The sequence below is a fragment of the Pseudoalteromonas phenolica genome (assembly GCF_001444405.1).
GTDB classification, from domain to species: domain Bacteria; phylum Pseudomonadota; class Gammaproteobacteria; order Enterobacterales; family Alteromonadaceae; genus Pseudoalteromonas; species Pseudoalteromonas phenolica.
In genome coordinates this window covers 922743-1845488 of the sequence record NZ_CP013187.1, presented here as the reverse complement: position 1 = coordinate 1845488, position 922746 = coordinate 922743, and the positions used below count along the sequence as shown (strand labels likewise).

At 39.9% G+C, this 922746-nt stretch carries 789 protein-coding genes, 13 tRNA genes, 9 rRNA genes, 1 other RNA gene, 6 pseudogenes and 1 riboswitch (2 of these 819 running past the window's edge); of the genes and pseudogenes, 342 read left to right on the top strand and 476 right to left on the bottom strand.

Annotated elements, in window-relative coordinates; all coding sequences use genetic code 11:
• Nucleotides 1-916, top strand: the 3' portion of a protein-coding gene (locus tag PP2015_RS08145) for a GGDEF domain-containing protein (RefSeq protein WP_058029797.1). The gene continues 131 nt to the left of window position 1, outside the view; the window shows 916 of its 1047 coding nt (coding positions 132-1047); its start codon lies off the left edge, out of view; the stop codon is at nucleotides 914-916.
• Between the two features lie 492 nt (nucleotides 917-1408).
• Here PP2015_RS08145 and PP2015_RS08140 read toward each other — a convergent pair whose 3' ends face one another.
• From PP2015_RS08140 to ggt, 15 genes and pseudogenes are all read right to left on the bottom strand, one after another.
• On the bottom strand, nucleotides 1409-2731 hold the full coding sequence (locus PP2015_RS08140; protein WP_058029796.1) for a Na+/H+ antiporter family protein: 1323 nt from the start codon (nucleotides 2729-2731) through the stop codon (nucleotides 1409-1411).
• A 1-nt stretch (nucleotide 2732) separates the two neighbouring features.
• Entirely contained in the window at nucleotides 2733-4667 is a 1935-nt protein-coding gene (locus PP2015_RS08135) for a transglutaminase TgpA family protein (protein ID WP_058029795.1), read from the bottom strand.
• The gene (locus PP2015_RS08130) at nucleotides 4657-5595 is read right to left on the bottom strand and encodes a DUF58 domain-containing protein (protein ID WP_058029794.1); all 939 of its coding nucleotides are present in this window, start codon (nucleotides 5593-5595) and stop codon (nucleotides 4657-4659) included. Before PP2015_RS08130 ends, PP2015_RS08135 begins: the two co-directional genes overlap by 11 nt.
• A pseudogene (locus PP2015_RS08125) lies at nucleotides 5595-6498 on the bottom strand (AAA family ATPase). The gene PP2015_RS08130 and the pseudogene PP2015_RS08125 overlap by 1 nt, the downstream one beginning before the upstream one ends.
• Nucleotides 6495-6878 carry a response regulator gene (locus PP2015_RS08120; RefSeq protein ID WP_058029793.1) on the bottom strand — a complete coding sequence of 128 codons (384 nt, stop codon included), beginning with the start codon at nucleotides 6876-6878 and terminating at the stop codon, nucleotides 6495-6497. The pseudogene PP2015_RS08125 and the gene PP2015_RS08120 overlap by 4 nt, the downstream one beginning before the upstream one ends.
• 295 nt (nucleotides 6879-7173) lie before the next feature.
• A complete protein-coding gene (locus PP2015_RS08115) occupies nucleotides 7174-7899 on the bottom strand; it encodes a hypothetical protein (RefSeq protein WP_058029792.1) in 726 nt (241 codons plus the stop codon).
• A gap of 87 nt (nucleotides 7900-7986) precedes the next feature.
• On the bottom strand, nucleotides 7987-9243 hold the full coding sequence (locus PP2015_RS08110; protein ID WP_058029791.1) for a Y-family DNA polymerase: 1257 nt from the start codon (nucleotides 9241-9243) through the stop codon (nucleotides 7987-7989).
• A complete protein-coding gene (locus tag PP2015_RS08105; RefSeq protein WP_058029790.1) occupies nucleotides 9231-9644 on the bottom strand; it encodes a LexA family protein in 414 nt (137 codons plus the stop codon). Before PP2015_RS08105 ends, PP2015_RS08110 begins: the two co-directional genes overlap by 13 nt.
• A gap of 223 nt (nucleotides 9645-9867) precedes the next feature.
• Entirely contained in the window at nucleotides 9868-10368 is a 501-nt protein-coding gene (locus PP2015_RS08100; RefSeq protein WP_058029789.1) for a P-loop NTPase family protein, read from the bottom strand.
• Nucleotides 10369-10404: 36 nt separating this feature from the next.
• Nucleotides 10405-10977 (bottom strand): MiaE family protein, encoded by a 573-nt coding sequence (locus PP2015_RS08095; RefSeq protein WP_058029788.1) that lies wholly within the window; start codon nucleotides 10975-10977, stop codon nucleotides 10405-10407.
• Between the two features lie 54 nt (nucleotides 10978-11031).
• Complete coding sequence (locus PP2015_RS08090) at nucleotides 11032-11685, bottom strand: sulfotransferase family protein (RefSeq protein WP_058029787.1); 654 nt, start codon at nucleotides 11683-11685, stop codon at nucleotides 11032-11034.
• 240 nt (nucleotides 11686-11925) lie between these two features.
• Nucleotides 11926-12630 carry an SIMPL domain-containing protein gene (locus PP2015_RS08085; protein ID WP_058029786.1) on the bottom strand — a complete coding sequence of 235 codons (705 nt, stop codon included), beginning with the start codon at nucleotides 12628-12630 and terminating at the stop codon, nucleotides 11926-11928.
• A gap of 90 nt (nucleotides 12631-12720) precedes the next feature.
• Nucleotides 12721-13533, bottom strand: a complete 813-nt coding sequence (locus PP2015_RS08080) for a hypothetical protein (RefSeq protein WP_058029785.1) — start codon at nucleotides 13531-13533, stop codon at nucleotides 12721-12723.
• 105 nt (nucleotides 13534-13638) lie between these two features.
• A complete protein-coding gene (locus PP2015_RS08075; protein WP_058029784.1) occupies nucleotides 13639-15333 on the bottom strand; it encodes an NAD-dependent malic enzyme in 1695 nt (564 codons plus the stop codon).
• Nucleotides 15334-15499: 166 nt separating this feature from the next.
• Complete coding sequence (ggt, locus tag PP2015_RS08070) at nucleotides 15500-17257, bottom strand: gamma-glutamyltransferase (protein ID WP_058029783.1); 1758 nt, start codon at nucleotides 17255-17257, stop codon at nucleotides 15500-15502.
• A gap of 87 nt (nucleotides 17258-17344) precedes the next feature.
• Here ggt and rrtA point away from each other — a divergent pair, with 87 nt between their 5' ends.
• Entirely contained in the window at nucleotides 17345-17917 is a 573-nt protein-coding gene (gene rrtA / locus PP2015_RS08065) for a rhombosortase (protein WP_058029782.1), read from the top strand.
• 78 nt (nucleotides 17918-17995) lie between these two features.
• Here the strand turns inward: rrtA and PP2015_RS08060 are convergent, their stop codons facing one another.
• From PP2015_RS08060 to PP2015_RS08040, 5 genes are all read right to left on the bottom strand, one after another.
• Nucleotides 17996-18811 carry an alpha/beta hydrolase gene (locus PP2015_RS08060; protein ID WP_058029781.1) on the bottom strand — a complete coding sequence of 272 codons (816 nt, stop codon included), beginning with the start codon at nucleotides 18809-18811 and terminating at the stop codon, nucleotides 17996-17998.
• 241 nt (nucleotides 18812-19052) lie between these two features.
• Nucleotides 19053-19634: a hypothetical protein gene (locus tag PP2015_RS08055; RefSeq protein WP_058029780.1), complete on the bottom strand. Its 582-nt coding sequence runs from the start codon at nucleotides 19632-19634 to the stop codon at nucleotides 19053-19055.
• A 91-nt stretch (nucleotides 19635-19725) separates the two neighbouring features.
• A complete protein-coding gene (locus PP2015_RS08050; RefSeq protein ID WP_058029779.1) occupies nucleotides 19726-21627 on the bottom strand; it encodes a S9 family peptidase in 1902 nt (633 codons plus the stop codon).
• A 119-nt stretch (nucleotides 21628-21746) separates the two neighbouring features.
• Nucleotides 21747-22400: an outer membrane beta-barrel protein gene (locus tag PP2015_RS08045; RefSeq protein ID WP_058029778.1), complete on the bottom strand. Its 654-nt coding sequence runs from the start codon at nucleotides 22398-22400 to the stop codon at nucleotides 21747-21749.
• 104 nt (nucleotides 22401-22504) lie between these two features.
• Nucleotides 22505-23689, bottom strand: a complete 1185-nt coding sequence (locus PP2015_RS08040; RefSeq protein ID WP_058029777.1) for a serine hydrolase domain-containing protein — start codon at nucleotides 23687-23689, stop codon at nucleotides 22505-22507.
• Nucleotides 23690-23870: 181 nt separating this feature from the next.
• On the opposite strand from PP2015_RS08040, the gene PP2015_RS08035 reads away from it, so the two are divergent.
• Nucleotides 23871-26006: a winged helix-turn-helix domain-containing protein gene (locus PP2015_RS08035; RefSeq protein ID WP_058029776.1), complete on the top strand. Its 2136-nt coding sequence runs from the start codon at nucleotides 23871-23873 to the stop codon at nucleotides 26004-26006.
• Nucleotides 26007-26052: 46 nt separating this feature from the next.
• Here PP2015_RS08035 and PP2015_RS08030 read toward each other — a convergent pair whose 3' ends face one another.
• The 5 genes from PP2015_RS08030 to PP2015_RS08010 form a co-directional block, all read right to left on the bottom strand.
• Nucleotides 26053-26343, bottom strand: a complete 291-nt coding sequence (locus tag PP2015_RS08030; RefSeq protein ID WP_058029775.1) for a YciI family protein — start codon at nucleotides 26341-26343, stop codon at nucleotides 26053-26055.
• Between the two features lie 41 nt (nucleotides 26344-26384).
• Entirely contained in the window at nucleotides 26385-26567 is a 183-nt protein-coding gene (gene arfA, locus PP2015_RS08025; RefSeq protein ID WP_058029774.1) for a ribosome alternative rescue factor ArfA, read from the bottom strand.
• 83 nt (nucleotides 26568-26650) lie between these two features.
• Complete coding sequence (locus PP2015_RS08020) at nucleotides 26651-27016, bottom strand: DUF7674 family protein (protein WP_058029773.1); 366 nt, start codon at nucleotides 27014-27016, stop codon at nucleotides 26651-26653.
• Complete coding sequence (locus PP2015_RS08015) at nucleotides 27001-27696, bottom strand: hypothetical protein (protein WP_058029772.1); 696 nt, start codon at nucleotides 27694-27696, stop codon at nucleotides 27001-27003. Before PP2015_RS08015 ends, PP2015_RS08020 begins: the two co-directional genes overlap by 16 nt.
• 76 nt (nucleotides 27697-27772) lie before the next feature.
• Nucleotides 27773-28150 (bottom strand): hypothetical protein, encoded by a 378-nt coding sequence (locus PP2015_RS08010; RefSeq protein WP_058029771.1) that lies wholly within the window; start codon nucleotides 28148-28150, stop codon nucleotides 27773-27775.
• Between the two features lie 358 nt (nucleotides 28151-28508).
• Between PP2015_RS08010 and PP2015_RS08005 the strand changes: the two genes are divergently transcribed.
• Nucleotides 28509-29477 carry a dihydrodipicolinate synthase family protein gene (locus PP2015_RS08005; protein WP_058029770.1) on the top strand — a complete coding sequence of 323 codons (969 nt, stop codon included), beginning with the start codon at nucleotides 28509-28511 and terminating at the stop codon, nucleotides 29475-29477.
• 121 nt (nucleotides 29478-29598) lie between these two features.
• Here the strand turns inward: PP2015_RS08005 and PP2015_RS08000 are convergent, their stop codons facing one another.
• From PP2015_RS08000 to nosR, 12 genes are all read right to left on the bottom strand, one after another.
• Nucleotides 29599-29910, bottom strand: a complete 312-nt coding sequence (locus PP2015_RS08000; RefSeq protein ID WP_058029769.1) for a hypothetical protein — start codon at nucleotides 29908-29910, stop codon at nucleotides 29599-29601.
• Nucleotides 29911-30277: 367 nt separating this feature from the next.
• The gene (locus PP2015_RS07995; RefSeq protein WP_058029768.1) at nucleotides 30278-31195 is read right to left on the bottom strand and encodes an SUMF1/EgtB/PvdO family nonheme iron enzyme; all 918 of its coding nucleotides are present in this window, start codon (nucleotides 31193-31195) and stop codon (nucleotides 30278-30280) included.
• Between the two features lie 5 nt (nucleotides 31196-31200).
• Nucleotides 31201-33102, bottom strand: a complete 1902-nt coding sequence (locus tag PP2015_RS07990) for a sulfatase-like hydrolase/transferase (RefSeq protein ID WP_058029767.1) — start codon at nucleotides 33100-33102, stop codon at nucleotides 31201-31203.
• A 568-nt stretch (nucleotides 33103-33670) separates the two neighbouring features.
• Nucleotides 33671-34051 (bottom strand): RidA family protein, encoded by a 381-nt coding sequence (locus PP2015_RS07985; protein ID WP_058029766.1) that lies wholly within the window; start codon nucleotides 34049-34051, stop codon nucleotides 33671-33673.
• A 100-nt stretch (nucleotides 34052-34151) separates the two neighbouring features.
• Nucleotides 34152-34484, bottom strand: coding sequence for a hypothetical protein (locus PP2015_RS07980; protein ID WP_058029765.1), 333 nt, complete (start codon nucleotides 34482-34484; stop codon nucleotides 34152-34154).
• A 963-nt stretch (nucleotides 34485-35447) separates the two neighbouring features.
• Nucleotides 35448-35819, bottom strand: coding sequence for a cell envelope integrity TolA family protein (locus PP2015_RS07970; RefSeq protein WP_058029763.1), 372 nt, complete (start codon nucleotides 35817-35819; stop codon nucleotides 35448-35450).
• Nucleotides 35820-36094: 275 nt separating this feature from the next.
• Nucleotides 36095-38575, bottom strand: a complete 2481-nt coding sequence (locus tag PP2015_RS07965; RefSeq protein WP_058029762.1) for a S9 family peptidase — start codon at nucleotides 38573-38575, stop codon at nucleotides 36095-36097.
• A gap of 273 nt (nucleotides 38576-38848) precedes the next feature.
• Nucleotides 38849-39781, bottom strand: coding sequence for a YeiH family protein (locus tag PP2015_RS07960; protein ID WP_083496541.1), 933 nt, complete (start codon nucleotides 39779-39781; stop codon nucleotides 38849-38851).
• Between the two features lie 75 nt (nucleotides 39782-39856).
• Nucleotides 39857-40996 carry a 5-(carboxyamino)imidazole ribonucleotide synthase gene (locus tag PP2015_RS07955; protein WP_058029761.1) on the bottom strand — a complete coding sequence of 380 codons (1140 nt, stop codon included), beginning with the start codon at nucleotides 40994-40996 and terminating at the stop codon, nucleotides 39857-39859.
• Nucleotide 40997: 1 nt separating this feature from the next.
• Complete coding sequence (purE, locus tag PP2015_RS07950) at nucleotides 40998-41480, bottom strand: 5-(carboxyamino)imidazole ribonucleotide mutase (protein ID WP_058029760.1); 483 nt, start codon at nucleotides 41478-41480, stop codon at nucleotides 40998-41000.
• Nucleotides 41481-41616: 136 nt separating this feature from the next.
• The gene (locus PP2015_RS07945) at nucleotides 41617-43209 is read right to left on the bottom strand and encodes an ABC-F family ATPase (protein ID WP_058031582.1); all 1593 of its coding nucleotides are present in this window, start codon (nucleotides 43207-43209) and stop codon (nucleotides 41617-41619) included.
• A gap of 91 nt (nucleotides 43210-43300) precedes the next feature.
• Nucleotides 43301-44587: a response regulator c-di-GMP phosphodiesterase, NosR family gene (gene nosR / locus PP2015_RS07940; RefSeq protein ID WP_058029759.1), complete on the bottom strand. Its 1287-nt coding sequence runs from the start codon at nucleotides 44585-44587 to the stop codon at nucleotides 43301-43303.
• Nucleotides 44588-44695: 108 nt separating this feature from the next.
• Between nosR and PP2015_RS07935 the strand changes: the two genes are divergently transcribed.
• Both PP2015_RS07935 and PP2015_RS07930 read left to right on the top strand, forming a co-directional pair.
• Entirely contained in the window at nucleotides 44696-45238 is a 543-nt protein-coding gene (locus tag PP2015_RS07935; protein ID WP_058029758.1) for a heme NO-binding domain-containing protein, read from the top strand.
• Nucleotides 45235-46737: a sensor histidine kinase gene (locus tag PP2015_RS07930; RefSeq protein ID WP_058029757.1), complete on the top strand. Its 1503-nt coding sequence runs from the start codon at nucleotides 45235-45237 to the stop codon at nucleotides 46735-46737. Before PP2015_RS07935 ends, PP2015_RS07930 begins: the two co-directional genes overlap by 4 nt.
• Before the next feature lie 92 nt (nucleotides 46738-46829).
• On the opposite strand, the gene bioD is transcribed toward PP2015_RS07930, so the two are convergent.
• Genes bioD through bioB form a run of 4 tightly spaced genes read right to left on the bottom strand, consistent with a single transcriptional unit; the run spans nucleotide 46830 to nucleotide 50457 of the window.
• On the bottom strand, nucleotides 46830-47513 hold the full coding sequence (gene bioD, locus PP2015_RS07925) for a dethiobiotin synthase (RefSeq protein ID WP_058029756.1): 684 nt from the start codon (nucleotides 47511-47513) through the stop codon (nucleotides 46830-46832).
• Nucleotides 47513-48274, bottom strand: coding sequence for a methyltransferase domain-containing protein (locus tag PP2015_RS07920; protein WP_058029755.1), 762 nt, complete (start codon nucleotides 48272-48274; stop codon nucleotides 47513-47515). Before PP2015_RS07920 ends, bioD begins: the two co-directional genes overlap by 1 nt.
• Nucleotides 48271-49419, bottom strand: a complete 1149-nt coding sequence (locus tag PP2015_RS07915; RefSeq protein ID WP_058029754.1) for an aminotransferase class I/II-fold pyridoxal phosphate-dependent enzyme — start codon at nucleotides 49417-49419, stop codon at nucleotides 48271-48273. Before PP2015_RS07915 ends, PP2015_RS07920 begins: the two co-directional genes overlap by 4 nt.
• A 3-nt stretch (nucleotides 49420-49422) precedes the next feature.
• A complete protein-coding gene (gene bioB / locus PP2015_RS07910) occupies nucleotides 49423-50457 on the bottom strand; it encodes a biotin synthase BioB (RefSeq protein ID WP_058029753.1) in 1035 nt (344 codons plus the stop codon).
• 122 nt (nucleotides 50458-50579) lie between these two features.
• Here bioB and bioA point away from each other — a divergent pair, with 122 nt between their 5' ends.
• The 3 genes from bioA to PP2015_RS07895 all read left to right on the top strand — a co-directional run bounded on the left by bioA (nucleotide 50580) and on the right by PP2015_RS07895 (nucleotide 54298).
• A complete protein-coding gene (gene bioA, locus PP2015_RS07905; protein WP_058029752.1) occupies nucleotides 50580-51875 on the top strand; it encodes an adenosylmethionine--8-amino-7-oxononanoate transaminase in 1296 nt (431 codons plus the stop codon).
• A gap of 120 nt (nucleotides 51876-51995) precedes the next feature.
• On the top strand, nucleotides 51996-53333 hold the full coding sequence (locus tag PP2015_RS07900) for a KamA family radical SAM protein (RefSeq protein ID WP_058029751.1): 1338 nt from the start codon (nucleotides 51996-51998) through the stop codon (nucleotides 53331-53333).
• Nucleotides 53334-53458: 125 nt separating this feature from the next.
• Nucleotides 53459-54298 carry an HDOD domain-containing protein gene (locus tag PP2015_RS07895; protein WP_058029750.1) on the top strand — a complete coding sequence of 280 codons (840 nt, stop codon included), beginning with the start codon at nucleotides 53459-53461 and terminating at the stop codon, nucleotides 54296-54298.
• Nucleotides 54299-54326: 28 nt separating this feature from the next.
• Here PP2015_RS07895 and PP2015_RS07890 read toward each other — a convergent pair whose 3' ends face one another.
• Genes PP2015_RS07890 through PP2015_RS07880 form a run of 3 tightly spaced genes read right to left on the bottom strand, consistent with a single transcriptional unit; the run spans nucleotide 54327 to nucleotide 56435 of the window.
• On the bottom strand, nucleotides 54327-54758 hold the full coding sequence (locus PP2015_RS07890) for an acyl-CoA thioesterase (protein WP_058029749.1): 432 nt from the start codon (nucleotides 54756-54758) through the stop codon (nucleotides 54327-54329).
• An 8-nt stretch (nucleotides 54759-54766) separates the two neighbouring features.
• Nucleotides 54767-55585 (bottom strand): M23 family metallopeptidase, encoded by an 819-nt coding sequence (locus PP2015_RS07885; protein WP_058029748.1) that lies wholly within the window; start codon nucleotides 55583-55585, stop codon nucleotides 54767-54769.
• A complete protein-coding gene (locus PP2015_RS07880; RefSeq protein WP_058029747.1) occupies nucleotides 55578-56435 on the bottom strand; it encodes a 6-carboxytetrahydropterin synthase in 858 nt (285 codons plus the stop codon). Before PP2015_RS07880 ends, PP2015_RS07885 begins: the two co-directional genes overlap by 8 nt.
• Nucleotides 56436-56635: 200 nt before the next feature.
• Between PP2015_RS07880 and fabA the strand changes: the two genes are divergently transcribed.
• Nucleotides 56636-57151, top strand: coding sequence for a 3-hydroxyacyl-[acyl-carrier-protein] dehydratase FabA (fabA, locus tag PP2015_RS07875; RefSeq protein ID WP_058029746.1), 516 nt, complete (start codon nucleotides 56636-56638; stop codon nucleotides 57149-57151).
• A 74-nt stretch (nucleotides 57152-57225) separates the two neighbouring features.
• Here fabA and rmf read toward each other — a convergent pair whose 3' ends face one another.
• From rmf to lrp, 7 genes are all read right to left on the bottom strand, one after another.
• Nucleotides 57226-57396, bottom strand: coding sequence for a ribosome modulation factor (gene rmf / locus PP2015_RS07870; protein WP_058029745.1), 171 nt, complete (start codon nucleotides 57394-57396; stop codon nucleotides 57226-57228).
• A gap of 499 nt (nucleotides 57397-57895) precedes the next feature.
• Nucleotides 57896-59197, bottom strand: coding sequence for a serine--tRNA ligase (serS, locus tag PP2015_RS07865; protein WP_058029744.1), 1302 nt, complete (start codon nucleotides 59195-59197; stop codon nucleotides 57896-57898).
• Between the two features lie 7 nt (nucleotides 59198-59204).
• Complete coding sequence (gene crcB / locus PP2015_RS07860; protein WP_058029743.1) at nucleotides 59205-59585, bottom strand: fluoride efflux transporter CrcB; 381 nt, start codon at nucleotides 59583-59585, stop codon at nucleotides 59205-59207.
• Nucleotides 59578-60915 (bottom strand): replication-associated recombination protein A, encoded by a 1338-nt coding sequence (locus tag PP2015_RS07855; RefSeq protein ID WP_058029742.1) that lies wholly within the window; start codon nucleotides 60913-60915, stop codon nucleotides 59578-59580. Before PP2015_RS07855 ends, crcB begins: the two co-directional genes overlap by 8 nt.
• 5 nt (nucleotides 60916-60920) lie before the next feature.
• Complete coding sequence (lolA, locus tag PP2015_RS07850; protein ID WP_058029741.1) at nucleotides 60921-61553, bottom strand: outer membrane lipoprotein periplasmic chaperone LolA; 633 nt, start codon at nucleotides 61551-61553, stop codon at nucleotides 60921-60923.
• Nucleotides 61554-64157: a DNA translocase FtsK gene (locus PP2015_RS07845; protein WP_058029740.1), complete on the bottom strand. Its 2604-nt coding sequence runs from the start codon at nucleotides 64155-64157 to the stop codon at nucleotides 61554-61556.
• 158 nt (nucleotides 64158-64315) lie between these two features.
• On the bottom strand, nucleotides 64316-64795 hold the full coding sequence (lrp, locus tag PP2015_RS07840; protein WP_058029739.1) for a leucine-responsive transcriptional regulator Lrp: 480 nt from the start codon (nucleotides 64793-64795) through the stop codon (nucleotides 64316-64318).
• A 144-nt stretch (nucleotides 64796-64939) separates the two neighbouring features.
• Here lrp and ald point away from each other — a divergent pair, with 144 nt between their 5' ends.
• Nucleotides 64940-66061 (top strand): alanine dehydrogenase, encoded by a 1122-nt coding sequence (ald, locus tag PP2015_RS07835; RefSeq protein WP_058029738.1) that lies wholly within the window; start codon nucleotides 64940-64942, stop codon nucleotides 66059-66061.
• 90 nt (nucleotides 66062-66151) lie between these two features.
• On the opposite strand, the gene PP2015_RS07830 is transcribed toward ald, so the two are convergent.
• On the bottom strand, nucleotides 66152-66586 hold the full coding sequence (locus PP2015_RS07830; protein WP_058029737.1) for an ATP-binding protein: 435 nt from the start codon (nucleotides 66584-66586) through the stop codon (nucleotides 66152-66154).
• Between the two features lie 230 nt (nucleotides 66587-66816).
• Here PP2015_RS07830 and asnS point away from each other — a divergent pair, with 230 nt between their 5' ends.
• Complete coding sequence (gene asnS, locus PP2015_RS07825) at nucleotides 66817-68214, top strand: asparagine--tRNA ligase (RefSeq protein ID WP_058029736.1); 1398 nt, start codon at nucleotides 66817-66819, stop codon at nucleotides 68212-68214.
• Nucleotides 68215-68376: 162 nt separating this feature from the next.
• On the opposite strand, the gene PP2015_RS07820 is transcribed toward asnS, so the two are convergent.
• The 5 genes from PP2015_RS07820 to trhO all read right to left on the bottom strand — a co-directional run bounded on the left by PP2015_RS07820 (nucleotide 68377) and on the right by trhO (nucleotide 71132).
• On the bottom strand, nucleotides 68377-68994 hold the full coding sequence (locus PP2015_RS07820) for an FKBP-type peptidyl-prolyl cis-trans isomerase (protein ID WP_058029735.1): 618 nt from the start codon (nucleotides 68992-68994) through the stop codon (nucleotides 68377-68379).
• Between the two features lie 65 nt (nucleotides 68995-69059).
• Entirely contained in the window at nucleotides 69060-69431 is a 372-nt protein-coding gene (locus PP2015_RS07815; protein ID WP_058029734.1) for a hypothetical protein, read from the bottom strand.
• 49 nt (nucleotides 69432-69480) lie between these two features.
• Nucleotides 69481-69571: transfer RNA gene (locus PP2015_RS07810), tRNA-Ser, on the bottom strand.
• A gap of 85 nt (nucleotides 69572-69656) precedes the next feature.
• Nucleotides 69657-70028: a hypothetical protein gene (locus PP2015_RS07805; RefSeq protein ID WP_058029733.1), complete on the bottom strand. Its 372-nt coding sequence runs from the start codon at nucleotides 70026-70028 to the stop codon at nucleotides 69657-69659.
• Between the two features lie 114 nt (nucleotides 70029-70142).
• On the bottom strand, nucleotides 70143-71132 hold the full coding sequence (gene trhO, locus PP2015_RS07800; protein ID WP_058029732.1) for an oxygen-dependent tRNA uridine(34) hydroxylase TrhO: 990 nt from the start codon (nucleotides 71130-71132) through the stop codon (nucleotides 70143-70145).
• A 198-nt stretch (nucleotides 71133-71330) separates the two neighbouring features.
• Here trhO and PP2015_RS07795 point away from each other — a divergent pair, with 198 nt between their 5' ends.
• The gene (locus tag PP2015_RS07795; RefSeq protein ID WP_058029731.1) at nucleotides 71331-72656 is read left to right on the top strand and encodes a DEAD/DEAH box helicase; all 1326 of its coding nucleotides are present in this window, start codon (nucleotides 71331-71333) and stop codon (nucleotides 72654-72656) included.
• Nucleotides 72653-73483 carry a CvfB family protein gene (locus PP2015_RS07790; protein ID WP_169792732.1) on the top strand — a complete coding sequence of 277 codons (831 nt, stop codon included), beginning with the start codon at nucleotides 72653-72655 and terminating at the stop codon, nucleotides 73481-73483. Before PP2015_RS07795 ends, PP2015_RS07790 begins: the two co-directional genes overlap by 4 nt.
• A 61-nt stretch (nucleotides 73484-73544) precedes the next feature.
• Here the strand turns inward: PP2015_RS07790 and pyrF are convergent, their stop codons facing one another.
• The 9 genes from pyrF to gyrA all read right to left on the bottom strand — a co-directional run bounded on the left by pyrF (nucleotide 73545) and on the right by gyrA (nucleotide 83826).
• Entirely contained in the window at nucleotides 73545-74249 is a 705-nt protein-coding gene (pyrF, locus tag PP2015_RS07785; protein WP_058029729.1) for an orotidine-5'-phosphate decarboxylase, read from the bottom strand.
• Nucleotides 74250-74281: 32 nt separating this feature from the next.
• Nucleotides 74282-75418, bottom strand: a complete 1137-nt coding sequence (locus PP2015_RS07780; RefSeq protein ID WP_058029728.1) for a heat-shock protein — start codon at nucleotides 75416-75418, stop codon at nucleotides 74282-74284.
• The gene (locus PP2015_RS07775; RefSeq protein ID WP_058029727.1) at nucleotides 75418-75684 is read right to left on the bottom strand and encodes a lipopolysaccharide assembly protein LapA domain-containing protein; all 267 of its coding nucleotides are present in this window, start codon (nucleotides 75682-75684) and stop codon (nucleotides 75418-75420) included. Before PP2015_RS07775 ends, PP2015_RS07780 begins: the two co-directional genes overlap by 1 nt.
• Nucleotides 75685-75697: 13 nt before the next feature.
• Nucleotides 75698-75988, bottom strand: coding sequence for an integration host factor subunit beta (gene ihfB, locus PP2015_RS07770; protein ID WP_058029726.1), 291 nt, complete (start codon nucleotides 75986-75988; stop codon nucleotides 75698-75700).
• Nucleotides 75989-76046: 58 nt separating this feature from the next.
• A complete protein-coding gene (gene rpsA, locus PP2015_RS07765; protein WP_058029725.1) occupies nucleotides 76047-77714 on the bottom strand; it encodes a 30S ribosomal protein S1 in 1668 nt (555 codons plus the stop codon).
• A gap of 91 nt (nucleotides 77715-77805) precedes the next feature.
• Complete coding sequence (gene cmk / locus PP2015_RS07760; protein ID WP_058029724.1) at nucleotides 77806-78519, bottom strand: (d)CMP kinase; 714 nt, start codon at nucleotides 78517-78519, stop codon at nucleotides 77806-77808.
• Nucleotides 78520-78672: 153 nt separating this feature from the next.
• Complete coding sequence (gene aroA / locus PP2015_RS07755; protein WP_058029723.1) at nucleotides 78673-79953, bottom strand: 3-phosphoshikimate 1-carboxyvinyltransferase; 1281 nt, start codon at nucleotides 79951-79953, stop codon at nucleotides 78673-78675.
• Entirely contained in the window at nucleotides 79953-81032 is a 1080-nt protein-coding gene (serC, locus tag PP2015_RS07750; protein ID WP_058029722.1) for a 3-phosphoserine/phosphohydroxythreonine transaminase, read from the bottom strand. The genes aroA and serC overlap by 1 nt, the downstream gene beginning before the upstream one ends.
• Nucleotides 81033-81141: 109 nt before the next feature.
• The gene (gyrA, locus tag PP2015_RS07745; protein ID WP_058029721.1) at nucleotides 81142-83826 is read right to left on the bottom strand and encodes a DNA topoisomerase (ATP-hydrolyzing) subunit A; all 2685 of its coding nucleotides are present in this window, start codon (nucleotides 83824-83826) and stop codon (nucleotides 81142-81144) included.
• 178 nt (nucleotides 83827-84004) lie between these two features.
• On the opposite strand from gyrA, the gene ubiG reads away from it, so the two are divergent.
• From ubiG to yfaE, 5 genes are all read left to right on the top strand, one after another.
• Complete coding sequence (ubiG, locus tag PP2015_RS07740; RefSeq protein WP_058029720.1) at nucleotides 84005-84715, top strand: bifunctional 2-polyprenyl-6-hydroxyphenol methylase/3-demethylubiquinol 3-O-methyltransferase UbiG; 711 nt, start codon at nucleotides 84005-84007, stop codon at nucleotides 84713-84715.
• Nucleotides 84715-85359, top strand: a complete 645-nt coding sequence (locus PP2015_RS07735; RefSeq protein WP_058029719.1) for an HAD family hydrolase — start codon at nucleotides 84715-84717, stop codon at nucleotides 85357-85359. The genes ubiG and PP2015_RS07735 overlap by 1 nt, the downstream gene beginning before the upstream one ends.
• 357 nt (nucleotides 85360-85716) lie before the next feature.
• Nucleotides 85717-88002, top strand: coding sequence for a class 1a ribonucleoside-diphosphate reductase subunit alpha (gene nrdA, locus PP2015_RS07730; protein ID WP_058029718.1), 2286 nt, complete (start codon nucleotides 85717-85719; stop codon nucleotides 88000-88002).
• A gap of 60 nt (nucleotides 88003-88062) precedes the next feature.
• Entirely contained in the window at nucleotides 88063-89193 is a 1131-nt protein-coding gene (gene nrdB, locus PP2015_RS07725) for a class Ia ribonucleoside-diphosphate reductase subunit beta (protein WP_058031581.1), read from the top strand.
• Nucleotides 89193-89465 (top strand): class I ribonucleotide reductase maintenance protein YfaE, encoded by a 273-nt coding sequence (yfaE, locus tag PP2015_RS07720; RefSeq protein WP_058029717.1) that lies wholly within the window; start codon nucleotides 89193-89195, stop codon nucleotides 89463-89465. Before nrdB ends, yfaE begins: the two co-directional genes overlap by 1 nt.
• A gap of 2 nt (nucleotides 89466-89467) precedes the next feature.
• On the opposite strand, the gene PP2015_RS07715 is transcribed toward yfaE, so the two are convergent.
• Entirely contained in the window at nucleotides 89468-89992 is a 525-nt protein-coding gene (locus PP2015_RS07715; protein ID WP_058029716.1) for a YaeQ family protein, read from the bottom strand.
• Between the two features lie 139 nt (nucleotides 89993-90131).
• Between PP2015_RS07715 and PP2015_RS07710 the strand changes: the two genes are divergently transcribed.
• The gene (locus tag PP2015_RS07710) at nucleotides 90132-92609 is read left to right on the top strand and encodes a TonB-dependent receptor (RefSeq protein WP_058031580.1); all 2478 of its coding nucleotides are present in this window, start codon (nucleotides 90132-90134) and stop codon (nucleotides 92607-92609) included.
• A gap of 128 nt (nucleotides 92610-92737) precedes the next feature.
• Nucleotides 92738-95482, top strand: a complete 2745-nt coding sequence (locus PP2015_RS07705; RefSeq protein ID WP_058029715.1) for a methyl-accepting chemotaxis protein — start codon at nucleotides 92738-92740, stop codon at nucleotides 95480-95482.
• Nucleotides 95483-95541: 59 nt separating this feature from the next.
• On the opposite strand, the gene PP2015_RS07700 is transcribed toward PP2015_RS07705, so the two are convergent.
• Both PP2015_RS07700 and PP2015_RS07695 read right to left on the bottom strand, forming a co-directional pair.
• The gene (locus PP2015_RS07700) at nucleotides 95542-96468 is read right to left on the bottom strand and encodes an electron transfer flavoprotein subunit alpha/FixB family protein (protein ID WP_058029714.1); all 927 of its coding nucleotides are present in this window, start codon (nucleotides 96466-96468) and stop codon (nucleotides 95542-95544) included.
• Nucleotides 96465-97217 (bottom strand): electron transfer flavoprotein subunit beta/FixA family protein, encoded by a 753-nt coding sequence (locus tag PP2015_RS07695; protein ID WP_058029713.1) that lies wholly within the window; start codon nucleotides 97215-97217, stop codon nucleotides 96465-96467. The genes PP2015_RS07700 and PP2015_RS07695 overlap by 4 nt, the downstream gene beginning before the upstream one ends.
• Before the next feature lie 284 nt (nucleotides 97218-97501).
• Here PP2015_RS07695 and PP2015_RS07690 point away from each other — a divergent pair, with 284 nt between their 5' ends.
• Nucleotides 97502-99148, top strand: a complete 1647-nt coding sequence (locus tag PP2015_RS07690) for an electron transfer flavoprotein-ubiquinone oxidoreductase (protein WP_058029712.1) — start codon at nucleotides 97502-97504, stop codon at nucleotides 99146-99148.
• 104 nt (nucleotides 99149-99252) lie between these two features.
• Nucleotides 99253-99729: an acyl-CoA thioesterase gene (locus tag PP2015_RS07685; protein WP_058029711.1), complete on the top strand. Its 477-nt coding sequence runs from the start codon at nucleotides 99253-99255 to the stop codon at nucleotides 99727-99729.
• A gap of 6 nt (nucleotides 99730-99735) precedes the next feature.
• Here PP2015_RS07685 and PP2015_RS07680 read toward each other — a convergent pair whose 3' ends face one another.
• The gene (locus PP2015_RS07680) at nucleotides 99736-100035 is read right to left on the bottom strand and encodes a hypothetical protein (RefSeq protein WP_128724408.1); all 300 of its coding nucleotides are present in this window, start codon (nucleotides 100033-100035) and stop codon (nucleotides 99736-99738) included.
• Entirely contained in the window at nucleotides 100019-100207 is a 189-nt protein-coding gene (locus PP2015_RS07675; RefSeq protein WP_058029709.1) for a hypothetical protein, read from the bottom strand. The genes PP2015_RS07680 and PP2015_RS07675 overlap by 17 nt, the downstream gene beginning before the upstream one ends.
• A gap of 149 nt (nucleotides 100208-100356) precedes the next feature.
• On the opposite strand from PP2015_RS07675, the gene tsaA reads away from it, so the two are divergent.
• A complete protein-coding gene (gene tsaA / locus PP2015_RS07670) occupies nucleotides 100357-101061 on the top strand; it encodes a tRNA (N6-threonylcarbamoyladenosine(37)-N6)-methyltransferase TrmO (protein WP_058029708.1) in 705 nt (234 codons plus the stop codon).
• Nucleotides 101062-101144: 83 nt separating this feature from the next.
• Complete coding sequence (locus PP2015_RS07665) at nucleotides 101145-102869, top strand: proline--tRNA ligase (RefSeq protein ID WP_058029707.1); 1725 nt, start codon at nucleotides 101145-101147, stop codon at nucleotides 102867-102869.
• Nucleotides 102870-102926: 57 nt separating this feature from the next.
• Here the strand turns inward: PP2015_RS07665 and PP2015_RS07660 are convergent, their stop codons facing one another.
• On the bottom strand, nucleotides 102927-103727 hold the full coding sequence (locus PP2015_RS07660) for a DUF3025 domain-containing protein (RefSeq protein ID WP_058029706.1): 801 nt from the start codon (nucleotides 103725-103727) through the stop codon (nucleotides 102927-102929).
• 141 nt (nucleotides 103728-103868) lie between these two features.
• On the opposite strand from PP2015_RS07660, the gene PP2015_RS07655 reads away from it, so the two are divergent.
• Nucleotides 103869-105494 (top strand): M28 family metallopeptidase, encoded by a 1626-nt coding sequence (locus PP2015_RS07655; protein WP_058029705.1) that lies wholly within the window; start codon nucleotides 103869-103871, stop codon nucleotides 105492-105494.
• Nucleotides 105495-105565: 71 nt separating this feature from the next.
• The gene (locus PP2015_RS07650; protein ID WP_058029704.1) at nucleotides 105566-106726 is read left to right on the top strand and encodes a putative manganese transporter; all 1161 of its coding nucleotides are present in this window, start codon (nucleotides 105566-105568) and stop codon (nucleotides 106724-106726) included.
• A gap of 282 nt (nucleotides 106727-107008) precedes the next feature.
• On the opposite strand, the gene PP2015_RS07645 is transcribed toward PP2015_RS07650, so the two are convergent.
• From PP2015_RS07645 to PP2015_RS07630, 4 genes are all read right to left on the bottom strand, one after another.
• Complete coding sequence (locus PP2015_RS07645; RefSeq protein ID WP_083496637.1) at nucleotides 107009-108691, bottom strand: MFS transporter; 1683 nt, start codon at nucleotides 108689-108691, stop codon at nucleotides 107009-107011.
• A gap of 195 nt (nucleotides 108692-108886) precedes the next feature.
• On the bottom strand, nucleotides 108887-111553 hold the full coding sequence (locus PP2015_RS07640; RefSeq protein ID WP_058029702.1) for a 7TM diverse intracellular signaling domain-containing protein: 2667 nt from the start codon (nucleotides 111551-111553) through the stop codon (nucleotides 108887-108889).
• Nucleotides 111554-111592: 39 nt separating this feature from the next.
• On the bottom strand, nucleotides 111593-113842 hold the full coding sequence (locus tag PP2015_RS07635; protein ID WP_058029701.1) for a TonB-dependent receptor: 2250 nt from the start codon (nucleotides 113840-113842) through the stop codon (nucleotides 111593-111595).
• Between the two features lie 116 nt (nucleotides 113843-113958).
• Nucleotides 113959-114555, bottom strand: coding sequence for a hypothetical protein (locus PP2015_RS07630; RefSeq protein ID WP_058029700.1), 597 nt, complete (start codon nucleotides 114553-114555; stop codon nucleotides 113959-113961).
• 194 nt (nucleotides 114556-114749) lie between these two features.
• Here PP2015_RS07630 and PP2015_RS07625 point away from each other — a divergent pair, with 194 nt between their 5' ends.
• Nucleotides 114750-115586 carry a TIGR02285 family protein gene (locus tag PP2015_RS07625; RefSeq protein WP_058029699.1) on the top strand — a complete coding sequence of 279 codons (837 nt, stop codon included), beginning with the start codon at nucleotides 114750-114752 and terminating at the stop codon, nucleotides 115584-115586.
• 183 nt (nucleotides 115587-115769) lie between these two features.
• Here PP2015_RS07625 and ccoG read toward each other — a convergent pair whose 3' ends face one another.
• Together ccoG and PP2015_RS07615 are read right to left on the bottom strand one after the other, a co-directional pair.
• Nucleotides 115770-117152: a cytochrome c oxidase accessory protein CcoG gene (gene ccoG, locus PP2015_RS07620; protein WP_058029698.1), complete on the bottom strand. Its 1383-nt coding sequence runs from the start codon at nucleotides 117150-117152 to the stop codon at nucleotides 115770-115772.
• A gap of 134 nt (nucleotides 117153-117286) precedes the next feature.
• On the bottom strand, nucleotides 117287-118723 hold the full coding sequence (locus tag PP2015_RS07615; protein ID WP_058029697.1) for a sigma-54 interaction domain-containing protein: 1437 nt from the start codon (nucleotides 118721-118723) through the stop codon (nucleotides 117287-117289).
• A 111-nt stretch (nucleotides 118724-118834) separates the two neighbouring features.
• Between PP2015_RS07615 and soxR the strand changes: the two genes are divergently transcribed.
• Entirely contained in the window at nucleotides 118835-119308 is a 474-nt protein-coding gene (gene soxR, locus PP2015_RS07610) for a redox-sensitive transcriptional activator SoxR (protein ID WP_058031579.1), read from the top strand.
• Nucleotides 119309-119350: 42 nt separating this feature from the next.
• Nucleotides 119351-121123 (top strand): DUF885 domain-containing protein, encoded by a 1773-nt coding sequence (locus tag PP2015_RS07605; RefSeq protein WP_058029696.1) that lies wholly within the window; start codon nucleotides 119351-119353, stop codon nucleotides 121121-121123.
• Nucleotides 121124-121193: 70 nt separating this feature from the next.
• Here the strand turns inward: PP2015_RS07605 and PP2015_RS07600 are convergent, their stop codons facing one another.
• From PP2015_RS07600 to pssA, 6 genes are all read right to left on the bottom strand, one after another.
• Complete coding sequence (locus tag PP2015_RS07600; protein WP_058029695.1) at nucleotides 121194-122015, bottom strand: methyltransferase domain-containing protein; 822 nt, start codon at nucleotides 122013-122015, stop codon at nucleotides 121194-121196.
• 9 nt (nucleotides 122016-122024) lie between these two features.
• A complete protein-coding gene (locus PP2015_RS07595; RefSeq protein WP_058029694.1) occupies nucleotides 122025-122780 on the bottom strand; it encodes a Nif3-like dinuclear metal center hexameric protein in 756 nt (251 codons plus the stop codon).
• Between the two features lie 89 nt (nucleotides 122781-122869).
• On the bottom strand, nucleotides 122870-123232 hold the full coding sequence (locus tag PP2015_RS07590; RefSeq protein WP_058029693.1) for a DUF1294 domain-containing protein: 363 nt from the start codon (nucleotides 123230-123232) through the stop codon (nucleotides 122870-122872).
• 12 nt (nucleotides 123233-123244) lie between these two features.
• Nucleotides 123245-126550, bottom strand: a complete 3306-nt coding sequence (locus tag PP2015_RS07585; RefSeq protein WP_227009174.1) for a PAS domain-containing hybrid sensor histidine kinase/response regulator — start codon at nucleotides 126548-126550, stop codon at nucleotides 123245-123247.
• Between the two features lie 3 nt (nucleotides 126551-126553).
• Nucleotides 126554-127762 (bottom strand): ABC transporter substrate-binding protein, encoded by a 1209-nt coding sequence (locus PP2015_RS07580; protein WP_058029692.1) that lies wholly within the window; start codon nucleotides 127760-127762, stop codon nucleotides 126554-126556.
• A gap of 111 nt (nucleotides 127763-127873) precedes the next feature.
• The gene (gene pssA, locus PP2015_RS07575) at nucleotides 127874-129199 is read right to left on the bottom strand and encodes a CDP-diacylglycerol--serine O-phosphatidyltransferase (RefSeq protein WP_058029691.1); all 1326 of its coding nucleotides are present in this window, start codon (nucleotides 129197-129199) and stop codon (nucleotides 127874-127876) included.
• 252 nt (nucleotides 129200-129451) lie between these two features.
• Here pssA and trxB point away from each other — a divergent pair, with 252 nt between their 5' ends.
• From trxB to infA, 4 genes are all read left to right on the top strand, one after another.
• The gene (gene trxB, locus PP2015_RS07570; protein ID WP_058029690.1) at nucleotides 129452-130402 is read left to right on the top strand and encodes a thioredoxin-disulfide reductase; all 951 of its coding nucleotides are present in this window, start codon (nucleotides 129452-129454) and stop codon (nucleotides 130400-130402) included.
• A 79-nt stretch (nucleotides 130403-130481) separates the two neighbouring features.
• Nucleotides 130482-131201 (top strand): leucyl/phenylalanyl-tRNA--protein transferase, encoded by a 720-nt coding sequence (gene aat, locus PP2015_RS07565; RefSeq protein WP_058029689.1) that lies wholly within the window; start codon nucleotides 130482-130484, stop codon nucleotides 131199-131201.
• Nucleotides 131194-131901 (top strand): arginyltransferase, encoded by a 708-nt coding sequence (locus PP2015_RS07560; RefSeq protein ID WP_058029688.1) that lies wholly within the window; start codon nucleotides 131194-131196, stop codon nucleotides 131899-131901. Before aat ends, PP2015_RS07560 begins: the two co-directional genes overlap by 8 nt.
• Before the next feature lie 95 nt (nucleotides 131902-131996).
• Nucleotides 131997-132215: a translation initiation factor IF-1 gene (infA, locus tag PP2015_RS07555; protein ID WP_058029687.1), complete on the top strand. Its 219-nt coding sequence runs from the start codon at nucleotides 131997-131999 to the stop codon at nucleotides 132213-132215.
• Nucleotides 132216-132371: 156 nt separating this feature from the next.
• Here the strand turns inward: infA and clpA are convergent, their stop codons facing one another.
• Together clpA and clpS are read right to left on the bottom strand one after the other, a co-directional pair.
• Entirely contained in the window at nucleotides 132372-134639 is a 2268-nt protein-coding gene (clpA, locus tag PP2015_RS07550; protein ID WP_058029686.1) for an ATP-dependent Clp protease ATP-binding subunit ClpA, read from the bottom strand.
• 29 nt (nucleotides 134640-134668) lie between these two features.
• Nucleotides 134669-134986, bottom strand: a complete 318-nt coding sequence (clpS, locus tag PP2015_RS07545; RefSeq protein WP_058029685.1) for an ATP-dependent Clp protease adapter ClpS — start codon at nucleotides 134984-134986, stop codon at nucleotides 134669-134671.
• Nucleotides 134987-135186: 200 nt separating this feature from the next.
• Between clpS and cspD the strand changes: the two genes are divergently transcribed.
• From cspD to PP2015_RS07505, 8 genes are all read left to right on the top strand, one after another.
• Nucleotides 135187-135405, top strand: coding sequence for a cold shock domain-containing protein CspD (gene cspD, locus PP2015_RS07540; protein ID WP_058029684.1), 219 nt, complete (start codon nucleotides 135187-135189; stop codon nucleotides 135403-135405).
• Nucleotides 135406-135718: 313 nt separating this feature from the next.
• Complete coding sequence (locus tag PP2015_RS07535; RefSeq protein ID WP_058029683.1) at nucleotides 135719-137941, top strand: NADP-dependent isocitrate dehydrogenase; 2223 nt, start codon at nucleotides 135719-135721, stop codon at nucleotides 137939-137941.
• A gap of 117 nt (nucleotides 137942-138058) precedes the next feature.
• Nucleotides 138059-138700: a pseudouridine synthase gene (locus tag PP2015_RS07530; protein WP_058029682.1), complete on the top strand. Its 642-nt coding sequence runs from the start codon at nucleotides 138059-138061 to the stop codon at nucleotides 138698-138700.
• Nucleotides 138701-138787: 87 nt separating this feature from the next.
• Nucleotides 138788-139888 carry a tRNA 2-thiouridine(34) synthase MnmA gene (gene mnmA / locus PP2015_RS07525; protein ID WP_058029681.1) on the top strand — a complete coding sequence of 367 codons (1101 nt, stop codon included), beginning with the start codon at nucleotides 138788-138790 and terminating at the stop codon, nucleotides 139886-139888.
• Complete coding sequence (hflD, locus tag PP2015_RS07520) at nucleotides 139888-140490, top strand: high frequency lysogenization protein HflD (RefSeq protein WP_058029680.1); 603 nt, start codon at nucleotides 139888-139890, stop codon at nucleotides 140488-140490. Before mnmA ends, hflD begins: the two co-directional genes overlap by 1 nt.
• A 39-nt stretch (nucleotides 140491-140529) precedes the next feature.
• Nucleotides 140530-141900: an adenylosuccinate lyase gene (gene purB, locus PP2015_RS07515; protein ID WP_058029679.1), complete on the top strand. Its 1371-nt coding sequence runs from the start codon at nucleotides 140530-140532 to the stop codon at nucleotides 141898-141900.
• A gap of 62 nt (nucleotides 141901-141962) precedes the next feature.
• Nucleotides 141963-143114, top strand: coding sequence for a cupin domain-containing protein (locus PP2015_RS07510; RefSeq protein WP_058029678.1), 1152 nt, complete (start codon nucleotides 141963-141965; stop codon nucleotides 143112-143114).
• Nucleotides 143115-143200: 86 nt separating this feature from the next.
• Nucleotides 143201-143659, top strand: coding sequence for a GNAT family N-acetyltransferase (locus PP2015_RS07505; RefSeq protein ID WP_058029677.1), 459 nt, complete (start codon nucleotides 143201-143203; stop codon nucleotides 143657-143659).
• Here PP2015_RS07505 and PP2015_RS07500 read toward each other — a convergent pair.
• From PP2015_RS07500 to PP2015_RS07485, 4 genes are all read right to left on the bottom strand, one after another.
• Entirely contained in the window at nucleotides 143643-144074 is a 432-nt protein-coding gene (locus PP2015_RS07500; protein WP_058029676.1) for a DUF4826 family protein, read from the bottom strand. The genes PP2015_RS07505 and PP2015_RS07500 overlap by 17 nt on opposite strands.
• Before the next feature lie 78 nt (nucleotides 144075-144152).
• Entirely contained in the window at nucleotides 144153-145379 is a 1227-nt protein-coding gene (locus PP2015_RS07495; protein ID WP_058029675.1) for a lipoprotein-releasing ABC transporter permease subunit, read from the bottom strand.
• Complete coding sequence (gene lolD, locus PP2015_RS07490; protein WP_058029674.1) at nucleotides 145372-146061, bottom strand: lipoprotein-releasing ABC transporter ATP-binding protein LolD; 690 nt, start codon at nucleotides 146059-146061, stop codon at nucleotides 145372-145374. Before lolD ends, PP2015_RS07495 begins: the two co-directional genes overlap by 8 nt.
• A complete protein-coding gene (locus PP2015_RS07485; protein WP_058029673.1) occupies nucleotides 146054-147265 on the bottom strand; it encodes a lipoprotein-releasing ABC transporter permease subunit in 1212 nt (403 codons plus the stop codon). Before PP2015_RS07485 ends, lolD begins: the two co-directional genes overlap by 8 nt.
• A 156-nt stretch (nucleotides 147266-147421) precedes the next feature.
• Between PP2015_RS07485 and PP2015_RS07480 the strand changes: the two genes are divergently transcribed.
• Nucleotides 147422-149074, top strand: a complete 1653-nt coding sequence (locus PP2015_RS07480) for a SulP family inorganic anion transporter (protein WP_058029672.1) — start codon at nucleotides 147422-147424, stop codon at nucleotides 149072-149074.
• A 309-nt stretch (nucleotides 149075-149383) separates the two neighbouring features.
• Nucleotides 149384-150583, top strand: a complete 1200-nt coding sequence (locus PP2015_RS07475; protein WP_058029671.1) for a DUF642 domain-containing protein — start codon at nucleotides 149384-149386, stop codon at nucleotides 150581-150583.
• 632 nt (nucleotides 150584-151215) lie between these two features.
• Here PP2015_RS07475 and PP2015_RS07470 read toward each other — a convergent pair.
• The 3 genes from PP2015_RS07470 to nhaD (PP2015_RS07455) form a co-directional block, all read right to left on the bottom strand.
• Nucleotides 151216-152538 carry a sodium-dependent transporter gene (locus PP2015_RS07470; protein WP_058029670.1) on the bottom strand — a complete coding sequence of 441 codons (1323 nt, stop codon included), beginning with the start codon at nucleotides 152536-152538 and terminating at the stop codon, nucleotides 151216-151218.
• Nucleotides 152539-153076: 538 nt separating this feature from the next.
• Complete coding sequence (gene lysC / locus PP2015_RS07460) at nucleotides 153077-154423, bottom strand: lysine-sensitive aspartokinase 3 (protein ID WP_058029668.1); 1347 nt, start codon at nucleotides 154421-154423, stop codon at nucleotides 153077-153079.
• 81 nt (nucleotides 154424-154504) lie between these two features.
• Nucleotides 154505-154678, bottom strand: a riboswitch (Lysine riboswitch).
• A gap of 130 nt (nucleotides 154679-154808) precedes the next feature.
• Nucleotides 154809-156056, bottom strand: a complete 1248-nt coding sequence (gene nhaD, locus PP2015_RS07455) for a sodium:proton antiporter NhaD (RefSeq protein WP_058029667.1) — start codon at nucleotides 156054-156056, stop codon at nucleotides 154809-154811.
• A 148-nt stretch (nucleotides 156057-156204) separates the two neighbouring features.
• Here nhaD (PP2015_RS07455) and PP2015_RS07450 point away from each other — a divergent pair, with 148 nt between their 5' ends.
• Genes PP2015_RS07450 through PP2015_RS07435 form a run of 4 tightly spaced genes read left to right on the top strand, consistent with a single transcriptional unit; the run spans nucleotide 156205 to nucleotide 161399 of the window.
• Nucleotides 156205-157467: a hypothetical protein gene (locus tag PP2015_RS07450; protein ID WP_058029666.1), complete on the top strand. Its 1263-nt coding sequence runs from the start codon at nucleotides 156205-156207 to the stop codon at nucleotides 157465-157467.
• Complete coding sequence (locus PP2015_RS07445) at nucleotides 157454-158005, top strand: condensin complex protein MksE (protein ID WP_058029665.1); 552 nt, start codon at nucleotides 157454-157456, stop codon at nucleotides 158003-158005. The genes PP2015_RS07450 and PP2015_RS07445 overlap by 14 nt, the downstream gene beginning before the upstream one ends.
• The gene (locus PP2015_RS07440) at nucleotides 158002-160788 is read left to right on the top strand and encodes a coiled-coil domain-containing protein (protein WP_058029664.1); all 2787 of its coding nucleotides are present in this window, start codon (nucleotides 158002-158004) and stop codon (nucleotides 160786-160788) included. The genes PP2015_RS07445 and PP2015_RS07440 overlap by 4 nt, the downstream gene beginning before the upstream one ends.
• A gap of 59 nt (nucleotides 160789-160847) precedes the next feature.
• Nucleotides 160848-161399 carry a DUF4136 domain-containing protein gene (locus tag PP2015_RS07435; protein WP_058029663.1) on the top strand — a complete coding sequence of 184 codons (552 nt, stop codon included), beginning with the start codon at nucleotides 160848-160850 and terminating at the stop codon, nucleotides 161397-161399.
• A gap of 78 nt (nucleotides 161400-161477) precedes the next feature.
• Here the strand turns inward: PP2015_RS07435 and PP2015_RS07430 are convergent, their stop codons facing one another.
• The gene (locus tag PP2015_RS07430; RefSeq protein ID WP_058029662.1) at nucleotides 161478-163532 is read right to left on the bottom strand and encodes a S9 family peptidase; all 2055 of its coding nucleotides are present in this window, start codon (nucleotides 163530-163532) and stop codon (nucleotides 161478-161480) included.
• 250 nt (nucleotides 163533-163782) lie between these two features.
• Between PP2015_RS07430 and PP2015_RS07425 the strand changes: the two genes are divergently transcribed.
• Both PP2015_RS07425 and PP2015_RS07420 read left to right on the top strand, forming a co-directional pair.
• Complete coding sequence (locus tag PP2015_RS07425) at nucleotides 163783-165885, top strand: TonB-dependent receptor plug domain-containing protein (protein WP_058029661.1); 2103 nt, start codon at nucleotides 163783-163785, stop codon at nucleotides 165883-165885.
• Nucleotides 165875-166384, top strand: coding sequence for a peroxiredoxin family protein (locus tag PP2015_RS07420; protein WP_058029660.1), 510 nt, complete (start codon nucleotides 165875-165877; stop codon nucleotides 166382-166384). The genes PP2015_RS07425 and PP2015_RS07420 overlap by 11 nt, the downstream gene beginning before the upstream one ends.
• A gap of 243 nt (nucleotides 166385-166627) precedes the next feature.
• On the opposite strand, the gene PP2015_RS07415 is transcribed toward PP2015_RS07420, so the two are convergent.
• Together PP2015_RS07415 and PP2015_RS07410 are read right to left on the bottom strand one after the other, a co-directional pair.
• Nucleotides 166628-167173 carry a hypothetical protein gene (locus PP2015_RS07415; RefSeq protein WP_058029659.1) on the bottom strand — a complete coding sequence of 182 codons (546 nt, stop codon included), beginning with the start codon at nucleotides 167171-167173 and terminating at the stop codon, nucleotides 166628-166630.
• 73 nt (nucleotides 167174-167246) lie between these two features.
• Nucleotides 167247-169349, bottom strand: a complete 2103-nt coding sequence (locus PP2015_RS07410) for a winged helix-turn-helix domain-containing protein (RefSeq protein WP_058029658.1) — start codon at nucleotides 169347-169349, stop codon at nucleotides 167247-167249.
• A 153-nt stretch (nucleotides 169350-169502) separates the two neighbouring features.
• Here PP2015_RS07410 and PP2015_RS07405 point away from each other — a divergent pair, with 153 nt between their 5' ends.
• The gene (locus tag PP2015_RS07405) at nucleotides 169503-170942 is read left to right on the top strand and encodes a serine hydrolase domain-containing protein (RefSeq protein WP_058029657.1); all 1440 of its coding nucleotides are present in this window, start codon (nucleotides 169503-169505) and stop codon (nucleotides 170940-170942) included.
• Between the two features lie 224 nt (nucleotides 170943-171166).
• Nucleotides 171167-172033 carry a protease HtpX gene (htpX, locus tag PP2015_RS07400; protein WP_058029656.1) on the top strand — a complete coding sequence of 289 codons (867 nt, stop codon included), beginning with the start codon at nucleotides 171167-171169 and terminating at the stop codon, nucleotides 172031-172033.
• Between the two features lie 63 nt (nucleotides 172034-172096).
• On the opposite strand, the gene PP2015_RS07395 is transcribed toward htpX, so the two are convergent.
• Complete coding sequence (locus tag PP2015_RS07395; RefSeq protein WP_058029655.1) at nucleotides 172097-172936, bottom strand: delta-class carbonic anhydrase; 840 nt, start codon at nucleotides 172934-172936, stop codon at nucleotides 172097-172099.
• Between the two features lie 221 nt (nucleotides 172937-173157).
• Here PP2015_RS07395 and PP2015_RS07390 point away from each other — a divergent pair, with 221 nt between their 5' ends.
• Nucleotides 173158-173910 carry a substrate-binding periplasmic protein gene (locus PP2015_RS07390; RefSeq protein WP_058029654.1) on the top strand — a complete coding sequence of 251 codons (753 nt, stop codon included), beginning with the start codon at nucleotides 173158-173160 and terminating at the stop codon, nucleotides 173908-173910.
• On the opposite strand, the gene PP2015_RS07385 is transcribed toward PP2015_RS07390, so the two are convergent.
• Complete coding sequence (locus tag PP2015_RS07385; protein ID WP_138560578.1) at nucleotides 173907-174956, bottom strand: hypothetical protein; 1050 nt, start codon at nucleotides 174954-174956, stop codon at nucleotides 173907-173909. The two genes, PP2015_RS07390 and PP2015_RS07385, sit on opposite strands and share 4 nt — an antisense overlap.
• 63 nt (nucleotides 174957-175019) lie before the next feature.
• Nucleotides 175020-176081 carry a hypothetical protein gene (locus PP2015_RS07380; protein ID WP_058029652.1) on the bottom strand — a complete coding sequence of 354 codons (1062 nt, stop codon included), beginning with the start codon at nucleotides 176079-176081 and terminating at the stop codon, nucleotides 175020-175022.
• Between the two features lie 285 nt (nucleotides 176082-176366).
• Between PP2015_RS07380 and PP2015_RS07375 the strand changes: the two genes are divergently transcribed.
• Nucleotides 176367-176618: a TIGR03643 family protein gene (locus PP2015_RS07375; RefSeq protein ID WP_058029651.1), complete on the top strand. Its 252-nt coding sequence runs from the start codon at nucleotides 176367-176369 to the stop codon at nucleotides 176616-176618.
• A 31-nt stretch (nucleotides 176619-176649) separates the two neighbouring features.
• On the opposite strand, the gene PP2015_RS07370 is transcribed toward PP2015_RS07375, so the two are convergent.
• The 4 genes from PP2015_RS07370 to PP2015_RS07355 all read right to left on the bottom strand — a co-directional run bounded on the left by PP2015_RS07370 (nucleotide 176650) and on the right by PP2015_RS07355 (nucleotide 180297).
• Nucleotides 176650-176994 carry a 5-carboxymethyl-2-hydroxymuconate Delta-isomerase gene (locus PP2015_RS07370; RefSeq protein WP_058029650.1) on the bottom strand — a complete coding sequence of 115 codons (345 nt, stop codon included), beginning with the start codon at nucleotides 176992-176994 and terminating at the stop codon, nucleotides 176650-176652.
• A gap of 60 nt (nucleotides 176995-177054) precedes the next feature.
• A complete protein-coding gene (locus PP2015_RS07365; RefSeq protein WP_227009175.1) occupies nucleotides 177055-178404 on the bottom strand; it encodes a leucine-rich repeat-containing protein kinase family protein in 1350 nt (449 codons plus the stop codon).
• 143 nt (nucleotides 178405-178547) lie between these two features.
• Entirely contained in the window at nucleotides 178548-179084 is a 537-nt protein-coding gene (locus PP2015_RS07360) for a DUF924 family protein (protein WP_058029649.1), read from the bottom strand.
• Nucleotides 179085-179118: 34 nt separating this feature from the next.
• Complete coding sequence (locus PP2015_RS07355; RefSeq protein ID WP_058029648.1) at nucleotides 179119-180297, bottom strand: MerR family transcriptional regulator; 1179 nt, start codon at nucleotides 180295-180297, stop codon at nucleotides 179119-179121.
• 198 nt (nucleotides 180298-180495) lie between these two features.
• Between PP2015_RS07355 and PP2015_RS07350 the strand changes: the two genes are divergently transcribed.
• A complete protein-coding gene (locus PP2015_RS07350) occupies nucleotides 180496-181332 on the top strand; it encodes an acyl-CoA thioester hydrolase/BAAT C-terminal domain-containing protein (protein WP_058029647.1) in 837 nt (278 codons plus the stop codon).
• A 54-nt stretch (nucleotides 181333-181386) separates the two neighbouring features.
• On the opposite strand, the gene PP2015_RS07345 is transcribed toward PP2015_RS07350, so the two are convergent.
• The 3 genes from PP2015_RS07345 to PP2015_RS07335 form a co-directional block, all read right to left on the bottom strand.
• The gene (locus PP2015_RS07345; RefSeq protein ID WP_058029646.1) at nucleotides 181387-183354 is read right to left on the bottom strand and encodes a pre-peptidase C-terminal domain-containing protein; all 1968 of its coding nucleotides are present in this window, start codon (nucleotides 183352-183354) and stop codon (nucleotides 181387-181389) included.
• A 98-nt stretch (nucleotides 183355-183452) separates the two neighbouring features.
• A complete protein-coding gene (locus PP2015_RS07340; RefSeq protein ID WP_128724751.1) occupies nucleotides 183453-184103 on the bottom strand; it encodes an Lcl domain-containing protein in 651 nt (216 codons plus the stop codon).
• Complete coding sequence (locus PP2015_RS07335; RefSeq protein ID WP_227009176.1) at nucleotides 184100-185569, bottom strand: ethylbenzene dehydrogenase-related protein; 1470 nt, start codon at nucleotides 185567-185569, stop codon at nucleotides 184100-184102. The genes PP2015_RS07340 and PP2015_RS07335 overlap by 4 nt, the downstream gene beginning before the upstream one ends.
• A 337-nt stretch (nucleotides 185570-185906) precedes the next feature.
• On the opposite strand from PP2015_RS07335, the gene PP2015_RS07330 reads away from it, so the two are divergent.
• Nucleotides 185907-187859, top strand: a complete 1953-nt coding sequence (locus PP2015_RS07330; protein WP_058029645.1) for a methyl-accepting chemotaxis protein — start codon at nucleotides 185907-185909, stop codon at nucleotides 187857-187859.
• A 28-nt stretch (nucleotides 187860-187887) separates the two neighbouring features.
• On the opposite strand, the gene PP2015_RS07325 is transcribed toward PP2015_RS07330, so the two are convergent.
• The gene (locus tag PP2015_RS07325; protein WP_227009177.1) at nucleotides 187888-188280 is read right to left on the bottom strand and encodes a winged helix-turn-helix transcriptional regulator; all 393 of its coding nucleotides are present in this window, start codon (nucleotides 188278-188280) and stop codon (nucleotides 187888-187890) included.
• Nucleotides 188281-188384: 104 nt separating this feature from the next.
• Here PP2015_RS07325 and PP2015_RS07320 point away from each other — a divergent pair, with 104 nt between their 5' ends.
• From PP2015_RS07320 to PP2015_RS07290, 7 genes are all read left to right on the top strand, one after another.
• The gene (locus PP2015_RS07320) at nucleotides 188385-188864 is read left to right on the top strand and encodes a nuclear transport factor 2 family protein (protein WP_058029644.1); all 480 of its coding nucleotides are present in this window, start codon (nucleotides 188385-188387) and stop codon (nucleotides 188862-188864) included.
• Nucleotides 188865-189011: 147 nt separating this feature from the next.
• Nucleotides 189012-189329: a heavy metal-binding domain-containing protein gene (locus PP2015_RS07315; RefSeq protein WP_058029643.1), complete on the top strand. Its 318-nt coding sequence runs from the start codon at nucleotides 189012-189014 to the stop codon at nucleotides 189327-189329.
• On the top strand, nucleotides 189326-189838 hold the full coding sequence (locus PP2015_RS07310) for a GNAT family N-acetyltransferase (RefSeq protein WP_058029642.1): 513 nt from the start codon (nucleotides 189326-189328) through the stop codon (nucleotides 189836-189838). The genes PP2015_RS07315 and PP2015_RS07310 overlap by 4 nt, the downstream gene beginning before the upstream one ends.
• A gap of 126 nt (nucleotides 189839-189964) precedes the next feature.
• Nucleotides 189965-190393: a hypothetical protein gene (locus PP2015_RS07305; RefSeq protein WP_058029641.1), complete on the top strand. Its 429-nt coding sequence runs from the start codon at nucleotides 189965-189967 to the stop codon at nucleotides 190391-190393.
• Nucleotides 190394-190507: 114 nt separating this feature from the next.
• Nucleotides 190508-191347, top strand: a complete 840-nt coding sequence (locus tag PP2015_RS07300; RefSeq protein WP_193330479.1) for a DMT family transporter — start codon at nucleotides 190508-190510, stop codon at nucleotides 191345-191347.
• A 75-nt stretch (nucleotides 191348-191422) separates the two neighbouring features.
• Nucleotides 191423-191752 carry a DMT family transporter gene (locus tag PP2015_RS07295; protein ID WP_058029640.1) on the top strand — a complete coding sequence of 110 codons (330 nt, stop codon included), beginning with the start codon at nucleotides 191423-191425 and terminating at the stop codon, nucleotides 191750-191752.
• Nucleotides 191753-191867: 115 nt separating this feature from the next.
• Nucleotides 191868-192338, top strand: coding sequence for a hypothetical protein (locus PP2015_RS07290; RefSeq protein ID WP_058029639.1), 471 nt, complete (start codon nucleotides 191868-191870; stop codon nucleotides 192336-192338).
• A gap of 44 nt (nucleotides 192339-192382) precedes the next feature.
• On the opposite strand, the gene PP2015_RS07285 is transcribed toward PP2015_RS07290, so the two are convergent.
• Nucleotides 192383-192985, bottom strand: coding sequence for an FMN-dependent NADH-azoreductase (locus PP2015_RS07285; protein ID WP_058029638.1), 603 nt, complete (start codon nucleotides 192983-192985; stop codon nucleotides 192383-192385).
• 174 nt (nucleotides 192986-193159) lie between these two features.
• Between PP2015_RS07285 and PP2015_RS07280 the strand changes: the two genes are divergently transcribed.
• Nucleotides 193160-194011 carry a pirin family protein gene (locus PP2015_RS07280; protein ID WP_058029637.1) on the top strand — a complete coding sequence of 284 codons (852 nt, stop codon included), beginning with the start codon at nucleotides 193160-193162 and terminating at the stop codon, nucleotides 194009-194011.
• A 45-nt stretch (nucleotides 194012-194056) separates the two neighbouring features.
• Here the strand turns inward: PP2015_RS07280 and PP2015_RS07275 are convergent, their stop codons facing one another.
• A complete protein-coding gene (locus PP2015_RS07275; protein ID WP_058029636.1) occupies nucleotides 194057-195109 on the bottom strand; it encodes a fatty acid desaturase family protein in 1053 nt (350 codons plus the stop codon).
• A complete protein-coding gene (locus PP2015_RS07270; RefSeq protein WP_058029635.1) occupies nucleotides 195106-196149 on the bottom strand; it encodes a flavin reductase family protein in 1044 nt (347 codons plus the stop codon). The genes PP2015_RS07275 and PP2015_RS07270 overlap by 4 nt, the downstream gene beginning before the upstream one ends.
• A gap of 448 nt (nucleotides 196150-196597) precedes the next feature.
• Here PP2015_RS07270 and PP2015_RS07265 point away from each other — a divergent pair, with 448 nt between their 5' ends.
• Nucleotides 196598-197701 carry an EAL domain-containing protein gene (locus tag PP2015_RS07265; RefSeq protein WP_058029634.1) on the top strand — a complete coding sequence of 368 codons (1104 nt, stop codon included), beginning with the start codon at nucleotides 196598-196600 and terminating at the stop codon, nucleotides 197699-197701.
• A gap of 91 nt (nucleotides 197702-197792) precedes the next feature.
• Nucleotides 197793-198152 (top strand): hypothetical protein, encoded by a 360-nt coding sequence (locus PP2015_RS07260; protein ID WP_058029633.1) that lies wholly within the window; start codon nucleotides 197793-197795, stop codon nucleotides 198150-198152.
• Here PP2015_RS07260 and PP2015_RS07255 read toward each other — a convergent pair.
• Nucleotides 198149-198889 carry a type 2 periplasmic-binding domain-containing protein gene (locus PP2015_RS07255; protein WP_058029632.1) on the bottom strand — a complete coding sequence of 247 codons (741 nt, stop codon included), beginning with the start codon at nucleotides 198887-198889 and terminating at the stop codon, nucleotides 198149-198151. The two genes, PP2015_RS07260 and PP2015_RS07255, sit on opposite strands and share 4 nt — an antisense overlap.
• A 171-nt stretch (nucleotides 198890-199060) precedes the next feature.
• Between PP2015_RS07255 and phnW the strand changes: the two genes are divergently transcribed.
• A complete protein-coding gene (gene phnW / locus PP2015_RS07250; RefSeq protein ID WP_058029631.1) occupies nucleotides 199061-200155 on the top strand; it encodes a 2-aminoethylphosphonate--pyruvate transaminase in 1095 nt (364 codons plus the stop codon).
• Nucleotides 200156-200260: 105 nt separating this feature from the next.
• On the opposite strand, the gene PP2015_RS07245 is transcribed toward phnW, so the two are convergent.
• Nucleotides 200261-200953, bottom strand: coding sequence for a GntR family transcriptional regulator (locus tag PP2015_RS07245; RefSeq protein ID WP_058029630.1), 693 nt, complete (start codon nucleotides 200951-200953; stop codon nucleotides 200261-200263).
• 405 nt (nucleotides 200954-201358) lie between these two features.
• Here PP2015_RS07245 and PP2015_RS07240 point away from each other — a divergent pair.
• Nucleotides 201359-202222, top strand: a pseudogene (locus PP2015_RS07240) (substrate-binding domain-containing protein); the annotation flags it as partial.
• On the opposite strand, the gene PP2015_RS07235 reads toward PP2015_RS07240, so the two are convergent.
• From PP2015_RS07235 to PP2015_RS22015, 7 genes are all read right to left on the bottom strand, one after another.
• The gene (locus PP2015_RS07235; RefSeq protein WP_058029629.1) at nucleotides 202219-202617 is read right to left on the bottom strand and encodes a hypothetical protein; all 399 of its coding nucleotides are present in this window, start codon (nucleotides 202615-202617) and stop codon (nucleotides 202219-202221) included. The pseudogene PP2015_RS07240 and the gene PP2015_RS07235 overlap by 4 nt on opposite strands.
• A 119-nt stretch (nucleotides 202618-202736) precedes the next feature.
• Complete coding sequence (locus tag PP2015_RS07230) at nucleotides 202737-204137, bottom strand: FAD-dependent oxidoreductase (protein WP_058029628.1); 1401 nt, start codon at nucleotides 204135-204137, stop codon at nucleotides 202737-202739.
• Nucleotides 204137-204946 carry a phosphonoacetaldehyde hydrolase gene (gene phnX / locus PP2015_RS07225; protein ID WP_058029627.1) on the bottom strand — a complete coding sequence of 270 codons (810 nt, stop codon included), beginning with the start codon at nucleotides 204944-204946 and terminating at the stop codon, nucleotides 204137-204139. Before phnX ends, PP2015_RS07230 begins: the two co-directional genes overlap by 1 nt.
• A gap of 17 nt (nucleotides 204947-204963) precedes the next feature.
• The gene (locus PP2015_RS07220) at nucleotides 204964-206292 is read right to left on the bottom strand and encodes a DUF5690 family protein (protein ID WP_058029626.1); all 1329 of its coding nucleotides are present in this window, start codon (nucleotides 206290-206292) and stop codon (nucleotides 204964-204966) included.
• 90 nt (nucleotides 206293-206382) lie between these two features.
• On the bottom strand, nucleotides 206383-209184 hold the full coding sequence (locus PP2015_RS07215; protein ID WP_058029625.1) for a TonB-dependent receptor: 2802 nt from the start codon (nucleotides 209182-209184) through the stop codon (nucleotides 206383-206385).
• A 129-nt stretch (nucleotides 209185-209313) separates the two neighbouring features.
• Nucleotides 209314-210324 carry a tetratricopeptide repeat protein gene (locus tag PP2015_RS07210; RefSeq protein WP_058029624.1) on the bottom strand — a complete coding sequence of 337 codons (1011 nt, stop codon included), beginning with the start codon at nucleotides 210322-210324 and terminating at the stop codon, nucleotides 209314-209316.
• Nucleotides 210325-210430: 106 nt separating this feature from the next.
• Nucleotides 210431-210589, bottom strand: coding sequence for a hypothetical protein (locus PP2015_RS22015; RefSeq protein WP_169792721.1), 159 nt, complete (start codon nucleotides 210587-210589; stop codon nucleotides 210431-210433).
• A gap of 117 nt (nucleotides 210590-210706) precedes the next feature.
• Here PP2015_RS22015 and PP2015_RS07205 point away from each other — a divergent pair, with 117 nt between their 5' ends.
• Nucleotides 210707-211459 carry an SDR family oxidoreductase gene (locus tag PP2015_RS07205; RefSeq protein ID WP_058029623.1) on the top strand — a complete coding sequence of 251 codons (753 nt, stop codon included), beginning with the start codon at nucleotides 210707-210709 and terminating at the stop codon, nucleotides 211457-211459.
• Here PP2015_RS07205 and PP2015_RS07200 read toward each other — a convergent pair whose 3' ends face one another.
• Nucleotides 211460-211711, bottom strand: coding sequence for a hypothetical protein (locus PP2015_RS07200; RefSeq protein WP_058029622.1), 252 nt, complete (start codon nucleotides 211709-211711; stop codon nucleotides 211460-211462).
• A 267-nt stretch (nucleotides 211712-211978) separates the two neighbouring features.
• Here PP2015_RS07200 and PP2015_RS07195 point away from each other — a divergent pair, with 267 nt between their 5' ends.
• The 7 genes from PP2015_RS07195 to PP2015_RS07165 all read left to right on the top strand — a co-directional run bounded on the left by PP2015_RS07195 (nucleotide 211979) and on the right by PP2015_RS07165 (nucleotide 221027).
• Nucleotides 211979-213154 (top strand): efflux RND transporter periplasmic adaptor subunit, encoded by a 1176-nt coding sequence (locus PP2015_RS07195; RefSeq protein ID WP_058029621.1) that lies wholly within the window; start codon nucleotides 211979-211981, stop codon nucleotides 213152-213154.
• Nucleotides 213155-213156: 2 nt separating this feature from the next.
• A complete protein-coding gene (locus PP2015_RS07190) occupies nucleotides 213157-216315 on the top strand; it encodes an efflux RND transporter permease subunit (protein ID WP_058029620.1) in 3159 nt (1052 codons plus the stop codon).
• A gap of 131 nt (nucleotides 216316-216446) precedes the next feature.
• Entirely contained in the window at nucleotides 216447-216884 is a 438-nt protein-coding gene (locus tag PP2015_RS07185) for a hypothetical protein (protein ID WP_058029619.1), read from the top strand.
• A 126-nt stretch (nucleotides 216885-217010) separates the two neighbouring features.
• Nucleotides 217011-218825 (top strand): M2 family metallopeptidase, encoded by a 1815-nt coding sequence (locus tag PP2015_RS07180; RefSeq protein WP_058029618.1) that lies wholly within the window; start codon nucleotides 217011-217013, stop codon nucleotides 218823-218825.
• Nucleotides 218826-218941: 116 nt separating this feature from the next.
• On the top strand, nucleotides 218942-219751 hold the full coding sequence (locus PP2015_RS07175; protein ID WP_058029617.1) for an ABC transporter permease: 810 nt from the start codon (nucleotides 218942-218944) through the stop codon (nucleotides 219749-219751).
• On the top strand, nucleotides 219748-220650 hold the full coding sequence (locus tag PP2015_RS07170; RefSeq protein ID WP_058029616.1) for an ABC transporter ATP-binding protein: 903 nt from the start codon (nucleotides 219748-219750) through the stop codon (nucleotides 220648-220650). The genes PP2015_RS07175 and PP2015_RS07170 overlap by 4 nt, the downstream gene beginning before the upstream one ends.
• 2 nt (nucleotides 220651-220652) lie before the next feature.
• Nucleotides 220653-221027 (top strand): PH domain-containing protein, encoded by a 375-nt coding sequence (locus tag PP2015_RS07165; protein WP_058029615.1) that lies wholly within the window; start codon nucleotides 220653-220655, stop codon nucleotides 221025-221027.
• A gap of 25 nt (nucleotides 221028-221052) precedes the next feature.
• On the opposite strand, the gene PP2015_RS07160 is transcribed toward PP2015_RS07165, so the two are convergent.
• The 5 genes from PP2015_RS07160 to PP2015_RS07140 all read right to left on the bottom strand — a co-directional run bounded on the left by PP2015_RS07160 (nucleotide 221053) and on the right by PP2015_RS07140 (nucleotide 227979).
• A complete protein-coding gene (locus PP2015_RS07160; RefSeq protein WP_058029614.1) occupies nucleotides 221053-221715 on the bottom strand; it encodes a GntR family transcriptional regulator in 663 nt (220 codons plus the stop codon).
• Nucleotides 221716-221857: 142 nt separating this feature from the next.
• The gene (locus PP2015_RS07155; RefSeq protein ID WP_058029613.1) at nucleotides 221858-222259 is read right to left on the bottom strand and encodes a hypothetical protein; all 402 of its coding nucleotides are present in this window, start codon (nucleotides 222257-222259) and stop codon (nucleotides 221858-221860) included.
• 750 nt (nucleotides 222260-223009) lie between these two features.
• Nucleotides 223010-223123 (bottom strand): 5S ribosomal RNA (gene rrf / locus PP2015_RS07150).
• Nucleotides 223124-223307: 184 nt separating this feature from the next.
• Nucleotides 223308-226188 (bottom strand): 23S ribosomal RNA (locus PP2015_RS07145).
• Between the two features lie 258 nt (nucleotides 226189-226446).
• A 16S ribosomal RNA gene (locus tag PP2015_RS07140) occupies nucleotides 226447-227979 on the bottom strand.
• Together the 16S, 23S and 5S rRNA genes form the textbook arrangement of a ribosomal RNA operon.
• A 574-nt stretch (nucleotides 227980-228553) precedes the next feature.
• On the opposite strand from PP2015_RS07140, the gene PP2015_RS07135 reads away from it, so the two are divergent.
• Nucleotides 228554-229972, top strand: coding sequence for an alanine/glycine:cation symporter family protein (locus tag PP2015_RS07135; RefSeq protein WP_058029612.1), 1419 nt, complete (start codon nucleotides 228554-228556; stop codon nucleotides 229970-229972).
• Nucleotides 229973-230039: 67 nt separating this feature from the next.
• Here PP2015_RS07135 and PP2015_RS07130 read toward each other — a convergent pair whose 3' ends face one another.
• On the bottom strand, nucleotides 230040-230465 hold the full coding sequence (locus PP2015_RS07130; RefSeq protein WP_058029611.1) for a hypothetical protein: 426 nt from the start codon (nucleotides 230463-230465) through the stop codon (nucleotides 230040-230042).
• Nucleotides 230466-230734: 269 nt separating this feature from the next.
• On the opposite strand from PP2015_RS07130, the gene PP2015_RS07125 reads away from it, so the two are divergent.
• Together PP2015_RS07125 and PP2015_RS21865 are read left to right on the top strand one after the other, a co-directional pair.
• Nucleotides 230735-232909, top strand: a complete 2175-nt coding sequence (locus tag PP2015_RS07125) for a S9 family peptidase (protein ID WP_058029610.1) — start codon at nucleotides 230735-230737, stop codon at nucleotides 232907-232909.
• Nucleotides 232910-233049: 140 nt separating this feature from the next.
• The gene (locus PP2015_RS21865; protein WP_157599075.1) at nucleotides 233050-233220 is read left to right on the top strand and encodes a hypothetical protein; all 171 of its coding nucleotides are present in this window, start codon (nucleotides 233050-233052) and stop codon (nucleotides 233218-233220) included.
• Between the two features lie 53 nt (nucleotides 233221-233273).
• Here PP2015_RS21865 and PP2015_RS07120 read toward each other — a convergent pair whose 3' ends face one another.
• Nucleotides 233274-234461 carry an alkaline phosphatase family protein gene (locus tag PP2015_RS07120; protein ID WP_058029609.1) on the bottom strand — a complete coding sequence of 396 codons (1188 nt, stop codon included), beginning with the start codon at nucleotides 234459-234461 and terminating at the stop codon, nucleotides 233274-233276.
• 145 nt (nucleotides 234462-234606) lie between these two features.
• Between PP2015_RS07120 and PP2015_RS07115 the strand changes: the two genes are divergently transcribed.
• Nucleotides 234607-235434, top strand: a complete 828-nt coding sequence (locus PP2015_RS07115) for a DUF417 family protein (RefSeq protein WP_058029608.1) — start codon at nucleotides 234607-234609, stop codon at nucleotides 235432-235434.
• Nucleotides 235435-235474: 40 nt separating this feature from the next.
• On the opposite strand, the gene PP2015_RS07110 is transcribed toward PP2015_RS07115, so the two are convergent.
• On the bottom strand, nucleotides 235475-236140 hold the full coding sequence (locus PP2015_RS07110; protein WP_058029607.1) for a DUF1707 SHOCT-like domain-containing protein: 666 nt from the start codon (nucleotides 236138-236140) through the stop codon (nucleotides 235475-235477).
• A gap of 355 nt (nucleotides 236141-236495) precedes the next feature.
• On the opposite strand from PP2015_RS07110, the gene xthA reads away from it, so the two are divergent.
• Genes xthA through rlmA form a run of 3 tightly spaced genes read left to right on the top strand, consistent with a single transcriptional unit; the run spans nucleotide 236496 to nucleotide 238746 of the window.
• Complete coding sequence (xthA, locus tag PP2015_RS07105; RefSeq protein ID WP_058029606.1) at nucleotides 236496-237305, top strand: exodeoxyribonuclease III; 810 nt, start codon at nucleotides 236496-236498, stop codon at nucleotides 237303-237305.
• 14 nt (nucleotides 237306-237319) lie between these two features.
• Nucleotides 237320-237949, top strand: a complete 630-nt coding sequence (locus PP2015_RS07100) for an energy-coupling factor ABC transporter permease (RefSeq protein WP_128724844.1) — start codon at nucleotides 237320-237322, stop codon at nucleotides 237947-237949.
• The gene (gene rlmA / locus PP2015_RS07095) at nucleotides 237946-238746 is read left to right on the top strand and encodes a 23S rRNA (guanine(745)-N(1))-methyltransferase (protein WP_058029605.1); all 801 of its coding nucleotides are present in this window, start codon (nucleotides 237946-237948) and stop codon (nucleotides 238744-238746) included. The genes PP2015_RS07100 and rlmA overlap by 4 nt, the downstream gene beginning before the upstream one ends.
• A 74-nt stretch (nucleotides 238747-238820) precedes the next feature.
• On the opposite strand, the gene yfbV is transcribed toward rlmA, so the two are convergent.
• Entirely contained in the window at nucleotides 238821-239273 is a 453-nt protein-coding gene (yfbV, locus tag PP2015_RS07090; protein ID WP_058029604.1) for a terminus macrodomain insulation protein YfbV, read from the bottom strand.
• A gap of 154 nt (nucleotides 239274-239427) precedes the next feature.
• Here yfbV and PP2015_RS07085 point away from each other — a divergent pair, with 154 nt between their 5' ends.
• From PP2015_RS07085 to PP2015_RS07055, 7 genes are all read left to right on the top strand, one after another.
• On the top strand, nucleotides 239428-240627 hold the full coding sequence (locus PP2015_RS07085; protein ID WP_058029603.1) for an acetate kinase: 1200 nt from the start codon (nucleotides 239428-239430) through the stop codon (nucleotides 240625-240627).
• Nucleotides 240627-242783, top strand: a complete 2157-nt coding sequence (gene pta / locus PP2015_RS07080) for a phosphate acetyltransferase (RefSeq protein ID WP_058029602.1) — start codon at nucleotides 240627-240629, stop codon at nucleotides 242781-242783. Before PP2015_RS07085 ends, pta begins: the two co-directional genes overlap by 1 nt.
• 100 nt (nucleotides 242784-242883) lie before the next feature.
• Nucleotides 242884-243264, top strand: a complete 381-nt coding sequence (locus tag PP2015_RS07075; RefSeq protein ID WP_058029601.1) for an ACT domain-containing protein — start codon at nucleotides 242884-242886, stop codon at nucleotides 243262-243264.
• Nucleotides 243264-243773 (top strand): PTS glucose transporter subunit IIA, encoded by a 510-nt coding sequence (locus PP2015_RS07070; RefSeq protein WP_058029600.1) that lies wholly within the window; start codon nucleotides 243264-243266, stop codon nucleotides 243771-243773. The genes PP2015_RS07075 and PP2015_RS07070 overlap by 1 nt, the downstream gene beginning before the upstream one ends.
• Nucleotides 243774-243782: 9 nt before the next feature.
• On the top strand, nucleotides 243783-244127 hold the full coding sequence (locus tag PP2015_RS07065) for an ArsC family reductase (RefSeq protein WP_058029599.1): 345 nt from the start codon (nucleotides 243783-243785) through the stop codon (nucleotides 244125-244127).
• On the top strand, nucleotides 244127-245281 hold the full coding sequence (gene dapE, locus PP2015_RS07060) for a succinyl-diaminopimelate desuccinylase (protein ID WP_058029598.1): 1155 nt from the start codon (nucleotides 244127-244129) through the stop codon (nucleotides 245279-245281). The genes PP2015_RS07065 and dapE (PP2015_RS07060) overlap by 1 nt, the downstream gene beginning before the upstream one ends.
• Complete coding sequence (locus PP2015_RS07055; protein ID WP_058029597.1) at nucleotides 245281-245961, top strand: M15 family metallopeptidase; 681 nt, start codon at nucleotides 245281-245283, stop codon at nucleotides 245959-245961. Before dapE (PP2015_RS07060) ends, PP2015_RS07055 begins: the two co-directional genes overlap by 1 nt.
• A 2-nt stretch (nucleotides 245962-245963) precedes the next feature.
• On the opposite strand, the gene PP2015_RS07050 is transcribed toward PP2015_RS07055, so the two are convergent.
• The 3 genes from PP2015_RS07050 to PP2015_RS07040 all read right to left on the bottom strand — a co-directional run bounded on the left by PP2015_RS07050 (nucleotide 245964) and on the right by PP2015_RS07040 (nucleotide 247296).
• Entirely contained in the window at nucleotides 245964-246278 is a 315-nt protein-coding gene (locus tag PP2015_RS07050) for a hypothetical protein (RefSeq protein WP_058029596.1), read from the bottom strand.
• Nucleotides 246279-246346: 68 nt separating this feature from the next.
• Nucleotides 246347-246823: a GreA/GreB family elongation factor gene (locus PP2015_RS07045; RefSeq protein ID WP_058029595.1), complete on the bottom strand. Its 477-nt coding sequence runs from the start codon at nucleotides 246821-246823 to the stop codon at nucleotides 246347-246349.
• Between the two features lie 20 nt (nucleotides 246824-246843).
• Nucleotides 246844-247296 (bottom strand): hypothetical protein, encoded by a 453-nt coding sequence (locus PP2015_RS07040; RefSeq protein WP_157599074.1) that lies wholly within the window; start codon nucleotides 247294-247296, stop codon nucleotides 246844-246846.
• 306 nt (nucleotides 247297-247602) lie between these two features.
• Here PP2015_RS07040 and ccoN point away from each other — a divergent pair, with 306 nt between their 5' ends.
• The 11 genes from ccoN to ttcA all read left to right on the top strand — a co-directional run bounded on the left by ccoN (nucleotide 247603) and on the right by ttcA (nucleotide 257445).
• Entirely contained in the window at nucleotides 247603-249036 is a 1434-nt protein-coding gene (gene ccoN, locus PP2015_RS07035; protein WP_058029593.1) for a cytochrome-c oxidase, cbb3-type subunit I, read from the top strand.
• A 14-nt stretch (nucleotides 249037-249050) separates the two neighbouring features.
• Nucleotides 249051-249671: a cytochrome-c oxidase, cbb3-type subunit II gene (gene ccoO / locus PP2015_RS07030; RefSeq protein ID WP_058029592.1), complete on the top strand. Its 621-nt coding sequence runs from the start codon at nucleotides 249051-249053 to the stop codon at nucleotides 249669-249671.
• Between the two features lie 6 nt (nucleotides 249672-249677).
• On the top strand, nucleotides 249678-249863 hold the full coding sequence (locus PP2015_RS07025; protein ID WP_058029591.1) for a cbb3-type cytochrome oxidase subunit 3: 186 nt from the start codon (nucleotides 249678-249680) through the stop codon (nucleotides 249861-249863).
• The gene (ccoP, locus tag PP2015_RS07020) at nucleotides 249860-250825 is read left to right on the top strand and encodes a cytochrome-c oxidase, cbb3-type subunit III (RefSeq protein WP_058029590.1); all 966 of its coding nucleotides are present in this window, start codon (nucleotides 249860-249862) and stop codon (nucleotides 250823-250825) included. Before PP2015_RS07025 ends, ccoP begins: the two co-directional genes overlap by 4 nt.
• Before the next feature lie 115 nt (nucleotides 250826-250940).
• Nucleotides 250941-251444 (top strand): FixH family protein, encoded by a 504-nt coding sequence (locus tag PP2015_RS07015; protein ID WP_058029589.1) that lies wholly within the window; start codon nucleotides 250941-250943, stop codon nucleotides 251442-251444.
• A 6-nt stretch (nucleotides 251445-251450) separates the two neighbouring features.
• On the top strand, nucleotides 251451-253826 hold the full coding sequence (locus tag PP2015_RS07010; protein WP_058029588.1) for a heavy metal translocating P-type ATPase: 2376 nt from the start codon (nucleotides 251451-251453) through the stop codon (nucleotides 253824-253826).
• Nucleotides 253823-253999, top strand: a complete 177-nt coding sequence (gene ccoS / locus PP2015_RS07005; RefSeq protein ID WP_058029587.1) for a cbb3-type cytochrome oxidase assembly protein CcoS — start codon at nucleotides 253823-253825, stop codon at nucleotides 253997-253999. The genes PP2015_RS07010 and ccoS overlap by 4 nt, the downstream gene beginning before the upstream one ends.
• Nucleotides 253986-254657, top strand: a complete 672-nt coding sequence (locus PP2015_RS07000; RefSeq protein WP_058029586.1) for a sulfite exporter TauE/SafE family protein — start codon at nucleotides 253986-253988, stop codon at nucleotides 254655-254657. The genes ccoS and PP2015_RS07000 overlap by 14 nt, the downstream gene beginning before the upstream one ends.
• Nucleotides 254658-254691: 34 nt before the next feature.
• Entirely contained in the window at nucleotides 254692-255426 is a 735-nt protein-coding gene (locus PP2015_RS06995) for an FNR family transcription factor (protein ID WP_058029585.1), read from the top strand.
• Nucleotides 255427-255517: 91 nt separating this feature from the next.
• Nucleotides 255518-256441, top strand: coding sequence for a universal stress protein UspE (gene uspE / locus PP2015_RS06990; protein WP_058029584.1), 924 nt, complete (start codon nucleotides 255518-255520; stop codon nucleotides 256439-256441).
• A gap of 92 nt (nucleotides 256442-256533) precedes the next feature.
• The gene (gene ttcA / locus PP2015_RS06985; protein WP_058029583.1) at nucleotides 256534-257445 is read left to right on the top strand and encodes a tRNA 2-thiocytidine(32) synthetase TtcA; all 912 of its coding nucleotides are present in this window, start codon (nucleotides 256534-256536) and stop codon (nucleotides 257443-257445) included.
• A gap of 211 nt (nucleotides 257446-257656) precedes the next feature.
• On the opposite strand, the gene aspS is transcribed toward ttcA, so the two are convergent.
• Complete coding sequence (gene aspS / locus PP2015_RS06980; RefSeq protein WP_058029582.1) at nucleotides 257657-259438, bottom strand: aspartate--tRNA ligase; 1782 nt, start codon at nucleotides 259436-259438, stop codon at nucleotides 257657-257659.
• Between the two features lie 188 nt (nucleotides 259439-259626).
• On the opposite strand from aspS, the gene PP2015_RS06975 reads away from it, so the two are divergent.
• Both PP2015_RS06975 and PP2015_RS06970 read left to right on the top strand, forming a co-directional pair.
• Nucleotides 259627-260475 carry a DUF72 domain-containing protein gene (locus PP2015_RS06975; protein ID WP_058029581.1) on the top strand — a complete coding sequence of 283 codons (849 nt, stop codon included), beginning with the start codon at nucleotides 259627-259629 and terminating at the stop codon, nucleotides 260473-260475.
• Between the two features lie 31 nt (nucleotides 260476-260506).
• Nucleotides 260507-261016: a M48 metallopeptidase family protein gene (locus PP2015_RS06970; RefSeq protein WP_058029580.1), complete on the top strand. Its 510-nt coding sequence runs from the start codon at nucleotides 260507-260509 to the stop codon at nucleotides 261014-261016.
• Between the two features lie 51 nt (nucleotides 261017-261067).
• Here the strand turns inward: PP2015_RS06970 and PP2015_RS06965 are convergent, their stop codons facing one another.
• Entirely contained in the window at nucleotides 261068-261772 is a 705-nt protein-coding gene (locus tag PP2015_RS06965; RefSeq protein ID WP_058029579.1) for a DUF3334 family protein, read from the bottom strand.
• A gap of 633 nt (nucleotides 261773-262405) precedes the next feature.
• Here PP2015_RS06965 and cmoA point away from each other — a divergent pair.
• The 5 genes from cmoA (at nucleotide 262406) to PP2015_RS06940 (ending at nucleotide 266680) form a co-directional block, all read left to right on the top strand.
• On the top strand, nucleotides 262406-263131 hold the full coding sequence (cmoA, locus tag PP2015_RS06960) for a carboxy-S-adenosyl-L-methionine synthase CmoA (protein ID WP_058029578.1): 726 nt from the start codon (nucleotides 262406-262408) through the stop codon (nucleotides 263129-263131).
• Between the two features lie 10 nt (nucleotides 263132-263141).
• Nucleotides 263142-264110: a tRNA 5-methoxyuridine(34)/uridine 5-oxyacetic acid(34) synthase CmoB gene (gene cmoB / locus PP2015_RS06955; RefSeq protein WP_058029577.1), complete on the top strand. Its 969-nt coding sequence runs from the start codon at nucleotides 263142-263144 to the stop codon at nucleotides 264108-264110.
• Nucleotides 264111-264283: 173 nt separating this feature from the next.
• Complete coding sequence (gene purM / locus PP2015_RS06950) at nucleotides 264284-265336, top strand: phosphoribosylformylglycinamidine cyclo-ligase (protein ID WP_058029576.1); 1053 nt, start codon at nucleotides 264284-264286, stop codon at nucleotides 265334-265336.
• Nucleotides 265336-265983, top strand: a complete 648-nt coding sequence (gene purN, locus PP2015_RS06945; RefSeq protein ID WP_058029575.1) for a phosphoribosylglycinamide formyltransferase — start codon at nucleotides 265336-265338, stop codon at nucleotides 265981-265983. The genes purM and purN overlap by 1 nt, the downstream gene beginning before the upstream one ends.
• The gene (locus PP2015_RS06940; RefSeq protein WP_083496539.1) at nucleotides 265928-266680 is read left to right on the top strand and encodes a DUF3108 domain-containing protein; all 753 of its coding nucleotides are present in this window, start codon (nucleotides 265928-265930) and stop codon (nucleotides 266678-266680) included. Before purN ends, PP2015_RS06940 begins: the two co-directional genes overlap by 56 nt.
• Before the next feature lie 69 nt (nucleotides 266681-266749).
• Here the strand turns inward: PP2015_RS06940 and PP2015_RS06935 are convergent, their stop codons facing one another.
• The 5 genes from PP2015_RS06935 to PP2015_RS06915 form a co-directional block, all read right to left on the bottom strand.
• Nucleotides 266750-267514, bottom strand: a complete 765-nt coding sequence (locus PP2015_RS06935) for a class II glutamine amidotransferase (protein ID WP_058029574.1) — start codon at nucleotides 267512-267514, stop codon at nucleotides 266750-266752.
• 249 nt (nucleotides 267515-267763) lie between these two features.
• Entirely contained in the window at nucleotides 267764-268255 is a 492-nt protein-coding gene (locus PP2015_RS06930; protein WP_058029573.1) for a hypothetical protein, read from the bottom strand.
• A gap of 136 nt (nucleotides 268256-268391) precedes the next feature.
• Nucleotides 268392-269528: an ABC transporter permease gene (locus PP2015_RS06925; protein WP_083496538.1), complete on the bottom strand. Its 1137-nt coding sequence runs from the start codon at nucleotides 269526-269528 to the stop codon at nucleotides 268392-268394.
• Nucleotides 269525-270259, bottom strand: a complete 735-nt coding sequence (locus PP2015_RS06920) for an ABC transporter ATP-binding protein (RefSeq protein ID WP_058029572.1) — start codon at nucleotides 270257-270259, stop codon at nucleotides 269525-269527. The genes PP2015_RS06925 and PP2015_RS06920 overlap by 4 nt, the downstream gene beginning before the upstream one ends.
• A gap of 3 nt (nucleotides 270260-270262) precedes the next feature.
• On the bottom strand, nucleotides 270263-271783 hold the full coding sequence (locus tag PP2015_RS06915; RefSeq protein WP_058029571.1) for an alpha/beta fold hydrolase: 1521 nt from the start codon (nucleotides 271781-271783) through the stop codon (nucleotides 270263-270265).
• Between the two features lie 92 nt (nucleotides 271784-271875).
• Here PP2015_RS06915 and PP2015_RS06910 point away from each other — a divergent pair, with 92 nt between their 5' ends.
• The 3 genes from PP2015_RS06910 to PP2015_RS06900 are packed head-to-tail and all read left to right on the top strand — an operon-like array spanning nucleotide 271876 to nucleotide 274354.
• Complete coding sequence (locus tag PP2015_RS06910) at nucleotides 271876-272250, top strand: GntR family transcriptional regulator (RefSeq protein ID WP_058029570.1); 375 nt, start codon at nucleotides 271876-271878, stop codon at nucleotides 272248-272250.
• A gap of 2 nt (nucleotides 272251-272252) precedes the next feature.
• On the top strand, nucleotides 272253-273092 hold the full coding sequence (locus PP2015_RS06905; protein WP_058029569.1) for an ABC transporter ATP-binding protein: 840 nt from the start codon (nucleotides 272253-272255) through the stop codon (nucleotides 273090-273092).
• Nucleotides 273089-274354 (top strand): hypothetical protein, encoded by a 1266-nt coding sequence (locus tag PP2015_RS06900; RefSeq protein ID WP_058029568.1) that lies wholly within the window; start codon nucleotides 273089-273091, stop codon nucleotides 274352-274354. The genes PP2015_RS06905 and PP2015_RS06900 overlap by 4 nt, the downstream gene beginning before the upstream one ends.
• A 351-nt stretch (nucleotides 274355-274705) precedes the next feature.
• On the opposite strand, the gene topA is transcribed toward PP2015_RS06900, so the two are convergent.
• Both topA and PP2015_RS06890 read right to left on the bottom strand, forming a co-directional pair.
• Nucleotides 274706-277351, bottom strand: coding sequence for a type I DNA topoisomerase (gene topA / locus PP2015_RS06895; RefSeq protein WP_058029567.1), 2646 nt, complete (start codon nucleotides 277349-277351; stop codon nucleotides 274706-274708).
• A 237-nt stretch (nucleotides 277352-277588) separates the two neighbouring features.
• On the bottom strand, nucleotides 277589-282553 hold the full coding sequence (locus PP2015_RS06890; protein WP_058029566.1) for a hypothetical protein: 4965 nt from the start codon (nucleotides 282551-282553) through the stop codon (nucleotides 277589-277591).
• 160 nt (nucleotides 282554-282713) lie between these two features.
• On the opposite strand from PP2015_RS06890, the pseudogene PP2015_RS06885 reads away from it, so the two are divergent.
• The 3 genes and pseudogenes from PP2015_RS06885 (at nucleotide 282714) to sbcB (ending at nucleotide 286866) form a co-directional block, all read left to right on the top strand.
• Nucleotides 282714-284010, top strand: a pseudogene (locus PP2015_RS06885) (dicarboxylate/amino acid:cation symporter).
• Nucleotides 284011-284555: 545 nt separating this feature from the next.
• A complete protein-coding gene (locus tag PP2015_RS06880) occupies nucleotides 284556-285155 on the top strand; it encodes a CBS domain-containing protein (protein WP_058029565.1) in 600 nt (199 codons plus the stop codon).
• Between the two features lie 241 nt (nucleotides 285156-285396).
• A complete protein-coding gene (sbcB, locus tag PP2015_RS06875; protein WP_058029564.1) occupies nucleotides 285397-286866 on the top strand; it encodes an exodeoxyribonuclease I in 1470 nt (489 codons plus the stop codon).
• Nucleotides 286867-286982: 116 nt separating this feature from the next.
• On the opposite strand, the gene queE is transcribed toward sbcB, so the two are convergent.
• A complete protein-coding gene (queE, locus tag PP2015_RS06870; protein ID WP_058029563.1) occupies nucleotides 286983-287648 on the bottom strand; it encodes a 7-carboxy-7-deazaguanine synthase QueE in 666 nt (221 codons plus the stop codon).
• 122 nt (nucleotides 287649-287770) lie between these two features.
• Here queE and queC point away from each other — a divergent pair, with 122 nt between their 5' ends.
• Both queC and PP2015_RS06860 read left to right on the top strand, forming a co-directional pair.
• Nucleotides 287771-288430 (top strand): 7-cyano-7-deazaguanine synthase QueC, encoded by a 660-nt coding sequence (gene queC / locus PP2015_RS06865; protein WP_058029562.1) that lies wholly within the window; start codon nucleotides 287771-287773, stop codon nucleotides 288428-288430.
• 151 nt (nucleotides 288431-288581) lie between these two features.
• Nucleotides 288582-288812 carry a hypothetical protein gene (locus PP2015_RS06860; RefSeq protein ID WP_058029561.1) on the top strand — a complete coding sequence of 77 codons (231 nt, stop codon included), beginning with the start codon at nucleotides 288582-288584 and terminating at the stop codon, nucleotides 288810-288812.
• 171 nt (nucleotides 288813-288983) lie between these two features.
• On the opposite strand, the gene PP2015_RS06855 is transcribed toward PP2015_RS06860, so the two are convergent.
• From PP2015_RS06855 to rlmE, 8 genes are all read right to left on the bottom strand, one after another.
• Complete coding sequence (locus PP2015_RS06855; RefSeq protein ID WP_058029560.1) at nucleotides 288984-290954, bottom strand: UvrD-helicase domain-containing protein; 1971 nt, start codon at nucleotides 290952-290954, stop codon at nucleotides 288984-288986.
• A 133-nt stretch (nucleotides 290955-291087) separates the two neighbouring features.
• Nucleotides 291088-291172, bottom strand: a tRNA-Leu gene (locus tag PP2015_RS06850).
• Between the two features lie 7 nt (nucleotides 291173-291179).
• Entirely contained in the window at nucleotides 291180-291524 is a 345-nt protein-coding gene (gene secG / locus PP2015_RS06845; RefSeq protein ID WP_058029559.1) for a preprotein translocase subunit SecG, read from the bottom strand.
• A gap of 1 nt (nucleotide 291525) precedes the next feature.
• Entirely contained in the window at nucleotides 291526-292275 is a 750-nt protein-coding gene (gene tpiA, locus PP2015_RS06840; RefSeq protein WP_058029558.1) for a triose-phosphate isomerase, read from the bottom strand.
• Nucleotides 292276-292353: 78 nt separating this feature from the next.
• On the bottom strand, nucleotides 292354-293694 hold the full coding sequence (glmM, locus tag PP2015_RS06835) for a phosphoglucosamine mutase (protein ID WP_058029557.1): 1341 nt from the start codon (nucleotides 293692-293694) through the stop codon (nucleotides 292354-292356).
• Nucleotides 293691-294539: a dihydropteroate synthase gene (gene folP, locus PP2015_RS06830; RefSeq protein WP_058029556.1), complete on the bottom strand. Its 849-nt coding sequence runs from the start codon at nucleotides 294537-294539 to the stop codon at nucleotides 293691-293693. The genes glmM and folP overlap by 4 nt, the downstream gene beginning before the upstream one ends.
• Nucleotides 294540-294693: 154 nt before the next feature.
• Nucleotides 294694-296637, bottom strand: coding sequence for an ATP-dependent zinc metalloprotease FtsH (gene ftsH, locus PP2015_RS06825; RefSeq protein WP_058029555.1), 1944 nt, complete (start codon nucleotides 296635-296637; stop codon nucleotides 294694-294696).
• A 69-nt stretch (nucleotides 296638-296706) separates the two neighbouring features.
• Nucleotides 296707-297336: a 23S rRNA (uridine(2552)-2'-O)-methyltransferase RlmE gene (rlmE, locus tag PP2015_RS06820; protein ID WP_058029554.1), complete on the bottom strand. Its 630-nt coding sequence runs from the start codon at nucleotides 297334-297336 to the stop codon at nucleotides 296707-296709.
• An 84-nt stretch (nucleotides 297337-297420) separates the two neighbouring features.
• Between rlmE and yhbY the strand changes: the two genes are divergently transcribed.
• The gene (yhbY, locus tag PP2015_RS06815; RefSeq protein ID WP_058029553.1) at nucleotides 297421-297714 is read left to right on the top strand and encodes a ribosome assembly RNA-binding protein YhbY; all 294 of its coding nucleotides are present in this window, start codon (nucleotides 297421-297423) and stop codon (nucleotides 297712-297714) included.
• Between the two features lie 2 nt (nucleotides 297715-297716).
• Here the strand turns inward: yhbY and PP2015_RS06810 are convergent, their stop codons facing one another.
• Nucleotides 297717-298880: a serine hydrolase domain-containing protein gene (locus PP2015_RS06810; RefSeq protein ID WP_083496537.1), complete on the bottom strand. Its 1164-nt coding sequence runs from the start codon at nucleotides 298878-298880 to the stop codon at nucleotides 297717-297719.
• Between the two features lie 91 nt (nucleotides 298881-298971).
• On the opposite strand from PP2015_RS06810, the gene PP2015_RS06805 reads away from it, so the two are divergent.
• From PP2015_RS06805 to PP2015_RS06790, 4 genes are all read left to right on the top strand, one after another.
• Nucleotides 298972-299778, top strand: a complete 807-nt coding sequence (locus tag PP2015_RS06805) for a hypothetical protein (RefSeq protein WP_058029551.1) — start codon at nucleotides 298972-298974, stop codon at nucleotides 299776-299778.
• A gap of 130 nt (nucleotides 299779-299908) precedes the next feature.
• A complete protein-coding gene (locus PP2015_RS06800) occupies nucleotides 299909-300616 on the top strand; it encodes a response regulator (protein ID WP_058029550.1) in 708 nt (235 codons plus the stop codon).
• Between the two features lie 74 nt (nucleotides 300617-300690).
• Nucleotides 300691-301980 carry a HAMP domain-containing sensor histidine kinase gene (locus tag PP2015_RS06795; protein WP_058029549.1) on the top strand — a complete coding sequence of 430 codons (1290 nt, stop codon included), beginning with the start codon at nucleotides 300691-300693 and terminating at the stop codon, nucleotides 301978-301980.
• A 101-nt stretch (nucleotides 301981-302081) separates the two neighbouring features.
• Complete coding sequence (locus PP2015_RS06790) at nucleotides 302082-303428, top strand: sodium-dependent transporter (RefSeq protein ID WP_058029548.1); 1347 nt, start codon at nucleotides 302082-302084, stop codon at nucleotides 303426-303428.
• Between the two features lie 43 nt (nucleotides 303429-303471).
• On the opposite strand, the gene PP2015_RS06785 is transcribed toward PP2015_RS06790, so the two are convergent.
• Nucleotides 303472-303918, bottom strand: coding sequence for a GNAT family N-acetyltransferase (locus PP2015_RS06785; protein ID WP_058029547.1), 447 nt, complete (start codon nucleotides 303916-303918; stop codon nucleotides 303472-303474).
• A 70-nt stretch (nucleotides 303919-303988) separates the two neighbouring features.
• Nucleotides 303989-304732 (bottom strand): sporulation protein, encoded by a 744-nt coding sequence (locus PP2015_RS06780; protein ID WP_058029546.1) that lies wholly within the window; start codon nucleotides 304730-304732, stop codon nucleotides 303989-303991.
• A gap of 206 nt (nucleotides 304733-304938) precedes the next feature.
• Between PP2015_RS06780 and PP2015_RS06775 the strand changes: the two genes are divergently transcribed.
• Nucleotides 304939-306510 carry a cation:proton antiporter family protein gene (locus PP2015_RS06775; protein ID WP_058031569.1) on the top strand — a complete coding sequence of 524 codons (1572 nt, stop codon included), beginning with the start codon at nucleotides 304939-304941 and terminating at the stop codon, nucleotides 306508-306510.
• 271 nt (nucleotides 306511-306781) lie between these two features.
• Nucleotides 306782-307063: a hypothetical protein gene (locus tag PP2015_RS06770; RefSeq protein ID WP_058029545.1), complete on the top strand. Its 282-nt coding sequence runs from the start codon at nucleotides 306782-306784 to the stop codon at nucleotides 307061-307063.
• Between the two features lie 75 nt (nucleotides 307064-307138).
• Here the strand turns inward: PP2015_RS06770 and PP2015_RS06765 are convergent, their stop codons facing one another.
• From PP2015_RS06765 to ilvY, 5 genes are all read right to left on the bottom strand, one after another.
• Nucleotides 307139-308131 (bottom strand): sterol desaturase family protein, encoded by a 993-nt coding sequence (locus PP2015_RS06765; RefSeq protein WP_058029544.1) that lies wholly within the window; start codon nucleotides 308129-308131, stop codon nucleotides 307139-307141.
• A gap of 173 nt (nucleotides 308132-308304) precedes the next feature.
• Nucleotides 308305-310518: a TonB-dependent receptor family protein gene (locus PP2015_RS06760; RefSeq protein ID WP_058029543.1), complete on the bottom strand. Its 2214-nt coding sequence runs from the start codon at nucleotides 310516-310518 to the stop codon at nucleotides 308305-308307.
• A 12-nt stretch (nucleotides 310519-310530) separates the two neighbouring features.
• On the bottom strand, nucleotides 310531-311817 hold the full coding sequence (locus tag PP2015_RS06755; RefSeq protein ID WP_058029542.1) for an imelysin family protein: 1287 nt from the start codon (nucleotides 311815-311817) through the stop codon (nucleotides 310531-310533).
• A 90-nt stretch (nucleotides 311818-311907) separates the two neighbouring features.
• Complete coding sequence (locus PP2015_RS06750; protein ID WP_058029541.1) at nucleotides 311908-313695, bottom strand: DUF4856 domain-containing protein; 1788 nt, start codon at nucleotides 313693-313695, stop codon at nucleotides 311908-311910.
• A 262-nt stretch (nucleotides 313696-313957) separates the two neighbouring features.
• Nucleotides 313958-314872 carry an HTH-type transcriptional activator IlvY gene (gene ilvY, locus PP2015_RS06745; RefSeq protein WP_058029540.1) on the bottom strand — a complete coding sequence of 305 codons (915 nt, stop codon included), beginning with the start codon at nucleotides 314870-314872 and terminating at the stop codon, nucleotides 313958-313960.
• A 117-nt stretch (nucleotides 314873-314989) separates the two neighbouring features.
• Here ilvY and ilvC point away from each other — a divergent pair, with 117 nt between their 5' ends.
• The 4 genes from ilvC (at nucleotide 314990) to PP2015_RS06725 (ending at nucleotide 320705) form a co-directional block, all read left to right on the top strand.
• Nucleotides 314990-316459 (top strand): ketol-acid reductoisomerase, encoded by a 1470-nt coding sequence (gene ilvC, locus PP2015_RS06740; protein ID WP_058029539.1) that lies wholly within the window; start codon nucleotides 314990-314992, stop codon nucleotides 316457-316459.
• 147 nt (nucleotides 316460-316606) lie between these two features.
• A complete protein-coding gene (locus PP2015_RS06735; protein WP_058029538.1) occupies nucleotides 316607-318520 on the top strand; it encodes a methyl-accepting chemotaxis protein in 1914 nt (637 codons plus the stop codon).
• A 153-nt stretch (nucleotides 318521-318673) separates the two neighbouring features.
• Nucleotides 318674-319849 carry a tetratricopeptide repeat protein gene (locus PP2015_RS06730; RefSeq protein WP_058029537.1) on the top strand — a complete coding sequence of 392 codons (1176 nt, stop codon included), beginning with the start codon at nucleotides 318674-318676 and terminating at the stop codon, nucleotides 319847-319849.
• Nucleotides 319821-320705 (top strand): M28 family peptidase, encoded by an 885-nt coding sequence (locus PP2015_RS06725; RefSeq protein ID WP_227009178.1) that lies wholly within the window; start codon nucleotides 319821-319823, stop codon nucleotides 320703-320705. Before PP2015_RS06730 ends, PP2015_RS06725 begins: the two co-directional genes overlap by 29 nt.
• Here the strand turns inward: PP2015_RS06725 and PP2015_RS06720 are convergent.
• On the bottom strand, nucleotides 320633-320944 hold the full coding sequence (locus PP2015_RS06720) for a GIY-YIG nuclease family protein (RefSeq protein WP_058029536.1): 312 nt from the start codon (nucleotides 320942-320944) through the stop codon (nucleotides 320633-320635). The two genes, PP2015_RS06725 and PP2015_RS06720, sit on opposite strands and share 73 nt — an antisense overlap.
• A 119-nt stretch (nucleotides 320945-321063) precedes the next feature.
• Between PP2015_RS06720 and PP2015_RS06715 the strand changes: the two genes are divergently transcribed.
• Nucleotides 321064-321423 carry an outer membrane protein assembly factor BamE gene (locus PP2015_RS06715; RefSeq protein ID WP_058029535.1) on the top strand — a complete coding sequence of 120 codons (360 nt, stop codon included), beginning with the start codon at nucleotides 321064-321066 and terminating at the stop codon, nucleotides 321421-321423.
• Between the two features lie 245 nt (nucleotides 321424-321668).
• Here PP2015_RS06715 and PP2015_RS06710 read toward each other — a convergent pair whose 3' ends face one another.
• Nucleotides 321669-321983 carry an RnfH family protein gene (locus PP2015_RS06710; protein ID WP_058029534.1) on the bottom strand — a complete coding sequence of 105 codons (315 nt, stop codon included), beginning with the start codon at nucleotides 321981-321983 and terminating at the stop codon, nucleotides 321669-321671.
• The gene (locus PP2015_RS06705; protein WP_058029533.1) at nucleotides 321983-322417 is read right to left on the bottom strand and encodes a type II toxin-antitoxin system RatA family toxin; all 435 of its coding nucleotides are present in this window, start codon (nucleotides 322415-322417) and stop codon (nucleotides 321983-321985) included. The genes PP2015_RS06710 and PP2015_RS06705 overlap by 1 nt, the downstream gene beginning before the upstream one ends.
• A 140-nt stretch (nucleotides 322418-322557) precedes the next feature.
• Between PP2015_RS06705 and smpB the strand changes: the two genes are divergently transcribed.
• Together smpB and PP2015_RS06695 are read left to right on the top strand one after the other, a co-directional pair.
• Nucleotides 322558-323040 (top strand): SsrA-binding protein SmpB, encoded by a 483-nt coding sequence (gene smpB, locus PP2015_RS06700; protein ID WP_058029532.1) that lies wholly within the window; start codon nucleotides 322558-322560, stop codon nucleotides 323038-323040.
• A gap of 65 nt (nucleotides 323041-323105) precedes the next feature.
• Entirely contained in the window at nucleotides 323106-327293 is a 4188-nt protein-coding gene (locus PP2015_RS06695; protein WP_058029531.1) for a DEAD/DEAH box helicase, read from the top strand.
• A gap of 226 nt (nucleotides 327294-327519) precedes the next feature.
• Here the strand turns inward: PP2015_RS06695 and PP2015_RS06690 are convergent, their stop codons facing one another.
• The 8 genes from PP2015_RS06690 to PP2015_RS06655 all read right to left on the bottom strand — a co-directional run bounded on the left by PP2015_RS06690 (nucleotide 327520) and on the right by PP2015_RS06655 (nucleotide 337664).
• The gene (locus tag PP2015_RS06690; protein WP_058029530.1) at nucleotides 327520-327810 is read right to left on the bottom strand and encodes a PilZ domain-containing protein; all 291 of its coding nucleotides are present in this window, start codon (nucleotides 327808-327810) and stop codon (nucleotides 327520-327522) included.
• Nucleotides 327811-327819: 9 nt separating this feature from the next.
• Nucleotides 327820-328203 (bottom strand): response regulator, encoded by a 384-nt coding sequence (locus PP2015_RS06685; protein ID WP_058029529.1) that lies wholly within the window; start codon nucleotides 328201-328203, stop codon nucleotides 327820-327822.
• Between the two features lie 87 nt (nucleotides 328204-328290).
• Nucleotides 328291-332175, bottom strand: coding sequence for an ATP-dependent RNA helicase HrpA (hrpA, locus tag PP2015_RS06680; RefSeq protein ID WP_058031567.1), 3885 nt, complete (start codon nucleotides 332173-332175; stop codon nucleotides 328291-328293).
• A 120-nt stretch (nucleotides 332176-332295) separates the two neighbouring features.
• Complete coding sequence (locus PP2015_RS06675) at nucleotides 332296-332724, bottom strand: CBS domain-containing protein (protein ID WP_058029528.1); 429 nt, start codon at nucleotides 332722-332724, stop codon at nucleotides 332296-332298.
• A gap of 83 nt (nucleotides 332725-332807) precedes the next feature.
• Complete coding sequence (locus tag PP2015_RS06670) at nucleotides 332808-333836, bottom strand: isoaspartyl peptidase/L-asparaginase family protein (protein ID WP_058029527.1); 1029 nt, start codon at nucleotides 333834-333836, stop codon at nucleotides 332808-332810.
• Nucleotides 333837-334429: 593 nt separating this feature from the next.
• Nucleotides 334430-336172, bottom strand: coding sequence for a hypothetical protein (locus PP2015_RS06665; RefSeq protein ID WP_058029526.1), 1743 nt, complete (start codon nucleotides 336170-336172; stop codon nucleotides 334430-334432).
• 134 nt (nucleotides 336173-336306) lie between these two features.
• On the bottom strand, nucleotides 336307-336951 hold the full coding sequence (locus PP2015_RS06660) for a hypothetical protein (RefSeq protein ID WP_058029525.1): 645 nt from the start codon (nucleotides 336949-336951) through the stop codon (nucleotides 336307-336309).
• A 452-nt stretch (nucleotides 336952-337403) separates the two neighbouring features.
• The gene (locus tag PP2015_RS06655; RefSeq protein WP_169792720.1) at nucleotides 337404-337664 is read right to left on the bottom strand and encodes a transposase; all 261 of its coding nucleotides are present in this window, start codon (nucleotides 337662-337664) and stop codon (nucleotides 337404-337406) included.
• Between the two features lie 97 nt (nucleotides 337665-337761).
• On the opposite strand from PP2015_RS06655, the gene PP2015_RS06650 reads away from it, so the two are divergent.
• Complete coding sequence (locus tag PP2015_RS06650) at nucleotides 337762-338076, top strand: helix-turn-helix domain-containing protein (protein ID WP_058029523.1); 315 nt, start codon at nucleotides 337762-337764, stop codon at nucleotides 338074-338076.
• A gap of 262 nt (nucleotides 338077-338338) precedes the next feature.
• Here the strand turns inward: PP2015_RS06650 and PP2015_RS06645 are convergent, their stop codons facing one another.
• The 11 genes from PP2015_RS06645 to PP2015_RS06595 form a co-directional block, all read right to left on the bottom strand.
• Nucleotides 338339-338770 (bottom strand): DUF4231 domain-containing protein, encoded by a 432-nt coding sequence (locus PP2015_RS06645; RefSeq protein ID WP_058029522.1) that lies wholly within the window; start codon nucleotides 338768-338770, stop codon nucleotides 338339-338341.
• A 15-nt stretch (nucleotides 338771-338785) separates the two neighbouring features.
• Complete coding sequence (locus PP2015_RS06640) at nucleotides 338786-341215, bottom strand: GAP1-N1 domain-containing protein (protein ID WP_058029521.1); 2430 nt, start codon at nucleotides 341213-341215, stop codon at nucleotides 338786-338788.
• Nucleotides 341212-342060, bottom strand: coding sequence for a TRAFAC clade GTPase domain-containing protein (locus PP2015_RS06635; protein ID WP_058029520.1), 849 nt, complete (start codon nucleotides 342058-342060; stop codon nucleotides 341212-341214). The genes PP2015_RS06640 and PP2015_RS06635 overlap by 4 nt, the downstream gene beginning before the upstream one ends.
• Entirely contained in the window at nucleotides 342047-343006 is a 960-nt protein-coding gene (locus tag PP2015_RS06630) for a TRAFAC clade GTPase domain-containing protein (protein WP_211266325.1), read from the bottom strand. The genes PP2015_RS06635 and PP2015_RS06630 overlap by 14 nt, the downstream gene beginning before the upstream one ends.
• Nucleotides 343007-343008: 2 nt before the next feature.
• On the bottom strand, nucleotides 343009-344334 hold the full coding sequence (locus PP2015_RS06625; RefSeq protein ID WP_058029518.1) for a GTPase-associated system all-helical protein GASH: 1326 nt from the start codon (nucleotides 344332-344334) through the stop codon (nucleotides 343009-343011).
• A 9-nt stretch (nucleotides 344335-344343) separates the two neighbouring features.
• Nucleotides 344344-345642, bottom strand: coding sequence for a 5'-methylthioadenosine/S-adenosylhomocysteine nucleosidase family protein (locus tag PP2015_RS06620; protein WP_058029517.1), 1299 nt, complete (start codon nucleotides 345640-345642; stop codon nucleotides 344344-344346).
• Between the two features lie 134 nt (nucleotides 345643-345776).
• Nucleotides 345777-346172 (bottom strand): hypothetical protein, encoded by a 396-nt coding sequence (locus tag PP2015_RS06615; RefSeq protein ID WP_058029516.1) that lies wholly within the window; start codon nucleotides 346170-346172, stop codon nucleotides 345777-345779.
• Nucleotides 346172-348085 carry a site-specific integrase gene (locus PP2015_RS06610; protein ID WP_227009179.1) on the bottom strand — a complete coding sequence of 638 codons (1914 nt, stop codon included), beginning with the start codon at nucleotides 348083-348085 and terminating at the stop codon, nucleotides 346172-346174. Before PP2015_RS06610 ends, PP2015_RS06615 begins: the two co-directional genes overlap by 1 nt.
• Complete coding sequence (locus tag PP2015_RS06605) at nucleotides 348086-349822, bottom strand: hypothetical protein (protein WP_058029515.1); 1737 nt, start codon at nucleotides 349820-349822, stop codon at nucleotides 348086-348088. It lies immediately after the preceding gene.
• A complete protein-coding gene (locus PP2015_RS06600; protein WP_058029514.1) occupies nucleotides 349819-351030 on the bottom strand; it encodes a site-specific integrase in 1212 nt (403 codons plus the stop codon). The genes PP2015_RS06605 and PP2015_RS06600 overlap by 4 nt, the downstream gene beginning before the upstream one ends.
• Nucleotides 351031-351188: 158 nt before the next feature.
• The gene (locus PP2015_RS06595) at nucleotides 351189-351899 is read right to left on the bottom strand and encodes a SapC family protein (protein WP_058029513.1); all 711 of its coding nucleotides are present in this window, start codon (nucleotides 351897-351899) and stop codon (nucleotides 351189-351191) included.
• A gap of 228 nt (nucleotides 351900-352127) precedes the next feature.
• On the opposite strand from PP2015_RS06595, the gene PP2015_RS06590 reads away from it, so the two are divergent.
• Nucleotides 352128-352808, top strand: coding sequence for a DUF6445 family protein (locus PP2015_RS06590; RefSeq protein ID WP_058029512.1), 681 nt, complete (start codon nucleotides 352128-352130; stop codon nucleotides 352806-352808).
• Here PP2015_RS06590 and PP2015_RS06585 read toward each other — a convergent pair.
• The 5 genes from PP2015_RS06585 to pgi form a co-directional block, all read right to left on the bottom strand.
• Complete coding sequence (locus PP2015_RS06585) at nucleotides 352798-354348, bottom strand: tryptophan halogenase family protein (RefSeq protein ID WP_058029511.1); 1551 nt, start codon at nucleotides 354346-354348, stop codon at nucleotides 352798-352800. The genes PP2015_RS06590 and PP2015_RS06585 overlap by 11 nt on opposite strands.
• Before the next feature lie 80 nt (nucleotides 354349-354428).
• Entirely contained in the window at nucleotides 354429-357056 is a 2628-nt protein-coding gene (locus tag PP2015_RS06580) for a TonB-dependent receptor (protein ID WP_058029510.1), read from the bottom strand.
• A gap of 707 nt (nucleotides 357057-357763) precedes the next feature.
• Nucleotides 357764-358471, bottom strand: a complete 708-nt coding sequence (pgl, locus tag PP2015_RS06575) for a 6-phosphogluconolactonase (RefSeq protein WP_058029509.1) — start codon at nucleotides 358469-358471, stop codon at nucleotides 357764-357766.
• Nucleotides 358471-359943 carry a glucose-6-phosphate dehydrogenase gene (gene zwf / locus PP2015_RS06570; protein WP_058029508.1) on the bottom strand — a complete coding sequence of 491 codons (1473 nt, stop codon included), beginning with the start codon at nucleotides 359941-359943 and terminating at the stop codon, nucleotides 358471-358473. The genes pgl and zwf overlap by 1 nt, the downstream gene beginning before the upstream one ends.
• 272 nt (nucleotides 359944-360215) lie before the next feature.
• A complete protein-coding gene (gene pgi, locus PP2015_RS06565) occupies nucleotides 360216-361856 on the bottom strand; it encodes a glucose-6-phosphate isomerase (RefSeq protein WP_058029507.1) in 1641 nt (546 codons plus the stop codon).
• A 292-nt stretch (nucleotides 361857-362148) separates the two neighbouring features.
• Between pgi and PP2015_RS06560 the strand changes: the two genes are divergently transcribed.
• A complete protein-coding gene (locus tag PP2015_RS06560) occupies nucleotides 362149-363183 on the top strand; it encodes a LacI family DNA-binding transcriptional regulator (protein ID WP_058029506.1) in 1035 nt (344 codons plus the stop codon).
• A gap of 53 nt (nucleotides 363184-363236) precedes the next feature.
• Here PP2015_RS06560 and PP2015_RS06555 read toward each other — a convergent pair whose 3' ends face one another.
• Together PP2015_RS06555 and PP2015_RS06550 are read right to left on the bottom strand one after the other, a co-directional pair.
• The gene (locus PP2015_RS06555) at nucleotides 363237-364451 is read right to left on the bottom strand and encodes a pyridoxal phosphate-dependent aminotransferase (RefSeq protein WP_058029505.1); all 1215 of its coding nucleotides are present in this window, start codon (nucleotides 364449-364451) and stop codon (nucleotides 363237-363239) included.
• Nucleotides 364452-364533: 82 nt separating this feature from the next.
• On the bottom strand, nucleotides 364534-364881 hold the full coding sequence (locus PP2015_RS06550; RefSeq protein ID WP_058029504.1) for an Hpt domain-containing protein: 348 nt from the start codon (nucleotides 364879-364881) through the stop codon (nucleotides 364534-364536).
• A 106-nt stretch (nucleotides 364882-364987) separates the two neighbouring features.
• Between PP2015_RS06550 and PP2015_RS06545 the strand changes: the two genes are divergently transcribed.
• Nucleotides 364988-365593: a tRNA-uridine aminocarboxypropyltransferase gene (locus PP2015_RS06545; protein ID WP_227009180.1), complete on the top strand. Its 606-nt coding sequence runs from the start codon at nucleotides 364988-364990 to the stop codon at nucleotides 365591-365593.
• Nucleotides 365594-365595: 2 nt separating this feature from the next.
• The gene (locus PP2015_RS06540; RefSeq protein WP_058029503.1) at nucleotides 365596-366372 is read left to right on the top strand and encodes a CLCA_X family protein; all 777 of its coding nucleotides are present in this window, start codon (nucleotides 365596-365598) and stop codon (nucleotides 366370-366372) included.
• Here the strand turns inward: PP2015_RS06540 and PP2015_RS06535 are convergent.
• From PP2015_RS06535 to apbC, 3 genes are all read right to left on the bottom strand, one after another.
• On the bottom strand, nucleotides 366341-368809 hold the full coding sequence (locus PP2015_RS06535; RefSeq protein ID WP_058029502.1) for an EAL domain-containing protein: 2469 nt from the start codon (nucleotides 368807-368809) through the stop codon (nucleotides 366341-366343). The two genes, PP2015_RS06540 and PP2015_RS06535, sit on opposite strands and share 32 nt — an antisense overlap.
• A 103-nt stretch (nucleotides 368810-368912) precedes the next feature.
• Nucleotides 368913-369506 (bottom strand): dCTP deaminase, encoded by a 594-nt coding sequence (gene dcd, locus PP2015_RS06530; protein WP_058029501.1) that lies wholly within the window; start codon nucleotides 369504-369506, stop codon nucleotides 368913-368915.
• Nucleotides 369507-369509: 3 nt separating this feature from the next.
• Nucleotides 369510-370583 (bottom strand): iron-sulfur cluster carrier protein ApbC, encoded by a 1074-nt coding sequence (gene apbC / locus PP2015_RS06525; protein WP_058031564.1) that lies wholly within the window; start codon nucleotides 370581-370583, stop codon nucleotides 369510-369512.
• Between the two features lie 170 nt (nucleotides 370584-370753).
• Between apbC and metG the strand changes: the two genes are divergently transcribed.
• Nucleotides 370754-372781, top strand: coding sequence for a methionine--tRNA ligase (metG, locus tag PP2015_RS06520; protein ID WP_058029500.1), 2028 nt, complete (start codon nucleotides 370754-370756; stop codon nucleotides 372779-372781).
• A 129-nt stretch (nucleotides 372782-372910) separates the two neighbouring features.
• Here metG and fabB read toward each other — a convergent pair whose 3' ends face one another.
• Nucleotides 372911-374125, bottom strand: a complete 1215-nt coding sequence (fabB, locus tag PP2015_RS06515) for a beta-ketoacyl-ACP synthase I (RefSeq protein ID WP_058029499.1) — start codon at nucleotides 374123-374125, stop codon at nucleotides 372911-372913.
• A gap of 178 nt (nucleotides 374126-374303) precedes the next feature.
• On the opposite strand from fabB, the gene mnmC reads away from it, so the two are divergent.
• On the top strand, nucleotides 374304-376283 hold the full coding sequence (gene mnmC, locus PP2015_RS06510) for a bifunctional tRNA (5-methylaminomethyl-2-thiouridine)(34)-methyltransferase MnmC2/FAD-dependent 5-carboxymethylaminomethyl-2-thiouridine(34) oxidoreductase MnmC1 (protein ID WP_058029498.1): 1980 nt from the start codon (nucleotides 374304-374306) through the stop codon (nucleotides 376281-376283).
• 57 nt (nucleotides 376284-376340) lie between these two features.
• Here the strand turns inward: mnmC and PP2015_RS06505 are convergent, their stop codons facing one another.
• Nucleotides 376341-377183 carry a flagellar protein MotY gene (locus PP2015_RS06505; RefSeq protein WP_058031563.1) on the bottom strand — a complete coding sequence of 281 codons (843 nt, stop codon included), beginning with the start codon at nucleotides 377181-377183 and terminating at the stop codon, nucleotides 376341-376343.
• 209 nt (nucleotides 377184-377392) lie between these two features.
• Between PP2015_RS06505 and rnt the strand changes: the two genes are divergently transcribed.
• Nucleotides 377393-378055, top strand: coding sequence for a ribonuclease T (gene rnt / locus PP2015_RS06500; protein WP_058029497.1), 663 nt, complete (start codon nucleotides 377393-377395; stop codon nucleotides 378053-378055).
• Between the two features lie 107 nt (nucleotides 378056-378162).
• On the opposite strand, the gene gap is transcribed toward rnt, so the two are convergent.
• The 5 genes from gap to PP2015_RS06475 form a co-directional block, all read right to left on the bottom strand.
• Nucleotides 378163-379170 carry a type I glyceraldehyde-3-phosphate dehydrogenase gene (gene gap, locus PP2015_RS06495; RefSeq protein ID WP_058029496.1) on the bottom strand — a complete coding sequence of 336 codons (1008 nt, stop codon included), beginning with the start codon at nucleotides 379168-379170 and terminating at the stop codon, nucleotides 378163-378165.
• A 14-nt stretch (nucleotides 379171-379184) separates the two neighbouring features.
• Nucleotides 379185-379805: a bifunctional 4-hydroxy-2-oxoglutarate aldolase/2-dehydro-3-deoxy-phosphogluconate aldolase gene (locus PP2015_RS06490; RefSeq protein WP_058029495.1), complete on the bottom strand. Its 621-nt coding sequence runs from the start codon at nucleotides 379803-379805 to the stop codon at nucleotides 379185-379187.
• A gap of 23 nt (nucleotides 379806-379828) precedes the next feature.
• Nucleotides 379829-381682, bottom strand: a complete 1854-nt coding sequence (edd, locus tag PP2015_RS06485) for a phosphogluconate dehydratase (protein ID WP_058029494.1) — start codon at nucleotides 381680-381682, stop codon at nucleotides 379829-379831.
• A 394-nt stretch (nucleotides 381683-382076) separates the two neighbouring features.
• Complete coding sequence (locus PP2015_RS06480; RefSeq protein ID WP_058029493.1) at nucleotides 382077-383708, bottom strand: DUF342 domain-containing protein; 1632 nt, start codon at nucleotides 383706-383708, stop codon at nucleotides 382077-382079.
• A 403-nt stretch (nucleotides 383709-384111) separates the two neighbouring features.
• Complete coding sequence (locus PP2015_RS06475) at nucleotides 384112-385602, bottom strand: DUF3360 family protein (protein WP_058029492.1); 1491 nt, start codon at nucleotides 385600-385602, stop codon at nucleotides 384112-384114.
• A gap of 277 nt (nucleotides 385603-385879) precedes the next feature.
• Between PP2015_RS06475 and ssrA the strand changes: the two genes are divergently transcribed.
• Both ssrA and PP2015_RS06470 read left to right on the top strand, forming a co-directional pair.
• Nucleotides 385880-386236, top strand: a transfer-messenger RNA (tmRNA) gene (gene ssrA / locus PP2015_RS21600).
• A gap of 221 nt (nucleotides 386237-386457) precedes the next feature.
• The gene (locus PP2015_RS06470) at nucleotides 386458-386643 is read left to right on the top strand and encodes a hypothetical protein (RefSeq protein ID WP_058029491.1); all 186 of its coding nucleotides are present in this window, start codon (nucleotides 386458-386460) and stop codon (nucleotides 386641-386643) included.
• A 64-nt stretch (nucleotides 386644-386707) separates the two neighbouring features.
• Here the strand turns inward: PP2015_RS06470 and PP2015_RS22010 are convergent, their stop codons facing one another.
• Nucleotides 386708-386866 (bottom strand): hypothetical protein, encoded by a 159-nt coding sequence (locus PP2015_RS22010; RefSeq protein ID WP_169792719.1) that lies wholly within the window; start codon nucleotides 386864-386866, stop codon nucleotides 386708-386710.
• Between the two features lie 117 nt (nucleotides 386867-386983).
• Nucleotides 386984-387292, bottom strand: coding sequence for a major capsid protein P2 (locus PP2015_RS06465; protein ID WP_058029490.1), 309 nt, complete (start codon nucleotides 387290-387292; stop codon nucleotides 386984-386986).
• Nucleotides 387293-387953: 661 nt separating this feature from the next.
• On the opposite strand from PP2015_RS06465, the gene PP2015_RS06455 reads away from it, so the two are divergent.
• Complete coding sequence (locus PP2015_RS06455) at nucleotides 387954-389129, top strand: hypothetical protein (RefSeq protein WP_058029488.1); 1176 nt, start codon at nucleotides 387954-387956, stop codon at nucleotides 389127-389129.
• Between the two features lie 60 nt (nucleotides 389130-389189).
• On the opposite strand, the gene PP2015_RS06450 is transcribed toward PP2015_RS06455, so the two are convergent.
• Both PP2015_RS06450 and PP2015_RS06445 read right to left on the bottom strand, forming a co-directional pair.
• Entirely contained in the window at nucleotides 389190-389441 is a 252-nt protein-coding gene (locus PP2015_RS06450; RefSeq protein ID WP_193330480.1) for a hypothetical protein, read from the bottom strand.
• Nucleotides 389422-389634, bottom strand: a complete 213-nt coding sequence (locus PP2015_RS06445; RefSeq protein ID WP_058029487.1) for a hypothetical protein — start codon at nucleotides 389632-389634, stop codon at nucleotides 389422-389424. The genes PP2015_RS06450 and PP2015_RS06445 overlap by 20 nt, the downstream gene beginning before the upstream one ends.
• A gap of 316 nt (nucleotides 389635-389950) precedes the next feature.
• On the opposite strand from PP2015_RS06445, the gene PP2015_RS21860 reads away from it, so the two are divergent.
• On the top strand, nucleotides 389951-390088 hold the full coding sequence (locus PP2015_RS21860) for a hypothetical protein (protein WP_169792718.1): 138 nt from the start codon (nucleotides 389951-389953) through the stop codon (nucleotides 390086-390088).
• Between the two features lie 219 nt (nucleotides 390089-390307).
• On the opposite strand, the gene PP2015_RS06440 is transcribed toward PP2015_RS21860, so the two are convergent.
• Nucleotides 390308-390829: a hypothetical protein gene (locus PP2015_RS06440; RefSeq protein WP_058029486.1), complete on the bottom strand. Its 522-nt coding sequence runs from the start codon at nucleotides 390827-390829 to the stop codon at nucleotides 390308-390310.
• A 238-nt stretch (nucleotides 390830-391067) separates the two neighbouring features.
• Nucleotides 391068-391379 (bottom strand): hypothetical protein, encoded by a 312-nt coding sequence (locus tag PP2015_RS06435; protein ID WP_058029485.1) that lies wholly within the window; start codon nucleotides 391377-391379, stop codon nucleotides 391068-391070.
• Nucleotides 391380-392014: 635 nt separating this feature from the next.
• On the opposite strand from PP2015_RS06435, the gene PP2015_RS22005 reads away from it, so the two are divergent.
• Nucleotides 392015-392170, top strand: coding sequence for a hypothetical protein (locus tag PP2015_RS22005; RefSeq protein WP_169792717.1), 156 nt, complete (start codon nucleotides 392015-392017; stop codon nucleotides 392168-392170).
• A gap of 220 nt (nucleotides 392171-392390) precedes the next feature.
• On the top strand, nucleotides 392391-392915 hold the full coding sequence (ftnA, locus tag PP2015_RS06430; RefSeq protein WP_058029484.1) for a non-heme ferritin: 525 nt from the start codon (nucleotides 392391-392393) through the stop codon (nucleotides 392913-392915).
• Between the two features lie 142 nt (nucleotides 392916-393057).
• On the opposite strand, the gene PP2015_RS06425 is transcribed toward ftnA, so the two are convergent.
• The 3 genes from PP2015_RS06425 to PP2015_RS06415 form a co-directional block, all read right to left on the bottom strand.
• Nucleotides 393058-394434, bottom strand: coding sequence for a class II fumarate hydratase (locus PP2015_RS06425; protein WP_058029483.1), 1377 nt, complete (start codon nucleotides 394432-394434; stop codon nucleotides 393058-393060).
• Nucleotides 394435-394443: 9 nt separating this feature from the next.
• Nucleotides 394444-394836, bottom strand: coding sequence for a hypothetical protein (locus PP2015_RS06420; protein ID WP_227009181.1), 393 nt, complete (start codon nucleotides 394834-394836; stop codon nucleotides 394444-394446).
• A gap of 274 nt (nucleotides 394837-395110) precedes the next feature.
• On the bottom strand, nucleotides 395111-396637 hold the full coding sequence (locus PP2015_RS06415; RefSeq protein WP_058029482.1) for a fumarate hydratase: 1527 nt from the start codon (nucleotides 396635-396637) through the stop codon (nucleotides 395111-395113).
• A gap of 333 nt (nucleotides 396638-396970) precedes the next feature.
• Between PP2015_RS06415 and pabB the strand changes: the two genes are divergently transcribed.
• From pabB to PP2015_RS06400, 3 genes are all read left to right on the top strand, one after another.
• The gene (gene pabB / locus PP2015_RS06410; RefSeq protein ID WP_058029481.1) at nucleotides 396971-398323 is read left to right on the top strand and encodes an aminodeoxychorismate synthase component I; all 1353 of its coding nucleotides are present in this window, start codon (nucleotides 396971-396973) and stop codon (nucleotides 398321-398323) included.
• A 20-nt stretch (nucleotides 398324-398343) separates the two neighbouring features.
• On the top strand, nucleotides 398344-398904 hold the full coding sequence (locus PP2015_RS06405) for a CoA pyrophosphatase (RefSeq protein ID WP_083496534.1): 561 nt from the start codon (nucleotides 398344-398346) through the stop codon (nucleotides 398902-398904).
• Between the two features lie 89 nt (nucleotides 398905-398993).
• Nucleotides 398994-400370 (top strand): L-serine ammonia-lyase, encoded by a 1377-nt coding sequence (locus PP2015_RS06400; protein ID WP_058029480.1) that lies wholly within the window; start codon nucleotides 398994-398996, stop codon nucleotides 400368-400370.
• Nucleotides 400371-400475: 105 nt separating this feature from the next.
• Here PP2015_RS06400 and cysB read toward each other — a convergent pair whose 3' ends face one another.
• On the bottom strand, nucleotides 400476-401453 hold the full coding sequence (gene cysB / locus PP2015_RS06395) for an HTH-type transcriptional regulator CysB (protein WP_058029479.1): 978 nt from the start codon (nucleotides 401451-401453) through the stop codon (nucleotides 400476-400478).
• Nucleotides 401454-401727: 274 nt separating this feature from the next.
• Here cysB and PP2015_RS06390 point away from each other — a divergent pair, with 274 nt between their 5' ends.
• The gene (locus tag PP2015_RS06390; protein WP_058029478.1) at nucleotides 401728-402489 is read left to right on the top strand and encodes a hypothetical protein; all 762 of its coding nucleotides are present in this window, start codon (nucleotides 401728-401730) and stop codon (nucleotides 402487-402489) included.
• 30 nt (nucleotides 402490-402519) lie between these two features.
• On the opposite strand, the gene PP2015_RS06385 is transcribed toward PP2015_RS06390, so the two are convergent.
• Nucleotides 402520-403809: an NCS2 family permease gene (locus PP2015_RS06385; protein ID WP_058029477.1), complete on the bottom strand. Its 1290-nt coding sequence runs from the start codon at nucleotides 403807-403809 to the stop codon at nucleotides 402520-402522.
• Nucleotides 403810-404178: 369 nt separating this feature from the next.
• Here PP2015_RS06385 and PP2015_RS06380 point away from each other — a divergent pair, with 369 nt between their 5' ends.
• The 3 genes from PP2015_RS06380 (at nucleotide 404179) to PP2015_RS06370 (ending at nucleotide 405771) form a co-directional block, all read left to right on the top strand.
• A complete protein-coding gene (locus PP2015_RS06380) occupies nucleotides 404179-404628 on the top strand; it encodes a tetratricopeptide repeat protein (protein WP_058029476.1) in 450 nt (149 codons plus the stop codon).
• A 238-nt stretch (nucleotides 404629-404866) separates the two neighbouring features.
• The gene (locus PP2015_RS06375; protein WP_058029475.1) at nucleotides 404867-405298 is read left to right on the top strand and encodes a SulA-like leucine-rich domain-containing protein; all 432 of its coding nucleotides are present in this window, start codon (nucleotides 404867-404869) and stop codon (nucleotides 405296-405298) included.
• Between the two features lie 14 nt (nucleotides 405299-405312).
• Nucleotides 405313-405771: a YchJ family protein gene (locus tag PP2015_RS06370; RefSeq protein ID WP_058029474.1), complete on the top strand. Its 459-nt coding sequence runs from the start codon at nucleotides 405313-405315 to the stop codon at nucleotides 405769-405771.
• A 38-nt stretch (nucleotides 405772-405809) separates the two neighbouring features.
• Here the strand turns inward: PP2015_RS06370 and PP2015_RS06365 are convergent, their stop codons facing one another.
• Nucleotides 405810-406331 carry a VC2046/SO_2500 family protein gene (locus PP2015_RS06365; RefSeq protein ID WP_058029473.1) on the bottom strand — a complete coding sequence of 174 codons (522 nt, stop codon included), beginning with the start codon at nucleotides 406329-406331 and terminating at the stop codon, nucleotides 405810-405812.
• 112 nt (nucleotides 406332-406443) lie between these two features.
• Between PP2015_RS06365 and PP2015_RS06360 the strand changes: the two genes are divergently transcribed.
• From PP2015_RS06360 to PP2015_RS06350, 3 genes are all read left to right on the top strand, one after another.
• Nucleotides 406444-406528, top strand: a tRNA-Tyr gene (locus PP2015_RS06360).
• A gap of 19 nt (nucleotides 406529-406547) precedes the next feature.
• Nucleotides 406548-406632: transfer RNA gene (locus PP2015_RS06355), tRNA-Tyr, on the top strand.
• A gap of 27 nt (nucleotides 406633-406659) precedes the next feature.
• A tRNA-Tyr gene (locus tag PP2015_RS06350) sits at nucleotides 406660-406744 on the top strand.
• A 26-nt stretch (nucleotides 406745-406770) separates the two neighbouring features.
• On the opposite strand, the gene PP2015_RS06345 is transcribed toward PP2015_RS06350, so the two are convergent.
• Entirely contained in the window at nucleotides 406771-407442 is a 672-nt protein-coding gene (locus PP2015_RS06345) for a M48 family metallopeptidase (protein ID WP_058029472.1), read from the bottom strand.
• An 84-nt stretch (nucleotides 407443-407526) separates the two neighbouring features.
• Here PP2015_RS06345 and PP2015_RS06340 point away from each other — a divergent pair, with 84 nt between their 5' ends.
• Entirely contained in the window at nucleotides 407527-408507 is a 981-nt protein-coding gene (locus PP2015_RS06340; RefSeq protein ID WP_058029471.1) for an ion channel, read from the top strand.
• A gap of 24 nt (nucleotides 408508-408531) precedes the next feature.
• Here PP2015_RS06340 and hrpB read toward each other — a convergent pair whose 3' ends face one another.
• Genes hrpB through PP2015_RS06325 form a run of 3 tightly spaced genes read right to left on the bottom strand, consistent with a single transcriptional unit; the run spans nucleotide 408532 to nucleotide 413727 of the window.
• Entirely contained in the window at nucleotides 408532-410952 is a 2421-nt protein-coding gene (hrpB, locus tag PP2015_RS06335) for an ATP-dependent helicase HrpB (protein ID WP_058031560.1), read from the bottom strand.
• 28 nt (nucleotides 410953-410980) lie between these two features.
• Nucleotides 410981-412843 carry a GGDEF domain-containing protein gene (locus PP2015_RS06330; RefSeq protein WP_058029470.1) on the bottom strand — a complete coding sequence of 621 codons (1863 nt, stop codon included), beginning with the start codon at nucleotides 412841-412843 and terminating at the stop codon, nucleotides 410981-410983.
• Complete coding sequence (locus PP2015_RS06325) at nucleotides 412840-413727, bottom strand: type 2 periplasmic-binding domain-containing protein (protein ID WP_058029469.1); 888 nt, start codon at nucleotides 413725-413727, stop codon at nucleotides 412840-412842. The genes PP2015_RS06330 and PP2015_RS06325 overlap by 4 nt, the downstream gene beginning before the upstream one ends.
• A 303-nt stretch (nucleotides 413728-414030) precedes the next feature.
• Here PP2015_RS06325 and PP2015_RS06320 point away from each other — a divergent pair, with 303 nt between their 5' ends.
• Nucleotides 414031-414525: a MarR family winged helix-turn-helix transcriptional regulator gene (locus tag PP2015_RS06320; RefSeq protein WP_058029468.1), complete on the top strand. Its 495-nt coding sequence runs from the start codon at nucleotides 414031-414033 to the stop codon at nucleotides 414523-414525.
• Between the two features lie 29 nt (nucleotides 414526-414554).
• Here PP2015_RS06320 and ablB read toward each other — a convergent pair whose 3' ends face one another.
• Complete coding sequence (gene ablB / locus PP2015_RS06315; protein ID WP_058029467.1) at nucleotides 414555-415418, bottom strand: putative beta-lysine N-acetyltransferase; 864 nt, start codon at nucleotides 415416-415418, stop codon at nucleotides 414555-414557.
• Nucleotides 415419-415998: 580 nt separating this feature from the next.
• Between ablB and betI the strand changes: the two genes are divergently transcribed.
• The 5 genes from betI to PP2015_RS06290 all read left to right on the top strand — a co-directional run bounded on the left by betI (nucleotide 415999) and on the right by PP2015_RS06290 (nucleotide 421768).
• Nucleotides 415999-416589, top strand: coding sequence for a transcriptional regulator BetI (gene betI, locus PP2015_RS06310; RefSeq protein ID WP_058029466.1), 591 nt, complete (start codon nucleotides 415999-416001; stop codon nucleotides 416587-416589).
• A gap of 2 nt (nucleotides 416590-416591) precedes the next feature.
• Nucleotides 416592-418055, top strand: a complete 1464-nt coding sequence (gene betB / locus PP2015_RS06305) for a betaine-aldehyde dehydrogenase (RefSeq protein ID WP_058029465.1) — start codon at nucleotides 416592-416594, stop codon at nucleotides 418053-418055.
• A 9-nt stretch (nucleotides 418056-418064) separates the two neighbouring features.
• The gene (betA, locus tag PP2015_RS06300) at nucleotides 418065-419714 is read left to right on the top strand and encodes a choline dehydrogenase (RefSeq protein ID WP_058029464.1); all 1650 of its coding nucleotides are present in this window, start codon (nucleotides 418065-418067) and stop codon (nucleotides 419712-419714) included.
• A gap of 135 nt (nucleotides 419715-419849) precedes the next feature.
• A complete protein-coding gene (locus tag PP2015_RS06295; RefSeq protein WP_058029463.1) occupies nucleotides 419850-421067 on the top strand; it encodes a choline transporter in 1218 nt (405 codons plus the stop codon).
• A 2-nt stretch (nucleotides 421068-421069) separates the two neighbouring features.
• Nucleotides 421070-421768: a TorF family putative porin gene (locus tag PP2015_RS06290; RefSeq protein WP_058029462.1), complete on the top strand. Its 699-nt coding sequence runs from the start codon at nucleotides 421070-421072 to the stop codon at nucleotides 421766-421768.
• 62 nt (nucleotides 421769-421830) lie between these two features.
• Here the strand turns inward: PP2015_RS06290 and PP2015_RS06285 are convergent, their stop codons facing one another.
• From PP2015_RS06285 to PP2015_RS06265, 5 genes are all read right to left on the bottom strand, one after another.
• On the bottom strand, nucleotides 421831-422838 hold the full coding sequence (locus PP2015_RS06285) for a zinc-binding dehydrogenase (RefSeq protein WP_058029461.1): 1008 nt from the start codon (nucleotides 422836-422838) through the stop codon (nucleotides 421831-421833).
• A 13-nt stretch (nucleotides 422839-422851) separates the two neighbouring features.
• A complete protein-coding gene (locus PP2015_RS06280) occupies nucleotides 422852-424270 on the bottom strand; it encodes a TolC family protein (protein ID WP_058029460.1) in 1419 nt (472 codons plus the stop codon).
• Between the two features lies 1 nt (nucleotide 424271).
• On the bottom strand, nucleotides 424272-427400 hold the full coding sequence (locus PP2015_RS06275) for an efflux RND transporter permease subunit (protein ID WP_058029459.1): 3129 nt from the start codon (nucleotides 427398-427400) through the stop codon (nucleotides 424272-424274).
• 8 nt (nucleotides 427401-427408) lie between these two features.
• Nucleotides 427409-428584, bottom strand: coding sequence for an efflux RND transporter periplasmic adaptor subunit (locus PP2015_RS06270; protein WP_058029458.1), 1176 nt, complete (start codon nucleotides 428582-428584; stop codon nucleotides 427409-427411).
• Between the two features lie 138 nt (nucleotides 428585-428722).
• Nucleotides 428723-429295, bottom strand: coding sequence for a hypothetical protein (locus PP2015_RS06265; RefSeq protein ID WP_058029457.1), 573 nt, complete (start codon nucleotides 429293-429295; stop codon nucleotides 428723-428725).
• Nucleotides 429296-429604: 309 nt separating this feature from the next.
• Here PP2015_RS06265 and PP2015_RS06260 point away from each other — a divergent pair, with 309 nt between their 5' ends.
• Nucleotides 429605-429952 carry a metalloregulator ArsR/SmtB family transcription factor gene (locus tag PP2015_RS06260; RefSeq protein WP_058029456.1) on the top strand — a complete coding sequence of 116 codons (348 nt, stop codon included), beginning with the start codon at nucleotides 429605-429607 and terminating at the stop codon, nucleotides 429950-429952.
• Between the two features lie 18 nt (nucleotides 429953-429970).
• A complete protein-coding gene (locus tag PP2015_RS06255; protein ID WP_058029455.1) occupies nucleotides 429971-430465 on the top strand; it encodes a phosphatase domain-containing protein in 495 nt (164 codons plus the stop codon).
• On the opposite strand, the gene PP2015_RS06250 is transcribed toward PP2015_RS06255, so the two are convergent.
• Nucleotides 430462-431340 carry a LysR family transcriptional regulator gene (locus PP2015_RS06250; RefSeq protein ID WP_058029454.1) on the bottom strand — a complete coding sequence of 293 codons (879 nt, stop codon included), beginning with the start codon at nucleotides 431338-431340 and terminating at the stop codon, nucleotides 430462-430464. The genes PP2015_RS06255 and PP2015_RS06250 overlap by 4 nt on opposite strands.
• Before the next feature lie 108 nt (nucleotides 431341-431448).
• Here PP2015_RS06250 and PP2015_RS06245 point away from each other — a divergent pair, with 108 nt between their 5' ends.
• On the top strand, nucleotides 431449-431823 hold the full coding sequence (locus PP2015_RS06245; protein ID WP_058029453.1) for a YybH family protein: 375 nt from the start codon (nucleotides 431449-431451) through the stop codon (nucleotides 431821-431823).
• 82 nt (nucleotides 431824-431905) lie between these two features.
• Here PP2015_RS06245 and PP2015_RS06240 read toward each other — a convergent pair whose 3' ends face one another.
• Nucleotides 431906-434173, bottom strand: coding sequence for an exonuclease domain-containing protein (locus PP2015_RS06240; protein ID WP_058029452.1), 2268 nt, complete (start codon nucleotides 434171-434173; stop codon nucleotides 431906-431908).
• A 167-nt stretch (nucleotides 434174-434340) separates the two neighbouring features.
• Here PP2015_RS06240 and cspE point away from each other — a divergent pair, with 167 nt between their 5' ends.
• The gene (gene cspE, locus PP2015_RS06235; RefSeq protein ID WP_058029451.1) at nucleotides 434341-434547 is read left to right on the top strand and encodes a transcription antiterminator/RNA stability regulator CspE; all 207 of its coding nucleotides are present in this window, start codon (nucleotides 434341-434343) and stop codon (nucleotides 434545-434547) included.
• 418 nt (nucleotides 434548-434965) lie between these two features.
• Nucleotides 434966-435268, top strand: a complete 303-nt coding sequence (locus tag PP2015_RS06230) for a hypothetical protein (RefSeq protein WP_058029450.1) — start codon at nucleotides 434966-434968, stop codon at nucleotides 435266-435268.
• Between the two features lie 5 nt (nucleotides 435269-435273).
• On the opposite strand, the gene PP2015_RS06225 is transcribed toward PP2015_RS06230, so the two are convergent.
• A complete protein-coding gene (locus tag PP2015_RS06225; protein ID WP_058029449.1) occupies nucleotides 435274-435684 on the bottom strand; it encodes a hypothetical protein in 411 nt (136 codons plus the stop codon).
• A gap of 143 nt (nucleotides 435685-435827) precedes the next feature.
• On the opposite strand from PP2015_RS06225, the gene PP2015_RS06220 reads away from it, so the two are divergent.
• From PP2015_RS06220 to PP2015_RS06200, 5 genes are all read left to right on the top strand, one after another.
• A complete protein-coding gene (locus PP2015_RS06220) occupies nucleotides 435828-436835 on the top strand; it encodes a S41 family peptidase (RefSeq protein ID WP_058029448.1) in 1008 nt (335 codons plus the stop codon).
• Between the two features lie 56 nt (nucleotides 436836-436891).
• Nucleotides 436892-437725: a DUF6279 family lipoprotein gene (locus tag PP2015_RS06215; RefSeq protein ID WP_058029447.1), complete on the top strand. Its 834-nt coding sequence runs from the start codon at nucleotides 436892-436894 to the stop codon at nucleotides 437723-437725.
• Nucleotides 437726-437869: 144 nt separating this feature from the next.
• Nucleotides 437870-438253, top strand: a complete 384-nt coding sequence (locus PP2015_RS06210; protein ID WP_058029446.1) for a thioredoxin family protein — start codon at nucleotides 437870-437872, stop codon at nucleotides 438251-438253.
• 2 nt (nucleotides 438254-438255) lie between these two features.
• The gene (locus tag PP2015_RS06205; RefSeq protein ID WP_058029445.1) at nucleotides 438256-438966 is read left to right on the top strand and encodes a cytochrome c biogenesis CcdA family protein; all 711 of its coding nucleotides are present in this window, start codon (nucleotides 438256-438258) and stop codon (nucleotides 438964-438966) included.
• A gap of 237 nt (nucleotides 438967-439203) precedes the next feature.
• Nucleotides 439204-439635, top strand: a complete 432-nt coding sequence (locus PP2015_RS06200) for a YtoQ family protein (protein WP_058029444.1) — start codon at nucleotides 439204-439206, stop codon at nucleotides 439633-439635.
• Nucleotides 439636-439728: 93 nt separating this feature from the next.
• On the opposite strand, the gene PP2015_RS06195 is transcribed toward PP2015_RS06200, so the two are convergent.
• From PP2015_RS06195 to PP2015_RS06185, 3 genes are all read right to left on the bottom strand, one after another.
• Entirely contained in the window at nucleotides 439729-441084 is a 1356-nt protein-coding gene (locus tag PP2015_RS06195; protein WP_058029443.1) for a sensor histidine kinase, read from the bottom strand.
• A gap of 84 nt (nucleotides 441085-441168) precedes the next feature.
• Nucleotides 441169-443124: a HAMP domain-containing methyl-accepting chemotaxis protein gene (locus tag PP2015_RS06190; protein WP_058029442.1), complete on the bottom strand. Its 1956-nt coding sequence runs from the start codon at nucleotides 443122-443124 to the stop codon at nucleotides 441169-441171.
• A gap of 156 nt (nucleotides 443125-443280) precedes the next feature.
• On the bottom strand, nucleotides 443281-444225 hold the full coding sequence (locus tag PP2015_RS06185; RefSeq protein WP_058029441.1) for a sodium-dependent bicarbonate transport family permease: 945 nt from the start codon (nucleotides 444223-444225) through the stop codon (nucleotides 443281-443283).
• Between the two features lie 94 nt (nucleotides 444226-444319).
• Between PP2015_RS06185 and PP2015_RS06180 the strand changes: the two genes are divergently transcribed.
• From PP2015_RS06180 to PP2015_RS06170, 3 genes are all read left to right on the top strand, one after another.
• Nucleotides 444320-445282 carry a LysR family transcriptional regulator gene (locus PP2015_RS06180; protein ID WP_058029440.1) on the top strand — a complete coding sequence of 321 codons (963 nt, stop codon included), beginning with the start codon at nucleotides 444320-444322 and terminating at the stop codon, nucleotides 445280-445282.
• Between the two features lie 144 nt (nucleotides 445283-445426).
• A complete protein-coding gene (locus PP2015_RS06175) occupies nucleotides 445427-447706 on the top strand; it encodes an LruC domain-containing protein (protein WP_083496533.1) in 2280 nt (759 codons plus the stop codon).
• Complete coding sequence (locus PP2015_RS06170; protein ID WP_058029439.1) at nucleotides 447703-448227, top strand: hypothetical protein; 525 nt, start codon at nucleotides 447703-447705, stop codon at nucleotides 448225-448227. Before PP2015_RS06175 ends, PP2015_RS06170 begins: the two co-directional genes overlap by 4 nt.
• Before the next feature lie 52 nt (nucleotides 448228-448279).
• Here the strand turns inward: PP2015_RS06170 and PP2015_RS06165 are convergent, their stop codons facing one another.
• Nucleotides 448280-449062 carry a putative porin gene (locus tag PP2015_RS06165; protein ID WP_058029438.1) on the bottom strand — a complete coding sequence of 261 codons (783 nt, stop codon included), beginning with the start codon at nucleotides 449060-449062 and terminating at the stop codon, nucleotides 448280-448282.
• A 197-nt stretch (nucleotides 449063-449259) separates the two neighbouring features.
• Here PP2015_RS06165 and PP2015_RS06160 point away from each other — a divergent pair, with 197 nt between their 5' ends.
• The 6 genes from PP2015_RS06160 (at nucleotide 449260) to PP2015_RS06135 (ending at nucleotide 458343) form a co-directional block, all read left to right on the top strand.
• Nucleotides 449260-451038 (top strand): ABC transporter transmembrane domain-containing protein, encoded by a 1779-nt coding sequence (locus tag PP2015_RS06160; protein WP_058029437.1) that lies wholly within the window; start codon nucleotides 449260-449262, stop codon nucleotides 451036-451038.
• A 191-nt stretch (nucleotides 451039-451229) separates the two neighbouring features.
• Entirely contained in the window at nucleotides 451230-452069 is an 840-nt protein-coding gene (locus PP2015_RS06155; protein ID WP_058029436.1) for a pirin family protein, read from the top strand.
• Nucleotides 452070-452165: 96 nt separating this feature from the next.
• On the top strand, nucleotides 452166-454133 hold the full coding sequence (locus PP2015_RS06150; protein ID WP_058029435.1) for a methyl-accepting chemotaxis protein: 1968 nt from the start codon (nucleotides 452166-452168) through the stop codon (nucleotides 454131-454133).
• A gap of 101 nt (nucleotides 454134-454234) precedes the next feature.
• Nucleotides 454235-454891 carry an ABC transporter ATP-binding protein gene (locus tag PP2015_RS06145; protein ID WP_058029434.1) on the top strand — a complete coding sequence of 219 codons (657 nt, stop codon included), beginning with the start codon at nucleotides 454235-454237 and terminating at the stop codon, nucleotides 454889-454891.
• Nucleotides 454892-454894: 3 nt separating this feature from the next.
• The gene (locus tag PP2015_RS06140) at nucleotides 454895-457285 is read left to right on the top strand and encodes an FtsX-like permease family protein (RefSeq protein ID WP_058029433.1); all 2391 of its coding nucleotides are present in this window, start codon (nucleotides 454895-454897) and stop codon (nucleotides 457283-457285) included.
• 2 nt (nucleotides 457286-457287) lie between these two features.
• Nucleotides 457288-458343 (top strand): lipocalin-like domain-containing protein, encoded by a 1056-nt coding sequence (locus PP2015_RS06135; RefSeq protein ID WP_083496532.1) that lies wholly within the window; start codon nucleotides 457288-457290, stop codon nucleotides 458341-458343.
• A gap of 127 nt (nucleotides 458344-458470) precedes the next feature.
• Here the strand turns inward: PP2015_RS06135 and PP2015_RS06130 are convergent, their stop codons facing one another.
• The 9 genes from PP2015_RS06130 to PP2015_RS06090 all read right to left on the bottom strand — a co-directional run bounded on the left by PP2015_RS06130 (nucleotide 458471) and on the right by PP2015_RS06090 (nucleotide 469356).
• On the bottom strand, nucleotides 458471-458869 hold the full coding sequence (locus PP2015_RS06130) for a hypothetical protein (protein ID WP_058029431.1): 399 nt from the start codon (nucleotides 458867-458869) through the stop codon (nucleotides 458471-458473).
• 347 nt (nucleotides 458870-459216) lie between these two features.
• On the bottom strand, nucleotides 459217-461403 hold the full coding sequence (locus PP2015_RS06125; protein WP_058029430.1) for an OsmC domain/YcaO domain-containing protein: 2187 nt from the start codon (nucleotides 461401-461403) through the stop codon (nucleotides 459217-459219).
• A 123-nt stretch (nucleotides 461404-461526) separates the two neighbouring features.
• A complete protein-coding gene (locus PP2015_RS06120) occupies nucleotides 461527-462168 on the bottom strand; it encodes a dioxygenase family protein (RefSeq protein ID WP_058029429.1) in 642 nt (213 codons plus the stop codon).
• A gap of 384 nt (nucleotides 462169-462552) precedes the next feature.
• Nucleotides 462553-464349 (bottom strand): endonuclease, encoded by a 1797-nt coding sequence (locus PP2015_RS06115; RefSeq protein ID WP_058029428.1) that lies wholly within the window; start codon nucleotides 464347-464349, stop codon nucleotides 462553-462555.
• Between the two features lie 499 nt (nucleotides 464350-464848).
• A complete protein-coding gene (locus PP2015_RS06110; protein ID WP_058029427.1) occupies nucleotides 464849-465358 on the bottom strand; it encodes a GNAT family N-acetyltransferase in 510 nt (169 codons plus the stop codon).
• Nucleotides 465359-465444: 86 nt separating this feature from the next.
• The gene (locus PP2015_RS22030) at nucleotides 465445-467283 is read right to left on the bottom strand and encodes a S8 family peptidase (RefSeq protein ID WP_058029426.1); all 1839 of its coding nucleotides are present in this window, start codon (nucleotides 467281-467283) and stop codon (nucleotides 465445-465447) included.
• A gap of 625 nt (nucleotides 467284-467908) precedes the next feature.
• Nucleotides 467909-468370 carry a DUF2846 domain-containing protein gene (locus PP2015_RS06100; RefSeq protein ID WP_058029425.1) on the bottom strand — a complete coding sequence of 154 codons (462 nt, stop codon included), beginning with the start codon at nucleotides 468368-468370 and terminating at the stop codon, nucleotides 467909-467911.
• A gap of 269 nt (nucleotides 468371-468639) precedes the next feature.
• Nucleotides 468640-469038 (bottom strand): fosfomycin resistance glutathione transferase, encoded by a 399-nt coding sequence (gene fos / locus PP2015_RS06095; protein WP_058029424.1) that lies wholly within the window; start codon nucleotides 469036-469038, stop codon nucleotides 468640-468642.
• Between the two features lie 51 nt (nucleotides 469039-469089).
• A complete protein-coding gene (locus tag PP2015_RS06090) occupies nucleotides 469090-469356 on the bottom strand; it encodes a hypothetical protein (RefSeq protein WP_058029423.1) in 267 nt (88 codons plus the stop codon).
• Nucleotides 469357-469814: 458 nt separating this feature from the next.
• Between PP2015_RS06090 and PP2015_RS06085 the strand changes: the two genes are divergently transcribed.
• From PP2015_RS06085 to PP2015_RS06070, 4 genes are all read left to right on the top strand, one after another.
• Entirely contained in the window at nucleotides 469815-470261 is a 447-nt protein-coding gene (locus tag PP2015_RS06085; RefSeq protein ID WP_058029422.1) for a hypothetical protein, read from the top strand.
• Between the two features lie 72 nt (nucleotides 470262-470333).
• Nucleotides 470334-472220: a protein translocase subunit SecD gene (gene secD, locus PP2015_RS06080; protein ID WP_083496530.1), complete on the top strand. Its 1887-nt coding sequence runs from the start codon at nucleotides 470334-470336 to the stop codon at nucleotides 472218-472220.
• The gene (secF, locus tag PP2015_RS06075; RefSeq protein WP_058029421.1) at nucleotides 472213-473115 is read left to right on the top strand and encodes a protein translocase subunit SecF; all 903 of its coding nucleotides are present in this window, start codon (nucleotides 472213-472215) and stop codon (nucleotides 473113-473115) included. The genes secD and secF overlap by 8 nt, the downstream gene beginning before the upstream one ends.
• Nucleotides 473116-473334: 219 nt before the next feature.
• Nucleotides 473335-474861, top strand: a complete 1527-nt coding sequence (locus tag PP2015_RS06070) for an alkaline phosphatase D family protein (RefSeq protein WP_227009183.1) — start codon at nucleotides 473335-473337, stop codon at nucleotides 474859-474861.
• An 81-nt stretch (nucleotides 474862-474942) separates the two neighbouring features.
• Here PP2015_RS06070 and PP2015_RS06065 read toward each other — a convergent pair whose 3' ends face one another.
• From PP2015_RS06065 to PP2015_RS06045, 5 genes are all read right to left on the bottom strand, one after another.
• Nucleotides 474943-476196 carry an adenylate/guanylate cyclase domain-containing protein gene (locus PP2015_RS06065; protein ID WP_058029419.1) on the bottom strand — a complete coding sequence of 418 codons (1254 nt, stop codon included), beginning with the start codon at nucleotides 476194-476196 and terminating at the stop codon, nucleotides 474943-474945.
• A 155-nt stretch (nucleotides 476197-476351) separates the two neighbouring features.
• Nucleotides 476352-478013 (bottom strand): S8 family serine peptidase, encoded by a 1662-nt coding sequence (locus PP2015_RS06060; protein WP_058029418.1) that lies wholly within the window; start codon nucleotides 478011-478013, stop codon nucleotides 476352-476354.
• Nucleotides 478014-478410: 397 nt separating this feature from the next.
• The gene (locus tag PP2015_RS06055) at nucleotides 478411-478830 is read right to left on the bottom strand and encodes a hypothetical protein (RefSeq protein ID WP_058029417.1); all 420 of its coding nucleotides are present in this window, start codon (nucleotides 478828-478830) and stop codon (nucleotides 478411-478413) included.
• Between the two features lie 43 nt (nucleotides 478831-478873).
• The gene (locus PP2015_RS06050; RefSeq protein ID WP_058029416.1) at nucleotides 478874-479401 is read right to left on the bottom strand and encodes a GNAT family N-acetyltransferase; all 528 of its coding nucleotides are present in this window, start codon (nucleotides 479399-479401) and stop codon (nucleotides 478874-478876) included.
• Nucleotides 479402-479410: 9 nt separating this feature from the next.
• Nucleotides 479411-479854, bottom strand: coding sequence for a GNAT family N-acetyltransferase (locus PP2015_RS06045; protein ID WP_058029415.1), 444 nt, complete (start codon nucleotides 479852-479854; stop codon nucleotides 479411-479413).
• A gap of 328 nt (nucleotides 479855-480182) precedes the next feature.
• Here PP2015_RS06045 and PP2015_RS06040 point away from each other — a divergent pair, with 328 nt between their 5' ends.
• The 3 genes from PP2015_RS06040 to PP2015_RS06030 all read left to right on the top strand — a co-directional run bounded on the left by PP2015_RS06040 (nucleotide 480183) and on the right by PP2015_RS06030 (nucleotide 483628).
• The gene (locus PP2015_RS06040; RefSeq protein ID WP_058029414.1) at nucleotides 480183-481565 is read left to right on the top strand and encodes a M20/M25/M40 family metallo-hydrolase; all 1383 of its coding nucleotides are present in this window, start codon (nucleotides 480183-480185) and stop codon (nucleotides 481563-481565) included.
• Between the two features lie 242 nt (nucleotides 481566-481807).
• Entirely contained in the window at nucleotides 481808-482605 is a 798-nt protein-coding gene (locus tag PP2015_RS06035; protein ID WP_058029413.1) for a DUF6671 family protein, read from the top strand.
• 9 nt (nucleotides 482606-482614) lie between these two features.
• On the top strand, nucleotides 482615-483628 hold the full coding sequence (locus PP2015_RS06030) for an L-threonylcarbamoyladenylate synthase (RefSeq protein WP_058029412.1): 1014 nt from the start codon (nucleotides 482615-482617) through the stop codon (nucleotides 483626-483628).
• Nucleotides 483629-483693: 65 nt separating this feature from the next.
• Here the strand turns inward: PP2015_RS06030 and PP2015_RS06025 are convergent, their stop codons facing one another.
• Nucleotides 483694-484680, bottom strand: a complete 987-nt coding sequence (locus tag PP2015_RS06025) for a zinc-dependent alcohol dehydrogenase family protein (RefSeq protein ID WP_058029411.1) — start codon at nucleotides 484678-484680, stop codon at nucleotides 483694-483696.
• 126 nt (nucleotides 484681-484806) lie between these two features.
• Here PP2015_RS06025 and PP2015_RS06020 point away from each other — a divergent pair, with 126 nt between their 5' ends.
• From PP2015_RS06020 to PP2015_RS06000, 5 genes are all read left to right on the top strand, one after another.
• Nucleotides 484807-485703, top strand: coding sequence for a LysR family transcriptional regulator (locus PP2015_RS06020; protein ID WP_058029410.1), 897 nt, complete (start codon nucleotides 484807-484809; stop codon nucleotides 485701-485703).
• 91 nt (nucleotides 485704-485794) lie between these two features.
• Complete coding sequence (locus PP2015_RS06015; protein WP_058029409.1) at nucleotides 485795-488959, top strand: HD domain-containing phosphohydrolase; 3165 nt, start codon at nucleotides 485795-485797, stop codon at nucleotides 488957-488959.
• A 135-nt stretch (nucleotides 488960-489094) separates the two neighbouring features.
• Entirely contained in the window at nucleotides 489095-490075 is a 981-nt protein-coding gene (locus tag PP2015_RS06010; RefSeq protein ID WP_083496529.1) for an alpha/beta fold hydrolase, read from the top strand.
• A gap of 98 nt (nucleotides 490076-490173) precedes the next feature.
• Nucleotides 490174-490593, top strand: a complete 420-nt coding sequence (locus PP2015_RS06005; RefSeq protein ID WP_058029408.1) for a hypothetical protein — start codon at nucleotides 490174-490176, stop codon at nucleotides 490591-490593.
• The gene (locus PP2015_RS06000) at nucleotides 490590-490997 is read left to right on the top strand and encodes a DCC1-like thiol-disulfide oxidoreductase family protein (protein ID WP_058029407.1); all 408 of its coding nucleotides are present in this window, start codon (nucleotides 490590-490592) and stop codon (nucleotides 490995-490997) included. Before PP2015_RS06005 ends, PP2015_RS06000 begins: the two co-directional genes overlap by 4 nt.
• Here PP2015_RS06000 and PP2015_RS05995 read toward each other — a convergent pair whose 3' ends face one another.
• The 4 genes from PP2015_RS05995 to folE2 form a co-directional block, all read right to left on the bottom strand.
• Nucleotides 490998-491537, bottom strand: coding sequence for a hydrolase (locus PP2015_RS05995; RefSeq protein ID WP_058029406.1), 540 nt, complete (start codon nucleotides 491535-491537; stop codon nucleotides 490998-491000).
• Nucleotides 491538-491559: 22 nt separating this feature from the next.
• A complete protein-coding gene (locus tag PP2015_RS05990; protein ID WP_058029405.1) occupies nucleotides 491560-491868 on the bottom strand; it encodes a hypothetical protein in 309 nt (102 codons plus the stop codon).
• A 165-nt stretch (nucleotides 491869-492033) separates the two neighbouring features.
• On the bottom strand, nucleotides 492034-494193 hold the full coding sequence (locus tag PP2015_RS05985; protein ID WP_058029404.1) for a S46 family peptidase: 2160 nt from the start codon (nucleotides 494191-494193) through the stop codon (nucleotides 492034-492036).
• Between the two features lie 175 nt (nucleotides 494194-494368).
• A complete protein-coding gene (folE2, locus tag PP2015_RS05980) occupies nucleotides 494369-495259 on the bottom strand; it encodes a GTP cyclohydrolase FolE2 (RefSeq protein WP_193330481.1) in 891 nt (296 codons plus the stop codon).
• A 279-nt stretch (nucleotides 495260-495538) separates the two neighbouring features.
• Between folE2 and PP2015_RS05975 the strand changes: the two genes are divergently transcribed.
• From PP2015_RS05975 to PP2015_RS05965, 3 genes are all read left to right on the top strand, one after another.
• The gene (locus PP2015_RS05975; RefSeq protein ID WP_058029402.1) at nucleotides 495539-496465 is read left to right on the top strand and encodes an endonuclease/exonuclease/phosphatase family protein; all 927 of its coding nucleotides are present in this window, start codon (nucleotides 495539-495541) and stop codon (nucleotides 496463-496465) included.
• A gap of 36 nt (nucleotides 496466-496501) precedes the next feature.
• On the top strand, nucleotides 496502-498664 hold the full coding sequence (locus tag PP2015_RS05970; protein WP_058029401.1) for a M3 family metallopeptidase: 2163 nt from the start codon (nucleotides 496502-496504) through the stop codon (nucleotides 498662-498664).
• A gap of 184 nt (nucleotides 498665-498848) precedes the next feature.
• Nucleotides 498849-499757, top strand: a complete 909-nt coding sequence (locus PP2015_RS05965; protein WP_058029400.1) for a bile acid:sodium symporter family protein — start codon at nucleotides 498849-498851, stop codon at nucleotides 499755-499757.
• 22 nt (nucleotides 499758-499779) lie between these two features.
• On the opposite strand, the gene PP2015_RS05960 is transcribed toward PP2015_RS05965, so the two are convergent.
• Both PP2015_RS05960 and PP2015_RS05955 read right to left on the bottom strand, forming a co-directional pair.
• Nucleotides 499780-500448 (bottom strand): hypothetical protein, encoded by a 669-nt coding sequence (locus PP2015_RS05960; RefSeq protein ID WP_058029399.1) that lies wholly within the window; start codon nucleotides 500446-500448, stop codon nucleotides 499780-499782.
• Nucleotides 500449-500567: 119 nt separating this feature from the next.
• Complete coding sequence (locus tag PP2015_RS05955; RefSeq protein ID WP_058029398.1) at nucleotides 500568-501257, bottom strand: glutamine amidotransferase-related protein; 690 nt, start codon at nucleotides 501255-501257, stop codon at nucleotides 500568-500570.
• 179 nt (nucleotides 501258-501436) lie between these two features.
• Here PP2015_RS05955 and PP2015_RS05950 point away from each other — a divergent pair, with 179 nt between their 5' ends.
• Both PP2015_RS05950 and PP2015_RS05945 read left to right on the top strand, forming a co-directional pair.
• Complete coding sequence (locus PP2015_RS05950; RefSeq protein ID WP_058029397.1) at nucleotides 501437-502690, top strand: aromatic amino acid transport family protein; 1254 nt, start codon at nucleotides 501437-501439, stop codon at nucleotides 502688-502690.
• A gap of 159 nt (nucleotides 502691-502849) precedes the next feature.
• The gene (locus PP2015_RS05945) at nucleotides 502850-503068 is read left to right on the top strand and encodes a hypothetical protein (RefSeq protein ID WP_058029396.1); all 219 of its coding nucleotides are present in this window, start codon (nucleotides 502850-502852) and stop codon (nucleotides 503066-503068) included.
• A 39-nt stretch (nucleotides 503069-503107) separates the two neighbouring features.
• Here PP2015_RS05945 and PP2015_RS05940 read toward each other — a convergent pair whose 3' ends face one another.
• From PP2015_RS05940 to PP2015_RS05915, 6 genes are all read right to left on the bottom strand, one after another.
• Nucleotides 503108-503863: a peptidylprolyl isomerase gene (locus PP2015_RS05940; RefSeq protein ID WP_405127317.1), complete on the bottom strand. Its 756-nt coding sequence runs from the start codon at nucleotides 503861-503863 to the stop codon at nucleotides 503108-503110.
• A gap of 153 nt (nucleotides 503864-504016) precedes the next feature.
• Complete coding sequence (lspA, locus tag PP2015_RS05935) at nucleotides 504017-504529, bottom strand: signal peptidase II (RefSeq protein WP_058029395.1); 513 nt, start codon at nucleotides 504527-504529, stop codon at nucleotides 504017-504019.
• Nucleotides 504530-504596: 67 nt separating this feature from the next.
• The gene (locus PP2015_RS05930; RefSeq protein ID WP_128724831.1) at nucleotides 504597-505832 is read right to left on the bottom strand and encodes a sensor histidine kinase; all 1236 of its coding nucleotides are present in this window, start codon (nucleotides 505830-505832) and stop codon (nucleotides 504597-504599) included.
• Between the two features lie 49 nt (nucleotides 505833-505881).
• Complete coding sequence (locus PP2015_RS05925) at nucleotides 505882-506649, bottom strand: response regulator (protein ID WP_248843116.1); 768 nt, start codon at nucleotides 506647-506649, stop codon at nucleotides 505882-505884.
• Nucleotides 506615-506998 carry a hypothetical protein gene (locus tag PP2015_RS05920; RefSeq protein ID WP_058029393.1) on the bottom strand — a complete coding sequence of 128 codons (384 nt, stop codon included), beginning with the start codon at nucleotides 506996-506998 and terminating at the stop codon, nucleotides 506615-506617. Before PP2015_RS05920 ends, PP2015_RS05925 begins: the two co-directional genes overlap by 35 nt.
• Nucleotides 506999-507000: 2 nt before the next feature.
• Nucleotides 507001-509574 carry a reprolysin-like metallopeptidase gene (locus PP2015_RS05915; protein ID WP_169792716.1) on the bottom strand — a complete coding sequence of 858 codons (2574 nt, stop codon included), beginning with the start codon at nucleotides 509572-509574 and terminating at the stop codon, nucleotides 507001-507003.
• Nucleotides 509575-509985: 411 nt separating this feature from the next.
• Here PP2015_RS05915 and PP2015_RS05910 point away from each other — a divergent pair, with 411 nt between their 5' ends.
• From PP2015_RS05910 to PP2015_RS05865, 11 genes are all read left to right on the top strand, one after another.
• Nucleotides 509986-511464: a helix-turn-helix domain-containing protein gene (locus PP2015_RS05910; protein WP_058029391.1), complete on the top strand. Its 1479-nt coding sequence runs from the start codon at nucleotides 509986-509988 to the stop codon at nucleotides 511462-511464.
• A 99-nt stretch (nucleotides 511465-511563) separates the two neighbouring features.
• A complete protein-coding gene (locus PP2015_RS05905) occupies nucleotides 511564-511779 on the top strand; it encodes a RebB family R body protein (RefSeq protein WP_058029390.1) in 216 nt (71 codons plus the stop codon).
• A 54-nt stretch (nucleotides 511780-511833) separates the two neighbouring features.
• Entirely contained in the window at nucleotides 511834-512121 is a 288-nt protein-coding gene (locus tag PP2015_RS05900) for a RebB family R body protein (RefSeq protein ID WP_058029389.1), read from the top strand.
• A gap of 75 nt (nucleotides 512122-512196) precedes the next feature.
• Nucleotides 512197-512469: a RebB family R body protein gene (locus PP2015_RS05895; RefSeq protein WP_390446018.1), complete on the top strand. Its 273-nt coding sequence runs from the start codon at nucleotides 512197-512199 to the stop codon at nucleotides 512467-512469.
• A 92-nt stretch (nucleotides 512470-512561) separates the two neighbouring features.
• Nucleotides 512562-512837 (top strand): RebB family R body protein, encoded by a 276-nt coding sequence (locus tag PP2015_RS05890; RefSeq protein ID WP_058029387.1) that lies wholly within the window; start codon nucleotides 512562-512564, stop codon nucleotides 512835-512837.
• A 68-nt stretch (nucleotides 512838-512905) separates the two neighbouring features.
• On the top strand, nucleotides 512906-513199 hold the full coding sequence (locus PP2015_RS05885; RefSeq protein WP_058029386.1) for a hypothetical protein: 294 nt from the start codon (nucleotides 512906-512908) through the stop codon (nucleotides 513197-513199).
• A gap of 309 nt (nucleotides 513200-513508) precedes the next feature.
• Nucleotides 513509-513907 carry a RebB family R body protein gene (locus PP2015_RS21595; RefSeq protein WP_083496526.1) on the top strand — a complete coding sequence of 133 codons (399 nt, stop codon included), beginning with the start codon at nucleotides 513509-513511 and terminating at the stop codon, nucleotides 513905-513907.
• Nucleotides 513900-514172 carry a hypothetical protein gene (locus tag PP2015_RS05875; RefSeq protein ID WP_058029385.1) on the top strand — a complete coding sequence of 91 codons (273 nt, stop codon included), beginning with the start codon at nucleotides 513900-513902 and terminating at the stop codon, nucleotides 514170-514172. The genes PP2015_RS21595 and PP2015_RS05875 overlap by 8 nt, the downstream gene beginning before the upstream one ends.
• A 9-nt stretch (nucleotides 514173-514181) precedes the next feature.
• Complete coding sequence (locus tag PP2015_RS05870) at nucleotides 514182-514460, top strand: RebB family R body protein (protein WP_058029384.1); 279 nt, start codon at nucleotides 514182-514184, stop codon at nucleotides 514458-514460.
• 59 nt (nucleotides 514461-514519) lie between these two features.
• Nucleotides 514520-514696, top strand: a complete 177-nt coding sequence (locus tag PP2015_RS21590; protein WP_083496525.1) for a RebB family R body protein — start codon at nucleotides 514520-514522, stop codon at nucleotides 514694-514696.
• A gap of 12 nt (nucleotides 514697-514708) precedes the next feature.
• A complete protein-coding gene (locus PP2015_RS05865; RefSeq protein ID WP_058029383.1) occupies nucleotides 514709-514978 on the top strand; it encodes a hypothetical protein in 270 nt (89 codons plus the stop codon).
• 7 nt (nucleotides 514979-514985) lie between these two features.
• Here the strand turns inward: PP2015_RS05865 and PP2015_RS05860 are convergent, their stop codons facing one another.
• The 4 genes from PP2015_RS05860 to PP2015_RS05845 form a co-directional block, all read right to left on the bottom strand.
• Nucleotides 514986-515291, bottom strand: coding sequence for a DUF2834 domain-containing protein (locus PP2015_RS05860; protein WP_058029382.1), 306 nt, complete (start codon nucleotides 515289-515291; stop codon nucleotides 514986-514988).
• 138 nt (nucleotides 515292-515429) lie between these two features.
• Entirely contained in the window at nucleotides 515430-515636 is a 207-nt protein-coding gene (locus tag PP2015_RS05855) for a zinc ribbon domain-containing protein (protein WP_058029381.1), read from the bottom strand.
• Nucleotides 515637-515859: 223 nt separating this feature from the next.
• Nucleotides 515860-516225, bottom strand: a complete 366-nt coding sequence (locus tag PP2015_RS05850) for a cupin domain-containing protein (RefSeq protein ID WP_058029380.1) — start codon at nucleotides 516223-516225, stop codon at nucleotides 515860-515862.
• Between the two features lie 314 nt (nucleotides 516226-516539).
• Nucleotides 516540-517553, bottom strand: a complete 1014-nt coding sequence (locus PP2015_RS05845; protein WP_058029379.1) for an AraC family transcriptional regulator — start codon at nucleotides 517551-517553, stop codon at nucleotides 516540-516542.
• A gap of 57 nt (nucleotides 517554-517610) precedes the next feature.
• Here PP2015_RS05845 and PP2015_RS05840 point away from each other — a divergent pair, with 57 nt between their 5' ends.
• On the top strand, nucleotides 517611-518081 hold the full coding sequence (locus PP2015_RS05840) for an SRPBCC family protein (protein ID WP_227009184.1): 471 nt from the start codon (nucleotides 517611-517613) through the stop codon (nucleotides 518079-518081).
• Nucleotides 518068-518901 (top strand): annotated as a pseudogene (locus PP2015_RS05835) (sterol desaturase family protein). Before PP2015_RS05840 ends, PP2015_RS05835 begins: the two are co-directional and overlap by 14 nt.
• Nucleotides 518902-518905: 4 nt before the next feature.
• On the opposite strand, the gene PP2015_RS05830 reads toward PP2015_RS05835, so the two are convergent.
• The 11 genes from PP2015_RS05830 to PP2015_RS05780 all read right to left on the bottom strand — a co-directional run bounded on the left by PP2015_RS05830 (nucleotide 518906) and on the right by PP2015_RS05780 (nucleotide 529622).
• Nucleotides 518906-519490 carry a helix-turn-helix domain-containing protein gene (locus PP2015_RS05830; protein ID WP_058029378.1) on the bottom strand — a complete coding sequence of 195 codons (585 nt, stop codon included), beginning with the start codon at nucleotides 519488-519490 and terminating at the stop codon, nucleotides 518906-518908.
• Nucleotides 519491-519793: 303 nt separating this feature from the next.
• Nucleotides 519794-520267: a GNAT family N-acetyltransferase gene (locus tag PP2015_RS05825; protein ID WP_319593336.1), complete on the bottom strand. Its 474-nt coding sequence runs from the start codon at nucleotides 520265-520267 to the stop codon at nucleotides 519794-519796.
• Nucleotides 520268-520357: 90 nt separating this feature from the next.
• A complete protein-coding gene (locus tag PP2015_RS05820; RefSeq protein WP_058029377.1) occupies nucleotides 520358-520762 on the bottom strand; it encodes a hypothetical protein in 405 nt (134 codons plus the stop codon).
• An 11-nt stretch (nucleotides 520763-520773) separates the two neighbouring features.
• Complete coding sequence (locus tag PP2015_RS05815) at nucleotides 520774-521973, bottom strand: hypothetical protein (RefSeq protein ID WP_058029376.1); 1200 nt, start codon at nucleotides 521971-521973, stop codon at nucleotides 520774-520776.
• Between the two features lie 75 nt (nucleotides 521974-522048).
• Entirely contained in the window at nucleotides 522049-523152 is a 1104-nt protein-coding gene (locus PP2015_RS05810) for a hypothetical protein (RefSeq protein WP_058029375.1), read from the bottom strand.
• Between the two features lie 19 nt (nucleotides 523153-523171).
• Entirely contained in the window at nucleotides 523172-524368 is a 1197-nt protein-coding gene (locus tag PP2015_RS05805) for an ABC transporter substrate-binding protein (RefSeq protein ID WP_058029374.1), read from the bottom strand.
• Nucleotides 524350-526740 carry an MFS transporter gene (locus PP2015_RS05800; protein ID WP_058029373.1) on the bottom strand — a complete coding sequence of 797 codons (2391 nt, stop codon included), beginning with the start codon at nucleotides 526738-526740 and terminating at the stop codon, nucleotides 524350-524352. The genes PP2015_RS05805 and PP2015_RS05800 overlap by 19 nt, the downstream gene beginning before the upstream one ends.
• Nucleotides 526731-527855: a D-alanine--D-alanine ligase family protein gene (locus tag PP2015_RS05795; protein ID WP_058029372.1), complete on the bottom strand. Its 1125-nt coding sequence runs from the start codon at nucleotides 527853-527855 to the stop codon at nucleotides 526731-526733. The genes PP2015_RS05800 and PP2015_RS05795 overlap by 10 nt, the downstream gene beginning before the upstream one ends.
• A 12-nt stretch (nucleotides 527856-527867) precedes the next feature.
• Nucleotides 527868-528500 (bottom strand): DUF2490 domain-containing protein, encoded by a 633-nt coding sequence (locus tag PP2015_RS05790; protein WP_058029371.1) that lies wholly within the window; start codon nucleotides 528498-528500, stop codon nucleotides 527868-527870.
• A 175-nt stretch (nucleotides 528501-528675) separates the two neighbouring features.
• Nucleotides 528676-528912, bottom strand: a complete 237-nt coding sequence (locus tag PP2015_RS05785; protein ID WP_058029370.1) for a hypothetical protein — start codon at nucleotides 528910-528912, stop codon at nucleotides 528676-528678.
• An 8-nt stretch (nucleotides 528913-528920) separates the two neighbouring features.
• The gene (locus tag PP2015_RS05780; protein WP_058029369.1) at nucleotides 528921-529622 is read right to left on the bottom strand and encodes a DUF2589 domain-containing protein; all 702 of its coding nucleotides are present in this window, start codon (nucleotides 529620-529622) and stop codon (nucleotides 528921-528923) included.
• A 172-nt stretch (nucleotides 529623-529794) separates the two neighbouring features.
• On the opposite strand from PP2015_RS05780, the gene PP2015_RS05775 reads away from it, so the two are divergent.
• From PP2015_RS05775 to PP2015_RS05765, 3 genes are all read left to right on the top strand, one after another.
• On the top strand, nucleotides 529795-530355 hold the full coding sequence (locus PP2015_RS05775) for a DUF2589 domain-containing protein (protein WP_058029368.1): 561 nt from the start codon (nucleotides 529795-529797) through the stop codon (nucleotides 530353-530355).
• 5 nt (nucleotides 530356-530360) lie between these two features.
• Nucleotides 530361-530807 (top strand): DUF2589 domain-containing protein, encoded by a 447-nt coding sequence (locus PP2015_RS05770; protein WP_058029367.1) that lies wholly within the window; start codon nucleotides 530361-530363, stop codon nucleotides 530805-530807.
• Nucleotides 530808-530922: 115 nt separating this feature from the next.
• On the top strand, nucleotides 530923-531657 hold the full coding sequence (locus PP2015_RS05765) for a hypothetical protein (protein WP_138559765.1): 735 nt from the start codon (nucleotides 530923-530925) through the stop codon (nucleotides 531655-531657).
• 28 nt (nucleotides 531658-531685) lie between these two features.
• On the opposite strand, the gene PP2015_RS05760 is transcribed toward PP2015_RS05765, so the two are convergent.
• The 7 genes from PP2015_RS05760 to PP2015_RS05730 form a co-directional block, all read right to left on the bottom strand.
• Complete coding sequence (locus PP2015_RS05760; RefSeq protein ID WP_058029365.1) at nucleotides 531686-531958, bottom strand: hypothetical protein; 273 nt, start codon at nucleotides 531956-531958, stop codon at nucleotides 531686-531688.
• Between the two features lie 62 nt (nucleotides 531959-532020).
• A complete protein-coding gene (locus tag PP2015_RS05755) occupies nucleotides 532021-532530 on the bottom strand; it encodes a GNAT family N-acetyltransferase (RefSeq protein WP_058029364.1) in 510 nt (169 codons plus the stop codon).
• Between the two features lie 21 nt (nucleotides 532531-532551).
• Nucleotides 532552-533202, bottom strand: a complete 651-nt coding sequence (locus tag PP2015_RS05750) for an NAD-dependent epimerase/dehydratase family protein (RefSeq protein WP_058029363.1) — start codon at nucleotides 533200-533202, stop codon at nucleotides 532552-532554.
• A 132-nt stretch (nucleotides 533203-533334) separates the two neighbouring features.
• Nucleotides 533335-533565: a hypothetical protein gene (locus PP2015_RS05745; protein WP_058029362.1), complete on the bottom strand. Its 231-nt coding sequence runs from the start codon at nucleotides 533563-533565 to the stop codon at nucleotides 533335-533337.
• A 118-nt stretch (nucleotides 533566-533683) separates the two neighbouring features.
• Nucleotides 533684-534532, bottom strand: coding sequence for an acyl-CoA thioester hydrolase/BAAT C-terminal domain-containing protein (locus PP2015_RS05740; RefSeq protein ID WP_058029361.1), 849 nt, complete (start codon nucleotides 534530-534532; stop codon nucleotides 533684-533686).
• A gap of 33 nt (nucleotides 534533-534565) precedes the next feature.
• Nucleotides 534566-535285: a LytR/AlgR family response regulator transcription factor gene (locus tag PP2015_RS05735; protein ID WP_058029360.1), complete on the bottom strand. Its 720-nt coding sequence runs from the start codon at nucleotides 535283-535285 to the stop codon at nucleotides 534566-534568.
• Between the two features lie 2 nt (nucleotides 535286-535287).
• The gene (locus tag PP2015_RS05730; RefSeq protein WP_058029359.1) at nucleotides 535288-536358 is read right to left on the bottom strand and encodes a sensor histidine kinase; all 1071 of its coding nucleotides are present in this window, start codon (nucleotides 536356-536358) and stop codon (nucleotides 535288-535290) included.
• A gap of 236 nt (nucleotides 536359-536594) precedes the next feature.
• On the opposite strand from PP2015_RS05730, the gene PP2015_RS05725 reads away from it, so the two are divergent.
• The 3 genes and pseudogenes from PP2015_RS05725 (at nucleotide 536595) to PP2015_RS22125 (ending at nucleotide 538319) form a co-directional block, all read left to right on the top strand.
• Nucleotides 536595-537041: an ATP-dependent zinc protease family protein gene (locus PP2015_RS05725; protein ID WP_058029358.1), complete on the top strand. Its 447-nt coding sequence runs from the start codon at nucleotides 536595-536597 to the stop codon at nucleotides 537039-537041.
• Between the two features lie 66 nt (nucleotides 537042-537107).
• Nucleotides 537108-538031 (top strand): annotated as a pseudogene (gene rimK / locus PP2015_RS05720) (30S ribosomal protein S6--L-glutamate ligase); the annotation flags it as partial.
• A 9-nt stretch (nucleotides 538032-538040) separates the two neighbouring features.
• On the top strand, nucleotides 538041-538319 hold the full coding sequence (locus PP2015_RS22125) for a cation:proton antiporter regulatory subunit (protein ID WP_418054975.1): 279 nt from the start codon (nucleotides 538041-538043) through the stop codon (nucleotides 538317-538319).
• Between the two features lie 34 nt (nucleotides 538320-538353).
• Here PP2015_RS22125 and PP2015_RS05715 read toward each other — a convergent pair whose 3' ends face one another.
• From PP2015_RS05715 to PP2015_RS05700, 4 genes are all read right to left on the bottom strand, one after another.
• Nucleotides 538354-541137: a methyl-accepting chemotaxis protein gene (locus PP2015_RS05715; protein WP_083496523.1), complete on the bottom strand. Its 2784-nt coding sequence runs from the start codon at nucleotides 541135-541137 to the stop codon at nucleotides 538354-538356.
• Nucleotides 541138-541373: 236 nt separating this feature from the next.
• Complete coding sequence (locus PP2015_RS05710) at nucleotides 541374-542567, bottom strand: ABC transporter permease (protein ID WP_058029356.1); 1194 nt, start codon at nucleotides 542565-542567, stop codon at nucleotides 541374-541376.
• Nucleotides 542564-543502: an ABC transporter ATP-binding protein gene (locus PP2015_RS05705; RefSeq protein ID WP_058029355.1), complete on the bottom strand. Its 939-nt coding sequence runs from the start codon at nucleotides 543500-543502 to the stop codon at nucleotides 542564-542566. The genes PP2015_RS05710 and PP2015_RS05705 overlap by 4 nt, the downstream gene beginning before the upstream one ends.
• 156 nt (nucleotides 543503-543658) lie before the next feature.
• Nucleotides 543659-544834: an MFS transporter gene (locus PP2015_RS05700; protein WP_058029354.1), complete on the bottom strand. Its 1176-nt coding sequence runs from the start codon at nucleotides 544832-544834 to the stop codon at nucleotides 543659-543661.
• Nucleotides 544835-544911: 77 nt separating this feature from the next.
• On the opposite strand from PP2015_RS05700, the gene PP2015_RS05695 reads away from it, so the two are divergent.
• The 4 genes from PP2015_RS05695 (at nucleotide 544912) to PP2015_RS05680 (ending at nucleotide 550551) form a co-directional block, all read left to right on the top strand.
• Nucleotides 544912-545718: an AraC family transcriptional regulator gene (locus PP2015_RS05695; RefSeq protein ID WP_058029353.1), complete on the top strand. Its 807-nt coding sequence runs from the start codon at nucleotides 544912-544914 to the stop codon at nucleotides 545716-545718.
• 258 nt (nucleotides 545719-545976) lie between these two features.
• Nucleotides 545977-546486 (top strand): hypothetical protein, encoded by a 510-nt coding sequence (locus tag PP2015_RS05690; RefSeq protein WP_058029352.1) that lies wholly within the window; start codon nucleotides 545977-545979, stop codon nucleotides 546484-546486.
• Nucleotides 546487-546564: 78 nt separating this feature from the next.
• Nucleotides 546565-547332: a fimbrial biogenesis chaperone gene (locus PP2015_RS05685; protein WP_128724924.1), complete on the top strand. Its 768-nt coding sequence runs from the start codon at nucleotides 546565-546567 to the stop codon at nucleotides 547330-547332.
• Between the two features lie 9 nt (nucleotides 547333-547341).
• Nucleotides 547342-550551 (top strand): SPOR domain-containing protein, encoded by a 3210-nt coding sequence (locus PP2015_RS05680; protein ID WP_157599071.1) that lies wholly within the window; start codon nucleotides 547342-547344, stop codon nucleotides 550549-550551.
• On the opposite strand, the gene PP2015_RS05675 is transcribed toward PP2015_RS05680, so the two are convergent.
• The 4 genes from PP2015_RS05675 to PP2015_RS05660 form a co-directional block, all read right to left on the bottom strand.
• Nucleotides 550532-550861, bottom strand: coding sequence for a hypothetical protein (locus PP2015_RS05675; RefSeq protein WP_058029350.1), 330 nt, complete (start codon nucleotides 550859-550861; stop codon nucleotides 550532-550534). The two genes, PP2015_RS05680 and PP2015_RS05675, sit on opposite strands and share 20 nt — an antisense overlap.
• Before the next feature lie 164 nt (nucleotides 550862-551025).
• Nucleotides 551026-554094, bottom strand: a complete 3069-nt coding sequence (locus tag PP2015_RS05670; protein ID WP_058029349.1) for an efflux RND transporter permease subunit — start codon at nucleotides 554092-554094, stop codon at nucleotides 551026-551028.
• Nucleotides 554081-557341, bottom strand: coding sequence for an efflux RND transporter permease subunit (locus PP2015_RS05665; protein ID WP_058029348.1), 3261 nt, complete (start codon nucleotides 557339-557341; stop codon nucleotides 554081-554083). The genes PP2015_RS05670 and PP2015_RS05665 overlap by 14 nt, the downstream gene beginning before the upstream one ends.
• A 24-nt stretch (nucleotides 557342-557365) precedes the next feature.
• Nucleotides 557366-558496, bottom strand: coding sequence for an efflux RND transporter periplasmic adaptor subunit (locus tag PP2015_RS05660; protein WP_058029347.1), 1131 nt, complete (start codon nucleotides 558494-558496; stop codon nucleotides 557366-557368).
• Nucleotides 558497-558764: 268 nt separating this feature from the next.
• Between PP2015_RS05660 and gdhA the strand changes: the two genes are divergently transcribed.
• Nucleotides 558765-560108 carry an NADP-specific glutamate dehydrogenase gene (gene gdhA, locus PP2015_RS05655; protein WP_058029346.1) on the top strand — a complete coding sequence of 448 codons (1344 nt, stop codon included), beginning with the start codon at nucleotides 558765-558767 and terminating at the stop codon, nucleotides 560106-560108.
• 67 nt (nucleotides 560109-560175) lie between these two features.
• Here gdhA and PP2015_RS05650 read toward each other — a convergent pair whose 3' ends face one another.
• Both PP2015_RS05650 and PP2015_RS05645 read right to left on the bottom strand, forming a co-directional pair.
• Nucleotides 560176-562344, bottom strand: a complete 2169-nt coding sequence (locus tag PP2015_RS05650) for a M3 family metallopeptidase (protein ID WP_058029345.1) — start codon at nucleotides 562342-562344, stop codon at nucleotides 560176-560178.
• A 165-nt stretch (nucleotides 562345-562509) separates the two neighbouring features.
• Entirely contained in the window at nucleotides 562510-563667 is a 1158-nt protein-coding gene (locus tag PP2015_RS05645; protein ID WP_058029344.1) for an alpha/beta hydrolase-fold protein, read from the bottom strand.
• A gap of 136 nt (nucleotides 563668-563803) precedes the next feature.
• Between PP2015_RS05645 and PP2015_RS05640 the strand changes: the two genes are divergently transcribed.
• Nucleotides 563804-565864: a winged helix-turn-helix domain-containing protein gene (locus tag PP2015_RS05640; RefSeq protein WP_058029343.1), complete on the top strand. Its 2061-nt coding sequence runs from the start codon at nucleotides 563804-563806 to the stop codon at nucleotides 565862-565864.
• A 215-nt stretch (nucleotides 565865-566079) separates the two neighbouring features.
• Nucleotides 566080-567306: an isochorismate synthase gene (locus PP2015_RS05635; protein ID WP_058029342.1), complete on the top strand. Its 1227-nt coding sequence runs from the start codon at nucleotides 566080-566082 to the stop codon at nucleotides 567304-567306.
• A 102-nt stretch (nucleotides 567307-567408) separates the two neighbouring features.
• Here the strand turns inward: PP2015_RS05635 and PP2015_RS05630 are convergent, their stop codons facing one another.
• Genes PP2015_RS05630 through PP2015_RS05595 form a run of 8 tightly spaced genes read right to left on the bottom strand, consistent with a single transcriptional unit; the run spans nucleotide 567409 to nucleotide 579870 of the window.
• The gene (locus tag PP2015_RS05630) at nucleotides 567409-568593 is read right to left on the bottom strand and encodes an MFS transporter (protein WP_058029341.1); all 1185 of its coding nucleotides are present in this window, start codon (nucleotides 568591-568593) and stop codon (nucleotides 567409-567411) included.
• The gene (locus PP2015_RS05625) at nucleotides 568590-570122 is read right to left on the bottom strand and encodes an amidohydrolase family protein (RefSeq protein ID WP_058029340.1); all 1533 of its coding nucleotides are present in this window, start codon (nucleotides 570120-570122) and stop codon (nucleotides 568590-568592) included. The genes PP2015_RS05630 and PP2015_RS05625 overlap by 4 nt, the downstream gene beginning before the upstream one ends.
• A complete protein-coding gene (locus PP2015_RS05620; protein ID WP_058029339.1) occupies nucleotides 570122-571375 on the bottom strand; it encodes an aminotransferase class III-fold pyridoxal phosphate-dependent enzyme in 1254 nt (417 codons plus the stop codon). The genes PP2015_RS05625 and PP2015_RS05620 overlap by 1 nt, the downstream gene beginning before the upstream one ends.
• Before the next feature lie 13 nt (nucleotides 571376-571388).
• Nucleotides 571389-572162 (bottom strand): 2,3-dihydro-2,3-dihydroxybenzoate dehydrogenase, encoded by a 774-nt coding sequence (dhbA, locus tag PP2015_RS05615; RefSeq protein ID WP_058029338.1) that lies wholly within the window; start codon nucleotides 572160-572162, stop codon nucleotides 571389-571391.
• Entirely contained in the window at nucleotides 572163-572984 is an 822-nt protein-coding gene (locus PP2015_RS05610; protein ID WP_058029337.1) for a siderophore-interacting protein, read from the bottom strand.
• Nucleotides 572981-577306, bottom strand: a complete 4326-nt coding sequence (locus PP2015_RS05605; protein ID WP_058029336.1) for a non-ribosomal peptide synthetase — start codon at nucleotides 577304-577306, stop codon at nucleotides 572981-572983. The genes PP2015_RS05610 and PP2015_RS05605 overlap by 4 nt, the downstream gene beginning before the upstream one ends.
• Nucleotides 577303-578202 (bottom strand): isochorismatase, encoded by a 900-nt coding sequence (locus tag PP2015_RS05600; RefSeq protein ID WP_058029335.1) that lies wholly within the window; start codon nucleotides 578200-578202, stop codon nucleotides 577303-577305. Before PP2015_RS05600 ends, PP2015_RS05605 begins: the two co-directional genes overlap by 4 nt.
• Nucleotides 578203-578217: 15 nt before the next feature.
• Nucleotides 578218-579870, bottom strand: a complete 1653-nt coding sequence (locus tag PP2015_RS05595) for a (2,3-dihydroxybenzoyl)adenylate synthase (protein WP_058029334.1) — start codon at nucleotides 579868-579870, stop codon at nucleotides 578218-578220.
• A 311-nt stretch (nucleotides 579871-580181) separates the two neighbouring features.
• Between PP2015_RS05595 and PP2015_RS05590 the strand changes: the two genes are divergently transcribed.
• Both PP2015_RS05590 and PP2015_RS05585 read left to right on the top strand, forming a co-directional pair.
• Nucleotides 580182-580712: an RNA polymerase sigma factor gene (locus tag PP2015_RS05590; protein ID WP_058029333.1), complete on the top strand. Its 531-nt coding sequence runs from the start codon at nucleotides 580182-580184 to the stop codon at nucleotides 580710-580712.
• Between the two features lie 251 nt (nucleotides 580713-580963).
• Entirely contained in the window at nucleotides 580964-581893 is a 930-nt protein-coding gene (locus tag PP2015_RS05585; RefSeq protein ID WP_138559799.1) for a hypothetical protein, read from the top strand.
• A gap of 37 nt (nucleotides 581894-581930) precedes the next feature.
• On the opposite strand, the gene PP2015_RS05580 is transcribed toward PP2015_RS05585, so the two are convergent.
• The 3 genes from PP2015_RS05580 to PP2015_RS05570 form a co-directional block, all read right to left on the bottom strand.
• The gene (locus tag PP2015_RS05580; protein ID WP_058029331.1) at nucleotides 581931-583046 is read right to left on the bottom strand and encodes a serine hydrolase domain-containing protein; all 1116 of its coding nucleotides are present in this window, start codon (nucleotides 583044-583046) and stop codon (nucleotides 581931-581933) included.
• A 189-nt stretch (nucleotides 583047-583235) separates the two neighbouring features.
• Nucleotides 583236-584333: an aminotransferase class V-fold PLP-dependent enzyme gene (locus tag PP2015_RS05575; protein WP_058029330.1), complete on the bottom strand. Its 1098-nt coding sequence runs from the start codon at nucleotides 584331-584333 to the stop codon at nucleotides 583236-583238.
• 1 nt (nucleotide 584334) lies between these two features.
• Entirely contained in the window at nucleotides 584335-585507 is a 1173-nt protein-coding gene (locus PP2015_RS05570) for a PrnB family protein (protein WP_058029329.1), read from the bottom strand.
• Nucleotides 585508-585646: 139 nt separating this feature from the next.
• Between PP2015_RS05570 and PP2015_RS05565 the strand changes: the two genes are divergently transcribed.
• The gene (locus PP2015_RS05565) at nucleotides 585647-586114 is read left to right on the top strand and encodes an Lrp/AsnC family transcriptional regulator (protein WP_058029328.1); all 468 of its coding nucleotides are present in this window, start codon (nucleotides 585647-585649) and stop codon (nucleotides 586112-586114) included.
• Between the two features lie 22 nt (nucleotides 586115-586136).
• Here PP2015_RS05565 and PP2015_RS05560 read toward each other — a convergent pair whose 3' ends face one another.
• Nucleotides 586137-587285 carry a hypothetical protein gene (locus PP2015_RS05560; protein WP_058029327.1) on the bottom strand — a complete coding sequence of 383 codons (1149 nt, stop codon included), beginning with the start codon at nucleotides 587283-587285 and terminating at the stop codon, nucleotides 586137-586139.
• Between the two features lie 408 nt (nucleotides 587286-587693).
• On the opposite strand from PP2015_RS05560, the gene PP2015_RS05555 reads away from it, so the two are divergent.
• The 5 genes from PP2015_RS05555 to PP2015_RS05535 all read left to right on the top strand — a co-directional run bounded on the left by PP2015_RS05555 (nucleotide 587694) and on the right by PP2015_RS05535 (nucleotide 593042).
• Nucleotides 587694-588164, top strand: coding sequence for an RNA polymerase sigma factor (locus tag PP2015_RS05555; protein ID WP_058029326.1), 471 nt, complete (start codon nucleotides 587694-587696; stop codon nucleotides 588162-588164).
• A gap of 10 nt (nucleotides 588165-588174) precedes the next feature.
• Nucleotides 588175-589140: a FecR family protein gene (locus PP2015_RS05550; protein WP_058029325.1), complete on the top strand. Its 966-nt coding sequence runs from the start codon at nucleotides 588175-588177 to the stop codon at nucleotides 589138-589140.
• An 84-nt stretch (nucleotides 589141-589224) separates the two neighbouring features.
• Nucleotides 589225-591972 carry a TonB-dependent receptor gene (locus PP2015_RS05545; RefSeq protein ID WP_058029324.1) on the top strand — a complete coding sequence of 916 codons (2748 nt, stop codon included), beginning with the start codon at nucleotides 589225-589227 and terminating at the stop codon, nucleotides 591970-591972.
• A gap of 93 nt (nucleotides 591973-592065) precedes the next feature.
• Nucleotides 592066-592656 (top strand): biliverdin-producing heme oxygenase, encoded by a 591-nt coding sequence (locus tag PP2015_RS05540; protein WP_058029323.1) that lies wholly within the window; start codon nucleotides 592066-592068, stop codon nucleotides 592654-592656.
• The gene (locus PP2015_RS05535; RefSeq protein ID WP_058029322.1) at nucleotides 592653-593042 is read left to right on the top strand and encodes a YbaN family protein; all 390 of its coding nucleotides are present in this window, start codon (nucleotides 592653-592655) and stop codon (nucleotides 593040-593042) included. Before PP2015_RS05540 ends, PP2015_RS05535 begins: the two co-directional genes overlap by 4 nt.
• A 135-nt stretch (nucleotides 593043-593177) precedes the next feature.
• Here PP2015_RS05535 and PP2015_RS05530 read toward each other — a convergent pair whose 3' ends face one another.
• The 6 genes from PP2015_RS05530 to PP2015_RS05505 all read right to left on the bottom strand — a co-directional run bounded on the left by PP2015_RS05530 (nucleotide 593178) and on the right by PP2015_RS05505 (nucleotide 598234).
• The gene (locus PP2015_RS05530; protein WP_058029321.1) at nucleotides 593178-594386 is read right to left on the bottom strand and encodes a DUF6765 family protein; all 1209 of its coding nucleotides are present in this window, start codon (nucleotides 594384-594386) and stop codon (nucleotides 593178-593180) included.
• Between the two features lie 63 nt (nucleotides 594387-594449).
• Nucleotides 594450-595154: a PIN domain-containing protein gene (locus PP2015_RS05525; RefSeq protein WP_058029320.1), complete on the bottom strand. Its 705-nt coding sequence runs from the start codon at nucleotides 595152-595154 to the stop codon at nucleotides 594450-594452.
• A 94-nt stretch (nucleotides 595155-595248) separates the two neighbouring features.
• The gene (locus PP2015_RS05520; protein ID WP_058029319.1) at nucleotides 595249-596427 is read right to left on the bottom strand and encodes a hypothetical protein; all 1179 of its coding nucleotides are present in this window, start codon (nucleotides 596425-596427) and stop codon (nucleotides 595249-595251) included.
• Between the two features lie 54 nt (nucleotides 596428-596481).
• Nucleotides 596482-596784 (bottom strand): hypothetical protein, encoded by a 303-nt coding sequence (locus tag PP2015_RS05515; protein ID WP_058029318.1) that lies wholly within the window; start codon nucleotides 596782-596784, stop codon nucleotides 596482-596484.
• A 12-nt stretch (nucleotides 596785-596796) separates the two neighbouring features.
• Nucleotides 596797-597237 (bottom strand): hypothetical protein, encoded by a 441-nt coding sequence (locus PP2015_RS05510; RefSeq protein WP_058029317.1) that lies wholly within the window; start codon nucleotides 597235-597237, stop codon nucleotides 596797-596799.
• 1 nt (nucleotide 597238) lies between these two features.
• The gene (locus PP2015_RS05505) at nucleotides 597239-598234 is read right to left on the bottom strand and encodes a hypothetical protein (protein WP_058029316.1); all 996 of its coding nucleotides are present in this window, start codon (nucleotides 598232-598234) and stop codon (nucleotides 597239-597241) included.
• A 158-nt stretch (nucleotides 598235-598392) separates the two neighbouring features.
• On the opposite strand from PP2015_RS05505, the gene PP2015_RS05500 reads away from it, so the two are divergent.
• Nucleotides 598393-598608 (top strand): hypothetical protein, encoded by a 216-nt coding sequence (locus PP2015_RS05500; RefSeq protein ID WP_058029315.1) that lies wholly within the window; start codon nucleotides 598393-598395, stop codon nucleotides 598606-598608.
• Nucleotides 598609-598658: 50 nt separating this feature from the next.
• On the opposite strand, the gene PP2015_RS05495 is transcribed toward PP2015_RS05500, so the two are convergent.
• The 9 genes from PP2015_RS05495 to pyrC form a co-directional block, all read right to left on the bottom strand.
• Nucleotides 598659-599780, bottom strand: coding sequence for a hypothetical protein (locus PP2015_RS05495; RefSeq protein ID WP_058029314.1), 1122 nt, complete (start codon nucleotides 599778-599780; stop codon nucleotides 598659-598661).
• A gap of 13 nt (nucleotides 599781-599793) precedes the next feature.
• Entirely contained in the window at nucleotides 599794-600615 is an 822-nt protein-coding gene (locus PP2015_RS05490) for a lamin tail domain-containing protein (RefSeq protein ID WP_058029313.1), read from the bottom strand.
• The gene (locus PP2015_RS05485; RefSeq protein ID WP_058029312.1) at nucleotides 600612-601250 is read right to left on the bottom strand and encodes a glycoside hydrolase family 19 protein; all 639 of its coding nucleotides are present in this window, start codon (nucleotides 601248-601250) and stop codon (nucleotides 600612-600614) included. Before PP2015_RS05485 ends, PP2015_RS05490 begins: the two co-directional genes overlap by 4 nt.
• A gap of 752 nt (nucleotides 601251-602002) precedes the next feature.
• Nucleotides 602003-602116 (bottom strand): 5S ribosomal RNA (rrf, locus tag PP2015_RS05475).
• Between the two features lie 94 nt (nucleotides 602117-602210).
• Nucleotides 602211-605092 (bottom strand): 23S ribosomal RNA (locus tag PP2015_RS05470).
• Nucleotides 605093-605349: 257 nt separating this feature from the next.
• A 16S ribosomal RNA gene (locus PP2015_RS05465) occupies nucleotides 605350-606882 on the bottom strand.
• A gap of 515 nt (nucleotides 606883-607397) precedes the next feature.
• Entirely contained in the window at nucleotides 607398-609137 is a 1740-nt protein-coding gene (locus tag PP2015_RS05460) for a DNA repair helicase RadD (RefSeq protein WP_058029310.1), read from the bottom strand.
• Between the two features lie 61 nt (nucleotides 609138-609198).
• Nucleotides 609199-609504 (bottom strand): H-NS histone family protein, encoded by a 306-nt coding sequence (locus tag PP2015_RS05455; RefSeq protein ID WP_058029309.1) that lies wholly within the window; start codon nucleotides 609502-609504, stop codon nucleotides 609199-609201.
• Between the two features lie 196 nt (nucleotides 609505-609700).
• Nucleotides 609701-610741, bottom strand: coding sequence for a dihydroorotase (gene pyrC / locus PP2015_RS05450; RefSeq protein ID WP_058029308.1), 1041 nt, complete (start codon nucleotides 610739-610741; stop codon nucleotides 609701-609703).
• Between the two features lie 189 nt (nucleotides 610742-610930).
• Between pyrC and PP2015_RS05445 the strand changes: the two genes are divergently transcribed.
• The gene (locus tag PP2015_RS05445; RefSeq protein WP_058029307.1) at nucleotides 610931-613309 is read left to right on the top strand and encodes a bifunctional diguanylate cyclase/phosphodiesterase; all 2379 of its coding nucleotides are present in this window, start codon (nucleotides 610931-610933) and stop codon (nucleotides 613307-613309) included.
• A gap of 85 nt (nucleotides 613310-613394) precedes the next feature.
• Here PP2015_RS05445 and metE read toward each other — a convergent pair whose 3' ends face one another.
• Nucleotides 613395-615674 carry a 5-methyltetrahydropteroyltriglutamate--homocysteine S-methyltransferase gene (gene metE, locus PP2015_RS05440; protein WP_058029306.1) on the bottom strand — a complete coding sequence of 760 codons (2280 nt, stop codon included), beginning with the start codon at nucleotides 615672-615674 and terminating at the stop codon, nucleotides 613395-613397.
• 295 nt (nucleotides 615675-615969) lie between these two features.
• Here metE and PP2015_RS05435 point away from each other — a divergent pair, with 295 nt between their 5' ends.
• The 3 genes from PP2015_RS05435 (at nucleotide 615970) to PP2015_RS05425 (ending at nucleotide 618224) form a co-directional block, all read left to right on the top strand.
• On the top strand, nucleotides 615970-616857 hold the full coding sequence (locus PP2015_RS05435) for a LysR substrate-binding domain-containing protein (protein ID WP_058029305.1): 888 nt from the start codon (nucleotides 615970-615972) through the stop codon (nucleotides 616855-616857).
• 69 nt (nucleotides 616858-616926) lie between these two features.
• Nucleotides 616927-617691: a YdcF family protein gene (locus tag PP2015_RS05430; RefSeq protein ID WP_058029304.1), complete on the top strand. Its 765-nt coding sequence runs from the start codon at nucleotides 616927-616929 to the stop codon at nucleotides 617689-617691.
• Between the two features lie 170 nt (nucleotides 617692-617861).
• Entirely contained in the window at nucleotides 617862-618224 is a 363-nt protein-coding gene (locus PP2015_RS05425) for a hypothetical protein (RefSeq protein ID WP_058029303.1), read from the top strand.
• Nucleotides 618225-618348: 124 nt separating this feature from the next.
• Here PP2015_RS05425 and PP2015_RS05420 read toward each other — a convergent pair whose 3' ends face one another.
• On the bottom strand, nucleotides 618349-621522 hold the full coding sequence (locus PP2015_RS05420) for an amidohydrolase family protein (protein ID WP_058029302.1): 3174 nt from the start codon (nucleotides 621520-621522) through the stop codon (nucleotides 618349-618351).
• Between the two features lie 93 nt (nucleotides 621523-621615).
• Nucleotides 621616-622446 (bottom strand): M90 family metallopeptidase, encoded by an 831-nt coding sequence (locus PP2015_RS05415; protein ID WP_058029301.1) that lies wholly within the window; start codon nucleotides 622444-622446, stop codon nucleotides 621616-621618.
• Nucleotides 622447-622554: 108 nt separating this feature from the next.
• Here PP2015_RS05415 and PP2015_RS05410 point away from each other — a divergent pair, with 108 nt between their 5' ends.
• Nucleotides 622555-624888: a helicase-related protein gene (locus PP2015_RS05410; RefSeq protein WP_058029300.1), complete on the top strand. Its 2334-nt coding sequence runs from the start codon at nucleotides 622555-622557 to the stop codon at nucleotides 624886-624888.
• A gap of 51 nt (nucleotides 624889-624939) precedes the next feature.
• Here the strand turns inward: PP2015_RS05410 and PP2015_RS05405 are convergent, their stop codons facing one another.
• The 4 genes from PP2015_RS05405 to PP2015_RS05390 form a co-directional block, all read right to left on the bottom strand.
• Nucleotides 624940-627831, bottom strand: coding sequence for a TonB-dependent receptor domain-containing protein (locus PP2015_RS05405; protein WP_058029299.1), 2892 nt, complete (start codon nucleotides 627829-627831; stop codon nucleotides 624940-624942).
• A 368-nt stretch (nucleotides 627832-628199) separates the two neighbouring features.
• Nucleotides 628200-629066, bottom strand: a complete 867-nt coding sequence (locus PP2015_RS05400) for a class I SAM-dependent methyltransferase (protein ID WP_058029298.1) — start codon at nucleotides 629064-629066, stop codon at nucleotides 628200-628202.
• A gap of 62 nt (nucleotides 629067-629128) precedes the next feature.
• Entirely contained in the window at nucleotides 629129-631768 is a 2640-nt protein-coding gene (locus PP2015_RS05395) for a TonB-dependent receptor domain-containing protein (protein ID WP_058029297.1), read from the bottom strand.
• A gap of 311 nt (nucleotides 631769-632079) precedes the next feature.
• A complete protein-coding gene (locus tag PP2015_RS05390) occupies nucleotides 632080-634416 on the bottom strand; it encodes a DNA polymerase II (RefSeq protein ID WP_058029296.1) in 2337 nt (778 codons plus the stop codon).
• A gap of 67 nt (nucleotides 634417-634483) precedes the next feature.
• Here PP2015_RS05390 and dinG point away from each other — a divergent pair, with 67 nt between their 5' ends.
• From dinG to rsmS, 6 genes are read left to right on the top strand one after another with little or no spacing between them, the layout of a single operon-like run.
• A complete protein-coding gene (gene dinG, locus PP2015_RS05385) occupies nucleotides 634484-636556 on the top strand; it encodes an ATP-dependent DNA helicase DinG (protein ID WP_058029295.1) in 2073 nt (690 codons plus the stop codon).
• Nucleotides 636556-637335 carry a TSUP family transporter gene (locus tag PP2015_RS05380; protein ID WP_058029294.1) on the top strand — a complete coding sequence of 260 codons (780 nt, stop codon included), beginning with the start codon at nucleotides 636556-636558 and terminating at the stop codon, nucleotides 637333-637335. Before dinG ends, PP2015_RS05380 begins: the two co-directional genes overlap by 1 nt.
• On the top strand, nucleotides 637332-637931 hold the full coding sequence (locus tag PP2015_RS05375) for a primosomal replication protein (protein WP_058029293.1): 600 nt from the start codon (nucleotides 637332-637334) through the stop codon (nucleotides 637929-637931). The genes PP2015_RS05380 and PP2015_RS05375 overlap by 4 nt, the downstream gene beginning before the upstream one ends.
• The gene (locus tag PP2015_RS05370) at nucleotides 637931-638821 is read left to right on the top strand and encodes a histone deacetylase family protein (protein WP_058029292.1); all 891 of its coding nucleotides are present in this window, start codon (nucleotides 637931-637933) and stop codon (nucleotides 638819-638821) included. Before PP2015_RS05375 ends, PP2015_RS05370 begins: the two co-directional genes overlap by 1 nt.
• A gap of 43 nt (nucleotides 638822-638864) precedes the next feature.
• Nucleotides 638865-639140, top strand: coding sequence for a late competence development ComFB family protein (locus PP2015_RS05365; RefSeq protein WP_058029291.1), 276 nt, complete (start codon nucleotides 638865-638867; stop codon nucleotides 639138-639140).
• Between the two features lie 9 nt (nucleotides 639141-639149).
• Nucleotides 639150-639314, top strand: a complete 165-nt coding sequence (gene rsmS / locus PP2015_RS21585; protein WP_083496522.1) for a pleiotropic regulatory protein RsmS — start codon at nucleotides 639150-639152, stop codon at nucleotides 639312-639314.
• Between the two features lie 22 nt (nucleotides 639315-639336).
• Here rsmS and PP2015_RS05360 read toward each other — a convergent pair whose 3' ends face one another.
• On the bottom strand, nucleotides 639337-639801 hold the full coding sequence (locus tag PP2015_RS05360) for a hypothetical protein (protein ID WP_058029290.1): 465 nt from the start codon (nucleotides 639799-639801) through the stop codon (nucleotides 639337-639339).
• A gap of 271 nt (nucleotides 639802-640072) precedes the next feature.
• Between PP2015_RS05360 and PP2015_RS05355 the strand changes: the two genes are divergently transcribed.
• Both PP2015_RS05355 and PP2015_RS05350 read left to right on the top strand, forming a co-directional pair.
• Nucleotides 640073-643192 carry an efflux RND transporter permease subunit gene (locus PP2015_RS05355; protein WP_058031552.1) on the top strand — a complete coding sequence of 1040 codons (3120 nt, stop codon included), beginning with the start codon at nucleotides 640073-640075 and terminating at the stop codon, nucleotides 643190-643192.
• Nucleotides 643193-643204: 12 nt separating this feature from the next.
• Nucleotides 643205-644308, top strand: coding sequence for an efflux RND transporter periplasmic adaptor subunit (locus PP2015_RS05350; RefSeq protein WP_227009187.1), 1104 nt, complete (start codon nucleotides 643205-643207; stop codon nucleotides 644306-644308).
• Nucleotides 644309-644437: 129 nt separating this feature from the next.
• Here the strand turns inward: PP2015_RS05350 and PP2015_RS05345 are convergent, their stop codons facing one another.
• The 16 genes from PP2015_RS05345 to PP2015_RS05270 form a co-directional block, all read right to left on the bottom strand.
• Nucleotides 644438-644770, bottom strand: a complete 333-nt coding sequence (locus tag PP2015_RS05345; RefSeq protein WP_058029289.1) for a Na+/H+ antiporter subunit G — start codon at nucleotides 644768-644770, stop codon at nucleotides 644438-644440.
• Between the two features lie 7 nt (nucleotides 644771-644777).
• The gene (locus PP2015_RS05340; protein ID WP_058029288.1) at nucleotides 644778-645047 is read right to left on the bottom strand and encodes a K+/H+ antiporter subunit F; all 270 of its coding nucleotides are present in this window, start codon (nucleotides 645045-645047) and stop codon (nucleotides 644778-644780) included.
• Nucleotides 645041-645577: a Na+/H+ antiporter subunit E gene (locus PP2015_RS05335; RefSeq protein WP_058029287.1), complete on the bottom strand. Its 537-nt coding sequence runs from the start codon at nucleotides 645575-645577 to the stop codon at nucleotides 645041-645043. Before PP2015_RS05335 ends, PP2015_RS05340 begins: the two co-directional genes overlap by 7 nt.
• On the bottom strand, nucleotides 645577-647094 hold the full coding sequence (locus tag PP2015_RS05330; RefSeq protein ID WP_058029286.1) for a monovalent cation/H+ antiporter subunit D: 1518 nt from the start codon (nucleotides 647092-647094) through the stop codon (nucleotides 645577-645579). Before PP2015_RS05330 ends, PP2015_RS05335 begins: the two co-directional genes overlap by 1 nt.
• On the bottom strand, nucleotides 647091-647438 hold the full coding sequence (locus tag PP2015_RS05325; RefSeq protein WP_058029285.1) for a Na+/H+ antiporter subunit C: 348 nt from the start codon (nucleotides 647436-647438) through the stop codon (nucleotides 647091-647093). The genes PP2015_RS05330 and PP2015_RS05325 overlap by 4 nt, the downstream gene beginning before the upstream one ends.
• On the bottom strand, nucleotides 647438-650230 hold the full coding sequence (locus PP2015_RS05320) for a monovalent cation/H+ antiporter subunit A (RefSeq protein ID WP_058029284.1): 2793 nt from the start codon (nucleotides 650228-650230) through the stop codon (nucleotides 647438-647440). Before PP2015_RS05320 ends, PP2015_RS05325 begins: the two co-directional genes overlap by 1 nt.
• A 230-nt stretch (nucleotides 650231-650460) precedes the next feature.
• A complete protein-coding gene (locus PP2015_RS05315) occupies nucleotides 650461-651567 on the bottom strand; it encodes a hypothetical protein (RefSeq protein WP_157599070.1) in 1107 nt (368 codons plus the stop codon).
• Nucleotides 651568-651574: 7 nt separating this feature from the next.
• Nucleotides 651575-652456, bottom strand: a complete 882-nt coding sequence (gene nlpI, locus PP2015_RS05310; protein ID WP_058029282.1) for a lipoprotein NlpI — start codon at nucleotides 652454-652456, stop codon at nucleotides 651575-651577.
• Nucleotides 652457-652590: 134 nt separating this feature from the next.
• Nucleotides 652591-654717: a polyribonucleotide nucleotidyltransferase gene (gene pnp, locus PP2015_RS05305; RefSeq protein WP_058029281.1), complete on the bottom strand. Its 2127-nt coding sequence runs from the start codon at nucleotides 654715-654717 to the stop codon at nucleotides 652591-652593.
• A 223-nt stretch (nucleotides 654718-654940) separates the two neighbouring features.
• Entirely contained in the window at nucleotides 654941-655210 is a 270-nt protein-coding gene (gene rpsO / locus PP2015_RS05300) for a 30S ribosomal protein S15 (RefSeq protein ID WP_010385052.1), read from the bottom strand.
• A gap of 104 nt (nucleotides 655211-655314) precedes the next feature.
• Complete coding sequence (gene truB, locus PP2015_RS05295; protein ID WP_058029280.1) at nucleotides 655315-656253, bottom strand: tRNA pseudouridine(55) synthase TruB; 939 nt, start codon at nucleotides 656251-656253, stop codon at nucleotides 655315-655317.
• 5 nt (nucleotides 656254-656258) lie between these two features.
• Nucleotides 656259-656651 (bottom strand): 30S ribosome-binding factor RbfA, encoded by a 393-nt coding sequence (gene rbfA / locus PP2015_RS05290; protein ID WP_058029279.1) that lies wholly within the window; start codon nucleotides 656649-656651, stop codon nucleotides 656259-656261.
• A gap of 115 nt (nucleotides 656652-656766) precedes the next feature.
• A complete protein-coding gene (infB, locus tag PP2015_RS05285; RefSeq protein WP_058029278.1) occupies nucleotides 656767-659418 on the bottom strand; it encodes a translation initiation factor IF-2 in 2652 nt (883 codons plus the stop codon).
• A 27-nt stretch (nucleotides 659419-659445) separates the two neighbouring features.
• Nucleotides 659446-660948, bottom strand: a complete 1503-nt coding sequence (nusA, locus tag PP2015_RS05280) for a transcription termination factor NusA (protein ID WP_058029277.1) — start codon at nucleotides 660946-660948, stop codon at nucleotides 659446-659448.
• A gap of 38 nt (nucleotides 660949-660986) precedes the next feature.
• Nucleotides 660987-661442, bottom strand: coding sequence for a ribosome maturation factor RimP (rimP, locus tag PP2015_RS05275; RefSeq protein ID WP_058029276.1), 456 nt, complete (start codon nucleotides 661440-661442; stop codon nucleotides 660987-660989).
• Nucleotides 661443-661683: 241 nt separating this feature from the next.
• Nucleotides 661684-661760, bottom strand: a tRNA-Met gene (locus tag PP2015_RS05270).
• Nucleotides 661761-662012: 252 nt separating this feature from the next.
• Here PP2015_RS05270 and PP2015_RS05265 point away from each other — a divergent pair.
• The gene (locus PP2015_RS05265) at nucleotides 662013-662492 is read left to right on the top strand and encodes a hypothetical protein (RefSeq protein WP_058029275.1); all 480 of its coding nucleotides are present in this window, start codon (nucleotides 662013-662015) and stop codon (nucleotides 662490-662492) included.
• A gap of 31 nt (nucleotides 662493-662523) precedes the next feature.
• A complete protein-coding gene (locus PP2015_RS05260) occupies nucleotides 662524-663030 on the top strand; it encodes a hypothetical protein (protein ID WP_058029274.1) in 507 nt (168 codons plus the stop codon).
• A gap of 65 nt (nucleotides 663031-663095) precedes the next feature.
• On the opposite strand, the gene PP2015_RS05255 is transcribed toward PP2015_RS05260, so the two are convergent.
• The 3 genes from PP2015_RS05255 to dapE (PP2015_RS05245) all read right to left on the bottom strand — a co-directional run bounded on the left by PP2015_RS05255 (nucleotide 663096) and on the right by dapE (PP2015_RS05245) (nucleotide 665623).
• The gene (locus PP2015_RS05255; protein ID WP_058029273.1) at nucleotides 663096-663488 is read right to left on the bottom strand and encodes a DUF3019 domain-containing protein; all 393 of its coding nucleotides are present in this window, start codon (nucleotides 663486-663488) and stop codon (nucleotides 663096-663098) included.
• Nucleotides 663478-664296: a MipA/OmpV family protein gene (locus PP2015_RS05250; protein ID WP_058031550.1), complete on the bottom strand. Its 819-nt coding sequence runs from the start codon at nucleotides 664294-664296 to the stop codon at nucleotides 663478-663480. Before PP2015_RS05250 ends, PP2015_RS05255 begins: the two co-directional genes overlap by 11 nt.
• Before the next feature lie 160 nt (nucleotides 664297-664456).
• Nucleotides 664457-665623, bottom strand: coding sequence for a succinyl-diaminopimelate desuccinylase (dapE, locus tag PP2015_RS05245; protein ID WP_058031549.1), 1167 nt, complete (start codon nucleotides 665621-665623; stop codon nucleotides 664457-664459).
• A gap of 261 nt (nucleotides 665624-665884) precedes the next feature.
• On the opposite strand from dapE (PP2015_RS05245), the gene PP2015_RS05240 reads away from it, so the two are divergent.
• A complete protein-coding gene (locus tag PP2015_RS05240; RefSeq protein WP_058031548.1) occupies nucleotides 665885-666553 on the top strand; it encodes an OmpW/AlkL family protein in 669 nt (222 codons plus the stop codon).
• Between the two features lie 38 nt (nucleotides 666554-666591).
• On the opposite strand, the gene PP2015_RS05235 is transcribed toward PP2015_RS05240, so the two are convergent.
• Entirely contained in the window at nucleotides 666592-667131 is a 540-nt protein-coding gene (locus PP2015_RS05235) for a thioesterase family protein (RefSeq protein WP_058029272.1), read from the bottom strand.
• A 123-nt stretch (nucleotides 667132-667254) separates the two neighbouring features.
• Here PP2015_RS05235 and PP2015_RS05230 point away from each other — a divergent pair, with 123 nt between their 5' ends.
• Nucleotides 667255-667740, top strand: coding sequence for a hypothetical protein (locus tag PP2015_RS05230; protein WP_058029271.1), 486 nt, complete (start codon nucleotides 667255-667257; stop codon nucleotides 667738-667740).
• A gap of 185 nt (nucleotides 667741-667925) precedes the next feature.
• On the opposite strand, the gene tyrR is transcribed toward PP2015_RS05230, so the two are convergent.
• On the bottom strand, nucleotides 667926-669482 hold the full coding sequence (gene tyrR / locus PP2015_RS05225) for a transcriptional regulator TyrR (RefSeq protein ID WP_058029270.1): 1557 nt from the start codon (nucleotides 669480-669482) through the stop codon (nucleotides 667926-667928).
• A 222-nt stretch (nucleotides 669483-669704) separates the two neighbouring features.
• On the opposite strand from tyrR, the gene PP2015_RS05220 reads away from it, so the two are divergent.
• The 12 genes from PP2015_RS05220 (at nucleotide 669705) to PP2015_RS05165 (ending at nucleotide 694626) form a co-directional block, all read left to right on the top strand.
• A complete protein-coding gene (locus PP2015_RS05220) occupies nucleotides 669705-671939 on the top strand; it encodes a CapA family protein (RefSeq protein ID WP_083496521.1) in 2235 nt (744 codons plus the stop codon).
• 21 nt (nucleotides 671940-671960) lie between these two features.
• Complete coding sequence (locus tag PP2015_RS05215; RefSeq protein WP_058029269.1) at nucleotides 671961-673931, top strand: hypothetical protein; 1971 nt, start codon at nucleotides 671961-671963, stop codon at nucleotides 673929-673931.
• Nucleotides 673931-677041 carry a poly-gamma-glutamate biosynthesis protein PgsC/CapC gene (locus PP2015_RS05210; RefSeq protein WP_058029268.1) on the top strand — a complete coding sequence of 1037 codons (3111 nt, stop codon included), beginning with the start codon at nucleotides 673931-673933 and terminating at the stop codon, nucleotides 677039-677041. Before PP2015_RS05215 ends, PP2015_RS05210 begins: the two co-directional genes overlap by 1 nt.
• Entirely contained in the window at nucleotides 677028-679322 is a 2295-nt protein-coding gene (locus PP2015_RS05205) for an SGNH/GDSL hydrolase family protein (protein WP_058029267.1), read from the top strand. The genes PP2015_RS05210 and PP2015_RS05205 overlap by 14 nt, the downstream gene beginning before the upstream one ends.
• Entirely contained in the window at nucleotides 679309-680082 is a 774-nt protein-coding gene (locus tag PP2015_RS05200; protein WP_058029266.1) for a hypothetical protein, read from the top strand. Before PP2015_RS05205 ends, PP2015_RS05200 begins: the two co-directional genes overlap by 14 nt.
• Entirely contained in the window at nucleotides 680061-684314 is a 4254-nt protein-coding gene (locus tag PP2015_RS05195) for a hypothetical protein (RefSeq protein ID WP_058029265.1), read from the top strand. The genes PP2015_RS05200 and PP2015_RS05195 overlap by 22 nt, the downstream gene beginning before the upstream one ends.
• Nucleotides 684301-688386 carry a hypothetical protein gene (locus tag PP2015_RS05190; protein ID WP_058029264.1) on the top strand — a complete coding sequence of 1362 codons (4086 nt, stop codon included), beginning with the start codon at nucleotides 684301-684303 and terminating at the stop codon, nucleotides 688384-688386. The genes PP2015_RS05195 and PP2015_RS05190 overlap by 14 nt, the downstream gene beginning before the upstream one ends.
• A gap of 294 nt (nucleotides 688387-688680) precedes the next feature.
• The gene (locus PP2015_RS05185) at nucleotides 688681-690117 is read left to right on the top strand and encodes a peptide MFS transporter (protein ID WP_058029263.1); all 1437 of its coding nucleotides are present in this window, start codon (nucleotides 688681-688683) and stop codon (nucleotides 690115-690117) included.
• A gap of 429 nt (nucleotides 690118-690546) precedes the next feature.
• Nucleotides 690547-691593: a 4-hydroxyphenylpyruvate dioxygenase gene (gene hppD / locus PP2015_RS05180; RefSeq protein WP_058029262.1), complete on the top strand. Its 1047-nt coding sequence runs from the start codon at nucleotides 690547-690549 to the stop codon at nucleotides 691591-691593.
• A gap of 148 nt (nucleotides 691594-691741) precedes the next feature.
• Nucleotides 691742-693055 carry a fumarylacetoacetase gene (fahA, locus tag PP2015_RS05175; RefSeq protein ID WP_058029261.1) on the top strand — a complete coding sequence of 438 codons (1314 nt, stop codon included), beginning with the start codon at nucleotides 691742-691744 and terminating at the stop codon, nucleotides 693053-693055.
• Between the two features lie 133 nt (nucleotides 693056-693188).
• Nucleotides 693189-694250: a M23 family metallopeptidase gene (locus PP2015_RS05170; RefSeq protein WP_058029260.1), complete on the top strand. Its 1062-nt coding sequence runs from the start codon at nucleotides 693189-693191 to the stop codon at nucleotides 694248-694250.
• Nucleotides 694240-694626, top strand: a complete 387-nt coding sequence (locus PP2015_RS05165) for a bactofilin family protein (RefSeq protein WP_058029259.1) — start codon at nucleotides 694240-694242, stop codon at nucleotides 694624-694626. Before PP2015_RS05170 ends, PP2015_RS05165 begins: the two co-directional genes overlap by 11 nt.
• Here PP2015_RS05165 and PP2015_RS05160 read toward each other — a convergent pair.
• Complete coding sequence (locus PP2015_RS05160) at nucleotides 694613-695077, bottom strand: hotdog fold domain-containing protein (protein ID WP_058029258.1); 465 nt, start codon at nucleotides 695075-695077, stop codon at nucleotides 694613-694615. The genes PP2015_RS05165 and PP2015_RS05160 overlap by 14 nt on opposite strands.
• 188 nt (nucleotides 695078-695265) lie before the next feature.
• On the opposite strand from PP2015_RS05160, the gene PP2015_RS05155 reads away from it, so the two are divergent.
• The 3 genes from PP2015_RS05155 to PP2015_RS05145 all read left to right on the top strand — a co-directional run bounded on the left by PP2015_RS05155 (nucleotide 695266) and on the right by PP2015_RS05145 (nucleotide 697839).
• Nucleotides 695266-696459, top strand: coding sequence for a multidrug effflux MFS transporter (locus PP2015_RS05155; RefSeq protein WP_058029257.1), 1194 nt, complete (start codon nucleotides 695266-695268; stop codon nucleotides 696457-696459).
• 265 nt (nucleotides 696460-696724) lie between these two features.
• Nucleotides 696725-697354 (top strand): LysE family translocator, encoded by a 630-nt coding sequence (locus tag PP2015_RS05150; RefSeq protein WP_058029256.1) that lies wholly within the window; start codon nucleotides 696725-696727, stop codon nucleotides 697352-697354.
• Nucleotides 697355-697377: 23 nt separating this feature from the next.
• Complete coding sequence (locus tag PP2015_RS05145; RefSeq protein ID WP_058029255.1) at nucleotides 697378-697839, top strand: methylglyoxal synthase; 462 nt, start codon at nucleotides 697378-697380, stop codon at nucleotides 697837-697839.
• A gap of 24 nt (nucleotides 697840-697863) precedes the next feature.
• Here PP2015_RS05145 and yegD read toward each other — a convergent pair whose 3' ends face one another.
• The 6 genes from yegD to sixA form a co-directional block, all read right to left on the bottom strand.
• Nucleotides 697864-699225, bottom strand: a complete 1362-nt coding sequence (yegD, locus tag PP2015_RS05140; protein ID WP_058029254.1) for a molecular chaperone — start codon at nucleotides 699223-699225, stop codon at nucleotides 697864-697866.
• 54 nt (nucleotides 699226-699279) lie between these two features.
• Entirely contained in the window at nucleotides 699280-700110 is an 831-nt protein-coding gene (locus tag PP2015_RS05135) for a DNA ligase (protein ID WP_058029253.1), read from the bottom strand.
• An 85-nt stretch (nucleotides 700111-700195) separates the two neighbouring features.
• Nucleotides 700196-700864, bottom strand: a complete 669-nt coding sequence (locus PP2015_RS05130) for an HAD family hydrolase (RefSeq protein ID WP_058029252.1) — start codon at nucleotides 700862-700864, stop codon at nucleotides 700196-700198.
• A 30-nt stretch (nucleotides 700865-700894) separates the two neighbouring features.
• Nucleotides 700895-701194 carry a hypothetical protein gene (locus PP2015_RS05125; protein ID WP_058029251.1) on the bottom strand — a complete coding sequence of 100 codons (300 nt, stop codon included), beginning with the start codon at nucleotides 701192-701194 and terminating at the stop codon, nucleotides 700895-700897.
• Between the two features lie 389 nt (nucleotides 701195-701583).
• On the bottom strand, nucleotides 701584-703854 hold the full coding sequence (locus PP2015_RS05120) for a TonB-dependent receptor (RefSeq protein WP_058029250.1): 2271 nt from the start codon (nucleotides 703852-703854) through the stop codon (nucleotides 701584-701586).
• A gap of 380 nt (nucleotides 703855-704234) precedes the next feature.
• The gene (gene sixA, locus PP2015_RS05115; protein WP_058029249.1) at nucleotides 704235-704702 is read right to left on the bottom strand and encodes a phosphohistidine phosphatase SixA; all 468 of its coding nucleotides are present in this window, start codon (nucleotides 704700-704702) and stop codon (nucleotides 704235-704237) included.
• A 163-nt stretch (nucleotides 704703-704865) separates the two neighbouring features.
• Between sixA and PP2015_RS05110 the strand changes: the two genes are divergently transcribed.
• From PP2015_RS05110 to PP2015_RS05085, 4 genes are all read left to right on the top strand, one after another.
• Complete coding sequence (locus PP2015_RS05110) at nucleotides 704866-707538, top strand: insulinase family protein (RefSeq protein ID WP_058029248.1); 2673 nt, start codon at nucleotides 704866-704868, stop codon at nucleotides 707536-707538.
• A 205-nt stretch (nucleotides 707539-707743) separates the two neighbouring features.
• Complete coding sequence (locus tag PP2015_RS05105) at nucleotides 707744-709873, top strand: putative bifunctional diguanylate cyclase/phosphodiesterase (RefSeq protein ID WP_405127327.1); 2130 nt, start codon at nucleotides 707744-707746, stop codon at nucleotides 709871-709873.
• 620 nt (nucleotides 709874-710493) lie between these two features.
• Nucleotides 710494-710880 carry an MmcQ/YjbR family DNA-binding protein gene (locus PP2015_RS05090; protein WP_058029244.1) on the top strand — a complete coding sequence of 129 codons (387 nt, stop codon included), beginning with the start codon at nucleotides 710494-710496 and terminating at the stop codon, nucleotides 710878-710880.
• 85 nt (nucleotides 710881-710965) lie between these two features.
• Nucleotides 710966-711964 carry an ATP-dependent 6-phosphofructokinase gene (locus PP2015_RS05085; protein ID WP_058029243.1) on the top strand — a complete coding sequence of 333 codons (999 nt, stop codon included), beginning with the start codon at nucleotides 710966-710968 and terminating at the stop codon, nucleotides 711962-711964.
• Here the strand turns inward: PP2015_RS05085 and nhaD (PP2015_RS05080) are convergent.
• On the bottom strand, nucleotides 711956-713392 hold the full coding sequence (nhaD, locus tag PP2015_RS05080) for a sodium:proton antiporter NhaD (RefSeq protein WP_058029242.1): 1437 nt from the start codon (nucleotides 713390-713392) through the stop codon (nucleotides 711956-711958). The two genes, PP2015_RS05085 and nhaD (PP2015_RS05080), sit on opposite strands and share 9 nt — an antisense overlap.
• Nucleotides 713393-713489: 97 nt before the next feature.
• A complete protein-coding gene (locus PP2015_RS05075; RefSeq protein WP_058029241.1) occupies nucleotides 713490-714425 on the bottom strand; it encodes a polyprenyl-phosphate transporter in 936 nt (311 codons plus the stop codon).
• Between the two features lie 200 nt (nucleotides 714426-714625).
• Between PP2015_RS05075 and PP2015_RS05070 the strand changes: the two genes are divergently transcribed.
• The gene (locus PP2015_RS05070) at nucleotides 714626-715429 is read left to right on the top strand and encodes a DUF3530 family protein (RefSeq protein ID WP_169792715.1); all 804 of its coding nucleotides are present in this window, start codon (nucleotides 714626-714628) and stop codon (nucleotides 715427-715429) included.
• A gap of 3 nt (nucleotides 715430-715432) precedes the next feature.
• Here PP2015_RS05070 and djlA read toward each other — a convergent pair whose 3' ends face one another.
• From djlA to PP2015_RS05055, 3 genes are read right to left on the bottom strand one after another with little or no spacing between them, the layout of a single operon-like run.
• Nucleotides 715433-716287: a co-chaperone DjlA gene (gene djlA, locus PP2015_RS05065; protein ID WP_058029239.1), complete on the bottom strand. Its 855-nt coding sequence runs from the start codon at nucleotides 716285-716287 to the stop codon at nucleotides 715433-715435.
• Nucleotides 716277-716951, bottom strand: coding sequence for an N-acetylmuramate alpha-1-phosphate uridylyltransferase MurU (gene murU, locus PP2015_RS05060; RefSeq protein ID WP_058029238.1), 675 nt, complete (start codon nucleotides 716949-716951; stop codon nucleotides 716277-716279). The genes djlA and murU overlap by 11 nt, the downstream gene beginning before the upstream one ends.
• Nucleotides 716948-717958: an aminoglycoside phosphotransferase family protein gene (locus PP2015_RS05055; RefSeq protein ID WP_227009188.1), complete on the bottom strand. Its 1011-nt coding sequence runs from the start codon at nucleotides 717956-717958 to the stop codon at nucleotides 716948-716950. Before PP2015_RS05055 ends, murU begins: the two co-directional genes overlap by 4 nt.
• An 88-nt stretch (nucleotides 717959-718046) precedes the next feature.
• Here PP2015_RS05055 and lptD point away from each other — a divergent pair, with 88 nt between their 5' ends.
• The 8 genes from lptD (at nucleotide 718047) to PP2015_RS05015 (ending at nucleotide 728773) form a co-directional block, all read left to right on the top strand.
• Nucleotides 718047-720296: an LPS assembly protein LptD gene (gene lptD, locus PP2015_RS05050; protein ID WP_058029237.1), complete on the top strand. Its 2250-nt coding sequence runs from the start codon at nucleotides 718047-718049 to the stop codon at nucleotides 720294-720296.
• 17 nt (nucleotides 720297-720313) lie between these two features.
• Nucleotides 720314-721606, top strand: coding sequence for a peptidylprolyl isomerase SurA (surA, locus tag PP2015_RS05045; protein ID WP_058029236.1), 1293 nt, complete (start codon nucleotides 720314-720316; stop codon nucleotides 721604-721606).
• A 7-nt stretch (nucleotides 721607-721613) separates the two neighbouring features.
• On the top strand, nucleotides 721614-722603 hold the full coding sequence (gene pdxA / locus PP2015_RS05040; RefSeq protein ID WP_058029235.1) for a 4-hydroxythreonine-4-phosphate dehydrogenase PdxA: 990 nt from the start codon (nucleotides 721614-721616) through the stop codon (nucleotides 722601-722603).
• On the top strand, nucleotides 722603-723409 hold the full coding sequence (rsmA, locus tag PP2015_RS05035) for a 16S rRNA (adenine(1518)-N(6)/adenine(1519)-N(6))-dimethyltransferase RsmA (RefSeq protein ID WP_058029234.1): 807 nt from the start codon (nucleotides 722603-722605) through the stop codon (nucleotides 723407-723409). The genes pdxA and rsmA overlap by 1 nt, the downstream gene beginning before the upstream one ends.
• Complete coding sequence (apaG, locus tag PP2015_RS05030; RefSeq protein WP_058029233.1) at nucleotides 723393-723782, top strand: Co2+/Mg2+ efflux protein ApaG; 390 nt, start codon at nucleotides 723393-723395, stop codon at nucleotides 723780-723782. Before rsmA ends, apaG begins: the two co-directional genes overlap by 17 nt.
• Nucleotides 723783-723784: 2 nt before the next feature.
• The gene (locus PP2015_RS05025) at nucleotides 723785-724582 is read left to right on the top strand and encodes a symmetrical bis(5'-nucleosyl)-tetraphosphatase (RefSeq protein WP_058029232.1); all 798 of its coding nucleotides are present in this window, start codon (nucleotides 723785-723787) and stop codon (nucleotides 724580-724582) included.
• Between the two features lie 112 nt (nucleotides 724583-724694).
• Nucleotides 724695-726710, top strand: coding sequence for a HAMP domain-containing methyl-accepting chemotaxis protein (locus PP2015_RS05020; protein WP_058029231.1), 2016 nt, complete (start codon nucleotides 724695-724697; stop codon nucleotides 726708-726710).
• 425 nt (nucleotides 726711-727135) lie between these two features.
• The gene (locus PP2015_RS05015; protein ID WP_058031545.1) at nucleotides 727136-728773 is read left to right on the top strand and encodes a methyl-accepting chemotaxis protein; all 1638 of its coding nucleotides are present in this window, start codon (nucleotides 727136-727138) and stop codon (nucleotides 728771-728773) included.
• 80 nt (nucleotides 728774-728853) lie between these two features.
• Here the strand turns inward: PP2015_RS05015 and putP are convergent, their stop codons facing one another.
• Nucleotides 728854-730338, bottom strand: a complete 1485-nt coding sequence (putP, locus tag PP2015_RS05010; RefSeq protein WP_058029230.1) for a sodium/proline symporter PutP — start codon at nucleotides 730336-730338, stop codon at nucleotides 728854-728856.
• A 244-nt stretch (nucleotides 730339-730582) separates the two neighbouring features.
• On the opposite strand from putP, the gene PP2015_RS05005 reads away from it, so the two are divergent.
• Together PP2015_RS05005 and PP2015_RS05000 are read left to right on the top strand one after the other, a co-directional pair.
• Nucleotides 730583-731809 carry an EAL and HDOD domain-containing protein gene (locus PP2015_RS05005; RefSeq protein ID WP_058029229.1) on the top strand — a complete coding sequence of 409 codons (1227 nt, stop codon included), beginning with the start codon at nucleotides 730583-730585 and terminating at the stop codon, nucleotides 731807-731809.
• A 137-nt stretch (nucleotides 731810-731946) separates the two neighbouring features.
• Entirely contained in the window at nucleotides 731947-733965 is a 2019-nt protein-coding gene (locus PP2015_RS05000; protein ID WP_058029228.1) for a TonB-dependent copper receptor, read from the top strand.
• A 238-nt stretch (nucleotides 733966-734203) separates the two neighbouring features.
• Here PP2015_RS05000 and PP2015_RS04995 read toward each other — a convergent pair whose 3' ends face one another.
• The 10 genes from PP2015_RS04995 to ccmA are packed head-to-tail and all read right to left on the bottom strand — an operon-like array spanning nucleotide 734204 to nucleotide 741972.
• On the bottom strand, nucleotides 734204-734938 hold the full coding sequence (locus tag PP2015_RS04995; RefSeq protein ID WP_058029227.1) for an MlaA family lipoprotein: 735 nt from the start codon (nucleotides 734936-734938) through the stop codon (nucleotides 734204-734206).
• Nucleotides 734939-736213 carry a c-type cytochrome biogenesis protein CcmI gene (gene ccmI, locus PP2015_RS04990; RefSeq protein ID WP_058031544.1) on the bottom strand — a complete coding sequence of 425 codons (1275 nt, stop codon included), beginning with the start codon at nucleotides 736211-736213 and terminating at the stop codon, nucleotides 734939-734941. It lies immediately after the preceding gene.
• 5 nt (nucleotides 736214-736218) lie between these two features.
• A complete protein-coding gene (locus PP2015_RS04985; protein WP_058029226.1) occupies nucleotides 736219-736683 on the bottom strand; it encodes a cytochrome c-type biogenesis protein in 465 nt (154 codons plus the stop codon).
• Entirely contained in the window at nucleotides 736680-737252 is a 573-nt protein-coding gene (locus tag PP2015_RS04980; protein WP_058029225.1) for a redoxin family protein, read from the bottom strand. The genes PP2015_RS04985 and PP2015_RS04980 overlap by 4 nt, the downstream gene beginning before the upstream one ends.
• Entirely contained in the window at nucleotides 737249-739201 is a 1953-nt protein-coding gene (locus tag PP2015_RS04975) for a heme lyase CcmF/NrfE family subunit (RefSeq protein WP_058029224.1), read from the bottom strand. Before PP2015_RS04975 ends, PP2015_RS04980 begins: the two co-directional genes overlap by 4 nt.
• A 1-nt stretch (nucleotide 739202) precedes the next feature.
• The gene (ccmE, locus tag PP2015_RS04970) at nucleotides 739203-739682 is read right to left on the bottom strand and encodes a cytochrome c maturation protein CcmE (protein WP_058029223.1); all 480 of its coding nucleotides are present in this window, start codon (nucleotides 739680-739682) and stop codon (nucleotides 739203-739205) included.
• Nucleotides 739679-739882 carry a heme exporter protein CcmD gene (gene ccmD, locus PP2015_RS04965; protein ID WP_058029222.1) on the bottom strand — a complete coding sequence of 68 codons (204 nt, stop codon included), beginning with the start codon at nucleotides 739880-739882 and terminating at the stop codon, nucleotides 739679-739681. Before ccmD ends, ccmE begins: the two co-directional genes overlap by 4 nt.
• 2 nt (nucleotides 739883-739884) lie before the next feature.
• Nucleotides 739885-740622 carry a heme ABC transporter permease gene (locus PP2015_RS04960; RefSeq protein ID WP_058029221.1) on the bottom strand — a complete coding sequence of 246 codons (738 nt, stop codon included), beginning with the start codon at nucleotides 740620-740622 and terminating at the stop codon, nucleotides 739885-739887.
• A gap of 1 nt (nucleotide 740623) precedes the next feature.
• Nucleotides 740624-741310: a heme exporter protein CcmB gene (ccmB, locus tag PP2015_RS04955; protein ID WP_058029220.1), complete on the bottom strand. Its 687-nt coding sequence runs from the start codon at nucleotides 741308-741310 to the stop codon at nucleotides 740624-740626.
• Nucleotides 741310-741972, bottom strand: a complete 663-nt coding sequence (gene ccmA, locus PP2015_RS04950; protein WP_083496520.1) for a cytochrome c biogenesis heme-transporting ATPase CcmA — start codon at nucleotides 741970-741972, stop codon at nucleotides 741310-741312. Before ccmA ends, ccmB begins: the two co-directional genes overlap by 1 nt.
• Nucleotides 741973-742032: 60 nt before the next feature.
• On the opposite strand from ccmA, the gene fliK reads away from it, so the two are divergent.
• Nucleotides 742033-744687 (top strand): flagellar hook-length control protein FliK, encoded by a 2655-nt coding sequence (fliK, locus tag PP2015_RS04945; RefSeq protein WP_058029219.1) that lies wholly within the window; start codon nucleotides 742033-742035, stop codon nucleotides 744685-744687.
• A gap of 10 nt (nucleotides 744688-744697) precedes the next feature.
• Nucleotides 744698-744994, top strand: coding sequence for an EscU/YscU/HrcU family type III secretion system export apparatus switch protein (locus PP2015_RS04940; protein WP_058029218.1), 297 nt, complete (start codon nucleotides 744698-744700; stop codon nucleotides 744992-744994).
• Nucleotides 744995-745028: 34 nt separating this feature from the next.
• On the opposite strand, the gene PP2015_RS22065 is transcribed toward PP2015_RS04940, so the two are convergent.
• The 29 genes from PP2015_RS22065 to PP2015_RS04795 form a co-directional block, all read right to left on the bottom strand.
• Nucleotides 745029-745460 (bottom strand): DUF2802 domain-containing protein, encoded by a 432-nt coding sequence (locus tag PP2015_RS22065; RefSeq protein WP_058029217.1) that lies wholly within the window; start codon nucleotides 745458-745460, stop codon nucleotides 745029-745031.
• Nucleotides 745461-745958: a chemotaxis protein CheW gene (locus tag PP2015_RS04930; protein ID WP_058029216.1), complete on the bottom strand. Its 498-nt coding sequence runs from the start codon at nucleotides 745956-745958 to the stop codon at nucleotides 745461-745463. It lies immediately after the preceding gene.
• Between the two features lie 24 nt (nucleotides 745959-745982).
• Nucleotides 745983-746762, bottom strand: a complete 780-nt coding sequence (locus PP2015_RS04925; protein WP_058029215.1) for a chemotaxis protein CheW — start codon at nucleotides 746760-746762, stop codon at nucleotides 745983-745985.
• A 7-nt stretch (nucleotides 746763-746769) separates the two neighbouring features.
• Nucleotides 746770-747540, bottom strand: a complete 771-nt coding sequence (locus PP2015_RS04920; RefSeq protein ID WP_058029214.1) for a ParA family protein — start codon at nucleotides 747538-747540, stop codon at nucleotides 746770-746772.
• A gap of 34 nt (nucleotides 747541-747574) precedes the next feature.
• Nucleotides 747575-748747: a protein-glutamate methylesterase/protein-glutamine glutaminase gene (locus PP2015_RS04915; RefSeq protein ID WP_058029213.1), complete on the bottom strand. Its 1173-nt coding sequence runs from the start codon at nucleotides 748745-748747 to the stop codon at nucleotides 747575-747577.
• A 74-nt stretch (nucleotides 748748-748821) separates the two neighbouring features.
• The gene (locus tag PP2015_RS04910) at nucleotides 748822-751035 is read right to left on the bottom strand and encodes a chemotaxis protein CheA (RefSeq protein WP_058029212.1); all 2214 of its coding nucleotides are present in this window, start codon (nucleotides 751033-751035) and stop codon (nucleotides 748822-748824) included.
• A gap of 15 nt (nucleotides 751036-751050) precedes the next feature.
• A complete protein-coding gene (locus PP2015_RS04905) occupies nucleotides 751051-751824 on the bottom strand; it encodes a protein phosphatase CheZ (RefSeq protein ID WP_058029211.1) in 774 nt (257 codons plus the stop codon).
• Between the two features lie 21 nt (nucleotides 751825-751845).
• Entirely contained in the window at nucleotides 751846-752229 is a 384-nt protein-coding gene (cheY, locus tag PP2015_RS04900; RefSeq protein WP_010364893.1) for a chemotaxis response regulator CheY, read from the bottom strand.
• A 38-nt stretch (nucleotides 752230-752267) separates the two neighbouring features.
• Nucleotides 752268-752978 (bottom strand): RNA polymerase sigma factor FliA, encoded by a 711-nt coding sequence (locus tag PP2015_RS04895; RefSeq protein ID WP_058031542.1) that lies wholly within the window; start codon nucleotides 752976-752978, stop codon nucleotides 752268-752270.
• Between the two features lie 26 nt (nucleotides 752979-753004).
• On the bottom strand, nucleotides 753005-753865 hold the full coding sequence (locus PP2015_RS04890) for a MinD/ParA family ATP-binding protein (RefSeq protein ID WP_058029210.1): 861 nt from the start codon (nucleotides 753863-753865) through the stop codon (nucleotides 753005-753007).
• Nucleotides 753858-755327 carry a flagellar biosynthesis protein FlhF gene (gene flhF / locus PP2015_RS04885; protein WP_058029209.1) on the bottom strand — a complete coding sequence of 490 codons (1470 nt, stop codon included), beginning with the start codon at nucleotides 755325-755327 and terminating at the stop codon, nucleotides 753858-753860. The genes PP2015_RS04890 and flhF overlap by 8 nt, the downstream gene beginning before the upstream one ends.
• A gap of 22 nt (nucleotides 755328-755349) precedes the next feature.
• Entirely contained in the window at nucleotides 755350-757449 is a 2100-nt protein-coding gene (gene flhA, locus PP2015_RS04880; RefSeq protein ID WP_058029208.1) for a flagellar biosynthesis protein FlhA, read from the bottom strand.
• Between the two features lie 69 nt (nucleotides 757450-757518).
• On the bottom strand, nucleotides 757519-758649 hold the full coding sequence (flhB, locus tag PP2015_RS04875; protein ID WP_058029207.1) for a flagellar biosynthesis protein FlhB: 1131 nt from the start codon (nucleotides 758647-758649) through the stop codon (nucleotides 757519-757521).
• Between the two features lie 3 nt (nucleotides 758650-758652).
• Entirely contained in the window at nucleotides 758653-759432 is a 780-nt protein-coding gene (gene fliR, locus PP2015_RS04870) for a flagellar biosynthetic protein FliR (protein WP_058029206.1), read from the bottom strand.
• Nucleotide 759433: 1 nt separating this feature from the next.
• Nucleotides 759434-759703, bottom strand: a complete 270-nt coding sequence (gene fliQ / locus PP2015_RS04865; RefSeq protein WP_058029205.1) for a flagellar biosynthesis protein FliQ — start codon at nucleotides 759701-759703, stop codon at nucleotides 759434-759436.
• Nucleotide 759704: 1 nt separating this feature from the next.
• A complete protein-coding gene (gene fliP / locus PP2015_RS04860; protein ID WP_058029204.1) occupies nucleotides 759705-760445 on the bottom strand; it encodes a flagellar type III secretion system pore protein FliP in 741 nt (246 codons plus the stop codon).
• Nucleotides 760438-760836 carry a flagellar biosynthetic protein FliO gene (gene fliO / locus PP2015_RS04855; protein ID WP_128724099.1) on the bottom strand — a complete coding sequence of 133 codons (399 nt, stop codon included), beginning with the start codon at nucleotides 760834-760836 and terminating at the stop codon, nucleotides 760438-760440. The genes fliP and fliO overlap by 8 nt, the downstream gene beginning before the upstream one ends.
• Nucleotides 760833-761231 carry a flagellar motor switch protein FliN gene (gene fliN / locus PP2015_RS04850; RefSeq protein WP_058029203.1) on the bottom strand — a complete coding sequence of 133 codons (399 nt, stop codon included), beginning with the start codon at nucleotides 761229-761231 and terminating at the stop codon, nucleotides 760833-760835. The genes fliO and fliN overlap by 4 nt, the downstream gene beginning before the upstream one ends.
• 23 nt (nucleotides 761232-761254) lie before the next feature.
• Entirely contained in the window at nucleotides 761255-762349 is a 1095-nt protein-coding gene (gene fliM / locus PP2015_RS04845; protein WP_058029202.1) for a flagellar motor switch protein FliM, read from the bottom strand.
• A 10-nt stretch (nucleotides 762350-762359) separates the two neighbouring features.
• Nucleotides 762360-762884 (bottom strand): flagellar basal body-associated protein FliL, encoded by a 525-nt coding sequence (fliL, locus tag PP2015_RS04840; protein WP_058029201.1) that lies wholly within the window; start codon nucleotides 762882-762884, stop codon nucleotides 762360-762362.
• A gap of 46 nt (nucleotides 762885-762930) precedes the next feature.
• Nucleotides 762931-765312, bottom strand: a complete 2382-nt coding sequence (locus PP2015_RS04835; RefSeq protein WP_058029200.1) for a flagellar hook-length control protein FliK — start codon at nucleotides 765310-765312, stop codon at nucleotides 762931-762933.
• Nucleotides 765313-765398: 86 nt separating this feature from the next.
• Nucleotides 765399-765842, bottom strand: a complete 444-nt coding sequence (gene fliJ, locus PP2015_RS04830; protein WP_058029199.1) for a flagellar export protein FliJ — start codon at nucleotides 765840-765842, stop codon at nucleotides 765399-765401.
• Nucleotides 765842-767173, bottom strand: coding sequence for a flagellar protein export ATPase FliI (gene fliI, locus PP2015_RS04825; protein ID WP_058029198.1), 1332 nt, complete (start codon nucleotides 767171-767173; stop codon nucleotides 765842-765844). The genes fliJ and fliI overlap by 1 nt, the downstream gene beginning before the upstream one ends.
• A gap of 18 nt (nucleotides 767174-767191) precedes the next feature.
• Nucleotides 767192-768007: a flagellar assembly protein FliH gene (fliH, locus tag PP2015_RS04820; RefSeq protein WP_058029197.1), complete on the bottom strand. Its 816-nt coding sequence runs from the start codon at nucleotides 768005-768007 to the stop codon at nucleotides 767192-767194.
• Nucleotides 768008-768010: 3 nt separating this feature from the next.
• The gene (gene fliG, locus PP2015_RS04815; RefSeq protein WP_058029196.1) at nucleotides 768011-769054 is read right to left on the bottom strand and encodes a flagellar motor switch protein FliG; all 1044 of its coding nucleotides are present in this window, start codon (nucleotides 769052-769054) and stop codon (nucleotides 768011-768013) included.
• Nucleotides 769047-770753 carry a flagellar basal-body MS-ring/collar protein FliF gene (gene fliF / locus PP2015_RS04810; RefSeq protein ID WP_058029195.1) on the bottom strand — a complete coding sequence of 569 codons (1707 nt, stop codon included), beginning with the start codon at nucleotides 770751-770753 and terminating at the stop codon, nucleotides 769047-769049. The genes fliG and fliF overlap by 8 nt, the downstream gene beginning before the upstream one ends.
• 21 nt (nucleotides 770754-770774) lie before the next feature.
• On the bottom strand, nucleotides 770775-771113 hold the full coding sequence (gene fliE / locus PP2015_RS04805; RefSeq protein WP_058029194.1) for a flagellar hook-basal body complex protein FliE: 339 nt from the start codon (nucleotides 771111-771113) through the stop codon (nucleotides 770775-770777).
• Nucleotides 771114-771313: 200 nt separating this feature from the next.
• The gene (locus PP2015_RS04800; RefSeq protein WP_058029193.1) at nucleotides 771314-772723 is read right to left on the bottom strand and encodes a sigma-54-dependent transcriptional regulator; all 1410 of its coding nucleotides are present in this window, start codon (nucleotides 772721-772723) and stop codon (nucleotides 771314-771316) included.
• Nucleotides 772720-773856, bottom strand: coding sequence for a sensor histidine kinase (locus PP2015_RS04795; RefSeq protein WP_058029192.1), 1137 nt, complete (start codon nucleotides 773854-773856; stop codon nucleotides 772720-772722). The genes PP2015_RS04800 and PP2015_RS04795 overlap by 4 nt, the downstream gene beginning before the upstream one ends.
• Nucleotides 773857-774252: 396 nt before the next feature.
• On the opposite strand from PP2015_RS04795, the gene PP2015_RS04790 reads away from it, so the two are divergent.
• On the top strand, nucleotides 774253-774858 hold the full coding sequence (locus PP2015_RS04790) for a DNA-3-methyladenine glycosylase I (protein ID WP_058029191.1): 606 nt from the start codon (nucleotides 774253-774255) through the stop codon (nucleotides 774856-774858).
• Nucleotides 774859-774952: 94 nt separating this feature from the next.
• Here the strand turns inward: PP2015_RS04790 and PP2015_RS04785 are convergent, their stop codons facing one another.
• Nucleotides 774953-776395: a sigma-54 dependent transcriptional regulator gene (locus PP2015_RS04785; protein ID WP_058029190.1), complete on the bottom strand. Its 1443-nt coding sequence runs from the start codon at nucleotides 776393-776395 to the stop codon at nucleotides 774953-774955.
• 161 nt (nucleotides 776396-776556) lie between these two features.
• Complete coding sequence (locus PP2015_RS04780) at nucleotides 776557-777342, bottom strand: flagellin N-terminal helical domain-containing protein (protein WP_058029189.1); 786 nt, start codon at nucleotides 777340-777342, stop codon at nucleotides 776557-776559.
• A gap of 231 nt (nucleotides 777343-777573) precedes the next feature.
• Here PP2015_RS04780 and pseB point away from each other — a divergent pair, with 231 nt between their 5' ends.
• From pseB to PP2015_RS04700, 16 genes are read left to right on the top strand one after another with little or no spacing between them, the layout of a single operon-like run.
• Nucleotides 777574-778575, top strand: a complete 1002-nt coding sequence (gene pseB, locus PP2015_RS04775; RefSeq protein ID WP_058029188.1) for a UDP-N-acetylglucosamine 4,6-dehydratase (inverting) — start codon at nucleotides 777574-777576, stop codon at nucleotides 778573-778575.
• Nucleotides 778572-779741 carry a UDP-4-amino-4,6-dideoxy-N-acetyl-beta-L-altrosamine transaminase gene (gene pseC, locus PP2015_RS04770; protein WP_058029187.1) on the top strand — a complete coding sequence of 390 codons (1170 nt, stop codon included), beginning with the start codon at nucleotides 778572-778574 and terminating at the stop codon, nucleotides 779739-779741. The genes pseB and pseC overlap by 4 nt, the downstream gene beginning before the upstream one ends.
• 51 nt (nucleotides 779742-779792) lie before the next feature.
• Nucleotides 779793-780557 (top strand): cytidylyltransferase domain-containing protein, encoded by a 765-nt coding sequence (locus tag PP2015_RS04765; RefSeq protein ID WP_058029186.1) that lies wholly within the window; start codon nucleotides 779793-779795, stop codon nucleotides 780555-780557.
• Between the two features lie 18 nt (nucleotides 780558-780575).
• Entirely contained in the window at nucleotides 780576-782090 is a 1515-nt protein-coding gene (gene pseG, locus PP2015_RS04760) for a UDP-2,4-diacetamido-2,4,6-trideoxy-beta-L-altropyranose hydrolase (protein ID WP_058029185.1), read from the top strand.
• Nucleotides 782080-783150, top strand: a complete 1071-nt coding sequence (gene pseI, locus PP2015_RS04755) for a pseudaminic acid synthase (RefSeq protein ID WP_058029184.1) — start codon at nucleotides 782080-782082, stop codon at nucleotides 783148-783150. Before pseG ends, pseI begins: the two co-directional genes overlap by 11 nt.
• Nucleotide 783151: 1 nt before the next feature.
• On the top strand, nucleotides 783152-784453 hold the full coding sequence (locus tag PP2015_RS04750) for a DUF4910 domain-containing protein (RefSeq protein WP_058029183.1): 1302 nt from the start codon (nucleotides 783152-783154) through the stop codon (nucleotides 784451-784453).
• 20 nt (nucleotides 784454-784473) lie between these two features.
• Nucleotides 784474-785886, top strand: coding sequence for an AMP-binding protein (locus PP2015_RS04745; protein ID WP_058029182.1), 1413 nt, complete (start codon nucleotides 784474-784476; stop codon nucleotides 785884-785886).
• A complete protein-coding gene (locus tag PP2015_RS04740; RefSeq protein ID WP_058029181.1) occupies nucleotides 785871-786956 on the top strand; it encodes a LuxE/PaaK family acyltransferase in 1086 nt (361 codons plus the stop codon). Before PP2015_RS04745 ends, PP2015_RS04740 begins: the two co-directional genes overlap by 16 nt.
• Nucleotides 786937-788154 (top strand): acyl-CoA reductase, encoded by a 1218-nt coding sequence (locus tag PP2015_RS04735; RefSeq protein ID WP_058029180.1) that lies wholly within the window; start codon nucleotides 786937-786939, stop codon nucleotides 788152-788154. The genes PP2015_RS04740 and PP2015_RS04735 overlap by 20 nt, the downstream gene beginning before the upstream one ends.
• Before the next feature lie 23 nt (nucleotides 788155-788177).
• Nucleotides 788178-788651, top strand: a complete 474-nt coding sequence (gene fabZ, locus PP2015_RS04730) for a 3-hydroxyacyl-ACP dehydratase FabZ (RefSeq protein ID WP_058029179.1) — start codon at nucleotides 788178-788180, stop codon at nucleotides 788649-788651.
• A complete protein-coding gene (locus PP2015_RS04725; protein WP_058029178.1) occupies nucleotides 788648-790255 on the top strand; it encodes a GMC family oxidoreductase in 1608 nt (535 codons plus the stop codon). The genes fabZ and PP2015_RS04725 overlap by 4 nt, the downstream gene beginning before the upstream one ends.
• Nucleotides 790252-790671, top strand: coding sequence for a hypothetical protein (locus PP2015_RS04720; RefSeq protein WP_058029177.1), 420 nt, complete (start codon nucleotides 790252-790254; stop codon nucleotides 790669-790671). Before PP2015_RS04725 ends, PP2015_RS04720 begins: the two co-directional genes overlap by 4 nt.
• Entirely contained in the window at nucleotides 790668-791414 is a 747-nt protein-coding gene (locus tag PP2015_RS04715) for an SDR family NAD(P)-dependent oxidoreductase (RefSeq protein WP_058029176.1), read from the top strand. The genes PP2015_RS04720 and PP2015_RS04715 overlap by 4 nt, the downstream gene beginning before the upstream one ends.
• Nucleotides 791415-791424: 10 nt before the next feature.
• On the top strand, nucleotides 791425-792243 hold the full coding sequence (locus PP2015_RS04710; protein WP_058029175.1) for a transketolase: 819 nt from the start codon (nucleotides 791425-791427) through the stop codon (nucleotides 792241-792243).
• A gap of 9 nt (nucleotides 792244-792252) precedes the next feature.
• Nucleotides 792253-793224, top strand: a complete 972-nt coding sequence (locus PP2015_RS04705) for a transketolase family protein (RefSeq protein ID WP_058029174.1) — start codon at nucleotides 792253-792255, stop codon at nucleotides 793222-793224.
• A gap of 8 nt (nucleotides 793225-793232) precedes the next feature.
• Nucleotides 793233-794138, top strand: coding sequence for an AAC(3) family N-acetyltransferase (locus PP2015_RS04700; RefSeq protein WP_058029173.1), 906 nt, complete (start codon nucleotides 793233-793235; stop codon nucleotides 794136-794138).
• A gap of 53 nt (nucleotides 794139-794191) precedes the next feature.
• Here the strand turns inward: PP2015_RS04700 and PP2015_RS04695 are convergent, their stop codons facing one another.
• Nucleotides 794192-794650: a 3-hydroxyacyl-ACP dehydratase FabZ family protein gene (locus PP2015_RS04695; protein WP_058029172.1), complete on the bottom strand. Its 459-nt coding sequence runs from the start codon at nucleotides 794648-794650 to the stop codon at nucleotides 794192-794194.
• A complete protein-coding gene (locus PP2015_RS04690; RefSeq protein ID WP_058029171.1) occupies nucleotides 794643-795650 on the bottom strand; it encodes a YhdH/YhfP family quinone oxidoreductase in 1008 nt (335 codons plus the stop codon). The genes PP2015_RS04695 and PP2015_RS04690 overlap by 8 nt, the downstream gene beginning before the upstream one ends.
• 114 nt (nucleotides 795651-795764) lie before the next feature.
• On the opposite strand from PP2015_RS04690, the gene PP2015_RS04685 reads away from it, so the two are divergent.
• Complete coding sequence (locus PP2015_RS04685; protein WP_058029170.1) at nucleotides 795765-796007, top strand: acyl carrier protein; 243 nt, start codon at nucleotides 795765-795767, stop codon at nucleotides 796005-796007.
• 53 nt (nucleotides 796008-796060) lie between these two features.
• On the opposite strand, the gene PP2015_RS04680 is transcribed toward PP2015_RS04685, so the two are convergent.
• The 21 genes from PP2015_RS04680 to PP2015_RS04580 form a co-directional block, all read right to left on the bottom strand.
• Nucleotides 796061-798133, bottom strand: coding sequence for a motility associated factor glycosyltransferase family protein (locus PP2015_RS04680; protein ID WP_058029169.1), 2073 nt, complete (start codon nucleotides 798131-798133; stop codon nucleotides 796061-796063).
• 10 nt (nucleotides 798134-798143) lie between these two features.
• The gene (locus tag PP2015_RS04675) at nucleotides 798144-798440 is read right to left on the bottom strand and encodes a pentatricopeptide repeat-containing protein (RefSeq protein ID WP_058029168.1); all 297 of its coding nucleotides are present in this window, start codon (nucleotides 798438-798440) and stop codon (nucleotides 798144-798146) included.
• Nucleotides 798430-798858, bottom strand: coding sequence for a flagellar export chaperone FliS (fliS, locus tag PP2015_RS04670; protein WP_058029167.1), 429 nt, complete (start codon nucleotides 798856-798858; stop codon nucleotides 798430-798432). Before fliS ends, PP2015_RS04675 begins: the two co-directional genes overlap by 11 nt.
• Nucleotides 798859-798867: 9 nt before the next feature.
• Nucleotides 798868-800295, bottom strand: a complete 1428-nt coding sequence (gene fliD / locus PP2015_RS04665; protein ID WP_058029166.1) for a flagellar filament capping protein FliD — start codon at nucleotides 800293-800295, stop codon at nucleotides 798868-798870.
• Between the two features lie 19 nt (nucleotides 800296-800314).
• Entirely contained in the window at nucleotides 800315-800722 is a 408-nt protein-coding gene (locus tag PP2015_RS04660; protein ID WP_058029165.1) for a flagellar protein FlaG, read from the bottom strand.
• 76 nt (nucleotides 800723-800798) lie between these two features.
• A complete protein-coding gene (locus PP2015_RS04655; protein WP_058029164.1) occupies nucleotides 800799-801761 on the bottom strand; it encodes a flagellin N-terminal helical domain-containing protein in 963 nt (320 codons plus the stop codon).
• A gap of 146 nt (nucleotides 801762-801907) precedes the next feature.
• Nucleotides 801908-802882, bottom strand: a complete 975-nt coding sequence (locus PP2015_RS04650; protein WP_058029163.1) for a flagellin N-terminal helical domain-containing protein — start codon at nucleotides 802880-802882, stop codon at nucleotides 801908-801910.
• A 369-nt stretch (nucleotides 802883-803251) separates the two neighbouring features.
• On the bottom strand, nucleotides 803252-804214 hold the full coding sequence (locus PP2015_RS04645; RefSeq protein WP_058029162.1) for a flagellin N-terminal helical domain-containing protein: 963 nt from the start codon (nucleotides 804212-804214) through the stop codon (nucleotides 803252-803254).
• Between the two features lie 336 nt (nucleotides 804215-804550).
• Complete coding sequence (flgL, locus tag PP2015_RS04640) at nucleotides 804551-805783, bottom strand: flagellar hook-associated protein FlgL (protein WP_058029161.1); 1233 nt, start codon at nucleotides 805781-805783, stop codon at nucleotides 804551-804553.
• Between the two features lie 6 nt (nucleotides 805784-805789).
• On the bottom strand, nucleotides 805790-807796 hold the full coding sequence (gene flgK, locus PP2015_RS04635) for a flagellar hook-associated protein FlgK (protein ID WP_058029160.1): 2007 nt from the start codon (nucleotides 807794-807796) through the stop codon (nucleotides 805790-805792).
• A gap of 1 nt (nucleotide 807797) precedes the next feature.
• Nucleotides 807798-808778, bottom strand: a complete 981-nt coding sequence (flgJ, locus tag PP2015_RS04630) for a flagellar assembly peptidoglycan hydrolase FlgJ (RefSeq protein WP_058031540.1) — start codon at nucleotides 808776-808778, stop codon at nucleotides 807798-807800.
• A gap of 103 nt (nucleotides 808779-808881) precedes the next feature.
• Nucleotides 808882-809976: a flagellar basal body P-ring protein FlgI gene (locus PP2015_RS04625; protein ID WP_058029159.1), complete on the bottom strand. Its 1095-nt coding sequence runs from the start codon at nucleotides 809974-809976 to the stop codon at nucleotides 808882-808884.
• 9 nt (nucleotides 809977-809985) lie between these two features.
• The gene (gene flgH, locus PP2015_RS04620; RefSeq protein WP_058029158.1) at nucleotides 809986-810669 is read right to left on the bottom strand and encodes a flagellar basal body L-ring protein FlgH; all 684 of its coding nucleotides are present in this window, start codon (nucleotides 810667-810669) and stop codon (nucleotides 809986-809988) included.
• Between the two features lie 14 nt (nucleotides 810670-810683).
• Nucleotides 810684-811472, bottom strand: a complete 789-nt coding sequence (gene flgG, locus PP2015_RS04615; RefSeq protein ID WP_058029157.1) for a flagellar basal-body rod protein FlgG — start codon at nucleotides 811470-811472, stop codon at nucleotides 810684-810686.
• A 17-nt stretch (nucleotides 811473-811489) separates the two neighbouring features.
• A complete protein-coding gene (locus tag PP2015_RS04610; protein WP_058029156.1) occupies nucleotides 811490-812254 on the bottom strand; it encodes a flagellar basal body rod protein FlgF in 765 nt (254 codons plus the stop codon).
• Between the two features lie 122 nt (nucleotides 812255-812376).
• Nucleotides 812377-813720: a flagellar hook protein FlgE gene (gene flgE, locus PP2015_RS04605; protein ID WP_058029155.1), complete on the bottom strand. Its 1344-nt coding sequence runs from the start codon at nucleotides 813718-813720 to the stop codon at nucleotides 812377-812379.
• 42 nt (nucleotides 813721-813762) lie between these two features.
• The gene (locus PP2015_RS04600; RefSeq protein ID WP_058029154.1) at nucleotides 813763-814446 is read right to left on the bottom strand and encodes a flagellar hook assembly protein FlgD; all 684 of its coding nucleotides are present in this window, start codon (nucleotides 814444-814446) and stop codon (nucleotides 813763-813765) included.
• Nucleotides 814447-814460: 14 nt separating this feature from the next.
• Nucleotides 814461-814895 (bottom strand): flagellar basal body rod protein FlgC, encoded by a 435-nt coding sequence (gene flgC / locus PP2015_RS04595; RefSeq protein ID WP_058029153.1) that lies wholly within the window; start codon nucleotides 814893-814895, stop codon nucleotides 814461-814463.
• 2 nt (nucleotides 814896-814897) lie between these two features.
• Nucleotides 814898-815308: a flagellar basal body rod protein FlgB gene (flgB, locus tag PP2015_RS04590; protein WP_058029152.1), complete on the bottom strand. Its 411-nt coding sequence runs from the start codon at nucleotides 815306-815308 to the stop codon at nucleotides 814898-814900.
• A 166-nt stretch (nucleotides 815309-815474) separates the two neighbouring features.
• On the bottom strand, nucleotides 815475-816308 hold the full coding sequence (locus PP2015_RS04585) for a CheR family methyltransferase (RefSeq protein ID WP_058029151.1): 834 nt from the start codon (nucleotides 816306-816308) through the stop codon (nucleotides 815475-815477).
• A 17-nt stretch (nucleotides 816309-816325) separates the two neighbouring features.
• The gene (locus tag PP2015_RS04580; RefSeq protein WP_058029150.1) at nucleotides 816326-817258 is read right to left on the bottom strand and encodes a chemotaxis protein CheV; all 933 of its coding nucleotides are present in this window, start codon (nucleotides 817256-817258) and stop codon (nucleotides 816326-816328) included.
• Nucleotides 817259-817398: 140 nt separating this feature from the next.
• Between PP2015_RS04580 and flgA the strand changes: the two genes are divergently transcribed.
• The 3 genes from flgA to flgN all read left to right on the top strand — a co-directional run bounded on the left by flgA (nucleotide 817399) and on the right by flgN (nucleotide 818918).
• Nucleotides 817399-818106 (top strand): flagellar basal body P-ring formation chaperone FlgA, encoded by a 708-nt coding sequence (gene flgA / locus PP2015_RS04575; protein ID WP_058031539.1) that lies wholly within the window; start codon nucleotides 817399-817401, stop codon nucleotides 818104-818106.
• Between the two features lie 67 nt (nucleotides 818107-818173).
• Nucleotides 818174-818497, top strand: coding sequence for a flagellar biosynthesis anti-sigma factor FlgM (gene flgM / locus PP2015_RS04570; RefSeq protein ID WP_058029149.1), 324 nt, complete (start codon nucleotides 818174-818176; stop codon nucleotides 818495-818497).
• Nucleotides 818490-818918, top strand: a complete 429-nt coding sequence (flgN, locus tag PP2015_RS04565; protein ID WP_058029148.1) for a flagellar export chaperone FlgN — start codon at nucleotides 818490-818492, stop codon at nucleotides 818916-818918. Before flgM ends, flgN begins: the two co-directional genes overlap by 8 nt.
• Before the next feature lie 29 nt (nucleotides 818919-818947).
• On the opposite strand, the gene PP2015_RS04560 is transcribed toward flgN, so the two are convergent.
• A complete protein-coding gene (locus tag PP2015_RS04560) occupies nucleotides 818948-819415 on the bottom strand; it encodes an LPP20 family lipoprotein (RefSeq protein WP_058029147.1) in 468 nt (155 codons plus the stop codon).
• A gap of 112 nt (nucleotides 819416-819527) precedes the next feature.
• Between PP2015_RS04560 and PP2015_RS04555 the strand changes: the two genes are divergently transcribed.
• Complete coding sequence (locus PP2015_RS04555) at nucleotides 819528-820715, top strand: flagellar assembly protein T N-terminal domain-containing protein (protein WP_058029146.1); 1188 nt, start codon at nucleotides 819528-819530, stop codon at nucleotides 820713-820715.
• Between the two features lie 131 nt (nucleotides 820716-820846).
• Nucleotides 820847-821572 carry a glutathione peroxidase gene (locus tag PP2015_RS04550; RefSeq protein ID WP_058029145.1) on the top strand — a complete coding sequence of 242 codons (726 nt, stop codon included), beginning with the start codon at nucleotides 820847-820849 and terminating at the stop codon, nucleotides 821570-821572.
• Between the two features lie 90 nt (nucleotides 821573-821662).
• Here PP2015_RS04550 and PP2015_RS04545 read toward each other — a convergent pair.
• The 9 genes from PP2015_RS04545 to dnaQ form a co-directional block, all read right to left on the bottom strand.
• Nucleotides 821663-821739: transfer RNA gene (locus tag PP2015_RS04545), tRNA-Asp, on the bottom strand.
• 50 nt (nucleotides 821740-821789) lie between these two features.
• A tRNA-Asp gene (locus PP2015_RS04540) sits at nucleotides 821790-821866 on the bottom strand.
• A gap of 29 nt (nucleotides 821867-821895) precedes the next feature.
• Nucleotides 821896-821972, bottom strand: a tRNA-Asp gene (locus PP2015_RS04535).
• A 26-nt stretch (nucleotides 821973-821998) separates the two neighbouring features.
• A tRNA-Asp gene (locus PP2015_RS04530) sits at nucleotides 821999-822075 on the bottom strand.
• Nucleotides 822076-822099: 24 nt separating this feature from the next.
• Nucleotides 822100-822176 (bottom strand) — tRNA-Asp (locus PP2015_RS04525).
• A 38-nt stretch (nucleotides 822177-822214) separates the two neighbouring features.
• Nucleotides 822215-822291: transfer RNA gene (locus PP2015_RS04520), tRNA-Asp, on the bottom strand.
• Between the two features lie 27 nt (nucleotides 822292-822318).
• A tRNA-Asp gene (locus tag PP2015_RS04515) sits at nucleotides 822319-822395 on the bottom strand.
• 98 nt (nucleotides 822396-822493) lie between these two features.
• Nucleotides 822494-823858 (bottom strand): TIGR03503 family protein, encoded by a 1365-nt coding sequence (locus PP2015_RS04510; RefSeq protein WP_171041734.1) that lies wholly within the window; start codon nucleotides 823856-823858, stop codon nucleotides 822494-822496.
• A gap of 12 nt (nucleotides 823859-823870) precedes the next feature.
• Nucleotides 823871-824581: a DNA polymerase III subunit epsilon gene (gene dnaQ / locus PP2015_RS04505; RefSeq protein ID WP_058029143.1), complete on the bottom strand. Its 711-nt coding sequence runs from the start codon at nucleotides 824579-824581 to the stop codon at nucleotides 823871-823873.
• A 70-nt stretch (nucleotides 824582-824651) separates the two neighbouring features.
• Between dnaQ and rnhA the strand changes: the two genes are divergently transcribed.
• Nucleotides 824652-825119, top strand: a complete 468-nt coding sequence (rnhA, locus tag PP2015_RS04500) for a ribonuclease HI (protein WP_058029142.1) — start codon at nucleotides 824652-824654, stop codon at nucleotides 825117-825119.
• A 9-nt stretch (nucleotides 825120-825128) separates the two neighbouring features.
• On the opposite strand, the gene PP2015_RS04495 is transcribed toward rnhA, so the two are convergent.
• Nucleotides 825129-825881 (bottom strand): class I SAM-dependent methyltransferase, encoded by a 753-nt coding sequence (locus PP2015_RS04495; protein ID WP_058029141.1) that lies wholly within the window; start codon nucleotides 825879-825881, stop codon nucleotides 825129-825131.
• A gap of 51 nt (nucleotides 825882-825932) precedes the next feature.
• Between PP2015_RS04495 and gloB the strand changes: the two genes are divergently transcribed.
• A complete protein-coding gene (gloB, locus tag PP2015_RS04490; RefSeq protein ID WP_058029140.1) occupies nucleotides 825933-826694 on the top strand; it encodes a hydroxyacylglutathione hydrolase in 762 nt (253 codons plus the stop codon).
• A gap of 79 nt (nucleotides 826695-826773) precedes the next feature.
• Complete coding sequence (locus PP2015_RS04485) at nucleotides 826774-828357, top strand: lytic transglycosylase (protein WP_058029139.1); 1584 nt, start codon at nucleotides 826774-826776, stop codon at nucleotides 828355-828357.
• Between the two features lie 39 nt (nucleotides 828358-828396).
• Here PP2015_RS04485 and PP2015_RS04480 read toward each other — a convergent pair whose 3' ends face one another.
• Together PP2015_RS04480 and PP2015_RS04475 are read right to left on the bottom strand one after the other, a co-directional pair.
• Nucleotides 828397-829083 (bottom strand): response regulator, encoded by a 687-nt coding sequence (locus tag PP2015_RS04480; protein WP_058029138.1) that lies wholly within the window; start codon nucleotides 829081-829083, stop codon nucleotides 828397-828399.
• Nucleotides 829084-830532, bottom strand: coding sequence for an ATP-binding protein (locus PP2015_RS04475; protein ID WP_083496628.1), 1449 nt, complete (start codon nucleotides 830530-830532; stop codon nucleotides 829084-829086).
• Between the two features lie 140 nt (nucleotides 830533-830672).
• Between PP2015_RS04475 and PP2015_RS04470 the strand changes: the two genes are divergently transcribed.
• A complete protein-coding gene (locus PP2015_RS04470) occupies nucleotides 830673-831374 on the top strand; it encodes a hypothetical protein (protein WP_058029136.1) in 702 nt (233 codons plus the stop codon).
• Here PP2015_RS04470 and PP2015_RS04465 read toward each other — a convergent pair.
• Nucleotides 831371-832273 carry a DMT family transporter gene (locus tag PP2015_RS04465; RefSeq protein WP_058029135.1) on the bottom strand — a complete coding sequence of 301 codons (903 nt, stop codon included), beginning with the start codon at nucleotides 832271-832273 and terminating at the stop codon, nucleotides 831371-831373. The genes PP2015_RS04470 and PP2015_RS04465 overlap by 4 nt on opposite strands.
• 202 nt (nucleotides 832274-832475) lie before the next feature.
• Here PP2015_RS04465 and PP2015_RS04460 point away from each other — a divergent pair, with 202 nt between their 5' ends.
• Both PP2015_RS04460 and PP2015_RS04455 read left to right on the top strand, forming a co-directional pair.
• Nucleotides 832476-832844, top strand: coding sequence for a hypothetical protein (locus PP2015_RS04460; protein ID WP_058029134.1), 369 nt, complete (start codon nucleotides 832476-832478; stop codon nucleotides 832842-832844).
• 55 nt (nucleotides 832845-832899) lie between these two features.
• Nucleotides 832900-834507, top strand: coding sequence for a methyl-accepting chemotaxis protein (locus PP2015_RS04455; RefSeq protein WP_058029133.1), 1608 nt, complete (start codon nucleotides 832900-832902; stop codon nucleotides 834505-834507).
• A gap of 796 nt (nucleotides 834508-835303) precedes the next feature.
• Here PP2015_RS04455 and rrf (PP2015_RS04450) read toward each other — a convergent pair.
• From rrf (PP2015_RS04450) to rluD, 6 genes are all read right to left on the bottom strand, one after another.
• A 5S ribosomal RNA gene (rrf, locus tag PP2015_RS04450) occupies nucleotides 835304-835417 on the bottom strand.
• A 94-nt stretch (nucleotides 835418-835511) separates the two neighbouring features.
• A 23S ribosomal RNA gene (locus PP2015_RS04445) occupies nucleotides 835512-838392 on the bottom strand.
• 257 nt (nucleotides 838393-838649) lie between these two features.
• Nucleotides 838650-840182 (bottom strand): 16S ribosomal RNA (locus tag PP2015_RS04440).
• Nucleotides 840183-840816: 634 nt separating this feature from the next.
• Nucleotides 840817-843390, bottom strand: coding sequence for an ATP-dependent chaperone ClpB (gene clpB / locus PP2015_RS04435; protein WP_058029132.1), 2574 nt, complete (start codon nucleotides 843388-843390; stop codon nucleotides 840817-840819).
• 88 nt (nucleotides 843391-843478) lie between these two features.
• Entirely contained in the window at nucleotides 843479-844213 is a 735-nt protein-coding gene (gene pgeF, locus PP2015_RS04430) for a peptidoglycan editing factor PgeF (protein ID WP_058029131.1), read from the bottom strand.
• A 3-nt stretch (nucleotides 844214-844216) separates the two neighbouring features.
• Nucleotides 844217-845194: a 23S rRNA pseudouridine(1911/1915/1917) synthase RluD gene (gene rluD / locus PP2015_RS04425; RefSeq protein ID WP_058029130.1), complete on the bottom strand. Its 978-nt coding sequence runs from the start codon at nucleotides 845192-845194 to the stop codon at nucleotides 844217-844219.
• A 123-nt stretch (nucleotides 845195-845317) separates the two neighbouring features.
• On the opposite strand from rluD, the gene PP2015_RS04420 reads away from it, so the two are divergent.
• Nucleotides 845318-846091 carry an outer membrane protein assembly factor BamD gene (locus PP2015_RS04420; protein ID WP_058029129.1) on the top strand — a complete coding sequence of 258 codons (774 nt, stop codon included), beginning with the start codon at nucleotides 845318-845320 and terminating at the stop codon, nucleotides 846089-846091.
• 54 nt (nucleotides 846092-846145) lie between these two features.
• Here the strand turns inward: PP2015_RS04420 and glnB are convergent, their stop codons facing one another.
• The gene (glnB, locus tag PP2015_RS04415; protein ID WP_058029128.1) at nucleotides 846146-846484 is read right to left on the bottom strand and encodes a nitrogen regulatory protein P-II; all 339 of its coding nucleotides are present in this window, start codon (nucleotides 846482-846484) and stop codon (nucleotides 846146-846148) included.
• 141 nt (nucleotides 846485-846625) lie between these two features.
• On the opposite strand from glnB, the gene PP2015_RS04410 reads away from it, so the two are divergent.
• Together PP2015_RS04410 and PP2015_RS04405 are read left to right on the top strand one after the other, a co-directional pair.
• Nucleotides 846626-847162: a GspH/FimT family pseudopilin gene (locus tag PP2015_RS04410; protein ID WP_058029127.1), complete on the top strand. Its 537-nt coding sequence runs from the start codon at nucleotides 846626-846628 to the stop codon at nucleotides 847160-847162.
• 70 nt (nucleotides 847163-847232) lie between these two features.
• Nucleotides 847233-847772, top strand: a complete 540-nt coding sequence (locus PP2015_RS04405; protein WP_058029126.1) for a GspH/FimT family protein — start codon at nucleotides 847233-847235, stop codon at nucleotides 847770-847772.
• On the opposite strand, the gene PP2015_RS04400 is transcribed toward PP2015_RS04405, so the two are convergent.
• The 13 genes from PP2015_RS04400 to murJ form a co-directional block, all read right to left on the bottom strand.
• Nucleotides 847769-848188 carry a type IV pilin protein gene (locus tag PP2015_RS04400; RefSeq protein WP_405127319.1) on the bottom strand — a complete coding sequence of 140 codons (420 nt, stop codon included), beginning with the start codon at nucleotides 848186-848188 and terminating at the stop codon, nucleotides 847769-847771. The two genes, PP2015_RS04405 and PP2015_RS04400, sit on opposite strands and share 4 nt — an antisense overlap.
• Nucleotides 848175-851318 carry a pilus assembly protein gene (locus PP2015_RS04395; RefSeq protein WP_058029124.1) on the bottom strand — a complete coding sequence of 1048 codons (3144 nt, stop codon included), beginning with the start codon at nucleotides 851316-851318 and terminating at the stop codon, nucleotides 848175-848177. The genes PP2015_RS04400 and PP2015_RS04395 overlap by 14 nt, the downstream gene beginning before the upstream one ends.
• A 13-nt stretch (nucleotides 851319-851331) precedes the next feature.
• A complete protein-coding gene (locus tag PP2015_RS04390; RefSeq protein WP_227009190.1) occupies nucleotides 851332-851802 on the bottom strand; it encodes a pilus assembly protein PilX in 471 nt (156 codons plus the stop codon).
• Entirely contained in the window at nucleotides 851799-852788 is a 990-nt protein-coding gene (locus PP2015_RS04385) for a PilW family protein (RefSeq protein WP_058029122.1), read from the bottom strand. Before PP2015_RS04385 ends, PP2015_RS04390 begins: the two co-directional genes overlap by 4 nt.
• A 1-nt stretch (nucleotide 852789) precedes the next feature.
• Nucleotides 852790-853350: a type IV pilus modification protein PilV gene (gene pilV, locus PP2015_RS04380; RefSeq protein ID WP_058029121.1), complete on the bottom strand. Its 561-nt coding sequence runs from the start codon at nucleotides 853348-853350 to the stop codon at nucleotides 852790-852792.
• 99 nt (nucleotides 853351-853449) lie between these two features.
• On the bottom strand, nucleotides 853450-854115 hold the full coding sequence (locus PP2015_RS04375; protein WP_058029120.1) for a LytR/AlgR family response regulator transcription factor: 666 nt from the start codon (nucleotides 854113-854115) through the stop codon (nucleotides 853450-853452).
• Nucleotides 854112-855137 (bottom strand): sensor histidine kinase, encoded by a 1026-nt coding sequence (locus PP2015_RS04370; RefSeq protein ID WP_083496518.1) that lies wholly within the window; start codon nucleotides 855135-855137, stop codon nucleotides 854112-854114. Before PP2015_RS04370 ends, PP2015_RS04375 begins: the two co-directional genes overlap by 4 nt.
• A gap of 4 nt (nucleotides 855138-855141) precedes the next feature.
• Entirely contained in the window at nucleotides 855142-856071 is a 930-nt protein-coding gene (gene ispH / locus PP2015_RS04365; RefSeq protein ID WP_058029119.1) for a 4-hydroxy-3-methylbut-2-enyl diphosphate reductase, read from the bottom strand.
• Nucleotides 856071-856511 carry an FKBP-type peptidyl-prolyl cis-trans isomerase gene (gene fkpB / locus PP2015_RS04360; protein WP_058029118.1) on the bottom strand — a complete coding sequence of 147 codons (441 nt, stop codon included), beginning with the start codon at nucleotides 856509-856511 and terminating at the stop codon, nucleotides 856071-856073. Before fkpB ends, ispH begins: the two co-directional genes overlap by 1 nt.
• A complete protein-coding gene (gene lspA / locus PP2015_RS04355; RefSeq protein WP_058029117.1) occupies nucleotides 856508-857017 on the bottom strand; it encodes a signal peptidase II in 510 nt (169 codons plus the stop codon). The genes fkpB and lspA (PP2015_RS04355) overlap by 4 nt, the downstream gene beginning before the upstream one ends.
• A gap of 9 nt (nucleotides 857018-857026) precedes the next feature.
• Complete coding sequence (gene ileS / locus PP2015_RS04350) at nucleotides 857027-859852, bottom strand: isoleucine--tRNA ligase (RefSeq protein WP_058029116.1); 2826 nt, start codon at nucleotides 859850-859852, stop codon at nucleotides 857027-857029.
• A 21-nt stretch (nucleotides 859853-859873) separates the two neighbouring features.
• On the bottom strand, nucleotides 859874-860800 hold the full coding sequence (gene ribF / locus PP2015_RS04345; RefSeq protein WP_058029115.1) for a bifunctional riboflavin kinase/FAD synthetase: 927 nt from the start codon (nucleotides 860798-860800) through the stop codon (nucleotides 859874-859876).
• 118 nt (nucleotides 860801-860918) lie between these two features.
• Nucleotides 860919-862487, bottom strand: coding sequence for a murein biosynthesis integral membrane protein MurJ (gene murJ / locus PP2015_RS04340; protein ID WP_257720521.1), 1569 nt, complete (start codon nucleotides 862485-862487; stop codon nucleotides 860919-860921).
• A 354-nt stretch (nucleotides 862488-862841) separates the two neighbouring features.
• Here murJ and rpsT point away from each other — a divergent pair, with 354 nt between their 5' ends.
• Nucleotides 862842-863102 (top strand): 30S ribosomal protein S20, encoded by a 261-nt coding sequence (rpsT, locus tag PP2015_RS04335; protein WP_058029114.1) that lies wholly within the window; start codon nucleotides 862842-862844, stop codon nucleotides 863100-863102.
• 76 nt (nucleotides 863103-863178) lie between these two features.
• On the opposite strand, the gene PP2015_RS04330 is transcribed toward rpsT, so the two are convergent.
• Complete coding sequence (locus tag PP2015_RS04330; RefSeq protein ID WP_058029113.1) at nucleotides 863179-863562, bottom strand: response regulator; 384 nt, start codon at nucleotides 863560-863562, stop codon at nucleotides 863179-863181.
• A gap of 93 nt (nucleotides 863563-863655) precedes the next feature.
• Here PP2015_RS04330 and PP2015_RS04325 point away from each other — a divergent pair, with 93 nt between their 5' ends.
• From PP2015_RS04325 to smrA, 3 genes are all read left to right on the top strand, one after another.
• A complete protein-coding gene (locus PP2015_RS04325; RefSeq protein WP_058029112.1) occupies nucleotides 863656-864117 on the top strand; it encodes a hypothetical protein in 462 nt (153 codons plus the stop codon).
• Nucleotides 864118-864217: 100 nt separating this feature from the next.
• Nucleotides 864218-864466 carry a hypothetical protein gene (locus PP2015_RS04320; protein ID WP_058029111.1) on the top strand — a complete coding sequence of 83 codons (249 nt, stop codon included), beginning with the start codon at nucleotides 864218-864220 and terminating at the stop codon, nucleotides 864464-864466.
• 99 nt (nucleotides 864467-864565) lie between these two features.
• Nucleotides 864566-865147, top strand: coding sequence for a DNA endonuclease SmrA (smrA, locus tag PP2015_RS04315; protein ID WP_058029110.1), 582 nt, complete (start codon nucleotides 864566-864568; stop codon nucleotides 865145-865147).
• Here smrA and PP2015_RS21995 read toward each other — a convergent pair.
• Together PP2015_RS21995 and PP2015_RS04310 are read right to left on the bottom strand one after the other, a co-directional pair.
• Nucleotides 865137-865283 carry a hypothetical protein gene (locus PP2015_RS21995; protein WP_169792714.1) on the bottom strand — a complete coding sequence of 49 codons (147 nt, stop codon included), beginning with the start codon at nucleotides 865281-865283 and terminating at the stop codon, nucleotides 865137-865139. The two genes, smrA and PP2015_RS21995, sit on opposite strands and share 11 nt — an antisense overlap.
• A gap of 140 nt (nucleotides 865284-865423) precedes the next feature.
• A complete protein-coding gene (locus tag PP2015_RS04310) occupies nucleotides 865424-866344 on the bottom strand; it encodes a 2-hydroxyacid dehydrogenase (RefSeq protein WP_058029109.1) in 921 nt (306 codons plus the stop codon).
• 180 nt (nucleotides 866345-866524) lie between these two features.
• Between PP2015_RS04310 and olsF the strand changes: the two genes are divergently transcribed.
• The 5 genes from olsF to PP2015_RS04285 all read left to right on the top strand — a co-directional run bounded on the left by olsF (nucleotide 866525) and on the right by PP2015_RS04285 (nucleotide 873664).
• The gene (olsF, locus tag PP2015_RS04305; RefSeq protein ID WP_058029108.1) at nucleotides 866525-868234 is read left to right on the top strand and encodes a bifunctional ornithine lipid synthase OlsF; all 1710 of its coding nucleotides are present in this window, start codon (nucleotides 866525-866527) and stop codon (nucleotides 868232-868234) included.
• Between the two features lie 130 nt (nucleotides 868235-868364).
• Nucleotides 868365-868850, top strand: coding sequence for a TlpA family protein disulfide reductase (locus tag PP2015_RS04300; RefSeq protein WP_058029107.1), 486 nt, complete (start codon nucleotides 868365-868367; stop codon nucleotides 868848-868850).
• A gap of 143 nt (nucleotides 868851-868993) precedes the next feature.
• A complete protein-coding gene (locus PP2015_RS04295; protein WP_058029106.1) occupies nucleotides 868994-871084 on the top strand; it encodes a TonB-dependent receptor plug domain-containing protein in 2091 nt (696 codons plus the stop codon).
• A gap of 272 nt (nucleotides 871085-871356) precedes the next feature.
• Complete coding sequence (locus PP2015_RS04290; protein WP_058029105.1) at nucleotides 871357-871623, top strand: GrxA family glutaredoxin; 267 nt, start codon at nucleotides 871357-871359, stop codon at nucleotides 871621-871623.
• A 193-nt stretch (nucleotides 871624-871816) separates the two neighbouring features.
• Complete coding sequence (locus tag PP2015_RS04285) at nucleotides 871817-873664, top strand: DEAD/DEAH box helicase (RefSeq protein WP_058029104.1); 1848 nt, start codon at nucleotides 871817-871819, stop codon at nucleotides 873662-873664.
• A gap of 134 nt (nucleotides 873665-873798) precedes the next feature.
• On the opposite strand, the gene PP2015_RS04280 is transcribed toward PP2015_RS04285, so the two are convergent.
• The 4 genes from PP2015_RS04280 to PP2015_RS04265 all read right to left on the bottom strand — a co-directional run bounded on the left by PP2015_RS04280 (nucleotide 873799) and on the right by PP2015_RS04265 (nucleotide 878117).
• Nucleotides 873799-874830 carry an NAD(P)-binding domain-containing protein gene (locus PP2015_RS04280; protein ID WP_058029103.1) on the bottom strand — a complete coding sequence of 344 codons (1032 nt, stop codon included), beginning with the start codon at nucleotides 874828-874830 and terminating at the stop codon, nucleotides 873799-873801.
• A 72-nt stretch (nucleotides 874831-874902) separates the two neighbouring features.
• Nucleotides 874903-875763 carry a tetratricopeptide repeat protein gene (locus tag PP2015_RS04275; RefSeq protein WP_169792713.1) on the bottom strand — a complete coding sequence of 287 codons (861 nt, stop codon included), beginning with the start codon at nucleotides 875761-875763 and terminating at the stop codon, nucleotides 874903-874905.
• A gap of 420 nt (nucleotides 875764-876183) precedes the next feature.
• Nucleotides 876184-877431: a sensor histidine kinase gene (locus PP2015_RS04270; protein ID WP_058029101.1), complete on the bottom strand. Its 1248-nt coding sequence runs from the start codon at nucleotides 877429-877431 to the stop codon at nucleotides 876184-876186.
• Nucleotides 877431-878117: a response regulator transcription factor gene (locus PP2015_RS04265; RefSeq protein WP_058029100.1), complete on the bottom strand. Its 687-nt coding sequence runs from the start codon at nucleotides 878115-878117 to the stop codon at nucleotides 877431-877433. Before PP2015_RS04265 ends, PP2015_RS04270 begins: the two co-directional genes overlap by 1 nt.
• Before the next feature lie 146 nt (nucleotides 878118-878263).
• Between PP2015_RS04265 and PP2015_RS04260 the strand changes: the two genes are divergently transcribed.
• Together PP2015_RS04260 and PP2015_RS04255 are read left to right on the top strand one after the other, a co-directional pair.
• Nucleotides 878264-879337: a type 1 glutamine amidotransferase domain-containing protein gene (locus tag PP2015_RS04260; protein ID WP_058029099.1), complete on the top strand. Its 1074-nt coding sequence runs from the start codon at nucleotides 878264-878266 to the stop codon at nucleotides 879335-879337.
• A gap of 114 nt (nucleotides 879338-879451) precedes the next feature.
• Entirely contained in the window at nucleotides 879452-879808 is a 357-nt protein-coding gene (locus PP2015_RS04255) for a RidA family protein (protein WP_058029098.1), read from the top strand.
• A 254-nt stretch (nucleotides 879809-880062) separates the two neighbouring features.
• On the opposite strand, the gene PP2015_RS04250 is transcribed toward PP2015_RS04255, so the two are convergent.
• Nucleotides 880063-881454 carry an aminotransferase-like domain-containing protein gene (locus PP2015_RS04250; protein WP_058029097.1) on the bottom strand — a complete coding sequence of 464 codons (1392 nt, stop codon included), beginning with the start codon at nucleotides 881452-881454 and terminating at the stop codon, nucleotides 880063-880065.
• Nucleotides 881455-881553: 99 nt separating this feature from the next.
• Here PP2015_RS04250 and PP2015_RS04245 point away from each other — a divergent pair, with 99 nt between their 5' ends.
• Nucleotides 881554-882165 (top strand): LysE family translocator, encoded by a 612-nt coding sequence (locus PP2015_RS04245; RefSeq protein ID WP_058029096.1) that lies wholly within the window; start codon nucleotides 881554-881556, stop codon nucleotides 882163-882165.
• 6 nt (nucleotides 882166-882171) lie between these two features.
• Entirely contained in the window at nucleotides 882172-882600 is a 429-nt protein-coding gene (locus PP2015_RS04240; RefSeq protein WP_319593337.1) for a GNAT family N-acetyltransferase, read from the top strand.
• 89 nt (nucleotides 882601-882689) lie between these two features.
• Here the strand turns inward: PP2015_RS04240 and PP2015_RS04235 are convergent, their stop codons facing one another.
• The 3 genes from PP2015_RS04235 to PP2015_RS04225 form a co-directional block, all read right to left on the bottom strand.
• Nucleotides 882690-883844: a DUF418 domain-containing protein gene (locus PP2015_RS04235; protein WP_058029094.1), complete on the bottom strand. Its 1155-nt coding sequence runs from the start codon at nucleotides 883842-883844 to the stop codon at nucleotides 882690-882692.
• Nucleotides 883845-884005: 161 nt separating this feature from the next.
• Nucleotides 884006-887146 carry an efflux RND transporter permease subunit gene (locus PP2015_RS04230; protein WP_058029093.1) on the bottom strand — a complete coding sequence of 1047 codons (3141 nt, stop codon included), beginning with the start codon at nucleotides 887144-887146 and terminating at the stop codon, nucleotides 884006-884008.
• On the bottom strand, nucleotides 887143-888279 hold the full coding sequence (locus PP2015_RS04225) for an efflux RND transporter periplasmic adaptor subunit (RefSeq protein WP_058029092.1): 1137 nt from the start codon (nucleotides 888277-888279) through the stop codon (nucleotides 887143-887145). The genes PP2015_RS04230 and PP2015_RS04225 overlap by 4 nt, the downstream gene beginning before the upstream one ends.
• A 132-nt stretch (nucleotides 888280-888411) precedes the next feature.
• Between PP2015_RS04225 and PP2015_RS04220 the strand changes: the two genes are divergently transcribed.
• Together PP2015_RS04220 and PP2015_RS21580 are read left to right on the top strand one after the other, a co-directional pair.
• Complete coding sequence (locus PP2015_RS04220; protein ID WP_083496517.1) at nucleotides 888412-888642, top strand: MmcQ/YjbR family DNA-binding protein; 231 nt, start codon at nucleotides 888412-888414, stop codon at nucleotides 888640-888642.
• Between the two features lie 206 nt (nucleotides 888643-888848).
• Nucleotides 888849-889061: pseudogene (locus PP2015_RS21580) on the top strand (MmcQ/YjbR family DNA-binding protein); the annotation flags it as partial.
• Between the two features lie 65 nt (nucleotides 889062-889126).
• Here the strand turns inward: PP2015_RS21580 and PP2015_RS04215 are convergent.
• The gene (locus PP2015_RS04215; RefSeq protein ID WP_083496515.1) at nucleotides 889127-891052 is read right to left on the bottom strand and encodes an alpha/beta hydrolase family protein; all 1926 of its coding nucleotides are present in this window, start codon (nucleotides 891050-891052) and stop codon (nucleotides 889127-889129) included.
• Between the two features lie 142 nt (nucleotides 891053-891194).
• On the opposite strand from PP2015_RS04215, the gene PP2015_RS04210 reads away from it, so the two are divergent.
• On the top strand, nucleotides 891195-892664 hold the full coding sequence (locus PP2015_RS04210; protein ID WP_157599068.1) for a winged helix-turn-helix domain-containing protein: 1470 nt from the start codon (nucleotides 891195-891197) through the stop codon (nucleotides 892662-892664).
• Between the two features lie 95 nt (nucleotides 892665-892759).
• Nucleotides 892760-893881 (top strand): DUF4405 domain-containing protein, encoded by a 1122-nt coding sequence (locus PP2015_RS04205; protein WP_058029090.1) that lies wholly within the window; start codon nucleotides 892760-892762, stop codon nucleotides 893879-893881.
• Between the two features lie 63 nt (nucleotides 893882-893944).
• Here PP2015_RS04205 and PP2015_RS04200 read toward each other — a convergent pair whose 3' ends face one another.
• The 3 genes from PP2015_RS04200 to PP2015_RS04190 all read right to left on the bottom strand — a co-directional run bounded on the left by PP2015_RS04200 (nucleotide 893945) and on the right by PP2015_RS04190 (nucleotide 896042).
• Nucleotides 893945-894589 (bottom strand): hypothetical protein, encoded by a 645-nt coding sequence (locus PP2015_RS04200; protein ID WP_058029089.1) that lies wholly within the window; start codon nucleotides 894587-894589, stop codon nucleotides 893945-893947.
• A 4-nt stretch (nucleotides 894590-894593) separates the two neighbouring features.
• The gene (locus PP2015_RS04195; RefSeq protein WP_058029088.1) at nucleotides 894594-895082 is read right to left on the bottom strand and encodes an RNA polymerase sigma factor; all 489 of its coding nucleotides are present in this window, start codon (nucleotides 895080-895082) and stop codon (nucleotides 894594-894596) included.
• A gap of 351 nt (nucleotides 895083-895433) precedes the next feature.
• Nucleotides 895434-896042 carry a glutathione S-transferase family protein gene (locus PP2015_RS04190; RefSeq protein WP_058029087.1) on the bottom strand — a complete coding sequence of 203 codons (609 nt, stop codon included), beginning with the start codon at nucleotides 896040-896042 and terminating at the stop codon, nucleotides 895434-895436.
• A gap of 114 nt (nucleotides 896043-896156) precedes the next feature.
• Between PP2015_RS04190 and PP2015_RS04185 the strand changes: the two genes are divergently transcribed.
• From PP2015_RS04185 to PP2015_RS04170, 4 genes are all read left to right on the top strand, one after another.
• Nucleotides 896157-897038, top strand: a complete 882-nt coding sequence (locus PP2015_RS04185) for a LysR family transcriptional regulator (RefSeq protein WP_058029086.1) — start codon at nucleotides 896157-896159, stop codon at nucleotides 897036-897038.
• 68 nt (nucleotides 897039-897106) lie between these two features.
• Entirely contained in the window at nucleotides 897107-898117 is a 1011-nt protein-coding gene (locus PP2015_RS04180) for an ABC transporter substrate-binding protein (protein WP_157599067.1), read from the top strand.
• A complete protein-coding gene (locus PP2015_RS04175; RefSeq protein ID WP_058029084.1) occupies nucleotides 898114-900858 on the top strand; it encodes an ATP-binding protein in 2745 nt (914 codons plus the stop codon). Before PP2015_RS04180 ends, PP2015_RS04175 begins: the two co-directional genes overlap by 4 nt.
• A gap of 80 nt (nucleotides 900859-900938) precedes the next feature.
• Nucleotides 900939-901922: a hypothetical protein gene (locus PP2015_RS04170; RefSeq protein ID WP_058029083.1), complete on the top strand. Its 984-nt coding sequence runs from the start codon at nucleotides 900939-900941 to the stop codon at nucleotides 901920-901922.
• Between the two features lie 75 nt (nucleotides 901923-901997).
• On the opposite strand, the gene PP2015_RS04165 is transcribed toward PP2015_RS04170, so the two are convergent.
• Nucleotides 901998-903725, bottom strand: coding sequence for an amidohydrolase (locus PP2015_RS04165; RefSeq protein WP_058029082.1), 1728 nt, complete (start codon nucleotides 903723-903725; stop codon nucleotides 901998-902000).
• Between the two features lie 70 nt (nucleotides 903726-903795).
• Here PP2015_RS04165 and PP2015_RS04160 point away from each other — a divergent pair, with 70 nt between their 5' ends.
• From PP2015_RS04160 to PP2015_RS04140, 5 genes are all read left to right on the top strand, one after another.
• Complete coding sequence (locus PP2015_RS04160) at nucleotides 903796-904485, top strand: response regulator transcription factor (protein WP_058029081.1); 690 nt, start codon at nucleotides 903796-903798, stop codon at nucleotides 904483-904485.
• Nucleotides 904486-904500: 15 nt separating this feature from the next.
• Nucleotides 904501-905694 carry a histidine kinase gene (locus PP2015_RS04155; RefSeq protein ID WP_058029080.1) on the top strand — a complete coding sequence of 398 codons (1194 nt, stop codon included), beginning with the start codon at nucleotides 904501-904503 and terminating at the stop codon, nucleotides 905692-905694.
• A gap of 363 nt (nucleotides 905695-906057) precedes the next feature.
• Nucleotides 906058-906591 carry a GrpB family protein gene (locus PP2015_RS04150; RefSeq protein WP_058029079.1) on the top strand — a complete coding sequence of 178 codons (534 nt, stop codon included), beginning with the start codon at nucleotides 906058-906060 and terminating at the stop codon, nucleotides 906589-906591.
• Between the two features lie 78 nt (nucleotides 906592-906669).
• Nucleotides 906670-907686, top strand: a complete 1017-nt coding sequence (locus PP2015_RS04145; protein ID WP_058029078.1) for a hypothetical protein — start codon at nucleotides 906670-906672, stop codon at nucleotides 907684-907686.
• A gap of 129 nt (nucleotides 907687-907815) precedes the next feature.
• A complete protein-coding gene (locus tag PP2015_RS04140) occupies nucleotides 907816-908928 on the top strand; it encodes a serine hydrolase domain-containing protein (protein ID WP_058029077.1) in 1113 nt (370 codons plus the stop codon).
• 20 nt (nucleotides 908929-908948) lie between these two features.
• On the opposite strand, the gene PP2015_RS04135 is transcribed toward PP2015_RS04140, so the two are convergent.
• Nucleotides 908949-909449: a CIA30 family protein gene (locus PP2015_RS04135; RefSeq protein WP_128724682.1), complete on the bottom strand. Its 501-nt coding sequence runs from the start codon at nucleotides 909447-909449 to the stop codon at nucleotides 908949-908951.
• Between the two features lie 213 nt (nucleotides 909450-909662).
• On the opposite strand from PP2015_RS04135, the gene PP2015_RS04130 reads away from it, so the two are divergent.
• Nucleotides 909663-910748: an MBL fold metallo-hydrolase gene (locus PP2015_RS04130; protein ID WP_058029075.1), complete on the top strand. Its 1086-nt coding sequence runs from the start codon at nucleotides 909663-909665 to the stop codon at nucleotides 910746-910748.
• A 90-nt stretch (nucleotides 910749-910838) separates the two neighbouring features.
• Here PP2015_RS04130 and PP2015_RS04125 read toward each other — a convergent pair whose 3' ends face one another.
• The 5 genes from PP2015_RS04125 to PP2015_RS04105 form a co-directional block, all read right to left on the bottom strand.
• Nucleotides 910839-911531, bottom strand: coding sequence for a GGDEF domain-containing protein (locus tag PP2015_RS04125; protein ID WP_058029074.1), 693 nt, complete (start codon nucleotides 911529-911531; stop codon nucleotides 910839-910841).
• A gap of 266 nt (nucleotides 911532-911797) precedes the next feature.
• On the bottom strand, nucleotides 911798-913420 hold the full coding sequence (locus tag PP2015_RS04120) for an alkaline phosphatase (RefSeq protein ID WP_058029073.1): 1623 nt from the start codon (nucleotides 913418-913420) through the stop codon (nucleotides 911798-911800).
• Nucleotides 913421-913439: 19 nt separating this feature from the next.
• Complete coding sequence (locus PP2015_RS04115) at nucleotides 913440-914432, bottom strand: alkaline phosphatase D family protein (protein ID WP_227009206.1); 993 nt, start codon at nucleotides 914430-914432, stop codon at nucleotides 913440-913442.
• Nucleotides 914433-914491: 59 nt separating this feature from the next.
• Entirely contained in the window at nucleotides 914492-915613 is a 1122-nt protein-coding gene (locus PP2015_RS04110; RefSeq protein WP_058029071.1) for an alkaline phosphatase family protein, read from the bottom strand.
• 185 nt (nucleotides 915614-915798) lie between these two features.
• Nucleotides 915799-918153 carry a TonB-dependent receptor gene (locus PP2015_RS04105; protein WP_058029070.1) on the bottom strand — a complete coding sequence of 785 codons (2355 nt, stop codon included), beginning with the start codon at nucleotides 918151-918153 and terminating at the stop codon, nucleotides 915799-915801.
• Between the two features lie 207 nt (nucleotides 918154-918360).
• On the opposite strand from PP2015_RS04105, the gene PP2015_RS04100 reads away from it, so the two are divergent.
• Both PP2015_RS04100 and PP2015_RS04095 read left to right on the top strand, forming a co-directional pair.
• Entirely contained in the window at nucleotides 918361-919074 is a 714-nt protein-coding gene (locus tag PP2015_RS04100; RefSeq protein ID WP_058029069.1) for a UTRA domain-containing protein, read from the top strand.
• 141 nt (nucleotides 919075-919215) lie between these two features.
• Nucleotides 919216-920538: a DUF5690 family protein gene (locus tag PP2015_RS04095; protein WP_058029068.1), complete on the top strand. Its 1323-nt coding sequence runs from the start codon at nucleotides 919216-919218 to the stop codon at nucleotides 920536-920538.
• Nucleotides 920539-920548: 10 nt separating this feature from the next.
• Here PP2015_RS04095 and PP2015_RS04090 read toward each other — a convergent pair whose 3' ends face one another.
• Together PP2015_RS04090 and PP2015_RS04085 are read right to left on the bottom strand one after the other, a co-directional pair.
• Nucleotides 920549-922396 carry an Lnb N-terminal periplasmic domain-containing protein gene (locus PP2015_RS04090; protein WP_227009191.1) on the bottom strand — a complete coding sequence of 616 codons (1848 nt, stop codon included), beginning with the start codon at nucleotides 922394-922396 and terminating at the stop codon, nucleotides 920549-920551.
• Nucleotides 922397-922404: 8 nt separating this feature from the next.
• On the bottom strand, nucleotides 922405-922746 hold the 3' portion of the coding sequence (locus PP2015_RS04085) for a DUF3015 family protein (protein WP_058029066.1). Its footprint extends 120 nt past the window's final position; 342 of the gene's 462 nt are visible here — the last part of the coding sequence; its start codon lies beyond the right edge, outside the window; the stop codon is at nucleotides 922405-922407.

The following is a 922746-nucleotide window of genomic DNA, read 5'->3' as shown; positions in this document are numbered from 1 at the left end:
TGTAGATTTAAATACCGAGCTTGATAATATTTTAGCCGAGCACGGTACATGTTCGGCATCATCTGCTCGATATTTATTTGACAAATATCTATCTGATAAAGACTTAGAGTTATTTTATCAATTATCTGAGGATTTTCAGGGCACACTAGAGTCTGTTCAAGCTGATATTGATTCAACGCTTGCAAGTTCTCAAAGTTTTAATTCTGCTTTGCTATTATGCAAGTCTAATCTAAATTCGTTAGACAAAAATGATATATCTAGCTTTGATAATGTATTAAGTTATGTAGATAAATTAACTGAAGAATCAGTTCTAATGCAACAAACTGCTTCTTCATTTCAAAAGAAATTACAAGCTGCATACAGCGAGATCTCTGAATTAAAGCAAGCACTTGTAAGCTCACAAGAAGCAGCAATAACAGATCAGCTTACAGGTTTATTAAATCGAGGTAAGTTCGATCAGGATATTGCCTTACATATTAGCCAGTATATTAATACCAACGCTATATCTAAAACTCTTATCTTTGTAGATATTGATCACTTCAAACAATTTAATGATGATTTCGGTCATCAAAAAGGCGATGACGTTTTAAAAGTTGTTGCTAATAAGTTATCTAGACATTGCACGAACAAAGCCAGTGCGTACAGATACGGTGGTGAGGAGTTTTGCATCTTAGCTGACTTTAAAAGTGTAAGTGAGGCACTAAATTTCTGCCAAGCTATCAGAAAAGATATAGAAAAGTTATCGGTCAAAGGCAAGAAAACTGGAAAATCAATTCGCAATATCACAGCAAGCTTTGGCATTGCCTTTTATAAAGAAAAGCAAAACCTCGAAGATTTTATTTCATGTGCTGATAAAGCTTTATATCTTGCTAAAGCTCACGGAAGAAATAGAGTCGAAATTGCACCAGCTATTTAACTCTAAGAGCAGATAATTACGAATAAATACGACGTAATAATGTGGTTTTATTTTACTTAGAGGGGTATACAATGTCCTTGTTTTCACACTTATCCCTCATGTTTACCCATGATGTGTTTTAGGCCGTCCTACGCGGCCTTTTTTTATTCAAGTTAATATAGAAGTACTTCAATTCAACTGTCTCATAATGTAATTCGCTATTAGAAAATGGTTCTAAAATACTCACCACTCTAAAATAGAAAACCCCTTAACTAATCCGCTTAACCGAATAATCGATTTTTATGCAAAAATAACTGTTAGTTGTACCGCTCATTCGTCCTATTATCACTGGGGTACCTATATCCAAATAAGCAATGTATAGATATCATCTGGTTTAATCCCTACAAATGATTAAGAGTCATTGAGTAATGACATTAATCTTATTTTTTAATTTAGGCTCAAAAAAAAGCCGCAATAAAAGTAAATGCGGCTTTTTTGAATTTCAACAATTCTTTATAGCACCATAGCCGCAATCCAACCGAATACTAATAAAGGAATATTGAAATGGATGAATGTTGGGACTACAGAATCTTTAATATGATCATGTTGACCATCAGCATTGAGTCCTGATGTTGGGCCTAAAGTAGAATCAGAAGCAGGGGAGCCTGCATCTCCAAGTGCACCAGCTGTACCAACCAATGCAGCTGTTGCCATTGGAGAAAAACCAAGTGTTAAGCACAAAGGTACAAACAAAGTTGCAATTATTGGCACGGTAGAGAAAGAGCTGCCAATCCCCATTGTTATTAGTAAGCCAACGAGCAAAATCATTGCTGCTGCTAATGGTTTATTGCCTGCGACTATATCCGCCGTGGTGTTAACTAAACTCGCAACATCACCCGTTGCTTTCATCACTGACGCGAATCCTTGAGCTGAGATCATAATAAAGCCAATCATTGCCATCATGGCAACACCTTGACTAAATACATCGGAGCTTTGTTCCCATTTTACAATTCCGAATATGCTAAAAATCATCACGCCTACAAGGCCACCTAAGATCATTGAACCACTGACATTTTGCGCGAGTAATGAGCATACAACAGCTATGCTGCCAATAATCATAACCTTTTTTGGATTCTCGATTTCTATTTTAGTTGATGAGTTTTCTGTTTCTTTGTCTGAGTATTCCCTATTTTTTCTATAACTAAAAAACACCGCGATGATCAGGCCAACTAGCATTCCGATTGCGGGAATTATCATGGCTTCTGGTACTTCTGTATTCACAATCTCCAAGCCATTTTCAGCTAAGTTTTTATGTAAAATTGAATAAAGATAAATACCGCCAAAACCATAAGGGAGAACCATATAAGAAGTCGCAAGTCCAAACGTTAGAATACAAGCAATAGCACGTCTATCAAGCTGTAGCTTATTAAAGACCACCAATAAGGGTGGGATCAAAATAGGTATGAACGCGATATGTACTGGGACCAAATTTTGTGACGCAATCGCACATGCCAAAATGATGGTCATGATCAGCATACTCAACGTTTGCATATGTTTAGAGTGTGCTTTGTCTACTTTTGACAGCAATTTATCTGCAAGAATTAGCGTCAAGCCTGATTTTGATATCGCTACTGCAAATGCACCAAGCATGGCATAACTTAATGCTATTTCTGCGCCACCAGATAAACCACTGTTAAATGCTTGTAATGTATCGCCTAAACCTAGACCTGCAATTAAACCTGCAGAAAGTGCACTGATTGTCATTGCGACAATCACGTTCACTCTGGCCAAAGAAAGGCCCAACATGAGTAAAACCCCAATTAATACTGAATTCATACTAATCTCTTTTATTGTTTTTAAATCGTTTTGTTAATACTAAATAATGTTTTTTTAATTCTGCTAATTCACTTTTATTCCCGTATCGGACTTTTTCGAATTCATGTAAAAAACTATTCAGCTCAGTTTCTATTTTCGGATACTTGTCATGAATAGCCGAAATGATTTGTCCAGGCGTTTTAGTATTATCAAATTCACCAAAAGCACGAAGTTGTAGTTTTCGTAACAGTTTAACAGGCAAGGGGGTAGGTTGATTCGAATTACGTTGCAATACCCAATATACTAATGCGAATAACAGGCAAAGCCCTATAATTACGGCGATACCTGAAAGTATCTTAGCTCTTTCACCAAATATATTTTTAAGAAAACTACTTTGTTTTTGGTCATCAAAATTTAGAACCCATCGGGTCCATTGATAATCAAATGACTCTAGTTGCAAACGCAACCAGTTTACCAATGCGACATCAGATAACCCCATCAATGTCATGCCAATATTACTTTTTAATTCTTCCGACAGTTGGCTATGTTGTGATAAGGAGCCATTTAAACGCTCGGGTGATACCCAAGCTGTAGGATCTAATTCAAGCCAACCTTGATTAGGCACGTAGTATTCCAGCCAAGCGTGTGCATCATATTGATAAATACTATAGTAGTTGTTCTTGGCATTAAACTCACCGCCTAAGTAACCCGATACTAACCTAGCTGGGATACCCACACTGCGCATCATCATGGCTATCGTTGAGGCATAATGTCCGCAAAATCCTGCTTTGTTGTTAAATAAAAATTCATCAATTTTATTTTTTGACTGGCTGATTGGAGGATTCAGTGTGTAGGTGAAGCCTTGCTCCAAAATATAATTTCTTAATAAACCAATAAACTCTGCTGTATTATTACTTTTTTTATCAAACTTTTCAGCTAAGGCTTTTGCTTGAGGATTTAAACCACTAGGGAGTTGAATGTTTTGTTCGTATTGCCAACGGTTAATACTAGTGTCCTGAGTATCAACTACATCGAAAACATTGTATTCAAAGGCTGAACTGACAGGGCGTTTTCGATATGGAAGGCCGAATACATTTGTAGCGACTAAGTCTTGTTGCGTGGTCATTTTATCTAACGCGTATAACCACTTTAAGTGACTTGGCTCTGCAATAATGGTGTAGCTATATGTATTATCGTTTGCTTGATAATTAGCTGAAACACTTTGAAGCGATGACATATTCCAACGCGTACCATCAAACTCATCATGTACAAGTGCTCGCCAATAAAAGGGACCTTCTATATTTTGCTCTTTTGGAAAAATAGCCCTGAAGACTAACTCATTTGATTCTGACAATTTTGAAATTTCAAACGGATCAACGTTTTCTGACAAACCAGTTTTAGCAGAGTTAGGTCCTGGAAGTTGCCAAAATGCAGGCAGCTTTGGAATAAAAAGTACTAACAGTACGCTTATTGGAATGGTTAAAGCTAATTTACCGAATGCGTTTTTAGCAGCTTCTTTTGCTGAAAACTCATATTGATGGATCAGCATCAAAGCTAAATTTACTCCAATCAATATAAACACTAGCAGGGCTGAGAAGAAATTTTGTGAAAAAATAAATAAGCAGGGAATAGTAAAAAAATTAAGTACAAACACCTGCATGGTCTGTCTTTCACTTTGCGCTTGATAGATTTTGAGCAACGATGCAAGTAACATCATAGAAACAAAGAATGCGACTGAGTTTTTAATACCAACAAACCCCATCAACAGTGCAATACCCGCTAAAGCACTGCCATTGATGATACCGCCAGTTATGGTCTTCTTGTAAATTACTCTATTTAACTCGTAAGCTATAAATAAGCCCGTAATAAAAGACACGATAACGAAACCAAGATCACTTGCCATTATCCAAGCAAGTAATAAGTAAATGAGAGAACAAGCAATTTGATTAAGCTTCACTTAGCGCCTCCAAACATTGCTTTTTATGATTATTTCCTTGGCTTAAAGTAATGAGTCGGTTCGGTAATTTAAGGGCGTAACTTTGTTGTGCGATTTCTGCCTGTACGACTAAAAAACTCAGCTGTGACAGTTTATCTTCTTTAGTGCCTGATACTTTATCAAAATCAAAGCCATAACTGGCTGACTTATCCGGAGCTTGATAGTCTTTAACTAATAGCTCTTTATTTTTAGCAAAGTGTCGCCAAGATATTCTATGTATACTCATGCCTTCGCGATAACTTTTTAACTCATTAAAATCTTCAGCTAAAGCGTAATCGTCCAGTGCTTTTTCGCCTTTTTCGGAAAGAATGAAACTATCCTTTGGAAGCTCTGTTTCAATTTGTATAGGGTAGGCATAGACGTGTTTATCGCTTATCAAATAGCTCCAAATAGTGACTAGTCCAAACGGGTAGTGAGTGAGGATCTTAAAACGCCCAAGCGTATGCTTACCACGTTTAACTGGCAGAAACACTTCTAAAAACTCGTTACTTTTTATCCTTTTTAAAATACTTTTTTCTTTTGTTTCAATATGCTCTATCTGAATATCGTAACGTTGTTTTTGATTATCAATTTTAAAGGTCACCGATGGTCGCTTATCTGCAAAATCATCTTTGATCCCTGCGACTTCAATCAGCAAGCCATTGAAATTACTAAATGCATATATTAAGCACATGAGAAGCATTACAAACATTAAGTAAGACACAGCCAAGATCAAATTATTTTGATAATTGATGCCTAAAATAAAGTTTAAGACTGCGATCCCTAAGAAGCCCAGTCCTGACTTAGATGGTGAAACATAAATGGTGTCATGCTTGAGTTTTATACTGTCTCCTTGATGCTTTTTTAATAATAAAGCATCAAACCAAGCGGGTTGGGGCAGCTTAATCATTACATCTGAACCGGCACTTGTGCGTATATATCTTCGATGATTCTAAATTGTTCCGAGGCATCTAAGTTGAGCCTATGACCTGCAACTGCAGGGAAAACAGCTTGTACATCATCATGAGTTACATAGTCTCTACCGTGGATCATGGCCCATGCTTTACTGGCTGTCCCTAATGCAATACTTGCTCGTGGTGATAGGGGATCTTTGAATAATCCAGACTCTCGAGTGAAACTTACTAAATCTAGTATGTATTGAACAACTTGCTCTTTTATTTCCATCTCTTCAATGGCTAATTGCAATTCCGATAGGGTACCTAACTCCATCAATTGCGTGAGTGTTGTTTTTCTACCATGGTCTCCAAGTATAAGTTTTTTTTTCAGCGTCTTTAGACGGGTAACCTAAACTCACACGCATAAAAAAGCGGTCTAATTGAGATTCTGGCAGGGGGTGTGTGCCTGATTGATGAAGCGGGTTTTGTGTTGCAATAACAAAGAAAGGCTCAGGTAGTTGATGAGTCTGACCATCCATAGTTACTTGTCTTTCTTCCATGGCTTCAAGTAATGCACTTTGTGTTTTCGGGCTTGCTCGATTTATTTCATCAGCCAGCAAAACCTGTGTAAAAACAGGACCTTCATGAAATACAAAGCTTTGTTTATCGGTATTAAATATGGTTGAGCCTGTAATATCAGCAGGAAGCAAGTCACTGGTAAATTGAACCCTTTGATAAGTTAAACCTAACACCTCAGCTAGGCCATGAGACAATGTTGTTTTACCCATACCTGGTAAATCTTCAATCAATAGGTGACCCTTACAAAGTAAGCTACAAATTGCTAATTTAACTTGTGGTTGTTTGTCATAGATTACAGTTGAAAGTGACTCTAAGAGCGTATTTATATTTATGTTCATGTAATTAATTCTAATCTTTTTAATACAGTATCAACTTTCTTGGCATTAAATGGCTTTTCAATGAAGTCTTTAGCACCACATTCCCAAGTGTTTTGTACACATTCAAGACTATTATGGCCAGAACACATAATAACGTGCGATTTAGGATAGTGATCGTTCAAGTATTCTAAAATACCTGTGCCGTTTGTATTTGGGAGCTCAATATCGAGGAAAATTAAGTTTGGCGGATTTGTTTCAAGGAGATGTTTTGCTGACTCAAAGTCTTCAGAACCAGATACTTCTTCAAAACCGAGCTCTTCTAAGATATTGCCTAAATACTCACGGGCTTCAACAGAGTCGTCAATAATTAGGATAGGTTCCAGTGGTCTAACAAATTCCATATGTTTACTTCTTAAAAATTTTTTCTTCATACTAAGATAACAGGCAAGATTAAACAATACATTACACCGCTTTAAAATGTCCGATACCGTCTAGTATTGGACATAAAGTGTTGTTTATATAGCTTGTGAATAGTTTGATAGTAATCCAATTACACTCACACTTATCTCGCATAATTTACGTTATGTTAAATAGAATAAAATACTTAACTAAATACATCTTACCTTTGATTTATTTAAGCTTTTATTACCCTTATTCACGCTCATCATTAAAGGTTTAATTTTCTAAGCATTGTTTTTAGAAATCTAATTGTTCTATATGTCTGTTATTCTTAACCAGATCAGTAATTGATTGTGAGTTGTCTCTTATTTGCTTTGCGCTTTTAGAGAATTGAGCCTCTAAACATGGAGCTAAGCTTTTATGTTTTTTGTTTATATAGTGATGCCCTGTAACATCTTCTAATTTTTTACTCTTAAACAAAACCTGCTCTAAGCTTGATAAGCTTGCTGCTATTTCTAAATCGTTAGATAAAATCACGTCTAATTTATTGTGTTTGAATAATACATGTGGATCGCCATTGGTATTAACGCCATAGCACGACAAATATTCTTTTTTGCAGACTTGTTCATAGATTTTATAACTCATGTTATAACCAACCGGAATTCTTCCTTGTAATGCCATTTCACAATCTCTCGGGGTCTTACAATACAAATTGATAGATGCATAAATTAATGGCGTATTTATTTTTATTAGATCTTTATATCCATCTGCAACTGAACTGACCCTCAAAAATTCGGCATCTAATTTTCCTTTATTTGTTAATCTGAGTGATCTACTGGTTGGTAAGTTTTTCCAAATAACGGTTTTATCTAATTCGCCATAAGCTTGTGTGACAATTCCTTTAATATCTGCAATGTATTTGTTTTCTTTGACTGCAATACCTATCGACATTTCATTGCTTGCACTATTTGCTAAATTTGAATTTAGTAATATCGCCATTACAAGTATCAATTTGTTAAACATAATCCTTCACCACAAGCACTTTCGTTAGCTTTACTACTTTGAGTATAGATTGTTTTTCCAAGCCGATATTTTCATGTAATTCTTTATTTAGCATTTTATCAGTGGGATTTCTGGCCACCTCGTTGTATATCTTCTTGATAACCAATCTCTTTTCATTTGCCACTGATTGCTTTGTAACTCTGTGGCAATACGTAAGCTACTGCTGCCGTAGCGTTTATTGATTGTATCTAAGCACTGCATAAGCTCTGGCTTATCGTCAGAAACATTAAACATATCAATTTGTTGGTGCATATCGTCTTCGAGTTCAATGGCGCCAATACCCGCTTTGTAATATCGCACACCTGGTTGGAATAATTGGCTGAATACCAACTCGACTTGTTTGGCAAATACCGTACTGTCATTCGATGGCACAGCAAGTTTTTGAATAAATGACCTTTTATAGTAATTATCTTCATGTGGTGAGCTATGAGCAAAGATGATTAATCGCTTCGTTAAAGAGCCTTGTTTTCGTAGCTTCTTGGCCACTATTGAGCAATGCGTTACTAGTGACGCCTTGAGTGCGAATGGGCTTTCGACACGCTCACCAAAACTGCGGGTGCTGAATACTTCTTTTTTACGCTGTTTTACATCATCCCATGATAAACATGACACCCCGTTAAGCTCTGATATCGTTCGCTCCAACACAACACTAAATTGTTTTCGCATCATTTTAGGATTTTGCTTAGCCAAATCTAGCGCACTTTCGATACCGAATAACTTAAGTTGCTTGGTTAATCGTCGCCCTACGCCCCAAATGTCCGATACTGTCATATTGGCTAAAATTTGCTTTCGAGATTTTTCACTGTCAATAACTGCAACACCTGTTGCACCTACAAACTTCTTAGCCGCATGATTGGCAGCTTTCGCGAGTGTCGGTGTTGGTCCGAAGCCGACCCCCACTGGTAACTTGGTTTTGCGCCAAACCGTACGGCGAATTAAGTGACCGTATTCATACCAAGAGTTCACCACATCACTGTAGCCATCAAACTTTAAAAATGATTCATCAATAGAATACACATAATGTTGATCACTAAAACGGTTAATAACGGCCATCATCTTGTCACTTAAATCTGCATATAACTCATAATTTGAGGAGCGGATCACCACATTATGCCTATCTAAAATGTGTTTTAATTTGAAATAAGGCTCAAACTTTGGGACTCCAAGTTTTTTAACTTCAGGAGATGCCGCAACAATACAGCCATCATTATTAGACAGTACAACTACCGGCTTTTTGCGTATTGATAAGTCGAATACTCTTTCAGCTGAAGCATAAAATGAGGTGGCATCAATTAACGCATACATTGTTTTAACCTCATGTTTTGACGATGCATTCTTAGTGAACCAGTAACAATACCTTCGAGCTGAAAAACGTCACAATCACTGATAAAAACAGGTTTAAACAAAGGTGATGCAGACAGTAACTGTCGGTTATGGATATCGAGAATTTTACACACAAACTCGTTATTAAAATTAGCAACAATTACATCTTGGTGTTTAGGCTCGACAGCCCTATCTACAATTAATAAATCACCATCAAAAATGCCAACACCTTGCATCGAGTCACCAGATGCGAGGCCCAAAAAAGTTGCATTAGGGTCACCAACAATAAGCTGATCTAGCGATAATCCGAGCTCTTTATATTCGGCAGCTGGAGACTCAAAGCCGGAGATCCCCGCTGCCGCTTTAACAGGTATTACTTTCATACTGCACCAAAATACATATACTGTATATAAATACAGTATATGTATAATTTGTCATATCGGCAACCTTAGCTGTGCCAGCAAAAGAGCTAAAAAGTGAAGTTATAAAACCTTTTGAGCATAAAACAGATAAAAAAAAACGGCTTAGTTTTCACTAAGCCGTTGAATTATTTATAGTACACTCTAACTTAAGAAAGTTAATTTAGAGGTTGCTATCACTTTCAAATTAATTAAAGCTAAACGCCCTACTTTGCTGATTGCTTTCTAAACGCACTTTATTGCCAGTGAAAGTCTCGAATAATTTTGTATGAGCCACTTTTGAAAAGACATCGTCTCTGGTGTCATAGTCTTCAATCCAAGCCAATAACATGTCTAGATTTTCATCTTGTGCTGCTTTTGATGGGTATTTGTGCGGCTCCCAAGGGCGCGCTTTAGCATTGGCTTTACAGGTTTCAACATTTAAATCGATAAACACCAAATGCTGACATTGTTCTGTGATCGGTTTAATTAGATCACCATAGCAACCCTCAATCACCCAATCTGAATGAGACTGAATAAATTCGTTGATTTTATCGATTGAAGATTCAAGTGGTGCCCGAGTTGGTGGTGACGTAGGCAACCAAGCAAGTGTATCTAAATCTAAATGTGCGGCTGAATGTTTTTGTGCTAAACGCTTTGAAAGGGTTGACTTTCCTGAGCCTGAATTACCAAAAATAATCGTTTTCATTTGCTAGTCCTTATTTATTCAGCCGTAATGCAAGAGTTAATGAAGCGCCGCTGTAAATGGGATCTTTTTACAGATCTCAGCTTCAGCCTCAAGTATTTCAACTAGACGCGCATCGATAATCTCTTTATCGAAGTATTCGTAGCCCAATTCTACAAACAGATTTTTATGTTTTTCTTCTGATTTAGCAATGGCAACATAAAAATCTTTCTCTTTGCCTTCAGGTAAGGCTTCTGCAACTAAGGAAAAACGTTCGTGGCCTCGCGCTTCAATCACCGCAGCCACTAGTAGGCGGTCGATTAAGAATTCATCGGTGCCCTGTCTGAATAATGCGCGCATACCTTTAATATATGGGTCTTTTTGGTCATTACCTAGTGTAACGCCACGCTCTGTTAATAATTTCAACACTTGCTTAAAATGGATCATCTCTTCGATGGCTAAATCGGTCATCGCTTTCACAAGCTTAGTTCTGTCAGGGTAATGACCCAACATAGACATAGCCATGCCAGAGGCTTTTTTCTCTGCGGCAGCGTGATCTTGCAAAAAGGTATCAAAATCAGCGAGTACTTTTTCAGTCCAATTAAACGGGGTGTGGTACTTCAGTTCAAACATAAACATTCTTAATTAATATAAACTGCGGGTATTTTAGCGTAGGACATACATGAATTAAACCGATTGCATAAATGTGAGTAAATCGGCGTCTTTGTCTACTTTCCCCATCCGCGTAGAGCTAATTTTCAGTGGATGCTTTAAGTCATTCCAAGCAGTGACTTTGCCGTTCACGTTCAGCTTAGGCATATCTATAATTTCTGTAGTAGCAGCATCAACCCCTAAAAAGTCACACAGTTTTGCAAAACTATGGGGCTGGCTAACATTCAAAAATACATGCAGAGCTTGAGTATCTTCAAAAAACGCAATGGCTTTAGCTTTATGTGTTTCGTAACACGTAGTAAGAAAGTCGAAGTTATCAAGGTTGTCGTAATCTAACCCTGAAAAGGTGTTTAAAAAGCAACGCTTAATCGTGTCGTTAAAGCCACCTTTATCTGAAAACAGGTTGCCTGACATACGCCTTAATAATTTAGAAATAGACGGTAGCCACACTGCTAAGTCTCTTTCCAAATAAATGAATTTAGCATCAGGATATCTTTGATATAGCAGCGCATAATCATTAAATACAGGGGTATCGGCAATGACGTGTGCGTTACTAAATGACTCTATTGTATAAGCTGTATGTGCCGTCGTTAAACCAAGTTCAACACATGCGGCACATAAGCTTGTCGTGCCAGTTCTCGGTAACCCAATAATAAAGATTTTACTCATAATGCGCCCTACAATAGTAAGGGCGCATTATAACGAAAAATTTATACCAATCCTCTTAATTAAGCGATCTATTTTGAGTCGAGAAAAACTTGTCGATAGCACCGCTAACGCGTCCTGCTCTCGCTGAGGTACCTACATCCATGTAGGCAAGTCGAAATTTCTTATTTAGTTCTTCTAAATAAGAAATTTTCAACGACGCTAGCGTCAGTTTTAGTCCCTCAAAATGATTGAGGATTGGTATCACTGTTTAATTAAATAAGTGACGAAAACTTCTGAAGAAATAACAATATCAGAGACATTATACGCCTGCTTATGTGCTCGACCTGATTCAATCATTGATTGTCTTGCATACGGTGTTGGTATAGATGGCGCATCTGCAAAATTTACAGAATAAACTCGGTCTAATTTCGCATCGAATGCGCTGGCAAGCTCTCTTGCCTCAGACTTTGCATCTTTGATGGCCAATTTTTTAAGTTTATCTTGTACTTCATCAGCCTTTGAATAAGAGAACTGCGTATAGCCAATTTCATTGACTCCGGCTTCAACTAACTCTTGTAAAAATTGTGGATACTTATCGACGTCTGTCAGTTTTATCTCAACATTTCGTGTTACCCGAAAAGTAGTAAACTCCTGCTGCTGCGTGCCTCGGTTGTATTCATGTTGGCGATAGATATTAAGCTGCGATGCATCAATGTTATTTTTACTGACATTAAAGGTATTAGCGATTTTTATAACTCTCGCAATCACATTATCAACTTCTCCTTTTGCTTTATTGATGTTTTTATCTGAATGAGAAATAGCAACACTTAGAACAACTTGATCTGGCTGAACAAGCTGCTGAGCATACCCAGTTACGCTTAAGTGCGGACTTGTAGGCTCTGCATACGCGTAATTAAAACTTGAAGATAAAAGTAAAGAAGTAACGACTAATAGTTTTTTTAACATACCTGCTCCGTTTATAGGTATTAGGTCAATGTATAGGGCAATGCCTATGATATGACTTAAGATGCACTATTAAAGTAAAAACTCGATTAATTAAGGCTGAATAGAAAAGGCAATTTTTAAAGAATCACTAATAAAATCACGTTCATGAGGTGAAAATAAGTCTCTGTGTGCTTCAATTATCAAGTTTTGAACTTCAAATTCAGCCATTTTTTTATTAAATAAATTAATCGCCTGTTTTCCTTGCGGTGTTTTTGCACAAGCAATATAACCGAATACGCTTGGGGCTTGGTCTATTATTCGATGAAAACTTATTTTACTTTCACCAAGTACTTCTGCATATTCGTTAATAATAACAGACGTATATTCGATCATGCCGTCAAAGCGACCTTGCATAAGCATTTTCCGCAAGCGCTTAGCACTCTCTTCTCCCTCACTCACAACAAATAGGTTTGGGTGTGCCTTAATAAAATCATCAATATTCTTGCCATAACTACGACCTTTCGTGATGGCTATTTTAAAATCTGTTTCTAGTAAATCATTCAAAGCAACATCTGCTGAAAACCCTTTTTTATCTCTTAATACTAGTCTGTTAGCGGGAAATGCTGTGAGCGGTCTAGCAGAAAAATAAGCTAAAGTTTCGCGCTTGGAATTCTTAACTTTGTTATACAAGCAGGTATTTGGATACATACTCAGCGTTCGCCACTCGCGAATACGACTCGCAGGCATAAAGTCTATTTGTAATTGCGGGTATAATCTTTTTGAAATATCGATTAATAAACGCGTGACCATATCAGCACTACTGTCGGGGTTAGGTACATAGTCAGAAGCTATATTCACTTTTAATGGCGCGCCATACAACTCAACACTAAATAACCCAAACAGAAACACTAGAGCATACTTCATGAACTTGCCTCACCACATAGATAAGGTAAGTATAGAAGCTTGGTAAAATTAAACATAAAAAAAGCCAGCAAAGTTGCTGGCTCTTTTTACATTACAATTTAAGTATTAAATACTACAACGCTTGTAATTGCGGTATTCTGGATACCAGTAGTTTTTATCGATTGTTTTAAGAATGGCTTCGTCAGACATTTCTAACGCAACACCTTCTTCCATCGCTTTCTTAGCAACAGCGAAGGCAATCTTCTTACTTAACGGCTCTATCTCCACCAGCGCAGGTAGTAAGCTTCCTTTTCCTGTATTTGCTCTAGGTGAAGCTTCAGCAAGCATCTCGCTTGATACCATCAGCATGGCATCAGTAATTCGCTTAGCCTTAGCGGCAATAGCACCTAAACCAATACCAGGGAAAATATAACTATTGTTACATTGAGGAATAATGAACTTTTCGCCGTTATATTCAACTTCACCGAACGGACTACCAGTTGCAACAATCGCTTGACCATTTGTCCACTCAATGACATCTTTTGGATGTGCTTCAACTTGGCGAGATGGGTTGCTTAATGGAAAAATAATAGGCTGTTCACATCCGGCATGCATTGCTTTAACCACTTGCTCAGTGAACAGGCCTGGTTGACCAGAAACACCAATCAAAATGTCCGGCTTTGCACAGTGCATTACGTCTAGTAAAGATGCAAAGTCACCGCTATATTGCCAATCAGTTAATGCATTTTTTTGTTGAACTAGGGCAGCTTGGAAGTCACGTAGACCCTCCATACCCTCTGTAAGTAGGCCAAATCTATCAACCATATACACTTGGCTACGCGCTTGCTCGTCAGAAATACCTTCAGATACCATTTGACTGATGATCTGCTCAGCAATACCACAACCCGCAGATCCTGCGCCTACAAACACAACTTTTTGGTCACTCAGTTTGACGTCTTTAACACGACAAGCGGCAAGTAAAGAGCCAACAGTAACCGCCGCAGTACCTTGAATGTCATCATTAAAGCTACAAATCGTATCTTTATAACGCTTAAGTAAAGGCATCGCGTTTGGTTGTGCAAAATCTTCAAACTGTAGAAGTACGTTTGGCCAACGACGTTTAACGGCTTTGATGAATAAATCTAAGAACTCATCATATTGCTCTTGGTTAATACGTTTATGACGTGCACCCATATACATAGGATCAGCAAGTAACTTCTCGTTATTAGTACCCACATCAAGCATAACAGGTAGCGTGTAAGCTGGGCTAATACCACCACAAACGGTATATAGAGACAGCTTACCAATTGGAATACCCATACCACCGATACCTTGGTCACCTAAACCAAGAATACGTTCACCATCAGTAACAACGATAACCTTTACTTTGCCTTTTGTTGCATTGCGCAAAATATCATCGATGTTGTGACGCTCTTCATATGAAATAAATAGACCACGAGAGCTGCGGTAGATATCAGAAAACTTTTCACATGCATCACCAACCGTCGGCGTATAAATGATAGGCATCATTTCTTCTAAATGATCGCGAACCAAACGGTAATAAAGTGTTTCATTGTTATCTTGAATTGCACGAAGATAAATGTGCTTATTTAAATTATCTTTGAAAGAAGAGTATTGCTGGTAACAACGCTCGACTTGCTCTTCAATGGTTTCAAAACGCGGTGGTAATAAACCATTTAAATTAAAGTTCTCACGCTCTGATTGACTAAATGCACTACCTTTGTTTAATAAAGGCGTTTCTAACAGGTTAGGACCTGAGTATGGAATGTATAGATAATTTGGATCGGTTTGTTTAGTCATATTTACTTGTAATGATACGTCTGGCTGATTTTATTATTACTTAGCTGTGAATAGGCAAGAAAGCAAAAAATTGCTTATAAATAAAAAAGGCGCTTTAACACAACTAAATAATTAAAGAGCCTTGCAGTATATCTTAAAAATATCACTAAACCTATGGGTTTAGCCGTCATTCACCGAGCACAATGCCCTCTCGTCGAGGATCTGCGCCACCTACGAGCCGACCTCCGACCAGTTCGATACCATGTAAACCTGAATTCAAATCTCGAATAAAAACTTTATGACCTAAACTTTCAAAATAGGCTTTGTGCTTTTCAAGCTCAGTGCCTTTTTCTAAAGTCGTTACTTTGTTGCGGTTAGTTATCTTTGGAAGATTGATAGCGGACTGAATATCTAACTGCCAATCAAGGACACCAATGACCGTTTGCGCAACATAATTGATAATACGACTTCCCCCCGGAGAGCCAACAACTAAACGTAAACTGCCATCTTTGTTAAACACCATAACAGGCGACATAGAACTACGTGGACGTTTATTGGCTTCTACGCGATTCGCACGCAATTGACCACGCTTCTTCGGAGAAAGCGCAAAATCGGTTAACTGGTTATTTAACAAATAACCGTCAACCATTACTGTCGATCCGAAAGCCATTTCGATAGAACTGGTCATAGAGACCGCATTACCCGCTTGGTCAACAATTGAAACATGGGTAGTTGAAGGCAGTTCATAGCTGTTATCAGCGGCATAACTTAATGCGCCGTTTAGCGGTTTACCTACTGGAACTTTATGGTTATCTCTGTCTGAAATCAGCTTTGCCCGTTCAGTTAAGTATGCGTCATCTAGTAAGGCATCGGTTGGTACAGTGACAAAATCAGGATCAGCCACGTAATGATTTCTGTCTGCAAATGCCAAACGTGAAGCTTGGGTGAATAAGTGCAGCGCTTTGGGGTCATTAGGCTGATATTGGCTTAACTTTTTACCTTCGAGTAATTTCAAAATTTGAAGTACAGCAACACCACCACTACTCGGTGGTGCCATAGAGCACACTTTATAAGCATGATAAGACGTACAGATAGCGTCTCGATGTTTACTTTGGTAATTTTCTAGGTCTGATAAAGACAATAACCCAGGTGCAATTTTAGAGTTTTGCACGGCATCAACCATATTTTCTGCATGTTGGCCCGTGTAAAAAGCAGAAATACCATGCTCAGATATATTCTTGTATAACCTAGCCAATTTAGGGTTTTTACGAATACTGCCCACAGCTAAAGGTTGATCATCTGGGTAAAAGTACGCTTTTGCTTCAGGTAAACGGGTAAGACCAGGATTAAACTTTTTAGACAACAACATATTTAAACGTGGTGAAACCACAAACCCTTGCTCTGCTAATTCAATGGCTGGTTCAAATAACTCTGCCCAAGCCAATTTGCCATATTCTTTGTGTGCTTTATCAAAGGCGTGAAGAATACCGGGTACACCCACCGAGCGACCACCTACAACGGCCTTAATCCAAGGGGCTGCTTTGCCATTTTCGTCTAAGAATAAACCTGAGGTTGCTTTAGCTGGCGCTGTTTCTCGGCCATCTAACGTTGTTAGTGCATTTTCGCTTTTATCGAAGTGCAAAATAAAAGCACCGCCACCAATACCTGAAGATTGAGGTTCAACCAAGGTTAAAACCAACTGCGTGGCAATTGCCGCATCAATTGCACTTCCGCCTCTGTCGAGCATCAATTTACCCGCTTTAACAGCGTAAGGATTTGCAGCCGCAATCATATAGTTATCGGCGATTTGCTTTTGCTTTTTTGTAAAACCAGTGGCTGCTTCTGGCTCCCTTACTTCTTGTTTTGGTGAGATTTGGCTAGAACAGGCACTTAATAGAGCCAATGAACAAAGCGATAACGCAAAAGGCAGAGATTTGGATGTCATAGTTGTTGTCATTAATTTTCAAGTTCTGGTTTGCATGATAAGAGTAAACGGGCAGAATATGCAAAAAATAAAAAAGAATTTTGATTAATGATCCAATTGCCACTAGATAAAAAATACATTCTGCCTCCCATCCTGCTTTCATTATTAAGCTTTACCTTAATGGTCCTAAATACCAATGACTTACTAGAGTTTCATCGAGATAAAATCGCAGCAGGTGAAATCTGGCGGATCTTTACAGGCCAATTTGTCCACGCGAACCCAACACACTTACTGCTAAACATTGTAGGCATTGGCTTTATATGGCTGTTACATGCTGAACATAGAACACAAAGCCAATATTATATTCATAACGCTTTTTTAGCTTTATGGACAGGGTTGGGCATTTGGCTATTCGTACCTGATATAAAAGTTTACACAGGGCTAAGTGGCCTGTTACATGGTGTTATCGTTTGGGGCGCACTTAAAGACATTCAAGTTGGTATGCGTTCAGGCATTCTTTTGTTCATTGGTATTTGGGCAAAACTCGCTTGGGAACAATGGGCTGGGCCAAGCGCTGAAGTCGGCGCATTGATCCAATCACGTGTCGCCATTGAAGCACATTTAATTGGTGCTATTGGTGGGCTAATTATGGGATTAGGGCTAATTAGAAACAAATCATAAGACAAGTCAGAAAAGAAAGACTAAATAATTAAATATTAAAAAGGCCATAGCGTGATATGGCCTTTTTAATGAAACAACTCACTGACCGATAAGTAAGGCTCTCATTGCATCATCCATTGCATGCTCCACAACTGGGATATGATCAACATCATATTCCAGCTTGATAATTTCAAGGCCTTTGAATTCCTCATATTCAAGCATTGCTTGAAACCAATCTACATAGCGGCCATTACTAACACGACCTCTCGCAGCGATTAATATGGCCTTACTTTTTAAACGCTCATCAAGCACGCCTCTATCGGAGATCAATTGAGGCGTTATTTCTGTGTGCGCCCAAAAACTGCCATCAAAAGAAACATGCGCACTAAAAAAGGGATCTTGTGGGTCATCCATTAACATGGCTAAACCTGCAAATAACCCTGTATAAGAATGTCCAACTATGCTGCGTTTAGATTGATTTATTGGATAATTCGACTCTAATTTCGGCGCTAACTCATTAACAATGAAATTAAAGTAATCTTGCGCTAACGGCCATTGAGAGTAATCCTCACGGTGCTTGTAGCTAGCATCAACAAAATTTTCAATACCGATAATGATTGCCTCAAGCTCTAACCTATCTAAACTGTCAGCGACTCTTTTTAAGTGCCACTCAGCATCTAATACATAAATAACAGGATACTTTTTACCGATAATACGATTTTTAGGCAAATAAAGCTGAATTGGATAAGTAACACCTGTAAATGAAGAAGAAACAGGCTCAAGTATTGAACGCTCTCCAGCTTGAAAAGCCAGAAGTGTCTGAGCACTTGGTATTTCAGAATTCTTAGAACTACTTCCACACCCAATAAAGCTACTTATCAATATAACAAATAGAAAATACTTAAATTTAGACATCGGGTTCATCCTTAAATTCAATCTAAAGTTGTGTAGTAAGCTGAAGATGTATACACAGAGTAATATTAAATGACGGCTTGTACTATTAACAAACCGAAAAATATCAAGGTTCAAATAAAACTTAAGTGCTAATAACCTACTTTTAAGAACATATTTGGTATTGGAAGCTGCAAACATTAATTGTGCTTGGCTCTTTATTCAATGCTCTGCCAAGCACAAGTAAGAAAGATAGAATTATTGTTTAATCGCAATAATTTTCGATTACTTCATAATTGCTCATTTCAACTTTTTTGTATGTATTATTTTCTGTTTCAATAATCTCGAATAGCTTTACACCACACGTTTCTTTTCCATTAGGTAATTCGACATAATCGTATAAAGCTTCATAATTTCCGTTTTCTTGTGCTTCAAATGTAATCAACTTTCTGCACCAAGAGTATAAAGCTCCACCAGAATCGGCTTTGCCTGGAGAAAACCCTGAAATGCCAACGCCGTTAAATTGAAATGAGAATGGTTTTCCTGCTGGAATGTAAACTTCATTTTGATGAGAATCACCAAGCTCTTTATCATAAGCAGGCATATCTAAACGACTCAAGCTTCTAACAAGATTAGCTTTAACACCAAGTGTTGCAATATGGCTACCATGCTCAGTAACAGTCGAGATGCAACTGTTATTACTTGGTCTACCAACAAAATTATTATTACTCGGGACAGAAGCTAATCTTAATTTTGCACTAGGACCATCAACCATAGGCTGAAGATAAATATTTTGAGCGCACCCAGATAACATGATCACAGCCGCAGATAACAAAACCTTTTTCACAAGTTCTCCTTTGTATTTATATAAAAAAGCCAGAATACATAAATATCCTGGCTAGAAAATTCCTGTGAAAGGTACTATGAAGTTGTGTTTTTTACAACGTTTCTTCTAACCACTTAAAGAACTCACGCTGCCACACGATGCCGTTTTGCGGTGTCAGTACCCAATGGTTCTCTTCTGGGAATAGTAAGAAGCGACTCTTTAAGCCACGTAATTTAGCAGCTTGGAAAGCGGCGATACCTTGCTCAAGTGGTACACGGTAATCTTTTGCTCCGTGGATAACAAACATCGGCGCATCCCACTTATCAATGTGATTGATTGGGTTAAATTGACCATAGGATTTGTTTGTTGATGCGTTGTTTTCCCAATAAGCACCACCTAACTCATTATTAACGAAGAACAGTTCTTCAGTTGTACCGTACATGCTGCGTAAATCGAAAATACCACAATGAGCAATAAAGGTTTTGAATCGACCCTCATGGTTACCCGCTAAATAGAACGCTGAATAACCACCGTAGCTCGCGCCTACAGCACCAATTCGAGACTTATCAACGTATGACTCTTTCGCAACATCATCAATTGCAGCAAGGTAATCTTCCATTACCTGACCACCCCAATCGTTACTGATGTCTTTGTTCCATTGTTCGCCGTGACCAGGCATACCACGACGGTTAGGTGCAACAACGATATAGCCCTGAGAAGCCATTACTTGGAAGTTCCAACGGAAAGAATAAAACTGCGAAAGTGCAGATTGTGGACCACCTTGTAAATAAAGAAGTGTTGGATACTTTTTCTTCTTATCAAAGTTCGGCGGGTAAATCACCCAAGTCAGCATGTCTTGGCCATCTGTTGTTTTAACCATACGCTTTTCAACGTTTGGTAAATCAAGACCCGCATAGAAAGCGTCGTTCTCTTTGGTGAGAGCTGTTAGTTTTTTGCTGCGAAGGTCAAAACGATAAATCTCACGCGCCGCATTCATGCTATTACGTGTAACGACGAGTTTGTCTTTTAGCACAGCAACAATGCCATTTACGTCAAACTGGCCTTTAGTTAGCTGTTTAATTTTTGGTTTAGATTTACTTTTTGTATTCACTGCAACTTGGAAAAGTTGAACTGTGCCATCGATAGGTGCAATAAAGTAGATGCTTTTACCATCATGACTCCACTTAAAACTGTTTACTGTGCCATCCCAATGCTCAGTTAAGTTAAGCTCACGATTTTTAACTTTAACGACAATATCATTTTTGTCAGCTTCGTTACCTGCCTCATCCATTTGTAGCCAAGCTAATTGGCCTTTTGCAGAGAACGCAGGATACTTATCGTAACCTAAGTTACTTTCAGTGATATTGGTCGTCTTTTTACTTTTCAGGTTATAACGATAAATATCTGTATTTGTACTTTTTACATACTCAGTGCCTGTAAGCTTTTTACTTACATAGTAAATATTTTCACCTTTTGGGCCCCATGTATAGTCAGCGACACCGCCAAACGGCGATGTTGGGCTATCAAACGGCATGCCCTTCATGATGTCGACTTTTTCTTCTGTCTTGAGGTCTTGGTAGAAAACATGCTTATACTTACCGTCTTTCCAAGTATCCCAATGACGGTAATTTAAATCATCGAACACATAAGCATTAGCTTTGCCGAGCTCTTTATAGCGATCTGTTGCAAGCACATCTTCAAGCTGAACTTTTTTGTGGAAAAGTTTTTTTGTACCATCAGGTGACAGGCTTTTGTCGATCACAACACCTTGGTAACTTTCTAATAGCTGTGCATCGCCACCTTTCAAAGAAACCTGATAAACTTTGCTATCAAAACTATTGTTTTCAATGCTTGGTGTTGTAACTTTATAAATAACGTGGGTTTTGTCTTTATTAAGGCCTAAAGCGCTTACTCTTTTTAGTTCCCATAACTTTTCAGGTGTCATCACCTCATTGGCAAAAGCACCAACACTAAAAGCCAGTCCTAAGCTGACTGATACAATCGTTCGCATCATCGCGAATGTCCTCCAAAAATAAATCGATGTAAGAGTACATAATTAGAGGACGCGTGAATAGTAGATGAGATAATATAATGATTTATATTATTGAAGCATGTTTGTTTTAGAAGCTGAGTTTAAAAAGCCCAGCCTAACACTAAAGATAAGTCGTTTATTTTATGGGAATAACTGACATCAGCGGTATATACTCCCTGTTCGGTTTCTTTAATACTGAATTGAGAGTACTCAAAACCTATATAAATACTATCTGAAACTACATATTCAGAGCCCACTGAAAAATATACGTCTCTTCCACTGTGGTTTTGTTCTTGGATATCATTTATGACTAACATAGCTGGCGAATACTGTTTATAACGCCAATTCGCTACACCAACTCGCAAATTTACATTCAGTTTTGCATTAATATTTACATGACCCTTAATACCAAATTTAAGCGCGTTTGTTTCGATTGGTAAGCTAACAGGGATAGATTTGAATACGTTATCATTTATCAAACCTGAAGGAATTTTTAGTGTGTACGAGTGATCTGCCTCACCATAAGAATGTTTAGATAACTCAACCGAAAAATATTCCGAAATAGGTAGACCAAATCTAATACCATGAGAAGTTGAGTTATTACTAGAAGAGCGTTTGTCTCCTATATCAAAGTCTTGAGATGCGTGGAGCTTATTTGAAGAAGACCCGATTAAAAACTCAGTCGTAAAAGAAGGAGTAGAAGACGCGTATGAATTTGATGCTAAGAAAACGAGTCCAAAAAGATATTTGTTCATTACAGCCTAAAAAGATATAAATGGGCCGATAATGATAACACTTAGCATGCAAACAATTGAAAGGCTACATAAAAATATTTAACTTTATGTAGCCTTATTAAGATTTATAAGAATGCAGGTAAGACCGTTTTTAAGACAGCATCCAATATTTTATCTTCTCTGTCATGTCCCTTTATTACAACAACCAGATCAAGATCTTTGACTGAAATAACATATTGACCACCACCGCCCCAGGCAAAGTTAGCTTTAAACTGTTTATCATCGATGGAAATGTCAGCCTGGTAAATAAAGTAACCATATTTATAGTTGTCAGGTATCCAAGTATCAAGGGGATCTACAATGGCAGAGGTGGCTTTGTTTAAGTAGGCTTTAGAAACAAGTTGCTGACCTTCCCAATTACCATCATTAAGTAATAAACTTCCCCATTTTAGCATATCTCTTGATGTTAATTTAACACGCCAGCCGGCTTCAGGTACGCCACTCAATGAGTTTTTCCATTCAAACTGCTTAATGGTTAACCTTTCTAATAACTCTTTTTTAATAAATTGCTCTGCACCTTCAGGCAAGACGACATCGAGTACGTGCATCACTAGCATATCGTTGAAATTACCATAAGCGAATTTCTGAGAAGCATCTGTTATAGGTTTAGAGTGTTCTAAAAGAACTTGTATATACTTTTGTCCTTTTAATTTCTCCGGGAATTTTTCAAGTTTTTGAATTATGTCTTGATCAATCTTAAGCCCACCGCGCATAGTCAATGCCTTATGGAGCGTTATTTTTTCAACGCCTGACACAAACTTACTTTTATCAAGTGCTTCAAAAAAATTAATAATTGGCTTGTGTAGATCATCTAATGTTAAATGACCCTGTTCAATTGCTATACCAACAATAAGGCTGGTGAGTGTTTTCGTCGCTGATGCTTGTCCTGTAGGTAAATCAACTCTTGAGCGACGATAATAAGATTCATAAATCAATTTATTTTTATGACTTATTAACAAGCTATCATATAACCCATATTTTCCAGACTGAATCTCATTGGATAATTGAATGATTTCATGTTTGTTCTTAGTAACAAGCGATAAATCACCTACCTCTATACCATCTGATTTTTTTTCTGGTCTAGTACTAATATAAGCACCATCAAGATATGGTAAATCCCAAAATGACATGGTTTGCTCAGCTTTAGTTGCACGCGGTAATTTATCATTCAATTCACTTGAAACAGAATTTCCAGATAAAGTACTCAAAGACACAAATAGTGTAATGGATAATTTTGACTTAAGACTCATACAGCCCCCTTTAGTAAGTAACAAAAATTACCCTACTCACAACATAAAAAAACTCATGAACTAACGATGACTTTATACTGACGTTTGGCTGATAAATTTTAAAAGCTTATATTTCAGTTAGTTATAAAATTGCGTTTTAAAAGCGTCGAAGGTACTCTATTGATAAATAACTTAATTATAAATGGCATTTAAAGCAGGCATGGCTGAGCAATATAAAATTGGTGAATTCATTATTGACCTCTCACGTAATCAAATTACACAAGATAAAAAGCCACAAATCATCCCGCCAAAAGCCCTTGCCGTTCTCACCTACCTAGCGAAACACCAAGGTAAAGTAATTAGCCAACATGAGTTATTAGATAATGTATGGAAAGGCACCGTTGTTTCACCTAATACATTACAACGAAGCATTGCTCAACTTAGAAAAGCATTAGGTGATGATGGTAAAGAACAAACCTATATTAAAACCCATGCAAAACAGGGTTACAGCTTAGAGCAGAACGTACATTGGCTCACCAAAGATGAGCATGCAATACTCTTCCAAAAACAAGATCCTGAAGACGCACTTTTAGGTCACCTTAAAAAAGTTGATCACAGTGATGAATCTGAAGAAGGTATTAACAAGCCACTTTTAAAAAATACATACATATTGTCTGTATTTACATTATTGATCCTTATACTAATAAGTGGTTATTACTTCACAGCACAACCATCAAAACCTTTTTCCATAGGTCAGATCAGAGCCCTCACCGCAACAGACGGCAAAGAATTAGCCAGTATTTATTCGCCAGATGGTAAGTACATTATTTTTCATCGTTACTCAGAAGAACAATGTATCAATGATATTTGGGCAAAAAACCTAGAAACACAGCAAGAATACAAACTCAGCAAGAATATGGATATCTATGGACAGCAACGCTTCTCAAAAGACGGGAAGAAAATTATTGTTATCCGAACCATTGACTGTGGCGAGCCTATTACTCAGAAAAAATGCTATCAACTTATGAGTCTTGATTTCGAAAAAGCGTTAAACGCACCACAGGAAATGGATGTAATCCTAGAGTGCAAAAATTCCGAGATTAGACGACCCTACTGGATGAACAATGGCAATATTGCGCTTATGCAAAGACACGCTGAGCACTGGCAACTGATAAGTTTTGAAAGTAATAAAAATCAAAGTAAAGTGATCCATGATGGCTTTGTATATCACTACGACTACTCGCCAAACCTTGATTTACTGGCAGTAACGAGCATCAAAGAAGATAGCCAGTATTACATAGATATCATTCGATCTGACGGTGAACTGATTTCTAGCAACCCAATTTATCTACCTACTGAAATAAAGGGCCATCGTTTCATTCGACCAAACTTTTCGCCGATTAAAGAAACATTAATTTTTAGTACCGGAAAGCAACTTTTCACTTTGTCTTTTGAAGGACAGATTAATAATATCTCTATTCCAATAGATGAACCAATCACAAGCCCAATGTTTCACCCTAATGGTGATAGAGGACTAGTTATCAAGGGACAATATGATAGTGATATAGTTTCAGTCAGCCTAAATAATAATATGAAAGAAAGCATAATTGCGCGTTCAAATACCGCAGAAAATAGTGCAACTTTTCAACCAAATGGCACGTCAATAGCCTTTGAATCAGAACGCTCAGGTGATGAGCAAGTTTGGATAGTAAATAAAAGTAAGTTAACACAAATTAGCCAGTTTCCAACTGACAGCCATATATCAGGAATAAAATGGTCAGCGGATGGAAAAAACTTATTGGTTAGTGCGAATAGTGCATTGTTTCATTTCACGTTAGATAAACTGAAAACAAAACTTGAAACAAACTTACCGATCTTAGACTTACTTTATTGGGATAGCATAAACGAAAGTGCACTGGTGTTTGCTCAGTTTAATGGTGTAAAAAAACTTGCAGAAGTTAATCTAAGCACAGGACACGTACAAAAGCTGACTGATAAACGAGTAAACTGGGCAACAAAAACAGATACCGGTACGGTTATATTCACAGATCATATGGATCAGTTTTGGATTTCTAGCGCGATTGAGTATCAACCTAATCCCGCACTTAATATACAAGGCGGTGATAACAAACGCTTCTTCACCCGCGATAATAAGATTTACGGCATAAACAACCAAAATCAAGCTTGGCGATATGACATACAAACTAAAGATTTCGAGACTATTACGACACTTACAAAGAACACCGACAATATTACAGATATAAAGAACAACAAACTGTTAGTGACAAAAAGGCAAGTTGCCAACAAAGAAGTGGTAGAGCTACTACTAGTTAAATAAACACCAAAAAGACTAAAATGCTTTAGATACGCATTTAAAAATCGGATTAATCTTGGAGAAGGAACGCCAATGGCGGCGCAGCCATGGTTGGTAAAATTTCTGTAATTTCATAATGCGCAAGAGCTTCAATAAAAAATGGGTCTTGCGCAATTACCTCATCTAACTGCTTTCTATCGTTAATTGTAGAAATGATCACACCACCCGTTCTTGGCTCCTTGCGGCCTGACAAAATAAAGTTACCATTGCCATAATGCTTCTCTAGAAACGTTTTATGCTCTGGAATGTATTTATCAATGACGCTAAGCGGTGCACAGTAACTCAAAGACACAATAAACATAGAATATCCTTATCTATAGAACAAAAACCTTATCTTAAAGCTTAGGCTGCCTTAAGGTAAGGCTCTCGGCCTTTATGTTTATTGCTACGTTGATAACTGCCCTTACCTTTTTTAGGCTTTTCGACTTTACTCTTAAACAACACGCTTGTGACAAGCGCCTTAATCGCATTATCTTTTATCTCACCACGATGATGGTCGTGTTGATATTTTTTATTTTTACTCATCAATTCCTCTTTTAAAAATGAGTTAATCTCGACTCGGCTATCGTATATAAAAAACCTATAAACACAATCAATATTTAATCAATTTACAATTTTTTATTTGGTGCGAGACCATGAAAGTTTATGTATAGCTGCTGTAAATTTTTAGGGACCAATGACCAGCCCAAGTCTATACCTTGGGTCGTACAAGAGAAGAACAAATGTTCAACATAATAAACATCGATATACTCGGCTTCGATGCCGGATGCAGACTCAAACTTATCACTCATATAATTCAAATAAGCGATAGCTTTATCGATATCGCCTGAATTAAAGGCTTGGTTGGTCAACTCAGAAAAAGCTTCAAATCGAGAGGTATAAGCCCACTTTTCATGCTGCTCCATTAACGGAACAGCTTCAGGGAAGTGTTGAGTAATATCTTTTAAAAAACGACGAATTACGATTTTTGACATAAGGGTTTTGCGTCATTTAATCTGTTGAGACGAATTTCAATATGCGAAAGCATTCTTTCAATTGCGTCTTTGTTGTTGAGCAGTTCACCTGCTGTCGTATGGATCTTTTTTATTTCGCTAAGTTTAGGGTATTTTGATTTACCTTTAATCATGCTGAGTCGGATCGCTAATGAAAAATATGAGAGGTATAAATTAAACACTTCTAAATCATTCGCTTCAACTTCTTTAAATCCTAACTTCTTAGCTCTTTTAGCGTTAAAAAAATACGACGTTGCAATTATTGCTCTTTCAGGTTCAAGCTCGCCATCCTGAGTACGATTACATAACTCGTTTAAGCCATCTAGAATCCCTTTTAAAACTTTAAGTTGCGCTTTATGTCCATATTCATGTCGCTCTATATTGATTAAGTAGTCATAGATAGAGCCAACATGTAAATGCAATTCACGATTTGATTCTGTATAAATCAACAATGGTGAAAGGTAAGTAAACCGGCCTATACGACTGTACAAAGGTGTTAGCAGCATTGATTCGAGTACGGGTGACAAAAAAAACAGTACAGCACAATATAAAAATAGATATGGTCCTAAGGGAATAAATAAAAAAGGCAAAAGTGTAATAAAAAACACAAAAGAAAGTGCACAAGTTTGCACCCTGCTAAATGGCTGTAAAAATGCATTCATAATTATGATTCTATTTATTTTGAACTAAACAAACATTTAAAACTTTTAGATAGGTAATTAAAGTATGCTGCGAGTACTATATTACCCCCATAAAGCCTAAAACTCCGACGGATAACAAGAGTGACCACTGCAGTAACTTAATGAATGTACGAATCTTAAAAAAATACCACCCAACCAAAATAAACACGACAGAAAATAAGACGAAACTTGCAGAAAGTAAAATCACAAGATTCTGGAATTCAACAAAGTTAAACCAACCAATAAAACAGAATGCAGCAGCTGAAATAACAAGCATTACAGATACCATATGCCAGCAGCCTAACAAGGTTGCTTTTGGTATATCGGGTAAGTCAGATTTAAGAAAAGGTCTGACCGGATCAATCTGACCTGCAATTATATGAACCAATGCCGTTAAGAGCGCCAAAATACCGGCTGAAAAAATTAAAGTATTCATCTTTATTCCTTTAAGAATTAATTACAACTCGAGCTAAAGCCAAAATAAAAGTGGATTGTATGTGTCTAAATCTAATAGTTATATAGAATGCTATCTTTAATCAATGTACCTAATAGCGAACATTTAGAAAAGTTTTCTTTCCAAAATACATATAAACAAAAATCGCTAACTTTATGCTTTTACTTACATTCTTTTAAGTAAATTCAAAAGTTACACACACTCTGAATGTATTCTCTGTTCTAGAGAATGAAGTCAATAAAACTCATACTTTGCTGAATGCAATTTAGGTGCTACAATCGAATTGTATATTTTATACGATCTTATTTATGATATGTTTTTTATTCTTTAAGGTATTACGATGGAATCAAACAGTACAGATTGGCGTTATACGGTTATGCCAGCCGTTTTTACATGGCTAAAAGAGTCTGAGTCTGGCGCTTTAGAAATTGACTTAGCCGCAACACAAAAGTACGCGGCAGATATTTTAAGAGTTGAAGGTAAAGCAGGAACCAAAATGGGCGGCCTAGTCGGTTCTGGTACACTTGGCGAGAACAGCTATTTAACAAATGAACAACGCTTATCTTTACTTGCTTCTCTTTCAGAAGTAGCCAAAGAATTCAATGTACCTTTAATTAGTGGTGCTGCGGCAGAAACAAAAGAAGAATTAGCCGTAATCGTAAAAGAACTCGCAAAAGTTGGCGTTGACACTGTCATGGTCATGCCGCCAAAAACCGAAGTCACGCCATCAGATGATGAAATGTATGACTATTACGCGTTATCAGCGTCTGCAGCTAAAGAAGCTGGCGTTACGATCATGCCATATAATAATCCAGATGCTGCTGGCTACCACGCTCTATCAACTTCACTATTAATGAAACTTGCAGAATTGCCAGAAGTAACGGCGCTTAAAATCTCAACCACTGACGTATCAGTCATTGAAACATTAATGCTTGAAAACAAAGAATTAAAAGTATTAGCCGGTGTCGATACTGTTACTGTTCACGCTGGTCTGGCAGGTGCATGCGGTGGTATTACTGGTGTCGGTTGTATCTTCCCTAAAGCAAGCGTCACGATGCAGGAGTATGTAAATAATGGGCAATGGGCAGAAGCGAACAAAATTTCTCAAGCAATGAACTCTATCTCATACCTTGATGCGCAACCATTACTTCTAGAGTACTTAAAGTTTGCGTTTGGTGTTCACCATAATGATGCTGAAGGCGGTTTACGCACACTTGGAAAGAAACTGACTAGAGAACAAATTGAAGATGTTAGAGCAAGATACTTGCTGGCTAAAGAAAGACTTCAATTGCTTGGTTTAGCTGAGTAAACCTTATCGAAGTAAATCAATAGCTCCATTTACGGAGCTTTTGATTTACCAAAATGCTACGAAAAAAATAAGTAAAATGGAAATAACTACTCAAGGAGTTTTTAAGAATCCTCTCCAAATTTTAGCTTATATATTTAGCTATCAAACCAAAAACGCTCAACGACAATCCACTTAGAAATAAATAGTTCAACGTACTAGATTTAAATAATATAGGCGAAGTTGCTTGTGATAAGACAAATTTTAAAGGCAAAGAAAAAATCTTAGGGTTAAGCCCCAAGCAGAATATTGAAATTGCAGCGCCTATAAATATTGCAAAATCGCTTACTGAGCTATCACTTGCAATAAACCCTAAAAAACCAGAAATAAAGAAAATAAAACTGATACAACTACATAAAATTAAAACTAGCTTATCCTTAAATGGTAAGTTTCCCACTCTATTCTCCATAATAAAAAATTTAATAAGTTTGAATTTGGCTTACGCCAGATAAGTTTTGGTAAATTAGAAATTTATTTAATGAAATTTGTGACAATAATAATCATTAAAAGAGCTGTAGCAATGTAGAATTTTTCTTTATTTATATGCTCTTTTATCACGGAATTACAGGTAATTAAAAACTAGTCTTGGTCATTAGTCAAAAGCGACCAGTATCAAAACAACTTTGATTCTATATTCTCATTTCCTTAATTAATGATCGAACCGACTCTGACTCTCTAAATAACCTGGTGCTAGGAGCAGAACTAAAATTAGCGCTCAGCAAGAGCAAGCTTTGTATTTACACGTTCAGTTACTTGCTGTGTGATTAATCTTCTGAACCGATATCTCTAACTGTTCTAAATCCGACGTGGCTTGTACCTAAACCAATTTCTTGTGGTTGTCTTGCTGATGGTCGATATCTAGCACACGCATTTTTTGCACATAAATGCGAACCACCTTTAATTGTATAATGATTGCTGCCATCTTTGTTATATGGGTCCGCTGTCCATTCCCAAACATTGCCGATCATATCGTATAAACCGGCCGAACTTGCAGCAAAACTCATCACTGGAGCTGTGGCTAAATAACCATCCTCCAGCGTGTTATTATGAGGAAATATTCCATGCCAAATATTTGCTTTAGGCGTGTCATCATTGTTGACTGAATCTTGTTGATTAAATTTAGCTGCATACTCCCATTCTTTTTCACTTGGTAGACGTCTTCCAAGCCATTTTGCGTATGCTTGAGCGTCTTTTAACGCGATGTGAGTCACAGGGTGTTTAGATTGTTCAGGCACAGACGAAAAATCACCTCTTGGATTTTGCCAACTTGCTTGCTGATTAAACGTCCAATACCCACTTTCAAATGCTGTAGGAAACACATAAATAGCAGAGCCAGGTTGAAAAAATGAATCAGGTGCACTTGGATAATCACTTCGTGAGGGACCAGTTTCAGCTAATGTCTGATAACCCGTCTCTTTCACAAAATCGGCAAATTGTCCGATGGTGACCTCATGGCTGTCTATACAAAACCCCTCTACAAATACCTGTTGTTTAGGAAATTCTTCAGTATAGTGATCATCTGAACCTTGAGTAAAATACCCCGACGTTAAACAAACCTCAGAATAGGCATAAGGTTGGTCTACAGGAGGTTCACTGCAACCAACTAAACTAATTAAGGTAGAAATCAGTAACGTAATTAATTTTGAATTTAAAACCTGATTTTGAATTAATCTCTTTTCCATAGCCATTATTCTTTTGGTTGGCTTTTTAAGCTATTTAATATGTTTTCAAGCTCAGTTAAGATTGAACTTGAGTCACTACTTCCTAAAATCAAATCTGACGTTTCTGCAGGATCTAACTGTAAATCATAAAGTACTTTCGAACTATCTTGATTTTCTATTAGCTTATAACGGTCATTTCGAATGGTAAAAGCATCATCAGTTTGTGAAAAAATATGCGTTCTGCCTTCACCGCCTGATTGTTTTAGTAAATGCGTGAAAGATTCACTGTTATTTATAGAGACTACATTTTGCCCTGCAATATCTAAAATTGTACTGTAAAAATCAGTACCATTTATAAGCGCTGTCTCTCTTTGTGCTATGCGCTCAACCCCCTTACCCGCGACAATCATTGGTACTCTAATGCCACCTTCATTTATCGAGCCCTTAGCCCCATTCAAAAGTGCATTTCGGTCTCTTACTGAACCTGGCGTACCATTATCACCTATAAATAAAATAACTGTATTTTCTAATGTTTCAGTGTCTAAACTTGAAATCAAACGGCCAATTTCAGCATCTAGCGCTTCAATAGCAGCCAAATAATAATCTCTCGAATTTGCTTCGATATCCTCTTCGGTGCCAGACAATTTTCTATTGTGCAAATCACTAGGCGGTAAATGAAATGGAGTATGAGGCGCGTTATATGCCATCCATAAAAACCACGGGGTATTATCAGACAGACTATCTAACCAGTTAATTGCCCTATTTGTAAACTCGGTCGTGGTATAAGTGGCCATATCCATCATTTGCCCATTTTCAATCAAAGGCCAATCATAATAGTCTTGTACACCACCACTTCTCAGCCCCGCAAAATAATCAATACCTGATTGATTAGGGTCACTAAAAGCATCTCCTAAGTGCCATTTACCTATTAAAGCAGTTGCATACTCTTGAGTTTTATCATCACCTTTAAGTTGTTCATGTAGCGTTGTTTCGCTCAAATCTAATACGTCACCTGGTGAAAGTACTTGAGTTTGAATACCATATTTACCCGTTAATAAAGTTGCCCGAGTAGGTGAACACACAGGGTTTACCCATAAGTTTTCAAATACTAAACCTCTTTGTGCCAGTGCATTTAAATTAGGCGTATTTGGTAAATCAGAAGAAAGTGAATATTGTGCTGAAGCATCTTGCCCCATGTCATCAGCAATGAGCAGTAGAATGTTTACAGGTTGAGTTGCAACTGGAACTGTATCGCTTATTTTCAAATTGAAAGAAGTTGAGGTGCTTTCATTATGAATATCACTGGCAACAATAGTCACAACAACATTACCCTCCTCTGTTGGCGTCCCAGAGATGCTGTTATCTGTGACCTCTAACCCTATATCATTATTAGATAAGACTATCTCATATATAATTTCGTCTTCATCTGCATCAATAAAATGAGTATCATTTAATGGTAATTGCCACATAAATTGGCTACCAACAGTTAAAGATTGGTTTTCATAAGGCAGTACAAGCTCTGGCGGTGAGTTTACTGTAAGTGTAAATTCATAAGATATTGATAATTTACTGGGATCTGTCGCAGTTATAACGACTTTATATGTACCAGACTCTGAAGATTCTGCGTTGAGAACCCCATTAACTAACGTTAGCCAAGGTGCATTCGGTGTTACCACGATTTCATATGATAATTCATCACCATCAGAGTCAATAAATAAAGGAGAGCTGCCATCAATATTTAGATTGATAGTATTTGCTTTAAGCGTAAAAACATCACCAATTGGCGAATTTACAACTGGGGCTTGATTAGTATTCACTACATCGGAGGTATCTCCTGTATTATCACTACCGCCACCACAACCTAATAACGAAAAACTTAAAGCTATTATACTCAAAGCTTTATTTTTATTAAGCAGACCGTAAAGCATATCAATTCCAATTATTTCAATTTCTGATATAAAGATACTCAAAAAAATTAAAAACAACCATTGTTTGACAGGTAAAGTTATGTAAAGACTATGTAGTACGTCAAATGTAGTAAGAATTAAAGCGTTTTAATATTGTGGCTAATGCCAATAGTTATGGAGTCTTTGTTCAAACATATTTAAATCATAAAGAAGCGAAGCTCACCTCATAACCATGCTCGATATTATTTTATTATCAATATATTGACTCAGATAAAGAGCAAAAAAAGCAATATTTGCATAGCCCTTTTTCATAACGTAGAAATAAAATTTAAGCTTTTATCTAAAGGAGTCGTAGTCAGGAATAGAACCACTCTTTAATAAAGAAAACACTCACCTGCTTTGCTGTAAATGCTTTATAGCTGTTTTGAGTTCTTGCTTTTGCTAAATACTAATCAAGCCTTAGGATTAACCACACTCAGTGATTGCAACCAAACCAAACACATAAGTGCGGGTTAGTTTTTGATAAGAGATTAGACAAAAGCACGCTAATCTAATGTTTTGTGTCCATGCCATAATTGACTTGTTTTAACTACATTACTACACAGTCAATTTCTGTTTCAACCAACCATTGCTCATCAATGAAACGACTTACCTCAACAAAAGTACAGGCTGGCTTAATAGCTGAAAATAATTCACCATGAGCCTTTGCCGCTTCTTCCCATTTAGAAATATCAGTAAGCATTATTCGAGTTCTAATAACATCACTAATATTCCCACCAGCTTCTTCTATCGCACCAATTGATAACTCAAGGCAGTATTTCGTTTGACGGTAGACGTCGCCGATATAAACAGTTTCACCATTATTTATTGGAGCTGTTCCTGAAACAGATATTTGATTTCCTACGCGACATGCACGAGAAAAGCCTATAGGTACTTCAAGATGTGATCCAGAACTGACAGTTTTTCTCATAGGTCGACCTGTAGTGTTGTGTTACCCACTAAAAATAGTTGGCTAAAATTTGTGAGGCACGAACAAATCCAACTGTTATTTGTCCGAGTTGGCGACCTTGTTAATTGCCACTATCCGATGAATCGTCGTTACTGTAATCACTTAATTCACCAAATGCTGAAGAGTGATTAAACGTTCCTGAAGATATTAGACGAGGAGGTCTATTTTTTCTGTTTAAATATTCTGTTTTTCCATAATCTCTATATTGAGACAGAGTTCCATTAAAAATTTGTTTCGCCAAATCTAAATTTTTATCAGATATTTTTGCTCGGGACAAAGCGTACAATATTTCTTCATCCGAATACGACTCTTTATCACCATAAGTACTCAACCAAGGAGTTAGCTTATTCGCAATCCTCTTTAACTTCCAATTTCGTAAAGCTTTCAGAAGCATAACCTGCTCTCCCTTGGCTGAAGTTTTCGCGCATGTTACCGTGATAATTAACGCTTGCCGTAAACGGCTTTGTTCTACGCAATTACACTAATAAGTGATACCGTACTGGACCAGAAAATATAAAGTACCAAACAATACTAAATTGATAAATAAGGGAAAAGCAAACAGCTCAGTTTTTTGCTGAGTTGAAAATTTATTGGTGTTAATTTTAAGGGAAAGTATAAATATTAACGCATATAAAGTTATAGGCAGAATCAGTACTGAGATCCAGTACCCTAAGAATGAAGCTAAAATATCTGCTGTATATCCAAAATGCACGATCGTGAGTGAGAACGCTATGATAGTTAGCGAGATTTTATCCCCTATCGTAGATTTTGCACTCATACTTTCCTTTGCGTATAACGCCCGATTAACGGGTAAAAAATAGCAGGCTAAACTTAGCGACGAAGGAGCACAGCCTGCTGTTTTGCGTCCCTTTGTTGAGGCACTTATTATACTTACACGTTACTAGACTCGATCTTGTAATAACCACCTCCGCTATCAGAATATGACATACCACTATACTGATACAAGACAATAGAGATACAAATTAAGGTTGCTGCAATATTAGTTTTTTTAATTGAGTTGTAATAGTGAGTCTTAAAATTGGGTGATACTTTTAAGTATAGAAATATTGCCAAGAACAGCGGTACAGTAATTATTAAAATTAGCCCAACAACAAAAAAATGAGTCAAATAATCTTCATAGTAGTATGGGAAAAGTTTATCCCATACTAGTGAGAAAAAAGTGAAGTAAACCAGAATACATATGAATGTCGAAACAATTGATACTAGAACTTTTTTCATTCACCGAACTCTAGGTAAGTATAACGCCCTGTTAACAGGCAAAATAAAATTGGCTAAAATAAGCGACGAAGGAGCAAAAGCCAACTGTATTTTGTCCTTGTTTAACAGCTTGTTATATTTACAAACCCTCAAATGTTGGGGCAACTGTAAGCTTTACATGTTTAAATTTGTTAAATACGTCGGCAGGTAAAACTTTTAGCTCATTAAATGGAGAGGAGGCCGTAACTGCTTTAATAGCAGCAATATCCAATTCAGGAATACCTGATTCATTTGTTATGTTATATTCAATGACTTCAGCATTGTCATTTAGAAAAAACTCGATTTTAATTTCTTGCCCTTTGAACTTTCTATCAGCGGGAAAATTAGAGGACAATTTATTAGTCACAAGTTCAACGCAAGACTCCATATCAAAGCAACTATCAGGCTTCAAATTTGTCGCAGCGCAACCGACCAAGAAATTTAAAGCAGCTAACATTAAAATTTGACGCATAAGTTCCCTGTAAATATAACAGCTTATTCTCTCCCAAACTGCCTGTATAAATACCGACAAAACGGGCTATATTACGTGTCCCAATATTCACACAAGAAAAGTCTATTGTAAACATGAGTTTATAATATCCAATTTTTTTCACCTGTGAAAATTGGACAAAACGCTCTGTAATAATGTTATGAGACAAAATCAATGAACTGTATGAATAAACAGCCCTATTTTTAATTCTATAAAAAAAAGGGCCTATTAAGGCCCTTAACTATTCATTTTATGTTTTAAAGATGGTCTTTAAACAACTTATAAATACGACGGTACTCATCTAACCAACCCGTTGGCTGTCTAAATCCGTGTGGCTCAACTGGGTAAATCGCTGTTTCGAAGTTTTCTTTCTCAAGCTCGATAAAGCGTTGAACCAGTCGAACTACGTCTTGGAAGAAAACATTATCATCAACCATTGGTGCGTTGATAAGTAATGGCTTTTCTAAGCCTTCAGCAAAGTAGATTGGTGAACTACGACGATACGCAATCGGGTCAACATCTGGGTGGTTGAGAATGTTCGACGTGTATGGCGTATTGTAGTAGGCCCAATCAGATACAGGACGAAGTGCTGCGCCCGCTTGGAATAAATCTGGCTTTGTGAGTAGTGCCATAAATGTCATAAAACCACCGTAAGAACCACCATAGGTACCTACTGCGCCTGTATCAACATTTACATTTTCAGCCATCCATTTAACGCCGTCTTCTAAATCTTGAATTTCAGGTGTACCCATTTGGCGGTAAATAGCTGTACGCCAATCACGGCCGTAACCTTTAGACGCTCTGTAATCCATATCCATGACCACATAGCCTTCGCTTGCTAGTAGTGAATGGAACATAAACTCACGGAAGTAACCAGACCAACCCATGTGAGAGTTTTGTAAGTAACCCGCACCGTGATTGAAGATAACAGCTTTACGTGTTTTACCAGTCTCACCTTCTACGTAGTCAGCTGGGTAATACACTTTTGCATAGATTGGTTGTTCAGTATGACTCGAAGGTACAGCAACGATTTTTGGTGCGATTAATTTTTTATTTAAAAACTCGTCAGACACAGTATTCGTTAGACGCGTTACTTGTGCGTTTGGCTTAGCATCTGCAACATATAGTTCATTCGGCATCATGATTTTTGAGTGATTAAGCAATAGTTTTTGCTCATCTTGGCTCAATTCATAATCCGTCATACCATCTAAGTCAGTTAGCGCTACTTTTTCTGCTGTTTGCGTATTCACGCGATAAACTTCGTAAATACCTGGGTGCTTAACATTCGCTTTAAAGTAGATTTGCGAATCATCTTTGCTTAGCGTTAAGTGTGATACAACAAATTGACCTTTTGTAAGTTGCTTTGCTTTGCCATTTACAGGTTTAGTATAAATATGGCTATAACCTGTTTCTTCAGACAAGTAATACAATGTATCTGAATTGTTCATCCAGCCAAAGTCATTGTACGTGTAGTTCACCCATGCATCGTCATGTAAACGATGTTGTGATTTGAACTCTCTATTGTCAAAGTCAACGGTTGCTATCCAACGGTCTTTGTTATCCCATGCTTCAAGCATTACCGCAACTTGAGAGCCTGACGAGTTCCACTGTACCGCACTTTGATCCCAACCCCAGTCCATCATCAAGTTAATATGACGAGGCTCACGTTTTGATTCGTAAGTTCTGCCTTCGGCTTTTGCGTTCTCAGCTTTTTCAGCAGCTAAAACATCTTCATCAAAACCTGGTAGTGTTTCATAGCTTAAAGTTGTTTGTGCTTTAGATGCGATATCAATGAAAATCACATCTGAGCTAGATGGCTTCGAATCAGCTACGCGACGACGAGCAGGTACTGCTTCGATGTCACCGTTTTGTGACACATAGTTAGGCATAATGTCTGTATCAGCGCGCCATGGTGTGCTCTTTGTCACAACGGCGATAAGTTTATCGCCTTCTGGAGAAAGGCTTGCTTCTACAAGGCGGTTACCTTTACCTAGATAAAATTGATTAGATGCAATTGTGTCATTTTCAGCATTTAATTGCGCTTTGCGCTGTTCTTTATCTAGCGCGTTTTTATGCGTTAGCTTTACAAAATCAATCAGCTTGTGTTGCTCTTTGGCAATGTAAGTTGATGGCTCTTGCGTGCCTTTAGGTTTGTCAGCTAGATGTAATTTAACAAGCTCTTTAGTAAGACCTGAATTAATATCTACGCTAAAGAAGCTATTACCAGTGCGATAAGCTAATTCACCAGAATTTAAAAACTGTAAAGAGCGCGCTCTATCAGAGCTCTGTGTAAGCTGTTTGATTGCGCCCGTTTTTATGTTCTTAACAAACACATTGCCTTCAAACGTATAGGCTTGCACTGCACCGTCTTTTGAATAAACCGCGTTTTTAGCACCAACCGTATGAAGTTGGTTTAATACAACTTGCGTAGGCGCTTTACCAGTTGTAACAGCAAACGTATTGCGTAATTCATTACCCGCTTGCTTGCGGTTGAAAATCACAGTTTGGCTATCTGCAGCCCAAAATGCGCGCTCAGGTTGACGACCCAACCAATCAGGGTGTGCCATTGCTTGTTTTAATGTAATATTCTCACCGCCAAAATCTAAAGGCGTTGCAACAACAGGGGCGAAGTTTGAAGCAGGTTCAGCATTTTTAGCGTCAGTCGATGTGGTTGTTTGACAACCAGTTAAAAACAGGCTCGCTGCAACTGCAGCAGAAATTAGAGAGTGTTTGATCATAGTTATTCTTCAACTTGTTAGACTAGCTCAATTTAAGCAAATGCGACGCTAGAATACGAATTATTTTAGATAAAATGACAATAATTAAGGAAGTGCGTAACGCTTAGCGTAAGATCATTTGAATTATGAACATAAAAAAGGCCAGCATAGGATGCTGGCCAAATACTCTCTGCGCTCACATAGTCGTTGATGAACAACGATTATGAAATGAGGCCTATCCGCGCCTCATTACCTAAGACTAGTCCATTTTTGAAAAGTTCCAAGAAAATTGCATTAATTTATCACCCCATCAATGATAAGCAATAAGATAACTGAACTTACAATACCCCAAAGCAGAGTGGCCATCGCTAAAGGGCGCCATCCTGTTTGTTTTAACATAGTCAGAGATACACTTGATCCGACTAAAAATAAACAGGCATAAAGTACATGTTTTGCTCCCGCGTAGCCAAACTGCCAAAAAGTTGAATATTCAGGAAGGTACGTGTTAATAAGCGCGGCTAATAAAAAGCCGACGATGAAAAGTGGAATACTTGCTTTTTCTTCGCTTTTCCAAAATACGCCAGCCAATGCCGTATAAGGAATGATCCACATTGCGCGGGTAAGTTTGATTGTTGTTGCAATACCTACTGCGATTGGACCATATGTTGAGGCTGTTGCTACTACACTGCTTGTATCATGGATAGCAAGGGCTGCCCAAATTGCAAATTGTTCTTGGTTTAATTGAAAGTAATGCCCGATTGCAGGAAAAATCAATAAAGCTAAACCATTTAATAGAAATACGATGGCGAGTGACACCGCAATTTCATGCTGTTTTGCCTTGATCACTGGCGCCATTGCTGCAATTGCGCTACCACCACAGATGGCAGTACCAAAAGACAATAAAACACTGGTGTTTTTATTTACCTTAAAGAGCTGACCTAATATTTCACCAAGCCCTATTATCGCAGTTATGCTCACAATGGTAAGAACAAATGAACTTCGCCCTACTTCAAGTACATCATTAAAGTCGACATTAAATCCTAGCCCTATTACAGCTAATTTTAATAACCATTTGCTAGCTTGATTACTTAATGATAAATACGGGTTAGCAAAAATCAGTGTGAAAGCAAGACCAAGAAGAAGAGATAATGCGGGACCTATAAACCCTGTCAGACAAAGTACAAATAACCCAATAAACGAAAACTGTTTAATAGACTGACTAGTCACTTTGCTAACGCCTTATTTAGTTTTTGAAATTCCAATAAATTGAGTCAAAAAAGCCGAGTTAAACTCGGCTTTTTATTATAGTGCTTTTAACTGCTCAGCAGTTGCCTGAACACCAGGATAATCTTGCTCTGGCAGCACTTTTGCCAAGTCAGCCAGTTTATCACCAAGTTCAGATAAGCTATCAGCTGAAACGTTAATATGACCCATCTTACGGCCTGGTTTTGCAGATTTGCCATACCAGTGGCTGGTTGTGTCAGCAACAGCCAAAACTGCTTTTGGAATAGCAGCTTGCCCTAGTACGTTGATCATCGCAGTTGGGCGATTCAAAACCGTTGAACCTAGTGGTAGGCCTGTAACGGCACGCATATGGTTTTCGAATTGGCTGACATGACACCCCTGTTGAGTCCAATGACCTGAGTTATGTACACGTGGTGCAATTTCATTTACCAATAAAGTGCCATCGACATCGAAAAACTCAATGGCTAATACGCCGACATACTCTAGTGCATTGGCGATAGCGGTAAACGCAGACTCTGCTTGCGCTTGAATTGCATTTTTCTCTTTACCCGCGATTGAAAGCGTTAAAACCCCATTGGTATGTTGGTTTTCAGTCAGTGGGTAAATCGCTGTTTCACCATTTTTTGAACGAACACCTATGATGGAAACTTCGCGATCAAATGGGATCATTTTTTCTGCAATAATTTGATGAGATGCATCTTTCGCTAAAAACTCAGACATCTCTGCCCAAATTTGCTCAACATCATCCAGAGATTTTACACGCCACTGCCCTTTGCCGTCATAACCTGCTTGACAAGTTTTGATTACCAAAGGCATTGCCAATTCATCAATTGAATCTAGCAAGTGCTGTTTTTCAGTAATAATTTTATAAGGCGCGCATGCAACTTTTGCAGCATCTAGAAGCGCTTTTTCTTTCGCTCTATCACCGCCCGTTGCTATGGCTTCAGTACCAGGATAAAACTTACCACTTTCATCACATAACTTTAGAATATCTAAAGGAATATGCTCAAACTCAGCAGTAATAGCGTCTGCAGAATCAATGGCTTGTTGTAATGACTGATCAACTGTTAAAAACGTAACAGGATCGATGACTTTTTCAGAGCCAACATCGTAAGCTGTAACATGAATGTCTAAGTTCTTCGATGACAAGCTCATCATTCGCGCAAGTTGCCCTGCGCCAAGGACTAAAACGTTCATATTACTCAGCAGGATTTGGGTTAGCTAAAATTGTTTCTGTTTGTTCTTTACGGAAAGCTTCAACTTTTGCAAAGATTTCTGGTTGTTGACAACCTAAAATCTGAGCTGCAAGTAAGCCCGCGTTAGCCGCACCCGCATCACCAATTGCCAATGTCCCAACCGCTACGCCTTTTGGCATCTGGCAAATTGAAAGTAATGAGTCAACACCGTTTAGTGTTTTTGATTTAACTGGTACACCCAGAACTGGCAAACTTGTGAAAGCCGCAGCCATACCCGGAAGGTGTGCAGCGCCACCAGCACCTGCAATGATAATTTTGATACCACGATCAGCTGCGCTTGATGCGTAATCAGCTAGAAGTTGAGGTGTACGGTGAGCTGAAACTACTTTTGTTTCATATTCGATGCCAAACTTGTCCAGCATGTCTGCTGCATGTTGCATAGTAGGCCAGTCTGATTTTGAGCCCATGATAATGCCAACCGTCATAATAAATCCTCAGAAGTTTTGAACGATAGAAAAACAAACTGCAGGCTCTTATTGGGGGTAAGCCTGCAGTTTCTATGTGGGTATTATACCTATCTAGATAGGTAATACCATTGAAAAGTATCAATGTATAAAGCGGTTAGTTATCCGACTCTTGTTGTGCTAGGTACTCGTCATATGTGCCTTTAAAGTCGATAACTTTACCGTCTTTAATTTCCCAAATACGGGTTGCAAGCGATGATACAAACTGTCGGTCATGTGACACAAACAACAACGTACCTTCGTACTGCTCAAGGGCTAAGTTAAGCGCTTCGATTGATTCCATGTCCATGTGGTTTGTTGGTTCATCCATCAACAAAATATTATGCTTGTGCATCATTAATTTGCCGAACAACATACGACCTTGCTCACCACCAGACAGCACTTTTACAGACTTTTTAATGTCATTTTGTGAAAACAGCATTCGGCCTAAGAAACCACGAACCACTTGTTCGTCGTCACCTTCTTGCTGCCATTGCTCCATCCACTGAAATACAGTTTGGTCCTTTTCAAACTCATCCGCATGATCTTGTGCATAATAACCAATGTTCGAATTCTCGGACCATTTAAACTCACCTGTTTTAGGCGCTAAACGACCCGCTAAAGTGTGTAATAACGTTGATTTACCAACACCATTTTCACCAATGATAGCGATACGTTCACCTACTTCAACTAGGCCTTCTAAGCCTGAGAATAAAGTGCTGTCATAACCCTGTGACACATCGGTAATTTCAAGTGCATTTCTGAAAAGCTGTTTACTTTGTTCAAAACGAATGAAAGGCGATTGACGAGACGATGCTTTAACTTCGTCGAGTTGAATTTTATCAATCTGTTTTGCACGAGAAGTGGCTTGTTTTGCTTTTGACGCATTTGCAGAGAAGCGAGATACGAATTGTTGAAGTTCTGCAATTTGCGCTTTCTTCTTGGCATTCTCGTTTAATAGTTTTTCTCGCGCTTGAGTCGCTGCAAACATATACTCGTCATAGTTACCAGGATAGACACGTAATTCACCGTAGTCGATATCAGCCATATGCGTACAAACAGAGTTCAAGAAGTGACGGTCGTGCGAAATAATTAACATGGTACAATCACGCTGGTTAAGGACTTCTTCTAACCATTTTATTGTATAAATGTCCAAGTTGTTGGTTGGTTCGTCTAGTAGCATGATGTCAGGATCTGCAAATAACACCTGCGCAAGAAGTACACGAAGTTTGAAACCCGGTGCAACTTCTGACATTAAGCCATAGTGTTGCTCAGTACCAATACCAACGCCTAAAAGTAACTCACCTGCTTTTGCCTCTGCCGAGTAGCCATCCATTTCAGCAAATTGCGTCTCAAGATCGGCCACTTTCATACCATCTTCTTCACTCATTTCTGGTAAAGAATAGATACGATCACGCTCTGCTTTAATTTCCCAAAGCTCTTTGTGACCCATAATAACTGTATCAATAACAGTGTATTGCTCGTAAGCAAACTGATCCTGATTAAGTTTCGCTAAACGAATATTTGGAGCTACACTCACGTTACCCGCAGAAGGCTCAAGTTCAGAGCCTAAAATCTTCATGAATGTCGATTTACCACATCCATTGGCACCGATAAGGCCGTAGCGATTTCCATCACCAAATTTTACAGAAATGTTTTCAAAAAGTGGTTTTGCACCAAACTGCATGGTGACATTAGATACGTTTAAAATAACGAGCTCCAAATAGCATATAAAATAAAACTACTGGTATTTTAAACTAAAGGTTTTTTGAGAGCCACCAGAGAGTGGCTAAGAATAGAAACTAATGCACGAACACGTTAAAAATATAATTCCAATCTTTTTGATACTTTTGTAACTTTTCGATAATAGAAGGGGTAATTTCGGTTCCAGCAGTGAGAATGATTGCACCTTGTTTGTTTAGTAAATCTTGAGTCAAATGCATACCTGACTCTAAACAGCTTACACCAACACATACATCAATATCGTGATTTTCGAATACCTTACCACTGGTAAGAAGATCGAAATAAACTTCAAGGATGTGCGGATCATAAAATTCGGTTGCTAAAGTGCGCATGGTTTGCATTGCCTGATCTTGCTGCATTTTCTCTCCGGTTATACGACCAATTAATAGTTTATCGTAGTCGTTTACTATGGAAAGGATCCTGCTGATGGTGGGGATGTTGTCAGCAATTAAATGACCCGGTAGGCCTGTACCATTATAATGTTCGTACTGATGTAAGATGCCTTTAGCGATGATTTGCAAGTTAGGCAGCTTCTGAAGGATTTCAGCCCCTTTGATTGCATTTTGTTGCTTTGCAATAAGTTGATCTTTAGTAAGTTCATTTTCGGAACATTTCACTAATTCATCAGGTAATGAGACTTTACCGATTTCATGCATCAACCCAGATAAATATGCTTGAGTGACGAGTGGTTTTTCTAGTCCTAGATGCTTAGCAACGAGTCTACAGTGCGAAGCTACACGCTTTATGTGCCCATCATCACTTCCGGTAGTGTCTTCGATGATCAAATTTATCATCTCTATCACATCATGAAATAACCTGCGTTGCTTCTGATTAACATTTTTTAGTTTATCAGTCAGTTGCGACAATGAAGTCGTTCGTGCTTGAACCTTGCTTTCAAGTTCATCGTTATAGTTTTGAAGTTGTTTGTTTTTTTCTTCTAATTCGTTTTGCAAACGAATTACAGATTGTTTCAATTGGTACTGATCACAAGCCTGCATGACTATTTCTTTTAGGTCTTCATTACGCCATGGCTTGCTAACGTAGTTTGATATTTTACCTTCGTTAATTGCTAATGCGGTAGAGTCTATATCTGAATAGCCAGTAAGAAGAATTCGAGCAGTATTAGGATTAATTGTAAATGCGTGTGCAAGCAATTCTGCGCCAGTCATTAACGGCATCTTCATGTCTGAGATTATAACCGCAAACTCTTGTTCTTTTAGAATTTCAACAGCTTCTAATGGTTTATCACAAACAGTCACATCTAGCTCCTTTCTAAAAAGGCGCTTTAGAGCGTTGAGTACCTCTGTCTCATCATCCACTATCAAAATTGGCAATTTATCAGACATTAAAAAAACCTTATGTTCTTGCAAATGATTTTAAAACATTGCGTTAAGTAAAAAGTGACACTATTTTAAAAATATATCAACCTCATAACGCGAAATGCGGAGATTTAAATGAAAGGCAGTGTTTTCAACGCGCTACAAGAGTTTGTAGAAACCAATCATGGCTTAGAAGCATGGGACTCCATGTTAAACACACTCGACCTTCCCTCTCAAGGGATCTACACATCTTCAATTAAGTACGATGACAGCGAAATGTTCAGCATCGTGACTTACTACTGTGAAGCATTAAACGTACCAGCTTCGGATTTACTGCGAACATTTGGTGAATTTTTATTTGCCAAGCTTATGCCTATGGCACCCACTGAAGCAAAACAAGCACCATCACTTCATGCTTTTTTATATATGGTTGATAACTTGATCCATGTTGAAGTCAAAAAGCTCTATGCCGACTCAAACTTACCAGACTTTGATTACAAAGATCAGAATGACAAACATTTAACTATGATTTATCACTCTGAACGTAAACTGTGTCACCTATCTGAAGGTTTAATTCTAGGTGCAGCTAAACACTTTGGCGAAGAAGTTTCTATATCCCAATCACAATGTATGCATGAAGGTGATGAAGCTTGTCATATTGAAGTAAGGTTTCTATGAGTGAAGATGCACACAATAAAGTAGAAGTACTCGAGCGGGCATTAAAAAGAGAACGAGCGGCTAGAAAGCTCGCTGAAATGCAACTAGAAAACTATACTCGAGAGCTATTAGAACAAGAAGTTTTAAATGATGAAACGCGTATGGAAGTCGAGAACCAACAAACACAACTCTCTTTTTTAACCGGCCTTTTAGCCGAAACATGGAGTAAACCAACACTCAAAAAGATAGTTGAGAACTATCTTGAACGAACATGTGCTTTTTTGTCTAAACCAGACAACTTATTTATCGAACTAGATAGCCAATTTAATTTTGGTCAGTTTCAATATTATACTCAATCAAGTACAGAGACGGAGATTAATGAACATTTACAATTGTTAAAGTCTTTTTTGGCTCAACTAGATAGATCAAAGCTATTTGACTTGTTACTTCAAGAACAAGAAACACAATTAATTGATACCAATGAGATTAGTAACGAACCACAAAATTTTTATCAGTTTTGTGTCATGGTTCCTCTGTACACTCTTACACTTGAAGATAAAAAGACAGTCGGTGTAGCCGTCTTACTTTATGAAGATCAACAAGATATTAATATAACAAAGCTACAAACTCTTGAGTCATCTAGAAGTATGCTTTCTATTGCGATCGAAAGAAAAAGAGCTGAAGAAGAGCTGCAACAACAGCTTATAAACCTTGAAGAAACAAATAAAATCCTAGAACAGACACAATTACAGCTTGTTGGCCAAGAGAAACTGGCCTCGTTAGGATATTTGGCCGCAGGCGTAGCCCATGAAATCAATAACCCTGTGGGTTTTGTTTTAAGCAACCTAGATACTATGTCTGATTACATAAATGACATTAAATCTGCGGTACAACCACTTGCAGAAGCATCAAATGACGAATCATTAACTCAATTAAACAAAAACTATGAAGAATATGAGTTACCTTTTTTATTTGAAGACAGTGACGAAATATTGAAATCGTCCGTTGAAGGCCTTGAGAGAGTAAAAGCAATTGTCGCTGATCTAAGTACATTTTCACGTATGGATAACGACGAATTAGAACCGATTGATGTAACAAAAGTCATCAATAAGTCACTCAATATGGTAAGTAACGAATTTAAATATCAACACAAAATAGAAACTGATTTACTTGATACTGCAACCATTCTAGGTATAGAAAGTAAATTACAGCAAGTTTTTATTAACCTGTTTGTCAACGCAAAGCAAGCAATGGCAGAAGGTGGAACTTTGTTTATACGATGTTATAGAGAACGCACAAAAATAATGGTTCGCGTTAAAGACGAGGGTAAAGGCATACCTCAAGAAAACTTAAAGGAAATATTTACTCCCTTTTTTACAACTAAGGCACCAGGTGAAGGTACAGGCTTAGGTTTATCAATTTCTTACAGTATTTTACAGCAGCACAATGCGAAAGTTGAAGTGCTAAGCGAACCCAATAAAGGAACCGAATTTATAATTTCTTTCTTTGAGTTCTTTTGATCATAAAATTTGTCATCCAATAATAAGTGATACTCATTTAGGTATCACTTATATAAATTGAGTAGTTAAGAATATATTTAAAAATATTGCGCTTACAATTTAATTGTTAAAAGGTCTGTCAATGCCTTATAAATTTTCAATTTTGCTTTGCTTTTTGCAAAAGGCGCGACAGCCAGTAAAGGCGCATCAATTCGTTGTTTTAAGCTTTCTAAATTCGCCTCAAATTCGGACATGTTAGGATCAATCTCATTTGCGACCCACCCTACACACTTTACACCTTGGGTCTTCAGAGCTTGCATTGTTAGCAGTGTATGATTCAAACAGCCTAACTTCATACCGACGACCAAAATGACGGGAATTTCTCGGGCTTTTACCCAGTCTGATAAATACTCAGTATCATTAATTGGTAAAGACCAGCCACCGGCGCCTTCTACAAGAGTGAACTCTGCACCAACTGATAAAATCTCTTTATAATGATGGTTAAGTTCAATCTGACTTATTTCTTTGCCTGCTCTCTGTGCTGCAATATGGGGAGCGATAGGTGGCTCAAAACAAATGGGATTGATGATTTCATATTTAGCATGGACATTTGAAGATTCCATAATGTTCAAAGCATCTTCATTGACCAACTGGCCAAATGCCTCTTCTGCACCTGCAGCGATAGGTTTGAATCCAATTGCCGAACGTTTATGCTGAGTCAAAAACTTAAGTAATAAACAAGTAACATGGGTTTTACCGACTTCAGTATCGGTACCTGTAATAAAAAAAGAATTCATTATTTCGTTAACTCCAAAATACCGACTTGGTAGCTAATAATTGCTTTACCGTCTTGTAATGGAAAAGCGGACAATAGATTTTTATATGCTGTTTTTCCTAATAGCCCCCGCTCTTTTTGACACTCTGTTAGATGATTTGCGCCAATATTTTTCACCGACTTTAAGGCGTTTATTGGCTTATCATAATAATCTTGAAGACAGTGCTGATTAGAATAAACCACTTTGAACCCTTCGCTCTGAGCAATATTAATTAACTCGGTTAGGTTCAAAAAATCATTAATGTGTTGTTTATCATCGACTACTTTCCATGCCTGAGCTATTTCAGACAAAGAACCATCTAATACTGTCGATATTAAAACTTGAGAGCCTGGCTTACTCGCAGAATGAAGTGATTTAAATAAAGTTTTAGGGTCTGCACTCCACTGAATTGCAAAGTTTGAAAATATAGTATCAAGCACGTTGTCAGAAAAAGGCAGATTATCCATATCTGCACAAACACGACTCACGTTATTCTCCGGATGCGTTTCAGACAACATGCCTAAACTCAGATCCATCGCTACTAGACAATCACTGTGATGTTTTAGTTTATGCTGATGCAATAAAGGGCCTGCGCCAAGGTCAAGCATAACCTGACTGCGTTTATTTAATCTTGAGAATAACAATTCTGCAGCCAACTTTTGCACATACGCATGTTGCTTGTATTGCCCTGCAGCTTTTGAAAACTGCTTCGCCGTTGACAGTTTATCGGGTGTTGCAATCATGTAGACACCTTTAAGGCTGTTACTAGCTTTTCAATATCATCATGAGTATGTGCTGCGGTAATTGTGATCCTGAGTCTGGCCGTATTGTGCGGAACAGTAGGCGGGCGAATTGCTGTTAGCCAAATCCCCTGCTCTTTGAGCTTATCTTGCGCACTTAATGCATTTTCAGCGCTCCCTAACACAACCGGTTGTATAGCGGTCTCTGAAGGCATTACAGGAATATTTAGATCAGAACAAAGATGCTTAAATAAGGTAATATTGCTAAACAACTGCTTTCTCTGCTCACTCGCGTCAAGTACACGTAAAAACTGCTGCTCTGCAGCTTGCACCATGAGCGGTGACATAGACGTCGAATAAATATAATCACGATTAAACTGGAGTAAAAAGTCGATGACTGATTTACTTGCTAAAACAGCCGCGCCCTGACACGCCATTGCCTTACCAAATGTGACCACCAAAATTTCAGGCTTACAACCAAGACCAACACTTCCCAAGCCATTTTCGCCTAATATACCAAAGCTATGCGCATCATCTAACATGAGCCAACCATTATGTTGTTGCTTTAGTTCTTCAAGTTGCTGCAGTGGCGCACAGTCTCCATCCATTGAGAACACGCCTTCGCTAATAATTAACTTATTCGCAGCTTTACTTTTTTCTAAACGCTGTCGTAAATGCCCCATGTCATTATGGTTGAAACGGATATGCTTGGCATCAGATTGCAAAGCCCCATCTATTAAACTGGCATGGTTAAGTTTGTCTTGGAAAATGGCAGAATCTAACGCGGCTTTTGAGCCTGAACTTTGTGAAAAAAGTGACTTAATAACACTGCAGTTTGCACTAAAGCCTGTGCTAAATAGTAAAGCTGACTCGTAGCCAAAATGTTTACACAGTAAGGATTCAAAATCTTTATGGCACTGGTGATATCCTGTAACAAGTGCCGAAGAACGGCTGCCAGTCAGTGTACCTTGTAACTCTAAATTAGACCCTAAACCAAGATAATCATTACTGGCAAAGTTAAGATATTGCTTACCATTTTTGCTCGTTAAAAAGCGTGCGTCACTTGAATCGGCAATTACATTGCGAGCACGCAACAAAGACTCTACTCGTCTCTGTTGCAGCGCTTCTTGTATAAATTCAAAAGCCATTCACTATGCTTCGTAAAATAGCTCTGACGTTGCCTTATCAGCAATTTTTGAACTTAAAGACGCTTCGTACGCTTCATCAGAGTAGTCTTGACGTTTCTCTGGATTCATACCGAGCTTCTTAAGTAAGTTCATATCAGCATCGGCTTCTGGATTTTCCGTAGTAAGTAACTTGTCACCGTAGAAAATTGAGTTAGCGCCAGCGAAGAAACACATTGACTGCATTTGCTCATTCATTGCAGTTCGACCAGCTGACAGACGCACATAACTGTGCGGCATCATAATACGTGCAGTAGCAATAGTTCGAATAAATTCAAAATGGTCTAGATCTTCAACATCTTCAAGTGGTGTGCCTTTAACTTTTACAAGCATGTTAATCGGAACACTTTCAGGTTGTTTTGGTAAGTTTGCAAGTTGCATTAATAAACCATAACGGTCACCCGCTTGCTCACCCATACCAACAATACCACCTGAACATACTTTCATGCCCGCATCACGCACATTGTCTAATGTATCTAATCTGTCTTGATAAGTACGTGTTGTGATTATTTGCTGATAATATTCAGGCGAAGTATCAAGGTTATGATTATAGTAATCAAGACCTGCATCTCTAAGGGCGTGTGCTTTTTCATTATCAAGCATCCCCAGGGTCATACATGTCTCTAGCCCAAGCTCCTTTACTTCACGAACCATTTTAGAAATATAAGGCATATCTCTGTCTTTAGGGTCAGACCATGCAGCGCCCATACAGAAACGTGTTGCGCCTTTCGATCGGGCTAATCTCGCTTGCTCTACTACTTTTTCTACTTCCATTAGGCGTTCACGATCTAAGTCTGTTTTATAGTGCGCTGATTGTGGACAATATTTGCAGTCTTCAGGGCATGCACCCGTTTTAATTGAAAGTAATGTCGAGATTTGTACTTCGTTTGGGTTAAAGTTCTCACGGTGAATACTTGCCGCTTTAAATAGCAAGTCGTTAAACGGCATGTTAAATAGTGCTTTTACTTCTTCGTAAGTCCAATCGTGACGAACTGTAGCCATAATCTGATACTCTTTTTATTCTTAGCCTGTCTATAAATTAGGCGATTGATTTGACGGTGATTGGCTTAGTCTACTGAGTGGCGTAGTATTGTCAACGTCACAACAAAGCTAAAGGTTTACAAGTGAGCAAATTTAACCCTATAGATATCGAATTTGATAAGCAACACATTTGGCACCCCTATACATCTATAGGAGATCCGCTACAAGTATATGGTGTTACACATACAGATAAAAACAAACTTTACCTTGATGATGGCACTGAACTTATCGATGGTATGGCCTCTTGGTGGAGCGCCATTCATGGTTATAATCACCCCAAAATAGTCTCAGCAATACAAGAACAGGCTCAAACAATGTGCCATGTAATGTTCGGTGGTATAACACACGCTCCAGCTGTTGAGCTTTGTAAGAAGCTTGTTGAATTAAGCCCTGAGCCTTTACAAAAAGTGTTTTTAGCCGATAGCGGCTCTGTAAGCGTTGAAGTTGCAATAAAAATGGCACTGCAATACTGGCTAAGTAAAGGTGAAACGAATAAAACTAAACTCATGACCGCTAAAAAAGGCTACCACGGAGATACCTTTGCTGCGATGAGTGTCTGTGACCCAGTCAACTCAATGCACAGTATGTATCAGGGTTTCTTACCTGAACATATCTTTGTCGAAGCTCCAAAAGCTGGTTTCTACGATAACGAAAATGAAGCTGAACTAGCAGCGTTAGAACAGGCTTTTGAACAACATAGCAATGAAGTCGCCGCTTTTATCATAGAACCTATAGTACAAAACGCTGGTGGCATGAACTTTTATCATCCGTCTTATCTCAAAAAGCTCAGAACACTGTGTGATAAATATCATGTACTGCTCATTTTAGATGAAATTGCTACTGGCTTTGGCAGAACAGGTAAAATGTTTGCCTGTGAACACGCAAACATCAGCCCAGATATTATGTGTATTGGCAAAGCGTTAACTGGTGGGGCGATGACTTTATCTGCGACATTAGCAACTGAAGATGTTGCTGTTGGGATCAGTCAAGGTGAAGCTGGTGTTTTAATGCATGGGCCTACTTTTATGGGGAATCCTCTTGCCTGCTCTGCTGCCAATGCAAGCTTAGAACTGCTACAAGAAAACGATTGGCTATCTCAAATCAACCGTATCGAACAGACAATGAATACTCACCTATCTCAATGTTCAGAATTAGATGCGGTAGCAAATGTTAGAGTTTTAGGTGGTATTGGTGTTGTGCAAGTAAAACGAGCCGTTGATGTTGCTAAAATTCAAAAGTATTTTATTAGAGAACATAAGGTTTGGATCAGACCTTTCGGCAGGCTGATTTACATAATGCCACCTTATATCAGTACAAATGAAGACATAATGGCTCTATGCTCTGCAATTTATCAAGCTATCTCTACAGAAGAATATTAAAGTATATAATCAAATAAATTAGCGTTATTTGTTCGAGCTGATACAAATAACGCTGAAACATGGCTATTAATTTGTTAGACTACTGCGCTTTATCTAATTAGTAGTAGAGTAAACTAACATATGCAGCAAACCGTCCAATTGCAGCCAGCAGAAGCTTATGTACCACCTAAATTCAATGTTTATCAACATCGTCAGATAGATAAGATTGAACAGCTTCATCAACTTCCTGAGCATTTACGCTTTGAGATGCGCGTTGTCGCCAATGTTTTTCCTTTTCGAGTTAATAATTATGTCATCGAAGAGCTAATTGATTGGGATAAAGTACCAAATGATCCCGTATTCCAATTAACTTTCCCACAACGTGGCATGCTTGATGATGAGTCGTATGAGCAAATGGCAGCGTTATTAAAGCGCGAACATACTCCAGAAGAAGTTTTTGAATTAGCAACACAACTTCGTCAAAAATTGAACCCGCATCCTGCAGGGCAAATGGATAAAAATGTTCCAACCTTTGAAGGTGAGCAAGTTGAAGGTATCCAACACAAATATAAAGAAACAGTGCTGTTCTTCCCTGCTCAAGGTCAATATTGCCACTCTTACTGTACTTTCTGTTTCCGTTGGGCGCAATTCGTGGGCAAAGCAACGCGCTTTAACAATAACGATGAAGAATTGCTTCATAATTACCTTGCTGAACACAAAGAAGTCACAGATCTTTTAATGACTGGTGGCGATCCTATGGTAATGCGTACAGTTAAGTTACGTAAGTACCTAGAAGCACTAAAAGAACCACGTTTCGATCACATTAAGACCATTCGTATAGGTACTAAGTCTTTAACATTTTGGCCATTCCGTTATGTTACTGATCCTGATGCGCAAGACCTATTAGCGTTATTAAAAGAACTTGTAGATGCTGGCAAGCATGTTTCAATTATGGCGCACGTTAACCACAAACAAGAATTGCGTACAGATATTAGTCGAGAAGCAATCAAGCTTATTCGTAAAACTGGCGCGCAGATCCGTACACAGGCTCCATTATTGAATAACTTAAACGTTGATTCTGATATGTGGGCTGAGATGTGGAAAGAACAAACTCAAATGGGCATGATCCCTTACTATATGTTCATTGAGCGTGATACAGGTGCAAAACGCTACTTCGAATTACCACTTTACAAAACTTGGGAAATTTTCCGTGATGCTTACAAACAAGTTTCAGGTGTAAGTAGAACAGTACGAGGCCCTTCAATGAGTGCAGGTCCTGGTAAAGTTGAAGTATCGGGTGTGACTGAAATCGCCGGTGAAAAAGTATTTGTACTTCGCTTTATTCAAGCGCGTAACCCTGAGTGGGTTCAGCGCCCATTCTTTGCAAAATACGACGAAGAAGCAACTTGGCTTGATGGTCTAGTTCCTGCGTTCGGTGAAGAAAAGTTCTTCTGGCAAGAAGAATACGAAGCAATGTAAATAAGTTAAATATGAATTGCGTAGTTAACTGCGCAATTCATATTCCACTCCTCCCCGTCAATTCAATAACACTTTTCTAAACCATAAACTATGATTTAAATAGTTAATTAAATTGGAGTTATGGTATGCCAATATCATTAACCAATGAAGAAAAGGCCATTCTACGAAGCGTTTCAATTCCACCAAGGCCTGAAGCACTCATAAAGTTTTCTGAAGAAACGAAAAAGCCTGAGCCAAATATTTCTCGTGTATCTGAAATTCTACAAGATGATGTTGGGATCTGTGCTGCAATACTTCAAGTTGTTAATTCAAGTGCTTTTAGGCGTGCAAAAGAAATAGAGTCGATTGATCAAGCCATCATGATCTTAGGCTTAAAGCGGTTAATCCCCTTAGTTAAAGCCGTTGCAGTTAAAGCCGCCGTTGGCACAGATCAAACCATGGCTCAATTTTGGGATAAGCAAACTAACATAGCGCATATTGCAAGTATAGTTGCAATGAAACTCGACAAACCTGCACTGTCTAATCACGCTTATATGCTTGCGCTTTTTCACAGTGTAGGTGTGGCAATTCTGAATCAACATTTTGACGATTTTGTAGAAGTGATGTCTTATGCAGATGAAAACAATTGGGATGACGCAGCTAAATTGCAGTTTGATAAATACCAGACAAATCACGCGACCATAGGTGCCTTACTTGCGCAGCAATGGCGCTTACCAAAAGTCATGATTAACATTATTTACTACCAACATGACACTGATGGTTTATTCCAATCAGAAGAATTGGATAAAGTCGGTTTAGATTTACTGTGTATTCTAAAACTCTCAAGACACTGTGCTTTTTTAATAGACAAACCAAGCGAAGTAAATGGTGAATGGCAAAACATCATGGATGACGTGATAGATCATCTAGATATGGAAGAAGAACAGTTATTCAATATTATCGAAGAAATTACAGATGAGATATGAGGGCTACAAAGCCCTCATTGCATAAATGCTACTTAAAACCTTTAAGCATATTTTCACAAACAACAGGTGTTGGTCTGTGGTTATCATCAACAGCAACAAAGGTAAAACTACCTGAAATAGCTAAGTGTTTATCATCTTTGTGCATGCGTTCTAGGAAGATATTAACATCCACTTTTAAGCTCGTATTACCAACATGAGACACAGTTGCGACTAATTCAGCAAACGTCCCCGCTGGTATAGCTTCTTTGAAATCCACTCTGTCCGAAGAAATAGTAACCAAAGGCTTTCGGCAAAAACGTGTTGCTGCAATAAAAGCGACTTCATCCATCCAAGCCAGTGCATCACCACCAAATAAAGTATTATGGTGATTCGTGCGTCCAGGAAAAACAGTCTTAGTTACAGACGTAACAGACTCTTTAATACGTTGCTCAATCAAGGCTTGTTTTTCAATATCATTCATTTAAGTTACTACTTAGTATTTGCTAGTTTATCTGTCATTAATAAAGCGGGATCTAAACGTTCATTGAACCAATTGAAACGCCAGTCTAAATGAGGTCCAGTTACACGGCCTGTGGCACCAATATCAGCGAAATGATCACCGACTTTTACCTTATCGCCCACGTTTACGTGTATTTTATTAAGGTGGATATAGGTTGAAGTGATCCCATGACCATGGTCGATGATCACCGTTCCGCCACTATAATATAGTTCAGGATCTGCCATAACAACTTTACCCGCAAGTGGTGCCCAAACGGGCGTGCCCGTTTTATTGGCAATGTCTAAGCCAAAATGTGGATTTCTAGGTTTGCCATTAAAGAAGCGCTGACTGCCATACACACCCGAAATACGGCCTTTTGCAGGACGTAAAACGGTGTCTTTAAAATAAGTAAAATCAGATTCTCCTGCTCTTGCAGCTCGGACACGTTTTGCATCATCTTTAATACGAGCAAGCACTGAATCTGGTGGTGAGACGTATTTCTTTTCAACACCCGTGATGCGATCGATTTTATATTCACGTTTAGTGATCACAATGTCTTGGGTATGCTGCTTACCTGCTTGGTCAACCCAAGTTAGCGTGTGTTTTGTATCTGCATCTCGACCGAAGCCGAACACAAACTCTCCCTCTTTGGTTATTTTTAGTGCTTTGCCATTAAAATAAACCGAGTTAGGCTTGTCTAACTTACCAATGATCATACCGCCTTGCGTTAGACTGCCTTTAAGTTCCAGTGCCATTGCACTAACACTGGCAGTCAAACCAACTAAAGCGAACAATGCGGCTTTAAGCATATGCAATGGCTCCTTTGCCTACGCCCTCAAATGCTTTTACTTTTACGGCATTGTCAGGATGTGTTTTTTTAATTTCTGTTGCTAAGTAATCAGCAATACACTCTACTGTTGTATCACAAGGTAAAAGATCACAACGCGCTTTACTGATTGCTAATTCGAAATAGCCTTGCGTAGATGTGTATGAAAACGCGTAGTCAGAATCTAAAGCTTTAATATGTTTTAGCTCTGAGTTATTAATTAAGTCTTCTTCAGATCCAAGGTAAATATCTTCCCATTTACGTGACCATTCTTTTTGCAAACGAGGCATTACGATGTTGTCCAGACTAATACCAATCAACGAGCGGTGGCCGTGAACAATACGCTGGCAGTTACCATCATGCTTTTTCAAGCCATGGCTATAGTGGTAATAAAAACTAGACGTCTGCTCTGGGCGAAGTTCAATATCGATGTCTTTAACGTTTTCAGGCATCTTAGGCATGATTTGCTGCTTCAAGAACTCAATCACTGATTGTTCATTCACTGTTTCAGCGTCAATTAGGCAAACAGCTTGTTCGGGAGCATACATTGCAATGTGATGCTCCTCACCGAATTGTGCATCAATCTTCACTTGTTCGTTTTCAATACTACATGTGCCATTTAAACGCTTAGGTATTGCAAGCTTATGATCAATTGTGTCATCGATAATGCGTTTAATCTGTTTTTTTACCAATGCAAAATCTAAGACCATAGACTCATTGTTTAAGTCTCCATGAAGGGTCAAGTCAGCAATCCAACTTTCACCTACCGGCCCTCTTTTATTACAAAAGTAAGAAAAATCAATAACAGTTAAAGCGTCTACGAATAAAATCATGTCGATCCAAAATGAACTAAGTTAACAAGAATCATTATAAAGAAATGTATTCTAAAAATCGCCCAAGTTAATGCAAGTTGTCATATAAAAATGTTTAAATGTTCAAATTATTAACAATAATCAACTGTTCAGAGTTGTTTGGCGTACATCTGTAAGCTAAAGTAGCCTGAATTTTATTTTGAAGAAAAAGTATTATGACTATGGAACCAAAGAACAGCTACACAAAAGAAGAATTGATCCTATGTGGTCGTGGTGAGATGTTTGGTGAAGGCAACTGCCGTTTACCAAGTGACAACATGCTAATGATGGATCGCATCATTGAGATCAACGATAACGGTGGTGAATTTGGCAAAGGTCAAATTATTGCAGAATTAGACATTGACCCTAACCTTTGGTTCTTCGATTGTCACTTTAAAGGCGACCCTGTAATGCCAGGCTGTCTTGGTCTAGACGCAATGTGGCAAATCGTTGGCTTTTTCTTAGGTTGGTCTGGTGGCCCAGGTCTTGGTCGTGCATTAGGTGTGGGTGAAGTTAAATTCACAGGTCAAATCTTACCAACGGCTAAAAAAGTGACTTACCGCGTAGATATGAAGCGTGTAATTAAGCGTAAATTATTTATGGGTATGGCTGACGGTACAGTTGAAGTAGATGGTCGCGTTATCTACGAAGCAAAAGATCTTAAAGTAGGTCTTTTCCAAGATACAAGTGCTTTTTAATTAAAGTTATAAGTACTTTGCTCTAACAACAAAGCCCTCAATTGAGGGCTTTGTTGTATTAAATTCTCTATATATTAAGTTTTAAACATATTGCGGTCATCAATGGCTTCTCGCCATCCGCCTAACCATTCTGATCTAGATTCTAATTGTTGATATGGACAAAGTTCTTTTGAGCGTCCTGCTAAACCTGCTTTATATCCTTGGGAATGTGCTCTTTCTAATCGATCACGCTTTTGTCTCTTCATAGGTAAATCCTCACCTTTTGTTTATTAACACTGCAAAACATTGCAACATTTAATGAATAGTTAATAAAAACGTAAAATTCAAATGTTACTAGCCTTTACGCTCAAATTAAAATGATGCATGTTTTATAAAGTCTAATTTTGTAAATACGAGAACACGAAGACAGTTAAAGAAATGACTTTAACGCTTCATAAAAGCAGGATTGGCCAACCCTTGGAACCTAATAAAACATATTCTTCATATAGCTGCAATATAATTTACATAATTAAAATTAACCCAAGAAAAAAAAGAATAATTTAAATAAACAATGAATAATTTATGAAATTTAAATTTAATATATCGAAATATATGCATTGTGCATCTAAAATTAATTAAAATTCACATTGTCATTTCAGAGTCATTATTTGCTTAAATAAAGTGCCTATTTTTTAAGATCTTACAGGCACAAAAAAGGCCGCTATAAAGCGACCTTGATCGTATAAACAGTAATTGAAAGAAGTCTTAATTAATAACTTCTAAACCGCCCATGTATTGACGTAATACTTCTGGTACCACGATTGAACCATCTGCTTGTTGGTAGTTTTCTAAAATTGCTACTAAAGTACGACCAACAGCTAAACCAGAACCATTTAATGTATGAAGTAGTTCAGGCTTCTTCTCTCCTTGACGACGGAAACGTGCTTGCATACGTCGTGCTTGGAAATCCCACATATTTGAGCAAGATGAAATCTCACGGTACGTGTCTTGTGCAGGTAACCATACTTCTAGATCATATGTTTTTGTTGCACCAAAGCCCATATCACCAGTACATAACACGACTTTTCTGTACGGTAGCTCTAATGCTTGTAAAATATATTCAGCGTGGCCAGTAAGCTCTTCAAGCGCTGCCATTGAATCTTCTGGTTTTACAAGTTGAACAAGTTCTACTTTATCAAACTGATGTTGACGAATTAAACCACGTGTATCACGGCCGTAACTACCCGCTTCACTTCTGAAACAAGGCGTGTGCGCTGTCATTTTGATTGGTAGTTCTTTTTCATCAAAGATTTCATCACGTGCGCAGTTTGTAAGCGGTACTTCAGCCGTTGGAATTAAGCTGAAACCTTCTTGCTCTTCGCCATCGTCGTTGATTAAACCTTTAGTGTGGAATAAATCACCTGCGAACTTAGGTAACTGGCCTGTACCTAGTAAGCTGTCTTTGTTTACAAGGTAAGGCACGTACATTTCTGTGTAGCCATGCTTATCAGCGTGTGTATCAAGCATGAATTGAACTAGTGCACGGTGCATACGCGCAACACCACCACGCATTACAGTGAAGCGAGAACCAGTTAGTTTTACACCCGTTTCAAAGTCTAAACCTTTATCAAGCGCTTCGCCTAAATCTACGTGATCTTTAACTTCGAAATCGTATTGCTTAGGTTCACCCCATTTGATGATTTCAACATTTTCACTTTCATCACTGCCAGCAGGCACATCTTCTGCTGGTAAGTTAGGTAAAGTTAAAGCGATATTATTTAGCTTAGCCAAAATCTCATCTTGTTCGTTCTTAGCCGCTGTAAGTTGGTCGCCTAAGTTAGCAACAGCGTCTAGTAGAGGCTGAATATCTTCACCTTTTGCTTTTGCTTGACCAATTGCTTTGGAGCGGCTGTTTCTTTCGCTTTGTAATTCTTGTGTTTTTGTTTGAAGCGCTTTGCGTTGCTCTTCTAAAGCATTAATCGCGTCAACATCAAGCTCAAAGCCACGTTTAGCTAGTCGAGCTGCTGCTTCAGCAATATCCTGACGTAAATATTTTGAATCTAACATTTTGCTTTTAACCTTTTTGCATGACTAAGTTAAGACCTAACCAAGCCATAAAAATACATAACACCACATTTAAGGTGATATTGAGAATCATCTTCACAATTTGCCCTTGTTGAAGTAGCAACAAAGAGTCCATCGAGAATGTAGAGAAAGTTGTTAATGCACCTAAGAAACCAATCACAATAAGTGACTTATAAGGGCTTACCGCGAGTACTTGTTTTTCAAGTAAGCCAAATACAACTCCCAATAATAATGAACCGATTATATTAACGGTCAAAGTGCCAAATGGGAATCCCCTACCCAGCAGTTTGAGCATTGTATCACTAATAAAAAACCTTAAACACGCACCAAGTGCGCCACCAAGTGCGATTGAGAGGTACATTTTAATCATTTGAATATCTTTTGTTCATACTCATGTGATTTAATGACTTTAGATATTCAAGCTTATCTTTTATTTGCTTTTCTAAGCCACGTTCAGAGGGTACATAATATTGCCTGTCTTTGATTTCTTCAGGAAAGTAATTTTCACCTGCGGCAAATGCCCCTTCTTCATTATGGGCATAACGATATTCATCACCATAACCTAGCTCTTTCATGAGTTTCGTTGGTGCGTTACGTAAATGAAAAGGTACTTGATAATCTGGGTCGGTCGAAGCATCTTGCTTTGCTTGGTTAAACGCCATGTAAACAGCATTACTTTTTGCTGCACTTGCTAAATAGATAGTAGCCTGTGCAATGGCTCGCTCGCCTTCACTTGGCCCTACACGTTGGAAAATATCCCACGCATTTAATGCTACTTGCATTGCTCTTGGATCAGCATTCCCAATATCTTCGGTGGCGATGGCTAAAAGGCGTCTTGCAACATAGAGTGGGTCGCCACCACCGGCTAGAATTCTACAATACCAATAAAGCGCAGCATCGGGATCGCTCCCCCTAACTGATTTATGAAACGCTGAGATCAGGTCGTAGAATAAGTCTCCGCCTTTATCATATTTTGCAAAATGAGAAGGTAATAGCTGACTTAGTACATCAGATGTAATAACCACTTGGCCATGTTGATCAGATAGCTCAACAGCTTGCTCAAGTAAATTCAAGGCTTTTCTAGCATCACCACTACTTACCTGCGAGATTTGCATAAGTTGCGCATCAGACACCGTGATTTGAAGCTTTAAAAGTGTCTCATCTTTAGTAATAGCGCGTTTTAATACCTGAACAAGCTCTTCATCGGTTAAAGCCTTTAATGTATAAACACGTGCCCGCGATAAAATCGCGTTATTCAGAGCAAAACTTGGGTTTTCAGTGGTGGCACCAATGAAAATAAAAGTACCATCTTCAATGTGAGGTAAAAAAGCATCTTGCTGAGACTTATTAAATCTATGAACTTCGTCAACGAATAATAAAGTTCTTTGTCCCATACTGAGATTTTGTTTTGCTTCTAAAACCGCTTCGCGAATTTCTTTTACACCTGAAGTCACAGCAGATAAATGCTGAATGCGCGCATTTGCATGGTTAGCAATTATTTCAGCGATGGTGGTTTTGCCAACACCGGGCGGCCCCCAAACGATTAGGCTATGCGCTCTGCCAGACAGTATGGCTTTGTATAAGGGTTTATCAGCGGCTAATATGTGTGATTGGCCGATATAGTCTGCTAACTGTGTTGGCCGCATTCTAGCGGCCAACGGCTTTACATCATTGCCAAATTCAAATCCTAAATTACTCACAAAACCTATTCACTTTGTGTTTGGTCGTCAATAACAACATGTTCAGGAATGGTAAAATTAAACAGGTTACTGTCTAAAGAACCGTTCAATTTAATATCAGAAAATTTAAACTCAGTTAATTGACCTGATAAATCCACCACCAATATTTTTGAAAGTTGTTTATCAGTATTAAACTGTAATTCTAACGACTCTACTTGCGAGTCTGTTGTCGATTTAGGGATAATTTTGTAATTATCTTTAGTCTTAGAAACCTGATACTTTTCCCATTGTGTTTTTGCATTTGTAGTTAATAAAACAAAAGGCGTTGTTTCGATCAGATTAAGACTGGCCATAATGGTCACTTGCTCTGCAAATTCATCGTAATAATAAGCACGATGGCCATCAGAAACTAACATGGTTGAGTCAGGCTCTTGTTGTTGCCAATGAATTTTTAAAGGCTGTGCTAACGCTAAGTTACCCGAGCCAGTTTGTAATACTTCACCTTGCTCATCCGTTACTTTTTGAGTAAAACTTGCTTTAAACGTCGTCATTTCAGAGAGTTTAGCTTTAAGTTCAATTGCAGCATCTGCAAATACGGCTTGTGACAAAAACAGCGAAGACAAACCGATTAAACTTGAGAATAGTGTTTTTTTCATCATTTAATTTACTCCCCCTTTAGGGACTAATACTTCTCGAGCACCATTGTGCCCTGGTGAACTTACGACACCTGACGCTTCCATTTGTTCAACTAAACGAGCAGCTCGGTTATAACCGACACGAAGCTTACGTTGCACACTCGAAACAGACACCTTGCCAGATTCAATAACAAAGCTAACGGCTTCATCATAAAGTGGATCAGATTCGTCGTCGCCACCTTCAGGTGTTTCACCCGGTAATAAAATATCTTCAGTGGCATCACCACATAAGATTTCTTCAATGTAATTCGGCTTACCTCGTGCTTTCCAGTCATTCACAACAGCATGCACTTCGTGGTCATCAACAAAGGCGCCATGAACACGAACTGGTACACTGGTGCCCGGCGGTAAATACAGCATGTCACCCATGCCAAGTAAGTTTTCTGCACCTTGCTGATCTAAAATGGTACGAGAGTCGATTTTACTTGATACTTGGAAAGCCATGCGAGTTGGAATATTCGCTTTGATAAGACCTGTAATAACATCAACAGACGGTCTTTGTGTTGCAAGCACTAAGTGAATACCTGCAGCACGTGCTTTTTGTGCTATACGCGCAATCAACTCTTCAACTTTTTTACCCACAATCATCATCATGTCGGCAAACTCGTCAATGACAACGACGATACTTGGCAGTTTATCAAGCTCTTCAGGCTCATTTGCCATACCATCGGTATCTTTAAATAGAGGATCTAATATTGGTTGACCCGCTTCTTTGGCCGCAAGCACTTTTTGGTTGTAACCTTTTAAGTTACGGACACCAAGTGCTGACATGAGCTTGTAACGTCGTTCCATTTCGCCAACACACCAACGCAGTGCATTTGATGCTTCTTTCATGTCTGTGACAACCTCACATAGTAAGTGCGGAATACCTTCATAGACAGACAGTTCAAGCATTTTAGGGTCTATCATGATCATACGCACATCTTCTGGCGGCGACTTGTAAAGCAAGCTCAAAATCATGACATTTACGCCAACAGATTTACCTGAACCCGTTGTACCCGCAACTAATAAGTGCGGCATTTTGCCTAAATCTGCAACCACAGGTTGACCTGCGATGTCTTTACCTAAAACCATGGTCAATGGTGATGGATTTTGTTCAAATTTAGGCGCGTTAATCACCTCAGATAGGCGTACAATTTCTCTATGTTTATTTGGTAATTCAAGACCAACGTAGGTTTTACCTGGGATCACTTCTACAACACGAACACTGACAGCAGATAATGAACGCGCTAAATCTTTTGCTAGACCGGTGATTTTCGCAACTTTAATACCCGGTGCTAAATCGAGCTCAAATCGCGTGACAACGGGACCTGGGTACACCCCTACTACACTCGCTTGAATATTAAAATCCAGTAGCTTCACTTCTACAAGACGAGAAACGGCATCCAATTCTTCTTTTGATATAGGATTTTTCTGTTTATCAGGCCTATCTAATAAATCGAGTGAAGGAAGTGGATCTTTTGGTGGCTCAGCATTAAGTAACTCTTCAAACTTTTCTTTCGCTGTTGGCTCTGGCACAAAAACAGGTTTGTCTTGTTCAACTTTTGGTTTTAGTGGTCTTGCTGGAGACTGAACTCTCGTTTCTTGCGCTACTACAGGTGCATCGTCAAGCCCTTGTAAGGCGCTAGAGGCATCAAAGTCGTCATCGTCAATGGCTGAAAAGTTGATTTCTTGCTCTAGAATGTCATCTAATTCATCGAATACATCAACTCGAGTCTTATCCGGACTAAAACTCTCAATGCTAGGTTCACTTTTTATTGCTGTAGTTTGCGTGCCTTGATTTATTTCTGACTCAGTTTTCTTTGTAAATAGTCTGTCTTTTAATTTTGCAATTGGTTTTTGCTCTAGCGATTGTTGAGAATTAAGTTCAGTTTCAGCATGGATGACTTCGGTTTTATCTGACACATCTTCAAGAGTTGCCATTTCATCTGACTGAACTTCAGTTTCTTGTCTATCGACAGGCTGGACTTGCTTATTTGTTTGAAAGTCTTGGAACTTATTGAATAATAAACGACAAGCTTGAATGACCTTTTCACCGATATAGTCAACAAACTCAACCCACGAGACCCCAGTCATTAAGGTTAAACCAGCAAAAAAGAAGCATAGTAAAATAATTGAAGTGCCCGTAAATTTGAATGCAGGGATCATTGCATCACGAACAACATCACCAATAAAACCGCCTGATGATACATGAAAGATATCATCAAAATTTATACTACTTATGGCACTAGCTGAAGACACAAACAAAACTAACCCAATCAGCCTTAAAGCTAGAGTGACATAATCTAGATGGAAAAGCTTATGTGGTTTCTTGAATAGCAAATACCCAGCTAATTGAATGGCTGCAGGCACTAAAAACGCCATCCAACCAAAACTAACTAATAAAATATCCGCAACCCACGCTCCAGCAGTGCCTGTGATATTTTTAACTTCAAGATACTCACCTGTTTGAGACCATGCAGGATCTGATGGGTCAAAGCTTATCAAGGCACATAAAGTAAATAATGCCGTAAATGTGCTGACTATAAGGCCGGTTTCTAGTAGCCTTTGAATTCCATTGAGACGCATAAAGTGCGTTTACCCCTAGTTTGCCTTGGTTTAGATTTTTTATTGAGTGCTGTTGATGCTTTTTTGGTAAATCTAAACTTTTGGATATTAAAATCTTTTTTATCTGAATAAGCGCTTAAGCGCGCTTTTATAATTAGTGTAACAATACCAAGAAATAACTAAGCTTCACAGGGTTTTATTACTTCTCCGAGCTCACCTTTTACCTCTTCCATAACAACATAAGTTCGACTTTCACTTATATTTGGTAATTGCAGTAGTATATCACCCAAGACTCCACGATACTCTGACATATCTGTTACACGTGTTTTAAGTAAAAAATCAAAATTACCTGACACTAAGTGACATTCGATTATTTCATCATGTTGCCTGACGGCCTGGTTAAACTTATCAAAGACATCTGGGCTATTTTTATTTACTGTTACTTCTACATATACCAAAAGACCCTGTCCTAACTTAGTTGGATCAACCACCGCCTTATATCCCTTTATATAGCCTTCTCTTTCAAGCTTTTTTACACGCTCTAAACAAGGGGTTGCGCTAAGACCTATCCGCCTCGCTAATTCGACGTTTGAAAGTCTCCCATCTTTCTGAAGTTCTACTAAAATGTTTCTGTCTATTCGATCTAACTGTTGGTACATATGCTTTCCAGAGTTTTAATCTGCCATACAATTCTTTGCAGGATTTATATCTAAAAGATACACCAAAAAAGGTAGGACATACTAGCTAATGACCAATATAATAGTCGAAAATTTTATCCCGTTCTTATATATGAGGCGATTATTATGCTTATCGGTGTACCTAAAGAAATAAAAAACCATGAGTACCGTGTTGGTATGGTTCCAGCGAGTGTTCGTGAATTAATTAACCACGGCCACCAAGTTGTTGTTGAAACAAATGCTGGTATTGGCATTGGTTTTACTGACGAAGATTACATTGCAGTTGGTGCAGAAATCTTACCAACAGCTGCTGATGTTTTTGCAAAAGCTGACATGATTGTTAAAGTAAAAGAGCCTCAAGCTGTTGAGCGCGCTATGTTACGTGAAGGCCAAATCCTATTTACTTACCTTCACCTTGCACCAGATCTTCCACAAACTGAAGACCTTGTTAAGAGCAAGTCTATCTGTATCGCATACGAAACTGTAACTGATGCTCGTGGTGGTTTACCACTTCTTGCGCCTATGTCAGAAGTAGCTGGTCGTATGTCAATTCAAGCTGGCGCACAGGCACTTGAAAAATCAAATGCAGGGCGTGGTATGCTTCTAGGTGGTGTACCTGGTGTTGAGCCTGCTAAAGTAGTTGTTATCGGTGCTGGTATGGTTGGTAACAATGCAGCACAAATGGCTGTTGGCATGGGTGCTGATGTTGTTGTTCTTGACCGTAACGTTGATGTTTTACGTCGTGTTGACGCACAATTCGGTAATCGTGTTAAAGCAGTATACTCAACTGCTGACGCTTTAGAAAAGCACGTACTTGAAGCTGATCTTGTAATCGGTGGTGTTCTTATCCCAGGCGCTGCAGCACCAAAACTAGTGACTGCTGAACACATCAAGAACATGAAGCCTGGTTCTGCAATCGTTGACGTTGCAATCGACCAAGGCGGTTGTATTGAAACTTCTAAAGCAACTACACACGCTGAACCAACATACATCGTTGATGACGTTGTTCACTATTGTGTTGCTAACATGCCTGGTGCTGTTCCGCGTACTTCAACATTTGCACTTAACAATGCAACACTACCATACATCATCAAGCTTGCGAACAAAGGCTATAAAGCTGCACTTCTTGAAGACGATCACTTCATGAATGGCTTAAACGTGATCAACGGTCAAATTACATGTAAAGAAGTTGCTGAAGGCTTCAACATGGAATTTGTAGATGCACGTACAGCGCTAGAAAATGCTTAATCTATAAGCGAAATGAAAAAACCCGCTCTGAGCGGGTTTTTTTATATTTAATTTTATTTCAGGAGTTAAATCTAAATATTAAAACAAACATTACCACTCAAACATATAGGCCATTTTACTAATAGTTCTTAAAGCGACGTTATGTGTATTACGTTTAGCATATAAATGTTGTAACGATTTATCTTTGATCTCACCAACCACTACTTCTTTAACTTGATAACCTAACGCATGGGCTGCTTGTGCATACGCGACAAACTCCCATTTTTTAATGTTAGTGTTATCAACGATCACAAGTGGGATGCCCTCAGCAAGCGCATTGATATAACGAGCAAGGTTCAAATTATGAAATTCTGATAGCTTGAATTTATCGAAATGATACTCACCTTGTTCGTTATAAAAGTAGTCGTCCGTTGCACAAATCGCGTATTGTGTTTCGTCACCTGCGACGAGTTCGTCGACTAAGTTTTGTGCATAATGGCTTTTGCCTGAACCTGGGAGCCCTCTTAGAATAAAAACTTGCTTCATTGCCTCTCAACTAATTACTTATTTTTATCACTGAATATACTCCAATGATGCCATATTTATGCAAATTAGTCATGATACTTATATATAGAGTGTTATTTAGTGCAATTGACCTGAAAAGAGTTGTCATAAATGGTTTTTTTATTTGCTCATCACAGGTAAGATAATGCCCTCGTACCAAAGGGTACGACAGTTTAAATAATTATTAGAGTAACTAAATCATTGGAGTGAAGATGAGCCACATAGCGATAACGGAGCTACTTAAAGGCACCGTTGCGGTAGACAGCCAAGTAACAGTAAAAGGTTGGATCCGTACACGCCGCGATTCTAAAGCAGGTATTTCTTTCTTAGCCGTACACGACGGTTCTTGTTTTAACCCTATTCAAGCAGTTGTTCCGAATTCGCTCAATAATTATGATGAAGTTACCAATTTAACTGCTGGTTGTTCAGTTAGCGTAACGGGTAAACTGGTTGAGTCTCAGGGCCAAGGCCAAGCTTTCGAAATCCAAGCTGATACAGTTGAAGTTATCGGTTTAGTTGAAAACCCAGATACTTACCCTATGGCTGCAAAGCGCCATAGTATCGAATTCTTACGTGAACACGCGCACTTACGTCCACGTACAAACGTAATTGGTGCTGTTACACGTGTTCGCAACTGTTTATCACAAGCAATTCACCGTTTCTTCCACGAACGTGGTTACATGTGGATCAGTACACCAATCATCACAGCGAGTGACTGTGAAGGTGCGGGTGAAATGTTCCGTGTTTCAACGTTAGATATGCAGAACTTACCACTTACGGATAAGGGTGACATTGACTACGCTGAAGATTTCTTTGGTAAAGAAGCTTTCTTAACAGTATCAGGTCAGTTAAATGGTGAAACATACGCCAGTGCGATGTCGAAGATCTACACATTTGGTCCAACTTTCCGTGCTGAGAACTCAAATACGTCTCGTCACCTTGCTGAGTTCTGGATGGTAGAGCCTGAAGTTGCATTTGCTGATTTAGAAGACATCGCGAGCCTAGCTGAAGATATGCTTAAATATGTATTTAAAGCAGTACTTGATGAGCGTCGTGATGATATGGAATTTTTCGCACAACGTATCGAAAAAACAGCAATCTCTCGTTTAGAAGAGTTTGTTGAAAAAGATTTCGCACAAGTTGATTATACTGATGCAATTACAATCCTTGAAAACTGCGGTAAGAAATTTGAGTTCCCAGTTGAATGGGGAGTAGATTTACAATCTGAGCACGAACGTTATCTTGCTGAAGAGCACTTTAAAGCACCAGTAGTAATTAAAAACTACCCTCGTGACATTAAAGCATTCTACATGCGCCAGAATGAAGATGGCAAAACAGTAGCTGCTATGGACGTTGTTGCACCAGGTATCGGTGAGATCATCGGTGGTTCTCAACGTGAAGAACGTTTAGATGTACTAGATGCACGTTTAGAAGAAATGGGTCTACACAAAGAAGACTACAGCTGGTACCGCGATCTGCGTAAGTATGGCACAGTGCCTCACTCAGGCTTTGGTCTTGGTTTTGAGCGTTTAGTTGCTTATGTAACAGGCATGGGCAATGTACGTGACGTGATCGCCTTCCCTCGTACTAAAGGTAATGCAAACTATTAATCTGCATTAGTTTATAAAAAGCGCCAAATTGGCGCTTTTTTTGTGTGTTACGAAAAGATGAACCAAAATCTTGTGCAAAAAAAATCCCCGTACAAAACGGGGATTTTTTATAGCTGATTCAATTCACTGTTGTGACATTGAATTCGAGCAATAAATTCTTAATTAAAGAACTTCTAATAGCTCAACATCAAAGATTAGAGTTGAGAAAGGTGCGATTGATGCACCAGCACCACGCTCACCGTATGCTAGGTCATGTGGGATATATAGACGGAATTTAGCACCAGGCGCCATTAGTTGAAGTGCTTCAGTCCAACCTTTGATAACACCATTTACTGGGAATTCAGCAGGTTGACCACGTTCAACAGAACTGTCGAACACTGTACCGTTGATTAATGTACCGTGGTAATGAACACGTACAGTTGAATCTGCAGCTGGCTTGTCACCTTCGCCTGTTGCTAGTACTTCGTACTGTAGACCTGACTCAGTAACTGTTACTTCTGCACGCTTAGCGTTGTCTTCTAGGAAAGCCGTACCTTCAGCAGCTAAAACTTTAGCTTCTTCTTCGCGACGCTTTTGAATTTCTGCATTGATAGCTTCAAATGCAGCTTGAATTTCAGGGATTTCAACACGAAGTGCTTCACCAGCATACGCATCTTTCATACCTTCAAACACTGAGTGAAGGTTAAGACCGTCGAAAGGGTTAGCTTTAAGCTGCTCGCCCATTTGAAGACCGATACCGTAGCTTGCTTTTTCTGCACCTGTATTAAATAAATCAGACATGTAAATTTTCGCTTTTTTAATTTAAAGAATGTTGCAGTGTAACACACTGCAGATTGAGATAAAGGTTACTCTGCTTGCTGCTTATCCATTAATTTTTTGAGTTCTATCACAACAAATGTTGCAAACGGTAAGCTTAATACCAAGGCAAGTTTTAACTCTTTGCTGTAATCGATAAGTTGCTCAGTGAAAAAATACCCAAAGCCAATGATACCAAAAGCACCAACTATCATTGCGCAGAATATTGGCCATATTTTTTCGTACTTCACAATTAAATGACCAACTAATAGATTAAATAGAAATGTGTATAGAACGGTGTTAAGAAGATTTGGGTCTTGTTGTGCATCGATTGATAATTGCAATGCCATTTCCAAACCACTGACATAGAAAAAACTAAAAATGATCCAAAGTGAAAAACGCTTTACCAAATCAAGTTTCATACTTCCTCCAAACGAAAAAAACCGCCTAAAGGCGGTTTTGGGAATGAGGTGGCGGAGAGATAGGGATTTGAACCCTAGATACGCTATTAACGTATGCCGGTTTTCAAGACCGGTGCTTTCAACCACTCAGCCATCTCTCCGTTGTTGGCGCGAATAATAGAGAGTTTTATAATTCTTGTAAAGTACTATTTTTAAAAAAAGAACCAATATTAGATTGTTTGATTACTAATAATACTGTTTTGGTCGTTTTGCTATCAAAGCCCCCATTAAGCTAACTAAAGTAAGGCTTAAAAATACAAATCCTGTGTCTACAAAAAGCTTGGTCAATTCATCTAAAGCATAATTTTGTGTATATAAAAGCGGAGCAAATGAAATGCTTCCGACAAAAAGCAGTACTTTAAAAGCTCTGGAAAATTCATAGCGTTTACTATAGTTCATCCACCAAGTGAGTCCAAAAAGCAAAAATGAAGCAGGGATAAAAAGATAGTGAACTTGCTCAGTGACATAAGATGAATAGAAAGAAAGACTAGCTCCAATCAACGACCACAATAGCCAAGCCCACCAATTCTCTTTTTCTTTTAAAAATAGATTGCCCATAAAATGTCACATGATTTTATTATTATTAATATCTTTATAAGACTAACAAATATACTGGCTATAAAACAACCGTATTGGGCAACAAAAAAAGCGCTCAATCGAGCGCTTTTTTAATTATGATTTTAAAGCTTTTCGTTGCGCTTCTTTTTGCTGCTGTTTTGCTTGCTTACGCTGTAGTAAAGCTTCCTGAGCTTCATGCCCTATATGACCTTCGCCGCGCTCTTGCGCTAATTTCATTTGCTTTTGGCGCTCAGCGAAGCGTGCACGCTGCTCTTCAGTTACATTATCGATACAGTGGTGACAAGAAACCCCCTCTTCATATTCAGGCTTTTGTTTTTCTTCTTCAGTAATCGGCATCCGGCAAGCATGACACTGGTCGTATTGACCTTTTTGTAAGTCATGGTCAACGGCTACACGGTTATCGAATACAAAACACTCACCTTCCCATAAAGATTCATCTTTTGGTACTTCTTCAAGATACTTAAGAATACCGCCTTCTAAGTGGTAAACTTCATCAAAACCCTGCTCTTTCATATACGCAGTCGACTTTTCACAACGAATGCCGCCTGTACAGAACATGGCAACTTTCTTATTTTTAGTAGGGTCTAGATTTTTCTCTGCCCACTCAGGGAATTCACGGAAAGTCTTAGTGTTTGGGTCAATAGCATGTTTAAAGGTGCCAATTTCAATTTCGTAATCATTACGTGTATCAACAACCACAACATCTGGGTCTGAAATCAGTGCATTCCAATCTTTTGGCTTAACGTAAGAACCAACCACTTTTAACGGGTCGATACCTTCCACACCCATAGTCACGATTTCTTTTTTTAGTTTTACTTTTGTTCTATAGAACGGACACGTTTCGTCGTAAGACTCTTTAGAAACAATATTATCTAAACCTGGTTGCGCATCTAACCAAGCAAGTAATGTATCAATACCTTCACGTTTTGCAGCAACAGTACCGTTAATACCTTCAGCAGCAAGAAGCAAAGTACCACGTACTTCATTTGCTTCCATCACCTCTAAAAGAGGCTGACGAATTTCTTTGAAGTTTGGTAATGAAACGAATTTATAAAGTGCACATACAACATATTGAGCAGACATAATATTCCTAATTAGCTTTGAATAAGGCTATTAGTTCTTAAGCACGACTAATAGCTAACTACCGGATCGTAAATCCGGCGCCGGAGGCGGTATTGTACGGATTTAACAAAAAAATGCACTAATAAAGCTAAAATATCCCTGTGTTGCAGAACTCTGTTTGATATAATTGCTGCTTAAACTTTATTTGGAGTAGTAACTTTGCAATTTACCGAATTAGGTATTGATAGCCGCTTGGCTCAACAACTTTCGCACCAAGGGATAGTTTCACCTACTGAAATTCAGGCTCAGGCCGTTCCGACTGCAATCGCAGGTCACGATGTATTTGCACAATCTAAAACTGGCTCTGGTAAGACATTGGCTTTCTTACTGCCTGCAGTGCACAGAATAATGAAACAAAAAGCATTAAGTAAACGCGATCCAAGAGCGCTTATCATTGCACCTACACGTGAACTCGCGACACAAGTTTTTAATCAATGCCGACTGTTAATTGCAAGCACTAATATTTCTTTAGTGAAAATCCTTGGCGGTGAGAACTTTAACGACCAAGTTAAAGCACTTCGTAAGAATCCACACATTGTTGTAGCTACCCCTGGTCGCTTAGCTGATCATCTTTCTCAAAACACCGTGCAATTAAACGGTTTAGAACTGTTAATCTTTGATGAAGCCGATCGTATGTTAGATTTAGGTTTCGAAGAACAATTAAACTTAATCAACCAATCCGCTGACCATCGTCTAAGGCAGACATTGCTATTTTCTGCGACTTTAGATCATGCACAAGTTGAAGTCACTTCTCGTCAGTTATTAAAAACACCAAAGCGCATCATTTTGAGTGATGCTCAACAGAAGCACGACGACATTGAGCAAGCGCTATATTTTGCTGATCACCTTGATCACAAAGAAGCACTTCTCAAACATTTAGTTACTGATGACTCTGTTGGTCAATGCATCATTTTTACAGCAACAAGAAACGACACTCAGCGCATTAGTGAACTACTGAAAGAAATGGATATCTCTGCAGTAGGTCTTGCAGGTGATTTAACGCAAGCTAAACGCTTAGATATTATGGACTCTTTTAGTCGCGGTTTATTTAAAGTATTAGTGACCACAGACGTTGCTTCGCGCGGTCTTGACTTGTTAAGCGTCACGCATGTTATTAACTTCGATCTCCCTAAACAAGCCGAAGAGTATGTGCACCGAATTGGTCGGACTGGACGTGCCGGCTTTAAAGGTGTTGCGGTATCATTTGTCGGTCCAAAGGATTGGAAGAGTTACCTTGCCATTAAGTCATATTTACACGAAATCCCTGATTTTAAAGTCATTGAAGGGTTAGAGGGTAAATTTAAAGGCCTTAGGCCACCAAAACCGGCAAAAAAAGTTAACCCTAAATCAAAAGATACGGTTAAAAAGGTTAAGAAAAAACCATATAAAAAACCGATTAAGAAAAATAAAAAGCCTATCCCTGCGCCATTCGACGTGGATGGTGCAGCACCATTAAGACGTAAGCCAAAGCCAACTGAGGAATAATTATGTTAGGCACAAAACAACATTTACAAATCACTGAGCTTTGCGCTGAAGGGGCTTATTTAGACGGCGGTCAACTAGGCGAAGTTTTTCTAAAGAAATCTGAAGTACCAGAGTATTTAGAAGAAGGTGATAGCGTTCAGGTTTTCATATATCAAGATAATTTAGGTCACCCTACTGCTACGACTAAAGATGTAATTGCACAAGTAGGCGATTTCGCCTTATTACGTGTTAAAGAAATAAATAAGATTGGTGCTTTCTTAGATATTGGTATCGATAAAGATATTTTGTCTCCCTACAATGAACAAAAGCCAAAAATGCGTGAAGGCTATAGTTATCTTGTTAAATTATATTTAGATAATGCAAGTAAACGTATTTGCGCATCGAGTAACTTAAAGAAATTTTTAGACAAAGAAACACCGTCATATAAACCTAACGAAGAAGTCGATTTAATCGTCGCTTCTAAGACTGATATTGGCTTTAAAGTCATCATTAATAATAATCATACAGGTGTTGTGTTTTTTAATACCGTTTTCAAAAGACTGTTTATCGGTCAGAAATTGAAAGGTTTTATCAAACAAGTTCGTGAAGATGGTAAAATTGATGTTGTACTTGAAAAACAAGGTGTTCAGAAGTTTAAAGATCTAGGAGAACAAATTTTGTCTGAGCTTAAAAGCTCAGAAGGTTTTATTCCTCTTGGCGATAAATCTGACCCTGAAGAAATTAAAAAACGTTTTGGTTCAAGTAAAGCAAACTTTAAAAAAGCCATAGGTGGTTTGTTTAAACAAGGCTTAATTGATATCGAAGCCAAGTCAATTACATTGAAATAATTCATAATAAAATAAAGGCAGCTAACGCTGCCTTTATTTTATATAACGTTTAACGTTCAGATTAAGCATTAATTTCTAAATTAATGGCTTCTAACGCTTTTACAGGATCTTCGGCTTTAGTAATTGGTCGTCCAATTACTAAATAATCACTCCCCGCTTCAACCGCTTTCTTTGGTGTCATAATACGCTTTTGGTCTCCGACATCTGCGCCAACAGGACGAATACCTGGTGTTACTAATTTGAAATCAGCACCTAATTCAGTTTTTAAACTTTCAGCTTCTTGGGCTGAACAAACAACACCATCAAGGCCAGCTTCTTGAGCAAGTTTAGCAAGATATAGAACCTGCTCTTGTGGCGTTTTATCAACACCTAGACGCGATAGTTGTGCCTGATCCATGCTTGTTAGAACAGTTACCGCAATCAGTAATGGAGCATTTTCATATTTTGCTAAGGCTTCTTTTGCCTTTTGCATCATTTCTAGACCGCCACTAGCATGAACGTTAACCATCCACACACCTAGCTCAGCAGCTGCTGTTACAGCTTTAGCAACCGTGTTAGGAATATCATGAAATTTTAAATCTAGGAAAACATCAAAACCTAAGTCAACTAGTTGTTTAACAAATTGAGGACCAAAATAGGTGAACATCTCTTTACCGACTTTAAGGCGACACGTTTGAGGGGAAAGTTGCTTAACAAAGTCTAACGCTGCTTGTTCATTATCATAATCAAGTGCGATCAATACTTTTTTAGAATCGTGTTGAGACATAATAATCCTAATCGAATAAAGTTAAATAAGCCTTAAAAACCATCAACGCCTTTATTGGGTCGTATGGTCTCCCAATGCTTACAAGAGGGGCAAAGCCAATATAATTTATGGCTTGTAAAACCACAGTGTCGACACTGATACTCTGGTTTGGTATTGATGTACGACGTGACCAAATGGTCAATTTCATGTAATACATCTTGTAGTTTATGGTTTTTGCTACTCAGTAGTTTTAATAAATAACTAAAACCTCTAATTGATGGCTCACGTTTTAAACTATCAGTTAGAAATTCTATCGCTTCATTTGCTTTATTTAATTCCAATAAAGATTGGCAATGTTTTATTTTTATCAGCATACCGCCCTTAGGCAATAATTCACTGATCAGTTCATAAAACTGAGACTGTAAATTAAGTGCATTATAGCTATGCTCAAGTTGTTCCATATAAATTGGCGCTGTATCAGTAAAGCTACAAATGAGTTTTCGCCAATAATATATACTTTTTACATAATCTTCATTCTTATAAGCATCTAAACCAAGTTCATACATAGGGCGAATTGTTTTATGGTTTAGTGCAAACGTCTTTTCCATTAATTTAGGCGTTTGACTAGACAATGCGGTTTCACAATAAAAGTTAGCTATTGCTGCACAATGACTTCTTTTACTAAATAAGTCACTGTGAGCTTCAAACATATTCACGCCTTTTTGCCACTCACTCATTTGCGAGTATAAATTAATGATCGGCTCTAGCGCTTGCGTGTTATTTGACTTAACAAGGATGATTAAATGCTCTTCAGCACTGTCTAATAAGCCAGCCATAATGTAATCTTGCGCAAGCTCAAGCCTGCAATCAGACATGATGCGTTCATCTAAATTTGGCTGATTAAGAAGGAGTTCATGAATTTTGATTGCTCTATCTATTTCGCCTCGTTTGCGAAATAAACTGGCTAAAGTAAGGTAATGCTCGACAGAGTCGGCAGAGACTTCAAGAAGCTGTATAAGGTGCTCTAGACCCTGATCTTCTTCACGGTCAAGTAAGAATTTAAGCCCTTTGCTGTATTCGGATGTTATTTTTCTGCTGTATTCATGAGCTTGATTCTTAGCACTATTCTTACCCATTACATAACCGTAAGCAGCAGCAACAGGAAGAAGTAAAAACAGCAGCTCTATCATTATTGAGTATTTATCTGATCAGTAGTTACTTTATCTTTTTTATTTAAGCGGTAATTCTGCCATTTTAGTTTTGAAACGGAGGCAGTTCCGATTAAACAACCAATCAATAACCCAATAACAAAAGTGATTGCGAGAATAGTGGCAAGAGGTAAAGTGCTACTCGCTAATATATAGTTTACTTGTACTTCTGATGGGTTTTGCGAACCTATTACAAAAGCTAAAACTATTAGAACTAACAACAATCCTTTTTTGGCGATCTTTACCAACTGCTACCCACCCTTAACCTGCAATACTTTCATTTACTCTGTCTCTAAGCTCTTTACCAGGCTTAAAGTGTGGTACGTGTTTACCATCTAATTCTACTGTTTCACCAGTTTTTGGGTTACGACCTGTACGAGGGGCACGGTAATGTAGCGAAAAACTACCAAATCCACGAATCTCAATTCGTTCTGAATCTGCTAATGACCCTGCCATTTGTTCAAGAATCTCTTTAACGGCATTTTCAACGTCCTTAACTGGAATATGAATATGTTGTTCAGCTAACTGTTCTATCAATTCTGACTTTGTCATAATTTTTCCTCAAAATAAAAAGAAAGGGCAAAAGTGCCCTTTCTATCTGTACTCGAAATTAGTCTTTCTGAGCGTTTTTGAAAGCTGCAGCCATTGCATTTTCGAATGCAGGCTCTTCTTTCTTAAGCTTCTCAAGAACTTCTTTCTCTTCAGCTTCGAACATAGCTTTAACTGATAGGCTGATAGTACGGTTCTTACGATCAACACCTACGAATTTAGCTTCAATTTCGTCGCCTGCAGAAACAACAGTAGTTGCATCTTCAACACGCTCTTGAGCGATGTCAGCTACACGGATGTAACCTTCAACACCTTCGATAAGCTCAACAGTTGCACCTTTCGCGTCAACTTCAGTCACTTTACCTTTAACAATAGCACCTTTTTTGTTTGCGTCTAGGTAGTTATTGAAAGGATCTGCTTCAATTTGCTTAACGCCTAGTGAGATACGCTCACGCTCTGGGTCAACTTGAAGTACGATTGCAGTGATTTCGTCGCCTTTCTTGTACTCACGTACTGCTTCTTCACCTGGAGTATTCCAAGAGATGTCAGATAGGTGTACAAGACCGTCGATACCACCTTCAAGACCGATGAAGATACCGAAGTCAGTGATTGACTTAATCTTACCTGTAACTTGGTCGCCTTTGTTCTGTAGACGAGCAAATTCTTGCCATGGGTTAGCAATACACTGCTTAAGACCTAGAGAAATACGACGACGCTCTTCGTCGATTTCAAGAACCATAACTTCAACAGTGTCACCTAGTGAAACAACTTTTGAAGGGTGGATGTTTTTGTTAGTCCAATCCATTTCTGAAACGTGAACTAGACCTTCAACACCTTCTTCGATTTCAACGAAACAACCGTAGTCAGTTAGGTTAGTAACACGACCTGAAAGCTTAGCACCTTCAGGGTAACGACCAGCGATAGCTGCCCATGGATCTTCGCCAAGCTGCTTAAGACCTAGAGAAACACGCGTCTTCTCTTTGTCGAACTTAAGTACTTTAACTGCGATTTCGTCACCAACGTTAACGATTTCACTTGGGTGCTTAACGCGCTTCCAAGCCATGTCAGTGATGTGTAGAAGACCATCAACACCACCTAGGTCTACGAATGCACCGTAGTCAGTAAGGTTCTTAACGATACCTTTAACTTCTTGACCTTCAACAAGGTTAGCAAGTAGTTCATCACGCTCTTGTGAGTTTTCAGACTCGATAACTGCACGACGAGAAACAACAACGTTGTTACGCTTCTGGTCAAGCTTGATTACTTTGAACTCTAACTCTTTACCTTCAAGGTGAGTTGTGTCACGTACTGGACGAACATCAACAAGTGAACCAGGTAGGAATGCACGGATTGAATCAACTTCAACAGTGAAACCGCCTTTAACTTTACCATTGATGATACCAGTAACAGTCTCTTGCTCTTCACATGCTTTCTCAAGACGGATCCAAGCTTCGTGACGCTTAGCTTTCTCACGAGAAAGGATAGTTTCACCGAAACCATCTTCGATAGCATCAAGTGCTACGTCTACTTCATCACCAACAGCAACTTCTAGTTCACCAGCAGCATTTTTGAATTGCTCTGCAGGGATTGCACTTTCAGATTTTAGGCCAGCGTCAACAAGAACGATGTTGTTCTCGATTGAGATAACAGTACCTTTAACGATTGAACCTTGTTCTGCTTCAAAACCCTTTAGGCTTTCTTCAAATAACTGCGCAAAATTTTCTGACATTATACGTCTCTAAATATTTAATAATCCAATTGGCAACCATGCCGCATGGGGTAGTTTAACAAGTACCGACATCCTGTCAGTACATTAAAAATTAGGCTATGAGAGATTGTTTTAATTTGCCATCGATAACGGCTTGTTCAAGTATTTTCTGAACTTCATTAAACACTTCTTCAGCATTCAAAATCGTTGTGTCAATTACAATGGCATCATCGGCCGGGATAAGCGGCGCGACTTTACGATTCATATCTCTTTCATCTCTCGCTTGTATATCAGCAAGAAGACCACTTAGTGTAACATCTAACCCACGACCATTCAACTCATCAAAACGACGTTGAGCGCGCTCTTCTGCGCTTGCTGTTAGGTAAATTTTTACTTCTGCACTTGGGAAAACAACCGTCCCCATATCTCTACCATCTGCAATTAACCCAGCTTCAGTTCTGAACGCTCGCTGACGACGAAGGAGCGCTTCACGAACTCGCGGCAAGGCTGCAACCTTTGATGCAGCAGCGCCCACTTCTTCATTTCGAATCGTTAAACTAACGTCTTCGCCTTCTAAAATCACTTTACATGATTTAGTTTCATGGTCGATTGGAAATTGCACATCAAGATTAGCAGCAAGAGGCACCAATGCTTCTTCGTTGTCTAATTCTATGTGGTGATGAATTGCTGCGAGTGCAAGAACACGGTATATTGCCCCGCTATCTAACACTTCCCAATTCAATTTTTCAGCTAATAAACGACAAACGGTTCCTTTACCTGAACCACTTGGACCGTCAACGGTGATAACTGGCATTGCAGCCTGCATTTAAACCTCCTGAAATGCTCACCAAAAAATTCCGCGGCATTATACATCATGTTTTATGAATAGATCCTGTTTTAGCTGTAACTTTTTGTTAAATAATACGATTGAGGTACAGGGTTATAGAGTTATAACCCTGTTTATCAGGATCTTGGAGGATTACTTAGTACTTAAAGATTCTAAGACATCAAAGTAAGTTGGAAAGGTTTTCGCCGTACATTTAGGATCATTAATGATTACTTCTTGGCCGCCAACGGCAACCATTGAAAAACACATGGCAATCCTGTGGTCATCATAAGTATCAATATCAACTAAATTAAGCTTTTCAGGCGGGGATACTTCGATAAAGTCATTGCCTTCAATGACTTCAGCACCTAATTTCTTCAACTCAGTTGCCATCGCATGTAATCGATCTGTTTCTTTTACGCGCCAATTGTATATATCTCTAATTGCAGTTTTGCCTTTCGCAAAAAGAGCTACTGTCGCTAATGTCATAGCAGCATCAGGAATTGCATTGGCATTAATATCGACACCATTTAACTCGCCTTTACGTACAACAAGCTTTTCATCATACCAATCGATCTTCGCGCCAACTTGCTCCATGACTTTTGCAAAGCCAATATCACCCTGCACACTTGCCTTGCCGACGCCATTAATTTCTATTTCACCACCATTGATGGCTGCAGCAGCAATAAAGTAAGACGCAGATGAGGCATCCCCTTCTACCATGATACTCTTTGGTGACTGATATGATTGTCCTTTATTAACAACAAATCTCTGATAATTGTCGTTTTCTACATGCACACCAAATTTTGCCATCACACCAATTGTAATATCGATATAGGGTTTTGAAACTAGTTCACCTATGATCGAGATATTTAAATCACCATCTAATAAAGGTGCAGCCATTAAAATCGCAGTCAAAAATTGACTTGAAATACTGCCATCAATTTCTACATGTCCACCAGCTAACTTTTTACCAAGGATTTTTAATGGTGGATAATCTTTATTTTTAAGATAAGTAATATCTGCATCAATAGAGTCTAATGCATCAACTAAATGACCTATCGGACGCTCTTCCATTCTAGGCTCGCCAATAAGCTCATAATTGCCTTCAATAGCTGCTAAAACGGCTGTCAAAGGGCGATATGCAGTACCTGCATTACCTAAAAACAGCGGTTCATCCGGCGTTTTAAATTTGCCTGAAACGCCATGAACTGTTGCAATGGTCTTGTCTTCGTTAAGTTCGACTTTAACACCTAACTGACCAAGCGCTTTAAGCATGTGTCTGATGTCATCGCTATCTAACAAATTAGTGACTTGTGTCACACCATCAGCAAGCGCTGCAAGTAGCAAAATTCGGTTTGATAGGCTTTTAGAGCCAGGTAAGGTTACTGAACCACTAACCTTTTTAATTGGCTTTAAGGTAAGTTGTTCCATTAACTATTTTCCTTTGCAAATTTATCCATAAACGCAACTAGAGCTTCAATACCTTCTACTGGCATTGCGTTATAAATACTTGCACGCATACCGCCAACAAATCTATGGCCTTCAAGTGCAAGCAATCCTGCTGCTTCAGCTTCAGATAAAAACTTATCGTTTAAGGTGTCATCTTTCAGCCAAAATGGGACATTCATCAGTGAGCGACAGTGTTTAGCCACTTTATTTGAATAGAAGTCAGAGCTATCAATATAGTCATATAGAATCGCTGCTTTTTTCTTATTGTGCGCTTCCATTGCTTTAACACCACCGATCGACTCTAGGTATTGGAACACTTCATTTGCTAGATACCATGCAAAAGTAGGTGGTGTGTTATACATACTGCCCTGTTTTGCTTCAATCGCATAATCAAGTATAGCTGGACGTGGTAACCCTTCACGCTCTAACAGGGTTTTGCGCACAATAACAATACACAAACCTGAAGGGCCTATATTTTTCTGAGCACCAGCATAAATTAAATCAAAATCATCAACATTGATTTCTCGTGACAGGATCATTGAAGACATATCCGCCACAATAGGTGCATCATGTTTTGGCACATCGTATATCTCAATACCGTCGATTGTTTCGTTAGGACAAAAATGAATAAACGACGCTTTTTCAGGTAATTTCCACTGTTCAACTGGCTGAATATCAAATTGGCCATCTACATCAGTGCGAATATTAATGCCTTCTACTTGAGTAAACTTAGCACCTTCTTTAGTTGCACCACTTGACCAAATACCATTCTCAACATAAACACCTGGAGCATCATCTAAGTGAAGATTTAAAGGCACTGCAGCGAATTGGCCACGACCACCGCCATGCATAAATAAAACTTCAAACTCATCTGAAATATCCATCAAACGACGAAGGCTTGCTTCGCACTCTTTCACCATTTCTAGATAAGGCTGAGCTCTGTGGCTCACTTCCATGACAGATACACCTAGGTTCTGCCAATTTAAAAATTCTTGTTGTGCTTTTTTCATTACTTCTGGTGGCAGCATTGCCGGACCAGCACAAAAGTTATATACCGTCATTTCCTCATTCCTAAACTGTATATTTGTGGGCGCATTAAGCCATATCATTGTTAGAATAACTTCACGCAATTTAGAGTTAAAAAAAGCGGCCGAAGCCGCTTTTTAAGATTTATTCACTCGGAGTATCTTCACTACTCTCTTGTGTACCTTCTGGGTTATCTTGCACTACTGCTTCAGAACCGTCTTCAGGTAATTCATCAACTTCGATTTCCTCGATACGTTGTAAACCAACTACTTGTTCTTCGTCAATAGTTCTTATCAAAATAACACCTTGTGTGTTACGGCCGACAGTAGAAACTTCGTTAACACGGGTACGTACAAGCGTACCGCGGTTTGAGATAATCATGATTTCATTATTATCTTCAACTTGCACCGCACCGACTACGTTACCATTACGCTCAGATACCTTAATTGATACAACACCTTGTGTTGCACGGCTCTTCGCTGGGTAGTCTTCTAGTGGAGTACGTTTACCATAACCATTCTCAGTAACGGTCAAGATTGCACCGTCATTCTTAGGCACGATCAATGATACAACTTTAACACCCTCAGGCATCTTAATACCGCGAACACCGGTTGCTGTACGGCCCATAGGACGTAAGGCCAGCATTTCTTCGCCAGTCTCAGGATCGATCTTAACTTCACCGGTTTCTGAATCACGAAGCTTTTCGTTGAATCGTACTACTTTACCATGATCTGTGAATAGCATGATATCGTTGCTACCATCAGTGATGTCCGCACCGATCAGGTTATCACCTTCATTAAGGTTAATTGCAATAATTCCGCTTGCACGTTGACGGCTATAGGCTGTTAAAGGTGTCTTTTTAACAGTACCGTTTGCTGTTGCCATCAATACGTACTTGTCATCTTCATATTCACGAACCGGTAAAATGGTCGTGATACGTTCATCCGCTTCTAGCGGTAACAAGTTAACGATTGGTTTACCGCGTGCCTGACGTGATGCAAGTGGTAATTGGTACACTTTCAACCAGTACATTCTGCCTTCTGTTGAGAAACACAAAATGGTGTCGTGTGTATTTGCAACTAATAGGCGCTCGATGAAGTCTTCATCTTTCATCTTAGTTGCAGCTTTACCTTTACCACCACGACGCTGCGCTTCGTAATCAGATAGAGGCTGATATTTTACATAGCCTTCGTGAGAAAGTGTTACAACAACATCTTCTTCATTAATAAGGTCTTCAAGGCTAATATCGTGTGCTGCAGCACTGATCTCAGTACGACGTTCATCACCATATTGCTCTTTGATTTCGACTAATTCATCACGAATAACTTCCATTAATCTTTCTGGAGAAGAAAGGATATAAAGAAGTTCAGCAATTAGGTCTAATAGCTCTTGGTATTCGCCAAGGATCTTCTCGTGCTCAAGACCCGTTAGCTTGTGTAAGCGTAAATCAAGAATAGCTTGTGCTTGTTGCTCAGATAAATAGTATTGACCGTCACGGATTCCTAGCTCAGCAGCTAACCAATCAGGGCGTGCAACGTTGTCTTCACCTGCTTTTTCAAGCATGGCTTTAACAGTACCTAACTCCCACGGACGTGAAACAAGCGCTTGCTTCGCTTCTGATGGGGTTGGAGACTTACGAATTAACTCAATAATTGGGTCGATATTCGCAAGTGCAATTGCAAGACCTTCAAGCGTATGCGCTCGATCACGCGCTTTGCGTAAATCGAATACCGTACGACGAGTAACGACTTCACGACGGTGGATAATAAACGCATCAAGCATTTCTTTTAAATTGAAACACTTTGGTTGGTTATTATCTAGCGCAACCATATTCATACCGAATACAGTTTGCATTTGAGTTTGCGCGTAAAGGTTATTTAGTAGTACTTCACCCACTTCACCACGCTTAACTTCAATAACGATACGCATACCGTCTTTGTCAGATTCGTCACGAAGCGCACTAATGCCTTCGATTTTCTTATCTTTTACAAGCTCAGCGATTTTTTCGATTAAACGTGCTTTGTTAACTTGGTAAGGAATTTCATGAACGATGATAGTCTCACGACCAGTTTTTTCATCCACTTCAATTTCAGCACGCGCACGAATGTAAATCTTACCACGACCCGTTTTGTATGCTTGTTCGATGCCCTTCTTACCATTAATGATCGCGGCAGTTGGGAAATCTGGACCTGGGATATATTCGATTAACTCTTCAATCGTTAAATCAGGGTTTTGGATAAGCGCTAAACAGCCGTTGATCACCTCAGTTAAGTTATGAGGTGGAATATTTGTTGCCATACCTACAGCAATACCTGAAGAACCATTGACTAATAAGTTTGGCACTTTAGTTGGTAATACATCAGGGATTTGCTCTGTACCATCGTAGTTTGGTACATAATCAACGGTTTCTTTTTCAAGATCGGCAAGTAGTTCATGCGACATTTTCGCCATACGTACTTCGGTATAACGCATCGCAGCAGCTGAGTCACCATCAACAGAACCGAAGTTACCTTGACCGTCAACCAGCATATAACGTAGAGAGAAAGGCTGAGCCATACGAACAATCGTGTCGTACACAGCACTGTCACCATGCGGGTGGTATTTACCGATAACATCACCGACAACACGAGCCGACTTCTTATAAGGCTTATTCCAGTCGTTACGAAGTTCATTCATGGCAAATAATACACGACGGTGAACAGGCTTTAGACCATCACGTACGTCAGGTAATGCACGACCTACGATTACACTCATCGCATAATCTAGGTATGAATTTTTTAACTCGTCTTCGATATTGACCGGGAGGATTTCATTGGCGAGATCAGTCATTGATTGCACTTTCCTTCAGAGTCTATCTCTAATAGCACTATCAAGTGCCCTAGAGATTAAGTTATTATTAATATCAACGCCCATGCTAACACAGATTTATTATTATTACAGGCGCAAAATCCGTGTGATTTTGAAATAATCCAATTTAAATGCGCTCAGATTCACGAGGAAGTTTTTTATGACCGAGCATCAGAATGTAGATCCACAAGAAATTGCGAAATTTGAGAGCATCGCAGAAAGATGGTGGGATACAGAAGGAGAATTCAAACCCCTTCACGACATAAACCCATTACGTCTTGACTTTATTAACGACAAAGCAAAGGGCTTATTTGACAAGAAAGTTGTCGATATCGGTTGTGGCGGTGGAATATTAACTGAAAGCATGGCAAAGCTTGGGGCTAAGGCGACAGGTATCGATTTAGGTCAAGAGCCATTAAACGTTGCAAAGCTTCATGCTTTAGAAGTAGGTATCCACGTTGACTACATCAAAGTACCTGCAGAAGAGTTTGCAGCAAACAACAATGAACAATTTGATGTTGTAACCTGTTTGGAAATGCTTGAGCACGTCCCAGATCCAGAATCTATTATCCAAGCTGCTGCACAAATGGCAAAGCCTGGCGCAAGTGTGTTCTTTTCTACGCTAAACAAAACGATTAAAGCATATTTACTTGCTATCGTCGGTGCAGAAAAAGTTCTAAAAATGGTCCCCGAGGGCACACATGAGCACGATAAGTTTATTCGTCCTTCTACTTTAATAGGCTGGGCTGAAAAAGCAGGCCTTAAAGTTCGTGCAAGTGCGGGGATCAATTACAACCCAATCAATAAAACATTTACCTTAACTGATGACGTCAGTGTGAATTACTTACTACATTTCGAGAAACTTGATTAATGAAGGCTGTCATATTCGATTTAGATGGCACCCTACTCGACACCACAGACGATTTAGGGGCAGCTTTAAATTTTGTACTAGACAAAAATGGACTTGAGCCTGTTTCAAGAGAAGTGTATAGCCCAGCTATTTCTGATGGTGTAAAAGCGCTTTTAGAAGTTGGATTTGGTCCTAGACTTGCTGAATTTGATATTGCTCATTTAAGACAGGATGTACTTGATTATTACGAAGCTAATATTGCAGTGCATACAGGCTGCTTTGAAAGTGTGCCTGAACTTATAAGATCGCTTATTGCTCAAGGGATTAAAGTTGGAATAATGACTAATAAACCTACATTCCTTACTTTGCCACTTGTTAAACAAATTTCAGCACTTGAGGAAATTGATGTAATTGTTTGCGGCGACACATTAGATGAAGCGAAGCCTTCACCTAAACCATTATTATACGCAGCGGAACAATTAGATATTAAATCGTCCGAATGTCTTTATGTAGGTGATGCACAACGAGATATTCAAGCAGCAAATGCAGCAGGTATGACTTCTGCTTGCGCCTTATGGGGGTACATACCCAGTCTCGAAGCAGCGTACAGTTGGAAAGCAGATCTAAATTTAACTAACCCACTTTTAGTACTTGACCATATCTAGTGCTCACATTTAAGCCAAAACACTATATCTAGTGTTTTGGCTCTTTCATCACCACAAGTTGTTCATTAAGAAATCACTCTAAAAAATTTTTTATTTTCTTTAAAAATAGCATCATTTTTGTTGATTTCCTGCTGAGGTTACTTGCAACGAACCTCAAAAGGTTAATAGTTACTAACACTTTTTATTTATCCCAAACTTATCCACATTTGTGCATTTACCTTGCTATTGCAAATTCAATTGAACCCCACTATCTTGTGATCCCAATCAGAAGAACCACCATATATAGTGGTCAAAACCTGAGCTAATTTTCGCCATTTATTTTTATAATATTCAATCCGAAGGATTACAGGCACAGCTATGAACCAACAGTTATCTGTCAGTAAAAGAAACGGCCGCAAAGAGCCGCTCGATCTCGATAAAATTCACCGCGTCATTACATGGGCTGCTGAAGGCTTAGATAATGTTTCAGTTTCACAGGTTGAATTAAAGTCACATATTCAGTTTTACGACGGGATCCGTACTGAAGATATTCACGAAACAATCATCAAAGCTGCTGCAGATTTAATTGACAAAGACTCCCCTGATTACCAGTATCTAGCTGCTCGCTTAGCCATTTTTCATTTACGTAAAAAAGCGTATGGTCAATTTGAGCCTCCGCGTTTATTCGATCACATCACTCAATTAGTTGAGCAAAAACGTTACGATCAACATTTGCTTGTTGATTACACAGAGCAAGAAATCGACGAGTTAGATAACTATTTAGATCACAGCCGAGACATGAATTTCAGTTATGCTGCGGTTAAACAGTTAGAAGGCAAGTATTTGGTTCAGAACCGTGTAACTGGTGAAATATATGAAAGTGCTCAGTTCTTATATATTCTTGTAGCTGCGAGCTTATTCTCTGATTATCCTAAAGAAACACGTCTTGATTACATCAAGCGTTTCTATGATGCCGTTTCTTTATTCAAAATTTCATTACCTACACCTATTATGGCAGGTGTTCGTACACCAACTCGTCAATTCAGCTCTTGTGTATTAATCGAGACTGGAGATAGCTTAGATTCAATCAATGCGACTTCATCTGCAATCGTCAAATATGTTAGCCAACGTGCTGGTATTGGTATTAATGCCGGTCGAATTCGTGCGTTAGGTAGCCCAATTCGCAATGGTGAAGCTTACCACACAGGTTGTATACCATTTTATAAGCATTTCCAAACCGCTGTTAAAAGTTGTTCTCAAGGTGGTGTACGCGGTGGTGCTGCTACCTTATTCTACCCACTTTGGCATTTGGAAGTAGAAAACCTACTAGTACTTAAAAACAACCGTGGTGTTGAAGAAAACCGTGTACGTCATTTAGATTATGGTGTGCAATTCAACAAAACAATGTATGCCCGCCTAATCAAAGACGACTACATTACTTTGTTCAGCCCGTCTGATGTACCTGGCCTATACGATGCCTTTTTTGAAGATCAAGAAGAATTCGAACGCCTATACACTCAGTATGAGCAAGATGAGTCTATTCGTAAAAAGCGCATCAAAGCGATCGAGTTATTCTCTATGTTTGCGCAAGAGCGTGCAAGCACTGGACGAGTTTACCTGCAAAACGTTGATCACTGTAATACGCACAGCCCATTTGATTCAAAAGTTGCTCCTATCCGTCAATCTAACTTATGTCTTGAAATTGCGCTGCCAACTAAGCCTCTTTCACACATTAATGACCCTGAAGGTGAAATCGCGTTGTGTACGCTATCAGCGTTTAACCTTGGTGCAATCGAGTCTTTAGATGAACTTGAAGAATTGGCTGAGCTTGCTGTTCGTGCGCTTGATAATCTATTAGATTTCCAAGACTATCCGGTACCAGCAGCACACACTGCAACTATGGGTCGTCGTACGCTAGGTATTGGTGTAATTAACTATGCGTATTACCTTGCTAAAAATGGTGTTAAATACTCAGATGGCAGTGCGAATAACTTAACACACCGCACATTTGAAGCAATTCAATACTACTTGATGAAGGCATCAAACGAACTTGCTAAAGAACGCGGTGCATGTCCTAAGTTCAATGAGACAACCTATTCTCAAGGCATTATGCCAATTGACACGTACAAACGTGATTTAGATAAAATTTGTAATGAATCACTACACCTAGACTGGGATGCATTACGTGCAAGCATTCAAGAGCATGGAATGCGTAACTCTACGGTTTCTGCCTTAATGCCTTCAGAGACATCTTCACAAATCTCGAATGCAACCAATGGTATTGAGCCACCACGAGGCCACATCAGCGTTAAAGCAAGTAAAGATGGTATCTTGAAACAGGTTGTACCTGAGTACGAGAAGTTAAAAGATCAGTATGAGTTACTTTGGGATATCCCATCAAATGATGGTTATCTTGGATTAGTTGGTATCATGCAGAAGTTTATTGACCAGACTATTTCTGCAAATACAAATTATGATCCAAGCCGCTTTGATGGTGGTAAAGTACCAATGAAGTTACTTCTTAAAGACCTGCTTACTGCGTATAAGCTAGGCGTTAAAACACTTTATTATCACAACACCCGTGATGGTGCATCAGATTCACAGGATGAATTAAAACCAGAAGTTGAAGATGATGGCTGCGAAGGCGGCGCGTGTAAAATTTAATTAAGACGTGAGTAAGCATTGTGCTTGCTCACTTTTTTGCGTTATCGAGTATTAAAAACTATGTCTTATTCTACATTTAGCAGAAATCATAACGACCAGTTAAAAGAACCAATGTTTTTTGGTCAAACTGTCAACGTGTCACGTTATGACCAACAGAAATACCCAATTTTTGAAAAGTTAATTGAGAAGCAGCTTTCTTTTTTCTGGCGTCCTGAAGAAGTAGATGTTTCTAAAGACCGCCTGGATTTCCAAGCTTTACCTGAGCACGAAAAACACATTTTCTTAAGTAATTTAAAGTATCAAACGTTGCTTGATAGTGTGCAAGGTCGTTCTCCAAATGTTGCTTTGCTTCCGATAGTATCAATCCCAGAACTAGAAACTTGGATCGAAACGTGGGCATTCAGTGAAACAATTCATAGCCGCTCATATACGCATATTATACGTAACGTTACGCAATCGCCTGAGCTGATTTTTGACGATATCGTTAGCAACGATAAAATCAATGAGCGCGCTGATGCTGTTACAAAGTACTATGATGAGCTGATTGAGAAAGTTGCAGTTTATAATCTTTACGGTGAAGGCAAGCATGTGATCAACGGCGTAGAAGTTCGAATCAATCTATTTGAACTTAAAAAGCTGCTGTACCTTTGCATTATGTCAGTTAATATTTTAGAAGCGATCCGTTTCTATGTTAGCTTTGCATGCTCTTTTGCATTTGCCGAGCGTGAGCTAATGGAAGGTAATGCCAAGATTATCAAACTTATTGCACGTGACGAGGCCCTTCACCTTTCTGGCACTCAGCATATCCTGAATATTATGCAAGACGGTAAAGATGACCCTGAGATGTCTATTGTTGCCGCACAGTGTGAAGATGAAGCTATTCGAATGTTCGAAGAAGCTGCACAACAAGAAAAAGAGTGGGCTGAATACCTGTTCAAAGATGGTTCAATGATTGGACTAAACAAAGATATCCTTTGTCAGTATGTTGAATACATTACTAATACGCGAATGTCAGCGGTCGGTTTAAAGCCTATCTTTGAAACTAAGAGCAACCCTATCCCTTGGATTAATGCTTGGTTGGTATCTGATAATGTTCAAGTTGCTCCACAAGAAGCAGAGATAAGCTCTTATCTTGTTGGTCAAATCGACTCTGAAGTTGATGCGTCTGATTTTGGTGATTTCGATTTATAATGAACTCTAAACCCAGTTCAAAAATATCTATCGAAGAACATTCTGAGCCGCTTACATTTGCGGCTCAGTGCCCTTCTCTACTAGATGCACTCGAGAAAGCAAATATTGAAGTTACTTATCAGTGTAGAGAAGGATTTTGTGGTGCCTGCAGAGCAAAACTTAATTCTGGTGAAGTGATATATAATCAAGAGCCACTTGCTTTTGTCAGAGATGGTGAAGTGTTGTTATGTTGCTCTAAACCATTGACTGATATTTCGATAAAACTCATCTAAGCTTAGCAGAGTTGTTTAACATCAGTCTGATAGTAGCCGGCTTTATCCCCCACACTCAGTGAATTCTGCTCAATCAAAATATCCCAATGAAGACTGGTTGTTAAGTTACTCTTTAAATCTTCTATGAAGTTCGCTGTTATAGAATAAACGCTGATATTATGATGTTGAATCAGCTGAGAGGATATTCCCTTGAACCAAGATTCTCCATCAATAGTCAAAATCAGTAGTTTGTCGTAAAATTTACATAATCTATGAATTTCGCTAATGTCCAATTCTGAGACATATAACGCGATAATGATTTCTTGGTCATCGTTTTCACACCAAACATCTGGGTACTGCTTGTCTGATTTTTGGTTATGGAAAGTATTAGGATGATAAGACAGCGCACAAAAACCAAGTATCCTCAATAAAAAATGCTCTAAGCTTTCTCTCTTTGTGACAGCTGCTGTAAACACTTCTTCGTGGTTCGTATGATGAAAAAGATCTGCAACTTTTAACCTTGCTTTAAAAACAAATGGCTTGCTCATGAGATACTCCTATCCCTACTAAACAAACTTTAGGTCAAAAATACGATAATTCAACAAAGCTACAGTATAACATTCGTTGATTGTACTCATAGTGTTGTTATACCATAACCATAACTGAGACAATTAATGAAGTACTATGATGAAAAAACACTCTATTATTGCGACCGCAATACTTACTGCCCTATCGACGGGTAATGCTTATGCTGCGCAGATCACTGGTAAAGTGATTGATTCCAACAAACAACCAATTTCTGGTGCAAAGGTCCATTTACACGGTAAAAAGCAATCTGTCATTACAGATAGATTTGGTAAATTTAGCATTAATACTGACTCTGACAGTCAGCTACACATCACTAAAAACAACTTCATTGATCAACGTGTTGACATCAAGGCTGATCAAGGCAATGTGCTTGTTTCTCTGGAGCCTAGCTCAGTAGAAAGTATCGTTGTTTACGCGTCTGCTCTTCATAAGAACAATTTAGAGATGGCTTCACCAGTTTCGGTTTTATCTGGTGATGAACTAAAGAAACAAGCTAAGCCAACATTAGGCGAGACACTTAAAGGTCAACCAGGTATTAATGCAAGCTATTTCGGACCAGTCTCTTCTAGTCCTATTATTCGTGGCTTAGATGGTCCTAGAGTTAAGATCACGCAGAATGGTTTAGATAGCAGTGATGCGTCTAGAATTGGCCCAGATCACGCTACGACGAATGAAAGCTTGGCTGCAGAACAGATTGAAGTATTGCGTGGTCCTGCAACCTTACTTTATGGCTCTGGTGCAATTGGTGGTGTTGTAAACGTTGTAGATAACCGTATTCCAACGGATATTATTGACACTACAACAGGTGCTGTTGGGTATAGTTTTGATACTATCTCAAATACAAATACTTATGCAGCTTTACTCGAAACAGGAAAAGACGGATTTAATTTCCATTTTGACGGTGTCGTAAGGAACGGTAAAGATTATGATACCCCTGCTTATCCTTCTCAAGAAGAACATGGTGATCATGACGAACACGAAACCCACGAAGAGCACAGCGAACATGAAGATCATGAAGAGCACGAAGAAAATGAAACGCTTCTTACAACAGTACCTAATACATTTATCGATTCTCAACAAGTAAACTTCGGTACGAGCTATGTAACGGATCATTTAACTGTCGGTTTCTCGTTTGGCCGAATTGATACAGATTACGGAATTCCAGCTCATAACCACGCACATCATGATCACGACCATGACCACAGTCAACATGCTGATGATGAGCATGTAGATGATGACCATGAAAATGAAGAACATAGCGAAGAAAACGTTTTTGCCCGTGTAAAACAAGATCGCTGGCAAGCACTTTTCAATTACGCGCTTCACAATGATTACATTGAAAATATCAATGTGAAAGCTGGCTTCACTGATTACCAACACAGTGAGATTGAGGGTGGTACGGTAGGTACAACTTTTAAGAATAAAACATCTGAATTACGAACAAGTGTAGAACATAAGCTTGCTGGTTGGCATGGTATTATTGGATATCACTTCTCTGATAGCGATTATGAAGCACAAGGCGCTGAAGCATTCACTCCCGCTACAGAAACAATGAGTCATGCAATTTATGTTTTAGAAGAAAAACAGTTTGGTGACTTCACCCTTGAGGTTGGAGCTCGTGTTGAAGACTACCAACTTTCTAGTGTTATTACTGAAAGTTCTCACGAAGAGCATGACCATGATCATGACCATGATCATGACCATGACGAGCATGATGAAAATCGATTATTTGCTTATGAATTGAATCAAACAAACATGAGTTATTCAATTGGTGGTGTTTATAATTATACCAATGGTCAAAATATCGCAATTAACATTTCTCACTCAGAGCGCTCTCCATTAACTGCAGAATTACTATCTAACGGTACTCATATCGCAACAAGTACTTATGAGTTAGGTCTAAGTTATCATTTAGAAGATGGCGAAGCACATTTCGAACCGGAAGATATTCAACAAGAAGTTTCTACAAACTTTGACATCAGTTTTAGGAAATTTACTGGTGATTTTGGTTATACACTAAACTTCTTCTACAACGATGTAGAAAACTATTATTATCAAGAAAATACTGGCCTAATTTACTCTGCAGAACATGGTATTGAAGAAGCTGATCATGAGCATGAAGGCGCATTACCAGTTTATCAATTTAAGAGCCAGGATGCAGAGCTCTATGGTTTTGAGCTAGATACACACTACAAACTGAACGAAGAAAATACAGTAAAGCTTTTTGCTGATTCAATCACTGCAAAACTAAAAGACTCAAGCTATTTACCTCGTATTCCAAGTAATAAAATTGGTGTTAAGTACGAATACGCACTGGACAATTTAGTTGCAGATTTAACAGTGACGCGTTACGCGAGTCAAAACAACATTGCATCTTATGAGAGCAAAACTGCTGGTTATACTTTGGTTGACTTTAGTATGCAATATGATTTCGAACTTGCTGGTAATGATGTAATGGCTTATTTCAATATCGATAACTTAACCGATGAACTAGGCTTCGTTCATACTTCTGTAATTAAAGAGCAAGCACCTCTTCCTGGTAGAAACTTTAAAGTAGGTGTCAGAGCATTCTTCTAACTTTAAAGTAATTACCCTAAAAAAAGGCCAGTTTATTGGCCTTTTTTTATTTTATTCCTTACAAAACATTGAATTAATATTATATTTCACTAGTCTTCATATAATTGAAACAATTCAAGGACAGTAAGATGAAGACTGTAAGAGCAAAGTTATTAACAACTGTATTTAGTGGACTTGCTTTAGTACTAATGAGCGCAATGTTCGCAATTAACTCCGTTAAATATATAACTCAAGAATATGATGTACTTATTCAAGAAGAGTTAAGTGCCCAACTTAAAGTCAATCTCATCTTAAATACTTTCAAAACTCAGGTTCAAGAGTGGAAAAATATTCTTATTCGTGGTGAAAACCCTGAACAATTCGACAAATATTTCAAACAATTCGAAGAACAAGAAGCTTTTGTACAAAAATCAACCTCAGAGCTGATGTCTGGATCATATTTACCCAAGTCTATTCTGATGCAACTCAATAGCTTTAAAGGCGAGCACAAGAAACTTGGCGAGTTATATCGTATTGGCTTGTCTGAATTTAAGAATGCTAATTACAATACGCAAGACGGAGATAAAGCCGTAAAAGGTATAGATAGAGCAGCCGCAAAACATTTGAAAGAATTAAACCAATCTATAGATCAGTATGTTGAAAGCGCAGTGAGTAGGCTTCGCGCAGAAAAAGAAGTTGCGATTTTTGAAAGTACTGTAATCACCTTAACTGTTTCTTTTATTGTAATCGTGACCATGGCTTTATTAATTCAGCACTGGATAACACGCCCTATAAAATTAGCTTCACAAGTCGCAACTGAGATATCTAATGGAAATTTAGAGAACAGAATCAGTTCGACTAGTAAAGACGAAATTGGTGCTTTACTTACTTCTCTTGACAAGATGCAAACGAATATTCGTCAAGCTAACGAGCAATTAACCCAACAAATGCTTCAGCAAAAGTTACAAGCAGAAGAAAGTGGTCGTATTAAACAAGCATTGGACAATGCCTCTTCACCAGTATTACTTTACAAAGAAACCAATGAAATCATTTACGCAAATAATCAAACAAACGAACTGTTCAATCGCTATCAAAGTTTAATCAACAGCCCTCCAAAACTGACCGGGGCTAATATTATACAAATATTGTCGAGTGACTATGAAGAACACCTTAAGCAAGCGAAAACCAAACAAGTTCAATTCGAAATGAATATCGATCATGTTTACATGAATATTACAGCAAGCCCAGTATTAAATGATGAAAATAATGTAATCGGTGTGGTAGTTGAACTCATTGATCTAACAGAACAGAGAAATACTGAAAATAAAGTAGACGACATTATTAATTCAGCAGTATCAGGTCAGCTAGACGCTAGGTTAGACGTTCACAACTTAAACGGCTTCATGCTGACTCTGAGCAAAGGCATTAATCGGCTACTTGATGCTATTGTTTCGCCCGTTCAACAAACAGAAAAATATCTCACTGCCATTTCACGTGGTGAAATACCTGATAAAATTGAAGGTAACTACTCTGGTGACTTTTTAAAAATAAAGCAATCGTTGGAGCAAAGCTCAAAAGCAATTAACTTACTGATCTCTGATTCAAAATTCTTAGTTGATTCAGCCTTAGCTGGTCAATTATCACATCGTGCTGATTCTGACGCACATAATGGTGAATTTAAATCTATTATTACAGGCATCAATCAAACCCTTGATGCAATCATACAACCAGTACAACTTACCTCTCAATATTTAGACAGCATTGCCATTGGCCAAATACCTAGTGTAGATAAAACACAATTTAATGGGGATTTTGAGAAAATCTTGACCAGCTTTGAAACCAGTATACAAGCCATAAATCTGCTCTTAAATGATACGTCAATGTTAGCAAGTGCAGCAAACTCAGGTGAATTATCAAAGCGTGCTAATATCGAATTACATCAAGGAGCATATAAAGTTATCGTTTCATCAATCAACGATACATTAGATGCCATCTCAACCCCTCTACAGTCATGTATCGCTGTAATGAATGCATTGGAACACGGAGATTTGACTAAAAAAATTGAAGGAAACTACTCTGGCGACTTTGCGAATTTAAAAGATTCAGTCAATCAGAGTATTGAAAACTTAGCTTCAATGGTGACAGAAATAAATGACACAGCAAATACTGTTGCAAAAGCATCAGCTCAAATCAGCCAATCAACACAAGATTTAAACTCTTCTACAGAGTCTCAGGCAGCTTCCATCGAGGAAACAACTGTTTCTATGGGAGAAGTTACTGATAAGGTAACTAGTAATACTAAACACGCTCAAACAGCAAACGAGCATGCACAAAATGCGGATAAACAAGCCATTGAAGGCGGAACGTTAGTTAACAATACTGTTATTGCTATGAAAGCCATTAGCGATAGCTCAAATGAAATCTCTAATATAATAGAAGTCATTAACGGTATTGCATTTCAAACTAATCTACTTGCATTAAATGCTGCTGTAGAGGCCGCAAGAGCTGGAGAGAAAGGCAGAGGCTTTGCTGTGGTTGCAGCCGAAGTACGTCAATTAGCCCAGCGAAGCTCAGACGCTGCTAAAGAAATTTCAGGTTTACTTAAAGACAGTGCTGACAAGGTTGATAATGGATTAATGCTTGCAGAGCAATCTGGCAATACTCTACGAGATATTGTGAGTAGCATACAAACCCTGTCAAAACTTATGAATGATATTGCGCTATCAAGTAATGAGCAATCAAATGGCGTGTCGCAAATTAATATAGCAATAAAACAAATTGACCAAAGTGTCCAACAAAACAACTCGCTTGTTGAGCAAACCAGCCATGCAGGGGCGTCTTTAGATAAACAAGCCTCACACCTGAGAGCCTTAGTCAGTCAATTTACTGTGTAATAAAAAAGCCGCGACCATGGAATGGAGCGCGGCTTTACAACCAGAAACTATTGTTGTTTTTATAATGCGTTTTCTAGTTCAGGCAACACATCAAATAAGTCTGCTACTAAACCATAGTCAGCAACTTGGAAAATCGGTGCATCTGGGTCTTTGTTGATAGCAACAATGACCTTAGAGTCTTTCATACCCGCTAAATGCTGAATGGCACCACTGATGCCAACTGCAATATACAAGTCTGGAGCAACAATCTTACCTGTTTGACCTACCTGCATATCGTTTGGTACAAAGCCTGCGTCAACTGCAGCACGTGAAGCACCTATTGCAGCACCTAGTTTATCTGCTATACCATTTAGTAGCGCAAAGTTTTCGCCATTCTGCATGCCACGACCACCTGAAATCACGACAGGCGCAGCATTTAACTCTGGGCGTTCTGATTCAGTTTGTTCAACAGAAACAAATTCAGAAAGGGTATTATCAGCAGCACTTTCGACAGTTGAAATTGCAACTGCAGCTTGCTCACCTTGCGCATCAAATGCACTTGCACGCACTGTAATAATTTTTTTATCTTCTGAAGATTTAACTGTTGCGATTGCATTACCCGCATAAATTGGTCGCTTGAAAGTATCTGCATCAATAACATCAATGATTTCAGAAATCTGCGACTTATCAAGTAAAGCAGCTACACGAGGTAAAGTGTTTTTACCTGTGGTTGAAGCACTCGCAAGAATATGTGAATAATCAGCAGCAAGCTCCACAACTAAGTCCGCAGTACTTTCTGCTAGCTGATGTTCAAACACAGGCTTATCAGCAACAATTACTGCCGTAACACCTGCGATTTTAGAAGCAGATTCAGCGACAGTTGCGACTGAATGGCCTGCAACTAACACTGTGATATTGTCTGAAATCTTTGCAGCTGCATTGATAACTTTAGCTGTTTCAGGTTTAAGAGCGCCCTGCTCGTGCTCTGCAATTACTAATACACTCATGAGATCACCTTAGCTTCAGTTTTTAATTTATTTACAAGCTCTGCTACATCTTCAACAATGATACCTGCTTCACGTTTAGCCGGCTCTTCAACTTTTAAAAGCTCAGTACGAGGTGCTAAATCAACACCTAGGCTGTCAGCTGCAACCACGTCTAATGGCTTACGCTTTGCTTTCATTATATTTGGTAGAGAAGCATAACGGGGTTCATTTAATCGTAGGTCTGTTGTTACAACAGCTGGAAGTGATAGAGAGACAGTTTGTAAACCACCATCAACTTCACGAGTAACTAAAGCTTTACCACCTTCAACAACCACTTTTGAAGCAAATGTACCTTGGCTACGACCAGTTAGTGCCGCAAGCATTTGACCTGTTTGGTTATTGTCAGAATCAATCGACTGCTTGCCAAGAATAACTAGTTCAGGTTGCTCTTGCTCAACAAGCTTGCTTAGTAATTTAGCAACGTGAATTGATTCAAGCTTTGCATCTGTATCAATTTGAATTGCCTTGTCAGCACCTAGTGCTAGAGCTGTGCGAAGCTGCTCTTGACAAGCTTTATCACCAATAGACACGGCAATTACTTCTGTCGCAATCCCCGCTTCTTTTAATCGGATTGCTTCTTCTATCGCAATCTCACAGAAAGGGTTCATTGCCATTTTTACGTTTGTTAAATCAACATCACTGTTATCAGGCTTTACTCTTGCCTTGACGTTGTAGTCAATCACGCGTTTGATTGGCACAAGTACTTTCATAGTTACTCCATGATCTGGTTAATTCTTGAAGATGACGCTAACGTCAATACATTTATTTAATGCAATCAGCCTACTTCCTGTTGACGTAAACGTCAACCTAAAATAACCTTAGATTAACTTATAAAAAACTTAATATTTAAATAAACGTTTATTTGGCATTCCGTCAGCCATTTTAATGTGTTCAGAGTGATTTTATAGCGGTCCAGATCAAGATTGCGTCATATAGCTAGTTCACAATAAAACATTTAAACGTTTACGCTACCGTCAAGATAAGTGAGGATAATATGGTCGAACGCGAAACGATGGAGTTTGACGTTGTAATTGTTGGCGCAGGACCTGCAGGCCTTTCATGTGCAATTCGTCTGGCTCAACAAGCACAACAAAAAGAACAAGAATTAATGATCTGCGTTGTTGAGAAAGGCTCTGAAGTCGGTGCTCATATTTTATCTGGTGCTGTGTTTGAAACGAAAGCTCTGGATGAATTATTACCTGAATGGAAAACTTTAGGCGCACCTTTAAATACGCAAGTCACCGAAGACGAAATATATCTATTCAAAAATGAAGAAAACGCCACCAGCATTCCTCATTTTGCGATCCCAAAGACATTCAAGAATGATGGCAATTATATCGTGTCTATGGGTAATGTATGTCGCTGGCTTGCTGAGCAAGCTGAAAGCTTAGGTATTGAGGTATTCCCTGGTTTCAGTGCCCACTCTCTCATTATTGAAGACAATCAAGTTAAAGGCATTGTCACAGGCGATATGGGCCTAGACAGAGAAGGTCAGCCTAAAGATAGCTATATGCCAGGCATGGAACTTAGAGCAAAGTATACAGTATTTGCTGAAGGTTGCCGCGGCCATTTAGGTAAACAATTAATCAAAGAGTTTGAACTAGATAAAGACGCAACACCACAACATTATGGTTTAGGCTTTAAAGAAATATGGCAAATTGATCCAAGTAAGCACAAAGAAGGCACAGTTGTACACGGCACTGGTTGGCCACTAACAGGCGATACCACAGGTGGCTCATTTATGTACCATGCTGAGAATAATCAGGTCGTTGTGGGCCTTATCGTTGACTTGAATTACTCGAATCCACATTTGAGTCCATTTGATGAATTTCAACGAATGAAACACCATCCTGTATTTAAAGAAACACTGGAAGGTGGTGAGCGTATCGCTTATGGCGCAAGAGCTATTGCAAAAGGTGGTTTCCATTCACTGCCTAAAATGCATTTCCCCGGTGGCTTATTGATTGGCTGTGATGCGGGTACATTGAACTTTGCCAAAATCAAAGGTAATCACACCGCAATGAAATCAGGCATGTTAGCTGCTGATGCAATTATAGAGGCTCTAGCGCAAGAAAACCCGACTGATGATTTAAGTTCATTTGCCGAGTTATTCAAATCAAGCTGGTTATATGATGAGTTATATCAATCACGTAACTTCGGTCCTGTTATTCATAAGTTTGGTAGTATTTTAGGTGGCGCATATAACACCCTAGATCAAAACTTTTTTAATGGCTCTTTACCGTTTACGTTCAAAGATACAAGCTTGGACCACGCATGTATGAAGCCTGCAAGTGAATGTGACACAATTAGCTACCCTAAACCTGATGGTAAGCTCAGCTTTGATAAGTTATCTTCTGTATTTTTATCGAATACCAACCACGAAGAAGTGCAACCTTGCCATTTGCAGTTAAAAGATATAGCAATACCTATCAACGTTAATCTTGCAAAATTCGATGAGCCTGCTCAACGCTATTGTCCTGCAGGTGTTTACGAAATTGCTGAAAATGAGGGTGAGAAACAGTTTGTTATTAATGCCCAGAACTGTATCCATTGTAAGACTTGCGACATCAAAGATCCTAGTCAAAACATCACTTGGGTGACGCCTGAAGGAACCGGTGGTCCAAACTACCCAAATATGTAAACTTATAGAGTTACTCCTAAATTGCACAAGGGCCTAAAGGCCCTTTTTTCGTTTTACAGCCTCTTGACTATACTTATAATATTAATCGCAATAGGTTGAAACATATGAATCAGCAATCTGAACTTGTTTTTAGATTTTTGGCAGAACCCACAGACGTAAACTTTGGTGGTAAAGTGCATGGTGGCATTGTGATGAAATGGATAGATCAAGCCGGCTATGCGTGTGCAGCAGGTTGGAGTGGCAGCTATTGTGTCACAGTATCAGTCGCTGGCGTTAGATTTAAACGCCCTATACTAGTTGGTCAAGTTGTTGAAGTCACAGCGCAAATTGCACATACCGGAAAAACAAGCATGCAAATTTTCATTCGCGTAAAATGTGGCGACCCGCAAAACAATATTCTATCTGAAAGTAATCACTGCATTATTAGCTTTATTGCGATGGATAAAGCAGGCTACCCTGTACCAGTGCCTCAATTTAAAGCACAAACAAAAGAACAGAAAAAGTTAGAGCAATATGCAATCAAAATGAAAGAAATAGCGATTGAAACTGAATCCTTGCTTCATCGCACTGTTGAAGAATAAGTTGTTTTAATTTAAAGAGTGTTTAGCAAATTCATAAATGGCCATATTTGCAATGTCATTTATTTGTTGTTGGTTATGTGTGTTGGTTTTTAAATCATGAATTAATAATGACTTTTGCTCTTCTATTAATAGTTCAAAATTTCTCGGACTCACTAACCCTTCTTGGAGTAATGTACCTAATTCGTTTAACCTCATTTTTCTAGAAATAAGTGAGTCTCTAATAGAGCTGTGCAATTCTTCACAGCGATATTTTAAAGTCACCTTCCTGCAAACAACGTCAATATTGTGCTCAAACCTCCTGTTCACTTTCATCACTCCCATTCTCGTTATTACTCTCAACTTTAAGATTAAACGCCGTTCTTGATGCAAAATAGTCTTTTAGGGCTGACGCTCTAGCACTCATTAACAACTCTTGATCATGCATTAAAGATTGTGGGTAATCAGCAATAAAGCCTGGTTCGTTATTCTTATCCGTCATATGTTTGAAACTTCAAGTGGTAAAACATGAATAAGATTATGTTGTTTTACAAAATAATCCTATTACAACCCATTACACCTACTCAACATGGTTAATTCGACATATAAAAGTTACAATTGGGATATCTATTCTTTTATATTTAGTTGCTTGTGGAAAACTACCAAATTGAGCCTGTCGGTTTTATTCAATCACCTTATAAACAAAAATTTGCCATACCTAGACAGCCCCGTTTAGTGCCTGAGGCAAAAGCCAAACTTATCTTTAGTAAAGAATTTAGTCGCGAAGAGTTTGTTCGAGGTATCGAAGAGTTTACACACTTATGGTTGTTGTTTCGTTTTCACGAAACCGCTGACAAAGGCTATTCTGCACTTGTCCGTCCGCCGCGTTTAGGCGGCAATGAAAAAAAAGGCGTATTTGCAACCCGAGCCACTTTTAGACCTAATGGCATTGGCATGAGTGCAGTGAAATTAGAGGGGGTTGAATATAAAAACGGTCAACTCGCGCTACTTTTATCTGGGATAGATTTACTTGATGGCACGCCAATTATCGATATAAAGCCTTATTTACCTTATTCAGATGCCATGCCTGAAGCTTCTGCAGGTTTTGCTGATACCCGCCCAGAAACTTTAATGACTGTTGAGTTTTCAGAGCAAGCGGCTGAGTTTTTGGCAACGCAAGCAGATAAATCACTGCCAGAGTTTATTGCCAATGTACTTAAGCAAGACCCCCGCCCTGCTTACAAAAAACACAAAGCAGGCACACAGGCTTACGGAATGAACTTGTATCATTACAATATTCGTTGGCAAGTCGACGGTGAACACAATCTTGTCACAGAAATCAGTATTGAACGTTAATAAACACTTTGTATGGGTCGTTAGCACTGCTAAACTAACGGCCATTTTCTAGAAAAACAAAATACTATACGAACGGAACCACCATGCGTACCAGTCAATATATTCTTGCGACTCTAAAAGAGACGCCTTCTGATGCTGAAATTATCAGCCACCAACTTATGCTTCGTGCAGGCATGATCCGTAAACTTGCATCAGGTTTGTACACTTGGTTGCCATCAGGCTTGAAAGTTTTACGTAAAGTTGAACAAGTAGTTCGTGAAGAAATGAACAAAGCCGGTGCAATCGAATTACTTATGCCGGTTATTCAACCTGCTGATCTGTGGGAAGAGTCTGGCCGCTGGGAACAGTTTGGTCCTGAGCTATTGCGTATCAACGACAGACATAACCGTCCGTTCGCGCTTGGCCCTACACACGAGGAAGTGATCACAGATTTAGTAAGAAAAGAAATTAATAGCTACAAGCAGTTACCAATTAATTTCTACCAAATTCAAACTAAAGTACGCGACGAAGTTCGTCCTCGTTTTGGTGTAATGCGCGCACGTGAATTTACCATGAAAGATGCTTATTCTTTCCATATGACAGAAGAGTGTCTTGATAATACCTACCAACGAATGCACCAAGCGTACTGCAATATTTTTGAGCGTTTAGGTCTAGATTACCGTCCAGTAATTGCAGATACAGGCTCAATTGGTGGTAGTGTTTCTCATGAATTCCATGTGTTAGCAGAATCAGGTGAAGATGCAATTGCATTCAGTGATGCTAGTGATTACGCAGCAAATATTGAAAAAGCCGAGGCAGTTGCACCTAGCGAAGCACGCCCTGCTCCATCAAAAGAATTAAACTCTTTCGATACGCCTGAAGCAAAAACCATTGAAGAGCTAAAAGCAAAACATGGTGTTAAGCCACACCGTGGGGTTAAAACCCTTATTGTTTATGGTGCACCAGATGAAAATGAAGAACGTGGTTTAGTTGCACTTATCGTTCGTGGCGACCATGAATTAAATGAATTAAAAGCTGAAAAACTGGAGCTCGTAGACTCTCCACTAGAAATGGCAAAAGAAGAAGACATTGTCGCTGCCATTGGTGCTCGTCCTGGTTCATTAGGCCCTGTAGGCCTTGATATGCCAATCATTGTTGACCGCAGTGCTGCAGTGATGGCTGACTTTGTTGCTGGCGCAAACAAAGATGGTGTTCATTACAGTGGTATCAACTTCGACCGTGATGTAACAGAATACACAGTCGAAGATATTCGTAACGTGATTGAAGGCGACCCTAGCCCTTGTGGAAAAGGTACCCTACATATCAAACGTGGTATTGAAGTAGGCCATATTTTCCAACTTGGCAGTAAATATTCTGAAGCAATGAATGCTGGCGTGCTTGGCGAAAACGGTAAAAACCAAATCATGACAATGGGTTGTTATGGTATTGGTGTATCTCGTATCGTTGCAGCTGCGATTGAGCAAAACAATGATAAGTTTGGTATTAAGTGGCCAAAAACACTTGCGCCATTTGAACTTGCTATTGTGCCAATGAACATGCACAAGTCGCATCGTATTCCTGATATTGCAGAGCGTTTATACAGCGAATTCCAGGCTGCTGGTGTTGATGTGTTATTCGATGACCGTAAAGAGCGCCCTGGTGTGATGTTTAATGACATGGAACTGGTTGGTATTCCATACACACTTGTTATCGGTGAGCGTAACCTTGACGAAAATAAGGTTGAGCTTAAGAACCGTATTACAGGTGAAAAACTAATGCTTGATATTGATTCAGCAGTTGTTGAAATCACGAAAGCAATAAAAGCTTAATCTTACAGCATCAAAAAAGCGGCTATATAGCCGCTTTTTTATTGTCTTAACACCCTATTATTTTCGTTTTGGACGGAAATAATCGGTATTAGCATAGAAACTTGCCTCTTTGTTTTCTTCATACCATGAAGGTACACCTAATAATGGTAAGGGTGACATCTTTTTATTGTCTTCTAATAAACCATCTTTAATCATTTGATAAAGCTGTGCATCTAAATAGTGATATTGCTGTTCTAAGCTTAATTGATAAAAACTTTCTGCAGCTTTAATACAAACTAGCTTACCTGTAAGCCCAATAAATGGGTTGGTCATCATTTCGTAGTTAGCGTGGCCAAATGTAAAAGGTAAATAGTTTTTACTCCACTGTGCTCTTTGTTCCACAAAAGCTTCAGACCATTGATGTGATTTAAGCTGAGAAATTATTTCATCATTATTGACCACTAATATAACGCCACACTCGTCAAATAATGTGATTGCATTTCTTTTTTTGCTTCTTTGTTTAGTGCCGTGCGCTTCTATTTCTTCAATATGCAATTCATTCAGAAGTGCTTTGGTTTTTGGAAATAGACACCAAATGAAAGCGCCGAATAAGTCATGCCAGTTTTGCTCACGTGTTGGCACTTGCCCTGTTTCGAAGATAATTGCTTCGTAGTATCGTGTTTCATTTTCTAATTCAGAGTTAGGTGTAAAGCGAATATTTAACCCTTGTGGGTTCTTTAAGTCTTTTAACCCGTTTAACCAATCAAAACTTGGCCAGTCTGTATGTGAGTTGAGGTTAAACAATGTATTTAGATGCCCAAAAGCACCATTATTAAGACAAGATTGAGAAAATGTCTCTGAGGCAACAAATCTTTTCATAGGACTACAGACTTAAAAATTTTTGCGATTTTATCGTAAACTTGTCTTCACGCCAACTAAGGCAGTTAATCGCTTTAACTCGAACAAGCAGTCTAGAAATGTGTATACTTAAGCGATTTTAATTAAAAGAAAAAAGTGATTATGAAACTGAGAATAACACTTAGCGCAATTGCAACAGCAGTGCTTGCAGGTTGCGTATCAACAAGTAACACGTCTAACGATATTCAAGCCGCTTATAAAAGCATCAACGAAACACAACTTGCAGAGCACATTAAAACACTTGCTTCTGATGAATTTGAAGGCCGTGCCCCTTCTTCAAAAGGTGAAGAGCTTACTCTAGCCTACTTAACAAAACACTTTAAAGCACTAGGTTATGAACCTGGCAATGGGGATAGCTTCTTCCAAGAAGTACCGCTTGTTTCTATTGAAGCTGACTCTGACATGGAGTTAGTCATTGGTGGTAAAGCTTACCAATACAAGAAAGAAATGGTCATGGGCACAGGCCGCATTAGCGAGCTTGAGTCTATCAACAATTCTGAAATGGTGTTTGTTGGGTATGGTGTGAATGCCCCAGAATATGGTTGGAACGATTACGAAGGCCTAGATGTTAAAGGTAAAACGGTTGTAATGCTGGTTAATGACCCAGGCTTTGCGACTAAAGATCCGAGTATGTTCACCGGTGAAGCTATGACCTACTATGGCCGCTGGACATACAAATATGAAGAAGCGAGCCGTCAAGGTGCTGCGGGTGCGATTATCATTCATGAAACAGCACCAGCTTCTTACCCTTGGAGTGTTGTAGAAAACTCATGGAGTGGTGAGCAATTTGGCTTCCAAAAAGAAAATAAAAACATGGATCGTGTGGCCGTTGAAGGTTGGGTAACTGTCGATGTTGCTAAAGAGCTGTTCGAAAAAGCGGGTCTGAACTTTGAGGATGCTAAGAAAAAAGCGGCACAAGGTGCCTATCATGTTGACATGGGTGACTTAACCGCGTCGGTTACAGTAAAAAGCAAAATTAAGACATCAACGTCTTATAACTTTATTGCGACTTTACCTGGTAGCAAAAAACCAGAAGAGCACATTGTTTACTCTGCACACTGGGACCATTTGGGTATAGATAAAAACCGCAAAGGTGACCAAATCTATAACGGTGCGCATGATAACGCCACGGGTACTGGTGGTATGATTGAAGTAGCAGAAGCATTCGCTAAGCTGCCAACTCGTCCAGACCGTTCTATCACCTTCTTAGCAGTAACTGCGGAAGAGCAAGGCTTGCTTGGCTCAAAATTCTATGCAAATACGCCTGTTATTCCAGCAAAGCAGACTGTTGCTAATATCAACATGGATAGCTTAAACCTACTAGGTAAGGTGAAAGATATCAGCGTTGTGGGTATCGGTAAATCAAGTCTTGATGAAATGTTAGCTGATGCGGCAAAAGCTCAGGGGCGAGTAGTTTCTGGAGATCCACGCCCGGCATCAGGTGGTTATTACCGCTCAGATCACTTTGCATTCGCAAACATGGGCGTACCTGCAATGTACGCTGGTGGAGGTACAGAGGCACTAGACTCTGCAACAGCAAACTATCGTAAAAAAATGAGTTTGGTACTTCGAGGCTGTTATCACCAACCGTGTGATAGATACCGTGATGAATGGGATTTAAGCGGTGCAGTTCAAGATTTACAGCTGTTCTTCCAAGTCGGCTATGACGTTTCTCAACAAGCTGAATGGCCAACATGGAAAGCTGGAGCTGAATTTAAACGCAAATAAACCCAAATGAGATTGATTTTTATTTAAATTAACACTAAAGTGCAACTGATAATATTTATTGGTTGCACTTTATGATAACTCTCACAACGTTAAGGCACTCGCCTGTTCTCAATTCACTTGCATTAATGCTTGCCAATAAGCGACTTGTTTTACCTGCTTGTATCCTTCTATCTTTGCTCTATGAACCAATAAGAACCATAACAATTCCTACCCTTGCAGATGCATTTTTTCAGGTCACTGTTTTTGTCGCAGCAACATTATTTATTTATTACTATTTAGTTGACAGATTACCTCAACTTGAGCTTAGTTACTTAAAGGCAAAATCACCTACATTAGAAATTACCTTTGCAGCAATACTCGGAGCATTACCAGGGTGTGGTGGAGCTATTATTGTAGTTACTCAATTTACCAAAAAACAAGCCAGCTTTGCTTCAGTTGTTGCTGTTTTAACTGCTACGATGGGAGACGCTGCTTTTCTTCTTCTAGCCAAAGATCCTTTTGCAGCTTTGAGTGTAATTAGTATCGGCGTTGCTACAGGCATAATAAGTGGTTTAATTGTACATTTGTTCCATGCTGACTCATTTTGCCACCCTCAAAAAACCGCAAACTATACTCATGATTGTATGAAATCTAATAAGGCAATTCATGTTGGCGAAAAATTATGGAAATACTTCCTAGCACCTTGTTTAATTATTTCTTTACTCATTGCATTTAACGTAGATTTTGGTGAATTTGATAATGCAATTACTTATTTTGGTGCATTGTTCGCAGCCATCGCAGTAACCATTTGGGCATTTTCTTCAGAAGGAAAAACCTATAAACAGATTGCCGCAGAAGATGAAGAGGTATCGCCTCCGAGTAAGTTCTCTAGAATAATTCAAGACACTCATTTTGTAACAGCCTGGGTAATAGCAAGTTTTATGATTTATGAAATAGCTGTGGGTGTCTTTGGACTAGACCTTAGAACTTGGTTTACTGAGTATGCGATTTACGCCCCATTAATTGCTGTTGCAATCGGTTTATTACCAGGTTGTGGTCCTCAAATAGTCATCACCACATTGTATATACAAGGCATTATTCCTTTTAGTGCTTTAGTAGGTAATACCATATCAAATGACGGAGACGCACTTTTCCCTGCTTTAGCAATGGCACCTAAGGCAGCTTTAATTGCCACTCTATATTCGGCAATCCCTGCATTATTAGTGAGTTACCTTCTATTTTGGTATCTATAATGTAATTTCAACACTTGTATAGACAAGAAAAAAGCCTTTAGTGTTTACACTAAGGGCTATTATTGCCTTGGTTAACGCTTTCGACTTTAATCTATAATATCAACCAGCTTAACTAAGAGGTCTATTTTGAAACAACAGAACCTTGTTGGTATCACTGTTCTCGCGTCCTGCTATTGCTGAAGTACCTACATCCATGAAGGCAAGGTAAATTTTTCGTTATTTAGTTTCTCTAAGTAAGCAATTTTTAACGAAGCTATCATCAGGTTTAATCTCAAAAAATGATTAAGTGTTATCGCGGATTGCTACCACCTGCTCTGCGGCAATATTTTTTGAGTAAATATTGAAACACCACAGTGCAATAGACGTTACACCAGCAATAGCAACAAACAGTAACCACATTAGTTCTGGTTTATTCATACCTATTGCCAAATTCGCATAACTCCAGCCTGACAAAAAGCCTGCACACAAAAAGCCTAATGCCATAGAAACAAAGTAATATCCCATATACAAGGCTGCTTGTTCTTTTGGGGCTATGCTTGCAACATACTCTTGACTCTTGGGCGATGTCAGCATTTCTCCCAATGCGATTAATAAAATTACAATGGTTATCACCCAACCAACCATTTTGTTTTGAGCCCCGATTAAAAAAAGAAATGCTGAAGCAATTACAATCAACCCGGCAATTAAAACGTAGATAGATTTGAATCTTTGGCAAAGCAAGCTCACACAAATCTGAAGTATAACAATTGCGGCAAAGTCTAAGTTAATTAGATACTCAGGATTAACCTGTCGATATGCCAAGAGGTTAGCTGTATAGTTTTGTACTTGTGTACTATTTAGTTCGTCTGTGTTGTTTGCAATTAAACGTAACTCGGTTACCAAGTTCGCTAACTCGTTAGTTGGCACATTCACTTTTAAATGCACCCACTCCAGCCTCAAAGTTTCAAATTCAATAGCGTTGTTCAACTTTATATCATTAAACAAAGCCACTATAGCTGCAGAAATTTTTTCTTCATCTACAAAGGCAAAGAAATCGACAGCCCCCTGCCCGAATAATGATAAGAACTGAACTAAGTCTTTGGTATCAACAAAGTCCCGAATAAACAGAGGGACAGTGTAAAAAAGTTGGTTATAGACAGTCCAAAAACCCGTTAATATAGCAAGATAAATCGCGAATTTTGGATTGCTAACCTTTACTTTCTCTTGCCACCAGCTAGTTGCATTTTCTTTTGAAAAAAAGTTCCAAACTAGATTCAGTATGAGCCATAGTGCAATTGCCACAAACGCTTGCGGATAGGTTAACCACTCAACACCAGCACACATGAGTAATACAATGGAAACAAATAAGATTAAAGCTAAACGACCATTTCCTAATACACTTTGAGCCTCATTTATCGTTTCTTTCAAACTTTTACCTTTTATTTTCTGTAATGAAGGAGGATCTTTGTAGAAAAACAAAACAGGTACAAAGTTTAGCAATACCCAGGCAGCGGACATCATAAAAACAGCATCCCAGCTAATTGCTCGCATAGCCCCAGCCATTAAAGGCCCTAAAAAGCCGCCAATGTTTACCATGGTATAAAAAATACCAAACCCAAGACCTCTGTTACTGTCATTCGTGCTATGGGCGATAGTACCAACAACAACTGGCTTAAAACATGAAGCACCTAAAGCAACAAAACTGAGTACAATAAAAAATGGCCAGAATTCTTTAACTTGGCCTAGTAGAAAATAACTCGGCGCCATAATGGCAAAAGAGGTGATAAACATCTTTCTGTAACCAACCCGATCACCTAGAGCACCAGTTAAAACAGGTAACAAATACAAAAAGAAAGGAATGATCCCTTGAATTGCCCCTCTCTCAATATCAGAGAACCCCACACCACCTTGAGTTTTTGGTGTTGTCATGTATATAGATGACACTGCAAAAAAACCATACCATGCTAACCTCTCAAAGATTTCCATGAGATTGGCGACATAAAAACTTTTCCCAAATCCTGACGTGTTATTAGAATACACATTAGCTCCTTAACTATTTTTGCATACAATATACCACCAAGAGCTATAAAGATGTAAAGTCTTATTTTTTGTATGTGGCTTGAATACTAAGAAGGCAGTAACTCTTATGAGAAGTAAAAACCTGAATAACCCTGTTAGGATCTAGCTGAAAATAGTTTTAGAGGCATCTGTCATGGCGCTAATTAAAAGGTCTAGTAATACATCAACGCCCTCTATACTTCCACTTTTTAAAAGCTCATCAAGTTGTGTCGCATAATTATGAATTTCATGACACTCAAACATGCCCGCAGTTCCTTTAATTGCGTGAACATGTCTTTTCAACGCCACAAAATCACTGTTTTGATAACTAGAATGTAAGAGATGCTTTTGCTCATCCAATCCTTGAAGATAGTTATTTTGTAGTGCTTCAAATTCACCTATTGGAAGGTTTAATTCTTCTACCTCTAAATTGAGATAATGACTAATTTTCTTATGGAACTTTGTTCTGTCGATAGGTTTCGACAAATGGTCAGTAAAGCCCATTTTTAAATACCGCTCAACTTCATGGGTCATAGTATTTGCTGTTAATGCCAACACAGGAGAGCTCACTCCCGTTGCTTGAATAAACTTAAATGCCTCCTCACCATCCATTATTGGCATCTGAATATCGAGTAAAATTAAATCAAATTCATGGTCTAACACAGCTTGAACCGCTTCTTGTCCGTTTTCTGCTGCAATAACTTGAAGTCCCATTCCTTCAAGTATGATTGTAATTAGTTTTCTATTATCAGGATGGTCTTCTGCTAATAACACTTTTCCCTTTAGAGATTCAGAAGTATCAATAGAACTCAAATCTAGTTTCGATTGTGGTAACTCATCAAGGTTGCTTATCCATTGGCTATCCTTAGTAGTATATAAACCAAGTTCAAGAGTAAATGTCGTCCCAGAGCCAACATGACTTTCTACAGTAATATCTCCATCCAGTTTTTTTGCTAAATTCTTTGAGATATTTAAACCTAGTCCTGTGCCGCCATAACGGCGTGTTGTCGATGTATCAGCTTGATGAAAAGCAGTAAATAAAGAATTTATTTCATCTTTAGTCATGCCAATACCTGTATCTCTGACAGAGATCCTAAGTTTCTCTTCACAACATGACACATCAATACAAATCTTACCAACACTTGTAAATTTGAGTGCATTTGAAGTTAAATTCAACAAAATTTGTCTAAAACGCGTCGGATCAATAACAATTAAATTTGGTAATGGAAAGAGGTAATTCAATTCAAACTCTAACCCTTTATCTCTTATTTGTTTGCCTAAAAGAGATTCAATCTCCGCGATACATCGGAACATGTCTGCTTCAATTAATTCAACCTCCAACCTGTTAGCTTCAATCTTAGACATATCCAGTATGTCATTTATCAAGTTTTGTACATGCCTGGCATTTTGAAGAATGACATTAATAGCATGACCTTTTTCTGAGGGTTTAATATCACCAAGAAGCATTCCATCAGCATAACCAATTATAGAGGTCATAGGAGTGCGAATTTCATGACTCATATTTGCCAAAAAACGACTTTTAGCTTCACTCGCATCCCGTAACTCTGATGCTAGATCTTCGAGCTCTTGTGTTCTTTGTTGTACTTTTTGTTCAAGGTTTTTATTCAGCTCAATGTTTTCTAAATTTGTTAGCCTAAACTTATCAGCCACGGCAAATGCCAATAATAAGGCGTCCATCGCTGTGCCAATTAAACCAAGGAGATATAAGTTTAAACTAGACGGAGGCAACACACCGAGATTAGTGAGGTTGCCAATCATGTTGGGTATCGCCATAGCGATATAGGCCAGTACAAAATATCTTGCTGGTTTAAACCCTTCACTTATTCGAAGAAAACCAACATATAATCCAAGACAAAGTGCGCAGCCCGTTACAATTGTAGCCCAAAGAAACCCAAAACTCGGAAACAACATTGCCATTGGCACGCCACAAGCTGCGACCACGCCCAACACGAGAGAGCCACTCGTTATTCTGGGGTGCGTTTCTTTAAGTTTCAGTAAATTAATATAAAACAGGATGTTCGTTAACGGTGTTAATGCAAAACCCAGCCAATGCAAGTTTGGCGAATAATAACCAAATAATTGGTCTGAGATATGGAAGAAATGGCTCCATGCAAATACCCAGCAAACTGCAAAAAATGCGTAATACAAGTGTGTTTTATCTTTTGAGCCAAAATAGATAAGTAGGTTATATAACCCAAGTACTAAACCGACACCAAAACATAAAATCATAATGATGTTTTCAGATACAACGAGTTTTTCAAAATCCTTTTTAGGCTTAATCACAAATTTGATAGGCGTGTAAAAGAAATCACTTTCAAATGATGTTACTAAGAAATACTTTTCATTAGGTTTTAAATGAATTGTATTACCATAGTGAAAAGCGAATTCATTACTCACTTCCCCCCCGGTCAAAACCGTTTGTATTGTTCCATTTTCACTAAAAAGCTTGCTTTCTATTCTTGAAACAACTGTATTGTAAGGGTAAAGAACAAATTCTGTTTCATCTGTATGGTTTACAAGCTCTGTTACAAGCCAGTATTTGCCACCAAATAGTGCGCGTTTATCAAGTATTTCTAAGTTTTGCTGCCATTGGTTTACCGACTGGTAACTTTCAGGGAATGTCACGTTCTCTTTTGACTGTAAGAGTAAAGCTAAATCGTGCAGATTAGTCTCTTGCAAATTATGATGATAATGAAAAGTCTTTGCGTGTGACTTTGCACACACAAGACTCATTAAAATTAGCGTAAGAACAAGGATCAATTTACGCATTAAGTTGGCCAAAAAAGCTTATATTTATTCATCATTTAGTTAAAAGTTATAAGAAACCTCTAAACCTACACGCCTACCTTCGCCTTTAAAGTCTTCCAACATGCCTAAGAAACTAGATAAATCGAACTTTAAATGACTGTACTCTTTATCAAACAAATTTTTAACCCAAAATCTAACTTGGTAGTCTTCATAAGCGACTTGGCTATTTAAATACCACAAAGTGTAACTTGGTTGTTGAGCTAATATATTTTGGTTTTGATCAAAATAGTAATCTGATTGATAGTCAAAACCTAGCGTTGTTGATACGTCAATATTACTTTCAAAATTAGTGTTATATGTAATTGCCCCACTGATATTTACCTCAGAGGTAAATGGTAGGCGATTATCTGTTAATACGTTTCCAAGAGGATCAATGAATGATTCAAACTCTGCGTGGGGAATGTAACTAAGACCTAAGCTGGTATTTAACGTATCGGTCAATCGGTATTTAACATCAATATCCGTCCCATATATTTTTGAATTCCCAACATTTTCAAGTAATTGAATTGGTGGTGCTCCCTCAACAGCTGAAGGCTGGTTCATAAATACTTGTTGACCAGTGTAGTTATAATGATACAAAGCCCAATTTAATTTTAAGGTTTTATCGTCATTTATGAACTTTCCACCAATTTCATTAGAAACGATTTCCTCAGGCCCATAATCTGCAAGCATAGCTTGTTCTGGACTTGATAAATACCCCCCATTATAACCACCACTTTTATAACCATTACTCAAATTATAAAATATTGAATGGTTATTACTTAGAGAGTAAATTATCGCAAACTTTCCTGATACATCATCATCTTCAACCTTTCCAATCACATGGTAAAAAGGTAACAAAACCCCCTCTAACGAATTTGTGTCAACTACAACATTTATATTACTAAGTGAATCATATTCAAAGACTTCATCTGAGTAACGAAGACCTGTTGTGATAATCAAGTCATCTTTAATCTGCCAATCATACTGTCCAAAAATCGCAAAGGACTTATTAATCAGATCATTATCATAAAAGAAATTCGCAGAGTTAGCACCAAACTCTGTACCACGTAAATCTCTTAAAATGTCATTGTAATTGTTTTGATAAATTCTTTCGTGGAGTGAAAATAATCCTAAAGTCAGATGATCATCACCTAGCTCGTAGTTTAGTCTAATTTCGTTATTTAATACCTCAGATTTAACACCCAACTGTCCTTCACATAACCTTGCTGGAGAACCATCACAATTGAATGCATGCTGCCTATCTAAACGGTTAAAGCTGTTCAACCAAATAACAGATACTTCATCACGTATTTGCCAGTTTAACTCACTTGTCCAACCTTTATTTATTCCGTGATGTGGTGAATCATTGTTCACGCTTACAACCCAAAAATCATCAACACCATCATTGAAACCAAAGGCATCAACACACTTTCCTGCATTAATTTCAGGCACTGAACACATAATTCGATTAGTTGGGTCCGAATAAATACCTATATTTCCAACAGGTTGGGCAATACCATTCCAATGACTGTAGTTTAGCTTTAAATACCACTCTATCTTTTCCCATTGACCTAGATAACTTAAACGAAAGTCATTTTGCTCCATACCAGCTTCAGGCGAAGTCGGATAAATGTTATGGCTTGTATAATCATAGCGGTTATGATTAAACGACGCTCTTAGAGCTGAGGTATCATCTATCTGAAGATTATAAAAGCCGTTACTTTTATACAAAGCATCTGTTCCAGCTCCTATAGTCAATTGGCCATAGTCTCCGGCATCAGGACGTTTACTGCGAATGAGTATTGCCCCGCCAGTGCTGTTACGACCAAATAATGTTCCTTGCGGACCTTTTAACACCTCAACTTGCTCAATATCAAATAAGTTAAGCAGTTGATTGTTTGCAGAGCCAACAGATGCCCCGTCAGAATAGATTGCGATAGGTGACGTGTTTGCAGTGTTATAATCTATTAAGCCTACTCCTCTGATATTTATCGCGGGAGGTGTACCTTCAGCTGCATTTTGACTAATTTTCAATCCAGAAATCATTAAACCTAAGTCTGTAGTATCTTTGAGCCCCGTATTATTAATCTGCTCACCTTTAATTTGGTTTACTGTAATGCTTACTTTGTTTTCTAGTTGTTTTCTTTTTTGCGCGTAAACTTCGATCACCTCAATGCTATCGGTCGCATATGAATAAAAAGGTTGAATTAAAGAAACAGATATCAATGTTGATAAAACTTTTTTTGAGGATAAATTAGGCATTTCCATACTCTCAGTGCAGATTTAGGTGTGCAAAACGAAGTATAGTTTAAATGTCTTATGTGACCAAAGCAGATACTTAACTTTGTTTTTCAATAAGCTACTTGTAAATTAGAAAAAATAATCTACACCTGAGCTGAAAGTTGGTGGTTGTCTGTTATTTCTTGAAGATTTTGTTGTTCTTTTAAACATATCTGGGAGTAGTGCTGGTAAGCATCTCGGTTAAAGTTTTCTGACAATTCATTCATAAAGCCATGTTTATACCTAGACTTGATGACATGAAGGCAAGGAATTGTTTTCAACGCCACAATAACCGGCTTTATATCAAAATGTTGTTCAGCCTCCGGAAAATATATATCTACATGGCAATTTGGATTTAAACTTGTAAAGTGCCTGATTTGACCTGGGTAGAAGGCAATCATTTTTTGAACGCGCTTCAAAGGCGTCATGGCCAAAGCGCGCCAAGCCGCTGTTGCACCAGCACTAAAAGCAATTATATAGTCAGGGCTAAAATTTATAAGCGCTTCTTGTACTTTGTCTGCATATCCATCATGACCCAGCCGGTTTATAAATTTGTCATACATTAATTGCTCTTGGAGCTCATTTAGCGGTGTAGACACATCATAAGGAGAAATAATTTTTACTTCTCCAGAAAATTGGGCACAAAAGCTTTTTAACTGATTTGTAAAACCAAAGATGTCAGATACAATTAATGTTCGCATAAATACTGGTCCTTATTTTCAGACTCTTGTTTGTAATTTCCATATTCTACCACTTGATAACGATAAGCTGGCAATGAGATTTTATCTCCTAATCAATCTATCACTTGATAAATAATTGTAAAGAATTTGTTTGTTTAGAATCTTATATTTATCATTTGCTACACTTAACACCTGTGCAATAAAAATGTATCAAGATGATTAAGACTTTTATTATTATTTTTGCTTTTTTAACCTGTTTTCAATCATTAGCAAAAAACGTTACATTCTTGAAAGTGGATTTCGCACCCTATTATATTTTTGATGGAACGCATAAAGGGCAAGGCAGAGATGAAGAAGTCATCAATCTTTTGAAAAAAGCGATGCCAGAATACCAATTCAATTACATGCTAATTCCGTCAAGCCGTGCATTATTTGAATTGCAACATAGTTCACAAATCACATGTATGTTGTCCCTATACAAAACTGAACAGAGAAAAAAGCTATTCCATTTTTCTAAACAGTACTCAACGATTGGTTTAGCACCTACCATAGCGATGCACAAAGATGTAGCTAGTAAAGTAATGCCAGATCATATCACCGCGACCTCTTTAAAAGATCTAATATTTAAACACAACCTTATGTTGGGTAAGTCTACTGAACGTTCATATGGGCAAAATGTAGATGAAATAATACTCAAAATTCCTCAAGAAGATTTGATTATTCGGGCTGGTAAAGATTCATTACAAAGCCTGACCTATATGTTGCTCAAAAAAAGGGTAGATTTAATTATTGGATATCCGGGTGAGCACCTTTATTTGCAATCTCAATTAAATCGTGAAAATGAGTTTATTCAATTACATATATCTGAGGCGCCAAAAACAGTACTTGGTTTCGTTGGTTGTAACAAATCAGGTGAAAGCAAACGCTTTTTAAAACAGGTAGACAAGAGTTTAAATACCATAAAAGCATCTCAGGTGTATGCTTCTACGATGTTACGGTGGGTACCAAAAAGATTACAAGAGAGCTTAATTAACGAATTCAAAGAAAAGTGAACTTTCATTAAAACATTAAGTTTAATTATGAGATTGAACCTTTATCAAAGCTAGCGTAATTAACTTATCTCAGATATCTATCAGTCACAATTTTATGGTGCCAAGACAAGTTTGTTAAATTCGAAATAAGTATAATTTGGTAGCATTAAAAAAGGGGCTCGTTTCGGCCCCCATAATGGTTGGTTAGTTTTTATAAAAGTAACTTTCTTTCGTTATTTTTATATCTGCTCTTTGCTTAGACTCAATTGTAAAACTAATTGGTGTCGCTTTGAGCTTTAAGTCGTAGCCGTCTTTAATTACGGTAACGGGGATTTGCAACATTTCTCCACCTTCAATTTCAATCACAGCAGGTACATTGAGTTCAGCATTCTCTAAACCCTCTAGACTAACCGTGTAGCTCATGGTGGTTTGCGTTTTATTGATTACGCTTAATGTATAAGGGTTTTCAACTAACCCTTCATAGTTAACACGATATAACGCATTACGATCTCGGATAACCGATGCTTCAATTGGAGTACGATTAAAGGCCCACACCACCATAGTTAAAATAATCAACGCAGTAAGAGTTGCATATCCAAGTAACTTTAGCCTAAACGGGTTGGTTTTTTTGCCAGATGCTTCGTGTTCACTTTGATATTTAATTAACCCTTTGGCATAGCCAAATTTATCCATCGTGTCATCACAAGCGTCTATACACAAACCACAGTTTATACATTCATATTGCAGACCATTTCGAATATCAATACCTGCTGGGCAAACTTCTACACACAGGTTACAGTCAACGCAGTCACCAAGGCCGAGCTCTTTTGGATCTTGTTTACGTTTACGTTTACCTCGTGATTCGCCGCGTTTTGCATCGTAGGTTACTAATAGTGTGTCTTTATCAAACATCACAGATTGAAAACGTGAATATGGGCAAGCAACAGTACACATTTTTTCTCTTAAAAACCCAGCATTACCATAGGTACAAAATGCAAATAAGAATACCCAAAAACTCACTAGACCTGACCATTCTAAAGTGAACATGTCGATATATAATTTTTGTGCAGGAATAAAATACGCCATAAACGACGTAGCAGTGAAGAGAGAGATAGCTAACCAAGCACTGTGTTTTGCAGTTTTTAAGGCAACTTTCTTTGCCCCCCAAGGGCTTTTATCTAGCTTTATGCGTTTATTACGACTGCCTTCAATACGGTGCTCAACCCAAGTAAACATGAGCATCCAAATGGTTTGTGGGCACACATAACCACACCATACTCGGCCCAGCCAATTGGTCACAAAGAAAAGTGCAAACGCCCCTGCCATAAATACCCAAGCCAAAATCATAAAGTCTTGTGGTAAAAATGTGAGGCCGAAAATTCTAAAATGTTGACTGCCTACATCAAACAAAACTGCTTGCTGGCCGTTATATTGCAGCCAAGGGATGGCAATAAAGGTCAACATTAAAACCCAGCCAAGATTACGACGGATTTTTTGGAAAAAACCTTTTTGTTCGCGCACATAAATCGGGCCCTCAGATTTATGTGGCTTAATGATCATGTCTTCTTCTTTAATATCAAACTTCATATTACTTGCTCTACTAACATTGATTGATATCCATAGAGCAAGTTTCAGTCCAATCTGAAAGTTTTTAACTCTTTGTTTTTGTTAGACTTTAATTTAAATTAAAAATCAACAAACGCGATATAACGCGCATTTCGCTATATATCGCGAATTTTAGTTATTTTCAGTTTTTTCATTTTAGATCGTAATGTGCTTTCGGGAAGTCCTAATTTAATTGCTGCACCTTTAGGACCCGCAATGCGCCAATTAGTTAATTCAAGCACATGCTCAATATGAAGCCTCTCTGCCTCATCGAGCCTTAGACTTTGTCCTTCAAGCACTTGCTCATCAGTCATATTGAGTGGCTGAGTAATTGACACTAACCTCCCTTTAGACAAAATAGCTTCACGCTCTAAGATATTTTGTAACTCTCTGATGTTGCCGGGCCAATCATAGGCTTGAAGTTTGTCTATCGCTGCCTTTGTCAGCCCCATTAAGTGTTTACCAAGCCTTTTGTTCAGCTGATTGATGAGATTTGTACACAGTAATGGAATATCTTCTTTTCGCTCTTTAAGACTCGGTACTCTGATAGGAAAGACATTGAGTCTATAATAAAGATCCATTCTAAATTCACCTTTTCCAACCATTTGCCACAAGTCTTTATTGGTTGCTGCTATGATACGAATATCTACTTTTAGCGTTTTGCTGCCACCTACACGTTCAAACTCTTGCTCTTGCAGAACGCGCAAAAGTTTACTTTGTGCCTCAAGCGATAGCTCCGCAATTTCATCTAAGAATAAAGAGCCTGTATCTGCGAGTTCAAAGCGCCCTTTTCTTCTCTCATTTGCACCAGTAAACGCCCCTTTTTCATGACCAAATAGTTCTGACTCTAATAAACTAGGTGTAAACGCAGCACAATTTACTTTGACAAAAGGCTTTGTATTGCGGTCACTTAATCTATGAAGGTTTCTGGCTACAAGTTCTTTACCTGTGCCATTTTCGCCTAAAATCAACACTGTACTGCTGGTTTGTGCGACAAGGTTGATTTGCTCAAGCATGGTTTGAAATATATGACTTTGACCTACTAACCCTGACTCTTGCCAATCTGCATTCAACTCTTCCAACAAATAAGAGTTTTCTTCTTTTAATTGCTCAGTTAATGACTGAACTTGCTTTAATGCCGCTCTTAAAGCGCTTTCAGCTTCATGCTGCTTGGTCACATCGCGAAATATCGCGACCGCCCCGATTATTTGTCCGTCTTTAAAAACCGGTGTAGAGGTATATTCCACTGGGAAACTACTACCATCTTTTCTCCAGAATACTTCATCAGATATTTGCCTTACTTTGCCATCAAACATAGTGCAGTAGATGTTGCATTCATCTGCCGGATATGGCGACCCATCAGCATGGCTATGGTGATGGTATTGATGTATTTTTTTACCTATTAACTCTTCGGCTTTCCAACCTGTCATTCGTTCAGCTGCTGGGTTTATAAATACTGCATTACCAGATAGGTCGAAACCGTAAATACCTTCGCCAACAGAGTTCAGAAGTAGTTCAGGGTCATTTAACAGGCGTTTAAGTAAGTGAGACATAGCATTCCTCGTGAAATATCACGAAAACTGTAACATATTGACACGTTATACTATTAGCAAATTCTGACAAATATGATTAAAGTCGATAAAAGACGTTTTTTTGAGACTACAATGAATAAACCACTTCAAGACGCAACCTTGTCTGTCGGATATATTGCCAAGCGTGCTGGCGTAAAAGTATCGACTCTCCATTTCTATGAAACCAAAGGACTTATCAGAAGTTGGCGGAATCAAGGTAACCAGCGTCGTTACAAACCCGATGTGCTCAGACGAATTGCTGTAATAAAAGCGGCTCAACATATGGGCGTCACACTGCAGGACATAAAAGCCACTTTGGATGCTTTACCCGACAATAGAACTCCCAACAAAAAAGATTGGGCAAATTTATCTCAACGATGGCGTGCACAACTTACCAAGCAAATTGAGTATTTAGAGCAGATCAGAGACAAAGTCGATGGCTGTATTGGCTGCGGCTGTTTGTCTATGACCCAATGCCCTATGTATAACCCAGATGATATGTGTGGCAAATCGCAATCGGGCGCAGCTTTTTTGCCTTCTACCCCTGATTCACAGGCTAATCAGTAAAAAACTGATAAAATAGATGAGAATCACTAACAAGGAACCCCCATGAAAAAAACTGCACTCTCGCTCGCACTTGTCGCAGCGCTTGGACTGACTGCTTGTTCGCAAACAAGTCAACAACAAACTGAAAATAACAGCGTTCAAGTACAACAAAATTTCGCTAATTTCTCTGAACAGTTTATCCATGATTATTGGAAACAGTTCCCTGAACATTCTGCTTGGGCAGGCTATGGTAAATACGATGATATTATCAGTATTCCAGATCAAGCCTATCGTGACAGCACATTGGCTTTTGCAAATGCAAAATTAAACGAACTTGCAAAATTCGATTTAGACTCATTGCCGACAGCGCAAAAGACGGATTATTACCTAATAGAAAATGCTTTAAAACGCACCATTTGGCACTCAGAAACCTTCAAGAGTTGGCAATGGAACCCGTCTAACTACAATGTATCTGGTGGTTTTGCGACAATTCTAAATAGCCGCTTTAAAACCGATGACGAAAAGTTTGCGACCGTTTTAAAACGTCTTCAATACGTGCCTGCATATTACGATGCTGCAAAAGCAAACATTGATAACCCAACTTTAGAATATACTCAGCTTGCAATCGGCCAAAGTAAAGGTGCTTTCAGCGTGCTAAAAGATGAGTTATTAACTCAAGTTAAAGGTTCTAATTTATCTTCTAGTGATAAAGCACTGTTTGTTAAGCGTTTCAATGCTGCAAAAGACGCAATTAATGGTTACATCAACTTTTTAACTGAACTTGAAAAATCTCTAGTAGAAAATGGGAACGCACGTTCATTTAGAATTGGTGAAAAGCTCTATGAAGAGAAGTTCGCACTAGATATTCAATCAGGGTATAGCGCAAAAGAGATGTATCACAAAGCAGTTGCTGACAAAGATCGCGTGACCGCTGAGATGGTTAAGATCACAGATGAACTATGGCCTAAGTATTTCCCGAACGCTGAACGCCCATCTGAAGACAGAGATGCAGTAGCTAAACTCATCAAGCACCTATCGGTCAAGCATGTTGCTCGTGACGAATTCGTGCCTGAAATTAAGCGCCAAATTCCAGACTTAGAAGCATTCGTCAGAGAAAAAGATCTGATCACGCTAGACCCAGAAAAGCCATTGGTAGTTCGTGAAACTCCTGAGTATATGCGTGGTTTTGCTGGTGCATCTATTAGTGCACCTGGCCCATACGATAAAAAAGAAAACACGTATTACAATGTAACGCCATTAGATAACATGTCTGATGAGCAAGCTGAGTCATATTTAAGAGAATATAACCATTGGATTTTACAAATTTTAAATATTCACGAAGCAATTCCTGGTCACTATACGCAATTAGTTTACTCAAACGAGTCTCCTTCTTTAATTAAGAGCATTTTTGCAAATGGCGCGATGATAGAAGGTTGGGCTGTATATACAGAGCGTATGATGCTAGAAGAAGGCTATGGTGACTTTGAGCCAGAAATGTGGCTTATGTACTATAAGTGGAACCTTCGTGTTATCTGCAACACTATCTTAGATTATGCTATTCAAGTAAAAGGGATCAGCAAAGAAGAAGGCTTAGACCTATTAATGAACGGTGCATTCCAAGAAAAAGCAGAAGCAGAAGGCAAATGGCGTCGTGCGACATTAAGCCAAGTTCAGTTAACCAGCTACTACAGCGGTTACAGAGAGATTTATGATTTCAGAGAATCGTTAAAAGCCGCTCAAGGTGATGACTTTAACCTAAAAGCGTTCCATGAGCAGTTTTTAAGCTATGGCAGTACACCATTCAAATACGTCAAGGCGTTAATGACAGATAAATAACACCAAAAATGTATTGAAAAGCCCTTATTTAAGGGCTTTTTATTTAAGCTCTGGTTAATCTAATTTTTAATTATGAGCTTCTCGACTTAGCTTGCAGCAATAAATGCGTATAACGACCAAGTGATGCATAAGGCTCTTGTTGGTTATATTTGAGTTCTAATGCCAGTAAATCATCAAATTGCGCTTTCCCTTTTTCAAGCTCTCTTAAATAATCATGAAAACAACGAACACCCGTTTTACAAAGTCGCTTAAAGTTTTCTTGATTTAAAGCATCGTCTACAACTTCAGGTTTTACAGGGTGGTTTGGACTTAAACCAACTTTTTGTTTTACATGCAAACCTTGATTTACATAATCAAAATTACCATACACCATATTTGCAAATAAATGCGCGTCTTTATTGAAGTACATTAAAGACAAATAACCCGAATCGTTGACATGCTTTGACAAAATTGTAATCGCCTCAACTTGGTCAACTAACCATTCAAGTACAGCATGGCATAGTACAAAATCGAAAGTACCTAACTTTAAATCAGGCAACGCCTGTAATGGTGCGTGAATAAATTCAAATTGAGCATTTAAACCCGCTTGCTCTACATGCTCTCTTGCAAGTTGTAACATGTCTTCTGACATATCAACCAGCGTGATGTGATGCCCTAGCCTAGCTAAATAAATCGCTAACTGCCCTTGGCCACCGCCGATATCTATTATTCGTTTTGGTGCAGTCTCATTATCTAGCCAAGGAATATGCTGAGAAAAATCACGTTTTAAAACCGCTTCTCGTATTTTTCCTTTGGGTGTACCGTAAATATTCTTCTTAAATTTTTGCGAGATAGCATTAAAGCTTCTATCTCGCGATAATTTATCTTTGTAGCTTTTACCTTTTTTACTCATATTCAGCGGTTAAACCGGATTATTGATATCAATAAACTCAACATCTAAATCATACGTCTTCGCAAGGTATTCACCCAGTGCTTTAGCTCCATATCGCTCAGTAGCGTGATGGCCCGCCGCTATAAAATGTATACTTTGTTCATTTGAGCTATGGATTGTCTGCTCTGATGCTTCACCTGTTAAGTAAGCGTCAATGCCTTGGCTTGCTGCCATATCGATAAAACTTTGGCCTCCACCTGTACACCAAGCGATGGTTTTAATTAGATGATCGCCCGCTTCATTAATTAATGGTTTTCTATCAAGTTTTTCTTCTACCAATTTCGCAAATGCTTCTAAACTCATTGGTGTTTTAAGTTTTCCTTTCACAGCAACACAGTTTTTATTCCAAGGCTCTAAAGGTCTTTCGTAGGAAATATCCAGTAACTCAGCCAATTGCGCATTGTTGCCAAGTTCAGGGTGAACATCTAGAGGAAGGTGATATGCAATTAAATTGATGTTGTTTTCTAATAAAGCTTTAATTCGCCTTTGCTTCATGCCGGTAATAGTTTGGTCTTCACCTTTCCAAAAAAAGCCATGATGAACTAAAATCGTATCTGCACCTGCTTCTATCGCTGCATCGATCAGAGCCTGACTGGCAGTGACACCCGTCACAATTTTTTTTACTTCTTCAGCCCCTTCAACTTGTAAACCATTCGGGCAATAGTCACTAATAGAGAATGGTTTTAATAATTCGGTTAATTGATTAACTAATTTTGTTCTTTTCATTTGTTTTTTCGACACCTTAAAACTTTGGAGTATTTTAACAGCTTAGCAATTAGGATAAAGTGTAACTATATGCTTGTTTTTTTATATTTTTATAATGCTTCAATTGCAAAGTAGAGCAGTAGCAGCGTATTTTGCATGACAAAAGTGATACATATCTTACCGTTAAATTGCCACTTAATAGTTTTGTGACGAATGAGTGCTTGCATAAGTAGTGTGGTTAAATTGAATGACAACATCGCTAAAACACAAAGACTAAATTCACTAACTCTTTGCCCATCTAGTTTTGCTCGTTTTTTATCGAGAAAAAAGATGGCACAAAAAAACAAGTTTGATACCAGTAAATAAAGTGAACTGATCAATAAAATACTTTCATTAATGGCGACAATAATCGTAAATAAAAAGAGGGTCAAAACAAGAAGTGATTGATTTACACTTCGAAAAAATATATTCAAACTTTCACGTTCTCAAGATTCTATTTCTTTGTAAGGCAACCATTGTAACAAACGTTCAAACAAAACCTCTGGCTTTATTGGTTTTGAAATATAGTCATCCATACCGGCTTCTAAGCACTTATCTTTATCACCAACCATTGCATTCGCTGTCATCGCGATTATTGGAATATCTTTATATAATTCACCAGCCTTTCCGCTTCTTACCGCTTGCGAAGATTCATATCCGTCCATTTCAGGCATCTGACAATCCATCAAGATAACGGTATATTTTGTTTCTCTAGTCGTATTTAACAGATTCTGAATGACCTCTTCACCATTTGCTGCAATATCTACATGCGTCAGATTTATTTTAGCGAGCATACTTTGCGCTACAATTTGATTCACTCGATTATCTTCAGCCAACAAAATACGAATGCCTTCGCCCCATGCTACTTGATCTGGCTTTAACGCTGATTGTGCTTTCAAAGATTTTATATAGTGCGTTGTCACTAATGGCTTAGCGTCTTTAAGTGCTTCACCATCTTCTGCGACGATTGATAGTGCTGCAAATAAATCAAATGTGGTAGCAGGTTTCGGAAAATAGCCATCGAAGCCTAAATTAGCAAAAAACTTCGCATCGCCTTTGTGACACATTGAAGTCATCATAATTAATTTCATTGCTTTTAAGTGTTCGTTTGCTTTTAGATGCTCCCCTAACTTCGCCCCATCCATGCCTGGCATTTGCATATCTAAAAATGCAATATCAAAGCATTTTTTCCTTTTATCAAAATAAGCTTCACTGATTGTCAAAGCTTCAATGCCTGAACGCGCCTCAAAAACTGAGGCACCCCAATGCTCTAATTGTGCCTTTAATACTTCTCGATTAGTTTTATTATCATCAACAAGCAAAATATTTAATGCTTGCATATCGACATCTGGAATAACATGAAATGATGCATTACTCTTTCCAAGTAAGACAGAAAAACTAAAACAAGACCCTTTACCAGCTTGACTTATGACCGAGACCTCACCATTCATAAGCTGGCAAAGCTTTTTAACGATTGCAAGACCAAGCCCTGTTCCTCCGTATTTTCTCGTCGTTGAAGCATCAACTTGACTAAAAGATTGAAACAATTTAGCTTGCTGCTCGGGAGATATACCTATACCAGTATCTTTAATATTACAGTTTAGTCGCCAGTAATCAGAATCAAATTCAATTAAGGATGCTTCTATCAAAACTTCGCCATCAGAGGTAAATTTAATCGCATTACCCACTAAATTTGTTAAGATCTGCCTTAGCCTCCCAGGATCTCCAATGACCACTGCTTCATCTATTTTCGTGACATCTAAAATAAGCTCAATGCGCTTGTTATGAGCTTGAATAACTGCAGACTCAGCAAAATCACCTAGCAGCCCTCTCAAGTCAAACTCTAGATATTCAAGTTCAAGCTTACCTGCATCTACTTTTGAAAAATCAAGAATATCATTTATCAACGTTAATAAAGAATTAGCACTGCTCATGGCAACATTAATTCTGTGTTGTTGCTCAGCATTTAAGTCACTATTAAGAAGCAAGTTAAGCATACCAAGAACGCCATTCATGGGCGTACGAATTTCATGACTCATAGAAGCTAAAAATTCACTCTTCGCTATACTGGCCTGTTCAGCCAAAATTTTAGCTTCTTTTAATGCCTCCTCTGATGCAACTCTGTCTGTTATGTCTTGTTGAATACCCACATAAGCAGTTAATTCTCCTGCTTCATTATGTACTGGAAAAAGCTGTAAACTATTCCAAAAGGGCTGGCCATTTTTTTTGTAATTTAAAAGATCTACTTTTACAACATCATGATTTTTTAAAGCATCTCTGATTTTATTAACTGCGATCTCTGAAGTTTGTTCACCTTGTAAAAAACGACAATTTTGACCCAATATTTCTTCACCATATCCAGTTATCTTTGTGAAAGCTTGATTTATATAGACAATTGGAAATTCTGGATCTGTAATAGAGCTAATGGTAACACCTAAATTACTGGCATCGATTGAAAGAGCCAGTAAATCATTTTCTTCTTTAGCTTTTTTCAATGCTTGCTGTGCTTGGATCTGCTCTGTGACATCTGTCATTGAACCGGCCATTCTGATTGCCCTATTGTCTTTATCAAATAACGCATCCCCTTTCACCCTATAAACTCTAAACTCCCCCTTCTTTGTCATAAACCTATGCTGTACATCATAAATAGCTCTTTGTTGAAGATGTGCTTTTAAGCTACTTTTCACATACTCTTTATCATCGTTGTGAACCATCCTTTCAAGAACAGTATAGTCCTCAGGAAAGTCATCTTTTGGTTCATAACCAAGTAGCTCTCTAAACCTCTCAGAACAAAAAACTTTGCCTGTCTTAATATCCCAATCCCAAATACCATCCAAACTTCCATTAATAGCAAGGTTTAACCTTTCCTCGCTTAATTTAGTGGCCTGCTGAGATAATTCGAGTTTTCTGTAAGGGTTTAAAAGCAGTTTTTGACCAACTAGAAATAAAAATAGAGAGGACAAAAACAAGCTAACAAAAATTGCCGTAGCGATGCTAATAATCACTTGATTTACTTGTTTTTCTACCAGTGTAGAATCAACTAGGTAACTCAACTTTAAACCTGAGCTTTGAAGGTTTGATTCAAGTACTAAATCGTACTTGTTTAACGTACTTAGATTTGAGTAGCTTAACCATGGGCCAGAAAGCTTTACTCCGTGGGTATTTGATTCAAGAACTTCGGACAATAATACGTCAATGGGGGTTTGAAACTTTACAATTAAAGCCCCTTCAGTGAAACCGTTATAATTAATAGGTACTGCTAATTTGAAGTACGATTGTGCTTGGTTGTGATCTAATAAGACTGCGTGTGACAGTTCACCGTTCAGTAGGTCTTCTAGCCAATCACTTGGGGTTTCTAAAACTGCCTGTTCATCATTGTTTTTGTAAACATAATCACCAAGCACATTATATATCCAAAGCTTTTCTTTAATGCCTAAAATCTTAAACTCTGACAAATAGTCGTTGAGAGAAGCTTCAGATACGCCAGATCCCATAACACCATTTATAATAAACGGTTGGCTCGACAAATCTTTAAGTAATAGAATTCTTGTTTCTAAAAAGTTTTCTATGTATTTTGCACTTAATTTTGCCTCTGTTTCTGAAGCTTGTTGTTTATAACCATTTAAAACCGAAGATGCTTCTCTTCCAACTAGCATAACGCTAATCAACACTGATAAAAGAAGGCTCATTACCACAAAAACGATAAAAGCTTTATTTGCATCTAGCTGCATCTTCAAAAATTGTGACTTCACGCATTAGCCTTTATTTTTTATGATAGAAATAGAGCCATTAGCTTTGTATTCGGCCATACATAAATCTTCTAAGCCTAAGGCTTCATGGCCGTCTGCCCCTTCAGCAGAAAAAGGTCTTGTATAAACTTTTACTAAACCTTCAACTGGTAAGCTTAAATTTTCAAACGCTCTCCTTAAATTCTCTCTAGTTTTAATCGCGCTTTTGTTCGGTTTGATTTGAGATAATGCTTGAACAAATAACAAGCCTAGATCGTATCCATGCACAAATCCTGCTGGGGCTTGAAGACTTTCTATATCAAACTCCTCTTTAAAGAGCGCTTTAGCAGATTTTATAGCTTTTTTTACCGTCTCAGAATGGGGTAAGTCATCAAATGAGAAACAAGACTGAATAAAATTCAAATCAATGCCTTCAGATAAGTACTCCTTTGTGTTGTTAAAAAAGTTACCACCTGTAATTCCCCAATGACTTATAATTGGTTTCTGTAAAGACTTATCGATTTCAGCCATCGCTTGAACAAAATATTTACCTTCAATCGCATTGCCAACAAACACGATGCAATCTGCACCAGAATTTATAATTCCTCTCAATATCAACTTTGATTTTTTTAACCTTGTATTCCAATTGAACCAGGTAATTTCTGCTTTATTCTTACCTAATGCATCTTGCATTGTGCGTTCATTTGATTTGCCCCATGGGGTTTTTTCGAGTAATAAATGGGGTTGTTCACATGAGCGTGATTCTTTGGCAAACTGAATTATGCGATAACCCGCTTTTGTATCGTCAACAGACAAGCGAAAAACCCAATTTGTTCCATGCTCATATCGTGTAATGGGCCCGCCCGCAGCCCATGGAACAAGCAATAATATCTGCTCTTTATTTATAAACGTTCTATTTTTTATGTATGGAGGAGAATGAAGACCACCCAATATAAACAATGCGTTTGGGTCTTTTAAAAACTTTTTCATGTGCAATAAGCTTCGATTGCTATTGCCACGATGATCCATTTCTAAAAAGTTAAATTGAAAGTTTTCTAACCTTTTTTTTTCAGATTCTAATGCAGATAAAAACCCCATCTTAATGGCATTAGCAGATGCAAAATGATTTGAATAATCTGAATCATGATAAATATTAAATTGAAATGTTGATTGTGCCCAATTTGATGAACTGAATATAAGAAAGTACAAAAAAAAGCAAAATTGAATGGCTTTCATAATTTCATCTAGTTGATTTTGTTTATTTAACTCTAGTCCAAAAAATCAAATTTGTAGAAATAAATAAAATTACACTTAGATGAATATAAAAAAGGCCATGCTTGGCCTCTTCTAAATAAAACGCTTGATTATGAAATCTACTTTAACACGTTTAGCTTGTCCAAGTAGCTTTCTGACAGGCTGGGGATAATCTTGAATAGATTCTAAATCATCATGACTAGATAATAACCGGCAATGTTGAAGAATCTCTTGCTTCTCTTTCAACAACAAAGCATCAAGTTTATGCGATTTGTCTTCAATTAGAATGCCATTCTCAATATCTAATCCCCACGCCCTAGGGTTAAGATTATGACCACTCAGAAGATGCAGCTGTCCGTCTTTACTCACACCTTTCAAATGGAAGGAATTACTTTCGTGTTTCCACAGGTAGACCTTAAGCGAACCAGACTGAATAAATTTTCGATTAGACTTTAAAAATTTAAACAAAATTGTTTCGTAAAGGTATGGTAAAGCGCCAATCTTGCTAAAAGGCTGTTCTGGCGGAATATAAAAATCGTTTGCTGTTTTATCACCTACAACAATCGTTACCTGTTTACCTTGTTTTAGTAAACGTCGAAGTGAACGAAGCAATGGCGCTGGAAAATTAAAATAAGGTGTATAAAGCAACAATTCATTTTCTGTGGTATCGAACAGAGTTTTTATTAACCTATTCAACTTATTTGCACGTCTTCCAAATCCAAGAAAAGGTCTAACGTTTAACGATGTATCACTATTGGCTGACTCAATATTATAACGCCCTTTTCTCAACTCTTTCATCAGTTGGCGCTGAGCCACTTTTATTGAATTGTACTTAGGTATTGGCCTAATATCGATTCTCGGCACCGCGTCCGAAGAGAGTAAGAAGTCATTCGTAAAATTACAAAAAGAATCAGCTAAACCGGGTTGCTGCAAAATAAAGTAACGATCTAGACGATATTTATCGCCTACATTCATGTATACATTGTTTATACTTGCTCCACTATAAAGCAGAGCGTCGTCAATCACTATACCTTTTAAATGCAGAACACCGAAAAGCTCTTTGCCTTTTACTGGCACACCAAAAATTTTGACATTACTTTGGTGGTTGTCTAATTCATCACAATATAAAGCAGCATTACCTTCAGATTTAGCAGCCCCAATTAAACCTCGTTGTGCTCTATGAAAATCGACTAATACATTTACTTCTAATTCGGGATTACTCAGTGAGGCTTGATGGAGCGCAGCAAGCACCTCTCGACCAGCATCGTCGTCTTGTAAATATAATGCGGTTATATAAATGCGTGATTTAGCGTGCTGGATCAGGCTGATAAGCCTTTGATGATATTGCTTTGCACTACTAAGTATTTCAACGCCTTCACTTGCCAAATCAAAGCTTGGTATGTCCTGCCAAAATGCCATAACGACCTATAACTAAAGGTGACTCAATCCAGAGTCTTACACAAAATTATTTAAAACATATCAAAAAAAAATTATTTGGTCATGAAATTCTGATAAAACAGTGACTTTTGGATGGTTTTTTCAACAAGTACAGATTATTTGACACCTTTCAGTTTTATTTAATTTCAATATTGCCAATTTATTTTACTTCTGACTTGTTTTAAATAGAATCACCCTCACTTCAATAAAAAGATAACTGATTAGGAATACCTCATGAGTGATGTAAAACACTGTAAACTTTTAATTTTAGGCTCAGGCCCAGCTGGTTACACTGCTGCAGTTTATGCCGCGCGCGCGAATTTAAACCCTGTGCTAGTTACTGGTATGCAGCAAGGTGGTCAACTTACAACAACAACTGAAGTTGAAAACTGGCCTGGTGACGCACATGGTCTGACAGGTCCAGCACTTATGGATCGTATGAAAGAGCACGCAGAACGTTTTGAAACTGAAATTGTATTCGACCACATCAATAAGGTAGATGTAACTAAACGCCCGTTTACACTAACAGGCGATCAAGGCACATACACTTGTGATGCACTAATCATTGCAACTGGCGCTTCTGCTAAATATTTAGGTCTTGAGTCTGAAACAGCTTTCCAAGGTCGTGGTGTTTCTGCATGTGCTACATGTGACGGTTTCTTTTACCGCGGACAAAAAGTAGCTGTTGTTGGTGGTGGTAACACTGCGGTAGAAGAAGCATTATACCTTTCAAATATTGCTGATGAAGTACACGTTGTTCACCGTCGCGATTCATTCCGAAGTGAAAAAATCTTATCAGATCGCCTAATGGAAAAAGCGAAGAATGGCAATGTAAAGCTTCATTTTAATCGTACTTTAGACGAAGTAGTTGGCGATGAAATGGGTGTAACTGGTATCAAAATTAAAGATACTGACTCAGATAATGTTGAGCAGCTTGATTTAGCTGGTGTGTTCATTGCAATCGGTCATAAACCAAACACTGATATGTTTGAAGGCCAACTTGAAATGAAAGATGGCTATTTAGTTGTTCAGTCAGGTCTAAATGGTAATGCAACGCAAACTTCTGTTGAAGGTGTGTTTGCAGCTGGTGATGTATCTGACCACATTTACCGCCAAGCGATTACGTCTGCTGGTACTGGTTGTATGGCTGCACTAGATGCCGAACGTTTCCTAGACAATCAATAACTTTTAGTAATGGAGGGTTGTTTAACCCTCCGTTTTCACTTTAAGATATTTTTTATCATTAATGCGATAAATTTCTTAAATGACACCACGCTTATACCAGTTATCAACAGATACTATCGAGTTTCCCTCTCCAACTTTGGCATTAAATGAACCTGATGGCCTACTCGCTATCGGAGGTTGCCTTTCTCCAACGAGACTAAACCTTGCCTACAAATCCGGTATTTTCCCTTGGTTTAATGAAAAAGAGCCCATCATGTGGTGGTCCCCAAGCGAAAGAGGTGTAATTGATTTACAGGATTTTCATATTAGTCGCTCATTGAAAAAAGCAGCTAGAAAAGAAAAACCAATTGTAACTGTAAATAAAGACTTCGAAACAGTCATCAATGCATGCAGAATGCAAAGACTAGATGCTGAAGGTACTTGGATAAACAGTCAAATGCTAAGTGCTTACACTGTTTTACACAAATTAGGTTTTGCACATAGCTTAGAAGTATGGGATCAAAATAACACACTTATGGGTGGACTATATGGTGTTATGAACTCAGGCGTTTTCTGTGGCGAATCTATGTTTTTTAATCGTCCGAATGGTTCTAAATTGGCGATGTGGGCGTTAGTTAATTGGTTAAAAAAACACGATGCACATTTTGTTGATTGTCAGTTAGAAAATCCTTACTTAACTAGTTTAGGCGCAAAATTAATTTCAAGGTCTGAATTTTTAGCTAAACTTAGAATAGCCCAACGTTTTGAAATACCAATTTCGATGTGGAAACCACAGGTATTGGAAGACATATATGACTGAACATTTCCCTTCAAAGATTGGCCTAAGCCAACAATTTGACTGCAGTTATCTTCCTGACAGGCAAGAACAACTGCTCGTCATACTCGACAGTCAGTGCTACAACCCCGCACGTTTCCAAGATTTATTAGAACTAGGTTTCAGACGAAGTGGTGACCAAATATATCGTCCTCATTGTCCGAGTTGCAATGCGTGTGAATCTATGCGCCTTCCTGTTGAAGATTTTGTACTATCAAAATCGCAAAAACGTAAGCTTAAAACTGCAAAAGGCCAATTCCATATAAAGTTCAGTGAGACAGAACAACCTAATTATTATTCATTATATGAAAACTATATTAATCAAAAGCATCATGATGGCACCATGTTCCCACCAAACCGATTACAATACGAAAGCTTTTTGTTTTGTAATTGGTTGCCAGTAACATTCATCGAGCTATGGGATAAAGACGAGCTTATTGCCGTCGCTGTCACAGACACTATGCCAAATTCACTGTCTGCGATTTATACCTTTTATCACCCTGACTATGACAAGTTTAGCCTCGGAGTTGTGATGATATTACTTCAGATAGAATTCGCAAAAGATTCTGGTCTTGATTATGTTTACCTCGGATATCAAATTGACGAATGTAGAAAGATGTCCTACAAATCTCAATTTAAACCCGCAGAACGTTTTATATCGGATGTTTGGCAAGTCAAGCTATAATTAAATTAACTAATTTCCCCCCTTACCTTTACTTATTGTGTGGTTTTCGGCAAAATCTGCTGCGTTAATCTAATCAAAGAGGTGTTACGCTACACATGGCGAAAGAAGACGTAATTGAAATGCAAGGCACAGTCCTTGATACTTTACCAAACACAATGTTCCGCGTTGAACTTGAAAACGGCCACGTAGTGGTTGCTCATATTTCTGGTAAAATGCGCAAAAACTACATTCGTATTTTAACAGGCGATAAAGTAACTGTTGAAATGACGCCATACGATTTAACTAAAGGTCGTATCGTTTTCCGCGCGCGTTAATTACGCCGTGATTGTAAAGCGTACTGATTAAATTCAATCGTTTTACTTTTGACGCATCAGCAAAATTTTTGCTTGGTGTGCTAAATAAAAAAGCCTAGTAAACTAGGCTTTTTTAATGAGTGTAGAAAGGTGGTTCACACCTCACTCAAATTTGAACTATGCCTCTGCCATTTCAATGTCATATTGAAAATTAAGCTTATTACCCTTAAGACCAACTTTGACAGTTCCACCTTCTGATAATCTGCCGAATAAGATTTCATTTGCAAGCGGCTTCTTCAATTGCTCTTGAATAACACGGGACATTGGCCTTGCACCCATCGCTTTGTCATAACCTAAATCAGCTAACCACTCTCTGGCCGCTGAAGTAAGCTCAAGATTTACTGACTTACGATCTAGCTGAGCTTGGAGTTCAACCAAGAACTTATCAACAACTTGTAAGATAACTTCTTTATCTAAGTGGTTAAACCAAATGATATTATCTAAACGGTTTCTAAATTCAGGTGTAAACACTTTATTGATTTCGACCATTGCATCATGCGAATGATCTTGCTGTGCAAAACCAATTGACTGACGAATAGTTTCTTGTACACCCGCATTGGTCGTCATAACAAGCACAACGTTTCTGAAATCAGCTTTTCGGCCGTTGTTATCTGTTAAAGTACCATGATCCATAACTTGAAGTAGAATGTTGTAAATATCAGGGTGCGCTTTTTCTATCTCATCAAGCAGTACAACAGCATGTGGATGTTTAATAACAGAATCAGTAAGTAATCCACCCTGTTCATAGCCTACATACCCCGGAGGTGCACCTATAAGGCGACTAACAGCATGGCGTTCTGAATATTCTGACATATCAAAACGAATGAATTCTACACCCATACATTTTGCCAATTGCTTAGTTACTTCTGTTTTACCAACCCCTGTTGGCCCTGCAAATAAGAAGGATCCAATAGGTTTATCCTCATTAGAAAGACCCGATCGTGATAATCTAATTGCTGAAGATAACGCATCGATAGACTGATCTTGTCCAAACACCAACATCTTGAGATTTCTATCTAAATTTTTAAGTGTTTCTTTATCGCTAGAAGAGACACTCTGTTGTGGTATACGTGCTATTTTAGACACTATTTGTTCAATATCAGAAACATTGATTGTTTTCTTACGCTTAGATACTGGCAGAAGACGTTGATTCGCCCCTGCTTCATCTATTACGTCGATAGCTTTATCAGGTAAATGACGTTCATTAATGTATTTGGCACTTAATTCAGCTGCCGCACGAAGTGCTTTTTGGGTATAACGAATACCGTGGTGCTCTTCATAACGGTCTTTCAGACCAATCAAAATTTTAGTGGTGTCTTCAACACTTGGTTCCAAAACATCGATCTTTTGGAAACGACGTACAAGCGCTCTATCCTTTTCAAAGATATTTTTAAACTCATTATAAGTTGTTGAACCCATACACCTTAGCTGACCACTAGATAAAAGCGGTTTAATCAGGTTCGATGCATCCATCACACCACCTGAAGCAGCTCCAGCACCGATAATCGTATGGATTTCGTCGATGAATAGAATAGAATGCGGTTTTGCTTGTAACTCTTTTAACAACGCTTTAAATCGTTTTTCAAAGTCGCCACGGTATTTAGTACCCGCTAATAATGCGCCCATATCCAGTGAGTAAACTACAGCATCCGCTATCACATCTGGGACTTGTTCATTAACAATTCTATACGCTAAACCCTCTGCGATAGCTGTTTTACCTACACCCGCTTCACCGACGAGTAAAGGGTTATTCTTTTTGCGACGACATAAAACCTGTACTGTACGTTCTACCTCTTGATCACGGCCGACAAGTGGATCTAATTGGCCAGCCTGAGCCATCGCGTTCAAGTTGGTAGTAAAATTTTCAAGTTTTGTCTTTTCTTCACCTTGCATATCGTTCGATTCATCATTATTGATGTCTTCATGTTCATCTTCGTGGTGATCATCATCAGATTTAGCTACACCATGAGAAATGAAATTAACGATATCTAAACGACTAATGTCACTTTTCTTAAGGAGATATACTGCTTGGCTTTCTTGTTCAGAAAAAATTGCCACAAGCACATTAACACCTGTGACTTCTGTTCTGCCAGATGACTGAACATGAAAAACAGCTCTTTGTAAAACACGCTGAAAACCCAATGTAGGTTGAGTTTCTCTGTCATTTTCACTTTCAGGTAATAATGGTGTTGTTTCATCAATAAACTCTGACAATTCACGCTTAAGCGTTTCTGTATCAACACCGCAAGCGCCTAAAGCCTCACCTGCCGATGGGTTATCTATTAATGCAAGTAATAAATGCTCAACAGTCATAAACTCGTGACGACGTGTTCTCGCCTCACGAAACGCTGCATTTAAGGTAATTTCAAGATCTTTGTTTAGCATAAGCAACCCCCAAACGAGATTTATATCGGTTATTCCTGCTCACAACTACATAGCAGAGGATGTTCATGGTCGCGAGCGTAACGATTTACTTGTTCCGCTTTGGTATGAGCAATATCAGAAGGATATACGCCACATACCGCCTTTCCCTCGTGATGCACTCGCAGCATCACGTCAGTTGCTTTTTCGCTGTCCATATTAAAAAACGTCATTAATACTTCGATTACAAAGTCCATTGGAGTGTAATCGTCATTATTTAAAATGACTTTGTACTTACGAGGTGGGCTCAGCTTTTGCTTTTGCTTCTCTCGAACTGTATCAATTACACCAGAATCTTTAATACCACTCATAATAAAATATAGTCTTGTGTTGTTAACTCAAGCAAACTTGAATTGAAAAATAAATTTTTTGTTAAAAAATTGTCTAAAAGCCTTGACTGATTGCTCATTTAAACTACAGTCGTTAATAGATTGTCTAATCTATGGGCAGTCTAGCAAATTATAAAGTTTAGATTAACTAAATTAGTCAACTTATAGAAGGATGTGGAAGTATGGCTTGCGGAAAAGTCAAATGGTTCAATAACGCCAAAGGGTTTGGTTTCATCGTAGAAGACGGCAGTGAAGAAGATATCTTCGCCCATTACTCAACGATTGTGATGGATGGATACAAAACACTTAAAGCCGGTCAGGATGTAACCTTCGAATTGCAACAAGGCCCTAAAGGTCTACATGCAACAAACATCGCTCCTAGAGAGATTGAACTCGCTTGATGTTATTATCTTAATTAATAAAGCGGGTTTTTACTCGCTTCACCCCTCCTTTAATTAAAATTCTTTTTTAACTTTAAATTTTTAAAATAGCCCATATATAGATAGCTTGTTAAACTAGTGTTTTATTCAGGCTTGTTAGTTATGTCTATTTTTTGGTCGAGTTTAATTAACTTTTAATACTAATCACAGTACGTAGATATAGACTTTTAGAGTAGTTATAACTATCAAACTTGCTATATACAGTTGCCTTAGGCAACATAGCATTCCCATTGCGTTTTGATAGGCACGCTGTGCCCCTGATCTAGGAATGATAATGACATCTAAAATTATTTATACAAAAACCGACGAAGCACCGGCTTTAGCTACATACTCGCTGCTTCCAATCATTCAAGCTTACACTAATGCTGCAGGCGTTGAAGTTGAAACTCGTGATATTTCACTTGCAGGTCGTGTGATTGCAAACTTCCCTGAGTTTTTAACTGAAGAGCAGCGCATTGGCGATGCACTTGCAGAACTAGGCGAATTAGCAAAAACTCCAGAAGCCAATATCATCAAGCTTCCAAATATCTCTGCATCAGTACCTCAATTAAAAGCAACAATCAAAGAGCTTCAAGAAAAAGGTTACGCACTACCTAACTACCCTGAAGAACCAAAGTCAGATGAAGAAGCTGCTATTAAAGCAACTTATGACAAAATCAAAGGTTCTGCAGTAAACCCAGTTTTACGTGAAGGTAACTCTGACCGTCGTGCACCCGCTTCTGTAAAAGCATATGCGCGTAAAAACCCTCATTCTATGGGCGCATGGGCTGCAGACTCGCAATCATATGTTGCTAGCATGACTGATGGTGACTTCTTTGCTTCTGAGCAATCTACAACTGTAGAAAATGCAACTGACGTTCGCATTGAGCACGTTGCAGAAAATGGCGACGTTACTGTACTTAAAGCAAGCACGCCTCTTCTTGCTGGTGAAATTATTGATGCATCACGCATGCGCGCAGCTGACTTACAAGCTTTCCTTGAACAAGAAATCAACGCTGCTAAAGAGAAAGGCGTACTTTTCTCTCTACATATGAAAGCAACGATGATGAAAGTGTCTGATCCAATCATCTTTGGCCACGCTGTAAAAGTATTCTACAAAGATGTATTTGCTAAGCATGGCGAATTATTTGAAGAGTTAGGTGTTGATGTTAACAACGGTCTTGGTGACGTTTACGCTAAAATCGCGCAATTAGATGACGCAAAGCGTGCTGAAGTTGAAGCTGATATTCAAGCGGTATACGCTGAGCGCCCTAGCATTGCTATGGTTGATTCTGATCGTGGTATCACAAACCTACATGTACCAAGTGATGTGATCATCGATGCGTCTATGCCTGCTGCTATCCGTACAAGCGGTCAGATGTGGAATGCTGAAGGTAAACAACAAGACACTAGCTTTGTTATTCCAGACCGTTGTTACTCTGGTGTTTACCAAGCAACTATCGACTTCTGTAAGAAAAATGGCGCTTTCGACCCTCGTACTATGGGTACAATTCCTAACGTTGGTCTAATGGCTCAAAAAGCAGAAGAGTATGGTTCACATGATAAGACTTTTGAAGCGGCTTCTGCTGGTACTATCCGTGTTGTAGACACTGACGGCAATGTACTTCTTCAGCATGATGTTGCACAAGGTGATATCTGGCGTATGTGTCAGGTTAAAGATGCACCAATCAAAGATTGGGTAAAACTTGCTGTTAACCGTGCTCGCGCTACAAACACACCTGCTGTTTTCTGGTTGAATGAAGCGCGTGCGCACGATGCTCAGCTTATCAAAAAGGTAAATACATACCTTGCTGACCACGATACAGCTGGCCTTGAAATTCTTATCAAAGCACCAGTTGAAGCAACAGAATACTCTCTTGCTCGCATGAAAGACGGTCAAGATACGATTTCAGTAACTGGTAACGTTTTACGTGACTACTTAACTGACTTATTCCCTATTCTTGAACTGGGTACAAGTGCGAAAATGCTTTCTATCGTTCCGCTAATGAACGGTGGAGGTTTATTCGAAACAGGTGCTGGTGGTTCTGCACCTAAGCACGTTCAGCAGTTCGAAAAAGAAAACCACTTACGTTGGGACTCTTTAGGTGAATTCTTAGCACTTGCAGCATCACTAGAGCACTTAAGCCAAGTAAATGGCAATGCTAAAGCACAAGTTCTTGCTGATACACTAGACGCAGCGACTGGTAAATTCCTAGATGAAAACAAGTCACCGTCTCGTAAAGTAAACGAACTTGATAACCGTGGTAGCCACTTCTACCTATCTCTCTACTGGGCACAAGCACTTGCAGCGCAATCAGACGATGCTGAGCTACAAGCGTTATTCGCGCCAATAGCTGAAGAGTTAACGGCACAAGAGCAAACGATTGTTGAAGAGCTTAACGTTGCGCAAGGCGTAAGCAAAGATGTTGGCGGTTATTTCCAGCCAAATGATGAACTTGCTTTTGCAGCTATGCGTCCTAGTGAAACTTTCAATGCCGTGTTAGCTAAACTAGCTTAATTCTAATTTGAATGATTGAGGGCATCGTTTGATGCCCTTTTTTATAGGCATTTCACTTAGAGTCAAACATATAATTTGTTATTATGCACACATCAACGTTTTTACCTCATATGACCAATGCAAAATCGCGCTCCTAAAAGCAATAAAAGAACATTCCCCAAAAAGCCACAAAACAAAAAGCCATTTAATAAAAAACGCGTGGTCAAAGAAGCGCTCCCGGCAGATCAAGTTAAAATAGTCCTTTTTAACAAGCCCTTTGATGTGCTTTGCCAGTTCACAGATGATCAAAACCGTGCAACTTTGGCTGATTTCGTCAAAGAAAAAGGCGTATACGCTGCAGGTCGGTTAGACCGAGACAGTGAAGGATTATTACTCTTAACAAACTGCGGAAAATTACAACACACTTTAACGAATCCAAAAAAAGACACCGATAAAACCTATTGGGTGCAAGTTGAAGGTGTACCAAGTGATGAGTCAATTTATTCACTTAATAAAGGCGTTGAATTGAAAGATGGCATTACTAAGCCTGCAAAAGTCAGAATTATTCAAGAACCAAATGTTTGGCCACGAAATCCACCAATTCGCGAGCGTAAAAATATTCCGACTACTTGGCTCGAAATTACCATTTCTGAAGGAAAGAACCGCCAGGTTCGTAGAATGACAGCCCATATTGGACACCCTACACTTCGCTTAATCCGCTATAGAATCGGAAAATACACTCTTGATGGCATCAACAATGGCGAATATAAAGTGCTTTAGCGTTAAACACCAACTTGGGATTCAGCCTCTTAAAATATCGTGCTATACTCACGCCTTTCAAAATCATAGAGATTAACAGCAAAAAATATGAGCGATAATAGTCAGATTAAAGTCATCGTTGGTATGTCCGGCGGTGTAGATTCTTCAGTTTCAGCTTACTTATTAAAACAACAAGGCTATCAGGTAGAAGGCCTGTTCATGAAGAACTGGGAAGAAGATGACAATGACGAATATTGTGCTGCTGCTGAAGATCTTAAAGATGCACAAGCTGTCTGCGATAAGTTAGGTATTGAACTTCATACAGTCAACTTTGCAGCTGAGTACTGGGACAACGTATTTGAGTATTTCTTAGAGGAATACAAAGCGGGTCGCACGCCAAACCCAGACATCATGTGTAATAAAGAAATCAAATTTAAAGCTTTCTTAGAATTCGCTGCACAAGCACTCGGTGCAGATTACATTGCAACTGGTCACTATGTTCGTCGTGAAGAGCGCGATGGCAAGTTTGTAATGCAACGTGGTCTTGATGACAACAAAGATCAAAGCTACTTCCTTTATACACTTAGCCATGAGCATATTGCACAAACACTATTTCCTGTAGGCCAAGTTGAAAAGCCTGAAGTACGTCGTATTGCTGAAGAGCAAGGTTTAATTACACACGACAAAAAAGACAGTACTGGTATCTGCTTTATTGGTGAGCGCAAGTTCAAAGATTTCCTGCAAAAATTCTTACCTGCGCAACCAGGTAAAATTGAAGACACTGATGGCCATGAAGTGGGTGAGCATGAAGGTTTGATGTACCACACGCTTGGTCAAAGAAAAGGCTTATTAATTGGTGGCATGAAAGAAGGCAGCGGTGAGCCTTGGTATGTAGTTGATAAAGACGTAGAGCGTAACGTCTTAATTGTTGGTCAAGGCAAAAACCACCCTCGCCTATTTAGTAATGGCCTAAACGCAAATCAATTACACTGGGTTGATCGAGTTGGACCAAAAGGCACAACGCGTTGCACAGTAAAAACTCGTTACAGACAAACTGACATTCCATGTACTTTGTTGGTTGGTGAAGACGGGATGGCAAGAGTTTTATTTGATGAGCCTCAAAAAGCAGTAACCCCTGGTCAGTCAGCAGTATTTTATGCTGATGACGTCTGCTTAGGTGGTGGTATTATCGACTCGGTGATCAAATAATGTCGACAAGTTATGTTTTACCGCTGGCGGCTATGTGCCAGATCAGCAAACTTGTGCAAAAAACAGCAAAATACGGCCAATTTAATGAAGCTGAAGTCGGTACTTTTTTAAAAAGTATTGTTAACCTTAGCCCAGCTCAGCCAGAAGACGTGTATGACGACAAGTGGGTCATCAAAGACGGTTATAAAACGCTTATTCAACAGCTCTCTCCTGAGGGTGAAAAAGATGTTGAACTGGTTAAATATGTTGGCAGTTTGATGCAGTTAGAGCGCGCTCTTTCAGCAAACCCAAAAGCATTAGATGAGCTAGCAAACCGTTTAAAGCAAGTTGAAAGACAGCTATTACACTTTGATATTTGCGACAGCACCATAGTTGCTGCTTTTGCTGATATCTACAGCCAAGTACTTAGTCCCCTTGGACAAAAAATTCAAGTATTTGGTCAACCAGATTTATTAAAACAACCAAGTTACCAACATAAGATCCGAGCGCTTTTATTAGCAGGCATTCGTAGTGCCGTGCTTTGGCGCCAACTTGGTGGTAAGCGACGTCAATTTTTCTTTGGCAAAAAGAAAATTATCGAAATCGCGAAAAACAGTATTTAAAGAAATCGTTCAAACAAACCAATTAGTTTAGGAGAAATTATGGAGCTTTCAGCGTTAACCGCTATCTCTCCAGTGGATGGCCGCTATGGTAGTAAAACTACTGAATTGCGTGGCATTTTCAGTGAGTTCGGCCTTATCAAGTACCGCGTAACTGTTGAAGTACGTTGGTTACAAGCCCTAGCTAAAGCACAAGGTATTGATGAAGTACCAGCTTTCAGTGACGAAGCAAATGCGCTTTTAGACAGCATTGTTGACAACTTTAGCGAAGCAGATGCTGCGCGCGTTAAAGAAATCGAGCGCACAACGAACCATGACGTTAAAGCGGTTGAGTATCTTCTAAAAGAGAAAGTTGCAGATAATGCAGAATTAAATGCAATCAATGAATTCATTCACTTTGCATGTACATCTGAAGACATCAATAACCTATCACACGGTTTAATGTTAGCAGAAGCACGTGACAAAGTACTTTTACCATACTGTGATGAGCTACTTGCAGCAATCAAGGCAAAAGCAGTTGAGTACAAAAGTGTACCTATGATGACTCGTACACACGGTCAGCCAGCTTCTCCTTCAACAATGGGTAAAGAGTTTGCAAACGTGTATGTTCGTTTACAACGTCAACGTCAGCAAATCGCAAACGTAGAATTACTAGGTAAAATCAATGGTGCTGTAGGTAACTACAATGCGCACTTAAGCGCGTACCCTGATTACGACTGGCATGCACACGCAGAGCAATTCGTAACTAGCCTTGGCTTAACTTGGAATGCATTCACAACACAAATCGAACCACACGATTACATTGCTGAGCTATTCGATGCTATCGCGCGTTTCAACACGATTTTATTAGACTTCGACCGTGACGTTTGGGGCTACATTGCACTAAATCACTTCAAGCAAAAAACAGTTGCTGGTGAGATTGGTTCATCTACTATGCCACACAAAGTTAACCCTATCGACTTTGAAAACTCAGAAGGTAACTTAGGCCTAGCTAACGCAATTTTTGCACACCTAGCGCAAAAACTTCCAGTATCTCGTTGGCAGCGTGACCTAACAGACTCAACGGTTCTTCGTAACCTTGGTGTTGGTATGGGCTATACACTGATTGCTTACCAAGCAACATTAAAAGGTGTAAGCAAATTAGAAGTAAACGCAGAACGTCTTCTAGAAGAGCTAGATCAAAACTGGGAGCTGCTTGCGGAACCAATTCAAACAGTTATGCGCAAATACGGTATCGAAAAGCCTTACGAGAAACTTAAAGAGCTTACTCGTGGTAAGCGTGTTAACCAAGAAATCATGGCTGATTTCATTGATGGTTTAGAATTACCAGATACTGTAAAAGCTGAAATGAAGCTAATGACACCGGCTAACTACATCGGTCGTGCTGAAGCATTCATTGACGAATTAGTGTAATTAAACACAAATTTAGTTTATAAAGCGAAAGGGTTTCCTTTCGCTTTTTTTATGGAAAAAATATGTTTGATTTAAAAATTAACGCATTAACTCACGCCGAATTTCTAAAAGAATATTGGCAAAAAAAGCCGTTATTAATCAAGGGTGGTTTTGCTAACTTCGAAGATCCGATTGAGCCTGAAGAGTTAGCGGGTCTTGCCATGGAAGATGACATTGAGTCTCGTCTTATCACAAACCATGACGAGAAATGGGAATCTCACCATGGCCCTTTCGAAGACTTTTCACTATTAACAGAAACTAATAGCACCCTACTTGTTCAAGCAGTTGACCATTGGCACCCTATTGCTGCTGAATTGTTAGAGCCATTTCGATTCATTCCTAACTGGCGGATCGATGACTTGATGATCAGCTATTCAACGCCCGGCGGCGGTGTTGGACCTCATCTTGATCAGTATGATGTGTTCATTATTCAAGGAGAAGGTAAAAGACATTGGCGAGTAGGCATGCCTGACGCAAATCTAAAAGAATTTGCACAAAATAAAAGCCTACTTCAAGTTGAACAATTTAATGCAATCATTGATGAAGTCCTTGAACCCGGTGATATTCTTTATATTCCGCCTGGATGCCCCCATGAAGGTTATGCTGTAGAGAATGCATTAAACTACTCTGTAGGCTTTAGAGCACCAGACACTAAAGATTTCTTAAGTAATTTTGCTGACTATTTGATTGATAATGAACTCGGGAAAACACGCTATTCTGACAAAACACTTATACTCAGAGAATCATGTGGTGAGCTCAAGAATGACGAAGTTGAGAAGATCCAAACCCTTATGCTCGATGCAATTAAAGACAAAGAAGTTATTAAGCAATGGCTTGCTGTTTATTTAAGTCAACCTAAACATGATATGGACTTGTTGCCACTGGATGAGCCTATCACATCAAATGAGCTAATTAACTACGTATCATCACAAGTAATTAACAGAGCTGGTGGGGTTAGAACATTTTACCAATTATTAGACGACTCATTACTTATCAGTGTGAATAATGAAACTTTCTCATTACCTGTCAGCATGTTAGATGCAACAAAATTACTAACAGATTTCAGCTATTTTGAAGCTGACGAAATTATTCCTTCAGTATCATGTTTGGAGTTTGCTGAAATGTTAACTAAGCTTATAAATGAAGGTTATTACTTTATCCAACAAGAAGAATAAGGTCTTGTATGTGCAAGCAAGCCTAACAACAAATTTGACAGAGTGCTTAGGCTTGCACATTTGATTTAAATCTTACTGGAGGAAACATGGTTTACCATGTCACTAAAGTTAATTGGTTTGAGCAACAAACATTATTAACTGAGCTCAGAGAAAAAGTTTTCGTTTATGAACTTAACTTACCTAAGAAAGTCGAGTTTGATGCGCTAGATAAAAAATCTGAGCATGCAATCATCTATGACGACACTAACACCCCAATTGGTACTGGCAGGCTATGCCCCAACGGACTAATCAGTCGAGTCGCAATTATTAGCCAACACCGTAACAAAGAAGCTTTCTATGCAATTTTAAATTATTTGGTTGTTATCGCCAAAGATAAAGGCTTGAATAATATCTACATTAACTCTGTACTTGATGAAGTACCAGCTTTTGTGGAATATGGTTTTTCAAAGAAAGGTGGTGTTTTTATGGAAGCCGGTATTCCAAGGCAGCAATTGTGCTGCCCTGTTAACGACTTTAATGCTGAGCCATTTACGATGCTACATTAGCCCACAATTGCTCATTCTCAAACAACTCATAAATACCATGCGCTCTATTCACAAGTAAATTGGCAAAATCAACTTGCGTTTGGTCAACTGGCTTATTTGCCATGATGTTATCTGCTTTAAGTTGCCACTGAAATGAAAAATGACGTAACACGTCTCTTGCACTTTCGGCAGCTCCAACCTGCACAGCGTCAGTGGGTAAACGACCTGTAATAACCCAATAAGTATTAGCATCGTTGCCTTTTATCTTCCAAATTGCACATAAAGGTGGAAGAATTCGACATTCCTTTTCTAAAATACTCACTGGTATTACACCTTTATCCGCTAAGAATTTCTGAGCATTAGCTAAACATTCTCTTTGCCATTGATTAAGTTGTTCTTCGTTCATTGGTACTTTTTGATTATTATTTTCTGTCATTTTACTTCCTATCTTTTTGCTAACTGTACGACTTTAGTCATCCAAGTCAACAGTTCCGGTATAAAGAGATAAATTTATCTAACCGTTTCCTAATACCTTTGCAGGATCAGTTTTTGTTGCTTGCCAAGCTGGATAAATACTGGCTAGAAGCGCGAGTACTAAGGTTACACTTAAAGTTATTGCAATATCGGTCCAAATTAATTTAGAAGGTAAAAACTCAACAAAATAGACCCCAGAAAGTGGGTTTTTGTCACTATCGTCATAAAACCAGACGAAAATCTCTGGTAGATATAATGAGATAACTACACCAAACGCACTACCGACTAAAGAGCCAAGTAGTGCATTTACAACACCCTTAAAAGCAAAAGTAGAAAAAATTGTGCTGTCTTTTGCACCCATTGTTTTTAGTATGGCGATATCCGATTGTTTGTCTTTTACTTCCATAACCATCGAAGATACAATGTTGAAACTAGCTACAGCAATGATCAATACCACTACCAAGAACACGATAGTTCGAACCATTTGAATATCCTGATACAAACTACCTTGAGTTCTAAACCAACTGTTTACATACACCAAGTCTGGTAAACTTCTGCCAGCTGACATTGCAATATTATGCGCTTCAAATACGTCCGTCACTTTTACCCTTAAGCTCGTCACTTGATCAGACTCCAAGTCAAGTGCAGTTTGTATAGAGCGAAGGCTGATTAGCGCTAATGACTGATCAACCGGACCACCCATGTTTACAAGTCCAGCCAAAGTTACATTTATACGTTTTGGCGCTGACAGTACTGTTTTAGCGTTTTTGTTAGCTATTAATAAAGTGAATTTGTCGCCAATAGATAAATTTAGATGCTTAGCAATTTGAGCACCTAAGATCACTTCATTTTGACCTAAATCATTTAGATTTAGTTGTTTTATAAACTCACCAACACCAGAAACATTTTCGTGAGAAGCAGTATCAATGCCTTTAATTTGTGCTGCTTTCAATTTTCCTTTAAATTGCACCATTCCAGTTACATTAATTTCCGGCGCTGCTGACAACACTCCTTGCTGATTTTCTAAAATCTTGACCTTTGAGTGCCACTCACTTATTGGTTCATATGGTGCATCATAAGTAACATGAGAAACAACAGATAGAAGCCGCTTCTCAAGCTGCTCTTCGAAACCATTTATAACCGACAAAGCTACAATTAAAACACTAACTCCTAATAAAACCCCAATTGTAGAGGCTTTATTTAAAAGTGAAGCAAAACCTGCTTGTCGTGTTTGACTAAAACGCTTAGATAAAAACAAACTAAGCATGGCTAACCTCAGTTAAAACACCATCATCCAACTGCACACTTCGACCTAGTTTTTCTGCAAGCTCTAAATCATGTGTGACGATGACAAAACTGGTTTGTAATTGTTGATTAAGCTCATTCAATAAGTCATAAATTTTTATAGCATTCTGTTTATCCAGATTACCTGTTGGCTCATCAGCCAATACCAAAGCTGGTTTAGTCACGAGCGCTCGGGCGATAGCAACACGTTGGCGTTCGCCACCTGATAATTCAGATGGCTTATGTTCAGCCCTATGCCCCAAGCCAACCTTTTCTAACATACTCAGCGCTTCTGTATGCGCTAAACTTGCTTTTTCTCCCTTTATTAAAAGTGGCATTGATACATTTTCTAACGCGGTAAATTCCATCAATAAATGATGAAATTGGTATATAAACCCCATATTTGCGTTTCTAAATTCGGCTTGCTGATTTCTTGATAGCTTTGCAACATTAACATTTTTAATTTTGGCATGACCCGTTGTTGCTTGATCGAGCGTACCTAAAATATGAAGTAATGTGCTTTTTCCTGACCCTGAACTACCCACGATTGAAAGCATTTGTCCCTGCTCTAACTGCAAGTTAACGCCTTTTAAGACTTCGACTTTATTTTTTCCATCTTGGTAAACCTTACCCAAATTTTGACAATCAATTACTAAATTACTCATATCTTAAAACCTCAGCAGGCATTACTTTCGCAGCTTGTTTAGCTGGATAAAGGGTAGCGACAAAACTTAATAAAATACTCAACGCAGCCATGATTATCAGGCCTGTTAACTCGAACTTGACAGGTAAAGTTAATCCGCCAAGTAATGACACACCAATTAAAGACATTACTTCATTGATATAATTTGCAAGCAATAAACCTGCAAATAAACCTAAGAGAGTACCTATGACTCCATTGTAAAGACCTTGAATCATAAACACTTTAGATATCATCGCAGGCGTAAACCCTATTGTTTGTAAAATAGCTACTTCGCCCTGTTTCTCTTTCACCATCATGGAAAGACCTGAAATAATATTAAAAATTGCGACTAAAACAATTAGTCCTAGCAACAAAGACATCACTCTTTTTTCCATAGCAACTGCGGCGAAAAGCGCACCTTGCTGCACTTGCCAATCGATAGCTTTTAAATTTGTTGTTTGTAGCGATGCAAACTCTTTATAAAAGTCGTCAAGAGAAAATGCATCATGAAGGGAAACACTGATATCTAATTCAGCTTCTGATTTTTTTCTCATTAATTTAGCAAGACTCTGGCCATCTGAAAAAGCTAGCTGAGTATCAGCTTCACTTTTAGAGTTGTAAATAATTGCAACCGTAAATAGTCTTTGTGCAGGGAGTCTCCCCATCGGTGAATAACTTGTAACTTCAGGCATTATTACTCTGATCTGACTACCTACTTGAACTTTTAAGCTGTTTGCCAAATAACGGCTGATCGCTAATTGATATTTACCTGATTGAAACTGTTTAATACTTCCTGATTCTATATGAGCTTCTAAAAGTGACACGCCTCCCTTAAACACACCTTGCAGCCTAACTCCTAAAAGCTCTTCATTTGTTTGTAATATGACATCTGAAGTAAGGTAAGGTTGAATACGCTTGACAGAGCTTAGCTCTGCTAACTGTTTTTTTATTTGGCCTGGTACTTCCAGTTTTCTTTCTGGCTTAAGTTGCACATGAGGGATCATATCAAGCATGGCACTTTTTAATGTCTGTTCAAAGCCATTCATTACTGAACTTACTGTAATCAAAGACATAAGTCCTAAAGCGATACCTGCAATTGAAAAAAAAGAAATGAATGAAATAAACGCATTTCCTTTGCTCGATTTAGCATATCGAAGCCCAACAAAAAGGCTAACTGGTTGAAACATATATAATAAATTCAACTTTCATTTTTCACATGCCTGCATACTATCACAAACTAACCATACAAATAAAAATACTAACTTGTAAAAAAGTTTGTAAATCCGATAGTTAAAAAGAAAATTTGGTGTAAAATGCGTGAAATCTCGCGGTATGGAAGTTCTATGTTATCTCTATCTCGATATAAGCATATGAATTTAAAGGGTGATTTATTTGGTGGTGTTACTACAGCCATAATATCTCTCCCGCTTGCCCTCGCCTTTGGTGTTGCTTCAGGAGCCGGTGCTGAAGCAGGTATGTGGGGTGCAATATTAGTCGGTCTTTTCGCTGCCTTATTTGGTGGTTCCACTTCCTTGATTTCTGAGCCAACTGGTCCAATGACGGTTATTATGACCGCAGTTCTGACGACTATGATGGCAAAATATCCTGAATCTGGCCTTGCTATGGGCTTTACAGTCGTCATGATGGCTGGCGCATTTCAAATTCTACTAGGAACTTTGAAGCTGGGTAAATACGTTACATTGATGCCTTACTCTGTGATTTCAGGATTTATGTCTGGTATTGGTGTGATCCTTATTATTTTGCAGCTTGCTCCTTTATTAGGTCATCAAGCGCCTGCTGGCGGTGTTACTGGCACGCTAGGTAAACTTCCAGAACTACTCTGGAATTTAAAATTCTCAGAGCTGTTACTCGGTTCAGCTACTTTGGCAATTTTATTTTATTTTCCTAAAAAATATCGTCAATATGTCCCAGCTCAATTAGTTGCACTCGTAGTGGTCACTTTAGTCTCTATCATTATCTTTGATATAGAAAGCATCCGTAGAATTGGTGAAATACCAAGCGGTTTACCGTCTATTGTCATTCCTACTTTCACTGCTGATCAATTTCAATCAATGGTTATTGACGCGTTAGTGCTAGGAACACTTGGCTGTATTGATACCCTTTTAACCGCAGTAATTGGCGACAGCTTAACTCGCACAGAGCATGATTCTGACAAAGAACTTAGAGGTCAAGGTATCGCAAACATGATTTCTGGCTTATTTGGTGCTTTACCAGGAGCAGGTGCGACAATGGGCACAGTGGTTAATATTCAAGTTGGTGCTCGCTCGCCATTGGCTGGTATTTTCAGAGCACTTATTTTGATGGCAGTTGTATTCGTAGCAGGTAGTTTAACTGAACCAATACCTCTTGCTGTTCTAGCTGGCATTGCAGTGTATGTTGGTATCAATATCCTTGATTGGAGCTTTATTCAAAGAGCACACAAATTGAGTATATCTCAAATGGCAATTATGTATGGTGTAATGCTATTAACAGTGTTTGTTGATTTGATTGCTGCGGTTGGTTTAGGTGTTTTTATCTCAAACATAATGATCATAGAAAGACTCAGCCGTGTTCAATCTGAACAAGTAAAAGCTATCAGTGATTCTGATGATGATGTACCAATGACTAATACAGAACAAACTCTGTTTGAAAAAGCAAATGGTCAATTACTTTACTTTTATCTATCAGGTCCAATGATTTTCAGTGTATCCAAAGCCATTGCTCGCCAACATCGTGATATTAGTAAATATAAAGCCATGGTACTTGATTTAAGTGATGTACCAATGCTTGATGTCACAGTAAGCCTTGCTCTAGAAAATGCAATATCGGACGCAATTGATGCAAATTGCACAGTCTTTATTTATTCTCCGAATAAAGATACTTCAGATCAGTTGCATCGTTTTCAAATAAAAGAAAAACTTGGCGCAGAAGCATTTTGCGACTCAAGATCCGATGCACTAGAACGTGCTCTTGAAATTATTAAGACTGCGAAATAACATTCCTTTTGCAAGAAGCACATATCTATACCATTGATTTATATGTGCTTCTTTGTTTTCTCTTTCAAATTTAAACCCTATCTCTAACATCCGACTTCTTGATTAAAGATAATTGGCATTATTGCTGCAGTATCTAATTGTAGAAAGATTGAACAGTTTATATGCACAATCAGTTACTACTGCGTAAATTGAATTATTGACTTAGATGTTTATTTATTGTTGACGGCTCGCTTTAAAAGTACGACAATAGGACTACTTTTTGCTTTCAAAGGTTTGTTGTAAGCAGTTTTAAACTTGGAGAACAACTATATGAAGTTATCTTTATTAGCAATGTCCACGCTTTTTGCTTCGCAAATTGCAATGGCAGACAACTTAATCACAAACGGCTCTTTTGAAGAAGATGTCATAAATGCAAGATGGACATTGCTAGACGAAGTTACTGGTTGGCAGAGAGAAGGTGCCAGGTTTGAAATCCAAACATCAAGCCTACGCATTATTGATGCACAAGATGGTAATCAATATATTGAATTAGACACAAGATCAAACCACAGTGTTTTTCAAAATATTGCTACTGAAGCTGGTAAAACATATGAAGTGTCTTTCTACTACTCAGCACGTGTACATGGTAACACCGAAACGAATAAAGTAGACGTTAAATGGAACGGCGAAACCGTTTTAAATCTTAATGCAGCACAAAGGGGTTGGCAGTCATTCACTTTATCTCTTGAAGCTGTATCAGACACATCTGAGATTCGTTTCTCTGGTGCAGGTACAAGTGATAGCTACGGTGGCTTTATCGATAACGTTGTTGTTACTGAAAAGCAAGCATGTAACACTGGTATTTTTGGCATTAATAACTACGGCGACTCAGAGACTGGTTATGTTTATAAGTTTGATCTTGAGTCTAAAACTTACAGTGTAGTTGCTGGCGCTCAAAATACTGCTTCAAACATTGCTAGCCATAATGGCAAGCTTTACTTTATGGAACAATTAGATTCAGGTACTAAAGCTTCTAAACTTTGGTCACTCGATCTTGAAACAGGCGCTCAAGTTGCTGAAGCTGACGCGACATCTTGGCCTATTTATCGCTCTGCAGTGAGTGCTGATGGTCAAACGCTACGCGCAACAAGTAAAACATATATGTATGACTACGATCTTCAAACTGGCGAGAAAACAGTTTTAGGTAAGATGCGTTATTCAGGTGACACATTCTCTCATGGTGATGTGGCTTACTCGACTGATAACAATACACTTTATGTCCTTACAGGCAAGTCTCTTTACACTATTGATGACAGCACTATGGAGCTTACGCTAATCGGCAATCACGGTATTAACTGGGCATCTGGTTTAGCAATTTCTGATGACGGTACTTTATATGTTTCAGGAAGAGTTTCAGGTGAAAATGCTAAGATTTACAGCGTAAACCCTCAAACAGCGGTTGCGACATATGTAATGGACGCACCAGAACATATTAATGACTTAACTTTTGTAGATAACTACTGTAATTAAGCATTCGATATATAAATAGCCAGTTAATACTGGCTATTTTTTTGCGCCAAATCTGCCTTAAACCGACTTAGTTAAATATCACGCTTAATCTTACGTTATTGATAAACATACGTGCGCTCTTATAGTTCCTTTCAATACCCCACGTATCGTGCAGTAAAAGGTTACAGATTACGCAGCAAAGTTCTGATTATCCTCAAAGGTTGGTAAATTACAACTCGAAGGTTTAACTTCAGCTTTTACCAAGAAACCTTTACTTTTTTATCTGCTAACAGCAGTTTGAACTCATGAAAACATGGTTAATTACCTGCATATAACTAATTAAATGAACTTTAAACTACTGAGTTAATTACAATCTATAGCGTAAAACTATTATCTTTAAGAGAGCTAGTTGAGTTTACACATCTATTTTGTGTAATTACAAACCGCTTTAATTAAGAGAGCCTCTGTTAATAAATTTGTTACCCACTACTTAGGTTGTTAAGGATTGGTCTTTATATTCTTAATTGTTTTGTTTAATAAATTAATAGACATAAAAAAGCCCCAACAAATGTCAGGGCTGAATTATAAATTTGTTTATGTGTAAGTGTTTTCTAATAAATACTATCTTGCTTAGTTTTGCTTAATCTTATGCCCTATTTCAAAGCCACATTCACAAACACTGCTGTCATTAATACTGGGCATACGAAGCGAACATATTGCGCAAAGTAATAATGGAAACCGCTGCTTGCCTCTAATAGCTTATTGCCTCTTTGCCACATCCAACCAACTGTTATGAAGTAAAATAACCCCATTAAAGGTAATTGGTATTGCGTGAATAGGCTTATCACTAAACCGAACATCCACTCGAAGTTGAGAATAATTAAACTAGAAGCGAACAATATTACTAAAGTCACCCATAAAGTCGCACTGCCTCTCTTCATGCCATGATTTTCAACTAAAAACGATACTGGTATCTCTGTAGAAGATATCGTTGAAGTCAAAGACGCAATTGACATTAATACAAAGAAGGTTAAACCAACAAACAAACCTATTTGTCCCATATTGGCAAATAATTCAGGCAGCACAGCAAAGATTAAGCGCCCTTCTCCAATCAATTTACCTTCATGGAATACTTCTACACCACTTTGCTGCGCCACAAATATTGCAGGAATAATTAAAAGTCCTGCCAAAAAGGCAACGCCGGTATCGAGTAATGCAACACTCGCTGTCAGCTTAGGGAGATTTTCATTCGGTTTTAAATAAGAGCCGTAAATCATCATACAACCCACACCCAATGAAAGAGAGAAGAATGCTTGACCCATTGCCGCGATGACCAAATCTGGATCAGTTACCTTTGAAAAGTCAGGTACCAAATAAGCCTTAAATCCTTCAGAAGCACCTTCTAATGTTGCCATATACGCTATTAGCGCCACTAATAAGATCAGCAACAATGGCATTAAACGCCTCGACCAAGCCTCAATGCCTGATTTTACGCCTTGAAGGATGATACTCGCTGTAAGTAATAACATCATTGGCGTAAAGATGAAGTTGCGTAACGTCGAATCACCTTTCAGAAATGCTGCAATCTCGTCAAAGCCTAATAAAGTCATAATTGGCTCAAGAGAAAATGCCAACATCCAACCCGCAACGATTGAATAGAAGCTAAGCATTATAATGGCACCAAACAAACCAATATAACCGGCAGTTGCACCGACTTTTGGGCTTTGCTCTTGCCATGCTTGTTTTAGTGCCTTAACAGGATTCGACTGAGCTTGGTGCCCTAAGTACAACTCTGTATATAGTGCAGGTAAAGCTAGAAGAAAAATTACAATGAAGTACACTAATAAAAATGCACCGCCTCCATGGTTTGCAGCTTGTGTAGGAAAACCCCAAATATTACCAAGCCCAACAGCTGCACCAGCAGCTGCTAAAACAAAGCCTAATCGACTTTGAAAGCCATCACGCAATTGAGCCATTTATACATCTATATGTTTATTATTGTTAACTGACGATTATACGCAACTGAGTAGATTTTGCTAATAGACTGCGTTTAATTACCACACGCAATTTGTAATAAGACTTAATAAATTTGCATAGAAAAGAAAAACTTTTGTAATCTGGTTTTGGTCAGTGTCGTTCAAAAGGAGTTCACAATGTTAATGCCAAAATTGGGCTTTCACTCGCTTTACTTCCTATATTTCCCGCTTTTGTACCCTGGCGCAATGTCAGTAATCGGCTATTTCATTACTCTAGTTGGGCTAATTGTCTGTGTAAGATACAGCCAAAATGCGCCGAAGTGCTTTTTGTTAGCTAGCACACTATCTATAGTTAATATTTTAATAATCAACGATACGTTACGTCTCATTGAGAATGAATCATCAATTACTTTGTCTGAGCAATTTATAGCAATCTCGATAGTATTTGTAATACTTGGGTATGGCATATATAAACAAAAAATCGGTCAAACTAGAACAGGATGACCGATTAGAATACTTGAAAATTGTGAGCTGGTTATCAGCAAGCTTCTAAAAGCTGTGCATGAATGGATTGAACAACCTCGTCTGATTCACCTTGTTCAACTAAGAAACATAAATTGTGCTTGCTTGCGCCATGGCAAATTAAACGAATGTTAAAGTCTTTAAGCACGTTCATAAAATTCACTTCGTGTTGACGAAGCTGGATCTCAGAACCTATTAGGGCAACCAAAGTCAGATTTGTCTCTACAGTTACATGACAGAATTCACTCAATTCTTCTAAACACGCTTGATCAAGTTCAGGTCTAGATGAACTCAATGCATTATCAAGTGTGATAGCAACACTGATCTCAGAAGTAGTGACCAAATCCACCGAGATATTATATTTACTTAAAATGGTAAAAATGCGTGCTAAAAAGCCACTCGCCAACAACATTTCTGGGCTTTTAAGTGTTAACAGTATTTGGTTCTTACGTTGTGTTACAGCTCTGATCCCAGCTTTAGATTCGGTTTCTTTTTCAATCCAAGTGCCACCGGCTTGCGGTTCGCGGCTAGAGCCAACAAAGACCGCAATACCACTACGACTTGCAGGTAAAATAGTTGCAGGGTGTAACACCTTTGCGCCAAAAGTAGCCATCTCAGCCGCTTCATCAAAGCTTAATCGTGCAATCGGTGACGCTTTTTTACACAAACGAGGATCTGTGCTGAATATGCCTACAACATCTGTCCATATCTGTACACTTTGTGCACCTATCGCTTCAGCCAGTAATGCGGCGCTATAGTCTGACCCCCCTCTGCCTAATGTGGTTGTCTGGCCATACGTATCACTGCCTATAAAACCTTGCGTTACTAAAACCTTGTCAGCAAGCTGTGGCATTAAATGCTGCTCTGCTGCATTTGCAGTTGCATTCACATCAGGCGTTGCTTTACCAAACTGATTATCAGTTTTAAGTACTTGACGCACATCAAACCTATCAGCAGCAACGCCGAGGTTACGTAATACTTGAGTGAAAAGAAAAGAAGATAGTCGCTCACCGAAACTAAGCATTTCATCGCATTGCTGTGCACTTAACGCTGGTAGCTCAGCAAGTTGTTCAAACTCGCTAATTGTTTGAGAAAAGTCTGTTGCTAAGTCTGCATCTAGTGTCAGTTTTTCTAAAATGGCATCCTGGATATCAAGTACAGCTTTAACCAGTGATTTACGCTCTGCTAAATCAGCCTTTTGCTGAGTTAATGTCACTAAGTGATTAGTAACACCTGCACTGGCACTCACTACTACAATACGTACTTGATTATCATCATGAATAATTTGTGCACAGCGATGCATTGCTTCAAAATTAGCGACACTTGTACCACCAAACTTAGCAACTGTGAACTGGGAAGTCATTTTATCTCCTTTATGAACACTGTGTGTTCAACATCAATAAGGAGAACTCGGCAAGAATATACGGATAGAATTGATATGCTCATTGCCAGAAGCTCTCCACCATAAATCGGTGACAGTTCCGAGGATTCAGCCTCGTAAACCGAAAAATAACAGCGACGTACTGATATTCTTCTCGGCGAACACTTCCCTCACTGACTGTCATCGGTATTCGTCACCTCAAACCAGCTACCTAAGTTTCGCGCCTCTTCTGTTTATTTTGCGTAATCTAAGCTGAACTCAGGCAAAATAAAACCCGCGCAAACGCAAGTTTGTGCGGGTTTTTAAAAAGTAACTTTTAGACGTCTAGGTGTCAAGTACTGTTTTAACTAATTTGTACTTAAAGCTTCTAAATCATCATGCCTGCGTAATAAGCACCTACATAACCTACTGAATAAGCAATGAGTAGATAAAAGAACATACGTAAGTAGCTAACAAATGTCAGTGCTTTAACCTTGTTCATCGCGATTATACCCGCAGCAGAACCGATAATCAGCATAGAACCGCCGACACCCGTTGCATAGGTAAACATCAGCCACTGCTGTGTAGACATAGTGATATCGGCTTTTAAAAGCGCCGCAGTTAAAGGCACGTTATCAACCGCTGCAGACATAATACCAACAATGTAGTTTGCATATTCGGGTTTTAGATAGTCATACAACTGAGTAAATTTAACCAAGAAACCCACTTCTTTTAGTGCGCCTACTACAAGTAAGATACCAACGAAGAACAGCAGCGTGTCATATTCGATTTCACGAATATAGTCGATAATTTTACGGTTTACGTCTTTTTTGCGCATTAAGAACTGAGCAACTAAGAACATCAGTGACAAACCAAATAACATGGTTAATAAAGGTGGCACTTGATATTCAACACTCAAAAATAAAGTAGAAAAAACCGTTAATGCAAAAATACACGCTATTGTTACATCCGTTTTCTCAATACGACGTGTTTGTTCTTTTTCAAATACAATCGTTTCATTCATGCCAAATGACAGCAATGTAGCCAACACGATTACGCTCACAATTGCTGGCGCCACAAGCAATAATAAGTCTGGAATGGTTACTTTATCGGCAAGAAATATCATAAGTGTTGTCACATCGCCTGTGATCAATGATACTCCCCCTGAGTTGACACTAAATATGATTAAAGTTGCATATTTTATAAGCTTCTTAGGGTCTAATTTCAACGACATAACTACAGCCAATGAAATAAGCGTTGCTGTAATATTGTCTGAAATTGACGAAAATACAAAAGCGGCAATGCCCACCAGGAACATGAGTTTACGTTCGGTGATTTGTGATGGCATGACACGGTGCACGATGTTTTGTATAAAGCCTTTAGAGTTTAGGTAAGCGACGAAAGTCATGGTGGCCATTAAAAATAGCCACAAGGTTGCTATCTCTAATATGTTGTGGTTTAGCTCATGTTGTACATTTTCTGGGCTTTGACCATGTATCGGAGAGATAAAGGCGATAATCCAACATAAAGTACCAAAAAAAAGTGTAGTTTTGGCCTTGTTTACATGGATTATATCCTCTATAACGATGAGCACAAAAGCTATCGCTATCAGTGTTAGGATTATAGTAGTAACCATAATGCGTAAACAACCTGTGTTTAAATATTAACAAAATTGGTGGGTAACGTAAGTCGGCGCAGATTCTAGCATTATAGGTACATGTAAGCTATCAATATAAGTATAAAATACGGTCTTTTTTCACAAAAAAGACACAAAGTGGAAAAATATGATCCCAGCGAAGAAAGTTTTAAATACGCTCACTGAACACTGGTCTGTTATTGAGCTTTTGTTTAAACGTTTCAAAATGACTGACTTCAGCATTAAAGACGTTCAAAACATCATAAAAAACAAAAATCCTCATTGGAAAAGTGACAAAATATTCAAGGAAACTAATAAATTATTAAATCAGGAAATAATCATACCACTGGCTAAATCGTCACAATTAGAAATAAACAGAGCGATTGCAGAGTTCATCAGTTTTTTATTGCAAGAAGAAGATTTAGGACTCGCAGCTGAAATAACGGTTTTGGTTTCTGATCTGGAACGTCTCGGTAATCGTCTTGCACAATCAGGTGAAGACGCTGACTTTACTGAACTACGACGTTTTAGCCGTATCATGGACGAACGTGTGCGTAAAATCGTTAAGTTGTTTAATCACAATGAAAACGCCATCTTTAACATTGTAGAGCAAGCAAAATCTGATACCAGCCATGTTTCACTTCAAAAGCGTTATAAAGCCGTGATAGAAGCATTCGACGAATATATCGAGCCTATGCTGGAAATGGTCGATATTCGAGGTGATTTTCACCGCTGCTTTAGCCGCATAGAAATGCAAATTAGTGCTCAGATAGAACATATTGAACTCTTTGGCCGTGGCAGTATTGATAAGCGCATGCTCGAACAACTTCGTACTCGTATTCTTGATATGCACCTAATTGGTCGAGAAAGTCTGCGTAAGAGTGCTGATATGCTAATGCCACTACGAGAAGAACTGCGCCGTAACAATCTGATCACGCGACAAGCATCTAAAGTATTAGGTCTTATTCGTAAAAACGGCGTTGATCGTACATTAAGTGCCGTACAGCCTGAGTTTGTCTCTGATATTCAACGTTTTTCATTAGGCCAGCAACGCCACATGGTCGCTTATATGGCAAGCCTAGTAGAGTTTGAGCATGACGAATACGAACTCCCCGACCAAAACGACGTACCAGCTTATCAAAGCCCAAACATTCCAGATTACAATAATGTAAGAACAACTTTCGCAAAAACAGGCAAAAAACGAACGGCGATTTTAGGTTTCTTATCTGAACAGTATCCAGATCTCGAAGCTGATGAAATGCTTTTTTTATATCAAAAGTTAATCAACGATACAGATCTCGAATTACAACAAGACGAACAACGCACAAGCGTGTCTATTTCAGGACAGACATTCAAACTGTATCCTTTTAATGCCGCCAACAAGCAAGAACAAGAAAATGACAAACATTAATTTAACTGATTTATCAGAATTACAAGCCATCAATAAAAAATTGGTTAGCGGGTATCACATCAGTGAACAAGACACCACCTTATGGCAGCAACTAGACCAAAACATTGATGCTTACCAAGCCTTATTTACTGCGCTTGGTCACGACCTTATACATGATGCCAGGGGCTTTTATTATTTAGGTAGTGACGAGAGCACGCCAAACATGGGGAAGATTTCTCGTGCCATTGCATTAACTATTTATATTCTTATTGAGCATTATGCTAACCAAGGCAAAGATCCCCTTCGAGCTCTCTTTGATAGCACCGCTGACTTAGAGCTGATGCAAACACTGGTACAAATGAATAAACACCTGTTTGATCAACTCGAAATCTTTTCCGGGTCAGAGCTTCGTAAAGACGTGTATTTACGTATGGTACGTTTAGGTTTGGCTAAAGAAGTTGAACAAGGCTTTGTATTACTCGCGCCAATTTATAGATATATAGATGCATTGATGGAAGTAAATGACAACAACTTTGACGAACTCGAGGAAGAAGTATGAGTAAGTTATATGGATTAAGTAAGCTTGCACTGTTGAATACAGCAGGCTATGCAAAATGTGTGATCCCGCTAAATAAGAGTGCCTCTATTTGTGCGCCAAACAATACGGGTAAAAGCTCGGTGATTAATGCGCTGCAATTTCCGTTGATCAACGACCTGCGTTTAACTGAATGGGATGGTCACGATTTAGAAGAAACACGTAAATTCTACTTCTCAAGCGATCAAAGTTATATTTTACTTGAAGCCAATCTACCCCATGGTGATGTCGTCATCGGTGTTGCAGGTTTAGGCAAGATTGCAGGTTATGCCCACCAGTTTTTTTGCTACCCAGGAAAGCTTGATTTAAATGACTTCACGCAAGACAAAAGCATCATTAAATATACCAAGCTTTTTAATCACCTTGAGAGCAAAGGTAAAAAAGCGGTCGAGTTAAAAGCACAAGAGCTAAATGCCCTACTCATTGGTGGCGCAACGCAATTTGATGGTGATATTAATCTAAAAATGATCCCATTAAATAACGTACAAGATGCGTCTATTTACAAAGAGATTTTCAGACGAATTTTGAACTTGCATAAATTAGGCGCACAAGACGTAAAACGCTTTATGCTGCGTGTATTTGAACGCCACATGTCAAACTCAAAAGTCGACTTTTATGAAGTATGGCGTCGTGCTTTTGATAAAGTAAACCACTCTCGTCGCGAACTCGCAGCCCTTGAGTCGATGCAAGAGCCCATTGCTGCCCTTGAACAAATGCTTGATAGCGAGAGTGGCATAAAAGGTAAACTTGCCGCTTACGCACCTAAAATTGATATGGCACTGGTGGAATTTGCCGATTATCAAGAATCACAAATGAGTGAGCTTGAAGCTCAATTAGAAGATATAGAGCAAGAAAAACACGACTTTGAACAAAAGCAACAGCTTTATTTACAACAGTCTGGCGATATTGCCCGTCGACAAGCGCAAATTGAACAGTGGTTTATTGACTACTCGGCCCTAAAAACTGAGTTTGAATTAACCAATCACGCGACCTTAAAAACTAATCTGCAATTATTGAAAAAAGAATATGAGCAGTTGTCGTTTTCTATAAATAGCGCCCAAGGGCAAAGCTTGCATACCCTTGATTATCGTATTAACGAAAACAACAAACAGATCAAGAGCCTCAAGCTGCAACTTAAAAACCTTGAGTTCAATTTATTTACTCGTATGCGTGAAGATCTGTCTCTTAAAGAAGTCGAAGAAATTTCTCGTATCTTGAATCCAGATATTCTGAGCTTTGCGACGACTAGCCAAGGTGAAGTTGACATTCATGATGAAGACGCTTTCGGTGAGTTCTTAGCTAACTTATCAAACAGCGTAAAAGGTGGTGAATTAAAACTGCCTGGTGCAACCATTAAGCTGAAAAAGCTAAGCCCTGTGCAAATGCAAAGTGGCGAGAACAAAGCACAATTAAAAGCGCAGTTAGAATCATTACAGCAATCATTAGTCGAACTCAAACAACAACGTGAAGTTGCAGCAAACGTAGTTCAAAAGCAGCAAGAGCGTGATGCCTTATATGACGAGCTGATGGCATTAGAAGCAACGTTAAAACGCTTCGAGCAATACCAAACGATGCTGCAATCTGTTGAAGCGCAATCATTACTCAAAGACCAATTAGACGCTGAGCGCGAGCAAGTAGACAGCTATCTTCAAGATATTCAACGCAACGCCAGCTCAATCTCAGATAGACGTTCAATTATTTTATCGAAGCAAGACTTAATTAAACGTCAAGGGGACCGTTTAAAACAGGTTAAATCTGAGCGTATTGATCACACACTAGACATAGTGAGCGAGCAACAAACGCCTTACCCTGTTGAGATCAATCTCGATTTCGATAACTTGGCTGATGTGATCCACCAGTTCAATAAAGATTGCCATGAGCTGCGTAACCTTGCTGTAAACGTGCGTAATACCTATTTGCATATTTACAATGCTGGAATCACAAAGTTTGATAATGAATCTGATGAATTTACTAAGTATCAGAAACTTATCAGCGCATATCATAATATTGACAATGAACGTGACGCGGTTGAGAAACAAGCGCGTGTTGCCCTGACTGAAGTTGCTGCAACCATTAAAGGCCTTCGTGAAGATTTAGATCGTTTACGTCGTGAAATGAACAGCTTTAACAAAGGCATCAGTCAGCATAGGATCTCAAACTTACAAGCGTTTAAGATCAACGTGATCCCTCGTAAAATGCTAGTAGACTCTATCGATACGATTATCAGCACGTCTGACAGCTATGAAAAAGGTGACAATCTTGATTTATTGAGTGAATCACCAACTGATGAAAAGGCAGTAAATGCTGCAAAAGATCATTTAATCAAGCTTGCCAGTGAAAAAGCTGGTTTAACGCTTACCGATCTATTCGACATTCGTTTTGAAGTGATCAATCGCGCTGGTGAAACTGAACATTTCGATAAAATCGATTCTGCTGGTTCTAACGGAACACGTATTACAATCAAGCTGTTATGTGGTATGTTGTTCATTCGTTATCTATTATCAGATCAGGAACAGACTTTATATCGTATTCCTATCTATATAGATGAAGCGGCAGATATTGACCCGCAAAACCAAAAAGCCATTATAGAAACCGCATTGAGTTTCGGCTTTGTACCAATTTTTGCTTCGGTTAAACCGCAAATCAGTTGTGACTACTTAGTGCCAATCCGTAGTGTAAAAGATGGCAGTCAGAACTGGGTTGACGAAAAAGATTGGATTGAAGTGGAACATTCTGAGGCTAGTTAGGTCTCAGAAAGCGAATGACATTATCAACTGGGATGAAAGCCAGAAACTAGGAGAACGCTATGTTAAAGCATTTATTAATTGCAGTATTGCTCACGCTCGTTGCGGCTTGTGGTAGCACACCGGATTGGGATTATGATACCTCTGTTAAGTTTGCTAACTACAAAACATTTGCATGGTCAGAACATGCGGATATTAAAAATCACGGCAGTGACTATCAGATTAACGACTTAATGGAAAAGCGTATTCGTAAAGCCATTGTTGAAAATTTAGCTGCACAAGGCTTCAAGTTTGTTGAGGCGAAAAACGCGGATATATTAGTAAACTATCATGCATCTGTTGATCAAAAACTGGAATCAGACACAATGCAAACCACCTACTCTGCACGTTGGAATTACTGGGGTTGGGGTTATCAAACTCAAACTACAACGCGTGAATATGATGTAGGCACACTCGTAGTTGATATTGTAGACGCTAAATCAAATCAACTTATTTGGCGTGGTGCGAAAGAGGGTCGTTTACGTAAAAAACAAACACCAGAGCAACGCACTGAAGCGATAAATAAAACCATAGCTGAGATTTTAAAGAACTTTCCACCTAAAGCTCTGTATTAATAAGTACAACACAACCATTTTAATAAAAAAGCCAGCTATGCTGGCTTTTTTATTGTCCATATTAAAATAAACAGTCACTTACTCAACATCAGTTTTATACCTCTCAAACCACGCCAGAATATTCCCGACCTTTTGAATTAAGTTACTTGGTCTGGCAGCGATACCATGGGATGCTTTTGGTATTCTTACCATTGCTGAATCAACTCCTCGAAGCTGAAGCGCTTGATAATATTGCTCTGTTTCACTCATCGGTGTTCTATAATCTACTTCACCCGTCAACAACATGGTTGGCGTGTTCACATTCCCTACTAACGATAGAGGTGAATGTTTCCATAGATGGTCTGCCTGGTCCCAGGGCATACCTGGCATCCAATATTCTGCAAAGTAAGGGTATGCATCAGCTGTCAAAGCAAAACTCAACCAATTGATAACTGGCTTAGCAACAACCGCAGCTTTGAATCTGTCTGTGTTGCCTATCATCCATGCTGTTAAAACACCACCACCAGAACCACCCGTTACGAATAAGTTATTCTTATCAATAAACTCTTTTCGAACCATGCCGTCAACAACATCCATTAAGTCATTATGATCTTCAGATGGATATTTATGGTGAATTAAGTTTGCGAAGTCTTCACCATATGAAGTACTTCCTCTTGGATTTGACCACACAACCACATAGCCTTTTGCTGCCATTAATTGCACCTCTGTACTAAAGTTTGGACCGTATGCAGTGTGAGGACCACCATGGATCTCTAGAATTAATGGGTATTTTTTACTACTGTCAAAATAAGGCGGTAATGCATACCAAGCTTGTATTTCACGACCGTCAACAGACGATTTAACCGTTAAAGCTTTAATGTTGGCTGTTTTTTTGTGACCCAGTAAATCCTCGTTTAAATTCGTGAGTTTTGTAACTTTTCCACGTTTAGAAAGCAACGCAAGGTCTGCGGGTCTATTTGTATTAGCTTGTGTAAAAACAAGCTGATTATCATTAGTTATAGCGAACTCACCAGAAGTGTAAGGCCGCCCTAAAGATTGACCACCTAATTGTGCCAATTTAGTCTTTATTTTTCCTTTAATGGACACATAACCAATATATTTCTGACCATGGTCATCGTAACTAAAGTAGACTCCTTTGCCTTTACTATCCCACTTTGGAGAGTTAATTGGCCTATCTAAAGATTTTGTTAAATTTTTTTGCCTTGTACCATCTATATTCATGATGAATATATCGTAATTTTGACTCGACATTTTTTTATCATTAAAACCGAGAAAAGCAACGCGCTTGCCGTCAGGGCTTATTAAAGGACGTGCCTCCGGTCCTGGTTTAGATGTGATATTAACTGTCTCACCAGTGTCGATGTTGATTCGATAAATATCAGACTCTCTCGACCTAGATTGCCAATCTTCATGCCTATCAGCTGAGAAAAGGATATTTTTACTGTCAGGTGTCCAGCTTAACATGCCTCCGTGATTATATTGACCCTTTGATATTTGTCGTACTGTGCCACCTTCTGAAGGCACAACAAATATATGTCTATTACCCTTTGGTAATATGCCTACGCCATCGCCTCTATAGCGTTTCTGATCAATATAAGTTGCTGTACCAGCCCATTTTGCACCTTTTGGCTGCTTTGGCATCTCATTGAAAATACCTTTGGAGGGCATTTTTTTAAACATTGAAAAAGCAATCCACTGTCCATTTGGGGACCAGCTAATATTGCTAATACCACTTTGAACCTCTGAAACTCTAGCTATATCACCTGTGTCTAACCATTTCACATAGAGCTGGTTATCTCCTTCTGAGTTGCTGACATAAGCAACACGTTTACCATCAGGAGAAAATTCTAAAGATCTATATTGAGATTTACCTGATAAAAAAGGCCTATGAGACCCATCTTTTATATCGAGTGACCATAAGTTAGTTCTGATCCCATCGCTCATGATATCCATTGCACGGCGTTCATATATAATCAAACTGTTATCAGGGCTCGCTTTAGGTGACGCTGCATACTCAATATTAAATACGTCTTCATATTGCCACACTGACTTATCATCTGTTTTAGCTGACATTTCAATGCTAAATGTACTTGCTAAAAGAAGTGTCACTGGAAGTGTGATTCTTGACTGCATTTCAATTCCTTAAATTAACATCTCAAATAATTTGTCTTGCTTCATACGTATATCACAAAACGTAATCGCTAAATGAATATACTTCATTGCATTTTGCAATTAGAACGATAGACTCAACAAATACAATTGATAACTAATATCATTTGGAAAATTAGTTACATATTTTTACTTTTTATAGGTGAAAATAAAAATGTTACAATATAACATAATGAAAGTTTTTCAATCTAATCTTGTCAAGGATCCATAATTAATGGCATTACTATTTCCAACGCTAGCTGTTATAGCGTCTACAGCATCAGCACCAATTTCTGAACAACAAGAAGTAGAAACAATAGAAGTTAAAGGTGTAAGGTCTCGCCTGATAGAGTCTGGTGCTTTAAAAGATGATATTTCTAAAACTGAACTTTTATCAGAAGATTATATTAAAAATACACAATCATCGAGCTTGGCTGATGCGATTAAAAATGCCATTGGTATTCGTGTTTCAAATGAATGCGCTATGTGTGGTGCAAAACGTATCATGATTAATGGCCTCAAAGGTGAGCATACCAACGTACTTGTTGACGGCATACCTATGCACACTATGATCTCTGGATTTTATGGTATGGATTCAGTTGCGGCTGCGGGTATAGGTCGCATTGAAATCGCTCGAGGAGCAGGTGCTTCTCTTACTGCACCAGAGGCAATTGGTGGCACTGTAAATCTAGTAACCAGTGATCCGAGTGAAGAAAAGGTAGAACTAGACATTGCTGCAGGCAGTAATGGCTATCGACTCGTGTCTGGCATGGCAACGGGTATTAGTGAAGATGGTCGCACTAAAGCTATTTTGATTGGTCAATACGACAATAAAGATCAGTTCGATGGCGACAAAAATGGCGTTAGTGAAAACCCAGCCCTAACAAACCAATCTCTTACTTTGAGTTTGTCTCATGATATAGACTATTTAAATAATATCCGAATTCGTTTGAATCAGACTCAATCAGAAGTATTTGGTGGTCCAGTACTGGGAGATACAGCAACCAGCATTTCTGCAACTTTAGCGAGTGTCAACCTTGGTGAAGCTGACAGCCTATTTGAAGGCAATGATGTAAGGAACCGTTATGTTGGTAATGCATGGGAAACCGCTGAATGGGTAAAAACAGATCGTGAAGAAGCTAGTATTAGTTGGTTGCATGAGATTTCTTCTCGATTAAATGTGACTTCAAGTCTGGCCTATGTCGATCATACACAAGACTCATTTTATGAAAGCACTGATTATTATGCTGAAGATACTATGTTCTATACATCAGTTCGCTTTAATTATGACCTAAACGACAAGCATTTATTAACATTTGGTTTCGATCAGCGCAAAGAAGAAATGCGCTCTGCATCTGCTGCGCTTGAAGGGACTGAAAACTATGTCTCTGATAGTTTTGACTACGATACAACGGGTTTATACATTCAAGATACTTGGTTACCAAGCGATTATTTCGAAGCTTCAGCTGCAATCCGCCTTGATCAAATTAAGGCTGACTTTGTTGATGCTAGCAAACCAGGTGTTGAAATTGATAAAACCATCATTTCACCACGTGTAGATATGCGTTATTTCCATAACGAAACATTAACTTCACGATTATCATTTGGTCAAGGGTACCGTGCTCCCCTCTCATTCTTTGAAAGTGATCACGGAATTTTAGATTCTGGAAAAGGTTTCTTGGTTGAAGTGAATCAACCTGAGCGTTCAAAATCAGCGACTTATTCATTGAGCTACGAAGAAGAAACACTGACCGTTACTGCCTCTGCAGCACATACAAAAGTCGATCATCTAGCAACACTCTCCGAGAATGATGAAGGTACACCGCTTCTTACTCAGCTAACAGAAACAGCGGCTGTCACTGCAATAGATATCTCTGCTAATTATCAGGTAACCGACGACCTGACTATTTACGCAATTGCCGAGCAATATCACTATGACGATTCATTTAAAGCTTCATTCGGTATTGCACCCATAGAGAAAAGAGCGTCTATTAGTTCTGACCTACACTTTAAAAGTTGGGAGATTATCTCAAGTGCAACCTGGGTAGCGAGTAGAGACCTCACTGAGTACGGCTATGAGGGTTATAACGATACGCAAGCGCAGTTTGCAAAACCAACTACGGCTGAAAGTTACATCACAGTAGACATGAAAGTATCAAAAGCAATGTCTGAAACATTCACATTATATTTTGGTGCCAGTAATTTATTTGACTATAACCAAGCAGAAGATATGGGCAGCCCGCTTATGTTCGACGCCGAAGGCGGCTACGATGTTGTTTACATTCATGGCCCACTTCGCGGAAGAATGGCGTACGCTGGTTTAACCTATGAATTTTAAAACAGCCACTGTACTGTTTTTACTGTTTTTTGTTCATAAAGCTCATGCATTTGAGTTTTATGAACTGGCTATGCTGCGTCTGAATGACTCAGCATACGGTAAACAAGAAACATTATCTCAATTTAAAAACCGACCCATCATTGCTTCGTTCTTTATGCCAAACTGTAATTGGTGCGAGAAACAGCACAAGGCTTTAAAATTACTCAAGACTCAATGCCCCGAAGTCAGAAGTATAATGTTGGGGATCAATGGTAACAACAGAGATCTGAAGCGCGCTTTAAGAAAGAAAAGGAATCATTTTCCGGCGTTTGTTACTCACCCTGAAATAGTTAAGGCTCTAGGAGGTAAACCCCCTGTTCCAATGGCTTTAATTTTTAATAAATACGGAACGTTAACTTTTTATACCCAAGGCTACAACTCTGCAAGCACGCTTGAAAACCTAATAAAAGAAAACCATGTCTCATCGTGTAAAAATGAAAGTAGAACCAAATTACTTTGATTTTAATTTCATATTAATAAAAATTTAGATTCGTTTTATCTTCTTAAACAAGATTACTATGAGCTGACTTACACTACTGTCAATGCGAGTTAGGGTTGGGCATAAAAAAGGTTGTTTAAGTAAAAAACAAGGACAAAAGCAATACTCAGGTACTATAAACAAAACTATTGCTGAGATTTTGACAAATTTCCCCCCAAAACCTCAACATTGCTTTTAAAAAGTTAAAGATCCCTTTTTGCCTCTTTAATCGTCTTTTTGACAAGTACTCGGTCCAACTACGGATTTGGTGAACTGAAACTTATCTCCAATATTTTGGTATCTTAATTCTGCAATTTTTTTCGTATCTTCAAAATTATCTTCTACCTTGTAAGAAGAACCATGCGTTGAAAAAATGATGTAATTGTTTGCTGGTGAAATATCAAAGTACAGATCACCAATATAATTAATCATTCCCGCTTTAATCTCAAACTCACCAATACACTCCAAATCAGGTTTTACCAAAGCTGAGCCTTGCATATAGATTGCTTCATCAAATAGGTGGGTGCCAGCTGACATTGGAAATAAGAAGAAGTTCTCTTCTAACCTCATGACAAAACTATAATTATCAAGTATTTTGTTTTTATTCTTAGTCAAAAACTGGGCGGTGCTTGCATACCCGGTTTTCGTAATTCTTGCCAATACTAGTCCCTGCTCTGCATCTAAAGGCTTAGAAGGATCATATTTAACTGCAACACACCCTGATAGGAAGGTTAAGATCATTATTATTAATAAGTTATGTTTATACTTCATCACTTGTTTCTACAATCCAAACAAAAAAAGCATCATAATTAAATAAAATAGAACTTAAAAGTCACTATCTACCTTAAAACGTTTTTTTTAGTTCTAACCTCAGAATATCAGCTGAGTTTTTACTATCTTTTAGTAAAATAGTATTCCCTTTAATTTCAGAAATTTGATTACAAAATTCGGCACAGAAAATTTGTACGTCATTATCCAAGACCTCACCAGACTGATCAGGTTGTTGAAATCGATAGTATGCTAATTGAAAGCGCTGGCCTTGGCCCTTTAAATAATAAAATCCGTCTTTTTGAGGATAAAGTCGTTTAATAGTACCTTGATTGCTTAGTAGCGATGTATTATTGCCGTGATTAAATATCTCACCGCTCTCAAAACTAAGTAAGTTATCATTGTTGTCTAAGAAAACTTGTTTTTTTGCCAACTCGATATTTAAGCTTTGAGATACTTCAGTATTTAAATTAAATCTGTTGAGATTGTCAGTATGAGTTCCTTTATCAACAAATAATATTTCATCTGAATGTTGGTACCATGCTTTTGGCACACCTATTATTTTATCTAGCCACTGCAAAGAATGATGCTTTTCTTCAAGATGAATAATAAAAGGTTTATTGTTGATGCTACTTACAAGCCGTTTACCCTCTTTATCCCAAAACGCCTGTGTCAAAGCATATTCATTGTCTTCATTGTTGAATACTAGGCGCTCCTGGCCAGTGGAATTATGCTTTATAAATATTTGCGGCAAACCATTCTTAAGAGATACATAAGCTATTCTAGTTTCATCGGGAGACAAACTTGGGTTCATATCAACCGTATTCGAATCTACAACTTTTTTTGGCCCTGCCAAGGTATGAAGATCCGTTTTCAGAATGTCTTGATCTGATTTTGCTTCAATAAAATATAATTTGCTTTTAACGATTTGAGGGTAAACCAGGAAGTTATAGCTCTTATAGTCGAGTGTTGTTATGTCGCCAGACAAATTTAATTGTTTCAGCTGGCTTCCATTACTTAAAAGCAGAGCGTTTTCGTTCTCAAACCAAGATAAGAAGTGCCAGTTGTGATCAATCTCAGCTATGCTTGTTATGCGCCTAGAGTTAAGTTCTAAGCTTTTAAGTTCAGAAATGCCATGTTTATTAAATCCTAATATGGCAAGACGAGACTGTGTTGGAGAGAGGGAAATTTTGTAAGGCTTATAATCATCATTAGGACTCAGGATTGTCTCTGATAGTCCAGTATTTAAATTATGTTTATACAAACTCGCATTGCGGCTGTGCTCAGAGCTATTGTTATTCGCTAGATAATAAAGGTTCTGTTTATCATCAATGAAAAATACGCTATTCCAAGTGATGTCTTGCCGCTGAAATAGTATTTGCTCCGAAACTGGCTTTCGTTGTGCGTCCAGTAAAATACGATTAAAAGAGATGTTATTTTGTTCTTTTGAGGAATAGACAATACTATTTAAATGAACATCCCATGCAAGATATGTATAAGCTTTAGCATTTTGGCTTAAAGGCCACTCCTTTTGCGTTACAAGGTCTTTCAATAGTAGCCTGCGTTGACTAGGTCCGCGTTGACTAAGTCCACTCTGAATATAAGCCATATAGCGACCATCAGGGCTAACCTGCATATAACGCTCTTTATCATTGCTAGATGTGATCGGACTCAGGTTTAAAAGCTGAATTTTTGACTTTTGAGGTTTGAATAAAACCACACTAGAAACCGCGACAATACATAAGATTAAGCATATCAAAGCCAAGTTTGATGGTTTTATCTTGAGTAATGCAGACTTTTGAACTTCTAAGCTTGAGCCTTGTTGTTCTGTTTCTCCGTTCGCACTATCAATCAATTTAATCGAGGCTTCTAAACTATATCCTCTTTTGGGGTGGGTTTTAATTAGCGTTTTATCTTCATCGGATAATGCTTGTCTCAGTAAAGCTATATTTCTTCTAACTGAGTTAGGGCTGTAAATAGATCTGGGCCAAACTTTTTCAAATAAAACTTCGGCTCTATGAACCTGTTTAGGTGCACCACAGAGTACCCTTAGCAAATCCATTACTTTTGGCTCTATCACCTCTATTTTTGTATCTGTCGAAATCTGCCCAGTTCCAAAATCAACTCTAAATTCATTGATAGAAATTTTTTTTGGTAAATTTTTATATGATGAATCCAATCTTATCTCTTTGTAATTATTAGTTATATTTTCCTTAAGCCTTTCTTAATCTGTTCTTAACGACTTCCTCATCGCCTACTTACGAATATAAAAGTAAAACAGTCACTAAGGCCGACAGCCATATTAATCAATTAAATACAAAAGGAATACAACATGAAGCGAACTTTTATTGCTCTTTCTCTGTTAGCATTTGCTAGCAACGGCTCATTTGCAGCTGAAAATACCCTTAATCATAATAAATTAGCAGATACTTTTTTAACCGCTCTGAATTCTCAAAAACTGTCTAACATAGAAAACTTTGTTGTTTCTCAATTCTCAAAAGATGCGCTTTCACGGTGGGAGGGAACAGGTAAAGACAGGTATGTTGGCTATTCAATGAATAAAGCACTTTACCTTGGCAATTTAGAAGTCTTAGATTCTAAATTAGAAAAAACAGACAACGGCTTGCAGCATATTAGTACGGTTTATTCTAAAAACATTGATATGCAATATCGCATGGTGATCTATTTCAATAATGAGCAAAAGCATGCTATTACAGGTTGGTATATTGGGGAAAATCCAAAAGATACCTCTCATCTTTCTAAATTATCAGATGATAGATTTGTTGAAGAAGTTAAAAGCTACAGTACCAGACTGGCGAATAATGGCGCGTTCTCGGGTGCTATTTTACTCGCTAAAGGTGACAAAGTACTTTTTTCTGCTGCGCATGGTTTAGCTTCGAGACGTTACGATGTGCCAAATAATTTAAATACGAAATTTCAAATTGGCTCTATGAACAAGATGTTTACCAGTATTGCTATTTTGCAGCTAGTTCAACAAGGTAAAATGTCACTAGATGACCCAATGACAAAGTACATTGACTCTCGCCTCTTAGGTGAGGGAGATTTCTCGAAAATTAAAATTAAACATTTGCTGAGTCATACATCGGGGATCGGTAATGGAGAAGGATTTAATGCAATTCAAAATAAAGTCCGTTCATTAAAAGATATAATCCCCCTACTTCCTTCCATTGATACGACCTTTGAACCCGGTTCAAGATGGAGATATAGCAATAATGGCATGATGCTGCTTGGGAAAATCATCGAAAATGTGACCGGTGAAAGCTACTTCGACTACATTAATAAACACGTTTATGCCAAAGCAGATATGCGCAATAGTGGCAGTTTTGACTTAGACGTGCCCGTTAAGAATACGGCAAGAAACTATTGGTTTTCAGTAGAAACCGGCCAAATCACCGAGAATTTAATGTTTCAGTCTGTAAAAGGAGGCCCGGCTGGTGGAGGCTACTCTACAGTGTCAGATCTACATAAATTTGCGATTGCACTGCAAAATGGGAAATTAATAAGCAAATCTCTCGCTCAACAAGCACTAAGTGCAAAACCCGAGCTTAATGCTAATAACTGGGGATATGGCTTTTCAATAAGAGGCGACGAAGAAAATACCATTATTGGTCATAACGGCCAGCACCTTGGTATGACCGCTCGTTTAAATATGTATAAAGAAAAAGGCTATATCTTAGTTGTGTTGGGTAATTATGAGTCTTCAGCTTGGCCTGTTATCGCAAAAGTAAATCAACTTATGAAACGACTTTAACTATCCTAAACCTCACCATAAGCAGCTAGGATTTTATCCTGGCTGCTTCATAGCCGCACTATTTCAAACCCAAACCACAAGATTAACGTATTTAGGTATCAACAAACCCAAATTTTTGTTTGAAACTATTTAAACGAAACATTTCGCCCATATATTGATAAATATTGAACTTTAAAACAAATATTCGCACAAATTACTGATTGGCTTTATTTTCGAGGGGTCTTATGAAACGAGTCGTGTTGTTTTTAATTACAAACCTAGCGGTGATGATCGTGTTAGGTTTAGTCTTATCCATCTTGATGAGTGTCTTTGGTATTAGTAACCGAAGCCTTGGTGGTATTTTAATGATATCTACAGTTTTTGGCTTTGGTGGTGCATTCATTTCACTATTCATGTCGAAATGGATGGCCAAGAAGTCCACTGGCGCTTATGTCATTGAGCAACCAAGAAATGAAATTGAACATTGGTTAATGACAACGGTTGCGCGTCAAGCGGAGCAAGTAGGTATAAAAATGCCTGAAGTGGCAATTTACGACAGCCCAGAAATGAATGCGTTTGCAACTGGACCAAGTAAAAACAATAGCCTAGTTGCTGTAAGTACAGGGCTCATGCATAACATGACACGTGACGAAGCTGAAGCCGTTCTAGCACATGAAGTGTCTCACGTTGCTAATGGCGATATGGTTACCCTGACTTTGATACAAGGTGTTGTAAATACCTTTGTTATCTTCATCTCTAAAGTACTTGCAGGCATCGTTGATAACTTTTTAAACAGCGATGAAGAAGGTGAAAACAGTGGTGGAAGTTGGACTTATTTCATTTTTGATATGATTTTCCAAGTGATTTTCGGCATTTTAGCGTCGGTTGTAGTTGCCTACTTTAGCCGTAAACGTGAATTTGCTGCAGACAGTGGTGCTGCACAATTAGTTGGTGCGCATAAGATGCGAGCAGCACTTGAGCGCCTGCGTAACAACCATGAATCACAGCTTGAAGGTTCTATGATGGCATTTGGTATTGCATCAGGAAAAAGCATAGCTGATATGTTCGCGTCTCACCCACCACTTGAACAACGTATTAATGCATTAAAATAAGCATCAATTCATTAAAAAAGGAGTACAGCTAGTACTCCTTTTTCTATTATTTTTCATTCTACCTTATTCTATATCTGAAATAAGCGCAGGATTAACTACTAAGTTACGCACACCATGAGCGTGATCTTCATTGAATGCATTGTCTTTACACCACAGCCCGACTGATTCAATATTCACTTTAGCGACACGTGGGCGAACACTCCAGCTCACCTGTAAGGGTGAACCTTTTTCATTGTAACTAGGACCTGTCGTCGAGCCTGCATATTGAACTGGTGCACCAGTAAAATTTGGAATATTAAGTGCCTGATAATAACCATTTTGCTTACCAAACTGAGTTAAATCAGCAAAATCTAATGCATTTTTGTCACTTACAAGTACATACACTTGCGCTTCTACTCGTAATTGCGGGTTAGCAATTGAGTCGCTCAAACAAGCACCTAGTGTTGGGCCTGGTTTTACTTGTGCTGTTGTATGAACGTAGTGAAGTTCAATGGTGTCGCCCGGGAATAGACCACCCGTTTTAGAAGGACAAATTTGGCCTTTAACTGCTTTTAGCTCTTTCTTCGAAAGTTCACCGTTATAAACAAATCCAGTTTCAAAACCTTTACCGTTACCATTACCAGCATATTTAGTGAATTCGCCGCCTTTATGCTCAGCATTTTTATGGAAGTGGATGTTACACAAGTTCATTTCTTTATGAGAAGGCGCAGCATTAAAAGCAATGTTGTTTTCGCCTTCTAAAGTATCAATGTCACGCGGAGATTGGGGACCAAAACCTTTACCCTCTGTATTTTTAGCAAGATTCATTCGCTGCTCGGCAATCACTTTATCAGAAACATTTGCAATGGCACCAAAAGAAATTGAAGTAAGAACTCCCACAGCACAGAATGTATTAAATTTCATATTATCCTCAGTTATTAAAAGTCCAAATAATCGCAATAAAATTATTAGCAATAAAAATAAAGCCTTATATGTAATTATATCTAATTTAAATTGAGATTACCCTTTTCAGGGAATTGAATATTGAAATAAAAGTAAAGTTCAAGTTAAAAATGTTGTGAGATAAACTTCAGTTCGGTGGTATTTGCTCTATGCTTAAATAAAAGTTGATGATGGTGTTCTCAATGAGACGTTTTACGACTCTACTTTGCTTATTCTTCCTATTCTTTTCATGCTCTATACTTGCACAAAACTGTAAAAAAATTGGCGTTGTGTCTAGTTGGCCACCTCTGACCGTATTTGATTCTGAAGGCGCTGCTGGCCTTGATGTGGAAATTGTAAAATTAATTTTTGGTGAAGCTAATATGTGCTTCAAGTTTGTGAGATTACCTTCTAGTGCTAGAACATTTGAGGAAATGAGTAAGGGCGAGATAGATGTTTCAACAATGACAAGTTTTACACAATACAGATTAAAATATGGTACTTTCTCAAAAAGCTATCGTGATGAAAAAATGCGTCTTCTCTCGCTTAAAAAACCTACCACTCTACCCAGCTTAGAACAGCTTGTCAGTCAAGATAAAACAATTGGTCTAAGTATTGGGTCATACTATGGCGCAGAATTAAACCAATTGATGAATAAGCAAAAACATAAAGATCAGTTTGTTAGTTTAGCAAGCGCAAATAGTCGTATCGAAATGCTTATGAAAGAAAGAGTAGACTTTATCATCGACGACATTATCAGTGCACACTACTACAAGACATCTCTTGGATATTCAAATTTAAATGTTTGGCCATATGTTGTACATGACAACCCTGTTCATCTTTTGCTTAGCCACCAAGCCTTCGACGAAAGTGAAGTTACTAAAATAAACTCGGCAATTGAAACACTAAAAACTGATATTGATTCCATCGTGATGAATTACTTAACTAGCAACTAATTTGTTTTGGCCAAATTTTGCAAAAAGGACAAGCGCTTTTTCTCATTGTCGGATGGTACGTAAGCTGTTCTATTAAGTGAAGAAGTGTCTACATTCTCAAATGAGAGTGTATCAATTGCTGAGCTTCCGAAACGAGATGGCTCTGATGGGTGTGTTGAACGTTTTTCAATTGTAAATGTACTCAGCTCAAATGAATCAACATTAGGAACAATACTTTGATGTGCTTTTAAAATGATTTGCTTTTGCCCTGTTTCTAACCTTGCCTGCGAAACCAATGAAGCTATAGGCTGCTGGGCTGAAAATAAGTTAGCTCTTAATCTATAAAGGCCTGCTTTCTCTACTTTAACGCTTACTGGAAACGCTAGATCGCTACCATCTACATAAGGCTCTTTGACACCTGTCACTATGGCACTTTTTTGATTGTACTTAACTTGCGCCACTAAAGGGATATCATCACCATTTACATTAGCTAGCACTGTGATTTGTAAGTCTATTGGGTAATCACTGTCACCTTTTATTTCTGCTACGTACCCACCTTCTGAATACTGCATAGTTGAATTTGATATAGTCTTTCGCGTATCTGTATCTTGCACTTTTATTTTAGCAGCATAAATTTCAGCTCCAGACACTCTAACCTTAATAGGCTCTGGTGCAACAAAATGATATTTCTCAAGCGCCATGGATATTGTCACATTGCTATCTTGCGTGACCATAGTAATAGGCTCGAAATAATTTGGATTTAATAAACTAAAATCATTTAAAGATAACGGTTGAGAATAAGGTGGATAATTCAAACTTTGCTTGTATTTTATTGCAATAATTTTTGCCGAATCAACAACTGGTTGTTCAAAGCTTATTGGCGTGGGCTTCTCTGTTTTCTTTTCAAACTCTTGCGTGGACGAAACACTCTCATCTTGATTGGGAATATGCGCAGTTTTTAACTCAGTATTTTTTTCATTAACGTTGTTTTGTATTGAGCCAGAGAAGTACCAAATACTTATACATCCAAAAATTACTAGCCCAATAATAATTTTATTCTTCTTCATAGTATCAACCATATAAGGCCGTAAAAAATTTACGGCCTTAATAACATTACTTAATTTTAAATCTTAGAGTGTGTTGTATATTAACTTTGACATGCTTTGAGAATCAGACTGACTCACATATTTATAATGTGTTTTAAAAATCCAGAACCCATAATCTTTTTGGTAAGTGGAGAATGAAATTGTATCGCCATTATCCAGCCTTAAAGCGTCATTAGCCGCTGTCACTTTGCCTTTTTGCTTATTCAGAATGATTGATAAGTGATCATAGTTATCAGACATCAGCATTGGATAGTGATTTGGCATAAAGCTTTTCACTGCATCACCTTGAGATGAGATCTTCCCATCAAAAGCGATGCTAGAAGAACAGCTACCAAAGTCTCCCGATTTACTTGAGCCACAGCTTGAATGTGAAGCTACTACGCTATCATCTTTGCCTTTTAAAAATAGCTTGGTTGCACCTAGAAATAGATCACCCTCGCCCACAAATCTAAGTCTTGGTGCACGATCGCTCGGTAGTGCGGCCAATTGTCGCGCATTATTAACTTTAAGATCGTTCAAAACACCTAACTTATCGGTTAATGGTCCGCCCAACCAAGCTTGCAAAGCAGCTTCAATAAGTGGGTTCCAAGATGTCGCACCTTGAGTCACATTCACTGCTAAATCTGCCAATTCACTACCACCACCAGCACCTGCGATATCAAATGTCGCGATGATATTTAGCGGCTTGAGCCCTGCAGCATTCAACCAGTTTGCTTGATTATCAATAATATAGCGTGCCACTAAATCACCTGTTGAATGTGTAACAAATACACAGCCTTGGTCACATACACCACGCTCACTCATCGACTTTAATTTTGGCCACACATAATCTGTAGCGATTTTACCTTCTACACGCTCAAATGAAGGCCAATCTATTCTTTCGTCAGCCAAAGCGCCCCAGTAATCAGCCCAATAGCTTTCGCCATCGCTGCTAACTGTATTTGCCGAGCCGAACAACAGTTGTTGCGGTTGAAAACCGTGAATTAAAACAGTTTTATAACTAGTTGCACTTGCAACATTAGATAATGCTAAAGCCCATACTGCAAAAACTAAGCTTGTTATTTTCATTGTGTTCAGATTGCCCATTGCAACCTCCAAGTTTCTTGCAAAAATAACCTTATTTCGAGTACCCGAAATAAAGTTTCCCGTGCGGCATCTGGTATGACATCTGTCCAGATGCAATTAGAGTATTAGATCGAAATATAAACATTTGCAATATTTCATTTACATTTATTCACGTTTTATGTCTGAAATTTGAAAGCTTATTAAAAATACTTGGATGTAACTGTCTCTTTAAAAAAGAAAATTTATAAATCTAAAATTGAGAATTTTCCGTAAAAATAAGACTACTTTTACAGAGTTTAAAAATGTATGGATTTATTAGAGCATGAAGTGTCACGCATAATCGAAATGGCGTGGGAAGACAGAACACCATTTGAAGCAATTAATACCTTATATGGCTTAAATGAAACGCAAGTCGTTAATTTAATGCGTAAAGAAATGAAACCAAGCAGCTTCAAAATGTGGCGAAAACGCATGGCGGGGCGAGAAACTAAACATCTGAAATTGCGCAACCCTGAGATTTCACGCGGATATTGTAAAACGCAATACAAGCACCGCTAGAGTTTAAGCTATAAATATTGCTTGAGAAGTTTTATAACTTCTCAAGATTACAATAAGTTGCTTTTTCAAAGTCACTGACGTTCATCGCGATATTCTCAATATTTGGAAATAGTTCAGCAAGTTTAGAAACAATAATCTTAGAAAGCATGGCTTTTTGTTCGATAGACCTTCCCTGCATGATGTGTGCAAATACATGAATGAAGCCAGCACTTTTATTACCTACTAGGTATTTTTGATAAGGGTTAATCCTTACCTTGATTTCACTTTCAATAAATAGGCCTGAAGAGTTCGCGGCATGGTGAAGGCTTGCCATCAAATCTTCTTCTGTATAATTATCAAGGATTGAATCTGAACAATCTAATATAAAGTGAGGCATGAATAATCCTTATAATTTCATCTATGAATTCAGCAAGTGCTGTTGTATCAAAAAGCTTTTTTAGTTTTGAATCATCAATTTCTTAATATCAGTAAAACTTGGCCTATGTGATACATCATCATTCAAACACGAATTTCGAATATTTGAAACTTTTTCAAACAATGCCAAATCCGTGAGCTTTGACTTTTCTCTTGTTTCTATTACTTCACAATGAATCAATAAATCGTCTAGCAAATTACCAAACGCTCTAACTTCAATTCGTTCAAATTGCTGTTGCTGAACCTCAGAAAGGTTATGTAACTGCGTCGCAGCGCCAAAATCACCGAACATCACATGTCCCTGTTCATTAATCATTGTGTTATGTGCGTAAAAATCACCATGACTGACTTGCTGATTATGTAAGTGCGACAATACATCTGCTAACTGTTTAGCAATATTGCTGATTGTTTCAATAGAAAATTGCGAGCCTTCAACAAATGTGTCTCTTGTACAGGTTTCATAGTTTGGTGGCAGGCCAAGATTTTCATAGCCTTTTGGTATTAAATCCATAAGTAGGGCCAAGAAATCAGGTTCTGAAATATTCGCAAATGTATTGATTAGATTTTCATGCTGACCCGCTGTTAAACAAGCATTTAACTCATCTTCTGGGTAACCGTCACTGGTTTTTCCGCCTTTAAACACCTTAATGGCAATGTCAGTGTCAACATTAGTTAATTTGCCTTGATAAATTACACCCGATGCGCCCTGACCTATTTGCTCATTGAGTACAATATCTTGCTGCTCATACTGAGCAATACCTGAATGTGCTTTATGATCACCCACAAATGGGTTACCAGATAGTGCCAGCCAAGCCAATTTTGGCAGTTTAAATAAACCCGCAGGAACTGAAGCTAATTCATTTGCTGAAAGCCTAACTAACTCTAATTGCTTGCACTGTGTAAAACTTTCTGGAATTGCAGAAAGTTTATTCCCGGCTAATGCTAACTTCTTTAGCTGACTTAATTGACCAAAGCTGTGTGGTAATTGAGTTAGACAGTTATCGGTTAAAATTAACCAGCGCAAGTTTTTAGGTAATGCAGTCTCACTGATTGACTCGATTTGATTCGATTTAAAACCAACCATGTCTAAGTTAAGGCATTTTCCTAAGACGTCAGGGAAAACTTTAAACTGATTAAACGATAGAAATAATACTTTTAAGTTTTTGAGTTGAACAAAACTGTCTGGTAATTCTGATAGCAAATTATTTGAGAGGTCTAACACTTCGAGAGAGTCTGATAAAGAAAGGATTTCTTCAGGTAATTCAGATAAACCTTCGACTAATTGCAGCCTTTTATAACCTTGGTACTTCCCTGCTTTTAAATCATTTAGATTATGACATTGCTGCTCTGCTGCTGTTAGTCCTGAGATCACGCTTGTTCGCCTCCTAAAAGTAAAGGCGAGAGTTTAACTTATCTTTATGAATGATTCAGTAATGTCTAAGCATATTCTATTTTTTATATTCAAAGGAAACAAAGCGCGATTTACATGCGCTTTGTGAGTTAGTTTATAAAAGCCTAAAAGCTCGAGTCTGGCTCTTGCAAAAAAGCGATTTCTTCTTGGGTAGATTCTCTGCCTAAAATTGCATTACGATGTGGATAACGGCCAAATCTGTCTATGATCACTTTATGTTTAAGCTCGAACTCTAGGTTATTTTCATTGCCATGCGCTGTATAGAGCTTTACTGCTTCTTCATGAATGCGTCTAGACTCACTGTGCATGAATGGCAGATAAAAGAAGCTACGTTTCTCAACCTCAACTAATTTATCAAAACCATTATTAATGGCTTGCTGAGCAAGTGCCAAGGCGAGCGGATCTGCAGCAAAAGCTTTCGGCGTATCACGATGTATATTTCTGGAAAATTGATCGAGTACAATCACTTCTGCAAGACTCGATTCTGCATGTTCTCGCCACTCAAACAGCTCTCCAAGAACAGCTTGTTGATGTAATGTGCCAAACCGTCGAATAATCTCTTCATCAAACGCTAAATCTTTTTGCCACCACATCTTTGGTGAGATTTCATTAAACCAAAAATCGAGTACTTGTTGGTACATGACGAACATCCTAACTAACTATTTATGCTTAACTTTATAACGCATTTCTTCTAAGCACAAAGAAATGATAACCGAACTGCGAACCATCATGTGATTGATACATATCGAGCTCTGTTTGAATATCCTTGATTGCCTGTGACTCTGGCATACTGGCTTTCAGCGTATTCAGCCTTGCTTGCAAGGGCTGCCAATAGTTTTGCCAAGCTTTTGCACTAATTGTGAAGTCATCTAACACTTCAAAACCAAGTTTTTTAGCTTGTATCAAACGCGTATCAACGTTTGTCATTGCTGGATATTCAGTCGACCAAAATGATTGATACTTTTCATTTGGCTTCGAAGTTAACCAAACTAAATCACTGACAATAATCAAACCATCTACCTTGAGCACTGTTTGCCATTGCTTTAGGGCCTCTTCAAAACCCATAATATAGACACAGCTTTCTGCCAAAATTGCATCAAAACTATGTGCTTTAAATGGCAGTTCAGACATGCTCGCACACATGGGAGTAACCTGTTCAGCGTAACCCTTGCTTTCAATCAACTCTGCTAAATTTGTTACCGCAATGGGTTCGTTGTCGATGGCTGTGATCTGAGCGTTAGACTGTTCTGCCAATAAACAAGTCGATAAACCTTTACCACTACCTATTTCTAAAATGTTACTAGCCTTGCTCGGAATATGTGAAATCGCTTTGAGCGTATCGCTGTCGTCTCCGGGTCCCCAACGAGTCAAAGGTTCAAAAACGGTTAGGAAGTCTTGCATATATTGGTCGTGTGTGTTCATATCTTTTGATAACCACCTTATTCTTTGCGCTTCTTTTTCAGTAAAGCCCTGCTGTAATAACCATTCATAGTGCGCTTGTGGCGCAAGTTCATTTAATTGCGCATGAAAATCACGATTAGAACTTTCCCCCAATAAACCAGAAAGTAATTTTCTTGCTTTCTGTTTTTGCACTATTTCTTCATCTAACAAACGCAGCCTTTCACTTAAAATACCTTTATCTATTTTGCCATTCAGGCAGGTAATACATTCTTTAAGTGATAATCCACCAGCTTGTAACTGCATGACTAAAGTTAAACGCTGAGCATCCAATTCGGTATAAACCCGGTAACCATTGCCTAAGCGTTGACCTCTAATGACACCTAATTTCTCGTAGTACAACAACGTCGTTCTTGATAAACCTACTCGTTTTGCAAGCCCTGAGATTAAAAACATATAAGTCCATTCTGAGTGAATTAATTAAAGCATATTTAAGATTAGCTTGTTTTGATGATGAGAGCATAAAGTGTATAGCTGTAGACAGGTCAAAAGAAATCTTTACAAAGCTCTAAGAAAATTATAATTGGTTACATTTCAGCCTTTAACTTTCAGTTTTTTCTGAATAAACTAAATCAAACTTTAAAGGAAATAAAAATGTATAAGTCAATTCGGTTTTTACTCATTACAATCGCCCTTCTTGTGATACAAAATGCTCTTGCAGACGATGCCACCTATTCAATCGAAAAAGTCACTTATAAAAATCTAGTGGCTGAATTGTACCTACCTAAATCAACCAAAGCGGTGCCTGTAGTCATTGCTTTTGGCGGCTCTGAAGGCGGTATAGGCACTGGTAAAGCAAACGGAGAAATGATAGCACCACATGGTGTCGCAGTTTTAGCACTTGCTTATTTTGATGCGCCTGGGATCTCAAAAACACTAGACCAAATACCTTTGGAATATTTTTTAGATGCGATTGATTACGTCACAACCCATAAGAAGATTAATGCAAATAAAATAGGCGTTGTCGCAGGCTCGCGAGGAAGCGAAGCTGCATTTCTGATGGCAAGTTTAGATAAGCGAATTAAATCAGTGGTTGTTACTACTCCGAGTAAGGTCGCTTGGTACGGTATGACAAAAGCACGCTCAGCTTGGACTTACCAAAATAGAGATATTCCAGCACTGAGTCTTGGTTTAAGCAAAGAAGCAAAGCTAATTGACCGTTTTTCTGTTGCTTTAAACGATGAAAAAAAATCAAACGAGGCTCAATTTAACTTTGAGGAAATCAATGGTCCAATTTTACTTATCTCAGCTGAGCACGATCAAGTATGGCCCTCTTATAAAATGTCGAGTGACATAAAGGCATATCTAGAAAGTCTTAACTTTAAGCATACGGTGATCCATAACGCGTATAAGACAGGTCATGGTTTTAGCCAAGAAACGGCACCTGAAATTAAACTTTCAATAATTAATCATTTTATAAAAACGCTGTAACCAAAAAAAGAAAGCCAAGCACATGCTTGGCTTTCTTTTATTTATAATTAGAATTTATTCATAACTATAACTTAAAGTCACACCCGAATAGGCTTTATAGGCTTTTACGCCAAAGTGCCACTCGCCTGCTTTTGGGTTTGTGAGCGTGCATGTCTCACTGTTGCCATCTTTATAAGGGCGACATTCATAACTGGAACTATTGGGCGCAGAGCCACTTTTAACATATAAATCCGCATCGCCCGTGCCACCAGAAATAGTGACCGTCATTTTGCTTATACCACTGGGTAAAGTGGCGCTTCGATATTGCCATTTATCGGTACTCGCAGACAGGTTTGAAAAGGTATCAGACCCACCATTACCTCCGCCACCATTATTGCTATAGGTTGCTTTTAAACTGACAACGCTAAATGCGCTGAAGCCTTTAACGACCACATAGTATTTTCCCGTTTTAACAGCATCAATACTACAAGTTTCATTATTGCCATTTTTATACGGGCGACAGTCGTATGTACTCGACGTTGGTTTGCTGCTGTAACGCACATACATGTCGGCATCACCAGTGCCCCCAGACATTTCAACTAATAAAGCATTTTGACCAGCTGGCACATCAATATAAAAACCGAGTTCGTGCGATTTATTGCCGCTGATATTTGTTGCAGCAACACCATTTGTTAACTCCGTATCACCCACTGGTGGATCAATAACACCTGTATCAATTTTAGTTAATCCGTTAGTCGCTTTAACTAAGTTAAGTACATCACCTGCCCCTGAGGCATACCACCAATTAACATTATTAGGTAGCAAGGTTGGATTTGCATCTCGATCAGCTTTTGAAAGTGTGTTTGCAGTAGAGTTAAATTGTGCAGTTCTCACATCAAGCTTATCACTTGATACCGTCAGCACTTTGAATTGTTGAATACTGGCAAGATCAATCGTCCAAGATTTAGGATCGTTGGCACTACGGGCAGGCGCCCCCCAACTTCCTTCTCCGACAAACACAGTACCGCCACTGGTTGTACTCGTAAAATTGTTACCACTTGGTTTCAGTGCTTGTGTCACTTTGTTGATGTGCGTATCAGACTCAACCACCAAATTCATTTTATGGTTATAGAAATGATTTGCCCACCAAGTATGCAAAATGGTGTTGTCTGATTTACCTGAATAATGTGGGAACATTGGCTTATGGTATTGTGCTACGCGCCAACTTACTGAGCCACCAGAGCTTTGCAGATCTTGTTGCAACCAATTATTCATTACTGTTGCATAACTTGACCAGCCCGAATTTTTATATTGAGAATTTAACGTATATACACGTAATAGTGGCGAAACGTTAAATGCACCATAGGTGTCTTTCGCGTCACAGACATTATTGTTGTCGTAATCCACACCAAACACTTGGCATAGTGTTTTGTAGTTATCATCTTCATGATTACCATGTGTGGCAACAAACGGGTAGATCCGTTTGTAATTCAGCCCGTCGATGCTATCTGAAGAGAAAGTAAGTTGCCAATCATTGAGGTAACTGCTCATTTCAGAAGCGGTGTTAGCATTGGTATAGTCGCCGCCATGCATGATAAACAGTGGACGGATCTTAGCAACTAACTTATTGCCATTTTGTCGATTCGTCCATCCAGTACGTGTATCTCCACCAGCGATTGCGACAAAGGGAGAGTTGTCATTGGGGGCTGTTTTGAACCATAGACGTTGACCGCAGCCCGAATCATCACAGACGCGATAATACACGGGTTTATTCGCTGATAGCCCTGTAAGCTTTACAAATTTACTTTGTAAAGAACCATCAAAGGTATGGCTAGCTGTCACGTTCTTTCTTTGCCATAAAGACTCATCTGTCGACACACCATATTTGACATAATGATTTGTGCTTCCATCAGGTGTGAAGCCGATAGTCGCTTGACTTTGTGGGGCGTTATCCCAAATGAGACGATGATATTTACTACCTGCTTGCGCGTTAAACGCACTAAGCAAAGCAAATGATATAGCGACCTTGCTATAATTTTTCATAGTTGTTCCTTAGTATTGATATTGCTGTTAAAAATCGTCTTAGGCCAATCCTCTTAATTAAGTGGTCTATTTTAAGGGGTGGTATTAAAAAGACGGGTTTATTGTGCATTAGCCTCCTTAATCGAATTGGGTAATTCGGAAGTTACTAACATCACAAATGCAGCATTTCTGTAGGGAAGTGTATGAAAACGCCCTTGATAAAAATCGACTGCAATCGCTCCTTTATCTAGATGGCGATAATGCCCTTCTAAAGGTTGCTCTGCGTCTTGTGTCCAATAATCGCCTGCTTTTATATGACGAAAATAATCTGTAGAAAGCATTGCTTGCTGAGGTTTATCTTGAGTTTGTAAAATTGCTTCTACTTCTTGTTGTGTCGGTAAGCGCCAGCCTGTTACTTGGCAAAGTCCGTGTTGATTGGCTTGTCGGATCAAGTCTTGAGTATCACATCGTTCAGACTCAAAATAACAATCGCCGCTATTTTTTACGCCAATTTGGTCGTTGAACCACGAATAACTCCAGTAACCATCATGAATGGATTCATCGTCCCGCTTCACTTCCCATAACAGATTTTCTTTTTCATCAAAAACACAGGCCCAAGGCCCCTTCCATGCAGTTATCAACTGACCGTCATTACTGACTTTATAAAATCTATTATCAATGGGAATACTCTGCTCACTCTGAATTAACTGCCCAGCAGCTAAGCAAACCGTAAAAAAACCAATAGAAAGTAATAATCGTTTAAGCATCATAACTTTCCTTTTTGACTGAGCGCCGAGTAATCCAATTTCAATGGTCTTTGATGACGAGTGTGTGCGATTTGTGCATGGTCAAAAGCAGCAACCCACAAACATACGCCCTGCTCTAACGCCACGTCATATTCAGAACCTGTTTTGTTCCTTCTCGCGACTTCTAATGTCCAATATCCGTCTTGCCAATGACCTTTTGCTGTGACATCGCCTCGATCTCCTTCAAAACGATTCGAACGATAAAGTACTGAGCTTAATAAAGTGCCTTCAGGGTAGGTATCTAGTAATGGTTTATAAGGTGTACTTGAGAACCAAGGCAATACTGCTTGTTCAATATGTTGGTTATCAGCTTTATACATGTGTTGATATTCAGGTAATGGCAATCGCTTAGGAGTGATTTTGTCTTTGCCGTACCAAATCCAATTCATTACATACGCACCACTTTCTTTACCATCAGCAAAGTAGCCAGCTGTGTATCGTCTATCTCCGGATTTTGCTTTTCTTGGCTTCGCTATTACATTGTCATCCATCTGTACCATGTCATTAGTGCGTAGGGCTTTCCAATGCCAAAGATCACGCACTCTGCCATCGAGTGATCCATGGTAGCCTTTGCCGTGCCAATTAGCCGGTTTGCCTTTGATAGGTGACTTTCCTAAATGCGCTGTGCCATCGCCGCCATGGTCGCAACTCTGACTAAGCAGGACTGCAAATTTATCTTCGTAATAGCGAGTTTCATTGAATGAATGGAAGCCTTGCTGCTTAACTTGCCACTGTTGATTTAATTTAACCAATGGCAGGTGGGTTAGACTTTTAGTCTCATCTTGCCAACGAAATAAGAAGTAGCTCTCGACATCGTTGCTGGCAATCTTTATTTGAACGGGTGTATAACCGTTATTGAAGTTTGCCCCGCCATAGGTGTTAATTGTTTTCCATTTGATGTTTTGCCAAAAAGGCTCTGAATCTTGCCCATCGATTGCAATAAAGTCTGAATGTTCAAGTGGTAACACCTGAAAGCCTAGAGATTTATTCTGCTCAAAAATCAATACGCCTGTACCTGCAAGCAAGCCAAAAAAAATGAGATGCCATTTAAACCTCACTAACGTTTTTATTTGGAAGAGTTTACCTACTAATTTTTTGCCTAATGTTAAGAAGTAAACGTAACTATGCAATATCAAGAAGAGTATGATCGCTATAGCACTCAGGTAATGAACGGTTGAAAGCCATACATTGGCTAAGTCTAACCATCGGGTAAAGCCCGAGATTAAACAAACAAGAAGAACAACATAACCAAACCAGTTTACTGATCGGTGATACTTATTATTTGTTGCTTTATGCTCAAACGTTAATCGATAAAGAATAAAACAGGTACTCGCTAAAGCAAGTGTAACGCCAGAATAATAGTGAACTGTGTGCATTTTACCTTGCGGCAAAACAGGGGCTAGAAATGAAAAGTGATCATACTGTAACAAACTGACTCTCAGACCTGTTATCAAGGAGAGCGTTACAGAAATCATAACGATTAAATGCAGAATAATAAAAAGGTGTCGATTGGCTCTTTTCACTTGCAAACTGTTTATCCACTTGGCTGTATCAAAATTGGAGCCACACCCTAAATGAATTTATTTACAAAAAAATTACATTTCTCTTATATTTTTATGTGTAATAATTCAATCACACCTAAACAAAATGGAATAAGTGACAAAAAAATAGTTAAATAATCGTTAACTGTTGCCAAATACCCCTAATTCCCCATAGTATTCAAATAAATCATCTACAATAAAAATAATAACCCGGGAGGTGATATTTATGAGAATGCGCCAAAAGCTGATAGCCAGCTTTGTATTAACCGTGATTGTCCCTATCTTAGCAATTTCAATTGTGAGCATTTCACAAACCAAAACCGAATCTTTAGAGCGCTTCATCGACAGCTCTAACAGTGAAATACGACAGGTCGAAAATACGTTTAACCTATTTTTTGATCAAATGAAAAATAATGCACGATTTTTAGCGCAAAGCAGCACTGTCACTTCTGTCTCAAAAAACACATCAACCTATTTTGATGCTGAAAAAATGATGGATCCGCGTTCAGCGGGAAAAGAAGAAGCTGAAATTTTTGAATTGTTTGAATCGTTCGGTCAAACCCATGAGGAGCTTCTGTTCGTATACTTAGGCACTCAATACGGTGGTTTTATTCAATACCCTGCCGAACCCTTAGGAAATTATGACCCTCGTAAGCGCCCTTGGTACAAACAAGTTACGCAAAATCCAAGTGAAGTCATTGTTACTGAGCCATATCAAGGTGTAACAGGACAGGCTATGGTGAGTGTAGCAACAGCAATTAAAAAGTCAGGGCAAACGATAGGTGTACAGTCGTTAGATGTTACCTTATCAACACTCACAGATATTGTGAGCAATATTCGTTTAGGTGAAACAGGGTATCTAATGTTACTAGATGGTCAAGGCACAGTCCTAGCCGACCCAAAAAACCCTGATAACAACTTCAAATCAATTAACAAATTGAGCTCCCCCATTTTCAATGCAATTAAAACGAACAAAGACCAACCTTTGATTAATATCGAAGCAAGCAATAAAACCATGGTTGCTCAGTTGTATCATTCTGATGAATTAAATTGGACTTTTGTCGCCATCATTGATGAAGACGAAATTCTTTCTTCAGCTTACAACATGTCTTATAGCATCAGTGTCATTGCTGTAATCATGTTAATCGTCTTTGTCATTATTGCAGTGGTGTTAGCGAATAAAATTGTCTACCCAATCGAAATGGTATCTGAAGGCTTAAAAGAAATAGCACAAGGCGAAGGTAATTTATCAAAACGCCTTAAAGTCATAGGTAACGATGAAATCAGCGAACTTGCCTCATGGTTCAACCAATTCTTAAATTCAATTAATGAATTGGTTAAAGACATTCAAAACAACGCAGCTACGTTAAATGATGAAGCGCAAAGCTCAAAATCACGTATCAGTGAGATTCGACAACGCTGCCAAACGCAACTAGACCAAGCGCAACAAGCAACACATAATACTGAATCTGTAGAAAGCATGGCCATAACCATTAGCCAAAACTGCGGTGATGCTTTAAATGCGATCGAAACGACTGATTCTCATGCTCAAAACGGTAATGATTTGATTAAGCAAACGGTTTCACAAGTTGCACAGCTTCATGGTTCTTTGGGCGAATCAGCCGGTGCTATGAGTGAGCTCGAAAAGCAATCAAATAACATCACCAATATTCTAGAAGTAATCAGAAATATCGCGGAACAGACTAACTTATTAGCACTCAATGCCGCTATCGAAGCCGCCCGAGCAGGAGAGCAAGGTCGAGGCTTTGCGGTTGTTGCCGACGAAGTAAGAACACTGGCACAACGCTCTCATGATGCGACGCAAGATATTGAAAAAGTACTAACCGAATTAATTGATCAAACGCGAAGTGTTTCTCAACAAATGACGTCCAGTGTCGCTGACTCAGAGCAAGCCATTGAATGCTCGGAACAAGCACATCAAAGCTTTGATGAAATCGCTGAATCTGTGCGGTTAGTGCAAAATTTTATTGCGCAAATTGCTGAGCAAGCAAAGCAGCAAGGTGATACAGCAAGTGAGACTAAACATACCATTTCTGGTGTAAACGATTCAGCCCAGCATGTAGGCGATGCTGCCGATAACCTCTCTGCTGGTGCAACTCAGTTAGTAGAGCTTGCAAATAGCCTCAACAGGCTCGTTGGTCGCTTTGATATAAACTAACTTAAGTGAGTGAAGCTTAATTTTAGCTTCACTCAATTCTTATACTAAAATGTTTTATTACGCTTTCTCTGTCTTGTTTTAATTTTTTAACCAGACCTTCTGGAATTTCTGTGTCGGGAGCATATTTGGCACTCCATACAATCATATCTAATAGAATTGGCAACATATCAATGCCCTTTTCTGTCAGTTTATAAAGTTTTTTCCTTTTATCCTGTTCACTCGCTCGTTTTGAAATAAGCCCTTCTTGCTCTAGCTTTTCTAAACGCGTGGATAAGATATTGGTCGCCATTTTTTCATCAGAATTTTGTAAATCTGAATAAGTTTCTTTTCCAAAAAAGAGCATGTCTCTTAAGATCAATAAGCTCCACTTATCGCCTACCAAGTCTAGTACTTTCGAAATTGGACAGTCAGAACGTTTCATAAGTTTTTTCCTCATTTCTAAATTACATTGTAATTTAACTTGCACTTTGCAAGCAAATAAATTAACTTGCATTTTGAAAGTTAAATGCACACAGAGAAATTCATATGACATCGCCTAAAATTCAACTTAATGAATTAGTAAAACCACACTGGACTGAAGACGACAATCAAAAAGCATCGCTAGCTGTAAAGTTTGTTCAGCTTCTTATGAATGATCATAACTTTGATGAAGTCTTAGCTAATTATGGTAAGAATGGTTATAAGCAACATAATCAAACCATCGCTGATGGTATCGAAGGCGTTATTTCAGCAATCAGAACACTTACAAAAAATGCCCCAGAATTTAGTTACGATGTGAAAAACATTTTTGTAGACGGCAATTATGTAATCTTGCACTCTCATGTCACTTTAAAAGCGAAACATCGCAATAACCCGAAACAAGGATTCAATATCATTGATACATGGAAAATCGAAAATAACGATCTAGTTGAACACTGGGACGCAGTGCAAGGGATCAGTTTTTCAATGCGTTTATACACCCTACTGACCGGCGGAAAAATACTAAACAAAAATGGGATCTTCTAAACACAACTCTGATTTGACATATTTTGTACGATTGTTTTAATTAAAAAACTCTTTACTGATAGTCATTATGCTTGATAACTCGATTTACTTTTTTAGCAAAAAGTGTTCTTATTTTTAAGACAAATAAAATCTTAACTTTAGGTATTTATGCTTTTTTCGACCACAGAAACCATTCCAGGAAAAGAAATAGAAAGTATCGTTGGTGTCGTAACCGGCAACGTCGTTCAAGCAAAACACATTGGCCGTGACATCATGGCTGGCTTAAAAGGCATTGTCGGCGGAGAGATCCGAGGCTACACAGAAATGCTAAGTGAAGCTCGAGACATCGCAATCGAACGTTTAGTTCAAAGTGCGACAGACAAAGGCGCAGACGCCATCGTTGGTATAAGATTTACAACCAGCACTATTATGGATGGCTCTTCTGAAATTATGGTTTTTGGTACAGCAGTTAAACTTAAGCCATGATTAATCAGCAAGACATTACTTTAAGAGATTTTGTTATTTCTGACAAAACTCGATTGATAGAAGTATTAAATCACCCTGATGTAACTCGCTACTTATCTAGCAAAATACCTTTTCCTTACAAAGAAGTGGACGCCCTCTGGTGGATCAATGAGGGAAGTCGTCAGGGTTTTGTAAAAGCAATTTGCTATCAAGGTAAATTTGTTGGCTGTATTGGCGTTAACCCTGGTGAGTTTGAATACCAGCGCGCTGGCGAATTAGGTTATTGGTTAGATAATGCGTATTGGGGAAAAGGCATTATGTCTCACGCCATCGAATTAATAACCACAGAAGTTTTCAGAACAACGCCTATTGTCAGAATTTTTGCAGCAGTATTTGAACCAAATATGCCTTCAAAGAAAGTGTTGCTTAAATCCGGATTCCACCAAGAAGCAGTTTTGAAAAGTGCGATATTTAAAGATGGCACATTTTACGATAATCACTTATTCGTAAAGTTGAAAAACCGAGATTGATTTATTTAATTCAAGATTAAGTCAACGTGTATCACTGAAACTGACAGACAGTGTAAAAATTTTATCAAAATAAAATGATGCACTTGCAGGCACTTACAAATTCACAAACATTAAAAGGATAATAAGATGAAAATAGGTAAATATTCTTTGTTCTGGCTAGGGTCTATTGTCTGCTACCTTCTGCTCACAGCAGTCGGGTTAATCGAATTTGAGTTAGCCACTTTCGCAGTCATCTCAAATCTCACAATGCTTCCTTTTTTGTTCGATTCTAAAAATGGTATAACCGAATATCAAAAACAACAAATCGTGAAAGATCCAATTAATCACCTGACTTTTAACGACAACGTATTATATATTGGGTCTGACAGCGTACCTGTAGATCAGATCCGAAAGGTTGCGCTAGATACTTGTGGAAAAACCAGTTTTTTCTCATTGCCTTATAATCAAATAAAACCCGGTGTTGTGCCGGCATTTGAATTTCCACCTGAGCAGTTTGAAGATGTGAAATCTCACTTAAAGAATGGATTACCAGCAACGGTTACTTTTATTTCTTAATTAGCACCAAGTACAGCAGTATTCATAATTTTTCAAAGATTCACAAAACAACGAAATAAACTTGATACATTAACTGTCTTATTCTGCTCGGATATGAGAAGAAAGGCCTGAATATTGAAAACATGTGTTTTGACTATAATTGCGCTTATTGCATTCGCAGGAAACTCTATATTATGCAGAATTGCTTTAGGTGATGCGCAAATAGATGCCGCAGGATTTACCGTGGCCCGTCTAATTTCTGCCGCTATCTTCTTATATTTTTTAGTTTTCTTTTATAAGCGTACTGATGAATCATCTCTCAATTATGGCAGTTGGTGGTCATCAATTATGTTGTTTATCTATGCAATTTGTTTTTCTTTTGCCTATCTCACTTTAGATACTGGCACAGGTGCATTAATACTTTTTGGTTCAGTTCAACTGTGCATGTTAACTATGTCTAAGTTATCAGGAGAGCGCTTCTCATCGCTTGCATTGATAGGCTTGTTGACTGCACTTTTCGGGTTTATCTATCTGGTATTTCCAACGTTATCAACTCCCTCTCTGATTGGGTTTGTTCTTATGTCGTTATCTGGGGTCGCATGGGGGTTATATACACTTGCAGGCAAAGGAGCAAAGCAACCAAGCGCAGAGACTTCTATGAATTTCATCAGAACTCTGCCATTAGCACTTATCGTACTGCCATTCGTTGACTTCAGCAGTGTCACAACTAAAGGCCTAATCGTAGCAATGATATCTGGCATTGTCACATCAGGTATCGGTTACATAATTTGGTATAAGGCTTTGCCTTTGTTAACAGGCATACAAGCGGCTGTCTCTCAGCTACTAGTACCAGTAATCGCTGCTATTGGTGGTTTTTTGTTTTTATCGGAGCCTATATCAACACGCCTTATAATAGCTTCAATTCTTATTTTAGGGGGCGTTTTATTAGTCTCGCTTGAGAAATCCAAAGAATAAATCACCATATTGATTTTTCGTTATTAAAGCATGCGAATACATAGTAAAATTTCGATTTTTTAAACTGGACTTCATATGGCTTGGTTATATTTAAGTATTGCTATTATTTCAGAAGTTATCGGCACACTGGCTTTAAAAGTATCAGATGGTTTTAACAATCTTACTGCAAGCGCTATTTGTGTTATTGCCTATTGTGTTGCTTTTTATTGCCTGTCTTTAGTTGTAAAGGAAGTGCCTGTTGGCGTTGCATATGCAGTTTGGTCTGGAGCAGGCATTGTCCTTGTTACAGCTTTGGGAAGTCTCTTCTTTAAACAAATGCCTAATATTCCCACTTTATTAGGTATGGCATTGATCATTTTAGGTGTCATTATCATTAATATATTTTCTAAAAATATGACTCACTAAACAAAAGTTGGTTCATCACACAATTTAGTTTCTTAGTTATGTCTTTTTAGCGCAACCATAATCTCTTCACATTTTTCAGTTAGTTTATTGATAATCTTCGAATTAGGAAAATGTTATGTTATTTACTAAGCTACTCGCAAATAGACTGTTTTTGCTTTTTATCAGCCTTGTTGTTACTGGCATCATTGGGACGTTGATGGTCCATGAACTCGAACTCATGTTTTCCGAACTTAGCCATGAAACTTTGGCCCAGCTAAAAGAAGATGAAGAAGGTATCGCGATTTTACTAGTCGGATTCGGAGTACTTTTAGAAGGCAGACATATTTTACAAAACTGGATCGCAGGCCATGAAGTAGAAGCGACTGAAACGACTCATTTATGTGAATATTATGGGTTTATTTTACTGGCTCTAGGCCTTTTCATTGAAATATTTGACCAAATCACTAACTTAATTCATAGCCCACTGGTGGTTTTTTGGACTGAAGTATTAGTTAACTATCCTATTAATCTTTATGCGATGTTCTTGTTATTCAAAATCATTGTTGCTCTAGCAAATCCACGAGCTGATGCGAAACTTGCTCATTAATAAAATTCGATAGCTGCGAGTAAGATTCGTAGCTATCGTTTAGTTTAGCTCATGCTAGATAAGACAACTTCCATTTTCTCTTTTGCATTTGCAATGCTGAGTTCTTTACTAGGCATATTCAAACCCTCAGCATAAATGAACTCAACGTCTGAGATCCCTAAAAGCGCAAAAAACGATTTAACATGTGAAGTTTGTGAATCATTATCAGTCCCTGCATAAATTCCGCCACGTGCAGCTAACACTATCACTTTTTTATTTGCTAACAGGCCAACAGGACCCTGTTCTGTGTATTTAAACGTGACACCCGCTCTGGCGATTCTATCCATCCAAGCTTTAAACTGTGAAGGCACACCAAAGTTATACATAGGTAAGCCAATAACCAGTACATCGCTTTGTTGTAATTCTTTGATCAAATTATCTGATATATCAGCCAGTGATTTTTGTTCACCGTTTCTTTGCGCTTCAGGCGTCATCCAAGCAAGCATTTCTGTTTGCTTTAAGTGTTCCAACGGCTCTTTAACTAGGTCGCGATGTTTAACTGTTAACTCGAACTTTTTTGACAATCTGTCGACAAACTCATTGCTCAAAATATAAGAATTACCAGCGTCATGATTAATTGATGTGTTAATTAGTAGAACATTTTTCATCTGTATTCACCTTAAGTCATTTCAATTTAAGTCATTTCAATAACAACAGTCTAAGCTATGCGTAAACGTTAAACAGCTATGAATTTTGAACACTCTAATCAAAATTTTTGAATAGATTAAAAGTATATTTTGCACCTATGCTTTAAATAGTTAATCATCTGATTTGAGTTACTTATGGCATTAAAATTATTCGCAACAGAACATGATATTGGTGGCCTAAACGTAAAACGTTTACTTCCCCACATGAAAAAACGCATGGTTGGGCCATTTATATTTTTCGACCACATGGGTCCGACTACTTTTTCTCAAGGTGAAGGGATTGATGTCAAACCGCATCCACACATTGGTCTCTCTACCTTGACTTATTTAGTTGAAGGCAGAATTTTACATAGAGATTCATTGGGTAATAACTTAGAAATCGCGCCTGGAGATGTAAATTGGATGACAGCAGGCACAGGTATTACCCATTCTGAAAGAGAAAGCGTCGAAACAAGAGCAAGCAAACATGCAATCAACGGCTTACAATCTTGGATTGCCTTACCTGCACACCTTGAAGATATTGCACCTGCATTTACACATGTGAAGCGAGAAGCACTGCCACAAATAGTTAAAGATGGTGTTATGACCCGTCTCATAGCGGGTAATGCCTATGGTTTAAGCTCACCAATCAAAACCTATTCAGAAATGTTTTATCTTGATGTAATTGGTGCTGCAGGTAAAACAATTGAGGTACCTAACCCAGACTTTGAAACCGCATTCTATGTTTTATATGGTCAAGTCACTATCAACGGAGAGACTATCTCACCCTATGAGCTTGTATTATTAAATGATACAGAAACAACAATTGAGTTTTCCAAAAACAGCCGTGTTATTTTACTTGGTGGAGAAAAATGGCAGCATGTGCCTTATATTCATTGGAACTTTGTATCGTTTAGTAAAGAAAAAATAGAACAAGCAAAACAAAACTGGAAAGATGGTAAATTTCCAGAGATCCCATCTGATAAACTAGAGCGTGTGGAGTATTAAAGATAAATCTCCCTCAGCCAAATTTTAACTGAGGGAGTCGCTTTTCTAAGGAAATGAATATCGAATAATACGTTTTAAGACTGAGCCGTATTGGCGCCAAAATCCGCCCGTATTGTAGTGAATACCATGCTGCTGAAAGATTTGTTGCACTTTCGGGGCTATTTCTGGGTATCGCTTCGCCGGTAAGTCTGGAAACAAATGGTGTTCTATCTGAAAGCTTAAATGCCCTGTTAAAATGTGAAACCATTTGCGGCCTTTGAGGTTTGATGAGCCCAAAGCTTGACGGTAATACCACTGCCCTTTGCTTTCATTTTTACACTCTTCTTCGGTAAAAGTATGAACATGCTCCGTAAAATGCCCGCAAAAAATAATAGTTGAAGTCCATAAGTTTCTTAATAAGTTTGCGACTAAATTACCACAAAAAACCCATAGAAAGAGCGGCCCTGCTAGAATTGGGAAAATGACATAATCTTTAACCAATTGCTTAGCCCCTTTGCTAAAGAAGCGCTTTTTAAGTTCTGCGTGTGATACTTTATTATCTCGGTTGTCTTTCTTTTTACCAAAGAAAACCCGCTCAGCCGCCATCTCATGATAAGACACGCCCCACTGAAAAAGCACGCTCAATAAAACGTAAGTAATAAACTGCCAAAGGTTTTTTACACGCCACCTGAAGTCATTCGATAACCTCAAAAGGCCATAACCAAAATCTCTGTCTTTACCGATTATATTGGTATAAGTGTGATGTTCGTAGTTATGTACCCTGTTCCAACTACTGCCATCACAAGCAATATCCCATTCATAGGCGCGAGAATTAATGAACTTGTCATTCATCCAATCGTATTGACCATGCATCACGTTATGACCAATTTCCATGTTGTCTAAGATCTTGCCGATCGCAAGACTTAAGACCCCCACTACCCACAGTAACGGCTGCCAGAATCCTAACATCAATAAAATTCTGCCGCTCCACTCAAATACTCTCTGCCAGACAATGACTTTACGAATGTAATTAGCATCATCTTGTCCCACTCTCGCCTGTGTTAGTTGTTTTACTTCATCAAGTTGCAAAGCTAACTGTTCAAAATTTATTTGTTTCATAGTTCTAACTCCAAATCTGTCACGGCTTGAGTTACACACAATTGGATCAGCTCTTCGCTATTGTCTGACAAACTGCCATCACGTATATCTCGAACAATACCTTTCTTTTTTAGGCACTGACATTGATGACAAATACCCATTCCACAGCCATACATCACAGGTTTATTGTGCGATTGAAATTCACTTAATAATGAATCTTGATTACTGACTTCTAAGTCACCATGATTGAGTTTTACTGTGAATCTTGCAGCTTCATTTAAGGATTTAGTTGGCTTAATTGCTTGAAAGTGTTCAGCTCTGAAGGGTATGTGACGTGACTTACAGAATTCCTCAGCTTCAACATACATTTCTTCTGGCCCACAAACGAGGAGCTCATCGGTGTGTTCTATTGAAACAAACTTGGAAAATGAGCCGTGTTGACTACGATTAAGTAGTTCAAAACTAAAATTAGGAAGCCTGATCAAAAATTTCTCTAAAACATCCACCATTAAATGCGAGTTAGGCTTAGCGTAATACAGTAAATGAATGTGTTTCTGCGTGTTTTCCTGTAAGTCATCCAACATTGCTATGAATGGGGTAATGCCGGAGCCACCAGCTAAAAATGTCGTATGATTGCTTTGCTCATCAAATATGAATTCTCCCATCGGCTCGGAAATATTAACCCAGCTGTTCATAGCTAACTCACCAAGATACGGAGTGAAGTTACCCTTATCATGAGTGCGGATCACCAGATCAATCAAACCCGTTTCTTTTAATTTTTTCGCCCCAGACGCAATGGTGAATACTCGAGAAATCAGCCGACCTTGTTGCTCTATTGTCAAAGAAATGTGCTGGCCAGCTGTATGAATTGGCCATTTTTTCTCTGGTTTTAGGGTTATTTTAAGTGCATTTTCGCTAAGTACTCGAATACCTTTAACCTGTGAGCGAAAAAACCCGCTTCTCCAAGCAGGCTTAATAACTTGCATCACAGGTTCAAAATAACCAGCTAAGTCTTTGTGGTGAAATAAATTGTTTGAAATAAATTGTGAGATATTTTGCATGTCTAAACCATTTTAGCTTACACGTGTACGCCCATTGAGCGAACAAGTGTAAGCTCAAAAAAATTAAATGCAAATATTTTTGAATAAATAAACTGAGCTTTGATTAGGAAATTTACTAACGTATTGATATTAATATAATAAGTGCTATTTCAAATCTGCAGCCGGAGACTTTTAGCAATAACACTGCCCACGCGTCGTGCTATTGCCAAGGTACCTACATCCACGTAGGCAAAGCAAATTTACGCGTCAATAGCTGGCCTATTGCCTGTAAATTCAACACGTTAACCTTTAAAGTAGCCGCTGGCGATAAGCTTATTTTCAAGACCTCAGGTTAATTACTCTAAAATAATGAGTTTAGTTGAGTGATTTCGTTATCAAGTCTTTCATGTGGATCTAAACTCATTATCAGTCCGTAAGTTAAGTAAGTTTTTCTTAAAGGAGACATCTGATGTACTGTGCAGATTGCGAAAAGATAGAAAGTTATTTTTACAACGAAACGTGTTTTTGGATATTCTTTCCAACATTAGAAAGTGTAAACAAGGCAATAGTTTTTTGTGGACAAAATCATTATCAAGCAGTACAAAAAGACGACAAATGTCTCGCTATCATGATTAAACATGCGCAAATAAAACGCTTCCTGTTTGGTTTATATGGTGAATTTGAGCCCTCTGAATTGGCTTGTACAAAGATAACTACAACAGACGGTAGTGAGCTTTCGATAAGTGATATGGGGAAAATCGTCACGGCAGATGTTCTAATCAACCGTTTCAACAGTACATGGATATCAGAGTCCATTGACAAAGAAAATTATGAGACTCATTTTCAGCCAATTTTTAAACTAGAAGATAATAATATAAAACCATATGCGTTCGAGGGACTTTTTAGAATAAGAGATGAGTTCAATAACATTGTGCCACCAGCCCATGTTTTTAAGCTAGCAGAGAGCTCAAATCTGCTTTATTCAATTGATTTAATTGCCAGACGCTCTGCCGTCTCTCATTTCAGCAAAGCTAAATTAGATGGCAAGCTATTCATTAATTTTGACCCCTCAAGTGTATATGATCCCTCTTATTGTTTGAGAGCCACAGCTTCAGCAATTAATGCCTTGGGCATAAAACCCGAAGATGTTGTTTTTGAGATTACAGAAACACATAGTGTTCAGGACGAGTCTGTAATGCGTGGCATTTTAAACTTCTACAGAAATGCGGGGTTCGGTGTCGCACTAGATGATATAGGCTCAGGTTGGTCAGGGTTAAATATGTTGCATAAATATCGCCCTGATTATGTAAAGATTGATATGGATTTAGTACGAGATTTGGATACCGACCCTTATAAGCAAACCATAGTTAAACATTTAGTTCATATCGCTAAAGACAATAACATCAAAGTGATCGCTGAAGGTATTGAGACTCAAGGCGAATTTGAAATATTAAAATCATTTGGTACAGATTATTATCAAGGTTTTTTGTTACAAAAACCAACGCTCGCAGAACAAACTGTCAAGTCTGAAAGAGCCAAAGAAATTGACAACATTCTAAGAGGGATCAAATAACGAGACTCAGATTTGGATTGCTAAAAGTTTAAGATTTAGCAATCCAAATACTCACCTAAAACGTACAAATTCACTCTATTTGGAGCGATACATGTACTTAGAAAAAGAAACCTTAAACCTACCTATCCCACCAGAACATGCACTCGATGAGAGGCAAAAAGATCTTTTTCATAAAAACCCTAAAAAGTTTTTTGAAACCGTCGATTTTATTCATGCATCTATTAAATATATGGTCGATAATCATATAGAAAAAATCAACATCACTAATAAGCAAACTATATTTGTATATGATGATGGCGATCAAGAATTTTGGATTGAATGTAACAAAAATAGGAAAAATTTTAAGTTTCAGCTTATAGAGCCATCCCCCATTCTTCTTGAAGATGATGAGTACATTACCATATGCAAACTTGCTCATTTGGTAAGGCAAGATCAATTAAGATCATTCTAGTACTTATTGTAATATGCCTTATCATCAATTTGCTGTAGCTCATTCCATATTGATTCTGTCAAGTCAGGATAAAACGAATAAAACTGATGGCTGAATACCAGATAACCATATGTCTCTATTATTGGATGCTTGTTTTCAATAAACCCGCTTGGAAGCGTTTTATTATTGCAATCCCCCAAAGTAGTGCCTACTCGACCGCTGAATAATAGGTCATGAGCTTTCCTAACCGAGACTGTTTCGTATATCTGAAAGCCCTTCTTTTTCAAATCATCTACCAATGAGTAACCTCTAGGAATCGCAATCCCTTGTGGAAGATCCATTTTAAGGGTCTTTCCATCCCACTCTAATGGCAAATTCTTCTTATGAATGAAACAAGTCGCACTTGTTGATACAGATTTATTAGGGTCTAAATCTCCACTTTGATTTTTAGGGTATTTCGCGAAGCCTTCTCGACCAGTTGAATGACGAGCAATTAAAGCATCAACTTTGCCTAGTTTTAAGTCATTCAAGCAGCGTTTCCAGGGCTCACGGATAAACTCAACTTTAATATTTTCTACTTTGCGATCAAGTGCTTGAATAATTTCAATTGCTGCACCGGGTCTTTCTGAAGGCACTATAACGCCTTCGCCACGATAATGCGGCAAAAGCTCTTTGCTCTCATAGCAAAACTTGAGCGTAGTTGCTTGAGCGCTCGTGCAAGCAATTACACAGATTAAAAGCAAAAATCGTTGGAGCATATAATTTTTCAAACTTAATCAATTATTATAATTTTAGTCTTATATTTCATAATGAACAGTTATTTTTAACCCGATAAGTTCAGTTAGTCTATCGCAAACTGTCATAATTTCATCATCAAAATATCATAAAAAATGTGCTCTAATTACTGGTATAGACCAGATGGAGTTTTTATGAAAAATAACTATTTATTACTTACCCCAGGGCCCCTCAGTACATCCAAAACAGTAAAAGAAGCCATGTTACAAGATTGGTGTACTTGGGACGACGATTACAACCTAGAGGTTGTTGAAAAAATTAGAACTCAATTATGTTCTCTTGCAGGTAGCACTGAATTATTAACTGCCACTTTAATGCAAGGCAGTGGCACAGCGTCGGTTGAAGCGGCTCTAGGGACTTTTACCTCTAGAAAAGACACCTTACTTGTTATTAACAATGGTGCTTATGGTGCACGTATTAATCAAATCTCAGACTATCTCAACATCAATTTCATTAGTCTAGACTTTGCAGAGACCCACTATCCTGACATTGACCTAATTGAGCAAACGCTTCAAGAAAACCCACACATTAGCCATGTTGCTATGGTTCATTGCGAAACGACAACAGGCATGCTTAATCCATTGGAAGCAGTTGCCGAGCTTGTGACTCGCTACAACAAAACGTTTATTCTTGATGCAATGAGTAGTTTCGGTGGTATTCCCATTGATATGATAAAGCTAGGAGTTGATGTTTTAATTAGCTCTTCAAATAAGTGCATTCAGGGTGTCCCTGGCTTTGGTTTTGTGATCTGCAAAGACTCTTTGATTTCACAGTGTCAAGGTAATGCCCGTTCACTTTCTCTAGATCTGTATGAACAATGGCAGACTATGGAGCAAAACAGAGGTAAATGGCGTTTTACTTCACCTACACACGTAGTGAGAGCATTTTCTCAAGCACTGATTGAACTTGAAAGTGAAGGTGGTATTGCAGCAAGGTATAACCGCTATAAATCGAACCAATCGTTACTTGTCAATGGTATGAAAGAACTGGGCTTTGAGACACTTTTGCCCGCTCTTTTTCATTCACCAATAATTACCTCGTTTTATTCACCTAACGAACCTGAATATGACTTTAAACAATTTTATGAAAGGCTAAAGTCGCTTGGCTACGTTATCTATCCAGGAAAAGTTTCAGACGCTGATTGCTTTAGAATAGGCAACATTGGTGAAGTGTATCAAAAAGACATAGAAGGCTTACTTCAAGCCGTTTATGAAGCGAAATACTGGTAGTCTTTATTATCTTTAATTGAAAAATTTCCCGGAAAGTAAAGCAAAAGCATATTTATAAATAATCAATCGCTTTTGCTTTTTTCGTTATCCAAAATCTTCCAAGTTTTAACTTCCTTCCACCACCATTTCAATGCAATCATGTAACCAGAACTCTAAATTAAAGTCGACCAAGTTGTCTTCGTTGTCATAACGCGCTCTTTGCACTTTTAAGCAAGGCGTGCCGCTGTTCTTTTCCAGTATTTCAGCGGCATAATCGGGGAGCACAGTGACACTGATGTTGCACTGTTCATGAGAAACATCAACCTGATAGTGCTGTTTCATAACATCAGTGATTGATCCATTTAAAACTTGTTTTTCTAAATGATTAAAACGCGCTGCAAGACAGTGAATTTCTTCAACTAATACACCTCTTCCATCTAAATATCGAGCTCGGGTCAGTTTATAAATTGGCTTATCATCAAAGTGAAAAGATGCAATGCTGTGCTCATTAGAAGGGGTCATCAGTTCAATAACTTTGGTAGAGGGCACAAACCCTTGTGATTCAGATAACGCATTAAAATTCACTTTACGTGCAGGGTGCCACTTTAGTTTCTCTGGAGTAACAAACCACCCTTTACGTTTTTGGCTGTAAATTACCCCTTCCGATTCTAACCTAGCCAGCGCTTCTCTTACCGTGATCCTCGTAGAATTGAATTGCTCTTGTAAGCTGCGCTCTGAAGGAAGTTTAGAACCGGCATTTAACCGTCCCTCATTAACAAGATTTTGAATATGATTTCGGATGACTTGATACAACAACATAAGCAACTTATTTCAATAACAATTTATTTATCAGAACAGTTCTAGCTTACTTCAGTTTTATGACAAACAGAATCTAGAAATATTTTTAATAAAGCTAATTCTTTGTCTCATTACTTATGTTTAATCTGAGATATTAACGTTAAATAATTCAGAAACACTTGCTTACACAAATAAATATTTTCCGGTACAGTCGTTATGTGATTTTATTATGTATACTTATTTCAAAGTCGTCATTTTAACCTTATTGAAGTCTGATTAATGGAATTATCTTTTCGTCAATTTTTTTACTTATGTATCTGTGTTATGACTTTGCTTTGTTGTGCTTTGAACCAAACTTATGCAAACGAACAATTCACAATTGCAGTTATAGGTAAAACCAAAAATGATTAATTTTACGAACAATCTTTCAAAGGCTGCCTAAATTTTGCAAGCAAGGTTAATAACCTTAAATGTATTTACGATGGCGCTGATGATTACCAAGATGTAAGAACCCAATCTCTCGTTATCAATGAATTAGCAGATCAAAATGTGGACGCCTTTTTAGTCTCAACCACTGACTCTGAATACTTAGTTACTCATGCCCTCAAAAACCTAAAGAAGAAAAATATTCCAGTTCTCACATTCGACTCAGATTTATTGCCTAAACATCAGCAATACAGGCTTGCTTACATTGGTACGAATAATTTTGACTTTGGTATCGCTTTAGGAAAATTAGCAAAAAAATACAAAACAGCTGAAAAGCAAAGCATTTGTCTGCAGTCTGGGCATCAAACTACGCCAAATCTCAATGCCCGACTTGCAGGGGTGCGCCATGCATTATCAGGTCAAAGTAAAAAGCGTCTGTCTGGCAATAGCGGTTGGGAAGAGCATCCTCGCTGCCCGCTTTATACCATGGGGAAAAGACATGCTTCTTTGGAACAAGTTAAGCGTTTTTCTTCACTAAAGAATCCACCAATCTTCTTGGCTGTAGCTGGATTTGCTCAGTTTAATCCTGAGTACATAGAAACAATGAAAGCAGCAAAAAATAAAATTAGCGATGGCGGCTTTGTGATCATCTCTGCTGACACAGAGCAAATTCAACTTGATGCGCTTAAGCAGGGTCTATCAACTGTGAATTTAGGACAAAAGCCATTCGAGATGGGAAGGAAAAGCGCCGAGCTAATGTACAACTACCTAATGCAAGGCGTTAAACCTAAGCTGGATAAATATTACTTAGATTATCACCTTTGCGATCAATTTAACTTTGAAACCTGCACAATCAATTATTAATTTCTCGTGTAAACGGATAAGATCGGAAACTTGTTTTCGCCAAAATTCAAAGTAATAGACTGTGTCTCATTGCCATTGAATTGTTGTTTAAAGTTTACTGGAGAATACCTAGAGCCGTCTGCAAACAACGCCATGATGTGTTTTGCTTGTAATTCTCTGCGACCGCTCGACTGGTTGGTAATGGTTAAAATTCCCCATCGCTCACCATTGTCGTTGCTCATCAAAACAAAATGGTCGATGTTAAATTCACTCTCGTCTGGGTATATATTTGAGTCGTTTTCAAAAGCAAATTTAACTTGGCCGACATCGACTCTATCCAAAGACAAAACATCATTGTTTGCAGCTAAACTAAAGCTCGAAATAAGCAATAATATTAAAACAGCGTATTTATACATATCCTAATGCACCTCACATCAAATTGCCTTTATAACCACTGAAATATGAATCTCCTCTTAATTTACCTATCTAGGTTACAAATACAAGGCTATATGATTGTTACACTCGAAAATTGGGGCTATTTATTAACTGACGTATCAACTTTAGCGGCTGTTCCACTATATTTACTCAGATAAATATCCCAAAGTTTAGCTTGTTTTCCTAAGTCCTCAGCATATTCCTTTCGCCTAATAGCATTTCGCACCATGTATGCCCCTAAGGTTCTAATTGGCTCAACAGGAAATTGTGCAATTGGCTGATTAACTAAGCCACAATCTCGCCACTCATCTGCTTTGTTCAAAATTAAACTCGCCAAAATGTTACCGCCAAGGTAGCTCTGCACGACGCCATTTCCTGAGTATCCGCTGCCATAGTAAATGTTTTTCTGAGTCTTTAATTGACCAAAAAAAGGCAGCCCACTAACACTTCTATCAGACGGGCCTGTCCAACTTCTTTCGATTTCTAAACCGCTATGATTAAAAAAATATTGCCAGTAATGCTTCATCATTTCTAAATATCGACTTGGCTGATCAAACCTCTTTGACACATGATTTGCATAGCTAAAATAGTTGCCGCCTTTACCTAGCATTAGTCTGCCTGATGTCGTGGTTCGATAATAATTTACGAAAATTCGGCTATCTATAATTGGAGCGCCATGGTTCAGTCCCATAGCTTTAATGGTTTCTGGGTTGGCTTTGCTGATAACCATATCACTTGAAACTAACACCACAGAACGCGCAAATTGTGGATCAAGCTTAGGAAGCCAAGCATTCACAGCAAACACCATTTTATTAGCTTTGATCATGCCTCGGTCGGTTTTTATATTTAAAGTTTCATCCCCCTGATTATGAATATACTTTGTCCGTTCATATATTTTCACACCAAGTTGCTTGGCCACTCTAAATAAACCTCGGACTAATTTGGCAGGCTGAACACTGCCAGCATGAGGCGAAAAAATTGCAGATAAATTCGCTTTTGACCCCGTCATCACAAGCTTATCTTGTGTAACACTTTGCCATGCATTAAGTTGATGTGTAGCAAGTAAATCGAGCACAGGTTTAAAGGCATTTTTCTGTAAGGCGTTCGATGCCGTATAAAAGGTACCATCAACGCGACAATCACAGTCAATACCATACTTTTCAGTAAACGCTTTAATATCGTGCACCGCTTGTTCAGAGGCTTTGACCAATTTCATCGCCCGCTCTAAACCGACTTGCTTAATTAAACTGCCAAACTTTGTAGACCAAGTGAGCATAGCACCGCCATTTCTGCCTGAAGCACCTTGTCCGCACAACTCCTTTTCGATAATCACAACATCAAGTTCGGGTTTTGTTAGCTTCAGATTAATTGCTGTCCAAAGCCCTGTAAAACCACCACCAATAATACATACATCTGTGGTTATATCATGAGTCAAGTGTGAGGCAGATTTTTCATCTGCCTCCGTCACCGCCTCATCAAACCAAAAAGGCACATAGCGCATTAAGGTCTTTCTCCTCTTGCTATTCTGGCTTCTATCACATGTAAAATCGGCTCAATATCAGCAAGTGAATCAATAACATAATGGGCACCCGCCGAAGCCAATTGCGCATAAGCTTTGCGAGTAAGCGCCACTTGTGATGCTTCACTCTCATCTGCCCATTCCTGCTCGCTCAAGCCAATAGCATTACCTGTAATGGCTATGCCTACAGTCCACATCCCTGCATTTAACCCTTCACTAATACCATGTACAGAATCATCTACCTTTACGCAGGCACTTACTCGAGAAATACCCAGTTTTTGTACATTTTCTAATGCCATCCAAGGCCCTGGACGAGAGCCAGCTTCGCACTCATCACTTGCAACCACACAATCAGGTTTATAACCATATTCTGTCGCAGCAGGCACCAAAACATCCATCACAGGTTTTGGATACCCTGAGCAACTACCTATCTTGACGTTATCGGATTGCAATCGATGTATCACAGGTAGAACGCCTTCGATTGGTGCAGCACGGTCAGCTACTTTAGCCTGCTGTAAGGGCATAAATGTATTGTAAATTTGGTCAACATCTTCTTGATTAGGTAAACGACCGAATTGATTTTGCCAACGAACTTGGATCGAGCCTGTATTCAATAAAGCATGAATATGGTCCCATTTCCCCATTCCCATTGGGCCTCGAGCTTCTTCAAGACTAATCTCAAAATCAAACCCTTGCTTAAAAGCCTCAACAAAAATACTCGTGGGTGCGATTGAGCCATAATCCACAACGGTGCCCGCCCAATCTAAAATTAGCGCTTCAATATGTTTCATTTTGATGTTCCTGTTTGTTAGTTTTGATGTGCTGGTTGTAGAGAGTAACCAGGTCTAAAAGGTTTGAGTTTGAAACTGAAATACAACAAGGAGCTAACCACCAGCACACTGGCAATTGCCGCTACCCAGTAACAAGCCATAATGAAAAAGCTCAACCAGCTTAACTCTGGTGATCCAAACGTTTTGTAGAGTAAAATGCCAACTGAGCCGACATAACCTGCTGAGTCTGCGAGATAAAGCAAAAACCCAGCATTTGCGGTTGAGCCAACTGCTGAGATCATTCGGTCAAATAGAAAGCAATTATAGGGGATGTAACTAATATAAAGCCCTGCACCAAGTAACACCATCCACGCTTTAGCATCCAGCAGACTCTGCTCAAACGCCCATGTACTTGTTGCCAGTAAAGCCGTGCCCAACAAGATAAAACCATGATTTGCAAAAAATGCGATACGGTTATTTTTAATCAATACCAAAGCCGCTAACGCAATTAAGACAATTAAAGCGACTCGAACGCCTGCATAAGCAAAAATTGCAGGCTCTTGTCCATATCCAAGTGCATGCCAAATTTCTGAAGAAAAATTATCTCGAAAATCTCTAAACCCTGTGAAGAGTAAGAAACTTAGTACCAGTAAGGTGATCCCAACCCCGTATTCTTTAAAAAACGCCCACCTTTGCGCGCCGTTCATTGGGGCTCTTTTTTGTCTGGCTTGCTCATCTGATGTTGTAGGCGCGGGTAAACTGTTCAAACAAAACACAGAGATAACCAAAAGAGGTAAGAAAATGGCGCCAGTTACTGCTGGCATCCACATTTCTGATACCTGTATTTCAACCATAAGCCATTTACCCACAGTACGAACTAAGCCCGACGCAAGAATAAACGTTACACTTAACACTGCACCAAGTAACTCAGTGGTTTTACGCCCTTCTAGGTAGCTAAAAACCAGACCCCAGATCATGCCAAGCGATAAGCCATTAAAAAATAACCAAATCACATTGAGTGGTGAAGGTGAGATAGCAAATAAGATCAAGGCAAGTTCGGCACTCACTATCATCCATAGAATGGTTTTTGCTCGGTTTGCATGCTGCATCTCAGCAATGACTTTTACACCGATAAATTTAGCCACTAAGTAGCCAAATACTTGCGATAAAATCAAAGCTATTTTGAAACTGACGAGCCAGTGTTCTTGATCTAGCTCGGTATAACTATTAACCGAAAAGGGCTTTCGAAATGCATACATACAGAAATACGTCATAAACGCACTACAAGCAGCAAATGCAACAAAAGCGAGCCCTTGAGCTGGCCTTAACCATTTTGCCGGCACTTGCCAAAGCGATAAAGAGTTCATAAGTAAACCTTGAAAATTACGAGGCCAGTTTCTGACCTCGCAAAACAGCTTAAAAATATAAGAAACAAAAACTAGGCGTTGAAGTTACAGCTAAAACTGGTAGTTAAAGCCAATCATTGCGCGCATACCGTAGTACTCAACTTGCAAAGGTCGGCCTTTTTCGCCCATGTAATATTCAAGTGCTTCATTGATGAGATTATTCAGCTCTAGATAAACCAAAGCTTGTTCGTTGATTTGATAAGAAGTTGTAAAATCAACACTGGTATTTGCGCCATAATAACTGTCGCTTTGTGCTGATTTGCCATGCTCTTCGATATAAGCACCTTTATGATTCACAGCGATACGAGCTGCAAATTCAGTATCGTCATAGTAAAGAGTAAAGTTATACAATTCTTTTGCTTGTCTTGGGATAGCAACCTTGCCTGCCCGCTCTGGAATGGTCATTTCTGAATCCATAAATGTGGCATTGGTCATAACACCAAAATTTTCTAACTGTGGAGAAATAAATCCAAGATCACGGTTAAACGCAAACTCTATCCCTGCAAGCCAGGCACTGTCGCCATTTTCTGGGCGAACAATATTAACGCCATCACGGCCGTTGTAATTGCCAATCGAACGTTTTTCGAAAATTGGATCTTGAATGTCTTTATAAAACAAACCCGCAGACACAAGGCCTACTCTGTCAAAGTAGTGCTCTAACATTACATCTAGGTTGTTAGAATAAGTTGGTTCTAGCGCAGGGTTACCTGAATCAAGCTTGTTGTCTGCTTCTAGATAAGTTGCCCCCGGAGTCAATGAGCCAAAGTCTGGACGCGCAAAGCTTCTTGTTAATGCAACACGATAATTCGTCGATTCATCAGCACGATAGGTAAGGTGAAGAGCTGGCAGCACAGAAAGATAATCATTACTCTGCGTGGTTTCTACAGTTTGTTGTTGATCGGCTAAGTAGGTGTAGCCGGATACACTGGTCTCAGTTTGCGTCAGTCGTAGACCTGCGAGTATTTCTAACTGAGCGCTCATTTGATAGGTTGCCATACCGTAAAGTGAAATATGGGTTTCTTCTACATCAAAATTTCGACCGAGTGCGCCACCATTGCTGATGAGTGCTGATTCACCATCTACCAATCTGAATTTATCTCGATTTGTATTCCAAAATGCCATTGCATCTTCAGTTGTGGCCACTTGAGAAAACTGTGCCTGGTAATTGAAATTAGCTTCTGATAGGTAATCGCTTCGCCCCGGTTGATCAACAAGTGTAAAATCAGCAAGTGTTGGTGCTGTACCAAATTCATCACTATTCCACTCGTAGAATTCATCCGCAAAATCCGCATAACGTACTTTATCTCTGTACTTAGCCCCGAATTGATAGGTTAGGTCAGAATCTCTTTGCCATTCAAAATCAAGGTTAGCAACCAACCTATCTTTCTCTTTAACATACACTTTATATAACTCAACCCAAGATAAGCCAGCTTGAGTTGCATCCAGTGCGAAACCATTTGCAAAATGGTTACTGATCGCATTCCAAGGATCAGCTCCCCCATCCACTAGGTTGTACGCATAACTTTTTCCATTTTCCGCTTCTCGCAAACCAACATAACCGACGTTTTTCTGGTCAAAACGCATCACAAAATAGCTGTTATCTTGGCCATTCGGCTTATCACCATATTTGAACTCATTTTCATAGCTCGCTAACTGCCAGTTTACGGTTTTGTTAAAGCCGATGTTGTGGACACCCGCTAACTCTAAACCATTCATTTCAGTAATTAATTCATTGCGAATATGCTGTAGCTCAACTCTGTCTTTATCAAAACGAAGTCGATGTTTGTAATGCGTTTCATCATCAACCAAGGTGCCATATAATGCACTTGCACTGATACTGCCATTATCTAAATCGTACTCAATAGAACCATTTAAACCATATGTTTCGCGGGTTCCTGTGTAATCTCGTAGTTCTAGTCGATAAATACCGAAGTTTTCGCTTTCACCTCGGCGTCTTGGTTCGTAGTTATCGGTTGCCCAATCTCGCTTCCAAGCCGTGGCATTGACAATAAAACCGAGTTTGTCATCTAGTAAGCGGTCTCCGTAAACCACATTTGCAGAGTAATTTGTGCCCTCTGCTAGCTCGTTTTGACCTAATGCAAAACTTGTTTTAAACACAAAGTCATCTGCTGATTTTTTAGTTATGAAATTAACGCTACCACCGATTGCGTCGCCTTCCATATCTGGTGTGATCGCTTTAGATACTTCAACAAACTCAATTAACTCGCTCGGAAAAAAATCAAATGCCGTTGCCCTACTCGTTGTTTCTTCTTCTGCTGTTGGGAGTCGATTGCCGTTGATACTAGCTGAGCTCCATTGCGATGGTAGGCCACGAACAGCTACGAAACGTCCTTCGCCCTGATCGCGCTCAATTGACACACCGGGAATACGTTGCACCGCTTCTGCTGCATTTCTGTCGGGTAACTTTCCAATACCGTCAGCGGCTATAACACTGATAATATTCGAGGCATTTTTTTGATTGTTGGCCGCCGCCATTTCACCTCGAAATATTTGACCCACACTCACAACCTCTTCTATTTGCTGTTGCGAGTTTAAGATGATTGGGTCGAGTAAAGTAATTTCAGAGTCTCGTACTTTTACTTTTACTTCAACGCTGTCGTACCCCATGTAGCTCACTACAAGTGTATATTCGCCATTTTTCAAATTCGGCAGTTCAAATCGACCGCGGTAATCTGTGACCGCCGTTGCTTTTTGCCCTTTCACGGTGATCATTACACCTGACAAATGACTTTGCTGATCTATTACTGTACCAACAAGTTTGCCATTTGATGCAAAAGAGTGTGCGCTTTGAGCCAGCAATATTGCAGCTGCGACATAGGATAATTTTTTCATTGCGTTTATCTCTAATTTTGGGTTTAAATCTGGTCTAGTCCAGACTGATTTAGCATAGAGTAAACACGCTTTCTTACAAACTCGTGACGCTTTAGTTAAGGGTTTATTGAAGAAATATGTAGAGTAAAACTAATTCAAAACCCAATCACACTGCTTAACGGCCACAAACCATGGGCGATTGAATTCTTGATTAGCTTTATTTTCAGGGGCTTTAAGCGAGATGTTCATATCATCGGCAAGATATTTATAAATATGTATTTTGACTTTAATGTCTTCTAAATTAGCGTATGCATCTTTTAATTTTTGGATTATCTTGGAAGTAACTTTTCCTCCTTGTAGCTGCATATATCTTTGGTGGACCCAGTACAATAGTGATTGTTTTGATTGATTAGGGAAAGCTAATGTCAAAGTTGCCGTTGGTGAATACAAGCGCTGATAATCGAAAAGCTTGTCTTGTAGTAAGAATGAAAAAAGTAAATTAATGCTGGCTGTCACTACTCCTGAGCGCTTATCTATCAGTTGATAACCTTTTAATGCCTTTCGGTAATAAGCTTCTGCCTCTTTTAAATTACCCACATCAAATTCAATCATTCCGAGATTGTTATCTATCATTGCAATGATACTTTCTCGGTTTGTTTCTACCGCCAATGCCCGGGCTTTTTTATATAGTAACCTAGCGCTGTCATAATCGCTCTGTTGGCGTGAAACCAAAGCCAAACTATTCGTTAAAGTTAACCTTTGCTTTTCATTTTGCGCATATTTATACGCACACTCTAAACTTTTTTTCGCATCGTCTAAAAATTGTTTTTTTCTTAGATAGATTCCGCTACCACTCAGAAAAGAAGTTAAATGTGCTTTAAAGTAAGAATGATGTTTGTACTGAAATACCGTTTCTAAAGACTCACTGAGTTTATCTAATTGGTTTGTAGGTACAGCGGCTCTCATTCTGATCAAATGCCAGCGGATTAATTGTTCGTCAGAAAACCTTTCTTTATCATAGATACTATCAAGCAAAATTAATGATTGTGCAGGGTTAACAGTTAAATAGTCTTCAGCTTCTGTAATTTTATTTTCAACGATTGAATTTGCAAATGAAGGAACAGTCAAAAATAGAAAAATTAAATTTATAAAGGTTTTCATGGAAATCTTCAAATTCACAAACTCTGATTTAATCATAGTAAATTTGAGTGAATTTCTCAGTTAATTAAAGCCAAGAGTTAAAAGAGCCCGAAGGCTCAGCACTGCATTAACAAAAGCAAGAATTATGTCCATCTCTACTCATGTTATGACAAATTATACCCGTTGGTGGTTGACCACCAGCTACTTGAGGGGTTTGCTGCTTTTCTAAGTCGTTTACGTTACGATTTAATTGCTTTAGGTTTTTCTTTTTAAGGTTAAATTTCATAATCATATCCTGTTGATTGTTGTCATTGCTTTAAATAGCCATTTATTTATCACCTAAAAAACATCAATTTACAACAAACTATTAACTTAATTATTTTTTTACCGATAAGGAATACACATGACATCAAAGAAAATAGTTGTAATTACAGGGGCTAGCCGTGGGATTGGTGCAGCTACAGCGTTGTTATTCGCAAAAAATGATTATGCCGTTTGCGTTAATTACCTTAACAATGCAGATGCAGCTAACGAAGTTGTCGGCAAAATTAAGTCAATGGGTGGAACAGCCATTGCCGTACAAGCTGATGTTAATAAAGAAAGCGAAGTACAAAAACTATTTGAGGTTGTCACTGAACAACTGGGTGTAATCGACGTGCTTGTGAATAATGCGGGCATTTTAAAACCGCAAGCAAAACTCATTGAGTTAACTGAAGAGCGAGTAAAAGAGGTATTGACGAGTAATGTGATGAGTTATTTTCTTTGTTCTAAATTCGCCATTAGGCATATGTCGACAGAATTTGGTGGCACCGGCGGAAGTATTATTAATGTCTCTTCGGCAGCATCGAGAACAGGCTCACCAAACGAATATGTGGATTATGCTGCAAGCAAAGGCGCAATTGATACGCTCACTATCGGGCTTGCAAAAGAAGTTGCTGCAAATGGCATTCGCGTTAATTGTGTCAGGCCTGGGTTAATCTACACAGACATTCACGCAGACGGCGGAGAGCCAGACCGAGTTAATAGATTAAAAGCAAAATTACCTATGCAACGTGGTGGAAAACCAGAAGAAGTCGCTGAAGCCATATATTGGCTCGCTTCAGAAAAAGCATCATATGCGACAGGAAACTTCGTGGATTTAGCTGGCGGACTATGATCAACTTGTGGAGGTTTCAAGCTCGGTTAAAATCTTAATTGCTTCATTTTGATTTTGACCACATGCCCACTCCACAGCTTTGAAATCGTGACAAACAGCTGGACGTTCAGGCAGACCAAACAATTTACATAAATTATCGTCTGTTAAGTTATTACAACGTTCTCCTGCTTTTTTACCATTCGGATGATTCAGGAAACTTGTACTTATGCTCGGTGCTATACAACAAGCACCACAGTGTAAACGACATTCCATAATATCGCCCTCAAATAAAAAATGACGCAACATTGTAACACGCAAAACAAGCCAGATTAGTCTCAAATTAATTATTTCAAAATAATCAACTATATTTAATATCTAGGTTGTACCTGCAAATGTAAATAACTATGTCATGAATTCACGGATTGTTACATCTTAGTACAGCATATAAATACCTAGAAACATCTATTCGAGTATGCTCATTGTGTAGATTAATAAAATAGAATGCTGAAAAATCATTCTACCGTCGGAAGGACTATTATTGTGGCTAGTAAAAAACAAATCATCTTACCCTTAGCGGTTTTAGCTGGAGGAGTAGCTGTCTTCATCGGACTTTCATCCATGAAAGAGGCGCCAGAAAAAAAACCCGAGAAAGTCATTCACCCACTTGTAAAGGCTGCGCCTATTACAATTTCAGATATGAGATTAAACGTAGAGTCTTATGGTATTGTTAAGCCTAAATACACAACTGAGCTAGTGGCACAAGTCAGTGGTCAAATCATTGAACTGTCAGAGAAGTTTGTAAAAGGTGGCTTTGTTCAACAAGGTGAAGTGTTAGCCCGTATAGATCCAAACGATTATGAAGCAGCATTAATTGAGGCAGAAGCAAGCCTTGCACAAGCAAGCTCTGCACTTGAAATTGAGCAGGCTCAAGCGCATGTTGCCAAAAAAGAATGGCAGCGTATTAAAAATAATGCCAATGAAACTATTCCTTCCGAATTATATTTACGAAAACCTCAACTCGCTGAAAAGCTCGCACGTTTTAAGGCCGCGCAAGCAAGTGTAAAACGTGCTAAGCGAAACCTTGAACGCACATACATCAAAGCACCTTATGATTCAATTATCGATAGTCGTGTTGTCAGTTTAGGGAGTGTTGTAAACCCTGGTAGCAAATTTGGTATTTTAAACTCAACTTCAGTGGCTGAAATACGTCTTCCCGTCGCTGATCATGAATTACAATACCTACCTCAACAAGGTGTTAATGCAAATGTCGCTTTAACGGCACAAGTAGCCGGTAAAACTGTTACTTGGCAAGGTAAAGTGGTTCGTAGCGAAGGTGTTATTGATCAACGCAGCCGAATGACTTATTTAGTTGCACAAGTTCCGCAACCTTATTCTGATAGTTCAAAGCAACTTCGTTTTGGTGCGTACTTAAATGCTTCTATTGAAGGCGCTTTAGTTGAAAATGCCATTCAAGTACCGCAACACTTAATCAAAGACAATAAGGTTGCCGTTCTAAATGATGATTTAACATTGAGCTTTAAAGGCGTCAATATCATCCGTGAAACGAATGGCATGGCAATCATAGATCAAGGTCTGATGAATGGCGCTCAAATCATCACATCTGCACTAGAGTATCCGACAGAGGGTATGCAACTTCGTACTGATGACTCTCCTATTTCTTCTCCTGAAACGCAACTTGCACTTAAGGAGGAATAAGCATGAGTACATCAACTGAAAAAGGCTTAATTGCCTGGTTCGCACGCAACCCCGTTGCTGCAAACTTATTAATGATATTTATATTAGTAGGCGGGATATTAACGGCTTTTTCTATTCGCAAACAAATGTTTCCGCAATTTGAAAGCCCATGGTTAAGTATTCAAGCGGTTTATCCTGGTGCGGCGCCTCAAGAAGTTGAAGAAGGCATAACCATTAAAGTCGAAGAATCAATGGAAGGCCTTGAAGGGATCAAACGACTGATCACCTATTCTAACCGTGGATTTTCGCAAACTTGGATACAAGTTCAAGAAGGCTACAACCCACAGGAAGTACTTGATGAAGTAAAAATGCAGGTTGATTCGATTTCGAGTTTTCCAATAGGTATGGAACGCCCTATTGTTCGATACGACAAGTTTGAACAAGAAGTGATGTGGATGTCACTGAGTGGTAGCTTAAGCAATGCCGAATTAAAAGAGCTTGGGAATACCTTACATGACGAAATGTTAGCGCTTCCTGGTGTTAACCTGTTAAGTTTCTTCAGTGGTTTAAACTATGAAATTGGTATCGAGGTTAGCCCAGATAAGCTTCGCGAATATGGCTTAACTTTCCGTGATATATCTTCAGCAGTACGTGCCTTTTCAGCCAATATGTCAGCAGGTCAAATACGCTCTGATAATGGCTACATCTCAATGCGTGTTGAAAATCAAGCATATCGAGGTCATGAATTTGAAAACTTACCTTTAAAAACATTAGAAGATGGTGCGCAGATTTTCTTAAGAGATGTAGCAGTTGTTAAAGATGGTTTTGAAGAAGGCTTACAATTTTCGAAATACAATGGCAAAAACTCACTGACTTTTGAACTAAGAGCTTCAAAAGATCAAGATATCACCAAAGTTGCTGATACAGTTAAGAGATACCTAGCTGAACGCAATAAAACGTTACCAGCAGACGTTCAAATTGAACCTTTCATTGATTTAACTTACTACCTAGATGGTCGCTTAAATATGATGATCGAGAATATGATTTGGGGTGGTATTCTGGTTATGTTGATGCTTGCGCTGTTCTTGCGTGTACGCTTAGCATTTTGGGTAATGATGGGCTTGCCAGTTTCGTTCCTTGGCGCATTTTTATTTATGCCGATGGGCTTTTTAGATGTGACCATTAATCTGGCTTCATTATTCGCATTCATTCTAGTACTTGGTATTGTGGTTGACGATGCCATAGTGGTGGGGGAATCTGTTCACGCAGAAATAGAAAAGAAAGGCCATAGCCTTGATAATGTAGTACGTGGTGTAAAACGCGTTGCTATCCCTGCTACTTTTGGTGTTTTGACAACGGTTGCTGCGTTTTTACCACAAACATTAGCGACAGGGCCAGCCGCTGCATTTTCAAAGGCCATTGGTGGTGTCATTATTCTTTGCCTTATCTTCTCTCTAGTTGAGTCTAAACTAATTTTACCGGCTCACTTAGCCGCGATGAAAGATAAGCCGAGTAACCCTAAAAACCCGTTCCACCGTTTACGTGAAATTTTAGATGGGGGTCTTAAAAACTTTATCGAAAATCTATACCGCCCATTTATTGAACGCTGTATTCACTACCGTTACACCGTAATTGTTGGTTTCTTAACCGTACTTATAGTCGCTGCAGGCATGTTTGCCGGTGGATTAGTAAAGTTTGTCGCAAACCCTAAAATTCCACATGACTTCCCTCAAGTGAGAATTGAGATGAACCTTTCAAGCTCTGAGACAGCAACACTTGAAACTGCGCAAAAAGTTGAAGCACTTATTTTGGAAGTCGACAAACAGATCGAAGCTAAGTATGGCCAAAAAATGGTACGTGACCTGTCGGTAAGCCTACGTGGTAGAACCAACGCTCAGATCATGGCTATCTTAGTAGAGCCAGACCTCCGCCCTATCGACACATTTGCGTTAAGTGCAATGTGGCGTGAACAAATGCCCCCTTTACCCGGTGTAAAAACACTTAATATTGAAGACAGCATCATGAATGGTGGACGAGATGATGGCGACATCAGCTTCAGACTCGAAGGTAAGAATAAAGATGAATTAAAAGAAGTTGCTAATCAGCTTAAAGCTAAACTGAATTCTATGGCTGGCGTAGGTGACGTGAACGACTCAATGCAAAGTGCAACAGACGAAGTTCAGTTAGAATTAAAACCGCTTGCATACAGTATGGGTTTAACCTTATCCGATGTTGCTTCACAGGTTAACTTTAGTTACTACGGCTTAGAAGCACAGCGTATTCTTCGTGAAGGCGAAGAAATTAAAGTGATGATCCGATACCCTAAAGAATCACGCAACTCTATCAGTGATATACAAAATGTGCGTATCATCACTCCTGCTGGTGCTGAAGTGCCTCTAGTTGAAGTTGCTAAAATTAATCTAGTCGATGGTGTGAGTCGTATCCGTCGTGAAAATGCGAAACGTACTATTAATGTTTGGGCAGCAGTAGATACAAATCAAGCTGAGCCGTTCAAAATTGCTGAAGAGATCCGTGATGAATACTTGCCTTCTCTATTGAAAAACTACCCAGGAGTTCAAAGTAACGTCGCAGGCCGTATTCAAGAAGAAATGGACAGTGTTGCTGAGCAGATCCGAGATTTTGCATTATCAATGATGATCATCTTTGCCCTACTTGCTATTCCGCTTCGCTCATACTCACAACCTATATTAATCATGTCTGTGATCCCATTTGGTGTGGTTGGTGCCGTTTTTGGCCACGTGGTGATGGGCATGACAATGAGTAGTCTATCTTTCTTTGGAATAATCGCAGTTGCAGGTGTTGTTGTAAATGATTCACTTGTAATGGTTGATTTTGTGAATAAAGCCAGAGAAGAAGGTATTGCACTCAAACAAGCTGTTGTTGAGGCTGGTTGTAAAAGATTTAGAGCAATACTTCTTACCTCTTTAACCACATTTATTGGTCTGGTTCCAATTATCACAGAAACCAGTCTGCAGGCACAGATAGTGATCCCAATGGCTGTATCACTCGCATTTGGTGTTCTGTTTGCGACAGTTATCACCTTGATATTAATACCATGTCAGTATGTTGTGCTCGAAGATATCAAAGGTTTGTTTCGTAAAAAAAACAAACAAACGAATAACACAACTGACGTGAATTTAGAAAAATCACTCAATAACTAACCCTTCTAGCTGATAAAAAGCTCGGTATTCTAAATGCCGAGCTTTTTTATTTCTCAAAGTTTTCTCATTCACTTTACAAAATAAAATTAAGAAGACACACTAAGTAGAGTTGTTTATAGATATTCCAAGTTATGAAAAAGATCACTGCACTACTTCTTGTTGTTTTAATTACTCTTTTAGGATGTGATTCTGATGAATCTTCTAGAGGTGACAAGAGTAGCCCAGGCTATGCAGCCACTATGTATTTTGATGCAATTTATAATAAAAAAGATTTTGATGCAGCAATCAAAATTGCGACACCTCGAATGGGCAGAATTATGCGCTCTTATGGTACTGCGAAACAGTTTGCTAGAAATTTAATCAATTTACAGTATGACTCTGTAACAATTGAAGTCGACATGACAAACCAAAGCCTTCGAGAACAATATGGCGATGATGCCAAAGTTAACTTGGTATTCACTGGTATGCTAAGAGGTGAACAAGTTGATGACATGCGCAGTGTACAAATGGTGAGAAAAAAAGGTAAGTGGTACGTCGACAAGATTAACCCAGACCCATTTGCAAGATAAGTTTTCAACATAAGGCTGGTTATCCAGCCTTTTTTATTTTCAAATTCATCCACATTAACTTGCCGCATTGTCGCACCTCTGAAGCGCTGCTATTATTCGACACAATAATTACAACTGAGAAAAATAATGACAGCAAAATTTAAACTAAGTATTGGTGCGTTAATCGTATCAAGTACACTCGCACTTACAGCCTGTAATACCGTAAGCCAAAACAAAAAAGTCACTGAACAAGATGCCGAAACTTTTTTAGCAAGCTCCGCAGAAACGTTGGTAGACCTTAACGCTAGAGCATCTCGTGCGGCTTGGATTTATGCAAACTTTATTACAGAAGACACTGCGTCACTCTCTGCTGATGTTAATCGTGAATATACAGACGTTGTTGTACGTTTAGCTAATGAAGCAGCAAAATTTGATTCACTTTCTCTGAGCGAAGATAATCGCCGAAAAATGGACAAACTCAAATTAGCGCTTACTTTACCTGCTCCCCAAAATGCAGAAAAATCTAAAGAACTTGCAGGCATTCTAGCTGAATTAGACGGCATGTATGGTAAAGGCAAATACTGTAAAGGCAATGAGTGCATGAGCTTGGGTGATATGACATCCAAAATGGCCTCGTCTAGAGATTACGAAGAGTTACTAGATATCTGGCAAGGTTGGCGACAAGTTGCAAAGCCAATGCGCCCTCTTTATGAAAAGCAAGTTGTTTTAACAAACGAAGGCGCGAAAGAATTAGGCTATGCCGATACTGGGGCTATGTGGCGAAGTAAATATGATATGCCTGCTGATGACTTTGCAGATGAACTTGACAGAATTTGGGGTCAAGTAAAACCACTTTATGATTCATTACATTGTCACGTTCGCGCCAAGCTTGGTGAGAAGTATGGCGAAGATAAAGTACCACAGGACCAACCGATCCCAGCTCACTTACTAGGCAATATGTGGGCACAAACTTGGGGCAATATTTACGACGTTGTTGCACCTGAAAATGCAGATCCAGGCTATGATGTGACCCAACTGCTAGCGAAACATAACTATGATGAGCTAACTATGGTCAAAGGTGCTGAAAAGTTTTTCACTTCGATGGGATTTGCTCCACTGCCTGAAACATTTTATAGTCGCTCACTGTTCACCAAACCTCAGGATAGAGATGTACAATGCCATGCTTCTGCGTGGAATCTAGATTCAAAAGACGATTTGCGTATCAAGATGTGTATTCAGCGTACCGGCGAAGAATTTTCTGTAATTCACCACGAATTAGGGCATAACTTCTATCAACGCGCTTATAATACCCAACCTGTTTATTATCAAGAAAGTGCAAATGATGGTTTCCATGAAGCCATTGGCGATACAATTGCTCTATCTGTTACACCTGGTTACTTAAAAGAAATCGGTTTATTAGATGAAGTACCTGATGAATCAAAAGACATTGGTTTGTTAATGAAGATGGCGCTAGACAAAGTAGCGTTTATTCCTTTCGGCTTACTCGTGGATCAATGGCGTTGGAAAGTGTTCAATGGTGAAATTAGCCCGGCAGAATACAACCAAGCTTGGTGGGAGCTTCGTGAAAAATATCAAGGAATTCAAGCGCCAATAACAAGAACAGAGAACGATTTTGATCCAGGTGCAAAATATCATGTACCAGGTAATGTACCTTACACACGTTATTTCTTAGCACATATTTTACAATTTGAGTTCCATAAAGCGCTGTGTGAAATAGCCGGTAACAAAGGCTCGATTCATCGTTGCTCTGTTTATAACTCTAAAGAAGCTGGTGAACGTTTAAACACAATGCTTGAGATGGGCAGCAGTCGTCCATGGCAAGAAGCATTAGCTACGCTTACTGGCAAAGAACAAATGGATGCAACAGCCATTCTTGATTACTTCAAACCATTGCAAAAATATTTAGATGAACAAAACAAAGGCCGTCAATGCGGCTGGTAATGGCAAAGTTCATAATACATAGCTAACTATGTTACAACTGCCATACTCTGAAACAATTTAAGTCTTTAATTTATTTAGAGTAACAGCTAATGTTACCGTAAGTTAAAGGAGAAATTATGTCATTGTTTCGAGTATGGCAAATTACGCAATTTGAATTAACGCGTTTATTTGCTACTAAAAGAGGCTTATTGGCCCTCGCCGCATTCGCAATGGTTTGGTTTATGATTTTTAAATATCTCATTGCCGAAGCCGTACCTTTTTTAAGTGGCCCAATGTTTAAAGATATTGCTAGGCAGGTTGCTGGCGGAATTGGTTTTCAAGAGCTCATATCATGGCCAGAAGCTGAGTTCGCAATTTACTGGGTAATCTCTCTTTATTGCTTTCCACTGTTTTCATTATTTGTGAGCTCAGATCAAACCGTTGGAGACAGGCAGAGAGGTACTCTCCGGTTTTTATCTTTAAGAAGTACGAGAGACGAAATTCTCCTAGGTCGTTATCTAGGACAGCTATTAATCGTCGCAATTTTAATTGTTTCTACTGTCTTAGCAACATTACTGATTATGTCTTATAGAGACCCTGCTCTATTTTCAAATGGCTTATTACTCGGCTTAAAGCTCAGTATACAGTTAACTTTAATAAGCATGCCTTTTATTGCGCTGATGGCATTTCTTAACATAGTCACTAGTTCATCAAGATTAAGTATCGTAATGGCAATTTTGTTATTCACATTAGGCTCAGCTGTCATTGCCTATTTTGCGCATTATATTCCGTTTATTGATGTTTTGTTCTATGCATTTCCTGGCGAACAAATTGCAGATGTAGCGGGGCAAAAGAATACGTCTTTCATTGATTGGCTATTACCTGTTATACAAAGTGTGGGTTGGTTATTTATTTCTATTGTTGCTTTAAGGAAACGTGCATTATGAGTTCAGTAATAAAAGTAACAAATTTAAGTAAAAGCTTTGGATCAAAAGCCGCTTTAAAGAATGTGTCTTTTGAGATTGAACAAGGTAAAACAACGGCGCTTATAGGACCTAATGGTGCTGGTAAAACCACTCTCTTTAGTATTTTGTGCGGTTATCTAGAGCCAGACTCAGGACAAGTTGATATTTTGGGTCAGCAACTCGGAGAGCCGAAACTTTTCAGTAAACTTTCAGCCTTGCCGCAGGATGCTCAGTTAGATCCAAGGTTTTCACTAGAAAAACAACTTTGTTTTTATAGTAGGCTTCAAGGGTTATCAAAACCTGCCGCTATAAAAGAAACACACAGAGTACTTGAATTAGTCGGACTAAAAGATAACGTCAACTCAAGAGTTTCTGAGCTGTCTCACGGGATGAGAAAAAGAGTTTGTATTGCTCAGGCATTAATTGATAAACCAGAAATCATTCTTCTTGATGAAGCAACAGCAGGCTTAGACCCAGTAAATGCAAGAGAGATCAGAAATATAATTTCTGATTTAAGTGATCAGGCTACATTTATATTAAGTTCACACGATCTAAGTGAATTAGAAAGGCTTTGTTCACATATTTTGTATTTAGATCAAGGCGAGCTTTCTGAACACAAGACCCGTAACTATCAAGGTGAGCATAATTATTTAACATTGCAACTTATCAACGAACCTCATCAAGCGCTTGATTACTTAAAGCAATTGCAGGACGTCACACACGTTCAGCAGACTCAAAGCAAAGAGTTTGTCATTGAGTACAAAGCTGAAAATAAGCAATTTGATGTACATTTACTAAAATATTGTCATAAACTGAATTGGCAATACCGACAATTAATTAATGGTAACACGTTAGAAAACGAGTTATTTAATAAGGAGTAACAATGGGTTTATTAAGTGGATTGTTAGGAAATGCAAGTGAAGCTGATAGTGGTAAAACAGAAGAGTTACTTGCAGATAGCCTAATTGAAGGTGAAGTAATAGAGAAAGCTTATCAAGTGATTCGTGACATGTTTGTTTTCACTAATAGACGTTTAATATTAGTTGATAAACAAGGGGTAACAGGTTCTAAAATGGAAATATTAACTATCCCATACAACAAGATCACTAAATTTAGTAAAGAGTCTGCTGGTCATTTTGACATGGATGCCGAACTGAAACTATGGATTGGTTCTGAGACTGAACCACTTGTTAAAGAATTTAAAGCCGGAGACAATATCAACGAAGTGTACAGAATAATAAGTAAGTATACATTGTAAAAAAAGAGCGGCTTAGCCGCTCTTTCTACTCTTGTTCCATCTTAATAAGAAGTTCTTTAATGTCTTCTTTGGCGCTTAGAATATGTTTTTTCAAGAAAGTGCACGCGGCATCTATGTCTTTTTGCTTACATAAGTCTAACAATGTACGGTGCTCTTCAGGCGCCGTTGCAAAACCACCCGCCAGTAAAATATGCATACGAACATAACGTTCAGAGTTCTTACTATACATATCAACAAGTTCAGCAGTTTGCGGTCGTTCAGCTTTACAATATAGTTTTCCGTGAAACTCAGCATTCAACTTACCAGTAGCTAGTTGTGTGTCACCTCGTTCAACAGCTTCTTCCAAGTCATACAAAATGGCTTCTGCTTCTAATAAATCTCGAGGTGTAAGCTTCTGAATAGAGTGACTTAATAGCTCGGCTTCTAACAAAGCACGTAAATCAAATATTTCATCGATTTGATCTGCACTTAATTGTGTCGCTGTCGCACCTTTATGAGCCTCGAAATTAACAAGACCTTCAGCTTCTAATTGTAACAATGCCTCTCGAACAGGTATTCTGCTGACATTCAATTCTTCTGCTAAAGCAGCTTGCCTTAATGGATCACCAGCTTTGATTTCACCAGAAAGTATTTTCTCTCTGATTGCTTCTGCAACAAGTTGAGTTCTTGTCTTATGCTCTATGCTCATATCAACCCCTGAGCAGCATTTAGCATTCAATATACACGTAAATACTGCTTACAATATAACTTCTAAAAAGCGATAGTGTACTTTACTTAATTACAGAACATTTTCAATAACTTTCTAGTATTCAAAATAATAAAGACCTGAATCAAAGTTTACTAGGTACTCTCTTCCAGATTTCGCTTTCAACAAATTTGCCATTTTCATATAAGGTGTGATACCAAAGATCACCTTCAACCTTAAAAGTAAAGGCCATAGTTTTGCCAATGTAATCTTCTAAATTTCCATATTCTACTGTCTCAATGAAATAATTATCCTTAATGACGTAGGTACCACCTCCAGCATAAGCAAATTTATTAGAGTGAAGCGTAATATAGCTGAAGTGCGTATCAGAAACGATTCGAGTCGAAGTTACTGCCGGCGCTTCAGCTTTAACATTTCCATCAGGCGTAGCGTATTCACCACTGACGTACTTCCAAGTACCCTTCAATGGGTTCGCAAAAACGGATAATGAAACAGTTAAAATAAAGAGATATAAGATTGATTTCATTAGAGTTCCTTGTGATTGTTATTTAACCATTACAGCATATTAGCTACATAAAAGCTCATGAGATTGTTTCATAGTGCAAAGAGTTAACGACAATGAGCGAAGCGAATACGTTTGCTTTGCGCTATCGTGCAAAATTAGCGACAGCGAACGCAGTGAAATAGTGCAAAGTTAATGACAACGAGCAAGGCGAGCACATTTGCTTTGCGCAAGGTGAGATAAACTAGTTTAGCTGATGTTGAGGCCGTCAAGATTAAGCACGGTGAAGGCTACTCATTTCACCTTGCGCTAATTCGTCTTTTTATCACTGTGTACAATCTCATCACTGTGCAGGACGATTTAGCATCATAAACGCAAAAAAGCCCGACTCTTTCGAATCGGGCTTTCTTTAAATAGGTGCTTGGCAATGTTCTACTTTCACATGGACGAAATGAGACCGAAGCGTAGCTTCGCAGCTCATTGAGATGAGCGCATGGATGCGCGATGGGACCCAGCTTCAGGGATGAATAGGCAAACCAGCTTTCTCTAATGGAAACTAATTCAACAAGATAAAACTAACCTCTGTGAAGGCTACTCATTTCACCTTGCGCTTATGGTGCAAAATTAGCGACTGCGAACGCAGTGAGAGCGCTTCTTTTGCGCAAGGTGAATCAATCCATTTTAACAAGCGCTTAGACTCTTACATATCGATGCGAAAATTCTACACATAGCAAAAAACCCGCTGCATTTCTGCAACGGGTTTCTTTAATTAGGCCCTGGCGATGTTCTACTTTCACATGGGAAGCCCACACTATCATCGACGCTGTTTCGTTTCACTTCTGAGTTCGGCATGGGGTCAGGTGGTTCCAAAACGCTATAGTCACCAGGAAATACTTTACGTGCAAAGGGTTAATGACAAGTGCGTAGCACTCATTTCCTTTGCGCAAGGTGAACTGATTTCGCGATATCGCTTATCTAATCACTTTGCTTTAAATTCGGAAAAATCTGATAATTCTAAAACTTTCTACTCTAGTTCATATTAGCTTCTGAGCTAAAACCACTTTGGCGTTGTATGGTTAAGCCTCACGGGTAATTAGTACTGGTTAGCTTAATGTATCACTACACTTCCACACCCAGCCTATCAACGTTGTAGTCTCCAACGGCCCTTCAGTTAACTTAAAGTTAAAGTGAGAACTCATCTCGAGGCTCGCTTCCCGCTTAGATGCTTTCAGCGGTTATCGATTCCGAACGTAGCTACCGGGCAATGCAATTGGCATCACAACCCGAACACCAGCGGTTCGTCCACTCCGGTCCTCTCGTACTAGGAGCAGCCCCTCTCAATTCTCAAACGCCCACGGCAGATAGGGACCGAACTGTCTCACGACGTTCTAAACCCAGCTCGCGTACCACTTTAAATGGCGAACAGCCATACCCTTGGGACCGACTTCAGCCCCAGGATGTGATGAGCCGACATCGAGGTGCCAAACACCGCCGTCGATATGAACTCTTGGGCGGTATCAGCCTGTTATCCCCGGAGTACCTTTTATCCGTTGAGCGATGGCCCTTCCATTCAGAACCACCGGATCACTATGACCTACTTTCGTACCTGCTCGACGTGTCTGTCTCGCAGTTAAGCTGGCTTCTACCATTACACTAACCGTACGATGTCCGACCGTACTTAGCCAACCTTCGTGCTCCTCCGTTACTCTTTGGGAGGAGACCGCCCCAGTCAAACTACCCACCAGGCACTGTCCACAACCCCGATTAGGGGCCTATGTTAGAACATCAAACATACAAGGGTGGTATTTCAAGGATGGCTCCACAACATCTAGCGACGCTGCTTCAAAGCCTCCCACCTATCCTACACATGTAGGCTCAATGTTCAGTGCCAAGCTGTAGTAAAGGTTCACGGGGTCTTTCCGTCTAGCCGCGGGTACACAGCATCTTCACTGCGATTTCAATTTCACTGAGTCTCGGGTGGAGACAGCGTGGCCATGGTTACACCATTCGTGCAGGTCGGAACTTACCCGACAAGGAATTTCGCTACCTTAGGACCGTTATAGTTACGGCCGCCGTTTACCGGGGCTTCGATCAAGAGCTTCGCCTAAGCTAACCCCATCAATTAACCTTCCGGCACCGGGCAGGTGTCACACCGTATACGTCATCTTACGATTTTGCACAGTGCTGTGTTTTTAATAAACAGTCCCAGCCACCTGGTCACTGCGGCTCCCGTCCGCTTAGAGAGTAAATCTCATCACAGATAGGAGCGTACCTTCTCCCGAAGTTACGGTACAATTTTGCCTAGTTCCTTCACCCGAGTTCTCTCAAGCGCCTTAGTATTCTCTACCTGACCACCTGTGTCGGTTTGGGGTACGATTCGAAATAATCTGAAGCTTAGAGGCTTTTCCTGGAAGTAGGGCATCATCAACTTCACTACCGTGGTAGCTCGTCTCGACTCTCAGCCTTAGCGACCCGGATTTTCCTAAGTCACCAGCCTACAGCCTTTCACATGGACAACCAACGCCATGCTTGATTAGCCTGCTCCGTCCCCCCATCGCAATTATTCCAAGTACGGGAATATTAACCCGTTTCCCATCGACTACGCTCTTCAGCCTCGCCTTAGGGGTCGACTTACCCTACCCTGATTAACATGGGATAGGAACCCTTGGTCTTCCGGCGTGCGGGTTTTTCACCCGCATTATCGTTACTCATGTCAGCATTCGCACTTCTGATACGTCCACCCAACTTTACAATTGAGCTTCAGCCGCTTACAGAACGCTCCCCTACCCCGCATACAAAGTATGCAGCCGTAGCTTCGGTGGTATGTTTAGCCCCGTTACATCTTCCGCGCAGGCCGACTCGACTAGTGAGCTATTACGCTTTCTTTAAAGGATGGCTGCTTCTAAGCCAACCTCCTAGCTGTTTTAGCCTTCCCACATCGTTTCCCACTTAACATACACTTTGGGACCTTAGCTGACGGTCTGGGTTGTTTCCCTCTCCACGATGGACGTTAGCACCCACCGTGTGTCTCCCGGATATTACTTTACGGTATTCGGAGTTTGCAAAGGGTTGGTAAGTCGGGATGACCCCCTAGCCTTAACAGTGCTCTACCCCCGTAAGTATTCGTCCGAGGCTCTACCTAAATAGATTTCGGGGAGAACCAGCTATCTCCCGGTTTGATTAGCCTTTCACTCCAAGCCACAGGTCATCCCCTAACTTTTCAACGTTAGTGGGTTCGGTCCTCCAGTTGATGTTACTCAACCTTCAACCTGCCCATGGCTAGATCACCGGGTTTCGGGTCTATACCTTGCAACTCAACGCCCAGTTAAGACTCGCTTTCGCTACGGCTACCCTAAACGGTTAACCTCGCTACAAAATATAAGTCGCTGACCCATTATACAAAAGGTACGCAGTCACCCTCGAAGGGCTCCTACTGCTTGTACGTACACGGTTTCAGGTTCTATTTCACTCCCCTCACAGGGGTTCTTTTCGCCTTTCCCTCACGGTACTGGTTCACTATCGGTCAGTTGGGAGTATTTAGCCTTAGATGATGGTCCACCTATATTCAGTCAAAGTTTCACGTGCTCCGACCTACTCGATTTCACTTTAGATAAGTTTTTGTGTACGGGACTGTCACCCTGTATCGTCAAACTTTCCAGAATGTTCCACTAACTACACTAAAGCTTAAGGGCTAATCCGATTTCGCTCGCCGCTACTTTCGGAATCTCGGTTGATTTCTTTTCCTACGGGTACTTAGATGTTTCAGTTCTCCGCGTTCGCCTCGTTAACCTATGTATTCAGTTAACGATACCTGCAAGCAGGTGGGTTTCCCCATTCGGAAATCCTAGTCTCAAGCGCCTCTTACTGGCTTGACTAGGCTTATCGCAAGTTAGTACGTCCTTCATCGCCTCCAACTGCCAAGGCATCCACCGTGTACGCTTAGTCACTTAACCATACAACCCAAAATGGTTTGTATTGTCAAAGACAGTTTTAACTTCGCCAGAAGTTAATATTGAATACTAAAGTAGACGCTAATTAATCATTGAATGATTAATCGGCATTGTTTTACTTTTGAAAACTCTTTTTAGAATTTCTTCTAAAAGAATTAATTATCAGCTTTTCCAAATTTTTAAAGAGCAATATTAATTAGCAACTTGTGCTAACTAACAATCATCTGTGTGGACACTACGAACAAATCTGTTCTAAATCGTTAAGGAGGTGATCCAGCCCCAGGTTCCCCTAGGGCTACCTTGTTACGACTTCACCCCAGTCATGAATCACTCCGTGGTAAGCGCCCTCCCTAAGGTTAAGCTACCTACTTCTGGAGCAACCCACTCCCATGGTGTGACGGGCGGTGTGTACAAGGCCCGGGAACGTATTCACCGCGGCATTCTGATCCGCGATTACTAGCGATTCCGACTTCATGGAGTCGAGTTGCAGACTCCAATCCGGACTACGACGCACTTTAAGTGATTCGCTAACTCTCGCGAGCTTGCAGCACTCTGTATGCGCCATTGTAGCACGTGTGTAGCCCTACACGTAAGGGCCATGATGACTTGACGTCGTCCCCACCTTCCTCCGGTTTATCACCGGCAGTCTCCTTAGAGTTCCCGACCGAATCGCTGGCAACTAAGGATAGGGGTTGCGCTCGTTGCGGGACTTAACCCAACATCTCACAACACGAGCTGACGACAGCCATGCAGCACCTGTATCAGAGTTCCCGAAGGCACCAAACTATCTCTAGTAAGTTCTCTGTATGTCAAGTGTAGGTAAGGTTCTTCGCGTTGCATCGAATTAAACCACATGCTCCACCGCTTGTGCGGGCCCCCGTCAATTCATTTGAGTTTTAACCTTGCGGCCGTACTCCCCAGGCGGTCTACTTAATGCGTTAGCTTTGGAAAAGTTGTCCGAAGACCCCAGCTCCTAGTAGACATCGTTTACGGCGTGGACTACCGGGGTATCTAATCCCGTTTGCTCCCCACGCTTTCGTACATGAGCGTCAGTATTGACCCAGGTGGCTGCCTTCGCCATCGGTATTCCTTCAGATCTCTACGCATTTCACCGCTACACCTGAAATTCTACCACCCTCTATCATACTCTAGTTTGCCAGTTCGAAATGCAGTTCCCAGGTTGAGCCCGGGGCTTTCACATCTCGCTTAACAAACCGCCTGCGTACGCTTTACGCCCAGTAATTCCGATTAACGCTCGCACCCTCCGTATTACCGCGGCTGCTGGCACGGAGTTAGCCGGTGCTTCTTCTGTAAGTAACGTCACAGCTAGCAGGTATTAACTACTAACCTTTCCTCCTTACTGAAAGTGCTTTACAACCCTAAGGCCTTCTTCACACACGCGGCATGGCTGCATCAGGCTTGCGCCCATTGTGCAATATTCCCCACTGCTGCCTCCCGTAGGAGTCTGGACCGTGTCTCAGTTCCAGTGTGGCTGATCATCCTCTCAAACCAGCTAGGGATCGTCGCCTTGGTGAGCCATTACCTCACCAACTAGCTAATCCCACTTGGGCTAATCTAAGGGCGAGAGCCGAAGCCCCCTTTGGTCCGTAGACGTTATGCGGTATTAGCAGTCGTTTCCAACTGTTGTCCCCCACCCTAAGGCATATTCCCAAGCATTACTCACCCGTCCGCCGCTCGTCATCTTCTAGCAAGCTAGAAATGTTACCGCTCGACTTGCATGTGTTAGGCCTGCCGCCAGCGTTCAATCTGAGCCATGATCAAACTCTTCAATTAAAAGTTTTTTGAATCCGAAGATTCGTGCTCAATGAATTCTGTATAAATTGACTATATAGTCACTCATAAGAAATTGAGACTCTAAATTTTTTTGCTCCTGAATCAAGAGCTGTTAGAACTCAATCTGTACGAGTGCCCACACAGATGATTGCTTCATATTTTTAAAGAACGTTGTAACTCGATGAGTTACCGCAGACTCGCTGCGAAGTGGAGCGCCATAATAACGACTTCACTTTTTATGTCAACACTTAATTTTAATCTTTTTCTTAAGAGAAAGTTTCAAAGTTAAGTTTTATTTGACTCGACATCGTTTTGATTTGCTTTTCAGCGTTTCGCCCCGTGTCAGTGGGTGCGCATTATAGGGAGAAATTAAAAGTGCGCAACCCCTTTTTTAAAGAAAAATGCATTATTTTTTATATATTTATATATACACATTTATAAACCACTTAATTACAAGTTACCCACAAAATGCTGTGGATAAAATAGATTTTCGCCGCTGTCCTTTAGATTGCCCCCCTTATTTATGCTAGATTACGGCCCTCATTTATTCCTTCAATTTACTAGGCATTCAATTATGGCTGATATTTTAAACTTTATTAGTGGATTGCTATGGGGACATGTCCTTATATATCTATTAATAGCAGCAGGTTTATTTTTTACCTTCCGTTTGGGCTTCATTCAATTTAGACAATTTCCTTATATGGTTAAGGTTATGGCTAATAGTAGACAAGGTTCTGATTCGGGCATTTCTTCATTTCAGGCTTTTTGTACTTCATTAGCTGCACGTGTTGGAACAGGTAATATGGCTGGTGTTGCTGTTGCACTCTATTTAGGGGGGGCTGGAGCAATTTTTTGGATGTGGTTAATTGCACTTATAGGTATGGCAACCAGTTTCGCCGAAAGTGCGCTCGCACAGCTATATAAAACGAAAGATGAAGATGGAAACTTTCGAGGTGGTCCTGCTTATTATATGGAGTATGGTTTAGGTAAGCGTTGGATGGGTGTGCTTTTCTCTTTATGTCTTATATTAGCATTTGGACTTGTATTCAATGCAGTGCAAGCAAACTCTATTACAGCCGCATTTGAAGTTGCCTTTGATATTCCAAAACACATTATGGGTGTTTTACTCGTTATCGGCTCAGGTTTTATTATTTTCGGTGGCCTAAAAACCATATCCCGTTTTGCTGAATTAGTTGTTCCTTTTATGGCCTTAGCTTATTTAGCCGTTGCATTATATGTATGTGCTATTAATTTTGAGCTTTTGCCAGCGGTATTCAAGCAAATCATTTATAGTGCTTTTGGTATTGAACAAGCTGGAGCAGGAGCAATTGGTTATGCTGTTATGCAGGCAATGATCCAAGGTATTAAGCGTGGACTCTTTTCTAATGAAGCAGGTATGGGTAGTGCCGCTAATGCTGCTGCTACAGCAACACCCAATCCAAACCACCCTGCATCTCAAGGCTATGTTCAGATGCTTGGTGTGTTTGTTGATACTATTATTATATGTTCTGCAACTGCCGCACTTATTCTTTTATCAAATCAACTAGTCCCTGAGTCTGGTGTTACTGGTATTGCTTTGACACAAGCCGCTCTAGTACAGCATGTTGGCGATTGGGGTGCTATTTTCATTGCAATTGCCATTTTATTCTTTGCATTTACGTCTATCGTGGCTAATTACTCATATGCTGAAACTAATTTAATGTTCTTAGAACACAACCATAAACATGGCATGCTAATTTTTAGATTATGTGTACTTGGTATGGTGATGTTTGGTTCTGTCAGTGAACTGGGTTTAATTTGGACTATGGCTGATGTATCAATGGGCATGATGGCGATTGTGAACGTAGCAGCCCTATTCATGCTATCAGGTGCTGTCATCTGGCTTTATAAAGATTACATAAATCAGCTTAAACAAGGTAAAGTTCCTGTGTTTGACCCTAATAGTAATGAAAAAATTAAAGCTACATTACCTAAAGGTATATGGACTAAATAATTCATAAACAATAAAAAAGCCGTTGAATAATTCCAACGGCTTTTTTTAGATTTTTTCTAAAGCAATATTAGATCGCTGTTTTAGCAAACTCTTTTACAAATTCACGTACAGGTACATCATTACAACGTAAACTACGTGCTTTGTAACCGATTTCTTTAATCCCTTTTCTCGCTGCAGTCATACATAAAGACGTTTCTAAAGTTTGGTTTTTTGCAACTAATGTTACTTTCTTCTCTGAAGATGTATTCGCTTCACGCTCAGCGCGTTCTGCAACTTTACGAATATCTTCACCATTGCATAGTAAACTTGGTGAAAAACGAGACACGTTTAAGCCATGTTTACTCGCTTCTTTACGAGCTGCCGAAAAGCCTTCTGTTGATGCGATAACACATACTTTTGTTTCTGCAGAGTTATCAGCTGACACGAAAGCTGATGCTTGAGCATTCAAAGAAACAGTTAAACCAAAAGCCAAAAGTGAGATAGATTTAAGCATAATACACCTAATAAGAACGAGTTTGCGCGCATTATATAGCCAAGTTTTCTCTTGTAAATGTAATAAACCATTTATTTTGTACATTTAATAAACAATTTACATTTGGTTAAATCTCATATTCAAATCATTTAAAAATTTATCTAATTTGCACAATTTGTTTATAACTTAACAAATATCAGTTTCTGCTTTACATGTCTTTACAATCATGACTGGTGAGTCAATAGATTCTGAGTTAGCATCAAATGGAATAATTTATAACAAGGATAACTATGAAACGGTTTTTTCCTCATGCTTTAAGCATCATTTCACTCGCTGTTTTAGCTGGCTGTAATAACGACAATAATACGCAAAGTCAGCAATCTACTGTACAAGTGCAAGAACAAACAGTTACAGCTCCCATCGCCAAAAAAATACCACACGAAATGGAAATACACGGCCATAAACGTGTCGATAATTACTACTGGATGCGTGATGACGAGCGAAAAGATCCTGAAATCATTGCTCACTTAGAAGCCGAGAATGCGTACACTGCCGCGCAACTTAGTAACACCGAAAAACTTCAACAAACACTGTTTGAAGAACTTAAATCTCGGATCCAAAAAGACGATAATTCTGTACCGACAAAACGCGGGAATTATTTCTACTCATCAGAGATGCGTGGCGATAATGAATACCCAATCTTTGTACGCAGTTCTGATTTCAAAGGTACTGACAAACAAGTGCTGCTTGACGTTAACGAGCTTGCAAAAGGTCATGAATATTATAGTGCATCGGGCTTGTCTGCGAGTCCAAACGACCAGCTTCTAGCCTATGGTGAAGACACAGTCAGTCGCAGAATTTATACTATTCAGGTCAAAGACCTAAAAACAGGCAAGCTTTTAGACGATAAAATTGAAGGCGCGCAAGCGAGTGTTGTGTGGGCTAACGATAATGAACATTTCTACTATGTTAAAAAAGATCCGCAAACCCTTCTAGGTTATCAAGTATATCGTCATAAGCTTGGCACACCACAATCTTCTGACGAACTAATATATGAAGAAGCGGATAACACTTATTACACTTACATAGGTAAAACAAAAGACGGGTCAAATGTTGTCATTTATCATTCAAGTACCGAATCTTCTGGCATGTCTTTTATAGACGCAAATGATAGTAAAGCTAAGGCTGTTCGTTTTATTCCTAGAGAAAAAGGCCTTGAATACAGCGTATCAAAACATAAAGACACCTATTATATTTTAACCAACTTAAATGCGGTTAACTTCAAATTAATGCAAGTTAACGAAAAAGATTTAGGTGACAAATCTAAATGGCAAGAAGTCATTGCACATCGCCCTGAGGTAAAACTAGAAGGGGTTGAGCTTTTCGATAACCACCTTGTTTATCAAGAACGAGAAATGGGTCAGGTAAAAGTAATAGTTCGCTCACTAAAGAATGGCAGTGAAAAAGCGCTTAAGTTCAACGATGATGCATTTGCAGCATACCTTTATGGTAATAACGAGTTAGACAATGACTCAATTCGTATTTACTACACAAGCATGACAACACCAGGTACTCACTATGACTTTAATCTAGAGTCAGGTGAACCAAGTATTCTTAAGCAAAATAAAGTTCTGGGTGATTTCAAAGTTGAAAATTACGCTTCAGAACGTATTTTTGTTACAGCAAGAGACGGCGTTAAAGTGCCTGTTTCTCTTGTTTACCGCAAAGACAAATTTAAAAAAGATGGCACAAATCCATTATACCAATACGGTTATGGTTCTTACGGCGCAACAATGGATCCAAGCTTCTCAAGCAATCGACTTAGCTTATTAGACCGCGGTTTTGTTTTCGCAATTGCCCATATCCGTGGTTCACAAATGCTAGGCCGTCCATGGTATGAAGATGGTAAAAAGCTAACCAAGCAAAATACGTTTAATGATTTTGTTGATGTAACAAAACAACTTGTTGAGCAAGGTTATGCTAACAAAGATCAAGTCTACGCAGTAGGTGGCAGTGCTGGCGGTCTCTTAATGGGTGCGGTGATCAACCAAGCGCCTGACTTATATAAAGGCATTGCGGCACATGTTCCATTTGTCGACGTTGTTACAACTATGCTCGACGAAAGTATTCCACTTACAACTGGTGAATATGACGAATGGGGTAATCCAAATGACAAAGCTTATTACGATTACATGTTAAGTTACTCACCTTATGACCAGGTTAAAAAACAAGATTACCCGCATATTCTTGTTACGACTGGTCTGCACGATTCTCAAGTTCAGTACTTTGAGCCTGCAAAGTGGGTAGCAAAACTGCGCGACTATAAAACAAACGACAACAAGTTGTTGTTCAAAGTAGACATGGAAGCAGGACACGGTGGTGCATCAGGTCGCTTCAAGCGTTTACACGACACAGCGTTAGAGTATGCATTCTTCCTAGATTTAGCGGGAAAAAATAACTTATAAAATAGTTATTCAGTAAATGTAAGGCCGGATTTACTGGTCTTACATTCTCTTACAATTGGGCACACAAATACACACACCTTTTTTAAGATCATTGCTAAAATTAAAACATATCAAAGGCAGTCACAGCGTAGGGATTTGTTATGTTTGCATCAGCGTATAAGAAGATTTTTAGTTTGGTTTTATGTTTTGGCTCAACCTCAGCATTGGCAGAACCTGTTTCACATTTAAATAAATTAGATAAAAGCCATACGCATTCAGCAAGTCATAAACAAAGCAGTGATGATAAAAAGTTTCCAACCAAAAAAGAGTAACCTTATGGTTACTCTTTTTATTTAAAACTGACAGTTATCAAATTTTATTCATATCATTCGTTTAGTGCTTTAAGTAACGTTTCTCCGTCTGAATCTACATTTCGTATAAGCTCTAAGCCCAAAATTTTAGCTATTGTTGGATAAATTTCTAAATTACTCATTTCGGCGATCTCATAACCTTTTTTAAAAGCAGGTCCGGTTGCTACAAACATGGCAGCCATATCATCTGTATTTGCAAAGCCATGAGTACCTTTATAATCAAGTTCGCCATCAAAACTAAAAACACTCGGTGCTTTGGTTTCTAAGATAATATCTGGGATCCTTGGAGTGCCATGGTAATGACGTTGCTTTAAAGTTGTATCATCTAGCACTGAGTAACGATTATTTGCAATAAGACGGAGTTTTTGTTTTGCTCTATTAACGTCTTCAATTGATGAATCACCAGAATAAATAAGTACTCTTGGACCTGTATTCTTAACCGTCCAAGCTTTTGGAATATTCAGGCTGTTAATCGAGATTGTTTTGTCTTTTTTTAATGCAGACATACCATGATCTGCCACCAGCACTAAGTTCACATCATGAGAAAGCTTTTTTAAGCGCTCATCAAACTGCCCGATTAGCTTATCCATTTTTTGCACGGCATCATAGACTTCTTTGCTATCAGGTCCAAAGTCATGGCCCATACTATCGACTAATGAAAAATACCCTGCAACAAAACTTGGTCTTTGTTCTTTTGGTAACTTTAACCACTCAACCATTTGATCGATACGCGTTAGGTAATCACTATGTTTAGAGTAATGATAGTAATAGTCAGGGGTCATGCCATTAAAACGCGCATCAGATTCAGGCCAGAAATAGGCAGCTGATTTGAGCCCTTGCATTTTTGCCAGATTCCATAAAGGTATTCCATTGAGCCAAGTACTATCACCTTGCCCTTTACCCATCTTATAACAATCACCTCTTTGTTTATCACAGAACTTATTGTCGATAATACCGTGATTGACCGGTAGTAAGCCGGTAATTATGGATATATGATTTGGAAAGGTTTTACTTGGATATACAGGCCACATTTTAGTGGCTCGAACACCGCTATCAGCGATGCGTTTAATATTTTGAGCGTTATGTTTTTCAATATAATCCCACCGAAAACCATCAAGTGAGATAAGAATGACAGTTTGTTGCTTTGCGATACTGGGTATGGCTATAAGCAATAGGACACAATAAAAAAGTGTTTTGATCATTTAAAATTCCCGTGTTTAAGTGCGTTGTTATTTTGGTTGCTTAAAATGACAAAAGAAACAATATTCGATAAAAGATATTTATAAAATGAAAGAAATCTTCTTTATCTCGGTCTTATTGCGTATTCCCAATTAAAAAGGTTGTTAAATGAAAAAGTTGTATTGCAGTACCAAGGTGGCGCTTTTACTCGTTGGATTATCAAGTTTATTGATGAGCACGAGTATGTTACTGATGGGTAGTCATAGGCATATCGAAAAAACTGTCAATTTTTTTGGCTTAAACTCACTCCTAAGTTATGAACTTGCTAACATGTTGGCTGCTTTATGCTTTTCTTTACTTGCTTTATTTTCGATACTATCTATGTACTTTGAAAAAACTAAACCAGCCTTAGCATCCCTACTTATTGTTGTATCTTCTGTACCATTATTGAGCCTTTTTTCGACGGGTATGTGGATTGAAAGTATGGGCGGGTTTCCTGTAATCGGAGCAGGTCAAGGTGTAATCAAGTATTTTGCGCTTCTCTCAATTGGCATTTGTCTACTTAATCCAAAACTGTCTCAGCATGCAATGCAGTGGATAGCGATATTCCCAGTTTTGGTGGTACTCGTTTGGATCGGGGGTATGAAGTTTACCTTGATAGAAGCTCAAGGTATCGAAGACCTATTACAAACTTCACCATTTATGTCTTGGATGTATAGTGTTTGGGATTTACAAACTGCCTCGAATTTAATTGGTGTTTATGATTTGTTAGCTGTCGTACTTTTAATTGCAGCCATATATAACAAAAAAGTACTTTGGATTGGCGTATTAATGTCACTTGCAGTTTTTGTCATGACACAAACATTTTTAGCTACAACCCCAGGCGCAGTTACGACATCAACTATTTTATCTACTACTGGCCACTTTTTAATTAAAGATTTATGGTTTATTGCGAATTTGATTTTCTTTTTAAAGTTTACCGAACAAAAAGTATGATAAAAAAAGGGCACGTTTAGCGTGCCCTCTTATATCCTGATTATTTATATTTACCATAACTGCCATCATCAAATAATGACTTGAGTTCATTGGCAAAGCTCACAAACTTTTCTTTAATCGTGCGCTTAATTTCAACGTCAATTGAACCTAACCACAGTTTGCCTTTAATCTTTATAGTCGGTGCTTGTTTCGGCGCAATTGACGGCGCTTTATTTTCTACGTTACCAAGAATGCAAAAAGCCTCGCAGATCACATTTACACCTTCAGGGATTAAAATTTTCTCTGAACCCAGTATGCAATTTACATTTACTGTGACTTCTTGATGCTCAAATACAGCATCGGAAAAGTCTAAGGTTGTAGAACCCAACACATTCAATAAGTTAATTTCTTTTGGTACCGCCCATTTGCCTGTTCGAGTGCTGTTTCCTAAAACCGTTTTAATATCTAGCTTGTCACCTGCAGACTTTTGTCCGTAATTAATATTCAGGCTCGCATCTTTTTGCGCCGTATACTTCTCGTCAGCTTGCATAGTAAGATCTGCTGTTAGGGCGACGATTTCAGCGTGAACCTGTGTACTCATCGCTTTGTCTAAACGTCTTTCAAATGCCTCTGCGGAAATAACACCATGGCTATAGTTGTAAATTAGGTTGTCTATAACTTCTTCTCTAACTTGTTCAATAGGTCTATCTTCTAATACGACGCTCATGTTATTTCCCTACTATGTAATACCAATCTGCAGTAACACTTAATTAAGCTGTTTAGTATAGTGAGTGACTGATTCAACTTAATCATTCAATAAGTTGTACCATTAAAATTGCATTTCTTAAATTTAAAGCAACAACCGAACCAAAAATAAAGTCATTATAATTCAATGCACTAATTCAGCTGGCATTTCTAACCAAGTTACTTTCTCACCAAAATTTGAGTGTTTTGACTAATAAATAACATATCTCCCAAATTGAAAAAAGTGATAGATAATTTAAATTGCTATCTCGGGCTTTCGCAACTCCCTTTCAATGTTAAAATGGTACGTAAATTATATAGAACTATAAGCGCAAATTATGAAAGTAATCTCATTTAACATTAATGGCCTTCGTGCTCGTCTTCATCAATTGCAAGCATTAATCGACAAACATCAACCTGACGTAATTGGTTTACAGGAAATCAAAGTTCACGATGAAGCGTTTCCGGTTGAAGATGTAGAAGCTATGGGCTATCACGTTTATTTCCATGGTCAAAAGGCACATTATGGTGTCGCACTGATGTCAAAGAAACCTGCTAAATCAATCAAAAAAGGGTTTTCGACTGATACAGAAGAATCCCAAAAACGTATGATTTCAGGTGTATTCGAGAATGACAAAGGTGAAGATGTGATCATTCATAATGGATACTTCCCTCAAGGTGATAACATAAATCATGAAACCAAATTCCCATACAAGCGTCAGTTCTATAAAGACTTAATGACACACTTAAATGAAAATCACACGCCTGAAGAAAATGTCATTGTGATGGGTGATATCAATATCTCACCAATAGATTTAGATATCGGTATTGGTGAGCCAAATAAGAAGCGTTGGCTGAAAACGGGCAAATGTTCATTCCAGCCAGAAGAACGCGAGTGGCTTGCGACGTTAATGGATTGGGGATTTAAAGATACTTTCCGCGAATTAACACCAGAAAAGACAGAACGTTACTCGTGGTTCGATTATCGCTCAAAAGGTTTTGATGATAACCGAGGCCTTCGCATTGATGTAGTGTTAGCGACTGAATCATTGATGGCCAAATGTGTAGAAAGTGAAATCGATTACGAATTAAGAGGCATCGAAAAGCCTTCTGATCACGCGCCAATTTGGGCCGAGTTTAAATTTTAATTAGAACTCACTCTATGTTATTGACCCCGCTTATTACCTTAATCATATTCGCGTTTACTATCGATAAACGCGAATATTTAACGCTTTGGCATAGGCCTATCCGACAAACTGGTGTACTTGCTTGTTCAGTTGTACTGGCACTGCTTTGGCAAATTAAAGCGGGGATTTTGCCCTATCTAAATATTCATATATTGGGAATAACCGCAATTACTTTGGTGCTTGGCTGGCGGTTAGCAAGTTTAAGTGCTCTACTTACCAGTCTCTTATTGCTTGCTTTTGGCACCATTCAATCTTCCGAATTTGCCGACTTTTATCTTTTTACTGCGCTACTTCCCATATTGGTCAGTTACGGCCTATTTGTGCTGTGTTACAGCAAATTACCAAGACATTTTTTTGTATATATTTTTGTCTGTGCATTTTTATGCGCAGGCTGTATTGGCGCATTCAAAATATTGTCGTCAGGTGTATATTATTGGCTAATTGATACGTACACATTCCAACAGTTATTAGATAACTATTTATTTTATGCAACGTTAATTTGGTTTCCCGAAGCCATGTTAAATGGTATGGCAATCACTTTACTTATTACTTATAAACCCCACTGGGTTAAAACCTTTTATGATAAGGAATACTTAGATAAATGACGCTAATTTATCACTGTCCGCTTTGTCAGGCTCCGTTAAATAAAACAGGCAATAGCATGTCTTGCGAAAACAGACACCAATTTGATTTCGCCAAAGAAGGCTATGTCAACTTACTGCCTGTTCAGAATAAAAAATCAAAACAACCCGGTGATAATTTAGATATGGTTCAAGCGCGTCGTGCCTTTTTTGCAACTGACCATTATCACTTTTTGAGACAAGAGATTGCCAATCTAATTTCACTATCTTCTCCTCAAACATTGCTCGATTTAGGCTGTGGTGAAGGATTTTATACGCACTTATTTGCCAATGAACTGCCCGAATGTGATGTATATGGACTCGATATTTCAAAATCAGCCGTTAAATATGCGGCTAAGCGATATAAAGAGGCCAATTTTAGTGTTGCTTCTGCTAAACAAGCACCATTTGCAAATGAAAGTATGGACTGTGTTGTCACTGTGTTCGCCCCCGTTTTTGAACAAGAATTACAAAGGCTGGTGAAGAGCACAGGTAAAGTAATTTTAGTGAACCCGGGCCCTAAACATTTATTTGAGCTTAAGTCGTTAATTTACCCTGAAGTGAATTTACATGCACATCCAGATACCCCTGCTGGGTTTAAATTAGTTAAACACCATGAGCTTGAAAAACAAATAGAGATTAAAACAGAAATCATTGAGCATTTAATACAAATGACCCCATTTGCTTGGAAGTTTAAAGAGAGTCACTATGACGCTTTAAAGGAAAAGCAGAGCCATACAATCACCCTATCATTTTATTTAAGCGAATATGAGAAGGTTTAAATAAAACTATCTTGTACACCCCCCCCCTTTAATTAAATGATTACTTTGAGGATGGGTATAGCTGAAAAGAGCAGTTAAAACTGCTCTTTTGTAAATGCTTTATCCATTTTCTCAAACATGTCTTTTAACAGTTTTGCCAAAGTTCGATAAGTGGGTCTGCGCGACTGTAATTGCATGGGCGCATCATAACCATTGGCCACCATCTTATTAAACAATTCTTGATACCAAGTATTTAAAGATGGATTAAGCGGCGTATCAGCACGCTTCCCTAGCCAAAGTAAACCTTGAGCAGGCAAAGATATAAAAAAAAGTGCAATGGCTAAAGATTGAGGTACATACTGATTTCCCAACCAATTGGTTTGTAGTACTAACGTTATCACAGCAAGTAAAGGCATTACACTGATCGCAAGTTCAGTGGCTTTTATGACTCTAAATTCTGCAAACATAGGCGCAAGCTCTTTGCGCATAGGCCATTCTTTGGCGTACTGTCGTCCAAGTTGCATTTGAGAAATGAGACTTTTTTGCATTAGGACTCCTAGAAGCTAACTATTCGGTCAAAATTGGGGTAAAATAAACAGTTATCATTGTCTATTATACCTTTGTATTACTGCGTAGCTTAAACCGCGACTTCGCTTTAAGCTTAATACGCATTTACTGTTATTGTCAAAATTGGAAATGCATATGCCCTCATCTCATGTACTGGTTTTAAATTGCGGAAGCTCTAGTTTAAAGTTTGCCATCATCGACACTGTGTCAGGTGACGAGCTTCTTTCAGGTCTTGCTGAACGTTTAGGCGAGCTAGATCCGCAAATCAAGTACAAGTTTAATGGTGATAAGCAACTTATCGCGCTATCACCAAACGATGCTCATCAAACTGCAATTGCAAAGTTAGTTGAACTAGTAAAGCAATTACAATTAGATTCAAACCTCATTGCTGTTGGACACCGTGTTGTTCATGGTGGCGAGCACTTCACAAAATCTGCATTAATCACACCTGATGTGATAGAAGCAATCACAAAAACTTCTTCACTTGCGCCATTGCATAACCCAGCTAACTTGCTTGGTATCGAAGCGGCGCAATCTGCGTTTTCTCATTTACCGCAAATTGCTGTGTTTGATACCGCATTTCATCAAAGTATGTCGCCAGAAGCTTTCTTATATGCGCTGCCTTATACGCTTTACAAACAACATGGGATCAGACGCTATGGTTTCCATGGCACCAGTCATGCTTTTGTATCGGCAGAAGCAATCAAGATCTTAGACCTTAACGAAACAAACTCCAAGGTTATTAGTGCGCATTTAGGCAATGGTTGCTCTGTTACAGCTATTAAAAATGGTAAATCGGTAGATACCAGTATGGGTATGACACCACTTGAGGGATTAGTCATGGGTACGCGCAGTGGCGATATTGACCCTGGCATTTTCAACTACCTGACTGAACAACTGAATTACTCCGCAAAGCAAATAGATACGCTCTTGAACAAAGAAAGTGGCTTACTTGGCATTAGTGAACTTTCTAATGATTGTAGAACCATTGAAGAATCTGCGGCTGACGGGCATCAGCAAGCAGCACTTGCATTAGATATATTCTGCTATCGTTTAGCAAAACAAATTGCAGCGTTTGTAGTGCCATTAGGTGGGTTAGACGCACTGATTTTCACGGGTGGCATTGGTGAAAACTCAGATGTAATTCGCGCTAAAGTCGTTGCACATTTATCTTTCTTAGGTTTAGAAATCGACAATGATAAGAACCTTGCGGCACGCTTTGGTTCTGAAGGTGTGATCACAAAGCAAACAGCGCCATGTGCCATTGTGGTGCCTACCAATGAAGAATGGATGATTGCCAACGATGCAGCAAACATTGCACAGGAGCAAAAATAATGAGCCGTAGGATAATGTTAATCCCCATCTCTACTGGGGTTGGTTTAACATCTGTTTCTGTTGGTCTCGTACGTGCGCTTGAGCAAAAAGCAGTAAAAGTAAACTTTTTCAAACCCATTGCTCAACCTCGTAAAGACGATATAGGGCCTGAGAAATCGACGGTTATTGTGCAACAAGGTTCGACTATTCAGCCTCCAATGCCTTTTGAACTTAGTTATGCTGAACAAATGATTGGTGATGGTAAAGGCAATGATCTGCTAGAAGAAATCGTTGAGCGCTTCGAAAGTGCCATCTGTGATGATGAAGTTGCGATTATCGAAGGTATGGTGCCAACTCGCCTTCAGCCTTATGCTGGTCGTGTTAACCGTGAAATTGCACAAACACTTGGTGCAGACATCGTATTTGTATTAACACCAGGTAATGATACCAACGAACAATTAGAAGATAGATTAGAAATAGCATCTGGCAACTACGGCGGCATAGATCACAGTCGTGTACTGGGATGTATTTTTAACAAAGTAAATGCTCCGCTTGATGAAGAAGGACGCGCGCGTGCTGATTTAGTTGATCAGCATGAACCTGAAGAACTTGAAAATGAAATGAACCGTTTGGCGTCATTACCTATTTTCAGGAAACACCCGTTTATGTTACTTGGCGCAATTCCTTGGGACTTCGATCTAGTCGCGCCACGTGTAGCAGACTTAAGTGATTACCTAAAAGCCGAAGTGATCAATGCCGGTGACATGGCCCATAGACGATTACGCCGTGTCACCTTTTGTGCCCGAACGGTATCAAATATCTTGAATCACTTTACCCCGGGTGCGCTACTGGTTACACCGGGAGACCGCTCTGACGTGTTAGTGGCAGCGTGTTTGTCAGCTATGAATGGTACCAAGTTAGGTGCGATTTTATTGACGGGTGGTTTTAAACCTGAACCACGCATCATGACTTTATGTGAACAGGCAATGGAAACGGGTCTGCCAATTCTAGCCACTGAAGCTGATACTTGGCGTACATCTTTGTTACTTCACAACTTTAATATGGAAGTACCAAGTGATGACGAACAGCGTATTGAAAAAGTAAAAGAGCATAATGCTGCGAACATCGACTCAGATTGGTTAGATACTTTAGCCAAAGACGTTGCGAAAACACGCAAGCTTTCTCCTCCTGCATTTAGATTCTTGTTGACCGATTTAGCGCGTCAAGCAAAGAAAACCATTGTGCTTCCTGAGGGCAATGAACCTCGCACTATCAAAGCTGCTGCAATTTGTGGTGAACGTGGCATTGCCAAAACTGTACTATTGGGTGAAAGAGAAGAAATCGAACGTATTGCGCTTCAACAAGGTGTAGAGCTCAACGAAAACGTGATTATTAAAGATCCGAATGAGATCCAAGATAATTATGTTGCACCTATGGTTGAATTGCGTAAGAACAAGGGTCTTACCCCTGTGGTTGCTAAAGAGCAACTGCAAGACAACGTTGTTTTAGGCACTATGATGCTCGCTGAAGACGAAGTCGATGGCCTTGTATCTGGTGCGGTGAATACCACAGCGAATACTATTCGCCCTCCTCTTCAGCTCATTAAAACTGCGCCGGGTTCATCTTTAGTCAGTTCTGTGTTCTTTATGTTACTACCTGATCAAGTATTAGTTTATGGTGACTGCGCTATTAACCCAGACCCTACTGCTGATCAACTTGCCGATATCGCCATTCAGTCAGCTGACTCTGCTGCGGCATTTGGTATTGAGCCACGAGTGGCCATGATCAGCTATTCTACAGGTGAGTCTGGCCATGGTGCTGATGTAGATAAAGTGCGTGAAGCCACTAAAATTGCTCAGGAAAAACGTCCAGATCTTGAAATTGATGGCCCACTACAGTACGACGCAGCGATTATGGAAAACGTAGCTCGTAAAAAGGCTCCAAACAGTAAAGTTGCAGGTAAAGCAACGGTGTTTGTATTCCCAGACTTAAATACTGGTAATACGACTTATAAGGCAGTACAAAGAAGTGCTGAACTGGTAAGTATTGGTCCTATGCTTCAAGGTATGCGCAAACCTGTGAACGACTTAAGCCGTGGTGCACTGGTAGAAGACATCGTTTATACGATTGCGCTTACGGCTATTCAGTCTAAACAATTAGCAGATCAAACAAACTAACTCTGTTTGTACAATTGTAAAACTTAGCTAAGTGTTGAGGGTTTAACTTTTTAACACTTAGCTATACTATAGACATATAGCCCAATAAACATAAGCGACTATGTCAAAGCAAACATTACAATTGTTAAAACAGGACTTTTCAATACATAGCCTTGACGTTGACCAAACAATTCCTAACCAAGTGTTAGCGTGTGATATTTTCTTTATTTCTAAAACACTTGAAGAACTCTCTATTGTTTGCCCTTCAGATATTGAAGTTGATAGTTTTGCCACTGAAGCACATTGGCGAGCATTAGAAGTGATAGGTCCACTTGGTTTTTCTTTAACAGGGATCATGGCCAATATATCTGGTGTATTAGCAAATGCTAAAATCTCCATTTTTGCCATTTCCACTTATGACACTGACTATGTTTTAGTCAAAGAGCAACAAATTCAAGACGCAATTAATGCGCTGAAAAAAGACGGATACACGGTTCTTTAATGCAGTTTTCTCAATCAATTCCTTTTGCGCCTATCAATGAAATTGTTGACCCAGTTTTACATCTCGCCAGTCCGTTTAGCGGCAAAGTACAGTCTTTGAAACAGCACCCGCTTTCCCTATTTTCTTCTGGCATGATTGGAAGAGGCGTGACTGTAGAGTTGACCCAAGGAAAAGTTACCGCGCCATTTGACGGTAAAATTGAACAAGTTAAACGCCATGGCTATGAGATTATATTGGTTGCAAAAAATGGCTTGAAGTTACTTATTCATATTCAGCCACCTTCAGAACAAGCCAATACAAGTTTGCAAATAACCAGTGCCTTTGGCAAAAAAGAAGTCAAGCAAGGTGAATTACTTGCTTACTTCGAAACCACGCACCTAGAAAAACCACTCCTCGGCAGTTTACTTATTGTTAACGCAGATAAATTAGGTCCTTGCTTTTACCCGTTGAAGCAAGTGCGTGCTGGGCTAGACCCACTCATTACAATTACTCAAAACCAGAATATTTAAGAGGCTCTTATGATCACTATGTATGGCATTCCGAACTGTGACAGCATTAAAAAAGCAAAAAAATACCTTAGTGACAACAATATTGAATTTACTTTTCATGACTACCGCAAAGACGGCGTTTCAGAAGAGTTAGTGACTGAATTTTGTAAAAATTTAGGTTGGGAGCAAGTATTAAACAAACGCGGAACAACCTACCGTGCTTTATCAGATGATGAAAAGAGCAACCTATCTGAACCATCTGCCATTACTCATTTAGTTGCGGCTCCAGCGATGATCAAACGCCCTATTCTTAAGGTGAATGGTAAACTACACCTTGGTTTTAAAGCAGCCCAGTATGATGAGATTTTCGCTTGATGGGCAGTCAAAATAATACACCTCAACATTCTGAGGTTGTTTCACTAGCCCAAGCATTGATCCAAAAGAAATCAGTGACTCCTGAAGATGCTAACTGCCAAGCCTTAATGAACGAGCGTTTAGCTAAACTTGGTTTTAACATTGAAGAGCATTTTTTTGTCGATACATTAAATACTTGGGCAAGGAAAGGCACTGATAGCCCACATTTTTGCTTTGCAGGTCATACTGATGTTGTGCCTACAGGCGATGAGAATGAATGGCAACATCCTCCTTTTGACGGTGTCATTGAAAATGGCATATTACATGGCCGTGGTGCCGCTGACATGAAAGGGTCACTGGCGGCTATGGTGGTTGCAACTGAGCGGTTTGTAGAAAAGCACCCTGAGCATAAAGGCTCTATTTCGTTTCTAATTACATCGGATGAAGAAGGTCCATTCATTAATGGCACCACAAAGGTAGTCGATCTACTTGAAGCAAGAAATGAAAAAATCGACATGTGTTTGGTCGGTGAGCCTTCTTCTCGTGACCGACTGGGTGATGTAGTCAAAAATGGCCGTAGAGGTTCTTTAACAGGACATTTAACTGTAAAAGGCAAACAAGGCCACGTTGCATACCCCCACTTAGCGCATAACCCTATTCATGCGGTGTCTCCTGCTTTGGCAGAGCTGAGTCAAACTGAATGGGATAAGGGCAATGCATTTTTCCCGGCAACCAGCTTTCAAATATCAAACATTCAAGGCGGCACTGGCGCATCTAACGTCATCCCTGGTAGTGTGTATGTGCAGTTCAATTTTCGTTTTTCAACAGAATCAACGGTTGAACAGCTACAACAACGCACAATCGCAATCCTAGATAAGTTCAGCTTAGAATACGACTTAAACTGGATTGTAAATGGCCTACCATTTTTAACTGAGCCTGGTGAATTGCTTGATGTGACTTTGGCTGCCATCGAAGAAGTAACCGGTTTGCCGAGTACACCAGAAACAACTGGCGGCACATCCGATGGTCGTTTTATTGCGCAAACTGGCTGTAAAGTTATAGAGCTCGGGCCAATTAATGCGACCATACATCAGGTTGATGAACACGTTAGCTGTGATGATTTAGACAAACTGGCTTTAGTTTACGAGAAGATACTCGAGAAGTTACTTAGCTAATGACTTTATCTGATATGGCCGCTTGCGCTTGCGGCCTTTCTGAAGCGCATTTGACCGAATACAAAGGCAAACAACTTCATCAAGGTATTATCGATGATTTTCTAGATTTAGAATTAGCCGCAAAGAATGCTGGGTTCGATTTAGAAATTGCATCTGCTTATCGCAGCTTCGAACGTCAATCTCTTATCTGGAATAACAAGTTTTCAGGTAAACGCCCTATTTTAAATGCGAATAACGGACCTGTTGACATTGCCAACCTCTCAGAAATCGAGATTATACAAGCTATTATGCTTTACTCGGCGATGCCTGGAGCTAGCAGGCATCACTTTGGTACTGACCTAGATGTATTTGCTCCTAACCTATTAAAGCCCGGTCAAACATTACAGCTCGAACCATGGGAGTATCAATTTGACGGGCCTTTTTACACGCTTAATATCTGGCTAGACAAGAACCTTTCTAAGTTTGGTTTTTACCGACCTTATGAGGAATTCAAAGGCGGTGTCGCTAGTGAACCTTGGCATATAAGCCACATAGCATGCAGTCAAGATTTGTTTGAATATCAGAATATTGAGAATATTAATCAAGCGCTAAAAGCATCAAATGTATTTGGTCGCAATACACTTATTGAAAATATGCCTAGTCTATATGAGCGTTTCGTGAGTAATGTTTGCGAGTTATAAAACTAACTCGCATTTCCCTCAATTAATGCAAGTAAGTGCTTAAAAAACTCTTCTTTTCCAAAGATTTTAAATCCAGTTTCACTTAACACTAAACGCATCTGCACTCGACTCCTCGACTTCATATAGCTAAACCTAACTTCGTTTTGAGCATAAACTTGGCAGTGTATCTTAAGCGGGCTCTCTCCCATAACCTCTATGTGCGTATCTCGCTGTAAATCATTTAACTTAGAGCAAATTGGTACTAATCCATGAGAGTTTAGTAGTTCGCATAAAAAGTCTAATTGCTCGTTGGCTTTTGGGGTTATTTCCGATGACATAGTTAATAAGCTTAAGATTACATTGGTTAATATTAAACCACAGATTTAAATAGGTGTTTTGATATTAATTAAAGAATTTTTGTAATTTCGAATTCCTGTGTTGCTCCATGCATAGTCCATTCAAATTCATCATGCACTTTTTTATTCATGAGCACCTTACCAAGTGGCGATGCCGGTGTGATTGTCCAAACGACTGTATTTTTTATATCTAGTTTCAAACCGCCTTCTGTAGGGCCAATAAAATACCAAAAAATATCACCCTCTTCGTTCTCACAACTTACTAAACTACCAATGACAATCGATTCAGAAGGACACAACTCATAAATGCTATCAAAAGCTTTAATTGCTTTATGCGCATCGTCTACACGTTCGCTCTGGCCCTGAGCTAGATAAGCCGATTCAATACTTAAAGAATCATATTGTGTTTCGGCGGCACTTTGTTCGTGCGTCGCATCTTCTCTCGCAGAATTTGCTGCTTGTACTGCCTCTTGAAGTTTTGCTTCAAGTGCAAACTTTAAATATTCGATGAAATGCTGTTTGTTCATATTTTTTACTGCTTAAATGCTCAAATCATTGGTAATGTAAGGCTAACTTGCTTTATAACGTCATCAATTGAATAATCAATAACGACTTGCCAGACCATATCGTCGGTATCACATGCGCCAACAATCCCCTGAGTTATGTACGTATCGTTATTTATTTGAGAGAAGAATAATGGAATATAGCCCATATTCATTGACTTGCCGTCAATTTTGGCACTCCTGATCTCAAAGGACCTTCCTTGCTCTACTCGAAGACGAATTAAAAACTCAGATTCTGCTTTTAACCTCAAGTTATCATTGACCCAAAGTGTAACACCATCCGCTAAATGACAGGTTGAAACGTCAATGCAGTTTTGAGGAGGAAGATAACTTTCACTTTTTTCTGAACTTTCATGTATAATTGTATCTGAGTCTGAACAAGCAATTGCTAACAGGCTCAAAACCAATATAAAGAAGTGATTAAAAGTCTTTGTCATACTAGTTTTAGGTTGGATTTTAAAGGGCAAGTCTAAGCTTTTCTAAAATTGAACGCTACTAGAAGCCGTCATTATTTGCGATAACTGCAAAAAATTGATTGATGTCATGATTTCACTTCTTTTAGGTATCTTTTTTTTTGCAAAAAAATTACTATTACCATGCAAAAAAAAGGGTTTCTCGAGCTTGTTTTTTAAGCGTTTTTATCAAATTTCAAACGTTTTTATGACGAGTTTGTGAAATAAATAATAGGGCCTGCTTGCAGGTAATTCATTTCTAATCGCAACAATTGCAGCGGAATCCAGAAAATGAGCCAATCAGTAGCATCACAATCTGAGTACAACTACACGGTTGTACGCCAATTCGCTATCATGACAGTGATTTGGGGCATTGTTGGTATGGGTGTAGGTGTGCTTATTGCAGCACAGCTTGCTTGGCCAGCTTTGAACTTTGACACTCCATGGTTAACGTACTCTCGACTTCGTCCGTTACACACGAACGCTGTTATCTTCGCATTTGGTACTAGTGCGCTATTTGCAACATCTTACTATGTTGTTCAACGCACATGTCAAACGCGCCTTTTCTCTGACAAACTAGCCGCTTTCACCTTCTGGGGTTGGCAAGCTATCATCTTAGCTGCAGCTATCACTCTTCCTCTTGGTTATACAAGCGGTAAAGAATATGCTGAGCTTGAGTGGCCAATCGATATCGCTATCGCGGTAGTTTGGGTAAGCTATGCAGTCGTATTCTTCGGTACTCTTATCAAGCGTAAAGTATCACACATCTACGTAGCTAACTGGTTCTACGCTGGTTTCATCATTACTGTTGCTGTTCTTCACATCGTTAACAGCATGGCGGTTCCTGTATCTCTGGGTAAATCTTATTCAATTTACGCGGGTGCAGTAGACGCAATGGTTCAATGGTGGTACGGTCACAACGCAGTAGGTTTCCTACTTACAGCTGGTTTCTTAGGTATGATGTATTACTTCGTACCAAAACAAGCAGGTCGTCCTGTTTACTCTTACCGTTTATCAGTAGTTCACTTCTGGGCACTTGTTTCTCTTTATATCTGGGCTGGTCCTCACCACCTTCATTACACAGCATTACCTGACTGGACTCAGTCATTAGGTATGGTTATGTCTGTAATCTTATTCGTTCCATCTTGGGGTGGTATGATTAACGGTATCATGACGCTATCTGGCGCATGGCACAAACTACGTACTGATCCTGTTCTTCGTTTCTTAGTTGTTTCACTGTCTTTCTACGGTATGTCAACGTTCGAAGGCCCAATGATGGCTATCAAGTCTGTGAACGCATTATCACACTACACTGACTGGACAGTTGGTCACGTACACTCTGGTGCACTTGGTTGGGTTGCTATGATTTCTATCGGTGCAATTTATCACCTAATCCCTGCACTATTTGGTCACGGTAACATGTACAGCGTTAAGTTAGTTAACACGCATTTCTGGTTACACACTGTGGGTGTAGTTCTATACATCGTAGCTATGTGGATCTCAGGTGTAATGCAAGGTCTAATGTGGCGTGCAGTTAACTCTGACGGTACGTTAATGTATAGCTTCGTGCAATCTCTTGAAGCATCTAAGCCTTTCTACATCATGCGATTTATTGGTGGTGTATTCATCGTAGCGGGTATGTTAGTTATGGCATATAACGTTTACCGTACAGTTGCAGCGAAGAGCGGTTCTTTAACTGCCGACGCTAATACTCAAATGGCTTAAGTGGGGTGTAATGTATGAGCAATAATAACTCTACCAACAAACATGAGATTGTCGAAAAGAACGTTGGCCTTATGGCGATCCTAACTGTTTTCGCAATCAGCTTTGGTGCACTTGTAGAAATTACACCACTGATGTTCCAAGACGATACGACTAAACCTGTCGATGGCCTACGCCCTCTTACAGCTTTAGAAATGGAAGGTCGTGATATTTATGTGCGTGAAGGTTGTTACAACTGTCACTCACAAATGATCCGTCCTTTCCGTGACGAAGTTGAACGTTATGGTCACTACTCTGTAGCTGGTGAATCTGTTTGGGATCACCCGTTCCAGTGGGGTTCTAAGCGTACTGGTCCTGACCTAGCTCGCGTTGGTGAGCGTTACTCTGATGACTGGCATTATGCACACTTAATGGACCCGCGTTCAGTGGTTCCTGAGTCAAACATGCCAGCTTATCCTTGGTTAGATGAAAATGTACTAGATGGTAAAGACACAGCTAAGAAGCTTGAAGTATTCAAAGGGTTTGGCGTGCCATACACCGATGAAGACATTGCAGGCGCAGCAGAAGCAGTTAAAGGCAAGACAGAAATGCAAGCCCTTATTGCTTACTTGCAGCAACTTGGCACTCACTTGAAGTAATTTATTATGGATTACGGCACATACAGAGGCATTTTGACTCTGGTAATTTTGGTACTATTTGTTGTGATTGTTGTGTGGGCGTATAGCAAGCGTACAAAAAATCGTTTCGACGATGCTGCTAATGCCATCTTTGAAGATGAAAAGAAGCACAACAACACAATCTCTAATGAGGAAAAGGAGTCTGAAAAATGACTAGCTTTTGGAGTATTTGGGTCATCGTATTGACCGTAGCGTGTCTAGCTCTAATCTTCGGCTTACTTCTATGGAACCTGAAAAACTACACAGGTGTTAAAGAAGGTGAAAGCTGTGGCCACGAGTTTGACGGAATCGAAGAATTAAACAATCCACTGCCAAAGTGGTGGACTTACCTATTCTTCGCAACTTTTGTTTGGTCAGTTTACTACTTAGCTATGTATCCTGGTTTAGGTAACTTTCAAGGTTTCCTAAAATGGACAAGTTCTAACCAAGGCGTAACTTCAATGGAAGAGTCTAAAAAGGCGATTGAAGAAGCTAAAGCCAATGGTGAATGGGTTCAGTTAGACCAAGAGTATGTTGCAGCTGATGAGCGTTTTGGTCCTATTTTCCAAGCGTTTGCAAAGCAAGACATCGAAACACTTGCAACGAACGAAGAAGCACTTGAGATTGGTCAACGTTTATATGCGCAAAACTGTTCTCAGTGTCACGGCTCTGATGCACGTGGTGGTATGGGCTTCCCTAACCTAACTGACAACGATTGGCTATACGGTGGCAACCCTGATCAAATCAAAGCAACACTTCTTCACGGTCGTGTAGCTGCGATGCCAGGTTGGGAAAGTGCATTGGGTGAGCAAGGCATTAAAGAAATGACAGCTTACGTATTAAGCCTTTCAGGTCGTAAAGTGAATGCAAAAGACGCTCAAGCAGGTCAAGCTAAGTTTGCAATGTGTGCAGCATGTCACGGTATGGACGGTAAAGGTTCTGTTGCTAACAACAATCCTTTCGGTGCGCCTAACCTAACTGACAATATCTGGCTATATGGTGGTTCTCAACGTGCAGTTGAAGAAACATTAATCAATGGCCGTGCTGGTGTAATGCCGGCTTGGAAAGATATTCTTGGTGAAGACAAAGTTCACTTACTTACAGCATATGTATATAGCTTATCTCAGAATAAATAAGCGAATAGCGAAGATTATTTGAGATCAAAAAAGCCTCCATTTGGAGGCTTTTTTTTAGGTTTTTATAGGCAAATAAGATACTATATCAGCACTGTTTTTTAGCTATGAGCACACTATGAAACCTACCCCTTGGTATAAGCATTTTTGGCCTTGGTTTTTAATGTTCTTTCCTGTCGCAACCATTGTTGCATGTATTGGTCTAGTTGTATTTGCGGTTGGTAATGGCCCAGATATGGTGGTAGATGATTATTATAAAAAAGGTAAAGCAATTGACCTTGAATTAAGTAAATTCAACAAAGCAAAAGCCTTATATCTTCATGGTGATTTAAACGTCGAAAGTGATTTCGTCGAATTTAAATTTACCAAAGGTGATTTTAGTAAAGTTACTGCTCTCAAAGCATCTTTTTATCACCGCACAATTAAAAAACATGATTTTGAAGTTAACCTACTTGCCAATGCAAACGGTAGTTTCACTGCTATTCTTGAAGATATCCAATTAGGCGCTTACACCATATTTATTGAGCCTATGGACGGCAGTTGGAAAATGAAAGAAGACCTTTTAATCCCAACGACTGAAACACTTGAAGTATCACCTGAATACAATAAATCTCTGAAGTAAATCTTTATGTCTAATTCTTGTTTTCATTGCTTAGAGCCAATCCCTGCCGGTTTCGACGACCATATAGAGTTTGAGGGAAAAAATGAAGCAGTGTGTTGTATAGGCTGTAAAGCGGTCGCTGAAACCATCATTAGTCAAGGCATGACCGACTATTATAAGTTCAGAACTGATAGTGCAGGCAAGGTTGAAACCTTAGTGCCTGAACAGCTTAATTTTATAAAAAGTTATGATAATCAAGAAATTCAAGATGACTTTGTCACTCATCAAGGTGACTTATCTGAGGTGCTGTTAAGTGTTGAAGGGATCAGCTGTGCAGCGTGTGCATGGCTGATAGAAAAGCAACTCTTAGCGCTGCCAGGCGTTGCCCGTGTTGATGTAAATACATCGACTTATCGAGCAATGATTTTGTGGAATAAAGACAAAGTCTTGCTCAGTGAAATCATCAAAGCATTAATGGAAATTGGTTATAAAGCTTACCCTTTCCAAGCTGATGATGAAGCCGCGCAAAAACAAGCCACTGCAAAAGCTTACATCAGAAGGCTAGGTGTTGCTGGACTAATGACAATGCAAGTCATGATGTTCGCTTTTGCGATGTACTTTGGCATGTTTTCTGGCATGGAAGAAGACTTCGAACAATATTTCAGATGGATCAGCCTTGTTTTGGCTACGCCTGTGATCCTCTACTCAGCTCTCCCCTTCTTAACCAATGCAGTCAATGGCCTAAAAGCTAAACAGTTAAACATGGATCTACCTGTCTCGCTGGCTATATTTGGTGCTTATGGTGCCAGTTCATACGCGACTGTCATGGAAGTTGGTGAAGTTTATTTCGAATCTATTTGTATGTTTACCTTTTTGCTCTTGCTGGGCAAATATCTTGAGTTTAGGGCTCGACTTAAAGCATCCGAATTCACTGCAAACCTACAAAAACTTTTACCTTTAACAGCCAGAAAGCTATTAGACGATGGAACTGAAGATGTCATCGCTGCACGTAATCTAAAATTAAATGACAGAGTACTTATCAAAGCAGGTGAAACCATTGCAGCAGATGGTATTGTCATCGATGGCAGCAGTACGGTTGATGAGTCTATGATGACCGGTGAGCATCTGCCTGTAAAAAAACAACTAAATAGCCAAGTCTTCGCTGGTACTGTAAATCATGATGGTCTAATGACCATTGAAATCAACAAAATTGGTCAAAATACCCTCCTGAATCAAATCATTCGTTTGCAACATAATGCGTTAAGCAAAAGACCAAAACTGGTTGAGGTGACTGATAAAGTGGCGCAGTGGTTTGTCGCGTGCTTACTCGTATTTGCTTCAATGACCGCGATTGGCTGGTATCAGATTGATCCTGAACAAGCATTTTGGGTCACAATTGCTGTGCTTGTTGCTACCTGCCCGTGCGCGCTTAGTTTGGCTATTCCCACCGCGTTAACTTGTGCTGTGGCCACGTTAACCAAAAAAGGTATATTAATCAAAGAGGCACATGTACTAGAAACACTGACTAAATTAACTCGTGTCGCGTTTGATAAAACAGGCACACTTACGGAAGGTAAGTTTTCAATTGCAAAAACAGCGCTTTTTTCATCTGATTTCACAGAAGAAAAAGTACTCGCCCTAAGTGCAAGTTTAGAAAAATACTCTGAGCACCCTATTGCTGCTGCCTTTTTAGAACATGCTTCTGAGTATCACGAGCTTGAGGACGTGACTGTTCACCCTGGTATTGGGATCAGTGCCAAACTTGATACAAACGAGCTTTCACTTGGTAAAACTGGCTGGTTTGGAGTAAGAGACAGTCAAGCTCAGGCTACATTATTTATCAATCAAGAGCCGATTGCTGATTTTTATCTCACAGATAAAGTCAGAAGTAATGCATCAAGTGTTATTGAGCACCTAAAAGACTCTGGTTTAACTTGCCATATGTTAACAGGTGATAGTTCAAGTGCCGGTGAAACCTTATCAAAACAGCTCAAATTAGATAGTTTCCAATCAAACTGCTCACCAAAAGAAAAGCAAAAAGCCGTTGAGTCTTGGTCAAAAATCAACGAAGTAGTTGCCATGATCGGCGATGGTGTTAATGACAGCCCGGTGTTTAACAGTGCCCATCTCTCTGTGGCAATGGAAACAGGCGCGGATATTTCAAAAAATACCGCCGATGTCGTGCTGCTGAAGAGCGATTTAAATTCAATTAACACGTTGAGAGCAGTCGCAATTACCACTCGTCGTATAGTTAAGCAAAACTTAGCTATTTCACTATGCTATAACGGGTCTATTCTTCCACTTGCTGCATTTGGCTTAATTCCGCCTTGGATAGCCGTGATTGGTATGACAACAAGCTCGATTGTGGTCATTTGTAACTCTCTAAGGTTATTAAAACTATGAGTATCATTTATATATTAATCCCAATTGCGATTCTGTTTGTGATCATTGCAATTGGCATTTTCTTCTGGGCTGTAAGAAGTGAACAATTTTCAGATTTAAATAAGCAAGGTCACAGTATTTTATTCGAAGACGACAAAGACAAGCACTCTAAAAGCAGTAATGAACGAGATTAGTTTATTCAGTGCATTTATTATGGGCCTAGTTGGTAGCGGCCACTGCATTGTCATGTGTGGTGGTGTTGCTTCTAGTCTGCAGCTTGCAAGTAAAAACCTGTCAGCTATCAAAGTTAGTCTAGCATATAATTTTGGCCGTATTTCGAGTTACTGTATTGCCGGTATGCTGGTCGCGACCCTAGGTGCGAGTTTTGCCAAACAAAACACCCACTTTGCCCTAGGCGTTAAAATTTTTAGTGGGATATTTATGATCTTACTTGCGCTTTACGTAATGCGCCTAGCTAACACTCTCAAATTTGTCGAAAGCATGGGTAAAACCCTACTCTGGAAACACATCGTCAAATTCAATAAATTTTTCTTGCCCGTTGATAATTTAAAGAAAGCATTTGGTTATGGCATGTTATGGGGCTGGCTACCCTGTGGCTTGGTTTATTCAGCTTTGATTTGGACTTTACAAGCAAAGTCAGCATTACATGGCGCAAGCATTATGATGGCATTCGCCTTGGGTACTTTACCAGCTATGCTAACCATTGGGCAATCAGCCCAACATCTTAGCCGCTTTTTAAATCACAATCTGGTAAGATTAGCGCTAGGCAGTATTTTTGTATGGTATGGATTCTATCTACTAATCATTGCAACTGATAAATTAGTACATTAATCTATGTCATGCGTCTAATTTTAATGGATTTATTATGGATTTAAGCAATCAAAACCGTTCTAAAGGTAACTGTACTATCAGTTGTAATAACTGCAGTATCAGTCAGTTATGCTTACCATTCTCTCTGAATGGTAGTGAAATGGACAAACTAGATGAAATCATTGAGCGTAAAAAGCCGCTTCACAAAGGTGACTTCCTATTCGAATCGGGTAATGCGCTAAACTCTATCTTCGCTGTAAGATCTGGTTCGTTTAAATCCTACACACTTTCTGAGCAAGGTGATGAACAAATCACAGGATTCCATTTAGCAGGTGATCTAGTTGGATTCGACGCCATTAACAAGATGCAGCATCAAAGCTTTGCGCAAGCGCTTGAGACATCAATGGTCTGTGAAATACCATTTGATACGCTAGATGAGTTAGCTGGCAAATTACCCAAACTTCGTCAACAAATCATGCGTCTGATGAGCAATGAGATCAATTACGATCAAGAAATGCTATTACTGTTAAACAAAAAAACAGCTGAAGAGCGCTTGGCAACTTTCATTTATAATTTATCTAATCGTTTTGGCGAGCGTGGCTTTTCTCGAAAAGAATTTCGTTTCACCATGACACGCGGTGAAATTGGTAATTACTTAGGCCTAACGGTTGAAACCATCAGCCGCCTTTTAAGTCGTTTCCAAAAAGCTGAAATAATTAAAGTTGAAGGTAAATTTATTACCATTTTAGACATACCAGGTTTGGCTAAAACGGCTGCAATTAGTTGTTGATCTAGTACAACTTTTAAAGCCTTTATACTTTCACCTTTGGCTAGATGCGTTACACTAAAAGTGTACAATTTAGCCAAAAAAGGTGAACTCCATGGACCAAATTAAACACATATTAGCAGTTGTAGACCCGACCAAAGAACAACAACATAGTTTGCAACGCTCGGTCAGTTTAGCAAAAAAAACTGGCGCCAAGATCACCGCTTTCCTTTCTATTTACGACTTTTCCTATGAAATGACTACTATGCTCTCTAAAGAAGAGCGTGATGCTATGCGAGACGCTGTAATTAAAGACAGAGAAGCATGGCTAGATGAGTTAACAGCTTCCTTTGTTGATATAGAAATTAACAAAAAAGTAGTTTGGCATAACCGTCCATTTGAAGCCATCATCAAAAACGTGATTAACAGTGATTTCGACTTAGTTGTAAAAAGTACTCATCAGCATGATACGTTAAAATCTGTTATTTTTACGCCCACTGATTGGCACCTTATCCGTAAGTGCCCTGCACCTGTGCTGCTTGTTAAAGACCATGCTTGGCCAGAGCAAGGACATGTGCTTGCTGCCGTGAATGCAGCTTCTGATAATGAACAACATCAAGCACTTAACAATAGAATTATCACAGATGCTAAATTCATTTGCCAAATAGCAAACGCCAATCTCAGCATTGTGAACACGTACCCTGCTACGCCTGTAAATATTGCGATTGAAATACCAGAATTTAACCCTTCTCAATATAATGAAGCTGTTAAAAAACATCATGAAGATGAAACTTATGCTTTGGCTGAGAAGTTTTCTTTAGAACGCGGTCAATGTGTTATCAAGGAAGGTTTGCCGGAAGATGTAATTCCATATGTCGCAAAAGAGTTTAAGTCTGAATTAGTAGTAATTGGCACTGTTGGCAGAACTGGCCTAAGCGCAGCATTAGTCGGGAATACAGCAGAGCACGTTATCGATAGTTTAGATTGCGATGTTTTAGCACTCAAACCTGATGGATATAAAAGCCCATTAGAAGGTTAATTATACTGTGCCAAACCACCTTAGACGTGCAATTTAAGGTGGTTTGGGTATAATGCGCCCTTATTTTTTCCGTCATTTAAATAGGGGGCCGAGTGTCTCACTCAAAAGAAGCCAAAACCGCTTATAACCTGAATAAACTTCAAAAGCGTCTGCGTCGATTAGCTGGTCAAGCTATTGGTGATTTCAACATGATCGAAGAAGGTGATCGTGTCATGGTTTGCCTTTCTGGCGGTAAAGATAGCTACACCCTGTTAGATGTGCTTCAGCACCTTCAACGCGTTGCCCCTATTAAATTTGACGTGTTTGCAATCAACCTTGATCAAAAGCAGCCGGGCTTCCCAGAGCATATTTTGCCTGAATATTTAGATGGTCTAGGCATCGAATATAAAATCGTTGAAGAAGACACTTATAGCATTGTAAAAGATAAGATCCCTGAAGGTAAAACAACTTGCTCACTATGCTCACGTCTCCGCCGCGGCATTTTGTATCGCACAGCAAAAGAAATGGGCGCGACTAAAATCGCCCTCGGTCACCACCGCGATGACATGATTGAAACCATGTTTTTAAACATGTTCTACGGCGGTAAGTTAAAAGGCATGCCAGCTAAACTCATGAGTGACGACGGACAACATATGGTGATCCGCCCTCTAGCTTACTGTAAAGAAGCTGATATTGAACAGTACGCAACAGCACAAGCATTCCCAATAATTCCTTGTAACTTATGTGGCTCTCAAGAAAATCTTCAGCGCAAACACGTTAAAGCCATGTTACATGAGTGGAATAAATCAAACCCAGGTCGTATTGAAAGTATCTTCACTGCGATGCAAAACGTGGTACCTTCGCATTTAGCAGATGGTGAATTGTTTGATTTTAAAAACCTGCAAACAGGCGAAGTAATTGACGGCGGTGATATTGCCCTTGATAAACCTGAGTTTAAAGAACCTGTAATGGCTCAGGAAGAAGAGGATAACTCAGTAAAAATCCAACCTATCGAGTTGGTTTAAGCTTTTTAATACAGTCGCTAATTCAATTAGTGGCTGTATACGTCGTAAATCATAAATCACAGCTACAACTCTTCACGTAATTACTACTCATCTAAACTCATAACTTAAAGAATTTGTTAGACGAACTAGTCAAAATTAGTTTTAAACCTATTCAAAAATCTCAGGTACAAAAAAAGCGACCAATTGGCCGCTCTCTTGGTTAAAACAACGATTAAGCGTCGTTTTGTTCTTCTTGTGCCTTTTCAACTGAAATTGCAAGTTCAGTTAATGCATCTGGGTTTGCAACACTTGGTGCATTAGTCATTAAACAAGATGCCTGCGTTGTTTTTGGGAATGCAATCACATCACGAATGTTGTCTGTACCGCAAAGTAACATAACTAGACGGTCAAGACCGAATGCAAGACCAGCATGCGGTGGTGTACCGTACTTAAGTGCATCAAGTAAGAAACCAAACTTATCTTCTTGCTCTTGTTCTTCAATACCTAGAATGCGGAATGCAGCTTGTTGCATATCGTTATTGTGAATACGAACAGAACCACCACCTACTTCATAGCCATTCAGTACCATGTCGTATGCATCGCTAATAGCCGCAGCTGGGTTAGCTTCAAGTTCTGCTGCAGTAATGTCTTTTGGTGCAGTAAATGGGTGGTGTACAGCATGTAGGTTTCCTTCGTCGTCTTCTTCGAACATCGGGAAGTCTACAACCCATAATGGTGCCCATTTATTTAGATCTGTCAGTTCAAGGTCTAAACCCACTTTCAGACGTAACGCGCCCATCGCTTCATTTACAACATTACGCTTATCAGCACCAAACAGGATGATGTCGCCAGTTTGTGCATTTGTGCGCTCAAGCAGTGAATTAATCACTTCTTCATTTAAGAATTTAGCAATTGGAGATTGAACACCTTCAACGCCTGCATCGCGGTCATTGACTTTCATCCAAGCCAGACCTTTCGCACCGTAGATACCTACAAACTTTGTGTATTCATCAATTTGCTTGCGAGACAGTTTTGCACCGCCTGGTACAGTTAAAACTGCAACACGACCTTTTTCATCGTTTGCAGGGGCAGCTAATACTTTGAACTCTACATCTTTGACAATGTCAGCCACATCAACAAGCTCTAACGGGTTACGCAGGTCTGGCTTGTCTGAACCAAAACGACTCATCGCTTCGCTGTAAGGCATTGTAGGGAAAGTTCCTAAATCTACGTCTAGAAGCTCTTGCCACATTTCACGAATTAAACGTTCTGTAACTTCACGAACTTGAGCAGACGTCATAAATGACGTTTCTAAATCGATTTGTGTAAATTCAGGCTGACGATCAGCACGTAAATCTTCATCACGGAAACACTTAACGATTTGGTAGTAGCGGTCAAAACCAGACATCATCAGTAATTGTTTGAATAGCTGAGGAGACTGAGGTAACGCATAAAAGCTGCCTTTATGCACACGACTTGGTACTAAATAGTCACGCGCACCTTCTGGCGTTGCTTTAGTAAGCACTGGAGTTTCGATGTCTAAGAAGTCATTTGTGTCTAAGAAACGACGCACAAAGCTGCTTGCTTTAGCACGAAGCTTAATTCTGTCTGACATTTCAAGGCGACGAAGATCTAAATAGCGATACTTTAAACGACGCTCTTCAGAGTTTTGCTGGTTAAAGTCTAACGGTAATGGTTCAGAACGGTTAATTACCGTTAAACCTGTGCCTAAAATTTCAACTTCACCCGTTGCCATATCTTTGTTAATTTGGCTTTCAGGACGCGCACGTACAGTACCCGTTACTTTTACACAGAACTCTTGACGTAACGTATTCGCCACATCCATCAGACCTTCAACTTCAGGGTCAAATACCACCTGAACTAACCCTTCACGGTCACGTAAGTCGATGAAAATTAGACCACCTAAGTCACGACGTTTGTTGATCCAACCACATAGTTCTACTTCTTGACCAACATGGCTGCTGTTTAAATTTCCGCAGTATATAGAGCGCATAGCATTCCTGTTTGTTCAGCAAGCTTAGTGCTGAACTTCGTTTAATGAAAAAATTGCTCCAATTATATAAAAATCGCTGTTAATGTCATCCTTGAAGTGCCTAGCTTTCGCATTAGTTTGTAAATTTTCCAACTAATGCACCTATTTGCTACACTCTCGTGCTCAGATTAAGTCATTTATTCAAAAATATGCTTTATTTAGGTTGTCCACAATGGAGTAGCACTCACTGGAAAGGTCGTTTTTTTTCGTCTAACTGTGCGCCAAGCAATATGCTCTCAGAATATGGCCAAATTTTTAACACCGTTGAGGGTAACACCAGTTTTTATGCCGACCCCAAACCTGACACCATAAAAAAATGGTATCAGGCAGTGCCCGAGGATTTTAAATTTACCTTTAAGATACCGAGACGCTTTAGCCATGACATGGCGTTACAATATTGCCAAGATGACTTAAAAGTTTGGCTTGATTTGTTTAGCCCGCTTTTCCCAAAAATCGGGCAAGTAATGCTACAGCTTCCCAAGTCATGTTCACCCGAATATTTGCATCGCATTGAAAAATTCTGTGCTTTATTACCAGAGGAGCTGAATCTTGGCGTTGAAGTAAGGCATTTAGGCTTTTTTGATAAAGGCAACAATGAACGCAGTTATAACCAATTCTTAATGAAACATAATTACAACCGCATCATGATGGATACACGTCCTCTTTTTAGTGAAATACCAAACACAGAAGCCGTCATAGATGCTCAGGCTAAAAAACCTAAAGTACCACTACACGTAATTGCCACCAGCAATGCACCTATAATCAGATATGTCGGCACATCAAACCTTAAAGACAATAGAGCATTTTACAAACCTTGGTTAAATAAAATTCGTTTGTGGCTTGAAGAAGGCAAAACACCCTATGTGTTTTTCCATACTGCCGATAATTATGACGCACCACTACTAGCTAGGCAGTTTATTGCTGATTTAGGTCTCGATCATAATGTCAGTTTGCCATTTCCTGCTGAAAAAGAAGCAAAGCAAAACTCATTGTTTTAGAATTGGATCAAATTAGGAAAGAGAACTGCCAGTGCCCCACCCTTACACACACTACTTCAGCCATTACCCTGAAAATATTCAAGCGCAAGTTGATATGCTTATCAGTAACAATAAGCTACTGACGTTTTTCAAAAATAAATACCCAGTCGGCCATTCACTTAAAAACGATAAATTACTTTTTGAATTCACAAATGAGCTAAAGCAGAGGTATTTGAAGAACGCCCCTAAATTGCAGCAAGTACAATATAAAAAGCAGAAAGATTTAGTAAAAAATGCACTTGGCACACATACTTTTAAACGACAACAGCATGGTGGTAAATTAAAAGCCAAACATGAAATCGCCATTGCTGATCAACTTCGTTTAGCACCTCAGCCAATTTTAAAAGCGTTAGTTGTACATGAATTAGCACACTTCAAAGAAAAAGAACACAATAAAAGTTTTTATAACCTCTGTTGCCATATGGAACCTGAATACCACCAGCTTGAACTTGAGTTGAGGTTATTTTTAGTACTTCAGCAAGAGCAACTCAGTTTTTATTAAGCATAAAAAAAGCAGGCTTAACCTGCTTTTCTATTGAAACTTTTTTGTTTCTTATAAACCTAGCTCAGCTAAAAAATCATCATCAGCATCATCGCTTACATCATTGTTGGCAGCTGCTTTTGTTTTAGAGTTATCTTTTTTATCTTTATTTGCCTTGGCTTGACTTTCAATAATTGAGTCAGGGTCTACAGATTCAGCAATGTCAAAATCATGTAGCTTTATAAACTCAGTCTTATCCATCGCTAGTTCAAGATAGAAAATATTTTGATTTTGCGTCGTAAAAGTTACACGACGAGCTTGTGGTCGATCCATCGTAGTATCAACAGATATTTGTACCTGTTTGTTTATCGCCATCATCTTAGGCTGATTTTGTGTAATAGAAGTGTGTAATTGTTCGCGAACTTTACCGGTAAAATCACCGACCATTTGGTTCATTAACTCACCCAATACGTTTGATACGTCATCAGACAAGTGGCTTTGCGCTATTTCTTCTTCAGGCATTCCCATGTTGCGCATGTAATCCTGATAAATCTCCATTGCAGCTTGTTGCGTAAAGTTCATTACAACAAGGCCAGTAAACCCCCCATCAAACAATACAAAACAACCAATGTCTGGTCGCATGCATGTACGCGTGATTTTTTGTACCATTGCCGAATATGAAATTTGATTGCCACTAGCTGAGGACAAAACTTCGGTCACCGAGTGGCACAGGGTTGATAAAATATCTTCTGTGCTAATCACTTTGTTTCTCGCCATTTTTTTCTCTTTATTAATTAACCGAACTCGTGCATAAGATATGTGACAAGCAATCAACTTACAACAAATATGTAATATCAGTTACACATATTACGAATTTAGCTACTTTACTCACAAACCTATTATTACAAGTGCTTAGTAAACTTTAGAGGTAATCTTCAATTTCTACAAATATCAGTCACACATTATTTTTGCTAGGAATTTTCGTTTCAGAGTTGATTATTTATATCGGCTCTTATTCAATTGCGAAATCTTGGACAAAGGCCAAGTCATAATTAGGCAAATTATCATTACTCCGAGCGTCTCTGTTTGATCTTTTACTACTGCTAGATAGGTACAGGCGAAAATAGTGGAAATTACTAATAACCACAATGCAATATACAATGAACGAAATTTATGAAAAAAATCGCATAATTTAAGGAAAAACATATTCCAATCCTTTCGTTTGGCTGAACTTACAACTTTATAGTTCTTTTGTTTAACAGCATAATCCATGGTGATGTGTTTTAAAACAAAATATTAAGAATATATTTCATTTAAGTTTCAAAAACATACATTCTTCTTACAAATTATCCCTGATTAATTTATATAAAATGCTAAAATACTGCAATTATTTGTAATGAGAGACAAACCGTGACTGGCAAAGACAGTATTTACGCCAATCAAGTTGAGGTCAAAGACTTCTCCTTCGATGCAAATGTCGTCGAAGTATTCCCAGATATGATCCAGCGTTCAGTTCCTGGCTATGCAACTATTGTTAGCACTATGGGAAAATTAGCAGGTCAATACGCGCAGAGCAACTCGAACCTGTATGATCTAGGCTGTTCTCTTGGTGCTGTGACGTTGAGTATGCGACGCAATATCGAGAAAGAAAATTGTAAAATAGTCGCAATTGATAATTCAGCGCCTATGGTCGAACGCTGCAAACTTCACCTACAAGGCTTTAAATCAGATGTACCTGTAGAAGTAAACCTAGCAGACATTAATGATGTTAATCTTGAAAATGCCAGCGTAGTAGCAATGAACTTTACTTTACAGTTTATTCCACCAGAGCAACGCCATGCATTACTTGAAAAAATTTACAATAGTCTAAAACCTGGCGGTGTGCTCCTTCTTAGCGAAAAATTTCGAGGGGAAAATGAACTTGTTGATAATTTACTCATCGACTTACACCATGACTTTAAACGACATAATGGCTATTCAGAATTAGAAATAAGCCAAAAACGCACCGCAATTGAAAATGTGATGCGCACTGATTTACTGAGCACTCATCTTACGCGCTTATCTGAAATTGGCTTTGGCCAAACTCAGGTTTGGTATCAATGTTTCAACTTCTGCTCAATGATCGCGATTAAATAACGGAATTTAAATGAATACTTGGTTTACAGATTTTTACGCGGCCATTGCTAAAGGTCCGCTTAGTCACTGGTTAGATACGCTGCCTGCACAATTAACCCACTGGCAAAAAGAAGCTCAACATGGTGATTGGCCAAAATGGGAAAAGGTACTCAAGAACCTTCCTGAATCAAACACAAACCATATCAATACTTCAGATAAAGTAGAGTTTGGTTTAGAGACAGAGCTATCTGAAGGCCACACAAAACAACTTACGCACTTATTAAAGCGCATGATGCCATGGCGCAAGGGCCCTTTTCATATTCATGGTATTCACATTGATACTGAGTGGCGCAGCGATTGGAAATGGGATCGCTTAGTTGAGCATATCAGTCCACTTCACGGACGTACTGTTTTAGATATAGGTTGTGGTTCAGGTTATCATTTATGGCGTATGAAAGGTGCAGGAGCTGAATTTGTCGTTGGTATTGATCCGTCAGATCTGTTTTTATCGCAATTCCAAGCAATAAAACATTTCAATCAAGATGATAATGTTCACCTATTACCGTTAGGTGTTGAGCAACTACCAGAGCTAAAAGCCTTTGATACGGTTTTTTCAATGGGTGTTTTATACCACAGACGCTCTCCGATTGATTTTCTGGCACAGTTGAAAGCCCAATTACGCAAAGGCGGCGAGCTAGTATTAGAAACACTGGTAGTTGAAGGCGATGTACATACTGTATTAGTACCTACAGATCGCTATGCAAAAATGCGTAACGTCTGGTTTATTCCTAGTACAGCGGCATTAACTCTATGGCTTGAGCGTGTCGGTTTCAAGAATATTCGAGTTGTAAATGAAGATGTGACTTCATTAGATGAACAAAGACGCACAGAGTGGATGGAAACAGAATCTCTGGCTGATTTTCTTGATCCGAACGACCCAACTAAAACCATTGAAGGTTACCCTGCCCCACTTCGTGCGATAATCCTCGCCGAAGCTTAATACAGAATATTAAGCACATATTGTTTTAAAAATACGCAGCATAATTAGCTGCGTATTTTATTTGAGAAGGATATCTGTCCTTACCACTTAGATTCAACTAGCCCCACCTAAGCAATTGTTGTAAAATACGCGCGTTTCTAAGCAACCCCTATTAGCAAATTTGAGGAAAACCTGTGAGCGAGAATAAACAGTCTCTTAGCTACAAAGACGCTGGCGTTGATATTGATGCGGGTAACGCACTAGTTGAACGCATTAAAGGCGTAGTGAAAAAAACTCGTCGCCCAGAAGTAATGGGTGGCATCGGTGGTTTTGGTGCACTATGCGAACTTCCAACTGGTTACAAAGAGCCTGTATTAGTTGCTGGCACAGATGGTGTTGGTACAAAGCTTCGCCTTGCTATCGATCTTAAAAAGCACGACACAGTTGGTATCGATCTAGTTGCAATGTGTGTAAACGACCTTATCGTTCAAGGTGCTGAGCCGCTATTTTTCCTTGACTACTATGCGACAGGCAAACTAGACGTTGACGTTGCTGCTGACGTAGTAACAGGCATTGGTAAAGGCTGTGAGCTTTCTGGCTGTGCACTCATCGGTGGTGAAACTGCTGAAATGCCGGGTATGTACGAAGGCGATGACTATGACATGGCTGGCTTCTGTACTGGTGTTGTAGAGAAATCAAAAATCATTGACGGTACTAAAGTTGCTGCGGGTGATCAGCTAATCGCACTTGCTTCAAGCGGCCCTCATTCAAACGGTTACTCGCTTATTCGTAAAGTACTAGAAGTATCAGGCGCTGATACAAACTCTGAATTCGAAGGCAAAACATTAGGTGAACACCTAATGGAACCTACGCGTATCTACGTTAAGTCTATCCTAGAGCTACTGAAAGACGTAGATGTACATGCCCTTTCTCACATCACTGGTGGTGGTTTCTGGGAAAACATTCCGCGCGTATTACCTGAATCAGCAAAAGCAGTTGTTAAAGGTGATAGCTGGCAATGGCCTGCAGTGTTCAACTGGCTACAAGAAAACGGTAACATTGAAACACACGAAATGTACCGTACTTTCAACTGTGGTGTTGGTATGATCCTAGTTGTTCCTGCTGATAAACTTGAGCAGAGCCTTGAGATCTTAAAAGCACAAGGTGAAGACGCGTGGCACATCGGTGAAATTCAAACTGCAGCAGCCGGTGAAGAACAAGTAGAAATCATTGGTGGTGCTGAGTAATGTCAGCATCGCGTATTGTTGTTTTGATTTCAGGCAGCGGGTCAAACCTGCAAGCCATTATGGATGCTTGCCAAAGTAAGCAAATCGGTGGTGAAGTTGTGTCTGTTATCAGCAATAAGGCCGATGCTTACGGCCTAACACGCGCAGAGAACGCAGGCATTGAAACCTGTGTTCTTAGCCACAAAGATTTCTCATCACGCGAAGACTATGATGCACAACTTGCACAATTAATTGACTCTTTTGACCCAGATCTAGTTGTATTAGCCGGATTTATGCGTATTCTTACTCCTAGCTTAGTGCAAAAATTTAAAGGAAAAATGTTGAACATTCATCCTTCTTTGTTGCCTAAGTATCAAGGGCTGAATACCCACCAAAGAGCAATAGATGCAAAAGACGACGTGCATGGCGTAAGTGTCCACTTTGTAACAGAAGAATTAGACGGTGGACCTGTTGTTTTACAAGCTAAAGTGCCAATTTTAGCGGATGATACAGCAGATTCACTTGCCCAGCGGGTTCACGAACAAGAACATATAATCTATCCTTTGGCGGTCCAATGGTTCAGCGAACAGAGACTAACAATGGAGGCAGACTATGCCGTTTTTGACAATCAACCCCTTCCTCCGCAAGGCGCGCACTACCCAGAATAAATATATTAGCGCTTGGTTTATTACACTAAGCGCTATTTTCTCAACATCGGTTTTAGCCGACACGCTTACTCCCTACCGTGCAGAATATGAAGTTAGCCGTAAAGGTTCAGTTCAAGGCAGTGCACTTCGTGAATTAACAAAGAATACTGACAATACTTTTATACTCACTTATCAAAGCGATATTGAGTGGATGATTTTTTCTGATGAGAGAAATGAGCGCGCGAAGTTCAAAGTAAGCAATAATCAAGCTATCCCACTAGAATATTCAATGTCTCGAACAGGTACAGGACCAGACAAACAGTACAATCTTGTGTTCGATCAAAACAAAAAACAGATATTCTCAAGTAAAAAGAAAAATCCTTTAAAAGTCGATTGGAAAGCAGAGCAAAAAGATTTACTCACCTATCAGCTTCAACTCCGCCATGATTTAAAAGCAGGTAAAACAAAATTTAGCTATCCTATAATCGATAAAAACGGCAACCAACGTAACTATAATTTTGAAATCGATGGAAAAGAAACCATCACACTGCCAATTGGCAATGTTGAAACGATCAGAGTAAAACGTCTTTATGATAATAACAAAAGACAAGCAACTGCTTGGTTTGCACCGGAATACGATTATTTACTTGTGAAAATGTATAAAGGCAAAGAAGGAATTGAACAATTCCAAGTGAAGCTAAAACAGTATGACAAATAGAGTGACTTGCTACGAAAACAAAAAAGCCAAGCATTTGCTTGGCTTTTTTGTTTTTAACACTTCTAAATATTAAATCTTTTCGCCTAACTTAAATAACGCAAATTCGCCAGGCTCCATCTTTTGCCATTGTTCGTCATTAGTTAGTGGTCGAGTTGCAATCACAGTAACAACATCGTTCGGGGTTGTCTCTTGTTGAAAATCAACAACCATATCCGCATCAATTAATGTCGCTTTTCCAAAAGGGGCTCTGCGAGTTATCCAATGCAAATTATTGGTACAAAAAGCCAAAACAAACACCCCATCTGTGAGTAGCATGTTGAAGACGCCTTTCTGTCTTAATTCGTTAGCTAACTTTGCAGCATAACGAAACACAGAAGCCATATTAGAAGGTCGTTTTGGATACTTCTCGCGGATTTTGTCTAAGATCCAACAAAATGCCAGTTCACTGTCTGTATTGCCAACTGGCTTATAGAATTCTGGTTTTAAATCTTGGTAATTTGAAAGTTGACCATTGTGTGCATACGTAATTTCACGACCCCAAAGCTCTCGCGTGAACGGGTGTGTGTTTTCTAAACATGTACGACCTCGATTTCCTTGACGAATATGACTGATCACCGAGACACTTTTAATCGGGTAAGCTTTGACTAGTTTCGCTATTTCAGATGTGCAACTTGGCTCTGGATCTTTAAAAGTACGGCAGCCTTTACCCTCGTAAAATGTAATACCCCAACCATCTTTATGAGGACCGGTATTTCCACCGCGCTCTAAGAGGCCTGAAAAACTAAAACAAATGTCCGTAGGTACGTTAGCCGACATACCCAAAAGTTCACACATGTATATAAAACCCTTTTAAATCAATTTAAAGCGATAAAGAAAGCACTTGCTGGTCACACATTGATATTTAAGTGATGTGGGAGTTTCACTATTCTTTTCACTTTAACAAAATAGAACCAGACGTATTATGACAGCATTCGAAAAGGGTTAACAACAGGAAAGTAATGGTTTACGTAACCAATTCATCACTTATATAAAAAAGCGCTCAGTAGCAGTGATGGCTTAAATTAACAATAACTTTTAAATTCGTTAATTACTATAAAAAGAAAGATACCAACCGTTTGCTAGAGGTTCATCAAATCGAACTAGCCCTTTTTCAGGTAAGCGTTCAAGGGTGAACCCCTGTTCGCTGGGTGTATTAGGGTTTTCAACGTTATATTTATAATCATATGAAACACCAGAGCCTGCAAAACCGGCCACATATTGCTGTATACTTAGGGTGCAATTGACATTTTCACCTTTTTTAAAACCAATAGAAGTTACGCCTATTTTAGATAACCTTTCATCTAAATACTGAATCGTAGGTACATTTTCTCGTTTTGGTACACTCATGCTATAAACAAAACTGCCATCGAAGTATCTAAATGGCTGTGCCACTTTACCCATCTCGCAAACAAAGCTTTGAAGTTCTGAAAATGTGCGCTTATTTTGTTCAAAGTTCATTTTCATTTCTTGAAAGCTAGGTGGCTTTTCACACCCAATAGTTATAAAGCTCAGTAGTAAAATGAATAATCTTTTCATTAATCTTTAGTTCCTTCATGAAATGTAGCGTTATGATATTAATATCATAACTAAATACAACATTGCATTTACAGCTGTTCACATATAAAAAAGCCCCGTGAAGAACGGGGCTGGTTGGGAATATTTTATTTATTAATTATAAACCGAATACCACTTTTTCACTTTTCAGCATGCGGCTGCTTAGGTAGCTAAACACACCGAACAGTCCTAGTGTTACCAATGTTGATAAAGCCAGTTGTGCAACAGGAATGTCATTACCTTTGATAAATTCAATCATGGCGTATTGTTGTGCCGCGATTGGTAGCCACTGTACAACGTCTGTCGCGATATCATAAGTGGTTACCATGCTAAGGCCCATAGGTACAAATAAAACCATAGTTACGTAGGTTTGCGCTTCTTTGAACGACTTAGCCATGAAAGACACAAACACCTGTAAACTTGCCGACATCAATGCAATTGGTAAACCAATCACAAAACAGAACAACATAAACTCAATGCTTAAGTTAACACTAAAGCCAAGCTGTTCCCAAGGCACCATGCCATAAGCAAACTTTGAAACCACTAAGATAAGTGCAAGACCTAACATTGAGAATGTTGCTATTGCACCAGACTTCGCCAAGACGATTTGTAATGTGCTAATTGGGTGACTTAGTAATAATGCAATTGAATTGCGCTCACGCTCACCAGCACTGGTATCAATGGCTAGGTTCATCGCCGCATAAAACAGTGTCAGTACGATAGATAGCGTCGCAATACCTAAGAACATACCGCCTTTAGAGTCAGGCGTCGCTTGATCGTGTACTTGTACATCAACCGCTCTCATAAGCGTTGGATCAACACCTCTTGCCAATAAACGTAAACCCGCTACTTCAGAGTTATAGCGTGCGAGTGAACGTTCTAAACGAGAAATTGACTTACGAAGCTTGTCGTTAGACTTATCAGCTATCACAGTAACCGTTGCAGGGCGGCCTTCAGACATCTTTTCAGCAAAATCATCGCTAATCTCTAGTACGATATCTTTAACGTCTTCGCCTGTACCATGCACAATTTCTTTACTTTCAAGATATTGAACTAGATTAGGAGCTTGCTCTGCGTTTTTAATGGTAATTTTTAAATCTTCTGGTGACGCAAATTGCTTTAACATCACTGAAAATAGTAGACACATAATGATGGGTGTACCAATAGCATAGTACAAACCGGCCATTACTGAACGCTTGTCGCGGCTTGCATCCAATACTTCTTTTTTAAATAAAACTGACAGTAACTTCATCATGCTGCAATTCCTTCATCACTACCGATTAATTCAATAAACGCTTCTTCTAGGCTTTCTTTACCAGTTCGTTCGCATAATTCAGCTGGCGAGCCTTCTGCTACAACTTGCCCTTTCGCCATTACCACAACATGATCACACAGTGCGGCCACTTCTTGCATTACATGGCTTGAGAACAACACGCAGTGCCCTTGCTCTTTCAGCATCAACAGTAACTCGCGAAGAATACGAGTGCTCATTACATCTAGTCCCCGCGTTGGTTCATCTAGAATGATATTGGTTGGCTTATGCACGATTGCTTGTGCCAACGCCGTTTTCATGTGCTGGCCTTGAGAAAAGCCTTGGCAGCGTCTGTCGGCAATGTCATCCATTTTTAATTTACTCAGCACATCTTGGGTTGCAGCTTTCGCAGCATCGGTTTCCATGCCACTGAGCTCAGCATAAAATTGAATGTACTCGCGCGGCGTCAAACGCTCGTATAAACCACATGGATCTGGAAACAACCCCAATTTTTGTTTTGCAGCCATTGGCTCTTTTGCGACATCAATGCCATCAATCTCCGCATTGCCACTGTCAGCTTTTAATAAACCAAATACAGTACGTAAACAGGTGGTTTTACCTGCACCATTTGGTCCCAACAAACCTGTGATTTTGCCATTTTGTGCAGTAAAGCTCAGGTTATTCATGGCTTTTACTGAACCGATTTTCTTTTCTAAGTTATTTACAGAAATCATCTTTTACTCCTTTTCACTCGATTCAGAATCACTGTCTGCTTGCAATGCAACACCATTTAGGTTCATAAAAAACTGTTTGCGATTGTCTTTTTCTAAGCAGGTCGCATCTAATTCTTCAGTCCCATTCGAGTCAATAAATTTACCGACAATACTCGCAGCACAGGTTTGTGATACCACACCGTGTGTTGCGCTCTCAGCAACCAAGTGTTTTGCGTTACTCATTTCTACCATTGCCATTTCAGCCCAACTTGCAGGGGTAGCAGGATCTAAACCGCCTGATAATAAAAGCGTAGGAATATTTGTTTTAACTGGTTCGTAAAAAGACTTGTCTACAGGTTTGGCATCCCAAATAGGACAAGCAATATCAAAGCCTTCAATCATCATTCTTCCCATATATGCTTGGCCATGATCTGCACGAGAGGAGTCAGTTAAATTTGGCCAATCTTCAGAGCAGACGATTGCACTGTGCATGCCCATCGCCATACTATCCATCATATCTGTCGAAGACAGAAGACCGACAATCGGTGAATAATCACCATTCAAGGCTTCACTTATTGCTAAAGGTACTAATGCACGCGTGGTGTGACTGTATAAAGCCATACGGACAGTACTAAATACCTTCATTTTGGTCAGCACTAAGTTTATTTTCTTATGTGTTCTTGGATGACGAACAGTTGTTTCAATGGCTTGTTCATCTAATTGCTCAAGTAACTTGTAGAAGTTTGCTTTAAGATTTGGGTAATTTTTTGAGCAATTTGCATCAGCTTCACATCTATCAAGTAAAGCATTCATCGAATCATCAATCGCCTTACCTATCGCTGTTAGACTTTGCTGCATAGGCACAACACCATCTAGCGTAATGGTAAGCACTGAACTTGGGAATTGACGAGTATATTCTTGTGCTATGCGCGTACCATATGACACACCGTAGAGGTGAAGCCCTTTATAACCTAACGCTTCTTTAACTGCTTCAAAGTCTTTTGCCGCTGCTACAGTAGAATAATGTGTTAGGTCTGTATTAAGCTTTTCCTTACACTTTTCCGTATCTTCTTTAGCGAAGGCATCCATGTCTCCGGTTAAATCATTTAGCTCAAATTGCGAAATTAAATCTGCACCATCACATTGAAGCTTATTAGATTTGCCTGTACCACGCTGGTCAACAAGCAATATATCTCTTGATTCACGTGCATAGCGCAGGTTTCTATCAAAAATGACTGCTAACTCTGTCGCTGATTGTCCAGGCCCCCCCGCAAAACCAAGCACAGCTTCATCTGGTTTACTTGGTTTAATTGCAGGGATGATTGCAAAATGAATGTCTATTTCACCGTCCGCTGGATTATCTGAAACTGGCTGCTTAATGCTACCGCATAATAATCTGTCATCTAAACCCTTTGCATAACATGGTGTAAGTTCTGGTTTTACTTGGTTTTCTTGCTCTGCAATAGCTGAAGATGAAAGCCCCATCATTAACGGTAGAGCCGCTAACTTAAAAAGACCTATTTTTGTCATGTTACTTCTGCTCATCATTGAGTTCCTTGTTGCTTTTTACACACACTATGATACTTTTAACTTAGTGTATTGGTGTATTATTGTATTAATACAGTGAGTTCAGATTAATGCTAGAATTTATTAATGTCAACCCCAGTAGTGGCGATCCAATTTATAAACAATTACACGAGCAAATCGTTCGTTTAATTGTCGGTGGCCAAATACAAGCTGGAGAAGAGTTGCCATCCGTTAGAAAAATTGCAGAATATTTCACCGTGAACCCTATGACAGTGTCACGGGCTATTGGCATGCTTGTAGATCAAGGTTGGTTAGAAAGACGAAGAGGCCAGCCTACTCGGGTTGCAGAGCAGCAACCCCAATCATCGGAACAAGGTCAAACGCTTCTTTATGAAGGAGTAGATCAACTTATTCAGCAGGCTAAACAGCTTGGTGTAACCGTGAACGAACTAATTGAGATAATCTCACAAAGATGGGAGCAATAATAATGACAACCGCCCTTTTGGAATATAAAAACGTTCATAAGATATTTAATCAAAGCATGGTTTTAAAAAATATCAATTTAACCATTGAACCTGGTATGGTTGTGGGTTTACTTGGAAAAAATGGCGCGGGTAAAACAACGCTGTTGCGCAGTGCCCTTGGGCTTATTGAGGTAGATACGGGTGAAGTATTTACCCTCGGTGAAAACCCGACTCAATTAAATGCAGAATTAAAATCACAAGTTGGCTATGTGCCACAACAAGCTTTTGGATACGAAGGTTTTTCAATTAGAGAAGCGTTAGATTTACACTCAAGTTTTTATAGCGAGTGGGATAATACACTAGAGCTAGATTGGCTAAAACGTTTTGAATTAAATTCTGATGATATGGTTGAAAACCTATCTATCGGTCAAAGACAGGCGCTTGCTTTGATCATGGCTATGGCATATAGGCCTAAACTGCTTATTTTAGATGAACCTGTGGCCAGCTTAGATCCCATCGCCCGTCGAGAGTTTATGCTTGATCTTTTTGATCTATCGCTCGAATCAGGCTCTGGAGTTATCTTCTCAACACACATCACTTCAGATATTGAACGAGTCGCGACGCATGTTGCACTTGTAAAAGACGGTGAAATCAAACTCTTTAATGAATTAGATGAACTTAAGACCTCTGTTCGAAAAATCAGTTTCACAAACGAAACGTCGGTTAATTTAAGTGATTTTGACATTCTTAACAAACAGAATAACGCAGCAATCATCTCAGGTTACCAGGACCAAGATATTTCTGGTGTAAATCATGTGTCGACATTATCTCTTGAGCAGTTATTTGTGGAGTTACACTCATGAGTAATATGCTAAACCGTGCTTGGCATAAAGGGTTTTATGCCTATTGGTTCAAAGAGTGCGGCAGCTTAAACTACCTGCTACCCATGTTTATTTTTGTCATTATCAGTGTTTTTGTTATGGCAAAGGGAGTTAGCGAGGCCCTGCCATTTACAATCTGTTTTACCAGTATTTGTGCTTTTGCATCAGTCTCTTGGCAAAGCATTCGACTTCAAGCCACTGAGTGGCACAGCTTGGTACCTGGTTATACAAAACACATCGTAAAACAGGGTCACATTATCATTATTGTGCCACACGTTATTTTACTAGCAAGTGCCATAATTTTTAAACAATACGAAGTGCTTAAATTATTAAGTGTCTCAGTTTTGATAGGCACTTTGTTTTATTTAAAGTGCAGAGTTACCAGCAAAATGTTTAACTCGAGTGCCTACTTTTTCTTCGCCATCATAGGTTTTACTGTTGTTTTCAAAGAGGTACCTACTTGGCTGGCTGCTTTAGCTTTGTTCATGAACATCAATTTGGTGCTGTTTAGAAAACACTTTGGTACAGCGTTCAAATGGCAAGCTCAAGCGCTGGTTGATTATAAGCATGCACTTCAGTCTGGTTGGTCTCCTATCCCTAAAGGTTTTTTAAAAGGATATGGACAAGGGTTAAATAAATTGTTTTTTCCATTAAGCTATTTTATGGGCCGCTCGCTCATACAATACACTGTGCTCGTACTAGTAATATTTATGGCCTTACTTAGTTTAAATTACTTTTATGTTGCGGGCAGACCTAGCTTATTTATATTTTCAAACCTTGTTTGCATTCTTGCTTTTATGATTTTATGGACAAGAATACAGAGGCAGCAAGCATGGGGAACATTGATCACTTTACCAATTTATAGCAGTGTCAGTGAAGCGAAAACAGCCTATGCAAAAGCATGTGAAAAGTATGCGCTATGCATACTAGTTTGCTCTTTGTTACTGGCTGGAACCATAGAATTTCTCAGATTCGATGAGCCGAATTTCAGATTAACTGCTGCTTATGCATTGGTAAATACGGCAGGCGTACTCTTATGTTTTTCTGTGGGTAACTATTGTAAAAAGACTGCTTTTTTTAGTATTGCTCTGGTCTTCACATTGGGCTTTGTACTGGCCATTACCGGTATAGTTGTTGAAACAGAAGAAGTCTCAACAGGGAGTCTTGGTTTAGCTTGCTGCTATTTTATCATTGCCTGTTTTGCTAATCGTAATTCATCTAAACACTTATATACCAACCTTTAGCCAATATTTTTATCAATTTAAGCGGTCTATATGGCCGCTAACTTAACGATTCAGACAAAGATTCATATCTTCACAAACTTTTAACCCCCCCAAACGTCATCGAAATAATGTTGTTGAAAAGTGTACGCTCTTACGCGAATGTTCTACTCCAACACTACATATAAATTTTCTTACCTTTATGAAAGTAGTTGCCGCACAGATAGCTGGAGCAGTGAGCGGGGTTATCTGCATCTTTTCCTTGCCTCAAAATAGCTCTCAATTGATCAAACGGATTAGTATGAGATGACGTAACAACACATATAAAAAAACCCGAGCTGAGCTCGGGTTTTTACAATTAAAAGCTAAAGAGAATTATTTAGCAGCCTTTTTCTTTTTAGGCTTATCTTCTTCAACCCATTTACCGTTTTCATACGTTGCTTTCCAGCCTGTCGCTTTACCTTCGACTTCAGTCATTACATATTGAGTCTTGGTTTTACGAGAGTAACGAACAACAGCTAAATTGCCTTCTGAATCTTTTTCAGGCGCATCCGCAAGGTAATAGAACTTAGGTGAAATTCTATCTCTGAACTGTTTTAGCTCCGCGACTTTAGGCGCACGTGTCTCCCTAGATTTAGGGAATGTGTGTGCCGCTAAGAAGATACCCGAAGCACCATCACGTAATACAAAATACGCCTCTGACTTTTCACAAGGTAACTCAGGTAAATGCACTGGGTCTTCTTTCGGTGGCGCTGGCTCACCGCTTTTAAGAAGTTTACGCGTGTTTTTACAATCTTCGTTGGTACAACCGAAATACTTACCAAATCGACCAGATTTAAGCTGCATCTCTGAACCACACTTATCACAGTCAATTACTGGACCGTCATAGCCTTTGATCTTAAACGTGCCTTTTTCAACGATATAACCGCTACAACCTGGGTTATTACCGCAGACATGAAGCTTACGGGTCTCATCAATTAGGTATGAGTCCATCGCTGTTTCACAAATCGGACAACGTTTCATCTGCATGAGTGTTTCAGTTTCAACGTCTTCTACATCGGCCGCAACTGCTTCATCACCAGACACTAGGTTCATGGTTGTTGTACAACGCTCTTTCGGCGGCAAATTATAACCAGTACAGCCTAAGAAAACCCCTGTAGAAGCCGTACGTATACCCATCTTGCGATTACAAGTCGGACAATCAATATCAGTCTCAACCATGACGTTCTGACGCATACCGCCATTTTCTTCGTCACCACCAGCGACTTCTAACTGCTCTTTAAAATCAGCGTAGAATTTATCAAGTACTTGAGTCCAAATACGCTCGCCTTCAGCGATGTCATCTAAGCGACCTTCCATCTTCGCGGTGAAGTCGAAGTTCATGAGGTCGTTGAAGTTCTCTACCAATCGGTCAGTGACGATCTCACCCATTTTTTCAGCGAAGAAACGACGGTTTTCAACGCGTACATAACCACGGTCTTGAATGGTTGAAATAATTGCTGCGTATGTTGAAGGACGACCGATACCACGCTTTTCAAGCTCTTTTACTAAACTTGCTTCAGAATATCGTGCAGGTGGCTTAGTAAAGTGCTGCTTAGGGTCTAAAGCCACTAGGTCAACATTATCACCCACTACAACGGCTGGTAGTGATTGATCTTCTTCGTTTTTCTTACGAACTGAAGGCTGTACTTTAGTCCAACCATCAAAACGTAATACTCGACCACGGGCTTTTAGCGTGTAATCACCCGCACCAACCGTAATGGTTGTTAAGTCGTATTCTGCTGGTGTCATTTGACACGCAACGAATTGACGCCATATAAGCTCATAGAGCTTTTTAGCATCAGCATCAACACCTTCTACATGACCTGATAGTACATTTACATCTGATGGACGAATGGCTTCGTGCGCCTCTTGCGCATTACCTTTTGCACTGTATTTAATTGGATTTTCAGGCAAATACTTATTACCAAAGTTATCTGTAATGTAGTCACGACACATTGCAACCGCATCATTTGAAAGGTTGGTTGAGTCAGTACGCATATACGTAATGTAACCAGCTTCATAAAGACGCTGAGCCAACATCATGGTCTTCTTAACACCATAACCCAAGCGAGTGCTTGCAGCCTGCTGCATCGTCGATGTGATGAATGGGGCGCTTGGCTTACTCTTACTTGGCTTTTCTTCTACTTTAACAACGCTTAATGAAGAAGACTCAATAGTATTAACCGCTGCCATAGCTTGAGCTTCGTTCACAGGCTTAAACGCTTGGCCTTGGAACTTAGTGACCGCAAAGCGAACATCTTCAGCTTTGGTTTTTGTATCTGCGTGAATATCCCAATACTCTTCAGGAATAAACGCTTTGATTTCACGTTCACGTTCTACCAGAAGTCTTACTGCAACTGACTGCACACGGCCCGCAGATAAACCACGTGCGACTTTTTGCCATAATAAAGGGGAAACCATGAAACCAACGACACGGTCCAAGAAGCGGCGCGCCTGTTGCGCATAAACCATGTCTGTATTTAGTTGACCTGGCGCTTCGAATGCTTGTTGAATCGCATTTTTGGTGATTTCGTTGAAAACAACGCGCTTATACTTCTCTGGCTCACCACCGATGATTTCTTCAAGGTGCCAAGCGATTGCCTCCCCCTCTCTATCCAAATCGGTTGCGAGATAGATATGGTCGGCATTTTCAGCGAGTTTTTTAAGTTCTTGTACGACTTTTTCTTTGCCTGGAAGTACTTCGTAATGTGGCTCCCACCCTTTTTCAGGATCGATACCCATACGTGCGACTAAATTCGCGTAATCTTTGTTCTTCTTATATATGGCTTTTTCTTCCGGCGACATTTTTCTTACTTCTGCCGGAGACTTGGTCGCAACCCCTTTTGTTTTGCCTGCACCTGAGGTCGGAAGGTCGCGCACATGACCTACACTTGATTTAACAATGTAGTCTTTGCCTAAGTATTTATTAATTGTTTTCGCCTTTGCAGGTGACTCTACAATTACTAACGATTTGCCCATAGCTGCCTATTCTGACTCATCTTGGTGTATGCCCATCGGGCGTGAATATTTATAGGTATATCTACAAACACCTATTGTTACAAGCTTTTAATACAAAGTTTTAGCTGATTAATGATTAATTACACAGTTTTTGTTGCAATTTTAAGCAAAAATGTATCAAGCAATAAGTAAGCTGCGCAATATAATGGAAACAATACAAAAATGCCAACCGTTAGGTTGGCATTTTTTCAAGTGGGGTTATGGATTGGCGTCGAAAACGTCAATTTCTTTAGTGACAGTCTTGGTCTCACCATCAGGTTGAGTAAAAGTAAATTGAATTGTTAACAAGCCTGTTTCTTGACCATTAGATTCAAGCTCTCTAGAAAGTGCGGCTATGGCGTAATCTGATTCAACCCTACCTGTATTTGGAATAACAGAATTAAGATTCCTGACATCCAACTTGCCATTAGTACTCGTTACCTCAACTTCAGTACCTGAAGGCAGGGGGTTACCATTTCTATCAGAAAAATAAATGTAAACCACCAATGACTCAACACCCCTATCACCAAGCGTAACTTGCTTTATATCGCATAAGTCATCATGCCCTGTGATAGGCTCTAACTGTTGAATAATATCGAAAATTACATTGCCATCACTATCACGCTCTACATTTCCATCATCATCGAATGACGGTAAGGTGACATTGTCACAATTTGTATTAGTAGAAATAACGTCTACTCTGCCATCCAAGTTAGAGTCTGAGGTCAAATCCACACTCGATTTTTCTACAGCAAAACGTACAAATGGATCATCATCTGAAAGTACCAGCTCTAGATTACGCCTTACTTCGATCAGTCCTTTATTACATTTACCAGATGTTTGGGCAACCTGGCCACAAAGTAAGCCGTCATATATGCCGTTAGCTTCAGTGTATAACCCGTCGTTATCTGAATCTCGGAAAGTTTCAAATACACCACCATCTGATTGCTTCGGATTACAAGAATCAGTATTAGGATCTACATCATCTTCAGAGCTTTGAGAACAAAGGCTCGCACCATCATATTGGCCATTTCCATTTAGGTCGATAAATGCTTCGGGTCTATCAAAACTATAGTAGAATTCCCCCTCATCAAAGCGACCATTTCTTCGCTCTAATGTAACTTCTCCATCATTATTCACATCACTAGGCCTATCAATGAAGCTTTCTTGCCCTTTAGCAACAACTAAGAAATTAACTCGACCACCTTGAACTATATTGTTGATAATATTTCCATCATCATCAGTAACACTGCCGTCAGTAGTTGGGTAAGCACCAATACATGGCGCCGGCTCTCCGAAATAAGTATCACATACATCACCGATTTGGTTCCCCCAGGCGCTATCAGCGAAAGGAACATCGCCTTGCCTTCTCCACGTTAACGTACAAGTTGCATCTATGCTTGAACAATTATACAACGGAGTTAAATCTTCCCCATCTAAGGTTCCAACAACACCTGAGCTCGCAACAACTGTAGCCGTAACTCCGTCACCACTTAGATGATTAAACTGATCTCCGAAGAAGATATTAATGTCCACCGTAGCACCGATATAATCTAATGCATTTATATTTGTTGTAGCTAAGACCGCATCAAAGCTATCTTGATCTGTCACACCAGAACTTAAAAGAATTCTTGAAGACACGCCAGTAATTTGCTCAGAAATCGGCACAAGAACATAACCGCCGGTAGGGCAATCATCAGGACGCGGGTCAACGTTACAGCGATCAAACTCATCAGGCCAGCATGTTACCTGTTGATCCGTGTTCTCCACTTGCTCAATTAAGTTATCAGGAATATAACATGCTTGCACAACGAGCGGACCTGGCACTAGACCTGAAGTTACGGTTGTTTGCGCTTTACCATCATTGTCTGTACTGCTAGACGATTGTGTTAAGCCTGCAGCACCAATACTGTCAGTGAGCCTGAAGTCGATACGTTTTTGTTTAATCGGGTTTGTGTCTTCATCTAACAGCTGAAATTCAACCACTGACAGTGTTGGTGCTCCACCTTCACCAGGTGGTAAAGCAATAAACTGCTCAAAGTTTTCATTGGTGGTCAAGAACTTCAGAGCTTGCGCTGGCGACTCGCTGACTGTCAATTCGATAGAGTTTACAAAGTTATTCCCGCCCGCTTCAACTGTTGCAGTAATGGTATCAGTAATACTACAGCCATTTGCTCTATATGTTGCTGTTGCTTCTCCATTAGATGATTTAACTTGCGCATCTAGCTGTGCTTCTTCGTTAGCTGCACACACAGAAGAAAAGTTAACATCAGCTGGGGTTAGGTATAAATTGCCTTCTTCATCACGAAGCGTAGCTGTAATGACGGTACTACCACCGGCTTTAAGTTCGGTAACTCCCTCATCCAAACCGTTGTCGAGAGTAATTTCTAAATCGACCACACCAACTGAAAAGTTGCTGGTATTTGTCTCTCCATCATAAGTCGCAGACACAGTACCTGCACCACCACTATCTCCTGGCTGAAGTTTTAATAAGGCAACACCAAACTCATCAGTTAATGCTGTGCCACTACTAGGTAAAATCTGACCAATCGTTGTTGATACAGTTACAATTTCACGAGTCAAAGCAGTGCCACTTTGTTTAGATGAAAGCTTAACAAAGACTTCTGCTAACTCATTCGAACTAATACGGCTAGAATCGGAACAACCAGTACTACCGTCATCGGGGTTTAGCTCTACTGTTTCTCGATTTGCATCCCAGTCATCATTACACCCTGTAAGTATTCGGATATCAATTTCATAAGTGCTAGTTTCATCTCTTGGATTACCAGAAGAATGAAAAAATGCTTCTTCGGTAAAGCTAAGATTTTCAGTTTGCTGATAAGTTACTGTGAACTCGCCTAAACCTGCTTCAGTTGTTGGTATAAGCTCAAAATTCGCTTCACCATTTGAGTCAGTTGCAATTTTACCGTTACTAGGGCGAGTAGTTGCAATAGCATCACCTTGAACTAGTATTAGTGCATTGTTTATAGGTTGGTTGTTCTCCGTCAAAGTAACAGTTACAAAACCATTCGTTCTGGCTGAAACTGGGTTACCAGCCGTAATAGGTTGCCCGTTTTCGTCTAATACTTGCCCGACAGTTAATGTAATACCACCAGTGCCAGCACTGTTGAAATCAAGCGTTGCTTCTAAATCTCCATCTTCTTTTTCAAAAGTCACAGTTGCTCTGCCAGCACCTTCAAGGTCGTTATCAAGCAAACGAACTGTAGCGATACCTTGACTGTCAGTCAAAATTGAGCCTGATTTGTGATCCAGCGTTGCAAACTCATCAACCGCAAATCTAACTCGGCTATTTGCCACTGGTGAATTGTTGAAAAGAAGCTGAGCCTCTAAAATCAGCGGGTTAGTGCCTGATAACTGATTAGAAACATTCGAGTCACTTTCATTTTTTGCTACGAATACAAATTTGTAAGGGTCGATATCAAATTTCGGATTACCATCAGTATAATACGGTTCAACACCTACAACATCTGAATCATCATTGTGCGTATATGTAGCGGTTAATGCTTCTGCACCAGTTTGGGTATTCGCCTGTAAAACAAGTCGGGCCTGTCCATTTGCGTCGGTTACAACTCGACCATCACTAGGGACGGTAACCCCCTTTTGGCCGACATCAACGGTAATGAATTTGTTGGCGAGTGCTGTGTTACCTTCAGTTAGAGAGATAGTCACAAACGCATCTTTATTTTCACCAATTCTATTCGTATCTGTTATTGCATTCCCGGTTGAGTCAGTAATCGTAATATCAATCGCAATGCTATCTGTACTAAAGCCCATGGAAAAGTACGTATTTTGTACATTAATATTATCTGTAGAAGGTGATTGACTTGTACCTTTATAAGTTGCAGTAATAATCCCAAGCCCTTTTTCAGTATTCGGCTTGAGAATAAACATAGCTTCGCCATTGGTTTGTGTTAATCGGCTCGAGAAATCTAACGAAGCTTGAGTTCCTGCATCCACTTCTACAATAGCACCAGGCTTTTCAACCTGATCTTCAACTACTTTAACAGTTACAATCGCTGGTTTTGACACACTGAGTGGATTAGTTTCATTAATCTCATTCCCTTCACTGTCAAGCACTGACAAACTCATTTGAATGCCTCCATCACCTAACGAGGTGAAATTAAAGCTTTCAGTTACCTGTGTGCCAGATTGAGGAGTGAAAGTAACATTAACAATACCAGAGCCTTTAACCGTATTTGCTTTTAAAACTGTTGATGTTTTTCCGTCAGCATCTGTTAGCCCAGATGTTCTTTGCAACTCAGAAGTGTTATCACCCGAAAATTCTATTGTTTGGTTACTTAAAGCTTGGCCGTTTAATAAAAGCGTTGCTTCTAACGTGATAGGCGTTGCAACACTTAAATTAGAAAGAGATTCACCAGTAGCAGCGTTTGTACCACTTAAATTGATAGCATAAATTTCTTCACCAAAAAAAGGGTTACCTGACGTTGTAAAATTAGCCACTGATTGCGCTTCTTGGTAGGTTGCGATGACCTCACCGACTCCGACTTCTTTTGTTGCATGTATTGCCAAAACAGCAATACCCTGAGAGTTAGTTTCAACTTTAGCGTTACTATTTGTCGAGGCAAGTGAATCTAATTGGAAGTCTATCGTCTCGCCTACTCGAGGATTGCCGTCGAACAAAAGTGTGGTGCGCACTAAAGCGCTTTTCGATTGGCTTAGTGGATTTTCCGCGCTTATTGGATTTCCAGAGAGGTCAACAATATCTGTTGAAATCTGAAGCCCGCCATCCCCCATTCCTGAGTAATCAATGCTTTGTTCGAGTGTAACTTCAGACACAGATGCTGAAGCTGTAATTTCACCAGCACCTTCCTGATTTGTTGGAAGTAGCTTGACCGTTGCTTTACCTTCACTATTCGTCAATACAGAAGATGGACCATCAAAACGCGCATAATCGTCGGTTGAGAAATTTATACGGGTGTTGGCTACAGCCGAGCCGTCATTCTTTAGCGTTGCTTCGATTGTGAGGGGCGTATCTAGAGAAAGTTCAGTGGTTTGCTCTAAAATTGATAAAGTCAGTTGATAATCGTCTGAATTACCACCATCTCCAGTATTATTGTTTGTTTTATCTATTGTTCCACCGCCGCCACAAGCTGTGACTAATAAGGAAAACAACAAAATGCTAAACCAGCGCATCAAAGGCATGACCCCCTCTCCCTAGCTGAATTAAAATTATTATCTCCCCATGTTACCTTATAAAGTGATTAAAAATCACAACTTTTTCTTAACTATTTAACGTTTTTTTTTGGTCTCAGAGCACCATGCTGGTAGGCTATGATGAATTTGAAAAAATCTAACAATCAATATGACACAAAATAACAAGATGAGTTTAACCACTCGCATCATGCTGGGCATGGTCTCGGGTGTTTTTCTGGGCCTGCTTTTCCAATTTATTCTTGGCGATAAAGATGACGTTTTAATCCCTCTTGGGCTATTTGATCTGGCCGTTAAAGGCTTCTTTGTAGACGGCTTATTTCACATAGGCGGGCAAATTTTCATTGCCAGCTTAAAAATGCTGGTAGTGCCTTTAGTCTTCATTTCTTTGGTGTGTGGTACATGTAGGTCGTTTAGGTGGTAAATCAATCGCACTTTATTTAACTACTACAGCTGTAGCTATTACCGTAGCAATATCACTTGCATTATTAGTTAGCCCAGGAGTGGGTTATGACGTACCTACAGAAGCAGCTTTTGACGCTAAACAAGCACCAACGCTGACTCAAGTTATTATTAATATGTTCCCTACCAACCCTATCAATGCGATGGCAGAAGGGAACATGTTGCAAGTTATTGTATTTGCTCTTTTATTTGGTATTGCAATGGCACTAAGCGGTGAATCCGGTCAGCGTGTTGCCAAAGTGTTTGATGATTTAAACACGGTAGTGCTTAAACTTGTGACTATTTTAATGAACCTAGCGCCAATAGGTGTTTTCTGTTTAATGGCTAAGTTATTTACAACCATTGAAATGGCCTTAATCCTCGGTTTGGCAAAATACTTCTTTACTGTATTAGCTGCTTTATTTATTCATGCACTCATCAACTACTCTGCGCTTTTAAAAGTTCTAACGGGTTTAAGCCCTGTTAGATTCTTAACTAAAATGAAAGACGCATGTATGTTTGCGTTTAGCACATCAAGCTCAAGTGCGACTATGCCAGTTACGCTTGAAACAGCCACTAAAAAGCTAGGTGCACACAACTCAGTTGCGTCTTTCACCGTGCCACTTGGTGCGACTATTAACATGGATGGCACTGCCATCATGCAAGGTGTGGCGACGGTATTTATCGCTCAAGTTTTCGCTGTTGATTTAACTATCAGTGATTATCTTATGGTTATCCTTACCGCTACACTTGCTTCTGTTGGTACTGCTGGCGTGCCTGGTGTGGGTCTTATCATGCTTGCAATGGTATTAAACCAAGTAGGTCTTCCAGTTGAAGGAATTGCAATCATTATGGGTGTTGACCGACTGCTTGATATGACGCGAACAGCTGTAAATGTTACAGGTGACTGTATGGTGACTTGTGTTGTTGCTAAGTCTGAAAACGAATTCGATACACATGTTTTCAATGACCCAAACGCTGCTAAAAATCTAGAAAAGCTAGACTAAACACTATATTCAGTAAGAAGCCTCGATACACAGTTGTCGAGGCTTTTTATATCTTCCTCCTCCACCATTGCGCCATCCCCAATTCGTTCTCTAAGCTAGTGCTTAAATTTAAAAATTGAATTATATCAACATGTATAAAACGTAATTTATACGCTGTTACAAATTACCTATTGTAATTTGTTCGCACTGCCCATACATTGAAGTTATTGGTTAATTCGAGTGTGTTGTATGAACATAGTTAAGATTATTGCGCTACTTTGCGTTATCAGCTTAATAAATGTATCAACAGCTAAAGCTGTTCAGTACGACTCAATGCCGTCAGTAACTTCGATTTTTACCGACCTTGATAACTCGAACAGCACTGATCTTGACGACAGTATACTCAATGAACTTCTACCTTCTGATGCTACGGGTGAGGTTTGTGAGTTTACTTATTCTCTCTTTCCCTCGACGAAGTCAAATCACCACTTATCAATAAGAGCACCCCCTTATTTAAATTAATTCCGATTTTTTCGTGCTTATTAATTTATATACAGAGGTGACTTATGAACGCTTTTACGACTTTAAAAACTCAGCCTGCAGCCAACTTAACATTTGTAACTGAGCAATTACCTTCTCCTACTAACCAGCACTTACTTGATGCAAATGAACCTGCATTACAATTGATGCGCAACCTGGTACTTAATCCAATTCAACATATTGAGTTAGGCGCTGATATTGATGAAGCGAGCTTAATTTTAAATCGCACTCACCATAAAGTGAGCTTTGTGATTGATGCACATAACAATATTGTTGGGCTAATTTCAAAGGCAAGAATAGGTAGTCGATACATTTTATCAATTGCCGACAGACTCAATTGTAACCGTAAGGACTTAAACGTTGGCGATGTGATGATCCCAATTCAATCATTACAGCAAATTTCATTTCAACAAGTTGAGCAATCAAATGTTGGTCACATTGTCAAAACCGTAGAGCAAAGTGGTGCTGACTTCTTATTAGTTATAGACGACACAAACTCGTCGTTTGTTGGTTATTTTGATTTAATCGATTTAGCAAAAATTTGCGGTGCAAATATTAACACTGTAAAGCCTGCAAACAAGTTCAGTGACATAGTTGATACCCTACTCCATCACGCAGAGATTTAACCATTATCCCAAAGTAATGTACGTTAAAGTTCAAAGCGCCTGAGGGCGCTTTTTTTGATTTGTTAAGTGCTTTCTTTTCTTAAGTACACCTAAAAATACCCAGTTTGAAAATGAACGTTTCAGGCTAATACTTTGCTCAACCCTCTTCATATTAATTTTAAAAATCGAAGCCATTTATCATATGTGTTACTATGCTTGCGTTATGAACCTACATATAAGCACCGTAGATAGCTAAAGATTTATGCAAGAAAACAACCAATTACACACACAAGAAAACGTTGAAGATATCCCTACTATCTATTGGTATGACTTCGAGACTTGGGGGGCAAACCCACAAAAAGACCGCCCAAGTCAATTTGCAGGTATTCGCACCGATTACAATTTAAACATTATCGGTGAGCCTTTAATAGAATATTGCAAACCTGCCCCTGATTATTTACCTCATCCTGAAGCATGTTTGATCACTGGCATAACACCACAACATGCACTTAAACATGGTTTGGTTGAAGCTGAATTTATGGCAAAGATCCATGCTGAATTTAGCCGCCCTAACACCTGTGTGGCTGGTTACAACAGTATTCGCTTTGATGATGAAGTAACGCGTTATTCATTGTATAGAAACTTCTATGACCCTTACGAGCGAGAATGGCAAAACGGTAACAGCCGTTGGGATATTATTGATTTAGTGCGTGCTTGTTATGCATTGAGACCTGAAGGTATTGAGTGGCCATTAAAAGAAGATGGCTCACCAAGCTTTAAACTCGAAGAGCTAACCGTTGCCAATGGCATAGAGCACGCAGCAGCGCACGACGCGCTTAGCGATGTAACGGCAACGATTGCGCTGGCTAAGTTAATCAAAGAAAAGCAACCTAAACTGTTTAATTTCTTCTTTGGATTAAGAAATAAGAAGGCGCTAGCTGATCTCGTTGATGTGTATAACATGCAACCTCTGGTACATACCTCTTCGCGTATTCCTGCGACTCAAGGCTGTACAAGTTGGATTGCACCAATGAGCTTTCACCCAGTGAATAAAAATGCCGTGGTGTGTTTTAACTTAACTGAAAATCCTCAAGTGCTGCTTGACTTAAACGTTGAGCAATTACGTGAGCGCCTTTATACAAAGCATGCTGATTTAGGTGAGGATGAATTACCGGTTGGTCTTAAGTTGGTGCATTTAAATAAGTGTCCTATTTTGGCACCAGCTAAAACTCTGCTTCCTGAAAATGCAGCACGTTTAGGCATAGACAGAGAAAAGTGTCTTGAAAATTTAAAAGTGCTAAAAGCGCACCCTGAATTAAGAGACAAAGTGGCGGAAGTGTTTAACGATAAAGCGGACTTTAGCAGCACAACGAACCCTGATTACCAGCTTTATAATGGTTTTACGTCAAAAGCAGATAAAGCTAAGTTTGCGATGATCAGAGACGCGGCGCCTGAGTCTTTAGGCTCATTTGATTTAGAGTTTGATGACCCCAAATTTACCACTATGTTATTTAGGTACAGAGCTCGTAATTGGCCTCACACGCTCACGCCGCACGAATTAGATGTATGGCGTAAATATTGCCAAAACAAGTTGATGCATGGTGAAGATAACCCTTCTATCGGCGCTGAAGATTTTATGTTAACGCTAGAGAATTTATTGCATCAACATGATGGTAACGAAAAGAAAATGAGCATTTTAAAATCTTTGTATATGTATGCACAAAGCCTGTAAGTCTTGGTTCGACCTAAGCAGTTTTTCTAAGCACTTAAATTCTTTATTTTAAATATTTCACAAAAAAAGCCCGTTTCAAACGGGCTTTTTTTTTTGAGCACTAACCAAATGAATAATTAGTTTATGCCAATATATTTGTGCACTTGCACTGATAAACGCCAGTTTTTCTTTAAGCAAGTTTCGATAGCCAGTTTAGTTGCTTTGGCTTTTTGGCTAATTGGCTGTAAGTAAATAAGCTCTGGTCTCACACCTGTTTGCTCGAATAACGCTTCGAGTTCATCAACGTGCTTTTGCATCGCGATTGGGTGTTTGATTTCATTTGCTCTTTGCATGGCTGACGTCAGTACATCATAGCCGCCGCGCATGTTGATTTTTGGCGATACGGTTACCCAAGTTGACTCAGGTGCTAGAATTTCAAAGGTGCCACTGGTTTCAATTTGTGTGGTGTAACCTGCTACATGAAGTTGCTCGCAAAGAGGCACTAAATCGTACATACAGGGTTCACCACCAGTAATAACCACATGCTTTGCTAAATAACCACGCTCTTTGAACAAATTGATGATGTCGTCAATACTGGCATTTGCCCACTTTTCAGAATCTGCTTTCTTTTCGACTGTTTCGCCTAAAGTTACAAGATAGGTGCCGTTAGTTTCCCACGTTTGTTTGGTATCACACCAAGCACAACCCACTGGGCAGCCCTGCAAACGCAAAAATATCGACGGCACACCAGTAAAACTCGCTTCACCCTGGATGGTTTCAAAAATCTCATTAACTTTGTACAAAGCAGCTCCAATACAACATAGCAAACTCAAAAAATCGGCCGTGAAAATTGTTATTTTTTCAGCGGCCGTGTAGTATATCGCGCCCTGAAGCAAACCTCTATCAAATTCGAGGCAATAATCTTATGAGTGAAAAAGTCGTCGTAATCTATTCTGGTGGAATGGACTCTTACACAGTATTAAACAAAGCAATTAAGTCAGGCTTTGACGTGTATGCGTTATCGTTCAACTATGGCCAGCGCCATGTGAAAGAGTTAGAAGTCGCTGCGAATGTTTGTGCTGATTTAAACGTGCACCATAAGGTTGTTGATATTTCTGCTATCAATCAGCTTATTGGCGGCTCATCGCTGACCGATGACATTGAAGTACCTGAAGGCCATTACGAAGAAGAAAGCATGAAAAGTACGGTTGTGCCTAACCGTAATATGATCTTACTTTCTTTGGCGGTAGGCTATGCGGTATCGCTTAAAGCTAACAAGGTATTTTATGGCGCGCACTCAGGTGATCATGCCATCTATCCTGACTGTCGCCCGGAATTCGTTGAAAAGATGAGTGACGTATGTCGTATCGCTAACTACGAAGAAGTTGAAATTGTTTGTCCATATTTAAACAATTCAAAGATTGAAATTTTAACCGATGGTCTAAAAATGGGCTTAGATTATAGCAACACATGGACTTGCTATAACGGTCGTGAAAAAGCCTGTGGTAAATGTGGCGCATGCCAAGAGCGTTTAGAAGCATTTTCATTAAATAACGCTAGCGACCCTCTTCCTTACGAAGCTTAATTGTCAATTTTGTGCAATTGCAATCACCTACTGCAGTTGCACAATCCGTTAACCTCATTGAAGCTCTGTTCTTCCCTTCTCTGACTTTTGTCACTAACTTAACTCAATAGGACTGCTATTCTAAGATTAGAATTATTAGTAGGAGTCAGTTATGTCAGGAACAACTATGATCGTGATGATCGTTTTCATTTGTGTTGGATTAGGGATGGTTGGAGAGTGGGTAAAACGCTATCTCGCATTCAAAGAAAAAGCACTTAAGCACTCGGGTGACTCCGAACAAATGCGTAAAGAACTCGCAGCCCTTAAAAGCCGGGTTGAAACACTCGAAAAAATCGTCACGGATGAAGGCTATCAACTCGATAAGAAAATCAGTAATTTGTGATTTTGTAAGTGATGCCAATCTGCTTAACTAAGTTGTCTATTTTGAGGCAAGAAAAACTTGTCGATAGCGAGGCGAAACTTTGCTATTCAGTTGTTCTAAATAAGAAATTTTTTATTAAGCTAGCGTCAGGTTTAAACCCTCAAAATGATGAAGTGTTATTGCGGATTGGTGTTAGTAGTTTAACTCCATCACAAACTCACTCGGAGACTGCTCAGGAATGAGCAGCACCAACTGCTTTTTGGCACGTGTTAATGCGACATAGAACAGTCTTCTCTCTTCTGCATCTTTAAATCGCTCTACTTGAGGCAGTAAAGCCTCAACTAAAGGTGCTGATTTCACTCTTGAAGGCAATGACTTCTTGTCTAGTCCAATTAAAACCGCGTAATCGGCCTCTTTTCCTTTTGCAGCATGGAATGTCATCTGTGTTATAGAAAGTTGCTGATAGTGGCTCTCAATTGCTTGTAGAGTTGATTTATCTAGTAGCGCAGCATGACTTCTCGCTAAGATTAGTACACTGGCATTGGTCGGTGCTTGATTTGCAATGTACCCAAATGCTTCTGACACCCCTTGCATTGGATCAGTGTGAAAGACTTCTTTTACAGCAGGTAATGAGTTTGATGAGAAAGCTTGTATTGATTTGGTAATTTGTTGTGGGTTAGCACAAACAAACTCAGCAGATAAATCAAGTAAAGCCTGAGAATAACGAAATGTTTTATCGAGTTGGGTGGTCGTTGCATGTCCAAAGTGTTTTGCAAACTCTGTGGTATAACGAATATCGCCGCCATTAAATCGGTAGATTGATTGCCAATCATCACCCACTGCAAATAGTTGGCTACCTGATTTATTAGCCAATAAGTCTTTCACCAATTCAGCACGCATTGGTGAAATATCTTGAAACTCATCAACTAAAATAAACTTCCATTGCGGAGTATATTGACCACTTAGCGTATATTGTCTGGCACGAATGATCATGTCATCAAAATCGATGCTATTTTCATTTGATAAATAGAGATTATATTCAACTAGAAAATGTCTCAGTAGGGTTAAATCGTCTGAAAACCTTGTCTCTAGCTCAGAAATTTTGTCAATTGCATGTGCTTGTTTGTAGAGACTTATCAGCATGAAAATTGTTTGTACAAACTTGTTTTTCAATGGCGAGTTTAAAAATGTACTTAGCTCACCTTCAAATTTGTAGGCAAAGTTATTTCGCAAAAATGCAATTAACAGCTGCTTAAATGAATCGTCAGAGTATAGCGCTTGTAGAGTATCGATTATAAACGCCGTTTTAGCCTGAAGATTGGTAGATAATTCAGACACCTTAGGCACACTACCTTCTACATCGGCTATGATTTGCTTGCCCAAACTATGAAAAGTCATGACTTGATCTTTTTCTTCAAGCCTCGCTTGCAACTCTTCACTGGCATCACTGCCATAGGCTAATACTAATAGGTCTGCCGCTTTGGCTTGCTTTGTGTGAAGTAAGTATTTAAATTTCGCTGTAATGACACTGGTTTTTCCCGTACCAGCGCCTGCCAGCAATAATTGTCTGTCATCTTGAATAATGCAGGCACGCTGCTGTGCTTCAGTGAGCGGGTGTTGCTCAAGCCTATCAAAGAATGATTTATACTCTCGCATTTTGTAATTGATAAAGCTGTTTTTAAACTCTGCAATATCTGTTTCTGTCCAGCTAACTAATTCTTTTAAAGATGCCAGTGCTTTTTGTATATCGTCCGTTAATTGGCACTTTAGATCTCGAGCAAGCCAGTTTACAGCCAAGGCTTTAACTTTGTCTTTGATTGCCAACCATTTTCGGTGTGACAAAAATGACTGCTTTAACAGTGCTTCAATTTTAGAAATTGTATTAACTAAATCCGCTTTATTTGCATTACACCAATAGTTGTCTAGCTGGCCTTGGCAATCACTGTGCGCTGCAAAACGGTGCTTGTAAGAAGTATCATCAGCATTAAGTTGTATCTCAATCAAATGACTAAAAGGTGTTTTATGTAATTGAGGCGAACATTGTAACGCTTGCCATGAGTAAGCAAGCGTATCGTTGTGTAATTGTAAAATAAGTTGGCTTTCATTTAACTCAATTGCCTTGAGCTTATGTCTAAGTGATACAGCAGTATTTTGGAAGATCAAGATAACAGTTCAATGAGCAAAATGATGACTTATGTTAATCAAGGCTATTGAATAGTCAAAGTATTTTTATTGATTTCGTCATTAGTAAATTTCAGGCATAAAAAAACCAGCTTATAGCTGGTTTTTTTATAATTGGTGCGGATGGGGGGACTTGAACCCCCACGGCCGAAGCCACCACCCCCTCAAGATGGCGTGTCTACCAATTCCACCACATCCGCAAATTCTTTAGTTAGGAACGTCAGAGTTATTATTGTTCGAAACTGGTACGTCTGATTCAGTAGGTGCAGCTTCTGTTGCTACAGGTGCTGAAAGATTTTCCCACTCATCAGTCTTTTTAATTTGACCAGCTGTTAAGTTACCTAAAATGATGCTCAATACAAAGAAAACAGTCGCTAGGATTGTTGTTGTCTTCGTCATGAAGTTTCCTGCACCTGAAGAGCCGAAAACTGTCGCAGAAGCACCTGCACCGAATGAAGAGCCCATATCTGCGCCTTTACCTTGTTGGATTAAGATCATACCAACTAAAGCTAAAGAAATAATTAGGTAAACAACCAATAATATCTCGTACATTTTATACGTTCCCTAATGCACTTTTGTAAATACTTAAAAAAGCATCCGCCTTAAGACTTGCGCCACCAATTAGGCCACCATCTATATCCGGCTGTGCAAATAACAAATCACTGTTAGAATCATTAACGCTTCCACCGTATAGGATACGAAGCTCATTTGCGATATGACCATCATACTCGGCAATCATATCTCGAATAAATTTATGCACTGCTTGTGCTTGTTCAGGTGATGCTGTTTTACCAGTACCAATTGCCCAAACGGGCTCGTATGCTATCACAGAGTTTGACAGTGATGCTATACCTGAATGCTCAATTACAGCTTTAATTTGCTCAGCAACAACTTGTTCTGTTTCTCCAGATTCTCTTTGAGATTCTGTTTCACCTACACATAAAATCGGTGTTAAGGCATTTTCTTGTGCTTTGCTAAATTTTTTCGCTACAACTTCGTTTGACTCACCAAAAAGGCTACGTCTTTCTGAGTGACCTACAAGAGAAAACTCTGCACCAAGTTGCTTTGCTAGTTCTGCGCTAGTTTCGCCTGTAAATGCACCTGAGTTGTTTTCAGATACAGTTTGCGTGCCAGTTACAAAACCTTTTTCAATTGCCGAGCTTAAAAGCATTGCTGGAGGAAAAACAATAAGAGATGCTTTTTCTTCTATTTGGCTTAGTACCTTTGAAGAAATCTCTTCGACAAGCTCTACCGAACCATTCATTTTCCAATTACCAGCGACAATTGGCTTACGTTGCGACATACGATACTCCGCATCAAAAGCGGGTGAGATACTAACTCGCCTCACCCAAAGTTACAAGAAATAAAATTGAAATTTTGTTTAATTGCTCACAGTTTCAACAACTTCGGCAATTTTTTGAGCGAAGTCTAGCACTTGCTTCTCTTGCTCCGCTTCAACCATGACGCGTACAACAGGCTCTGTACCAGATTTACGAAGAAGGACTCGACCTTTACCAGCAAGCTCAGTTTCTACTTCTTTCACTGCGGCTTTTACTTCGTCGGCTTGTGTTGGATCAGTGCCAGCTTGATACTTTACATTGATCATTTTCATTGGATATTTTTGGAAGCCCGCACCTAAGTCTTTCAATGTCTTATTTTGAGAGACCATGGCCGTCAATACCTGCAAACTTGAGACAATACCGTCACCAGTTGAAATAAGGTCGAGATTCAGTACATGACCTGAACTTTCACCACCAATCTTCCAGCCTTTTTCTTTCAGAAGCTCTATAACGTAACGGTCACCAACTTTACTACGTGCAAAATCAATACCTTTGGCCTTCAGTGCGTTTTCAAGGCCCATGTTTGACATCACAGTACCAACAACACCACCGCCTAAATTATTCTCTTGGTGTGCCTGACACGCGATGATATACACGATGTCATCGCCATCGAATACACGACCATTGTGGTCAACCATCATTACACGGTCGCCATCACCATCGTATGCAATACCAACATCCGCTTTATGCTCTAACACTTTTTGCTTTAAACTATCAACATGCGTTGCACCGCATTCTAGATTGATGTTTATGCCATTAGGCTCACAGGCATGGCAAATAACTTCCGCGCCTAACTCACGCATTACATCAGGAGCAATGTGATAAGTTGCACCGTTTGCACAATCAAGAACGACCTTTAAGCCCTCTAAAGACAATTCATTCGGAAATAAGCCTTTACAAAATTCAATATAACGGCCATCTGCGTTGTCTAGGCGACGTGCTTTACCGAGTTTTTCAGAAGGCACACAAGTCATTTCTTCATCAAGCATAGCCTCGATTTCAAGCTCAACTTCATCTCCAAGCTTTAAACCTTTACCATTGAAGAACTTAATACCATTGTCATGGTATGGGTTGTGAGATGCACTGATCACAATACCTGCTTCAGCACGAAATGTTTGCGTTAAATACGCAACTGCTGGCGTTGGCATAGGGCCAAGTAAAACAACATCAATGCCCGCAGCAATTAATCCTGCTTCTAGTGATGTTTCAAGAAGATAACCTGAAATACGGGTATCTTTACCAATAATTACTTTTTTAGTACCAGATTTAGATAAAACTTTACCAGCTGCCCAGCCTAATTTTAGTGCGAACTCGGGCGTAATTGGAAATTCGCCGACTAGACCTCGAACACCATCAGTGCCGAAATACTTTCTTGTTGTCATAAGGGTGTTACTCCATTTCTTGCTGCTTGCCATACACCAATGACATCAGCCGTTTCTTTCACATCATGAACGCGGATAATATGTGCGCCTTTTTGAGCACATAACAATGCACCAGCTAAACTGGCCGCAACGCGTTCATGTGTTTCTCTATTCAAAAGTTGTCCAAACATAGATTTACGAGATAAGCCTGCCAATAGTGGCAAACCCAGTGTCGAAAATTCTTTGAATTTGTCTAAAATTTCAAAGTTATGATTCAGTGTTTTACCGAAACCAAAGCCAGGGTCAAGTATAATCCTGTTTTGATTAATGCCAGCTTTACTGCACGTTAAAACTCGCTCTTCAAAAAACTGGTTTATCTCTGAAATAAGGTTTTCATAGGTTGGGTTTGCTTGCATCGTGCGAGGTTGACCTTGCATATGCATTAAACAAACGGGTACATCGGAATGTTTTGCTGCAACTTCTAATGCGCCAGGCTCTTGAAGCGCTCTTACATCATTAATAATGTCTGCACCGGCTTCAATGGCCGCTTCCATGACAGCAGCTTTACTGGTATCAATTGAAATCACACAATCAGATGCTTCTCGTATACGCTTGATTACCGGTATAACACGTTGCAGCTCTTCTTGAAGTGCAACGTCAGGTGCACCTGGTCGGGTAGACTCACCACCAATATCCAGAATTTCTGCTCCTTCTTCAATTAAACGCATAGCTTGTTTAAACGCATCCTCAGCAGAATTGTAATTGCCACCATCTGAAAATGAATCAGGTGTAACATTAACAATACCCATGATAATCGGTTTAGTTAAATCAAGCGTTCTGTTTCTTGGAAGAGATAATTGGGTCATGTGATTTAGAAGCGTCCTTTAACGTATTTATTTAACCTAATTCTCAAAAGAAGTTTCGAAATAAAAGGTAAAAATTACTAAACGCAATTCTATATGCTAAGTGAAGAAATTAAAATAAAAAGCCCCGATAAATCGGGGCTCTTATTGAGATTAATTACTCTTTGCTATCATCAAGCTCATTTGTTGGTCTCGATGCTGGCTCAGATTCTGTTGATTCAGGTTCAGGCTTAGCTTCAGGCTTAGAATCAACTTTTGCTTTAGGCTCAGGTTTCTGATCGTGCGCATCACGAGGTGGACGCACCTCTTTGCGTTCCATAAGGTCGTCAATTTGACCTGCATCGATGGTTTCATACTTCATTAACGCATCTTTCATGCTGTGCAGGATATCCATATTGTCTTTTAGGATTTGTTCTGCACGATCGTAGTTACGAGTAACAAAGTCTTTGATTTCAGAGTCAATCAACTTAGCTGTTTCATCTGACATACCAGACATACGGTGAGAACCACCACCCATGTACATTTCGCCTTGCTCTTCTAGGTACATTTGAGGACCAAGTTTAGAACTTAAACCCCATTGAGTAACCATTTTCTTAGCGATGTCTGTTGCACGCTCGATATCATTACTTGCACCAGTGGTAACTTTGTCATCACCATAAATCAATGCTTCTGCAATTCGACCACCATATAGGCTTGAAAGCATAGATTCTAAATGTTCTTTAGAATGACTTACGCGATCTTGCTCAGGTAAGTACATTGTCACACCTAGTGCGCGACCACGAGGAATAATTGATACTTTGTAAACTGGATCATGTTCTGGTACCAGACGGCCCACAATGGCGTGACCAGCTTCGTGGTAAGCGGTCATTTCTTTCTCGTGCTCGCTCATCACCATAGATTTACGCTCAGCACCCATCATGATTTTATCTTTGGCTGCATCAAACTCAGCCATGCTCACTTTGCGCTTGTTGCCACGCGCAGCAAATAATGCAGCTTCATTTACAAGGTTTGCAAGGTCTGCACCTGAGAAACCAGGTGTACCACGTGCAATCACTGATGCTTGTACATTTTCATCTAGTGGTACTTTGCGCATATGAACATTAAGAATTTGCTCACGGCCTCTAATGTCTGGTAAACCAACCACAACTTGACGGTCAAAACGGCCAGGACGAAGTAGTGCAGGGTCAAGTACGTCTGGGCGGTTAGTAGCAGCAATCACGATAATGCCTTCATTACCCTCAAAACCGTCCATTTCTACAAGCATTTGGTTTAGTGTTTGTTCACGCTCATCGTGACCACCGCCCATGCCAGCACCACGCTTACGACCAACAGCATCGATTTCATCGATGAAGATGATACAAGGAGCTGCTTTCTTTGCTTGTTCGAACATATCACGAACACGTGATGCACCTACACCTACGAACATTTCTACAAAATCAGAACCTGAAATTGTAAAGAAAGGCACTTTAGCTTCACCAGCAACTGCTTTAGCAAGTAGTGTTTTACCTGTACCTGGAGGACCTACCATTAGTACGCCCTTAGGAATGCTACCACCTAATTTTTGGAATTTAGAAGGGTCACGTAAGAAGTCTACAAGTTCTGTAACATCTTCTTTTGCTTCGTCACAGCCAGCAACATCAGCAAATGTTGTCTTAACTTGATCTTCGCCCATTAAACGCGCTTTACTCTTACCAAATGACATAGCGCCTTTGCCGCCACCGCCTTGCATTTGACGCATGAAGAAAATCCATACACCAATAAGCAATAACATTGGGAACCATGAGATAAAGATGTTTGCTAGGAATGACTGCTCTTCAGGTGCAACGCCCTTGACGTTTACATCATTTTTAAGCAAATCGTTAATTAAATCCTCATCATACATAGGCATGATCGTCTGGAAGCGTTCACCGTTTCCTTTAACACCTGAGATAGTGCCTGTACTTCTGTCGATGTTTACATCACGTACTGCACCACTACGCACTTCTTTTACAAACTGCGTGTAACTCGTTTGACGATCAATTTGATCGTTTCCATTGAAGCTCTGGAACACTGTCATCAGCACAACTGCGATAACCAACCAGAGTATTAAGTTCTTTGCCATGTCGCTCAAGGAGTTAACCTCTTGTATCTAAAAATTATTTAAATTCAACTATAATGCACTTCAACTGTACTACAGTTTGTAACCTGTCGCCACTATATATACTTCTCTAGATCGTGGACGCGATGCTTTAGGTTTACGAATTTTGACCACTTTAAAACAATTACGTACTTCTTGTACAAATTGATCAAAACCTTCACCTTGGAAAACTTTTACTGCAAATGCGCCATTCGGTTTTAGCACCTGATGGCACATATCTAACGCTAGCTCAACTAAATACATACTACCAGCTTGGTCTGTACTCATGTTGCCACTCATATTCGGCGCCATATCTGAAAATACCACGTCAACATTTTTGCCATTAATACGACCTAATAATGCATCAAGTACCGATTCTTCTCTGAAGTCGCCTTGTAAAAAGTCTACGCCAGCCAATGAATCCATGGGTAAAATGTCACAAGCAATAACCTGCCCTTTATCACTCACTTCTTCAGCTAGATATTGCGACCAACTTCCTGGTGCTGCACCCAGATCCACTACAGTCATACCAGGTCTAAGAAGTTTATCTTTCTGTTGTATTTCTTCTAATTTGAAAATTGCACGTGAACGGAAACCTCGTTTTTGTGCTTCATGAACATAAGGATCATCAACATGTTCTTTTAACCAGCGTTTTGAGCTCGCTGAGTGCTTTTTATTTGCCATATTAACTGCAACTCATTAGTAATATTCTCTAGATGGCGGTAGAATAGCGATAATTCAAGCCTAAGATTAGTAAATATTACCAATATGACATTATCAAATAAACAGAAACAGTACCTAAAAGGTCTAGCTCACCCACTAAAACCAGTAGTTTTACTAGGTGCAAATGGGCTAACTGAAGGCGTAATGTTAGAAATTGATCATTCTTTAGACATTCACGAATTAATCAAAGTGAAGGTACCTACGAATGACAGAGAAACTAAGCAACTCATTTTTGACGCAATTGTAAGAGAAACAAAAGCGCATAAAGTACAAGTGATTGGTCACGTTATCGTGTTATATCGCCAAAGCGAAGATAAGAAAATTCAACTTCCTCGCTAAGCTTACTCGTCAACAGCATCTGCTGTTGACGTTTCCTTCCACTCAATCGCCTTTTTAATAAATTCAACTGTTAATTCGTTGATTAAGCCACTCTCAGCGTTAAGCAACATACTATAGCCTATGTTCATTGATGGAATGACCACAATATCTGTTCGATAACCCTGAACCCATCCACTATGATAAAACAATAATGTGCCTTCAAAGTCGTATATTCGCCAACCTAATCCATAGTGCGCTTCTTTAACATGCTTTCGCCAAATTCGTCTTTTAAGCTCTCTCTTTGTTTGCACATAAGGCCTTGATTGAACGGTCAATGCATCTAATGACAATACTTTCGGAAAGTGCCCTAATTGGGCTTTTAGCCAAAACACCATATCTGCAGCACTTGCATTCACACCAGCAGCAGGGAGCACTTTGTAATAATTGCTTTTTAATCTAGCTGTATGCCATCGCTTTCTACCCAGAACATGAGGTGCTGCGAAATTTTTGTCTTTAGTTAAGTTTTCTAACCCTACACCACCATCTCGCATTCCAAGAGGCGCAAATAAAAACTCTTCAACCCAGGTTTTGTAATCTAGGCCTGTTTTGGCTTTTATCACCCTATCAATCAAACTGAACATCACATTTTGATAGCCGTAACATATACTAGGTTTACAAATAGGCTGAATATCAAAAAGCTTATCTGTAATATCTATGTAACTCATTCTAGATTCAACCAAGTTATCATAAGCATTAGGCACGATACCGCTAGAATGGCTCAATAAATTGTAAACCTTAAGATTTTCAAATCTTGAATCGCGTGCTTGCGGCAAGTAATGACTGATTGCTCGGTCTAAATCAATTTTTCCTTCAGCTGCTAATTTAGCGGTTAATGAACCCGCGAATGTTTTTGATACTGATGCCAAGCGAAATCGCGTATGCGCATCAACTTTTCGACCTTGCTTGACTTTAGTGCGTCCAAAGCCCTTTTGAAAATAACTATCTTCTCCTTGAACGATACTTAATGCCGCACCTGGTATGGATTTTTCTTTTAGTTTTGTTTCGACTTGCTTAGAATAGCGATTTACAAATTGCTGCCACTGTTGTTGTTCAGTATTTTCGTTTTTATTTGATGCCAAACATTCAACGGTGAAGAGCCCCATAACTGCGTAAATCAGGGTCTTCATAAAAATTGCTCCTGTTTTCATAACGGCATTCTAACATTTTGTCGTTTGTTGTCTTGTGTTTGGGCATAAATTATTAATCTGAGGAAATTTAATGCGTAAGTTGTCGATACTTGGAATTGGTTTATTACTTAGTTCTGCATGTAGCTTTACCCCTCAGTTGGCGCCAGAACTCAAACTACCTAAAAAGCCTTTATTAAAAAAAGAAGTCGTTTTTTTGACTTATAAGACCAAAAAGAATCCGGTGAGAATAAAATCAGTGCAACTACCTGCTCACCCAATTTACAAAAATAACCGTGTCTGGGTTGACCCTAAGTCTCTTCAACTAACGGAATCACAATATCAAGTTGTAATCGACCAGCTTTCTGAATTAGGTTTAGTCATAGCCAATAATAACGACGCTGATTATATTCTTAACGTGCAGCAACTTTCAGTAGAAAGAACTAATGATATTGATTTGCAGCTGGAGTCGAACAAAAAGATAAAATCAAAAAGCGCTGATGTAATAAAAAATAATCAATCCAAACAATGTAGCAACTATGAAGTTAAAGTCAGCTTTCGCTTAAATCACAAAAAAAGCGCGGATGTTGTTTGGATTGCGCAGGCAAATATAAACAGCCAAACTTTTATAGATGAACCCGTTGTGTATAAGTTTACACAGCAGCAGGTGATTACAAATGAACAAGCCGTTGTAGATTTTATCAATTTACATAATACAGAAACCGCTCGTAAACAACGATTTGATCAAAAAGTCTCAATACCCAAGTACCAAGTCGTTTATCAAACTTCGCCTTTAACAAAAGTATCTGGTTTATGCAATAATCAGGAGGTTGCTGCTGTGACAAATAATATTGAAGCACATCTTATCGCTGAGCTAATGGCGAAGCTAAAAGTGCGTTAAACATTTTTTTACAGTATTCAAGCAGTTTTGTTGCTTATAATTCTTATAATAAATCAAAATAAAATTGCCTGAATACCTTCACTGTAAATGTATAGTGCATTTTTAAGTGATTGGTTTTAGTGAGGGAAACATGGAAAACTACGCCACTATTTTACTTGTTGAAGATGATGAGTCTTTGGCTCAATGGGTAGCCGAATACCTAGATAACCAAGGTTATACTACACATATATGTCACAGAGGCGACAAAGCTGTGGCCATGGTTAAAGATGTGTCTCCTGACATTGTGCTGCTTGATATTATGCTTCCAGGTCAAGATGGTATTAGTGTTTGTCGAGATCTGCGCCAGTTTTACAGTAAGCCGATCGTAATGATGACAGCCAAAGACGAGGAAATGGACGAAGTTATCGGCTTGGAGGTTGGAGCCAGTGATTATGTTATCAAACCTGTTAGACCTCGTGCGCTGCTTGCAAGGATCAAATCTCTACTCAGAGCTGCTGAACAATCATCTTCCACAGCAGAGGTCGATGATGACAACATTCAAGTCGGTGCATTACACATTGATACTTTAGCCAGAAAAGTAACCGTTGACGGGTCTGAAGTTGCGATTTCGAGTGCTGAATATTTATTACTGCACTTTTTAGCAAGTAATGCGGGTGAGGTAGTCTCTCGAGATGCGGTATTTAAAGCAACCAAAGGCCGAGAATACGATGGTTTAGACAGAAGCGTTGATGTCCTTATATCCGCACTTAGAAAGAAGTTTAATGATGACCCTCAGCATCCAGAAAAATTCAAGACAGTCTGGGGAAAAGGTTATTTAATGGTACCAACTGCTTGGTGATCTAACCTTTGAAATTGAGACCAACATTCTCAGGAATGTTGGTTTTGTCCTTCTTATAGTTTGGCGTTACCAATTTGAAAAAACTCTACCTTTATTTACTTACCAGTGCGCTTTTATCTATCGTCGTTTTAGGCTGGCTAATTGATACGTTTAATCAACAAGCCTTCTCTCCAGATGATAACTTTCATTGGCAAAGAAATATAACAGGTGGGTTCATCAAACAACTGGAAAGACAGCCGGCGAAGCAACGTGCTTCATTCGCCAACACAATCAGTCAAGAGTTTTCACTAAACGTAAGTTATAAAGATGGTCAAAGTCTTGCCCTTCCCTCTGAGCTAAAAAACGAAATGTTTACCCCTCAAGGTCTGCTTCTTGAAGACGAGATTGGCTTTTATCTACTTAAATCATCCGAAAATCTTATGCCAGATTATGTCGAGTTGCGTCTTTCAAAACCAGAACAAGAGCAAAACAGTGATGCGCTACTGACCTTGTTATTTTATTCTGGTGTATGTACTTTTATGTGGTTCATATTGTCACCGCTCGCTAAACGGCTGAACGTCTTAACAAGTAAAGCGAAACAGTTTGCTGCCGGTGATTTTTCTGCTCGTATTAACCCAAACCATTTTACTTACATTAAAGACGTTGAACTTACATTTAATGGCATGGCGAGCAAAATCGAAAAGCTGATGGCAGAAAACAAACTTATGGCTTCAAGTTTATCTCATGACATTCGAACGCCTGTTGCCTGTATGCGTTTCGCTTTGGATGCAGCCATAGATGAGCCTGACAATAAAAAGGTGAATGAAATTCTACTTAGAATGGAAAAAGACTTAGATCAAATGGAGGATATGCTGAAGTCTTATTTATCCTTTGCAACATTAGAGCAAAAGTCTCATTTATTAAATTTTGAAACAACACAAGCCTCTCATTACTTACATGATGTCAGCTTACAAATTCAGCCTAAACTTCAAAAAGCTGAACTGTCGTTACTGACAGAACTGAATACCAAATTCGAAATAACTGCAGACTTACATTGGCTAGCCCGTGCTATTACTAACTTACTCAGTAATGCTTGTGATTTTGCTACCAAGCATATACAAATTTCTAGTTACTATGACTCACAATATATTTACATAGAAATAGAAGACGATGGCCCGGGTATAGCGCCAGAGAACTGGCACAAAGTATTTAGTCCTTTCTTTCAAGAAGAAAATCACCGAAATCGTGCAGGAAAAAGCTATGGACTTGGACTTGCGATTGTCAATAAAGTGGTAGATTGGCATCATGGCAAAGTCTCTGTATCTCAGTCTGAAAGCTTAGGTGGCGCTAAATTTACGATACAACTACCAAAAAGACCGAACTGATCATCATTTATGATGTATTGATTTCAGACAAGGTCTTTTTATTTTTCATCATTTGCAGTAGATTGACAGCCATCCCTTAGAATATAAAAGAATAACAACATATGAGTAGTATTAGAGGCGAGTTCAGTTCTCGCTTTGGCTTTATTATGGCTGCCGCAGGATCGGCTGTTGGACTTGGTAACATTTGGGGCTTCCCAACTCAAACCGCCTCTAACGGTGGAGCTGCATTCGTCCTAGTTTATCTTATTTTAGCTTTTTGTTTAGCTTACCCGGCTTTAATGGCCGAATTAGTCATTGGTCGTCATGGCCAAGCGAACGCCGTGTCTTCTTTACAAAAATTAGCTAACTCACCATTACAGAAAAAATTTGCATTTACCGTTGGTTTTGGCGGTATTATTTGTGCAGGTTTGATCCTTAGTTTTTATGCTATTGTTGCCGGCTGGATGTTTAGCGCTACGGTTGAGCCAATTGCTGCAGTAACTGGCCTTGTAAGTACATCGACATGGCTTAACACTCAGTCACTTCCACGCGACCTTATATTTACTAGCTTATTCATTATCTTGACAATTGCCATCATTAGTAAAGGCGTTGAAAACGGCATTGAGAAGTGGTCAAAGCGCCTAATGCCAGCTCTGCTGAGTATTTTAGCACTGCTTATAATCTATGTAATGACTCAAGAAGGCGCAATGGAGGGCTTAAAGGCCTATTTAGTGCCAGATTTTAATTCTTTATTAGATCCGCAACTTTTGGTTAGCGCACTTGGTCAAGCGTTTTTCTCACTGTCTTTGGGTACAAGTGTGATGATTATTTATGGCTCTTACATAAGCAAAAAAGAAAACTTAGTTTCATTGGGTGCCTATGTCACGCTTATTGACGTACTGATTGCATTTGTAGCAGGTCTTTTAATTATTCCTGCTATGTATGTAGCACAAGCGCAAGGTGTGGCTATTTTCTCCGAATCTGGCGCACTGCTATCTGAAGACACTTTAGTGTTCCAAGTATTGCCTGCTCTTTTTACTAGCATGGGAGATATTGGCTATTTTGTTGGCTTTGCTTTCTTTGCTCTTATGAGTATTGCAGCTCTGACGTCGTCTATTTCAATGCTTGAAGCGCCCGTCTCTTATGCTGTTGAAAAATTTGCATTGGGCCGTGTTCAAGCTACATGGATAATCGGCGGGATCATTTCTCTTGTCAGTTTCACCATTATTTTTAACTTCTCAGCTTTATTCGGTTTTGTGATAAGCCTGACAACGCAATTCTCTCAACCGTTAATTGGCATGCTTTGTTGTATTTTTGTTGGTTGGATCTGGCATAGAAATAAACTACTCGCTGAGATTAAAAATGGTCATGCTGAAGCAGAAAGTACACTGTTTTGGAAAGTCTGGCCTTGGTACATCAAGTTTGTATGCCCATTAGCTATTGCAATGGTGTTTATACATTCGTTCTAATCAGAGCTAGAAATCTAAAAAAGCGAGTAATAAACTCGCTTTTTTATTGTGCTAATTCCATATCTGTATGTGGTATCCCGTCTTCAAGATAACTGTCAGAGATCGGTTTAAAGCCTAACCTTTGATAAAAAGGTGCAAGATGTGTCTGTGCACTCAGTTGTACTTTGCATTCAGGCCATAATTTAGCACATACATTCAATGACTCCTTCATCAATACTGATGCGAGACCTTTCCCTCTGTTTTGTTCAGTAATAATTACTCTACCAATCGCAGTAACCTTCGACGCTTTTAGATAGCAACGTGAATATGCGACGACCTCACCATCATTATCTAAACAGTAAATATGTTGCGTCTCTTCCAAAATATCAACGTCATCTAATTCAGGGTAAGCGCACGCTTGCTCAACAACAAAAATATCCACTCTAGCTTTAGCAAGCTTATAAAATGTCAGAGTATCTAACTCCGAAAATTTCTTTGTATACCAATTCATGTTTTTCACCGATAAAAAAACCTAGCTAAACCATGCTAGCTAGGCTTTTAATAAAATAATAGGTACGAATTTAGTTAAATAGTCTTTCTAACTGATCACATAATTGAGATACATTCACATGGTCATGCTCAATCGTTAGATCAACATACCCATCGCCTCTAAATGCACGATCAAGTTCTATTAATACGTGAGTTTTGTGTGCTTCAGGCACAAATGATAACTCAATCTCTTGAATACCAAATAAAGAACGGCTATTTGGCCTATATTCTAGCTCTTGATAGCAACCTGATGTTGATTGAAAGCTAGAGGCTCTCAGATACCCTTTTTCAACATCCGCTTTTACTAAGCTGAAACCGAGTTTGTCCATGGCCTGCATACAAGCTTTGACAGCTTCGTTCGGGTAAATATGCAAAGTGTCTTTGTCATTAGGATCAATGGCCAAATCAATATCCAGACCGGTTTCAACCCAAACAAACGAATGATTATAGCCAGCGTTTAGCTCAGTGATCGGAGTTTCTGAATGCAGCCTAGCTTCAAACGGGATTACTTTCTTTTCCCCAGGCGAAATTACAAATTGCTCTGAAATACGCCACTTATCTAAAACATGATTGGTAAAATATTCGCCATCATCTGACTCAACTTTGACTCGAGTCATCAGTGCTAATTCTAAGCCGGATACCTGTTGTTCAACATCTCCGCCTTCAACAATAATTTGTGCTTGAAACTTTTGACCTGGATATAAGTGCTCAGTTTCTAAAATAGTATCGACCTTCGCAGCCCCGATACCCACAGATGCAAGGATTTTTTTAAACATCGCCTCTCCTGTAGAGATTATTCCTTCTAACTGCATCTTAACCACATTTATTAAATCTTGTCAGCGAAAATTTTTGTTTTTAATGCAAATATCTATCACTGATAACAAGTTAGTCAGATTTTACGCAGTATTAGCCTAAAGTTTTGATTTATAAATCAGTCAGTTTTGCTAATATGACTAATCAATTTCGCTTAAATATATTGAATATGGAACTGTTGTTTTTTGCTGTCGCATTCGCTTGCGGATTTTCTATTTACCAACTCAAGTTACCACCATTAATTGGTTTTTTAATGGCTGGGTTTGTCTTGAACCTTATGGGTCATCAGACAACTGATTTACTCACACAGTTAGCTGATCTCGGTGTCACAATTCTTTTGTTTAGCATTGGCCTAAAACTAAAAGTTGGTAATTTAGTTAAGCCTCAGGTCTGGGGTCCAGCAACACTGCACATTGTTTTAAGCACTGCATTTTTTGCCAGCCTGTTATTGTTATTAGGTGCGGCTTCACTGCCCCTATTCAGCACTTTAGATACCTCAAGTGCTTTGCTTGTGGGTTTTGCATTTAGCTTCTCAAGTACCGTATTTGCGGTAAAGGTACTAGAAGAGCGCGGTGAAATGTCTGCCTTACATGGTAAAATAGCCATTGGCATCTTGGTTATGCAAGATATTTTCGCGGTTATCTTTTTGGCTGTCAGCACGGGGAAAATGCCAAATATCTGGGCGCTTGGACTTTTAGTCGCACTGCCTTTATTCAGACCCGTCATGTTCTGGGTGCTAAATCGCTCTAAACACGGTGAACTGTTACCTCTCTTCGGTTTTTTCTTCGCCTTGGTAATTGGCTACCATGCTTTCGAATTTGCAGGGTTAAAAGGCGATTTAGGTGCTCTTATCATAGGTATGATGTTTGCCCCACATAAAAAAGCCAGTGAGTTATCTAAATCATTACTCAATGTGAAAGACATTTTACTTGTCGGCTTTTTCTTAAATATTGGCCTAAACGCAAATATTACACCTAATGCACTGTTAGTTGCGGTTATGCTAATTTTAGTTTTACCAATTAAAGTAATTATGTATTACGTATTAACGAACCTATTTAAGCTAAGAGCACGCACCTCTTTGCTGAGTGCATTCACACTTTCAAATTATAGCGAGTTTGGTTTAATCGTTTGTGCCGTAGCAGCTTCTACAGGGTTAATAACTAGCGATTGGTTAGCTGTTGTAGCGATAGCAGTTTCTATTACCTTTGTCATTGCCTCTCCCCTTAATAAACGCGCAAATGAGTTATACGTGAAACTCGAGCCTTGGTTATTGAGATTTGAAAGCGACAAGCGATTAGAAGAAGAGCTACCGGTTAATTTAACCGACACTAAAATTGTAATCTTCGGTATGGGCAGAATTGGTACGGGTGCTTATGAAACCATAGAAGCGTCGCACCCTGGTAAGGTAGCTGGTATTGATATCAAACCGGAAGTCGTTGAAAAGCATGTGAAGCGCAACCGTCGTGTTTTACTCGCTGATGCGACAGATCCGGATTTCTGGCAGCGCATGAATCACTCTGACGTTGACATGGTTATGTTAGCCATGCCTAAACATATGCAAAACATTTTTGCTTTAGAACAATTGAGAGCATCGGGTTTCAGCGGTCGTGTAAGTGCAATTGCATACTATCCAGACCAACAGCGTGAGCTTGAAGAAATGGGGGTAGAATTTACCTATAACTTCTACTTAGAAGCTGGTAGTGGCTTCGCTGAACATGTTAGTCAAAAAATATTTAATTAATATGAATAATAGTTATCAGTATCGTACTGGGTACTGATAACTATTTCTATTTACCTCTCAACAACTTACATCTAGACGTCTAACTATACTAATTCTTTAAAATGCAAGCCGATTTACAAAGCTTTACAAGTGCCGTAGAAATCATGCTCAAAAAAAGAGTAAACTGGAACGGTCTTATGAGCTAAGTCTCTATTTTAAACACAATTTTTGTATAAATCAGACAGACATTAAGCTCTTATTTTTTGGAATTTTTGGCAAGCGAGAGGCATTGATGCGTAAAAGTAAGGCAGAATTAAATTTTTCGGCCGTGGTGGATGACGTTAAAGCAAGTCCTTTTATGGATCTGCAAAGCCGACTTGACGAGCTGCAGGACAACGGAATGACAGCGCTGACAATTCGCACTGTACTATTTAATAAAATGTTAGATATGCACAGTGTTCCTGCTGATCATTTTTTGAGAAAAGAATCAGCCCCATCTAGATTAGATGACCCGAAAATAATTGAAACACTTAATGACCTTGGCTTTTATAAACAAAGCAAAGTCGTTCATTAATTAATTGGGGAGCCTACTCTCCGACTTATAGGCTGGCAATGCCCGTCGCCAGCCTATCTTCTTTCCTACTGAGTATTACTTATTTGTTTCTTTCTCTTTTAAAACTTCTTTTTTAATAACTTTCTTAGGTATAAGAGTGAGAACAGCTAGCTTTATTGGTAACCAATAAATTGCATAAACAGAATCATGTTTAGCGTCATATTTACCAACGCCAATACTTACTTTGCCAGCCTCAGATGCTTTTATTAAAGTCCCACCTAGCTTGTCCCAAATAGCCAATGCTGAACCTAAGTTAGTATCAAAGTGCTTAGGATTATCGCTGTGATGAACCTGATGTTGAGCTGGGCTAATAAACCACCCTTCTAATTTGTCTCCCCAACTAAACCAAATGTGGGAGTGTCTTAAATTAGCACCAAAAATATTAAACAAGAATACAAAGGCATTTGCACCTAGAATGTCGAACATGCTCAACGAAGTGCCAAATAGATGAAAGCCCACACCAACAGCGATCCCCTGCGTTACAGCCATTCTACAAGCATATAAATAGCTCTCAACAGGATGGGTTCGATAAATAGTAAATGGTGTCAGCACCTTCGCTGAGTGGTGAACTTTATGGAACTCCCATAAAAATGGCACTTTATGAAGTAACAAATGCAATAAATATCGGGTGAAATCATCAAGCAAAAATAGTATGAGTGTAAAAAAAGCAATCACACTTGCTTCTGGCCACTGCAACATAAGCGGTTTACCGAGCACCCATTCTAGAAAATCTGTAACAGCTATCGCAACTGGTACCATTGTTAATACGAGCGGGGCAAACGTTGCAGCTTTAATTACTTTATTAGTTATTAACAGTGTGTAATCTAATTTCGCACTTTTACACAACCAAACATCTCTAGGAAATAAAAAACGCAAAAAACCTTTACCACTTTTCGACTTTTCAATTTGTGCATAAACAAAAAACGCCATAACAACCGCACTAAGTAAATACGGAATATATATGCGCTTGTTAGCGTCAATTAGATAGGAAGGCAATGCTGATAAGTCTTGCCAAATTTGCTCTAACACACATTCTCCCTTAACACTGAAATATAGAGATGTAATTTTGTTTTAATGGACACGATATATTATGACACATGAAAATTTATAAAAACTTATGTATTTATATCGTTCTGTATTACGCTAAAAAATTATACGAAAAAGGGCCACAAGTGGCCCTTATTAATACAAATAAAAATCTGTTAAAACTGATATTTATAACCGAATATAACTTGTCTTGGTTTGCCAGGACGTGCACCATAAGGTCGGCGACTCACTACTTTCTCTTCATCAAGTAAGTTATCAATCTTAAGATAGATACGTCCATACTTATCAAAATCGTAACCCGCAGATATATCAACCGTAATAGCACTATCAGTTTTCGCACCATTTAGACCATCAGCAATAATGTCGCCATTATCATCAACAAGGTCACCAGCTCTTTCTTGCATTGAAGAAACATTCTTAATGCTTAAATTGGTGTACCACTCGCTTGCCTCAAGACCAATATTAAATGCAAACTGATGCTCAGGAACATATGGAAGGCTGTCACCAGACGTCACTTTACCCCATTGATCAAAGTCTGATGTGAAATTTGTTTTAAACTCACCTTTAGTGTATGTATAAACAAAGCCATAAGGGATATCTATTTGTAGGTTCAGAGGATAGCGCTGAGAAAATTGTGTTTCTAGGCCGTATACATCAACTTCACCACCATTGAATTCTTGGTCTATTGCCTCATCGATACCACAATTTGAAAATCCACAACTTTCTTTTAAATTGCTGTAGTCATTGAAGAATGCAACAGCTTCGAATTGCGTTATTCCATCATTAAATCGACCACCAAACTCATAGTTAACACTCTTTTCAACTTCGATATCTGCAGCTTGTTTAGGACTACTTGGAACAAAGCCTTGGTGCACACCAAACAATAAACCAGAGTCATCATTTAATTGATAAAAACCACTCACGCCTGGTAACCAGATCGTAGTCTTTTTCTTTTGCCAATCGTCAGTATCTTTTTTATCTGTATAGTACATGTCCATGCTTTCGCCGCGTACACCTGCAGATACAGTTAAATGACCCAGCGTCACAGTATCTTCAATGTAAACTGAAAGCGCTTTCGTGTTTTCGATATTTGTCGTGGTGAATACAGCTTCTTCAGCTGTTTTTAGCGCAAAACCGTCTTCCATTTCATATGTTTCAGTAAAGTGCTTACGTTCTATTTCATCTTCATGTAAACGAACACCGAAAGCAAGCTTGTGCTCAACACCCTGAATTGAGAAGTCATAATTACCATCAACTTGAATACCCTGAGAGAAGTATTCGCGATCATTGGTACCCATTAGTAAATAATGCGTTGTGCTGCCTGATTCTACTGAGTTTTGTGTGCCAGAGATAACTGCGTATTCTCTTTCATATTTTTCAGGGTTAGCCAAAATAGCTGACAAACTAGCTTGCGAGCCTACTAACTTACTAAGCTTCAACCAAGCTCGTTCATAATCATGTCGATAAACACGGGTTGTCATTGATAAATTATCGTCTGACATATTGTGCGAAAACATGAACTGCTGGTGTTTAGTGTCCATTAATGCCGGCTGAGTCGCTGCATAACGTCTGTATGGGTTTTCAGCAAAATCTGCATCAGTTAGACCTAAATATGTTTCGTCTGACTTTTCATCAGCATATGACAGTTTAAGCCCAAACGTATGGTCTACCCCATCATTAGTCAATTGATAGTTAAATTTAGCTAAAAGGTCATTTTTATCGAAGCCTGTGTTACCACCACCATCTAATTCTTTAAAGCCATCAGCTTTTAGATTTACGCCTTCGACTAAAAAACCTACGTTATTAACAACTGAGCCAAAGTGCCCATGTACTTTTTGATACCCGTCAGTTCCTCTTGCTATATCGATACCACCTTCAGTGAACTCAGGTACTTGCCTAGTCACAAAGTTAAGCGCACCAGCCACGGTTTGAGGACCATGCTTTATGGCTGCTGGCCCTTTAAATACTTCAACCGCAGTCATACGCGTAGGTACTGGAAAATAGTACGCTGCTGACGCAGAATAAGGAGAAGGCCCAATCAATACACCATCTTCCATTATTGTTATCTTTTTGCTTCGCTCGGGTGTTACCCCTCTAAAGCCAATATTTGGACGCAGACCATAACCATCTTCTTCCCTAATATTTACGCCAGGTACTTTACTTAAAATACGGTGAATATCATCATACTCAAACTTCTCAAGCTCAACTTCTGTTAGCAAAGTCGTTGAACCCGCCTCTGTGCGAAGTTTATCTGTATGGCTTAGTATTGTAATGTGTTCAATATTATCACCGCTCGTTTCCTGTTTATTATCAGCAAACGCAGAGGTCGCAATACTTGCTACAGCTAATGCTAAAAGTGTTTTTTTCATAGAACTCGCTCTTTAATCGTTGTCGCCTGCTGAAGTTTTAGGTAGTTCAAGTGCTAACTTATTAATGAAGTCATGCTTGAATTGATCTGTTATATCCTTAACTTTAGCGTGAGTGTGCTCAACTTTTTCTTTTTCATTTACAAGTGCTTGCTGCAAGTTGCCGTCAATTGCATCAATTGCTGCATTTGAATCCTGAATCCCTTTCAACATGGCTTCTTTTATATCAGAACCACTTTCAAAATCTAAGAAATCATCAAAACCAGTTGTATTTTCTGCAGCTGTGCCATTGCCAGTAAATAACTTTTCAAATGCAGCTAGATTCGCTTTCATATTTGCTAAAGAGTTAGCAGCCACTGGCGATTCTACATCTTCTGCACACGCTTCTAGGCCGCAAGAGTTGCTGAAGTAGCCAAGAGGAAGCGCCAACTTTTGGTCTTTTAATTGTTTATCAGCATAAAACATTGCATTAGTAATTACATTTACCGCAGCATGCGCACTGTCAAAGCTGTTGCCTGGCTCACCCGCTTTTTTAAGTTCAAGGGCATAGCCAGTTTCACCCTGCCATTTTTCTAATAAAACTTTTGAGTTATCAACTAAATCATTTGCTACTTCGAGTGCAAACTCACAACGAGCAACACGACGTTCACCATCAGTTCGACTATTCCAATCAGCAAGCGCATCATTAGCAATTGAGCAGCTGTGATCCAATTCTGTGCTAAATAACAAGTGTTCTAAACTGACTAAACCTCGACGAGTTGCTGTTCGGTTTTTAATATCATACGGGCGGCTTTCATCTAAATTGATGACACCATCTTCGAAATATGCTGTGTCTTGGTCAACGCCACACGTACTCTTTGCAGGCCATGAATAAATTAAATTTCTTAGCTCACCTTCATTCGTCGCAAGCGGACCTACCTGCATCAGTTCTGCTTGTTGCCAGATTGCAGTTGTAATTCTCCAACTCGATTGAGCCACTGCAAGCGCATCTAACCTAGCTTGTTCCTCGCTTTCTCCTGCAGCAACCGATTTTTCAACATCGCAGTAAGCTGCTAATGTTGTACTATTTTTCTCTGCTTGTTCCTTAAATGAAACGAAAGTAGGTGTCATTACGTTATCAACTAAGTTAGCTAATAAGGCCGTTTCATCGAAGCTTGTTGTACTTCCACCGTTATCGACAACTGGTGTGCCACCATCAAAGTTTTCACCTTGACTGCTCGAAGTGCTCTCTGAGCATGCTGCCAGGCCAAGTATTAAAGAAGTAGCTAAAGCCAATGGCTTAAGTTTTGCGGATCTCAACATAAAATTAATCCTAAAATCTCGAATCATAGATACAGAAAAAGGTTAGTAACCTAAATCACTAACCTTTCAATATATTGTTAGCTAAAACTATTACCAGTTTTTAGCGTTTTCTTCTGCAAAGTCATATGCGTCAGCTAGAATGTCACGTGCTTGGCGTAATTTTTCTGCGTAGGCTTCAAACTCTTCAGTTGTACCCGTTACTAATGGCTTATCACCCATTAGTGTGTGAACTTCAACGAATTTAGCCTCACCAAAATCAGCTTTTTTCGGGTTTAAATCATCTTCAGCAAATGGAGAGAATGGGCTAAACTGGAAGTTTAACGCGAAACCTTTCATCTCACCCCAATGCTTCGCGTAAGTCGCAAACTCATCAGTAGTGTATTCACCATCTTTTAAGTTTTCGATATCGCTAATAGAGTCATTAATGTAATGAACCACTGTCGCTGCAATCGCTTTTTCCCAGCCAAGAGCTGCATCGAAAACATGCTTGTTAAACTGTGCTTTCAATTCATCAGAAAAATCAGCTACATCAGTGCCGAAGTTATCTGTGATGATTTTACGGCCCGCGATGAAGTTAACCATTGCTTCAGCAGTGAAATCTGTTGTTTCCTCAGCACCACGGTCACGTTTAGCAGCATTTGATGAGTTACCCCATACAAATTCAGACGCTAGGTCAATAACACCATCGCCGTCAATATCATTTTTACCTTGGAATTCATCACGACCGCCTTTTTTAGCAATTTCGTCATCTGAGTATTCTAGGTAGTTACGTGATGCGCCAAAGTAACCGAAACCTTCATCGTATTGGTGCTCAAGCTTCGTATATAGAACGCCTTCTTTTTGCGCTACTTTGTTGTCAGACTCAAGGCCTTCACCAAGGTAATCATCAGTACCTTGAGAGAACATTAAAGCACCAAGCGTGTGTTTTTGTACAAGTTGAACAAGGTCTAAGCCATCTGGTGTGATATATGCTTTGGTAATCGCTACACCATTAGCATCTTCTAAGCTATCACCACCATTTACTTTTTCAATTTGAGCAATGAATAAGTCAAAGTAGTGTTTAACTAAACCTTCTGGTGTCTTAGCTTGAGTACCGAACTCAGTTACACCTTTGAAGTTGCCTTCAACTTCCCATTCTTTATACATTTTCGAAGCATCAGCACCAGCGATTTTACCGCTAAGCTCTTTACCTGAACTTGAAATTGCAGCAAATGTTTTTTGCTCATAACCAGATAAATCATCACCTAAATGAGTGATTGGGTTCTCAGAAACAGAATCATAATCGCCCCAAAGAGCGTCAAGCTTTGCTCTTACATCTGCTGCTACAATGTTATTTGTTTCAATGTACTCAACAGTCATTAAACCCATGTAGTGTTTAATTTCGGCTGATAATGCATGACGTGCAGTCTGACCAGTGTAAGCAACTGATGAACCTGTTCCAAGTTTAGAAGCAAACTCATAAACATTTACACCATCTACTGCTTCAACGTCAGTAACTGATAGAGTTAGTTCTTTGTCAAAAGTTAAGCCACCAGCATCTTTTACTGTTACTGTTACTTTAACTTCAGTTTCTTGCTCAAAGTTGATAGCAATTGAGTCTTTTAGCTTTAAACTACCTTCAGTAATTTCGAAGCGGTCATCAGCAACTGTAAAAGTTGCGCCTTCTGCGTTGTCATCTGTTGCGCTTAGAGTGCCAACAACAACACCTAAAGTGTCTTCAGTAATTGCTGAAGCTGAAAGAGAAATATCAGTAGGTGCTTGGTTTGTTGGAGCTGGAGTTGGATCAGGTGTGTCATTACTGCTTGAACCACCACAAGCAGTTAAACCCAATGTTGCAGCTAGGATAGAAGTAGCTAACAGAGACTTACGAAGTGTCATTGCTTTTCCCTTAATATAATAAGAAATGTTTATATTTTTAATTGTTTAAAAGTATACATGTATCTAAATAACAATCAATATTATTTACACTGCCGTAAATAGTGATTTTGTCAAAAATAAAGCTCGAAATTAAATTAAAAAAACATACTTAAACACAATAAAGCCATTGAAAATCAATGAAATAAATTAAAAAAACCTCAATAAATATCAATAAATCTTTATGAGAATCAATATCAATTACTTTATATTTATTGTGACAACATCAATTATTCTCGATGCTTTTATTAAATATTTTTTGAGCTGTTTGCCAAATTGCCAAATTCACAGGGTCTTTTAGGCGAGATGATTTAGCTATTAGCCCAATCTCAATGCCTGTTTTGTCATTATCAATTGGTAATACTCTCACCTGCTGTTTAAAAGGGCTTTGAGATAGAACAACATCTGGCACTAAAGCTATGCCAAAACCCAGACTAACAAGAGCTACAATTGCCTCATGTCCTGAAACATGTGCATATACTCTGGGTTTGAACTTTTTGAGGGTACAAAACTCATCAAGCCTTTCCTTTAAGACTCCTTGCTCTGGCACTATATAAGCCAAATCAGACCACGATAATGTTTCCTTATTCATTTGATTAATTTGATCAGACAGGGGACATTCCATTATTGGAGCTACCATTTGTAACTTTGCTTCACCCAACTTTGTATAAGCAAGACCTGTTGGTAGCTCTTTTGGTTTAACCGCAACAGCTAAATCAACTTTCTCAGCTTGAACGTGCGAAATTGATAATGCCGGATCACCTGTGTTTAAGTTTAATTCTACATCTGGGTATTGCTTTCTAAAAGCCGCAAACAATTCATAAATGTAGCTGTAACTTGCTGTAACCGAACAATACAGATCTGCTTCACCGGATAAAACTTGTTGTTCGGTCTGGCATTGCCCCTTAAAAAGTCGCCATTGATTTAAGGTTGCATTGGCATAGGCAACAAAAGCCTTGCCTTGAGAAGTTAAAGACACACTTCGGTTATCTCTAATAAATAGAGGCACACCGACTTCTTCTTCTAATTGCTTTATTTGTCGGCTCAATGTTGGCGCACTGATGAAACATAGGTTACTTGCTCGGCCAAAATGTAATGTATCAGCCAGCGCTAAAAAATATTTTAGTTGTTTATGATTCATTTTATATTTCACATATTGAAATGTAATGATTCAAATATATCATTTTACGAAACCAATGCTACCCCCTATTCTCAATCATGTATCTAGAAAAACACCTATTTTTTAAAAGGCTCTAACATGGCGAATTATTTTAATACTCTTTCACTACGTGAACAGTTAGCACAACTTGCTCAATGCGAGTTTATGGATCCAAAAGAATTTGAGAACGGCGTAACAGCTTTAGAAGGTAAAAAGCTGGTTATCGTAGGTTGTGGTGCACAGGGTTTAAATCAGGGACTTAATTTACGAGATTCGGGCTTAGATGTAAGTTATGCCTTACGTGATTCTGCGATTGCTGAGAAACGCGCATCATTTATCAATGCTTCAGAAAATGGATTCACGGTTGGCACATATGAAGAGCTAATTCCTTCTGCTGACTTAGTGCTTAATCTTACTCCAGACAAACAACATACTAGTGTAGTTGAAGCAGTTATGCCGCTGATGAAAGAAGGTTCTACATTGGCATACTCTCATGGCTTCAACATTGTAGAAGAAGGCATGCAAGTACGTAAAGACATCACGGTTATCATGGTAGCACCTAAGTGCCCTGGTACTGAAGTTCGTGAAGAATATAAACGTGGATTTGGTGTACCAACTTTAATAGCCGTTCACCCTGAAAATGACCCAGAAGGTAAAGGTCTTGAACAAGCTAAAGCCTATGCTGCAGGAACCGGTGGTCACAGAGCTGGTGTACTAAAGTCTTCGTTTATCGCTGAAGTAAAATCAGATTTAATGGGTGAACAAACTATTCTTTGCGGTATGTTACAGACTGGTTCACTACTTTGCTTCGATAAAATGGTTGAAAAAGGTGTTGATGCCAAATATGCGTCAAAGTTAATCCAGTATGGCTGGGAAGTAATTACTGAAGCCCTTAAACACGGTGGCATTACCAACATGATGGATCGCTTAAGCAACCCTGCTAAAGTGAAAGCATTCGAGCTAAGTGAACAACTAAAGCAAATCATGCGTCCACTGTACAACAAACATATGGACGATATCATCAGCGGCGAATTCTCAAGCGGCATGATGGCCGATTGGGCAGAAGACGACGCCAAACTTCTTTCATGGCGCGCAGAAACCGCTGAAACTGCATTCGAAAAACAGGAAAATACGACTGAGGAAATTTCAGAGCAAGATTTCTTTGATAAAGGTATTTTAATGGTTGCTATGGTAAAAGCCGGTGTTGAACTTGCGTTTGAAACCATGACTGCCGCAGGCATCATTGAAGAGTCAGCATATTATGAGTCGCTTCACGAGACACCGTTAATTGCAAACACTATTGCACGTAAGAAACTATTCGAAATGAATCGAACTATTTCTGATACGGCAGAATATGGTTGTTATTTATATAACCATGCATGTTTACCATTACTGCAAGATTTTATGAAAGAGATTGAAACAGATGTCATTGGTGAAGGATTAAGTTCAGATAACTTCGTTGATAACCAAGCATTAATCTCGGTAAATAGCGCAATACGCAATCATCCAGTAGAAAAAGTAGGTGAAACTTTGCGTGGATACATGTCTGCAATGAAAAAAATCGTTTAGAAACGTTTCGCTTGTTAGAAACCAAGCCCAAAAACTGCAAAGTTTTGGGCTTTTTTACTATTTGTTTACAATTTTAAATAAACTTCAATAATAGATAAGATTTCCTATGCTAGAATATTTACTTAACTCGTTATCAACATAAGTATTATGAAAGCGAATAGTTTATCCATTACAGTAAAAATCTCTCTCCTCGGTAGCTTAATTGCAGTTATTGTTGCAACTCTTATCGGGGTAATTTCTACCTATCAGGCCAAAGGCATGGTCGAAAGACGCATGTTACATTCTGAATTACCTAGTAAAGTAGAAAACATTAGTAAATCTATAGAAAAACAAATTGTGCAAATGAAAGACGCTGCAGAGCTGCTTTCAAGTAACCAATTTATACTCGCCAACGCTAACAATCATCGACAAGATGACAAATTACTTGTTGCTGAATTAAATCGAATCGCAAAACAATTCGATTTAGCAACGGCATCATGGGCAAATCGTGAAACCGCAGAGTATTGGAATCAACACGGCTTTTTACGTGTTTTAAACCATCAAGAAGACGCTTGGTTTTATGCCTTCACTCAATCGGGTGAAGCCTACTCTATTAGTATATTTAGAGAAACGACTGGTGCTGTAAACATGTTTGTGAATCATCAGCAGTTGAATGGCGTTGGATTAGCCGGCCTTGCGAAAAGTGTCAATGATATGCAGAGCATGCTTAGTCAATTTACACTTGAGCAAACCGGGTTTGTTTTTGTCGTAGATAATACCGGTGCAATTAAGTTATTTCCGGATAGCCGTTCAACTCAAGCGCAATCCTTAAAAGACTTATACGGTAATACAAACTCCAGCGCGCTTTTACAAAAAAACACTTCAAACCTCATAAATGTTACTTTAAATAGTGAAGCTCAAGTGATTGCTAGTCAGCCAATCAAAGGGACTAACCTATATGTTGTTGCTCAAGTTCCTGAGCATGAGGTTTATACCGAAATACGCAGTCTTCAATGGCAAATCGTAGCATATGCCAGCATCATTGCCATTTTTGCTTGCTTAGTCAGTTTTTTCTTAGCTCGAACATTGGCTGCCCCACTCTCTAAAATTGCTCAACTTTTTGCTAATTTAGGCAGTGGTGATGCAAAACTAAATTATCGACTTCCTGAGTCTACTCAGCCTGAACTTCAAGAATTAAGTGGTGGTTTCAATCAGTTTATTGCCAAGATTGAGCAAGCCATTAAGCAAGTGGCAAATGAAAGCCACGAAATTCGTGCTACAAGTCTTCGCCTTACAGAACAAAGCAATCGAACTTGCCATGCCCTAAATGAGCAAAAATCTCAAACATTATCTGTCGCAGCTGCCATAAATGAAATGGGGGCAACAGTTCAAGAAATTGCTGGCAATGCAAATAATTCTGCGCAATTAACTGAGTCAAGTAAAAATACAGTTAAGCACAGTGAACAAGAAATTGCCCAGTCGCAAATCACCTTAGGGCAACTTGCCGATGACATTAATAGTATGGCTGAGCAAGTTACATCTCTTGTTGAGCGTACCCGCTCAATTGCAAGTATTGTCGAGGTGATTAGAGGTATCTCAGAGCAAACAAACCTACTGGCACTCAATGCCGCAATTGAATCTGCAAGAGCTGGTGAACATGGTCGTGGTTTTGCAGTCGTTGCTGATGAAGTTCGTGCTTTAGCGAGCCGAACTTCTCAATCAACAGATGAAATCCATAGTACGATTAATGACCTTACTTTTGCTGCGGAAAATATCGTATCACAGATCACACAATCAAGAAGCCAAGCTGAGCAAAGTGTGATGAGTATGCAAAACTCAGTTGATCTACTGAAAGATGTTAGCGAAACATCAAACCAAATCAATGATATGACTACTCTTATCGCTGCTGCTACTGAGGAGCAAAGTAATGTTGTTGCTGAAGTTGGACTAAACATTGAACAGATCAGCGCAGCCAGTGATAATGTTGTCGATGAAACACAAGCGATTTCGCAAGCAATTGAAGCCCTTGCCGAGTCAGCGAAAACACTCGATGGTTTAGTTGTGAGCTTCGATAGTAAATAAAAAATTATTTACTTTGATTTACTTAAAAGAGCAGCCTTATCGCTGCTTTTTTCTTAAGTACTATTTCGGAAAAATAATTTGTAACGAATAAAAATACAACACCCCTAATTCTTAATCTAAGATTAAAGAATGACTAGCTGTAAGGGGTTATGTATGAAAATCATTTCATCAACACTATTAGCATTGCTGCTATCACTCAACTTAGTAGGATGTCAGAGCACCCAATCTAACACGCCGAGTATTAATTACGCATTACTAAACACGCCTGAATTTGAGCAAAAAGAAATCGTTTCCCAAGACGAGGTCTTTGCTCTGAACGAAGACATTAAAACGCAACTTGATCAATATATAAAAGACAAAGCATCTCCAATACGTCAAGCAAAGCAACTGCTCAATTTTTTAATGGATAATGGAGATAGCACACTAGCCTATCAAAGCGGCGCTAATCTAGTTGCATCTGACGCTTTTTATAATCTCAATGCAAATTGTCTTTCTCTTTCAATCTTGGCGCATAGCCTCGCAGAACATCTCGGTCTTTCAACACAATTCCAACGCGTACATATTCCAGAGTACTGGGATCAAAGCCAAGGTTATAGCCTGCTAACTGGCCATGTTAATCTTGTTATTAAGCAATCCCACCAAAGAAATGAAGCAAACAAAATATTCCTCTTAGAACCAACTTCGATCACAGTAGATTTTGATCCCAATAGCAGAGAGCAAAAATTTAAAACGAGCAAAATCAGTAAAGATAGGATCACCGCTATGTTTTATAACAACCGCGGTGCAATGCATATGATCAGAGCTGAATATGACTTAGCTTATAGCTATTTTAAAGGTGCGATTGAACTCGACTCTGCTTATTCAGGTGCTTGGGGAAATCTAGGTATTTTATATCGTATTAATAATATGTATGACCTTGCAGAAAGAACTTACCAGCACGCTTTAGCGGTAGACCCAAATAACAACACAGCTTTGGGCAATACGGCTCTTTTATACCGTTTAACTAATCGAGATAAATTGGCTCAAGAAATAGAAACTAAATTGGAATACAAGCGAAAAAATAATCCTTTCTATTTAATAGTAAAAGGTAATGAAGCCATCGCTAAAAATGAGCTAAACAAAGCACTACACTTTTTTAATGAAGCGAGGAAACTTGATAATGATCTTCATGACAGCTATTTTGGCTTAGCTAAAGTCTATTACTACAAAGGAAATCTTGCTCGTGCAGAACGTTATCTCAAACTGGCGCTTAAAAATGCCGAGTTCACTCATGATAAACGACGTTATGAAGGTAAGTTGGTTGCTTTTAAGTATTTGGCTAGTCGCTAACGCCAATGCAGCCAGCGCATCGGCACGTTTATATGAGGATATGAGTATTTTAACAAGCCAAGAGCATCAAGGAAGAGAAGCTGGTAACCCAACTCCAAACCTAACAGCTCAATTTTTATATGAGCGTTTTCAGAATTTAGGTATTGAGGTTAATTATCAAAGCTTTGAATTTAAAATTGGTTTTTTTAGCAAAAAGCTAGGGCACAACGTCATCGCGACGTTACCCTGCACTGTCGACCAGTGTGGTAAAAAGCTCATCATCACAGCTCATTATGACCACCTTGGTGGGCAAGGGAATAGCTTTTATGCTGGCGCCAATGATAATGCAACAGGAACGGCTGCACTATTGGCGATAGCTGAAGCCTTAAAAGAGCAAACTCGGTTTGGTGACGTAATATTTTTAGCCACAGATGCGGAAGAAAAAGGACTCTATGGTGCTAAGCATTATGTGAGTAAGGCCGACACAAAAAGTTATGCCTTAAATATTAACTTAGACATGTTAGCCATCAATAACAAAAACACTTTATACGCCCTCCACGATAAAAGAGCAAAAAAGTTTATAAAGCAATTTAAACAACAAGATAAGTCATTCAAAGTATTTTCTACTTCGTCTCAGTTTAGATTGCACAAAAAGCTTAATGACAATCGTATCAACTGGCATAAAGCCAGTGATCATTACGCGTTTAGTTTAAAGAAAATACCGTATATCTACCTTGGTATGGGAATAGATGATAAACACCATACTAAAAAAGATACATTAGACAATATGAACTTTGAAAAGTATCAATCTGTGGTTGAATCTATCAGTGACTTTATCGTCTCATTAGCGCAAGTACCATTAGAATCAACGAATTGAATTTTTTGCGCTTTGTTTAGCTTTTTAAGGTGCCACTCTAACTTAGCAGCAGTACTTTTATCACCGACTGCTTTACTATAAACCAATTTAATGGGCGCTTTCCCTTTTAGGTTTTTTGCGCCTTTACCAGCATTATGTGCTTCAACTCGTGCTGTAACGTTGTTAGTGATCCCTGTATACCAGTGCCCTAACCTACTTTCGACGATGTAGACTGACCAAACCTTTATCTCTTGGGCCAAATTTTTTACCTATTAAGAAACTTTTTTAACTTCATACCGTCAAAGTGTATCAAGAAACTTTACCTTCTGTACGCAATCGGTATGATGCAAACAATAAAAGAATAAGGATCAAAAATTAAATGCTAGTAAAAAAATCCCTCACTGTTTGGCTAAGTGCAGTAGTTATGACTGTTATGTTGTCTGGCTGTTCAAGTTGGGTATATCGAATTAGTATTCCACAAGGCAACTTCTTAGAACAAAGTGACGTAGATAAGCTACGCGTTCAGATGACCCAAGAGCAGGTGCTTTATGTTTTGGGAAGTCCAGTTGCAAAAGATGCTTTTTCAGATGACAGCTGGCACTATAGCTACACACTAAATATTGGGCGTGATTCTGAGCATAGGAAATCTTTAGTCGTTTATTTCGAGAATGGCCTCCTTGCGCGAATTAGTGGTGATTTTGAAGAGCCAGAAGAGTTTAATATTCCACTAGAGCAATAATCGATTTTTAAAATTGATTTTATAAATGAAAAAAGGGCTTAAGCCCTTTTTTTGATACTTTAAGAATATTGAGGATAAGTATTAATACCAATCCTCTTAATTAAGTGATCTATTTTGAGGCAAGGAAAGCTTGTCGATAACGAGGCGAAAATTTTGCTATTTAGTTGTTCTAAATGAGAAATTTTTAACGTGGTTAGCGGCAGCTTTAATCCCTTAAAATGATTAAGTATTAGTGAGGATTGGTATTACGCTCTACCACCCGTTATTTTATTGGCACGACCTTCTTCTTTCGCTTTTTCGGCTCTTTGCCTCCTTGCCGCTTTAGGGTCGGCAATTAAAGGACGATAAATTTCAATTCTATCACCCTCTTTCACCACTTGATGATTTTTGACGGTTCGATTCCAAATACCGAGCGACAGGTTTGACAAGTCAATTGTAGGACACTTGTCAGCAATGCCTGATTGTAAAACCACTTGTTCAGCAGTTGATCCTTCAGCAACATCAACAGACAGTGAGGTTGCAGTATCTGGTAATGCAAAAACAACTTCAACCTTGATCATTATCTCACTCCATACACGGTTTTTGCGCGTTGCGTAAACGCAACAACCATGTTCTTGGCGACTTCGTTAAACACTTTGCCGAATGCCATTTCAATTAGTTTACTAGCAAACTCAAACTCTAGTTTTAAAGACACTTTACAAGCTTGATCATCAAGCGCTGTGAACTCCCAATAACCATTCAGTGACTTAAAAGGGCCATCGACCAGTTTCATCTCAACTTTGTTACCTGCTAAACGATTATTTGTCGTAAACCACTTTTTAAGACCCGCCTTAGATATTTCTAAACTGGCGGTCATAGAGGACTCATCTTCAGAAATAATTTTTGCGTTGGAACAATTTGGTAAAAATGCAGGGTACGCATTTACATCATTGACTAAGTCAAACATTTCTTGGCTGCTGTACATCACCAGCGCACTTTTTTCAATTTGCGGCATAGCTACTCCACTTGCTTTGACGCGATTTTAGCAAGCTTTTTAATAATTATCTTGTTTACAAAGCATGAGTGGGTAAAAATAAGTAACAAAGCTAAAAAAGCCCTGTTTAATCAGATCATTTGTAGGTAGACTACGCCATTATGGCAAAGAAAAAATCACCAAAAGCAAACAGCAATACCATCGCGCTAAACAAAAAGGCGCGACACGAGTATTTTTTACACGATAAGTTCGAAGCAGGTATTGAACTACAAGGCTGGGAAGTTAAAAGTATCCGAGCAGGTAAAGTAAATATCTCTGATACTTATATTCATCTTAAAGACGGCGAAGCATTTTTACTTGGTGCTCAGATCCAACCATTAAACAGTGCATCAACTCACGTTATTTGTGATCCAATGCGATATCGTAAACTGCTTCTCAAGAAGCGTGAACTAGATAGATTGATTGGTGCAACTGAGCGCGATGGCTTTTCACTTATTGCAACAGCAATGTATTGGAAAAAGTGCTGGGTTAAATTGGAGTTCCATTTAGCCAAAGGTAAGAAAATGCACGATAAACGCGCTGACATCAAAGACAAAGACTGGTCACGCGATAAAGAGCGCTTGATGAAGCATAAAGCCAGATAAACAATTTTAACTTTTCTAAACCCCAGCATGCTGGGGTTTATTATTTAAAACGACACCAAACCCACATGCTTATTTCAGAACATACCGCACAACAACAAAGCCTATTGTTTCAACTATACGAAACACTCAATATTGAACAACAAAAGCTTTTGCTGGTATTGGCCGTCGTTTATAAGCCTTTGAGTCGCGGACATATCAATCAACTTTGCAGAAAGTTAAGTAACCAAACTCAGATTGATTGGCCTGCTAACTTATTGCGATTGAGCAACCCTGATATTGAAGTGTTAGCGCAAAGCGGACTATTCAGCGCAAAAGACGATATTCATAAGGTCAATCCGCTTCTCGCAAATAAATTAACAGAACTCAGCATTAAGCAAGGGAGTTTTTTACCCATTCTAAAGCTCGCTGAAGACGTTGTGCCCGTTTTACAGCTATACGATTGGGAGAAAACTTTCCAAGATGAGCAAAGGCTAGCTCGCGACTATTTCTATCTCAAAGAATTTAAGAGCCTAGAAAAACATCTCCTCCTAGATAAAAACCCGCAAATCATTGACCACAAACGAAACCAAATTCTGCTTGAATGTTGCTTTATGCCTTTCAACGAATCGTCTTTTGCAGAACTTCCTGAAACCATTCAGTATCAAGCATTTGCGACTTGGTTAGAGTTAAGAAAGCAAAAAGGCGCATCGCTCAGCTACCCACTTAATTTACTAAAAAATGTGCTCCAACATTGTAAATTCTTGCCACTCAAATTGCTCTATAGCGAGCATTTAGTGCTCCAAGGTGAATTTGAACAAGCTGAAGCCTTATTAGAGGGCGAAGCAAAGTCGGTGTATCACAGACAACTACTTGCCACTATTGGTTTATTCAAAGGAAGTGTGAATGTATCAGTCGACGAATTCGAACAAGCCATCAAACTTAAAAATAAGCTCTACGGAAAAAAGTCAGACTACTTATTTGGTGTGTTTGGGTTGTTCCAAAAGTTTGCGCTGCTATTACAAGGTGCCGACGATCAGCCGTGTAAACTGACAAAACTCATCGAGTTGTGCAAACAGCAAAAACATAATAAGCACTCAGACTCATTCGACAAACTTATCGCTTCTATATTTGTTGAGTTGACTCAGGCTATTCAAAAGGCCGAACCAGCTTATTTACATGACCTAATAAACAACATTAAACACTCGGCGTTTTCAGAGAATATCGTGGCTTTGCTCACCCTATTTGCTCAGCACTGGACTGCTAAAACTACAAATTTAAATAAAGAACAAATCAATACGCTCGTGAGCAATTTTGAGCTAGGCGAGCTGACTCTATTTGCTAATCTTGCTCGTCAGTTACGCCATGAATCGACACCACTTTCAATTAACTTTACGCAAAGCGTTAAAGCCAAGCCAAGATGGGATAGAGCTTTATCGCAACTGAAAGCGCTTACTAATCTATCTCAACTCGATACTGCCCAATCAAATAACGGTGAGCGGTTAATTTGGGAATTACATTTTGCAGATGAACACTCCTATTTCACCGCACGAATACAAACTAGGTCGGCTCAGGGGTGGAGTAAAGGAAAACCAATTTCAGCCAAGCGACTAGTAGAATCATCAAGTTCATTAAATTGTTTAACTGTAAAAGACAAAACCATCATTCAAGCTATTGAAAAACTAGCTTTTGAAGATTACCGAGGGACAGACACTCAGTATCAGTTAACTGGCCTTAAAGCCCTCAGGGCACTCATAGGCGCACCGAACATCTATCTCAACGATGACTTTACGATGTCAATTAGTGTTTCTGAGCACTCCCCTGCTGTGCTCATCGATAAGCATCAACAAGAGATCCATGTTTCAATCAGTCATTTACCCAAATCATTAGAATGCGAAGCCCCAGTTTTCTCTTTTTATCAAATGCAGTCTGATGAATATGGCTTTAGCACCTTTGAAAGCGAGCATTTAAAAGTAGCTCGCATTATCCGCGAAGAAGGGCTTGTTCTGCCTATTTCAGCCGAAGAAGAGCTGTTGCAAAGTGTGCAAGCCATAGCGCCTTTGATTGATATTCAAAGTAGTTTAGACAATAAATCAGTAGCAGATAGCCAAACATCAACCACCAAACCAACCACTGCGAATAATAAACTTGTCATCAATATCCAACCCTATCAAGAGGGTTTAGTATTTACATGTATCGTGATGCCTTTAGGTGAAGAAGGCCCTGCTTTTAAACCGGCTATCGGCGCAAAGCATATCTCTGCATTAATAAAGCATGAGCGGCTAACCACATCTCGAGACTTAGCGTTTGAACAGGAGTTACTGGAGCGCTTAGACGTACTCTGCCCCGCCTTTCAGACGATGGCAGATAACCAGCTTAAAGTTTCAGAACCTCAAGATGCGTATGAAGTGTTATTAAAACTTGAAGACATCAGTAAACAAGAGCAGGCTTCCTTACCTTTATTACTACGATGGCCGAAAGGTAAAACCCTTTCTTTATCACCAGAGCTACAAACGCAGCATTTACAACTTGCAATGTATCGTCAAAATGAATGGTTTAATTTACAAGGTGAGCTTCAACTAGATGATGACAAAGTAATTGCCGTTAAGCATTTACTGCAATTAGCCGAACAAAGTAGTAGCCGCTTTATCAAGCTAGAGTCTGATCAAGTCTTGTGCTTATCAGAGCAATTAAAAGCCCGACTCGATACCATCAATATGGCTAGTGAGAACGGACAGTTTCATCCACTTGCAGGCAAAGTGATCAATGAAGCTATGTCTGGTATGCGCATGAAAACGTTGCATAGCTGGGAACAGCAAACCCAGCGTATGTTTGAAGCTGAAAAGTTGCAACCTAAGCTTTCACCTTATTTAAATGCTGATTTACGACACTATCAAATTGAGGGCTTTAAGTGGGCGATGAAGTTAGCCCATTGGGGTGCAGGCGCATGTTTGGCGGATGACATGGGCTTAGGTAAAACATTGCAAGCGCTAGCTGTGATCCAAGCTCGTGCATCTCAGGGGCCTACGCTGATCATTGCGCCCACTTCAGTCTGTTTTAACTGGCAACAAGAAGCAAAGAAATTTACACCCACTTTGAATGTTTTCAACTTTGCGGACAACCCCACGGCTGAATTTGTTGAAGCGCTCACTGGCAATGAATGTTTGATTATCAGTTATGCCATGTTACAACGCCATATTGATGTACTTAAACCCGTTACCTGGCAAACTGTTGTAGCTGATGAAGCACAAGCACTTAAAAACCCATTATCGCAAAGAGCACAAGCTGCTTGCGCTTTAAAAGCCGATTTTAGAATGATTACCACAGGTACGCCGCTTGAAAACAATTTAAGTGAACTGTGGAGCTTATTCAGATTTGTAAACCCCGGGTTATTAGGCAACTTAAAAACCTTTAACCGCCGTTTCGCTCAACCTATAGAGCAAAGTGACGAAGACCCAATAAAGGGCAAAAAAGCCGCCTTTGGTTTAAAAACCCTGCTTAAGCCTTTTATTCTTAGACGACTAAAATCTGAGGTGTTAACTGAGCTGCCAGCACGCACACATATAGATATTCATGTGCCACTCAATGAGCAAGAAAGACATTTATATGAAGCAATAAGAGTCAATGCCGTCGAGAAACTGGCAGCAATTCAAAAAGAGCAAAGTATCGCAACACAGCGCATGCAGATTTTTGCTGAACTAACAAAGCTAAGGCAGGCATGTAGTAACCCCTCTTTGGTATCACCAGATACCGACATAGAAAGTTCAAAGTTGAAACAACTGACTCTGTTGCTAGGTGAACTTAGAGAAAATAAACACAAAGCTCTGATATTCAGTCAATTCATTGGTAGCTTACAAGCGGTAAAAGCGCTATTAGAAGCACAGCAAATCCCTTTTCACTATATTGATGGTGCAACACCTTCAGAGCTACGCAAGCAAAGTGTTAATGCGTTCCAACGTGGTGAAGGTGAAATATTCTTAATAAGTTTGAAAGCCGGCGGCTCAGGGTTAAACCTCACCGCAGCTGATTATGTTATCCATCTTGATCCCTGGTGGAACCCCGCGGTTGAGGCTCAGGCTTCTGATCGCGCACACCGCATTGGACAGACAAAGCCTGTCACGGTTTATCGCTTAGTTGCAGAGCAAACTATTGAAGAGAAAATCCTCGCCCTGCATGAACATAAAAAAGAACTCGCGGATAAGTTACTTGATGAGGGGAATGCAATAGATGCACTAAGTGTGCAAGAATTACTCGGTTTGTTAAAAGAAACGTTTTAATACCAATCCTCTTTATTAACTAATCTATTTTGAGGAAAGGAAAACTCATCGATAGTAAGACGGAAATTTTGCTATTTAGTTATTCTCAAAAAGAGATTTCAACGACGTTAACGTCAGTTTTAGTCCCTAAAAGTGATTAAGTATTATTGAGGATTGGTATAAATAGGACTGGTGATTGAGTGCTTAATAGCAACTCTCAACCACCTGAATCAAATAAAGATTATTCTTAATTGAATTGAACGATTTCAACACCCAATACGTATTCGCCTTGTTCATCTTGTGTACAGCGTACGACTTTTGTGTGGGCGTTCAAAGGTGGAATACTGGCACTGCTTGAATTGATATGAATATCAAGTAATGTGTCGACTTCTAGTGGTTGTTCAATTGCAATGGAAAGACCTGTCGCACTCAAATCCAAGCACTTACCAACCAGAGTGAGTTGTTGTTCTAAAACTGAAATTTTTGCTTCAGCATTGACCATCATACGCATAAAGCGGCGTTTATCTTCGTGCAACATAGAGTACTCCTAAACCATTGATTTTAGTTTTTCTAATAATTGTTGCATTGAAAAAGGTTTCACGACGTACGCATCACACCCAGCTTCAAATCCAGCTTGTTGTTCTTGCTCAGACTCAAGGCCTGACAGCATGACTATTGGAATGTCTTTTGTTTCTGGCGTATTTTTCAACAACCGACAAGTATCATAACCATCAAGACCAGGCATACAAACATCTAGTAAAATAGCGTCAGGTGGATTCGCGATAGCCGATGACAAACATGACTTACCCGAGTCAGCATAACTGAGCTCAAAGTTACTCGATAGCGCTGAGGTGAGCATTTCAAAATTAAAATATTCATCATCAACAACCAGCACATGAGGTGCTGGTTTAGCTTTTGCTTGAGTTGTCATTGGCAATGCTACTTCCTTTTCAATACTCAATTTAGTTCCTCTTATTAAGGTAATTGGCTTAGCTCAAATTGCAAGGCAAATTCACAATTAATCGCACTCTTTAAGTGCATTAAGAACACGCTTAGCTGAAATTGCGTAAGGTGTTCCTAATGTTTGAGCAAACAAAGACACTCTTAGTTCCTGTTGCATCCAAAAAATATTTTCAAGTTCCTTTGGTACTGGTAATCCTTTTGGAATTTTAGCCAATTTTTTCTGGTATTCTTGAGCAACTTTATCTAACTCTAATGTACACAACCTGTCCCGATTAGGATCAACAGGTAGCTTTTCTAAACGACGTTCAATGGCTTTCATATAACGCAGTAAATCATTGAGTTTCTCAGCCCCGTGTTTGCTCACAAACCCTCTGAATATCAAAGACTCTAACTGTGACTTGATGTCACCATGAGCGGTGATCATGGTTAAGTCAACTTTGCCTTTCATACGCTTATTTATAGCATGCGCAACACTTAACACTTGTTCTACCTGAGTGGCAATTTCAACAACCGCGTCACCTAACTCACCACGAATAAATTCTTTAACCTGCTCAAACGCTTGCTCGTCTCGTATATCACCCTGTTTTTGTAACAAGGCATCTACACCAGAAGCAATACAGTCATCAATCAAATCTTGTATTTTACCAAATGGGTTAAAGTACAAGCCAAGCTTGGCCTTATTTGGTAAATGCTGCTGCAAGTATTTAATTGGTGACGGTACATTTAATAGCACCAACCTTCTTAACCCTTGCTGATGCGCTGCTTGTGCTTTTAATTCATTATCGAATAATTCAATCGCAGCACTAGACTTTTTGTCCACTAGTGCAGGGAATGCTTTGATTTCATAGTTACCCTGTTTCTTAGTGTACTCTTTTGGTAACTCGCCAAACTCCCATTGTGTAAGATCGCTTTGCTCAATGCCCTGCTCTGCCACTTTAGACAATGTACTTGTTACTTGACCTTGTAATTGTGCTTTTAATTTCAGCAAATCTTTGCCGTGAGCTAAGACCTTATTTTTCTCATCAACGACTTCAAATTGCATCACTAAATGCGTATCTAACATGCTGGTGTCCCATTGCTCTTCGGCAACACGGACTCCCGTCATTTTCAGTAGACGATTGCTAAGTGCATCAATTAAACGCCCTTGCATCGGCTCAACACTCGCTAAAACTGCATCTGCATAATTTGGTGCAGGAACAAAATTTCTTCTTAAGGTTTTCGGCAAGCTTTTAATGAGACCACATATGAGTTCGTGTCTCAGAGCTGGAATATGCCAGTCGAACCCTTCATCTTGAACTTGGTTAAGCAGTGCCAAAGGAATATTAACCGTAACACCGTCAACAGGTTGTCCCGGTTCAAAATGATAGCTCAAAGGTAGAATTAAATTACCTTGTTGCCACGTATCAGGATAATCAAACTCAGTGATCTGCTCCGCCCCATGCTGCATCAAATAGTCACGAGACATATGAAGGTAACGCTTATCTTTTTGCTTTTGCTTTTTCCACCAATGGTTAAACGCAGCCCGGTTATTCACATCTTGTGGAATTTTTTCATCGTAGAATTCAAACAAAGTAATTTCGTCTACTAAGATATCTCTACGACGGGCTTTTTTCTCAAGCGTGTGGATTTCATCAATTAAATCTTGGTTATATTTCAAGAAGCCTTCTTGTTGACCAAGTTGATCTGCAATCAGCGCTTCTTTAATGAATAACTCGCGACTGACCACCGGGTCAATTTGACTATATACAGTACGCTTCTTGGAGACGATAATCATGCCATATAGACTTTGCTGCTCGTAAGCAATCACACAACCTGGTTTTTTCTCCCAGTGAGGTTCACTGAAACTACGCTTCACTAAATGCTGTGCAATCAATGGCACCCAAGCCACATCAATTTTCGCGTTCATGCGGGCATATAGCTTGCTGGTTTCAACTAACTCTGCTGACATCAACCACTTTGGCGACTTTTTGAAAAGGCTAGAACCTGGGAAAATATGAAATTGGCTATTACGCGCCCCTTTATAGACCTGCTTTTCATCTTTAAAACCAATATGACTCAACATACCGCTGAGCAAGGCTTGATGAATATTATCTACTTCGGCTTGATTATCAGTAAGCTTCATACCCATTTCTTGGCAGACTGTGGTCAACTGATAAACAATATCTTGCCATTCACGAATACGCATATAGGCTAAGAACTCTTTCTGACAGAGCTTTCTAAATTGGCTACGGCTTAACTCTTCTTGTTGTTGTTCTAAGTAATACCATAAATTCAAGAATGCTAAGAAATCAGAATCAGGATGCGCAAAGCGCTCATGCTTTTCATCTGACGCGCCTTTTTTATCTTGCGGGCGCTCTCTTGGATCTTGAATGGATAAGGCAGCAACTATAACGATGACTTCACGCAATGCGCCCAGCTTTTCAGCAGACAACACCATTTTCGCCAAGCGAGGATCTATCGGTAAGCGACTTAAAGCACGACCAGATTGAGTAAGCTTGGTTTGCTGTCTTCTTTTAGAAGGATGAACCGCTTCGAGCTCTTCAAGTAGGGCAATACCGTCATTGATATTTCGGCTATCAGGTGCCTGTACAAACGGAAACTCACTGATATCGCCAAGCCCTAAGCCAAGCATTTGCAAGATAACCGATGCTAAGTTTGTACGAAGGATCTCAGGATCTGTAAACTCAGGGCGACCTAAAAAGTCTTCTTCTGAATACAGACGAATACAAATACCTGAAGCCACACGACCACAGCGACCTTTACGCTGGTTAGCACTGGCTTGAGAGATGGCCTCTATGGGTAAACGCTGCACTTTTGTTCGATAGCTGTAACGACTAATACGCGCAGTACCTGGATCAATCACATAACGAATACCGGGTACAGTCAGTGATGTTTCAGCTACGTTGGTAGATAAGACAATGCGTCGATGGCTGTGAGGGGCAAAAATACGATTTTGCTCCGCATTTGAGAGTCTGGCATATAACGGTAAGACTTCTACGCCCTTTAAATTTCGCTTACCTAGCGCATCAGCGGTATCTCTTATCTCTCTTTCACCATTCATGAAAATAAGAATGTCACCCGGACCTTCAGAACATAACTCATCAACCGCATCAAAAATACCTTGCAATTGGTCGTTTTCTGCTTCGCTTTCATTGCCTGCTAAATCAAGTGTGGGTCTATATCTGACTTCAACTGGGTAGGTTCTTCCTGATACTTCAATAATAGGCGCGTTATTGAAGTGCTTAGAGAAACGTTCAGGATCAATGGTTGCAGATGTGATGATGATTTTTAGATCAGGACGCTTAGGTAAAAGGTTTTTTAAATAACCTAAAATGAAATCAATGTTAAGGCTTCTTTCGTGGGCTTCATCGATAATAATCGTATCATACTGATTCAAAAAACGATCGTTTTGAATTTCCGCCAACAAAATACCATCGGTCATAAGTTTAACGTACGATTTGTCACCAACCTGATCGCTAAATCGAATTTTAAAACCAACCTCTTCACCTAAATCACAATTCAGTTCTTCGGCAATACGATTCGCTACGCTTCTTGCTGCTAATCGACGAGGCTGAGTATGACCAATATAGCCGTCAACACCACGACCTAACTCTAAACAAATTTTAGGTAATTGTGTGGTTTTACCCGAGCCAGTTTCACCGGCCACAATCACAACTTGATTTTCAGCGATGGCTTTTTTTATTTCGTCTTTTTTCTGGCTAACAGGAAGTTGCTCGGGATAATCTACTTTTGGTAGGTTTTCTAAGCGAGTAGCACGCAACGACTGACTGGCCTCAATATCTTTCTTAATTGAAGCAATAACTTTGGTTTGTTTATTCTCGTCATTTATTTTTTTAACACCATGCAGGCGTTTTTTAAAAATAAACTGATCTTTCTTAAGGCAAGTTTTTAGCTCAGTAAATAGCGGTCCTACACTCACTTCCACGACACTCTTTTAAAAATAAAACAGCGGCAAGTATATCAAAAACCGTTTACTGAGCCTATTACTGAAGTCGTTGTTCTATTGCATGATTATTTAATCTATCACTACAGGTGCTAATCACACATATCGATGACCGGATTCATAATTATCATGCAAATATTTATCAAGCGCTAACAGAACATGTGCCCGAGTAATTACCCCGACTAAAATGCCATCACTATCACAAACAGGATACAGTTTAGGGGTATTAACAGTCATTCTATCGGCCATTTGTACAATGCTGTCATCAGCCGAAACGCAAAACGGCTCAGCATTCATGACATCAGATACCACACTGTGCGACTCATTTTGATAGGTTGCTTCTAACATTTTTTTTAAGCAATCTTGCTCAGACAAAAACCCAATTACTTTCTTATTCTCATCAATAACTGGGCCACCCGACTGGCCACTTTGCAAGAGTTTTTCTACTGCAGCTTCTATGCGCATATCTTGAGAGAAGGTAACTGGACGATGATTTAGATAGTCTTTTACTTTGATTGAATGCATTATTTCGCTCCATTAAAAAAGCCAGCTAAGTTAAATATAGCTGGCTATCATGGAGTTGCCTGTATTTTCAGAAAATTAACCACTTAATCGTCTTTGAAAATACCAACCTGAGTTTCTTGTGACGAAGATTTACTGGCTCGATACATCCCTTTGGTATTAAACGGCATACTGATATTGCCTTTGGTATCAACAATGATCACACCGCCTGTACCGCCGATAGGCATGAGAACATCGTGTATTACTTCTTTACCCGCTTGTTCAATTGACTTACCTTGATACTCAACTCTTGCACATATATCACTGGCAACACTGTAACGAATGAAATACTCGCCATGACCAGTCGCCGAAACAGCACATGAACGGTTATCAGCAAATGTACCCGCGCCTATTACTGGTGAGTCACCCACTCGGCCAAAGCGCTTTGCAGTCATACCACCTGTCGATGTGCCAGCAGCCAAGTTGCCATTTTTATCTAAAGCAACGGCACCGACTGTGCCCATTTTATATTCGTTTGCCAGTGCTTGGTGCGCGGCCTGATAATCTTTGCTGGTTTTATTAGCCGCATCGAGTTTCTGTTTAGCTTTGATAAGGGCTTCATAACGGTGTTTAGTATCAAAGTAACTGTTGTCTACAAAATCGAAGTCTTGTTGTTTTGCAAACTGCTCGGCCCCTTTACCGCTCAACATGACATGTACTGAGTTTTCCATCACTGAACGGGCCAAATCTATTGGATTTTTAACCGTTTTTACACCCGCAACAGCCCCAGCTTGACGATTTCGGCCATCCATAATAGATGCATCTAATTCATGAGAACCATCATAAGTATAAACAGCACCTTTACCGGCATTAAAAAAAGGCGAATCTTCTAGGATATTGATAGCCGCTGTTACTGCATCTAGACTCTCACCGCCCGACTCAAGTACTTTATAACCGACTTCCACTGCTTCTTTTAATTTAGCTCTATAGGCTTTTTCTTGTTCAGGTGTAAAACGGCTCTTTTCAATTGTACCCGCACCACCATGAATGGCGATTGCAATAGGTTGCGTTTGTGCCATCGCACCAAAACTCGAAATAGCAATACCTATAGCCGCTAACAGGGTTTTCTTATTCATATTTTATCCTTGGATTTGTTTTATACAGTGCTCTTAATTAAGCGAACTATTTTGAGGCAAAGAAAACTTGTCGATAACAATGCGAAAATTTTGCTATTTAGTTGTACTAAATAAAAAGTTTTTAACGTCGTTAGCGTAAGTTTTAGCCCCTCAAAAAGATTGAGTATTAATGAGTACTGATATTGAACATATTGGAAAGTTTGTAACCAAATTGCAACAAAACGAGTCAAACTTAATTAACCAACAAATTGCGGGCACAAAAAAATACATATAACTAGAAATTAGATTAAAAAATTAGAAAAACCAGTAAAAACGTAGCTTACGAGGTAGTTTTCTAACTTTTATCTAATTTCTTCAATTTTTCACTAACTTTGACAGTACAACAAGAATGAGACAAGCGCTAAAAGTTAGATAAATCCTCACAAGTTTTATCTAACTTTTAGGCTAATAGCGTTAATTGTTGAAGCGTCTTTTGGGGGAATGCTTACGACCGTGTTGTGCCAGAAGCGGACTAAAACAGTGGGTTGTAATGCGGAGGGGGTCGAAACATAACCTACTGTTTTATATACGTTTAAATACCTTGCTATGTGTTACTATTTAAGTTCACTAATCATTTTCTTTACAGTCATATTTTCTAGTTTAGAGACTAACGGTGTAATATAGTCACGATTATTTCTCCAATGAAGATCATCATTGTAAATTAAACCTAAAAGATAACTCGTTTCAGGAATAGACACACCTTTTTCTTCACAAAACTCAAGTTTACTTCGAGTCTTGTGGGTATTCACAAATTCCTCTTTATCAATACTAAGTAAAGAATTATAAGCGAGCTCCTCAACTTTAATTCTAACAGCGAATAAGACTGCAATAGGATCATATCTATCTCCTCTCAGATACTTGTCTAGTTCAACCGCAACCTGAGCATGAAACGATAAAGACTTTCCCCATACCTTGGGCATATTCAAACGAACAAAGTCATTTTCTAGATCTTTATCATCTGGATGATAGTGAAAAAAATACTTACTTAAGTCACTCTCAATTTGTTGATCTTTTCTGTTTTTAACAATATCTAAGAATTTACTTGTTACCTTGTGCGGGCTTCTTGCTAGATAATGAATTTGCATTTTGTGTTTATTAAAACAGAAATGATTGAAATACTGAGGATCTAAATGTGTCAATAATATTGGAAATAAATTTCTTCCTTGAGATTTAAACTCTTCAATCAGCTTAGTTATATAATATTGAAATGAAACCAGATTAGCGTCATCTAAGTAATCAAATATCTCATCAACAATTAATATGCAATTCTGTTTTTTAAAGCTAGACTTCGCTTTTTGAATTTGAGATATGAATGAAATAATATCTCTTTGACCATTTGATATTGAATTTATCTTTGGAAATTCAATTACTAGCTTTTTCTTAGCACTACTTTTGGATTTTTTTACTTCTTTAGTTTTTAAGTTATGTCTCGTCGAATTAACAGAGCATAATAAACTATCGAAAAAAGATTTATCTCTACAGTAAATTTTATAAGTTAACGCTTTTTGAAAAGTTTGCCCTTGAATCAGTTTTGCCATTTGCAATGAATGTAAGTAGCAATCAACAATGCTATTACCTGTAAAATCTTTTATTAACAGGCATAATTCTTTTAATGGTTCGACTGAGTCCATAGAATTTAAAGTTGTTTGCTTGATTTTATCTTTTATTTCATCAGAGGAACCTGTTAATTTATTAATCTCATCAATTATTATTTGAACAGGGTTAATGTAATCTCTCTTTTTATCAAATTTTGAAAAATTTATTTTTTTACTCAGTAAGTATATAAATTCTTCGTTATTTACTAAAGTACTCCCTATATTTGACAAAATTTTTCCATTAGAACCAAACCAAGCTTTATTATCTTTTATGGAATAATCAAACATTACTTTTTCTGGAATTGTCGCAACAAGTTCGATTGTATCTACTGTAATGCTTGCTGTAGCTCTAGTGAATCCTCCCATTTTCATTTGTTTAGCTTTGGCAATAATTGGATTATTAATAACAAAGTAATCAAAATTGTCATTAATTGTATTCTGGGTCGTATTTGCGAGATATTTTACTTTGTTAAACTCAACTGTGAGCTCGGGCAATAAAGACAGATCTCCATTATGAAAATCATCATCTTTCAGTTCCAATTTGTTACTTTTTAATGACTTAAATGCACACGCAAGTGAACTTTTCCCATAGCCATTTGGTGCTACCAGTACACATGGCTTGTTAGGGAAAAAATTAAATGTAAAAGTACTATTTGATAACCCTTTAACGTTCTTAATCTCTAATGAATTAAACTTACTCATTTACTTCCTTATAGTGCACATTGAATTGATACGATTGACACATAACACCCTGTTAAGGGGCTGATAATGTTTGGCTAAAATGTGAAGCGAAGCGAAACCGAGCCAAACTTTAGCAGTCCCGCTTGAACAGCTTGTTAGCTGCCTTTAATTGGGTCAAAGCTTTCAAAATAACCCTGAATCTCATCTCTAATTTCGTGTGCTGCTTCTTCGTTTTGAGAAATACCGCATCCTTCTTGATATAACCTGTCATTTATTTTGTTATGAAACCAATGATGGTTAGTTTCAAGGGTATCCCAGTACTTTCCATTTTTGAGCCCATCTTTGTATGCATCAAGTTCTTGCATGTAAGCTGAGAACATTGTTTTGGTTCTTTTTTCCAGAAGGGATACAACTTTTTCTCGAATTTTTCTTGGAACAAATGGATCTGATTTAATCTCATTTAAAAAAACATCCAGCTCCTGAAATTTTGATGGCAACCTAACACCGGGAGGCATTTCTTTTTTAGTAATAATTTCGTGTTTATATGGGATTATTTTTTCATGTAGATCATGCAGCACTTCTTTAGCTTGGTCTTCTTTTGCCCAAAATTTATCAGATGTTCTATCGAACTCATCATAAACTTCTTTAGCTAATATACTAAGACGATCCATAACTTTCTTTTGGTACTCTGTATTTACAGAGTTTAGCAATCCATTTTTCGCTTTTATGTAAGTTAAAACAGCTATTACAGAACCTGTTATATAAAACATTACTTGAAATATCTTTACGACAATATCCACTAACCCTCCTAGGCAGCTAACGCCTCAGTTAAAAGGCAAAATTAAATTACACGATATAAAGCTTTTTTCCAATACTTTAGTTCAAGCTCGTCAAGATAGTGAATGAGTTGCGCGAACCGACCGAAATCATCACCATGAACTACTAATTGGCCGTGCGACTCTTGCAATGTGATCACAGCATCGCTAACATGAATTTTTATACGTTAACATTCTGTATCGATACCTTTGTTTGAATCTACTCTCAAATCGAATATCTTCTGAAGAAGGGTACTTTATAAGTGCATATTAAAAATATAATCTAAGCGTTTTTAGCCTTATTTACTGAGCCGAATACACACGCCAAATAAACGTAATAACTCATATTAAAACTTTCACCCTCCTTGAGTAATACGCTACTAAACTTGATTAATTAAAAACTATTTTAAATTCGATGCAGATTTCTAAATCTCACCCTAGTACAGTTGTTTAGCTAAGATTGATGCTGCTTTAATAAGGATATCTCGCTCTTCTGAGACTTTTTTTAGGCGCTGTTTTAAAGTTTCAACACTTACGCCATTCTCTGAGTTGCTATCTTGCTTTGAAGCGCTGATCCAAGTATATAGTGTGCTTTGTGCTATTCTCAAATCTTTAGCAACCTCAGTAACTCGCTCACCCTTAATAAGCACCCTCTCTGTAGCTAATAACTTAATTTCATTTGAGTAAGATTTACTCACTTTCATATTCCTCGATTAAAACTTAGGATCCCTAAGTATACATGATAGACTAAAACTTAGAGAATCTAAGTACCTCCTTTTTTATTATGATTTACTATTGGATTTTATTAACCCACTCCCCATTCGACTTAAAGAGGCAAGAACAAGAGCAAGCATTTCTCAAAAAGATTTGGGGGTTAGAATTGGTCTGGAGCCTAGCTCTGCGAGTGGCCGAATGAACCATTACGAAAAAGGCAGACATACACCTGATTTGCAAACATTAAAGCGAATAGCTGAAGAGTTAGGCGTCCCCCTAAACTACTTCTTTTGCGAAAGCGATCAAATGGCCAAGTTTGTTTTATTATTCGAACAACTATCTGAAGATGAAAAAGACGAGTTACTAACTGAGTTGAATCTCAAAAAAGGCCGATAAAGATAGTAAATTCAGCTGGCTTAATCTATCTTCATTTCATTAACTCCCAAAGTTTTTCTTTAAAATTGGGTTTAATAAAGACTGACAGTTTGGTTTGCTTAATTGCGAACAAATAGCCAACTTGTTTATACCATAATGTTATTTTCGTTTATTAAATCGATTACTTGTGTAAGTTCAAGTTTTCTCTAATAAAATTCATTTGACAATTATCGAACGCGTAATTACTAATAAAAGCGAATAATTAGGAGCCGATTGCCTAGATTCAATCTAATTTCAAGCTAGATGGATTAGGAACGTGCTTTGTCCATCGGCTGTTGGTTTCTAGCACTAAGTTGCTAACATTCAAAGCTAGTAACTCACTGGCTTTGCTTTCATCTAAGCCAGCGTACTCTACCACACTGAAATCAAAGTGGGTAATCTGTGCTTCAATTTGTCTCTGTGCATTCCGATAAATTGACCATAACTCTTGAGGCTTACGTAACTGTAACCATGCAGTACAAAATGCAGCGACAGCCGACAAGATAGATGGCAGCACTTTAGCATAAACAACACCCTCACCTAAACCAACCAGAAGAGGAGCAGATAAAGTACCAAGCATAATAATTCTAAAACACCAAAGTGACTCTTGCTTATTGTGATCTGCTTTCTTCTTAAAGTGTTCCACTTGTTCTGAACTGTATTCTCTAGCTGACATTTTTACACTACCTGATTAGTATCTATTTGAAACAAGATAATTGATCTCACGTAATTGATTATTATGAGGGTACTCTTCTATTAATACGTCTAGCAAATCTATCAAACCTCGGTTTAAAGCCCCTTTATCTGCCTCGCTTGCAGCATGAAACCATTTATCTGACTCTGTTCCAGAGCTTTTTAATCTACTTGGATTTCCGCCAGCCTTTCTCCAAATATAGTCAAGCCTATCATAAGCGAGATCGGCACAGACTTCCGAAAACTTCTTAATGATCTCATTTTGGTGAGGTTGTGTTGAAGTGCCGGTATAGAATGAAAACCAAAACTTATTACTGGAACTCAACAGCTCTGAACAAGCTTCTACTGTAGGCTTGAAGTAAGATGTGTCTGCCAACCAACCATAACTACTTTGGTACAAGCCATTGGCAACTCTATTCCAACGTTTTTCTAGTATTATATTTCCAAGCATGCGAGCATGAGAGTGAAAATTATACGAATGAGCTTTTTTAACCCAATTCAATACATCATCTTCCCGGTGAGAAATCGATTGTGATAAGTACGAGAGAATAAAAGCAGGTTCGATATGATTGCCAGTCATTTGGGCTTTAAGCTCATTGATAAGATAAGGTTCTGCGTCACTTAAGTGGTGTAACGCCTGAGGGGTAACCACAACTTTTTTAGTCATATCTTTTGCTAGAATATGACTTCTTGTATTGTCGAGCTGAGACCAAACCTTACCTCTATCTGGACTTGATAATAGATACTCCGAAATTTCCTTAGATATTCGCTCAAAAATTCTAGGTAAAATATTAGTTTTAAGGTTATCACAGAGCTTTGCTAGAAAAGTCTCTTTTTCTATATTTGGAGGATAAAAAGCCCCGCCTATGTCTAACTGTTTTTGCCACATTTGAAATGCATTCTCTTCTGCAACATCAATGTAATTGAGAAGAGTTGGCTCTTTTAGGGACCTTTCAGCTAATAAATCAATGAATGGAGCAAAAGCGCTATCCCTCAGCAGATTAATCGCATGCCTATGGGGCAAACGTTGAACTATAAATGGTACACCTTCAGTCCAATTGGGCATGGAATTACGTTGCTTTTTGTATACTAGTTCTTCATCATATAGGTTGAAAACAGCCCACGCATGTAGCTGTGCCCACCCCTGTGAAATAGAAAATTGCTCTAGCGCCATTAAGCTATCAGCGGTCATGTCACTCGTTATCGCACTTTCAAACAAAGATTGCTCAAGATCTTGGCGTACAGAAGATAACCGTGAGAAGGTTTTTTGAAAGTGGGGCATTGAAAGCCAGAACAATATATGTCCACTGGCTTCGGGTTTATTAACTAGTGTGCCGATCCCATTAACTACTGATTGTGACCACCACTGCATTGATTTATCCGGCAGCGCTCTTTCAAAGTACTTGTTAAGGTCTTCATGACTAAGGGTTGCCAAGTTGTGCTCTACCCAAGTTGAGAGTTCCACTTCCGGCATAGCTTCTTTAGGTACAGCGTCACTTGATAAGTTACACATAGTCAAAATATCAGAAGCGTCGCATTTACTCACCATTAGCATCTTAATCGAACTCAAAAGCTCGTTTTTTATTTCTTTAGCTTTATCTGGTGCAGGAGAGCAAGCGATTAAAGCTCTAAGCGCTACGATGGCATTAGTCAAAGTAGAATTTTCTCTAAACTGATCAATGTTGTCAGCTGCTCTTCCTAGCTTATTCAATACTTTCAAATCACCCGTTAACTCGCAACAGTTAAGCAGTAGCTGATGAAGCATGGAATCATTTTCGGCTCTACTAATCAGGTAGTTAGTTGCTCGAGCGGATTCAGTGGTTGTTGTACTATTAATTAAGGATACGTTAGGCAGATACCATTGATTCAAAACTGATGCGGGAACATAGTAAAATGTAGGCGACTTAGCACGTACTAATGATTGAGGCGGTGTGAATGCGCTTCTAACAGAAAATTCTTTTCGCGCTTCTCCCCACAATTTCCCCCATAGGTGAGCGATTAATAAGGGTAAGGTTTCGTCAGCTTCTATAGCCAGAATGTTATCACTACAAATCAATTCGTTTGCGACACTTTGCAAAAAACTTGAGTAAGGCGGCTTGCACTCTTCATGGTTAACTAGTTGATAAATATACTCTTCGAGACAGTGCACTTGAGGTATCTTATCTAGCTCCCAAAGTAAAACCGTACTTTTAACCATACCACTGCGCGGCGCATCTAAATCAGGCTCAATACTCCATAACGCCCACCTGTTACCAACAGGCCCACAGTTGATTGCTGGCCACCATTTTTCTTTAGGGGTAACGTATCCACCGGGTTTGTCAGTCAAGCCAAGTAATTCAGGAGGAAGGGGAGAATCTCCCTCCCAGAATAGCAAATCATGACTATTGTTCTTGCAACCATAAATAGCTTTTAGTGGTTTCGTCATCATATCTTATCTAATATCCAAGAGAGTGGAGCTGTTAAGTCAGAATCCTTGTTACTCTGCTCAGGAGCAATTACCCAGCCCTGATATTCTGGGCCCTTATCAATGAAGTCATCATCATTGCTATTAGGTTGAAGAGTCTTACCTAGGGAAGACACCCCCCATATAGATGTCATCTTTTCCGGCCAAGTTGCTTGGATAAACGAATAGAATAACGGTAATTTACTTTTCAAGGCTTCTGAAGGCACTTGCCCCTCTTCTAGTACTTCATCAAAACAAGATAATATGATGGCTAACGGAGGCTTATTTTCTTTAGAGCTTAGATTTAAGCCCGCCACATGACACAACATCTGAAGAAGTTCTATCCAATATGCGTTAGCATCCCAAATTTCAGGTCTTGTAGTTTCTCCTGGCGTGTTAGTTGGTATAGAAGTTAGCTTTGACAAAGCGTCAGGGTAAGTTTTCTCTCCACTAAGGCGAATAAATACTAACCACCCATTTGTACTTTGTAGCCTTCTACGCCAATCTGAAGAGATCTCTCGCTGCTTAAAAACCTGAGATAATTGCTCGCCACCGTAATCAGGCCAGTACAGATCAATTGTTATCTGATTGCTATCAATTAATGGGAACAGTATTTCGGAGTACTGTTCGGCGTGAGTGTGCTCAGCTGCATTGCCGTCTTCCAACTGGGTTAGTACATCTTCTAAAGCACTTAAATTAACTGACGTACCATCACCAGTTCTGATTTTTAACTTACCAGGTCGTCGTTTAAGTCGCCCAAAAAGCTGTCCTGCATAGTGTGTCTTACCACTATTAGGGCCACCTAGAAGCAATATTTCAGGACTTTGCATGATGCCCCCTAAAAGCAAGAAATGATGAGCTCCCCATAATGGGCTCCGTAATAGGTTCACAGAATTTAGGTGTCCAAGCCTCATTTAAGACTGATTCAAACACTCTCGCAAAAGATGCAGGGTCTTCCACTGTCACTTCAAACTCTTTGGCATGAGGAATATTGCGTTCTAAAGCACTTTGAATTGCTCTTTTTATTGCTTCTGTAGGTTGTTTGTCACTTTTTGCCCAAACAAGAACTGCAGGTCTAGAACCGATAGATTCACCCAAGCGTTCGATAATGGTCCGCAGCTCTCTCCTTGCTACACTGCGCTCTTCTCCAGCAAGCTTTTCACAATCAGCAAATATTAAGAAGGCATCGCTCTGCGAGGCTGTCCATTTTGCTCCTGCCGCATCTATTGCGTCGACATCAATAGCCCACCTTGTAAACCACTCACCTGGAGCATCTGTAAGAAATATGTTCTTTATTTTGTCGTTAACGTCTTGTAAAACGAAATGAAGAATACCTGGCGTTCGATCCACGCCACGTGGAGTATGTGGAGGAAACGATGGCATTTGCTTCTCATTGTTAATTCGAGCCCATGATGCTATTGACTCCCATGCGCCAAGAGTTTGAGAGCCACAAAACTCAAAATTGTTGTACTTTTCACCTGACAGTAATTGCAAATAATTCGCAGCTAGAAAAGTTGTTTTCCCTGTATTCTGGGCTCCAAGTAATCCAATAAAAATGGACGGACCTTGTTGATACAGACGCGATAAATCTGAACACCCTAGAGCTGAGGATGACCAAGGCACCCGAAAGGTAAAGTTGCTCTCTTTCTCTTCTGGGTCACTGTTGTTTGTTTTTTTATTGCGACTCCATGAAGGACAATCTTCATGATTGAGCTCCCCCATACAGCAAGTATCGCCTTCATCTACGAAGCAATTTGGATTTGAGCACCTACCCATTCCTATGCCCCCGTAACTAATCGGTATGCTTGTTCTTGCCTAAATATTGCTCTGGATAATTCAGGTAAACTACAACGCCACTCTTGAGGAATAAAAGATTCCTCAATCAAAGAAGCCAGATCGCAATTCTCATCGATTAAAGCTCGAACAACCAATCCACCGATATTTGAGTTTTTCTCATCGGCTCTAGAAGTAAGTGTTTCTAACCAACAAGAGTCGAACTGCGAGCGTTTGTTTCGAATTTCAGTCAAAACTTCATAAAAACTATAGTCTCGCTCATGACTGCATTCAGGTAATTTACCTACCGCCTCAGATAATGTGAATACTACACTAGCTGGTGACGGTAGTTGTATTTCTTCTAGCAAATCATACGGCATTAAAACTGCTGCCATTTCAGGAGTATAAGATCGATAACTCTCTTTTTGAGATGCTGAATAGAGAGCTTCAGCCCACCATAAAACATTTATTCTCGTCTGCTCCTGCTTTTGATAATTTAAAAATTCTTTTTGTTGCCTTTGGAGGGTTAACCTTTGCTCATTCAAGGCTTTTTCAACGGAGTTTTTCAATGAGCTAAGACTTTCCAATGAGTTTTTGCTGTTAACAACAAGTTGTTCTTCGATGTTGTTAATCTCACAAGTTAATATTTCAGACATTCTACTAGCAAAATCACGGACCCACGCTTGAGGGTTACTATGCGCCCAATATCTATTTGGGTTTTGAGTAGTAACATTTTGACCCCTTTCGTCGGTGTACTGTGGTCCCGCAGCCCCTGCAATAAGTTCAAAAAGGTCATTGTCGTCAGAGTCTTTATCAAAAATAGCCAGATCAGATGGCGCATCTAGCTTAATTGGCTTTTCTTTACGAAATGACAATTCAGGCCCACTAACGATTGCATTCTGCTCAGCAGTACGCCCTAATGATTGCAAAAAGGTTCGTAGTAGACTTTCTTCTTTTCCACATTTTAATAAAGGGAATGCATCACAAGCAGTGAGCCAAATTATTGCAGCATTGTTATTTTCTTCTGATACTAGAAAACACGCTTCGAGAATAATTGATCTATATAGATTAACTGGTTCATCAGTATATGCGGTTAAGAATGCTTTCCACTCATTCTGAAGAAGCTCTTTTGCTTTGTTTATAGGCAACTCATCTAGTGAAACATTAGGGTTTAAGCCACATAGAATTGCTGGAATAAGTTGTTCAGGCTCTTCACGATAATATTCAGCCAGCTTTTGAGCTGCTTGCTCGATTTTGGCATAGCGTTCGTCATTACCGTCGATGCTATCAATAAGTCCTAAACTTAAAAATGAATCTAAAATTGCATCCATACTAGCTCCTTAGCATAGTTTTTCATTGATGGAAAATCGAGTAAGAAAACTTTTAATTAAATCGCTTTCAGGATAGTCATTAGCAACTGTATTCAAGAGTTCCGTTGGTTTCACCGCTGCACCATTCACTGACTTTTGCCAAATGTTCAGCCACATATCTTTTGGCCTCGGATTTGTCGCAATATCACTGTTTCGCCCGCCAGCTCTCTTCCAAACAGCCCTCGCATCTGAAATATCTGGGTATTCTTCTGATAAAAAGTCAATTAGATCATCAGTTGAAACATGCATCTCCTCAACCATATGTTGGTGAGTAAACATATCTGCATTATCTCGAAGAAACCTCAACATGCACTGAGCGGATGCCTGAGAAGCAAAATGCCTGTATTGATCATCTTTAAATGTGTCACCAAAATCTGAAACTGCTTTTGCGACAATTACAGGAATTCGACTTATACTACCAACAGCACCTAGAGCACTCGCTTCCATATCAACACCAAGAACTTTTCGCATAGACTGAGAAAGTCTCGAAAACAAGTCTGAATCTTCAATAACAGCAGCCCCAGTTGCTATAGGAGCGACATGAATTCTGAATGGCTCAGGCTCAGGTAATCCTTTAGGGTGCCATAAATTCAACTCATTGGCTTTCTCGAGCCCACTGTCAGTTAAAGTAAGTTCCTTAGTCACTAATTTTTTATCTAATAATCGGGCTAACACAGGTTGCCAATCTGCGCACTTGGTATCAAACTCGTCATGTTCAAATGGTTTAATTTGATTTGCTAAGCACTGTATCACCCAATTCACTTGATTTTCGATTGGGTACGAAGGTCGAGATATCGGCCAAGCAGATAAATCTACAGAGAGGTTTTGCATTCTTTGAACAATTTCTGTGTCAGGTCGGTATTGAAGCATATCACCTTGAAAAACCTCAAGACCACCTTCTTTAATGAGCTTACCTGCATCGTAAGACCAAAGTCTTTCCGCAAAAATAACATCACCAAGAGACACTTTTCCTCTTCGACCTGCACATATACCTGTCATTGCAATGCATTTAAAGTCAGCTTCGGAAAGCATGCTATTAACTAGAGCACTCGCTTCTTCGCGTCCCATATATGAAGACCAAGTAACTCGGACAGATATTTCTACCTTGTCTCTACCCACAAAACGAGCATCAGCAGCTAACCTTCCATTTGCTAGTGTTTTATCTACCCAACCGGCGCTGCAAATACCTTCTTTGATTTGTAAAACTTGCTGAAATTCATCCTTTAATGCACATACAATAAGGACATCAATTTGTTCTTTTTCTGCCATGATTATCCGCTTCTAGGCTTAGTTGCTTGAGAATAGCTATGTTCAGAACATTATATGGCCACAAATGTATGATTTTCAATGTGTAGAATTCAGAAATACATTTCTATTCAATATATTAGCGATATTAAGATGAATTATTTGGTGAGTGGCATCACGTTAGACACTTTGGTAGCCGTTTTATGGCGATGCAACTCCCATGTCAATTGCGCAACCGATGTTGCCATAACTTTCATCTCACGCTTGAACTGGTCGTTTTCTTCCTTTAAACGTTTATTACGGTCTTTAAGATCTTCATGTTTTTTCTTGTCTACCTGTGTTTGACCTGTATCAGATTTAGCCTTCTTTTTTTGCTTAGGGTTTGGATGATATTGCTCTTTTTCAGTCAACACCATCTCACGAATTGCGCTATGGTTTTTCAGTGAACCATTTGCAACACCAGCTCTTTTCTCTACTGCAAACGGACTGATTTTTTTACCTTCTTTCTTTAGTACATCGAAGGCGTTAAGTAATTTGGTTTTAACGTCTGCCATTACAGAGCTCCTAAGTTAAACTGTTCAAATTCGATGTTGTGATCGCGCATGACTTTTTCTGCTGCTCGTATGTCAGATAATTCACGCGCTAGAGTGTTTTGGTTGTAAAACCCCAACTCTTTCATCTGCTGGATTTTATGACCGATGCGGTTATGTCTCTCCTGCCAGCGTAGGGCTTCATTTTGGTTGATATTGAGGTTTTCACAATCTAGCCCAACGCAGCTGGATGGCTCAAATAAGTGAGCCATCCTGCATTTAAAACCTGCAAAGCAGCGACCAAACCCAGTAGACTTATTTGCTCCTCTGGTCTCTTTGACAAGTCTTTCAAATTGCTCATCTGTCAACACCTTTGGATCTCCCTCAAAAGCCTTCATAAATCCACCCGATTGTTCTTCTGGATGGTCAAACATGTCTCGTAAATAGGCTTTGTGACTATCCATTTCAGCTTCTTCTATGGATTTTTTTACACTGGCAAGATTTTCTATCCCTAGCAGCGTCAATACCTCGGCATGACTGGCATAAATAGCAGTCATGGCTAAGCTAACGTGCTTGAACTGATGCTTCAATGCCGCAAGCGTGACCAGGCCATTTCCAACCACAAAATGGGCAAAAGTGCGTCTTAATGAATGCGTTGAAAAATGCCAATAATACGAACCATCTTCTCGTGTTTTAATCGGGTAGTAATTTGCCGACACTACAGGGTTAAGCAAACAGTACACCTCATCCATCTCATCGGGAACATAGGCAATACCAAGATGCTTTGAGTGATTATTAAAAAGATTAGCTAGATTGGTTGTATTTAGGACTACATCGGCTATCTGACTGGTAATATTATCACCGATGCCATTCTTACCATCAAACCTGAAGCATGGTGAGCAGTGAATATCACCTTTCACAGAGCGATACTCATCATTTAACACTGCTAAGATGGCAAGGGCTTTTTTACAGATTGGGGCGCACGCCCACACATCTTCTCTCGGCAATTTCTCTAACTTACTAGTCCATGAGCGCAGCGTACATAACATTACACCATCCAACTCAACCTCTTTGTATGAGGTTGAATCAATTTGTGTTAGCTCGCTGATGCGCATTCCAGTGAAGGCAGACAATGCCATGAAGCAAGCGCCTTCAATCGCCTTGAATTCAACAAGGGCTCGGCGTTCTGTTACACGATGTTTTTTTGCATAAGCCTTTACGTCATGAAGTGTGTTTATCTTGCTATAAGCCGTTTCCACTCCCTTTACCAAACGCACCATTAGTTGCTCATAAATCACTGGAATAACCGTTGGATAATGCCCCTTGCCTGAACTGGAATTCATCTTAGCTATTTGCTTGACGCTTTTTCCTTCAGGCAAGCCCAGTCTAAAATGCCGACTCTCTGGGAAGTGCTTATTGACTTGAGTAAGCACGGTGAGAGATTTCAATCTATGCTCTACTGTTTCTTGACTAAATTGTTTTTGCTCCTGAAGTATTTGAGTAAATACTAGCTCATTACCGAGTAAAGAAAACTCCCCCACCGATGTACCTTTAAATACTCTCAAAGCTTCATTTGCATGTCGTGCTAACAACCGACATTGCCTAAATTTTCGGAAGGTATTACCCTCCATATGAAGTAAATCGTCCTTAGCACCCCAAATCAAAAAATAGATGCGTTGCTTTAGCTCAATAAGCAGTTCAGACTGATGCTTTTCGAGAAAGAATTTTATCTGATATAATGATGCCCTCTCTCTTGTAAGGTTAAAAAACGCATTGTAGTCCCATACATCATCACCGAAATAGGAAACAGGACTGCCATCTTTATCGATACTCACCACCGTATTTTCATTCGGCATAACGAACTCGCTCGGTGTCCTTGGTGTTGGCAGTGCGTACTGTTCATATTTCTTGATATCAAGACTGACGTTATACATCATTTATCCTCTGAATATATCCATAATTGAGTTTTCATCCCATAACGGGTGACACTCACGCTCTAGCATGTTCATTGCCGCCTTTAAATGGGATTTTTTGAAGCGAGATTTGAGCGCATTCAATTCTGCTTTGATTTCACCAAAATTTGTAATGAAGTGCTCAACATTCTGATGCGCTAACATTCCTTCATTCAGTCGCTTTTCAAAGGACAACAATCGCCAAATGTCATGTGGGTCATCGGCCACCCCAAAGTTCGTACAGAAAAAACATTTCACCACAAAGCCGCAGCCTAAGTAACTTTTATCTTCGTCAGAGAGTACACCGCTTTTCTCCACGCTTTTTTGGAACTCTTTCTTCTGCGGAGTCTCTTCTCCCTTACAAAAACCACCGTTTAAATTCTTAAAAACACGTTGCGTAGAGTCACTTTCTTTTAGCGCTTTCCATTCATCTTGAGAAATGACTTTACCTGTCGCTAACTTAGCCTTAGCTACTGCTACAACCGTTCCGCCCGTTGAATTTTCACCGACATGATGCAAAGCCGTTAAACCAAGCGCCAGTTGACTTCTGGCTTCATCTTTTGAGACTTTGCCATACTTAGCTCTGTCATATGTGCCAGGTGCATTACGAGTATTTGTTGCAGCTTTATCTCGACCCAACTTCTGCTCCGCATACTGTTTTATGGAGGACTTCAGCAGGTTGCTGTTTAGGCGAAAATCAGGGGTTTCAAGCATTAGATCTTGGATGCGCTTGGAGTGTTTCGGCAAATAAACTTTAGCATAATTGAGCAGGTTGTCATTTGATGGCGCTTTGCCGTTTGTCTTTCTAAATAGGTAGTGCTTATCCAACCCCAGTGATAGAGAATGTGACTTTGATAGCTCAAGAAGCGATTCAAAAAAATCTTTACAGGATGCTCTTGGAGTAAATGAACGAAGTTCAACTTTGTACCTACGGGTCTTTAACCCTTCAATGCTGATGCGGCCTGCACCAGACTTTTTAAAATCCCACTCATCCTCCAAGAACATACTCATGGTTTCGGCTTTCCCTGTACCTAGATAATAAATGGACAAATACACCGCATTACAAACAAGTCTATCAAACGTAAACTTTCTTTGAGCTACACTTAGATACTCATCATGGTAACGCTTAAGTAAGGCTTTTCTGTCAACTAGCAGAGCAAAAGCAATTGTTCGTAGTTGCCTTGCTGTATAATTGTCGGAGTCTAATGCGGCAGAACTGGTATTAAGATTGCATGCTGCCTTCGGGATAACACCAAAACCAAACTTTTTGCAAATTGAGTTTAAGTTCGAGCCTAACCAACCAAGCGAGTTTGCGCTGATAGGCTTGCCGCTTAATCCAACTCCCGCGCTTGACATTGATAAGTAGATCGCGTGGATGTACTGAATGCAAGTCTCTGGTAAAAATTCAACTTTGGACTTACCATCTTGGGCATCAAACGCATGACGCAACACCTGACGGATAAGCCTAAATTGCTTCACCTTTGTAGACTCACGCCACCCTGACTGCTCAAATTTAGAAATCAGTAGACGAATATGTTTATCCGTGGCATACGTTTTAAGCCCTTTAAAATCAACAGTTGAGTCGGTTCCACTGCCGTTATTCCAAACATACTTCCACTTTGTAATATTAGCTAGGGTATTATCCGTTACCATTTCATTTGTGGGTATTGAGCGGTAAGTACGAGCGTTTTCCTTTCTGTCATTGTTAATAGCATCCGTCACGTTAATGTTTCATCCTCTAGCAAATTCATGGTGATTTCAGGCACTAGATTCTTCTCAGGATTCCCCTCGTAGTGTTTGAGGTACAACAATGTCGTATCTAAACCCTTATGCCCCATTTCGTTTTTGAGCATGGTTAACGCTTGCATCATCGTAATTCCGTCAATATTAGCCAACGACTCAAGTTTGTACGCCCCAAATGTGGCTCTACAGTCATGCTCTTTATGTTTGAAGTGTGGGTTGCTATTTTCTTGTATTGCCGTTCTCAATTTAGCCCACTGCGTATTGACACTTTGAGTTGTAAACATGTCACCATCTTTATTGATAAAAGCAGGCGCATCCTCGTCGCCTGTGTTCATAAAATACAACTGTTTTCTTTTCAAGTAACGAGGGCTTCGATGGTATTCATTTATTTTTTCCATCAACCATATTGGCATAGAGATTTGACGGTTAATGTCGTATTTAGTCTTACACCTATGATCAGGACCAATCCAAATTCCTGTCAGAGTTTTACCTTTAAACCCTTTTGGAATAGCAAAATGTTTTGGCGTAATATTGGTTAGTTCAATAGAACGAAGGCCAGAACAAAGGGCTACTGATATCATTAATCGAAACTCCAAAGACAAACCGTTACAGCGCCAGTTATCTCGAACATGTTCAAGGTCTAGGTCGTTTAGTGGCTGTAAATTGGTTTCTCTTGACTCACTACGAATAGAGCAATCAGTTATGATCTGACCATACTTCGTTGTACCAGTCACAGCGAAAGGCAAATCCGAAATGTAACCATGCCGATAACAGAATAGATAGAATCGCCTAGCCACCGATAACGCTGTTACAGCTACAGAACGTTTTATATTCCCTTTTTCTATCTCACTATCCAAAAAGGCTCGGTAAAGAAAGATTGGATAGCGCTGTAACTCTTCGTTTTGATCATTCCAAGATAGGTGGTTAGCTTGAAGAAATCGATAGTAGCGCAAAATGTGAAAGCATGTGGGCCTTATGTCTTTAATGCCTTCTACTACTCGACGATTCATTATATAGGCATTTGGCTCAAACACTGGCTTACCATCATTGGTAAACAGCATAAGTACACCTTTAAATGACATTGGCTTATTGATATGGAAAGAGATTGGAGCTTGCTGAGCATCAATAGAAACAGAACCTATATTGATAGTATCTTCTGTCTCAATGAGGTGATAGAAATGTTCCATAGTTGATTAACCTTACACAAATCTAACTTTGAATATAAGTGTTAATCTAACCTTGTCAAAAATAATTCAATTAAATGTTAATCTAATTATAACTATTGGTAATTTTAGTTGAATATAAAAAAAGCACCTTCAGGTGCTTTTTTTCAAACGCTTAATAATTAGCTAGCTTGAAGCTGTGCTTTTAAACGTGCTAAACGAGCTACTTGGTGAGTAGACGTTAAGAAAGAGAAGATAGGTGCTAGGTAGCCACGTTTACGTAGTTCTAGATAAGCTTCATCGCTTAATTCATTCAGCTTGCGCTCGTCAACAAGGTAGATACCGTTGATGTCTTTTTTCTCACCAGCGATTTCAACTGTTAAAGTTTGTTGAACTAAAAGCTCTTTCTCAGCTAGGTAAGCTGTGAACGCTTCTGTTACACGTGCAAACTCAACATAGTTCACTAGTGCTTCTTTACGACGCTCTAGATATTCTGTTTCTTTGCCATCAGCGAATAGCGCGTTACCTTCTTCTTCACCAACTAATGAGCTTGCTTCATCAATAACAATACCGAATTGTTCTTCTTCAGGGTGCTTCACAAGACCAAACGGGTAACGAGCTGCTGCTAAAGGTGCGAAACCTGCAGTCCACTTACCATCTTGTACAAATAAGTTTTCACCTGGCTCAAGACCAAACATGGCAACTGGTTGGAATTGACCATTCTCAGTGTTTTTAACAAACGCCATTGGGAACTCAGTGGCAACACGTGCAAACTCATGCGCTACTACTGGCATTAAGTGCTGTGATTTTAAAAATTCAACGTTGATGCCGTTTTTTACTTTAATGTTGGCATGCTTCTCGTTATGTAAAGGCTGCACTTGTTGCTCCGCCATAATACTACTCCATTTAAATATGTATTCTTAAAAAATTAGCCTTAGGCTAGCGGTTTTAGAACAAAAAAGAAAGCCTAAAAACGAAGTTCTGGCTAACAAAAAGGACACAAATTTACCTTTAATCATAAAAAATTTGTAAATGCAGTATATGACTGTATAAAAATCAATTAATAAGAGATAATCATGCCAGTATATTTTAATAAATATGTATCTTAAAAGGTCACTATTGTGAAACAAGATAAATGGGAAAAAACGGATAAATACACTTATTCTTTAATGAAAGTTGAAGAAAGTATAAAGTGGAAAGAATTAGCCTCTAATTATAAACCAGACTGGATAGTACCGAGTAATAGTTACCCAGGGCTTTGGGCTAAAGTTCCACAAATATATTTTGATTTTATCAACCAAATTCTTCCCAGCTTACTGTCTAATTTTAGTGCAGAATTAAAAAACGTAAAAAGAGTAGCCTGTAATTATGCGCTGGCAACAACATCACATCGAGAACTACATAATTACCAACAAATTCCCCATTTTGACAGCCCGTTAAACAATCAAATCGCTATCGTTCATTATTTGTGTTCTCAAGAGTTTGGTGGCACAGGATTTTACTACCATAACTCAAGTGAAATTGAAGTCGTTACCGCGAAAAATAGGCCTAGTTACGTCGATACACTCGCTAAAGAAATGACTCTTTTAAACAATAAGAATTCACAGTACATAGAGGATAATCACCCTCTTTTCACCAGAACACATTATGAACAAGCCCAATTTGGGAAATTAATATGTTACCCGGGTAACTTGCTTCATTCAGCATGTATTCCCTCTGTCGATTTAACTGCGTCAAAACTAACCGAGGGAAGACTTACTATTACTACTTTCATTGAACTCGATTTTGAGCTCAGACTTTAGTCAAGCCAAATTTATTAACTTGCTCTAAAAAGGCTCTGTGCCCGGTTAGATTTTGCTCGCAGAATCTAACTCCTTCCGAAATTGAATTCTTCAAATTTTGAATGTCTTGTTCTTTATTTTCAAACATATGGGCATAGTGTTCTAAGTTTGTTTTAAAATTCATGCCATAAAGTACATACAGAAAATTATCTAGACGAAAAGAGTCCACACTATATCTAAAATCAAATTGTGAAGGTAATTTGCGTTGCCACAGTGAAAGCTTTTCTTTTAAGGTAGGCGATAGACGGCTTTCATCTGTGTTTTCAATCCAGAACTGTGAGTCTGTGCGTTTTGACAAGCAATAATGAAGTTGAATAAAGTCACAGGTAGATTCCCACATTTGAGTGATATCACGATTGAAAAGTTCTGCCGTACAATTTAAAAGGGTTTTATCAGGTGGAATTAAATCTGCAAATATCCGAGCCGTCACATCAAACATTAGCAAACCTGTCGCCTCTAAGGGTTCGACAAATCCTTGAGATAGGCCCATAGCAACACAGTTATTAATCCATGGTTGCTTTTGATAGCCGACTTTCATATCAATTTTTCTAACATCTTTCTCTGTAACCTCTTGATTTAAATATTGAGATAAAACATTTAGCGCTTCATCAAGAGTTTCATGTTTATTAGAGAAGACATAACCCACACCACGTCTGGTTCTCAAGCCTATATCCCAGATCCAACCATTTTTTTGTGCTGTGGAAATGGTGAATGGAGGGATTTCTTGCTCTTCATCTTCATAAGGGACTTGTATTGCAAGTGCAGTATCAGCAAGAAGAATATCTCCTTTATTAATAAATTCTCCTTTCAAAGTTTCATTTATCAATAAACCTTTAAAGCCAGTACAATCAACAAAAAAATCACCATCTATGAAACCTGCTTCTTCTGTAGTAACGCCATTTATATAGCCATCATTGGTAGTAGACACATCAATTACTGTCGCTTTAATATTTTCGACACCTAACTTCTCTATAGCGTGTTTAGATAAGAGGTTAGTGAATTTTCCAGCATCTAAATGGTAGGCATAATTGAAAATGCCTGAATACTCTTTATCGACAAGTCTCTTAGGTGAAAGGTTCAAATTACAAGCATGGGATTGCACTGATACAAGATCGGCATAATGTAGTTTATTTAGCTCTTCATCTAAGAGCCAATTCGGCGTGATATCAAAAGGCTTTAGCTTTGGAAAATCGAACCCATGGTGATAATAATTTTTTTCTGTTGTACCTGGGGTGTACTCCCAATCAACAAATTTAATACTTTGCTTAAATGATACATCGCATTGTTTTATGAATTCAGATTCGCTGATCCCAAAATATTTCAAGGTATCTTTTATAACTGGAACAGTGCCTTCTCCTACACCTACCGTAGGAATATCAGGAGAGTCAATGAGGACAACTGAATACGATTTATTCAAGTGCGGCTTTAAACGCATTGCAATATGTGACGCAGCCAACCATCCCGCGGTACCTCCGCCGACAATAACAATTTTTTTAATCATAATTACCTCTATTGAGCAATAGCCAATTTTAAGATAAAAAAAAGCCCTGAATTAACAGGGCTTTATAATATCATAAATGATTAGAAGCGGTAATCGATACCTACAGAGTAACGAGTGTCACCTGAGTAAGACCATGCCGCATAACCATCACGTAGTGAAGGCTTTGTACCCGCAGGAGAAACTGCATCACCAAACTGAACACTGTCTTCACCTGTTAAGTTAGTGCCTGCGAAACGGATAGTTAGATTATCATTGATGTTATAACTTGCAGTTAAATCTAAAGTACCATAATCATCATGACGACGGTTGCCGTAGAAACCAGTTTCACGAATCATGTACTCTGAGCGCCAGTTATAAGCGAAACGAACACTTAGCTCATCTTGCTCGTAGTAAGCAACTGCGTTGATAGTTGTTTTAGAGCTATCAGAGAATACGCCAATTGCATCAGCGAAGTTTGACGCTTCTACTGAACCGTCAGCATATGTGAAGTTGAATAAAGTACCGAAACCATAACCTAGCTCATGCTGTGATTGGAATTCGAAGCCAAGGATATCACCACCAGTTCCGTCAACACGCGTATTAACCTGCCAGCTATCAACACCTGTTACAGGGTCAGTAATACCAACTGATTGATTTAGTAAAGTATCTGTCGTTGTGAAATTGCTTACGTCTTTGTAGAAAAGAGTTAACGCAATCATGCTAGCGTCACCGTAGTAATGCTCGATACCTAAATCAGATTGAGTTGCTTTGTACGGTTGTAGGTTAGGGTTACCTTTTGTTACTGATTCATTACCACGCTGTGTATCACCATAACCAGAAATCGCAGATGCTGCGAACATGTCGTCGTAGTTAGGGCGAGAGATTACTTGAGCAAGTGAGAAACGAGCAATTGTGTCTTCATTTACATCATATGCGAAGTTGAAGCTCGGTAAGAATTCAGAGTAATCACCTGTATCTTTAACAATGTTCGAGCTAAGGCCGTTGTTCTGAGCAATACCATTTGGATCTACAAACTCAGGATCTGGCATATAGTAGCTAGATGACGCATCAGTTGAGATGTAACGAACACCGAAGTTACCGCGATAGTTTTCACCTGAGTAGTTTGCCATTACATAAAGAGCTAGGTTTTCTTCGTCTACAGTTGAAAATCCTGCACGGTCTTCATACCAAGTACCAAACGTTGCTTCTGCATTTGCACGCATCGCATTAATGTCTGGAGTTGGAATACCGATGTCTTGTGTACCAGCTGCGTCTTTACCTGTCCAATATTGAGTCGCATCAATCTTATTGTGGTCACCATGTGTAGGACGGTAAGATTTCTTCTCAACAGTGTGATCTGTCCAACGAACACCAGTTTTAACACTAGTCACAAGATCGCCATCAAGATCGAAAGTAACGTCTAATTGAAAATAAGTTTCTTCGTCTTTGTTAGGAGCGATTTGAGATGCCCAGTTTTGAAGACCTATGCCAGCCCATTCTTTGTCGTACTCAGAGATGTTCCAGCCACCTTTTGGTAGATCAACATGCGAAGCTTTGCCTGAGTTATCAACTGTTAAACCAGTAACATCTGCTTTAGTACCAATCCAAGAAGCATGGTTAATAGTAAGGTCTGTACCACCTTCAGCTGAAGTATTACCTAGGCGAGCTTCAACTTTATAACCTTCACCTTCAAAGTTGTATGCTAAGTCAACAACTTCTGATTCCATAGACGCGAAACGAGCGAATGTCTGAAGGAATGTAGGATTAGCTGCCGAATCAGCTGTTTTATTTGTTCGAACTGTACAAACACCACTTGCTAAACGTTGCTCACAGTTATTCTCTGTGTCTACGAAAAGGAATAAGCTGTTGTTGTGGTTATCAGCTTTCAACTCCAGACCCATGTAATGGAATACTAACTCTGAAGAATCATCAATTGCATACTGAGCAGTGAAATCGATAGAAGTTCTCTCACGTGCTTGTTCAAAGTAGTTAACTGACTCAGCACCAGCCCACGCATAAGAAGCTTCGTTACCACGACGAACATACGTAGAATCTTCAAATGCTACAGCGGCTAAAACACCAAAATTTTCATCAGCATTTTTCCAGCTATATAAGCCTGATAATGACGGGTCTGTTTTATCTGATTCAGAAGAATACTCACCTTCTACAGAGAAGAAAGCTGTATTAGCATCTAGATCTAATGGCTTGCGAGTAATTACATTTACTGTACCACCTACACCACCTTCTACGATGTCAGCTTGAGAAGATTTGTATACTTCAATACCAGAAATCATTTGAGGTGGTAGTAAAGAATAATTGAAGCTACGATCTATTGCTTGTTGGTCATACCAACCTGTTGAAGCAACCGACTGACCGTTTAAAGTAGTAAGCGTTAGTTGGTTTGAAGCACCACGGATGGATACTTGCTGGCCCTGGCCAAACTGGCGGTTAACAGCAACACCTGGGATACGACCTAAAGCTTCACCTACATCGCTATCTGGAAACTTACCAATGTCTTCTGCAGAAACTGCGTCAACAACACTTGTTGCGAATCTTTTAGCATTGATTGACTCTTTTAATGAACGTCGAATACCACGTACTTCGATTACTTCAACGTCTTCTTGAACTTTCGTTCCTTCGTTTGCATAAGAAACGGTAGAAACACCAGCGGTAAGAATAATGCCGATATTTACAGCGATTAAGCTTTTCTTAAAATTATTAGCTAACACAGGATTCCCCTTGAATCATTTTGTTTATTTTTTATTCACTTCTGCCCAGTGAAGATGACAGCGTTGTCATCTAATAACAAACCATACACCGTAAATTACAATTTCGCTACATTTTTTTTGTCGCGCTACTCAAAAAATATTCAACAACAAAGATAACATATTGAAAATAAATTAAATTTACGTATCTAAAAGACAGTTTGTTACATAAAACAAGCAGAATATAACACAAAAAGTTCGCTTTTGGATATAAAAAGGGGAAAAGTCTGACCATCAAACTGAGCCACACTACGTCCTTGTGGATCTCAACTCTAGGGCTTCATAAAGAGTAAATAGCTTTGGCAGAAGCATTCAAGGGTGATAATAACTCTCAATGACAGCGCTGTCATTATACATATTTAATTACATTTATGTCTATCTCTATTTAGCAAAAAATCTAATTTAGACATGATGAGAGCTCGTTTAAGCTTCATTTCAGAAATTAAAATTATCAATGAAGACTATGCATAACAGTCGAAAATAAAAATATTGATTATTTTAAGACTAGGAGGTTACTGTTAATGTATTGCAATGACTCTACCTTAGTTAGTCAGGCATACAAAAAGTAATAAGTGTTTTAAATTAAATTCAAAGATATTTTAGAAAAGCCATTTAAAAACAAAAGCGCGCCATTCGGCGCGCTTAGGATACTACTAATGAAAACTGAAATGTTAAGGAGACCAAAACACTGTTAAATCAATGTCAGGATGATTCAAAACAGCTCTCAAAGGAATATCATACTCTGAGCCTTCCGTCTTAGCGTTTTCGTAGACTGCTTTTTTCGCTTCACCAGAAATAAGCAATACAACTTTGCGAGAATCTGCAATACCTTTGAGCGTTAAACTCATACGTTCAGTAATGCTACCTGTTACATCACTTTCAATTGCATTAATAGCACAAACTTTGCCTGTACTTTCTAGACCGATTTTTAACCCTTCTGCATGCGGAAATAAAGACGCTGTGTGGCCATCAGGTCCCATCCCTAAAATAGTCACGTCTGCCGTTTTTAGTTCAGCATAGGCTTTTTCACATTCAGCTTGACCTTCTATTGCTGAGGTTGCTGAATTTTTCATAGTGACAAAATTCGCATTGGCCGCATGATTTTGTAACAGAGTAGAATTGATAAAAGACTCATTAGACTTTTCATGGGTGACATCTACCCAACGTTCATCAACCATTGCAACAGACACTTTCTCCCAAGAGAATTCCAAGTTTGCTAGATACTTGTATGCTGGAGCAGGTGATGAACCACCTGAAACCATAAGTACTGCATTTCCATCTTGTTCAATACCAGATGATAACTGTTCTTTTAATAAAGCAGACAAGGCTTCAGTCATTTGTTCTTTTGAATCAAAAAAACGTTCCGTTAATTTAGCCATTATGCGCCCTCTCCTACATTAAACCATTTATGGTTACACTCTTCTAATAGTTCATCAGCCGCTTCTGGTCCCCATGAACCTGCACGATAAAGTGAAGGTGCTCCCTTTTCTTGCCAGCGAGCAATTATTGGGTCAATCCATTTCCATGCGCGTCGAACTTCCTGTCTGTGAATGAACAGTGACGGGTTATTTGCTGCTGCATCAAGCATCAAACGTTTATATGCATCTGAATGGAAGCCATTTTCATACTGGTCACTTAACTCAATATTTAGCGTAACAGGCTGAAGTTGCATTTCGTGCTTGTCGAGCTTTTTAGACATCAGTGTCAGTTGAATGCTTTCTTCTGGTTGCAGACGAATAACAAGACGGTTTGGCTGTACTGGGCCTACATTGTTGCCATATACATTGTGAGAAACTGGCTTATATTCAACCACAATTTCAGCACAACGTTGCTTCATACGTTTGCCCGTTCTTAGATAGAAAGGCACCCCTGACCAACGCCAGTTATCTATATGCGCACGAATAGCCACAAATGTTTCTGTAGTACTCGCGCCTTCTGCAAGCTCTTCAAGATAACCTGGGACAATTTTGCCACCCAACTCACCAGGAACATATTGGCCGCGTACCACGTTATTATCAACGTCTTCGCCAAGTAATGGACGAAGCGCTTCTAATACTTTTAATTTTTCTGTACGAATACTCTTTGCATTTAACTTATGAGGAGATTCCATCGCCACCAAGCAAAGTAGTTGTAACAGATGGTTCTGAACCATATCACGAAGCGCACCGGCTTTGTCATAAAACCCAGCACGAGATTCCAAACCAACGGTTTCAGAAATGCTGATCTGAATATTATCAATGGTTTTGGCATCCCATAGGTTTTCGAATAATGCATTCGAAAAGCGCAAGGCCATTAAATTTTGTACTGTTTCTTTGCCTAAGTAATGGTCAATACGGAATATCTGCTCTTCTTTGAAGAACTCAGCAATGCGCGCGTTAATTTCTTCTGCTGACTTACCGCAATAACCAATTGGCTTCTCTACTACTACACGTGATGTTTCAGTGATAAGACCTTTCGAAGATAAAATTTCACAACACTGGCCATATACAGCAGGCGGAAGAGATAGGTAGAAAACACGAGATTTGTCTTCAGCGTCTGAATTTAAAATTTTGTGTAACTCATTCCAGTTATCATCAGCCTCTGTCACGTTAATCACAACAGGGATCAGATAAGTTGAAAACGCTTGCCAATCTTTATCATTAAACTCGCCATCAGATAAAAATGACTTAAGTGCCTGATGCGCCGTTTCAATGTATTCTTGTTGTTGTTCTTGACCACGAACGGTTGGCAAAATACGAGAGCCTTCAGGTAAGTTGCCTTCTTGATAAGCTCTATACATCGCTGGCAATAATTTACGAAGTGCTAAATCACCACCACCGCCAAAAATTACAATATCAAAAGGGTTAAGCATAATTTACTCTCTACATGGTTAGGCGCGACGTTTGTCTCTGGCGCGCTACATACTTGCTTACTGGGTAGTTTACCAAGCAAGCTTGGTTTGCGGTATTGAATTCGTTTGCATTTCACGGGGGCTGGAACGATGAAAAAGATTAAAAATGAGTCTTAGGGGCTCTGTAATTCCTCTCACAAAAATACAGGCCCTAAGAACTCCAGCGCTACCCGTTCAAAGGTATTGTTTTCACTTTGCGTGAAACCGGTGTGCCTCGGATGAGGCGAAATCCCTTAACGATTTTGCTTATAGTAAGCAATTAATCCAGACGTTGAACTATCATGTTGGTGCTCAACGTTTTCTTGCGTTAATTCTGCTTCAATCGCTGATGCTAAACCTTTACCAAGTTCAACACCCCATTGGTCAAAAGAACAGATCTCTAAAATAATGCCTTGGCAGAATATTTTATGTTCGTATAAAGCGATTAATCGACCAACCGCTTTAGCATCAACCACATCTAATATCATAGACGTTGTCGGACGATTGCCCTGATGAATTTTGTGTGCAATTAATTGCTCAATTTCTGCTTCAGTTTTGCCTTTTGCAGTTAAATCTGCACGAACCTGATCTGCATCAACACCTGCCATCATGGCTTCAGTTTGTGCGAAGAAGTTAGATAATAAAATATCGTGATGCTGGCCAACATTATGCTGTGGCTTCAAAGAAGCGATAAAATCAGCAGGTACAATCGTATTGCCTTGATGTAAGTACTGATAAAATGCGTGCTGACCATTAATACCTGTCATACCCCATATTAGCGGGACGGTTGTATATGGCACTTGGCGACCATCAAATGATACATGCTTGCCATTACTTTCCATCTCACCCTGTTGCAGGTAAGCAGGAAGCATATGTAGTGCTTGATCATAAGGTAAAATTGCTTGCGCTGTATGGCCTAAAAAGCTGGTGTTCCAAACACTTAAAAGTGCCATGATCAACGGAATATTGTCTTCAAATTTAGCCGTTTTGAAGTGCTCGTCGATTTCAAAAGCGCCTTCCAACACAGCTTCAAACTGCTCATAACCTAGATAAAGTGCAATAGGTAGACCGATTGCGCTCCAAAGAGAGAAGCGACCACCAACCCAATCCCACATAGTAAATACATTTTCGTCTGCAATACCAAACGCACGTGTTTTCTCAAGGTTTGTACTTACAGCAACGAAGTGTTTTGCAATATCAGCTTCTGTTGCATCAGACTCTAAGAACCACGCAACTGATGATCGTGCATTGGTCATGGTTTCAGAAGTAGTAAACGTTTTTGAAGAAATCACAAATAACGTAGTCTCAGGATTTAATCCTGCTAGCGCCTGATGTAACTGAACACCATCAACATTTGAAACGTAATGTACATTTAATGTGTCATCTGCGTAAGCTTTTAATGCTTCAGTTGCCATTTGAGGGCCTAAATTAGAACCACCAACACCAATTGCAACCACATCTTTTACTGATTTGTCTGTAAATCCTAACCATTCGCCCGAACGCACTTTGTCAGTAAAAGATTTAATTTTTTCTAGTTCAGCGTTTACTAATGGCATGACATCTTCGCCATCTACTTCAACCACTGAGTTTGAACGATTTCTTAGTGCTGTATGCAATACTGCTCTATTTTCCGTGATGTTAATTTTATCACCAGAAAACATTTTTTCACGCCATGAAGCAATGTCACATTGCTCTGCAAGTTTAATAAGTTGCGCAAATGTTGATTCGTCAATTAACTGTTTAGAGTAATCAAAAAGCATTCCCGGGATCTGAGTAGAAAACTTGTCAAAACGTTTTTCATCATTTGAAAATAACGTTTTCAAATGCTTTTGCTTCAAATTTTCCGCTGATTTCTCAAGCATTTGCCAGCTACTTAGTTCACTTCGGCAGTTCATAACTCATTCCCCTAAACACGATTGTGCACATACTTATATATTGAAAAAGGCACTTATTTTACTCGACAGAGTTAACCATAAGTTAAAATGACAACGCTGTCAATTGGCTAATTTCCAATTTTAGAATGTGGATAATACCTGAATATTTTTAAAATGACACCGGTATCAGTCAAATTTTTATTTCCAGATAGGATGCTATTTATTTCCTTTCCTGGTTAAAATAGTTAATCATCATTACCATTTAATGAAATAAGAGCCCGTTTCGCTCTCTCACGCTGAAGAATAATAAATTATGAAAGTGACTATTAACGACGTTGCCAAACTAGCTGGCGTGTCTATGAAGACCGTATCTCGCGTTATCAACAAAGAACCTTCTGTGCGTAAAAAGACTTACGACCTCGTAATGGAAGCCGTAAAGGAATTGAATTACCAACCTAACATTGCGGCGAGAAATCTTGCGGGTACTTCATCTTTTGCAGTCGCTTTAGTTTATGACAATCCAAACGCCTATTATGTCATCGATATGCAAAACGGCGTGCTTTCTCGTTGTAGAGATGAAGGCTTTGAACTTGTTATTCATCCATGTAGTAGTACTGACGACCAAATGCAGGATGAGTTCAAAACTATGATTCAACGTTCTCGCCTTGCCGGGTTAGTGCTGACACCACCACTTTCAGAGCAACAAAATATCATAGATATGCTTGACGAAATGAATATGCCGTATGTTCGCTTACTATCAGGTCGAGAAGAGCAAAATGAAGGCAAAAATAACTGCATTTTAGTCAATGACTTTGCTGCTGCATATGAAATCACAGAACATCTCATTAAACATGGCCACAAAAATATTGCGTTTGTGTTAGGCGATAAAGAGCATAAATCAACAACTGAACGATTAGCGGGTTATCAGCAAGCATTATCTGATAACGATATTAGTTTTAATCAATCACTTATTTTTGAGGGACATTACTCTTTCGAGTCAGGTGTCAACGGTGCAAAACACCTTTTGGCTGATAACAACAAGCTCGGTGTGACCGCTATTTTAGGCGGTAACGATGAGGTTGCCGCGGGGGCATTATTTGCTGCTCGCTTGATGAACATTGAAATTCCGGCACAATTATCTATTTCTGGATTTGAAGATTCACCGTTTTCTCGCCAAACTTGGCCAAAACTAACCACTGCTCACCAGGCCAATAACGTGATTTCAGAACATGCTGCACGTTTACTGTTTAGTAAGGCTCGCAGCAGCCGTAAGCAAGAAAAAGACATCATTACAAACTTTACACCGTCTATTGTGGTACGGGAAAGTACAGGTCCTGCGCCTTTATAAAAGATATAAAAATAAAAAAGCGCCTGTTGGCGCTTTTTCCGTATATTGAATTTTTACTGCTTGTAACTTGCAAAGAAACGCTGCATTTTGTCCATCGCAGGTATCAATTCATCTTTATGAGGCAGGAAAACCAATCTGAAGTGATCTGGTTTGTACCAGTTAAAAGCTCGACCATGTACAAGCAGTATTTTCTCTTGCTTTAATAGGTCCAGCATCATTTTTTCATCGTTGGTGACGTTAAATTTCTCTACATCAATTTTCGCAAAAGCATACAACGCACCTTTTGGTTTCACGCAGCTGATGCCATCAATGGCATTCAAGCCTTCGTAGGCTATGTTTCTTTGCTCATATAAACGGCCACCGGGCTCGATTAAATTATCGATAGATTGCACACCACCAAGAGCTTGCTGTATTGCAAACTGTGCTGGTACGTTAGCGCACAAACGCATCGAAGCGAGGATATCTAATCCAGTAATAAGGTCACTCATCGCATCAATATTACCACTTAAGATCATCCATCCCATTCTTAAACCAGCAGCACGATATGTTTTCGCCAAGCCATTGAATGTAATCACAGGTAGGTCATCACACAGCGCAGCGATAGAGAAATGCTCTACCCCATCATAAAGGATCTTTTCATAGATCTCATCGCTCAAAATAAGCAGATTATGCTCACGCGCAACCTTTACCAACTCTTCTAATAATGCTTTATCATAAACCGCCCCTGTCGGGTTATTCGGGTTGATTAACACCAGTGCTTTAGTTTTATCAGTGATTTTAGCGCGAATATCAGCTATGTCTGGGAACCAATCTTGTTCTTCATCACACATATAATGCACAGGCTTACCACCCGATAACTTTACTGATGCTGTCCAAAGCGGGTAATCAGGAGCAGGAATAAGTACTTCATCTCCCGAGTTTAACAACGCTTGTGTGGTCATCTGAATAAGCTCGCTCACCCCATTACCAATGTATATATTATCAACACTAATATGTGGTAGCTGCTTTTGCTGATAATGCTGATAAACAGCTACACGAGCCGAGTATAACCCTTTAGAGTCACAGTAACCTTGAGCTGAGTACAAGTTGCGAATGATATCCCTGTGCATATCTTCTGGCATGTCAAAACCAAAAGCAGCAGGGTTACCTACATTTAATTTTAAAACCTTGAGACCATCATCTTCCATCTGTTTTGCTTGCTGCAAAACAGGACCGCGAATGTCATAACAAACGCCATGTAATTTATTGCTTTTAGTAATATTTGACATATTTCCCCCCAATAGAGCCAGCATAGCCTAAAGCACACGGCAAAAACCAGAGGGAAATAAGATAATTGAAATGAAATTTATTCTAGCTGCAATTTACTTCTAGCCATTGTAATAGTTGCGACTTCGAACCAGAGACTTGAGCTGACAGTCGAGCCATATTATCGTCCATATCATCAAGGTCATCTTGTATTAACCCTTGCTCAATCGCACGTGCTAAATTACTAAGGCTAGTTGCACCAAATTGAGCCGCATTTGACTTTAAACTATGAGCATGGCGAATGGCTTCTTGTTTATCATTGTTCAATGCCATTCTCAGTTCATTTTCGAGTCTCTCAAACTCACTACAGCAAAACACCACCGTATCAGCAAATTGCTCTCCTAGCAGAGCTTGCATCCCGGCCAGCGCATCTTCATTGATTGTTACATTCATAACTGCTCTCTTTCGTTATATCTTTCAATAATGTAGTAAAATACCTTCATGATGGCAAAAGATAATCACCAATATGATAAAATCAGCTTAGGTTACGAGCTTGAAAATGAAAATGAAACGAACAAACTGTACAAAATGTCATTATCCTGTAACAACGTGTGTCTGCGATTATGTCTCTGAGAAAGTAAAGAATCGCACCAAAATTATCATCCTGCAGCACCCTGACGAAGTAAACTTAGCTAAAAATACCGTTCGCCTATTACAGCTACAATTAAGCGACATACAAGTTGTTGTTGGTGAATCCGGAAGTGAGTTCGCATCAGTACTCATGGGCTTACCTAAAGAAAGCACTGCACTTTTATATCCTGGCGAAAGTAGTATCGATGCTCATGACTGCTCATTACTTTCACCTAAGCTCACTCACTTGGTAGTTATTGATGGTACTTGGAAAAAAACCAATAAAATTTTTGCTTTAACCCCTTACTTGCACACGTTACAGAAAATAAGTTTTTCTGCCATACCTGAGAACCAATATCGTATCCGTAAAGCCGAGCAAAGCTACAGTCTCTCGACCTTAGAAGCGGTTGGTCACTTTATTCATATTGTTGACGGTTGTGATAATCAACCTTTGCTGCATCTTCTTAATGGCATGATCGAACAACAAACCAAGTTTATGCCTGACCATGTTAAAGCAAGGTACTTTGAAGAATAACTATGGCAAGACTAACAAGTGATTTTTATAGACAAGGACCAGATTATAGATTTGGTGACCAAATTTTATTTGAAGATATTAAACGTACCTTTGGCTTTAAAACAATCACGGTCGGTGCTTGGGTAACCAAGGAAGAACGCTTCATCGCAGCTAACTTAATTTACGATAGTCTTGCTGATTTAACTCAAATACTGAACGTTCCTCCTGAAGTCATTGGCTTAAGAAAAACGCTAAGTTTAAGTTTTGGCTCAGGTGGACAAAAAGGCGTTCAAGCGCATTACGATAGCAATGGAAAAATTTTAGCGCTAGCCAAAAATGCAGGAACTGGCGCACTTGCACATGAATGGTGGCATGCATTTGATCATTATATCTGTAAATTTTTATATCCGAAAAGCCAGTATTTTGATTTTGCCTCTGCATCATGGCTCACTGAAAAGTCTTTTCATCCTCACCCACTAAATGAGGTACTCTCAAACTTTTATAAACACTGTTTTTTAGATGATAATGGACAGCAAGTGAGTCAATATTTTAAACAGTCAATCTCTCTCGATAAAACATATAATCAAAACTATTTTAGCCGCCCCCAAGAAATGACAGCGCGTGCATTCGAAGCATGTATAGGACATCATAATGAAATTAAAAATCATTATTTAGTGTCAGGCGTTAAAAAAAGTAATCTTGCTAAACAAGGCGGCTTTCCAAGCAAAGAACTCAGAGAAGTGTTAGAGCAATATATTTATCGCTATTTTAACGCACTAGGAACTGCTTTACATCGATAGCTTGATTAGCTTGAGTTAACCAATGCATGTAATCATCAAACCTAATAGGTTTTGAAATAAAATAACCTTGGCCAATATCACAGCCATAATTCATAAGTTTATTATAACTCGATAAACTTTCTACACCTTCTGCGACAACTATTGAGCCTAAACTCTTCGCCATATCACATGTGGTTTTACAGATGGTTTGGTTTTTACTAGATGTATCAATATCCATTACAAACTGCTTATCAACTTTAAGTTCGTCAAAACCAAGTTCACTTAAGTAAGCAAGAGAAGAATAGCCTGTTCCGTAGTCATCTATAGCAATTTTAACGCCTAAATGACGATAGTCTTCGATCGTGTCTTTTAGCTGCCCTTCACCAGCTATTGCTACTGATTCTGTTATTTCCAATATAATCTGCGATGGGTCTAATGCCAGTTCATTAAGTTGTGTGATCAACTGAACAATAAGCTCTTTTCGAGATAAGTCTTTACCTGAAATATTCAAAGATAACATATGATTGGGGTACACTTTTATTATTTCTTGTTGGTAATTCAACCCTTGCGTGATAACCCACTCAGTCAATGCGTTAATTTGTCCTGAAGCCTCAGCGATAGGTATAAATTCATCAGGCGTGATAAATCCTAAGTCAGGATGCTGCCATCGTAATAACCCCTCAGCCCCATAGACCTGCCCTGTACATAGAACAACTTGAGGCTGAAGAAAGAGTGACAATTCATTATTCTGAATAGCGTGTTGTAGCGCTGCCGAAAGCTTTAGTCTCCTTTCAGCCATTGCAGCAATACTCGGATCATAAATATGCCAATTCGCACCATATGATTGATTATCGGCCAAAGCTAACAAACTTCTTTGAATAAGTAGCTCTGAGTTAATCGCATGAGTCGGAAAATGTGCCACTCCGGCTTTGATCTGATCCGACAGTTGGAAGCCTTTATATTCAACGCCCTCTTCAAAAACACCAGCCAATAGGCAAACATATTGCTCAATTTGATTTAAAGATAAGTCTCCAACCAATACCAGAGCAAATGTATCATCAGATAACTTGTACAGCTCATGAGTTTGTTCATTAAAACCACTTTCAAGATACTGACTTAACTGACTTTTTAGTTTTTTAAAAAGTACTTTTAAGCGTTTATTTGCGTATTCAACTCCAAAACTTAACTTAACTTGATCTGACATCATTGGGCTGAAGGCCAAAATGGTATGATTTTTTTTAGAAACAACCAATGCTTCTAAGAAATGATGAAGAGCTTGGCGATTTGCAAGTCCTGTATCCTTATCATGAAGGCTGTAAAAGGCGAAAGAGTCCTGCTTTTTTTTATCAAGTAAGTAGATTGCCAAGCAAATCAGTATTACATGCGAAAATACCAGAATACGAACAGGCCACACCAATTCACTTTGCGCGATAAACCCTGAAACAAGTGTAATTCTTCCAACTTCTATGAGTAAAGCTGGTAGCCAAGCCAATAGCATTAACTTTATTAACGGCCTTTTATGTGCAATTGCATGGTAATAAGAAGACCCAATGCATAATAGTAAAATGATGAAGCTTACTACTTGAGCAGACACCGAAACAGAAGTTTGAAAAATTACGACAAAGCATGCGGCTGCCAAAAAAAATCGTGCCGTTGTTTGAACAACTCGGTAAACACTTTTATTACTATATTTAAGCGATAAAAATTTAGCATTAAACATAATACATGCCGCAGTGCTCAAAAATAGCCAGCCCGCTGATAATGAGGCAATATATTCCGCAACTAAATCTGGTAAGTAAAAATACACAACACCAGTTATCACACTGTACTGCAAAGCAATAAATGTAAAATAGCCACCTAAATAAGCTAAATATTTGTATTTACTCGTTAGAGCCATAACAAACATAAATAACCCAACAAAATACAGCAAGCTAAGTTCTGCCCCGTACCAAAATTGTCTAGACTGTTTTAAAGTGTCAAACTCTTCAGCCGTAGTTAGGTTTAAACTAATTTGCTGCGCAATCGGATTGCTTAACTCTATGTAAATAGTAGTATTTTTATTTTCAGAAGTTAATCGAATATGAGGGAAAATACGTTGCTCTGGCGAACTGTTATTCAGCCGAGAGTAAACTGATTTACTCACTAACTTTCCTGATTGTACCCAATAGAAAGTAATATGGCCTTGTGTCAGCCTATCCGTATGAAGAACCCAATGATACTTATCTACTTGCTCTGAGAAGTTAGGTGCAATTTTGAACCAATGTTTTTGTTGTGGTTTTATTTCAACATGTGTCTGTGCAAGTGTCTGAAATTTATCATCGTCTTGTAACACATCTAAAATCGTCAATTGAGAATCGGGAATGGTTTCTAAAAAGAAAATATCAAAAGCTGCTGACTTCACTTGGAAACAAGCAAAACTCAACAAAAATACTAAAACTCTTAAGATCCAAACCGACATACCCTCTCCTTGAATTCAAGCTTGTCGCTCAGAATTAAGTATGTCGATTTTCTACTGGATCGCCAGAATAAATGTGTAAATAAATTTAATCTCGTACGCTGAATTAATTATTACAATTATCGTCACTGATACGGCTAGCTACCGCACTATTCTGCCCCTTATATTTCGCATCTTTGCGGGCGTTATAAGGCTGCTCAGCTGGACTTGTCATGGTTTCGAAACTCAACGCACCAATTTTCATTTTTGGACGTAAAGCTAATGGTAACTTGCCCGAGTTGTAAAACTCTAAAACAATATTGCCAGACCAGCCTGGGTCAATTCGGTGCGCTGTAACATGCACCATCAAGCCCAAACGAGCTAGTGAAGAACGGCCATCTAACCAACCTACTAAATCCGCAGGTAAAGTCACTGATTCATATGTCATTGCCAGGGCCAGTTGACCGGGGTGTAAAAAGAACTGTTCATTTTCGCCCAGTTCAATTTCATCACTCATGATTGATTCCATAGCATCGTTTAGCTTGTCTTTAGGGCCACTTAGATCGATATATGGCGCACCATGATCTTGGAATACACGAAATTTATTACCTAAACGCAAGTCAAGGGTGATCCCTGAGATCATGTCATCACTTGGAGAAGGCTCGATAATAATTTTTTGATCTGCAATGGCTTGTTTAATATGGGTATCAGATAATCTCATTTCTTAGTCGTCCGTCATCACAATCTCAACTTGTGAGTCTGTGCTTGATTGGTAATGCAGCATGCTTGCGATCAGTTGACTGCATGCTGTGTAATTTTCTGTTGCCTTAATAGGCTGTTTTGCAATATTAAGACCTTGCTCAGAGTGCGTTCTTATCTCAATATCTAAAGGAATTTCGGCCAATAATGGTACGCCATGGCGGCTAGCCAAACGCTCCCCCCCTTGCTGACCAAATACGTGGTTTTTTCCACCACAATGGCCACAAATGTAGTGGCTCATATTTTCAATCAGACCCAGTATGGGCAAGTTTACTTGATTGAACATCGCGATGCCCTTTTGTGCATCGGCAAGGGCTAAGTCTTGTGGTGTAGTAATAATCACCGCACCACTGGCTGGCACTTTTTGCGTCATAGTGAGCTGAATATCGCCTGTGCCTGGCGGCATATCAACAAATAAATAATCCAGCTCGCCCCAATCTGTTTCATTCAGTAATTGGTTAAGTGCTTGAGAAGCCATAGGGCCTCGCCACACTGTGGCATCTTCTGCTGGTACTAGAAAACCAATAGACTGCATTTTTATGCCATCTTTAATGATGGGTTGCAGGGTTTTATTGTCTTTTGTCGTTGGCTTCTCGTCTTCTAGTCCAAACAAAGACGGAATAGAAGGACCATAAATATCAGCATCTAGAATACCGACTTTGGCACCTTGTTCTGCCATTGCATAAACTAGATTTACGGCAGAAGTCGACTTACCGACTCCGCCTTTACCCGATGCCACTAAGACAATGTGTTTTATTTGTTTGAATTTATTAGTTGAAGTTAATGCAATTTCAGCACTTAAACTAATTTTTGTCTGTGTTTTCTCGAGCAGTTCAGCTTCAATGTCTAATAACGCACTTTTTGCTGCAAAGGGTAAATTAAGGTGCACCTCAAAACCGTCATTCGTTTTATCTACTTTTTCTACCCAGTCATTGGCGATACCAAAAGGAAATACCGCACTTTTATACTGAGATAATGCGGTCAAAATCGCCGTTTTTTCGGGGTTAAGTTTGCCAAACAGTTTATTGAGTCCAAACATAAAAATAAAACGTGCTCGAATGATGAAAAAGACCTCGGAATTATGTAACATTCAACCCATTAACACCAGTCAATTCAGCTAAGCTAAGGCTTTAATGTTCCTTATTTTGGCTCAAATTAGTGGTTTGTTTAATAGTTAAGCAACATCACTTAAATTTCATGGAACCGTTTATGAGCAAGAGAAAAATTCTCATCACTAGTGCTTTACCTTATGCCAATGGTCCAACTCACCTTGGTCATATGCTTGAGTACATTCAAACTGATATTTGGTCACGTTTTCAAAAATTACGTGGTCATGAAACTTATTACGTCTGTGCTGATGACGCGCACGGCACGCCAATTATGCTCAATGCACAAAAGCAAGGCATTACACCTGAAGAAATGGTGAAAAATGTGAGTGTCGAGCGTCAACGTGACTTCGCAGACTTCAGCGTTGAGTTTGATAACTACCACAGCACACACAGTGAAGAGAACAAAGAACTAAGCGCATTGATCTACAATCGTTTGAACGATAAAGGTCATATTAAAAAGCGTACTATTTCTCAGCTATTTGACCCAGAGAAAGAAATTTTCTTACCTGACCGTTTTGTAACGGGTACTTGCCCGACATGTAATGCTGAAGATCAAAACGGTGACAGCTGTGATGCATGTGGTGCAACTTACAGCCCAACTGAGCTAAAAGATCCGCGTTCTGCAATGTCTGGTGCAATCCCAGTATTAAAAGATTCTGAGCACTACTTCTTTGACCTACCAGCCTTTGAAGACATGCTAAAAGAGTGGCTACACTCAGGTAGCCTACAAGCTGAAATGGCAAACAAACTAGAAGAGTGGTTTGCTGAAGGTCTACAGCAATGGGATATCAGCCGTGATGCCCCTTACTTTGGTTTTGAAATTCCAGGTGCACCAGGTAAATACTTCTACGTATGGCTAGATGCACCAATTGGTTATATGGCTAGCTTCAAAAACCTATGTGACAAATCAGGCTTAGATTTTGATGCATTCTGGGGCGAAGGTTCTGATGCAGAGCTTTATCACTTCATCGGTAAAGACATCATTTACTTCCACAGTCTATTCTGGCCTGCAATGCTAGATGGCTCGAATTTCCGCAAGCCAACTAATGTATTCGCACATGGCTTTGTAACCGTAAACGGTGCAAAAATGTCTAAATCTAAAGGCACCTTCATTAAGGCGCGTACTTATTTAGACCACTTAAACCCTGAATACTTGCGTTACTACTTCGCTGCTAAACTAAACAGTGGCATTACTGACTTAGATTTAAACTTAGAAGACTTTGCACAACGTGTGAACTCTGACTTGGTTGGTAAAGTTGTAAACATCGCGTCTCGTTGTGCGGGTTTCATCACTAAGAAGTTTGACGGCAAGTTAAGTGATGTGATCATGGAGCCTGAGCTATTAGCTGAGTTCCAAAATGCGTCAGACACCATTGCTGAGCATTATGAGAACCGTGAATATAGCCGAGCGATCCGTGAGATCATGACCCTTGCTGACAAAGCAAACCAGTTCATCGACGCACAAGCACCTTGGGTACTGATCAAGAACGAAGACACACAAGAACAAGCTCACCAAGTATGCTCTCTTGGTTTGAACTTATTCAAAGTGCTACTAACTTACTTGAAACCAGTACTTCCAGTGATGGCTGCTAACGTTGAGTCTTTCCTAAACACTGAATTGACTTGGGAAAGTGCACAAACGCCATTAGTTGGTCATGAGATCAGCAAATTCAAAGCACTAATGCAACGTGTTGAAATGGATAAAGTAAACAAAATGGTTGAAGAGTCAAAAGAAAGCTTAGAAGCGGCGAATAAACCAAAGATTGACCCTAATAGCCCGCTTGCGAAAGAGCCTATCGCAGATGAAATCGAGTTTAACGATTTCGCTAAAGTTGATTTACGTGTTGCGAAAATCGCTAAGGCTGAACATGTTGAAGGCGCAGAAAAGCTACTTAAGCTCACGTTAGATTTAGGCGGTGAGACGCGCCAAGTATTTGCTGGTATTAAATCGGCTTACGCACCTGAAGATATCGAGGGCAAGCTAACTGTTATGGTCGCAAACCTTAAGCCTCGTAAGATGCGTTTCGGTATGTCAGAAGGCATGGTACTGGCAGCGGGCCCGGGTGGTAAAGAAATTTACATTCTGAACCCAGATGAAGGTTCAGAGCCTGGCATGCGTGTCATGTAATTAACAATTACGCTTCATAAGCCCGTTACTATACGGGCTTTTTTGTGTCTAAAGCTTCCCAATCACGCATAAAAAAGCCCAGTCAATTGACTGGGCTGTATCCTTGGTAACACTTAAAACTGTTAAGTATTAGCCTTTATACTTTTGCATCACAAGTGTTGCGTTAGTACCGCCGAAGCCGAAGCTGTTCGACATAACCGTATTTAGCTCAACGTCACGACGCTCAGTTACGATGTCTAGACCTTGTGCTTGCTCGTCTAGCTCTTCAACGTTAATTGAAGGTGCTACGAAGTTATTTTCAAGCATAAGTAGTGAGAAGATAGCCTCGTGTACACCTGCAGCACCCAGTGCGTGACCTGTCATTGCTTTAGTTGCGCTGATAGCAGGAGACTTTTCGCCGAATAACTCTTGAATTGCGCCAAGCTCTTTCACGTCGCCTACCGGTGTAGATGTACCGTGTGTGTTTAGGTAATCGATGTCACCTTCAACGTCAGCCATTGCTTGCTTCATACAACGAACCGCACCTTCACCAGATGGTGCAACCATGTCGTAGCCATCAGAAGTTGCGCCGTAACCTACGATTTCAGCATAGATATGTGCGCCACGAGCAAGTGCGTGCTCTAGTTCTTCAACAACAACGATACCGCCACCACCAGAGATTACGAAACCGTCACGGTTTGCGTCGTACGTGCGAGAAGCTTTTTCAGGCGTTTCATTGTACTTTGTTGAAAGCGCACCCATCGCGTCGAATTCCATTGCCAGTGTCCAGTGAAGTTCTTCACCACCACCTGCAAAGATAACGTCTTGCTTACCAAGTTGAATTTGCTCTACCGCATTACCGATACAGTGCGCTGATGTTGCACATGCAGAGCTGATTGAATAGTTAACACCTTTAATTTTGAAAGGCGTTGCAAGACACGCTGACGCTGTTGATGCCATAGTACGAGGAACCATGTAAGGACCTACGCGCTTAACACCCTTTTCACGAAGAATATCAGCCGCCTCTACTTGGTATTTAGAAGAACCACCACCTGAACCAACGATTAAGCCAGTGCGCTCGTTAGACACCTGCTCTTCAGATAGACCTGAATCTTCAATCGCTTGTGCCATTGAGATATAAGAGAATGCAGCAGCATCACCCATAAAGCGGTGTGCTTTACGGTCTACGTGTGCCTTAACGTCGATGTCGATGTTACCTGAAACATTACTACGAAGATTGTAGTCAGCGAATTCTTGATTGAAAACGATGCCACTTTTACCAGCTTTTAAAGACTCTAATACTTCGTTCTTGTCGTTGCCGATGCTCGATACAATACCGATACCTGTAATAACGGCTCTTCTCATGGGTGATTCCCTTAATTTTATTTCTAAATTCTGTGTATTCTACTTTGAATTGTGACCACAAGTGGTCAGCTTTCCAGCTTACACTCGTACTCTGAATTGTTTTTTACTAAATTTCAACGGACGAAAACAATTAAAACACGTAGAATACTGCATTAATTCGATCCTAATTGCATTAATCATGATCAAAAACGCACAAATTCACTTTAATGAATCTGGCACTCCGGTTGCCGACGACTTCGATGATGTTTATTTTTCCAACGATGACGGTCTTGCCGAATCTCACTATGTTTTCTACGAAAATAACAACATTTCAACACGTTTAGCTTGTCATGACCAAAAACACTTTGTCATTGCAGAAACAGGTTTTGGTACTGGCCTTAATTTTTTAAATACTTGGCAACAATGGCGTCAAATAGAAGGTAACAAAGCAAAGTTACATTTTATTTCTTTTGAAAAGTTTCCAATAAAACAGTCGGAACTTGCAAAAGCTTTAGCAGCTTGGCCAAGCCTAGCATCACTATCAGAGCAGCTTTGTAAGCACTACCCGATCGCACTTGAGGGTTGCCACCGCATTGAGTTTGAAGATGGCCGTGTAGTCCTTGATTTATGGTTTGGTGATGTGCACGACACTTTACCTAAAATGAATTTCACCCAACTAGGTATTGTGGATGCTTGGTACCTAGATGGCTTTGCACCAAGCAAAAACCCAGATATGTGGACACAACCGCTGTTCAATGCCATGGCAAATTTAAGTCGAGACAATGCAACATTTGCGACATTTACTGCCGCAGGTTTTGTACGTCGTGGCTTACAAGAAGCAGGATTCGAATGTAAAAAAGTTAAAGGCTTTGGTCGCAAACGTGAGATGGTTGTTGGTCAGTTAAATACCGCTAACAGCACACGTAATACACCTGAGTTTTATAACTTAAACATAAGACCACTCAATAAAGTTGCCATCATTGGTGGGGGCATTGGCTCTAGCTGTTTACTATATCATTTAGCCAAGCGAGGCATTAACGCGACGTTATTCTGCCAAGATGATGCACTTGCCAAAGGCGCCTCTCATAATCGACAAGGCGCCGTGTACCCCAATCTACAATCTGAAAATAGCCCATCAAGTGAATTCTATGCTCACAGCTATTTATACGCATTGAGGTTATACAAAGCTATTGCTGAGCAAGGTTTTGAATATGATCATGATTGGTGCGGGGTTTTACTCCAAGCGGTGAATGACAGCAAAGCGCTACAGCACAAAAAGTTAGTAGAAAAAGCGGTATGGCCTGATGCACTGATTTATCCTGTAGATGCATCACAAGCCAGTGAACTGGCTGGTGCTGAACTGCCCTACTCTGGTTTGTTTTTTCCAGAAGCTGGTTGGGTAAACCCAGCACAGTTAACCCATGCTGTATTTGATGCTGCCAATGCATTGCAAGGCGTGCAAACACATTTCAATACTGACATTCAAACTTTAGAGCAAAGCGAAGATGGGTGGTATTTAGTTACTGAAGACAACCGAGTTGGTCCATTCTCTGATGTATTTGTTTGCGCCGGTGAGCACAGTGATAGGTTCGAGCAAACAAAAGATATCAGCTTACACGGTGTCAGAGGCCAAGTCTCACATATTAGATCAGGTGAAGCATCTGATAGATTAAAAACCGTACTGTGTCACAAAGGTTATTTTACGCCAAGTCATGATGGCCATCATTGTATGGGGGCCACCTTCGATAAACACACCAAAAGTCGTGAATTGAAAGACGAAGACAATGTCATCAACAAAGCACAGTTAATGAAGTTTTATGAACAGAATGACTTTGCGCAAAGCCTTGGCGAAATAACTTCTGCGAAAGCCGCGGTGAGATGCTGTTTCAATGACCACTTACCCATGCTCGGTCAAGTTCCAGAGAAATCAGATTTATGTCATGCCTATGCAAACTTAAGCAAAGGTAAGCAGTACGATTTCTCTGAAGAACAAGTACCTTACGCTGGGCTGCATATCGTTACAGGTTTTGGGGCAAGAGGCTTGTGCAGTGCGCCATTGGCAACCGAACACTTGATTGCCAAACTATGTAATGAACCAAGCCCTTATAGTTTAAGAGTCAATGAGGCCATTCACCCAAACCGCTTTATTGTCAGAGATCTTATTCGTAATAAGATTTAACCATTAAAATAGAAAAGGCGACCTGGGCCGCCTTTTCTATTTTTAAACCAATCAAAACTATGGTTTTGCTATCTGAATAACTACTCGACGGTTTTTACCACGACCGATGGCATTATCATTAGGTTGCACATGACGCTTCTCACCAAACCCTTCTGTTTGAATTTTATCGGCTGGCACACCCATACTCGCCATATAGTCTTTTATCGCTTTAGCACGTTTCTTCGAAAGCTCCATATTTATCCATCGACCACCATAGCTGTCGGTATAAGCCGATATAAAGATAGATTCAATATTGTCATCGTTTTTAAGATACTCACCTATCATCTCGAGGCGCTTGCGAGACGATTTGGTTAAATCGCTAGAGTTCTTTTTATAATTCATTACTGTAAAGGCAATGTCTTCGAAGCTGTATGGCAGCAAATTATCGCGGCATTGTAAAAACGCCCAATAAGCTTGTCTAAAGTTTACAGATGAGAGCGCGACAGAAATACGATCAGCACTATTTTGCCAGTCTTTATAATAGAAAGTTGGGTGAAAACCTTTTTCAAGCTCTGTGAGCATTTCCCAAGAAACATCATTATTTAGTTCGCCATCAAACTTTTTTAATAGCTGCATTTTGCTGATATCACGTACAGGTACCCCTGCACGCCATTGTGGCGGTACCGATTGTAAACCTGCAAAGTCATAGGTTTCTGGGCGAACAACCATATCGAGGTTAAAAGTCAGATCTTTATTTTTGCTGGCCACGACATTAAAAATGGCTTCGCCATAATATGGGATTTCATGATGCAAAGCACAAGAAAGGCGTTTGGTCTTATTTACATCCCAATTTGAACTGTCTGCATTGGCGCTATACTGACGCATAGCTGCATCTGCAAATCCAATGTCTGCGAATAACAGTCCTAAACCGAATAAATATGCTTTGTACTTCACAACGTTCTCCGTACTGACAAAATAATGCCGCTTTGATGATCTCAACAACTCAAAAGCAAGAAATATGCCGCCAGTCTTAACACTCAATAAGTCAAAATGAATGAGACATATTTCGGGTCGCAAAAATCTATCTAAACAGTATAATACGCCCCTTAAATTCATAACATAAGTGCATTATGGCAGATCAAGAGCAAACTTTATTTTCCCAACGCTTTCGTGGTTTCTTTCCTGTAGTTATCGACGTAGAAACAGCTGGCTTTAACAAAGACACAGATGCGCTATTAGAAATCGCTGCCACAACTTTAAAAATGGATGATGAAGGTGTTCTAAGTTTAGATCAAACTCTACACTTTCATGTTAAGCCTTTCGAAGGTGCAAACATCGAGCAAGCTGCCATTGAATTTAACGGCATTGATCCGTTTTCAGAATTACGTGGTGCTGAAGATGAAGCTGTTGTCATCAAAGAAATCTGTAAAATGGTGAGAAAAGCCCAAAAAGCTGCGGGTTGCTCTCGCTCAGTGGTTGTTGCACATAATGCCGCATTTGATCATGGTTTTTTAAATGCAGCGATAGAGCGTAATAAAATAAAGCGCACTCCTTTTCATCCGTTTGTTAGCTTTGATACAACCTCTTTGGCAGGTCTTGCACTAGGCCAGACTGTACTTGCTAAAGCATGCCGCACAGCCGGTATTGAATTTGACAATAGCCAAGCACACTCTGCCCTTTACGACACTGAACGTACAGCCGAATTATTTTGCTTTATCGTAAATAAATGGCAAGCATTAGGTGGTTGGCCGTTACCGGAAATAGAAGCAGAACAAGACGAAACAGAAGCATAGACTTTTACTAATAATATCTAAACTTCTTTCATTAGATAAACATATTTAACCAGACATAAAAAAACCGCTTATCGAAGCGGTTTTTTATTGCCAATTTTAACTTTAACTTATAGGTATTGGCCTAATGCTTTAACTTGGTCGATCATACGGTTAGAGAAACCCCATTCGTTGTCGTACCAAGCCATAACTTTAACAAGCTTACCATCAACTTTAGTTTGCGTTGAATCAAATACTGATGACGCTGGGTTGTGGTTGAAGTCAATTGAAACAAGCGGAAGTTCGTTGTACTCAAGTACTTCAGCCATCGCTCCTTCAGTTGCAGCCGCTTTAACCGCTGCGTTTACTTCTTCAGCAGTCGTTTCGCGAGAAGCAATGAAAGTTAAGTCAACTAAAGACACATTTACAGTTGGTACACGAACAGCCATGCCGTCTAACTTGCCTGCAAGCTCAGGTAATACTAGACCAACGGCTTTTGCAGCACCTGTTTTAGTTGGGATCATAGACTGAGTTGCACTACGCGCACGGTAAAGATCCGGGTGATAAACATCAGTAAGGACTTGGTCGTTTGTGTAAGCGTGAATGGTTGTCATGCTACCCTGTTCGATACCAATTGCATCATTCAGTGCTTTAGCAACTGGTGCAAGACAGTTGGTTGTACAAGATGCATTTGAAATGATGTTACTAGAAGCGTTGATCACTTCAGAGTTCACACCGTGAACAACCGTTGCATCAAGGTCAGTGCCAGGTGCTGAAACGATTACTTTTTTAGCGCCCGCTTCAATGTGCTTAGCCGCAGCATCACGTGACGTGAAAATACCTGTACATTCTAATACGATATCAACGTTAAGCGCTTTCCAAGGCAGGTTAGCAGGATCACGTTCTTGCGTAAGTGTGATTTCGTCATTACCAATCACTAACGTGTTTTCAGCTAGCACAACTTCTTGGTTGAAACGACCATGCACTGAATCAAACTGAGTTAAGTGCGCATTCACGTTAGCAGGTGCTAGGTCGTTGATAGCGACAATTTTAATTTGTTCGTTTTGACCAGACTCGTATAGCGCTCGTAAAACATTGCGACCGATACGGCCATAACCATTAATTGCGATATTAATCATTTTCAGTTCCTCGACTATTTTACTTCACTTGCTTGTTTCGCAAGCGCTTCGATCGCCTGCCAATCTTTGTTTGAGATAAGTTCTTTATCTAACATCCAAGTACCACCAACGCACACGACGTTATTTAAGGCTAGATACTTAGGCGCTGTTGCTAAGCTAATACCACCCGTTGGGCAGAATTTAACTTGTGGTAATGGGCCACCAATTGACTTAAGCATTGGCGCGCCACCCGCAGCTTCCGCTGGGAAGAATTTTAAAAACTTAAAACCATGTGATGCTAAATTCATCACTTCACTTGGTGTGGCTGCACCCGGTAAAAACGGAATGTCAGTTTCTTTAGCTAGCGCTAAAAGCTCATCATTTACACCAGGACTCACCATGAAGTCAGCACCGGCAGCAACTGATGCTTCGAATGTTGCTTTATCAATCACAGTACCTGTGCCGACGTAAGCTTCTGGTACTGCTTCTTTCATTAGCTTTACCGCTTCTGCCGCCACTGGTGTGCGGAGGGTAATTTCTAGTGCTTTTAGGCCACCGTTATATAACGCTTTTGCTAACGGTACAGCGTCTTCTAAGTTTTCAATCACCACCACTGGTACAACTGGTGCTGATGTTAAAATGTTTTCAATACTCATCTTATTCCTCATTCCCAATGCTATTATTCTTCTAGTCCAAACGCACTTGCGCCTAGGTCTGCACTGCTTACGATATTCCTAAACCCTGCGAATAACTCACGGCCTGTGCCATAAGTCGGTTCAGTATGACTTATCACATGCTCGCGTTTTGCTAACTCATCGTCCGATACATGAAGAATTAAATCGCCATTTGGTGCATCTAAAGTAATCAAATCACCGTCATGAATCTTAGCTATGATCCCGCCTTCAACTGCTTCTGGTGCTAAGTGGATTGCTGCTGGTACCTTACCTGACGCACCAGACATACGGCCGTCAGTTACAATCGCAACTTTGTAGCCTTGATCCTGAAGCGTTGCCATCACAGGCGTTAATTTATGAAGTTCTGGCATGCCCTTAGCTTTAGGACCTTGCTCTTTAATAACAGCAATAAAATCTGTGTTTAATTCGCCTGCAGCGAATGCATCTTGTAGTGCAGCTTGCGAACTAAATACTTTCGCAGGTGCTGATACAGTTTGGTGTTGCTCTTGAACAGCTGAAACCTTGATAACCGCTTTACCAATGTTGCCTGTTAGTAGCTGAAGGCCACCTTGCTTATTGAATGGATTGCTCACAGGGCGAAGTACTTCTTCGTCTAGTGAGTTTTCAGGACAAGGCACCCACTTCACTTTGCTAGGACCTGTGTTGCTAGACATGATTAAGTTGTCATCAACATCTAACACTGGCTCTTGGGTATAAGCATCAAGACCTTCACCAACAATAGTCTTCACATCATTGTGTAAGAAACCACCGTCACGCAGTTCACGCATTAAGAAGCCCATGCCACCCGCTGCTTGGAAGTGGTTAACATCCGCAGAACCATTTGGGTAAATACGTGTAAGTAGTGGTACAACTTCTGAAAGCTCTGCCATATCTTTCCAAGTAATTTGAACACCAGCCGCTTTCGCCATAGCAACTAAGTGAATTGCGTGGTTTGTTGAACCGCCTGTAGCTAGTAGGCCAACTAGACCATTGATCACTGTCTTTTCGCTCACTACTTCGCCGATTGGGTTTGCATCTTTGCTTTCGATAAGTTGCTTAAGCATCAACTCAACCGCACTGCCTGTAAGGCCATCACGTAATTCAGTGTAAGGGTTGATGAAAGAGCTACCAGGAAGATGAAGACCCATGATCTCCATTAGCATCTGGTTTGAGTTGGCAGTACCGTAGAAAGTACAAGTACCTGCGCTATGATATGACGCACTCTCTGCTTCAAGTAACTCTTCACGAGATACTAAACCTTGTGCGAACTTTTGACGAACACGGGCTTTTTCTTTATTTGGAATACCAGATTGCATCGGACCTGCTGGTAAGAAGAAAATAGGTAAATGACCGAATGAAAGCGAACCAATAAGTAGTCCCGGTACGATTTTGTCACACACACCTAAACAGAAAACACCATCAAATACATCGTGTGAAAGTGCAACGGCTGTAGACATCGCAATCACGTCACGTGAAAACAACGATAATTCCATACCATCACGGCCTTGAGTTACCCCGTCACACATTGCAGGTACGCCACCAGCTACTTGTGCGGTCGCGTCATATTTTTCTGCAATCTTTTTAATTAGCGGAGGAAAATCAAGGTAAGGCACATGCGCTGAAAGCATGTCATTGTATGAATTGATAATAGCTAGGTTTGGTTGCTCGTCAGCCTTAAGGCGATCTTTATCAGAGCTTGAACATGCAGCCATAACGTGAGCTAGGTTGCCACATCCTAAACCAGCGCGCACACGTGTTTGTTTTTTTGCTTCTTCGATGCGTGCTAAGTAGGCTTGGCGTGTTGCTTTGCTGCGTTCGATAACACGCTCTGTGACGGCTTGGATACGAGGATGTAACATAAAATTCTACTCTACTCAAAATTTAAGAGGATAAAAGGCTCAGTACAATTAAAGACTCCACTCTAAATGTACCGAGCATCTTTAGATTTACCCGTTCAAAGGTACGCTATCAGGTTGTCTCTCACCCCAACCTGACACCGGTGTCATATTATTGAGCCACAAAGCTGACACCGGTGTCAACTCTTAATCTTTAATTTAGTCAAAGATTCATAAATGAACAAATTTCAGTAGAGCGAAAAAAAGTCGCATATTTTTTGAAATAAAAAACCAAAAAGAAAATAAAACTTTGATTTATATAAGTTTTTAAATTTGAAATTATTTTAAGAAGCGAGAAATGTAAAGGCTCCGAAACACTGGAGCCTTTTAAAAAAGAAATGAAATTTAATTTAAAATTTTAAGACAAAAACTGTTGAGTAATTTTGCCTTCGTCCAATTTAACTAAATGCGGTGGATAAATCCGCGTAAATTGTTTTGAATCTCTTGCGATTGTCACCTCAATGCCTGGATGCATTAACTCATTGACTTTAACCCTGCTACTCATCAACAAGCGTCTAAGTTTTTGCTGAACTAACTTTAAATTACGCTGATTTCGCTGATAGTGTACATTCAACTGTTTTTCATTTGCTAAAAGCTTATTTATATAGGCCGCTCTTTGAGGCGTATCAGGCGCTTTTGAGGCTTTCATTTTGGCTCGTGTTAATGCAACAGCCTTATCTGCTAAGCGTTTTTCAAATAACTTGAACTCCGTTTGCTTCTCTTTTAACTCATGAAACGATTGCGCGATAGCAATATGCGTTTTAGTTCCTGAAGGTGCACCTAATTCTCCAGTCTCAATACGCAACGCATTTAAAACCTTGCCACCAATTAACTTTCCTCGTGGCGTATCGCCTTTTCCAACTCGGATGAGTCTTCTAGAAGATAAATTACAATGCAAAGCCTGCTTTTCGATTAATAAATCTTGCTCAGTCTCGATATGCACATATTGCGCATAACCTATTGAAATGCTTCTTTTTGCTTTAATAAAACAAGAAAAATCTAACTCTTCCGTTACTTTTCGACCAACCGCACCTTGTACGATGGTAATGGCATTCTCACTTTGTAAATCAGCTGATTCAACAAAACCCAGAACAGTTATATCTCCAGTTGCTTTTACTTTCATACCATCTTTGACATCACCACTTATAATAATCGAGCCATCAAACTCTATATGGCCCGTAGTAACATCAACGTCGTTGTAGCATAAAACATCATCGACCCGCATCCCTCTTGGCAAAGCCACAGGTACACCTTTAGCATCTGCAATTAACAGATTTGGGTCTTTATCTGAAATTTTGGTGCCTTCAAGCACCTCAATTGCAAAGTTTTTCCCAGGTTTAGCCTCTATCACATCACCAAAAACAGAGTAACCTTGTGAGCCTTCTGTTGCTGGAATTCTCTTCATTAGAGGGCTGCCCGGCTTAACCGTGATAATTGCGCCTAAATCGCGCATATCTACTTTGCCACCATCTTTCTCTTGCGGACTTAAAACTCTATCTTGAGCTGTCATGCATAAACGCACGAATCGTGCATCTGTGCCATCTTTTGCACGCTGACCATGCGCAACAATGGCACTGTATTGGGCGCCTGGGGGTTGTTCGAATTGTTGGCCTAAGCATTGTTCAAGTGCATCACGATTGACACCTTTCACAACGCCAGCTTTTTGAAGTGCCGCTTTCGCGTCATCTAGAGATATGATTTTACCACCGCAAGCGGTTGTCACTTGCGCGTTGGCCATCATGTTTGATTCGTCGACTTTGATCATGATTGATGCATCAATCGCTTTAGCAACAACCAAAGAATCTTTACCGTAGTCATCACCTGATGAAAACAGTTTGCCTATATTGGCATGTATAACTTCAAAATCAGCATAACTTGACTGTTCTATCAACTCTAAGAGTTGTGAAGCGCTAGCAGGGAACCCTGACTCGATAGGGTGTGACAATAAGTACACATATCCATCACCCTCATCAAAACGAAATAATGACATAAGTCTTTCCACACTACGGTTTATTATTATTGGCTAAAACACGACCAAACCATTTCACCACAACCTTTGAGTATTGTTAAGCTGATTCTACTTAATCAAGTTACAAAGCTTAAACAATTGTAAATGGCGATTTTTTGAACGTAATTAGCAGAAACATTCTAAGTAAACATTTCCTATTAGTTACATAAACTTATCGACCACTTGGACAAGCCCTTTAAATAAAAACATAAAATTAAGAATAAAGGGTTAATTTACATATGTAGCTAATTCAGAGACTGACAAATCACATTACAGACAAAATATCGTGTAGTAAATAAGAAAGAGATAAGCTAACAAAAGAGTATGATATTTAATACTGGGAAGGAGTAAAAAGGCAGAATTTTTTACACTCTGCCCATTTAGTTTATCTAAAACTTGGCATAATTGCTGGCAAGCCTGGTAACAAACCAACAAGCGCCATCACACCTGTTAAAACTACAAACATGATAAGTGGAATGATCCAGCGGTTCATTGAGCTAAGCTCTTTACTTCGCTCCTTACAACCAATTAAACCTAAGTTATCTAGTAACATAGTTAAAGACCAACCAAACGCTGGATTAACTAATGCCGATGAGAAAACAACAATGGCTGCTGACTGAGTTGTTTTACCTTCGCGTGTCATTTCCATACCCGCCTCAAGCAATGGAATAAACACACCGACAATCAATGCAACACACAATACGGGTTGCCAAATAGCTAAATCCATAGGGTAACCCCAGATACTAGCAATGACACAAAACAATGCCGTTAATATTGCTCCTGCGGGAATTGGACGTTTCGCAATAGCAGCTGGCACGATGTATGTGCCCCATGAAGAGGTAAAATTAGCACCACCTAAAATAGATCCGAAGGTCTGACGAATAGACGCACTCGTCATCGTATCGTCAATGTTCATTTGAACTTTTTCAGTACGTGCTGGGTAACTGATTTTTTGAAAAACTTGATGACCTAAAAAATCAGGTGACCACATGGCTACAGCTAGAATGGCAAAAGGCAGAACAACAATAAAGCTTTCAAGCGTAGGTAACCCTAGCATCCACCCCGTGTTTTCACCCCACCAATACATAGGGTTCATGTTTGGTAGGCCTGGCCCTGTTTTAAACTCAAACGGCGCACCAAGTGCAAAAGCAACACCACCGCCAAGTAAACAGCTTAATGGCACCGCCAGCCAACGCTTTTTAAAGTGCTCTAATAACGCATATAAAACGATGGTACTGAGAATAATAATAAAAGCGATATGAGACATATCAATACCTTCTGCCCATGCAAACAACTTCTTAACTTGCGAAGTTGTGCCAATAAAGCCAAGGTATAAAAGCAAACCACCACAGACTCCTCGACTGGTGAGCCCAGCTAAAACACTCCCACCTTTACTGACCGCCAGTAATAAACCAAATGCCCCTATGAGCAAACCAAACGCCATCGGGTGACCACCCGCCGCAACCACAATAGGAATAAGTGGAATTAATGGTCCATGGGTACCAGCTAAGTTTGCCGTTGGTAATAGAAAACCAGAAAACAGTAAAATAAATAGAGCAACGATTAACAATTCGTAGCGCACATTTTCAAGAATAAAGCCTTCGCCTAGCCCTAAAGGTGCGGCAAATGTTGCGGCAATTGCCCCCACCATCACAATTTTACCTATGGTCCCCGCCATGGCTGGAATAGTGTCTTCCAATTCAAATCGGTAATCTTTGAATGGCAGGTTTGGACGCCAACGTTTAGGCTGCATAATTTGCAATTCATGCTCTAAATATTCGTCGCGTGTTTTAAATTCAGAACTTGCACGGTGTAAATTTTGATAACTGTCTTGTTGGGCTGACTCGCCTCGGTTATCTAAATTCGATGTTGTCATCACATCTCCTACTTCGGATGTTGGTGTTATTTGATGCCACAAGCATAAAACAACCAAATTTGAAAAGAGCTTAGCAATAAGTCGAGTATTTCATCTTATAAATTAATAAGTTCGACTCTTCACTGCTACGAATAGCTCAACTAACACACAACCCGCACAAATATCAGCCAACTCATTAATTAATGATGACTTTTAAAGTGATTAATGATTGCGAAGCACATATATAGGCGTTAGAATGCAATCACTAAGTCACGTTGTGACTCTGAATACAAATTCAGGGGCTGATTAGGATTCGACAGGATTCATGAAGCCTGAGGTGCATGTCGAGGGGCGGTTGGCCTCGTAAAAAAGCCGCATTTAAAGTAATCGCAAACGACGATAACTACGCTCTAGCGGCATAATAGCCCGCTAGCACTCCTCCAAGAAATGCTTGTGGTTCTGGTTCTGGAGTGTCACCCTACACAAGATCGCTGCGGAAACCCTGGCCGGGGTTGAAGGGCTAAAACTAAGCGGCCTCGCCTTTATTTATCGTGTTCGTCCGAGACTTAAAGGTTAACCAATAGACGATACTAAACATGTAGGACCGAAGGTCGACGCTTTCTGGACGGGGGTTCAAATCCCCCCAGCTCCACCAAATAGCAATATCAAAACCCTATCAAAACACTGTTTTTGATAGGGTTTTTGTTTTTCTGGGATTTGAATAGTGTGTGAATGGGGACGTAAATGTGGCATGATTTGTCACGTTTTTGTCCCTTATTATATTTTTATTATTTCAAACCAAAATTTAAAACTTGACCATGAAATTGGGACGGGTTAATTTAATGTTTCTCTATTATGTACAAAAGGAAAAGAGAAATGAAAACTATAAAATTAAATAAGAAAAACTTAAAAAAATTATCTAACTCTCGTGAATTACCAGCAAATGCAACACCGCAAATTGGTGGTGGTGGATATACTACCAATTCGAATCATTGCGATCAGGGTGATCTACCGACTCATTTATCAAATTGCCACCCGCAAACTCATACAATTACTTGCTAATTGATGACATGGAAAGAGGCTACTAGAGCCTCTTTTTTACTACTACCAAAAGACCCCACATTAATTACTTATTCAACGCATCTTCTAATGCGCTGATCAATTCATCATCTAGTTTGTTGTTTGTCTTGCTGGCTAAGTGTTTAGCGGTGGCGAGACAAACGCGCTTGATGAATACTTCGGTTGCGAGTTTGGTTAATAGGTATTTACCCAGAGTGCTTAACATGGTTTTTGTTCTCCAGTTTGGTTACTCGTTCCTTAAGCTCTTTCATTCCTTGCTTAAGCCACCCTACATCCGTGCGAACAGCTGCGACTGTTGTCACCCCTACCTCAATTGCATTTGTTAAATACCTTCAGGAGTGTGGTATTCAAACTTTGATAACGGCAGAATAAAACGGCCTGTTTTGCGATAACGCTTATAGGCTTTATCAAGCACATAGAGCATTTTATTAGTCACTGAAACAACCGGCACACCACCAATGTCGATGGTGATTTTTTTAATTGTTTCGACGTTTACTAAATTGGTTTCAAGCTCGACCATGTGATAGGTCAAACCCGATTGCAATTTAATCGACCATTCTTCACCGAACCCCGTACCCGTTGGGCTAGGTAGCTGAATCAAAGACGGTCGAATTGAATTAATAAGACTCATGCCAGCTCCTTATCCGATTTCATCTTCAACTGCATCTACGTTATTAGATGCCCAAACAACTACTGCCGCGACAAATGTCGCGATACCCGCTGTGATTAAGTAAGTTTTGTTTTTAGCAGTCATTAATAAAGTTCCCTTTGGTATTTGCTAAATCGTCCTAGATTGCCCGCGATACTGACCGAACCGCGAGCGCGTTTGCGTTTATTTGTAAGCCTACGCTTGGCTTTTTTTTGCCTTTTGGTGTGTAACCGCTCTTTACGCTGCTGAACTAAATCAAAAGGCAAAGGGCTACGGTCAACAAAAAGCGCTTTAGGATTCCACTTCCCGAACATGCTTTGTTCCTTTAGCGATTTTTACAATGACAAAAGCAGTAATAGCGGAGCCTAAAGCTACAAGTGAGTAAATTTTCATAATGTGTATTTCAGTCTTTAGCTGACTCGTGTTGCTGCAAATGTGGGTTTTAAGGTAGAGAAAAAAAACGGTTTTGATCAACGTGGTTTGTGTAAAGGGAACCTAATAGGTTAAATTAATAAGAAAAAGGAATTATCACTTGAAACTCTTCCAAAAATTATTTGTTTCGTTCTACTTCTGGTTCATCAATCACAGATTAAAATTCAGAAATGATATTATTAAATTGATATCGAATAGGATATTTTTAATAGTGATAAAACAATTCCCGGAACTTCAATACGAAGAAGTCCAAAAAATCTCCTACAAACTATATTTAAGTGTTTTAGATGAAAATGAAACTATAGACTTAGAAGACGATTATTATGATTTAATTGAGCATGTAGAAAATGATACTGAGATACACAAACTCTTGATAACCTATGATTATTTTAGGTATTTCATTTTTAAAAAAGTTGATTGGATTTCTGCAAGTTTATCAGAATCTTACCTAAAAAAAGCTGTTGAGAGATCTTCAAGATATAGTGTGGACGCCAAATTTAGTGATCTTAATGAAGTTCAAAAACAAAAGAAGTCAATCATTAAGGAGCAAAGGGAAACACTAAAGCTAATTAATGGTCACTTTGATAATAAAGTGGAAATTAAAAAACAAAATATTTTGGGTGGCTTCCATTTATCTTTTGGTGAATTAGCTTCACTAATCACATTTCTATCCACATTGTTATTAGCTTGTGGATATTTCCATATAAGCTACTTATTAGCTCCATATTCTATAAACAGTGGTGATTTTTATAGTATTACAGATTATTTGGCCGTCTCATCTAACTTGTTAGATCCAATAGCTTTTTCTGTTTTTCTAACACTTTGCTTTTTATTGGGAGTAAAAACATCTTTTGATAGGCAAATACGCTCTGAAATATACTCATTTGAAGTTCAAAAATCGAATCAGCATATTTATTTATGTATTTTTATAAGTCTAACAATCACTTTTGGGTTTTGCGTAGCACCTGAACAGTTAGCGGAAAATTCTTATTTGGCAATCTCATTCAATATATTTTTCATCTTTTTGGCTAGCATAGAAAAATTTCCATTTAAATATCTGGAAAAACCATATTTAGTATTAGCAATGTACATATTCTTAGGAACGCTTGCCATATCTGTATTTGAACACTCAGCTAAACAAAAAGAGCTTTTATTAAATGATGACTTTGAAGGTATCTACTTAGCATATGTAAAAGGTGATAAAGAACAAATCGCCCAAAAAGTAGCTTTAATAAATAGCAAATTTCTTTTCATCAAAAAAGGAAATGAAATTGATATCATGCAACTTAGTGAAGTAAAAAGAATTGAAGTGATCAAACGCCATGAAGAAAGAGCGCTTGATCTGTATTTCCGATTCTTTGATTGGCTAAAGGCAAGTTTAAGTTAACTTCAACTTCCCAAACTCGACATTCCCAATACCTGGGGACTTATAAAAATACTCAAGCTTTTAAGTGCTTTGAGTTTTGCGCCCTGCTATTGCCGCCTTAAAGAATTTAGTAAACGATTTATAACGTCTGACAACACGGCCTTTAAACTTGCCTCTATAGTCTTCGTGTGGGTCCCAAAATAAAATTTGGTCTGTAGCTTTGGTTGTTGGCAACAACTTAGCAGCGGTTGTTTTACCGCTGCCAGTGCCGCCAACATACAAGCAGTGCAAAGCACTCAGCGCATTGTGTGAATTAATGGGCTGCATCAACATCGCTTGCCACCTCGTTTTGCTCTACTTGCTCCGTTTCTTTTTTGGCTTGCGCGTCACGCACTTTTAACTGCTTAATTTGTTTTACCGAACTAAACATAAACGAGCCTAGCCACATTGGACCCAATATCTCGTCTTTATAGTTACCCAATAAACCCGCTGCAGCTGGCGCATACTTTTGAATTAACGGTTTCATTCGGGCGGCGCCCATTTTATTAGATGTATCTTTGATAACAAAGTCGAGATGAACGCGTTTGAGGAAAACATGAAGACGTTGACCTGTTTCGTCCTAAAGAGATCAGTGCAATACTCAAGAGCGCCAAAAATGAGTTAGAACTCAATTTACTTACTTTGCTCTTTTATACAGGCATTCACCCATCGGAAGCCGCTGCATTGCAATGGGTAGAGGTTGATTTAATTAATGAAGAATTAAAAGTGTGTGCAGCTGTTATTTGGGATTCAAGCTCTCAAAAGGCAGTCACCAAAGGCACAAAACCTGTGCGGGTAATCGTGTGATTGAACTACAACTCGAAGCTATCGCAGCACTTGAAGCACAAAAAGAATTAACCGGTAGCAATGAGTTTGTTTTCATTGAACCAAAACAAAAGCGCCAGCTAACAGGTTCGGCGCAAATTCGAAAAAATATATAGCTGCCAGTATTAACCGCCAGCGGCGTGAGATACCGCCCCCCTTACCAAGCCCGCCACACATTCGCCACTATGCTAATCAGCCAAGGCAAGAACTTGTGGTGGATTGCCCGACAAATGGGGGATGACAGCCAAGAAATGCTATTTAGGTATTATGGGAATTACATAAAAGAACACGATCAAAAAAGCCACTAGTTAGCGGCTTTTTCATTCTTACTTAAGTTATTGCTCTTCAGACTTAATGTCATAGAGTAGCATCATTTTCTCAAGCTGAATGTTTCTTTCTATGAGCTTTTGATTTTTTTCTTCTAGGAGCTTATTTACTTCTTTAAGCAAATCAATCTGCATGTTATGGCCACTTTCATTGGTACTAGTTCTACCTTTGTAAAACTGCATAAAGCAATACACAGAACTAATGAATAAGGTTAAATATATGTAATATTTGATGAAGCTATGCTTTTCCTTATTTTCTTCATGTCTTTCATCATCTATAAACCTTTCATTCTTAACAGCCCCTGGGTCTCTAAGATTGCAATTTGATTGATCACTCTTAGAGCCAAAAGTTTCGCAATACACTTTCTTAGTCTCATATATTGCACTATCAACTTTAAGTTCTATTAGTTCTCTGTGAAGGGTTTCTTCTGATCCAGAATAATGAGTTATCATAACTAAAAATAAAGGTGCACACATCATAATCCAAAGCAGGAAAAAAAATTCTATGTAGGTATAAATTACTTTTTTCACTAAATTCCTTAATTAGTTTTTTATCATTTTTGATTTATTGAAAGGCTCATCTAACAAAACTCCCCATTAGTTCGGGTAATTCATTCAAGCCTCTTTCCAGTAGACTTCCCTTGTTAAGAAATCCCAGAATAATTAGAAATAAAATTACAACTGCTATGGATAAAACTGTAGATAATGGGAAGCGCTGTAATGCAATAGAAAAACATTTTAAGCCGAGTTTATTAAGCTCTTTAGTTTGTTACACTGTTGCTCTATCTATTGCTTTTTCTGAGCTTCTTTCAGCAAGCTTTTGAATTAATGGTTTTTCTATTAACTTAAACATTACACTAAAGAAATGCAAAGTAATCCTAAAAATTGCAAAAGGCATTTTAGTAAAAGAGAAAGCAGCAAACAAAGTTTGCTTTAATTTCCTTGGGTTTTCTCCACCTAAATAAGCATCAACTTCTTCTGCTAACCTAATCCTATTTCTAATAGAAAACCAAGTTACAAACAAAATGTAAAAACATACAAGCAACGTAAACATTGCTAAATCAAACATACTAATCGACATTCTCAATTTCCTTATCTATTTCTTTTAAATCTGCCCTTTGGGCTAAAGCATTCATCCTATCCTCATGTTCTTGTATGAACTTAAACCTTTTGAGCTTTCGCTCTTCCCTATTGCTTAAATACAAATAACCATACCTAAGTACAATTAAAGCCATAGCAATTATTGAAGATGAACCCCAACCCGCTGAAACAAATTCTTTCAGTGCAGCTAAATTTTTAACTATACAATCTTAATCCTTGACCGAGTAAAAAAACAAATTTCATTATATTTCAGTAGCTTGTAATCTACGAAAAAAGCATATATTTGTCACGTATAATGTCCCTACTAACAAGTGCCATGTTGATTTATAGCAATAACAGTAAGTTATGTAATTGTGTACGGCGGTTCAAATCCCCAGCTCCACCAAACGTATAAATCAAGACATCTCAGGATGTCTTTTTTTATGCCTTTTACTCAATAACACCATAATCGTTTATCGCCAGCCACTTACCTTATAACAAACTTAAAAGGTCTAAAATCTTATTCCCCATGCCCCCAATTTATCTGGCTTTTTACGTGTAATTCATGTAAAAAGCACGCCTACTAGCCATATGATAATAATGTGTATTTGTATTTAACCAATTTAGTAGGTATCGATGAGTAAGACTTTATGTGAGTGGAAGCGAAAAGATATTGAAAGCAAGTTATCTCAGCTTGCTGATATTGTGTCGCCTAGTCATTTTATTTGTAAAAAATGTGCGCGTTCTGCCAGTGATAAGAAATACCTTTGTAAAGGCACTAAACTGAAATAATCATTCGCATTCTTACTAACAATTTTACCTGTATAGTCATTCATCGCTGGTTTTTACGTGATGAGCTTTAATGAGAGTGATTGCGCTTTTTGCTTAGCTGGATTTTTGCGTTTTTTCTCACCTAAATTGTTATTTTTATTTGTTTTTCTTTATGATCTACTTGTATTCATAAGCGTATTAAAGAACAATGCGTGCATAAATTCTTAGAGGAGTAACCGCTATGTTAGCCCCAGCAATGGTTGAAAAATTAAACGAGCAAATTAATTTAGAATTCTATTCTTCAAACCTATACTTACAAATGAGTGCTTGGTGTGAAGACAAAGGCTTCGAAGGTGCTGCTGAGTTTTTAAGAAAGCATGCCGTTGAAGAAATGGAACACATGAACCGTTTATTCACTTATGTAAGTGAAACAGGTGCATTACCAATTTTAGGTGCTATTGAAGCGCCTCCTCATGAGTTTAATTCTCTGGGTGATGTTTTTAGAACGACCCTAGAACATGAGTGCACTATTACTAAAGCAATTAACGAGCTTACGCATGTTGCTTTCACAACGCATGATTACTCAACATTCAACTTCTTACAATGGTATGTTGCTGAACAACATGAGGAAGAAAAGCTGTTCAAGGGTATCCTAGATAAGCTAGAGCTAATCGGTGAAGACGGTAAAGCGCTATTCTGGATTGACAAAGATCTTGCTGAATTAGCAAAAACTGGTAGTACTTCTATTATGGAAGCTGGCGCTTAATCTAAGTGTCACTCACAAAAAAAGGTAGCTGTTTAGCTACCTTTTTTGTTTTAAGGTCAGTGCTTTGAGTTATCAATAAATGTATTTTCAATAATCGTTACATTCACTCAATTTGAATTAACTCTATTGATTTCTGACTTTTTTACAATCCACCCTTTGTAAGCTTTTCAGGATTTAACAGCTCTGTTAATTCATTAACAGACAAATCAGTGTGTTCGCTCGCCACATCAACAATCGGGCGCCCTTCTTTGTATGCTGTTTTCGCGATAAACGCGGCTTTTTCATAACCTATGATCGGGTTGAGAGCCGTCACTAGAATTGGATTTTTTGCCAGTGCTTTATTGACGTTTTCTTCGTTCACATTAAATGTTGCAATCGCTTTATCAGCAAGGAGTCGACTTACATTCGCCAAGATGTCGATACTTTCAATAATGTTATGCGCAATCACAGGCAACATAACATTGAGCTCAAAGTTACCCGATTGACCCGCTACCGAAATTGTCGTGTCGTTACCAATGACTTGTGCACTGACCATGGCTGCCGCTTCTGGGATCACTGGGTTTACTTTACCAGGCATAATTGAAGAGCCCGGTTGCAGTGCTTCAAGTTCAATCTCAGCAAGACCTGCCAGTGGGCCTGAGTTCATCCAACGTAAGTCATTGGCAATTTTCATATTTGCCACAGCCATTGCTTTTAATTGTCCTGAAAGGCCAACAATCGCGTCTTGTGAACCAATATGGTAGAAATGATTGCTACTTGGTTTAAAACGAATACCAATATTTGTACTTAAATATTGCGTGAACACCTTGGCAAATTGTGCATCGGCATTTACACCAGTGCCTACTGCTGTGCCACCTTGTGCAAGTTCGTAGACTCTTTCTACGCTACTTAATATACCTTGGTACGCGCAGTCAATCTGATGCTGCCAACCACCTAAAGTTTGCGCAAATGTTACAGGCATTGCATCCATTAAATGCGTACGACCTGTTTTAACTACATGACCGACTTGTTTAGATTTTTGCTCTATCACTTGTGATAAATGTTTTAGTGCAGGTAATAGCTCATAAACGACAGCAACTGCACTACTGACGTGAATAGCGGTTGGGATCACGTCATTTGAGCTTTGACCCATATTTACGTCGTCATTAGGGTGGATCTGAATACCGCTTTGCTGTGTTGCGAGCGTCGCGATGACTTCATTGGCATTCATATTCGAGCTTGTACCCGAGCCTGTTTGAAACACATCAACCGGGAATTGGTCTAAGTGCTCACCTTCAATAATACTTTGCGCTGCTTTGGCAATCGCCTGTGCTTTATCTTGTGAAAGATGCCCTAGCTCTGCATTTGCCTCGGCCGCCGCTTGTTTAATGTAAGCAAGTGCTCGAATAAACTCTTGCGGCATAGTTAACTTGCTAACTGTAAAGTTATTGACTGCACGCTGGGTTTGCGCTTTATAAAGTGCGCCTTCAGGCACATCTAATACACCCATGCTGTCTGATTCTTGGCGAAATGTAGTCATCTTTGACTCCTATAAAAATGGATTAAATTCACGACACAGCACTCTTGCTTCAAGCTCCAGCGCCAAATATTTTTGTTTATCGGCTTGCTGCTGTTTGTAGAATCGCTTCAAAGCGAGAAGAGGCTTATATAGCTGCTCAAAACATTGCTTTCTGATTGACTCATGTACGAGTGGATCAGCAATTTTATTGAGTAACTCATTGAATACTCTTTTTAAATACAGTTCTTGTAACAATGTGCAATGACTGCTGCCGTACCATTTTGCTAATGCCAAACTGCCCTCAATATATTGAGATACCAAAACAGGTGCTTCTAATTGAGGTCTTCGACAGTGGGTTTTTAAACAAGGTGTGTAACAAGCAATAGTTTCTTTCAGACACATATGAACCGATTTCAAAATCATAATTGATAATCATTATCATTACAGTTAATCAATTGGTTTTCAAGTTTGAATTTGAAGAATTTAAATTACTGTGAATAATCAGAAGAAAGTTCGGGCACTGGGGCAGGAACAAATATGAAGAAATTCAGTGATCACGCGGCGTAATTATTTGAATATAAACGCGATGTAAAATCGCTACTACCAAGCCAATTCTGTAGCACCGACTTTTTTGGCGTTTAAACACAAAAAAGGAGTGAAAAATCACTCCTTTTTTCATTTAAAACAAGCTAATTGCTTATTTTAACTTGCTGTCTAACTCTTCGATTTTCGCTTTCCAAATCGCAGGACCTGCAGTGTGCGCGTTGTTACCATCGCTGTCTACTGCAACTGTTACTGGCATATCTTCTACTTCAAACTCGTAGATTGCTTCCATACCTAAATCTTCGAACGCTACTACGCGCGCTTTCTTGATTGCTTTAGATACAAGATAAGCTGCACCACCTACTGCCATTAAGTAGATTGATTTGTTTTGCTTGATAGATTCAACTGTCGCTGGACCACGCTCAGCTTTACCAATCATGCCCACAATGCCTGTGTTTTCTAGCATTAGGTCGGTGAATTTATCCATACGCGTTGCTGTAGTTGGACCTGCAGGACCTACAGCTTCGTCGCCTACTGCATCAACAGGGCCAACGTAGTAGATAAACTTGTTCTCGAAATCTACACCTTCAGGTAAACCTTCACCTGACAAGATCATGTCTTGAAGACGCTTATGTGCTGCATCACGACCTGTTAAGATTTTACCTGAAAGAAGAACTGTTTCACCCATCTTCCAATCTAGTGTGTCTTCTTTTGTTAGTGTGTCTAAGTTTACGCGACGTGTGTCTTCACCCACTTCAAACGTCAGCTCTGGCCAATCTTCAACTTTAGGTGCTTTAAGATTTGCAGGGCCTGAACCGTCTAGCGTGAAGTGTACGTGACGTGTTGCTGCGCAGTTCGGGATCATTACAACTGGCTTAGATGCAGCATGTGTTGGTGCTGTTTTGATTTTAATATCAACAACCGTTGTTAAACCACCAAGGCCTTGTGCACCAATACCTAACTTGTTAGCACGTTCGAAGATGTCTAAACGTAGCTTTTCTTCAGCTGTTTCTGCTCCACGCTCGATTAGCTCGTGAATATCAACCGGATCCATCAGTGATTCTTTCGCTAGTACCGCTGCTTTTTCAGCTGTACCACCGATACCTATACCTAGCATGCCCGGAGGACACCAGCCTGCGCCCATAGTTGGTAGTGTTTTCTCAACCCAAGCAGCAACATCATCAGATGGGTTAAGCATAACCATTTTAGTTTTGTTTTCTGAGCCGCCGCCTTTCGCTGCGATCATCACTTCAACTTCAGCGCCTGGTACCATGTCAATGTGTACTACTGATGGCGTGTTATCTTTGGTGTTTTTACGTGCGCCAGCAGGATCTGCAACAATTGATGCACGAAGTGGGTTGTCAGGGCTGTTATAAGCGCGACGTGTACCTTCATCAACCATTTGCTGTACAGTTAAGTCTGTTTTATCCCACTTAACATCCATACCTACTTTAACGAAACACGTAACGATACCTGTGTCTTGACACAGTGGACGCTTGCCTTCAGCAGACATACGAGAGTTAATTAAGATCTGAGCAATCGCATCTTTAGCCGCTTTGCTTTCTTCTTTATGGTAAGCCTTTTCTAGCGCTTGAACGAAATCGAGTGGGTGGTAATAAGAGATATACTGCAATGCATCTTCAATGCTGTCGATGAAGTCTTGTTGACGGATCATACTCATGACGGTTCCTTAATAATCGTAAGTCAAATATAGCTTACGCCTTTAACATGTTGACGGTTTTAAGTGATTTTAACAATTGTATTAGAGTTTTGCTCAATTATAACGACAGATAACGTTTACCGAGAATCGGTTAACGGTAATGGTTCAATAACTAGGCGAAAATTAGTGTGCATAGAGGTTCTATACAAATAGTTTTCAACGACGTTAGTGAATCATTTAGCGCGTTAGAATGATCTAATTTTTAATTCAATTGGTATTGAGCATCACTATTGTAAAACTGGCAAATATGATACCCTCCTCGCCCGTTTCGGGCTAGTTTTCAGGTTCAAGTAAATGATAAATGAGCAAATCAATTGTAAAAAATTAGACATTAAGCTATCTACTGAGTTAGTTTTTGAGCAATTCGCCCATTTGCCTCACGCAGTTTTATTAGATTCAAGTAACGCGCAACACGAAAATAGCCGTTACGACATCATCAGTTTTGAGCCAAAGCACCTCGTCGAAGCGAAAAATAAGCACGTATTTTTGGACGGTAAACAACAAACGCAAAGTTGTTTCTCCATTATGCAATCACTGTTAAGTGATTTATCGAATACACTAACCGCTGAAAATTTACCTTTTACCGGTGGTTGGTTAGGTTACTTTGGTTATGACTTGGGTCGTTATATTGAACCCATGCCTGAGTTGGCAATCGAAGACATTAATATGCCTGATATGAGTGCAGGTCTATATTTAGATGCGCTGATTTTTGATAATCAGACATCTGAGTGGTTTTATGTTTCTCAGCCAAACTTCGATCGCCTTGACACGTATTTAGCGGCAATTAACAAACAAGCTGCAAAAGCAGTCCCTTTTAAGCTCACCTCTGAGTGGCAATCGAATCTTGATAAAAGCGCGTATGAAAAACAGTTTGATAAAATTCAAGCTTATTTAAAAAGTGGCGACTGTTATCAAATTAACTTAGCTCAGCGCTTCAGTGCAGAGTTTAATGGCGCCCCTTGGTCAGCCTACAAAACTCTTAGAGCACACAACAAAGCCCCATTTGCTGCTTTTATAAATCACCCACAAGGAGCAATTTTATCGGTGTCGCCTGAGCGTTTTATTCTGGTTGAAGATGGCAAAGTCGAAACTAAGCCAATCAAAGGCACACTGCCCAGATTAAAAGAAGCAACAGCCGATAAAGTGCAAGCTGAAATACTGAAGAATAGCCCTAAAGATCGCGCCGAAAATGTGATGATCGTAGACCTTCTCCGTAATGATTTAGGTAAAGTGGCCAAGCCGGGTACTGTGACTGTGCCTAAACTATTCGATATTGAAAGTTTCCCTGCTGTTCATCACTTAGTGAGTACCGTACAGAGTGAGTTAGCTGAAGGTAAAACCGCCATTGACCAATTAGAAGCTGCTTTCCCCGGTGGTTCAATCACTGGTGCGCCTAAGATTCGTGCGATGGAAATTATTGAAGAGCTCGAACCTCATCGTCGTAGCGTATATTGTGGCTCTATTGGTTATATCAGTGCGTGTGGCAAGATGGATACGTCAATCACCATTCGTACTTTGGTATGTAGTGACGATAAAATTCATTGCTGGGCTGGCGGTGGCATTGTTGCAGATTCGAAAGCAGCATTGGAATACCAAGAAACTTTAGACAAGGTAAACAAAATATTACCTATACTGAGTAATAGTTAAACAAAAATTGAGTGGAGCAAATGAAGTTATCTGACATTGTATGTAAATTTAATCTCAGTGCGCCTCTCATTGACTCTGCTCACTTTGAAAATACCAGAGCAAGTGCCGTACTATTGCCTCTGCTTGAGGTTGATAATAAAGCTGCTTTATTATTCTGCAAACGCGCTGCCTACTTAAAACATCACCCTAGCCAAATTTGCTTTCCAGGTGGTAAGTTTGAACAGTTTGACCCTTCATTGCAGGCCACAGCAATACGTGAAACCAATGAAGAGCTGGGTATTTGTCCTAGCCACATTAATTCTATCGGCCAATTACCTACCCATAACACATTAACAGGCTTTACCATTTCCCCTATTGTCGCAACACTTCAATCTCACGCTTCTTGGCACACTGACAGTGATGAGGTAGAACGAGTATTTACAATTTCACTCGAGCGTTTATTTGACGAAAAAAACTGGCGCTCAATCGAAGTACAATTAGGCGGAAAAGACCGAAAATTCGATATTTTTCCTACTGAGCATGGCTTACTATGGGGCGCGACGGCTAAATTAGTTAAAAATTTTGCTCAACTGGTCAACTAACCACCACTTAGCCAGCGCAAAATAGTTACATTGAAATACTTTAACGTTATGATGTGCGTCCGTTCAAAGGCAATGTTGAGTAGAAGTTTATGATTAGTGCATTTGATATGTTCAGTATCGGGATTGGCCCGTCGTCGTCACATACGGTCGGCCCAATGCGCGCTTCACGTCTTTATGTAAAAGATTTACAAGAAAAACAATTAATCGACAAGGTTACTTCTGTCAAAGTAGAGCTATATGGCTCACTTGGTCAAACTGGTGTTGGTCACGGCTCAGGTAAAGCGGTGATTTTAGGCTTAGCAGGTTACGACCCTGAAACCATCGATGCCGATGCAGTACCTGAAATTTTAGACACCATCGAAAACGAACAAGTTATCTACTTAGATAAAACCCATAAAGCGGCTTTTCCAAAGCAAGGCGCGATTGTTTTCCATCGTCGTAAAACCTTGCCTAAGCACTCAAACGCCATGGAAATTTTCGCATATGCTGGCGATGAGTTAATTCATAGCCAGGTTTATTACTCTATCGGCGGCGGTTTTATTGTGACCGAAGAAGCCTTCGATCAAGAAAAACAAGCTGCTCTCGATATTCGCGCAGAAAACCCAGCCCCTTACCCTTTCAATAATGCTCAAGAGTTATTGGATATGTGTAAAGAGACAGGCTTAAGTGTGTCATCTCTAATGATGGCTAACGAGAAAACACTTCGTGCAGAAAAAGATATTAAAGACGAACTCTTCAATATCTGGACCGTCATGAAAGCTTGTATTGAGCGTGGTATGCGTACTGAAGGTATTTTACCGGGCGGCTTAAAAGTAAGACGTCGTGCACCGAGCTTATATTTAAAACTAAACGTTGAAAATAACAACGACCCACTTCGTGCAATGGACTGGGTTGATTTATTCGCTCTAGCCGTAAACGAAGAAAACGCTGCGGGTGGCCGTGTAGTGACTGCACCTACAAATGGTGCGGCGGGGATCTTACCTGCGGTATTAATGTACTACCATACATTCATCAAAGAAGTAGATGCTGAAATTGCAACACGCTATTTATTAACTGCTGCAGCGATTGGTATTCTTTATAAAAAGAATGCGTCAATTTCAGGTGCAGAGGTTGGTTGTCAAGGTGAAGTCGGTGTTGCTTGCTCAATGGCTGCAGGTGCACTCACTGAAATCATGGGCGGCAATGTTGTACACGTTGAGAACGCGGCTGAAATCGGCATGGAGCATAACTTAGGTTTAACATGCGACCCTGTTGGTGGTTTAGTACAAGTTCCTTGTATTGAACGTAATGCTATGGGTGCAGTAAAAGCAATCAATGCATCACGTCTTGCTATGCGTGGTACGGGCGATCAAAAAGTATCGTTAGATAAAGTAATCAAAACCATGTTAGATACTGGTAACGATATGAAAACCAAATACAAAGAGACTGCACGTGGTGGTCTTGCGGTTAATATTATCGAATGTTAATCACTAATACCAATCCTCAAAATAGATCACTTAATTAAGAGGGTTGGTATAACAATAGTTAGACAAAAAAGGCTGCAATTGCAGCCTTTTTCATTGATAAGATAATTACTTCACTGGTAACTCAATGTCTTTGAACAGCTCGTCTACGTCATCTTGATTACGCAGCAAGCTCGCTTTTTCAACCAACTCTTTGGTTAAGTGTGGTGCGAAGCGTTCAATAAAGTCATACATATAACCGCGTAAGAAGCTGCCTTTTCTAAAGCCAATTTTAGTTGTGCTCGCCTCAAATAAATGACTTGCATCGATACAAACTAAATCGTCATCAGTTTGGGTATCAATAGCCATGGTTGCTAACACACCCACACCTAAACCTAAACGAACATAAGTTTTAATCACATCAGCATCTGTTGCAGTAAATACAATATGTGGCTCTAGACCATGGGCATTAAACGCTTTATCAAGCTCAGAACGACCAGTAAATCCAAAAACATAAGTGATCAATGGATATTTCGCGATATCTTGAACAGAAATATTTTTACCGAGTTTTGCAAGTGGGTGATCTTTTGTTACTACGATGCTTCTGTTCCAGTGGTAACAAGGCAACATGACTAAATCACTGTACAAATGCAGCGCTTCTGTTGCGATAGCAAAATCAGCGTCACCACGAGCAGCCGCGTCTGAAATTTGCTGTGGCGTGCCTTGATGCATATGGAGAGAAACTGCAGGATACTTCTGCATAAAGCCTTGGATCACCCCAGGTAACGCATAACGAGCTTGGGTGTGGGTTGTCGCAATATTCAACTTGCCTTGATCTGGTAAGGTGTGCTCATTCGCAACGGCTTTTATTCCCTCAACCTTAGAGAGTATTTCACGGGCAATATTGATAATTTCATTACCCGCTGGGGTAACGTGCGTGAGATGCTTACCGCTACGGCCAAAAATTTGTACACCAAGTTCATCTTCAAGCATTCTCACCTGTTTAGAAATACCAGGTTGAGATGTGTATAGACTTTCAGCTGTGGCCGACACGTTCAAGTTGTGATTGAGGACTTCTACAATATATTTTAGTTGTTGTAATTTCATAATATTTTTATTGTTTTAGTTTTTCTCGAGCAACGGCTTCGTTATTGAGCCATACAGCATTTTGCCCTAATTCTCTAAGGCTAGCATATTTGAAGACTTTCAGGTAGCAATTGCCTCATTTGTTTACGACTGACCATAATTTAAATCTTAAACTATAATAAAAAGCTATGAATTAAATGTATTTTTTATCAGAATATCGTGTTGCGCTATTCAGTAAACGATAATTTCATGTAAGATAAAAATGGTTTGAGAACTTTATGATTGAGAAGTCGCTATGCTTGTCCCAATAATTATTGTGCTAATCGTTGCTTTGATCATCATTGCCGTGTGGGTTAGTGCAGTTCAGCAACATAAAGAGAAGCAAGAAGCAGAAAGAAGAAAAGAACTTGCTAAACAGAAACGTATCATTGAAGAGTCTGAAGATGTGATCGTAAATAGCAGTAATATCCCAATGTCTGAATTTATGATCCAAGTCTTACAAAGGCGGGTTCATGATGCTTTAACGGTCATGGTTGAGCTTTCTCCTTCGTCAAGGGAACTAAAAAACCGACTACATGAATCAAAAGAGCGTATGAATTCGACGCCTGAAAATGCTAATAATTCAGACAATCTGAGCTTACCTGACAGTGACAAACAGCTCATAGCTTTAGTCCAAGGTATTAAAAAGCTAAGAAGCGTACTTCGTTCTGAGCATTCCAAAGGTAAAGTTGAAACGCAAAAGTTTGTTGCCGAAGACAGAAGACTTGAAAAGCTACAATTAAAAATTAATGTTGAAAGTCAGATTAAGCGCGGTATCGCTGCTAGAACAGCCAACATGGTCGGTTCAGCTCGACAATATTTCGAAAAAGCCTATGCCACAATATGCGCTGTAACCTATTCTGACGAATATGTAACAAATAAAAAGCAACTTTTAGAATCTTACTTAAACGAAATCAGTAGCGAACTAAAAGCGTCAAACGAATCTTCTGTAAAACAAAAGAAAGAACAAGAGCAAGACGATTTAGACGTACTATTTGCACCAAAGAAAAAGTGGTAACACTTTTCCTTTGGTCTAAGATTTTACCAGTTAGCTTAGCGCAAATTTGACCAAAAATAATGCAGTTAGTACCCACACACTGATTGTAATTTCATCTTTCTTTCCACATACAAACTTCACTGCTGTATAAGCAATAAAGCCTAAAGCAATACCATGAGCAATTGAGAAAGTTAGTGGAGTCATGAGTAACACAACACTCACAGGGATAGCGTCTGTCATGTCATCCCAATTCACCAGTTTTAAGTTTTGTAACATTAATACAGCTACATACAATATTGCCCCAGCAGTAGCATAAGCTGGGATCATTTGTGCCAAAGGCGCAAAGAAAGTCATTAGTAAGAAACATACGCCAACAACAACAGCGGTTAAACCCGTTCTTCCGCCCACCGACACACCTGATACCGATTCAATATAAGATGTCGTTGTTGAAGTTCCTAGCATAGAACCTGCGATTGTGGCCGTACTATCAGCTGAAAGCGCACGTCCCAAACGTGGCATTCTCCCCTGCTCATCTGCTAAGCCAGCTTTTTGCGTTACCGCTACCAAAGTGCCAGAAGTATCAAATAAATCTACAAATAAGAATGCAAATACAACACTCAGCATTGAAAGCTCTAGTGCACCAGCTATATCTAATTGCATAATTGTCGGCGCGATACTTGGCGGTGTGGACACAAGGCCTTGATACTCAATCAAGTCTAAAGACCATGCAGCTAGAGTCACGATGAAAATGCTGATCAGGACACCGCTTTTTACATCTCTAAACATCAATGCAGCAATGACAAAGAAACTTAATATTGCCAATAACGGACCTGCACTGGTGATATCACCTAGTTGCACAAGCGTGGCAGGGCTTGCGACAATTATTTCAGCATTTTTAAGTGCGATAAGCGCTAAAAATGCACCTATACCAGTAGCTATTGCTTGCTTTAAGACTAATGGGATCGCGTTTATAATCCACTCTCGCACTTTAAATAAGCTTAAAACTAAAAAGATACAACCCGATAAAAATACAGCCCCTAGTGCTGATTGCCAGCTATAACCCATGCCTAAAACCACACCATAGGTAAAGAAAGCATTTAGGCCCATGCCTGGAGCAAGTGCAAGAGGATAATTTGCCCAAAAACCCATAATGAAGCAACCAATTGCCGCCGCAATACACGTAGCAACAAATGCAGCACCAAAGTCCATACCTGTTTGCGCTAACATAGCTGGGTTTACAAAAACGATGTAAACCATAGTGAGAAATGTCGTGAGTCCAGCAATTAACTCCGTTTTCACACTAGAGCCTTGACGCCTGATAGAAAATAGCTTTTCGAGCATAGATGTTTCCATTGGTAAAAGTTAAAAGAAATTTATAATTCTTATAAAAGCGGCGCTATTTTAGCGGCTTATGGCAATGATTAAAAATGCAATTTAAGTTTATATGCGTGCTAATTTTCAAATTACTATGGGAGAGAAATGTGTCTTTTTAGCGTGTATAAACGTATGGCCTATACAAAAATGAAACACGTTTATTCTTTTTATAACTGTCAGAAACTTTTAATTAAAGAAAGCGTTAAAAAATAACTGCATAATGATGGTAAAAATATATAATTATGTGGCAAGAATTTCGCATAGCTAAATTTATGACCAACATAGTCGCAAAGTTTTGACTACAATAATATTAAGCATTTCAAAAATAGGTAGAGTATGGATAAATCGCCAGATAATAGCGCGGCGCATCACGACTTAGAGCAACAGCTATTTAATGTGCTTGAGTTCGTTACAACACCTCCTAATGGTGAACTACGCTATCCAAAAGAGCATGATTCTGTCACTGCTTTTAAAAAAGGGTTGTACTACCTACAAGAAAAATCGTATCCGTTGGCGACGAAGTGGCTGCGCATGGCTGCTATGTCTGGAGATAACAAAGCACAATTTTATTTAGGTTTGATGTTTATAAAGGGCCAAGGGGTGCCACAGAGCGTATTCCATGCCATGGCTTGGTTATCACTTGCTCAAAGCCAAGGTGTAGATGCGGCCAATGCAGTGATAGAACAAATTAAACCGCATTTAACGACGAAAAGAATCAAAGATGCACAGTGCTACGCTGCCACCTTGTATGAGCAAATTCATCAATTACAATTCCAGTCAAATTAAGTCTACTTTTCCATACAGTAGTTTTATACAGTATTCACTGTAAAAACTACTGTATATAAACACTGTATCTATACCACGTTTAAAAAATCAATATCGAAAAAACAATAAACCATTGTTTTTAAATGGTTTATATTTTGGCAAATATTAAAGTTGATTAAAAAGTAACATTTTTGCTTGCAATAAAACACTGTATAAACTACTGTATATAAATACTGTATAAACAACCAGTGAGATGATTATGTTACAGACAAACGCAGTTTTACCAAGCTCAATAAAAAAAGTAGATGCAGCAAAAGCCGTTAACTTTGTTGAAACTCCTGATGAAATTTGTGCCAGTCTTGAATTGCTTAAGATCATTCATCAATGTAATCACAAACAAGGTTGGACACTACTAATTGCACCTGACCATATCCCAAATAAAGATATGCTTGAGTCCAGCTCAATAGACTCAAGTAAATTGTTAGTGATCAGAAAAAAACACATCGTTGATTTAGAGTATGTTCTAAATTCAGCATTAAATAATGGCAACTTTGCAGCGGTTATTACATGGACTGGCATTACGAATTCAGAGCAGCTTTCGCAAATGCACTTAAGCCAAACAGATATCTCGCTATACTGTTTTACTGAAAACAGCAGCAAAGCGTGTACAATAGAGCGCATAGCAAGTTAATAAAAGATTTTCTTATGTGTTACTGTTCTAACACTCAACCTTATGAGTCATGCTGCAATGTATTTATTGCAAAGCAAAAGTTACCTGGCACAGCGGAGCAACTTATGCGCTCTCGTTACAGTGCTTATGCAACTAATAATGCACAGTATATACTTGAGACTTATGCCAAATCTGAGCAAAGCAATCACAGCCTTGAAGACATCGAAGCATTTGCTTCAATCGCTAACTTTATCAAGCTCGAGATCGTATCAACAAAAACTTCGCCTGAGTTTGATTATGTGGAGTTTAAAGCTCATTATTTAGCAGGCGGAAAACATTGCCAAATACATGAGGTTTCAAGATTCATTAAAGAAGAAGGGGCATGGCGTTACTTAGATGGCCAATTATATGACGTGCCTGAGTTAAAAGTGTCTAGAAATGATCCTTGCCCCTGTAATAGTGGCAAAAAGTTTAAAAAGTGTCACGCTAGCTGATTTAAACAGCACTTAAGTTCACTCACTATCATCTCGCATTAGGCGGACAACTGAACCGCCTGCTGCATTTCACCGCTGGCTAATTGATCATAAAAACCTGCTGCATCCATTTTAGGTTTATCTATCTCTAAAGCGCCAGCTCTTTGAGCGAAAATTTTAGCCTGCACAGTGGGCTCACAATTATCAATTACGGCCAACTCAATGTGCTTCTTATCATCTCTGATATGAAAAGGTTCTGGCGAAAGACAATTTCTTAGCCTTAATTCTGTAAGCCCCTGCTCATGAAGTAAACGGCTATTGTTTTCACCTATTGTCATATCATAAGAGTTGGGGGCCGTTTGTTGCTGGGGACCAATTTGAAGTTCTTTTTTTAACGCACTTTCGCTCTTATCTGGCTCAATTAATTCTGATTCAGGTAAATGAAATTCACTGAAGTCGAGTGCGTTTGGTGAGAGCATAGCCAAACAAAGCGCAAAGTCAGCACGACGATCTTGTGCCACGCTTTTTGCTAGCGTGTCACCAAGCTGATGCTCCTTGTTTAAAATGCGCTCTAATTGCATAGAGTTTCACCGATTATTTCAAAAGTTACATTTTTATCGGCATTTTTTAAATTTTCTTTAGTTGTTTTCTTTACTTAATAAAAAACTTTGTTATTATCAGCGCCGTTGTTTAGGAGGGGTTCCCGAGCGGCCAAAGGGATCAGACTGTAAATCTGACGGCTCTGCCTTCGCTGGTTCGAATCCAGCCCCCTCCACCATAACAACACTTTACAACTTGGAGGGGTTCCCGAGCGGCCAAAGGGATCAGACTGTAAATCTGACGGCTCTGCCTTCGCTGGTTCGAATCCAGCCCCCTCCACCAAGTTGTACAAAATTAGATATCCCCTGTGGAGGGGTTCCCGAGCGGCCAAAGGGATCAGACTGTAAATCTGACGGCTCTGCCTTCGCTGGTTCGAATCCAGCCCCCTCCACCATCTCCTTTTTGTTGAATCTTCTTAATTCATTCTATCATTAGTTTTTTACCATTCTTGTTAAACCATATTCTTGCTGACTTATAATCTTGGTAATGCTTTTCAACAAGTTCCCAAAATAATTTGTTATGTGCCAGTACATGGCAATGTGCTAGCTCATGAACAATGACATAATCAATCATATGCTTTGGTGCCCCTGCAAGAAGGCTATTAAAAGTAAGCGCTTGTTTACTGCTACAACTGCCCCAACGGCTTTTATACTCCCTGATTTTCACGGCTGAAATATGACAGTTCATTTGCTCAGACAATCGCTCTAGGCACAACTCTAAATAACTACAGAGCAAATCTGTCAGTATTTCAATTATCGCTCGCCTGAACTCATGCCTATCTTGGCGCAGCTCTTCAGGTAAATATACCAAATGGCTCTCATGATCTAGTACGGGTTTGATGATATCTGAAAATTCAATCTTATAAACTGAGCCAAAAACCAATAACGACCTTGTATGCAGCGGCTTTTGTATACTTGGAGCAAGCTCTAGCTTATTTCTTTGTGCATGCACCCAGTCTTTTTTGCTCTTTAGCCAATTTTCTAAAGCGACCTCACACACGTTATAGGGAGCTGTCACGACCACTTGATCTGGTGTGACTTTAATTGCAACCGTCTTTCTTCGTTTACTAAGCTTTAATTGATAATCAAACATTTTTAAGAATTTTTTTTACTTCACATTCAATACCATAAATTTACTGCTACCTTTAGTGTAATAAGACTATAAAGGGGTTAATTTATGAAAGATAAACCTACTTGCCAATATCAATCTCCCGATGGCCATCGTTGCCAAGAAATCGATATGGGTTCTGGTCTTTGCTTTTGGCATGACGCAAAGTTCGATAAAAGTGGGCTTGAATTATCGCAAAAACTAGAACGTTATGCCAAGCGTGGTGGTCTTCTGCAAGGTTTGGAGTTGAAAAGAGCGAATCTAGAGGGACTAAACCTTGTCAAACATAATGACCATACTGGTTACGACTTATCATATAGTAACTTTTATCGTGCGAATTTAAGAGGCGCGCACTTATTTAACAACAAAATTGAAAATGCATCTTTAATGAAAGCCGATCTGCATGATGCCAATTTGCATTGCTGTAAGCTTTCAAATTCCAACCTATTGGGCATAAAGCTAAACAATACTCGTATCGATAACATAGATTTAAGTGGTAAGTTACAGCAAGAGAATGAAGCAAGCTTAGCAGCCAAAGAGAAACGAACTGAAGATGCCGCTGACTTCTTCTTACAATCTGAAGAGACATACCGCACACTGAGAAAAGGCGCTGAGCAACAAGGTCTTTTTGAAATGGCAGGTAATTATACTTACAAAGAACTGCGTATGCGTCATTATCAATACCCAACTCATTCAAAAAAACGCTTTATGAGTGCGGCTGTTGACCTGCTCTGTGGTTATGGTGAAAAACCCGCAAATGTGATCCGTTTCAGCCTTTCAATGATTGTATTTTGCGCACTGATGTATTTCCTGTTTGGCATCAGTTATCAGAATGAAGTGCTTTCTATAAATTTTTCACAAAGCTTTTCTGACAATATAAGTGCACTGCTTAACAGTTTTTATTTTAGTGTAGTGACATTTACAACTCTGGGTTATGGCGACATAACCCCCATCGGATTTTCACGCTTTATTGCCACAGTTGAAGCATTTACAGGTAGTTTCTCATTGGCATTATTCGTAGTCGTCTTTGTAAAGAGAATGACGCGTTAGCATATCGGTAAGTATGAAAAGTCGCTACATGCGACTTTTGACTCTGTTTGTGGCAACACTATTTGCAGGGTCATCAGGCCAAAAATGTTTTGGATAGCGTCCTTTCATTTCTTTTTGCACTTCTTTGTAACTTGTTCCCCAAAAATTTGCTAAGTCTTGCGTAAGCTGTAAAGGACGTTGTGCTGGAGATAATAACTCCATTAACAAAGGAAGGCGCCCCTCGCATAATTTTGGGGTTTCAAGCATGCCAAACACCTCTTGCATTCGAACGCTCAGTTTTGCAGGCCCCTCTTCCTGATAAGTAAGTTTTATATTTGACCCTGAAGGCACTTGTATTTTGACTGGCAAGAGTTTCTCTAACGCTTGCTGTTGAGACCACTCTAGACAACTCATGAGTGCATCTTTGAGCGCGAGTTTAGTTAACGCGTCGTACTGTTTAACTTGCTCTAAATATGGATATAACCATGTTAAATCTGCGATTAACGCATGCTCCGATAAATCTCTGAATGTGTCAGGATAAAACTTGCAGGCGAGCTTAAGGCGCGTAAGTAACTGCTCACACTCGCCATATGATTTAAATAATGATAGACCTTGTTTAGCTATCAAACTTAACCAAGCTTGCGTTCTTGCTTGTGTGTCAATTTCGGCTCTGCTTGGCTTGCTAGAAAGGGTTATTTGACCAAGGCGTTCTCGGTCTTCATGAATAAACTTGAGTTGCTTTTCATCAAATTCGCAAACTGTTTGTTGGCTTATCAAGTACGGAAGATAAGCATTTAGCTCTTCAATATGTAAGGGAGTCGCACTAAACACTTGCATCCCCTTTTCCCCTCCCAGGGATACAATAGCTAAGTACTCAGCAACTGGCCACACTTGTTCATTAACTTTGACACCTGCACCGTTTGCCATTAAAAAGCCTTGCCCTCTACGTTTTGCGATACGATCGGGGTAAGCCAATGCAATAAGGAGTGGCACGGCGGATATAGGGAGCTCTGCAGGTTTTGCAATTTTAAGCCTTTTACACCAGTGCTGATAGGCTTGCTTGAAGCTTGATGTTGGCCTACTAAGCATTGCAGATAGTGCAATCACTACATCAGGGTTATGTTGTTTTCCCTCCTCCCATAGACTAACCAATGCACATGCCAAGGCAGTAATATCCGGGATATCAACTTCAAGTTGTTGGGCTTTTAATATCATATGGGCGTGTCTTGGTTCAGTACCAAAACTATGGATCTGAGCGCCTAATGGAGTTAATTTTCCGTTGGCATCCAAGACTTCTAACATCTGCAGTAATTGAGTCGCTTGCTCTTGTTGAGCTGGCGAAGGCTGATCAAGTAATGGCAGAGCTGACACTTCTGCTCCCCACACTTTGGCTTCGAGCATTAAGGCACTAATATCTGATGTTTTTATCTGGGGTAAATCGTGGGCTATGCGTCGGTCGAACTGCGTTTTTTCACCCAGTCTATAAACAACTCCCGGCTCAATACGCCCCGCACGCCCCGCCCTTTGCACCGCCGACGCTTTTGAGATTGACTGCGTTTGAAGCTCACTCACACCGGTGTTCAAGTTGTAGACCGCAGCGCGTTTTTTGCCACAGTCTATCACTACTCGAACACCTTCAATGGTCAAAGACGTTTCGGCCACATTGGTGGTCAAGACCACCTTTCTTTTTCCTTGAGGTGCTGGAGCAATTGCGGCTTGCTGTTGTTGTTTATTTTGTTCGCCAAATAAACTGACGACGTCAATATTGTCACCCAATTCACCTAAATTTTGCGCCACAAAATTGATCTCTTTTTGACCTGGAAGAAAAACCAAAATACTGCCAGATTGCTCCTCAATCGCTTTATGTATTACGCTTGGTATGGCTGCTAACCACTCTCGTTCGCTACGAAGTGGCACATACATTTCTTCAACAGGGTAGCTTCGGCCCTCTGAGCTAATTAGAGGACATTGTAAAAACTGCTGATAACGCTCGGAGTCTAAAGTCGCAGACATGACTAAAATTTTAAGGTCATCTCTCAATGCGCTTTGGCTTTCTAATGATAAAGCCAACGCGGTATCCGCTTGTAATGAGCGCTCATGAAACTCATCAAAGATAATTAAATCTATGCCATCTAATTCTGGATCTTGCTGGATTATCCGTGTCAAAACACCTTCAGTGACAATTTCTAAACGTGTTCGGGAGCTGACTTTCGCCTCTTGCTTTATTCTTAATCCGATTTGCTCGCCGACTTGTTCTCCTAATTGTTGAGCTAAGAAATTAGCAATATTGCGAGCAGCGAGTCGGCGAGGCTCAAGCATGACTATTTTTTTAAACTGCCCTGATAACATGAGTTGTAATGGCAACCAAGTTGATTTACCTGCACCTGGTGGCGCTTGTAGTAATACACTAGAATTAGAAGATAAAGATTCGGACAGTTGTGAATATACAGATTCAATCGGCAGCACAATTACGCTCATGATAAAACTTTTTTCGCTAGTTTATCACGGTACTAAGAATATCCTCACGGTTTGAGATCACTTTAAGTTTACCCTGCTCTATCAATTGCTTGGTACCATTAACAATTTCTTCGGCGCTGAGTGTATTTTCAATATTCGCTTCTGTAACCCCAACCCATGCATTCCTGCCACCGTTTTTAGACATATATAGACAAACATCTGCAAGCTCTATGGTTTGTTCCCAGTCAAGTAAAGCTACACTTCGGTGAAGAGGATATGATGTAAAGCCGAAAGAAGCTGTTATTGGAATATTTATGTCGTTATCTATAAATTCATAAGTCTCAATATTGACTCTGATCCGCTCTAGGATTTCTGCTGCTGAGTCACGTGAGATATTTGGCATTAATAATAAAAATTCTTCCCCACCCCAACGAATAATGACATCATTCTGCCTAATCGTTTGTTTCAATACCGTCACAAAAGATTTCAATACTGTATCACCTGCACTATGTCCATAAGTGTCATTGACCCGCTTGAAGAAATCTATATCAATCAAGCACATAATCGTTGACTCAGTCAAAATCTCAGTAGGTAAATATTCATCAATATGAGTGAACAAAAAGTGGCGATTATAGGCTCCGGTCAAGCTATCTGTGTAACTCAGTGCTTGAAGCTGTTTATTTCTAATTGCCAGCTCCTGTGTGCGCTGAGCAACTTGCTGCTCAAGCATTTTCAGCGTGCGTTTATTTTGCCAGCGCCAATACATAAAAAATAGCAATGTAAAAAGCAATACAACGATTAAAATTACACGCTGTTGAAGTAACGCCGTATTTTCTATTGCTTGCATTTGTTGCGTGATCTTTTGCTCTTTTAGAGCATTGTCTTTTTCAAGCAATGATAGTTGCTGCCTTTGCTGATCAAAATCAAATCTTGCTTCTAGTTGTAATAGCTTATTATTTCTCTTTTGAAGGTCTAAGGCTTTTTGCGTAAACGCATAGCGTTTTAAATATAAATGTGCCCATTGATAATCTTGGATTTGAGCGAAACTAGAAGCTAATGTATATTGCAGTTGAGCTTGCTCTTCTAAAAAGCGAGTATGAAACGTACTTTGAAGACCATCCTGAGCCATTAAAATAGCCTTAGCAAACATACCAGCCTGCAAATAAGCTTCGGCTTGTAAAACTTTGATCACCAATTGCGTGTGCTGAATCTGTGACCCTTGATTAACCTGATTAATTTGATTGAGTAACTCTTGCGCAATGCCAAATTTACCCAGTTTGAGCTTCACTTTTACCTTTTCAATAAGCAAGTCTATATAGACCTTCTTACTCATATTTTCTTTTTTTAATGCTTCATCAATAATATAAGATGCTTGCAGATAACTTTCTTGTGCAAAAAACAGTCTCGCTTTCCATAAGTATACTCTTGAAATAAGGTGGCTGTTTTTAGGTAATTGATTGATAAGAATATCAATACTTTGCATTTTTTCAGCGGCTTGCTTGTTACGTTCTAGTGACAGCTCTAATCGAATGATTGACAAGTAAACATTAATTAAAAAAGCTGGCTCAGCAAGCTCTATTGCAATATCTAACGCACCTTGTTTAAGTATTAAACTCTCTCTATAGTCTCCATAAAGGCGCTGTAATAGTGCAATTAGTAGCATAGCTTCTGCTTGCACTTTTTTGTTATCTAGTGCTTTAGCTTCTTGTTCTAATGCTTTTAAGTTGGGTAACAATTTAAGATCATAAGTCGAAAAGACTGCTTTTTTATATACCTCAAGCTTTGCTGGCAACTCTGCAAAACTTTTAGTTTGAACTTTCGCAGTAGGCGTTTTGCTGATCACTTCAAAGCAAGTAAAAATAACAAACAATGCAAAAAAACGAGTTGTTAACTTGATCATGGTTGTCCTGGTTTGAGCATTTGAATGTTAATAGTTTGCCAATCCTTGACCTTTTCATTGATAAAACCTGATTGCTTCAACGCTTTTTCAATTGTGCCATTGTTCCTTAGCATCTCGAGGCCTTTGTTGAGTGCTTCGAATACGGCACGACCTTCTGGGTGGCGCTTACTAACTACAAAATGCCTTGAATCAGGTAAGAAAACCTTTAAATCATTAACAGGCACATAAAGGCGGTTTTCAAAGTTTAGCTCCAAAGTAGAACTTACACTGAAATTGATTAACATAGCATCCACAACGCTGGTCTCAACCATTTCAAGCATGGTCTCCCAAGGCCCAATGAAACTCACAATGTTAAGGTCAGTATTATGAAGAGCTCGCCAATCTACTTTCCACCGAGGATTCGCAACGACGGTTAACTTTTCTAGCTGTGTTTTGGCTAAGTTATGTAGATGCACATTTCTTTTTGCAACGTATAAGCCAGCTTCGTACTCTCCAAACTTGACGATAGGCTCACTGACAAAAAGCGATCCTCTATAATTTAAAATATCTTCATGCCAAACAGAACGAGCAAGAATTAAACTATCACCTGCAATCAAGTCAGAATACTCTAAAATATTTATAGAAGGTTTAGGGTTAAAAATTACAGGTCTGTCTATGCCACCAAGCTTTAACGCTTGCTGCAGCAGAATCATCTCTATAATTTCTATATGAGACCCTTTCGTAGAAGCATGAAAATCTTTTATTTCATAGGGTGAGCGTCCATTCAAAAATCGATAATAGCGCTGTGTAAAATTCTCGCTATACATAATGTCAACAACAAGCGGACTTTGTGAGAAACACCAGTTCGGCAGTAAGAGAAAGAGAGAAATAACAACAAACCGCATAAACACCACACCACGACATAAATGCAAAACTATGCACTTTTTGTGGATATTATATGAGCGAGAGTTTTTATAGCAACAAATTTAATGCAAAAGGATTAATTAAACCCTAAGCTTGAGTACAAAAAATTTACAAAAAGAATAATTTAAGGCTCAAAAAAAATATTTTCTATAAACTTATTTTTACAACTTTAAAATGCTACCAGGGCACAATCTAAAACTAATCAAATAGAATCTTCATCAGTATTTCAATCCTTTTTAGATAGATGCTATTATCGGCGAAAATAGTCTTTCAGTGCTGTAATCATGGAAAAATACGAAGAGCTACTCGTCTCAATAAGAAAAGTCATCCGTGCGATTGATTTACATTCGAAGCAATTAAACAAATCATCGGGCTTAACTGGGCCTCAATTACTTATCATGCAAGAAATTGCGCGTGTTAAAGGTGTGACAGCAAGCCAAGTTGCGAAACAAATTAACCTCAGCGCTGCGACAGTAACAAATATATTAGATAGACTCGAAAACAGAGGCTTAATTCAACGAGTAAGAAGCTCAGAAGATAAACGTCGCGTTGGTTTATTTCTATCTGAAGACGGTAAAACAGCTCTGATTGATGCACCTCAACCTCTTCAAGAGCACTTTATTCAAAAGTTCTGTCAACTTGAAGAATGGGAGCAATCTCTCCTTCTCTCTTCAATGCAGCGCATAGCCTCTATGATGGATGCCTCTGAAATTGACGCAGCTCCGGTACTTGAGATAGACCCAATGCATTTGAGTAGTCAAAAACAAGAAGCTGAATAGTAACCAACGATTTAAAACTGGGTAAACTCTTAATCTGAGCCCAGTTTTAATTTAAGAAACCATAAGTTAAGAGACTGAAACTCATCCTCGATACGATTATTATTTGTTAGCCTACCGCCATACTCATACTGTTGTTGGGCAAAAATCTTGTTAACAGGTAACGACGTCGCTAAACATAATGTGTAGATGTAATCTATACTTTGCTGCTGCAAAAATTGCTTTACTTTGTTTAATAGTGCAGAAGCGATACCTTGATTTTGAAATTTCGTCATAACACCTAAATCATAGATACGCGCATTATTCGATTCGCTATCGAGCTCTACACGCAGACAGGCTACTATCACGCCCATGTAATCAGCACAATAATATTGTACCCCATCATTCATACTGTTTTTGATAAATTCTTCATTACTAACGGGGGAGGAATAATTAGTGTACACATGGCCATATAACTTACTCAAAGCACGAATATCTGTCAGGTTACAACTTCTAAACTGCACCGGTTCGTTAAATTTACCTGGGTGCCAAGGGGATGATGACAATGCTTTAGATACAATGTCATCATATTGAGATACTAATTCACTGTTTTCTCTTTCTTTATCGAGAAAATAAGAAATAAAGACCGCGTCTTCTGCACCAAAATAACCCGGCACTGTTGCCTCGATTTTATAGCCCTTTTTAAGAAATGATAAAAGTTGCGAATCTTTTATCTTTGCAATAATTTTGCCATACCCTTGCGAAAGCGCGACTTGGAGTAATGCATCATGAAACGTGTTAGGAGTTTTTATAGTTGCGTCAGTAACGTAAATCCGGCTATTTAGCTGACCATGGCGGATTTGATTAAATTCAACAGTCTCAACACAGTCGTAATAACTACTTGATACGGCTGTCATGCTCTCTCCATAAAAGTTAATGCTAGAAAACACTTACTAAATTCAAGCTATTCAAAAATTAATTTGATTTATAACTTTAACGCAAACACACCATTCCAATACCAACAAAAATTAAAGCTAACAATATCATAGTGTTGAATATGTAAAATAGGGTGTGGAAATACAAAGTGGCTTTCAAATACTTTGTAGTCGAAGCATATTATCAATTATTAGAACTCGAATCAAATTGCCATAAAAGAAACAAAATACATAAATTCACTCAATTTATAGTTAAATTCTGAGTATTCACTGCAAGACAACTTACCTTTTTAGCCAAAGTAACGGTATTCTTACCCTCTAAATACCACCATAAACCATATTTAAAGCCTTAAAACTCACAAAAAAAATAATTCCAACTATAAATTTAACTGCTCAAATCAAAATTATTCTCGCCATTAAAAATACAAATATATCAAGTTAAAACAACAACATAAAATTAGCCAACTCAAAAATCAAAACAATTCAAACCCTGTTCAGCTTGAAAAATTAATTAGAACTCTATAGGATTTATTTTAATTGAACGGTCAATTAATAAAAAGTTATGCCAAAAGTAGGAATGGAACCAATACGTCGTCAACAACTTATTGAAGCAACGTTAGAGTCGGTCGCAGAAGTGGGCTTACATGCCACGACCATAAACAGTATCAGTAAGAGAGCAGGCTTATCCTCAGGGATCATTAGCCATTACTTTGGGGGCAAACAAGGTCTCATCGAGGCCACTGTACGCTTTTTATTAAACAGTTTGAAAACCAGTTTAATCAGTAAAACTCAGCAACCTTGCTCTGCTGAAGAACGGTTAATGTTTATTGTTGAGGCTAACTTTTCAGTTATTCAACAACAAACCAGTAGTACCAAAACTTGGTTAAGTTTTTGGGCGCAATCAATGCATGATGAACAATTGCACCGATTACAAACCGTAAATGCAAAACGCTTATACAGTAACTTAGCATTTTCTTTCAAAACGTTAATGCCAGAAAACGATGCCAAACGTGCTGCTAAATTAGCGGCCGGTATGATCGATGGCTTATGGCTGAGGGCTGTTTTAAGTAAGGCCTCAGAGCAAGAATTTAAGCAAGCTGAGCAGCTTGCAAAACATTATGTGTCTTCCCTCATTTCATCTTGTGGAGCTTAAAAATGACCACACCTGTTTATCAAAATTTTATCCATGGCCAATTTGTGCCGAACCAGAGCAAAGAAACTTTTGCAGTGAAAAACCCTGCCACTGACGAAGTAATTTATCATGTCGAAGTTGCAGATGAGTCAATTCAAGAAAAAGCAATTGCCAGTGCACGCGAAGGTTTTGCAGCTTGGTCAGCAATGGCCCCAATCGAAAGAAGTAGGATTCTAAACAAAGCCGTTTACTTATTACGTGAGCGTAACGACGAGCTAGCAAAAATCGAAGTATTAGACACAGGTAAACCAATTCAAGAAGCAGATTGTGTCGACATTCAAACTGGCGCCGATGTAATTGAATATTTTGCAGGTCTTGCACCAACACAAGTCGGCACACAACAACCTGTTGGTAACGACTTTTTCTATACCCGCAAAGAACCTTTGGGTATTTGTGCAGGTATCGGTGCATGGAACTACCCGCTGCAAATTGCCTGTTGGAAATCTGGTCCCGCTCTTGCTGCCGGTAACACTTTAATCTTTAAGCCATCTGAAGAAACACCACTAGGTGCAATTAAACTGGCTGAAATCTTCATTGAAGCAGGCATGCCAGAAGGTGTATTCAACGTTGTGCAAGGTGCTGCTGAAGTCGGACAATGGCTGACAACACATCCTGAGATCGAGAAAGTATCGTTCACGGGCGAAGTTGGCACAGGTAAAAAAGTCATGCAAAGCGCCGCATCGAATTTAAAAGATGTGACCATGGAGCTTGGCGGCAAATCACCATTAATCGTATTTGATGACGCCGATATCACAGAAGCTGTAAGTGCGGCCATGTTAGGTAATTTTTATACTCAGGGTGAGATCTGTACTAACTGTACTCGTGTGTATGTTCACAAATCGGTTTATACGCAATTTATTAAAGAGCTTAAAGCGCGCACTGAAGCAAATATTATCGCAGGAGATCCCCTTGATCCTAATGTTAATCTGGGCGCGCTTATTTCTAAAAAGCACCAAGGTTTGGTACTGGATTACATCGAAAAAGGCAAAGCCGAGGGTGCCACTTTACTAACCGGTGGCCATGCTTTATCGCCTGAGTCTGCCCCTAATGGTTACTTCGTTGCACCGACTATTTTTACTGACTGTACTGACGACATGACCATTGTCAAAGAAGAGATCTTTGGTCCAGTTATGAGCGTGTTAGTTTTCGAGGATGAAGCTGATGTGATCACGCGCGCTAACAATACTGAACTAGGGTTAGGCGCCGGTGTATTTAGTCAAAATATTCAACGCGCGCACCGTGTTATCCACCAGCTTAAGGCCGGTATTTGTTGGATAAATAGCTATGGCAACTCCCCTGCCGAAATGCCAGTTGGCGGTTACAAACAATCAGGTATCGGTCGCGAGAATGGCATCGAAACTTTAAATAGCTACACACAAACCAAGTCTGTTTATGTGGGTATGAGTCAAATCGAAAGCCCATTTTAGGAGTCTATCATGCAGTACGATTACATCATCGTCGGTGCAGGCTCTGCGGGCTGCGTACTGGCAAACCGCCTTTCAGCTGATGCTAAAAATAAAGTGCTATTACTAGAAACCGGTGGCTCTGATAAAAGTATTTTTATCAAGATGCCTACGGCGCTGTCTATTCCAATGAATACTGACAAATATGCATGGCAATTTCATACTGAAGCTGAACCTTATTTAGACAACCGAAAAATGCACTGCCCACGTGGTAAAGTGCTTGGTGGGTCGTCCTCAATTAATGGCATGGTGTATGTAAGAGGTCACGCCAAAGATTTTGATGAATGGCAAGCGCACGGTGCACAAGGCTGGGATTACCAAGCCTGCTTGCCTTACTTCAAAAAAGCTGAGAGCTGGTATCAAGGTGAGGATACCTATCGTGGTGGTGCTGGTGAACTGGGCGTCAACAACGGTAATGAAATGAAAAACCCGCTTTATAGCGCCTTTATTGAGGCGGGCGCTCAAGCTGGGTACCCAGTCACAAATGACTATAACGGTGAGCAGCAAGAAGGCTTTGGCCCAATGCACATGACGGTAAAAGACGGTATGCGTAGCTCAACCTCTCGCGAGTATTTAGATCCAATTAAACATCGCAACAATTTAACTGTCGTCACAGGTGCCCTTGTCAGCAAAGTATGTTTGCTCGATAAAAAAGCCACAGGCGTTGAATATCGTGTTAATGACAAAGTATGCCAAGCTGATGCTAGTAAAGAAGTTATATTAAGCGCGGGCCCAATAGGTTCTCCTCATATTCTGCAATTATCTGGTATCGGTGATCGCGAAGTCTTAGAAAATGCGGGTATCGAAGTTAAGCATGAGTTGCCGGGAGTCGGTCAAAACTTACAAGATCACCTTGAGTTTTACTTTCAATACAAATGTAAAAAGCCGATTACTTTAAACGGTAAACTTGGCTTGATTTCAAAGGGCTTGATCGGCACTGAATGGGTGTTTAATAAGTCAGGTCTTGGCGTCACTAACCATTTTGAGTCTTGTGCTTTCATTCGCTCAAAAGCTGGTATTGAATGGCCTGATATTCAATATCACTTTTTGCCAGCGGCGATCCGTTACGATGGTCAGTCTGCATTTGATGGTCATGGTTTCCAAGTGCATGTTGGACATAACAAGCCTAAGAGTCGTGGTAGCGTGACCATTCAATCAAGTGACCCACTCGTGCCACCAAAAATTCAGTTTAATTACTTGCAACACCAAGAGGACATTGAGGGCTTTAGAGCCTGCGTTCGCCTCACGCGAGAGATCATCTCTCAACCTGCCTTTGATGAGTATCGCGATGGCGAAATTCAACCTGGTGAACATATTCAAACTGATGAACAGATTGACGAATTTGTTCGACAAGCCGTTGAGAGTGCCTACCACCCTTCATGTTCATGCAAGATGGGCGAAGATGAGATGGCCGTTGTGAACTCGCAAACCCAAGTTCACGGTATTCAAGGCCTGAGAGTGGTGGACTCTTCCATTTTTCCAACAATTCCGAATGGCAATTTGAATGCACCGACTGTCATGGTCGCTGAAAAAGCTGCAGATATGATTTTAGGTAACGCGCCATTGGCACCTATGAATGCCAAGGTGCATTTGCATGAAGATTGGCGAAACAAACAAAGATAAAGAATCACACAGGTGCACTTTATTGCTGCACCTTGTTCTCAATGTGAGCCGTTTAGGTTGAATGAGAGCAACGACATATAACAATCATAACGGGAGAAAATATGAGTTATTTCTACTTATTTTGGGAGGGTGACAATGACCTTATGGCTTAGTGCGGGCATTTTATTTACACTACTTTCAATTGCTTTCATTATTTACAAATGGGGCAACGTCGAAGTGGTCGGTGTGACACCGGTCAAAACCTTTACCTTTATTGCTATCTTGTTTACTTCAGGCCTAGATGTTGGCTTAGTGATGTTTCCTCTCACTGAGTTTGCAGGTTATGCAGACATAAACGCAAGCCCAGAATATGGCTTCACAAACCCACTTGCTATTGAGTTTGGTTTTTGGGGCTTTTTGATCTGGGGATTCTACTTCCTTACCTGCTTTTATTTCTGTGTAATTGAACCTAAAGTAAAGTTCTTCGAGCTCCCTCTTGTTAAACTACTTAATAATGTTGTGATCATTGGCACCTGTGCGTTTACAGCATACCTATTACTTTCAAACCTGCCTTGGTATTTGCCGAGCATGGGGGACGGTGAGTCAATCATTCCAACTTTCTACCTCATTGTATTTGCAGCCATCGCGTTTGCCGTGTATTCAAGCACTGATATTAAGTATGTGCGCTTTTTAAGTATCACTACCACTTGGGTATTCATTGGGTTAATTGCGTTAATGTGGGCCAATGCCTTCGTATTTGGTGACAGTGCGATTTCGGGTTACTTCAATAACTTTGCTTTGATCGGTGACTATTTTGCCAACATGCATCAGTTTGTATTGCCGATTAATGATTACCATGAGTTTTACTTATTCTGGTGGTTTGCTTGGAGCATTATGATCGGTCAATTTACTTCACGTTTCGTGGGTGGACTAAAGACCTATCAAGTACTCGCTGCGATGTTGATATTCCCTTCAATTCCAATTGCGGCTTGGTTTGCGGTGCTTTATCACTACCATGAAGCTGGCATCGCAACAGATGGCCTAGTGAATTTTGCCATGGTGTTCGTTGGCATTGTATTTGTGATCAACTCTCTCGATTCGCTTGTACGTTTATATACCGATAATTTAGGGATCACAGTTCAAAAACTTGGTAAAGCTAAATACATCGCGCTGAACATCGCCGCGCTATCTCTGCTAACCCTACTTTTCAAACTCAACTTTTTACAGATCCAATGGGTTGGCGCCATTGTGATCGGCATTTTCTTCGCCTGTTTTGGTTACATCTTGGTGCAAAAATACAAAGCCGTAGCCAATATTGAAGGTTCACCAAAAGAAAATGAAATCGACTATACAAAAATAGAAACAGTAAGCTAATTATGACAACAATGATCAAAACATCTCTTATTTCTCTCGCGCTATGCTCAAATTTGGCAATGGCAGATTGGAGTACAACTGTGACTGGCGCATCTGATTATACTTTCAATGGTGTTAGCCAAACCGATAACGGCCCTGCTATTCAAGCGAGCCTTGATAAAGCATTCGATAATGGCGTATATGCTGGCTCTTGGGCATCGAATGTCGATTTTGGTACCGACACTAATTTAGAGTGGGACTTCTATGTAGGCCGCTACGCTGAATTAAACAGCCAATGGAGCATTGATTATGGTATCGCTTATTACACGTATCATGGTGAAAGCGCTTCTAGCGACGGTAACTACCCTGAAGTATACGCCAAGTTCGGTTTTAACAATGAGCTAGGTAATACCGAGTTTAACTTCTGGTATAGCTGGGATTACTTCGGAACAGATGCAGGCCATACAATTGCGATGATAGCGCACACCATTGAGCTTGCGCCAAACCACAATTTAAGAGCCAGCTTTGATATCTCAAACTCATTAGATGGTGATAAATATAGTTGGCAAGCAACTGATAAGTCTTACCATCACTATCGTTTAGCGTATCAAACAAGCTACGAAGGTTTTAATATTGAAGTGGCTGCTGAAAATACTAACTTAGATTGGGATACAGCCGATGAACGCGTTGTACTCTCACTATCACGTACATTTTCACTGTAAATAATTAATAAAATCTTAATGAAGAAGGAAGTGACCTTCACTTCTTTCTTTTATTACTTTGGCTACTCTACCTTAACAACAGGTCGTTTGATACAGGTTTGACTTAAAAGGCATTTTAACGTGTCTTTAACTCTTTCAGCTTCAAACTCAATCAACTCTATTTCTGGTGCTTGTATGGCACCACGCTCAATGTCTTTTAAAAGTGTCTCGCCCATAAAACATAAATGCTGCTGCGCACATAAACTATTTGCCAGCCAAGCACCTGCAATCGACACCACGCCAATATTAGGCGCTTTTTCGAATAGTAACTCTTCGGGGATCGCAGAAAACCCATTTAGACAAGCTATACGCCCACAGAACCTTAGTTTTTGAATATCTTGAACGACGCTTTCTTTGCCAACTGTATTGATCACACAATCAAAGCCGTCAGGACCAATTTCATGTTTTATTTGTGCACAGATTGCATCGTCTTTTTTACTACAATCAAACACAAAGTCAGCACCCAGTTTTTTCAAACGTTTATGATGTGGCTTTTGAGCAAACGCAAATACTTGTGCTCCTTGTTTTTTTGCATACTGGATCGCAAAATGAGCCACTGCACCTTGTGCACTGTTGATTGCGAGTGTATCCCCTTCTTGCAGCTTAATTTTTTCAAGTGCAAGTAATGCCGCCATTCCCGAGTTTGGCAATGCTACAGCTAATTCGCTTTCGATTTGCTCTGGTAACTCAGAAACCGCATGATTTGGCATAACAGTAAATTGCTTTAGCATGCCTTGTTCTGCAAGGTTCGCATGAAATAAAACCCGTGCGCCTTTAGCCGGAAATACCCCTTTTGGTGCGTCAACAACCGTACCCACAGCATCTGAACCCAAAATATGCGGATATTGCCACTGGCTAAAGCCTTTTACAGCAAAGCTGGCATCTAAATGATTTATCGCGACATACTCTACTTTTATCAACAGTTCATTACCTCTAGGAATAGGCAAATCGTGCTGTGTCATTTTCAAGTCGAAGTCAGCCCCATGTTGGCGTAACTCCAATGCATTCATTTTGTTGCTATCCTGGTACATGAGGCCTCCTCTTTTAAAGGTTAGATACTAATTGTGATGACCAGCCACCGCTCAATTCGCTATACGCTGCAACAGAAGCACTTAACCAATGGTTGCGGCTCAACACTTGGCTGCGCTCAGCACTGAGTACATCTTGTCTTGCTGCAAGTAAATCAAGGTAGGCTAATTGCCCTTCTTGATACCCCGCCTCAGCTTGTTGATAGGCAGCACGCGCGGCTTTTACAGTTTGCGTAGAGAGTGCAAATTGCTGCTGAGCATGTTGCAACGCACGCAAAGACAGTTCGGTTTGCGACAATGCATCGGTCAAAGTTTGCTTATAACTGTGATAGCTTGCTTCTGACAATGCAGTTTGAGCGTCAAGTTGAGCTAATAACTGCGGGTAACTGAATAAAGACCAATTAATGCTTGGCGTAACTTGCCAATTCGATTGGGTATTATTGAAGTTCATACCCGGCATATTTAATACGCCAGCAAAGGCCGATAGGCTAATATCAGGATAAAGCGCACGCTCTGCACTTTGTGCCAAATAACCTTGTTGATGTACCTTGGCCATCGCTGAACGAATATCACCGCGCTGCATGAGTGCGTCATCTGCCGATTGCACATTCACTGTTAAATTAAGTGCATCGTAGTCTGTTTGACTCAACACAGTGAAACTAAGTTCATCGGCACGTTTATCGGTTAGTGCACTTAGAATTTGCTCAACTTGGGCAAGCTCAACACCAATTTGAGGTAATCGCTGCTTAAGCTCAAAGTACTGCACACGTGTTCTGTTTAACTCAAGCTCAGTCGCTATGCCCTCTTCAATACGCACTTGAATGATCTCCATCGAGTCTTCGAGTGCTTTTAATTGGTTAAGGGTTAATGCATGTTGCTGTTGTAAGTTCTGCCATTGTAAAAAGCTACGAACAGACGTGCTAACTAGCTCAGTCAGTAACTGCTGATATTGCGCTTGGCTATCAACTGCAACCGCTTCTGCCGCTGAAGTAAGTGCAGCAATGCGACCCGATAAGTCCAGTTGCCAATTCACGTTACCACCCGCGGTTGCTGAACTCACAACATCTGCATTTGGATTTGTGCTACTAGGCGTATTAGAGCGGTTACCAGATACCGCTAAGCCACCTTGCGGCAGGTTTGCGCGTTGCTGCACTGATAACCCAGCAAGGGCGGCGCGCAAACGCGCCGACGATGCTTTTAAGTTTTGGTTTTTGTCCAATACATCAACCACAAATTGGTCTAACTCAGCGATGTTCAGTTGCTGCCACCAATTTTGTTCGCTTTGTTTCGCCACTTCAGATAACAACACATGTGTGCTTAACGCATTGCTGAAAGATTGCGACGTTTGCTGTGCTTGGTCAATATTTGGGGCACTTGCACATCCTGCCAACACAGCCAGAGCAATGCCCGATAACGTCATTTTAAATACGCGCATTTTATTGCTCCTTAGCCGTTACTAGACGATAGAATACTGGCGTGAATAACAAGCCAAATACCGTTACACCAATCATGCCGAAGAATACAGCATTACCCATTGCTTGACGCATTTCAGCCCCTGCACCTGATGCCAGTACCAGAGGTACTACACCTGCCGTAAAGGCAATTGATGTCATCAGTATTGGACGAAGACGTAAACGACACGCTTCAATAATCGCCTCTAGATGCGTTGCACCTTGTAAATGCTTATCTCTGGCAAATTCGACCATTAAGATTGCATTCTTAGAAGCCAGCGCAACCAGTACAATCAAAGCAATTTGCGTAAAGATATTATTATCGCCACCGAGCATGTATACACCTGCTAGCGCTGAGAAAATCGTCATTGGTACAATTAAAATAATCGACAACGGTAAACGTAAGCTTTCATATTGCGCTGCCAATACCATGAAGACCAATACAACCACCAGTGGGAATACATACACCATAGTATTACCCGCTAAGATCTGTTGATACGTCACCTCAGTCCACTCATAGGTGATCCCTTCTGGCAGTGTTTTCGCCAGTACCGCTTCAATCGCTTGTTGCGCTTGATCTGAGCTATAACCCGGTGCAGGGCTGCCGTTCAATTCAGCGGTAACATAACCGTTATAGTGCATCACACGATCAGGACCTGTGGTTTCTTCTACAGTCACAACAGAACCTAGAGGAACCATGAGACCTGCAGCATTGCGCACTTTTAAGTTGTTGATCTGCTCTTTCTTCGACCTAAACTTCGCTTCAGCTTGCGCTTTTACTTGATAAGTACGGCCAAACATATTGAAATCATTCACGTATGCAGAACCCAAATAGACTTGCAGTGCGTTGAATACTTCGTCTAACGGAATGCCTTGAATTAGCGCTTGCTCACGGTCAATGTTAATGTCCATTTGCGGTACTTGAATTCTAAAGCTTGAATATAAGCCCATGAGTGCTGGATCTTTTTGTGCAGCGCCAATGGTTGCTTGCAGTGCAGCAAACAGCGCTTCAAACCCTTGGTTACTTCTGTCTTCAATTTGAAGCTTAAAGCCACCCGTTGTGCCTAAACCCAGAATTGGCGGTGGTGGGAATACAGCCACAAACGCTTCATCAATGGCAGCAAAACGTTGGTTTAATTGCATGGCAATGGCAAAGGCTGACAAGCTAGGGTCATTACGTTCGCTAAAATCATCCAGTGGCGTGAAGACAATGCCGCTATTGGTGCTGTTGGTGAAGCCATTTACCGATAAACCAGGGAAAGCAACCGTATGCGCAACGCCCGGTACTTCCAAGGCAATCTCTTGCATTTGCTTAATAACTTCTTCAGTTCTATCAAGACTTGCCGCATCAGGCAGTTGTGCCACTGCAACTAAATATTGCTTGTCTTGCTGAGGAATAAAGCCACCCGGTACAGAGTTAAATAAGCCAATTGTTGAGCCAACTAAAGCAAGATACACCACACCGACAACCACACTCATACGGATCAGCTTTTTCACAACTTTTTCGTAGCCTTGTGCGCCTTTATCGAATAAGCGGTTGAATGGTTTGAATAACCAAGTACCGAATAACGCGTTCAGCAGTTTTGTCAGCTTATCTTGTGGTGCATCATGTGGCTTTAATAAAATTGCCGACAATGCAGGTGATAACGTTAATGAGTTAAACGCTGAAATAAGTGTTGAAATAGTAATGGTTAATGCAAACTGCTTATAAAATTGTCCTGAAAGACCGGTAATAAACGCCGTAGGGATGAATACCGCACACAGTACAAACGCAATCGCGATAATTGGGCCTGTTACTTCACTCATCGCGATTTTTGTGGCCTCAAATGGGCTATGACCATCGGCAATATTACGCTCAACGTTTTCAACAACAACAATGGCATCATCCACAACAATACCGATTGCCAACACAAGACCAAACAGCGACAAGGTATTAATAGACACACCTAGTAATTGCATGATGGCAAAAGTACCAACCAATGAAACTGGCACAGCAATTAGAGGAATAATAGAGGCGCGCCAAGTTTGTAAGAACAACACTACGACCACAACAACCAATAGAATCGCTTCAGCCAGGGTTGCAATCACGGCATCGATTGAGCCGCGTACGAAAACTGTTGGGTCATAAGCAATTTCATACGTCATGCCTGCAGGAAAATCTTGCTGCAAACGCGCCATAGTTTCACGCACATCATCCGACAGCTGAATTGCGTTTGAGCCAGGGCGCTGAAATACCGGCATCGCGAGTGCTGGCTGGTTATCTAGCATAGCTCGCAATGCGTAGTTCTCTTGGCCCAGTTCAATTTTAGCGATGTCTTTAAGACGCGTAAGCTGACCGTTTTCACCCACTTTGATAATGACTTGCTCAAATTCTTCGATGCTTTCTAAACGCCCTTTAACGTTTAACAGAATTTGAAATTGGTTTTCTTCAGGCGAAGGTTGTGCACCTAAAGAACCCGCAGCCACTTGTTGGTTTTGCGTACGCAAAGCGCCCATTACATCTGTCGCTGTGAGGTTACGAGCCGCTAATGCATCTGGATTTAACCACACACGCATTGAATATTTTGAGCCACCAAATAGCTGTAAGTCACCCACACCCGGTAAACGCTTAAGCTCATCTTTGATATAAATATCAGCATAGTTGGCCATATAAGCGGTATCTTGAGCGCCATCAGGTGAAACCAAGTGCACCACCATCGCCAAGTTTGGTGACGACTTTTGTGCCGTCACACCTAAACGTTGCACTTCCTGTGGTAAACGCGGCAAAGCGTTATTTACACGGTTTTGAACCTGTACTTGCGCTTGGTCAAGATCAGTCCCCAGTGCAAATGTCACAGTTAACGTCAAACGGCCATCACTGGTAGCTTGAGAAGAGTGATAAAGCATATTCTCTAAGCCATTTAGCTCTTGCTCAAGGGGCGTTGCAACTGTTTGTGAGATAACTTTTGGGTTGGCACCCGGATACGTTGCGTTTACCACAACCGTAGGTGGTACCACTTCTGGATACTCACTTACTGGTAGCTGAAACAATGAAATTGCTCCAGTGATCACGAAGATCAGAGAGAGCATGGCCGCGAATATGGGCCTTGAGATAAAAAAGTGTGAAAAGTTCATAATACTCTCTACTTCGCTGCGCTAACTAATAAATCACTTGAGGTATTTGTAGACTTAAGAACAAACTGAGTATTCTCAAAATTAAATGCCACCTTATTCGGTGTAATTGGCATACCCGGACCAACGCGTGCAGGACCATTGACTGCAATGCGGTCGCCACGTACTAAACCACTTTTAATGGCACGATACGCCCCGTAGCGCTCACCAAGCTCAACCAAGCGATATTGCAAGGTGTTATTTTCATCGACGGTTAAAACAAAGCGGTTCTTGAGATCAGTACCAATTGCGCGCTCCGGTACAATTGCCAAAGTTTTTGGCGTTTGTGCAGCCATTGAAATACGTGCAAAGGCACCCGGCTTTAAGTTATGCGCTTGCGCGTCAAAAACTGCACGAACACGCAACGTACCAGTTGTTGGGTTGATTTCGTTATCAATAAAGTCGACTTTACCTGCAATTGGCTGTTGGCTATTGATACGTTGTAATTGCACCATCACGCCAGTATCTGCATTCATGCCAGCAAACTGCTTGCTCCAAGTGCGTTCGTCTACATCAAAATACGCATAAACTAAGTCATCAGAAACAATGGTTGTAAGGGCTGTATCGCCCGCACTCACATAGTTACCTTGCGTGACATCTGCACGAGAAATAACGCCGCTGATAGGCGCAGTTACTTGGCTAAACTCTAGGTCTAATTGCGCTTTTTCAAGCTGTGCAGCAATGGCATTTTTGTTTGCGATGGCACGACGCAAAGTCGCGTCGCGTTGATCTGCTTGCTCTGTCGACATGGCATTTTTAGCAACCAAACGTTGTGCGCGCTCCGCTTCGCCTTGCGCTTGGCTTAATGCTGCTTCTGCACTTACAAGTTGTGCTTTCAAGCTTTCAACCTGAGTTGAAAATGGACGAGGGTCAATACTAAAAAGTAATTGACCCTTTTCTACGCGCTCACCTTCTTTGAATGCCATGCTTTTAAGCTGACCAGAAACGCGTGGTTTAAGAACAACACGTTCAGGGGCTTCTAAGCGAGTCGTGAACGTATGCCAAGACTGAACTTCTTCTAATTGGACGTTAGCCACATCAATAGTTAATGGCGGCGGTTGTTGGCCTTGTTGTGCATTCGATTGACCACAGCCACTCAGCACTAAGGCTAAAGCAACTGCGCTAAGTGTATAGCTAAGTTTGTTCATGACATTCTCCGATAAAAGTGATTAATGTGATCGTACGGAGAATATCTGTGCAGAAAAATACGCAATTCTTAAAAACATTAGTGCCAATATGGCACCAATAAACTTATTCGCGTCTTAATAAGCCATGAGACACCTGCACTAATCGGATTTCATGACAAAGTTATGCTTTTTTGCTTGCTGGGAAATAAAATCAAAGACTGCGTCTTCATCTATCTCGAATTCGCGCGCTTCAAAAGAACATGAATGTTGACTGTTATCTGCTTCAAAGAAATAAGCCTGATGAGACTTATTCACTGAACAAATTACACTGCGAACATTTGACCAAATTAGAAAGTGCTCAGTTTCAGCAAGCGTTAGTCTTAGGCCTTGTTTATCAAGTCGTAAATAGTCGTCTTTATGTCGCTGATACTTACGCCTTTGCTGAAAATAAATAAAAGGTGTTGCAACCAAGATAAAAGGCGCAAAAAAAAGTTTAGCTTTGACTAATCCTTCCGTGAACAGTATCCATGTGCAATATGCCATGGAAATGAATATAGTAACGCTCCCTATCAGATTGTTATTTGGCCGCTTTGCTGTAAGAACCGTTTCTTCAGACCAAGTTTTAAGTCGTAACTCCAATGTTTTAACCCGCTCTGGGTACGCTTCTTTATCAATGCCTTCTAAGGCCTCAAGTAATTCCCTGTAAGTGTAATGCATATAGTCTGGTTCCATAGGTCGCCCTTAAAATTGGATTCAATATACAATAATTTAAATATCATTCATTTTCATCTACTTATTTATCAATTAAAAGCAATTGGAACTGTTCGCACTTGAGTTTTTGAGCTCATTTCATTCCATGCAGACATAAACTGACTGCATTTATCAGTAAAATCTTGCTGGAAAACACAATTGAATATATGATTTTTCATATATTCAATTTTCGCTCAAACAAGAGCGCACTTTGTTTTAGTAAGCTTTTTATACCAATCCTCTTAATTAAGCGAACGAGTTAAAGCTTGCTATCCAAGGCTTAGGAAAATTATGGAACCTGTACAATTTTATAAATGTCTTGCCGATGAAACTCGCTTGAAAAGCTTGCTTCTTATAGAGAAAGAGCAAGAGCTGTGTGTTTGTGAATTAATGGCAGCACTTGAAGAAAGCCAGCCCAAAATATCGCGTCACTTAGCTCAGCTCAGAAAATGCGGATTACTTACCGACAAGCGTCAGGGTCAATGGGTCTTTTACAGCATTAACAGCGAACTCCCAGAGTGGGCTAAAACTGTGTTGAGCAGCACCACGGAGAATAACCCTGAATTTTTAGCAAATGACTTGGCGCGCTTAAATGAAATGGGTGACAGACCAGCCCGTGTTTCTGCCTGTTGCCCATAACTCTAGATAGGAAAAATTATGTCTTTACATCCATTTGATAAATTAACCGTAAAAAACGACATTAGTTTTTTGTTCACGCCTTGCCCAGGAATCAAAGACGCGAATTTAGTCGACTCTGTAACGCAATTAAAAGCGGCTGGTGCCAGTGCCATTGTGACGCTGATGTCAGATGAAGAGCTTGAAGAGAATAATGCCTCTACGCTCGGTGAAGTCTGTGCTAACCAAGACATCACTTGGTTTCAATTACCTATTTCTGATGATAAAGGACCTGATGAACGATTTTTTGATGCTTGGCATAAGCAAAAATCAGCGCTGCTGACTTTACTGAATACATCGGCAACTGTCGCTGTACATTGTAAAGGCGGCTCTGGTCGCACAGGTTTAATGATAGCCATATTGCTCGTTGAGCTGGGCTACAGCAAAGCTGAAGCGAAAGAAAAAGTACAAGCAATGCGCCCTAAGGCGCTCAGTAAGCCTGATCAAGTATCATTCTTTGAGCTTTATCAAGCTTAATTGTTACTTTGAGCAACTAATTTTGTTAGTTGCTCTGTTATCGCTTCAGTACACACTCTGACATTCAATGGTTGATTTTTGCCATAAGGATGCATTGCGAAAACAGGGTTACTAGGCAGGATTAATTCAGAATTTACAGCCACCAGCTCATCGGCAAATTTAGACAAATAAAAATCAGGCACAACTCCAATGCCCGCACCCGCTTTAAGCAATGATATACATGAGTAAAACGAGTTCGTTATACATTGTGCCTCTGTAGAGAATTGCTGCACTTCTTTATTCTCTTTCACAAAGGTGTGCGAAACCTTTTTACCTTGCCACACATTGGCAATATAGGGTATCGAGCCTAATTGCTGACCAGCAAACTCTGGCATACCACAAAGTACATCTTTGAATGAGCCAATGCGCTTTTGCGTTAGACTGCTGTCAGAAGACCGGCCAACTCTAATTGCCAAGTCAATATCATGCTCCATAAAGTCTAACTGCTCATCGGCGTTTATCAATTCAGGTTTCAGGTCTGGGTAGCGCTTTATCAGCTCAGCAATCACTGGTGTCACTAAAGTTTCCATCAAAGCATTTGGCGCTGTGATCCTTACTCGCCCTTTAGGTTCATTTAGAAAAGTTTGAGCCTGTTCCCATGCATTACTGGCAATCAGATTGATTTCTTTGCATTGCAAATAAAACCGATTTCCCGCATCTGTGAGAGACAACTTTCGCGTTGTACGTTTTAACAAAATAACCCCAAGCGCATGCTCAAGGTCTTTTAAGTTTTGGCTGATCACTGACTTTGAGAGTGATAGTTGCTCTCCTGCTGCGGAGATAGATCCAGCTTCAACTATCGCGGCAAAAATCATCATTTGTTTTAAACGTTTCATTTTATTGTTCTGTATAGAAAAACAGTTTTTTCTATTATATCTGTTTTTAAAAACTTTTCAGTTCGTTAATCTAGCCTCACAAATATTGATGTAAAAGAGAGACTAGAAGTGACCGAGCAACAAGTACTAGAGGCATGCAAAGAAGGGATCGCAACATGGCAAAAAGCCTTCAACAACCAAGACGCTAAAGGCTGTGCTGAGCAATATAATGATAATGCTGTTATGCAAGCGCGACCATTTGGCACCTTTGAAGGCAGGCAAATGATAGAGTCATTCTGGCAAGGCATTATTGATCAAGGCTTCCGAGATGTTGAATATACTAATGTAGAGTGGCGCAAATTTGATGATACGAGCTTCATTTTGACTTCAAAATGGACCATGAATAAAGCATTTGGTGTTGTGCATCGTGAACTATGGCGTATTGAAGCAGATGGCAAAGCGCGTCTTATTGAAGATGAATTCGAAGTTCAGGGTGAACGTTAAGTCTAATAACATGCTCAGCTAGATGAGACTTGGCATCTAGCTGATACTTAAAATGCAAATGTACTCGATACATTAAAAGTCGCTAAGTTATACGAGATTTATTAATCTTAATGAACAACTCAGCGGTCGCCATCGCATCATTTAATGCGCGGTGATGCCCGACAAGGCTAATACCTAAATCTCTGCATATATTGCCCAAAGAATATGATTTATGCCCCGGAATAAACTTGCGGCCGAGTGACACGGTACATAACTTAGCCCGTTTATAATACATGCCACAGCGTGCAAACTCAGCGCGAATAAACCCCATATCAAAATTCACGTTATGAGCAACAAAAATACAGCCCTTTGTAAATGATGCTATATGTTCGGCAATATCAACAAACTCAGGCGCATCGCGAACCATTTGATTATCAATGCCTGTTAATTCGGTAATGTATTTTGGTATGTGTTTGTTCGGATTAACTAATGAACTCCAATGCTCAACAATCTCTTCACCAATGACTTTAACCATCGCCACTTCGGTAATTCGTTCATATTCTTTTTTACCCCCAGTGGTTTCTACGTCGATGATCACATAAGGCTGGGCGGGATCAATTTGCCATTCGATTTTTTTAATCGAGACATCAAAGCCTGCTTTTAATAACTGGTTCATGGTCACCAGTTGATTGCGTCTTAAACTGTCACCCGGTGCTTTTACTTCGACACAAAACAGGTCGGCGCCTTTAACACAAATAAGATCTGGATAGCCATCTTTTAGACCTTTGTAATTTTTTGCCATGGCTCGAAGGTGCGCACAAAGCGCATCAATGGACGCATACTTTACTAATAGTGAGAGCTCATCAAACAAGCTCTCGTACCAAGCAATAAAACCGTTGGGCTTGCCGTAATGGGCTGTGGTTTGTTTTAGCAACCAAGTGCATAAGTCTTGACTACTCGAAAAACTAGATAAACGTTTTTCAATATTTGCTTCAAATATGTCGTAAAAAATATTTTCTTTGATTGGTTTAGGTAATCGAGAAAATTCATTACCTAATCCACTGAGTTCGTGTTCATAAAGTTCGGGCCAAAATGTTAAACAAAATAGTGCACGCCAAATCGCATTCTCGCAATGAATCGCGGTGATCCCTTGGCGAGCATAGTTATCTATCAGCCCCTGCTCTGGCGAGCCAACAAATGCTTCATCTAATGGGATAGCCTCCCCTGCACTTCTGAGCATATTTGTTAAAATTGAAGTGCGCTCAGCACCAAACTTTCTTCTTGAGAAATCTTCGGCGAAGATTAATAAGCCTTCGTCTGCTGAGTGTTCAATAATATCGTCAAGTTTTTGCTTGCAAGCCTCTATATCCCCCTGAGCATATAAAGTTCTCACTAACTTTTCTTGTGCACTGACATGACCGCTAAGCGTCATTAATTGTGTAGCAAGCTGTGAATGCTCAGGCAGACAAAACACGGCGAGTTTATAAGTCAGTGTGTTGTATTTAGATTCGGCTTGGAAACCTGTTGGTTGGAGAAAATCAGAACTTGCAAGGGTGTGTGCCAATGTCAGTTTTTCATCATCACTCAATGTTTTTAAAGACTGTAGTAATTTAGAGAAATAAAAAGCGGTTTGTGCTTCTTCTTGCTCGTCAAAATGGGCGTTTATTTGTGTATTCGTTTTCTCATGAACATTTAAAACACCCAGATCGCGCATGGAAAACTGCGAAAGCGTGCCACCCAATTTGCCAAAATAAATGAACAAGCAGAGCTCAAAAATAGGCTTAAAATCAGAATACACATAACGATTAAACACCGAGCACTGCTGTACATGAATACTTTGTGCTTGCTGTAGAAGTGCCTCTACCCAAGCTTGCTTTTTGGCTGATTTAACCGGCGTGTTCTCTAGGTTTGAATTAATACATACTTGCTGAAGATCTTGTTTTTTCAGCTCCTTTATTAACTCATGAGGTGGTTTATGAGTTGCAAACTTAACTAGCTCAGCATCAAGTAGCTCATTGAGAGCCCGCTCAACATCTGTTATTTCGTCGTAGTTTAAGTGCTCTTTAAAAACAAACTCACTTTTTCTATTTACGATACGCAGTAACAAACACAGCGCCGACTCATTTAATACAGACAATTTTTCTAATTGCTGCCGTTGTTTATCAGTGAATAGATGCATACTTGTCGAGCGCAAGAAATTCATTAATTCATTGAAATGTGACAAGTAATACTTTTCAGGTAGGGCTTTCATAACAAACAACAACTGTATATCAATACAGTTATCATATTTCAGATACTCTGAGCTGTCCAGTTGCTGTCTAGTTACCATCCACTCAAGAAAAATTTTTAAGAAATAACTGGACTTACTCAATCATTGCCTATAAAGTGCGCATCAGCTAGAAAGAAAGTCTAAATTTAAAATCTACATTTCGTTGTACTACTCGTAATACTCGTCCTGAAGCTTTAAGTTCAAGTTTTATTTTCCAAGCAATACCGCCTTCGGGCACATTTTTACAATATATTTTTTAGGATATGATTATGTCTAAAGTAACTGGTACAGTTAAGTGGTTCAACGAATCTAAAGGTTTTGGTTTCATCGCTCAAGAGTCTGGCGCAGACGTATTTGCACACTTTAGTGCAATTTCTGGCGACGGTTTCAAAACTCTAGTTGAAGGCCAAAAAGTTGAGTTCACTGTAACTCAAGGTCAAAAAGGTCCTCAAGCTGAGAACATCGTAGTACTTTAATTTTTAATTAAAATACTCTGAAAAAAAGCAGACATAGTCTGCTTTTTTTGTGCCTAAAAATAGTCGTTCTCAATTCTCTATCAACTAGTAAACCAAAAATCATATCTTTCTGTGCATCACAGTATTTTCACCAAATGCAGAAACCTGCTTTCACTTTTTATACCAGTCCTCTTAATTAAGTGATCTATTTTGAAGCAATGAAAACTTGTCGATAGCGTCAGTTTTAGTCCCTCAAAATGATTAAGTATTATTGAGGATTGGTATTAAGTAATTCATATATTGAACTAGCTGCTCTATACCAATACGATTAATTCAATACTCTATCTCAATCGTTGGTATTATTGTCTCTGGTTTGTATTCAAACGATCAGCTAAGCTAATTACTAAATTTTTAAAATGATTTTCAGAAAAGGAATAAGATGACTGCTCCCCTTACAAGCCATGCAACTATTCAAATCGGTGCGATGCGTTCTGACGGGCAACTGTCTTTAAATGAGCAAGGTTTAAGCTTTAAACCTGCAAGCAAATCTTTATCTTTAGGGGTTTTAAAGATTGCTTTATCTGAAGTAAGTCAAGTAGAGCTGTGTTTAGCCAAAGGCGCGGGATTTATGCCGATTTCAGAGCAAGCGATGAGGGTCACTTTAAACACGGGTAAACAGTATGAATTTGTTTTGGCGGAACAAGAGAGTTGGGTAATTGCGATAAACAATCTGCTTAATTAATGCTTCTACCCACACTTCTGTAATAACTGCTGTGATAGCCAAGCTTGTGCTTTATCATGGGTATCGAAAAAAGCAATATTTTGCTCAAGTAAAGCTGGAGAGCGCTGTAATATGATGTGTTTCGTCATTCTGTCATTGACGATAAATGCTTTAGCAATAATCGGCTGAGTATTGAGCCAAACATTGTAGGTTTGCAAAGTGTCATATGCTTCAGGCGTACCTCCCTCGAGCTCTAAGTCATCAATTAACATAGCAAACGGCTCACCATTCAATATTTTAACGATGTTTCTTACCGATTCGGTATAATTAAAGCAACCTCTTTCGTTGAAGCTACCACAAAGCTTTGCACTGATTATATTATTTTCTAAAAGCGTTGTAGAAAAACGCCCATGTCCACGTTTAGAAGAAATTGCCATATTGCGAAAATAAAACCTTAAGAACTGGCGGCATTATAACCAATCTAGCCACGCGTTTGTTGAACTTTATCAACTTTTAAGCAAAAAAATGAACAAATAAGCTAGCTCAAAGTCTGAATACGAAATAGTAAAAAGGATTTAGAATGAAGAGCTTCTTAACAATAACGCTTTTGCTTATGAGTTTGTCGGCAAAAGCCAGCAATATCGATATAGACAGAGCCGCACTTATCGTTGAACTAAAAGAACGAATAGCAAAAAACTATGTTGATGTTAGTAAGGTAGTGTGTATCAACAACAGCTTATCCAAGCTTTCCCCTGAGGTGTATTCGCCTCTTTCAGACGAAAAATTTATTTCCCTAATAACAAAAACATTAGAGAAGCATGATGCGCATTTTTCTTTTCAAGAAAAGCCTGACCAAACGAGCAAACAACCTGCTAAAGAAAGCTGGTTTAGCCGCTTATCAAGGAGCAACTCTGGCTTTAACTCTGTTGAAAACTTAACAGGCGGTGTTGGCTATATTAATTTTTGGGGATTCGACTCCGTCAATGATAAATCACGAGAACGAGTCACTGCGGTTATGCAGCTGTTATCTGATAGCCAAGCCATCATCATAGATTTAAGAAATAATGGTGGAGGTAGCGCAGAAATGGTGCAGTTAATCAGTAGTTATTTTCTGGAAGGAAAAGTGCATTTAAATACCTTTTATTCACGACCCTCTGACTCAAAAGTTGAGTTTTGGACGTTTGATAAAGTGCCTACCATTTTTAAACAAGACGTTCCCGTTTATATTCTAACCAGTAAAAAGACATTTTCTGCCGCAGAAGAATTCGCTTACAACTTTAAACACTTAAAACGCGCAACCTTAATCGGAGAAAAAACCAAAGGCAGTGCAAACCCTTGGCAATGGTTCGAAGTAGGTGCATCTCATCGAGTAGCCGTTCCGACTTCAATGGCAATTAACCCTATCACACAAAAAAACTGGGAAGGTGTGGGCGTTCAACCTGATATAAACACAGTCGCAGACAACGCCTTAGATATTGCCTATAAAAAAGCATTGCTAGACATTAAATCTAGAACAAAAAATAGATTTTTAACTGATGAAATCAATATTGAGTTATCCAAGTTAGAAAAGAAGCAACGACAGCTTTAATTAATCTAAAACAGAATTAACACCGTAAAGTTACGTAAGCTCAGAAAGGAAAACTTATGAAAAAGCATTACTTACTCTTATTATTCATACTGTTAACAGGCTGCTCGACTAAGTTTGCTTATAAGAATGCGGACTGGTTAGCTTATTGGTATGTTGACGATTATGTGTCATTAAACGATGCCCAAGAAGACCTACTTGATGAGCACCTAAAAACTTGGCTTGATTGGCATAAAAGCAACGAATTGCCTGCTTATATCGCCCATTTAAAACAAATCAGAGAAGACATAGAACAAGGAAACATCACCCCAGCGCGTATTGCCTACCATAACGATAAAGCCGTTGCGCATTGGCATTCTGTACGTGCAGAGATTGTACCCGACCTAGTCGCTTTAGCGCCCAGCTTAACTGAAAAACAAGTAAATAATCTGTTCGAAGAACTGGCAGAGCAAGAAAAAGAAAAACAAGAGAAGCGTGCAAAACTCAGTGATGAAAAACGCCAAAAACGTTGGTTTACTCGCACGGAGAATTCACTAGAAAATTGGTTAGGCTATATCACTTCGTCACAGAATAAAATGGTCAAATCACTGTACCTTGCTCAATCGCCAACATCAGATCTTTGGTCAGATTATCGAGCAAGTTATCAAGCCTCTCTCAAAACAGTGTTATTAAATATTGTTTCTGAGAGTAAAGATAAAGACAAACTTAAATCGCTGTTACTAAACCCTGAATCATTTCGTAGCGACGAGCTAAACAAGTTAAACGAACAAAATCGTCAAAGTTACCATGATTTTTTATATGGTATTTATCTCAGTTTAACTGACAATCAAAAGCAGCATCTATTGTCTGAAATTGATGATTTAATTGAAGATATTTCTGAACTTTCACGATAGCTCCTTTGAATTTGAATAACACCAAATAGCAACTCAATTTTATAACCAAATCATAGATGAGAAATTTTTTTATATTTTTTTGAAATAAAAAATCACTTTCCTCTCTCTACTAGAGCAATCAATCAGTCTTTTAGAGAGAGTAAAATGAAGTACGTTATTACCAGCATCATAAGTTTATTCATGGCGTTTTCTGCCTCAGCATTTGAAAAACAACCTTTTAATGAAACATTATTTGCTGAACTACAGAATAAAGGGGCAGTCATTATGATTGATGTTTATGCCCCTTGGTGTCCGACTTGTAAGAAGCAGCAAAAACTTTTCCAACAGTACCATGAGCAAAATCCAGAAAAGAAGTTTCATGTTCTAGTAGTTGATTATGACAATGATAAGCAATGGGTTAAGAAATTTAGAGCACCTAGACAGTCAACATTATTGTTATACAAAGGTGACAAGCAATTTTGGTACTCTGTTGCCGAAACCCGTTTCAATGTTATTGAAGAAAAACTGAATAGCGCATTTAAGTTTTAATCATGGGTATTGAATTTGTCTCTTTGCCATTAGCATTAATGGCTGGTGTGCTAAGCATACTCTCACCATGCGTGTGGCCACTTGTGCCCATTGTGATGGCTTCGTCTTCAAATAACGGTAAGAAAGGGCAATTTGCTTTAGCTTTAGGATTAAGCGTTGCTTTTGCACTTGCTGGCGGTGTACTCACCTTTATTTTATTTAGTCTTGGACTGTCGCCAGAAGTCTTACGCTGGTTTGGTGCAGCTATGTTAGTGCTTATGGGGGTCAGTTTACTCATCCCAAAAGTAGCTAACTGGTTATCATTGGTGCTCACTAAGTTGACACCTGAGCAACAAACGCACCAAAGTGAACAAGATGGCGTTTTTAGTCAATTTATGATTGGTATGATGCTTGGTCTAGTATGGTTACCTTGCGTCGGTCCAACACTCGGAACCGCCATTGCTTTAGCATCACTTGGACAAGATATATTAATGGCAAGCTCTGTATTGTTCTTATTCGGTTTAGGTACGGCGAGCGCACTGATTATTACGAGTATTATATCTAGCAGTGTTTTACAAAAACTACGTCCAAATGTATTTAGTAACGTTGAAAAGCTTAAGAAACTTTTAGGTCTGCTATTACTCATTTTAGCACTCATGGTCATTACGGGTTTTGATAAAACCCTCGAAACCATCGCACTTAATCACCTTCCTTCATGGGTAACTGGTGTCTAAGCTAATCAAATATGTAAGAAAAGAGAGTGAATCTAGTTCACTCTCTTCACCCCCTCCAGAATAACCGCTAATTTTCATTATTTGTTTGTATATTGACTTGATAGAAAAAGGTAAGATAACTTACTTCAATGGTCTGTATTTACTGGTACATTTAAAACATAGCCTCAACACATATTCTCAAACAGTGGCATAGGGCAATGTATGATTTCATAGATAAAATAACCTTAAGGAGCAATTGTGAAAGTTTATTTATCGGGCGAAATTCACACTGATTGGCGTGAACAAATTATTGATGGCTGTAAAAACAAACAGCTACCCGTTACGTTTATTTCTGCAAATACTGATCATGAGAGTAGTGATGCAGCAGGTGATTGCCTCGGAGAGGAAGCAAATCCGTTCTGGCGAGATCATAAATCAGCCAAAGTAAACGCCATAAAAATTCAGAACGCGATTAAAAGCTGTGACCTTGCAATAATTCGTTTTGGAGATAAATACAGACAATGGAACGCCGCATTTGATGCTGGCTTTTGTGCTGCTTTGTCAAAGCCTTATATTACTCTGCATGATGAATCTTTAACTCACCCTCTTAAAGAGGTCGACGGTTCTGCACAAGCTTGGGCAACAACGACTGAACAGGTTATTCAATTGATTGAATATACGCTGACTTAAAGCCAAAACTAGAATTTAAAATTAACATACTGCGTGGTATGAGCCACGCTAGATACACTTATAAGTCCTACTAAAAGCCAAAAGTAAGCAACTTTAAGCTGTTTGTTCAATTTCCTGTTTCGCTGGAAGCAAAATCGTAAATACTGTTCCATGTTTATCAGACTCTACGCTTAATTTACCATTATGCTCTTGGCAGATGATGCGATAACAAATTGCTAAGCCAAGTCCTGTCCCTTCTCCTACAGGTTTAGTGGTATAAAAGGGCGTAAAAATATCTTTTAACTGTGACTTAGGAATACCGCATCCCGTATCACCAACTTTTATTTCTATGCAATCATCAATAAACTTGGAACTTATGAATATTTCTCCCCGCTCTGAAATGGCCTGCTTTGCATTCATTATTAAGTTCATAAACACTTGATTTAACTTTCCAATATTGACCGCTATACCTGGTAAAGGCTGTAGGTCCAAGCTAACTTCACAATCCGTTTTAAGCTCATTTCGTAAAATATTAAGTGTCGATTCAATACCTTGATTAATATCTGAGAGAATAAAAATATCAGAGTCTTCTCGTGAAAAACGTTTTAGATCTAGCATTATCTGTTTTGCTGATTTTAGGCCATTTAACGTTTCTTGCGTCAGTGAAGACAAATCATCTAACACATAGTTAAACTCTTCATCATCAAGCAAGGCTCGGCTCGAAACCGGTAAATCTGGATCTAATTTGACACGCCGAATTACTTGGGTGAGTTCAGGCAGAAAATCTTTTAAAACTGTGTTGAGGTTGCTAATTGAAAAACCTAGAGGAGTATTAATTTCATGGGCAATCCCTGCAGATAATACACCGACAGAGGCCATTTTTTCAGATTGTATCAATGCAGCTTGGTTTTTCGCTAATTCATTTAAGCTATGCTTCAACTCTTGGTTGCTTTTTTCTAAACGAACTTGCGTTTGTTTAAGCTTTAGTTGATATTGTGCTGATGCAATACGTGGGGATGCAATATTTGCAATCACTTGAAGTAAAGCTTGCTCAAATTCAGAGTAGTCGTTGGGCTTATTTGATTCAGAGTCAATAACAGCGATAGTTTCACCTTCATAGACTACAGGTACCGCCAACTCTGATAAACCATTATATTGGTCGTTAATATAACGAGCATCCTCTCGGGTGTCTGAGATAATTTCAGCCTCACCTGTTAAGGCTACGTTACCAACAATTCCCTCACCAACTGAAATTTCTATACGCTCGAAGATCTCTCGATCTTTGGGGTTTTTGATGCCAAATGCCGCCATTTGCACCAACTTATCACCATTACGTAAATAAATGACGCAATCATCAAACTCCATGATTTCGCCAACGCCTTGAGCAATAGACCAAAGTAAATCTTCTAACTCAGCTTGGTTCAACATGGCTAAAGCGAAGGCATTTATTTTATCGACCCCATACATCATAACAGCACCTCAAAGTATGCATTTATTAATAGCATAGCTGAGATACTGCGTTATGACTGGATAAAAAAGATTTAAACTCAGTTACTAACGAACTCTAAATTGTTTAACAATATTATCTAACTCACTCGCTAAGTGGGATAAATTATCTGCAATTTGAGAAGCTTGATCAGCACCTTCCATTGTATCGTGCGCTTTTTCATTCACACTTTGTACACTGTCACTGATCTGCTGACTCACTACATTTTGCTCTTCTGATGCGCTTGCTATTTGCACATTCATATCTTTAATTGTGCCAACAGAGTGTGAAATCGTTTCTAAAACTTGCTCTGTTTTTGCCGTTTTTTCAGCCGTTTGCTCTACCCCTTGCATATTTGCTCGCATAGAATCAACCGAACGTTTCGCTTCGTTTTGAAGTTTCGAAATCATTACTTGTATTTCTTCAGTGCTTTGCTGGGTACGACTTGCTAATGATCTTACTTCATCAGCAACAACAGCAAACCCTCTACCCTGCTCTCCTGCACGCGCAGCCTCAATCGCCGCGTTTAAAGCAAGCAAATTAGTTTGATCTGCTATTCCTCTAATAACATCAAGAATAGACCCAACTGATTCCGTTTCAGCCTCTAAATTTTCAATCGTTTGACTAACATTGAGCATAGTTTCCACTAGCTCTGCCATTGCTTGTTGCGTCGCTTGCACAACCGCTTTACCTGATACTGCATCATTATCGGCATTCAAAGCTGAATCTGCAGCCATTTGAGCACTTTGTGTAATTTCGTTCACTGTAGCTGCCATTTGATTCATTGCAGTGGCAGTTTGTGTTAATTGATCAGTCTGTTGCTCTGCACCTATTTTTGATTGTGTCGTTATCTGATTTAGCTCTTTTGAAGTATTTGTAACTTGTGTTGTTGATTGCATCACTTGCGCTATCATAGCGTTAAGCTTATCGACCATTTCACGCATAGCTAGATAAATGCCAGTTTCATTGCCAGTATTCTGAAAACGGTAAGTTAGGTCACCTTGAGAGACTGCTTGAACTATTTTTTCCATTTCAGCAGGTTCACCGCCGATCGGTTTGCGGATTAAATTAGAAATAAAATAGCTCAGAAATAGCCCAACAGCGATAACAATCAATGAGAATACAATGATCGTTACGATTGCAGATTCACTATCTGCCTGCAGCTGGGGACCAATTTCGTCCTGACGGTTTTTACTTGCGAGTTTAATTTTCTCGATCTTTTCGGCTATTTCAGGTCCGATTTTGTTTAGAGAATTATCAATAATATTATTGCGAGAAATAATGATGTCTTGGACTTTTTTAATACCTTCTACATACACTTTTGAACGGCGCTCAAAATCATTAAATGCTGCAATGTCACTGCTATTACTCAATATTGATTTTAGTTTCTCAGCATCTCTTGTGACTTCGTCAAATTCATCTAGAGAACGCTGATATTCTTCTACTGAATTGTTAATCAAAAACTTACTGACATATAAGCGCCCTAATAATAGTGCTTCTTGCAATTTAGAAGACTTATGCAATAAGTCAGTGTTTTTGATTGAAGCGCTTCTATCAATAATCTTAGTAATGCTTTTGCGCATTTCTGCGCCATTTGCGTCTAAATCATTACTCACGATTTGATCACGCTGTTCAAACAATTTAACCACATTTGCAAAAGCATCTTTATACTGTTCTGCCTTTGTCTGAATATCGTTGATTTCTCGTACTTTAGCAGGGTCTTTGAATTGTGACTTCCCTTGAATAATAAGCTCACTTAGTAAAGAAAATCGTTCATTAAATTCTTCAACGTTTTTCTTGCTACGGTCTTCTAAGTATTTCAAAGCATTCAATCTGACCATAAGTAAATTCGCCTGAATACGGCCTGATAAATTACTATCACGGGCATTCATTCTATATTCAACGAAATTAGTATGTCCTGAACTAAGTGCGAAATATGAAACAAGGCTTACTACACACAAGAGCGCAATCATTAAACCAAAAGATAAGTTCAATTGGGCGTTTAGTTTTAAACGTTGGAACATTTTGAGTGACCTTCATTAATTGCAACACCCTGTGCATATGAAATCCATTTGAATTATTTTTTATTCATTATAGAAGAATATATTAGTTTTTGCGGGATAATATTGATTACTATTAATATTTTTCAATAAAAAAGCTGGCAATGCCAGCTTTATAAATTATGCAAGATGCCATAAGGCTATCTGATGGTAAATGCCTATCCCAATCACAACATTTAATGGGAAGGTTAGACCGAGTGAACTGAGCATCGCCAAGCCAATATCAGCTTCTTTGATAGAAGCCTTTATTGCGGCAGGTGCAGCAATATAAGATGCGCTGGCCATAATGCTTGCAAGCACAACAATGGAGCCTAAAGTTAATCCTAGTGCGGCACCAACAAATACCCCTAAAGTACCTAAAATAAATGGTACTGTGAGAGCAAATATTGCTAATTTCCAGTATTTAAATGGCATAGGTCGAAGAGTTTGTGCTGCAGTAATACCCATTTCAAGTAAGAATAATGCCAAAACGACTTTAAAACTTGATGTCAATAACCCAGTTACTTGTGCACCTTGTTGCTCACCATACATTAACCCTATAAACACACCACCCACTAATAAAATCACACTTTTATTTGTTAGGGCTTCATGCCACAAAGCTTTCATCGAGACTTGTGAACTTGTATCTTGCGAAAGTCTTCTGAACAACAATAAACCAACAATAATTGCTGGCAATTCAAGTAATACTAAGTATAAAGTGACCTCAGCTCCAACTGCTAACTGATTTGTCTCAGCATAAGCCAATGCAACCGCAAAAGTACCAGCACTTACTGAACCATAATGAGCTGCAATACTTGCACTGTTAGCTATAGACAACCCTATTAGCTTTCTTAAAATTGGAAATAAGCTCAAAGGGATGAGCGCACCTAACGATATAACAACGAGCATTTGTGGAACTAATGACCAACTCACATTCCCATGCAGCGCTATGCCGCCTTTTAAACCTATAGTCAGCATAAGCAATAAGCTTAATGTGTCATAAGTAGCTTTTGGGATCGCAAGATCTGAACGCAACAAACCTGCCACAAGTCCCAAAATAAAGAACATAACAATGATATCTGGCATAAGCACTCCTAAAATTTAACGAGCGGCATTGTAAAAGACTATCAATATTGATAAAAATTAAACTTAAATAATACTCCTATAGATAAATATCAATATGATTGAACGTTATCTCACTTTCAGATTGTTGAGGGTCTATGTGACATTAGTACAAACAGGTTCTATTAGTGAAACAGCTAGGCAACTCCACCTCACTCAACCAACTGTTTCAATACAATTAAAGAAGCTGCAAGAAACAGTAGGACAAACACTTTACATCTTCAAACAACAAAAATTTGTATTAACAGAAGCTGGCAACGCACTGTATTTATCTTGCCAGCGTATTTTTGCCTGTTTAGATGAATTTAATGCGCAACTTACTGATATTAAGGCCGGGCATTCTGGCCACTTAAAAATTGCTATGGTTAACACAGCGCAATATATCTTACCTAGGCTGATTGGGCCATTTCAGGCACTCTATCCTGAAATAGAAATTACCCTTGAAATCGGTAACAGAGAACAAGTACTCCAACGTTTTGAGCGTGGCTTAGATGATCTATATGTATTCAGTCATCCCCCATCTCTTGAACATGCCATCGCAGAACCTTTTTTAGCAAACCCTCTTGTTTTAGTTGCTGACAAAAATCACGCTTTAAGCTCACGAAGTAATATCAAGGCAAGTGACTTAGTTGAACATCGCTTTTTAATGCGTGAACAAGGTTCTGCTACCAGAATGATGTTTGATAGTTTTTTGCAAAGTAAAAGTATTGCACCCGCTCACATGCAACAACTTTCGAGCAATGAGGCAATTAAGGTAGGGATCTCTTCAGGAATGGGAATTGGTATGCTTTCTCAGCATGTACTAGACCTTCAAAATTCGAACTTAAAGGTGTTATCTGTAGATGGCCTTCCTTTAGTTAATCACTGGTATTTTATTGCAAGGAATGACCGTTACATGCCAAAAACGGCACTCAAGTTTTTATCATATTGCCAAACATCTGTTACAGATATCCTAGGTAAACCTTGGCAAGGAGAACTTAAAGGAAAAATTGTAGACTTTTTTACATCTGAGTCACAGTAATCTCATTATATGTGATTTGCAAAATGCTACGCAAAACAGAAATGAACGTCATTCAAATTTCGTATTCTAAAGTAAAAACATACACTTAAATTTTGGACTTGATCATGCATCACTAGCGTAAACTCTAATACTCCGGGTGCCATTATGATTAAAAAATGCTTGATCTCCGCTGCGTTAGTCCCATTACTAGCTAACGCCGCCCCATTCGAAAACTGCCCTAGCCAAGCTTTCTTAATGCAAGATAGTAACGCCAAAATGTATGGTATCGATCTAGCTTCAGGAAGGACGAACTTAATTGCCGGTACTCTAAGATTGAACGGCGTCGAAGATAATGCCAGTGTTAATGCTGTAGGCTTTAACTTCAAAGATCAATACTTGTATGGCTTCAGAAAAGAGAGCAGACAAGTTGTCAGAATTGAACAAACAATTGACGGCGATTCAGTTCATTATGATTCAACTGAATTGAATGTTTCTGGTTTACCTGAAAACGTGCATTTTTTTGTAGGTGATGTAAAAGTATCGGGTGACACTCCCGCTGAAGGGGAGTTAGACACTCGTACATCTAGTTACTTCATCTACAACAGAGGTAAGGGCTTATTCGAAGTTCCGCTAACCGATGATTTAAACGCACCACTTGTTGCAATCAAACAACCAGGCAGCGAGAGTTGGTCAACCACTATTTATGATTTTGCATTTCACCCGATCACTAACAAGTTATATGCAATGGAGTCTGATGGTGATTTATTTGAAATTTCTCTCGAACCAAACAGCACTCCAGAGCTTGTTACACGTTTAGATATAGGTTCTGACTCTGGTGCATTTGGCGCTGCTTATTTTGGGGTGCAAGATGTTTATGATGAAGAAACAGGAGAAACCAAAGAGAGCATCATTTTCTACGTGAGTAACAATGCATCAGGAAATGTTTTCAAGGTTGACCTAACTAACGTACCTGACGATAAGTCCGGTTATAACCCGACCACTGAAATCTTCACACTAGGTCCAAAATCAGGACAAAATGATGGCGCACGTTGTGCCATAGCAAAAGTGGAAGTCACTGACGAATCAATGGATTTTGGCGATGCACCGCTCCCCTACCGCAGTGCACTTGATAACAATGGCGCACGGCATGTATTTGATCCGAACCAAGATAACGAAAACCTTATTTACTTAGGGAACTCTGTTGACGGTGAGAACATAAATACTAGTAGTGACATGACTATTGATTATTCAGACAGTTCTGATGACGGCATTATTTTAGCGACTGATTTCGCTGCTGGATTAACTGCACAAGTCATCGTGACCGCGTCACAAGCCAGTTCGCTTTATGCCTGGTTCGATTGGAATCAAGACGGTAATTTTTCTGAAGATGAAAAAGCCATCGATAAAATGAGTTTAAGCCAAGGCGCTAATAGCATCTTAATCGATGTGCCTGAGAGTGCTGCAAACGGCAATTCATGGGCACGCTTCAGAGTAACAGACGGACAGGAGGTTACTTTAACTGCCTACGGTGCTGTGCAAGGTGGAGAAGTAGAAGATTATGAGTTTGAAACATTTGGTTCTGAAAGTTACCCTGGCCAAAATGATTGGGTCACTTTGGCATATGAAGACCGCTGGCCCTACCTAGGTGATTCTGATTTTAATGATCTAGTATTGCATTATCGCACAACCAAATACTTTTCTTCTGAAGGGGTAACTAGTTACAGAATTGAAGGAGAAATTTTAGGTGTCGGCGCAAGTTTCCATAACGGGTTTGCAGTAAGGTTGTTCGAAAAAAACAATGATTCAGGGCTGACTCACATTATTAATGCCGATCAGGTAGATACCCAAAATGCAACTGTTTTGATTAATGGTAAAACGATCAATCAGGCGGTTATTGAGCCAAATCGCGAACAAGCTATCGCAGTTATTGCAAGCGATATTTGGGATCATGTAAATATTCAGAATGGTTGTCAGTACTTTAGAACCGAAGTGAATTGCGACGTTAATAAGAAAGTTACGTTCTCAGTCAACCTCCCTCTTGTTAATGCTATTTCGCCTGAGACAGCTCCCGGTAGCCTGCTTGACCCATTTATTTTTGCGAGTGAAGGTCATTATCATGGCGATGTGATTACGGATGGTAATTATAGAGGTTTGGAGATTCATTTGAAAAACCAATCTCCGACAGAAGCTTTTAATTTATCTCTATTAGATGCGGATGCCGATGATGCTAGCGCGCCATTAGAGTCACTTTACTTCCAAACTGAAAGTGGTATTCCTTTCGCATTAGCTATCGGTGCGCCATGGCGCCACCCCCATGAAAAAGTGGATATAAATCGCGCTTATAGCAACTTTGCAGACTTCGCGACAAGTAATGGTTCAACATCACCACGTTGGTATAACCAGGTTAATACTAATATGACTATTCAGGTAGGAGCAGGACAATGAACAATTATATACTTATGCTAATCATTATTGTTGGGTTGACTGCTTGTGGCGGTGGTGGGGAAAGTTCTTCACCAGTACCGGATACACCAAGTTCAGATTCAGGTAACTCAGGATCAGATGATGATTCAAATTCAGGAAATGATGACTCTAATTCCGATGATGATGACGCTTCAGATGATAGCGGCTCAGATACTATAATGTCTGATTTGGTTATTGATAAAAGTTTTGCTTTGAAAACTGATGTTAATTTACTTATTGACGCAAAAATCTCTGCGAGCAATGTCAGAGCATATTTAAATGTGTGTCAAGCAGTAGCAGAGACTGGTAAAGCAGACTACCAAAATTGTGTTTTGAGAAAGCCTTTAGTAAACGGAGAATTGTCACAACAAGTTGTCTTAAGTAGACAAGACATTGCATTGGTCGCTGAGATTTGGCTTTATGATACAAACCCTGAACCTCTCAGATTCCAGTGGCAGTTTGAAGAAGATTCCACACAACAAAAATTTGAAATTAGATATTAGTAATTTTTACAAGCCGTTTTGCATATGCAAAACGGCTTAGTTTTTGCTGAAATTAATACTGAGCGGTGAAAGAAAGCTGGTAAACTTCGCCAGCATCAAAATCGATTATGCTGCCGCCTAAATGAAACTTATCATTGAAGAAGTATTTCGCTTGAATACCTAAGTCTGAGTCGTATGAACCTAGACCAAATGATAAATTGCGATTCATGTAATAATTTACTACCGCAGAAGTGTAATCTTCATTAAAATAATAATCTTTTTCATGGTCTATATCTAAGCTAATAAACTGATCGCCAGAAAGCTTTTTAAAATAACGGCCAGAAAGTGTCCAAGTGTCGAAATCAGACTCAGTATCAAGGGTAACACCGACATAATCATGTTCATTAATTTGGTGGTTATACTCTGCTTTCAGCATAGTTTGATCGCTGCCATATTTACGATCTTGATATCGAATACTCAACTTTAATTTATCAGCAAATAAATAACCAAAACCAATTTCAGCATCATTGCGAATATGACTTATGTCTTCAGTACCACCAAATACAAACCATTCTTTAGTAGCAAACCATTCACCTGATACTGCAATATCTGTCACATTATCATAATTCAAGTAAGCCGCTTGAATGTTGGTATCGGTATTTAAATAACCAAAATCATCCCAAACACCTGAATGCTGTTGCGGCGCAAAAAAGTAATGGCTAGAGAGATAATATGCATTATCACCTTTTGGAAAATCAGCAATATTTACCTGATTGAATAATTGTTTAGACTCATCAGCTAAAGAAGAAAATGAAGAAATTGCTGCAATCACTGCAACAGTAAGAAGTTTTTTCATGGTATTCCTTTAATTTCCATTGAAAACATAATCAAATGAGGCGGCATTCTAATCGAAATTGCCTTAACCGCAAATGACTATTTGTTACAAAACATTCGATTATTTCCATTCATTTATCTTTATAGTTCAGCCAATTAAAGGCACACTTTGCATACTTCTAATTTATATTTAGTCAAACTAAAAACTTGGAGACACTGTTGAGCGCTAACAACATAAAACAACAATCCGCTTTTAAAAGCCTGTTGCCTATTTTTGGTTTTGTGAAGCCCTATAAACTGGTTGCGCTTTCAGCCTTACTAGTCCTGTTATTTACTTCTGGCTTAAACCTCTTATTAGGACAAGGCGTGAAATATGTCATCGATAATGGGTTTATTGCAGGCTCTGTAGAACAGCTCACCAATGCAGTCTTTGTCATGATTGCACTGATTGTTTTATTCGCAGGTGGTACATTTACTCGTTTTTATTTAATGAGCTGGATTGGTGAACGGGTTTGTAATGACATTCGAAAAGCCGTGTTTAATAAAATTATCCACCTACACCCGAGTTATTTTGAAGAAAACCGCAGCGGCGAGCTGATGTCACGCTTAACCACGGACACAACACTGTTACAGTCCATCGTTGGTTCATCATTTTCTATGGCGCTGCGCAGTGTTTTAATGATGATTGGCGGTTTAGTCATGTTATTCATTTTGAACTTTAAATTGACTTTATTGGTGATGCTCTGCGTGCCTTTGACTCTGCTCCCTCTTTTCTTTTTTGGTAAAAAAGTACGTAAGCTTTCTGAAAGCAGCCAGAGTGCCATTGCTGATATAAGCACCTATGCCGGTGAAATTATTCAAAACATCAAGGTGGTACAAAGTTATACCCATGAAACAAAAGAAAAAGCCGCATTTGGCGAAGAAGTAGAGAAAGCATTCACAGTAGCAAAGCACCGTATAACACAGCGTGCAATCTTAATTGCTGCTGTCATTGGTTTAACATTTAGCGCCATAACTGTGATGCTATGGGTCGGTGGTATGGATGTGATCGCTGGACGTATGTCTGGCGGTGAGCTTGCAGCCTTCGTTTTTTATGCAGTGATTGTTGCCTCGAGTGTTGCAACTGTTTCTGAAGTATATGGTGAGTTGCAACGTGCTGCGGGTGCTGCAACACGGTTGTTAGATTTATTGAATGTCAAAAGTGATATTACTAACAAAGAGAATGCCTCCTTGCTTACTTGGCATGAAGATGCCCATCTAAAATTTGACAATGTTACTTTTAATTACCCTTCAAGGCCTGAGGTCGCTGCGCTAAATTCTGTCAATTTAACAGTTGAAAAAGGAAAAGTCGTTGCCATTGTTGGGCCTTCAGGTGCTGGTAAAACGACCCTATTTGAGTTGCTGCAGCGTTTCTATGATCCGCAAATAGGCAATATCAGTATCGGCGAGCAATCAATTGACTCTCTGACTTTAGATTCTCTTAGACACACAATGGGCATGGTGCCGCAAAACCCCGTGCTATTTAGTTCCGATGTATGGCACAACATACGCTACGGCAACCCAAGTGCAACTGATGAACAAGTAATCGAAGCCGCAAAACGTGCCCATGCTCATGATTTTATTACAAGCTTACCTGAAGGCTATGGCAGCTTTTTAGGTGAGCAAGGCGTGAGATTATCAGGAGGTCAAAAACAGCGAATCGCAATTGCACGAGCTATTTTGAAAGACCCATCAATTTTATTGCTTGATGAAGCCACCAGCGCACTTGATGCAGAAAGTGAATTTCATGTTCAAGCTGCATTAAATGAGCTTATGCAAGATAGAACGACGTTGATCATTGCTCATCGTCTAGCAACCGTCATGCATGCCGATACCATAGTGGTGATGGATAAAGGGCAAATTGTTGCGCAAGGCAACCATCAAACACTACTCAAAGAATCAAAGCTATATCAAAGACTTTGTGAGTTACAATTTGAACATTCAGGTAAATTAGATTAGTCATTTACTATATTTTGATTTCACTAACAATATTGCTTATCTCCTAGCTTGATTACACCCTATCAAGCTAGGTAACCTACTCTGAAACAAACTATTCAAAATATTTGAACACACCCATCAATTTCATCCACTTATTTACCTCAATCAAACTTGCTAAATTTATCTCATCAAAACGTTAGAGATTAAACAGCATGAAAATTATTCGTACCAACAAAGCACATGCCACCCAAGATGGAGCTGGTGTCAACATTAGCCGTATTGCAGGTTTTGACGGCAGAAGCCTTGATCCATTTTTGATGATCGATGAACTAAAATCAGATAATAAAAGTGATTTTATGGCAGGCTTCCCCGCTCACCCTCACCGTGGAATTGAAACCTTTACTTATATTCGTAAAGGCGGCTTTGAGCACCAAGATCAAATGGGTAATAAAAAGGCCATACGTGCAGGTGACGTACAGTGGATGAGTACTGGTCGCGGTGTAATACACTCTGAAATGCCACTCGCTGATGCCGAACAAGGCATGCATGGATTTCAGATTTGGTTAAACATGCCAGCAAAAGACAAAATGCGTCCACCTCGCTATCAAGATACTACAGAGAAAAAAGTGCCCGTGTTACAAAATGACACTGGTATAGAGCTAAGAGCACTGGCTGGTACTTGGCAACTAGAGCAACAAAGCGCAACATCATCCATTAATGAGTTGGCAGGTAATGGCGCGATTGCCGATGTAATATTACCAACGAACACAGAAACAACTTTAGACATTTCGGCACACAGCAAAGCAATTGTTTATATTCATTCTGGCTCAATTGCTGACACTGAATACGTCGAAACCTATCAGTTTGAGGTTGACCCCAAAGCACCGCTGACTTTAAAAGCAGGTGAAAGGGGGTTAGGTGTTTTAGTGTTAGTGGGTGAACCCATTCGAGAGAAAATCGCCCACATGGGGCCTTTTGTAATGAACACCCAAGAGGAGCTACATCAAGCTGTTCGAGATTATCAAATGGGTCGCTTTGGCGATATTGTATAACTTTATAATTGTTCTTTATTAAACATCTGCTAATGGCCAGTTGAACTTTCTCTAAGCTCTACTAATATCAATTAGGAGCTATTTAAAGGGAAAATCATGCTGGCCAATCTTTCTTTCAAGCGTGCAATCAATACTATTTCAATTATCACTCTGGTTTTTCTTGCCTTCACTATTTCACTTTCGGTTAAGTATGACATCAATAAAATTAACCATGCAAAGCAGGACCAACAATTCGTTGAGTTTTCGAAAATAGCCGACAGTGTTGCACACAATTTTGCTGTTGAACGCGGACTTTCTGCAGGTTTTATTGGCAGTGGTGATGACTCTGTATGGCAAAAACTCTCTCAACAAAGAAAAAAAGCTGATTCTGCACTGAGTCAGCTCAAACAATTACAATTGCCAAACTCAATAGCTGCCCTCTCCCCTTTAAAACGTCGCATAGAAAAATTTAGTGGTGAATTAGAACAAATAAGAAGGCAAGTAAAAAATCGTAATGGTAAACAAGCTTTTGCATTTTATTCTGAATTGAATCAACTTGCTTTAGATTTAGTAAAATCTATCGTACTAGCCATTGAAGATAAAAATATAAGGTATCAACTTGTTGATGTTTATTACCTTTCTCATATGAAAGAACATTTAGGGCAAGTTCGAGGTAAAATGAATGGAGTGCTTTCCAGTAAATCATATAATGAAAATCAAAAACAAGACATTTTCATTTATCTTAGCGATATTAAGAGATTCAAACTACTTTTAGAAGATAACTCTCTTGAGCAAAGTTTTTTAGCACAATCTAAATTCACCTCAATAAATAACCAAATAAATCAGACTATTGAAACCGTTTTTAATACTGCTAGCTCCCCATTAGATTGGCCGAAACCGAGCAATTGGTTTGCAGCTACCACCGATTACATTAACCAAATAAAGCAACATGCCGACAACAACAGCAATCATATTCAGAACGAGGCAATTGATTTAGTTAATAACGCTATGAGCGCATTAATTATGAAATTGGTCGGTTTAGTGACTCTGTGTTTAGTAATCGTTTTGGCGAACTTAAGAGTGACAAGAGGCCTTACTCAAAAAATTGATAAGATTCAAGAAGCCCTAAATCAAACTATAAGTACGGGCAACCTAACACTGCGATTGAATGACAATGCAAATGACGAGTTAGGTTTTATCAGCCAACATATTGATAGATTACTCGAGTCTCAATCGAATTTAGTTGCGCAGCTTAAAAATGCCTTAATTAATACCAATGAAGGCATAAAGAAACTTGAATATATTAGTAAGCATGTTGGCCAACAAGTTGCTAAAAACGATGGGGCTTTGCAAACCATTGCTGCAGCAACTGAAGAACTTTATCAAACTTCTGTGAGTATTAAAGGTGATATGCAAGGCTCAATGGGACACACTCATCAACTAGATGACTTATCTCAAAACACGCAAAAGATTACCCAAGAATCCAATACATCTATCGACTCTTTATTACAGATGAACGAACAAGCGTACCAAGGTACTGAGAGCTTGCACCAAAAAAGCCAGTCAATTGTCACTATACTTGAAAGCATAAAAAGTATTGCCGAACAGACAAACCTTTTAGCTCTCAATGCCGCGATTGAAGCAGCAAGAGCTGGTGAGCAAGGCCGAGGGTTTGCAGTCGTCGCTGACGAAGTTAGACAGCTAGCAATACGCTCTCAAGATGCAACATCTGAAATCAGTGAAGTTTTAGAACTCGTCAAGGCTGATGCAGAATCTTTAAAAGAGATCATGGAAAACATTCACACCGCAAGTAGCAAAACAGCGGACAATAGCCAAGCTTCGTTACACGATATGACGAGTCTTTCTGAGAAAATTTCTGGCATCCAAAAAAGTTTAGAGTTTGTTTCAAACGCAGCAGAAGAACAATCAGAAGCTGCATCAGATATAACTAAAAATGTCTCACAAATCAGTGAAGAGTCATCAGGGATTACAACTGATATGACTGAGTTAGAAAAACAAATTCAGTACCTTATTAATCAGAATGCTAATTTTGAACACATGATCAAACGTTATATTGTCAATTAACCCAATGAGCGTTTAATCAAAATTTCATTTTCATGAATTCCTTTTGATTTTGCTGTGTTTTTTGTAGACTACAAAAAACCACTGAGTAACAAGGAATTACAGTGATAAGCGTAACAGATCTATGCTTTTCTCGCGCTGATGGCGACCAAGTACAAACTCTATTCGATGACTTTAGCTTTGAAGTCAGTACAAAAGAGCAAGTTGCATTACTGGGTGACAGTGGCTCAGGAAAAACCACCCTTTTACACCTACTCGCGGGGTTACTCACACCCGATGGTGGTCAAATCATTATTAATGGCGAGGTTATCTCTGCGTATAACGACAAACAACTTGCCCATTATCGTCGAAAAATAGGCCTCATATTCCAGCATTACCAATTGCTCGATTGTCTGACTGTTAAACAAAATATCTTATTTCAGCACCAGCTCAACTATCCTAATCAAACCGCTAAAGAATTTGATCTTTTAATTGAGCAACTTGGTTTAAATGGTAAATTGAATAAGTTGCCGCACCAATTGTCTGGGGGGGAACAACAACGCGTTGGAATAGTCCGAGCATTAATAAACCAGCCTAAGCTCATACTCGCTGATGAACCTACCGGCAACTTAGATCAAGCTCGCTCCCACCAAGTAGTTGAAATGCTCACAAGCTTATGTAAAGAAAGACAAATCAACTTAATTATGGTCACTCACTCGCAGCAACTGACGCAGTATTTTGATACGGTGAAAGTGCTCGCTAACGGGCAATTTAACGAGTAAACCATGGCCGAAATTAAACTGATATTGACGACGCACATAGCGTATTTTAGGCGTCACCCTTGGCTATTATTGCTTTTCATTGTGGGCTTAAGTTTAGGCAGTGCCCTACTCACTGCCATTGCCGGGCTTAATCAAGAAGCAGAAAACCGCCACAATACATCGTCAGCCCTCATAGACTCTGCGGTTAGTCACATCGTCAAACCACCCATTGGCCAAGACTATATTGATGGCAAGTTATGGCTGAAGTTACGCGAAAATGGTTTCACCAACGCACAACCTGTATTGCGGGGAAAGCTTACTCTTGATTCAGGTAAAACGCTTTACGTTCAAGGCATAAACAGTTTGCTCTGGATGACTCAGCCTATTCCCGCATTATCGACTCAAACTGGAGAGAACGAGAACACAGGCTTTGCATTTGACGCCATTATGATTGACCGTAAGCGGGCACAAAAATATCAATTCAACAAAGATGACAAGAAGCTTACGCTACAAAACAATCCGCATACGCCAAAATTTATGTTAGTTGATGACATAGGCGTTTGGTCGCTCACCGATATTGCTTATGCAGACATGTTACTCAGCGCACAAGGTAAACTCAGTTTTATCGAATTCACAGGTCTTACAAAAGAGCAGGCTTCGCAGGTTGAAGCCATTTTAGGTCATGAAGCCAGATTAATTGCCTCACAAGAGCAAGACTTTGATGCGCTTTCTGAAGCCTTCTTTTTTAACCTCACAGCACTGGCGCTACTAGGTTACATTGTCGCTGCGTTTTTAAGCTTCAATGCCATTAAGCTTTCTATTGCCGGGCGCAAAAAACTGCTCACTCAATTTAACCTGTTGGGGTGTTCAAAACAGGCCATCACGACAGCCATTGTCATAGAGTTTACCCTCATGAGCTTTATCACCGCGCTACTTGGCAGCTTAGCTGGGTTTTTAATTGCCAATGCTCTGGTACTCGATATAAACCGTACCTTAATGGGCTTATATCAGTTGGATAAAGCACTCACAATCGGCTGGCAGTGGCAAACTTTAGCACTGGGATTTATCGTCAACTTAGCGACATTGGCACTAATGGTTGTAACTCAAAAAAACACGCTGAAAAACCAAGGCAATATGCTTTTCGGTCTATCGCTACTTGGTATTCTTGCCGCACTGAGTTACTTGTATTTAAATGCCAGCACTGAATTTGAAGCACTGTTATTGTGTTTTTTCACCTTAGCTTTGTTTGTGCTGCTCACACCAACTTGCCTACAAGGTTTGCTGTGTTTCAAAAACCCATTTGAGCAACCTCTTTGGCAATGGTTGTATGCCGACAGTAAATCTCAATTAACTGAATTACGTATTGCCATTGTGGCTATCTTAGTTGCGCTTGGTAGCGCGATAGGTATGCAAATTATGGTAAAAAGTTTCAGTAATACATTAAATGCACACCTTGAAAAGCAACTCAGTGCCGACATGTATATTTATGTTGATAAATACCAACCAGAATTAAGAGCGAACCTAAGTAATGATGTTGATATTCAACGTGTTGGTATTTACATGGCATCTAACGGTTACATCGATACTATGCCAGCTAAACTTGCCAGCTTTGGTAATAGCGCTGAAGCTTTTTCACATATCAACTTAACTTCAGGCAAGTCTGTCAGTGCTGCACACTTTACTAATAATGGCTGCATAGCCAATGAACAAGCACTTATAAAACACGATATTAAACTTAACGATACTGTGACGTTCAAACAAAACCAGCACAGCTTCTTATGTCGTATTTCGGCGTTTGCTTATGATTATGGCAACACCGCATTAGGACTCATTACCCTTGAAGACAATATCAAGCAAAGCCCATTGCATTGGCAAGTGTATGGCCTATCTCTGACATTGAACGAACAAGTATCAACCTCTCAAATTACTGAAAAGCTGATTAATAGCTATGGGGTAGATAGCACCACCATTTCAGAGAATAAACGCTTTAAAGAAATCGCAAATAAACTATTTAACGACACCTTTAAAGTCACGAAAGTGCTCAATGGTTTTATTCTCGCCATCGCACTGATCAGTTTATGTATAAGCCTATTAAGCCTCAGTGCCCAGCACGCTAAACAACTGGCTGTGTTGAATAGCCTAGGAGTCGATCCGAGTCAGTTACATAAGCTAAAACTCATACAAACCATTATTTTAGTCGGATTTACATGCTTATTTGCCATTCCGCTAGGATTAGCTTTGGGTTTGGCATTGCTGAAATATGTCATGCCTATTGCCTTTGGTTGGACCATACATTTCTATCTAGATATACCAGCATTGATCAGCACCTGTTTATTCTTGCTTTTATCTGCTGTTGTATGCGCTTATCTCCCAGTGAAAAGACTCACTGCCAGCTTACATCGTAAGGAAGGTTAATTGTGAAATCTGCTTATGTCTTATTATTCACTCTATTGACACTGCTGGGGTGTGAAAGAGCACCACAGCCGCAAGAAAAACAGCTTTTACATACCATGCGCGGTAAACCTGTCGATGCCAAACGTGGTGTGAAGTTTCCAGAAGATCATGGTGCACATTTACCACAAGGCATTGAATGGTGGTACATCACAGCCACTTTGACTGCTGAGACAGGTGAAACTTTTGGTGCACAGTGGACGCTATTTAGAACCCAAGTACCGCTACCCTTTGAATCAACTTGGTGGGACGATCAGCTCTACTTCGCGCACTTTGCCCTGCAACATGAGCAAAAACATGTTGCCTTTGAGCGCTACGCTCGTGCAGGCCAAGCACAAATAACAGCACAGCCATTTGCTGCTTTTTTAGATGATTGGTCACTTAAAAGTACAGCGCACAGCTTTTTGCCCCTGCAAATGAAAGCCAAACAAGGCGACTTTGCCATTGATGTCTCGCTAGCTAATAGTCCACTTACGCTACATGGTGACAATGGCTACAGCCAAAAAACACAAAGCGGTCATGCCTCTTACTATTTTAGCTACCCATTTCTTGAAACTGCTGGAACCCTAACCTTTGCAGGTAAAGAGTATAAAGTCACAGGTAACGCGTGGTACGACCGAGAATGGTCAGCAAGCTTGATCGACAAAAATCAAATGGGTTGGGACTGGTTTAGCCTAGTAAGTGGCACTGATAAAAGTCAAAAAACAGGCCTGATGCTATTTTGCATTCGTGATTCACAGCAGAACTATGATTACTGCAGCGGCACACATATTGATGAAAAAGGCCAAACACAACAAATTCACAAACAGGATATTCAGCTAGAGAAGCTCGAACACATTAGTATTGATAACAAACGCTACCCGAACAAATGGCGTGTTACTTTGCCGAATATCGAGCCTATCTTGATTGAAACCCTCACTAAAGACTCAGTCAATAAGCTCTCAATACAATATTGGGAAGGCAGAGTTAAAGCCAGCGGCGGCTTTAAGGGTGTTGGATATGCAGAGTTATTTGGATACTAGTTATTAAAATATTAGTTTTTAATAGTGAGAGCAGTTAGTTAAACAGTTAATGATTAACCTTCATTACTCACCTGTTCCAATTTTACTGAGTGAAGACGTGGCTTTATGCCACGCTCAGGTTTGCATTTTACGCCCTAACAGCTTGAGCTTTAACTTCAGACTTATTTAATTTCAATAAGCACAAAGCAGTCATTGTGACACCGATAAGATTAATCACCACATAGCTGTCGGGTGTTAAGTTAAAATGCATACTAATCGCAAATGCGAATGAAGAACCAATTTTCATACCCCCCACACCAACTACGATACTTTGGCTCAGCCAAAATAAAGTCGTTATATATTTGCCAATTAAATATGCATTATGAAGCAATACACTAGCAATCAGGCCTGCAATACATAGAAGGCCAAAAAATAGCAAAAAAACTTCATTCGCAATGTAACTGTAGAAGTTAACACCGAGCCCTAGAATGGATGCAAAGAATGTTGTAAATGAGATGAAAGTAAGGAACTTATTTCTTTGTAACACTGATTGCTCTCTGTACCTAAAATATTCTCAGATGATAAATAATTTCGTTGGCAACAACAATAATCAAAAAATAAAAAAGCCCCAAAATGTGGGGCGAAAGTAGCTCAAGCTTGGATGGGAGATAAGCTTTAACCTTGTGAAAATAAGCAGTCAGGTAGCACTTCAAACGTTTGAATAACTAACCTGAATGAGTTCACAGTGTATTACTTTATTTGCACTAATTGATGTCAATTTTGCTTTTAAATGTAAGCGGTTATGTCTAGCGACATACTATAGAATAAATCGAATACAAAAAAGGCGCTTATATCAATAAGCGCCTTTCAATACTTATATTCTCGATGATAATTTTAGCTGTTTGCTAAACGCGCTCGTGCTGCATGTAGCTTTTTATAGCTTTCAATTAAGCGTAAATGCTTATCTAGACCTTCAAGGTTCATGCTGGTTTCAGTTAAACCATAGAAAGTCACATCGCCATTAATTGAGCCGACAACGGCATCCATCACTTCTTGACCGAACATACGTGTGAAGCTATGAATGTAATCTTCAATTTCAAGCTCTTCATCAAGAGCGACTTCTAAGGTTGCATCCATTGCTTGGTAGAATAAACCACGCTCAACAATGGTGTTGTCGTTGTATTGTAAGAAAGCTTCAACAAGTTCTTTAGTCGCTTCTAAATCACCTAACGCTAAATAAATTAATAGCTTAAGCTCAAGAATTGTCAGCTGACCCCACACTGTGTTTTCGTCAAACTCAATACCAATTAATGTGATGATGTCGATGTAGTTGTCTAGTTCAGACTCTTCTAAACGCTCAACTAAATCAGCCAATTCATCTTCACTCAAACGATGTAGATTTAAGATGTCTTCACGATATTGCAGGGCTTTATTGGTATTATCCCAAATTAAGTCTTCAACTGGGTATACTTCTGAGTAGTCTGGTACAAGAATACGACATGCGTTACCAATGTGTGTAAATTCAGCCACATAAGCTTCTTTACCCATCGACTCCAAAATACCAAATAACTTGTCTGACTCTTCTTCAGTTGTGCCTGAGAAGTCCCATTCAACAAACTCATAATCGTGCTTAGCACTGAAGAAACGCCAAGAAATTTTACCTGTTGAATCAATAAAGTGTTCAACAAAGTTCTCCGGCTCTTGCACTGCCATACTGTTAAATGTTGGCTTGGGTACGTCGTTTAAGCCTTCGAAGCTGCGACCTTGCAATAGCTCAGTTAAGCTTCGTTCAAGGGCCACTTCAAAGCTTGGGTGGGCACCGAATGACGCAAATACACCGCCCGTTTTCGGGTTCATCAACGTCACACACATCACAGGGAATTGACCGCCAAGAGATGCATCTTTTACTACAACCGGGAAGCCCTGCTCCTCTAGACCTTGAATACCTTCAACAATACCTGGGAACTTATCTAATACGGCTTGTGGTACATCTGGTAATACAATTTCTTGCTCGATGATCTGACGTTTAACCGCACGCTCAAAAATCTCAGATAAACACTGAACTTTCGCTTCTGCTAGGTTATTACCCGCACTCATACCATTACTTAAGAATAAGTTCTCGATTAAGTTGGTTGGGAAGTAAACCGTTTCTCCATCTGAGTGACGTGTATAAGGAATAGAACAAATACCACGTTCAACATTGCCTGAGTTAGTATCAATTAGATGTGAACCACATAACTCACCTTCAGGATCGTAAATTTCGCGCGTGTATTCGTCTAAAATTTCTGTCGGTAATTCATCTTCTTCATTTGGCTTAAACCACTTCTCATTTGGATAATGCACGAACTCAGCATTGGCGATTTCAGTACCAAAAAACTGGTCGTTATAGAAGAAGTTACAGCTTAAGCGCTCGATGAATTCGCCTAATGCCGAGCATAATGCGCTCTCCTTGGTTGCACCTTTACCATTGGTAAAGCACATTTCAGAAGCCGCATCACGGATATGTAATGACCAAACATTCGGTACGATATTGCGCCAAGAAGAAATTTCGATCTTCATGCCTAAGTCTTCCATTACCGATGTCATATTGGCAATGGTCTGCTCAAGCGGAAGGTCTTTACCTAAAATATATGTCTCTGTGCCGCCTTCTGGCGTTGTCATCAACATCGCTTGCGCGTCAGCGTCTAGGTTTTCAACGGTTTCAAGCTGGAAATCAGGCCCAGTTTGGATAACCTTTTTCACTGTACAGCGGTCAACCGCACGCAACATACCTTCACGATCTCTCTCAGAGATATGCTCAGGGATCTCTACCTGAATTTTAAAAATCTGGTTATAGCGATTTTCAGGATCAACAATGTTGTTTTGCGCGACGCGAATGCCATCGGTCGGAATATCACGGGCGTTACAGTACACCTTAATAAAGTAAGCTGCACACATTGCTGATGAAGCTAAGAAGTAATCGAATGGGCTTGGTGCTGAGCCATCACCTTTATAACGAATAGGTTGATCGGCAATAATTGAGAAATCATCGAATTTCGCTTCAATTCGAAGATTATCAAGAAAGTTAACTTTGATTTCCATAGAGCGGTTTCCACGGTCGCGCGCTTACTATGCTTTGTAAGCGCTTTTCTAAAAATACCGCTAATTATCCGCTTTTTCTGCTCAACTGTCTTGGGTTAATTATAAAAAAACGCCAACGGCAAACTAAAATGCCTTTTGCAGAAAAATATCGTAGCGATACTCGTTCGATTTGCTAGTTTTTTTAGCCGTCATCATTTTCTGCTCTTGCACAGATTTGCGCTTAAACAAGCCATCTTTGTCGTTTAAAGGCTGATCGGGAAAATATAGCTGTGTCAGTAAAGACTCATAACCGTACTTACTGATTTTTATGTGAATATGCGGTGTACGCTGCTGCGGTGAATTTAACGGATATGCACCCGGCATCACGGTTTTAAATTTAAAGCGCCCTTGTTTGCCACTTTGCAAAATCGCCCACCCTTGAAAATGCGGGTCAATTGGCGCTTCACTGTTATCGTGCGGGTGGTGATACTTACCATAACTATTAGCCTGCCATAGATCTATGGTGACATCTTCAATGGCATTACCATCTTGATCAAACACTTGCCCAAAAATATCTATAATGGTGCCTTTGGCACGCCCTACTTTACCTTCGATTTGGGTTAAATCAGCATCCTTGTCTTTTTGCGGCGTTATGGGGTAAAACGGCCCTTCGACTTCTCTAGGGGTTAACATGTTACCGCCTGCCTGTGCACCGAACGTTTGGCTTATAAGTAAACCGCCCATCGAGCCCAAGGCTGCACTTTTAATAAATTCTCTGCGCTTCATTGTATTCTCCTCACCTGCTTAACTTGGCTAATTGTCATTGCATGGTTTTCACTGTAAAGCGAAGAGATTTATTCGTCTTATTAATCTTCTATTATTTTTCTATTTAACCTGAGCTTTGGATAAGAGATTTACTAAAACATTGATATTTAAATTAAAAGTTTTTTTCAATTCTGCAGCCGGAAACTTTTAGCGATAACAAGGCGAATTTACGCGTCAATAGCTAGCCTATTGCAAGTAAATTCAACGCAGTTAGCGTTGAAAGTAGCCGCTGGAGATAGATTTATTATCCATAGATCAGGTTACCTTAACCTTTATTTAATTAAACTATGAAGTTGAAACAAAAAAGCCCGCTTAACAAAGCGGGCTTCTCGTCTTAAAAGATTTTTAGTTAATTTTAATCGACCAAGCGTTTAATGAGCCCACATCTTGGTTATAGTGATCTTGCACTCTTAACTGCCAAGTGCCTTTTAAACTAGCCGATAAATTCACCGTGTAAGATTCCACTACATTATCAGCACTGTCACTGCCGTTAAAGTTTTTAAGCTGATATTGAGCACCTGTTGGGGAGGTTAACACTAGACTAATATCACCACGGTATGTATGGCTAATATTAACGTTTACGGTTGCTGTGCCAGATGTCGTTGAGTTATCAACATCAAGCGTTGAGGTCATTGCACTGTTATCAGGAATAGCTGAAACACTATTCATTTCAAAGAATGTTTCTTCAACCACAGGTTCAGTAACCGGTGTACCGCCATTGAAACTTTGACCTGCATTCACTTGGTTGTACGTTGAAGCCGTTACTTGCCAAGTGAAGTCACTGTACTTTGAACCTGAGCCTGTAAGTTGTAAGGCATGGCCTACTGCAGTCGATGACGTTTCAGAGACAGGAATTGCTGTTGAAGATTGACCCTGCGCTGCACCATCAGTTGCAGTAAAGGTACCTTCATAACTTAAGAATTGAACTAACTTGCCAGTATTATCGACTAATGCGATACCGTCAGGACCACCATTTTGTAGACCACTCATGGCGAAAAATTTAGTACCAAAACCAGATTGCTGATCAGCTAAAGTGCCTGAAAGTGAGATAGTTTTGTATGCAGCACCGCCGTTGCCGTTATAAGCGACTAGCTGCCAACCACTTAGATCTACCCCTGCTGCCCCTGCGATTTCAACACCTTCGTTTACATCTGAGCCATTGTTATCATAGTGGAGTTCGTTTATCCAAGGTGTTGCGTCACTGCTACCTGTGTCACCGCCACCGGTATCACCACCGCCAGTTCCAGTGCCTGCACCTACTCCTGAACAATCACTTTCAAAGATACATGCTGCAAATTCAGGGTGATCGATAAATGGGTTACGGTTACCTTGATATTGGAAAATCACATCGTTGCGACGTCGTTCAAAATCATCAACTGGATCGTCTTTATGCCATTGAATAAGTACAGTTTTTAAGCCCATGTAAGCAACAGCTTCATTACCGCCGGTCTTAGAGGCTTCAATTTTGCTGCGATCATCGGTCAAAATAAGATCAGGCTCCACAAAACCATTGGCATTTGTACCACCTTCATAACGCACTGCTAAATACATTAATGCGCGAGCTACATCACCACGACGACCAGGCCAAGTTTGCCAAATACCGTCTAGCGGACCTGAGCCCATAGTTAGATTCACTTCAGATGATGATCCACCACGATTGTTATTCACATCTGTGGTTTTTGTTGAGCAAGACGCACTATTACATCTTGCATAAGGTTTGTTATTTCTGCTCGAATTGTAGCTACTATTTGAAATAAATAAGTGATGAAGGTCTGTATATGCCAAATTTTGACTGCCATCTTTTGGAAAACCATAAGACTTCGGCCAAGAGTGTTCGCGGTTATAGTTAGTATTACCACCACCCACTTTGGTATAAACTGCATTTTTATATACATCAACAACTTGAGAGTTATTATCAGGGTTTTCATCGGCTTTTTCTAGCACGTCCCAAGTGTCTGTACTCGATGATGTATAAGGAATTTTTGTGTGACCCTTAATAATTATATGCAAGCTTTGTTTCAGTGTTGTTGCATTTGAATTATCAATGTTTTGGTAATAGTTTTGTGGCGCAGCAGCCAAGGATACACCTGACAACGCGCTCATTAGCATTGCCATAGATGTTAATCTAAGTGAGATTTTCATAATTAACCGTGTGTTTTAATTAAGATTTATTTTTATATACACCTTCCTTTGCAAACCACTTCCAAAAGCTGACCCCATGCCAGCGCGCAGAAGTATACACTCTAAATTGTTACAAAAAGATAACAAAAGAATAAATTATCTAACGTGTCAACGCTGTCAAAATTTCAATAATAAAAATAATTCTTATGAAACAGACAGTTAATCATTTACATTTGTTTACTTAAAAAAAGATCATGTGCGGACTAAAGACATTGAGATTGTTAGATCTAGATGGTAAGAGCTTTCAGTTAATACAATTAAATTGGTTGGTTAATTTAAACTTCAGAAAATAAATCAAATCTATGGGTTTCGATTTCTCTATTTTTGAAGTGCTAAGTTACACCCAGCCTTATGAGCCAGATTAAATAGGCACAATTAGATACGTTCTTTTCGGTGCAATGATAAAGAAGTTGTAGGGGGAGGTAATGAGAAAGTGATTTGTTGGTAAAAACTAAGGTATTTAAGCCAACCTCACACTCGAGTAAACCCAATTCTGAATTTTTACGCCATGAAAATCGAACGTTAATTGTCCGATATTAGTTAGCCCTAGATGTTTATAAAAGTCATTAGCGTCATTTTCAACCCAGGTATAAAGCCAGAATTTAGGGCCTAACTCGTTTTGGCACCTTTGCAGTAGCGCCTTACCAATACCCAGCCCTTTAAATTGAGCATCAACATAAAGGCGATCAATCTCATAGCCAAACTCCGATTGACCTTGATAATGACTCTGTTTATTTGCAAGCAAATATCCTTGCAGAATACCTTCTTGCTCAGCGACTAAAATGGTTTTATCTAGGCTATTTATGTCTTGCAGAAATGATTCAGTATTAAAGTTATTAACAACAAAGTCTGCATACTCAGGTTTAACGCCTTCTTTCGCATAAGTCGCTAACCAGACTTTACTGCTCAAAACAGACAAACAAGGGACATCTTGTTCTCTGGCTTTTCTGATAATGGTTTCTGCTTTCATAATTTCTTTTTAAATTTATTTGGTCATAAAATAAAAAATGGCTTGTACAATGACAAGCCATTTTTATTTTCATATCAAACTATCAATTACAGTGCACAGTTGCCTGCAAGTTTCCACTGCTTATATTGACCTTCATTTTCTGATGGTTGGTCATTCTTAGTCCAATAATTAGCCTCGAAAATTTGACCGTTGAAAGTTACTTGATCGCCTTTCGTATAGGCTTGGTTTTCGTACCATACTTTTGGACACGTTGATTCTGGTACATCACAGCCATTTGCTGCAATAAAATCATATGCTGCTTTTGCATCTATTAAACCGTGACCGAATTCATGATCTTTACCTTCAGCACCAATATCCGTCGCAGTAAAGTTAAGAACATCGCGTATCTGAGAGCCAGTACAATTTGGGAAGTGACTCCATACCTTCGCTGCAACACCAGATACATGAGGCGTTGCCATTGATGTACCTGACTTATACTCAAAACCATACTTGTTATATTCAGTTAACATCAAACCACTGCTATTGATTAATTCACCAATAACGTTAGAAACCGTTAAGGTTGGGAAGTCTGTTGCATAGTCAATGTTATGAACATCTCTAGATACCCAATCTGGAATGCCTGCCGGAACATCAAAATAGGTTACTAGAACCTGGCCTTCATTTGCTTGACAAGCTGCTGTTGCAGCATCAAAACCCGCTTTGTCAGTAGCACTTAATGTACCGTCAAAGTACTCGCTTAAGAATGCATCAAATGGGATTTTATAGAAACAGCTTTCGCTTAATTGTGAGATGCGTGGGTAAGGTGTGTTACCAGAATCAATTTGCTTAAAACCAGAAGAGAAATAACCGCCAGTTTTCGCGTTCCAGATAAAGCGATTTACATTTACAGACTCGCTGTCAACAGTAGAAAGTACACGTGTACCCGGCGCTGTAATTTCAACTTGATCGTTAACTGCAGAGAAAGTTGAGATTTCAGTATTCTGATCAACTGACGCGACTGACATGACATTTTTGTATGACGCTGGGAATAGGTATGAATCATCACCGTCAGTCGCTGTTGAACCATGGTTACCTGCTGCTGCAACAATTAACACACCACGATTAGTTAAACGGTCAACGACATCACGCTCAGTATCTGACGAGCGAGAACCTCCTAGTGACATATTAATGATGTTCGCGCCTTGGTTCGCACACACTTCCATTGTTTCTAGAATATGTGAAGTTCTGAAACCTGAGTTTGCACCATGTGCTGTACGAGATAGCTTTTGTACATATGTGTCTACGGCACCATTAGAAACCACACCTACGACACCTTTACCATCACGGTTAGCAATGATAGTACCTGCTACGTGAGTACCGTGGTCAACGGCATCATTAAACCAAAAATCAGAGTAATCACTGTGGTTACCGCTTAAATTAGTTGCTGCAAACTCTTCGTGGTTGCCCTGAATGCCAGAATCGATAACGCACACTTTGATGCCATTATTCGCAGGATCAGCAACTAAATCAGACTTTGTCAATGTAATACCGTAAGGAGTCACTTCTCGTTGAGTTAGATTTTCGAACTCATTATTCGTGAAGTTAGCTACAGTGACATCGCTGTCAATTTGTTCCAACGCAAAATTACTTGGAGACTGAGGAAGGATTGCAAATCGTTCTACATCTAGTTCTACACGCACACCAGAAATCTGTTGAAGCGCACTCGCTTGCTCTTCTGTTAACGAAATTAAACCCACAGTGCCTTTATCAACTTGAGTGATGTTTTTGATGATTTGTTGTTCGTACTCAGCTGGAAGGCTAGATGCTTCATAAGTAATTAGATAATCAGCTTTTTTGTTATTTGAGTCTAGCGCTGTGTTCGCAACAGCCACGCTAGAACCTAAGATTGCAGCGCAAATTAAGCTTTTTTTAAATTTAGATTTCATCTTACTTTCTCTATTTTTATGAATTATTAAATTTGTCCCTTTTACAGTACAAAAATAACTTTAAGAAAATGTAAAATCAAATTTAAAATTATGATTATCTACAATATCAGGCAATAAGTAATAACGAAGAGAGATAAGCACTCTATAAGAAAATGACCGAAAATTCAGTGTTACAAGGGTCTGAGCAGGTGTTTTGCTAATGCGAGCCTTAACCCCTTTGACCTGTTAAGTTTATTCCGGTTGGTATGTCTGAATTTGCAAACCACTTTATCGTAAAGTGTCAAAAATAAACGGTTTAATTATGTTCAGATATTTACTGTAGATGGCTATTGTGCGCTAAGGAAAACCGCCTAAACTTAAAAAGCAGCTTTGTAACGTATTACCTGCCATGTCATAAACTGCTACTTTTTCGCTTCCTGCGGTTCAATTTACAAACTATATAAATTTACTCGACCAAATGCCACTGTGTTATAACTATAGGCTTCACTTGCCACTAAAAATTGAACTGTTAATTTATATCTATTACAAATATCTTTTCAATGTTGATGACTATTTCAATTAAAGTGCCTATGGAAAATATCTTTAACAAAGTAATCTGCTCAAAATAGCTTTCACTTCAAAAAGGCTAGTTTTGCTTTGTTTCTTGTAACTCTTTAAACGCAGTCTCTTTGTCTACATATCCAAACGAATAATTGCCAGATACTACCGGTGTAGAGCCAATAAACGCTGAACTACCTACAGCAGCAGTTAATCTTAAAAAGTAAACTTCACTCGCTTTGAGCTCTTCCTTTACAGTCATCTCTTTAGCCCGCCAATAGAATGGGTTACCTTTTTTAACTGTAATAGTGTTTAATCCCGGTTGTAGCTCTAAAACTTTATAACCCCCATTCTTTATATTGAAGCTATCAACACCATTGATTTGAATTGTTGGCGAAGCAGAACCATCCATCATTGCCCAAGGTCGATATAAATAAACTTTTGCTAATTTATTGGAAGGCAGTTCAACTTGTTCGAACTTTGGCCCTGTGGCATTACACCCAGTAATTGCAAGCAAAGTAAAAATCACTATGAATACGCGCATGATCATTTATTTTTAGACTCCATTAAATGCTAGGGTTATTGAGATAAAAATAGATAGAACTTTGCAATTTAAAGTTCTTATCAATAAAGTTTATATTTTTCAACTTATCGGTACTAATTAAAATACCTAAATCATAAATTGCGACAATTCCAAGTACAGGAGCATTATTAACATGACAACTCGAGATACTAAATTAGCTCTGTACTGAATTTATCAAACATCTGTGTTGGCCAATTCTATTTTAAAGAATCTTTTTCATACTTAATAGCTTTTTTCTAAAGCCAAATCAACTCTTTGTATGGCTTAGTTACTAAAGTTAATAACCTACTTTGAAGATCATCCACATGTATCTCTAGTTTATGACCGTCTGGGTCCAAAATATAAAGCGACAAGCCTTCACTTTTGTTGTTTTTCCACTGTGACACCCCCTTTGAAAGAACACGCGCTTTAAAATCCTCAAATTGATCAGGTGCAATATCAAAAGCAATATGGCTATAGTCATCTTTGCTACAGGGATCATCACATGACAAGCAAAACCATAGCTCACCAACAGATAAGTAAGCGCTATTGTCCCACTTTACATGTGCCGTGAACCCTAAAATATCTCGATAGAACAAAATAGAGCGCTCTAAATCTCTTACTGCGATGGTGATATGATTGATCCCCAAAAGCATGGTTTTCTCCAAAAAGAACTTAAACCAAATCGTGATTAACTGACTTGCTTATTAAAGCTCATTTGCAGTGCCTTTAGCTTTTTCGTTAATTTCCTTTAAAAGTTTTAATGACACATCTTTGATACACAAAAAAACCATAACAATAGCTGTCACGAGTGCAAGCAAGTTGTTGTTACCTAGAGTACCTAAACCAACTGAATCTTCCTCAGTAAGATAAAGAAACTCAATATGAGTCGAGAGCATTTGCATTACACACACGATAGCTAGTGTAGCGATAGCCCATTTCATCACTAATTTCGATAAAGTTTGATGAGACATAAATAAACTCCTTGTTTGAATGACATTGTTTTTAATTTTTGTACTTATTCAAAATTATGTAATTTCATTGAGCGGACATTTCTTTATTGAAATGAACAATATTTAGAAAGCTTAGAATGATCACACTGATAAATTATTAAGCAGCATGCCCGGCATAAAAAAGCAAGTTAAGGTAAAAGCAAAACGCCAATTATTGCAAACATGCCAAAGATAAGCTTCTTAAATAAGCTTAGGTTTAGCCAATGTTCCATAATTTTCTTTTTAAATTTGAGCTCTTAACACTCACTTATATCTTATAGATATCAATAATTTATAGATGTTTTTCGAAATGACGACATGGCGTTTCTCATACAGGTCCAACCAAATCTAATATAAATGACCAAATAAGCTATCTTCCCCTTGATAAAAATCATCCCGCCCTTATTATGCTTTCACACTTTTAATTTGAATATGTTGCTTTGATCCGAATTTTAAAAATTCTTGCTGTGCTGTTTTTATTGTTTGCTGATGCTCCGTCATCTGCAGAACAGGTTGCGCATGCGCAGAATAATGTTCAGAGCCAGACTAGTTATCAAAGTCCATTTGAGACTGCTGTAAGCAACGAGTTTTCATCGCAGCAGCAACCTCAAAACCATCATATTACTGCCGATGATTCTGGGTTATTTTCAATTATTGAACGCCCTTCTCAACAGCAGGCCATTCGTTTTTTACACCCAAAACAGCAAAGCGAATTTATTTTAGTTTTTGAGCTGGTGACAGATACGTTCATCAGCGAAAACCGTTTGCGCCCTGACAAGCTCGAACAACCTTGGTATCAATGCAATACGCGGCCAAACCACGGCTTTATTGATGCCTGTAAACCTGCCAATTTAGTTTATAAAGCAAGGCTAACCTACCACGCTTAATTTCACTTATCGCAAAAAAATCTTTTAATTTTTTCGGCAAAACTGTGTTTTGCTGCCCTAGATGAGTAAATTATGAAAAATCAATTAAACCCTAAGTCGAACAACCGTTTGACACCATGGGCGTTGCTATTAGTCATTGTATTTCTGGCAATTAGCGCGCTACCAAACCTTTATCCAAACAACACGGTATTAAAGATCAGCAATCATAACAATGCGTTATCGGCGACTCAAATTAGCCAATATCTTGAAGACGCGAAATTGCCCGTGCGTGAAGCGACTGTAAATCATCAAACCGGTGAAATTCGGGTGTTGCTTGAACATCCAAAAGCAAGTGTGAATGCGCAAGCCATATTACAAAAAAAGTTACAAACACAATTGCAAAACACAGCAAACATTAGCGTGCAAAGTGAAGCAACTACGCCCGCATGGCTGCAAAGTTTTAATTTATCGCCTTTAAAATTGGGCTTAGATTTAAACGGCGGCGTGCTATTTGTATTAAAAGTCGATACCGAAAAAGCCCTTGAAGAGCGTCTCGAAAAACTGCGTTTAGTCGCAAAAGATTATCGCATCGAACACAAATTGCGTGGCATCAAGATTGAAGCAGCCCGTGATAATAGCGTGGTCATAAAAGCTAACAGTAGCCAAGCAGATAAGCTTGCGACCTTAGCTAAGCTTTTAAAAACAGACTACCCAAGCCTTACGAGTATTGAAAAAAACACGGCAAGCCAAACCATTTGGCAACTTGGTTTTGACGAAGCCAGCCAAAAGCAGATAGCTGAACAAGCAATTGGCCAAGCCATTAGTACTTTGCGCTCGCGTATTGAGCAATTGGGGATCACAGAAGCTGTTACACAACGCCAAGGTAAGCAGCATATTCGAATTGAGTTACCTGGAGTACAAGATCCAGCTGCTGCAAAACGCTTAATTGGGGCTACTGCTGAGTTGTCTTTTCATGCGTTGCAAGACATGGGTGGTCACACTTACAAATATAAAGACGGTGGCACAACCAAATTGAACCCTTTGCCTATTTTTACTGGCTCAGAGATTGAATCGGCTCAGGCTGGACGCGATGAGTCAGGGCAACCGCTAGTACAACTTATGCTCTCCCCTTCTGGCGGCGACAAAATGAGTCGTTTCTCACGACAAAACATTGGTAGGCCAATGGCTACTCTCTATGGCGAATATCACCAAAATCAAAAAGGGGATGTGGTTAAACAACAAGAAGTGATTTCGGTCGCCACCATTCAACAAGCCCTTAACCGCCAATTTAGTATCACTAATTTAGGCACCATGCAGCGTGCACAAGAGCTGGCTATGGTATTACGTGCAGGGTCACTTCAGGCGCCGATCACCATTGTTGAGGAGCAAACGATTGGCCCAAGCCTAGGCGAGCAAAACATTGAAAATGGGTTTAATGCTCTCAAGCTAGGCTTAGCCGTCACCCTACTATTCATGTTGGCGTGCTACGGCCGACTCGGTGTAGTCGCCACCATTGCATTGTTGGTGAATCTGGTCTGTTTACTTGGATTAATGTCGTTATTACCGGGAGCAGTTTTAACTCTCCCCGGGATCGCGGGTTTAGTACTCACCATAGGTATGGCGGTCGATACCAATGTGATTATATTTGAGCGCATTCGTGATGAAATTAAACAAGGTGCAAGCACATTTGGCGCTTTAAAACGCGGCTATCAACATGCGATGTCGAGCATTATCGATGCGAACCTAACGACGATGATCACTGCGCTGGTTTTACTTGGTGTAGGTTATGGTCCAATCAAAGGCTTTGCTATTACGTTAGCCCTTGGGATCTTAACCAGTTTGTTCTCGGGCGTATTGGTGTCGTCTTACCTCTCGCCACTCTTTCTTAAACATGAGAGAAAAAAAGAACATCAAAAAGATAAAAACAAAGCCCAACTAAAACCTGCAACGACAAAAAAAGAAGGTGCACATCATGCATAATATTTGGCAATCTGCCCGCAAAATGGGCTTTATATTTAGCCTAATTGCTATTGTTGTTAGCCTTGGCGCTTTAGTCCTAAACCCCATTGTATTTGGTTTAGATTTTACGGGTGGTACCGTTTTAGACTTCACGTTAATATCGCTAACCAATATTAATGAGCTTCAATCAACTTTAAGTACCTTAACATCAGACGCATTTAGCTTATCGCAAAGCCAAGACGGCCATTGGCGTGTGTTGTTTTTACCCGACGTAGCTTCAGATACGATCGCCGCTTTTCAAACTGCAATTGAGACACAATTAAATGCCCATATCCTAGAAAGTAAGTTTTTAGGCGCTCAAGTCGGTGAAGAGCTCAAAACCAGTGGTGCACTGGCGGCTCTGTTTGCTGTGGTATCTGTATTGATTTATTTAATGGTGCGTTTTGAGTGGCGACTCGCAGTGGCTGCAACTGTCGCACTGTTCCACGATGTATTAATCACCATCGCTTTATTCACAGTGCTTGGTTTAACCTTCGATTTAACGGTATTAGCAGCACTTTTAGCGATTATCGGTTACTCGCTCAACGACAGCATTATCATTGGCGACCGTATTCGTGAACTCATTCGTGCCACACCTGAGCAACCCATTGGTCATTCAATTAATGAAGCCTTGCAAAGTACGTTACGCCGTACGCTTATTACCTCGTTTACCACACTCGCCACGGTTTTTGCGATTTGGTTGCTCGGAGGCGATGCCTTAAATGGTTTTGCCAGCGCCCTGTTAATTGGTTTAACTGCAGGTACCTTGTCATCAATTTTTATCAGCGCGACCTTGCCTGAATTTATGGGCTTAAGCTTTACAAACTATCAAAATCAAGACAGTGAAGAAGTGAAAAAGCTACTCGCTGAGCCTTAACTAACATTTAGAGCATTTAGCTCACTCATCAATTCTGAGTGAGCTTCTATTTATATTCATAGACTTAGAAATTACTCATTTCTGAAAAAGCAGATTTAAATTAACAATTTTGTAACCTTTAAGTGTTAAATCTAGCGCTCCCTTTTTTTAGAGTAATTACTTATGTCTATTTCACGTCGAAGTTTTTTGAAAGGATCAGCTCTACTGAGCGTGATGCCAATGAGTTTAACACTCTCGGGTTGTACGTTTAAAACCAACCCTTTCAGCCATGGCGTTGCCAGTGGTGATCCGCTCCATGATGCGGTGATCATTTGGACTCGAGTCACCATTCCTGAAGAAATCACGCAAGTTGTCGATATCAACAGCCTGGTATTGTCTGTTCGCTGGCAAATATCAACGTCTTCTTCATTCGCGACTATCGAAAGTGAAGGCAAGGTTGAAACCAGTATAGCTCGAGATTTTACCGTTAAAGTCGATGTCACAGGTTTAAATGCGGATAACATTTATCACTATCGCTTTATCATCGAAGAGCTCGATGAGCCTGTTGTTTCGCCAGTTGGTCGCACCAAGACTTTACCTCAATATGATGTATCTGAAGTGAAGCTGGCGATGACATCTTGTTCACACTTTAGCTATGGCTATTTTAACGTCTATGCTCGCATCGCAGAAATGGATGATCTTGATGCGGTTTTACATTTAGGCGACTATTTATATGAGTACGGAAACGAAGATGTTTATCGTAACCCATTATTATGGAAGAGGCTGGTAGAGCCAAAACATGAAATGGTGTCACTCAATGATTATCGTTTACGTCATGCGACGTATAAAACAGATGAAGATTTGCAAACCCTGCACCAAACCCACCCCATGATCTGTATTTGGGATGATCATGAGTTTACCAATGACACTTGGCGTGGCGGTGCGCAAAACCATAATGACAATGAAGGTGACTGGCAAACCCGAGCCAATGCAGCCATTCAAGCATATTATGAGTGGATGCCTATTCGAGAGCCTCAAAGTGGTAACCGTGAAAAAGCATATCGTAAATTCGAATTTGGTCAGTTGCTGCATTTAAATATGCTCGATACCCGTTATGTTGGTCGCGATGAGCAAGTCGATGTGAAAGACGATGCGCGCCTAGACCTAATGCGGACTCTGTTGGGCTTTGAACAAGAGCAATGGCTAGAAGACAACCTGCTCGATGCTAAAAATAATGGCGTGAAGTGGAATTTAATTGGCCAACAAGTGCAAATTATGCAAATTCAGATGTTTGGTAAACCCATTAACGCTGATGCATGGGATGGGTACCCTGCCGCTCGGGATAGACTGCTGAACTTTGTTGAACAAAGAGACATTAAAAATGTGGTGTTTTTAACAGGCGATGTGCACTCATCTTGGGCTGCCGATATTGCTAAAAACCCGTACGACTGGCGAGAGTATAATCGCTTTACCCATGATGGTGCACTTGCCGTTGAGATAGTCACACCTTCTGTCACTTCGCCATCAATTCCTGTACCGGGTTTACAGCAAATTGTGGGAGATGTTGGCAATATTCTAAAGCCTGAAAACCCACATATTCGTTATGTTGACCTTAAAAACCGAGGTTTTGTCACCCTTAATATCAAGCAAGACAAACTCACTTCTCAATGGCACCATGTGCCAATTGTTGGTTTTAAGAATAACCAGTCTTTTGTTGATAGAACCCTGTATGTTAATTCAGGCGAAGCCAAACTGCATAAATTGTAATCTGGCAATCAGCACGAGAATTTGAACATAAGGGGAGCTTAGCTCCCCTGAAAGTCATGTAGAAAAGTATCTAAACGATGTTCATTGAAAAGAATAGACATTGACTGTTTTGTCTCGACCTTTGAGTTTTACATCCGCAACCCAAGCTAAATCAGGCATGTCTGATTTTTCTGCGGCGTCTTCACTGACAAGTAATACTTGCCCAAGCTCTTTGGTCTTGCTCTCGATTCTCGCTGCAACATTAACTGTGTCGCCAATCACGGTGTAATCCATACAACTCAAACTCCCCACATTACCTGCAATGGCTTCACCACTGTGAATACCAATGCCAATTTCAAGCTGTGGCAAGCCCTGCTCGGAAAATTGATTATTTAACTCAATCAATTCTTTAAGCATACCCTTTGCAGCATTTATTGCACCTTGAGCGCTATTCATTCCCGCTTGTGGCGCACCAAACACGGCCATAATGGCGTCACCGATAAATTTATCTATCATGCCATCATGTTTAAAAATAGGATTGCTCATAGCTGAGAAATAGCGGTTTAGAATACGAGTAACCACCTCTGGTTCATTGCGCTCACACAAGGTGGTGAAATTGCGAATATCAGCCATCAAAATCGTTACTTCTCGGCGCTCACCACCAGGCTCTATGTCAACGGCACCGGTTTCTACCGCGCTAACCAGCTTTTCAGGTAGATAGCGTAATAAACGCTCTCGATGACGCAGGCGTGTATAAGTATTGGTAATGTAATGAGAAATTGACCAAGCGAGTAATCCCGAGAATAGCACGATGATCTGTTCGTGGATCTCTATGGTTCGATCAGTCTGGCTGTGTTCTAAGATAAGTGTTGTCGCAGCTAAACAACACAGCGTCGAAAAGTAAATAATCACGCGACCTTGCCTGAATGCACTCATGACATTAAATAGGATTAGCGCGCTGATCAGCATCAATTCAAATTGTGTTTGGTGCAGATCGCGTAAGAAATGCCCTATTTCTGCCAAATATTCCATTTCTAATGTGATCCCTAAAATAATCACATAATCGAATAAAATAGATACATACTTGAGCCAAGGCTTATAGCTGCCTGTGGTTGCCCAGTGCCTAACTAGCCAACACCAAGCTGCAGTTATAACCATCGACCCAAGATCGACACTGATTAAAATTAAATCCAGACCCTGACTCATCATGCCGACGAGTAGTTCTAGTAAAAACAGCGCCATCAAACCAAAAAAACGAATTTTGTTGATGTGGTTTTCCATTTCCATTTCGCGCTGCTGGTAGCAATCTGTTAGCAATGCATCAAAGCTGTCATCAATGTGTTTTAACCATTTCATAAGTTTAAGTGTTCTGCTTTTTTATTAAACATAGCTTGTCATAACAATGAGTACGAAAAATGAATGCAAAGATTAGTCACAAGTCGAGAAAAAAGGCAATTTAGTTTCCTAAATTGCCTTTAATAACAAAAGTATTGGGAATTTATTTAAAAACGTTACTTACAAGCGCCTTTGTTAGCCCATACATCCCAACGACCTGAGAATTGCTCCGGGTTTTGATCTATGTTCCACCACTTCGCTTCATACAAATTGCCATTCAATGAAACTCGATCTTTAGATAAGTAAACCTTACCTGCTGACCATGTTGGCGTACCATTACATCCACCCGTATTTCCATCAGTTACCTTGATGACTTCAGATTTACTAGCAACCTGACCAACCGTATCTCTTACAGTCAATTTAACAGTATACTCTCCAGCACTTGCATACGTGTGGCTTGGGTTTTTGCTTGAGCTAGTTGCCCCATCGCCAAATTCCCACGAGTAAGCAGCAATCCCCTTATCGTCATATGAGCTGTCAGTCAGTTGTATGGTTTTACCGTTTAGCGTTAGTTTGAAACTTGCAACAGGTTTAGCATCACCTGGGCCTTCACATGTACTTGAAGCTAAATAGTCGTATGCTGCTTTTGCTTGCACAATACCATGACCATAGGAAGTATCTCGCCCAGCGGCACCTTTATCTTTAGCTGTAGCATTTAGTGCATCACGAATTTGCTGGTTATTACACTCAGGGAAATGACTCCATACGAGTGCTGCAACACCCGATACATGTGGCGTTGCCATTGATGTGCCGCTGATGCTTTTATATGCATTATTATTCCACGTCGAGTTAACACTTACGCCTGGTGCGGCGATTTCAACTTGGCTGTTGTATTGTGAGAATGATGCTTTGTTTTCACGGCTATCAACCGCTGCTACTGAAACAACAGAGTCATATGATGCTGGATAGCTCATAGAACTATTGCCACCATTACCAGCTGCGGCAATATGCAGCATGCCTTGCGCATAGCTGTTTGCAAATGCTTGACGTTCTGCATTTGACTGGCCTGAACCACCTAAACTCATACTCGTGACATTCGCACCCGCTAGTTGACATTGCTCAATCGCTTTTACTAAGTCCGAACCATAAGCCCAACGGCCTGAATCGTTGAAAACTTTAACAATATGCAAACCAAGCTGACCCGACGGGTTCACACCCACCACGCCTTGACCATTACCACCAATCGCAGCAATCGTGCCCGCTACATGCGTACCGTGACCATTACCATCGTTGTACCAGTTACCTGTGTTGTTACTACCGTAGCCGTCATCACCAGTGATCCCTGTAGAAGGTAAATCAGGATGATTTAGCGTGTAACCTGTATCCATGATACACACCTTACGATTACCCGACATAGTATCTGCTAACTGGTTAGCTTGAACCATATTGATGCCATAAGGCGTGCTTTCAGCCATAAGATAACGCTTTGGATCTACTTCAATGGACAGCACATCAGAGCGTGCTGATAGCAAAGCTTTTTGCTCTGCGGTTAGCGACATCGACACAGCATTAATCGATGGTAAAACTTGTTCAGCTTGAGCCGATACCGTCAGTGCAACAGACTGGAGTCGATTCATTTGAAGCTGTTTGCTTTGTTGTGGGCTTAGTTCAAAAGGCTGCGCAATTGTGCCTTGTTCACTTTTAAGTGTAACGATGTAACGCTCAGCTTGATTTGTTTCGACACTGCTTTCATCTATCAGGGTCGATGCATGTACTGCTGGGACAAAAGCACCGCAAAAAATAAGTGCCTGTGTAGTTTTGTTCAACTTGGTTTTCATTTTGATTCCTTATCTTGTTTTTAGAGTGCAAATAATTAACAAACCATTTACAAGCAACAAGAAAAGAACAAATGTCCAGCGCTGTCAATTTGTTTTTATTATAGGTGCAAAAACTCTAAATACTTCATTTCCTACTGTAAAAGCTCCATTACACTGGGCTAAGAATGTACATACATCTAGACGTGTATTGTTTGAGCAAAGTTTGTACTAACTTAAATACAGCTGCACAGATTTTGTTACGAAATTGTTATAACTTAAAGTGATAAGGTATGATTTTATGGTTTTAATTGTTCTAAGAATATGTGCACTCAACAACTTAACTTATAACAAAAAGTCAGTGGTTAAGTGTCGTAATGAAGTAATTTATGGGCTTATAAACATATAAGCCCATTTGAAATTAAAGTGATTTTAACAAGCGATAGCCGTTGTCACTTAATTGAAAATGAACGCCATATACGTCACCACCACCGAACATCACTTTCTTCGACTCAATTTGAATGCCATTGTCTTTGAATAGTTTCTCTAAAGATTTAGCCCCATTTTGAAGCGCATTTTGATCTGTGCTGAAACTCGATTCAGACATAATAAATACGACTTTACCTGACTGACCTGCAGCGGCTCTTAATTTAATACCAGCTAACTCAATATCTTTTGTGGCACCGGTCATGCCTGAACAATCTGTATCTAACAGCATATCGCTACAACTTGCTGCGACACTATATGTACCCACCGTCTCACCGTTGAAATTGACAGATTCAGGCGTAGACATACAGCCAGAAAGTATAAGAGCAGCTGTTGCTATGGCTAGTTTTTTCATTGTTTACCTTTTCTATTTATCATTTAACCTGAGCTCAGGTTGTTTAACGCATGTATTCATATTGGTAGTCATCAATTGACTTACCTTTAATAACAACATTATTTTTAAGTATTGCTGCTTGAATGAAACCTGATTTTTCTAATAACTTTATCGAGCTCGTATTTTGAGTCGAGCAAATCGCTTTCAGCTTTTTTAAATTAAGCACATCAAAAGAGAACGCCTTTACCCGTTTAAGTGCTTCAAACGCATACCCCTTGCCTTGCTTGCAGGGATTTAATAAAAACCCGACTTCACCAATATGTTGCTTATGATCAAGTATTTTGACCGAAATATTTCCGACTTTTTCACCTGTATTAGTTTCGGTAATACCAAAACATAACCAATCATGACTGTTGCAATCCCACGGCTGAGAAAAAGCCTCAAAGCCAGCCTCGGCTTCTTCCAAAGTGCTAGGGTCATAACAATGTTCCATCACCTTTGGATCCATACATAACTCAATGAAAAGAGATTTATCGCTTTTATTTAAAGGGGCTAAGGTGAGCCTTTTGGTAACTAATATCGTTTTGTTCATTTATTTTTCTTATTTGATTGGTGCTTTAATCACAAAGCCCTTCTCGATACCGGCTTTGAAACCTACCGACTCATACACTCGGTGCGCGCCAGTGAGCTTCTCACCAGAAAGCAGCATGACTTTGTAGCAATTTAGCTCCCAAGCTTTTTGAATGCCAAACTCGAGTACTTGTTGACTTAATCCACGACGGCGAAATTTTTCTGCGGTGATCACATGTTCAATAATGGCAAAGGGTCGTCCACCATTCGCAATGCTTTTATTTAATCCTAATGCGCAAGTTGCGGCTAACTCCCCTTCGATTTCTGCCACCACAATATGTGTTTCTGGGCAGCGCATCATCTCAGCCCATACCAGCTCTGACAAATCATCTTTTAGCTCTGGATCGTTCGGGCGGAGTGCTCGGTATAAGTTAAGCACTTGTGGAAGATCTTCTGGGTTTGCTAGGCGGATCATAGGTTTACTCCTTTAAACTTCAACAAGCACCTATAATGAATACAAACTTACAATAAGTAAACTGGTGCATTGATCAAAAACGAGACGTCTAGTAGCAGTTAAACATAAAGATCACTAGGTAACTTTATGTTTAAAGCTGCACTAAGAATGCACAGCTGCTCCACCAAATGCCTGTGCCAAATGATTGATTATCTCATCTGGCTTAGTGATGATACTTTAATCTTCTAAAATCATTACAGGTAGTCACTTATTTTCTTCATCCCAAATACTTGTATTTATTTGTGGAACGTTCCAGAATAATTTTAATTTTTACAACAGGCTTATAAGAATGAAAAAGTTATTATTGGCAGCCTTGGTGTTAAGCGCCAACGTTTTTGCTGCCGACACCTTTGATGCACAAACAATTAAAGTCACCGAGCAATTAAAAGAAAAATCGCTTAATAGCGAATTGGCTTACGATATTGTGGCAAGACTGACTACTGAAGTTGGGCCACGTATGGCGGGCACGCCTAAAGATCTTGAAGCCGTAGACTGGGCGATGAAAGAGCTTCAGCGTTTAGGCTTCGACAAAGTTTGGAAAGAACCTGCAAAATTCCCCGCTTGGCTACGCTACTCTGAATCTGCAGAAATTATTTTGCCTTCAAAGCAGCCTATCCACATTACCGCGCTTGGCAACAGTGTCAGCACACCAAAAGATGGTACGCGTGCACCTATCGTTATCTTTGAAACGCTTGAAGAGCTAGAAGCTGCGCCAGAAAATGCCGCCAAAGGTAAGATTGTTTTTATCAATTACCGTATGGACCGCAGCCTAGACGGCAACAGTTACGGCCCTGCTGTACAAGCCCGTAACCGAGGTGCCGTTGTTGCCAGCCAAAAAGGCGCAGTGGCATTTATGATGCGCTCGGTCAGTACTGCAAAACACCGTTTTGCACATACAGGCGGTAACCATTACAAAGATGGTATTAAGGCCATTCCTGCAGTCGCACTGGCAAACCCAGATGCCGACCAAATTGAACGTTTATTGCAACTTGGTCACAAAGTTGAAGTTAACTTAAATGTACAAGCTGAATCAAAAGGCATGGGCACTTCTTACAATGTCATAGGTGAATTTACCGGCACAGAAAAGCCAAACGAATACGTGCTGTTAGGCGCGCATTTAGATTCATGGGATTTAGGCACAGGCGCACTTGATGATGGTGCGGGTGTGGCGATTATCACGGCCGCAGCAAAGCACATCAGCGAGCTAACAAAAACCAAGCGCAGTGTACGCGTGGTATTATTTGCCGCTGAAGAGCAAGGTCTTTGGGGTGCGAAAGCTTACGTGAAGAAGCACCAAGATGAACTAGGTAATATTGTTGCTGCAGCAGAGTCTGACTTTGGAGCCGACCTTATCTATGCGGTTGAATCTCGTGTTGCTTCAAACTCATTACCTACAGTACGTGCGATTGCTAAGCATTTAAAAGACTTAGGGGTTAAATACGATGCGCGTAATAACGCCTTCGGTGGCCCTGATCTAATTCCATTTAAAGACTCTAAAGTCGTGCCTATTTTCTCTCTACATCAAGATGGCACTGACTATTTTGACTACCACCATACTGCTGATGACACGTTAGATAAAATTGACCCAGTAAAGTTAAACCAGAACGTAGCGGTTTATGCTGTGTTTGCGTACCTTGCAGCGCAAAGTCAGACTAAAATGATAGGCAAGTAAGCTTACACTATTAAACTCATTTCAGGTTTACAAGGAGAAGCTCCTGCTTCTCCTTTTTAATCATCCATACCATTTTCAAATCGATTAACATCATGTCCGCCCACAAGGTGAAAATAGTGACAAATTTATACAACTCACCGTATAATAGCGCCCCTTTTTAAAGCCTGTTTTTATCAGAGCTTTGGGCTTTTGTTATTTTAATCTCGTTTCTGTAATTGAGTTGTTTGAAGGTCGTGTCATCAATGAATCAAGCTGTACTTATCACTAAACATGGTAAAGCCAAGTGCATCGCAAACGCACTCGCGCCGCTTGGCTTTGATGTGGTTGAAAGCAATGCGTTTGACACCGATAGCTTAGGCACATTCGCAGGCGACATAGAACGTACACTCAGCCCTAAAGAAGCTGCTTTGAAAAAGGCGAAAATGGCGTGTGAATTGCTCGGTGCAGAATTTGGCTTGGGCAGCGAAGGGAGTTTTGGCAATGGTCCTTACCCAGGCATAGTGAACTGGAACGACGAGATTTTATGTTTTTATGACCGTGCAACTGATCAAGCAATTTATGCGAGTGCTTCGGGGCCTTTTGCAATCTCGAGTATTCAAGTAAACAGTGAGACTTGCCGCGATACCTTGTTAAAAAAGCTCAATCACTTTCAAGGTCAGCGTTGGTTGCTGAAATTTGATGAGCAAATCTTAAAAGGGTTAAGCAGCGAAACGTTGATTGAAACTTTAGCTGACAAGCAATTAACCGAAGCGTTAATTGAGCCAGATTTACGCGCTATGCACTGCCCGCTTCGCCAAAAAATGATCAGTAAAGCTGCAGACGATTTAGCAAACAGGCTCCGTGCCATTTGCCCTAAATGCAATGCCAAAAATTTTGTTGTAAAAGAAGCCGTTGCAGGTTTGCCTTGTGAACAATGCGGCCTTGCAACACAACAAATAAAGCAGCATAAATATCACTGTGAATGCTGCGACCATACTGAATTAAAAAATACCGAACAAACCGCTGCCGATCCCTATTATTGTCAGCTCTGTAATCCTTAAGGTTTACCTATGAATGAATTTGAAACACTCGAGCTTCTCACCGGAGACGAAGGGATCGCCCAAGCCGTTAAGTTACTACAACAAGGTGAATGTGTGGCTCTGCCAACAGAAACCGTCTATGGCCTTGCTGCGGACGCAACGCAACCTGAAGCTGTGGCAAAAATTTTTGCAGCAAAAGGTCGCCCATCCAATCATCCGTTAATCGTGCATATTCCCGATGAAACCCATATTGCTCGATGGGCTGACTCGGAGCCTGCTGACCTACAAAAGCTTGCTGATGCATTTTGGCCGGGGCCATTGACGGTTATTTTAAACACCAAAGCTGGGCTGAATAACCCTGTAACCGGTGGTAAAGATACCATTGCACTTCGCGTGCCTTCTCACCCGCTGTTTTTAAAAGTGTTAATTGATTTAGACACAGGGTTAGCGGCACCGTCGGCAAATCGTTATAAACAATTAAGTCCAACCGTACCTGAACAAGTGGTTGAGCAATTAACAGGTCGTATTCCGGCAGTTCTAGAAGGTGGCGCGTGCGAGCATGGCCTAGAATCAACTATTTTAGATTTAACATCAGATGAACTAAGAGTATTACGCGCTGGCCCAATTTCAGCCGCTGAGATTGAACAATGCTTAGGTAAACCGGTCACCACGCCGATGGATCATAACGAAGCGGTGCCGGGCAACGTAAAAGCCCACTACCAGCCAAATGCACCCGTGACTTTAGTTAAAACCGATGAGCTTACTCAGGCCATTCAAAGTGAAAGCAACAAAAACATCGCGGTACTTGCCTACTCAGAGCTGGTTTTAGCTGAGCTGAATGCACTAGATTTACAGCCAAAACTCATCAAACAAATTGCTAGTGATGCTGCAGGTTACGGTAAAGGTCTTTACTACGACTTGTACTGCTTAGACAAACTGACACCGACTAAAATCTTTGTTGAAACACCACCTGTGAGCGACGACTGGCAGGCAGTTAACAACCGTCTCTCTCGCGCGGCTTCTTTTGAGTTTATTCCTGAATAACCAAGCACAAATGCAAAAAAGCCCAGTTTAGGTATCAACTGGGCTTTACTCACTTTTATATCTAATTAGACCGTTACGACAACTTTACCCATCGCCTTACCACTGCCAAGTCGAGCGTGAGCCTCACCGACTTGGTCTAAACTAAAGACTTGTTCATCAACAACCGGCTTTAACTTACCCTCATCCACAATTTTTGCCAGTGACGACAAAATTTCACCATGAACTGCACGCTTATGGTTATGTAACATGGGGATCAACATAAATACCACATGTAAGGAAAGCCCTTTAAAATGCGCTAAGCTTAGGTCGAGTTCAAGTAAAGAAACAGTCGTTATGACCTGACCATTCAAAGCCGCAGCTTCAAATGAGTTGAGCATGTTCGCACCACCGACTGAGTCATAAACAACATCAAAACCTTGCCCATCAGTATACTTAGCAACATAAGCTTCAACAGTGTCATGTCGGTAATTTATGCCCGTAGCGCCCAGAGACTCTATTAAAGATAACTGCGCATCACCACCTCCGGTAGAATACACTTCAGCGCCAAAATAGTTTGCAAGCTGCAGCGCAATATGTCCGACACCACCTGAGCCGCCATGCACTAAAACTTTCTGACCTTGTTTAACACCAGCTCTTGTAAGACCTTCAAACGCAGTGATCCCAACCAGTGGTAAAGCAGCTGCCTCTTTCATTGAAATGGATTTAGGTTTTAATGCGATCAAATTTGCATCTGCGAGCATATATTCAGCCAGTGCTCCCTGTAAGTCAGCCAAGCCACCAGCACAACCATACACTTCATCGCCTACTTTGAATTGAGTTACCCCCTCGCCAACTTCGGTAATTGTGCCAGCAAAGTCCATTCCCAATATAGCAGGAAGCGCTGGAGATAACGGCAGTGCATCCCCCATCTCTCGGATCATCATATCGACGGTATTCACGCTGGTTGCTGCGACCTTTAAAACAACATGACCAGGCTTTGCCTGAGGCGTTGAAACCTCTTTCAATTGAAAAACGTCTGTACCACCAAATTGCTCAATAACCATTGCTTGCATAATTTTTATCCTCCGTTGTGATGTAGCCAGTTTACTCACTAGACAAGGAATTGATAATAACGATATATTTGAAATCAGTTTCAATATTTTATTGATAATCGAACGCCAAACTTAGCAGGTAAAAATTTGAACATTGAGCATTTAAAGTTATTCATTCGCATTGCGGCCTGTCACAACATCAGTCTAGCAGGTAAAGAGTTGGGCTTATCTCCTGCCGTTGCCAGCAGCCATATCAATAAACTAGAAGAAAGCCTAGGTGTGCGTTTAATACATCGCACCACAAGAAAAGTATCATTAACTGAAGACGGCGTCGCATTTTTGCCTCATGCTCAGGAGGTATTAAGTAGTGTTGATGTCGCATTTGCTTCTGTTGGCTCTGGTAATATGTCCCCTTCAGGTAGACTGCGTATTACTGCACCCGCTTCTTTTGGACGAATGCACCTGATCCCTGCTCTGAATGGGTTTATGGCCCAATACCCTGACTTAAATTTAGATTTACGGTTAAGCGACAGCATTGTTGATATGGTCGAGGGTGGGTTTGATGTGGCTATACGCAATGCCGCTTTGAATGATTCAAGCCTGATCGCTCGTAAGATTGCACAAGACACTCGCCTTGTCTGCGCATCTCCGGACTATTTAAATAAACATGGTACCCCTAACCAACCTGGTGACTTACTTAATCATCAATGTATCGATCTCATGGGGCTAGATACTTGGACTTTTCAAACTAACGAAGGGCACCAATCAATTAAAATCAAACATTTCTTGCGTGCAGATAATGGCGAAGCAATTCGTGATGCGGCAATCAATGGATTAGGCCTGACTATTTGTTCACAGTGGTGCGCTTACAAGGCAATTCAAGCCAAACAGCTTGTCCCCGTACTCACCAACACGCCGCTTGTTAGCAATACCTCTATTTGGGCTGTTTACCCTAGCTCTAGATTACTCGCGCCCAAGGTACGTGTTTTCATAGATTATTTAAAAACTCATTTTGGAGAAACACCATACTGGGAATTAACTTAATGAAAATGTGAAGAACTTTCATTGGAAATATTGTGATTCCTTTTCTAAGCTAGGAACTAATTTAATATAATATGCATGCAAGGATGTGTTCATGCCTTCAGTACAAAAGTGGCGTTTTTCGATTCGATTTACGCTCTTTTCAATATTTGTCATTGCCACCACCTTAACCGCTGGCATTGCAATTTTTCTACAGTTTCATTTTTCTACTCAACAAGCAAAGCAAAGTGCCTTTGAACAATTTCAAATGTCATCTGAATATACCCGTGACTATTTGGCAGCAATTGATCATCAGGCGAGTGAGTTAACAGAATTACTTTCTACTAATAATAATTTGAATCAAGCTGTCGGGTTATCAGCCGACCAATTGAGAATATTTGCGAAAGCAATGGAAAAAAACCCGCTCTATTATTCTATTTTTATTGGCCAGCCATCGGGTCACTTTGGGCAACTCATTAATCTAAATTCGAAAGATATTAAAATTCAGTTAAACGCGTTAGCTTCAGATAGGTGGTTAAAAATTGATATTACTCCAAATTCGGATATACCGACTCGAACCGTCACTTTCTTAGATGAAAACCTAACTCCACGAATTAGCTACAGTGAGTCACATGAATTCGACCCCACTTCACGTCCTTGGTTTAAAGGTGCAAGTCATGAACAAGTTTATAAGTCAGCACCTTATCAATTTAAGTCTCTTGAAGCGCCTGGTTTAACATATTCGAAGAATATGCTGTCGTCTGAGGCTGTTTTAGGTGTTGATATTGCACTCTCAAGTCTATCTAAATATTTAAAAAAACATAGTCTCGCAATAGAAAGTGATTTATTCGTGTATCAGGCCACAGGTGAGGTGATTGCAACTAATAACCAACAAGGATCAGACCACACTGCCTTCGAATATATTAATTTTTCTCTTACCGAAAAAGAGAGAACTATCATTCACAATTCTCCTACTCTACAAATATCTAATTCGAAAGACTGGAGTCCAATCGACTTTGCCATTTCAGGTCAACCAAGGGGTTATTCTGTAGATAAATTGAACCTCATTGCTCAAATGACAGGCTTAGAATTAGAATTTGTAAATGGCTTTTCATGGCCTGAATTGGTTGGCAAATATAAAAATAATGAATTGGATGGACTACAGGCTGTTTACAACACGCAAGAAAATAAAGGCATGGGTATTCTATCAATTCCTTTTCTTGAATTACCGTACGCAACCGTCACACAGTCTGACACTCCTGCGATCAGTCACATTGACCAACTTAAAGGCAAAACATTAGCCATCGCTCAAGGTTGGTCTATTATTGCACCTTTAAAAAAACAATATCCCGAAATTAATTTAATCGAAGTCGACACTTTAAGAGATGTATTTATGGCTGTGAAGAATGGCCAAGCAGATGCAGGTATTGATAGTCACTTATCTTTGTTACAAACACAGTCTCAATTTTTTATTGAAGGAGTAAAAGTTAATAATGCTCTGTCTTTCGCCCCCTTTGACTTTCCATCATCGTTACATTTATTGATACAGCCTGAGCTGCAGAATCTGATACCCATCATCAATCGAGCCATCTCAAGTATTTCAGAATCTCAAGAAGCACAATTACAAAATAAATGGTTAAATAAGTCAGGCATTTTACATATGCAAGAAGAATCATTCACTGTGCCACATAAGATACTCTTAGAGGCTATAAATAATGATTCTCTACAAAACAAGTTGCTAACTGCTGAAATTAACGATGCTGAAGCCTACATTTATGTTAGCCCTGTTAAAGTGAATGATAGTCAAAAAACTTTTTTTGCAATTGTCACCTCTACAGAACAGCTCTTTGCTAAAAGTCTAACGGAAGTCAAAGTATCGATCTTTTTAACCGCTGCATGTTTAGTTTGCCTACTTCCTCTCTCTTATTTATTTTCAGCGCCCATTGTTCAACCCATCCAGAAATTAATGGCACAGAACAAAAAAATCAAACGTCGACAATATGATGACGTCACTATCGAACACAGTAATATTAAGGAGCTCGATCAATTGGGTGCTTCTTTAGCTGAAATGTCGGCCTCGATAAAACAACACGAAAAACAACAAGCAGCATTATTAGAGTCCTTTGTAGAGCTGATTGCACAAGCGATTGATGATAAATCTCCCTATACAGCAGGCCACTGTAAACGCGTGCCTGATATAGGCATTAGGTTAGCTGAAGCAGCATCTTCTGCAGATTATGGAGTATTTAGTGACTTCAATTTAAAAACGGCTGAGCAAAAACGTGAGTTTAAGATGGCTGCTTGGTTACACGATTGTGGCAAAATCACAACCCCTGAATATATCGTAGACAAAGCGACCAAGTTGGAAACTATTTACAATCGTATTCATGAAATACGAATGCGCTTTGAAGTTTTGTACAGAGATGCTGTGATTGAATTCAATCAAAACGTAAAACTACACCCCGAATCTGAAGCATTTTATAAAACCGAACTTGAACGTAAGCTCAAACAATTTCAAGATGATTTTGCATTCATTGCAAAATGTAATCAAGGTGGTGAATATCTCAGTGACGAAGCCATTATTCGATTGGAGAATCTATCTGTAATTACTTGGGAACGCCATTTTGATGATAAGCTTGGGTTATCACAAATGGAGCTTGAAGCAAAACATGGCCTAGAAACTCCCTTACCTTGTGTTGAAATGCTGCTCAGTGATAAAACAGAACATATTCAGCCCAGAACGCTTAAGCCTGAATACGCCGAAAAATATGGGATAAAAATGGACATTCCTGACCTGCTTACTAATAAAGGAGAGCTTTATAATCTAACCGTCTCCCGCGGCACACTTACTCAAGAAGATAGGTTTAGAATTAACGAGCACATGATAAGTACGATCAAAATGCTCGATAGTCTGCCATTTCCTGATGATTTAGCTAACGTTCCTCGCTGGGCATCAACCCACCACGAAACTTTAATAGGTACAGGCTATCCAAGGAAGTTGTTCAAAGACGACCTTTCTATTCCCGAGCGTATCCTAGTTGTAGCGGATATTTTCGAAGCGCTAACCGCTTCAGATAGGCCTTATAAAAAGGCCAAAACCTTATCTGAATCACTAAAAATTATGCAGTTTATGGTGAAAGACCAACACATAGACCCTGATGTTTTTGAATTATTTTTAACTTCGGGTGTGTATTTAGACTACGCAAAGCAACATTTAGCCCCCACACAAATTGATAACGTTGATATTGATAGCTTGATTGGGAAAGAAAAAGTAGCTTAATCTGGCCGAGTAATATTGTATGTTGGCACTTTAATGAAGTGCCAAAATATAATGACATTCTCAAATTTATTTCCACCCCTTTTCAAGCTTTAAATCGTTATACAAAAATAAAGATAATTTCTGGGAAGAATTTCCATGTCAAAATTTGTGCACCGAATAAAATCAAACAAGGTTCTTTTTACTTTTTTACTCATATTATGTATCTATATCTTGCTTCGCCTTGCTGCCTTTATTCAGCACCAAACCATTAAGCTGCCCGGCCAATATTTCTCTTATCAAAACAAACAAGTTCGGTATTTATGCAAAGGTAATGATGCGCCTTTTGTGTTCTTCGAAACTGGATTTGCAGCAGACTCAGAGCAAAGCTGGGACATTATCACCAAAGCCTTACCCAATGACTTTACTAGCTGTTATTACGACCGGCTTGGTCATGGTGGTAGTGATAATGTGCCTGTTACTTTTACTACAAATGAAAAGTCAGCACTGCAAACTGCACTGATAAAGCATATAGCTGGCAATGAACCTGTTGTTTTAGTCGCCCACTCTTATGGCGGCATTATTTCTAGAAGAACAGCAGCAAAAAATGAGATTAACTTGGCTGCACTTATCCTTTTAGACTCTGCCCATGAATATCAGCATGAAATTATGCGAGGAAAGTTCGACCCAATTCCCGATTCGGTTAAAAACTTACAGTATCTCAATGCTGCATTTGGATTATCTGATATAAAGAATATTTTCAAGCACTATGACTCACCGATGCAAAAACGACTTGACCAATATTATGGCAGCTTTAGGTATGCGCATGTGCTTTCAAGCTACCGACATGAAAAAGGCTTTTATACCCCTTTGGAAAAGTTCGACTATGACTTTGGCAATTTAAAAATGCTTGTAATAAGTCACGACAAGCAAGCTTATGCAAAAAACCCGCGATTTTTTAGCATGACTGAACAATGGCAAGACATGCAAAAAAGCATCGCTGCGCTTTCTAACAATTCTGAGCACATCATAGCAACAGGTGCGACTCATAATATTCCAGCAGATGCCCCCGACTTGGTCATCAAAAAGATTCGTGAAACTGTTGAGCTAGCAAAGAACCAAAGCATTAACAGCCTATGATGTTAGAAATGTTTGCTTACCAATCAGTTAATGTATTCAAAATAGTAACACGTTAAAGTAGCCATTCGAATTAAAGAAAATTTTTTAAAGGACACAGAGTGAATATTTTTCTCATCGTAGCTGGTTCTTTAAGTGCCCTAGCTGCACTTATGCATCTAGGTTGCATTTATTTTGGCGCGCCTTGGTATCGCTTTTTTGGTGCTGGGGAGCAAATGGCAAAACTTGCAGAGCAAGGCAGTAATAAACCCGCAGTCATCACCAGTGGAATTGTGTTTATGCTTCTTATTTGGTCTACCTATGCGTTTTCTGCTGCCGGGCTTATTACAAAATTACCGCTTATAAAAATCGCTTTAATCTTAATTACTTTAATTTATACCGCCCGAGGGGTCGCTGGTTTTTTCTTTATTAGTAACCCCATGGGTCGCTCGAGTGAGTTTTGGATTTGGAGTTCACTAATTTGTTTGTCGTTTGGTTTAGTGCATTTTATCGGCTTAAAGCAACAGTGGGCTAATTTATGAGTAAAGAAGAAATCTTACTGGTTTACGATAAAGACTGCCCTGCCTGTGACAACTACTGCCAGGTCGTTCGTATTCGAGAAAGTATTGGTGAGCTCAAAATTATCAATGCCAGAGAAAGTAGCGAAGTATTAGAAGAAATTACTCAACTTGGTCTAGACATTGATCAAGGTATGGTATTAAAGATGGGCGGCGTAATTTATTACGGTGCTGATGCCATTCACGCTCTCGCGCTAATCAGTTCACGCTCTGGCGTGTTTAATAAATTGAATTATTGGCTATTTAAATCTAAGCGCGTTTCAGCCGTTTTATATCCGGTGTTGCGTTTTTTCAGAAACCTACTTTTAAAAATGCTAGGTAAAACCAAAATCAATAACTTGAATAGCACGGGAAATGATCGGTTTTGATCATTTCACCAGCGGTAACACTCGTTTAAATACAGAGTCGTTAGCGTCTTTTATCAGCTCATATAAACACATTTCAAAACTTGTAAGTTGAATACCTGCTTGATTTAATTTAGTCAGAGCAAGCTGCTTGTTTTCACGTGTTCTAGAAGAAATACAATCTTGTACTAGCTCAACACCAAACTCTCTTTGTTTTAAGCTCATCGCCGTTTGATATACGCAAATATGGGCTTCGATACCACATACCAGCCAATTATCGACACTGGCAGCATCTATGGCTTGTAAAAAATCTTCACTGCCACAGCCATCAAATGTACTTTTTACTATGGCAGGAATATCATCCAAATGCGCTTGCAATTCAGGGACCGTAGGCCCAAGTTTCTCAGGGAGTTGTTCTAAGAATACAATAGGTAAATCAAGTATTTTTGCTGCTTGTACCAGCTTTAATGTTTGAGCAATCATCGCTTCACTTTCATGCACAAGTGTTGCTAACTTACCCTGAATATCTACAATCACTAGACCTGTGTTATATCTATTAAGCATTTAACGCTCCTTGCAATAAGCTTTAACAGCCGCCGTCAGCACCACCGCCACTACCACTATCGAAACTACTAGATGAGCTCGACGAATCATTTGAAAGGTTGTGAGTTGTGATACTTGCACCAGCTATGATTGTGGCGTTGGCATTATCAGTGCCCTTACCTACTTTTGTTGCTGTGCGGGTAGGTTCTTCAGTTTTTTTAAAAGTCACAATAAACAGTAATGTACTCAATGCCGCAGTAGCAATCGCATACTTCCAAGTGCCTGAAATAACACCTATAGCGATAGCCAGTACAAAACCTGCTAACGCTAAAACTCGCAGAAATAGTCGCATAATTAACTCCTTCAAAAACTTTGCGTTACTTATTAATCACTAGATTTATTTTTCCAAGTTGCGACACTTTTCGACTAATGTAAAGTTTTTGGGTCATTTTCATTGCGCAATAAAAAAGCGCTCACAAAATATGAGCGCTTTTCTGAATGAATTAAGAACTAACAGTTACTTAACAATCTTCATTTCTTTCAGTAGGTTTTGTGCATTATCTACTTTGTCCATTACCCACAGCATATAACGAGAATCTACGTGGATAGAGCGATTTAGGTTTGCATCATAATCCCAGTCACCGATGATACTTTCGTACACACCGTCGAATAACAAGCCAACTAGTTCAGCTTTACCGTTCAGTGTTGGTGAACCTGAGTTACCACCCGTTGTATCTACATTTGATAAGAAGTTAACAGGTACTGTGTTCATGCCACCAGTGTATGCACCGTAAAGTTTTTGCTTAATTAATTCATTTTGTTTCTCTGGCGAATTGAACGGCTCAACACCGGTGTTTTTAGCTAATAAGCCTTCAAGAGAAGTAAATGGTGTCGCCACTAGACCGTCTTGCGGTGAATAACCGCCAACAGTACCGTAAGTCACACGTAATGTGCTGTTTGCATCAGCATAAACTGGCTTACCTAATGACTTATTATACGCAATGATTGCTTCCATTAATGCTGGACGAGCCGCTTGTTGTTTACCCGCAAGCTCCTTGTCTTGATCTTCAATTTGCTTCATCACAGTAAAGATGGCTTTAGCATATTGAACGAATGGATCTGCACTTGCGTTAATTTGTGAGAACTCAAGATCTGCCATCCATAAACGGGCTTTTTCATCAGCCAGTTTAGAGTTTGCATACATGTCATCTAGCAATGCTTTTTGTTTCGCTTTATTGAAGCCATTAGTTAGATTGAATGCTTTATCAACTTCAACTAAACGCTCTGACTTTGGCAATGCAGCATAAAGCTCTAAGAAGTGAAGTAAGATGGCCTTATCTACCGTTTCATCATAACGGCGGCTCATACTCTTAAGGCGCGCTTGAATTCGTGGTAAGTCACGCTCTTGATAGCCGCGCTCACGCTCTGCATCTGGCTTTTGCTTTTCAACTGCTAAACGGTAAAGCATACGTGCCGTAGAAATCATTTGTGAACGGTGCACATAACCTAGCATACGATCACGTTGATTATGCGCTTGAGATTCAGCAACTAGTTTATTCAGATCAGTTAACACTGAACCATATTTTGATTTACGATCGCTATTCGCATTGATCCAAGCCGCTAAATCTTTCTCGAACTGTTGCTTACGCGTATACATTGAGCCTTTTTTGAAGCTCTCAATCATAGAACCATAGTTCTTGATGTAATTGTTGTAACCTGCAATGGTGCTCTCGTAAGCAATGCGCGCTTGAGACCCTTCAGGTGCATTTTCTTCAATTAGTTCAACATACTTAGAGTTGTGCTTTCGTGCTAACGGATAAGCTGTATTGAACACGTAATCAACTTCAGTCGCAATACGGTAACGGTTAGTACGGCCCGGGTAACCGGTTACCATTACAAAGTCACCTTCTTGTACGCCCTTGGCACTCACGCTTAAGAATGAGTCAGATGCAAATGGTACATTGTCTTTTGAATACTCAGCAGGTTTACCGTCTTTGCCTACGTATGCACGATAGAAAGCAAAGTCACCTGTGTGACGTGGCCACATCCAGTTATCGATATCGCCACCGTATTTACCAACCCCCATCGCAGGCGTGTAAGCTAAACGTACATCTTTGATTTCAAGAGATTTAATTAAGTAGTACTCAAGACCACCGTGGAAGGTATATACGTTACAACGGTAGCTACCGTCAGCTTCACACTCAGCTACGAGGGCTTTGCGGTTTTTATCAATTGCTTCATAGCGTGCTTTACCCGATAGACCATCTGTACCTTGGTTTACTTGTGCTGTTACATCCGTCACTTCTTCAGTTACATAAACGCGTGAGCCCGGTGCTGCTGGTAAATCTTCTGATGGTGTTTTCGCTAAGAAGCCATTTTCTAAAATATTGTTATCAGTTGTTGAGTTGTACTGAATTGAACCATAAGCACAATGGTGGTTTGTAACCACAAGGCCTTTTGGTGATACAAATGATGCTGTACACCCACCTAGGCTGATCACCGCATTCATTGGGAATTCTGTTAGTTTAGAGATCGATTTAACGTCAATTTCTAACCCTTTTTGTTTTAATACAGACTCTAATTCAGGTAATTGATGTGGTTGCCACATACCCTCGTCAGCAATCGCAAAGTTGCTTGCTGCAAGCACAATCGCGGCTGTTAATGCTTTAATACGCATGATTTCCCTCAATATTATAATTGCTGAACTTCTATTATTATTAGATTCAGCTGCTTGTTAGTGTTTTCACTTATCCCCAAAGGGAAAGAATTGGGTACTTTAATGTCCGCACCTAAAATAGCAATTGTTTGCGGTACGCTCTGGTTATTAAATTGTTTCAATTTATGAATAACAGCTAGAATTTACTGTCATGCACAACGGCATTATGCGCATGTAAACTCTCTTGATGTTCAATTTTAAACTGGTAATTTGTCACTGAACTCATTGACTCAAGTGTCGCTTTCAATCTTCTGGCTGCATCTTCGCAAAACATCAAATTCTCCGCATTAAGTGCGGCAAAAGCTTGTTCATCTTCTCGTTTAACAGCGGTCTGTACCGGTGTGCCAATGCTTTGCTCAAAAAGTGTCACCAAATCTGCAATATCAGGGAATACTGACTGCGCTAATGAAAGCTGAATGTAGGCATACGAACGTTGGCTATGCGGAGTTGCAATTGAGCCCTCTTTACTTTCAAGCCAAGCTTTTAATTGTGCCTTATCAATCTGAGTCTGCTGTGAGAACTTAGTTTCTACCGCATCACTTAATAGTTGCCTTGATAACGCGGCTGAACATGGGCAAGTACTGCTGTAAGGTATTGTCAAAGATACATTAATTTGAATTGATTGCTGACTTTGTACTGCCTCTATTTCAATTGGATAGGCATTATATCCGCTGTTACTGCTTAACAAAGCAGGCTTTAGAATCGGTAGTTCAAACTTTAGATTTAGCTTAGCTTGTTGGCTTAAGCCTTTTTGCGAACTCAGCATCGCATCCATCATAGCTGCGAGTGTTTGCTGACTGAATTCTTGCCCTGCAATATACTCATTCAGTAGTAAATATAAACGCGACATATGGATGCCTTTTGCGTCACTGTCTAAGCTCACAAACAAGTCTGCCTGCCCATTGACTGCAGTATAATTTTTATTAACTTCAATGAGTAAAGGCACAGATATCTGCTCCATACCTACCCACTTCAAATGTGTAGGAAACTCTTTATTCTGATTCGAAGTGATATCAGGTAACAGCATTATTTTTATCTCCGACGATTATTTTTGGTCCAACATTGCTATCCATACAGCGTGCTCTCAATACTTTGAGATAATTTCGAAGCTATTCAATTGAAAGTCAGTGCAATATCGGCAAATGTCTTTCCGAAGAAATTCCGGTTTAGCAAAGGGATATCCAGAACATGACGTTTTGGTCATACCACTTATCGTGCACCTCTGCCATTTAACGCAATAAAGATTGCATCAATTAATGTTACTTTATAACATATCACGATATTCAAGTTTTTCAGAAGCACGTTTATGAATAAATTTTTCAAGCTCTCACTTTTAACTTGTTGCGCCACTATCGCACTCAGCGCATGCAGTACGGTTACGAATCCAGAAGACTCACTGGTGGTTGCTACATGGAATATTGAGCATTTGGCTGAAGAATATGGACAAGGGTGTAAAGCGCGCAATAAAGCTGATTATGAAAAACTAAAAGAATATGCAAATAACCTAAAAGCAGACGTTGTAGCATTACAAGAAGTTGAATCAGCCAAAGCAGTTGCGCGTATTTTTCCTGAAGATGAGTGGCAAATAATCATCTCAGACCGCCCTGATTCTCAAACTTATACCTGTAGAGAAAGCAGCCTGACATCGACACAGCAAAAAGTAGCTTTTGCGGTAAGAAATTCAATAAAAATAGACAGTGTTGAACAACTAAAAGCCATTGCAGTACCACGACCAGGCTTAAGGCAGGGAATAAAGCTAACTGTTCAACATGCAGATGAAAAGCTCCACATCGTCAATCTTCACCTTAAAAGCGGTTGCTTTGTAGATGATTATCTAGACTCTGATAGAGAGTCTTGTTCTGTTCTTAGTCAACAAGTAAATGTTCTTGATGACTACTTAGAATCTCAGCCACTAAATCAAGAAAATTGGATTGTGTTAGGTGACTTCAATCATAGACTGGCGAACCCTAACAATCGCTTCAGAAAAGATCTATTTCACTCACCGGGTTTATTTGCTGACACCAGCTTACCTAACAAGCAATTACAAAACCTCACTGACGGCAAAACCGGTTGTCATCCGAAATACCCAGCGCCAATTGACCATATTTTTATCTCAAGTGCTTTAAGCACTCAATACAACAGTGAGTCTATAAAGTTTCATTATTTCGACAATATGAATATTGACGACATGTTAAGTGACCATTGTGCCTTAAGTGCACGCTTTTCCTTTTAACCATCTTAGTTTTAAACACATAAATAGAGAAAAACAATGAAAACACTGATCGCTACCGCTATTAGTTCAGCACTTTTATTAAGTGCTTGCTCTGAGCCAAGCAATACAACAACAAATAACACTGCGCAAAATGAGCAAGTTTCTGCTTCAATTGAAAGTACAAACCCACTTTTTGTGAAAAGCCCTTTGCAATTTCAAACACCACAATTTGATTTAATTAAAGATGAGCACTTTGTGCCTGCTTTCGAGCAAGGCATGAAAGAGCAACTTGCTGAGATTGATGCTATTGTGAATAACACTGAAGCACCTAGCTTTGAAAATACCATTGTTGCGATGGAAAAAAGCGGTGAGCTACTGACTCGAGCAAGTCGTATTTTCTTCAATTTAAACGGTACTGATTCAAACGACGCACGCCGTGCTATTCAAACAGAAATGGCACCAAAGTTTGCGGCACATGGCGACAATATCAACTTAAATAAAGCTCTTTTCGAACGTGTTGAAGCGGTTTATAACCAACGTGCTGCACTTAATCTAACCGCTGAAGAAAAGCGTCTAGTAGAAGTACTTTACAAAGGCTTTGTTCGTTCAGGTGCGAAACTAAACGAAGACCAAAAAGCGCGTATTCGTGAAATCAACAAAGCGCTTTCTACAATTGGTACTCAGTTCAGCCAAAACATTATGGCGCTGATTAAAAACAATGTCGTTATTGTTGAAGATAAAGCGCAACTAGCTGGTCTGTCTGATGCACAAATCGCTTCACTTGCAACTGCTGCGGCAGAAGCGGGCCATGAAGGCAAGTACCTTATCAAAATCACGAATACGACACGTCAACCAATTCTTGCCTCTTTAGAGAATCGTGACCTTCGTGAGAAAGTGTGGCGTGCATCTGCTGAGCGTGCTCTGACAGGTGAAAACAGCAACGCTGATATTGTGCCTACCATCACAAAATTACGTGCTGAGCGCGCTGCATTATTAGGCTATGACAGTTATGCGCACTTTGGCCTTGAATCACAAATGGCAAAAGAGCCACAAGCTGTGTTAGATATGCTTTCAAGCATGGTACCTGCGCTTCTTCAGAATGTAGATGCGGAAGCAGCTGCAATTCAGGCTAAAATTGATGCCTCTGGCGAAAACTTCAAACTAGCACCATGGGACTGGTTCTTCTACGCAGAGCAAGTACGTAAAGATAAGTACAACCTAGATGAAAATGCGGTTAAAGAGTATTTCGAATTTAATCGTGTACTTAAAGATGGTGTGTTCTTCACTATGAACCGTTTATATGGCATTACTTTTAAGCCGCGCCCAGACTTACCGGTTTATCATGAAGACGTAGAAGCTTATGAACTATTAGACGAAGACGGTTCTAGCCTAGCTATTTTCTACGCTGACTACTTTGCCCGTGAAGGTAAGCGTGGTGGAGCATGGAAAAGTGCCTTTGTTAAACAGTCTGGCCTAGACAATCAACGTCCTGTGATTGTGAATGTAATGAACATTCAAAAAGCCCCTGAAGGTGAGCCAACACTGATTAGCTACTCCGAAGCGACCACTATTTTCCATGAAATGGGCCACGGTGTTCATGGCATGTTGTCTCAAGTGAAATACCCTACTCTTTCAGGTACTTCTACATCTCGTGACTTTGTAGAGTTCCCTTCTACATTTGAAGAAGACTGGGCAATGTACCCTGAAGTTATTGCAAACTATGCAAAACACTACAAAACAGGTGAGCCAATTCCAAAAGATTTACTTAAAAAAGTGATCGAATCTCGTAGCTTCAACCAAGGCTTCGATACTTTTGAATATGTTGCAGCTGCACTCCTAGATATGGAATGGCACTCATTACCTGCTTCTGCACCGAAGCAAGACATAGTTAAGTTTGAGCAAGCTGCGCTTGAAAAACATAACGTAAACATTGATTACATCCCGCCTCGCTATAAATCAGCCTACTTTAATCACTCAATGGGTGGTTACGCAGCAGGTTACTATGCATACATGTGGAGTGAAATTTTAGCGGCAGATGCGTATGCGTATGTGCAAACACAAGGTGGTTTAAACCGTAAGATTGGCCAGAAGTATCGTGAGAACATTCTTGAAGTAGGTAACACACGTGATCTTATGGAATCTTATAAGGCTTTCCGTGGACAAGAGCCAACGACTGAAGCATTACTTAAGCGCCGTGGATTATCGGTAACAGTTAACTAATTCAACATCATAACCAATTAAAGCAACTAGGTATTGTGCTCAGGTCACTTTAAATCTAGTTGCTTTTTTTATTATTATTTTCTGTATATTCAAATACATTAAACACATTTGATGATGTGTGGTTTTGCTATATCAATCAACAATATTAATAGGTAGTATGAAATAAAAAACACATCCAACTACGATGAAACTATCACTTCAACTTTTTCCTCTTTGGGCTGTTATCAGCTCTGCTATTGCTTACTTAAACCCAAGTCTATTCACAGGTTTTAAATCCATTATTGTGCCGCTGTTAATGTTCATCATGCTTACGATGGGTTTAACGCTAAAACCAGCAGACTTTAAACGAGTCGTTGAAAATAAAAAAGCAATCGGGCTAGGGCTTGTTTTGCAATTTACGATTATGCCAGTCACCGCATTTTTGCTCAGCCAACTATTTGCATTGGACACTCATATGCTAATTGGTATGGTGCTTGTTGGTGCTGTTGCAGGTGGCACCGCAAGTAATGTGTTGTGTTATTTAGCAAAAGGTGATGTTGCTTTATCTGTCACCATGACAGCAGTCAGTACCTTAATTGGTGTTTTCATGACACCGCTATTAACGAACCTATTGATTGGTCAGAATGTTGATATTCCTGTGCTTTCGATGCTGAGTAGTTTAGCAAAAATTGTTTTATTGCCACTATTGGTAGGCGTTACACTGAATTACGTTTTTGCAACTGTAATAGAGAAAATACACAGCAAACTGCCAATAATTGCCATGCTGGCAATTATTTTTATCATCAGTATTATCGTCGCCTTAAACCAGCAAAAGCTGCAAAGCTTGAGCCTATTAATTGTGGCAGCTGTGGTTGTTCACAACCTTATCGGGCTAATGTTAGGTTATTGGGCACCAAAGAAATTAGGTTTTGATGAACAGATTTGCCGCACAGTGGCATTTGAGGTAGGTATGCAAAATTCTGGTTTAGCTGTAGCACTTGCGATTAAATTTTTTACACCTGCAGCAGCCATTGCAGGTACGCTGTTTTCAATTTGGCACAATATCAGTGGCTCTCTTCTAGCGGGGTACTGGCAAAAAAAGAGCGCTGATTAAGGCGCTCATTCAAGTTTATACATTACTTTTCTTGAAAATCTTCGGCTTCGTAATAAAGCGGTTTTAAAGTGCCGCAGTTCACAAATTTATAAGTAAGCTCACTTTCTTTAGGTACGCGCTTCGATGTTCTGAATTTTTGCAAGCAAGCTCCTGTCATATCAATATGAATCAAGTGACTAAAGCTAGGAGCTTTTTGGATTTTGTGAATATAAATGCGCTCATTTCCCTTAACATCCACGTAATCATAATCTTGCCACTGAGACGATTCTTGTAAGTCTTTAAACTCTCTGGCATAAATTTTATCGGTAAATTCTATAGTGCGGTTTGCATAAAACAAATTGCCGCCTCTATCGAAGTGGCCCATATAGATATCTGCTGTGACCGTTATCTCTTCACCACGCAGTAAGCGTTGAATATTAAATGCTTGTGGCTTAATCGTCACCAACTCTGCATCTTTGACCAAATTTAAGAAAGCAACATCAGGGTTTTTTATTTGATATACAATTTGAAGGTCATGAGGCGTGCGATATCCTGACATATTTACTGCATAGATATTGGAGCCTTTATTAACTAATGCCATAGGATGAATGCCATGATACATAGGATCAAGCGGTTCTGGCTCTGGTTTCTTTTCTTCAGCAAGTACCGAGCAAGTAAAAAGTAAGCCCAGTAACAAATAAATTAATCTCATATCACTTCTCTTTAACCTTATGATTAAAAAGCAGTATAGCAGTTAGAAATACAAAATATGATGACTGAATGATTTTATTTCGTTTGAACTCGGATTATTAAGCCCACTCCAATCAGTTTTCATTGCTCCAATGCACAAGCATTTAAAAATGCATTAATTATTGGGTGCTGCTGATTATGCAAGGCACTTCGTTCTGGCTGAAAAGCGGTACCTATAAAAAATGGATGAGACAACAATTCCAATGATTTTGGGTAGCCCTGATGGTCAACACTACTAAAAAGCAACTCACTCCCATTAAACAAATTTAAGTACTCTTGATTAATACCATAGCCACAATTAAATTCTTCAGCAATTTCACTTCGACCGTACAAACCTTGTATTTTGCTGCTTGTTTTTATAGTAATAACATGTTGCTCATGATTTAAACGGCACACCAATGCATTGATAAGAGGCATGGGTGTTTCTAAATCGACTTCACTGCTTCCTGCCTGTTCATACCCTAGCGCATTTCGCGCAAACTCCAGCGCGGCATGTTGGTAACCCGCACAAGTGCCTAAAAATGGTTTTTTATGCTCACGAGCAAAACGTATCACAGACAATACGTTTTCCATATTGTCATATGGGCTTTTCGGTACACACCAAATGCCGTCAAACTGAGATAAGCTTTTTAAGTCAACCTCTGATGAATGAATCCAGTAATACTCCACCTTCTGAGACGTATTTAATTTCAATGCCTTAGGAATAGCTTGATGGGCAAGCACTTGGGGGTCATAGTCTCCGACTAAAGCGATCTTTAATATTGATTGCATTGACTGTCCTTTACGCAATAACAAAACCATAATGTAATCAAGTTAGGAACAAACTGCAAATTCGTCAAACTCCCTTTACACCGTTCAGTGTCGATTAAGCCTTTATAAATGCATCTTAGCGCCAATTTCTATATCATGCGCGCGAAAAATAATTCTTATTAATTTTTAGGACAACAAGTATGAGTAACTCCCCAGAAGCCATGACGTTAGATATGTCTTCAGCCAGTAGGGGTGGCTGGACTCAGCACGATACGCAGTGGGTATTAAGCCTATTCGGTACAGCGGTCGGTGCGGGCATTTTATTTTTACCAATTAACATCGGTATTGGCGGCTTTTGGCCGCTACTAATAATGGCTTTACTAGCCTTCCCTATGACATTTTTAGCACACCGTGGTCTTGCCCGTTTTGTGCTCTCATCAAAGCAAGATAACGCAGATTTCACCGATGTGGTTGAAGAGCATTTTGGTGCTGGTGCGGGCCGTTTAATTTCACTTCTATATTTTTTCTCTATTTACCCTATTCTACTTATCTACGGTGTGGGTTTAACCAATACGGTAGATAGCTTTATGGTGAACCAGTTAGGCATGGAGTCTATCCCTCGTATTGCCCTATCTGGCGTACTGGTTGCGTTTATGGTGAGTTTAATGCTGGGCGGTGAAAAGCTTCTCATGCGCGCCTTCTCTGCTTTGGTTTATCCGTTAGTGGCGATTTTATTATTCTTATCACTTTACCTAATTCCTAACTGGCAAATGCCAGCTGTGTCAGCACCGGATATCGGTGAACTGAGCAATACATTATGGCTCTCAGTGCCTGTAATTGTATTCTCATTCAGCCATGCAGCTGCCATTTCTAGCTTTGCCAATGTGCAGCGTCGTCACTACAAATCAGAAGCGGTTGCTAAGAGTGAAAAGATCTTAAAATACACATCGTTAATGCTGATCTTATTTGTACTGCTTTTTGTGTTCTCTTGTATTTTCTCTTTAACACCAGAGCAAATGGCTCAGGCAAAAGAAGCAAATGTGTCTGTGCTGTCATTCTTAGCTAACGTGTATGATAATCCATATATTGCCCTACTTGGTCCTTTCGTAGCATTCGTTGCCATTACGTCTTCTTTCTTAGGTCACTTCTTAGGTGCACGTGAAAGCTTCAATGGTTTGGTGACTAAACAAACTAAACTTGGTAATGCAACTGCGGATAAAATTGGTGTTGCGGTGATGTTTATCACCATTTGGATCTGTGCAGTAATTAACCCAAGTATTCTGGGCATGATGGAAGCGATTTCTGGTCCAATCATTGCGATGATTTTATTCGTAATGCCAACCATCGCCATTTACAAAGTGCCAAGCCTCAATAAATACAAAGGCCGTTTGAGCACTTACTTTGTATTAGTGGTTGGCTTACTTGCAGTATCTGCATTGTTATTTAGCTGGTGATCAATGCTTAAGTAAACAATATATAAAAAAGCCCGAGTAACAATACTCGGGCTTTTTTATGAGCTTTACTCTTTGTTCCTATTTTGATAGCTTAATTTAATCAGCTCTAGGAGTGATATTGCTGATGTATAATAAACAAACAAAAAACAAGGAATCATTATGTTAAAAACAATAAAATCGTTAGCTATTTCTTCTGTTCTGATCTCAGCAGCTTATTTCTCTAGTGCAGCAATTGCGAAAGGGTTTCAAGAAGTTTCAGTTGCTTGTTTTCCTGTATCTAGTGGGTTCCCATGGATTGAAGAAGCAACAAATCAGAGTGACTTCAACTACCTAGTATCGAAATGCGAAGCGCAAGGTGGGCAAGTTACTATTTATTAATAATAACGACAAAGCAGGGTTTCCCCTGCTTTTACTAAATTATCTTCTTCGAATAAATAAGCCTGCCCCTAAAAGCATCAATAGGCTAAATAAGCTACCTGAACTGCTATCTGAATTGCTGTTACCATTACCCGAGTCAGGATTGGTTGGTTTAAGCAAAGTATTTTTCTTAGGTTCTAAGTTTTCTGCCGTATTTTCACTGTCATCAATAACAGTCACCGCATTGATTGTTATGAAATTACTCTCGTCTGGATTAACTTGAACGTCAGCACATTTTTCTTGCGAGTAATCAACCAAAGGAATCGAACCACAGCGCTCTAATTTGGCAATTTTATCAACGATATCCATGCCATCACCAATCACCTGACCAAATACGGTAAAGCCACCATTTTGCACGTCTAAATTAGCACTATTGTCTTTGAGATTAAAAAACCACTGGCTTGAGGCACTATTCGCATTACCTTCCATCTTAGCCATCGCAATGGTCCCGCGAACATTTGAATAAACAGGCTCATTATCTACATTACCAAATGACTCTACTTGGCTCAGTGGAATACTACCCTCATAAAAGAAGCCGCCACCTTGTAACACAAAATTTGGCTCTAAGCGGTGAAATATTACATCTTGATAACGGTCCGCGTTGACATACTTCATGAAGTTTTCAACCGTTTTAGGCGTGGTTTGATCAAACAGGTTAACTTGGAAACTACCTTGGGAAGTTTGAAACTCTACAATGGTTGCCATTGCAGAGCTGCTAGCAACCAATAATGCTGCTGAAAAAAGATGTTTAATCAATGTCTTTGCCTCAAATATAAAAACTTGGTGCTAAGACTACTGGTTAAAAGATAAAATGAAAAGAGAGTGCAAGCTTTGTGTAACAATTAATAACAATTACAAACACAAAGCTCTAATTCATTGAAAGTGGGCTGTAGTAAAAAGTTGATAAAACTAAGAGCTAGCAGCTTTTTTCGCAGCACGCTCTTCTTGCCAACCATAAAATAATAGCATTCCCGCACCGGCCAAAATAAACATATCGGCAATGTTAAAAACCCCTGTACGTACGCTACCGATGCCCACATTTAAGAAATCAATAACACCACCATCATTTAATACTCTATCTAGCCAATTACTAGTGCCACCAGATACAATCAGCGCCCATGCAACCGCCATCGGGTTTGTCAGTTTCTTATCTCTTAATACATAGACAATGATACCCAACAGGAAAGCCCCGACTATGCCGATAAACGCGACCTTTCTCATTGACTCAGGCATTGCACCGCCCAAACTCAAAAAAGCACCATGATTCTCAGCATAACCAATTCGAAACACATCATTAAAATAACTCGCCATTGGCCAAGGTTTTAAAGAATTTGCAGCCCAAATCTTAGAAAGCTGATCAAAAATCAAAGTGAGCAGTGTCACCACAATAAAAACTGTTTTAGGGGTGTTTTTTGTAAACATAAGTACGACCGAAATAAATATGTACCAAATTTTATTCCAAAGTATCTAAGTCTTAAATAAATGGCAATCATCTTGGGTTAAATGACAAAACCAAACAAAAACATGCACCACCTAAACCATGCTGCTTTTCAATAACCGTTAGTTCGCCGCCATGCAGATGCGCGATTGATCGCGCTATTGCTAACCCTAGACCGCATCCGCCTGAATCTCTTGACCTGCTTGGCTCAAGTCGTGTGAATGGTTCGAAAATTCTAGAAATTTTGCCTGGCGGTATCCCAATGCCGTCATCTTCGAACATGCAGTGAATTGAGTCGCTCTTTAAAATTAGACTGATCTCACACTTACTTTTGGCAAACCTGCCTGCATTTCGCAGTATATTAATGAATAATCGAGTTAATAAATGTGTATCAACCTCAGCCTCTATTTGACTGTCTTTTATTTCAAATTGAATACTTGGGTAAAAGGGTTCAACTTGCTTGATTGCCTGCTTGAGCAATTCAACAAGTGAACAGAACTCTATATTTAATACTGTTGTTCCGTCTTTTAAACGCGCATAAGAAAGAAGCTCCTTAACTAAGTCATCTAGGCCTTGCAGTGCTTTTTGCATAGATAACGTAAGATCCTGCCTATCTTGTTCTTCAGCATCCTCTAACATATCTAATGCAAACTGCATACGCGCCATGGGACTACGAAATTCGTGTGCAACACCATGTAGAAGATCTCTTTGTAAGTTTAATTGGGTTTGATTTTGAGCGCTAATATCAGATAAATAATGTTTTATATGGCTAATTTGATCATCAATTGAATTTGTGCCAGCACATGTTTTCTCATTAATATTTGCGATGTTTTTTACCAAGCGCCTTTGCTCAGCCCAGCAATATAATGTAAATGCTAACAATGCTCCCAGATTCAAAACGGTGGCGACAAGCCAAAGAAGCCAATCTGATAACCAGTTCATTAAACTGTCAAAATACACATTTTCAAGCACCATCAACTGTTGCTCGTCAAGCACATAAAACACGCTCGATGTTGATAAATCAATGAATTTCTGTTGCTTGTTCAAGCGTGCTCTAGAAAATAAATCTTGTTCATAAGCCGCGAGGTTTTCTGCTAGAACAATATAAGCATCAGCAGCATAACGCTCGCTTGCCTTTAGGGCTATACTCTCCCAATGCTTCGCTGAACTGTCATTTAGGGCTGATTCAAGATCATTGGCTACTTTATATAGGTGTGTTTCCCATTCATCGATGGCTTCTTCAACTAGAGCTGGTTGAGCATAGTGGTAGGTGACATGCGCTGCCACCAAATTACATAGAAGCAGAAATAGTGACCCAATGACAATTTTTTTGAGGTTAAGTTGCAAGTAAGTACCCTTTGTTTCTAACTGTCGTTAACAGTCTTGGCTGTTTAGGATCATCGCCTAACTTTTTTCTAAGGCGAGAGACTCTCAAGTCTATTGAGCGATCCAAGGGATCGTAATCAAGTTTAAAAATACGTTTATGCAATCTTTCTCTTGAGAAAATCTCACCAGGCGAACTTGCTAAAATCACCAGTAAATCGAATTCCGCACTCGATAAGTCAATATCTTGAGACAAATATTGAACACGCCGGTTAGGCAAATCTATCTGTAGGTCGCCTTTGCACGAAACAATTTTTGTTTGTTGCTGCTCTATGAGACTTGATTGCCTTCTCAATTGGGCGCGAATATGTGCCAGAAGCACTCTAGGCTTAATGGGTTTACATAAATAATCGTCTGCACCAACTTCTAAGCCTGTTACTTCGTCTATATCATCAATTAAAGCGGTGAGCATAATGATAGGGCCTGCAAAGTTTGGTCTAATGGCTTTACATATTGTAAGTCCATCTGTGCCAGGTAACATTAAGTCGAGAATGATTAAATCTGGCTTCGAAGTTTCAATATCATTGATTGCATTATTACCGTGATTAGTAACTCGGACTTCGTAACCATTTTGAGTTAAAAATTGGCTAACCAAGTCGGTTAGCTCAATATCATCATCAATTAATAAAATTGAATACACGTCTGTATGCCCTACTGTTGCACATCTTTCATCTAACATAAGTGTATCATTCAACTGCATGCTTTGAATCAGAAGCGACATTTAAACAGTGCTTTAACATCGCTTGGTTAAACGATTTTGCAAAAGCATATGCATCTCTGCGCTTTTGTTTTTCTTCTATGCTTTTAATGATGTCTGGGCTCTTGTCGACGTAACGCACTCCACACATTTTCTTTAATTTCGCAGTATCTTCTTGCTCTAAGCCTGGAAAAACTAAACGCCTACTTGCCAAGGCTAACAATCTATAGTCATTTTTTTCTACTGCTAATTCTATTTGCTTTGTCATTTCACGCTGACTAGTTTTATGAGCACTGGACTCCATAGGTTGTGCAGTATATGCACAACCTACTAAGAACCCAGCTAATAAAGCGATACTGGTGAGCTTTATCATTATTACTTCCTCACTCTTCTTAAGAATAATGCAGCAAGTCCTAGCAACGACCATAAACCGACCGATCCCGAACTACCGTCATCATTACTTGGCTCAGGTGTTGGCTGAGGCACTGGCGTCGGATCCTCTTTAACTGTAACTTCTACCTGTGCGGTGCTTGTACCACCATTGCCATCAGATACAGTGTAATTAAATGTTTCTTTCCCTGAAAAGCTGCTCGCTGCTGAGTAAACAAGCTTACCTTCTTTAATCTCAGCTGAACCTTGCCCTTGGTAATCAACACTTTCAACGACCAATGTATCTAAATCTTTATCTGAATCATTGCTAAGTACATCCAAGGTCACTTCACTGGCTTCAAAGTCCACTTCAAAAGTGTCATCTTGCGCAACAGGTGCATCATTAACCGCTGCAACCGTAATTGTTAGCTGAAATTCCTCACTGCTAAGCTCGCCTCTAGATGCGGTAACCGGCACTATAAGCGAGCCATTAAAATCAGCAGTGGGCGTGATGGTTAAGTTATCCAATGTATAATTTTCACCTGACTTTATGGTGAGCTTATCAACAGGCTTTGCTGTTGCATAAGTTAAATCAGAGGTCTTGATCGTGATACTACTATCTTCATTCACTGACAACGCGACTTGACCCGTAATTTGTGGGGCGATTTCTGTGATTGGGCCTTCTCCAATTTCAATTGCAAAATTACCAGAATTAATCGCAAAGAAGATATTATCGCTACACATCACTTTTATTCGGGCTTGAGTCGTTGTCATATTTTCGAGCTGAACATTGACTTGACCATTGTTCGCAACACCTTGCGCTAAGGTAGTTTTAAAGCTTTGTCCGGCATCATCTGAAAGTAAAATATCTACTTTTTCACAAGAGACCGGCGCGTTTTCAGTACCCGCAGTATGCCAAGTAACAACTTGTTCATTATCACGCCAATTACTTGATTGGTCAGGTAGCGTGACAGAAAAGCCTTGCTCAACTTCAACGACATTAACTTGCATGGTGTCATCAGCAACACCGCCTTGCCCATCGCGAACAACCAAACGAAAATCTAACGCACGCGTTGTGGTAGCAAACGCTTCACCGTAACTCAGCTCTCCCTTTAAAAGGTCGCTCATCTTAGGTACAACACGGGTTGGCTCTGAACTTGGATTAAACGTTCTAAACAAGGGTCGATTACCATCATCTACACTGTCTTGTTGTTTATCTGCGGATGCAGGCCCTAAGTTAAACTGTTGCCAGCTATAATTGAGTGTGTCGCCATCTGTATCTTGAGCTGAACCCACCAATCTAAACGCAGTTTTAGCTGGAATAGTATAGTTTTGACCTGCTTCAACAGTAGGTTTTGCATTCGTTCGTTGTTTATGAACACCACATGTATTTCCTGCACCTAAACGACTGAACTTATTCATTTGGTCTAGTGAATGGATGTGAAAATAAGGATCTGAGTTGGCCTGCAAGTCTTGCTCATCACAAATCCCCGTGTAGCCCATGATGGTAGAGCCGCTGCCTGGTTCATAAGCGCTGTTTTCTGCTCGATTACCATCACATGCTCCAGCTAAACCATTGAATGTATGATCTGCACCTAACTGGTGCCCTATTTCATGGGCAACATAATCAATGTGAAATGCGTCATTAGTTGGCGCTTCACTGCCAGTCACCCCCTCGGCTTTGTACTCAGTACATACCACTTCAAACCCAGCTAAACCGCCACCTCCAGTCCCCACTAAGTGACCAATGTCATAACTATCTTTTGAAATTAAGCCATTAATTTGCTCAGTGAGAATATCAATATCTTCATCAGTGTTTGCAAATGGGTCAGTCTCAGGGTCTAAAAAAATCAGCTTGTCATTATCACCCACTATCTCAAATTGCATGGCCAAATCTCGTTCATAAACATCATTTAAACGATTCACCATGGTAACTATAGCTGCCATCACTTTTTCTTTTGTGCCACCATGAAATTGGCTGTACTCCCCTGTAGTTGTAAATGCAATACGGTATGTAATATGCGTATTTGGTAACGTACTTTCTTCTGCCAGAGTTTGTTTTAATTGTGCTTGTTCACGTTTTAACGAATTGCTTTGTAGACGCTTAATCGGAGCACCTTGCTGAATTAGTTTAGATGTATGCAGTGCTTGAGCTTCGTAACTTCGATAAATATGCTCTGACTGTTCTGGATCTATGAATACTCTTGTTTGTCCTTGATTAAAAACACCAAAGAAACCTTTCGGGCCGATATCGAAACGACCCGTGTTTGCTGGGTTATCGGTTTGAAAACCAACAAAAGTTTTAATATCAGGAAACTTTTCCGCCAATGTATCTGACATGACTTTACTGGGCTTAATTTTAAATAGAACAAACTCACCACTTGGTAAAGGCAGTTTTAAGTCTATTTCATCATTTGCAGTTAATAACCTATTTTGTAATTGACTAATCTCAAGGTGATATTGTTGTGACTGTTGACTCTCTGAGCCTCTATTTTGTGTGGTCGGCTGCCATAATTCGCTCGCATGAGCGGGTAAGTACATAATTTGGCTTAATACTGCTGCTAACAAAGTTTTTTTCATTGTGTTGTCTTCCCATTGATGAGTAAAACCACTGTATCGATTTAAAACCACCATTTGGGTATCCATTTGTGATGTATTTGTATCAAGCTTGATACAAATACGAGTAATTGCAATTTTTGCATTTGGCTAGCTCCTTGCACTTTCGAGTCTGGCAAGCGCTTATCCATTTTTTTGGCACTAAAAGCCTAAACAATGTTAACAAGACGTTTTCTTAATTGGTGTAATAAATTGTAATCACTATTAGCTCGATTTCCCCGATTTAAGGCGCGTCTTTTCCAGTACTTTGCCAATTACACACTACTTTCACCACAGAAATGCTGATAAAGGATTTTATTTAACACTGACTTTAGTTGCTTTTTTTAGGATAAATAAAATAGAGGCGTGTGGTGGCTAACAAACCGGAGAAATAAGATGGAAATTCGCTCACAAGTGAAAAGGAGCCCTTTCGATACAGCACTTTTTTTTAAGCGCTCAATTGAACAGCTACTAGATAATAAATTTAATCATTTAACACGATGTGACTTCGTTGTGGAATATCACACCAGTCATGCAGTTTCGCATTTTTGGCCTAAATCGGCCCAATTTGAGAAACCCATCTCAAATATCCCGATTAATTATCAAAGAAAGCCACTCGGTACACTGCACCTGCTTGTTGAAGTAAGACAAGGCTCTGCCGAGGAGTTAGCATTCAAACAATTCGCCAGTCAACTCGGATTGATGTTTGCCAGGCTAAAAGTCGCTCAATTGAGTCATGAAAAATTTGGACAAAACTTTGCTCTGCAAGGTTATAGCGCTGAAATAAACAAACTAGAACGTCTCATAGAAAAATGTGCCAACACTTTATTCCCTCTCGTCTTGAATACCCCAATGGGGAGTGAAACATTGGCAACAGCCATTAGCATTCATATGCTAAGTGATAAAAGAACAGGTCCTTTTATTGAGCTAGATTGTACATCTATTGACACAAATAACTTTGAAAACAAACTAAAGCAGGCATTCGAACAGGCTCAAAATGGCTCATTATTAATAGCTAATGTCAGCCATTTACCAATGTCGCAGCAAACACAGCTCAATACCTTACTGACAAGCCAATATAGTCTAAGTCAAAATACTTCACAGCCAAGATTGCTTTCAAGTAGTGAACACAATTTGTACGCACGAGTAAATCAAGGATTATTCTCTCGTGGTTTATTCGAAAAACTCAGCTTTCTTGAGCTACCTATCCCAAGTATAAAAGACAGAAAAACTGATTTACCTCTGCTAATAAACATATTGTTTGAACGCCATAAAATAAACCATAAACAAAAACTTACGAAAGAGTGTTTTGATTTGCTCAGTCAGTATGATTGGCCTGGCAACATAATGCAGTTAGAGCAAACATTAGTGAAGTTAATTACACTTTCACATCAAGATGATATCTGCTCAGAAATACTTAAACAGACACTGCCTGAATTTAGTCAACAACTAGAAAATTGTGTTGAACAAACCGCTGGAGAACACCGGAAATCTATCGTTAAAATTTTGCTCAAAAAACAGGTTTCTGAGCAAAGATCTCTACACCCGAGTTTGCTTAAAGCATTAATTCATATGCAGAATAATTGGCATCAGGAGATCACATTAACAGGCCTTGCTAATCAAGCATTTGTCAGCCCATCTCACTTGTCTTACTTATTTAAAAACTCGTTGAATAAGAGCTTTAAGCAAATTTTAGCTGAGCTCAGAATAGAACATGCTAAAGCCATGATAGAGGAAAACCCAAACATTCGTATTACCGATTTATGTTTAGAAGTGGGCTTTGGTGACTTAAGTCATTTCGAAAAAATCTTTAGGCGCTTCACTGGTATGTCGCCTCGAGAATTTAAAAAACAGTACAAATCCTACCGTATTTAAACAACCCGACTTTCGCGGCAATTGTTAGCGCAATTGCCCGATTAACAAAACTCAGCACCCCCTAATATGAACCTATAGAAACAAGCACGGAACACTGTGATGGAAGACCTAAGCACACAAATACAAGACTTAGTTAACCAACAATCACCCCAAGTTTCTCGTGCCATGTTAGTTCAGGCAACGGCACAGGCACTGGGTAATGCTGCTCACAATGCAACATATTCTCAGCAACAACACAATGTGCTGATCAAAACAAATACCGCCATTGGAGCGAATTTAATTCTCTCTCTTGGTGCCAAGTATGCGAAAGCATAAAAGCTCAAGCCGCTAGGAATGAGCGAATTATTAACATGAAGAAGGAAACAAACTATGGCAGCAGCAGCTGGTGGTGCAGCAACACCACTTCAAGTAAATAGCCAGGTCACTGACTCAGTTACGCAAGTAAACACCAGTGTCGTTGGTGAAACACCTGCAATGGCAATGGGTAACGTGCATATGGCAACCAGTCAAGCATTAGGCACAGCAGCGCTAAATGCAACAACCGGTAACCAACAGGCTTCAATCACAATGCAGGCAGCGACAGTACAAGGTGTGAATTCACTGATGTCTATTGGTAGCTCAGTGATCGGCCGGGGTACCGCAGAGATTTTATCTTAATTGAGCGGTTTTGTTTGGCAAAATCTCTCATTTAACTTAACGACTTAACAGTCAAAATTAACCTAAAGAAAGGAAATTATCATGACAGCAACAGTTAATGGTGCAATCACTGATTCAGTAACTCAAGTAAACACAAAAGTTGTAGGTGAAACGCCAGCAATGGCGATGGGCAACCTATTAATGTCAACAAGCCAAGCATTAAGTAATGCTGCGCACAACGCCACATCAGCACAGCAACAAGCGCAAATTACAATGCAAGCTGCAACTGTGCAAGGTGTTAACTCACTAATGTCAATTGGTGGCTCTGTAGTAGGTCGAAGCGCTGAAGGCATCATCGAAAAAGGCTAATCGCGCTCAGCGCCATACAATTTGTATGGCGCTTTTTAATTCTTAATTTTATTTATTCTTAATAAGGACCGACTCGGTCACAGGAGAAAATCATGGCAGATGCACTAACAGTAAACCCGCAAGTTACTGATTCAGTTACACAAGTAAACACTAAAGTTGTAGGTGAAACACCAGCAATGGCAATGGGTAACCTACTCATGTCAACAAGCCAAGCATTAGGTAACGCTGCGCACAATGCAACTGCGGCACAACAACAAGCTGCAATCACAATGCAAGCTGCAACTGTGCAAGGTGTTAATTCATTGATGTCTATTGGTAGCTCAGTGATTGGCCGCAGTGCTGAAAGCATTATTGAGCCAGGCGCTTAATCGCTTTTTCTGATGCCTTCAGGCCCTTACTTGCCTTGCAACTAAGGGCTTTTTTGCAGGAGTAAAATATGAGTAATCTAAACCAAGCCCCTGAGGCAGGTGAGTCTGCAGTTAATAGCGCACAACAGTCAATCGCCCAATCTACCGCCTTGGCAATGGCAGATGCAACTGACAATTTACGTAACCTCAATACCTTAAGTACAACTGCAATTGGTGTCGCGTTATCACAATTTCTAGAAACGGGTGATAGCAAATATGTTGAAGCTATTTCAACGGCACAATCTATTGTCTCTCAAGGTGCTGAAAACTTCAGTGTGGTGGGCGAAAAAATTGCCACTGTGTTACACGAGACCGCCGAATAACCACTATGGGGATGAGTTTTATTGCCTTAATCATCCCCGTATTTTCAGTAAAAAGCCCCGATTTTGTTCAAGCGATAGGCGATAAGCTGTATTTAATTTCTAACTAATACCAATACGCTTAACTAAGTGGTCTATTTTGAGGCAAGAAAACCTTGTCGCTAGCTAGGCAAATATTTCGTTATTTAGTTGTTCTAAATGAGAAATCTTTAACGTAGCTATCATCAGGTTTAATCCCTCAAAATGATTAAGTGTTATTGCGGATTGGTATAATCTACGCAGTTTTTGCGTGCTTAAAGCAAGGACAAAGCAATGAGTGACGAACAAAATACCACAAACCAAGTACCTGAAGACAACCACCCATTTTCACAGCAGCCAACCAGTATGGTTGAAGCTACCCTCGCTGAGACATTGGGTTTGTCGATGCATAATGCGATCACCAACCAACAAAGTGCACAAATGACCACTTCGGCATCGATCACCAATGCCTGTGCTCGATTATTGCAAACACCGACTCATTTACCAGCGTCGACTCAACAAACTCATGCTGCGTCCCAAGTTCCTCCAGCTCCCTTACAGCTTGAGCAAGATTCAGATATTGAAGATGTAGAGCCTGAAGAGGAAGTAACGCCCCCGCCTCCACAGAAAAAGCGCTTCAACTTGTTTAACTTTTTAGGCAAAAAACCCAAAGAGTCAACTGACGATGAATAGTACCGAAACAATTCAAGCTCATTGTGCTGAGCAATTAGCACAAATTACTGCGCTCACAAAAAGCAAGCAGCAAGAGGTCAATGCGCTCCTGCAAGGCAATCAAAAAGTGTTAAACGAGCACCAACCTTTTGAAGAAGCGAGCAAAATTTCTAAACACGTTGACGCCATGCTGAATGACGTTGACAAAACACTCACTCAAGCCATGTCAGCACTCAGTGAACAACTTGGTGTGCCGACAACGCAAGCAGACAATCAAACGGAATAAGGACTCATTATGGCCGACAAACAACTCAATAAAGTCAATGAACAGATCACAGACTCTATTACTCAAGTAAATACCAAAGTACTAGCAGATACCCCTGCGATGGCAATGGGTAATTTCTACACAGCGTTGGGTTTATCACTATCAAACGCTGGGAATAATGCCACCAGCGCACAGCAGAATGCCAATATCATGGCGCAAGCTGCAACCGTGCAGGGTGTTAATGCGCTCGGTGCAATTGGCAGTGCGGTACTGGGCAGAACGACCGAAGAGTTAATTGAGAAAGGGTAACTCAATTTTATAGCATGTTTGGGGGCTAGATTAGCTCCCATTGTTATCTAGGAGTAAGTATGTCTGATAGCAACGAAAAAACCATTTCTGACATCATCACACAGCTGTCTGATTCAAGCCTCGCTGATACTGTGGGCTTAATGATGCAAAATGCCGTGACCATTCAGCAAAGTTCGCAAACTGTGAGTACGGCTTCTGTCAGTACTTCATGCGCCATGATCTTATCGCAAGGTTAATCTCGCACTATCATGTCGGATGTCAATGCACGCAAGAAAGCTGAACAAGCCGTAGCTCAGTCTACGGCTATTGCCGTGCAAGACGCCACCGATAATTTAAGAAACCTCAGCACCATTACCACTACAGCGATTGGTGTAGCGCTATCTCAGCTTTTGGCTACGGGCGACCCAAAGTATTCAAAGGTCATTGAAGAGGCGCAAAAAGTGCTCGAAAAAGGCACCGAGCAATTTGCCAACATAGGTAAAGAGTCGGCAAAAATCCTCGAACAATTTAAGCCTTAATCTGTACTTACCTATTCTTTTCTTTGAGATATAAATACAGTGGCAAGCCGCACGCTACACCGACAGTCAAGGTCGCGATTATCGCAAATGCAGCGCCTCTAACTTGATGCTTGTTGCTATCTGTTACGATGAAGCAAATAAGTGCCACTGCGGCTATCACCACATCTAACCAAGCTAACACGCTGATATTGTTTGCTGTGATTGCTTGCCAAAGTAATTGTAGATTTAAGCCATTATCAAATAACCAAGGTAATAAGGCACCATATGGGAGTACCGCGCCCAAAAAAGCGAGCAATAAATAAACTTTTGCCATATATTTAAAATTCCTTTTCAATCAATAACTTAATCATCCTGAATTTTGGTTAAAAGATTTACTAACGTATTGATATTGAACCGATAAATAATTATTCAAGTCTGCAGCTAGAGATAGATTTATTATCCAGAATTCAGGTTAATTAGTAAACAAATCAAACACATTCCCCAGTGTGCTTGTACTACTTTTATAAAACTCTGTATAAGTACAGTGCACACAGGTCACAGCTGTAAACTTACGATTTTGCATATCGAAAATTTTTGACCAGCCACTGCCCGTTGTTGCAATGGTATCTGTTTCATAATCTCGACAATCACATTTAGGACATTTCCAACCGTTTGACATAACCGCTCCTTTTTAAAATTACTTAACCTGAACTTTGGTTAAGAGATTTACTTACATATTGATATTAAAATAATTAGTGATTTTTCAAGTCTGCAGCCGGAGACTTTTAACGATAACAAGGCGAATTTGCGCGTCAATAGCTGGTCTATTGCAAGTAAATTCAACGCAGTTAACGTTGAAAGTAGCCGCTGGAGATAGATTTATTATCCAGAGCTCAGGTTACTTAAATATACACATCGTTTTTTGCAGTCAGTTCACCGCCAGCCTCACCGGTATTTACCACCCCTTTTGGCTCAACAATCATTACCTTACATTCTTGTTCTGCAAATGGCTTGTGTTCTTCGCCTTTTGAAACCACACACATTTCACCTGCCTTAAGGTGTATAACTCTGTCGCGAAACTCAATACCCATCTCGCCTTCGATGACAATAAAGACTTCATCTGTGTCTTTGTGATCGTGCCAGGTAAACTCGCCCTGAATTTTAACCAGTTTAAACTGATAATCGTTCATCTCTGCAATCACTCGAGGTGACCATTGCTCATTGAATTTAGCAAATTTGTCTGCAAAATTGATCTGATCTTGTTTCATCTCATACCAGTCCGTTTAACTAAGTAGTCTATTTTGAGGCAAGAAAACCTTGTTGGTAGCACCGCTCACGCGTCCTGCTATCGCTGAGGTACCTACATCCATGTAGGCAAGGCAAATATTTCGTTATTTGGTTGCTCTAAATGAGAAATCTTTAACGCAGCTATCATCAGGTTTAATCCCTCAAAATGATTAAGTGTTATTGAGGATTGGTATCAACCCCCTACTATTCTCAATTTCGTCTACTAAGCTAAAACATTTTTATTTAAGATCCAAAGGTTTAAACTGAATATCATCAACAAAATTGTAATGAATTATTAAGCATTTTTGTTTGTTAGTGATTTTTGATAAGCCAGTGGTGTTATGCCAAACCACTTTTTACATGCATGGGTGAATGAAGATTGCTCCATAAAGCCAAGTTCATAGGCGGTTTGAGCAATGGTATTGTGTTTAAGTAAGTTATCTATACGAGATTTACGTTCAGCCTCCAACATAGTCGAAAAACTCACTTGCTCCGCTTTCAACTTTCTTTGTAGTGTTCGCGTACTCATAAAGAGTGCTTCGGCTATACGTTTTTGATCACATCCCTGTAAACTGCTTGTAGCACTGAGTAATGTAGTGACTTGCTGTTTGATGTTACTGTTTCGAATAGTTTGAGAAAGCTCAGGTTGATAAAGCTTTTTTTGTGAGAGTTCAGTTTCAGAAAGTTTAACCAGAGCCAGAAAGATGGCTTTATTTTCAGATGTAAATGGAAGTGCCAACAGCGACCTATCAAAGCTTATGCGGTTTTCATTAGCATTTGTTATTATCTCGCACTTAAACCACGCTTTTAGCTGTACAATTTCTTGCGCTGACAGAGCAAAGCTGAATGACACTTGATGAGGGGAAAGCGTTTCACCGAGGATTTTTCTCACCGTCGCAACCCAAGCTGTGGTATTTCGAAGTACCATCTGTTTGCAGTCGGTGATGAGCGGTTGCCAATCTAAGTGCGCAAATGTGTCAGTCACATTTAGCTGAGTTTGGCCTATATCAGCCACCAGTGCATCAAATCGCCTGAGTACATCTATGGCCTGTGCGAGATTTTCACAGCTTTCGACCAAATAGCCCAGTACACCATAATCTCTTGCTTGAATGCACTTACCCAATTCAAACCCAAACAAGCTCAGCTCTGAGCTCTCTGCGCCATAATTAAGCAAATCAACATAGGTTTGCATGGCAACGCGCTCAGATGAGAATTGTGCGATATCACACTTTATCTCTGTTATAGCTATGCCCTGCTCATTCAAAAAAGCCAAAACACTGTGCAAATATGCACTTGAGACTGACGCCATAACAACCCTGTCGCAAAATAACAAAATCTTGTCGTATTAGCGCAAGAAGCTCGCTTTTTGTCAAATTATGCTGTTAAAAAAGCCAAACGTGACTCGATTATGTTAGTCGTTGAATACCAAAAACGGATTACTTGTAGCACAGATACGTTACTTAACACCTTGCTCGACCACAGCAATCTTGACCGTTTTTTTAATGCAAAATTCAAAGTACTCAAACCTGCCAACAAAGATGAAATAACAGGCGGAAAGGGGTGTATTCGGCAGGTATCAATATTGGGTGTATGTTTTGAAGAGCAGATCATCCAAGCTGACCAAACTGGAATTTGTTATCAAGTGCTCAATGATTTTCCAGTTCGCCAGCACCGTGGTGAAATTCACTTTCAAAAGACTGGCGAACACACTCAAATTTCGTATCGAATTCAATGTCAAAGTCCTTGGTATATTCCCAAATTTGTGCTCAAAGACATCCTTCAAAAAGACATACAACAATGTCTAAATAGACTTGGAGACATGTATGATCCCCGTTGAACTAATTTTACTTGGGTTAAGTCCTATTTTCTTATTATGTGTCGCGATTGAGTTCTATAAAGCAAGGCAGTATTACAGTATTAAAGACAGCTTAAACAATGCTGCGCTCGCGTTGTTACATTAAGGCAGTGATGCGATCGCGCTCATATTATTGATGCCTGTTTTTAATTGGTTACATCAATTTGCCTTGTTTGATATCCCCTTTTCAATTGGCAGTTTATTAGTCGGCTTTTTACTACAAGATTTTTTGTATTATTGGTTTCATCGTGCGTCTCATAATATCCACTGGTTCTGGCTTGCCCATGTGGTTCATCACAGTTCAAAACATATGAACTTCACAACCGCTTTTAGGCAGAGCCTTTTATATCCCCTAGTAGGCATGTGGCTATTTTGGTTGCCCATGATTTTATTGGGCTTTACGCCTACAATCGTGTTTGCCATTGTCGCCCTCAACCTTGCTTTCCAATTTTTTGTGCATACACAAACCATAGGCAACTTAGGGTGGCTCGAGAAGGTATTCAACACACCGACACACCATAGAATTCACCACGCCACTAATGCTCCTTATATTGATAAAAATTATGCAGGGGTATTAATCATATGGGACAAGTTATTCGGTACGTTTGTAGAAGAAGATAAAACCCTCACAATTCGCTATGGCATTGTTGGAGCAGAGCCCAAAGACACCCCTTGGAGTGCTAATTTTATGCAAGTCAAAATACTCTATAGGCAAGTGGCAATGGCCAAAGGGGTCATTACAAAATTCAAAGTGTTATTTGGATATCCTTCACATAACTATACAAATAAACATAAAATTTGAAATGTTATTTGCTTTTATTGAATTTTTTCAGTGACTTGAACAGTATACAGGCTCCGCCTAACCCCAATGCAAATAACTCCCACTTTGGCTTGCCAAGACCGAGTAAAAGATAAAATACACCAACCAGAAGTATGGTGGTCAAAGGTGCTCCAATGGAGGCTAATGCAAGTGCAAAAAATTGTTTGTGTTTAAAGGCTGAAATGACATTAGGAATCATGATTAAGATACCAAGACCTGCAAGAAAATAACTCATGAACCTCATATAAGTAGAGTAAGGATCATCAGGGAGCGGTAAAGGTTGAGTTGCAAGCGATAAAGTTAGTATGACTAACCCAATAAACAAGCCGTATTGCAGTTTTTGTTTACGCGACGTTTCAAGTTGATAAGTTTGTTGTAGCTCAGAGACGTCGACCTCAAAAGTTGCAGCTAAACTCATAGCCGTATTCAAAGACGCAGCGCCTTCGGATTCAACTCTTTGCACTGTCCGCACGCTTAAACCTGAAGCTAGAGCCAATTGCTCTTGTGGCCAACCTTTACTCATTCTTAACTGACGGACTTTTTCTTTAGAAATGTTCACTTGCTTATTCATTGTATTTTTTATACCAATCCGCTTAACTAAGTGGTCTATTTTGAGGCAAGAAAACCTTGTCGCTAGCTAGGCAAATATTTCGTTATTTAGTTGTGCTAAATGAGATATCTTTAACGCAGCTATCATCAGGTTTAATCCCTCAAAATGATTAAGTGTTATTACGGATTGGTATTAGACCTGTATTTAAACTTTTTCAGCAGATTACATAGTTTATATAAAAACTGTCACGACAGTTTCCCGCCAACTTCTTGCAAACATCGAAAGAAAAATACAACCATATGTTTTAATTACTTATTTTTTATTTCAGTCAGTTAATACTTTTTGCATCACAGCCACATCAACATCTCGGTAATTAACCTGTGTTTCAATTTCCCAGCCTAGTTTGGCATAAAGGCCACCGTTTAAAGACTCTGTTTGCAAATGTAGAAGGCTGATTTTGAGCTCAATGGCGTACTTTTCTGCATGCATAACCAATTGAGATGCAATGTGCTGCCCTCTGTAGTCAGGGTTAACATACACACCACCCAGCCAATATTCTTTGTCGGGGTAAATAGTCATTTCACGGTACTTAATTTGTACCGCGCCCACTAAGGTTTGGCCATCAACAGCCAAAATAATGAGTGGCACTTGGTCCGTGTTTAAATAATCTTGCAACTTGTCTTGAAACGATTCAACCGAGCCATCTTCAACATAGGTGCCCCATTCATCAAAATACCATTTTGCCAACAGGGGTATATGCTGAGGATGATAAGCTAAATAAGTAAATTCTATCGCCATGCTAATATCCTTATTAAACAAAGCCTTTAAGGCTCAATCACCTGAAATCAGGTTAAATAATTATTTATAATTGAAAACTACAATAACGCGTTAAAGCTGTTTATACCATTTACTATTGGCATATTTGAAGTGATTCAATAACTTACTGCGTATTCCCACTTCTTTTAAGCAAAAATACAAATGATCAACACAGTTATAATGCTCAATACTGTAATTTGGTGCATAGCGACTGGTGAGATACTGATAGAGCTCGTCAATTTTAGTTTCATTTTTTGATAGTAGCAGTGGCTGCTTATAGATAATTTTCCCTTTGCGTGGAATTGATTCTCGAATATAACCGTTAAAACCAAAGCCATGCGCTGCAGCGGTTTTATGGGTTAAGTCACTTACTACCAAACACGCATGTTTACGATACAGCGGGTGCTGCTCAGGCAGCCTGAGCAGATCGGTGGCATAGGAGTGGCGAATATAAGCGGTTATTAGAAACTGGCTCATTAAACACTGTCTTAAAATTGCAAAAACAACCGTAAGCCTGAGTGCCTTGCTTGCCCACTATCACTTTGCTCATCTGGCCACTGCCATTGATTAAACACGGATACAGAGGCCATGTCATGCAATGTATATTTGAGCCAGGCTTCTCCTTGATGTATTTCATTATCTTGCTGGGCTTGCTGTCTTTCAGTCGCAACACCTAAGCCAAACTGCCAGTTATTCTGCGTCCATGTTGAAGCCAGACTCAATGTTGAATGAGTCAGTGTTTGTTTAGATTCTGGAGAAGTAATATCTTTTTGTGCTTCAGCGTCACTTTGCTGTTGCTTGGTAAGGCCAGCTCTCACCAACAAAGCAAGCTCTCCCATGCTAAATGGTTGATGATATTGTAAGGCAGAGTACATACCCGTTGCCGCTTCGGCCTGATTTTTCCAAGCACCAAGGTGTACTTCTGAGTTGTTAACACGCCATTTCACTTCACTGGCGATAAATAGTTGGCTATTACCTTGTGTGAGTACATCAGCGTAATTACCTTGTTTATCCGCCAACCCTTCACTGCGACTCACTAATAAAGTGTATCCCACCTCATTCTCGCGGGCTTGTTTTAGGTAGCGTATGCCCAAGGTGTAATCTGGGGTGTAAATGCTGGTGTTATTCACCAAAGCTGGCAGTAAAAACTGGGTGTTTTCGTCATTCGCAATGCCATTGGTATCGACACCGCCTTCGATATCTAACAAACCAATGGTCAGTTCGGTGTCTGTATTGCTATTTGGTTGTTTAAATACGTCAGAATCTTGCCAATAAAAAGTAGAAACTTGTGCTCTGCCTGCTTCATTTGCATCCTGTGTGGTCAGCACGTCGGCACTACTTTCAAATAATGCGAACATTACTTGCCCTTGCTCATCGGGCGTTTGGCTGTATTCAATACCAAGCTGAATTAATTGTTGTGTGTTCAGTTGCACACCAAGGTCAATATTTGCCGAAAATAACGAGCTCGAAAGCCCTTGCTTAGTGTTTTGCTGTGTGGTCCAAAGCGTTGATGCATCGATCGTAAGCCCTTGCTTTTCAGCTTGCTCATGTGTTTGCGCATATACTTGGCCGTGAACGAGCAACAAGGCACCAGTGATAAACAGCTTAATAGGTTTAACCAGCTCACATGCTTGTACAATAATATGATGTATTATTTTAATTTTTAAGGAAAAAAAGGATTGCCTCATAGTGCGACTCTTCTGCTAAAAAATCACACTTTAAGCAAGATTAAAATCGATAAATTGGGGAAACCCTGTGACTAATCAGGCTTTTTTATCACCTAATCGATTCGCTATGTTATCCATCAGTGCAAACATAATTTCGACGTTATAACCCAGAACAAACGCGAACAACATAGGTGAATAACTGCCTTGTGGTACCCCTGTTCCATCCCCCATCAACATACTACTAGACACACCAGCAACGCCACCGAGCAAAATACGTAAGTTGTAATCTAAACAGAGTTTTTTGGAAAACGTACCGCGCTTGAAGTCAAGGTGCAGGTTTCTCAAAACTAAGGTTAATGCGCCTAATAGCCCATACAACAGGGGTAAAATATAATTCGCCAATAAGTTAACCACATATTCGGCCGAAAGCCGTGAGTCAAAGAATGCTTGGCGTGCTTGATGAAGTACAAAGGCTTTATCTAACTCCGAGATTTTATCTTTTAGCTTTGTGATTTGCTTAGCGCTATCTTTAGTTTGTCGCTGCTCTATCGTGAAGTCTAATTGCGCCGTTAACTTAGCTTTATTCTGATGGTAAGTGAATTTATCAAACTCAGAAATGGCAACTTCAGTGCTCAAACCCAGTTGCCAATATTTATTCCATCTGAGTAACAAAGTACGGTTAGCATCAAATTCCTGATCAAGCTCTTGCTCTTTACGCTTTATGGCTAGCCACTCTGAGCTTGCTTTGTGTGAGGGGTTTAAGCTAAGTACTTGTAATTTTTCTCGAAACTCATTACGCTCTGCGAATAACGCATGGGTTTTATGAATTACTCCAATACCTACCATATAATAAGTTTGTAAGCTCACTGTCAGTATAATGATGGCACAAACTAACAACCCGTAATACAAAGGAATACGGTGTACTTTTTTGAATTGCTTAGGAAAACGTGCCTGCCAAGAATGACTGGGATTACTGTCACGAATACTCACTACACTGGCTGGCGCAACCTGCTTAACTAGCTCATTAAAGTATTGCCAAAACGCCGCTTCCTCTTCTTCTGACAATGCTTTTTGTTCGTTAAACTCGGTTTTTATTCTAAGTACGTCTTTGAGTAACTTGCCGTCAAGCTGTAAACCTTGACGACAAATATAAGCCACCAGCAATTCAAGCTCTGCCATTGCTTCCTCGAGCTCTGTCATAACTGTTCGCCCTATTAATTTACAGCTGAGTTGAAGACATAATTAAGCCGCCAACTTTCATCGGCTCTCCTTGGCTATTGAAAATATGCAGGGCATCTTCTAAAAAGTTAATGGGTAGGCTGGTGATTTCATCAGGCTTTCGCATCAAATTTATTGCAATATCAGGTGCCTTTACTAAACCGACTGGTAACTCCCCCGGCTTGCCTTTGTGCATTAAAATACGTTTAGCATAGTTTGCCGCTAAACGGGCGTTACTTTCAAAACTGACACCAATAGCCATAAAGACACTTCGCTCACCGCCTTCAACATGACTCGGCGTGACACTCAGCACAGGTACGTTTTGCGCATAAGCGTTAATTAAATCGACATTCTCATAAAGCTCAGAGCTGCCTGTCACTAAAAAGGCTTTGGCTTGGTTTGATTTATCAAGTTCAACAAATTCTTGCATTTTGCGCTCAAGATTATGATTTGGGTCTTTTAAATCAACCCCAATTTCACTCACCTTTACTTTATATGCTTCTTGTAGGCTCAAAAACGGTCTTACCTGTGTCACCACAGAACTGGTGTTGTTGGTATCATAAATAATTGCCAAATCGGTTAGATCCGATAAGAACTTAGATTTGATATAGGCCAGTTGCGTATCTACATTAATGTTTAGCGATGTATAAGCAATATTTGTTTGGCTTTTCATCAGTAATGGATCGACATAGCCCATGGCAATTGGATCTTTACTACAGGCGCTGACAACTGGAATGGTGCCATGTTTGTAATTTCGACTTACAAAATCGGTTGCCTTCGAGCCCATTGAAAAAATGAGGTCGAATTGCTTTAACTGCGCCCATGTAATCATGGCTTCGGCTTCTATTTCATTGCCTTCATAATTAAATAAAGTGAAATTGGTTTTTATGCCTGAGTTTCTAAAATCACGGGCAATTTCTGCCGTAGAAATATCATAGGCGGTGGACCATTTGGGTGATAAAACCAAAATATTAAATTGTGGATCGGGATAGCGATTTAACTCCGCTTGCTCTTTCAATCGTCCCGTTTTCGCGCTTTTTACAAAGCGCTTTTTGCAGGTTAGGCCATTATGCTCTGGCGCAACTTTTTGATAAGCAATGAACATTCTATCGCAAAAACCCACTTCGAAAGCCTGAGCTTTGAACGCACATAAAAAAATTGTGAAAAACAGCGTCAATATTACTTGTCCTTTTGACATGTTAACCTCATAAAAATATAAAAAATAAATCCCAAAATGATGAAAATAAAACCCACTAAGGATAAGTTAGTGTTTACTTTACTATTACTATCTTGTATCAAAATCACCGCTGTCAGCATGGGGCCCAATACCGCCCCCATACGCTCTAAAAATCGATAATTAGCCGCGGTAATGTCACTACCGAATTGTTTAGCATAGTGGCTATTCAGCATCACCCCGACCAATGGGCTGCCCAGAGTCCCCTGAAAAAAGCCCACCATAAGTACCGCAATGACAATAACGCTCACCGACAGCAGCTCTTGATAGCTTTGCAATAACCCATAGTTACTTAGGGTATGCGCTATCCACTCAAAACTGGCTATGAGCATAATGCTTAACCCTGCGCCCAAAACACTCAAACTGATGGCTCCTAATTGGTTATTGGCTTTAGGTTTAGCAAAATGTGTCGCTATCAGGATCGCGAAGAAATACAAGGCGATGATTTGCCCCGCAATGTTAGGATCTGCAAACTGCTGGTTGATAAGTACAGGGATATAAATCAAGATCACCCCGGTATGTATGGCTTTGATTGGGATAGCGATAAGTAACAAGCATTGCTGTAATTGCCTGTCTTTAAACATCATCAACAAGTCTGTTAGTAACCCCTTACTTGCTGGTGGTTTAACATCATCGTCACCACTTGTATCGACTTCCTGCTCTATAGATTGATTCAAGCTATAAAGAAATGTCAGGCCACCAATGACAGCAGCACTCAAAAATACCCCTGAAAATCCTAAAATTGGCACCACGACCGCCCCTACTGACACCCCAGCAATGGCACCGATATAAAAACCAATTAATAATTGATTACTTGCTGAAAACTGAGGATGAGATTGTGCGATTCGTAAAAACTGACTTTGTACACAGATCACCAATAATCCCTGAGACATACCTGACAGCAACCTTACAATTGCAAGTAATTCAGCTTCAACAAAATAGGCAAGCACAAGTAACGACACACTATTCACCACTAAGGCCAAGCGCAGCATGGTTTGAACCCCAAAGCGTCTAACCCACACCGCTGCAGGCACCATGACACAAGCAAATCCTAAGAAGTACAAACTGAATATCAACTGTAATTCGCCGCTACCAAGCGCCAGTGTTTGCCTTAAGTAAGCAGGGAAAAAAGATAAAGTGATCGACTCAAGCAAGACACCCAAAACAAAAATTGCTCTGATTGCTCGATAGCTACTCGGTAAAGCAGACTTGCTCACTTTACTGCTTCGCTGACTGCTGACTACCGCTTCAACTAAAACATTCAAAATCAATAATAAAGCAGCTAACAAAATGAAAATATTGCGAACGGCCTTCCACAATTTTTGATAAATGTCGTTACTTAGCACCTCACTACACACTTGATAATCAGACAGTCCGATTTGTTGGCAGTTTGTTATTACCCCCTCTTTGTCATGTGATCCTGATACTTCACCCAACTTAGATACATTCAAACTGTGCAAAATACTGTTATTAACCCGGTAAGGTTCTAATAACTCATCTACACCTCGTACCTGATGGTCTAAATCAAACCCCATATCGGTCACTGTACTCAAGCGCTGTGACAATAAATCAAGCACTGCATCACTTTGACCTGTAATTTTAGTTTGATATAGAGAAAAAGAGGTCATCACCAATTGCACGGTAAGTAAGCTAAACACACAGTAAAACGCCCACTTCAAGGTGCTGGCCTTTGCTTGTTTTTGGAACAGCCCCGCCACAAAAAAAGTAAAAATGATAAAAACCCATGGTATTGAATCGATAATTTTGCCAAACGCTTGATGGATTTCTTGATTAAAAATGCCCGCAGTTAGGGCGATTGATAACTCGCCTACATCAGCGGTATTGGTTGCTAATGGCAGTTGCAAAACATATTGTTGTGAGGCTGCTTTAGGCAGCACCAACCCCAGAATATCAATGTCGATTTGCTCAACGAGTTGCCCTGGAGCCGCTGAGCAAGATAAAGGAGTTAGACCACTGTTTTGCGTGTCATCTTGCGCATAAATGGGTTTTATTTCAGCCCGTTCGACCCCTTGGGTTTGCAATGCAAAAGTATGTACTTGCGGTGTAAATCCTTTGTATTCTATTGGCATACCTAAACTAAGCGACTGATTGATTTGCTGACGTAAGATATGTGATTGATTACAAATGTTTTTAAGCACCAATTCTGGGGCAACCCGATATGCTTCACCCGCGGCAATGAACACTATCACAGCAACACACAATAATAAGGTGACTTGCAATTGCACAGTTTGCTTTAGCAAATACATTAGCCCAGTGCGGTTTACTGTTGCATGTTGCTCTTCGGGATTATGCATAACCACTGGCTTTACTGACATGGCGCACCTATTCGTGCTAACAGCGCATGATATTTAGGTGTTCGATGCAAAGATAAGTGGCTCAAACTGACTTGGACTAAATAGTCTAAAAACTGGGTATAAGAAACTTTGAGCTCTTGCAAACCCATTGCAACTAAACTGCCTGTACCATTGTGTACAGCCCCTAGGTCAGGTTTGGGGTTTGCTTCAAGAACGCATAACTGCCCTTGTTCATCCATTCTCAAATCGAGCCTAAACAAGCCATATAAATTCAACACTGAAAAGAGCTTTCTACAATAAGCTGTCACTGTCTCATTAAGATGCACTTGCTGTTCATCAGATAATATAATAATGGAATCAGTACCGATTGGTTTAATATCCATTGACGTAAATATGGAATTGCCAGGTCCTAAATTACGCTGATATATACCAAAACAGGTGGGCGAAGCCAGTTCACCCATGGTTGGGATCACTGAAGCACAATACTCGTCTCCTGGTAAAAACTGCTCAATTAAAACGGCACTTTGTGTGTGAGAAAACACCTGCTGACAAACCTCATTTAATTCGCTCAAAGAGCTCACTAAATACACATGGTTAGAAGCTCGCCCCGATACGGGTTTAACTATGAGTTTGGCATCGCCAAAGAAGTGAAGTTTGTTATGCCTGAGCACCAATTCTTCAGCTGTATTTAGCTTTTCAGGGTGCCAGAGCACATACTCTGCAGTAGGAATAGCAAGTTGCTGTAACAGCTTTTTAAATAAAAACTTATTATCCATAAGCGCTGCATTAAGCGGCGTATGCCCAACATAAGGGATCCCCAAACTTTCTAAAAGTGCAGCACCATGGCAACAGGGATCTGCGCCTTGCATCCCCCCCGTATTTAGCCAAGCAAAGTCGATTTTATTTTCAGCTAACTGCCTAGCTAAATGCTGATCATCTGCTAAACAAATAACATGATTAAATCCCGCTTGCTTTAGACCCACCTTGATATCATTCGCCACCTTTTGATAGCTTTTCCAGCTTCGCGTGTTGTAGCTTCGATAAATCACTGAACCTACTTGTGCAGGATCAGCAGAATAAATCACCGCAATACGTCCATTTAATTTCAGTGTATTCAGTGCCGTATTAACAGACATCACCTTCACTCCTTAAAACTGCCAAGCCAGACCTAATACATGACTGTATTCTCCGGTTTTACTTTTTCGTCTTAACAAGTAGCTGACTTGCGCCCCCATCAATGCATCTTTTAAAGTGAAAGCAAAAGGTACAAGGCGGTATTCAGTGAGCTGATAGTCTTCATCTAAAATCCACTCTTGGCGGATATGAAAGCGCTTAATATGAGCGAATGATGCATCTTTATCTGCGCTCACTCTAATACGATAACGACCATTGGTTTCGCTGTCCTTTTCGATATATTCAACACGATTACGCAAACCAAAGCGCCAGCCACTGGCTAATTTTCCTGATGCAAACGACGCTTCTAATTCTAAACGTTGTAACTGGTCATCACCTGAGGTGTTATACAAGCGAATGAACTTACCTGCTGTAGCGACTTTGACATGTTCGTTTAGCTTAAAACTCAACTTGGGGCCGGCAAATAGTCCGCTCAAGTCATCTACTCCATTTTTTGTTCTCAACTCGGTGTAAAATGAACTTGAAACCGACCCTTGCTTAAAAAGCGTCTTATTTGCCGACACCCATAATTGCTGATCTTCCGCATTTATCTTTGCTGTAAACAACCCACATGTCACAAATAACAACGACCATAAAACCTGTTTCATAAATATCCTCTTTAATCTCATTTATGTGTTTTGAAACAGCCTTAGTATGTTGTTTTAAATAAGTGTTTAATCGGTGAAATGATTTGTAAAATCAGGGGATTATATTTAATTTTGTGGTACTAATGGGACGCGAAGTAGAGTCGCTGCTACCGACATATACTCGGTAGCATAGGTATTAAGCCAAACTCGGTGTGTTGCCTGCATCTTGCAATGATGCAGTTACATGTTGATAGTTTTGATATGCTTTTAAACCACGTTCAAACACATTCGTGCTTTGCGGTTTTAAAGAAAGTTCACTCTTACAGCAGCTACATGTAAAAGATTTACCCTGCAGCAATAAATTAGGCTCAATCACAATAGGGCTTTTACGCCCTTCTGATTCACAATATGGACAATCGATTATTGTACTCATGCGCTATTTTAACCTCCTGTTCCATCGGCTTTAGTTCCGTCACCACTGATGATCACAGGTGAAATGTTGTCTGTATACGCTTTAATAATCACCCCCACACCTTCGGGTAAAGGCAACTGACCCGCATGTACTTTTACATCGTAGGTGGCTTTGTTGCTCTTATTATATTTTTCAGTCTCACTATTTTTACTTTCATTCGAGTATGACACTGAGCCAGAGACTTCTGTAGAGCCTAAGCCATAATTCAGCTTTTGAGTAAACGATGCCTCAGCACCGACCGACTGACTTTGCTCATTGCTTTTCTCATGAGAAAAGCTCGATTTAACTTCCATATTAAAATGAATATTTACGTCATCAACCGCAAGCGCATTTAAAGGAAGTAAGGTCAGTAATGGCAAATGAATTTCTGACTCAACAGATGATTGAGCCGTGGTTATTTCACCGTCTTTATTGCTGGTAGTGAGCACAGGGCGTTTTAATGTTAGCGCCACCATAATAGGCTCAAGCATTTCACCTTTAAACTCTGAATCTTTTGACTTGCTCTCAGTCTTATTGAAGCAGGTATCTAACATAAACTGTACTTGCGTCATCGCCATTTTATGGTTGGCTTGTGCAGCTGCCATTAATGGCCCGCCAATCAAGTCTTTCATTGGCAAGCCGCTGAATTGTTGCGCCATCGATAGCAGCGCAGGCCCTTGATTTACACTCATGGTATTTTCCTTTCGTTGTGTATGAGCATATAAGGTTAAAGACTTTTAAAATTGAACAATCGTGTAAAACAGGTTTCTACTCGGCGGATATTACGCCTTGAGATCCCTGTTCTGCCCGAGTATTGAGAAGATTAAATCGCTATTGTGTGAAAAATTTTAATTGGACCTGCATATGATCAACCTACAAGAATTCGTTCAAACGATACACACTGCCACAGCTGCAGCTGGCGAAGCATTAATACAAAAAAATCTCGGCCTTATTGATCAGTTTTTTGAGCCTGTTGAAGAGGAGCATGAACAATCAGCGTCAGGTAATGCCCGAAAAGCTGCGATTAATGCGCGCGCTGAAGTACAGCCTTCTAAAGAAGACACTCCAGTTCAAGTGATGAAACCTCGTATGGTCGCGGTGCAATATCCAAAAACCACCAAGGATGGCGCCAGTATTCAAACGGTCAATGTGCCTTTGATCACCCTAGTGCCCCTTTCTCAAGTTGAGCTCAAAGAGATGGAATTTGCCACTGAACTGGAACTCAGCGTAAACGGTGAAGACTTGCAAGTGTCCTTCCCAAAACGCACAGCCAAGAGTCAAGATTTAGCCGCTGAAGGAGCTAACTTAGGCAATGGCGGCAAGGCGAAACTAGAAGTAAAAATCGCCGCCATGGAAACCCCAGATGGCTTACGTTATTTGGTTGATGGATATGAACGTGCGTTACGTTCTCAGATCCCAGGATAATTGTTTTGGCCACTTCTCAAGATAGTTCAAGAGTAAAAATCAGTGATGCAGATCCTATTTTAAACCAGCTTATCGGTGCGCTCTATCAGGCACAACAAATGACTGAAGTAGACAAATACCATGCATTACTGAACCGCTTAAATATTAATTCAAAAGAGGAATTAGAGGCCAAAACTCTGCGCATAAGCATGCCAGTTTACAATGATGATAAAACACTCTCACATACCTTGATCGAGGCACCTTTGTTAAGCTTATTTCCGTTATCATTTTTGCAAATTGAACATATTCAACTCGACGTAGATCTGTATATTGAACATGCTAATGAAACCAAACCCAACCTCACTTTTAAATCCAAGTCCGGTTTGTTTTCAAAAAATCAATCTTGTCGGTTAAGTGTCAATTTAGATAGAGAAACCGGTCTTACTTCACATCTCTTGCTGGACAATCAGTAGACATTTTCTCATCAAGAGTAAGCGATATGGATCGCCATTCGTGCAGTGACTAACCCAAAGCAAAATGCTATTGTCAAAAACGGTAGGTTTATTTGTGATTCAAGGAATAAGTGATTTGAGCAGCTCTGATAATAACAAGGATAAATTTAAGCAACTCTCTGAAATGTACTTATTTGAAGAGATCTTTAAAATCATCCGTATTTCCACAGGGATAAGCGTAGCTTTCTGTTATCTGGTTTTACTACTCACCAGTATGGCCTACCTACATCTATTTTACAGTGAATTCGGGATCAGCATTGTTAAATATGTTTCCTTTGAAGATATGTTGGCTACACCCATCAAAAACCCAAACATCGTATTTACGTATATCGCGGTAATTTTGGTTTTAGTTATTGCTGACATAGGTAATCGTTTTAGAGCCAGAAAAAAACTGGAATATGCTGATGGTCAAATGCCAAAGCGAATGCGAGTTTTGAGTGCATTGCTTTGGGCACCAAACAACCCTAAAACGAACTTGCGATTTACTCTCGCTGCTGTGTCTATATGTGTTATTGCTTATATTTTTGCATTTGCAAAAGTTGAAGCAAATGATATCAAAGATGGTGAGTCTGAAAGAGTACTTATTGTTTTAAGTGATCAAGAAGCGCCAATTGAGACTTCTTTATTAGGCACCAGTGTGAATTATGTGTTCACCTATGATCACAAGTCAAAAGAAACCACTATTTTTTATGTTGAAGCAATAAAATCGATTAAAAGCTTCAAACACGTTTCTGAAGAAATAGATACCATTGAGGAACAAAAAGCAGCTCCCTCAAATAGTGAGCACAAAAGTGAAATAAAAGGAAAGTAGCTAACATTTAAGTGAACTAACTTTTAAACTACTCTTGCTTTTCAAGCTTAAGCGAAAAACTTATAAAAACCCCAGCAATAATGCCTATCAGCACACTTGAAAACATACCAAATTTCGATACAAGCGGATTTAAGGCAAATATGGAGAAAAAAATTAATGGAATAATACCTATTACTAGGAATTTCAAGTTAATGGCAACTTCTATTTTAGTTTGACAATAGGGGCAGGTTTTATATTTACCCCATTTATTCAAAGCCTTTGAGAAAAAGCCGATATTATTTTCACACACTGGGCATTTCATTGTTTGACTTCCCTAAAATTCCTTTTTTAAAACACATTGAATTAAATCACTTAAACACTATTTTATGAACCCTGATTGAGTACATATTCAAAAAAGTCGACGTTTTCATGCTCACCTTCTTGAGGTTTAAAGCCCAATTTCAACAGTAAGTTAGCAGAGGCATGGTTGCTTTTGTCTACCCCACCAACAAGGCTTTGCCACGACTCTATTTTCTCTGCGCGTTTTATAAAGGCGATTAATAACTCACTGGCAAAACCTTTACCCCAATATTCTTGTCCGAGTAAGTAACCTATGTGTTTCTCAGCCTTATCTGTATGACTAACAAATACAAAGCCTAAACACGCACCGCCTTTATCTTTAATTAAAAATAAGCGGCTCTCTGAGCGCATTTTACTTAACCAAGATTTAGCTTCTGAAGCATTGCTTACGCCATGAAAGTAAGGTGGCAGGCTTGCCACAACGGCCTCTGTCAAAATACATGGGATCGCAGCTATTAATGCGTCATCGACTAACGCTTTTTCAGAGCTCAATTCAATTAAATTGAGTCGTTGTGTTGATAAGTAAAGTAGCATTTTTCTCTTGGGTTATAAAGTTTATACTTCATCAGGAAAACAAGCATCTAGCGTAAATCGTTGTACGCCTGTTTTTAACTTCAAACTTTCTTGACACATTTTAGTTGCTACTTGCTCCCCGTAAATTGGCTTATAGCGTTTTAGTAAAGGTAAGCGGCATAGTAAAGGCAATATCCAACTGCCAAGCTTTTCTCCAAACCTAAACCCTTCTCGCTCTCCAAGTAAAAGTGATGGTTGAAAAATACAAATACGTTTAAATTTAAGTTGTGTGACTTTGTCTTCTAACTCCCCTTTCATTTGTAAGTATGCATTCTTGCTTTTGCCGTTTGCGTCACTTGAAGACACTAAAAAATACTCAGATACACCATTATCAGCAGCAAGTTCGGCAACCTTAAGTTGGTAGTCGACATCAACCACACGCTGAGCAGCAACAGAACCCGCTTGCTTTTTTGTGGTGCCTAAGCAAGAGAAGAGTAAATCACCTTTGAAATACCAACTAAAACTGTCTAGATGTGCAAAGTCGACAACTTGGTTACTGATTTTAGGGTTGTCGTAACATATTTTTCTGCGAGTAATAGTAATCACCTGTGCAATTCCTGCACACTCAGCAAGTTGCTTAATGAGACTTTTACCAATAAGACCTGTCGCACCTACTACAATGGCTGTTTTCATAGACGTAAAAATAAGTTGAGTTAGATGAACAATAATCAAAGCTGAGGGGCAAAGCAAGAAAGGACAAAGTCATCTATTAAAAAGGCCGATATGTAGCGGCCTTAGTCAAAAACTTTAAGTTTAAACGAGATACTAAATACGCGTATCTACGCACGCCTCTTGAGGCGAACTAAAACAATAACCTGGGCCTGTAGGGCAGCCAAAGAACGCATCAGTGTTTAACCAAGCACAATGATTCGTCGGTACACACACTGCTTTGTTATCAGTGAAAGCGCCACCCGCTACTTGTGGTGTGGCGTTCATAGCCAGTGACTTATCATTATTGAGTTGTTTTAGGTTTTTCTTATTCAGTATTAATTTCATTTTATTATCCTTATGAAAAGTTTCCCTGCCAATTGGCAGTGCCTATAAAATAAACTTGAATAAAGAAATTAACAATGCCTGGGCCTTGAAAAGCTCAATGCAATTTCATATCTGAGTTTTATAACTGACAGCTAGACACTAAATGCTGTTTTAAAAATACGCTTACCTGATTAAGGGTTTGTCTATCGAAGCCATAATGACTCCCTTCCAGTGCGATATGCTCGTAAGCGTATTCATACTCTTGTTCTTCTAGGTACTTCATCACTTCATTCGCCATATCGTAGGACGGCCATATTTCATCTTGCTTAGCTGACACGAGCAAAACTGGCCCTTTGTTTTTATCTATCGGTATTCTAGCCTGCTCAATTTCAAGCTCTGTTGCCTTAGCTAAGGCTTGCTCGAAAGCTGGCGTAAATTCGCCTGTCACATTCCCTTTTTGCATTTGCCAAGAAAGTAATGGCGCGTTGATATAGGCCAATGGCTGGTTTTTTAAAGTCCAACTAGATTTGTCTGTTACTGTTTTTACTGCATTCCAAGTAACATGGCTTGGCATAACAGCAACCACATGATTAATAGAATCAAAGTGACTACCTAGCAATAAAGCCAATTCTGCACCTTTAGAGAAACCGAAAACCGCGACGCAGTTGTTGTTGATTTTGTCGCTTTTAGCCAATAAAGAGATACGCTTTTCTATTTCTTCTAACGACAACTCAGCTGCACTACTGGGTGTATTGTCTGTACCAAAATAGCCAAGTGATGCCACTGACACGCCAGCTTCATTTAATCTGTCAAAAATTGGCTGCCAATGTGGGTTTGCGAGTGTATTACCTCCATCACTGCCTCCGAGCAAAATCACTAAAGGATGTTTTTTCCCATCGTCGATAAACTGAGTTTTCACATCTTGTGTGTTATGGTTTGAACAGGCCGAAAGCAGCCCTACCAAGAGACATGGCATTATTTTTTTCATGAGTTTTCCTATTGATTTAGATGGTTAGATTAGCTAGCGTATTAGCTTATCTTTTAGTAATCGCCCGCCATTTCGGCTGCTGATTACTTGCACTTCTGATTGATGAAACTTGATTATGTAACCACCTGTTACCCAGCGGTCCATTTGTTTGATTTCTTTGCTATTCACAATGCTGTTGCGGTGAACTCGCAAAAATTGAGACGGTAATAAAGTCATTAATTCATCAAGAGACTGATCAAGCGGATATGATGCTTCAGAGCCATATGCAATCGCTTGAGCATGTTCTAACTTGATTGCACAAATATCGGACACTTTCACTAAAGTCACTTTATCGCCTACTTTGCTAACAAGCGTAAACGCTTCAGGTTCTTGCAATTGTGCAGTTGGTTTATTGAGCCTGTCGTTGACTCGAGATAAAGCCAACGATAAACGCTCGTCGGTATAGGGCTTTAATAAATAATCGGCTGCACCGATTGTAAAAGCCTCCACTGCAAACTCACTATAAGCTGTGCTAAAAACACATTCACCGACAAATCCTCTGTTCTTTAGAGTCGTTACCAAACTCATGCCGCTAGCGTCAGGCAAATTAATATCGACAAAAAGTACATCCACTTTTGATAATTCATTTGATGCCAGACCTTCTTGTACAGAATGGCAAGTAAACAACAAAGTGTGAGTGCATACACGACTTAACTGAGCCTTGAGCTTTTCTAATGCTGGCAATTCGTCTTCAACAATAGCGATATTTAACATCCTCAGCTCCCAAGTTGTAATTTAAACTCAACATTTGCTCCCCCCTCTGGGGTATTGCTGAATTCCAGCCTTGCGCCTGCCTCTAACTCTAACCTAGCCTGAGTGATCTCCAGCCCAAAATGTGCTCCTTTATCTTGCTCAAGCTTTCTATGCTCTTTGCTAGTGTGTTTGTTATTGGCGTTTATTAAATAAGACTCATCAAAACCGACACCATTATCACGTACATTAAAAAGCATATGTTGGGCATCATGTCGTACTGTGATCCAAATATGTAATGGCGTTGACTTACCATGTTTTATGGCATTTTCTATTAGGGGTTGTAGCAACATGGCAGGCACAACTTTATCAAGCAGATCGTCGTCAATGTCGAAATTAATCCTAAGGTTATCTCCAAACCGGCTACGCTCGATATCACACCATTTATTTAAAATGACCAATTCGTCGCTCAACTTAACCCAAACTTCTTTAGGTGCTGATTTTTTGGGTTGATTTAACCCAGATTGCGACAATGAATAACGTAAAACGGCTGCTAAATCGTGTACTAAATCTTCACAGCGTGTTGGTTGAGTTCGTGCAAACGACGCTATGGTATTCAAGCTATTAAATAGAAAGTGAGGGTTTAATTGAGAATGCAGCAAGTTGATTTCAGCTTGCTTCCTTAATTGTTCCTCTAACTTAAGATGCTTTTGAGTCAAATAAAACTTAACAGCAACAAATATCATCGTGCTCCATGGCAAACTGATTAATAACGCTTGCAAAAAGCCGATGCCTTGCAGAGGTATAAATAACGCTCTAATTTCTCCCCAAAAGAATGCACCCAAACTGATGCTCAAAAAAAGCGAAATCCATTGCAATAACCAACGATTAATCTTGAATTTAATTACTAATAAATAGCTGATAATCATAGGTAACCAATACATAAACAACACTGCACTGACTGCTGATAGCAAAATATTGAACGACGGCAACATGCCTCGTTGAAGCCAATCAGTTATGCTGATCGTCAAACTAATAAGTGCAATAGCTGCTAGCGCCACAATTTGTTCATTGCGCTGTAACCTTATATTTTTCATAACTATTCTAAGTAAGTGATTGATTCGCAGTAATTGACGCTCATTGTACTTAATAGACAGTGACTTACAGCCATTATTTGTATCAATGGTCTATTTTTTGATCTCAATGGTAAATAACAAGACTTAAAGCAAAACTGTGCTGAGTAATTTTTAATCTAAACCTAGAAGTGCTATAACTGGTATGACCCAAAACTAAAAGCAAATTTGCTACAGCATTAATTTTAAAAGGGTGAAAAATGAAGGAATCGAGCGAAAAATTACTCGTTGGCGCGCTTGAATGTTGTGACTTGCCCGAGTTAGAGCTTTTCGATATTCAAATTAGAGTGGATACTGGCGCTGCCACCTCTTCTTTACACGTCGATAATATTGAGGAATTTGAAGAAGATGGCAAAGCCATGGTGCGTTTTGACATTCATCCTGATATTCATAATGTTGATCGAGTTGTTACTAAAACGTTGTCTTTGAAAGGTAGAAAAATCGTAAAAAGCTCAACTGCGAATACAGAACACCGTATTGTTATTAAAACTAAGCTCTCTCTTGGAGGTCGAACTTGGCCTATCAAACTAACATTGACCGACAGATCTACCATGCAAAATTTAATGTTACTGGGCCGCGAAGCCATGCAAAAACACATTTTGGTTGACCCTAGTCAGGAGTTTTTAGTGTCTGAAGACACCAAGTAACCTCATTCTGTAAATGCAGTTGTAAGTGTTGTAGGTATTTACTAAAACAGTTTTAGGAAGGATTTTATGAAATTAGCCATTTTATCATGCGGGCCAAACTCTTATAGTACCCAACGTCTTAAAGAAGCTGCCATGCAACGCGGTCATAACGTTAAGGTGCTCAATACTTTAAAGTTTGCCATTGATCTGCAGCAGGGTGAGCCAGCGCTTCATTTTAGACAAAAACTATTGAGCCAATACGATGCCGTTTTACCCCGCATTGGTGCGTCAATTACCTATTATGGCACTGCAGTTGTCCGTCAATTCCAAGAAATGGATGTATTTTGCGCCAACTCAGCACATGGCATCACCAACTCTCGTGATAAATTACGCAGCTTACAGTTGATGAGTCGTCACCACATAGGCATTCCTCGTACTGCTTTCGTTAGAGATAAAAAAGACGTTCTGCCAGCTATTGAACGTGTGGGTGGTGCACCTGTCATCATCAAACTCATTGAAGGTACACAAGGTATCGGCGTGTTATTAGCAGAGTCAGTAAATACCGCTGAATCGATCATTGAATTGTTGCAAAGCCAAAAGCAAAACGTCCTGATCCAAAAGTTTGTTGCTGAAAGTAAAGGTAAAGACATTCGTGCTATCGTCGTTGGTGATCGTGTAGTCGCGGCTATGCGTCGTGTTGCACAAGGGCAAGAATTTAGAAGTAACGTACACAGAGGCGGCATTGCCGAAGCAGTAGAACTCAGTGATGAATACAAAGAAACGGCCGTAAAAGCGGCTCAAATTATGGGCTTGCAAGTCGCAGGTGTCGACATGCTCGAAAGCAAAACTGGCCCGCAAGTCATGGAGGTTAACTCATCTCCTGGTCTCGAAGGTATTGAAAGCTGTACAGGACTCGATGTTGCTGGCGCCATTATTGAATATATCGCAGCACAAGTTGATTTTCCTGAGATTGATGTTCGTCAGCGCTTAACTGTAAGCAAAGGCTATGGTGTCGGTGAAATTTATATTCCTGATGGCTCCAACTTTGTTGGTAAAACCATCTTAGAAACTAATTTGCATGACAAAGACATTAACGTTTTAACCTTATACCGAGGTGCTAAAGTTATTCCTAACCCTCGTAAAGACCGTGTTTTAGAAGCTGATGACAAACTGCTTTGCTTTGGCCGAATGGATGCCATGCGCGAAATGATCCCTGCAAAAACAAGACGTCGCCGTCGACCAACGATAAGTGACCTACCCGAGAATTTACCTGATTCGTCAGACCACTCCGAGCCGTAACAGTAAAAAAGGGAAGTAAAACTTCCCTTTTTTACTATGCAGATAATACACTTGAAATGAGCGTGTTTGGTTTAAGTGCTTCCTGTTGTTCCGTAATTAACAATTGATTTTGCACAGTTTCAAAATTTGACACATGATCAAGTAAGTGGCTCGCCTGCTCACGCATCTCTTTACTTGCACTGGTCGATTGGGCAACCAAATGCATATTGTTTTGCGTTAGGTTATCAAGCTGTGCAACCGTTGCAGATACCGCTGAGATGGCTTCAGACTGTTCTTGACTGGCCTTCGTTATTTCACCAATCATTTTGTTAACATCACCGACAACAGAAATAAGATCTTTAAATTTCACACCTGACTCAGCAACTAAAGCACTGCCATTATGTACCGCTTCACTACTGTCTTTAATTAAGATTTTTATCTCTTTCGCCGCAGAAGCGCTGCGTTGAGCAAGGTTACGAACTTCGCTGGCTACCACAGCAAAGCCTCTGCCCGCTTCTCCAGCTCTTGCTGCTTCAACAGAAGCGTTGAGAGCCAATAAGTTTGTTTGGAAAGCGATTTCATCAATCACTCCAATAATGTCAGATATCCGTTTACTGCAGCTTTCAATGTCAGACATGGCGTTAACGGCAGTAGAAACAGTATCCCCACCCTCTTCAGCATTTTGCATTGCATCAGCAGCACGAAGCGAAACATCTGCTGCACTGCGAGCATTTTGCTGAACTGTGGTAGTAAGCTCTTCCATGGTAGACGCTGTTTCTTCTAAGCTTGCAGCCTGACTCTCTGTTCTACGACTTAACTCTTCATTGCCTGATGCGATATTTTGCGCGCCATTATTTACCATTTGCGACGCTTGAGTTATGTCTATCACCATTTTATTGAGGTTTTGCATTAGACCATTCATCGCATCTCTCAAGATATTAAACTCTGTTCCTAAGTCTTCATCAATGTTTTGCGCAAGTTTACCGTCAGCCAATGAAATGATTGCTTGTTTAATACTTCGTATGGCCAGCTTTCTTTCTGTGATGTCAGTCGCATATTTAACAACCTTGTATGGTCGCCCTTCACTGTCTAAGATTGGGTTGTATGAGGCTTGGATCCAAATTTCGCTGCCATCTTTCGCAAAACGTTTATATTCGCCACTGTCGTAGAGGCCTTGATTTAACTTTTGCCAAAACTGAGCATACTCGTCGCTTCTGGCATACTTAGGCTCTGCAAAGATACTGTGGTGCAGCCCTTGGATTTCATCTAAAGCATATCCCGTTGTTTTAAGAAAATTCTCATTTGCAGTAATGATGGTGCCATCAAGGTTAAACTCTATCACAGCTTGAGATTTGTCAATCGCTTGCAGTTGTCCGGAAAAATTTGCACTTTGCTGCTTTTGCTCTGTGATATCACTGGCAAACTTAACAACTTTTATTACTCTGCCACTGGCATCAAAAATAGGGTTGTAAGTCGCTTGGATCCAAATCTCTCGACCACCTTTTGCCAAACGCTTATATTCGCCAGAGTCAAATTCGCCATTGTTTAATTTTTGCCAAAACTGCTTATATTCAACACTGCTTGCATAATCAGGCTCAGCAAACATACTGTGATGTTGCCCCTTGATCTCTTCAAGCTGATACCCTGTCGTCGTTAAAAAATTATCATTAGCTGTAATGATGGTGCCATCCATATTAAATTCGATGACCGCTTGAGACTTACTGATCGCTTGTAATTGACCTTCATAGTTGGCACTTTGCAACTTTTGCTCAGTGATATCTGAGGCGTATTTAACGACTTTGAATGGCTTGCCATTTAAATCAAAAATCGGGTTATAAGAAGCCTGAATCCAAATTTCTCTGCCCCCTTTCGCCAGGCGCTTGTATTCACCAGAACTAAACTTGCCTGCATTCAATTGCGCCCAAAAAACGCGATAATCTTCACTTTGTGCATAATCTGGCTCAGCAAACATGCTGTGATGTTTGCCCTGAATTTCATTTAAATCATACCCCATCGCCGCAAGAAAATTTTCATTTGCCGTAATGATGGTGCCGTCCATGTTAAACTCTATAACAGCCTGAGATTTACTTATAGCATCTAGTTGACCTTGGTAGTCAGCGGCTTGCTGCTTACTTTCAGTAATGTCTGAAGCATATTTAACGACTTTATAAGGCTGATTGTTTTTATCAAAAATAGGATTGTAAGTAGCTTGTATCCAAACTTCTTTTCCGCCTTTTCCTAAACGTTTATATTCGCCGGAACTAAACTCTCCTCGGCTCAACGCAGCCCAAAAATCGGCATATTCTTCACTTTGCGCAAACGCTGGTTCTGCGAACATACTATGATGTTGGCCTACCACTTCATCTAAGCTATAACCCATAACATCGAGAAAATTTTCGTTCGCATAAAGAATATATCCCTGCAAATCAAATTCAATTACAGCCTGAGAACGCCCAATTGCTTCGAGCTGACCTTTTTGATCAACACTTTGCTGTTCGTAAGCATCTACATCAGTTAAAGATAGAATAATAGAATTTGTCTTACTATGACTCACACTTAACGAAAACCATTTCGCGTTATTGTTATTGCATTCCACCTGAACAAGCTTATTTTTACCTGCTTTCTGTAGCGCACTTAAATCAATATCAAAGAACGTCTTATAGTTTTGACTCTTTACATCAAGCAAGGCGTAACCCGTTTTTGATAAGAAGTACTCACTGGCATTTTCAATTATGCCTGAGCTGTTTACTTCAAGAAATGCATGTGTTTGAGAGAGGAGGTCAAGTTTAACTTGAAGCGCTTGAGAAATTTCGCGCTCTTTCCTTGAGTTAAAAAACATAAGTATTCGTTCTTTAGCTATTTATATTATTAAAAACAATAGTTGAATATTTTCTTCAAGCCAAGACTCTAACTGTTACTAAATGATTTTTTTCAGATAAATAAGTCTGTTTTAGTTCCTGAATTAGATAAAATCAATTGTTTTTGATGAAATACAATTTAAATTAATAAAAACCAGATAAAGAAACTCAAATTAAAAAGGCTGAATAAGTTCAGCCTTTTACTATAAAGTAATGATTAAGATTTCACAGCAATGGCCCATTTCATCATGGTTTTGAAATCTGGTTCTTTTCCATACATGGTCATCCCCATCTTAAACATGCGCGCCGCCATATTGCGAATAACAACACAGCCAAGTAATGAACTGATGAAGGCGATGGCTACTTGCCAAAATGCCACATCAATTAACGCCATTTTCATTGGCATAAATACAAATGCTGTTAATGGGAAATAACTTAACACAGTCACAGCCAAGCTACTTGGACTATCCATCATCATAAAGCCAGCCACAATCGGGATCAGGGGGATCATCATAAACGCTGACTTACCACTGTGGTTCGGGTCATCAATCGCAGCTGCAATAGCGGCGATAAATGCTGTACACATATAAATGCCCACGAGTACAAACACAATAAACCAAGGTAAAACAGTAAAGTCGAAAATACTGAAATCAAGCGCTCTACCTTTCAAAATGACCTGTACAAATGCAAAACCCAATAATGCAGTAATGGCGGTTGTCGTCATGGCTTTCACTGCATGTAACATCTGCCCGATGATTTTACCTTCAATCCACGTCTTCGCATCAATGCACGAGTAAAGTTGCTCAGTGACGCGCTGTTGCTTTTCGCCCGTAATTGCAACAAACACTTGACCGAAAGTCATAAACACACCAATGGCCATCAAAAATAGTAAACCATTAGCGGTAATTGAAGATTGTTGCATCGCATCTTTGACTGCTTCATCAAGGTAGTTTGTTTCAAACTGAAGTGGCTGTTCAAGTAAAGCCAATTGATTTGGGCCAAGGTTTAAAGAAGCGGCAGCATTTGAACGCGCATAGTCGTTTAACTGGACTTGCAAGTCATTTTGCCAAGACATTTTACCTTGAGAGTATAAAGTCACTTTTTGTGGTAGTGCCTGTGAAGCAAAGATCAACGCACCATCAATATTGCCCGCTTTGACTTCAGCAATAAGCGCATCGTTCGATTTTGACTCTGTTCTAAGCACAAAGTCATCGTCTAATTGAAGACCCTGTAATTCAATATTAGAAACGATTTGCTGCGGCTCAGGCTGATAAAGTACTTGGTTGTGCCATAAGTACATGCCTAGCGCCACCAGCAACATGATTGACTTGCCAATGAGCTCCTGCTTCCATTTAAAAAACTGCATGAACTCCCATTTAGCCACAGTCAGGGTTTGATTTAATCGACTCATGCGGCTTCTCCTTTTTGTACTGCTTGATCCGCTTCTATGGCGTGTAAGTAAAGCTGGTGTAAATCCATTCTTTGGCTATCGATAAACGCGATATCACCTAACTCAGGTAAATGCACTAATAATTGATTAAGTTGATCTGCGCGCTCGGCACGAATTGCCAAGGTCGTGTCATTCAGTTGCTCAACTTCAAATTGCGTCAGCTTATTGCTCGCTTCAATTCCATTCACTGCGTGGGTGAATGTCACCTTCAAAGCGCTCCCCACGCCAACTTGTGATTGAATGTCTGCCAATGTGCCATACAACACACTTTGTCCGTGATTCATCAGTAACATTCTGTCAGCCAGTTTTTCAACCATCGACATCTGGTGTGCGCTTAGAATAACCGTCATATTCTGCGCTTTTAATTCTTTTAAAAACGACACAACTTTTTCTTGGTTCACCGGATCGAGTCCTGAAAATGGCTCATCGAGTAATACCAATTGCGGTTTATGCAACACTGCACTGATTAACTGCACTTTTTGCTGGTTACCTTTAGACAGGCTTTTAAGTTGATCGTCTTTTCGCTCGAGTAAATCAAAACGTTCGAGCCAATAATCAATGCGCTCTTTGGCTGTTTTTTTATCTACACCACGTAGCGTTGCAAAATACATCAGATTCTGTGCTAAAGATTTTTCTAAATAGAGGCCACGATCTTCAGGCAAGTAGCCCAACTCTGAAGCAGGAATAGACGTGTATTGCTCACCATTGACTGTAATTGTGATTTGACCTTCGTCGGCCTGAGTAAAGCCTACAAGCATGCGCACAAGAGATGATTTACCAGCACCATTGGGGCCAAGCAGTGCAAATACTTCACCTTGCTGTACTTCAAAGCTGAGGCCTTTAACGGCGGTCACTTCTTTGTAATGCTTGCTGATGTTGTCCACTTTGATATGCATAACGTTCCCTATGAATAAACATTTGGCTTGATTATAACCACAGAGCCGCAATGATAGACAGACAGAAACGTTACAGATTATGAACAAATGTAAAATGATAAAGCCTTTAGCGTACGTTCATTATGACGTTTAAACGAGCGTACAAAGCTAAAAAGTTTAAGCTGTATGCTCAACTTGCGCTTGATGCCTTGCCAAATGGCCGCCGATAAACTGGCTCATAATTAAGGAGCACCCAGCCAACCCCGCACCAAAGAAAAAAACCAGTGAGCTATCGTATAACCACACAACCCCAAAGCTTGCTGGAATGATCACTGCGGCAATGTGATTTATGGTAAAACTCACACCGGCTGTAGCGGCAATGTCTTCAGGTCGGGCAATTTTTTGAAAATAGGTTTTAAGGGCAATGGCCATGGCAAAAAACAAATGGTCAATCACATACAGTACTGCGGCAAACTCCGCCGACTCCACCAGCGCATAACCGACAAATACCAACAATAAACCCGCGTATTCAATGGTTAATGCTTTTTGCTCACCAATTCGACCTATCATCTTACCAATTAGAGGCGCAGCGAAAATATTGATTACGTGGTTGAACATATACAGCATGGTTATTTGCGCCACATCGAAACCAAACTTTTCAACCATCAAGAAACCCGCGAAGACCATAAAGATCTGGCGTCGTGCGCCTGAGAAGAACAGCAAAATGTAATACAAGCTATATTCTTTTCTCACGATTAACTTTTTATGTTGCACATTTTTCTCAGGAAAATGCGGGAAAGCGCTCATCATAAATAATGTTAGTAACAAACCAATGCCACCAAAGAATAAATAAAGCCCTTGATAGGCAGTACTAAAGAAGGTCACGCCGAGCCAAATTAGAGCAAAGGTTGCCAATGAGGCCATGGATTTTATCGACATCAATTGACCCAATTTTTGCGGTGCTTCATCTTTGCTAAACCATTGTAAGCTCAAAGACTGGTTTAGGGTTTCGAAATAGTGAAAGCCAATCGACATTAATACCGTTGTGGCATATAGCCCATAAACACTCGGAAATACCCCAGTTAACGCAACACCAACCGACAATAAACACAAACTAATGAGTGCAAAAGTCTGCTCTTTTAATACCAATAAAATAAACACTGCAGTAAAAGCCAGCAAACCCGGTATTTCTCGAAGAGACTGTAACATCCCCATATTGGCACCATTAAATTGTGCCGCCTCTACTGCAAAATTATTTAATAAAGCATTCCAGGCTGAAAATGTGACCGCCATCACAATGGTTGCAATAGTTAAAAATCCAAACGGTGACTGCCACTGTTTATTCTGTTCCACTTTTCCCTCACATAAGCACTTTGATTAAAACGCAAGCACATTGTATGCTGTGCACAGCGTGACCAAAATACAAAGTTATGACAGATAATTTATCAAATCAGCCAAGTTCGAGCTGGGTGAGTGTTAAAACACGCTTTAACCTAAAAGCCCTTGGCAAGCCTATCTACCCAAGAGCCACTGAAATGCCGCCTTGGCAGCATGTGCAAACTCACTCACACACTTGGGGGCAACTCGCTTATACCAGTGATGGGGTGTTAGGTATTCATACACCAGAAGGTAAATTTGTCATCCCACCCGATCAAGCTCTATGGCTTCCACCTAACCTGCCCCACGAAACTTTTTGCCGCTATGGCGGACACTTTCGGAGTGTTTATATTGATGAAAAATATGTCAAAGTACTGGGTAATGAAGCCAAGTTGTTGCATGTGAATGAATTACTGAAAGCAATGATTTTAGAGGTATGTAACTGGCCACCCAACTACCAACCTGACGACAAAAAACTACGATTTACCCAAGTATTTATTGACCAACTTGAATGCGCTCAAACAAGCAGCTTTTTTATGCCGACCGCACAAGATGATCGCTTATTACCAATTATTTCTGAGCTTCATGCCAATCCTGGCTGCAACAAAACCCTTGAACAATGGGGTGAATTGGTTGGCGCTTCAACACGAACACTAAATAGGCTATTTCACAAAAGCTTTGCTATGAACTTTAGCCAATGGAAACAAAAGTTACGTGGTCTTCGTGCAGTAGAGATGATAGAAGCAGGCTACACACAACAAGCCATAGCTGAACAATTAGGGTTTGAATCTAGCTCAGCTTTCAATACAGCCTTTAAAAAGGTATTTAACTGCACACCTGGACAATATTTGAAGAAATAGAATGTTACATATTTATTACAACACACTCAAATAAACCATCAAAAATAACTAGTTTAAAATTCAAATTGCAATACTTTTGTTTTTATTTATACCCATTACGAGGAAAAATATTTATAAAAACACACAAATGTAAATAAAGTATTTTTGATATGTATCAAAGTATGTTTAAATCCAAACTAATGGATTATGGCGTTGTGTATTTTTATCTAGCCCTTAATACATGGAAGTTCAAAACTAATAACTAAGTGGTAAATAATAATGAACAAGAAACTTCTATTCTCAGCGGCGCTTTTAGCAGCAACTTCAAGCTCGATTTTTGCATCTAGCCAAACTTTTCAAGCATCTATCAACGGTTGGAGTGAGCCAACTTTTTCTGAAGCTAACGCACTTCATTTCGGTAAAGTACGTTTAGCAGCTGGTTCAACTTGTACTATGGATAACGCAGGTGCTGTAACTGGTGACTGTGATGCTTCTGATGCAAACATCCAACTAGGTGGTATTACGGTTTCAGGTCTAGCTCCAAGTTCGGCAATGAACATCACTGTATCAGGAAGCACAGGTTCAAACCTGACATTTGCTCCTGCAACTACGGCAACAGATGGTACATCTACCACTACAACGGCTGATGGTGTGGCTTCTGCATTCACGACTGATGCTTCAGCAACTGATATTACGATTAATGTGTATGGTCAAGTGACTGTTGATAATGCTTTAACAGCAGAGGGTAACTACACTGTAGATTACACTGTTGATGTGTCTTTCCAATAAGAATTATTCATAAAAAGCTTTTAAATAAAGTGTGGGCATTGCTCACACTTTTAATTTTTGTAGTAAGTTTATAGTGTTATGCGTCATTCTTTATTTTTCTTTTTTATCTTATTTACAGCGATATTTAGTTCATCTGCTTTTGCCAATCTTGCATTATCAGAATACCGTCTTTATTTCGATGGTCGCACCAAAAATAACTCTTTAATGATCAGGAATACCTCAGATAAGAATCTCGACTTTAGATTAGTGCTTGTACACAAAGACATGACTGAAGAAGGCAATCTCATCAATGTCTCAGAAGGTGATGTACAAGGCCGTTCTGCAAAATCTATGCTGCGTTATTCCCCTCGTAGGGGCACAATAAAACCAAAAGGCATGCAAGCCATCCGGATGACGGTACGTAAAAAAGCAGACCTAGTGCATGGCGAATACCGAGCCGTACTCAAGATAATTGCTTCAGAAGCCCAAGACCCGAATGAAACTGGTATCAATATAAAACCAAAAGTAGCCTACAGTATTCCTGTCATTGTTCGTCATGGTCACTTAGAAGTTGAGTCAGACATAGTTAATCCGCAATTTATCACTCAAAATGGCAAACCAACTATCATGTTTTGGCAGACTCTCAATGGCAACCGCTCATTATTTGGCGACTTCAAAATCCTCAATGAGAAGCAAGAAGTAGTTGGTGAAATCAGAAACTTAGGTGTATATACTCCTCTTACACGTCGAAAAGTCTTTATTCCTCTGACTGAAAAAGTTTCTGGCCCGTTGACCATTCAATACGATGAAAATATTCGTTATGGCGGTAAAGTTTCTCTTACTGAAACGCTAAATATTAATGAGTAACTTCTCAAAGTGAAACCTCGGTTTCGTCTACAGGCTGTACTTTACCTTTGTACATTACTTTTTACGTTTAATGTTAGTGCAGCCAATTACACTTTATATCATTGGCCAGTAGTGGATGATGACTTTGTTATTGTTAATGTAAAGCTAAATGGTCGTTCTGTTATTTCTGATTTAGAAGGTTATTACACCCAATCAGGGCGACTTCTTCTGCCCATTTCCCCACTCAATAATGCACTTGGTATCGACTTACAAGTAAAAAACAATCAAATCAATGGGGTTATCAAAAAGAGCGACTTAACTTTTACTATCGCTAAACTTGAAGATAAGGTGCATTCAGATGACATTCCTATCTGGACAGAGGATGACTTTGATCATTATATAGATCTTCAGGTCATTAATACTGTGCTGAACATAGATGCTGATTTTGACTACACCTTGATGCAGTTAAGTTTGACCACCAATCTACTTGAGTCAACTCAGAACAAAACATCAATATTACCCCTCATTCGCCGTCAATTTACTTCTCCGGAGTTTGACATAGAGGTAGCTGACCAATTTCAGAGAATCACTTATCCTGTCACTGATTATTCCCTTACTTCTAGTTATTTATCAAGGCTAGAAAAGAGCAAAAGTTTACTCACTCTAAATAGCTACTTCGATGCATTTGAGCACCAAGCTCAATTTCGATTTAACAAGAATGAAACCACCACTAATCAATTTATAAAGCTCGCCAAGTCATATGAGAACTCAGACCAAGAGGGGTTGCTAACTCAATTGCATTATGAGTTGGGTGATATTCAATCCCAACGTGATCCTCTTGTGATGAACTTTAGCCAAGGTCGCGGTGTTTACCTATCAAATATTAATCCGAATACCTCGCAAAGCTTTTCTACTATCACAATCGAAGAAGCCACTCTTCCAGGCTGGTTAGCAGAGCTCTATCGTAATGGGCAATTTGTTGCTGCTTCAGAATCAACCGACGAAAATATTGTTCGCTTTGAAGACGTAGAAACTTTTTATGGAAACAATGTATTTGAAATTCGGCTTTATGGCCCCCAAGGCGAACAACTTACTAAAACAAGAAAGATTTCAGTGGGCAATACTGCGCTTGCACCTGGCCAAATGAGCTATCAGGTTGAACTTTTGGATAGCACTCGTAACCTTCTTAATAGTCACTCAAACAGTGCGACCAGTTTTGGAAAATCAATTTCTGGAAACGTATCTTACGGTTTATCTGACACCCTAACATACGATGTTGGGTTTAATTATTTTCAAGGTGATGAAAACAATAGATACCTAAGTACAGGTTTACAGAGCAATTCTGAACTTGGCAGTTTTAAACTTGTTGGTGCAAAGCAGCTTGATCATGGCGCTGCATTTTTTGCAGGTTATCGAGGTGAAACGTCTCTTTTTTCTGAAGAAAGTACAAACATCAACTTCGAATATAGTCACCTTAATCAATTTAATAGTGCCGTATTTTTAAAACAAACCTCTGCCCTCAAGTCTCGTGCCTCACTAAGTTTAAATAGTAGATTCACTACTTTTGAAAACCTAAGTTGGACCTTAAGGTTTTTAAATGAAAAACGCGACCGAAAAGAAACCCGTCAGTTTACTCAGTTTGGTTTAAATGCAAGTTATTTAGGAGGAAATTGGTCAAGCCGCTTTCAGTACGACAATCTTCAAAATGAGTTAATTAATCAAAGTTATTGGTCTATGGATCTTGGTAAATGGCATTGGACCAACTCAGTTGACTGGAAGCCATTTGAAGACAAAGAGTTACTTAATTATCGAAGTAGTCTCAGGTGGCCGCAGAGCAGCAATATGTTTAATCAAACACAATTAAGCTATAATCCTCGCTCCGCAGCAAAATTAGTGCTTGGCCATCAATATACCTATCGTAATGATATGTTTAACTTTAGCTTTACTGGGCAATATGATAGTGAAGATGAATGGCTTATATCCTTGGGGATAAGCGGGACAATAAGTTTCGACAAATTCAATAACGATATCAATTTTTTACCCCCTAGATCTTTGAGTTCAGGACAACTGGCAGTTGAAACTTTTATTGATAAGAACAAGAATGGAATTTTTGATACTCAGGATCAAGCCATAGCTGGTGCAAGTTTCACTGGTAATTATTTATGGAAAGATCATCAAACAAACTCTAATGGCCAAGTATTACTCCCTAGTAGTACTGGCGGGCAAATTTTGAGTTTAGATTTGATGAGTCTGTCTAATCCATACTACCAGCCAGCAAATAATCGCATCAAAACATCCTCTCATAGAGGCGGTGTAACCAATATCAAAATCCCCGTTAATATTGTCAATGAAGTTGAAGGCACAATTTATTATACAGCGAACAACAAAACTAAGCCTGCTTCAGGCGTGTCTGTGCTATTACTTGATGGTGAAGGTAATATTCAATACGAAACCATCAGTGAATATGATGGGTACTATTTTTTTCCTAAAGTGAAAGCTGGCGAATACAGTATTAAACTAGAGCAAAACCAGTTTGCTGTAGATAACTTAATCACAAAAAACCTCCCAGAGAAGATAGTCGCGCCAGAGTATGGAGATACTATTATTTTGAGAGACATCGTACTTCAAGATAAAACGCAATTGCTTGCACAGCCAACTGACATATCTGAAGCGCAATATTTTGTACAACTAGGTGTATTTAAGAAAAGGTTATCAGCAAATATCGTTGCGCACAGTATTCAAGCGCTTGACTTTCCGCTACAGCTATATCAAAACCTAAATCATGAAAATTATTACCTAGTTGCGGGTCCGTACAAAACTAAACAAGAGGCGCAATCCGTCATTAATCAGGCTTACTCTCAACCAGTTTTATTTGGTAGTTTTATGATCGATGCCAGAAAATATGATTCTATCAATTGGCATCGGATCGATAGTAATTTTGAATTACCCATCAAAGCTCAAGCTATCACTAGACAAAAAACAGCCCATTACTATTGCCAATACGCACTTTATGCAAAGCGTTCTTCCGTGAATGTGCCACTCGTTGAATCAAATAAAAATATCTTTCTATCTGAAATAAGCAAACAAGGAAAAAGCTACACGGTTGTATTATCTGGGCCATTTGAATCTATTGGTGAGGCAGAATGTGACACAAAAATAAGTTCTGCACTAAATGAAAAAAGCGTCCCCATAATTAAACACTATAAAGAGCTTAATAAGATTACGGATTTATTTGATTAAAACGCACAGGGTGAGCAGTTTTATTGGGGTTCGACATTTTAAGACACTCGACCTCACAACGACTTGCAAATGACTCTAACTGCCAACCACTTCGTTCTTTTTTCAAGAAGCAAGCCGAGTTGAAGTTATCATATTTTATAGTGTTAACTACTTTGCAACTTGCAAACTCTCCTAATTGTTGAATTTCACTCTGCGCTTTGGGCTGCCAACCTATAATGCTTGCTTTAAAATTGGCCGAAGCCCCCTCGGCAGATTGAAATGACAAGGTAATGATCATAAAAAATAACAATGAGATAAACAGTACACGCATAGTTTTATGCCCTTATTTAAGGTAAGAAACATCTTAGGTTTAGACATACTGTATATACTTAGTTTAGAAGGAATATTGAGATTGAACAAAGAGGATGTATTTTACTCTTTGTTTAATCAAAGACAAAAAAGCGCGAACTAGTCGCGCTTTTTGAATATGGAGATTTAATTGAGTTTAGTTAACTTGTGATTCGCATAAGCTCGAGCTTCGGCAAGTCTATTGCTGCTTCCCTGACCTAAGCGATAAAGCATGTAATAACAATATGGTACAAAAGCTAAACTGGTTAAGGTTGAGAAGATCAAGCCACCAATAATCGCAATTGCCATGGGTTTATAATCTAATACACCCGAATCTGCAGAGCTGCTATCGAGCAATACTGGCAACATACCGATCACCGTCGTTGCCACTGTCATTAAAATAGGTCGTAAACGGGTTGAACAAGCATCAACAATCGCTTGTTGTAAGTGCTCTGCTGAACCCTTAAAGCGATTGATTTGGTCAATCAATACAATGCCGTTGTTTACCACAATACCCATAAGTACCAGCATGCCTAACATGCCTGTTTCACCTAAGCCCATGCCAAGTAGTGCAAAGGTCCAGTAAACACCAACAAAGCCAAGTCCTATCGAACTTAGAATTGCAATTGGCAATAGCAATGACTCAAACAACGCTGCCATGATCATAAAGATCAAGAAAAGCGCAATCATCATATTAAAGACCATGTCTTTCATTGACTCATCCTGCTCAGCAAACTTTGGACCTAAGCCCCAAGAATAGCCTCGAGGCAATGTAATCGCATTCATCATTTCATTGAGCGACTCCGCAGCCTCTTTATGACTCACATCTTGAAGATTCATTTCGATTGAAAGTTGAGTTTGGCGATCTCTGCGTGAAATTGTGCGCGGTGCTGGGCGTGTTTCTATTTCTACCAGTTGTTGCAAGGTTAAAATAGCGCCGTTTGATTCCATGACTGGTAGGCTTCTAAGTTCCTCCATTGGAATAGCGCCTTGCTCATAGTAGCCAGCAATGATCTCCACTTCACCCTTGTCGAGGGTTCTCAACGTTTTCAAATTGAGACCACGCATGGCATTACCAATTTTAGTGGCTATTTCTTGTGTCGAAACACCCAACTGCATAGCACGTTGTCTGTCTACCACCAATTGCATTTCATAGACATCGCCCTCAGCACTATTTTTTGCATCGGTAAAATTTGGATGGGCTTCAATAACAGGTATTAACTGCTCAGCCAATTCATTTAATTTTGCTGTCGAACGACCGAACAGATAAACACTCACCGCCGTTCGAGAACCTGCTTCACGCTGAAGTGATGCTTTCGCATAAGCTGATTCAGGAAAGTTGTCACGAATATCTTTTTTAATATCCTCAATGGGTCTTGGCAAATCTTCAACAAAGCGAATACTTGACCATGCACCTCGTTGATAGACCCCTGAATAGAGCTTATGGATCCCAAGTGATTGCTTGTTATCGAGTAAATAAGCCTCTATTTCTTGTAAAAACGCGAGCTTTTTATCAAGCTCAGGTTCACCTTTGAACTCATAGTAGATTTGTAATCGCTTTTGAGATTCAGCATCACTAGAACTCTTATCAACAATGCCTTTTGCCATCATGACACTGGTAAACATGATCAAGAAAAAAGCCCCTACTCGCTTAGGATGGCTAAGGCCCCAATTTAATGCTTTACGGTATTTTTGTTGTGCCTTATCAGACCCTGATTCGTTTGCAACGGCATTGTCGGGTAAAACACGATACATACACAATGGGATCAGAGTTTTCGCAACCAATAAAGATACCAATAATGGTACACAAATAGACACTGCTACTTGCTGTAACATCACAGTTAAAAAGTTACTTTCACCCATAAGTAGAGGTAAAAAGATAACCACAGTTGTGAGTGTTGCGCTCAAAATAGCAGTGCTGACTTTATCAACACCTTCTATGACTGCAGCTTTACCCGAGTCGCCTTGTGCTCGTTGTTGTAAGATACTTTCACAGACCACCACCGAATTATCGATAAGTAAACCTATTGCGATGATCAAACCTATCAGTGTCAGCATATTTAAGCTGAATCCCATGAAATAGATTATCGCCAGTGAAATACTTAATGAGACAGGCACAGCAAGTACTACAACGCCGGTGAGTTTGAGGTTACGTAAGAAAAACCATAGTACAAAGAATGATAATACCGCCCCGATTGCGCCAGCCTTTAACAATGAAGAAATTGATACTTCAACACTGTTACCATCATCTCTGTCATATTGAATATCAATATGTTGCAGTTGTGGCTTTTGCATCACTTCATCAAGGGTTTCGCGAATGCGCTTTGCCACATCGACAACATTTGAATCTGATTCTCTGAAAATATCTAAGCCGACAGCTGGTTGACCGTCTACACGACGCTGCCATTGACGTTCACTCAAAGCATAGTGCACGTTGGCAATGTCAGAGAGTTTCACTCGCTCATTGATGCGTTGCGCACGAATATCTTCGATATCACGATATTGGCCCTGCGGTGTCACCGCATAGCGGTAATCATCAGTATGAACTTCACCCACAGATTTTAAGAAGTTAGCCTCTTGAAGTACTCGCGTCACTTGCTGAATGTCCACGCGATGCATGGCGAGTTTGTCCGGATCAAGTTGGATCCAAATCCTTGGCTGACGTAAATAAAGCTCTACGCGTCCTACGCCTTGAATTCGCTCCAATGGCATTTTCAGGTTGTTTTCTAAAAACTCATAGTCACGATTTAAAGATTTTTCACTCAGTAATGTTAACTCAACAACCGGCATATCTTGAGTTGAAAATTTCATTACGTCTACGCGTTGTAAATCTTCAGGTAAAAGGTGTCGAACCAGATCGACCTTCTCACGTGCTTCTAAAATCGCCACATTTAAGTCAGTCGAAAACTTCATCTGTAGAGTTAGTGACGTCCACCCTGAAGAAGTGCGTGAAGTGACTGAGTTCACCCCACCCATGGTTGCCAAAGCTTCTTCAAGCGGTTTTGTTATAAGACGCTCAATCTCTTCTGGCGTCGAACCTGGGTATGATGCTCTCACAAACACGGCAGGCGCATTAACCGCAGGCCAGCTATCGAGTGGGATAAGCTTACTACTCATAAGCCCAGCCACGATCATTGATAGCATCAACATAAAGCAGGTCACTGGCCGTTTTAGAGCCAGTGCAGTCAGGTTTTTGATTGATTTAGCCTGCTTCATAGTCCGCCTTACCTAAGTTCTCATTTACCTGCACTCGGTCACGGTTAAACACACTATATAAAACAGGAATAACAATCAGGGTTAAGAAAGTTGCAATTAAGAGACCGCTCATTACCGTAATCGCCAATGGCGCACGTAATTCAGCGCCCTCTCCTGTAGCCATTGCCATAGGCAATAAACCCAAAATTGTGGTCATTGTCGTCATGATGATTGGACGTAAACGTGAGTTGGCCGCTTCTAAAATAGCATCCAACATCGCACAACCTTGCGCGCGTAACTGATTAATACGATCAATTAATACAATGGCGTTGTTTACTACAATACCGCTTAGCATGATCAAGCCAATAAAGGTGATCACACTTAAGCTGGTACCAGTGATAAATAAACCAAAGATTGACCCAAGTACCGCCAGTGGCACACTGAATAAAATGATGAACGGATTTAACAATGACTCAAACTGTGAAGCCATCACCAAGTAAACCAAGAATACCGCCAGCAATAGCGCCATAATTAATGACGAATAAGCTTCTTCCATTTGCTGGTTTTGGCCAATGACTTGGCTATAAACACGATCAGGTAATCCTAAAGATGCCACTTCACTGCGAACAACCTGCGCCGCTGTTGCTAAATCACCTTCTTTTACAGAGGCAGTAATGATGGCAACTCGCGCCTGATCTAAACGGTTAATTTCGTTCGGCCCGATAGACTCAGTGACTTTTGCGACCGCTGACAACGGCACACTTTGGCCATTCTCACCGTGAATGATTAAGTCGCGGATCGCCGCCACTGAGTTACGCGAATCACGATCGACCTGAACTAAAATATCAACTTGGCGATCATCTAGGTTATATTTGCTAGCGACATTACCGCCTATTTTGGTTGCTAAAATATCGGTGATGCCCGCAGCGGTTAAACCTAGGCTACTTAAACGTTGATGATCAAACTCAATTTTCAGCTCAGGCTGCCCTGCTCTGAGCGATGTTGTGACATCGGCAAAACGGTTTTGCTGCTGTAGTTGCGATACCAATCTATCGGCGTAAAGTTTTAACTCATCGAGCTGATAACCACTCATGACCACAACTAATGGACGCTCTTGTTCAAACATACGACTTTGCGTGAACTCCGCGTTGACTTGAGCCATACCTGACAGTTGCGCACGTAATGCGTCTTGAACTGCACTTAGTTGTGCTGGTGTTTCAGTTTTAACAACCAGTTGTCCCCAGTGAGAGCCACCACGTGTCGCACTGCTCATCATCAGACTACCTGTGCCCGACATGCTATAAGTGTGCACCACACCTGGCATATCAACGACTGAGCGAGCCAGCAAATTAAGTTGTTGGTCAGTTTGTTCAATCGGCGTACCTTGACGCAGTGTAACTTCTAGAGTTAATTCTGTTTGTGCCACTTCAGGCATCAGTTCCATGCCCAATTTTGGCAATAAACTTGCAACACCCACAGCAAAAATTAAAGAAATTGAAATGACCAATGCGCGCTGTTTCATCGCGCCTTTAAGAAGCTTGTCATACCCTTTGGCAAAAATTTTATAGACACCATTGAATGCAACATAAGCCGGATAAGTAATTTTGCTGGTACACCAGCCTATGATTTTCGACAGCATCATAATGATGCGTAATATCCAACGCCCGATAAAACACGGGATCACAACAGCCACAAACTTGAACGGCAGTAATAACAGGCTAAGCCATTTCTTTGCGCCTGTTTTCACTGGCTTTTCAGATTCAATGTTTTCAAGGTTTGCATCACTCGAGGCAATTGAAAACTGACGTGACGCCAACATAGGAATAAAGCTCAGCGCCACGATTAATGAGGCAAGGAGAGCAAAGGTGACCGTTAGTGCTTGGTCGCTAAAAATCTCACCAGCAAAACCTGTGACAAATGCCAAAGGTGCAAATACTGCCAATGTTGTCAGTGTTGACGCCGTTACTGCACCCGATACTTCATTGGTGCCTTCAATTGCGGCTTGCTCAACATCTTGACCCTGTTCTTTTTTACGATAGATATTTTCAAGCACTACAATCGCGTTATCAACCAATAAGCCAACCGCCAGTGCAATACCGCCTAAAGACATGATATTTAGGCTGATGTTATTGGCAAACATCAAGTTAAAGGTTGCAATGATGGAGGTTGGAATAGCCAAAGCAATGATGATTGTTGGTTTAAACTTACCTAAGAAAAGATACAAAACCACTATCGCAAGTAGACCACCGATGATGGCAGTTTGCTTCACTTCATCAATGGCTTTCTCAATAAACTCAGCCTGATTTGAGAGAATTTTCAGCTCAGCATTTTCTGGTAATTCATCCTGTAGTTGTTTGATTTTAGCCTGTACACGTTTGGCCACAGCCACTGTATTGGCATCGCCCTCTTTATACAAAGCCATTTCGATTGCTTCGTTTCCATTAACACGAGTAATATCTTGGCGCTCTTTTACACCATCAACCACAGTGGCAATGTCACGTAGGTAAACCGTTTGTCCGGCATCTTGTTTAATAATGACATCGCCAATTTCTTCGATATAAGTAAATTGGTTTAGGGTACGAACTAAAAACTCTTGCTGACCATCATAAACTCGACCTGCCGACACATTGATGTTTTCGTTTTTAATTCGGTTAGTGATCATTTCAGCGGTCACATCACGAAGATTGGCTTGTTGTTGGTCAATAAGCACTTGTACTTCTTGCTCTAAACCACCACTGAGTTGAACTGCTGCAACCCCATCAATAGGTTCAAGGGCGCGTTTTAGCTCTTCTTCTGCATAGGTACGCAGTGATCTTAGTTGTGTGTAAGATTGCGCATCACCTGAGATGCTTAGTCTTAAAATTGGGTCTAAAGACGGGTTAAACCTTAAAATGACGGGTTTTCTCAGTTCAACAGGTAGCATTACCATATCGAGTTTTTCGCGAAGTTCCATAATGGCCAGATCCATATCTGTGCCCCATTGGAACTCAATGACTAAATCTGATTGTCCCGGTTTAGAAATAGAATGCAGTTTGCGAATGCCTTTAACGACACCCACCGCCTCTTCAATTGGTTTTGAAATCAGTTGTTCAATTTCAGCGGGGGCCGCACCGGGGTTTTCTGTTCTTACAGTCAAAGTTGGGTAACTTAAATCGGGTAATAACGACACCACAAGGCGTGAAAAACCCACCATACCGAACAACATTACCGCCAAAACCAACATGGTTATGGTTACTGGGCGCTTTACCGCAAGCCTAGCAATATTCATACTCTGTCCTTACTTCTGGCGCGATTAAAGCTGTTGAGATTTGTCTTCAGTATTAGTCACGATGGCACTTTGGTCGTGGTTTAACACTTTCAATAAAGCATCGTCTTTAAGACCATGTTGACCTACAGTGATAACGCCCTCTTCACTCGAAATAGGTGTGATGACTTCTACCCAGCCGTCTTGGGTGTAACCCGTTTCCACTTCAAGTTTTTTAGCTCTGTCATTCTGTGCTACGAACAGGGTTGCTTTACCATCTTTTTTGATTATTGCGTTTTCAGGTACCAAAGTAACGCCTTGCTTGCTATCAAGCAGTAAAGCAACTCGGGCAAACATCCCCGGCTTTAAAGTATTCTCTTGATTATCAATCGTCAGCGTCACCTTAAAGGTGCCTAACTTGCTGTCTACTAAAGGCGCAATACGCAAAACAGTTGCTTCTAGCTGTAGGTTTGGCTCTGCAGGAAAATGAAGTTTTGCAACTTGACCAAGCTTTACTTTACTAAGCTCCGACTCAGGCAAGTAAACTACACCGATGAGTGAATCTAATGACACAACATGGAACATTTCATTGCCTGAATTACTTAACATATTGTGGGCTTTGACTGAACGCTTAGCGATAACACCGTCAATCGGCGAAACAACTTTACTGTCGCGAAGTTTAATTCTGGCAACTTCAAGTTGGTTTTCTGTGGTTTGTACTCTAAAACGCAGTTTATCTAAGTCTTTTTCAGAAATGAGTTGTTTGCCGTCAACTGGCTGACTACGACGATATTCTGACTTTGCTGATTCGTAATCAATCTTGGCGCGTTCAAAATCTAGTTCATAATTGCGTGGGTCAATTTGTGCAAGTAAGTCCCCGGCACTCACACGCTGACCTTCTTGCGCATGCACAGATTCAAGCATGCCCGTTACCTTGTTAACCACTTTGCTTTCTTGCTCTGCTTCTAAAATAGCAGTAGTTTGATAGAACTTAGCAACATCACCAACTTTTGAAAAGGTCACTTCAACAGGAATTGCAAACTCTTCTTTTTCTTGTTTTTTCGCAGTTTGCTCTGTTTTGCTATCTGCTTTTTCTGTGCTTTCTTCACCCGAGCAGGCCACTAAGCCTAATACTGATAATGCCAAAAGTGATTTTTGAAATGAATTTAGCAACGACATATTCCCTTCTTATTTTACTAGCCATATGTTATTTGCTCACATCATAAGCGAAAAGGTAAATAAAAAATAATCCTGCCTTTGTTAATTTGTAAGCGTTTGTAAATTGGAAACAATTAGTAACATCTGATCTAAATAAACAGAAAACCCATATGAACTAAACAGTTGGAAATTAAACAAAATAAATCACAATTTCTATGAATTAGACTAGGCTCAACATAGCGAAATAGCCTATTTATTAGAACAACGCACAAACCTAACAGGTGAACATATGTACGATGATTTAACCCTAGAACACTTTATGGATGGACTCATTAAAAGGAACCCGCATGAACCTGAGTTTCACCAAGCTGTAAAAGAAGTTGCAGAGTCAGTTATTCCTTTCATAAATCAAAATAAGCAGTACCAACAAGCGCATATTTTAGAAAGAATGACAGAGCCTGATAAAGTCGTGTCTTTTCGTGTCACTTGGGAGGATGACGAGGGCAATATTCGCATCAATCGCGGGTATAGAGTGCAATTTAATAATGCCATCGGGCCATACAAAGGCGGATTAAGGTTTGACCCTTCTGTTAGTTTAAGTGTGTTGAAATTTCTGGGTTTCGAACAAACCTTTAAAAACAGCTTAACGACCTTACCGATAGGCGCAGGTAAAGGCGGCGCTGATTTTAACCCTAAAGGTAAATCTGACAGAGAAATCATGCGCTTCTGCCAATCATTTATGACCCAGCTTTATCAACATATTGGCCCTAATATGGACGTTCCAGCTGGAGATATAGGCGTTGGGTCTAAAGAAATTAGCTATTTATTTGGTCAGTACAAGCGCATCACCCATAGAGTCGAAAGTGTACTCACAGGTAAAGCCATTGAGTATGGTGGCAGCCTCATTCGTACAGAGGCAACTGGGTACGGTAACGCGTATTTTATGCAAGCTATGCTCGCTCACCACCAACACGACATAAAAAGCAAGACTTGCTTAGTATCAGGCTCAGGTAATGTTGCGCTTCATTGTGCAGAGAAGCTAATACATCTTGATGCCAAAGTGCTCACGCTTTCTGATTCAAGCGGCACATTATTTATTCCAGATGGTCTAACGCAAGAACAGCTTGAAAAAATTAAAGACATTAAGATTCAGCAACGCAAGCGACTCGATGTATTGACCCATGAGTTTGATTGCGAATTTTTCGAAAATAAAAAGCCATGGCATATTAAAGCAGAACTTGCCTTTCCTTGTGCTACTCAGAACGAGTTAACAGAGGAAGACGCAAAACAATTGGCTGATAACGCATGTATTGCCGTTTCTGAAGGCGCCAACATGCCTTGTACGCCAGAAGCCGTCAAAGTGTTTCATGATAATAAAATTCTGTACGCACCAGGCAAAGCTGCGAACGCAGGTGGTGTGGCTGTATCAGCTTTAGAAATGTCGCAAAACAGCATTCGTATGTCTTGGTCGCATGAGGAGCTTGAGGAGAAACTGCACAATATCATGAAGCAAATACATGATAAATGCGTGCAACATGGTGAAAATGAAGATCACGTTGATTATGTCAAAGGTGCAAATATCGCGGGCTTTATTAAAGTGGCTGATGCCATGCTGGCTTATGGTGTGGTCTAGTTTTAACACGAAAAAGCCCAGCAATCGCTGGGCTTGATGTCTTTTATTTAAAGCTAACAGCTAAAAATTACTCAGATACTGGGAAGCCTCGGTCACGCATTAACGCGCCTACTTCGGCATCACGACCACGGAACTTGTTATAAGCTTCAGCTGGATCCATTGCATTACGTACTGAGAATAGGTATTTAACTAAGCGGTCACCTAAATCTTTGTCGTAGAAACCACCTGGCGCATTAGCAAATGCTTCAGCTGCATCTGAGGTTAATACTTCAGCCCATAGGTAGCCATAATAACCTGCTGAATAGCCTTCACCAGAGAAGATGTGACCAAAATGCGTTGTACGGTGACGCATTACAATTTCAGATGGCATACCTAATTTCGCAAGCTCAGTTTTTTCAAACTCAACCGGATCGCCAATTAGTTCAGGATCAGTCATATGGAATTTCATATCCATGATCGCAGAGGCTAAGTACTCAGTTGTTGAGAAGCCTTGGTTAAACGTCGAAGACTTTTGGATCTTCTCGATTAACTCTTTTGGCATTGGCTTGCCAGTTTTGTAATGAACAAGGTACTTATTGATCACTTCGTCAGTTGATAACCAACGTTCTAATAACTGAGATTGGAACTCCGTGTAATCACGCACACCGCCGTTCGAGCTTGGGTATTTCACATTTGAAGAAAGCGCGTGTAACGCATGACCAAATTCATGGAAATACGTATTCGCATCATCCCAAGAAACCAATGTTGCTTCACCGTTTGGCGCTTTAACAAAGTTTGAGTTATTGGTGCTCAATACGTTTGTCTTCCCTTGGAATGTCGTGTGTGAACGGAACGATGTTGCCCATGCACCAGAGCGCTTACCTTTACGAGCAAACGGGTCAAGGTAGAATAAACCAACGTGCTCGCCATTCGACTTGCGTTTCACTTCCCATACTTTCACGTCTTCATGGAAGACCGGTACTGAGCCCTCTGGTACTGGTGTAAATGTGAAATCAAATAACTCACCCGCCACATAGAACATGGCTTCAGTTAGCTTGTCTGCTTGAAGGTATTCTTTCACTTCATTTGAGTCTAAGTCGTATTTCGCTTTACGCACTTTCTCTGCGTAGAAACGGTAATCCCAAGGCGCGATAGTGATATTCGCACCTTCTTTATCTGCTACCGCTTGCATGTCTGCCACTTCTTCTTTTACGCGTGCAATCGCAGCAGGCCATACTTTATTCATCAGTTCGATGGCATTTTCAGGCGCTTTTGCCATACGGTCTTCTAAACGCCATTGTGCATAGTTTTCGTAGCCTAGTAGCTGAATGCGTTCATGGCGTAGCTTTAAGATTTGGCTGATCACGTCACGGTTATTGTTTTCGCCCGCATTATTCCCACGGTTATAATAGTTATTCCAAACCTGCTCACGTAGTTCACGTTCTTCAGAATACTTTAAGAATGGGTCCATTGATGAACGCGTATTCGTTACGGCATATTTGCCTTCTTGACCACGCGCTTTTGCTGCTGCCGCTGCTGCAGAGATGTATGACTTAGGTAAGCCAGCTAGCTGATCTTTTGTAAGATAAACGACATAGTTTTCTTCATCAGCCAAAACGTTGTTACCAAACTTAGAGTGTAAGCCTGATAGCTCTAAGTTAATTTCAGCATAACGCTTTGCTTTGTCACCCGAAAGTGTTGCACCGTTACGTGCAAAACCGTTGTAACGCATCCAAGTAATACGCTGCTCTTCAGCCGTCAAGTTTTTAAACTCATCGCTATTATAAACCGCTTGAATACGTTCAAATAAGGCTTTGTTTTGCGTGATTTTAGAGCTCATCGCAGAAAACTTAGGCACTAGTTTACCTTGTAACTCACGAAATGCAGGGCTTGAGTTATTGTTTGCCCAAATGCCATAGTATGGGAATAAACGGTCCAGTGCTTCACCTGACGCTTCAAGTGCCACTATGGTGTTTTGAAAAGTTGGTTTCTCAGGGTTATTTGCAATCGCATCAATTTCTGCAAGGTTTTCAGCAATTGCAATATCCAATGCTGGCTCTAAATCCGCAATCGTGACTTTGTCGAACTGTGGTACGCCGTCATACGGCCCTGCGTACTTTTGCAATAAAATATTGTCGTACTGTTTTTCAACTTTTTGTACTACGGGTTCAACTTGTTGTGATGTGCTTTGCGTACTGCTACATGCACTCAGTGCAACAACAACCGCTGCACTTAATAGAGAGATTTTTAGTTTCATTTTAGATGTTCTCAGTTTGTTAACCCGTCTATGTTACGAGGCAAACCAATCAGTGCAATAATAAATGCGATGAGAATAGTATCTAAATGTAAATATGCTGCATAATTTGACCTACAGCATATTTATCATATTTGCAGTCAGTATGTGACTAATTGCCTTACCCAGCTATAATTTTGCTCTGATTTTGGCCTGTAAGTCTTGGTTTCTTCGCTGCTGCCTAGAATTAGGCTTTGCATTTTCAATTGCCTGCAAAATGCTGCGGTTTGCCTCAACCGGCTTATCTTGGGCGAGATACAATTGAGCCAATTCATAAAATGGTGCTGAACGGTTGGGGTAATAACCTTGCCATTTTTTTATCAGATAATGCGCTTCTGCATAGTGCTGCTCCCTGATCAAATAAGCAGTTAACCCCCATAACTCGTTAAACTCAGGACGAATAGAGTAGCCTAATCTTTTAGATAAACGCGCATAATGCGCATCAAATCTTTCAGGCGCTCCCACCATAGTATTGCTAGACAGCCACCAACCTCGAAATGTATACCTAAGCGCATGGTATAACCCAAGGTGTGCAATCGTCATATGATCTTCACCTGAAATAAATCGAGCATTTATATCAATAGAGCTAGGAGCTTTTGTTTTCAATAATGCTAAGAATTTTTCAAAAGCAGCATACTGTTTTACAAACGGGGTTTCTTTTTCACTGTAGACCACAAGTATTCTATTATTTGCCATCCCTTCTAGGCTCTGCTCAATCTCATCTAAAAGCTTGCCATCAGCCCAAGCTAAGGTTGGTGACAATGCAAAGTACGCATCAAATTTCTCGGGGTGGCGTGCAAAAGTAAACATAGTAAACAACCCACCGAGAGAGTGGCCACTCAATATCTCAAAAGGTGCAGTTCGATAGGTTTGATTTATCAGGGGCTTCACTTCAGTCTCGATAAAAGCCAACAGCTTTTCAGCACCTTCTGTTTTACTAAATACAGTGCCATCTTGATGATACGGGCTTAGCTCATTGTGACGGTCAAAGGTCTGAATACCCACAACAATCAACTCTGATATTCCACCAGCTAGGTAATGGATCATAGGTGCAGCATGGGGCATCTGCATATTTGCGTCAGTTAAGTAAATAACAGGATAGATTTTGTCTTTATCTTGCTGATAGTTAGCGGGCAAAGAAACCAGAATTTCTCGTTTCACGCCATAGACTTTTGACTTTATTTTAGTAATGCTTGGTGATGGTGAAGCTTGAATATTTTGTGTAATAAATAAAAACACAATTACCAAGAGGGTTTTTAACATTTGCCACTTTTTTACGCTTAGCATGGCGACTCCTTATCATTAATTTGAATTGGCTAATGTAATGATTAAGAAATTGAAGAACATGTTAATTAAACTATGTTTCTCTTAAGAATCGCTTAGGTTTTTTCTATTATTATTTTTCAATAACTTAAAAGCATAAATGGACGCATTTTATTTAAACCAAATCTTCATCGACCCAAGCAGAAATCAAATTTTTCATGGCGATGAATGTCTATTAATAGAGCCCAAAGCCATGACTTTGCTATGTGTTTTTGCTCAGCAGCCCAATAAAGTGCTAAGCCAAGAAGTACTATTTGAAGCCGTTTGGCAAAATCGTATTTTTTCACCTAGCTCATTACAGCGTTTAATTACCCTACTTCGTAAAGCATTAAAAGATGACTCCAAAGCAGCTGAATTTATTCATACCCATGCTAAACGTGGCTATAGCTTAGAAGTTCAGCCCGCATTTGTTCAGCACCTTAAGTCAGATAAAGCAAACAAACTAAAAAAGCAGACTGAAAATACGGCCTTAAAAGCGCCCTTCTATGTTCTACCAAAACCCCTTTGGATAATTGCGCTCAGCCTATTACTTATCGCCAGTTTTAGTGTTTTCTTTCTCTCTAATACCAATTCAAATGTTCGTAAGCTCAATAAGCCTGTTGCTGTAACACATACTTCCTATAATGAATCTATGCCAACACTTTCATTAAATGCGCAACAACTCTTGTTCTTACGTGAAACAGAGTCACGTTATGAGTTAGTTTTAAAGGCGCCAGAAAAAGAGGGTGAGTATTTGCTTACAACACAAAATGAGGCATTTCTCTTTGCTTGGTTAAATAACAGCACGGTAGCGTTAACTAAGAATGAGCCTAGCTCGGGCAATCATCATTTAAAGTTACTGACTTTAGCTGACAATCAAGTTATGTCTGAGCGTATCATTAAGGTCCCCTCTCATATTACTAGTTTCCGCACGCTACAAACAGGCACGGAAAATAGCTTATATATGCTCGCAACTGACACACAGCTGGCGAATCCAAGAAGTGTATTGATCGTATTTGAAGAGAAAACAACACAATTTAAGATTTTATCAGTGCTTCCTGAAGACACTTATGTGCAAGACTTTGCATTTGCAAACAATGCGCTCTATTTCACAGCGACTAAAAGTCATAGCATACAGCAGCTTATTAAATATGATTTAGAGACAGCAAACCTCAAAATCATCAAAAGCGATTTAGCATCGATTTATCATGTTGCTTGGGATAATCATCGTAACCAGCTGATATTGTCAGATACGTTAAAGGCGGGTGTACATTCAATAAGTGCTCATTTGCTAAATAAAACCAACCCACATAGCGAAATAAAACTTGATCCTTTTGATTTCGGAAGCTCATCTCCACTTTCTCAAATTCAAGTTACTGAAAACAGTATATTTGGTACTACTTTCCAACAAGACATAGATATATCATCGAATAATGCAACTCTCACTCACGTGAATAGTAAATACGAAGACTACCAAGCAAGTGTTTCTCTCTCAGGTGAACACCTTGCATTTGTTTCACATAAACACGGTCGGCCAATGCTTTTTGTTAAAAGCAATGAAGGAATTTCGACTATTTTTGACAACCCACACCAACATGACTTCATTTCTAGAGCTATTTGGTCTAGTCAAGATAATGAGTTTGCCTTTGCTGTTGGTGGGCTAGTGTATTTATATGATTTAGCTCTTAAAAAGCTTACACGTATAGAGTCTGATGAACATATTATTCGGATTGATTATTGGCAAACTAACCCAAACCAGTTGATTGCCACAACAAAACAGCTTAACACTGCCGCCATTATTAAATTAGAGACGAAAAAGGTTTGGCCTTTTACCCTGCAAGGCACTGTGCTCTATAAAGATGAAGACCAGCAAATAATTTGGCAAAACGATACGATTGAAAATTTGGCAAAACTTAAAACATGGCAACCTGAACAAGGAGAGATAGTGCATGCATTTTCAGTTAAAGGTCTAATATTAGCTCATGTTCGAAATGCGAATGAAAGCAACTTGTTTATTCTAAAAACCAATTTAGAAGTTCAAGAGTCAACTGTACTTCCGACAAATGTACAGTTTATCTCGAGTGCTTTTTTTGAACCAACCAAGGATAATCTTGTTTACTTTTACTCTCATTGGCGAAACCAAGATGCTGATATAGTCAAAAGTGATAATTACCAAAACTAAAACAATCACACTTTTTCCAATATTATCAGTCCAAGCTCTTTTGTTTCACTGTTGCACCTTTCATTCAACCACAGCCTTGCATTACTAAAAATTCTTGAGTGCTTATCTTGATTCTTACATTCCCCCTATTTTTCATAGCTTCGTAATATTACTAAATATTTGGCTCTCAATTTCGTCAACAAAGTACGTTAAATACTCGCTAAAAAGGACTCGTAATGTTGACCGAACAAACATCTGTGAATCAAATTGATGCATTTATAGAATCATTTGACCCTTCACAAAATGCATTATTCGCAGCAGGTGAAAACTGCTTTGTAACACGAAAAACTTTATTGAGATTAAAGACAGATATAAGTAATCATCGAGAATTAGTCGAAAATATAACAAGCGCAATCAATGACACTGATCAGCAAGATGCTGTCGCTTTTGGTGTATTGCCATTTTGCAAATCTCAACAAGCTCAGTTTATAGTTACAGATCAGATAAATAAGTATGATAAAGCAACTTTCACACATCGTTTAAAGTTAAGAAGTCAATTAACTAAAAACAAACAAGCGAACCTCAACAAAGTATCTCATCGACAAGATCAGGCGCATTATGAAAGTGCAATTCTCAAAGCCAAACGCTATTTCTCAGAAAGAAAATTAGACAAAATAGTACTAGCCAAACAAACAGACTTGTTTTTTGATCAAGACATAAATCAAACTCATGTAATAGCAAACCTATTATCTCAAAGCAGCAGTGGTTTTCATTTTTCTTTTCCCACTGAGCAAGGGAAAACATTAGTCGGTGTTAGCCCTGAGCTGCTTCTGAAAAAACAAGATCACTCAATAATAAGTAATCCCTTAGCTGGGTCAACAAAACGTGTTGAAGATCTTGAGATTGAATATAAACGCAAACAAGCATTGTTGGCCTCACAGAAGGACCGTTATGAGCATGCTGTGGTTTTAGATGAAATGTCTCAAGTATTAAACCCTTGGTGCCAGCAACTGACTATACCAAGTACACCTTCACTATTAAGTACCGCAACAATGTGGCATTTATCAACTATTATTGAAGGCCAACTTATTAATCCGAATACACATATTCTGTCACTTGCTAATCAGTTACATCCTACCCCCGCACTTTGCGGCAAACCTACTCCATCTGCTTACCCTCTAATTAAAGAGTTAGAAGGCGAAGATAGAGACTATTTTTCAGGGATCATTGGTTGGTGTGATAGACATGGCAATGGAGAATGGGTTGTCGTAATACGTTGTGGTGAATTGGATACAAATCACGCAAGACTATTTGCAGGTGCAGGCATTGTTGCAGCTTCAGATCCTACAGCTGAATGGCTTGAAACAGAGGCAAAAATGTCAACAATGCTGAATGCGCTTGAAGCCGCAGAGCGCTATCGCGAACTCACTGAGACAAACGCTTTAGAATTAGAAATTGCCTAAGTCCTAAATAAAAAAATGCCCAATCAAATTGGGCATTTCTATCAACTTTCCTAACAATATCAACCAGTACTCTGAACACTTAGTTATTCAAAACTTGAATGTTTAATTATCAACCAAACGTGAAGGTAATGACTTTGTAAATTTGAAGTTTGCAATAATGGCTAAGCATATTACCAACGCGATAAGGGCTGCTAAAACAAGACAAAAAACTTCAAAGCCAAGTGCTAAAATTGCAGGCTCAAATACTAAAGGACTGATAAATTGCCCTGAAAAGTAACAGGTCGTCATAATGCCCATGGCTTTACCACGCATCATAGGAGGCACAAATTCGAACAACCACACAACCAAATTCGGTCTGACTAATCCAAGCCCAACGCCAATCACCAAACCCGAAACTGTTATGTTAGTCAACCCATTAACAAAGCTAAGTAAAGTGAATCCAAGAGCAACAATAATCCAACCAAACACATGAGTTTGTTTAGTACTAAGTAGACTTCTAACTTTCCCATAACTTACTGAAACACATGCCATAGCGAGCAAGAAAGCTGCAATGACTAGCCCTATTGTACTTGCTGAATGACCAAGTTCCGTTAAGTAAAATGGCAAGTGTAATGTCAGTCCATAAAGCACGATTATTTCTACTAACGCCAAAGTACAGCAGAGTATAAAGGTTTTATTCATCCAGCCTTGAGCGCCACTTGCAGTTTCACCCCGGTACTGTTTAACTTCTGGTGCTTTAACCCATAATAAAACACCAGGTAAGACCAACAAGGAGAGTGAATAGATGGCAAATACCCATGACCAATGCTGCTCAGCTAGAAAACCAGCCACAGAAAGAAATAGTACGCCACCAAAACCGCCAAAGGCAGCTTGAAGACCCATATAATTAGAAAATCGAGGACCTTCAAAGTATCTACCTGCGAGAGTGGTACCAGAGACCATAATTAACGCTACGGCCACCCCCATCAAAGCTCTACTAAATAAAATAAGCCAAATAGAGTATTGCCATATATAGCCTAATACTCCGCTAACTAAAAAAAGCGCTAAGCCATTAACCAGTAGTTTTTGACTATTAAATTTATCGACTAAAGCGCCGACTAATGGTGCACACACAGCAATAATTAATCCCGGTAGCGCAAGCGTCATTTGCGCCCAAAATGCAGCATTATCTATGTGTGAAAAAGTCGCTGTCATTGCTGGTAATGCGGGTGCTAAGGTTGCACTTGCAAGCACTGTCATAGTGCTTGCAAGTAACAAAAAACAAGTCGTTAATCTTGAATGACTCATCCAGGTCCCCCTATGCGTTTACGGGCACTTGCAACAGCTTTTTGATAATCTTGATATAGCTCATCTTCATTAAAGCGAGTACTTCGACCATCTTTAACAACAAAATCACCAGCAACCATAACTGAGTCTACATCTTTACTCGACCCCGTTACGATAAACGTTCTAAGTGGATGTCCGGATAACTTATAACGGTAATCATCATTATTGATCAGTACAAAGTCGGCTTGTTTACCAACTTCGATAGAACCGATTTTATCCTCCCACCCCAGAGCTTTAGAACCAAACAAGGTTGCAGTTTTTAGTGCTAATGTTGGCGGGCAAGCTGTATTACAGTTTTGTGCTTCATTGTGGCCTAGATGAGCACCTCTCATTGCTTCGCACATACCACCTATAAAGGAAATGTCTCCATCTGTACTGCTTGAGACCCAAACCCCCTCTTTTAAGAATCTGCCGATTTGTCCGGTCTCACTGACTGTCGACTCTCCAAGCATCCCATAATGGGCCGGTGAGTGACAGATATTAACGCCAGTTTCGATAAGCCTTTGGTATTCGCTTTCACTGGCATATGCTGTATGAACTGCGAGCAGTTTATCTGTCAGTAATCCCATAGCATCAAAACGAGCAATAGGTGAAAGGCCGAATACTCGTTCAACCTCTCGTCGTTCATTCTTTAGAGGCGCTAAGTGCGTTGCATAAGGTACTTTGTATTGTTGAGTGATACTCGCTAAAGCTTCCAGTTGCTTATCAGAACTACCAAAAGCGCCCATAACAGAAGGCATCGCACCAATTAAACCTGAACTATGGTTATCCCAGGTTTCGATAAGTGAAAGCCAATCCTCAGTTTGCAATTGAGTGTCTGCAATAATCGTTGGCGAAGCTTTATCAGCTTCTAACATCACATCAGAACCCCAACGACTTACTCGCAATCGCATTCCCAAATCAATGGCTGCTAATGCCATTGAGTCAGCTTTATTAGCTGAGCCTAGGTCTCCCAAAGCAGTAGTCCCAGATCGAAGCTGAGTCCACATACTCCATCTTGCAATTGCTAGTCCTTCATCAAGCGTTAACTTATCGCCTACTGTTGAGATAAAACCAAACATCGAGCCTAATGCTGCAATATTGCCGCCATTCGAATAAGCGGTAGGCTCTAAGTTACAGTCATCAGGCGATTCAAAGTTTGGCGCAACAAAACTTTCATGCCAATGGGGATTAACTAACCCCGGTAACATCAACTTACCACCGCCATCTACTTTCTTATCAAAATCTGTCGGTTGTTCTCCTTGTTTTCCTAAAGCAACTATCTGCTTGCCATGAATTAAAACCCAACCGTCTGAGATCACTGTATTGTTTAAGTCTGCTGTATAAATAAAAACATTATCAATTAGCGTCTTCAGATTTTCGTCATGCGGTTTCTTACATACCGCTTTTAGACTATTGAGTTCGCTCACTTGATTACTGCCAAAAGGCTGCTCACTCATAGCTTTGGCAAGCGCAGCAAAACGCTGCGTCGATAAACATGAACATGCCATTACGTATTTTCCTTAATATCAAATACGCCTTCTGACTGCATTTCTATTAGCGATGCTTTCACTGCAGTAATCGTGTCATTAATCTGCTCCATTGTATGTGCACCAGAAATGAAGTTGACCTCTCTGCGCATTAAAATGCCACGCTTTGCCATTTGTGCTAAAAATGGGATTGCAAATTTTACGTGCTCTTCTGGGTTCTTAGCGAATAAAAACATAGGGATAGCGTCATAGCCTACAACACGAAGTGGGGTTCCCAATTGCTCAGAGATCTGATTAACTTCCGATTTTAAAATACTGCCTAATTTAGCAATATATGAAGTGAAGTCTGTACGTTTATATTCTTTTATAACGGCATCACACACTTCTAGTGACAGCATTTCACCGCCAAAAGTGGTCGACACTTGAAGTTCATTAATACGTGACATTAATTTAGAGCAACCAGCTACAGCTGATAGTGGCATACCAGCAGCAATCCCTTTAGATAAAGTGACTAAATCAGCATTCACCCCGAAATATTCTTGAGCCCCTCCAGGTGCAAGTCTAAACCCAGTTACAACTTCATCAAAAACTAGCACAACCCCATGTTCAGAACAGGTCTCTCTGAGCTCTTGCAAAAAGGCTTTTTCTAGAACCCGATTGTAAGGCACTGATAATAAAACGACTGCTAGCTGGTCTTTTCTGTTTGCAATTTTTTCAATTATTTTAGGCTCATCTGCAGGAGTGAAAAGCGGCATTCTATGCGTAAGTGATGCAATGGCAGAAGGTACCCCAGGAGTATCAAACATGTATTGGTCATGCCAACCGTTATAACCCACTGTCATTATTTCATCTCGACCTGTAACGTGACGAGCCAATCTAACAGCTGCTGAGTTTGCGTCTGCACCCGTTTTGAAGAAACGAACCATCTCAGCCCCTGGGATCACGTCAACTAAAGTTTGGGCTGTTTTTACTTCGACAGGCGTGGGGAGTGAATGAATTAATCCATTGCTTAAATTGTCTAAAATAGCCTTTGTAACAACAGGGTGGTTGTGACCTAAAGTATTTGCAGCAAGACCACAAATGAAGTCAATATATTGATTGCCATCTACATCTGTCACTACTGCTCCTTCACCCCCAGCTAAATAAACAGGAAAAGCTCCAGGTGAAAACTGCTCTGGCTTTTTCATCATAGACTGGGTAAAACCGGCAATAACTTGCTCGCCCTGCGATTGCAATTTTTGTGATTGGGTAAAAGAAAGTGGCTGATTATTCATAGTATCCTCGAAATTAATGTCCCAGCGTTGCACCACCATCTACCAATAAATTGGACATGGTAATGTGCTTAGCTTGATCACTGAGTAAAAATAAAATGGTATTGGCAATATCAATAGGTGTCGCAATGCGACCAAGAGGTATGCCTAGTTTGAATTGTTCTAGATCGCCTGCGATGGTTTTCGCAGCGCCGTTTTTATCGCGCCAGAGTTGTTGTTGCATCTGGGTGTCTGTCGACCCAGGGGCGACTAAATTGCAACGAACATTATATGGCGCAAGCTCTAATGCTAGATTTTTAATTAATGCAGTTAATGCGGCCTTTGAAGCACAATAGCTTCCCATGTTTATCCTCGGCGTTTGTGCCGCATTGCTGCCAACAGCAACAATTGAACCTCGGCGGCACTGTTGCATTCTTTTTGCAACTGCTTGGCACAGATAAAATGGTCCATGGCAATTCACAGCAAACGTGTTCTGCCATTCAGTATTGCCCTGCTCTAAGATTGAGCCCATATGCAAAATACCAGCGACACTGGCTAAATACTCAATATGGCCCAGTTTATCCTCAACCACCCCAACTACATCGTTTACATTTTCTTGACTAGACACGTCTAAATGTATTTGAAATAGATTGGCAGTTTGCTCAACAAGCTCGGACGAGCTAAAAGCAATATCTGCAGCAACAACAATCGCTTCACGAGCAACCAGTAGTTCAACCACAGCCTTTCCTATTCCTTGATGTGCGCCTGTGACTAAAACTACTTTTCCGTAAAACTCATTAGGTGAAGGCATTTAGTAAACCTCATCCATAATAACGTGACGCTGTTCATGATAAGTCTCCTCATCTTGCCCACGTCGCCAATAAGGAATGGCATAGAGTTGTTTTTTGCTCAGCCCAAAATCCTGAATCAACTGCTTTCTACAGGCAAGCACAGCACTGTTTTCACCAGCAATAAAAGCACTCATCGATGTTGCATTATTTGGGATCGCTGTATTCGCTATTGCTTTTGCCAGCTGAGTAGAATCGCCTTTCTTGCGCTCAAACCAGTGAATTTCAACCCCACTCGGGGCTGAGATAAAATGCTTATCTTCTAAACTGTCTAACTCTATAAATACTTTCGCAGTAACATGAGACTCGAATCCTTCAACTAAAGCACTTATCGCGGGAACTGCGGTCAAATCACCAGCTAAGATGTGCCAATCAGCTTTTGCAAGAAGGGGATCAGGACCACCTGGACCTGCAACACCAATCTCTGAACCAACTTTGGCATTAACAGCCCAACCCGATGCTGGGCTACTCTCTCCATGTACTACAAAGTCAATATCCAATTCATTACTGTGAGAACGGTACGCTCTTACCGTATATGCACGTGTGATCGGTTTATTGTCAGGCCATTTGATTTTGCCCGTTTTGTCTCGCACTGGTAGCTCTAAAGTGCCGCTTTCACGATTAGCAAAAAAGAGCTTAATATGTGCCCCATGATAGCCATCAGGAAAACCCAATAACTCCTCACCAGAGACAGTTATACGTAAAAGGTTTTGTGTAATATAGCGTTTTGCCACGCAATAAACGCGTCGAGGGCCACTTGGTTTAATAGGCTGTCGCTGAGTCATGACAATTCCTTTTCAAGTTTTAGAAATGCAATTAATTTTTTTATATTTTGGAAAGCAACTAAGTGAGACGTCACATTGATTAATCCGCTGTCAAACGCATAATCAAGATAAATGGCTAAATCACTTTTAGTGAGAGACTCTAACCGAGTCTCGCTCGAACGACTTGCCGATTTAAAGTTCTGATTAAATGCTTCAAGCTTCATTGGTTCATGAGACTTTTGGCTTTGAGCTCTGAAAAAACTCGCTATGGCTAAATCATCTTCATCGCTCGATTGCTCAATGGTTTTTAACCAATCATCCAGAGGGACAAGTTCGAATGCAAAACCATATTCCTGTAACCACGAATATAATTGTGATAGAGAGACCAAAGTATCAGGGGTGACATTGAACACGCTATTTTGCGTACCATGTAGTGTTTGATCTGCCACAAATTTGGCGACCTTATCAACCGGGGTCCAGGGTTCAAAAACTGCTAGTTGGGGCAATTTAAGATGTTTCAAACCAGTCCTAAGAATGCGCCATACCAAATCGTTTTGGTTAATATAGCCAGTTCGTAGCGACCCTGTCACACGTGCCAATCTATATATTTTTGAAGTAATACCTTGTTGAATTGCCGTCTCAACCATCGCTTCAGACAACCACTTTGATTGTTGATAACCGTCATTTAACCCTGAATGTCGCGCAACAAACTCTTCAGCAAGGGGCGCACCATCAGTCGGTGCTACCGCAATAGTTGATACCTGATTAAAAGAAGCTGAAAATTTCTTTGCAAACATCAATAGCTGCGATGTCGTCGTTACATTGGCTGTTTTTAAACTTTTGTAATCTCGCAGAACAGACGTGTGTGCGGCGTTATGTAACACTTGAGTTACTTGATGACCAAGTAAATTGTAAGCTTGCTCATCAAGGCCTAAAAGTGGTTTAGCGATATCGGTAAGTAGAAACTCTACCCTAGAAAAGTCAATCGAGCCTATTTTCTGTGCCTGGAATGCACTTTGGAGCCTAGCTTTTGCGTGCGTAATATCGTTTGCTCTCACAGCACATACTATTTTCAAACCAGGTTGAAGTAATAAGCTCTTTAATATTTGCGCACCAACAAAGCCTGTAGCTCCCGTTAATAAAACCGTATTAACAGATCGTGAACTCATCTTAATAGGCGTAACTGATTGCAGCGCTTCTTTGAACTCTAATAAGTCTTTGTCTAGTTGAACAGCGACACTATTTGAGCCCTGCTGTTGATCTTCAGTATTACCCTCTAATGCGAAACTCAACTCTTTTAAAGTTGGGTGTGCAAATAAGAAAGCAACACTAACCTGCTTATTAAATAGCTGGCTCAGCCGAGCTGCAACTTGAATACATTGGAGTGATTGCCCCCCAATATTAAAAAAGTTGTCCTCAGCATTTTGTACTTCAATGCCTAAAACTTCTTGCCAAACTGCTGCAATGCTTTGTTCTAATTCAGTAAGAGAGCCATTAAGTATTTCGTAACTTTGGAAACCTTCGAGTTGTTTACGGTCGACTTTATTTGCAGGTGTTTTAGGCAATGATGAATGATTATGATACTGCCCTGGGAGCATTGCACTTGGTAGAGATAAAGCCAACGCCTCACGTAAAGTAGCTAAATTCCATTCGTATTCACTTACAATATGAGCGCAAAGCCCTTTTGGCTTTCCAGTGAGGTCCTTAATAATGGTCACTGCAGCTTCTTGGATCCCTTTCAAGCCAAGCAACACAGCTTCTATCTCTCCTATTTCTATTCGATAACCACTAATTTTTAATTGAGAGTCAGCTCTACCAATATATTCTAATTGCCCGTCAGGTAACATTCGAACAACATCACCTGTGCGATATGCATCGATATATTGTTGCTTTATTGGATGCCAAAATTTTACAAATGCCGCTTCGTTTTGTTTTTCTAAGCCCAAATATCCACTGGCTAAGCCTGCGCCTGATAACCAAAGCTCGCCTCGCTCTCCAAATTTTGCCAGTTGTCTCGGTTCCCTGACCACTAATGTCTCACGACCCGGTAAAGGATACCCAATAAGGCTGGTATTTGTATTGGTACTTAAATCGGTGAAAGTAGCAACTACAGTGGCCTCTGTTGGACCATACGTATTTAGCAATCTAATTGAGTTAGAAAATAGCTGGCACCAAGACTCAACACGTTGTCTGTTAACTGCTTCGCCACCAATGATGATGGTATGTACTGAAGCTGGCATGGTCGTTTTAGTCTCACAAACAAAGTGACAAAGCTCATGCCAATAAGCAGTAGGTAAGTCCAAGACTGTTATTTGCAACCTTTCGACTTCACTAATGAAACACTCGAATGAATTCAGCATTTCATCATTTCGCAATATTAATGTCGCACCCAAAGTTTGAGTAACAAAGACTTCTTCGATACAAGTATCAAAATGAAATGGTGCAAACTGCAATACGCGATCATCCTGACTAATGCCATAAGCAGTTTTAGCACCATTTACAAAACCTGAGAGTGCTCCTTGGCTTATTTGTACACCTTTTGGCTTACCCGTAGATCCTGATGTATAAATCAAATATGCCTGTTTAGAATCTGCCAGTTTAGTTGGCAAGTGTATGTCACCTTCTCTTACTTCAATTAAAGCTGAATCAACACTTAGTTTTGTTATATTTAATTCATCAAAAATCGTCAAATGTGCACTTGAAGCATCAACCAAAACCAATTCTGGAGAGGCGTCTTCAATAATCATTCGGTTTCGACTTAAAGGTGCATCAATATCGATAAAGACAAAGCGACATTCAGCTAATAGGACTGCCCACATTGCAATTATGGTATTCTGACTACGGGGTAAGGCCAACAAAATACAACTATCGGAGCGCGTCGTTATCTGAACTAATTTACTTGCCAGATGCGAAACTTTTTCAACGAGTTGTTCGTAACTTAAACTTTCCCCTTCTATACTCTGCAATGCAATTTTTGAAGGTGAAGCTTTCGCTTTTGCAAATAAGCTTTCTAAAACATTGCTCTCATCTGGCGCTTTTTGAGCCGAACATAAAGCAAAATCTGATCTCGTTACTCTTAAAGGCTGTGATAGTTGCGATGTAAAGTCATCTAAAAGTGTTATGAATGCTTTTTGCAACCCAATCAAATCTTCACAGCTATAACCGCTCTGATTTGCTTCTATTTCAAAACGGACACTACCATTACTCTGCATAATAAAAATGAAAGCAATATCTTCAACCGGCCCAGCAGATAATGGATGATTAACAACTCGACTCCCTTCACACGTTGCATTACGCTCAAAAGGTAAAATGTTAACAACAGGACCAAAAAGACGTTTAGGGATAAGACCCTCATTGCTTTTAGCTCTTAGATTTTCATATCTAAAGCGAAAATGTCGCCTTGCCTTTTGGAGCCTTTTACTTACTTGGACGAGTAACTCAGCAAAATCAACACACTCACTAAACAACACCTTAATTGGTACTATATTCATGTGCATACAAGGTGTATTGGCAGCTTTAGAAGCAATGCGATTGGCAACAGGCATACCAATGATGGTTTTTTCGACGCCTGTTTGTTGATAAGTTAGGTAACTAACAGCTGTAAAAAGTAGTTCTGACCAATTACTGTTTTTTTCTTTTGCGAGCGTGTCTAAGCTCGTCAGTTGCGACTTATCTATAAATGCAGTTACTTTTAGCTTTTCCGCATTACCGTTAAGCGGTTGTTGCGTCAAAGTGACTGCATTGCCAAAAAAGCTGAGTTCTTCAATCCAGTAATTCTCATCCTTTTGGTAAGCATTGCTATTTTTATATTTTATGTCTTCATCTATTAAAGCCTCATATTGCGCTATGTCAGAGACAACCTCATTCCCTTCATAAGCATTTAACACACGATTAGTTATTAATGAAAAACTAAACCCATCCAGCGCGATATGATGCGCTCCCAAAGCCCACAAAAACTTATTACTATTAATACGGATCAAGATGTGACGGTACAAATCTCCCTTACTTAAATCATAAGGCTGCATTTGCCACTGAGCTAAAAATTGCTCTGCAGCAATCATTGGCTCACTTTGGTTTGATAGGTCTAGGTAATCTCCATGTTTAGCCGTTCGTTCAACCGCATTCAACATGCTTTGAACTGGTAAACCTTGGTTTTGCTCGAAGCTAACGTTTAACGATGATGTTTCTTGTAAAACTCTAGCAGCTGCCAGCAGAAATAATTCAGCGTTCACAGCTGTATTTAATTCAATATACTCGGCGGTATTGTACCGAACACTACCAGCGTGTTTAGCTTGGCCAAGCCAAATACCTAATTGCGCTGCAGTTAAAGACTTTTTTATCATGCAATCACAGCCTCTAACTGAGATCTAGTTTGCATGATTTCATGCCAATCGCGAATTGAAGCACCTTCAGAGAGCTGCTCTAAAGTTATATTGATACCTTGAGCGCGCCATTTCTCTAATAAAGTCATTACTCTTATAGAGTCTAAACCTAGGTATAATAAATTTTCTTCAGGATCGACCTCATCTACCTCTATATTTAAAATCTCTGCAACCGCACACTGTAGAGATGGTATTGATACTAAGCCTCTTTTATTGTTTCGATTTTCATGATCAACGCTTAAGCTTGCTTTTAAGTCTTCTAAAAGTGCAACTTGACCGCACCGTGAAGAAATATACCCTATAGCCTGTAGGTGTTCTTCGAGGCTAAAGTCAGCGATTGCATCTGCAACCACAAATGCTTTTATGTCATACATGAAAGCATCTAATGCGGTCGATAAAATTCCGATATGTGCGTAAATCCCACAAATCAACAGCTGATCTCTTCCTTGTGCTTTCATGTCATCCAGCAAACTGCTTCTTTTGAACGCACTATAACGCCACTTGGTATACACCTTGTCACCATCTTTTGGCGCAATCGTTGAAAGAATACTGGTGTCTCGATTTGTTAACCCACTGCCCCAAAAGTCAGTAAGCAATGCTCTGTCCTCAGGCTTTTGATCAGCAGGTTGAGCTGTATAAATAACCGGAATGTTAGCTGCACGAGCAGCCGATATCAGTGCATCTATATGCTTAACTAGTTTCTTTACGAGTTCACCTTCAACATCGTAAAAATTAACAAAGTAAGACTGCATATCATGAACTAATAGGACAGCCTTATCAGGATCAACTTGCCAATTTGTCTTATTTTCTGAGCAGCATTGAGGTAACGCATATGATTGAATGCGAGGGATCGCCATAATTTCTATTCCTTATTAAACGCTTTTAATTGGAGCAAGTAGGTTTTTGATATGTTCGCGAAGTGCACGTTTGTCGACTTTACCAACCTTTGTTTTCGGTAAAGCGCTAATAAATTCAAATCGATCAGGGTACTTATAGTCAGCTAAGCCTTTGCTTCGAATAAAGCGATTCAAAGCAACTTTGGTTAATGCATCTCTATCATTTTCACGTTTAACAACAAATGCGCATACTCTCTCACCTAGAAGGTGATCAGGCATTGCGACTACAGCACAGTCGTGCACATCAGGGTGAGCGAGTAATTGATTTTCAACTTCCTCAGCGGCGATTTTTTCACCACCTTTATTTATTTGGTCTTTATCACGACCTTCTACAATGATGTTCCCACAATGACTCAACTTGACGAGATCACCACTGCAATAAAAACCATCTTCCGTAAAGGCTGTTAAATTGTGCAACTTTGCATTTAGATACCCTTTGAAAGTATATGGTCCTTTTGTCGTTAACAAACCAACCTCATTTTGGGAAACAGTCTGATTATTTTCATCTACAATTTTGATAACGTCAGCTTCACTCATAGGCCTGCCCTGAGTGTTATGTCTTACCCAGTCATTGTCATTTAATCTCGTATAATTAACCAAGCCTTCAGCCATACCAAAAACTTGCTGAAGTATTACCTTGAACTCATTTTCTAACTTGATTGCCAATGTAGCACTCAATTTTGCGCCCCCAACTTGAATGACTTTAAGTGAACTAAGGTCATGATGACTTCTCTCATGAGAGTCCAACCAAAGTGCTACAGCTGGCGGAACCAGTGAAGTCCAGTTAACTTGGTGAGCTGAGATCAAAGGGAAGCAACTACTTGGAGAAGGGTTTGATGCACAAATTAAAGTGCCGCCAGCATAAAATACACCCAACGCCCCAGGTGAACTTAATGGAAAATTGTGCGCTGCAGGAAGCGCACACAAGTATCGTGTATTTTCATTCCATTGACATATTTCAACACTCTGCCTGACGCTATAGAAGTAATCATTATGCGTTCTGGGGATTAACTTGGGAGTGCCGGTGCTACCACCGGACAATTGGAAAAAAGCAACATTTTCAGCATTGTGCTTACGAAATGGAACAGATTCAAAATCATCAAAGCTTGCAGATGCATATAACTTTTTACTGATATTGGGCGCCCAATCAGTATTTCCTCTCAGTAAAACATGGCTAAGGTTTGATGAATCACTTTGCAACTTTTTAAAAAAAGAATCATTTTGAAATAATGAATGTGTTGCATCAGCAATGACTAGAGAAGGATTAAGCGCACCAACGTAGTGAGTAAGCTCTAATTCATTATGATTCATAAGCGCATTAACAGATAAAATTGCTAATTTTTGCAATGCGAAAAATACAACATAAAATTCGTAACAATTAGGTAATTGGACAATTGCAGTATCGCCTGCTTTGAGCCCTTGCTTAGCTAAATATCCAGCTAATCGGGTTGATTCTTTATCTAAACAGCCATATGTCTTTTCGATTCCATTGTCTATAACAGCTATTTTCGCTGGCGAATTTTGAACTTGACGCTCTAATATCTGGCATAACTCCTCATCAATCCAATAGCCACGACTACGGTAAAGCTTAGCTTCTTCATCAGACCATTTGATACAACTGTTTAACATGACAACCCTTTAAAAAATAAATTTCAAAATTAATTTCTAATAAAGCCTTGAATAAACAAAACCAAAAAACAACTTAAAAATCAACTTGTTACAAAATTAAAACTACGTTATATTTTTTTATAACAATCTAAAGACGAATCATTTCGCAATAAATTTAGAAGTTTTTTAAAGTTTTTATGGAGGCCTAAATTAAGAGTTAGAAGTTACACAACCGCAACAACTTATGAATTTTTTCATTGACACAAGGAAATGATGAGAATTAGGATCTAAACGATAATAATTTACATTAGCGGTTTATTTAAGGAAATAGAATGACTGTTACTCGAACTACAGATTTGCAAAAAGCAGATCAACATTGGTCAAAAATAATTGAAATACAAAGAAGGAAATTAATCACTTATCTAACTTCAATATTGAACTGTCAGCACCTAGCTGAAGATGCTCTTCAAGAAACATTTATTAGGCTTTCTCACACGTGTGAATCTGTTGACTCTGTATCCAATCATTCCGCATATTGCTATCAAACAGCCAAAAATATTGCGATTGATATGTTGAGGAAAAAAAATAAAGAGAATTGGATAAGTATTGAAAATACTGAGTACCTTCAATTTATTGATGAGCATGAAAATCTTGAAGAAAACTATATTAAACAGAAGCTTAACAAACGTATGGTACAAGCCGTTAACCGACTATCTAATCGGCATCAACATATATTAAGCTTATATAAAAGAGGCGGATATAAGCAAAACGAAATTGCTAAAATATGTGCTATTTCGCCAACGTTAGTCAATTTCACACTTCAAGAAGTGGTAACTACTTGCAAAAGGGCTGTCACACATTAGGCTGTCCACTATAGTTCACATACTAAGTCATTGCGTTCATTTTTTGCCTTTAAAATAAGCATCCAGTTTTATATTTAAGCACTGGGTGCTCCAAAAAATACTAAGTTTAATTATCAGCTTTTTACAATTATCTTATTCCTAATAAAACACACAACGTTTACAATAAATAATAAATTATCATTAGTAGATTCAATACAATGAGCTTATATCCTTTGATGGTACTGTTTAGCACCATAATCTCACCAGAGGTGTTGATAAACTTTGCCGAGCTTGAAAAGAATGCTCCCAAGCAAGCGCTGACCGAATATCAAAGGCGCAAAGACAAATACCAGAATACCTTTAATGAAGACGCACTCCAGTTTCATCGTATCGCCATTAAAGCTGCTATAAATTTGTACGACTGGCAAAGCTTTACAGACATCATAACTACTTTAAAAAAGAAGCAGTTTAAAGATGTAACAAACCTAAAAGCCATGCATATTATTAATGATATTGGTGTAGCGTATAGACAAAATAATCAGCATCAAGATGCAATACAGCACTTCACATGCGCCTTAACTCAGACCACAAATATAAATTATGCTGCAGCAATAAAGGCTAATATTGCAACAGCTTACCGAGTTCAAGGGCAACCTTCTATCGGATTTCGATTACTGGATTCAATAGAGTTCAATGTTTTAGATGCCAATATAAGCACTGGTATTCATATTGTACGTGGTAACATTGCCCTGCACATTGAACAAACAGATAAAGCCCTTAGCTATTTTTTGGAGGCCTATAAGTTATTTAAAATACAAAATAAACACAGGGACTCGGTTCGACTTACATTCTCTATATTGACTACCGCACTCATCAAAAAAGACCTTGCTCTATATAAAAAATATCGAGTGAATATAGAAAATAAAATTCTCGAATATGCAATTAACAATCATGACTATTTGCTTTTTTTAGATGAAGTTGAGCATGCGATAGCCGTCGAAAATATATCAAGTTTAAAAACACACCACATATCAGAGCTGGTTAAGCTTTTAATGAATCATGACGATGCAAGTGAAAACGTCAGGCTACTACTTGAATCTCTGAACCTAAAATCTCTTGTACCGCCAGATCAAAAAAGACTCCCAAAAGAGCCTTTACTTGAGCCTAATTTAGCATCACCTTGGTGCGAAGGAATGAAATAATAAGAAGAAGAGGCAACATTGCTTGCCTCTTTAAAAGTTACAGAACTAACTTCCGTAACCCCTTGACAACTTTTGCAATATCAATAGACGTATCATTACAAAACACAATTGAAGCATATTTTTTCTCTGGAATACGCTCATAGTTTGTGATTGTACCTAACCAACCACCACTATGATGAACAATTGTAAAACCACCCTTTTCACCAATAAATTGTCCGTTTGCGTATTTTTGACTTTCCATGGTGATTTCAGCATTATTTGGACGCATAAACTGCAAAAGAAGCTCTTTCGGCTTCTTGCCTAATGTAGGGTTATAGAAATAAGCGTCCCATTTGGCCATATCTTCTATATTAGTGTGTAAGCCGCCATCACCAACCCAAAATAAGTTAGTCATGCTGGTAACATATTTTCCATCTTCATTTTTACTGTAACCACTTGCACGATTTTTAACTATCTCTGTAGGCTTATCGCTAAAAAAAGTATTACTCATGCCCAAAGGTTTAAAAATTCGCCTTTCACTATACTCTCTTAAGCTCTCACCTGAAACGCGCTCTACCAGCATCGACAATACAAAGTAAGCATAATTACTATAGCTAAATTCTTGATTAGGCTTGTTTCTAAGTGGCATGGTTTTTACGTAATCGTAAAATTCCTGAATGGTCAAATAGTCTTCATTTCCTAAACGAAACTCACCGCCCATAGTGGATTTAAGTTTAAGTGCGTCTTTGTCTAGTTCAGCATCGACAAAATCATAATCTCCCATCCCCGAAAAATGACCCAACATGGCATTGATAGTGACTGGTACTTTATAATCTCTCAGCTCTGGCAAGTATTTTCTGATATCAGCGTTTAAGTCGATTTTTCCTTCATCAGCCAATAACAACACTGCCATCCCTGTAAACTGTTTTGATACAGAAGCGATACGATGTACATGTGAACCATCTAATGGCACATTTAATTCCATATTCGCCAAGCCGTAACCCGCTTTATGGATCAGCTTACCGTCTTTAATTACACCCACACTACAACCCGGGTTGGTTGATTTAATATTTGCAAACACATTATCTATTTGCGTTTTGGTGGGCACATTCGCATGTGCAATCGAGCTGACTAGTAGTCCAGATATAGCCAGAGTAAGAAGCTTAATTCGCATAACTATCCTTGAAATATCATAAATTTAAATTAACTCACTGTACCGCTTATTAATAATTTTGAGCAATACTAAGTTTGTAACAAAGCATTGGGGTTGATAGCAGGCGTAATTATTCTTTTTTATTTCCACAAAAAAATGGCTCAACCAGTTTCCACTCGTTGAGCCACAAAACATCGTATTAAAAACCACTCACTTTAGCGCTGTTACCAGCTTTAAAATATCGCTTTCGTCATTATAAATATGCGGTGAAACACGTATCCCATGCGCTCTAGTATCGAGGCTGATCCCCGCTTGAGTACATTCAGCCATTGCAGCTTCTATACCCATTGTCGGATTTATAATCACTGTGCCACTTCGACGATTCCTATCGTGCGGGGAAACCACTTGTTCGCCCAAATGTTGAATAAGTAAATCTATTAAATTTTGGTTATGCCCTCTTAACTTGTCGCCAAGTTGGGCAAAATAATCAATACTGTGCGAAGCAAAAGCGTAAGGCGCAACACTCGGCGTACCGCCCCAGAACTTTAAGGCGCTGTCGTGGTAAGCAAAATGGTGAATATCGAACTCAAACGGGTTTTCATGAGAAAACCAGCCTACGTCTTTTGGCGCTAATCGCTTAATATGCCTCTGATTAAGCCATAAATAGGCGGCCCCTGGGCCCCCACATAGCCACTTTACACTTGAGCCAATCATGAAATCGGCATCAAGCTTATTTAAATCTAAAGGTATAACCCCTGCTGATTGCGCAACATCTATAATACTTAGGGTTTGATTGGCTTTGGCAAACTTTACAATGTCATTGACAGGCGCGAGCTGCCCCGTATTTGAGTAGGCTTGGCTAACAAAAACTAAATCAACATCGGCAGTTAAATGTTGCTGCCAAACGTCAATTTGTGTGATGTTTTCGTGTTCAGGAATATAGCGAATTGTCACCCCGGCTGGCAGTGCTTTTTGCATCGCAAACCCCATACTTGGGAAGTCTTGTGCGCTCATTAGCACGACACTATTTTCGTTTAGCTCAGGCAAAGCCATTATGAGTTTTGTAAGTCCACTCGATAAATTAACTTGCGGGCAAAACTGCATAAATGATGAGTTAAACAGTCGGCCCAACACCTGTTGAAACTCTGTAATAATTGCCAGCCAAGCTTGCCAAGGCTCTTTGCCCGAATCTTGCCATGGTGATAAATAGCTTTGTTTAAAGTGGTTTTCGGCACTTTTTAGTGGTCTACCAACCGAGTGATTCAATAAGTAGGTGTCACTCGGTAATACAAAATCTTGCTTCATCAGGTTATCTACTTAAAGTGGTTTTGAGTTTTTGAATATCGTGGTAACGAGTAAAAATATCATCTCGCTGATTAGCGGCTCGGCGATCACGAAGTTTTTCGAGTGAACCAAGTAACACTGACAGTGGCGGGCCGCTGGCAGTCACTTTATCTAGGTGCTGCTCTGCCATAGAATTTGAAGGCTGGGCAATATACTTTTCAACTAACTGGTTATGATGTTGGGTAGCGCCTTTTCCATGTAACTCGCACACTTCTAAAAATAACGTCACATTCTCTTGATACCAAGAAGCGCTATGTTGGCTTTCAAGGTTTAAAAATGAGTCCATCAAACTCGTTCGACGCATGCAATCGCGTAAAATTTGCTGATCTTCTGGCATCATATACAAGAATTTATCCACCAGCATTTGTGAGTAACTGGGCTCATTGGCAACACATAACCCGAGCAGCATATCGATCACATTAATGCCAGCAAAATCACCAGCATTAGCACCACGATAAACCTGAGAGCCAACACGGTGCGGTTTGTAATAAGGCCTTACACAGTAAAAAAATCGGTCTGTGTCGAGCTTATCAAACAACTCTTGGTTAGAGTCAATCACATCTTGCAGTGCATATTTAGCAACTTTTAATAAATCGCCCGTGATTGGGTGCGATACGCCCAGCGGTAAGATTTTTAACAAGGCATCAGCTGCGCGTTTATAGGCCAAAATGCCTTTAGTGTTGTAATCAACAAAGATTTTTTCGTCTGCGAGATCGGTAAAGCGTTTATACACGCCATTGACCGCGGTGTTATGTGTCGTCAAATGCGCGGTCGCAAAACGAGGGGTCACGCCTATCGACGCACCAATATGCATGGCCAATGTAGAAGCTTCAACTAGGGGGGAAGTACGCTCTCGACTCGGCTCTGTGATTTCATGTCGTCTGCAAGCAGCCATATATAGGCCAACATTGCCGAGCAAATCAAAGGCGTTGTCAAACCCTTCATCGGTATTGCCTTCAACAACTAAAGTTTTGATCAACTCTGTGCCTTCTGCCTGCAATTGTTGCTTTAATACTTCACCGACATCTTCAACATTCGCTTTGTCTTCTTGCTGCCAATATAAGGTTTCGAGCTGTGAGTTTATCTCGCAGAATGAACTGCGGATCCAAGCATCAAATTCTCGTGTACACGCTGTCATAATTTTTTATTCTTATTGGTATTGATAAATTAATAGTAGCAGTAGGCTGTGATAAAAATTCACCAATAAACTTGATCATTCCGCCCTCAATGAGTGATATTTAACAAAATAATAATAAAAACAAGTGAAATTCACTAATATGCGTGTTGATAGTAAAGATTTAGCCATTTTAAACCTATTACAATATCGTGGCCGAATGACAACCACAGAAGTGGCGCAACAGGTTAACTTATCCGATACCCCTTGCCTAAGAAGGATAAAAAAGCTTGAACAAGAAGGTATTATTAAAGGCTATCAGGCCATTCTAGACCGAGAAAAACTTAACCTATCGATTTTGGTGTATGCCCTAGTCAGGCTAAATGCCAATTCAGATAAGCTAGCCGATGAGTTTGAAAACGAAGTAGAAGCCCTTGAGCAAGTGATGGAGTGCTCGGTGATCACTGGTAGTAATGACTATTTACTGAAGATAGTCGCCAAAGATTTAAGCCACTACGAAAGCTTTGTGAAGAAGTCTTTGGGGCAAATCAGTAGTATCGCAGCAATTGAATCCACCGTGGTGTTAAAACAGACTTTCTCGCGCAATCAGTTGCCTTTGAAAACACCGTAAAAGCTTGGTCTTAGTTAATAAGTTACTGCACTTGCTTTGAAGCAACTTCTTTTAGTTTATCTAAAATGACTTTTTGGTTTCGATTATCAACAAAGGCAATTTGATTTGAGCTGAATACATTTTGCTGAGTGTCCATCGCATACATTTGCACGCGCCCTGTGCTGCCCCAAAATGTGTTGATCAATGCCTGATCTTCACTCGGAAAAGAAGAAAGCTCTAAAGAACGGTAACTCAACATATTGGTAGAAGATGGTAGTAACTCAGATTGATCTGAATAGCGTTGCTGCTCGAGGCGAATATCAACATAGTTGTTATCACTAATTTGCACTCGCATCAGTGCTAAAGGCCGCAGCGATGTGCTTGCTCTACCCGAGTTCGACACCACTGCGTCCACAGTAAAAAACGTATTTTGCTCAAACTGCTGATTTTTTAGTTTTTGCAATTGTGTTTCGATATTGCGAATATCATCTCTTAAACGCTCATGGCGATTATTCGACTCGCTGATCACATCGGTTATATCTTCTTTTACATCGTTAAGCAGAAATGCCAATGCCGCCAGATTGAGTGCGGGCTCTGCTTGGGCATTAAATTCCATTTGCGAATAATCTCTTGTAATGGCTAACACTTGATTTTCAAAGTATTGCGCTTCGGCGTCATCAATGTGATTACTCAAATCCCAGCTTTTTAACTCGCTGACACGAAACTCATCCAACGGGTACTGTTGATTGGCAGGATCTAAATAAGCGTCTATTCGCTCTATGCTTTGTAGTAATTTCGTTTTTGTGATTGAGATATTTTTAAGGTCTTGTTTTGCTTTATCGTAGGCAGTAAATAGAATGTCGAGAGAGAACTCAGGAAAATCTATTTTATCGCCCCTCTGCCCCAAGTAATTAAATTCATACAACAAATTTTCAGGAATATAAGGTTCGAGCATTTGCAATTCATCGGTATCAAGAGCGACCTTAAAGCGGTCCGATTCAACTCGACTAATTGCAGTGATCTCAATAGCCACATCTGAGGTTTCTACAAAGTAAATTTGCCACACGGGTACTGCAGCCGCAGACAAAATACCAAGCCCACCTAGTACAATGCCCTTTAAATGACTTTTAGCTTTGTCTAAAAACCCTGTTTTTAGGGGCTGCTCAGTTTCACTGTTCTCTTTGTCGACCATGATTTAAGTACCTTTTAAAAACACAAACAAGGTTGAAAAAAGACCGCTCAAGAGAGCGGCCAAACCTGCGTTTTGGGAAGTGCCAACAAAGGCCGCATCCTTGCGCGGAACGAATTCTGCTCATGCTGAATCTCGCTACTCCTTTAACTGGTTGGAATTTAATAATACGTATTAACTTTTCAATTAAATCGGTGAAATACACTACTTTTAGAAGTTTTATTACGAAGGTTATGACTGTATTTTTTAGAGCTATGAGTCTAATTATTTTTATTAAAACACCTACATTTACTTAAAAATGAAATCACGTTCACAAAAATGGTACTTTACTCTCAAATAACAATAGTACCCATTCTCATTTATATCATCACCTGATAGTATGCGCGGCTTTTAAAATCAAACTGGTGAATTTTGGAACGTTATTACTCTGAAGTGTTAAGCTATATCGCTCGCTCAGTTGGATGCAAAGACAAAGCTCAAAATATTGTTCAAGAAGCTTATACACGACTTTTGAGCTACAAACGCAACAACCCAAAGCAAAATAAAACCCAAGAACGCGCACTTTTTTTCAAAGCTGCAAAGAATATTGTTATCGATCAATATCGAAAAAATCAGCATATTGCAGAACCTGATGAGACAGAGATTATTGCTCCGAGCTTTTACGAACCAGAAGCCAAATTAGCGAGTCAACAGCAACTCGTCCTTCTTAATCGGTGTATAGAATCTTTACCAACAAAGACAAAACAGGCCTTTGTGCTCTATAAATTCAAAAACCAAAGTCAATCTCAAATTGCCGAGCAAATGGGGGTTTCAGTGAGCATGGTTGAAAAACACCTTGCCACTGCAATGCTGGCTTGTCGACAAGCATTAAAAAAACAATAAGAGAACCAAAATGGACCGACATAATTTAAGCATTCAACAGCAAGTGGACCGTTGGTTAGAACTTGAAAGGCAAGGGCTAAACCAACAACAAGCTCTCGCCCTACAACATTGGTTAGATGCTGACAGTAAACATTTTCTCGCCTATCAAGAAAGCAAACAAATTGAGCTATTATTGAGACAATTTTCTGAGCAAGACGTTCAAAGTTTTGAGCAAAGTATTACCACTTCGCACCAATCAACACAGAGTGTTTACCAAAATACTTGGGCAATCGCAGCATGCTTTGCACTTCTCAGTATTTGCTTGTTTAGTTATTTAAACTGGCCGACTCCTTTAAACCCTGCTGCTTTTCAAGCAAGTTATCAAACTAAACGCGGTGAAATCACGGATTTCAAATTACCAGACCAGAGTACGCTCACACTCGATGCAAAAGCCTCTATTTCTGTTGATTTCGATGACGAGCAAAGAGTAAATAAACTCCTCAAAGGCCGCGTTGTGTTCGATGTAGCAAGCGATAGAGCTCGTCCTTTCGTAATAGAAACAGGCAACAGCACAATTACCGTATTAGGCACGCGCTTTTCGGTAGATAGAAAATCTAATAGCACTCGGGTAATGGTTGATCATGGAAGAGTAAGCGTGCAAAACAAACATAAGCGTATTGAATTAAACAAAGGGGACGTAGCTACAATTAATGCTTCTGGTATTGAAGTAAGCAAATTTGACCCCGAACTCAATCTCGTCGATGCGTTTAAACTAGGTCGCTTAATGTTTGATAACACCCCCCTTATTGAGGCGCTCGAAACCTTTAACAGACATCATGATTTTAGCTATACCTTAGCAACCAAACATCACGACGATTTAGTTATTTCTGGTACTTTTTCGGCCTCAGAGCTAGAAAACTTCATCAATTTGTTACCTCACGTCTTACCTATTGAAATAAAAAATATTAATAATCATATAATTATAAGCAAACGGTAATTAGTTTAAAAAACTTAAATTTTTATTGAGGAGTTCTCATTCTCATTCGTTTTCATAATAGGTAATTTATTTGGACGTATAAAAATGAGAACTCGCGCAGTATTTAACACACAACTCACTCCCCTCGCATTTGCGCTCGGACTAGGCCTTAGTTTACCCTCAGCAGCACAAGATCAAATTTCAGTTTATGAGTTTAATCTATCAACACAGCCTTTGAGCCATACCCTCACTCAAGTTGCTAAAACAGCAAGTATGAATTTGATCGCAGATGCAAACCTGTTAAATGGCCTACAAGCCCCTGCGCTTCAGGGTGAGATTAGTCTAGATCAAGCATTAGAGCTAACCTTAAAAAACAGCAATTTAACCGCGCGTATTATCGACAACAACATCATCATTAAAGCCACTGTTCGTGCACACTCTTCATCAAAAACCAGAGCAAGACACTCAAGTTTTATACCTGATGGCTCTAATAAAGTACAAGATGACATCGAAGTGATTGAAGTCAAAGGTGATAAATTAAATATGCACCGAGAGCAAATCGCTCGTACTAAAGGTTTATCAAACTCAGATATCTTCTCTAGCTTTTCAGGCATTGAAGCTAACAACTTACGCAACGAAGCAGGCGCCCTTGATATAGGTATTCGCGGTGTACAAGGTGAGGGTCGCGTGCCAATCTTTATCGATGGTAGCTTACAATCAACACATACCAACCGAGGATATATGGGCACTTCTGACAGGACCTATATAGACTCAAACCTTATAAGCAAAGTAAATATCGAAAAAGGTGCATCAGCAAAAGCATCACCATTTAGTTCTGGTGCAATTGGCGGCATGGTGAGTATTCGCACGCTAGATACTAAAGATATTCTCAAAAGCGATGAAAAGCTTGGCGCGTTAGTCAAAATAAGCACCCATAACAACAACAAAATGCCAAATGTTCCTGAAGGGTTTGGCATACAAAATTATTATGAAGTCAGCAATCATAATGACACACTCGATTTTAATGGTGGAAGCTTCACGATTGCGACAGCTTATGAAAAAAATAACCTTAAAGCTGTTTTAGCTTACAGTAAGAAAGAAGTGGGCAATTATTTTGCTGGTAAGAATGGCTTCGAAGACTTTGTTGAAGTTCATCATCGCTCAATGTTGGTGCCACCAAAAGATGCAAATGGAAACCCGCTTGACGTACCACTTTCAGAATATGTGATAGAAGAAGGTGTTATTTTAAGGCCACCTCCGGTAAATAAAAATGGTGAGGTAGTCAATACAAGCTTCGAAAGTGACTCTTACCTAGCCAAGCTAACTTATGAGTTTACTGATGAACAGTCACTTGAGGTTAATACGCGATTTCACAAACAAAAAGCCGGCGAAATGCTTGCTTCATATTGGTACAAACAGCGCGCTGGCGATACCAAGTATTGGAAAGAAACAAATGAAAATGGTGAAGAGGAATGGTTATCTGAAGATATTCCTGACGGGGTAGAAACAATGCCTCAGTGGGAACCAGGATCCGCTCATGTAAATAGCACCAGTGCATTGTATCGTTTTGTGCCAAGCGATAACCCATCTATCGACCTGAGTGTAAATCTATGGCACACAAGTGCGAGACTTCATCAATATAACTCTTTAGGCAGCAATCTTGGTCAAAATGCGGGACAATATTTTCATCGTGTAAGAAATAAACGACATGGCGTTAGTGCATTAAACTCCACTTCACTCGCTGTGGAAAGTACGCCTATCACATTAACTTATGGTTTATCTTGGCAATCAGAGACGCTTTCTCCGCATAAGGATTGGAAGGACAATTTTAAACAAGATTGGCATTCTGATGACTTTAACCTCAAGCCGACTTCACGTCATGGTGAACAAACGAAACGGGCTATATTTGCTAATGCTCAGCTAGATCTTTCTCCGGTTGAGTTGGCTTTTAACATCAATCACCATGACTCTGTGAATAGAGATTATCTGGTTGATAATACACTTAAATTTGATGGTAAAACCGATCTCACTATTCAGGCTAAATATCACCTGCTGGATAACACTGCGATCAAAGCCAAATATAGTAAAGCGTATAGAATGCCAAACTTGTATGAAACTACGGTATCAGGGGAGGTATTCTCTTACTCTAATGAGTATCCAATCACTCCTGAAAAAACAAACTCTTATGATGTCGGTTTTGAGAGCAAATTCACAAATTTAATCACTAATGGCGATAAGTTGATTTTATCGGGCGAATACTTTTATACCAATATAGAGAATATGTTAGCGACAGGCTTCTTACCAAAAGCTGATAAACCAGCTTGGGATCTGAAGCTGACTTTCATTAACTATGATAAGTTCGAGCTGCCAGGCACTGAGTTTGGAATTCATTACCAAAGCGACGTATTTTATAGCAAACTTTCGTATACAAAATATTCAAGCGTTACAATGTGCTCAGAGTTAATGGCACAAGCTGCAGAAGTTGATACCTGCAATAGTACTGGCTTTGCAGGCAGTCTCACGCCACTACGTGTGCCACCAAAGAAAAGTTATATCGCCATTTTTGGCACTAAACTCTTTAACGATGCTATCGACACTGGGTTCACCTATAAAAAGCACTCTGAAAAACACCATCCAGGTGGCTTTTTATCAGGCACAGGCGTTACCGCACTAGAGTATATTCCAGCAGGTTACCAGCTAGACTTTTATTTGGATTACACCTTTAGTGACGACATCACAGGCAATATCGCCATCACTAATTTAACTGATCAATACAAGGTCTCGACTGGCTCTATCGTTGCAATGCCTGAGCCGGGGCAAACCATTTCAATTGGCTTAGAGTTCAAACTTTAAGCTTCATAAATTTCGATAAGACCATTATTAAAATCATAAACCCGCACTGAGTGATAGATCTCACTCAGTGCAATCTTTTTCTTTGGAGCATTCATGACGACCGTCGCCCCTGCACTTTCTCGTGCGCAAAATTTAAAACTCGCTACTGCTGATGTTCATGACAATGTCGATAAAACTATCATGGCACAAGACCCATTTGCTAATACACAAAATTACCTCGACTTCTTACGCTTGCAATTTTACTTCTTGCGAGATGTCAGCGCTCTTTATGAACACTCGGAATTACTCGCGCTTATTCCTGATTTGACTTCGCGCCGTCGCCTAAGCCTACTTGAGCAAGACTTTGCAGATCTATCAACTCACTTGCCAGCCGCTTATTTACCGCCTTTCGTCACCATTAATACCAATGTCGCCACAGCATTAGGCTGGTTATATGTAGTTGAAGGCTCGAAAGTAGGAGCAGCCATGCTGGGTAAACAAGTCCAAGCAAAATTAAACTTTAATGCTGAACATGGTGCTCGCTATTTAACAGGCCCAGGAGCAGGTCGTGGGAGTGCATGGCGGGAATTAGTTCAACTCATTGACTCTGTTGAGTTTAATGAGCAGCAGGAACAAGCACTTATTGAAGGTGCTCGACAAGCGTTCACGCGTTTCCAAGCATTTCAGGCTCACGTGTACCGATGAAATTAAAAGCCGCCTTAGTCAATTATAAAAAAATAGCCCTACTGCTATGTGGGTATTTATTTGTCGCCCTTGGTGTGATTGGTATTGCCCTGCCCGTTATGCCAACCACTGTGTTTTTTATTTTGGCTTTGGCGTGCTTTTCTAAAGCGTCTCCCAAACTTGCCAATTGGTTACTCTGCCATCCGCGTTTTGGCAGTAGTCTAAGACAGTGGCAAACGCACAAGATTATTCCACTGAAAGCGAAAATTTTTGCCTCTACAAGTATCGCTATTAGTTATGCCATTTTGATTTTGCTTTCACCAGCGGCATGGCTTGCATGTGTCGCTGGCAGCTTAAAAATAGCCGTTGTGTCGTACATATTCTCACGACCTTCAAAGCAAATTTAAGCACTTTCTAAAGCCCAGTAAAGCTTCGCTTTTTTGGGCTTTATAACAACATATCAACCATCAGTTTAAAGCTAGGTACAAACATATAAAGTGTTAAAAACAATAACCAGAGCAAGATCAATAATTCAAACAACTTCATTTCTCTCTCCATAACGTTAAGTTGCCTAAAGACTGTTGTGTGTTAAAGGCGTTTAATCCTTTACTGGCAAGTTGTCTTGCTAACCAATCACAATGATAGTGCGCTGCCATATTTAATTGGTAGAACTGACTTTGCTTGAAGCCATTGAGGTCTCGAATAACAAACTCTTTGTCACCGCCCGCTAAACTCTGTGCTTGGCCTAATAAATATTCGGGTCTTAAAGCTAAACCATAAAGCAGTAGCCAAGACGACTCATCAAAATTTGCGCTTAGCTGCTGAAACGAGCAAGCTTCAGTGATAAGCGTTAACCAAACAGGTTCGCTATTCTGTTTTCGATTTAACTCCTCTAACCTTTGCTCCAAATTCTTAAAAAACTGACAGCTTCCTGGTTGTGAGCTAAATACCCCCCAAGGCGCTGTTTGTGGCATAGGCCGGTTTTGTTTAAAACTATAAATAGCCAACCAGGTACTTAGCCAAGCATGCAAGAGTGACTGGGTTGAATGAGGAGCAGACCAACTTTGTTGTAATACGAACAAACGGCAACCAAGCAATGCCAGAGGCGCGGAGCGCACCAGGTCGTGATAACGTTGTTTATAAATCACATCATTAATGGCTTTATGAATGAATTTACTGTTCTCAAGTGGCTTCAATAACGACAGAGTATCGTCAGGTTCCGAAATCGCTTCTGAGTCAAATATCTTGCTCTGCGCTTGAAGCTCATATTGCGTTTTTAACCTTTGAGTTTTCTGCGTGGCTCTATGGGCCAAACGCTGCTTAAAGTGATGCTTTAAATCTCCTCCCCCTTGCCAATCTACGTCGGTCAACGGGTTATAAAAGCACTGTGTTTGAGCAAATTGTGTATTGTGTTGAGCTATATTATTCACCGAAGTACTTGCGCTCACTTTACACAAGGTGACTTTACTCGATGTAGAGCTCGCGCTTTTTGACGAAGCTTCCATCCCCGGAAATACCTCGAAAGCCAAAGCACAGTTATTCGGCCCATAACGCAGTTCTGACTGACCTTTACGGGTCACAATTGGCTTAAAACTATAGCCATTAAACTGCCAAGATTCAGTCTGCTTACAGTGAGCAAACTGCTGGCTCGTCCCGTAACAGTAATAGGCTAACTCTTTAGCATCATTTAAAGGCATCCCCGCCATGATCCCAGCTACAAGCGTTGCGTAATAATGAAATTGCTGATCCATAGAAATCCTTTTAGGCCGCCTTTACTCATCAGTTACTTTAAGTGCCGGCAGCGCTAGCCGTTATTAACCGTTATACCCAATCGCAACGGTATCTGGGTTGCTACTGCGTAGTGATTCTACAAATCTATTAAGCACTTGATCTGCCGTGTCTTTATCTATTGGAGATTCATTGATATAAGGGTCTAGATCGCTACGAATATGACCACCAGTTAAATCATCTTTTTGACGTTGTACCACGATGGCGTTTATCGCTTGGCAGAACGCAAATGGATCTGTTTTACAATAAATACGATGCTGCTGTGCCACCTTGCTACCTTGCTGATAACGAGGTGCACAATACGACACCATATATGGTTGTACTGTGGGATCATTGCCAACTATGTCAGCACATGAGAACAACACAAAGTCTGTCGACTTAAACTCGTCCATGACTTGGTTACACATAGGTAAGTCGCCTTCGACGCCTAAGTTGTAATCACAGAAGAAGACATCAATCCCCTTCACTAGGTGAGACAGCATGGTATTGAACGCACTTTGCACATTGTCTGGAATTTGGTCATCTTCAGGTAGCAAACCGAATTCTTTTGATTCTACGGTTATGGCACTGCGCCAATGTGCCAATAGCTCAGGAGTATCACGTCCATCTCTATCTTTGTAAGCGACCTTATAGCCATTATCAAACAGCTCTTCGACTTCAGGTTGGTCGGTTAAAAATGCGAACTTGCGGCCATCTGCTGCAACGCAAGAGCAAAAAACTAGTTTAGTCATTCAGAAAACTCCATGATTTATATGTCATTTGTGTCTGAATGAGTTTAAAAATATTCTGATTATGTCACTTGGGTTAAAAGCCTAATTAGTCAGGCTAAATAACTCTTTTAACGAGAGGTTGACGGAGCCATGTTTGCCAGCGCTGTTGATGCGCAGCTAAGCATTCATTTAAATATTCAAAAGACAGGGTGCAAGGGACATAGAATAAGTGGTTAGGAGCCGAGTCCTTCAATTCATCAAGATTACCTGCTTGAGTGAAAGCACTCAACGGCTTAAATAGCGATTTGCTTTTTCCCTTATACATGAATTGTACAAAGGCATAGTCTTCACCTTTAGCTTGTACGGCTAATGCCAGCAAAGTATTTAAACTAATTTGCTCTTTTGCTGACTTGAATATTAATCGCGCTATCATCTGTTCAATAGACCATGCGTGCACCTCACTGAATACATTTTGTTGATAAGCATGTAGCAAATGAGCAAAAGTCAGTGATTGAATATTGCTGGTTTGTTTTAATAAAGGTAACACCACATTGAGGTCTGCCTTAATGAAAGTGTTAAGTACCTCCTTCGGACTGCTTAACCAAAAAGCGAGCTCTCCCAGGCTTACCTTCAATTTTTTTGCAATAAGCGGAGCGGTGATATTTACTTGCTCTATTGAATCTTCACTATGCGCGGTATTAAGTTCGTGTTTTAACTCTTTGCTCAGTTTGTTGCCTGATTGCCCACCAAAGCGTGCTTGCTTAATATCTTTGTGTGGCATTCCAAACTCAGATTTATAAGTGTGTTTTTCCAGCTGGCTTTGCTCGTTTAACTCTACCCTCTCTGGTTCAGGTCTATCTAGTTGTTTGTCGGACTGAGCATTTTGAGATTCACCGGTAAGCGAACGTGTTCCGTCGTTATCACTGTTACTAACAGAACTCATGGCCTCCGAGGGTAAACTGCACAACATAGTGGGTATTTGTGCAACATAGAATGCATAGGGGTTTGCAGCGCTATCAAAATGTGCCAACGGTGCGTCTGTTTCAACTGGTTGCTCTGCATCGCTATTCTCTTTTTGCTTTTCTAGCAACAAACCATCTTGTGGCTCTTTAGTTAAAGTACCCTCAACATGTGCCTTCTCGGCTTCTAATGTATCGTTTTTTTTGAGGCTAGAAGATTGGCAGTTATCAGTTGCTGAACGCTGAGTTATTCTTACTACTCTGATTGGAGCAAACTTGAATGGTCGAATGATCCTGACCCTAGTCGCTTGCTGGCGCTTTTTTTTATCTGTCATCTGAACTCCTCACCGTCGAAGTGCATAACACTTCGATGGATATAACATCATAACTTAACGAGCTAGTGCAGAAGTTAAACATGACATGGCGGCGTTAATGGCTTTTTGGACTGTCGCTTTTGCTATAATTTCTAAAGTGATAAGTTCAACCTCCAAAATCGCTTTTTCTCGTTCTAGCTCAGCTGTGAACTCATCTTCATTTATCTCGCCATTTAATTTAGCCTGCGCTAAAGCTTCAATCGATGCTTTCTGCGCATTCAACGCTTTTTGCAAAGGCCCAGACATTTGTTGTGCTTCGTCACCGACGACATTCAAGGCGGTGTCTAACATCTGTTTGTATAAATCATTTATGTTCATAAGGTTGTCCTTTTATTGCTGTTTTGCTTGTTCGCCACGGATCATGGCGAGGAAAAGTCGTTGATACTGCTGTTTACGCGTTTTGATCAAAAAATCTGAGATACTGTTTGTTTGCTGGTGCTGCTTTTTATCTTGTAGCCAAAGGTTTTGGATTATCTCCACCTGCTTGGTTGTTAACTCATTTAATTCTCTGACTTTTTGACGCATAAGCAGGGCTGATAACTCAACTTCAATATTGAGATAAGTGCTCTGACTAAAGTGAAAGGTACGCTTCTCTTTTGGCAGCTCACTCAGCTGTACGTAAAATCTATCGACTTTTTTAGCGACATCCATAATCTGTTGCTCAGTTTGCATATCAAAACTAGATACCATTTGCAGTGCACAGCCTGACGTCAAGCTGAGAATCAACAAGCTACCAATTACTACCAGCAGTTTTAACCAAGACTTAACCATATTACTTCTCCTCATTGCGGATTATCTTTGCTAAATACTGACTGAGTAACTGCTGGAAATCAGTGCTCGACATAGAAGGTGAGCTCGCAACTTGTTGCTGAATTGCCATTAGTTCTAGTGAAAGATGCGCCTCATATTCAAGCTGTTCAGACTTAAATTGATTCAATAAGCTCTGTTTGACGGTTTCTAGATCTTCTGGTTGTTGCGGTGAGATAAACGATTGTGCGGTATCAACAATTCTATCTAAAATGGTATAAACCAAGTTAGCCGAAAAGCCGCCCACCAAAGCCATGGTAATTTTCAAAGCAGCATGACTCATTCCACCGCCCATACCTGTGCTTTGCTCTGCGGTTTTGGCTACAGCATCTAAATTAATAGGAATAAGCTGAGTCAGAATAATGCCCGAGATTAAGCCAACCACGAATCGAACCCAATAAGAGCTCTCGTATTTCGCATCAAAACATCCAGCAGTCACATAACTATTTGCTTTAAATAGGGCCGAGAACGAGGCACCAATAGCCGCAGAGGCAAGCAATATTGCTTGCACATACAAAAGGCGAGCCCCTTCCATATCAAACATGCTGGCAACCATATTGTCGTTGTTAATATATGATGACAGGCTCAAGCTGATTAGTGTAACCAAAGAGATGATTGCCACTAACATCATTTTACGTATAAGTGGTACTCTGCCTAAGAACAAAAACCATGTCTGTTTTTCTTGTTCTTGGGCCATCATTAAAATTGTCTCTGGCATTGCTGGCGCGACAAGTTCAGCTAACTGATTATGTGCTTTTGTTAAACTGGCAATGTCAGTTTGAGTTTGCTCCTGTTGGAGTTGCTCTACCAGCTTACTTGGTACAGCTAACCCCTTTTGCAAGGCAAAATGTGCCATAGCTTGGCCTTGTTTGAGCAGCTTTTCATGAAGATTTGTACTCTTGTTTACCAAGGCATCTGGCCGTTCAAAGACCTCAACCTCAACACTTTTGTCATGTTCCATGATGTTCCTTACTTATTTTAATACTCAGATTTAGATCTCAAATTTAAAGTAACCTTGAACAGAAAACTCGGTGGCATTAACGCAAATAGAATCGTTCTATTGCCTGTGTTTTAAATATGTATTTCAGACATGCTGGAGGGGCTAATAAGGAGGTAAAGGTGAGCCAAAAAGCATTAATAAGTGCGATTATCAGCACACTAAAAGTCTATAAGCCCAAAAAGATTAAACCTAAGTTCAAAGCAAAACACTTGAGCCAAAAACAAAAAGTGCAAGCTTGTTTAAAAGGATCATTAGTTGGACTTGTTACGCTAGGAAAACTTAAACAAGAGCAAGATAAATTAAACCAGCAACTTGCCGCTTTCTTCGACAAGTAGCTAGCTTAAATAACAAGATTTGGATAATTGCAATTCATCCAAATCTTATCTTACTTAGATTGTGGAGTTATTTGATTTGGTTCGAGTTGTTTACGAATATTAGCTATCGCTTTGTCCATCATCGCAAACAATATCTCAACGTGATAGCCCATCAAAAAAGCTAAAGCCATAGGCGATAACGAAGCACCTAAACCAGCATCTTCAGGTTTCAAAAACCACCCTACAATCATGCCTGCCAATGAACCAAGAGGTAACCTTAAGCGATAACGTATTTCATCATCATAAGTGAATGTCAGTGATTTGATCTCACGAAGAAGATCTCTGAGCACAAAGATAAATGCGCCGAGTAAGCCATATAGCAACGGCAGAATATAACTTTGCAACACATTTAAAATAGAGTCTGAAAATAAGTCATGTTCAAAGAAGGTTAGCTGAGACAAGTAATGAGCTTGCTCTAGCTGAAGCTGCTGTTGTTTTATCTTCAGTTCAGGGTCGTTCAAGCTCAATTGCTCTGCCCTGAGTTGAAAAGATAACTGATTGTAATCAGGTAAATCTGGGTTAAAACTTAGCCCTAGCATCCAAATGCGATTCCAAGACTTCAATAAACTATAGTTCGCATCAAACTGCTGCTCAAGGGTCTCTAGCGACTGATTAAGTTGTGTGTATTCATTTGAAAGGCTGTTTGCAGGCAGTGTTTCTAACTTAAGTGTCAGTTGCGCTTTTTCAGTAAAGGCATGCTTTAAATTGCTATTTAGGTTTGCTCCAAATAAGTAGTAAACCTGAATAATCAACAAAGAAACCAGCGCCAATAAGGCATAACGACGATACCAAGCAACTGCACTTTCTGCTTTTGTAGGTGCTCTTTTTTCAGCTCTCTCATTTGGAATAACTGATTGAATACTTTCAACTGTGACTGGGTGAACAGCTTTTGATAATGCATCATAGTTCAAAAGAAATACGGTTTCGTCTTCAACCTGCCAAGTGCCATTCTGGACCTTAAACTTAGCTTCAACAACATTTTTAGCAATACGCTCATCTAGCTCAATGGCGCCCTCTCGAGACATATAATTGAGTAACTGCAATGCATCGTCGACTAGGGTGACAATATCTTGGCTGGGTTTATTCACTATTTGCTCTGGTTTTTTCTTTCGCATTAATAAATTAAGGGGCATTTAGCCCCTCCCTCTATGCATACGCATATTCTGATACCAACATTTTTTGGTAGTCGAATAGCTTGCCAACATCACCGTTATTATTCCAAATTGCTCTGTTGCTATTAAACGAGTAGCCGCCTGTCGACTCATCAATGTGATTGGTATATACCCTTAGCTCTGAGTGAGGCATAAGCTTGCTCCCCACAGGGAATTGAAATCTCTGTCCTCCATTAGAAGTAATTTCCCAAAGGCTCAGATCAATAATATGATTGCCTAAATTGCCGATCTCTATATATTCATCGGATTCTTTTTTAGGGTCATTACCGTCAAAAAAGATATGTGTGATCCCAACATCATGATGTGTATCTCGTCCATACGCATAACAACTCACCAGGTTACTTTGATTATCATAAAGAGAAACCGTATCCCCTTTATTATTTAGAATGGGTCGGCGACTATCAAAGCTATAGGCATTTTCATGATTTGTATAGACACGGATAACATCTTGTGGAAATAGCAAAGTGTGCTTGTTGAAATCATAATCTTGACCTTCAGAGCCCGCATTCAATCGCCAGCCAGATAAATCAATAATAGAAGGCCCAAAGTTACCTATTTCAATGTACTCATCCTCGAAAGAAGCAAAACCGGCATTTACTGCACTAATCTGTACTTGGACTGAACTAAAGAGCGCAAAATTAGTATTCCACCAAGTAGAAAATGGATCGGGCTCTTTTTTCACAGTATCTAATTGAGTAGTGAGTAATTCACTTAACTGCTGCCAAGTGCGAAGTTTGTCTTTACTGAATACAAGAGATTGTGCTTTTTCCAAGTCATCTAGAGTGAAGTAACTCATACATCCGCTCCTTGAATTTCAAGGTACTGCTTAGCCCTATTAAGAAACTTGGCTCGCTCTTCAAGGCCATGGTAACCGCCATTAATGCGCTTAGTAATCGACTTTAGATCGTCTTGATCAGCATATTGATTCAGGTGACGGCTATGCCAGAAATAGCAAGCAGTCATCACCGCCGCATTTGGATCGTTTGCGAGACCATCTGGTTGTTCTACAAGTGGTAAACCTATAGCATTACCACAAGTACGATAATTCTCTTTGCCTGTTAACTGTATTAAGCCTCGCCCTCGATATTTCCAGCCATCACCAGAGCCTATGTCACCGTTACCCATGCGATTGGCATACACAACATTGGCAATTTTCTCTGGGTTTCGCGCATATTGTTCTGCAATATCATCGGTTTGAAAGTATTTACCGAACACCAATCGTAATGCTCTGGCGCTATAGTTTAGGTTTTCAACCTTATATTTAAACTGGCCACTTTCATGAGCAATTTGCGCAATGAAATGTGCAACACGTAACGGGGTATTAATATCAAAAGTAGCTAACCTAGTCTGGATAGCTGGTAAGTAGTGTTGAATGTCGCTGTCTTTAGCCTGAGGCATAATATGACGCAGCATGTCGAAGTCTATATTCATCACAGTTTCCTTGTTTTAATGGATGTTATTACTATGCCTGAGCTATAAATTCGAACTCAGTGAAAACAAGGATAGAATCGGGTTAATAGTGCAAAAGGCTAGCGACAGTGAAGCAGTGCAAAGTTAATGACATCGAGCAAGGCGAGTACATTTGCTTTGCGCAAGAAAGGTGTAAAAGGCTAGCAACAGTGAACGAAGTGAACCCGCTCTTTTTACGCAAGGTGAAGCAAGCCAGTTTAGCTGTAGCTGAGGGTGTATGTTTCAGAGTGATAAGAGAGGCTACTGTGAAGGCTGCTCTTTTCACCTTGCGCTAATTTGTCTTTTTATCACCGAGTATTGCCTCATCACCGTGCAGGACGATTTAGCACCCTAAACGCAAAAAACCCGCTGCATTTCTGCAACGGGTTTCTTTAATTGCCCGGGGCAACCTTTGCTGGCGATGTTCTACTTTCACATGGACGAAATGAGACCGAAGCGTAGCTTCGCAGCTCATTGAGATGAGCGCATGGATGTGCGATGGGACCCAGCTTCAGGGATGAATAGGCAAACGAGGTTTATCTACATCAACAAGATAAGACTAACCTCTGTGAAGGCTACTCATTTCACCTTGCGCTTATGGTGCAAAATTAGCGACTGCGAACGCAGTGAGAGCGCTTCTTTTGAGCAAGGTGCAGTTAGCTATTTTAGCAATTGCAGAGGGACTTAAAGCAAAAAAGCCCGACTCTTTCGAATCGGGCTTTCTTTAAATAGGTGCTTGGCAATGTTCTACTTTCACATGGGAGACCCACACTATCATCGACGCTGTTTCGTTTCACTTCTGAGTTCGGCATGGAATCAGGTGGTTCCAAAACGCTATGGTCACCAAGCAAATTTGGTTAAAATCTGGAAAAAATCTGATAATTCTAAAACTTTCTACTTTAGTTCATATTAGCTTCTGAGCTAAAACCACTTTGGCGTTGTATGGTTAAGCCTCACGGGTAATTAGTACTGGTTAGCTTAATGTATCACTACACTTCCACACCCAGCCTATCAACGTTGTAGTCTCCAACGGCCCTTCAGTTAACTTAAAGTTAAAGTGAGAACTCATCTCGAGGCTCGCTTCCCGCTTAGATGCTTTCAGCGGTTATCGATTCCGAACGTAGCTACCGGGCAATGCAATTGGCATCACAACCCGAACACCAGCGGTTCGTCCACTCCGGTCCTCTCGTACTAGGAGCAGCCCCTCTCAATTCTCAAACGCCCACGGCAGATAGGGACCGAACTGTCTCACGACGTTCTAAACCCAGCTCGCGTACCACTTTAAATGGCGAACAGCCATACCCTTGGGACCGACTTCAGCCCCAGGATGTGATGAGCCGACATCGAGGTGCCAAACACCGCCGTCGATATGAACTCTTGGGCGGTATCAGCCTGTTATCCCCGGAGTACCTTTTATCCGTTGAGCGATGGCCCTTCCATTCAGAACCACCGGATCACTATGACCTACTTTCGTACCTGCTCGACGTGTCTGTCTCGCAGTTAAGCTGGCTTCTACCATTACACTAACCGTACGATGTCCGACCGTACTTAGCCAACCTTCGTGCTCCTCCGTTACTCTTTGGGAGGAGACCGCCCCAGTCAAACTACCCACCAGGCACTGTCCACAACCCCGATTAGGGGCCTATGTTAGAACATCAAACATACAAGGGTGGTATTTCAAGGATGGCTCCACAACATCTAGCGACGCTGCTTCAAAGCCTCCCACCTATCCTACACATGTAGGCTCAATGTTCAGTGCCAAGCTGTAGTAAAGGTTCACGGGGTCTTTCCGTCTAGCCGCGGGTACACAGCATCTTCACTGCGATTTCAATTTCACTGAGTCTCGGGTGGAGACAGCGTGGCCATGGTTACACCATTCGTGCAGGTCGGAACTTACCCGACAAGGAATTTCGCTACCTTAGGACCGTTATAGTTACGGCCGCCGTTTACCGGGGCTTCGATCAAGAGCTTCGCCTAAGCTAACCCCATCAATTAACCTTCCGGCACCGGGCAGGTGTCACACCGTATACGTCATCTTACGATTTTGCACAGTGCTGTGTTTTTAATAAACAGTCCCAGCCACCTGGTCACTGCGGCTCCCGTCCGCTTAAAGAGTAAATCTCATCACAGATAGGAGCGTACCTTCTCCCGAAGTTACGGTACAATTTTGCCTAGTTCCTTCACCCGAGTTCTCTCAAGCGCCTTAGTATTCTCTACCTGACCACCTGTGTCGGTTTGGGGTACGATTCGAAATAATCTGAAGCTTAGAGGCTTTTCCTGGAAGTAGGGCATCATCAACTTCACTACCGTGGTAGCTCGTCTCGACTCTCAGCCTTAGCGACCCGGATTTTCCTAAGTCACCAGCCTACAGCCTTTCACATGGACAACCATCGCCATGCTTGATTAGCCTGCTCCGTCCCCCCATCGCAATTATTCCAAGTACGGGAATATTAACCCGTTTCCCATCGACTACGCTCTTCAGCCTCGCCTTAGGGGTCGACTTACCCTACCCTGATTAACATGGGATAGGAACCCTTGGTCTTCCGGCGTGCGGGTTTTTCACCCGCATTATCGTTACTCATGTCAGCATTCGCACTTCTGATACGTCCACCCAACTTTACAATTGAGCTTCAGCCGCTTACAGAACGCTCCCCTACCCCGCATACTAATGTATGCAGCCGTAGCTTCGGTGGTATGTTTAGCCCCGTTACATCTTCCGCGCAGGCCGACTCGACTAGTGAGCTATTACGCTTTCTTTAAAGGATGGCTGCTTCTAAGCCAACCTCCTAGCTGTTTTAGCCTTCCCACATCGTTTCCCACTTAACATACACTTTGGGACCTTAGCTGACGGTCTGGGTTGTTTCCCTCTCCACGATGGACGTTAGCACCCACCGTGTGTCTCCCGGATAGTACTTTACGGTATTCGGAGTTTGCAAAGGGTTGGTAAGTCGGGATGACCCCCTAGCCTTAACAGTGCTCTACCCCCGTAAGTATTCGTCCGAGGCTCTACCTAAATAGATTTCGGGGAGAACCAGCTATCTCCCGGTTTGATTAGCCTTTCACTCCAAGCCACAGGTCATCCCCTAACTTTTCAACGTTAGTGGGTTCGGTCCTCCAGTTGATGTTACTCAACCTTCAACCTGCCCATGGCTAGATCACCGGGTTTCGGGTCTATACCTTGCAACTCAACGCCCAGTTAAGACTCGCTTTCGCTACGGCTACCCTAAACGGTTAACCTCGCTACAAAATATAAGTCGCTGACCCATTATACAAAAGGTACGCAGTCACCCTCGAGGGGCTCCTACTGCTTGTACGTACACGGTTTCAGGTTCTATTTCACTCCCCTCACAGGGGTTCTTTTCGCCTTTCCCTCACGGTACTGGTTCACTATCGGTCAGTTGGGAGTATTTAGCCTTAGATGATGGTCCACCTATATTCAGTCAAAGTTTCACGTGCTCCGACCTACTCGATTTCACTTTAGATAAGTTTTTGTGTACGGGACTGTCACCCTGTATCGTCAAACTTTCCAGAATGTTCCACTAACTACACTAAAGCTTAAGGGCTAGTCCGATTTCGCTCGCCGCTACTTTCGGAATCTCGGTTGATTTCTTTTCCTACGGGTACTTAGATGTTTCAGTTCTCCGCGTTCGCCTCGTTAACCTATGTATTCAGTTAACGATACCTGCAAGCAGGTGGGTTTCCCCATTCGGAAATCCTAGTCTCAAGCGCCTCTTACTGGCTTGACTAGGCTTATCGCAAGTTAGTACGTCCTTCATCGCCTCCAACTGCCAAGGCATCCACCGTGTACGCTTAGTCACTTAACCATACAACCCAAAATGGTTTGTATCGTCAAAGACAGTTTTAACTTCGCCAGAAGTTAATATTGAATACTAAAGTAGACGCTAATAAACAAATGAATGTTTATCGGCATTGTTTTACTTTTGAAAACTCTTTTTAGAATTTCTTCTAAAAGAATTAATTATCAGCTTTTCCAAATTTTTAAAGAGCAATATTAATTAGCAACTTGTGCTAACTAACAATCATCTGTGTGGACACTACGAACAAATCTGTTCTAAATCGTTAAGGAGGTGATCCAGCCCCAGGTTCCCCTAGGGCTACCTTGTTACGACTTCACCCCAGTCATGAATCACTCCGTGGTAAGCGCCCTCCCTAAGGTTAAGCTACCTACTTCTGGAGCAACCCACTCCCATGGTGTGACGGGCGGTGTGTACAAGGCCCGGGAACGTATTCACCGCGGCATTCTGATCCGCGATTACTAGCGATTCCGACTTCATGGAGTCGAGTTGCAGACTCCAATCCGGACTACGACGCACTTTAAGTGATTCGCTAACTCTCGCGAGCTTGCAGCACTCTGTATGCGCCATTGTAGCACGTGTGTAGCCCTACACGTAAGGGCCATGATGACTTGACGTCGTCCCCACCTTCCTCCGGTTTATCACCGGCAGTCTCCTTAGAGTTCCCGACCGAATCGCTGGCAACTAAGGATAGGGGTTGCGCTCGTTGCGGGACTTAACCCAACATCTCACAACACGAGCTGACGACAGCCATGCAGCACCTGTATCAGAGTTCCCGAAGGCACCAAACTATCTCTAGTAAGTTCTCTGTATGTCAAGTGTAGGTAAGGTTCTTCGCGTTGCATCGAATTAAACCACATGCTCCACCGCTTGTGCGGGCCCCCGTCAATTCATTTGAGTTTTAACCTTGCGGCCGTACTCCCCAGGCGGTCTACTTAATGCGTTAGCTTTGGAAAAGTTGTCCGAAGACCCCAGCTCCTAGTAGACATCGTTTACGGCGTGGACTACCGGGGTATCTAATCCCGTTTGCTCCCCACGCTTTCGTACATGAGCGTCAGTATTGACCCAGGTGGCTGCCTTCGCCATCGGTATTCCTTCAGATCTCTACGCATTTCACCGCTACACCTGAAATTCTACCACCCTCTATCATACTCTAGTTTGCCAGTTCGAAATGCAGTTCCCAGGTTGAGCCCGGGGCTTTCACATCTCGCTTAACAAACCGCCTGCGTACGCTTTACGCCCAGTAATTCCGATTAACGCTCGCACCCTCCGTATTACCGCGGCTGCTGGCACGGAGTTAGCCGGTGCTTCTTCTGTAAGTAACGTCACAGCTAGCAGGTATTAACTACTAACCTTTCCTCCTTACTGAAAGTGCTTTACAACCCTAAGGCCTTCTTCACACACGCGGCATGGCTGCATCAGGCTTGCGCCCATTGTGCAATATTCCCCACTGCTGCCTCCCGTAGGAGTCTGGACCGTGTCTCAGTTCCAGTGTGGCTGATCATCCTCTCAAACCAGCTAGGGATCGTCGCCTTGGTGAGCCATTACCTCACCAACTAGCTAATCCCACTTGGGCTAATCTAAGGGCGAGAGCCGAAGCCCCCTTTGGTCCGTAGACGTTATGCGGTATTAGCAGTCGTTTCCAACTGTTGTCCCCCACCCTAAGGCATATTCCCAAGCATTACTCACCCGTCCGCCGCTCGTCATCTTCTAGCAAGCTAGAAATGTTACCGCTCGACTTGCATGTGTTAGGCCTGCCGCCAGCGTTCAATCTGAGCCATGATCAAACTCTTCAATTAAAAGTTTTTTGAATCCTAAGATTCGTGCTCAATGAATTCTGTATAAATTGACTATATAGTCACTCATAAGAAATTGAGACTCTAAATTTTTTTGCTCCTGAATCAAGAGCTGTTAGAACTCAATCTGTACGAGTGCCCACACAGATGATTGCTTCATATTTTTAAAGAACATTCCGGTTACCGGAGTGTAACTCTATGAGTTACCGCAGACTCGCTGCGAAGTGGAGCGCCATAATAACGACTTCACTTTTTATGTCAACACTTAATTTTAATCTTTTTCTTAAGAGAAAGTTTCAAAGTTAAGTTTAATTTGACTCGACATCGTTTTGATTTGCTTTTCAGCGTCTCGCCCCGTGTCAGTGGGTGCGCATTATAGGGAGAATTTAAAAGCGCGCAACCCCTTTTTTAAAGAAAAATGCAAAAAACCGATCAACTGAGTAAACTTTAAACGAAACGTGTATTCTTGTATGTTTTCAGACTATAAAACATACAAATATGGCGTTCTACTTGAGAGTTTATGACTTATCCGCAACTCTATAGCTGCCTTCATAATCAAATAGCTTCTCTTTAACTTGCCAACCGTACTTCTTATGTTGGTTTGCAATCACAAAGTCAGGCGCTTTTAATTGGTAAGCATATTGTTGAACTGTAGACGCTTGCTTAAAGTTAATTGGAGAAGAGACACCTGATACACGTTTTGCGTATTGCTTATTAAAAACGTACACACTTTTACTATTATTAAAATCGTACACCTCACTACAAGATGCGCCGTCTTCATCAAAGTAAGTTACTTTTATCTTTTCATCGGCCAAAGTTGTAATAGACAAACCACTACAACGCAAAACCATGGCGTTTTTGAGATTCAGAGCCGCTCTCAATTTATCGTCGGGATCTGCCATAATAGAATGACATTGATGACATTGTCTCGCTGCTATGTCATTTTCAGCCCCACATTCATCGCATTCTTTAAATTTAAAGCGGTAGTCACATTGTTGCTCTTCTTCGCCATTATCTAGTAACCCCTGACAACGGCGGCCAAAATGTTCTATGACTTTGCCTTGCTCATCTGTTTTGCCCCAGAATATATTGGCAAAGCCACAACCAGGACAAAGCACTTGGACAGGTTCATTATCTGAACTCGGTTTTTTAGCCCCCACTTCAGGTTGGAACAAATCAAACTGATTACCTGCAAAGTCCATAACGAGACACTCTTTTTTGTCATCTGCAAGCCGTAAACCTCGTCCAACTATTTGTTGATACAAACTGACAGATTCGGTTGGTCTTAAGATAGCAATAAAGTCAACATGAGGGGCATCGAAACCAGTCGTAAGAACGGATACATTTATAAGGTACTTTATTTGTTTGTTTTTGAAGTTCTTAATAATGGCATCACGCTCAGCCTGATGAGTATCACCTATCACTAGTGCGGTTTCATTTTGCGGTAAGTACGAAAAAATTTCTTTAGCATGCATCACCGTGGCAGCGAAGATCATTACACCTTTTCTTGAAGTGCTTTGCTCTATCACATGGTCGATGATACTTTTTGTCGCTCGCGTTTGGCTATCTAACAAACTATTCATTTCTGTTTCAGAAAACCTGCCAAAGTTATCTGTTGTAAGACTCGTGAAATCATAATGTTTTATCGCCGGATCAACTTGTTTAGGCGGCGTAAGGTATTTATTGCTTATCATATATCTTAAAGGCAGCTCGAAAATACACTTCTTAAATGGGGAGTCACTGTTCCCTCTAGCAAAGCCATGATAATGATGTTGATAGATCCAACCCATACCTAAACGATATGGTGTCGCGGTTAAACCTAGCACCTTTAAACTCGCGTTATGTTCTTTCAAAGCTGAAATGACTTTGCCGTACTGACTTTTATCATCCCCATTTACGCGATGGCATTCATCAATGATGACTAAGGAGTATTCTTCATTTAACTGATCGATATTTCTGGAAAGCGATTGAACACTGGCAAAGGTGACTTGGTGAATAAGTGACTTTTGTTTTAAACCTGCAGAGAAAATACTCGCTTTTAGCCCAAAGCTTTTATATTTTTCACTGTTTTGCTCTACCAACTCTTTTACATGAGCTAAAACAAGAATTTTTTTTCGGGCAAGTCTAGCCAACTCTGCAATCACTAGGCTTTTGCCTGCACCTGTTGGTAAAACGATTACTGCTGGGTCGTTAGTTTTCTTAAAATGAGAAATGGTATTTTGAACAGCTTCTTGCTGATAAGGTCTGAGCGTGTAAATAACTAACCTCTAAAACAAATGAGCAGGCTAATAAAGCTGCTCATTGAACGATAGTTAGAGATTATACTGCGTATTTTTCTAGATCAACATCAATAAAAGCTTTTGGACGCTTACCTCGACCGCTCCACTCTACGACTTCACCATCTTTCTCAATACGATATTTGATAGCTACTTTACTACGTTTGTCTAACGGCGCGCTTTCAAGCAAATCCTCAACTGTTAGTCCCTTGTCTTTAATCAAAGCTAATACTTCTGCTCTTGCAGCTTCCTGTGCTTTTTGTGAGGCAATTGCTTCGTTTATTAATCCAAGTGCTTTTTCTAGTTCACTGACACTGGCTGTTTTAATAAATGATTTAATTTCTTTCATTGCCACTTCTCGGTTATTAATATCTGAATTTATTGTCTAGTGTGAATTTTAAAATATTTTCACTTCAATATTAATAGTATAAATATATTAAATTCTTGCAAATATTATATTTGTTACGAAATATTATTACCAAAAAAAAACGCGCTTAATGCGCGTTTAAAAATAACAAAAAGTTGCTAATTTATATTCGATCTAATTAAACCACTTTCCAATCGATCTCAGCACCCGCTTTTATCGGTACTACATCGGCATCGCCTAATGGGTAACTGTCAGGCACTTGCCAAGGCGATTTCTCCAGCGTAATCGTATCACTATTTCTTGGAAGCCCGTAAAAGTCTGGACCAAAATGGCTCGCAAACCCCTCTAGCTTATCTAATGCACCAACTTCTTCAAATGCTTCTGCATACAATTCAATTGCAGCATGAGCTGTATAAGCACCAGCACAACCACATGCAGCTTCTTTTTTATCTTTTGCATGTGGCGCAGAATCTGTACCTAAGAAAAACTTAGGGTTACCACTAGTTGCAGCCTTGATTAACGCTTGCTGATGTGTATTTCTTTTGAGGATCGGCAAGCAGTAATAGTGAGGACGAATGCCACCAGCTAGCATATGGTTACGGTTATATAACAAATGATGAGCAGTAATTGTAGCTGCCACATTATCAGATGCAGCCTCAACAAACTCTACCGCATCTTTTGTTGTGATATGCTCTAAAACGACTTTTAAACTAGGGAAAGCATCTACAACTTTAGATAGTTTTGTTTCTAAAAACACTCTTTCTCTGTCAAAAATATCTATCGAAGAATCAGTTACTTCGCCGTGTACTAATAAAAGCATACCAACTTCTTGCATAGCTTCTAACGCAGGAAATACATTTTCTATGTCAGTTACACCTGAATCTGAATTGGTCGTTGCGCCCGCAGGATAGAGCTTTGCTGCGAAAATTTTACCTGTTGCTTTTGCTTTTCTGATCTCCTCAGGCGTCGTTTTATCTGTAAGATATAAAACCATGAGAGGCTCAAAATTGCCCTGCGGCTCCGCTGCCATGATGCGATCTCGATAAGACAATGCAGTATCTGTACAAGTTGCAGGTGGTACAAGGTTTGGCATGATAATGGCGCGACCCATATAACGGCTCACATCACGAACTGTGTCTTTTAACTGCACGCCATCACGTAAATGAATGTGCCAATCATCAGGTCGTGTAATTGTTAAAGTAGTTGCTTTACTTGTCATTGCTTTTTTCCGTTCCTCAGTTTGCTCGATCATAGGCATTTAGTGTTATCTAGTAAAGTTTTTAGGACAAAATACTCCCGATTTATGTACACCCATTTACAATCAATTTCGTTAATAACCCTATTTTATTATGTAGTTTTAGTGACAAGTAGGTTAACGTATAGCTATGGATCAAAATGAATATTGTGCATGCTTTCGAATAACAACAAATTAGAATCAAAAACCGAACAGCTCAGTATTATAAATCAGTTTTCATCTTCGCTTTTGCAAATTACGCAATTGGATGAATTATTTGATTATGTAACTTCTCAAGTTGTAAGCCGCTTAGGATTTGTAGATTGCGTTATCTATTTAGCCGATAAACGCTCTGAATTCTTAGAAGAGGTCGCATCTATGGGAGTCGCACATCAAAGTATTGATTACCAAGTTGCACAAACTCATATCCCAATTGGACAAGGCATTACGGGCCATGTTGCTCGTACCCAAGCTCCTTTTGTCTCTGGTGATGTACGCAAAGAATCTATGTATATTGCTGACTCTCGCCCAGCCCTTTCTGAAATTTGCGTGCCTTTAGTTTATGAAAATACGTTACTCGGAGTAATTGACTGCGAACACCCTGAGCTAAACTATTTTACTGATGCTCATTTGCAAATACTCTCTACGGTTGCTCATTTATTAAGTGCTAAAATATATCAGGTACGTACACTTGATAATTTAACGACTACAGTAGATCAGTTAAATCAAGCACAGCAACTTGAGCAATGCTTATTAAAAATTGCAAACATCGCATATAAATCAGCTGACCTTAATGCATTTTATGATGACTTGTATCAGATCATAAATACTCAGTTACCCGCAGAGAACTTTTTCGTTGCACTTTATAATCGAAAATCTGACGTTTTAGAGATTAAATATCTTATTGAAAGCGAGTTAAAGTGTTTAGCAACGCCAAAGATTTCAAAAGACCAGTTAAAAGATTCAGCGTCATATTATTTACTTAAAAGTAATAAACCACTGCTGTGCGATCAAACACAGTTTAAAAAGCATATTGAAGATGGGCATTTTAAAATGCTTGGCCGCTCACCGCTTTCTTGGTTAGGCGTGCCTTTTACTGTAAACGAACAGTATCAAGGCGTCATTGTGCTCCAAAGCTATCAGAAGCACAAAAGCTTTGAAGAACATGATTTAGAAATTTTAACTTATATAAGCCGCCAAGTTAGTATGGCAATTGATCGTCAAATCTCTCGCCAAGCGCTTGAGCACAGAGCTCTTCATGATGAGCTAACGGGCTTAGCAAATCGGTATTTACTATTTGAGCGCGTAAAACATGCTATTTTGGCTTTAGGACGCGCCAAACAAAAAAATTTGCATTGCTTACTGTATTTGGATCTAGACAGATTTAAAAGCATCAATGACTCACTTGGTCACGATGTAGGTGACCACTTCCTTATTGCGATTGTTGAGACTGTAAAAAGTTGTATTCGTAAAACCGATACCTTTGCGCGACTGGGCGGTGATGAGTTTGCAATTTTTATGGAGAATGTTCAGGATAAAGAGCAAGTAGAACTCGCGCTTGAGCGTATTACTAATGCGATAGTCAAACCTTTACACATTGATGGTCATGTGTTGCAAGCGTCCAGTAGTATCGGTGTTGCATTTACAGAAAGTGCCAATGATAATGCGATTTCGTTACTTCAACAGGCTGATGCAGCCATGTATGAAGCTAAATCTCGGGGTCGAGGCCAAGTGTGTTACTTCAATAATGCCATGCGCCGCAAGCTAAAGCGCCAAGCTGATATTGAAAACGATTTGCAGCATGGTATTAAAAATGATGAGTTTGAACTTTACTTCCAACCAATTTTCTCATTACAAGACCCCCACATTGTCAGCTTTGAAGCGCTTGTAAGATGGCACCACCCAAAAACTGGCTTTGTTCCGCCTAATGATTTTATTCCTATTGCTGAACAAACGGGACAGATCATTGACTTAGACCTGCACTTATTAGAGCTTGCTGGTGCACAGCTACAAAAATGGCGTCGCGCGGGTATGCCGACAATTAGAGTAACTGTGAATGTCTCGTCTCGTCACTTTGCCAGTCTTGAATTTGTAGATTTTATGAAAGAGATCTACACCAAGTACCAGTTGCCCAATGGGACATTATGTTTAGAAATAACTGAGTCAGGCTTAATTGAAAACCTTAGTCTTGCAACCCGAATTATTGAGGGATTAGAGCCACTCGGTGTAAAACTTTATTTAGATGACTTTGGCACCGGCTACTCTGCTCTTGGTTATCTTCATCAGTTACCTATTCATGTACTGAAAATTGACAAGAGCTTTGTGGATCAATTAACTCAAAAAGAAAACCCATTGGTAGATGCTATTTTATCTCTCGCTCACTCTTTAAAGTTAACTGTGGTTGCTGAAGGTATTGAGAACCCAAAACAATGGGCACTGCTAAAGCGTAAAGGCTGCCAATTTGGTCAGGGCTATATTGTGTCTAAGCCATTACCTGCCGATAAAGCAATGGAACTTCTACTCAAACATACAGAGATGGTACTACCCATTTAAGAGTAATAGACCTGATAATCTTATAAAACAAAGCCTGCGTTATGCACGCTTTGTTTTATCTTCTAGTAAAATCTTTGAATAAGAGCTAGTTAGCTCCCAACTCCTCTCGAAGCTCTTTAGTGGCTTTCACCATATTTTCAAGCGCAGCTCTGGTTTCTTCCCATCCACGAGTTTTTAGACCGCAATCAGGGTTTACCCATAAACGCTCAACAGGGATCTTCTTCGCAGCTTTATGGATCAATGATTTGACCCACACTATATCTGGCACATTCGGACTATGTATATCATACACGCCGGGACCAATTTCGTTTGGATAGGCAAAATCTTCAAAAGCATTAAGTAGTTCCATATTCGAGCGAGATGTTTCTATGGTGATCACATCAGCATCCATATCGGCGATTGCACCAATAATGTCGTTGAACTTCGCATAACACATGTGCGTATGAATTTGTGTTTCATCTTTAACTCCCGACGCCGACACCCTAAATGCATAAGCCGCCCAATCAAGGTAACTTTGCCATTCACTTGCCTTTAATGGCATGCCTTCTCGAAATGCAGGTTCATCAATTTGTATGATATCAATCCCCGCGTTTTGTAAATCAACGACTTCATCTCGAAGCGCAAGTGCGATTTGGTTTGCAATACTTGGTTTGTCGAGGTCATCTCGAGTAAATGACCAAAATAAAATGGTGACTGGGCCTGTCAACATACCTTTCATTTTTTTTGCGGTTTGCGCTTGAGCGTATTGCGTCCAGCTAACAGTCATTGGCTCTTCTCGAGATACATCCCCCCAGATAATGGGCGGTTTAACACAACGCGAACCATAGCTTTGCACCCAACCAAATTGCGTAAATGCAAACCCTTCGAGCTGTTCACCAAAATACTCGACCATATCATTACGTTCAGCCTCACCATGCACTAGTACATCAATATCAAGCGCTTCTTGCTCTTCAACCGCATAACGGATCTCCGCTTGCATTTGATTTTCGTATTCTGCGGCTGAAATAATACCCGCTTTAAACTCTTTTCGTGCTTGGCGAATGGCTTGCGTCTGTGGAAAAGAGCCTATGGTTGTAGTTGGTAATAAAGGTAGTCCTAATGAGGCCTGTTGTTTTTTAACTCGTTCTGAAAATGCACTTTGCCGTTTTCCGTGATTGGCATTAAGCGATGCCACTTTTTCTTGAACCATAATGTTATTTACACGCTTAGAGCTTGCTCTGGCTTTTACTGGCTCCGAATATAAGTCTAAAGTTGTCAGCTCTTCATTCTCAATGGCTAATTTAAGTAACTTAAGTTCTTGCAATTTTTGCTTTGCAAAAGCCAACCAATCGCGAATTTCAGCATCAAGCTTGTCTTCTTGCTCTAAGTCGACCGGGGTGTGAAGTAATGAACATGACGGTGCTAGCCATAAATTATCACCACGACTTTGTGCTATCGGCTCGATTTGATTATAAATAGAAGACAAATCAGCTCGCCAAATATTACGACCATTAATAAGCCCTAGAGATAACACCTGCTCATCATTTAAAAGCTGATTTAACTTTGCAAGATCTTGCTCACCTGCAACACAATCAAAATGCACACCTGCGACAGGATAGTGCTGAATATCTTCATAGTAATCTTTTACCGAATCAAAATAACTGGCGAGTAAAATCTTTACCCCTTGTTCGTTAAGTGCTGCTAAGGAAGTATTTAATGCACTGCGATACTCTTCAGGCAGCTCTAGTGCGAGAACAGGCTCATCAACTTGTACCCATTCTACGCCAAGCTCAGCCAGCTTTTTTAACACTTGCTGATAAACCGGTAATAACTTATCTAGAAGAGATAGCTTATTAAACGACTCATCTGCACACTTGGCTAAATGCAAATAAGTAATAGGCCCTACCAAAACAGGTTTGACTTTATAACCCAGACTGTGTGCTTCACCGACTTCTTCAAACAGTGCCTGCCAGCTTAGTCCAAAGCTTTGATCTTTAGAAAGCTCGGGTACTATATAGTGGTAATTAGTATTAAACCACTTTGTCATTTCACTCGCTGCACAGGCGCAACCACTTGGCGATTTTCCTCGACTTACTCTGAATAATGTATCTAGGTCAACACTGCCATCAGTATTTACATGGCGCTTTGGTATAGCACCTAATAATAAACTGGTATTAAGTATATGGTCATACCATGCAAAGTCACCGACAGGCAGTAATTCAATTCCAGCGTTCGCCTGTATTGCCCAATTCTCAACTCTGATTGCTTTACCTTTTTCAAGTAATTCATCTTGGTTAATTTCACCTCGCCAATAGGATTCAACTGCAAACTTAAGTTCACGTTTCTTTCCTATCCGAGGAAAACCGAGATTATGAATATACGCCATGTTCTATCCTTAAATTTTTTTGGGTGTTTAGATGGCTAAAATCATTAACATGAGATAGGATGAAGACAACTGACAGTTTTTCAGTTTTAACTTGAACAAAATTAATCAAATAAAATTGTAAAAAATATGATCAAAACATGACAACGCTGTCAAAAATAGTGTTATAGTGATTTTGCTAATTAAAAATAGATTTATGCTGTTTTTATAAACTAGCAAACATGGAAATTGAAGTTAGGCAGTTCAGGAATAGGTGAACTCTGAATTTTGCTCACTCTAAGAATGAGATTTATTGAAGATGATAGATATTAAACATTTAAAAACCATTTCAACGCTTAAAGAAACCGGCTCCCTTGTAAATACAGCCCGTGAACTGTTTTTAACTCAATCAGCTTTATCTCATCAAATTAAAGACTTAGAGAACAAATTAGACTGTCAGCTGTTCGAAAGAAAAACACAACCTGTGCGTTTTACACCACAAGGTATGCTACTACTAGAATTGGCCAATGAAGTGTTACCAAGAGTAGAAGCAACCAAGTGTCGATTAAAAGAAAGCCTCAATCAGCCAATTTCTCAACTGCGCTTAAGTGTTGAATGTCACGCATGTTTCCATTGGCTACTGCCGACAATCAAAGAATTTAACAATTTCTGGCCTGACATCCATGTAGATTATGAGCGCGGGTTTAGCTACGACGCCATTCCTGAGCTTCTTAACGATGACTTAGATTTAGTATTAACTTCTGACATTCGAGAAGCAGACAAGCTTGAATACGCGCACCTTTTTGATTTTAAGTTGAAACTGATTGTATCACCCGATCATGAACTGGCTAAAAAAGCCTACGTCACGGCGCTAGACTTAAAAGACGAAACCATTATTTCGTACCCTATTCCAAAAGAGCGCCAAGATATTTTTAAGCATTTTATTCAAAATGCACGCTTTGACGGTACATTAAAAACGGTGGATCAAGGATTACTTATTTTCCAGTTAGTCAGTGCTGGTATGGGTGTTGCCGCTCTTCCTGATTGGTTAGTAACACCTTATGAAAGCCAAGGGTTAATTAAGTCTATTCCGCTGGGCGCACTGGGTTTAAATCGTCCGATGTATTTAGCAATGAAGAAAAATATGAAAGACAACCCTGTCTATCGTCACTTCTTAAATACGTGTAAGCAAAGTAACGGACGATAACCACAGAAATCATCTGGTTGTCTTACTGATTCTATTTTAAACTAGCCCAAATTCTATTTGGGCTTTTTTATGTTTGAAATCAAAAAGATCATCGGCGGCCTCTTAATGCCCTTGCCTCTCACCTTAATTATTTTGTCACTGTGTTTATTATTTATCGCAAAGCAAAATAAAAAGTCATACTTAATTGCTTGGCTTTGTGTTTTTGCCACTTGGTTTATAAGCACACCTTACGGCGCAAATCTGTTGATTGAACCTGTTGAAAAGACACAAGCGCCTTTTGATATTAAAAAACACAAAAAGCTCGACTATATTGTTGTACTTGGCTGTGATGTCTATGCCAACAGCCGTCTGCCAGCAAATGGCCAACTTGGTGGCTGCGCGTTATCACGTTTAGTTGAAGGGCTTCGTCTGGCAAATGCATACCCACAAGCCAAACTGATTGTCTCAGGGTATGGCTTTGGTAAAACCACAGGCGCTGATTTAATGGCAGAGACTGCTAAAAGTTTAGGTATTGCGAAACACCGTATTTCGACTAATCCAACAGCCAAAGACACCGCCGATGAAGCAAAACTACTTGCACCAAAATTAGTCGATAGAAAAGTTGCACTGGTCACATCAACAAGTCACATGGCCAGGGCCAGTGACTTATTTTATGTGCAAGGGGTTGATGTGATCAAAGCACCGGTGCAATTTTATACTTATAAAAATACACCTACACATAAGCTTTTTATTCCAGATTCGGGAGTATTAAGAGCGGTTACGAGCCACTGGCATGAAGTCATAGGTAAAGCGTGGATAGCGTTAAGGCGATTCATTAACCCTGAAGCTTTATGAATCAGTGCTTAAAAATACGTTAAAATGCTTACTTTTACAGCGTTTTATCGCAATTTAGATGGCTAAAAGTAGAGAAATGGCGCAAAAAATTGAAAATTAGCCCAATTTTCGGTATAAATGCGCCTTTAAATTAAACCCGCGTATCCGCGTATTAACGACTAGGATCTACGATGAGTAAACTTGATAAAACTGAAGTATTAAGCGCTTTTGAAGCTGCATATGAAGCTGCCCATGGTAAAAAGCCAGAGATCACAACTAAACCTGGCTGGTACAGCATTGACGGTGGCAAAAACATGCGTCTTGCAGATGTAGCAGCACTAACAGAAGAGCTTACTTCTGGTTCTGCGGCTCCTAGCCAAGAAGCGGCTCCTGCTAAAAAAGAAGCAAAAAAACCAGCAGCGCCTGCGAAAACTAAAAAAGCAGCATTTACTGTTGTTAAAGCTAACGAAGAAGGCTACACACCAGAAGAATTCTGGATCATCCGTCTTGCTGAAAAAGAGCATGACTGTCGCCTTCCACGTGGTGTGGTTTAATCCCCACTCACAGTTAGACATAAAAAAACCGCGTTTACCGCGGTTTTTTTATGTCTGGATTTTAATATTGTCAGATTAAAATCCAGCAGGAGTGAGACCTAAACCTCACTCACCAGTCAAAAAATTACTCTTCGAAGAATAACTTCTCGCGCTTTTTAGCACCGACTTCTTGCATTGTAGACGCATCAAATAAACGACCATTGATCATAGTATGACTGATCTTGTCCGTATCTCTGATGTTATCTAGTGGGTTTTTATCTAGCACGATTAAGTCAGCTAATTTACCCGCCTCAATTGAACCAATATGTTCATCAAGACCGATATGCTTAGCCGGATCAATCGTAGCTGCACGCAATGCCTCATGCGGTGTCATGCCACCTTGTGCAAACATCCAGATTTCCCAGTGTGCCGCTAGGCCTTCACGCTGACCGTGTGCACCTAGATTCACTAACGCACCTAAGTCTTGTAATTCAGCAGACACACGTGCGTTGTTGAAGTGATTATAGTGGTGATCTGGTGACTTAATACGACGCATTGAACGTGGTAGTAATTGGTTCTTAGGCACAAACTTACTTAATCTTGGGTGTGCCCACACATCGGTTTTATCGTACCAATAGTTTTCACCCCAAATACCGCCATAAGCCACACCTAGCGTTGGTGTATAACCTACATCAGTCTGCGACCATAACTGCTTAATATCGTCATAGATATGCGAGACAGGTAACGAGTGCTCAATACCAGTATGACCATCAACAACCATAGTGAGGTTGTGTTGTAACAATGACCCCCCTTCAGGCACAACCATCATGCCTAACTGACGACCAGCTTCAACCACTTGCTGACGCTGCTCACGACGCGGTTGGTTATAAGACTTCACACTAAAGGCACCCACTTTTTGTAAACGCTCTAAATGGAACTTGGCATCGTCTAATGAATCGACATGTGATGTATAACCCGGCATATTCGCACCGTACAAAATTGTGCCGGTTGAGAAAATACGTGGTCCAACAATTTTACCTGCTTTTTGCATTTCGCTGGCTGCAAAGATCTCTGTGGTATCGTTAGATGGATCGTGAATGGTTGTTACACCTAAAGATAAGCCCGCAAAGTTCTTCCAGTTTTGCTCTGGAATGATCTCGTTACTGCCTTGCGCACCGTGCGCGTGTACATCCACTAGCCCAGGTAAAATAGTCTTGCCTGTTACATCAATCACTTTCGCGCCTTTTGGAATGCGCACATCAGCTTGTGGACCCACGGCTTTGATGTGCTTGCCATCTGTCAGCACCACACCATTTTCGATAACTTGCTCGCCTTTCATGGTAACAATCGTTGCGCCAGTTAACGCTATCATGCCTTTTGGCTCGGCCATTTTCTGCTTGAAACCAATGTTTGTGCCACTGGCCACTTTAAAGTCAGCATCTTCTGCTTTATTAATATCAAACATGCCTGCAAGTGACGCGTGATAAAGTTCAGGTCCTAGACTCCAATATAGTTTATCGCCTTTAGCGCTCCATGAAATGCCCTCACCCGCTCTGACAGATAACTGCTCAACAGGGAATTGTTTATCGCTTGGAGAGATATTAATGGTTTTACCACTCTCGACAAATGGCGTGACAAATACTTTAAAGCGTTCAGCAAATGCGAGATATTTACCATCCGGAGATACACGGTACTCTGTCGCATGTTTTGATTCGTATAAAACCTGTGTTTTCTTCGTCTCTAGGTTGACTGCACGAAATTGCGGTTTAGGCCACCCCGCCATTACAAAAATACGGTCGTTTCTGTCAGCAAACTGAGGTTGGAACCCAGACTCTGTGATGAGTTCTGATTCACCACCTTTACTTGAAACTGTGTAAATACCCGACTTTAACGACCACTCTGGGGTTAAAATCGAGCTGCCTGAAGTTTTACGGTATACCACAGTGTCGCCATCAGGACTAAATGTCGGCTCAACATATTTGCCTGGCTGTTTAGTAACAGCTTTACCACGACCTGAGCGCGCAGATACAACACGTACCGAACCCTGCTCTTTGTCATCCCAAGTGACATAAACAATCTTTTTGCCATCACGAGAGAATTGTGGGAAGAATTCAAAATGATCTTTTTGTTTAGTCAAGCGCTTAATTTTGCCCGACTCTAGATCTCTTTTATAAATGTGACCCATGGCTTCAAAAATAGCCGTTTCACCGTCAGGAGAGACTTGTACGTTACGAAGCATTTTCACATCGAATTCAGGCTCATCGATGTCCTGTGCAAAACGTAATGCTTTTTGCAGCTTTTTGGTGGTTTCTACTTTAAAGGCAATTTCTTCAACTGACTTGTTTTTCACTGCCAGTTTATGAATTTTACCACCCGCCCAGAATACCAAATGCTTTTGATCAGGCGTCCAAGCAATGGTTGGGTACACACCGTGAATGGCCCAAGTTTCTTGCATATCACGCTCAAGTTCACCATAAAGCTTGGTATGCTCACCTGACTCTAAGTCATATAAATAGAGGCTTGATTGAAAATCGTCACGTTTAATATATGCCAGTGTTTTACCATCTGGTGACGGGGTTGGACGAATGGCACCGCCCATGCCCGATAAGATCACCTCGATCTCACCTGTTTCTCTGTCTAAACGCTTAATTTTATAAATGCCTGCCACTGAATCTTTTGAATAGTGAAAAGTCTTACCCGGCGTGGCATCTTGTGAGAAATAGACATAACGACCATCTGGCGAGAACGCAGGCTCACCTAAATCTTTTTGCTCATTTGGGCGCTTAGTGAGTTGAACACCATTACCACCGCTTTTGTGGTACATCCAAACTTCACCCGCACCTAAAGAGCGAGTACCCGTAAAGTGCTTACGCGCCACAATAAAGTTACCATCTGGACTCCATGAAGGACTGTTCAATAGGCGGAAGGTTTCTTTTGTGACGGCGGTTTGCTCTGACCCATCGGTTTTCATTACCCAAATATTGTCACCACCGCCTTGGTCTGAAGTAAAAGCAATATACTGACCATCAGGGCTAAAACGTGGTTGCATTTGCCAACCAATGTCTGAAGTTAACTGTGTGGCTTTACCGCCTTTCATCGGCATAGTATAAATGTCACCAAGTAAATCAAATACGATGGTTTTACCGTCAGGGCTGACGTCGACATTCATCCAAGTACCTTGCTCTACCGATACTTTCGCATCAAAGAACTCACCTTGCGGCGCATCTACTTGCCATTTTTCTGATTTTTCTGCGGCCTGTGCACTGCCGAGTGCCAATGACACAGAAAGTGCGAGCGCACTATAAAACTGTTTTTTCATCTTGTTGTCTCTCAGTTATCATCACTAATGATTACAACTGATTGCAACAAAATTTCGAATGAGATACCAGAAAAAAGCCACCAGTTGCAGATTTTATCGACGGTACCAGTTACGGGGATCAAACTGGTAATAATCCGTCAGTAACGTGAATAACTCCGGGTCGTATTGCTTCAGCTCAAACGGTTTTTCTATGAATGTCTCGGTCAGCACTGCAAAAAATTCCGCCTCATTGGTTGCCCCATAACTATGCATAACATGATGCATGCCGTAAGCCACATGACTTTTAAGGTTTGAATAGGCACGGGTAAACACTTTACCCCATTGTTGATACATGGCCTGCGAGTGCAACTGAGGTGTGCCATTGGTTTGCCCAGTTTGTTGATCGAGCTGATGGGCAAATTCGTGAAACACCAGATTATGGCCATCTTCAGGTAATCTATGCCCTTCTATCACGTTATCCCAACTTAAAACCAAAGTCCCGCCGGGCCAAGATTCCCCTTGTCTAACTGAGGTATGGTAATTAACTAACCCCGCCGCATCGCGACTTTGCTGTGGCGCATAGTAGCTACTGGGATATAACAGCACTTCTTTCACATTTGGATATAAGGGCCACAGGCTGTTCAGTACCAATAAACAAGCATCGGCAGCAATCAGTAAGGCCATAGCACGATTCACTTTTAAACCATCACGACCTAATACGCGCTTTTCACCTAAAAACCAAACAATGTGATTTTCGAGCTTTTCACGGTCATTGTCAGTCATATTACGATAGATAGGCATATATTTAAGTAAGATCAGCTTATCTTGCTCTGACAGGTTTTGATCAGCATATTTATGCTGCCAATATTGCCTCATCACATCGTGCCATCGCCAATAAGTCACAACAAAAACCACAAGTGCCAACATTAAGAAAATATTTATCATGTGAATTCTCTTTACTCTATTAATGACTTAGTTGGTACGAGTTGCAGCGATTTCAATATAGCTTTGATAAAATCCGGAAACTTAAAAATTATAAGATAGAACGCTGCCATGACTTTACCTATTGCCCAGATAGAAGCTGATTTTCACGCTCATATTGATTCTTCTCCGCTTGTGATCAGCGCAAGCACTGGTTCAGGCAAATCAACTTGTTTACCTGTTTGGGCAAAAAAAATTGGCCGAGTGTTGGTAGTACAACCAAGACGTATTGCCTGTACGTCACTTGCGGAATATTTAGCTGAGCAAAGCCAGCAACCGCTCGGAAAAGAGATTGGCTACGCCATTCGTTTTGAAAGCCACTTCGATGAAAACACCCAAGTGGTATTTGCCACACCAGGTGTCGCACTGCGGTGGTTTTTTGAGTCTAAATTAAAAGAGTTTGATGTGGTCATGCTGGATGAATTTCACGAGCGTCGCTGGGACATGGATTTGCTGCTTGCTCTTCTTAAAAGTCACCAAGCCCATAAACTCATCGTCACCTCCGCCACACTAAATACACAGCCTTTATGTGATTATTTACACGCAACGCACCTACATAGCGAAGGCAAAATGTTCCCCGTCGAAGAGACTTTTATTGCCGATGATATGAGGGTGATGCCAAACAAACATGACTTAGCCCCCAGGGTATACCAAGCTTGCACTCAAGCATTGAATGAAACCCAAGGCGATATTTTGGTGTTTTTACCGGGCAAAGGCGAAATTCAAAGTGCCGCAAGTGCACTTAAGGAGTTAGATGCCATTGTCATTGTCATTGGTTTGTATAGTGGTTGTCATAAATCTCAGCAAGATTTAGCGCTTAAACAACAATCAAAACAACGTATTATCTTAGCAACCAATGTTGCTGAAACCTCACTGACCATTCCCAATATTACCTGTGTGATTGATTCAGGTCTTGAGCGTCGTACCCATCTTCGCGGCGGTAAAACGGTACTAGCACTAGAAGCCATAGCTGCAGACTCTGCAAAACAACGACTTGGCCGCGCAGGTAGAACACAAGCAGGCCGCTGTATTCGCTTATACGGCCAGTATGCGCCATTGATAAAAACCACACCGCCAGAAATTCACAGGGAAGCCTTGTCTGAACTTGTATTAGCGAGCGCCTGTGCAGGGTTCAATATACATGAGTTACAATTTTTAGAGGCATTGCCAAGTAGCTCGTTAAATACCGCCATTACACAATTACAAAAAGTCGCCGCCCTTGATAATGATTTGAACGCCACTGAGCATGGCAAAGTGTTATATCCGCTGCCTATTGATGCTGAGTACGCATTCTTAATAACACAGATGCCAAGCGGAGCGCTTAAACAAGCCATGATCGATGCCATCGCCGTTTTAAGTGTGCCAGCGCGAGTTTATCAACTGCCAAATAATTCAGAGCAACTCGAAGAATTAAACAAGGTACTACCCAATCAGTGCGATCTAGAGCTGGCTATTAATTTACTTAGAGGTAAAGCCCCTCATGTAAATGTCGAACAACACGCGTTTGAAGAGGCCAAGCAATTTAGCAAACAACTACGAGAGGCCTTTTCATTACCAGAGCTGAGTAAAGCCGCGAATTTTGATAGAAATTTACTCTTACAACATATTGCTCAAGCCCGACCTGATTTACTTTACATAAAAAGAAATAATCGACGCGGTGCATTTGGTAATGGCCACAGCGAAGTGATCCCTGCCAAAGAATCTCGCATTAATGACAAGGCGCAAGCAATGATAGTGTTAGACACCTATGCCATGGCCGGTAAAGGCACAAAACAAGCCATGACGTTGGCAACCTGCGCCGCCCCAATACCACTTAGCCTTATTAGTGAATTTGCGCAATGCGAAACCACACTCAACAAAGCTGAGATCATAGACGATGACATCATGGTGAATATCAGCCATGTTTTTGCCGGAGTAGAACTTTCGTCAAAACTTGAGCCTGTCACCTCAGACACCCTCATTCCCGCCTGTGTCGAGCTCATACTCAATAATCAATTAATGCCGGGCGTAGCCGAGAAAGTGACGGGGTCGATTGATTATCATACCCTTTATAACTTAGCTGAAAATATTACTGAGACACTACCAACAGCTGAGCAATACTTGCTAGAAACTTTGACCAATTTAGGTATTCGTGAACAAGATGATTTAGCCTTAATCGAACCCGAAGACTTGTTTTATCAAGGCGTGGAGTCTTGGTTAATTGAGCCATTTAAAGAAAAATACCCGCTTAAAATCGATTTACCTGAGTTAAAGCTATCGGTTGAGTATTTCTTCAATGCGAAGCGTTTAACCCTACATCATGAAAGCGGCGCGCGTAAAGATGCACCTAAAAGATGGGAATTACCAGCTTGGCTGGGATTTAAAATTAAATATAAAAAGGCGAGTAAAGTGGTTGATGTAAAATAAAAAAACCCTCGAAAATATCGAGGGTTTTTAATTTTATCAGACTAACTTAAATTAGAACTTAAAGTTAACGCCTGCAGTGAATGTACGACCGTACAAATCATAGTAACCATCATCTGAATCATATACACCTGGTACACGTGGTGGTGTTACGTCAAATAGGTTATTGATACCAGCTCTCACTGTTAATTGCTCAGAAATATTATAACGAGCATTTAAATCAAACTCAGTATGAGAGCGGATATTATTGTAGTTGTTGTTTTCAATTGTCCAAGCACGGTCACGTACAGTTGAGTGACGGTACTTAGTGAATAAACCAACATATAAGTCGTCAAGTGTATAACCGATGTTTAGAGTCGCTTTCCAACGAGGGTAACGCTCTTCACCCACTGTAGGGTTAAACGTGTATTGATCATCGTTTACATCATCAATACGCTCATTCTCAGTCAGATAGTTTGCGATAGCGCGGAACTTGAACTCACCGAAAGACGTATCAAGCTTGTAGTTAGCTTCAATGTCAACACCCTTCATCTCGATGTATGCAAGGTTAGCTGAAGCAGCTTTAACTTCGATGATGTCTAAGTTTGCACGACGGTCAAATAACTGACAATACTCGTTTGTTGCAAAGTTAGAAGAGCGGTAACAGTTGTTAACGACTGTTTGAGGGCCAACAAAAGTTAGTGCATCTTCAATCTTATAATTCCAGTAATCAACAATTAGGCCAAGATTATCAGTCGGAGTATATATAATACCGAATAATGTATCTTCTGAAGTCTCTTCCTGTAGGTTAGGGTTACCGCCGTTTACACTTTGTGGTGTAACTTCACGCCATGCCTGACTTGGTCTCCACTCATCTGCAACTGGAATACCATCTGCCGCACAGTTAGCGCGAATTGCTGCTTTAAATTGATCTTCCTCAGCTTCAATTTCAACAGCATCACATGGGTCGTTGTAAGATGAGAATGACTGCGTACCTGTGTTGTATAAATCGTCTAGCTCAGGTGCGCGAACTGATTTCGAACGTGTAGCTCGAACACGGATATCGTCAATTGGCTGCCATGCAAAACCAACCTTGTATGCACTGTTACGACCAACTGTAGAATAATCCATCGCACGGTATGCAATATCTAGTGTCAGTTCTTCAGCTAAGAAAGTATCAGCTAGTAGTGGGATAGATACTTCTAAACCAAGCTCAGTTACGTCAAACTCACCATCCCACGCACGAACAAAGTTGTTGAAAAGTAAGTTGTTTTGCATTGCTGCACCCGGTGTTCTTTCACCACGCTCTTCACGGTATTCACCGCTTAATGCAAACGAAATGGCACCTGCCGGTAGTTCGAAAACAGCACCTGACAAAGTAGCGCCTAGCACTTTCTGGCTCTTAACACTATGCTGTGTACCATCAGTATTCACATAGTTCAATGCTTCTTCTGACGGTGCATTTTCACCAAATAAATTCAATGGTGCACAACCTGCAATAGCACCAACAACTTCTCCAGCATCATTTCTGTCAGCACAAACAATAGAGCCGTCAAGAAGTGTTGCATCAAGCGCGTTATCTAAGTGTGCTTCTAAAAGCTCACCGCCCCAATGTGCGTCTTCTGTATTTCTACCGTAGTTGTAATAAACTTCGTAGTCATACTCATCCATGATAACACCTTTCACAGATAGAGTACCGCTGAAGTATGCTTGATCATTGTAGAACTGACGCTTACCGCCACCTACACCTAGCTTAGTAATCCAAGTAACGTCATCAGGGTTTGCACCTTGTTCATTAAAGAAATCTCTCGCTTCTTGACCCCAGAAAGGGTTATCTACACGAATAGGTTTTGCAAGGAATACTGGGCTTGAATCAGATACAGATGACGTTTTACCATAAGCCATTTCAAAGCTAACACTATGATCATCATTAATATCTTTGTTAATTGCTGTAAACGTATTTAAACGCTCAAGCGGCACTGCGATATATGAGTGGTCTAAGAATTTATAACCGTCAGCTTCTTCACCATAATAACGGTTTTGTGCATTTGGAGCTGGACGAGGACCAATACCTGTATTCGCAGGGTTTAACTCACCATTAGGACCAAACGTATAGCTTTGACCACCAAGAGTTACCATACCCTTACGGTCGTAAGCGCCTAATACTTGTGGTAAACCTTGAAATTTTTGAGGTGCTAAAACAAACTGCGGAATACCATCTTCTTCACCTGTATTCTCAGGGTTACGCATAGTAACAATCGTGTCACGGATGAAGTCTCTGTCACGACCATCTAGTTGGCCAATCTTTGAATATGTTGCATTGAAAATGAAGCTATTATCTTCATTTTCACTACCAAATGTTAGTGAGAATACGTCTTCTTCACCTTTGTCTTGTTGCGGTCTTGAAGTTAGAGCGTCAATGCTGAAACCATCATAAGAATCTTCTAGGATGATGTTAACAACACCAGCCATTGCATCTGAGCCGTATACAGCTGAAGCACCACCATGAGTAATTTCTACACGCTTGATTACCGCAGTTGGGATCATGTTAAGGTCAACCGCTGAATTTGTAACACTTGACGATACAAAACGTTTGCCATTTACTAGTACTAGAGTACGACCTGTACCTAAACTGCGAAGGTTAGTAGTACGAATACCAGCACCGAAAATACCTTGGCTAGTTGTTAAAGAAGTACCGATATCAGCAGAAGGTGTTGAATCTAAAAGATCACCAACGTTTGTAATACCCGCATCACTTAGGTCTGCACCTGAGAAAACTGTCACTGGAGTTGGCGCTACTTCAGAATAACGCTTGATACGAGAACCAGTGACCTGGATGCGCTCTACTTTTTCTTCTTTTGCTTCTGTTTCTTCTGCAGCAAAAGTATTTGCTGAAAAAGCAGCTGTAGAAGCTGCACCAAAAGCGATCGCTAAGCGAACTGCTTTTGAAACTTTATTGTTTAACATTTATTTCTCCCTGATCTCACTTCGTAAGACTTTGTTTTTTTTAATGTTTTTATTGAGTTATTGCAAATATAAAAAATGTACCTAATGCAATACTCCGGCAACATACTAATAGCAGGGACAACAAAAGGTCAACCAATTGGAGATAAAAATTTACACTTTCTTCAACAATAGTGTTTACACACAACCTAAGTTAACGAAAAATAAATACTTGATGGATATAGAGAAAAGTGAGCTAGTAGCAAAAGATAAAAAGAGTCAAATTTTGCGCTGTAAAAAAGTACAGCATTTAAATAGTAAGCATCTCCACTCCAGGAGTTGCTAGTTACTTTATTGATATGTAGTAAATAAGAGCAATTATTAAGTTCATACTACTTTTCTGCAGATATAACGACAGCGATTAAATTATTAGATTCGTCTCTAATCTCTTTAAACGCAATCTCAGAGAAAAGTTGAGTAATTCTAATTTTTTGCAACAGTTTTTCGGTATTTTCTGCAGCCTTTTTAAGTTCATTAAGTCTTAACAATAATAACTCAAGTTCTGATTCGAACAGTTTATATGCCTCATCGAAATCAATATTTTTATTTTTAATTATAAAGCGATAAAACGCCGGAAAATTTGTTGCTTCAAGACTGACTTTTTCTAATGACTGAAATGAAGATATAAATTTCTCAATTTTTTCTATATACAAGCTAGTAGGCTCATTATTCATTAATACATTAACCAAACCTTTTAAATCAGCCAGCACATGTTCTTTTACTGCATAACCTGCTTCAAGTATCTGCCTATTAGGCTTAACTATGATAGAACTTTTGTGATGACAAACTAGGTGCAACTTACCCTCAGGTTTTAATATTCTATGAGTTTCACTTAAACTCAAATCAACATCTGAATACTCAAGGGCAAACTGAGATATAACAGCATCGAACTCTTCATTTTTAAATGGCATTTTTTCAGCTGAAACATGAGAAATAAAATGTCCATTTATTTGTTTTGTTACTTCATTATTTATTTTTGCTAGATCTATTCCCACACATTCATGTTCGGAGACAGCTTGTATTAACTCGATTACAGCACCATTGCCGGTGCCAACGTCAAGTACTTTAGAATGCTTATCTAAAGTTCTTGAAAAACCTTGCCATAGGAATTTAATTTCACCTTGATAATTCATTTTAAAAGCTTCGCCAAATGAAGTTATATAACCTTGACTCCAGTATTCTGACCAGTGATTTTTCATTTACTTTTCCTCCTCAAAAAAAAAGGCTGAATTAAATTCAGCCTTTTTCTATTCAATTACAATTAGAAGCTAATTGAATATGTTAAGCGATAATCACGACCAAAGTTGTTATATAGGTCTTGGTTATCCCACGTACCATTTGAAGATAAAACAGGATCTTCATCTGTTAAGTTATTAACTGTAAAAGTAATAGAACCCATTTCACCAGCAAAATATGTATAAGTTAGGTTATGGATTAACCAGCTATCTAACTTGCCCGAAGTGACATATGGTGCATTTGCAATATTGTTACCGTCAGCATCTTTAGGTGCTACTTCTGTTTCTGTCGTGCTTGCTGTATAAGTCGCGTTCCAAGCAAGAGAGTGATCTTCATAAGACCATGCAATTGTAGCTACTGACTTGAAGTCTGGTTGGCCTGACCAACCCGCACTGTCTTGTACAAAACCGCCTACTTCACTCTCATATGAAAGAACAAAACTATTTACATTATTGAAACGGAAATCACCGAATTCTGTATCAATATTAGCATTGATAGTGAAGTCAATACCTTCAATTTCAAAACCTGTACCATTGAAGTAAGAAGTACCAGCTTCAATTAGAGTACCTGAAGCAGCACGCTTAAGGTAGAAAGTTTCATTTGATGTATCAGTATCAGGAGACACAGCTGTAATTAAGCCCGCAGCTTCATCGGATAATAATGATTGTAGCGACTTAGACTGGATTACATTGTCGATTGATAGCTGGAAGTAATCGACTTTGAAGCTAAGGTTATCGTTAACATCCCATGCCACACCTAAGTTAGTGTAATCTGAAGTTTCAGCATCTAACTCAGAGTTTTGCGTGTAGTAAGTATCATACTGTCTAGAAGTTGTTGCGCCATTATTGTAATCAATCGCTGATTCTGCTGAGAAAGTACGTGCAGCATTTAATAGATCAAGGCCTGGAGCACGGAAAGACTCTGAGTAAGAACCGCGAACAACTACGCTATCAGTAACTTGCCAGCGAGCAGAAACTGCAGGAGCTACGTTGTCACCGAAATCTGAGTAATCATCGTAGCGAGCTTTAAGGTTTACTTCTACAGTATCAGAAATAGGAAGTACTGATTCAAAGAAGAATGCAGTTACATCACGTTCACCCATCGAAGAGTTACCAGCAGAACCACCAATACGACCTGCTTCAGACTGACCATCATAAATATCTGCGTAAGTTTGCTCGAAATATTCCATACCAAAATAGTGCGCTACTGTACCACCTGGTAATTCAAACATGTCGAAGCCGATACCTGCAAAGTATTGGTCAAATGTAGAAGAAGATTCTTGAAGAGTAGTTGCTTTCATATTAGCAATACCTTCTTCAGAACCTAAGTCGATATCGTTTTGCTGGTTATATGCTAAACCAGAATATGATAGGTAATATTGACCCACAGACTTGTTGTCTGCCTTATTACGGTGGTAATAAACTTCCCAAGTAGCATTGTTCCAATCAAGGTCACCACGAAGGCCAGTAGTAAGGTCGATGTTATAGTCATCTACGTTACCATCACGAGTACCAATACCAACCCATCTGAAGTAACCTGTTGTCTCTTCACCGAATGGATTATGTGGATTATCAGCAGCCATATTTCTCCACGGAGCCGCAGGAGGCGCATAACGACCAAATGAAGAGTTTTGAACAAACATTGCTTGACCGAACCACTGAGTGCTATCAGTCAGTTCATAGTTCGAACTAACATAAATAGTATTTCTATCAATTGAAGCTGTGTTGTATGAAACATTCGCGTAAGCATACATACAGTAATCAGAACCAGGAGCCCAATCTTCGTTTGCGTCAACGCGGCGGAAAGTATCTTCACCGTACTCTGCGATTAACTGATCACAAAGAGGAGATGCTTTAGCGATAGAAAAATCTGGAGCAGCAACTGTTGCACCATAAATTGACCAGCCAACTGTATCAGGTGTATAAGCTTCGATATCGCCATCACCATCTAAATCGCCGATTTTAGCTTTCGTGTACTCACGAGCGCCATCACTGATGCCTTCACGCTTTTGAAAATCAAAACCGAATGTAATATTACCTTTGTCGTTAGAAACACCGCCAACGATTGAAAATTCAGATGAAGTTGTGCCTTCGTCTTGATCACGCTTACCAACACCAGCGTTGATGTTTAGGCCTTCAAAATTATCTTTAAGGATTACGTTAACAACACCAGCCATAGCATCAGAACCGTAGATTGAAGAAGCACCTTCAGTCATGATGTCAATACGTTCAACTGCTGCCATCGGAATAGCATTTAGGTTTGCAGAAGCACCACCTAATGTTGGTGAGCCTGGAAAACGACGACCATTAAGAAGAACTAATGTACGACGAGAGCCCGCACCGCGAAGGTTGATAGTTGCTTGAGACTGAGCCGAGCTACCAGAACGTTCCGAGAAAGAACCAAAAGAGTTCAATGAACTTGAACGTAATGCATCAGCAACGGTGAAATCACCTTCCATTTTAATATCTGCAGCTGTGATAGATACAACTGGTGAAGCACCTTCAAGATCCGTACGCTTGATACGAGAACCAGTAACTTCAATACGTTCAACTTTTTCTGCACCATCTTCGTCTGCAGCAAAAGTATTTGCTGAGAATGCAGCTGTAGACGCTGCACCAAAAGCGATCGCTAAGCGAACAGCTTTTGAAACTTTATTATTTAACATTTTATCTCCCTGGGGCCACTTGTTAGAAGCTTTTATAGTTTTTGAGGGTTATCCCTCTTATAGGTAATTGCAACATATGCAACAAACAAGTTGCATACTAAACAACAGACATTATCCGTGTCAAATAAAAATATGACCAAATTGCAACATTAAATACACATAAAACCCTTTATATTTGGCGCCAGGACGATTAAAAACCAGTTAGTTGCAAAAAAAGAAACAAGGAAAAATTAACATGTTGTATTAATATTAATAATAGGTACATTTGATTCACATCAAAAATGCAACAATTAGAAATGTTGAATATTTAGTTAATTATCAAAAAGGTTTTGTTGTTTGTTCGTAATTGTTGATTCATTAATATTGACGTGAAACATTTTTAAGATGGGCATAATCTGCTTTTGAATGTAGTGTTCGTAATCAACTTGCTTAATATCTTGTTCGTCACGCACAGCGACAGGCCCTGATTTAGAAATATAATAATTTATGATCGTGCCTTTAGATAAAGTGAAGTCTGCAGAGTTTGGAAGGTTTCTCGCAGCTCTCGCATGAGGCGGGATATTCTTAACATACTGTTCAAGTGGCTTACCTAAACGCTTTTTATAAATGAGTAGGTGATCATTTTCGCCACTGAGGATCTTGGTAATATATTTTTGGGCGACTGATTCAAGAGCTCCTTCTGAGAATAAAGTTTCTACTAATTCTTTTTGGAATAATTTGGCTATGTCAGTCCAATCACTTCTGACTGTTTCCATACCTTTAAATACCAGTTCAGAGTGACCATTCTTTTCCACTCTTCCCACATAACGTTTTTTTGAACCGGTTTCTTGCCCACGGATGGTCGGCATAAAAAATGGGCTATAATGTGTTTCAAATTCAATTTCTAAATGACTTTGAATACTATAGCGTTTTTCACACTCTATAGACCAAGTGTGGTTTATTTTTCTTTGTATCGCTTTGCCTATTTCGTGGCTTTGTTCAGGCGTTATTTCCTCAGGTAAAGACACAAAAGTTGAATCTGTATCACCGTAGATAACTTCATATCCCCAACTTTCAAGCCATTTACGCGTTGTTTGCATAATTTGATGACCACGCAAGGTAATAGAACTTGATAACCTTGGATCATAAAAACGACAGCCTTTTGAGCCTAAAACCCCATACAAACTATTCATTATAATTTTGATAGCCTGCGATAACATGGCATCGCCCTGCTCTTTGGCGTTTTGCCTTTTCTCTGCCAATTGCTCGACCAATTTAGGCAAATGGTGTGTAGTTTTAGAAAAATATCCGCCGTTGAAGCCCTCTAAAGCATTATCTTGGCTCTCTAAACCTTTAATAAGCCCTAACGGATCTATAAAGAAAGTACGAATGATGGATGGATACAAGCTTTTAAAATCAAGCACCAGCACATTTTTATAAAGGCCAGGTTTGGACTCCATGACATAGCCGCCAGGGCTTTCAAATGACAGCCCATGCTCAGCCAAATTTGGCGCGATATAGCCACTTCGATGTAATAAAGGTAAGTATAAATTAATAAAAGCAGCCACTGAGCCACCCATTTTTTCAAGCTCTAAACCTGTCATTTGGGTTCGCACAATGGCAAATTCTAGCAAGTTTAGTTTCTCGAAAATCGATAAGACAAGCATGCAATCTTGCAGGTTGTAGGCTGCTAAAGCGGGTTTATCTTCATTAAACTGTCTGATGATCTCAGACAAGCGGTTATCCTGTTGGATAAGTTTTTGTTCACCTAAAATTTCACTCGCTACATTAGCAAGGCTAAAACTCGGGAAGTGATACGTGGCATTTTTCATGGTATCGATACCATCAATAACCACTCGGCCTGAAATCAAAACTCGAACATAGTTACCTTTATAAATATCTATCGCGGCATTATCACGGCCTAAACAAAGGTCGATACCCAGCGCTTCTGCTCGCTCTGCTAAAACCACAAAATCAAACTCAATCACATTCCAGCCAACAATCACATCAGGATCTATGGCTTTCACTTGTTGCATTAAAACTTGTAGCAGTTCAATTTCGTCTTCTACCCAAATAATACTCTGCTCTGTTTGCTGAGGCGCTCCAATCATGATGACACCTTTATAGTGCTCGCTGACAAGACCGACTGAAAAAAGCACCCCTTGCCCATCACACTCAATATCAAGTGACAACATAGAAAGGTTTGGCTTGTAGTTTGGGTTTTCTTTCAGCTTTGCATCCGTGATCTCGATATAACCACTACGTTGCTTCACTTTTCCATTTACCCAAACACCGCCTTTTATGAATCGCTCCATTAAATAACGGTCGCAATGACGAATATCATCCTCATACAAACGCATATGCTTAGAAAAGCGTTGCTTGACTTGAAATAGATGCTGATTGGAAGAAAAATAACAGGCTGCAACGGGCTCACCGTCGAAGTGCTTTAGTGAAAGTAGTTTTATGTCACATTGCAGCCCATGTTCATTGATTAAGCTTTTAGCTTGCGCTAAATCTGACTGGCGAATGAAAAAAACAGATTGCTGATCGGGTATAATTACCTTGGCTGGACCTTGTGGTGTCATAAGCCAATAACAAAGACACAACTTCCCCTGCTGATTAAATTGCTGGCGTGATAGTATAAAGCCTTCGTATACAGCTTGTGCCAAGATAAAACCCCATCTAAAATATCAAACACTGTAATTATATACATACCGTACTTTTTAGGCGACCTTCATGCTTTCAGATGCATTAAAAAAAACAATTCGAACAACACACACCAGCATTGCTGAAAGCTTAGACGGTTATAGACCCAGAAAAAGCCAAAACTATCTAGTCGCAGAAATCGCTAAAGTATTAGCTGGCGAATACCATAGATCACAAAAAATCTGTGTAATAGAAGCCGGAACTGGTACAGGTAAGTCTCTCGCCTACTGTTTAGGTGCCCTGCCCTTAGCATTGGCAAAAAAGAAGAAACTCGTCATTTCTACTGCAACTGTTGCCTTACAAGAGCAACTCATTGAAAAAGAATTACCTTTTTTTAAAGAGCACTCAGGACTCGATTTTAAGTTTGATTTGGTCAAAGGCAGGCATAGATATATCTGTGTGCACAAATTAAATTCAGCATTAGACGAAGACATGATGCAAATGTCACTCGTGCCTACATTAAGTTCGCCGCTATCTGAACAAGAGAAAAACTGCTTAGTTGCTCTACAAAATGCCTATCAAAATAAGCAATGGCAAGGTGATAGAGACAGTTGGGCCGACACCATTCCTGATCGAGTATGGAACTTAATTGCCTGCGATAAACATGCATGTCAAAGACAGATGAAGTCTCATCATCTATGTCCTTTCCATTTAGCACGACAAAAAATGGCGCAAATGGATGTACTTGTTATTAACCATGCTCTGTTACTTGCTGACTTAGAGCTCGGTGGAGGCAAAATCTTACCTGAGCCCGATGAGACTTTTTATGTCATTGATGAAGCGCATCATTTACCTCATATCACTCGAGACTTTTCATCTGCAGCGGCAACCATTAAAGGCACATTAGATTGGATTGAAAAACTTTTAAAATTCAGCCAGAAGATGGCCAACGCCATTGTGTCGCAAAAAGCCATTGGTCAAAATTTTAAACTCAATGACGCCGCGAATGATGCGGCTAAAGATTTAAGGTCGGTCAGAGACTTACTAGACCAAGCTGATTTTAATTATAACGACGATGACACTTATCGATTCGAACACGGTATTGTGCCTGAGCAACTCACTCTCAAGGCCAAAGACATCAGCGATGCAACACTCGATGCGCTAAGAGCACTCAATAAAATGCATGATGCACTTACCTTAGATGTCAGTGATGGTGACGTGACTGCATTCTTAGCCGATCCACTTTTAGCCGAGAGTGGTCAGTACATCAACCGTCTGGAGCAATTACAAAAACTGTGGTTCAGCTACGCCAGTAAAGGCGACAGTATTCCGCATGCTCGATGGATTAAGCGACTTGAATATAAAAATCATCACGACCATTTACTTTGCGACTGCCCTATTGAGGTGGGTTACTACTTAAAAGACAAGTTATGGCGAGAATGTGCAGGCGCCGTATTATGCTCAGCCACGCTCAGTGCACTCGGTACATTTGACCATTTCGCAAAAGAAAGTGGGTTAAAAGGTGAAGAAGGCGTGCAATATATTAAAGCTAATTCACCATTTGATTATCCAAAGCAAGCGACGCTACATATACCTACCACAGATAAAGAGCCTACTGATAAAGCCTTCAGTGACTTCTTAGCTGATGCTTTGCCTAAGTATTTAGACAGAACTAAGGGGAATTTAGTGTTATTTGCCTCCTATTGGCAGATGGAGCACGTTGCGAAAAAAATGCGATTGAAAAACTGGCAAATTCTTGTTCAAGGTGAGTTCTCTCGTGACGCCCTGCTTAAAAAGCACAAATCTCGTATTGATTCTGGCCATGGCAGTATTTTATTTGGTACGCAGAGCTTGTCTGAAGGACTTGATTTACCCGGTGCCTATTTAGAGAATTTAGTTATCACAAAGATCCCTTTTGCAGTACCTACCTCCCCAATAGAAGAGGCGCAAGCTGAGTTTGTTACAAGTAAAGGCGGTAATCCATTTTTATCAATCACTGTACCCGATGCTGCAAAGAAATTAGTACAAAGCTGTGGTAGACTGCTTAGAAAAGAAACCGATCAGGGAAAAATCACGCTCCTTGATAGGCGTTTGGTCAGTAAACGGTATGGTAAAGCCATGCTAGATACCCTCCCGCCATTTAAAAGACAAATAGATTATTAATGTTTGAATTTGCGCTCGACCCCATGACGTGGGGCTTATTGTGTTTGGTTGCTCTTATAGCAGGCTTTATTGATGCGGTGGCTGGCGGTGGTGGCATGTTAACAGTGCCTGCTCTTCTAACTGCGGGCTTACCTCCGCACATGACGTTAGGAACTAACAAGCTTGCTGCAAGCTTTGGCTCAATCACGGCTAGTGTTACTTATTATAAAAAAAACTTATTCAACCCCAAGTTTTGGGCAGGTTCTATTGTCGCCACCGCAATAGGTGCACTACTCGGTACCCTATTGGTTGATCATCTTAGTATTGAATTTTTAAACAAATTACTACCCGTAATCATCATTGCTGTGGCCTGTTACAGCTTATTTGGTAAATTTAGTACTGAAACCAGTCATCATTTACCGACCAAAACATTGCAACTAAAAATAAAACAGTGGTTACAAGGGTTAAGTTTAGGCTTTTTTGATGGTTTAGCAGGTCCAGGTACGGGCACTTTTTGGACAGCATCAAATAGCCTACTTTATAAGATGAGTTTATTGTTGAATTGCGGACTCGCGCGTTCGATGAACTTTGTATCGAACTTTATTTCGCTGATCACCTTTGTTGCATTAGGTCATGTTAACTTTTTACTTGGCATTACCATGGGGCTATTTTTAATGGTAGGCGCGTGGATAGGTGCGCACTCAGCAATTAAGTTCGGTAATAAGCTGATAAAACCCCTGTTTAATAGTGTCGTTATCGTACTTGCCGGTAAACTTATTTATGAGGCTTATTTTATATGAGTCAAGCCATTGTCAAATTACAGCAGCAAATTGAGCAACTTGCTCAGCATGCTCACCAGTTTGATAAAGCGAAGTGGTTTGATAAAAACCGCTACATTCAAGCACAGCCAAGTTTATTTGCACACAGCGTGTTTGCAACAAAAAGCTTAAAATTGTGCGACTATGTAGACGAAATCAAAGAAGCATTTGCAAGGTTGCCGAGCCCGGAAAAACGTCATGCCTATGCGTTTGCCCTCGAAAAATTAAGCACTCAAATAGAAGCGGTTATAAAGGTATTAAAATCGACACCGGTTTGGGCCAAAGAGAATACGTTTGCTAAACCCAAAAAAACCAAAGTGTATCGCCAAGCGGTTAAAAAAATCATGCAGAGCTCCCATGAGCTATATCAAGAGCTTTCTCAAAACCATGAATTTGAGCGCCGTTTACAAGAAATGATTGATTTACGTAAGCAACAGCTCTCGTCGGCAAGTACCTCTGAAGCGAGTAAAATTAATCAAGAGATCTTGGCGCTACATGCACGGCTCGGACGTTGTAGGAAAGCCATCACTGCCACTGAAGATAAGATTCAACAAGTCGAAAAACAACAAAACCGCTAATGATTTTCTATCACCCCATATACAGTGCCCTACAACTGCCTGAGAGGCACCGCTTTCCCATAAAGAAATACCAAAAGCTTAACAATACAATCCATACTATGGGTTTTTCCGACCGAGTATTTGAACCAAAGCCTGCTAATTTAGCGCAGATCAAGCTTTGCCATGATGCTAATTATGTCGATGCATTTGTGAATGGCTTTTTACCAGAGAGAGCCATCAAAAAAATGGGCTTTCCATGGTCGACCACATTAGTTGAAAGAACCTTACTTTCTGTTGGTGCGAGTATCGAGGCGGCTGAATACGCAATAGAGCATGGACTCGGCTTAAACCTTGGTGGAGGCTACCACCATGCACAATTCGACCATGGTGCTGGGTTTTGTATTTTTAACGATCATGCCATAACCGCAAAACATTTGGTACAGCAGGGTCATGTTGAACGTGTAGTGATCCTAGATTGCGATGTGCACCAAGGAGATGGCACTGCTGATATTTTGCATGACAACGACAACATCATTACTTGCTCTTTGCACTGTGTTCAGAATTTCCCTCGAGCAAAAGCGCGCTCAGATCTTGATTTCGAAATCGAAAAAGGCTGTACCGATACACATTATTTGCAAACGCTCCAGCAAGCTTTAGATTTAATTGGGCGCCTCTATCGACCTGATATCATTATCTATAACGCCGGTGCTGATATTTACCATAAAGATGAACTTGGTTTACTTGATATCAGTCTAGTTGGCGTATTAGAGCGCGATAGAACAGTGATTTCATTTTGTAAAAACAACAATATTCCTTTATCGATTGGTCTTGGCGGCGGCTATCAACGTAATGAAGCGCAACTGATAGAAGTACATAAACAACTTTTATACGCTGTGTTCGAAAACTATTGATTTTTGGTATAAACTCAAAAAATAAAAACATTAGGAAGATGACATGAAACTACATGATGATGTGCATAATTATTATGAAAAAGTCATGCTAGACCGCATCGTTGAGCGCAATTTGCAAGACAAATACGATGATGATGTTATGGCTGATTTTTGCTGTACGGTACTCAATCAATTGCCTGCAAGATATATTCGCTACGATGTAGACATGGCTTTTTACTTACCACAACACGAGCGTATCCAAATGGAGAAAAGAGTTGATATTGCAATTGACGTTGCGATGACTCAAGTGGCAAAGAGAGGTTCAACGGTCAGTGAGTAACTTTTAGAAATGAGCAATAGTTTAGAAAATGCACCGACTCATGTAAAATTGGCAGTCGACTTAATCATGCTTCTTGAACAACATAAACTGCCCGCCGAGGAAGTACTTGCTGCTCTTGAAATTGTAAAAACGGACTTTCAAAATAAATTAAATGATGAAGCTAGTCCAAACTAGCTTCATGTCACTTTGCAACCTGTTAGGCTGTTTTTAAAGTTTCTGAGTTGAAATCTAATAACCCAAGTTTATATTGCGCATAAAACTGACTGTCAGATTCAGATTGCTTTGGGCAGATAAAATACCCAACGTCATCTCTAAAAGGCCTAGCATGGTGGTGTTTACCATCTTCCCAATATAACACCGCATGTTTTACCAAGTCGCCCATATAGGAGTGATCCCACTCATAATGACAAAAGCCATGGTGCAATGATAAATATGGGTCATACTTGTCCAGTAAATTAATATTAAGTAAACCGTTTTTGTAGGCTGCAAAGACTTTCGCATCGTATTCTGCCGTCTTTTCGTCAACAAAATAGGCAATGTCTCTGCGAGGAGGTAATGCTTGTGGCAAGCCAAATTTTTCGCTGACAGCTGAACATTCAACCACAATCCAAGACACAAAATGAGCACCTATTTGGTGGTCCCATTTCAATGCGACAAACATAATCATTCCTTATAAAAATTTTGCCGTGATTGTATTTCTATCACGATAATTTAAAAGCCCGAAATGCCGAATGCTTGTTTCAAATCAAAAAAATTCTGAACAAAATTACATGAATAAACTTTTTCAAAACGTTACAAGATATTACTAAACCTTCGTTTTAACTGACTTCTAGGAAGGTTCAACGAAATCTCGCTTTTTTATCTTTGCTAAATTATCCACATCTGCGCCACAATGTTAAAGCTGACTACTTTTGGTGCTTTTGGACATGACCATGAACTTAACCCGCTCCTCATTAAAGAATCCTGCTGCGGTTCTTGTCATTCTTACTTTAATTATTTTATTTGGCATCATCAGCATTTTTAAATTACCGATTCAGCTCACTCCTGAAATTGAGCAACCTCAGATCACTATATTTTCTGGTTGGCGCCAAGCAGCCCCAGAAGAAATCGAATCTATGATCATCGAACCATTAGAAAATGCCGTGAAGCATACGCCGGGCGCTCTGGAGGTAAATACCAATATCAACCAAGGTGGCGGCGCTATAAATCTAACATTTGCAGTTGGTGCTGATATGCAACAAGCCATGCTTGATGTACTGACTAGCTTAAACCAAGCCCCTCCTCTTCCTTTAGATGCCATGGACCCCGTGGTTACTGCTGGGGGTAATGGTGGTCCCGGATCAGGTGGCCCAACAGCAGCAAGTCTATTAGTTGTGCCTATAAGTTTTGACTCAGACCAACTTGATATGGCGAAATATCAAAAGCAAATTGAAGACATTATTGAGCCGAGACTTGCACGTATCTCTGGTATCTCTCGTGTCAATATGAACAGTGAGCGCCCACGAGAACTACGCGTTACTTTTGACCCACAAAAAGCAGCGGCATTTGGCATTAGCCTTGCTCAAATTCGCCGAACTTTATCGACTGCCAATGATAGTTCTGGTGGCCTTGCCGATGTCGGACGTCGGCAATACACAGTGCGATTTACTGGTAAATACAATGTAGACAACTTAGCTGAACTGCGCGTGGGCTATGTAGGCGAACGACCCATTTATCTCGGCGATATCGCAAGTGTCGAAGACACAGTCACTGATCGCCGTTCTATGACATTGAGAAACGGAAAACCGGCTTATTATATTACTATTTCAAGAGCAAACGACGCCAATACCGTTGCGGTATTAGATGAAATAAACGTTGCCATAAAAGAATTAAATGCAGGCGCTTTAAAAGAAGTTGGTCTTGCCATTGAGCTAAGTTTCGATTCATCGGTACATATCAGAAATGCATTACAACTGGTAAAAGGTAATTTGGGACTAGGGGTATTACTGGCGTGCGGAATACTTTGGCTGTTTTTTAGAGGTCTAAAACCCACATTGATCATAGCAGCAACCATCCCTGTGTCACTGATGGTTGCATTCTTAGCACTCAATCTGTTCGAGCGTAGTTTGAATGTTGTGTCACTAGCAGGTCTAGCATTTGCCGTTGGCTTAGTGCTAGATGCCGCAATTATCGTGCAAGAAAACATAGCTCGATTAACCGCCTCAGGCATGGTTGCGAACAAAGCAACTTTAAAAGGCGCGACGCAAGTTGGGGGGGCTTTGTTTGCCTCTACTGCAACCAGTGTCGCTATATTCCTACCCATTATGTTTATGGAGGGTATTGAGGGTCAATTATTTTCAGATCTCGCATTAACTTTATCGATTGCTGTTATCTCTTCGCTTATCTGTGCTATGACGCTTATTCCTGTGGCAAATAAGATTTGGCCTGAAACAAAAAGTAAACCTGATCCATATCAGGCCTATTGGCATAAGGTCACACATTGTGTGGTTAAGTTAACCAATAGCAGAGTTAAACAACTCAGTTGGATAGTCTCTTTATTAGGTGGCTCTGTATTTATTACCTATGCTTTATTACCGCAAACAGACTTTATGCCTCGTGCTCCTACTGACGGTTTCTTTTATACCTTGCTGACACCTCCAGGTGGAAATATCCAATTTATGGAAGCCGAAATTGCTTCTCGAGTTAAAAAGCGTGTGATGCCATATTATGAAGGCGAAAAGTCGCCGAAAATAAAAGACTTTAACTTCTATGTCTTCGGCTCAAATGCCGGTGGGTTTATTTATTCTGACGATCCGACTCGGGTAGAGGAGCTAATGAAAGTCGCACGTGAAGAGATATTCCATGATTTGCCCGATACTCGAGTCTTTTTAAACCGCGGCTCGATGATCCGAGTCAACAATGGTGGAGATGGGCGTGCAATAAATATTGATTTATCAGGTCCAAATATTGATGATTTAATCGCGGGTGCAAGAGTTGCCTTGCAAGCAACACGAGAAGCTATGCCTGAGGCTTCTGCTCAGCCAATGCCGCGTTTAGATATGGCCGAACCAGAGTTAAGACTTCACCCTGATGACAGGCGGATCACTCAAGCTGGTTTAACACGCAGTGACGTTGCACAAGCTGTGCAAGCGTTCACAGGGGGATTATTTATTAATGAGTACTTCGATGGTAACGAACGTATGAACGTCATCTTGCGTGCAAAACCCTGGCAGTCCCCAGAAGAGCTTAAAGAGATACCTATCATTACACCTCTGGCTGGCACACAAACACTCGGTGAACTTGCCCGTGTTGAACGAACCGTAGGACCGACACAATTAAGACGTGTAAATGGCAAGCGCACAGTCACCGTCATGGTTACCCCACCGCCCCAGATGAGTTTACAGGAGGCACAAGCACGCTTGAATGCACAAGTGCTACCAAAAGTACAAGCTGCGGTTTCTGCTTCAACGAGTGTGATCTTGGCTGGTAATGCGCAAAAGATGAATTCAGCCATTCAAGAAATGACCTTCAATTTTGCCTTAGCCTTATTCATCTTGTTTCTATTGATGACTGCACTGTTTAAATCAGCAAAAGATAGCTTTCTGGTTCTTTTGATCATGCCTTTGGCATTAGCAGGTGGGGTTATTGCTCTGTATGTACTGAACCTATTTACTTTTCAATCACTCGACCTCTTAACCATGATAGGTTTCATCATTCTGCTTGGATTAGTTGTCAATAATGCCATTTTATTGGTTGACCAAACTCGTAGCTCTGAACGAGACGGTATGCAAAGAGAAGATGCGGTAAAACAAGCCGTATTATTACGTGCTCGCCCAGTTTACTTAAGTACGCTAACCAGCTTATTCGGAATGTTGCCACTGATGCTAGTACCAGGTGTGGGTTCAGAGATATACCGCGGATTAGCAACCGTAATTGTTGGCGGCATGGCTATCAGTGCTATTTTTACACTGGTATTAATGCCTAGTTTATTACTGTTGGGCAAAGCAAAATATAAAACGCCTAAATCAATAAACAAAGAAAAGCCGCAACTCAATTTAGTTGCGAATCAATAAAGGAAACCGCTGATGACTTTTAATCCCTCTAAGATTCGCACGAGCATGCTTTCAAGTAGTGTTGCCCTAGGGATAGTATCTTGTGTCGGCTTATTTTCTGCACCGAGCTTTGCGATTTCGCCCGTTGCAGTTGAAACCATAAAGCAGGAAAAACTTCACAGTAATTTGTCGGTACACGGCACTCTTTATGGAAAACAAGATGTCACATTAACGTCTGGTGTAGCTGGTCGCCTAACCTTTGTAGCTACCCCAGGAAAGTTGGTCAGCAAAAATGATGTGCTCGCCAAGATTGACTTGTTACCGCTACAACTCGCTAAGGCTAAACAAGAAGTCATGTTAGAAAGAGCCAAAATTAATCTTAACTTTCAAAAGCAGGAACTTGCTCGCTTAAAACGATTAGCGAAAAGTAACAGCGCCGCAGCGACACAAGTCGACCAAGCACAAAATCAACATGACCTAACCCTCACTGATATTAAGTTGGCTGAGATTGAACTGAAAGTCATTGAAGATCAATTAAACCGGGCTGTACTAAAAGCGCCATTTAGTGGTGTGGTAAGTGAAAGGTATGAGCGTACAGGTAGCGAAATAAATCGTGCTCAGCCGCTTGTCAGTTTAATTGACATAAACAACCTTGAAGTGCGTTTGTATGTACCTGTTAAATATTTAAAATACTTAAGTTTAGGCAATGAATTACAATTAAGCGCTGGTCAACTAGATGACCCACAACAGGCACTTGCAACTGTAACCGCTGTGATCCCAGCAACTGATCCAAGAGCGCAATCCTTTGAAGTTCGTGCAGACCTTTTAGCAAATCACGTAGAAAGTTGGGCTTCCGGGCAATTAGTCGATGTCGTGGTACCTTTAAGCTCAAATACTGAGGAACTAATCGTTAATAGAGACGCTCTAATACTTAGGCAACAAGGTGTGCATATCGTGAAAATTAAAGAGGATAATACCGCAGAGCATGTAGCTGTCATTGTTGGTAAAGGCCAAGGCGATCAAGTTGCAATTAAAGCAAAAGACAAAGACGCCTTAAAAGTAGGTGACAGAATTGCGATAAGGGGTGCTGAAACCCTTGCCCAAGGTCAAGAAGTAGAAATCCAACCTGCATTATAGAAACGTTTACTAGCCCAATGAGCAAGCCGCTATGTTTTTTCTTAGCGCGCTTGTCTCATTTTTTAAACTTTATCCAACTGAAAGAGCCATTTAAAATGACTCGTTCAAAAGGTTAGACAGTCAGATAAATCAAACATCGTCCTCAATGTTATCTTTACCTTTAGTGCGCTCGATACTATCAAGCTTGTGGTGGATTGCCGACTTAATGAGCATATAACCACTAATAGGTGCAGTTAATAGTAAGAAAATCGAAATCAAGATCTCTTTAACGCTGATCCCCGCTTCAGATTGACTAAAAAACACCATTGCCGCAGTTAGCAAACAAGCCATACCCAGTGTTGTTGCTTTTGTCGGACCATGTAGACGCATGAAGAAGTCTGGCATTTTCACCAGGCCAATTGACCCCACCAATACGAATGAGCCGCCAATCAAAAGTAATATAGAAATAATCCACTCAGCCATCGTTCACCTACTCTATTATATCGCCACGTAGTAAATACTTACATACAGCAACAGTACTTACAAAACCTAACATTGCAATTAACAGCGCAGCTTCAAAGTAAAGCTCAGTGCCCATGCTAAGACCATATAAAATAATCAGAGCAATACTATTAATGTACATGGTATCTAAAGCCAGAATTCTATCTGGCACTGACGGGCCCTTAACTAATCGCCACAGATTCAATAGTAACGAAACGCCAATCATCGCAAATACAATCAGGATAACTGTCTCTAACATTCAAAGATCTCCTTTAAAGGTGCTTCGTAACGTTGTTTTATGGTGTTAATCAACTCTTGCTCATCTTTTAGGTTAAGCACATGAATGAGTAAATAACGCTGTTCAGGCTCTTCACCTTCTTGTAATGACTCTTTCCAGGGATATACCTCAGCACTAACAGTGCCTGGAGTCAGTGATACAGTGCTAGCTAAAATCGTAATTGGCATTGCCTGTTCGAGATCTAGAGGCACTTTAACAAAGCCCGGATTGAGCTTTTTAGTCGGTCCTAATATCAAAAGCGCAACTTGAATATTTGCGGTAATGATATCGTACAACACTAGCAATAGATGTTTTATTGCCAGCCCGGGATGTAAGATCAGCGGCTGTTTAGTTCTAAACGGGTTAGTAGCCAATGGGATTACAACCGCTAAAATCGCACCTAAGATAAGGTGGCCTGGCGAAACACTATTATTGAGTAATAACCAAACACTAAACAGCAGTAAACTTCTAAAAGGCGTAGGTAACCACTTAAACTTTGCTTCTGTGCGCATTATTTCGCCTCCCCTAGTACAACAGAGATATTCGCTGAGAAGTCATGCAATTGTTTTGCTGCTTCAATAGCATACTCTGACATATTGCCAGCAAAAATAACCATCAGTGGAGAACCTAGTAAGACAATTAATAACGCAGACACTTGATATTTGTGTGCCTTAACAGGTTCAGCATTGTCTTGCCCTTTATTTTGGTGATGCCAAAAAACAGTGCTACCGGCTTTTGATATACCAACTAATAAAGCCAGACTCGCCAGCAAATAGAGTGTCCAGAAAATGCCACCATATTCGCTCTCAAACGTCGCCTTCAGTAACCAAACTTTACCAATAAAGCCTGAAAGTGGCGGCATGCCAATTACGGTGATTGCAGCGATAGCAAATGCACCGCCGAGCAAAATAGGCTGGGTAACAGGTCGACCAATAGTAATACGATCAGCGACTTTACCTCGTTGAATCCCTATCATATCGGCAAGTAAAAATAATGCAGCGGTAACAAGTGTAGAATGAACTAAATAGAAAATAGCAGCAGCACTGGCCTCTTCTGTTTGCACAGCAACAAGCGCAACCAGCGTACCCACAGATACTATCACTAAGTTAGCCACAAGCTTGCGCATGTCTTTACTCGCCAGAACACCAATCGCGCCCATTACAATAGTTGCCAAGGCTAACCACCAAAGCCAACTTTGGGCCATATGGCTTAACTCACCGGCTTCATCACCAAAAATCAGCGTGTAAACTCGCATCATCGAGTAAACACCCACCTTAGTCATGATTGCAAACAGCGCAGCAACGACCGGCATAGCCGTCGCATATGTGTTAGGCAACCATAAATGAAGCGGTAAAAGCGCGCCTTTTAGTGCAAATACAACAAGTAGTAACAAGCCACCAATTTTTGCAAGGTAAACATCATCACCCTGTAAGTCTGTGATCTTGTTAGCCATATCAGCCATGTTTAATGTGCCAAGTACGCCATATAAAATGCCTAGCGCAATTAAGAAAATGGCAGAGCCCACCAAGTTCATTATCACGTATTGTAACGCTGCTCGAGTATTATGCTTATCGCCGCCATGCATTAACAATGAATAAGAGGCAATCAGTAACACTTCAAAGAAAACAAAAAGGTTAAACGCATCGCCCGTTAAGAATGCGCCATTTACACCCAACACTAAGAAATGCAATAAAGGATGATAAAAACTGCCCTTCTCGTCATCGCCTGCACACGCATACAATGCACAAGTCAATCCAAGCAAAGAAGTAAGAGAAACCAGTAAAGTCGAAAGCGGATCAGCAAACAACACAATGCCGAATGGTGCCTGCCAATCACCTATCGCATAGGTTGTGCTACCCATTTCTTTTACTTGTAACAACAGTAGCACCGATGCTAGCAAGGTAATGAAACTGAGCGCCACTGAAGAAAAGCGACGTATCTGCTTATTCTTACCACAAGGTGGCATTAATAAAATAACCCCTGCCAACATAGGAAGTAATACAGGCAGAGAAGTTAAATGTTGGATCATGCTTTGCCCTTGTTATTATTAGTCGGAACTTGACCATTTACATGGTCATTGCCTAAATCTGCACGCCCGCGGATTGCCAAGATCACCACAAACGCGGTCATCGCGAAGCCAATTACAATCGCAGTTAACACTAAAGCTTGTGGTAAAGGATCTGCGTAATCTGAGCTATATCCAAGTACAGCGGCTTTATTTAACGTTAAACGTCCCGATGCGAATAAAAATAAATTCACTGCGTAAGACAACATAGTTAGGCCTAATACCACAGGAAAGGTTCTTGAGCGCAAAATCAAAAACACGCCACACGCGACTAAAAGGCCGACGCAAGATGCATATAATATTTCCATTAAATGTTTACCTCTTCTTTCGGCGCATTGGCAGTTAATTTACCCAGACTTGCTAGAATCATCAGAGTTGCACCAACAACTGTGATATATACCCCTAAATCGAATATGAGGGCACTGGCAAGCTCAATCTGACCAATTACAGGTAAGTCAAAGTAATCAAACCATGTTTTCAAGAACGGACGACCAAACAACCAACTACCTACACCTGTTGCTAGGGCAATTGCGATACCTGATGCAATGATTTTACGATAGTTAATCGTTAAACGCTCTGCTATCCAGTTCGAACCATGCGCGATGTACTGCAGAATAAAGGCAATCGCAGTAATAAGGCCTGCGATGAAACCACCACCAGGTAAGTTATGACCGCGAAGGAAAATATAGAAAGACACTAACAACGCCAGAGGTAATAAACTCTGCGAGATACTTGCAAGCAATAACGGATAGCGCTCTTTCGCCCAAGGACGCCCTTCACTATCAGAGCCCGGCATAAACAGAGGTAAATTTACCAATAGCTTGTAGATACCCAAAGCAGCAATACCGAGTACACAAATCTCGCCGAGCGTATCAAAACCACGGAAATCAACCAATATTACGTTAACCACGTTAGTACCACCACCGCCTGTTTTAGCATTCGCTAAGAAGAAATCAGAAATACTGGTCAGTGGGCGAGTAATTAACGCATAGCAAATACTACCAACGACGATACCAATTGTAGAGGCAATGCCTAAATCACGTAAAACACGCACCGAACTTGAAGCTTTAGGAGACTTTTGCGGCAAGAAAAATAGCGCCAACATAAGTAATATAATTGTCACAACTTCTACGGTTAGTTGGGTTAATGCTAAATCAGGGGCTGAGAAGCGTGTAAATGCAATAGATACCATTAAGCCTACAACTGATAGCATAAGTAGAGAGATCATGCGTTGGCGATGCCAGATCACTGTCGCGATTGCAGCTATCATTAACAAACCTGCGCCAATACCATTGTGAACATCTACTGGTGTCAGAGGGTTGTCACCCGCCAATTGCGCCATCTCGAATAACGGCCAACCTGATGCCAGTAAAACAATCACAAACATTAGCATTAAATAACGTTGCAAAGAGCCATTTTCGACGGCGGCAATTTTGTTTTGGCTCCATTTCACTAGCTTAGACACAGAGCCATCGAACATCTTTTTACCCGTCATCGGAGGCAGTGATGCTTGGAATTGGAATAAATACTTGCGCTGAGTATAAATTAAAATACCACCGGCAACGGCCAACGCACTCATAAGCAATGGTAAGTTAAAACCGTGCCAAAGAGAGATTTTGTATTCAGGCACTTGGCCTGCAAGTACCGCATCAGCAGCCGTATAAATGATGTCATGAACAACAAAGTTCGGAAACATCCCCACAATTAAACATAGGGCTACAAGTATCTCAATTGGAATACGCATATATCTTGGCGCTTCATGTGGCTCTTTTGGCAAATCAACTGGGTCGCCGTTAAAGAATACATCATGAATAAATCGAGCTGAATAAGCCACAGAGAAGGCTGCAGCGATAGTTGCAAGCACAGGGACTAACCAAGACATCGAACCTAATAGTTGTTGATGCAGGGTTTCTGCAAAGAACATTTCTTTTGATAGAAAGCCATTAAGTAGCGGCACACCCGCCATGGAAGCTGCGGCAACCATAGCGAGTGTTGCGGTATATGGCATAAATCGCCACATACCATTGAGTTTACGCATATCACGAGTACCCGATTCATGATCAATAATACCGGCAGCCATAAATAATGATGCTTTAAAAGTCGCATGGTTAATGATGTGGAAAATTGCCGCGACAGTTGCAAGCTCAGTATCCAAACCAAACAATAAGGTAATCAAACCTAAGTGGCTGATTGTAGAGTAAGCTAGCAGCCCTTTTAGGTCATGCTTAAACAGCGCAACATAAGCTGCAAATAATAAAGTCGCTAAACCAGTAAGACCCACTAAAATAAACCATAACTCTGTGCCCGCCAGCGCTGGATAAAAACGAGCCAGTAAGAAGATACCCGCTTTCACCATAGTCGCACTATGTAAGTAAGCACTTACAGGTGTTGGTGCTGCCATCGCATGTGGCAACCAGAAGTGGAATGGGAATTGTGCAGATTTTGTAAATGCACCTAATAATACTAGTACCAGCGTCAGTTCATATAAATCATGGGCTTGAATTAGCTCACGGCTAGCTAGAATAACGTCTATATCATAACTACCAACAATATGACCCAACATTAACAAACCGGCAAGTAAGGCTAAACCACCGCCGCCAGTGATCGTGAGTGCCATACGCGCACCTTTGCGTGCTTCTGACTTATCCCACCAATAGCTAATCAATAAGAATGAGCTAATACTTGTAAGCTCCCAGAATAGCCATAGTTGAAGCACGTTATTCGCCGTTACAATACCTAACATCGCGGTCATAAACAGCATCAGGTAAGCGAATAATTTCGGCATAGAATCTTTTTCACTCAGGTAATAACGGGCATAGAAGATGACCAACATGCCGATACCTAAAATCATAAAAATAAATAACAGTGAGAGCCCGTCAAGTCGGAATGATAACTCAAGGCCAAGTGCAGGCACCCAATTGATGCTTTCGCGTAGTACTTCACCCGCAAAAACATCCGCAGCAGAGTTAATGACCAGTATTAAGGCAATAGCAGGCATCACGAGTGTTAACGCGGTCGTTTGATTACGCGTTAACTTGCCTGTTAAAGATGAAATAATACTGCCAAAGAAGGATAGCAAAGGTATCCAAAGCAAAGTCATATAATTAACCTTTTTTATTGTGCTGTCACAGAGATAAACAGTGCAACTAAACACTGATAGTCACGGATAGTTATGCATCTAATTGTGCATTTTCTCCATGCAAAACTGTTACAATTTATACTTTATTAGTGTTTGAGTTGTCTATAGTTTTAGGTTCTAGCTGGTTAAATACTAGACGAAATTAACAAACAATTCAGATTAAATTATAAAAATGGATATAAGCAGGCAGCTTAATTAATAATAGTTTGTACATTGTTGGCCAGCTTTTGCTGCTCAATCAACCAATCTTGTTGTACTTTTTTTTGCCAAAGTTGTCTATATTGTTCCGAAAGTGGCAATTCTTGAAATTGCATCTTGCTCCATTTTGTAGCTGGCTTAAAAGCGTCAAAAGTACCATTTTGACAGGTCTCTGATTTTACCCAGCCCTGAGGTGCATTTTCAGGTAAACCGACAAATAAATTAGGCGCTTTTATTCCTTCAGAATTACATAACCAACGTGCTTTTTGACCATAAATCGCATACTCATCTTCAAAACCACTAAAATGCATTAATTCGTGAACCAGAACATCATAATCACTTGTCATAGTGAGTGTCATCTGAGCACCTCTTACATTCGCCAGTCCATTTGTTGTCATGACAATTATGAAGTCAGACTCAGGTAAATCTCGCATCATGTTACAAGTTGCAAACCCTTTAAAACCCTCTTCACACTTAAGTGCATTGCCAACATAATAAACTTTGCTCAAACAAAAGCTATTTTGGCCAGGCTCTGGCTTTAGCAAATATTTGTCTCGAAGAGCATTTAAATGTTGATATGCAGAAAAGCGATCGGCTAATAACAATACATTATTTTTACACTCAGTATTAAAAGTAACTTGTTGGGGTAATAATGCGATAGATAACTCGCCCAATTGCACCTCATTCAATTTATCAGGCAAAACCCCCAACTTTAGGCCTAGAACTGTCTCTAACCGCTCAGTTGCTTTGAGGTGCTTTGACAACGTCGTTAATTCTTCCCAGCGCTGCTTTAAAACGAGTAAATCAACCAATTCATTGAATCTTGTTTCGGAAATGTTGGCTGGCAAAGCCTGCCAGAGAAATCTAGCCTTATGAAACTCGTCCTCTCTAGCTAGGTGGAATAACCAAGCTAAATTCACTTCAGGATCATCTAAGAACCGAAGTTTTTCTAAAGTACTGGTGGGTAAGTAGAATGGGTTTATATCGACGAAATAATATGCTTGAGGAAAGCGTTCTAGAAAAGTCGCTTGAGAAAACTCATTCGAAAGCCTTGGGTGATCAACACTGCTGCTAATCACCACAAGAAAGAGACAAAACAAAAAATACTTAGCCCGCTTTAACACCGGCAAAAAGCTCAAGCTCTAATCGTGAATATTTATGCTCGACAAATTCAAATACATTTGTAGCCAGCGCAAGTTTAAAGAAGTCTACCGCGACAGCCTCTTTGCCTCTTGCCTGATATAGCTTTGCTAAATAAAAATATGCTTCACAGAGTCGCTCTGCATATTGCTGCTGCCCTGCTACGCCCTCTGTGATCTGGGCTAAAAACTGAGTTTCGGTAAGCTGACCTAAGTAAAGCTGTACAAGTTGAGTAGACCACTCATCAGGGTTAAGTGCTTGGCTATTGGCTTTCAGTTGCTCATAAGCGGCATTGGCATCTACTTTTGCTTGCGCTAAATATACCCACATAACACGATAAGCATCAGCTGGAGAGCGTGCTAAAAATGCCTCTAAATCTTGGCTGGAAAGCTCTGGCCTACCACCATAATAAAGCGCTATACCACGATTAAGATAAGCATATTGATGGTCTTCATCTAGTTCTAAAACTGCATCAAACATTTCGTATGCCTTACCGAAATCTTGTGCAAGTGTATGGTGGATGCCTAAAAAATTATACACAGAAGCTAGATCAGGCTTTAGCTGCACAGAACGATTAAAGTCAATACGCGCTAAGGTTGATAAACCAACGCTGTCATAGAGTCGGCCTCTTCTCAGAAACAGCTCTGCTTTTTGGTCATTATTAATTTCAGGAGAGAGCAACAGCTCCGAATAACGAGCAATTTCAATTTCATTTCTATAATTTGGCGCTAATGGAACACCTAAAGGCACATTAGCCACCGACTTAGCCGTTTGTTTCTCTGAGGTTGTTTGACAACCCGCCAAGGTCATCGCAACCACTGATGCGAGTAGAAATGATTTAAACTTCATTGGCTTCCTTTGTGTGATATCAGCAAACTTGAATCGTCTTTATATGCTGACACTCGTAATAGCGATAAGTGCCATTAAAACATAAAAAAAGGGGCCTAACAGCCCCTTTTCATTGTTACATGAGAGAAAACAGATTATTCAGCTGGCTTTTCTTGCTCAGCGTCTGCTTTTTTCTCTACCGCTTCTTTGATGCTCAGACGAACACGACCCTGACGGTCAACTTCAAGTACTTTAACTTTAACTTCTTGACCTACAGTTAGGTGATCAGACACGTTATTTACACGCTCTTCACTGATCTGAGAGATGTGTACTAGACCATCTTTACCAGGTAGTACGTTTACGAATGCACCAAAGTCAACGATACGTACAACTTTACCAGTGTAAAGCGTGCCAACTTCAAGCTCAGCCGTTAACGCTTCTACACGTGCAATTGCGTCTTTCGCACTTTGACCATCTGTTGCAGCAATCTTAACTGTACCGTCATCTTCGATTTCGATCGTTGTGCCAGTTTCTTCAGTAAGTTGACGAATTGTTGCACCACCTTTACCGATAACGTCTGCAATCTTTTTCGGTGGAATATTCATTGTGTAGATACGCGGTGCAAATTCAGACAATTCTTCTGAAGGTGCAGCAATTGCTTGGTCCATCACACTCAGGATGTGTAAACGTGCCGCTTTTGCTTGCTTAAGTGCGATCTGCATGATTTCTTTTGTGATACCTTCAATCTTGATATCCATTTGAAGTGCAGTAACACCCGCGTTAGTACCAGCTACTTTAAAGTCCATGTCACCTAAGTGATCTTCATCACCTAAGATGTCAGAAAGAACAACAAAGTCGTCACCTTCTTTAACTAGACCCATTGCGATACCCGCAACAGATGCTTTAACTGGTACACCCGCGTTCATAAGCGCAAGTGACGTACCACATACAGAAGCCATTGAAGATGAACCGTTTGATTCAGTGATTTCTGATACGACACGAATTGAGTATGGGAATTCTTCAAGAGTAGGAAGAACCGCTGCAACACCACGCTTAGCTAGGTTACCGTGACCAATTTCACGACGCTTTGGTGAACCTACAAAACCAGTTTCACCTACACAGAATGGAGGGAAGTTGTAGTGCAACATGAAGTGGTGCTTTTGAGTACCTGTTAGGTCGTCAATTAGCTGTGAATCACGCTCAGTACCTAAAGTTGCAGTAACTAACGCCTGAGTTTCACCACGTGTGAAGATAGCAGAACCGTGTGTACGAGGAAGTACACCTGTCATTACGTCTAGTGCACGAACCATATCCGGTTCACGACCATCGATACGCTTTTCACCTGCGATGATACGACCACGTACTGTTTTCTTCTCTAAAGAACCAAACAGCTTACCAACTTCTTGCTCATCCAAAGACTCATCTTCAGCAAGCTCAGCAGTTAGTTTTTCAATTACTTCTGCTTTTGCAGCAGAAATCGCTTCTTTACGAGCTACTTTATCAGTGATCAGGTAAGCAGCGCCCACTTTCTCTTCTGCGATTGCAGCGATTTTATCAGCCAGAGTTACGTTTTTCTCTGGCGCTGTCCAATCCCAAGCTGGTTTACCCGCTTCTGCTTTGAATTCTTCAACAGCTTTGATGATAGCTTGTGCTTGTTCATGACCATAAACAACCGCACCTAGCATCTCTTCTTCAGTTAGAACTTCAGCTTCTGACTCAACCATTAATACTGCGTTTTCAGTACCAGCAACAACTAGATCTAGCTTGCTTGACTCAAGCTCAGTCAGTGTTGGGTTAAGTACGTATTGACCGTCAGTGAAACCTACACGAACTGCACCTAGTGGACCGTTGAATGGGATACCAGAAATAGCAAGTGCTGCTGATGTACCAATCATCGCAACCATATCAGGCTGAATGTCAGGGTTTACAGAAACAACTGTTGCAATAACTTGTACTTCGTTTACGAAACCGTCTGGAAAAAGTGGACGAATTGGGCGGTCAATTAGACGAGCGATCAATGTTTCACCGTCGTTTGGACGACCTTCACGCTTTAAGAAACCACCAGGGATACGACCAGCAGCGTACATACGCTCTTGGTAGTTTACTGTTAGAGGGAAGAAGTCTTGCCCTGGTGCCGCATCACGCTTACCAACAACCGTTACTAAAACTGAAGTGTCGCCAATGCTAGCTAGAACTGCACCGTCAGCTTGTCGTGCAATTGCACCTGTTTCTAGGGTCACTGTATGTTGACCTAGTTGAAATTCTTTAATAATTGCTTGCACAATATTTTCCTTATTTAAAACAAAATAAAACGCCAACAATCACCAATTACAGTCTTAAACAGACTCAATAAGTCTGCTTAAGTACTACAATTGGCTAACGCGTCGGCGTTCACTCGGCAAAATTGCCAAGTGCGAGTAAGTATACTTGTAGAATACCCACAAAAAAAGGGGCGATTAGGCCCCTTTTTTATCATTGGCTAAAAAGCCAACATAAACAAAAAGATTAGCGACGTAGGCCAAGCTCTTTGATTAGTGCAGAATAACGCTCAACACTCTTACCTTTTAGGTAGTCTAGAAGGTTACGACGTTGGCTAACTTTACGTAGAAGACCACGACGTGAGTGGAAATCATGCTTGTGGTTAGCGAAGTGACCTTGTAGCTTGTTGATGTCAGCAGTTAGAAGTGCAACTTGTACTTCTGGTGAACCAGTGTCGCCTTCTGCACGTGCGAATTTTGCTACGATTTCTGCTTTTTCTTGGTTGCTTAGTGACATAATAACTCCAAAATAAATTTAAATTGTGCTTTAGCCGATCACTAATTCAGCCAAAGCGGGAAGCGGCGCGTAGTTTATCAACATTCGCACCTAAACTCTAGTATTTAATCTTGCTGGCTTGAAAGTGCGCGTTTTGCTTTTAGTAAGCCTTGATCATTACGTTCACCCACACCGGCAAATTGCCCATTGGCAACGACTTTAATCGGGCCATCTGGCAACTCACCACAACTTACTGTTTGACCGTGGCCAAATGCAATGCCTTGCGTTTCATCAATTTCAACACTAGGTAAATCAACGAGTGCGGTATCCATGGGTAACAGCAATTCGTCTAGATACGTACTTGCAGGTAACTCTTCTGCTTTCGCCTGATTTAGTTTTTCTTCAAGTTGCTCTAGTGTCAGCATTTTATCGCTTGGATAATGCCCCACTTTTGAACGATGAAGCATAATCACATGTGCGCCACAACCAAGCTTTTCACCTAGGTCGTCCACAATCGTGCGAATATAAGTGCCTTTAGACACGTGCGCTGTCATTTGAATTTCTTCATTTTCAGCATCATATTCGTCTAGTGTTAAACTGAACACATTAATCTTGCGACATTTACGTGGCACTTCGATACCTTGTCTTGCATAAAAATACAGGGGCTTGCCTTCATATTTCAACGCAGAGTACATCGAAGGGTACTGATCTGATTCACCTAAAAAGCTAGCTACTTGCTCTTCAAGCATTTCTTGCGTTACTGCAACTGGACGGGTTTCAACTACTTCACCGTCAGAGTCTGAGGTAGTGGTACGTTCGCCTAATTTTGCTCTTACGACATAGGTTTTATCAGTATCAAGTAAAAACTGGCTGAACTTAGTCGCTTCACCAAAACAAATTGGTAGCATGCCTGTCGCAAGAGGGTCTAGCGCCCCTGTGTGACCTGCTTTTTGCGCGTAATAAATACCTTTAGCACGCTGTAATGCTTTATTTGAAGAAATGCCTTCTGGCTTGTGAAGAAGTAAAATGCCATCAACCGGGCGACCTTTAGACCGTCTCGCCATTATGATTACTCTTCGCTTTCTTCCTCTGGGCCGCGCTTCGCATTGTCTTCACGGATCACAGAGTCAACTAAGTTAGAAATACGCATACCTTCAAGCAGTGATGTATCAACCACAAATCTCAGCTCAGGCATTATACGAGCGCGAATACGTTTGCCTAAAATAGAACGAATATAACCCGTTGCATCATTCAGTATTTGTACGCTTTGCTTGGTTTTGTCTTCATCACTGGTATTTAACACAGTCACGAAGATTTTCGCGTATGAAAGGTCTCTTGAAACTTCAACGGCAGAAACCGTCACAAAACCTAAACGCGGATCTTTAATTTCTCTTTGTAAGATCACAGCGATTTCTTTTTGAATTTGCTGTGCAACTCTGTCAGTACGAGAAAATTCTCTCATTATCACCTACTTGTAATTTAAACCATTGATTTTAGTAATAGTTTTATTCATATATCTAATAGACGAATGGGGGCATATAAATGCCCCCATTTTTGTAAATCAGTATAGCAGTTGATTATAGGCTACGCTGGATCTCTACAACTTCAAATACTTCGATTTGGTCGCCTACGCGTACATCGTTGTAATTCTTAACACCGATACCACATTCCATACCGTTACGAACTTCATTTACGTCATCTTTGAAGCGACGTAGTGATTCAAGCTCACCTTCGTAAATAACAACGTTATCACGAAGTACACGGATTGGATTGTTACGTTTAACAACACCTTCAGTAACCATACAACCAGCAATTGCGCCAATTTTAGGTGACTTAAACACATCACGAACTTCAGCAAGACCAATGATTTCTTGCTTGAATTCTGGTGCAAGCATACCAGACATTGCCTGTTTAACTTCGTCGATTAAGTGGTAGATTACACTGTAATAACGTAAGTCTAGGCTTTCAGCTTCAATCACTTTACGAGCAGAAGCATCAGCACGTACGTTGAAGCCTACAACAATCGCGTTAGATGCTGCAGCAAGTGTTGCATCAGTTTCAGTGATACCACCAACACCAGTACCAACAATCTTCACTTTAACTTCATCTGTTGATAGCTTAACTAGTGCATCTGAAATCGCTTCAACTGAACCTTGAACGTCCGCTTTAAGTACCACATTAACTTCAGACACATCGCCTTCAGTCATGTTAGAGAACATATTCTCAAGCTTCGCTTTTTGCTGACGAGCAAGTTTAACATCACGGAACTTACCTTGACGATAAAGTGCTACTTCACGGGCTTTACGCTCATCTTTAACAACTGTCGCTTCATCACCTGCAGCTGGCACACCAGAAAGACCTAGAATCTCTACTGGAATTGAAGGGCCAGCTTGCTTGATGTCTTTACCATCTTCGTCTTTCATTGCACGAACACGGCCGTACTCAAGACCACAAAGTACAATATCACCTTGCTTAAGCGTACCTGACTGAACTAGAACAGAAGCAACAGGACCACGGCCTTTATCTAGACGAGATTCAATGACAACACCTGACGCCATACCGTCATGAACTGCTGTAAGTTCAAGAATTTCAGCCTGCATTAGAACTGCTTCAAGTAGCTCATCAACACCTTGACCTGTCTTCGCTGAGATGTGAACAAACTGTACGTCACCGCCCCAATCTTCAGGAATTACATCATGCTGAGAAAGTTCATTCTTAACGCGATCTGGATCAGCTGTTTCTTTATCGATTTTGTTTACGGCAACAATAAGTGGTACTTCAGCCGCTTTCGCGTGCTGTACCGCTTCAATTGTTTGAGGCATTACACCATCATCTGCAGCAACAACTAGGATAACAATATCAGTTGCTTTCGCACCACGAGCACGCATTGAAGTAAACGCTGCGTGACCCGGAGTATCTAGGAAAGTAACCATGCCGTTTTCAGTTTCAACGTGGTAAGCACCGATATGCTGAGTAATACCACCCGCTTCGCCTGATACAACGTTCTTAGAACGAATGTAATCAAGTGTTGACGTTTTACCGTGGTCAACGTGACCCATAACCGTTACAACTGGAGCACGAGATTTCAGCTCAGCTGAACCTTCACAACGGTCATTTAGTACTTTTTCTTCTAGCTCGTTCTCTTTAACAAGAACAACCTGGTGACCCATTTCTTCAGCAACAACTTGTGCAGTTTCTTGGTCAAGTACTTGGTTAATAGTAACCATTTCACCCATCTTCATCATGGTTTTAACGACTTCAACGCCCTTAACCGCCATGCGAGATGCAAGCTCAGCAACTGTAATTGTTTCGCTGATACGAACTTCTTGTTTTACGTCTGCAACTGGCTTTTGGAAACCGTGTTGTAAAGATGTTGGTGCTTTCAGCTTGCCTTTACGGCCTCTCGCTGGTGCTTCAGCTTTAGCTGGACCTTTTTTCTTCTTCTTACGACGTGCACTCTTTTCTTCACGCGCATCTGACTCATCTTCGGCTTCACGAGCATACGTTGATGTAGTCATATGGTGATCTGCTGTTTCTTCGCGCTTCTTGCGCTCTTCTTCTTCCTTCTTCCAGCGTGCTTCGTTTTCTTCAGCTAGACGACGCGCTTCTTCAGCTTGACGTTTTGCTTCTTCTTCAGCCTTTTTCAATGCTGCTTCTTCTGCTTCTTTCTGCAATCTCTCAGCCTCTAGACGATCTTTCTCTTGCTGTTCTGTATCCACTTGCTTGCTCTGCTGTTCTTTGGCTTTACGTTCGGCATCAGCTTTACGCTTAGCTTCTTCTTTCGCTTTGCGATCAGCTTCCTCTTTTGCTTTACGCTCTGCTTCTTCTCTCGCCTTTTGTTCAGCTTCTTGCTGAGCTTTAAGTTCAGCTTCTTTACGAGCAGCTTCCTCTTGCGCTAAACGCTCTTGCTCTTTTTGCTGTTCAACGGCGCTCTTTTTGACATAAGTACGCTTTTTGCGAACTTCAACTTGTACCGATTTCTCTTTACCTGTTGAACCTTTAACGCTTAAGGTACTTTTACTTTTACGCTGTAATGTCATACGCTCTGGGCCTTCAGCACCTTTACCACCGTGCTGTTTGCTCAAATGATCAAGTAATTGTGCTTTTTCAGCTTCAGTGACCATATCACCACTGTTTTTGCTGATCCCAGCATCACTTAATTGCTGTAACAGTTTATCAACAGATGTATCAATTGTTTCGGCCAGTTTTTCAATACTTACTTCTGCCATAGTGTGTGTTACCTCCGTTAATAAATTTTATGCGTCTTCACCAAACCAACAGATATTACGTGCAGCCATGATTAGCTCACCCGCTTGCTCTTCTGAAAGTTCTGTAATCTCTACTAATTCGTCAATACCTTGCTCTGCTAAATCTTCAAGTGTTACAACACCTTTGCTTGCCATTACAAACGCAAGGTGACGTTCTAACCCTTCTAGAGCAAGTAAGTCTTCTGCAGGCTCAGCACCTTCAAGACTTTCTTCAGTCTTCAGAGCACTTGTCGTTAGTGCATCTTTCGCACGATTTCGAAGCTCTTCAACTGTATCTTCATCAAGGCCATCGATTTCTAAAAACTCAGCTGCAGGCACGTAAGCTACTTCTTCAAGTGAAGAGAAGCCTTCGTTGATCAGTAAAGTCGCAAAATCATCATCGATGTCTAAGTTTTCTGTGAATAAGTTAATCAGTTTGTCAGATTCAGCAGCGTTTTTCGCTTCCATATCTTCAACTGTCATCACGTTTAGTTCCCAGCCAGTTAATTGACTCGCTAAACGGATATTCTGACCATTACGGCCAATTGCTTGCGCAAGGTTGTCAGCTTCAACAGCAATGTCCATTGAGCGTGAATCTTCATCCATCACAATTGAGGCAACTTCTGCTGGAGCCATAGCGTTAATAACAAACTGTGCTGGGTTGTCATCGTAAAGTACGATATCAACACGTTCACCACCTAGTTCAGTTGATACAGCTTGTACACGTGCACCACGCATACCAACACATGCACCTACAGGGTCAATACGCTTGTCATTTGACTTAACCGCGATTTTAGCACGTGAGCCAGGATCTCGCGCAGCACCACGTAGCTCGATCATTTCTTCGCCAATCTCTGGCACTTCAATGCGGAATAATTCCATCAGCATCTCAGGCTTAGAACGTGTTACGAATAACTGAGCGCCACGAGCTTCTGGTTTTACTTCGTATAATAGGCCACGAACACGGTCACCTGGTCGGAAGCTTTCACGCGGTAACATATCTTCTCTGTAAATAACCGCTTCAGCATTGTTACCTAAGTCAATGACAATTGCATCGCGCGTTGCTTTCTTTACCACGCCGGTTACTAGCTCACCTTGCTGGTCTTTATAAGCTTCAACTACCAGTGCACGCTCAGCTTCACGTACTTTTTGTACGATTACTTGCTTGGCCATTTGTGTAGTAATACGGTCAAATTTAATTGACTCAATTTGCTCTTCAACAAAATCACCTAGCTCAATGCTGTCATCATCATAACGTGCAGCTTCTAACGTGATTTCTGAAAATGGGTTTTCTAATGACCCATCTTCTTGCGGGTTTACAACCATCCAGCGACGGAAAGTGTCGTATTCACCGGTTTTACGGTCGATTGATACACGAACGTCAATTTCACCGTCGTGTTTTTTCTTTGTAGCAGTCGCTAATGCAAACTCTAACGCTTCAAAGATTTTTTCTCTAGGAACCGCTTTTTCATTTGAAACAGCTTCTGCTACTAAAAGTATTTCTTTTGCCATAATAATGCCTCGCTTGCCCTTGTCCTACGCTTTAATTATTAAAATTTTGCGATGATGTTGGCACGTTCAATATTGCTAAGCATGATCATATGATCCTGCCCGTCGATTTGGAGTGTGATCATGTCACCAGTAACAGCAACTAAATCACCTTTGAAATTTCGTCTTCCGTCTTGCGGAAGTTTGGTACGAACTCTTAATTCTTCGCCTTGTGCTTGCTCATAGTGAGCAGGCTTAAAAAGAGGTCTATCAACTCCTGGTGAAGACACTTCAAGGTCGTACTCATTTGTAATTGGATCTTCAACATCTAAAATCGCGCTAACTTGGCGACTCACGTCTGCACAGTTATCTACTGTGATACCATTTTCATGCTCTATGTAAACACGAAGAGTCGAGTGTCGACCGGCTTGCACAAACTCTAGACCCAATAATTCGAATCCCAATGCTTCAACAGCAGGTTCTAGCATAGCTGTCAATTCTAGCTCGATTTTTGACACAAATATCCTCCATACAAACAAAAAAAGGGCAAAATGCCCAGAGTAATCATGTACCTTTAGCAAGCTTTAGATACAACAACGCCCCGAACCAAGCGGGGCGTCACACTAAATACAAAACTGTGCGGCCTAGGGCCTAGCTTGGTCACGTAAGCGCTAGTTATGAACGCTATAAACGCAAAACGCGCATTACAATGAATGCGCGCTACCAGAGTAAGAAAACATGAAATGTGTTTTCTAAAATTGGTTGCGGGAGCCGGATTTGAACCGACGACCTTCGGGTTATGAGCCCGACGAGCTACCAGGCTGCTCCATCCCGCGCCAACGTGCAGCACTACTACTGCAAAAACAGGCTGTATTATAGGGAGTGTTCCATAAATAAGCAACCATAAAGGAGATAAATACTGTTGTATTTATTCAAATCAAGCGGAAAAGCTGAAACGACTAAATTTTTAGCTCAAAAATCTTAAAAGCCCTCTATACTTTTTATGTGCTTTGTTGAGCCAACATCTTCAAGTTTGATGATGTTTAGATTAATGCAAATGGACGTGCCTATTTTTTGAGGCACTCACTATGAGTTTATCCCCTTATCAGTTTCAACTGTTGACCACCTCTAGTAAAGACGTATGTGATAATTTTGAGCACTTTTTTACTTACTTTAATTTACTTATAAAAAAGAAATTGCCCACTTTTATTCCTTTATCTGGTGTTTTTGACCATAAAAAAAATATTTGTGCACTTGCAGCGCATTTAACTTCACAACAAAGTGTTTGGCTTTTCATCGACAAGCATCGAGAGTATTTAAGTCGGCTTTTTCAAGATAAACACCAAGTTAATATTTTCAGTGATGTTTTTCTAATGGCGCTAAGTGCCACTTTAAAATCAAAGCTGACTCTTGCAGTGAGAAAAGCATGGCAGACTATATTATTTGTCTTCACGAATATGGTTCAAACTCAAATTCATGGATATAGCAATGTAGTATCCATGCAACACTACCGCACCAAACGCAATATGTTAACGCAATTGGATGGTAAATTACGTTCAGATCCGTAAACTGTAAGAAATTCGCTTATTAGGAACACACATGAAAAAAGCTCTATTTTTTGCAAGTATTTTAACGGTTTCATTGACTGGTTGTGATGTTTTCGAAAGTTCGAAAGCTCAGATTGAACAGCAATACTTATCTGAGAATCAAGAATTAAAGGCTGCGATCGAAGCCATTCGCGAGCAAGGTCTTCAAGCTGTTGCTGCATCTGCAGAAAAGGGTAGTGTTGCGGCCTGTGTCGCAAGTAACTTAGATGCAGATCCTATGGGAGCTTTAGTAGAAGTTGAAGGGGCCTTACAAGATAGTGCAGATTTAGCAGGGTTAGTAGAGACAATTAACAACCTTACCGAACAAGAGCTAAGCTTAGAAACAATCGGGCAGTTACTTCAACATGGTGCTGAAACAGTAGATTACTTAAAGACCTTACTCGGTGAATACGAATTATCAGAATTACAAACTCAGCTGACACGCTTGCTTGAACAGGGCCAGAATAAAACTCAGGATGTTGGTCAGCATTTACGAGAACTAATTGAACAGTGCCAATAAAACTTAACCAAACCTTTATAAGTTTTTGTTCTCGTAAGAAGTAATCAAGGGAGATACCTTCTCCCTTAAAATATTCTCCAGCGCCGTTTTTTCGACTTAATTTTATGCACCCAATTTACTTCAATTGTAGTCACCGCCAAGGTGTCTCTTTTCTGTTTGGAGATTAACTCATAGCTAATGCTTTCAGTAGAGCCAAAGTTCAATGTATACATGAAGGACTTGGTATTTGCCCAGCATTGTAGAATTTTCTTCGTACCACTTTCTCTTAAGCAGTAGTCTCCAATATCAGGGGCTGTTACTGCAAATTTTACATCGGTATAACAGGTTCGTCCTTCATTTAGCGCCACGCATTTACTTGGCATGACATTTAAGATCTCAGTTGGTCCTTCATCTTTTGTTTGTGCGTAACTAGCTGAAGCTACCAGCAACGAACAAAGTGAGATCATTTTAAAATACATATTTCACTCCCGCAAAAATGACACGGGCATGTCGAGAGTGAACAATTGGACTTTCAACAATATGTGATGAGTATACAAAGCCAGATGCACCTGCACTGAATACCCAGTTCTCTGCAATAGGGTAGTCCGCTTGTAACTGTAAATAAAGTGAGGAAGTGTTACTTACTACATATTCTGGTCGAAAGGCTGTTGCCTCATCAGCATCAATACCATAATAGTAATCTATGAAAGCCGATGAATAATAATTTGCACCAACATTTAACCAAACATCCCAGTTCCGAAGTTCAAAATTTCGTGTTGTATCTAAATGAAATAACCAGCCATCACTTTCCCCGAAAACATCAAATACAAGTTCGGCTACCGTTTGAAATTCACCATGATTAAAATAATATGCAAACCCAAGAGACAGATCGTGCTCTCTTTCTTTGATCCCAGCTAGCTCAGGAACTTTGTCTTTATTCTCGTAATAGCCATTTTCGTTAAATGACTGCTGATAACTGCCAAGAATAGCATCTATGCCCCAACCGTCCTCGATTACTAATTGGTAGCCTAAATCTGAACCACCGTAGAAATCGCCGGAGTGTGTATTCAAATAAAAGTTTTTATACTCAATTTTTGCATCAATCAATAAACCGGGTGTACTGAAATGAGATTTGGCACCCACTAGTTGGGTCATGGTTGAATCAACCCAAAACGTACCTAGACTGAATTGCCAAAGCAATTCGTCCTTCTCAAGATGTTCATCAGCATGACTCAGAGTTGAAAAGAAGCAAAAACAACATAGCAACAGTATCGTTATTTTTTTCATTGTTTTTGTTAAAGCTGTAATTATTGTCATTCTTCCTTGCATGATAACGTAAGCTTAAGGTATCCAACAATATGAAAATGATATAGTTATCATATTACCCATTTTGCTAAATATTGAACAGCACGCAGCTCAAAAGAGTTGTAAACAAATGCAACACGCCCTAACAACTAAAATAATGCTTCAAAATGGTGTGATAAATCTGACGAGCTTGAAGTAAGTCAGTTATTGCTACTCGCTCGTTTGTTTGATGGATCGTAGCGTTAGCAACCCCACATTCTATGACTTGAGTATGATTATTTGAAAAAAATCGACCATCCGAAGTGCCTCCGGCAGTGGTCAGTTTAGGATATTGACCGCAGGTTTCATAAATCGCACGTTCAACTAAAGCCAAGAAACAATTTTTTTGCCTATGCCCTGTATAGTATGGCTCACAAGGTCTTTCCCAGTCACACGTTATGTAAGCTTGTTGCTCTGTTAAAGTCTGCTCAACAAGCATCATTATGGCCTTGCTGTCATAATTGTGGCTATAACGAATATTGAAGGTAATTTCACAGTTATCTGGAATAATGTTGTCGACACTATTATTTATCTTTATACCAGTAACTTGTAGTCCAGTTTTAGAGCCACACTCATCCTTGCTCCAAACTATGTTTGTTAGACTGTTAATTATTTCTCCACTAATGTGTGCAGCATTGATACTGCTATCAGGATAAGCAACATGTCCAGCCTTACCTTTTATATTTATCCGTCCAGACAATGCGCCTCTGCGACCATTTTTAATAGTATCTCCAGCTATATCATCTGCTGTAGGTTCTCCAACAAGACAAGCATCAAGAACTATATTATTTTTTGCTAAATAGGCAGCAATTTCTTTGCTACCATACTCAGCTTCACCTTCTTCGTCAGAAGTAATAAGCCAGTATAAACTGCCTAATTCAGGGGTTGCTTGATTAAGCAACTTTTTAGTTGCTGATAGCATAGCTGCGATACCACCTTTCATGTCTGCAACTCCCCTACCATAGATATAACCATCGAGTATCTCGCCCGAAAACGGACAAACACTCCAACCTTTGGAGCAAGCTGGCACAACATCTACATGACCAATAAAGCCCAAATTTGGCCCAGAACCAAAATGTCTTGAGGCTATTAAATTCTTAACCCCATTTGTTTCGAAACAATCTATGTTGAAGTCAAGCTCTTTAAGATGTTTAGATAGCCAAGCTAAGGTACCAGCATCTTCTGGCGTGATCGATTTAGCGCTTACCAAAGTTTTTACAAAATCTATGACATCAAGCTCTTTTTTATTCTCAATTGCCGCATTAATCATAATGTTCACGTTTAAATAAAAAACTAAACAGTATTTAATCGCTGCTGTATTGCATTTGTGTGTCATTTTACTTGCAATTAAAAGTCGCTATCGTTTTCTAATTGGAATTTTAATACCTAAAAATTAATCTAAATCAAAGTTTCAAAAATTTCTGAAATAACCTGAAATAAAAATTGATCTAGAACAGTTTTCATTTTTTGGACTCACCTATAGTTGCTTCAAGAAAAATGACATACCTTGCAAAGGCATCAGGAGATGAAAATGAAAAAACTTGGCGCAGCTCTACTTACTACTCTTTTAGTAGCCGCTCCTTTAGCACAAGCTAAATTAAGCGTTAATGTTGGTCTTATTAATGTTAACCCTAGCGACACAGCCTCAGCACTAGATCAAGATAAAGGTGCTGGCTTAGTGGCAGACTCAAACACGCAACTAGGTATTACATTTGATTATCAATACACAGATAACATCGTATTTGAATTAATTGCAGCAACACCATTTTCTCATGATGTCTCTGGTTCAGGAAACCTGACTGGTGTAGGTGCTATCGGTGGTGTTCATCTAGCAAGCGTGAAACATTTGCCACCAACGTTTGTAGCGCAGTATCACTTCCTTGAACCAAACGCAAAATTTCGTCCATTTATTGGTGCAGGTCTAAACTACACTGTTTTCTTTGACGAAGAAGCAAGCTCTACGCTAAAAACAGTTTTAGGCACTGACGACGTAAAAGTTGAACTCGACAGCTCTTTTGGTGTAGCACTTCAAGCAGGCTTTAACTACAGTATTAATGAAAAATGGGCTTTACATGGCATGGTGTCAAAAATGGACATCAACACAGATGCGTCAGTTTATGCAAACGGCGCAAAAGTTCTAACATCTGATGTAGAACTTGACCCTGTTGTTGCTATGCTTGGTGTTAAATACAAGTTCTAAGAAAAAATACAGTTACTTTCTCGATCCCGGAGGCCACATTAGTGGCCTTTTTTATTGCTATTTTTCTTCGCCTCTAACATTGCTTTCCAGTGCTCAATTTCTTCAGATAAAACTGGTGTGGGACCAGAATAATTGGCCGCCATCAGCATATCTTCAACACTCACTATCCCTTTTTTACTTTTGAACACCCCTCTCACATAAGCAATAGCGTGCAGACCTCTCGCAGTTGTAAATTTTTGCTCAATATAAAAGTACTTTTGATCCCAACCAACTAACTGAGTGCTTACCTTAAATGACTCAAGCGGTTTAATATCTCGAATATAAGTAATCGCAGTAGCATTGACAATTGGGAACCAACGACGCTTCATCACAACATTGAATAAGCCAATTTCTTCTGTCATCCAAGTTCGCGCCAAGTCCATAAATGCAAGGTACCTCGAATTGGTCAAATGCATATTAATGTCACAGTCACTTGGCATAACTTTGAAGTCTATGTCACTAACATCCAGTAAGCCTTTGTATTGCTTATTTCTTTTAATTTTTAGTAATAACAGCAGAAGCCTAAAGTAAAGGTTCATTTATGGTCCAACCAGTAAGTAAAAAATAAAGTTTAACATATGCTTAGTCACTAACAATAAATAGTTGATAAGCATCGTACCCTCCACTAGGCTTAAAACTAAATACTTTAATAAGAGCAAACTATGAAGTTATATTCTATTCTGATTGCAAGCTTACTTTTCTCTTCAAGTGCTTTTGCAGATTTTAATTTAGTAGGTGAAGGTAAAATCACTTATCCTACGGGAATAGACAAACCATTTACTTTTGGTTTTGCATGGGATGAACAAAATAAAAAATTCAAGATTGGCAATAAATCCTACAATATGTCCAGTTTACCTGAGTCGTATTCAATCGCACTTACATTGAGTAAAGACGATGAAAAAGTATGGGTTCAAGAATTTAATGCCGGATTTATTGATAGCTTTGAATGGCAATTAGGCGAGCAAACTATCACTTTGAAGAAAAAGAAATTTAAGGTGCCAGTTAAAGGTGATTATGTATTATCTTTAAACAAAACTGATTACTTTCTTGTTAAAAACAACGTCAGTATCCAGATTAAGTTTAAAGAAGACGGTATAGACAACATAAAAATTGATGGTGTAACAAAAGATATGGGAGCAAAAAAATAGCTCCACCACTTGATTTACTTGAGCTAAAAAAACAAACCAGCTTCTAACATAATTTGTTCAAGCCATCGGTTGAAGTATTTACTACTAACTACAACCGCTGGCTGATTACTAAAAGCCCCATACAAGACTGTTAGCAAACTCATCGATTAAGATATTATCTTACCTCTTAATTAGAGGTTAGTGATTTATACCTTTACCGTTTTTCTATTAATACCATACTCTCTTAGCTTATTAGCCACCGCGGTATGACTCAAACCTAGTCGCTTTGCTAATTGTCTAGAGCTTGGATATGCCGGATAGAGCTTTCTCAGAAGCGTCGCTTCAAATCGTTTCACCGCATGCTCTAAAGTGCCTTCAAAATCAGACTCTAAATAACCTAATTCGTGTGTGAAAGTAGGTAGCTGCATATGCTCTACACGAAGTTCTTTATCATCAAGCAAAGATACAGCTCGATATACTGCATTCTCAAGTTGCCTTACATTACCAGGCCAAGGATATTGTTCTAAAAACACTAAACAATCAGACGCCAACGTTGGTGCTGGTTGGCCATTTTGCTGTGCATATTTTTGAATAAAGTGCTCTGTGAGTGGGCCTATATCGGCTTTTCTATCTCTGAGTGGCGCAATATCCAAAGTTAAAACATTGATTCGATAGTACAGATCTTCTCTAAATGTACCCTCTTGAACCATCGCTGGTAAATCTTTCTGAGTTGCTGCAATGATCCGCACATTTACTTTAACTTCGTTTTCATCACCCACTTTTCTGAATGTGCCATCTTGCAAGAAACGCAGAAGCTTTGTTTGCAGCTGCGTCGACATTTCGCCAACTTCATCTAAGAATACAGTCCCGCCATCAGCTTGTTCCAATACTCCCCGCTTTGGCGCTGCGTTTTCTTCAAAACCAGCATAACCAAATAATTCTGATTCGGCGACATCATCTGGTAAGGATGCGCAAGACAATGCAATAAATGGTTTGATTGAGCGATTTGACGCGTAGTGGCATGCTCGAGCCAGTAACTCTTTGCCCGTGCCCGTTTCACCAGTAATAAGAATTGGAGCGTCTAGTTGAGACATCTTGCGGGCTTCACGCACGACACGACGCATAGCAGTGCTATTACTATGTATAGTCGCAAAGCTTTCTTGCCCATAGCGTCTAAATGCACTCACTTGCTGACCTAAACGGCTTTGCGACTTTATGTTGATGACCGCACCGGCAAGAATGTCACCATCTGGTTTTTGTGGAACAGTAATCGGTAAAATATCCGCAATGAAATCTTCCCCACCGACTTCAACGCGTGTAGTTTGACCTAATACCTCCTTGCCTTCTAACCAGCGTGTAAAGTTAAATCCTTTTAGAAGGTTATTAATATTCTCACCCAAAACATCATCTAGGCTCAAACTGAGGTCTTTACAAGCTGCGTCATTGCAATGACGCACCCACCCCTTTGCATCAATAGATATTACGCCATCTGGAAGTGCACTAAGCAAAGTATTCAGTTCATTATGCTCACGCTCAGACGGTAAAAAGGCAGTTGTTCGTACATCTTCTACACCATCAATCAAACGGATTTCAGGCATTATCTTCTGAAACTGTTCAAACTCAATAGGCGGGAAGCTGACATACATTTTGCAATTAACAGAATCAACCTCAATACCTTTAAGGTCAACCTGATAATTTACTAATATGTTTAAAACTTCTTGTGCTATTCCTATCCGATCAGCACACAGGATTTCAAGACGCATTCGTTCCTCAAACAGGGCTATACATTACTCGGCGAAATGATACTCTAAGAATAGTCATCAGACTAGAAAAATGTAAACATTATTGGACGTTTTACTATACTTATTCTTTGTAGAAGATATTTTGTTGAATTATTTAGTACACATATTAGATACAAAATTAACAATTGCACAGAGCTAAACAAATATTTTATAATACTATCGACTGATATATGTGAGTTTTAGATGCCATTACCTAGCTGCCCAAAAAAAATTGTAAACCGTTTTATTATATTCTTACTCCCCATATTTATATCAGCTTGTTCTGTTGAAGACCCTTATGAAACAGGCCCTTCAGAACAACAACAAGAAGAAACAAATGAACGTGATAATGTTGTTGAGACCATTGTTCCTTTCTCTCTTCAAATCAAAAATACAGCTGGAGCGCCAGTTGCCAATCTGGATGTCAAAATCGCTGGCAATATTCATCAAACGAATTCTCAAGGCACCATACAGTTAAACACCTTAACTTTGGGTAATTATCCAGTGGAGATAACGCACCCCAGTTACCACCTTTTTTTCACAACCGTTAATGTATCTGACAAACACAATAGTGAAGTCATTGTACTTTCAACTAAAACAGAAGAAGAAATTAGCCTAGTCTTTGCTGGCGATACCATGTTTGGTCGTCGATTTATGGACCCAAACATCACTACAATGAATAACTCTGTACCCGACTTACCGGACGCAATTATAAACAAATCAAATGCGGCGACTGCTTCCATTGAAATTACAGAGTATGTAAAGCCACTTTTTTTGAATCTTGATTTTGCCTCAGTTAACTTAGAATCACCGGTGCTAAACCAGCCTGTGAGTGTTCACCCTACGAAGGAATTTTCATTTTTCTCTCTTCCTGAAACCCTTGAAGGGTTAAAATCAATTGGTATAGATTACGTCGCCTTAGGTAATAATCATGTTTACGATTATCAACTTGATGGGTTAAATGATTCTTTAAAGTTTGTATCTGAAGCAGGGCTTCTACATAGCGGTGCAGGGTTGACAAAAGCAGCAGCTTACGCGCCTGTATTTCAAAATGTTAAAGGCACAACCCTCGGACTGGTGTCTGCAACTTCAATTCGAGGCGGCGATCATGCCGTGACATATGTAGCTGACGATGAAAAAGGTGGAGCTGCGGATTTATCTGATTCAGCAGGACTGGCCGAAGCAATACAGATGAGCACTGAAAACAGTGATTTCACAGTCGTTCAATTGCATGGTGGTGATGAGTATTCTTATGCGCAAACGGACTATATCGAAAATCGCTACAATCTTATTTCTAGATTCGATAATAAGCCTGATTTAATGGTTACCCACCATCCTCACGTTGCGCAAGGTTTTGCTGTTTACGATGAGATACCCACATTATTAGGACTTGGTAATTTTGTTTTTGATCAAAATAGATTAGAAACTGTGCTAGGCCTTGCTGTAGAAGTCAGAGTTAACAAAAACGCCGTGCCAAAAGTCAGCTCTGCAAGAGCTTACCCTATCTATATCGAAGAATATAAGCCCCGTTTAATTTCTGGAGACTTGAGTAATTATTTAATTAAACGAGTAGCAGAGTTTTCTAACAACGTAACAGTGATACCTAAACAAGGTTATGCCGAAGTATTATTCAACCAGCAAGTATCTGCATCACAGTTAAAACAAGAGGTGATTGAGCTCGATGCTGGTGAGCACATCATAGACTTACGAATGTTAGCACCGAGTGACAGCTTTTTAAGTCAGATTAGTACGACTGAAGAGGTGACCGAAATAACTTTAGGCAGGGATTTGCTTGTCTTTGGTGATTTTGAAGACTGGGATAACGATGATACCCAATTTGAAGTGAATCATTGGGATCATTCAGATGAAGACACAACTCCCTGTATTACGGGGGCATATCATGGCAATCAAGGCCTATGTTTAAGCCGAGATCAATATGATAACTTTGCATTGCGTGTGCCTTTCAAACAAACAGTACGAGCGTTCCCGCTGACGCCAGCCGATGATGTTAGTCAAGTTTTTCATAAGCATACACTTTATGGTTACGCTAAAGGCATGAATGCTGGTAAATTCGACCTTGATTTGAGTATTTTAACTTCAGAAGATTCGCTTGTTTTCTCTGAGCAAACTTTCCCTGTATTAGAAGGTGGGGAGTTTGATTGGCAACCGTTTAATATTGACTTTGAACTCCCAGACGACACAAATGTACTAGGCCCTGAAAATTTACCTCCTCGAGGAATGCGTTTTGCATTTATTCACTCTCCACCAAAAAATGGAAATGCTGAGCTACAATTAGATGATATTGCTCTGATTTCTTGGCAAAATTCAGTTAAACTTACAAATCGAATGTGGCAGACAAATCAATTACATGGAAAAACGTTTTTAAGAGTATCTACCGACAAGGCTGTTCGATTAACTTTAACCTTCAGTCAATTCTAATTGACGTTTTAGGAACGCTTAGTGTCGATAAAACAACAACTTTTCTTTGTTAAAAGGCATAAAACATTTTGGCTAATCATTACTTTGATTGCCTTTGTATTATTAGCTGAGTTGTCAGGCGCACTTCAGCGCCTTAATGCTCCTGTTTATAATTATTTCAGTCAACTACAATCTGAAAAGCACAGTGATGTTGTAGTAATAGAAGCCGACGCGTTGGTGTTTGAACACGACCAGTTGGTATATTCATTATTAGAGCATAACCCGAAAGCAATCATTGTTGTCTCCGATTCAAAACTAACGCATATTGAAGATGAAAGAGTCTTTTATCCCAGACCAGAGAATAATTTGTGCCTTAGCGAACTAAAAGCATGGCTTGGGTACACTATTCAGATTAACCATCAAAAAAATGCTAACTGTGACAGCCTTTGGTCTTTAATTTTCCCAGAAAATAACTTAGCTCATTCTCCATTGCTAAGTTTTGCTTTAGATATACATGCACTGCCTAAGTTTAATAGTAAGCGAGTACAGAGTAATGACCTACTAGCAGGGCAAGTAACTGACAAATTAATTCTTATCTCACAAACGAATCAGAGCTTTGGTTTACCAATTCGCGCTCCTAAATTAGTAAATGAAGTTAACTCAATTTATATTCATGCTTATGTTGCGCATAACCTCATTGAAAAGACATTAATATCACCAGTCAGTGACAATCTTTCACTCATCATACAACTAACAAGTGTCATACTTTTGCTGGTGTTATACCAAAAAGTGTCTTTTAATTTAGGTATTATTGTTGCCTCTCTTCTTTCACTGACTTGGCTAGTACTGTGCTTTTTTGTCATGACCGGCATGAACATATTTCTGCCTGCAGCTGAGGGCGTCATACTTAATTTTATCACTCTATTTTGGGTTTTCTTATCTGCAAAATGGGTAGAAGAAGATGACTTAAAGAGGCTGATAAATAATATTCGCCAAAAAATGTCTGGTCGCTATTTACCTAAATCTTTCACAGATCAAAGCACGCCGTGGGACTCTATTATTCAATTAATAAATCAGCAATTGGCACTGGATAAAAGTATTTTACTTGCTCGCTTAGAAGGTGATCACCGTTTATATGAGATAAGGGCCATCAATTGTCACCTATCCGATATTCATGAAATGCGAAGAGACTATGAGCGTGCCCCTTACTCTGATGCAATCAAAGCTTTCGGTACCGTAAAGATTACAAGGCCCTTTTTTAAAGCCCTTGAGGAAAAGGAAGCTCAATATATAGTGCCACTTATGTATGCTGGTGATATAAGAGGGTTTTGGGCAATGACTATCACCCCTGACGAGCGCTTTAACGAAGCGGCATTTATCAAAAATGTAAATAGATTCGCTAACCAAGTGGGCGAACTATTGTTTCACTATCGCGTTTTTGAAACCCAAGGCAAAGCCGAGAGTAACGCTATCACACGTTTGCTTACGCTTAATTTGGCCAAACCATTAAGCCAACAAATTAAACATTCAATTAATGAAATGGAACAAAAGCTGACAACCTTAGAGCATGTTTTTAATCAGATCCGCTCAGCTTCTGTATTGTTTAACTTATTCGGTCAAGTAGTACAAACCAATCATGCCCTTGAGCAACTTGCCAAACAACATCACCTACCAATATTTGAGATGACAGCGCTCGATCTCCTTTGCAAGGTCAGTGATTTAGATCATGAAAATGCAAAAGGAAAACTGCGTTATTTAACTCTGCATAAAGGCGAAATCTATTTACCAGTTCAATTAGCCGAACAACAGTTTGTTTTGAACGTACGTACGATTGAATCTTCAGAAGAAAAAAGCAGTGCGGGTGAACCATTTGAAGTGGGCGGTATTTTGTTTGAGTTCATCAATTTATCTGAGCTTATGAGCCAAATACATCAAGATGACGATAAAACTGGCTTATTGTCTGACAACAATACAGAAAAGCATAATAATGCTGAGTCTGAGGCATCTAATTAATGGATTGGGTACTTAGCATATTTCCAACAGGAAGTGGTTTAGGCCAGTCGGTTATTACAACTGTATGGGTCGGTATTGCCGTCGTATGCTTCTTAAATTTACGCTTTGGCTTTCCTTTAACCGGATTAGTCGTTCCAGGATATCTTGTCCCACTGCTCATTGTAAGCCCAACTTCTGCAGCCGTTATCATTATAGAGGCTTTTGTCGTTTACTTTGTAATGCGACTTAGTGCCAAGACCGTAATGGAACGCTTCGGTTATGCCGAAATGTTCGGTCGAGATAGATTTTTTGCCATCATCTTAATCAGTATCCTTGTTCGTGTTGTTATGGATACTCTTTTTTGGCCAAGTATCGCCAATATTCTTGGCAGTTGGGACATCACATTTGATTACTCAACGCAACTATACAGCTTAGGGCTAGTCATCATTGCTCTAACTGCAAACGTAATGTGGAATGGCGGCTTTCGATATGGCGTTAAAGTCACACTTATCCAGCTCATATTTACATATATATTAGTGCGTTACGCATTAATGCCATTGACTAATTTCAGTATTGCCAACCTCGCAATTATGTATGAAGACGTGGCAGCCTCTATTATTGCCGCGCCCAAAGCTTATATCATTCTGGTCATCACAGCTTTTATCGCTTCTCGTGCCAATTTGAAATATGGTTGGGAGTTTAATGGTATTATGCTACCTGCATTATTAGCTTTGCAGCTTATGCAACCAAGTAAACTGTTAACTTCGTTCGTTGAAACAGCTGTTATTTTGATAATAGGTACTTTGCTGCTGCAATATACTCGCCTTAAAAATGCAAACTTTGAAGGCGCACGTTTACTGCTATTCTTCTTCAATATTGGCTTTGCCTATAAGCTGGCACTTAACTACTTTATTGTAAATTATTATCCTGCGTTAAAAGTGACAGATACATTTGCTTTCGGCTATATGTTATCAACCTTATTAGCTCTAAAAATCTATCAAAAAAATGCTTTGGGACTGATCATAAGGGCAACCTTTCAAACCTCAGTGGTAGGTGGCTTCATCGCTATTTTCATTGGCTTTATTATCATGTTTGTGCCCTCATTATTTGTGAGTAACCAAATAAAATCCTTACAAGGCTACACTGAAATTCAGGACCTAAGCCAACAATTGAGTGAGTATAAAAGCTATCTATATACCGACCAAAAAAATAAAGTTGAGATAAGCCAATACCAAGAGACTCAGAACTTGCAAACATTCCGAGCGGCTATCAGCATTTTAAATCGTGATAAGCAAAATTTAGACAATATAAATAAAGCCACAGAGCTGCTTCAGAAATTAGACTTTTCATTGCGTCTAGATGGTGAATATATTTATATTCAAGACGCAAGAAAATACGCGATTCGAGGTTTATTTGTCTTATCTAAACAAACGAACGGTGGTTTATTGTTAACTGTTCCCCACCCTTCAACCGAACGAGTGGCTACAGACTCTTCAGCACTTCTAATGACACTTTTAAAAGCTGACGCACTAGTACTTGGAACTCAGGCAACCCCGGCTTTTAGTGCCGATAATACAAGCCAACAAAGCAATTACTATTGGGCCTTTATTAATGCGCTAGAAAGCCAAGATATCGTCCAACTTCGTTCAGTAAATTCGCGTACCACTGCGCTACTTGAAACAGGCCCATTTGGCTCAGTTGGACAATTTTGGATTTTCAACCGTATCCCTGAGACTGTGAATCAATCAATGCTCACCGATTTATTAGGCTTTACTCAAAGCAATTTTGGGTTGCTGAATAAGCAGAGCCTCCCTAATCCAAACTTTACAGGGCGGCTAATAGAAGCTTATATCGATACATCAGCGTATACCTCTTTGTTATCAAAAGTAGCCTTGAGCGAGCAGCTTTATCAATCTACCGTCGAGCAAATTGAGACGAGTTTAGAGCAAGAAATAACCGCTTTCATCCCAAAAATTACAGCCAAAGGCAGTCAGCTATTTCAGAGCTTAACTGATAATGAGGCTGCACTTTGGGAGTATGAGATTTTACGACCCCTTTATAACTTGTCGGATCAACTGGCAGGGCAAGAAATCACCACGGATGTACTAAACCAATTTAATAAAATTAATAACATTGCCCGCATGGTCGGGTATCAATTGAGTTTACTCAATACGCCAAATGGCCGTTATATTAAGGTTTCACCACTAGATGACTTACAGTACTATCAGCTTGGACAAGGTCTTTATTTCATTCATTTAGATCCTACAAATCCACTAAATATCCAAGTGCCGCGACCATTGTATGAAAGTAATACCATACAATTTGCCAGTCAGCTGTATCAAAAAACTAATGCAAAGATGCTGCTGATAGCAGGGGCACACCCATTTGCCAGTGAAGAAGCAAATGTCATGGCCGCAGCGAATGTAAAGACTTTATTCAATATCGTGCATCAAAGTGCATTGCGCCATTACCAGCAATCAGGAATGTTAAATCTACAGGTTCGAAGCCATAGTGCACCATCACATATTCGCCCAAGTGCGTTGGCATTTCAGTACACAGAGCCTCACCCTAGCCATAAATATAGCCTTGATAAAGTGAGAGTGTCACTTAAAGAATTAGGTGTTGAACACCAAATCGTTCTGGGTCAGGCTGCAACTAGAGGCCTTGAGCTAGGCACTTCTCCACAGACAGGTTATCAAATCTTTTCGCCGGTAAGTGAGCTCGCTACACTTTGGCTTGCCTCCGATTTTAAGCAACACTTCTCTATTTCAAACGAAGCACTCCTGCAAAGACTATTGGCAGTATCGCAGCAGCCTAAATTAAAACAAACCAATATTTTGGCGCTTTCACCTGGTGACTGGCAGCCTTTAGAGGCTGCTCAATTGAGGGCATTTAACGATATAACTGAGCATTATGCGACTTCTCAGCACCTGCCTTTTATAAGGTCATTGTGTGATCAGCAACCTAAATGTTCGTTACAGGCTACACAACTGTCGACACAAAATGAGCTAGCATTGCTGATTAAACAAAATGATAAAATTGCACTTATTTACTTACCTAAACGAAATAAGGTCGTTGATTTAGATAAGTTTACCCAAACAATGGTGGGAGGGCTTAATGTATTTAATTAAGTACCTACTGACCCAACTGTTCAGACTAAGTCTAATTTTGCTAATCATTTGGTTAGCTATAAGAAGTTACATTTGGGTCACGTCTGCCGAGCCGGTTGCGCTGCGCTCAGAAGATGAAACACGTTCAAGTGTGCACTGGTTGCAACAAGATAAAGCGTTAACTTTTAACTTTTCGGCCGACAGAACTTATTCAATACGTGTACTATCGAACGCCATTTTTTCTGAGCAACAGCAGTTCGAAGAGCCTGTACACTATGCTATTGAATACACCTTACTTGACGGTAAATCTAATCCACTTAGTACGCATGTATATCATCATGCTTCAAAACTGGCTTTGGATAATGAACAAAAGCAAGTAAAGCAGATTATTGAAAATCGAGATACCCTGGCTGTATCGTCTGGACAGTCTTTCTTCATCAGCAATGAACAATTGACCAATGCGTCCGCCATTTCTTTGCGCCTTATACCTGAAAATGAGCAACTAAGAGGCGTTGTTATTCGATTACATGCTAAAACACCTGTGAGCTTAAATGACATCAACAGAGCTTGGCTAAGACAATCTACGGATTGGCGTGAACGTATGACTAATTACCATACCATAGGAAACAACGCCTTATCGAGCCAAGAAATATTAAATGCCGTTACGTTCGAATGGCAAAAGCTAGCGCCACAGGGAATACCTGGTATCGACTTTACTGGTGATACGCTATATGAAACTCTGCCCTATTATGTATTAAGTTATGATTTTAGTGCGGAGCAATTAAACCTTGATAGTTTCTATACAGATGAACAATTAAGTGCATCATTTAGGAACTATTTGACTCAGGACTTATACGTATTCAAAGAGCAAAGCAATACAACTCTCTTCGCCACTTGGTACGACATAAAACAACTCAAGGCACCTATTCAACTAAATTTGATCGCGACAGAATTAGCTAACACTTTTACTATACCGAATGTTGAACCCGGTCTTATTGTGGTGCAATCTTCTGCCCCAATGCTAACAAGATGGTTTGCTGAAGATGATGCTCAATTCAGCGCTTTGCATAGCTATTTTTATAATATAAACGAACAAAATAGTGCTGAGTATCACGTTGCTAAAGGAAGTGACATCAATTTTGAATTCAGAGGTGAAAAAGGCACGCCAGTAGAAATCACGCTCTATAATGATGACGAGGAAATCGAAAAGTATCGTGTATTTTTACAAGGAATTAAAAGCGATTTTGATCGCATCATAGATGAAACAACCATACGTCAGAGCGTATTTGAATCTGAACAGTTCTTTACGCGTTTACCTCGCAATGTTAATCGAATAAAAATTGCCTCACGCCAAATTGTACTTGCGAAACTGCAAGCCAGACAGTCATCTTTCCACTATCAAAGCGAAATATGCGAACAAATCTGTAAACCAGAGCTGAGTGACTTTATTGCAATAGGCGCTTGGTTCTCTCAAAAAGCACAGAATGATTATACTTTTACCGAACAGAAGCTAATCACCAATGTACGTTTATTTGAGACACCACCGGAGTTGCCAAGTAATGAAGAAATGTCGACTACTTATATCAGTCGAGATTTAACACTTAGCCTGCCTTTATCTAATACGTTTTTAGTGAATAGCCCAGATAAATATTTTAAAAAGTTGTTCCCAGAGACGGCACCAACTGAACATCAATTTAGCGAAGCAAAATCTTTCCAACACCTGATCCAAGCTAAAAACAACAATCACCTTAGAGATAAACGCGTGATTGAGCTAAGTAAAACACGCCCATTTTATAAAGAACGTTCTTTGGAAAACTTAACTGAGTCGCAGCTGCTCTCATTAAGTGCAAGAAAACAAACGTTATTTGTTAATGAAGGCCCTGATCGTCCTTGGCAAAAACAGCGAGGCTACTTGCTTAAAGCCGGCAAACCATTAACTTTGAATTATGAAAATAAACCTGAATCAATCGTAATCAAGGTATTTAAAACCAAGCACTTTAATGACTACGTAGTGTTAAACACGCGTATTAATGGCAAATTAAATGATAGGTTAAGCCCAGAATACACAATAGAAAATAAACGTTTTGCGCTAATGCCAGCAAATATGACTGACGTCTTTGCACTTCACCCTGCTATCGAAGAAGTGAAAGCTTATAATAGTGTTACATTAACAATAAATAATGATCTCAAAGCGCTTCAAAGTATAACAGTAACCGCTGAGCAAGATATTTGGATCAGCGTGCTTGATGAATTAACACAAGCACCTACTGAGGCACAATGGAGGCAATATGAAAGCAATTAAACTCGTTTTTGCTATGCTGTTGAGCTGCAGTTTTACTTTTGCTTGTGCAAAACCAGTGTCAGAACTTGAAAAACTGACTAAAGATCTATCTGTTTGGTTTCAATCCGCCGATAAATCGAATTTAAGTTATTGGCAATATACACTCAAAGAAAATCTGCATTATTTACAAGCAGCTTCAAATGTCTTTGGGGGGGGTGATCTAGTTTATCGCTATAATGCCAAAGCATGTGTGATTTCAATTCCGCACCGATTTTTTGATACCCATACTTATAAGATTGGTCAACAAGTGTTTAACTCACACTGTCAACTCATGCTGAGTAATACACATCACCGACATAGCGATAGCTTAGACAAACAATCGATGGATTACTCAAAGCGCCGTGATACTTTACATAATAGTGCGATTTTAGCTTTTCAAGCTCTTCATAAAGACGCGAAAATCATTCAACTTCATGGCTTTAATCAAAGTAAACGAAGAAGTGATGAAGGAAAACAAGCTGACTTTATTATCAGCCAAGGTAAAAAAGGAAATGTCATTAAGCAGCAGTTAACTCTATGCTTAAGTAAAATATCAAGAAATAGTTATTTTTACCCTGAGCTAATTCGCGAGCTTGGAGGTACCAAAAACATACTACACACACTTGAGATAAAGCCGTTTTCATTTATTCATATAGAAATAAGTAAACCGATGCGAGAACGCTTAATAAAAGAACAACATACAATGAGTCAATTTTCTGAATGTATAAACCAAGTTATCTAATTTTAATCAGTATTCTATTTACTTGTCAGTTATTTGCAGCGCCTGCTCCGCTGCAAACTGCACCTGCCTGGGTAAATTCTGATTTATCACTTGGTCAGGCTAAAAGCCTTATCAGTATTAATAAAGGCCAGTCTAAAATTGCTTATGTACCAGCTTCAAGTTGGTTAGACATGCCCGATGATATATTCAGTAAAACCACTATTTGGGTTGGTCAGACTCAAAACGCAATGCGAAAACTTCATCCAAATGAACTAATTTGCAAACAATACCGCTGCCAACTGGCTGCTTCTCAGTTCAATCAAATCTTAAAGTTTGAAAATCATAATGAAGATTGGATAGATTTAGATATCAAACTAGGCCATTTCCACTTTCACCGTGACCCATTTCGTCGCGCATTAAAACTGCCTCTAAAAGCGACAAAGCTAAGCCTTGCACAAGAACACGAGTTCTATTACTCATTAGAACAACAACAAGGCATAAGTTTATATTTTGCAGAAGCAAAGAAGCTTAAACTTTCAGTAAGAAAATGGATGTCTAACCTTAAGCAAGATAACCAAGTACTGATTGAAGTAAATGGCCAACCTGTTAGCTTAATTAACGTATCAAATACCCATGCACCTGAATATCAGCAGCACAAGGTAAGTACTGTAAATACAGACTATTTCGCAGTGCCTAAAGGGAGCTATTTGAAAATCACCCCACTTGGTCAAGCACTAATAAAGCTAGAACAAATGCACCGCGGCATTTATGACCTTGATGCACTAGACAAACAGCCTGAAGCGTTGCTTAACCCCTACTGGACAGCAAATTTAGACGAAGCCTTCACAAAAATTTACTCTCAGCAAGACTTATCTTTGATAAGTCATTTTTCAAGTGCAGAGGCTTCATTACTTGAACAACGTCGTTACCAAGATCTTGTGAGTACCGTTTCTACCCGAAGAAGTGCACAAGTCAGCAATCGTGGTTTACCCATTAACAGTGAAATGACTAAACAAAAGGCGTTGTCGGGAGTACGTGCAGCAGGTGGGCAACTATATACAGTATCACAGCAAAAAGTATTAACCAGCCACCAGCTTAAAGACACGCTGAGTTTTGATGTGAGTCAATTCCAAAGGATCCGAAACGCATTATTCCTTTACATTCAAGCCGAACACAAAGGTCATTTAGTCGCAGAATTTGACAATCAAAGGCATATTATTCAATTTTCTCCGAATCAAGAGTTCAGTCGAATTGTATTGCCTGTGAGCTTGCAAGCACATACTTTGAAACTATTTAGTGCTGATGAAGAGCCAATTAACATTGCTGTTGAAGTCGATGACTTATTAACTTTACCGAACAACCCTCTACTGTATTTAATGCAAGGAACATTAAATACTAAAAGCCAAACGCTATCAGGGCTTCTCAACCAGCAAAATACACTATTAGAACAAGCTTATATCAATAGTTTGCCGCTTCCTCTCGGTATCACAAATAAAAGAGGGCAACAAAATGAGCATCAATTAATCTCAAAAGCAATGAATTTGGCATTGTCTGAGCCAAGTAAAGCGCTGCCTTTACTAAAAGACTTAGTTAACAGCGATGTCGCTAGTATTGCACTTGATGCATGGCGAATGCGTATTGATCTATTAACTCAGTTAGATAGAGCTTCTACAGCCAATGCCTATTTAGAAAGTCTGTTGCAATCGCAACAACCATTACTGAGTGATTATGCTGCCCAGACTTTATTTGAGCGATATTTGCAAGCAAGACAAGTTTATAAACTTCAGGGTTTATGTGCTTATAAATATGCTGTGTTAGCGCAATGTGAGCGCTTAACAAGCCAATTATTGATTTCACAACAAAAAAACCTACAAGCAATGTGGTCACAACATGATAACCATAATCATTCTGAGGCAGCGAAACAAAGTTGGATACAAAATCGCATCGAAAAACTAGTTACTCTAGATGATCCGTTCACAACGTCATTCGATATCAAACATTATGGCGTCGTTAGCTTACAAGGTGACACAACTGATTACAGTGCTTATGTATTGTCTGATACTTTGCCACTCCAACTTTATGCAGAACAAGATTTAACATTGCAGTTAAGAGTGAGAACACCTTACATACATGATGGAACACAGCAACAACATTGGTTACATATAGATACTAAATCAACGCAATCAATTATCCCTGTCTATGCCGATGTTGCGTCTACTACTCAAGTACAGGAAAATGAGTCTAAGCTTTCAGTAGCTAGCGAAGCCGTAATTAACCTAAAAAAGGGTGAGCACCTTACACTCAGTAGTAAGCAATTACAGTATATTAGCCTGCGGGTGTTACCAGAAAATCTTGCTTACACTGAGTATCTTAATTCTGACGCAGTTTTATTTTCTTTGGATCAAACATTTGTAGACTTGATCCACAAGCCAAATATAGATATCAAAACTTTGCTTACAAATGCATTATATCGGTTGAGCAATGGTACATTGAGCAACTACGAATTTAATCTATTGTTCGCTAAGTTAGAAAATACCAAATTATCTGTACGTTTAAGTTCGCTAAAGAATCGCATTGAGCATTACGGAACATGGCAACCTATTGAACAGTACCTCAATTATTCTGGTACTCAACTTGTTGATATGAATGTCATAACACGTCGCAGCTTTGCCGAACAGATAAGCCGACATACTAGCCAAAAGAATCACTTAGAGGGTCTATTAATTCGCCCTAACCATACTCTGACTTTAGATTTGGCAGAGCTGTCAGGCAGTAAAGTAAAACTCATTTTTGATTTTGCTGCCGCTGAATTAATGAAAACTAATTATGCAAATATAATTGTAACCACAAGCGAAGGTAGTGTGTTGTGGACTGTAGAAAATGCTCATAATAGTGAAATGGCATTAACAGACACAGAGCTTGAAAGTGGTCATATCTCACTCCGCTGGATAAACCCGTTTGTTTCTCAGCTTGTCAGCGTCAAAATTCAAACGTACCAACAAGGTCGTTGGCAAGATGCTAATATTGATACCCGTCAGTTATTTTATTTTGCTGAGGCCAAAAAACAGATCAGTGCAAAATTAAACTCTGATAACTTAATAAAAATTGAACGATTGACAGGTCAAGTTAGGGAAGAAGATATTGGCTTTTACCCAGCTGGAAAGATCAATGTACAAGCTCAGAAGGCTCAACTAGCAAGAGTCTTTAAATGGCAGCTTGACCCAAATAAAGCTAAAACAAGCTTTGCTCCTACTATCGAGTCTTTGGTTGTTGAAAAGCCATCTTACTTCTCCATCCCATCGAAAAAACCGTTTTATGAAGAAGTTTTATCGACCGATGAAAACCTCACTCACATAGAAGGTCTAATTAGATATAATCGAGCCGGGATTTTTGAGAGTGAGCAAAGTCAATCTGCCCGTCACTTCACCGATTTTGGTTTAAGACTCAGAAATAAAGATGAGCAACATTGGTACTTGCTCGAATCATTATTCACTCTCGATAATCAAAACTACGAGACCTTCTCTATCAATGCACAACACAACTGGCTTGCAGAAGACAGTCATTGGTTTAGTGAAGCAAGAATTAATAATCGCTGGCAAAATGATACGCAAATTAGTGAAAGTCACTTGAGTTCAAACATCAGCTTTAAAATAGGTGAAATTTGGCGTGACGATAATATTCACCGCCATCAATGGTGGTGGCAACCTTTTTACTATTACACCAGCATCACTGCCGATGAGTATATTGACGATAGAAAAATGAGCCCATCAATGTTCAGCTTTTATCGAGAAGATCATATGCATGGTTGGCGTGCAGCTTATCAATATCGCTACCAACCTTGGGTAGACAACCAAATATCAGCCGGTTTCTCCACAACCTCAAATGAAGATTGGACGTCTTTTGACAATTTAGGGTTTAATATTGAGCTGCAACAATTCTATCAAGGACATATTTTCAGCTTCGCAGCTGCATCACAGTATAAATTTGCTGATCAACATAGACCCAACAATACATGGCAATATTTAACCCAAGCAAGTTGGCAAACCCTGTTTGATTTTTCACAAAACACTGCCGGTTGGATTAAGCTGAGTTGGACACAAGATTGGTTTAGAAAAGACCACTCCCTGCGTCTAGAGATCAGTCTAGGTAACCTACAAAACACGGGATTTGGGCCCTTTGCTCATGATGAAATTCTATTTGAATCACTCCAATTGACGCATTTTTTAGAACAAGATATTTATGACCAACAATGAATTAAAACAGCACCTTGAGTTGATACTATTCGCCAATATCGAAGAGTTTTGGCTCAAGCTCTACCGTCACAAATATCAAAACCTCATCAATGAGCTTTTGCAATGGCCACTTATCCGAAACATTCCCGAAAATGAATCTGTTCAAGCATGGCTTCAATTGCAGTCTATTGCATTTTTAAGGCACAAAATTGAACAGCTTAATTCACAAACGCAAAAATTAGATGCGTCTTATCAGTTATTTGTTCAGCGCTTAGCCAAAGCTGATATCCGCGCTGAAAAAGAGCTGCACATTTTGAGCTATGCACGAGAACTTGGCGCATCTGAAAACCAATTGAAAGAAGATAAACAAGCTTTATCACGCTGGTTTGATGATGGTGCAGTTATCGACCGTTATCAAAGACAAGTTGCCGATACAGAACAAACCCTAAAATTTCTAATAAGCAAGCTTGGAGCATTAACCACAGCACACTTACGCGCCAACGAAACTGAGATATTAGATAACTGGAAAAAACTCGATTTAGAGCCTTTTTTCATGCAAATGCTAAAAAACAATCACAGCGTGCATATTAAACACAGTCTTATTCGTGCTTTAGTTAATCAGGTTGCGGTAATTCATCAGTGCCATGCAGATCCTAAGTTAAACGAAGAGCTGGCGGCTGAATTAATTGAATTACTAGAAGAGCCGAGTACACCCTACCAAGCTGTGATAGATATCTTAGAAATTTTATATGTCCAGCGACCTACTTTTATCAGAGCACATATTTGGGCACTAATACAAGAGACTGTTATAGACTTCCCTGACAAGCCGAAAAACAATGACAGCCTATTCGTACTTGTCGCATTACCTCGAATTATTGCTAAACAATCTCAGCTTACCAGTAAAGAGGTTGACCTTCTCAACAGTCTCAGTGAACATCCATACCCTCGTGTTAGACAGGCTTTAATTGAGCAATTAAATACGATTGAATTTGGTCAGGCAAAAGCGCTGATCACCAAACGTCTAGACGAAGAAACAAATGGCGCTGTGCTGTTTACTTTAGTAAAACAATTTACGCAGCAGCGATATGCAGAATTTGACTTTATCTTTCAGCTTTGGCAACAAGTATTACAAAAGCCACTGCCATTTGAAGTAAAACGGCTCAATATCGAAAACAGCGCCCGTGTGATGCTCAACTTACAACTTCAGACGGATCAACCTGAACTGATTTTTCAAAAGTTTATTTCAGCACTGAACCTAGCGCTCGAGAATGAGTCCCATATTGCTTTAAAAAGACATATCACAAGAGCTAGAGAGCAATTAGTAAGCTTTAGTCAGCAAACTCTCCTCGCCAATATCGATGAACAACTTTCTGACAAACAAAAAATCTCTCTCTCTACTGGGGTTGACCAACATACGCTTGGCAGAGTACTGAGCTTTAAAGCCCAACATGCAGAAGCTTTCAGTGGACGAGTGGTTAAAAATAACTGGCATATTATCACTGGCTATAAACGGGGTAGACGTTTTTGGCGAATGTGGCATGAGTTTTTTAACCCTAGTACAGATAAACGTCAGAGCTTTAACCATACTCGCACTAAAAAGCCATCAGCCGAATTGCATGTTGCCAGCTGTAGTGTCGCAGAGATTAGCGAAACCAATGTACCTGGTGAAGCTCTCTTTAACTTGAGTGAGCATACAGCAAGGCCGCATTTACCCTTATTAGATTATTTACTGTCTGTGCTCAGCCATGATAAAACCACAGAACCTGCCTTTAGTTACACTCCAGACGGTATACTAGAAATACACCGTCCTACGACACTCATTAAGCGCATCAAAGCATATTGGCATATATCAATTCATTTTGAGCAACTTGATAGCTTAAGAAAAGGCAGTGAGTTAGAGCAAAAGAAATTCATTTCAACATTAAGAGAACTTGGTTTTGAAATGCAATTTAAAGCCTACGGCGATGTGCTTGGGTCTTCATTCCCTGTAGAGCAAAGTATTGCAAAGCTATTTAGTAAGAGCGCATTTACACCTATTTTGCTTAATATCTGGTTTAGCTTTAAAGAATATATTTACTCCATTTATCAAAATTCAATCTCTCAACTGATCTTTTTTGTTACAGGCTTTATGGCATATTTTTGGGGCCGACATATCCATGTTAGCAAAAAGATAAAGCGTAACCGCAAAGCCATCCCAGTGAGTATCGGGGGTTGGGGAACACGAGGTAAGTCAGGAACTGAACGTTTAAAGTCTGCTTTGTTTAGCAGTTTAGACTTGAGAGTAATTGCCAAAACCACAGGTTGTGAGGCGATGATGATTTACGGAAAGAGTACTGGCGAACAATATGAAGTGCCACTATTTAGACCTTTTGATAAAGCCAGTATTTGGGAACAAAGCGATGTACTCGATTTTGCAAGAAAAACCAAAGCCGATGTTTTTCTATGGGAATGTATGGGCTTAACCCCGAGATACGTAAGAATTTTACGCCGCTGGATGCAGGATAATTTTGCCACCATCACCAATGCTTATCCAGACCATGAAGACATTCTCGGCCCTACCGGTATTGATGTCGCCAAAGAAATGTCCGCGTTTATTGGTAGTAACACACAAGTCTTTACAGCTGAACAATCTATGATGCCTATTTTAAGCGATGCGGCTGATGAAAAAAATACCACATTAATTCAAACTCATTGGGGAGATGGATATCAAATAACCTCTGATATCAGGGCATTATATCCTTACGAAGAACATCCAGATAACATTGCACTGGTATGCAAAATGGCACAATACATAGGTATAGAAAAAGACTATGTTTATAAAGAAACCTCTGAGCGCATTGTGCCGGATATTGGTGTATTACAGCACTTTAACTCAGCTCCTTTAGGGGCTATTTCTCAGTCATTTGTGAATAGCATGTCAGCCAATGAAAGGCTTGCGACTATTGAAAATTGGAAACGTTTGGAACTATTCGATTTAAACGAGCAACCAAATATTCAAACCATTGCTTTAATCAACAACCGAAATGACCGAATTGCCCGCTCAAAAGTATTCGCACAGATAATAGCCGAAGATTTATGCTTTGATTATTTAGTTGTGATTGGGACCAACGTGGATGGTTTTAATTCATATCTACTTAACGCCATTGATGAACGCGTAAATACCTTATTAAAAAATAATGATACCGAAGACTTAAAAGCATTTCTTAATCAGTTAAATGTTTTGTACAGCCCACAGTTGTGGTTAGAGAAAATTAATCACACACTAGAAGTACCAATTCAAACTTCTGATATCACCTCAGTTGAAACTTTAACAGCAGTACTAAATACAAGACTGATGAATGATGCTGATCATATGCAGAAAATTATTACTCGTTATGAAAACTGGCAAATGGCGAATTCACTGTTAGAAATTGATGATTTGGCAAGTAATTCTGAGCTTCTAAAAGAGACCTTGCACAGTATAGTCTCTAGTAAAATTGTGTTGATAGAGAACGCTTATGTGAAGCCTGACCAACTTACAAGTTACATCGCAGATCTGGCAATGAAAAATCAACATCAACTTATAGTTGGAATGCAAAATATCAAAGGTGCTGGACTTAACTATGTTTATATGTGGCAACAATGGCAAAAAATTTATCAAATTTGTGAGACGCTAAAATCCCCTATTACTAAGCAATCCGAATTTAGGAAACAGCTCTTGACGCTTGCTCAACAACCTAAGTTTAGTGCGATTGAAGTAGATTACTTAAAGCAGGCAATGGAAATTATTACTCACTCTGAACATGCACAAAATGAGTTTAGCCAAGCTGAAATTAAATATATTCAAGAAAAAATCGCCGCAGCTAAGACTGATAGTAGCCAAGATGATGAGCAGTTACCAAAAAGTAAATTTAGAGGTTTCTTTAATCAGGTGATAGAGTCGTTTTTAGATGCTGGCGCTGCTGTTAAACGGAAAAAAACCGCGCAACAAGTTTATCAAGACATTGCTGATCAACGTATCACTATAGAAAAAGCTATCTCGGTATTAGCAACTCTAAATAGAAGCCAAAAGCCGGGCTGGTTAACTTCAAAAAGTGAGCAACAAGATTTGTAATCTTCTCAAACCTTTATTAACAGGTTTTACCTTATACATTACTCGGTTTGTCTTGTCAGACTTCCCCTAACGCTTGACGCTGGGTATACTGCACCGCTTCAGTGCATAATTACGCAAAAAAAATGCGAATGTACCTGTTTCAAAGTTTTATCAATTTCATTAAAGCAATGAACGCAACAAAGCTACATCGCTTTAATGAAATTGTTATTAGACGTTTGGCCAAACGTCACTCAAGCACTCAGTGCATAATTATAATTAGGCCACACAACACATTTTGATAATTTAGGAAGAAATATGAGCACATTACCTAAAGCAGGTGAGTTTTTAGGGCACCCTAAAGGTCTATTCCTGCTGTTCGGCACAGAAATGTGGGAACGATTTGGTTATTATGGCATGCGTGCCATCTTAGTTTTATATCTTGTTGCAATGGCACAAGATGGTGGCTTCGGCTGGAGCAACGCTGATGCATTAAGCCTTTACGGTACATTTACGATGGCGGTTTACTTAACACCTCTATTTGGTGGTTGGTTAGCCGATAACGTATTAGGCCAGCGCAAAGCCATCATTATTGGTGGTATTTTAATGGCTGCTGGCCACTTTACTATGGGTATTCCGCATGCCATGGTAAGTGGTATCGAAGAAAGTGTTTTCTATGTAGGCTTAACATTACTTTGTATTGGTAACGGTTTATTTAAGCCAAATATCTCTACTATGGTTGGTGACTTGTACCAAGAAGGCGATAAACGTCGTGACAGTGCATTCACTATTTTCTACATGGGTATTAACTTAGGTGGTGCTTTAGGTCCACTTATCGCAGGTTACGTTGCAGCAGTAATTAACTGGCAGGCTGGCTTTATCGCGGCAGGTATTGGTATGGTTATCTCTGTTGTGATGCAGATGATCTTAAGTAAAAAGTATTTAGGCGACATCGGCGTAGTACCTTCAGCAAAACTGTCTCAGCAGCAGTCTGAATCAGGTCAAAAAGAGCCTCTAACTAAAGTTGAAAAAGACCGTATCAAGGTAATTTTCACAATGAGTGTTTTCAGCATCATTTTCTGGATGGGCTTCGAGCAAGCTGGCGGTCTAATGAATATTTTCGCCAACGATTACACTGATCGTATGTTGATGGGCTTTGAAATCCCAGCTTCTTGGTTCCAATCTCTTAACTCTATCTTCATTATTATTTTCGCGCCGATTGTAGCTATGATCTGGCTTAAGCTTGATAACAAAGAGCCAAACTCGCCAGTTAAGTTTGCCATTGGTTTAGTTTTCTTAGCACTTGGCTTCTTCACTATGATGCTTGCCCTTGCGACTGAAGGTGGTAATGGCCAGGACGCACTACAAATCAGCATGATTTGGTTAGTGCTTTTCTACTTGTTCCACACACTAGGCGAACTATGCTTGTCACCAATCGGTCTTTCTATGGTAAGTAAGCTTGCACCACTTCGCCTTGCTTCACTGCTTATGGGTATCTGGTTCTTATGTACAGCTGTTGCAAACAAGATTGCTGCATTCGTAGGTGCATTCATAGGTGAAGGTGAAGCGGCGATGGAAAATGCCATGGGCATCTTTATCGGTCTAGGCGCAACAGGTTTAATCTCTGCAGCATTAATGTATTTCCTAAGTGACCGTTTAGTTGACTGGATGCATGGTGCAGAAGGCAACCACGAGCCACATACTCAAGAGCATTATTTAAGCGAAGAACTAGAAGTGTCAGGTTCTAAGCAATAATCTCTTTGCAACAAAAAAAGGCCGCTTATGCGGCTTTTTTTATACCCTTCAACAAACTGTATTAATTTGTTTACAGGCAATACTTTTTAAAGTCAATTCAGATGGATCTTTCAAACAAATAACCCTGCTCTCTCTTAAAAAGCAAACTTAAAAATAAACCATAATTATCATAAGCTTAACTACCTTTAATTACAAAAAACTATAACACCTAATCATTGTTAAATTTTGCTCTAGACCACTTTCAAGTATTACAGCGTCTATAAAGTCAAAATGCAGCAAAGTCGTTATTAATGTGTGTTTTTAAATTTACAAATGCCGCCCTGACAATATCACTGCCCTATCTTCCCCTCTCACGATTTTTGATTAATTATTCGTTCCAACAACAAATCTAACAAGCAACCCAATTGTGCTTAATTGCGGAGTATGACAATGAGTGATGTAAAAAACCCACTAGGTTTGGTTGGTATCGAATTTACTGAATACGCAACCCCAGATGCAGATTACATGGACAAAATCTTTGCTGATTTTGGTTTCTCTAAACTTAAGAAGTTTAAAGGTAAAGATATCGTTCATTACAACCAGAACGAAATCCACTTCTTACTAAACAACGAGCGTGGCGGTTTCTCTGCTGAGTTCGCGAAATCTCATGGTCCTGCAATTTGTTCTATGGGCTGGCGTGTAGAAGACGCTCAAAAAGCATTTGATATTGCTGTAGAGCGTGGTGCAAAACCTGCGACAGATTCAGCAAAAAAAGACCTACCGTACCCAGCAATTTACGGTATTGGCGACAGCTTAATTTACTTCATCGACGTATTTGGTGACAAAGGTTCGATCTTTGAAAATGACTTTGAAGACCTAGCTGAGCAAAACATTGTTGAAGATAAAGGTTTCATCCGTATCGACCACCTAACAAACAATGTTTACAAAGGTACGATGGAAACTTGGGCTAACTTCTATAAAGGCGTATTCGGCTTTGAAGAAGTACGTTACTTCGACATCAAAGGTCAAAAGACGGCACTACTTTCTTACGCGCTTAAGTCGCCTTGCGGTACTTTCTCTATTCCAATCAACGAAGGTAAAGATGACAACAACAACCAGATCGACGAGTACTTAGACGAGTACAACGGTCCTGGTGTACAGCATCTTGCGTTCTTAACAAATGACCTTGTTGGTTCACTAGATAAGCTAGACAAAACGAACATCGCAACGCTAGATATCGTTGACCACTACTACGACACTATCTTTGACCGTGTTCCTTGGGTTAAGGAAGACAAAGAAAAAATCAAAGAGCACCAAATCTTAGTAGATAGCCAAAGCGAAGACTGTTACTTACTTCAGATCTTCACTAAGAATCTATTCGGTCCTATCTTCATTGAGATGATCCAACGTGTTGATGACGGTGGTTTCGGTGAAGGTAACTTCCAAGCGCTATTCGAATCAATCGAGCGTGACCAAGAGCGTCGTGGTGTTATCTAATTTTAGATAACCTGAATAAATTAAAAGCAGCTTACGTTATAAACGTAGCTGCTTTTGTAGTTTTTAAAGCTAAGTCGTTTTTCAAGCTTGATTTACTTTATTGAATCTCCATATTTAGACTTAGCCAATTAATGCAAAAGGAAAGACCATGTCTTTTATTAATGAAACGCACGATATTAATTTAAAAAGCTGGGTAAGCAGCGCAAACGTTGCGGGTAATGACTTCCCAATCCAAAACCTACCATTCGCTTCTTTTCGTCGTAAAGGCGTATCTGAAGAGTTTCGCGGTGGTGTTGCGATCGGCGACCAAGTTTTAGATTTAGCGGTAGTTGCGGCTGCAGGTATTTTCTCTGGCGAAGCACAAGAAGCGGTTGAAGCGGCTAACGCACCTGCGCTTAACGAGTTTATGGGCATGGGCAAAGCCCATTGGTCAGCACTTCGTTTAGCATTGTCTAAAGCATTACGTGAAGGCTCTGAGCACCAAGGTGCACTTGAGTCTGCTTTAGTTGCACAAAACGACGTTGAATACGCACTACCATGTCATATTGGTGACTACACAGATTTCTACACGTCAATCTATCACGCAACTGCAGTAGGTAGCTTATTCCGCCCTGATAACCCGCTTCTACCTAACTACAAATGGGTACCAATTGGTTATCATGGTCGTGCATCTTCAATTGATGTATCTGGCCAGAGCTTCCCTCGTCCTAAAGGTCAAACAAAAGCACCTGACGCAGACGTACCATCATTTGGTCCTGCAAAGCGTATGGACTACGAATTAGAGCTAGGTATTTACTTAGGTAAAGGTAATGAGCTTGGTGATGCGATTAGCATTGAAGATGCTGAAGACCACGTATTCGGTTTCTGTCTATTTAATGACTGGTCTGCTCGTGATTTACAAGCATGGGAATACCAACCGCTTGGTCCATTCCTAGCAAAGAACTTTGCATCAACAGTTTCACCTTGGATTGTTACGACTGAAGCGCTAGCACCTTACCGTACACAATGGCACCGTGACGAAAACGATCCTCAGCCACTCGAGTATCTTGAGTCTTCTCACAACCGTGAAGCAGGTGCTTTCGACATTCAAATGGATGTATTACTAGAGTCTGAAAAGATGCGTGCTGATGGTGCAGCGCCAAGCAAACTATCTGAGTCAAGCTTCAAACACAGCTACTGGACAGTGGCACAAATGGTTACGCATCATACTGTAAACGGTTGTAACTTTATTCCTGGCGACATGTTAGGTTCAGGTACACAGTCAGGTCCAGAGCACGAAGAAGCAGGCTCGATGCTTGAATTATCTCGTGGCGGTAAAGAAACCATCACACTGAACAACGGTGAAGAACGTAAGTTCTTAGAAGATGGTGACAAAGTTATCATGCGCGGTTGGTGTGAAGCAGACGGCTTTAACCGCATTGGTTTTGGTTCAGTTGAAGGCACGGTTTTACCTGCAAAATAAACTGAAAAAACTAAATAAAAAACACTATTCAAATCAAGGGCGTGCATAGAACACGCCTTTTTTTGTGTTTTTAAGCTGGATTTTTGCATAAATATTGTTAAGGTAAGACGTTGTTAATAGTTTATTAAGAAATATGTTGAGCAAGATCAGTCACCTAGCTAAAAGCGCTTTCAAACCAAAGCAATTACTACTTCGTCAGAATGGCGATGTCAGTATGCTAACTCTGCCAAGCAGTCTTCAAGTCAGCCTGTTGTGCGCTGCTATTGGTGCGGTTTGCTGGATCAGCGTCAGCTCTCATGGATATTTACAACAGCAAGATCAAATTCAAACGTTAGAAAAGCAACATTTAACGGCTGAATCAAACTGGCAGCTAGAAAAGCAACAATTAAAACAAAAATTAGCTGAGCAAACAAAAACACTTCAAGACCTTTCTAAACAACAGAACTTATTAGAGGGCTTAGTCGAGGCTTTACCTGAAAGCGTCACTTCCCCTGCTTCTACAGAAAAGCAAGTCACTCAAGATGACAAGTTTGAGGAAAAATCACAAGACTTAGCCCACAAACAAGCCTCATTACTTAATCACATCGAGAAAAGTATCACCGCAAGATCGAGTGAGCTACACACTCATTTAGATGAAATAGGTTTAGACAAACAAACATCCCCCTCACCGATTGCGCAAGGTGGCCCTTACCACCAGCTAGACACACAGCATATCTCTACTGATTACTTGCATGTCATAGATAAGCTCGTAGAGCTCAATGAGCTTGAGCAAATGATCACTTTGCTGCCTGATAGTATGCCAGTAAAAAAAGATAAGTTTTACGTATCAAGTCAATTTGGTTATCGCAAAGATCCCATCACAGGCCGAAGAGCCATGCATAAAGGCGTTGATCTGGCAGGTTGGCATAAAACTGATATCCATGCCCCTGCGGCTGGCACGGTGACAAAAGCTGGTAAAAATGGCGGCTATGGTAAGTTTGTTGAAATTGAACATGCTAATGGGCTAGTTACGCGTTTTGGTCACCTTCATACCATTAAAGTTAAGAAAGGCCAAAAAGTCGAAAAGTCTGATGTGATCGCCTTGATGGGAAGTACTGGCAGAAGTACCAGCACTCATTTACACTATGAAGTATTACAAAATGGTAAGCATATCAATCCGATAAAACTGGCTAAGGTACTTTCTCGTGTTCAATAAATTTAAAAATAACAACAGCGCAGGTTTACCCGCATTAATATCGCCGAATACCCATGTGACTGGGCAAATTGACTGTGAAGGTGAATTACAAGTAGATGGTAAAGTAACAGGTGACTTACAAGTAACTACTCTGATCGTTGGGCAACATGGTGAAGTCCATGGCAATATTGTCGCTGATACTGTACAAATTAAAGGCACAATCAATGGCAATATCAACGCACAATCAGTTCACCTAGAAGTCTCCGCAAAGGTTCACGGCGATGTTGCACATGATACCCTGATTATCGATGCTGGGGCGCATTTAGAAGGCAAGCTGACTCATAAGCAAGCTCCTGACAATATTACCCCCATTAAAGAGCAGGCTAGCGCTCAGTAATATACATAGTGATGTCAGCATGAAAGACTTTGGTTTTATGCTGATCAAACACCTCTACTGGCACAATCAAGTCCTCTTTGTCTTGCCATACTCTTGGCAAATCAATTCTAGCCTCAGCGGTTAAGACTCCATCGGCTTTCTTTAAATATTGGACCGTCATGCCCTTCGGGATCCAACGATGTGTTTTAACTGGCACAGTTGCATCTGTCATTACACCCGCCACTAACTCGGCAAGATTACACTGTGCAATAGCATGAATAGTACCAATATGATTTTGAATCGAGCGTCGTTTCTTTATAACAGCAACACATTTACCCGCTTCTAAATGCGTAATTGTAGGTTTTATAGAGCCAAAGTAAGGGGCTTTAATACATACAGCTTTGCTAAATAACCAATTACCGAATGGTAACCAACGAACACTTTTGTAAATACCCATTAATGATGCGGCCATGCTTTGCTCCAATTGTTATTCTTTTATGATGATAAAACATAACTCATCAGACCAGTTTTCAGCAAGTGTAAATTGAATATAACCTCAAATAAAAACAATAAATGAAAATATATTATCGTTTCTCGGTATTAAGTCCTGTCGTTTTTATTTAAGAGCGTTACAATACGCGCCCTTAATAAGGAGTGCGCATGTCTGACCCCCAAATTAACTCAAAACTCAGCGTTTTTATTCTCATTTTACTCGTTATTTTCTGTCCGCTTGGTATTGATTTATACCTACCTGCATTTCCTGCCATGCAGTCTGGCTTAGCAGTAAGCAATGTACACATTCAGCAAACCGTTGGCATTTATATGTTAACTGTAGGCTTAGGGCAGCTAATTGCAGGTCCACTTGCTGACAAATATGGCAGAAGACCCATTGCATTAACCGGTATCTCTTTATTTGCGCTCGGTGGTCTGCTTGCAGCAAACACCAATGATTGGCATTTAGTTATGGCAGCTCGTGCATTGCAGGGGTTTGGCGCATGTGCGACTTTTGTTACCGCTTTTGCCATTGTCAGAGATCAGTTCGGCCACAAAGGCAGTGGTAAAATGATCACTTACCTCAATGGTATCGTGTGCTTTATACCTGCATTGGCACCAATCTTCGGTGCTTGGTTAACCATACAATTTGGCTGGCAAAGTAACTTTATCTTTTTAGTCATCTTCGCAGTACTTGGCTTTATTTTATTATTTTTGCTTTGCCCTGAAACGCGCCCAAAAGATACCATTTATTCTGGCCATATATTGGATTTCAGACGATTCAAACCCATGTTTGCAAGCAGTGAGTTTATGTTTAACGCCTCTATCACCATGGTTGCCATGTCTGCTATGTTGGTATTTGTCACTACAGCACCTGAATGGGTGATGACTCAGCTGGGTAAAGATATCTCGGAGTTTACGATTTGGTTTACTGTGAATGCCATAATCAGCATTGCAGCCAGCTTTATCGCCCCGAAATACATTCAAAGTGCACCTAAGCAGAGCCTAATTTTTGGCTTAGCGCTACTAACATTGGGTGGTCTACTCATGATAGCGCTTGGTACTGTTGCTGAGCCTGCTGCATTCATGCTACCTATGTACATCGCCTCAATCGGATTTGCATTTACATTAGGCTCTGCAGCTGGAAAAGCACTTAGTGGCTTTGCACAACAGGCAGGTACTGCGTCTGCACTTATCGGTGTGATGCAAATGTCTGGTGCTGCTGTGCTTGCAGTATTAACACAGCAGTTTGGTTTCAGTGCACCTGTTCAAGTTGGTCTTCATTTAATTACTTGCCTAGTTTATATCGGTCTTTTGTGGTCTTCAAAGACCCATATTTATTATTCTACCGATAAAGGTTAAGTTGATTGTGATTTCAATCTTAAAAATGTCATATCTTTAAGGGATACTTAAAATATTACAGAATATAGCGCTTGCTATAGTGATAAATTCATTGGCTTCACTAGGCAGAACAAGGTAGTACTTCAGCCTGTTCAAGCACTCAGACTGTAGTATTCTAACCAACCATTTTAAGCGGGCTTCATGCCCGCTTTTGTTTACCTCTGTATATTTTATTCAAACCCACTTATACTCTGCCCCATTCAATAACAACAAGAATACAAGTGCGATGCTCAATCCTGAATCCGTCATTTCTTTTTTAATTGCCAGTGCGGTTATTGCCGTGGCTCCCGGCCCTTCAAATGCATTCTTAATGGCACAAACATTTACTCACGGTCGTAAAGCAGGTATGCAAAGTGCGTTAGGTTTTGCAGCAGGTGGGGTTATTCATACTATTTTTGCTGTAATAGGACTGTCAGCCATTTTAAAAGCCTCTGAAACGGCCTATGCGACGGTACAATATTTAGGTGCAGCCTACTTATGTTATTTGGGCTTTGTGACCATTAAAGATACGTTTAAAAAGCAAATTGACTCTGAAGATAAACCCCATGTAAGCACTAAAAAACAAGGCAATGTATTTGTTCAAGCCATGATGACAGAAGTACTCAATCCAAAAGTGGCATTGTTCTTTATTGCTTTTATTCCGCAGTTTGTCGACCCTGCACTCTCTTCAACCACTTTGCAACTGGCAATGTTTGGTTTGCTTTACCCTATTTTGGCTTTCCCAATAGATTGTGCCTACATTTACAGCGGTGACAAAATTGCAGGCTACTTTAGGCAGCACCCAAGCGCGCCAATCTGGATAGACCGTTTTTCGGGCTTTATTTTTATCGCCTTAGCGATTAACTTGTTACTCTAACTAATAAAAAAAGAGACATGAGTATGGAAACCAAAGTTGAGAAAATTCCAGCAAATAAGCACATAGCGCTGGTTGCCCATGATGGGAAAAAAGATGCCCTAAAAGCCTGGTGCTTAGCCCATAAAAATACTCTTGAGCGTCATACACTTTCTGCTACAGGCACAACGGGTAATGTCATTGAGCAGGCTACAGGTCTTAATGTCAATAAACTACTTAGCGGCCCCATGGGTGGCGACCAACAGCTTGGGGCGAAAATTGCCGAGCATCAAATCCATATGCTGGTATTTTTCTGGGATCCCCTTGCTTCACAGCCTCACGACCCAGATGTTAAAGCACTCCTACGTTTGGCTGCTGTGTGGAATATTCCTGTGGCGTGTAATGAAGCAACCGCCGATATGCTGCTGCATTCATCTTTGATGAGTACTGAATTTAGCCGCGCTTTACCTGATTACGACAAATACTTGGCAACACGGCTTAATACCTAGTTATCTTTAAAAAGTTAAAAACGTTTATCTAAACAGCTTTTCTGCCCATTTAGTTAAACCGGCGGTAACACTACCAAAGTTATCGCCGCTTAACATCTCAATATCACCCAGTCGTTGTTTTAGCGCCGCCTTTAATAAGGGTGATTGCGCACTGCCGCCCGTTAAATAAATCACATCAGGTTGTGTTCCGGCATCTTGAATGGCTTGTTCAGCCAAGATGCAGATCTGCTCTAAACTATTTTCAAGAGCTTCAGCAAGCTTTACATCAGTGATTAGCTTAGCTAAGTCTTTACCAATAAAGCTCATATCACAGTGACTCTGCGGATCAGCACTTAACGCAATTTTCATTAATTCAGCTTGTCTAACTAAACGGTGAGATAGCTTGTTTTCTTGTACTTTAATCAAACGCTGTAATCGCTCTGGCTGCTCTATCTCGCGAAGCATCGCGGTTAAGTCGCGATGGTTTTTATCTGAGTAGAAGTCGCTTTGCATTTGCAGGTCATTGATTTTACATGCTTGCCAAAACAACTGGTTAGGCATAGGAAGGCCTGACTTAAACTTATCGTCACGCCCTAGAAAGTCTGTTAGTTCATGAAACGCTAATGCTATGTCTAAATCGTTACCACCAATACGTTTACCTGTATGCGATAAAAAGTCAGAATTGCGACAAGCATTGTCTCTAAAGCTTGGTCCCATTTGTACAAATGAGCAATCAGAAGTACCGCCGCCGATGTCGACCACCAGCACTTTTTTGTCAGTCGTTAAGTCAGATTCAAAATCAACGCCCGCAGCCAAAGGCTCAAATAAGAATTCCACTTCCTTAAAGCCTGCGCGTTTTGCCGCTGTGGTTAAGATACTAACCGCCTGTTGATTACTTTCTTCACCGCCAATGGCCTGAAAATTTACCGGGCGACCAATGACAGTATGTGTCAGTTCATATCCCAGCTGTTGTTCTGCACGCTGTTTAATTTGCATGATCATGGTGCTGGCAATGTCTTCAAAAAAAGCGATTTGTTGTGGCTTTAAGCCCACAGCCCCAAAAAATGATTTTGGCGATTTAACAAAGTAGCCATCTTCTGGAAAGTCGATATATTCTTCAATGGCAGCCTGACCAATAGAAATACCCGTATCAGAAGACTCCAAGTCTAGGTCACGTTTAATAGCCGGTACAGCATTTAAAAGGTGCGCCCTAGATTGTCTAAAACCCTCAATATCGCTCTGCTTTAAATGATGTGCGACATAATCTGAGATCAATGCGTTATGCTGTGCATATAAGGTCGAAGGTAAATAATGTTTGTTGTTTTCTAATTTAACGAGCGTCACCTGAGAGTCACGCATCACCCCCATCGCACAATTTGAACTACCGTAATCAAATCCAACTATCATCTTTAGCCTCCGACACAAAAAAGGTCGCGAAGAGTACCACAGATAAAACTGAGTTTAAAATATTTCTCTCACCCTTAAAAACCGAGCAAAACGTGGCTTGTTATATTTTGTTTTATCTTGATAACGATAAGTGATCACAGTGCCTATTTTGGGCGGTTTAGCTCTGAGTGCATCAGTGAGCCCCGAGCCAATTTTAAACTCAATGCCATCGTCTAAATTGCGCACGAGCAATGCACCTGTTTTGCCTTGGTATTTGCCCTTTCCTCCACTATACCCAATTACAACCGCTTCAGCGTCTGAGTAGGGTTTATATTTTAATAGTTGTGGTGAACGGCCTACTAAATGTGTAGCCGTGGCTAAATGTAACATTACACCCTCCCCACCTCTTGCTACTACTTCATCAAAGTAATCATCTAATTGATCTCTACTGGCAAAGCTTTGCTGCTTAACAGCTTGAATATGAGGCTGCTTGAGTATAGTGACCAATTGCAGATACTTTTTATATCGCTCAGCAAAACTGCCAGACGCTTTTGGCATATCAAAGATCATATATTTCACTTTACGCCAGTCCTCATCATTGCCGTTCAGCTGTCTGGCAAGACCACTGACAAACTCAAACTGCCCATAATCAACCCAAAGCTCTCCATCTAAATAGGTGTTTGGTAATTCCTCTGTGAACCAAGCTGGTGCATAAATTAGGTTACCGCGTCGTGTTTTAAGTTGCGTGCCATCCCAAATAGCCCGCACCCCATCATATTTTTCACTCACTAAATAATGTTCGACTTGGTGGCTATCGTTGAATACAGAAGCTAATTGCGCGGGTGAGGTATTTGCCCAAGAGGGTGAGTTTAGTAATAAACAAGCTAAAAAATAGAAATAATACATACGCATGGCTCCTTATGCGCTGAAGTAAGATTAATGATGAGTTTAGACTTCCTAGTTGCCCTCATTATCTGAAGTATTGTGACCCTTATATCGTCTCAATATAGGTATTTTTTTGAATATACTCCCAAGCTTCACTAATGTCATTGGCAATAAAACTAGCCTTGCTGTGATCTTGAGATTTAGAGTATTCATGAGGGATAACAATTGTCTGAACGCCCGCTGCTGTTGCACTTTGCAGTCCCGTAGTACTGTCTTCTAGGGCAAATGCTTCCTGGGGCTTTATAGACAAGCGTTCAAGTGCCTTTAAATAAGGCTCAGGATCGGGTTTTGGGTTGATTACATCGTCTTTGCATATCGTCGCACTGAACAAATCTAGCAATTCGTAGTGCGCTAATACAGGAATAGCTTCGTTGCGTGTGCTGCCAGTTACTAACACCAAGGTAAACTGCTGTTTAGCTGCATTGAGGAAGGCTTTCACGCCTACTAATAACCTTGGTTTTACCTGCTCAGACGTTAAAACAAACTGCTGATTTTTTTGCTCACATAACCACTGAGCTGAGACATCTAAATTATGCCGTGCCTTTATTACTGCTGCGGCTTGTAAGGTAGGGACACCCGCAAACTCTAAACAAAAAGCTTGCTCTGTGTAATGAATGTCAAAAGGAGATAAAACATGTTGCCAGCTGTCATAATGAACGACCTCAGAGTCAACCAAGGTACCGTCAAAATCTATCAGTAATGCTCGCTTTTCCATGTTTCTCTCCTTGAATTGATTGCTTTTAGCTTATTGCTTTAAACTCTCAGGTACTTCTGCTGTGGCTTCTTCACCTGACTCAACCTCTACAAGCGTATAGCCTCGAGGTTGGCGTACTACTTTTAAGATTGGCTTTTCAAACGCAGACTTTAAACGATCTGTATCAGCTTGAAGCTCTTCAACTGTGCGGCCAAAAGGTGCAGCACCTGTTTCAGACCAATTTGTTACTTTACCATTTAAGTTATATTCAACTTCGTGAATTTGATAAAGCGCCGCTTCATCTTTAGTTGCTTCACAAAAAATAACACGGTAATTCCAAAATCCAGACATAATTTTTCTCTTACTTTCAATTTAGGGCAACTTTACCAGCTCATTTTATTAATACCAATCCTCAATGTGACTTATTTGAGGGTAATACCAATCCGCAATAACACTTAATCACTTTGAGGGATTAAACCTGATGATAGCTGCGTTAAAGATTTCTCATTTAGAACAACTAAATAACGAAATATTTGCCTTGCCTACATGGATGTAGGTACCTCAGCGATAGCAGGACGCGTGAGCGGTGCTACCAACAAGGTTTTCTTGCTTCAAAATAGACCACTTAGTTAAGCGGGTTGGAATAATTGGCATAAGACTAAATACTATGTTTTCGAAATATAAAAAAACCCGCGAAAATGCGGGTTTTTACTAAAACAAATTTCTATTTCGAAATAAGATTAGAAGAAGCGTACTTTAAATTCAGCACCAATGTAACGCTCTTCATTTAACATACCTGTGTTGTTATTGAAGTCTACGCCACCAATAACCACTTGTTCGTCAAATAAGTTACGTACAAATACAGACGCTTCATATTCGTTGTCGCCAGCTAGCCATTGGTAACCTGCACGTACACCTGCTTCAAATAACGCTTCACCTTTGAACTCAACCGCTTCATATAAGAAGAAGTCAATTTCGCTACGGTAAGATACATCTGAGTAGACGAAGAAATCACCGCCCTCAAGTTCTTTGGTATAACGAAGTGTCGCATTCGCAATCCACTCTGGCGCGTGTGGTAAGCTGTTACCATCTAAAACCGCTAAACCGTTCTCTACTTTGTTTGTTACCGTACACTGAGCACACACTTGAACAGCTAGGTCTTTATCGCTCAGCTCAGTTTTGTTGTAGCTCAGGTTAAATGTTGCGTTTAACTCGTCAGTTAAAACCCACTCTGAGTCAAGCTCGATACCGTAACCAGTTGTCTTATCGGCATTGATTAAGCGGTTAAAGTTAGCGCCGCCACCTACAGCTGTTAACTGTTGGTCATTCATCTGATAATAGAAAACTGTCGCATTCACACGACCTTGGCCGTCTAATACGTCAGACTTGATACCTGCTTCAATTGAGTTAGTCGTTTCAGACTTAGCAACCGTTACTTCATCACCGAATAAGATACGACCCTGAACACTCGGTGCACGGAAACCATTAGCAATACGTGCGAATAGGTTAATATCGTCAGTGTACTTATACGTTGCACTTAAGTCCCAAGATACATGACTGTCATCTGGGTTTGCAGAACCTTCTAGGAAATCTGCAGCGCCTACTGGTGATTTAGTACGTTTTGCATAGAACTCTTTTTCATCGTTAGAGTAACGAATACCAGCGGTTACTTTTAAGTCATCAGATACTGTGTAATCAAATGAACCAAATAGTGCCCAAGCCGAAGTACTTTGGTCTTGTACTGCATAGCCATTTTGCAAACCATAGTTATTTGCATTGGCGTCCCAAGAAAGCGTATCGAAGCTAAAACTCTCGATCACTAAATCTTCTTCATATAAGAACACACCAACTTGGTAATTCATATCACCAGAGAAGTTGCTTGATAAACGAAGCTCTTGTGTATATTGGTCATGCTCAGGGATCGCATCAGCAGTCTCAGAAGGGAAAGGAATAACACCTGGACCTTGGAAACCGATGAACGCAGCACCATAACCACCATCGACGTCTGCACGAGAATAGATTTCAGCACTTTCCCAACCAGTGATCGACGTTACTGTATGCTCTTTTAAATCCCACTCAAGTTTAAGACTTAAGCCTTGTGTATCTACCTGTTGAGTAGAGCGTGAAGCGGCATCATGGTAAACAACATCATTATCATATTTAGGGTTGATGTTATTTGAACCTTTCTCGATTAGATTTGCACGGAAAGCGATTGGACGGCCGTCTAGGTCACGTTTGTGATAGTTTAAAAGACCAGTGAAGTCATCACCTTCATATAAGAACTGCACACGCATCGCTTTTTCATTGTAGCCACCTAGAGAATCTTCTTTTTCAAATCCTGGTGCTTTAACGTCAATGTAGTCTGGACGATCTTGAACAAGTAAAGATACACGTGTAGATAAACGATCAGTAAGACCAGTACCTACAGCACCTTCAAAATCGATAGAACCCTTACTACCGTATGACACTGCGCTGTAAGCATCAAACTCTTGACTAGGCTTGACTGAATCAAACTTTACAAGGCCTGCTGGTGTGTTACGACCAAACAATGTGCCCTGTGGGCCTCTCAGTACTTCAATGCGCTCGATATCAAATACAGGGAAACCTTTAAGAATAGGGTTTTCTTGAACAATCTCGTCCACAACTAGAGACACAGGCTGTGACGCGTTCAAGTCAAAATCGGTATTACCCAAGCCACGAACATAAAAGCGTGGAAAAGTACGGCCGAATGAAGATTCAACAGATAAACTTGGGATTTTTGCGTTCATGAAGCGAATATCCATACCCGCTGAGCTATATGCATCTAATCCATCGCCTTGTAGGGCCGACACAGACACAGGTACTTCTTGCGCATTTTCAACACGTTTACGTGCTGTTACTTGAATCACCTCAAGTTTATTGCTTTTAGCCTCTTGCTCTTCAGCATGCGACGTGAACGAAGTACTTGCTACAGTAGAGAACAACGCAGCATTCACTAAAACTGCTAACGTAGATCTTTTGATTGCTTTCATGTTTGGGGTAAACCTTTTATAAGCACTCTATTGTTCAACGGTAAAATATGGGCGCCGTATCACATTGGCGTGATTAGTTCAATTTTTCGCCTATACTCTGGGTATAATGCGGACCTTAGAAACGAGAGTGCAAAACGAATTCTAAGGCTGAATCTAACGGGCATAATTATAACAGCAAATTTCAATTTTGCTTCAAATAACCCCTAAAAAGCCAAAAATAATAAATTTTATCTACAAGATTACCGATTTTAACAACTTTTATTTTCGCAAACAAAACAGCAAGCAAGGACATTTGTCCTGTACCCAAGCATAAAGCAGTTGGTTTTTATGTTTTTCTAAAAGCAGATGAGAGTGACTGGTTCGAGTGAAAAAGAAACAACTCAGAGGGAAGGTGAAACTATTTTTAAAAAACTCGCTCTTCTCGTTTTTTCATCATATTGGATTACAGCAACCCCTGCTGTAGTAAAGATAGGCATATCTCCTGGACTCAATTGATCAACCAAATAACTAACAATAGGCATATGTGCAACCAGCAGCCAAGTATCGAGTTCTGGGTTTAAACTCATTAACGTTTCAAGGTAGTCAATCGCGAATCGGGCATCACCACTTGGTACTATGTCTTTACATACTTCGAAATAACTTACTTCATTATGCTTAATAACTTGTGCAGCTGTCTGTTGCGCCCTATCAAAGGGGCTAACAAGTAGCGCATCAGGTTGATAATGCGCTTTTATCCATAGTGCCATTTCACTCGCCTGACTTACTCCACGTGGGGTCAATGCTCTTGACGCATCATCAGCTTGCATCGGTTCAGCTTCACCATGGCGCATAATTAAGATTGTTTTCATAAAACCTCAAACACTTAGAGTAATAAATTTCTGTAAAGCGGTAGCAACTTAACCACTTTGTTCGCTATATTAAAACAAAACACATGACAACCCAAAGAACCTTAGCAGCGGTAAGTTAGTTCAAATTGGCCTCATTTCATACTTTTATATCGGCGGCAGACTCTTGAAAATTAGCAACAATGATAAACGCAGCTATCAAACTCTTACACTCGACAATGGTCTCAAAGTACTACTAATACAAGATCATCTCTCAAACAAATCTGCAGCCTCACTTACCATTAATGCTGGACACTTCGACGATCCTGAAGAGCGACAGGGAATGGCGCACTTTATCGAACACATGCTATTCCTTGGAACAAAAGCGTACCCTGACCCTGGTCACTTTTCACAATTCATCAACCAAGCAGGTGGTCACTGTAATGCATGGACTGGCACTGAACACAGTAGTTATTATTTTGACTGCGATCATCAACAGTTTAACTCAGCTTTAGACATCTTTAGTCAATTTTTTATTGCCCCTCTTTTCGATAAAGAGCAGGCAACGAGTGAGCGTAACGCAATAGATGCCGAATATAAAATGAAGACCAAAGATGATGGTCGACGAATATACCAAGTGCATAAAGAAACTGTAAACCCTGCACATCCGTTTGCAAAATTTGCTGTGGGTAATCATCAAACTTTAGATGATAGGGACACTTGTATCTCAGATGAATTGTGTGAATTTTTCAAAACGCATTACCTTGCTCAATGGATGACATTGGTAATTGCAGGACCTCAATCACTCGCTGAGTTAACTGAATTTGCACAACAATATTTCACTCGTATTCCTTTCAGTAAGGCGCCAAAACTCCCTATACACGTACCACTTTATCGTGCGCAAGATATGGGCAAACTCATTCATATTACCCCTAAAAAGCAAATGCAAAAGTTAATTGTCAGCTTTGCTATGCCAAATATTCATAAGTTGTACAAATCGAAGAGTTTAAGTTTTTTGGCACATCTGATTGGCTTTGAAGGAGAGGGATCACTTTATTCAATATTAAAAGCACAAGGTTGGATAAATGCACTGTCTGCAGGAGGCGGTGTAAATGGCAGTAATTATAAAGACTTCAATGTTAGCTTTGCTCTAACGGAGCAAGGTATCGAATTTTACGAAGACATTATAGAAATGTTATTCGAATACATCACATTAATTGAGCATAGTTTCGAGAAATTACCTGCACTTTACGCCGACAAGCAGGCTTTATTAGAAATCGCTTTTGACAACCAAGAACCCAGTAAGTTGGTCGAATGGGTCAATGCGTTAAGCGTTAACATGCATCACTTCGACGAATCAGATTACTTAGCCGGTGACTATGTGATGACTGGATTCGAGCCCCAGTTACACAAAAAATTATGTCGGTATTTATCTGCGAAAAACATGCGTGTTGTGCTCATTCATCAAGGCGTTACGACAAATAAAAAAGCGCAATGGTACAACACCGCCTACTTAGTAGAAGATTTACCTGTACATTGGCTAGATATGCTGGACAAAATTAAGCAACCTCTGCCTGAGATGACACTACCTGATGTAAATCCTTACTTAAAAGCTAAACAAGTTTTGCATGAAAGTGCTGCGTCATTTTCGAAACCAAAAAAGCTAGAATTTAAGGATGGATTAAACTTTTGGTTCAAGCAAGATACTGAATTCAAAGTTACAAAAGGCCATCTTTATATAGAAATAGACTCAAAAGTCGCAGTAAGTAGTGTTAAAAATATGGCGCTTACTCGGTTGATGGCTGACCTATTAATGGATAGCCTCGCAGAGCCTTTCTACTCTGCCGAACTTGCTGGTCTAAATTACCACATCACTTCACATCAAGGTGGCTTGACCCTTAACACTGCTGGTTTGTCAGCAAATCAGCCAGAGTTTGCAATAGAACTACTGAACTTCATTTTAACAAAAGATATCAGCCCTATACGGTTTGCTGAATATAGAAAGCAGCTATCAAGACATTGGCTACAACATAATCACAATAAACCTGTTTCTGCCTTATTTAGTGTATTGGGTGCGCACCTTATGCCTTGGAACCCTGCACCAGAGGACTTAGCGCAAAGCCTTAAAACTGTGACGTTTAATGAGTTTAATGAATTTAGGCTCGCTTTTTTTAATGCCGTACATATTAAAGCCTTTATGTACGGAAATTGGCGCGAAATCGACGCTGAAGATATGCTAAAAAATATTAAGCACACTTTTAAAGACAGTGAGATTTTAGAAGATTTAAAACGACCGCTAATAAAACTAAAACAGCCTTTTCATTATGCTGTTCATAAAGAACAATCTGAACATGGGTTGTTATATTATATTCAAGCAAAATCAGCTCAAGTAAAAGAGAAAGTACAATTGATGCTACTTAATCAACTTGTTCAGCACCTTTACTTCGATGAATTAAGAACAAAACAACAATTAGGTTATTTAGTTGGTGCAGGTTACGCCCCATTTAACACTCGAGCAGGCCTTGCATTCTATGTTCAATCTCCTAACAACTCGAGTCAGCTATTGCAGCAAAGGCACGACGAGTTTGTCGCAATGTTCGTTAATCACTTGTCTGAACTTAGCTTAGAGGCATTTTCGGAAGCTAAGCAAGCTTTAGAATTACAAATCGCTGAAAACGACAAAAACCTACGACTTAGAGCGCAACGTCTTTGGGTTGCTATAACCAATGAAGACCACGGTTTTTCAATGCAAACTAGGTTGCTTGATGCTTTGAGAACATTGACAAAAGATGTTTTTATAGAAAATGCTATCTCTCTGATAAACAATAAAGACTCTCATGCAACGTTAACTTTCAATTGATAAGGTAGTGTTATCTACTTTACTCTCAGTTCAGCATAGATTAGATTAGTGTTGTACTGAGAATTAAATATCTATGATTAAAAATATAACAACAATGGTGTTCATAGTGATATTAAGCTCATTTTTCAGCATACCTTTGTTTGCATTAGAGTTTAATCAGCAGAGTCTAGGCATTAGTGTCTATTGGTTAATTCCTGCTGGCTTGATGACATTACTTATCACCTACTTGCTTTTTATAAACCACAGGCTAAAGCGTTCACAGCAAGAATTAGCCATGTCTGAACTTCGTTTGAAAAGAACAGTTGAAGGCAGTGGAGATACGCTTTGGGATTGGGATATAGGCTCAGGTGAAATTGTTCGTATCAATGATAAATATATGGTTTGCCAAGACCAACCTGAAAAAAATGCCTTATTTTTGCCGAACGCTCACCGCATACACCCACAAGATTTGCCATTAGTAGATAAGTTATTAAAACAGCATTTTGCAGAGCAAACGGCTTTTTTCGAGGCCAGTTATCGGCTAAAAGACACCCTAAACCAATATCACTGGGTGCTCGACCGAGGTAAAATTATAGAGAAAGACGCTAATTTAAACCCAGTTAGGATGACAGGAACAGTAAGAGATATCAGTCATTTAAAAAGTACTGAGGAGCGTCTCAACTTATTTGCTAAATGTGTAGAGTCATTAACTGATGCAGTAGCTATTTATGATAAAAACTATCAATTGGTTGATGTTAATCCTAGTTATTTAAAACTATTTGGTGGCTTAAGAACACATTATTTAGGTAAACAATTTAACCTGCCTGGTTATGACGAGAAATATATAAGTGAAATCAAAGCTAACCTGAAAGAATCTGAACACTGGCAAGAAGAGTTAAAGCTCAGAAACTTCAAAAACATCTTACTTCCAATTGAAGTTAGCATAGATGAAATAAAGAATAGCCATGGTCAAATTACAAACTATGTCGTGCTTTTCTCAGATTTAACTGAACGCAAAAAAGCAGAGTCGCAACTCCATAACCTCTCGAATCGAGACAGGACGACAGGCTTACCGAACAGGAATTTGTTTTTTACCAACTTAAAAAAATTAGCTCAGCAAGATGTTCACCACGCACTTTTAGTATTTGATTTAGATAACTTTAAAAAAATTAATGACTCTTTAGGCCACCAACTTGGTGATAGCTTACTTGCAAAGCTAGCAATGCGCTTAAACAAACTCGCTCGTCAGCAAGACACTTTTTATCGTTTAGGTGGTGATGAGTTTGCGTTGGTAATGACTGGCACAAACGACATACACACGATCACAAAAACTGCAAAACAATTCTTAGCAGCCATTGCAACACCATTCAAAATGGCAAATCATGAGTTAGTAATCACTTCCTCTGTTGGTATTGTACTTTTCCCAGAAGATGGTTCTACACCTGAAATATTACTCAAAAATGCAGATACAGCCATGTATCATGCAAAACAAAAAGGCAATCACTACTTATTCTTTAATGATTCAATGAATGAGCAAGCGGTAAAGCGTTTACAAATCGAAAACTTAATGAGGTTTGGTCTAAAAGAAGATCATTTTGTTGTCTATTATCAACCTAAAATGGATATCAAATCCGGTCTACTGGTAGGTATGGAAGCACTCGTTAGATTTATTACCCCAAAGAAAGGGATTATCAGCCCAGGAGTGTTTATTCCAATCGCTGAAGAAACAGGGCAAATCATTGATATAGGCGAAGTCGTGCTAGATAAAGCTTGTAAAGACGTTAAACGTTGGATAGATCAAGACTTATTTGATGGACGCGTCGCAGTCAATTTATCTGCAAAGCAATTCAGTTTACCTGATCTCACAACTAGGATTGATATCATCTTGCAGAAAAACCATCTGCCATCATATTTTCTAGAGCTTGAGATAACAGAAGGAACTGTAATGGATGACCCCCAAGAAGCCATTAACGTTATGCGTTCGCTCAGTGCAAGAGGTATACACTTGGCGATTGATGACTTTGGTACGGGTTATTCCTCACTCGCGTACCTAAAGCAATTTCCCCTAAATACATTGAAAGTAGACAAGGCATTTGTCGACGACATGCACAATGAACGCGGTCGTAATATGGTAGACTCCATTGTAACAATTGCTCAAAACCTAGAACTGCACGTCGTTGCGGAAGGTGTTGAAAAAGCAGATCAATTAGCCATTTTAGAAGAGTTAAATTGCCAAACAGTGCAAGGCTACTACTACTCAAAGCCCCTTTCAGCAGAAGAATTCACTGAGTTTTTGAAACAGCAAAAATCAGTAAAAAACAAACAGACAACACCAAATTTAAAAGTGGTTAGCTAACCCTAAAAGGCTGGAACTTCCCCATCTGCATCTTTTTTAAAATAGCCATCCTGTAATGCATTTTTAAAAAAAGCCAACAAATTGGTCCCACAGCAAAGCTAAAAGCAACCCATCGCTTCGTTGGCATCCCCAGACGAATCGTTTCACAATAAATTGCCATTGTACTTAATAACAAACTAAACAATACCAACATACGAAGCCCCAAAAACGGTGAATTATACAGCAACCAGATTGAAATAAGCACAAAAGATCGTTTTATTGTTGCAAAATATTGCATTATTTAATTTAATACCAAGCCATAATTTCACTAGCAAAATGGTTATTTTATTCATTTTTTCATAACTAACTGATTTATAGTTAGGTAAGTGAAATTTTAACTGGTCGTCATGGCGATGTTTAGCACAGTAACTATACTCAAATATAACTGAGTATGATGTTGAAGCGTTTTTTGAGAGATATTCATCGCAATCGAGTAATTTAATCTGTATATCAATTAAGTTACACAAAATAAACTCAGTAAACTGACTAAAATGTCTTTCCTAAGATTACTGTCTTTACGAATTAAGTGCTAAACTCAAACCATGTGGTTTTAATTAATAGTTACTTCAAGGATAAGAGCTATGAATAAACAAAGCGTACATGATTATTTGCAAAGTAAACCAGGCACGTTTCTAACGCAGCCGTTTTCGCAGGATAGCGATGTTTACAAAGTGCAACATAAAATGTTTGCCACCCTTTACGAAGGTAAAGAAGGTCAACTAGACGAAAACAATGAGCCTGTTTTTTGGTTAAATGTGAAATGTGATCCTGATGAAGCATTAATACTTAGAGATAAGTACGAATCAATTCTGCCGGGTTATCACATGAACAAGCGCCTGTGGAACACGATTGTCCTTGATGGCACGGTACCTGAAGACGAAATCAAAAAGTTTATCGATGACTCTTATCAGATAGTTGTTGATAACCTACCTACAGCTCAGAAAGAAGCGCTAGCTAATCTTTCATAACCTGAGTATACGTGTAATGGCCTCCCTCGTTATCTGACGAGGGCCATTCCACCCCTCCTCCTTGCTTCGGTTGAAGACTACCAATATGAAAAAAATCGCTTTACTCACCAGTGGTGGTGATGCACCAGGAATGAATGCCGCTATTCGCGCTATTGTACTTAGCTGTGAATACAACAATTTATCTTGCTTGGGGTTTTATCATGGTTACAACGGCCTCATCGAAGATGACTTTATACCTTTGTCTAGTCAGTTAGTTAATGCAGAAATAAAGAATGGGGGTACCTTATTAAAAAGTGCTCGATGCCCCGCAATGATGACTGAAACAGGGGTAAAACAAGCATGTAACACCTTATTAAAAAACGATATTGATTGTTTGATTGTGATCGGGGGAGATGGCTCATTCCATGGCTTATTAGCAATTAAAGCACACTGGCAAGGCCAAGTTATCGGCTTACCCGGCACCATTGATAATGATCTTTATGGTTGTGATAAAACTATCGGTTTTGCAACCGCAGTAAATACTGCAACTCAAGCCATAGACAAAATTAGGGATACCGCAAACGCATTCGACCGAGCTTTCATTGTTGAAGTAATGGGTAGACACAGCGGCCATATTGCCTTTCAAGTCGGTTTATCTTGCGGTGCTGAGAGTATTTTCTCATTCGAAAATTACAACAATGAAAATCATAGAGAAATACTTAAAGATCTAATCGCAAAAATACAGACTCAACAACTTAACCGCAAAGCAAGTTATTTAGTTGTGCTTGCAGAAAACTTATGGCCTGGTGGTGCCAGTGCCCTCCAAGAGCAATTAAAGGCTCAAGGCGACATTGAAAGTGCGATTTGCATTTTGGGACATACGCAAAGAAGGGGCGCTCCAGTCCCTGAAGATAGAGTGCTCGCCACTCAACTTGGCTTAAAAGCTGTTGATAGCGCTCTCAGCGGTGATGACAATATCATGCTTGGTCTAAGCGCAAACCAACTAGCCAAAACAGACCTAAATGAAGCGGTTTCTAAAAACAAACCTGTGGACGATGAATTTATCACCGCCCACAAAGGTCCTCTTACACACTATTTAAAATAGTTCTGCGTTCAACCACAAATGTAAAGCAATACTCGCTGCGTAGCCCAGTGCAATGACAGGAGTCCACTTTAAATGGCCAAAGAAGGTATAGTAACCACGTGCTTGGCCCATCAATGCAACTCCAGCCGCAGAACCAATAGATAACAAGCTTCCGCCGACACCTGCAGTTAGAGTAATGAGTAACCATTGACCATGTGACATTTCTGGCTGCATAGTCAATACCGCGAACATAACCGGAATATTATCAATTACAGCAGAGATAACCCCAAGAAATACATTCGCTGTCGTGGTCGACCACCCACCGTAAAGCACTTCCGACATTAAGCTCAAATAACCCAAAAACCCTAATCCTCCAACACACATCACTATGCCATAGAAGAACAACAAGGTATCCCACTCTGCACGCGAAACTTTACTAAACACATCAAAAGGCACAACACTGCCAAGTCTAGCCAAACGTTCTTTATCCCCTTGCTGCTCAGCTAAGGCTTTCTTTCTAGCTAAAGAGCCGGGTAAAGTCACTCTCAAGAAATAACCAAAAAACTGTAAATAACCTAGCCCCATCATCATGCCTAGGACTGGAGGGAGATGTAAGAAGCTATGGCAAGCGACTGCCGTCGCTACAGTAAACAAGAAGAGTGAGAGAATGCGTAAAGCTCCTCGCTTTAATTCAACTTCTTCATATGCAGCTGTAGGTTGCTTATTTTCAACATAAAAACTCATAATTGCTGCTGGCACTAAGAAATTAGCTAAAGAAGGAATAAACAGGACTAAAAACTCACCAAAAGTCACCATGCCAGCCTGCCAAACCATCAAGGTGGTGATATCACCAAATGGACTAAATGCGCCACCTGCATTTGCTGCAATCACGATATTGATACAACTTAAATTGATAAAAGGCTTGTCACCTTCAGCAACTTTCATCACTACTGCACACATTAATAAAGCGGTGGTTAGGTTATCCGCGATAGGCGATATAAAGAATGACAAGAAGCCTGTGATCCAGAATAAGTTTTTGTAGTTAAAACCTTTCCGGATCATCCACGCCCTTAATGCATCAAAAACGCGACGTTCTTCAAGCGCATTAATATAAGTCATTGCCACCAGCAAGAATAGCATCAGCTCGGCAAATTCGAGTAAGTTATGTCTAAATGCCTCTTCGGTAACATGCGGTATATTTTCACTCACATAAAAACTTCCGATGAGTATCCAAATCAGACCAGCACCAACCAGCACAGGTTTAGACTTTCTTAAATGCAACTTTTCTTCGAGCATTACTAAGGTATATGCCAGAATAAAAATAGCAATTGCAGCAAAGCCGACAACTGAGTTTGTTAAATCTAGGTGAGCACCAGCTGCCCACACTGAGGGAGTAAAACTAGCTAGGAAAGCTAATAGAAATAGAGGTGTATAGCGCCGAAAAGACATGTTATTTGCCTACTATGATAGTCAAAAGAGAGTATTTAAGTAGGCAATAAAATAGCACAATGGCCGTGATTACCAATTGTACAGAAGTCTATATTTACTATTTTTCCGCGGTTAGTTTTTCAATTGCTAAAATTAATACCAACCCAGCAATAGCAAGAGCAATACAAAACAATGTCATTGGGTCTTGCCCATTTAGTGTCGCAAATTCTGCAGGCGAAATATTTTGCTGCATAAGCGGTTTTTCAATCCCCTTTGAATTAGTGTAAGTCGTCAGTACTTGCTTCCATGGCCAAAGTAGATTCAAGGAGCCAACTAAAAAGCCTGCCAATAATGCAAAAGTTAACTGCTCAAAGCGATTCAATAACCAAGCCAGAAAACGCGAAAAGACCATCAGACCAACAACACAGCCCATCAAGAATAACGCAATTAACGTAAATTGTTTTTCTGTCACTGCTGTCAGAACATGGCCGTACATTCCCAGTAGCAGTAAAATAAAGCTACCTGAGATCCCAGGTAAAATCATGGCGCATATAGCTATTGAGCCTGCAACAAAATAAAACCACCAGCTGGGATTAGCTTCTGCTGGAGTCATCGAAGTAATTGTGTAGGCGATTAAAGCCCCTAAAATACAGCAAGCAACGGTCTTTAAATTCCATGCTCTAACCTGTTTGGCTACATAGATAAAAGAGGCAATGATTAAGCCAAAGAAAAATGCCCAGACAAGCAATTTATGATGCTCTAATAAATAAGTAATTAGCTTCGCTAAAGAAGCTGCACTTGTTAATAGTCCAGCAAAGAGCGTAACCAAAAAGGTCCCGTCTATATAACGCCATGTAGCTTTAACCCCTTCTTTCTTTAGAAGTAAAAGTGCATCTAAATTAACACTTTTAATGGCGTTCAATAATCTTGTATATATACCGGTAATGAACGCAATTGTCCCACCAGATACGCCCGGGACGACATCAGCAGCGCCCATGCCAGCTCCTTTCAAAAATAAAAATAAAAAGTCACGCTTACTTTGCAACTGCGACATAGTGCCCTTTTCTCCTAATTTAAACAGCGGATAATATTATCCTAAATTGGTTTGGACCAGAACCATTCTAAACTGTTCAAAGCAAATTAATAATGTGTCTAAAGTTACATCCACTTTGTCCGATAATTTAATTATCCAAACAGATTAAATTCGCTATGCCCTATTTTATCGTACTTATAACATTGTTATTTATTGCACCTATGCCTAAAGCTGAATCGAGTGAGCATATAATGCCAACATCGCCACAAGTATGGCTTAAGCAAGATTTAAATAACTATTTAGATGCTACTAACATGATTAATATTACGGTCAATGAGCAGCCACTCGAGGTGCTGTTCAAAACCTATATGAACGCATCTAAACGTGGCATAGCTATTATTTTGCCTGATATTGGACATCCATTACTCTCTTCAAATGGCAGTCAATTTTTACAAACCGCTCTTTCTGATGATGGTTATGACACATATGTTTTACCCTCACCCGATATTTTATTTGAATCCTTAGAATTACCTGATTTTGCCCAAGAGCAGCAACCCAGTTCCTTTGCCAAAGCTGTTTTTTTTCAGTCCGAAAGCATGCTCAATGAATATAAAAATGAGCTGGCAGCACGTTTTCAAGCTCTGACGCAACAATTGAGTAAAATGCCGGATGAACATATTGTTGTCATTGCGCTCGGCACTAGCGCAGGTATATTTGCTGAACTCATATCAGAACAACCTCAACTGCCAGTGGATGCTTTAGTTACCATTAGCGCACACCTTCCGCATCCCAAGCGCAATAAAGATTTAGCTGCAACCTTGTCGCTGATCAGCCCTCCGCTTCTTGATATCTATTATAGCTATGACGGACCTGCAATCACGCAGAGCGTTTCAAATAGAAAACGTTGGGCACAAAGAAATAGTAAATATGATTACAGACAAAGGGAGTTATTTGGACTAAGCCACGAACTAAGGCAACATCAAAGACTGAGAAAGGTAGTAAATGGGTTTCTCAGTCACTTATGAATATTACTTAGCTTTAAGAAACTCGTAAGCTGATTGAATATCTTGGCTTTTCTGTTTTGCAACTTCCATCATGTGAGGTGGTAAACCTTGTGAAACCAGTTTATCAGGGTGATGTTGTGACATGAGTTTTCGATAAGCGCGTTTAATGTCTTTTTCATTGGCGCTTTTCGATAAACCTAACACGGCCAAAGCATTATCTCGGTTTAAAGAAGGCGGTTCAGCTCTATGTCTATAATTTGATTGCTGTTCTGAATGATAACTTGACTGTTGACCCTGCTGCTGACTTCGTTGTTTCCTAAACTGAAATTCAGCCTGATATCGATTCAATAGAAACTGAAAATGTCGGCTTGATAAACCAAGCAACTTGCTTACTTGTTGCAAAAGTTGCTTTTCTTGTTCCGCCAAATATCCATCCGAAAATGCCATTTGAATTTGAATTTCTAAGAACAACTGAAGTAAATCATAGCGGCGTCCGAAGACTTCTTTCACATCCCGAATTGATTCTTTTAATGAAAACTCGCCCGACTTGCCTGATCGAAATGCATTCTGAGCTTCTTTTCTTTCTTCACCATGCAAGCCCATATCGTCCATAAAGGCTGTGGCTGCTCTAATATGGATTTCGCTTACTCGTCCATTAGATTTTGCTATATGTCCCATCACAGCAAAACAACTCGAAAAAAACAATGCCTGCCTTTGGTCCAATTCACCTTTATCAAAAAAGCCCTGAAAACCACCTGCTTTATCAAAATCTTGCTTTAAACTTTTGTCAAATAAGTGACCAAGCCAGAAGCCAAGTGCGGCGCCAAGCCAGCGGCCAAACATAAAACCAAAGCATGTACCAAGTAGCTTACCCCACATATGCCATTCCTACTTGCTCATTGATTTGCTTTAATCTTTCAGGGGTCCCTATGTCTGACCATAAGTTTAAATATAACTCTCTTGATACCCGGCACTCTTCGATACCTTGCCTTAGCAAAGGGCCCAAAGCTAAAAACTGGTTGTCATAGGCATCAAAAAATGACTTTTGGTATAAGCCTATACCTGAAAAGGTGAATTTTTGCATTTGATTGGCTAACCCCAGCGTGAAATCACCGTCTGGATGATGTGGAGGGTTCTCGACTAAAACGATATGGGCTTCTCCCTCATCTAACACCAACTGTGTTAGAGCATGGACATTATAATCTGTAAAAATATCACCATTGATAACAATAAATTTATCAGTTTCTTTGCACAAAAGAGGCAGCGCATTAATAATGCCGCCAGCGGTTTCTAAGCCGCCTTCAGGCTCAAAGCTATATTCAATCGAAACGCCTAAGTGAGCGCCATCACCAAAATACTGCGCTATTTTATCTCCTTGCCAAGCAAGGTTAATGACAATGTCAGTGATCCCTGCATCTTTCAAACGCTCAATATGATATTCAATTAAAGGTTTGTTATTAACTTTTAGCATAGGCTTAGGCAATTCTGCGGTCAAAGGCATCATACGCTTGCCTCTACCTGCAGCAAGGATCATTGCTTTCATAGTTGCGGCTCTAATTTAAGCTTTATTAGTGGGATTATCTCATTGTCGAGCCAAGTTGCAAGCCATTGAAATTGCTCATACTGAGTACAAACATCATATACATAACTTAAAGTAGGTAAGATATTTTGCAGATAACCCTTTTTGTTATCTCTTAAAAACAAGCGGCAAAATATTCCCGAAGCCTTGAGGTGTCGTTGTAAACCGGTGAGATGAAAATAATAGCAGTACTTCTCAAAAGACATGCTCTCCATCATTTCCTGCTTGCTCATAAGTTCATAATTGTATTTTAATAACTGTTCGAACTCATCTTTCGGTAGGGTAAAATAGCAATCCTTGAGCAAAGATACAGCATCATAGCTGATAGGACCTTGAACTGCATCTTGGAAATCTATTAACGCCCATCCACTCGATGTTTTCATAATATTTCTGGAATGGAAGTCTCGATGCATTGTCACTTGAGGTTGTTCTAGCATGATATCCACCAAAACTGTTTCCAACTCATGCCAAAATCGTGAATACTCCCTAGATAACTCTATTCCTAGCCACCTTTCAAGTAGCCATTCTTTGAAAATGGTAATTTCTAAACGAATAAACTCTTTATCATATGGCTTCATCCACTGACTCGGCGCAATGGATGCAATCTGAGGTAACAAATCCAATACAGTTTTGTACTCCGATATTCTACTATCCAAGCTCAAACGATCAGCCAAGTGCTCAGCGCCTAGATCGCTCAACAAAATAAAGCCTAGCTCTAAATTTTTTGCGATCACTTGCGGTACAACCAACCCAGCCTCAGCGAAATCTTGTTGCAACCCCACAAACGGTCGATTATCAATTAGCTCAACTGGAGAATCCATTAAGATCAAGTTTTTAGAGTCTGTTATCACACGATAATACTGCCTGAAACTCGCATCAGAGGTTATCGCTTGATAGGAAAAGGGTTGCTCTTCTAAGCATTTTGCTAGAAAAGCATCTAATTGTGTTTTTCTGTTGTCGCTCTTTATCACAATTTTACATTCTTAATTACTGAATTTAACTCTGTTTTACTTTATTATGTGCTGTCCTTGAGGTAACAACTGGCAAACAGGTTAATTAATGAACAAAATTTGGCTAACCGCGGCACTATTTCCTATCTGTCCTGCAGTGTTTGCAGCAACAGAGATTGAAAAGCCTTTGCTTTGCCAAAGTAATAATATGCCTAAGCAGTGGCAACCTCTCACAGGCTTACCAAAAAATGCAATCGATATTCGTGCTGATCAAGTAAAAATAAATAATACAACGAGTGCGCAATTTGCTGGTAATGTTGTAATAAACACAGAGCAAATGCAACTCTCTGCAAGTTCAGCACTCTTTAACAAACAAAGCTTACAGCTTAATGCCGAAGGGCCATTAGTTTATCAAGATCCCTACACGCTTGTTCAAAGTAACGGACTATTTGCTGACTTAAATAATTATCACATAGACCTCATGGGTGCAGATTATCAGCTTACCCAACAGCTAGGTCATGGTGGAGCCGCCCAATTATCTGCTCGTGAAAATAGCATTGACCTTCTGAATGCAAGCTTTACCACTTGTCCATCTGATAAACCATTTTGGTCGATTGAAGCGAGCACAATAAGTTTGTCTAAAACCGAAGGTTGGGGAGAAACTTACAACGCTGTTTTAAGAATTTTAGATACTCCTGTTATTTATATTCCTTATTTCACTTTCCCAATTGACGACAGGCGTAAAACAGGTCTTCTTGCACCCACTATATCAAGCTCAGAACGCTATGGGCTAGAGCTAGCGACTCCTTTTTATTGGAATATCGCACCAAACTATGACGCGACTATTACGCCTAGATACATGTCTAAAAAAGGCATTCAGCTTAATACAGAGTTTAGATATTTAACGCCTCGTCATTCTGGCTTATTTGCGATCGAATTCTTAGAGAAAGATGATTCTGAACCAGAATTAGAAGAACGTTATTTATTGTTCTGGCAACAAAATAGTTACTTCAATGAAAAATGGCGTGCAAGTGTTGATATCACTAATGTCAGTGATGATAACTATTTAACTGATTTAAACTCCGAATATGGTAATGCGACAGATACCCAACTATACCGAACAGGAACATTAGACTACCTTGGTGATGTTTGGTCTGCACAAATTAAAGTACAAAACTTTGAAGTACTTGGTGATCACCAAGAGTCGTATGCTGCCCTGCCTCAAATAACTTGGCAAACCACTGATTCAATATCATGGCAAGGGATTGACTGGTCATTACATGGCGAATTTAGTCATTTTAAAAACGATGAATTAGTCATCACAGATGCTTCAAGACTTCATATTGAGCCAAAGGCCAGTTTCGCCATTAATGACACAGCTTGGTCATTTTTGTCAGAAGCAAGTATCTTGCATACATACTATCAACAAAAAGGTGATTTCAACGAGGCTCAGTATAAAAAGAGAGTAAGCCGAACCTTACCTAAGCTGAGAATACACGCTCAAATGAATCTTGAGCGTCAAACAAAATTTGTTGTTAATGATGGGGTTCAAACACTAGAACCACAACTGCAATACTTGTATGTGCCTAAGAAAGACCAAGACAATATCGGTCTTTATGATACGACCAAAATGCAGGATGACTTTGCTGGTCTATTCAGAGAACAGCGCTTTTCTGGCGTCGACCGCATCGCTCAAGCTAATCAGTTTACTGTAGGCGCAACCACCCGTATTTTTGATAATAAGAACCAAGAGCGCTTTAATTTAAGTATCGGTCAAATCATTTATTTAGATAATAATGTCAAGCCAACTCGTCAGAACCCTTTGAATAAAACAAACTATAATGCCTTGTTTGCTGCGGAAAGCATGATACATTGGCATCGTAGATGGTACTTATCTGCGGGCATTCAATACGATGCTGACACTAAACAGTTAATTCAATCTCACGCAACAATTGACTATAAAGGTGATAAAAATCAGCTAGTGCAATTGAACCATCGGTATGCAAACGATGTCTCAGGTTATGAAATTGATCAAATTGGCTTTTTTACCAGTGTACCTATCAACCAACAATGGCAATTGATTGCAAGCTATCACAGAGATTTAGTGTCAAAAAGAAGCACTGAGTTTTTTGCAGGTTTGCAATATGAAAGCTGCTGTTGGGCTGTTCAGCTCACTGGAAACAGACAAATCCAAACCGATTTAAATAAAACAATTAACCAAGATGAGGCTCTCTTTGATACCAGCATTCGTCTTAACTTTGTACTCAAAGGGTTGGGTGGTAAATCAAACAATGATGTAAGTCAATTATTGCAACAGGGTATTTTTGGCTACCGTCGACCTTATTTTTTGAATAACTAGTAAAACAATAGAGCATTATGAATTTAAAAACGTTGTTAATCGCCGCCCTGATGGGATTAGGCTTCAGTCAAGCTGCTTTAGCTGAACGGGTGCAATTAGATAAAGTAGTCGCTACCGTGAATGATGGTGTCGTTCTGCAAAGCGAAGTTAATAAAGTTATCTCTCGAGTAAAACAACAAGCAAAAGAGCAAAATACTCAATTACCTTCTGATAGTACACTGCGTATACAAGCGATCGATAGACTAGTAGATCAATCTCTTCTATTACAGTTAGCTGAAAGAATGGGATTAGAAATTTCAGATGCTCAACTTGACCAAACACTAGCAAATATTGCTTCTGAGCAAGGGGCAACAATCGCTGACTTGAGAAAGTCTATTGAAGCGACCGGTGAAAGTTTTAAGGCTTACCGTGAAGAAATTAGGCAAGAAATTACTATAAGCCAAGTTCGACGTGCAAATGTTGACCGTCGTATTTACATTAACCCGCAAGAAATTTCAAATTTACAAACCATCCTAGAGCAACAAACTGGTCAATCAGAAGAGTACGATATTGGCCATATTTTAGTAAAAGTACCTAGCAAAGCATCACCAGAAGAATTAGATGATGCCAGAAACCGTGCAAACAAAGTTATTGAGTTTTTGAATGATGGAAAAGATTTCAAACGCATCGCAATTGCTTCTTCTAGCGGTGCTAAAGCACTTGATGGTGGTCAGTTAGGATGGATGGGAATCAATGAAATGCCATCTTTATTTGCTGAAGCCGTTAAAGGTAAAAAGAAAGATGACATTATCGGACCACTCCGCTCAGGTGCAGGCTTCCATATTTTAAAAGTTCAAGACATTCGAGGCAGACAGGTTGTTGAAACAACAGAAGTTCGCTCTCGACATATTTTGATCAAACCTTCTATTATTTTAAGTGAAGAAAAAGCACGCTCTATGCTTGCTGGTTTCGTTAAAGACCTACGTGCTGGTGATGCAGAGTTTGCAGACTTAGCAAAGGAGTATTCAGAAGATCCTGGTTCTGCATTGAAAGGAGGTGAGTACGATTGGACAGATCCAACGACTTACGTACCTGCATTTAGAGATACGCTACTTTCGCTTGATAAAAATGAAATCAGTGAACCATTTAGATCAACATTTGGTTGGCATATTGTACAACTACTTGATAAGCGAGTGGCTGATAAAACTGACCTTGCAAAGAAAAATAGAGCTCATGGCATCCTTTATAATCGAAAGTTTAAAGAAGAAAGCTTACGTTGGATGAGTGAAATGAGAGAACAAGCAAACATTGATGTTTTTCCTACAGAATAGGTAATATATGACCATTCGTATCGCTATTACACCTGGTGAACCCGCAGGCATTGGACCTGACTTAGTTATTAAGCTTGCGCAGAAATCTTGGCCTGTTCAACTCGTTGCTGTCGTAGATAAAACTATCTTGGAAAAGCGAGCGAAAGAGCTAGGTGAAACAATCAACCTAATCCCTTTTGATGAAAAAGAGGACGCGATTGTTGCCCCTGCAGGTAGTTTGTTTTATCTGCAAATTGAAAAAGGGGAAGAAGTCACGCCTGGAAAGTTAAATGAAGCGAATGGTCAATACGTATTAGAAACACTCAGAGTCGCATCACAAAAGAACATGGACGGCACATTTGCTGCAGTTGTTACAGGTCCTGTTCATAAAGGTATAATCAATCAAGCTGGCATATCTTTCAGTGGCCACACTGAATTTTTTGCTCAGCAGTCAAATACCCAAGATGTTGTTATGATGCTCGCCACAGAAGGATTACGTGTTGCGCTTGTGACAACTCATATTCCACTGGCATATGTCTCTAGAGCAATCACACACGATCGCCTTACGAAAGTCATAAATATTCTTAACCATGACTTACAGACTAAGTTCGGTATTGCTCAACCAAAAATCTTAGTCTGTGGCCTCAATCCGCATGCCGGTGAAGGTGGTCATTTAGGCAGAGAAGAAATTGAAACAATTGAACCAGCCCTCGATGCACTGAATAATCAGGGCATGTCTCTCATTGGCCCCCTACCGGCCGATACACTGTTTCAATCTAAATACCTTGATAATGCTGATGCAGTGCTCGCAATGTATCACGATCAAGGTTTGCCTGTGCTAAAATACAAAGGCTTTGGTAACTCAGTGAATATTACACTAGGTTTACCTTTCGTTAGAACATCCGTAGATCATGGCACAGCTCTAGATTTAGCCGCCACAGGGCAAATTGAAGTAGGTAGCTTTGATTTAGCGATCCGCGAAGCTATAAAGCTCGCCTCAAAAAAAGCAATGAATTAATGACAGATAAAGTACATTTAGGTCACAGAGCGCGTAAACGCTTTGGACAAAACTTTTTACACGATGAAATGATCATCGATAAAATCGTCACCGCGATTGATCCGAAGCCTGCTGATAATCTAGTTGAGATTGGTCCAGGCTTGGGTGCTATTACAGAACCCGTAACTGATTTAAGTGGTCAATTAACCGTCGTTGAACTCGATAAAGACTTAGCAGAAAGGTTAACGCAACACCCATTCCTAGGACCTAAGCTAACCGTTCACCAAGGTGATGCAATGAAGTTCGACTTCGCAAGTCTAATTCGCGAAGATGAAAAGCTTAAGGTGTTCGGTAACTTACCCTACAATGTCTCAACACCATTGCTATTCCATTTATTTGAGTTTGTTGACAACATTGAACACATGCACTTTATGCTACAAAAAGAAGTAGTTAAACGCATGGTAGCAGGTCCGGGTTCAAAAGCTTTCGGGCGCTTAAGTGTCATGACTCAGTATTACTGTCATGCAATGCCTGTGATTGATGTGCCGCCAGAATGTTTTAAGCCAGCTCCTAAAGTCGACTCGGCAGTAGTAAGATTAATCCCTAAGAAAGCTGAGCAACGTACAGCAAAAAGCACAAAGCTTTTAAACACGGTTTGCCTGGAAGCGTTTAATCAACGCAGAAAAACGCTGCGCAATAGCTTATCAAACTTATTAACCGCTGATGAACTAACATCTCTTGGCATTGACCCATCATTACGTGCAGAAAGTTTATCTTTAGCTCAATTTATTGATATCGCAAATTGGATTTATGACAACAAGCAGTAACTTAGGATCGCCTATAAAGGTATCTGTAGAAACCATGTACGTTGAGCACCAATCTCAACCGGAAAAAGATAAGTATGTTTTCGCTTACACTATTACTATAAAAAATCATAGTTTATGTAATGCAAAACTAGAAAGTCGCTACTGGCTCATTACTGACGCAAATGGCAAAGAAACAGAAGTTGAAGGTGAAGGTGTCGTTGGTGAACGCCCGACAATCGCCCCAGGTGAAACATATTCTTACACCAGCGGTGCAGTTTTAGATACACCGGTTGGTACCATGCAGGGTCACTATGTTATGAGAAATGAGTTTGGTACTGAGTTCCAAGCTCCGATCGATGTATTTAGATTAGCACGTCCGAATATTCTCCATTAATTATGGCCAATTACGCAGTCGGTGATCTACAAGGGTGTTTTACACCCTTCATTAAGTTGCTCTCTGAAGTGGGGTTCAACCCAAGTAGAGATCATCTTTACCTTGTGGGCGATCTTATAGCCCGAGGTCCCGACTCACTTTCGTGTCTAGACTTTGTATATCAAAATCAAGATGCGCTGACCGTTACTCTTGGTAATCATGACCTTCACTTTATTGCTTGTTACCTAATTGGCAAACAACCCAACCCGAAAGATAAGCTAGCTTCCGTATTCTCCAGTAAATTATGCGAACACTATGTTTCTTTTTTAAGAACGCAACCACTCGCTGTCTACCTTGAACACCAATCTACATTTATTTCTCACGCGGGTATTCACCCTTATTGGAGTATTGAACAAGCACTGAATTATGCCCAAACAGCAACGCATAATTACCAGAGTCACGAAGCAAATCTTTTTTTTGAAAATATGTATGGCAGCAAAGATCCCGCTTACTCCCCAAATAAAGATTTTTTAACAAACTTCAAAATCATTGTTAATGTTTTAACAAGAATGCGTTTCTTAGAGCAGTCAGGTAACTTGAATTTTTTTGAAAAAGGCAAGCCTAGAGAAAGTGCTTTAAAACCTTGGTTCACCCATAGCCGCTTCAAAAATGATAAAAACCGTTATGTATTTGGACATTGGGCAGCCCTTGAGGGGGTGACTAATATTGAAAATATAATTGCATTAGACACAGGTTGTGTCTGGGGTGGGAACATGACATTACTTAACCTAGACACTGGTGAACAATATTTAAGCAAATAACTTGTTTATCCTCCCTTTTTACTGAATTATTTTGCTACATCTGCTATAAAATACTTAACTTATCTGTTACCAGACCGATATATTACTGTCTTAAGCAACTTACGGAATCGATATGAATTTCACTGTTAGTCAACGTATTTGGGGTGGGTTTATCTTCATCACCTTGTTACTCCTTATGATTGGGGGTAATTCTCTCCTGAGAATTGCAAATATTGACAGCTCATCTCAACAAGTGAATAACCTGTCTCTGCCAGCATTAACCAATAGCTCTGAGCTACAAGTAGAGTTCACACAGATGAGTAAGCTAGCTCAAAGTAGTTTTTTCGCTACGCAAACTTCTGAGCTCCAACAATTAAAGACTCAATTCAAAAAACGACAAGAGAACTTTAAAAGTGCTTACAGTAAATTAGAACTAGTTGTACAAACTAACCCTGATTTGTCTCAGCGCGCAAATAAAGTAGGTGATACATTTAATAAGTTTCTTCCTACAGTTAATCTACTTCTAGACGACAAAGCAACCACACTACAAATCAAAAAAGATTTAGTAACACAACTTGAAGAAATAGAATTAGCAGCTGAAGATGCTACCACGAGCGTACTTGATATCCTCGATATTAGTGAGCTAAAAGCGAGCAGTCAAAGAGCTTATCAAGCTGCTTCAAGTCTTGAAAATCATTTCTCAAACCTTGTAACTAGCAGTAACGATCTAATCGATGCTGATAATACAAATACTGTTGATATCATCGCCAACGAGCAAGACTTCGCAATAAAAGAAATTGCACGAAATATCGAATTAATTAGAGGCCCAGTAAATTCACTTGAGCCTTCTTATTTAGAAGATTTAGAAGGCTATTACAGCGACCTAAAACAACAGATCAATGGTCAAAGTGGCTTAGCAAGTAACAAACGTGCTTTATTACAAACAGAGCTTAAAACTCGCCAAGCAGTAAATGATTCAGAGCTTGCGACAGAAGCAGCACTTAAGCAATTATCTGAGCTTGTAGCTCTTGCGAATGAAGTAGCGTTAGAGCTTCAAACTGGTGTACAAGATGATGTAAGCGCGGCCAACTTATGGACTTGGGTTGGTATGCTTGCTGCAACACTGATTGCCGTGGCTGTTGCTTATGTAACTGTCCAATTAATTACGAAACCACTTGCTGAAGTAAATAAAATTTTAACCATTGTTGCGAGCGGCGATATGACTCAACGCTTGGATGACAGTGCGCAAGATGAGTTTGGTGAGCTTTCTAGAAGTTGTAATACACTTATCGCAAGTTTAAGAGAACTCATTACAGGTATCGTATCTCGCTCAACACAGCTTGCAGCGGCGTCAGAACAAACATCAATGATTACCACCGAGTCGAGCCAAGCTATCAAGAGCCAGCAGGCTCAAGTTGAGCAAGCAGCTACTGCAACTACTGAAATGAGTAGCACTTCTCACGGTGTTAGTAATAGTGCACATCAAGCGCTACTTGAAATTAAGAATGCTGATAAAGAAGCTGAGCGTGTTAAAGGTATTTCACATGAGAATAAACATACCATTGAACAACTTGCTTCAGAAGTTGACGAAGCTTCTCGTGTTATCAACAAACTTCACCAAGACAGTGCCTCTATTGGTGGAATATTAGATGTTATTCGAGGGATTGCTGAACAAACTAACCTGCTTGCCTTGAACGCAGCTATTGAAGCAGCTCGTGCGGGTGAACAAGGTCGTGGCTTCGCTGTTGTAGCAGATGAAGTAAGATCTTTAGCAAGTAAAACACAAGAGTCAACTCAAGAAATACAATCAATGATTGAATCTCTTCAAGCTGGAGCTGAAGAGGCTGTAAATGCAATGTCTAAGGGCAAACAACAAGCGGTTTCTTGTGTAGAACAAAGTGATTTAGCTAACGAAGCCTTGAACAGCATTACCCAAGCTGTTTCTCAAGCACATGATGTAAGTGAAGAGATTTCAAATGCAGCTAACGAACAACAACAGGTTGCACAAGAGATCAGTGAGCGACTTGAGTCTATAGTGGCAATTGCTGAGCAAACTGCTGAAGGTGCAAATCAAACTTCAATATCAAGTTCAGAAGTCGCTAAACTCGCAGAAGAGCTGAGACAATCTGTAGAACAATTTAGAGTTTAGAAACTATACTTTTTCAAAAGCCCTCTTTAAAGAGGGCTTTTTTATTGCGCTTTCTTTTATAACCCCTCTCGATTTACGAGCTATTTTGAGGCTAGGAAATCTTGCTATTTAGCTCTTTTCAATAAGAAGTTTTAAACAAAGTTAAGGGCAATGTTAATCCCTCAAAATAAATTATTCCCATTGAGAATTGATATTAAAAGTCACCTACAACTTTAGGCTTAAGACCAATCGCTTATTGCCTTGATCTAGAATAAATAAACACTATAAACCTATGTTTTAAATATATTTGATTACTCTAATTATGACAAAATCAAATCTCTAAACTAAGCTAATTTTAATATTATTGAAGATTAGCCAGCATGCTTCTTCGCGCAAAAGCTATTTGCGATATTAAGATAAGCTTAAAGATAAAAGGTGGTGAATGTATGCAGTTTTTAAGAAACTTCTCAATATTTCAACGACTGCTGATGATACTTGGTGTGGTTGCAATTGGCTTAGTCTTGCTAAGCCTAACGAGCTTACCACAGCAATTTTCTAGTTTAGAACAGCAACAATATGAGAAAACTAAAAACCTTGTTGAAAATACCTTTGGCGTCATCGAACATTTTTATGGCTTACAGCAAGCAGGCGAAATGACACAAGATCAAGCTCAACAAGCCGCTCTTGATACCATCTCTAAACTCAGATATGACTCTGACAATTACTATTGGATCAATGACTATAACCCAAATATGGTTATGCACCCGATGAAACCTCAATTAGTCGGTAAATCACTTTCAGCGAGTAAAGACCCAGACGGGACATATCTATTTATGGAAATGGTCAAAATTGTTCGCCAGCAGGGTGAAGGGTTTGTTCCTTATAAATGGCCTAAGCCCGGCTTTGATGACCCTGTCGATAAGATCTCTTATGTTAAAGGGTTTGGTCCTTGGGAGTGGATCTTAGGCTCAGGTGTCTATTTAGATTCAATTGAAGAAGACTTTGCCGAACTTCGAAACCTGATGATTATCGATGTAGTTGTTCTACTCATCATTTTAGCTGCACTTATTTCTCTAATCAGTAACAGTATTCTTACTCCTGTAAATTTAGCCACCGAAATGATGAAAAATATTTCTCATGGCGAAGGTGACCTCACCCAAAGGTTAGATGAATCAGGCAAAGACGAGATATCACAGTTAGCGAACTACTTTAATGCCTATACAGAAAAAATGCGTCACTCTATTGAGAACGTCTCTCACAGCGCAACTGAAGTAGAGCGGCTTTCTAATTCAGTCGATGACACTGGCAAAGTGAATTTAAACCACATTGAACACCAAAATGATAATAGCCGACAAGTTGCGACAGCAGTTGAGCAAATGAGTATGCAGATAAGGGAAGTAAGCGAAAATGCAGAAGCCGCAGAGCATGCTGCTAATGACGCGCTTAAGAACAGTAACAATGGTAAACAAGTCGTCGCGAAAACTATCAGTGCGATAGAAACCTTATCTAGTAACATCCAAGAAGTCAGTGAAGTGACCACCGTGCTTGCTGAAGAAAGTAATAACATAGGCTCTGTACTAGATGTGATTAGAGGAATATCAGAACAAACCAATTTACTGGCCTTAAATGCAGCGATAGAGGCCGCAAGAGCGGGTGAGCAAGGTCGAGGATTTGCCGTGGTAGCAGATGAAGTTAGAACCCTTGCAAGCCGCACAGGGCAAAGTACCGATGAAATTCAAACCATGATAGAGAAATTGCAAAAAGGTGCTCAGGAAGCGGTGAGTGCTGTTCAGGCAAGTCAGCAAATTTCTGAAAACACAGTAAAGCAAGTTGCTGAAGCCGACGAAGTGTTAAATGAAATAGAGCGACTAATCATGTCTATTACAGATATGAATAGCCATATAGCTCGCGCAACGGAAGAGCAAAGCACGGCTGCGCAAGAGGTGAATATTCGTATAACTGATTTATCAGCGGCAACTGACCATTCTCTAGAAACAACGCATGCACTGACAGAAGCCAGTCTAAGTTTAAAACAAGCTAGTCACCAGCTATCTGAAATTGTTAAGGGATTTAAAATACATTAACTCAGTTTTTTGATAGCGAGCGTTATCTGTACACAAATTAAGAAAGGGAGCTATCGCTCCCTTTATTTCGCCTAGCTTATTTAAGCATTTAACTCTTGTTCATACTCAGCAAATTTATCGCTGATTTGCGCAGATGGTTCGTCAGTGATTAAACTCACTACCACAATGGCTATTGAAGAAAGAACAAAGCCAGGTACGATTTCATAAATTAAGCTACTTAAAGACTGGCCATTAATTTGGATCGGCGCATAAATCCAAATAAGAACGGTCCCTGCTCCGACTAACATACCTGCTAATGCACCAGCAAAGTTCATACGTTTCCACAGTAAGCTAAATAATACTAGCGGACCAAATGCTGCACCGAACCCTGCCCACGCATTACTTACCAAGTCTAAAATAGAGCTGTCACGGTCATACGCCAAATAGATAGCACACAATGCAACCAGCGCCACACTCACACGACCTACTAATACAAGTTCTTTGTCTGTCGCATCACGACGGATAAAGATTTTGTAGAAATCTTCTGTTAAAGAACTTGAACTTACCAATAACTGAGAAGAAATTGTGCTCATAATGGCCGCTAGAATAGCTGCCAGTAAGAAACCCGCAATCAGTGGGTGGAATAATAACTGTGACAAAATTAAAAATATTGTTTCAGGGTCGTCAACTACAAGGTTTTTCTCATGGGCATATGCGGCACCAAAAAGGCCTGTAAAGACTGCACCCAAGGCTGCAATTATCATCCAGCTCATACCGATACGACGTGCTACCGGCATGTCTTTTACGCTTCTGACTGACATAAAACGTACTATGATATGTGGCTGACCAAAATAACCTAGACCCCAAGACATGGCTGAGATAATACCGATTGCTCCCCCAGCGCCAATCCAAGTCATCATCTGCGGATTCAATTCATTAAGCGTGACAGAAAGTGGGTTATCTAGTAAAGAGAAAGTGACTAGAGGAACCAAAATTAACGCCACGAACATAATACACCCTTGTACAAAGTCTGTGAGGCTTACAGCTAAAAAACCACCAAACAAGGTATACAACACAACGACACCAGTCGTTATATATAAACCAGATTCATAGCTCATGCCGAAGGAGCTCTCGAATAGCTTACCACCCGCAACAACACCAGAAGATGTATACAAGGTGAAAAATACGATAATAACTAAAGCCGATACTATTCTTAGCGCATTACCTCTATCTTCAAAGCGATTTGCGAAGTAATCGGGAATGGTGATGGCATCATTTGCCACTTCCGTATAGACACGCAACCTCGGCGCCACCAGTAAATAGTTCAACCAAGCACCTATGATTAAGCCTGTTGCAATCCAAGTACTGCTGAAACCTGTTACAAACATTGCACCCGGTAAGCCCATCAAAATCCAACCACTCATGTCTGAAGCACCGGCAGAGAGTGCCGCAACACTTGGAGGTAGACTTCGCCCACCCAACATATAGCCTGAAACATCACTGGTTGACTTACGGTAAGCGTACAAGCCAATGCCCAACATTACGATAAAATACAAAACTAAAGATACTAAAGTACCTGTTTCCAAAACTTACCTCCATTTACTCATTAAGAGAATCTCGGTTGGTGAATAAATATTAATCTTATTATTAAGATGACTATAACATGTATGAAAAGTTAACCCCAGCCAAGTGCGGTTAACGCTATTCACTCAAGGGAAACTAAGAACAAAGGATTAACAAAGCTTACTTAAGTGTAAATTAGTTAATGATTTAATACGCATTATATTTTATATTTAATAATGTAAAGATAAGTAACAGGATCAGTAGTACATGTATTTTTATGCAGCCCGACAGCCTATTTTTGATAAAGACAAACAGCTTATGGGTTATGAGCTGCTATTTCGAGATGGCGTAGACAATGTTTTTCCGGACATTGATGGAGATGAAGCTACTTCAAAGCTCATTGAAGGGAGTCAGTTTAATTTTGGCTTGGAAGATTTAACAGATAATAAGCCTGCATATATTAATTTTACTTTGGATACCATTCTCAAAGGCTATCCGAGTATGCTACCAAGCAATCAAGTCGTTATTGAAATCCTCGAAACCGTTCAGCCAGGGAAACGCTTACTTGCTGCTGTTCAGGAATTAAAAAGCAAAGGCTATACCCTAGCCCTTGATGACTACAAACACCAAAAAGTATGGCGTCATTTTTACCCTTACATAGATCAAATCAAAGTCGATCTGCTGATAACTTCAGATGAAGAGATTAGTGAGCTTATTGACGCTACCAAAGAATATAATAATATTAAGCTCGTTGCAGAAAAGGTTGAAACCAATGCGCAATTTGAAAAAGCTGTGGCACTTGGCTTTAGTTACTTTCAAGGTTACTTCTTTGCAAAACCGGAAATGGTGAAAAGCAAATCATTGCCCCCTTCTGAAATGGCACTTGCAGAACTGCTCTATGAAACCTCAGTGGTTGATGTCGATATAAAAAAAATTACTTCTGTATTTGAAAGAGACGTCAACTTATCTTACAAACTTCTTCGCTATTCAAACTCTGCCGCTTTTAAACGCCGTGCCGAAATAAGCACAATCAAGCAAGCAGTGGTTGTGCTTGGCAACCAAGAGCTAAAAAAGTTTTTATCGCTCTTGTTCGCTGCACAAGTTTCATCAGAGAAACCTATAGAACTCATAAAACTGTCTCTCACTCGAGCACGTTTTTGTGAACTACTCGCTCAAAGACACAAGGGGATCCAAGACACCGGTATGGCTTTTTTGGTCGGTATGATGTCACTGATGGATGCGATTTTAGATGAGAGTATGGAAGGCGTTATGAAGAAACTACCTCTGAGTAATCTGATTAAAGAAGCCTTAGTACATAAACAAGGTATATTGGCACAATACCTAGGTCTAATAAAAGCCTATGAACAAGCTGATTGGGTTTTGACAGGTGAATATTGTGAACGTATTAAGTTTGATAATGACGCACTTCCTGAGATATACAATCAAGCACTTGCATGGGGTAATGAGCAGCTTCAAATCATGGAATGTGTTTAACCCCAACTTTATTTGATGTAAATCAATAATAAAGATGTCGTACCTAAAAACCCAGTTGGGTGCGACAATCTGTCACATCCCTACTCTTTTAAAAATCTATAAACTGCCCACAACTCTTTCAATTGCTGGGCTTTTAAATGAAAAAATCAATTCTGAGTGGACTTATTTGTACCTTATTAAGTGGTTATGCTGTGGCAGATGACATAGAAAAAATCGTTGTCATTGCTCCAATGCAAACACCACTCAATATAAAAACCGATCCTAAATTGCCAAGACAACCCTTGCCTGCTCAAGATGCGTCAGATTTACTTTCAAGTATCAGTGGGTTTTCATTAATCAAAAAAGGGGCTGCAAGCTCAGATCCGGTCTTTAGAGGTCAAGCAGGCTCGCGCTTGAATATTCTAACCGATGGCAACCTCACCTTGGGTGGATGTGGTAATCGTATGGACCCGCCAACTGCTTATATCACACCACAAACTTATGACACTCTCACCGTGATAAAAGGTCCACAAACAGTATTGTATGGACCAGGTAACAGCGCTGCGACCGTATTATTTGAGCGTGATAGTTATAGAATGGATAAAGCTGGCTTAGAGGGTTTTAGCAACATAGTACTTGCCAATGCAGGACGTCGAGGTATTAATTCTCAGCTAAAGTTTGGAGATCAAGACTACTTTGCCAATATATCAGCCAGCTATAACAAAGCAGACAATTATAAGGATGGCAATGGTACGCACGTGCATTCAGCGTACGAGAAGTGGAATACCGATTTAGAGTTCGCTTACACACCAAGTGACGATAAAATTATTAGCCTTTCTCTTGGCCGTAGTGATGGCGAAGTTGCTTATGCAGATAGAGCAATGGACGGAAGTTTATTTGACAGAACTCATAGTGCAATTAAATTCGATTGGTTACTTGAAGGCACAGTCATTAAACGCATTGAAGGGCAAGTTTTTTACAACTATGTCGATCATATTATGGACAATTTCTCATTACGTGATTTCGTTGCAACACCAATGAACAAAACGCCTAGAGCGATGAATCCTGACAGAACAACTTACGGCGGTAAGTTTTTAGCACATGGTGAGTACAATAAAACGAGCAAGTTTAGCATTGGCGTTGATCATCAGAGCAATGAGCATACAAATCGTATGTCTATGAATATCAATATGATGCCAATTAACAATCAAACGCGAACTACTGACGGGCGTTTTGAACAGCTTGGCGTATTTGCAGAATACGAATTTAGTCTAGAGGAAAACAAACAATGGGTATCGGGCTTGCGCATAGACAGGTGGCAAGCAACAGATGAGCGTAAAATGGTCGGCTCAATGATGATGATGTCTGCTAACCCGACTGCTTTACAGACCCGAAAGTCATCTTTATATAGCGGCTTCACGAGATTTCAAGCACAAACCGAAAATACCAGTTACTTTGCAGGCTTCGGTTATGTAGAACGATTTCCTGATTACTGGGAATTATTAGGTGCGGGTCGAAGCAGCGAAAAGACAACAAGTGCTTTTAACACAAAGCATGAAGCCACAAGTCAATTCGATTTAGGCTTAGTCCACCAAACTGATAACTGGCAAAGCTCAGCTTCTGTTTTTTACAATCAAACCGATGATTTTATTCTCATCGACAATACATTTGAGAAAATGAGCAAATCGGCAAAAGTAACGCGTAACGTTGATACTGAGAGCTTTGGTTTTGAGTTAGATAGCAAATACTCACTGACGAAGTCATTATCAACCGGTGCAAGTATCAGTTGGGTAAGGGCTACAAATCTAACTGATCATAGACCATTAGCACAACAGCCTGCTTTACAGGCTCGCTTTACCCTTGATTACGCACTAAAAGATTGGCAGCTTGGCATGCTTTGGCGTGTTGTACAAAAGCAACATCGTGTCGCCATCGGTCAAGGTAATATTGCAGGTCAAGACGTCTCAGAGTCCGCCGGTTACGGTGTGCTGTCAGTGAATGCTAACTACAGCCAAAGTCAAAATATAGACTGGAGTTTTGGGATAGATAATTTACTCGACAAAGCCTACAGCGAGCACTTAAGTCGAGCAGGTGCGGCTGTCAATGGCTACGAGCAAACTAGCCGAGTGAACGAAGCTGGCCTAACTGCTTGGCTTAACCTCAACTGGCGCTTTTAATACCAATCCTCAATAATACTCAATCATTTTGAGGAATTAAAATTGATGCTAACTGCGTTGAAAATTTATTATTTAGAACAACTAAATGGCAAAATTTTTGCCTTGCTAACAATAGTTTTCTTTGCCTCAAAAAAATAAATCGCTTAATTAAGAGGTTTGGTATTACTCTTTAAATTAGGTTTAGATAAAGAAAAAGCCAAGTCATTGACTTGGCTTTCTATTAAGTATATTACCGCGCTTAAAGGTTCTCTAAGAAGTCTTCATCAAAATCTTCAACTTCTTCTTCTTTGATTGGTGGGTTACCATCATGCAGCTCGTAAAGTTGACGCTGGAAGTAGATATCTTTCATGAATACATATGGGTCAAGTGACTCACGAAGTAATTTTTCTTGTGATAGTAAGCTCGCTCTAAGATCTATCGATCTTACTGCATAAACTAATAAACTTTGCGGTGTAGATAAAGCCAGCTCTGGCAACACAAAGTTATCAACCACATCACCTGTGATGTTTCTAGCGGTAGACGGTCCATAGCCTGGCAACATCAAATATGCGCCATCACCAACGCCCCATACACCTAAGGTCTGACCAAAGTCTTCATCTTTATGCTTTAAACCTAATGAGGTTGCAACATCAAAGAGACCAAAAATACCGACCGTTGAATTCACCAAAAATCGCGCGGTATTGATGCCCGTATCTTTTGGTTTTCCTTGCAATAACGCGTTAACCGCATCAGTGGGAGCTGCAATATTGGTAGTAAACGCATAGACACTTTTTCTAACCGGATCATTCGTTACGGCTAGATACCCTTCAGCTACAGGCTTCAAAATATATGCATCAAGTACATCCATATTGAAGTCATAGACAGTTCTGTTGATACTTTGAAGCGGATCTCGCTCATCAACTTTTTCTGGGGCAACCGTTGCACACCCAGATAAAATAAGTGCAGCAAACGCAGATAATATAGGTTTTAACATTTAGCTTCCTGTGCTGGTTATTACACGACTGATCTCAATACGCACGATTGACGGCGCATTATCTAGGGCTATCACGTCTGATTGACCTTCTAAGTCGCCCGCCTGCACCGTTACAGCTTCATCACTTGAAACTCGGGCAGTGATCTCAACTTTTTCAAAATTAGAAAGCTTCAGATCAGGCATCATAGCCATGCTGTCATCAAGTGTAACAGTAATCGGAAATTGAAATTGTTTTAATTTGTTCACAGCCAATGGCATTGGTGGGCCATTATGGGCTTTAGCAAAAATAAACAGCGTCGCATTGTCTGGTAACTGACTTGAGATAGAGTCATTTAACGACACAGATACCGTCAACGACGCGCCCGCAGGGGCTTGATTTTCTTCATGTGCGTGAGCATCAGGATTAATTTTATGTTCAATATCATGAATACGCTCTGAGATCATGGCATAGCGAGGGTCATCTTGTGTCATAGAAGATTGCAGTACTTCAAATGCCGCTTTAGCTTCTTCCCAGTCTTGACGCTCATATGCAATTAATGCCAATAGCGAAATCGCATCCATATTACTTGGATCAGACTGTAAAACTTTAGATAGCATTCTCGCTGCGCGATTCATGCTTGGCTCTGTACCTTCAATTAATAACACCTGACTGAAGTTTACCAATACATTGTTATTATCAGGCTGGATAACCAGTGCTTTCTCAAAAGCTTGCTTGGCCATATCATTATCACCTAGTGACATAGCAACACGGCCTAACAGCATCCAAGCAACGGCATCATCGCCACTTTCTGCCAGCTTTGTGCGCAGACCTAAAGCAAATGCTTGAAGTTCATTTTGAGACAGTGGTTCGCCTTGCTGTAAAACCGCACGCTCACCAAATTCTGGCAACCTATCTATGGCAGTGTACCAGTCTTCTATTTGCTTTTGACTGCCTGTAAAGCCATAAAATACGGCACTCACTGCGACTAAAAAAGCCAAACCGGTTAGCGCGAATATGCGGTTGTTGCCTCGAGCATTAAGTTGCTTCTCAGGTGATAGCTCATTAAGCAGACGGCGCTTTAACTCAACAATTGATTCGTTGTACGCAGTTTGTTCAATTTTTTTATCCGCAAACTCTTGCTCTAAATCATCTAGGCGCTGTTGATAAATGGCAATACGCTCTGCATTGGCATCAGAATCAACCGCGATGACCTTTTCACGTCGTAAAAATGGCACCACAACAAATAAGGCAGCAAGAATAGATAATAGAGCAAACATGCCCCACATTTGCATCATTGCGCTCATGAATTATGCTCCTGACGTTGATACTGCTTGATCAGTTGCGCGAGTTTTTCTTCGTCTTGCGCATTCCACTTTTGTTTCTTTGACGCCTTCTTTTGTCTAAAGACAATAAAGCCAAAACCAATGATCACAATTAATACCGGTAAAACCCAAAGTACAATGGTCGCTGGTGTAACCGGCGGCTGGTAGTGAACAAAATATCCATAGCGATCGATCATGTAATCAATGACTTCTTGCTTTGATTTTCCTTCGTTAACTAACACAAGTACCTTGTCACGTAAGTCTTTTGCAACAATGGCATCTGAATCAGCGATATTCTGGTTTTGACATTTTGGACAACGAAGCTCTTGCGTCAACGCTTTAAAGGTTGCTGCACGCTCAGCATTCGCAAACTCATATTCATCTTGGGCACTATAAGCTGAAAAGCTTAAAATGCTCAGAAATAACAAAGTTAAAATTCTCATTCTGATAACTCCTGCATAACAGGTGCAAACTTAGCACGCCAAACTCGAGGGTTTATATCACCTGTGTGGTGCAATAAAATCGTACCATTGGCATCAACAAGGAAAGTTTCAGGTGCACCTGAGACGCCTAAATCAAGTGCCAGTGTGCGGTCTAAGTCTAAAATATTGAATTGATATGGGTTGCCAGCTCTATCAAGCATATTCTGCACTTCATTGCGCAGTGCATTGATATCAAACTCGTCGCCAAAATCAGGGTCATAAGCTTGCTCATAATACAAACCAATAATGCGCACCCCGCGCTCTCTTAACTCAGTAAGATAGCCTAATTCAGCGATACAGGTCGGGCACCAAGTGCCCCAGACATTCAGTAAATATACGTCACCTTTTAGGTCTGTATCACGCCACTGTTTTGATCCATCCATTAAATCAGGTAAAACAAAGCTTGGCATCGTTTGACCTATACGGCCAGTTTGTAACTCTCTTGGGTTACCAAACAGGCCTTGGTATAAGAAAACGCACAAGAAGATAAAGATTAAAAAAGGAATAAATCCTAATAGCTTTTTATTCATGCTACAGCTCCTTTTACTTTTCTTCTACGGTAACGCTTATCTGCTACAACCATAAAGCCGGCAAGTGAAATTAAAATACCACCTAACCACATCCAGCGAACGTAAGGTTTGTGATAAATACGTAATGACCACGCACCTTCACTTAGTTGCTCACCAAGCGCCAAATATAAATCTCTAAAGAAACCATCATCAATCGCGGCTTCTGTCATAAATTGCATGCCGATATCATATAGACGTTTTTCAGCATATAACTCAACGATGAATTTATCGTCTTTCAACACTGTTACCACACCCGCATGACCACTGTAATTAGGACCACGGATTTCCTTTACACCATCGAATCGATAGCTGTATTCGTTTAGCTGTGCCACGTCACCTGGTTTCATACTGACTGATCGTTCGACTGAATACGCTGATGTGAGTGTCACACTGGCTATCACAAATGCAATGCCAATATGGCCAAGCACCATTGCCCAATAACTTAAACCTAAGCGTTTTAAACCATGAGCGAAACTGTCTTGTGCCGACGCCTTTTCAAAGACATCTAGCAATGTACCTAGCGTGATCCAAACTGCAAGCGCCGTTGCGATAAACGTCATTGGCGCAACATATTCGTAGTTAGGTAATAACCACAATGCCGTCAGCGCCAGAGCTAAGACCAACATACCTCCCCATTTTTTCACCATAGGAGGTAATTGGTTTTGCTTCCAACGCATCATAGGTGCAATACCTAGTAATAAAGCGAAAGGCACAACCAAAATAGAGAACATTTGATTAAAGAACGGCACACCAATTGAAATGGTGCCCAGGCCTAACTCTTTATGGATCATAGGCAACAAGGTACCCAATAATACGATAAGGGTTGCAACCACTAAAAAGATATTATTTGCCCAAAGAGTCACTTCTCGAGAAGCAAACCTATAGCGTCCCTCACTGTAAACTTCTGAAACGCGCATTGCGTATAACGCTAAGCTTCCGCCAACCACAACACCTAAGAAGGACAGGATATATAGTCCTCGGTCTGGATCAGTCGCGAAGGCATGCACTGAGACAATGATCCCTGAACGAACGATAAAGGTACCCAGCAAACATAAACTAAACGCAGTAATCGCAAGTAATACCGTCCAAGATTTAAACACGCCGCGTTTCTCAGTCACTGCTAAAGAGTGAAGCAACGCAGTGGCAACTAACCATGGCATCAGTGAAGCATTTTCAACTGGATCCCAGAACCACCATCCGCCCCAGCCAAGCTCAGCATATGCCCACCAACTGCCGATTGTGATACCTAATGTTAAGAAACCCCAAGCAACCATCGTCCATGGGCGAGACCATTTAGCCCAAGTATTATCAAGCTTACCAGTTAGTAATGCAGCTATAGCAAACGCAAATGATACAGATAGGCCCACATAGCCCATATAAAGCAATGGCGGATGAATGATCATACCCGGGTCTTGAAGAAGCGGGTTTAAATCACGCCCTTCTACTGGGTAATAAGGCAGTAATCGCTCAAATGGGCTCGACATCCATAAGGTATAAAGCATAAAGCCAACACCTAAGAAACCCAGCACGCCAAGTACGCGAGCACGTAAAACCCAAGGTAAAGAGTTAGACATAAGCGCAACTAATGCAGTCCAAGACGACTGCATTACTAGCCAGAGTAAAATCGCACCTTCATGGCCACCCCAAGTCGACGTAACCTTGTAATACCAAGGTAAAGTTGTGCTCGAATGATGTGCCACATACGCGACGGTAAAATCATCCGTCAGCGTAACATAAATTAAAATTGCAAAAGAAAATAGGACAAAAAGACACTGGCCAACAGCCAAAGAAGGCGCAGCTCGCATTAACCTAAGATTACCGGTGTAAGCGCCCCATAACGGAAAAATACATAGCAACAGGCTCAAACCCATTGCCAGTACAAGCGAGAAATAACCAATTTCTGGGATCATACTAATTCTCGTTATTTAAATTATATTTTGGTTTTTCGTGTTTAATACCTTTAACGGCTTCTGCAATTTCAGCAGGCATATATTCTTCATCATGCTTGGCTAAAACTTCAAAGGCTTCAATCACATCAGGCTCAATTAAAGTACCTTGTGCGACAATACCCTGACCTTCACGAAACAGATCTGGCAAAATACCATGATAGCGAATAGTTACCATCGGACCGGTATCAATAAGCTTAAACTCAACATCTAAAGAGGTTTCATCACGCTTTACTGAACCAGGTACGACCATGCCACCAATTCGTAACTTTTGGCCCACGAATGGCATTTCATAGTTTTCACCCTTGCCATTTATGAGCTCTGACGGGGTATAGAACAAATTAATGTTTTCTTGTAATGCGTATAAAGTTAAGCCAATCGCTGAGCCAAGACCAAAGATAATGCCTAGCACAGCAAACATGCGCTTTTTACGTCTAGGGTTCATGCTTGCGCCTCCTCTTTTGCTTTCTTAATACGCTCTTCACGCAGCATTTGCGCTTTTACTTCTTTTTTTAGTTTCTTACCATCGTTAAGAGAACTAATTAGAATGCCAGCCAAAATAGCAGCACAAGAGCCATATGAAAGCCACACAAAGAAGCCGTAGCCACCCATAGCTATAAAGTCACTAAAAGATTCAAACTGCATTGTTAACCTCGACTTACTAAACTGCGTACCCAAGGACGGTGCTTTTCACGCTGAAGAATTTCATTCTTTAAACGAATTAGTGAAATCACACCCACAAAACCAGCAAAGCCTGCGATGTTGATAAATAATGGCCACAACATGCTAGGGTCAATCGCCGACGTATCAAACTTAGTGATGGTTGCACCTTGATGTAACGTGTTCCACCACTCAACTGAGAAATGAATAATGGGTAGATTGATCACACCTACGATCGCTAAGATACACGCCGCTTTGCCCGCCGCCTTTTTATCTTCAAACGCATGATAGAGCGATAAAACCCCTAGATATAAGAATAAAAGAATGAGTTCTGAGGTTAAGCGTGCATCCCACACCCACCATGCTCCCCACATAGGCTTACCCCATGCAGCACCGGTGATAAGAGCAATTGCAGTCATTGCAGCCCCTACAGGCGCAATCGCAATTACAGCCAACTCAGCATTTCTCAACTGCCAGACGAGCGCCACAATTGCGGCAATCGCCATTGAAGAATACGCGCCCATAGACAAAATGGCTGAAGGCACATGAATAAAGATGATCCTGTAGCTGTCTTTTTGTTGGTAATCCGCTGGCGCAAACGCTAAGCCCCAGACCCAACCAACAACTAAACAGACAACGGTAATTACGGCAAAATACGGCAGTAAGGTGTTACACAACTGGTATGCACGATCTGCTTTAGCGTAGGGATGTAACCATTTCCACATGTTAACTTACACTCACTCTTAATGCTGACGATATGGCTAAAGGTGCGGCAATGCAGGCAACTGCTAACATCGCACCCAAGATTGCAAGCTGCCCGCCATATGCCAGCGACATTCTGCTGGTATCAATGGCCGAGGTTGCAAAAATTAGGACAGGAATATAAAGAGGTAAAACAAGTAAACTCATTAGAATACCTCCTTTTTGTAAGCCCACAGTTAAACCAGCGCCAATGGCACCGATAAAGCTCAACAATGGGGTTCCGATTAATAAAGTTAAAATGGTTGCACCAAGCGCCTGAGACTCAAGGTTCATCAAAAGTGCAAACATGGGTGCCATCAAAACCATAGGCAACCCGGTGATGGTCCAATGCGCAAACACTTTCGCTAACACACACAAAGACAATGGATAGGGTGAGGCAATCATTTGCTCTAATGAACCATCGTGATAATCATCTCTGAATAACTTATCAAGGCCTAGCATGGTAGACAGTAGCGCTGCGACCCAAATAATACCTGGCGCCATGCGAGCCAATAATCCAGGCTCAGGACCAATTGCTAGAGGAAACAACGTAATGACAATGAGGAAAAACAATAAAGGGTTTACTATTTCAGCACGTTGTCTAAATGCTAAAGTGACATCTTTGCTGTATACAGCTTTAAAAAGCTGCCAATAAGAATGATTTACTTGCATTAGTGTCGATACTCCAGCACTAAAGTTTGTAATTGTTCAAAATGCTGAGTGAGATCTTGGTGCGTTGTTAATAAGATTGAACCGCCTTGCTCGAGATGCTCATTAAAGCGGCATTGCAACATGGCAACGCCTTTTTTATCTAGGGCAGTAAAAGGCTCATCTAAAATCCACAGCTTAGAACTGTTAAGCCATAGTCTAACCAATGCAACTCGGCGTTGCTGACCTGCTGACAATGTTCTAACCGGCACATCTTCTAGGCCCACTAAGCCTAACTTGCCTAATAAGTCATACACCTGACTTTCATCGTTATAACCGTGAACACGCAACCAATGACAGACATTTTCAAATGCGGTAAGTTGGGTGTTTACACCCGTTTTATGCCCAATGAATAGTAACTCAGCAGCAAATTCATCGTAATAATCATTAATTGAACGCTGCTCGAACAGCACCTCACCCTCTTCTGGTTGAGCAAAGCCTGACAAAATCCTCAATAAAGAGGTTTTTCCCGCACCATTTGGGCCTTCAATTTGCATAATCTTGCCAGATCCGAGTGTAAAGCTAAGCGCTTCAAATAAACAGCGTTCTTGCTTGACGCAAGTGACAGATTTAACCTCTAGCAAATTAGTATTCTCGGTGCGTAAAATTGGGCGATAGTCTACCATAATGGTATGGTAATACGAACAGAGCTTTGCGACCGATTACTGAAAATTTGATTTAAAATAATGAATGAATTGCCAATTATAAACCTGAACTCGGTCTCATCTGAGTCTATCTCAACTTTAAGCGAAGCAAATAGACGTGCTTTGCATAACTCGATTGAGCAATCGTTCTTAGCCAAGAACATTTCGATAAAATCTGATTCAATCAGTATGGACATCGAAATAAATGGACGCTGGCAAACTGTTCGCCTTGCAATAGAGCCTCAAAGTCAAAAACTCGAATTACCAGAAGCAATCGTCAAGCTCGATGAAACGGGATTGAAGTTAACATTACAAACCCCAAAACAAGGTGTACATATCAAGGCTACTGACCAATTGCTCTCTTTGTTGAATTTTTTAAAAGGAGATTCAATTGGCCCAAATATCACGACACACGCTGAAATAAAAACCACACCAGCTAGTCTTCAACTTCCTAAGCTTGACGTAAACCTAGCAATCAATCCAAGTCTTGCAAAAATACTCGACGCAGAGCCTAAATTAATTGCAAAATTAAACGCCAATACTGCACAGATATTACTCACAATCAGTGACCGCTTTGGAGAGCAACTGCTCAAACAACCAATCGCCAAAAATAAAATTACACAGAGCCTAACAAATAGCTTCCCTTCTATGGTGCTTAATTTTTCTGAGAAGGCGCCAAAAATTCAACACCCAATCACCAAAGCCGCTTTATCACTCAGAAATATTGAACTGCTTTCAGAAAATACCCAAAACAAAAGCTGGCGGGCTGCAACACCTACTCCCACTATGCATGGCCTTGAAATTAGCGAAAAGCAGAAACAATATGCTATTCAATTAAAACATTCAGCTAAGTCAATGCTTACACAGGCTACAAACTTGGTAAGACCCACAAACGAGGCGCCTCTCAAATCAGGGTTAAATTATGACAAGCCTTTGCTGAATGTTTCATTTAAAGACGTAAAGCAAGCTGTGCGAACTGCATTACAAAATATTATTGCAGCGCCTTTTATGTTGATTGGTAATAAAAACAATAAAAACCCAGTTTCTTCAAACGTGGATACCGCGGCTATTGCGAGTAGAATACTAAATTTAAACAAAACATCAGGTTCTCAAGCACTCATTTACCCAGAGGCCAAAAACTTAAAATCAGAACCTATTGTGCAGCTATTTTCTCAGATCAGACAAACAATAGCGTTTACACCTCAATTTACGGTAACGACACCGCTAAAAGTGCCTAAGCATCTTTTAGCAACCGCACTATTTTCTCAAGAAAATTTGAAAGCAACGCCTAACTTACCACCAAATTCGAACGTAAGCTTCACAAATAAACTTTCTTCTGATGCACAATCTTCAATAAAGCAAGGGACATCATTACTACAACCAAGAACCGAACATGTTAAGACAGGCATAGGCCACAGCGATGCTCAAATGGCTACGCAAGAAAAGATTACTCCTAAGGAAGCAATTCAAAAAACACTAACGCCCCCCTTTACAGGAGATAACAAGGCCAACCAAAGTGAGCAATCACAAACATCAAAAACTAATATCAAAGAAGCAAAAGCTCGCTCTATCAGTTCTCCTATTCAGCAAAATGTATTCTCTGAACTACATAAGACAGTAAAAGAGCAAGTTGATGTTAGCAATAATGCAGCGCACCAAAACTTCAGTCGCCTATCTGAAAAAGTGAATGACACAAACCAAGCTAAACTACCTACCCAACATGTATTATCTATAATAAAAAGTCATTATTCGCCTTCTGGAAGCCTAGAGAAGCTACTGATTAAGCCATTTATATCTGAGCAACCAATAAATAAAGATGAAAAGTTGGAGCCAAAAGTGAGCTCTGAGCAGATTAATAAACTCTCTCACTTTAAAGATGAAAAGTCACCTGACCTAACACGCTTGGTACATCAGGCTTTTTCGAGAATGATAGATGAAAAGCAGCACTCTTCAGCGCAAATTGCGAATGAGCTTAACTTACCAAACCCGCTTGTAGGGGCTACGGCTCAAACGATAATAAATACTAACCTTCAAAGCAGTAGTTTACTCAATAACGTTGAAAAATTACTGCTCACATTTTTATCTGCATCAAAAGTAATACAAAGCGAAAGTAATGATAGTTCTACACAAGCAAAATTCGATGCTTTATTGAAAACCCTACAACCCAATTTTAAAGCACAGAATATCACCCAACTTCAGCAGCAAATACCCAATTTGAACTCACCTTTAATGAATGAGCTCGTGCAACTAAATAATAATTTACAACAAAATATGGTTCAGTCGGCAAACCTCAACCAGAATCAAAACCAAGATAGTGACACCCAGTTGCTGGTAAGCTTATTTTTACCTACTAAGCTCCCTGACAACTGCAAACAGACACATTTGCAAATAGGCAATTATAAAAAGCCTGCAAAAGCTAACATGCCAGAAAAGACGGTTTGGTATATCCGATTAAACTTTGACTATTCGTCACTAGGAAAGCTCTCCGTGCAAGCTGAACTCATGGATAAATCACTGGAGTGTCAAGTAACAGGAAATTCCGCTCAGGTTTGTGCGCTTGCACAGCCGCATATTGATACTTTGAGAAGAAAATTAAGTGCGCATGGTCTTCAAGTTGGTGATATCGAGCTAACTGAAGACAGTGAAAAAGCTGACTTGTTTTTTACTCAGCATGCAATCGTGAATGTACAGGTTTAGGAATAAAAATATGGAACAGAAATCAGCGATAGGTTTACTTTATGAAGCGGGCAAATCACCTGAGGTTGTCTGTAAAGGGTTTGGTGAGTTAGCTGAAGAGATCATTACTTTAGCAAAAGAAAAGGGCATTATGATCCACGAAGATGCAGAGCTTGCTTCCACGTTAAATCAACTTGATTTACACCAAGAAATTCCAAAAGAACTCTATTATGTCATCGCCGAATTAATTGCTTTTTCCTATGTTTTAAGAGGAAAGTTTCCACCTGGCTGGGAAGGTTTTAATAAGAAGTTGAATATAAAGGCTTGAAAAAAGCGCCGAGGAAATTACTCAGCGCTTATATTTAAGATTGCTTCTGGTGCAATGAAAGAAGTAACTCTGCTTCTGCTCGAGGTATTTCACACTCTCGCATTATCTCTTCGAGATCGGCACCTAATTCAATCATTTTAACTGCTCGAGAATAAATTTTTGCGTCTGGATCATCATACTTTTGCGCAGCTTGCTGCTGAGCTAAATCTTTAGCAAAATTTTCGCAAGCCAATAAACGCTTGCCTATGCTCATTAAACCTGACCTCAACTCCGCAATTTCGCTACGTAGTATCTCAGTCTGAGCATTCGATTCTTCGAGCTGCTGTTTTAAAAACTTTTGATTTTTATGATTCTGTTCTAACTTTTTTTGCAAACCAAAAATAAACCCCAGACATATTAAAAAGAGGATGCCTGAGGTAATAGTGACTACAATAAAAGCAAGATTTTCTTGAACGACAGCTAGCACTTATATGTGACTCAATTCATCCCACTCATCATCGCTGAGTAACTTATTCAAATCAACAAGAATAAGTAGCTCACCCTCTCTATTCGACACGCCTTGGATGAACTTAGCACTTTCTTCAGTACCAATGTTTGGTGCACTGTCGATTTCTGAGCTGCGTAAGTAAACAACTTCAGCAACACTATCGACAAGAATACCAATGACCTGCTTTTCAGCTTCTATGATCACGATCCTTGAGTTGTCAGTTACCTCTGAGCTCATCAGACCAAAACGTGCACGAGTATCGATAACCGTTACTACGTTACCACGCAAATTAATAATACCAAGAACATAGCTTGGCGCACCTGGCACTGGGGCTATTTCTGTATAACGCAGCACTTCCTGCACTTGCATTACATTAATACCATACGTTTCGTCTTCTAACTTATAAGTTACCCATTGAAGAACTTCATCATTACTGTCGGCATTATTGTCTGCAGAAAGTAGTCTATCTTGGCTCATGGTTATACTCCATAAAGTTCTGAGTTACTGCTCTTGGCTATCTAAGCCTTGCTCTAGTAAGCGGTTTAAATTCTCTACATCTATCAAAGCACACATTTTTTCTTTAATGACGCCAGCAAGCCAAGGTCGCTTGCCTCCATTTACACGCCACTTAATGTCTTCTGGCTTTAATGTGATGTTATTAATTAAATTTTCAGCCAACAGCCCCCAAGGGCTATCTCCGAGTGTAATTAAATACTGGTAATCCAGTTTCTCTTCAAGCTCTGGGGTATACTTCTCAGGCATAACCCATCTGGCAGTATCAACAACGTTGAGCTTTTCTTCTCGATTAAGCATGACACCTTTAAACCACTTAGGCTTTCCGAAAAGCTGTGTTACCTCACCTAATTGGTGAATACCACCTAAAGACTTCAAAGGCACTGCCAAAGTCAGCCCTGCAACTTCAAAAAATAAAGCTTGAAACTCACTTTCACCATACTCTTCTTGAACGCTTGTTAAACTTGGCTCAACAATAGCTTCTTCTTTGATAATAGTATTATTTTTTGTTAACTCAAGATCTTTCGACTCAACCTCTGGGATTTCGACGACCTCAGGGCTTTCTACTACCGGCGCAGATTGAGTCTCAATGATATCTGGTACAACTTTTTCGACTGGTTGATTTAACTCTGTCTCAGTAATCTCAGGTACACGCTCGAGTAATTTTGCCACAGGGGCAAGCGCAGTCTCTTGAGGCTCATCTTCTTGCAATAATGCGCCTAGATACTGTTTCATTACCTTCTCATTAGCAAACAAGTGTTTACTCATATAGCCTCTAACTACCCTTCATTAAATACTCTAGTAATGCCTTATAAGCAAACACACCCCTAGATTTAGGACAATACTCTATGGGTGCTTGCTGCGCTAAACTGGCATCTCTAAACTTAGTATCCACCGGTATTACACCTGGCCATACAAAACCTTCATAATTAGCAAGCAATGTCTTATATGCTTCTAGTGAAGCTTTTGTCCGTTTATCATACATGGTTGGCACTATGGTGTAATTATATTGTTTTGCTTGAGAGCTTTGCATTAATTCCATAGTACGCATCATACGATCTAAGCCTTTAAGCGCTAGAAACTCTGTTTGCACAGGGATCAGTACACGTTCGCTGGCAGCTAATGCATTTACCATTAACACCCCTAAAACAGGCGGGCAATCAAGAATGGCATAATCATAGTGTTCGTTTATTTTCGCCAGTGTTTTTTTCAGAATTAAACCCATGCCATTTCGATTACCCATACTCCTGTCTAAGGTAGCAATCGCCATAGTTGCAGGCAAAATATCAAGGTTCTCAATGGTTGAAGGACACAAAGCTTGGAGAATCTCCTCGCTTTCCATCGCAGTTCCTCGAGCAAAAATATCATACACACTGACTTCTAACTCTTCAGAGTCAATGCCAAAATAATAAGTCAAAGAAGCGTGAGGGTCTGTATCTATAAGCAAAACACGTTTTCCTTGCTTAGCAAGGATCCCACCAAGGCTAACAGTAGTCGTTGTTTTACCAACACCACCTTTTTGATTTGCTACAGTCCAGATTTTCACGAAACAATTACTTCCTAGTGCTTTAAGAAATAGATTAACAACCTATTTCTTTATTGATTCTTGTGGCAACGTCATGTAAAGCCAAACTCTCAGAGGATAAGCCTGCATTTGCAACAGCTTGAGGCATACCATAAACAACACAAGTTTGCTCATCTTGCGCCCAAATCGTCGCGCCAGACTGTTTTAATAAACGAGCACCATCTCTACCATCGGCTCCCATGCCTGTTAAAACTATCGCAAGCACATCTGACTGATAAGCCTTTGCCGCACTAGCGAACGTAACATCAACGCAAGGTTTGTACGTTACCCGTGGGCTGTCATCTTCAAAGACTCTTAGAGTTTTCATTGCACCTTTAGACTCAACCAGCATTTGCTTTCCACCCGGCGCCAAATATGCAACACCCGGTTGTAATTTATCACCATGCTCTGCTTCTTTGACTTTAATCTTACACAAGCTATTCAACCTAGTTGCAAAAGCAGGTGTAAAAGCGGCAGGCATATGCTGTATTAACAAAATCGGATGTGGAAAATTTGCAGGTAATTGAGTAAGAATTGTTTGCAGTGCAACTGGCCCACCCGTTGAAGTACCTATTGCAACAAGCTTATATTGTTTACCTGAAGCTTTGAACTGCTTACTTGGCGTTGATGCACTCGAAACCTGCTGTGTAGAAGTTCTTTGAAAGCTTCTATCTGGTTGGGCAACACTCGATGTTCGTGTCGACGTCGAAGGTCTTGGTGAAATAGAAGCTTGAGGTGTTGGCGCCTTTGTAACCGATGGCCTTGAATAACTGCTCACAGAACGCGGCAACCTTCTGCGTCCAATTTCTTTTACTTTGTTTTGTAACGATTTAATCGCTTCTTCACTATTTCGAGCTATATCCTCGAACTTTTTTGGTAAAAAGTCTAACGCACCAGCATCAAGCGCATCTAAAGTAGCACCTGCACCTTCACGAGTAAGTGAGGAAAACATCAAAATTGGGGTAGGGTTAGCCTGCATGATTTTCTTTACGGCACTAATACCGTCTAAGATAGGCATTTCTACGTCCATAGTAATAACATCTGGACGAAGTGAAGCCGCCTTTTCAACAGCTTCTTGTCCATTAACAGCAAAGTCAATTACCTTGATATCACTATCTTGCTCTAAAATTTCGCTGACTCGACGCCTAAAAAAGCTTGAATCGTCTACAACTAAAACTTTTACTGCCATTGGCATACTCTATGAATTCTTAAGAACGAAAAGTGGTGCGTATGCACCACTTAAATCTTTTTTGCTAATGAAGGTTACTTACCTGCATAGTGTTTTAGCATATTTGGCACATCCAAGATTAATGCTATCCCACCGTCAGAAGTAATTGTTGCTCCAGCCATACCTGGTGTACCTTGTAATAAGGCATCGAGCGGCTTTATCACCACTTCTTCTTGACCAATAAGGGAGTCAACAACAAATCCAACCTGCTGTGTACCTATTTGAACAATTACAACATGTCCTTCAGCTTTCTTCGTTGATCTATCTGCGCCTTTTACAAGCCAGTGTTCTAAATAGAATAAAGGAATTGCTTTTTCACGAACAATAATCGTTAGCTGTCCATCTACAACATTGGTTTTTGTTAAGTCTAAATGGAATATTTCACTAACGCCTGCAAGCGGCAAAGCAAAGGTTTGCTCACCTACTACAACCATTAATGTTGGTAAAATTGCCAGTGTCAGAGGCACTTTTATCTCAAGGATAGTGCCTACACCTAGTTCTGATTGGATATTGACAGAACCGTTAAGTTGAGTGATTTTCGTTTTAACAACGTCCATCCCAACACCACGACCAGAAATATCTGAAATCTCTTCCTTGGTCGAAAATCCAGGTGCAAAAATGAGGTTATAAGCTTCTGTGTCAGATAAACGACTTGCCTGGTCTGAATCAATAACACCTTTATTAATGGCTATTTTTTTCAGTTTTTCAGCATCCATACCTGCACCATCATCTTTGATGGTCAACAGAATATGATCACCCTCTTGAGATGCCGAGAGCGTCACTGTGCCTGTACGAGGTTTACCTGATGCCTCACGAACATCAGGCATTTCAATACCATGATCTACAGAGTTCCGTACTAAGTGAACAAGTGGGTCGGCAAGTGCTTCAACTAAATTTTTATCTAAATCTGTCTCTTCACCTTCGAGGATAAGATTAATGTCTTTCTTCAAGCTTCTCGCTAAGTCACGAACAACACGAGGGAACCTACCAAATACTTTCTTGATCGGTTGCATTCGAGTTTTCATTACTGCACCTTGCAAATCGGCAGTAACCACATCAAGGTTAGAAATCGCTTTACCCATAGCTTCACTGCTAGAGTTGTTAGCTAAACTTACAAGGCGATTTCTTACCAATACTAATTCACCAACCATATTCATTATTTGGTCTAGACGCTTAGTATCAACACGAACGGTTGTTTCAGCTTGAGGTGCAGGCGGCTTTTTAGCCGATGCCTGTGCAGTTTGTGCTTTCGCCGCAGGTGCAGGTGTTGGAGCAGATTTAGCTGGCTGAGGCGCAGGTTTTGGCTTAGCTACAGGTTTCGCAGTAACAGGCTCTGGTTTCTTTGGTTGTGGGCTTGGAGCTGCTTTTGGGGGTTCTGCGGGTTCTAACGACTTTGGAGCCCCCCCCTTACCATGAAGTTCATCTAATAGCGCTTCGAACTCTTCATCATTGATTTCGTCATCGCTTGATGCTGAGGAAGGTTGTGAAGGAGCAGCAGCCTGAGTCGTTTCGGCTTTTGCCTGAGAAGGCGTATCAATAGCGCCGAAACTGCCCACACCATGGAGTTCATCTAATAAACTGTCAAACTCATCATCGGTTATGTCTCCATCTTCAATACTAGATGGCGATGAAGAAGGTTGTTCAATCGCAGGACCTTTACCTGCACCATGCAGCTCGTCGAGCAAACTTTCAAATTCGTCTTCTGTTATTTCATCAATACTTTCTGAAGTAGTTTCACCAGCTACATCATCGGTATCAATATCAAAAAGAATATCATCAGCAGATAAATCCGCTTGTGGTGCTTCTTCTACAGCGGCCTCTGGTTCAGCATTTGAAATTGAAATCTGTTCATCCTCAGATTCTGGCTTGCTTAGTTGGTGCAACGTTTCGAGTAGTGCCGGATCTGCAGGGTCTGGTTGCTCACGGTTTTGAATATGAGCGAACATTTCGTTTATGGTATCGAGTGATTGAAGAATGACATCCATCAACTCTGGAGAAACAGAACGCTGGCCTTGCCTTAAAACATCGAAGACGTTTTCAGCACCATGACAAGCATCAACAAGCTCGGTCATGCTTAAAAAGCCTGCTCCACCTTTTACCGTGTGGAAACCTCTAAAAATAGCATTCAGTAATTCTTTATCTTCAGGGTTATTTTCTAGCTCAACAAGCTGCTCAGATAACAGCTCTAATATTTCACCAGCTTCAACAAGAAAGTCTTGTAGTATATCTTCATCGACTTCAAAGCTCATGTATACACTCTCCTATTAGAAGCCTAAGCTCGACAGTAAATCGTCGACCTCATCTTGATTAGATACGACATCTTCTCTAGATTCTGCATTCATAATCGGGCCTTCTGGTCCCGAAATATCAGCAGGATCCATTTCAGCAATCTGAACCTCTTCAATATTTTCTTTTAGTTTTGCTTGGGGTTCTTCTGCCGTGCCAAATACTGTTAATAAATGAATTAAACTATCTTCAACTTCTCTGACTAATTCTATTACACGCCGAATTACCTGACCGGTTAAATCTTGATAGTCTTGGGCCATCAAAACATTTGTCATATGACCTTGAAGTTCGTCAGTTGTAGACTGAGAACCTTGCATGAACTTATCTAAGTCATGACAAAGAGACTTAAATTCACCAAGTTGAATGTCTCGTCTCATCAGGCGATCCCAAATTGGTTTTATATCAGATAAATCGTCTGCAAGCTGTTGCGCGAGTGGTAAGCTTGCTTCAACTGCGTCCATCGTCTTATTGGCAGCATTTTCTGTCATTTCCATGACATAATTTAAACGTTCTTTAGCATCAGGTAAGGCTTCTGTCGTCAAATCAGCAATACGTGTATCAAGCTCAAAATTTTTCAGAGACTCGTGTAACTGACGAGTCAACTTACCCACTTCAGCAAAAAGTTCAGATTGCTCCTTACTCGCAGCTTCCATGATCAATTCATCTGCTTTATCTTGCTCGCCTTGTTCAAGATAAGCCACTAATTGCTTAGCTTGTTCAAGTGTTATTTGAGGCACAGAAGGTGCTGACATCCGCCTCTCCTTCTTAATTATTTAGCCTAAACGTTCAAACACTTTTTCTAGTTTTGTTTTCAGTGTTCCGGCAGTGAATGGCTTAACGATATAACCATTAACACCTGCTTGCGCAGCAGCAACAATTTGTTCTTTTTTCGCTTCTGCTGTCACCATAAGTACTGGTATATGTTTAAGGCTGTCATCTGCACGAATAGCTCGAAGAAGATCTATACCCTGCATGCCTGGCATGTTCCAGTCTGTGACTACGAAATCAAATTCTTGATTCTGAAGCATAGGCAAAGCTGTGCTACCATCATCTGCTTCTTGTACGTTTGTAAAACCTAAGTCTCTCAGTAGGTTTTTGATTATTCTTCTCATCGTAGAAAAATCATCAACCACAAGAATTTTCATGTTTTTATCCAAAACATCCTCCAGTGAGGTTTGAACCTATTATTATTACTCTAATTGACCCAGTCATTGATTTTAGCCCTAAGCCTAATCATTGCCTGCCCATGTATTTGGCTTACTCGTGATTCACTCACATCGAGTATTTGCCCTATTTCTTTTAAATTCATTTCGTCGTTATAGTAAAGAGATAAGACAAGCGCATCTCTTTCCGGTAACGATTGGATCGCTGTTACCAACGATTCATTAAAACGCTCATTTTTAACGTTATTGAACGGTTTGTCTAGCGCTAAATCATTGTTAACTGGAGTGATTACGTCTTCATCGACACCTAAATCTTCAATACCAATGATTTTACTCGCGTTAACGTCATGTAGAATATGATGGTACTCATCTAGAGTAATATCAAGTTTTTCAGCGATTTCAGTGTCTTTAGGCTCTCGACCTAGCTCACTCTCAAGGTTAGAGATCGCCTCAGATACCATGCGACTATTTTTATGAACACTTCTTGGTGCCCAATCGCCACGGCGAATTTCATCTAACATAGCGCCTCGAATTCGAATCCCAGCAAAGGTTTCAAAACTGGCGCCCTTACTCGCATCAAAGTTTTTTGAGGCTTCGATCAAACCAATCATGCCTGATTGAACGAGATCATCTAACTGAATATTTGCAGGCAAGCGCGCCAATAAATGACACGCCACTTTTTTGACGAGACCGGTATGACGCTCTATCACTCTGTTAAGATTGTCTGTAGTTTGATAGCCCATCGCTTTACCCATCGATGACGACATAATTACCCGTTGACTAGCTGTTCAATAAAAAACTCTAAATGGCCAGAAGGTTGATGTGGTATTGGCCATTTAACTGCTTTACCCGCCAACCCTCTAAATGCAACAGCCGCTGGTGAGTTTGGAAATAACTCAACAATGGTCTTTTGACGGCGCGAAGATTTACGCATATTTTCATCAAACGGAATGGTTGCCACTAATTCTAGTGCAACATCTAAGAATCTGTCGGTAACTTTTGATAGTTTAGCAAAAAGCTCTTGCCCTTCACGTAAGCTTCTAACCATGTTTGCGACAATTTTAAAACGATAAACACCATGTTCACGGCTGAGAACTTTAATTAATGCATAGGCATCAGTAATTGATGTTGGTTCATCACACACCACAACCATGACATCTTGCGCAGCTCGTGAAAAACTGAGAACCATATCTGAAATACCTGCAGCGGTATCGACAATTAAAATGTCAAACTCAGTATTTAATTCGCTAAATGCACGAATAAGTCCGGCATGTTCGGCTGGTGTCAACTCTACCATATTTTGAGAGCCCGACGTTGCGGGGACAATTTTAATGCCAGCAGGCCCTTCGACTAAAATTTCGTCTAACTCACACTCACCAGATAGTACGTGAGATAGGTTTTTTTCTACTCTTAAACCAAGCATCACGTCACAATTTGCCAAACCTAAGTCGGCATCTAAAACGAGTACTCTATTTCCTTGCTGACCAAGTGCAATAGCCGTATTCAACGAGACATTGGTTTTACCAACGCCCCCTTTTCCACCCGTTACTGCAATTACTTTTACGCCATGGTTGCCATTTTGATTCATTCTACGCAGGCCACTTGCTTGATCTAATACTGTGTTAATCATACATTCCTACTGTCTGAGACGCTACAGGTACACGTCGCGAATGTTGTGCTTTTATTCTCTTTAAATACAATTGCTCAGCCTTTTTGACCATTTTATGAGCATTTGCTACACGAATGTCTTCTGGCACTCGTTGACCGTTAGTAAGATACCCTATTGGCAAACGATTTTGAATCGCAATACTAATAATCTCGCCTAAACTTAGACATTCATCAAGTTTTGTAAAAATACAACCACTTAAATTCACTTTTTGGAAATGTCTTACCGCTTCTTGAAGTACATGCATCTGTGATGTTGCACTTAAAACCAAATAGCTACGAATGTCGACTCTAGCACTTCTCATTAATGTATTAAGTTGCTCTGTCAAACGAATGTCTCTTTGACTCATGCCCGCCGTATCTATTAATACTAGACGCTTATTGCGTAAATGATATAAAACTTCCGCTAATTCATTGGCATCTTTTACTTGTTTTACCGGACAACCAATAATTCGGCCATAAGTCGCAAGCTGTTCGTAAGCACCAATTCTATATGTGTCTGTTGTGATCAATGCAACTTTATCAGCACCATACTTTTGCGCGCCTAGTGCAGCAAGTTTTGCGACTGTGGTTGTCTTACCTACACCTGTTGGGCCAACTAATGCATATACACCACCTTGGCGAAGTATATCATTGTTTGTTGTATGCATCTGATTAGCTACCATTTCCAGCAGCGAATTCCATGCTTCTTTCCTTGATACATCGTCAGGAATAAAGCAAGCCATTTGCTCGGCAACCTCCTTATCTACTCCCATACCTTGCAAGCGGTCAACTAAACACGCTCTCGTTGGGTCTCTTCTTTCCATTTCTTGCTTCATCAAGCCTGAAACTTGATGTTCAAGTAGCTGGCGGATGGCATTCATCTCTTCTCTCATTGTTGCCATTTCATCTACTTGCTTAGGCGCAGGCTCAAAGTCATCAGAAAACCCTGTATCTAGGTCATCATCGAAACTCCAAGACTGAGACTGTTGTTGATTTTTTACTTTTGGCTCTGCTCTGAAGCTTTGAGGTGAGGTTGGACGCTCAAAACGCTCTTCAGGAGTTTGGCGAGGTTTAAAAACTTCATCTGTATTAATTCCTGACTGGGAAAACATAGACGCAAGCTCTGGTGAGCGAGGTTTTGGTGCTTGTCTGTCTAACAGTGCTTGTAGACTATCTGCAACTTGGGCTTGAGGCTCTGGTTTGGCACGTTGTGGTTCTGGACGAATAAAGCGAGTTTGCGCAGGCTGAGACTGAGCGGGAATAGTATTTACTTGTGACTGTTCAGCAGGTTTTTCTGGCGCTCTCTCGTTATCCACGGCTGCAACAATTTCTACACCGTCTGCCAATTTCTTGTTTGACATAATAACAGCATCGACACCAAGCTCTTCTTTAACTTCTTTTAATGCTGTACGCATATCTTTGGCGAAAAAACGTTTAATCTTCATGTCACAACCCCTTTATTCCTATTTATTGTCCAACTGAGCTCACAATTTTGATTTGTCTTTCATCTGGTACTTCTTGATATGACATCACTCGAAGACCTGGGATCGTATGTTTGACAAACCTTGAAAGCACACTTCTTAACATACCTGAGGTTAGAAGGATGGATGGGTCGCCTAGCATTTCTTGCGTTTGGTGCGCTTCTCTTAATGATGCTTGAAGTCGCTCCGCAAGGCCTGGCTCAATTCCAGCCCCTTCATCACCCGCGTTCTGAAGTGACTGATGCAACATCTGTTCCAACTCAGGTGCCAATGTTATGACAGGGATTTCATCAGCACCGCCAACGGCGTCTTGAACGATTAATCTACGCAGTGAAATTCGCACTGCAGAGGTTAATACATCAGGGTCTTGACTGCGCGGACCGTATTCAACAAGAGTTTGAACAATCGAACGCATATCACGAATAGCAACCCCTTCATTCAATAGATTTTGAAGTACTTTAACCACTGTTGTAAGAGGTAAAATATCAGGCACTAAACCTTCCACTAGTCGAGGGTGGGATTTAGCAAGCATGTCTAATAGATTCTGAACTTCTTCATGTCCTAGTAGTAATGACGCATTATTTGTTAGCAATTGGCTAATATGAGTTGCGACAACAGTCGCTGCATCTACTACTGTATAGCCTAATGAATGCGCTTCATCTTTTTGCTCAGGCTTAATCCAAACTGCCTCTAAGCCAAAGGCTGGATCCGTAGTTGCTACGCCATTGATTGGGCCAAATACTTGCCCTGGGTTTATAGCTAATTCATCACCATGCTTTAATTCACCATTGCCTGAACCTACCCCCATCAAGGTGATACGATATTCATTTGGATCTAATTCAAGATTATCACGGATGTGAACAGGCGGAACCAAGAAGCCAAGTTCTTGTGAAAGCTTCTTACGAACACCTTTAATGCGGCTTAACAGCTCACCACCTTGCGCCTGATCTACAAGTGGAATTAAACGGTAACCGACTTCTAGGCCTATAACATCGACTGGTTGAACATCATCCCAACCAAGTTCTTTTTGATCTTGTTGTTTAGCTGCAACATCTCCGCCTTTAGCTTCCTGTTGCGCTTGCTCTTCATCAGCTTTCGCTTTTTGCTGTTGAGTGTAATAAGCCAAATAACCAAGGAGCGCACCTAAGCTTAAAAATGCAATATGTGGCATACCCGGCACCAAACCCATCGTGATTAAGATACCAGCAGCAATATAGAGAGACTTCTCATTACCCAATTGAGTTTTAAACTGCTCGCCCATGTTATGAGATTCGTTTTGGCGAGTAACTACGATTGCTGTGCCAATTGAAAGTAACAAAGAAGGGAGCTGTGCAACTAGACCATCTCCAATGGTAAGTAGAGTGTATACTTCCATCGCTCTTGAAAACGATAGGTCGTGTTGGATCATACCAACAAATAAACCACCAATGATATTGATTGCTAAGATTACAATACCTGCTATGGCATCGCCTTTCACGAACTTACTGGCACCATCCATTGAACCATAAAAATCTGCTTCACGTGTTACTTCGTCGCGGCGCTTACGCGCTTCATCCGCACTAATAAAGCCTGCATTTAAATCAGCATCAATTGCCATCTGCTTACCTGGCATTGCATCTAGTGTGAAACGCGCAGATACTTCAGAAATACGCCCAGCACCCTTGGTAATAACCACAAAGTTGATAATAATGAGGATTAAGAAGACAACAAGGCCAACAGCATAATTGCCTCCAATAACCACTGAACCAAACGCTTCAATTACCTTACCCGCAGCATCTCCACCATTATGACCTTCAAGTAACACAACACGAGTACTAGCAACATTTAAGGCTAATCGCATGATAGTTGCAATAAGCAGAACCGCTGGGAACATGCCAAATTCCAATGGTTTCATGGTGTAAACGGTAACGAGTAATACCACCAGTGCCAAAGCAATATTGAAAGAGAATAAGATATCTAAAAGAAATGGAGGTAAAGGCAAAATTACCATGCCCAAAGCCGCAAGCACTAAAAGTGGCGTTCCGACCCCTTTTGCATAGTCTTTTTTATTTTCATTAAAACCTTGTAAAACTGCTTTAAAATCCATAACTTAACAACTACAAAATATTGACACTGGTCTAATAAAGCAATTAGTGAGCCAATAAAGTTATCGTGTTTAATGTTTTACATCGTCAGGGATAGGTAAATTATTACTGAGCTTAGTTGGTCTTCTACCACGACCTTTCTGAAACCGTTTTAGCTGAAATACATACGCTAAGACTTGGGCCACGGCAGTAAAAAGCTGATCAGGGATTTGGTCGCCAACTTCTGTCGTATGATAAAGTGAACGCGTTAAGATCGGAGACTCAACGATAGGAACCTCATTACCTTTTGCTATTTTTCGGATTTGCATTGCTAATTCATCAACACCTTTAGCAAGCACAATCGGCGCTCCCGCTTTTTCAGTATCGTATTTAAGTGCAACTGAATAGTGCGTCGGGTTTGTAACAACCACATCAGCATCAGGCACATCTTGCATCATGCGCCTTTGGGACATTTCTCGCTGCGTTCGACGAATTCGTGCTTTTATCTGTGGATCACCCTCAGAATTTTTGTACTCATCCTTCACTTCTTGTAGAGTCATTTTCAATTGTTTATGGTGATTATAACTTTGGTAAGGCGCATCTATGGCTGAGATGATTATCATTGTGCAACTAAGCGCCAGAAACATCCAAGCCAGAATTTCTAGGGCATGAATGATTGAACTTGGGATCTGTTCAATACTCAAATGCAGAATTTCATAAAAAAACATCTGTATTAATAAAATTGCAAAGCCAGCAACCAATACAAATTTAAGAATAGCTTTCACTAACTCTATAGCAGCTTGCGGTCCCAGCATACGCTTAATCCCCTTCATTGGAGACATTTTACTTGCTTTGGGTGCAGCGGCTTGCCAACTGAAATTAAAACCTCCCAACAAGGTATTTCCAACAATACCTGCGATTGTGATGATAAACACAAACATAGCCATCGGAAAAAATATTTCAGAAAACATTTCCCCCCATACAGAAAACATTTTCGTAGTGTCGTAAGTTTCATTTCGATTCAAAGTTAATCCACGACCCATAATATTATACAGGCCTTTCGCGATTGCAGGCCCATACATCAATAAAGCAATCGCTGAGAAGATCAGCACGAAAGTAGTGCCAAGATCCTTTGAACGCGCAACTTGTCCTTTCTTGCGAGACTCATTTATTTTCTTATCGGTGGGTTCTTCGGTCCTCTCTTGACCAGAATCTTCTGCCATAACTTACACCGAGCATCCAATTAAATCACAAAGTAGTTCTGTCATTTTAAGCCACTGAAATTCATATTGCACAATGAAGTTCCCCAGCGTCGCCCATATAATCATTAAACCTGCAACGAGTGTAAATGCAAAACCAACCGCGAAAATATTCATCTGAGGTGAAGCCCTGGTAATAATACCAAATGAAAGATTAATCACTAACATCGCGGTTAAGGGAGCAAGAGAAAGCGCCAAAGCTGTTGCAAACATCCACCCTCCCCAATTCACGATTTGCCAATAATTATCAATCGACCAAGTAAACTGACCGATAGGAATACTTTCAAAGCTATATAACACCATTTGAATCATCATCAAATGGCCATTAAAAACAAAAAAGAGCAGTGTTGAAAGGATCAAGTAAAACTGACCGACTGCTGGTACACTCAAGCCATTCGCAGGGTCAACAACTGACGCAAAACCCAAGCCGGTTTGCATTGCTAGTATTTGACCTGCAATGATAAATGTATTTAATAGCAGCATTGACGCAAAGCCAATGGCAAAACCTATAATCATCTCTTCTATGACTACCAGTACCATGGCAAAAGAAAATAAGTCAGTAAATTGAGATTTTGGCAGCATAGGCATCGCTGCAAAGGTGATCACAACGCACAATGCTAACTTTATGCGAGTCGGTACACTTTTCGCCCCCAGACCGGCCATAATCATCATCATGCTTGTGACTCTCACTAAAGGAAGGATAAAGTCACTGAGCCACTGTAAAATTACAGCAAAAGTAAATTCCATTTTAACCTGCGATTTCAGGTATTTGCATTATCAGCCCTTGAAAATAGTCCATTAAAACCTGAGTCATCCAATGACCGCCAACAATCAATGCAATTATTGTGATAATCAAACGAGGTAAAAAGCTTAGTGTCTGTTCGTTAATAGAGGTTGCCGCTTGAAACACAGCAACAACTAAGCCCACCATTAAACCGGGAAGTACAATAGCAGCAACGAGTTTGATAACAACAAATAGCGCGTCACTTAATATGTCGACAAAAACTTCTGGTTCCATATTAGACTCCTAGGCCAAAACTTCGAGCAAGCGTCCCCATAACTAACCCCCAACCATCAACAAGAACAAACAGCATGATCTTGAATGGCAACGCAACAATCATGGGCGATAGCATCATCATACCCATGGCCATCAAAACACTGGCAACAACGAGGTCAACAATCAAAAATGGAATGAAAAACATGAAACCAATTATAAATGCGGTTTGTAATTCACTGGTGACAAATGCTGGAATAATAACAACAAATGGCGTGTCTTCAGGGCTATCTAACTTGTCATAACCTGCAATCTTCGCAAAGGTTTCAAGATCTTTTATTCTGGTCTGCGATAGCATAAATGCTTTTATGGGCTCTTTTGCTTGTTCAAGAGCTTGAATCGAAGTCAGCTCTTCATTCAAATATGGTTGCACCGCTCTATCATTAATTTGAGAAAAAATAGGTGCCATGATGAAGAAGGTCAAAAATAACGACATGCCGAGTAAAATTTGGTTCGAAGGAGACTGTTGCAAACCGATCGCTTGTCTTAATATGGCTAAAACAACAATAATACGCGTAAATGAAGTCATCATAATGACAGCAGCAGGTATAAAACTTAAAGCTGTCATTAAAGCCAAAACTTGAAGCGTTACGGAATACTCTTGAGAACCATCAGGATTAGTCGTAACACTTAGCGCTTCAATGCCTTCTGCGCCAGCAAAAGGCGCTAGTAACAAAAGTAATATACCTACACTAAACTTAATCATCTGTTTTATTCTTCTTATTGGCCGGCATCATAAATCGGCTTAACTCTTTAGCAAATGCGGGGGTATTTTGGTCACTCAAGCGGGTTTCAAGCTGGTACAAGTAATTAATGTTTTGAGAAGTGACACCCAGGAGGTGATGCTTGCCATCCAACTCAATTACCATTAATCGCTCTCGATTACCCAAAGGAAAACTTCTTACGACTTTAAAATCTGGACTATTACCAAGGCTTGGGTTTAGCCGCTTTAGAAGAACTGCCATACCTACAATTAAGCCTAACACCAGAAAGAGTGATAGGCTCATCGACACTAAATCACTACTTAGACCAATGTTACTGGACCCAGCAAACGCTGGGGCGGACACTCCGGCAACCCCAAGTATGCTCTTTTTCATCGTAATTTCTTAATGCGTTCAACTTGGCTGATTACATCAGTTAAACGAATACCAAACTTATCATTCACAACAACTACTTCACCATGAGCGATAAGCGTGCCATTTACCAGTACATCTAGAGGTTCACCAGCAACTCTGTCGAGCTCTACCACTGAGCCCTGGTTAAGCTGAAGCAAATTTCGAATATTAATTTTAGAACGACCCACCTCCATAGAAATGGTGACCGGGATATCTAAAATAGTATCAAGTTTACGCTTTTCTTCTGCAGATAAATTTTGAGATGAATCTTGTAGTTCGTCTAGTTCAGCGACTTCAACATCTCCACCGTCATCAGACCCTTCTGCTTCGGCTAACGCTGCAGCCCATTCATCCATAGTATCTTGATCATCGCTCATAACTTAAAACCTAATAGTTAACTTTACCAATCTAAATCCACACCTTCAGATAGGTGTAAATCTTCCTCTAACTCTGCCAACTCTGCATCAGAGTCGAGCTTCTTGCCACCTTTGGTGAAAACATGCAGCTCAGATTTAACAGACTCAGGGCGTTTAATTTTCTCACTAATTTGCAGTGCAACATTATCTCTTGAGCGACCCATTTTCGCTCTAAATGTTGGTAAATCTTCTACAAACACCGTTATATGCTCAGGCATTTCAACTGGAATTACATCTCCAGCTTTGAGACCCATAACTTGCTCTAACGATAAATCTATTTCTAATAACTGCGTAGATATCTCGACTTCGACATCCATAATTTCGTCACGAAGCGCTTTACTCCATCGTAAATCCGTGTCTTCAGTATCAGATTGAACACCAGCATCTAACAGCTCTCGAATTGGCTCTAACATTGAATATGGTAGTGAAATATGGAAGTCACCACCGCCGCCATCTAACTCAATATGGAATGAACTAATAACCACAACTTCTGTAGGACTTACTATGTTAGCCATCGCAGGGTTTACTTCTGAGTCTAGGTACTCAAAAGACACATCCATTACCGGCGCCCATGCTTCTTTATAATCTTCAAAAATGATTTTAAGCAGCATTTGTACGATACGACGTTCAGTTGGGGTGAATTCTCGGCCTTCAATTTTTGCATGGTAACGACCATCACCACCAAAGAAGTTATCTACGAGTATAAAAACTAAACGTGCTTCCATGGTGATGAGCCCTGTCCCTTTTAACGGGCGGAACCTCACCATATTCAAACTTGTTGGCACAAATAAAGTGTGGATATATTCACCGAACTTCAGCATTTGCACGCCATTTATTGATACTTCAGCGGTACGACGCATCATATTAAATAGACTGATCCGCATATGTCTTGCAAATCGTTCATTAACGATTTCAAGAGTAGGCATACGGCCACGTACAATACGATCTTGAGAAGAAAAATCATACTGCAACGCGCCCGCAGAGGACTCGGAGCCCTCTTCAGCTATATCGTCTTCTTCGACCTCATCAACACCATGTAAGAGCGCATCAATTTCGTCTTGGGATAATAAATCGCTCACTTAGCCCTCGCTACTGCATAACAAAGCCGGTGAATAACACACGCTCAATGACTTTACTGCCTTCAACAGCTTCCATTGCGGCTTGAACTTTATCTAGCGCGGTTAAACGAATTGTTTCTTTTCCTGCAGACGTGCTTAGTTCATCTGCTGTCGTGGTTGAAAGCACGCCTAGTAGTGTGCTTTCTATAAGAGGGATGTGCTTCTTTGCAACTTCTTCATTTACGTCACCACGAACAAGTAACTGAACTTTAATTTGTACAATTCGGTCTCGACTTGCACCAGGCACATTGAACACGAAAGGTCTTGGCATAGCGACATATAAGGCGCTACCAATTTCTGCACCTGAAGACTCAGAAACCGATTCTGTGGCAACGGTTTCTTCTGCTAATGTTTCCGCTTGCTCTTCGTCACCTGAAAGAAACAAAAAAGCCCCAACTGCACCCGCAATTAATACAACGGCCGCAGCAATAATTATGATGAGTTTTTTCTTACCGCCGCCCGACTCTTCAATTTCTAAATCAGTTTCTTCTGCCATGCCTAGCCTTCAATTCTTATTTTATCTTAATCAATATTAGCAGCTGTTAAGCGTAGTAATCTATGCCAGATTCACTGCTTGTTGAATTTGTTCTGGTTTGTTCGCTATTTTGCGCTTGTGGCTCCTGATTGGCAAGCTTTGAATGACCAAGTTCTTGAGCTTCATCAGTACCTTGCTCAGATCTTGAACCAGAGTCTTGTTGAATATTACTTTCGCCCAATTGGATCCCTTGTTCTGCGAGCATCTCTTTTAGTTTAGGCATAGATTGCTCTAATGCCTCTTTTGCTTGCTGATTTTGTACCACAAAGTTCACCTGTGCTTGTTCTGCTTCGCTACGTATACGAATTTGCATACTTCCTAACTCAGGCGGATCTAAACGAACTTCAGCTTCTTTATTATTAATAGTTAGCATCGCATTTACTTTGTCATGCAATGCTTTTACAGCATCATTTTTCTGCAAATTAAAGGCTTGAGTAAGGTTAGAATCTAAATTAGCTTTTTGAGCTACGGGTGAGTTTTGCTGAGTCTGAGCTGTGTGCAAGGCACTATCAAATTGCTGCATAGATTGAGAAATATCTAGATCGTGCGTTGATTGAACATTCACTGACTGTGGCTGTTGTATTATAGACTTAAAAATATTCTCTGTTTGAGAGCTCATCTCAGCTTTTCGAACTGACTTATCAAACTGCCCATGGTTAGCCTGTATTACTTCAGAAGCGTCAACCGTGGAAACTTGTTCATGTTTAGATTGCTCAATTGATGTTTGAGCTGCCTCAGATAAGCTCTGCGAAGTGACTTTTGTGCTGTTATAATTTACAGAGTCTACTGTGGGTTTTGTCTGATTTGCAGTATTAGTAAGTGCGTTATTAGATTTTAACTCAGGCTTTTGGTTGTCTTGAGTTTTTAACTCCTGATTCGACTTAAATATTGTCAACGCCTCCTCTGCACGCTTTAACTGCACATCATCTAACTTGCCACTATCAATAGCTTGTTGCAGTGATTGTTGGAGTACTCGCTTTTCTTCATTTGATAGCGACTTAATTTGCTGCTCTAAACCACCTTGGATTGAGCCCGATTTATCTGTCAAATTAGCCATTTTATCATGAGTCATTGTAGTACTTTTTTGAGGCTCAGATGTCTTATCCAAATGGGTCGCTATCTTGGCTTCATTAGAAATAGTTACATTGTCATCTTTTGATTCTTTTAAAAGTTGTTTTGGCTGCGAAGAAGACGCATTTAGCCCTGTATCAAGGTCGGCTGAAGTTTGCTTTACATTACGCTCGGTAGGCTTATGAGTAACACTAGAGTCAACCTTTTCACTATTAGGCACAAGCGCAGACTTTTTATCTGATACCGTCATCGCGTCTTGCACCAGTGCATTGTTTAATTGATTATCACCTTTATTTTTTTGAGCTTTCATAGGTTCCGATAGTCCCTCAACAGATTTACCTGATAAGGTGTTAGTTTTAACCAGCTCAAGTTCATTAGATTCAGACTGTTTTGCCTCTTTACGAGAAGACTGACTTTCTTGGGGTAAATTACTGGCTATAACTGCTTTAGAACTCGTCCCATCTTTCTCTTTAGCTTCATTATTCGCTACACTAACGACTGCTTTTTGTTCGTTCAACATTGAGACTAAATCGGACTTAGAGGATGTTGCTTTCATCGTCTCACCTTCTCCATGACCTAGTCCTGGTGGCGAAATTTTATCAATCTTTTTTTCTAACTCAGTTGGTACCTTTTCTTTACTGCCGTCAAATTGAGAGAATACATCTTTTAAAGCCTTAGGTACTGGCGCTAAATGTTGCTTTACATCTGTTGTTTGAGAATTAGAAGCCTGTATCTGAGCAAGTAATTTATCGGAAGTTGAAGGCTCAGCTTGTGGATTTGAATAGGCAGAAGTTTGCGTTGAGAAAGTTGTATTTTGCTGTACATTTTGTCGCGGCTCATTGATGTTTTTAACTTCGTTTTCATCGGAAACTTTCTCGGGGGCATTTTGACTCTGCGAATTGTCAGATACACCAACACTCCGATGCAAATATGTATTTACATCATTGTTAGCTTCCTTTGTTGTACTTAACTGGTTAAGGTCTTGATTGCCTTGAGCAGAATTCGTACTAGAGTTAGATTGTTCAAGATGATTGTTCAACGACGGCTTTGGTTCTGACCCTTGAGTGTCAACCGCATCAACTTCATCTCCCTTATTGGTTTTGTCACCTTGAGGACTTTCTTGCTTTGGCGATGAGAATGACTTTTTATCTTCGCTATGTATTTGTTGTTCTATATCACTATTTCTAGCAGATGTTTTTTCTGCACGCTCTAATTCAGAATAAAAAGCACTTTTATCAGCTTGTTCTTTTTCGCTGGCAAATCTTGCTTTTTCAGCTTGGCTCAATTTTAGATCCACTTCTAAATTTAAATTAAGCATATCTACACCTTTTTAGAGCGGCAACACTAAGCCGCATTAGTATTAATTTCTATAATCTATATAAATAAAGCAATATTTAAGCCAAACTAGCTTGCAATACGTCTCATGAATATATTTGTAGCAAACTCATCTAGCACTTTTTGTTCTGCTTTATTTTCTTTTACTTGCTTTTCAATTGCTTTCTTTTCAATCAACTTAGCAATGGCCTTAGTTTTAGCTTGCTGCGCTAACCACAGCTTTCGCCGCTGCTCTTCAACTTGCTTCGCAGTTCTTACTGTCGTCGCTTGCTGATTTATCGCCTCTTCAATTTTATTAATGAAAGAATTGTATTGTTTGATACTTTCACAGCTCATACCTTGTTTGGCTCTGTTATGAAGTTGTTGGCTATACTCCAATCGAAAGTCGTTTAGGCCCTGAAGTTTTTGTTGGTTACTGACAAAGTTTTGCTGCGCTTGCACATAATTAATGCGCAAGTTCTCTTCTTTATCGGTCTCAAGTTTAAGTAATAAGTCTAATTTATTTTTCGCCATCAGCCTTGTCCTAATAACTGCGCAAGGCCTTGTAAGCACTCGTCATAGCGCAATACATCTTTCATACCTTGCTGCAAAAAGCCATTCACTTGCGGCATCATTTGTATAGCTTGATCTAACATAGGGTCACTTCCCTGTTGATAGGCGCCTAGTGTGATCATGTCTTTATTTTGCTGATACATCGAGTAAACCTGTTTGAGTACTCGTGCTTGCTGCATATGTGGCTCAGAAACCACTTGTGGCATAACACGACTAATGGACTTTTCAATGTCTATCGCTGGGTAATGGCCGCTATCAGCCAGCTCACGAGATAAAACAATGTGACCGTCTAGGATTGCACGTGCGGAATCAGCAATAGGATCTTGCATATCATCACCTTCACTTAAAACAGTGAAGAATGCCGTGATAGAGCCTTGCCCTTCACCTCCATTACCTGCCCGCTCCACCAGCGCAGGGAGTTTTGCAAATACTGAAGGCGGGTAGCCTTTAGTAGCTGGCGGCTCACCAACTGCCAGTGCTATTTCACGCTGTGCCATAGCATAACGCGTCACTGAATCTAACAGTAATAAGACATTTAACCCTTGATCTCGAAAATACTCTGCAATAGTCACTGCACTCTCGCAGCCTTTTAAACGCATTAAAGGGGATGCATCCGCAGGAGCTGCAACCACAACCGAGCGACGTCTACCTTCAGGACCTAAGATTTCATCAATAAACTCTTTTACTTCGCGGCCACGCTCACCAACAAGACCAACGACAATGACATCCGCCTCACTACCACGAGTCATCATGCCAAGTAAAACTGATTTACCCACACCACTACCGGCAAATAGTCCCATACGCTGACCCTGCCCAACGGTAATTATTGAGTTAATTGCGCGCACACCCACATCCATAGGTTGGCTGATTGGGCGTCTTGCCAGAGGGTTTATTGGGTCTTGAGCAAATTTGAGGTAGTGCTCTGCCTCAATGGCACCTAATCCATCTAATGGTCTACCAAGGCCATCAACAACTCGCCCTAGTAAGCACATACCAACTGGTAAGCCAGTTTCATTTAATTGGGGGATCACTCGGGCACCTGGTAATACGCCAGAAATGTGATCGTTTGGCATGAGATAAAGTGTATCGCCGTTGAAGCCAATCACTTCGGCATCGACAAAGCCGCGAATGGTTTCGATTTTACATTGACTGCCAACAGGAGCACTCAAACCTCGCGCTTCGAGGGTTAACCCCACAACGCGAGTCAAGCTGCCGGCGACGGGCGTAGCAAATGGCTTAATGTGTTTTTGATAGCGTGTTAGACGCTCGGCTAAAGGACTCTCGACACTCATGCATGATAATTACTGGTATTAGATACCACTATCATGCAAGAACTTCTCCATAATTTCATTTATACGAGTTTTAAGTGTCATATCTATTGAAGATTGGGCTGTTTTTACTTCACAACCTCCTCTTTCTAGCGTTGGCTCAGCTACTAATTGCCAGTGTTGTTGTTGCAGATGCTCAGCTCCATACGCTTCTTCTACTAAGCTCAAATCTTCAGGGTTTAAATGTATTTTTACTGCCTGCTCACCCATAGGTAGAGCATCTATAGATTTCTTAAGTGCCACTAAGATAAGTTCTGGATTAGTTTGTAATTCTTTAAACACAACTTGCTCCGCCAATAATTTGGCAAGGTGAACAAGTTGCTTCTCTACTGATTCATCTACTTTATTTAGAGGCGCTGCCATACCTTCTATTAACTGACTTAAATATTGCAGCTTTTCTTCAATCAGAGGTTTAACATCGTTTAAGCCTTGCTCTTTGCCTATCTCGATGCCTTCTTTATAACCGGCTTCTTTTCCCTCAGTAACCCCTTTATCGAATCCTTCTATATAACCTTGTTCGTGACCTTGTTTAATGCCCTCTTCATAAGCATCTTGGCGGATTTGCTCGAGCTCTTCGAGAGTAAGTGTTGGAAACTCCTCAGGCTCTTGAGTTTCAGGTTCACCTTCATGAGCATGTTGCTTTTGATAAACTTGCTCTAGTGGTTGGCCAAACGCTGTTGAGCGCCCAGAAAATTTAGTTGGATCTTCACTAACATCTGGGATTGGCCAGCTTTTTAACAATTCATCAATGGCTTCGCCTTCAACTGGCCTGCCTTTATAAAACTTTTTATCACTCATTGATTACAAGAACTCTTCACCGCCGCCGCCACCCAACATAATTTCACCTGAATCAGCTAGACGACGAGCTGTAGACAAGATCTCTTTCTGCGCAGCTTCTACTTCACTAATACGCACTGGTGGCATTGCTTCAAGGTCATCAGCCATCATCTCTGCAGCACGTTTAGACATATTCGCTAAGATCTTATCTTTCAGAGCATCGTCAGTACCTTTAATTGCTTTCATCAATACATCTTGTTGTACTTCACGAAGAATTGCTTGAATGCCGCGATCTTCGACATCCATCAGGTTCTCAAATACAAACATCAGATCTTGAATTTGTTGTGACATCTCTTCATCGTGCTCACGGATTGAATCCATTAACTGACCTTCAACATTGGTGTCTAGGTAGTTCATAATATCTGCTGCTGCTTTTAAGCCGCCCATTTTCGCAGCCTGCGCACCGGCTTGACCTGCGAACTGTTTCTCCATTATCTCATTTAGCTCTTGTAGTGCTGCTGGCTGAACTTCTTCTAAGTTCGCAATACGCATAGTCAAATCTAGGCGGACTTTTTCAGGGAATTGCGACAAAATTTCGGCGGACTGTTCTGGCTCTAAATAACTTAATACGATGGTTTGGATCTGCGGGTGCTCGTTACGAATAATATTGGCAACTTGCTTTGAGTCCATCCATTTCAATGAATCTAGACCTTTCGCTCCAGAACCCATGACAATTTGGTCAATTAGGCTTGCCGCTTTATCTTCACCAAGTGCGGCCGTAAGTGCTTTTTTAATAAAGTCTTCAGATTGGAAACCTATTGTACTGAAGCTTTGGATCTGCTCAATAAAGAGGTTATGAACCGCACTGATCTTAGCTTGTGAAAGGTCGTCTAAGGCTGCCATAGCCATACCCACCTTCTGCACTTGCTTTGGCTCAAGATGCTTTAAAATTTGTGCAGCATCTTCTTCTGTTAAGCTCAGTAATAAGATGGCGGCTTTATCAACCCCATCAAGCTTCTCAACATCAAAAGCTGCTGGGAGCTGTTTTTGTTCTTCTTCGTTACTCATCTTCCGTTAACCACGCTTTCACAACTTGTGATGATAATTCTGGTTCATTGGCTACAAGCGCTCTTACTGCTTTCAGTAAGTCTTCGTCGCCGTGTAAGTCTGGTAATTGTAAAGTACCATCTGATGAGAAGCCAACTGCTGATGAATCAAACTCATTATTCAGCATATCTAACGTGCTATCACCTAAGTCTACGCCGGTTGTTAACGCATCTTCATCAAAGTCTTCTAGTGTGTCATCTGGGTCAATCAGGCGTTTCAGCATCGGACGAACAACTGCCAGAATAAGCACGATAATAACCAATGCACCAAGCGCAAGACGGATTGTTTTCATAAACCAATCTTGTTCCCACAGTGGCAGATCTGCTTGTTCAATAATATCTTCACGAACAAATGGAACGGTTACAACTTCTAATGCATCGCCACGTTGCATATCAAAACCCACACCACCTTGAAGTAGACGACGAATATTCATTAATTCTTCTTGGCTTCGAGGTGCCATCGTCATATTACCTTCTGCATCAGGTTTTGGTAGATAATCCACTGCCACAGACACACTGATGCGACGAATAACCCCTGTTTGCTGACGTTTGTGGCTAATAGTTGTATCTAATTCATAGTTACGGGTGGCTTCTTTTTGTGAGCGAGTAGGTGAGGAACCTTGAGCATTACTGCCATTGGCGATTTCAGGTATGTTTGAGTTAACCGGAGGCTGGTTTGTAAGTGCACCAGGAATACCAGCTGTAATACCACCAATATTGCTTTCTTCGAACGTGGTTTCACTGCGTACAGCAGGCAGATCAGGATTATAACGCTTTTGCGTCTCTTCAACTGCACTGAAATCCATGGTTAGATCTACTTGAGCGGTGTATTTACCTAAACCCACAACAGGAATAAGAATACTATCAATCTTTTCTAAATATTCTTGTTCGCGCTTACGCTCAATCTCATATTCTTTTCGAGAGCGTGCTGCTAAAGAATCTTGTGAACCTGAGTTTAATAAACGTCCATTTTGGTCTGTTACAGTTACTCGCGCAGGCTCTAAACCTTGAACTGCCGAAGCAACGATATCTACAATCGAATCAACTTCTTCACCGCCAAGCGTTCTACCACGCTTTAAAGTGATAACCACGGTAGCAGAAGGCTTCTTTTCGCGACGCGCAAATACATTTTCTTTAGGTATAGCTAACAGTACTTTGGCACGGTTAATATCTTGCAGTTCTTCAATGGTACGAGCTAGTTGTTGCTCTCGGCTATGCTTAAGGCGCTCTCGCTCTAGGCGTTGGCTCACACCAAAGCCCATGTCTTGCATCAGAATATCTGTGCCAGAGCTTGGAGCTTGCGTGAAACCATCACGGGCCATTTGTAGTTTTATGGTTTGGTAATCGGTTTCGGCAACCATGATGGTGTTGCCTTCGAGCTCATAATCAATTTTTTGAGCATCTAGAAAGTCTAGAGTCTGGACTAACTCTTCGGTTGGGTACTGGCCCAGTGGACGCATATCAGGTTGGCGCGCCCAAATGATGATCGCGATTGCAATGGCCAAACAAATAGCTAAAGCAATAATAATAGTCACCTGGCGAAGCATATCAACGCCACTTAATGCGCTTAAATATCCCGACTTTTGCTCTTGCTGCTCTTCAGAGCCAGCGCCAGCAGTGCCATCGGTTAAGGTCAGATCGGTTGATTGATTCGTTGCCACGGTGCTACTCCACTACCCAGATTAAACTGGCATATTCATGATTTCTTTATAAGATTCTACAAGTTTATTTCTAACTTGTACCGTTGCTTCGAAAGCCACTGATGATTTTTGTGATGCTATCATGACTTCGGCAAGTGAAACACTTCTATCACCCATCTCTAGCGCCGTTACTTTTGATTTAGCATCTTTTTGTAAACCATTTACCGTATTGATTGCGTCTGACAGCAAATCGCCAAATTGCGCAGAAGAAGTCGCCGCGGTTTTTTGCACTGCAACTTCATTGGTTTTAATGGTATTTCTCGTTGCCTCTACTGCAAGAGACTGCATTTCTTGATAAAGAGAGTTTGGTTGGATTTTCATAACACCCACTCCAATAAAAACATATAACTTGTATAAGCACAAAACATGCCAAAAATTAAATCTTTATTTTCAGTGTGTTAAGGTGTTTTTATGTGAGTCGACTTTTTGACAACAATACCAATGCTTTTAATTGAGCGATCTATTTTGAGGATTGATATAATAAAGAGGCCAAGGTTTTGGCCTCTTATAGAATAGAGAAGTTATGCTGGTAAAAGGATCCCCATATCGCGCATTTTAGCGAGTTTATAACGTAAAGTTCTTGGACTCATACCCAGTACCTCAGCAACGTCTTTACGCTTACCATTGCACTTATGTAGCGTATCTAAAATAATTTGATGCTCTTTATCTTGTAAAGTCGCTTTATAATTTGCAGCATCATAACTTTCTATGTCACTGATTACAGGCTCAACCTGTCGCGCCTGTTGTTCCACATTTATCTGTGGTGACACTTCCGTATTCGTTGTTCTTGTAATTACTAAACTTGGTTGATAGTTTTCGATAAAAATATCTTCACCATGTACAGTATCGCCTTGCTGCAAAATCAAAGCACGTTGAACAACATTATCAAGCTCTCTGACATTACCAGGCCAAGAATGTGATAATAACTTTTGCTTTGCACTATCACTTAATTGCACTGCTGGCTTACCTGCTTTGCTGGTATGTCTTGCTAACAAGTGCTCAGCTAACACTACGATATCACCTGGGCGCTCATTCAGTGGCAGCCACATCAGAGGAAAAACATTCAAGCGGTAATATAAATCTTCTCTGAACTTACCTTCAGCCACCGCTTCTTTAAGTTCACGGTTACTGGTCGCCAAAACTCTGACGTCTAAGTCGATGGTTTTTCTGCCACCAAGTCGCTCAACTTCTCGCTCTTGCAACACGCGAAGTAGCTTTGCTTGTAAACCTAAATCCATTTCGGTGATTTCATCCAATAAAATGGTGCCTTTTTGTGCTTGTTCGAATTTACCCGGACATGCTTGAATAGCTCCTGTGAACGCACCTTTTTCATACCCAAACAAAGTAGCTTCGAGCATATTTTCAGGAATAGCCGCACAATTGATGGCTACAAAGGCTTCATCTTTGCGTTCTGATTTATCGTGAATGAATCGAGCCAATACTTCTTTACCCGAACCACTTGGCCCTAGCACCATAACGCTAGCATCAGATTTCGCCACTTTATTAGCAAGTTCAAGTAATTGAAGACTTTGTGGATCAGCAACCACCGGGCCCTCTGTTTCTTTTTCTTTTGCTGGCATGTAACGGCTAACCATATTTAGCAGCACTTCAGGCGCAAACGGTTTTGCCATATAGTCAATGGCACCTAAACGCATCGCCTCAACCGCATCATCAATGGTTGCGTAAGCCGTCATCATCAGTACAGGCAAGTCAGGATAATTGAGCTTTATGGTTTTGAGTAAATCTAAACCACTCATTGTGCCCATTTGCACATCACTCACCACAATCGAGAAGGTTTGTTTTTTCAAAAGCATGACCGCTTCTTCGGCAGAACTCGCCTCAACCGTATCAAAACCTGAAAGTTGAAGTGTATCTATTAACGCTTCTCTTAACCCTGCATCATCTTCAACGACTAAAATTGAATGACTCATACAACCTCCAATTGCTCTGTACTGAATGAAATCGGCAGTAATAAACTAAAACACGCACCGCCTTGCTCATTATTGGTTACTTCTACTTTACCTTTGTGTGAGTTAGCTACTGAGCTAACAACCGCTAAACCTAGGCCCGTGCCTTGGCTTTTTGTAGTAAAGAAAGGTTCAAATATTTTTTCTGACAGCGCTAAATCGACGCCGGGACCATTGTCAGACACTGAAATTCTCACTCTGTCTGACTCTTCATCACGCGCTGCACTTAATGTGATGTGGGCATTTTTGCCAATCACTTGAATACTGTTGTGAATTAAGTTTTGGATGGCACTGGCGAGCGCTGTTTTATTACCTAAAATCTCAATGTCTGGTTCTGGTAAATTTACTTCAAGCTCACTGCTATTCATCGCCACCATGGCATCTGCACCCGCTTTCACTTCACTAAGCAGTTGCTGCATAGACACTTTTTCGATCACTTGCTGCTCACCGCTTTTTGCAAACAACAACATATCGTTTACTTGCGATTCGAGATCTTTCAATCTAGACATCAGCTTTTCATGAAAACGTGAACGAGATGCTTCAGGCACTTTATTACTACCTAAATTGGCGGCATATAGCATAGCTGCCGAAAGTGGCGTTCTTACTTGGTGGGCAAGCGATGCAACCATTTTACCTAGAGAGCTTAAACGCTGCATATGTGCCATACGTTTCTGTAAACGACGGGTTTCTGTTAGGTCGGTCATTAAAATTAATTGACCCGGCTCTGGTGCAAGTGCAGTAATATCAAGCTTGATCAAACGACCGTCTCGCAATGACACTTCGTGTCCATCGTCTTGTTGAGGGCTAAAAGAGCGCTGAATGATATTAAACCATTTTTCACCTTCTAGCGGCTCGCCCAACATATCAATGGCAATTTGATTTGCTTTTGCAATCATACCTTGACCATCGAGTACCACAACGCCGGCAGGCATAGTATCAACTAGGTGACTTAACCAACTTGCTTGTTGACGTAAGTCGCTTAATTCCCCCACATAAGCCTCCTGCAGTAAACATGGGTTAAACTCCAAATCAGGTTGACGACTTAGAGGCGTTACTGGAGATAAATGTGATGCCTGGGCTAATTGTGCTAGTGCCATAACGTTAATCTCAAAACTTTAAACTAACCGAATAAAGCAGATTGCGTGCCAAAAACTAAAAGTTCAATATTTTCAATAGCTAAGATAAATTTTAAACTCAATTTATATAGTGTTACATTTTTGACACTGTTTTTTTATACAGCCTTATATATACTCTTTTTATACTTATACCAATCCTCTTAATTAAGTGATCTATTTTGAGGTAAGTAAAATTTGTCGATAGCACCGCTCACGCGTCCTGCTATCGCTGAGGTACCTACTTCCATGTAGGCAAGGTGAAATTTTGCTATTTAGTTGTTTTAAATAAGAAATTTTTAACAAAGCTAGCATCAGTTTTAGTCCCTCAGAATAATTAAGTATTATTGAGGATTGGTTTCAACCAACAGAGATAAAAAAATGTGCACACGCTGCCTTTGGCTAGACGAAACTAAACCAGATTACGTTGCTTATCACGATGAAGAATGGGGCATCCCTGTATTTGACGATCAAAAGCTTTTCGAGTTTATCACCCTTGAATCAGCGCAAGCAGGGCTGAGTTGGTACACTATTTTAAAAAAGCGCGATGGCTACAGAGCTGCTTTCAAAAATTTCGAAGTCAATAAAGTTGCAGCTATGACAGATGAAGATATAGAAAGTTTAATGGCTGATCCAAGCATTGTTCGCAATAAATTAAAAATTGCCGCGACTATCAACAATGCCAAGGCATTTATAAAGATACAGCAAGAGTTTGGTAGCTTCGCGAAATACCAATGGCAGTTTGTTAACAATAAGCCGATCGTGAATCAAATACATAGCAGAAACGATTACCCTGCCACCAGCGAGATCAGTGAAAAGTTTGCCAAAGATTTAAAGAAACGCGGGTTTAAATTTTTAGGCCCAACCACGGTATACGCGCATATGCAGGCATGTGGCATGGTCAACGACCACGATAACGCCTGTTTTCGAAAGCAAGAAGTCATTGATTCATACTGCGATAAAGACTTTGCAAAAGAACTTATGTAAAAGATAGAAGATTTAAGAAAATAAGAAAGCGCGTATTAAACGCGCTTTTTACTATAGTTCACTGGCTAAGTTGCCAATCTCAATTATTAGTTGGTCAATCTTTATTTAAATTGTACTTTTTCATTTTCTCTACGAGTGTGGTACGACGCACTCCTAAAATCTCAGCTGCACGGGCCACCACATAATCATTTCGCTCTAATGCTTGCGTAATTAAACTTACTTCAAGCTCAGCCAAGTATTCTTTTAACTCAATACCTTCATCTGGCAACAGACCAAACTGATTTGCAGAGTCATTAAACCCTGAGTCAAATTCAATCGACTCTTCATCATAGTCGCTAAAGCCACTACTAAATAGCTCGTTAAATGCATCTTTTTCAAGTAACTCTTCAGGATACTCAGGTTCAAATGCTTCAACTTCTATATGTCTATATTTAGTCGGTAAATCAGTGACGTCGACCACCTTTTCAGGGAACATGATCACCATACGCTCAACAAGGTTAGCCAGCTCTCGAATGTTACCAGGCCAAGGGTGAGCCTTTAAGCTCTCAATTGCACGCTCTGTAAACTTAGCTGTGCTTCCGCTTTGTTCGTGCACGCGACGCATAAGCTCGTTTAACAGCAGTGGAATATCATCTGCTCGCTCATGTAAAGAAGGATTTTCGATTGGGAAAACATTTAACCGGTAAAATAAGTCTTCACGAAACTTACCGTCTTCTATCATGGTTTCTAAATTTCTGTGAGTGGCAGCAATGATTCGAACATCGGCCTGAATTGCTTTTGTGCCACCCACTCGCTCATAACTGCGCTCTTGTAATACCCTCAGCAATTTAACTTGCATCTGTAGCGGCATGTCACCTATTTCATCTAAAAATAAGGTACCACCTTGAGCGAGTTCAAAGCGGCCTTTTCGTGCAGAAATCGCCCCAGTAAATGCACCTTTCTCATGACCAAATAATTCGCTCTCTAATAAGTCACCTGGAATAGCGCCACAGTTAACTGGCACAAATGGCCCAGAGTTTCTTTTGGATAACAGATGAACATTGCGTGCAACGACTTCTTTACCTGTCCCTGATTCACCTAAAATCAATACGTTGGCATCAGTTTTAGCCACTTGTGAAATTAAAAAACGAACCTGCTTAACCGCTTCAGTTTCACCAACTAGTCCATCGAAACTCTTGCCTGCTGTGGCATCGGCTTTGTTAGGTAGCATTCGAAGATATTGCTGAGCATCATGCAGTAATTGCATGGTCACATCATGAATAAATGGCTCTGAAATTAAGCCAATAACATTTGCGAGATCTAAAAGTGGTTTGAGTGTTTCTCCTATCAATAGGAAAGGAGTCGCAGGAGAAGCTTTAATAACTTGTTCGTGATCAAGCTCTGCAAGGGCACCGAGGACGACTATGGCATCTTTGGTCTTAGACATTTCTTTCTGAAATTCACTTTCAGAAACCATTTGCGCAGGTTGCCCTACAAAGTTGAGAGCAGCTGATAAACCATTCGCGCGATTATTATTGTTATCTAAGATTAAAACCATTTAAGGAGTCCAATGCTTCTATCAATGTGACTTAATAAAAGATTGTAAGGGAGTATGTCAGGGATGCAATACCTAAGTGGCAAGTTTTTGACTCAATCGCCAAAAAAATGCCACTGATTATGAGGTATATCAATACTTTTGTATTGATATACCTCAAAGGGTTATAGAAGACCTAAAACTGAAGAGGCAGACTGATTAGCCTGACCGCGCAATGCAATCGACGCTTGAGACAAAATATCATTGGCAATTTGCTGCGAAGCAGCCTGTGCATAATCCGTGTCTTGGATACGGCTTTGGCTTTCAGCTATATTTGATTGCTGTGTACCTAGGTTACGAATTGTACTGCTTAAGGTATTCTCAAACGCGCCAAATTCAGCTCGCTGACTATTAAGACTTTCTGATACATCGTCAGCAGCTGTAATAGCTGCTTGTGCACCCGCTTGAGTAGAGATATCAACACTCAGAATTGCATTAGCAAAACTACCATCTGAAGCATTAAAACTTTGCGTTGTATTAGCGTCTGGGCCTACTTGAAAACTCGTGTCTTCACCATTAAAGATGGCTTTACCACCAAACGTTGTATTTTCGAAAGTTTCTGTTATTTGAGTCTGCAGTTGACTCACTTCATCTTGGAGCGCTTGTCTATCTGAACCAGTGAGTACACCACTACCCGCCTGAATAGATAATTCTCTAATACGCGAGACAGCATCCCCGACACCCGACAATGCAGAATCAGCTGTCTGAGAAAGAGAAATGCCATCGTAAGCATTTCTTATAGACTGGTTATACCCTTCCTGCTGTGAGGTAAGCCGATTAATAATTTGCAGTGCAGCGGCATCATCTGCAGCTGAATTGACTTTTTTGCCTGTTGCCAACTGCTGATTTAGCTTGTTGGCAGTTTGCTCCGTTTTATTGAAAAAACCAGCACTCGGTGAATTAATTTGCATAACTCCTCCCCATCTTAGGTGCTATTGCTTATACAAATACTACGCCGAAGCGCTCAAAAAGTCACCTGACCATACAAAATAAGTCACTTGCTTTGGCACAAATACTGCAATTTTGCGAAAGGTGATATAAAGTATTGAGTAATAGCTTTTTTTAGGCGTATTTTTGCAATTCATACCTCATACCTTATTCTATGAGTGTAAAGAAAAGATTGCACCTTTTGGTGGATAACTATGTTCGATAACAAAACCATTTTAATAACCGGCGGAACAGGGTCATTTGGTAAAAAGTATGTGAAAACATTACTTGAGCGCTATAACCCTAAGAAAATTATTATTTTTTCAAGGGATGAATTAAAGCAATTTGAAATGCAGCAAGACTATAATGGTGACTGCATGCGTTATTTTATTGGTGACGTTAGAGATAAAGACCGACTCAAAAGAGCAATGAGAGGCGTAGACTTTGTTATCCACGCGGCTGCGCTGAAGCAAGTACCTGCTGCAGAATATAATCCAATGGAGTGCATCAAAACTAACATAAATGGTGCAGAAAATGTTATTGAGGCTGCACTCGATAACAACGTTGAAAAAGTCATCGCTCTGTCTACAGATAAGGCTGCAAATCCAATTAACTTATATGGCGCTACAAAACTTGCTTCAGATAAGTTATTTGTTGCAGCCAATAACATTGCTGGCGGCCATAAAACAACCTTTTCTGTTGTTCGATATGGTAACGTCGTGTGCTCTCGAGGTTCTGTTGTCCCTGTTTTTCAAAAGTTCATTGATGAGGGAAAAGATCATATCCCTATTACTCATGAAGAGATGACTCGCTTTTGGATTAGCCTTCAACAAGGGGTCGACTTTGTTCTCAAAAACTTTGAGCGTATGCTCGGTGGAGAAATATTTGTACCAAAAATCCCATCTATCAGAATTACCGATTTAGCCACTGCAATGGCACCTAATTTACCGCAAAAAATAATCGGCATTCGCCCTGGTGAAAAATTGCATGAAGTCATGTGCCCATCGGATCTTAGTTTTGATACCTTTGAATTTGACGACCACTTTGTCATTGCACCAGGAATAAAATTCAGTAGCCGAACAAATGCCTTCGATACAAATGCTCTAGATGAAAAAGGAACAAAAGTTGCTCCTGGCTATGAATATAACTCTTTAGACAACCCTGAGTATTTAACACTTGAAGAAATAAAAGAGTTTAATAGTAAGGCGATTCAATGATCCCCTATGGCAAACAACATATAGATCAAGATGATATTAACGCTGTAGTTGAAGTACTAAATTCAGATTACTTAACACAAGGCCCTAGGGTGCCGCAGTTTGAAGGAAAAGTAGCTGAATATTGTAACGCCAAGTATGCTGTAGCAGTAAATAGTGCTACTTCGGCTTTACATATAGCCTGTTTAGCTCTCGGAGTAGGTGAAGGTGATATTGTTTGGACTTCGCCCAATTCATTTGTTGCTTCATCAAACTGCGCGCTTTATTGTGGTGCTCAAGTTGATTTCGTCGATATTAATCCAAGAAATGGAAATTTATGCACTTCGGCTTTAGAACAAAAACTAAAGACAGCTAATATTAATAATTGTCTACCTAAAGTTATTATTCCTGTTCACTTTTCAGGCCAGCCCTGCGATATGGAAGCCATCTCAAAACTCGCAAATAAATACGATATTAAAATTATTGAAGATGCTTCTCATGCTATTGGCGCTGAATATCAGAATAATAAGGTAGGCAGTTGCCAATACTCTGATATTTGTATTTTTAGTTTTCATCCAGTCAAGATAATTACTTCTGCGGAAGGGGGCATAGCTTTAACTAATAACAATGCCCTTGCTAATGTAATGAAAAAACTTAGAAGTCATGGCGTCACCAGTGATGTTAAAGAGTTCACTGAATCGAGTCATGGACCTTGGTATTATCAACAGCAAATGCTCGGTTTTAATTACAGAATGAGTGATTTACATGCCGCCATCGGGATCACTCAACTCAGCAAACTTGATGATTTTGTCCTGAAGCGAAATCTTCAAGCTAAGAAATATATAGATAAGCTGATAGATCTACCCGTTACCCCTTTAGAAGTATCTGATGCCGTTTTATCTTCCTATCACTTGTTTATTATTCTTATAGATAAATCTTGTTGCGTGCCCAAGAAGCATATTGTAGAGCTATTGCGTAAAGAAGGTATTTTTGCGCATGTACACTATATACCTATTTATAAACAGCCTTTTTATAAAAAATTAGGGTTTTCTGAAACGTATTGCGATTATGCTGAACAGTATTATGAACAAGCTATCACGCTGCCGCTTTACCCCCAGATGACCGAAGAACAACAAAATAAAGTTATTGGCTCATTAAAGAAAGTGCTTAATACAACCGATAGTATTTAAAGAACTTATTAAAAGCTTTGTAAAAGCCGCAGTTTTAAGGCACTTAATACAATGACAATAAATGCATTTGTCCAAGCAAGAATGAACTCCAGAAGATTACCTGGTAAGGTTTTAAAACCTATTTTAAGTCGACCTATGTTGAGCTTATTACTAGAAAGGCTTCGTAAATGTCAGCACATTGATAATATAGTCATTCTCACAAGCGAGGAGGAATCTGACGATGAAATAGCAGATTTCTGCCGCACCGAAAATGTTGCACTATTTCGTGGAAGTTTAAATAATGTACTGAATAGATTTACTTCTGCCCTTGAAAAACATCCATGTAAACATGTTGTGCGTATCACTGCAGACTGCCCATTAATCGATCACCGAATAATTGATCAGGTTATTCAACTTCACTTGAATGATAAGAATGATTATACGAATAATTGTGACACCCCTTCTTTCCCTCATGGTTTAGATACTGAAATAATTAAAGCTGATGTCTTACAATCAATTGAGTTACAACAACTTAAGCCTTCTGATAAAGAGCATGTAACTTTGTTCGTAAGAACCCACAATGAACAGTTCAAGCTCGGCTTACTCAAAAATGAGATTGACTACTCAGCATATAGACTCACCGTTGATGAACAAGAAGATTTAAGTGTCGTCACCGCCGTATTTGAAGCTCTTTATAACAAGGATGCTGACTTTGATTACCTTCAAGCAATTGAGTTTCTAGATGCAAACCCGAAGCTCAAACTTTTAAATGCTAAGTATGAAAGAAATGAAGGCCTCAAGTACTCGCTCGAGCTAGAACAAAGCGTTAGTACTTAACTCAAAGTTCATGATGAAATGAAGATTTTATTTAGATTAGATGCCAATAAACAAATCGGTGCTGGACACTTTGAAAGGTGTTTTGCTATTGCCAAAGGCATGCAAGCAACTCATAAAACAAGTAACTTGTCTATCGTATTTGCGTGTTCTTTACTTCCAAAAAAGTATAAAGATAGGTTACAAGACTCGGGAATTAAATACATCCCTCTACCTGTTTTACAAACTCAATCTGAAGACGCAATATACTTAAAAAACCAGCTTGAGGCTAAAGTTGATTTATTATGTGTAGACCATTATTCACTTGCCGATGAGTGGGAGTCAAGCATTCGAGAGAAATGTAAAAAGTTGCTTGTAATTGATGACTTAGCAAACAGAAAGCATGGCGACATAGACTTCTTATTAGATCAGACTTTTAATCGCACCGAAGCCGCTTACTATGATTTCGTATCCCAAAAAACAACTTTTTTACTTGGTTCACCCTATGCCCTTTTGCGGCAAGAATTTTACACGATACGAAATTCAAAACGACCTTCAAAGCGTTCTATAGCCCCCCCCCGCAAGATAGTGCTCGCGTTAGGTGCAATGAACCACGCTGGCAGCACAAATATACTTGTAGAATTTTTAGCCACACTGAGAAAGTCTTATAATTTATCTTTTTCAGTCACAATATTATTAAGCTCTCAAGCTAATGAGCTATCCAGCTTAAAAGAGAGCATAAAAAAGCTGCCTTACATAACTTTAAAAGAAGATTGTACGAATGTTGGAGTTGTATACTCCGAGGCAGACCTTGCAATTGGTGCCTGCGGCACATCAAGTTGGGAAAGGTGCGCGCTAGGGTTACCCTCTTTGACAGTGACTTTAGCAGATAACCAAAATGAAATTGCTCGCCAACTCGATGAGTATGGTGCTCACTTATATCTTGGTCACATTAAGGACATGACTTTTTCGGCTTTTGAAAATGCGTTTATGATGCTTTCGCAAACCCCCTCTCTGCTAGAAGAAATGTCAAAAAAAGCCTTGCAAATATGCGATGGTAAGGGCGTCGCTAATCTAATTAGAAAAGTTGGGGTTGCAAACATATTTTTAAAAAAAGCAACAACTCAGGATATTAAAACTGTCTTTAAATGGCAATCAAACCCCGTCATTAGGCAGTTTTCAAGAAACCCGAACCCTATCTCGTGGTCAGAACATCAAAAATGGATGAAAGCAGCTCTTAAATCAAATACAAGGCACATATATATTATCCGCAGTAAAACACATTTAGACGATCTTTCTGTCGGTATGCTAAGGCTTGATGAGCATCTAGATGGGTATGAGATTTCAATTTTAGTCGATGAGAAATTCCAGAATCAAAACATTGCACTGAACGCAATAAAATCAATTCCGGAACAATTTTTGCTTAAAAAAATTTACGCGACAGTATCAACTGCAAATAAAGCCTCACAAAACCTCTTTACCAAGGCTGGATTTAAAAAAGTTGAAGCTGATTTATTCGTATTGAAGAACAAAGAAGAGCTTATTAATGAAGAATGAAGTGATTATTGATAATAAAATTATTAGTGACTCAAGTGAGCCCTATATCATTGCTGAAGTTTCAGCTAATCATAACGGTTCTCTAAAAACTGCTCTTGATACTATACTTGCTGCCAAACAAGCAGGTGCAAGTGCCGTCAAAATCCAGTCATATACACCTGACACAATGACTATTGATTGTGACAAAAACGATTTTTTAATTGAAGGCGGTTTATGGGATGGCGAAAATTTATATGGATTATACGAAAAGGCACATACTCCTTTTAGTTGGCATAAAGCACTTTTTAATTATGCTAAAGAAATAGGGATTACCTTATTTAGTACCCCGTTTGATAATACTGCTGTAGATTTACTTGAATCTCTAGATTGCCCTGCATACAAAATCGCTTCATTCGAGATAACTGATATTCCTCTCATTGAGCGAATTGCCCAAACCGGTAAACCAATAATTATTTCGACGGGTTTAGCAACTTTAGATGAAGTAAAAGAAGCAGTAGAAACAATCAAAAAGCAAAATAATAATAAGATAATAGTACTTCATTGCATAAGCGCTTACCCCACCCCTATCGAAAAAATGAATTTAAAGTCTATTCTAACTTTACAAAATCATTTCAATCTCTTGACTGGATTATCTGATCATTCAATCGGCACAGCCGCTGCTAATACGAGTGTGGCACTAGGAGCAAGGGTTATTGAAAAGCACTTTATTTTAGATCGCAATCAAGGTGGGCCTGATAGCTCTTTTTCAATTGAACCCAGTGAGTTAAATGAGTTAATTAACACCTGTAATCAAACCTGGGCATCACTAGGCTCTGGTGATATCACGACCACAAATGAAGAGTCACCTAATAAAAAGTTCAGACGCTCTATTTACGCAGTAAGAGATATTGCACAAGGACAAGTAATTACTGAGGAAGACGTAAAAATCATTCGTCCTGGGTTTGGACTTGCGCCAAAACATATTAAAAATGTAGTTGGTAGCACAGCTTGTCAAGCAATTGAACGTGGCACAGCGCTCTCGTTTAGTTTAATAGATGCAACCGACAAAAAAGGGAATTAAAATGAATCTAGACGCTACAGGTCAACTAATGTATAGACGGGCTGAAGAGCTATTTCCTATAAATCGGAGCTTATCTGGCCCAGGTGTAAGACAAACATTATCGTATTTAAAAGATATTATCCCCGAACTAAATATTGGCAGTATTGCATCTGGCACGCAAGCATTTGACTGGACAGTTCCAAAAGAGTGGTTTATCGAAGACGCCTACATTATTACACCTAGCGGCGAAAAAATATGCCACTTCGAAGAGTGTAATTTGCACTTAATGGGGTATTCAACCCCCCAAGAAAAGACGCTGTCACTGGATGCACTTCAAGAGCATTTATTTAGTATCCCCTCAATGCCTGACGCAATACCTTATGTCACTTCTTATTATAAAGACAATTGGGGGTTTTGCTTGGCTCATAATCAAAGAACTAAGTTACGAGAAGGTGATTACAAGGTCGTCATCAAGTCTAAGTTGTTTGATGGGGAGTTAAATTATGGCGAAATTGTTTTTCCAGGTAAGAGCTCAAAAGAAGTTTTATTGTCAACTTACATATGCCACCCATCTATGGCAAACAACGAACTATCAGGCCCTGTTGTAACTATTGCATTAGCCGAAGCAATAAAAAAAATGAAAGAAAGAGAATACACTTATCGAATTCTTTTCTTACCTGAGACAATTGGCTCTATAGCCTATATATCAAAGCATCTTGAGCATCTAAAACAAAATTTAAATGCTGGGTTTATTGTCACCTGTGTTGGTGATGAGCGTGATTACTCGTACCTAAACTCCAGGCAAGAGAATAGCCTTGCAGATAAAGTTGCTATACATACTTTAAAACACCATACAGAGAAGTATACCCATTATAGCTTCTTAGAAAGAGGCAGTGATGAAAGGCAGTTTTGCTCACCAGGTGTGGACCTTCCTGTATGCTCTATTATGAGATCAAAATATGGTACATTCCCAGAGTATCATACATCTTTGGACAACTTATCTCTCATCTCTCCAAATGGCTTGGCTGGCTCTTATCGTGCATTATTATCTGCAATTGAAATTCTCGAATATAACTGGGTGTATAAAGTCACTACACAGTGTGAACCACAGCTTGGTAAAAGAGGCCTATACCCAAACACAAGTGATATGCAGCAAGACTATTCACAAGTAAGAAAAATGACTAATTTACTTGCTTATGCGGATGGAACAAGAGATCTAATTGATTTGGCAGATAAGATAAATGAAAGTGCGCTAGACCTTATCCCTATTATTAATAAGCTGTTACAAGCGAAGCTTATCGAAAAAGTTAACAAGGTAGTTTAATACGTTGCTAGGTGATTAGTATGAAACATTCTCTCGACTTTATAAATTTAAATCGCCCAAATGCTACCGCTATCATCTCACAAGACGGTCAGCATATAACGTATCAGCAGCTTGCTCATGACACTGTAGAGGCTAGCAGACTGTTAGAGCCTAACAATACTATTTTCATCATAGCTAAAAATGACTATCCAGCTGTCACTTTTTACTTGGCTGGCATGGAGTTTAATACGGTTCCGTTATTACTTAGTAATAGATTACAGGCTGAACAGTTACAGTCTTTAATTATGCAATATCAGCCCAACTTTATTTTGGTCGACAAAAAAAGAGTGAACGAGTTCACCGGGTTTAATATTGTTCACGAAAGAAAGCAGTATTGCTTGCTCAAAAAAAATGCTGCAACTAAACCAAAGCTCCACCCAAAACTCGCATTTTTAGCCACGACTTCTGGCTCTACTGGTTCACCTAAGCTGGTCAGGTTCAGTAAGCAAAACTTAATTTCAAATGCTAGGTCAATTATTGAATATTTAGCTATATCAGAGAAAGAGAGAGCCATCGCTCATCTTCCAATCAGTTACTCATACGGTCTATCTATTTTAAATAGCCATCTTATAGCCGGAGCATCTATTTATTTGACCAACGAAACAATTATGGACAAGTCTTTTTGGGAGAGCATGGCAGAGCATGATATTACAAGTTTTTCAGGTGTGCCCTTTCATTATGAGTCATTACTTAGAATGAGATTAAGTACAATGAATTTGCCCAAGCTGAAAACAATGACCCAAGCGGGAGGTAAGCTTAATGAGCGTTTCTTGCAAAAAATGTCTCAACTTTGTGAGCAAATGAATGTTCAATTTTGGGTGATGTATGGACAAACTGAGGCCTCTCCACGAATTGCCTATTTACCAAGTAATAAATTAAAAGAAAACCCAGATAGTATCGGTGTAGCCATCCCACATGGAAAACTGTGGGTAAAAGATAGAGAAGGTAGAGATATAACTTCCTCCGGTAAAATCGGCGAATTGGTATATGAAGGCGATAATGTTTGTTTAGGGTATGCTAAGTCTTTAACTGATTTAAATAACGGTGACGAAAACAAGGGTCTGTTGGAAACCGGAGATCTCGCATTGTGCCACTCAGGATTGTTTTTCCTAAAGGGGCGCATTAAGCGTTTTATCAAAGTTTTCGGTAATCGGATATCGCTAACCCATGTTGAAACTATCCTGTATGAACTGGGTTACGATGCCATTGCATATGGCAGCGATGATAAGCTAAACATTGCTATTGTAGGTAATTTAGATATTGATCTTTCAAAGCTAAAATTTAATTTATCTGAATTATTAGCAATTAACTTTACGGCTATAAATATCAAAACTATATCCCGCATTCCCAGACTAGAAAGTGGTAAGGTCGACTATCAATGCTTAATGAAATAAAACAACTGGATTTAACCGATTGGCCAGCATATAGTTGGGAAAAAGAACAAAAGCAAGCAACTTTATTATCGAAAGTACTAGAGCTAGATGCGCACCACTCGGATAACTGTCCCGCTTTTTCCAAGCTAAAAAGTTTCATGCCTGAACTAGATGTTGTTCCGCACCCCTACAGTCAGCTTTTTCCTTTACCTGTTAGACTGTTTAAATCGCAAGCCCTCAAGAGTGTACCTGATGATTCTGTTATCAAAACCATGATGTCATCAGGCACCAGCGGGCAATCAGTTTCGAAAATATACCTAGATAAAGAAACATCAATATATCAGGTGAAAGTTCTTTCTAAGCTTGTTAGAAATTTCATTGGAAATAAGCGACTACCATTACTTGTGATTGATTGTCCGTCTACAGTAAAAAATCGTACTCAGTTCTCTGCCCGAACGGCAGGAATACTTGGCTTTTCTATGTATGGTCGAGATATTACTTATGCATTAAATGACGATATGAGTCTGAACTTAAATGCCATCAATGAGTTTATTGAAACATACCGAGGGCAGGAAAAATTCATCTTTGGATTTACCTATATTATTTGGCTGCATTTAGTTGAAGCGTTAGAGCAAACAAAACAGACTATCGACTTAACGGATAGTACGCTAATTCATGGGGGGGGATGGAAAAAAATAGAGTCTCGTCAAATTTCCAAAACTAACTTTAAGTCACGTCTTAAAAACGTATCCAAAATTCCAAGAATTCACAACTATTACGGTATGATAGAACAAACAGGTTCTATCTTTATGGAGTGCGAGCAAGGCCACTTTCACTGCTCTTCATGGTCTGAAGTGATAATGAGAGACTTTAAAACCTTGCAGCCTCTTAAAAATAATAAAGTTGGACTTATTCAATTAATTTCAGCACTCCCGCATAGCTATCCCGGACACAGTATTTTAAGTGAGGACATCGGTATAAAACTAGGTGAAGACGATTGTCCATGTGGAAGAAAAGGAACATATTTTGATGTCTTAGGCAGAGTGAAACAAGCAGAAGTAAGAGGGTGTAGTGATACATATTCCAAATAGTATTCAAACTCAATGTGAACTGGTACTCGGAGATTGGACTAGCTTTCATTGCAGACCAGAAACAGTATGGCACGAGCGTACGATAGATTTTTTAACCTCACTCTCAACCGAAATAAGGCGACACCCTGAGGCCAAATCTTCTCCAGATTTAATGGCTTTAGCATTTTGGCTCAGAAAATCTCACCTATTATCTATGCGAAGGGAATGCCATACCGCTGAACTAAGTATGGGTCTAGGTCTCACTTTTCATATCTGCCCTTCAAATGTGCCTATTAATTTTGCTTACTCATTAGCTTTTGCTTTGCTAGCTGGCAATAGCTGCGTACTTAGGCTCTCTTCCAAGTCAAATCGCGCTACCGAAATAGTTTTGCAGACTTTGACTGATCTAATAAACAAGCCCGAGAACTTTTCTATAGCAAAACGAATTCTACTTTTAAGTTATCAATATAATGACGATATTTCTGCATTTTGGTTTAGTAAAGCCGCGGGAAAAGTGATTTGGGGTGGAGACAGCACCATAAATAAAATGAGGCAATTTCCTACTCCGCCGCGTTCAAGAGAGGTTGCTTTTGCGGACAGGTATTCTTTTTGCGTCATAAATGCAGAATATGTTTTGTCAATTGATAACAATCAATTGCAAAGTGAATGTCAAAATATATTTAATGATATTTATCAACTCGATCAAGCTGGCTGCTCTTCACCACAACTATGTATCTGGGTGGGTTCTAATAACTCAATTTTACAAGCAAAAGGAAAAATTTGGCAAAATGTTTCTATCATAGCTGCCAAAAAGAGAACTGATGTAAACGACATTCAAGTTTTAAATAAATTTGTTAATACATGCGATGCCATTATTGATCATGATCAGGTTACTAAGGTCGATATAATCTCACCTCAATTAACTTTAATTACCGTAGATAAATTGAATATAGCGCAACATCAATTCCGAGGTACAAGTGGACAAATATATGAAGCATCCATACAGTCACTCGATGAGTTGGTGCCTTTAATAAATGAAAAAGTGCAAACCCTAAGTTACCTAGGTATAGATAAATATGCACTTCAAGAGTTGATCATCAATAATAATTTAACCGGTATCGATCGAATAGTGCCTACAGGCAAAGCCCTCAATATGCATAATTTATGGGATGGATACGATATAATAGCCGGCCTTTCTCGCACTATCACAATAGAATAGAAACTATAGGACCATAAAGTAAAATGGAAAAATTCAGTTTAAATTGTGTTGAATTACAAGAGTATCAACCAAACAGATACCCATTTTTGATGATTGACCATGTCGATGAAGTCGTTCCTGGTAAATTCGCCAAAGGTTACAAAAATTTAACTATGAATGAATGGTATTTCCCTGTTCACTTTCCTGATGGACCAAATATGCCTGGAGCACTTCAACTTGAAGCTCTAGCACAAATGTTAACTGTCGCCATCACAACGTTACCTGGCTTAAAAGGTAAAGTAACTCATGCGCTTCAACATACAGTAAAGTATAAAAGAGAAGTGAAACCTGGTGAAAAATTTGAAATTGAAACTGAAGTCTTATCTTGGAAAAGAGGTATTTGTAAAGGCCGAGGTATCGCAAAAGTGAATGGTGAAATTGCTTGTGAAGCAGATATGATGATTACTATTCCTGAAATACTCGAACAATATCTACCAAAAAAGAAAAGTGAGCTATGATCTCTAAAGTAGATATTGTTATTGTAGGCTCTGGAGCCAGTGGTGCTGCAGCGGCTTGGCGCCTAAGTAAAAATAAAAATTTGTCTATCGTTTGTTTAGAGCAAGGAAGTGAATTCAACGCGGCTCACTTCCCAACAACCAAGACTGATTGGGAAATACATAAAAAGAAATCAGCTAGTTTCGACCCTAATATTCGAAACAATAAAGCAGATTATCCAATCGATAATGATAACTCAGCAATTTCACTTGCTAACTTTAATGGTTTTGGTGGTAGTACCATTTTATATTCAGGGCACTTTCCTCGTTTCCACCCTTCTGATTTTGCAACTTATAGCCTTGATAAAGTCGGTGAAGACTGGCCATTTGATTACGAAGATCTCATTCCTTATTTTAATCAAAATGAAAAGATGATGGGGATATCTGGTCTTGTGGGTGATACTGCTTACCCTGATTATGAGCAACTTCTTCCGCCTGTTCCAATGGGAAAAGGCGCTGAAAAATTGGCACAAGCATTTAACCGCCTAGGCTGGCATTGGTGGCCCTCTTACAGCGCCATAAATACCAAAAACCATCAAAATCGAGCTCCGTGTATAAACCTAGGCCCATGCAATACTGGATGTAGTCAAGGCGCCAAAGGCAGTGTTGACGTCACATACTGGCCACAAGCTAAATTGCAGGGTGTAAAAGTGCTTACTGAATGTCGAGTTTTTGATATTCCACTAGACGAAAATGGTAAAGCTCGAGGTGTCAAATATTACGATAACCAAGGCACTGAACTGTTTTTGGAAGCATCATTGGTGATACTTGCTTGCAGTGGTGTTGGTACTCCAAGATTACTGCTCAATAGTAAATCAAAGCGCTTTCCAAATGGCTTATTAAATAACTTCGACTTAGTAGGTCGCAATTTAATGTTACATCCACTAGCTTATGTTGAGGGCGTATTTTCTGAACCGCTAAATACCAGCATTGGGCCTCAAGGCTGCAGCATTTATTCACATCAATTTTATGAAACTCAAGAAAACAGAAACTTTAAGAGAGGTTATACACTTCATATATTAAGAGGTTCATCTCCTGTTGATAGCGCCTACAGCGGTTTCTTAACTAGAAGAGTTCCACTTGGGAAAATGCACCATCAGGAATTTGCTAAATATTTCAATAGAAATATGGGAATTGCCATCATTTCTGAAGACTTACCCGTGCCTGAAAATAGAATTGAGCTAGACTTTGAAAATTCCGACAGTTTTGGCATTCCTGGTATAAAGGTTCATTACACATTACAAGAAAATACTAAAAAAATGCTTGAGCATGGCATAGAACAAGCTAAGACTGTATTTTCTGAAGCTGGGGCAAAAGTCTCAGCAGCACATTACCCTGTTAAACACGCTGGCTGGCACTTAATGGGAACAACAAAAATGGGAACCGACAGAACAAACTCTGTCGTAAACCAGCATGGTCAAGCTCACGAAGTCGAAAACCTTTTTATTGTTGATAGTAGTGTTTTTATTACCTCTGGAGCAGTAAACCCTGTAGCAACAGCGCAAGCATTAACCTTAAAGTTTTGTGATTACATAAGTAATAATATCGAAAGGTGGGTATCAAATTGAGTTTAATACAATTTTTAGATGTGATTTTACCCGCTGATAATGATTTAAGCATGCCTTCTGCTAATGAAATCCATCTTGATAAATATTTAAATCAATTTTTAAATGAAGAACAGGTTAACGGTTTTTTTGAACTATTAAATAACGTTGCTGCCAGAAAGTTTTCACTTAAATTAGCACAATTAGACGATAAGTCGCTATTAACATGTGTAGAACGAGCAAAGCGTGAAAACCTTCAACTCGTTAACCACTTTATCCATCAGTGTTTAACGGCATATTATACTCACCCTTACGTTCTTAAAAACATATCGGCAGGTGCTGTTCCTCCATTCCCCGAAGGTAATAATCTAGAAAATGATGATTGGCTGTTATTAGAAGATGTCTATGAGCGCGGGCCAATCTATAGGAAATTAAAATGATCCCTTACATTAAAGGTCAACTTACTCAAGGTAAAACTGCTGTAGTTACTGGTGCAAACAGAGGGATAGGTAAAGCTATAACCGAAACTCTTCTTGCTCATGGTTGTAAAGTTATTGCTGCTGTAAGAGACACTCATTCAGCTAAATTATTATTTGACTATAACCCTCAATTACATTTTGTCGAATTAGACCTAAGCCAAAGTGACAAAGTCAAATCTGCTGTGAAAGAAGTAAGAGCTATCTCTAAATCAGTTGATATATTAATTAACTGCGCAGGTATAGCATCAGGCTCTTTATTCCAATTAACTTCAATAGAAGATATGAAACAACTGTTTGAAGTGAATTTGTTTAACCAACTTTTGCTATCTCAACAAATATCGAGGCTAATGCATAGGCAAAAAAGCGGTTGTATTATAAATATATTGTCTAGCGCAACGCATCAAATAGATAAAGGCACTCTAGCGTATGGCTGTACTAAATCAGCATTTGAAAGAGCATCTCTTAGCATGGCGTTAGAGCTTGCTGATATCGGTATAAGAGTCAATGCTATTGCACCTGGAGTTACTTTAACAGATATGGCAGATGAAATGGATCAACAAGCTAAAACAGACCTAGTTTCTAGAAGTTTGCTAAAAAAAGCAGCCTCAGCACAAGATATCGCTAATACAGCCCTTTTCTTATGCAGCGATCTTTCTTCACACATCACAGGACAAGTAATTAATGTCGATGGTGGACTAATTTAAGAGGAACCTAATGAGTTATCCCGAATTGAATAAATTTGCTTACAACATGAGGCAAAATATATTAGAGGTGAGCTATCACAGCGGTACATCAACACACCTTGGTGGTGCATTGTCAATGACGGATGTAATGGCGGTGCTGTATGGGAAAGTATTGAATTACGATCCTAAAAACCCTCGGTGGGTAGATAGAGATAGATTTATATTAAGTAAAGGCCATGGCGTCCTTGGTTTTTACCCTGCTTTGTTAGAGGCAGGTATCATCTCAAGAGAAGTTTTTGAAACTTTTCAACAAAATGGCAGCGACTTAATTGCACACCCAGTAATGAATCTTGATTTAGGTATTGAGTCTTCAAATGGTAGTCTCGGCCATGGTATTTCAATGGCTGTCGGTATTGCATTCGCTGCTAAAAAACAAAAAAAACACTTTCAGACATTCACCCTAGTAGGTGATGGAGAAACCAATGAAGGTTCTGTTTGGGAAGCTGCCATGCTTGCATCGCACTTGAAACTAAATAACCTAACAGCCATTGTTGATTACAATAAACAACAAAATGATGGCTACGGTAAAGATGTACTGCATATTGATAATATGGCCGAACGATTTAAGGCTTTTGGATGGCATGCGATTGAGGTTGACGGGCATGATATCACAGAATTAGTTGCTGCATTTGAAATAGCGCCAATCGATAAGCCAAAAGCAATTATTGCACATACAATTAAAGGTAAAGGCGTACCTTTCATGGAAGGGGATAACGCTTGGCACCATAACCGTTTAACTAAAAGTAACTATGAAACCGCTATCTCGTCATTGCAAGAGTCAGTTGAATAAGGACTTAAAATGGAAATAACTTCAAAAACTGCCCGTCAGTGGGCAAGACTCGGTCCACGCGGCGTATATGGACAAGCAATTCTGGCAATCGCACCAGAACATGATGATCTGATGGTCATGTCGGCCGATTTGGCAAGCTCATCTGGCCTGGAACGTTTTCGAACAGCACATCCAGAAAAGTTTATAAATGCAGGTATTGCTGAACAAAATATGGTTGGGGTTGCTGCGGGTTTAGCAAAAGAAGGGTTTAACGTCTTCGCATCTTCATTTTCTCCATTTATTGCCATGAGAGCCAGTGAGCAAATTCGCATGAACTTAGGTTATATGGAATTAAATGTAAAAGCCGTCGCTATTGGTAGCGGAATTGGAATGGGATTCCTTGGTAACTCTCATTTTGGTATTGAAGACGTTGCTGTTATGCGTTCCATTCCAAATATAACCGTTGTATCACCTGCAGATTGTGCGGAAGTAGTTAAACTAGTTAAAGCTGCTGCAAATTATAAAGGGCCAATGTATATACGCCTTACTGGTTCTGCTAATTGTCCGATTGTATACAGTGATGATTATGAGTTTGAAATTGGTAAATCAATTACTCTTAATGAAGGGAAAGATGTTACGCTAATTGCCAATGGCTCTATGGTTTATCAATCGATTAAAGCAGCAGAGTTATTATCTGAACAAGGCATATCTGCAAGTGTGATCAATATGCATACTATTAAACCTTTGGATACAGAAAAGCTTCAGTACCTAGTTGAACAGGGGCAGCCTATTGTAACTATTGAAGAGCACTCTAAAATTGGAGGCTTAGGCAGTGCAGTCTCGGAGTTCTTATCGCCATTAGGCTCTGGGGTTAAGCACCTTACTATTGCTCTACCTGATGCATTTATTAAAACCGGAGCGTATGACTATATGCTAAAAGATCAAGGCTTAGATGCGGAATCGATTTCACAAAAAATAAAAAGCTTCCTATTTCAAAGGTAGAGTTTGTTATGCAATTTCAACATAACCATGAGCTTGTAAAGAACTCACTAGATCAAATCATAACAACGCTTCAAGCCTCATTTATCGAGTCATCAAGCTCAGTTTATTGGCTTTCTGTTGATTTTCGGATGTTAATCGCCAGCACAGGCGTAAAGCATACTGAAGCACAAAAAGCTGCTAAGTACCTTATAGACTCACTAGTAAACAAATTGCATGCTAATGAAACCTTATTAGTATCAAGCTTTTATTTTTCATTCCCGCAGACTGGTAAATTTTCACCAAGCTCAAGTGAGGTGCAAACCGGTGTATTTGGTGGCCTTTTACTTGAGCATTTCCATAAACATCGGATCAAACAGCCCTTTTACTCCTTTTTAGTATTCGGAAAAGCCGAACCTGAATTAACTAATAAATATATTTCGCGTAGTACTGGTCCTAACTCTATTTTCGAGTGGGTGGTAAAAAGTAAAACCGAGTTAATTTGTGTGGGGCATCACTATGTAAAATCATTAACGAGTGTCCACCATGCTGAGCACTGTGCAAATGTTCAATACCGTTATGAGAAAACATTTAAAGGCACTCTTGATTTAAAGGGTACGACTCCCAAAGATATTGAAGCGCATTTTTATGTTCGAGATTTAGAAAAATGCGATTTTTCTTCTTTGACGATTCAAGGAGATCGGGCTTTTAGAGAGAGAGGACTATTAAGAACCCATTTGGTTTCAACTCTAAGGCGCCCACTCTTAATTCATTGTATAAACCACTACCCTATTCATTTACTCATGTTTGAAGACCTAAAACTAGGTGGCAGCTGCTATGTTGATTACTTTGGGCCAACTAAAAAGCTGCATCAAGTTATTACTGGCAAAACAGCTGATGAACTGTACCAAAAAGAGTTAAAAGAAAAATCAAATTAGATATAAATCAAAGCACTGCTGAAAATTTAAATTGTAGTGCTTCTTAATTGAAACTAAGTGAGTTTTGGTGTTGCCATTAAATGTGGTGAGACATAAGTAAACTCTCCAGAGCAAATTAATTCCCCTTCACGGAACCCCTTTACTTCACCTTTACATATCCCTCTTCTCATTGAGATTATTCTTGCTTCATATTTTATTTCAGTAGAGCTTTTGACGGTTATTGTCGATAACAACTTAACCTTAATTTCATTTACTAATGCGCGATTTTCACCATGAGGAAATGAGTCATATATAAGCAGGACTAAGGTTTGCAGCATGCCTTCTATCTGCATTGTGCCAGGCATCACTCCAGATTTAGGTAAATGGCATTGAAAAAACCAATCTTGCGCATCTAGGTGCTTTACTCCAATTGCACTTTGACCTGCTTCAATGAGCTCATAAGCGTCAATCATTAAGAACGGATCTTGGATATCCAAAAGCTCGGATAAATCTGCTTTATTTTTTTTATTCATAATAATTCCCTTCCATATTAACTACGACTCTGCCAAAGATCTGATGTGATTCATACGCTCTGATCGCTTCACAAACGTCTTTAAATTGTACCAGCCGATACACAGTGCTTAACTCATCGCAATTCCATTCAGAAGCTAGTTTATGCAGAAAATCCGATTTCTTTTCTGTAGAGGAACCTTCTGCATTAATACCTTTCAGGGTAATACCTCTGAGAATAAAAGGTAAAACCGTACTAGAGAAATGAGTTCCAGCTGCTAATCCAGTTGCTATGACAAGTCCTTCTTCTTTAACTTGTTTTAACAGAGCAGAAAGTACTTCTCCACCAGCGACATCGACAATAGCATCCCATTTTTGAGGAAGTAAGTTATGACTCCCCTTCCCTAATAAAGAATTCGTTTTAATAACATCTTTTATACCAAAGCTTTTTACAAAAGCTTCTCCTTGTTCTCTTGAAACACTCGCTGTTACTTTGAAACCCAGTTTGTTAAGTAAAATTGCACTGATACTTCCAACACCTCCACTCGCACCTGTAACAAGTACAGAGCCTCCAGGAGGGGTGTGCTTTATAATTTCTTCTACAGCTAAAGTTGATGTGTAACCTGCTGTACCAAATACCATTACTTGCATGAGGCTTATTTGATCAGGCACCTTTACTAGCCATTGCTCTGGCACAGTAATATATTCGGCCAGTCCACCTGAATGATTCATTCCCATTGGCGTACAGAATACCGCAACTTTATCACCGGCCTTAAACTTACTGGAATTTGACCGCTCTACAACCCCACCGGCATCTAAGCCAGGCGTATGCGGAAATCTTCGCGTTACTGCAGGGTTCCCCTGACATGATAAAATGTCTTTATAATTTAAGGATGAATAATGTACACGAACTAATACTTCAGACTCAGAAAGCTCTCTATTTGGCAACTCTGATAAGTGATACGAAAACACCCTCGGCGTACTTTTTTCTATAACAAGAGCTTTGTAGTGATATGGCTTCATAAAGTATATAAATAAAAGTCAAAACTCGTCATATTCTTTTATAGATACTATTGATAGTCAACGAATATTCTTTCACAATGTTATAAACTGCTCGTCTTTAAATAGGAACAATAAATGAGTAACTTAGAAAAATATAACGAAGCTTTTATTACTGCATTTGAGATAACTCAAGAGCAACTCAAAGACGAGTTCAGCTACCAAGACATACCAGCTTGGGACTCTGTTGGCCACATGGGGCTGATAGCTGAACTAGAGGATGCATTCGACATAATGCTAGAAATGGAAGATATCATTGAATTTAGCTCTTACGGCGAAGGCAAAAACATTCTGGCAAAATACTCTGTTGAAATTTCCTAAGAATTAAACGCTAAATAATGAGCAGAAGCCCAGCTAGGCAACTGCTCTTAAGCTTAGACAAATTTCCAATCGCAATTACTATCATAGTTTTTCTTGAAATCTGCAATTATTTCTTTCAAGTAGCTGTTCCACAAAGATATAAGCTGATTAGTTAACTCTAAACTTTTTGAAGAGTCTTGATAATAATACAAGCTAGTTATAAGTGGGCAATGATAGTACAAAAGCGAACCTTTAAAAATAAAATAAAAGTGACTGAATCTAGTTTTCTTTAATGAATAAACATATCTAGCTTGCCTATTCAATAAATCTAAGCATTCTTCTCTGGTGCTAAAAGGCTCTTCTGAAATAGAAAGAATATGCTCAGAGATAACGTCAAATCTTGGCATATCTAGCACAACTTGTCCCTTATCATCAGGGATTTCATCTGAGAAACACTGCTTTACTCTATTAATTACTTTTTCTTTATTTAAAGGTGTTTGACTAATTAATACTTTATCTTCTTCTAAAGGGTAAAAACCCTTTAGCTCAGCACCTTCTCCCACATTATAAAAGTTAACTTCCGGTGAGACACGAGCTAAAGACTCTAATTGATACTTTGAAACAAGGTAAAGATCATTTGAATTCAATTCTCCACCTAGGTTTCCTTTAACTCGATGTCTGTAACCTTCAATCAGTTTATACTTCCCAGATTCATAGATACTGTGTTTAGAGTGATGTTCTCCACTATCAGGCACCCCATTATCTACCCCAAACAAATAAACTTCATCGAAGCCCAAAGATGCAGCGAAAGAAGCAGCTGTATTAGCGACAAGAGGGTTAGAAAACGGGATTATATTTTGAAACTGCATTCCATAAAACAATCTCGAGAGAACATAGTAATCTGTACCAGCTTCATTTCCTTTTAATGCCAAGCCTGACCAACCATACAAAGAAGTTGTTTCTGGATACAGCACATTAGTGGTCAACAAATTGATCTCATTTAAAATATTTTTATCCGTTGTATCTAATAAAATATCATAGTTTCTTCTAGGTCTTTCAATTTGAACATGAAAGTCAGGTTTAATTCCAACCTTTAGAAGTGAATTTAACGCTGTACCAGCGGCAATAATTATTCCCTTGTCTTGATTGCTTTTCAAAAATTCAATACTGGCATCTAGAGAAGGTCCGTTACCTACTACAAACGCAGGGCAACTGTCTGTCTTTTCTACAAAAGCCTCAGCTCCGGTCCAAAAGTTAGATTTTTTGGAAATGTGTGACAAGGTATGGCCTAAGCTAACCACCGCATCATCATAAAAGCCAAAACCGTTTAATAATCTAAAATAGTTTTTGAAAAAGTCGTCAATTGTTTTATTAATATTAATGTCTGGGTAGTGTTGGTAACAGAAAGTTTTGGCAATAGAGTAAGCACCGATATCTTCAATGGTCTTGTTAAGATCGTCAAAAAACTCACTATAAGTAGTTCCCAAATAAAGGAATAAACACCCATTAGATTCATCTACTTTCGCTATTATTTTGTCCCACTCAATACAAAATAAGCTCGCAAAAAACAGCTCGAAATTAGGCTCTACAATAAAAGAATAGTTAAACGTTACTTCATCAAATAATTTTTCTAAATGATATCCGAGGCCAATTCCAAAAATCATTGACGCAGGGAAAGTATTCGGAAGAAAGTTGAGCTCAAAAGAGCCCTCTGAATCAGACTCTCTTGTATCACTGATCTTTTTATTTAGCAGCGACATGTACCTTGAGTGAATGCGTTCATCACCCTCATCGGGCGTAAACAACTGCCCGTATTTGACCGTGCAAAATGTAGGAGAACTATAGTTCTTTTCAACTTGTTCGTGTGACTGCTTTCTCGGATGGTCACTATATAAAGCTACTCCAGTGCTTTTTTCAATAATGTTCGCGTCACCATCTTCACAAACATGTAAAGCTAAACTATCAGTTTTAAAGTTTTTTATAGCTTCAGCAATATCAGGGTAATATTTTTCGAAAGACTGTAAGTTTTTCTCAAACCTAATATTTGCATCTTGTGCAAATAGATTTTCTAATTCTTTAAGTTTAACTGTCTCTGACAGCTTTTTGTCTAAACTGTCTAATTGCTCTTTGAATAAGCCATCAGCCATGAGCTACTTCCTAAATATCGTTATATGCTTTTAGCTTTTTCTTGCTGCTTATGTACTCACGAAGCTTATTACCAACATCCTTTTTTAGGGTATGTAATTTCTGCAATGTGAGCGTAAACTGATTATAAACGTCGAATAACGCTAGCCTGAGTTCCTCATCAACACCTGGATCAACTGAGTTGGCTATTTTTTTGATATCAGAGTCTATTTTCAAAAAAAGCTCTGTGGCCTCTTCTAATTCACCTTTATTACATAAGCTGTCAAGAAGAGTTAAATCGTGAGTTATCTTAGCTAGATTATCCTGCATTGACACTATCATGGTTTTGACTCAGAGTTTCTTGGCGAACACTTACAGGAATAGCATCCCAAGCTGACTTAATCTCTTTTAAAAGATTCATAACTTCACTTACAATCTCTGGGTCATTTTTTAGGTTTGCATCTAACAATCGATCAATCATGTATGAGTATAGAGCATAAAGATTCTCTGTTACTTCTCCACCAACCTCAAAGTCTAAACACCCTCTTAAAGCTTCAAGGATTGCAGACGATTTAGAAAGATGCTCAGATTTTGCTTCAAAGTGTTTTTTTTCAATTGCAACTTTCGCAAAAACCATTTTATCAATAGCGCCAGCCATCAACATCTGGATAATTTCATATCTATCAGCACCTGCAACTCTAGTTTTCAGTGCTTCTTTTTGATAATTTTTAACTTTTGCATTGTACATAATTCAACCTTACGAACTAGCTTTAGTGAAACCAGGTAAATTAGATAACTGAGCCCCCAGATATGACTGAGTTTGTTGCATTTGAGCAATCAGTACGTCCAAACCAGAGTATTGTTTTCTTAATCGTTCTTCCAAAGAAGCCATTCTATACTCATGATTTATCACATCGTCTTCAAGGTCATCAAGCTGACCATTTAAGCTGGTTTCACGCTGTTTAATAATGCCACTCGAGTCAATGTAATTTCCTAAAAGGCTTTCGAGTTGCTTTGCGACACCATTATCACCAGCAAAGGCTGTGCCAATATCATCAAAATTTTCATCCATTGCATCATTAATGCTTCGTACTAATGACGATTTTTCTAAGTAACCCTCTTTATCAACACCTAATCCGATGTCAAAAATCGATTCAAATGGCCCTGCATCTGTTAACTGGGTAGATAAAGTTGATATTAATTGATCACTTAATGTTCTCATTGAAGAGTCGCCGTTAAGCGGTTTACCGATTCTAGTTTGGAAACCTATATTTCCGACTAAGTTATTATAGTTCGCGATAAGCTCGTCAACTAATGCAGTGACAGACTCTCGGTCATACTCTACGTTAAGCTCGGCCGTATCATACCCATCAGTATCATTACCACTACTCAATGCAAGAGCTTTAATTGTCATATCTTGCACGGCATCTTTGAAAGTATTGGTGTCATTAGTTACCTGTAAACCATCAACAGTAATAATTGCATCTTGAGCAACATCTTCTGCTGCTATTGTCATGCCGCCACTTGTATTAGTATCTGCATCATAAGTCTCTATCGCATCGAGCTCGGCTGTATCACTGGTAATCACTAAGTCATTACCGCTACCCGTAACGTTAGATGTAAGCACCAATTTTGAGCCAACACTTGAATCACCTGTGTTAACAATATTAGCTGTAACACCGAAATTAGAATCAGAAGCATTAATTGCATCACGCAATTCTGATAATGTCATTCCAGCTGTCACAGTAAGATCAAACGAATTATCCGTGCCAGCAGAGAAAGAGAGAGTACCGCCTGAAGCACTTACAACTGCATCCGCATCAGCAAAAGCGCCGTCAGCAGTCACCGCTCTGCTACCCTGCGCCAATTGTTTGACCGCAATATCAAAAGAGCCAGTTGAAATATCTGAAGTTGGAGTCACACTGATGATGTCACCACCATCGGGCTGAGTTATATTCGCGATTCTTTTGCCGAAACTCTCTGGATCCGCAAGTTTCTCTACAGTGTCTTCTAGTTTAGAGATAGCTGATTTAATTTCACCGATTGCTGATAACTCAACTTGTAGAGCCTCTTCTTTAGCTACGAAAGATTGCATCTTTGGTGTGTTCTCTGCTGCGACTGAAGCACTGATAATGCTTTCAAGATCAAGGCCTGAACCTACACCTGCTGACGTTATTAATGGCATATACTACCTCCAACTATTTTTATGCTGTTTTATTAAACAACACACCTGTACTAGATACTTTTTCGGCAAACTCGTCTAAAGCTTTAGCCATTTCACGAAACTCCTCAGATGGAATTTCTCGAATCACTTCATCATTGCTTTTATCAATGACTTTGATTATGGGATTACTATCCGTTTCATTGAATTCAAAGCTTACCCCAGTTGACGAAACGGGAATAAAGTCATTTATTTTCTTTAAGTTTTCTTTTACTTCCTGAATAAACTCAAAGTTACTCTTTTCATTTCCATTATTTAATGAAAGCTTAGAATTTGATTTATCTATTTCCTGACTACTAGTACCAAGTTTTTCAGACTCAGGAAGATTACTTTTTACTCTAGCGACTTCTGCTTCGAGATTTTGTGAGGGAGAAATTTGAATATCGTTCATACATCACCTCAATTTAGTATTCAAAGTATACGCCAAGCTCGGAAAAAATCACAAGCTTGGCGATTTTATCCAACTTTTAACCAAGTAGAGACAAAGCTACTTGAGGACGTTGGTTTGCCTGACTTAAGATCGAGCTACTCGCTTGCTGAAGAATCTGCATTTTAGTCAAGTTAGCTGTTTCCTGAGCAAAATCTGTATCTCTAATTCGAGATTGAGCTGCTGAAAGGTTTTCTGCAACATTTGACTGATTACGTATTGTTGATTGGAAACGGTTTTGTACCGCACCCAATTCAGCACGCTTTTTATCAACAACTGCAATCAAACTATCCATACCTGCCATTACTGCTTGAGCATTTGCCTGTGAAGATACTGAAATACCTGTTGCAGTAAACACACCCGCAAAGTTAGAGCTGTCCGCACTTTCACCTACAGTATCACTAATCGAGCCTACTGTTGCACTTAACTGCTCACCTGTTACACCACTGGCAACGCCTGCAATACCAGATAGTGTAAATCCACCATTTGCAGAAATTGTATTGGCTGTACCACCTACATTCTGTAGACTAAATGCAATTGTTTGGTCAGCATCTGCGCCGACTTGGAAATTAGCATTATAAGATCCATCAAGTAAGTTTTGACCACCAAATGTAGTATCTTCAGCGACTCGATTTACTTCTTCTGAAAGCGAGCGAATCTCTTCTTGCAGCGCTAGTCTATCTTCATCAGTGTTTGAACCATTTGATGCTTGCTGAGCCAGTGTTCTGATACGTTGAAACATTTGTGTTGTTTCATCAAGCGCACCTTCAGCTGTTTGGGCTAGTGAAATACCGTCATTTGCATTTCGAATACCTTGATTAAGACCGTTTATCTGACCAGTTAATCGATTCGATATCTGCATGCCTGCTGCATCATCTTTCGCACTATTAATGCGTACACCAGATGATAAGCGTTTGAACGAAGTATCCAGCGAGTTTGCTGAATTACTTAATTGTCTTTGTGCGTTCAAAGAACTCACATTTGTGTTTACATATAAAGCCATAATAGCCTCCGCTTCATTAACGAACAGGTAAACAGCGGGATACCCCTACCCTGCTGAAAACCTAGTTAGAGTCCTAGATTGATAGTTCTCTAAGTCTCTTATCGTCTACTTAAGCGAAAGCTTTAGCTAAATTTGTAATTTTTTTATTAACCTTGTAATAAACTTAATGCAGCCTGCGGTCTTTGATTGGCTTGACCCAAGATTGTTTGGCTAGCTTGTTGTAATATTTGATTTTTTGTCAGCTTTGCTGTCTCCAAGGCAAAATCAGCATCTTTAATTCGCGATTTTGCAGCTGATAAATTTTCTGCAATGTTAGCTTGATTTCGAATGGTAGATTGGAAACGGTTCTGAACTGCACCCAGTTCTGCTCGTTTTTTATCAACAACAGCAATTAAAGAGTCCATACCAGCCATAACCGCTTGAGCATTTGCCTGTGAAGAAACCGAAATTCCTGAGGCAGTAAAAACGCCAGCAAAGTCGGTATTATCAGCAGAAGCACCAACTGTATCGCTGATTGAACCAACAGTATCACTTAATTGATTTCCTGATACAGCACTTGCAACACTGGCAACCCCTGACATCGTAAAACCGCCACTAGCTGTAAGTGAGTTGTTGCCATTCGTACTCACACCAACGGTTTGCATACTAAATCCGATTGTCTGAACAGCATCAGCACCGACCTGGAAATTAGCAGCATAACTTCCATCTAATAGGTTCTGTCCACCAAAAGTAGTATCTGTCGCAACACGATTTACTTCTGCCGATAGTTGACGAATCTCTTCTTGAATAGCCAATCTATCCTCGTCAGTGTTTGAGCCGTTTGCAGCTTGCTGAGACAAAGTTCGAATACGCTGAAACATAGAGGTAATTTCGTCCATTGCCCCTTCGGCTGTTTGAGCTAACGAAATGCCATCATTTGCATTTCGGTTACCTTGATTAAGACCCAGTATTTGCGACTGAAGACGGTCTGTGATTTGCAGACCTGCTGCATCATCCGCAGCACTATTGATACGCATACCTGAAGAAAGGCGCTTGAACGAAGTGTCTAGCTCAACACCTGATTTTTGCAACTGACGCTGAGCGTTTATTGAACTTACATTGGTATTTACAAATAAAGCCATAGCTAATTCTCTCTCTTAACCTATCAAAACCACTTGATTCTGATGTTGTCTTAGATACAAACTGGCAGCTTTTTTCGTTAGTAACGAAGGGGCAAAAAACTGCCTTTTTTGTCCTGATTAATTGTTCTAACAAGACTGTTGCAAAAGGCAGGCCAAAATTAATGCCAAAAAAAGGAGGGCTTAAATAAAGCCCTCCTCATCAGTTTGAGAGAGTTGTCAATTTATTAGCTAAAACCTGGCATAGTATATGCTAATAATTTTAGTGTTCATTGAACTATGAACATATTGGATTTAAGCTCCTCCGCTTTGTTATCCAATTAGGTGTCTAGGCTAATACCCCATCAGGTCTAGACACCCTTTCCTTTACTACTACCCTAGAAGACTTAATGCAGCCTGTGGACGCTGGTTAGCCTGACTAAGAATTGTTTGCGAAGCCTGTTGTAAAATCTGCATTTTAGTTAGATTCGCAGTTTCTTGAGCAAAGTCAGTATCTTTTATACGAGACTTCGCAGCCGATAGGTTTTCAGCAACATTCGATTGGTTACGAATCGTTGATTGGAAACGGTTTTGTACAGCACCTAATTCAGCACGCTTTTTATCAACAACAGCAATTAAGTTATCCATACCAGCCATTACCGCTTGAGCGTTTGCCTGTGAAGATACTGAAATACCTGTTGCAGTAAACACACCAGCAAAGTCTGCATTGTCAGCTGATGCACCTACAGTGTCACTAATACTTCCTACTGTTGCACTTAATTGCTCACCTGTTACACCACTTGCGATACCTGCGATACCTGAAAGTGTGAAACCACCGTTAGCTGATAAAGAATTAGCTGTGCCACCAACATTTTGCATGCTGAAACCAATTGTTTGGTCAGCGTCAGCACCTACTTGGAAGTTGGCTGAATAAGAACCATCAAGTAAATTTTGACCACCAAATGTAGTGTCAGCTGCTACTCGGTTAACTTCTGAAGATAATGAACGAATTTCTTCTTGAATAGCCAAGCGGTCTTCATCAGTATTTGAACCATTTGCTGCTTGTTGTGATAATGTACGAATACGCTGGAACATTGATGTTACTTCATCCATCGCACCTTCAGCTGTTTGCGCTAATGAAATACCATCATTCGCATTTCGGTTACCTTGATTTAAACCGTTAATTTGTGAAGTTAAACGGTCAGAGATTTGTAGACCAGCAGCATCATCAGCTGCGCTGTTAATTCTGAAACCTGATGATAGACGCTTGAATGAAACATCTAGCGAGTTACCAGAGTTATTTAATTGTCTTTGTGCGTTCAATGAACTTACGTTAGTATTTACATAAAGTGCCATGATAATTCTCCCGATGTAAACTTGTTGTTTACTCTCAAACTATTAACTTTAAGCCTTCGGTTTAAATTGTACTCTCCGGCTTGGTTACTTAAGTTATCGGGCGGCAAAAAAATTCCTTTAGTATTTTTTTTTAAAAAATATTTAACCCTATGTTTTTAATAAGATTTAAATTAAATTAGATACATATTTATACTATGGCTACATAAAGTTATTTTTGTAGTCGATATTACATTTTCTTGTTTTTAATCAAACTCAAACTGTTCTATTTTGCTTTTTTGAAAGCCTAAACGAAAAAAGGCTGCCAAATAAATGGCAGCCTTTTTCTTATGATAGTCATTAACGAATATAATCTAGCAACGATAAATTAGATAATCGGCCGAAAGTTGCTTGGGACGCCTGTAAAGCTGTCTCATGTTTTGTTAACTCGGTGATGGCCTCTGCCATGTCCAACTCAATTAGCTCTGCTTTTGCTAACTTATTGTTTGTATCTAGATCATTATTTGCTTCTGTTATCCTAGTTGCAGTATTTAACCTACCTCCTAGACCAGACTGTGTTTGAGAGACAAGATTTTTTGCACTTTCGATACCTTGCATAGAATCCGCCAGTACTTGCCTGTAATCCTTATCACTTATCGATTCATTTTCTAAAGCGGAAACTAAATCATCAATTGTATTCAACACATTATCTTTTTTGGGCTCTTCTAAATCAAAGTCTATCTGCCCACTCCCCCCAGAGAATTCAAACTCAATTCCTTTAATCAAAACTGGCATAGTGTCATAACTACCAGTCTCCAAAACTGTCGCCCCTTGTTGTAATTGGTATGTATTAGGTGTGCCTGTCGTCAATGTGAGGCTAAATGTATTACTGCCAGCTGGCGCTGTTGGATCTGCATTAAAATTGTCTTTATGAAATTCATCAAAAGTACCTTGCTCAGTTACATATAAACTGGCACTGGTGACACCACCCGAGACAACTCCTGTATTTGATACAACATTTAATCTTTGCTCTACACTTTCAAAGACATCAAAGCCATTATCACTCGATTTGATCTCGACGCCCTCAGCCACTTTTATTTTATGCTGCCCTTGGTCACCATTGTATGCATAACGACCATTAGCACTATCATAAGAGAAAGTTTTTGTATTATCCTGATATCCAGAAAAAATATAGCGACCGTCTTCACTCTTGGCATTCATTAAATCAAGCACTGCGGTTTTTATTGCACTTAATTCTTCAGAGAGTGCCGCTCTATCTGGTTTGGTTAATGCACCATTACCCGCTTGAACAGTCAGCACATGCGCACGTGTTAAGGAGTCCTTAATGTTCTCTAAGACCCCTTCTTGGGTATCTAGCCGACTTTTTAACATCGTCAAATTTTTGGTGTACTGCTCATTAGTCTGAATTTTGTCGCCATATAGTAACGCACGCGCCATAGCAGAGGGGTCATCTGAAGCACTTAACACGCGCTTTTGAGTCGTCACTTGCTCTTGAGCTTTGTTAACCTCTTGCTGATTGTTCAATATAGAACTGAGGTTATTTTTAAAAATCATATTATGAGATAAACGCATAATTTATTACCTCGTTGCACTTAATAAAGTATCGAACACAGTTCGAGCTGTTGTGATTATTTGCGCTGATGCAGAATAAGCTTGTTGAAAACGTAATAAATTTGCAGCTTCTTCATCTAAATTAACGCCCGACATTGACTCAAACCAAGCTTCTGATTGTTCAGCAAGTGCCTCAAAAGCGGCGCCATTGGTTTTCGCTTGGTTTGCAATTACACCGATTTCTGTCACTAGCCCAGCGTATGCTTCATTAAAAGTTTTTAAGTTATCTGCGGTTGCTGTCGTTACTACATTCTGTCGAACGAGCTCTTCGGATGGAAGCATTGATAACTCAAGCCCATTTCGGTTATCGTCAAAGCCGCCTGTATTGAATTCAATGGTAAAAACATCACCAGTTGCCGCTGTACCATCGATGTTAAAATCAAAACCATAACTGTCATAAGGCGCGCCAGCTTGCGCTAAAATATTCTCAGCAGGCGGTGTAATCGTAAATGTAGTTGTACCGTTGCCATCTTGAATTTGGTATTCATTGGCATTACCTGTTTTGGTCAAAGTGATATCACCTTGAGTCAAACTTGGAGGCGAAGCTGTAAAGTTACTGCCAGTGCCTGTGTTAGTTACTGAACCGACTGAGATTGTGGCATTGCTAGTGTTATTTGCTTCAGTTGTTGTTCTTATAGGTGAAGCCAATGCCAAACTTTCAGGCCTTTCTGTAGCAAGTTCCATTGTTGAAGCTGCGCTCGAGTTCAATTTAATTAAGAAGCTATCTCCTGTATTTGCGGTACCAGACACATCCATTTCTAAACCAAAAGACTCGCCACTTGTGATAGTGCTTGAATCAATAACCCCAGCTGTTACATTAGCAGTTGATGGCGTACCTATCACATTACCTTTGCTGTCTACAGCAGCAATTTCGACCGTTGTTGCGCTCGTAAAAGTTACTCTAAAATCAGTTGCTGGGATTTCAGAACCTTTCCCAGCTTCAACTGTCGCATTAACTGAAGCAGTACCCGTGTTATCGGCATAGGCATAGCCGCCTACAGTAGGAATCGAAAAAATGTCACCGCCAATATTACCGTCTAAGTCCATACCCTTTTTGTTTTGTTCATTAAAGGCATCAGCTAATGCTAAGCCTATTTGGCCTAGTTGATTCTGGGCTGGATGTAATATTTCATCTCTAAAGGCCAGAAGGCCACCCATTTTTCCTCGAAGCGAACTAATATTCACATCTAACTCAATGGCCTTACCGTCTGGAGAGTCTAGCTTTAATTCTTTGATATTTGGATCTGGATCGCCATCCATGTCGAAGGTATTAAATGTGCCATTTTCCATCACCAGTGATTGACCAGACCCCAGGAAAACTAACTTTTCACCGTTTGGCCCGTCTAAGGTTTCAATATCCACCAGCTCAGCTAAATCTTTAATTGCTTCATCACGCTCATTAACCACTGAATTTCCACTAGTAATTCCTGATTGCAGCTCAACTGCGACGACTTTGTCATTTAAATCACTGATCTTTTGGATAAGGTTATTGGCTTCATCCGCCATAATACTCAGCTGTTCATTCACAATGTTATTCTGATCAAAAACAATCCCCGAAAGACGGTCCATCTGATCAACTAAGTTTTGAGCATCAGTTAAAAACAGTGAACGTGTCACCGTTGAGGAAGGCAAATTCATTGCTTCTTGCAGGTTATTAAATAATGAGTTAATGCTGTTATTTAAACTATTTGACTCTTCCCCAAACAAGGTATCTACGCGAGAAGACTCTGTTACAAATTGTTCGTAATAGGTTTTATTAGAAATATCACGATTCAATTGCTTTTGAGCAAATTCATTAATTAAACGAACAGTTTCGCCACGGCCAACTTGATTACCCACCATAGTGCTATGTTCGGTTCTTTCACGAATATAGCCCTTAGTATTTAAGTTAGAGATGTTCTTACTGGTCGTTTGAAGTAATTCAGAGTTCGCTCTGATCCCCGCACTACCAATATTCATTAAATTGAAAGACATCTTAGTTAACTCCTTGACGTACTAGCGACGTTAACATTTGTTTAAATTCTCCTCGCTGTAAGACATTTTTTATTTTTTCTGCGTAATTCGGATCTGTGGCATAGCCAGCTTGCTGTAGTTCATCTAAGTACTTTTCAGGCTTATCAGCATTATTCAATGCTTGGCTATAACGCGGATTGCTTTGAAGAAAATTCACATAATCATTAATACTGTCTTTTATTGATTCATAAGCTCTGAAGCTGGCTTGTTTTTGTACAGGCAAGCCTTTCTCAAACTCTAATGTCATTTTTTTGGCATGCTCTCCCTGCCAAGATCTATCCGCTTTGATATTAAATAAGTTAAGGCTGCTACTGCCATCTTGCTTAGCAATAACATGCTTACCCCAGCCTGTTTCGAGCGCTGCTTGCGCAATCATTACCGCTGGGTTCAAACCAATTTTCTGTGCTGCTGTTTTAGCGTGTTCCCACATCTCACTGATAAATGACTCCGGAGAATCAAAGCGAGGTTGTTCATCGGCTTTTACTGCTTTAGCAACCTCCGGCGCTATTTCAGGCTGACGACGAATAAATTCAGGAAGTTGCTCAGGTGTGGGTTTTTGCATAGGTAACTGTGCATCATTACGAAGAACGGATGACGGCTTATAACCTTCAACATTAGGTGAAAGCTGTTTAACAATGAGATCGGCTAATCCAAGACTACCTTTTTTTGATAACTCTAAAGAAAGCTGTTGATCATGCATCTCCTGAAAGAACTTCACACCACTTGAATTAAATGGGCTGTTTTTATCTTCCATTGCTTCATTGGCTTTACGCATACTTTTCATCAGCATTTGCGTAAAAATAGATTCAAACTGCTCAGCTGCTTTTTTTAGTGCTTCATTCGATGCTTGTTGATCGCCACCGCTTTTCAACGCATCTTGTCTAAGTGCATTTAGATCACCTAAATCAAAGAAGTTTTGTTTTTCTAACGGATTGGTATTCATACTCATCAATTACACTAAATTAGTCATACACTAACAAAGCAATAATCGAGCCAAAAAAAAGCCTCGCAATTGCGAGGCTAAGTATCTGATTATAAATAAAACACTAAATGACGACTAATTGACCATTAATAGCACCGGCTTCTTTCAGTGCTTCTAGGATCGCCATTAAATCCCCTGGCGCAGCACCTACTTCATTAATCGCTCTGACCAAATCATCAAGGCTTACACCTGGATTAAAAACAAATGCTCTTGAGTCATCTTGATTAACATCGACGATACTTTGGCGGGTTACAACCGTTTCGCCATTTGCTAAAGGTTGTGGCTGAGATACCATTTGATCTTCAGAAATCGTCACTGTTAAGCCACCATGGGTAATGGCAGCTGGTTGTAATTTAACATTTTTACCAATCACAATCGTGCCTGTACGTGAATTGACGATAATCTTGGCTGAAGTATCTGCCGGTTTGAACTCTAAATTCTCAAGTGTCGATAAATAAGCAACGCGCTGTGAAGGGTCACGAGGCGCAATTACACGAACAGACGCAGCATCCATTGGCTTTGCACTATTAGGTCCGACCAAGTCATTAATGGTGTCAGCCAAACGTTTTGCTGTTGTAAAGTCAGGACGATTAAGGTTAAAAGTAATAAAGTCACCCTGTGTAAAAGGGCTTGCAACCGCTCGCTCAACTGTCGCCCCATTTGGAACTCGGCCAACAGTAGGTGTATTGATAACAACTCTACTTCCGTCTAGCCCTTCAGCGCCTAGACCACCCACAATTAAACTACCTTGTGCAATGGCATACACATTACCGTCGACCCCTTTAAGGAAAGTTTGCAGTAAGGTGCCCCCTCTCAGGCTGCCTGCGCTGCCTATTGACGACACTGTAATGTCAATATTCTGGCCTGGCTTCACAAATGGTGGTAACTCAGCATGCACGGCCACTGCCGCCACATTTTTAATTTTTGGCTTCAAGCTGTCAGGCAAAGTGATACCGAAGCCACTTAACATGGCTTTAAAGCTTTGCTCTGTGAAGCGAGATTGCTCACCTGTACCTGGTAAACCAACTACTAAACCATAGCCCACCAATTGGTTAGAGCGAACACCTTCAACCATGCTGACATCTTTAATTCGCTCAGCTTGCGCTGCTTGGCTTATTACTAATAGTAAAGCCACTGTCATTACTTTAAACATTTTCATCATGGTTCCTTAAAATGGCATCAAGGTACTTAAGAAAAACTTAGCTAACCAACCCGCACTTTGTGCTTCTTGACCATCACCTTTACCTGAGTATTGAATTCGCGCATTGGCAATACGATTCGACTCAACCGTATTATCTGATTTAACATCCGCAGCACGAATAATCCCCTCTATTCGCATAAACTCTTCACCCGTGTTTAAAGTTAGCCACTTTTCACCACGTACGACTAAGTTACCATTCGGTAGCACTCGCATTACATTCACCGAGATATTACCAAATAAACTATTCGATTGGTTTGCTTGGCTGTCGCCTGAGAAAGAGTTACTGGAGTTCATGCCAAACTGGAGGCTTTGACTGCCAATATTTACGTTTGCTCCACCAAGTCCTACTACTGGATCTAATGATGCTGCAGTTGATTTTCCTGTTGTTGTATTAGCGGCTTTTGTTGCAGACGTTGTCTCTCTAAGTACGACTGTCAAAATATCGCCAACACGTAATGCCTTTTTATCACCATATAAATCATTTGATAAATTTGGGTTAAAAAGAGAACCTGTTGCTACAATTTGCTCAGCTTGTTGCTCTGGATAAATAGGCGCATAGTAAGGATCGTCTTTCACGACATTTTTGTTTTGTGTAGACACACACCCAGTTAAAAATAACGAGCCTAAAATGATTAAACCTACAATACGCATAGTAGCCTCCAGAGTTATAATTGTTGGTTAATGTAGCTCAGCATCTCGTCTACTTTTGAGATAACCTTTGAGTTCATTTCATAAACACGTTGAGTTTCAATAAGGTTCACCAACTCTTCGGTTACATTAACGTTTGATGTTTCGAGCGCACCTTGCACAATAGAACCTAATCCATCAACACTCGGGTTACCCTGAACAGGCGCACCACTTACTGCTGTCTCTGTGTACAGGTTTTGCCCGATTGGTTCTAAACCTGACGGATTAATAAAGTCACTAATCACTAACTGACCAATAACGACATTTTCTGCTTGACCTGCAATGGTTACTGACACTTCACCATCTTGCGAAATACTGATAGATTTCGCATCATCTGGTACATTCATTTCTGGTTGTACAGGAAAACCGGCGCCTGAAGTAACAATTCGGCCATTTTCATCTGTAGTAAATTGACCATTACGGGAGTAAGCAACAGTGCCATCTGGCATTTGAATTTCGAAGAAGCCAGGACCTTGAATCATCCAATCCAGTGAATTTTCGGTGCTTTGCATATTACCTTGAGAAAAGTTCTTTTGGTTAGCAACTACTTTTGCACCTGCACCTAACATCAAGCCTGACGGCAGTTCAGTATCTTGTGAAGAACGGCCACCCGGCTGATTGATATTTTGATAAAGCAGATCTTCAAAAATCGCGCGGCTCTTTTTGTAACCAACGGTACTGGCGTTGGCGAGGTTATTCGAGATAACCGAAATATCAGTTTGCTGGGCATCTAGGCCTGTTTTACTGATCCATAATGCTGGGTTCATAACTTATACCTCACTCATCATACTATACGAAGAAGAGTGACATGCTTTTCATCCATCTCTTCTGCTTTTTTCATTAACTTCATTTGCATTTCAAATTGACGTTGATGGTTAATCATGTCTGTCATTTCATGCACAGGGTTGACATTAGACATCTCCAACATGCCACTCATTACTCGAGCTGTAGGGGATATATCGCAGAAACCACAAAAGCCATCTTCTAATGCCTCTTCTTTAGGACGAAATAAGCCATCATTGCCTTTTTGCAGTTTACTATTGTCAGCCTCGATAATTTTAAGCCTATCAACCACTTCTAAAAAATTCGCTGGTGCGCCCTGAGGACGGACTTGGATAGAACCGTCGTCACTGAACACAACCTTATCAACCGGTACAGGTAAAATTATTGGACCACCTTCGCCAATTACTTGACGGCCATGGCTTGTTACTAATGACCCATCCGTTTTGATATTTAAGGTACCAACTTTGGTGTACGCTTCTTCACCAGAAGCATCTAGCACACTGATCCAAGACTTCTGGTCTACCGCTATGTCTAGGTCTCTGCCTGTTTCAACAACAGCCCCCATAGTCATATTGGTGCCTGGGCGCTCTTGCATTGCAAACACTCGTGTTGGTAAACCTTCCCCAAACGCTTGCATTGAACGTGCTTGAGCAAAGTCAGCTTTAAAGCCTGTGGTATTGGCATTGGCTAGGTTATTCGCTTTTAATGCCACACCGCGCAAACTTTGTTTGGCGCCCGACATTGCGATATACAGCATTTTATCCATTACATTGGCCTAAAAATTAATCTTAAACCTAATAAAGCAATAAAAGTGCCAACCTAATTTTGACATTTAAAAAAGAAAAGAAAGGCCGCTGTTGCGGCCTTGATGAAAGAGGGGTTAAGTGATTATCGGATCTGTAGAATGTTCTGTTGTAGTGTCGAGTTAACTTCTAAGGCACGAGAGTTAGCCTGGAAGTTACGTTGAGCACTAATCAAATCTACTAACTCATTTGTAAGGTTAACGTTTGATTGCTCTAAAGCGGATGAGTTAATTGTACCTAATGTACCTGAGCCTGGTTCACCTGCGATTGGTTCACCAGAGGTTAAACTCTTCTTCCAAGCTGTACCACCAACCTGAGACAAACCTTGTGAGTTTGAGAAACGAACCATGGCAACTTGACCAAGGAAAGAGGTATCACCATTTGAATATGATGCAACCACTTTACCATCTGTACCAATATCAATACCTGCTAATCGACCTACTGTTGCACCATCTTGCTCTAACGCTTTAACTTCAAATCGGCTTGCATACTGTGTCGGTAACTTATTTGCGGTGTTACCCTCATCACTCCAGTTCACTGTAATATCATTTGGGAACTGGGCACCATTTGTTAGTCGAAGTGACAGACCTGTGGATCCACTCGATGCAATATTAATATCAGGGAATGTTGTCTCTGGGGCTGTTACATCTGGTAAACCTGCCGCTGTAAATTGCAGTGTGTCGATTGGTGTATGTGCACCTGTAGATGTTTCACCACCATTGATATCAATGGGGATTTCATCCATTGTTGCATACACTTGCCAAGAGTTATTTGCAACAGCAGGGTCTTGTTTTACAAAGAAGAACTGTACAACATGTGGCTCACCTAACGAATCATAAATGGTCGTTGATGTTGATGAGTTATAACTTGTGCTGTCACCTGGATCAAACGTTGTAGTTGATGGTGCGCTTGCTCTCGAGTCTAAGTTCATTGAACTATAAATGTTTGACGTGTGACGAGGCGAACCAGATGCGTCAGGAATTTGAATTGGAGAAGCAGTACTCAGGCTCAGTGATGTTGTATTACCTGTGCCTGGGTCAACGGGAAAGCCTTGTAGGTAATTACCTGCGGCATCTGTTACGAAGTTATCTTTATTAAGCTTAAACGCACCTGCACGCGTATAGGTATAGTCTTGCGAAGCAATGTCTTCACTCATCGCAAAATAACCTTCACCCGTGATTGCTAAATCTAAAGAATTTTGCGTAAATTTAAGCGAGCCTTGGTGGAACTGCTGAGCAACCATGGTCGTTTGAGCACCGTCGCCATTTTTAGTTTTACCAGAGCTAAATACAGACGATGCATATACATCTGCAAATTCTGCACGAGACTCTTTGAAACCCGTCGTGTTAACGTTAGCAATGTTATTTGCTGTGACATCTAAGTCTTTTTGTGCCGCAGCCAATCCTGTTAATGCAATATTGAAACTCATGTTTTCACCTCTTTCACTTAAATTTACTTAAGTACTTAAAATCTATGCTATTTCAGCGACGTCTGACAATTTCACTGCGCCAGCACTTGTGTTTACTATGATGCCATTCGCACCATTTACGTTAACACTGTCAATATTTTTAAATGTCGCCATAGGTAGGCTTGTATATTCGCCATTCAAGCTACCTTCGGCTTTTATTTCGTAATTTCCTGCAGGCATGGTTTCACCATCACCGTTTTTACCATCCCACTCGAACCGGATGGCTCCAGCGGCTTGTGCACCCATGTCTATTTGTCGAACAAGCTGTCCCGAATCGTCATAAATACTGACTGTTAACTTTTCTACGGGACTTTGCGCAATAATCGAGCCTTTCGCTAATTGGTCATCACCAAAGTCTATTGAATCAGACTCTAAAAGGGCTTTTTTGCCGACTAAAGTAGACGCTTGTAATGCAGAATTCGAGGTCATGGACGCTGACAACATGTCAAATTTTTCGTTCAAGCCTGAGATACCCTCAGCCATCGTAAAATTCGTCATCTGCGAAATCATTTGGTCATTATCAGCAGGTTTACTCGGGTCTTGATAAGACAATTGCTGAGTAAGTAACGAAAAGAAATCCTCTTGCGTCAATGCGTCGTTTTTCTTATCGCTCTGCGTTGTTTTATTTTGCTCAGACCAACGTAACGAATCCATATATGAAGATGCGGCATTAATATCGTTACTCATCGGCTATACTCCCACTAGCGCTGACCAAGTAATAAAGTTTTGCTGAGCATTTGCTTGGCTGCATCAGCTACTTGGACATTGGTTTGGTACGAACGTGAAGCAGAGATCATGTTTGCCATTTCTTCTACTACATTCACATTTGGTTTATAGATGTACCCGTCTTTGTCAGCACTAGGGTGATTTGGGTTGTACTCAACCTGTAATGGCTTATCACTCTCTACTATGCCTAACACTTTTACTCCTACCGATGCATTAAGCTGACTAGGATCATGTGCTTCAGACGCTTTAGTCAGTTCCGCTGCAAATACAGGATGTCGCGCTCGATAAACTTTATCTTGGCTAGAACTGATACTGTTGGCGTTTGAAATATTACTCGCAGTGGTATTCAGTCGAATATTCTGAGCACTCATGCCCGAGCCTGCTATATCAAATACATTATATAAGCTCATGATTATGCTCCTTGACTACCAAGGGCTTTTTTTAGCCCTTTAAACTTGCCAGTTAAAAATTGCAAACTTGCCTGATACTCTAATGCGTTTTGTACATACAAGTTTCGTTCCACCTGTATATCTACGGAGTTACCATCACCTGTATCTGCTTGATTTGGATTGCGAAATAACTCAACACTGTTATTAAGCTGACTACCACCATGTAGGTGCTTGCTATCCGTTCTTTGCATCATATTGCCACGTTGCTGAGAAGATTTTGCCGCTTTAAATGCCTGTGCAAAGTCGATATCTTTCGCTTTGTAACCTGGTGTGTCTGCGTTAGCTATATTGCTTGCTAACATCTCTGCACGTTGTGAACGTATCAACATAGTATGTTGATGAACGCCAAGTGCTTTATCAAAACTAATTGCCATGACACGACTCCAAAAATTTGACTCTACAAAGACAAAGCAATAAGTAGGCCAAAATAAAGTCTTTAAATTTCAAAGGCTTGTTTTAGTTAAAGCGAAGAAAATGGTTTTTTTAGGACTTAAAAGAAGAAGTGAAAAAGCGGCAAATAGGTTTGCCGCTTAAAAAATATTACGTTTTTTTGCGGTATATAATGCCGGGGTTACATCGGATCATTTCGAACTCATCACTAAGACCCGCCATGGATTCAGACGCCCCTAAGAATAGATACCCTCTTGGGTTTAGCGCTTGCGCAAACTGCGAGATTATCTTTGCTTTCACCTCTGGAGAAAAGTAAATTAATACATTACGACAAAAAATAACGTCAAATTTACCCATAAGCGAATAGGAATCTAGTAAGTTAAGGTGTCTAAAGTTAACCATTCTTTTAATTGGGTCAACGACCCTAGCCATACCGTTGCCACTGTCTTGAAAAAACTTCTGACGACGCTCAACAGATAAACCCCTTGCTAAAGCCAAAGAGTCATACTCAGCGTTTTTACACATATCAAGCATCGTATTTGATATGTCTGTGCCAACAATTTGCACCCCCATCTTCATTGCACCAGGGTTTTGAGATTGGTACTCAGAAGTCGCCATTGCAATAGAGTATGGCTCTTGCCCTGAAGAGCTTGCCGCTGACCAAATTTTCAGCCCTCTTCGGGTATCTTTCAATTCAGGGTATATTTTACTTTTCAACAACTCAAATGGATATGTATCTCTAAACCAGAGAGTTTCATTTGTTGTCATTGCATCAACAACAGCTGCTCTAAGTTGTCGTTCATGAGGACTCAAAGTCTTAGCAACAAGTGCAGATAAAGAATCAACTCCAAACCGAGCCATCAACGGAGCTAAACGGCTTTTAACCAAGTAAAGCTTATTGTCTCCTAGAACAATACCGCACTGCTGCTCTAAGAAAGTTCTAAACTGGTCATATTCGCCTTGTTGAAGGTTTTTATTTTCCAAGATACTACCGCCGTTATCTAATCACAATGAACCCATTTTTTAACCGCTGTTGCTAATTCATCAGGGTTAAACTTTGCAATAAAATCATCAGCGCCTACTTTCTCAATCATGGCCTGATTAAATACACCACTTAGAGAAGTGTGCAAAATTACATGTAAAGGAGCTAATTTAGGATCTGCCTTAATTTCAGCAGTTAATGTATAGCCATCCATTTCAGGCATTTCTACATCTGAAATAAGCAAACCAACACGCTCTGTGATGTCATTTTGACAATCTACTTCAGCAATTTCTTTTAGCCTAATCAAGGCTTCTTTACCATTTTTGGCAAGCTCAGTTTGCACGCCCAGAGGCTCTAATGCTCGTTTAACTTGATTTCGAGCAACTGCGGAGTCATCGGCAATAAATACTATTCGCTCACCGAGATCTTTTTGCATTTCACCATCAGACACGATGTCTTCGCTTACTTCTGTATTCACAGGACAAATCTCGTTTAAAATCTTTTCAACGTCTAAAATTTCAACAAGTTCGTTTTCTATTTCTGTAACCGCTGTTAAGTAAGAGTATCTACCCGCACCATCTGGTGGCGGCATGATTTTCTCCCAGTTCATGTTAACGATTCTTTCAACTGCACCTACTAAAAAGCCCTGAACAGAACGGTTGTATTCAGCAATGATAATAAAACAGTCTTTAATATTCTCGATAGGTGGACCACCCACAGCCAAAGACATGTCGATAACTGAAATAGTTTGACCACGAATGTGAGCAACACCACGAATGTAAGAGTTAGACTTCGGCATACTAGTGAGCGGTGGGCATTGAAGTACTTCTCTAACTTTAAATACATTGATGCCAAATCTTTGACGACCTCTCAGTCGAAAAAGTAGCAACTCTAGGCGGTTTTGCCCAACCAACTGAGTTCGTTGGTTTACAGAGTCTAAAACACCTGCCATTTCAATCTCCTACATATCGGTCATCTTGGTAATATCATACGCTTTTCAAAATACTAATCAAAGAAGCACCTTGAAGGAATATGGTATTTCACGCAAAATCTTTATACCTTGTTTCTCCAGATAAGCATAGTCGAAACATCATGAGTTTGTTAAAAAAAACCAAATCATATGAGATTTTTTGTGCAATGGCTTGTTTTATAGCCAGCCATATGAGTCAAGCACAAGTATATACAAATACCAATCTTGAAGCTGGAGCTGAAGAATTTATTACCCTGCAGGTTGAACTCAACCCCGATATAAAAACAACGATCAAAGCATTACCACTAGATGCTAGGTTATCAGAAAGAATTTGCGAAAAACCTTTATCATATTCTACAAATGCGACTGCGCCGTTTAACCGACAAGTAACAGTTCAAGTAAAATGTGAGGACCTATCTGGCTGGACTCAATTTGTTCATGTGAGAATTGAAGAGCTTCACCCAGTGATCGTGACAACCCAATTAATAAATAAAGGAGAATTATTAACCAAAGATTCAATCAGCATTGAATACAAGCCAAAGCATTTTGTAAGGGCCAGTAATTTAAATACAGAGCAGTTGCTAATTGGCAGTAGAAGTAAAAGAGTATTAAGAGTCGGCACAGCTATTGGACTTCACCATATTTGTATGGTTTGCAAGGGCGACAATGTCACCATCTACGCTAAAACGCGCACTTTAACGATAAAAACCACAGGTATTGCACTACAAGATGGAAACATAGGTGAGCAAATAAGGGTTAAAAATCAGAAGTCTGGAAAAACTATCTCAGCCAGAGTAAAAGATGTAGAATCTGTTGAGGTTAATATTTAATTTTTTTGCTAAAGTTATAAGCTAGAAGGCCGATAGAAAGGCATGATTAATTTTAGGGTCAATTATCATGGTTAATAATGTAAAAGGGCAATCTCAGCCCAACAGTTCGCTTAATAATATTAAGCAACAAAAAGCCGAATTACAAAAAGCGGATGCTAATCAAGCTCAGATTTCAGCTAAAGCCCCTCAAAAGGCAGCTACTGACTCTGTCAGCTTAACACCACAAGCACAGCAACTTAAAAGTTTGCAAGAAAAAGCACAACAGCAGCCTGCTTTTGACAGTAAAAAGGTTGAAGAGCTTAAAAAAGCAATCAGCGAAGGCAAATACCAAGTAGATGCTGAAAAGTTAGCTAAGAACATTGCCGCATTCGAGTTTGATGTATATGGATGATCAGATAAACCTTTGTCATCATAAATTAGAAAACCAAATTCAGCATCTAAACACTTTGACCCAGATTTTAGATGCTGAGTTAGAATGTCTTGCCAGTAAAAGAGGCGATGGCTTAAAAGACATAGCTCGAGAAAAGCTGACTTTACTCAACACAATTCAAAAACTCGATAAAGAAATTTCAGGTTTTAGCAAAGAGATTTTTAAAACTGAGCAAATCGAGCCTTTAACCAGCACCATTAATGCCTTACTTTTGAAGTGTCAGAAGCAAAATGACGTGAATGCACAAGCTGCACATCAAGCTCAACTTGCAGTGCGAGAATTGAAAGACATAATCATAGGAGCTCCTACATCTATCACTTACGGTCAAGATGGTGGTGTTGTAAGCGCAAACTCTGAATTAGTTAAAAACCTTAAAGCCTAGCCCCTATAAACTCACTCATTTGAGATTTATTAGTAGTATATTACGCGCTTAACTTTCCTAGGCTTTATTGCGCTGATATAAAGTTCATGCACTTTTTTCATGTCTAATTCTAATTCTGTCGCGTAAGTATCACCAACGGCGTAAGTTTTTACGATTTTAGCGCCTTTTATTAACCCACCTACTTGACTCGACAATCCGTCTGATTGCGCAATTGCCCCTTTAACTGTCATCGTTGAAGTGAGCTTTTGTCCATGCACTTGCTCTGCAAGCTCTCTATAAGCCTCAAGTTTAGATACTTTAATTGCCATCAGCATCTTTTGCGAATCAGTTTCTCCAGGCTGACTACTCAAAGGTGCGTACCCTACTGCACGTAAGACTGGATAATAATCGGGCTCCTCATAAGCATACTCAATATGTTTATCGAACACTGAACTACAACCAGAAAGTAACACTGAACATGCCACCAATGATGAATAAAAAACGTTTTTCGTTTTCATAATAAACGCACCTATCTAAAACCTAATTTCAAGATGCATTTTTTACGCCAACAAAGCTGGTACACCTATTGCTATTTAAAATTATTGAGCAAATTACCTTGAGATCTTGAAGATGAAACATTTTCTGATAATTGCATTGATCATTTTCAGCATGCAATCCAAAGCAGAATGGTTTGAAGTAGTCGGTTATGGTGGCATTGTAGATGGTGACACTACTTCTGCAAGACAAATGGCTGTTAAAGATGCCATCACACAGGCTTTAATATTCTCTGGCGCAACGGTATCTAGTGTACAAACCGTTGCCGACGGCGTACTCGAGCAAGATGAGCTGAAAATTAAAACTCATGGCCAGATACAGCATGTGAACTTAATCAATGAGCAACAGCAAGGGGAACAATATTCAGTTACCCTGCATCTGGACATTATTCCTCAGCAATCACAATGCGTTGAGTCAAAGTTTAATAAACAAATAACCATCACCCAAAGTCAGTTAACACATCCAGAGCAAGCCCGACTAGGTCAAATTTTTGACATGCCAGAAGCCAGCTCACAACGCTTATTCAATACATTAAATGAACGTAATACGGGTGTTAAGATGATCCCGTACATTGACCGCAAATTAGATGTTAGGGCTTTTTTTGCTCAACAATTCGACTACAACTCACATTTAATAGATACACTAAGTCGAAATAGTAACAGCCAATATGTTTTACTAAGTCAAATCACTGATATTTCTCAAGGAAGAAAAATGAACAATGATTATGCATTTTGGGAAAGAGAAGCCTATATGCGTAACTTTAAAATTGACTTTGCGCTATTTGACTCACAGACAAACGATCAAGTCTGGTCGCAGCATTATAGTGCCGAGGGTATTTGGCCACATAAAAAAACTAAGATTGTGAATGTAAATAGTGAAGAGTTTTGGCGAACCGATTATGGTCAAAAAATTCAAACTATCTTCAATAAGGTTAGCCAAGATTTAGACTCTGCCGTAAGCTGTCTCACAACTAGCGGAAAAATATTAATGATAGACTCAGATAGAGTAGTAATTAATTTAGGAAAGAGTCATGGCCTTGAATCAGGACAACTCCTCTCTATACTTCATAGAAGTAACTTGACTGCAGCTAACGGTATGCAATTCGCACATCATATCCAAACCATTGAGCAGGTTGTGGTAGAGCAAGTGAATGCTCAGAGCGCTATTGCAAGAAACATAAGCGCTAGGCCTTTAAGCAATATACAGCTTAATGATGTTATTAAAGTGGTTGTAAAAGAGCCAGAGTTATTTACTTTAGAGTAGCTGCATAAACTCGTAAATCAGACTACAAAATAAGGGCAATCTAGTTTTTAGATTGCCCTTATTTGTTTTAATTACTTTAATCTAAATAGACTTTATAGATAATAAACACATTCAACTATGAGGAAAACAATATGCTAGAAAATCGTGAAGGACAGACTATACCCTCAGTTTCATTTCCTGTAAGAGTTGGTAATGAGTGGCAGACTGTCACTACAGAACAACTTTTCAAAGGTAAAACTGTCGTTGTATTTTCTTTGCCTGGTGCATTTACCCCAACCTGTTCATCGACACACTTACCGCGTTACAACGAGCTTGCAGGCGCATTCAAAGCAAATGGAGTGGATGACATTATTTGTTTATCTGTGAACGATACATTTGTCATGAACGCATGGGCACAAGATCAAGAAGCGGATAATATTACTCTACTCCCAGATGGCAACGGAGAGTTTACTGCGGGTATGAGTATGCTTGTCGATAAAGCTGATTTAGGCTTTGGTAAACGCAGTTGGCGTTACTCAATGCTAGTGAAGGACGGCATCATAGATAAAATGTTTATCGAGCCTGATGTACCTGGCGACCCCTTCGAAGTGTCTGATGCTGATACAATGCTTGATTACATTAATCCCGAATGTCAGAAGCCTCAGCCAGTTAGCCTATTTACCAAACCGGGGTGTAGTTATTGTGAGAAAGCTAAAGCACATCTTGTGAGCAAAGGCATACAGTTTGAAGAAATTGTTCTAGGCCGCGATGCTAGCTTAACGAGCTTAAAAGCGATTTCAGGCAAAGAAACTGTGCCACAAGCATTTATAGCAGGAAAGTATATTGGTGACTCAGAAGCCATTCTGTCGCACTTCTGATTTATAAGTATATCTAAGATAACAAGGAAGTTATTTTACTGGAAAAATGCTTAAAAACGTTTGGTAATAAGATACATTCTGAGAAGTGGATGGCGGAGTGGACGGGACTCGAACCCGCGACCCCCGGCGTGACAGGCCGGTATTCTAACCAACTGAACTACCACTCCGCAGTGGTGGGTATTTATAGAGCCTGTTCTGATTGACTCTTGATATCTAATGGCGGAGTGGACGGGACTCGAACCCGCGACCCCCGGCGTGACAGGCCGGTATTCTAACCAACTGAACTACCACTCCGCAGAGATATCTTTTTGTATTATTTGCATTGGCGGAGTGGACGGGACTCGAACCCGCGACCCCCGGCGTGACAGGCCGGTATTCTAACCAACTGAACTACCACTCCACGAGCAAATATTTTGATTAAAACGTTGGCGGAGTGGACGGGACTCGAACCCGCGACCCCCGGCGTGACAGGCCGGTATTCTAACCAACTGAACTACCACTCCACTGAGCTTTAATCTTTTCCTAATTGGCGGAGTGGACGGGACTCGAACCCGCGACCCCCGGCGTGACAGGCCGGTATTCTAACCAACTGAACTACCACTCCACACTTAGGAAAGGGCGCCTAAAGGCATTTTGTAAGATTGGCGGAGTGGACGGGACTCGAACCCGCGACCCCCGGCGTGACAGGCCGGTATTCTAACCAACTGAACTACCACTCCAGCGCGACTTACAAATTTTAGAATAATTGGCGGAGTGGACGGGACTCGAACCCGCGACCCCCGGCGTGACAGGCCGGTATTCTAACCAACTGAACTACCACTCCGCTTTATTCTTGTTGTCAGGTTGCTCCCTGACAGCGGCGTGAATAATACGAATCGACCTGTTTAGAGTCAACTGTTTTTTTTAAAAAAACTGTCTTTTTTAGTCTCCATCCATAGAAAGGTTCAAAATATCACCTGATTTGTTATTTTTTGAACCATTCGTTTCATTTGAGATCACTTCACTACCTTCAGCTTCTTGTGAAGATTGCTTTTTCTTAAATGAAGGTAGTTTAATTTTTAGCTTAATTGGCTTCTTCTGTACAAAGATTCGGATCACTAACCAACCGATTAACATGATAAAAATATTACCCAATACGATAATACTAACTAGCGTACCGGTACTTAATGTTGGTTCAGGCTCCGGTGGCGGTAATTTAGCGAGTAAAGGGTTAATTTTTGGTGCTTGTAACTCGGGCACCTTTTCTATGGGTCTTTCAATCTCAAAATTATACATGGGCAATTTAGCCATAAACTCTCGCCCATTGATATTTTCGCCAAAAACAGAAAACTCAATTTGATAACGGCCCCAGTCGTAATTGCTAATTTCTAATTTGCGGTAAAGACGCGCTTCAGGGTTAATCGTAAAAAGTTGTTCTTCACCGTTAGGATAAAAGATTTTCCCCTGAAAAATAACCGTTTCAGGCTTAATGATTGACTGGTCCAATTGAACGGTTAATTCATGACTTAAATCTGCACTATTTGCTAAGGTTAAATCAAAATCGAATGGAGGCTCAGCAATAACAATAGGTGCTTGTGCGACTCGGCGTTTAAGGATGGGTGTTTCAATATAAAACTCAGGTTGCCATTCGCCTGCTGGAAAAGTCAGCTTAAACTCCCCTGTAAAAATACCGTCCATCGGTCTTTCATCAAATTCTCGGCCATCATCTTTAAACTCAGTCACGCTTTGTGTGCCGGCCCCAAAATTATCATATTGGTCATTATTGGTGCTAACAAACTCGACGATTAGACTCACCACATCGCGAAAATATCCAACATCTATTGGCTTACCATCGTTGGTCACTTGGCCTGTAACCTTGAGAGTCTCTCCTCTAAACATCAGTTGAGGTAGAGGCTCCACCTCAAGTTCAATATCACCTAACACCATAATTCGGCTATCTGATTGAACTCTGCCAATCACTTGCCAAGGACCTGGTGTTGGATTTTCTATGGTAATAAGGTCATAGCTTGCTTCATCATACCACTCTAGCATTTCATCTTTCATAGCATGATGAGCGTAGTATTTACTACCATCAGGCTTAACTAAAATAACCGCTGGTGAACCAGGTTTGCGAAAGAAAAGCAGTGTAATTTTTTCTACTTTATGATCAATACGGAAGCGGTTATCTAACAACGGAACTTCATTTACTTTGCGATTATTTTTCAACAACGTTATAGATGGGGTTGTTGTGAGTGCAATACATTCATTAATAAAAAATAAGAACAGCACTAACAATAATCGCTTCATATAAATTTTACCTTAATTTTGTTGCCAAAGAGTCTCGCCATTTTTGTCGACGACTTTTAACCTTTCTTCATGCGCTATTACTTCATCGGCAGAAGCTTTAACAACTTTAAGTGCTGGACGGTTATCAGCTAAACGACGAATACTTGTATTATCCGTTTGCGATGTGCTCTCGGTATTATTCGCCAAGTTCATTTTTACTTGGCCACCCGTCATCGCTAAATAAACATCAGCTAAAATCTCAGAATCCAGTAATGCGCCGTGTAGAGTACGTTTTGAATTGTCGATGTCATAACGTCGGCATAAAGCATCTAGATTATTCTTCTGACCTGGGTGCAGATTTCTCGCCATAACAAGCGTATCAAGCACTTCGCAATAGTCATGAGTGTTAGGATAACCTTGCTGTAACAGCGCAAATTCATTGTCCATAAAACCAACATCGAACGGCGCATTATGAATAATGAGCTCAGCCCCTTTAATATACTCAAAGAACTCTTTTGCTATTTGATGATAAAGCGGTTTATCTTTTAAGAATTCATTAGTAATACCATGGACATCGATTGCCTCATCTTCAATATCACGCTGAGGATTGATATAAACATGAAAGTTATTTCCTGTTAAACGGCGATTAATGAGTTCAACACACCCAATTTCAATGATCCTATGACCCGCTTTCGGATCGATACCTGTTGTTTCAGTATCTAGGACTATTTGTCTCTTTAACATATCGTCTGCCTGTTAACTTTGCTATTGTTAGCAACTAATCACTTTATTCTACATAAAAACAGGCTAATTCGTGCAAAAAAGCGTAGAGATTTATACCGATGGTTCATGTTTAGGTAATCCTGGACCAGGTGGGTATGGCATTTATCTTCATTATCAAGGCCATGAAAAAACGCTTTCTCAGGGCTATAAACTCACTACCAATAATAGAATGGAGATGCTCGCTGCCATTGTTGCACTCGAAACCCTAAAACGCCCTTGCTCAGTTGTGCTACATACCGACAGTCAATATGTTAAACAAGGCATTGAATCTTGGGTTGCTGGTTGGAAAAAACGTAACTGGCTTACTTCCGCAAAGAAGCCTGTTAAAAACGTTGATTTATGGAAACGACTCGATGATGCCTGTCAAAGGCATGACATAGAGTGGCGTTGGGTAAAAGGTCACAGTGGCAACAAATATAACGAAATCGTTGATGATTTGGCTAGAGAAGCGGCTGGTAGTTCAAAACTGCTTGAGGATGAAGGATATCAAGCAGCTTAAGTTGTGCTTTTAATTCGACTTGTCACGAGTTTGTCTCAGCCCTGCATTTTTAACTGCTGGGGCCCATTTGGGCCTTGCATGCCACTTAGGTTTAATTGGTGTTAAAGGCGCGACCCGCTTTCGCGCCACCAGCATATAACAGCTGCCCATCGGCTTTAAATAATGACGACAAAATCGCCGCCAAGGTGCAAAACGTGATAATCGACTGCCTCGTGCCAACGAAGCATAGACAAAACGCTCATCACTGAGTATTTCGAACCCCAATAAATCTAACCAATCTTTTACCCGAGCTGGAGTAAAAAAGCGCCCTGACCACGGCAGTTTTTGAGAACTAAACGGCAATAAATTCGCCAATCCGCATAAGCTGAATGGATTAAACCCTGAAATAACCAAATAGCCACCAGGGATTAAAGTACGATGTGCTTCTCGCAGAATATGATGTGGATCACTTTCATATTCTAAACTATGGGCCAGCACACAAACATCAACACTGTGCTCCGAAAAAGGGAGTTCATCTATTTCTGCAACCACACTGGTTTTCTTACATTGATGAGGAGATACATTCACTTGATGAGGGATCACACATTTTGATGTATCAAGTTGGCCACTTAATGAACCTAGTTTAAGTAAGTGATATCCAAACATCCTCGGTAACCAAGCTTTCATTCTTCGCTCTAAGCCGACTTTTATATAATCGCCATGTGGAAAGTCAGACCAAGTTAATGGTTTTGGTCCAGACCGAAAACTTAATGCTGGTTTCATTATCGATGCTCGTTATACTAAACCCATCTACACTTTATAGAGCAAATACTTATGGTGCAAGTTGATCCAATTAAAGCTTTTTCTGATAACTACATATGGGCGTTAAAAAAAGAAAATAAAGTCTGGGTTGTTGACCCTGGGCAAGCAGAACCTGTATTTGACTATTTAAAACAAACTGACACAACACTAGCAGGCATTTTGATAACTCATCACCACTGGGATCATACAAACGGTGTTGTGGCTTTACTTCAGGCATTCGATAACATCCCAGTTTATGGCCCTGAGAACTCCCCTTTTGAAGGTATCTCACATAAATTAAATGACAACGATGAAATAACCGTTGCCGATACAAAGTTTAAAATCATCTCAACGCCAGGGCACACCTTGGATCACATTTGCTATATGAATGATACCTTTTGCTTTACCGGTGATACCTTGTTTAGTGCTGGCTGTGGCAGATTATTTGAAGGCGATGCTGAAATGATGTGGCATTCTTTAGAAAAGTTTGCTGAATATAGCGATGACACACTTATCTACTGCACCCATGAATACACGCAAGCCAACCTTAAATTTGCTTTAGCTGTTGAACCAAACAATACAGACTTATTGACATATGTCGGAAAAGTACAAAAGCTTCGAGATGATAATCAGCCTAGTTTACCGACTCATTTTGGTCTAGAACGGGCTATTAACCCCTTTCTTAGAGCTTCTGAAGAAAATAGTCTTATACATGTACCTAAGAATTTAATTCAAGATGTAAGTGAAAACTGGCAAAAATTTGCAGCTTTGAGGGCTTGGAAAGATGAATTTTAACCAAGTTACCATGTGATTACTTTTAATAACGCAAGAGAATCTGTAGAATCGAGCGGTTTTTGCTCGAATATGAATCACTATGAAAAAGTCTGCAAGTTTAGTTCTAACGCTTTCGTTGTTAACGGGTTGTCAAACCCTAACTAACACACAAAAAGATCAATCTGAGATCATCAATACAGCTGCTAATGAGAACCTGGCAAGTCCTTTAGATATTAGCGAAGCACTTGCTAATTCAATCTCAGAGCCAGTAGAAGCAGACGAACCAGTTCCTGTATTCGATGATGTTTGGGAACGTATTCGTTACCAACTCTCAATTCCTGTGCCTCAAAACCGCCCTGTTGTGGCTGAGAGGAACTATTATCAACGCCATCAGAAATATTTAGACCGCATATCAAAGCGTGCAGAGCCGTATTTATACTTTATTGTTGAAGAAGTAGAAAAACGCCAAATCCCGATCGAGATAGCTTTACTTCCCATCGTTGAGAGTGCGTTCGACCCATTCGGTTACTCGCATAGAAGTGCGTCAGGTATCTGGCAGTTTATGCCCCAAACTGGAGAGCGTTTTAATTTACATCAGAATTGGTGGTATGACGGTCGCCGAGACATAGTACAGTCAACGCGTGCAGCTTTAGACTATTTGAGTTACCTGCATAAAACCTTAGAGGGTGATTGGCTGAACGCCATTGCAGCATACAACTCAGGTGAAGGGCGCGTCTTAAAAGCCATCAGAAAGAATCGTAAAAAGCATTTACCAACTGACTTTTGGTCGCTTGACTTGCCAAGAGAAACGACGGCTTACGTACCTAAGTTATTGGCGTTATCAGATTTGTTAAAACGACAAGAAGAGTTCAATGTCACTTGGAAACCAATCATTAATGCGCAAGTCGTCGAAATTGTCGATGTTGGTTCACAAATTGATTTAGCCCTAGCTGCTGACATGGCTAATTTGAGCCTAACTGAATTATACCGTTTAAACCCAGGGTTTAACCGCTGGGCAACCGCACCTGACGGTCCACATCAACTACTGCTACCCAGCGATAAAGCGGATGCATTTAAAGACAAATTGGCACAAACACCAGTAAAAGACAGGTTGCGCTGGCAGTATTACACTGTAAAACGCGGTGACACATTATCTGTCATTGCTAAAAAGTTTTCGACGAGCAGCAAAACTATCCAATCTCTAAATAAACTTGATACACACATTATCCGTGTTAATCAAAAGCTTCTAGTGCCCCTAAGTGAAGGAAAAATCAATAGTGAGCACTTACCTAAATCAGTTAGGGTCGCTGCGAATAAGTCTACGCGAGCTAAAAAAACACATACGGTAAAATCCGGTGATACACTGTGGGATATCAGCCGAGAATATGATGTAACAGTGAAGCAACTTGCTAGCTGGAATAAACTAAAGACTAACAGCGTATTAAAGCTTGGCCAGAAGCTTACGGTTTATCAAACAAAAGCAGAGAGCAAACCTATCGGGTTAGTGTCTACCACCCGAACCATCACTTACAAGGTTAGGCGTGGTGATTCTTTAGCCCGTATCGCTTCAAAATTTAACTTAACGGTAAAAGAAATTGTCGAGTGGAATAACTTATCGGGACAAAAATATCTTCAGCCTGGACAAAAGTTAAAGCTAAAAGTCGATGTAAAACGCACATCTTAAAAAGATGCACTAAAAAGAAAAGCACCCAAGGGTGCTTTTTTAGATAGGCTCGAATTTATAACCGGCACCATAAATCGAGTGAATAAAATTTGCTTCTGGAGCAATACTTTGCAGCTTTTTCCGTAATTTTTTTATATGACTATCAACTGTCCTATCGCTCACAATTCGATCGTCTGAATAAATATGATCCATCAGTTTATCACGGCTAAAAATTCGCCCTGGGTGAACATACATGGCTTTAAGCAACAGAAACTCAACGTGTGTGAGTGAAATACTTTCATTATTGAACTTAGCCATAAATGTTTGCTCATCAACTTCTAAGCCGTGCAAAGCTTCTTGGCTTTGCTCTGCGATATAGTTTACTCGACGCATTATCGCTTTTACTCTAGCCACAACTTCTCTAGGGCTATATGGCTTACAGACATAATCATCCGCACCAACTTCTAGACCTATTAGCCTATCAATTTCTTCAACCTTAGCAGTAGTCATAATAATGGGAACTTGGCTTTGAGCCCTGATCTGCTTACATAAGGTAATACCATCAACATTAGGCAGCATAATATCTAACAACACCATGCTTGGCTTATATTTCTCGAATGCAGTCATTACGTCTGCACCGTCCATGACAACATGAGATTCAAAACCTGAAGCTGATAAATATTTTGCTAAAATAGTGGCAAGTTTTTCTTCATCTTCAACAATAAGAACAGTCTCAACATCCACCATTTAGTTTTCCTTATATTTAAATTCTATGGTCAATTTTAGTCCACCTAACTCACTTTGTTCTGCACACACTTCTCCATTATGCGCCATAATAATATTTTGACAAATAGCCAATCCAAGCCCTGAACCACCGGTTTTACGGTTTCGAGCAGAATCTGTTCTGTATAGCCTATCAAAAAGATGAGCGATCTGATCAGCTTCAACACCTGGGCTGCTGTCTTGCCATACAAGTTGAACCCCATGTTTTAGTCTATTGACTTTTATTTCTAACTTCCCTTTATCATCTAAAGACGCATCGGTATAGCGCAACGTGTTTTGCAGTAAGTTATCAAAAAGTTGCCCCATACGATGTGCATCACAGAATAAAAAGCATTTAGGACTGAAATCAAACTGTAAATCAAAGTGACTAAGTTCATTTTTTCTCTTCTCAAGACTACGCTCAATAAGCTCAGGTAACAGCATTTTTGACTTTTCATAAGACAATGAGCCTCTATCTGACATTGAGAGCTGATGGAGATCGTTGACTAATTTAGTCAGCCTTAGTATTTCTTCATGTAATGAATCAAGCTGCGTGCCATCAGCTTCGATCACACCATCTATCATGCCTTCTATTTCAGCTTTAATGACCGCAATAGGAGTTCTTAATTCGTGAGAAATATCAGCAATCCAACGCTGTCGAGCAGTTAAATTTTCAGCCAATGTTTTAGCAAGTAAATTCATATCACTTTCAAGCTGACCTAATTCATCCCTTCGAATAACTTGTTTTGATATGGAGTAATCTCCACTGGTGAGGTTTTTTGTTCTTTTTCTTAATGCGAGGATCGGCCTAACTAAATATTTACTGAAAGGAATCGACAGTAAAAAAGTTATCACAAAAGCAATAATGGCAATAACAACAAAGTGTTGACGCTGCTGCTTAGCAAATAGTGTTTCAAATCTTCCTGTTACCATTGAGCCGTTTTCAACACCTATGTAACCTAACTTTTCTCCCTCTATTTCTGGCCAATATACAGGCACCCAAAGCGCATCCTTAACCATAGAAGGCCTGCCAACTAGCAATGTACCATCTACTGCTTTAAAAAATAATTTATCTGAGGGTCCCCTACCACGACGTTCACCTCGAGCAGGTGGACGTTTATCTTTGCTAGGTTTTGGGCGTTTTTTTGTTAAGTTTTCATTGGCAACACTTACTTGATGGTAAGTGCGCATTAAGTTTTTCCAATGCTCTGAGCGCCTATCTAACCAATCAACATTCTGTTGTTTTTCCATTGTTTCGTGGAATTCAGCAATTACCGGCTTTAGGCGCACTTTAGTTGCACTTTGAACATAGTCAGAAAAGCTCTTATCAAATGCTACCTGATTAGCCACAAAAATAGCCAACACCAATGTCGAATTAGCTAACAGCAACATAATTAATATTTTTATGCGAATAGGTAATCTAAGCGTCTTCATTTTAACTTCAAAAAATTGACTCAAGATCATGTTCTGCCATGAATGTGTAAAGAATGTGAAAGAAACAGGCGCAGTTTGTTCTTTTCCTAAGCCCCGAATTTGCTACTATAAAACTAAATTAAAAAAAGATCCCGAGTACAGTGCAAAACCAAACGCTTCAAAGATTCATTTCTTACATAAAAACTCAGCAAGTAGATAAATTACCTGAGTTTTATACTCAACTTAGCGACTCTGATTGCGTGCTTGTATTAAAGTTTTGCTTTGAACAAGCTATCCAGAATCAAGAAGTCTACATATTCTTTCAGGATCTTTGTAAGCAATTAATCACAGAAAAAAAAGCGCTTCCTGAAGGGCTGATCACTGGTATTAATACACTAGAACGGCTGGCTTTCTTTTCGAGCGCGCTCACTGAAATTGAGGGCTATAAGCAAGCCAACAGGCAAGGTAATACGCTTGTTCACGCTCTTTGTACTAATTCTCAGCAAACAGAATGGCCGTTTAACTTTTTAAGATCGCTTATGCTTTTTGAAAGAAATGAATCACTTGCTCACGCGCTTGGGCATAAAAATCATCAACGCATGCGCCCTATTGATTGCTACCTAGCATTTAACCACAACTTAGCCAAATTGCCAGACCATGAACTTTCAGCCCTTTTAGCACTTATAGAAATACAGTCAAAAACGTCTGAGCAAAGCGAACCTGGCCTATTGCATGCGATATGTCAGTTTTTAGTTAAGGAGAAAATAAATAAGCAGCTAGACAGTACGCATCCACGTATATTACTTATCGCTAGCTGCTTTCAGGCACGTGTTGAGACCGTATGTACACTTTTGAAGATTTAGGCCTTTCTAGCCGCTTCTAGCTTATTTCGTTTGATGTACTTATCACCAAACTGGTAAAGAAATAAACTAAACAAAATCATAGTGCCACCTATTAAAAGAGAAGATGTTAAAACTTCATCATTCAATAACGCGCCCAGGCTTACTGCAAAAACAGGTGTGATCAAAGTAGTCAATGCAACTGTGCTCGCTGGTAATTTTTGCAGGACATGAAAATAGGCTAGGAACCCTAACAAAGAGCCAAAAAGAGCTAAATAACCCGTTGCTAAAATTGACTTAAACTGCCATTGCTCATGATTGACCTCACCGCCTGCTGCTAACCAAATTAATGCAAATATAGGCGTCACAAATGCCAATGCCCCTAGCGTTGTTGCCATTGGGTGGATAGTAATTGGAACTGTTTTGATCATTACGCCACTCAAACTAAAACTTGTCACAGCCATAAGTACATAGATAATCCCTTCAACAGGCACATCCAATTGCTGTATTTGAGTTTTACACACTAAAAATAAACCGAGTATTGAGAACAATAAAGCTATTATTTTAACTGGAGTAAAAGCATGTTCAGATAATATTTTTTGCGCAAACAAACCTGAGATGATCGGTGCTAAACCAAAGACGAGAGAAATCACACCTGAAGGTACTGACTGAGCTGCTAGATAGCTTAAAAGCATACCGATAACAATGCCAGCAGCAGAGTAAAAATACAGTAGGCAAGCTTTCTTTGACCATGGCACATGTATTTTTAGTGTAAATACTGTTATGACAGCCAGTACTAAAGCTATCAACATACGTAGAAAAACACTTAATGTCGGTGGCATCGTCTCAGCGCTCCAGACAATACCGAGCGGTGTCGTTGACCAAACTAAGATCACAAATAGATACGACCCTTGCACGGGCATAACTTTATCCTTGGGAATAAACATTTGAAGAGCACGAGATTATACTGACTAAAGAGCGTAAATGTTATCGTTACATTGGTCTTATCAAGTATATTTATGTAACGATACATTAATGAAAATAATAACTGCCTTAATCAGCACATAGATCTGATAGTCATACCTATTTCTTGTCATATCATTAGGTCTTCAATAAGAGGAAATCATGAGAATTATCATTTATATCGTTACAGCTGCTCTTATTAAGCTATCAATTCTTGGTTTGGGTATGCTGTCAATAGTAACAGCCTTTTCTAGCTTGTTTCTTTTAAAAGTTATGCAAAAAAAACTTTCAGAACGGTTGATAAATAGGTTTAGAAAAAAGTTTAAAATAGCGCTTTGGGGGCACATCAGCATTTACGGTGCTCTTATCGGAAAATTGACATTTATTGATGGCATCAGTGATATTCCAGCTTTTCTAGCCAGTCACCTTGTGGTCCATCATATGGCTAGCGGCTTAATTGCTGCGACTTTATTGATTATGAGTCTCAGAACTTACAACCAGCTTAAAATAAGCAACTTGAATACGAATTAGACAAAATAAAGAATGTCACTCACACTTTCATAACCCAAGTCTAATGGTGAGTGCTATGAATATAAAAAGTAAGGTTGCGGTTCCTATAATTATAGGTATTTCTTTAATCTTAGCAGCAAGCACATTTAGCATTTTAAAGCTCGAGTTTTTAATTTGGGACTACCAATCTTTAGTCAACAAAGATCAACAACGCATTATTTTAATTACAAATGCAGAATCTTCATTTAAAAGCCAAGTCCAAGCATGGAAAAACCTGCTACTCAGAAACGACGAAAAGTATTGGCAAGAGTTCCTCTCTTTACATAAGGAAGTCCAAGAAGATCTTAAGCAATTACAAATTTTCGAAGAAGGAGAATGGACTACTCAGTTCATTAACCAGCACCTCTCTATGTTAGAGGCATATGAGAAAGCACAAAGAAATTTTGTATTAAATCTGAACTATAAACAAAGTGATGCAATGGTCAGAGGAATCGATAGAGATTTCGCACAAGGACTTATTGATAAAAGAGGCGCTGTAACTAAACATTTCATAGAGATTCAAAACAACATTGAACAACAGCAATCTATAGTTATGACTGTCTACCCTATTGTATCTTTCTTGATAGCAATAGTTGCCATAGCCGGTATATTAGTCTTTATACATAAAAAAATTATCCTACCATTACGAGACTTAATAGATAAAACCGTTGAAATTTCCAATGGAAAATATGACTTACATATAGACTACCCATTTAATGATGAAGTGGGACAACTCAGTAAAGCCATTACAGAAATAAAGAATCATATTGTTGAAGCTGTCTCGAATATCTCTGTTGTTAAGGGAGAAGTTGAAGATGCATTTGAAGCTATAGGTCATGTAAGCAACGAGATAAGCCGAGGTTCAGAAGAGCAAGTTGCATGCTCTCAAACGATGGAAAGTACCATTAATGGATTATCTGAAATCGCATCAAGACTACAAAGCCTAACTCAGCAAGCTTTACAATCAACGACCCTAGTCACTCAAAAAGCGAGTAACTGTGGAGACACGATGGAGTTATCAGCCAGTAGCATGCAGGAGCTTGTAAAGGAGGTAGAAAATACATCGGCCGTAATAGAATCTCTAGAGTCGAAAGCAGCGAGTGTAAGCAGTGTACTAGATATGATAGGTTCTATTGCTGAGCAAACTAACCTACTGGCACTTAACGCTGCAATTGAAGCAGCAAGAGCAGGCGAAGCAGGTCGTGGATTTGCAGTGGTAGCTGATGAAGTTCGAAGTCTTGCATCTAAAACGCAGCAATCAACTATGAGTATCACTTCGGTTATTGATGAACTTCAAACTGTTTCAAAACAAGCTGTAGCAGCAATGCAACATGAAATAAAGATAACCGCAGATAACGCAGAAAAAAATCAAGATGCACAAGTTGCGCTGAAAGAAATCCTCCAAGAAATGGAACAAATGAAAAGCCTCAACCAACAGGTTACGGACTCCGCAAGTGAGCAAACACAAATATCAGAAACTCTTCATGAAACATTAATTCAACTCCAAGTTATCTCTGAAAATTATAAAAAGCTAGCTCAAAGTGACAACGTATCCCGTACTGTAGCAAATGCAAACCGAGACTTAACTAAAATGGTTGAAGATTTAAGAGGCAACTTATCTCATCAAGAAGCAGAGCTATTCTGAGGTTATGGACAAATTAGCAACAGAAAACTCAGTGAATACGGTTTAGAGCGCTAAGTTAATGGCAGCGAGCAAGCTTTGCGTTTAGGGCTAAACGAGTACATTTACTTTGCGCAAGGTGAATATCGTGCGAAAGGTTAATGACACAGCGTGAAGCACTGACATTCTTTTCGCGCAAGGGTGACGAATCACAGAGACGAAGTTTCGCAGCATGAGGAAGTGAGTGCATGAATGCGCGATGGGACCCAGCTTCAGGGATGAATGTAGTGCAAAGTGTTAACGACAATGAACGAAGCGAATACGCTTGCTTTGCGCAAGAAAGGTGTAAAAGGCCAGCGACAGTGAACGAAGTGAACCCGCTCTTTTTACGCAAGGTGAAATGAGCTTGTTTAGCTGGAGTTGAGGGTGTACTCACTAACGTAGAGACTCAAAGTGAAGAGAGTAGCTACTCTGAAGACGCTCACTTCACCTTGCGCTAATTCGTCTTTTTATCACAGTGCATCATCTCATCACCGTGCAGGACGATTTAGCACGATAAACGCAAAAAACCCGCTGCATTGCTGCAACGGGTTTATTTAATTGCCTGGGGCAACCTTTGCTGGCGATGTTCTACTTTCACATGAGAAGCCAAGCTGGCCGCACCCACACTATCATCGACGCTATCGTGCAAAATTAGCGACAGTGAACGCAGTGAGTACGCTTCTTTTGCGCAAGGTGAAATAAGCCATTTTAACCGTTGCAGAGGGGCTTAAACGCAAAAAAGCCCGACTCTTTCGAATCGGGCTTTCTCTAAATAGGTGCTTGGCAATGTTCTACTTTCACATGGGAGACCCACACTATCATCGACGCTGTTTCGTTTCACTTCTGAGTTCGGCATGGAGTCAGGTGGTTCCAAAACGCTATGGTCACCAAGCAAATTTGGTTAAAATCTGGAAAAAATCTGATAATTCTAAAACTATCTACTTTAGTTCATATTAGCTTCTGAGCTAAAACCACTTTGGCGTTGTATGGTTAAGCCTCACGGGTAATTAGTACTGGTTAGCTTAATGTATCACTACACTTCCACACCCAGCCTATCAACGTTGTAGTCTTCAACGGCCCTTCAGTTAACTTAAAGTTAAAGTGAGAACTCATCTCGAGGCTCGCTTCCCGCTTAGATGCTTTCAGCGGTTATCGATTCCGAACGTAGCTACCGGGCAATGCAATTGGCATCACAACCCGAACACCAGCGGTTCGTCCACTCCGGTCCTCTCGTACTAGGAGCAGCCCCTCTCAATTCTCAAACGCCCACGGCAGATAGGGACCGAACTGTCTCACGACGTTCTAAACCCAGCTCGCGTACCACTTTAAATGGCGAACAGCCATACCCTTGGGACCGACTTCAGCCCCAGGATGTGATGAGCCGACATCGAGGTGCCAAACACCGCCGTCGATATGAACTCTTGGGCGGTATCAGCCTGTTATCCCCGGAGTACCTTTTATCCGTTGAGCGATGGCCCTTCCATTCAGAACCACCGGATCACTATGACCTACTTTCGTACCTGCTCGACGTGTCTGTCTCGCAGTTAAGCTGGCTTCTACCATTACACTAACCGTACGATGTCCGACCGTACTTAGCCAACCTTCGTGCTCCTCCGTTACTCTTTGGGAGGAGACCGCCCCAGTCAAACTACCCACCAGGCACTGTCCACAACCCCGATTAGGGGCCTATGTTAGAACATCAAACATACAAGGGTGGTATTTCAAGGATGGCTCCACAACATCTAGCGACGCTGCTTCAAAGCCTCCCACCTATCCTACACATGTAGGCTCAATGTTCAGTGCCAAGCTGTAGTAAAGGTTCACGGGGTCTTTCCGTCTAGCCGCGGGTACACAGCATCTTCACTGCGATTTCAATTTCACTGAGTCTCGGGTGGAGACAGCGTGGCCATGGTTACACCATTCGTGCAGGTCGGAACTTACCCGACAAGGAATTTCGCTACCTTAGGACCGTTATAGTTACGGCCGCCGTTTACCGGGGCTTCGATCAAGAGCTTCGCCTAAGCTAACCCCATCAATTAACCTTCCGGCACCGGGCAGGTGTCACACCGTATACGTCATCTTACGATTTTGCACAGTGCTGTGTTTTTAATAAACAGTCCCAGCCACCTGGTCACTGCGGCTCCCGTCCGCTTAGAGAGCAAGTCTCATCACAGATAGGAGCGTACCTTCTCCCGAAGTTACGGTACAATTTTGCCTAGTTCCTTCACCCGAGTTCTCTCAAGCGCCTTAGTATTCTCTACCTGACCACCTGTGTCGGTTTGGGGTACGATTCGAAATAATCTGAAGCTTAGAGGCTTTTCCTGGAAGTAGGGCATCATCAACTTCACTACCGTGGTAGCTCGTCTCGACTCTCAGCCTTAGCGACCCGGATTTTCCTAAGTCACCAGCCTACAGCCTTTCACATGGACAACCATCGCCATGCTTGATTAGCCTGCTCCGTCCCCCCATCGCAATTATTCCAAGTACGGGAATATTAACCCGTTTCCCATCGACTACGCTCTTCAGCCTCGCCTTAGGGGTCGACTTACCCTACCCTGATTAACATGGGATAGGAACCCTTGGTCTTCCGGCGTGCGGGTTTTTCACCCGCATTATCGTTACTCATGTCAGCATTCGCACTTCTGATACGTCCACCCAACTTTACAATTGAGCTTCAGCCGCTTACAGAACGCTCCCCTACCCCGCATACAAAGTATGCAGCCGTAGCTTCGGTGGTATGTTTAGCCCCGTTACATCTTCCGCGCAGGCCGACTCGACTAGTGAGCTATTACGCTTTCTTTAAAGGATGGCTGCTTCTAAGCCAACCTCCTAGCTGTTTTAGCCTTCCCACATCGTTTCCCACTTAACATACACTTTGGGACCTTAGCTGACGGTCTGGGTTGTTTCCCTCTCCACGATGGACGTTAGCACCCACCGTGTGTCTCCCGGATAGTACTTTACGGTATTCGGAGTTTGCAAAGGGTTGGTAAGTCGGGATGACCCCCTAGCCTTAACAGTGCTCTACCCCCGTAAGTATTCGTCCGAGGCTCTACCTAAATAGATTTCGGGGAGAACCAGCTATCTCCCGGTTTGATTAGCCTTTCACTCCAAGCCACAGGTCATCCCCTAACTTTTCAACGTTAGTGGGTTCGGTCCTCCAGTTGATGTTACTCAACCTTCAACCTGCCCATGGCTAGATCACCGGGTTTCGGGTCTATACCTTGCAACTCAACGCCCAGTTAAGACTCGCTTTCGCTACGGCTACCCTAAACGGTTAACCTCGCTACAAAATATAAGTCGCTGACCCATTATACAAAAGGTACGCAGTCACCCTCGAAGGGCTCCTACTGCTTGTACGTACACGGTTTCAGGTTCTATTTCACTCCCCTCACAGGGGTTCTTTTCGCCTTTCCCTCACGGTACTGGTTCACTATCGGTCAGTTGGGAGTATTTAGCCTTAGATGATGGTCCACCTATATTCAGTCAAAGTTTCACGTGCTCCGACCTACTCGATTTCACTTTAGATAAGTTTTTGTGTACGGGACTGTCACCCTGTATCGTCAAACTTTCCAGAATGTTCCACTAACTACACTAAAGCTTAAGGGCTAGTCCGATTTCGCTCGCCGCTACTTTCGGAATCTCGGTTGATTTCTTTTCCTACGGGTACTTAGATGTTTCAGTTCTCCGCGTTCGCCTCGTTAACCTATGTATTCAGTTAACGATACCTGCAAGCAGGTGGGTTTCCCCATTCGGAAATCCTAGTCTCAAGCGCCTCTTACTGGCTTGACTAGGCTTATCGCAAGTTAGTACGTCCTTCATCGCCTCCAACTGCCAAGGCATCCACCGTGTACGCTTAGTCACTTAACCATACAACCCAAAATGGTTTGTATCGTCAAAGACAGTTTTAACTTCGCCAGAAGTTAATATTGAATACTAAAGTAGACGCTAATAAACAAATGAATGTTTATCGGCATTGTTTTACTTTTGAAAACTCTTTTTAGAATTTCTTCTAAAAGAATTAATTATCAGCTTTTCCAAATTTTTAAAGAGCAATATTAATTAGCAGCTTGTGCTAACTAACAATCATCTGTGTGGACACTACGAACAAATCTGTTCTAAATCGTTAAGGAGGTGATCCAGCCCCAGGTTCCCCTAGGGCTACCTTGTTACGACTTCACCCCAGTCATGAATCACTCCGTGGTAAGCGCCCTCCCTAAGGTTAAGCTACCTACTTCTGGAGCAACCCACTCCCATGGTGTGACGGGCGGTGTGTACAAGGCCCGGGAACGTATTCACCGCGGCATTCTGATCCGCGATTACTAGCGATTCCGACTTCATGGAGTCGAGTTGCAGACTCCAATCCGGACTACGACGCACTTTAAGTGATTCGCTAACTCTCGCGAGCTTGCAGCACTCTGTATGCGCCATTGTAGCACGTGTGTAGCCCTACACGTAAGGGCCATGATGACTTGACGTCGTCCCCACCTTCCTCCGGTTTATCACCGGCAGTCTCCTTAGAGTTCCCGACCGAATCGCTGGCAACTAAGGATAGGGGTTGCGCTCGTTGCGGGACTTAACCCAACATCTCACAACACGAGCTGACGACAGCCATGCAGCACCTGTATCAGAGTTCCCGAAGGCACCAAACTATCTCTAGTAAGTTCTCTGTATGTCAAGTGTAGGTAAGGTTCTTCGCGTTGCATCGAATTAAACCACATGCTCCACCGCTTGTGCGGGCCCCCGTCAATTCATTTGAGTTTTAACCTTGCGGCCGTACTCCCCAGGCGGTCTACTTAATGCGTTAGCTTTGGAAAAGTTGTCCGAAGACCCCAGCTCCTAGTAGACATCGTTTACGGCGTGGACTACCGGGGTATCTAATCCCGTTTGCTCCCCACGCTTTCGTACATGAGCGTCAGTATTGACCCAGGTGGCTGCCTTCGCCATCGGTATTCCTTCAGATCTCTACGCATTTCACCGCTACACCTGAAATTCTACCACCCTCTATCATACTCTAGTTTGCCAGTTCGAAATGCAGTTCCCAGGTTGAGCCCGGGGCTTTCACATCTCGCTTAACAAACCGCCTGCGTACGCTTTACGCCCAGTAATTCCGATTAACGCTCGCACCCTCCGTATTACCGCGGCTGCTGGCACGGAGTTAGCCGGTGCTTCTTCTGTAAGTAACGTCACAGCTAGCAGGTATTAACTACTAACCTTTCCTCCTTACTGAAAGTGCTTTACAACCCTAAGGCCTTCTTCACACACGCGGCATGGCTGCATCAGGCTTGCGCCCATTGTGCAATATTCCCCACTGCTGCCTCCCGTAGGAGTCTGGACCGTGTCTCAGTTCCAGTGTGGCTGATCATCCTCTCAAACCAGCTAGGGATCGTCGCCTTGGTGAGCCATTACCTCACCAACTAGCTAATCCCACTTGGGCTAATCTAAGGGCGAGAGCCGAAGCCCCCTTTGGTCCGTAGACGTTATGCGGTATTAGCAGTCGTTTCCAACTGTTGTCCCCCACCCTAAGGCATATTCCCAAGCATTACTCACCCGTCCGCCGCTCGTCATCTTCTAGCAAGCTAGAAATGTTACCGCTCGACTTGCATGTGTTAGGCCTGCCGCCAGCGTTCAATCTGAGCCATGATCAAACTCTTCAATTAAAAGTTTTTTGAATCCGAAGATTCGTGCTCAATGAATTCTGTATAAATTGACTATATAGTCACTCATAAGAAATTGAGACTCTAAATTTTTTTGCTCCTGAATCAAGAGCTGTTAGAACTCAATCTGTACGAGTGCCCACACAGATGATTGCTTCATATTTTTAAAGAACAGTGTAACTCGATAAGTTACCGCAGCCTTGCTGCGAAGTGGAGCGCCATAATAACGACTTCACTTTTTATGTCAACACTTAATTTTAATCTTTTTCATAAGAGAAAGTATTTAAGATTAAGTTTTATTTGACTCGACATCGTTTTGATTTGCTTTTCAGCGTCTCGCCCCGTGTCAGTGGGTGCGCATTATAGGGAGAATTTAAAAGCGCGCAACCCCTTTTTTAAAGAAAAATGAAAAAAACTGACTATTCGCGTATATTTTAAACGAAACGCCTGTTTTAAGATGTTTTCTGTACAAAAAGAAATCAAAAAGAAGTAAAACTACAATATTTAAGTCATATAAACACCCCCTAATCATTCAGGGGAATTTAAGTATTGTATAGAAGAGAGATATTGCAAGGAATAAAAGAAAGAAAATTTTGGGCACTTACCTATCACGGAGTGCCCAATGATTTGTCTATTATCACTTATTGAAAGAAATCATGTCATTAACAACTGTCACTTTAATTTTATCCCCCGGAACAAACTCTCCAGCCAATAGCTTTTGTGCTAATGGGTTCTCGACGTATTGTTGAATTGCGCGCTTAAGTGGTCTTGCACCAAACACTGGGTCAAAACCATGCGCGGCAATCTTATCTAACGCTTCTGGTAATAATTCAAACTGATAACCTTTCTCAAATAGTCTAGCCGTCAATTTATCTAACTGTATATTCGCGATCTCTTTTATATGTTTATCTATTAAAGGATGGAATACGACTGTTTCGTCGATTCGATTTATAAACTCAGGTCTAAACTGTGTAGCAAGGACTCCCATCACTTTTTCTTTTAACGATGCGTAATCATTTTGACCAGCTTGCTCTTGGATAATGTCAGACCCTAAGTTTGACGTCATAATAATTACCGTATTTTTAAAATCAACGGTTCTACCTTGACCATCAGTTAAGCGGCCATCATCTAAAACCTGAAGCAATATATTAAACACATCTGGATGCGCCTTTTCTACTTCATCTAACAACACAACAGAATAAGGGCGGCGTCGAACTGCTTCTGTTAAGTAGCCACCTTCTTCATAACCAACATATCCTGGAGGCGCACCAACAAGCCTTGCAACTGAATGCTTTTCCATAAACTCCGACATATCAATTCGAACCATGGCTTCTTCAGTATCAAACATGAAATTAGCAAGTGCTTTTGTTAGTTCAGTCTTACCTACACCAGTCGGGCCTAAGAATAAGAATGAACCAATCGGACGATTTGGATCTGCAAGACCAGCTCTTGAACGACGGATGGCATTTGATACAGCATTTACTGCCTCATCCTGTCCTATTACTTTATTATGTAGTTCATCTTCCATCTGAAGGAGCTTTTCGCGTTCGCCTTGAAGCATCTTAGCTACTGGAATGCCTGTCCAACGAGATAAGATTTCTGCAATTTCATCTTCACCGACTTGATTCTTCAACAAACTCATCTCTTGCATTTCAGCTTGAGACGCAAGATCGAGCTTTCTTTCCAGTTCAGGAATTCGGCCATACTGAAGCTCTGACATTCTTTGTAAGTCACTTGCTCGACGCGCCACTTCCAGATCTAATCGAGCTTGCTCTAACTCGCCTTTTATTACTTGCGTGCCCTGCAACGATGCCTTTTCGGCATTCCACACTTCATCGAGTTCTTTGTATTCACTTTCCAATTCTGAGATTAAAGTTTGCATTTCAGTGCGACGCTTTTGACTTGCTTCGTCTTTTTCCTTCGCCAGTGCATTGTCTTCTAATTTTAGTTGAATGATCTTGCGCTCTAACCTATCTAGTTGCTCTGGTTTAGAATCTATTTGTAAACGAATTGAGCTACCAGCTTCATCTATCAGATCAATGGCCTTATCAGGAAGTTGTCTATCAGAAATGTAACGATGAGAAAGATTCGCAGCTGCGACAATAGCTGGATCAGTAATATCAACAGAGTGGTGCAACTCGTATCGCTCTTTTAAGCCACGTAAGATTGCAATTGTGTCTGAAACACTTGGTTCGCTTACAAACACTTTTTGAAAACGCCTTTCTAATGCTGCATCTTTTTCTATATATTGACGATATTCATCTAGCGTAGTGGCTCCCACACAATGTAATTCACCACGAGCAAGTGCAGGCTTAAGCATATTCCCTGCATCCATAGCGCCATCAGTTTTACCTGCGCCTACCATAGTATGTATCTCATCAATGAATAAAATCACTTGCCCTTCTTCTTTGGCTAGCTCATTTAGCACCGATTTGAGGCGTTCTTCAAATTCACCTCGGTATTTCGCCCCTGCTACAAGTGCGCCTAAATCTAAAGACAATACTCTTTTATTTTTAAGGCCCTCTGGCACTTCACCATTAATGATACGCTGTGCTAAACCTTCAACAATTGCTGTTTTACCTACCCCTGGTTCACCAATGAGCACAGGGTTATTTTTTGTGCGTCTTTGAAGTACTTGTATTGTGCGTCTAATTTCTTCATCACGACCAATTACAGGATCTAGCTTGCCTTGTTCCGCACGTTCAGTGAGATCAATAGTAAATTTTTCGAGTGATTGGCGCGTGTCCTCAGCATTGGGGTTATCGACTTTCTGACCACCTCGGATTGCTTTTATGGCTTGCTCTACTTTTTTCTGAGTTAATTGTAACTCTCTTAAAATTTGGCCAAGCTCGCCTTTGTCTTCACATGCTGCAAAAACAAACAGCTCACTAGAAATATATTCATCTTTGCGTTTTTGAGCATACTTGTCACACAAATTGATAAGAGAAATAAGTTCATTGTGAAGCTGAACGTCTCCACCGATACCTGAAACCTTAAAGATTTTATCAATTGATTTAGTCAGTTTATTATTAAGTTCGTCTGCACTGATCCCTGCTTGGGCTAATAATGCTCTAACGCTTGAACCATTTTGCTGCAATAAAGCATACATTAAATGAACAGGCATGATAAATTGATGGTCTCGGCCTAAAGCCAGAGACTGCGCATCAGAAAGCGCGGCTTGGAATTTACTTGTAAATCTATCTAAACGCATGATGCATAACTCTTTCTAAAAATAACTTAGTTACTTTATGGGTATAAGTTGAGCATTGTTCAAGGTAGGAAAGTAATTTTAGATATATTTATTTACGCCAGATCAAAGTAGCTAAACGCCCTGTCTGTGTATCTCTTCGATAAGAAAAGTACTTTTCAGGTAATGAATAAGTACACTCATAATCACTGTATATTTGTGTAATTCCAAGATGGGATAATTGGCGCCTCGCAATTGAAAAAATATTGGCAAGATACTTTTCATTTTCTTGTGCAATGAAATCACTTTTATGTGATGAATCAACAGCAGTAAAAGCGTTCACCACCTCTTTGCCTACTTCAAATGCATTGGGCCCGATTGCAGGCCCGAACCAAGCCATAATTTTGCTATTAGGACTAGAAAATTTATCAACCGTCTTGGAAATTATATTGCAGGCCAATGGACGCCAACCACCATGTATCGCGGCCACTTCAGTTCCATCCTGGCTTGCTAACAATATGGGTAAGCAATCTGCTGTCATTATAGCTAGAGGTTGATTTCTTAACCGAGTATAAAGTGCATCTGCTTTAGGTCTTTGCTGCAAAGAAGTCTGAGTAACTCTAGTATGAACCTCAATAACATCATTGCTATGAATTTGATCAAGCCAAAAAGCGGGGGATGGTAGAAAATTACTTAAAACTTGATGATTGACCAGTACATCTTGCGGATCATCTTCAACATGAAATCCAAGGTTCAAACTCGCGTAAGAGCGATTAGAATAACCGCCTAAACGCGTAGTTTGAATACCGCCAACAACTTGATGAAGAGGCCAATCAATTAGCTGCATTGTTTAGTAAACTAAATCTGGGTTTGCTTTAGTATCTTCACGTAATGCTTGAGTTAAGATTTGCATATCCTCAGGAATTGGCGCTTCCCAAGTCATTTGTTCACCTGTAATTGGGTGAGCCAAACTTAACTTTACAGCATGAAGAGCCTGACGTTTAAAGTCGCGCAACTGGGAAAATAACTCAGGTGTCGCATTACGAGGCGGACGAGGGCGACCACCATATAATTGGTCACCTACAAGTGGATGCGTTAAATAAGCCATGTGCACACGAATTTGGTGAGTACGCCCTGTTTCTAGTCTTAAACGTAAGCGAGTGTGTGCTCTGAATTTTTCTGCAACGCGGTAATGTGTTACCGCAGGTTTACCCATTTCATGGATAGCCATATGCGTGCGTTTTGTTGCATGACGACCAATTGGCTTTTCAACCATGCCACCTGCTGTCATTGTACCATTACAAATCGCTTCATATTCACGGGTAAAGTTATCGCGTTTTTGTAGGGCTTTAACAAGATGAGTTTGTGCTTGGATAGTTTTTGCAACAACCATTAAACCTGTCGTGTCTTTGTCTAGACGATGTACAATACCCGCTCGTGGCACATTAATAATATCAGGATGGTGATGAAGTAAAGCATTTAATACTGTGCCATCTGGATTACCTGCACCAGGGTGAACAACTAACCCCATAGGCTTATTGATTACAAGAATGTCTTCGTCTTCATAAACAATATTTAGCTCGATGTCTTGTGCTTCATATTCACGTGGAGCCTCAATTTGAGTTTCTATTGAGATTTGCTCACCACCTAATAGCTTTTCTCTTGGTGTCGATAATACCTCGCCATTAACGGTGACCTTTTCGTCTAATATCCAAGTTTTTATTCTTGAACGTGAAAAATCAGGGAACATTTGTGCCAAAATTTGGTCTAGACGTTTACCGCCTAATTCAGTTGGCACTTCGGCTTGTAGAGAAATTTGCTCAGACATCTGTTAGTTTACCTAAATTACCAGTGCAAGCTTAGCTAGACTGGGTTAGAATCGCATAAATGCATAGTTTACTCGGTTTTGGCATCTTGGCCTAGCCGAAGACACCAAAGGTAGTAAAATAAAATGATAACTAAATTAGGGAAACGCGCCTTTGCCATCCTAGTCAGCACTTCTTTTCTAGGACTTGCGGCATGTTCTTCTGCACCAGAGCAAGAAGACATCGAACGTGTGCCAAACAAATCGGCTCAAGCACTATATGAAGATGCAAAGTCAACGTTAGATTCCGGTCTATATGCTCGCTCTATAGAGTTATTGAGCGCATTAAATTCTCGTTATCCATTTGGCCCTCATGCACAACAAGTACAAATGGACCTCGTTTTTGCTTTTTACAAAACAGGCAACACAGATCAAGCGCTTGCGACAATCGACCGCTTTATACGTTTAAACCCTAATCATAAAAACCTTGATTACATGTACTTTATGCGTGGTTTAGTTAATATTCAGGCTGATAAAAATGCCTTTCAAGAATACTTTGGTATAGATAGAGCTGACCGAGATGCAAGTCGCACCCGTGTTGCCTTCCAAGATCTTTCAACCTTAGTAGATAGCTATCCTGAAAGCCCATATGTACCTGAAGCAAAAAAGCGCTTAGTTTGGTTATTGAATAAAATGGCACGTTACGAAATTAAAGTGGCAGAATATTATTTTGAGCGTGAAGCCTTTTTAGCCGCAGCTAACCGTGGTAAGTATGTTGTGGAACATTTTTCACAAAGCAGCTATTTAATCACAGCGCTTGAAATAATGGAGAAAAGCTATGCGAAGCTTGGACTTGATGAGTTAAGCAAGCATGCACAGCAGACTCGTTTATTAAACGAGCAACAGCGACAAATGAATTAATTTTATTAAAAACAAAAACGGCGCTCTGTGAGCGCCGTTTTTGTTTCATATTAATTAAATGGCTTCTTCGTCTTCTTCACCAGTTCGGATACGCACAACACGTTCAACTTCAGTCACGAAGATTTTACCGTCACCTATTTTACCTGTCTGAGCTGTTTTAAGAATAACTTCGATCGCTCTATCAACATCTTCGTCAGTTAAAACAATATCTAGTTTCACTTTAGGCAAAAAATCGACCATATATTCCGCACCACGGTATAGCTCTGTATGGCCTTTTTGACGACCAAAGCCTTTCACTTCACAGACTGTCATACCTGTAATGCCTATTTCAGACAAAGCTTCACGAACATCATCGAGTTTAAAAGGTTTAATTATTGCTTCTATTTTTTTCATGGTGTTTTATTTCCTTAGCGAGTGAGTCGATTTTAGACAATCACACAATTCATAGCAAACAAACTCGTTGCAAACTCATAAGAAAAAGCTTCATAATGCAATATGCTACAATTAAATAATTGCTTTATTCAAGGCGTTAATATGAAACAACGTGGCTTCACATTATTAGAACTGCTCATCACCATTGCTATTTTGGCAATCTTAGCAACCCTGTCTTTTTCAGGTAATACAGACCTGAATGAGAAGACTCGGGCTGAATCTTTTATGCTTGAGTTAAAAAGGCACATCACATTTGCTAGAGCAAAAGCGACGACGAGTGATGAAATCGTAATTTTATGCCCTGTAGATGCCACTAAGTTAGCAGCAAATGAAAATCTTAGTTGTATTAATAACTGGAAAACTAATCAGATAATTTCTTTTATTGATAAAAACAATAACGGTACTTATGAAGTAGAGGACGATGACTTGCTGCGTGTAATGAATGAGCTCTTCTCAAGTGACAACTTAAAAGCACCAGATAGACGCTTAAGGTTCGACAGTAGTGGTCGAGTTGTGAACACTAACGTAGGCCAATTTATATATTGTCCTCTAAATCAAACTAAACATGCTAAAGCACTCACACTTACTTTAGGAGGAACTGCGCTTTATAATGGTGATAGCAGTACTGGTTGTTCATAAAACTGAATTGACACACTAGTACTTTATTCTATATTTAGTATCACAATTTAATCTTATTAAGGTTGCAAGGATGGCAGCTAGAAATTCAACTTATTTTAACCGTGGCTTAACTTTAATTGAGTTACTAATCACACTTTCTTTAATCGTTATTCTTTCACTCTTAGCTGTTCCTTCTTTTAACAGTATGCTGCACAAAAATAGACCTGAAGTTGCCCTAAAACAAATAAAGCGCCAGATAGTTCTTTCGCGAAGTTATGCTATAACCCATGACAAATACATTAGTCTTTGTGGATTAGTTCAAAGAAAATGCCATAAGGATCTTTGGGGAGAGTCATTAACCAGCTTTATAGATACCAACAAAAACCATGTGCTTGATGCTGATGAAAAAATACTTCATGTTATTGAGCGAATTAATATACAAGACGAACTGTCTTACCCTAGACATGCTATTACATTCAAACCCGATGGCAGTTTAAAGGGATTAGCTAACGGTACATTTGTATATTGCGCATTTGATATGAAGGGTAAGCCAACTGGTCTTGAAATGAGTATTAGCAATGCAGGTCGAGCGAGAATGAGAGATACGCAACAATGCAAGGAGCGTATTTAACGCTCCCAACAATCATCTGCACTGCTAGTACCAGTTGAACCTTTAACACCGATATCAGTGATAGTTAACGTTGTACATGCTGTATCTCCTGCGACTGCACCTGCAGCAGCTGTCGCAGTTATCGTGAACGAAGTGCCAGTGTTTGGCACATTAACAGAAATCGTGAAATAACCGTTTTCACTTGTCACGGGTACATTTAAAAGCGTTAAGTCTTCAGTGTAAGTTCTATTATCAGCGTAATACTGCTCTTGTTTATTCGCTGCATCTAATAACAATACCATGGCATCTGAACGCGCGGCGCGTATTACATATTCAGTATATTGTGGGTATGCAACAGACGCTAAGATACCTGCAATTGCGACCACAATAAGCATTTCAAGCAGAGTGAATCCATATACCAATTTACTTTTCATCATGTTCTTCTCGTTTATATATATACATTTGTCGCGTAGTCATCCCCACCGAATCTTCTGGGGGACAGTCAATTTTACCTTTTTCATCCAATGTTGGAATTGGGCCGCGTATTGCGATAGGTTTAAAACCCTTACCTGGCTCACTTTTACCTGGCCCCTCACAAGTATTCGAACCTGTCGTAACATTTTTTAACTCTGTTATAATTTTGCCTTCGCTTCTGCCTGAATCATTGCTATCAGGATATATGATAGTTGGAGTATCAGGTAAATCTCTAGCAGTGTCATACCTCGACCTTTCAAATACTCTTGAGCCATAATGCATATGTAAAGCATACAGTGAGCCACTCCCTCCACTCAAGGAGCATTGATTAGCACTACTTAAGCTTGCTGGCATAAAAGAAGTAAAATAAGCAACACCGCCTATAACAGTTGCTTTTGCCAAAGACTTCTCACCTGAACGCAATTTATATTTCCAGCCTTTTTCTTTAGCAAGATTGGCTTCTACTTCATAAAACTCATCTTTTGAAGTGACGTTAGAAAAAGGATCATATTCAACATCTAGTAAATCCGACATTACTATTGTCTTAGGCACATTCTTGGAAAAAGATTGAGTGACTGTATTTTCATCTCTAAGCATAAAAAGATAATCATCAACTTGCGTACTTAAAGGAGAGGTTCTATCTCCACTACCTATCAGTATCGCTTCGTAAGGCGTATCTTTTCGGGTTATTGTTTTGTTCGTATTACCTGAAGACTGATTAATTGTGACTTTACTAAAATAAGTTCTCGCAACTAATGGTTGATAAAAGAATCGTCTATCTTGATTTGATTTACTGCTTCCCAAGCTTGCAAATTTAAAGTGCGTCCAAGGTGCGTCAGCATCATTGGGTAAATCTCGAGGCATATCAATTCTCCAGATATCACCAGCAGTGTCAGCAGCATAAATGCGATCTGTGAATCCATCATAGTCAGAATCCATGATAGCTAAATCGGCAGCAATGCTATGAGAGCCTGAGAATTTGTTACTCTTATTTCTACTAGTAAGGGACCACACCAATTTACCAGTTTCGGCATCAACAATGAAAATACCTCGACCTTGATTATCGTCAGTTCGTGCTACATTATCTTTATTAGTATCATAACCCGCACCAAAGATAAGCACAGGTTTATCCTTTTGCATTCTGATATGAGTAACTAGAGGTTTAGACCAAGTTTGCCCTAACTCTTCAAAGCCCGTTCTTGAAGGGGATATTGGGCCTCCCCACATTAATTTGGGCGTATCAGGGTTTGTAATGTCTATGCCATAGTATTCATCACCACCTCGACGAAGCCCTGCAAAAAGCCAAACTTTGTCATTTCCATTCACAACCCCGTCACGATTTAGATCTTTGAAAAACACATTTAAAGGCCCGTCAACACCGTACACCTTTGTATCTTGTTGCTTCTCCATCTGTGGTTTATGAATATCAAGCAGACTACCTGGGTAAAATGCCCAACTTTCTTCAACCGTTTTATCATTATCTCTAAATGCGTGTAATACCCCGGCATTAGTTCCAATGAAAACACGGACGTCATCATTACCATAATCCATGGTCACAGGTTTAGAGTGAAGTGGGTCTCCAAAGATATCAGCCCTTCTCGTAGAGCTTGAGTTCTCTCCAAGTACATCTTCACCGGCAGCCCACTTCATTAATTTTTTTGTCTCACTTGCATTGTTAGTGCCGAACCTGCCCGCTAATTGTTCTTCATTTAATCGTTGGCTGATCTTATCGTAGTTAAATTCTATTAATGTGCCTAACCCAAAGTCAGAATATAGCTTGCGCGTAATTTGTTTAGATAGCTGATAATTAACTCCACCTTCTTGAATATTATTTCCATCTTTAGACCCCGGTGCAGACCAAAAAGTTGTCGCGTCTTTTCCTATCACTCCACCTTCTTCATCCATTGCCAACTTACCAGACATATCTTTGATACCATCTGACCCAAGCTTGAGCTTTTTAAGGTTACCTTTCCAACGCGCATGAGTTTTAGGCAGAAACATTGTGTAGTAAAGAGAGTCTCTATGCGTTGTTCTATCTGCGCTATTAGTAGATACAGCTGGTGAAGCAAAGCTATCATTGATTTCTCGGATAGTGGAAATGGTCTCATTCAAGCTCTTAACTAAATCGTCTGCACCATCTGCATGTACATATTTCCCGCCTCCATGTGTCGCTGTATTTTGTAATAACTTTTTACCATTATTTGACATCCCTTGCCCAAAACCGATGGTAAAAACTCTCGCAAAATCTTTCTTAGTTGAAGTACCAGGATATAAATCCACCGCTGTTTCGTCCGTGCCTCTCATCAGCCTCGCCAATGACCCCATATAACTGCCATTTTCAAGGCTAGGACTAGAACCAAAAACACGTTTATATTCACTTATAATTTGTGAGTTTCTATTACTGTCTCCTGTTGGGTCACCATCAGTCATGAGAATCATATTTATTGAGTTATCACAGCGAAGAGGTTCACCACTGATAGGCTTAAAAGGCGAAATATATTTACCTGATGATTCAATGCTAGAATCTCTGTCACGTCTACCAGCAGCTTGATCTGGCGCTCTACCCGTCAAATATAAATACGCTTCCCATAATGTCTCTGTTATTGGGGTAGCACCTGAACTATATAAATTATTGATCTTAGACACGACAGTGTCTCTTTCCATTCCAAGACCAGCTAGAACATAACCACCATTACTACTATAGAATCGCATCAGGCCAAAATCGAAATCACTGTTATCTTCAACCAATTTTTTCATTGCAGCTTTAGCAACCCTCATTCGGCTATCTTTACACTGTGTTTTATAGTAAGAATGCCCAGAGCGTTTGTAACACTTCTTAGATGTTTTGGTTGTATCAAAACAATCTACCCATTGATATTTTGTTCCTCCCCACCAACTCTTTTGTTTCTCATGACATTGCATTCCATCTTCTGAATCCCAAGACATACTGCCCGAGGTATCGAATAAAACTACAACTCTTGATTTTTCAGTTTTTGCAACATCATGGTTAACATAAATTTCAATGTCTTCTGCTAATACTGAAACAGAAAAAATTAATAAGAGTAGAAAAATTATATTTTGGCTTTTAAACATTTTATTACTCCTATTATTGATCTGTATTCTTTATTTCTTCTTGGCCGATACCGACGACTATTGTAATCGTGTGCTTATTTTTTGAGCCATACGTTATGGTTGACTCCATCTGCGTCAGATTGCATGTTTGCCCATCGGTAAAGGCAAATTGCCTCGGACAATTTAAATCTTCTTCGCCATTATTAAGACTGACAAGCTTACTGGTTATATTTGATGGCGTTACATTAGAAATAGCCATATCTTCACCATCGTCTTGCATCTGCTGTCGTCTCATTGTGAATTTGTTATATGACGTTCCACCTTGGGCTTTTATAATTTTCTGAATTTCACCTATCAAGATTGTTTCAGCTTCAGCCCTTTCTTGTGCTGCATTCGTGATTTTCAAATCTATGGTACTGCTACTCATTAAACTGACCGCAACAGCTGTTACCGCTACAATCATTATCATTGCAGTGATAAGGATAACTCCACGTTGCTTATTCATATATTCCATCCGGTAGACCCAACATTATTAAGTCGAATTGTGGTAGAGAAAACTGTTCGTCTATAATTATCAGTGAACGTATGAACTCGTTTATCGGTATCTAAACCCAGCGTATATGTTTGGTTTTTCAGCTCTAAATCCGAATCAAAATCAAGCGTTCTAACAAGTATGAAGACTTGAATTGTTAAAATTCCGTTTGTATTCTCCCAGTGCGCGGCTGTCATATCTGATCCGCTGACATAAGTATCGACTCGATTATCAGCGTCACTATCGATACCATAAACTAAACGCATATCCTCAATGCCTTCCATGATAGGTTCAGTAACTAACCCTCCGTTCACTGTTAAGCGCTTTCGCATTAAAACTGGAACTAAAACATTTCGATTATTAATTTGTAAGTTTTGCTCATTGATATAGTAGACATGATGACTGTAAGGCCAAAGAGTCGCATTTACTGTTGGTAAAGGATTTTGCGCATTTGAACCCGTAACAAATTCGGCTCTCTCTTGCTCAGAGATAAAGTAATAACGATTTTGATTAGTTACCGTTTCAGGCGTCATTTGACGACCTTCAAGAAATTTGACCTGTATAATATCTGTATTCTCTTTAGAATCAGAAACACACCCTAGCATTGTCTGACCATCAGAAATCGCAGAGTATACTGGCCTGAAGTTTGTTGGATCTGTATTTGGAAAGCTGCCGTTATTCAACCCCCCTGCACAATCAGGATTAGGGTTACCTAAGCTTGTTAAATTTGTCGCCGAAAAGCCAGCTTCATAAAATGTGCCCCAGAAGCCCACTTGTTCAATATCTCTTCTAAGTATTGATAAGGTAAGACGTCCAGTTTCTTGCAATTCACCAATCGCCATTGTATCTCTTGTGGTTGCTTTCATGCTGATGTAAGTGGCAATTACACCGCCCAAAATTAACACACCAATAAACATAGAAACCAGAAACTCTAAAATAGTAAAACCTTTTTGCTTCATTTTACCCTCTGATCAATAAATAACTTTCTAACATGACCAAACGACGCCTATCATTTTCATCGCCACATTGAATATTTGCAACGGCATCCGAAGCTTTTAAATCTTGCCTTCCTCGCCATGACACAATTACTCTTACATCAAATTCAATGTTATCAGCGTCATTACTAGCTGGAGTAATGTTTATACAAACCGTAGCTTCATCTAAAGAGCCCGTATTTTCTCTTGCTCTTATGGCTGCTTTCCAGTTTTCGATATCTGTTAATGCTATATTCTGTGCAGTGCATGTATCGGTATAACACGTATTTATAGACTTAAGATCAGTCGTACTACTAAACGTTTGGCTATACAAGTTCACGATATTTGTCGTGTCATTAGATCTTATGCGTTGCATAATGTCCTCACCCAGAGAAATTGCTGCTGCACGTTGCATAGAGTCAAAGCTGGCCTTTTTAGCTTGCGCCTGTAACGCTACAGCCCCCAATAACCCAAAGCTCAACACCATAAATGCGATTAGTACTTCAAGAAGTGTGAACCCTGATTGTGTTCGATTGATAGATGGCATACACAGTCAAATACGGTTTATGATTTATGCATTATTTAAGAGTGGGATACTAGAAGCAATTCTTAAGTAGATAAACGGTTTTTATTTCTGACAAGCGGTCTATAAATGATTTTTTATTGATGAGTAAGCACGGCGGCTTACCGCTAATTTTTCAGGATAATTAGCTAAACTGACAAGTATGCCTGAGTGCGTATGTTCGAGTTGAACTATAGATTTTGCTTTTACTAACGTGTTTCGATGAATTTGTACAAAATGGTCAGGGTAAAGGTTGAGCAACTTTTTAAGGCTTAAATCAATTGTTGCCTCTCCCCCCTGAAAATAAATTTGCGTAAGCTTATCTTCCGCTTTCGCCACTATAACTTCATCGACATCAACCCAGCGTATTTGAGCTCCTACTTGATATTGAATACGAGGTTTGAACAACCGTTCTAAAAGTGAAAATAAATCTGATTGGCTCACAGGCTTCACCAAAAAACCAGCAGCAAACACATTGAAAGCTTCTAGGGCAAATTCACTATGGGCAGTAATAAAGATAATTTTTAAATCACGATATTTTTGATTAAGCATCTCAGCTGTTTTAATACCATCAAGTCCAGGCATGTTGATATCAAGAAATAACAATTGTACTGGGTTTTCTATAATAGCCGACTCAACATCATCACCAGAGCTTACTTCCGCAACACACTCATAATGTGGCCAAGCCTTTAGCAAACGCATGATCCTTGCCCTTGCTAAAGGCTCATCGTCAGCAATGATGTATTTCATGCTTTGACTCCAAAAGGAATGCATAACTCAGAAACAAACTGATCTTGTTGAATCGAAGTGCGTAAACTCGCACTTTTTCCAAAATGAAGCTCAACCCGGGCTTTAATATTCGACAAAGCGATCCCTTGCCCTGAATGACTGCTGCGATTAAAATTATTGGTTGGATTAGTAATCTTAATAACAATTTGCTCATCAGTATCAAAAATAGATACTTCAATTTGGCTTTTATTACCACTCGGCTCAATACCGTAATTTACTGCATTTTCGAGCAAAGGCTGAATCGATAAAACAGGCACCTGACTTGCCAAGTTGCAAGAATCAATATGCCATACAACTTCGAACTTATCACCAAAGCGCCATGCTTCTATCGCCAAATATTGCTTTGATAAGTTTATTTCATCTACTAAGGTAGTTAACTGTTGAGTACGCATTGCAGCTTGAGATAACCGCGCTAAGTTTAACGTGGCTTGCTCCGCGGCTTGAGGGTCCACATGAGTTAATTCAGCAATAGTATTAAGACTATTATTTAAAAAATGCGGCCTTATACGAGCATATAATGCGTCAAGCTCTACTTTTGAAAGTGCTTTAATCGTCTCTACTCGTTCAGCATAAATACTCATCAAATAAATGAAGAACAGCTGCATACCTAACCCTAATAGGCAATGCTGCCCAGCAATAGTCCAATCAATTTGATCCGAAATATAATATTGAGAAGCTAAACTTAGAATTAACGTGTTTGCTTGAAAGATCGCTATAATTGTAAGAATTTCTAGGTTCGAATTGAGTTTCTCTAGCTGTGACTTTAAACCATAAACAGCAGCCAAACTTATCGTACTAACTAGATGAATGAATAAACTAATTAAGCCTAAACGCTCCCACGCTGATCCAATGCTCATAGGCGCAAAAGCTAACAAGGTTGCAAGTAATTGTGCGGTAACAAGCATGGCAAGCACACCACGCTCAGTAACCATAATTGGCAGCAATGCAGAAGTTAAATCGGGCGATTTAAACCTTGCTGCCATAGAATTATCTCAACTCGGCAGGCACCGCAAACACAATGCTTTCTTCAATACCTGGGTTTTCAACCACAGTTTTACCACCAAGCTCTTTTAAGCGTGTGATAACCTGCTGAACCAGTACCTCCGGCGCAGATGCACCCGCAGTAACTCCAACTGACTTGATGTCTTTAAACCAGTTAGCATCAACACAACTTGCATCATCAATTAAATAGGCTGTAGTGCCCATTTTCTCGGCGAGCTCACGTAAGCGATTCGAGTTTGAGCTGTTTTTAGCTCCCACTACCAATAGCACATCAGCTTTGTCAGCAAGGTCACGGACAGCATCTTGGCGGTTTTGTGTTGCATAACAAATATCGTCTTTACGTGGACCGTCTATCTCAGGAAATTTAGCACGCAATGCATCAATCACATCTGCAGTGTCGTCAACTGATAAAGTCGTTTGGCTACAGTAAAATAAATTGCTTGGATCTTTCACTTCTAATGCAGCAACATCCTCAGGCGTTTCTACTAAATAGATACCCCCTTCAGGGTTGTCATATTGACCCATAGTGCCTTCAACTTCAGGATGGCCTTGGTGACCAATCAAAACACATTCAGTGCCACGACGACTTGCGCGTGTTACTTCCATATGTACTTTAGTAACCAAAGGACAGGTAGCATCGAATACTTTTAATTCACGACGCTTCGCTTCAGCTCTTACAGCTTGAGACACACCGTGCGCACTAAAAATAACAATGCTGTCATCAGGCACTTGGTGTAGCTCTTCAACAAAAACAGCACCGCGATCTTTTAAGCCATTAACCACATACTTGTTATGCACAACTTCATGGCGCACATAAATAGGCGGATTAAAAATATCCAGTGCACGCTCAACGATTGAAATAGCGCGATCAACACCCGCACAAAATCCTCGAGGGTTTGCTAACAAAATTTCCATTAGCCATTTACCTCTAAGATATCAACTTCAAAAGTCACTTTTTGACCAGCTAAAGGATGGTTGAAATCGATTGTTACAGAGTCACCAGCTACTTCACGCACAAGGCCTGGAAGCTCAGTACCATCAGGCTGAGTGAAAGCAATAATACTGCCCACCTCAGCTGGCGCATCAGGGCCAAATTTACTGCGTTCAACATAATAAATGTTGTCTGGGTTTGGCTGACCAAATGCATCTTCAGGCTCTAAATCAAAAGATTTGCTCTCACCTGCTTTTAAGCCTAAAAGGCATTTTTCAAAGTTCTCTGTCAGGCTACCGTCACCCATGAATAACTTTGCAGGTTTGTTATGTACTTTTGTTGAATCAGCTGCCGATCCGTCTTCTAGCTTGATCGAAAAATGAAAAAGAACTTCTGATTTTTCGCCAATGACGTGTTCGCTCATGCTTTTTTCTCCTGAGAACCATCTGCACCTTCACCTGTGAAGGCATCAAAAAGAAGTAGACCCGCACCACATACAATCGCGATATCAGCGATGTTAAATGCTGGGTAGTGCCAATCTTGATAATAAAAATGTAGAAAATCTACAACATAACCATGCACTAAACGGTCAACGAGGTTACCAATTGCACCACCAATGACCATAGAGTATGCACCACATAATACCCAACTCTTTGCTGGTAGCTTTTTCAACCAGTACGTCAGTAATAAACTGATCACCACCGCAATACTGCTGAAGAACCAGCGTTGCCAACCGCCGGCATCGCTTAGAAAACTAAATGCAGCACCATAATTGTGCATGTAAGTGAAGTTAAAAATTGGCAAAATCTCTATCGATTCATAGAGTTTCATATTTGCCACAACTACAGCTTTGGTTATGTAGTCTACTGCAAAAAGCAGTAGACTCAGTACTAACCAAATTAAACCCGATTTTTGTTTAACTTCGGTCACTCGTTGCTCCTACGCAAACTGGCGCTGTTCGCCATCACCGTCAACGTTGCTCACACAACGACCACAGATCTCTTCATGGCCTTCATGTGTACCAACATCTTCACAATAATGCCAACAGCGGTCACATTTCTTCGCATCCGTTGAAACGACTTTAATGAATAAGCCATCAATGTCTGAAGACTCTGCACCTTCAGGTTTACCATTTACTACTTCAACATTCGCTTTTGACGTCAACAGTACGAAGCGTAGCTCGTCACCGATCTTATTCAGTGTCTCGGCTAAGTCGCCACCAGTGTAAAGTGTTACCTCAGCTTGTAGCGTTGCGCCAATAACTTCGTCTTTACGCGCAGCTTCTAATACTTTGTTAACTGCATCACGTACTTCAAGCACTTGCTGCCAGTATGTATTGTCAAGCTGGCCTTCAGTCACATTCGCTAAACCGTCGTACCACACATCAGTAAATACAAAGTCACCGCGCTCACCTGGTAATACATCCCAGATTTCTTGTGCTGTGAAGCTCATGATTGGCGCCATCCAACGCGTCATTGCTTCTGCAATGTGGTAAAGCGCAGATTGACAAGAGCGACGTGCATGACTGTCAGCCTTAGCTGTGTATTGACGGTCTTTAATTACGTCTAGGTAGAATGAACCTAGCTCACCGGTACAGAAGTTCATTAGCTTTTGCGTTACAACAAGCATTTGGTAGTTGTCGTAAGCATTGATGATTTCTTTTTGTAACTCAGCGGCACGTGCAACGATCCAGCGGTCTAGTTCAACCATATCTTCAACAGCAACAAGATCAGTTGCAGGGTTGAAACCACTTAAGTTTGCAAGTAGGTAACGACTGGTATTACGAATACGGCGGTAACGATCAGCTGAACGCTTAAAGATTTCATCCGATACTGTCATTTCCGCCGTGTAATCTGTTGATGCAACCCATAGACGTAAAATGTCAGCACCTAGCTTGTTCATCACGTTTTGCGGAGAAATCACGTTACCTAAAGACTTTGACATCTTGCGGCCGTTTTCATCTACAGTGAAACCATGAGTTAGTACTTGCTTGTAAGGAGCATGGCCGTTAATCGCAACCGAAGTCATCATAGAAGACATAAACCAACCACGGTGTTGGTCAGAACCTTCTAGGTATAAATCTGCAGGACCGGTTAACTCTTCACGCGCATCAACTACACAAGCGTGTGTTACACCCGAATCGAACCATACGTCTAGTGTATCTTGTACTTTTACATACTGCTCGGCATCAGCACCAATTAAATCAGCTGCATCTAAGTCATACCAAGCTTGAATGCCTTTTTCTTCAACTAGCTTTGCCACGTCTTCGATTAGGCTCTCAGTATTTGGGTGTAATGCACCTGTGTCTTTATCTACAAATAAAGAAATTGGCACACCCCATGTACGCTGACGAGAAATACACCAGTCTGGGCGACCTTCTACCATGTTTGCAATACGGCTCTCGCCCCACTCAGGTAACCACTGCGTTTTTTCGATTTCACTTAGTGAATCTTTACGTAGGTCTGCTTGATCCATGCTCACAAACCACTGAGGCGTCGCACGGAAGATAATTGGTGTTTTATGACGCCAGCAATGTGGATAGCTGTGCTGAAGCGCATGGTGATGCATTAACGCACCTTTTTCAGTGAGCACTTCAATCACGCTCGCATTGGCTTTAAATACGTGTTGACCTGCAAATAATTCAGTATCAGGCAGATAAACACCGTTTGCGCCAACTGGGTTTGCGACTTCTAGGCCATATGCTTGACCAGCCACGAAGTCTTCTTGACCGTGGCCAGGTGCGGTGTGAACAATACCCGTACCAGAGTCAGTCGTTACGTGCTCACCTAAAATGACTGGCACATCAAAGTCATAGAATGGGTGCGCAACACGTAAATTATCTAACGCTACACCTTTTGCATAACCTAATACATGGAAATGATTAAAACCGAAACGGTCCATACAATCTTTGACAAGCTCTGAGCCAAGGATTAGGCGCTGTACTTTACCTTCATCTTCAACTTGAACTAGGGCATATTCTAGGTTTTCGTGAACAGCAACCGCACGGTTAGCAGGCAGTGTCCAAGGCGTTGTAGTCCAGATAACTGTACCGACTGTGCCATTACCTTCGTGACCTTCTGCTAAGCCAAATGCTGCAACAACGGCTTGTTGATCAACAAAATCAAAACGTACATCAATCGCCGGTGATTGCTTATCTTGGTATTCAACTTCCGCTTCAGCCAGTGCCGAACCACAGTCTGTACACCAATGAACAGGCTTAGCACCTTTATGTAAGTGACCGTTTTTAATGATACGACCTAAAACGCGAATTGCGTTTGCTTCAAAGTCGAAGTTCATTGTTAGGTAAGGCTTGTCCCAGTCACCAAATACACCTAAGCGTTTGAAGTCAGCTTTTTGACCTTCTACTTGCTTTTTAGCATATGCACGACATTTCTCTCTGAACTCTGCTGCAGATACTTTATGACCAGGTTTACCTACTTTTTTCTCTACTTGTAGCTCGATAGGTAGACCGTGACAGTCCCAACCCGGTACATAAGGCGCATCAAAATCAGAAAGCGTTTTAGACTTAATAATAATGTCTTTTAAAATCTTATTAACTGAGTGACCTAAGTGAATATCGCCATTTGCGTATGGAGGACCATCATGCAAAATAAATGGCTTCTTACCTTTTTTCGCGTTACGAATTTGGCCGTAAAGGTCAGCTTCGTACCAAGCTTTCAGCATTTTTGGTTCGCGTTGCGCAAGATTACCGCGCATTGGAAACTCAGTTTCCGGTAGGTTCAAAGTATGTTTGTAGTCGCTCATTTATCCTAGTTTCCGTATCGGCTACTTAATAGTAAAACATTGTTGTGCGTCAGCCACATCACTTGCTATTTGCTCAGTCAACTGGGCCAATGTCTCGAATTTTTTTTCATCTCGGAGCTTTTTAACCAGCTCCACTTTTAGAAAACGTCCGTAAACATTTTCATCAAAATCAAATATATGCACTTCTAATAGTGCTTTCGTGCCATTTAACGTTGGCTTTGTGCCAATGTTTGCCACCCCATTCAATACGCGGTTGTCTAAATAGACTTTAACAGCAAACACCCCTTGTACAGGGATCACTTGGCGTTTTAGTGCAATATTTGCAGTTCTAAAACCCAGCTCTCGGCCTTTTTTCCAGCCATGGATCACACGACCTGAAATCGCATAAGTATGACCCAGCATTTGGTGCGCAGAATCTAAATCACCTTGCGCAAGTGCCGCTCTTATTAAAGTACTACTTACACGGCAATCATCACGGCGTAAGCTGGCTGTACTTTTGACATGCATATTTAATTCAGCGCCAATTGCGCTCAACATATCAAAATCGCCTTGACGGTTTTTGCCAAACTTAAAGTCATCACCCACTGTGAGTGCTTTCACGCCAAGTTTTTTGATTAACACGCTTCGAACAAACTGTTCGGCATCCATTGCAGCAAACTCTTTATCAAACTTAACGCAAATCACTCTATCGATGCCGAGTTTATCTAGTAGAGCAAGTTTATCTCTTAGTCGTGTTAAGCGTGCCGGCGCTTTGTCTTTGGCAAAAAACTCTTGCGGTTGCGGCTCAAACAACATCACAGTACTGGGTAATCCATACTGTTCAGCATCTTGTATTAAGCCTTTTAAAACAGCAACATGACCTAGGTGCACCCCATCAAAATTACCTATCGTCAGCACACAGCCAGCGTGTTCTGCTCTAATATTATGGATGCCTCTAATTAATTGCATGAAATAAAAGCCTTCACCACCAATTTATTCAAAGTGCCAGATTATACCCAAGTTGCTTGAAAATGCGAATAATCAGATAGCCTTAACCTAAGGCTCATTCTATGCTTTAGGTTGAGCATTAAGCCGAGGCTTCTTTTATGGTCTTTAATCGCACCCCAAACGCAAAAAGGGCACCGAAGTAACTTACCATAGCGACTGCCAGTAAAGCGCAAAGTAACGTGATTTGCTCAATCAAGCTCCAGCTTTGCCATGTGTATTGCTGGGCAATAAAATAAACCAGTACCGCCATCAGTATAGCGCTCATAATACATTTCAATGCAAACCATAGGCTAAAAGAAGAGAACTGATATACACCTTGCTGGTTTAGCTTTCTATAAAGTAAAAACGCATTACAACTTGCTGATAAAGAAGTTGCTAAAGCTAACCCCAAATAGCCAATGAATGGGGCGAGCATGATATTAAATACCATGTTCAAAACAAGCGTAATAATACCTATCTTGACCGGCGTTTTAGTATCTTGGCGAGCATAAAACCCTGGCGCTAACACCTTAATTAACATAAAACTGACTAAACCAACCGAGTAGGCCGCAACGCCCATACTAACAGCCTTGACGTGATCGACTTCCCCCTCAGAGAAAGCACCATGGTCAAATAACACAGAGATAATAAGTGGGCTAATTACCATCAACCCTGCCATAGCAGGGAAGCCTAAAAATAGAACAAAACGTACACCCCAATCTAAAGTACTCTGAAAATCTTCAGACTTTTCAGTGGCATGTAGTTTAGATAATGCGGGTAAAATAACTGTCGCAATACCAATACCAAACAAACCTAATGGGAATTCAATTAGTCTGTCTGAATAATAAAGCCAAGCAATGGAGCCTGTTACTAACAATGAAGCAATGATGGTATCTAGCAATAAGTTAATTTGAGAAATCGAAACACCAAACATCGCGGGTAACATTAACTTACGTACTTTCGTCACTTCAGGTGAACGCCAAGCAAACACAGGCTTATTCACCATACCAATACGCAAAAGAAAAGGAATTTGAAATAACAGCTGTGCTACGCCACCAACAAATACTCCAATAGCTAGAGCATAAGCACTCACATCAAAGACATCATGTAATAAAATCGCACAGCAAATAATAGAGATATTTAATAAAACGGGGGTAAAAGCCGCTGCGGCAAAGCGGTTATACACATTTAAAACAGCACCGCTCAGTGCAACCAAACTTACAAAGAACAAATATGGAAAGGTAAATTTTAATAATCCACTCGCTAATTCAAACTTTTCAGCATTTTCGCCTCCTTGCCACCAGTCAATAAACCAGCCTGTACCAAATAACGCCGCAATGACGGGTGAGCCAATTACACCGAGAATGGTCACTATCAGTAAAATGGTTCCTAAAGTGCCCGCGGCTTGAGCAACAAACAATTTTACTTTATCGTCACCATGCTTTTCTTTTATCTCAGATAGTACAGGCACAAATGCTTGAGCAAATGCGCCTTCTGCAAATAATCGTCTTAAAAAGTTTGGGATGCGGTTCGCAAATAAAAACACATCAGCAGCAAGTCCAGCACCAAGTAAATTTGCAACAACAGCATCCCTTACTAGTCCCATCACGCGTGAAATCATCGTCATGGCACTAACAATCATGCCTGATTTAAATAACCCTTTTGCCACAAATTTACTCCCAAAAACATATAACTGACAGATTATGCCACAGACTTATGCCCCCATTGAACGTCAACATGTGACTATTTATAAATATCTTTCGTTTAATACTAGGTGTCGAGTTATAGATTTGATACAATCGCTCGCAACAATCACAAAGCTATAAGGTGTTATGGTTTTGTTGATTCTGTGCCTGTTGCAACTAGCGCTATGCAACTTAAAACCATGGTTTTAGTACATTCAGGCCAATATGACCCAAATGGAAAAGGCTGGGTGGTCATTTTTTATTGACTTTTGAGAATAAAACAGGCATATTCCTCGGCCTTTAAATTAAGCTTATTTTAAGATTGTTAGGAGCAAACCTTGGCTAACATCAAGTCTGCAAAAAAACGCGCTATTACTAGCGAAAAGCGTCGTAAGCACAACGCAAGCCGTCGTTCTATGATGCGTACTCTATTCAAGAAAACTGTAGCTGCTATTGAAGCTGGCGACAAAGAGGCTGCAACTGTAGCTTTCGCTGCTGTAACTCCAGTTTTAGACCGTTACGCAACTAAAGGTCTTATCCACAAAAACAAAGCTGCTCGTCATAAGAGCCGTTTAGCTGCTAAAATCAAAGCACTATAATTTGTTTTTGAATGAAAAAACCGACTTTTAAGTCGGTTTTTTTTTGCCTTAAAGAAAGGAAATAAGAAGCTTTATATTAATAAAGCTCCAATTCAGGATAAAACTTCTTCAGCATCGCTGCGATCTTCTTCGGCGAAAACGGTTTAACCACAAACCCTTTTGCCCCTCTTTCAATCGCATCTTTAACATTATCAACTGTTGAATGGGCAGATACCATTACAACATTAATATTTTCGTTAATTTTATTAATCTCCGCGATCAGCTCTTTACCGTCACCGTCAGGTAATTCGATGTCTAAAAACACAATATCAAAATGTTGCTCTTCGCATGCGGTAATGCATTGTGTCGCAGTAGAGGCTTCTCTCACATGGTCTATGCCCAGGTGCATCAATGTTTGATGTAAGAAACTGCGAACTGTGCCCACGTCATCCACTATAAGTATTGAGATCTGTTGATCCATAATCATCCTTTCCATATGCTGCCGAATAAATTTAGGCTATGATTAAATCATAGAATCATTATAGAGACATGCAAATAAAAGGCTACAAAACGAATGTCTAATCAATCAAAAAAACAATCTTTATTAGGGCAAGTTAATCCACAGCAAAAAAAGCGACAAAGTAGTCAAAAGAAAAAACGTATCTCTCCACAACAACAAAGAGCCGCAATGGCACAAGCACAATTAGCCCAACCCCAACTCAATACCCCCCCAAAACAAAAAGGCATCAAACGCTGGATAACTTTTGGCATTATTGCATTATTAATTATTGTTTTTCCTAAACCACAATTGATTACTTATGAAAAACTTGGAGTGGTTGCTACTAGTGTCTATTGGTCAGCCCTGCCAGGTCTTGACCCTGTCATATTTGATTCATCATTGCATCCAAGACCTGCGCTAGATAAAAACACACTCTATTTGTGTATAAATAAGCACGACCCTGATACTTGCCAAAAGTATCAAATCATCAAAAAAGAAGGTTTCTTTAGCGCTTTAAAGGTGCTCATTTCGAATTAGAATAACTAATCTGAAAACTATAAAAATACTCGTTTGAAGCGTGGTCAAACTAACACCATAATGGCGCTCCTTTAACCAACCACAGGAACCCAAACAGACCATGCCAAACGAGCTCGACTTGTTGTTAAATATTGTGCTTCTACTTTTAGGTGCTGGAGCCTTTTTTATCAATCACTTAACTACTTTACGCGTTGCCGCATTGGCCGCATGTAGCTTGTTATTTTTATCGTTTAGTTTTGATCTGATGAGTACCAGTGTGGTGTCTAATTTAAGTCTGATAATGATTAATACATTTTATCTATTCAAAGTGTACACTTTCGGACAACTTAAATTGAGTCATACCGACTAACATATTATTAACCTAGCCTTTTAATTCTCTTTGTAGCCAATTCCTTTAGGCTAGGCTAGAATCATCGCCATATCTTCAATGCTAAAGCTGAGGTGACGTATGGCGATGACAGATGAAGAATTGTTTATGGCTTCAATGGGTGATGTCACCCCGCTAGCCAAAGACAATCAAATAGAGCTACAAAAGAAAAAGAACTCTCCTACTCTTAGCCAACTTGAGAAGCGTAAAGCCGCAGAGCAAGAGTTAGAGTTTGATGCAAATTATCTTTCCACCGAATACGTAGATTTACTTGATCCGCATGATTTGCTGAGCTTTAAGAAAAGTGGCGTACAACATGGTGTGTTTAAAAATCTGCGCTTAGGCAAATATCAAATCGATGCCACATTAGACTTACATGGCAAAACTTTTCGAGAAGCCAGAAAAACGCTCTTTGATTTTATTACCGATTGTCAGCAAAGAAGTATTCGTGTCTTGCTGATAAGACATGGCATTGGTTTAAACAGCAAACCGCACCCAGCCATTTTAAAAAGCTATACTAATAAGTGGTTACAAGAAATGCCTATCGTCTTAGCATTTCACAGTGCGTTAAAATGTCACGGTGGTTCTGGCTCCACCTATGTACTATTAACTAAAAGTGATGAGAAAAAGTTAGAGAACAGAGAGCAACACGCTAAGCGTTGACCTCCTCATGAGCGACACAGTTACCATACTCCGGCAGCTCTGTCGCTTTAGCTTGAGTAAACCATGCCGAAATTGCCAAAAGAATGACTGAGATAAAAACGAAAGAAAATTTTACTCCACCTTGGCTGTCACGCATTGTATTACCCTGTTTATTATTATTTTTTTATCTAAACTACTGAAAGTATAAAAATCACACAAGGTGTTTTTTTATACAGTAAGTGAAAGGCATGAGAGAATAAATCTGCTCTATACTTTCCAATACTTATTTCCTACCTTTTAATACCCTTTTTGTTTGCACACCAAATTACTTAATTGTGTGTTTGCCTGTTGTGCTTTGACATTATCTGCAATTTGTTCACAAACCGTTTTGAGCTGAGTTAAAGCCGCACAATGTGGTGTAATGGTTATTTTGGGATGAGACCAAAATGCATGCGATTTAGGTAAGGGCTCTTCGGTAAATACATCTAATACTGCAGCTGCAATTTCGTCTTGTTCAAGGGCTGTTAGTAAATCAGATTCATTTAAATGCTTACCTCTAGCAACATTAATTAGCAGGCTATTATTTGGTAACAGCTTAAACAAATCTAAATTCAAAATTTCTTCTGTCTGTGCAGTTAAAGGTAATAAACACACCAATACATCAAGCTCTTTAAGAAAATCAGATAGCTGAGCGTCACCATGGAAATGACAAATGTGCTCTATTTGCTTTTCAGAACGAGACCATCCGCTGACCCTAAAGTTATTATTAGTCAGCTTGTTCGCAACACTTAGTCCTAACTCTCCCATACCTAAAATGCCCACATGCTGAGTAGAATGCGCTCGCTTTGGCTTCCATTGCCCTTGCTGCTGTTTTATTAGGTACTCTTTAATACGGAGCTTGTGCGCCAAAGTATGGGCTAAGACATATTCAGCCATATCTTCTGCCAATTGTGTATCTACAATACGAGTGACTTGAACATGTTCCGGAATAAGATTTAAGTCAATCGCATCAACCCCCGCACCATAGCTCTGCACCACTTTTAAATTTGGTAACTGGTCCCAAAGCGATTCTGGCGCTTTCCAAGCCAATACAAATTCGATTTCTGCTAAGTTTTCGCAGTGCGGCCACTCATATATTTTAACATTGGGTAACTGTGCGCTGAGTTCAGCAAGGAGTTTGTCGTTATTACGACCTGTGACACAGACTAAAACTGACATTTGGTATTCCTAATAAAGCAATTTGTTGGTCATCATATTGGCCTAACAATTAAGACTCAAGTAAGGGATTTATTAGAAACATAAAACAATGTCGGTTGTCATAAAAGCACCGTAAATTTGCAACAGCCTTGTCACACATTGTTTTTAACCTACAAAAAACACTTAGAGTTGAGATTTACTATGATCAGTGTCGATAAGGTTATCGAAGCAAATTTACCCCAGCTAGAAAAGTCCCCAAAAGTAAAAGGATTAGTAAAAAAAGGCTTAGGTTATTTACTTCATGAGCAAGAATTTGTGGCGTTTGCAGATACCTACCCGCACTTGCAAGGATTAGAGTTTGTCGAGCAAGTACTAGACGAACTTGAATTTGATGCCCGTTATACCACCAAGCAACTTGAGCATATACCGAGCGAAGGCTCTGTTGTGATAGTCGCAAATCACCCTATCGGTTCTTTAGATGCGCTCGCTCTAGTTAAACTTATCAGCAAGGTACGAGGCGATTTAAAAGTAGTTGCAAATCGGATGCTGATGTCGCTAACCCCCATGCACTCTTTATTACTCCCAGTTGATAATTTATCTGGCACAAGTCGTAAACAAGAACTCAGCAACATCCATAAACACCTCAAACAAGGTGGCGCTTTATTGATCTTTCCTGCTGGCGAAGTCTCTCGATTAAGCCCCACAGGCGTCAAAGATTGTAAGTGGAATAGTGGCTTTTTAAGAATGGCTAAACGAGCTAACTGCCCTATTTTGCCAATTCATATCAAAGCCAAAAATAGCCCTTTATTTTATGGTACTTCCATGATCTACAAGCCTCTAGCCAGCCTGCTATTGGTTAAAGAAATGTTTAAACAGCGCCAAAAATTTTTAGAGTTCGAAATCGGTGCATGCATACCGCCTGAGTCTTACCTGCACAATAATGTCAAAGATAAAGAGATGGTCGCTCTTATACGCAAACAGCTTTATCGTATTGGTTCTAAAAAATCACTGCCACTCACCACACAAACACCAGTTGCGCCTCCAGAGTGTAAAAAAGCCTTAAAGAGCGCCCTAGAGGCCTGTGAGCGTATTGGCGAAACGCAAGATGGTATGCAAATTTATCTTTATCATTACACGGGTAGCTCAGTCATTTTTAGAGAGTTAGGTAGATTACGTGAGCATGCATTTAGAGCTGTTGGTGAAGGGACTGGCAAACGTAGAGACATAGATAAATATGACATGCATTACACCCATCTTATTTTATGGGATCCTAATCAGCTCGAGTTAGTTGGCGCGTATCGTCTTGCCAGTGCTAAAAAAGTACTCGATCAGCAAGGTCGCGAGGGCTTGTACACAGATACCTTAGTAGATTACAGCGATAAAATGCAGCCATACTTTGAGCACGGATTGGAGCTTGGCCGCAGCTTTGTGCAACCTAAATACTGGGGGCGAAAAAGCTTAGATTACCTTTGGTATGGCATAGGTGCATTTGTAAAACGTTACCCTGAACACCGTTATTTATTTGGTGCGGTGAGCCTATCGAATGCCTTGCCTGAAGAAGCCAAAGCCATGCTGGTATATCACTATCAGCACTATTTTGGCCATTTACCCGAACATGCTATTGCTAAACACAAATATCGTTTAGACAGCGTTCAACAAGAGAATTATAAGAAGCTATTTTTAGGTAATAATATCAAAGCAGATTTTAGCGAGCTTAAGCATATTCTTGCCAATATGGACGCTCAAGTGCCTACGTTATTTAAACAATATACAGAATTGTGCGAAGACGGCGGCGTGAACTTCCTGTGTTTTAGCGTCGACCCCGACTTTAGTAATTGTATTGATGGGCTCGTGTTGGTTGATTTAGAGAAAATAAAACCTCAAAAGGCCAAACGTTATTTAGGTGAGTAGCATTCTGTAAAATGAAATATGCGGGATTTTAGCCATTGAAACAGATAGAAACATGTTTTCAGTTTCTATCTGTAATTTTCGGTGTTAACGTCGGGTCTATTAAGTTAGTAAGGACCAATATATTTCTCTAATGATAAAAAAAGTACTTCAATTAGCCGTTTTTGCCATAATATTTATTGCCGTCACTGCATACCAAGAGCTAGGTATGTTAGCTGATAATGGTGAGCAACTCGCACCATACTTCTCATTACCCACACTCGAAAATGAGCAAAAACAGATCAGTTTAAGTGAACTCGCTGGTCAGCAAACTGTGGTTTACTTCTTTGCACCTTGGTGCAGCATTTGTAAGTTCAGCATGCCAAACTTAGATAAGCTTCATGAACAACAAAAACTCAATGCCGTTGCCATTGCACTAGATTATGACTCAAAAGAAGCAGTTGAAGCCTTCACACAAGATTTAGACCTCAGCATGCCAGTGCTGATGGGTAATCACCAAATTGCGGCCAACTTTAAGGTGAAAGCCTATCCGACTTACTATGTGATTGATGAGAATCTAAAAATAACTGAACGTTCAGTTGGGTATTCGACAGAGCTTGGCTTAAGAGCGCGTTTGTAAATATATTTTTTAAGAGAATGCTTTTGTAAGAAAGTGTAGACGCACTTCTACACTTTCTTACCTAAACCCGCAACACACTTACAACTTATCTCCTTAAACTAGTCGCCAACATATACAAACTCAGCTTGCAACAAGGACTCCAAATGAACAAGCTCGGCGCATTTTCAACTACCCTATTTAAGTTTTCACCGCTATTTTTAGCCATTTCACTGTCAGCTCATGCTGATGAGCAAAAGTCACAGAACAAAGAAATGGAGCACATTGAAGTACTGTATAAACGCAGCAGTATCACCAGTGAAATAACCGAAGACACTGAAAAGTTGATTGAAATGCCCGGTGCCCTTGGCGATCCGTTAAGAGCCGTTTATGCACTCCCAGGCGTTGTCGCGGCAGGCGGTTCAATGAGCGAGCCCGCAGTTAGGGGCTCATCGCCCAGTGATAATATCTTCGAAGTAGACTTTATGCCTGCAGGCTATATCTTCCATGACTTTGGTAGTTCTATTTTTAATCGTCATATTATTCAGGATTTCCAGCTTTACTCAGCCGGTTATGGCGCAGGTTACAGCAACGCCACTGGCGCAGTGTTTGACGTAACATTACGCAACCCTAAATATCAGCCGATTACCACTACCCTAGATTTTTCGATGTTTAATGCCGGTGTATTTGTTGAAGGTCAAGCCACAGAGAATACCGCATTTTATTTTTCAGCTCGAAAAAGTACTCTGCCGCTATTTTTCTCAGAAGGAGAAGAACTTGAAGATGATGACGGCGAATTAACGGGGGTAACAATCAATGATGCGCCCGATGACCATGATTATCAAGGTAAATGGCTCTGGGATATCAATGCCAATAATACCCTAACTTTTAATTTCACTGGTGCAGAAGACTCAGCCGCAGCAGGCTTTAATGAACGTGCTGAACTTGCACAAAAGACACCTGAATTTCAGGGCGATGCACGATTTATCCGTGAGTTCACCAGCCAAAATATCTTATGGGATCACTACAATAAAAACTATCACTTCAGAATTGGATTAGGGGTTTTAGATCATTCTGGTCGACTTGAATATGGCAAACGTGCAACTTTAACGAATGGCTACTTTGAAGAAGAATCAGAAAAACAAACCACCTTAAAAGCGCAGTTGAATTACCGTTTAAATAACCAACACAGACTCGTGACCGATGTTGGCTTTTACGACAACGAAACTACATATAAATATGACTCCTTCCAATACCTATGTACTGAGCTTGACCCTGATTGCGACCTGAAAAAAGGGGAACGTATTTCAGGTAAACAGACTGCTGGTGCTGATAGTGGTTTTGTGGGTGTCACCCATGTTTGGCAAATCAACGACAAGCTACAAACAGAAACTGGCGTGCAATTTCAGCATAACAAGCTCACCGATGAAAACTTTGTACAGCCGCGCCTTGCTTTAAACTATTACTTATCTGATTCAAGTACCGTCACAGCCAAGTTTGGGCAATATAATCGTCAGCAAGACATTGACTATATTTTGCCTGAAGTCGGTAACCCGAATTTGAAATCACAATCAGCAAATCACACGACACTAGGTTTCGCACAAGAACTTGAAAATGAGTGGTCTTGGTCTGTTGAAGCTTATTACAAAACCATGGACGATTTACCACTTGCCATTGCGGATAACGCGCCTGATGCGCAAAACCTATATGCCAATGATGTTGAAGGCCGAGCCTATGGTATTGACTTTCTGATCAATAAAAACAAAACCGATAACTGGTATGGCTGGCTGGCATTTAGTTATGCGAAAAGTGAGCGTACGGATTTAAGAAATAATGTCACGCGTGATTACTATGCTGATACCCCTTTTGTATTCAATGCAGTGTTTAACTACGAAATTAATGAACTTTGGCAAGGCGGCTTTAATTTTACGGCACGCAGTGGGCAAGCTTATACACCGATTGTTGGCGTGAGAGAAAACCCTGACTTCGATAATCGCTTTTTACCTGTTTATGGCGAACCATTCTCAGAGCGTCACGATCTGTACCACAGACTCGACATACGTTTTGAACGTAAAACACGCGTGTTTGGCCTAGACGGTAAGCTTATTCTGGAACTGATGAACGCATACGGCCAAGACAATGTGAGTAGCATTGATCTAGATTACAAAAAAGTGAAGTCAGTAAATGACTTATATATTGAAGAAGAAACCGATGACTTTGAAATGCGCCCATCTATTGGGTTTAGCGTGACTTTCTAATATCGCTTTTAAATTAGTTTTCGACCCCCCAAGGGCTTGCCATTTCTCGGTAAGCCCTATCTGAGAACATTTTCAAACCTATAGCTTGTGCTACCTCATTCAGAGCCTGTTTAAAAAGCCACTGTGTATAGAACATAACACTTACTATAAGCTCTTTGTTTAGACATCATCACTTTTATTGATGGATTTGATTCAATTAATCAACTTTTACTTCTTATAAATTCCTCTAAACTTAGTTGCAGTTAAACAAAATCATCAACGAGGAATTCAATATGTTTACAGTTATTTTTGGTCGTGAAGGATGCCCTTTCTGTGTTCGTGCAAAAGAACTTGCTGAACGTTTAAAAACAGAGCGTGACGATTTTAACTATCGCTACGTAGACATCATCAAAGAAGGTGTAAGTAAAGCAGATTTAGAAAAGTCAGCAGGCAAACCTTGCCCTACTGTGCCACAAATTTTCTTAGATCAAACGCATATTGGTGGGTTTACCGATTTTGAAGCCTATGCAAAAGAAAACTTAGGTTTGTATAGTAATTAACCAATACGTATTTACAGGAAAGTAAAAAGCCCTAAACACCTTGAATTTGTTACTTTGCTGTAAATTTGCACAAAACACACTGATTAAATTTCGTACAACATCAGTCACATATAAATTAGTTCTAATTTATACAAGCAATTGCTGGGCTTTTCCTATACAATGCGCGCCTCTTTAAATTCGTTGAGGCGCATTAATGTCAGAACCAGTCACGTTTGAATCTTTAGATCTTTCACCTGCAATTTTAAAAGCAGTCGAAGAGCAAGGATATAAGACACCATCTGAGATCCAAGCTCAATGTATACCGTTATTGCTAGAAAGAAAGGACGTACTGGGACTAGCGCAGACGGGTACAGGTAAAACAGCAGCATTTGCATTACCATTATTAAACAATATTGACCCGGCTACGAAGCAGCCACAAATTTTGGTGTTAACACCAACACGCGAACTTGCTATTCAGGTAGCAGAAGCATTTGAACAATATGCTAAATACACTAAAGGCGTTGAAGTACTAGCGCTTTACGGTGGTCAAAGCTACGGCATTCAGCTAAGTGCTTTACGCCGCGGTGCACAAATTATTGTTGCGACACCGGGTCGTCTTATCGACCACATCAACCGTAAAACGATTGATTTATCGCAGCTTAATGCACTAGTTCTAGATGAAGCTGACGAAATGCTTCGTATGGGCTTCATTGAAGATGTTGAAAACATCATGGAAAAAACGCCTGAAGACAAGCAAACTTGTTTGTTCTCAGCAACTATGCCTAAGCAAATTCAGTCTATTTGTACTAAGTACTTAGACAACGCTGAGCAAGTTCGAATCGCAGCACGTAACTCAACTGTATCAACAGTTGAACAAGTATTCTGGCGCTCTACTGTTCATAAGAACAAAGCAATCGTTCGCTTCCTAGAAGCTGAAGATTACGATGGCGCAATCGTATTCGTACGTACTCGTAATGATACAGTTCAACTTGCAGAACTACTTGAGCGTGAAGGTTTCTCTGCTGCACCATTAAATGGTGACATGAACCAACAGGCACGTGAACGTACTGTTGACCGTTTAAAAAGCGGCTTAGTAGACATCGTAATCGCAACTGATGTTGCAGCTCGTGGTCTTGACGTTGAGCGTTTAAGCTTAGTTATTAACTACGATATCCCGCAAGACAGCGAAGCATACGTTCACCGTATTGGTCGTACTGGTCGTGCTGGTCGTACTGGTAAAGCAATCCTATTCGTGAAAGGCAATGAGCGTTACTTACTACGTAACATCATGCGTCACACTAAGTCTGAGATTGCAGAAGTTGAATTACCAGATGCGAAAACAGTTGAGCAAAAACGTATCGCAGCATTACAAGCTAAGCTTACTAATGCACTAGAGCACAAAGACATTACTTTCTTTAATGAAGTTGCTGTAGATCTTGCTCAAAAGCTTGAACTAAGCCCTGAAGACTTAGCGGGTGCGTTACTAGCGCTTGCACAAGAATCTTCACCGTTAAAAGTTGAAGAAATTAAGCGTGAACGTCGTGAACGTGATGATCGCCGTGGCCGTGATGGTCAGCGTAATGAACGTGGTGGTGAGCGTCGTGGTCGTGAGCGCGGTGACCGTGGCAATCGCAACAGCAGCCAAACACCTATGGATACATACCGTATCGATGTTGGTCGTGATCACGGTGTACAAGTTAAGAACATCGTTGGTGCAATTGCGAATGAAGCTGATATCTCAAGCAAGTTCATCGGTGATATTCGTTTATTCAACGAACACAGTACCGTTCAGCTTCCGAAAGATATGCCAGCTGACGTATTAGGTCATTTCAAGAACGTATTTATCTGTAAGCGTCCTATGAACATGACTAAGAGCACACATCCAGCTGATCAAGCAGGTGGTGGTCAAGAGCGCGGCTTCCGTGGTGAGCGTAACGATCGTGGTAACCGTGGTGAAGGTAAGCGTAGCTTCCGTGATAACCGTGGTGGCGACCGTAAGCCTCGTCGTGACGGCGAGCGTGGAGAACGCAAAGAGCGTCGCCCAGTAAGCTTCACTGCTTAATAGCACAGATATAAAAAAACCCGCACATGTTGCGGGTTTTTTATTTCTTAAACCAACGCTCATAAATAAACTTTTTATTTTGAGGCAAGGAAAACTTGAAGATAACTAGGCGAGAAAGAGAAAGCTAAATCGCTTTAGGATCGATTTAGTTTTTCTAATACATTTTCAACTTCAAACTCAGCACCACAGATCAAACCACTGGCGCGATTATGTTGCCAAGGCCGCCCTATTTGAAAAATTCCCATCATTTCAGCTGCGCTTATATCAAACTCATTATTGTCTTTATATAACTGAGGAATATCAATAAAGCGAAAGCCATCTTTATAGCCAATCGCGCTAATCAAAATGTCTGGCGCAAGCTTTTCTCCATTATCAAAAGTAATACACTCATCACCAACTGAAACGACTCTAGATTTTAAATCAACTCCCAAAGCTAGAAGTACTTTGTTATTAATATCCGTATCTGGGAAAGGGTCTCTACTTTTTAAAAACTGAGCAATTTTGAAGCTCTTAGGAAGCCTTAAAAGACCAAACCATTTCAGCAATGAAAATGTTTTAATTCCCAGAATATGCTCAGGAAATAGATTTCGCTCTTTACCTTGTGCCAAATAAATCTTATTTTTATCGTTGAGCTTTTTGGCAATTTGCCGACCTGAAGCACCATCCCCAACTACTAGGATTTGCTTATTTTTGAAGTCCATTTTCTGTAATTGTTCTAAATCTAGCTGCAGAAACTGAGTATCTCTATTAGAAAGTTTCACGGGCGTATTAAAGGCTCCTGTGGCAAGTACAATTTGCTTCGCTTTAATCACCCCATGCTCGGTAAAAACAGAAAACTCATTTATTCCATCATGAGTTACCCTTAATACATGACAGTTTGTTTTAATTGCCAGCTGATGATGCAAGGCAAACTCAGATAAATAATCAGCAAACTCGTCTTTAGTTAAATAATCTCCTTGAGAATGAGGGATATAAAAACCAGGGAGCCGATTTAACTTATTAGGGGTAAATAGGGTTAAGCCCTGATAACGTTTCCTCCACTGGTCGCCAACATGCTTGTGTTTATCAAGGATCAAATAATCAATGTTTAAGAATTTTAAACGACTTCCAAGCACTAAGCCCATATGGCCTGCACCGATAATTAACACATTCGTTTGTAAGTTCATAACCGCTCCTAACCTGTATGGTTTTATGGTAAGCGGTTTATGAAGTTAAGACTTGAATAAACTGGCTGCTGTTTAATTAAGCTGTAAAGAGTTAGCCTTTGAAGGTTTTGACTTTGAGGTTGTAAGGTTATCGAGCCTTTTATAAGTTTCGTGATAGCCATGAGAAAGATCACTCAAGTTGATTCTTGACATAAGTTGTCTCAATTTATCTAACTCATTTAACTTTTCGTACACTTCTGCTGTGCGAATAAGTATTACCGCCAACAATCGCGGATTATTCTGTTTTAATAAAAGCTCTTCAGTATGTCTAAAATGCTCAAGTGCTTGTTTATGCTTCTCCATTAATTGGTAAGTTCTAGCTAAGTTGGAATAAGCAATCACTTTTTTAGCATCATGCTCAGTGTCTTTAATCCAATGAAGTGCTTGTTTGTAGAACCTAGCCGCTCGCTCGTAATTTTTCCAAGTAAAAAAGATGTGACCTTTGTTTGTGTGTAATTCAAGGTGAAATACAGGATCACCACGTTTGCCAAACTTGTTTTCTGCCAACAACAATAATTGATATGCTTTTTGTCTATCACCAAACACATATTCCATATTTGCTATTTCTACCATACGCATCGGATCTTCAAATATGTGGTAGATTTTTTCTAATTTAGAAATAGCCAATTGAGCATAATATTTTGCTTGCTCTTTCTTTCCAAAATAAGCCAATGTTTTTGAATAGTAATAACTTAACTGAAGTTCAAATACATCAGGTGCCTCTTCAATTTCCAGAAGCGGAGTAATTATTTTTTCTAATTTTTTGAACTCACGTTTGTCGTAATAATAGTCAAGCTTATAAGAAACAAGCTTAAACCAAGTATTTGAATAAAGAGGAACAGATTCCGTTTGCTTTTTTAATAAAGCCAAACAAGCAAGCTCTTCATTTTCCAAACAATAAGTTTCATGGTCACTGAAATGCTCTGACGCATATGCAGAAATTGAAGAAAATAAGAGGAAAAACAGTAGTAAAAAAATCATACAATGAGCAAAACAGCCAGCAAACAGAGATAGTCTAGACTATGCAAACTACAAAACTGATAAGAAAAAACTATTAAATATTTGATTCATTTACACGCCATTACAAAACCTCAATCCAAAAGAACTAAGCAACAAAAAAAATACCATTCTTTACAACTACCAAACATTGCTAGCTGATATTTTTGCTCTTGCCGATATGATAAAAGAGGCCGGTACACTGAACCATACTGGAAGCTTAGCTTTCAAATCTATATGGTTATCATAAAGCAGGTGTATATTGGCAAACTTCGTCTAAATTCATTACAAAGAGCCATTTGTGTCGAAGCCTATTAATTATTGAACCGCAACTTTTAAAACCACACAACTTCCCTCTGCGGAAGACTCAACGGTCAAATTCAATCCGTTTACGCCACATAAGCGCTCTACCAAAGACAGGCCTATGCCAAACCCACTGCTATTTTTAGCTTTTACACCTTGTTGTTTAGCGTGTTGAAAATCAAAGCCACAGCCACTGTCTTTGATTTCAAACACACCGTTTCGGGCGTGAATATTTATCCCGCCTTGCTCTGTATAGCGCACCGCATTTTGCACCAAATTTTCGATGATAATCTGCAAGCTTTGTGAGTCTGCATTTAATGTTGAACCCGGCTCTACCTCACATTCAATTTCGAGTTGCTTTGCACTGATTTGCTCAGCGTAATTTAAAATGCTTTGCTCAATGAGCGGCTCAACAAATACTGGCTGTTTAGCGAGTTGTGTTTCGCCCCGTGCAACAAGTAATAAACTCTCTACCGTCTTTTGCATATTCTCAGCAGCATGGTGAATACGCATAAATACGGCCTGCTGTTGGGTTGTTAGTTGCTTGTCAGCCTTTAAAAGCTCGCATGCACCTAAAATACTGGTGATCGGGGTTCTTAGCTCATGACTGGCATCACGAGTAAACTGTAGCTCTCGCTCGACAAACTCAGACACCTCATTGAGGGCCTTTTCTAAACTATTAGCAAAAGCCCCGAGTTCGTTATTTGCAAATGGTGCTGCAAAGCCTTTCGGAAGGTGCTCGGGGTCGCATGAGTTGAGCAATTCACTAAGCTCGGTAAGTGGTTTTAAAGCCCGCCTAGAGAAGAAATATGCCAATAATGCACTGAACAGCAACATAATTGCCGCCATGACGCCTAACACAATAAGTGCAGGCTGAGTAAAGCCCCTCACAACCAATAACTTACTCACTTCTGACACCAACAGCGCATCATCAAACTTTAATCGTTCAATATGGTAGTGCAGACCATTATCGCCAAAGATCTCTTTCTCTTTTGGATATTGCTCAAGAGAGCGTTGGATCTTTTCGGGCAATGCTTCTTGATGCTTATAAACCCTAAAATAGCTTTTGCTGGGTGAACTGTACTGCCCTGTTGCCTCGTGGCTTTGCTCTAGACGCTGTCGCTCATCCATAACTTCACGGTGAATAAATACATCTTCTACCGTGAACATAAAAATAAAGCTCATACCAACAAACAGGCCTGAATTGATCAGGGTAAATAGCCCAAAATAGGCAACAAAGCGGCTTTTTATGGTGCGAAACATTAACTTTCTACCTTAAAAGCAAAGCCAACACCGTGTAAAGTCGCCAACATATCATAAGTAAACGGCTTATCGAGTTGCTTACGAATTTGATAAATATGCGAGCGAAGCGCGTCTGACTCAGGGGGCTCAGCCCCCCATACCTTTGTCATCAGGTCGCTGCGACTTAAAGGTTTAGGGTGAGACTCCGCAATGGCCAGCAAGATTTGATAATGTAAATTCGATAAGGGGATGACACTCTGCGCACGTTTAACGGTTTGAGTCTGTCGGTTTATTTTCAGTTCGCCAATTTCGAGTACATGATCTGTCGCTACCCGATGTCGTATTGATAACGCTTCAATGCGCACCAATAGCTCTGCCAGTGCGAATGGTTTTGTCAGATAATCGTCAGCTCCTTGCTTAAAGCCAATGAGCTTATCATCTAGTGTGTCCCGTGCTGTCAACATAATAATAGGAATATGACGAGTACTTTGTGTCCTTAACTGCAGGCAAATCTGTAAGCCGTCGAGACCGGGTAACATGACATCTAATACGATGACATCAAAATAACTATTCAGCGCAAGCTCAAGCCCTTGCGTGCCACTATAAGCAAAATCCACTTCATGACCTTGTGCCTCCAAGTAATCCCCTATATTGGCAGCAATATCTGTTTCATCCTCGACCACTAAAATTGATAATGCAGATGTCATACCCAATCCATTCTTATTCTTTTCAACCTAATGCGATACCTCGAGTATGCCATGTCACACCGTGAAGGTAATGTGAAAATCACTTTCACATCGTTTTCACACCTTAGCCAATAAGCTCATTGCATCTCATTAAAGGAGCAATTGATATGGTTAAGAAAATACTTGTAAGTTTATTGACTGTGGTTTTAGTTCTTGTAGCAGCCGGATACTGGGCATACAGCCTAATAGACAGAGACGCTTTTAAGCATGATTTCAAAAATACTCAGAGAGCAGACCTGCCTTACATTACAGAGAATGTGCCTGAGCACAGAGGCAAAATATTAGCGGTGGTTACCAGCCACAGTGAACTAGGAAATACTGGCAAAAAGGTAGGCTATGAATTGACTGAGTTGTCACGAGCATATTATGTGTTTGAAGCTAATGGCTTTAGTGTCGATATCGCCAGCCCGCAGGGAGGAAAGCCACCGCAAGTGCTGGATGGCGACGATATGAATCAATACGACTATGCGTTTTTAAACGATGCAGCGGCAAGTAAAAAGCTTGAGCACACCTTTAAACTCAGTGAAGTAAACCCCGATGATTATCAAGCAGTGTATTTTGTTGGCGGTAAGGGCACCATGTTCGATTTTATTGGTAACCCAGATATCACTCGTCTTGTTGAGCATTTTTACAATAATAACAAAGCCGTTGCCGCAGTTTGCCATGGACCTGCAGCCCTAATAGGCGCGAAGAATACTCAAGGCGATTATATTGTTGCCAATAAAGCCATCACTGCCTTTACCAATGATGAAGAATTACTGCTTATTCCAAATGCCCCAGAAGTCTTTGGCCAATTGCTACAAGATACACTAACCGAGCAAGGCGCAAAATTCAGCGAAGGCGCTATGTACCTTGACAATGTTGAAGTCGATGGCAACTTAATTACAGGACAAAACCCTTGGTCTGTTTGGACTATGGCAGAAGCTACGATTAAGCAATTAGGCTACAAACCAAAAGCACGTGAGATCACACCTGAAGAACACGCCGTCACCATAATGAATACTTATCATCAACAAGGCGCTGAGCAAGCCCTTGTCGTTGCAAGGTCTTTACTAGAAAACCAACAACCATACATGCGTAACCTAGTGTTTATCCATTCACTGATGGCATTTATGCAGTTTGATGTGATTGAAGGAGTAAGCCTATTAGTCTTCGTGCAGCAGTTGAAAAACTTGACTTAAACTTTAGTTAACATGAACTCAGATTAACTAAAGTTTTTTGGCCGTATAGACTGCTTTTTACTGCAATAGTTTGTACACTTGCAGCATCAAAATAATCGATAAAAGAGAATTGTCATGACAATTGAGCGCAAACACACAAAACAACGTATGAGCCGTATTGTGGTTCACAACAATACAGTTTATCTATGCGGCCAAGTGTGTGCTGATGCCACACAAGGTATTAAAGAGCAAACGCAAACCATGCTAGACAAGGTCGATGCCCTACTTCTAGAAGCAGGCTCTGATCGCGAACATATGTTAAGTGCTACAGTGTACATCAAAGACATGCAATATTTCGCTGAAATGAATGAAGTATGGGATGCATGGGTACCTGAAGGCCACGCTCCTGCTCGTGCATGTGTTGAAGCTGCGATGGCGCGCCCTGAGTTACTTGTTGAAGTATCTGTGGTTGCTGCGGTTAAAAACGCTTAATCTAGCAATCATCCAAACGAGCAAAACACACAGTTTTTGCTCATTTAATTTAACCTGAGCTTTGGTTAAGAGATTTACTAAAGTATTGATATTGAAATGATAAGTACTTTTTCAAGTCTGCAGCCGGAGACTTTTAGCGATAACAAGGCGAATTTACGCATCAATAGCTGGCCTATTGTAAGTAAATTCAACGCTGTGAGCGCTGAAAGTAGCCGCTGGAGATAGATTTATTATCCAAAGCTCAGGTAATTCACTTAAATCACAATATTTGATGGGCGCTTCAGTTGTTCGAAAACGTTATCAACCCGTTTTACACCCAAATCAAATTCAGCACGACTACTTGGCCCACCGAGGGTAAAACGTAAACCATTTAAAGTATTATCTGATGGCTGTTTAGGGTTTTCAAACACATCTAATGTACGAACTTCGACTTTGTTGGCTTTTAATTGCCCCGCCAAAACGTGCATATTCAATTCACTTGCCAATGGAATAAATACATTGAGCCCAGCAAATACCGCCGTCATATGATGCTTCTCGAAAACCGCTTTGAGCGTAGTGATACGATAGCGAATTTCTTCGGCCAGTTTATCTTGGTTATAAGCAAACTCTTTGCTTTTTAGAGATCGCATCAAAAGCTCGAAGTTCATCATAGACACCGCCCAGCACTGGCTGTGAATTTGTTTTAATAAGGTTTGCTGCCAAAGCACTGGTGCCAGCACATAGCCGGCTCGCAAGCCGCCTGCAAAATACTTAGAAAAACTCGCAATATAAAACACTCTATCAGGTGCTTGCTGCCAAAGTGGTAAACGCCAATTACCTGGCAAGCAGTAATTCACATCATCTTCTAAAATAAAAAAGTTGTAGCGGCGACTCAGTGCTAGCAGTTGCTGTAACTTCTCATCGCTATAGCGCACATTGGTGGGGTTTTGGCAATTTGGGGTAATGTAAATGGCTTTGACCGAATGAGTTTTACACGCCTGCTCGAGTGTTTCTAAATCTAAGCCGTCCTCTTTTACAGCAATACCCAAGGTATTTAAATTAAGTGCGTCACAGGCGTGATAAAAACCGGGATAACAAAGGCTTTCATGCACCACAAAATCATTGGGCTGACACACAGACGCTAAACTTGCGTAGATACCCTGCTGCGCACCTTGGCAAAAAATCACCTCATGTTGCTGACACTCAAGGCCTTTTTGCTGCAACCAACTTTTAAAAAAGCGCTGATGATGTGGCAAGCCGTTAAGCTTGTAAGTCATTAACTGCTCTAACTCTACTGGCTCATTGGCCAAAGATTGCATGGCTTTAGCCAACACTTGCTGCTGCCCCATCATGGGTTGCATGCTCGAAGCAAAATCTGTTTCAGAGGCAAACTCACTGACCTGCTCTTTGACCGCAACAAAAGTGCCCGCGCCAAGACGAGCAGTCACCACCGCTCTTTGCTCTAACAAAGCATAGGCTCGTGTCACCGTACCATGGGTGATCGACAAAAAATCAGCGAGCTGTCGTTGTGGCGGTAACTTCTCACCAAAGACCAGTGCTTCTTCAGCGATCGCCTCCTCTATTAACTGTGCCAAAGCGCGGTACTTAGGGTGAGCTTGTGAAAGTGTATTAAACCTATTTAGATCTGGCTGCCAAATTGTATTCATAACAATAAAATCATTGCCGCTTTTTAACCATTATGACAATTAATAAGGTAAGTACAAAATAATTAATTGTATCAATACAATTTTAAGGAGTGTTTTACTATGAGTACCGAGTTGCTTACTTTAATACCTGCCCTTATTTTATTTTGTTTCGCCGCTGCTTTTACACCGGGGCCTAACAACATTCTACTGACTTATTCTGGCGCTAACTTTGGTGTTAAGCGCTCACTTAATCATGTCATTGGTATTCGCGTCGGCATGACCGCAATCCATATCATTATGCTGTTTGGTTTAGGAAGTTTGTTCTTAGCTCTACCTGTACTTCATGCCACTTTGCAAGTAGTGGCATCGCTGTATATCGTTTATCTTGCAATAAAAATTGCTCGCACCAGCACGCTTAAAAAACAAGATTCGCTGCTTGTCGAGCCGATGAGTATTAAACAAGCGGCACTGTTTCAAATCGTTAATCCTAAATCACTGACCATGATCATCTCAGTATGTAGTGCACTGACCTTACCCGGCGACTTGTATTGGCATTCTGCCATTATGGGCTTAATCATTTTTAATATTGTCGGGATCTGCTGCGCGTTATTTTGGGTAACAACAGGTAAGTACATCAGCAAGTACTTGCAATCACCTCAGAGTCTAAAACGATTTAATCTGATCATGGCCATTTTATTACTTGGCTGTTTACCCCTAATCTTTATTGCATAGGAGACGATGATGCAATTAGTTCACCAATTGACCCCATTACAATTTAAAGATGTATTTAGTTTTTTGTCAGAGCGTAGCTATTGGAGTAAAGGCATAGACGAGATACGGCTAAGAAAAGCGCTCGATCATTCTATGTGTTTTGCGCTAGTTGATGGCAAGCAATTACTGGCTTTTTGTCGCGTAGTCACTGATCAGGCCACTTTTGCCAACTTGTTGGATGTGTTTGTACTTGAGCCTTATCGCGGTCAAGGATTAGGTAAGAAGCTGATCGATGCAGTAATGACTCACCCTGAGCTGCAAGGGTTAAGACGTTTTACTTTAGCCACTAAAGACGCCCATAGTCTGTATCAGCAATTTGGGTTTAATGGATTAGCCAACCCAGAAATTGCCATGGAGAAGTATGTAACAGATATTTATTGCAACCCTCTTAATTGAGAGATCTATTTTGAAGGTTGGTATTAACCAAAGCTTAAATGAAACAAAATAATGGGCTAGCCTTTGCCAAGCCAGCCCAGTTAATGTAATTAACTTTCTGCTGGCTGCAACTTAGCTTGCTTCTTTGCAAAGCTTGCCAAGTAAGCTTTTCGCCACAAGGCTTCAAGCGGACCTTGTTTGAATTGACTAAGATACCAATTGGCAAAAACAAGCTGGAAAAGGATCATCCCTACAGCCATTGCCAAGTAATCAATCATCGACGCAGTTAAGTGAACCTCAGGGAAAACCCAACGAAGTAGAACCGCTAAAACAACCGATTGCATAATATAAAGCGTGAATGCCATGCGTCCCGGTGCTTTGAAGATTTCTATCCAACGGTGGTTGTTTTTAAGTAAATAGATCACACCATGAATATATAGAATTGACATAAAAATAGCTGAGATGCTCGCCAGCAAAGAGCTTATTTCATTACCTACACTAAAGAAGCTCAAACGCATAAAAATATCTAAACCGGTTAAAGCTGCTGCAGCCAATGCAAAGGTTTTAAATTGGCTTGTAGTTAAACCTCGCTTGAAAAAGCCGATGCGATAGAAGTAAACGCCCAAAAGCATTAAACCAGCGACTTGCCAAAATACCCACAATGGAGAGCTTATCACTAAAAATGCTGCAAATATGGCCTGTATTGTTACTTGATAACCATAATTACCCATCCAGTTGTTATACTCCTCCAAGAACGCGTCAGAACCACGTACCACCTCAGGCTCTAAACCTGCGGCAAGAGCAGCTAGTACACTAAATAGTGCGCTTATAACTGTACCAATAATCAGCCATTTTTTGGCTTTTACAAACAGCTCTCGGGTAGGTAACGTGAGCTTTTTAATGATTACCAATGCACATACTGCATACAGAAATAAAATATCACCACCAAAAATAAATACACCGTGAATGATACCGAAAATCATCAACCAATTAAGTCGAGATTTTAGGAAGTCTTGATAATTAAACCCTTTCTTTTCGCAGCTTTTCATTTGAATGGCTAAACCAGCACCAAATAAAATACAGAACAGCGTTCTAAAGCGCCCATCCGCAAAAATAGCATTGAAGGTGTCGACCCAAATATCGCTTTGAGGAGTGATGTCAAAAGGCACATAGCCCATACTCATAATGCCATGAAAGTAAATATTCATAAGCAAGATGCCTAAAATGGCCATGCCCCGTAAAACATCAATAGATTGAATTCGCATGTTTTCCCTTACAAATTAGATATACCTATTACCATCATATCGCCTAGCTCCTAAAATGGCACAGCTAAGTTGTAAAGATTTGTCAAAGATATAGAAACAAAAAACGCCCGTATTTCAGCAACACGGACGTTTTCTAACTTTTCTATAAATGCCTTTTAACTTTATTTTGTGTCTTCACTCTTATCATCAAGAATGGCCACTAAAAATGCCGGTAAAAAGCTAATGCTGAGTAAGGTCGACACCAAAATACCGCTTAATACTATGATACCCACACCGCGATATAACTCTGTACCTTCACCGGGGATCAACACCAGTGGCGCTAAGCCAAAGATAGTGGTCGCCGTAGACATTAAGATGGGCTTAATGCGCTTTTCGACAGCTTTTCTTACTGCTTCAACCACAGGTAAGCCATTATCAAGAATAAAGCGACGCGTTTGGTCGACAATTAAAATCGGGTTGTTCACCACGGTTCCCAACAAGATCAAGAAGCCTAACATGGTGATCATATCAAACGGTTGATGAAAGGTTTGCATACCTAAACTCGCAAGCCCTGAGTTTAAGCCATTCACCATAACAAGACCCAGTAAACCACCCGCCATGCCAAGCGGCACAGTCGCTAAAATAAATAACGGATAACGCCAATGGGTGAAAATAGCCACCAAGAGTAAATAGCTCAGCACCAATGCGATCATAAAGTTACCCGATAACGATGCCTTAGTTGCTTCGAGTTGGTCGGCTGCTCCACTAATACTCACTTTAATGCCTTGAGCAATTTTGCCCTGCTGCCAAAGTGTTGGCAGTAGCTCAGTACGCACCTTCTCTTCTGCTACTTCTAATGCCACATCTCTAGGCGGAATAATGTAAACCGTCACTGTTCGGTTACCGTCAACACGCCTTACTGAGTTGCTGTTTTTGCTTTCAACCAAGTCAGCCAGAGCATTCAAGGGTAAGACTTCATCTTGTGGCGTCACAATGGGCATACTCTCAAGCTGCTCTAGGGTTTGTTTAGCACCTGCGCCACTGAATAAGAAAATATCCACCTTGTCATCATTTAAAATAAACTCATCAACAAACGCCCCATCACTCATTGCCGCGACAGCATAGCCGAAATCTCGGCTACTGATCCCAAGCTCTGCCAAACGATGCCAACGAGGCTGTATCTCTATCAAAGGTTGATCAAGGGTTAACGAGCCTGGGTTAGAATTAATTTGTGGATTATCAAACACTTGATTTGCTTGGTCGTATACGGCTTCTGCGGCACGATACAAGTCTTCAATGTCATTACCTGCAATGTCTACAGCGACTGCACGTGTGCCACCATCATTACTAGAGATAATAGAACCACGCGCTGAGAATGCACGCATGCCTTCATAACTTCTAAACTTAGTGGTGATGGCATCCATCATCTCATTGATATGGGCAGGATCGACTGGCGCACTTAAAAACCAAATGCGACCAATTGATACCGACATCGAATAATAGTCAAGTGGTGGCATATCTGTCTCACCGTTGGCAAAAGCAGCACCATCCGCTTTTACGTAATCAGCAAAATAGGTTCTTAGCTCACTGCCAATGCGTTCCATTTCAGATAAATTGTAATTAGGTGGGGCAATCATCATAGAGAAGGCTTTTGGCTCTTCCCCTTCTGGTAGGTACTCGGCTGCTGGCATAAGAGTATAAGCAGCACCTAAAATCAACACAACAAATGACACTGAGGCAATACGCGCTCGTAGTTTTGATTGAGTAAAGAATCTCGCGCATTTCAGCCAAACTTGACCATAAGCCTTGCTTTGCTTGGTATTTTCATTGGCGACTTCGTGCTTATCAAGACGCGCTAAGGCGACAGGGACCACAAAAATGGCCACCAACATGGAAGCGATAATTGCACCGCAAATCGCAATCGCAATGTCTGAATACAGCTGCCCAGCTTCTTGTTGCACAAACAAGATAGGTGCAAATACCAGTACGGTTGTCGCAGTAGAAGCCAGTACAGCAGGCCAAACTTCTTTTACACCACTAATGGCGGCTTGGCGCTTTCCTTTACCTTGTTTTTTGGCTTGAAATATCGATTCAAGCACCACGATGGTGTTATCGACCGTCATGCCGATCGCAAAGGCCACCCCCGCTAAAGAGATCACATTGATGGTGCGGCCAAAACTCATTAAAGCTAAAAACGCAGCAATGGTACAAATTGGAATGCCCAACACACCTATCAGAGTAGCGCGTCCAGAGCGCAAGAAGAAGTACATCACCAAAGTTGCGAGCAAGCCACCGAGGATCAGGTTAAACCACACATTTTCGAGAGAACTTCGTACGTATTTCACGTCATCACTCATGAGCGTCAGGCTTAAACCGTTTTGTTTAAGCAGTTGCTGATTTAATTCTTCAACGATTGGTAACATGTCGTCTTTAATCGACAACACATTTGAGCCACTTTCTCGACGAACCGACAGACTCAGTGTACGTTCACCCACATTGTAAGATAGACTACGTGTTTCAAAGTGATCAAGGGTGACAGTTGCCACATCTTTAAGGTAAATATTGGCATTGTTCTCACTGCGAATAATCAAGTTTTCAAGCTCTGTGAGTTGCTCAAAGCGCCCAACTACGCGCAATAAATATCGGCTCGTACCACTTTCAATATCACCTGCTGAGGCATCTCGATTACGATTACGAATGGCGTTTCTAAGTTCACTTAAACTGATACCTCGTTGAGCAAGTTGCTCGGCATCAATCTTTATCTGAATTTGTCTTTGCGCACCACCGCCTACTCTCACTTCAGATACACCTGACACGCTTTCCATACGCGGTCGAATAAAGTCTTCAGCAAAGTCTCTTAATAAATCAACATCCAGATTGAGTGGGTTACCAGGCAGAGGTTTAAGCACGAAATACATAAACGCATTGCCCGAGAAAGAGCTCGAAAATAACCTTGGTTGGTCAACGTTCTCGGGGTAACTGGGCACCTGACTTAAAGCATTGTTTACCCGAATAAGCGCATCATTGGCATCAACCCCAAACGGAAATTCCAATTCAATTTCAGCACTGCCCATTCGCGCATAAGACACCATACGTTTTAAATTTGGTAAGCTTCTTAAATAACGCTCTTGTTCAATTAAGATTTCTTTTTCAACGTCTTGAGGGGTTGCGCCCGCCCAACCCGTTTGAACAGTGATGGTACGCACTTCTAAATCAGGGATCATCTGCACGGGAATATTTAACGCGCCAACCAGCCCGAGAATACAACTGATTAATACAACTACGGTGACAAGCACACCGCGTTTGACTGCACCTTCAATCATAAGGCGTTACCTGCAACGCTTTTCACTGACACTTTTGCACCACTTTGCAATAACTCAACACCAGCTTTGATGTATTGCTGCGAGGCTGATGCCCCTTTTACTGCCACTCGTTCAGCTTGCTGCTGTGTCACTTCAACAAATACGCGATCAGCAGTATTGTTATTGATTGCAAAAATACTATAACCACCATCAGGGTGACGCTTTAACGCTGATTTAGGTAACCATACCTGCGCATTTTCTGCGACTGGTAATTGAATGGTCACTTGTGCCGAGCTGCCCATCACAAAACCGCTGTTTTCAGGCACTGTCACAAATACCTTGAAAGTACGACTAGCCTTGTTTACTGAGGCAATAACACGCTCAACTTGGCTATTTATCACTGCGTTTTTATTATGCTGATTGTGGATATTTGCTTGGATTGTGTTTGCTTGGATTGTGTTTGCTTGCGATAACTGAGAAAAATATTGCTGAGGTGCTGCAAGCTCTATACGTAATTTATCATTTGAAATAAGGCTAAATACTTTGTCTTGCGTGCCAATCCATTCACCCATATCCACCATACGATCTGTCACCACACCCGCAAATGGCGCTTTAATATGATGACGACTTAAAAGCTCTTGTTGTAGTGCGAGCTTAGCCTTAGCATTTTTTAGTTCGGCATCCGCTTTACTAATATTAGCTTGTCGCTCAGCCAATAAAGTTTGTGCAACAAGCTGGCGCTTTGATAGTGCTTTTAACTCTTGATGTAAGCGCTGTGCTTCTTGTAATGCCACCTGAGCAATATTGAGCTCTGCACTGGCTTGCTCAAATTGCAGCTGCGCTAAGGTGTCATCTAATGAGAGTAACAACTCACCTTGCTTAACCTCATCACCCGCTTCAACAAAAATGTTAGCCACAATACCTGATTGTTGACTCGCTAGTTGCGCATTATGAAATGCACTGACCGACCCAGTTAATGTTAAACCAGCATCAACTGCTCTTTCCGGATAAACCACATCTACTTCAATAGACTCAGCTTTTGCCGAATCACTATAAAAACCGACTACCGCTATGGTTACAAACCAAAGCACCGACAACTGCACAAAACGCATAGCAAACCTCAAATGATAATTATTAGCAGTAATGTAATTCATTCTTATCCAATACTCAGCAATTTTGCGATAAGATCCTATTTATTATCTATTAACCTACAACCAGTTATGTCAAATTAATGTCTAAACGAACTGAGTTTTGATTTAATACTATTAAAGGGTTAACACTAGACGATGGATCACCTGCAAGCACATGAATATTTAATCTCCAAGCCCGAAACGACCGTTAACCAACCTTTTGGTGAGGGAGTCGATGTTTATAAAGTAAAAGGAAAAATGTTCGCGACTTTGGCGCTGGGAAAAATGGGCAAAGGCACCGAAACAAACCCACATTGGTGGATGAATTTAGGGCGTGTTGACCTTTGCTGTGTGTTTTTGCAGCTGCGAGTTGGGTATTTAGGCTAGGCAGAGGCTGCGTGGCATAGTTATTCTATGTAAGTCAGCCGATAACGCCGAATAAATGTTCAACTCGCGCTGCTCGTAGAGTTCAACCAAAGGCTTCCACTACTTTGTCATTCGCCACTCACATAACCCATTATGCTACGTAGCTCATTTCGCGTATTGAAAGCCTTTGATTTGAACAAAATTCATACCTCAAAGGTAAACACGCCCTTAACTGCGACCCCGATGAAGCTCATATATTAAGGGACATTTTCGATGCTGTGATCCCCGGTTATCATATGAATAAACGACTTTGGAATACCATCATACTCGATGGCTCTATTCCAAAAGGTGAAATAGATCGCATGATAGATAACTCGTTTATGTTAGTGGTCGATAAAATGCCAAAGAAAGCACAAACGTCAATTTTACTAAAGCTTTAAAAAAAATAATAAAAAACCAGTATTACACCCAAAGCAATACTGGTTTTTCTTCAGAATATTTAGGGTTACATTAGGTGTTTATTAAAGAAAGCTAACATTTCTTGTAAAGTTTTTACTCGGTATGGTTGGTGCACTAAGTAGTGACTTCCATCTTCAAGCTCAATATATTTAACATCTTTATTTGCATCTTCAAGTTCTTCTGCCATTTCACGACTGTGTCTCACAGAAACCACACTGTCCTCTGAACCATGAATCAATAAAACGGGTTTAGTAAATTTTTCAGCAAAATTAATTGGAGAAACCTGCTCTAACTGATCTCTGTCAGTGCCTATCTGCTTACGAACGATGTCTTTATTCGTGAAGTTCCTTGCTTGATAATAGATAAAATTTAAATCTGCGACCCCTGCAAAACTTGCTGCACACTGAAAGGTATCAGGGTGTTTTACCAAAGCCATTAATGATGCATAACCGCCATAACTACCACCAGCAATACACATTTTATCTTTCTTTGTATAGCCTTGCGCTACTAACCAGTTTGCAGCATCTTGCAGGTCATCTTGCATTGCTTCACCCCAACCACCGATTGCAGCACTTTCAAAGCTAAAACCATAACCCGATGATCCTCTAAAGTTTGGCTGAAAAACTAAGTAACCATGGTGTGAGAAAAATTCTGACCAATAATCAAAGCCCGCATAGTCTCTAGCCATTGGCCCCCCATGAGGCAATATAATGGCAGGGTAAGCTTTGCCTTTCTGATAATCTGCAGGAAAAGTTAAATAGCCTTCAATGTTTGTTTTATCACGTGCGATATATTCAACATTATTCTTACCATTATAAAGTTCTCCTTCGATTAAAGGGTACTTTGAAATGATATATTCTAGTGAGCTTGTATTTCGGTCACCTAATAAATACGCACCTGGGTGATCACTTGAAGTGGTGTAGAGAATATAAACTTGCCCAGTCACATCTGTATCTATTATCACATTTGTTGAGTCTGGAATGACTTTATTGATAGAACGCTGAAGCTTATCAAGGTCTTCGTCCCAGTATTTAATTAAATCATCAAAACCTGAGTGCGAAAAACCGACTATTTCATTTGTTACTTCTGAATATACCAATGAGCCATCAACGTCATAATTTTCGTCATGATAAACCAGTTCACGTGTTTGCTTTGGATCTGTCACATCCATTTTAAATAACGCATCTTTATCGTTATAAATGGCTTTGAAATATAAGATATTTGGGTTTTTATCAAATCCTAACAAAGTAACTTTATCGGCAGAGAATACTTCATATTCAAATAGTTTATTCCACTTATTAGTATTTAAATCTTTCAAACTATAGGTAACAAGCGTATCGTCAATTTGGCGCATAATACGCACTTTACCTTGTCTATCAGCAATCCAAGCGTCAATGTGCTTTTTTGGTCTTTCAAGACGCTTACGTTTTCCAGTAAGTACGTTTAACTTATACACGCTTGGCTTATTTGGCGTGTCTAAATCAATAGATAATAAAACATGCTCCGGATCGTTAGGTAGCATACTGATGACATTATCTTGAAACTGCGAGTTATGCGACCTGCGTCCTATGCGAATAACATTTTTTGTCTCATCATCAGTTCTTAAGTCAAACTTTAGTAATCTCGATACTTTGTATCGTACTCCTCTTTCGGACGCCGTAGAGGAAACTCCCATCAATAACACATCATTATTGAGCCAATCGAACCAATTCAAAGTAACTGACAGGTTGTCAGTTTTCGTAATAAAGCGCTTTTTGCCCGTTGTTAAGTCAAAGACCACTAAAAATAAAGTGCCTTTGCCATTTTGTACAAAAGCTACTTTATTTCCATTTGGCGATAAGTTCATCTGAGAAGCATTTGCTAAACTGGCATGTGCTTCTATTGGTAATGTACTTTTAAGTGAGGTTTGCGCGGAGGCTGAAGCCCCAAAAAGCGTTATTATAAAGGTGAGAAATAAAGCATGCTTAAGCATAATCATCCCTAATCATTGTTGTCATTAATTTAATTAAGCGGAAAATATTAACTCAGAGTTGTACCCACCTCAATGGGATACTTGATTAACTTGATGGTTCTTTTACTGTATCTTTGCTAAAAACGTCTAACTGGACAATACATTGCAGTATCAAACTTTAGATTATTATATTAATCCTCACGCTTTAACGCTGCGTAGTATAGGCGGCGATATGATTGCTATTCGTCCGAAAACTTGCCAATTATTGTTATTGCTTCTAGAAAATGCTGGAAAACCTGTTAGTAAACAAAACATTCTTGAGACGGTATGGGCTGACTCTGTTGTCGCCGAGCAAGTTGTTTTTCAATCTATCAATGAACTAAGACAGATATTTACCAACAAAGAAGTTATTAAAACCATACCTAAGCAAGGATATATGTGGTTACCTGATGTCTCTACGATTTCAACCTCTGAACCAAAACATAAAACCAACCGACACACTATTACAGTGATTATTTGCAGCTTAGTAATCGCTTTTGTCTCTGTCCTGTATTACTTTTACTTAAAACATAATGAGCAGCCTAAACAAAATACAGTGGCTGGCTCTGTTGTCATTTTGCCAACGCAAAATCAAATTGAAGGGAACGACCATAGCTGGGTTCGCTTAGGCTTAATGGACCAAGTCATACAGCGCTTACCCAATAATCAAGCGCATGGTGTATTACAGACAGATTATGTGCTGGAAGTGCTAGAGCGAGCAGGCGCGCCCTTGAGCCATGTTAAGCCTGAGCATATTAGGCAAATATTTATTGTCTCGGGCGCCGAGCTGATAGTCTCTTCAAAACTGTCAGGCTCTCCGCATGACTACCAACTGAGTTATATCCTGCACTATAAAAATACTCAACAAAAAGGTGTGTTGTTCGGTCGTGACATTCAAGCAGTGATCGATGAATTTAGCGATAAAGTGGCAAAACAATTAGGCGAAGAAAGCGCTCTACAAGCCAACAACTATCATGCCGACTTTAATCATGAAATGTTAGGGGTGGCCATTGACCTGAAGCTTGAAGACAACCATCTAGCTGCAAAACCTTTGCTTGAGAGTATCATTGCGCATGATCCTGAAAATCTGACTGCGCAACGCCTATTAATCAACACACTTTTTGAGTTAAAAGATTACCCTACAGTAAAAAAACACCTAATGTTGGCTATTCCACTCGCTCAAAAGCTCAATGACAAAAATGAGTTAAGCCGCTTGCATTATCTCAATGCCATTCACGCCATTATTGAGGGAGATGACGAGCTAGCTAAACCAAGAGTTGAGCAAGCTTTAAAAGTAGCCAGAAGCAATAATGATTGGCTATTTATGGCCTACTCGAAGGATCTGTTGGCGCGTATTGCACAGCATCAAGGTCAATACGCATTAGCTAAAACGTATTACCTTGAAGCAAAAAAACATCATCAAGTTTTACGTTGTCCTGTTGGTGAAAGCAGCGTTTGGGCCAGCCTTGCTTTACTTGCCAAGAAACAAAACAAGCTCGATGAATTCAACGCTGCATTAAGTAAAGCCAAGCAGATAGCTAAAAGTCGAGCGCTGACAAATCAACTCAAATACTTAAACACTCTAAATTATTAATAATAAAATCAATAACCTTAGATAATTTTAGAAAGCTTTAGTGGCTTTTATTGCCACCCTTAAGCGATAAGGGGGGGAATTCAAAAGGAGTCACTATGTCATTTTTTAATGCCCGAGTATTTATCGGCACCCTATTGTTTTTAGCCTTCATTGTTATGTTGGTTACCTCTGTACTGTTATACAGTCAGCAACATGATGCTGTCATTGCGCTTATTCATACTTTAATCGGCGCGGCAATGATTTTAGTCGTCGTATGGCACTTATTTAAAAATTCAAAACCCCTCTTTGCTTATTTAAATCCGCTAAATAAACATATGGGCAAAGTCAGCTTAGCTATGCCGCTAGCTGTTATATTAATTGGTTACCTATTAGCGTCACCATTTTTCGCTCTGCCACCTGCAATGCAAGTTTACACTTGGGGGCAAACCCTAAAAGCCGCAGATAAAGCCGACCAAGATAAAGAGCTAAAATATGTCGAGCGTATAATTACCCCAGCAGAAGCCAGCGGACAAACGATTACCTTAGAGTTGAAAAAAGGGCCTTACTTTATGTGGCCACAATATGCATTTTGGTTAGAAACCCTAGACGGTGAATTTGTTCAGCCGCTCTATGTCACAGAGAAAATCGCCACCAATAATTTCACCAATAAAGTTTCTAAAATAGACCCTGAACAAGTATTCAATGAGCACTTACTGATCGGCGAAAATGCAATTGGTAGAGAGGCATTAACCGGTGGTGAAGACGCAAAATCAAAAGATACCCGCATGCGCCCAGAATCGCTGCCTGTGTTTTTACATCAACTTGGTGTGCAAGCCAGTAATGGCTTCTACCTACCAACCGATAATAAACTGGTTGTCGACGGCTTTAGTGGTGCAACCATGACAGATAATTTCATTTACTCAATTCAGCTGCCGACTTCACTGACTGGTCAATACCGTATTCGTTTTGAGATAAACCATTCATTCGATTACAACACGTACTACAGTAGTGACCGATTCCCTGACGACCCCGTGTATTCTGGAGACGGTTTTACTGCGCAGCCATCACTAATTTATCAAGCCATTGTCGATTTTGACCATCCAAGTAAACTACAGCAAATGCAGCTTATCGGTCACGGTCACCATTCAGGTAAAGATGGCGATGTACGAACTGATCTCAGTAACTTCACCACCGCATTAGAGTTAGTTGACAGGATCTTAGTCTCTCATTCCCTATAACTGAAAAACGCAGCCAACTGGCTGCGCTATCCGTTTTTAATATTTAAGGTGCCGAGCACATTACTACTGTGCTTTTAAAGCACGCATATCTGTAATTAATTCTTCCAGCTTTTTAAACTGTCTACCGTAAATGATATCTAAATCTAAACGATACAAAGCTTCTGAATATCGCACGACCAACAAAAACAGCACTGTGATAACCGCCCACACATAACCTGGAATCTCTAACAATACATACTCTGTCGGATAATGCTTCAAAAGCAAAGCCATCACTTTACCACCTGCATTACTCGCTAGCCCTTGTGTTACCATACCGATATAGAACAGCGGATAAAAAAATCGATAGTACTTCGAATATGTATCCATTGAGTTTTTAAGCCAAGTATCAAAGCTCTCTAAATACTCTAAACTGCTCTGCCCTTTCGATAAGTTATGCGATTTAGTGAGCTCTTTTCTCGCTATCAGCACAAGCGGTGCTAGCAATACACAGATATACAAGCCTAACCAAGGTGCTCCGATTAAACTCATCACCACCAGCATGACTAAAGCACCAATCACAATGGCTTTAATATTAACTGCAAACATATTTTGCAGTTTATCTACGATATTTTGCGACTTCCTATTATATAAGTCGTTCACTTTTGGTGCTGATAGCTCACCCTCACTCACAAAACCTTGTTTCCACATTGCTTCAATAGACTTACTCATGTGTTCACTCCTGCGCTTGTATAAACTTGTTTAATCTTTCTTTAATACGCGTAATGCGTACGCCAATACTGTTTGTGTTAGCACCAATAATTTCGCCAATTTCAGCGTAAGATTTCTCTTCTAAATAAAGCAGGATCACTGCTCTATCTATCTCTGACAAATGCTTAATGGCGTTATAAAGCAGGTTAAGTTCATCAGAGCCAAATGCCTTGGCGTCGTCATGTACTTCATCAGGTAAAGCATCAGACACAAACTGCTGCTCGCCTTTTTTACGCTGTTTTAAATGGGTCAAACAAACATTTAAAGCCACCTTATAAATCCATGTTGACCATTTAGACTCAGCATTAAAATTGTCTCTACTTCGCCAAATTTGCAGGCACACCTCTTGGTAGTAATCTTCAAAATCTTCTTGGCTATGGGTGTATGCCCGACAAATTTTGATGATGATCCCCGCAAAAGGCAGTATTGATTGCTGATAAAAATCGCTTCCCATTCACCTCGTTCCATTTTGTATTTTTCTAGCTAACCTGAGCTTTGGTTAAGAGATTTACTAGATAACTAGAGTACTTATATTAAGTTTTCTAAGTCTACAGCTGGAAACTTTCAGGGATAAAAAGCGAATTTACGCGTCAATAGCTAGACTATTGCAAGTAAATTCAACGTAGTTAGCGTTGAAAGTAGCCGCTGGAGATAGATTTATTATCCAGAGCTCAGGTTAGTTAGTAGATAGCAGGTGGTATTTATTACAGCTTGTAGGAAATTTTTTTCGAAGGAAAGATTTTGTCGCACTAATAAGTCGCCAAGCCACTAAATCTGATAAATGGCTTGGCTATATATAACAAAACTAGAGTGATAATAATGTCGGTGAATTGGTCTGCGCTTGCTTTAAGCGCTGTTTGTATTCTTTTAATTCAGAAAAACGCTCAGCTAAATCGAAGCTCAACATTCTATCCCACCCTAATATCACCGCGAGGTAATAATCAGCCAGTGTTGGTAAGTTGCCCGCTAAAAATGGCTGTTGCTGAAGCTGCTGCTCAATCAATCCGAATAATTTAACTAATTCCTCTTCGGCATTGGCTTTTACCACTTCATGTTCATTGGCAATACGTTCTGGCTGAAACACACGTGAGAAATGCCCATGTACCGTTGATGCCACAAAATTTAACCACTTAAGTGCGTCAGCGCCCTCTATGGTTGCTAAGCCTGGCATCAAATTAGCCTCAGGGTGCTTTTGCGATAAATGGATTAAGATCGCTTCACCTTGGGTTAAAATATGCGCATTGGTTTTTAACACTGGTACTTTACCAAGTGGGTTAATTGCTAAAAAGTGTTCACTAAATTGTTCATTCTGAAACAGGTCGATAATTTCAACATTATGCTCCACACCAATAATCTCTAAAGTAATTAATACGGCTGTAGAGCACGTAATTGGGCAATGATAAAGGGTATACATAATTCATCCTTTTAATAAGTCGTTTAGCTTTAGGTTAATTTAGGATTAATTTACGACTTTTCTTGAGGAAAAAAATTACTACTTCTTGCATATCTTTTGTGCAAAAATGCACAGATGAACTTAGATGACGATTATCAATATATTCTTGCACTGGCTACTCACGGCAGTTTGTCAGCCGCGGCTAAGCAGCTCAATGTGACACACACAACGGTTGCCAGGCGAATTCATGCATTCGAAGCCCGCTTCAATGTTACTCTGTTTGAACGTGTCCCTAAAGGCTACCAGTTAACTCAGATTGGTCGCTCTGTTTTACCTGATATTGAGCGGTTAAAAAGTTTACAAGGCCACATTGAACGACAACTTGAAGGTCAAGACAAAAGCTTAAAAGGTGAGGTCAACATCGCCTTAACTCCAGAGTTGGCACATGACTACGTTATCCCACTACTCGATGAGTTTTATCAGTGCTTTCCGCATATTCAACTCAATTTGATAATGGGCACCAGTCAAAAAGATCTCAATGCCAGAGAAGCCGATATCGCACTGAGGTTTACTCCTGAGCCGACTCAGCCCGATTTGATTGGCAAAAAGCTGTTTGCATCGAATTGGGGCGTCTATGCCAGTGACAGCTACATTAAAAAGCCAAAACAAATCGATAACCTATTACTATGGCAGTTGGAGTTTCATAAAGATTGGTATCAAGGTCACTTTAACAAAACCCAAATCATCGCTCGATTTGATAATTTAGCCGCTTTAATTAGCGCAACAGATCAAGGTCTAGGTATTGCCAAATTACCCTGTGGTTTAGCCGACCAAGCGAAGTATGAAAACCTAAGAAGGCTCGATTTGACCACTTCTCCCTCTAACTGGAGTTTATGGTTGTTATATCATTTTGATTTAAAAGAAACGGCAAAAATCATGGCTGTGAAATCGTTTTTAATTGAACACTTCTCTAAGTTCGAAAGCAGGTTTTTAGGAGAAACAAGTCGTTACCTTTGAGATCACTATCGGATAAGTTTTTTAATATTATTTAAAAGTAAAAAACTTAGCCTTGCCAGAGCCAGAAATTGGTCAATACTTATCAATACAAATATGCTTTTCGATTTAAAGTTATGTGGCAACTTTCCAAAAAGATAATGCTCTTCATTTTTATTTTATTTTTAGTTTCTTGTAAAAATGACCCGCCACACACTTTACGAATTGCAATTAACCCATGGCCAGGTTATGAAGTACTTCACTTAGCGAAAGAAAAAGGCTTTTTTAAACAAGCAGGACTTAATGTTGAGCTTATTAGAGTTGCCTCTTTAGCCGATACACAAAGGGTTTATTTAAATAATAAAGTCGATGGGCTCACTAGCACTCTAATAGAAGCCATACAGATTCAATCTTTCGCTGTGAGACCTCTCACTATTGCCTTAATAACAGACTACTCATTGGGTGGAGACGCAATTATTGCTCATAAATCAATTGCGAATATGGCCGCCTTGAAAGGTAAAACAGTGGGTACAGAAGTCTCCTCACTAGGTATATATGTACTACAAAGAGGTCTGCAAAAACATAAACTTAGTTTAAATGATGTCACAATTAAAAATGTTGAACAGATGTCTGGTATCAAAGAAATGAATAAAGGCGAGATTTCTGCCTATGTTACTTACCCCCCTATTTCTACGGAGTTATTAAAAAACCCTAACTACCATGTTATTTTTGATAGCGGCCAAATCCCTAAGGAGGTGGTTGATATTGTCAGCATCTCACAAAGCTATCTAAAAAAGCACCCTGAAACTTTAGAAAAACTATGGCAAGTTTGGCAGTTATCTTATGAGTTTATTCAGACACATCCAGATGAGGCTATGACTAAAATGGCCAAACTAGAAGGCTTGGACATTGATGAATTTGCTAAAGCTTTTAGCGGCCTAGAAATGCAAACAGGTGATGCGCAATCTGAATTAATAAACCACCAATTTCTTAAAAATGTTACCAAGCAAGTATGTGAGACTTTATGGAGCATCAAATCTATAGATGAACCCTGTGGTTTTGTTTCTAGTATGTTTTTCAACCAGCTAAAACAAAATAAATGATTAAGAGCTCACTTTATCTTAAATCGACCATCCCGTTACTTTTACTTGGTATCAGCTCTTTTTTGCTTTTCACTCGCTTTATTGCCGACGAATACCGATTACAGCATGAGCGCTTCATAGACTCTTTAGTAGATAACGTTATCACCAGTGTGAGTATTTCTGCTGAAGTAGATGCCTCCAGAGAAAACTTACAACGTGTACTTGCAGCATTATCGAGTAACAGCGCCATTCAAGAAATTATGATTATTGCTCCTGAATCGCTTGATATCGTGGCATCAAAGAGGTTGTTTATCCAAAAAAGTAGCTTACTTAACCCTGGAATAATAGGAAAAGAAAAACTAGAAGAGTTAATACACTTCAAATCTCAACTTAGTGATAAAGTCAAAGTGATTTACCACCATCATGAGAATTGGTATGCGTTGTCTTGGTTATATCTTGTTGATCCTGAAATAAGGAGATTACGTGCCTACTATTTCTGGATACACATAGACTCAACACAACACCAAGAGAAGCTAAATCAGCGATTAGAGAGCTTTACCTTCAATTTCTTGATCATTATTTCGATTATGGTTGGTTTATCATTTTGGCTGCTTCACTATTTTGTCACTAGCCCACTCACTAAAATAGGTGTAACCATCAGACAAGGGTTACCGATCCCTAAAGATATCATCAAGCAGCAAGGAGGCGATGTTATTGCCAAAGTTGCAGGGTCCTATAACAAGGCCATAAAACAAGCGCAAGAAAGGGCTGAGCAGCTAGAGAAAACTCGACATTATATTGATGGCATAACTCAACATGTTCCTGTGCTTCTCACATATGTCGATATCGAGGAAAAATACCGTTTTGCAAACCAGCTTTATTGCCAATTGTTTAAACTAAATGAGCAAGAGATCGTTGGAAAGACGGTGAAGTCAATTTTACCTGTTGATATTTATGACAGAATTCAAGATCACCTTTTTAATGCTTTGAAAGGCAATGAAACCGCGTTTGAGATTGATGTCACAATAGATGGGGTTCAAAAGTATCTCATAACGACCTATACGCCCGACTTTACTCATGATGGCCATGTTGAAGGTGTATTCGCTTGTATTGAAGATGTTACAGAGCTCAAAAACTCCGAGCAACAACTGGCTACATATGCCTCTGAAATGGAGTTCAATAATTGGGCACTAGAAGAAGCGAAAGAGCAAGCTGAAAACGCGTCAAAAGCAAAGGCGGATTTCCTAGCTACAATGAGTCATGAAATAAGAACGCCCATGAATGGCGTGCTTGGCATGTTAGACTCGCTAAAAGACACACCTCTGAACCAAGAACAAACAGAACAAATTGATATTGCAAGCCGCAGTGCGCTTTCTTTAATGCGCATTATCAACGATATACTCGACTTTTCGAAAATAGAATCAGGCAAACTCGAAATTGATATCAATGAGTTTGATATCGTTAAATTAATCAAAGAAACAGCCACTTCATTTGCCAAGCAAGCACATGATAAAAATATCGCGCTCATACTCGATATTGATGAAATTACTCTGCCTATCATTGCCTCAGACTCAGTTAGAATTAAACAAATATTGACCAATTTGATCGGTAATGCGATTAAGTTTACTGAGTCAGGAGAGGTAATCATCAGAGCGCATTATGTTTATGCTCAAGAGCATCAAACACCTCAAATCAAATTCCAAATATCTGATACAGGCATTGGCATTTCACAGGATAAATGCAATTTAATTTTCGAACACTTTTCACAAGCTGATACCTCAACGACACGTCAATTTGGTGGTACAGGGTTAGGCCTGAGTATCGTCAATAAACTCTGTGAACTATTAGGAGGGGAAATTGTCGTTAAAAGTAAACTAGGGTTGGGCAGTACTTTTATCGTGACTTTGCCTCTATCAAGCAAAAGTATTGAAAATCAGCAAGTTCAGCACTCTATAATTCATGACTTCACGGCCAAACATTTCCACTTCGTAGAGCATAATTCTAGTTTTTTACAGGCATGCGAGCACACCTTAAGTAAGTTTGATATTGCGGTGCATAAACACAAGCATATTCACATGCTCGAATTAGAAATTGCGAAACTAAATGGTGAACAATTGTCATCACATTTTTATGTACTTAGTTGGTCTTTAGAAAATAGCCATGACATCGATAGATTTGTGTCATTACACTTGACCAATACTGTGACCTTATTGCCTTTTAATACATCTATTAGTTCTCACTTTAAGCAAGCTGATTTTAAACAAGTTAAATACTGTAAAAAGCCCTGCACTTTACTCGATATCGTTCATGTATTGAAACAAGGCTCAGATAATCATATTAATGATCTCCCTATCGTTCAGCCTAAAGATTACACCCGACTTTTCAAGCATATCTTAATCGTTGAAGATATGCCGATTAACCAAATTGTTGCCACGCAAATGCTGAATGGGTCAGTTGAACACCTCGATTTTGCGAATAATGGTCTCGAAGCCCTCACAAAACTTAAAGAGCATAAAGACAACTATTATGAATTAATCTTGATGGACTGCTTAATGCCCGTCATGGATGGCTACGAAGCAACCAGAAGAATTAGAAAACGTGAAGCTGGTGAAAATAATCAATATATTCCAATTATCGCTATGACAGCGAACGCGATGAATGGTGACAAAGAAAAATGCCTTGATGCAGGTATGGATGAATATATTAGTAAACCTCTGATAAAAGAAGACCTCATCGCATTATTAGAACGTTTTTCGTTATAAAACTTAATTGAGTTGGGCCAAATAAGACGATAAGATTAATTCCTATATTAGGTTCAAGCTAAACCTATAAGGAACTTTCGTTGAATAGAACTCTAGTAAGTCGATTACCTCTGTTATTTTTAATCTGTCTTGTTGCGACTTACTTCTGGTTTTATAGTTCGTCATCGATTCTCAATGAATATGGTAGCTACAAGCCTGAATGGCCGTTACTCATTGATACATTCATTACTCTTCCATTGATTTGCTATGTTTTCTTAACAGATAAAAAACAAGCAACAATTAAAGCAATAGCCTATTGCGCATTACTCATTCTCTTTGGTGCCTACTTCATACCTGCTCAGCAAAAGTTTATTTGGCACTCTTTAGAGCAAGCGCGTTATCTAGTAATGGCGTCAGTACTCTTTATCGAACTTGTGGTGGTTGCATCTGTGATAGCAGCTATTAAAGCGGATTTAAATACTTGCACCGATCCCGATGAAAGCCTAATTGCTCCTTTAAAACGCTGGTTAAAGTCCGGCCCAGTATTTAATTTAATGCAATTTGATATGCGAATGTGGGTGTTTTGCTTATTCGCTAATAAAATAAAGAGTGAGAACTATATTGGCGAACAACACTTTTGGTATGCCAAGAAAGATGACGCAAAAGGCAATGCACTGGGGTTTATCTTTTTGATGGCGTTTGAGATCCCGATTGCACACCTGGTTCTGCATTTTGCTTGGTCACCCTTAGCTGCCAATGTTATCTCGTTATTATCAATTTTTGGATTGGTACTGTTTATTGGTGAGTATCGTGCTATGTCACGCCGTCCAATTTCACTAACTCAAACTCACTTAATCGTTAGATACGGTATCTATAATCCGCTTTATATCCCGCTGGATAATATTGAAACCATATCGCCGCATAATGAGTTTGTGCCAAGAAGCAATGAAGTTAATAGGTATAATTTCTCAGGCGTGCCGAATATCGAGATTAAACTAATCAACCAAATTGATAAAAAATCTAAGATTTACCTTGGTGTAGACGATCCGTCTTCACTTATTAATGCGCTCAATAACAAGATATAAAGCATCGACTACCTGAGCGGCTGCATAACTGCTGCGGCTTAGGTAGTTTTGCAATTAAAAACCTTGAGCTTTGTGTTAACGCTGATAAACAATCTCACCATCAAGCAAGGTCATGACCACCTGAGTTTGCTTGATTTGTGCTGCTGTCATATCAAATAAGTTACCATCAAGTACAATTAAGTCTGCCAATTTGCCGTTCTCAATAGATCCAACTAACTGCTCTTGACGCATAGCATAAGCACTATTAATGGTATAGGAAGCAATTGCTTGCTCTAAAGTAATATTCTGTGGTGCCCGAGATATTGCATTGCCAATTCCCACAAATGGATTGTAAGTACTCACATTCCAATCACTACTCAAAGTCAACAACGCATTTGATTCGATTAAGGACTTAATTGGCACTAGGTCGTAAGCACGTTCCTCTCCCAGAAATGGGATCATTTCGGCCCAATGATTTGGATGCGTAAAATCGCCCGCAACTTGCGCATCTGCTATCACACCTATTTCTGCAAACCGTTTGTAATCTTGCGGGTCCATGACTTCAATGTGTGTCAGGCGATGACGATTTTGTTTTGAAGACGCCTTTTCAATGGCATTTAATGCCTCCGTGATCCCTCTATCACCAATAGCATGAATATTAAAATCAAAGCCAACAGGCTCCAGCGCTTTCAAATACTTTTCAATTCGGCTTTGAGTAAAATAGTTAAGCCCTTTATTACCATATAAACCCAATATATTCACATGATAAGGATCATGCATCGCCGCGGTGGTATTCACCAAGATGCCATCCATATAAAACTTAACTTGGTTCACTTTAAGTAGGCTATCCGCTTTATTTTGATAACGTTTTTTTAGCGCCTCTAACTGTACTTCATCATTCATTTGCGGGTAAGCCCAAAGACCTAAAGCAACGCGCAGTGTCAATTTGTCATCATCAGCAATACGCTGCCATGTGTCTAATTGTCCTCGTTGCCAGTAAGTACGTGCATCGCTGATAGACGTGATCCCAACCTCATTCAACATGGGCATAGTATGTTCAACGAGACCTTGATAATCTTTATCGGCACTGCCTTGCAATGAACGCATGGCGATTTCCATCACCAACTCCCCAGCATTATCGTACAAAATACCATTTAAACGGCCTGACTTATCTCGACCGATGACACCACCAACAGGGTCTACCGAATCACTTCTGATCCCAGCAAGTTCTAATGCCTTACTGTTCACCCACATTGAGTGAGAAGTCTGTTCCATAATAACAACAGGTCTGTCACTGACTGCATCATTTAACACCTCAAGCGGCGTATTTTGCATCTCTAGTAAAGTCGATACCTCATGACCATAACCAATTAACCATTGTGCTGATGGGTTGTTATTCGCGGCATCATATACAGCATCGATATACTCATTTTCAGTACCATAAGCAGGAATTGTGAATTGCGTCGCGTCTGAGCCAGACTCCATAGGATGAATATGAACATCATGGAACCCTGGCATCATCATTTTGCCTTTCAGATCGACAACTTGAGTTTGTGCATCAATATACTGCTCCACTTGCTCATCGCTACCGACATAAATAATTTTATTATCTTTGATTGCAACTGCTTCTGCCCATGCTTGTTGCTTATTCACCGTATAAATATCGCCATTGAAAAAAACACGAGTTGCCTTATTCGCATTATCAACAGTCGCTTTGTCTGTCACCGTTAAGCTCGTTTGACCGGTCTGGTTCTCACCGCAACCTGCTAATGTACAGGCCAGGCCTAAAACAACACTTGAAAACACCATATTCATCACTCTCATTACTTGACTCCTATTTGATGTCATCACACTATCAAGGTTGAGGTAACCACAAGGTAACAGTATAGAAGCAATGATTGTTTTATTGGTAGAAGATGACGCGGTTTTAGCGAGTCAAACAATAGACTTCTTACAAAACGAAGGCATCGAAATTGATTACGCGCGCTCTATTGGACAAGCGATAGGAATAAGCCAAGAGCAAAAGTATGATGCCATCATTTTAGATATTAACTTACCTGATGGTAGCGGGCTCGAATTAGCAAAACATTGGCAAGGGCAGCAGAGCGCTCCTATTTTGTTCTTAACAGCACGTCATGAGTTACAAGATAAATTAGAGGCTTTTCAGCTTGGCGCACTCGATTATATTACAAAGCCATTCGCACTTGAGGAATTAACAGCTCGATTAAAAGTTCTCGTCAATAAACAACCAAATTTAAACAATCACTTTAAGTTAGACACCTTAGAAGTGAACTTCGATAGCAGAGTAGCTAAACGTGGTGAGCGAGTTATTTTACTTTCTCCACAGCAATGGCAATTATTAGCGCTATTATCAAAGCACAGCCCTAACCCTATCGATAAAACGGACATTATGACGCAGATATGGCCAGAGCAAGATGTTAATAATAATATGTATAAGTCTTTAATCACTCGACTCAGAAGTAACCTTTCTCAATCGAATGAATGTCAGCTTTTACATACGCTTAAAAAGCAAGGGCTAGTTCTTAAAATAGATGAGCCAAACGCATCAGATACTAGTAATTGAATAAGAAAAAGTGATATGAGCGCAAGCATTTCAATAAAAAAGTATCTACTGACACGCTTTAGCTTGTTCGGAATTTTAGTTGTTTTAATTTGGGGCCTCATACTGAAAAGTAGCTACGAATTTGCGCAAGATGACACAACTGAGCACTACCTTTTCTATGACGCAGAACTGGCCGACAACCAGCAACTTGAATTACCTATTTCTGATGACTTTAAACTCATCACGCGACACAAAGATGACCTGCCTGGCTGGGTTGTTGAAAAAATAGACGCGCAATTATTGCCACATAATCAAAGTCATTACTTTAATATTGAGAACGAACATATTTATGTTCTGTCATACATACGTACTACAGATGCTTCACCTATTTACGTTTTGCACTATTTCGAAGATGAGACTTCTACGTTTTTTCCTTGGTTTAATGTGGGCATTAGCTTGCTGATAGCAATGTTACTTATCGCCATTTTTTCTACCCACATAACTTTAAAAACACAAATAGACACATTGCATAGATATATCGACCCATACTTTAAAAGAGCACAAGAGCAGCTCAAATTTATGGAGTTTCAAACCTTCGCTAATACTCTCACCCAATCTCGTCAAGCGGAAAAAGAGGCGCAGATACAACAACGCCTAGTCAGCGCTTTTTTAAGTCATGAAGTGAATACCCCTATCACTCAAATTAATCATGCTCTGTCTAGAATAAACCAATTAGATGATATTCCACTTGATGCATTGCCTGTATTAGATCAACTGGCAAAAGCAAATACCACCTTACTTGAAACAAGCCGAGCAATTTTGGCCTTACAACAAATACATAACGAAGAATTAGAAAGATTAAATGTGGTAGATGAATTCAAAGAGTTAGCAAATAATTCAGCTTTCTCAGATTTAACACTTTCATTAAAGACGGCAACCTCACCAAAAGTGATGTCTCATAAGTATTTATTGAAGCTGCTATTCACACAAATCTTGAAAAATGCGCTCCAATATAGCCAAACCAATGAATTAGGTGAGCAAGTTTTATATGTTGAAGTGAATGACCAAGGCATGCAGTTTTCGAATGTAATTAACTCACACTCAACACATCTCGGCCATGGCCTTGGTATGAGTTTAATCCAGCAGATCTGTCACAAAATGGATTGGTGCTGCCTGAGTAAACAAGAAGATAGTCTGTTTACACTTACAATTAACTACACAGAAAACTAGCGAGCCACCTCTAAACCTTAACTAGGGCGTGTTGACCTTTGTTGTGTGCTTTTGCAGCAGTGAGTTGGATATTTAGGCCAGGCAGAGGCTGCGTAGCAAGGGTTGCCCCGCATAGTTATTCTATGTAAGTCAGCCGATAACGTCGAATAAATGTTCAACTCGCGCTGCTCGAAGAGTTCAACCAAAGGCTTCCACTACTTTTTCATTCGCCACTTACATAACCCATTATGCGGGGCAACCTATGCTGCGTAGCTCATTTCGCGTATTGAAAGCCTTTGATTTGAACAAAATCCATACCTCAAAGATAAACACGCCCAAACCTTATGATGTACAATGCATTTTTGAGAAAAGAGCTTATACACTATGTCAAATGTCGTATTCATTCCTTACCAACTTGTACCAGCAAGTTTTAATCCTTGGCGAGAAATATTTTTAGACGTTGCACAAGCGGTTATTGCAGAGTTAGCTCATCCTGATTTCGAGTTTCTTCATTTTGGGTCTAGTTCTTTTAAAGTTGCGGGCAAAGGCATTATTGATATTTCAATATTGTATAAAGCAGGTCAACTTACTGAAGCGGTCGAGCATTTAAAATGTAGTGGTTTTAGCGACCAACACAGTAATAAACCATTTCCTGAGAATCGTCCTCGCAAAGATATTGCTGTTATTTTTAAAAATGAAACCTTTCAAGTTCATGCACATGTCATTGAATTGGGCAGCGAGGAGCATTTAAAGCAAGTAAACTTTAAAACGCACATGCTCAACAACCCAGATGCGCGTGCCCAGTACGAAGCGACAAAACAGCAAGTTATTGCTGATGGGCTGACTGTGCAAGATGACTACGGCAAAGCAAAATCACCTTTTGTGAAAAGTGTTTTACAAGAGATGGCAAAACCATAATTTATTCAGACGATTCATATTGATATTATTTTCGGTATAGCGCTTTTACTCGCATTCAAAACACATAGGGATTAATTTGTGAAAACACTCAAACTTTGCGCTGTTACTGCTTTCTTATGCTCTGCAATTAGCGTATCAGCTCAACCAAGCACACCAATCAAAGTCATCGAAAACAATAACGCACAATTCAAATCAGATTCTATGCTGAGTCGCCACGAAGGCTATACGCTCGTCAATTATATTGTTAAAGCTGATGGTTCATTAGGCGAAGTAACCGTTTTATTCGACTCAGAAGTAAAGCCGACGACCGAAAAAGCCAAGAAATACTTAGGTAATCTAGAATTCGAAGCAGCTACTTACCAAGGTAAAGCCCATGATGCGGCACGCTTTTTCTCTTATACTTACTCAACGGCACCTACTACAAACTCAAACAATAATCGTGCTTCTAAAGGGTTTGTTAGCGATTATGATGTCATTGACAAACTGATTAAAGCTCAACAACTAGAAAAAGCATACAAACACTTTGGAGAACTGCAAAGCCACACTAAAAACCTCAATGAACAAGCGCTTTTTGCTTGGCTGAAATCTCAATATTTTTATGCACTACAAGATTGGCATAACTATGAGAAGCAGTTACAGCGCGCTTACTTCTTACGTAAGCATTTGCCAAAAGAATTTGCAGTACCATGTATTCAAAACCTGATGCAACTGTATCTTTATCAAAAAGATTTCTTAAATGCAAAACGCGCTTTACTGGCACTCAATTATGTACCAGGCGTAAATATCTCTGAGCAAGCACAGCAAAAAGCGATGGCCGATATTGCTGGACTTTACCAACAAACCCCGTCAATCACACAAAGTGTTAAGCTAGATAAAGATACCCCAAAGAGTGTTGGCGTTTCTCGTAGTGAAGTGGCATTAAAAGGTGATGGTCAGGCCCAACTTAGATGCGATGCTTATCTTGAGCCTCGCACAACACTACCGACAAATATTATAGCTAAACCAAGTTATGGTCGCTGTAACCTTATTTTAAGTAGTAGCCAAAATTCAGATGTGACCATTACGCAAACAGGTAAGGCCGTTGTACGTTTCTAAGTCTTGAGCTATTTAAGTTTGCGCTAACAACATAAACATTCAGAGAGAGCCGCTCATCATGTGGCTCTTTTTTGTTCCGATAAAACAAAGTAGAATCGCAGGGCTATTTTGCAAGGAGCATGAACTTCAATGAAAACAATCACTTTAAGCGCTTTATTCTTGTTACTCCTGCTAGGCTGTGCAAGACAAACCGATAGTCTGCAAGAATCACTTACGTTACAAATGCAAAGTAATGCCGAAGCACACGGTTTATTGGCACAAGCGGTATTAGTTAAGCAAAATAATAATCTGGTATTTGCTCACGCTATGGGTGATACGGATATATCTCATGCTAATCCAGTGACCAAAGGCAGCATTTTTCCGATTTTCTCGCTCAGCAAACTGTTTGCTAGCACTTTGCTATTTCAGCTTGTAGAACAAAACAAAGTTAATTTAGACGCACCTATCGGCCAGTATCTTGAGCACCTACCTAAAGTTTGGCGACCTATTCCCGTAGCCCATTTTTTAAACCACAGTACTGGGTTACCTGAATATTTTGACTATGATGACAAGCAAGTCTTTGCGCCAAACAGCATTGATGCTGCCATTCAATCACTGAGCAATACGCCATTGCAATTTAAGCCAAATAGCGCCACTCGTTATAATCAAACAAATTATTTAGTGATTAAATTACTGCTAGAGAAAATCACTAAACAGTCTTATTCAACACTAGTTCAAACGCGAATTTTAACGCCATTGAAAATGCATAATACATTTATCAAGGGAATGAATACGACGTTTCAATCTGTGACGGCTTATTTACCAAATAGCGGTGATGCGTTACACGTAAATCCATATACATTCCCTACCTATGCGAATGTACATTCTGACGCTTATTCAACTATTCAAGACCTTAGTGTCTTTCTTTATGCATTAATCAATGGCGAGCTGGTTAATAAAGCATTGCTTGAAAGTTTATGGCAACCTGCACTGTTAGAGAGTGGTTCAAAAAATTATTTCGCCTCAGGCTGGGAATATGAAGAAGTTGGCAATTGGCAAGCGGTTGGTCATGATGGCGGAGGCGTGCTGAGAGTCAAATTGCTCTTTCAAGAAAACATGACCGACAGCATCATTGTTATCTACTTAACCAATGGTAATTTGGATGGTGTTTGGAGCCGCACACTTGTCAACACAATCGAAAGTAAAGTGCTTCCAGATCGTTACTCTAAATTTGCATCATGGTTAGGTGGTCTGTTTGATTAAGCAAAATCGATAAATGTTCTCTAAATTTTTCCTAGTGGTGTGATTGCCTGCACCTCAAGGGAAAACTTACCCGCTTGCTTTTCACTGATCATAAAGCCAAGAGATCTGACATCATCAAAATTGAGTTGATAGTCAGCGTAAAAAGTACGGCCACGGTACATGAGCGTAAAGTCGTCCTCTGTGACAACAAGTGTTTGTGTTTTATTTACTGAGGTTTGAAATTTATAAACAAAGGCTGGGCCGTCAAGATATTGGTCAACTCTTAGCCTAAGCTGATACTGCTTTCCATCGCCTTTTACAACAACACTTAACTGTTCAGCGTTCTTATTTTCTAAATTAAATGGCGCACGAACAGAAGCAAAACCGCCATTATTGCGCAAAGACACATCGCCTTTAAATTCTACAGAGTGTGCACCAACAACTAAACGACTTTCAGAAAGGCCACCCATGACGGTGTCATTAACTACAAACCAATCAAGTAAAGTCAGTTTAGTTTCTGCTATCACAGACGAAGATGTCATTAACACTACTCCAAACAACACAGGTTTAAAACACATAACAATTCGCACTTTATTGAATATAATTTTCAGTACGACCTAAGTAAGCATTCAGATTGCATTTACATATCAAACACACAGACTCCCCCTATCCCGTTATGTTTGCTTACATTAAAACCATAGAGTGTTTCGTTAAACCTGTTAAAATCAGGCCAAAAATTATAACAAGGAAATCTAATGAAGAAGTTAGCATTACTCTTCTCTTTAGCGACATTAGCAGGCTGCTCTGTTAGCAATCAGGTTGAAACTCTTATTCCAGAAAACGCGGTAGTCAAAAACAAGACCACAGAAGGCTATACCGATCGCTTTAAAAATATTTACGATGATTTTAAAGATTATCCAATCACCTGTGATAAAGATTGTTACCCGCCGAGCCCAGTTATTGAATGTAGTGCTGAGATGCAAAATTGCGCTTTCACTGGCAGCAATCCCACAATAGCTATTAACGCTGGCTTCTCAGTACAGTGGCTCGGTCATGCTAGCTTCAAAATTAACACATCAAATGGTCAACAGTTTTTATTCGATCCGGTTTCTGAAGACTTTGACTGGCCCGTCAATTGGGCGTTTAGCCTAGTTTCTGATATTAGTCGTACACCCAATGCAACACTCACGCAAAGTGAGCTGGCTGAAACTGATGCCATCATGTACTCGCATATTCATTATGATCATTTTAAAAAAGATGACCTCTCCCATATAGGTCAGAATAGTGAATTTTTAACGCCGCTTGGATTCGCTGATCACTTTCCTAATGACGGTTATAAAATCACAGAGATGGCTTGGTATTCGAGTAAGCAAGTGGGTGAAGTGAATGTTCACTTTGTTCCAGCTAATCACTTCAGCAGCCGTATTATGGTGCCTTTTATTCATGAAGATCACGACGCCACGCTCTGGGGCGGTTGGGTGTTAGAGCACCAAGGTAAGAAGTTATTTTTTGCCGGAGATACTGGTTACTCACCGCACTTCAAAGACATTGCTAGTAAATACGGGAATATGGATGTGTGTTTAATACCTATTGCCTCTTATCATAGTGAAGAGCACCCTAAATGGTATAGAAAAGTGCATACCACACCAGAAGATGCGCTTATCGCAGCTGCCGACTTAAATTGTAAAGTGATGATCCCATGGGGTTATGGTAATTCATCATGGCAAATGGGGGATAAAACATCGCACTCAGCACTATTTCGTCTAATGCACATGTATAAGAAGATGAATTCAAACATTCCGCTGCATGTGTTGAATGAAGGTGAATCAGTTAAGTTATAAATACAGAGAAAGCCCTATTTGGGGCTTTCTATTCTTGTAATAAGCTTTCAGCTAGTCAAACTCACTAGCTAAGCTATTTAACCAGATCAACTAATCAAGCAAGTTATCTTCTAAACGCTCTAACAGCTCAGCTTCACTGGTTTTACGATTTACAATGGTGCTCGCCGATTGAATATGGAGCTTCCTTAAAATCGCTTGTGTCGCAGCCTTGTTAGCTTGCGCCAAACGCTCAGCCAATAAATGTGCTTTAGCTTGGTTATAATTTGGCGCATGCACAATAAATTGACCTGTATGCCAAGCAATGATCAACTGATCATCTTCAAGTTCTTGATTCAATAGGTACAGTAATTCAATTACGATATGCTCTACGGTAATAAAGCCCAACTTGTTACGGATCTCGTCAAGCCCAAATACTGATATTAAAATAAAGCCATGTTGTGGTTTTTCCTCTTGTGCTATCTGCTCTAACAAAGCAAATAAGGCACGACGGTTTGCGATGTGGGTGACAGGCTCTGTCAAAGACTGTTCTTCTAAATATTTACTCAAGAGCTTAACATCATGCCAACGGCGATAGCTGAAATAAGCAAACGCAAGTACTCCGAAAAGTAGCGTCGGCACTAACTCATCTAATTCATAGTGCTCGTATTGCCTTGAAGATTGGTAAATCCATTCCAAAAAATCAAACTGCTGAGAAACAATAAAACCAAGCAATAAAATAATAGCAATAACAACAACATCAAACTTAGCCCTGCGGCGCAAGTTTGCTTTTAATTCACTCAACAATACTTGTATTCTTTTTACCTACTTTAACTACAAGAAATTGTAACATAGAGTGATTTTTTTCTTTTAGTCAAAAATAATCTAATTACTATAGATTTAAACTAAATAATGAAACTCATATTTTCGAAACTAATTATGCAATTTTGTTTAGTAAAAACTTGAGTAGATAGATGCAATTAGAAGATAAGAAGCGAAATAATTTAGCACCCTAAATAATCTCGCTTTGTTTAAAAGTGTGCTTTTTCATTCAAATTTAAGTTCTTAGCCTACTAATGCATTAAAAGGCGCTGCATTTTTTTGCCAAGCTCAACATGCGTATGCAGACCATTAAACTGCTTAGACAAAGCTTCAGGCCCTAGAACAAACACACCTACTGGCGTATGCGTGTGTGTGCCCGTTGACCAGACGATATTTTGTTTACTCGACAATGCCCTGCCAATTAAGTTGAGCGGGCGCTCAGTTAAATACACATAAAACGGCGCAAAGTCATGTATTTTACTGGCTGTTTTCAAGCCCAGCGACTTATGCCCCCGCTGGTAAAATGCGTTCTTTTGCTCAGCTAAGATTTGCTTTGCATCATCAAGGTTGATCGCAAACTCGCTATACTTATTTACTGTTTTTATGAGCTTTTCTGGTGTGGGTTTAAAAGCACTGCCTTTGGCTTCATACCAAATATCGCCATAGCTTTTTTTCTGAGCATATAACTTATCTAAAATACTCAGCTCGCCGAAATTAAATTTTGGCTTATAAACATCGTTTTTATGGTTATTTAGCTGCTCGGCTTTTGGTAAGTCTGCACCGCTATAACTAAAACCAAAGCCACCGGTTTCGTGATCTGCAGTTACTATCACTATTGTGTCGTCTCGACCTTTTGCCCACTCCAACACAGCATTGACGGCATTATCGAATTTGATCATTTCGTGCAATAACGTGCCTGCATCATTGTTATGCCCTGCCCAATCAATCTGACCACCTTCTACCATTAAGAAAAACCCTTTGTCGTTTTTCGACAAGGTACTGATGGCGGTTTGTGTCATATCACTCAAACTTGGCTGAACGTTTACACGACCATGAGACGTATCAACACCATTAGCCATCGCACTATTGGCAAATAGCCCCAGTAGCTTTGTACTTTGTGCTTGCTGTAATTGCGACTTATTAAATGCAAGCTCATAGCCTTTACTGCTTGCTTCAGCCAATAAGTTTTTATCGTCTCGACGTTTTGATTTCGGCGAAAGTGCACTGGCTTTTAAATTTGCTTCAAAGCCCTTGGGGTGTTCAGGCAAGGCATAATTTTTTGGCACAAAATGTCGCAAACCGCCCGATAGCATAATATCAACCACCCCAGATTGGATCATCTGCTCAGCAATCTCATTTTCCATTGAGCGATGAATAAGGTGCGCCGCGAATGCTGCAGGCGTTGCATGGGTTAAACGGGTATCAGAGACTAGCCCCGTCGATTTCCCCAGCCCTTTGGCTTTTTCTAAAATCGTCGGCACTTTATGCCCCGCACGATTCAGGCCTATCATTTCACTGCCCGCAGCAACGCCTGTTGCCAACTGGGTGGCTGAGCAAGCAGAATCAACCACCAGCTTATCTGCTGGCCCATGCAGTGACAGCCCTGTGACGCCTAAGTTTGCCAACTTAGCAATGGCGCTATTGTCACCTCGGTAAATAGAGTTCGGTGCACGAGTCGCATACTCTTCTAACAACCCCACTTGTTGTGGACCCATACCGTCACCAATCATTAAGATAATATTTTTAATTTTTGGCGAGTTATTTGTATCTGACTGGGCTGTATTTTCTGAGTTTTTTAGTAACGAACATGCCGATAAGCTTGAGATGAATATAAGGGCACAACTCAGTGCCCAAATTGGTTTTCTAACTAACATATCACCGTTTTCCTTGGTGTTATTTAAACTGTAACGCTGACAAGGGCATGCTTTGTTTGTGAGTCACATCGCCGTTGATATTCTTGAGGCCAAACTCAATATTTGGATCTGCTTGCTGCCAATCTATTTCAATAAAACCATAATTCACATCCGACGTTGACTCGCCCACTCTGTGCTTATTGGGGCTCACATCTTTCCATTTTTGTGTAAGTCCTGAGCTGGTTACTTCCCATAGTGGATAGTTTTGTTTGGCTTGGTACTTTGACAACTCCCCCCAGTGAGTGTCGCCACTTATCATGATCACCCCACCAATTTTATGCTTTTCAATAAAGTCAAATAGTCGCTCTCTGTCTGCAGGAAAGTTCGCCCAGCTCTCCCAACCCGTAAAATCAGGAATAAGCTGGAGGCTTGAAGCGATCACTTTCACTTTCGCAGGCTTTAATAGCTCTTGCTCTAACCATTGCCACTGTGCTTCGCCCAACATAGAAGTAGTCTCATCAACAGGACGATAAGGCCCGACATTGTTAAAAAAACTATTTAACCAATAACGAAACTCACCAATTGAACTGAGCGCAGGACGATTCCAGCGCAGGTCTGGCATGATCACCTGTACACGCTGTGACTCTTCACCATACATATACGACGTATAAATACCTGAGTCTCTGCTTCGGCGCGGGCTGTCTTTCGGCTCTTGCCAAAAATCTAACATAATTTTTCGAGAGGCTTCTTTAAACGGATACTCTTTACCCGCATCGTTTTCGCCGTAATCATGGTCATCCCACATGGCTATCACAGGCGTATTTGCGCGTAGCTGAGCAAAGCCCGGTTTAATGCCTAACTTATGGTACTTTGATTTAAGCACCGTCATGTTCTCTGTGTCACCGTAAACGTTGTCGCCTAAAAACACGAACAAGTCAGCTTGCTCTTTGTTGATGGCATCGAAGATTGGAATATCTTTATCTTGGTGACTGCAAGAGCCAAATAAGATTTTATCGACCTGTGAATTGCCCATCACATTGGCCGAAAAGCCACTTAATGCCACTAAGGCAGTTGCTAGTGTTTGTTTAAAATTCATAGCTTGATGATCTCTTTAATTGCTTTGCCTGCTTGCGGATTAAACTGTTGCGGATTTTCTCCCAAGATAGTCAATGCCGTTGACGCAATTTGATCTTGTTTAAATTCTTTGTGCGCCTTTAATTCGCCGAGTGGCTTGATGTCGGGCCCTATGGCTGCCATCCAAATTTCATCGGCGCCTATAATGCCTTGCTGAAAATGACTGAGCTTCTTCATATAGCCCGATACCGCTTTTTTAGAGGCGTGATGCTGCCAATCATCGGCGTTATAGCCACGACCATGATCTGTCACTATCAATAACGTGGTATTGTTTCTATAGCCCGGAGTCGACTGAATGGTGTGCCATAAATCTTCAAGGTAGGCATCGGTGCGTTTAGTGGCATGCAAATACCTGTCATAATGGCCTTCATGGGCAAAATCATCGGTTTCTCCCAACGAAATCACCATGGCTTTTGGCTGAATATGGGTTAAATAGTCCTTGGCGAAGCGATAAGTGAAGCTATCTGTTCTGACGTTTTGCCAAGGGCTTGGCGTTTGCGCTTGAAGTTCGTTTAACAATGCCATCTCGGCTGATTGCGGTTGAATATGGTAACTATCGAATGTCGCGTTGACATATAAGCCACTGCGTTGCTCATTGAAAATATAAGGAAATGCATCCCAACTGCCAAACGCCGCAAGTTTTTGACCGTATTCAGGCTTGTTATTAAGCCACTCTAAAAAGGTCACATTTTTATTGTTCTCAAGGGCATTGCTATCAATTTCTGGATCGGCCTGACCTGTGAGTATTTCGTTATACCCCGGATATGAAAAGTACCAATCATTGGCAACCGACATTTTAGAACCCAATGCTCGGTTACCCACAACAACGCCTTGTTTGGCGATAGTTTGCCATAAGAACGGCATTAGTTTTTCGCGACGCGTTTGCGCACTTTCATCCCAAAAGGTCTGCTTTAATTGCGCGGGCTCTTTTACAAAGTCTTTATGCTCAATCAACTTGCTATCCGCGCCCGAAAACACTTCTTGCCAGCGCAGCCCATCAATCGTGACGACCACCACATTACTTGCCGCATAGGTTGCAGATGAACACAGCGTTGCCGCAGCTAAAATCAGTTTTTTCATTGTCTACTCGCATGGTTTGAAGCAAAAAGAGCCTATATCACATTAGTAAATGAAATAAGGCTCTGTGTTAACTAATTAACTCAAACATTTGGTATTTAATCTTTGATAGATAGAAGTTCCCTTACCCAAAGTTCAGGTTCTTTCAAAAAACTGAGTAGCACGTCCTGTACTACTCAGTTTGGAGATTAAAAGCGTGTTTGGAAGTTCAGCGCTGCAGTACGAGGTGCGCCGATCCAACCGCCCCAACCTCCTGCTACGCCACCCATGTAGCTCTTATCGAATAGGTTATTCACCGTAAAGCGGATTGATGCACCTTTTAGGGCACTGTCGAAGTTTTCTAAATCAACGCCTATATATAAGTCACTCACCGCATATGCATCGATGCGTTGAGTATTGGCAGAATCCATCCAACGCTCACCTAGCCATTTTGTCGAAATACCTGCTGAGTAAGCTTCTGACTGCCAATCAAGTGATAACACTGCCATGTCTTCTACTGAGCCAAATACCGTATTGCCTGCAGCGATGCCCACAGTACCATCCGTATATTCTGAGCTGTTGCTGGTGTATGACATATACACAGATAGCTCTTGGCTTGGGTAGTACGTTAATGAAGCTTCAACACCCGATGACTCGATACCACCGGTATTGATATAGCTGCCATTTGTGCCAACCAAGTAGTCGTTGCCTGAATCAGAGCCCGGAGCAATGAAGGTTAAGCGGTTTTGGAAGTCGATGCTGTACAAAGTAATGCTGGCATTGAAGTCTTGATTGTCGTAACGCACACCAAAGTCCATGTTCTCAGCTGTTTCAGCTTCTACGTTATCCAGTGCTGATGCATCTGCTTCTAACACTTGGTCTTTAATCGCAGCGAAGTTTTCTGCATAGCCAGCGAATACTTCTAAACCATCAACTGGGGTGTACCACACCGCACCTGCTGACAATAAAACATCTGAATCTGAGTTCACCGCTTTCGTGGTGCCTGTGTAAGTGTCTTTACTATCTAAATCAACTAGGTACTTTTTAATACCTGCACGTACTGTCACACTTTCCATCTCGAATGAATCTTCAAGATAAAGCATGGTGGTTTCTACAGGGTAAGTACGGTCGTATTGGATCCAATAAGGTGTGTGGTCAAACTCATAGCTGCTCTTAGAGTCAATGATTTTGTGCCAATCACGGTATTCTGAGCGCTCATAGTCTTCATACCAAATACCAGCACGAACCACATTGGTGTTATTGCCAATTTGCTTTTCCCACGTCAGATCTGCGTTAATACCGAATCTATCTTTTTGATAGTGTGTATTGCGGTAAGACCCCACAGGACGAGCGCCGTCTTCATAACAGTTAGGATCGTATTCTGCATCAGCACCACCGTAAGGGAAGCCGATTGAACTTTCACAGCCAGCAATAGGCGTCAGTGATTTGCCATCTGCATCAACAAAGTAGATTTTACCTAGCGAGCTACCACCTTGGGCTGTTTTGCCCGAAACCAGTTCACTGTGGCCTTTTGAACCATCATTTGTAACATCGACAAGATAAGGTGGTACCCAGTCACCACGGCCTTCGTTTTTATGGAAATAAGCGTTTGCTGTTACTTCAACTTCGCCGATCATGGTATCCACTTCGATATAACCAAATAGGTTTTCACGCAGTGTTGACCAACCTTGACGATACACTTGGTCAATGTACGGTACACCCGTCCATTCGCCTAATAAGCCATCTGATTCTGGGCTTTGTTTAAAGCTCTCTAGTGAAACACGCTGATAGTTATCTTCGTGAACATCGTCGTAAGAAAGGTAAGCGGTAATCTCTAGGTTGCTGTCCATGCCTTTTACAAACTTAGCGGCAAAGTGGTCACGCTTGTTTTCTGCTGTACCTGTGATCCAGTCACTATTACTTGAATTTGAGTAGCTGAACCAACCGTATGTGTCATCTAATACTTCGCCGGTCTCAAGGCGCATGTAATATTTTTGCGCATCGAAGTTGCCTAATGACAAGCTCGCAATGACCGCCTTTTCTGTGCCAGGATCAATGGTGGTGAAGTTAAGCGTACCACCTAGTGCCTCATTTGAGCGAGATGCCACGTCAGCAGTACCTTGAGATACTTCTACAGCCATTAAGTTTTCTGTGTCAATATAACGGTTTGCCTTAGCACCACCACCGTAGTTTGAGTTACCGTTAGCAATACCATCAATGGTAATACCTACTTGCTGCTCATCTAAACTTAACTGGAAGCCACGAATTGAGACCGTTGTTGACCAATCATCAGAACCAAATGTATCCCCTTCGTTGATTAGTACACCCGGTAGGTTATCAATCATCGCCATCGCACTGGTCATAGCCGATTGCTGTTTAAACATTTCGTCTGACGTTGCGTTGTTAGCGTATGACACGCTTTTGCCAACAACTGTGATTTCTTCAATTTCTTGGTCTTTATTTGCTTTGTCATCTTCTGCGTAAACAGGTGCAGATAACGCGCTTGCAACGGCAAGCGCCAGTAAAGATGGTTTTGTGAAGCCAGTAGAGTATAAAGTTTTCATTATGATTCCCGAAAGTAATTGGTACATACCAAAGTAACGAACGGCGAAAATACTATCGGTGAATTATTACAGAGAATTGACAGAAATATGTATTATTTAAAAAATTGGTACGGACCAAAAAATCTATTTTTAGATAAGCGCTTGTTCAGATTTAACTGATGTGATACCAATAAATAATCCAAGTGAATTTGCGAATTAAAGCCCTAAATGAGTACCCAAAGTTTTGCCTACGCCCAAGTGCGTGAAGTGCTAACCAAACAGATAACAGAGCTGCAATTAACGGGCAGCTTGCCCTCAGAAAGAGAACTCTGTGCAACGTTTGATATTGCCCGTTCAACACTTAGACAGGCGCTCGGGCAACTTGAGAATATGGGGCTTATTTACCGTAAAAACCGCAGTGGCTGGTATGTCTGCCCAAGAAAATTGAAATACGACCCCATGCAGCATGCCTCATTCTTACAATACACCACAGCGCAAGGGTTTCAGCCTAGTACCGTGCTACTTGAGCAGAAAAAACAAAAGCCCTGTAAAGAAATCGCCACCGCACTTGAGCTCGATGGTAGAGCCAGCCTCACTAGCATTTTACGTGTCCGCTCTGTGGATGGTCGCGCTGTGGTTGTCGAAGACCTAAACTTCAGTAACAAGCATTTACCTGACATAGACAAGCATGATTTATCACTGTCTATCAGCATGTTACTTAAAAATACCTACCAACATCACAAAGTGCTTTACGATATCTCGGTGGAGTCTTGCTGCTTGTTCAACCCTATCGCACAACACTTAGACACCTACGACGGTGCTCTGGGCTTAAAGGTCACTCGAATCGTTAGAGATCAGCAAGGCACAGCCTTTGAGTTCGACCGAGAATTTTGGCGCCATGATGCCTTAATGATTGAAAACAAAGCCAAACTTCAATTTTAATTACCCTGAGTTAGAACACTCAATTTGTTCAACACAACAAAAAGACTGTAAAACTACTGCAATACAAAGCCTCTACACTGAGCATCTACTCAAGCCAGTTTGGTTCATACCAAATTGGCGCATTTTTAAAAGGTGTGTCATATGCTCAGTGAGCTTAGCGGCAAGATAAAACATAAACTCAGCAGTAATACCCTGCTGTTTTGCATCTACGCCATTATTGCAGCCTGTAGCACCTATGCGTTTATGTATGGCTTTCGCAAACCTGTCGCTGTTGGTTTATATGCCGACACCTCACTGTTAGGTCTATCACTCAAAACACTATATTTAACCGCACAAATTTTTGGTTATGCGCTCTCTAAATTCATTGGCATTAAAGTCATTTCTGAATTACAAAGTCACGGCAGAGCCAAAGCCATCATCACTTTGGTGGTTATCGCTTGGTTTGCTCTGCTCGGTTTTGCACTTACCCCGCAGCCTTACAACGCTGCTTTTATGTTATTAAATGGCCTACCGCTTGGCATGGTATGGGGTATCGTATTTAGTTATTTGGAAGGTCGCAGAGTCACGGAAATATTAGCGGCAGGGCTATGCACAAGCTTTATTGTTGCCTCTGGGTTGGTAAAAACCGTAGGCAGCTACTTAATGATGGATTACGGCGTGACTGAGTTATGGATGCCATTTATCACAGCCAGTCTATTTTTTCCCCTATTAGCATTATCTGTGTGGATGCTTGATCAACTTCCTCCTCCTAATCAAGCTGATATCGCCCAGCGCTGTGCCCGCGTTCCCATGACCAAAGAGAGCCGCAAAGAATTACTACAGTTATTAGGCTTTGGCCTCACATTATTGATCATAGGATATGTGCTGCTTACCGTACTGAGAGATTTACGCGATAGTTTCGCCGCCGATGTCTGGCTGGCAACCGGCCTTGATGGCGCCCCAGCTCTATTTACACTTACCGAATTACCGATTGCACTGGTGGTGCTCGTCATTGTGGCTTTACTCAAACTGATTAAAGACAACCACCTTGCAATGGTGGTTAATCATTTACTTATTTTTGCTGGGTTCACAATCACCTTATTCAGCTCACTCGCCTATCAACAAGGAATGTTGAGCCCTATTTATTGGATGGTATTAAATGGCATTGGCCTTTACCTCGCCTATGTGCCTTTCTCGACCACGCTATTCGAACGCTTGATTGCAACATTTCATCGCCCTGCTAACGTTGGTTTTTTAACTTATCTTGCGGACTCATTTGGCTATTTAGGCACAGTCGGTGTGATGGTGTATCAAAGCCTTGTAATAGCCCAAATTGATTGGAACGACTTTTTGCGAGAGTTAAGTATTATCACAGGCGCTTTAGGGGCACTATTAAGTGCAGCTTCGCTCGGGTATTTTGTTTATAAGGAAAAAGCAAATAATCAAAAGCGCTTTCAATCGCAGTTGAAAGCGCAGATAGGTTAAAAAATAGAAGTTAATTCCAATAATAATTTAGCTTTAACTGCCAGAGTGTTTGCTCTGAAGATTTATATATTAAACGAATATCAGCGTCCTGGTTAAGTGGTACCACAAGCTCGACATTTTTACTCAATTCAGCCGTTTGCCTATGATAGAAACGTTCAATAGCAGCACGCATTTTAATATCTTGATAAATATCACTAATTACACCCACCTCAATAGATGCATCAATCACCTGCGCTGTACTAGCAAGTTCACCCAAATACCCGTTTACCATGCCATAAACTAAACTACGGTCATTATTTAATAGCATGGATTTACCCACGCCACCCATTGCAAAGGTGCTTTTGCAGCCTTGACAATTTGTTCTATCACGCTCAAACCCTAAATTAAGCTGCCATGACCAGCCACCTTCGTTTATCCAATCTGTATATGCAGGATTAAAAGACTCTAAATCGAGTATGTGCAGTTTATCCACATACATGTTCGAATCTCGAACTGCGATTTCTACATCTAACATTTCTAAATTCGAATAGGGTACTCGCGCGACGTCAGATGCGAGTGAATCAAAATAACTTAAGCGAAAACCTAGATTAGACTGAGCTTTTGAGCCCACATCAAGTGCTGAAACTGAATAATTTGATGGCTTTTGCGCTTTGTGAGGCGCACTTTGCTGATAATTTTCGACTTTTATTTCATTACCAACAGGCAACTTCAATCTTGCTTTAACTAAAGCTTTTTTCAGCGCAGTTACATATTCAGGCTCATACTGCTTTAACTGTTGAAGCTGAATAAACTCAAATAGCACTTCAATAATTTTTTTCTGAGCTTGAATATTCAGTGATTTAAATTCTGTGCCTTTTAATAAATTCGCATTTTTGAAAATACGTTTTGCGAGCGTATTCTCTTGATCGTTTAATTGTTGTTGATACTGATAAAAGGCACTGCTTCGAGATGGCGTAAATTTTATATCTCGCACTAAGGGCTGGTCGTTATGTTCTGCCTCAGCTAGCTTAGAAAAAATAGTTGCAGGGATCACCCAGGGTGACAGCTCATTTGTTAGTTTATCGCCTGCGACCAACTCAATCACTTTAGCAATGTGAAACGCACAGTTTTCATCGGCAAAATAATACGTGTATTTGGCGCCCATCAACTCCCAAATATGGTTACTAATAAGGCGAACTTCATCTGCCGTTAAATTAAGCTCATATTCCCATAAATCTCTAAGCTCTACTTCACCATAATTGTGTTGGTGACGGTAAAATAATTGATCGGAAAACCCTGCAACATAGCCACCAAATAATCCTTTGCTGATATACACAAGACCATTTTCATTATCAGGCACAATTGCACCATAATTGATGCTGTAATCAAGTAACTTGTTATGTGTTTCTGTCGCCCTATTTAATTTCAACAACATATGACCATAGAGCGATGCGGGATTACTCATATAACCTGATGCAAAAACCAAGCTAACCGAATGAATTGGTTGGCTCTCTCGCCACTGTGTTAAGTCTACACAAGAACTGTTTGGTTGTTTGAACTGTAAACCTTGCTGTTTTAACCATTGGTATCTAGCAGGATATCGACATTGTTTTTCAGGCTGTGTATTAAAGGCGTTAATAGTCGCTTGGAGTTCACGATAAGGATCGTTTTTGCCTGAAGGTGACAAGAAGAAGTCGTCACTTATGATGTAGCTTTCAAGATCTACAGAAGATTTATAGTGAACTAGTTTTAACCATGTTTGGTGTTGTGCGAGTTGCTCAATATTGGTAGCAGAATAAGTGTTGAATGACAGAGCTGAACAAACAAGAAAGGATGAAATACGTCGAAGCATAGAAGGAAAGTGGGCATCACTGCCCACTCAATCGATTAGATTGCAGAACAGCTAGCTGCGAATTGGCTAGTTACTTTGCTTTCTACGATGTTATAAAGTGATTGTGCATCAACAGCAGGCTTGTCAGCATAATCATTACGGATTGCAGAAACGATGTCAGCATGTGCTGCAACGTCACAACCACGTACGTTTAGCATAGCTGCTACGTACTCACCTTCACCTTGTGCAATTTCTTGCTCAAGAACAGGGAAAGTTTGCTGAATGAATTGAGCAGTCTTAACGTTTGCACCTTTACAAGAGTCTTGTGAAGAAACGTTTGAAGAAACCGCTGTAGTACCTAAGTCCCAAATAATGTTAGAGACAGCTGCTGCACCGCC

What these genes read in the sequence shown, in the direction of transcription:
- PP2015_RS08140 (WP_058029796.1), bottom strand. Translation starts at nt 2,731, where the DNA reads ATGAATTCAGTATTAATTGGGGTTTTACTCATGTTGGGCCTTTCTTTG.
- PP2015_RS08130 (WP_058029794.1), bottom strand. Translation starts at nt 5,595, where the DNA reads ATGATTAAGCTGCCCCAACCCGCTTGGTTTGATGCTTTATTATTAAAA.
- PP2015_RS08120 (WP_058029793.1), bottom strand. Translation starts at nt 6,878, where the DNA reads ATGGAATTTGTTAGACCACTGGAACCTATCCTAATTATTGACGACTCT.
- PP2015_RS08115 (WP_058029792.1), bottom strand. Translation starts at nt 7,899, where the DNA reads ATGTTTAACAAATTGATACTTGTAATGGCGATATTACTAAATTCAAAT.
- PP2015_RS08110 (WP_058029791.1), bottom strand. Translation starts at nt 9,243, where the DNA reads ATGTATGCGTTAATTGATGCCACCTCATTTTATGCTTCAGCTGAAAGA.
- PP2015_RS08105 (WP_058029790.1), bottom strand. Translation starts at nt 9,644, where the DNA reads ATGAAAGTAATACCTGTTAAAGCGGCAGCGGGGATCTCCGGCTTTGAG.
- PP2015_RS08100 (WP_058029789.1), bottom strand. Translation starts at nt 10,368, where the DNA reads ATGAAAACGATTATTTTTGGTAATTCAGGCTCAGGAAAGTCAACCCTT.
- PP2015_RS08095 (WP_058029788.1), bottom strand. Translation starts at nt 10,977, where the DNA reads ATGTTTGAACTGAAGTACCACACCCCGTTTAATTGGACTGAAAAAGTA.
- PP2015_RS08090 (WP_058029787.1), bottom strand. Translation starts at nt 11,685, where the DNA reads ATGAGTAAAATCTTTATTATTGGGTTACCGAGAACTGGCACGACAAGC.
- PP2015_RS08085 (WP_058029786.1), bottom strand. Translation starts at nt 12,630, where the DNA reads ATGTTAAAAAAACTATTAGTCGTTACTTCTTTACTTTTATCTTCAAGT.
- PP2015_RS08080 (WP_058029785.1), bottom strand. Translation starts at nt 13,533, where the DNA reads ATGAAGTATGCTCTAGTGTTTCTGTTTGGGTTATTTAGTGTTGAGTTG.
- PP2015_RS08075 (WP_058029784.1), bottom strand. Translation starts at nt 15,333, where the DNA reads ATGACTAAACAAACCGATCCAAATTATCTATACATTCCATACTCAGGT.
- ggt (WP_058029783.1), bottom strand. Translation starts at nt 17,257, where the DNA reads ATGACATCCAAATCTCTGCCTTTTGCGTTATCGCTTTGTTCATTGGCT.
- rrtA (WP_058029782.1), top strand. Translation starts at nt 17,345, where the DNA reads ATGATCCAATTGCCACTAGATAAAAAATACATTCTGCCTCCCATCCTG.
- PP2015_RS08060 (WP_058029781.1), bottom strand. Translation starts at nt 18,811, where the DNA reads ATGTCTAAATTTAAGTATTTTCTATTTGTTATATTGATAAGTAGCTTT.
- PP2015_RS08050 (WP_058029779.1), bottom strand. Translation starts at nt 21,627, where the DNA reads ATGATGCGAACGATTGTATCAGTCAGCTTAGGACTGGCTTTTAGTGTT.
- PP2015_RS08045 (WP_058029778.1), bottom strand. Translation starts at nt 22,400, where the DNA reads ATGAACAAATATCTTTTTGGACTCGTTTTCTTAGCATCAAATTCATAC.
- PP2015_RS08040 (WP_058029777.1), bottom strand. Translation starts at nt 23,689, where the DNA reads ATGAGTCTTAAGTCAAAATTATCCATTACACTATTTGTGTCTTTGAGT.
- PP2015_RS08035 (WP_058029776.1), top strand. Translation starts at nt 23,871, where the DNA reads ATGGCATTTAAAGCAGGCATGGCTGAGCAATATAAAATTGGTGAATTC.
- PP2015_RS08030 (WP_058029775.1), bottom strand. Translation starts at nt 26,343, where the DNA reads ATGTTTATTGTGTCTTTGAGTTACTGTGCACCGCTTAGCGTCATTGAT.
- arfA (WP_058029774.1), bottom strand. Translation starts at nt 26,567, where the DNA reads ATGAGTAAAAATAAAAAATATCAACACGACCATCATCGTGGTGAGATA.
- PP2015_RS08020 (WP_058029773.1), bottom strand. Translation starts at nt 27,016, where the DNA reads ATGTCAAAAATCGTAATTCGTCGTTTTTTAAAAGATATTACTCAACAC.
- PP2015_RS08015 (WP_058029772.1), bottom strand. Translation starts at nt 27,696, where the DNA reads ATGAATGCATTTTTACAGCCATTTAGCAGGGTGCAAACTTGTGCACTT.
- PP2015_RS08010 (WP_058029771.1), bottom strand. Translation starts at nt 28,150, where the DNA reads ATGAATACTTTAATTTTTTCAGCCGGTATTTTGGCGCTCTTAACGGCA.
- PP2015_RS08005 (WP_058029770.1), top strand. Translation starts at nt 28,509, where the DNA reads ATGGAATCAAACAGTACAGATTGGCGTTATACGGTTATGCCAGCCGTT.
- PP2015_RS07995 (WP_058029768.1), bottom strand. Translation starts at nt 31,195, where the DNA reads ATGGAAAAGAGATTAATTCAAAATCAGGTTTTAAATTCAAAATTAATT.
- PP2015_RS07990 (WP_058029767.1), bottom strand. Translation starts at nt 33,102, where the DNA reads ATGCTTTACGGTCTGCTTAATAAAAATAAAGCTTTGAGTATAATAGCT.
- PP2015_RS07985 (WP_058029766.1), bottom strand. Translation starts at nt 34,051, where the DNA reads ATGAGAAAAACTGTCAGTTCTGGATCACATCTTGAAGTACCTATAGGC.
- PP2015_RS07980 (WP_058029765.1), bottom strand. Translation starts at nt 34,484, where the DNA reads ATGCTTCTGAAAGCTTTACGAAATTGGAAGTTAAAGAGGATTGCGAAT.
- PP2015_RS07970 (WP_058029763.1), bottom strand. Translation starts at nt 35,819, where the DNA reads ATGCGTCAAATTTTAATGTTAGCTGCTTTAAATTTCTTGGTCGGTTGC.
- PP2015_RS07965 (WP_058029762.1), bottom strand. Translation starts at nt 38,575, where the DNA reads ATGATCAAACACTCTCTAATTTCTGCTGCAGTTGCAGCGAGCCTGTTT.
- PP2015_RS07955 (WP_058029761.1), bottom strand. Translation starts at nt 40,996, where the DNA reads ATGAACGTTTTAGTCCTTGGCGCAGGGCAACTTGCGCGAATGATGAGC.
- purE (WP_058029760.1), bottom strand. Translation starts at nt 41,480, where the DNA reads ATGACGGTTGGCATTATCATGGGCTCAAAATCAGACTGGCCTACTATG.
- nosR (WP_058029759.1), bottom strand. Translation starts at nt 44,587, where the DNA reads ATGTCTGATAAATTGCCAATTTTGATAGTGGATGATGAGACAGAGGTA.
- PP2015_RS07935 (WP_058029758.1), top strand. Translation starts at nt 44,696, where the DNA reads ATGAAAGGCAGTGTTTTCAACGCGCTACAAGAGTTTGTAGAAACCAAT.
- PP2015_RS07930 (WP_058029757.1), top strand. Translation starts at nt 45,235, where the DNA reads ATGAGTGAAGATGCACACAATAAAGTAGAAGTACTCGAGCGGGCATTA.
- bioD (WP_058029756.1), bottom strand. Translation starts at nt 47,513, where the DNA reads ATGAATTCTTTTTTTATTACAGGTACCGATACTGAAGTCGGTAAAACC.
- PP2015_RS07920 (WP_058029755.1), bottom strand. Translation starts at nt 48,274, where the DNA reads ATGATTGCAACACCCGATAAACTGTCAACGGCGAAGCAGTTTTCAAAA.
- PP2015_RS07915 (WP_058029754.1), bottom strand. Translation starts at nt 49,419, where the DNA reads ATGGCTTTTGAATTTATACAAGAAGCGCTGCAACAGAGACGAGTAGAG.
- bioB (WP_058029753.1), bottom strand. Translation starts at nt 50,457, where the DNA reads ATGGCTACAGTTCGTCACGATTGGACTTACGAAGAAGTAAAAGCACTA.
- PP2015_RS07900 (WP_058029751.1), top strand. Translation starts at nt 51,996, where the DNA reads ATGCAGCAAACCGTCCAATTGCAGCCAGCAGAAGCTTATGTACCACCT.
- PP2015_RS07895 (WP_058029750.1), top strand. Translation starts at nt 53,459, where the DNA reads ATGCCAATATCATTAACCAATGAAGAAAAGGCCATTCTACGAAGCGTT.
- PP2015_RS07890 (WP_058029749.1), bottom strand. Translation starts at nt 54,758, where the DNA reads ATGAATGATATTGAAAAACAAGCCTTGATTGAGCAACGTATTAAAGAG.
- PP2015_RS07885 (WP_058029748.1), bottom strand. Translation starts at nt 55,585, where the DNA reads ATGCTTAAAGCCGCATTGTTCGCTTTAGTTGGTTTGACTGCCAGTGTT.
- PP2015_RS07880 (WP_058029747.1), bottom strand. Translation starts at nt 56,435, where the DNA reads ATGATTTTATTCGTAGACGCTTTAACTGTTATTGATTTTTCTTACTTT.
- fabA (WP_058029746.1), top strand. Translation starts at nt 56,636, where the DNA reads ATGGAACCAAAGAACAGCTACACAAAAGAAGAATTGATCCTATGTGGT.
- rmf (WP_058029745.1), bottom strand. Translation starts at nt 57,396, where the DNA reads ATGAAGAGACAAAAGCGTGATCGATTAGAAAGAGCACATTCCCAAGGA.
- serS (WP_058029744.1), bottom strand. Translation starts at nt 59,197, where the DNA reads ATGTTAGATTCAAAATATTTACGTCAGGATATTGCTGAAGCAGCAGCT.
- crcB (WP_058029743.1), bottom strand. Translation starts at nt 59,585, where the DNA reads ATGATTAAAATGTACCTCTCAATCGCACTTGGTGGCGCACTTGGTGCG.
- lolA (WP_058029741.1), bottom strand. Translation starts at nt 61,553, where the DNA reads ATGATGAAAAAAACACTATTCTCAAGTTTAATCGGTTTGTCTTCGCTG.
- PP2015_RS07845 (WP_058029740.1), bottom strand. Translation starts at nt 64,157, where the DNA reads ATGCGTCTCAATGGAATTCAAAGGCTACTAGAAACCGGCCTTATAGTC.
- lrp (WP_058029739.1), bottom strand. Translation starts at nt 64,795, where the DNA reads ATGTACCAACAGTTAGATCGAATAGACAGAAACATTTTAGTAGAACTT.
- ald (WP_058029738.1), top strand. Translation starts at nt 64,940, where the DNA reads ATGCTTATCGGTGTACCTAAAGAAATAAAAAACCATGAGTACCGTGTT.
- PP2015_RS07830 (WP_058029737.1), bottom strand. Translation starts at nt 66,586, where the DNA reads ATGAAGCAAGTTTTTATTCTAAGAGGGCTCCCAGGTTCAGGCAAAAGC.
- asnS (WP_058029736.1), top strand. Translation starts at nt 66,817, where the DNA reads ATGAGCCACATAGCGATAACGGAGCTACTTAAAGGCACCGTTGCGGTA.
- PP2015_RS07820 (WP_058029735.1), bottom strand. Translation starts at nt 68,994, where the DNA reads ATGTCTGATTTATTTAATACAGGTGCAGAAAAAGCAAGCTACGGTATC.
- PP2015_RS07815 (WP_058029734.1), bottom strand. Translation starts at nt 69,431, where the DNA reads ATGAAACTTGATTTGGTAAAGCGTTTTTCACTTTGGATCATTTTTAGT.
- PP2015_RS07805 (WP_058029733.1), bottom strand. Translation starts at nt 70,028, where the DNA reads ATGGGCAATCTATTTTTAAAAGAAAAAGAGAATTGGTGGGCTTGGCTA.
- trhO (WP_058029732.1), bottom strand. Translation starts at nt 71,132, where the DNA reads ATGTCTGCTCAATATGTTGTATGTGCACTTTATAAATTCGTTTCATTA.
- pyrF (WP_058029729.1), bottom strand. Translation starts at nt 74,249, where the DNA reads ATGTCTCAACACGATTCTAAAAAAGTATTGATCGCACTTGATTATGAT.
- PP2015_RS07780 (WP_058029728.1), bottom strand. Translation starts at nt 75,418, where the DNA reads ATGATAGAGCTGCTGTTTTTACTTCTTCCTGTTGCTGCTGCTTACGGT.
- ihfB (WP_058029726.1), bottom strand. Translation starts at nt 75,988, where the DNA reads ATGACAAAGTCAGAATTGATAGAACAGTTAGCTGAACAACATATTCAT.
- rpsA (WP_058029725.1), bottom strand. Translation starts at nt 77,714, where the DNA reads ATGTCAGAAAATTTTGCGCAGTTATTTGAAGAAAGCCTAAAGGGTTTT.
- cmk (WP_058029724.1), bottom strand. Translation starts at nt 78,519, where the DNA reads ATGCAGGCTGCAATGCCAGTTATCACCGTTGACGGTCCAAGTGGTTCA.
- aroA (WP_058029723.1), bottom strand. Translation starts at nt 79,953, where the DNA reads ATGGAACAACTTACCTTAAAGCCAATTAAAAAGGTTAGTGGTTCAGTA.
- serC (WP_058029722.1), bottom strand. Translation starts at nt 81,032, where the DNA reads ATGACGGTATATAACTTTTGTGCTGGTCCGGCAATGCTGCCACCAGAA.
- gyrA (WP_058029721.1), bottom strand. Translation starts at nt 83,826, where the DNA reads ATGACTGATCTCGCCAATGAAATCCTCCCGGTCAATATCGAAGACGAG.
- ubiG (WP_058029720.1), top strand. Translation starts at nt 84,005, where the DNA reads ATGACCGAGCATCAGAATGTAGATCCACAAGAAATTGCGAAATTTGAG.
- PP2015_RS07735 (WP_058029719.1), top strand. Translation starts at nt 84,715, where the DNA reads ATGAAGGCTGTCATATTCGATTTAGATGGCACCCTACTCGACACCACA.
- nrdA (WP_058029718.1), top strand. Translation starts at nt 85,717, where the DNA reads ATGAACCAACAGTTATCTGTCAGTAAAAGAAACGGCCGCAAAGAGCCG.
- nrdB (WP_058031581.1), top strand. Translation starts at nt 88,063, where the DNA reads ATGTCTTATTCTACATTTAGCAGAAATCATAACGACCAGTTAAAAGAA.
- yfaE (WP_058029717.1), top strand. Translation starts at nt 89,193, where the DNA reads ATGAACTCTAAACCCAGTTCAAAAATATCTATCGAAGAACATTCTGAG.
- PP2015_RS07715 (WP_058029716.1), bottom strand. Translation starts at nt 89,992, where the DNA reads ATGAGCAAGCCATTTGTTTTTAAAGCAAGGTTAAAAGTTGCAGATCTT.
- PP2015_RS07710 (WP_058031580.1), top strand. Translation starts at nt 90,132, where the DNA reads ATGAAAAAACACTCTATTATTGCGACCGCAATACTTACTGCCCTATCG.
- PP2015_RS07705 (WP_058029715.1), top strand. Translation starts at nt 92,738, where the DNA reads ATGAAGACTGTAAGAGCAAAGTTATTAACAACTGTATTTAGTGGACTT.
- PP2015_RS07700 (WP_058029714.1), bottom strand. Translation starts at nt 96,468, where the DNA reads ATGAGTGTATTAGTAATTGCAGAGCACGAGCAGGGCGCTCTTAAACCT.
- PP2015_RS07695 (WP_058029713.1), bottom strand. Translation starts at nt 97,217, where the DNA reads ATGAAAGTACTTGTGCCAATCAAACGCGTGATTGACTACAACGTCAAG.
- PP2015_RS07690 (WP_058029712.1), top strand. Translation starts at nt 97,502, where the DNA reads ATGGTCGAACGCGAAACGATGGAGTTTGACGTTGTAATTGTTGGCGCA.
- PP2015_RS07685 (WP_058029711.1), top strand. Translation starts at nt 99,253, where the DNA reads ATGAATCAGCAATCTGAACTTGTTTTTAGATTTTTGGCAGAACCCACA.
- PP2015_RS07675 (WP_058029709.1), bottom strand. Translation starts at nt 100,207, where the DNA reads ATGACGGATAAGAATAACGAACCAGGCTTTATTGCTGATTACCCACAA.
- PP2015_RS07665 (WP_058029707.1), top strand. Translation starts at nt 101,145, where the DNA reads ATGCGTACCAGTCAATATATTCTTGCGACTCTAAAAGAGACGCCTTCT.
- PP2015_RS07660 (WP_058029706.1), bottom strand. Translation starts at nt 103,727, where the DNA reads ATGAAAAGATTTGTTGCCTCAGAGACATTTTCTCAATCTTGTCTTAAT.
- PP2015_RS07655 (WP_058029705.1), top strand. Translation starts at nt 103,869, where the DNA reads ATGAAACTGAGAATAACACTTAGCGCAATTGCAACAGCAGTGCTTGCA.
- PP2015_RS07650 (WP_058029704.1), top strand. Translation starts at nt 105,566, where the DNA reads ATGATAACTCTCACAACGTTAAGGCACTCGCCTGTTCTCAATTCACTT.
- PP2015_RS07645 (WP_083496637.1), bottom strand. Translation starts at nt 108,691, where the DNA reads ATGGAAATCTTTGAGAGGTTAGCATGGTATGGTTTTTTTGCAGTGTCA.
- PP2015_RS07640 (WP_058029702.1), bottom strand. Translation starts at nt 111,553, where the DNA reads ATGCGTAAATTGATCCTTGTTCTTACGCTAATTTTAATGAGTCTTGTG.
- PP2015_RS07635 (WP_058029701.1), bottom strand. Translation starts at nt 113,842, where the DNA reads ATGGAAATGCCTAATTTATCCTCAAAAAAAGTTTTATCAACATTGATA.
- PP2015_RS07630 (WP_058029700.1), bottom strand. Translation starts at nt 114,555, where the DNA reads ATGCGAACATTAATTGTATCTGACATCTTTGGTTTTACAAATCAGTTA.
- PP2015_RS07625 (WP_058029699.1), top strand. Translation starts at nt 114,750, where the DNA reads ATGATTAAGACTTTTATTATTATTTTTGCTTTTTTAACCTGTTTTCAA.
- ccoG (WP_058029698.1), bottom strand. Translation starts at nt 117,152, where the DNA reads ATGAAGTTTGATATTAAAGAAGAAGACATGATCATTAAGCCACATAAA.
- PP2015_RS07615 (WP_058029697.1), bottom strand. Translation starts at nt 118,723, where the DNA reads ATGTCTCACTTACTTAAACGCCTGTTAAATGACCCTGAACTACTTCTG.
- soxR (WP_058031579.1), top strand. Translation starts at nt 118,835, where the DNA reads ATGAATAAACCACTTCAAGACGCAACCTTGTCTGTCGGATATATTGCC.
- PP2015_RS07605 (WP_058029696.1), top strand. Translation starts at nt 119,351, where the DNA reads ATGAAAAAAACTGCACTCTCGCTCGCACTTGTCGCAGCGCTTGGACTG.
- PP2015_RS07600 (WP_058029695.1), bottom strand. Translation starts at nt 122,015, where the DNA reads ATGAGTAAAAAAGGTAAAAGCTACAAAGATAAATTATCGCGAGATAGA.
- PP2015_RS07595 (WP_058029694.1), bottom strand. Translation starts at nt 122,780, where the DNA reads ATGAAAAGAACAAAATTAGTTAATCAATTAACCGAATTATTAAAACCA.
- PP2015_RS07580 (WP_058029692.1), bottom strand. Translation starts at nt 127,762, where the DNA reads ATGAAAGCCATTCAATTTTGCTTTTTTTTGTACTTTCTTATATTCAGT.
- pssA (WP_058029691.1), bottom strand. Translation starts at nt 129,199, where the DNA reads ATGGCATTTTGGCAGGACATACCAAGCTTTGATTTGGCAAGTGAAGGC.
- trxB (WP_058029690.1), top strand. Translation starts at nt 129,452, where the DNA reads ATGAGTGATGTAAAACACTGTAAACTTTTAATTTTAGGCTCAGGCCCA.
- aat (WP_058029689.1), top strand. Translation starts at nt 130,482, where the DNA reads ATGACACCACGCTTATACCAGTTATCAACAGATACTATCGAGTTTCCC.
- PP2015_RS07560 (WP_058029688.1), top strand. Translation starts at nt 131,194, where the DNA reads ATGACTGAACATTTCCCTTCAAAGATTGGCCTAAGCCAACAATTTGAC.
- infA (WP_058029687.1), top strand. Translation starts at nt 131,997, where the DNA reads ATGGCGAAAGAAGACGTAATTGAAATGCAAGGCACAGTCCTTGATACT.
- clpA (WP_058029686.1), bottom strand. Translation starts at nt 134,639, where the DNA reads ATGCTAAACAAAGATCTTGAAATTACCTTAAATGCAGCGTTTCGTGAG.
- clpS (WP_058029685.1), bottom strand. Translation starts at nt 134,986, where the DNA reads ATGAGTGGTATTAAAGATTCTGGTGTAATTGATACAGTTCGAGAGAAG.
- cspD (WP_058029684.1), top strand. Translation starts at nt 135,187, where the DNA reads ATGGCTTGCGGAAAAGTCAAATGGTTCAATAACGCCAAAGGGTTTGGT.
- PP2015_RS07535 (WP_058029683.1), top strand. Translation starts at nt 135,719, where the DNA reads ATGACATCTAAAATTATTTATACAAAAACCGACGAAGCACCGGCTTTA.
- PP2015_RS07530 (WP_058029682.1), top strand. Translation starts at nt 138,059, where the DNA reads ATGCAAAATCGCGCTCCTAAAAGCAATAAAAGAACATTCCCCAAAAAG.
- mnmA (WP_058029681.1), top strand. Translation starts at nt 138,788, where the DNA reads ATGAGCGATAATAGTCAGATTAAAGTCATCGTTGGTATGTCCGGCGGT.
- hflD (WP_058029680.1), top strand. Translation starts at nt 139,888, where the DNA reads ATGTCGACAAGTTATGTTTTACCGCTGGCGGCTATGTGCCAGATCAGC.
- purB (WP_058029679.1), top strand. Translation starts at nt 140,530, where the DNA reads ATGGAGCTTTCAGCGTTAACCGCTATCTCTCCAGTGGATGGCCGCTAT.
- PP2015_RS07510 (WP_058029678.1), top strand. Translation starts at nt 141,963, where the DNA reads ATGTTTGATTTAAAAATTAACGCATTAACTCACGCCGAATTTCTAAAA.
- PP2015_RS07505 (WP_058029677.1), top strand. Translation starts at nt 143,201, where the DNA reads ATGGTTTACCATGTCACTAAAGTTAATTGGTTTGAGCAACAAACATTA.
- PP2015_RS07500 (WP_058029676.1), bottom strand. Translation starts at nt 144,074, where the DNA reads ATGACAGAAAATAATAATCAAAAAGTACCAATGAACGAAGAACAACTT.
- PP2015_RS07495 (WP_058029675.1), bottom strand. Translation starts at nt 145,379, where the DNA reads ATGCTTAGTTTGTTTTTATCTAAGCGTTTTAGTCAAACACGACAAGCA.
- lolD (WP_058029674.1), bottom strand. Translation starts at nt 146,061, where the DNA reads ATGAGTAATTTAGTAATTGATTGTCAAAATTTGGGTAAGGTTTACCAA.
- PP2015_RS07485 (WP_058029673.1), bottom strand. Translation starts at nt 147,265, where the DNA reads ATGTTTCAACCAGTTAGCCTTTTTGTTGGGCTTCGATATGCTAAATCG.
- PP2015_RS07480 (WP_058029672.1), top strand. Translation starts at nt 147,422, where the DNA reads ATGTTATCTCTATCTCGATATAAGCATATGAATTTAAAGGGTGATTTA.
- PP2015_RS07475 (WP_058029671.1), top strand. Translation starts at nt 149,384, where the DNA reads ATGAAGTTATCTTTATTAGCAATGTCCACGCTTTTTGCTTCGCAAATT.
- PP2015_RS07470 (WP_058029670.1), bottom strand. Translation starts at nt 152,538, where the DNA reads ATGGCTCAATTGCGTGATGGCTTTCAAAGTCGATTAGGCTTTGTTTTA.
- lysC (WP_058029668.1), bottom strand. Translation starts at nt 154,423, where the DNA reads ATGACTTCCCAGTTCACAGTTGCTAAGTTTGGTGGTACAAGTGTCGCT.
- nhaD (WP_058029667.1), bottom strand. Translation starts at nt 156,056, where the DNA reads ATGGTTACTACTATAATCCTAACACTGATAGCGATAGCTTTTGTGCTC.
- PP2015_RS07450 (WP_058029666.1), top strand. Translation starts at nt 156,205, where the DNA reads ATGATCCCAGCGAAGAAAGTTTTAAATACGCTCACTGAACACTGGTCT.
- PP2015_RS07445 (WP_058029665.1), top strand. Translation starts at nt 157,454, where the DNA reads ATGACAAACATTAATTTAACTGATTTATCAGAATTACAAGCCATCAAT.
- PP2015_RS07440 (WP_058029664.1), top strand. Translation starts at nt 158,002, where the DNA reads ATGAGTAAGTTATATGGATTAAGTAAGCTTGCACTGTTGAATACAGCA.
- PP2015_RS07435 (WP_058029663.1), top strand. Translation starts at nt 160,848, where the DNA reads ATGTTAAAGCATTTATTAATTGCAGTATTGCTCACGCTCGTTGCGGCT.
- PP2015_RS07430 (WP_058029662.1), bottom strand. Translation starts at nt 163,532, where the DNA reads ATGCAGTCAAGAATCACACTTCCAGTGACACTTCTTTTAGCAAGTACA.
- PP2015_RS07425 (WP_058029661.1), top strand. Translation starts at nt 163,783, where the DNA reads ATGGCATTACTATTTCCAACGCTAGCTGTTATAGCGTCTACAGCATCA.
- PP2015_RS07420 (WP_058029660.1), top strand. Translation starts at nt 165,875, where the DNA reads ATGAATTTTAAAACAGCCACTGTACTGTTTTTACTGTTTTTTGTTCAT.
- PP2015_RS07415 (WP_058029659.1), bottom strand. Translation starts at nt 167,173, where the DNA reads ATGAAGTATAAACATAACTTATTAATAATAATGATCTTAACCTTCCTA.
- PP2015_RS07405 (WP_058029657.1), top strand. Translation starts at nt 169,503, where the DNA reads ATGAAGCGAACTTTTATTGCTCTTTCTCTGTTAGCATTTGCTAGCAAC.
- htpX (WP_058029656.1), top strand. Translation starts at nt 171,167, where the DNA reads ATGAAACGAGTCGTGTTGTTTTTAATTACAAACCTAGCGGTGATGATC.
- PP2015_RS07395 (WP_058029655.1), bottom strand. Translation starts at nt 172,936, where the DNA reads ATGAAATTTAATACATTCTGTGCTGTGGGAGTTCTTACTTCAATTTCT.
- PP2015_RS07390 (WP_058029654.1), top strand. Translation starts at nt 173,158, where the DNA reads ATGAGACGTTTTACGACTCTACTTTGCTTATTCTTCCTATTCTTTTCA.
- PP2015_RS07385 (WP_138560578.1), bottom strand. Translation starts at nt 174,956, where the DNA reads ATGAAGAAGAATAAAATTATTATTGGGCTAGTAATTTTTGGATGTATA.
- PP2015_RS07380 (WP_058029652.1), bottom strand. Translation starts at nt 176,081, where the DNA reads ATGGGCAATCTGAACACAATGAAAATAACAAGCTTAGTTTTTGCAGTA.
- PP2015_RS07375 (WP_058029651.1), top strand. Translation starts at nt 176,367, where the DNA reads ATGGATTTATTAGAGCATGAAGTGTCACGCATAATCGAAATGGCGTGG.
- PP2015_RS07370 (WP_058029650.1), bottom strand. Translation starts at nt 176,994, where the DNA reads ATGCCTCACTTTATATTAGATTGTTCAGATTCAATCCTTGATAATTAT.
- PP2015_RS07360 (WP_058029649.1), bottom strand. Translation starts at nt 179,084, where the DNA reads ATGTACCAACAAGTACTCGATTTTTGGTTTAATGAAATCTCACCAAAG.
- PP2015_RS07355 (WP_058029648.1), bottom strand. Translation starts at nt 180,297, where the DNA reads ATGTTTTTAATCTCAGGGCTTGCAAAACGAGTAGGTTTATCAAGAACG.
- PP2015_RS07350 (WP_058029647.1), top strand. Translation starts at nt 180,496, where the DNA reads ATGTATAAGTCAATTCGGTTTTTACTCATTACAATCGCCCTTCTTGTG.
- PP2015_RS07345 (WP_058029646.1), bottom strand. Translation starts at nt 183,354, where the DNA reads ATGAAAAATTATAGCAAGGTCGCTATATCATTTGCTTTGCTTAGTGCG.
- PP2015_RS07340 (WP_128724751.1), bottom strand. Translation starts at nt 184,103, where the DNA reads ATGATGCTTAAACGATTATTACTTTCTATTGGTTTTTTTACGGTTTGC.
- PP2015_RS07330 (WP_058029645.1), top strand. Translation starts at nt 185,907, where the DNA reads ATGAGAATGCGCCAAAAGCTGATAGCCAGCTTTGTATTAACCGTGATT.
- PP2015_RS07325 (WP_227009177.1), bottom strand. Translation starts at nt 188,280, where the DNA reads ATGAAACGTTCTGACTGTCCAATTTCGAAAGTACTAGACTTGGTAGGC.
- PP2015_RS07320 (WP_058029644.1), top strand. Translation starts at nt 188,385, where the DNA reads ATGACATCGCCTAAAATTCAACTTAATGAATTAGTAAAACCACACTGG.
- PP2015_RS07315 (WP_058029643.1), top strand. Translation starts at nt 189,012, where the DNA reads ATGCTTTTTTCGACCACAGAAACCATTCCAGGAAAAGAAATAGAAAGT.
- PP2015_RS07310 (WP_058029642.1), top strand. Translation starts at nt 189,326, where the DNA reads ATGATTAATCAGCAAGACATTACTTTAAGAGATTTTGTTATTTCTGAC.
- PP2015_RS07305 (WP_058029641.1), top strand. Translation starts at nt 189,965, where the DNA reads ATGAAAATAGGTAAATATTCTTTGTTCTGGCTAGGGTCTATTGTCTGC.
- PP2015_RS07295 (WP_058029640.1), top strand. Translation starts at nt 191,423, where the DNA reads ATGGCTTGGTTATATTTAAGTATTGCTATTATTTCAGAAGTTATCGGC.
- PP2015_RS07290 (WP_058029639.1), top strand. Translation starts at nt 191,868, where the DNA reads ATGTTATTTACTAAGCTACTCGCAAATAGACTGTTTTTGCTTTTTATC.
- PP2015_RS07285 (WP_058029638.1), bottom strand. Translation starts at nt 192,985, where the DNA reads ATGAAAAATGTTCTACTAATTAACACATCAATTAATCATGACGCTGGT.
- PP2015_RS07280 (WP_058029637.1), top strand. Translation starts at nt 193,160, where the DNA reads ATGGCATTAAAATTATTCGCAACAGAACATGATATTGGTGGCCTAAAC.
- PP2015_RS07275 (WP_058029636.1), bottom strand. Translation starts at nt 195,109, where the DNA reads ATGAAACAAATAAATTTTGAACAGTTAGCTTTGCAACTTGATGAAGTA.
- PP2015_RS07270 (WP_058029635.1), bottom strand. Translation starts at nt 196,149, where the DNA reads ATGCAAAATATCTCACAATTTATTTCAAACAATTTATTTCACCACAAA.
- PP2015_RS07265 (WP_058029634.1), top strand. Translation starts at nt 196,598, where the DNA reads ATGTACTGTGCAGATTGCGAAAAGATAGAAAGTTATTTTTACAACGAA.
- PP2015_RS07260 (WP_058029633.1), top strand. Translation starts at nt 197,793, where the DNA reads ATGTACTTAGAAAAAGAAACCTTAAACCTACCTATCCCACCAGAACAT.
- PP2015_RS07255 (WP_058029632.1), bottom strand. Translation starts at nt 198,889, where the DNA reads ATGCTCCAACGATTTTTGCTTTTAATCTGTGTAATTGCTTGCACGAGC.
- phnW (WP_058029631.1), top strand. Translation starts at nt 199,061, where the DNA reads ATGAAAAATAACTATTTATTACTTACCCCAGGGCCCCTCAGTACATCC.
- PP2015_RS07245 (WP_058029630.1), bottom strand. Translation starts at nt 200,953, where the DNA reads ATGTTGTTGTATCAAGTCATCCGAAATCATATTCAAAATCTTGTTAAT.
- PP2015_RS07235 (WP_058029629.1), bottom strand. Translation starts at nt 202,617, where the DNA reads ATGTATAAATACGCTGTTTTAATATTATTGCTTATTTCGAGCTTTAGT.
- PP2015_RS07230 (WP_058029628.1), bottom strand. Translation starts at nt 204,137, where the DNA reads ATGCGCTATGTGCCTTTTTGGTTTGATGAGGCGGTGACGGAGGCAGAT.
- phnX (WP_058029627.1), bottom strand. Translation starts at nt 204,946, where the DNA reads ATGAAACATATTGAAGCGCTAATTTTAGATTGGGCGGGCACCGTTGTG.
- PP2015_RS07220 (WP_058029626.1), bottom strand. Translation starts at nt 206,292, where the DNA reads ATGAACTCTTTATCGCTTTGGCAAGTGCCGGCAAAATGGTTAAGGCCA.
- PP2015_RS07215 (WP_058029625.1), bottom strand. Translation starts at nt 209,184, where the DNA reads ATGAAAAAATTATCCTATGTCGCAGCTGCAATATTGCTGGCTCAAAGC.
- PP2015_RS07210 (WP_058029624.1), bottom strand. Translation starts at nt 210,324, where the DNA reads ATGAAAACCTTTATAAATTTAATTTTTCTATTTTTGACTGTTCCTTCA.
- PP2015_RS22015 (WP_169792721.1), bottom strand. Translation starts at nt 210,589, where the DNA reads ATGAAATTTAACCTTAAAAAGAAAAACCTAAAGCAATTAAATCGTAAC.
- PP2015_RS07205 (WP_058029623.1), top strand. Translation starts at nt 210,707, where the DNA reads ATGACATCAAAGAAAATAGTTGTAATTACAGGGGCTAGCCGTGGGATT.
- PP2015_RS07200 (WP_058029622.1), bottom strand. Translation starts at nt 211,711, where the DNA reads ATGGAATGTCGTTTACACTGTGGTGCTTGTTGTATAGCACCGAGCATA.
- PP2015_RS07190 (WP_058029620.1), top strand. Translation starts at nt 213,157, where the DNA reads ATGAGTACATCAACTGAAAAAGGCTTAATTGCCTGGTTCGCACGCAAC.
- PP2015_RS07185 (WP_058029619.1), top strand. Translation starts at nt 216,447, where the DNA reads ATGAAAAAGATCACTGCACTACTTCTTGTTGTTTTAATTACTCTTTTA.
- PP2015_RS07180 (WP_058029618.1), top strand. Translation starts at nt 217,011, where the DNA reads ATGACAGCAAAATTTAAACTAAGTATTGGTGCGTTAATCGTATCAAGT.
- PP2015_RS07175 (WP_058029617.1), top strand. Translation starts at nt 218,942, where the DNA reads ATGTCATTGTTTCGAGTATGGCAAATTACGCAATTTGAATTAACGCGT.
- PP2015_RS07170 (WP_058029616.1), top strand. Translation starts at nt 219,748, where the DNA reads ATGAGTTCAGTAATAAAAGTAACAAATTTAAGTAAAAGCTTTGGATCA.
- PP2015_RS07165 (WP_058029615.1), top strand. Translation starts at nt 220,653, where the DNA reads ATGGGTTTATTAAGTGGATTGTTAGGAAATGCAAGTGAAGCTGATAGT.
- PP2015_RS07160 (WP_058029614.1), bottom strand. Translation starts at nt 221,715, where the DNA reads ATGAGCATAGAGCATAAGACAAGAACTCAACTTGTTGCAGAAGCAATC.
- PP2015_RS07155 (WP_058029613.1), bottom strand. Translation starts at nt 222,259, where the DNA reads ATGAAATCAATCTTATATCTCTTTATTTTAACTGTTTCATTATCCGTT.
- PP2015_RS07135 (WP_058029612.1), top strand. Translation starts at nt 228,554, where the DNA reads ATGGCTGATATTTTAAACTTTATTAGTGGATTGCTATGGGGACATGTC.
- PP2015_RS07130 (WP_058029611.1), bottom strand. Translation starts at nt 230,465, where the DNA reads ATGCTTAAATCTATCTCACTTTTGGCTTTTGGTTTAACTGTTTCTTTG.
- PP2015_RS07125 (WP_058029610.1), top strand. Translation starts at nt 230,735, where the DNA reads ATGAAACGGTTTTTTCCTCATGCTTTAAGCATCATTTCACTCGCTGTT.
- PP2015_RS21865 (WP_157599075.1), top strand. Translation starts at nt 233,050, where the DNA reads ATGTTTGCATCAGCGTATAAGAAGATTTTTAGTTTGGTTTTATGTTTT.
- PP2015_RS07120 (WP_058029609.1), bottom strand. Translation starts at nt 234,461, where the DNA reads ATGATCAAAACACTTTTTTATTGTGTCCTATTGCTTATAGCCATACCC.
- PP2015_RS07115 (WP_058029608.1), top strand. Translation starts at nt 234,607, where the DNA reads ATGAAAAAGTTGTATTGCAGTACCAAGGTGGCGCTTTTACTCGTTGGA.
- PP2015_RS07110 (WP_058029607.1), bottom strand. Translation starts at nt 236,140, where the DNA reads ATGAGCGTCGTATTAGAAGATAGACCTATTGAACAAGTTAGAGAAGAA.
- xthA (WP_058029606.1), top strand. Translation starts at nt 236,496, where the DNA reads ATGAAAGTAATCTCATTTAACATTAATGGCCTTCGTGCTCGTCTTCAT.
- PP2015_RS07100 (WP_128724844.1), top strand. Translation starts at nt 237,320, where the DNA reads ATGTTATTGACCCCGCTTATTACCTTAATCATATTCGCGTTTACTATC.
- rlmA (WP_058029605.1), top strand. Translation starts at nt 237,946, where the DNA reads ATGACGCTAATTTATCACTGTCCGCTTTGTCAGGCTCCGTTAAATAAA.
- yfbV (WP_058029604.1), bottom strand. Translation starts at nt 239,273, where the DNA reads ATGCAAAAAAGTCTCATTTCTCAAATGCAACTTGGACGACAGTACGCC.
- PP2015_RS07085 (WP_058029603.1), top strand. Translation starts at nt 239,428, where the DNA reads ATGCCCTCATCTCATGTACTGGTTTTAAATTGCGGAAGCTCTAGTTTA.
- pta (WP_058029602.1), top strand. Translation starts at nt 240,627, where the DNA reads ATGAGCCGTAGGATAATGTTAATCCCCATCTCTACTGGGGTTGGTTTA.
- PP2015_RS07075 (WP_058029601.1), top strand. Translation starts at nt 242,884, where the DNA reads ATGTCAAAGCAAACATTACAATTGTTAAAACAGGACTTTTCAATACAT.
- PP2015_RS07070 (WP_058029600.1), top strand. Translation starts at nt 243,264, where the DNA reads ATGCAGTTTTCTCAATCAATTCCTTTTGCGCCTATCAATGAAATTGTT.
- PP2015_RS07065 (WP_058029599.1), top strand. Translation starts at nt 243,783, where the DNA reads ATGATCACTATGTATGGCATTCCGAACTGTGACAGCATTAAAAAAGCA.
- dapE (WP_058029598.1), top strand. Translation starts at nt 244,127, where the DNA reads ATGGGCAGTCAAAATAATACACCTCAACATTCTGAGGTTGTTTCACTA.
- PP2015_RS07055 (WP_058029597.1), top strand. Translation starts at nt 245,281, where the DNA reads ATGACTTTATCTGATATGGCCGCTTGCGCTTGCGGCCTTTCTGAAGCG.
- PP2015_RS07050 (WP_058029596.1), bottom strand. Translation starts at nt 246,278, where the DNA reads ATGTCATCGGAAATAACCCCAAAAGCCAACGAGCAATTAGACTTTTTA.
- PP2015_RS07045 (WP_058029595.1), bottom strand. Translation starts at nt 246,823, where the DNA reads ATGAACAAACAGCATTTCATCGAATATTTAAAGTTTGCACTTGAAGCA.
- PP2015_RS07040 (WP_157599074.1), bottom strand. Translation starts at nt 247,296, where the DNA reads ATGACAAAGACTTTTAATCACTTCTTTATATTGGTTTTGAGCCTGTTA.
- ccoN (WP_058029593.1), top strand. Translation starts at nt 247,603, where the DNA reads ATGAGCCAATCAGTAGCATCACAATCTGAGTACAACTACACGGTTGTA.
- ccoO (WP_058029592.1), top strand. Translation starts at nt 249,051, where the DNA reads ATGAGCAATAATAACTCTACCAACAAACATGAGATTGTCGAAAAGAAC.
- PP2015_RS07025 (WP_058029591.1), top strand. Translation starts at nt 249,678, where the DNA reads ATGGATTACGGCACATACAGAGGCATTTTGACTCTGGTAATTTTGGTA.
- ccoP (WP_058029590.1), top strand. Translation starts at nt 249,860, where the DNA reads ATGACTAGCTTTTGGAGTATTTGGGTCATCGTATTGACCGTAGCGTGT.
- PP2015_RS07015 (WP_058029589.1), top strand. Translation starts at nt 250,941, where the DNA reads ATGAAACCTACCCCTTGGTATAAGCATTTTTGGCCTTGGTTTTTAATG.
- PP2015_RS07010 (WP_058029588.1), top strand. Translation starts at nt 251,451, where the DNA reads ATGTCTAATTCTTGTTTTCATTGCTTAGAGCCAATCCCTGCCGGTTTC.
- ccoS (WP_058029587.1), top strand. Translation starts at nt 253,823, where the DNA reads ATGAGTATCATTTATATATTAATCCCAATTGCGATTCTGTTTGTGATC.
- PP2015_RS07000 (WP_058029586.1), top strand. Translation starts at nt 253,986, where the DNA reads ATGAACGAGATTAGTTTATTCAGTGCATTTATTATGGGCCTAGTTGGT.
- PP2015_RS06995 (WP_058029585.1), top strand. Translation starts at nt 254,692, where the DNA reads ATGGATTTAAGCAATCAAAACCGTTCTAAAGGTAACTGTACTATCAGT.
- uspE (WP_058029584.1), top strand. Translation starts at nt 255,518, where the DNA reads ATGGACCAAATTAAACACATATTAGCAGTTGTAGACCCGACCAAAGAA.
- aspS (WP_058029582.1), bottom strand. Translation starts at nt 259,438, where the DNA reads ATGCGCTCTATATACTGCGGAAATTTAAACAGCAGCCATGTTGGTCAA.
- PP2015_RS06975 (WP_058029581.1), top strand. Translation starts at nt 259,627, where the DNA reads ATGCTTTATTTAGGTTGTCCACAATGGAGTAGCACTCACTGGAAAGGT.
- PP2015_RS06965 (WP_058029579.1), bottom strand. Translation starts at nt 261,772, where the DNA reads ATGGCGAGAAACAAAGTGATTAGCACAGAAGATATTTTATCAACCCTG.
- cmoB (WP_058029577.1), top strand. Translation starts at nt 263,142, where the DNA reads ATGAATACTTGGTTTACAGATTTTTACGCGGCCATTGCTAAAGGTCCG.
- purN (WP_058029575.1), top strand. Translation starts at nt 265,336, where the DNA reads ATGTCAGCATCGCGTATTGTTGTTTTGATTTCAGGCAGCGGGTCAAAC.
- PP2015_RS06940 (WP_083496539.1), top strand. Translation starts at nt 265,928, where the DNA reads ATGCCGTTTTTGACAATCAACCCCTTCCTCCGCAAGGCGCGCACTACC.
- PP2015_RS06935 (WP_058029574.1), bottom strand. Translation starts at nt 267,514, where the DNA reads ATGTGTGAACTTTTGGGTATGTCGGCTAACGTACCTACGGACATTTGT.
- PP2015_RS06930 (WP_058029573.1), bottom strand. Translation starts at nt 268,255, where the DNA reads ATGAAAAGATTATTCATTTTACTACTGAGCTTTATAACTATTGGGTGT.
- PP2015_RS06925 (WP_083496538.1), bottom strand. Translation starts at nt 269,528, where the DNA reads ATGATGAAGTTACTGTCAGTTTTATTTAAAAAAGAAGTATTGGATGCA.
- PP2015_RS06920 (WP_058029572.1), bottom strand. Translation starts at nt 270,259, where the DNA reads ATGATTTCTGTAAATAACTTAGAAAAGAAAATCGGTTCAGTAAAAGCC.
- PP2015_RS06915 (WP_058029571.1), bottom strand. Translation starts at nt 271,783, where the DNA reads ATGAGCAGAAGTAACATGACAAAAATAGGTCTTTTTAAGTTAGCGGCT.
- PP2015_RS06910 (WP_058029570.1), top strand. Translation starts at nt 271,876, where the DNA reads ATGCTAGAATTTATTAATGTCAACCCCAGTAGTGGCGATCCAATTTAT.
- PP2015_RS06905 (WP_058029569.1), top strand. Translation starts at nt 272,253, where the DNA reads ATGACAACCGCCCTTTTGGAATATAAAAACGTTCATAAGATATTTAAT.
- PP2015_RS06900 (WP_058029568.1), top strand. Translation starts at nt 273,089, where the DNA reads ATGAGTAATATGCTAAACCGTGCTTGGCATAAAGGGTTTTATGCCTAT.
- topA (WP_058029567.1), bottom strand. Translation starts at nt 277,351, where the DNA reads ATGGGCAAATCGTTAGTAATTGTAGAGTCACCTGCAAAGGCGAAAACA.
- PP2015_RS06890 (WP_058029566.1), bottom strand. Translation starts at nt 282,553, where the DNA reads ATGCCTTTGATGCGCTGGTTTAGCATTTTGTTGTTTTCCTTATTAGTC.
- PP2015_RS06880 (WP_058029565.1), top strand. Translation starts at nt 284,556, where the DNA reads ATGAACGCTTTTACGACTTTAAAAACTCAGCCTGCAGCCAACTTAACA.
- sbcB (WP_058029564.1), top strand. Translation starts at nt 285,397, where the DNA reads ATGCAAGAAAACAACCAATTACACACACAAGAAAACGTTGAAGATATC.
- queC (WP_058029562.1), top strand. Translation starts at nt 287,771, where the DNA reads ATGAGTGAAAAAGTCGTCGTAATCTATTCTGGTGGAATGGACTCTTAC.
- PP2015_RS06860 (WP_058029561.1), top strand. Translation starts at nt 288,582, where the DNA reads ATGTCAGGAACAACTATGATCGTGATGATCGTTTTCATTTGTGTTGGA.
- secG (WP_058029559.1), bottom strand. Translation starts at nt 291,524, where the DNA reads ATGTACGAGATATTATTGGTTGTTTACCTAATTATTTCTTTAGCTTTA.
- tpiA (WP_058029558.1), bottom strand. Translation starts at nt 292,275, where the DNA reads ATGTCGCAACGTAAGCCAATTGTCGCTGGTAATTGGAAAATGAATGGT.
- glmM (WP_058029557.1), bottom strand. Translation starts at nt 293,694, where the DNA reads ATGACAACAAGAAAGTATTTCGGCACTGATGGTGTTCGAGGTCTAGTC.
- folP (WP_058029556.1), bottom strand. Translation starts at nt 294,539, where the DNA reads ATGACCCAATTATCTCTTCCAAGAAACAGAACGCTTGATTTAACTAAA.
- ftsH (WP_058029555.1), bottom strand. Translation starts at nt 296,637, where the DNA reads ATGGCAAAGAACTTAATACTCTGGTTGGTTATCGCAGTTGTGCTGATG.
- rlmE (WP_058029554.1), bottom strand. Translation starts at nt 297,336, where the DNA reads ATGGCAAATAAAAAGCACTCAGCGAGCTCAAAACGCTGGTTAAAAGAA.
- yhbY (WP_058029553.1), top strand. Translation starts at nt 297,421, where the DNA reads ATGACATTATCAAATAAACAGAAACAGTACCTAAAAGGTCTAGCTCAC.
- PP2015_RS06810 (WP_083496537.1), bottom strand. Translation starts at nt 298,880, where the DNA reads ATGAAGACCCTGATTTACGCAGTTATGGGGCTCTTCACCGTTGAATGT.
- PP2015_RS06805 (WP_058029551.1), top strand. Translation starts at nt 298,972, where the DNA reads ATGCGTAAGTTGTCGATACTTGGAATTGGTTTATTACTTAGTTCTGCA.
- PP2015_RS06800 (WP_058029550.1), top strand. Translation starts at nt 299,909, where the DNA reads ATGGAAAACTACGCCACTATTTTACTTGTTGAAGATGATGAGTCTTTG.
- PP2015_RS06790 (WP_058029548.1), top strand. Translation starts at nt 302,082, where the DNA reads ATGAGTAGTATTAGAGGCGAGTTCAGTTCTCGCTTTGGCTTTATTATG.
- PP2015_RS06785 (WP_058029547.1), bottom strand. Translation starts at nt 303,918, where the DNA reads ATGAATTGGTATACAAAGAAATTTTCGGAGTTAGATACTCTGACATTT.
- PP2015_RS06780 (WP_058029546.1), bottom strand. Translation starts at nt 304,732, where the DNA reads ATGTTTAAAAAAATCCTTGCATCTGTGGGTATCGGGGCTGCGAAGGTC.
- PP2015_RS06775 (WP_058031569.1), top strand. Translation starts at nt 304,939, where the DNA reads ATGGAACTGTTGTTTTTTGCTGTCGCATTCGCTTGCGGATTTTCTATT.
- PP2015_RS06770 (WP_058029545.1), top strand. Translation starts at nt 306,782, where the DNA reads ATGCGTAAAAGTAAGGCAGAATTAAATTTTTCGGCCGTGGTGGATGAC.
- PP2015_RS06760 (WP_058029543.1), bottom strand. Translation starts at nt 310,518, where the DNA reads ATGAAAAAAACACTTTTAGCATTAGCTGTAGCAAGTATTGCGACCTCT.
- PP2015_RS06755 (WP_058029542.1), bottom strand. Translation starts at nt 311,817, where the DNA reads ATGTTGAGATCCGCAAAACTTAAGCCATTGGCTTTAGCTACTTCTTTA.
- PP2015_RS06750 (WP_058029541.1), bottom strand. Translation starts at nt 313,695, where the DNA reads ATGACACTTCGTAAGTCTCTGTTAGCTACTTCTATCCTAGCTGCAACA.
- ilvY (WP_058029540.1), bottom strand. Translation starts at nt 314,872, where the DNA reads ATGAATCATAAACAACTAAAATATTTTTTAGCGCTGGCTGATACATTA.
- ilvC (WP_058029539.1), top strand. Translation starts at nt 314,990, where the DNA reads ATGGCGAATTATTTTAATACTCTTTCACTACGTGAACAGTTAGCACAA.
- PP2015_RS06735 (WP_058029538.1), top strand. Translation starts at nt 316,607, where the DNA reads ATGAAAGCGAATAGTTTATCCATTACAGTAAAAATCTCTCTCCTCGGT.
- PP2015_RS06730 (WP_058029537.1), top strand. Translation starts at nt 318,674, where the DNA reads ATGAAAATCATTTCATCAACACTATTAGCATTGCTGCTATCACTCAAC.
- PP2015_RS06715 (WP_058029535.1), top strand. Translation starts at nt 321,064, where the DNA reads ATGCTAGTAAAAAAATCCCTCACTGTTTGGCTAAGTGCAGTAGTTATG.
- PP2015_RS06710 (WP_058029534.1), bottom strand. Translation starts at nt 321,983, where the DNA reads ATGATCAAGGTTGAAGTTGTTTTTGCATTACCAGATACTGCAACCTCA.
- PP2015_RS06705 (WP_058029533.1), bottom strand. Translation starts at nt 322,417, where the DNA reads ATGCCGCAAATTGAAAAAAGTGCGCTGGTGATGTACAGCAGCCAAGAA.
- smpB (WP_058029532.1), top strand. Translation starts at nt 322,558, where the DNA reads ATGGCAAAGAAAAAATCACCAAAAGCAAACAGCAATACCATCGCGCTA.
- PP2015_RS06695 (WP_058029531.1), top strand. Translation starts at nt 323,106, where the DNA reads ATGCTTATTTCAGAACATACCGCACAACAACAAAGCCTATTGTTTCAA.
- PP2015_RS06690 (WP_058029530.1), bottom strand. Translation starts at nt 327,810, where the DNA reads ATGTTGCACGAAGATAAACGCCGCTTTATGCGTATGATGGTCAATGCT.
- PP2015_RS06685 (WP_058029529.1), bottom strand. Translation starts at nt 328,203, where the DNA reads ATGACAACTCAAGCAAAAGCTAAACCAGCACCTCATGTGCTGGTTGTT.
- PP2015_RS06675 (WP_058029528.1), bottom strand. Translation starts at nt 332,724, where the DNA reads ATGCATTCAATCAAAGTAAAAGACTATCTAAATCATCGTCCAGTTACC.
- PP2015_RS06670 (WP_058029527.1), bottom strand. Translation starts at nt 333,836, where the DNA reads ATGAATAAGAAAACCCTGTTAGCGGCTATAGGTATTGCTATTTCGAGT.
- PP2015_RS06665 (WP_058029526.1), bottom strand. Translation starts at nt 336,172, where the DNA reads ATGAGTAAGTTTAATTCATTAGAGATTAAGAACGTTAAAGGGTTATCA.
- PP2015_RS06645 (WP_058029522.1), bottom strand. Translation starts at nt 338,770, where the DNA reads ATGTCAGCTAGAGAATACAGTTCAGAACAAGTGGAACACTTTAAGAAG.
- PP2015_RS06640 (WP_058029521.1), bottom strand. Translation starts at nt 341,215, where the DNA reads ATGATGACGAAACCACTAAAAGCTATTTATGGTTGCAAGAACAATAGT.
- PP2015_RS06635 (WP_058029520.1), bottom strand. Translation starts at nt 342,060, where the DNA reads ATGCAAAGTCCTGAAATATTGCTTCTAGGTGGCCCTAATAGTGGTAAG.
- PP2015_RS06630 (WP_211266325.1), bottom strand. Translation starts at nt 343,006, where the DNA reads ATGGGTAGGTGCTCAAATCCAAATTGCTTCGTAGATGAAGGCGATACT.
- PP2015_RS06625 (WP_058029518.1), bottom strand. Translation starts at nt 344,334, where the DNA reads ATGGATGCAATTTTAGATTCATTTTTAAGTTTAGGACTTATTGATAGC.
- PP2015_RS06620 (WP_058029517.1), bottom strand. Translation starts at nt 345,642, where the DNA reads ATGGCAGAAAAAGAACAAATTGATGTCCTTATTGTATGTGCATTAAAG.
- PP2015_RS06615 (WP_058029516.1), bottom strand. Translation starts at nt 346,172, where the DNA reads ATGGCAGACGTTAAAACCAAATTACTTAACGCCTTCGATGTACTAAAG.
- PP2015_RS06610 (WP_227009179.1), bottom strand. Translation starts at nt 348,085, where the DNA reads ATGATGTATAACGTCAGTCTTGATATCAAGAAATATGAACAGTACGCA.
- PP2015_RS06600 (WP_058029514.1), bottom strand. Translation starts at nt 351,030, where the DNA reads ATGGAACATTTCTATCACCTCATTGAGACAGAAGATACTATCAATATA.
- PP2015_RS06595 (WP_058029513.1), bottom strand. Translation starts at nt 351,899, where the DNA reads ATGGCGGAGCAACAAGTGCAGCCTTTACATAACGAGAAGCATGCCAAC.
- PP2015_RS06585 (WP_058029511.1), bottom strand. Translation starts at nt 354,348, where the DNA reads ATGATTAAAAAAATTGTTATTGTCGGCGGAGGTACCGCGGGATGGTTG.
- pgl (WP_058029509.1), bottom strand. Translation starts at nt 358,471, where the DNA reads ATGGCTAAATTAACGGAACGTTTTTTTGATTCAAAAGAACAAATGACT.
- zwf (WP_058029508.1), bottom strand. Translation starts at nt 359,943, where the DNA reads ATGCTTAACCCTTTTGATATTGTAATTTTTGGCGGTGGTGGTGATTTA.
- pgi (WP_058029507.1), bottom strand. Translation starts at nt 361,856, where the DNA reads ATGAACTGCCGAAGTGAACTAAGTAGCTGGCAAATGCTTGAGAAATCA.
- PP2015_RS06560 (WP_058029506.1), top strand. Translation starts at nt 362,149, where the DNA reads ATGAAAGTGACTATTAACGACGTTGCCAAACTAGCTGGCGTGTCTATG.
- PP2015_RS06555 (WP_058029505.1), bottom strand. Translation starts at nt 364,451, where the DNA reads ATGTCAAATATTACTAAAAGCAATAAATTACATGGCGTTTGTTATGAC.
- PP2015_RS06550 (WP_058029504.1), bottom strand. Translation starts at nt 364,881, where the DNA reads ATGAATGTAACAATCAATGAAGATGCGCTGGCCGGGATGCAAGCTCTG.
- PP2015_RS06545 (WP_227009180.1), top strand. Translation starts at nt 364,988, where the DNA reads ATGAAAATGAAACGAACAAACTGTACAAAATGTCATTATCCTGTAACA.
- PP2015_RS06540 (WP_058029503.1), top strand. Translation starts at nt 365,596, where the DNA reads ATGGCAAGACTAACAAGTGATTTTTATAGACAAGGACCAGATTATAGA.
- PP2015_RS06535 (WP_058029502.1), bottom strand. Translation starts at nt 368,809, where the DNA reads ATGTCGGTTTGGATCTTAAGAGTTTTAGTATTTTTGTTGAGTTTTGCT.
- dcd (WP_058029501.1), bottom strand. Translation starts at nt 369,506, where the DNA reads ATGAGATTATCTGATACCCATATTAAACAAGCCATTGCAGATCAAAAA.
- apbC (WP_058031564.1), bottom strand. Translation starts at nt 370,583, where the DNA reads ATGTTTGGACTCAATAAACTGTTTGGCAAACTTAACCCCGAAAAAACG.
- metG (WP_058029500.1), top strand. Translation starts at nt 370,754, where the DNA reads ATGAGCAAGAGAAAAATTCTCATCACTAGTGCTTTACCTTATGCCAAT.
- fabB (WP_058029499.1), bottom strand. Translation starts at nt 374,125, where the DNA reads ATGAGAAGAGCCGTTATTACAGGTATCGGTATTGTATCGAGCATCGGC.
- mnmC (WP_058029498.1), top strand. Translation starts at nt 374,304, where the DNA reads ATGATCAAAAACGCACAAATTCACTTTAATGAATCTGGCACTCCGGTT.
- rnt (WP_058029497.1), top strand. Translation starts at nt 377,393, where the DNA reads ATGGCAGATCAAGAGCAAACTTTATTTTCCCAACGCTTTCGTGGTTTC.
- gap (WP_058029496.1), bottom strand. Translation starts at nt 379,170, where the DNA reads ATGATTAATATCGCAATTAATGGTTATGGCCGTATCGGTCGCAATGTT.
- PP2015_RS06490 (WP_058029495.1), bottom strand. Translation starts at nt 379,805, where the DNA reads ATGAGTATTGAAAACATTTTAACATCAGCACCAGTTGTACCAGTGGTG.
- edd (WP_058029494.1), bottom strand. Translation starts at nt 381,682, where the DNA reads ATGTTACATCCTCGTATCCAAGCCGTCACAGAGCGTGTTATCGAACGC.
- PP2015_RS06480 (WP_058029493.1), bottom strand. Translation starts at nt 383,708, where the DNA reads ATGTCATTATTTCGTTTTGATGAGGGTGATGGATATGTGTACTTATTG.
- PP2015_RS06475 (WP_058029492.1), bottom strand. Translation starts at nt 385,602, where the DNA reads ATGACAACATCGAATTTAGATAACCGAGGCGAGTCAGCCCAACAAGAC.
- PP2015_RS06470 (WP_058029491.1), top strand. Translation starts at nt 386,458, where the DNA reads ATGAAAACTATAAAATTAAATAAGAAAAACTTAAAAAAATTATCTAAC.
- PP2015_RS22010 (WP_169792719.1), bottom strand. Translation starts at nt 386,866, where the DNA reads ATGTTAAGCACTCTGGGTAAATACCTATTAACCAAACTCGCAACCGAA.
- PP2015_RS06465 (WP_058029490.1), bottom strand. Translation starts at nt 387,292, where the DNA reads ATGAGTCTTATTAATTCAATTCGACCGTCTTTGATTCAGCTACCTAGC.
- PP2015_RS06450 (WP_193330480.1), bottom strand. Translation starts at nt 389,441, where the DNA reads ATGTTGATGCAGCCCATTAATTCACACAATGCGCTGAGTGCTTTGCAC.
- PP2015_RS06445 (WP_058029487.1), bottom strand. Translation starts at nt 389,634, where the DNA reads ATGAAACCGTTAATTCAAAAGTATGCGCCAGCTGCAGCGGGTTTATTG.
- PP2015_RS06435 (WP_058029485.1), bottom strand. Translation starts at nt 391,379, where the DNA reads ATGTCGATTAGTATGTTTGATTTAGCAATGTTTACGTTGCTTGTATGT.
- PP2015_RS22005 (WP_169792717.1), top strand. Translation starts at nt 392,015, where the DNA reads ATGAGTAAGACTTTATGTGAGTGGAAGCGAAAAGATATTGAAAGCAAG.
- ftnA (WP_058029484.1), top strand. Translation starts at nt 392,391, where the DNA reads ATGTTAGCCCCAGCAATGGTTGAAAAATTAAACGAGCAAATTAATTTA.
- PP2015_RS06425 (WP_058029483.1), bottom strand. Translation starts at nt 394,434, where the DNA reads ATGACTACATTTCGCCAAGAATCAGACAGCATGGGTGTATTAGATGTG.
- PP2015_RS06420 (WP_227009181.1), bottom strand. Translation starts at nt 394,836, where the DNA reads ATGATTTTGAAATCGGTTCATATGTGTCTGAAAGAAACTATTGCTTGT.
- PP2015_RS06415 (WP_058029482.1), bottom strand. Translation starts at nt 396,637, where the DNA reads ATGAGTATGATCCGTCAACAAGACTTCATCGACAGCATTGAAGATGCA.
- pabB (WP_058029481.1), top strand. Translation starts at nt 396,971, where the DNA reads ATGATAAATGAGCAAATCAATTGTAAAAAATTAGACATTAAGCTATCT.
- PP2015_RS06405 (WP_083496534.1), top strand. Translation starts at nt 398,344, where the DNA reads ATGAAGTTATCTGACATTGTATGTAAATTTAATCTCAGTGCGCCTCTC.
- PP2015_RS06400 (WP_058029480.1), top strand. Translation starts at nt 398,994, where the DNA reads ATGATTAGTGCATTTGATATGTTCAGTATCGGGATTGGCCCGTCGTCG.
- cysB (WP_058029479.1), bottom strand. Translation starts at nt 401,453, where the DNA reads ATGAAATTACAACAACTAAAATATATTGTAGAAGTCCTCAATCACAAC.
- PP2015_RS06390 (WP_058029478.1), top strand. Translation starts at nt 401,728, where the DNA reads ATGCTTGTCCCAATAATTATTGTGCTAATCGTTGCTTTGATCATCATT.
- PP2015_RS06385 (WP_058029477.1), bottom strand. Translation starts at nt 403,809, where the DNA reads ATGCTCGAAAAGCTATTTTCTATCAGGCGTCAAGGCTCTAGTGTGAAA.
- PP2015_RS06380 (WP_058029476.1), top strand. Translation starts at nt 404,179, where the DNA reads ATGGATAAATCGCCAGATAATAGCGCGGCGCATCACGACTTAGAGCAA.
- PP2015_RS06375 (WP_058029475.1), top strand. Translation starts at nt 404,867, where the DNA reads ATGTTACAGACAAACGCAGTTTTACCAAGCTCAATAAAAAAAGTAGAT.
- PP2015_RS06370 (WP_058029474.1), top strand. Translation starts at nt 405,313, where the DNA reads ATGTGTTACTGTTCTAACACTCAACCTTATGAGTCATGCTGCAATGTA.
- PP2015_RS06365 (WP_058029473.1), bottom strand. Translation starts at nt 406,331, where the DNA reads ATGCAATTAGAGCGCATTTTAAACAAGGAGCATCAGCTTGGTGACACG.
- PP2015_RS06345 (WP_058029472.1), bottom strand. Translation starts at nt 407,442, where the DNA reads ATGTTTGATTATCAATTAAAGCTTAGTAAACGAAGAAAGACGGTTGCA.
- PP2015_RS06340 (WP_058029471.1), top strand. Translation starts at nt 407,527, where the DNA reads ATGAAAGATAAACCTACTTGCCAATATCAATCTCCCGATGGCCATCGT.
- PP2015_RS06330 (WP_058029470.1), bottom strand. Translation starts at nt 412,843, where the DNA reads ATGATCAAGTTAACAACTCGTTTTTTTGCATTGTTTGTTATTTTTACT.
- PP2015_RS06325 (WP_058029469.1), bottom strand. Translation starts at nt 413,727, where the DNA reads ATGCGGTTTGTTGTTATTTCTCTCTTTCTCTTACTGCCGAACTGGTGT.
- PP2015_RS06320 (WP_058029468.1), top strand. Translation starts at nt 414,031, where the DNA reads ATGGAAAAATACGAAGAGCTACTCGTCTCAATAAGAAAAGTCATCCGT.
- ablB (WP_058029467.1), bottom strand. Translation starts at nt 415,418, where the DNA reads ATGACAGCCGTATCAAGTAGTTATTACGACTGTGTTGAGACTGTTGAA.
- betI (WP_058029466.1), top strand. Translation starts at nt 415,999, where the DNA reads ATGCCAAAAGTAGGAATGGAACCAATACGTCGTCAACAACTTATTGAA.
- betB (WP_058029465.1), top strand. Translation starts at nt 416,592, where the DNA reads ATGACCACACCTGTTTATCAAAATTTTATCCATGGCCAATTTGTGCCG.
- betA (WP_058029464.1), top strand. Translation starts at nt 418,065, where the DNA reads ATGCAGTACGATTACATCATCGTCGGTGCAGGCTCTGCGGGCTGCGTA.
- PP2015_RS06295 (WP_058029463.1), top strand. Translation starts at nt 419,850, where the DNA reads ATGACCTTATGGCTTAGTGCGGGCATTTTATTTACACTACTTTCAATT.
- PP2015_RS06290 (WP_058029462.1), top strand. Translation starts at nt 421,070, where the DNA reads ATGACAACAATGATCAAAACATCTCTTATTTCTCTCGCGCTATGCTCA.
- PP2015_RS06285 (WP_058029461.1), bottom strand. Translation starts at nt 422,838, where the DNA reads ATGTACCAGGATAGCAACAAAATGAATGCATTGGAGTTACGCCAACAT.
- PP2015_RS06280 (WP_058029460.1), bottom strand. Translation starts at nt 424,270, where the DNA reads ATGCGCGTATTTAAAATGACGTTATCGGGCATTGCTCTGGCTGTGTTG.
- PP2015_RS06275 (WP_058029459.1), bottom strand. Translation starts at nt 427,400, where the DNA reads ATGAACTTTTCACACTTTTTTATCTCAAGGCCCATATTCGCGGCCATG.
- PP2015_RS06270 (WP_058029458.1), bottom strand. Translation starts at nt 428,584, where the DNA reads ATGAACAAACTTAGCTATACACTTAGCGCAGTTGCTTTAGCCTTAGTG.
- PP2015_RS06265 (WP_058029457.1), bottom strand. Translation starts at nt 429,295, where the DNA reads ATGGAACCAGACTATATGCATTACACTTACAGGGAATTACTTGAGGCC.
- PP2015_RS06260 (WP_058029456.1), top strand. Translation starts at nt 429,605, where the DNA reads ATGGAACCTGTACAATTTTATAAATGTCTTGCCGATGAAACTCGCTTG.
- PP2015_RS06255 (WP_058029455.1), top strand. Translation starts at nt 429,971, where the DNA reads ATGTCTTTACATCCATTTGATAAATTAACCGTAAAAAACGACATTAGT.
- PP2015_RS06250 (WP_058029454.1), bottom strand. Translation starts at nt 431,340, where the DNA reads ATGAAACGTTTAAAACAAATGATGATTTTTGCCGCGATAGTTGAAGCT.
- cspE (WP_058029451.1), top strand. Translation starts at nt 434,341, where the DNA reads ATGTCTAAAGTAACTGGTACAGTTAAGTGGTTCAACGAATCTAAAGGT.
- PP2015_RS06230 (WP_058029450.1), top strand. Translation starts at nt 434,966, where the DNA reads ATGACTGCTCCCCTTACAAGCCATGCAACTATTCAAATCGGTGCGATG.
- PP2015_RS06225 (WP_058029449.1), bottom strand. Translation starts at nt 435,684, where the DNA reads ATGGCAATTTCTTCTAAACGTGGACATGGGCGTTTTTCTACAACGCTT.
- PP2015_RS06220 (WP_058029448.1), top strand. Translation starts at nt 435,828, where the DNA reads ATGAAGAGCTTCTTAACAATAACGCTTTTGCTTATGAGTTTGTCGGCA.
- PP2015_RS06215 (WP_058029447.1), top strand. Translation starts at nt 436,892, where the DNA reads ATGAAAAAGCATTACTTACTCTTATTATTCATACTGTTAACAGGCTGC.
- PP2015_RS06210 (WP_058029446.1), top strand. Translation starts at nt 437,870, where the DNA reads ATGAAGTACGTTATTACCAGCATCATAAGTTTATTCATGGCGTTTTCT.
- PP2015_RS06205 (WP_058029445.1), top strand. Translation starts at nt 438,256, where the DNA reads ATGGGTATTGAATTTGTCTCTTTGCCATTAGCATTAATGGCTGGTGTG.
- PP2015_RS06195 (WP_058029443.1), bottom strand. Translation starts at nt 441,084, where the DNA reads ATGATGTATGGGGTCGATAAAATAAATGCCTTCGCTTTAGCCATGTTG.
- PP2015_RS06190 (WP_058029442.1), bottom strand. Translation starts at nt 443,124, where the DNA reads ATGTTCCAACGTTTAAAACTAAACGCCCAATTGAACTTATCTTTTGGT.
- PP2015_RS06185 (WP_058029441.1), bottom strand. Translation starts at nt 444,225, where the DNA reads ATGCCAGATATCATTGTTATGTTCTTTATTTTGGGACTTGTGGCAGGT.
- PP2015_RS06180 (WP_058029440.1), top strand. Translation starts at nt 444,320, where the DNA reads ATGATTGAACGTTATCTCACTTTCAGATTGTTGAGGGTCTATGTGACA.
- PP2015_RS06175 (WP_083496533.1), top strand. Translation starts at nt 445,427, where the DNA reads ATGATTAAAAAATGCTTGATCTCCGCTGCGTTAGTCCCATTACTAGCT.
- PP2015_RS06170 (WP_058029439.1), top strand. Translation starts at nt 447,703, where the DNA reads ATGAACAATTATATACTTATGCTAATCATTATTGTTGGGTTGACTGCT.
- PP2015_RS06165 (WP_058029438.1), bottom strand. Translation starts at nt 449,062, where the DNA reads ATGAAAAAACTTCTTACTGTTGCAGTGATTGCAGCAATTTCTTCATTT.
- PP2015_RS06155 (WP_058029436.1), top strand. Translation starts at nt 451,230, where the DNA reads ATGAAAATTATTCGTACCAACAAAGCACATGCCACCCAAGATGGAGCT.
- PP2015_RS06150 (WP_058029435.1), top strand. Translation starts at nt 452,166, where the DNA reads ATGCTGGCCAATCTTTCTTTCAAGCGTGCAATCAATACTATTTCAATT.
- PP2015_RS06140 (WP_058029433.1), top strand. Translation starts at nt 454,895, where the DNA reads ATGGCCGAAATTAAACTGATATTGACGACGCACATAGCGTATTTTAGG.
- PP2015_RS06125 (WP_058029430.1), bottom strand. Translation starts at nt 461,403, where the DNA reads ATGGAAATCAAAGTTAACTTTCTTGATAATCTTCGAATTGAAGCGAAA.
- PP2015_RS06120 (WP_058029429.1), bottom strand. Translation starts at nt 462,168, where the DNA reads ATGAAGCGCAGAGAATTTATTAAAAGTGCAGCCTTGGGCTCGATGGGC.
- PP2015_RS06115 (WP_058029428.1), bottom strand. Translation starts at nt 464,349, where the DNA reads ATGAAAATCTCACTTAGATTAACATCTATGGCAATGCTAATGAGCGCG.
- PP2015_RS06110 (WP_058029427.1), bottom strand. Translation starts at nt 465,358, where the DNA reads ATGAAAGCAGAAACCATTATCAGAAAAGCCAGAGAACAAGATGTCCCT.
- PP2015_RS22030 (WP_058029426.1), bottom strand. Translation starts at nt 467,283, where the DNA reads ATGAAATCTAAATTTAAAAAAAGCTTAATTTGCGCTGCAATCTTAGGT.
- PP2015_RS06100 (WP_058029425.1), bottom strand. Translation starts at nt 468,370, where the DNA reads ATGATCATGCGCGTATTCATAGTGATTTTTACTTTGCTTGCAATTACT.
- fos (WP_058029424.1), bottom strand. Translation starts at nt 469,038, where the DNA reads ATGCTTTTGGGGATCAATCATATCACCATCGCAGTAAGAGATTTAGAG.
- PP2015_RS06090 (WP_058029423.1), bottom strand. Translation starts at nt 469,356, where the DNA reads ATGTCTCATCAAACTTTATCGAAATTAGTGATGAAATGGGCTATCGCT.
- secD (WP_083496530.1), top strand. Translation starts at nt 470,334, where the DNA reads ATGAAAAATCAATTAAACCCTAAGTCGAACAACCGTTTGACACCATGG.
- secF (WP_058029421.1), top strand. Translation starts at nt 472,213, where the DNA reads ATGCATAATATTTGGCAATCTGCCCGCAAAATGGGCTTTATATTTAGC.
- PP2015_RS06070 (WP_227009183.1), top strand. Translation starts at nt 473,335, where the DNA reads ATGAGTTTAACACTCTCGGGTTGTACGTTTAAAACCAACCCTTTCAGC.
- PP2015_RS06065 (WP_058029419.1), bottom strand. Translation starts at nt 476,196, where the DNA reads ATGAAATGGTTAAAACACATTGATGACAGCTTTGATGCATTGCTAACA.
- PP2015_RS06060 (WP_058029418.1), bottom strand. Translation starts at nt 478,013, where the DNA reads ATGAAAACCAAGTTGAACAAAACTACACAGGCACTTATTTTTTGCGGT.
- PP2015_RS06055 (WP_058029417.1), bottom strand. Translation starts at nt 478,830, where the DNA reads ATGAAAAAACTAGCCATAGCAACAGCTGCTCTTATACTTTCTGGCTGT.
- PP2015_RS06050 (WP_058029416.1), bottom strand. Translation starts at nt 479,401, where the DNA reads ATGAACAAAACGATATTAGTTACCAAAAGGCTCACCTTAGCCCCTTTA.
- PP2015_RS06045 (WP_058029415.1), bottom strand. Translation starts at nt 479,854, where the DNA reads ATGATCCGCCTAGCAAACCCAGAAGATCTTCCACAAGTGCTTAACTTA.
- PP2015_RS06040 (WP_058029414.1), top strand. Translation starts at nt 480,183, where the DNA reads ATGAAAAAGTTATTATTGGCAGCCTTGGTGTTAAGCGCCAACGTTTTT.
- PP2015_RS06035 (WP_058029413.1), top strand. Translation starts at nt 481,808, where the DNA reads ATGAATCAAGCTGTACTTATCACTAAACATGGTAAAGCCAAGTGCATC.
- PP2015_RS06030 (WP_058029412.1), top strand. Translation starts at nt 482,615, where the DNA reads ATGAATGAATTTGAAACACTCGAGCTTCTCACCGGAGACGAAGGGATC.
- PP2015_RS06025 (WP_058029411.1), bottom strand. Translation starts at nt 484,680, where the DNA reads ATGCAAGCAATGGTTATTGAGCAATTTGGTGGTACAGACGTTTTTCAA.
- PP2015_RS06015 (WP_058029409.1), top strand. Translation starts at nt 485,795, where the DNA reads ATGCCTTCAGTACAAAAGTGGCGTTTTTCGATTCGATTTACGCTCTTT.
- PP2015_RS06010 (WP_083496529.1), top strand. Translation starts at nt 489,095, where the DNA reads ATGTCAAAATTTGTGCACCGAATAAAATCAAACAAGGTTCTTTTTACT.
- PP2015_RS06000 (WP_058029407.1), top strand. Translation starts at nt 490,590, where the DNA reads ATGAGTAAAGAAGAAATCTTACTGGTTTACGATAAAGACTGCCCTGCC.
- PP2015_RS05995 (WP_058029406.1), bottom strand. Translation starts at nt 491,537, where the DNA reads ATGCTTAATAGATATAACACAGGTCTAGTGATTGTAGATATTCAGGGT.
- PP2015_RS05990 (WP_058029405.1), bottom strand. Translation starts at nt 491,868, where the DNA reads ATGCGACTATTTCTGCGAGTTTTAGCGTTAGCAGGTTTTGTACTGGCT.
- PP2015_RS05985 (WP_058029404.1), bottom strand. Translation starts at nt 494,193, where the DNA reads ATGCGTATTAAAGCATTAACAGCCGCGATTGTGCTTGCAGCAAGCAAC.
- folE2 (WP_193330481.1), bottom strand. Translation starts at nt 495,259, where the DNA reads ATGCTGTTACCTGATATCACTTCGAATCAGAATAAAGAGTTTCCTACA.
- PP2015_RS05975 (WP_058029402.1), top strand. Translation starts at nt 495,539, where the DNA reads ATGAATAAATTTTTCAAGCTCTCACTTTTAACTTGTTGCGCCACTATC.
- PP2015_RS05970 (WP_058029401.1), top strand. Translation starts at nt 496,502, where the DNA reads ATGAAAACACTGATCGCTACCGCTATTAGTTCAGCACTTTTATTAAGT.
- PP2015_RS05965 (WP_058029400.1), top strand. Translation starts at nt 498,849, where the DNA reads ATGAAACTATCACTTCAACTTTTTCCTCTTTGGGCTGTTATCAGCTCT.
- PP2015_RS05960 (WP_058029399.1), bottom strand. Translation starts at nt 500,448, where the DNA reads ATGAGATTAATTTATTTGTTACTGGGCTTACTTTTTACTTGCTCGGTA.
- PP2015_RS05955 (WP_058029398.1), bottom strand. Translation starts at nt 501,257, where the DNA reads ATGCAATCAATATTAAAGATCGCTTTAGTCGGAGACTATGACCCCCAA.
- PP2015_RS05950 (WP_058029397.1), top strand. Translation starts at nt 501,437, where the DNA reads ATGAGTAACTCCCCAGAAGCCATGACGTTAGATATGTCTTCAGCCAGT.
- PP2015_RS05945 (WP_058029396.1), top strand. Translation starts at nt 502,850, where the DNA reads ATGTTAAAAACAATAAAATCGTTAGCTATTTCTTCTGTTCTGATCTCA.
- lspA (WP_058029395.1), bottom strand. Translation starts at nt 504,529, where the DNA reads ATGTTTACAAAAAACACCCCTAAAACAGTTTTTATTGTGGTGACACTG.
- PP2015_RS05925 (WP_248843116.1), bottom strand. Translation starts at nt 506,649, where the DNA reads ATGTCGCTTCTGATTCAAAGCATGCAGTTGAATGATACACTTATGTTA.
- PP2015_RS05920 (WP_058029393.1), bottom strand. Translation starts at nt 506,998, where the DNA reads ATGATAAAGCTCACCAGTATCGCTTTATTAGCTGGGTTCTTAGTAGGT.
- PP2015_RS05915 (WP_169792716.1), bottom strand. Translation starts at nt 509,574, where the DNA reads ATGAAAAAAACTTTGTTAGCAGCAGTATTAAGCCAAATTATGTACTTA.
- PP2015_RS05910 (WP_058029391.1), top strand. Translation starts at nt 509,986, where the DNA reads ATGGAAATTCGCTCACAAGTGAAAAGGAGCCCTTTCGATACAGCACTT.
- PP2015_RS05905 (WP_058029390.1), top strand. Translation starts at nt 511,564, where the DNA reads ATGGAAGACCTAAGCACACAAATACAAGACTTAGTTAACCAACAATCA.
- PP2015_RS05900 (WP_058029389.1), top strand. Translation starts at nt 511,834, where the DNA reads ATGGCAGCAGCAGCTGGTGGTGCAGCAACACCACTTCAAGTAAATAGC.
- PP2015_RS05890 (WP_058029387.1), top strand. Translation starts at nt 512,562, where the DNA reads ATGGCAGATGCACTAACAGTAAACCCGCAAGTTACTGATTCAGTTACA.
- PP2015_RS05885 (WP_058029386.1), top strand. Translation starts at nt 512,906, where the DNA reads ATGAGTAATCTAAACCAAGCCCCTGAGGCAGGTGAGTCTGCAGTTAAT.
- PP2015_RS21595 (WP_083496526.1), top strand. Translation starts at nt 513,509, where the DNA reads ATGAGTGACGAACAAAATACCACAAACCAAGTACCTGAAGACAACCAC.
- PP2015_RS05875 (WP_058029385.1), top strand. Translation starts at nt 513,900, where the DNA reads ATGAATAGTACCGAAACAATTCAAGCTCATTGTGCTGAGCAATTAGCA.
- PP2015_RS05870 (WP_058029384.1), top strand. Translation starts at nt 514,182, where the DNA reads ATGGCCGACAAACAACTCAATAAAGTCAATGAACAGATCACAGACTCT.
- PP2015_RS21590 (WP_083496525.1), top strand. Translation starts at nt 514,520, where the DNA reads ATGTCTGATAGCAACGAAAAAACCATTTCTGACATCATCACACAGCTG.
- PP2015_RS05865 (WP_058029383.1), top strand. Translation starts at nt 514,709, where the DNA reads ATGTCGGATGTCAATGCACGCAAGAAAGCTGAACAAGCCGTAGCTCAG.
- PP2015_RS05860 (WP_058029382.1), bottom strand. Translation starts at nt 515,291, where the DNA reads ATGGCAAAAGTTTATTTATTGCTCGCTTTTTTGGGCGCGGTACTCCCA.
- PP2015_RS05855 (WP_058029381.1), bottom strand. Translation starts at nt 515,636, where the DNA reads ATGTCAAACGGTTGGAAATGTCCTAAATGTGATTGTCGAGATTATGAA.
- PP2015_RS05850 (WP_058029380.1), bottom strand. Translation starts at nt 516,225, where the DNA reads ATGAAACAAGATCAGATCAATTTTGCAGACAAATTTGCTAAATTCAAT.
- PP2015_RS05845 (WP_058029379.1), bottom strand. Translation starts at nt 517,553, where the DNA reads ATGGCGTCAGTCTCAAGTGCATATTTGCACAGTGTTTTGGCTTTTTTG.
- PP2015_RS05830 (WP_058029378.1), bottom strand. Translation starts at nt 519,490, where the DNA reads ATGAATAAGCAAGTGAACATTTCTAAAGAAAAAGTCCGTCAGTTAAGA.
- PP2015_RS05825 (WP_319593336.1), bottom strand. Translation starts at nt 520,267, where the DNA reads ATGGCGATAGAATTTACTTATTTAGCTTATCATCCTCAGCATATACCC.
- PP2015_RS05820 (WP_058029377.1), bottom strand. Translation starts at nt 520,762, where the DNA reads ATGAGCCAGTTTCTAATAACCGCTTATATTCGCCACTCCTATGCCACC.
- PP2015_RS05815 (WP_058029376.1), bottom strand. Translation starts at nt 521,973, where the DNA reads ATGAGGCAATCCTTTTTTTCCTTAAAAATTAAAATAATACATCATATT.
- PP2015_RS05810 (WP_058029375.1), bottom strand. Translation starts at nt 523,152, where the DNA reads ATGACAGAGCTCGAGGAAGCAATGGCAGAGCTTGAATTGCTGGTGGCT.
- PP2015_RS05805 (WP_058029374.1), bottom strand. Translation starts at nt 524,368, where the DNA reads ATGTCAAAAGGACAAGTAATATTGACGCTGTTTTTCACAATTTTTTTA.
- PP2015_RS05800 (WP_058029373.1), bottom strand. Translation starts at nt 526,740, where the DNA reads ATGTCAGTAAAGCCAGTGGTTATGCATAATCCCGAAGAGCAACATGCA.
- PP2015_RS05795 (WP_058029372.1), bottom strand. Translation starts at nt 527,855, where the DNA reads ATGTCTGTTAATACGGCACTGAATACACTGAAATTAAATGGACGTATT.
- PP2015_RS05790 (WP_058029371.1), bottom strand. Translation starts at nt 528,500, where the DNA reads ATGAAACAGGTTTTATGGTCGTTGTTATTTGTGACATGTGGGTTGTTT.
- PP2015_RS05785 (WP_058029370.1), bottom strand. Translation starts at nt 528,912, where the DNA reads ATGAGTACAATAATCGATTGTCCATATTGTGAATCAGAAGGGCGTAAA.
- PP2015_RS05780 (WP_058029369.1), bottom strand. Translation starts at nt 529,622, where the DNA reads ATGAGTGTAAATCAAGGGCCTGCGCTGCTATCGATGGCGCAACAATTC.
- PP2015_RS05775 (WP_058029368.1), top strand. Translation starts at nt 529,795, where the DNA reads ATGATCAACCTACAAGAATTCGTTCAAACGATACACACTGCCACAGCT.
- PP2015_RS05760 (WP_058029365.1), bottom strand. Translation starts at nt 531,958, where the DNA reads ATGAAATGCCCAGTGTGTGAAAATAATATCGGCTTTTTCTCAAAGGCT.
- PP2015_RS05755 (WP_058029364.1), bottom strand. Translation starts at nt 532,530, where the DNA reads ATGCTACTTTACTTATCAACACAACGACTCAATTTAATTGAATTGAGC.
- PP2015_RS05750 (WP_058029363.1), bottom strand. Translation starts at nt 533,202, where the DNA reads ATGAAAACAGCCATTGTAGTAGGTGCGACAGGTCTTATTGGTAAAAGT.
- PP2015_RS05745 (WP_058029362.1), bottom strand. Translation starts at nt 533,565, where the DNA reads ATGAAATTAATACTGAATAAGAAAAACCTAAAACAACTCAATAATGAT.
- PP2015_RS05740 (WP_058029361.1), bottom strand. Translation starts at nt 534,532, where the DNA reads ATGAAAAAAATAATGCCATGTCTCTTGGTAGGGCTGCTTTCGGCCTGT.
- PP2015_RS05735 (WP_058029360.1), bottom strand. Translation starts at nt 535,285, where the DNA reads ATGTTAAATATCGCTATTGTTGAAGACGAATTGCCAGCATTAGAAAAG.
- PP2015_RS05730 (WP_058029359.1), bottom strand. Translation starts at nt 536,358, where the DNA reads ATGAAAAATATAAGGTTACAGCGCAATGAACAAATTGTGGCGCTAGCA.
- PP2015_RS05725 (WP_058029358.1), top strand. Translation starts at nt 536,595, where the DNA reads ATGAAGGAATCGAGCGAAAAATTACTCGTTGGCGCGCTTGAATGTTGT.
- PP2015_RS05715 (WP_083496523.1), bottom strand. Translation starts at nt 541,137, where the DNA reads ATGTTTTTTAACTCAAGGAAAGAGCGCGAAATTTCTCAAGCGCTTCAA.
- PP2015_RS05710 (WP_058029356.1), bottom strand. Translation starts at nt 542,567, where the DNA reads ATGAGTCGATTAAATCAAACCCTGACTGTGGCTAAATGGGAGTTCATG.
- PP2015_RS05705 (WP_058029355.1), bottom strand. Translation starts at nt 543,502, where the DNA reads ATGCATATCAAAGTGGACAACATCAGCAAGCATTACAAAGAAGTGACC.
- PP2015_RS05695 (WP_058029353.1), top strand. Translation starts at nt 544,912, where the DNA reads ATGACAGATAATTTATCAAATCAGCCAAGTTCGAGCTGGGTGAGTGTT.
- PP2015_RS05690 (WP_058029352.1), top strand. Translation starts at nt 545,977, where the DNA reads ATGAACAAGAAACTTCTATTCTCAGCGGCGCTTTTAGCAGCAACTTCA.
- PP2015_RS05685 (WP_128724924.1), top strand. Translation starts at nt 546,565, where the DNA reads ATGCGTCATTCTTTATTTTTCTTTTTTATCTTATTTACAGCGATATTT.
- PP2015_RS05675 (WP_058029350.1), bottom strand. Translation starts at nt 550,861, where the DNA reads ATGCGTGTACTGTTTATCTCATTGTTATTTTTTATGATCATTACCTTG.
- PP2015_RS05670 (WP_058029349.1), bottom strand. Translation starts at nt 554,094, where the DNA reads ATGAAGCAGGCTAAATCAATCAAAAACCTGACTGCACTGGCTCTAAAA.
- PP2015_RS05665 (WP_058029348.1), bottom strand. Translation starts at nt 557,341, where the DNA reads ATGAATATTGCTAGGCTTGCGGTAAAGCGCCCAGTAACCATAACCATG.
- PP2015_RS05660 (WP_058029347.1), bottom strand. Translation starts at nt 558,496, where the DNA reads ATGTCGTTGCTAAATTCATTTCAAAAATCACTTTTGGCATTATCAGTA.
- gdhA (WP_058029346.1), top strand. Translation starts at nt 558,765, where the DNA reads ATGTACGATGATTTAACCCTAGAACACTTTATGGATGGACTCATTAAA.
- PP2015_RS05650 (WP_058029345.1), bottom strand. Translation starts at nt 562,344, where the DNA reads ATGAAACTAAAAATCTCTCTATTAAGTGCAGCGGTTGTTGTTGCACTG.
- PP2015_RS05645 (WP_058029344.1), bottom strand. Translation starts at nt 563,667, where the DNA reads ATGCTAAGCGTAAAAAAGTGGCAAATGTTAAAAACCCTCTTGGTAATT.
- PP2015_RS05640 (WP_058029343.1), top strand. Translation starts at nt 563,804, where the DNA reads ATGGACGCATTTTATTTAAACCAAATCTTCATCGACCCAAGCAGAAAT.
- PP2015_RS05635 (WP_058029342.1), top strand. Translation starts at nt 566,080, where the DNA reads ATGTTGACCGAACAAACATCTGTGAATCAAATTGATGCATTTATAGAA.
- PP2015_RS05630 (WP_058029341.1), bottom strand. Translation starts at nt 568,593, where the DNA reads ATGAGTCATTCAAGATTAACGACTTGTTTTTTGTTACTTGCAAGCACT.
- PP2015_RS05625 (WP_058029340.1), bottom strand. Translation starts at nt 570,122, where the DNA reads ATGGCATGTTCATGTTTATCGACGCAGCGTTTTGCTGCGCTTGCCAAA.
- PP2015_RS05620 (WP_058029339.1), bottom strand. Translation starts at nt 571,375, where the DNA reads ATGAATAATCAGCCACTTTCTTTTACCCAATCACAAAAATTGCAATCG.
- dhbA (WP_058029338.1), bottom strand. Translation starts at nt 572,162, where the DNA reads ATGCCTTCACCTAATGAGTTTTACGGAAAAGTAGTTTTAGTCACAGGC.
- PP2015_RS05610 (WP_058029337.1), bottom strand. Translation starts at nt 572,984, where the DNA reads ATGACTCAGCGACAGCCTATTAAACCAAGTGGCCCTCGACGCGTTTAT.
- PP2015_RS05605 (WP_058029336.1), bottom strand. Translation starts at nt 577,306, where the DNA reads ATGATAAAAAAGTCTTTAACTGCAGCGCAATTAGGTATTTGGCTTGGC.
- PP2015_RS05600 (WP_058029335.1), bottom strand. Translation starts at nt 578,202, where the DNA reads ATGGCGATCCCTCGCATTCAATCATATGCGTTACCTCAATGCTGCTCA.
- PP2015_RS05595 (WP_058029334.1), bottom strand. Translation starts at nt 579,870, where the DNA reads ATGTTAAACAGTTGTATCAAATGGTCTGATGAAGAAGCTAAGCTTTAC.
- PP2015_RS05590 (WP_058029333.1), top strand. Translation starts at nt 580,182, where the DNA reads ATGACTGTTACTCGAACTACAGATTTGCAAAAAGCAGATCAACATTGG.
- PP2015_RS05580 (WP_058029331.1), bottom strand. Translation starts at nt 583,046, where the DNA reads ATGCGAATTAAGCTTCTTACTCTGGCTATATCTGGACTACTAGTCAGC.
- PP2015_RS05570 (WP_058029329.1), bottom strand. Translation starts at nt 585,507, where the DNA reads ATGACAGCGTGTACACGAGAATTTGATGCTTGGATCCGCAGTTCATTC.
- PP2015_RS05565 (WP_058029328.1), top strand. Translation starts at nt 585,647, where the DNA reads ATGCGTGTTGATAGTAAAGATTTAGCCATTTTAAACCTATTACAATAT.
- PP2015_RS05560 (WP_058029327.1), bottom strand. Translation starts at nt 587,285, where the DNA reads ATGGTCGACAAAGAGAACAGTGAAACTGAGCAGCCCCTAAAAACAGGG.
- PP2015_RS05550 (WP_058029325.1), top strand. Translation starts at nt 588,175, where the DNA reads ATGGACCGACATAATTTAAGCATTCAACAGCAAGTGGACCGTTGGTTA.
- PP2015_RS05545 (WP_058029324.1), top strand. Translation starts at nt 589,225, where the DNA reads ATGAGAACTCGCGCAGTATTTAACACACAACTCACTCCCCTCGCATTT.
- PP2015_RS05540 (WP_058029323.1), top strand. Translation starts at nt 592,066, where the DNA reads ATGACGACCGTCGCCCCTGCACTTTCTCGTGCGCAAAATTTAAAACTC.
- PP2015_RS05535 (WP_058029322.1), top strand. Translation starts at nt 592,653, where the DNA reads ATGAAATTAAAAGCCGCCTTAGTCAATTATAAAAAAATAGCCCTACTG.
- PP2015_RS05530 (WP_058029321.1), bottom strand. Translation starts at nt 594,386, where the DNA reads ATGGATCAGCAATTTCATTATTACGCAACGCTTGTAGCTGGGATCATG.
- PP2015_RS05525 (WP_058029320.1), bottom strand. Translation starts at nt 595,154, where the DNA reads ATGACTAAACTAGTTTTTTGCTCTTGCGTTGCAGCAGATGGCCGCAAG.
- PP2015_RS05520 (WP_058029319.1), bottom strand. Translation starts at nt 596,427, where the DNA reads ATGACAGATAAAAAAAAGCGCCAGCAAGCGACTAGGGTCAGGATCATT.
- PP2015_RS05515 (WP_058029318.1), bottom strand. Translation starts at nt 596,784, where the DNA reads ATGAACATAAATGATTTATACAAACAGATGTTAGACACCGCCTTGAAT.
- PP2015_RS05510 (WP_058029317.1), bottom strand. Translation starts at nt 597,237, where the DNA reads ATGGTTAAGTCTTGGTTAAAACTGCTGGTAGTAATTGGTAGCTTGTTG.
- PP2015_RS05505 (WP_058029316.1), bottom strand. Translation starts at nt 598,234, where the DNA reads ATGGAACATGACAAAAGTGTTGAGGTTGAGGTCTTTGAACGGCCAGAT.
- PP2015_RS05495 (WP_058029314.1), bottom strand. Translation starts at nt 599,780, where the DNA reads ATGCCCCTTAATTTATTAATGCGAAAGAAAAAACCAGAGCAAATAGTG.
- PP2015_RS05490 (WP_058029313.1), bottom strand. Translation starts at nt 600,615, where the DNA reads ATGAGTTACTTCACTCTAGATGACTTGGAAAAAGCACAATCTCTTGTA.
- PP2015_RS05485 (WP_058029312.1), bottom strand. Translation starts at nt 601,250, where the DNA reads ATGAATATAGACTTCGACATGCTGCGTCATATTATGCCTCAGGCTAAA.
- PP2015_RS05455 (WP_058029309.1), bottom strand. Translation starts at nt 609,504, where the DNA reads ATGAAAGAAATTAAATCATTTATTAAAACAGCCAGTGTCAGTGAACTA.
- pyrC (WP_058029308.1), bottom strand. Translation starts at nt 610,741, where the DNA reads ATGACAAGTAAAGCAACTACTTTAACAATTACACGACCTGATGATTGG.
- PP2015_RS05445 (WP_058029307.1), top strand. Translation starts at nt 610,931, where the DNA reads ATGCTTTCGAATAACAACAAATTAGAATCAAAAACCGAACAGCTCAGT.
- metE (WP_058029306.1), bottom strand. Translation starts at nt 615,674, where the DNA reads ATGGCGTATATTCATAATCTCGGTTTTCCTCGGATAGGAAAGAAACGT.
- PP2015_RS05435 (WP_058029305.1), top strand. Translation starts at nt 615,970, where the DNA reads ATGATAGATATTAAACATTTAAAAACCATTTCAACGCTTAAAGAAACC.
- PP2015_RS05430 (WP_058029304.1), top strand. Translation starts at nt 616,927, where the DNA reads ATGTTTGAAATCAAAAAGATCATCGGCGGCCTCTTAATGCCCTTGCCT.
- PP2015_RS05425 (WP_058029303.1), top strand. Translation starts at nt 617,862, where the DNA reads ATGAGTAAACTTGATAAAACTGAAGTATTAAGCGCTTTTGAAGCTGCA.
- PP2015_RS05420 (WP_058029302.1), bottom strand. Translation starts at nt 621,522, where the DNA reads ATGAAAAAACAGTTTTATAGTGCGCTCGCACTTTCTGTGTCATTGGCA.
- PP2015_RS05415 (WP_058029301.1), bottom strand. Translation starts at nt 622,446, where the DNA reads ATGATAAATATTTTCTTAATGTTGGCACTTGTGGTTTTTGTTGTGACT.
- PP2015_RS05410 (WP_058029300.1), top strand. Translation starts at nt 622,555, where the DNA reads ATGACTTTACCTATTGCCCAGATAGAAGCTGATTTTCACGCTCATATT.
- PP2015_RS05405 (WP_058029299.1), bottom strand. Translation starts at nt 627,831, where the DNA reads ATGTTAAACAATAAAGTTTCAAAAGCAGTTCGCTTAGCGATCGCTTTT.
- PP2015_RS05400 (WP_058029298.1), bottom strand. Translation starts at nt 629,066, where the DNA reads ATGAAAAATCACTGGTCAGAATACTGGAGTCAAGGTTATATAACTTCA.
- PP2015_RS05395 (WP_058029297.1), bottom strand. Translation starts at nt 631,768, where the DNA reads ATGTTAAATAATAAAGTTTCAAAAGCTGTTCGCTTAGCGATCGCTTTT.
- dinG (WP_058029295.1), top strand. Translation starts at nt 634,484, where the DNA reads ATGCTTTCAGATGCATTAAAAAAAACAATTCGAACAACACACACCAGC.
- PP2015_RS05380 (WP_058029294.1), top strand. Translation starts at nt 636,556, where the DNA reads ATGTTTGAATTTGCGCTCGACCCCATGACGTGGGGCTTATTGTGTTTG.
- PP2015_RS05375 (WP_058029293.1), top strand. Translation starts at nt 637,332, where the DNA reads ATGAGTCAAGCCATTGTCAAATTACAGCAGCAAATTGAGCAACTTGCT.
- PP2015_RS05370 (WP_058029292.1), top strand. Translation starts at nt 637,931, where the DNA reads ATGATTTTCTATCACCCCATATACAGTGCCCTACAACTGCCTGAGAGG.
- PP2015_RS05365 (WP_058029291.1), top strand. Translation starts at nt 638,865, where the DNA reads ATGAAACTACATGATGATGTGCATAATTATTATGAAAAAGTCATGCTA.
- rsmS (WP_083496522.1), top strand. Translation starts at nt 639,150, where the DNA reads ATGAGCAATAGTTTAGAAAATGCACCGACTCATGTAAAATTGGCAGTC.
- PP2015_RS05360 (WP_058029290.1), bottom strand. Translation starts at nt 639,801, where the DNA reads ATGTTTGTCGCATTGAAATGGGACCACCAAATAGGTGCTCATTTTGTG.
- PP2015_RS05355 (WP_058031552.1), top strand. Translation starts at nt 640,073, where the DNA reads ATGAACTTAACCCGCTCCTCATTAAAGAATCCTGCTGCGGTTCTTGTC.
- PP2015_RS05350 (WP_227009187.1), top strand. Translation starts at nt 643,205, where the DNA reads ATGACTTTTAATCCCTCTAAGATTCGCACGAGCATGCTTTCAAGTAGT.
- PP2015_RS05345 (WP_058029289.1), bottom strand. Translation starts at nt 644,770, where the DNA reads ATGGCTGAGTGGATTATTTCTATATTACTTTTGATTGGCGGCTCATTC.
- PP2015_RS05340 (WP_058029288.1), bottom strand. Translation starts at nt 645,047, where the DNA reads ATGTTAGAGACAGTTATCCTGATTGTATTTGCGATGATTGGCGTTTCG.
- PP2015_RS05335 (WP_058029287.1), bottom strand. Translation starts at nt 645,577, where the DNA reads ATGCGCACAGAAGCAAAGTTTAAGTGGTTACCTACGCCTTTTAGAAGT.
- PP2015_RS05330 (WP_058029286.1), bottom strand. Translation starts at nt 647,094, where the DNA reads ATGATCCAACATTTAACTTCTCTGCCTGTATTACTTCCTATGTTGGCA.
- PP2015_RS05325 (WP_058029285.1), bottom strand. Translation starts at nt 647,438, where the DNA reads ATGGAAATATTATATGCATCTTGCGTCGGCCTTTTAGTCGCGTGTGGC.
- PP2015_RS05320 (WP_058029284.1), bottom strand. Translation starts at nt 650,230, where the DNA reads ATGACTTTGCTTTGGATACCTTTGCTATCCTTCTTTGGCAGTATTATT.
- nlpI (WP_058029282.1), bottom strand. Translation starts at nt 652,456, where the DNA reads ATGAAGTTTAAATCATTTCTACTCGCATCAGTGGTTGCGATGACCTTG.
- rpsO (WP_010385052.1), bottom strand. Translation starts at nt 655,210, where the DNA reads ATGTCACTAAGCAACCAAGAAAAAGCAGAAATCGTAGCAAAATTCGCA.
- truB (WP_058029280.1), bottom strand. Translation starts at nt 656,253, where the DNA reads ATGGCGAGACGGTCTAAAGGTCGCCCGGTTGATGGCATTTTACTTCTT.
- rbfA (WP_058029279.1), bottom strand. Translation starts at nt 656,651, where the DNA reads ATGAGAGAATTTTCTCGTACTGACAGAGTTGCACAGCAAATTCAAAAA.
- infB (WP_058029278.1), bottom strand. Translation starts at nt 659,418, where the DNA reads ATGGCAGAAGTAAGTATTGAAAAACTGGCCGAAACAATTGATACATCT.
- nusA (WP_058029277.1), bottom strand. Translation starts at nt 660,948, where the DNA reads ATGGCAAAAGAAATACTTTTAGTAGCAGAAGCTGTTTCAAATGAAAAA.
- PP2015_RS05265 (WP_058029275.1), top strand. Translation starts at nt 662,013, where the DNA reads ATGAGTTTATCCCCTTATCAGTTTCAACTGTTGACCACCTCTAGTAAA.
- PP2015_RS05260 (WP_058029274.1), top strand. Translation starts at nt 662,524, where the DNA reads ATGAAAAAAGCTCTATTTTTTGCAAGTATTTTAACGGTTTCATTGACT.
- PP2015_RS05255 (WP_058029273.1), bottom strand. Translation starts at nt 663,488, where the DNA reads ATGTATTTTAAAATGATCTCACTTTGTTCGTTGCTGGTAGCTTCAGCT.
- PP2015_RS05250 (WP_058031550.1), bottom strand. Translation starts at nt 664,296, where the DNA reads ATGAAAAAAATAACGATACTGTTGCTATGTTGTTTTTGCTTCTTTTCA.
- dapE (WP_058031549.1), bottom strand. Translation starts at nt 665,623, where the DNA reads ATGATTAATGCGGCAATTGAGAATAAAAAAGAGCTTGATGTCATAGAT.
- PP2015_RS05240 (WP_058031548.1), top strand. Translation starts at nt 665,885, where the DNA reads ATGAAAAAACTTGGCGCAGCTCTACTTACTACTCTTTTAGTAGCCGCT.
- PP2015_RS05235 (WP_058029272.1), bottom strand. Translation starts at nt 667,131, where the DNA reads ATGAACCTTTACTTTAGGCTTCTGCTGTTATTACTAAAAATTAAAAGA.
- PP2015_RS05230 (WP_058029271.1), top strand. Translation starts at nt 667,255, where the DNA reads ATGAAGTTATATTCTATTCTGATTGCAAGCTTACTTTTCTCTTCAAGT.
- tyrR (WP_058029270.1), bottom strand. Translation starts at nt 669,482, where the DNA reads ATGCGTCTTGAAATCCTGTGTGCTGATCGGATAGGAATAGCACAAGAA.
- PP2015_RS05220 (WP_083496521.1), top strand. Translation starts at nt 669,705, where the DNA reads ATGCCATTACCTAGCTGCCCAAAAAAAATTGTAAACCGTTTTATTATA.
- PP2015_RS05210 (WP_058029268.1), top strand. Translation starts at nt 673,931, where the DNA reads ATGGATTGGGTACTTAGCATATTTCCAACAGGAAGTGGTTTAGGCCAG.
- PP2015_RS05205 (WP_058029267.1), top strand. Translation starts at nt 677,028, where the DNA reads ATGTATTTAATTAAGTACCTACTGACCCAACTGTTCAGACTAAGTCTA.
- PP2015_RS05200 (WP_058029266.1), top strand. Translation starts at nt 679,309, where the DNA reads ATGAAAGCAATTAAACTCGTTTTTGCTATGCTGTTGAGCTGCAGTTTT.
- PP2015_RS05195 (WP_058029265.1), top strand. Translation starts at nt 680,061, where the DNA reads ATGTATAAACCAAGTTATCTAATTTTAATCAGTATTCTATTTACTTGT.
- PP2015_RS05190 (WP_058029264.1), top strand. Translation starts at nt 684,301, where the DNA reads ATGACCAACAATGAATTAAAACAGCACCTTGAGTTGATACTATTCGCC.
- PP2015_RS05185 (WP_058029263.1), top strand. Translation starts at nt 688,681, where the DNA reads ATGAGCACATTACCTAAAGCAGGTGAGTTTTTAGGGCACCCTAAAGGT.
- hppD (WP_058029262.1), top strand. Translation starts at nt 690,547, where the DNA reads ATGAGTGATGTAAAAAACCCACTAGGTTTGGTTGGTATCGAATTTACT.
- fahA (WP_058029261.1), top strand. Translation starts at nt 691,742, where the DNA reads ATGTCTTTTATTAATGAAACGCACGATATTAATTTAAAAAGCTGGGTA.
- PP2015_RS05170 (WP_058029260.1), top strand. Translation starts at nt 693,189, where the DNA reads ATGTTGAGCAAGATCAGTCACCTAGCTAAAAGCGCTTTCAAACCAAAG.
- PP2015_RS05160 (WP_058029258.1), bottom strand. Translation starts at nt 695,077, where the DNA reads ATGGCCGCATCATTAATGGGTATTTACAAAAGTGTTCGTTGGTTACCA.
- PP2015_RS05155 (WP_058029257.1), top strand. Translation starts at nt 695,266, where the DNA reads ATGTCTGACCCCCAAATTAACTCAAAACTCAGCGTTTTTATTCTCATT.
- PP2015_RS05150 (WP_058029256.1), top strand. Translation starts at nt 696,725, where the DNA reads ATGCTCAATCCTGAATCCGTCATTTCTTTTTTAATTGCCAGTGCGGTT.
- PP2015_RS05145 (WP_058029255.1), top strand. Translation starts at nt 697,378, where the DNA reads ATGGAAACCAAAGTTGAGAAAATTCCAGCAAATAAGCACATAGCGCTG.
- yegD (WP_058029254.1), bottom strand. Translation starts at nt 699,225, where the DNA reads ATGATAGTTGGATTTGATTACGGTAGTTCAAATTGTGCGATGGGGGTG.
- PP2015_RS05135 (WP_058029253.1), bottom strand. Translation starts at nt 700,110, where the DNA reads ATGTATTATTTCTATTTTTTAGCTTGTTTATTACTAAACTCACCCTCT.
- PP2015_RS05130 (WP_058029252.1), bottom strand. Translation starts at nt 700,864, where the DNA reads ATGGAAAAGCGAGCATTACTGATAGATTTTGACGGTACCTTGGTTGAC.
- PP2015_RS05125 (WP_058029251.1), bottom strand. Translation starts at nt 701,194, where the DNA reads ATGTCTGGATTTTGGAATTACCGTGTTATTTTTTGTGAAGCAACTAAA.
- PP2015_RS05120 (WP_058029250.1), bottom strand. Translation starts at nt 703,854, where the DNA reads ATGAAAGCAATCAAAAGATCTACGTTAGCAGTTTTAGTGAATGCTGCG.
- sixA (WP_058029249.1), bottom strand. Translation starts at nt 704,702, where the DNA reads ATGAAAACAATCTTAATTATGCGCCATGGTGAAGCTGAACCGATGCAA.
- PP2015_RS05105 (WP_405127327.1), top strand. Translation starts at nt 707,744, where the DNA reads ATGACATTACTTATCACCTACTTGCTTTTTATAAACCACAGGCTAAAG.
- PP2015_RS05090 (WP_058029244.1), top strand. Translation starts at nt 710,494, where the DNA reads ATGAATAAACAAAGCGTACATGATTATTTGCAAAGTAAACCAGGCACG.
- PP2015_RS05085 (WP_058029243.1), top strand. Translation starts at nt 710,966, where the DNA reads ATGAAAAAAATCGCTTTACTCACCAGTGGTGGTGATGCACCAGGAATG.
- nhaD (WP_058029242.1), bottom strand. Translation starts at nt 713,392, where the DNA reads ATGTCTTTTCGGCGCTATACACCTCTATTTCTATTAGCTTTCCTAGCT.
- PP2015_RS05075 (WP_058029241.1), bottom strand. Translation starts at nt 714,425, where the DNA reads ATGTCGCAGTTGCAAAGTAAGCGTGACTTTTTATTTTTATTTTTGAAA.
- PP2015_RS05070 (WP_169792715.1), top strand. Translation starts at nt 714,626, where the DNA reads ATGCCTAAAGCTGAATCGAGTGAGCATATAATGCCAACATCGCCACAA.
- djlA (WP_058029239.1), bottom strand. Translation starts at nt 716,287, where the DNA reads ATGTGGGGTAAGCTACTTGGTACATGCTTTGGTTTTATGTTTGGCCGC.
- murU (WP_058029238.1), bottom strand. Translation starts at nt 716,951, where the DNA reads ATGAAAGCAATGATCCTTGCTGCAGGTAGAGGCAAGCGTATGATGCCT.
- lptD (WP_058029237.1), top strand. Translation starts at nt 718,047, where the DNA reads ATGAACAAAATTTGGCTAACCGCGGCACTATTTCCTATCTGTCCTGCA.
- surA (WP_058029236.1), top strand. Translation starts at nt 720,314, where the DNA reads ATGAATTTAAAAACGTTGTTAATCGCCGCCCTGATGGGATTAGGCTTC.
- pdxA (WP_058029235.1), top strand. Translation starts at nt 721,614, where the DNA reads ATGACCATTCGTATCGCTATTACACCTGGTGAACCCGCAGGCATTGGA.
- rsmA (WP_058029234.1), top strand. Translation starts at nt 722,603, where the DNA reads ATGACAGATAAAGTACATTTAGGTCACAGAGCGCGTAAACGCTTTGGA.
- apaG (WP_058029233.1), top strand. Translation starts at nt 723,393, where the DNA reads ATGACAACAAGCAGTAACTTAGGATCGCCTATAAAGGTATCTGTAGAA.
- PP2015_RS05025 (WP_058029232.1), top strand. Translation starts at nt 723,785, where the DNA reads ATGGCCAATTACGCAGTCGGTGATCTACAAGGGTGTTTTACACCCTTC.
- PP2015_RS05020 (WP_058029231.1), top strand. Translation starts at nt 724,695, where the DNA reads ATGAATTTCACTGTTAGTCAACGTATTTGGGGTGGGTTTATCTTCATC.
- PP2015_RS05015 (WP_058031545.1), top strand. Translation starts at nt 727,136, where the DNA reads ATGCAGTTTTTAAGAAACTTCTCAATATTTCAACGACTGCTGATGATA.
- PP2015_RS05005 (WP_058029229.1), top strand. Translation starts at nt 730,583, where the DNA reads ATGTATTTTTATGCAGCCCGACAGCCTATTTTTGATAAAGACAAACAG.
- PP2015_RS05000 (WP_058029228.1), top strand. Translation starts at nt 731,947, where the DNA reads ATGAAAAAATCAATTCTGAGTGGACTTATTTGTACCTTATTAAGTGGT.
- PP2015_RS04995 (WP_058029227.1), bottom strand. Translation starts at nt 734,938, where the DNA reads ATGTTAAAACCTATATTATCTGCGTTTGCTGCACTTATTTTATCTGGG.
- ccmI (WP_058031544.1), bottom strand. Translation starts at nt 736,213, where the DNA reads ATGATGCAAATGTGGGGCATGTTTGCTCTATTATCTATTCTTGCTGCC.
- PP2015_RS04985 (WP_058029226.1), bottom strand. Translation starts at nt 736,683, where the DNA reads ATGAGAATTTTAACTTTGTTATTTCTGAGCATTTTAAGCTTTTCAGCT.
- PP2015_RS04980 (WP_058029225.1), bottom strand. Translation starts at nt 737,252, where the DNA reads ATGAATAAAAAGCTATTAGGATTTATTCCTTTTTTAATCTTTATCTTC.
- PP2015_RS04975 (WP_058029224.1), bottom strand. Translation starts at nt 739,201, where the DNA reads ATGATCCCAGAAATTGGTTATTTCTCGCTTGTACTGGCAATGGGTTTG.
- ccmE (WP_058029223.1), bottom strand. Translation starts at nt 739,682, where the DNA reads ATGAACCCTAGACGTAAAAAGCGCATGTTTGCTGTGCTAGGCATTATC.
- ccmD (WP_058029222.1), bottom strand. Translation starts at nt 739,882, where the DNA reads ATGCAGTTTGAATCTTTTAGTGACTTTATAGCTATGGGTGGCTACGGC.
- PP2015_RS04960 (WP_058029221.1), bottom strand. Translation starts at nt 740,622, where the DNA reads ATGTGGAAATGGTTACATCCCTACGCTAAAGCAGATCGTGCATACCAG.
- ccmB (WP_058029220.1), bottom strand. Translation starts at nt 741,310, where the DNA reads ATGCAAGTAAATCATTCTTATTGGCAGCTTTTTAAAGCTGTATACAGC.
- ccmA (WP_083496520.1), bottom strand. Translation starts at nt 741,972, where the DNA reads ATGGTAGACTATCGCCCAATTTTACGCACCGAGAATACTAATTTGCTA.
- fliK (WP_058029219.1), top strand. Translation starts at nt 742,033, where the DNA reads ATGAATGAATTGCCAATTATAAACCTGAACTCGGTCTCATCTGAGTCT.
- PP2015_RS04940 (WP_058029218.1), top strand. Translation starts at nt 744,698, where the DNA reads ATGGAACAGAAATCAGCGATAGGTTTACTTTATGAAGCGGGCAAATCA.
- PP2015_RS04930 (WP_058029216.1), bottom strand. Translation starts at nt 745,958, where the DNA reads ATGAGCCAAGATAGACTACTTTCTGCAGACAATAATGCCGACAGTAAT.
- PP2015_RS04925 (WP_058029215.1), bottom strand. Translation starts at nt 746,762, where the DNA reads ATGAGTAAACACTTGTTTGCTAATGAGAAGGTAATGAAACAGTATCTA.
- PP2015_RS04915 (WP_058029213.1), bottom strand. Translation starts at nt 748,747, where the DNA reads ATGGCAGTAAAAGTTTTAGTTGTAGACGATTCAAGCTTTTTTAGGCGT.
- PP2015_RS04910 (WP_058029212.1), bottom strand. Translation starts at nt 751,035, where the DNA reads ATGAGCTTTGAAGTCGATGAAGATATACTACAAGACTTTCTTGTTGAA.
- PP2015_RS04905 (WP_058029211.1), bottom strand. Translation starts at nt 751,824, where the DNA reads ATGTCAGCACCTTCTGTGCCTCAAATAACACTTGAACAAGCTAAGCAA.
- PP2015_RS04895 (WP_058031542.1), bottom strand. Translation starts at nt 752,978, where the DNA reads ATGGGCTATCAAACTACAGACAATCTTAACAGAGTGATAGAGCGTCAT.
- PP2015_RS04890 (WP_058029210.1), bottom strand. Translation starts at nt 753,865, where the DNA reads ATGATTAACACAGTATTAGATCAAGCAAGTGGCCTGCGTAGAATGAAT.
- flhF (WP_058029209.1), bottom strand. Translation starts at nt 755,327, where the DNA reads ATGAAGATTAAACGTTTTTTCGCCAAAGATATGCGTACAGCATTAAAA.
- flhA (WP_058029208.1), bottom strand. Translation starts at nt 757,449, where the DNA reads ATGGATTTTAAAGCAGTTTTACAAGGTTTTAATGAAAATAAAAAAGAC.
- flhB (WP_058029207.1), bottom strand. Translation starts at nt 758,649, where the DNA reads ATGGCAGAAGATTCTGGTCAAGAGAGGACCGAAGAACCCACCGATAAG.
- fliR (WP_058029206.1), bottom strand. Translation starts at nt 759,432, where the DNA reads ATGGAATTTACTTTTGCTGTAATTTTACAGTGGCTCAGTGACTTTATC.
- fliQ (WP_058029205.1), bottom strand. Translation starts at nt 759,703, where the DNA reads ATGGAACCAGAAGTTTTTGTCGACATATTAAGTGACGCGCTATTTGTT.
- fliP (WP_058029204.1), bottom strand. Translation starts at nt 760,445, where the DNA reads ATGATTAAGTTTAGTGTAGGTATATTACTTTTGTTACTAGCGCCTTTT.
- fliO (WP_128724099.1), bottom strand. Translation starts at nt 760,836, where the DNA reads ATGAAAAAGAGCATACTTGGGGTTGCCGGAGTGTCCGCCCCAGCGTTT.
- fliN (WP_058029203.1), bottom strand. Translation starts at nt 761,231, where the DNA reads ATGAGCGATGATCAAGATACTATGGATGAATGGGCTGCAGCGTTAGCC.
- fliL (WP_058029201.1), bottom strand. Translation starts at nt 762,884, where the DNA reads ATGGCAGAAGAAACTGATTTAGAAATTGAAGAGTCGGGCGGCGGTAAG.
- PP2015_RS04835 (WP_058029200.1), bottom strand. Translation starts at nt 765,312, where the DNA reads ATGCTTAATTTAAATTTAGAAGTGGATCTAAAATTGAGCCAAGCTGAA.
- fliJ (WP_058029199.1), bottom strand. Translation starts at nt 765,842, where the DNA reads ATGGCGAAAAATAAATTAGACTTATTACTTAAACTTGAGACCGATAAA.
- fliI (WP_058029198.1), bottom strand. Translation starts at nt 767,173, where the DNA reads ATGAGTGTCGAGAGTCCTTTAGCCGAGCGTCTAACACGCTATCAAAAA.
- fliH (WP_058029197.1), bottom strand. Translation starts at nt 768,007, where the DNA reads ATGAGTGATAAAAAGTTTTATAAAGGCAGGCCAGTTGAAGGCGAAGCC.
- fliG (WP_058029196.1), bottom strand. Translation starts at nt 769,054, where the DNA reads ATGAGTAACGAAGAAGAACAAAAACAGCTCCCAGCAGCTTTTGATGTT.
- fliE (WP_058029194.1), bottom strand. Translation starts at nt 771,113, where the DNA reads ATGAAAATCCAACCAAACTCTCTTTATCAAGAAATGCAGTCTCTTGCA.
- PP2015_RS04800 (WP_058029193.1), bottom strand. Translation starts at nt 772,723, where the DNA reads ATGAGTCATTCAATTTTAGTCGTTGAAGATGATGCAGGGTTAAGAGAA.
- PP2015_RS04795 (WP_058029192.1), bottom strand. Translation starts at nt 773,856, where the DNA reads ATGGCACTAGCACAATTAGCCCAGGCATCACATTTATCTCCAGTAACG.
- PP2015_RS04790 (WP_058029191.1), top strand. Translation starts at nt 774,253, where the DNA reads ATGTGCACACGCTGCCTTTGGCTAGACGAAACTAAACCAGATTACGTT.
- PP2015_RS04785 (WP_058029190.1), bottom strand. Translation starts at nt 776,395, where the DNA reads ATGGTTTTAATCTTAGATAACAATAATAATCGCGCGAATGGTTTATCA.
- PP2015_RS04780 (WP_058029189.1), bottom strand. Translation starts at nt 777,342, where the DNA reads ATGCAAATTAATTCACCGAGTGCTGGTTTTTTCAATAAAACGGAGCAA.
- pseB (WP_058029188.1), top strand. Translation starts at nt 777,574, where the DNA reads ATGTTCGATAACAAAACCATTTTAATAACCGGCGGAACAGGGTCATTT.
- pseC (WP_058029187.1), top strand. Translation starts at nt 778,572, where the DNA reads ATGATCCCCTATGGCAAACAACATATAGATCAAGATGATATTAACGCT.
- PP2015_RS04765 (WP_058029186.1), top strand. Translation starts at nt 779,793, where the DNA reads ATGACAATAAATGCATTTGTCCAAGCAAGAATGAACTCCAGAAGATTA.
- pseG (WP_058029185.1), top strand. Translation starts at nt 780,576, where the DNA reads ATGAAGATTTTATTTAGATTAGATGCCAATAAACAAATCGGTGCTGGA.
- pseI (WP_058029184.1), top strand. Translation starts at nt 782,080, where the DNA reads ATGAAGAATGAAGTGATTATTGATAATAAAATTATTAGTGACTCAAGT.
- PP2015_RS04750 (WP_058029183.1), top strand. Translation starts at nt 783,152, where the DNA reads ATGAATCTAGACGCTACAGGTCAACTAATGTATAGACGGGCTGAAGAG.
- PP2015_RS04745 (WP_058029182.1), top strand. Translation starts at nt 784,474, where the DNA reads ATGAAACATTCTCTCGACTTTATAAATTTAAATCGCCCAAATGCTACC.
- PP2015_RS04740 (WP_058029181.1), top strand. Translation starts at nt 785,871, where the DNA reads ATGCTTAATGAAATAAAACAACTGGATTTAACCGATTGGCCAGCATAT.
- fabZ (WP_058029179.1), top strand. Translation starts at nt 788,178, where the DNA reads ATGGAAAAATTCAGTTTAAATTGTGTTGAATTACAAGAGTATCAACCA.
- PP2015_RS04725 (WP_058029178.1), top strand. Translation starts at nt 788,648, where the DNA reads ATGATCTCTAAAGTAGATATTGTTATTGTAGGCTCTGGAGCCAGTGGT.
- PP2015_RS04715 (WP_058029176.1), top strand. Translation starts at nt 790,668, where the DNA reads ATGATCCCTTACATTAAAGGTCAACTTACTCAAGGTAAAACTGCTGTA.
- PP2015_RS04710 (WP_058029175.1), top strand. Translation starts at nt 791,425, where the DNA reads ATGAGTTATCCCGAATTGAATAAATTTGCTTACAACATGAGGCAAAAT.
- PP2015_RS04705 (WP_058029174.1), top strand. Translation starts at nt 792,253, where the DNA reads ATGGAAATAACTTCAAAAACTGCCCGTCAGTGGGCAAGACTCGGTCCA.
- PP2015_RS04700 (WP_058029173.1), top strand. Translation starts at nt 793,233, where the DNA reads ATGCAATTTCAACATAACCATGAGCTTGTAAAGAACTCACTAGATCAA.
- PP2015_RS04695 (WP_058029172.1), bottom strand. Translation starts at nt 794,650, where the DNA reads ATGAATAAAAAAAATAAAGCAGATTTATCCGAGCTTTTGGATATCCAA.
- PP2015_RS04690 (WP_058029171.1), bottom strand. Translation starts at nt 795,650, where the DNA reads ATGAAGCCATATCACTACAAAGCTCTTGTTATAGAAAAAAGTACGCCG.
- PP2015_RS04685 (WP_058029170.1), top strand. Translation starts at nt 795,765, where the DNA reads ATGAGTAACTTAGAAAAATATAACGAAGCTTTTATTACTGCATTTGAG.
- PP2015_RS04680 (WP_058029169.1), bottom strand. Translation starts at nt 798,133, where the DNA reads ATGGCTGATGGCTTATTCAAAGAGCAATTAGACAGTTTAGACAAAAAG.
- PP2015_RS04675 (WP_058029168.1), bottom strand. Translation starts at nt 798,440, where the DNA reads ATGCAGGATAATCTAGCTAAGATAACTCACGATTTAACTCTTCTTGAC.
- fliS (WP_058029167.1), bottom strand. Translation starts at nt 798,858, where the DNA reads ATGTACAATGCAAAAGTTAAAAATTATCAAAAAGAAGCACTGAAAACT.
- fliD (WP_058029166.1), bottom strand. Translation starts at nt 800,295, where the DNA reads ATGCCATTAATAACGTCAGCAGGTGTAGGTTCAGGCCTTGATCTTGAA.
- PP2015_RS04660 (WP_058029165.1), bottom strand. Translation starts at nt 800,722, where the DNA reads ATGAACGATATTCAAATTTCTCCCTCACAAAATCTCGAAGCAGAAGTC.
- PP2015_RS04655 (WP_058029164.1), bottom strand. Translation starts at nt 801,761, where the DNA reads ATGGCTTTATATGTAAACACAAATGTGAGTTCTTTGAACGCACAAAGA.
- PP2015_RS04650 (WP_058029163.1), bottom strand. Translation starts at nt 802,882, where the DNA reads ATGGCTTTATTTGTAAATACCAATGTAAGTTCAATAAACGCTCAGCGT.
- PP2015_RS04645 (WP_058029162.1), bottom strand. Translation starts at nt 804,214, where the DNA reads ATGGCACTTTATGTAAATACTAACGTAAGTTCATTGAACGCACAAAGA.
- flgL (WP_058029161.1), bottom strand. Translation starts at nt 805,783, where the DNA reads ATGCGTTTATCTCATAATATGATTTTTAAAAATAACCTCAGTTCTATA.
- flgK (WP_058029160.1), bottom strand. Translation starts at nt 807,796, where the DNA reads ATGTCTTTCAATTTAATGAATATTGGTAGTGCGGGGATCAGAGCGAAC.
- flgJ (WP_058031540.1), bottom strand. Translation starts at nt 808,778, where the DNA reads ATGAATACCAATCCGTTAGAAAAACAAAACTTCTTTGATTTAGGTGAT.
- PP2015_RS04625 (WP_058029159.1), bottom strand. Translation starts at nt 809,976, where the DNA reads ATGAAAATGTTTAAAGTAATGACAGTGGCTTTACTATTAGTAATAAGC.
- flgH (WP_058029158.1), bottom strand. Translation starts at nt 810,669, where the DNA reads ATGCGTATTGTAGGTTTAATCATTTTAGGCTCGTTATTTTTAACTGGG.
- flgG (WP_058029157.1), bottom strand. Translation starts at nt 811,472, where the DNA reads ATGAACCCAGCATTATGGATCAGTAAAACAGGCCTAGATGCCCAGCAA.
- PP2015_RS04610 (WP_058029156.1), bottom strand. Translation starts at nt 812,254, where the DNA reads ATGGATAAAATGCTGTATATCGCAATGTCGGGCGCCAAACAAAGTTTG.
- flgE (WP_058029155.1), bottom strand. Translation starts at nt 813,720, where the DNA reads ATGAGTTTCAATATTGCATTAACAGGATTGGCTGCGGCACAAAAAGAC.
- PP2015_RS04600 (WP_058029154.1), bottom strand. Translation starts at nt 814,446, where the DNA reads ATGAGTAACGATATTAATGCCGCATCTTCATATATGGATTCGTTACGT.
- flgC (WP_058029153.1), bottom strand. Translation starts at nt 814,895, where the DNA reads ATGAGCTTATATAATGTATTTGATATAGCAGGCTCGGGCATGAGTGCT.
- flgB (WP_058029152.1), bottom strand. Translation starts at nt 815,308, where the DNA reads ATGGCAATTAGTTTTGATAAAGCACTTGGCGTTCATCAACATACTATG.
- PP2015_RS04580 (WP_058029150.1), bottom strand. Translation starts at nt 817,258, where the DNA reads ATGGCAGGTGTTTTAGACTCTGTAAACCAACGAACTCAGTTGGTTGGG.
- flgA (WP_058031539.1), top strand. Translation starts at nt 817,399, where the DNA reads ATGAGTTTGTTAAAAAAAACCAAATCATATGAGATTTTTTGTGCAATG.
- flgM (WP_058029149.1), top strand. Translation starts at nt 818,174, where the DNA reads ATGGTTAATAATGTAAAAGGGCAATCTCAGCCCAACAGTTCGCTTAAT.
- flgN (WP_058029148.1), top strand. Translation starts at nt 818,490, where the DNA reads ATGGATGATCAGATAAACCTTTGTCATCATAAATTAGAAAACCAAATT.
- PP2015_RS04560 (WP_058029147.1), bottom strand. Translation starts at nt 819,415, where the DNA reads ATGAAAACGAAAAACGTTTTTTATTCATCATTGGTGGCATGTTCAGTG.
- PP2015_RS04555 (WP_058029146.1), top strand. Translation starts at nt 819,528, where the DNA reads ATGAAACATTTTCTGATAATTGCATTGATCATTTTCAGCATGCAATCC.
- PP2015_RS04550 (WP_058029145.1), top strand. Translation starts at nt 820,847, where the DNA reads ATGCTAGAAAATCGTGAAGGACAGACTATACCCTCAGTTTCATTTCCT.
- PP2015_RS04510 (WP_171041734.1), bottom strand. Translation starts at nt 823,858, where the DNA reads ATGAAGCGATTATTGTTAGTGCTGTTCTTATTTTTTATTAATGAATGT.
- dnaQ (WP_058029143.1), bottom strand. Translation starts at nt 824,581, where the DNA reads ATGTTAAAGAGACAAATAGTCCTAGATACTGAAACAACAGGTATCGAT.
- PP2015_RS04495 (WP_058029141.1), bottom strand. Translation starts at nt 825,881, where the DNA reads ATGAAACCAGCATTAAGTTTTCGGTCTGGACCAAAACCATTAACTTGG.
- gloB (WP_058029140.1), top strand. Translation starts at nt 825,933, where the DNA reads ATGGTGCAAGTTGATCCAATTAAAGCTTTTTCTGATAACTACATATGG.
- PP2015_RS04485 (WP_058029139.1), top strand. Translation starts at nt 826,774, where the DNA reads ATGAAAAAGTCTGCAAGTTTAGTTCTAACGCTTTCGTTGTTAACGGGT.
- PP2015_RS04480 (WP_058029138.1), bottom strand. Translation starts at nt 829,083, where the DNA reads ATGGTGGATGTTGAGACTGTTCTTATTGTTGAAGATGAAGAAAAACTT.
- PP2015_RS04475 (WP_083496628.1), bottom strand. Translation starts at nt 830,532, where the DNA reads ATGAAGACGCTTAGATTACCTATTCGCATAAAAATATTAATTATGTTG.
- PP2015_RS04465 (WP_058029135.1), bottom strand. Translation starts at nt 832,273, where the DNA reads ATGCCCGTGCAAGGGTCGTATCTATTTGTGATCTTAGTTTGGTCAACG.
- PP2015_RS04460 (WP_058029134.1), top strand. Translation starts at nt 832,476, where the DNA reads ATGAGAATTATCATTTATATCGTTACAGCTGCTCTTATTAAGCTATCA.
- PP2015_RS04455 (WP_058029133.1), top strand. Translation starts at nt 832,900, where the DNA reads ATGAATATAAAAAGTAAGGTTGCGGTTCCTATAATTATAGGTATTTCT.
- clpB (WP_058029132.1), bottom strand. Translation starts at nt 843,390, where the DNA reads ATGCGTTTAGATAGATTTACAAGTAAATTCCAAGCCGCGCTTTCTGAT.
- pgeF (WP_058029131.1), bottom strand. Translation starts at nt 844,213, where the DNA reads ATGCAGCTAATTGATTGGCCTCTTCATCAAGTTGTTGGCGGTATTCAA.
- rluD (WP_058029130.1), bottom strand. Translation starts at nt 845,194, where the DNA reads ATGTCTGAGCAAATTTCTCTACAAGCCGAAGTGCCAACTGAATTAGGC.
- PP2015_RS04420 (WP_058029129.1), top strand. Translation starts at nt 845,318, where the DNA reads ATGATAACTAAATTAGGGAAACGCGCCTTTGCCATCCTAGTCAGCACT.
- glnB (WP_058029128.1), bottom strand. Translation starts at nt 846,484, where the DNA reads ATGAAAAAAATAGAAGCAATAATTAAACCTTTTAAACTCGATGATGTT.
- PP2015_RS04410 (WP_058029127.1), top strand. Translation starts at nt 846,626, where the DNA reads ATGAAACAACGTGGCTTCACATTATTAGAACTGCTCATCACCATTGCT.
- PP2015_RS04405 (WP_058029126.1), top strand. Translation starts at nt 847,233, where the DNA reads ATGGCAGCTAGAAATTCAACTTATTTTAACCGTGGCTTAACTTTAATT.
- PP2015_RS04400 (WP_405127319.1), bottom strand. Translation starts at nt 848,188, where the DNA reads ATGATGAAAAGTAAATTGGTATATGGATTCACTCTGCTTGAAATGCTT.
- PP2015_RS04395 (WP_058029124.1), bottom strand. Translation starts at nt 851,318, where the DNA reads ATGTTTAAAAGCCAAAATATAATTTTTCTACTCTTATTAATTTTTTCT.
- PP2015_RS04390 (WP_227009190.1), bottom strand. Translation starts at nt 851,802, where the DNA reads ATGAATAAGCAACGTGGAGTTATCCTTATCACTGCAATGATAATGATT.
- PP2015_RS04385 (WP_058029122.1), bottom strand. Translation starts at nt 852,788, where the DNA reads ATGAAGCAAAAAGGTTTTACTATTTTAGAGTTTCTGGTTTCTATGTTT.
- pilV (WP_058029121.1), bottom strand. Translation starts at nt 853,350, where the DNA reads ATGCCATCTATCAATCGAACACAATCAGGGTTCACACTTCTTGAAGTA.
- PP2015_RS04375 (WP_058029120.1), bottom strand. Translation starts at nt 854,115, where the DNA reads ATGAAATACATCATTGCTGACGATGAGCCTTTAGCAAGGGCAAGGATC.
- PP2015_RS04370 (WP_083496518.1), bottom strand. Translation starts at nt 855,137, where the DNA reads ATGGCAGCAAGGTTTAAATCGCCCGATTTAACTTCTGCATTGCTGCCA.
- ispH (WP_058029119.1), bottom strand. Translation starts at nt 856,071, where the DNA reads ATGGAAATTTTGTTAGCAAACCCTCGAGGATTTTGTGCGGGTGTTGAT.
- fkpB (WP_058029118.1), bottom strand. Translation starts at nt 856,511, where the DNA reads ATGAGCGAACACGTCATTGGCGAAAAATCAGAAGTTCTTTTTCATTTT.
- ileS (WP_058029116.1), bottom strand. Translation starts at nt 859,852, where the DNA reads ATGAGCGACTACAAACATACTTTGAACCTACCGGAAACTGAGTTTCCA.
- ribF (WP_058029115.1), bottom strand. Translation starts at nt 860,800, where the DNA reads ATGCAATTAATTAGAGGCATCCATAATATTAGAGCAGAACACGCTGGC.
- PP2015_RS04330 (WP_058029113.1), bottom strand. Translation starts at nt 863,562, where the DNA reads ATGGATCAACAGATCTCAATACTTATAGTGGATGACGTGGGCACAGTT.
- PP2015_RS04325 (WP_058029112.1), top strand. Translation starts at nt 863,656, where the DNA reads ATGTCTAATCAATCAAAAAAACAATCTTTATTAGGGCAAGTTAATCCA.
- PP2015_RS04320 (WP_058029111.1), top strand. Translation starts at nt 864,218, where the DNA reads ATGCCAAACGAGCTCGACTTGTTGTTAAATATTGTGCTTCTACTTTTA.
- smrA (WP_058029110.1), top strand. Translation starts at nt 864,566, where the DNA reads ATGGCGATGACAGATGAAGAATTGTTTATGGCTTCAATGGGTGATGTC.
- PP2015_RS21995 (WP_169792714.1), bottom strand. Translation starts at nt 865,283, where the DNA reads ATGCGTGACAGCCAAGGTGGAGTAAAATTTTCTTTCGTTTTTATCTCA.
- PP2015_RS04310 (WP_058029109.1), bottom strand. Translation starts at nt 866,344, where the DNA reads ATGTCAGTTTTAGTCTGTGTCACAGGTCGTAATAACGACAAACTCCTT.
- olsF (WP_058029108.1), top strand. Translation starts at nt 866,525, where the DNA reads ATGATCAGTGTCGATAAGGTTATCGAAGCAAATTTACCCCAGCTAGAA.
- PP2015_RS04300 (WP_058029107.1), top strand. Translation starts at nt 868,365, where the DNA reads ATGATAAAAAAAGTACTTCAATTAGCCGTTTTTGCCATAATATTTATT.
- PP2015_RS04295 (WP_058029106.1), top strand. Translation starts at nt 868,994, where the DNA reads ATGAACAAGCTCGGCGCATTTTCAACTACCCTATTTAAGTTTTCACCG.
- PP2015_RS04290 (WP_058029105.1), top strand. Translation starts at nt 871,357, where the DNA reads ATGTTTACAGTTATTTTTGGTCGTGAAGGATGCCCTTTCTGTGTTCGT.
- PP2015_RS04285 (WP_058029104.1), top strand. Translation starts at nt 871,817, where the DNA reads ATGTCAGAACCAGTCACGTTTGAATCTTTAGATCTTTCACCTGCAATT.
- PP2015_RS04280 (WP_058029103.1), bottom strand. Translation starts at nt 874,830, where the DNA reads ATGAACTTACAAACGAATGTGTTAATTATCGGTGCAGGCCATATGGGC.
- PP2015_RS04270 (WP_058029101.1), bottom strand. Translation starts at nt 877,431, where the DNA reads ATGTTTCGCACCATAAAAAGCCGCTTTGTTGCCTATTTTGGGCTATTT.
- PP2015_RS04265 (WP_058029100.1), bottom strand. Translation starts at nt 878,117, where the DNA reads ATGACATCTGCATTATCAATTTTAGTGGTCGAGGATGAAACAGATATT.
- PP2015_RS04260 (WP_058029099.1), top strand. Translation starts at nt 878,264, where the DNA reads ATGGTTAAGAAAATACTTGTAAGTTTATTGACTGTGGTTTTAGTTCTT.
- PP2015_RS04255 (WP_058029098.1), top strand. Translation starts at nt 879,452, where the DNA reads ATGACAATTGAGCGCAAACACACAAAACAACGTATGAGCCGTATTGTG.
- PP2015_RS04250 (WP_058029097.1), bottom strand. Translation starts at nt 881,454, where the DNA reads ATGAATACAATTTGGCAGCCAGATCTAAATAGGTTTAATACACTTTCA.
- PP2015_RS04245 (WP_058029096.1), top strand. Translation starts at nt 881,554, where the DNA reads ATGAGTACCGAGTTGCTTACTTTAATACCTGCCCTTATTTTATTTTGT.
- PP2015_RS04240 (WP_319593337.1), top strand. Translation starts at nt 882,172, where the DNA reads ATGATGCAATTAGTTCACCAATTGACCCCATTACAATTTAAAGATGTA.
- PP2015_RS04235 (WP_058029094.1), bottom strand. Translation starts at nt 883,844, where the DNA reads ATGCGAATTCAATCTATTGATGTTTTACGGGGCATGGCCATTTTAGGC.
- PP2015_RS04230 (WP_058029093.1), bottom strand. Translation starts at nt 887,146, where the DNA reads ATGATTGAAGGTGCAGTCAAACGCGGTGTGCTTGTCACCGTAGTTGTA.
- PP2015_RS04225 (WP_058029092.1), bottom strand. Translation starts at nt 888,279, where the DNA reads ATGAATTACATTACTGCTAATAATTATCATTTGAGGTTTGCTATGCGT.
- PP2015_RS04220 (WP_083496517.1), top strand. Translation starts at nt 888,412, where the DNA reads ATGGATCACCTGCAAGCACATGAATATTTAATCTCCAAGCCCGAAACG.
- PP2015_RS04215 (WP_083496515.1), bottom strand. Translation starts at nt 891,052, where the DNA reads ATGCTTAAGCATGCTTTATTTCTCACCTTTATAATAACGCTTTTTGGG.
- PP2015_RS04205 (WP_058029090.1), top strand. Translation starts at nt 892,760, where the DNA reads ATGTCATTTTTTAATGCCCGAGTATTTATCGGCACCCTATTGTTTTTA.
- PP2015_RS04200 (WP_058029089.1), bottom strand. Translation starts at nt 894,589, where the DNA reads ATGAGTAAGTCTATTGAAGCAATGTGGAAACAAGGTTTTGTGAGTGAG.
- PP2015_RS04195 (WP_058029088.1), bottom strand. Translation starts at nt 895,082, where the DNA reads ATGGGAAGCGATTTTTATCAGCAATCAATACTGCCTTTTGCGGGGATC.
- PP2015_RS04190 (WP_058029087.1), bottom strand. Translation starts at nt 896,042, where the DNA reads ATGTATACCCTTTATCATTGCCCAATTACGTGCTCTACAGCCGTATTA.
- PP2015_RS04185 (WP_058029086.1), top strand. Translation starts at nt 896,157, where the DNA reads ATGAACTTAGATGACGATTATCAATATATTCTTGCACTGGCTACTCAC.
- PP2015_RS04175 (WP_058029084.1), top strand. Translation starts at nt 898,114, where the DNA reads ATGATTAAGAGCTCACTTTATCTTAAATCGACCATCCCGTTACTTTTA.
- PP2015_RS04165 (WP_058029082.1), bottom strand. Translation starts at nt 903,725, where the DNA reads ATGAGAGTGATGAATATGGTGTTTTCAAGTGTTGTTTTAGGCCTGGCC.
- PP2015_RS04160 (WP_058029081.1), top strand. Translation starts at nt 903,796, where the DNA reads ATGATTGTTTTATTGGTAGAAGATGACGCGGTTTTAGCGAGTCAAACA.
- PP2015_RS04155 (WP_058029080.1), top strand. Translation starts at nt 904,501, where the DNA reads ATGAGCGCAAGCATTTCAATAAAAAAGTATCTACTGACACGCTTTAGC.
- PP2015_RS04150 (WP_058029079.1), top strand. Translation starts at nt 906,058, where the DNA reads ATGTCAAATGTCGTATTCATTCCTTACCAACTTGTACCAGCAAGTTTT.
- PP2015_RS04140 (WP_058029077.1), top strand. Translation starts at nt 907,816, where the DNA reads ATGAAAACAATCACTTTAAGCGCTTTATTCTTGTTACTCCTGCTAGGC.
- PP2015_RS04135 (WP_128724682.1), bottom strand. Translation starts at nt 909,449, where the DNA reads ATGACATCTTCGTCTGTGATAGCAGAAACTAAACTGACTTTACTTGAT.
- PP2015_RS04130 (WP_058029075.1), top strand. Translation starts at nt 909,663, where the DNA reads ATGAAGAAGTTAGCATTACTCTTCTCTTTAGCGACATTAGCAGGCTGC.
- PP2015_RS04120 (WP_058029073.1), bottom strand. Translation starts at nt 913,420, where the DNA reads ATGTTAGTTAGAAAACCAATTTGGGCACTGAGTTGTGCCCTTATATTC.
- PP2015_RS04115 (WP_227009206.1), bottom strand. Translation starts at nt 914,432, where the DNA reads ATGGGCAATTCACAGGTCGATAAAATCTTATTTGGCTCTTGCAGTCAC.
- PP2015_RS04110 (WP_058029071.1), bottom strand. Translation starts at nt 915,613, where the DNA reads ATGAAAAAACTGATTTTAGCTGCGGCAACGCTGTGTTCATCTGCAACC.
- PP2015_RS04105 (WP_058029070.1), bottom strand. Translation starts at nt 918,153, where the DNA reads ATGAAAACTTTATACTCTACTGGCTTCACAAAACCATCTTTACTGGCG.
- PP2015_RS04100 (WP_058029069.1), top strand. Translation starts at nt 918,361, where the DNA reads ATGAGTACCCAAAGTTTTGCCTACGCCCAAGTGCGTGAAGTGCTAACC.
- PP2015_RS04095 (WP_058029068.1), top strand. Translation starts at nt 919,216, where the DNA reads ATGCTCAGTGAGCTTAGCGGCAAGATAAAACATAAACTCAGCAGTAAT.